Source organism: Lentilitoribacter sp. JB5-8, assembly GCF_055693385.1.
Map to the genome: position 1 here is coordinate 1,446,673 of NZ_CM146332.1, position 911,900 is coordinate 2,358,572.

Annotated in this window: 916 protein-coding genes, 8 tRNA genes, 14 pseudogenes and 1 riboswitch (1 of these 939 running past the window's edge); of the genes and pseudogenes, 524 read left to right on the forward strand and 414 right to left on the reverse strand. The window is 44.5% G+C overall.

Annotation, left to right across the window (positions count from 1 at the left end; translation table 11 throughout):
* The first annotated feature begins 471 nt into the window (after nt 1–471).
* On the forward strand, nt 472–909 hold the full coding sequence (locus ACZ1GZ_RS06885) for a universal stress protein (RefSeq protein ID WP_472667730.1): 438 nt from the start codon (nt 472–474) through the stop codon (nt 907–909).
* 11 nt (nt 910–920) lie between these two features.
* A complete protein-coding gene (locus ACZ1GZ_RS06890; RefSeq protein WP_472667731.1) occupies nt 921–2,474 on the forward strand; it encodes an alanine/glycine:cation symporter family protein in 1,554 nt (517 codons plus the stop codon).
* 67 nt (nt 2,475–2,541) lie between these two features.
* Here the strand turns inward: ACZ1GZ_RS06890 and ACZ1GZ_RS06895 are convergent, their stop codons facing one another.
* A complete protein-coding gene (locus tag ACZ1GZ_RS06895; protein ID WP_472667732.1) occupies nt 2,542–3,489 on the reverse strand; it encodes an SDR family oxidoreductase in 948 nt (315 codons plus the stop codon).
* Between the two features lie 170 nt (nt 3,490–3,659).
* On the opposite strand from ACZ1GZ_RS06895, the gene ACZ1GZ_RS06900 reads away from it, so the two are divergent.
* Nucleotides 3,660–4,553, forward strand: a complete 894-nt coding sequence (locus ACZ1GZ_RS06900) for an AraC family transcriptional regulator (protein ID WP_472667733.1) — start codon at nt 3,660–3,662, stop codon at nt 4,551–4,553.
* A gap of 49 nt (nt 4,554–4,602) precedes the next feature.
* On the opposite strand, the gene ACZ1GZ_RS06905 is transcribed toward ACZ1GZ_RS06900, so the two are convergent.
* The 3 genes from ACZ1GZ_RS06905 to ACZ1GZ_RS06915 all read right to left on the reverse strand — a co-directional run bounded on the left by ACZ1GZ_RS06905 (nt 4,603) and on the right by ACZ1GZ_RS06915 (nt 6,416).
* Nucleotides 4,603–5,088, reverse strand: a complete 486-nt coding sequence (locus tag ACZ1GZ_RS06905; protein ID WP_472667734.1) for a hypothetical protein — start codon at nt 5,086–5,088, stop codon at nt 4,603–4,605.
* Nucleotides 5,085–5,981: a hypothetical protein gene (locus ACZ1GZ_RS06910; RefSeq protein WP_472667735.1), complete on the reverse strand. Its 897-nt coding sequence runs from the start codon at nt 5,979–5,981 to the stop codon at nt 5,085–5,087. The genes ACZ1GZ_RS06905 and ACZ1GZ_RS06910 overlap by 4 nt, the downstream gene beginning before the upstream one ends.
* A gap of 114 nt (nt 5,982–6,095) precedes the next feature.
* Nucleotides 6,096–6,416 (reverse strand): TraR/DksA family transcriptional regulator, encoded by a 321-nt coding sequence (locus ACZ1GZ_RS06915; RefSeq protein WP_472668251.1) that lies wholly within the window; start codon nt 6,414–6,416, stop codon nt 6,096–6,098.
* Between the two features lie 211 nt (nt 6,417–6,627).
* Between ACZ1GZ_RS06915 and ACZ1GZ_RS06920 the strand changes: the two genes are divergently transcribed.
* Both ACZ1GZ_RS06920 and der read left to right on the forward strand, forming a co-directional pair.
* On the forward strand, nt 6,628–7,299 hold the full coding sequence (locus tag ACZ1GZ_RS06920; RefSeq protein WP_472667736.1) for a tetratricopeptide repeat protein: 672 nt from the start codon (nt 6,628–6,630) through the stop codon (nt 7,297–7,299).
* Between the two features lie 55 nt (nt 7,300–7,354).
* Entirely contained in the window at nt 7,355–8,788 is a 1,434-nt protein-coding gene (gene der / locus ACZ1GZ_RS06925) for a ribosome biogenesis GTPase Der (protein ID WP_472667737.1), read from the forward strand.
* Between the two features lie 8 nt (nt 8,789–8,796).
* Here the strand turns inward: der and ACZ1GZ_RS06930 are convergent, their stop codons facing one another.
* The 4 genes from ACZ1GZ_RS06930 to ACZ1GZ_RS06945 all read right to left on the reverse strand — a co-directional run bounded on the left by ACZ1GZ_RS06930 (nt 8,797) and on the right by ACZ1GZ_RS06945 (nt 11,675).
* Entirely contained in the window at nt 8,797–9,681 is an 885-nt protein-coding gene (locus tag ACZ1GZ_RS06930) for a DMT family transporter (RefSeq protein ID WP_472667738.1), read from the reverse strand.
* A gap of 11 nt (nt 9,682–9,692) precedes the next feature.
* Nucleotides 9,693–10,007 (reverse strand): YqaA family protein, encoded by a 315-nt coding sequence (locus tag ACZ1GZ_RS06935; protein ID WP_472667739.1) that lies wholly within the window; start codon nt 10,005–10,007, stop codon nt 9,693–9,695.
* A gap of 115 nt (nt 10,008–10,122) precedes the next feature.
* Nucleotides 10,123–10,776 carry an HAD family hydrolase gene (locus ACZ1GZ_RS06940; RefSeq protein ID WP_472667740.1) on the reverse strand — a complete coding sequence of 218 codons (654 nt, stop codon included), beginning with the start codon at nt 10,774–10,776 and terminating at the stop codon, nt 10,123–10,125.
* 2 nt (nt 10,777–10,778) lie between these two features.
* A complete protein-coding gene (locus ACZ1GZ_RS06945) occupies nt 10,779–11,675 on the reverse strand; it encodes a DMT family transporter (protein WP_472667741.1) in 897 nt (298 codons plus the stop codon).
* A 359-nt stretch (nt 11,676–12,034) separates the two neighbouring features.
* Here ACZ1GZ_RS06945 and ACZ1GZ_RS06950 point away from each other — a divergent pair, with 359 nt between their 5' ends.
* From ACZ1GZ_RS06950 to ACZ1GZ_RS06980, 7 genes are all read left to right on the forward strand, one after another.
* The gene (locus ACZ1GZ_RS06950) at nt 12,035–13,216 is read left to right on the forward strand and encodes a cell wall hydrolase (RefSeq protein WP_472667742.1); all 1,182 of its coding nucleotides are present in this window, start codon (nt 12,035–12,037) and stop codon (nt 13,214–13,216) included.
* 304 nt (nt 13,217–13,520) lie between these two features.
* Nucleotides 13,521–13,841 carry an AtpZ/AtpI family protein gene (locus tag ACZ1GZ_RS06955; RefSeq protein WP_472667743.1) on the forward strand — a complete coding sequence of 107 codons (321 nt, stop codon included), beginning with the start codon at nt 13,521–13,523 and terminating at the stop codon, nt 13,839–13,841.
* Nucleotides 13,842–13,899: 58 nt separating this feature from the next.
* On the forward strand, nt 13,900–14,649 hold the full coding sequence (locus ACZ1GZ_RS06960) for a F0F1 ATP synthase subunit A (RefSeq protein WP_472667744.1): 750 nt from the start codon (nt 13,900–13,902) through the stop codon (nt 14,647–14,649).
* A 75-nt stretch (nt 14,650–14,724) separates the two neighbouring features.
* Nucleotides 14,725–14,952 carry a F0F1 ATP synthase subunit C gene (locus ACZ1GZ_RS06965; RefSeq protein ID WP_035521724.1) on the forward strand — a complete coding sequence of 76 codons (228 nt, stop codon included), beginning with the start codon at nt 14,725–14,727 and terminating at the stop codon, nt 14,950–14,952.
* A gap of 73 nt (nt 14,953–15,025) precedes the next feature.
* Nucleotides 15,026–15,601 (forward strand): F0F1 ATP synthase subunit B, encoded by a 576-nt coding sequence (locus ACZ1GZ_RS06970; RefSeq protein WP_472667745.1) that lies wholly within the window; start codon nt 15,026–15,028, stop codon nt 15,599–15,601.
* Nucleotides 15,602–15,611: 10 nt separating this feature from the next.
* Nucleotides 15,612–16,091 (forward strand): F0F1 ATP synthase subunit B, encoded by a 480-nt coding sequence (locus ACZ1GZ_RS06975; protein ID WP_472667746.1) that lies wholly within the window; start codon nt 15,612–15,614, stop codon nt 16,089–16,091.
* A gap of 90 nt (nt 16,092–16,181) precedes the next feature.
* Complete coding sequence (locus ACZ1GZ_RS06980; RefSeq protein WP_472667747.1) at nt 16,182–16,520, forward strand: hypothetical protein; 339 nt, start codon at nt 16,182–16,184, stop codon at nt 16,518–16,520.
* Between the two features lie 5 nt (nt 16,521–16,525).
* On the opposite strand, the gene ACZ1GZ_RS06985 is transcribed toward ACZ1GZ_RS06980, so the two are convergent.
* Complete coding sequence (locus ACZ1GZ_RS06985) at nt 16,526–17,161, reverse strand: ribonuclease HII (protein ID WP_472667749.1); 636 nt, start codon at nt 17,159–17,161, stop codon at nt 16,526–16,528.
* Nucleotides 17,162–17,459: 298 nt separating this feature from the next.
* Nucleotides 17,460–18,614: a PA0069 family radical SAM protein gene (locus tag ACZ1GZ_RS06990; RefSeq protein WP_472667750.1), complete on the reverse strand. Its 1,155-nt coding sequence runs from the start codon at nt 18,612–18,614 to the stop codon at nt 17,460–17,462.
* Between the two features lie 130 nt (nt 18,615–18,744).
* Between ACZ1GZ_RS06990 and ACZ1GZ_RS06995 the strand changes: the two genes are divergently transcribed.
* Nucleotides 18,745–19,263, forward strand: coding sequence for a glycosyltransferase (locus ACZ1GZ_RS06995; protein WP_472667751.1), 519 nt, complete (start codon nt 18,745–18,747; stop codon nt 19,261–19,263).
* 6 nt (nt 19,264–19,269) lie between these two features.
* Here the strand turns inward: ACZ1GZ_RS06995 and moaB are convergent, their stop codons facing one another.
* The 4 genes from moaB to ACZ1GZ_RS07015 all read right to left on the reverse strand — a co-directional run bounded on the left by moaB (nt 19,270) and on the right by ACZ1GZ_RS07015 (nt 23,663).
* The gene (gene moaB / locus ACZ1GZ_RS07000; RefSeq protein WP_472667752.1) at nt 19,270–19,818 is read right to left on the reverse strand and encodes a molybdenum cofactor biosynthesis protein B; all 549 of its coding nucleotides are present in this window, start codon (nt 19,816–19,818) and stop codon (nt 19,270–19,272) included.
* Between the two features lie 15 nt (nt 19,819–19,833).
* Nucleotides 19,834–20,709 carry a 4-(cytidine 5'-diphospho)-2-C-methyl-D-erythritol kinase gene (locus ACZ1GZ_RS07005; RefSeq protein ID WP_472667753.1) on the reverse strand — a complete coding sequence of 292 codons (876 nt, stop codon included), beginning with the start codon at nt 20,707–20,709 and terminating at the stop codon, nt 19,834–19,836.
* On the reverse strand, nt 20,702–22,501 hold the full coding sequence (locus ACZ1GZ_RS07010; protein WP_472667754.1) for a tetratricopeptide repeat protein: 1,800 nt from the start codon (nt 22,499–22,501) through the stop codon (nt 20,702–20,704). The genes ACZ1GZ_RS07005 and ACZ1GZ_RS07010 overlap by 8 nt, the downstream gene beginning before the upstream one ends.
* 145 nt (nt 22,502–22,646) lie before the next feature.
* Nucleotides 22,647–23,663, reverse strand: a complete 1,017-nt coding sequence (locus tag ACZ1GZ_RS07015; RefSeq protein ID WP_472667755.1) for a polyprenyl synthetase family protein — start codon at nt 23,661–23,663, stop codon at nt 22,647–22,649.
* Nucleotides 23,664–23,815: 152 nt separating this feature from the next.
* Here ACZ1GZ_RS07015 and ACZ1GZ_RS07020 point away from each other — a divergent pair, with 152 nt between their 5' ends.
* The 10 genes from ACZ1GZ_RS07020 (at nt 23,816) to glyS (ending at nt 32,092) form a co-directional block, all read left to right on the forward strand.
* Nucleotides 23,816–24,040, forward strand: coding sequence for a putative signal transducing protein (locus ACZ1GZ_RS07020; protein WP_472667757.1), 225 nt, complete (start codon nt 23,816–23,818; stop codon nt 24,038–24,040).
* Nucleotides 24,033–24,833 carry a tRNA1(Val) (adenine(37)-N6)-methyltransferase gene (locus tag ACZ1GZ_RS07025; protein WP_472667758.1) on the forward strand — a complete coding sequence of 267 codons (801 nt, stop codon included), beginning with the start codon at nt 24,033–24,035 and terminating at the stop codon, nt 24,831–24,833. Before ACZ1GZ_RS07020 ends, ACZ1GZ_RS07025 begins: the two co-directional genes overlap by 8 nt.
* A 142-nt stretch (nt 24,834–24,975) precedes the next feature.
* Nucleotides 24,976–25,845, forward strand: a complete 870-nt coding sequence (locus ACZ1GZ_RS07030; RefSeq protein WP_472667760.1) for a S49 family peptidase — start codon at nt 24,976–24,978, stop codon at nt 25,843–25,845.
* 56 nt (nt 25,846–25,901) lie between these two features.
* The gene (locus ACZ1GZ_RS07035; RefSeq protein ID WP_472667761.1) at nt 25,902–26,093 is read left to right on the forward strand and encodes a hypothetical protein; all 192 of its coding nucleotides are present in this window, start codon (nt 25,902–25,904) and stop codon (nt 26,091–26,093) included.
* A gap of 177 nt (nt 26,094–26,270) precedes the next feature.
* Nucleotides 26,271–27,665 (forward strand): uracil-xanthine permease family protein, encoded by a 1,395-nt coding sequence (locus ACZ1GZ_RS07040; protein ID WP_472667762.1) that lies wholly within the window; start codon nt 26,271–26,273, stop codon nt 27,663–27,665.
* 133 nt (nt 27,666–27,798) lie between these two features.
* Entirely contained in the window at nt 27,799–28,734 is a 936-nt protein-coding gene (locus tag ACZ1GZ_RS07045) for a glycine--tRNA ligase subunit alpha (RefSeq protein ID WP_472667763.1), read from the forward strand.
* Between the two features lie 61 nt (nt 28,735–28,795).
* Nucleotides 28,796–29,167, forward strand: a complete 372-nt coding sequence (locus ACZ1GZ_RS07050) for a VOC family protein (protein ID WP_472667764.1) — start codon at nt 28,796–28,798, stop codon at nt 29,165–29,167.
* Nucleotides 29,168–29,184: 17 nt separating this feature from the next.
* A complete protein-coding gene (locus ACZ1GZ_RS07055) occupies nt 29,185–29,424 on the forward strand; it encodes a CDGSH iron-sulfur domain-containing protein (RefSeq protein WP_472667766.1) in 240 nt (79 codons plus the stop codon).
* Between the two features lie 115 nt (nt 29,425–29,539).
* A complete protein-coding gene (locus tag ACZ1GZ_RS07060; RefSeq protein WP_472667767.1) occupies nt 29,540–29,929 on the forward strand; it encodes a VOC family protein in 390 nt (129 codons plus the stop codon).
* A gap of 48 nt (nt 29,930–29,977) precedes the next feature.
* Nucleotides 29,978–32,092 carry a glycine--tRNA ligase subunit beta gene (gene glyS / locus ACZ1GZ_RS07065; protein WP_472667768.1) on the forward strand — a complete coding sequence of 705 codons (2,115 nt, stop codon included), beginning with the start codon at nt 29,978–29,980 and terminating at the stop codon, nt 32,090–32,092.
* 52 nt (nt 32,093–32,144) lie between these two features.
* On the opposite strand, the gene ACZ1GZ_RS07070 is transcribed toward glyS, so the two are convergent.
* The 4 genes from ACZ1GZ_RS07070 to purD form a co-directional block, all read right to left on the reverse strand.
* Entirely contained in the window at nt 32,145–32,783 is a 639-nt protein-coding gene (locus ACZ1GZ_RS07070; RefSeq protein WP_472667770.1) for a hypothetical protein, read from the reverse strand.
* Between the two features lie 95 nt (nt 32,784–32,878).
* Complete coding sequence (locus ACZ1GZ_RS07075) at nt 32,879–33,226, reverse strand: hypothetical protein (protein WP_472667771.1); 348 nt, start codon at nt 33,224–33,226, stop codon at nt 32,879–32,881.
* Between the two features lie 92 nt (nt 33,227–33,318).
* The gene (locus tag ACZ1GZ_RS07080) at nt 33,319–34,137 is read right to left on the reverse strand and encodes a hypothetical protein (RefSeq protein WP_472667772.1); all 819 of its coding nucleotides are present in this window, start codon (nt 34,135–34,137) and stop codon (nt 33,319–33,321) included.
* Nucleotides 34,138–34,200: 63 nt separating this feature from the next.
* Nucleotides 34,201–35,475, reverse strand: coding sequence for a phosphoribosylamine--glycine ligase (purD, locus tag ACZ1GZ_RS07085; protein ID WP_472667774.1), 1,275 nt, complete (start codon nt 35,473–35,475; stop codon nt 34,201–34,203).
* Between the two features lie 174 nt (nt 35,476–35,649).
* On the opposite strand from purD, the gene ubiA reads away from it, so the two are divergent.
* The 4 genes from ubiA to ACZ1GZ_RS07105 all read left to right on the forward strand — a co-directional run bounded on the left by ubiA (nt 35,650) and on the right by ACZ1GZ_RS07105 (nt 38,748).
* Entirely contained in the window at nt 35,650–36,615 is a 966-nt protein-coding gene (ubiA, locus tag ACZ1GZ_RS07090) for a 4-hydroxybenzoate octaprenyltransferase (RefSeq protein WP_472667775.1), read from the forward strand.
* Nucleotides 36,612–37,490 carry a DMT family transporter gene (locus ACZ1GZ_RS07095; protein WP_472667776.1) on the forward strand — a complete coding sequence of 293 codons (879 nt, stop codon included), beginning with the start codon at nt 36,612–36,614 and terminating at the stop codon, nt 37,488–37,490. Before ubiA ends, ACZ1GZ_RS07095 begins: the two co-directional genes overlap by 4 nt.
* A 90-nt stretch (nt 37,491–37,580) precedes the next feature.
* Nucleotides 37,581–38,069: a MarR family winged helix-turn-helix transcriptional regulator gene (locus tag ACZ1GZ_RS07100; RefSeq protein ID WP_472667778.1), complete on the forward strand. Its 489-nt coding sequence runs from the start codon at nt 37,581–37,583 to the stop codon at nt 38,067–38,069.
* Nucleotides 38,062–38,748, forward strand: a complete 687-nt coding sequence (locus tag ACZ1GZ_RS07105; protein WP_472667779.1) for a GNAT family N-acetyltransferase — start codon at nt 38,062–38,064, stop codon at nt 38,746–38,748. Before ACZ1GZ_RS07100 ends, ACZ1GZ_RS07105 begins: the two co-directional genes overlap by 8 nt.
* A 96-nt stretch (nt 38,749–38,844) precedes the next feature.
* On the opposite strand, the gene ACZ1GZ_RS07110 is transcribed toward ACZ1GZ_RS07105, so the two are convergent.
* From ACZ1GZ_RS07110 to ACZ1GZ_RS07200, 19 genes are all read right to left on the reverse strand, one after another.
* Nucleotides 38,845–39,030, reverse strand: a complete 186-nt coding sequence (locus tag ACZ1GZ_RS07110) for a hypothetical protein (RefSeq protein ID WP_472667780.1) — start codon at nt 39,028–39,030, stop codon at nt 38,845–38,847.
* 157 nt (nt 39,031–39,187) lie between these two features.
* On the reverse strand, nt 39,188–39,910 hold the full coding sequence (locus tag ACZ1GZ_RS07115; RefSeq protein WP_472667782.1) for a helix-turn-helix domain-containing protein: 723 nt from the start codon (nt 39,908–39,910) through the stop codon (nt 39,188–39,190).
* 707 nt (nt 39,911–40,617) lie between these two features.
* On the reverse strand, nt 40,618–41,205 hold the full coding sequence (locus ACZ1GZ_RS07120) for a DUF6101 family protein (RefSeq protein WP_472667783.1): 588 nt from the start codon (nt 41,203–41,205) through the stop codon (nt 40,618–40,620).
* Nucleotides 41,206–41,412: 207 nt separating this feature from the next.
* Nucleotides 41,413–42,828: an FAD-binding oxidoreductase gene (locus tag ACZ1GZ_RS07125; protein ID WP_472667784.1), complete on the reverse strand. Its 1,416-nt coding sequence runs from the start codon at nt 42,826–42,828 to the stop codon at nt 41,413–41,415.
* Nucleotides 42,829–42,849: 21 nt separating this feature from the next.
* Nucleotides 42,850–43,824, reverse strand: coding sequence for an L-threonylcarbamoyladenylate synthase (locus ACZ1GZ_RS07130; protein WP_472667785.1), 975 nt, complete (start codon nt 43,822–43,824; stop codon nt 42,850–42,852).
* A gap of 3 nt (nt 43,825–43,827) precedes the next feature.
* Nucleotides 43,828–45,063 carry a class I SAM-dependent RNA methyltransferase gene (locus ACZ1GZ_RS07135; RefSeq protein ID WP_472667786.1) on the reverse strand — a complete coding sequence of 412 codons (1,236 nt, stop codon included), beginning with the start codon at nt 45,061–45,063 and terminating at the stop codon, nt 43,828–43,830.
* Nucleotides 45,060–45,791 (reverse strand): TlyA family RNA methyltransferase, encoded by a 732-nt coding sequence (locus ACZ1GZ_RS07140; RefSeq protein WP_472667787.1) that lies wholly within the window; start codon nt 45,789–45,791, stop codon nt 45,060–45,062. Before ACZ1GZ_RS07140 ends, ACZ1GZ_RS07135 begins: the two co-directional genes overlap by 4 nt.
* A gap of 14 nt (nt 45,792–45,805) precedes the next feature.
* Complete coding sequence (gene dxs / locus ACZ1GZ_RS07145; protein ID WP_472667789.1) at nt 45,806–47,728, reverse strand: 1-deoxy-D-xylulose-5-phosphate synthase; 1,923 nt, start codon at nt 47,726–47,728, stop codon at nt 45,806–45,808.
* Nucleotides 47,729–47,881: 153 nt separating this feature from the next.
* Nucleotides 47,882–48,139: an exodeoxyribonuclease VII small subunit gene (locus tag ACZ1GZ_RS07150; RefSeq protein ID WP_472667791.1), complete on the reverse strand. Its 258-nt coding sequence runs from the start codon at nt 48,137–48,139 to the stop codon at nt 47,882–47,884.
* A 2-nt stretch (nt 48,140–48,141) separates the two neighbouring features.
* Nucleotides 48,142–49,068, reverse strand: a complete 927-nt coding sequence (locus tag ACZ1GZ_RS07155) for a histone deacetylase family protein (RefSeq protein WP_472667792.1) — start codon at nt 49,066–49,068, stop codon at nt 48,142–48,144.
* A 17-nt stretch (nt 49,069–49,085) separates the two neighbouring features.
* On the reverse strand, nt 49,086–50,189 hold the full coding sequence (gene ribB, locus ACZ1GZ_RS07160) for a 3,4-dihydroxy-2-butanone-4-phosphate synthase (protein WP_472667794.1): 1,104 nt from the start codon (nt 50,187–50,189) through the stop codon (nt 49,086–49,088).
* A gap of 5 nt (nt 50,190–50,194) precedes the next feature.
* Nucleotides 50,195–51,316 carry a chorismate synthase gene (gene aroC / locus ACZ1GZ_RS07165; RefSeq protein ID WP_472667795.1) on the reverse strand — a complete coding sequence of 374 codons (1,122 nt, stop codon included), beginning with the start codon at nt 51,314–51,316 and terminating at the stop codon, nt 50,195–50,197.
* A 95-nt stretch (nt 51,317–51,411) separates the two neighbouring features.
* Nucleotides 51,412–51,996, reverse strand: coding sequence for a histidine phosphatase family protein (locus ACZ1GZ_RS07170; protein ID WP_472667796.1), 585 nt, complete (start codon nt 51,994–51,996; stop codon nt 51,412–51,414).
* A gap of 60 nt (nt 51,997–52,056) precedes the next feature.
* Nucleotides 52,057–52,869 carry an enoyl-ACP reductase FabI gene (fabI, locus tag ACZ1GZ_RS07175; protein WP_472667797.1) on the reverse strand — a complete coding sequence of 271 codons (813 nt, stop codon included), beginning with the start codon at nt 52,867–52,869 and terminating at the stop codon, nt 52,057–52,059.
* 192 nt (nt 52,870–53,061) lie between these two features.
* The gene (locus ACZ1GZ_RS07180; RefSeq protein WP_472667798.1) at nt 53,062–54,189 is read right to left on the reverse strand and encodes a J domain-containing protein; all 1,128 of its coding nucleotides are present in this window, start codon (nt 54,187–54,189) and stop codon (nt 53,062–53,064) included.
* A gap of 168 nt (nt 54,190–54,357) precedes the next feature.
* A complete protein-coding gene (locus ACZ1GZ_RS07185; protein ID WP_472667799.1) occupies nt 54,358–54,843 on the reverse strand; it encodes an RT0821/Lpp0805 family surface protein in 486 nt (161 codons plus the stop codon).
* 318 nt (nt 54,844–55,161) lie between these two features.
* Nucleotides 55,162–56,250, reverse strand: a complete 1,089-nt coding sequence (locus ACZ1GZ_RS07190; protein ID WP_472667800.1) for a polysaccharide deacetylase family protein — start codon at nt 56,248–56,250, stop codon at nt 55,162–55,164.
* A gap of 146 nt (nt 56,251–56,396) precedes the next feature.
* Nucleotides 56,397–57,812, reverse strand: coding sequence for a metalloprotease TldD (gene tldD, locus ACZ1GZ_RS07195; protein WP_472667802.1), 1,416 nt, complete (start codon nt 57,810–57,812; stop codon nt 56,397–56,399).
* Between the two features lie 131 nt (nt 57,813–57,943).
* Nucleotides 57,944–58,510: an invasion associated locus B family protein gene (locus ACZ1GZ_RS07200; protein WP_472667804.1), complete on the reverse strand. Its 567-nt coding sequence runs from the start codon at nt 58,508–58,510 to the stop codon at nt 57,944–57,946.
* Nucleotides 58,511–58,935: 425 nt separating this feature from the next.
* On the opposite strand from ACZ1GZ_RS07200, the gene coxB reads away from it, so the two are divergent.
* The 11 genes from coxB (at nt 58,936) to rnhA (ending at nt 67,976) form a co-directional block, all read left to right on the forward strand.
* Nucleotides 58,936–59,817: a cytochrome c oxidase subunit II gene (coxB, locus tag ACZ1GZ_RS07205; RefSeq protein ID WP_472667806.1), complete on the forward strand. Its 882-nt coding sequence runs from the start codon at nt 58,936–58,938 to the stop codon at nt 59,815–59,817.
* A 17-nt stretch (nt 59,818–59,834) separates the two neighbouring features.
* Entirely contained in the window at nt 59,835–61,487 is a 1,653-nt protein-coding gene (ctaD, locus tag ACZ1GZ_RS07210) for a cytochrome c oxidase subunit I (RefSeq protein ID WP_472667808.1), read from the forward strand.
* 101 nt (nt 61,488–61,588) lie between these two features.
* Entirely contained in the window at nt 61,589–62,533 is a 945-nt protein-coding gene (locus tag ACZ1GZ_RS07215; protein WP_472667810.1) for a heme o synthase, read from the forward strand.
* Nucleotides 62,533–62,691: a hypothetical protein gene (locus tag ACZ1GZ_RS07220; protein WP_472667811.1), complete on the forward strand. Its 159-nt coding sequence runs from the start codon at nt 62,533–62,535 to the stop codon at nt 62,689–62,691. Before ACZ1GZ_RS07215 ends, ACZ1GZ_RS07220 begins: the two co-directional genes overlap by 1 nt.
* 10 nt (nt 62,692–62,701) lie before the next feature.
* On the forward strand, nt 62,702–63,322 hold the full coding sequence (locus tag ACZ1GZ_RS07225; protein WP_472667812.1) for a cytochrome c oxidase assembly protein: 621 nt from the start codon (nt 62,702–62,704) through the stop codon (nt 63,320–63,322).
* A 108-nt stretch (nt 63,323–63,430) separates the two neighbouring features.
* The gene (locus tag ACZ1GZ_RS07230; protein WP_472667815.1) at nt 63,431–64,303 is read left to right on the forward strand and encodes a cytochrome c oxidase subunit 3; all 873 of its coding nucleotides are present in this window, start codon (nt 63,431–63,433) and stop codon (nt 64,301–64,303) included.
* A 72-nt stretch (nt 64,304–64,375) separates the two neighbouring features.
* The gene (locus ACZ1GZ_RS07235; RefSeq protein WP_472667817.1) at nt 64,376–64,756 is read left to right on the forward strand and encodes a DUF983 domain-containing protein; all 381 of its coding nucleotides are present in this window, start codon (nt 64,376–64,378) and stop codon (nt 64,754–64,756) included.
* On the forward strand, nt 64,749–65,504 hold the full coding sequence (locus ACZ1GZ_RS07240; protein ID WP_472667819.1) for an SURF1 family protein: 756 nt from the start codon (nt 64,749–64,751) through the stop codon (nt 65,502–65,504). Before ACZ1GZ_RS07235 ends, ACZ1GZ_RS07240 begins: the two co-directional genes overlap by 8 nt.
* 73 nt (nt 65,505–65,577) lie before the next feature.
* The gene (gene ispH, locus ACZ1GZ_RS07245) at nt 65,578–66,573 is read left to right on the forward strand and encodes a 4-hydroxy-3-methylbut-2-enyl diphosphate reductase (protein ID WP_472667822.1); all 996 of its coding nucleotides are present in this window, start codon (nt 65,578–65,580) and stop codon (nt 66,571–66,573) included.
* Nucleotide 66,574: 1 nt separating this feature from the next.
* Nucleotides 66,575–67,537, forward strand: coding sequence for a homoserine kinase (locus ACZ1GZ_RS07250; RefSeq protein WP_472667824.1), 963 nt, complete (start codon nt 66,575–66,577; stop codon nt 67,535–67,537).
* 4 nt (nt 67,538–67,541) lie between these two features.
* Nucleotides 67,542–67,976 carry a ribonuclease HI gene (gene rnhA / locus ACZ1GZ_RS07255; protein WP_472667829.1) on the forward strand — a complete coding sequence of 145 codons (435 nt, stop codon included), beginning with the start codon at nt 67,542–67,544 and terminating at the stop codon, nt 67,974–67,976.
* An 8-nt stretch (nt 67,977–67,984) separates the two neighbouring features.
* Here the strand turns inward: rnhA and ACZ1GZ_RS07260 are convergent, their stop codons facing one another.
* Nucleotides 67,985–68,470 carry a redoxin family protein gene (locus ACZ1GZ_RS07260; RefSeq protein WP_472667831.1) on the reverse strand — a complete coding sequence of 162 codons (486 nt, stop codon included), beginning with the start codon at nt 68,468–68,470 and terminating at the stop codon, nt 67,985–67,987.
* A gap of 100 nt (nt 68,471–68,570) precedes the next feature.
* Nucleotides 68,571–69,473 (reverse strand): protein-disulfide reductase DsbD domain-containing protein, encoded by a 903-nt coding sequence (locus ACZ1GZ_RS07265; protein ID WP_472667833.1) that lies wholly within the window; start codon nt 69,471–69,473, stop codon nt 68,571–68,573.
* A 180-nt stretch (nt 69,474–69,653) separates the two neighbouring features.
* Between ACZ1GZ_RS07265 and ACZ1GZ_RS07270 the strand changes: the two genes are divergently transcribed.
* Nucleotides 69,654–70,262, forward strand: a complete 609-nt coding sequence (locus ACZ1GZ_RS07270) for a YqgE/AlgH family protein (RefSeq protein WP_472667834.1) — start codon at nt 69,654–69,656, stop codon at nt 70,260–70,262.
* Between the two features lie 7 nt (nt 70,263–70,269).
* On the opposite strand, the gene ACZ1GZ_RS07275 is transcribed toward ACZ1GZ_RS07270, so the two are convergent.
* The 3 genes from ACZ1GZ_RS07275 to thrC all read right to left on the reverse strand — a co-directional run bounded on the left by ACZ1GZ_RS07275 (nt 70,270) and on the right by thrC (nt 75,951).
* Nucleotides 70,270–73,131, reverse strand: coding sequence for an EAL domain-containing protein (locus ACZ1GZ_RS07275; protein WP_472668252.1), 2,862 nt, complete (start codon nt 73,129–73,131; stop codon nt 70,270–70,272).
* 115 nt (nt 73,132–73,246) lie between these two features.
* Complete coding sequence (locus ACZ1GZ_RS07280; protein ID WP_472667835.1) at nt 73,247–74,542, reverse strand: M16 family metallopeptidase; 1,296 nt, start codon at nt 74,540–74,542, stop codon at nt 73,247–73,249.
* 11 nt (nt 74,543–74,553) lie between these two features.
* Nucleotides 74,554–75,951 carry a threonine synthase gene (thrC, locus tag ACZ1GZ_RS07285; RefSeq protein ID WP_472667837.1) on the reverse strand — a complete coding sequence of 466 codons (1,398 nt, stop codon included), beginning with the start codon at nt 75,949–75,951 and terminating at the stop codon, nt 74,554–74,556.
* A 173-nt stretch (nt 75,952–76,124) separates the two neighbouring features.
* On the opposite strand from thrC, the gene ACZ1GZ_RS07290 reads away from it, so the two are divergent.
* Complete coding sequence (locus ACZ1GZ_RS07290) at nt 76,125–76,673, forward strand: hypothetical protein (RefSeq protein WP_472667838.1); 549 nt, start codon at nt 76,125–76,127, stop codon at nt 76,671–76,673.
* 29 nt (nt 76,674–76,702) lie between these two features.
* Here the strand turns inward: ACZ1GZ_RS07290 and ACZ1GZ_RS07295 are convergent, their stop codons facing one another.
* Nucleotides 76,703–77,392, reverse strand: coding sequence for an HAD family hydrolase (locus ACZ1GZ_RS07295; RefSeq protein WP_472667840.1), 690 nt, complete (start codon nt 77,390–77,392; stop codon nt 76,703–76,705).
* Between the two features lie 182 nt (nt 77,393–77,574).
* Between ACZ1GZ_RS07295 and ACZ1GZ_RS07300 the strand changes: the two genes are divergently transcribed.
* Entirely contained in the window at nt 77,575–78,711 is a 1,137-nt protein-coding gene (locus tag ACZ1GZ_RS07300) for a DNA methyltransferase (protein ID WP_472667842.1), read from the forward strand.
* A 20-nt stretch (nt 78,712–78,731) separates the two neighbouring features.
* Here the strand turns inward: ACZ1GZ_RS07300 and ACZ1GZ_RS07305 are convergent, their stop codons facing one another.
* Nucleotides 78,732–79,052 (reverse strand): hypothetical protein, encoded by a 321-nt coding sequence (locus ACZ1GZ_RS07305; protein WP_472667844.1) that lies wholly within the window; start codon nt 79,050–79,052, stop codon nt 78,732–78,734.
* A 158-nt stretch (nt 79,053–79,210) separates the two neighbouring features.
* Between ACZ1GZ_RS07305 and ACZ1GZ_RS07310 the strand changes: the two genes are divergently transcribed.
* The gene (locus tag ACZ1GZ_RS07310; protein WP_472667846.1) at nt 79,211–79,840 is read left to right on the forward strand and encodes a LysE family translocator; all 630 of its coding nucleotides are present in this window, start codon (nt 79,211–79,213) and stop codon (nt 79,838–79,840) included.
* A gap of 16 nt (nt 79,841–79,856) precedes the next feature.
* Here the strand turns inward: ACZ1GZ_RS07310 and mutY are convergent, their stop codons facing one another.
* The gene (gene mutY / locus ACZ1GZ_RS07315; protein WP_472667848.1) at nt 79,857–80,909 is read right to left on the reverse strand and encodes an A/G-specific adenine glycosylase; all 1,053 of its coding nucleotides are present in this window, start codon (nt 80,907–80,909) and stop codon (nt 79,857–79,859) included.
* Between the two features lie 141 nt (nt 80,910–81,050).
* Between mutY and ACZ1GZ_RS07320 the strand changes: the two genes are divergently transcribed.
* From ACZ1GZ_RS07320 to ACZ1GZ_RS07340, 5 genes are all read left to right on the forward strand, one after another.
* The gene (locus tag ACZ1GZ_RS07320; protein WP_472667850.1) at nt 81,051–82,361 is read left to right on the forward strand and encodes an O-antigen ligase family protein; all 1,311 of its coding nucleotides are present in this window, start codon (nt 81,051–81,053) and stop codon (nt 82,359–82,361) included.
* A gap of 100 nt (nt 82,362–82,461) precedes the next feature.
* The gene (locus ACZ1GZ_RS07325) at nt 82,462–82,944 is read left to right on the forward strand and encodes a DUF721 domain-containing protein (protein WP_472668253.1); all 483 of its coding nucleotides are present in this window, start codon (nt 82,462–82,464) and stop codon (nt 82,942–82,944) included.
* A 166-nt stretch (nt 82,945–83,110) separates the two neighbouring features.
* Nucleotides 83,111–83,857 carry a DsbA family protein gene (locus tag ACZ1GZ_RS07330; RefSeq protein WP_472667852.1) on the forward strand — a complete coding sequence of 249 codons (747 nt, stop codon included), beginning with the start codon at nt 83,111–83,113 and terminating at the stop codon, nt 83,855–83,857.
* A gap of 96 nt (nt 83,858–83,953) precedes the next feature.
* Entirely contained in the window at nt 83,954–87,418 is a 3,465-nt protein-coding gene (gene smc, locus ACZ1GZ_RS07335; RefSeq protein ID WP_472667854.1) for a chromosome segregation protein SMC, read from the forward strand.
* Nucleotides 87,419–87,604: 186 nt separating this feature from the next.
* Nucleotides 87,605–87,754, forward strand: coding sequence for a DUF3563 family protein (locus ACZ1GZ_RS07340; protein WP_472667856.1), 150 nt, complete (start codon nt 87,605–87,607; stop codon nt 87,752–87,754).
* A gap of 118 nt (nt 87,755–87,872) precedes the next feature.
* On the opposite strand, the gene ACZ1GZ_RS07345 is transcribed toward ACZ1GZ_RS07340, so the two are convergent.
* The 5 genes from ACZ1GZ_RS07345 to ACZ1GZ_RS07365 all read right to left on the reverse strand — a co-directional run bounded on the left by ACZ1GZ_RS07345 (nt 87,873) and on the right by ACZ1GZ_RS07365 (nt 91,501).
* The gene (locus ACZ1GZ_RS07345) at nt 87,873–88,466 is read right to left on the reverse strand and encodes a c-type cytochrome (protein ID WP_472667857.1); all 594 of its coding nucleotides are present in this window, start codon (nt 88,464–88,466) and stop codon (nt 87,873–87,875) included.
* A gap of 38 nt (nt 88,467–88,504) precedes the next feature.
* Nucleotides 88,505–88,801: a hypothetical protein gene (locus ACZ1GZ_RS07350; protein ID WP_472667858.1), complete on the reverse strand. Its 297-nt coding sequence runs from the start codon at nt 88,799–88,801 to the stop codon at nt 88,505–88,507.
* 29 nt (nt 88,802–88,830) lie between these two features.
* On the reverse strand, nt 88,831–89,223 hold the full coding sequence (locus ACZ1GZ_RS07355; protein ID WP_472667859.1) for a phasin family protein: 393 nt from the start codon (nt 89,221–89,223) through the stop codon (nt 88,831–88,833).
* Nucleotides 89,224–89,316: 93 nt separating this feature from the next.
* Entirely contained in the window at nt 89,317–90,351 is a 1,035-nt protein-coding gene (locus tag ACZ1GZ_RS07360; protein WP_472667860.1) for an enoyl-CoA hydratase/isomerase family protein, read from the reverse strand.
* A 4-nt stretch (nt 90,352–90,355) separates the two neighbouring features.
* On the reverse strand, nt 90,356–91,501 hold the full coding sequence (locus ACZ1GZ_RS07365) for an acyl-CoA dehydrogenase family protein (protein ID WP_472667861.1): 1,146 nt from the start codon (nt 91,499–91,501) through the stop codon (nt 90,356–90,358).
* A 126-nt stretch (nt 91,502–91,627) separates the two neighbouring features.
* Between ACZ1GZ_RS07365 and ACZ1GZ_RS07370 the strand changes: the two genes are divergently transcribed.
* The 7 genes from ACZ1GZ_RS07370 to ACZ1GZ_RS07400 are packed head-to-tail and all read left to right on the forward strand — an operon-like array spanning nt 91,628 to nt 100,249.
* Entirely contained in the window at nt 91,628–92,254 is a 627-nt protein-coding gene (locus ACZ1GZ_RS07370) for a TetR/AcrR family transcriptional regulator (RefSeq protein ID WP_472667862.1), read from the forward strand.
* A complete protein-coding gene (locus tag ACZ1GZ_RS07375) occupies nt 92,247–93,410 on the forward strand; it encodes an isovaleryl-CoA dehydrogenase (RefSeq protein WP_472667863.1) in 1,164 nt (387 codons plus the stop codon). The genes ACZ1GZ_RS07370 and ACZ1GZ_RS07375 overlap by 8 nt, the downstream gene beginning before the upstream one ends.
* Nucleotides 93,411–95,006, forward strand: coding sequence for a carboxyl transferase domain-containing protein (locus tag ACZ1GZ_RS07380; protein WP_472667864.1), 1,596 nt, complete (start codon nt 93,411–93,413; stop codon nt 95,004–95,006).
* A 17-nt stretch (nt 95,007–95,023) separates the two neighbouring features.
* Nucleotides 95,024–96,994 (forward strand): acetyl/propionyl/methylcrotonyl-CoA carboxylase subunit alpha, encoded by a 1,971-nt coding sequence (locus tag ACZ1GZ_RS07385; RefSeq protein ID WP_472668254.1) that lies wholly within the window; start codon nt 95,024–95,026, stop codon nt 96,992–96,994.
* The gene (locus tag ACZ1GZ_RS07390; RefSeq protein WP_472667865.1) at nt 96,995–98,611 is read left to right on the forward strand and encodes an AMP-binding protein; all 1,617 of its coding nucleotides are present in this window, start codon (nt 96,995–96,997) and stop codon (nt 98,609–98,611) included.
* Nucleotides 98,608–99,474 carry a hydroxymethylglutaryl-CoA lyase gene (locus tag ACZ1GZ_RS07395; protein WP_472667866.1) on the forward strand — a complete coding sequence of 289 codons (867 nt, stop codon included), beginning with the start codon at nt 98,608–98,610 and terminating at the stop codon, nt 99,472–99,474. Before ACZ1GZ_RS07390 ends, ACZ1GZ_RS07395 begins: the two co-directional genes overlap by 4 nt.
* Nucleotides 99,467–100,249: an enoyl-CoA hydratase-related protein gene (locus ACZ1GZ_RS07400; protein ID WP_472667867.1), complete on the forward strand. Its 783-nt coding sequence runs from the start codon at nt 99,467–99,469 to the stop codon at nt 100,247–100,249. Before ACZ1GZ_RS07395 ends, ACZ1GZ_RS07400 begins: the two co-directional genes overlap by 8 nt.
* Nucleotides 100,250–100,251: 2 nt before the next feature.
* Here ACZ1GZ_RS07400 and ACZ1GZ_RS07405 read toward each other — a convergent pair whose 3' ends face one another.
* From ACZ1GZ_RS07405 to ACZ1GZ_RS07415, 3 genes are all read right to left on the reverse strand, one after another.
* Nucleotides 100,252–101,061, reverse strand: a complete 810-nt coding sequence (locus tag ACZ1GZ_RS07405) for an alpha/beta hydrolase (protein ID WP_472667868.1) — start codon at nt 101,059–101,061, stop codon at nt 100,252–100,254.
* A gap of 100 nt (nt 101,062–101,161) precedes the next feature.
* Nucleotides 101,162–102,322, reverse strand: coding sequence for a DegT/DnrJ/EryC1/StrS family aminotransferase (locus tag ACZ1GZ_RS07410; RefSeq protein ID WP_472667869.1), 1,161 nt, complete (start codon nt 102,320–102,322; stop codon nt 101,162–101,164).
* Between the two features lie 179 nt (nt 102,323–102,501).
* Entirely contained in the window at nt 102,502–103,524 is a 1,023-nt protein-coding gene (locus ACZ1GZ_RS07415) for a DUF2793 domain-containing protein (RefSeq protein ID WP_472667870.1), read from the reverse strand.
* Between the two features lie 475 nt (nt 103,525–103,999).
* On the opposite strand from ACZ1GZ_RS07415, the gene ppdK reads away from it, so the two are divergent.
* Nucleotides 104,000–106,699: a pyruvate, phosphate dikinase gene (ppdK, locus tag ACZ1GZ_RS07420; protein WP_472668255.1), complete on the forward strand. Its 2,700-nt coding sequence runs from the start codon at nt 104,000–104,002 to the stop codon at nt 106,697–106,699.
* 5 nt (nt 106,700–106,704) lie between these two features.
* Nucleotides 106,705–107,622, forward strand: a complete 918-nt coding sequence (locus ACZ1GZ_RS07425) for a DUF1499 domain-containing protein (protein ID WP_472667871.1) — start codon at nt 106,705–106,707, stop codon at nt 107,620–107,622.
* Between the two features lie 2 nt (nt 107,623–107,624).
* Here the strand turns inward: ACZ1GZ_RS07425 and ACZ1GZ_RS07430 are convergent, their stop codons facing one another.
* The gene (locus ACZ1GZ_RS07430; RefSeq protein WP_472667872.1) at nt 107,625–108,536 is read right to left on the reverse strand and encodes an MBL fold metallo-hydrolase; all 912 of its coding nucleotides are present in this window, start codon (nt 108,534–108,536) and stop codon (nt 107,625–107,627) included.
* 133 nt (nt 108,537–108,669) lie between these two features.
* Between ACZ1GZ_RS07430 and ACZ1GZ_RS07435 the strand changes: the two genes are divergently transcribed.
* From ACZ1GZ_RS07435 to ACZ1GZ_RS07445, 3 genes are all read left to right on the forward strand, one after another.
* Nucleotides 108,670–108,743 (forward strand) — tRNA-Gln (locus ACZ1GZ_RS07435).
* Between the two features lie 248 nt (nt 108,744–108,991).
* On the forward strand, nt 108,992–110,902 hold the full coding sequence (locus ACZ1GZ_RS07440) for an autotransporter assembly complex protein TamA (RefSeq protein ID WP_472667873.1): 1,911 nt from the start codon (nt 108,992–108,994) through the stop codon (nt 110,900–110,902).
* A 9-nt stretch (nt 110,903–110,911) separates the two neighbouring features.
* Entirely contained in the window at nt 110,912–115,213 is a 4,302-nt protein-coding gene (locus tag ACZ1GZ_RS07445; protein ID WP_472667874.1) for a translocation/assembly module TamB domain-containing protein, read from the forward strand.
* A 21-nt stretch (nt 115,214–115,234) separates the two neighbouring features.
* Here the strand turns inward: ACZ1GZ_RS07445 and ACZ1GZ_RS07450 are convergent, their stop codons facing one another.
* Complete coding sequence (locus ACZ1GZ_RS07450; RefSeq protein ID WP_472667875.1) at nt 115,235–116,698, reverse strand: O-antigen ligase family protein; 1,464 nt, start codon at nt 116,696–116,698, stop codon at nt 115,235–115,237.
* A gap of 123 nt (nt 116,699–116,821) precedes the next feature.
* Between ACZ1GZ_RS07450 and ACZ1GZ_RS07455 the strand changes: the two genes are divergently transcribed.
* From ACZ1GZ_RS07455 to ACZ1GZ_RS07470, 4 genes are all read left to right on the forward strand, one after another.
* Nucleotides 116,822–117,826 (forward strand): asparaginase, encoded by a 1,005-nt coding sequence (locus tag ACZ1GZ_RS07455; protein WP_472667876.1) that lies wholly within the window; start codon nt 116,822–116,824, stop codon nt 117,824–117,826.
* 12 nt (nt 117,827–117,838) lie between these two features.
* Nucleotides 117,839–118,786, forward strand: coding sequence for an ornithine cyclodeaminase family protein (locus ACZ1GZ_RS07460; protein WP_472667877.1), 948 nt, complete (start codon nt 117,839–117,841; stop codon nt 118,784–118,786).
* A gap of 97 nt (nt 118,787–118,883) precedes the next feature.
* A complete protein-coding gene (locus tag ACZ1GZ_RS07465) occupies nt 118,884–119,096 on the forward strand; it encodes a hypothetical protein (RefSeq protein WP_472667878.1) in 213 nt (70 codons plus the stop codon).
* On the forward strand, nt 119,096–120,094 hold the full coding sequence (locus ACZ1GZ_RS07470; RefSeq protein WP_472667879.1) for a LuxR C-terminal-related transcriptional regulator: 999 nt from the start codon (nt 119,096–119,098) through the stop codon (nt 120,092–120,094). Before ACZ1GZ_RS07465 ends, ACZ1GZ_RS07470 begins: the two co-directional genes overlap by 1 nt.
* 19 nt (nt 120,095–120,113) lie before the next feature.
* Here the strand turns inward: ACZ1GZ_RS07470 and ACZ1GZ_RS07475 are convergent, their stop codons facing one another.
* On the reverse strand, nt 120,114–121,502 hold the full coding sequence (locus ACZ1GZ_RS07475; RefSeq protein ID WP_472667880.1) for a TIGR03808 family TAT-translocated repetitive protein: 1,389 nt from the start codon (nt 121,500–121,502) through the stop codon (nt 120,114–120,116).
* Nucleotides 121,503–121,726: 224 nt separating this feature from the next.
* Between ACZ1GZ_RS07475 and ACZ1GZ_RS07480 the strand changes: the two genes are divergently transcribed.
* The 3 genes from ACZ1GZ_RS07480 (at nt 121,727) to ACZ1GZ_RS07490 (ending at nt 124,939) form a co-directional block, all read left to right on the forward strand.
* On the forward strand, nt 121,727–123,331 hold the full coding sequence (locus tag ACZ1GZ_RS07480) for a helicase HerA-like C-terminal domain-containing protein (protein ID WP_472667881.1): 1,605 nt from the start codon (nt 121,727–121,729) through the stop codon (nt 123,329–123,331).
* A 3-nt stretch (nt 123,332–123,334) separates the two neighbouring features.
* Nucleotides 123,335–124,213, forward strand: coding sequence for a branched-chain amino acid aminotransferase (locus ACZ1GZ_RS07485; RefSeq protein WP_472667882.1), 879 nt, complete (start codon nt 123,335–123,337; stop codon nt 124,211–124,213).
* 126 nt (nt 124,214–124,339) lie between these two features.
* The gene (locus tag ACZ1GZ_RS07490; protein WP_472667883.1) at nt 124,340–124,939 is read left to right on the forward strand and encodes a superoxide dismutase; all 600 of its coding nucleotides are present in this window, start codon (nt 124,340–124,342) and stop codon (nt 124,937–124,939) included.
* Nucleotides 124,940–125,013: 74 nt separating this feature from the next.
* On the opposite strand, the gene ACZ1GZ_RS07495 is transcribed toward ACZ1GZ_RS07490, so the two are convergent.
* The 5 genes from ACZ1GZ_RS07495 to msrB (ACZ1GZ_RS07515) all read right to left on the reverse strand — a co-directional run bounded on the left by ACZ1GZ_RS07495 (nt 125,014) and on the right by msrB (ACZ1GZ_RS07515) (nt 130,899).
* Nucleotides 125,014–125,949 carry a vWA domain-containing protein gene (locus tag ACZ1GZ_RS07495; RefSeq protein ID WP_472667884.1) on the reverse strand — a complete coding sequence of 312 codons (936 nt, stop codon included), beginning with the start codon at nt 125,947–125,949 and terminating at the stop codon, nt 125,014–125,016.
* Nucleotides 125,861–126,463, reverse strand: coding sequence for a pilus assembly protein TadG-related protein (locus tag ACZ1GZ_RS07500; RefSeq protein WP_472667885.1), 603 nt, complete (start codon nt 126,461–126,463; stop codon nt 125,861–125,863). The genes ACZ1GZ_RS07495 and ACZ1GZ_RS07500 overlap by 89 nt, the downstream gene beginning before the upstream one ends.
* Nucleotides 126,464–126,634: 171 nt before the next feature.
* Entirely contained in the window at nt 126,635–128,080 is a 1,446-nt protein-coding gene (locus ACZ1GZ_RS07505; RefSeq protein WP_472667886.1) for a VWA domain-containing protein, read from the reverse strand.
* Between the two features lie 219 nt (nt 128,081–128,299).
* A complete protein-coding gene (locus ACZ1GZ_RS07510) occupies nt 128,300–130,405 on the reverse strand; it encodes a S9 family peptidase (RefSeq protein ID WP_472667887.1) in 2,106 nt (701 codons plus the stop codon).
* Nucleotides 130,406–130,485: 80 nt separating this feature from the next.
* Nucleotides 130,486–130,899, reverse strand: coding sequence for a peptide-methionine (R)-S-oxide reductase MsrB (msrB, locus tag ACZ1GZ_RS07515; RefSeq protein WP_472667888.1), 414 nt, complete (start codon nt 130,897–130,899; stop codon nt 130,486–130,488).
* A gap of 172 nt (nt 130,900–131,071) precedes the next feature.
* Here msrB (ACZ1GZ_RS07515) and ACZ1GZ_RS07520 point away from each other — a divergent pair, with 172 nt between their 5' ends.
* From ACZ1GZ_RS07520 to ACZ1GZ_RS07560, 9 genes are all read left to right on the forward strand, one after another.
* Entirely contained in the window at nt 131,072–133,516 is a 2,445-nt protein-coding gene (locus tag ACZ1GZ_RS07520) for a putative monovalent cation/H+ antiporter subunit A (protein ID WP_472667889.1), read from the forward strand.
* The gene (locus tag ACZ1GZ_RS07525; protein WP_472667890.1) at nt 133,513–133,932 is read left to right on the forward strand and encodes a Na+/H+ antiporter subunit B; all 420 of its coding nucleotides are present in this window, start codon (nt 133,513–133,515) and stop codon (nt 133,930–133,932) included. The genes ACZ1GZ_RS07520 and ACZ1GZ_RS07525 overlap by 4 nt, the downstream gene beginning before the upstream one ends.
* Nucleotides 133,932–134,309, forward strand: a complete 378-nt coding sequence (locus ACZ1GZ_RS07530; RefSeq protein WP_472667891.1) for a Na+/H+ antiporter subunit C — start codon at nt 133,932–133,934, stop codon at nt 134,307–134,309. The genes ACZ1GZ_RS07525 and ACZ1GZ_RS07530 overlap by 1 nt, the downstream gene beginning before the upstream one ends.
* Nucleotides 134,310–134,314: 5 nt before the next feature.
* A complete protein-coding gene (locus ACZ1GZ_RS07535; RefSeq protein WP_472667892.1) occupies nt 134,315–135,913 on the forward strand; it encodes a Na+/H+ antiporter subunit D in 1,599 nt (532 codons plus the stop codon).
* A complete protein-coding gene (locus ACZ1GZ_RS07540) occupies nt 135,910–136,386 on the forward strand; it encodes a Na+/H+ antiporter subunit E (RefSeq protein WP_472668256.1) in 477 nt (158 codons plus the stop codon). Before ACZ1GZ_RS07535 ends, ACZ1GZ_RS07540 begins: the two co-directional genes overlap by 4 nt.
* Nucleotides 136,383–136,781 (forward strand): cation:proton antiporter, encoded by a 399-nt coding sequence (locus ACZ1GZ_RS07545; RefSeq protein WP_472667893.1) that lies wholly within the window; start codon nt 136,383–136,385, stop codon nt 136,779–136,781. Before ACZ1GZ_RS07540 ends, ACZ1GZ_RS07545 begins: the two co-directional genes overlap by 4 nt.
* On the forward strand, nt 136,782–137,123 hold the full coding sequence (mnhG, locus tag ACZ1GZ_RS07550) for a monovalent cation/H(+) antiporter subunit G (RefSeq protein ID WP_472667894.1): 342 nt from the start codon (nt 136,782–136,784) through the stop codon (nt 137,121–137,123).
* A 249-nt stretch (nt 137,124–137,372) separates the two neighbouring features.
* The gene (locus ACZ1GZ_RS07555) at nt 137,373–137,789 is read left to right on the forward strand and encodes a Ros/MucR family transcriptional regulator (protein ID WP_472667895.1); all 417 of its coding nucleotides are present in this window, start codon (nt 137,373–137,375) and stop codon (nt 137,787–137,789) included.
* Nucleotides 137,790–137,918: 129 nt separating this feature from the next.
* Nucleotides 137,919–138,323, forward strand: a complete 405-nt coding sequence (locus ACZ1GZ_RS07560) for a helix-turn-helix domain-containing protein (protein ID WP_472667896.1) — start codon at nt 137,919–137,921, stop codon at nt 138,321–138,323.
* On the opposite strand, the gene ACZ1GZ_RS07565 is transcribed toward ACZ1GZ_RS07560, so the two are convergent.
* Nucleotides 138,324–138,743: a SufE family protein gene (locus tag ACZ1GZ_RS07565; RefSeq protein ID WP_472667897.1), complete on the reverse strand. Its 420-nt coding sequence runs from the start codon at nt 138,741–138,743 to the stop codon at nt 138,324–138,326. It lies immediately after the preceding gene.
* Between the two features lie 155 nt (nt 138,744–138,898).
* Nucleotides 138,899–139,282 (reverse strand): DUF5330 domain-containing protein, encoded by a 384-nt coding sequence (locus tag ACZ1GZ_RS07570; protein ID WP_472667898.1) that lies wholly within the window; start codon nt 139,280–139,282, stop codon nt 138,899–138,901.
* A gap of 308 nt (nt 139,283–139,590) precedes the next feature.
* On the opposite strand from ACZ1GZ_RS07570, the gene ACZ1GZ_RS07575 reads away from it, so the two are divergent.
* The 3 genes from ACZ1GZ_RS07575 to ACZ1GZ_RS07585 all read left to right on the forward strand — a co-directional run bounded on the left by ACZ1GZ_RS07575 (nt 139,591) and on the right by ACZ1GZ_RS07585 (nt 142,696).
* Nucleotides 139,591–141,447: a sensor histidine kinase gene (locus ACZ1GZ_RS07575; protein ID WP_472667899.1), complete on the forward strand. Its 1,857-nt coding sequence runs from the start codon at nt 139,591–139,593 to the stop codon at nt 141,445–141,447.
* Nucleotides 141,437–142,285, forward strand: coding sequence for a peptidoglycan-binding domain-containing protein (locus ACZ1GZ_RS07580; protein WP_472667900.1), 849 nt, complete (start codon nt 141,437–141,439; stop codon nt 142,283–142,285). Before ACZ1GZ_RS07575 ends, ACZ1GZ_RS07580 begins: the two co-directional genes overlap by 11 nt.
* Before the next feature lie 66 nt (nt 142,286–142,351).
* On the forward strand, nt 142,352–142,696 hold the full coding sequence (locus ACZ1GZ_RS07585) for a DUF1491 family protein (protein ID WP_472667901.1): 345 nt from the start codon (nt 142,352–142,354) through the stop codon (nt 142,694–142,696).
* Between the two features lie 44 nt (nt 142,697–142,740).
* Here ACZ1GZ_RS07585 and ACZ1GZ_RS07590 read toward each other — a convergent pair whose 3' ends face one another.
* On the reverse strand, nt 142,741–144,324 hold the full coding sequence (locus ACZ1GZ_RS07590) for a hypothetical protein (RefSeq protein WP_472667902.1): 1,584 nt from the start codon (nt 144,322–144,324) through the stop codon (nt 142,741–142,743).
* A gap of 251 nt (nt 144,325–144,575) precedes the next feature.
* Here ACZ1GZ_RS07590 and ACZ1GZ_RS07595 point away from each other — a divergent pair, with 251 nt between their 5' ends.
* On the forward strand, nt 144,576–144,764 hold the full coding sequence (locus ACZ1GZ_RS07595; protein WP_472667903.1) for a hypothetical protein: 189 nt from the start codon (nt 144,576–144,578) through the stop codon (nt 144,762–144,764).
* Nucleotides 144,765–144,810: 46 nt separating this feature from the next.
* On the opposite strand, the gene ACZ1GZ_RS07600 is transcribed toward ACZ1GZ_RS07595, so the two are convergent.
* Genes ACZ1GZ_RS07600 through ACZ1GZ_RS07610 form a run of 3 tightly spaced genes read right to left on the reverse strand, consistent with a single transcriptional unit; the run spans nt 144,811 to nt 148,109 of the window.
* On the reverse strand, nt 144,811–145,350 hold the full coding sequence (locus ACZ1GZ_RS07600; protein WP_472667904.1) for a DUF1254 domain-containing protein: 540 nt from the start codon (nt 145,348–145,350) through the stop codon (nt 144,811–144,813).
* Nucleotides 145,350–145,931 carry a DUF1214 domain-containing protein gene (locus ACZ1GZ_RS07605; protein WP_472667905.1) on the reverse strand — a complete coding sequence of 194 codons (582 nt, stop codon included), beginning with the start codon at nt 145,929–145,931 and terminating at the stop codon, nt 145,350–145,352. The genes ACZ1GZ_RS07600 and ACZ1GZ_RS07605 overlap by 1 nt, the downstream gene beginning before the upstream one ends.
* Nucleotides 145,932–145,952: 21 nt before the next feature.
* Nucleotides 145,953–148,109 carry a transglycosylase domain-containing protein gene (locus ACZ1GZ_RS07610; protein ID WP_472667906.1) on the reverse strand — a complete coding sequence of 719 codons (2,157 nt, stop codon included), beginning with the start codon at nt 148,107–148,109 and terminating at the stop codon, nt 145,953–145,955.
* Nucleotides 148,110–148,363: 254 nt separating this feature from the next.
* Between ACZ1GZ_RS07610 and ACZ1GZ_RS07615 the strand changes: the two genes are divergently transcribed.
* The 12 genes and pseudogenes from ACZ1GZ_RS07615 (at nt 148,364) to ACZ1GZ_RS07670 (ending at nt 157,643) form a co-directional block, all read left to right on the forward strand.
* Nucleotides 148,364–148,828 carry a YcgN family cysteine cluster protein gene (locus ACZ1GZ_RS07615; RefSeq protein WP_472667907.1) on the forward strand — a complete coding sequence of 155 codons (465 nt, stop codon included), beginning with the start codon at nt 148,364–148,366 and terminating at the stop codon, nt 148,826–148,828.
* A 155-nt stretch (nt 148,829–148,983) separates the two neighbouring features.
* Nucleotides 148,984–149,259 (forward strand): hypothetical protein, encoded by a 276-nt coding sequence (locus ACZ1GZ_RS07620; protein WP_472667908.1) that lies wholly within the window; start codon nt 148,984–148,986, stop codon nt 149,257–149,259.
* Nucleotides 149,260–149,275: 16 nt separating this feature from the next.
* A pseudogene (locus ACZ1GZ_RS07625) lies at nt 149,276–149,623 on the forward strand (ATP-binding protein); the annotation flags it as partial.
* Complete coding sequence (locus ACZ1GZ_RS07630) at nt 149,607–149,957, forward strand: toxin-activating lysine-acyltransferase (protein ID WP_472667909.1); 351 nt, start codon at nt 149,607–149,609, stop codon at nt 149,955–149,957. The pseudogene ACZ1GZ_RS07625 and the gene ACZ1GZ_RS07630, both read left to right, overlap by 17 nt.
* 81 nt (nt 149,958–150,038) lie before the next feature.
* Nucleotides 150,039–150,923 carry a hypothetical protein gene (locus ACZ1GZ_RS07635; protein WP_472667910.1) on the forward strand — a complete coding sequence of 295 codons (885 nt, stop codon included), beginning with the start codon at nt 150,039–150,041 and terminating at the stop codon, nt 150,921–150,923.
* Nucleotides 150,924–151,861: 938 nt separating this feature from the next.
* Complete coding sequence (locus tag ACZ1GZ_RS07640) at nt 151,862–152,098, forward strand: hypothetical protein (protein WP_472667911.1); 237 nt, start codon at nt 151,862–151,864, stop codon at nt 152,096–152,098.
* Between the two features lie 46 nt (nt 152,099–152,144).
* Nucleotides 152,145–152,828, forward strand: coding sequence for a response regulator transcription factor (locus ACZ1GZ_RS07645; protein WP_472667912.1), 684 nt, complete (start codon nt 152,145–152,147; stop codon nt 152,826–152,828).
* A 79-nt stretch (nt 152,829–152,907) separates the two neighbouring features.
* Nucleotides 152,908–154,278 (forward strand): ATP-binding protein, encoded by a 1,371-nt coding sequence (locus tag ACZ1GZ_RS07650; RefSeq protein WP_472668257.1) that lies wholly within the window; start codon nt 152,908–152,910, stop codon nt 154,276–154,278.
* A gap of 82 nt (nt 154,279–154,360) precedes the next feature.
* Complete coding sequence (locus tag ACZ1GZ_RS07655; protein ID WP_472667913.1) at nt 154,361–154,798, forward strand: hypothetical protein; 438 nt, start codon at nt 154,361–154,363, stop codon at nt 154,796–154,798.
* 50 nt (nt 154,799–154,848) lie between these two features.
* A complete protein-coding gene (locus ACZ1GZ_RS07660) occupies nt 154,849–155,409 on the forward strand; it encodes an HD domain-containing protein (RefSeq protein WP_472667914.1) in 561 nt (186 codons plus the stop codon).
* Between the two features lie 92 nt (nt 155,410–155,501).
* The gene (locus ACZ1GZ_RS07665) at nt 155,502–157,445 is read left to right on the forward strand and encodes a DUF2207 domain-containing protein (protein ID WP_472667915.1); all 1,944 of its coding nucleotides are present in this window, start codon (nt 155,502–155,504) and stop codon (nt 157,443–157,445) included.
* A 3-nt stretch (nt 157,446–157,448) separates the two neighbouring features.
* Entirely contained in the window at nt 157,449–157,643 is a 195-nt protein-coding gene (locus ACZ1GZ_RS07670) for a hypothetical protein (protein ID WP_472667916.1), read from the forward strand.
* A gap of 44 nt (nt 157,644–157,687) precedes the next feature.
* Here the strand turns inward: ACZ1GZ_RS07670 and ACZ1GZ_RS07675 are convergent, their stop codons facing one another.
* Nucleotides 157,688–158,767, reverse strand: a complete 1,080-nt coding sequence (locus ACZ1GZ_RS07675; protein ID WP_472667917.1) for a PQQ-dependent sugar dehydrogenase — start codon at nt 158,765–158,767, stop codon at nt 157,688–157,690.
* 541 nt (nt 158,768–159,308) lie between these two features.
* A complete protein-coding gene (locus tag ACZ1GZ_RS07680; RefSeq protein WP_472667918.1) occupies nt 159,309–159,926 on the reverse strand; it encodes a TetR/AcrR family transcriptional regulator in 618 nt (205 codons plus the stop codon).
* 148 nt (nt 159,927–160,074) lie between these two features.
* Between ACZ1GZ_RS07680 and ACZ1GZ_RS07685 the strand changes: the two genes are divergently transcribed.
* The 12 genes from ACZ1GZ_RS07685 to ACZ1GZ_RS07740 all read left to right on the forward strand — a co-directional run bounded on the left by ACZ1GZ_RS07685 (nt 160,075) and on the right by ACZ1GZ_RS07740 (nt 173,878).
* The gene (locus ACZ1GZ_RS07685; RefSeq protein ID WP_472667919.1) at nt 160,075–160,536 is read left to right on the forward strand and encodes an abscisic acid-deficient protein Aba4 family protein; all 462 of its coding nucleotides are present in this window, start codon (nt 160,075–160,077) and stop codon (nt 160,534–160,536) included.
* 19 nt (nt 160,537–160,555) lie between these two features.
* Nucleotides 160,556–161,434 carry a hypothetical protein gene (locus tag ACZ1GZ_RS07690; RefSeq protein ID WP_472667920.1) on the forward strand — a complete coding sequence of 293 codons (879 nt, stop codon included), beginning with the start codon at nt 160,556–160,558 and terminating at the stop codon, nt 161,432–161,434.
* Between the two features lie 79 nt (nt 161,435–161,513).
* Nucleotides 161,514–161,939, forward strand: a complete 426-nt coding sequence (locus tag ACZ1GZ_RS07695; protein WP_472667921.1) for an abscisic acid-deficient protein Aba4 family protein — start codon at nt 161,514–161,516, stop codon at nt 161,937–161,939.
* A gap of 107 nt (nt 161,940–162,046) precedes the next feature.
* Nucleotides 162,047–163,291 (forward strand): c-type cytochrome biogenesis protein CcmI, encoded by a 1,245-nt coding sequence (gene ccmI, locus ACZ1GZ_RS07700; protein ID WP_472667922.1) that lies wholly within the window; start codon nt 162,047–162,049, stop codon nt 163,289–163,291.
* A gap of 9 nt (nt 163,292–163,300) precedes the next feature.
* Nucleotides 163,301–163,753: a cytochrome c maturation protein CcmE gene (gene ccmE / locus ACZ1GZ_RS07705; protein WP_472667923.1), complete on the forward strand. Its 453-nt coding sequence runs from the start codon at nt 163,301–163,303 to the stop codon at nt 163,751–163,753.
* 8 nt (nt 163,754–163,761) lie between these two features.
* Nucleotides 163,762–165,747, forward strand: a complete 1,986-nt coding sequence (locus ACZ1GZ_RS07710) for a heme lyase CcmF/NrfE family subunit (protein ID WP_472667924.1) — start codon at nt 163,762–163,764, stop codon at nt 165,745–165,747.
* Nucleotides 165,744–166,205, forward strand: coding sequence for a cytochrome c-type biogenesis protein (locus tag ACZ1GZ_RS07715; RefSeq protein WP_472667925.1), 462 nt, complete (start codon nt 165,744–165,746; stop codon nt 166,203–166,205). Before ACZ1GZ_RS07710 ends, ACZ1GZ_RS07715 begins: the two co-directional genes overlap by 4 nt.
* A 140-nt stretch (nt 166,206–166,345) precedes the next feature.
* Nucleotides 166,346–167,899: a Do family serine endopeptidase gene (locus ACZ1GZ_RS07720; protein WP_472667926.1), complete on the forward strand. Its 1,554-nt coding sequence runs from the start codon at nt 166,346–166,348 to the stop codon at nt 167,897–167,899.
* A gap of 278 nt (nt 167,900–168,177) precedes the next feature.
* Nucleotides 168,178–168,855 (forward strand): response regulator transcription factor, encoded by a 678-nt coding sequence (locus ACZ1GZ_RS07725; protein ID WP_472667927.1) that lies wholly within the window; start codon nt 168,178–168,180, stop codon nt 168,853–168,855.
* Between the two features lie 7 nt (nt 168,856–168,862).
* Nucleotides 168,863–170,275, forward strand: a complete 1,413-nt coding sequence (locus ACZ1GZ_RS07730; protein ID WP_472667928.1) for a sensor histidine kinase — start codon at nt 168,863–168,865, stop codon at nt 170,273–170,275.
* 44 nt (nt 170,276–170,319) lie between these two features.
* Nucleotides 170,320–173,271: a bifunctional [glutamine synthetase] adenylyltransferase/[glutamine synthetase]-adenylyl-L-tyrosine phosphorylase gene (locus ACZ1GZ_RS07735; protein WP_472667929.1), complete on the forward strand. Its 2,952-nt coding sequence runs from the start codon at nt 170,320–170,322 to the stop codon at nt 173,269–173,271.
* Nucleotides 173,272–173,416: 145 nt separating this feature from the next.
* Nucleotides 173,417–173,878: an EF-hand domain-containing protein gene (locus tag ACZ1GZ_RS07740; RefSeq protein WP_472667930.1), complete on the forward strand. Its 462-nt coding sequence runs from the start codon at nt 173,417–173,419 to the stop codon at nt 173,876–173,878.
* Between the two features lie 89 nt (nt 173,879–173,967).
* On the opposite strand, the gene ACZ1GZ_RS07745 is transcribed toward ACZ1GZ_RS07740, so the two are convergent.
* Nucleotides 173,968–176,385, reverse strand: coding sequence for a PAS domain-containing sensor histidine kinase (locus tag ACZ1GZ_RS07745; protein WP_472667931.1), 2,418 nt, complete (start codon nt 176,383–176,385; stop codon nt 173,968–173,970).
* 253 nt (nt 176,386–176,638) lie between these two features.
* Nucleotides 176,639–179,281: an aminopeptidase N gene (gene pepN, locus ACZ1GZ_RS07750; RefSeq protein ID WP_472667932.1), complete on the reverse strand. Its 2,643-nt coding sequence runs from the start codon at nt 179,279–179,281 to the stop codon at nt 176,639–176,641.
* A 330-nt stretch (nt 179,282–179,611) separates the two neighbouring features.
* On the opposite strand from pepN, the gene ACZ1GZ_RS07755 reads away from it, so the two are divergent.
* Nucleotides 179,612–180,526, forward strand: coding sequence for a DMT family transporter (locus tag ACZ1GZ_RS07755; RefSeq protein WP_472668258.1), 915 nt, complete (start codon nt 179,612–179,614; stop codon nt 180,524–180,526).
* 5 nt (nt 180,527–180,531) lie between these two features.
* Here the strand turns inward: ACZ1GZ_RS07755 and ACZ1GZ_RS07760 are convergent, their stop codons facing one another.
* Nucleotides 180,532–181,821 (reverse strand): MFS transporter, encoded by a 1,290-nt coding sequence (locus ACZ1GZ_RS07760; RefSeq protein ID WP_472667933.1) that lies wholly within the window; start codon nt 181,819–181,821, stop codon nt 180,532–180,534.
* A 246-nt stretch (nt 181,822–182,067) separates the two neighbouring features.
* Between ACZ1GZ_RS07760 and denD the strand changes: the two genes are divergently transcribed.
* On the forward strand, nt 182,068–183,030 hold the full coding sequence (gene denD, locus ACZ1GZ_RS07765) for a D-erythronate dehydrogenase (RefSeq protein WP_472667934.1): 963 nt from the start codon (nt 182,068–182,070) through the stop codon (nt 183,028–183,030).
* On the opposite strand, the gene ACZ1GZ_RS07770 is transcribed toward denD, so the two are convergent.
* A complete protein-coding gene (locus ACZ1GZ_RS07770) occupies nt 183,022–184,035 on the reverse strand; it encodes a uracil-DNA glycosylase (RefSeq protein WP_472667935.1) in 1,014 nt (337 codons plus the stop codon). The two genes, denD and ACZ1GZ_RS07770, sit on opposite strands and share 9 nt — an antisense overlap.
* A 57-nt stretch (nt 184,036–184,092) precedes the next feature.
* A complete protein-coding gene (locus ACZ1GZ_RS07775; protein ID WP_472667936.1) occupies nt 184,093–185,205 on the reverse strand; it encodes an FAD-dependent oxidoreductase in 1,113 nt (370 codons plus the stop codon).
* A gap of 246 nt (nt 185,206–185,451) precedes the next feature.
* Between ACZ1GZ_RS07775 and ACZ1GZ_RS07780 the strand changes: the two genes are divergently transcribed.
* Nucleotides 185,452–186,039, forward strand: coding sequence for a TetR/AcrR family transcriptional regulator (locus ACZ1GZ_RS07780; RefSeq protein WP_472667937.1), 588 nt, complete (start codon nt 185,452–185,454; stop codon nt 186,037–186,039).
* Nucleotides 186,040–186,064: 25 nt separating this feature from the next.
* Here ACZ1GZ_RS07780 and ACZ1GZ_RS07785 read toward each other — a convergent pair whose 3' ends face one another.
* Both ACZ1GZ_RS07785 and ACZ1GZ_RS07790 read right to left on the reverse strand, forming a co-directional pair.
* Nucleotides 186,065–186,337 carry a hypothetical protein gene (locus ACZ1GZ_RS07785; RefSeq protein WP_472667938.1) on the reverse strand — a complete coding sequence of 91 codons (273 nt, stop codon included), beginning with the start codon at nt 186,335–186,337 and terminating at the stop codon, nt 186,065–186,067.
* A 256-nt stretch (nt 186,338–186,593) separates the two neighbouring features.
* Entirely contained in the window at nt 186,594–187,019 is a 426-nt protein-coding gene (locus ACZ1GZ_RS07790; RefSeq protein WP_472667939.1) for a hypothetical protein, read from the reverse strand.
* Between the two features lie 54 nt (nt 187,020–187,073).
* Here ACZ1GZ_RS07790 and rlmF point away from each other — a divergent pair, with 54 nt between their 5' ends.
* Nucleotides 187,074–188,030: a 23S rRNA (adenine(1618)-N(6))-methyltransferase RlmF gene (gene rlmF, locus ACZ1GZ_RS07795; RefSeq protein WP_472667940.1), complete on the forward strand. Its 957-nt coding sequence runs from the start codon at nt 187,074–187,076 to the stop codon at nt 188,028–188,030.
* A gap of 69 nt (nt 188,031–188,099) precedes the next feature.
* Here the strand turns inward: rlmF and rplI are convergent, their stop codons facing one another.
* The 4 genes from rplI to rpsF form a co-directional block, all read right to left on the reverse strand.
* The gene (gene rplI / locus ACZ1GZ_RS07800) at nt 188,100–188,720 is read right to left on the reverse strand and encodes a 50S ribosomal protein L9 (protein WP_472667941.1); all 621 of its coding nucleotides are present in this window, start codon (nt 188,718–188,720) and stop codon (nt 188,100–188,102) included.
* 23 nt (nt 188,721–188,743) lie between these two features.
* A complete protein-coding gene (locus ACZ1GZ_RS07805; protein ID WP_472667942.1) occupies nt 188,744–189,724 on the reverse strand; it encodes a DUF2232 domain-containing protein in 981 nt (326 codons plus the stop codon).
* Nucleotides 189,725–189,881: 157 nt separating this feature from the next.
* On the reverse strand, nt 189,882–190,130 hold the full coding sequence (gene rpsR, locus ACZ1GZ_RS07810; protein ID WP_472667943.1) for a 30S ribosomal protein S18: 249 nt from the start codon (nt 190,128–190,130) through the stop codon (nt 189,882–189,884).
* Between the two features lie 11 nt (nt 190,131–190,141).
* Entirely contained in the window at nt 190,142–190,567 is a 426-nt protein-coding gene (gene rpsF / locus ACZ1GZ_RS07815; protein ID WP_472667944.1) for a 30S ribosomal protein S6, read from the reverse strand.
* A gap of 499 nt (nt 190,568–191,066) precedes the next feature.
* Between rpsF and ACZ1GZ_RS07820 the strand changes: the two genes are divergently transcribed.
* The gene (locus ACZ1GZ_RS07820; protein ID WP_472667945.1) at nt 191,067–192,884 is read left to right on the forward strand and encodes a methyl-accepting chemotaxis protein; all 1,818 of its coding nucleotides are present in this window, start codon (nt 191,067–191,069) and stop codon (nt 192,882–192,884) included.
* Between the two features lie 94 nt (nt 192,885–192,978).
* Here ACZ1GZ_RS07820 and ACZ1GZ_RS07825 read toward each other — a convergent pair whose 3' ends face one another.
* Nucleotides 192,979–193,917, reverse strand: a complete 939-nt coding sequence (locus tag ACZ1GZ_RS07825) for an ADP-ribosylglycohydrolase family protein (protein ID WP_472667946.1) — start codon at nt 193,915–193,917, stop codon at nt 192,979–192,981.
* A gap of 201 nt (nt 193,918–194,118) precedes the next feature.
* Nucleotides 194,119–194,682 carry a hypothetical protein gene (locus tag ACZ1GZ_RS07830; protein ID WP_472667947.1) on the reverse strand — a complete coding sequence of 188 codons (564 nt, stop codon included), beginning with the start codon at nt 194,680–194,682 and terminating at the stop codon, nt 194,119–194,121.
* Nucleotides 194,683–194,840: 158 nt separating this feature from the next.
* On the opposite strand from ACZ1GZ_RS07830, the gene ACZ1GZ_RS07835 reads away from it, so the two are divergent.
* Nucleotides 194,841–196,058: a pyridoxal-phosphate-dependent aminotransferase family protein gene (locus ACZ1GZ_RS07835; RefSeq protein WP_472667948.1), complete on the forward strand. Its 1,218-nt coding sequence runs from the start codon at nt 194,841–194,843 to the stop codon at nt 196,056–196,058.
* Nucleotides 196,059–196,143: 85 nt separating this feature from the next.
* Here the strand turns inward: ACZ1GZ_RS07835 and ACZ1GZ_RS07840 are convergent, their stop codons facing one another.
* Nucleotides 196,144–197,190 (reverse strand): aldo/keto reductase, encoded by a 1,047-nt coding sequence (locus ACZ1GZ_RS07840; RefSeq protein WP_472667949.1) that lies wholly within the window; start codon nt 197,188–197,190, stop codon nt 196,144–196,146.
* 207 nt (nt 197,191–197,397) lie between these two features.
* Here ACZ1GZ_RS07840 and fabD point away from each other — a divergent pair, with 207 nt between their 5' ends.
* Both fabD and fabG read left to right on the forward strand, forming a co-directional pair.
* Nucleotides 197,398–198,354 carry an ACP S-malonyltransferase gene (gene fabD / locus ACZ1GZ_RS07845; protein ID WP_472667950.1) on the forward strand — a complete coding sequence of 319 codons (957 nt, stop codon included), beginning with the start codon at nt 197,398–197,400 and terminating at the stop codon, nt 198,352–198,354.
* A gap of 19 nt (nt 198,355–198,373) precedes the next feature.
* Entirely contained in the window at nt 198,374–199,123 is a 750-nt protein-coding gene (gene fabG / locus ACZ1GZ_RS07850) for a 3-oxoacyl-[acyl-carrier-protein] reductase (RefSeq protein ID WP_472667951.1), read from the forward strand.
* A gap of 69 nt (nt 199,124–199,192) precedes the next feature.
* On the opposite strand, the gene ACZ1GZ_RS07855 is transcribed toward fabG, so the two are convergent.
* Nucleotides 199,193–199,600, reverse strand: coding sequence for a hypothetical protein (locus ACZ1GZ_RS07855; RefSeq protein WP_472667952.1), 408 nt, complete (start codon nt 199,598–199,600; stop codon nt 199,193–199,195).
* A gap of 70 nt (nt 199,601–199,670) precedes the next feature.
* On the opposite strand from ACZ1GZ_RS07855, the gene ACZ1GZ_RS07860 reads away from it, so the two are divergent.
* Nucleotides 199,671–200,228: a TetR/AcrR family transcriptional regulator gene (locus ACZ1GZ_RS07860; RefSeq protein ID WP_472667953.1), complete on the forward strand. Its 558-nt coding sequence runs from the start codon at nt 199,671–199,673 to the stop codon at nt 200,226–200,228.
* On the opposite strand, the gene ACZ1GZ_RS07865 is transcribed toward ACZ1GZ_RS07860, so the two are convergent.
* On the reverse strand, nt 200,225–200,734 hold the full coding sequence (locus ACZ1GZ_RS07865) for a hypothetical protein (RefSeq protein ID WP_472667954.1): 510 nt from the start codon (nt 200,732–200,734) through the stop codon (nt 200,225–200,227). The two genes, ACZ1GZ_RS07860 and ACZ1GZ_RS07865, sit on opposite strands and share 4 nt — an antisense overlap.
* A gap of 476 nt (nt 200,735–201,210) precedes the next feature.
* Between ACZ1GZ_RS07865 and ACZ1GZ_RS07870 the strand changes: the two genes are divergently transcribed.
* The 5 genes from ACZ1GZ_RS07870 (at nt 201,211) to gmk (ending at nt 205,696) form a co-directional block, all read left to right on the forward strand.
* Nucleotides 201,211–201,447 (forward strand): acyl carrier protein, encoded by a 237-nt coding sequence (locus ACZ1GZ_RS07870; RefSeq protein ID WP_472667955.1) that lies wholly within the window; start codon nt 201,211–201,213, stop codon nt 201,445–201,447.
* A gap of 148 nt (nt 201,448–201,595) precedes the next feature.
* Nucleotides 201,596–202,855, forward strand: a complete 1,260-nt coding sequence (gene fabF, locus ACZ1GZ_RS07875; RefSeq protein WP_472667956.1) for a beta-ketoacyl-ACP synthase II — start codon at nt 201,596–201,598, stop codon at nt 202,853–202,855.
* A 98-nt stretch (nt 202,856–202,953) separates the two neighbouring features.
* On the forward strand, nt 202,954–204,099 hold the full coding sequence (gene mltG, locus ACZ1GZ_RS07880; protein ID WP_472667957.1) for an endolytic transglycosylase MltG: 1,146 nt from the start codon (nt 202,954–202,956) through the stop codon (nt 204,097–204,099).
* A gap of 56 nt (nt 204,100–204,155) precedes the next feature.
* The gene (locus ACZ1GZ_RS07885; protein WP_472667958.1) at nt 204,156–205,040 is read left to right on the forward strand and encodes a YicC/YloC family endoribonuclease; all 885 of its coding nucleotides are present in this window, start codon (nt 204,156–204,158) and stop codon (nt 205,038–205,040) included.
* 5 nt (nt 205,041–205,045) lie between these two features.
* Nucleotides 205,046–205,696 (forward strand): guanylate kinase, encoded by a 651-nt coding sequence (gmk, locus tag ACZ1GZ_RS07890; RefSeq protein WP_472667959.1) that lies wholly within the window; start codon nt 205,046–205,048, stop codon nt 205,694–205,696.
* A 3-nt stretch (nt 205,697–205,699) separates the two neighbouring features.
* Here gmk and rsmA read toward each other — a convergent pair whose 3' ends face one another.
* The 6 genes from rsmA to ACZ1GZ_RS07920 all read right to left on the reverse strand — a co-directional run bounded on the left by rsmA (nt 205,700) and on the right by ACZ1GZ_RS07920 (nt 213,260).
* The gene (rsmA, locus tag ACZ1GZ_RS07895) at nt 205,700–206,527 is read right to left on the reverse strand and encodes a 16S rRNA (adenine(1518)-N(6)/adenine(1519)-N(6))-dimethyltransferase RsmA (protein WP_472667960.1); all 828 of its coding nucleotides are present in this window, start codon (nt 206,525–206,527) and stop codon (nt 205,700–205,702) included.
* Between the two features lies 1 nt (nt 206,528).
* Nucleotides 206,529–207,548 carry a 4-hydroxythreonine-4-phosphate dehydrogenase PdxA gene (pdxA, locus tag ACZ1GZ_RS07900; RefSeq protein WP_472667961.1) on the reverse strand — a complete coding sequence of 340 codons (1,020 nt, stop codon included), beginning with the start codon at nt 207,546–207,548 and terminating at the stop codon, nt 206,529–206,531.
* Between the two features lie 27 nt (nt 207,549–207,575).
* A complete protein-coding gene (locus ACZ1GZ_RS07905) occupies nt 207,576–208,529 on the reverse strand; it encodes a SurA N-terminal domain-containing protein (RefSeq protein WP_472667962.1) in 954 nt (317 codons plus the stop codon).
* A gap of 91 nt (nt 208,530–208,620) precedes the next feature.
* Complete coding sequence (locus ACZ1GZ_RS07910; protein WP_472667963.1) at nt 208,621–210,912, reverse strand: LPS-assembly protein LptD; 2,292 nt, start codon at nt 210,910–210,912, stop codon at nt 208,621–208,623.
* A 60-nt stretch (nt 210,913–210,972) separates the two neighbouring features.
* Complete coding sequence (gene lptG / locus ACZ1GZ_RS07915; protein WP_472667964.1) at nt 210,973–212,076, reverse strand: LPS export ABC transporter permease LptG; 1,104 nt, start codon at nt 212,074–212,076, stop codon at nt 210,973–210,975.
* Complete coding sequence (locus tag ACZ1GZ_RS07920; RefSeq protein WP_472667965.1) at nt 212,073–213,260, reverse strand: LptF/LptG family permease; 1,188 nt, start codon at nt 213,258–213,260, stop codon at nt 212,073–212,075. The genes lptG and ACZ1GZ_RS07920 overlap by 4 nt, the downstream gene beginning before the upstream one ends.
* 306 nt (nt 213,261–213,566) lie before the next feature.
* On the opposite strand from ACZ1GZ_RS07920, the gene ACZ1GZ_RS07925 reads away from it, so the two are divergent.
* The 5 genes from ACZ1GZ_RS07925 (at nt 213,567) to ACZ1GZ_RS07945 (ending at nt 218,257) form a co-directional block, all read left to right on the forward strand.
* Nucleotides 213,567–215,045: a leucyl aminopeptidase gene (locus tag ACZ1GZ_RS07925; RefSeq protein ID WP_472667966.1), complete on the forward strand. Its 1,479-nt coding sequence runs from the start codon at nt 213,567–213,569 to the stop codon at nt 215,043–215,045.
* Between the two features lie 30 nt (nt 215,046–215,075).
* On the forward strand, nt 215,076–215,525 hold the full coding sequence (locus ACZ1GZ_RS07930; protein ID WP_472667967.1) for a DNA polymerase III subunit chi: 450 nt from the start codon (nt 215,076–215,078) through the stop codon (nt 215,523–215,525).
* A 134-nt stretch (nt 215,526–215,659) separates the two neighbouring features.
* Nucleotides 215,660–216,991: a GGDEF domain-containing response regulator gene (locus ACZ1GZ_RS07935; protein ID WP_472667968.1), complete on the forward strand. Its 1,332-nt coding sequence runs from the start codon at nt 215,660–215,662 to the stop codon at nt 216,989–216,991.
* A gap of 607 nt (nt 216,992–217,598) precedes the next feature.
* The gene (locus ACZ1GZ_RS07940) at nt 217,599–217,853 is read left to right on the forward strand and encodes a hypothetical protein (RefSeq protein WP_472664614.1); all 255 of its coding nucleotides are present in this window, start codon (nt 217,599–217,601) and stop codon (nt 217,851–217,853) included.
* 158 nt (nt 217,854–218,011) lie between these two features.
* Nucleotides 218,012–218,257 carry a hypothetical protein gene (locus tag ACZ1GZ_RS07945; RefSeq protein WP_472667969.1) on the forward strand — a complete coding sequence of 82 codons (246 nt, stop codon included), beginning with the start codon at nt 218,012–218,014 and terminating at the stop codon, nt 218,255–218,257.
* 399 nt (nt 218,258–218,656) lie between these two features.
* Here ACZ1GZ_RS07945 and ACZ1GZ_RS07950 read toward each other — a convergent pair whose 3' ends face one another.
* Nucleotides 218,657–220,543, reverse strand: coding sequence for an ABC-F family ATP-binding cassette domain-containing protein (locus ACZ1GZ_RS07950; RefSeq protein WP_472667970.1), 1,887 nt, complete (start codon nt 220,541–220,543; stop codon nt 218,657–218,659).
* Nucleotides 220,544–220,754: 211 nt separating this feature from the next.
* Nucleotides 220,755–221,540, reverse strand: a complete 786-nt coding sequence (locus ACZ1GZ_RS07955; protein WP_472667971.1) for a DUF4344 domain-containing metallopeptidase — start codon at nt 221,538–221,540, stop codon at nt 220,755–220,757.
* Between the two features lie 67 nt (nt 221,541–221,607).
* Here ACZ1GZ_RS07955 and ACZ1GZ_RS07960 point away from each other — a divergent pair.
* From ACZ1GZ_RS07960 to ACZ1GZ_RS07975, 4 genes and pseudogenes are all read left to right on the forward strand, one after another.
* A pseudogene (locus ACZ1GZ_RS07960) lies at nt 221,608–222,305 on the forward strand (glutathione S-transferase family protein).
* Between the two features lie 134 nt (nt 222,306–222,439).
* Entirely contained in the window at nt 222,440–222,862 is a 423-nt protein-coding gene (gene ndk / locus ACZ1GZ_RS07965) for a nucleoside-diphosphate kinase (RefSeq protein WP_472667972.1), read from the forward strand.
* A 233-nt stretch (nt 222,863–223,095) separates the two neighbouring features.
* Entirely contained in the window at nt 223,096–223,338 is a 243-nt protein-coding gene (locus ACZ1GZ_RS07970) for a hypothetical protein (RefSeq protein WP_472667973.1), read from the forward strand.
* A gap of 14 nt (nt 223,339–223,352) precedes the next feature.
* Complete coding sequence (locus ACZ1GZ_RS07975; protein WP_472668259.1) at nt 223,353–226,061, forward strand: response regulator; 2,709 nt, start codon at nt 223,353–223,355, stop codon at nt 226,059–226,061.
* Nucleotides 226,062–226,171: 110 nt separating this feature from the next.
* On the opposite strand, the gene ACZ1GZ_RS07980 is transcribed toward ACZ1GZ_RS07975, so the two are convergent.
* The 5 genes and pseudogenes from ACZ1GZ_RS07980 to pgsA all read right to left on the reverse strand — a co-directional run bounded on the left by ACZ1GZ_RS07980 (nt 226,172) and on the right by pgsA (nt 229,547).
* The gene (locus ACZ1GZ_RS07980) at nt 226,172–227,296 is read right to left on the reverse strand and encodes an aminotransferase class V-fold PLP-dependent enzyme (protein WP_472667974.1); all 1,125 of its coding nucleotides are present in this window, start codon (nt 227,294–227,296) and stop codon (nt 226,172–226,174) included.
* Nucleotides 227,297–227,511: 215 nt separating this feature from the next.
* The gene (gene tmpT, locus ACZ1GZ_RS07985; protein WP_472667975.1) at nt 227,512–228,159 is read right to left on the reverse strand and encodes a thiopurine S-methyltransferase; all 648 of its coding nucleotides are present in this window, start codon (nt 228,157–228,159) and stop codon (nt 227,512–227,514) included.
* A 14-nt stretch (nt 228,160–228,173) separates the two neighbouring features.
* A complete protein-coding gene (locus ACZ1GZ_RS07990) occupies nt 228,174–228,656 on the reverse strand; it encodes a molybdenum cofactor biosynthesis protein MoaE (RefSeq protein ID WP_472667976.1) in 483 nt (160 codons plus the stop codon).
* A gap of 7 nt (nt 228,657–228,663) precedes the next feature.
* Nucleotides 228,664–228,915: pseudogene (gene moaD, locus ACZ1GZ_RS07995) on the reverse strand (molybdopterin converting factor subunit 1); the annotation flags it as partial.
* A gap of 20 nt (nt 228,916–228,935) precedes the next feature.
* Nucleotides 228,936–229,547, reverse strand: a complete 612-nt coding sequence (pgsA, locus tag ACZ1GZ_RS08000) for a CDP-diacylglycerol--glycerol-3-phosphate 3-phosphatidyltransferase (protein WP_472667977.1) — start codon at nt 229,545–229,547, stop codon at nt 228,936–228,938.
* Between the two features lie 333 nt (nt 229,548–229,880).
* On the opposite strand from pgsA, the gene ACZ1GZ_RS08005 reads away from it, so the two are divergent.
* The 4 genes from ACZ1GZ_RS08005 (at nt 229,881) to ACZ1GZ_RS08020 (ending at nt 231,772) form a co-directional block, all read left to right on the forward strand.
* Nucleotides 229,881–230,213 (forward strand): hypothetical protein, encoded by a 333-nt coding sequence (locus ACZ1GZ_RS08005; protein ID WP_472667978.1) that lies wholly within the window; start codon nt 229,881–229,883, stop codon nt 230,211–230,213.
* 103 nt (nt 230,214–230,316) lie between these two features.
* Nucleotides 230,317–230,616 (forward strand): hypothetical protein, encoded by a 300-nt coding sequence (locus ACZ1GZ_RS08010; protein ID WP_472667979.1) that lies wholly within the window; start codon nt 230,317–230,319, stop codon nt 230,614–230,616.
* A gap of 3 nt (nt 230,617–230,619) precedes the next feature.
* Nucleotides 230,620–231,105, forward strand: a complete 486-nt coding sequence (locus tag ACZ1GZ_RS08015; RefSeq protein WP_472667980.1) for a helix-turn-helix transcriptional regulator — start codon at nt 230,620–230,622, stop codon at nt 231,103–231,105.
* 118 nt (nt 231,106–231,223) lie between these two features.
* Nucleotides 231,224–231,772 carry a hypothetical protein gene (locus ACZ1GZ_RS08020; protein WP_472667981.1) on the forward strand — a complete coding sequence of 183 codons (549 nt, stop codon included), beginning with the start codon at nt 231,224–231,226 and terminating at the stop codon, nt 231,770–231,772.
* Here ACZ1GZ_RS08020 and uvrC read toward each other — a convergent pair.
* Nucleotides 231,769–233,793, reverse strand: coding sequence for an excinuclease ABC subunit UvrC (uvrC, locus tag ACZ1GZ_RS08025; RefSeq protein ID WP_472667982.1), 2,025 nt, complete (start codon nt 233,791–233,793; stop codon nt 231,769–231,771). The two genes, ACZ1GZ_RS08020 and uvrC, sit on opposite strands and share 4 nt — an antisense overlap.
* 191 nt (nt 233,794–233,984) lie before the next feature.
* Between uvrC and ACZ1GZ_RS08030 the strand changes: the two genes are divergently transcribed.
* On the forward strand, nt 233,985–234,917 hold the full coding sequence (locus ACZ1GZ_RS08030) for an MYG1 family protein (protein WP_472667983.1): 933 nt from the start codon (nt 233,985–233,987) through the stop codon (nt 234,915–234,917).
* A 15-nt stretch (nt 234,918–234,932) separates the two neighbouring features.
* Here ACZ1GZ_RS08030 and ACZ1GZ_RS08035 read toward each other — a convergent pair whose 3' ends face one another.
* Nucleotides 234,933–235,898, reverse strand: coding sequence for a calcium/sodium antiporter (locus tag ACZ1GZ_RS08035; protein WP_472667984.1), 966 nt, complete (start codon nt 235,896–235,898; stop codon nt 234,933–234,935).
* Nucleotides 235,899–236,207: 309 nt separating this feature from the next.
* Here ACZ1GZ_RS08035 and pyrE point away from each other — a divergent pair, with 309 nt between their 5' ends.
* Complete coding sequence (gene pyrE, locus ACZ1GZ_RS08040) at nt 236,208–236,726, forward strand: orotate phosphoribosyltransferase (RefSeq protein ID WP_472667985.1); 519 nt, start codon at nt 236,208–236,210, stop codon at nt 236,724–236,726.
* A 53-nt stretch (nt 236,727–236,779) separates the two neighbouring features.
* Nucleotides 236,780–237,007, forward strand: coding sequence for a hypothetical protein (locus ACZ1GZ_RS08045; protein WP_472667986.1), 228 nt, complete (start codon nt 236,780–236,782; stop codon nt 237,005–237,007).
* A gap of 280 nt (nt 237,008–237,287) precedes the next feature.
* On the opposite strand, the gene ACZ1GZ_RS08050 is transcribed toward ACZ1GZ_RS08045, so the two are convergent.
* Nucleotides 237,288–238,403: a pentapeptide repeat-containing protein gene (locus ACZ1GZ_RS08050; protein WP_472667987.1), complete on the reverse strand. Its 1,116-nt coding sequence runs from the start codon at nt 238,401–238,403 to the stop codon at nt 237,288–237,290.
* A 177-nt stretch (nt 238,404–238,580) separates the two neighbouring features.
* Here ACZ1GZ_RS08050 and ACZ1GZ_RS08055 point away from each other — a divergent pair, with 177 nt between their 5' ends.
* The gene (locus ACZ1GZ_RS08055) at nt 238,581–238,979 is read left to right on the forward strand and encodes an ACT domain-containing protein (protein WP_472667988.1); all 399 of its coding nucleotides are present in this window, start codon (nt 238,581–238,583) and stop codon (nt 238,977–238,979) included.
* Between the two features lie 16 nt (nt 238,980–238,995).
* Here the strand turns inward: ACZ1GZ_RS08055 and ACZ1GZ_RS08060 are convergent, their stop codons facing one another.
* The 4 genes from ACZ1GZ_RS08060 to ACZ1GZ_RS08075 form a co-directional block, all read right to left on the reverse strand.
* On the reverse strand, nt 238,996–239,613 hold the full coding sequence (locus ACZ1GZ_RS08060; RefSeq protein ID WP_472667989.1) for a hypothetical protein: 618 nt from the start codon (nt 239,611–239,613) through the stop codon (nt 238,996–238,998).
* A gap of 64 nt (nt 239,614–239,677) precedes the next feature.
* Nucleotides 239,678–240,172, reverse strand: coding sequence for a VOC family protein (locus ACZ1GZ_RS08065; protein WP_472667990.1), 495 nt, complete (start codon nt 240,170–240,172; stop codon nt 239,678–239,680).
* Between the two features lie 3 nt (nt 240,173–240,175).
* Nucleotides 240,176–241,318, reverse strand: a complete 1,143-nt coding sequence (locus ACZ1GZ_RS08070) for a hypothetical protein (protein WP_472667991.1) — start codon at nt 241,316–241,318, stop codon at nt 240,176–240,178.
* Nucleotides 241,315–242,172 carry a 23S rRNA (adenine(2030)-N(6))-methyltransferase RlmJ gene (locus ACZ1GZ_RS08075; RefSeq protein ID WP_472667992.1) on the reverse strand — a complete coding sequence of 286 codons (858 nt, stop codon included), beginning with the start codon at nt 242,170–242,172 and terminating at the stop codon, nt 241,315–241,317. The genes ACZ1GZ_RS08070 and ACZ1GZ_RS08075 overlap by 4 nt, the downstream gene beginning before the upstream one ends.
* 114 nt (nt 242,173–242,286) lie before the next feature.
* On the opposite strand from ACZ1GZ_RS08075, the gene ACZ1GZ_RS08080 reads away from it, so the two are divergent.
* Nucleotides 242,287–244,416 carry a molybdopterin-containing oxidoreductase family protein gene (locus ACZ1GZ_RS08080; protein WP_472667993.1) on the forward strand — a complete coding sequence of 710 codons (2,130 nt, stop codon included), beginning with the start codon at nt 242,287–242,289 and terminating at the stop codon, nt 244,414–244,416.
* Here the strand turns inward: ACZ1GZ_RS08080 and ACZ1GZ_RS08085 are convergent.
* Complete coding sequence (locus tag ACZ1GZ_RS08085) at nt 244,413–245,228, reverse strand: DUF2189 domain-containing protein (protein ID WP_472667994.1); 816 nt, start codon at nt 245,226–245,228, stop codon at nt 244,413–244,415. The two genes, ACZ1GZ_RS08080 and ACZ1GZ_RS08085, sit on opposite strands and share 4 nt — an antisense overlap.
* Nucleotides 245,229–245,396: 168 nt before the next feature.
* Between ACZ1GZ_RS08085 and ppk2 the strand changes: the two genes are divergently transcribed.
* Nucleotides 245,397–246,359 (forward strand): polyphosphate kinase 2, encoded by a 963-nt coding sequence (gene ppk2, locus ACZ1GZ_RS08090; RefSeq protein ID WP_472667995.1) that lies wholly within the window; start codon nt 245,397–245,399, stop codon nt 246,357–246,359.
* A 42-nt stretch (nt 246,360–246,401) separates the two neighbouring features.
* Nucleotides 246,402–246,641 (forward strand): YdcH family protein, encoded by a 240-nt coding sequence (locus ACZ1GZ_RS08095; protein ID WP_472667996.1) that lies wholly within the window; start codon nt 246,402–246,404, stop codon nt 246,639–246,641.
* Nucleotides 246,642–246,695: 54 nt separating this feature from the next.
* Here ACZ1GZ_RS08095 and ACZ1GZ_RS08100 read toward each other — a convergent pair whose 3' ends face one another.
* Entirely contained in the window at nt 246,696–247,169 is a 474-nt protein-coding gene (locus ACZ1GZ_RS08100; RefSeq protein WP_472667997.1) for an Lrp/AsnC family transcriptional regulator, read from the reverse strand.
* A 100-nt stretch (nt 247,170–247,269) separates the two neighbouring features.
* On the opposite strand from ACZ1GZ_RS08100, the gene ACZ1GZ_RS08105 reads away from it, so the two are divergent.
* A complete protein-coding gene (locus ACZ1GZ_RS08105; RefSeq protein ID WP_472667998.1) occupies nt 247,270–247,677 on the forward strand; it encodes a DUF2000 family protein in 408 nt (135 codons plus the stop codon).
* Nucleotide 247,678: 1 nt separating this feature from the next.
* Here the strand turns inward: ACZ1GZ_RS08105 and ACZ1GZ_RS08110 are convergent, their stop codons facing one another.
* From ACZ1GZ_RS08110 to ACZ1GZ_RS08145, 8 genes are all read right to left on the reverse strand, one after another.
* Entirely contained in the window at nt 247,679–247,963 is a 285-nt protein-coding gene (locus ACZ1GZ_RS08110) for a GNAT family N-acetyltransferase (RefSeq protein WP_472667999.1), read from the reverse strand.
* 12 nt (nt 247,964–247,975) lie between these two features.
* A complete protein-coding gene (locus tag ACZ1GZ_RS08115; protein WP_472668000.1) occupies nt 247,976–248,914 on the reverse strand; it encodes a pirin family protein in 939 nt (312 codons plus the stop codon).
* Nucleotides 248,911–249,216 carry a GNAT family N-acetyltransferase gene (locus ACZ1GZ_RS08120; RefSeq protein ID WP_472668001.1) on the reverse strand — a complete coding sequence of 102 codons (306 nt, stop codon included), beginning with the start codon at nt 249,214–249,216 and terminating at the stop codon, nt 248,911–248,913. The genes ACZ1GZ_RS08115 and ACZ1GZ_RS08120 overlap by 4 nt, the downstream gene beginning before the upstream one ends.
* Nucleotides 249,217–249,328: 112 nt before the next feature.
* Nucleotides 249,329–251,542, reverse strand: a complete 2,214-nt coding sequence (locus tag ACZ1GZ_RS08125; protein WP_472668002.1) for a TRAP transporter permease — start codon at nt 251,540–251,542, stop codon at nt 249,329–249,331.
* A 97-nt stretch (nt 251,543–251,639) separates the two neighbouring features.
* The gene (locus ACZ1GZ_RS08130; RefSeq protein WP_472668003.1) at nt 251,640–252,638 is read right to left on the reverse strand and encodes a TAXI family TRAP transporter solute-binding subunit; all 999 of its coding nucleotides are present in this window, start codon (nt 252,636–252,638) and stop codon (nt 251,640–251,642) included.
* 168 nt (nt 252,639–252,806) lie between these two features.
* Nucleotides 252,807–254,162, reverse strand: a complete 1,356-nt coding sequence (locus ACZ1GZ_RS08135) for a sigma-54-dependent transcriptional regulator (RefSeq protein WP_472668004.1) — start codon at nt 254,160–254,162, stop codon at nt 252,807–252,809.
* The gene (locus ACZ1GZ_RS08140; protein ID WP_472668005.1) at nt 254,155–255,963 is read right to left on the reverse strand and encodes a sensor histidine kinase; all 1,809 of its coding nucleotides are present in this window, start codon (nt 255,961–255,963) and stop codon (nt 254,155–254,157) included. The genes ACZ1GZ_RS08135 and ACZ1GZ_RS08140 overlap by 8 nt, the downstream gene beginning before the upstream one ends.
* A 150-nt stretch (nt 255,964–256,113) precedes the next feature.
* Nucleotides 256,114–257,610, reverse strand: a complete 1,497-nt coding sequence (locus tag ACZ1GZ_RS08145; RefSeq protein WP_472668006.1) for a methyl-accepting chemotaxis protein — start codon at nt 257,608–257,610, stop codon at nt 256,114–256,116.
* Nucleotides 257,611–258,013: 403 nt separating this feature from the next.
* Between ACZ1GZ_RS08145 and ACZ1GZ_RS08150 the strand changes: the two genes are divergently transcribed.
* Nucleotides 258,014–258,445, forward strand: a complete 432-nt coding sequence (locus ACZ1GZ_RS08150) for a glyoxalase superfamily protein (RefSeq protein WP_472668007.1) — start codon at nt 258,014–258,016, stop codon at nt 258,443–258,445.
* 39 nt (nt 258,446–258,484) lie between these two features.
* Here ACZ1GZ_RS08150 and purN read toward each other — a convergent pair whose 3' ends face one another.
* Both purN and purM read right to left on the reverse strand, forming a co-directional pair.
* On the reverse strand, nt 258,485–259,162 hold the full coding sequence (gene purN / locus ACZ1GZ_RS08155) for a phosphoribosylglycinamide formyltransferase (RefSeq protein ID WP_472668008.1): 678 nt from the start codon (nt 259,160–259,162) through the stop codon (nt 258,485–258,487).
* Nucleotides 259,159–260,271, reverse strand: coding sequence for a phosphoribosylformylglycinamidine cyclo-ligase (gene purM / locus ACZ1GZ_RS08160; protein ID WP_472668009.1), 1,113 nt, complete (start codon nt 260,269–260,271; stop codon nt 259,159–259,161). The genes purN and purM overlap by 4 nt, the downstream gene beginning before the upstream one ends.
* A 225-nt stretch (nt 260,272–260,496) precedes the next feature.
* On the opposite strand from purM, the gene ACZ1GZ_RS08165 reads away from it, so the two are divergent.
* The 8 genes from ACZ1GZ_RS08165 (at nt 260,497) to ACZ1GZ_RS08200 (ending at nt 270,661) form a co-directional block, all read left to right on the forward strand.
* Nucleotides 260,497–261,783 carry a diguanylate cyclase gene (locus ACZ1GZ_RS08165; protein WP_472668010.1) on the forward strand — a complete coding sequence of 429 codons (1,287 nt, stop codon included), beginning with the start codon at nt 260,497–260,499 and terminating at the stop codon, nt 261,781–261,783.
* Nucleotides 261,784–261,943: 160 nt separating this feature from the next.
* Entirely contained in the window at nt 261,944–263,092 is a 1,149-nt protein-coding gene (locus ACZ1GZ_RS08170; RefSeq protein WP_472668011.1) for an AI-2E family transporter, read from the forward strand.
* A gap of 6 nt (nt 263,093–263,098) precedes the next feature.
* A complete protein-coding gene (gene hdaA / locus ACZ1GZ_RS08175) occupies nt 263,099–263,803 on the forward strand; it encodes a DnaA regulatory inactivator HdaA (RefSeq protein ID WP_472668012.1) in 705 nt (234 codons plus the stop codon).
* Between the two features lie 151 nt (nt 263,804–263,954).
* The gene (locus ACZ1GZ_RS08180; protein WP_472668013.1) at nt 263,955–266,165 is read left to right on the forward strand and encodes an RNA degradosome polyphosphate kinase; all 2,211 of its coding nucleotides are present in this window, start codon (nt 263,955–263,957) and stop codon (nt 266,163–266,165) included.
* Between the two features lie 10 nt (nt 266,166–266,175).
* Nucleotides 266,176–267,708, forward strand: a complete 1,533-nt coding sequence (gene ppx, locus ACZ1GZ_RS08185) for an exopolyphosphatase (protein WP_472668014.1) — start codon at nt 266,176–266,178, stop codon at nt 267,706–267,708.
* Between the two features lie 32 nt (nt 267,709–267,740).
* Entirely contained in the window at nt 267,741–268,628 is an 888-nt protein-coding gene (locus tag ACZ1GZ_RS08190; RefSeq protein WP_472668015.1) for an alpha/beta hydrolase fold domain-containing protein, read from the forward strand.
* A gap of 120 nt (nt 268,629–268,748) precedes the next feature.
* Nucleotides 268,749–269,363 (forward strand): hypothetical protein, encoded by a 615-nt coding sequence (locus tag ACZ1GZ_RS08195; RefSeq protein ID WP_472668016.1) that lies wholly within the window; start codon nt 268,749–268,751, stop codon nt 269,361–269,363.
* A gap of 158 nt (nt 269,364–269,521) precedes the next feature.
* Nucleotides 269,522–270,661 (forward strand): alpha/beta hydrolase, encoded by a 1,140-nt coding sequence (locus tag ACZ1GZ_RS08200; protein ID WP_472668017.1) that lies wholly within the window; start codon nt 269,522–269,524, stop codon nt 270,659–270,661.
* Nucleotides 270,662–270,760: 99 nt separating this feature from the next.
* On the opposite strand, the gene ACZ1GZ_RS08205 is transcribed toward ACZ1GZ_RS08200, so the two are convergent.
* On the reverse strand, nt 270,761–271,936 hold the full coding sequence (locus ACZ1GZ_RS08205; RefSeq protein WP_472668018.1) for a zinc ABC transporter substrate-binding protein: 1,176 nt from the start codon (nt 271,934–271,936) through the stop codon (nt 270,761–270,763).
* A gap of 132 nt (nt 271,937–272,068) precedes the next feature.
* On the opposite strand from ACZ1GZ_RS08205, the gene ACZ1GZ_RS08210 reads away from it, so the two are divergent.
* The 4 genes from ACZ1GZ_RS08210 to ACZ1GZ_RS08225 all read left to right on the forward strand — a co-directional run bounded on the left by ACZ1GZ_RS08210 (nt 272,069) and on the right by ACZ1GZ_RS08225 (nt 275,178).
* Nucleotides 272,069–272,959 (forward strand): ATP-binding cassette domain-containing protein, encoded by an 891-nt coding sequence (locus ACZ1GZ_RS08210; protein WP_472668019.1) that lies wholly within the window; start codon nt 272,069–272,071, stop codon nt 272,957–272,959.
* On the forward strand, nt 272,949–273,782 hold the full coding sequence (locus tag ACZ1GZ_RS08215) for an iron chelate uptake ABC transporter family permease subunit (RefSeq protein ID WP_472668020.1): 834 nt from the start codon (nt 272,949–272,951) through the stop codon (nt 273,780–273,782). The genes ACZ1GZ_RS08210 and ACZ1GZ_RS08215 overlap by 11 nt, the downstream gene beginning before the upstream one ends.
* 38 nt (nt 273,783–273,820) lie before the next feature.
* On the forward strand, nt 273,821–274,237 hold the full coding sequence (locus tag ACZ1GZ_RS08220; protein ID WP_472668021.1) for a Fur family transcriptional regulator: 417 nt from the start codon (nt 273,821–273,823) through the stop codon (nt 274,235–274,237).
* Nucleotides 274,238–274,491: 254 nt separating this feature from the next.
* Nucleotides 274,492–275,178, forward strand: coding sequence for a lysophospholipid acyltransferase family protein (locus tag ACZ1GZ_RS08225; protein WP_472668022.1), 687 nt, complete (start codon nt 274,492–274,494; stop codon nt 275,176–275,178).
* Nucleotides 275,179–275,207: 29 nt separating this feature from the next.
* Here ACZ1GZ_RS08225 and ACZ1GZ_RS08230 read toward each other — a convergent pair.
* A pseudogene (locus ACZ1GZ_RS08230) lies at nt 275,208–276,452 on the reverse strand (cytochrome P450); the annotation flags it as partial.
* A 383-nt stretch (nt 276,453–276,835) separates the two neighbouring features.
* On the reverse strand, nt 276,836–277,453 hold the full coding sequence (locus ACZ1GZ_RS08235; protein WP_472668023.1) for a pyridoxamine 5'-phosphate oxidase family protein: 618 nt from the start codon (nt 277,451–277,453) through the stop codon (nt 276,836–276,838).
* A gap of 271 nt (nt 277,454–277,724) precedes the next feature.
* Here ACZ1GZ_RS08235 and ACZ1GZ_RS08240 point away from each other — a divergent pair, with 271 nt between their 5' ends.
* The 6 genes from ACZ1GZ_RS08240 to ACZ1GZ_RS08265 all read left to right on the forward strand — a co-directional run bounded on the left by ACZ1GZ_RS08240 (nt 277,725) and on the right by ACZ1GZ_RS08265 (nt 283,595).
* Nucleotides 277,725–278,993 (forward strand): alpha/beta hydrolase family protein, encoded by a 1,269-nt coding sequence (locus ACZ1GZ_RS08240; protein WP_472668024.1) that lies wholly within the window; start codon nt 277,725–277,727, stop codon nt 278,991–278,993.
* A 121-nt stretch (nt 278,994–279,114) separates the two neighbouring features.
* Nucleotides 279,115–279,603, forward strand: a complete 489-nt coding sequence (locus ACZ1GZ_RS08245) for a twin-arginine translocation pathway signal (RefSeq protein ID WP_472668025.1) — start codon at nt 279,115–279,117, stop codon at nt 279,601–279,603.
* A 160-nt stretch (nt 279,604–279,763) separates the two neighbouring features.
* Entirely contained in the window at nt 279,764–280,216 is a 453-nt protein-coding gene (locus ACZ1GZ_RS08250; protein WP_472668026.1) for a ferric reductase-like transmembrane domain-containing protein, read from the forward strand.
* A gap of 109 nt (nt 280,217–280,325) precedes the next feature.
* Nucleotides 280,326–281,855: a cryptochrome/deoxyribodipyrimidine photo-lyase family protein gene (locus ACZ1GZ_RS08255; RefSeq protein WP_472668027.1), complete on the forward strand. Its 1,530-nt coding sequence runs from the start codon at nt 280,326–280,328 to the stop codon at nt 281,853–281,855.
* A 51-nt stretch (nt 281,856–281,906) separates the two neighbouring features.
* Nucleotides 281,907–283,433 carry a cryptochrome/photolyase family protein gene (locus tag ACZ1GZ_RS08260; protein WP_472668028.1) on the forward strand — a complete coding sequence of 509 codons (1,527 nt, stop codon included), beginning with the start codon at nt 281,907–281,909 and terminating at the stop codon, nt 283,431–283,433.
* A gap of 6 nt (nt 283,434–283,439) precedes the next feature.
* Nucleotides 283,440–283,595: a DUF2256 domain-containing protein gene (locus ACZ1GZ_RS08265; RefSeq protein ID WP_472668029.1), complete on the forward strand. Its 156-nt coding sequence runs from the start codon at nt 283,440–283,442 to the stop codon at nt 283,593–283,595.
* A 116-nt stretch (nt 283,596–283,711) separates the two neighbouring features.
* On the opposite strand, the gene ACZ1GZ_RS08270 is transcribed toward ACZ1GZ_RS08265, so the two are convergent.
* Complete coding sequence (locus tag ACZ1GZ_RS08270; RefSeq protein WP_472668030.1) at nt 283,712–284,518, reverse strand: hypothetical protein; 807 nt, start codon at nt 284,516–284,518, stop codon at nt 283,712–283,714.
* Nucleotides 284,519–284,686: 168 nt separating this feature from the next.
* On the opposite strand from ACZ1GZ_RS08270, the gene ACZ1GZ_RS08275 reads away from it, so the two are divergent.
* Nucleotides 284,687–284,983: a CBU_0592 family membrane protein gene (locus ACZ1GZ_RS08275; protein ID WP_472668260.1), complete on the forward strand. Its 297-nt coding sequence runs from the start codon at nt 284,687–284,689 to the stop codon at nt 284,981–284,983.
* Nucleotides 284,984–285,128: 145 nt separating this feature from the next.
* On the opposite strand, the gene ACZ1GZ_RS08280 is transcribed toward ACZ1GZ_RS08275, so the two are convergent.
* Both ACZ1GZ_RS08280 and rnd read right to left on the reverse strand, forming a co-directional pair.
* A complete protein-coding gene (locus tag ACZ1GZ_RS08280) occupies nt 285,129–286,904 on the reverse strand; it encodes a bifunctional helix-turn-helix transcriptional regulator/alpha/beta hydrolase (protein WP_472668031.1) in 1,776 nt (591 codons plus the stop codon).
* 750 nt (nt 286,905–287,654) lie between these two features.
* Nucleotides 287,655–288,800 (reverse strand): ribonuclease D, encoded by a 1,146-nt coding sequence (gene rnd / locus ACZ1GZ_RS08285; RefSeq protein ID WP_472668261.1) that lies wholly within the window; start codon nt 288,798–288,800, stop codon nt 287,655–287,657.
* 235 nt (nt 288,801–289,035) lie between these two features.
* Between rnd and aspS the strand changes: the two genes are divergently transcribed.
* Entirely contained in the window at nt 289,036–290,826 is a 1,791-nt protein-coding gene (gene aspS / locus ACZ1GZ_RS08290; RefSeq protein ID WP_472668032.1) for an aspartate--tRNA ligase, read from the forward strand.
* An 83-nt stretch (nt 290,827–290,909) separates the two neighbouring features.
* The gene (locus ACZ1GZ_RS08295; protein ID WP_472668033.1) at nt 290,910–291,698 is read left to right on the forward strand and encodes an arginine deiminase family protein; all 789 of its coding nucleotides are present in this window, start codon (nt 290,910–290,912) and stop codon (nt 291,696–291,698) included.
* Nucleotides 291,699–291,752: 54 nt separating this feature from the next.
* Here ACZ1GZ_RS08295 and ACZ1GZ_RS08300 read toward each other — a convergent pair whose 3' ends face one another.
* Nucleotides 291,753–293,975 (reverse strand): hypothetical protein, encoded by a 2,223-nt coding sequence (locus ACZ1GZ_RS08300; protein WP_472668034.1) that lies wholly within the window; start codon nt 293,973–293,975, stop codon nt 291,753–291,755.
* 184 nt (nt 293,976–294,159) lie between these two features.
* Here ACZ1GZ_RS08300 and ACZ1GZ_RS08305 point away from each other — a divergent pair, with 184 nt between their 5' ends.
* A complete protein-coding gene (locus ACZ1GZ_RS08305) occupies nt 294,160–295,209 on the forward strand; it encodes an MBL fold metallo-hydrolase (RefSeq protein WP_472668035.1) in 1,050 nt (349 codons plus the stop codon).
* 56 nt (nt 295,210–295,265) lie between these two features.
* On the opposite strand, the gene ACZ1GZ_RS08310 is transcribed toward ACZ1GZ_RS08305, so the two are convergent.
* Nucleotides 295,266–296,378 carry a vWA domain-containing protein gene (locus ACZ1GZ_RS08310; protein ID WP_472668036.1) on the reverse strand — a complete coding sequence of 371 codons (1,113 nt, stop codon included), beginning with the start codon at nt 296,376–296,378 and terminating at the stop codon, nt 295,266–295,268.
* A gap of 296 nt (nt 296,379–296,674) precedes the next feature.
* Between ACZ1GZ_RS08310 and creD the strand changes: the two genes are divergently transcribed.
* Nucleotides 296,675–298,087: a cell envelope integrity protein CreD gene (creD, locus tag ACZ1GZ_RS08315; protein ID WP_472668037.1), complete on the forward strand. Its 1,413-nt coding sequence runs from the start codon at nt 296,675–296,677 to the stop codon at nt 298,085–298,087.
* A 38-nt stretch (nt 298,088–298,125) separates the two neighbouring features.
* On the opposite strand, the gene ACZ1GZ_RS08320 is transcribed toward creD, so the two are convergent.
* Both ACZ1GZ_RS08320 and ACZ1GZ_RS08325 read right to left on the reverse strand, forming a co-directional pair.
* Nucleotides 298,126–300,243: a hypothetical protein gene (locus ACZ1GZ_RS08320; protein ID WP_472668038.1), complete on the reverse strand. Its 2,118-nt coding sequence runs from the start codon at nt 300,241–300,243 to the stop codon at nt 298,126–298,128.
* Nucleotides 300,244–300,491: 248 nt separating this feature from the next.
* Nucleotides 300,492–301,673, reverse strand: coding sequence for a hypothetical protein (locus ACZ1GZ_RS08325; protein WP_472668039.1), 1,182 nt, complete (start codon nt 301,671–301,673; stop codon nt 300,492–300,494).
* A gap of 197 nt (nt 301,674–301,870) precedes the next feature.
* Here ACZ1GZ_RS08325 and ACZ1GZ_RS08330 point away from each other — a divergent pair, with 197 nt between their 5' ends.
* Both ACZ1GZ_RS08330 and parC read left to right on the forward strand, forming a co-directional pair.
* On the forward strand, nt 301,871–302,509 hold the full coding sequence (locus tag ACZ1GZ_RS08330; RefSeq protein ID WP_472668040.1) for a LysE family translocator: 639 nt from the start codon (nt 301,871–301,873) through the stop codon (nt 302,507–302,509).
* A gap of 97 nt (nt 302,510–302,606) precedes the next feature.
* A complete protein-coding gene (gene parC, locus ACZ1GZ_RS08335; protein ID WP_472668041.1) occupies nt 302,607–304,859 on the forward strand; it encodes a DNA topoisomerase IV subunit A in 2,253 nt (750 codons plus the stop codon).
* Here the strand turns inward: parC and map are convergent.
* The 3 genes from map to ACZ1GZ_RS08350 all read right to left on the reverse strand — a co-directional run bounded on the left by map (nt 304,856) and on the right by ACZ1GZ_RS08350 (nt 306,296).
* The gene (gene map, locus ACZ1GZ_RS08340; protein ID WP_472668042.1) at nt 304,856–305,620 is read right to left on the reverse strand and encodes a type I methionyl aminopeptidase; all 765 of its coding nucleotides are present in this window, start codon (nt 305,618–305,620) and stop codon (nt 304,856–304,858) included. The two genes, parC and map, sit on opposite strands and share 4 nt — an antisense overlap.
* Before the next feature lies 1 nt (nt 305,621).
* Nucleotides 305,622–305,828 (reverse strand): ParD-like family protein, encoded by a 207-nt coding sequence (locus ACZ1GZ_RS08345; protein ID WP_472668043.1) that lies wholly within the window; start codon nt 305,826–305,828, stop codon nt 305,622–305,624.
* A 69-nt stretch (nt 305,829–305,897) separates the two neighbouring features.
* Nucleotides 305,898–306,296 (reverse strand): MAPEG family protein, encoded by a 399-nt coding sequence (locus tag ACZ1GZ_RS08350; RefSeq protein ID WP_472668044.1) that lies wholly within the window; start codon nt 306,294–306,296, stop codon nt 305,898–305,900.
* A 158-nt stretch (nt 306,297–306,454) separates the two neighbouring features.
* Here ACZ1GZ_RS08350 and ACZ1GZ_RS08355 point away from each other — a divergent pair, with 158 nt between their 5' ends.
* Nucleotides 306,455–307,471, forward strand: coding sequence for a hypothetical protein (locus ACZ1GZ_RS08355; protein WP_472668045.1), 1,017 nt, complete (start codon nt 306,455–306,457; stop codon nt 307,469–307,471).
* A gap of 45 nt (nt 307,472–307,516) precedes the next feature.
* Entirely contained in the window at nt 307,517–308,821 is a 1,305-nt protein-coding gene (locus ACZ1GZ_RS08360) for an ADP-ribosylglycohydrolase family protein (protein WP_472668046.1), read from the forward strand.
* A gap of 41 nt (nt 308,822–308,862) precedes the next feature.
* On the opposite strand, the gene ACZ1GZ_RS08365 is transcribed toward ACZ1GZ_RS08360, so the two are convergent.
* The 4 genes from ACZ1GZ_RS08365 to ACZ1GZ_RS08380 form a co-directional block, all read right to left on the reverse strand.
* The gene (locus ACZ1GZ_RS08365) at nt 308,863–309,612 is read right to left on the reverse strand and encodes an arginyltransferase (protein ID WP_472668047.1); all 750 of its coding nucleotides are present in this window, start codon (nt 309,610–309,612) and stop codon (nt 308,863–308,865) included.
* 86 nt (nt 309,613–309,698) lie between these two features.
* The gene (locus tag ACZ1GZ_RS08370; protein WP_472668262.1) at nt 309,699–310,232 is read right to left on the reverse strand and encodes an RDD family protein; all 534 of its coding nucleotides are present in this window, start codon (nt 310,230–310,232) and stop codon (nt 309,699–309,701) included.
* A 73-nt stretch (nt 310,233–310,305) separates the two neighbouring features.
* Nucleotides 310,306–310,521, reverse strand: coding sequence for a helix-turn-helix domain-containing protein (locus tag ACZ1GZ_RS08375; RefSeq protein ID WP_472668048.1), 216 nt, complete (start codon nt 310,519–310,521; stop codon nt 310,306–310,308).
* Nucleotides 310,522–310,523: 2 nt separating this feature from the next.
* Nucleotides 310,524–311,093 (reverse strand): DUF2975 domain-containing protein, encoded by a 570-nt coding sequence (locus ACZ1GZ_RS08380; RefSeq protein WP_472668049.1) that lies wholly within the window; start codon nt 311,091–311,093, stop codon nt 310,524–310,526.
* Between the two features lie 88 nt (nt 311,094–311,181).
* Here ACZ1GZ_RS08380 and ACZ1GZ_RS08385 point away from each other — a divergent pair, with 88 nt between their 5' ends.
* Nucleotides 311,182–311,793 (forward strand): hypothetical protein, encoded by a 612-nt coding sequence (locus ACZ1GZ_RS08385; RefSeq protein WP_472668050.1) that lies wholly within the window; start codon nt 311,182–311,184, stop codon nt 311,791–311,793.
* Nucleotides 311,794–311,868: 75 nt separating this feature from the next.
* Here ACZ1GZ_RS08385 and ACZ1GZ_RS08390 read toward each other — a convergent pair whose 3' ends face one another.
* Together ACZ1GZ_RS08390 and hemB are read right to left on the reverse strand one after the other, a co-directional pair.
* Complete coding sequence (locus ACZ1GZ_RS08390; protein ID WP_472668051.1) at nt 311,869–312,828, reverse strand: YHYH protein; 960 nt, start codon at nt 312,826–312,828, stop codon at nt 311,869–311,871.
* 191 nt (nt 312,829–313,019) lie between these two features.
* Nucleotides 313,020–314,033, reverse strand: coding sequence for a porphobilinogen synthase (hemB, locus tag ACZ1GZ_RS08395; RefSeq protein WP_472668052.1), 1,014 nt, complete (start codon nt 314,031–314,033; stop codon nt 313,020–313,022).
* 175 nt (nt 314,034–314,208) lie between these two features.
* On the opposite strand from hemB, the gene ACZ1GZ_RS08400 reads away from it, so the two are divergent.
* The 11 genes from ACZ1GZ_RS08400 to ACZ1GZ_RS08450 all read left to right on the forward strand — a co-directional run bounded on the left by ACZ1GZ_RS08400 (nt 314,209) and on the right by ACZ1GZ_RS08450 (nt 325,513).
* Nucleotides 314,209–314,664, forward strand: coding sequence for a DUF6163 family protein (locus ACZ1GZ_RS08400; protein WP_472668053.1), 456 nt, complete (start codon nt 314,209–314,211; stop codon nt 314,662–314,664).
* A 172-nt stretch (nt 314,665–314,836) separates the two neighbouring features.
* The gene (ldtR, locus tag ACZ1GZ_RS08405) at nt 314,837–315,358 is read left to right on the forward strand and encodes a transcriptional regulator LdtR (RefSeq protein WP_472668054.1); all 522 of its coding nucleotides are present in this window, start codon (nt 314,837–314,839) and stop codon (nt 315,356–315,358) included.
* Between the two features lie 355 nt (nt 315,359–315,713).
* Complete coding sequence (locus ACZ1GZ_RS08410; RefSeq protein ID WP_472668263.1) at nt 315,714–317,006, forward strand: L,D-transpeptidase family protein; 1,293 nt, start codon at nt 315,714–315,716, stop codon at nt 317,004–317,006.
* A gap of 267 nt (nt 317,007–317,273) precedes the next feature.
* The gene (gene glyA / locus ACZ1GZ_RS08415) at nt 317,274–318,563 is read left to right on the forward strand and encodes a serine hydroxymethyltransferase (protein ID WP_472668055.1); all 1,290 of its coding nucleotides are present in this window, start codon (nt 317,274–317,276) and stop codon (nt 318,561–318,563) included.
* Between the two features lie 3 nt (nt 318,564–318,566).
* Nucleotides 318,567–319,046, forward strand: a complete 480-nt coding sequence (nrdR, locus tag ACZ1GZ_RS08420) for a transcriptional regulator NrdR (protein WP_472668056.1) — start codon at nt 318,567–318,569, stop codon at nt 319,044–319,046.
* A complete protein-coding gene (gene ribD / locus ACZ1GZ_RS08425; RefSeq protein WP_472668057.1) occupies nt 319,036–320,205 on the forward strand; it encodes a bifunctional diaminohydroxyphosphoribosylaminopyrimidine deaminase/5-amino-6-(5-phosphoribosylamino)uracil reductase RibD in 1,170 nt (389 codons plus the stop codon). Before nrdR ends, ribD begins: the two co-directional genes overlap by 11 nt.
* Nucleotides 320,206–320,216: 11 nt before the next feature.
* Nucleotides 320,217–320,840, forward strand: a complete 624-nt coding sequence (locus ACZ1GZ_RS08430; RefSeq protein ID WP_472668058.1) for a riboflavin synthase — start codon at nt 320,217–320,219, stop codon at nt 320,838–320,840.
* Between the two features lie 100 nt (nt 320,841–320,940).
* Nucleotides 320,941–321,390: a 6,7-dimethyl-8-ribityllumazine synthase gene (gene ribH / locus ACZ1GZ_RS08435; protein ID WP_472668059.1), complete on the forward strand. Its 450-nt coding sequence runs from the start codon at nt 320,941–320,943 to the stop codon at nt 321,388–321,390.
* Between the two features lie 28 nt (nt 321,391–321,418).
* On the forward strand, nt 321,419–321,907 hold the full coding sequence (nusB, locus tag ACZ1GZ_RS08440; RefSeq protein ID WP_472668060.1) for a transcription antitermination factor NusB: 489 nt from the start codon (nt 321,419–321,421) through the stop codon (nt 321,905–321,907).
* 23 nt (nt 321,908–321,930) lie between these two features.
* Nucleotides 321,931–323,166 carry an MFS transporter gene (locus ACZ1GZ_RS08445; RefSeq protein WP_472668061.1) on the forward strand — a complete coding sequence of 412 codons (1,236 nt, stop codon included), beginning with the start codon at nt 321,931–321,933 and terminating at the stop codon, nt 323,164–323,166.
* Nucleotides 323,167–323,374: 208 nt separating this feature from the next.
* Nucleotides 323,375–325,513, forward strand: a complete 2,139-nt coding sequence (locus ACZ1GZ_RS08450; RefSeq protein WP_472668062.1) for a sodium-translocating pyrophosphatase — start codon at nt 323,375–323,377, stop codon at nt 325,511–325,513.
* Between the two features lie 85 nt (nt 325,514–325,598).
* Here the strand turns inward: ACZ1GZ_RS08450 and ACZ1GZ_RS08455 are convergent, their stop codons facing one another.
* Nucleotides 325,599–326,141, reverse strand: coding sequence for an outer membrane protein assembly factor BamE (locus ACZ1GZ_RS08455; RefSeq protein ID WP_472668063.1), 543 nt, complete (start codon nt 326,139–326,141; stop codon nt 325,599–325,601).
* A gap of 196 nt (nt 326,142–326,337) precedes the next feature.
* Between ACZ1GZ_RS08455 and ACZ1GZ_RS08460 the strand changes: the two are divergent.
* From ACZ1GZ_RS08460 to ACZ1GZ_RS08490, 7 genes and pseudogenes are all read left to right on the forward strand, one after another.
* A pseudogene (locus ACZ1GZ_RS08460) lies at nt 326,338–326,870 on the forward strand (ubiquinol-cytochrome C chaperone family protein).
* A 16-nt stretch (nt 326,871–326,886) separates the two neighbouring features.
* A complete protein-coding gene (locus tag ACZ1GZ_RS08465) occupies nt 326,887–327,462 on the forward strand; it encodes a YceD family protein (RefSeq protein ID WP_472668064.1) in 576 nt (191 codons plus the stop codon).
* Between the two features lie 98 nt (nt 327,463–327,560).
* Nucleotides 327,561–328,637, forward strand: a complete 1,077-nt coding sequence (gene plsX, locus ACZ1GZ_RS08470) for a phosphate acyltransferase PlsX (RefSeq protein WP_472668065.1) — start codon at nt 327,561–327,563, stop codon at nt 328,635–328,637.
* Entirely contained in the window at nt 328,634–329,605 is a 972-nt protein-coding gene (locus tag ACZ1GZ_RS08475) for a beta-ketoacyl-ACP synthase III (protein ID WP_472668066.1), read from the forward strand. Before plsX ends, ACZ1GZ_RS08475 begins: the two co-directional genes overlap by 4 nt.
* A gap of 178 nt (nt 329,606–329,783) precedes the next feature.
* A complete protein-coding gene (locus ACZ1GZ_RS08480; protein WP_472668067.1) occupies nt 329,784–330,095 on the forward strand; it encodes an integration host factor subunit alpha in 312 nt (103 codons plus the stop codon).
* A 205-nt stretch (nt 330,096–330,300) separates the two neighbouring features.
* A complete protein-coding gene (locus ACZ1GZ_RS08485; RefSeq protein WP_472668068.1) occupies nt 330,301–330,882 on the forward strand; it encodes a MerR family transcriptional regulator in 582 nt (193 codons plus the stop codon).
* A gap of 271 nt (nt 330,883–331,153) precedes the next feature.
* Nucleotides 331,154–331,855 (forward strand): hypothetical protein, encoded by a 702-nt coding sequence (locus tag ACZ1GZ_RS08490; protein ID WP_472668069.1) that lies wholly within the window; start codon nt 331,154–331,156, stop codon nt 331,853–331,855.
* On the opposite strand, the gene ACZ1GZ_RS08495 is transcribed toward ACZ1GZ_RS08490, so the two are convergent.
* The 3 genes from ACZ1GZ_RS08495 to ACZ1GZ_RS08505 form a co-directional block, all read right to left on the reverse strand.
* Nucleotides 331,758–332,285 (reverse strand): hypothetical protein, encoded by a 528-nt coding sequence (locus tag ACZ1GZ_RS08495; RefSeq protein ID WP_472668070.1) that lies wholly within the window; start codon nt 332,283–332,285, stop codon nt 331,758–331,760. The two genes, ACZ1GZ_RS08490 and ACZ1GZ_RS08495, sit on opposite strands and share 98 nt — an antisense overlap.
* Entirely contained in the window at nt 332,286–332,555 is a 270-nt protein-coding gene (locus ACZ1GZ_RS08500) for a hypothetical protein (protein ID WP_472668071.1), read from the reverse strand.
* A gap of 127 nt (nt 332,556–332,682) precedes the next feature.
* Entirely contained in the window at nt 332,683–333,120 is a 438-nt protein-coding gene (locus ACZ1GZ_RS08505; protein WP_472668072.1) for a helix-turn-helix domain-containing protein, read from the reverse strand.
* 372 nt (nt 333,121–333,492) lie between these two features.
* On the opposite strand from ACZ1GZ_RS08505, the gene ACZ1GZ_RS08510 reads away from it, so the two are divergent.
* From ACZ1GZ_RS08510 to ACZ1GZ_RS08560, 11 genes are all read left to right on the forward strand, one after another.
* A complete protein-coding gene (locus ACZ1GZ_RS08510) occupies nt 333,493–333,687 on the forward strand; it encodes a hypothetical protein (protein WP_472668073.1) in 195 nt (64 codons plus the stop codon).
* Nucleotides 333,684–334,187 (forward strand): DUF1833 family protein, encoded by a 504-nt coding sequence (locus ACZ1GZ_RS08515; RefSeq protein WP_472668074.1) that lies wholly within the window; start codon nt 333,684–333,686, stop codon nt 334,185–334,187. Before ACZ1GZ_RS08510 ends, ACZ1GZ_RS08515 begins: the two co-directional genes overlap by 4 nt.
* Nucleotides 334,187–334,570 (forward strand): C40 family peptidase, encoded by a 384-nt coding sequence (locus ACZ1GZ_RS08520; protein ID WP_472668075.1) that lies wholly within the window; start codon nt 334,187–334,189, stop codon nt 334,568–334,570. Before ACZ1GZ_RS08515 ends, ACZ1GZ_RS08520 begins: the two co-directional genes overlap by 1 nt.
* On the forward strand, nt 334,570–334,941 hold the full coding sequence (locus ACZ1GZ_RS08525; RefSeq protein ID WP_472668076.1) for a hypothetical protein: 372 nt from the start codon (nt 334,570–334,572) through the stop codon (nt 334,939–334,941). The genes ACZ1GZ_RS08520 and ACZ1GZ_RS08525 overlap by 1 nt, the downstream gene beginning before the upstream one ends.
* On the forward strand, nt 334,896–338,264 hold the full coding sequence (locus ACZ1GZ_RS08530) for a host specificity factor TipJ family phage tail protein (RefSeq protein WP_472668077.1): 3,369 nt from the start codon (nt 334,896–334,898) through the stop codon (nt 338,262–338,264). The genes ACZ1GZ_RS08525 and ACZ1GZ_RS08530 overlap by 46 nt, the downstream gene beginning before the upstream one ends.
* On the forward strand, nt 338,261–339,169 hold the full coding sequence (locus ACZ1GZ_RS08535; RefSeq protein WP_472668078.1) for a glycine-rich domain-containing protein: 909 nt from the start codon (nt 338,261–338,263) through the stop codon (nt 339,167–339,169). Before ACZ1GZ_RS08530 ends, ACZ1GZ_RS08535 begins: the two co-directional genes overlap by 4 nt.
* Nucleotides 339,170–339,179: 10 nt before the next feature.
* Nucleotides 339,180–339,575: a hypothetical protein gene (locus ACZ1GZ_RS08540; protein ID WP_472668079.1), complete on the forward strand. Its 396-nt coding sequence runs from the start codon at nt 339,180–339,182 to the stop codon at nt 339,573–339,575.
* On the forward strand, nt 339,568–339,849 hold the full coding sequence (locus ACZ1GZ_RS08545; RefSeq protein WP_472668080.1) for a hypothetical protein: 282 nt from the start codon (nt 339,568–339,570) through the stop codon (nt 339,847–339,849). Before ACZ1GZ_RS08540 ends, ACZ1GZ_RS08545 begins: the two co-directional genes overlap by 8 nt.
* A gap of 26 nt (nt 339,850–339,875) precedes the next feature.
* Nucleotides 339,876–340,973 carry an N-acetylmuramidase domain-containing protein gene (locus tag ACZ1GZ_RS08550; protein ID WP_472668081.1) on the forward strand — a complete coding sequence of 366 codons (1,098 nt, stop codon included), beginning with the start codon at nt 339,876–339,878 and terminating at the stop codon, nt 340,971–340,973.
* Nucleotides 340,970–341,263 (forward strand): hypothetical protein, encoded by a 294-nt coding sequence (locus ACZ1GZ_RS08555; protein ID WP_472668082.1) that lies wholly within the window; start codon nt 340,970–340,972, stop codon nt 341,261–341,263. The genes ACZ1GZ_RS08550 and ACZ1GZ_RS08555 overlap by 4 nt, the downstream gene beginning before the upstream one ends.
* A gap of 135 nt (nt 341,264–341,398) precedes the next feature.
* Nucleotides 341,399–341,608 (forward strand): hypothetical protein, encoded by a 210-nt coding sequence (locus tag ACZ1GZ_RS08560; RefSeq protein WP_472668083.1) that lies wholly within the window; start codon nt 341,399–341,401, stop codon nt 341,606–341,608.
* Nucleotides 341,609–341,731: 123 nt separating this feature from the next.
* On the opposite strand, the gene ACZ1GZ_RS08565 is transcribed toward ACZ1GZ_RS08560, so the two are convergent.
* On the reverse strand, nt 341,732–342,103 hold the full coding sequence (locus tag ACZ1GZ_RS08565) for a hypothetical protein (RefSeq protein WP_472668084.1): 372 nt from the start codon (nt 342,101–342,103) through the stop codon (nt 341,732–341,734).
* Between the two features lie 264 nt (nt 342,104–342,367).
* On the opposite strand from ACZ1GZ_RS08565, the gene ACZ1GZ_RS08570 reads away from it, so the two are divergent.
* The 5 genes from ACZ1GZ_RS08570 (at nt 342,368) to ACZ1GZ_RS08590 (ending at nt 345,111) form a co-directional block, all read left to right on the forward strand.
* Nucleotides 342,368–342,511, forward strand: a complete 144-nt coding sequence (locus tag ACZ1GZ_RS08570) for a hypothetical protein (protein ID WP_472668085.1) — start codon at nt 342,368–342,370, stop codon at nt 342,509–342,511.
* A 782-nt stretch (nt 342,512–343,293) separates the two neighbouring features.
* Nucleotides 343,294–343,536, forward strand: a complete 243-nt coding sequence (locus ACZ1GZ_RS08575) for a hypothetical protein (RefSeq protein WP_472668086.1) — start codon at nt 343,294–343,296, stop codon at nt 343,534–343,536.
* Nucleotides 343,537–343,908: 372 nt separating this feature from the next.
* Nucleotides 343,909–344,166: a hypothetical protein gene (locus ACZ1GZ_RS08580; RefSeq protein WP_472668087.1), complete on the forward strand. Its 258-nt coding sequence runs from the start codon at nt 343,909–343,911 to the stop codon at nt 344,164–344,166.
* 22 nt (nt 344,167–344,188) lie between these two features.
* A complete protein-coding gene (locus ACZ1GZ_RS08585) occupies nt 344,189–344,521 on the forward strand; it encodes a hypothetical protein (RefSeq protein ID WP_472668088.1) in 333 nt (110 codons plus the stop codon).
* A gap of 257 nt (nt 344,522–344,778) precedes the next feature.
* Complete coding sequence (locus tag ACZ1GZ_RS08590) at nt 344,779–345,111, forward strand: ion channel (RefSeq protein ID WP_472668264.1); 333 nt, start codon at nt 344,779–344,781, stop codon at nt 345,109–345,111.
* 110 nt (nt 345,112–345,221) lie between these two features.
* Here the strand turns inward: ACZ1GZ_RS08590 and ACZ1GZ_RS08595 are convergent, their stop codons facing one another.
* Nucleotides 345,222–345,629, reverse strand: a complete 408-nt coding sequence (locus ACZ1GZ_RS08595) for a hypothetical protein (RefSeq protein WP_472668089.1) — start codon at nt 345,627–345,629, stop codon at nt 345,222–345,224.
* 8 nt (nt 345,630–345,637) lie between these two features.
* Complete coding sequence (locus tag ACZ1GZ_RS08600; RefSeq protein ID WP_472668090.1) at nt 345,638–346,126, reverse strand: ImmA/IrrE family metallo-endopeptidase; 489 nt, start codon at nt 346,124–346,126, stop codon at nt 345,638–345,640.
* Nucleotides 346,127–346,831: 705 nt separating this feature from the next.
* Between ACZ1GZ_RS08600 and ACZ1GZ_RS08605 the strand changes: the two genes are divergently transcribed.
* A tRNA-Pro gene (locus ACZ1GZ_RS08605) sits at nt 346,832–346,908 on the forward strand.
* Between the two features lie 20 nt (nt 346,909–346,928).
* On the opposite strand, the gene ACZ1GZ_RS08610 is transcribed toward ACZ1GZ_RS08605, so the two are convergent.
* Together ACZ1GZ_RS08610 and ACZ1GZ_RS08615 are read right to left on the reverse strand one after the other, a co-directional pair.
* Nucleotides 346,929–347,372: a MarR family winged helix-turn-helix transcriptional regulator gene (locus ACZ1GZ_RS08610; protein WP_472668091.1), complete on the reverse strand. Its 444-nt coding sequence runs from the start codon at nt 347,370–347,372 to the stop codon at nt 346,929–346,931.
* A 15-nt stretch (nt 347,373–347,387) separates the two neighbouring features.
* Nucleotides 347,388–348,530: an Acg family FMN-binding oxidoreductase gene (locus ACZ1GZ_RS08615; RefSeq protein ID WP_472668092.1), complete on the reverse strand. Its 1,143-nt coding sequence runs from the start codon at nt 348,528–348,530 to the stop codon at nt 347,388–347,390.
* Nucleotides 348,531–348,782: 252 nt separating this feature from the next.
* Between ACZ1GZ_RS08615 and ACZ1GZ_RS08620 the strand changes: the two genes are divergently transcribed.
* The 3 genes from ACZ1GZ_RS08620 to ACZ1GZ_RS08630 all read left to right on the forward strand — a co-directional run bounded on the left by ACZ1GZ_RS08620 (nt 348,783) and on the right by ACZ1GZ_RS08630 (nt 350,802).
* Entirely contained in the window at nt 348,783–349,484 is a 702-nt protein-coding gene (locus ACZ1GZ_RS08620) for a glyoxalase superfamily protein (protein WP_472668093.1), read from the forward strand.
* Between the two features lie 178 nt (nt 349,485–349,662).
* Nucleotides 349,663–350,244 (forward strand): hypothetical protein, encoded by a 582-nt coding sequence (locus ACZ1GZ_RS08625; RefSeq protein WP_472668094.1) that lies wholly within the window; start codon nt 349,663–349,665, stop codon nt 350,242–350,244.
* Nucleotides 350,245–350,280: 36 nt separating this feature from the next.
* Nucleotides 350,281–350,802, forward strand: a complete 522-nt coding sequence (locus tag ACZ1GZ_RS08630; protein WP_472668095.1) for a DUF2061 domain-containing protein — start codon at nt 350,281–350,283, stop codon at nt 350,800–350,802.
* Nucleotides 350,803–350,880: 78 nt separating this feature from the next.
* On the opposite strand, the gene ACZ1GZ_RS08635 is transcribed toward ACZ1GZ_RS08630, so the two are convergent.
* The 6 genes from ACZ1GZ_RS08635 to ACZ1GZ_RS08660 all read right to left on the reverse strand — a co-directional run bounded on the left by ACZ1GZ_RS08635 (nt 350,881) and on the right by ACZ1GZ_RS08660 (nt 355,562).
* Nucleotides 350,881–351,063, reverse strand: a complete 183-nt coding sequence (locus ACZ1GZ_RS08635; RefSeq protein WP_472668096.1) for a hypothetical protein — start codon at nt 351,061–351,063, stop codon at nt 350,881–350,883.
* Nucleotides 351,064–351,073: 10 nt separating this feature from the next.
* Entirely contained in the window at nt 351,074–351,538 is a 465-nt protein-coding gene (locus ACZ1GZ_RS08640) for a hypothetical protein (protein ID WP_472668097.1), read from the reverse strand.
* Nucleotides 351,531–352,799 (reverse strand): agmatinase family protein, encoded by a 1,269-nt coding sequence (locus ACZ1GZ_RS08645; protein ID WP_472668098.1) that lies wholly within the window; start codon nt 352,797–352,799, stop codon nt 351,531–351,533. The genes ACZ1GZ_RS08640 and ACZ1GZ_RS08645 overlap by 8 nt, the downstream gene beginning before the upstream one ends.
* Nucleotides 352,800–353,600, reverse strand: a complete 801-nt coding sequence (locus ACZ1GZ_RS08650; protein WP_472668099.1) for an ABC transporter ATP-binding protein — start codon at nt 353,598–353,600, stop codon at nt 352,800–352,802.
* On the reverse strand, nt 353,597–354,418 hold the full coding sequence (locus tag ACZ1GZ_RS08655; protein ID WP_472668100.1) for an ABC transporter permease: 822 nt from the start codon (nt 354,416–354,418) through the stop codon (nt 353,597–353,599). Before ACZ1GZ_RS08655 ends, ACZ1GZ_RS08650 begins: the two co-directional genes overlap by 4 nt.
* 76 nt (nt 354,419–354,494) lie before the next feature.
* Nucleotides 354,495–355,562 (reverse strand): putative urea ABC transporter substrate-binding protein, encoded by a 1,068-nt coding sequence (locus ACZ1GZ_RS08660; RefSeq protein WP_472668265.1) that lies wholly within the window; start codon nt 355,560–355,562, stop codon nt 354,495–354,497.
* A 119-nt stretch (nt 355,563–355,681) separates the two neighbouring features.
* Nucleotides 355,682–355,782, reverse strand: a riboswitch (guanidine-I (ykkC/yxkD leader).
* A gap of 263 nt (nt 355,783–356,045) precedes the next feature.
* Between ACZ1GZ_RS08660 and ACZ1GZ_RS08665 the strand changes: the two genes are divergently transcribed.
* A complete protein-coding gene (locus ACZ1GZ_RS08665; RefSeq protein WP_472668101.1) occupies nt 356,046–358,004 on the forward strand; it encodes a cation:proton antiporter domain-containing protein in 1,959 nt (652 codons plus the stop codon).
* A 28-nt stretch (nt 358,005–358,032) separates the two neighbouring features.
* On the opposite strand, the gene ACZ1GZ_RS08670 is transcribed toward ACZ1GZ_RS08665, so the two are convergent.
* From ACZ1GZ_RS08670 to ACZ1GZ_RS08695, 6 genes are all read right to left on the reverse strand, one after another.
* Complete coding sequence (locus tag ACZ1GZ_RS08670; protein ID WP_472668102.1) at nt 358,033–358,320, reverse strand: putative quinol monooxygenase; 288 nt, start codon at nt 358,318–358,320, stop codon at nt 358,033–358,035.
* 17 nt (nt 358,321–358,337) lie between these two features.
* A complete protein-coding gene (locus ACZ1GZ_RS08675; RefSeq protein ID WP_472668103.1) occupies nt 358,338–358,994 on the reverse strand; it encodes an HAD family hydrolase in 657 nt (218 codons plus the stop codon).
* 118 nt (nt 358,995–359,112) lie between these two features.
* A complete protein-coding gene (locus tag ACZ1GZ_RS08680) occupies nt 359,113–360,321 on the reverse strand; it encodes an O-antigen ligase family protein (protein ID WP_472668266.1) in 1,209 nt (402 codons plus the stop codon).
* Between the two features lie 71 nt (nt 360,322–360,392).
* Complete coding sequence (locus ACZ1GZ_RS08685; protein ID WP_472668104.1) at nt 360,393–361,976, reverse strand: undecaprenyl-phosphate glucose phosphotransferase; 1,584 nt, start codon at nt 361,974–361,976, stop codon at nt 360,393–360,395.
* 114 nt (nt 361,977–362,090) lie between these two features.
* Nucleotides 362,091–363,233, reverse strand: coding sequence for a glycosyltransferase family 4 protein (locus tag ACZ1GZ_RS08690; protein ID WP_472668105.1), 1,143 nt, complete (start codon nt 363,231–363,233; stop codon nt 362,091–362,093).
* Between the two features lie 44 nt (nt 363,234–363,277).
* Nucleotides 363,278–363,838, reverse strand: a complete 561-nt coding sequence (locus ACZ1GZ_RS08695) for a polysaccharide biosynthesis/export family protein (protein ID WP_472668267.1) — start codon at nt 363,836–363,838, stop codon at nt 363,278–363,280.
* A 260-nt stretch (nt 363,839–364,098) separates the two neighbouring features.
* On the opposite strand from ACZ1GZ_RS08695, the gene ACZ1GZ_RS08700 reads away from it, so the two are divergent.
* Nucleotides 364,099–366,303: a GumC family protein gene (locus ACZ1GZ_RS08700; protein ID WP_472668106.1), complete on the forward strand. Its 2,205-nt coding sequence runs from the start codon at nt 364,099–364,101 to the stop codon at nt 366,301–366,303.
* Between the two features lie 53 nt (nt 366,304–366,356).
* On the opposite strand, the gene ACZ1GZ_RS08705 is transcribed toward ACZ1GZ_RS08700, so the two are convergent.
* On the reverse strand, nt 366,357–367,610 hold the full coding sequence (locus tag ACZ1GZ_RS08705) for a GNAT family N-acetyltransferase (protein ID WP_472668107.1): 1,254 nt from the start codon (nt 367,608–367,610) through the stop codon (nt 366,357–366,359).
* 170 nt (nt 367,611–367,780) lie between these two features.
* On the reverse strand, nt 367,781–368,011 hold the full coding sequence (locus ACZ1GZ_RS08710; RefSeq protein WP_472668108.1) for a DUF2842 domain-containing protein: 231 nt from the start codon (nt 368,009–368,011) through the stop codon (nt 367,781–367,783).
* Nucleotides 368,012–368,227: 216 nt separating this feature from the next.
* Between ACZ1GZ_RS08710 and ACZ1GZ_RS08715 the strand changes: the two are divergent.
* Nucleotides 368,228–369,348 (forward strand): annotated as a pseudogene (locus tag ACZ1GZ_RS08715) (COX15/CtaA family protein).
* 41 nt (nt 369,349–369,389) lie between these two features.
* Here the strand turns inward: ACZ1GZ_RS08715 and argC are convergent.
* The 6 genes from argC to ACZ1GZ_RS08745 form a co-directional block, all read right to left on the reverse strand.
* Nucleotides 369,390–370,325, reverse strand: coding sequence for an N-acetyl-gamma-glutamyl-phosphate reductase (gene argC, locus ACZ1GZ_RS08720; RefSeq protein ID WP_472668109.1), 936 nt, complete (start codon nt 370,323–370,325; stop codon nt 369,390–369,392).
* A 164-nt stretch (nt 370,326–370,489) separates the two neighbouring features.
* Complete coding sequence (locus ACZ1GZ_RS08725; protein WP_472668110.1) at nt 370,490–371,365, reverse strand: DMT family transporter; 876 nt, start codon at nt 371,363–371,365, stop codon at nt 370,490–370,492.
* A gap of 41 nt (nt 371,366–371,406) precedes the next feature.
* Nucleotides 371,407–372,156, reverse strand: a complete 750-nt coding sequence (locus ACZ1GZ_RS08730) for an FkbM family methyltransferase (RefSeq protein ID WP_472668111.1) — start codon at nt 372,154–372,156, stop codon at nt 371,407–371,409.
* 995 nt (nt 372,157–373,151) lie between these two features.
* The gene (gene rpsI, locus ACZ1GZ_RS08735) at nt 373,152–373,697 is read right to left on the reverse strand and encodes a 30S ribosomal protein S9 (protein ID WP_472668112.1); all 546 of its coding nucleotides are present in this window, start codon (nt 373,695–373,697) and stop codon (nt 373,152–373,154) included.
* 2 nt (nt 373,698–373,699) lie between these two features.
* A complete protein-coding gene (rplM, locus tag ACZ1GZ_RS08740) occupies nt 373,700–374,164 on the reverse strand; it encodes a 50S ribosomal protein L13 (protein ID WP_472668113.1) in 465 nt (154 codons plus the stop codon).
* A 270-nt stretch (nt 374,165–374,434) separates the two neighbouring features.
* Nucleotides 374,435–375,325, reverse strand: coding sequence for an EamA family transporter (locus tag ACZ1GZ_RS08745; protein ID WP_472668114.1), 891 nt, complete (start codon nt 375,323–375,325; stop codon nt 374,435–374,437).
* A 180-nt stretch (nt 375,326–375,505) separates the two neighbouring features.
* On the opposite strand from ACZ1GZ_RS08745, the gene ACZ1GZ_RS08750 reads away from it, so the two are divergent.
* Together ACZ1GZ_RS08750 and ACZ1GZ_RS08755 are read left to right on the forward strand one after the other, a co-directional pair.
* Nucleotides 375,506–376,090: a hypothetical protein gene (locus ACZ1GZ_RS08750; RefSeq protein WP_472668115.1), complete on the forward strand. Its 585-nt coding sequence runs from the start codon at nt 375,506–375,508 to the stop codon at nt 376,088–376,090.
* 354 nt (nt 376,091–376,444) lie between these two features.
* Nucleotides 376,445–377,274: pseudogene (locus ACZ1GZ_RS08755) on the forward strand (PhzF family phenazine biosynthesis protein).
* 82 nt (nt 377,275–377,356) lie between these two features.
* Here ACZ1GZ_RS08755 and ACZ1GZ_RS08760 read toward each other — a convergent pair.
* A complete protein-coding gene (locus ACZ1GZ_RS08760) occupies nt 377,357–378,952 on the reverse strand; it encodes an ABC transporter substrate-binding protein (RefSeq protein WP_472668116.1) in 1,596 nt (531 codons plus the stop codon).
* Between the two features lie 204 nt (nt 378,953–379,156).
* Here ACZ1GZ_RS08760 and ACZ1GZ_RS08765 point away from each other — a divergent pair, with 204 nt between their 5' ends.
* Genes ACZ1GZ_RS08765 through ACZ1GZ_RS08780 form a run of 4 tightly spaced genes read left to right on the forward strand, consistent with a single transcriptional unit; the run spans nt 379,157 to nt 383,669 of the window.
* The gene (locus ACZ1GZ_RS08765; RefSeq protein WP_472668117.1) at nt 379,157–380,134 is read left to right on the forward strand and encodes an ABC transporter permease; all 978 of its coding nucleotides are present in this window, start codon (nt 379,157–379,159) and stop codon (nt 380,132–380,134) included.
* Nucleotides 380,134–381,051, forward strand: coding sequence for an ABC transporter permease (locus ACZ1GZ_RS08770; RefSeq protein ID WP_472668118.1), 918 nt, complete (start codon nt 380,134–380,136; stop codon nt 381,049–381,051). Before ACZ1GZ_RS08765 ends, ACZ1GZ_RS08770 begins: the two co-directional genes overlap by 1 nt.
* A complete protein-coding gene (locus tag ACZ1GZ_RS08775; RefSeq protein ID WP_472668119.1) occupies nt 381,051–382,772 on the forward strand; it encodes a dipeptide ABC transporter ATP-binding protein in 1,722 nt (573 codons plus the stop codon). Before ACZ1GZ_RS08770 ends, ACZ1GZ_RS08775 begins: the two co-directional genes overlap by 1 nt.
* Before the next feature lie 15 nt (nt 382,773–382,787).
* On the forward strand, nt 382,788–383,669 hold the full coding sequence (locus tag ACZ1GZ_RS08780; protein WP_472668120.1) for a DMT family transporter: 882 nt from the start codon (nt 382,788–382,790) through the stop codon (nt 383,667–383,669).
* Nucleotides 383,670–383,768: 99 nt separating this feature from the next.
* Here the strand turns inward: ACZ1GZ_RS08780 and ACZ1GZ_RS08785 are convergent, their stop codons facing one another.
* Nucleotides 383,769–385,442 (reverse strand): BCCT family transporter, encoded by a 1,674-nt coding sequence (locus ACZ1GZ_RS08785; protein WP_472668121.1) that lies wholly within the window; start codon nt 385,440–385,442, stop codon nt 383,769–383,771.
* A 195-nt stretch (nt 385,443–385,637) separates the two neighbouring features.
* On the opposite strand from ACZ1GZ_RS08785, the gene ACZ1GZ_RS08790 reads away from it, so the two are divergent.
* Nucleotides 385,638–386,561 carry a LysR substrate-binding domain-containing protein gene (locus tag ACZ1GZ_RS08790; RefSeq protein WP_472668122.1) on the forward strand — a complete coding sequence of 308 codons (924 nt, stop codon included), beginning with the start codon at nt 385,638–385,640 and terminating at the stop codon, nt 386,559–386,561.
* Between the two features lie 13 nt (nt 386,562–386,574).
* On the opposite strand, the gene ACZ1GZ_RS08795 is transcribed toward ACZ1GZ_RS08790, so the two are convergent.
* Nucleotides 386,575–387,570: a sterol desaturase family protein gene (locus tag ACZ1GZ_RS08795; protein WP_472668123.1), complete on the reverse strand. Its 996-nt coding sequence runs from the start codon at nt 387,568–387,570 to the stop codon at nt 386,575–386,577.
* 223 nt (nt 387,571–387,793) lie between these two features.
* Between ACZ1GZ_RS08795 and ACZ1GZ_RS08800 the strand changes: the two genes are divergently transcribed.
* From ACZ1GZ_RS08800 to ACZ1GZ_RS08815, 4 genes are all read left to right on the forward strand, one after another.
* Entirely contained in the window at nt 387,794–389,311 is a 1,518-nt protein-coding gene (locus ACZ1GZ_RS08800; protein WP_472668124.1) for a hypothetical protein, read from the forward strand.
* A gap of 218 nt (nt 389,312–389,529) precedes the next feature.
* The gene (rpsD, locus tag ACZ1GZ_RS08805) at nt 389,530–390,147 is read left to right on the forward strand and encodes a 30S ribosomal protein S4 (protein WP_472668125.1); all 618 of its coding nucleotides are present in this window, start codon (nt 389,530–389,532) and stop codon (nt 390,145–390,147) included.
* 161 nt (nt 390,148–390,308) lie between these two features.
* A complete protein-coding gene (gene ttcA, locus ACZ1GZ_RS08810) occupies nt 390,309–391,220 on the forward strand; it encodes a tRNA 2-thiocytidine(32) synthetase TtcA (RefSeq protein ID WP_472668126.1) in 912 nt (303 codons plus the stop codon).
* Nucleotides 391,220–392,044 (forward strand): inositol monophosphatase family protein, encoded by an 825-nt coding sequence (locus ACZ1GZ_RS08815; protein WP_472668127.1) that lies wholly within the window; start codon nt 391,220–391,222, stop codon nt 392,042–392,044. The genes ttcA and ACZ1GZ_RS08815 overlap by 1 nt, the downstream gene beginning before the upstream one ends.
* Nucleotides 392,045–392,049: 5 nt before the next feature.
* Here ACZ1GZ_RS08815 and ACZ1GZ_RS08820 read toward each other — a convergent pair whose 3' ends face one another.
* From ACZ1GZ_RS08820 to ACZ1GZ_RS08840, 5 genes are all read right to left on the reverse strand, one after another.
* Nucleotides 392,050–393,300, reverse strand: coding sequence for a multidrug effflux MFS transporter (locus ACZ1GZ_RS08820; RefSeq protein WP_472668128.1), 1,251 nt, complete (start codon nt 393,298–393,300; stop codon nt 392,050–392,052).
* A 99-nt stretch (nt 393,301–393,399) separates the two neighbouring features.
* The gene (grxD, locus tag ACZ1GZ_RS08825) at nt 393,400–393,738 is read right to left on the reverse strand and encodes a Grx4 family monothiol glutaredoxin (RefSeq protein WP_472668129.1); all 339 of its coding nucleotides are present in this window, start codon (nt 393,736–393,738) and stop codon (nt 393,400–393,402) included.
* 484 nt (nt 393,739–394,222) lie between these two features.
* Nucleotides 394,223–394,612 (reverse strand): response regulator, encoded by a 390-nt coding sequence (locus ACZ1GZ_RS08830; protein ID WP_472668130.1) that lies wholly within the window; start codon nt 394,610–394,612, stop codon nt 394,223–394,225.
* Nucleotides 394,612–395,799 (reverse strand): GAF domain-containing sensor histidine kinase, encoded by a 1,188-nt coding sequence (locus tag ACZ1GZ_RS08835; RefSeq protein ID WP_472668131.1) that lies wholly within the window; start codon nt 395,797–395,799, stop codon nt 394,612–394,614. Before ACZ1GZ_RS08835 ends, ACZ1GZ_RS08830 begins: the two co-directional genes overlap by 1 nt.
* 217 nt (nt 395,800–396,016) lie before the next feature.
* Nucleotides 396,017–396,487, reverse strand: a complete 471-nt coding sequence (locus ACZ1GZ_RS08840; RefSeq protein ID WP_472668132.1) for a hypothetical protein — start codon at nt 396,485–396,487, stop codon at nt 396,017–396,019.
* 211 nt (nt 396,488–396,698) lie between these two features.
* Here ACZ1GZ_RS08840 and ACZ1GZ_RS08845 point away from each other — a divergent pair, with 211 nt between their 5' ends.
* The gene (locus tag ACZ1GZ_RS08845) at nt 396,699–396,818 is read left to right on the forward strand and encodes a YHYH domain-containing protein (RefSeq protein WP_472668268.1); all 120 of its coding nucleotides are present in this window, start codon (nt 396,699–396,701) and stop codon (nt 396,816–396,818) included.
* A 29-nt stretch (nt 396,819–396,847) separates the two neighbouring features.
* Here ACZ1GZ_RS08845 and ACZ1GZ_RS08850 read toward each other — a convergent pair whose 3' ends face one another.
* From ACZ1GZ_RS08850 to ACZ1GZ_RS08875, 6 genes are all read right to left on the reverse strand, one after another.
* Nucleotides 396,848–397,423: a hypothetical protein gene (locus tag ACZ1GZ_RS08850; protein ID WP_472668133.1), complete on the reverse strand. Its 576-nt coding sequence runs from the start codon at nt 397,421–397,423 to the stop codon at nt 396,848–396,850.
* A 124-nt stretch (nt 397,424–397,547) separates the two neighbouring features.
* Nucleotides 397,548–397,781: a BolA/IbaG family iron-sulfur metabolism protein gene (locus tag ACZ1GZ_RS08855; protein WP_472668269.1), complete on the reverse strand. Its 234-nt coding sequence runs from the start codon at nt 397,779–397,781 to the stop codon at nt 397,548–397,550.
* A gap of 199 nt (nt 397,782–397,980) precedes the next feature.
* A complete protein-coding gene (locus tag ACZ1GZ_RS08860) occupies nt 397,981–398,787 on the reverse strand; it encodes an ion transporter (RefSeq protein WP_472668134.1) in 807 nt (268 codons plus the stop codon).
* 57 nt (nt 398,788–398,844) lie between these two features.
* Nucleotides 398,845–399,594 carry a sensor histidine kinase gene (locus ACZ1GZ_RS08865; protein ID WP_472668135.1) on the reverse strand — a complete coding sequence of 250 codons (750 nt, stop codon included), beginning with the start codon at nt 399,592–399,594 and terminating at the stop codon, nt 398,845–398,847.
* Between the two features lie 14 nt (nt 399,595–399,608).
* A complete protein-coding gene (locus tag ACZ1GZ_RS08870) occupies nt 399,609–400,004 on the reverse strand; it encodes a response regulator (RefSeq protein ID WP_472668136.1) in 396 nt (131 codons plus the stop codon).
* Complete coding sequence (locus ACZ1GZ_RS08875) at nt 400,001–402,355, reverse strand: CHASE domain-containing protein (protein ID WP_472668137.1); 2,355 nt, start codon at nt 402,353–402,355, stop codon at nt 400,001–400,003. Before ACZ1GZ_RS08875 ends, ACZ1GZ_RS08870 begins: the two co-directional genes overlap by 4 nt.
* Before the next feature lie 321 nt (nt 402,356–402,676).
* Here ACZ1GZ_RS08875 and msrP point away from each other — a divergent pair, with 321 nt between their 5' ends.
* The 3 genes from msrP to ACZ1GZ_RS08890 all read left to right on the forward strand — a co-directional run bounded on the left by msrP (nt 402,677) and on the right by ACZ1GZ_RS08890 (nt 407,195).
* The gene (gene msrP, locus ACZ1GZ_RS08880; RefSeq protein WP_472668138.1) at nt 402,677–403,633 is read left to right on the forward strand and encodes a protein-methionine-sulfoxide reductase catalytic subunit MsrP; all 957 of its coding nucleotides are present in this window, start codon (nt 402,677–402,679) and stop codon (nt 403,631–403,633) included.
* 6 nt (nt 403,634–403,639) lie between these two features.
* The gene (msrQ, locus tag ACZ1GZ_RS08885) at nt 403,640–404,251 is read left to right on the forward strand and encodes a protein-methionine-sulfoxide reductase heme-binding subunit MsrQ (RefSeq protein WP_472668139.1); all 612 of its coding nucleotides are present in this window, start codon (nt 403,640–403,642) and stop codon (nt 404,249–404,251) included.
* Nucleotides 404,252–404,459: 208 nt separating this feature from the next.
* Nucleotides 404,460–407,195, forward strand: a complete 2,736-nt coding sequence (locus tag ACZ1GZ_RS08890) for a methyl-accepting chemotaxis protein (RefSeq protein ID WP_472668140.1) — start codon at nt 404,460–404,462, stop codon at nt 407,193–407,195.
* Between the two features lie 85 nt (nt 407,196–407,280).
* Here the strand turns inward: ACZ1GZ_RS08890 and ACZ1GZ_RS08895 are convergent, their stop codons facing one another.
* Nucleotides 407,281–407,754 (reverse strand): hypothetical protein, encoded by a 474-nt coding sequence (locus ACZ1GZ_RS08895; protein ID WP_472668141.1) that lies wholly within the window; start codon nt 407,752–407,754, stop codon nt 407,281–407,283.
* 278 nt (nt 407,755–408,032) lie between these two features.
* On the opposite strand from ACZ1GZ_RS08895, the gene ACZ1GZ_RS08900 reads away from it, so the two are divergent.
* Nucleotides 408,033–408,470: an RES family NAD+ phosphorylase gene (locus tag ACZ1GZ_RS08900; protein WP_472668142.1), complete on the forward strand. Its 438-nt coding sequence runs from the start codon at nt 408,033–408,035 to the stop codon at nt 408,468–408,470.
* A 55-nt stretch (nt 408,471–408,525) separates the two neighbouring features.
* Here ACZ1GZ_RS08900 and purL read toward each other — a convergent pair whose 3' ends face one another.
* From purL to purC, 4 genes are all read right to left on the reverse strand, one after another.
* Nucleotides 408,526–410,733, reverse strand: a complete 2,208-nt coding sequence (purL, locus tag ACZ1GZ_RS08905; protein WP_472668143.1) for a phosphoribosylformylglycinamidine synthase subunit PurL — start codon at nt 410,731–410,733, stop codon at nt 408,526–408,528.
* 24 nt (nt 410,734–410,757) lie between these two features.
* Nucleotides 410,758–411,432, reverse strand: a complete 675-nt coding sequence (gene purQ / locus ACZ1GZ_RS08910; protein WP_472668144.1) for a phosphoribosylformylglycinamidine synthase subunit PurQ — start codon at nt 411,430–411,432, stop codon at nt 410,758–410,760.
* 78 nt (nt 411,433–411,510) lie between these two features.
* The gene (gene purS, locus ACZ1GZ_RS08915) at nt 411,511–411,753 is read right to left on the reverse strand and encodes a phosphoribosylformylglycinamidine synthase subunit PurS (protein ID WP_472668145.1); all 243 of its coding nucleotides are present in this window, start codon (nt 411,751–411,753) and stop codon (nt 411,511–411,513) included.
* Between the two features lie 15 nt (nt 411,754–411,768).
* The gene (gene purC, locus ACZ1GZ_RS08920; RefSeq protein ID WP_472668146.1) at nt 411,769–412,548 is read right to left on the reverse strand and encodes a phosphoribosylaminoimidazolesuccinocarboxamide synthase; all 780 of its coding nucleotides are present in this window, start codon (nt 412,546–412,548) and stop codon (nt 411,769–411,771) included.
* Between the two features lie 250 nt (nt 412,549–412,798).
* On the opposite strand from purC, the gene ACZ1GZ_RS08925 reads away from it, so the two are divergent.
* From ACZ1GZ_RS08925 to ACZ1GZ_RS08940, 4 genes are all read left to right on the forward strand, one after another.
* Entirely contained in the window at nt 412,799–413,101 is a 303-nt protein-coding gene (locus ACZ1GZ_RS08925) for a DUF1476 domain-containing protein (protein WP_472668147.1), read from the forward strand.
* A 164-nt stretch (nt 413,102–413,265) separates the two neighbouring features.
* Nucleotides 413,266–414,033, forward strand: a complete 768-nt coding sequence (locus ACZ1GZ_RS08930; RefSeq protein ID WP_472668148.1) for an HpcH/HpaI aldolase family protein — start codon at nt 413,266–413,268, stop codon at nt 414,031–414,033.
* 49 nt (nt 414,034–414,082) lie between these two features.
* The gene (locus ACZ1GZ_RS08935) at nt 414,083–414,499 is read left to right on the forward strand and encodes a hypothetical protein (protein ID WP_472668149.1); all 417 of its coding nucleotides are present in this window, start codon (nt 414,083–414,085) and stop codon (nt 414,497–414,499) included.
* Between the two features lie 142 nt (nt 414,500–414,641).
* Nucleotides 414,642–415,235, forward strand: coding sequence for an ion channel (locus ACZ1GZ_RS08940; protein WP_472668150.1), 594 nt, complete (start codon nt 414,642–414,644; stop codon nt 415,233–415,235).
* Here ACZ1GZ_RS08940 and ACZ1GZ_RS08945 read toward each other — a convergent pair.
* From ACZ1GZ_RS08945 to ACZ1GZ_RS08955, 3 genes are all read right to left on the reverse strand, one after another.
* Nucleotides 415,227–415,442 carry a hypothetical protein gene (locus tag ACZ1GZ_RS08945; RefSeq protein ID WP_472668151.1) on the reverse strand — a complete coding sequence of 72 codons (216 nt, stop codon included), beginning with the start codon at nt 415,440–415,442 and terminating at the stop codon, nt 415,227–415,229. The genes ACZ1GZ_RS08940 and ACZ1GZ_RS08945 overlap by 9 nt on opposite strands.
* 143 nt (nt 415,443–415,585) lie before the next feature.
* Complete coding sequence (locus tag ACZ1GZ_RS08950) at nt 415,586–415,957, reverse strand: hypothetical protein (RefSeq protein WP_472668152.1); 372 nt, start codon at nt 415,955–415,957, stop codon at nt 415,586–415,588.
* Between the two features lie 75 nt (nt 415,958–416,032).
* Complete coding sequence (locus ACZ1GZ_RS08955) at nt 416,033–416,581, reverse strand: RBBP9/YdeN family alpha/beta hydrolase (protein WP_472668153.1); 549 nt, start codon at nt 416,579–416,581, stop codon at nt 416,033–416,035.
* Between the two features lie 149 nt (nt 416,582–416,730).
* On the opposite strand from ACZ1GZ_RS08955, the gene ACZ1GZ_RS08960 reads away from it, so the two are divergent.
* Nucleotides 416,731–416,937: an excalibur calcium-binding domain-containing protein gene (locus ACZ1GZ_RS08960; RefSeq protein WP_472668154.1), complete on the forward strand. Its 207-nt coding sequence runs from the start codon at nt 416,731–416,733 to the stop codon at nt 416,935–416,937.
* A gap of 4 nt (nt 416,938–416,941) precedes the next feature.
* Here ACZ1GZ_RS08960 and purB read toward each other — a convergent pair whose 3' ends face one another.
* The gene (gene purB, locus ACZ1GZ_RS08965) at nt 416,942–418,249 is read right to left on the reverse strand and encodes an adenylosuccinate lyase (RefSeq protein WP_472668155.1); all 1,308 of its coding nucleotides are present in this window, start codon (nt 418,247–418,249) and stop codon (nt 416,942–416,944) included.
* Between the two features lie 822 nt (nt 418,250–419,071).
* On the opposite strand from purB, the gene ACZ1GZ_RS08970 reads away from it, so the two are divergent.
* Both ACZ1GZ_RS08970 and ACZ1GZ_RS08975 read left to right on the forward strand, forming a co-directional pair.
* A complete protein-coding gene (locus ACZ1GZ_RS08970) occupies nt 419,072–421,516 on the forward strand; it encodes a methyl-accepting chemotaxis protein (protein ID WP_472668156.1) in 2,445 nt (814 codons plus the stop codon).
* A gap of 300 nt (nt 421,517–421,816) precedes the next feature.
* Nucleotides 421,817–424,291 carry a methyl-accepting chemotaxis protein gene (locus ACZ1GZ_RS08975; RefSeq protein ID WP_472668157.1) on the forward strand — a complete coding sequence of 825 codons (2,475 nt, stop codon included), beginning with the start codon at nt 421,817–421,819 and terminating at the stop codon, nt 424,289–424,291.
* Between the two features lie 74 nt (nt 424,292–424,365).
* Here ACZ1GZ_RS08975 and ACZ1GZ_RS08980 read toward each other — a convergent pair whose 3' ends face one another.
* Genes ACZ1GZ_RS08980 through ACZ1GZ_RS08990 form a run of 3 tightly spaced genes read right to left on the reverse strand, consistent with a single transcriptional unit; the run spans nt 424,366 to nt 427,015 of the window.
* Nucleotides 424,366–424,785 (reverse strand): hypothetical protein, encoded by a 420-nt coding sequence (locus tag ACZ1GZ_RS08980; protein WP_472668158.1) that lies wholly within the window; start codon nt 424,783–424,785, stop codon nt 424,366–424,368.
* Between the two features lie 38 nt (nt 424,786–424,823).
* A complete protein-coding gene (locus tag ACZ1GZ_RS08985) occupies nt 424,824–425,828 on the reverse strand; it encodes a P1 family peptidase (RefSeq protein ID WP_472668159.1) in 1,005 nt (334 codons plus the stop codon).
* 26 nt (nt 425,829–425,854) lie between these two features.
* Nucleotides 425,855–427,015 (reverse strand): ABC transporter substrate-binding protein, encoded by a 1,161-nt coding sequence (locus ACZ1GZ_RS08990; RefSeq protein WP_472668160.1) that lies wholly within the window; start codon nt 427,013–427,015, stop codon nt 425,855–425,857.
* 367 nt (nt 427,016–427,382) lie between these two features.
* Here ACZ1GZ_RS08990 and ACZ1GZ_RS08995 point away from each other — a divergent pair, with 367 nt between their 5' ends.
* Nucleotides 427,383–429,788, forward strand: coding sequence for a methyl-accepting chemotaxis protein (locus ACZ1GZ_RS08995; RefSeq protein ID WP_472668161.1), 2,406 nt, complete (start codon nt 427,383–427,385; stop codon nt 429,786–429,788).
* A 68-nt stretch (nt 429,789–429,856) separates the two neighbouring features.
* Here ACZ1GZ_RS08995 and ACZ1GZ_RS09000 read toward each other — a convergent pair whose 3' ends face one another.
* Nucleotides 429,857–430,615, reverse strand: a complete 759-nt coding sequence (locus tag ACZ1GZ_RS09000) for an NAD kinase (protein WP_472668162.1) — start codon at nt 430,613–430,615, stop codon at nt 429,857–429,859.
* Nucleotides 430,616–430,749: 134 nt separating this feature from the next.
* Between ACZ1GZ_RS09000 and ACZ1GZ_RS09005 the strand changes: the two genes are divergently transcribed.
* Nucleotides 430,750–430,825 (forward strand) — tRNA-Thr (locus ACZ1GZ_RS09005).
* A 488-nt stretch (nt 430,826–431,313) separates the two neighbouring features.
* Here the strand turns inward: ACZ1GZ_RS09005 and ACZ1GZ_RS09010 are convergent.
* Complete coding sequence (locus ACZ1GZ_RS09010) at nt 431,314–433,137, reverse strand: hypothetical protein (protein ID WP_472668163.1); 1,824 nt, start codon at nt 433,135–433,137, stop codon at nt 431,314–431,316.
* Nucleotides 433,138–433,920: 783 nt separating this feature from the next.
* On the opposite strand from ACZ1GZ_RS09010, the gene ACZ1GZ_RS09015 reads away from it, so the two are divergent.
* From ACZ1GZ_RS09015 to ACZ1GZ_RS09080, 14 genes and pseudogenes are all read left to right on the forward strand, one after another.
* Entirely contained in the window at nt 433,921–435,501 is a 1,581-nt protein-coding gene (locus tag ACZ1GZ_RS09015) for a hypothetical protein (protein WP_472668164.1), read from the forward strand.
* A complete protein-coding gene (locus ACZ1GZ_RS09020; RefSeq protein WP_472668165.1) occupies nt 435,491–436,189 on the forward strand; it encodes a WbqC family protein in 699 nt (232 codons plus the stop codon). Before ACZ1GZ_RS09015 ends, ACZ1GZ_RS09020 begins: the two co-directional genes overlap by 11 nt.
* A gap of 16 nt (nt 436,190–436,205) precedes the next feature.
* A complete protein-coding gene (locus ACZ1GZ_RS09025) occupies nt 436,206–437,318 on the forward strand; it encodes a hypothetical protein (RefSeq protein WP_472668166.1) in 1,113 nt (370 codons plus the stop codon).
* Nucleotides 437,319–437,325: 7 nt separating this feature from the next.
* A complete protein-coding gene (locus ACZ1GZ_RS09030) occupies nt 437,326–438,279 on the forward strand; it encodes a glycosyltransferase family 2 protein (protein ID WP_472668167.1) in 954 nt (317 codons plus the stop codon).
* Nucleotides 438,280–438,569: 290 nt separating this feature from the next.
* Entirely contained in the window at nt 438,570–440,213 is a 1,644-nt protein-coding gene (locus tag ACZ1GZ_RS09035) for a hypothetical protein (RefSeq protein ID WP_472668168.1), read from the forward strand.
* The gene (locus ACZ1GZ_RS09040; RefSeq protein ID WP_472668169.1) at nt 440,214–441,137 is read left to right on the forward strand and encodes a lysylphosphatidylglycerol synthase transmembrane domain-containing protein; all 924 of its coding nucleotides are present in this window, start codon (nt 440,214–440,216) and stop codon (nt 441,135–441,137) included.
* Between the two features lie 337 nt (nt 441,138–441,474).
* Complete coding sequence (gene rffA / locus ACZ1GZ_RS09045; protein WP_472668170.1) at nt 441,475–442,620, forward strand: dTDP-4-amino-4,6-dideoxygalactose transaminase; 1,146 nt, start codon at nt 441,475–441,477, stop codon at nt 442,618–442,620.
* A gap of 62 nt (nt 442,621–442,682) precedes the next feature.
* A complete protein-coding gene (locus ACZ1GZ_RS09050) occupies nt 442,683–443,666 on the forward strand; it encodes a sulfotransferase family protein (RefSeq protein ID WP_472668171.1) in 984 nt (327 codons plus the stop codon).
* Between the two features lie 585 nt (nt 443,667–444,251).
* Nucleotides 444,252–446,492, forward strand: a complete 2,241-nt coding sequence (gene bcsA, locus ACZ1GZ_RS09055; RefSeq protein WP_472668172.1) for a UDP-forming cellulose synthase catalytic subunit — start codon at nt 444,252–444,254, stop codon at nt 446,490–446,492.
* 3 nt (nt 446,493–446,495) lie between these two features.
* Nucleotides 446,496–448,880, forward strand: a complete 2,385-nt coding sequence (locus tag ACZ1GZ_RS09060) for a cellulose biosynthesis cyclic di-GMP-binding regulatory protein BcsB (RefSeq protein WP_472668173.1) — start codon at nt 446,496–446,498, stop codon at nt 448,878–448,880.
* Nucleotides 448,881–448,918: 38 nt separating this feature from the next.
* Nucleotides 448,919–449,961, forward strand: a pseudogene (locus ACZ1GZ_RS09065) (glycosyl hydrolase family 8).
* Nucleotides 449,940–451,664 carry a hypothetical protein gene (locus ACZ1GZ_RS09070; protein WP_472668174.1) on the forward strand — a complete coding sequence of 575 codons (1,725 nt, stop codon included), beginning with the start codon at nt 449,940–449,942 and terminating at the stop codon, nt 451,662–451,664. Before ACZ1GZ_RS09065 ends, ACZ1GZ_RS09070 begins: the two are co-directional and overlap by 22 nt.
* 16 nt (nt 451,665–451,680) lie before the next feature.
* Nucleotides 451,681–452,088, forward strand: a complete 408-nt coding sequence (locus ACZ1GZ_RS09075) for a hypothetical protein (protein WP_472668175.1) — start codon at nt 451,681–451,683, stop codon at nt 452,086–452,088.
* 83 nt (nt 452,089–452,171) lie between these two features.
* Complete coding sequence (locus tag ACZ1GZ_RS09080; RefSeq protein WP_472668176.1) at nt 452,172–453,077, forward strand: UTP--glucose-1-phosphate uridylyltransferase; 906 nt, start codon at nt 452,172–452,174, stop codon at nt 453,075–453,077.
* On the opposite strand, the gene ACZ1GZ_RS09085 is transcribed toward ACZ1GZ_RS09080, so the two are convergent.
* Nucleotides 453,074–453,637, reverse strand: a complete 564-nt coding sequence (locus ACZ1GZ_RS09085) for a TetR/AcrR family transcriptional regulator (protein ID WP_472668177.1) — start codon at nt 453,635–453,637, stop codon at nt 453,074–453,076. The genes ACZ1GZ_RS09080 and ACZ1GZ_RS09085 overlap by 4 nt on opposite strands.
* Before the next feature lie 164 nt (nt 453,638–453,801).
* On the opposite strand from ACZ1GZ_RS09085, the gene ACZ1GZ_RS09090 reads away from it, so the two are divergent.
* From ACZ1GZ_RS09090 to ACZ1GZ_RS09135, 10 genes are all read left to right on the forward strand, one after another.
* The gene (locus ACZ1GZ_RS09090; protein WP_472668178.1) at nt 453,802–454,260 is read left to right on the forward strand and encodes a (2Fe-2S)-binding protein; all 459 of its coding nucleotides are present in this window, start codon (nt 453,802–453,804) and stop codon (nt 454,258–454,260) included.
* Between the two features lies 1 nt (nt 454,261).
* Nucleotides 454,262–456,502 carry a xanthine dehydrogenase family protein molybdopterin-binding subunit gene (locus ACZ1GZ_RS09095; protein ID WP_472668179.1) on the forward strand — a complete coding sequence of 747 codons (2,241 nt, stop codon included), beginning with the start codon at nt 454,262–454,264 and terminating at the stop codon, nt 456,500–456,502.
* A gap of 11 nt (nt 456,503–456,513) precedes the next feature.
* Nucleotides 456,514–457,152, forward strand: a complete 639-nt coding sequence (locus tag ACZ1GZ_RS09100; protein WP_472668180.1) for a hypothetical protein — start codon at nt 456,514–456,516, stop codon at nt 457,150–457,152.
* A gap of 214 nt (nt 457,153–457,366) precedes the next feature.
* Nucleotides 457,367–458,335, forward strand: a complete 969-nt coding sequence (locus ACZ1GZ_RS09105; RefSeq protein ID WP_472668181.1) for a GAF domain-containing protein — start codon at nt 457,367–457,369, stop codon at nt 458,333–458,335.
* 119 nt (nt 458,336–458,454) lie between these two features.
* Nucleotides 458,455–458,913, forward strand: a complete 459-nt coding sequence (locus ACZ1GZ_RS09110; protein WP_472668182.1) for a CoxG family protein — start codon at nt 458,455–458,457, stop codon at nt 458,911–458,913.
* A gap of 34 nt (nt 458,914–458,947) precedes the next feature.
* A complete protein-coding gene (locus ACZ1GZ_RS09115) occupies nt 458,948–459,427 on the forward strand; it encodes a (2Fe-2S)-binding protein (RefSeq protein WP_472668183.1) in 480 nt (159 codons plus the stop codon).
* A 14-nt stretch (nt 459,428–459,441) separates the two neighbouring features.
* Nucleotides 459,442–461,802: a xanthine dehydrogenase family protein molybdopterin-binding subunit gene (locus ACZ1GZ_RS09120; RefSeq protein ID WP_472668184.1), complete on the forward strand. Its 2,361-nt coding sequence runs from the start codon at nt 459,442–459,444 to the stop codon at nt 461,800–461,802.
* 10 nt (nt 461,803–461,812) lie between these two features.
* Complete coding sequence (locus ACZ1GZ_RS09125) at nt 461,813–462,607, forward strand: FAD binding domain-containing protein (RefSeq protein WP_472668185.1); 795 nt, start codon at nt 461,813–461,815, stop codon at nt 462,605–462,607.
* Nucleotides 462,608–462,660: 53 nt separating this feature from the next.
* Nucleotides 462,661–463,563 carry an AAA family ATPase gene (locus ACZ1GZ_RS09130; protein WP_472668186.1) on the forward strand — a complete coding sequence of 301 codons (903 nt, stop codon included), beginning with the start codon at nt 462,661–462,663 and terminating at the stop codon, nt 463,561–463,563.
* Nucleotides 463,556–464,776: a vWA domain-containing protein gene (locus tag ACZ1GZ_RS09135; protein WP_472668187.1), complete on the forward strand. Its 1,221-nt coding sequence runs from the start codon at nt 463,556–463,558 to the stop codon at nt 464,774–464,776. The genes ACZ1GZ_RS09130 and ACZ1GZ_RS09135 overlap by 8 nt, the downstream gene beginning before the upstream one ends.
* 25 nt (nt 464,777–464,801) lie before the next feature.
* Here the strand turns inward: ACZ1GZ_RS09135 and ACZ1GZ_RS09140 are convergent, their stop codons facing one another.
* The 3 genes from ACZ1GZ_RS09140 to ACZ1GZ_RS09150 all read right to left on the reverse strand — a co-directional run bounded on the left by ACZ1GZ_RS09140 (nt 464,802) and on the right by ACZ1GZ_RS09150 (nt 467,773).
* Nucleotides 464,802–465,575 (reverse strand): ATP-binding cassette domain-containing protein, encoded by a 774-nt coding sequence (locus ACZ1GZ_RS09140; RefSeq protein ID WP_472668188.1) that lies wholly within the window; start codon nt 465,573–465,575, stop codon nt 464,802–464,804.
* Nucleotides 465,575–466,654, reverse strand: coding sequence for an ABC transporter permease (locus ACZ1GZ_RS09145; protein WP_472668189.1), 1,080 nt, complete (start codon nt 466,652–466,654; stop codon nt 465,575–465,577). The genes ACZ1GZ_RS09140 and ACZ1GZ_RS09145 overlap by 1 nt, the downstream gene beginning before the upstream one ends.
* Before the next feature lie 87 nt (nt 466,655–466,741).
* Nucleotides 466,742–467,773 (reverse strand): substrate-binding domain-containing protein, encoded by a 1,032-nt coding sequence (locus tag ACZ1GZ_RS09150; protein ID WP_472668190.1) that lies wholly within the window; start codon nt 467,771–467,773, stop codon nt 466,742–466,744.
* A gap of 176 nt (nt 467,774–467,949) precedes the next feature.
* On the opposite strand from ACZ1GZ_RS09150, the gene ACZ1GZ_RS09155 reads away from it, so the two are divergent.
* Complete coding sequence (locus ACZ1GZ_RS09155) at nt 467,950–469,152, forward strand: ROK family transcriptional regulator (RefSeq protein ID WP_472668191.1); 1,203 nt, start codon at nt 467,950–467,952, stop codon at nt 469,150–469,152.
* 13 nt (nt 469,153–469,165) lie between these two features.
* Here ACZ1GZ_RS09155 and ACZ1GZ_RS09160 read toward each other — a convergent pair whose 3' ends face one another.
* Nucleotides 469,166–470,107, reverse strand: coding sequence for a GlxA family transcriptional regulator (locus tag ACZ1GZ_RS09160; RefSeq protein ID WP_472668192.1), 942 nt, complete (start codon nt 470,105–470,107; stop codon nt 469,166–469,168).
* Nucleotides 470,108–470,180: 73 nt separating this feature from the next.
* On the opposite strand from ACZ1GZ_RS09160, the gene bcoG reads away from it, so the two are divergent.
* The 5 genes from bcoG to ACZ1GZ_RS09185 are packed head-to-tail and all read left to right on the forward strand — an operon-like array spanning nt 470,181 to nt 476,491.
* On the forward strand, nt 470,181–471,092 hold the full coding sequence (gene bcoG / locus ACZ1GZ_RS09165; RefSeq protein WP_472668193.1) for a 3-dehydrocarnitine:acetyl-CoA trimethylamine transferase BcoG: 912 nt from the start codon (nt 470,181–470,183) through the stop codon (nt 471,090–471,092).
* Entirely contained in the window at nt 471,089–472,516 is a 1,428-nt protein-coding gene (locus ACZ1GZ_RS09170) for a carnitine 3-dehydrogenase (protein WP_472668194.1), read from the forward strand. The genes bcoG and ACZ1GZ_RS09170 overlap by 4 nt, the downstream gene beginning before the upstream one ends.
* A 3-nt stretch (nt 472,517–472,519) precedes the next feature.
* Complete coding sequence (locus tag ACZ1GZ_RS09175; protein WP_472668270.1) at nt 472,520–473,680, forward strand: acyl-CoA dehydrogenase family protein; 1,161 nt, start codon at nt 472,520–472,522, stop codon at nt 473,678–473,680.
* Nucleotide 473,681: 1 nt separating this feature from the next.
* On the forward strand, nt 473,682–475,697 hold the full coding sequence (locus tag ACZ1GZ_RS09180; protein ID WP_472668195.1) for an acetate--CoA ligase family protein: 2,016 nt from the start codon (nt 473,682–473,684) through the stop codon (nt 475,695–475,697).
* On the forward strand, nt 475,694–476,491 hold the full coding sequence (locus tag ACZ1GZ_RS09185) for a carnitinyl-CoA dehydratase (protein ID WP_472668196.1): 798 nt from the start codon (nt 475,694–475,696) through the stop codon (nt 476,489–476,491). Before ACZ1GZ_RS09180 ends, ACZ1GZ_RS09185 begins: the two co-directional genes overlap by 4 nt.
* Nucleotides 476,492–476,522: 31 nt before the next feature.
* Here ACZ1GZ_RS09185 and ACZ1GZ_RS09190 read toward each other — a convergent pair whose 3' ends face one another.
* Entirely contained in the window at nt 476,523–477,548 is a 1,026-nt protein-coding gene (locus tag ACZ1GZ_RS09190; RefSeq protein ID WP_472664557.1) for a LacI family DNA-binding transcriptional regulator, read from the reverse strand.
* A gap of 276 nt (nt 477,549–477,824) precedes the next feature.
* Between ACZ1GZ_RS09190 and ACZ1GZ_RS09195 the strand changes: the two genes are divergently transcribed.
* From ACZ1GZ_RS09195 to ACZ1GZ_RS09225, 7 genes and pseudogenes are all read left to right on the forward strand, one after another.
* Nucleotides 477,825–479,159, forward strand: coding sequence for an ABC transporter substrate-binding protein (locus ACZ1GZ_RS09195; RefSeq protein ID WP_472664558.1), 1,335 nt, complete (start codon nt 477,825–477,827; stop codon nt 479,157–479,159).
* 107 nt (nt 479,160–479,266) lie between these two features.
* Nucleotides 479,267–480,211 carry a carbohydrate ABC transporter permease gene (locus ACZ1GZ_RS09200; protein WP_472664559.1) on the forward strand — a complete coding sequence of 315 codons (945 nt, stop codon included), beginning with the start codon at nt 479,267–479,269 and terminating at the stop codon, nt 480,209–480,211.
* Nucleotides 480,208–481,146 (forward strand): carbohydrate ABC transporter permease, encoded by a 939-nt coding sequence (locus ACZ1GZ_RS09205; protein ID WP_472664560.1) that lies wholly within the window; start codon nt 480,208–480,210, stop codon nt 481,144–481,146. The genes ACZ1GZ_RS09200 and ACZ1GZ_RS09205 overlap by 4 nt, the downstream gene beginning before the upstream one ends.
* The gene (locus ACZ1GZ_RS09210; protein WP_472664561.1) at nt 481,143–481,331 is read left to right on the forward strand and encodes a hypothetical protein; all 189 of its coding nucleotides are present in this window, start codon (nt 481,143–481,145) and stop codon (nt 481,329–481,331) included. Before ACZ1GZ_RS09205 ends, ACZ1GZ_RS09210 begins: the two co-directional genes overlap by 4 nt.
* 3 nt (nt 481,332–481,334) lie before the next feature.
* Nucleotides 481,335–482,393 (forward strand): annotated as a pseudogene (locus ACZ1GZ_RS09215) (ABC transporter ATP-binding protein); the annotation flags it as partial.
* Between the two features lie 30 nt (nt 482,394–482,423).
* The gene (locus tag ACZ1GZ_RS09220; RefSeq protein ID WP_472668271.1) at nt 482,424–483,422 is read left to right on the forward strand and encodes an ABC transporter ATP-binding protein; all 999 of its coding nucleotides are present in this window, start codon (nt 482,424–482,426) and stop codon (nt 483,420–483,422) included.
* Nucleotides 483,423–483,433: 11 nt separating this feature from the next.
* Nucleotides 483,434–485,053, forward strand: a complete 1,620-nt coding sequence (locus ACZ1GZ_RS09225; protein WP_472664562.1) for a dihydroxyacetone kinase subunit DhaK — start codon at nt 483,434–483,436, stop codon at nt 485,051–485,053.
* Between the two features lie 67 nt (nt 485,054–485,120).
* On the opposite strand, the gene ACZ1GZ_RS09230 is transcribed toward ACZ1GZ_RS09225, so the two are convergent.
* Genes ACZ1GZ_RS09230 through ACZ1GZ_RS09240 form a run of 3 tightly spaced genes read right to left on the reverse strand, consistent with a single transcriptional unit; the run spans nt 485,121 to nt 486,985 of the window.
* On the reverse strand, nt 485,121–486,176 hold the full coding sequence (locus ACZ1GZ_RS09230; RefSeq protein WP_472664563.1) for a YeeE/YedE family protein: 1,056 nt from the start codon (nt 486,174–486,176) through the stop codon (nt 485,121–485,123).
* Between the two features lie 24 nt (nt 486,177–486,200).
* A complete protein-coding gene (locus ACZ1GZ_RS09235) occupies nt 486,201–486,599 on the reverse strand; it encodes an ArsR/SmtB family transcription factor (RefSeq protein WP_472664564.1) in 399 nt (132 codons plus the stop codon).
* 17 nt (nt 486,600–486,616) lie between these two features.
* Nucleotides 486,617–486,985, reverse strand: coding sequence for a hypothetical protein (locus ACZ1GZ_RS09240; RefSeq protein WP_472664565.1), 369 nt, complete (start codon nt 486,983–486,985; stop codon nt 486,617–486,619).
* Nucleotides 486,986–487,068: 83 nt separating this feature from the next.
* On the opposite strand from ACZ1GZ_RS09240, the gene ACZ1GZ_RS09245 reads away from it, so the two are divergent.
* The 11 genes from ACZ1GZ_RS09245 (at nt 487,069) to ACZ1GZ_RS09295 (ending at nt 496,992) form a co-directional block, all read left to right on the forward strand.
* Nucleotides 487,069–487,824, forward strand: coding sequence for a cytochrome c biogenesis CcdA family protein (locus ACZ1GZ_RS09245; RefSeq protein ID WP_472664566.1), 756 nt, complete (start codon nt 487,069–487,071; stop codon nt 487,822–487,824).
* A 17-nt stretch (nt 487,825–487,841) separates the two neighbouring features.
* Nucleotides 487,842–488,402 (forward strand): thioredoxin family protein, encoded by a 561-nt coding sequence (locus tag ACZ1GZ_RS09250; protein WP_472664567.1) that lies wholly within the window; start codon nt 487,842–487,844, stop codon nt 488,400–488,402.
* A gap of 114 nt (nt 488,403–488,516) precedes the next feature.
* Nucleotides 488,517–488,972 carry a sulfur oxidation c-type cytochrome SoxX gene (soxX, locus tag ACZ1GZ_RS09255; protein WP_472664568.1) on the forward strand — a complete coding sequence of 152 codons (456 nt, stop codon included), beginning with the start codon at nt 488,517–488,519 and terminating at the stop codon, nt 488,970–488,972.
* 19 nt (nt 488,973–488,991) lie between these two features.
* Nucleotides 488,992–489,414, forward strand: a complete 423-nt coding sequence (gene soxY / locus ACZ1GZ_RS09260; RefSeq protein WP_472664569.1) for a thiosulfate oxidation carrier protein SoxY — start codon at nt 488,992–488,994, stop codon at nt 489,412–489,414.
* A gap of 21 nt (nt 489,415–489,435) precedes the next feature.
* Nucleotides 489,436–489,765: a thiosulfate oxidation carrier complex protein SoxZ gene (soxZ, locus tag ACZ1GZ_RS09265; RefSeq protein ID WP_472664570.1), complete on the forward strand. Its 330-nt coding sequence runs from the start codon at nt 489,436–489,438 to the stop codon at nt 489,763–489,765.
* 34 nt (nt 489,766–489,799) lie between these two features.
* Entirely contained in the window at nt 489,800–490,630 is an 831-nt protein-coding gene (gene soxA / locus ACZ1GZ_RS09270) for a sulfur oxidation c-type cytochrome SoxA (RefSeq protein WP_472664571.1), read from the forward strand.
* Nucleotides 490,631–490,718: 88 nt separating this feature from the next.
* Nucleotides 490,719–492,416: a thiosulfohydrolase SoxB gene (gene soxB / locus ACZ1GZ_RS09275; RefSeq protein ID WP_472664572.1), complete on the forward strand. Its 1,698-nt coding sequence runs from the start codon at nt 490,719–490,721 to the stop codon at nt 492,414–492,416.
* 22 nt (nt 492,417–492,438) lie between these two features.
* The gene (gene soxC, locus ACZ1GZ_RS09280; protein ID WP_472668272.1) at nt 492,439–493,707 is read left to right on the forward strand and encodes a sulfite dehydrogenase; all 1,269 of its coding nucleotides are present in this window, start codon (nt 492,439–492,441) and stop codon (nt 493,705–493,707) included.
* The gene (locus ACZ1GZ_RS09285) at nt 493,691–495,016 is read left to right on the forward strand and encodes a c-type cytochrome (RefSeq protein ID WP_472664573.1); all 1,326 of its coding nucleotides are present in this window, start codon (nt 493,691–493,693) and stop codon (nt 495,014–495,016) included. Before soxC ends, ACZ1GZ_RS09285 begins: the two co-directional genes overlap by 17 nt.
* Nucleotides 495,017–495,019: 3 nt before the next feature.
* A complete protein-coding gene (locus tag ACZ1GZ_RS09290) occupies nt 495,020–495,715 on the forward strand; it encodes a c-type cytochrome (RefSeq protein WP_472664574.1) in 696 nt (231 codons plus the stop codon).
* A gap of 11 nt (nt 495,716–495,726) precedes the next feature.
* Entirely contained in the window at nt 495,727–496,992 is a 1,266-nt protein-coding gene (locus ACZ1GZ_RS09295; RefSeq protein WP_472664575.1) for an FCSD flavin-binding domain-containing protein, read from the forward strand.
* Between the two features lie 78 nt (nt 496,993–497,070).
* On the opposite strand, the gene ACZ1GZ_RS09300 is transcribed toward ACZ1GZ_RS09295, so the two are convergent.
* The 10 genes and pseudogenes from ACZ1GZ_RS09300 to ACZ1GZ_RS09345 form a co-directional block, all read right to left on the reverse strand.
* The gene (locus tag ACZ1GZ_RS09300; RefSeq protein ID WP_472664576.1) at nt 497,071–497,505 is read right to left on the reverse strand and encodes a rhodanese-like domain-containing protein; all 435 of its coding nucleotides are present in this window, start codon (nt 497,503–497,505) and stop codon (nt 497,071–497,073) included.
* 69 nt (nt 497,506–497,574) lie between these two features.
* The gene (locus tag ACZ1GZ_RS09305; RefSeq protein ID WP_472664577.1) at nt 497,575–498,534 is read right to left on the reverse strand and encodes an MBL fold metallo-hydrolase; all 960 of its coding nucleotides are present in this window, start codon (nt 498,532–498,534) and stop codon (nt 497,575–497,577) included.
* A complete protein-coding gene (locus ACZ1GZ_RS09310) occupies nt 498,534–499,448 on the reverse strand; it encodes an MBL fold metallo-hydrolase (protein ID WP_472664578.1) in 915 nt (304 codons plus the stop codon). Before ACZ1GZ_RS09310 ends, ACZ1GZ_RS09305 begins: the two co-directional genes overlap by 1 nt.
* Nucleotides 499,449–499,629: 181 nt before the next feature.
* Nucleotides 499,630–499,941 (reverse strand): cupin domain-containing protein, encoded by a 312-nt coding sequence (locus ACZ1GZ_RS09315; RefSeq protein ID WP_472664579.1) that lies wholly within the window; start codon nt 499,939–499,941, stop codon nt 499,630–499,632.
* A 12-nt stretch (nt 499,942–499,953) separates the two neighbouring features.
* Nucleotides 499,954–500,691, reverse strand: a complete 738-nt coding sequence (locus ACZ1GZ_RS09320) for an SDR family NAD(P)-dependent oxidoreductase (RefSeq protein WP_472664580.1) — start codon at nt 500,689–500,691, stop codon at nt 499,954–499,956.
* A 22-nt stretch (nt 500,692–500,713) separates the two neighbouring features.
* On the reverse strand, nt 500,714–503,035 hold the full coding sequence (locus tag ACZ1GZ_RS09325; RefSeq protein ID WP_472664581.1) for a DUF4962 domain-containing protein: 2,322 nt from the start codon (nt 503,033–503,035) through the stop codon (nt 500,714–500,716).
* A gap of 80 nt (nt 503,036–503,115) precedes the next feature.
* Nucleotides 503,116–504,678, reverse strand: coding sequence for an extracellular solute-binding protein (locus tag ACZ1GZ_RS09330; RefSeq protein WP_472664582.1), 1,563 nt, complete (start codon nt 504,676–504,678; stop codon nt 503,116–503,118).
* 30 nt (nt 504,679–504,708) lie between these two features.
* Nucleotides 504,709–505,590: a carbohydrate ABC transporter permease gene (locus ACZ1GZ_RS09335; RefSeq protein WP_472664583.1), complete on the reverse strand. Its 882-nt coding sequence runs from the start codon at nt 505,588–505,590 to the stop codon at nt 504,709–504,711.
* 10 nt (nt 505,591–505,600) lie between these two features.
* Nucleotides 505,601–506,572 (reverse strand): ABC transporter permease, encoded by a 972-nt coding sequence (locus tag ACZ1GZ_RS09340; protein WP_472664584.1) that lies wholly within the window; start codon nt 506,570–506,572, stop codon nt 505,601–505,603.
* A 3-nt stretch (nt 506,573–506,575) separates the two neighbouring features.
* A pseudogene (locus ACZ1GZ_RS09345) lies at nt 506,576–507,651 on the reverse strand (ABC transporter ATP-binding protein).
* A 195-nt stretch (nt 507,652–507,846) separates the two neighbouring features.
* Between ACZ1GZ_RS09345 and ACZ1GZ_RS09350 the strand changes: the two are divergent.
* Nucleotides 507,847–508,533: a GntR family transcriptional regulator gene (locus ACZ1GZ_RS09350; RefSeq protein WP_472664585.1), complete on the forward strand. Its 687-nt coding sequence runs from the start codon at nt 507,847–507,849 to the stop codon at nt 508,531–508,533.
* Between the two features lie 24 nt (nt 508,534–508,557).
* Nucleotides 508,558–509,946, forward strand: coding sequence for an MATE family efflux transporter (locus ACZ1GZ_RS09355; RefSeq protein WP_472664586.1), 1,389 nt, complete (start codon nt 508,558–508,560; stop codon nt 509,944–509,946).
* Here ACZ1GZ_RS09355 and ACZ1GZ_RS09360 read toward each other — a convergent pair.
* On the reverse strand, nt 509,943–510,818 hold the full coding sequence (locus tag ACZ1GZ_RS09360; RefSeq protein WP_472664587.1) for a MurR/RpiR family transcriptional regulator: 876 nt from the start codon (nt 510,816–510,818) through the stop codon (nt 509,943–509,945). The genes ACZ1GZ_RS09355 and ACZ1GZ_RS09360 overlap by 4 nt on opposite strands.
* 117 nt (nt 510,819–510,935) lie before the next feature.
* Here ACZ1GZ_RS09360 and ACZ1GZ_RS09365 point away from each other — a divergent pair, with 117 nt between their 5' ends.
* The 17 genes and pseudogenes from ACZ1GZ_RS09365 to ACZ1GZ_RS09445 all read left to right on the forward strand — a co-directional run bounded on the left by ACZ1GZ_RS09365 (nt 510,936) and on the right by ACZ1GZ_RS09445 (nt 528,569).
* Complete coding sequence (locus tag ACZ1GZ_RS09365; protein ID WP_472664588.1) at nt 510,936–511,709, forward strand: N-formylglutamate amidohydrolase; 774 nt, start codon at nt 510,936–510,938, stop codon at nt 511,707–511,709.
* Nucleotides 511,706–512,289, forward strand: a pseudogene (locus ACZ1GZ_RS09370) (TRAP transporter small permease subunit). The gene ACZ1GZ_RS09365 and the pseudogene ACZ1GZ_RS09370 overlap by 4 nt, the downstream one beginning before the upstream one ends.
* The gene (locus tag ACZ1GZ_RS09375) at nt 512,289–513,614 is read left to right on the forward strand and encodes a TRAP transporter large permease (RefSeq protein WP_472664589.1); all 1,326 of its coding nucleotides are present in this window, start codon (nt 512,289–512,291) and stop codon (nt 513,612–513,614) included. The pseudogene ACZ1GZ_RS09370 and the gene ACZ1GZ_RS09375 overlap by 1 nt, the downstream one beginning before the upstream one ends.
* 60 nt (nt 513,615–513,674) lie before the next feature.
* On the forward strand, nt 513,675–514,712 hold the full coding sequence (locus ACZ1GZ_RS09380; RefSeq protein WP_472664590.1) for a TRAP transporter substrate-binding protein: 1,038 nt from the start codon (nt 513,675–513,677) through the stop codon (nt 514,710–514,712).
* Between the two features lie 66 nt (nt 514,713–514,778).
* Nucleotides 514,779–516,145 (forward strand): annotated as a pseudogene (locus tag ACZ1GZ_RS09385) (glutamine synthetase family protein).
* Nucleotides 516,146–516,184: 39 nt separating this feature from the next.
* Nucleotides 516,185–517,558, forward strand: coding sequence for an aldehyde dehydrogenase family protein (locus ACZ1GZ_RS09390; protein ID WP_472664591.1), 1,374 nt, complete (start codon nt 516,185–516,187; stop codon nt 517,556–517,558).
* 3 nt (nt 517,559–517,561) lie between these two features.
* On the forward strand, nt 517,562–518,707 hold the full coding sequence (locus ACZ1GZ_RS09395) for an iron-containing alcohol dehydrogenase (RefSeq protein ID WP_472664592.1): 1,146 nt from the start codon (nt 517,562–517,564) through the stop codon (nt 518,705–518,707).
* Nucleotides 518,708–518,873: 166 nt separating this feature from the next.
* Nucleotides 518,874–519,935, forward strand: coding sequence for an extracellular solute-binding protein (locus ACZ1GZ_RS09400; protein ID WP_472664593.1), 1,062 nt, complete (start codon nt 518,874–518,876; stop codon nt 519,933–519,935).
* 69 nt (nt 519,936–520,004) lie between these two features.
* Nucleotides 520,005–521,114, forward strand: a complete 1,110-nt coding sequence (locus ACZ1GZ_RS09405) for an ABC transporter ATP-binding protein (RefSeq protein WP_472664594.1) — start codon at nt 520,005–520,007, stop codon at nt 521,112–521,114.
* Between the two features lies 1 nt (nt 521,115).
* Nucleotides 521,116–521,979: an ABC transporter permease gene (locus ACZ1GZ_RS09410; RefSeq protein ID WP_472664595.1), complete on the forward strand. Its 864-nt coding sequence runs from the start codon at nt 521,116–521,118 to the stop codon at nt 521,977–521,979.
* 1 nt (nt 521,980) lies between these two features.
* A complete protein-coding gene (locus ACZ1GZ_RS09415; protein ID WP_472664596.1) occupies nt 521,981–522,835 on the forward strand; it encodes an ABC transporter permease in 855 nt (284 codons plus the stop codon).
* 372 nt (nt 522,836–523,207) lie between these two features.
* Nucleotides 523,208–524,020, forward strand: a complete 813-nt coding sequence (phnC, locus tag ACZ1GZ_RS09420) for a phosphonate ABC transporter ATP-binding protein (RefSeq protein WP_472668273.1) — start codon at nt 523,208–523,210, stop codon at nt 524,018–524,020.
* A gap of 59 nt (nt 524,021–524,079) precedes the next feature.
* Nucleotides 524,080–524,991, forward strand: coding sequence for a phosphonate ABC transporter substrate-binding protein (gene phnD / locus ACZ1GZ_RS09425; protein ID WP_472664597.1), 912 nt, complete (start codon nt 524,080–524,082; stop codon nt 524,989–524,991).
* 75 nt (nt 524,992–525,066) lie between these two features.
* Nucleotides 525,067–525,933 (forward strand): phosphonate ABC transporter, permease protein PhnE, encoded by an 867-nt coding sequence (phnE, locus tag ACZ1GZ_RS09430; RefSeq protein WP_472664598.1) that lies wholly within the window; start codon nt 525,067–525,069, stop codon nt 525,931–525,933.
* Nucleotides 525,930–527,270: a phosphonate ABC transporter, permease protein PhnE gene (gene phnE / locus ACZ1GZ_RS09435; protein ID WP_472664599.1), complete on the forward strand. Its 1,341-nt coding sequence runs from the start codon at nt 525,930–525,932 to the stop codon at nt 527,268–527,270. Before phnE (ACZ1GZ_RS09430) ends, phnE (ACZ1GZ_RS09435) begins: the two co-directional genes overlap by 4 nt.
* A 2-nt stretch (nt 527,271–527,272) precedes the next feature.
* Nucleotides 527,273–527,950 (forward strand): SDR family NAD(P)-dependent oxidoreductase, encoded by a 678-nt coding sequence (locus ACZ1GZ_RS09440; protein ID WP_472664600.1) that lies wholly within the window; start codon nt 527,273–527,275, stop codon nt 527,948–527,950.
* A gap of 1 nt (nt 527,951) precedes the next feature.
* Complete coding sequence (locus tag ACZ1GZ_RS09445; protein WP_472664601.1) at nt 527,952–528,569, forward strand: LbetaH domain-containing protein; 618 nt, start codon at nt 527,952–527,954, stop codon at nt 528,567–528,569.
* A gap of 91 nt (nt 528,570–528,660) precedes the next feature.
* On the opposite strand, the gene ACZ1GZ_RS09450 is transcribed toward ACZ1GZ_RS09445, so the two are convergent.
* On the reverse strand, nt 528,661–529,875 hold the full coding sequence (locus ACZ1GZ_RS09450; protein ID WP_472664602.1) for a glycerophosphodiester phosphodiesterase family protein: 1,215 nt from the start codon (nt 529,873–529,875) through the stop codon (nt 528,661–528,663).
* 93 nt (nt 529,876–529,968) lie between these two features.
* Nucleotides 529,969–530,718 (reverse strand): phosphonate metabolism transcriptional regulator PhnF, encoded by a 750-nt coding sequence (phnF, locus tag ACZ1GZ_RS09455; protein ID WP_472664603.1) that lies wholly within the window; start codon nt 530,716–530,718, stop codon nt 529,969–529,971.
* A gap of 99 nt (nt 530,719–530,817) precedes the next feature.
* On the opposite strand from phnF, the gene phnG reads away from it, so the two are divergent.
* The 7 genes from phnG to phnN are packed head-to-tail and all read left to right on the forward strand — an operon-like array spanning nt 530,818 to nt 535,887.
* Nucleotides 530,818–531,276, forward strand: coding sequence for a phosphonate C-P lyase system protein PhnG (phnG, locus tag ACZ1GZ_RS09460; RefSeq protein ID WP_472664604.1), 459 nt, complete (start codon nt 530,818–530,820; stop codon nt 531,274–531,276).
* On the forward strand, nt 531,273–531,857 hold the full coding sequence (gene phnH, locus ACZ1GZ_RS09465) for a phosphonate C-P lyase system protein PhnH (protein ID WP_472664605.1): 585 nt from the start codon (nt 531,273–531,275) through the stop codon (nt 531,855–531,857). The genes phnG and phnH overlap by 4 nt, the downstream gene beginning before the upstream one ends.
* Entirely contained in the window at nt 531,857–533,002 is a 1,146-nt protein-coding gene (locus ACZ1GZ_RS09470) for a carbon-phosphorus lyase complex subunit (protein WP_472664606.1), read from the forward strand. Before phnH ends, ACZ1GZ_RS09470 begins: the two co-directional genes overlap by 1 nt.
* The gene (locus ACZ1GZ_RS09475) at nt 532,999–533,874 is read left to right on the forward strand and encodes an alpha-D-ribose 1-methylphosphonate 5-phosphate C-P-lyase PhnJ (protein WP_472664607.1); all 876 of its coding nucleotides are present in this window, start codon (nt 532,999–533,001) and stop codon (nt 533,872–533,874) included. The genes ACZ1GZ_RS09470 and ACZ1GZ_RS09475 overlap by 4 nt, the downstream gene beginning before the upstream one ends.
* A complete protein-coding gene (gene phnK, locus ACZ1GZ_RS09480) occupies nt 533,871–534,641 on the forward strand; it encodes a phosphonate C-P lyase system protein PhnK (protein WP_472664608.1) in 771 nt (256 codons plus the stop codon). The genes ACZ1GZ_RS09475 and phnK overlap by 4 nt, the downstream gene beginning before the upstream one ends.
* A gap of 2 nt (nt 534,642–534,643) precedes the next feature.
* Entirely contained in the window at nt 534,644–535,327 is a 684-nt protein-coding gene (gene phnL, locus ACZ1GZ_RS09485) for a phosphonate C-P lyase system protein PhnL (protein WP_472664609.1), read from the forward strand.
* Nucleotides 535,327–535,887 carry a phosphonate metabolism protein/1,5-bisphosphokinase (PRPP-forming) PhnN gene (gene phnN / locus ACZ1GZ_RS09490; protein WP_472664610.1) on the forward strand — a complete coding sequence of 187 codons (561 nt, stop codon included), beginning with the start codon at nt 535,327–535,329 and terminating at the stop codon, nt 535,885–535,887. The genes phnL and phnN overlap by 1 nt, the downstream gene beginning before the upstream one ends.
* Here phnN and ACZ1GZ_RS09495 read toward each other — a convergent pair.
* Nucleotides 535,859–536,554 carry a DUF1045 domain-containing protein gene (locus ACZ1GZ_RS09495; RefSeq protein WP_472664611.1) on the reverse strand — a complete coding sequence of 232 codons (696 nt, stop codon included), beginning with the start codon at nt 536,552–536,554 and terminating at the stop codon, nt 535,859–535,861. The two genes, phnN and ACZ1GZ_RS09495, sit on opposite strands and share 29 nt — an antisense overlap.
* Before the next feature lie 74 nt (nt 536,555–536,628).
* On the opposite strand from ACZ1GZ_RS09495, the gene ACZ1GZ_RS09500 reads away from it, so the two are divergent.
* Nucleotides 536,629–537,816: an alpha-D-ribose 1-methylphosphonate 5-triphosphate diphosphatase gene (locus tag ACZ1GZ_RS09500; protein WP_472664612.1), complete on the forward strand. Its 1,188-nt coding sequence runs from the start codon at nt 536,629–536,631 to the stop codon at nt 537,814–537,816.
* Nucleotides 537,817–538,300: 484 nt separating this feature from the next.
* Here ACZ1GZ_RS09500 and ACZ1GZ_RS09505 read toward each other — a convergent pair whose 3' ends face one another.
* Together ACZ1GZ_RS09505 and ACZ1GZ_RS09510 are read right to left on the reverse strand one after the other, a co-directional pair.
* Nucleotides 538,301–538,702: a response regulator gene (locus ACZ1GZ_RS09505; protein ID WP_472668274.1), complete on the reverse strand. Its 402-nt coding sequence runs from the start codon at nt 538,700–538,702 to the stop codon at nt 538,301–538,303.
* Nucleotides 538,703–538,726: 24 nt separating this feature from the next.
* Nucleotides 538,727–539,416 (reverse strand): response regulator transcription factor, encoded by a 690-nt coding sequence (locus tag ACZ1GZ_RS09510; protein ID WP_472664613.1) that lies wholly within the window; start codon nt 539,414–539,416, stop codon nt 538,727–538,729.
* A 1,031-nt stretch (nt 539,417–540,447) separates the two neighbouring features.
* Here ACZ1GZ_RS09510 and ACZ1GZ_RS09515 point away from each other — a divergent pair.
* Nucleotides 540,448–540,702 carry a hypothetical protein gene (locus ACZ1GZ_RS09515; RefSeq protein WP_472664614.1) on the forward strand — a complete coding sequence of 85 codons (255 nt, stop codon included), beginning with the start codon at nt 540,448–540,450 and terminating at the stop codon, nt 540,700–540,702.
* A gap of 169 nt (nt 540,703–540,871) precedes the next feature.
* On the forward strand, nt 540,872–541,117 hold the full coding sequence (locus ACZ1GZ_RS09520; protein WP_472664615.1) for a hypothetical protein: 246 nt from the start codon (nt 540,872–540,874) through the stop codon (nt 541,115–541,117).
* A 369-nt stretch (nt 541,118–541,486) separates the two neighbouring features.
* On the opposite strand, the gene ACZ1GZ_RS09525 is transcribed toward ACZ1GZ_RS09520, so the two are convergent.
* The gene (locus tag ACZ1GZ_RS09525) at nt 541,487–541,969 is read right to left on the reverse strand and encodes a GNAT family N-acetyltransferase (protein WP_472664616.1); all 483 of its coding nucleotides are present in this window, start codon (nt 541,967–541,969) and stop codon (nt 541,487–541,489) included.
* 149 nt (nt 541,970–542,118) lie between these two features.
* On the opposite strand from ACZ1GZ_RS09525, the gene ACZ1GZ_RS09530 reads away from it, so the two are divergent.
* Nucleotides 542,119–543,069 (forward strand): phytanoyl-CoA dioxygenase family protein, encoded by a 951-nt coding sequence (locus ACZ1GZ_RS09530; RefSeq protein ID WP_472664617.1) that lies wholly within the window; start codon nt 542,119–542,121, stop codon nt 543,067–543,069.
* Between the two features lie 10 nt (nt 543,070–543,079).
* Here the strand turns inward: ACZ1GZ_RS09530 and ACZ1GZ_RS09535 are convergent, their stop codons facing one another.
* Nucleotides 543,080–544,072 (reverse strand): hypothetical protein, encoded by a 993-nt coding sequence (locus ACZ1GZ_RS09535; protein ID WP_472664618.1) that lies wholly within the window; start codon nt 544,070–544,072, stop codon nt 543,080–543,082.
* A 391-nt stretch (nt 544,073–544,463) separates the two neighbouring features.
* On the opposite strand from ACZ1GZ_RS09535, the gene ACZ1GZ_RS09540 reads away from it, so the two are divergent.
* The 8 genes from ACZ1GZ_RS09540 (at nt 544,464) to ACZ1GZ_RS09575 (ending at nt 550,514) form a co-directional block, all read left to right on the forward strand.
* Complete coding sequence (locus ACZ1GZ_RS09540; RefSeq protein ID WP_472664619.1) at nt 544,464–544,730, forward strand: hypothetical protein; 267 nt, start codon at nt 544,464–544,466, stop codon at nt 544,728–544,730.
* Nucleotides 544,727–545,407, forward strand: a complete 681-nt coding sequence (locus tag ACZ1GZ_RS09545; protein WP_472664620.1) for an HTTM domain-containing protein — start codon at nt 544,727–544,729, stop codon at nt 545,405–545,407. Before ACZ1GZ_RS09540 ends, ACZ1GZ_RS09545 begins: the two co-directional genes overlap by 4 nt.
* A gap of 46 nt (nt 545,408–545,453) precedes the next feature.
* Nucleotides 545,454–546,656 carry an MFS transporter gene (locus tag ACZ1GZ_RS09550; RefSeq protein ID WP_472664621.1) on the forward strand — a complete coding sequence of 401 codons (1,203 nt, stop codon included), beginning with the start codon at nt 545,454–545,456 and terminating at the stop codon, nt 546,654–546,656.
* A 70-nt stretch (nt 546,657–546,726) separates the two neighbouring features.
* Entirely contained in the window at nt 546,727–547,557 is an 831-nt protein-coding gene (locus ACZ1GZ_RS09555; RefSeq protein WP_472664622.1) for an ABC transporter substrate-binding protein, read from the forward strand.
* 12 nt (nt 547,558–547,569) lie between these two features.
* Nucleotides 547,570–548,403: an amino acid ABC transporter permease gene (locus tag ACZ1GZ_RS09560; RefSeq protein ID WP_472664623.1), complete on the forward strand. Its 834-nt coding sequence runs from the start codon at nt 547,570–547,572 to the stop codon at nt 548,401–548,403.
* Nucleotide 548,404: 1 nt separating this feature from the next.
* On the forward strand, nt 548,405–549,133 hold the full coding sequence (locus tag ACZ1GZ_RS09565) for an amino acid ABC transporter ATP-binding protein (RefSeq protein ID WP_472664624.1): 729 nt from the start codon (nt 548,405–548,407) through the stop codon (nt 549,131–549,133).
* A 9-nt stretch (nt 549,134–549,142) separates the two neighbouring features.
* Complete coding sequence (locus tag ACZ1GZ_RS09570; RefSeq protein ID WP_472664625.1) at nt 549,143–549,730, forward strand: LysE family translocator; 588 nt, start codon at nt 549,143–549,145, stop codon at nt 549,728–549,730.
* 79 nt (nt 549,731–549,809) lie between these two features.
* Nucleotides 549,810–550,514, forward strand: coding sequence for a hypothetical protein (locus ACZ1GZ_RS09575; RefSeq protein ID WP_472664626.1), 705 nt, complete (start codon nt 549,810–549,812; stop codon nt 550,512–550,514).
* A gap of 30 nt (nt 550,515–550,544) precedes the next feature.
* Here ACZ1GZ_RS09575 and ACZ1GZ_RS09580 read toward each other — a convergent pair whose 3' ends face one another.
* The 3 genes from ACZ1GZ_RS09580 to ACZ1GZ_RS09590 form a co-directional block, all read right to left on the reverse strand.
* The gene (locus ACZ1GZ_RS09580) at nt 550,545–550,928 is read right to left on the reverse strand and encodes a VOC family protein (protein WP_472664627.1); all 384 of its coding nucleotides are present in this window, start codon (nt 550,926–550,928) and stop codon (nt 550,545–550,547) included.
* A gap of 2 nt (nt 550,929–550,930) precedes the next feature.
* Nucleotides 550,931–551,782, reverse strand: a complete 852-nt coding sequence (locus tag ACZ1GZ_RS09585; protein ID WP_472664628.1) for a glycosyltransferase family A protein — start codon at nt 551,780–551,782, stop codon at nt 550,931–550,933.
* Nucleotides 551,783–551,946: 164 nt separating this feature from the next.
* Nucleotides 551,947–552,540, reverse strand: a complete 594-nt coding sequence (locus tag ACZ1GZ_RS09590; protein WP_472668275.1) for an ATP-dependent Clp protease proteolytic subunit — start codon at nt 552,538–552,540, stop codon at nt 551,947–551,949.
* Nucleotides 552,541–552,940: 400 nt separating this feature from the next.
* Here ACZ1GZ_RS09590 and ACZ1GZ_RS09595 point away from each other — a divergent pair, with 400 nt between their 5' ends.
* The 6 genes from ACZ1GZ_RS09595 (at nt 552,941) to ACZ1GZ_RS09620 (ending at nt 558,112) form a co-directional block, all read left to right on the forward strand.
* Complete coding sequence (locus ACZ1GZ_RS09595) at nt 552,941–553,990, forward strand: TRAP transporter substrate-binding protein (RefSeq protein ID WP_472664629.1); 1,050 nt, start codon at nt 552,941–552,943, stop codon at nt 553,988–553,990.
* Between the two features lie 17 nt (nt 553,991–554,007).
* Complete coding sequence (locus ACZ1GZ_RS09600) at nt 554,008–554,568, forward strand: TRAP transporter small permease (protein ID WP_472664630.1); 561 nt, start codon at nt 554,008–554,010, stop codon at nt 554,566–554,568.
* A complete protein-coding gene (locus tag ACZ1GZ_RS09605) occupies nt 554,568–555,962 on the forward strand; it encodes a TRAP transporter large permease (protein ID WP_472664631.1) in 1,395 nt (464 codons plus the stop codon). Before ACZ1GZ_RS09600 ends, ACZ1GZ_RS09605 begins: the two co-directional genes overlap by 1 nt.
* Before the next feature lie 223 nt (nt 555,963–556,185).
* Nucleotides 556,186–556,818: a glutathione S-transferase gene (locus ACZ1GZ_RS09610; RefSeq protein ID WP_472664632.1), complete on the forward strand. Its 633-nt coding sequence runs from the start codon at nt 556,186–556,188 to the stop codon at nt 556,816–556,818.
* 24 nt (nt 556,819–556,842) lie between these two features.
* Nucleotides 556,843–557,499 (forward strand): cupin domain-containing protein, encoded by a 657-nt coding sequence (locus ACZ1GZ_RS09615; RefSeq protein WP_472664633.1) that lies wholly within the window; start codon nt 556,843–556,845, stop codon nt 557,497–557,499.
* A gap of 109 nt (nt 557,500–557,608) precedes the next feature.
* Nucleotides 557,609–558,112 carry a 2-thiouracil desulfurase family protein gene (locus tag ACZ1GZ_RS09620; protein WP_472664634.1) on the forward strand — a complete coding sequence of 168 codons (504 nt, stop codon included), beginning with the start codon at nt 557,609–557,611 and terminating at the stop codon, nt 558,110–558,112.
* Between the two features lie 23 nt (nt 558,113–558,135).
* Here the strand turns inward: ACZ1GZ_RS09620 and ACZ1GZ_RS09625 are convergent, their stop codons facing one another.
* Nucleotides 558,136–558,864 carry a helix-turn-helix transcriptional regulator gene (locus ACZ1GZ_RS09625; RefSeq protein ID WP_472664635.1) on the reverse strand — a complete coding sequence of 243 codons (729 nt, stop codon included), beginning with the start codon at nt 558,862–558,864 and terminating at the stop codon, nt 558,136–558,138.
* Between the two features lie 128 nt (nt 558,865–558,992).
* On the opposite strand from ACZ1GZ_RS09625, the pseudogene ACZ1GZ_RS09630 reads away from it, so the two are divergent.
* A pseudogene (locus ACZ1GZ_RS09630) lies at nt 558,993–559,925 on the forward strand (alpha/beta fold hydrolase).
* Nucleotides 559,926–559,964: 39 nt separating this feature from the next.
* Here ACZ1GZ_RS09630 and ACZ1GZ_RS09635 read toward each other — a convergent pair.
* Nucleotides 559,965–560,564 carry a hypothetical protein gene (locus ACZ1GZ_RS09635; protein WP_472664636.1) on the reverse strand — a complete coding sequence of 200 codons (600 nt, stop codon included), beginning with the start codon at nt 560,562–560,564 and terminating at the stop codon, nt 559,965–559,967.
* 206 nt (nt 560,565–560,770) lie between these two features.
* On the opposite strand from ACZ1GZ_RS09635, the gene ACZ1GZ_RS09640 reads away from it, so the two are divergent.
* Together ACZ1GZ_RS09640 and ACZ1GZ_RS09645 are read left to right on the forward strand one after the other, a co-directional pair.
* Nucleotides 560,771–561,169, forward strand: coding sequence for a YbaN family protein (locus ACZ1GZ_RS09640; RefSeq protein WP_472664637.1), 399 nt, complete (start codon nt 560,771–560,773; stop codon nt 561,167–561,169).
* A 20-nt stretch (nt 561,170–561,189) separates the two neighbouring features.
* Nucleotides 561,190–562,149, forward strand: coding sequence for an arginase family protein (locus ACZ1GZ_RS09645; protein WP_472664638.1), 960 nt, complete (start codon nt 561,190–561,192; stop codon nt 562,147–562,149).
* A 47-nt stretch (nt 562,150–562,196) separates the two neighbouring features.
* Here ACZ1GZ_RS09645 and ACZ1GZ_RS09650 read toward each other — a convergent pair whose 3' ends face one another.
* The gene (locus tag ACZ1GZ_RS09650; RefSeq protein WP_472664639.1) at nt 562,197–562,652 is read right to left on the reverse strand and encodes a hypothetical protein; all 456 of its coding nucleotides are present in this window, start codon (nt 562,650–562,652) and stop codon (nt 562,197–562,199) included.
* 96 nt (nt 562,653–562,748) lie between these two features.
* The gene (locus ACZ1GZ_RS09655) at nt 562,749–563,162 is read right to left on the reverse strand and encodes an MAPEG family protein (protein WP_472664640.1); all 414 of its coding nucleotides are present in this window, start codon (nt 563,160–563,162) and stop codon (nt 562,749–562,751) included.
* 250 nt (nt 563,163–563,412) lie between these two features.
* On the opposite strand from ACZ1GZ_RS09655, the gene ACZ1GZ_RS09660 reads away from it, so the two are divergent.
* Complete coding sequence (locus ACZ1GZ_RS09660; protein ID WP_472664641.1) at nt 563,413–564,204, forward strand: MmyB family transcriptional regulator; 792 nt, start codon at nt 563,413–563,415, stop codon at nt 564,202–564,204.
* 136 nt (nt 564,205–564,340) lie between these two features.
* A complete protein-coding gene (locus ACZ1GZ_RS09665; RefSeq protein ID WP_472664642.1) occupies nt 564,341–564,958 on the forward strand; it encodes a HupE/UreJ family protein in 618 nt (205 codons plus the stop codon).
* Nucleotides 564,959–564,983: 25 nt separating this feature from the next.
* On the opposite strand, the gene ACZ1GZ_RS09670 is transcribed toward ACZ1GZ_RS09665, so the two are convergent.
* On the reverse strand, nt 564,984–565,562 hold the full coding sequence (locus ACZ1GZ_RS09670; RefSeq protein WP_472664643.1) for a TetR/AcrR family transcriptional regulator: 579 nt from the start codon (nt 565,560–565,562) through the stop codon (nt 564,984–564,986).
* Between the two features lie 109 nt (nt 565,563–565,671).
* On the opposite strand from ACZ1GZ_RS09670, the gene ACZ1GZ_RS09675 reads away from it, so the two are divergent.
* The gene (locus tag ACZ1GZ_RS09675) at nt 565,672–566,262 is read left to right on the forward strand and encodes an NAD(P)H-dependent oxidoreductase (protein WP_472664644.1); all 591 of its coding nucleotides are present in this window, start codon (nt 565,672–565,674) and stop codon (nt 566,260–566,262) included.
* Between the two features lie 14 nt (nt 566,263–566,276).
* On the opposite strand, the gene ACZ1GZ_RS09680 is transcribed toward ACZ1GZ_RS09675, so the two are convergent.
* Nucleotides 566,277–567,410 carry an MFS transporter gene (locus ACZ1GZ_RS09680; protein WP_472664645.1) on the reverse strand — a complete coding sequence of 378 codons (1,134 nt, stop codon included), beginning with the start codon at nt 567,408–567,410 and terminating at the stop codon, nt 566,277–566,279.
* 28 nt (nt 567,411–567,438) lie between these two features.
* On the reverse strand, nt 567,439–568,194 hold the full coding sequence (locus ACZ1GZ_RS09685) for a DeoR/GlpR family DNA-binding transcription regulator (protein WP_472664646.1): 756 nt from the start codon (nt 568,192–568,194) through the stop codon (nt 567,439–567,441).
* A gap of 375 nt (nt 568,195–568,569) precedes the next feature.
* Here ACZ1GZ_RS09685 and ACZ1GZ_RS09690 point away from each other — a divergent pair, with 375 nt between their 5' ends.
* The 4 genes from ACZ1GZ_RS09690 (at nt 568,570) to ACZ1GZ_RS09705 (ending at nt 573,873) form a co-directional block, all read left to right on the forward strand.
* Complete coding sequence (locus tag ACZ1GZ_RS09690) at nt 568,570–570,177, forward strand: isocitrate lyase (protein ID WP_472664647.1); 1,608 nt, start codon at nt 568,570–568,572, stop codon at nt 570,175–570,177.
* 268 nt (nt 570,178–570,445) lie between these two features.
* The gene (locus tag ACZ1GZ_RS09695) at nt 570,446–572,149 is read left to right on the forward strand and encodes an autotransporter outer membrane beta-barrel domain-containing protein (RefSeq protein WP_472664648.1); all 1,704 of its coding nucleotides are present in this window, start codon (nt 570,446–570,448) and stop codon (nt 572,147–572,149) included.
* Between the two features lie 166 nt (nt 572,150–572,315).
* The gene (locus ACZ1GZ_RS09700; protein WP_472668276.1) at nt 572,316–573,455 is read left to right on the forward strand and encodes a benzoate/H(+) symporter BenE family transporter; all 1,140 of its coding nucleotides are present in this window, start codon (nt 572,316–572,318) and stop codon (nt 573,453–573,455) included.
* Nucleotides 573,456–573,492: 37 nt separating this feature from the next.
* Nucleotides 573,493–573,873, forward strand: coding sequence for a DUF1304 domain-containing protein (locus ACZ1GZ_RS09705; protein WP_472664649.1), 381 nt, complete (start codon nt 573,493–573,495; stop codon nt 573,871–573,873).
* Nucleotides 573,874–573,884: 11 nt separating this feature from the next.
* On the opposite strand, the gene ACZ1GZ_RS09710 is transcribed toward ACZ1GZ_RS09705, so the two are convergent.
* Nucleotides 573,885–574,739 carry a DMT family transporter gene (locus tag ACZ1GZ_RS09710; RefSeq protein ID WP_472664650.1) on the reverse strand — a complete coding sequence of 285 codons (855 nt, stop codon included), beginning with the start codon at nt 574,737–574,739 and terminating at the stop codon, nt 573,885–573,887.
* Between the two features lie 169 nt (nt 574,740–574,908).
* Here ACZ1GZ_RS09710 and ACZ1GZ_RS09715 point away from each other — a divergent pair, with 169 nt between their 5' ends.
* Both ACZ1GZ_RS09715 and ACZ1GZ_RS09720 read left to right on the forward strand, forming a co-directional pair.
* Nucleotides 574,909–575,268 (forward strand): MerR family transcriptional regulator, encoded by a 360-nt coding sequence (locus tag ACZ1GZ_RS09715; RefSeq protein ID WP_472664651.1) that lies wholly within the window; start codon nt 574,909–574,911, stop codon nt 575,266–575,268.
* Complete coding sequence (locus ACZ1GZ_RS09720) at nt 575,268–576,257, forward strand: aldo/keto reductase (protein ID WP_472664652.1); 990 nt, start codon at nt 575,268–575,270, stop codon at nt 576,255–576,257. The genes ACZ1GZ_RS09715 and ACZ1GZ_RS09720 overlap by 1 nt, the downstream gene beginning before the upstream one ends.
* Nucleotides 576,258–576,315: 58 nt before the next feature.
* On the opposite strand, the gene ACZ1GZ_RS09725 is transcribed toward ACZ1GZ_RS09720, so the two are convergent.
* Together ACZ1GZ_RS09725 and ACZ1GZ_RS09730 are read right to left on the reverse strand one after the other, a co-directional pair.
* Nucleotides 576,316–577,395 (reverse strand): flavin monoamine oxidase family protein, encoded by a 1,080-nt coding sequence (locus ACZ1GZ_RS09725; protein ID WP_472668277.1) that lies wholly within the window; start codon nt 577,393–577,395, stop codon nt 576,316–576,318.
* An 11-nt stretch (nt 577,396–577,406) separates the two neighbouring features.
* Nucleotides 577,407–578,096, reverse strand: coding sequence for an SDR family NAD(P)-dependent oxidoreductase (locus ACZ1GZ_RS09730; protein ID WP_472664653.1), 690 nt, complete (start codon nt 578,094–578,096; stop codon nt 577,407–577,409).
* A gap of 129 nt (nt 578,097–578,225) precedes the next feature.
* Between ACZ1GZ_RS09730 and ACZ1GZ_RS09735 the strand changes: the two genes are divergently transcribed.
* The 4 genes from ACZ1GZ_RS09735 to ACZ1GZ_RS09750 all read left to right on the forward strand — a co-directional run bounded on the left by ACZ1GZ_RS09735 (nt 578,226) and on the right by ACZ1GZ_RS09750 (nt 580,961).
* Complete coding sequence (locus ACZ1GZ_RS09735; protein ID WP_472664654.1) at nt 578,226–578,813, forward strand: TetR/AcrR family transcriptional regulator; 588 nt, start codon at nt 578,226–578,228, stop codon at nt 578,811–578,813.
* 210 nt (nt 578,814–579,023) lie between these two features.
* Nucleotides 579,024–579,893, forward strand: a complete 870-nt coding sequence (gene yghU / locus ACZ1GZ_RS09740; protein ID WP_472664655.1) for a glutathione-dependent disulfide-bond oxidoreductase — start codon at nt 579,024–579,026, stop codon at nt 579,891–579,893.
* A gap of 184 nt (nt 579,894–580,077) precedes the next feature.
* Nucleotides 580,078–580,335: a hypothetical protein gene (locus ACZ1GZ_RS09745; protein ID WP_472664656.1), complete on the forward strand. Its 258-nt coding sequence runs from the start codon at nt 580,078–580,080 to the stop codon at nt 580,333–580,335.
* Between the two features lie 5 nt (nt 580,336–580,340).
* Nucleotides 580,341–580,961, forward strand: coding sequence for a DMT family transporter (locus ACZ1GZ_RS09750; RefSeq protein WP_472664657.1), 621 nt, complete (start codon nt 580,341–580,343; stop codon nt 580,959–580,961).
* Between the two features lie 5 nt (nt 580,962–580,966).
* On the opposite strand, the gene ACZ1GZ_RS09755 is transcribed toward ACZ1GZ_RS09750, so the two are convergent.
* Nucleotides 580,967–581,833 carry a LysR family transcriptional regulator gene (locus tag ACZ1GZ_RS09755; protein ID WP_472664658.1) on the reverse strand — a complete coding sequence of 289 codons (867 nt, stop codon included), beginning with the start codon at nt 581,831–581,833 and terminating at the stop codon, nt 580,967–580,969.
* 121 nt (nt 581,834–581,954) lie between these two features.
* On the opposite strand from ACZ1GZ_RS09755, the gene ACZ1GZ_RS09760 reads away from it, so the two are divergent.
* Nucleotides 581,955–582,527 (forward strand): NADPH-dependent FMN reductase, encoded by a 573-nt coding sequence (locus ACZ1GZ_RS09760; RefSeq protein WP_472664659.1) that lies wholly within the window; start codon nt 581,955–581,957, stop codon nt 582,525–582,527.
* Nucleotides 582,528–582,588: 61 nt separating this feature from the next.
* Here ACZ1GZ_RS09760 and ACZ1GZ_RS09765 read toward each other — a convergent pair whose 3' ends face one another.
* Entirely contained in the window at nt 582,589–582,819 is a 231-nt protein-coding gene (locus tag ACZ1GZ_RS09765; protein WP_472664660.1) for a DUF2798 domain-containing protein, read from the reverse strand.
* A 113-nt stretch (nt 582,820–582,932) separates the two neighbouring features.
* A complete protein-coding gene (locus tag ACZ1GZ_RS09770; protein WP_472664661.1) occupies nt 582,933–584,000 on the reverse strand; it encodes an NAD-dependent epimerase/dehydratase family protein in 1,068 nt (355 codons plus the stop codon).
* Between the two features lie 89 nt (nt 584,001–584,089).
* Here ACZ1GZ_RS09770 and ACZ1GZ_RS09775 point away from each other — a divergent pair, with 89 nt between their 5' ends.
* The gene (locus ACZ1GZ_RS09775; RefSeq protein WP_472668278.1) at nt 584,090–584,584 is read left to right on the forward strand and encodes a GNAT family N-acetyltransferase; all 495 of its coding nucleotides are present in this window, start codon (nt 584,090–584,092) and stop codon (nt 584,582–584,584) included.
* 3 nt (nt 584,585–584,587) lie between these two features.
* On the opposite strand, the gene ACZ1GZ_RS09780 is transcribed toward ACZ1GZ_RS09775, so the two are convergent.
* Nucleotides 584,588–585,514, reverse strand: coding sequence for a bifunctional helix-turn-helix transcriptional regulator/GNAT family N-acetyltransferase (locus ACZ1GZ_RS09780; RefSeq protein WP_472664662.1), 927 nt, complete (start codon nt 585,512–585,514; stop codon nt 584,588–584,590).
* Between the two features lie 155 nt (nt 585,515–585,669).
* Here ACZ1GZ_RS09780 and ACZ1GZ_RS09785 point away from each other — a divergent pair, with 155 nt between their 5' ends.
* Complete coding sequence (locus ACZ1GZ_RS09785) at nt 585,670–585,960, forward strand: DUF1330 domain-containing protein (RefSeq protein ID WP_472664663.1); 291 nt, start codon at nt 585,670–585,672, stop codon at nt 585,958–585,960.
* A 9-nt stretch (nt 585,961–585,969) separates the two neighbouring features.
* Here the strand turns inward: ACZ1GZ_RS09785 and ACZ1GZ_RS09790 are convergent, their stop codons facing one another.
* Entirely contained in the window at nt 585,970–586,563 is a 594-nt protein-coding gene (locus ACZ1GZ_RS09790) for a protein-methionine-sulfoxide reductase heme-binding subunit MsrQ (RefSeq protein ID WP_472664664.1), read from the reverse strand.
* Nucleotides 586,564–586,816: 253 nt separating this feature from the next.
* Between ACZ1GZ_RS09790 and ACZ1GZ_RS09795 the strand changes: the two genes are divergently transcribed.
* Nucleotides 586,817–587,095 (forward strand): hypothetical protein, encoded by a 279-nt coding sequence (locus tag ACZ1GZ_RS09795; protein ID WP_472664665.1) that lies wholly within the window; start codon nt 586,817–586,819, stop codon nt 587,093–587,095.
* A gap of 13 nt (nt 587,096–587,108) precedes the next feature.
* Here ACZ1GZ_RS09795 and ACZ1GZ_RS09800 read toward each other — a convergent pair whose 3' ends face one another.
* The 4 genes from ACZ1GZ_RS09800 to ACZ1GZ_RS09815 form a co-directional block, all read right to left on the reverse strand.
* Nucleotides 587,109–587,576 carry a DUF1203 domain-containing protein gene (locus ACZ1GZ_RS09800; RefSeq protein ID WP_472664666.1) on the reverse strand — a complete coding sequence of 156 codons (468 nt, stop codon included), beginning with the start codon at nt 587,574–587,576 and terminating at the stop codon, nt 587,109–587,111.
* Nucleotides 587,577–587,652: 76 nt separating this feature from the next.
* Entirely contained in the window at nt 587,653–588,900 is a 1,248-nt protein-coding gene (locus ACZ1GZ_RS09805; protein WP_472664667.1) for an Hsp70 family protein, read from the reverse strand.
* 103 nt (nt 588,901–589,003) lie between these two features.
* Nucleotides 589,004–590,206: a hypothetical protein gene (locus tag ACZ1GZ_RS09810; RefSeq protein WP_472664668.1), complete on the reverse strand. Its 1,203-nt coding sequence runs from the start codon at nt 590,204–590,206 to the stop codon at nt 589,004–589,006.
* A complete protein-coding gene (locus ACZ1GZ_RS09815; RefSeq protein ID WP_472664669.1) occupies nt 590,203–590,772 on the reverse strand; it encodes a hypothetical protein in 570 nt (189 codons plus the stop codon). The genes ACZ1GZ_RS09810 and ACZ1GZ_RS09815 overlap by 4 nt, the downstream gene beginning before the upstream one ends.
* A gap of 109 nt (nt 590,773–590,881) precedes the next feature.
* Between ACZ1GZ_RS09815 and ACZ1GZ_RS09820 the strand changes: the two genes are divergently transcribed.
* The 3 genes from ACZ1GZ_RS09820 to ACZ1GZ_RS09830 are packed head-to-tail and all read left to right on the forward strand — an operon-like array spanning nt 590,882 to nt 592,298.
* Complete coding sequence (locus ACZ1GZ_RS09820; RefSeq protein WP_472664670.1) at nt 590,882–591,244, forward strand: ArsR/SmtB family transcription factor; 363 nt, start codon at nt 590,882–590,884, stop codon at nt 591,242–591,244.
* A 22-nt stretch (nt 591,245–591,266) separates the two neighbouring features.
* The gene (locus ACZ1GZ_RS09825; protein ID WP_472664671.1) at nt 591,267–591,776 is read left to right on the forward strand and encodes an SRPBCC family protein; all 510 of its coding nucleotides are present in this window, start codon (nt 591,267–591,269) and stop codon (nt 591,774–591,776) included.
* Between the two features lie 9 nt (nt 591,777–591,785).
* Nucleotides 591,786–592,298, forward strand: a complete 513-nt coding sequence (locus ACZ1GZ_RS09830; RefSeq protein WP_472664672.1) for an SRPBCC family protein — start codon at nt 591,786–591,788, stop codon at nt 592,296–592,298.
* A gap of 27 nt (nt 592,299–592,325) precedes the next feature.
* Here the strand turns inward: ACZ1GZ_RS09830 and ACZ1GZ_RS09835 are convergent, their stop codons facing one another.
* Together ACZ1GZ_RS09835 and msrA are read right to left on the reverse strand one after the other, a co-directional pair.
* Entirely contained in the window at nt 592,326–592,805 is a 480-nt protein-coding gene (locus tag ACZ1GZ_RS09835) for a hypothetical protein (RefSeq protein WP_472664673.1), read from the reverse strand.
* A 540-nt stretch (nt 592,806–593,345) separates the two neighbouring features.
* Nucleotides 593,346–593,960: a peptide-methionine (S)-S-oxide reductase MsrA gene (msrA, locus tag ACZ1GZ_RS09840; protein WP_472664674.1), complete on the reverse strand. Its 615-nt coding sequence runs from the start codon at nt 593,958–593,960 to the stop codon at nt 593,346–593,348.
* Between the two features lie 196 nt (nt 593,961–594,156).
* On the opposite strand from msrA, the gene ACZ1GZ_RS09845 reads away from it, so the two are divergent.
* Together ACZ1GZ_RS09845 and ACZ1GZ_RS09850 are read left to right on the forward strand one after the other, a co-directional pair.
* The gene (locus ACZ1GZ_RS09845; RefSeq protein WP_472664675.1) at nt 594,157–595,284 is read left to right on the forward strand and encodes a ribonuclease T2 family protein; all 1,128 of its coding nucleotides are present in this window, start codon (nt 594,157–594,159) and stop codon (nt 595,282–595,284) included.
* A 110-nt stretch (nt 595,285–595,394) separates the two neighbouring features.
* Nucleotides 595,395–597,278 (forward strand): SLC13 family permease, encoded by a 1,884-nt coding sequence (locus ACZ1GZ_RS09850; protein ID WP_472664676.1) that lies wholly within the window; start codon nt 595,395–595,397, stop codon nt 597,276–597,278.
* A 13-nt stretch (nt 597,279–597,291) separates the two neighbouring features.
* Here ACZ1GZ_RS09850 and ACZ1GZ_RS09855 read toward each other — a convergent pair whose 3' ends face one another.
* The 3 genes from ACZ1GZ_RS09855 to ACZ1GZ_RS09865 all read right to left on the reverse strand — a co-directional run bounded on the left by ACZ1GZ_RS09855 (nt 597,292) and on the right by ACZ1GZ_RS09865 (nt 601,231).
* Complete coding sequence (locus ACZ1GZ_RS09855) at nt 597,292–598,167, reverse strand: GNAT family N-acetyltransferase (RefSeq protein ID WP_472664677.1); 876 nt, start codon at nt 598,165–598,167, stop codon at nt 597,292–597,294.
* Complete coding sequence (locus ACZ1GZ_RS09860) at nt 598,164–599,492, reverse strand: MFS transporter (RefSeq protein ID WP_472664678.1); 1,329 nt, start codon at nt 599,490–599,492, stop codon at nt 598,164–598,166. The genes ACZ1GZ_RS09855 and ACZ1GZ_RS09860 overlap by 4 nt, the downstream gene beginning before the upstream one ends.
* Nucleotides 599,493–600,127: 635 nt before the next feature.
* Nucleotides 600,128–601,231 carry a YHYH protein gene (locus ACZ1GZ_RS09865; protein WP_472664679.1) on the reverse strand — a complete coding sequence of 368 codons (1,104 nt, stop codon included), beginning with the start codon at nt 601,229–601,231 and terminating at the stop codon, nt 600,128–600,130.
* 220 nt (nt 601,232–601,451) lie between these two features.
* Here ACZ1GZ_RS09865 and ACZ1GZ_RS09870 point away from each other — a divergent pair, with 220 nt between their 5' ends.
* Both ACZ1GZ_RS09870 and ACZ1GZ_RS09875 read left to right on the forward strand, forming a co-directional pair.
* Nucleotides 601,452–602,912 (forward strand): ATP-binding protein, encoded by a 1,461-nt coding sequence (locus ACZ1GZ_RS09870; RefSeq protein WP_472664680.1) that lies wholly within the window; start codon nt 601,452–601,454, stop codon nt 602,910–602,912.
* A 1-nt stretch (nt 602,913) separates the two neighbouring features.
* Nucleotides 602,914–603,606: a response regulator gene (locus tag ACZ1GZ_RS09875; protein WP_472664681.1), complete on the forward strand. Its 693-nt coding sequence runs from the start codon at nt 602,914–602,916 to the stop codon at nt 603,604–603,606.
* Between the two features lie 13 nt (nt 603,607–603,619).
* On the opposite strand, the gene ACZ1GZ_RS09880 is transcribed toward ACZ1GZ_RS09875, so the two are convergent.
* Nucleotides 603,620–604,252 carry a TetR/AcrR family transcriptional regulator gene (locus tag ACZ1GZ_RS09880; protein ID WP_472664682.1) on the reverse strand — a complete coding sequence of 211 codons (633 nt, stop codon included), beginning with the start codon at nt 604,250–604,252 and terminating at the stop codon, nt 603,620–603,622.
* A gap of 100 nt (nt 604,253–604,352) precedes the next feature.
* Here ACZ1GZ_RS09880 and ACZ1GZ_RS09885 point away from each other — a divergent pair, with 100 nt between their 5' ends.
* The 3 genes from ACZ1GZ_RS09885 (at nt 604,353) to ACZ1GZ_RS09895 (ending at nt 608,519) form a co-directional block, all read left to right on the forward strand.
* Nucleotides 604,353–605,918 carry a trimethylamine methyltransferase family protein gene (locus ACZ1GZ_RS09885; protein WP_472664683.1) on the forward strand — a complete coding sequence of 522 codons (1,566 nt, stop codon included), beginning with the start codon at nt 604,353–604,355 and terminating at the stop codon, nt 605,916–605,918.
* Nucleotides 605,919–605,926: 8 nt separating this feature from the next.
* Entirely contained in the window at nt 605,927–607,969 is a 2,043-nt protein-coding gene (locus ACZ1GZ_RS09890; RefSeq protein ID WP_472664684.1) for an oxidoreductase, read from the forward strand.
* Between the two features lie 133 nt (nt 607,970–608,102).
* The gene (locus ACZ1GZ_RS09895) at nt 608,103–608,519 is read left to right on the forward strand and encodes a hypothetical protein (RefSeq protein WP_472664685.1); all 417 of its coding nucleotides are present in this window, start codon (nt 608,103–608,105) and stop codon (nt 608,517–608,519) included.
* Nucleotides 608,520–608,622: 103 nt separating this feature from the next.
* Here the strand turns inward: ACZ1GZ_RS09895 and ACZ1GZ_RS09900 are convergent, their stop codons facing one another.
* Nucleotides 608,623–609,783, reverse strand: a complete 1,161-nt coding sequence (locus ACZ1GZ_RS09900; protein WP_472664686.1) for an MFS transporter — start codon at nt 609,781–609,783, stop codon at nt 608,623–608,625.
* A gap of 167 nt (nt 609,784–609,950) precedes the next feature.
* On the opposite strand from ACZ1GZ_RS09900, the gene ACZ1GZ_RS09905 reads away from it, so the two are divergent.
* Nucleotides 609,951–610,433, forward strand: a complete 483-nt coding sequence (locus tag ACZ1GZ_RS09905; RefSeq protein ID WP_472664687.1) for a hypothetical protein — start codon at nt 609,951–609,953, stop codon at nt 610,431–610,433.
* 36 nt (nt 610,434–610,469) lie between these two features.
* Here the strand turns inward: ACZ1GZ_RS09905 and ACZ1GZ_RS09910 are convergent, their stop codons facing one another.
* The gene (locus tag ACZ1GZ_RS09910) at nt 610,470–611,081 is read right to left on the reverse strand and encodes a TetR/AcrR family transcriptional regulator (RefSeq protein ID WP_472664688.1); all 612 of its coding nucleotides are present in this window, start codon (nt 611,079–611,081) and stop codon (nt 610,470–610,472) included.
* 68 nt (nt 611,082–611,149) lie between these two features.
* Between ACZ1GZ_RS09910 and ACZ1GZ_RS09915 the strand changes: the two genes are divergently transcribed.
* Nucleotides 611,150–611,575 carry a VOC family protein gene (locus tag ACZ1GZ_RS09915; RefSeq protein WP_472664689.1) on the forward strand — a complete coding sequence of 142 codons (426 nt, stop codon included), beginning with the start codon at nt 611,150–611,152 and terminating at the stop codon, nt 611,573–611,575.
* Between the two features lie 365 nt (nt 611,576–611,940).
* A complete protein-coding gene (locus tag ACZ1GZ_RS09920) occupies nt 611,941–614,121 on the forward strand; it encodes a methyl-accepting chemotaxis protein (protein WP_472664690.1) in 2,181 nt (726 codons plus the stop codon).
* Nucleotides 614,122–614,156: 35 nt separating this feature from the next.
* Here ACZ1GZ_RS09920 and ACZ1GZ_RS09925 read toward each other — a convergent pair whose 3' ends face one another.
* The gene (locus tag ACZ1GZ_RS09925; protein ID WP_472664692.1) at nt 614,157–614,687 is read right to left on the reverse strand and encodes a P-loop NTPase family protein; all 531 of its coding nucleotides are present in this window, start codon (nt 614,685–614,687) and stop codon (nt 614,157–614,159) included.
* Nucleotides 614,671–615,912 (reverse strand): MFS transporter, encoded by a 1,242-nt coding sequence (locus ACZ1GZ_RS09930; protein ID WP_472664694.1) that lies wholly within the window; start codon nt 615,910–615,912, stop codon nt 614,671–614,673. The genes ACZ1GZ_RS09925 and ACZ1GZ_RS09930 overlap by 17 nt, the downstream gene beginning before the upstream one ends.
* Before the next feature lie 252 nt (nt 615,913–616,164).
* Here ACZ1GZ_RS09930 and ACZ1GZ_RS09935 point away from each other — a divergent pair, with 252 nt between their 5' ends.
* Both ACZ1GZ_RS09935 and ACZ1GZ_RS09940 read left to right on the forward strand, forming a co-directional pair.
* Nucleotides 616,165–616,662, forward strand: a complete 498-nt coding sequence (locus tag ACZ1GZ_RS09935; protein ID WP_472664695.1) for a VOC family protein — start codon at nt 616,165–616,167, stop codon at nt 616,660–616,662.
* Nucleotides 616,663–616,759: 97 nt separating this feature from the next.
* Nucleotides 616,760–617,425, forward strand: coding sequence for a transglycosylase domain-containing protein (locus tag ACZ1GZ_RS09940; protein ID WP_472664697.1), 666 nt, complete (start codon nt 616,760–616,762; stop codon nt 617,423–617,425).
* 2 nt (nt 617,426–617,427) lie between these two features.
* Here ACZ1GZ_RS09940 and ACZ1GZ_RS09945 read toward each other — a convergent pair whose 3' ends face one another.
* The gene (locus tag ACZ1GZ_RS09945; protein WP_472664698.1) at nt 617,428–617,898 is read right to left on the reverse strand and encodes a GNAT family N-acetyltransferase; all 471 of its coding nucleotides are present in this window, start codon (nt 617,896–617,898) and stop codon (nt 617,428–617,430) included.
* Nucleotides 617,898–618,155, reverse strand: a complete 258-nt coding sequence (locus ACZ1GZ_RS09950; protein ID WP_472664700.1) for a YjhX family toxin — start codon at nt 618,153–618,155, stop codon at nt 617,898–617,900. Before ACZ1GZ_RS09950 ends, ACZ1GZ_RS09945 begins: the two co-directional genes overlap by 1 nt.
* 442 nt (nt 618,156–618,597) lie before the next feature.
* Between ACZ1GZ_RS09950 and ACZ1GZ_RS09955 the strand changes: the two genes are divergently transcribed.
* The gene (locus ACZ1GZ_RS09955) at nt 618,598–619,116 is read left to right on the forward strand and encodes a hypothetical protein (RefSeq protein ID WP_472664701.1); all 519 of its coding nucleotides are present in this window, start codon (nt 618,598–618,600) and stop codon (nt 619,114–619,116) included.
* 24 nt (nt 619,117–619,140) lie between these two features.
* Here ACZ1GZ_RS09955 and blaOXA read toward each other — a convergent pair whose 3' ends face one another.
* Complete coding sequence (blaOXA, locus tag ACZ1GZ_RS09960) at nt 619,141–619,860, reverse strand: class D beta-lactamase (RefSeq protein ID WP_472664702.1); 720 nt, start codon at nt 619,858–619,860, stop codon at nt 619,141–619,143.
* 214 nt (nt 619,861–620,074) lie between these two features.
* Nucleotides 620,075–620,296 carry a hexameric tyrosine-coordinated heme protein gene (locus ACZ1GZ_RS09965; protein ID WP_472664703.1) on the reverse strand — a complete coding sequence of 74 codons (222 nt, stop codon included), beginning with the start codon at nt 620,294–620,296 and terminating at the stop codon, nt 620,075–620,077.
* Nucleotides 620,297–620,440: 144 nt separating this feature from the next.
* Here ACZ1GZ_RS09965 and ACZ1GZ_RS09970 point away from each other — a divergent pair, with 144 nt between their 5' ends.
* Nucleotides 620,441–620,923 carry a MarR family winged helix-turn-helix transcriptional regulator gene (locus ACZ1GZ_RS09970; RefSeq protein WP_472664705.1) on the forward strand — a complete coding sequence of 161 codons (483 nt, stop codon included), beginning with the start codon at nt 620,441–620,443 and terminating at the stop codon, nt 620,921–620,923.
* 143 nt (nt 620,924–621,066) lie between these two features.
* A complete protein-coding gene (locus ACZ1GZ_RS09975) occupies nt 621,067–623,697 on the forward strand; it encodes a hypothetical protein (protein ID WP_472664707.1) in 2,631 nt (876 codons plus the stop codon).
* Between the two features lie 25 nt (nt 623,698–623,722).
* On the opposite strand, the gene ACZ1GZ_RS09980 is transcribed toward ACZ1GZ_RS09975, so the two are convergent.
* On the reverse strand, nt 623,723–624,643 hold the full coding sequence (locus ACZ1GZ_RS09980) for a LysR family transcriptional regulator (RefSeq protein ID WP_472664709.1): 921 nt from the start codon (nt 624,641–624,643) through the stop codon (nt 623,723–623,725).
* Between the two features lie 397 nt (nt 624,644–625,040).
* Here ACZ1GZ_RS09980 and ACZ1GZ_RS09985 point away from each other — a divergent pair, with 397 nt between their 5' ends.
* Together ACZ1GZ_RS09985 and ACZ1GZ_RS09990 are read left to right on the forward strand one after the other, a co-directional pair.
* Nucleotides 625,041–626,114, forward strand: a complete 1,074-nt coding sequence (locus tag ACZ1GZ_RS09985) for a hypothetical protein (protein WP_472664711.1) — start codon at nt 625,041–625,043, stop codon at nt 626,112–626,114.
* Between the two features lie 17 nt (nt 626,115–626,131).
* Nucleotides 626,132–627,439 carry an MFS transporter gene (locus ACZ1GZ_RS09990; protein ID WP_472664712.1) on the forward strand — a complete coding sequence of 436 codons (1,308 nt, stop codon included), beginning with the start codon at nt 626,132–626,134 and terminating at the stop codon, nt 627,437–627,439.
* Nucleotides 627,440–627,874: 435 nt separating this feature from the next.
* Here the strand turns inward: ACZ1GZ_RS09990 and ACZ1GZ_RS09995 are convergent, their stop codons facing one another.
* A complete protein-coding gene (locus ACZ1GZ_RS09995; protein ID WP_472664714.1) occupies nt 627,875–628,123 on the reverse strand; it encodes a hypothetical protein in 249 nt (82 codons plus the stop codon).
* Nucleotides 628,124–628,422: 299 nt separating this feature from the next.
* Between ACZ1GZ_RS09995 and ACZ1GZ_RS10000 the strand changes: the two genes are divergently transcribed.
* Nucleotides 628,423–630,285, forward strand: a complete 1,863-nt coding sequence (locus ACZ1GZ_RS10000; protein ID WP_472664715.1) for a hypothetical protein — start codon at nt 628,423–628,425, stop codon at nt 630,283–630,285.
* On the forward strand, nt 630,278–631,183 hold the full coding sequence (locus tag ACZ1GZ_RS10005) for an NUDIX hydrolase (RefSeq protein WP_472664717.1): 906 nt from the start codon (nt 630,278–630,280) through the stop codon (nt 631,181–631,183). Before ACZ1GZ_RS10000 ends, ACZ1GZ_RS10005 begins: the two co-directional genes overlap by 8 nt.
* Before the next feature lie 36 nt (nt 631,184–631,219).
* Here ACZ1GZ_RS10005 and ACZ1GZ_RS10010 read toward each other — a convergent pair whose 3' ends face one another.
* Nucleotides 631,220–631,669 carry a hypothetical protein gene (locus tag ACZ1GZ_RS10010; RefSeq protein WP_472664718.1) on the reverse strand — a complete coding sequence of 150 codons (450 nt, stop codon included), beginning with the start codon at nt 631,667–631,669 and terminating at the stop codon, nt 631,220–631,222.
* 96 nt (nt 631,670–631,765) lie between these two features.
* Here ACZ1GZ_RS10010 and ACZ1GZ_RS10015 point away from each other — a divergent pair, with 96 nt between their 5' ends.
* Nucleotides 631,766–631,840 carry a multicopper oxidase domain-containing protein gene (locus ACZ1GZ_RS10015; protein ID WP_472668279.1) on the forward strand — a complete coding sequence of 25 codons (75 nt, stop codon included), beginning with the start codon at nt 631,766–631,768 and terminating at the stop codon, nt 631,838–631,840.
* A gap of 5 nt (nt 631,841–631,845) precedes the next feature.
* On the opposite strand, the gene ACZ1GZ_RS10020 is transcribed toward ACZ1GZ_RS10015, so the two are convergent.
* Nucleotides 631,846–632,781 carry a glutathione S-transferase family protein gene (locus ACZ1GZ_RS10020; RefSeq protein ID WP_472664720.1) on the reverse strand — a complete coding sequence of 312 codons (936 nt, stop codon included), beginning with the start codon at nt 632,779–632,781 and terminating at the stop codon, nt 631,846–631,848.
* 225 nt (nt 632,782–633,006) lie between these two features.
* Here ACZ1GZ_RS10020 and msrB (ACZ1GZ_RS10025) point away from each other — a divergent pair, with 225 nt between their 5' ends.
* On the forward strand, nt 633,007–633,522 hold the full coding sequence (gene msrB, locus ACZ1GZ_RS10025) for a peptide-methionine (R)-S-oxide reductase MsrB (RefSeq protein WP_472664721.1): 516 nt from the start codon (nt 633,007–633,009) through the stop codon (nt 633,520–633,522).
* Nucleotides 633,523–634,037: 515 nt separating this feature from the next.
* Nucleotides 634,038–634,601, forward strand: a complete 564-nt coding sequence (locus tag ACZ1GZ_RS10030) for a phosphoglycerate mutase family protein (protein ID WP_472664722.1) — start codon at nt 634,038–634,040, stop codon at nt 634,599–634,601.
* Between the two features lie 6 nt (nt 634,602–634,607).
* On the opposite strand, the gene ACZ1GZ_RS10035 is transcribed toward ACZ1GZ_RS10030, so the two are convergent.
* Complete coding sequence (locus tag ACZ1GZ_RS10035; protein WP_472664724.1) at nt 634,608–635,105, reverse strand: MarR family winged helix-turn-helix transcriptional regulator; 498 nt, start codon at nt 635,103–635,105, stop codon at nt 634,608–634,610.
* 81 nt (nt 635,106–635,186) lie between these two features.
* On the opposite strand from ACZ1GZ_RS10035, the gene ACZ1GZ_RS10040 reads away from it, so the two are divergent.
* Nucleotides 635,187–635,528 (forward strand): EamA family transporter, encoded by a 342-nt coding sequence (locus ACZ1GZ_RS10040; protein ID WP_472664726.1) that lies wholly within the window; start codon nt 635,187–635,189, stop codon nt 635,526–635,528.
* Nucleotides 635,465–636,043: a DMT family transporter gene (locus tag ACZ1GZ_RS10045; protein WP_472664728.1), complete on the forward strand. Its 579-nt coding sequence runs from the start codon at nt 635,465–635,467 to the stop codon at nt 636,041–636,043. The genes ACZ1GZ_RS10040 and ACZ1GZ_RS10045 overlap by 64 nt, the downstream gene beginning before the upstream one ends.
* Nucleotides 636,044–636,129: 86 nt before the next feature.
* Here ACZ1GZ_RS10045 and ACZ1GZ_RS10050 read toward each other — a convergent pair whose 3' ends face one another.
* On the reverse strand, nt 636,130–636,729 hold the full coding sequence (locus tag ACZ1GZ_RS10050) for a hypothetical protein (RefSeq protein WP_472664729.1): 600 nt from the start codon (nt 636,727–636,729) through the stop codon (nt 636,130–636,132).
* Nucleotides 636,730–636,836: 107 nt separating this feature from the next.
* Nucleotides 636,837–637,667: a LysR family transcriptional regulator gene (locus ACZ1GZ_RS10055; protein WP_472664731.1), complete on the reverse strand. Its 831-nt coding sequence runs from the start codon at nt 637,665–637,667 to the stop codon at nt 636,837–636,839.
* Between the two features lie 103 nt (nt 637,668–637,770).
* On the opposite strand from ACZ1GZ_RS10055, the gene ACZ1GZ_RS10060 reads away from it, so the two are divergent.
* Entirely contained in the window at nt 637,771–638,940 is a 1,170-nt protein-coding gene (locus tag ACZ1GZ_RS10060; RefSeq protein WP_472664732.1) for an MFS transporter, read from the forward strand.
* A gap of 1 nt (nt 638,941) precedes the next feature.
* Here ACZ1GZ_RS10060 and ACZ1GZ_RS10065 read toward each other — a convergent pair whose 3' ends face one another.
* Complete coding sequence (locus ACZ1GZ_RS10065; protein WP_472664733.1) at nt 638,942–639,673, reverse strand: S24 family peptidase; 732 nt, start codon at nt 639,671–639,673, stop codon at nt 638,942–638,944.
* Between the two features lie 267 nt (nt 639,674–639,940).
* Here ACZ1GZ_RS10065 and ACZ1GZ_RS10070 point away from each other — a divergent pair, with 267 nt between their 5' ends.
* Together ACZ1GZ_RS10070 and ACZ1GZ_RS10075 are read left to right on the forward strand one after the other, a co-directional pair.
* Nucleotides 639,941–640,480 carry a hypothetical protein gene (locus ACZ1GZ_RS10070; RefSeq protein WP_472664734.1) on the forward strand — a complete coding sequence of 180 codons (540 nt, stop codon included), beginning with the start codon at nt 639,941–639,943 and terminating at the stop codon, nt 640,478–640,480.
* Between the two features lie 177 nt (nt 640,481–640,657).
* A complete protein-coding gene (locus ACZ1GZ_RS10075) occupies nt 640,658–641,272 on the forward strand; it encodes a hypothetical protein (protein WP_472664735.1) in 615 nt (204 codons plus the stop codon).
* 59 nt (nt 641,273–641,331) lie between these two features.
* On the opposite strand, the gene ACZ1GZ_RS10080 is transcribed toward ACZ1GZ_RS10075, so the two are convergent.
* Nucleotides 641,332–641,694: a helix-turn-helix transcriptional regulator gene (locus ACZ1GZ_RS10080; protein WP_472664736.1), complete on the reverse strand. Its 363-nt coding sequence runs from the start codon at nt 641,692–641,694 to the stop codon at nt 641,332–641,334.
* Nucleotides 641,695–641,822: 128 nt separating this feature from the next.
* On the opposite strand from ACZ1GZ_RS10080, the gene ACZ1GZ_RS10085 reads away from it, so the two are divergent.
* A complete protein-coding gene (locus ACZ1GZ_RS10085) occupies nt 641,823–642,092 on the forward strand; it encodes a hypothetical protein (RefSeq protein WP_472664737.1) in 270 nt (89 codons plus the stop codon).
* 70 nt (nt 642,093–642,162) lie between these two features.
* Here ACZ1GZ_RS10085 and ACZ1GZ_RS10090 read toward each other — a convergent pair whose 3' ends face one another.
* Entirely contained in the window at nt 642,163–643,122 is a 960-nt protein-coding gene (locus ACZ1GZ_RS10090; RefSeq protein WP_472664738.1) for an MBL fold metallo-hydrolase, read from the reverse strand.
* 330 nt (nt 643,123–643,452) lie between these two features.
* On the opposite strand from ACZ1GZ_RS10090, the gene ACZ1GZ_RS10095 reads away from it, so the two are divergent.
* Nucleotides 643,453–644,031 (forward strand): ricin-type beta-trefoil lectin domain protein, encoded by a 579-nt coding sequence (locus tag ACZ1GZ_RS10095; protein ID WP_472664739.1) that lies wholly within the window; start codon nt 643,453–643,455, stop codon nt 644,029–644,031.
* Between the two features lie 56 nt (nt 644,032–644,087).
* Nucleotides 644,088–644,582: a GNAT family N-acetyltransferase gene (locus ACZ1GZ_RS10100; protein WP_472664740.1), complete on the forward strand. Its 495-nt coding sequence runs from the start codon at nt 644,088–644,090 to the stop codon at nt 644,580–644,582.
* Nucleotides 644,583–644,627: 45 nt separating this feature from the next.
* Here ACZ1GZ_RS10100 and ACZ1GZ_RS10105 read toward each other — a convergent pair whose 3' ends face one another.
* The gene (locus tag ACZ1GZ_RS10105) at nt 644,628–645,440 is read right to left on the reverse strand and encodes an FkbM family methyltransferase (RefSeq protein WP_472664741.1); all 813 of its coding nucleotides are present in this window, start codon (nt 645,438–645,440) and stop codon (nt 644,628–644,630) included.
* 228 nt (nt 645,441–645,668) lie between these two features.
* Between ACZ1GZ_RS10105 and ACZ1GZ_RS10110 the strand changes: the two genes are divergently transcribed.
* Entirely contained in the window at nt 645,669–646,544 is an 876-nt protein-coding gene (locus ACZ1GZ_RS10110; protein WP_472664742.1) for a DMT family transporter, read from the forward strand.
* A 9-nt stretch (nt 646,545–646,553) separates the two neighbouring features.
* Here ACZ1GZ_RS10110 and ACZ1GZ_RS10115 read toward each other — a convergent pair whose 3' ends face one another.
* Nucleotides 646,554–647,621 (reverse strand): NAD(P)-dependent alcohol dehydrogenase, encoded by a 1,068-nt coding sequence (locus ACZ1GZ_RS10115; RefSeq protein WP_472664743.1) that lies wholly within the window; start codon nt 647,619–647,621, stop codon nt 646,554–646,556.
* Between the two features lie 176 nt (nt 647,622–647,797).
* Nucleotides 647,798–648,550, reverse strand: a complete 753-nt coding sequence (locus ACZ1GZ_RS10120; RefSeq protein ID WP_472664745.1) for a methyltransferase domain-containing protein — start codon at nt 648,548–648,550, stop codon at nt 647,798–647,800.
* Nucleotides 648,551–648,693: 143 nt separating this feature from the next.
* Between ACZ1GZ_RS10120 and ACZ1GZ_RS10125 the strand changes: the two genes are divergently transcribed.
* Entirely contained in the window at nt 648,694–649,596 is a 903-nt protein-coding gene (locus ACZ1GZ_RS10125) for a LysR family transcriptional regulator (protein WP_472664746.1), read from the forward strand.
* A 25-nt stretch (nt 649,597–649,621) separates the two neighbouring features.
* On the opposite strand, the gene putA is transcribed toward ACZ1GZ_RS10125, so the two are convergent.
* Nucleotides 649,622–653,110 (reverse strand): bifunctional proline dehydrogenase/L-glutamate gamma-semialdehyde dehydrogenase PutA, encoded by a 3,489-nt coding sequence (putA, locus tag ACZ1GZ_RS10130; RefSeq protein WP_472664747.1) that lies wholly within the window; start codon nt 653,108–653,110, stop codon nt 649,622–649,624.
* 123 nt (nt 653,111–653,233) lie between these two features.
* Here putA and ACZ1GZ_RS10135 point away from each other — a divergent pair, with 123 nt between their 5' ends.
* Nucleotides 653,234–653,707: an Lrp/AsnC family transcriptional regulator gene (locus tag ACZ1GZ_RS10135; RefSeq protein ID WP_472664748.1), complete on the forward strand. Its 474-nt coding sequence runs from the start codon at nt 653,234–653,236 to the stop codon at nt 653,705–653,707.
* A gap of 237 nt (nt 653,708–653,944) precedes the next feature.
* Nucleotides 653,945–654,361: a hypothetical protein gene (locus ACZ1GZ_RS10140; protein WP_472664749.1), complete on the forward strand. Its 417-nt coding sequence runs from the start codon at nt 653,945–653,947 to the stop codon at nt 654,359–654,361.
* A 35-nt stretch (nt 654,362–654,396) separates the two neighbouring features.
* On the opposite strand, the gene ACZ1GZ_RS10145 is transcribed toward ACZ1GZ_RS10140, so the two are convergent.
* From ACZ1GZ_RS10145 to ACZ1GZ_RS10170, 6 genes are all read right to left on the reverse strand, one after another.
* On the reverse strand, nt 654,397–655,596 hold the full coding sequence (locus ACZ1GZ_RS10145) for an NADH:flavin oxidoreductase/NADH oxidase family protein (RefSeq protein WP_472664750.1): 1,200 nt from the start codon (nt 655,594–655,596) through the stop codon (nt 654,397–654,399).
* A 42-nt stretch (nt 655,597–655,638) separates the two neighbouring features.
* A complete protein-coding gene (locus ACZ1GZ_RS10150; RefSeq protein WP_472664751.1) occupies nt 655,639–656,130 on the reverse strand; it encodes a P-loop nucleotide/nucleoside kinase family protein in 492 nt (163 codons plus the stop codon).
* A gap of 37 nt (nt 656,131–656,167) precedes the next feature.
* Nucleotides 656,168–656,524 carry a cupin domain-containing protein gene (locus ACZ1GZ_RS10155; RefSeq protein ID WP_472664752.1) on the reverse strand — a complete coding sequence of 119 codons (357 nt, stop codon included), beginning with the start codon at nt 656,522–656,524 and terminating at the stop codon, nt 656,168–656,170.
* An 88-nt stretch (nt 656,525–656,612) separates the two neighbouring features.
* Entirely contained in the window at nt 656,613–656,951 is a 339-nt protein-coding gene (locus ACZ1GZ_RS10160) for a DoxX family protein (RefSeq protein WP_472664753.1), read from the reverse strand.
* A 53-nt stretch (nt 656,952–657,004) separates the two neighbouring features.
* Nucleotides 657,005–657,943 (reverse strand): hypothetical protein, encoded by a 939-nt coding sequence (locus tag ACZ1GZ_RS10165; RefSeq protein ID WP_472664754.1) that lies wholly within the window; start codon nt 657,941–657,943, stop codon nt 657,005–657,007.
* A gap of 84 nt (nt 657,944–658,027) precedes the next feature.
* Nucleotides 658,028–658,606, reverse strand: coding sequence for a TetR/AcrR family transcriptional regulator (locus ACZ1GZ_RS10170; RefSeq protein WP_472664755.1), 579 nt, complete (start codon nt 658,604–658,606; stop codon nt 658,028–658,030).
* A gap of 163 nt (nt 658,607–658,769) precedes the next feature.
* Here ACZ1GZ_RS10170 and ACZ1GZ_RS10175 point away from each other — a divergent pair, with 163 nt between their 5' ends.
* Nucleotides 658,770–659,360, forward strand: coding sequence for a hypothetical protein (locus tag ACZ1GZ_RS10175; protein ID WP_472664756.1), 591 nt, complete (start codon nt 658,770–658,772; stop codon nt 659,358–659,360).
* 39 nt (nt 659,361–659,399) lie between these two features.
* Here ACZ1GZ_RS10175 and ACZ1GZ_RS10180 read toward each other — a convergent pair whose 3' ends face one another.
* Nucleotides 659,400–660,404 carry a hypothetical protein gene (locus ACZ1GZ_RS10180; protein ID WP_472664757.1) on the reverse strand — a complete coding sequence of 335 codons (1,005 nt, stop codon included), beginning with the start codon at nt 660,402–660,404 and terminating at the stop codon, nt 659,400–659,402.
* Nucleotides 660,404–661,783 (reverse strand): vanadium-dependent haloperoxidase, encoded by a 1,380-nt coding sequence (locus ACZ1GZ_RS10185; protein ID WP_472664758.1) that lies wholly within the window; start codon nt 661,781–661,783, stop codon nt 660,404–660,406. Before ACZ1GZ_RS10185 ends, ACZ1GZ_RS10180 begins: the two co-directional genes overlap by 1 nt.
* 403 nt (nt 661,784–662,186) lie before the next feature.
* Here ACZ1GZ_RS10185 and ACZ1GZ_RS10190 point away from each other — a divergent pair, with 403 nt between their 5' ends.
* Entirely contained in the window at nt 662,187–662,975 is a 789-nt protein-coding gene (locus tag ACZ1GZ_RS10190; RefSeq protein ID WP_472664759.1) for a hypothetical protein, read from the forward strand.
* 214 nt (nt 662,976–663,189) lie between these two features.
* Complete coding sequence (locus ACZ1GZ_RS10195) at nt 663,190–664,041, forward strand: hypothetical protein (protein WP_472664760.1); 852 nt, start codon at nt 663,190–663,192, stop codon at nt 664,039–664,041.
* 22 nt (nt 664,042–664,063) lie between these two features.
* Here the strand turns inward: ACZ1GZ_RS10195 and ACZ1GZ_RS10200 are convergent, their stop codons facing one another.
* From ACZ1GZ_RS10200 to ACZ1GZ_RS10220, 5 genes are all read right to left on the reverse strand, one after another.
* The gene (locus ACZ1GZ_RS10200; RefSeq protein ID WP_472664762.1) at nt 664,064–664,564 is read right to left on the reverse strand and encodes a GNAT family N-acetyltransferase; all 501 of its coding nucleotides are present in this window, start codon (nt 664,562–664,564) and stop codon (nt 664,064–664,066) included.
* 64 nt (nt 664,565–664,628) lie between these two features.
* Nucleotides 664,629–665,033, reverse strand: a complete 405-nt coding sequence (locus ACZ1GZ_RS10205) for a hypothetical protein (protein WP_472664763.1) — start codon at nt 665,031–665,033, stop codon at nt 664,629–664,631.
* Between the two features lie 111 nt (nt 665,034–665,144).
* Nucleotides 665,145–665,522: a RidA family protein gene (locus ACZ1GZ_RS10210; RefSeq protein WP_472664764.1), complete on the reverse strand. Its 378-nt coding sequence runs from the start codon at nt 665,520–665,522 to the stop codon at nt 665,145–665,147.
* Nucleotides 665,523–665,584: 62 nt separating this feature from the next.
* A complete protein-coding gene (locus ACZ1GZ_RS10215) occupies nt 665,585–666,139 on the reverse strand; it encodes a thioredoxin family protein (RefSeq protein ID WP_472664765.1) in 555 nt (184 codons plus the stop codon).
* 272 nt (nt 666,140–666,411) lie between these two features.
* Entirely contained in the window at nt 666,412–666,663 is a 252-nt protein-coding gene (locus ACZ1GZ_RS10220) for a hypothetical protein (protein ID WP_472664767.1), read from the reverse strand.
* Nucleotides 666,664–667,178: 515 nt separating this feature from the next.
* Between ACZ1GZ_RS10220 and ACZ1GZ_RS10225 the strand changes: the two genes are divergently transcribed.
* Nucleotides 667,179–668,228 carry an alcohol dehydrogenase family protein gene (locus tag ACZ1GZ_RS10225; RefSeq protein ID WP_472664768.1) on the forward strand — a complete coding sequence of 350 codons (1,050 nt, stop codon included), beginning with the start codon at nt 667,179–667,181 and terminating at the stop codon, nt 668,226–668,228.
* Between the two features lie 21 nt (nt 668,229–668,249).
* Here ACZ1GZ_RS10225 and fosX read toward each other — a convergent pair whose 3' ends face one another.
* Nucleotides 668,250–668,657, reverse strand: a complete 408-nt coding sequence (gene fosX, locus ACZ1GZ_RS10230; RefSeq protein WP_472664769.1) for a FosX/FosE/FosI family fosfomycin resistance hydrolase — start codon at nt 668,655–668,657, stop codon at nt 668,250–668,252.
* 695 nt (nt 668,658–669,352) lie between these two features.
* Here fosX and ACZ1GZ_RS10235 point away from each other — a divergent pair.
* A complete protein-coding gene (locus tag ACZ1GZ_RS10235) occupies nt 669,353–669,829 on the forward strand; it encodes an SRPBCC domain-containing protein (RefSeq protein WP_472664770.1) in 477 nt (158 codons plus the stop codon).
* 3 nt (nt 669,830–669,832) lie between these two features.
* Nucleotides 669,833–670,264: a GNAT family N-acetyltransferase gene (locus tag ACZ1GZ_RS10240; RefSeq protein WP_472664771.1), complete on the forward strand. Its 432-nt coding sequence runs from the start codon at nt 669,833–669,835 to the stop codon at nt 670,262–670,264.
* Nucleotides 670,265–670,274: 10 nt separating this feature from the next.
* Here the strand turns inward: ACZ1GZ_RS10240 and ACZ1GZ_RS10245 are convergent, their stop codons facing one another.
* Complete coding sequence (locus ACZ1GZ_RS10245; protein WP_472664772.1) at nt 670,275–671,510, reverse strand: MFS transporter; 1,236 nt, start codon at nt 671,508–671,510, stop codon at nt 670,275–670,277.
* A 631-nt stretch (nt 671,511–672,141) separates the two neighbouring features.
* Here ACZ1GZ_RS10245 and ACZ1GZ_RS10250 point away from each other — a divergent pair.
* Nucleotides 672,142–672,768, forward strand: coding sequence for a TetR/AcrR family transcriptional regulator (locus tag ACZ1GZ_RS10250; RefSeq protein ID WP_472664773.1), 627 nt, complete (start codon nt 672,142–672,144; stop codon nt 672,766–672,768).
* A gap of 150 nt (nt 672,769–672,918) precedes the next feature.
* A complete protein-coding gene (locus ACZ1GZ_RS10255; protein WP_472664774.1) occupies nt 672,919–675,222 on the forward strand; it encodes a DUF1217 domain-containing protein in 2,304 nt (767 codons plus the stop codon).
* Nucleotides 675,223–675,250: 28 nt separating this feature from the next.
* Here ACZ1GZ_RS10255 and ACZ1GZ_RS10260 read toward each other — a convergent pair whose 3' ends face one another.
* A complete protein-coding gene (locus ACZ1GZ_RS10260) occupies nt 675,251–675,652 on the reverse strand; it encodes a hypothetical protein (protein WP_472664775.1) in 402 nt (133 codons plus the stop codon).
* A 143-nt stretch (nt 675,653–675,795) separates the two neighbouring features.
* Between ACZ1GZ_RS10260 and ACZ1GZ_RS10265 the strand changes: the two genes are divergently transcribed.
* Nucleotides 675,796–676,152 carry a DM13 domain-containing protein gene (locus tag ACZ1GZ_RS10265; protein ID WP_472664776.1) on the forward strand — a complete coding sequence of 119 codons (357 nt, stop codon included), beginning with the start codon at nt 675,796–675,798 and terminating at the stop codon, nt 676,150–676,152.
* Nucleotides 676,153–676,172: 20 nt separating this feature from the next.
* Here the strand turns inward: ACZ1GZ_RS10265 and ACZ1GZ_RS10270 are convergent, their stop codons facing one another.
* Entirely contained in the window at nt 676,173–677,027 is an 855-nt protein-coding gene (locus ACZ1GZ_RS10270; RefSeq protein WP_472664777.1) for a LysR substrate-binding domain-containing protein, read from the reverse strand.
* Nucleotides 677,028–677,113: 86 nt separating this feature from the next.
* Here ACZ1GZ_RS10270 and ACZ1GZ_RS10275 point away from each other — a divergent pair, with 86 nt between their 5' ends.
* Nucleotides 677,114–678,154 (forward strand): permease, encoded by a 1,041-nt coding sequence (locus tag ACZ1GZ_RS10275; RefSeq protein WP_472664778.1) that lies wholly within the window; start codon nt 677,114–677,116, stop codon nt 678,152–678,154.
* 40 nt (nt 678,155–678,194) lie between these two features.
* On the opposite strand, the gene ACZ1GZ_RS10280 is transcribed toward ACZ1GZ_RS10275, so the two are convergent.
* On the reverse strand, nt 678,195–678,662 hold the full coding sequence (locus tag ACZ1GZ_RS10280; RefSeq protein ID WP_472664779.1) for a DM13 domain-containing protein: 468 nt from the start codon (nt 678,660–678,662) through the stop codon (nt 678,195–678,197).
* Between the two features lie 152 nt (nt 678,663–678,814).
* On the opposite strand from ACZ1GZ_RS10280, the gene ACZ1GZ_RS10285 reads away from it, so the two are divergent.
* The 3 genes from ACZ1GZ_RS10285 (at nt 678,815) to ACZ1GZ_RS10295 (ending at nt 681,876) form a co-directional block, all read left to right on the forward strand.
* Entirely contained in the window at nt 678,815–679,084 is a 270-nt protein-coding gene (locus ACZ1GZ_RS10285; RefSeq protein ID WP_472664780.1) for a hypothetical protein, read from the forward strand.
* A 25-nt stretch (nt 679,085–679,109) separates the two neighbouring features.
* Entirely contained in the window at nt 679,110–679,637 is a 528-nt protein-coding gene (locus ACZ1GZ_RS10290; RefSeq protein WP_472668280.1) for a sugar O-acetyltransferase, read from the forward strand.
* Nucleotides 679,638–679,926: 289 nt separating this feature from the next.
* Nucleotides 679,927–681,876 carry a B12-binding domain-containing radical SAM protein gene (locus ACZ1GZ_RS10295; protein ID WP_472664781.1) on the forward strand — a complete coding sequence of 650 codons (1,950 nt, stop codon included), beginning with the start codon at nt 679,927–679,929 and terminating at the stop codon, nt 681,874–681,876.
* Here the strand turns inward: ACZ1GZ_RS10295 and ACZ1GZ_RS10300 are convergent.
* Nucleotides 681,854–682,816 carry a DMT family transporter gene (locus tag ACZ1GZ_RS10300; RefSeq protein ID WP_472664782.1) on the reverse strand — a complete coding sequence of 321 codons (963 nt, stop codon included), beginning with the start codon at nt 682,814–682,816 and terminating at the stop codon, nt 681,854–681,856. The genes ACZ1GZ_RS10295 and ACZ1GZ_RS10300 overlap by 23 nt on opposite strands.
* A 96-nt stretch (nt 682,817–682,912) precedes the next feature.
* Between ACZ1GZ_RS10300 and ACZ1GZ_RS10305 the strand changes: the two genes are divergently transcribed.
* The gene (locus tag ACZ1GZ_RS10305; RefSeq protein WP_472664783.1) at nt 682,913–683,815 is read left to right on the forward strand and encodes a LysR substrate-binding domain-containing protein; all 903 of its coding nucleotides are present in this window, start codon (nt 682,913–682,915) and stop codon (nt 683,813–683,815) included.
* 8 nt (nt 683,816–683,823) lie between these two features.
* Here ACZ1GZ_RS10305 and ACZ1GZ_RS10310 read toward each other — a convergent pair whose 3' ends face one another.
* From ACZ1GZ_RS10310 to ACZ1GZ_RS10335, 6 genes are all read right to left on the reverse strand, one after another.
* Entirely contained in the window at nt 683,824–684,450 is a 627-nt protein-coding gene (locus ACZ1GZ_RS10310; protein ID WP_472664784.1) for a glutathione S-transferase family protein, read from the reverse strand.
* A gap of 46 nt (nt 684,451–684,496) precedes the next feature.
* A complete protein-coding gene (locus ACZ1GZ_RS10315) occupies nt 684,497–684,748 on the reverse strand; it encodes a hypothetical protein (RefSeq protein ID WP_472664786.1) in 252 nt (83 codons plus the stop codon).
* Between the two features lie 25 nt (nt 684,749–684,773).
* Entirely contained in the window at nt 684,774–685,001 is a 228-nt protein-coding gene (locus tag ACZ1GZ_RS10320; RefSeq protein WP_472664787.1) for a hypothetical protein, read from the reverse strand.
* A 217-nt stretch (nt 685,002–685,218) separates the two neighbouring features.
* A complete protein-coding gene (locus ACZ1GZ_RS10325) occupies nt 685,219–685,638 on the reverse strand; it encodes a GNAT family N-acetyltransferase (protein WP_472664788.1) in 420 nt (139 codons plus the stop codon).
* 111 nt (nt 685,639–685,749) lie between these two features.
* Nucleotides 685,750–686,514 (reverse strand): DUF2161 domain-containing phosphodiesterase, encoded by a 765-nt coding sequence (locus ACZ1GZ_RS10330; protein ID WP_472664789.1) that lies wholly within the window; start codon nt 686,512–686,514, stop codon nt 685,750–685,752.
* Nucleotides 686,515–686,553: 39 nt separating this feature from the next.
* Nucleotides 686,554–686,898: a hypothetical protein gene (locus tag ACZ1GZ_RS10335; RefSeq protein WP_472664790.1), complete on the reverse strand. Its 345-nt coding sequence runs from the start codon at nt 686,896–686,898 to the stop codon at nt 686,554–686,556.
* 86 nt (nt 686,899–686,984) lie between these two features.
* Here ACZ1GZ_RS10335 and ACZ1GZ_RS10340 point away from each other — a divergent pair, with 86 nt between their 5' ends.
* The gene (locus ACZ1GZ_RS10340) at nt 686,985–687,599 is read left to right on the forward strand and encodes a DUF805 domain-containing protein (RefSeq protein WP_472664791.1); all 615 of its coding nucleotides are present in this window, start codon (nt 686,985–686,987) and stop codon (nt 687,597–687,599) included.
* Nucleotides 687,600–687,626: 27 nt separating this feature from the next.
* Here ACZ1GZ_RS10340 and ACZ1GZ_RS10345 read toward each other — a convergent pair whose 3' ends face one another.
* On the reverse strand, nt 687,627–688,034 hold the full coding sequence (locus tag ACZ1GZ_RS10345) for a MerR family transcriptional regulator (protein WP_472664792.1): 408 nt from the start codon (nt 688,032–688,034) through the stop codon (nt 687,627–687,629).
* 71 nt (nt 688,035–688,105) lie between these two features.
* Between ACZ1GZ_RS10345 and ACZ1GZ_RS10350 the strand changes: the two genes are divergently transcribed.
* Entirely contained in the window at nt 688,106–689,509 is a 1,404-nt protein-coding gene (locus tag ACZ1GZ_RS10350) for an MFS transporter (RefSeq protein ID WP_472664793.1), read from the forward strand.
* 32 nt (nt 689,510–689,541) lie between these two features.
* Here ACZ1GZ_RS10350 and ACZ1GZ_RS10355 read toward each other — a convergent pair whose 3' ends face one another.
* Entirely contained in the window at nt 689,542–689,793 is a 252-nt protein-coding gene (locus ACZ1GZ_RS10355) for a hypothetical protein (protein WP_472664794.1), read from the reverse strand.
* Nucleotides 689,794–689,903: 110 nt separating this feature from the next.
* Here ACZ1GZ_RS10355 and ACZ1GZ_RS10360 point away from each other — a divergent pair, with 110 nt between their 5' ends.
* From ACZ1GZ_RS10360 to ACZ1GZ_RS10370, 3 genes are all read left to right on the forward strand, one after another.
* On the forward strand, nt 689,904–690,719 hold the full coding sequence (locus tag ACZ1GZ_RS10360) for an AraC family transcriptional regulator (RefSeq protein ID WP_472664796.1): 816 nt from the start codon (nt 689,904–689,906) through the stop codon (nt 690,717–690,719).
* A gap of 94 nt (nt 690,720–690,813) precedes the next feature.
* Nucleotides 690,814–691,362 carry a YbhB/YbcL family Raf kinase inhibitor-like protein gene (locus ACZ1GZ_RS10365; RefSeq protein ID WP_472664797.1) on the forward strand — a complete coding sequence of 183 codons (549 nt, stop codon included), beginning with the start codon at nt 690,814–690,816 and terminating at the stop codon, nt 691,360–691,362.
* 522 nt (nt 691,363–691,884) lie between these two features.
* The gene (locus ACZ1GZ_RS10370; RefSeq protein WP_472664798.1) at nt 691,885–692,331 is read left to right on the forward strand and encodes a hypothetical protein; all 447 of its coding nucleotides are present in this window, start codon (nt 691,885–691,887) and stop codon (nt 692,329–692,331) included.
* A 181-nt stretch (nt 692,332–692,512) separates the two neighbouring features.
* Here the strand turns inward: ACZ1GZ_RS10370 and ACZ1GZ_RS10375 are convergent, their stop codons facing one another.
* Nucleotides 692,513–693,058, reverse strand: coding sequence for a dihydrofolate reductase family protein (locus ACZ1GZ_RS10375; RefSeq protein ID WP_472664799.1), 546 nt, complete (start codon nt 693,056–693,058; stop codon nt 692,513–692,515).
* Between the two features lie 286 nt (nt 693,059–693,344).
* Here ACZ1GZ_RS10375 and ACZ1GZ_RS10380 point away from each other — a divergent pair, with 286 nt between their 5' ends.
* The 8 genes from ACZ1GZ_RS10380 to ACZ1GZ_RS10415 all read left to right on the forward strand — a co-directional run bounded on the left by ACZ1GZ_RS10380 (nt 693,345) and on the right by ACZ1GZ_RS10415 (nt 697,408).
* Complete coding sequence (locus tag ACZ1GZ_RS10380) at nt 693,345–693,830, forward strand: hypothetical protein (RefSeq protein WP_472664800.1); 486 nt, start codon at nt 693,345–693,347, stop codon at nt 693,828–693,830.
* A 215-nt stretch (nt 693,831–694,045) separates the two neighbouring features.
* Nucleotides 694,046–694,654 carry a tail fiber protein gene (locus ACZ1GZ_RS10385; protein WP_472664801.1) on the forward strand — a complete coding sequence of 203 codons (609 nt, stop codon included), beginning with the start codon at nt 694,046–694,048 and terminating at the stop codon, nt 694,652–694,654.
* A gap of 9 nt (nt 694,655–694,663) precedes the next feature.
* A complete protein-coding gene (locus ACZ1GZ_RS10390; RefSeq protein ID WP_472664803.1) occupies nt 694,664–695,200 on the forward strand; it encodes a hypothetical protein in 537 nt (178 codons plus the stop codon).
* Nucleotides 695,201–695,252: 52 nt separating this feature from the next.
* Nucleotides 695,253–695,924 (forward strand): lysozyme, encoded by a 672-nt coding sequence (locus ACZ1GZ_RS10395; protein ID WP_472664805.1) that lies wholly within the window; start codon nt 695,253–695,255, stop codon nt 695,922–695,924.
* A 4-nt stretch (nt 695,925–695,928) separates the two neighbouring features.
* Nucleotides 695,929–696,135: a hypothetical protein gene (locus ACZ1GZ_RS10400; protein ID WP_472664806.1), complete on the forward strand. Its 207-nt coding sequence runs from the start codon at nt 695,929–695,931 to the stop codon at nt 696,133–696,135.
* On the forward strand, nt 696,132–696,497 hold the full coding sequence (locus ACZ1GZ_RS10405) for a hypothetical protein (protein WP_472664807.1): 366 nt from the start codon (nt 696,132–696,134) through the stop codon (nt 696,495–696,497). The genes ACZ1GZ_RS10400 and ACZ1GZ_RS10405 overlap by 4 nt, the downstream gene beginning before the upstream one ends.
* Nucleotides 696,498–696,525: 28 nt before the next feature.
* Entirely contained in the window at nt 696,526–696,717 is a 192-nt protein-coding gene (locus tag ACZ1GZ_RS10410; protein WP_472664808.1) for a hypothetical protein, read from the forward strand.
* Nucleotides 696,718–696,805: 88 nt separating this feature from the next.
* The gene (locus tag ACZ1GZ_RS10415) at nt 696,806–697,408 is read left to right on the forward strand and encodes a DsbA family protein (RefSeq protein WP_472664809.1); all 603 of its coding nucleotides are present in this window, start codon (nt 696,806–696,808) and stop codon (nt 697,406–697,408) included.
* A gap of 25 nt (nt 697,409–697,433) precedes the next feature.
* Here ACZ1GZ_RS10415 and ACZ1GZ_RS10420 read toward each other — a convergent pair whose 3' ends face one another.
* Nucleotides 697,434–698,240 carry a MipA/OmpV family protein gene (locus tag ACZ1GZ_RS10420; protein WP_472664810.1) on the reverse strand — a complete coding sequence of 269 codons (807 nt, stop codon included), beginning with the start codon at nt 698,238–698,240 and terminating at the stop codon, nt 697,434–697,436.
* A gap of 343 nt (nt 698,241–698,583) precedes the next feature.
* Here ACZ1GZ_RS10420 and ACZ1GZ_RS10425 point away from each other — a divergent pair, with 343 nt between their 5' ends.
* Nucleotides 698,584–699,120, forward strand: a complete 537-nt coding sequence (locus tag ACZ1GZ_RS10425) for a DUF4269 domain-containing protein (protein ID WP_472664811.1) — start codon at nt 698,584–698,586, stop codon at nt 699,118–699,120.
* A 23-nt stretch (nt 699,121–699,143) separates the two neighbouring features.
* Nucleotides 699,144–699,494, forward strand: a complete 351-nt coding sequence (locus ACZ1GZ_RS10430; protein ID WP_472664812.1) for a VOC family protein — start codon at nt 699,144–699,146, stop codon at nt 699,492–699,494.
* Between the two features lie 5 nt (nt 699,495–699,499).
* Here the strand turns inward: ACZ1GZ_RS10430 and ACZ1GZ_RS10435 are convergent, their stop codons facing one another.
* Nucleotides 699,500–700,690 (reverse strand): MFS transporter, encoded by a 1,191-nt coding sequence (locus ACZ1GZ_RS10435; protein WP_472664813.1) that lies wholly within the window; start codon nt 700,688–700,690, stop codon nt 699,500–699,502.
* Nucleotides 700,691–700,813: 123 nt separating this feature from the next.
* On the opposite strand from ACZ1GZ_RS10435, the gene ACZ1GZ_RS10440 reads away from it, so the two are divergent.
* Both ACZ1GZ_RS10440 and ACZ1GZ_RS10445 read left to right on the forward strand, forming a co-directional pair.
* The gene (locus ACZ1GZ_RS10440; RefSeq protein ID WP_472664814.1) at nt 700,814–701,815 is read left to right on the forward strand and encodes a GlxA family transcriptional regulator; all 1,002 of its coding nucleotides are present in this window, start codon (nt 700,814–700,816) and stop codon (nt 701,813–701,815) included.
* 76 nt (nt 701,816–701,891) lie between these two features.
* Nucleotides 701,892–703,226, forward strand: a complete 1,335-nt coding sequence (locus ACZ1GZ_RS10445; RefSeq protein ID WP_472664815.1) for a hypothetical protein — start codon at nt 701,892–701,894, stop codon at nt 703,224–703,226.
* Between the two features lie 14 nt (nt 703,227–703,240).
* On the opposite strand, the gene ACZ1GZ_RS10450 is transcribed toward ACZ1GZ_RS10445, so the two are convergent.
* The gene (locus tag ACZ1GZ_RS10450; protein ID WP_472664816.1) at nt 703,241–703,870 is read right to left on the reverse strand and encodes a glutathione S-transferase family protein; all 630 of its coding nucleotides are present in this window, start codon (nt 703,868–703,870) and stop codon (nt 703,241–703,243) included.
* Nucleotides 703,871–704,036: 166 nt separating this feature from the next.
* Here ACZ1GZ_RS10450 and ACZ1GZ_RS10455 point away from each other — a divergent pair, with 166 nt between their 5' ends.
* Nucleotides 704,037–705,107 (forward strand): fatty acid desaturase family protein, encoded by a 1,071-nt coding sequence (locus ACZ1GZ_RS10455; RefSeq protein ID WP_472664817.1) that lies wholly within the window; start codon nt 704,037–704,039, stop codon nt 705,105–705,107.
* A gap of 13 nt (nt 705,108–705,120) precedes the next feature.
* Here ACZ1GZ_RS10455 and ACZ1GZ_RS10460 read toward each other — a convergent pair whose 3' ends face one another.
* The 4 genes from ACZ1GZ_RS10460 to ACZ1GZ_RS10475 all read right to left on the reverse strand — a co-directional run bounded on the left by ACZ1GZ_RS10460 (nt 705,121) and on the right by ACZ1GZ_RS10475 (nt 708,651).
* Nucleotides 705,121–705,498: a c-type cytochrome gene (locus ACZ1GZ_RS10460; RefSeq protein ID WP_472664818.1), complete on the reverse strand. Its 378-nt coding sequence runs from the start codon at nt 705,496–705,498 to the stop codon at nt 705,121–705,123.
* A 158-nt stretch (nt 705,499–705,656) separates the two neighbouring features.
* A complete protein-coding gene (locus tag ACZ1GZ_RS10465) occupies nt 705,657–706,031 on the reverse strand; it encodes a c-type cytochrome (RefSeq protein ID WP_472664819.1) in 375 nt (124 codons plus the stop codon).
* 139 nt (nt 706,032–706,170) lie between these two features.
* The gene (locus tag ACZ1GZ_RS10470) at nt 706,171–706,767 is read right to left on the reverse strand and encodes a YceI family protein (protein WP_472664820.1); all 597 of its coding nucleotides are present in this window, start codon (nt 706,765–706,767) and stop codon (nt 706,171–706,173) included.
* A 387-nt stretch (nt 706,768–707,154) separates the two neighbouring features.
* Entirely contained in the window at nt 707,155–708,651 is a 1,497-nt protein-coding gene (locus ACZ1GZ_RS10475; protein WP_472664821.1) for a methyl-accepting chemotaxis protein, read from the reverse strand.
* Between the two features lie 599 nt (nt 708,652–709,250).
* Between ACZ1GZ_RS10475 and ACZ1GZ_RS10480 the strand changes: the two genes are divergently transcribed.
* Nucleotides 709,251–710,144 (forward strand): DMT family transporter, encoded by an 894-nt coding sequence (locus ACZ1GZ_RS10480; protein WP_472664822.1) that lies wholly within the window; start codon nt 709,251–709,253, stop codon nt 710,142–710,144.
* Between the two features lie 349 nt (nt 710,145–710,493).
* Here ACZ1GZ_RS10480 and ACZ1GZ_RS10485 read toward each other — a convergent pair whose 3' ends face one another.
* The 3 genes from ACZ1GZ_RS10485 to ACZ1GZ_RS10495 all read right to left on the reverse strand — a co-directional run bounded on the left by ACZ1GZ_RS10485 (nt 710,494) and on the right by ACZ1GZ_RS10495 (nt 712,056).
* Nucleotides 710,494–711,057: a pyridoxamine 5'-phosphate oxidase family protein gene (locus ACZ1GZ_RS10485; RefSeq protein WP_472664823.1), complete on the reverse strand. Its 564-nt coding sequence runs from the start codon at nt 711,055–711,057 to the stop codon at nt 710,494–710,496.
* A 151-nt stretch (nt 711,058–711,208) separates the two neighbouring features.
* Entirely contained in the window at nt 711,209–711,634 is a 426-nt protein-coding gene (locus ACZ1GZ_RS10490) for a DUF6855 family protein (protein WP_472664824.1), read from the reverse strand.
* Nucleotides 711,631–712,056: a hypothetical protein gene (locus ACZ1GZ_RS10495; protein WP_472664825.1), complete on the reverse strand. Its 426-nt coding sequence runs from the start codon at nt 712,054–712,056 to the stop codon at nt 711,631–711,633. Before ACZ1GZ_RS10495 ends, ACZ1GZ_RS10490 begins: the two co-directional genes overlap by 4 nt.
* Before the next feature lie 79 nt (nt 712,057–712,135).
* Between ACZ1GZ_RS10495 and ACZ1GZ_RS10500 the strand changes: the two genes are divergently transcribed.
* A complete protein-coding gene (locus ACZ1GZ_RS10500) occupies nt 712,136–712,765 on the forward strand; it encodes a helix-turn-helix transcriptional regulator (RefSeq protein ID WP_472664826.1) in 630 nt (209 codons plus the stop codon).
* A 14-nt stretch (nt 712,766–712,779) separates the two neighbouring features.
* On the opposite strand, the gene ACZ1GZ_RS10505 is transcribed toward ACZ1GZ_RS10500, so the two are convergent.
* Nucleotides 712,780–713,379, reverse strand: coding sequence for a sugar O-acetyltransferase (locus ACZ1GZ_RS10505; RefSeq protein ID WP_472664827.1), 600 nt, complete (start codon nt 713,377–713,379; stop codon nt 712,780–712,782).
* A gap of 12 nt (nt 713,380–713,391) precedes the next feature.
* Nucleotides 713,392–714,006 carry a trimeric intracellular cation channel family protein gene (locus ACZ1GZ_RS10510; protein WP_472664828.1) on the reverse strand — a complete coding sequence of 205 codons (615 nt, stop codon included), beginning with the start codon at nt 714,004–714,006 and terminating at the stop codon, nt 713,392–713,394.
* 117 nt (nt 714,007–714,123) lie between these two features.
* Here ACZ1GZ_RS10510 and ACZ1GZ_RS10515 point away from each other — a divergent pair, with 117 nt between their 5' ends.
* Together ACZ1GZ_RS10515 and ACZ1GZ_RS10520 are read left to right on the forward strand one after the other, a co-directional pair.
* Complete coding sequence (locus tag ACZ1GZ_RS10515) at nt 714,124–714,588, forward strand: MarR family winged helix-turn-helix transcriptional regulator (protein WP_472664829.1); 465 nt, start codon at nt 714,124–714,126, stop codon at nt 714,586–714,588.
* Entirely contained in the window at nt 714,588–715,304 is a 717-nt protein-coding gene (locus ACZ1GZ_RS10520) for a deiodinase-like protein (protein ID WP_472664830.1), read from the forward strand. The genes ACZ1GZ_RS10515 and ACZ1GZ_RS10520 overlap by 1 nt, the downstream gene beginning before the upstream one ends.
* A 4-nt stretch (nt 715,305–715,308) precedes the next feature.
* Here ACZ1GZ_RS10520 and ACZ1GZ_RS10525 read toward each other — a convergent pair whose 3' ends face one another.
* Nucleotides 715,309–716,325: a Gfo/Idh/MocA family protein gene (locus ACZ1GZ_RS10525; RefSeq protein WP_472664831.1), complete on the reverse strand. Its 1,017-nt coding sequence runs from the start codon at nt 716,323–716,325 to the stop codon at nt 715,309–715,311.
* 164 nt (nt 716,326–716,489) lie between these two features.
* On the opposite strand from ACZ1GZ_RS10525, the gene ACZ1GZ_RS10530 reads away from it, so the two are divergent.
* Nucleotides 716,490–717,422 carry an aldo/keto reductase gene (locus ACZ1GZ_RS10530; RefSeq protein ID WP_472664832.1) on the forward strand — a complete coding sequence of 311 codons (933 nt, stop codon included), beginning with the start codon at nt 716,490–716,492 and terminating at the stop codon, nt 717,420–717,422.
* A gap of 111 nt (nt 717,423–717,533) precedes the next feature.
* Complete coding sequence (locus ACZ1GZ_RS10535; protein ID WP_472664833.1) at nt 717,534–718,175, forward strand: DUF4259 domain-containing protein; 642 nt, start codon at nt 717,534–717,536, stop codon at nt 718,173–718,175.
* A gap of 113 nt (nt 718,176–718,288) precedes the next feature.
* Here ACZ1GZ_RS10535 and ACZ1GZ_RS10540 read toward each other — a convergent pair whose 3' ends face one another.
* The gene (locus ACZ1GZ_RS10540) at nt 718,289–718,672 is read right to left on the reverse strand and encodes a nuclear transport factor 2 family protein (protein WP_472664834.1); all 384 of its coding nucleotides are present in this window, start codon (nt 718,670–718,672) and stop codon (nt 718,289–718,291) included.
* Between the two features lie 100 nt (nt 718,673–718,772).
* On the opposite strand from ACZ1GZ_RS10540, the gene ftrA reads away from it, so the two are divergent.
* The gene (gene ftrA / locus ACZ1GZ_RS10545; RefSeq protein ID WP_472664835.1) at nt 718,773–719,774 is read left to right on the forward strand and encodes a transcriptional regulator FtrA; all 1,002 of its coding nucleotides are present in this window, start codon (nt 718,773–718,775) and stop codon (nt 719,772–719,774) included.
* Here ftrA and ACZ1GZ_RS10550 read toward each other — a convergent pair.
* The 4 genes from ACZ1GZ_RS10550 to ACZ1GZ_RS10565 form a co-directional block, all read right to left on the reverse strand.
* A complete protein-coding gene (locus ACZ1GZ_RS10550; RefSeq protein WP_472664836.1) occupies nt 719,769–720,077 on the reverse strand; it encodes a TIGR03643 family protein in 309 nt (102 codons plus the stop codon). The genes ftrA and ACZ1GZ_RS10550 overlap by 6 nt on opposite strands.
* A gap of 135 nt (nt 720,078–720,212) precedes the next feature.
* Nucleotides 720,213–721,241 (reverse strand): L-glyceraldehyde 3-phosphate reductase, encoded by a 1,029-nt coding sequence (gene mgrA / locus ACZ1GZ_RS10555; RefSeq protein WP_472664837.1) that lies wholly within the window; start codon nt 721,239–721,241, stop codon nt 720,213–720,215.
* Nucleotides 721,242–721,367: 126 nt separating this feature from the next.
* On the reverse strand, nt 721,368–723,077 hold the full coding sequence (locus ACZ1GZ_RS10560) for a tetratricopeptide repeat protein (protein WP_472664838.1): 1,710 nt from the start codon (nt 723,075–723,077) through the stop codon (nt 721,368–721,370).
* Between the two features lie 205 nt (nt 723,078–723,282).
* Nucleotides 723,283–723,996: a pseudouridine synthase gene (locus ACZ1GZ_RS10565; protein ID WP_472664839.1), complete on the reverse strand. Its 714-nt coding sequence runs from the start codon at nt 723,994–723,996 to the stop codon at nt 723,283–723,285.
* Between the two features lie 209 nt (nt 723,997–724,205).
* On the opposite strand from ACZ1GZ_RS10565, the gene ACZ1GZ_RS10570 reads away from it, so the two are divergent.
* A complete protein-coding gene (locus ACZ1GZ_RS10570) occupies nt 724,206–724,643 on the forward strand; it encodes a GNAT family N-acetyltransferase (protein ID WP_472664841.1) in 438 nt (145 codons plus the stop codon).
* Between the two features lie 191 nt (nt 724,644–724,834).
* Here the strand turns inward: ACZ1GZ_RS10570 and ACZ1GZ_RS10575 are convergent, their stop codons facing one another.
* Together ACZ1GZ_RS10575 and ACZ1GZ_RS10580 are read right to left on the reverse strand one after the other, a co-directional pair.
* On the reverse strand, nt 724,835–725,356 hold the full coding sequence (locus ACZ1GZ_RS10575) for a hypothetical protein (RefSeq protein ID WP_472664842.1): 522 nt from the start codon (nt 725,354–725,356) through the stop codon (nt 724,835–724,837).
* Between the two features lie 226 nt (nt 725,357–725,582).
* On the reverse strand, nt 725,583–728,135 hold the full coding sequence (locus ACZ1GZ_RS10580; protein WP_472664843.1) for a methyl-accepting chemotaxis protein: 2,553 nt from the start codon (nt 728,133–728,135) through the stop codon (nt 725,583–725,585).
* Between the two features lie 361 nt (nt 728,136–728,496).
* Between ACZ1GZ_RS10580 and ACZ1GZ_RS10585 the strand changes: the two genes are divergently transcribed.
* The 7 genes from ACZ1GZ_RS10585 (at nt 728,497) to ACZ1GZ_RS10615 (ending at nt 732,706) form a co-directional block, all read left to right on the forward strand.
* Nucleotides 728,497–729,147 carry an FMN-binding negative transcriptional regulator gene (locus ACZ1GZ_RS10585; protein ID WP_472664844.1) on the forward strand — a complete coding sequence of 217 codons (651 nt, stop codon included), beginning with the start codon at nt 728,497–728,499 and terminating at the stop codon, nt 729,145–729,147.
* A gap of 94 nt (nt 729,148–729,241) precedes the next feature.
* Nucleotides 729,242–729,805 (forward strand): DJ-1/PfpI family protein, encoded by a 564-nt coding sequence (locus ACZ1GZ_RS10590; protein ID WP_472668281.1) that lies wholly within the window; start codon nt 729,242–729,244, stop codon nt 729,803–729,805.
* A 29-nt stretch (nt 729,806–729,834) separates the two neighbouring features.
* A complete protein-coding gene (locus tag ACZ1GZ_RS10595; RefSeq protein WP_472664845.1) occupies nt 729,835–730,269 on the forward strand; it encodes a ribbon-helix-helix domain-containing protein in 435 nt (144 codons plus the stop codon).
* Nucleotides 730,270–730,583: 314 nt separating this feature from the next.
* Nucleotides 730,584–731,459, forward strand: a complete 876-nt coding sequence (locus tag ACZ1GZ_RS10600; RefSeq protein WP_472664846.1) for a hypothetical protein — start codon at nt 730,584–730,586, stop codon at nt 731,457–731,459.
* 288 nt (nt 731,460–731,747) lie between these two features.
* Complete coding sequence (locus tag ACZ1GZ_RS10605) at nt 731,748–732,092, forward strand: DUF2513 domain-containing protein (RefSeq protein ID WP_472664847.1); 345 nt, start codon at nt 731,748–731,750, stop codon at nt 732,090–732,092.
* A 41-nt stretch (nt 732,093–732,133) separates the two neighbouring features.
* Nucleotides 732,134–732,520, forward strand: coding sequence for a gamma-glutamylcyclotransferase family protein (locus tag ACZ1GZ_RS10610; protein WP_472664848.1), 387 nt, complete (start codon nt 732,134–732,136; stop codon nt 732,518–732,520).
* 9 nt (nt 732,521–732,529) lie between these two features.
* A complete protein-coding gene (locus tag ACZ1GZ_RS10615; protein ID WP_472664849.1) occupies nt 732,530–732,706 on the forward strand; it encodes a hypothetical protein in 177 nt (58 codons plus the stop codon).
* An 11-nt stretch (nt 732,707–732,717) separates the two neighbouring features.
* Here the strand turns inward: ACZ1GZ_RS10615 and ACZ1GZ_RS10620 are convergent, their stop codons facing one another.
* From ACZ1GZ_RS10620 to ACZ1GZ_RS10630, 3 genes are all read right to left on the reverse strand, one after another.
* Nucleotides 732,718–733,362: a LysE family translocator gene (locus tag ACZ1GZ_RS10620; RefSeq protein WP_472664850.1), complete on the reverse strand. Its 645-nt coding sequence runs from the start codon at nt 733,360–733,362 to the stop codon at nt 732,718–732,720.
* A gap of 100 nt (nt 733,363–733,462) precedes the next feature.
* Nucleotides 733,463–733,948 carry a hypothetical protein gene (locus ACZ1GZ_RS10625; RefSeq protein ID WP_472664851.1) on the reverse strand — a complete coding sequence of 162 codons (486 nt, stop codon included), beginning with the start codon at nt 733,946–733,948 and terminating at the stop codon, nt 733,463–733,465.
* A gap of 57 nt (nt 733,949–734,005) precedes the next feature.
* Nucleotides 734,006–734,476: a thermonuclease family protein gene (locus ACZ1GZ_RS10630; protein WP_472664852.1), complete on the reverse strand. Its 471-nt coding sequence runs from the start codon at nt 734,474–734,476 to the stop codon at nt 734,006–734,008.
* A gap of 96 nt (nt 734,477–734,572) precedes the next feature.
* Here ACZ1GZ_RS10630 and ACZ1GZ_RS10635 point away from each other — a divergent pair, with 96 nt between their 5' ends.
* Nucleotides 734,573–735,046 (forward strand): YbaK/EbsC family protein, encoded by a 474-nt coding sequence (locus ACZ1GZ_RS10635; protein WP_472664853.1) that lies wholly within the window; start codon nt 734,573–734,575, stop codon nt 735,044–735,046.
* A 4-nt stretch (nt 735,047–735,050) separates the two neighbouring features.
* Nucleotides 735,051–735,710, forward strand: a complete 660-nt coding sequence (locus ACZ1GZ_RS10640) for a LysE family translocator (RefSeq protein WP_472664854.1) — start codon at nt 735,051–735,053, stop codon at nt 735,708–735,710.
* A 48-nt stretch (nt 735,711–735,758) separates the two neighbouring features.
* Here the strand turns inward: ACZ1GZ_RS10640 and ACZ1GZ_RS10645 are convergent, their stop codons facing one another.
* Entirely contained in the window at nt 735,759–736,520 is a 762-nt protein-coding gene (locus ACZ1GZ_RS10645) for a sulfite exporter TauE/SafE family protein (RefSeq protein WP_472664855.1), read from the reverse strand.
* A gap of 88 nt (nt 736,521–736,608) precedes the next feature.
* Here ACZ1GZ_RS10645 and ACZ1GZ_RS10650 point away from each other — a divergent pair, with 88 nt between their 5' ends.
* The 5 genes from ACZ1GZ_RS10650 (at nt 736,609) to ACZ1GZ_RS10670 (ending at nt 740,063) form a co-directional block, all read left to right on the forward strand.
* Nucleotides 736,609–737,061, forward strand: coding sequence for a GFA family protein (locus tag ACZ1GZ_RS10650; RefSeq protein WP_472664856.1), 453 nt, complete (start codon nt 736,609–736,611; stop codon nt 737,059–737,061).
* A gap of 168 nt (nt 737,062–737,229) precedes the next feature.
* Entirely contained in the window at nt 737,230–737,568 is a 339-nt protein-coding gene (locus ACZ1GZ_RS10655) for a PepSY domain-containing protein (RefSeq protein ID WP_472664857.1), read from the forward strand.
* 88 nt (nt 737,569–737,656) lie between these two features.
* Nucleotides 737,657–738,340, forward strand: coding sequence for a winged helix-turn-helix domain-containing protein (locus ACZ1GZ_RS10660; protein ID WP_472664858.1), 684 nt, complete (start codon nt 737,657–737,659; stop codon nt 738,338–738,340).
* On the forward strand, nt 738,324–739,688 hold the full coding sequence (locus ACZ1GZ_RS10665; protein ID WP_472664859.1) for a sensor histidine kinase: 1,365 nt from the start codon (nt 738,324–738,326) through the stop codon (nt 739,686–739,688). The genes ACZ1GZ_RS10660 and ACZ1GZ_RS10665 overlap by 17 nt, the downstream gene beginning before the upstream one ends.
* Before the next feature lie 111 nt (nt 739,689–739,799).
* Nucleotides 739,800–740,063 (forward strand): hypothetical protein, encoded by a 264-nt coding sequence (locus tag ACZ1GZ_RS10670; RefSeq protein ID WP_472664860.1) that lies wholly within the window; start codon nt 739,800–739,802, stop codon nt 740,061–740,063.
* Nucleotides 740,064–740,151: 88 nt separating this feature from the next.
* Here the strand turns inward: ACZ1GZ_RS10670 and ACZ1GZ_RS10675 are convergent, their stop codons facing one another.
* The 4 genes from ACZ1GZ_RS10675 to ACZ1GZ_RS10690 form a co-directional block, all read right to left on the reverse strand.
* The gene (locus ACZ1GZ_RS10675) at nt 740,152–741,288 is read right to left on the reverse strand and encodes a cytochrome-c peroxidase (RefSeq protein ID WP_472664861.1); all 1,137 of its coding nucleotides are present in this window, start codon (nt 741,286–741,288) and stop codon (nt 740,152–740,154) included.
* Nucleotides 741,289–741,290: 2 nt separating this feature from the next.
* Nucleotides 741,291–741,710, reverse strand: coding sequence for a hypothetical protein (locus ACZ1GZ_RS10680; RefSeq protein WP_472664862.1), 420 nt, complete (start codon nt 741,708–741,710; stop codon nt 741,291–741,293).
* Nucleotides 741,707–742,513, reverse strand: a complete 807-nt coding sequence (locus ACZ1GZ_RS10685) for an amidohydrolase family protein (protein ID WP_472664863.1) — start codon at nt 742,511–742,513, stop codon at nt 741,707–741,709. Before ACZ1GZ_RS10685 ends, ACZ1GZ_RS10680 begins: the two co-directional genes overlap by 4 nt.
* Nucleotides 742,514–742,680: 167 nt before the next feature.
* Nucleotides 742,681–743,319, reverse strand: coding sequence for a LysE family translocator (locus ACZ1GZ_RS10690; RefSeq protein WP_472664864.1), 639 nt, complete (start codon nt 743,317–743,319; stop codon nt 742,681–742,683).
* A 129-nt stretch (nt 743,320–743,448) separates the two neighbouring features.
* On the opposite strand from ACZ1GZ_RS10690, the gene ACZ1GZ_RS10695 reads away from it, so the two are divergent.
* The 4 genes from ACZ1GZ_RS10695 (at nt 743,449) to ACZ1GZ_RS10710 (ending at nt 746,648) form a co-directional block, all read left to right on the forward strand.
* Complete coding sequence (locus ACZ1GZ_RS10695) at nt 743,449–744,339, forward strand: PhzF family phenazine biosynthesis protein (protein ID WP_472664865.1); 891 nt, start codon at nt 743,449–743,451, stop codon at nt 744,337–744,339.
* An 81-nt stretch (nt 744,340–744,420) separates the two neighbouring features.
* Nucleotides 744,421–745,215, forward strand: coding sequence for a class I SAM-dependent methyltransferase (locus ACZ1GZ_RS10700; RefSeq protein WP_472664866.1), 795 nt, complete (start codon nt 744,421–744,423; stop codon nt 745,213–745,215).
* Nucleotides 745,216–745,355: 140 nt separating this feature from the next.
* A complete protein-coding gene (locus tag ACZ1GZ_RS10705) occupies nt 745,356–745,934 on the forward strand; it encodes a sigma-70 family RNA polymerase sigma factor (RefSeq protein WP_472664867.1) in 579 nt (192 codons plus the stop codon).
* A 45-nt stretch (nt 745,935–745,979) separates the two neighbouring features.
* Nucleotides 745,980–746,648 (forward strand): anti-sigma factor, encoded by a 669-nt coding sequence (locus ACZ1GZ_RS10710; RefSeq protein ID WP_472664868.1) that lies wholly within the window; start codon nt 745,980–745,982, stop codon nt 746,646–746,648.
* Nucleotides 746,649–746,702: 54 nt separating this feature from the next.
* On the opposite strand, the pseudogene ACZ1GZ_RS10715 reads toward ACZ1GZ_RS10710, so the two are convergent.
* Both ACZ1GZ_RS10715 and ACZ1GZ_RS10720 read right to left on the reverse strand, forming a co-directional pair.
* Nucleotides 746,703–747,352, reverse strand: a pseudogene (locus tag ACZ1GZ_RS10715) (pyridoxamine 5'-phosphate oxidase family protein).
* Nucleotides 747,353–747,496: 144 nt separating this feature from the next.
* Nucleotides 747,497–747,847, reverse strand: a complete 351-nt coding sequence (locus tag ACZ1GZ_RS10720) for an NIPSNAP family protein (RefSeq protein ID WP_472664869.1) — start codon at nt 747,845–747,847, stop codon at nt 747,497–747,499.
* A gap of 161 nt (nt 747,848–748,008) precedes the next feature.
* Between ACZ1GZ_RS10720 and ACZ1GZ_RS10725 the strand changes: the two genes are divergently transcribed.
* From ACZ1GZ_RS10725 to ACZ1GZ_RS10735, 3 genes are all read left to right on the forward strand, one after another.
* Nucleotides 748,009–748,539 carry a fasciclin domain-containing protein gene (locus ACZ1GZ_RS10725; RefSeq protein ID WP_472664870.1) on the forward strand — a complete coding sequence of 177 codons (531 nt, stop codon included), beginning with the start codon at nt 748,009–748,011 and terminating at the stop codon, nt 748,537–748,539.
* A 305-nt stretch (nt 748,540–748,844) separates the two neighbouring features.
* On the forward strand, nt 748,845–749,558 hold the full coding sequence (locus ACZ1GZ_RS10730; RefSeq protein WP_472664871.1) for a cytochrome c biogenesis CcdA family protein: 714 nt from the start codon (nt 748,845–748,847) through the stop codon (nt 749,556–749,558).
* A 22-nt stretch (nt 749,559–749,580) separates the two neighbouring features.
* On the forward strand, nt 749,581–750,018 hold the full coding sequence (locus tag ACZ1GZ_RS10735) for a thioredoxin family protein (RefSeq protein WP_472664872.1): 438 nt from the start codon (nt 749,581–749,583) through the stop codon (nt 750,016–750,018).
* A gap of 467 nt (nt 750,019–750,485) precedes the next feature.
* Here ACZ1GZ_RS10735 and ACZ1GZ_RS10740 read toward each other — a convergent pair whose 3' ends face one another.
* Nucleotides 750,486–750,737 carry a hypothetical protein gene (locus ACZ1GZ_RS10740; protein ID WP_472664873.1) on the reverse strand — a complete coding sequence of 84 codons (252 nt, stop codon included), beginning with the start codon at nt 750,735–750,737 and terminating at the stop codon, nt 750,486–750,488.
* Nucleotides 750,738–751,376: 639 nt separating this feature from the next.
* Nucleotides 751,377–751,628, reverse strand: coding sequence for a hypothetical protein (locus ACZ1GZ_RS10745; RefSeq protein WP_472664874.1), 252 nt, complete (start codon nt 751,626–751,628; stop codon nt 751,377–751,379).
* A 617-nt stretch (nt 751,629–752,245) separates the two neighbouring features.
* Between ACZ1GZ_RS10745 and ACZ1GZ_RS10750 the strand changes: the two genes are divergently transcribed.
* Complete coding sequence (locus ACZ1GZ_RS10750; RefSeq protein ID WP_472664875.1) at nt 752,246–755,731, forward strand: indolepyruvate ferredoxin oxidoreductase family protein; 3,486 nt, start codon at nt 752,246–752,248, stop codon at nt 755,729–755,731.
* Nucleotides 755,732–755,827: 96 nt separating this feature from the next.
* Here ACZ1GZ_RS10750 and ACZ1GZ_RS10755 read toward each other — a convergent pair whose 3' ends face one another.
* The 3 genes from ACZ1GZ_RS10755 to ACZ1GZ_RS10765 form a co-directional block, all read right to left on the reverse strand.
* Complete coding sequence (locus ACZ1GZ_RS10755) at nt 755,828–756,121, reverse strand: hypothetical protein (protein ID WP_472664876.1); 294 nt, start codon at nt 756,119–756,121, stop codon at nt 755,828–755,830.
* Between the two features lie 309 nt (nt 756,122–756,430).
* Nucleotides 756,431–757,957, reverse strand: coding sequence for an FMN-binding glutamate synthase family protein (locus ACZ1GZ_RS10760; protein WP_472664877.1), 1,527 nt, complete (start codon nt 757,955–757,957; stop codon nt 756,431–756,433).
* A 169-nt stretch (nt 757,958–758,126) separates the two neighbouring features.
* Nucleotides 758,127–758,537, reverse strand: coding sequence for a universal stress protein (locus tag ACZ1GZ_RS10765; RefSeq protein ID WP_472664878.1), 411 nt, complete (start codon nt 758,535–758,537; stop codon nt 758,127–758,129).
* A gap of 221 nt (nt 758,538–758,758) precedes the next feature.
* Here ACZ1GZ_RS10765 and ACZ1GZ_RS10770 point away from each other — a divergent pair, with 221 nt between their 5' ends.
* The 4 genes from ACZ1GZ_RS10770 to ACZ1GZ_RS10785 all read left to right on the forward strand — a co-directional run bounded on the left by ACZ1GZ_RS10770 (nt 758,759) and on the right by ACZ1GZ_RS10785 (nt 761,239).
* Nucleotides 758,759–759,136: an ArsR/SmtB family transcription factor gene (locus ACZ1GZ_RS10770; protein ID WP_472664879.1), complete on the forward strand. Its 378-nt coding sequence runs from the start codon at nt 758,759–758,761 to the stop codon at nt 759,134–759,136.
* 1 nt (nt 759,137) lies between these two features.
* The gene (locus ACZ1GZ_RS10775) at nt 759,138–759,563 is read left to right on the forward strand and encodes an SRPBCC family protein (protein WP_472664880.1); all 426 of its coding nucleotides are present in this window, start codon (nt 759,138–759,140) and stop codon (nt 759,561–759,563) included.
* Nucleotides 759,564–759,709: 146 nt separating this feature from the next.
* Entirely contained in the window at nt 759,710–760,480 is a 771-nt protein-coding gene (locus ACZ1GZ_RS10780) for an NAD(P)H-dependent oxidoreductase (protein ID WP_472664881.1), read from the forward strand.
* Nucleotides 760,481–760,486: 6 nt separating this feature from the next.
* Nucleotides 760,487–761,239 (forward strand): YdcF family protein, encoded by a 753-nt coding sequence (locus tag ACZ1GZ_RS10785; RefSeq protein ID WP_472664882.1) that lies wholly within the window; start codon nt 760,487–760,489, stop codon nt 761,237–761,239.
* A 12-nt stretch (nt 761,240–761,251) separates the two neighbouring features.
* On the opposite strand, the gene ACZ1GZ_RS10790 is transcribed toward ACZ1GZ_RS10785, so the two are convergent.
* On the reverse strand, nt 761,252–762,394 hold the full coding sequence (locus ACZ1GZ_RS10790; RefSeq protein WP_472664883.1) for a DUF1036 domain-containing protein: 1,143 nt from the start codon (nt 762,392–762,394) through the stop codon (nt 761,252–761,254).
* A 168-nt stretch (nt 762,395–762,562) separates the two neighbouring features.
* Here ACZ1GZ_RS10790 and ilvA point away from each other — a divergent pair, with 168 nt between their 5' ends.
* Nucleotides 762,563–763,813: a threonine ammonia-lyase IlvA gene (ilvA, locus tag ACZ1GZ_RS10795; RefSeq protein ID WP_472664884.1), complete on the forward strand. Its 1,251-nt coding sequence runs from the start codon at nt 762,563–762,565 to the stop codon at nt 763,811–763,813.
* 36 nt (nt 763,814–763,849) lie between these two features.
* On the opposite strand, the gene ACZ1GZ_RS10800 is transcribed toward ilvA, so the two are convergent.
* The gene (locus ACZ1GZ_RS10800; protein WP_472664885.1) at nt 763,850–764,164 is read right to left on the reverse strand and encodes a Dabb family protein; all 315 of its coding nucleotides are present in this window, start codon (nt 764,162–764,164) and stop codon (nt 763,850–763,852) included.
* Nucleotides 764,165–764,204: 40 nt separating this feature from the next.
* The gene (locus tag ACZ1GZ_RS10805) at nt 764,205–764,954 is read right to left on the reverse strand and encodes a methyltransferase domain-containing protein (protein ID WP_472664886.1); all 750 of its coding nucleotides are present in this window, start codon (nt 764,952–764,954) and stop codon (nt 764,205–764,207) included.
* Between the two features lie 143 nt (nt 764,955–765,097).
* On the opposite strand from ACZ1GZ_RS10805, the gene ACZ1GZ_RS10810 reads away from it, so the two are divergent.
* Nucleotides 765,098–765,868, forward strand: a complete 771-nt coding sequence (locus ACZ1GZ_RS10810) for an SDR family NAD(P)-dependent oxidoreductase (RefSeq protein WP_472664887.1) — start codon at nt 765,098–765,100, stop codon at nt 765,866–765,868.
* Between the two features lie 52 nt (nt 765,869–765,920).
* Here the strand turns inward: ACZ1GZ_RS10810 and ACZ1GZ_RS10815 are convergent, their stop codons facing one another.
* The 4 genes from ACZ1GZ_RS10815 to ACZ1GZ_RS10830 form a co-directional block, all read right to left on the reverse strand.
* Nucleotides 765,921–766,316 carry a YybH family protein gene (locus tag ACZ1GZ_RS10815; protein ID WP_472664888.1) on the reverse strand — a complete coding sequence of 132 codons (396 nt, stop codon included), beginning with the start codon at nt 766,314–766,316 and terminating at the stop codon, nt 765,921–765,923.
* Nucleotides 766,317–766,492: 176 nt separating this feature from the next.
* Nucleotides 766,493–767,314 carry an RNA polymerase sigma factor gene (locus ACZ1GZ_RS10820; protein WP_472664889.1) on the reverse strand — a complete coding sequence of 274 codons (822 nt, stop codon included), beginning with the start codon at nt 767,312–767,314 and terminating at the stop codon, nt 766,493–766,495.
* A 112-nt stretch (nt 767,315–767,426) separates the two neighbouring features.
* A complete protein-coding gene (locus tag ACZ1GZ_RS10825; protein ID WP_472664890.1) occupies nt 767,427–768,440 on the reverse strand; it encodes a LuxR C-terminal-related transcriptional regulator in 1,014 nt (337 codons plus the stop codon).
* The gene (locus ACZ1GZ_RS10830) at nt 768,441–768,671 is read right to left on the reverse strand and encodes a hypothetical protein (protein ID WP_472664891.1); all 231 of its coding nucleotides are present in this window, start codon (nt 768,669–768,671) and stop codon (nt 768,441–768,443) included.
* 306 nt (nt 768,672–768,977) lie between these two features.
* On the opposite strand from ACZ1GZ_RS10830, the gene ACZ1GZ_RS10835 reads away from it, so the two are divergent.
* The gene (locus tag ACZ1GZ_RS10835) at nt 768,978–769,589 is read left to right on the forward strand and encodes a TetR/AcrR family transcriptional regulator (RefSeq protein ID WP_472664892.1); all 612 of its coding nucleotides are present in this window, start codon (nt 768,978–768,980) and stop codon (nt 769,587–769,589) included.
* Nucleotides 769,590–769,616: 27 nt separating this feature from the next.
* Nucleotides 769,617–770,756: an amidohydrolase gene (locus ACZ1GZ_RS10840; protein ID WP_472664893.1), complete on the forward strand. Its 1,140-nt coding sequence runs from the start codon at nt 769,617–769,619 to the stop codon at nt 770,754–770,756.
* 6 nt (nt 770,757–770,762) lie between these two features.
* On the opposite strand, the gene ACZ1GZ_RS10845 is transcribed toward ACZ1GZ_RS10840, so the two are convergent.
* From ACZ1GZ_RS10845 to ACZ1GZ_RS10865, 5 genes are all read right to left on the reverse strand, one after another.
* Nucleotides 770,763–772,478, reverse strand: coding sequence for an SDR family oxidoreductase (locus ACZ1GZ_RS10845; RefSeq protein WP_472664894.1), 1,716 nt, complete (start codon nt 772,476–772,478; stop codon nt 770,763–770,765).
* Nucleotides 772,479–772,494: 16 nt separating this feature from the next.
* Nucleotides 772,495–772,920 (reverse strand): thiol-disulfide oxidoreductase DCC family protein, encoded by a 426-nt coding sequence (locus tag ACZ1GZ_RS10850; protein ID WP_472664895.1) that lies wholly within the window; start codon nt 772,918–772,920, stop codon nt 772,495–772,497.
* 21 nt (nt 772,921–772,941) lie between these two features.
* Nucleotides 772,942–773,916 (reverse strand): NADPH:quinone reductase, encoded by a 975-nt coding sequence (locus ACZ1GZ_RS10855; RefSeq protein WP_472664896.1) that lies wholly within the window; start codon nt 773,914–773,916, stop codon nt 772,942–772,944.
* Between the two features lie 79 nt (nt 773,917–773,995).
* Nucleotides 773,996–774,712 (reverse strand): helix-turn-helix transcriptional regulator, encoded by a 717-nt coding sequence (locus ACZ1GZ_RS10860; protein ID WP_472664897.1) that lies wholly within the window; start codon nt 774,710–774,712, stop codon nt 773,996–773,998.
* 277 nt (nt 774,713–774,989) lie between these two features.
* Nucleotides 774,990–775,763, reverse strand: coding sequence for an SDR family oxidoreductase (locus tag ACZ1GZ_RS10865; RefSeq protein ID WP_472664898.1), 774 nt, complete (start codon nt 775,761–775,763; stop codon nt 774,990–774,992).
* Between the two features lie 124 nt (nt 775,764–775,887).
* Between ACZ1GZ_RS10865 and ACZ1GZ_RS10870 the strand changes: the two genes are divergently transcribed.
* Nucleotides 775,888–776,781: a LysR family transcriptional regulator gene (locus ACZ1GZ_RS10870; protein ID WP_472664899.1), complete on the forward strand. Its 894-nt coding sequence runs from the start codon at nt 775,888–775,890 to the stop codon at nt 776,779–776,781.
* A 165-nt stretch (nt 776,782–776,946) separates the two neighbouring features.
* Nucleotides 776,947–777,537 (forward strand): hypothetical protein, encoded by a 591-nt coding sequence (locus tag ACZ1GZ_RS10875; RefSeq protein WP_472664900.1) that lies wholly within the window; start codon nt 776,947–776,949, stop codon nt 777,535–777,537.
* A 57-nt stretch (nt 777,538–777,594) separates the two neighbouring features.
* Here the strand turns inward: ACZ1GZ_RS10875 and ACZ1GZ_RS10880 are convergent, their stop codons facing one another.
* The 4 genes from ACZ1GZ_RS10880 to ACZ1GZ_RS10895 all read right to left on the reverse strand — a co-directional run bounded on the left by ACZ1GZ_RS10880 (nt 777,595) and on the right by ACZ1GZ_RS10895 (nt 780,013).
* Nucleotides 777,595–778,002 carry a hypothetical protein gene (locus ACZ1GZ_RS10880; RefSeq protein WP_472664901.1) on the reverse strand — a complete coding sequence of 136 codons (408 nt, stop codon included), beginning with the start codon at nt 778,000–778,002 and terminating at the stop codon, nt 777,595–777,597.
* Between the two features lie 67 nt (nt 778,003–778,069).
* Complete coding sequence (locus tag ACZ1GZ_RS10885) at nt 778,070–778,360, reverse strand: BrnA antitoxin family protein (protein WP_472664902.1); 291 nt, start codon at nt 778,358–778,360, stop codon at nt 778,070–778,072.
* Complete coding sequence (locus tag ACZ1GZ_RS10890) at nt 778,314–778,598, reverse strand: BrnT family toxin (protein WP_472664903.1); 285 nt, start codon at nt 778,596–778,598, stop codon at nt 778,314–778,316. The genes ACZ1GZ_RS10885 and ACZ1GZ_RS10890 overlap by 47 nt, the downstream gene beginning before the upstream one ends.
* A 239-nt stretch (nt 778,599–778,837) precedes the next feature.
* Nucleotides 778,838–780,013 carry a BaiN/RdsA family NAD(P)/FAD-dependent oxidoreductase gene (locus ACZ1GZ_RS10895; protein WP_472664904.1) on the reverse strand — a complete coding sequence of 392 codons (1,176 nt, stop codon included), beginning with the start codon at nt 780,011–780,013 and terminating at the stop codon, nt 778,838–778,840.
* 84 nt (nt 780,014–780,097) lie between these two features.
* Between ACZ1GZ_RS10895 and ACZ1GZ_RS10900 the strand changes: the two genes are divergently transcribed.
* The gene (locus tag ACZ1GZ_RS10900; protein WP_472664905.1) at nt 780,098–780,544 is read left to right on the forward strand and encodes a methyltransferase family protein; all 447 of its coding nucleotides are present in this window, start codon (nt 780,098–780,100) and stop codon (nt 780,542–780,544) included.
* A gap of 11 nt (nt 780,545–780,555) precedes the next feature.
* On the opposite strand, the gene ACZ1GZ_RS10905 is transcribed toward ACZ1GZ_RS10900, so the two are convergent.
* Nucleotides 780,556–781,041 carry a PilZ domain-containing protein gene (locus tag ACZ1GZ_RS10905; RefSeq protein WP_472664906.1) on the reverse strand — a complete coding sequence of 162 codons (486 nt, stop codon included), beginning with the start codon at nt 781,039–781,041 and terminating at the stop codon, nt 780,556–780,558.
* Between the two features lie 298 nt (nt 781,042–781,339).
* Here ACZ1GZ_RS10905 and pncB point away from each other — a divergent pair, with 298 nt between their 5' ends.
* Both pncB and ACZ1GZ_RS10915 read left to right on the forward strand, forming a co-directional pair.
* Complete coding sequence (pncB, locus tag ACZ1GZ_RS10910) at nt 781,340–782,632, forward strand: nicotinate phosphoribosyltransferase (protein ID WP_472664907.1); 1,293 nt, start codon at nt 781,340–781,342, stop codon at nt 782,630–782,632.
* 17 nt (nt 782,633–782,649) lie between these two features.
* Nucleotides 782,650–783,024 carry a VOC family protein gene (locus ACZ1GZ_RS10915; RefSeq protein WP_472664908.1) on the forward strand — a complete coding sequence of 125 codons (375 nt, stop codon included), beginning with the start codon at nt 782,650–782,652 and terminating at the stop codon, nt 783,022–783,024.
* A gap of 209 nt (nt 783,025–783,233) precedes the next feature.
* On the opposite strand, the gene ACZ1GZ_RS10920 is transcribed toward ACZ1GZ_RS10915, so the two are convergent.
* On the reverse strand, nt 783,234–783,695 hold the full coding sequence (locus ACZ1GZ_RS10920; protein ID WP_472664909.1) for a nuclear transport factor 2-like protein: 462 nt from the start codon (nt 783,693–783,695) through the stop codon (nt 783,234–783,236).
* A gap of 464 nt (nt 783,696–784,159) precedes the next feature.
* Between ACZ1GZ_RS10920 and ACZ1GZ_RS10925 the strand changes: the two genes are divergently transcribed.
* Complete coding sequence (locus ACZ1GZ_RS10925; protein ID WP_472664910.1) at nt 784,160–784,837, forward strand: ArsR/SmtB family transcription factor; 678 nt, start codon at nt 784,160–784,162, stop codon at nt 784,835–784,837.
* 129 nt (nt 784,838–784,966) lie between these two features.
* Here ACZ1GZ_RS10925 and ACZ1GZ_RS10930 read toward each other — a convergent pair whose 3' ends face one another.
* From ACZ1GZ_RS10930 to rlmB, 6 genes are all read right to left on the reverse strand, one after another.
* Nucleotides 784,967–785,500: a dihydrofolate reductase family protein gene (locus ACZ1GZ_RS10930; protein ID WP_472664911.1), complete on the reverse strand. Its 534-nt coding sequence runs from the start codon at nt 785,498–785,500 to the stop codon at nt 784,967–784,969.
* 211 nt (nt 785,501–785,711) lie between these two features.
* Entirely contained in the window at nt 785,712–787,412 is a 1,701-nt protein-coding gene (locus ACZ1GZ_RS10935) for a dipeptide ABC transporter ATP-binding protein (protein ID WP_472664912.1), read from the reverse strand.
* A gap of 3 nt (nt 787,413–787,415) precedes the next feature.
* Nucleotides 787,416–788,351, reverse strand: a complete 936-nt coding sequence (locus tag ACZ1GZ_RS10940) for an ABC transporter permease (protein ID WP_472664913.1) — start codon at nt 788,349–788,351, stop codon at nt 787,416–787,418.
* A gap of 3 nt (nt 788,352–788,354) precedes the next feature.
* Nucleotides 788,355–789,326: an ABC transporter permease gene (locus ACZ1GZ_RS10945; protein WP_472664914.1), complete on the reverse strand. Its 972-nt coding sequence runs from the start codon at nt 789,324–789,326 to the stop codon at nt 788,355–788,357.
* Nucleotides 789,327–789,413: 87 nt separating this feature from the next.
* Nucleotides 789,414–790,976, reverse strand: coding sequence for an ABC transporter substrate-binding protein (locus ACZ1GZ_RS10950; protein WP_472664915.1), 1,563 nt, complete (start codon nt 790,974–790,976; stop codon nt 789,414–789,416).
* Between the two features lie 500 nt (nt 790,977–791,476).
* The gene (gene rlmB / locus ACZ1GZ_RS10955) at nt 791,477–792,391 is read right to left on the reverse strand and encodes a 23S rRNA (guanosine(2251)-2'-O)-methyltransferase RlmB (protein WP_472664916.1); all 915 of its coding nucleotides are present in this window, start codon (nt 792,389–792,391) and stop codon (nt 791,477–791,479) included.
* 197 nt (nt 792,392–792,588) lie between these two features.
* On the opposite strand from rlmB, the gene ACZ1GZ_RS10960 reads away from it, so the two are divergent.
* The 3 genes from ACZ1GZ_RS10960 (at nt 792,589) to ACZ1GZ_RS10970 (ending at nt 794,756) form a co-directional block, all read left to right on the forward strand.
* Nucleotides 792,589–792,673: transfer RNA gene (locus tag ACZ1GZ_RS10960), tRNA-Tyr, on the forward strand.
* A 78-nt stretch (nt 792,674–792,751) separates the two neighbouring features.
* Nucleotides 792,752–792,825: transfer RNA gene (locus ACZ1GZ_RS10965), tRNA-Gly, on the forward strand.
* Nucleotides 792,826–793,346: 521 nt separating this feature from the next.
* Entirely contained in the window at nt 793,347–794,756 is a 1,410-nt protein-coding gene (locus tag ACZ1GZ_RS10970; protein ID WP_472664917.1) for a hypothetical protein, read from the forward strand.
* A gap of 127 nt (nt 794,757–794,883) precedes the next feature.
* On the opposite strand, the gene ACZ1GZ_RS10975 is transcribed toward ACZ1GZ_RS10970, so the two are convergent.
* The gene (locus ACZ1GZ_RS10975; RefSeq protein WP_472664918.1) at nt 794,884–795,507 is read right to left on the reverse strand and encodes a methyltransferase family protein; all 624 of its coding nucleotides are present in this window, start codon (nt 795,505–795,507) and stop codon (nt 794,884–794,886) included.
* Between the two features lie 94 nt (nt 795,508–795,601).
* Here ACZ1GZ_RS10975 and ACZ1GZ_RS10980 point away from each other — a divergent pair, with 94 nt between their 5' ends.
* Nucleotides 795,602–796,084, forward strand: coding sequence for a DUF1993 family protein (locus ACZ1GZ_RS10980; RefSeq protein WP_472664919.1), 483 nt, complete (start codon nt 795,602–795,604; stop codon nt 796,082–796,084).
* Here the strand turns inward: ACZ1GZ_RS10980 and yddG are convergent.
* Nucleotides 796,081–796,944 carry an aromatic amino acid exporter YddG gene (yddG, locus tag ACZ1GZ_RS10985; RefSeq protein WP_472664920.1) on the reverse strand — a complete coding sequence of 288 codons (864 nt, stop codon included), beginning with the start codon at nt 796,942–796,944 and terminating at the stop codon, nt 796,081–796,083. The genes ACZ1GZ_RS10980 and yddG overlap by 4 nt on opposite strands.
* Nucleotides 796,945–797,191: 247 nt before the next feature.
* Here yddG and ACZ1GZ_RS10990 point away from each other — a divergent pair, with 247 nt between their 5' ends.
* Together ACZ1GZ_RS10990 and ACZ1GZ_RS10995 are read left to right on the forward strand one after the other, a co-directional pair.
* Nucleotides 797,192–797,407, forward strand: coding sequence for a hypothetical protein (locus ACZ1GZ_RS10990; protein ID WP_472664921.1), 216 nt, complete (start codon nt 797,192–797,194; stop codon nt 797,405–797,407).
* 194 nt (nt 797,408–797,601) lie between these two features.
* Complete coding sequence (locus tag ACZ1GZ_RS10995) at nt 797,602–798,927, forward strand: trypsin-like peptidase domain-containing protein (protein WP_472664922.1); 1,326 nt, start codon at nt 797,602–797,604, stop codon at nt 798,925–798,927.
* Between the two features lie 13 nt (nt 798,928–798,940).
* Here ACZ1GZ_RS10995 and ACZ1GZ_RS11000 read toward each other — a convergent pair whose 3' ends face one another.
* A complete protein-coding gene (locus ACZ1GZ_RS11000) occupies nt 798,941–799,492 on the reverse strand; it encodes a copper chaperone PCu(A)C (RefSeq protein WP_472664923.1) in 552 nt (183 codons plus the stop codon).
* Nucleotides 799,493–799,686: 194 nt separating this feature from the next.
* On the opposite strand from ACZ1GZ_RS11000, the gene ACZ1GZ_RS11005 reads away from it, so the two are divergent.
* Entirely contained in the window at nt 799,687–800,052 is a 366-nt protein-coding gene (locus ACZ1GZ_RS11005; RefSeq protein WP_472664924.1) for a hypothetical protein, read from the forward strand.
* Between the two features lie 8 nt (nt 800,053–800,060).
* On the opposite strand, the gene ACZ1GZ_RS11010 is transcribed toward ACZ1GZ_RS11005, so the two are convergent.
* Nucleotides 800,061–800,609, reverse strand: coding sequence for an NUDIX hydrolase (locus ACZ1GZ_RS11010; protein WP_472664925.1), 549 nt, complete (start codon nt 800,607–800,609; stop codon nt 800,061–800,063).
* Nucleotides 800,610–800,735: 126 nt separating this feature from the next.
* Here ACZ1GZ_RS11010 and ACZ1GZ_RS11015 point away from each other — a divergent pair, with 126 nt between their 5' ends.
* The 3 genes from ACZ1GZ_RS11015 to ACZ1GZ_RS11025 all read left to right on the forward strand — a co-directional run bounded on the left by ACZ1GZ_RS11015 (nt 800,736) and on the right by ACZ1GZ_RS11025 (nt 805,835).
* Nucleotides 800,736–801,701 (forward strand): GlxA family transcriptional regulator, encoded by a 966-nt coding sequence (locus ACZ1GZ_RS11015; protein ID WP_472664926.1) that lies wholly within the window; start codon nt 800,736–800,738, stop codon nt 801,699–801,701.
* A 148-nt stretch (nt 801,702–801,849) separates the two neighbouring features.
* The gene (locus ACZ1GZ_RS11020; RefSeq protein WP_472664927.1) at nt 801,850–802,794 is read left to right on the forward strand and encodes a nucleoside hydrolase; all 945 of its coding nucleotides are present in this window, start codon (nt 801,850–801,852) and stop codon (nt 802,792–802,794) included.
* Nucleotides 802,795–802,913: 119 nt separating this feature from the next.
* Nucleotides 802,914–805,835 (forward strand): DUF2339 domain-containing protein, encoded by a 2,922-nt coding sequence (locus ACZ1GZ_RS11025; RefSeq protein WP_472664928.1) that lies wholly within the window; start codon nt 802,914–802,916, stop codon nt 805,833–805,835.
* Here ACZ1GZ_RS11025 and ACZ1GZ_RS11030 read toward each other — a convergent pair.
* From ACZ1GZ_RS11030 to ACZ1GZ_RS11040, 3 genes are all read right to left on the reverse strand, one after another.
* Nucleotides 805,822–806,157: a 4a-hydroxytetrahydrobiopterin dehydratase gene (locus tag ACZ1GZ_RS11030; protein ID WP_472664929.1), complete on the reverse strand. Its 336-nt coding sequence runs from the start codon at nt 806,155–806,157 to the stop codon at nt 805,822–805,824. The two genes, ACZ1GZ_RS11025 and ACZ1GZ_RS11030, sit on opposite strands and share 14 nt — an antisense overlap.
* 8 nt (nt 806,158–806,165) lie before the next feature.
* Nucleotides 806,166–807,068 carry a bifunctional methylenetetrahydrofolate dehydrogenase/methenyltetrahydrofolate cyclohydrolase FolD gene (gene folD, locus ACZ1GZ_RS11035; protein ID WP_472664930.1) on the reverse strand — a complete coding sequence of 301 codons (903 nt, stop codon included), beginning with the start codon at nt 807,066–807,068 and terminating at the stop codon, nt 806,166–806,168.
* A gap of 196 nt (nt 807,069–807,264) precedes the next feature.
* Nucleotides 807,265–807,513, reverse strand: a complete 249-nt coding sequence (locus ACZ1GZ_RS11040) for a hypothetical protein (RefSeq protein ID WP_472664931.1) — start codon at nt 807,511–807,513, stop codon at nt 807,265–807,267.
* Nucleotides 807,514–807,608: 95 nt separating this feature from the next.
* Between ACZ1GZ_RS11040 and ACZ1GZ_RS11045 the strand changes: the two genes are divergently transcribed.
* On the forward strand, nt 807,609–808,514 hold the full coding sequence (locus ACZ1GZ_RS11045) for a LysR family transcriptional regulator (RefSeq protein ID WP_472664932.1): 906 nt from the start codon (nt 807,609–807,611) through the stop codon (nt 808,512–808,514).
* Here the strand turns inward: ACZ1GZ_RS11045 and ACZ1GZ_RS11050 are convergent, their stop codons facing one another.
* The 7 genes from ACZ1GZ_RS11050 to ACZ1GZ_RS11080 form a co-directional block, all read right to left on the reverse strand.
* Complete coding sequence (locus ACZ1GZ_RS11050) at nt 808,515–809,453, reverse strand: nucleoside recognition domain-containing protein (protein ID WP_472664933.1); 939 nt, start codon at nt 809,451–809,453, stop codon at nt 808,515–808,517. It abuts the gene before it with no gap.
* An 80-nt stretch (nt 809,454–809,533) separates the two neighbouring features.
* Nucleotides 809,534–810,112: an invasion associated locus B family protein gene (locus ACZ1GZ_RS11055; protein WP_472664934.1), complete on the reverse strand. Its 579-nt coding sequence runs from the start codon at nt 810,110–810,112 to the stop codon at nt 809,534–809,536.
* A 69-nt stretch (nt 810,113–810,181) separates the two neighbouring features.
* Nucleotides 810,182–810,562 carry a hypothetical protein gene (locus ACZ1GZ_RS11060; protein WP_472664935.1) on the reverse strand — a complete coding sequence of 127 codons (381 nt, stop codon included), beginning with the start codon at nt 810,560–810,562 and terminating at the stop codon, nt 810,182–810,184.
* A 12-nt stretch (nt 810,563–810,574) separates the two neighbouring features.
* Entirely contained in the window at nt 810,575–813,697 is a 3,123-nt protein-coding gene (locus tag ACZ1GZ_RS11065; protein WP_472664936.1) for an efflux RND transporter permease subunit, read from the reverse strand.
* Between the two features lie 10 nt (nt 813,698–813,707).
* Nucleotides 813,708–814,826, reverse strand: coding sequence for an efflux RND transporter periplasmic adaptor subunit (locus ACZ1GZ_RS11070; RefSeq protein ID WP_472664937.1), 1,119 nt, complete (start codon nt 814,824–814,826; stop codon nt 813,708–813,710).
* Between the two features lie 82 nt (nt 814,827–814,908).
* Nucleotides 814,909–815,817: an AEC family transporter gene (locus tag ACZ1GZ_RS11075; protein ID WP_472664938.1), complete on the reverse strand. Its 909-nt coding sequence runs from the start codon at nt 815,815–815,817 to the stop codon at nt 814,909–814,911.
* A gap of 41 nt (nt 815,818–815,858) precedes the next feature.
* Nucleotides 815,859–816,896 (reverse strand): alpha/beta hydrolase, encoded by a 1,038-nt coding sequence (locus ACZ1GZ_RS11080; protein WP_472664939.1) that lies wholly within the window; start codon nt 816,894–816,896, stop codon nt 815,859–815,861.
* A 98-nt stretch (nt 816,897–816,994) separates the two neighbouring features.
* Between ACZ1GZ_RS11080 and ACZ1GZ_RS11085 the strand changes: the two genes are divergently transcribed.
* The 4 genes from ACZ1GZ_RS11085 (at nt 816,995) to choV (ending at nt 820,881) form a co-directional block, all read left to right on the forward strand.
* Nucleotides 816,995–817,831 (forward strand): helix-turn-helix domain-containing protein, encoded by an 837-nt coding sequence (locus ACZ1GZ_RS11085; RefSeq protein ID WP_472664940.1) that lies wholly within the window; start codon nt 816,995–816,997, stop codon nt 817,829–817,831.
* Between the two features lie 177 nt (nt 817,832–818,008).
* A complete protein-coding gene (locus ACZ1GZ_RS11090) occupies nt 818,009–818,941 on the forward strand; it encodes a choline ABC transporter substrate-binding protein (RefSeq protein WP_472664941.1) in 933 nt (310 codons plus the stop codon).
* Nucleotides 818,942–819,022: 81 nt separating this feature from the next.
* Nucleotides 819,023–819,862, forward strand: a complete 840-nt coding sequence (choW, locus tag ACZ1GZ_RS11095; RefSeq protein WP_472668282.1) for a choline ABC transporter permease subunit — start codon at nt 819,023–819,025, stop codon at nt 819,860–819,862.
* On the forward strand, nt 819,859–820,881 hold the full coding sequence (gene choV, locus ACZ1GZ_RS11100; RefSeq protein WP_472664942.1) for a choline ABC transporter ATP-binding protein: 1,023 nt from the start codon (nt 819,859–819,861) through the stop codon (nt 820,879–820,881). The genes choW and choV overlap by 4 nt, the downstream gene beginning before the upstream one ends.
* Before the next feature lie 205 nt (nt 820,882–821,086).
* Here the strand turns inward: choV and ACZ1GZ_RS11105 are convergent, their stop codons facing one another.
* Both ACZ1GZ_RS11105 and ACZ1GZ_RS11110 read right to left on the reverse strand, forming a co-directional pair.
* On the reverse strand, nt 821,087–821,479 hold the full coding sequence (locus tag ACZ1GZ_RS11105; protein WP_472664943.1) for a hypothetical protein: 393 nt from the start codon (nt 821,477–821,479) through the stop codon (nt 821,087–821,089).
* 14 nt (nt 821,480–821,493) lie between these two features.
* Nucleotides 821,494–822,570: a DUF2235 domain-containing protein gene (locus ACZ1GZ_RS11110; RefSeq protein ID WP_472664944.1), complete on the reverse strand. Its 1,077-nt coding sequence runs from the start codon at nt 822,568–822,570 to the stop codon at nt 821,494–821,496.
* Nucleotides 822,571–822,857: 287 nt separating this feature from the next.
* Here ACZ1GZ_RS11110 and ACZ1GZ_RS11115 point away from each other — a divergent pair, with 287 nt between their 5' ends.
* The 3 genes from ACZ1GZ_RS11115 (at nt 822,858) to ACZ1GZ_RS11125 (ending at nt 824,335) form a co-directional block, all read left to right on the forward strand.
* On the forward strand, nt 822,858–823,286 hold the full coding sequence (locus ACZ1GZ_RS11115) for a curlin (protein WP_472664945.1): 429 nt from the start codon (nt 822,858–822,860) through the stop codon (nt 823,284–823,286).
* A gap of 78 nt (nt 823,287–823,364) precedes the next feature.
* A complete protein-coding gene (gene csgH, locus ACZ1GZ_RS11120) occupies nt 823,365–823,742 on the forward strand; it encodes a curli-like amyloid fiber formation chaperone CsgH (RefSeq protein ID WP_472664946.1) in 378 nt (125 codons plus the stop codon).
* 179 nt (nt 823,743–823,921) lie between these two features.
* Nucleotides 823,922–824,335, forward strand: a complete 414-nt coding sequence (locus ACZ1GZ_RS11125; protein ID WP_472664947.1) for a curlin — start codon at nt 823,922–823,924, stop codon at nt 824,333–824,335.
* Nucleotides 824,336–824,399: 64 nt separating this feature from the next.
* Here the strand turns inward: ACZ1GZ_RS11125 and ACZ1GZ_RS11130 are convergent, their stop codons facing one another.
* From ACZ1GZ_RS11130 to ACZ1GZ_RS11145, 4 genes are all read right to left on the reverse strand, one after another.
* Nucleotides 824,400–825,950 (reverse strand): glutamate synthase-related protein, encoded by a 1,551-nt coding sequence (locus ACZ1GZ_RS11130; RefSeq protein ID WP_472664948.1) that lies wholly within the window; start codon nt 825,948–825,950, stop codon nt 824,400–824,402.
* A 123-nt stretch (nt 825,951–826,073) separates the two neighbouring features.
* A complete protein-coding gene (locus ACZ1GZ_RS11135) occupies nt 826,074–826,736 on the reverse strand; it encodes an aminotransferase class IV family protein (RefSeq protein ID WP_472664949.1) in 663 nt (220 codons plus the stop codon).
* Entirely contained in the window at nt 826,682–827,872 is a 1,191-nt protein-coding gene (locus ACZ1GZ_RS11140) for an aminodeoxychorismate synthase component I (protein WP_472664950.1), read from the reverse strand. Before ACZ1GZ_RS11140 ends, ACZ1GZ_RS11135 begins: the two co-directional genes overlap by 55 nt.
* 82 nt (nt 827,873–827,954) lie before the next feature.
* Nucleotides 827,955–829,631, reverse strand: a complete 1,677-nt coding sequence (locus ACZ1GZ_RS11145) for a formate--tetrahydrofolate ligase (protein WP_472664951.1) — start codon at nt 829,629–829,631, stop codon at nt 827,955–827,957.
* A 228-nt stretch (nt 829,632–829,859) separates the two neighbouring features.
* On the opposite strand from ACZ1GZ_RS11145, the gene ACZ1GZ_RS11150 reads away from it, so the two are divergent.
* Nucleotides 829,860–830,141, forward strand: coding sequence for a putative quinol monooxygenase (locus ACZ1GZ_RS11150; protein WP_472664952.1), 282 nt, complete (start codon nt 829,860–829,862; stop codon nt 830,139–830,141).
* Nucleotides 830,142–830,224: 83 nt separating this feature from the next.
* The gene (locus tag ACZ1GZ_RS11155) at nt 830,225–830,821 is read left to right on the forward strand and encodes a hypothetical protein (RefSeq protein WP_472664953.1); all 597 of its coding nucleotides are present in this window, start codon (nt 830,225–830,227) and stop codon (nt 830,819–830,821) included.
* Between the two features lie 55 nt (nt 830,822–830,876).
* Here ACZ1GZ_RS11155 and ACZ1GZ_RS11160 read toward each other — a convergent pair whose 3' ends face one another.
* Both ACZ1GZ_RS11160 and ACZ1GZ_RS11165 read right to left on the reverse strand, forming a co-directional pair.
* On the reverse strand, nt 830,877–832,109 hold the full coding sequence (locus tag ACZ1GZ_RS11160) for a bifunctional alpha/beta hydrolase/OsmC family protein (protein WP_472664954.1): 1,233 nt from the start codon (nt 832,107–832,109) through the stop codon (nt 830,877–830,879).
* Nucleotides 832,110–832,265: 156 nt separating this feature from the next.
* Nucleotides 832,266–833,837 carry an EAL domain-containing protein gene (locus ACZ1GZ_RS11165; protein ID WP_472664955.1) on the reverse strand — a complete coding sequence of 524 codons (1,572 nt, stop codon included), beginning with the start codon at nt 833,835–833,837 and terminating at the stop codon, nt 832,266–832,268.
* A 253-nt stretch (nt 833,838–834,090) separates the two neighbouring features.
* On the opposite strand from ACZ1GZ_RS11165, the gene ACZ1GZ_RS11170 reads away from it, so the two are divergent.
* The 6 genes from ACZ1GZ_RS11170 (at nt 834,091) to arsH (ending at nt 837,781) form a co-directional block, all read left to right on the forward strand.
* On the forward strand, nt 834,091–834,534 hold the full coding sequence (locus ACZ1GZ_RS11170) for a VOC family protein (RefSeq protein ID WP_472664956.1): 444 nt from the start codon (nt 834,091–834,093) through the stop codon (nt 834,532–834,534).
* Nucleotides 834,534–835,298 carry a hydroxyacylglutathione hydrolase gene (gene gloB, locus ACZ1GZ_RS11175; RefSeq protein ID WP_472664957.1) on the forward strand — a complete coding sequence of 255 codons (765 nt, stop codon included), beginning with the start codon at nt 834,534–834,536 and terminating at the stop codon, nt 835,296–835,298. The genes ACZ1GZ_RS11170 and gloB overlap by 1 nt, the downstream gene beginning before the upstream one ends.
* Nucleotides 835,252–836,061: an extensin-like domain-containing protein gene (locus tag ACZ1GZ_RS11180; RefSeq protein ID WP_472664958.1), complete on the forward strand. Its 810-nt coding sequence runs from the start codon at nt 835,252–835,254 to the stop codon at nt 836,059–836,061. The genes gloB and ACZ1GZ_RS11180 overlap by 47 nt, the downstream gene beginning before the upstream one ends.
* 61 nt (nt 836,062–836,122) lie before the next feature.
* On the forward strand, nt 836,123–836,455 hold the full coding sequence (locus ACZ1GZ_RS11185; RefSeq protein WP_472664959.1) for an ArsR/SmtB family transcription factor: 333 nt from the start codon (nt 836,123–836,125) through the stop codon (nt 836,453–836,455).
* A gap of 217 nt (nt 836,456–836,672) precedes the next feature.
* Entirely contained in the window at nt 836,673–837,068 is a 396-nt protein-coding gene (gene arsC, locus ACZ1GZ_RS11190) for an arsenate reductase (glutaredoxin) (RefSeq protein ID WP_472668283.1), read from the forward strand.
* Nucleotides 837,065–837,781 (forward strand): arsenical resistance protein ArsH, encoded by a 717-nt coding sequence (gene arsH, locus ACZ1GZ_RS11195; protein ID WP_472664960.1) that lies wholly within the window; start codon nt 837,065–837,067, stop codon nt 837,779–837,781. The genes arsC and arsH overlap by 4 nt, the downstream gene beginning before the upstream one ends.
* A 26-nt stretch (nt 837,782–837,807) precedes the next feature.
* Here arsH and ACZ1GZ_RS11200 read toward each other — a convergent pair whose 3' ends face one another.
* A complete protein-coding gene (locus tag ACZ1GZ_RS11200; protein WP_472664961.1) occupies nt 837,808–838,119 on the reverse strand; it encodes a PilZ domain-containing protein in 312 nt (103 codons plus the stop codon).
* Between the two features lie 87 nt (nt 838,120–838,206).
* Nucleotides 838,207–839,061, reverse strand: a complete 855-nt coding sequence (locus ACZ1GZ_RS11205; protein WP_472664962.1) for a LysR family transcriptional regulator — start codon at nt 839,059–839,061, stop codon at nt 838,207–838,209.
* 130 nt (nt 839,062–839,191) lie between these two features.
* Here ACZ1GZ_RS11205 and ACZ1GZ_RS11210 point away from each other — a divergent pair, with 130 nt between their 5' ends.
* The 4 genes from ACZ1GZ_RS11210 to tuf all read left to right on the forward strand — a co-directional run bounded on the left by ACZ1GZ_RS11210 (nt 839,192) and on the right by tuf (nt 842,686).
* On the forward strand, nt 839,192–839,446 hold the full coding sequence (locus ACZ1GZ_RS11210; protein ID WP_472664963.1) for a hypothetical protein: 255 nt from the start codon (nt 839,192–839,194) through the stop codon (nt 839,444–839,446).
* Nucleotides 839,447–839,640: 194 nt separating this feature from the next.
* Complete coding sequence (locus ACZ1GZ_RS11215) at nt 839,641–840,012, forward strand: YciI family protein (protein ID WP_472664964.1); 372 nt, start codon at nt 839,641–839,643, stop codon at nt 840,010–840,012.
* Nucleotides 840,013–840,061: 49 nt separating this feature from the next.
* Nucleotides 840,062–841,300, forward strand: coding sequence for an RNA polymerase sigma factor (locus ACZ1GZ_RS11220; protein ID WP_472664965.1), 1,239 nt, complete (start codon nt 840,062–840,064; stop codon nt 841,298–841,300).
* 210 nt (nt 841,301–841,510) lie between these two features.
* On the forward strand, nt 841,511–842,686 hold the full coding sequence (gene tuf / locus ACZ1GZ_RS11225) for an elongation factor Tu (protein WP_472664966.1): 1,176 nt from the start codon (nt 841,511–841,513) through the stop codon (nt 842,684–842,686).
* Nucleotides 842,687–842,813: 127 nt separating this feature from the next.
* On the opposite strand, the gene ACZ1GZ_RS11230 is transcribed toward tuf, so the two are convergent.
* Complete coding sequence (locus tag ACZ1GZ_RS11230) at nt 842,814–843,392, reverse strand: NAD(P)H-dependent oxidoreductase (protein ID WP_472664967.1); 579 nt, start codon at nt 843,390–843,392, stop codon at nt 842,814–842,816.
* Between the two features lie 219 nt (nt 843,393–843,611).
* Here ACZ1GZ_RS11230 and ACZ1GZ_RS11235 point away from each other — a divergent pair, with 219 nt between their 5' ends.
* Together ACZ1GZ_RS11235 and ACZ1GZ_RS11240 are read left to right on the forward strand one after the other, a co-directional pair.
* Nucleotides 843,612–843,947 (forward strand): hypothetical protein, encoded by a 336-nt coding sequence (locus tag ACZ1GZ_RS11235; protein WP_472664968.1) that lies wholly within the window; start codon nt 843,612–843,614, stop codon nt 843,945–843,947.
* Between the two features lie 6 nt (nt 843,948–843,953).
* Nucleotides 843,954–844,508 (forward strand): DUF6680 family protein, encoded by a 555-nt coding sequence (locus tag ACZ1GZ_RS11240; protein ID WP_472664969.1) that lies wholly within the window; start codon nt 843,954–843,956, stop codon nt 844,506–844,508.
* 42 nt (nt 844,509–844,550) lie between these two features.
* On the opposite strand, the gene ACZ1GZ_RS11245 is transcribed toward ACZ1GZ_RS11240, so the two are convergent.
* On the reverse strand, nt 844,551–845,354 hold the full coding sequence (locus ACZ1GZ_RS11245; RefSeq protein WP_472664970.1) for an enoyl-CoA hydratase: 804 nt from the start codon (nt 845,352–845,354) through the stop codon (nt 844,551–844,553).
* Nucleotides 845,355–845,497: 143 nt separating this feature from the next.
* Nucleotides 845,498–845,890: a COG4315 family predicted lipoprotein gene (locus ACZ1GZ_RS11250; protein WP_472664971.1), complete on the reverse strand. Its 393-nt coding sequence runs from the start codon at nt 845,888–845,890 to the stop codon at nt 845,498–845,500.
* Between the two features lie 161 nt (nt 845,891–846,051).
* On the opposite strand from ACZ1GZ_RS11250, the gene ACZ1GZ_RS11255 reads away from it, so the two are divergent.
* From ACZ1GZ_RS11255 to ACZ1GZ_RS11270, 4 genes are all read left to right on the forward strand, one after another.
* Nucleotides 846,052–846,594, forward strand: coding sequence for a hypothetical protein (locus ACZ1GZ_RS11255; protein ID WP_472664972.1), 543 nt, complete (start codon nt 846,052–846,054; stop codon nt 846,592–846,594).
* Between the two features lie 121 nt (nt 846,595–846,715).
* A complete protein-coding gene (locus ACZ1GZ_RS11260) occupies nt 846,716–847,009 on the forward strand; it encodes a hypothetical protein (RefSeq protein WP_472664973.1) in 294 nt (97 codons plus the stop codon).
* A 61-nt stretch (nt 847,010–847,070) separates the two neighbouring features.
* Nucleotides 847,071–847,649 carry a L,D-transpeptidase gene (locus ACZ1GZ_RS11265; protein ID WP_472664974.1) on the forward strand — a complete coding sequence of 193 codons (579 nt, stop codon included), beginning with the start codon at nt 847,071–847,073 and terminating at the stop codon, nt 847,647–847,649.
* A gap of 175 nt (nt 847,650–847,824) precedes the next feature.
* Nucleotides 847,825–848,313 (forward strand): thioredoxin domain-containing protein, encoded by a 489-nt coding sequence (locus tag ACZ1GZ_RS11270; protein WP_472664975.1) that lies wholly within the window; start codon nt 847,825–847,827, stop codon nt 848,311–848,313.
* Between the two features lie 68 nt (nt 848,314–848,381).
* On the opposite strand, the gene ACZ1GZ_RS11275 is transcribed toward ACZ1GZ_RS11270, so the two are convergent.
* Complete coding sequence (locus ACZ1GZ_RS11275) at nt 848,382–848,783, reverse strand: YidB family protein (RefSeq protein ID WP_472664976.1); 402 nt, start codon at nt 848,781–848,783, stop codon at nt 848,382–848,384.
* A gap of 194 nt (nt 848,784–848,977) precedes the next feature.
* Between ACZ1GZ_RS11275 and ACZ1GZ_RS11280 the strand changes: the two genes are divergently transcribed.
* Together ACZ1GZ_RS11280 and ACZ1GZ_RS11285 are read left to right on the forward strand one after the other, a co-directional pair.
* Nucleotides 848,978–849,343, forward strand: coding sequence for a MerR family transcriptional regulator (locus ACZ1GZ_RS11280; protein ID WP_472664977.1), 366 nt, complete (start codon nt 848,978–848,980; stop codon nt 849,341–849,343).
* The gene (locus ACZ1GZ_RS11285; protein ID WP_472664978.1) at nt 849,340–850,053 is read left to right on the forward strand and encodes a transporter substrate-binding domain-containing protein; all 714 of its coding nucleotides are present in this window, start codon (nt 849,340–849,342) and stop codon (nt 850,051–850,053) included. Before ACZ1GZ_RS11280 ends, ACZ1GZ_RS11285 begins: the two co-directional genes overlap by 4 nt.
* Here ACZ1GZ_RS11285 and ACZ1GZ_RS11290 read toward each other — a convergent pair.
* Both ACZ1GZ_RS11290 and ACZ1GZ_RS11295 read right to left on the reverse strand, forming a co-directional pair.
* Nucleotides 850,040–851,149, reverse strand: coding sequence for a serine hydrolase domain-containing protein (locus tag ACZ1GZ_RS11290; RefSeq protein WP_472664979.1), 1,110 nt, complete (start codon nt 851,147–851,149; stop codon nt 850,040–850,042). The genes ACZ1GZ_RS11285 and ACZ1GZ_RS11290 overlap by 14 nt on opposite strands.
* A 28-nt stretch (nt 851,150–851,177) precedes the next feature.
* Nucleotides 851,178–852,536: an NAD(P)/FAD-dependent oxidoreductase gene (locus ACZ1GZ_RS11295; RefSeq protein ID WP_472664980.1), complete on the reverse strand. Its 1,359-nt coding sequence runs from the start codon at nt 852,534–852,536 to the stop codon at nt 851,178–851,180.
* Between the two features lie 528 nt (nt 852,537–853,064).
* Here ACZ1GZ_RS11295 and ACZ1GZ_RS11300 point away from each other — a divergent pair.
* Nucleotides 853,065–853,214, forward strand: coding sequence for a DUF1127 domain-containing protein (locus tag ACZ1GZ_RS11300; protein ID WP_472664981.1), 150 nt, complete (start codon nt 853,065–853,067; stop codon nt 853,212–853,214).
* 153 nt (nt 853,215–853,367) lie between these two features.
* Here ACZ1GZ_RS11300 and ACZ1GZ_RS11305 read toward each other — a convergent pair whose 3' ends face one another.
* From ACZ1GZ_RS11305 to ACZ1GZ_RS11320, 4 genes are all read right to left on the reverse strand, one after another.
* Nucleotides 853,368–854,402 carry a pyridoxal-phosphate dependent enzyme gene (locus tag ACZ1GZ_RS11305; RefSeq protein ID WP_472664982.1) on the reverse strand — a complete coding sequence of 345 codons (1,035 nt, stop codon included), beginning with the start codon at nt 854,400–854,402 and terminating at the stop codon, nt 853,368–853,370.
* Between the two features lie 100 nt (nt 854,403–854,502).
* Nucleotides 854,503–855,744, reverse strand: a complete 1,242-nt coding sequence (locus tag ACZ1GZ_RS11310; RefSeq protein ID WP_472664983.1) for a cytochrome b/b6 domain-containing protein — start codon at nt 855,742–855,744, stop codon at nt 854,503–854,505.
* Nucleotides 855,745–855,831: 87 nt separating this feature from the next.
* A complete protein-coding gene (locus ACZ1GZ_RS11315; RefSeq protein WP_472664984.1) occupies nt 855,832–856,419 on the reverse strand; it encodes a YceI family protein in 588 nt (195 codons plus the stop codon).
* A 435-nt stretch (nt 856,420–856,854) separates the two neighbouring features.
* Nucleotides 856,855–859,050: a methyl-accepting chemotaxis protein gene (locus tag ACZ1GZ_RS11320; RefSeq protein ID WP_472664985.1), complete on the reverse strand. Its 2,196-nt coding sequence runs from the start codon at nt 859,048–859,050 to the stop codon at nt 856,855–856,857.
* Nucleotides 859,051–859,721: 671 nt separating this feature from the next.
* Between ACZ1GZ_RS11320 and ACZ1GZ_RS11325 the strand changes: the two genes are divergently transcribed.
* Nucleotides 859,722–859,797 (forward strand) — tRNA-Trp (locus ACZ1GZ_RS11325).
* Between the two features lie 113 nt (nt 859,798–859,910).
* Complete coding sequence (locus ACZ1GZ_RS11330; protein ID WP_472664986.1) at nt 859,911–861,113, forward strand: phage integrase SAM-like domain-containing protein; 1,203 nt, start codon at nt 859,911–859,913, stop codon at nt 861,111–861,113.
* Here the strand turns inward: ACZ1GZ_RS11330 and ACZ1GZ_RS11335 are convergent.
* Both ACZ1GZ_RS11335 and ACZ1GZ_RS11340 read right to left on the reverse strand, forming a co-directional pair.
* A protein-coding gene (locus tag ACZ1GZ_RS11335) for an IS3 family transposase (protein WP_472664987.1) occupies nt 861,088–862,184 on the reverse strand; the annotation gives its coding sequence in 2 pieces (ribosomal slippage) (nt 861,088–861,935 and nt 861,935–862,184; 1,098 coding nt in all). The genes ACZ1GZ_RS11330 and ACZ1GZ_RS11335 overlap by 26 nt on opposite strands.
* 32 nt (nt 862,185–862,216) lie before the next feature.
* The gene (locus ACZ1GZ_RS11340) at nt 862,217–862,765 is read right to left on the reverse strand and encodes a tyrosine-type recombinase/integrase (protein ID WP_472664988.1); all 549 of its coding nucleotides are present in this window, start codon (nt 862,763–862,765) and stop codon (nt 862,217–862,219) included.
* A 322-nt stretch (nt 862,766–863,087) separates the two neighbouring features.
* Between ACZ1GZ_RS11340 and ACZ1GZ_RS11345 the strand changes: the two genes are divergently transcribed.
* From ACZ1GZ_RS11345 to ACZ1GZ_RS11360, 4 genes are all read left to right on the forward strand, one after another.
* Entirely contained in the window at nt 863,088–863,369 is a 282-nt protein-coding gene (locus tag ACZ1GZ_RS11345; RefSeq protein ID WP_472664989.1) for a hypothetical protein, read from the forward strand.
* Entirely contained in the window at nt 863,362–864,048 is a 687-nt protein-coding gene (locus ACZ1GZ_RS11350) for a hypothetical protein (protein ID WP_472664990.1), read from the forward strand. Before ACZ1GZ_RS11345 ends, ACZ1GZ_RS11350 begins: the two co-directional genes overlap by 8 nt.
* A gap of 10 nt (nt 864,049–864,058) precedes the next feature.
* Nucleotides 864,059–864,580, forward strand: a complete 522-nt coding sequence (locus ACZ1GZ_RS11355) for a hypothetical protein (RefSeq protein ID WP_472664991.1) — start codon at nt 864,059–864,061, stop codon at nt 864,578–864,580.
* A gap of 333 nt (nt 864,581–864,913) precedes the next feature.
* A complete protein-coding gene (locus ACZ1GZ_RS11360) occupies nt 864,914–865,894 on the forward strand; it encodes a metallophosphoesterase family protein (RefSeq protein ID WP_472664992.1) in 981 nt (326 codons plus the stop codon).
* Nucleotides 865,895–865,900: 6 nt separating this feature from the next.
* Here the strand turns inward: ACZ1GZ_RS11360 and ACZ1GZ_RS11365 are convergent, their stop codons facing one another.
* Together ACZ1GZ_RS11365 and ACZ1GZ_RS11370 are read right to left on the reverse strand one after the other, a co-directional pair.
* A complete protein-coding gene (locus ACZ1GZ_RS11365) occupies nt 865,901–866,677 on the reverse strand; it encodes a hypothetical protein (protein WP_472664993.1) in 777 nt (258 codons plus the stop codon).
* Between the two features lie 159 nt (nt 866,678–866,836).
* Nucleotides 866,837–867,055, reverse strand: coding sequence for a hypothetical protein (locus ACZ1GZ_RS11370; RefSeq protein ID WP_472664994.1), 219 nt, complete (start codon nt 867,053–867,055; stop codon nt 866,837–866,839).
* An 878-nt stretch (nt 867,056–867,933) separates the two neighbouring features.
* Between ACZ1GZ_RS11370 and ACZ1GZ_RS11375 the strand changes: the two genes are divergently transcribed.
* Nucleotides 867,934–868,350 carry a phage integrase N-terminal domain-containing protein gene (locus ACZ1GZ_RS11375; RefSeq protein WP_472664995.1) on the forward strand — a complete coding sequence of 139 codons (417 nt, stop codon included), beginning with the start codon at nt 867,934–867,936 and terminating at the stop codon, nt 868,348–868,350.
* 403 nt (nt 868,351–868,753) lie between these two features.
* Here ACZ1GZ_RS11375 and ACZ1GZ_RS11380 read toward each other — a convergent pair whose 3' ends face one another.
* The 5 genes from ACZ1GZ_RS11380 to ACZ1GZ_RS11400 all read right to left on the reverse strand — a co-directional run bounded on the left by ACZ1GZ_RS11380 (nt 868,754) and on the right by ACZ1GZ_RS11400 (nt 874,148).
* Nucleotides 868,754–870,079, reverse strand: coding sequence for an amidase family protein (locus ACZ1GZ_RS11380; RefSeq protein WP_472664996.1), 1,326 nt, complete (start codon nt 870,077–870,079; stop codon nt 868,754–868,756).
* A 46-nt stretch (nt 870,080–870,125) separates the two neighbouring features.
* Nucleotides 870,126–870,959 (reverse strand): ABC transporter ATP-binding protein, encoded by an 834-nt coding sequence (locus ACZ1GZ_RS11385; RefSeq protein ID WP_472664998.1) that lies wholly within the window; start codon nt 870,957–870,959, stop codon nt 870,126–870,128.
* An 18-nt stretch (nt 870,960–870,977) separates the two neighbouring features.
* Complete coding sequence (locus ACZ1GZ_RS11390) at nt 870,978–871,994, reverse strand: taurine ABC transporter substrate-binding protein (RefSeq protein ID WP_472664999.1); 1,017 nt, start codon at nt 871,992–871,994, stop codon at nt 870,978–870,980.
* Nucleotides 871,995–872,056: 62 nt separating this feature from the next.
* The gene (locus ACZ1GZ_RS11395) at nt 872,057–872,836 is read right to left on the reverse strand and encodes an ABC transporter permease (protein ID WP_472665000.1); all 780 of its coding nucleotides are present in this window, start codon (nt 872,834–872,836) and stop codon (nt 872,057–872,059) included.
* On the reverse strand, nt 872,829–874,148 hold the full coding sequence (locus tag ACZ1GZ_RS11400; protein WP_472665001.1) for a M20 family metallopeptidase: 1,320 nt from the start codon (nt 874,146–874,148) through the stop codon (nt 872,829–872,831). The genes ACZ1GZ_RS11395 and ACZ1GZ_RS11400 overlap by 8 nt, the downstream gene beginning before the upstream one ends.
* A 98-nt stretch (nt 874,149–874,246) precedes the next feature.
* Between ACZ1GZ_RS11400 and ACZ1GZ_RS11405 the strand changes: the two genes are divergently transcribed.
* Nucleotides 874,247–875,149 (forward strand): LysR family transcriptional regulator, encoded by a 903-nt coding sequence (locus ACZ1GZ_RS11405; protein WP_472665002.1) that lies wholly within the window; start codon nt 874,247–874,249, stop codon nt 875,147–875,149.
* Between the two features lie 69 nt (nt 875,150–875,218).
* Here the strand turns inward: ACZ1GZ_RS11405 and ACZ1GZ_RS11410 are convergent, their stop codons facing one another.
* On the reverse strand, nt 875,219–876,130 hold the full coding sequence (locus tag ACZ1GZ_RS11410) for a LysR family transcriptional regulator (RefSeq protein ID WP_472665003.1): 912 nt from the start codon (nt 876,128–876,130) through the stop codon (nt 875,219–875,221).
* Between the two features lie 139 nt (nt 876,131–876,269).
* Here ACZ1GZ_RS11410 and atzD point away from each other — a divergent pair, with 139 nt between their 5' ends.
* A complete protein-coding gene (gene atzD, locus ACZ1GZ_RS11415; RefSeq protein WP_472665004.1) occupies nt 876,270–877,373 on the forward strand; it encodes a cyanuric acid amidohydrolase in 1,104 nt (367 codons plus the stop codon).
* 20 nt (nt 877,374–877,393) lie between these two features.
* Here the strand turns inward: atzD and ACZ1GZ_RS11420 are convergent, their stop codons facing one another.
* On the reverse strand, nt 877,394–878,152 hold the full coding sequence (locus tag ACZ1GZ_RS11420; protein ID WP_472665005.1) for an ABC transporter permease: 759 nt from the start codon (nt 878,150–878,152) through the stop codon (nt 877,394–877,396).
* A 451-nt stretch (nt 878,153–878,603) separates the two neighbouring features.
* Here ACZ1GZ_RS11420 and ACZ1GZ_RS11425 point away from each other — a divergent pair, with 451 nt between their 5' ends.
* The 6 genes from ACZ1GZ_RS11425 to prfB all read left to right on the forward strand — a co-directional run bounded on the left by ACZ1GZ_RS11425 (nt 878,604) and on the right by prfB (nt 887,513).
* Nucleotides 878,604–879,410: an ABC transporter ATP-binding protein gene (locus ACZ1GZ_RS11425; RefSeq protein WP_472665006.1), complete on the forward strand. Its 807-nt coding sequence runs from the start codon at nt 878,604–878,606 to the stop codon at nt 879,408–879,410.
* Nucleotides 879,411–879,422: 12 nt separating this feature from the next.
* The gene (locus ACZ1GZ_RS11430; RefSeq protein WP_472665007.1) at nt 879,423–880,382 is read left to right on the forward strand and encodes an ABC transporter substrate-binding protein; all 960 of its coding nucleotides are present in this window, start codon (nt 879,423–879,425) and stop codon (nt 880,380–880,382) included.
* A gap of 67 nt (nt 880,383–880,449) precedes the next feature.
* Nucleotides 880,450–881,838, forward strand: coding sequence for an amidohydrolase family protein (locus ACZ1GZ_RS11435; RefSeq protein ID WP_472665008.1), 1,389 nt, complete (start codon nt 880,450–880,452; stop codon nt 881,836–881,838).
* 450 nt (nt 881,839–882,288) lie between these two features.
* A complete protein-coding gene (locus ACZ1GZ_RS11440; protein WP_472665009.1) occupies nt 882,289–883,527 on the forward strand; it encodes an MFS transporter in 1,239 nt (412 codons plus the stop codon).
* A gap of 282 nt (nt 883,528–883,809) precedes the next feature.
* A complete protein-coding gene (locus ACZ1GZ_RS11445) occupies nt 883,810–886,281 on the forward strand; it encodes a penicillin-binding protein 1A (protein ID WP_472665010.1) in 2,472 nt (823 codons plus the stop codon).
* A 103-nt stretch (nt 886,282–886,384) separates the two neighbouring features.
* A protein-coding gene (prfB, locus tag ACZ1GZ_RS11450; RefSeq protein WP_472665011.1) for a peptide chain release factor 2 occupies nt 886,385–887,513 on the forward strand; the annotation gives its coding sequence in 2 pieces (ribosomal slippage) (nt 886,385–886,453 and nt 886,455–887,513; 1,128 coding nt in all).
* A 17-nt stretch (nt 887,514–887,530) separates the two neighbouring features.
* On the opposite strand, the gene ACZ1GZ_RS11455 is transcribed toward prfB, so the two are convergent.
* The 6 genes from ACZ1GZ_RS11455 to ACZ1GZ_RS11480 all read right to left on the reverse strand — a co-directional run bounded on the left by ACZ1GZ_RS11455 (nt 887,531) and on the right by ACZ1GZ_RS11480 (nt 892,987).
* Nucleotides 887,531–887,902: a diacylglycerol kinase gene (locus ACZ1GZ_RS11455; protein WP_472665012.1), complete on the reverse strand. Its 372-nt coding sequence runs from the start codon at nt 887,900–887,902 to the stop codon at nt 887,531–887,533.
* Nucleotides 887,903–887,989: 87 nt separating this feature from the next.
* Complete coding sequence (locus ACZ1GZ_RS11460; RefSeq protein ID WP_472665013.1) at nt 887,990–888,466, reverse strand: hypothetical protein; 477 nt, start codon at nt 888,464–888,466, stop codon at nt 887,990–887,992.
* Between the two features lie 56 nt (nt 888,467–888,522).
* Nucleotides 888,523–889,947, reverse strand: coding sequence for a DEAD/DEAH box helicase (locus tag ACZ1GZ_RS11465; RefSeq protein ID WP_472665014.1), 1,425 nt, complete (start codon nt 889,945–889,947; stop codon nt 888,523–888,525).
* Nucleotides 889,948–890,253: 306 nt separating this feature from the next.
* Nucleotides 890,254–891,546 carry a peptidoglycan DD-metalloendopeptidase family protein gene (locus tag ACZ1GZ_RS11470; protein ID WP_472665015.1) on the reverse strand — a complete coding sequence of 431 codons (1,293 nt, stop codon included), beginning with the start codon at nt 891,544–891,546 and terminating at the stop codon, nt 890,254–890,256.
* Nucleotides 891,547–891,670: 124 nt separating this feature from the next.
* Nucleotides 891,671–892,510: a ferritin-like domain-containing protein gene (locus ACZ1GZ_RS11475; RefSeq protein WP_472665017.1), complete on the reverse strand. Its 840-nt coding sequence runs from the start codon at nt 892,508–892,510 to the stop codon at nt 891,671–891,673.
* 6 nt (nt 892,511–892,516) lie between these two features.
* On the reverse strand, nt 892,517–892,987 hold the full coding sequence (locus tag ACZ1GZ_RS11480) for a peroxiredoxin (protein ID WP_472668284.1): 471 nt from the start codon (nt 892,985–892,987) through the stop codon (nt 892,517–892,519).
* A 183-nt stretch (nt 892,988–893,170) separates the two neighbouring features.
* On the opposite strand from ACZ1GZ_RS11480, the gene ACZ1GZ_RS11485 reads away from it, so the two are divergent.
* The gene (locus ACZ1GZ_RS11485; protein ID WP_472665018.1) at nt 893,171–896,536 is read left to right on the forward strand and encodes a hypothetical protein; all 3,366 of its coding nucleotides are present in this window, start codon (nt 893,171–893,173) and stop codon (nt 896,534–896,536) included.
* Between the two features lie 59 nt (nt 896,537–896,595).
* Here the strand turns inward: ACZ1GZ_RS11485 and tyrS are convergent, their stop codons facing one another.
* Nucleotides 896,596–897,849: a tyrosine--tRNA ligase gene (gene tyrS / locus ACZ1GZ_RS11490; protein WP_472665019.1), complete on the reverse strand. Its 1,254-nt coding sequence runs from the start codon at nt 897,847–897,849 to the stop codon at nt 896,596–896,598.
* Between the two features lie 163 nt (nt 897,850–898,012).
* Between tyrS and ACZ1GZ_RS11495 the strand changes: the two genes are divergently transcribed.
* The 3 genes from ACZ1GZ_RS11495 to ACZ1GZ_RS11505 all read left to right on the forward strand — a co-directional run bounded on the left by ACZ1GZ_RS11495 (nt 898,013) and on the right by ACZ1GZ_RS11505 (nt 901,288).
* A complete protein-coding gene (locus ACZ1GZ_RS11495) occupies nt 898,013–899,188 on the forward strand; it encodes an anhydro-N-acetylmuramic acid kinase (protein WP_472665020.1) in 1,176 nt (391 codons plus the stop codon).
* A 205-nt stretch (nt 899,189–899,393) separates the two neighbouring features.
* The gene (locus ACZ1GZ_RS11500) at nt 899,394–899,660 is read left to right on the forward strand and encodes a hypothetical protein (protein ID WP_472665021.1); all 267 of its coding nucleotides are present in this window, start codon (nt 899,394–899,396) and stop codon (nt 899,658–899,660) included.
* Nucleotides 899,661–899,671: 11 nt separating this feature from the next.
* Complete coding sequence (locus tag ACZ1GZ_RS11505; RefSeq protein WP_472665022.1) at nt 899,672–901,288, forward strand: methyl-accepting chemotaxis protein; 1,617 nt, start codon at nt 899,672–899,674, stop codon at nt 901,286–901,288.
* A gap of 53 nt (nt 901,289–901,341) precedes the next feature.
* Here ACZ1GZ_RS11505 and ACZ1GZ_RS11510 read toward each other — a convergent pair whose 3' ends face one another.
* Together ACZ1GZ_RS11510 and ACZ1GZ_RS11515 are read right to left on the reverse strand one after the other, a co-directional pair.
* Nucleotides 901,342–901,836 (reverse strand): GNAT family N-acetyltransferase, encoded by a 495-nt coding sequence (locus tag ACZ1GZ_RS11510; RefSeq protein WP_472665023.1) that lies wholly within the window; start codon nt 901,834–901,836, stop codon nt 901,342–901,344.
* 202 nt (nt 901,837–902,038) lie between these two features.
* A tRNA-Val gene (locus ACZ1GZ_RS11515) sits at nt 902,039–902,114 on the reverse strand.
* Nucleotides 902,115–902,307: 193 nt separating this feature from the next.
* Here ACZ1GZ_RS11515 and ACZ1GZ_RS11520 point away from each other — a divergent pair.
* The 3 genes from ACZ1GZ_RS11520 (at nt 902,308) to ACZ1GZ_RS11530 (ending at nt 904,508) form a co-directional block, all read left to right on the forward strand.
* Nucleotides 902,308–902,384 (forward strand) — tRNA-Asp (locus tag ACZ1GZ_RS11520).
* 327 nt (nt 902,385–902,711) lie between these two features.
* Entirely contained in the window at nt 902,712–904,118 is a 1,407-nt protein-coding gene (mgtE, locus tag ACZ1GZ_RS11525; RefSeq protein ID WP_472668285.1) for a magnesium transporter, read from the forward strand.
* A gap of 3 nt (nt 904,119–904,121) precedes the next feature.
* Nucleotides 904,122–904,508 carry a MerR family transcriptional regulator gene (locus ACZ1GZ_RS11530; RefSeq protein WP_472665024.1) on the forward strand — a complete coding sequence of 129 codons (387 nt, stop codon included), beginning with the start codon at nt 904,122–904,124 and terminating at the stop codon, nt 904,506–904,508.
* Here the strand turns inward: ACZ1GZ_RS11530 and ACZ1GZ_RS11535 are convergent, their stop codons facing one another.
* The 3 genes from ACZ1GZ_RS11535 to ACZ1GZ_RS11545 are packed head-to-tail and all read right to left on the reverse strand — an operon-like array spanning nt 904,509 to nt 906,701.
* A complete protein-coding gene (locus tag ACZ1GZ_RS11535) occupies nt 904,509–905,249 on the reverse strand; it encodes a heparan-alpha-glucosaminide N-acetyltransferase (RefSeq protein ID WP_472665026.1) in 741 nt (246 codons plus the stop codon). It lies immediately after the preceding gene.
* Nucleotides 905,242–906,438, reverse strand: a complete 1,197-nt coding sequence (locus ACZ1GZ_RS11540) for an FAD-dependent monooxygenase (RefSeq protein WP_472665027.1) — start codon at nt 906,436–906,438, stop codon at nt 905,242–905,244. The genes ACZ1GZ_RS11535 and ACZ1GZ_RS11540 overlap by 8 nt, the downstream gene beginning before the upstream one ends.
* 14 nt (nt 906,439–906,452) lie before the next feature.
* Nucleotides 906,453–906,701 (reverse strand): zinc-finger domain-containing protein, encoded by a 249-nt coding sequence (locus ACZ1GZ_RS11545; protein WP_472665028.1) that lies wholly within the window; start codon nt 906,699–906,701, stop codon nt 906,453–906,455.
* 174 nt (nt 906,702–906,875) lie between these two features.
* Here ACZ1GZ_RS11545 and ACZ1GZ_RS11550 point away from each other — a divergent pair, with 174 nt between their 5' ends.
* The 5 genes from ACZ1GZ_RS11550 to recJ all read left to right on the forward strand — a co-directional run.
* Nucleotides 906,876–907,625, forward strand: a complete 750-nt coding sequence (locus ACZ1GZ_RS11550) for an alpha/beta fold hydrolase (RefSeq protein ID WP_472665029.1) — start codon at nt 906,876–906,878, stop codon at nt 907,623–907,625.
* Between the two features lie 128 nt (nt 907,626–907,753).
* Nucleotides 907,754–908,599 carry a serine O-acetyltransferase gene (cysE, locus tag ACZ1GZ_RS11555; RefSeq protein ID WP_472665030.1) on the forward strand — a complete coding sequence of 282 codons (846 nt, stop codon included), beginning with the start codon at nt 907,754–907,756 and terminating at the stop codon, nt 908,597–908,599.
* A gap of 83 nt (nt 908,600–908,682) precedes the next feature.
* On the forward strand, nt 908,683–908,886 hold the full coding sequence (locus ACZ1GZ_RS11560) for a DUF3126 family protein (protein ID WP_472665031.1): 204 nt from the start codon (nt 908,683–908,685) through the stop codon (nt 908,884–908,886).
* Nucleotides 908,887–909,163: 277 nt separating this feature from the next.
* Nucleotides 909,164–910,144, forward strand: a complete 981-nt coding sequence (gene glpX / locus ACZ1GZ_RS11565) for a class II fructose-bisphosphatase (protein ID WP_472665032.1) — start codon at nt 909,164–909,166, stop codon at nt 910,142–910,144.
* A gap of 123 nt (nt 910,145–910,267) precedes the next feature.
* Nucleotides 910,268–911,900, forward strand: the 5' portion of a protein-coding gene (recJ, locus tag ACZ1GZ_RS11570; RefSeq protein ID WP_472668286.1) for a single-stranded-DNA-specific exonuclease RecJ. 134 nt of this gene lie beyond the right edge of the window; the window shows 1,633 of its 1,767 coding nt (coding positions 1–1,633); it begins with the start codon at nt 910,268–910,270; its stop codon lies off the right edge, out of view.

Genomic DNA, 911,900 nt, shown 5'->3' on the forward strand with positions numbered 1-911,900 from the left:
TATAACGCACTCCAACATTTTTGATTTGATAAGGACGACCATTAGCAACAAAATTGCGGCGATGAAATGACAATTGATAATTGCAAGATCAAATTGCATTGGCATATTGTTTCAATATGGTGTTAACTCAATTGGCGAGATAGCTGCAAACGCATAGTCAAGAAACTTATGCAGCAGAATATAATGCTCACATGCGAGTATATTCACGACGATTGACGGGAAGATCATGTCGTATCGCCAACTCAATAAGATAATATTCTACGCAATTTTAGATAAAATGACCGAATTCTATCGAAAATTTGGTCTGATATATAGGTTTACTTGTTCTGTTTGGGTAATTCCACTTTCAAAATTGTTGTAGAGTTAAGACGAAGTTTTCTAAATGCACAAACGATGCCGCGCACGCGTGGCGAGTTCGTAAATTCGGTGAATTTCAACAGGGAATGGGGATAACAAAAAGGGGAACACAGCATGTCTACAAAATTAGTAGTCGGCCTTGATGGTCATGGTTCTGGCGAACGCGCACTTGCGCATGCCACAAAACTTGCCGGTCTAATCGGTAGCTGCGAAATACTGGTCGCTTACGTCGTTGAGTGGTCACCATTTTCGTTTCAAACAGCAGAGGAAAACGCTGCGCGTCATAAACGGCGTGAGGAAGAAATTTCGACCGCCATGGAGCGCGTCGTTGAGCCGGCGATCAAACAGTTGGAAGCAGCTGGAATGGGCGCCAGAGGCATCGTTAAACATGGCGATGTTGCAGAAACACTCAATAGGATTTCTGTAGAAGAGGGTGCGGATCAAATCATTATCGCACGATCCTCTGAAGGGGGCATATCTAACCGTATCTTTGGCAGTTCGACATCAAATCTTGTGATGAGCGCATCTGTTCCAGTGACTGTGGTGAACTAGGGGATTTGACCATGAAAAACGTAAAAGAATTAATTGCAGCGGCAACAACAATGTTGCTGGCTGCCTCACCTGCTGTTGCGCAGGAAGCTATGTCGCTTGATCAAAAAGTCAACGAGGTATTTGCATCCATAACCGGGCCTTTTGTTAGTCTGATATTCGCGCCCATCCCGGGCACATCTTTTCCATGGATTGTGATGTGGCTTGTGATTGCCGCAACCGTCTTTACGCTCTATTTCGGTTTTGTGCAGTTCCGTTTTTTCAAACACGCTGTTGGACTGGTAAAAGGTGATTATTCTGATCCAAATGATGCCGGTGAGGTAAGCCACTTTCAGGCACTAGCAACCGCGTTATCTGGAACCGTTGGTCTGGGTAATATAGCAGGCGTGGCCGTTGCTGTGGGTATTGGTGGACCAGGTGCCACATTCTGGATGATCTTAGCAGGCCTATTAGGCATGGCCTCTAAATTCACTGAATGTACATTGGGTGTGAAATACCGCAACGAATATCCAGATGGCACCGTTTCAGGTGGCCCGATGTACTATATCTCAAAAGGCTTTAAAGAGCTGGGATTGCCTGGTGGTAAATTCTTAGCGGTGATGTTTGCTATATTCTGTATTTTGGGTGCTCTTGGCGGTGGTAATATGTTCCAGGCCAATCAGGCACATGCGCAAATCAGTGGCATCGTTGGCGATTATCCTGGCTGGATCACAGGACTTGTATTTGCAGGTGTTGTTTTTGCTGTGATTGTTGGCGGTATTAAATCCATCGCCAGTGTGACTGAAAAAGTCGTCCCATTCATGGGTATCTTATATGTCGGTGCAGCGCTGATCATCCTGTTGGCCAATTATGACAAAATTGGTTGGGCATTTGGACAAATTTTTGAAGGTGCATTTACCGGTCTTGGCGTAGCTGGCGGCTTTGTCGGTGCGCTTATCCAGGGCTTTAAACGTGCTGCGTTTTCAAACGAAGCCGGTGTTGGATCTGCGGCAATTGCTCACTCTGCGGTGAAAACTAATGAACCAATTACAGAAGGTTTTGTATCGCTGTTGGAACCGCTTATTGATACCGTTGTTATTTGTACAATGACTGCATTGGTCATCACAATTTCAGGTCAATTGATGATGGATAGTGAGACGGGTCAGTTTATCTTAAACGAAGCAGGTAGTGCCATTCAAACTGTTGGCGGCACGTCTGGTGTTGCGCTCACATCGGCAGCATTTGGTGCATCCATTTCATGGTTCCCATATCTGTTGGCGATTGCGGTGGTGTTATTTGCTTTCTCAACCATGATCTCTTGGTCATATTATGGTTTGAAAAGTTGGACATACTTGTTCGGTGAAGGGAAAAAATCTGAACTCACGTTCAAAATTATTTTCTGTATCTTCATCGTGATTGGTGCCGCTGCAAGTCTCGGTCCTGTCATCGATTTCTCTGATGCAGCTATCTTTGCCATGGCAGTGGTGAATATCTTTGCACTCTACTTCCTAATGAAGCTGGTGAAAAAGGAGCTTGCATCTTATGCAGCGCGTTTAGCATCAGGTGAGATCAAAAAATTCAAAGTTTAAAACTTAGAGTTAAAATCAAGAAGGGCAGCATATTCGCTGCCCTTTTTTGTGTGAAATTTGAGGTGGTTTAAATACCCCATCTAAATCCAGTTGCCTCTTCAGATACATCCCACAATTTACTCATCACGCCTTTATCATAGGCGTAAGGTTCTAGCGTGCCTTCACCCACAGGACCGACGGTTTCCATGCGCTTTGTCGGGCCGTAAAAGGCACGTTCTGCCAAGCCGTCAGCAGTTGCACACATAACTTCAGGATAAGCACCACGCTCGGCGGATTGCACCATTGGTGTCTTGGACATAAACCACCAAACAGCACGTGTTAACAGACCGCCACTGGTGCTAATAAGAGATGTTGCCGATGCGCCCGGATGGCATACATAGACTTTAACATTTTTGCTCGCCGCTTTGATCTTGTCCTGAAGCTCATAGGCAAACATCATTTGTGCCAATTTACTTTGGCTGTAGACTGGGTTCGCGCTGTAATTTTTATCCCAATTTATATCATCAAATTGGATGGTTCTGATCCCGAGTTTATAGCCTAAGCTCGCAACCACAACGATGCGGCCATGGGATTTATCAAGAAGATCAAAAAGCATTCCGCAAAGAACGAAATGGCCATAATGGTTGGTGCCCAATTGGCTTTCAAAACCGTCTTTGGTGAATTTTTGGGTTGGCACTTGCGCGATCGCAGCATTGCAAATTAGAGCATCAATTTGTGGGGTTTGCGCCAACAGTAAAGTTGCCGCCTGGCGCACGCTCGCAAGATCAGATAAATCCATGCGAATATAGCTAACCTGAGCATCAGCTCCGAATTCCGCTTTGAGATCTTTCACGGCTGCTTCTGAACGCTCTGCGCTGCGATTTAACATAATGACTTTGGCGCCCTTGATTAAAAGAATGCGTGTGGCTTGATAACCAGCGCCTGCATTGCCGCCTGTGATGACGTAAGTTTTGCCCGCTTGTGGTCCAAGATTATCAGGTGTCCAACCTTTGGGCCCGAACTGTTTATGTTTCATGGAATTTGCTCCTTTTTCCGCAAATGCAGAGTGTCTTTTAAAATCAGTTTGTGTCTTGGGCCTGTAAATAACTCCCACAATTGATGGAAAACAGGTGCGATACTCGCGAATACTTGCCTATTCGTACCAGGGCAGTTGATACGGGTGATATCGCACAATAAGTTAGTCGCATGAACAAGCAATTGATTAGAGAATTTATCGAACAAAGGGTCCAAGAAGACGGGTTGGTCGAGACAGGAATAAATGGCGTTAAGTTATTTCGCGCAACGGACCCGGTGCCATGTGCGCCCGTGGTTTATGAGCCATGTGTGATCGCAATTGTGAGTGGATCCAAAGAGGCCGTGCTCGAGGGTGGCCAATTTGTCTATGATAATAGCCAATATATGTGCTGCCCCATGTCGATGCCGGTCATGGCAGGAACGCCCAAAGCATCGGAAAAGGATCCGCTTTATGGTGTTTATATTTCGCTCGACCAGCGTGTGATGACCGAATTGGTGATTGAGATGGATAATGCAGAAGGCAGATATAGCTCGTCCATTGCAGGCGAATTATCGCAAGGGATTAAATTATCCAAATGGAATGATGATTTTGCCAATGGGCTTTCACGGCTGCTTGATTTAACAGGCAACGCGACTGACATTTCTATTTTGGGTGAAGCGCGATTGCGAGAGTTTTATTATGCATTGCTAAAAGGTGAGGCGGGTTATTTCGCGCGTCAAGCATTTGGTGTTGGCAATGCGATCGCGCGTTCAATCTCTTATGTGTCTGATAATTTAAAGGAGCCAATCTCAATTGATGAAATGGCAGCGCGTGCAGGCATGAGCCGAACGGTCTTTCACCGCAAGTTTAAACAAGCGACTGCAATGTCACCCATCCAATTTGTGAAATCCATGCGTTTGAATAACGCAGCTATGAATATTGCTGGCGGCATGACCGTTAACGAAGCGGCGTTGGATGTGGGTTATATAAGTGCCTCTCAGTTTAGCCGAGAGTTTAAACGCATGTATGGTCAGTCACCCAGACAATGGAGCGATGCCTTGCATGTGACGACAGAAGATGTTTGAGTGTAAACGTCGGGAATCTGGCGACTGGTGAAACTTATTTTTCGGCACTTTAAAGTCTTTGAAGGTACTTGTTACGCTTGATTGTTGATGTGAGTAACCCTGGAAGAAGTAGCGCAGAAAATAGACTGACCGTCATGCCTGCAGAGAATATGGCAGCCAATATTCTTGTTAATTGTGAGCAGGTGGCATCATCTATTGCCACTAGATAAGTTACTCCTGTGATAATTGTCAAAAGGGTGATTTGATAAAGTAAAGTAAGTCTATTTAATGTTCTGTTGTCATCTATTTTTGCTTTGATTCGCTGAGAAGCTGCAAGCGCTGGATCAGTAGAGGAAGTACGCTTATCACTTAAGGTTGTTGCTATTACCGAAGAAATTGCAGTTGATAGACCAAATATAATGCTAAGAGCAGTAATTGCCGGGCGCGAAGCATCTTTAATATTTTGAGGAAAAGAATAAGCGTAAGTGTCAGCACTCAGTCCGAGCAATACTATTATGCAAAAAAACAAAAATCGAATTAATGCCGGGTTACTCAATCTAAAAGACCCAATTTCTTGAGTTCCCTATGATAATCTAACATCGCTTGTAATGCTGCTATCTCATTAAAAGTCGAGCCGTCACTGGGGATTTTTGCTGGTTTTTTGAGTTTTAGTTCTCCCTCTCTCCATTCTGTATCGTCGTCGAGCACTATTGTGTAGCTGCTAATATCTTCATCTTGGAATGCATCGATTGCGGTTTGTTTGAGCCACTCGTTCTTTGGCCTTGGTTCTGTTTTGAGCTTCATTTTGCTAATAATCACTTCAGCCGTCATTTCTTGTTTTTGATAAGCGTATTCTCCAGAAGCTGGTCCAAAAATTGAATCGAGAATTCCACCTGATGAAGCATCAAAACTTCCTAAGTAGTTTGTGGCATCAAATTTTACATATTTAACTCCAGCCGATTTAATTCGTCCCAAAGTTAGTTTGTTGGCCGCATCAACAAATATGAACGAAGTGGGATGCACTTTAATACCGCAGCGATCAGCCAGCTTAGATATTGATTCAATCAACAGCGAAGATCGATTACCTAAGCCGCAGGCCAGCATTATGTTGCGATCGACCAAAATCGCCACTTCTCGATCTAAAAATTCATGTTCTTCTTTTGCAGCTTGGGTACCAGTGGAATATGTTTCAGTTGTCTTATTCTTCAGAATGGTACTCTTCTCTGAGCCTTCTTCGTATAGTGCAAATTTTGCGGCAATTGCATCGTTGGTCTCCGGAAATGGTGGGAAGCCAATTTCGACTTTACTAAATAAATCTCGATCAACAGAGCTATCAATAGTTTTTATTTCGGATTTTATTCTTTGTAGCAAACTTCCTAACGTCCACGGAAAGTCATCGCTAACAATAGCTCTGTGAACCGAAAGTGTAACAGGCTTAGGTTTTCCCATTTAAGTTGCCCCTACCTTGAAAAGCAACTTTAAGTTATTATAAAGAATTATAAATTTCAACCAAAAAGAGTTAATTTGGGGTCTGATCTCCTATTTCAGCAATAAACAACTTGGCTAATCTGCACAGCCAACACAGCGTTCGGCCATAGGGTCAATCTCAAGGCGTTTATCTGGGATTTCTTCACCACAATTGGCGCAATATCCGTATTCATCTTCTGATATACGGCGATGCGCCATTTCAATACGAACAAGATCACGTTGACGGTTTCGTTCCTGTGCTTGTGCCATGGCTTGTTGCTGCATAGAATCCATTCGCGATAAGCGCCCAACGGACTGTTGATCAAGTTTGACCGGCGCACGTGCATCCGACGATAATTCAGAAAATGCTTCGAGTTCATCTTTAACCGACTGAAGCCTTAGTTTTGCTTTTTCAATATCGACCAATGAAACCTCGCAAAGATTTGAGGTGAAACCCCTCGAAAACAACGATTATGATACTTATAACATAATTTTGCACCCTAAGGAGCAAGGAAGCGCAAAAACTTCTTTCAACTTTGGCAAAATGGTTTAGAAGGCGGTCTTGAACATTTTTAAAGATGAATACGGCCTCGCTAGCAATTGGCCGTAGTAATAACTGGATAGTGAAATGAGCACTGAAGACGACAATTTTATCCGCGAGGTCAACGAAGAGCTACGCTCGGATCAGGCCAATGCATTGTGGAAGAAATATGGAAAGTTCATCATTGGTGGTGCAGTTGCCATTGTTGTCGGCGTTGCAGGTAACGTTGGCTATAAAAATTGGGTGGATGGCCAAGCAGCTGCATCAGGTGACATTTTCCTTGAAGCTCTAACCCATGCACGTGAAGGCAGAAACGAAGAAGCTCTTGCTTCTTTTGATCAGTTGAAAGCGGAAGGGTATGGCTCATATCCGGTTCTTGCGAAAATGCGCGCTGCGACAGTGTTGGCTGAACAAGGTGATGCTCAAGGCGCGATCGCAGAATTTCAATCTGTCGCAAATGACAATTCAGTTGCTGATGCGCTTAAAGATGTTGCCAAAATTCGCGCCGGCTATCTCATGGTGGATGTCAGCTCTTATGATGAAGTAGCCGCTGAAGTTGAGATTTTGACAAACACGACAAATACGATGCGCCATTCCGCACGTGAAATTTTGGGTCTTTCCGCATTTAAGGCAAACGACCTAACGCGAGCGAAGGATTGGTTTACCTTGGTGGTTGAAGATACCTCAACTCCACAGCAGATTGCTGCACGCGCACAAGTTATTCTCGACTTAATAGCTGGGCGCTCCTCAACGTCATAAAAAATTAGCGTAACGGGCATTGAATTATTGCCCGATTGCACAGAACTGGACATTCATGAGTTTTTCAATCGCCATTGTTGGACGGCCAAATGTTGGCAAATCAACCTTGTTTAACCGCTTGGCTGGTCGAAAACTTGCGCTTGTAGATGATACCCCGGGTGTAACGCGCGATCGTAGACCGGGAGAAGCCAAGCTTGTCGATCTGACATTTCGTATGATTGATACGGCAGGTCTTGAAGAGAAAGCGCCTGACACATTGGAAGGGCGGATGCGAGAGCAGACCGAACTTGCCATTGATGAAGCAGATGTTGCTTTGTTCGTTGTCGATGCCAAGGAAGGCATTACCCCAGCTGATGAAACACTTGCGCGCCTTTTGCGCAAACGCGGCAAGCCTGTTGTGCTTGTGGCGAATAAAGCAGAAGCACGCGGCGCGGATCTCATGGACGCTTATCGTTTAGGATTTGGCGAGCCTTGCCCAATTTCAGCTGAGCATGGCGAAGGTATGCTGGACCTAAGAGACGCAATCGTCGAAGCGGTGGGCGAATTTGTTGCCTTCCCTGATGAAGATGATGGCTTTGATGAAGCGATCACTGATGTTGATGTCTATGATGATGACTTTGATGAAGATTATGAGGGTGAGATTGAGCCTGATATCGATACATCAAAACCCTTGCGCATTGCCGTGGTGGGACGCCCAAATGCGGGGAAATCTACTCTAATCAATGAGTATTTGGGTGAAGATCGTCTGCTGACGGGTCCAGAGGCCGGAATTACACGCGATTCTATTTCTGTTGAATGGGAATGGAATGATCGTAAGATCAAAATGTTTGATACCGCTGGCATGCGAAAACGCGCTAAAGTTCAGGAAAAACTAGAAAAGCTTTCCGTTGCTGACGCATTGCGCGCGATCCGATTTGCAGAAGTTGTTGTCATTGTTTTGGATGCGACAATCCCGTTTGAGAAACAAGATCTTCATATCGCCGATATGGTGGTGCGAGAGGGACGTGCGCTTGTCATCGCATTTAACAAATGGGATCTGGTTGAAGATCGTCAGGCAACGTTGAAATATCTGCACGAAGAGACAACACGTTTATTGCCCCAAGTTCGCGGAATTTTAGCTGTTCCGATTTCTGGCCGATTGGGCAACGGGTTAGACAAACTCATGCAGGCAGTTATTGAAACGCACAGAACTTGGAATAAACGTATTCCGACGGCGCGTTTAAATCGTTGGCTCAATATGACCACGGCTCAACATCCGCCACCTGCGGTATCGGGTCGTCGTTTGAAGCTTAAATATATGACACAGATTAAATCTCGCCCACCTGGATTTATGGTGTCTTGTACGCGCCCGGATGCATTGCCAACTTCTTATACACGCTATTTGATAAATAAAATGCGCGAAGATTTTGATATGCCGGCTGTGCCTATTCGCATTACATATCGCTCTGGCGATAATCCGTTTGAAAATCGCAAACGCCGTAAAAACTAAAGCGTAGATTAATTCTCATTTTTCAATAGTAGAATGAGTGATATCGTTGTGATCGCTATGCCAGCTAAGATCTTAAGGCTTGGCAGGCCATCACCTCTGGCAAATTCCCAAACAATCACCCAACTGGGAACAAGATAAGTATAGGCCATAACTTTGGCAGAGGGCAGGCGAAGAGCCGCAAACTGCAACAAAAAGAATGTCAGCGAGCTGGCGGCGACAACGAGATAAATAAACACCAACCAAAAAGAGATCGGCAGGCTGACCCAGTCTGTCGTGACAATATTATTAAACGAAAAGGCCCAAAGGACTATCGTTCCACCCACCATCACCCCAAAAGTGGATACGATGACCGGATCTCCCTTCGAGAGCTTTGTAAAGAGCGGTGTATAAAGTGCATGTGCTATTACGCCGACAATGAATATTGCCTCACCTTTACCAATGTTAAAACTCAAGAAAGCAGCGAGATCTGCGCGAAAAATCACCCATAAAGCGCCTATGGCTCCAATGGTGAGCGCAATAGAGATGCGCTTGGTCGAAATCTGCTTTAGTATGAAATAGCTGAATATGGCTGTAAGTGGCGGTGCAAGTGTAAAGACCGCACTGGTTGATACAGGTTGGGTAACTTTCAGTGCTTCAAACATGGTTACAAAATATATTGAAAACAGCCCGCCCAATGGCAAGAAACGCCAACCCCGCTTTAAATGATCAAGTTTGATCTGCCCAGACAGAACAGCAATTGAGCCCATTAATATCGCGCCGGTGGTAAATCGGAGTGCTGTTAAAGCATCAGGCGGCACAAGATGGGCGATGATCGAACCCAGACTAAAGGACCCTGCGACGAGGAAAGACAAAGTGAGCATTGCCAAATGGCCAATTAATTGCGTGCGGGGCATGAGGATCCAGTTTAAATAATTTGAAGCACGAGTGCAGAGACCACAAGATAACGTGCAAGTTTTGCAATTGCCACGAGCGCGATAAAACTAACGATGGGTTCGCGTAATATACCCGCTACTAATGTAAGGGGATCACCAATAATAGGAGCCCAACTTGCAAGCAAGCTCCAGCGACCATATTTACGATACCATTGTTCCGCACGATCCATTTGATTGGAATTGATCGGATACCAGGAGCGATCTTGAAAGTGATTAAAGTAGCGACCTAGCGCCCAATTGATCAAAGAACCAAGGACATTGCCAAAAGTGGCAAAGAGAATTAGCAAGATAAGAGAATGATCACCAGCTGATATCAACGCCGCCAGACCGACCTCAGCCCCCCCGGCAATAAAGTTGCCGCGAGCAATGAGAAAACAAACAGCGCAATATAAGCACTCATGCTTATTCAATTCCGATGAGTTTTAAAGCATCGCGCATATCGTCAAATGTTGTTGCGCCAAACGCGAGTAATTCCTTGGGGTTTGTCTCGGCTGCATAGCCTAAACATTTGATCCCAGCGCGTTGCGCGGCATCTGCCCCGGTTGGACTATCCTCGATCACGACACAATCCTGGGGCCGCACGTTCATTGTATTAAGGGCATGTAAAAACAATCCCGGTTCGGGTTTCCAGGATTTAACATCATGTGCAGAAAAGATTGCGCCATCAAACATGTCTAGAATACCGCTTGATCCAAGCATGATCTTCATTTTTTCAACACTGCCATTTGAGGCGACACAAATAGGAATATTGCTATCAACCACGCGTTCAACAACATTTTTAATGTGTGGAATGAGTTCAACACCTTGGTGCAGCCTGTCGAAGATCTCTTTATAGATCTCATCCAGCCAATGGTCTGGTAATTGCGCGCCAAGCTTCTTGGCGGCAACGCCTATTTCCGACATCTTGCCTGCACCCAAAACATCACGCACTTCAATCGGTGTCATATGTAATCCATACCGTGCGAAGTTATCTGACATCACTTCGCTATGCGCCATCACACTGTCAACAAGAACACCGTCACAATCAAAGATAACAAGCTTTGGTATTTCCATCATGCTTATGAACTTTCCGCAGTTTCAAGTTTCTTCTGTTTGGACACGATATGCTCACGATAAACTGTGTATATGCCCGAAACTGTAATGATAATGGCACCAATCCATGTCCAAATATCGGGAAAATCCCCAAAAACATAAAAGCCATAAAGTGTGCCCCATATAATAAGCGTGTAATGGACAGGCGCTAGAACAACGGCTTCGGCCATGGAAAGCGCTTTAATCACACAGATTTCCGCAATTGCTGCGAGAATGGCGAGGGCGCTTAACAAAACAAGATCTACCCCCCAATCAGGTGTTCGCCAGACAAAGGGGAGCGGTATTGTTAAAAATGCGCCGCTAACAAGCGCAGTAAAAGCAACCGTTGTTGTGACGCTGTCAGCAATAAGCGCGCGCGATAAGATTTGCCGCAATGCAAATAAAGATGCTGCGATTACCACCAAAAATGCAGCTGGGTGAACAACTCCCAATCCCGGACGGATGATAAGGAGTGTCGCCAGAAAACCAATGGATATAGCGGTCCAACGCCGGATGCCGACTTTTTCTCCTAAGAATAGAGCACCCATCACGGTTACCAAGAAGGGTGCCACGAAACTCACAGCCACTGCATCTGCTAAAGGTACGTAAACAATTGCAAAAATAAATAGGATCCCGGAACCTGCTGCCGCAACGCCTCGTGTGATTTGCAGGAAAGGGCGTTTAGTATGAAAAATCGAAAGACCTTTGATCGCAACGATAATCAACACCCCGGTCACCAATCCGATTTGGCGTGACCACATGACTTGTACGGGATGAAAATCATTTGTCAAAAACTTGGCAATTGTATCCACCATTGAAAACAAAAACATGCCGCTCGCCATAAACAACAATCCATGGATTGGGCTTGTTGTTCTGCGCATCATATTTTTCGTTGTATCAGTTATTGTCTTGGTGTCAGAAATAGTCGCATCCTTAAAGAGAAGTAGTCTCTTTAATTATCCATGCGCCTTTCCCCACCATTTCGCAATAAAATTTGAATAATTGGTCTAATATTTATCCCAATCTGGGCAAAATCACAGGTTTATACGCATTTGATTGTAACATTTATCAACAAACACCATGTTTGAGGCAATTTTTAAAACTCACCTCTTTTTAGCCACAAATATTGGTTTGAAAGACAAGCAAGGGAGGCGCACCAACAATATTAACTCTTCATCAAGGTTAACGAGTTATGATCATCGCTAGTTTTGTACCGAGTTATAGTTTTTGTTGGAGTAGTGTTGTGCGTAATAAGAGTTCTAAGGCTCGCCCCGTTTTGGCGCGTCTAAGCGGAATAGCCGCACCTTTTTTATTCGGCGTTGTCGGATTTATGTTTACCCCCACCATTGTTGCCCAATCTGATACAGCCGCTCTTTTGAGCAGTTTTGGCAATCAAGATGATCGCTGGCGCATGCATATGACGACAGCCCCTGCCGGTTCGATTGAAAAAGCGCAAATTGCCTTTGCAGATACAATTTTAACAGGATCAGTGGCACCGAGTGCTGGATTGGATCTTGGCAATGGTGAAACCGTAGCATTTGATGCAAAAATCGGTGGCAAAGAACTCACACCTGATGAAGATCGCATTACACGCCACCTTAAAAAAGGCCGAGTAATAGCTGTCGCACCATCTCAGCCACCTAAAAACTTCTCGGCCGGGTCAATTATTGGCAAACAAAGTTCTTTGGAAATCCCAAAATCATCTGACGACGTTGCAATGGTGTTTAAAAAGCAGGAAATTGCTGGCAAAGAACTCCAGGTCGCATCCGTGTTCTATAAGAAACAGGATAAGCCTCAGATTTCTGCACAAGTTCCAACAATGCTTGCAAGCCTTATTACCAATGATAATCCAGATATCTTGGCAACAGCTTATGCCCCACCAAAAAAAGACTATGCTAAACAATCCCCATTTGCTTCTGTCTTAAATGATGGACCAAAACGTGGGCGTTTTATTCCCCCAATTGAAAAGGGTGATCACGCTTGGGCTGATGATCCATTACCACCAGCTGCATTTTCCGCAGGCGAACAACGTTGCCTTGCTGCGGGTATTTATTTCGAAGCACGCGGTGAGAAACTATCCGGTCAGGCAGCTGTTGCTCAGGTTATTTTAAACCGCGTTCGAAACCCAACTTATCCAAACACTATTTGTGGTGTTGTTTATCAAAATAAAACCTGGCGCAACCGTTGCCAGTTCTCATTTGCTTGTGATGGTATTCGCGATCGGGTGAGATCACCTAAAGCATGGAATATTGCAGAAGAAATTGCCCTTGCAACAACTGCGGGGAAAATTTGGTTTAAGCAGGTTGGCTCTTCAACGCACTATCACGCAACTTATGTACGTCCGCGCTGGGCAAAGAAGATGCGTCGCGTCGGTCGAATCGGTTTGCACATCTTTTATGTCACTCATAACGGTGGCTGGAGCTGATATTTCGCCCTAAAATCGCTGTAAATGCTGTGTAACACTGTCGCAATTGGCAAAAGTTTACGCAGCATTTTTTTGTGAATCGTTGCAAGATGCTGTAAGTTGTTGAATTTAATGGTGAAATAAGTTCAATTGCTGCCCTAATCTACTGCTTGACTATCCAACAATGTAAAACTATGTTGCGCGCAAATTACAAACAGCCTTGCGGGCTGCTTTTGGTATGTTAAAAGGGCGCCAAGTTGATATAAATTCGGCGCTATTTTAGTGAGAGACTTCAAGTCGAAACTGAAAGCGAATGTGAGGGTGTATGGTAGATAGTCTTGAGACCCGTCGCCAGGAGCTGGAAGCAAAATTAGCATCCAAGCAAAAGGAAGACGAAGACAAGGCAGGCGATGAAGGTGGAGATCGCAAGGGATATGCCCTTGCAGTTAAGCTCTCCAGTGAATTTATCGCAGCTGTGTTTGTCGGTGCTATTCTAGGCTATGTGCTCGATACGTATGCGCAAACCGCGCCTTGGGGGATGATCATCTTCCTGCTGTTGGGGTTTGTTGCGGGTGTATTAAACGTTTTGCGCTCTGTGGGCGCGGTGGAAAAGCCAAAAGTCGGCTATTCATCGAAAGAAGATTAGAACCCTTTTGGGTATGTGTTTAGTCCGGTTTGTGCCGGAAATTTAGGAGAGAAACAACGTGGCTAACGATCCTATCAGCCAGTTCCAGCTTTCAAAACTCGTTCCAATTGAGATTGGTGGCATGGACTTTTCCTTCACCAATTCTTCATTGTTTATGGTCGCAACGACCGTTGTTGCAGCTGGTTTCTTGATGTCGACGACAGCAAACCGTGGGTTGATCCCAACGCGCTTACAATCGATCTCTGAAATGGCTTATGAATTTGTTGCTTCAATGCTGCGAGACGGGGCCGGATCACAAGGGATGCGTTTCTTCCCACTCGTGTTCTCCCTCTTCATGTTCGTTCTTATTGCCAACCTACTTGGCATGTTCCCATATTTCTTCACAGTCACTAGCCATATCATCGTAACATTTGCTCTTGCAATGCTCGTGATCGGCACAGTTGTTGTCTACGGTGTGATGAAGCATGGTCTAGGTTTCTTAAAATTATTTGTGCCTTCGGGCATTCCCGGCGTTTTGATGCCATTGGTTGTTATGATTGAGGTTATTTCATTCCTCTCACGTCCAATCAGCTTGTCTGTTCGTTTGTTTGCGAACATGTTGGCGGGTCACATCACACTTAAAGTGTTTGCCGGATTTATTGTTGCCATGGGTGCACAAGGTGCGCTCGGGTTCATGGGTGCTGCATTGCCATTGCTAATGACAGTTGCACTCACAGGTTTGGAATTCCTCGTAGCTTTCTTGCAGGCTTACGTCTTTGCGGTACTAACATGTATGTACCTCAACGATGCCTTGCACCCAAGCCACTAGGTTAAAAGTTGCAGACGGGCATGTCGTCCGTTTGAAAAAGTTAGATATGAAATCATAATTCTAAGGAGTTTAATTATGGAAGCAGAAGCAGCAAAATACATCGGTGCAGGTATCGCATGTCTAGGCATGGGTGGTGCAGGTATTGGTCTTGGTACAATTTTCGGTAACTACCTTGCTGGTGCACTTCGCAACCCTTCAGCAGCTGACGGTCAATTCGGTCGTTTGATCTTCGGTTTTGCTGTGACAGAAGCTTTGGGTATTTTCTCATTGCTAGTTGCACTTCTCCTTCTTTTCGCTGTTTAATCATTCGCGAATTGAAAATGTTTGGTCACGTGGGGATTTTTGCCCCCGTGATCGCATTATTTGGAGGTGAGATATGTTTGTGACCACCGCACATGCGGAGTCCCATACGACTCAAAACGCAAATACTGAAGTTGCTGGACACAGCGAAGGACAAGCCGGCGGATCGTTTCCTCCGTTTGATCCTGGTCTATATCCATCACAGCTTTTGTGGCTTGCGATTACATTCGGCATTTTTTACTTGCTTGTTTCAAAAGTCATCGCACCTCGTATTGGTGGCATTTTGGAAGATCGTCATGATCGTATCGCTGAAGATTTAGATGAAGCCAACAGGCTGAAAGACGAATCCGATGCTGCGGTTGCTGCGTATGAGCAAGAACTTGCAGATGCTCGTCGTAAGGCAAATGAAATCGCCACAACATCTCGCGAGAAAGCAAAAGCTGAGTCAGATGCGGAGCGTGCCAAGCACGAAGAAGCATTGAACAAGAAGCTTGCTGAAAGCGAAGCTAATGTTGCTGCTGTTAAAGCAAAAGCATTGGCTGAAGTTGATGGTATTGCTGGTGACACTGCTCAGGCTATTGTTGAACAATTGCTTGGTGGTAAAGTTACCAAAGCTGAAGTCACTGCCGCTGTGCGTGACGCTGTGAAATAGGAGAGGCAAAATGGACGCTACATTTTGGGCACTCGTTGGCCTCATTATCTTCCTCGGCATAATCTTCTATCTGAAAGTTCCTGGTAAGATTACTGGCGCGCTCGATCAACGCGCTGATAAGATCAGAGACGAACTTGATGAAGCAAAGCGCCTGCGTGAAGAAGCGCAGCAGCTTATGGCTGAATACCAGCGTAAGCGCAAAGAAGCTGAACAAGAAGCTGAAGACATCGTCGCTGCAGCTAAAAAAGAAGCTGACACGCTTAAAGAAGAAGCTCGCGTTAAGTCAGAAGAATATGTGGCTCGTCGCGAAGCACTTGCTGAGCAAAAGATTGCTCAGGCTGAGCAAGACGCAGTGAGCGAAGTTCGCGCATCTGCTGTTGAAGTTGCGATCACTGCGGCTGAAAAGCTTATCGGTGATAAAGTGACAGCTTCAACAAAATCAAGTTTGTTCAAATCATCATTGGCTGAAGTCAAAGATCGTTTGAACTAGTTTCGATTTTTCTTGCTGTATTTAACAAGCAATATATAAACTCAAGGCCTGATGGTTCATCCATCGGGCCTTTGTTTTATGGAGATTTATATGCCTCATGTCGTTTTAGAATATTCAGCAAATTCAATTGATAATGATCAATTAGATCAGGCGCTAAAGTCGACCTATGAGGTGTGCTGTAAATTTGATTGTATACGTCCTGAAGCGATCAAAATACGCGCGCATTCTATTTTAAATGCATATTACGGAAATGGAGCGAAAGACTTCATCCATGTCACAGCTCATCTTTTAGATGGTCGCTCACGCGCTCGCAAAGCTGAAATTTCCAAAGCGCTGCTTGATAATATTATGGCTGAATTTCCGATGATTGATACGTTTAGTGTCGATGTCTTGGAAATCGATGGTAACGTTTATCAAAAAAATAAATAGCGCAATTAGTCTTTACGGATTGGTTTAAAACTAAAGCGGTGAATGGGGCAGGGGCCAAATTCAATAATGGCATCTCTATGAGCTTTGGTGCCATAGCCTGCATGCTTTTCAAACCCATATTCTGGATATAGTTTTGATGCGTATTCCATCATGCGATCTCGAGTAACTTTCGCCACTATAGATGCTGCCGCTATTGAGAGTGAACGGCCATCTCCCTTGACCAATGCATCTGCTGGAACGTTCATGCCAAATGGGACATCCCTGCCATCAACCAATGCGTATTGGGTTTTTTTCGCCAAGGCATGTAGAGATCTGCGCATAGCGTCCAAACTCGCTTTTCGAATGTCTGTTCTGTCTATTATTTGAGCAGAGTTTGAACATATCGCGACATGTGAAGTTCTCATGATCTCATCAAATAAAACTTCGCGTTTCTTCACAGTTAATTTTTTACTATCGTTTAGACCCTCTGGAATATTATGTTCATCCAGTATCACCGCAGCGGCAACAACAGGTCCTGCTAGTGGACCCCGTCCAGCTTCATCTAAACCGGCCACCGGCCAATAACCTTGATTTTTAGCTTTAAGTTCTGAGCTAAAATCTGGACCTTTTGACAGATCAAAATCTAATTCTGATTGGGGCATGAGATTGAAGAACCGACGTGGATGCGCATTTTGTTAGGGGATCATGCCACATCCACGTCAATTCTCGCAAGAGGTTACTGCCCGAGCTAATCGCTCTTGATATCATCATGATAAAAGGCAGTTGATATAAGATAGTCGGGGACAAATGACTATAATATATCTCAGGTTCTGATTTAGGGTCAGAACCATATACGCAAAGTCAAAATAGTTGGCGGCATTTCAACTTTTGCGCTGATCACATCATGCTTAGATCTATGGCGCGATCTCTCATGATGTAATGGCTCATATGAGGAAGCTTTTATAACAGCGAAAGCTGAACATTCTCTCCCTCAGGTTTGACGAATAAATCCGTTCTTGGTGATGGCATGCGTTTACCCAAACCAAGGCGCTTACATGTCATGTCAAAACGTCTGCTAATTTGCCAAGCGTAAGGGCCCGCACCGCGCATGCGTTTGCCAAATTCCGCATCATAATCCTTACCGCCACGCATCGATCTAACAAGCGACATGACATGACGATATCGATCAGGGTAGTGCCGTAATAGCCAGTCTCTAAAAATGGGGCTGACTTCCTGAGGCAAGCGTAAAAGTACGTATGATGCTTGCTCAGCGCCAGCATTATGCGCGCTGTCAAGAATACGCTCGATCTCAAAATCATTCAATCCAGGTATAACAGGTGCCACCATCACTGAAGTGGGTATGCCAGCATCTGACAGAGTGCGCATAGCTTCAAGACGTTTGGTCGGCGTGGAAGCACGCGGTTCCATAGAGCGTGAAAGTTTACGATCAAGCGTCGTTACCGACATCGCAACACGCACTAAACCATCACGTGCCATTTGTGATAAAATATCAATATCGCGCAAGACAAGTGCAGACTTTGTTACAATACCAACAGGGTGTTTGGCTTCTGCTAAGACTTCTAAGATTTGTCGCATAATGCGCATATCTTTTTCAATGGGTTGATAGGGATCTGTATTGGTACCAATGGCAATGCTTTTGGGTTGATAATTGGGTTTTGATAATTCTCGCTTGAGCAATCGAGCAGCATCGGGTTTAGCAAAGAGCTTACTCTCAAAATCAAGACCGGCGGACAACCCCATATTTGCGTGAGTGGGGCGCGCAAAGCAATAAACACAGCCATGCTCGCATCCTCTATAAGGATTAATGGAGCGATCAAATGGGAGGTCAGGGGAGGTGTTGCGAGTGATGATAGATCGCGAACGTTCTACTTGAACTTCTGTTTTAAACGGCTCAAGCGTTTCAAGATTATTCCATCCATCATCAAAAACATGATGCGTATGCAATTCAAACCGACCACTTGGATTAATACCAGCTGCACGCCCACGCCTACGCGAATGATCAATTTGAATAGATTGGTCAGCCAGCATTTGGCGATTGATATCCGAACCATGTGGAATATCAAACTCGGTGTGGTGCCGTCCTGCTTCGTTCATATTTATCTCCCTGCGCTCTATTTTTTATGAGTCGCCAACCTTGAATATATTCCTAGCATGAAAAATAGAACAAAACAAGAACAATAATTGGTGCATTGCAATATTTGTCAGCCTTAGATAAAAGAAATCTATGATTTCAGTTATTATTCAATGCCATAATCAAGAGGCAGAATTAGCAAAGACTTTGAGTGCACTCGTCAGCGGAGCTGTCGAGGGAATTATCAGCGATGTATCCATTGTTGATGATGGTTCATCAGATGGCACAGCAACGGTTGCTGACGCTGCTGGCTGCAATCTTTATTCATCTCAAGACCTTGATAAACTTCCTGCGAATATAAGAAGTGAATGGATCATGCTTATCGAGCCTGGTGCAAAACCTCTTCACGGGTGGATTGAGGCATTCACTGAGCATATTAATAATGGACAAACATCTGCGAAGATGTCGCCATCGGTCAATTATCGTTTGCCATTCTTAAAGCGCTTGTTGCGCAAATCTTCGCCACTGGAATATGGCCTACTCATGCCTAAACGTGAATTTGCAAATCATGTGAAAAATGGGAAATCACTTGAGAGTATTGCTAATGGATCAAGAGCCGTAAAGTTAAGATGCGAAATGGTGCCAGCAAGCTATTCACAGCTTATGGCTTAACCCCAGCTAGTTTGCACCACGCTTTAAGTGTTCATCAAGCCGAGGCATAATCTCCACAAAATTGCATGGCATATGGCGGTAGTCGAGTTGGTTTTTTAAAATCCCATCCCAGGCGTCTTTGCAAGCACCGGGTGAACCGGGCAGAACAAAGACAAAAGTCTGATTAATCAAGCCAGCGGTTGCGCGCGATTGAATGGTGGATGTACCAATCTTATCTTGCGAGATCGAATGAAAAACATGCGAAAACCCATCCATGTGTTTTTCAAATAAAGGCTCAAGCGCCTCTGGGGTGACATCCCGTCCGGTAAAGCCCGTTCCACCCGTGGTGATAACGACATCAATACCATCATCCTTACTCCAAGACGTCACGCGTGCAGCGATCTTTCCTTTATCATCTTTGACGATATCGCGATCGACAAGGATATGTCCTGCATCTTCAATACGCTTAGCAAGCGTAAGACCAGATTTATCATCATCAAGGGAACGGCTGTCTGAAACAGTTAAGACTGCTATTTTAACGGCGATGAACGCTCGATTTTCATCAATCCCAGCCATCAGTTTTTCCCTTCATTACCCAAGCAATTGAGTTGTCTTCACAAACCAATCTGGATGCGCATCTTTGATGATTTGTTCTGCGCGAAAAGCGCTTTCATTGTCTTCATATAGCGCAAAGCAGCTGGCACCGGAACCCGACATTTGCGCACATGAAGGTTTGGTTTGTTCCAGCCTATCAAGACATTCAGCAATTTCAGGGCAGCAAAGAATTGCGGGATTTTGGAGATCATTGCGGTTTTGGGCGATAACAGCCACCAATTCATCAAAACTATGGATTTGTGTTGGCGAGCTTAAAGACCCATTTCGTTTTGTTTCAAGCGCTTTGAAAACAACCGGAGTTGACACTTGAACCATCGGATTAACAAGCACAATATTGCCTTTAGGGAACGGCGCTACAAGTGATATCTCCTCACCAATACCTTTCGCAATAAGTGCACGGCTTTTAAGGCACATGGGAACATCAGCCCCAAGATCAAGTGCCATACGTTCCAACTCAATCTCTGAGATATCAAGATCCCAAAGTTTGACTAGAATGTTGAGCGCAGCTGCTGCATCGGCTGAGCCGCCCCCAAGGCCAGACGCGACAGGCAGGTTTTTTTCACATATGAGCGATACTGGCGTTGTTTGAAATCCGTTCTGATGGGCATGCGCTGCCAGCATATCGCGTGCTTTGACAATCAAGTTGTCATCGTGACCATCCAGCACATGAGCAAATGGGCCACAGAGCTCAAAGCTATTTTCTTGAGCAGGTGTGGCGGTAATCTGATCGCCAAAATCAGTGAAAGCAACAAGGCTTTCGATCAAATGATAGCCATCGTCACGCTGGCCCGTTACATGAAGCGCAAGATTAACTTTCGCATGAGCTGTTAGAGATAACGTCGACTTATCCATCAGAGGACGTGGATGCACTTTCAGTGTTGTTCTCAGGCATTCCGTCTTTGATCTTCTTTTCAATAGCAGGGATCAGACTTTCGTCAAAATCAGACATGTTCAATAATGCACGTTGCCACTGAAAACGCGCTTCGATTTTACGCCCGACATTCCAATATGCATCACCTAAATGATCATTGATTGTTGGATCATTGGGCAATAATTCAACGGCACGTTCTAATTCGCGAACTGCGTTTTCGTATTGTCCCTGACGGTAATATGCCCAGCCCAGGGAATCGACAATATATCCGCTATTTGGTCGCGCTTCGACAGCTGCACGAATGAGATCCATACCCTCTTCGAGTTTGATATTCATATCAATCCAGGAGTAGCCAAGATAATTCATCACATCCGGTTGGTTTGGAGATAATTCAAGTGATCTTAAAAATGCAGGTTCTGCCTTTTCCCACTCTTTTAAGCGTTCAAAACCAATGGCTAAGCGATAGAACATATTCCAATGTGAACGGTTATGGATAGGACCAACTGCTTTAATGCCACGCTCAAAATTTTCAACGACTTCAAGATAGCGTTTTTCTCGCGCTAAAATACGGCCTAAACCTTCATAGGCTCGAATATCTTGCGGGTATTTTTCAATAATGCCTTCAATGTGCTCAATCGCTTCATCAATATTGCCGATATCTGCAAGATTAAGCCCAAGTTGCAAGTCTGACAGTCGGCGCATTGGTGAATCTTCAGGAACCATTCGATATGTCTCGATGGCTTTTTCAGGCTTATCAAGTTGCTCTTGAACATCTGCCAACAATACTAAAATCTCTGCGTTATCAGGATCAAGTGCACGGGCTAGCTGAAGGTAGAGCCCGACAATTTCCTGGCTTTGGCCATTGTTGAGCGCACCCGCAATTGCGTAAATCGCATATGCTGCACCTTCTTGTGCCGTTTTAACCGGGAATTCAACATTTTCACCGGCTTCTATCCGTTGCGCCAAGGCATCGGCGGGCGAAAACCCTGCGCGAATGTTGGGGTTTAGATCAAGTGCAGCAAGCGCTTTATCTTTATCGCCTTCAATCGCATAAATCGTCGATAGCGCTGTATAGCCAAGCAAATAGGCATCAGGAGCAACGCGAATAGATTGATCATCCAAAATCAAGTCTGTTAAGCGGGCAATTGCTTGATCCTGATCTCCAGCTGCATATGCCATAAGCCCCGCATTTAAGTCTTTAAAATATGCAAACCATGCTGGCCCTTCCAGCGCATCAATTTGTGCCAAAGCCTCTTCAGATTTATTAGCTCCAAATTTAGACCAGGCGGATAATAAATCATTGATAAGTTCATCAACAATAATGCGCGGGCTGTATTCTAAATATCTATCAGTGCTGCTGTATTCGCGGTTTCGAACGGTTTGAATTGCAAGTGCCTGTTCAACCAGCTCAGCAACATCTGCATCATCTTTCAGCGTTTGCGCAATTTCAATGGCATCATCAAACTCTCCAGCAAGTAACAGCGATGAAAACAAGCGTCGCTTTGCGGTAAGGCTTTCTGGGTCAAATTCAAGAGCACGTTTATAAAACGCAATTGCTTGTTCAACATCATTATCTGAATCAGCGATTTGGCCGGACAAAAATGCAGCGGTAAAGGTCGGAATGCTTTCAGCTTCAATCGAATTGTCTTCAGTTGTTACAGCTTCTTTATGACTATCAGCCTTAAGGTGAGTAGCTGTTATCAATGTTGTAATCGAAACTGTAGATAGCAGCAGACCAGTAGATAGAATACAAGAAAGTAACCGATTGCGCATGAAAGACCCTTTAACCCATTTGATTCGCCCATCCTCCACCTGATGGTCAACTATCATTATGCACAAAACAAGGCGATTTACATATAAAATTTCCGTGGGTTACAAATTTGTGCAAATTTGGCAAAAATCTTTTAATCAGAATGATTTAATTCACACGTGAGAGGCAAAAATCCACCACTTCTAACAGGGCAACTTTCTCTGGTGTGGAAGGCAGCGGCGCCAACGCATCACGAGCCATGGCGCTATAATGTTCCGCACGAGCAATTGTGTCTTCAATACCCGAATATTTTGCGATTAACTCAGTTGCTCTCGCAAGCGCTGCATCATCGGTTTGACCATCTTCAATCGCGCTCTTCCAGAACTTTCTTTCCTCATCGTCTCCACGACGATATGCAAGAATAACCGGGAGCGTAATTTTGCCTTCGCGGAAATCATCGCCAGTGTTTTTACCAAGATCATCTGCAGACCCGCCATAATCAAGCGCATCATCAATCATCTGGAATGCTAGTCCCAAATTCATACCGAATGATTTAAGCGCATCGCGCTCAGCTTTTGAACTTTCAGCGATGATTGGACCAACTTCTGCCGCAGCAGAAAACAAAGCGGCTGTTTTCGCACGGATCACCTGAAGATAATCATCTTCTGTGGTTTCCATGTTCTTTGCGACAGATAATTGTAGCACTTCGCCTTCGGCAATAACGCAAGCTGATGTTGATAACACATCAAGCGCATCAATTGATCCGACATCAACCATCATTTTAAAGGCTTGTCCTAAAAGAAAGTCACCAACAAGAACACTTGCCTGGTTGCCCCAAATCATTCGCGCTGTTGATTTGCCGCGCCGTAAATCGCTTTCATCGACCACATCATCATGCAGCAAGGTTGCTGTGTGCATAAATTCAACACTCGTTGCGAGTTGAATGTGACCATCACCTTTATAGCCAAGCATGTTAGCGGCAGCGATGGTGAGCATCGGGCGCAGGCGTTTCCCGCCGGATGAAATGAGGTGTTCTGCCACTTCAGGGATCATCTCTACGTCTGAGCCAGCTTTGGACAGGATCAATTTGTTGACCAATTCCATGTCAGCTTTCGTCAAATCGACAAGTGGTTTAACAGACGCTTTTGGTTTTTTATTTTCATCTAGTGAAATAACTACACCCACGAGATTGATCTCCTAAAAATTTTACTTATTTTGGACCATAGTTTCCTCAAGCCTTGCCCGCAAGTGGCGAATTGGCGCGGGAGGTATTAGATAGTGTAAATAGTTCAGAAATAATGTTTTGTTCTGATTGTGAAACGAAGGTGAGGGTTAAATTGGACGAATTGATCAGGACAAATGACGCTGTGGTGCTTTCTCTTGCGCAATCATTGTTAAAAGATGCAGGTATCGCGCATTTATTGGCAGATCAAAATATGAGCATCATGGAGGGATCTATTGGATTATTCCCCCGGCGATTACTGGTTGATTCTGATGAAATAACCCAAGCGCGTCGCCTCATGATCGATGCAGGGTTAGGTGATGAGCTCTGGAATGGCTGATCTGAAAGTTATAAAACCCAGCAATGCAAGTATTGATGCATTTCACAAAGGTGCGTTTTACCTCATGCAGCCTAAAGAGAGCGGTCATCGGGCGGGCATTGATGCGATGCTGCTGGCAAGTCTTGTACCTGAAAACGCAATTGGTCGATTAGCTGATCTTGGTGCAGGCGCTGGAGCCGCTGGCCTGGGTGTAGCCTATCGTTCAAAAATAGATGTGACACTGTTTGAAATGTCACCCATCATGGCGCAACATGCGCGTCAATCCCTTCAATTAGAGCAAAACCAAAATTTTGCGCAACGATGTGACGTTGTTGAGGCCGATGTGGAATTATCGGGACAAGCGCGTATTGCAGCCGGGTTTGAAGACAATAGCTTTGATCATGTCATCATGAACCCACCCTTTAATGAGGCTGGGGATCGCAAAGCACCTGATGAACTTAAAGCGCAAGCCCACGCGATGTCCGGCGATGATTTATTTGAAAAGTGGATCAAAACCGCCGCCGCAATTTCAAAGCCACAATGTCAATTGTCGCTAATTGCCAGACCTTCATCCTTGCAAAAAATACTAGCCGCCTGCGATGGTCGTTTTGGCGGGATAGAAATAACCAATGTGCTGCCTAAACGCGATGACAACGCAATTCGGATTTTACTTACCGGCATAAAGGGAAGCAAAGCGCGGCTGAAAATGCGACCGAGTATAATCATGCACGAAGACGATGAAAAAGGCGCGCGACATTATACAAAAATGGCCGATGACTTGATAAATGGCAGAGCATTTTGGTTGCGAAGCTAACACCTTCACGATCGAGATGGATTATTGATCGTTTACAACCCAGATAATGTAAATTTTTGTAAAGTTGCTTGTTTTAAAAGCATTTGCCTCCTACATGCTAGCTAACTAAACGATTAAACTTATTTGAAATGGAGTTACCGGCATGCGCCGCTTGAAGAAGTTATTACCGAAGAAATTTCGCAAAGAAAGTGTTGAAATCCCTGTTGTTCGATTGCACGGCGCAATCATGTCAGGCGGTAATCAGTTCAGCAAAAACCTCAATCTTGCAGGTGTTGCCGAATTATTGGATCGAGCATTTGCTGATAAAAAAGCCCCAGCGGTCGCGTTTTCGGTCAATTCACCAGGTGGTTCACCCGTTCAATCGCGCCAAATCCATAATCGTATTCGTCAATTAGCTGAAGAAAAAGACAAAGACGTTATTATGTTTGTTGAGGATGTTGCAGCGTCAGGCGGCTACATGATCGCCTGTGCTGGCGATGAAATTTATGTCGATCCATCTTCAATTGTCGGTTCAATCGGTGTCGTATCCGGTGGATTTGGTTTCCCAGAACTGCTCAAAAAAATCGGTGTTGAACGCCGCGTTTATACAGCTGGGAAAAACAAATCGACACTTGATCCATTTATGCCAGAAAAGAAGGCCGATATTGATCGCTTGAAAAAACTGCAATTGGAAATTCATCAGGTCTTTATTGATATGGTCAAAGCCTCACGTGGAGATCGTTTAAATGAGAGCGAAGACATGTTCACCGGTGCTTTTTGGACGGGAATGCAAGGCAAAGAGCTTGGTCTTGTTGATGATATCGGTGATATGCGCGCAGTCTTAAAAGAGAAATATGGTGAGAAAACCGAATTGAAACTGATCGCTCAAAAGCGTGGTTTATTTGGTGGTCGTTCGCAAGGCGTGTCTGCAATGATTGGTGGCGATGTAACTGAGAATTTGGGTGCAAATTTATCTCAAGGGTTTGCAAACACTGTTGAAGAAAAAGCCCTTTGGGCGCAATATGGACTTTAAAAGCGGAGTTAATAGGATCAAGGGGTCCTATTTTTTAGGGATGGAAAGCCGTTAACATGAATGGACTGATTGTACTTGGTGTTGTGGGTGCTTTGGGTTGGTGGGGTTACAAAAATCTCACCAAAGCTGCAGAGAAGGTTTCAGCCAAAGTTCGCGACGCGGAAAAAGAGCGTCAAACCGGTGCGCAAGGCACTTTGATCGAAGATCCAGAAACTGGCGAATATCGCATAAAACGCGAAGATGAATAAAATATCCTTTGAAAATCGCAAGAATTTATGACTTTTCTGTGCGTAAATCAGCATATTTGCGCGCAAGATAAGTCATTTTGCTTGCTTGATGCCTTCCTCCATTAGAAGGTTTTATCGAGAATGACGGCGAGGGGCCGTTTTCTCCGTAAAAACGTCTTGTCATCGGAGGGAATACTTATGGCAGATACTTCACTAGGGACAGCCGAACAGCTTAAAGATCCCAATTACATGCCAGCACTTGGCAAAGCAGTGCCACTGGGCATTCAACATGTTTTGGCAATGTTTGCCAGTAACGTTACACCAGCAATTATCATCGCAGGCGCCGCGGGCATTGGCTTTGGTTCAGATCAGGGCGCGCTCGGCTTTCCCGACATGACCTATATGATCCAGATGTCGATGCTGTTTGCAGGGGTTGCGACACTCATTCAAACCATCGGCATGGGACCAGTCGGCTCCAAATTGCCAATTGTTCAAGGAACGAGTTTTGCGTTCCTTCCGATTATGATCCCAGCGGTGGCTGGTGCAGGAACTGCGGGCCTAGGCGGGCTCTTTGCAGGTGTGATCATAGGTGGTTTATTCCATTTCTGTATCGGTCTGTTTATCGGGCGTATACGTTTTGCACTTCCTCCATTAGTCACAGGCCTCATTGTTTTGATGATCGGTCTGGCTCTTATCAAAGTGGGCATTCAATATGCTGCAGGTGGTGTGCCAGCAATGGGCAAATTAGCGGCTGCAAAAGCTGCTGGTGAAGACATTAGCGGAATGGCCTTTGGTTCACTTGCCATGTGGATCCCAGCCCTTGTGGTGATTGGTGTGACATTAGCGCTGAAGTTCTTCACACGTGGTATGTTGGCTGTTGCTGCAGTGCTCGTAGGTATCATCGTCGGCTATATCGTTGCATTGATGATGGGGCAGGTGAATTTCGGAAATGTGTCAAAGGCTGCCATCATCGGTTTGCCAAATCCGTTTAAATATGGATTTGAAATCAACTGGGCAATTGTCATTGGTATGATCTTAATGTCATTTATCTCAGCCATTGAAACAGTTGGCGATGTGTCTGGTATCACTAAAGGTGGTGCAGGTCGTGAGGCAACAGATAAAGAAATTCAAGGCGCGACATTTGCCGATGGTTTGGGCACAGCGGTCGCCGGTATCTTCGGTGGTCTACCAAATACATCATTCTCGCAAAATGTTGGCTTGATTTCGATGACAGGTGTTATGAGCCGTCATGTTGTGACAATCGGCGGTATTTTCTTGATCATCTGTGGTCTGATCCCAATTGTCGGCGCGATCATCAACACTGTGCCAATCAATGTGCTTGGTGGCGGTGTGATCGTAATGTTCGGTATGGTCGCAGCAGCAGGTCTAAACATGTTATCAGATGTTGTTTGGAACCGCCGTAACATGGTGATCTTCGCAACAGCCTTATCAGTTGGTTTTGGTCTGCAATTGGTGCCAGATGCGTTGGTGCATTTGCCAAAAACAATGCAAATTTTGCTAACGTCTGGTCTATTGCCGGCGGCGATCATTGCGATTGTGCTGAACCTGATTATTCCCGAAGAAACTGAATAATCATTGTAAAATTGCAAATTAGAGGCCGGGTGAATAATCATCCGGCCTTTTATATTTTAACTGATATCTTGACCAAAACGGGCCATCATGCGATTGAGCGGGCAGTTAAATCTAGCCACATAAGTTGAACGCAATGACCGTATCTGTTCCCAAGCATCTTGATCCTACGAAATCATTTCAAGGTCTCATCCTGACCCTACATAATTATTGGGCAGAATATGGCTGTGTGATTTTGCAGCCATACGATATGGAAGTCGGCGCTGGGACATTCCACCCGGCAACAACATTGCGTGCGCTTGGTCCAAAATCATGGAATGCTGCATATGTGCAGCCATCACGTCGTCCGACAGATGGCCGCTATGGCGAAAACCCAAATCGCTTGCAGCATTATTATCAGTACCAAGTGATCCTAAAGCCAAATCCATCTAACTTGCAGGAACTTTATCTCGGTTCGCTTAAAGCGATCGGGCTTGATCCGCTTGTTCATGATGTGCGCTTTGTGGAAGACGATTGGGAAAGCCCAACACTTGGTGCTTGGGGTCTTGGCTGGGAATGTTGGTGCGATGGTATGGAAGTCTCACAGTTTACATATTTCCAACAGGTCTGCGGGATTGAATGTTCACCTGTTGCCGGTGAGTTGACCTATGGTCTTGAGCGCTTGGCAATGTATGTCCAAGGCGTTGATAACGTTTATGATTTAAACTTCAACGGCGGTGAAGGCGACGATAAAGTTACCTATGGCGACGTCTTCCTTCAAGCCGAACAAGAATATTCACGCCATAACTTTGAATATGCCAATACTGAAATGTTGCTGCGTCATTTTGAGGATGCAGAAGGCGAGTGCGAAGCCTTGCTAAAAGCTGGAACACCTGATGAAGAGGGGTCGCTGCACAAATGCGTGTTGCCTGCCTATGATCAGTGCATCAAAGCTTCACACGTGTTTAACCTGCTCGATGCGCGCGGTGTAATCTCGGTTACCGAACGCCAAAGCTATATCCTGCGTGTGCGCAATCTTTCGCGTCAATGCGGAGAAGCATTCCTGCTGACCAAAGCCGGCGGTGCTGAATAGTTTACTTGCGATTGTATTAAGACGAGTTATCCTACCTCTCATAAATTGAGGGAGCAGAATAATGGATCTTGGCAATTTTTCACAAAGCCTTGCGGTTAAAGATGTGGCTGCGTCTAAAGACTTTTATCAAAAGCTTGGATTTGAGATTTTTCATGATCAATCGGAACAAGGCTGGGTGATCATGAAAAGCCCAACTGCGGTGATTGGGCTGTTTCAAGGTATGTTTGAGAAAAACATCATGACTTTCAATCCAGGTTGGGATGCGAATGGTCAAAACACTGATAATTTCACTGATATTCGCGAAATTCAGAAGAAATTGAAAGCCGAAGGTATAAAAATTGCCCAGGAAGTGGATGAAAATACATCCGGTCCGGCTAGTTTTGTCGTAGAAGATCCAGATGGGAACCCCATCATGTTTGATCAACACCGATAAATTACGAGGAGTGCCCGATGGCCAAAGGACAAGTAGCAACAACATCACCGATCCCGGTTGAAGTTGAAGAAGGCAAAAACTATTTCTGGTGCACATGCGGGCAATCAGCCAATCAACCTTTTTGCGATGGTAGCCATAAGGGCACCGAATTTGCACCAATGAAATGGACAGCCGAAGCAACGGGTCGCAAATTTTTCTGCGGCTGTAAACAAACCGATGGTCAGCCATTTTGTGACGGAAGTCATAAAAACATCTAGATTAGGCGGGCGTACTTGTGCGCTCAACAAACGTTCTACCCCGTTTGGGCGTGACATCTTTCCCAACACTTGCTACATGCTGATCCATCAATTCTCATCAGCATGTGTTAAGGCCATGGACAGAGCAAAACTAATCAGTCAGGCGCCGGTTTTAATGGTGTCGGACATTATCAAGAGCATAGAATATTGGACGGAAAAACTTGGATTTACCGCCAATACTTACGGCGAACCTGTCGATTTTGCGATCCTCAGACGAGACGGTTGTTTTATGATGTTAAGTCAAGCGCCCGCAGATCATGAGCTTGTGCCGAATTGGAAAATCAAGGACATGACCTGGAATGCTTATTTCTGGGTTGATGATGCGAAGAAAATCTATGAAGAGTTCCAAAAAAGTGGCGCGATCATAGATTATAAATTACATGAGAAACCATATGGTGTTCTCGAATTTGGTATCCAAGATCTCGATGATCATGATATAGCCTTCGGACAAGACCTAACCGGCTAGAACCAATACGACCCATTCACCAAATAAATAAACCTGAGTACCACTTAAATGCCTGATCTATTATTAGAATTACGTTCCGAAGAAATCCCAGCGCGCATGCAACGCAAAGCTGCTGGCGATTTGAAAAAGCTGGTTACTGACGCTTTGGTGGATGCTGGGCTGACTTATGAAGCTGCGCGCGAATATTGGACCCCACGTCGTTTGGCTTTGGACCTGCGCGGACTAACAGCAAAATCAGCTGATATTCGTGAAGAAAGAAAAGGCCCACGCGTTGATGCGCCCGAAAAAGCCATCCAAGGGTTTTTACGCGGGGCAGGGCTATCATCTATTGAAGAAGCAACAACACAAAACGATCCGAAAAAAGGTGAGTTTTATGTGGCTGTGATAGAAAAACCTGGCCGCAAAGCTGAGGATATTATCGCAGATGTGATGCCAGGAATTATCAAAAACTTCCCTTGGCCAAAATCTATGCGTTGGGGTGCAGCGTCCGCTAAACCCGGTGCTATGCGTTGGGTGCGTCCATTACAGTCTATCATCTGTACTTTCGGTCCAGAAACTGAAGAGCCTGTGGTCATTCCATTTGAAGCGGAAGGCATAAAATCTGGCAACATCACTTTTGGACATCGTTTTCATGCACCTGATGAGATTAAAGTTCGCCGCTTTGATGATTATGTGACGGCGCTCGAAAAAGCCAAGGTCATTCTTGATGCAGATCGCCGCAAAGAAATCATCAAATCCGATGCGCAAAATCTTGCCTTTGCTTCAGGGTTTGAATTGGTGGAAGACGAAGGTCTGCTCGAAGAAGTTTCAGGTCTTGTCGAATGGCCTGTCGTCCTCATGGGTGAGTTTGAAGAAGAGTTTTTAGCAATCCCTGATGAAGTGATCCGCTTAACGATTAAAACAAACCAGAAGTGCTTTGTGCTTCGTGGACCAAATGGTTCATTGGCCAATCGCTTTATTCTGACATCAAATATTGAAGCAGAAGATGGCGGAAAAGAAATCGCTTACGGCAATGGCAAAGTGGTGCGTGCGCGCTTGTCTGATGCACTTTATTTCTGGCAAACTGACCAAACGGATCTTCCTGATCTGGCGCAAATTTCTGGATCAGCTGAAGCGTATGAATTGGATATGTCCAAACCGCTTGATCAACGGATGGCGCGACTTGATTGGTTGAACGTGACATTCCATGCCAAGCTCGGCACGCAAGGTGCACGTGTTCAGCGTATCGCGAAATTGGCCGCAGAACTTGCCTCGGTGACAGGCGCGGATTTAGCGCAAGTGAAACGGGCAGCTTATTTGGCAAAGGCTGATTTGCAGACCGAAGCTGTGTTTGAATTTACCGAACTTCAAGGTCTTATGGGCCGCCGATATGCTGAGCTGCAAGGCGAAACGCCATCAGTCGCAGCAGCAATTGAAGAGCATTATAAGCCGCAAGGTCCATCTGACGAAGTGCCAAAAGATGCAGTAGCAGCAACAATAGCGCTTGCCGATAAGCTTGATACGCTAACTGGCTTTTGGTCAATTGATGAGAAGCCAACAGGTTCAAAAGATCCTTATGCATTGCGCAGAGCAGCGCTTGGTGTGATCCGTATTATCTTGGAAAATCACCTGCGCTGTAACCTCAGCAAGTTCATGTCAGAAACACCTGATCTTTTGAACTTCTTCCATGATCGTCTGAAAGTATATTTGCGTGACAAAGGCGCGCGTCATGATTTGATAGACGCGGTTCTAACAGACACTTCAGATGATTTGGTATCAATCGCAAACCGTCTGGTTGCTCTTGCTGATTTGCTTGAAAGTGATGCGGGCCAAAATCTCTTGGCTGGCTATCGTCGTGCTGCAAATATTTTATCTGCGGAAGAGAAAAAAGGTGCTCAGATTGCGCTAGATGTGAATTCTGATCTCTTTGAAGGTGCAGCTGAAGAAAATCTTTATAAAGCGGTGACAGCTGCGCAAAGTGTCTCATCGGATGCCTTGTTGAAAGAGAACTTTGGCGCCGCGATGACCGCTCTTGCTTCGCTTCGTGAACCTATCGATGCCTTCTTTGAAGATGTTATGGTTAATGTCGAAGATGAGAAAGTTCGCGTTAATCGTCTCGCCCTTCTGGCGCAAATTCGCAAAGGTGTCGAGCTGGTAGCAGATTTCTCAAAAATCTCAGGCTAGAACACAAAAAGCCGGACGAAATGCCCGGCTTTGTAAAAAAATTTATTTGCGATTAGTTCAAACGCAGGCTGAATGAATCAGTATCCAATTCTTTCACTGGCGCCGGTTTTTCTGCCATAGCCATTGATTGATCTTCCATCTCAATTTTCCCATCGCTTGCTGGCATTGAACTAGCGGCCGCGATTGAAGGCTTAAGATTTGGCTTGATTTCTGGAACAGCCGGGGCTGTTGCTTCATCACTTTCCAGTGTAGCGACTGCCGGATCCTTTGCGAAATTTTCACTTGGTTGCGCAGGGCCATAAATCGCCAATCTTGTAGGTTCAGATACACCGATAGATGCTACCGAATTGCTATCGATATTGCTTGGCTCTTTACCTAGCAAAAGCGCTACGCCCTCCGGTGAAGATGTCACATGGGCAAATGCAACCGGGCTACCGCCAAGCCAGTTTTCGACGCGGTAAAGCTTTTCATCCTCACCAACAGAACGCATTTCAAAAACTTGCGAACCGCTTTCCAGGACTATGCCTTCATCTTCGTCTTCTTTTTTGCAAGACGGACAACCAAATACGATAAGACTGCCTTGGGCTGTTTCCTTCAATGGAATTTCTACCATTTTCAAACTGTTCTCAGCAAAAACAACAGATGTGCTCAATGAAAGCGCAAAAGTGCTTAAAATCAGGAGCTTAGACATGTTATTACCCTCTTTGAAACGGATTTGTTCAAAGAGATACTAACACCGCAAAGTTAGGGTTTCGTGAGCTGGTGTGGTTAATAAAAGCTAAACTATTATCCGTCGATATTGGATAAGTATTGCTTAACTTGAGCTTCCCATAGAGGTGGGATGAACATAAGCCAGTGACCATTGTTCTCACCACGAATTTTATAATCGAAAAACTCGCCCTTGCCACCAGCTGTTTTGAAAACATTAAAATTGCCTCGGCTGTGTTCGATCGAATAAAACACATCCTGCTGACCATATAGCCAAAGTGTATCGCCTTTAAAATCGCCACCGCGTTTGAAGATATTATGATTGATGTCTTCAACACTTTCGCACAATTCACCCGACCAGCCACCAACAAAGTTGATCACACCTTTGACCTGATCACTATGCATTCCGGCATATGCAATCGACAATGCACCTCCGCGTGATTGCCCCCCAAGCAAAATGCGATCAGACTTGATATTGTCTTCGCCCTGAAGCGCAATAATTGCTGCATCTAAATCTTCTAATGCGCGATCAGCACCTGCAATTGAGATAGCGCTGTTGCAGCTATAACCCTCACTTCGGTCTTCTTGAAAACCCTCGTCATAAAGCCCCGTTGAATTGCCGCGCCCACGTCGTTGGGGAAAGCTACAATGTAACCGTGCTCATTTAATACATCTGCCAACCAAGTGTTGACCCAGGTATGTTTAAATGAGTTCGGATCGCGTCCATTGCCTGTTGAACCGTGATTGATCACGGCAAGTGGAAATGGTCCATCGCCCGAAGGTTTGAAAATGACGGTTTCCAATTGGATCTGCTTATCATCTTCAAAAAGCTGGACTGGCAGCATTTTGGTTTCACTATTTGTCCAAGCAATATCAGCATCTGTCTGTTTAAGCGCGCTGAGTGATTGACGGTGCAAAACACCAAAGCTGAACCCCTCGCCAAACACAGCGCGTAACGTACCATTTGTTGTCACCGTAAGATGCACTTGAAATCTCGCTCCGGAGACAGTCATCTTATTATCGGAAATTTTCCCATCCAGCCGAAACCAAGCCGCTTTAAACCCAGCTCTTGGATTATCGGCAACGGCATAGATAACCTTTGCGTTATCGCCATCAATGGCCTCAACAATCAGGATGGTTTTTAAAAAGCCGTCCCAAAGTCCAGTCCAGACACCGACAAATTTCGAATTTTCATCACCAGAAAGCGGCGCTGTATCAGCAGGAATTGGTACGCCGTCGATGTCAATATCCATGGCAGCATCACTCGCATTCGTGAACGTGAACAGGAACATAGACGTAAAAATCGTCAAAATTAGTGCAATATTTTTTTTAATCACACCTGTATCCCTTGAGTTTCACCATTGATGATAGACATGATTGGGCCTGATGCAAGAATGGATCTAGTTTTTTATCCGCTCAATAGCGCGCCAGCCAATGTCATTGCGATAAAATCCTTGAGGCCAATCAATTGATTTAACCGCTTCATATGCTTTGTCACGCGCTTTGATAATATCACTGCCAGAGGCTGTCACATTAAGCACGCGGCCACCATTGGCGATCAATTTGCCATCTTTAACCACTGTCCCTGCATGGAAAATCTTGGTGTCTGCATCTTTAATTGCATCGACCCCTTTTATCTCCGTGCCTTTCAGAGGAGATGCAGGATATCCCTCTGCTGCCATCACAACAGTTAGCGCGACATTATCATCCCAAGACATTGAGTGCCCATCGAGCGAGCCTTCTGCGGCTGCGAGCAATAATGGCAGGATATCATCTTTCAAACGCAACATAAGCAATTGGCATTCAGGATCGCCAAAACGAACATTATATTCAATCAGCTCAGGACCTTTTTCAGTAATCATAAGCCCAACAAACAAGACACCTTTAAATGGATGACCATCTTGCGCCATTCCCGCCATTGTCGGTTCGACAATTTCTTTCATGGTGCGTGTTGTCATTTCTTCGCTCATCACAGGAGCAGGGGAATATGCGCCCATGCCGCCAGTATTGGGACCTGTATCACCATCACCGACGCGCTTATGATCCTGCGCAGCTGCCATTGGCAGGGCGGTTTTACCATCGCACAAGCAAAAGAAACTTGCCTCTTCGCCATCAAGAAAAGCTTCAACCACAACTTCTGCGCCAGCCGAACCAAATGCGCCATCAAAACAATCATCGATAGCAGCCAGTGCATCATCCAAATTCATCGCAACAGTGACGCCTTTACCAGCGGCTAGACCATCCGCCTTGATCACAATCGGTGCACCTTGCTCACGTGTATACGCCTTTGCATCATCAGCATTGTCAAAACGTTGGTAGGCCCCGGTTGGAATAGAATATTTCGCACATAGGTCTTTGGTGAAACCTTTTGAACCTTCAAGCTGTGAGGCAGCTTTGCTCGAGCCAAACACTTTAATCCCGGCTGCTTCTAAAGGATCTGTAATACCATCGACGAGCGGCTGTTCAGGTCCAACCACCACGAGCTCGATATTTTGTAACTTACAGAACGCAATGACCGCATCGTGGTCGTTTATATCAACATTCACGATCTCTGCATGCTCTTTTATCCCGGGATTGCCCGGCGCTGCAAAAAGATTTGAAAGAAGTGGAGATTGCGCAATTTTCCATGCGAGCGCATGTTCGCGGCCACCGGAACCTATTAGAAAGACATTCATGGTTTGCTCCTGATCTGTCGTTGATCACGGGGTAGTCGTATGGCCCGCTAAGGTCAAGGCTCGCACCCGCACTTTCCATAATTTTCAGTATCAAAACCGCGAATTGATGTGCTCAATCTCAATTGCAAGTAAAAGCAAGCTTGACCTTTTTATGTATGGCTGACATCAAAAGGTATGAGTGGAGAAATCGGACATAATTCACGCGTAGCGGATGCGCCTTCTGATAATTGGGTTTATCGGTTTTTGCCGCAAAGCTTGTGGCCGCTTGCACAAATGGCGCGATGGGACCGACCTATCGGATGGCAGCTTTTGTTGCTGCCTTGTTTGTGGTCTGCGGCAATGGCTGCAAATACGCAATTGGCGATCGGCGATGAAACCCACCTTGCGATATATCAAACTTTTCTTTGGCATTGTATTTTGTTCACGCTCGGCGCGATCGCCATGCGTGGAGCAGGATGTACCTATAACGATCTTGTTGATCATAAGCTGGATGCACAAGTAGAGCGCACGCGTTCGCGGCCTTTACCTGCGGGGCGTATCACACGCAAAAATGCAAAGCTTTTTATCATTGCGCAATTGGTCGTTGGCGCTTTGGTTTTGTTCCAATTTAATTGGTTTACGGTTTTTCTAGCGATGGCTTCGCTCATCGTTGTTGCAATTTACCCCTTTGCCAAGCGATTCACGGATTGGCCGCAGTTCTTTTTAGGTCTGGCGTTCTCATGGGGTGCATTTATCGGTTGGTCCGCAATTTTTGCAGAAGTGAGCTGGGCGTCATTTTGCCTATATGTTGCCGCGGTCTTTTGGACCATCGGATATGATACGATTTATGCCCACCAAGATCGTGAAGATGATGCGCTCATTGGTGTTCGTTCGACCGCAAGATTATTTGCCGAAAATACCAAAATTTGGCTAGCTGGTTTATATGGTGCAACACTTTTGCTCTTAGCGCTTGCCTTTTATCTATCATCTATGCCGCTCATCGCATTCGTTACGCTCATTTTCGTCATGGGTTTGTTTATCTGGCAGATTAAAGTTCTGGATATCGATAATCCTGATCAGTGCTTACGATTGTTTAAATTCAACGGAAAAGTTGGTCTTGTGATATTTGCAGGCCTTGCAATCGCATTGGTTATGTCATGAATATCGGTGTGATTATGGTCGCAATTGCGGCATCCTTAGCAGGAACTTTAGGCACATTTGGGATTATACTAAATGAAGCCGGGTTTACCGGTTTTCAGGTTGCCGCTATTCGCATGCTGCTAACGTCGCTTACATTGATTGCGTTTTATCCATTATTCTTCCGCGGCACTTTAAATCTCATGCGTGCAAACTGGCAATTGCTTATTCCACATTCACTTGCAGGGATATTCGGGTTCAATATGTTCTTCTTCATCGCAACAGAATATTTAGGCATCACGCTTGCTGTTGCATTGTTATACACTGCTCCGATCTGGGTGATGATTTTGTCTAAAATCTTCTTAAGCGAACAATCAGATTTGGTGCGTTGGGGCTTGGCGTTTTGTGCGGTTTTAGGTGTGGCGTTTATTTTAAATGCTCAGGGAAGTGAAATAAACCTATCAGCGTTTGGACTGGTTTTTGGTTTCGGTTCCGCTGTTGGCTATGCAATATTTGCCGTTTTGGGGAAAGTTGCATTGGGAAAATTAAGTGCCAATCAATTGTTGTTTTCGGCATTTACAATTGCAGTGCCATCTTTGTTTTTATTTCCACAAACATGGCAGGCTTTAGCGCAATTATTCCAAACGACTGAGTTTAAAGTGTGGGGTTCGTTTTTTGCTGTGGGTTGGATAGGCACAATCTTAATAAACCTATTTTACATGCGTGGCTTAAAGCGCATTTCAGCATCAACGGCGACGGTTATTACTACCGTCGAACCGCTCGTTGCGACAATTCTTGCTGTGTTTATTGTCGGTGAAATTCTCTCGCTAACCCAATATTTTGGTGTCGTATTAATTGTACTCAGTGCAACGTTAATTGGACTAAGAGAGAGTAAGTAATCATCACAATTATATATCCTCAGATGTGCTTAGTTTGACAATTTATATAACAAGTTATATATCTAGTTATATAAAAACTTGGAGATCATGGTGCAGGAAGATATTATTAAGCGCATTGGATATGTAGCGCTCGGTTCACGTCTCATTCGTGCCGGTGAACAGTTACGCGCTGAAACCCAAAAATTACTCGATAAACATGATATACAAATTCAAGGTTATCAGCATTTTATCCTTGTTGCGTTGGTTGAAAACGGCCCTTTGTCGATCGGTGATTTAGCTGAAACGATCGGTGTTAGTCAGCCGGGAATAACGCGAAGCATCGGGCAATTAAAACGTCAAGGCTATGTTGAAATTGAAAAAAGCGATACTGACAAACGCGTAAGGACAGTCGCGCTCACTGCCTTAGGCTATTCGATTTATGAGGCTGCAAAAGATGTGACCTGGTCGAAGATTGATCATTGTCTGACGCAATTATTTTCAGATCAATCTGGTCCGTTTCTAAAGCAATTGGAACATCTGGAAAAAGCAATAGAAGATGGAACATTGATTGCTCATATTGAGGAGATTGATCATGACTGAACATATTCTCGATCGTCCAATTTGGAATGCGCTAAATACTGAGCATTCAGGCTATGCATTGGGGGGTGACAATGCACGCCGGTTTGAACCAGATATTTGCCCATTGGGTGGTGTGGGTGATGAAAGCAAGCAAAGCCTGCAAGAACTATCCGAATTGGTTTTAAAACATGGACGACTAGTTATAGCGCAAGCTGCAAAGCTTAAACTTCCTGATGGTCTAAAAATTTTGTCGCAAACAACGTGTGAACAGATGGTGCTGGATAATCCAAATCTTGATCACGAGCATGACTATGAGATTATTAGACTTGATGCAAATGATGCAGATGAAATGTTGGCATTGGCCAATCTAACAATGGCAGGCTTATTTGATAAACGTACACAAGTACTCGGAGAATATTGGGGTGTTCGTCATAATGGTGAACTTGTTGCGATGGCAGGAGAGCGCTTAAAAAATCCCGGCCTTACGGAGATCAGTGGAGTATGCACACACCCCGATTACCAACGTCGTGGATTAAACAAATGCATATGTGCAGATCTTGCAAAACGCATTATTGCGCGGGGTGAACAGCCATATCTGCATTACTATTCATCAAATCAAGCCGCAAAAGCTCTTTACCAGAAGTTGGGTTTTAAAGTGCGTCAAACGTTAAATGTCGTGGAAATGGTTGCTGAAAAATAAGTAAGGGTGTGCCCTGTGCCCTGCACCTTGCGCAGTTGTGAAGAAGCGGTGCGATAAAATATACGGTTCACGCAACCGCTCCAGCACGTTGGTAAACTATAATTTGGACGGAAATGCAGTTGCAAGTGCCTGGTTATCCGCAGCCACTCGGCGTTCAACGGCTTCACAGGCTCGAAGATTGCCAGCAATACAAGCTTCATCAAGTTGCTTTTTCGCGGCTATCTCAGCTGGTGACGCGCAAGCTGCCAAACCAACAAGCAATAATATTGGTAGAATTTTCATTTTAAATGTTGTCCTCATAAAGTTTTATCACACAGCGCAGGTGTCTTTGTGACGAAAACAATTGAGACATGTCAGCGTGACAGCTTAAAATAGTCGCCATAAAGTAATCACCCGCGCGTGAATAAATTTTGCTATTTAATGTCTGGAATAGACGCGCTCACAATGCCTTATTAGAAAGGGTAATGTCGTCCATGCCGTTACGGAGAGACATTTTTTTCCGATAAACCGTTGGCGTCTCGCCGACAACTCGCTTAAACGCGTTATAAAATGAAGAACGCGCATTAAAGCCGACATCATATGTGATATTTAGCACGTTATCATTTGTTGTTGTTAGCCGCGTCTTAGCTTCAGCGATCCGGTATGCGTTGACGAAATCAAAAAAACTTTCGCCGATAACCTCGTTAAGTGTTTGCGAGACATAATTTGGCGACGCGCCGATGTGCCGTGACAAGACCCATAAAGATAAATTTGGATCGCGGTGCAGGTTATCTTTTTCCATTGCTGCACGCAGTTTACGAGCAATGCGTGAAGACATTTCATTGTTTAGTGCAGACTTTTCATATTTGCCAACACCCTGTTCTGAAGCCTCGTGATCAGGTAATTGATGAGTTTGTGCTGGATCAACATCTGGAGTTAGAGGCGGGCGTTGCCGTAATCCCCATAATGTTGTTGCGCCGACAAGTGCGAGCGCGACGATGCTGCCAAAATGCAAGAACATAGACTGCGTAGCTGCCTGATCTCCATCAAATTCTAGGAGTAATATCGCAGTGCTAGCAGACCAAAACAGTATGCTTAAACCGCTAATAATGTATATCCACCGCAACTCGTGTTTTTCAGTGCTGGAATAATAGTCCTTAAGCAAAACCCGGTGGCGTAACATCCGCAGTATAATTAAAACGAGATAGAAGATCATTTGCGGATAGGCGGCTAACTGTAAAAGAATAATCGATGAAATAAGTACGATGGCCCAGAGAGTGGTAGGTAATGGTTTATTCTCAAACAGTGTTCCCCATATCTCCTGCCCAAAAAAAGTGTGACTAAGCCAACCAACACAGTTAGGAGCGGCAGAATCAAATGACGGTAGAGCCTATCAGGGTATCTTTGTTCGCGCGACGTGAGCGTATAGACATAGATCCAAAATAAAGGTGCTAAGAGAAGTGTGCTGGGTAGCCAGATAACAAGTTCAACGGGCTGAATATAGGTGTCCGGTAATGTATCAATTAAACGTCGAAATGCATCCGGAAAGTTATTGACCGCAACAGCAGAAAGGAACGCGGCAAAGCTTTTGCTCACATTTGAAAATTCGGTCTGTAACAGACAAAAGATAATGCCAAACACAGTGATTGTGAATGTGGCAATACTTGTTATTTCAACGACAAAATTTTCCATGCCTTATATAGGCGCAATGGTATCGATGACGCCAGAGCCCTCTGTGATGAATGGCCCATATTTTTGTCCTTCCCTGACTAGAGAGACAAACAGGTGGACGGTCGGCAAAATCGCCCGCGCTCAAACCAAAAAGAGCGCAGCGGAGACTGCACTCTTTTCGAGATCTGATATAAATTTGGAGGTCTAGATCAGAACTTTCTAGCGGCGGGCGATTATTTCGCGGCCAGAAATTTTCATACGGCAACCTAAATGGCCCGTCTTACGACGTACCAAGAAACGTGGACGACGTTGACCCGTTGTTGAATTGCGGCGTTTATAACTTGAAGTTGGTTGCGCACGTGTTTGTGTGTCCGTCCGGCTTTGGGCCATATCTTCGTCCAGTGGACGCGCGACACCATCAGCTTCCACCATCAACATTGGGATATTGAAAGCTTCCGCCCATTCACGCCAGTCACCAGCAATATTGTGAAGTTCTGTATCAACTAGCAATGGGATGCAAAGATCGACATCTTGGTGATGAAGTTCAAGTGTTACGGTTGAATTTCCCTTGCCATCATCAATTGCTCGCGCTGCAATGCCTTTAAATGCATTTGCTGGCAGTGCCATTGAAATTGGTAGGTCGGACTTTTCTAAAACTCGATCAATGACCGCACCGCGCTCATTTAAGTTCACATGAATATCCTTTTTGCTACCAGCAGCTTTATAACTAAAGCGGTGGGGTAGTTGACCAGGAACAATGCGTAATTCGCATCCAGCCCATTCGGGCTTTCTAATTGTAGTTGCCATTTTAATCGCCTCATAAACTCTTGAGCGCCCATTTTTGGATCTTCTCAAATACCGGGGGCTTTTGCCCTCTCGTTGAAATGCAATCTACACGTTCTATGTTCTAAACCACTTAAGTTGTTTGGTTAAGAGAATCTGACCTTTCAAAGATGGTTATCAAAAGTAAACCAAGGGGTTGGCAATTTGTTTACTTTGCCGATTTTGACTAAATTAACGCTTTAAAACCTTGTTAGGATTCATGATCTGGTTAGGGTCAAAAGACGCCTTGATGCGCTGCATTAGCTGGATTTCGATCGGGTCCCTTATCTCCGCTAATTCGTCGCGTTTTAGCTGTCCAATGCCATGTTCAGCAGAAATTGAGCCCGTCATTTGCAAAACAATGCCATGAACAAGCTCGTTCATTGAGTGCCAGTGGGACAGAAATTCTTGTTTGTCGGCACCAACTGGCTGAGAAATGTTATAATGAATGTTACCATCGCCCATGTGACCAAAGGCACAAATGCGGGCGCTTGGCATATATTCAAGCACGGCTTTTGATGCTTCTTCCATAAATTCCGGCACTTTGGCAATCGGGACAGAAATATCGTGCTTGATCGAACCACCTTCAGGGCGTTGTGCTTCTGACATGCTCTCTCGCATATGCCAAAATGCATCGCGCTGAGTTTCGCTTTCAGCTAGAGCTGCATCCTGCGCAAAGCCTTTATCAAACGCTTGCTCGAACAATTGCTCAATCATTTGCCGGGCAGCTTCTTCTGATTGGCCTGATGATATTTCAATCAATGTGTACCAAGGGTAGGGCGCTTCTAAAGGATCGCGGCAATTGTTGATATGCTTTGTGGTAAATTCAACGCCCAATCGCGGCATTAATTCAAAGCCTGTAAGAGATGGTCCGCAAATCTCACGTGCAATGTTAAAAAGCTCGAGTGCATCTTCCGTGCTGTCCAAACCCACAAACATAACCTCGCGGCCTTTTGGTTGCGGATATAGTTTAAGCACCGCACCCGTGATGATGCCCAAAGTGCCTTCCGCACCGATAAACAGATCACGTAGATCATAGCCGGTATTGTCTTTTTTAAGGCGGCGCAGCCCATGCCAAATTTCGCCGGTTGGCAGCACGACTTCAAGCCCCATACACAATTCACGCGTATTGCCATATGCGAGCACTGCAGTGCCGCCAGCATTTGATGATAGATTGCCGCCAATTTGGCAGGTACCTTCTGAACCTAAGGACAGCGGGAATAGCAGATTATGTTCCTCAGCTGCTTTTTGCGCATTTGCAAGCACAACGCCTGCATCAACCACCATCACATTACCGAGCAGGTCTATCTCGCGAATTTTGTTCATGCGGCTGAGCGAGATGATAATTTCACCATCCGGGACCTGCGCACCGACAAGTCCGGTATTGCCACCTTGCGGAATAACATTGATCTTGTTCTCGTTGGCGAGTTTGACGATCTGACTGACTTGGTCGGTAGAACCTGGTTTTAAAAGCAGCGGCGATTGACCTTGATAAAGACCTCGAAGTTCAACCAGATGAGGTGCAATATCGTTTTGATCTGTCGTCGCATTTGCTTCGCCAACAATGGCTTTAAAATCCGAAACCAACTGGTCATTCAAATTGCTCAATGTATTCTCTCCGATTTGAAACTATCGTGGTGCGGCCGCGCGGGTCAGTCGATCATTGATCGCTTCGCCCAAACCTTCATTTGGAATAGGAGCAACGGCGATCATCTTAACTCCCGTTTTATCTGCTTCGATTAACATATCAAACAGGTTATGCGCCGCTACCGCAAGATCACCGTCAGAAGATAGGTTAAACACAGCCTTGGCACGAGATTGGCCGGCGATTTCTGCATTACCAAAGGTGATGAGTGTTTCACCAGAGTTAACCGATGATGCATTTAATCGCATTCTTGCATTTGGTGCATAATGCGATGCAAGCATGCCAGGAGCTTCAATCTTGTTGTCTCGCGCATCATCCAAGCGGATAAGTTTTTTGCCGATCACAGCTTCAATTTCGTCAGCAGATACACCACCCGGCCGTAGAAGATAAACATCCTCACCATCAGATTTCACAATTGTGGATTCGACGCCCACATCACATGCGCCATTATCTAATATCAGCTCTATCTTTTCACCAAGATCTGCTTGCACATGTTGCGCAGTTGTCGGGCTGATCTTGCCTGAGCTGTTTGCGCTTGGAGCCGCAAGAGGTCTATCAAACTCGCCGATAAGTCTTGCAGCAAAACCTTTTGGCACACGTATGCCAACGGTCTCTAGACCCGCGGTCGCTAACTTATGGATGCCGCTATCTGGCTTTAAGGGTACAACAATGGTCAATGCTCCGGGCCAGAAATATTCAGCAAGCTTCTTGGAAATTGCATCGAATTCACCATAACACTCTGCCATGTCCATATCAGCCATATGGCAGATCAGTGGGTTAAATTGAGGTCGACCTTTGGTGCTGTAAATCGAGGTAATCGCATCGGGATTGGTCGCATCTGCAGCCAATCCATAAACGGTCTCGGTTGGTATCGCGATGGGCTGTGCTTTGGACAAAAGCTCAATAGAACGATTAAGTGCATCATCAGGACGATGTTGGATGGATATAATCTCAGCCATTCATTATCTTTCCAACAATGCCACCATTTCAACATGGGTGGACCATAAAAATTGATCAATTGCAGTGATCGACTTGATTTTGAAACCACCCTTGATGAGCAGCTCCAAATCCCGTGCCAAGGAGACGGGATTGCACGAGACGGCGGCCACTTTCTTGATGTTGAGTGCGCGCGCGAGCTGCTTGCTTTGTGCCTCTGCACCTGCACGAGGCGGGTCAAAAAGAACCCCTTGATAAGGTTTTAAATCTTCGCGCACAAAGGGGCTGCGAAACAAATCACGACGCTCTGTGCTAATCGGCTTCAACCCTTGGCGAGAGCGAAATCCGCGGTCAATGGCATTCAGCGCCGGGCCGCTGGTTTCAACCGCATGTACTGCGCTTTTATGCGCAAGCGGGAAGGTAAATGTGCCACTACCAGAAAACAGATCCACCACTTTCTTGCATGATTTCAGATGCTTCGTCACAAGTTCAATCATTTCAAGTTCGGCACGTTTGCTCGCCTGAACAAAATTTCCCGATGGGACTTGGATCAGTGTGTCACCGAACGTTAAAGCAGGAGGTTCGATTTCCACCAAAACTTCACCATTAAATGCAAGGCGTTTAATGGTTTTGGTCGATGTTGCCTTTTGAGAGACAGCGTGGATAGTTGCGTCTTTCAGCGAAAAGTCTGCTTCAACAGCAACATCAAAACCGTTTTCGCAAAGCAGAATTGTCAATTGCGACGTTTTATAATGCGGCGTGATGATCTGAGCAATTTCGCGGAATAAATCCAGATGCTCAACAATTTGCGGATGCGCAACCGGGCATTCATTGATCGCAATCAGATCATGGCTGCCTGCTTGTAAATATCCTAATTGCGTTTCTTCATTTGTACGATGTGCGGTAAGAACCACCCGGCGGCGTTCGCCAATAGCGCACGGCAAGAAGCGGTCAATTTTATGTTTGATCGAAGACTTATCAAGCGCCTTTTGCGCAATATCTAATTTCCAACTCTGATAACTCTCGTCAGACATATGTTGTGCAACACAGCCACCGCATTTTTGAAAGTGCTGGCAAACAGGGTCAATGCGGTCAGGGCTCTTAGATTTTAGCTCAGTGATAGTGCCGCGCGATTTATCAAGATCAACGCTAACGATTTCACCCTTAAGAGCAAACGGCACAAAGACTGGTCCCTTATCAGTTTTGGCAATGCCATCACCGCGCGCGCCAACGTGATCAATCTTTAATTCTATCTGGCTCACGTTTTTACGCCCCCAATGAGATATTCAATATTGCCATCACTTCCGGTGATTGGCGATTGTATAGCTTCTAATGCAGACCAATTTGGCTGTGCGTCAAGCCATTTGAGTAGATCATCTGCAATTTTTGGGCCTTGTGATGGATCTTTTAAGATCCCACCTTTGCCAATTCCATCTCGACCAACTTCAAATTGAGGCTTGACGAGCAACACAGTAAAGGCGCCATGAGAGGCAAGCGAAAGCGCCGGCGGAAGGGCGAGTTTTAATGAGATGAAACTTACATCGCTCACAACAATTTTAATCTCGCGTCCATCGATGTGATCATGATTGAGATCGCGCGCGTTTAATCCATCAATTTGATGAACGCGTTTATCGTAGACTAAAGATTGGTGTAGCTGATCATGACCAACATCGATTGCCGTGACATGTGCAGCCTTAGCCTCAAGCAAAACTTGCGTAAAGCCACCGGTGGATGCACCAATATCAAGCGCATTTTTCCCCAGCGGATCAAAACCAAAATGTTCCAACCCGCTTTTTAATTTAAGCGCAGCACGTGATACATAACCGCTGGCAGGATCAAACACTTCGATATGGGTGTTTTCATCAACAGTTAGACCAGATTTTTTTGCTGGTTTACCGTCAACAATGACAGTACCGCGGGCAATAGCATCCTGCGCTCGTGCGCGTGTTTGATAAAAACCGTTCGCTACAAGGTGTAGATCAAGGCGCATAATGGGCCTCGCATTTATTTCGTGTTAAACGGCAGAACGGTTTTTTCCGTACCGAGGGCTTTAAAGACAACATCTAAAATGCCAGCGCGATCAAGTTTCGCCTGCATATACATCGCATCTGGGCTCGCCTGATCCATGTAGATGTCCGGCATGACAAGTGGACGGAATTTTAGCCCGCCATCAAGCAAACCTTCATGGGAAAGGAAATGTCCCACATGACTGCCAAAACCACCAACAGCACCTTCTTCGATGGTGATCAACACTTCATGCTCTGAAGCAAGTTGGCGAATGAGATCGTGATCTAACGGTTTTGCAAAACGAGCGTCTGCAACTGTTGTTGAAAGACCAGAAGCATCTAAATCTTCAGCCGCTAACATACAATCAGCAAGACGCGTTCCGAAAGACAATAGGGCAACCTTTGTGCCTTCTTTCACGATGCGGCCTTTACCAATTTCAATTAAGGAACCACGCTCTGGAAGCTCAACACCCACGCCCTCACCACGAGGATAACGGAAGGAGATTGGTCCTTCATCATAAGCTGCGGCTGTTCGTGTCATATGCATAAGTTCTGCTTCGTCGCTGGCGGCCATAACAACGAAATCAGGCAGGGTTGCCAAAAATGTCGTATCAAAGCTACCGGCGTGAGTTGGACCATCCGCACCCACAAATCCTGCACGATCGATTGGAAAACGCACGGGCAGTTTTTGGATCGCCACATCATGCACAACTTGGTCATAAGCGCGCTGTAAGAATGTTGAATACAGCGCAACGAAAGGTTTCAGACCCTCAGTTGCAGCGCCAGCGGCAAACGTCACAGCATGCTGTTCGGCAATGCCTACGTCAAAACAACGCGTTGGGAATAGATCATTGAACTTATCTAGCCCGGTGCCAGACGGCATAGCAGCAGTTACAGCAATTACTTTATCGTCAACTTCGCCTTCTTTGATCAAAGCTTTGGCGAATACAGATGTATATGAAGGCGCATTGGGTTTTGCTTTTGCAAGCGTTCCAGTGATCACGTCAAATTTGCCAACGCCATGATATTTGTCGCTTGCCGCTTCTGCAGGCGCATAACCTTTGCCCTTTTGTGTGACGACGTGAATGATCACAGGGCCGTTAGAATTATCACGCACATTGCGAAGTACAGGCAACAAATGATCAAGGTTGTGACCATCGATCGGGCCAATGTGATAGAACCCAAGCTCTTCAAACATGGTGCCGCCGGTCACATAACCGCGGGCATGTTCAAATGCGCGGGTAATCGCTCGATCCATTGTCTGTCCCAAATAAGCCGTCATCTTCTTGCCAATATCGCGCATACCCATATAGGTGCGGCCAGAAGCCAATCGCGCTAGATAAGCGCTCATCGCGCCTGTTGGCTGCGCAATAGACATATCATTATCATTGAGGATAACGATGAGGCGTGCATCGAGTGCTCCGGCATTATTAAGTGCCTCATACGCCATACCAGCACTCATCGCGCCATCACCAATTACGGAAATTACATTGCGCGGCGTATCTTGAAGATCACTCGCCACGGCCATGCCCAGACCAGCAGAAATCGAAGTTGAAGAGTGCGCTGCGCCAAACGGGTCATATTCGCTTTCAGCGCGCTTGGTAAAACCGGATAGTCCATCTTGTTGACGAAGTGTACGGATACGATCGCGACGTCCTGTCAGGATTTTATGTGGGTAGCATTGATGACCAACATCAAAGATTAGTCGATCATGCGGTGTGTTAAAGACTTTGTGAATTGCCACAGTCAATTCAACAACACCAAGCCCTGCACCCAAATGCCCACCCGTTCGCGAAACGGCGTCAATCATTTCTGCGCGGACATCTTCTGCCAATGCAGGAAGATCACTATCTTCGATATGATCAAGATCGGATGGTTCTAAAACTTTATCCAGAATTGGTGTGTGCGGCGGCTGTGTCAAAATAAACCCTTACTTATTTATCAATTGGCCTAACGTGTCTTCATGAAGCTGTAAACTGTTTTATGGCCAAATTGATGCGTCAAATCCGCTTTTACAATCACAATCGATACGGAATTAGGCGCGAATTGGATGATTTAAAGGTGTTTTTACGGCCTATTCAGGATCGAGCGGTTCCGTGCCCTGTGGATTTCCTGCACGGTCAAGACGAATTTTTTCAATACGTTTTTCCGCAGCACCCAGCAAATTCTGGCTATGCTTTTTCAGTGCTTCGCCGCGTTCATAAATCTCGATGGATTTTTCAAGTTCTACATCGCCACTTTCAAGTTTAGTCACAATCGTTTCAAGCTCAGACACAGCCTGCTCAAAGCTCATTTTTTCAATATCAGCATTGTTGTTGTTCTGATCGCTCATGACTAACCTTTCATCATTCGATAAATATGTGCACCTGCCGACTCAGCAAGACCTAAAAGATCATACCCGCCTTCTAAGATGCTGACGAGGCGATTATCCGCGCTCTCAGCTGCTATGTCCATAATTTTACCTGTTGCCCAGTCAAAATCATCGGCAACCAGATTAATCTCGGCGAGCGGATCACGATGATGAGCGTCAAATCCGGCTGAAATAATAATTAAATCCGCTTTAGCATCCACCAATGCAGGCAAAACACGTGTTTTGAACGCCTCTTTAAAATGATCGCTCCCATCGTTTCTGGCAAGGGGAGCATTTATGATATTTCCTGCACCGGTTTCACTCTTTGCACCAGTTCCAGGATAAAGTGGCATTTGGTGTGTTGAGCAATAGATAACGCTTGGGTCATCATAAAAAATATCTTGTGTGCCATTACCGTGATGAACGTCAAAATCGACAATTGCAACGCGTTCGGCGCCGTGAACCTGTTGTGCGTGACGCGCCGCAATCGCTGCCTGGTTAAAAAGGCAAAAGCCCATAGCGGTTTCGCGCTCTGCATGATGTCCAGGAGGACGTGTCGCTACAAAAGCGTTATCAGTTTTTCCTTCAAACACATGATCGACAGCTTCCATCGCGCCACCGATAGCCGTGAGTGCTGCGGTAAAACTCTGCGGTGACATGGTCGTATCGCCATCGATCTGAACCATGCCGGTTTCAGGAATTGCCTGGCGAACTTTATCCAAATGGCTTTGCGGGTGCGCGAGTAAAACACTTTCTTCAGGTGCAGCCTTTGCCTCTAATGAAACAAGTGCATCGAAGTTTTCATGCTCAAATAATTGATCCAAAGCCCGCAATCGATCCGGGCGCTCCGGGTGCCCAGGTGGCGTGATATGTTCAAGACATATCGGATTGCGGAAAAGTTCAGTTGTCATGTGCTCAAATGTTTCGTTTATTCCATGATTTCAGTGGAAGAGATTTCAATGCCAAACCCTTCAAGGCCCACATAATGGCGTTCTTTAGATGCAAGCAAACGAATAGAGGTTGTTCCAAGATCTTTTAATATCTGGGCACCCAATCCAATTTCAAGCCATTCTTCTTCACGCGTTTGTGCCTCAGTATGCGCTTCTTGCCCTGTTGCTTCGAGGCGACGTGCCGCTTGGCGTCCCACACCAACCGAACCTTCGCGAAGATAAACCACGATGCCGCGACCGTGATCAGCAATACGTTTGATATTTTCCTGCAAAGGCTGTGCTTTGCCGAAGACATCGTCTGCTACCGATTCAAGATGTAAACGGACTGGAATATCAACACCATCGCGAATATCACCAAAAACAACCGCTAAATGCTGCATTGGATCCCATGGAAGCGAATAACTATGCGCAGTTGCCATGCCGTAGGGTGTCTCAATTTCAAAAGTGTCATTGCGTTCAATAAGCGTTTCCTGGCGCTGGCGATAGGCGATCAAATCAGCAACGGAAACTTCTTTAAGGCCATGCTCTTGAGCAAAGTTGCTGACCTGTTCACCACGCATCACAGAACCATCGTCATTGACCATCTCGCAGATCACACCAACAGGAGGTAAGTTCGCAAGCTTGCATAAATCCACAGCCGCTTCTGTATGGCCAGAACGCATAAGCACACCACCTTCGCGGGCGACTAATGGAAAAATATGGCCTGGGCGTACAAAATCCGCAGCACCCGCATTCGGGTTTGCCAAATTGCGAACTGTCAGCGTTCTATCGTCGGCTGAAATGCCCGTTGTCGTGCCGTGCTTATAATCAACAGTTACTGTAAACGCTGTCTCATGCGGCGCATCGTTTTCTGCAACCATTGCCGTTAGGTTCAAGCGCTTTGCTTCAGAACGCGGCATCGGCGTGCACACAATGCCCGATGTGTGACGTACGATAAAGGCCATTTTTTCAGGTGTACAATGCGTGGCGGCAACAATCAGATCGCCTTCATTTTCGCGATCATTATCATCAGTTACAACAACAATTTCACCGTTTTCAATGGCACGAATGGCCTCAACAACACGAGCTTGATTAAACGACATCAGACTTATTCCTGGTTATCTTTATTATTTTGAGAAGCAAGACGACCTGTTTGACCGCGATCGCGAATATAATGATCAGCAATGGCGCAAGCGACCATGGCTTCGCCAATTGGCACAGCACGGATACCTACACATGGATCGTGGCGACCTTTTGTACGCACATCAACTTCCTGTCCATCACTATCAATGCTTTTACGCGTCGACAGGATTGATGAAGTTGGTTTCACCGCAAAACGCGCGACAATTGGCATGCCCGTTGAAATGCCACCCAAAATACCACCTGCCTTGTTGGATAAGAATTCAGGATTACCGTTTTCATCGATGCGCATTTCATCAGCGTTTTCTTCGCCTGAGATCATCGCAGCTTCAAATCCATTGCCAATTTCAACACCTTTAACGGCATTGATCGACATAAGATTAGCGGTGATATCAGTGTCAAGTTTCGCGTAGATAGGTGCGCCCAATCCGGCGGGGACATTTTCGGCAACCACTTCAATTATTGCGCCAACGGATGAGCCATTTTTGCGGATTGTATCGAGATATTCTTCCCACACGGGAACGATCTCAACATCTGGTGCGAAAAACGGATTGTTGTTTACTTCGTCCCAGTTCCAATTATCACGATTAATTTTTTTCGTTCCAATTTGCACAAGAGCGGCGCGCACGATCATATCCGGTACGATTTTGCGGGCTAGGCCACCTGCAGCAACACGAGTTGCCGTTTCACGTGCGGATGAACGTCCACCGCCGCGGTAGTCTCGAATGCCATATTTAACATCATATGTATAATCGGCATGGCCAGGACGGTAGCGTTTGGCAATTTCAGAATAGTCTTTTGAACGCTGATCTGTGTTTTGAATTTCCAGCGAAATCGGTGTGCCCGTTGAGATGAATGAGCCATCTTCCTGAGGTAGGACACCAGAAAGTACACGCACTTCGTCAGCTTCGCGACGTTGGGTTACAAATCGGTTAGTCCCAGGTTTGCGTTTATCGAGCCAATGCTGCAATTCTTCCGTTGTGAAATGAATGCCCGGAGGGCAACCATCAACAACACAACCAATAGCTATACCGTGGCTTTCGCCCCAGGTTGTGACGCGAAACATGTGGCCAAATGTATTATGGGACATAAACTCATCCGTAAAAGTGTCTTTTGTTGTACCCTCATAGGGCAAAACGGTAGGTTTTTAAACTATTTTCTATGAACGACGCTGATCGTAGTAAATTACAGCCAGTTGATGTGGTTGTTCTCTATTTTGACAATTCGATCCTGCGGAATTGGTGCTGCGGCTGCCGCACGCTCGTCACCACCATTTATAATATGAAACATTGTGCGGATAACCCCACCGTGACACACGCAAACCGTCGGTTTCTCAATTGATTGCAAATAAGGTGCGATACGTTTTGAAACCAAATCATAATTTTCTGTAGGATCGCCGGGCGGTGTAAAATTCCACTTGTCTTTTTCGCGTTGTGCATAAAGTTCGGGAAACTTAGCTTCAAGTTCATTAATCGATGAACCTTCCCAATCCCCAAATGATATCTCAATCAAACGATCATCTAAACGGTAGTCTGAAGTCTCCAACCCCATTTCAGATCGGATCAGCTCCATCGTCTGGCGTGTGCGACCCAAAGGGCTAGAAACAAAATCAAATTCTTCGGCTTTATCTCCAATTAATTCTTTTAGAGCACGTCCATTGCCGCGCGCTTGTTCCTTGCCCAGCATGTTAAGCGGAATGTCCAAGCGACCTTGGAAACGCATTTCAGCATTATAGTCAGTCTGTCCGTGACGAACGACGTAGATTACCATCTGTAAACCTCAGTAGTAGAATTAAAAAAGGGGCCAATCGGCCCCTGAAATTTTGTTTATTTAAACTGTACTGATGTCAGGGGCATCAACAGCTTTCATACCAACGACGTGATAACCAGAATCAACATGGTGTACTTCACCAGTTACGCCGCGAGATAAATCAGATAATAAATAAAGTGCGCTATCGCCCACTTCTTCGATAGTCACTGTCTTCTTTAATGGTGAGTTATATTCGTTCCATTTAAGGATATATCGGAAATCACCAATACCTGATGCTGCAAGCGTTTTAATTGGTCCGGCAGAAAGAGCATTCACACGAATTTTTTTGCCGCCCAAATCTACAGCCAAGTAACGGACACTTGCTTCAAGCCCTGCTTTTGCAACACCCATAACATTGTAGTGTGGCATGACGCGTTCTGCACCATAATATGTTAAAGTAAGGAGTGAACCACCATCGGTCATCAACTTCTCAGCACGCTGTGCTACGGCAGTGAAGGAATAGACTGAAATGTCCATTGTTTTAACAAAGTTGTCGTGACTTGTGTCAACATAGCGACCTGTGAGCTCATTTTTATCTGAAAAACCAATAGCATGGACGAGGAAGTCCATCTTGCCCCAGTCTGCCTCAATTTTTGAAAATACAGCATCCATTGATTCAGGGTCTGTGACATCACAATCACCAACAACAATTGCACCTAGTTCAGCTGCAATTGGTTCAACGCGTTTCTTTAATGCTTCGCCTTGATAAGTCAGTGCAACTTCTGCTCCGGCATCAGACAATGCTTTGGCAATCCCGTATGCAATGGAGCGATTGTTCGCCACGCCCATGATCAAGCCGCGTTTGCCTTTCATAAGGCCATTTGATTCTGTCATTTTCTTCTCCCAGATCTAGTTCAAGGGTTGAGACGTTGAAAATCCCCGGTCATTTATCCAGCCTATGGCATAGGCATGGATGAGGTTCAAGCGTTCAAGCTCATTCTTGTGGCAAGAACGCGGCAAATTCACTCTTTTCTGCAGAAAAAGATTGGATTGGAAATCAAAATGAAAATCTGATCAGAAACGTATTTACATAAACCAGCTTTTGCGGCTGTCTTGTAAAACGGCTTTCAACTCATTATTGGGCTTTTCAGGCAATAAAATACAGACATTGGCGCATAAATCGCCACGATCACCGTTTGGAAGCGGTAATCCTCGTTTTGGAATGCGAATTATATGGTTTGAGCTAGTCCATTCAGGGAGCATAAAAGTAGCAGGACCTTCAGGTGTTTGTGCCGTAACTTCACCACCCAGCACAGCATCTGCAAGCTCTACTGCAAGATGGGTATGTAACTCGCCGTTTCGAACCCAAAATTGCTCGTTTGATTTATAACGGACAGTCACGATTACATCGCCTGGAATTTCGCCCTTGCGGCATCCGCCCATATTTTCAATTTTTATTTTAGCGCCATCAGGTGTTCCCGCTGGAATATGCACGTTGAGGGAATGTTTTCTGTGGGGCTCTATCGGCAGCGTTGCACCTGTGAAGATGTCAGCCAATTCAACGTCGACATCATAATGGCGATCAGGTGCACGGGTCGTTGAAGTATAGCGATGCTGTTCAAACTTTGTAAATGCATCATCTAAAACAGACATTGCTTCTTCGTGAAAATTAGCACTTTCGCCGGATGCTTCACGCATTTTTCGGCGATGAGTATCTAATTCTGCAGCGGCAAGGCGTTCTTCCTCACTGCCAAAGATCTCGCTCAAACGCTCTTCAAAAGGCGCGTTCTCATCAATTTTTCGTTTAAACGTGTTGCCATTCCCTGCAGATTGTTTCTTTTCTGCGGGTTTTGCTGGCTCAGCGCGTTTTTGCTCACTGAAGAAGGGCTTTTCAGATGCGCTGGTTTTAGCATCGTTGGAACCATCGGCGCTTGAAGTCGATTTTTTGAACGGGTTAAATCCAGTATTAACAACGGTTCGTTTTTTCTTGCGGCGACCATTTGCATCAATCTTACCGGCATCAAATAGCTTGCGACGTGGCGCATCTGTGAGCAATTGATAGGCATTATTAATTTCGGCAAAAACCTCTTGCGCACGAGGGTCGCTGTGGTTCTGATCGGGATGCCAGACTTTGGCAAGCTTCCGATACGCCAATTTAATATCTTCATCTCTGGCAGTTTGGGCTATTCCCAAAACCGCATAGGGGCTACGCATTACAAATCCCTTTAACTCAATACTAACCTAAAGTACCAAGTAGTGGTTAACCACAGGTATACGGGATACGAAGAAATTTTCCGCGCAAGATTGGTGTATGACGGTATTGGTCTCAAAAAGAGCCCATACGCGGCAAGAAATTACAAAAAAATTACTTGAGAATTTAAATTATGAAACTTCAGAGAATTTCTTAAGGGTCCAACCACCAGCAGATGATTTACAGCTTAAGCCCTCGTAAAGGCTAACACCCTCAAAGCTCAACAATGAAGTCTTAAAGTCACGGCAAAGCGTATTGCCCGCAGAACGCTCTGAAATATAAGTGATTTCACCCTGGCTGCCGGTTACCTCATTTGACCATGCCAAACCAACTGGTGTGTCAGTATTTGTCGCTTGAAGGTCTTGAACCGCGGCAACAAATTGAGGTCCTGATTTTGAAACAACACGCTGAATAGTCAAAGCGTCCGCCAATATCTCGTCACTGAGTTGGATTTTCTCATATGAGGCCACAGAATATGCAGCAACATCATTTGTCGCTTGCATTGTTGTGGTTACCGAGTTCATGCAGCCAGCAAGCGACATGGCACCCAATAGCAAAACAAATTTGCTGGATAGGCGGGTCACGTTTCCAATTGATGCGTTGATGAACTTTGTCATGACTGAAATCAAAATACCTAAAAACTGCATAAAACTATTAAGCTATTAGAAAGCATTATGCCCGTTGTAAGGTTAACAATATGTGACCATGATGAAATTTATCGTTAGAAATGCCCGTTTTATCGGGGGTTGAGCCAAAGTTCAGCACAATTTTGCGCGAGGCAATTTTAGATGCCCGAACGCATGTTAACTATAATAGCTTCAGTAAACGGCCAAATAGGTGGGTTTGTTGCGCAAGGGTAAGGGTGAAAGTTTTTCCGATAGGGTTTTGTTAACCAATCCAAAACAAACCTTCATATATGCCTCAATTGTTCTTAATTATCGAACCAAGGTTTGAAATTTATTGGCTGTGCGGGGAAAGAACTTAAATGGGATCCCTGACGCTAATGCGCCCACATATCGATTATTCTGATAGTAGCCATTTAGAGAGATGCGGTTGATCGAATGCATATTTTCTCTTGCTGCTTCGTGCAGTACATCTGGCTCAGTTGTAACAGCCAAATCAAATCCCAACCGCTTGGCTGCATCAAATTCACGGCTGTTTGCATTTTCCAATTTACCATAGGGAAAGGCAATGTTTGTCGGACAGATAGACGTGATCGTTTCAATATCTCTGCGAGACTGATCCAACTCTATTTCCAGCTGTTCGTCAGATAACAGTGTTAGATTAGCATGGCTAACCGTATGCGCCCCAATTTGTGCCATCGGTTCGCTCGCGAGTTGTTTTAACTGATCCACATCCATGATGAGTTGGTTGGTGATATCGGTCGCGTGCACTCCGTGTTGTGAAGCTATTTCATTAAAGCGAGGGACGACCACACCTTGATCAAGCGACATAATGTCATGTGCAAGCCAGCAAAATAGATTATATTTTTCAGATAGATTACTTGCTTTAACGTCTCGTGGACCATTTCCAAGGTCATATTTGAGGTGATTAGTTTTGATAACCAGTTCGGAGGCGGTCTCCCACCACATTGTATGTTGTCGCGTTACAAATCCACTACACGCAAAAACTGTAAATGGAATATTGTGCTTTTTAAAAACTGGCAAAGCATAATCATAATTATTGCGATATCCATCGTCTAATGTAAAAGCCATAACCGGTTGTTTGGGGTCAGGGTTGTTAAGATGATCGGGCAAATCATCGAGCGCGATGGGTTTGAAATTTCTGGATTTTAGTTCAATGATCGCCTTTTCCAAAAACTCAGGCGTAATGCTCAGATGCGCATTTGGATCAAAGCGTGAATATCTATGTGGTTCTACCCGGTGCAGTGTAAAAACGGATCCAAGCCCGCGAGCACTCCGGTACATCCCAGTGCTCGAAGCGGCAGAAAATAACTCCAATCCAGTTTGGATTGCAGCTTTCTTAATCGTACGTTTTGCGGCAAAAAGCCCGGGATTGCTCATTGTAAAATAATCTCTGTGTCCGGGCTTAGTGGTACCAGTATTACGTTAAGGTACAATAAAGAAAATCGCCAGACACGCGATGTAAGGATGAAAGAGCAAATACTTGGTTAATAGTGTTTAAATGAACCGTTTTTCTACGGTATGATCTAAGCCTGCGTACCGCCAATTGTCATCTGGTTCATGCGCAAATGCGGCTGTCCAACGCCAACGGGCAGGCTCTGGCCCTGTTTGCCGCACATACCAATACCTGTATCAAGCGCCATGTCATTGCCAACCATAGAAATGCGGTGCATTGCTTCTGGTCCGTTGCCAATCATCATAGCTCCCTTGACTGGAGCTCCGATTTTGCCATCCTCAATCAGGTAAGCTTCGGTACATCCAAACACAAACTTTCCAGATGTGATATCAACCTGTCCACCACCAAATGACACAGCATAAATGCCGTTTTTAACCGAAGTGATGATTTCCTCGGGTTCTTTATCACCGCCCAACATGTATGTATTTGTCATCCGCGGCATGGGTTGGTGCGCATAGCTTTGGCGACGACCGTTACCAGTTGCTTTCACACCCATCAACCTAGCATTTTGGCGGTCTTGCATATATCCAACCAGCTTACCGTCATCAATAAGCACGTTATAGCCTGAAGGTGTGCCTTCATCATCAACTGATAGCGATCCGCGACGATTTTCAATCGTACCATCATCGACCACTGTGACACCTTTTGCTGCAACTTGTTGGCCCATAAGGTCTGCAAATGCGGAGGTTTTCTTTCTGTTGAAATCGCCCTCTAAGCCGTGGCCCACAGCTTCGTGGAGCATAACGCCTGGCCAGCCTGCACCCAAAACCACATCCATTGTGCCTGCTGGCGCTGGGATAGCTTCAAGGTTTACCAATGCTTGGCGAAGGGCTTCATCAGCGCCTTGTTGCCAGCTTTCTGTAAGAATAAAGTCACCAAATTCCTGACGGCCACCAATGCCATAAGAACCTGTTTCTTGTCGGTCACCTTGACCAACTACGACAGAAATATTCATGCGGGTCAGTGGGCGGACATCGCGGACAATATGCCCATCGGCGCGCAATATATTTACCACCTGCCAGCTGGCACTAAGTGATGCTGAGACTTGACGAACTTTTTCATCCTTATTGCGTAAATAAGCATCAATTTCCTCAAGTAAGGAAACCTTCGTCTCAAAATTTGGAGACTGAAGTGGGTTTTCCTCTGAATACAACTTTTTATTTGTGCCCTGAGGTGCCTCGCTATATGTGCCTTTATAACCGCGGGTAACCGCACCAACAGCATCAACCGCGCGCTTGAGTGCACTTTCGCTCATCTCGCCAGAATGTGCATATCCGGTCGCTTCGCCCGCAACAGATCGCAAGCCAAATCCTTGATCTGTGTTGTACGAGCCTGACTTTAGTCGCCCATCATCAAACATTAAAGATTCTGACTCGGCATATTCAAGAAAAAGCTCACCATCATCAGCATTTGATAAACTGTCCGATACAATGCTTTGTAGTTTGCTTGCATCGATATCAAATTTTTCCATGAGGTTGATCGACATAAATATTCTCCGAGATGGGGGTCAATTTCTATTAGGCACATTTAAGCATTGTGCATGATGAATTCAAACACAATTAGCAATGCCATAAGCTCACAATTGGGTGAGTAAGAATATGTCTTTAAGTTATTGCGCTATTCGAGCGCTGCAAATCCATCTGAAAAACCTGTCAGATCAACAGGCAGGCCAATGCCTTCCTCTTCGCTTTGGAAGATAAAGAAAATAGCTGTATTGCCTGCTTTCAAGGCATTGAGCATTGCATCATCCATGATGACTTGCACAAAACATCCATCTGAAAAACAGCGTGTGAAATATGCGCGACCCAAATCTTTGCCATCTATGATCAGCCCCAGACCGTTTGGTAGCAAAACGCCCAATGGTGCGAGAATACGCAAAATGCGCGCTTTTTTATCAGCTGTTTTAATAACAATGACAGACAGGCCAACATCATCGCGATCATCAGCGACAACATTCTGCATTAAGACACATTGATCGCCTGGTGCGCCGGCGGGTTGATCGCACACAATATGCCATTCACCAAATTTTTGTTTGATAAATCCTGGAGGTTGACTGCTTTTGCCATTTGGATTTGGGATGACTTGTCGGCCTGGATCAGTTTCAGCCGTTTGCGCTGACGCGACAACGGGTACCAGAAAACCCACAAAAATGAAGAAGAATACTGCGACTTTAGATAAATTCATTCGGCTCTCACCATCATATGTTTATTGGCCGCCCACCAATGCTGACGAATCACTTTTATTCATATCTAGCCGTTATAGGTTAAAATATCACCCCTTGTGCCAGCCTGAAAGCATATGGACGATCAATATCGGCAAAATTGTGGAAATTTATTGAATTTTGTAATTTGACGCATCGCATAGTCGCCAATATCGTTTGATGTGAGGAATTAGGCCCGATTTTGGGACAAGAAAATATCCTTAAAAGCAATAATTAATGCCTATCTTTGTGCAAATGTAGTAGAATTTGTGGATAGCGCGCAAAAATGCCGCACGATTAGTTGGTAAGATCGGTTGCGGTCTCGAGTAAACTGTGGTTTTAACGGACACGGGTATATTAAGATTCTGCGCCTGAGGGGCGCTAAAACGTTTTGCGAGGGAGATCCAACGTGAAAAAATTGGCTCACGCAGCTATCATGCTTTCAAGCCTGCTGCTATCGATTAAGGGCGCATTTGCGGCCCAGCCTGTTGATTGGCAATTGGGATTGCAGCCAGCTGCGACTGATATGATGCGTCAAATCAGAGAATTTGAACATTATACAATGTGGTTCATTGTGCCGATCACATTGTTTGTTTTGGCTTTGCTAATTTATGTTTGCTGGAAGTTTAGAGCAGCAGCTAATCCAACGCCGTCTAAAACAACACACAATACAAGTATTGAAGTTGTTTGGACTTTGGGTCCGATTTTGATCCTGTTGGCGATAGCGGTTCCTTCATTTAACATTCTCACGCAACAGCTTGCACCGGAAGAAGAGCCTCAGCTTACGATCAAAGCAACAGGTTACCAGTGGTATTGGGGTTACGAGTACCAAACTGAAAACGAAGTTTCGTTTGATCAGCTAATGCTTCAGGAAAGCGATCGCGCAACATATGGCAAAGAAAACGTTGCTGAATATCCGCGCTTGCTTGCTGTAGATAATGACATCGTTGTTCCGGTTGACACAATGGTTCGTTTGACTGTGACAGCTGCGGATGTGATCCACGCATTTGCAATGCCAGCATTTGGTATCAAGATCGACGCGATCCCAGGTCGTTTGAACGAGACTTGGTTCAAGGCTGAAAAAGAAGGCATGTATTACGGTCAATGCTCTGAGCTTTGCGGTAAAGATCACGCATACATGCCAATTGGTATTCGCGTTGTCTCACAAGAACAATATAACACATGGTTGGCAGCAGCAGCTGACGATCTAGAAACTGCTAACGAAGCTTTGATGGCATCAGTTGCAACAGGCAAAAAAGCTGTTCAACTCGCATCATCTGAAGCTCAATAAGATAGAGGTCGATAATTATGACTGACGCAGCTGCAGCACATGATGATCACGGCGTACCACAAGGTTTTGTGCGTCGTTGGCTTTATTCAACTAACCATAAAGATATCGGTACACTGTACCTGATCTTCGCGATCATTGCAGGTATCATTGGCTTCACACTTTCTGTTGTGATGCGTATGGAACTCCAAGAGCCTGGTATCCAAATCTTCCACGGTCTGGCTTCTATGGTCTACGGTATCGATGGCGATGCTGCCATTGATGGCGGTAAGCACATGTATAATGTGTTCACCACAGCGCACGCACTAATCATGATCTTCTTCATGGTGATGCCTGCTCTGATCGGTGGTTTTGCTAACTGGATGGTTCCGATCATGATCGGCGCGCCTGACATGGCGTTCCCACGCATGAACAACATCTCATTCTGGTTGTTGCCACCTGCGATCATCTTGCTATTGCTTTCAATGTTTGTTGAAGGTCCAACAGGCTTTTACGGTACTGGTGGTGGTTGGACAATTTATCCGCCGCTTTCAACAACTGGTCAGCCTGGTCCTGCAATGGACTTTGCGATCCTTGCACTCCACGTTGCTGGTGCTTCATCGATCCTTGGTGCGATTAACTTCATTACGACAATTTTGAACATGCGTGCGCCTGGCATGACATTGCACAAAATGCCATTGTTTGCATGGTCGGTGCTTGTAACAGCGTTCTTGCTTCTATTGTCATTGCCAGTTCTTGCTGGTGCGATCACAATGCTTCTAACAGACCGTAACTTCGGGACTGCTTTCTTCACACCAGAAGGCGGTGGCGACCCAATCTTGTTCCAGCACTTGTTCTGGTTCTTCGGTCACCCTGAAGTGTACATTTTGATCCTGCCTGGTTTTGGTATTGTCTCACACATCGTTTCAACATTCTCACGTAAGCCAATTTTTGGTTACATGGGCATGGCCTATGCGATGGTTGGTATCGGTGTCGTCGGCTTTGTTGTGTGGGCGCACCATATGTACACAGTTGGTCTATCACTAAATGCACAACGTTACTTCGTGTTTGCAACAATGGTGATTGCGGTTCCAACAGGTATTAAGATCTTCTCATGGATCGCAACAATGTGGGGTGGTTCAATCACATTCCGCACACCTATGATCTGGGCAATCGGCTTCATCTTCCTCTTCACCGTTGGTGGTGTGACAGGTGTGCAGCTAGCTAACGCTGGTCTAGACCGTGCGTATCACGATACATACTACGTTGTGGCTCACTTCCACTACGTATTGTCTCTTGGTGCTGTGTTTGCAATCTTCGCAGGTTGGTACTACTGGTTCCCTAAAATCACGGGTTACATGTACAACTCATTCCTTGCGAAAACTCACTTCTGGGTGACATTCGTTGGCGTGAACATTGTGTTCTTCCCGCAGCACTTCTTGGGTCTTGCAGGTATGCCACGTCGTTATATCGATTACCCTGATGCATTCGCTGGCTGGAACGCGATCTCATCATACGGCTCTTATATCTCAGCAGTTGGTGTTTTGATCTTCTTGTTCAGCGTTTGGGAAGCATTTGCGAAAAAACGCCCAGCTGGCAACAACCCTTGGGGTGAAGGTGCTGATACACTTGAGTGGGAGCTTCCTTCTCCACCACCTTATCACCAGTGGGAACAACTTCCGAAGATCAAGTAATCTTCGTGAAACGAATAGAGACCGCCGGTTCAATAATGATCCCGGCGGTTTCGTTAAAAATTAAACGGGCGTTTAGTAACTTTGAACGGATGACCACTTAAATGGCAGTCACTCAAAATATTGAAATGAAATCATCTCCATCTGACGTTCACCTGTCAGAGGCGGTTGCTGGTGATTATTTTGAATTACTTAAGCCTCGCGTTATGTCGCTTGTTGTATTTACTGCAGCAGTTGGTTTGATTTTAGCACCTGGTTATATCCACCCGTTTATTGGCATGGTCGCCATTTTATGTATCGCAATTGGTGCAGGCGCCAGTGGTGCTTTGAACATGTGGTATGACGCTGATATTGATGCTGTTATGACCCGCACGCGTAAGCGTCCTATTCCTTCTGGCCGTATTACAAAATCTGAAGCTTTGGGTTTTGGGATTGGTTTATCTGTTTTCTCAACGATCTTTTTAGGCTTGGCGACCAATTGGTTGGCTGCTGGTATTTTGGCCTTCACGATCGTCTTTTATGCCGTAATTTACACAATGTGGCTCAAGCGCTCGACACCGCAAAATATTGTCATCGGTGGTGCTGCGGGTGCTTTCCCGCCAATGATTGGCTGGGCCGCTGTAACTGGCACGGTTACAATTGAGAGTATTGTGTTATTTGCGATTATTTTTCTTTGGACACCACCACATTTTTGGGCTCTCGCTTTGTTTAAAGAAGGCGATTATGAAGCTGTTGGTGTTCCAATGATGCCAAATGTTGTTGGAGCTCGTAAAACCAAAATTCAAATGCTCGTCTACGCGGTCCTCACTGCTGTCGTTGGTGTTTTGCCAACAGCGCTTGGATTTGCAGGTCTAACTTATGGTGTGATCTCCGCTGCACTAGGCCTTGGGTTTGTTTGGTACACATTTAAAACCTATCAAATGCGTGATGATGATGAGACGATGAAACCTGCCAAAAAACTCTTTGGTTATTCCATCCTTTATCTGTTTGCGATCTTTGGCATGCTGCTGGTTGATCGTGGCATTATGCTGATCGTTGGAGGTCTTTAATGGCTGACATCGAACGTGTTGAACTAACCGAAAAACAAGCAAAAGCGCGCAAGGGGCGTTCCATTGCGCTGGCTATTTTATTGGTTGCTTTCGTTATTATCGTTTATGCTGTGACCGTCATTAAGATCGGTCCAGATATTTTAAACCGCAGCTTATAGGGGATTTGGTATGTCAGATACAGAACAACAAAACCCTTCAAAACAACAACCAACCGAAAAGCGTCATCGCAATGTAGCATTTGCATGTGTTGGCTTTGTTGGTGCTATGGTTGGTATGAGCTATGCGGCGGTACCGCTTTACGAAATTTTCTGTCAGGTTACAGGTTATGGCGGAACAACTGCACGCGTTGAGCAGGCATCTGATGTGATCTTAGATGAAAAGATCAAGATCCGCTTTGATGCGAATATTTCACCAGCATTGGGTTGGGAATTTGAGCCAAAGATTCGCGAAGTTGAAATTGCGATTGGTGAAACCGCTCAGATGGAATATTTTGCAAAAAGTATTTCGCAAATGAATACACATGGTCAGGCAACCTTTAATGTAACACCACAGTCTGCTGGTGCGTTTTTCAACAAGGTTGAATGTTTCTGTTTTACCGAAACAGAGCTGGAACCTGGCGAGGTTTTAGACATGCCTGTTGTGTTCTTTGTTGATCCCGACATTGTGAACTACGAAGAAACACAAGGCATTAAAACAATTACGCTTTCTTATACATTCTTCCCTTATGGCGATGAGAAGCCAGTTGCTGCGGCATCGGCACCTAAAAATATTGGTGAAGTTGAGGGATGATTATGAAAAAAAGACTTCAAAAGATAACTAATGTTGTGGTATCCGCAACGCATGTTCGCGCGGGCGCAAACTCAACCGCGGAGACTCAACCATTGAGGGGTAATTCATATGGCTGGAAATAAGAATCACGACTATCACATTATCGATCCAAGCCCTTGGCCGATCGCGGGCTCCGTTGGCGCCCTCGTCATGGCGCTAGGTGGTATCGGCTACATGCGGTATTTGAATGATCAGACAGCTTCACTTAAAAGCTTGTCATTCCTAAGCGGTCCTTGGTTGTTCTACATTGGTCTAGCCATTGTTCTATTTACAATGATTGGCTGGTGGGCAGCGACAATTAAAGAAGCGCATGAAGGACACCACACACGCGTTGTTTCTATCCACCTTCGCTACGGCATGATAATGTTCATTGCCTCCGAGGTCATGTTCTTCGTAGCTTGGTTCTGGGCATTCTTTGATGCCAGCCTTTACCCAGCAGAAGCGATCCAGGAAGCACGTGTTGCTTATACAGGTGGTCAATGGCCTCCAGCAGGCATTGAAGTTCTAGATCCACTTCACCTGCCGCTTTATAACACTGTTATCCTACTGTGGTCGGGTACTGCTGTAACTTGGGCGCACCACGCACTTCTACATGGTGATCGCCAAGGCCTAATATACGGTCTATTGGGTACAATCCTTCTAGGTGTATTGTTCTCAGGCGTTCAGTTCTACGAATACACAGTGGCACCATTTGCCTTTAAAGACAGCATCTATGGTGCAACATTCTTTATGGCGACTGGCTTCCACGGTTTCCACGTTCTTGTGGGTACTATCTTCTTGGCAGTATGCTTGATCCGCGCGCTTAAAGGTCACTTCACACCGAAACAACATTTCGGCTTTGAGGCCGCTGCATGGTACTGGCACTTTGTTGATGTGGTTTGGTTGTTCCTATTCTTTGCCATCTATGTTTGGGCATCATGGGGCGCACCTATCCATCACTAAGTTGATAGAAATAGATCATACAAAGGGCGGCTATTTGGTCGCCCTTTCTTATTTAAACTCAGGAAATACTTGATGACACAAGAGCTAGGCTTTGCACCAGTTGATCCGATCAAAACAGGAATGAAGGGTCGTTGCCCACGCTGTGGCGAGGGCCAACTATTTGAAGGTTTTTTGGGTCTAAAGAAATCCTGCCGCTCTTGTCATCTTGATTATTCATTTGCAGATTCTGGTGATGGGCCTGCCGTTTTTGTTATGACCGCTGTTGGATTTATTGTTGTAGGCTTAGCGTTGTGGCTTGAGGTAAACTATTCGCCGCCTTTGTGGCTACAATTGCTGATATGGTTTCCAATCTCCATCGGGCTTGGGCTTTATCTTCTTCGCGTAATGAAGGGCATCATGATTTGTTTGCAATATAAAAACAAAGCGCAACAGGGTGAGATTGATCGTGGGTAATTCAACAACGTCATTTTTCAGTTTTAAATCTATCGCTGTTTTTGTGATCTTGGCGGCAGTGTTTGCCACGCTCTTAGCGCTGGGTTCATGGCAGATGAAACGGTTGGAATGGAAGGAAAACCTACTTGCTAACCTGGAGCAGAGATTGGGTTCTGATCCCATTGGGATCAATGAGCTGACAGATAAAATAGCCACAGGTGATGAGTTTGAATATCAACCTGTTACCCTAGAAGGTCGCTTTGATCACTCAAAAGAGCGCCATTTCTTTGCAACCCATAACGGCTTTTCTGGTTATTATGTTTATACACCGCTTTTAAGCGCGGAAGGCACAGTATTTATCAATCGTGGGTTTGTACCATTTGATTTTAAAGATCCAACAAAACGATCCGAAGGTCAGATAAGCGATGTGGTTTCAATCACAGGACTAGCGCGAAAAATGCTCGATGAAAAACCATCAAGTGTTGTCCCGGAAAATGATCCTGATAAGAATATCTATTATTGGAAAGATTTGCGTTCAATGGCGCAGACAACTGGTCTTAGTTTTGAAGACCCAGAGCTGCTGAAGTTCTTCATCGATGCGGATGATACACCAAATCCTGGCGGCTTCCCGCAAGGTGGCGTGACTTTGATTGATCTGCCTAATAATCACCTTCAATATGCGTTTACCTGGTATGGGCTTGCAGCAACACTTATATGTATTGTTGGTGTGTTTTTATTTCGCAGGAAATCTGTCAAAGGCGTAAGTTAGCGCGTCCATACGTCTTGACTTTAAAGTTTCGCCAACCCACAAAATAGAAAATGATTTTCGAAAGAGTTTATTGATGTCCAAACCTGATTTGACAATTAGATTATGTGGTCCTCGCGGATTCTGTGCGGGCGTTGATCGTGCCATTCAAATTGTGGTTTTGGCGCTTAAGAAATATGGCAAGCCGGTATATGTACGTCATGAGATTGTGCATAATCGCTTTGTTGTCGAAGGCCTTGAAGAGCTCGGCGCAATCTTTGTCGAAGAACTTGATGAAATCCCTGCAGAACATGTTGATCAGCCGGTGGTCTTTTCCGCTCATGGTGTTCCAAAATCTGTGCCTGAAGATGCTGTCGCGCGAAACTTGTTTTATTTAGATGCAACATGCCCGTTGGTATCAAAAGTGCATAAGCAAGCCATGCGTCATGTACGTTTGGGTCGACACGTCATTTTAATCGGCCATAAAGGGCATCCTGAGGTCATTGGTACCATGGGACAGCTTGAGGCTGGTGAAGTTACATTGATTGAAACCGTTGAAGATGTGGCACGTTTTGAGCCCAAAGATGCCGATCAATTAGGTTTTGTTACACAAACAACTTTATCCGTTGATGACACGCAGGATGTGATCAAAGCCATGCAGGAAAAGTTTCCAAATATTCAGGCGCCGGCTGCTGAATCCATTTGTTACGCAACAACCAATCGCCAGGAAGCTGTTAAACAAGCCGCAGAAAATTGCGATCATTTTATCATCGTGGGTGCACCAAATTCATCAAACTCAAAACGCTTGGTGGAAGTTGCAAAACGAGCTGGTGCAAAAAGATCTTTGCTGGTTCAACGTGCAAAAGAGATCAACTGGGCTGAATTTAATGGGGTTCAAACCTTGGGAATTTCAGCCGGCGCATCTGCACCTGAAGTTATAGTTGACGAAATTATTGATGCGTTTCGAGAAAGGTTCAATGTCAAAATTGAATTGGCTGAGATGGTAAAAGAGACAGAAAATTTCCTTGTGAACAGAGAGCTCCGCGATGTTGAACTCACCGTCAGCGATATGGCATTTGTGAACGGTCAATAAGATGGCAGTTTATACAGACATAAACGAGGTTGAGCTCGCCGATTGTTTAAAGCAATACAATATAGGGACTTTGCTGTCTTATAAGGGTATTGCCGAAGGCGTTGAAAACTCAAATTTCCTTTTGCGTACCACGGAAGGCACGTTCATTTTAACGCTTTACGAAAAGCGTGTGAATAAAGATGATTTGCCGTTCTTCCTAGGGTTGATGGAACATCTAGCCGAGCGTGGGTTAAATTGTCCGCTGCCAGTTCACCGCAACGACGGCGAAATGCTAAGCGAACTTGCTGGCAGACCAGCTGCGATTATCACTTTCCTTGAAGGCATGTGGCTGCGTCGCCCTCAAGCAAAGCATTGTAAGGAGTTGGGTGTCGCGCTCGCAAATCTTCATCTAGCGGGTAAAGACTTTGAGATCGCTCGCAAGAATGCTCTTGCGATGGAAGATTGGCGCCCTTTATGGAACCTGTCTCATGATCAGGCTGACAGCGTGCAAAAAGGTCTAACCGCCGAGATCGATAAAAGCCTCGCTGATCTTGAAGCGAACTGGCCGAAGGATTTGCCCAAAGGTGTTATACACGCTGATCTTTTTGCCGATAATGTCTTTTTCATTGGTGACGAGTTATCGGGGCTGATTGATTTTTATTTCGCCTGTAATGAGATGTTTGCTTATGACATTTCGATCTGTTTAAATGCTTGGTGTTTTGAAGCTGATGGTTCTTACAATATGACGAAGGGCAGGGCGCTTCTAAAGGGTTATCAATCTGTTCGCCCGCTTGAGCAAGCTGAACAGGATGCATTGCCAATACTTGCACGCGGATCAGCGATGCGGTTTTTCTTAACGCGTATTTATGACTGGCTGACCGTACCCGATGGCGCGTTTGTGCAGAAAAAAGATCCACTTGAATATCTCAAGCGTCTGAGATTTCACAATCAGATTAAATCCTCATCTGAATATGGATTGATGTAGTCCAATGAAGAAAATTGAAATTTATACAGATGGTGCCTGTTCGGGTAATCCAGGTCCTGGTGGTTGGGGTGCGATCCTGCGCTATCAAGGCAATGAAAAAGAACTCAAGGGTGGTCTTGCGGAAACCACCAACAATCAAATGGAGCTTACGGCAGCTATAGAGGCATTAAACGCACTCAAGCAGCCATGTGAAATCGATCTGTATACAGATTCCATCTATGTCCGAGATGGCATTATGAAATGGATTGAAGGTTGGAAGCGCAATAATTGGCGAACCGCTGCGAAGAAACCGGTAAAAAACGTAGAATTATGGCAAGCGCTTGATGAAGCAACTAATCGCCATAATATTAAATGGCATTGGGTAAAAGGTCACGCCGGGCATCCCGACAACGAGCGTGCTGATGAGCTGGCTCGTGCCGGAATGGAACCATTTAAGTGAGTTTAAGCCTAAAGCTGTTCTAACAGGCGAGAAGCACCGGAAGTCACGGCTTCGCCTGGGCTATCTTCAACGTTGAGCGCAGTGACTTTGCCATTGTCGACGATCATCGAATAACGCTTTGATCGCATGCCTAGTGTTCCGGCGGATAAATCCATCTCCATCCCGACTGCATTTGTAAAACTTGCATCCCAATCAGATAGGTAACGCAATTTACCTTCACCACCTGTGCTTTGAGCCCAAGCACCCATGACAAATGCATCATTAACCGACACAACAGCAATATCGTCAACACCTTTAGCAAGGATCGCATCTCTGTTTTCAAGATAGCCAGGAAGGTGGTTTGAATGACAAGTTGGCGTATAAGCACCAGGAACGGCAAAAAGAACGATTTTCTTACCCTCAAAGATATCTTTTACAGATACCTCAGCCATACCGTCCGACGTTTTTTCCTTAAACACTGCCTCAGGCAGGTTATCACCAATTGAAATTGCCATGTCTTGAATATCCTCAAATATGTTTATCCTAGTTTTGACATAGTCTTAACTGGATTAAAAACAAGAGCTTTTTTCGAACTTAATTGGTAATTTACTGCCATTAGCAGCTTGTCGTGCCAGCCTTGTATTGGCAAATTGGTGAGGCACCAAGATCAAGAGTTGTTTCCACAGATCTTTGCCCGAGTTTTAATAACACATACAGTGGTCCAGCAAGCGGATCATCGGCATTGGGTTGATCAAAAACATCGCTGCGAAAACGAACTGCGCCATCTTCGGATTTTATCAGCTTTGGCTGAGACATTGGCCATTTTTCTGGGCTTTGAATAAAGACCTCTGGCTGCATATTGGGCGGGTAAAATGCTGGTAAAGTCAGCTCGAATTCAACTGAATTCGTATCCGCGATATATTCGGCCTGTTTAAGATTAAGATCTTTCGAAGGTTCTGTTGGAAGATTAAACCGCGCGTTTTCAATCAGCGTATTTTGTTCCGTGGATGTCTGAAACTCTTTTAGATCAAGTTCGATATTTGCCGAAATCGGAACGCAAATTTCATTGCAGACACCCAAGAATATTTCCGCTTGAAGGTGCGTATCATCGCCAGCATCTTTGGTTTTTAGATCAACAGGAAAGGCGAGTGATTTTTTATATCCCGCATAGCTGCCTGTGGCATCATTTATCAAGGTCGGCACCGGATAGTGCACTTTGACCCCTTCGACATTTTTACTGTTTGAAAAATTAAAAAGCGGTGGGATACCGCTTGAACCCGGCTCGCGCCAATAGGTTTTCCAACCCGGTTCTAAATCAACTTCCACGATAGCTTTTAAAATTCCATTCTCGTCAGGGGTGGATTGTGTGACAACGCGCACACGCGCACCCTCAGCCTCTTGCCAGTCGGAACTTGCGGCTAGGCTGTCAGATATCGGAAGTAACGCTGTAGCAAACAAAGTTGCCGACAATAATGAGGAGGACATCAAAGCTTTAATCATGGCTTTAAGATACAGCATTGTTCTATCACTCGCCAATCAATTTCAGTTTACTAATCCTGTGGTTTTAGCTGCTGCGCTGCGGCGTTTATGTTAACCAATCCTTAAGAAATTCTCTCCGCTCAAGCCTGTTAAGATTGCTATCTTGGGGTATATTTGCTTTTAGTGTTTCCTATATTGTGAAGTGAATAGGCATTTTAAATGACTAAATCTAATGAATTGTTCAAACGTGGCGGTGGCGGTGTGCTTGAAGACCATATGCTGATCGCTATGCCAGGTCTTTATGAGACCGAGTTTGAACGCAGCGTTATTTTAGTCTGCTCTCATTCAGATGATGGCGCGATGGGCTTCGTGCTTAATAAAAGATCTGACATTACCTTTTCTCAATTTATGGCAAAGTTAAAGGGCGAGGTAGCCGCCGGCATCGATTTGCCAGATGTGGATGTTGACCACATCCCGGTTCATGTCGGCGGCCCTGTCGATCAAGGTCGAGGGTTTGTTTTGCACACTGCTGAATATGAATGCGATTCAACCATCAAAATTACCGACGACTTGTCCGTTACGTCGACGCTCGAGATTCTAACCGCGATTGCGCGTGGCCTTGGTCCGAAGAAAGCAATATTATGTCTTGGCTATGCCGGATGGGGTGAAGGGCAATTGGAAGATGAAATTGCCACCAATAGCTGGTTATCATGTCCATTGTTTGAAGATGCAATTTTTGAACCTGAGATCGATATGATCTATTCAAAAACACTCGCGTCAATGGGCGTAGAAGCCGCTAATCTATCAAGTTTAAGCGGTCACGCTTAAAAATCTTCTAGGATGATGGCGTAAAGCGCTCACGTAATAAACGCGTTGTTTGATCTGCATTTGCTGGTGCACCAAACAGATAACTTTGACCAAATTTGCAACCAAGTTCAGACAATGCTTCCGCATCCGCGGTGCTATCAACACCTTCAGCTACAACATCGAGTTCCAATTCTTGTGCCAAGTTTAGAATGGATTTGAGCATTTTCTCTCGTTTGTCACCTTCACCGGCCACGATGGAGCGGTCTATTTTAAGCGTATCAAACGGGAACATTGATAAATACGACATGGATGAATATCCGGTGCCAAAATCATCGAGTGCAAGTCCAACGCCAAGCGCTTTTAATTTCTCAAACGTCGCCAATGCAACATCAGGATTACCCATAAGAACAGTTTCAGTGAGTTCAAGTTTAAAGTTTGACGGCGAACATTTTGAACGGCCCAGAGTAGATTTGATGTCGTCGAATAATTCTGATTTCTGAAGTTGCGCGGCTGATAAGTTTACCGACATAAAAATTGGCAATTCACCTAAAATCGTGCGCCAACTTGACATGTCTTCAACGGCTTGTTGAAGTGCAAACATCCCCAACTCAAAAATAAAGCCATTTTTCTCCGCAAGCGGAACAAACTCAGAAGGTGGGATAAGGCCACGTTTAGGGTCTTCCCACCGTAAAAGGGCTTCAAAACCTGCAAGTTCCAGTGTATCCAATTTTATGATCGGCTGGTAGACCACCTGCATTTCGTTCCGTGCAATAGCCGACTTTAGGTTTTCCTGAACACTTTGGTAGTTCACACCCGTTGAGCGGAATGCGGGACGGAACGGTTCAATTCGATCCCCACCAAAACGTTTTGCATGTAGCATTGCAAGTTCCGCATCCTGCAATATCTCAGATGGGACTTGTAGATTATTCACCACTCGCAACATACCAATCGATGCGGTCATGGAAAGTTCGCGTTTGGCAAAATCTAGTGGAGCCTTAATAGCTTCCAACATCGCTTCTGCAAGTTCAGCTACGCTTTTCGGATCCGTTTCAGATAACAGAACGATGCCAAACTGATCTCCACCTAAGCGCGCCATTAAGTCTTCATTTTTCAGCAAGCGTCGTATGCGGCGAGTGAGAGCCAATAAGATTGTATCCCCTGATGACATCCCGATTGACTGGTTGATTTGCTTAAAGTCATCTAGATCAATCACTAGTACAGTTGGTAATAAGTCGGGTCGACTTTCACCAATAGCAAGCAGTGTCGATAAACGATCAAGAAATAGCTCTTGATTGGGCAACCCTGTTAAATTGTCTTGCACTGCATTTCGTAACAGGCGATTTTCAGATGTTTTCTGTTCGGTAATGTCATGTACTGTTCCCACACAACGGATCACTTCGCCATTTGCACCGATAACAGGTCGTGCTTTAAGCGAAAACCAATGATGGTGACCATCTGAAGCACGCAGCCTGAACTCATGGTTTAAGCGACCTCGGCGATGCTCCAGCATAATATCAAGCGCGGTACTAAAGCCATCACGATCATTTGGGTGCAAAATCGGCAACCAATTTCTCATGGCACCTTGCAAAGAATTCGGTGCCATACCCAAACCCTTTGAAATGTCCGGATTTGTGGTCAAACGATCACGAGATACATCCCAATCCCAAACAGTATCACCAGAACCTGTCAGCGCTAACGATTGGCGCTCAGCATCTGAGAATAAGCCCTGCTGATAAATCCCGGCGGTAAATACATGTTGCATCACAGTGAAGCTGATCAACAGCACGATCAAGACCATGCCGCCGCCCAATGCTGGTTGTAGGATGTCGTTATCTAATTCACCAATTGCAGTAAGACCTGCAGCTGCTAACCAACATATCGTTAACAACCATGTTGGAACCAGCATGAAGGCGCGGTCATATCCGCGGTAAGCGAGATATCCGATGAGGAAAATTGCCAAGATCGTTGTCAGTGCAAATGAGATTCGCGCAATGCCTGCGGCAACCGCAGCATCGATCAATATGATCGAAAAGAGCGCCGCTAGGCCCAAGAGCCAAACAAGCGCAACATAAGATAAATTGATGTGCCAATTATGCAGGTTGAGATAGGTAAATAAGAATATTATCAGCCCGCCGGCTAAAAGAACTTCCGCACCCGCGCGCCAGAACTGCAACTCTTCAGGCCCTAAATTAAACAGCTGTGATAAAAACCCAAAATCCACGCTTATATAAATCAACACAGTCCAGGCTAGCATTGCTGTTGCTGGCAGCATAATGGTCCAGCGAACAATAAATAAGTTGGTTAAAAACACAGCGAGCAGACCGGCAATACCAATCAATATGCCTTTGTAAAGCGTAAAGGAGTTTACGGTGTCTTTGTATGCGGTTGGTTCCCACAAATATAATTGCGGCAAATCATTGGATGAAAGTTCAGCAACGAAAGTCACAATTGTGCCGGGGTTCATCGTAATGCGGAAAATATCCGCTTCATCAGATAATTCACGATCCAGCGCAAAACCTTCAGAAGGCGTAATGCTGATGATGCGTTGAGAACCGAGATCCGGCCAAATGACGCCTGCATTGGCCAATCGATAATGTGGTGCAACAAAAAGACGGTCTATTTGTTCACTGGTCGTATTAGCCAAAACGACAACGGCCCAATCACCACTGTGATCATCGCTACTTGCGCGAACTTCAATACGGCGAACAATACCTTCGTTATCAGGGGCAGTTGAAACCTGAAATGCTGGTCCACGGCCACGAAATACTTCAACAGACTGGGTTAGATCCAGCGCAAGTTCATCGCTTGTGACTTGCACAGCGTCAAATGCACGCGCAGGATTGGTGAGTAAAACGCTACTACCAATCACCAACATAATCATGAAAAGCATCAAAACCTGGTTGGCCAGCCAGGTTTTATAATTATGCGCTAATCCGGCGATATTTCGGTATTCAACAAAAAACATTCAAACCCTTGCTTTGTTCGCCTTTACGCTATGTCGCTGATCACTCAGCCGCTGGGATAATCGAGTGAGGGTTTTCAAGCAATGCTTCCATTTCCTCAAGCGACGCCAATTTGTCAATTGGACCGACAGCTGAGAGCGTGATCTTCTCACCAAAGAACAAACGTCCCGCCAGATCAGTTAACCTGTCTGAATTAATGTTTTCAAGACGTTCCATTAATTCTTCGTTGGAAATCAGCCGTCCAAACAGCATCATCTGACGCGCAAGTTGACCTGCACGAGCTGCAGGGCTTTCTTGTGTCATTAAAAGTCCAGAACGAATTTGTGCACGTGCTCGGTCGATCTCTTGTTGATCGATGTTCTCGGCAATCTTTGCGAGCTCTGTCATGACCACAGGCACAAGCGCTTGAATATCTTCTGCGCCAGTTGCAGCTTGAATGCCAAAGATACCACTATCGGAGAACCCCCAATGGAAAGCGTAAACCGAATAACAAAGGCCATGGCGTTCACGCACTTCTTGGAAGAGGCGAGATGACATGCCGCCACCTAAAATGCCAGCCAGAATTTGCGACGCATAAAAATCGCGTGCATGATAAGCGCGTCCCTGAAAACCGAGCAGGATGTGCGCATCCATCAAGTCACGTTTTTCTAAATATGCACCACCGGTATAATTGGCTTTAGGGTAGTTTCGCTTATTGCCGTGCTCAGGTTTTAAATCTGAAAAACTTGATTGTGCGAGCTTGCAAATTTCATCGTGATTAACAGCCCCCACAGCAACAATAGTCAACCGGTCTGCAGAATAATTGCGATCCATATAAGCGCGGATCTGATCTGGCTCAAAACCTTGCACGGTTTCAGGTGTGCCAAGTATCGGGCGGCCAACACTTTGATTTTTAAACGCAGCTTCTGAAAACTTGTCAAAAACAACGTCATCGGGGGTGTCATTTGCGGCGCCAATTTCTTGTAAAATCACGTGCTTTTCACGCATAAGCTCATTCTCGTCAAAGACAGAGTGAGTTAGAATATCTGCAAGAATATCAATTGCGAGCGGCACATCTTCTTTAAGCATGCGGGCGTAAAAAGAAGTGGTTTCCGTTGATGTAGAAGCATTGACTTCGCCGCCAACATTTTCAATTTCTTCTGCAATTGCCCGCGCAGTTCTGCGTTTCGTACCTTTAAAAGCCATATGCTCTAAAAGATGCGCAATGCCGTGCTCTTTATCTGTTTCATCACGGGAACCAGCCTTAATCCAAACGCCAAGCGCAACGCTTTCCAAATGTGGCATACGCTCAGTGACGATGGTTAACCCGTTGGGCAATACAGTTGTGTTGTTATTCATACGCTACTAGGTTATTGGCATGCTCGTGTGTGCATTGAGATAAATTCTTCAACAAATTTAAGCTCTGCAGGCAATACCTTGAACCGTTCCTCCCGTTCCATTAAGTCACTTAGCCAATTTGGCAGGGCAGGGTTAATTCCGCAAGCTGTTTTCACTGCACTTGGGAATTTAGCTGGGTGGGCCGTGGCTAAGGTGATCATCGCTGAAGTAGGCTTGGCAAGTTTTTCTGCCACAAACAGCCCCACAGCAGTGTGTGGGTCAGCGATATAGCTGTTGTGTTGATTATATCTTGAGATCGTTTCATTCACTTGAGCACCAGTAGCTTTTGCAGCTGCAAACTCTCGGCGAATGGCTTTCAAAACCGTTGGCTCGATCGAAAATGAACCTGATTGTTTAAGTGCACCCATCGCATTGCGGACTTTATCTGCATCTCGATCATAAGCTTCAAATAGCAAGCGCTCAAAATTTGAGGAGATTTGGATATCCATTGAAGGGGAGCTGGTTGCGCTCACGCCCTTCATTTCATAGGTGCCTGTTTTTAATGTTCTAGCCAATATGTCATTGTCATTTGTTGCAATGTTAAGCTTGGCAATTGGAAGTCCCATATGTTTTGCACAATAACCGGCAAATATATCTCCGAAATTACCCGTTGGCACTGTGAAGGAAACTTTGCGTTCTGGCCCACCAATGGCAAGGCTTGCTGTAAAATAATATACGATCTGTGCCATAATTCGGCCCCAATTGATCGAGTTCACACCCGATAATTGCACATTATTTCGAAACTCTTGGTGATTGAACATTGCTTTGACAAGATCCTGGCAATCATCAAAGGTGCCTTCAATTGCAATCGAATGAACATTCTTTGCTTTGGATGTCGTCATTTGACGTTGCTGAACCGGTGATACTCGATTATGCGGGAACAAAATAAAGATATCTGTTCGATCACGATTAGCAAACGCTTCAATTGCAGCACCGCCCGTATCCCCAGATGTTGCCCCAACAATTGTTGCACGTTGATCACGCTCTTCTAAAACATAGTCCATCATGCGCGCTAAAAGCTGCATTGCGACATCTTTAAATGCCAGTGTTGGTCCGTGAAACAACTCTAAAAGGTAAGCATTATCATCGGTTTGCACCATTGGCGCAACAGCTTTGTGACGGAATGAAGCGTAAGCTTCATCAATCATTTCTTTGAGCTTTTCATCGGGAATTTCGCCATCAACAAACGGCTGCAAGATAGTATAGGCGACTTCAGCATAGGGTTTGCCGCGCATCGCTTTTATGTCACGCTTGCTAAATTGTGGCCATGATTGGGGTACATAAAGACCGCCATCAGTTGCCAAACCAGTCAAAAGAGTGTCGCTAAAATTAAGTTGAGGGGCTTCACCACGCGTTGAAACATATTGCAAAGCAGAATTCTCCTGGGGTTGCGTCTATAATTAATTATATTATGACGCAGTGGATCGATTTTTTTGTCTGGCGCTGATATAGACTATCATGTCATTGATGCAAAGCCCTGATATATAATGATCAAAAGTGAATTGATTAAATATGATCAAAATTGAAAGTAGAGTATAGGCCAGTGTTTTCGAAAATTATCAAATCTTCTCCTGTTGTTTTGGGATGTCTAATTCTTGCAGGTTGTAACTCAACGGAAACATCTCAAACTCTGGATGTCGCCGCGCAACAAAATGCTGCGAGCACGCCTGCGGTTATTCAGGGAAAATGCCCCCGCGTGAGCCTGCGAGATGGTACATCTTTTTATCGTGCATATACGCGCGGTGGTGATGGGGATCCATCGAAAATCACCTATCAAGCATCACTAGCTGACGCGACACGCTCTTGCACGGTTAGCGGTGATGAATTGGTGGTCAACGTTGTTGCGGCGGGAAGATTAGTTGCCGGACCACAAGGAAAAGCAGGTAACGTAAACCTTCCCGTGCGCGTAGCAGTGGTTGATAAAGTAACGCGAAATGTTCTTTATTCAGAGCTTACACAAACACCTGTTGCATTATCTGGAACAAATTTGACAGCTCAGTTTATTTTTGCTGATCCGAATGTGCGCATTCCAGCTGGTTCAGGTGGGGAAACCGAAGTCTTCGTTGGCTTCGATACTGGTCCAACGCGATAACACTTTTAGCAACGTTTAAAGAATAATTTTTATTTGAGCTCTTTCCAAACGGAGAGGGCTTCAATCATCTGCGGCAGATCTGCCATGCGATTGACCACAGTTTCAGCCCCAGCATCCATCAGCTTATCTGCATGACCTGGGAATGTATGTCTGCCACCTGTAAAACCAATCACGCGCGCGCCAGCTGCTTTTGCGCCTTTCACGCCAGCTTCTGAATCTTCAACAACAATGGTAAAATCAGCCTCGGCATCATGTTTATCAATCGCGTAGAGAAAAACATCAGGTGCGGGTTTTGGTTTGCCATCTCCCGTGTTGCGTGATGAGTAAACAAAGTCACCGAAAAAGCTATTAAGACGCGTTTTTAGCAACATGCCTTCAAGGCGACCTTGTGGCGAATTTGAACAAATACACATTGGCACATCGATTTTGTCCAAAGCTTCATGTGCGCCCCAAATAGCTTCGACTTCCTTTGGCAACCGCGTATTTAATTCATTCTGTGTTGTTTCCAACAATGACGCCTGCAAGGGAATATTTGCTTCGCGCTCAACTTCGAACAAAATTTCTTTCGTTGTTAAACCCGCAAAACGCTCGGCAAACTCTTCTGGCGTGATGTTAAATCCTGCTTTATTAAGTTGCTCAGATTCAATTTGCGCCGCGAGATATTCGCTATCAACAAGTGTGCCATCACAATCAAATATCACCAGATCCAGGTCAGCCATAAAAATTCCGTCTCATTTAGGGGTAAGTTGAAATGTCTTTTTCCTTATTTGGGCGCTTTAATCAAGCGCTACAAGGGCAAGAATAACGTTCACCCTTTATTTACCATGTCTGCAAACCCAATCTTTACCCTGTGCGGTAACAATGTGCTCATCATGTTTCGCGTTTTTATTGTGAGTAACCTATGCCGTCTATTGTATCGCTTTCCGACATTGCCAGATCATCCGAAGAGAAGACCCCTTACCTTAATTCGATAATCAAAGGCGATTGTGTAGCTGCACTAGAGGCACTGCCGTCAAATTCGGTTGATGTGATCTTTGCAGACCCACCATATAACCTCCAGCTTGGTGGTGATTTGCACAGACCAGATCATTCTAAAGTCGATGCAGTAGATGATGCATGGGATCAATTTTCATCATTCCAGGCATATGACAGTTTCTGTCGTGCCTGGTTGATGGCTTGTCGCCGCGTGCTAAAACCAAATGGCACAATCTGGGTGATTGGTTCTTACCACAATATTTTCCGTGTTGGCACGATCCTGCAGGATCTTGAGTTTTGGCTGTTAAACGATGTGATTTGGCGTAAGACAAATCCAATGCCAAATTTTCGTGGTCGCAGGTTCCAAAACGCGCATGAAACTATGATTTGGGCGAGCCGCGATGAAAATGCCAAAGGCTATACGTTCAACTATGATGCGATGAAGGCTGCCAATGATGATGTGCAAATGCGCTCTGACTGGCTGTTCCCAATTTGCTCAGGTGGCGAACGTCTAAAAGGTGATGATGGCAAGAAGGTTCATCCAACCCAAAAGCCTGAAGCATTGCTTGCGCGTGTTTTAATGGCTTCCTCAAAACCGGGCGATGTAGTCCTTGATCCTTTCTTTGGTTCAGGCACAACAGGTGCTGTTGCCAAACGTTTGGGCCGCAACTTTGTCGGTATCGAACGTGAGCAAGAATATATCGATGCAGCGCAGGCGCGTATTGATGCGGTTGAGCCTTTAGGTCAGGCTGAATTAAAAGTTATGACCGGTAAGAAAGCCTTGCCGCGTGTAGCGTTTAATACACTGGTTGAATCAGGATTGATCAACCCGGGCGCAGTGCTTACGGATACAAAAAAGCGTTGGAGCGCAATTGTTCGCGCAGATGGCACAATTGCCGTTAATGGCGACGGTGGTTCAATTCACAAGATGGGCGCGAAAGTTCAAGAACTTGACGCCTGCAATGGCTGGACGTTCTGGCATTTTGAAGAAAAAGGCAAGCTCAAGCCGATTGATGACCTTCGCGCAATTGTTCGCGCTGAAATGGCCAAAGCTGGCTCGTAAGCAGTCTCTATTCTTCTTCCTTAACTAATCGCCATATCACACGGGTTCCAGATTTCGCGCTGGGGCCCGCTTGCACCTTCTCCAATTGTGCGGGCAACTTCATTATCATTTAATTGCCGAAAAATTAGAGTTTGCCCCGCATCACGTTCCCCATCTGGGGCTATAAAGATTGCTGTGTGTCGGTCAATTTGGGCTTGCGGTGAAGCGCCGCTTGGCGAGATTATCTTTGAAGTTTCAACGACTAAACGCTCAGCACCATTTGTCCAACATCCGTAAATAGCATCTGCAAGCGCAATATTAGGGCTTGCAACTAACATCAATGTTATAAGAATTCGCTTCATGATTATCCGCCTTACATTTGTTAAATGTCGAAAGATCGAGAAGCAGAATACCACAAATTTCCAAGGAATGTGAAATTGAACGTATAAGCTGACCGCTATGTGGTTTCGATGCCATCATAATTGTGATAATTGCTGATCAATATTCAGATTGGATTACAATGGATCTCTCACTTTTTCTTAGCTTTTTAGCTGCTACGATGGTGATCGTGGTGACCCCGGGTTCAACCGTTGCATTAGCGTCTAGCAAAGCAGTGCGGTCAGGACCTCAAGCAGCTTTCATAACTGTACTTGGTGACGCGCTTGGGACTGCAACGCAAATTGTTGTGGCGGTTATGGGTTTGCAAATTCTGGTTGGGATCGCGAGCGAAATATTGCCCTATATGCAGATTCTGGGCGGTTTTTATATTATCTTTCTTGGCTACCAATCAATCACACAAAGCGCTGATAATGTGCTGCAAACTGATGATGTAAAACAACGCCGAAAGGATGCGAGAGGGCATTTTTGGACTGGGTATTTGGTGTGTATTTCAAATCCAAAATCGATCATCTTCTTTATCGCGCTTTTCCCAGGTTTCATCTCGCAAGAGTTAAACATTGTCTTTCAATCAATAGTTTACGGTGTGGTGTTTGTTGTTTTAGACGCAATGTTTATTATGGGATACTCAATGCTCGCTATTAAGACATTTAATTCGCAGGTTGGCTCAAAGCTTAGGGTCAATGTTGTCAGCGGGGTCGGGCTATCGCTCGTAGGTGCCTTGCTGATCTGGAATGGTTTATCGCTTATTTAGATGTCGATATTATCGATCATTTAAACGCATCAGGCACACTGGCAGTGATCACCTTTTTCATCAAATTGGGCAGTGCCTCATTTTTGATTTGCTTACGGTCGGACCACCAACCCTCCGCCAATTTTGCATGGGTCATGTCTTGGGTTGATATATCTGCGCAATACACAACAAGTGTCAGCTCAAAATGGGTGAAAACGTGTTTAATCGACCCACTTTTTCGCCAATTCAATGATAAAGGCGCTGCTTCGATACTTGTTTCACCATCTTGATTTGAGTTCCAGTCTGTTGTCGGAACTTCGCTCATATCAGCCAATAGGCCGGTATCAGGACGTTTACGCAGATAAATCGCACCGTTTTCATCAATGATAACAAAAGCAGCGCCCGAACGTTTTGGTTTCGCTTTTTTAGGCAACTTAACAGGATAGAGTTCCTGCTCTCCGCGAGCTGATGCCTGACAAAATGTTTGTAAGGGGCATAAAAGGCAGTTCGGTTTTTTAGGGGTGCAAATGCTGGAGCCTAAATCCATCAAGCCTTGTGCAAAATCTCCCGGGCGATCGTTCGGAACGTTATTTGCCACCTGCACCTTGATCTCAGATTTAGCCGCGGGTAGGGGCGTTTTGATCTCAAAGAGCCGTGTAAATACGCGTTCGATATTGCCATCAACCACAGCTGCGGGCTGATTAAAGGCAATCGCTGCAATTGCAGCTGCTGTATAGGGACCGATGCCCGGTAGCTTAATCAACTCAGCTTCGGTTTGTGGAAACATGCCGTCATATTCTGAGGCAACAAGATCAGCGCATTTTTTTAAATTTCGGGCACGTGAGTAATATCCGAGCCCAGCCCAGGCTTGCATCACGCTTTCTGATGATGCATCTGCCAAGTCTTCCACATTTGGCCATAATTGCACAAATTTATCAAAATATGGTTTGACAGCCGTAACAGTTGTTTGCTGCAGCATAATTTCAGACAGCCAAACATGATATGGATCAGCAATAACACCTTTTGTTTGCTCACTTGGTGAGATACGCCAAGGAAGCTTTCGATGATTATTATCATACCAAGCTAACAAGAGATCAGAAATTCTTGATTTCGTGGGGAGTGAAGAGCAGGGCAAAGAACGTTAAAACCTATGAAAATATACGGTATTTGGCATTGACATTAGTACTTCCTTGGGCAAGAACGCATCATTCAACCCTCAATTGGTATTTAAATGCAGCTGTTTGATCGTACGAATATTTTACAAAATCGGATGTGGTCAACCTTAAATGGTCGAAATACGATTTTTATCTTAGCTATGGCAACACTGGTGTCAGCTGCAGGCTCGTTGTTATCGCTCTTAGTTATTATTGCTGCAACTTCTGGGTTTTTATTATTTTTAAAATACAAAAAATTCGTATTGCTACCATCAGACCTTTGGCTTGTGGTTCCAGGCTTGCTTTATCTGCTCGCGATGTGGAGCTCATATATCAGTTATGATTTCCAGTGGAGTGATTTAGAGGATTGGGCAAAACCTTATATTTTCATTTCACTTGGATTTGTTTTGGTAAATTATCGGCTTGTAAAAAATGTTGATTACTTTTCGATGTTTATCAAATTTGCGGGCTATAGCGGCTATATTTTACTACCTTGGATTTTATATGAAGGGTTTTGGCTCGGGCAACGCATGGCTGGCGGATCGGGCAATGAAATCCCCTTTGGTATGGTGTGCGGAATTATGGCGCCCATCGCACTGCTTGGTGTTTTTGGTGCAGACAGAAAGCATCAGATAATTGCCATTGGAAGTGCGCTTTTATTGTCCACCGGATTGGTTTTATCGCTCACAAGAGGCATGTATATTGCTTTTGCAATCAACATGTTAATTGTTATGGCCTATGCAATAAGTACGTCCCGATACCGATGGCGTGTTTTTGCTGTGTTCGCGGTTGTTCTCGCCATAGGAATTGGTGTTAGCGCAACATCAGATACGATCAAAAATCGTGCCGGATCCTTGGCGGTGCTTGCCCAAAATCTCTCAGCTGGTGAAGCGCCTGTGGATGGGTCATTTTTACAGCGTATGCAATTATATAGTCGTGCAATGTGCCTTATTCAGAAACGTCCGGTTTTTGGTTATGGATATGGCAAACGCGATGACATTTTAGCTCAAGGCAATCCAGCTGTTATTGCTGAAGGCGGGGTCATTTGTCCCCAACGACATATCACTGCAACGCATTTTCACAATGGGTTTTTCACGGTTGCAATCGATGCAGGCGTAATCGGTCTGGTGACCATATTATTGCTTTTGTTCTCACCCTGGGTATTTGTTCTGCGTGCACCAAAAGATGGCAAACAGTTAATGCGGCTCGCATTTTCAAGTATTTTTGTCGTTACCTATTCAATCATGGGAATGTTCAATATCTTGTTCGGACATGATTTGATTGATAGTCTATTTATCACAGGCAGCGTTTTCTTAGCGTTGAGTGTTGTAAAAACAGACGGTTTTGCGCTTGAAGATGTGGCGGAAAATAAGGTTTCTGACGCATAGTGCCGCGCAAAAGTGTTAGAGCGTAAAAGCCTAATGTGCTGAAAAGCAATTTGGAAAGATCTGATATGGCTGAAAAAAAGCCAAAGCGCGTAAAGGCGCTCTGCAAATTGCTGAACTGACCAATACATTGGTTGACCCTATTTTGGCAAAGAGAGCAGGCATCAACACAATGCTGCTCGGCATATGGGATGAAATCGTCGGAGATGAATTTGCTGATTGCTCGCGCCCCGACAAAATTATTTGGCCTAAGCAGCGAGATATGGGTGCCGGCTATTCCGAACCGGGTGGGGGATTATCGCCCGGACAATTGACAATCGCATGTGAAGGATCACGCGCGTTATTTTTGTCGCACCAGCAAGATGAGATTTTGCAGCGGATAAATTCGTTTTTTGGATTTCCAGCGATCAATCGCATCAAGATTGTCCAAAAAGTAGTCGTAAAACACGATCTACGTCGCAAAAAACCACGAAAATTATCATCACTTCAGCAAAGAAAACTTACTGACATGGTTGATGATATTGAAGATCCTAAACTAAAAGAAGCATTGACAAAATTGGGCAAGGCTGTTTTGTCCAAGCGGTAACATTATTTTGATCGTGATACGTCATCAAAATGCCCCAAATATGCCAGAAACAATTGTGGCGTGGTGGTTTATTTTGCTAGGCTTATCATGTGAATTTGAAGAGCAGCGCTCGACTGCGGATTTCCGGGGCTCCTCGCAGGACTAAAATACGACGAAAGGGTTTGGAATGTCGTTTATTGAATTGAAAAAGCTAAATCTGGTTTCAAAAGCTGCGCTTTTGGGTGGAGTAGCTTTATTGGTCGCCTCATGCAGCGAAGCGCAAGATGTGAGTGATGCAAGCAATACAACAAATATTGAGCAAGTAGCTGACGCGGAAAATAATATAGATCGCGTTGTAACATCAGCTAATGTGCCAGCAGCTGATGGCACTGTTGATATGGAAGAGGTGCTTAAAGCAAGCCCGCTTAAAGAAATGGAATTGGGCGATGCGAACGCTCCAGTCACAATCGTTGAATACATGTCTCTAACATGTCCACATTGTGCAAACTTCCACAAAAACACATTCAAAGACATCAAGGAAAAGTATATCGACACGGGTAAAGTTCGCTTCATTATGCGTGAATTTCCGTTTGATCCACGCGCTGCAGCTGGCATTATGCTTGCTCGTTGTGCCCCTGAAGAGCAGTTTTTCCCATTCTTAGATGTTCTTTTTGAACAGCAATCCACGTGGGCAAGAGCCGAAGATGCACGCGCTGCCCTGCTAAAAATCTCTAAATTAGCGGGTTTTACACAGGAACAGTTCAATACTTGCTTGACGAACCAACAGCTTCTTGATGATGTAACAGAAGTGCGTAATCGCGGCGCTAATGATTATGGTATACAATCCACACCTAGCTTCATCGTCAACGGAAGCCGGTATTCGGGGGATATGTCAGTTGATACAATGTCGGCACTTATCGACAGCTATCTATAATAAACGTTCAACAGAGCGCTGGGTAAGTGTGCCCAGCGCTCATTTTCATTACAATTTTATTGAACAACGCGATACTCTCTGCGGAGCCATTCGCTCATGAAGTTTAATAAGCTCCGCCTTTTAGGCTTCAAATCTTTCGTCGACCCTACTGAATTTTATATCGAGCGCGGCCTAACAGGTATTGTTGGTCCCAACGGATGTGGCAAGTCCAATCTTGTTGAAGCTATGCGCTGGGTAATGGGTGAAAACTCCTATAAAAATATGCGCGCATCCGGCATGGATGATGTGATTTTCTCAGGTTCTGGCAATCGACCTGCACGGAACACTGCGGAAGTCGCGCTATATCTTGATAATTCAGAACGCGATGCACCTGCTGCATTTAATGATGCGGATGAAGTGCAAGTTTCCCGCCGGATTGAGCGTGAATCTGGCTCAGCCTATCGCATTAATGGCAAAGATGCCCGCGCGAAAGACGTTCAACTGTTATTTGCGGATGCATCCACCGGTGCGCGTTCTCCTTCGATGGTGGGGCAGGGGCGTATTGGTGAATTGATCCAAGCAAAACCCCAAGCTCGCCGCCAACTGCTTGAAGAGGCTGCCGGGATTTCAGGATTATATTCGCGTCGCCATGAAGCTGAATTGCGATTGCGTGGTGCTGAAACAAATCTTGAGCGCCTTGATGATGTCACAGCACAGCTGGAAAGCCAGATTGAAAGTTTAAAACGTCAAGCTCGACAGGCTAATCGCTTTAAAGCAATCTCATCTGATATTCGTCGCAGTGAAGCAACGCTGTTACATTTGCGTTGGCAACAAGCCAAATTAACAGAAGGGCAGTCTCAGTCAGAATTATCAGAAGCAACAAAACGAGTTGCAGAGATGGCGGCAAAACAGTCTGAAGCAGCTCGCAATCAAGCCGTTGAAGCACATAAGCTTCCAGATTTGCGAGATAAAGACGCTAAAAGTGCAGCTGCATTGCAACGTCTTCAGATTGGAAAAACTCAGCTTGAGGAAGAGGCGCAACGTCTTGAAAAGCGTAAAGTTGAACTTGAGCAACGTTTAGCGCAATTGGCTGCAGATATTGCACGTGAAGAACAGTTAAAAGCGGATAATAGCGCGATATTGTCAAGACTTGATGATGAAGAGAAAGAGCTGAAAGACATTTTGGCAAATTCTGATGCGCATGCAGCAGATTTGAAAAATGCATTTGAAGCAGCGAGTGTTAAACTTGTTGCGAGCGAAAAAACCCTTTCAGCGATTACCTCTGAACGTGCGGAAGCGGCTGCAGGTAAAGTTCAGCTTGAACGCAAAAATCAGGAATTAAATGAGCGAAAGCTACGCATAGAGCGCCAATTGACTGCGCAAAGAGAAGAACTTGTTGGCATTGAAACGCAAATTGCCGGCTTGCCAGACCCCAAAGTTAAGCAAAATGAGCTTGAGCAAAGTGAAGTCAATTTAGCATCCGCAGAAGATAAAGTTGAAGTGGGCGAAGTAAAACTTGAAAATGCACGTCAAAACGAAAATGATGCGCGCAAACCCTTGTCCGAAGCCCGCCGAAATCTCAATGAAATTGAGACCGAAGCACGGACCATTCAGAAGATTTTAAACGCAGGATCAGAACCTGAATTATTCGCCCCTGTCGTTGACAAAATGAAGGTAGAACGCGGATATGAAACCGCGTTAGGTGCGGCCATTGGTGATGATCTTGATTTGCCAATGGATGCGTCTGCGCCGGCACATTGGTCGCATATTTCAGGAACCGGAGATGATCCTAAACTGCCAGCAGGTTTAACGGCGCTTGATGCTTTCGTTGAAGCGCCACAAGCGCTGGCTCGCCGTTTGGCGCAGATTGGGTTGGTTGATGACGAAGCGCAAGGCGATGCACTTCATGCGGCATTAGCTCCCGGGCAAAGATTGGTGAGCAAAGACGGTGCCCTGTGGCGTTGGGATGGATATCGCGCATCTGCCGATGCACCGACCCCTGCTGCGATGCGATTGGCACAAAAGAACCGTTTGGCAGAGCTCGATGCGCAAGCCATAAATGCAACAAAAGCTCTTCGTGAAGCCGAAGAAAATTTAGAAAACGCGGCTAAGAGCGTAAAGGACCAACAAGAAGATCAGCGCGCGCTTCGTGAAGATGTCCGGCTTGCAAATGTCGCCGTTAGTGATGCGCGAAAAGCTCTGGCAAAAGCACAGGAAGCTTCGGGTGCATTATCTAATCGCGCTGAAGTGTTGCGGCAATCAACAGCGCAGTTTACCCTTCAGCTAGATGAAGTGAAAACAGAGCTGGTTGAAGTTGAAGCGGCCGTTCTTTCTGCACCGGACTTAACCGAGCTTGATCAGCGCTTAGGCCAGGCAAATTCGGAAGTTGCGACAGACCGTGGAGCCGCAGCTGAAGCGCGCGCGGCGCATGAAAGCATGGAGCGAGACAATCGAAATCGTCAGCAACGTTTAACAGCTATCGGAAATGAGCGCGAAACTTGGCTCTTGCGTGGTCAAAATGCTGATGGGCAAATTAAAGCGCTAAAAGAACGTTCAAATGTTGCTTCGGTTGAAGCTCAGGAACTTGCAGATGCGCCCGACAATCTCGCCAGTCGCAGAATACAATTGATGAACCAGTTGACCGAAGCTGAAACCGTCAGAAAATCTTGCGCTGATGTATTAGCGCTTGCGGAAACGCAATCTCGTGATGCAGATAAAGTCGCGACCGAAGCCATTGCAGCGCTTTCCTCTGCGCGTGAGGGGCGTGGTCGTGCAGAAGAGCGTGTAGTTGCTGCAAAAGAGCGCCGCGAAGAAGCCGAAGCTCGTATCCGCGAAGCGCTGAATTGCGAACCGCATGAAGCTATAAAACTCGCTCAAATTGAAGGTGATGAAACAGCGCTTGATCCAGATAAAATTGAACGTTCGCTTGAACGCTTGAAAATGGAACGCGAACGTTTGGGTGCCGTTAACTTGCGCGCGGAAGAAGAACAAACAGAGCTTTCCGAGCAGTATGAGACAATTATCAATGAGCGTGAAGATGTCATTGAAGCCATCCGCAAATTGCGTGCTGGTATTCAAAGCCTAAACAAAGAAGGTCGCGAGCGATTATTGGCCGCATTTGATGTTGTGAATGAGCAATTCACCCGTTTATTTACGCATCTGTTTGGCGGCGGTACGGCTGAACTTCAGCTCGTGGAAAGTGAAGATCCGCTTGAAGCTGGTCTTGAGATCTTAGCCCGACCACCTGGCAAAAAACCGCAAACAATGACGCTTCTTTCAGGTGGCGAACAAGCACTCACTGCAATGGCCTTGATCTTTGCTGTGTTCTTAACAAACCCAGCGCCAATTTGTGTGCTTGATGAGGTCGATGCGCCGCTTGATGATCATAATGTTGAGCGTTTTTGTAATCTGATGGATGAGATGGCATCCTCGACAGAAACACGCTTTGTGTTGATCACGCATAACCCAATTACTATGTCACGCATGAACCGTTTATTTGGTGTCACCATGGCAGAGCAGGGCGTGTCGCAACTCGTTTCGGTGGATTTACAGACTGCCGAAGGAATGCGCGACGCAGGTTAATGCCTTAATTTTTGGCAGTTTTACGTGGAATTACGGCATAATCAGGCCAATTATGAACAATTTATGATCATTTGCCTGCTATTATTGCATAGCTGCTAAGCAGAGCTTGCTCTACTCATTTTTTCAAAAAAGCCTATATGTCTTCTTGATACAAAACAAAATGAAAATTAAGCAAGGATAATAACAATGAAAATGTTCTCATTTTTAAAAGCAGAAGACAGCCGTAAACGTAACGAACGCGAATATCTAAACAACGCAAAAAGCTTGGCAGATTTAGAATATCGCATGCGTCAGGTCGATAAAGGCGTTTTTAAACAGCCTTATAACTTTATCTAATCGATAAGTTTTAAAACAAATGCACGGAGCGCGAGGCGGTTTAGGCCAACGCGCTCATATGTGCGTTTTATCCCACCAGATTTGAATGTTTCGAACGCGCTACCGATTGTGGCGCGTTTTATTTTTCGTTCTGAATAGATTGCAGATAGACAATCACATCAGCAACTTGCAATTCGGTCATTTTGAAAATTGGCATATCAGGATGCGTTGTTTCAATACCTTGTGAAAAAGCCTCTTCAATTGCATCAACCGGATAAAATTGCATAAGCTCGCGAAATAGCGGAGCATCCGGGTGTGGGCTATCACCTTGTGCGCTGATCGCATGACATTTTGCACAATTTGCTTCCAATATCCGTTTACCATGTGCACGTGGCTGCACCCAAGCAATCCAAGCAGCAATATCTCGCGCTTGTTTTGGTGTGAGATTAAATACTGGCATCACATTATTTTTCGGTAATGCGTGGTTCAGCAAATCCTTTTCGATTGTCGTAACATCACGATGAATGGTCATGCGCCAAAAAGGAACGGCCTGATGCAAAGGGCTTGCACCATCAATTGTTACCGCATGGCATTGAGCACAGTTCACGCGTGCTAAATCGCGACCATGTGAGACGTCGGCTTTTGAATTGGCGTCTTGCGCAGTCGTAACCGAGATCGCGGCCAAACCAATTGTAAGGCTTGTGATCGTGGTGAGAAATAAGCGTTTCAACATGGATTACCCTTTCGCTAAATTACAGGATGTTTGATGCTTCAACACACCACCGTCTCTTTGCATTTCGTGATTTCAAATGGCTGGATACGTCCTTCTCGAACGGCATCAAATTGACGACCATCTTCGCATTGTGCTCGAGCTTCGAAATATAATTGTCCAGCTAATTCGGTTTCTTTCATAGAGATGAAATAGGCAACATTGCACTGTTCTTCGAAAGCCAATTGCATGGTCACTTCATCAAGCCATGCAGGGTTGGTGGATTGTGCAATAGCGTGTGGGGTTGTCAGTAAGAAGCTGGCAAATACAACGAGTATTTTCTTCTTAATATCAAACATGTTCACTCCTTTTTGCTTGAAGTGTTGCGTTACTGATTAATCTGATCATTTGCTCCGGTTAATTCTGTAGGGAGAATGTGTTGCCCAAGCTTTGCGAGCTTTTGCACCTCATCGGAATATTGTTTTGAGGAGTTTTCAATAAAGCTGCGTTGTAAGTCCCAGATTTCATTGATGGATTTGCACGTCATGAGGTTTCGCTGAAGTTCGAGATCTTCAATCATGCGTTTTGAATAAAAACTGATGATTTCCTGCTGGTATTTTGACCAGCCAGCAACGATATCGGAGCTGATATGAATAAGCTCATAAGCTGTTTCGATATCTTCTTCTCTGGGTTTTGGCAGCACAACGCCATGTGTTTCGGCGCTTATGTCTTTTGGTTCTGATTTCGATGCTGATGGTGTTTTCACAACTTTTTGAGCCATGGGTCTACTCCTGTTTGAGTTGCCTTGGCCTTAGAATATCAGTTCGAGCTGACAGAACATTGATATAGCTCAAATCAATGTCATTATTTGGAATTAAGAAAATTCGATATCGCCAGTTTCAGGTGGTGATAAGAACAGTGCGACCACATCTTCTGGCACATCAGCAATTGTCGGATAACGCCATTTCGGTTGTTTGTCCTTGTCGATAATCAGAGCGCGAACACCTTCGACAAAATCGCTATGTTCGAGTGCGCGTGATACGAATCGAAACTCCTGCCGAAGTGCGTTGTCGATCCCGGGATTTGCGCGAATTGCTCTAATTGTCTGCAAGGTTACACAAATTGAAATCGGGGATGCAGAATTGATTTTGTAAAGTGCTTTTGCCGCCCATTCTGCATCTGATCTTTCCAACGCTGATAATATTTCACCAATCGTTTGAAGACTGAAAATTGCATCAATCTCATTTTGCAATTGGGCAAGTTGACCTGCTTCTGTTGCTTGCGAATATGTTGAAATATCCGTTGCGTCTCCTGTTTCGGCGAGTGAATTTACAAGCTCTTTCAATTTGTCTTTGGGAACAAACTCATCGGCAAATCCGCAGTATATTGCATCTTGATAGCCGACCCTTCCACCGGTTAATGCCAAATATTCACCTAAATGCCCAGGAGCCTGCGCAAGCAGGTGCGAGGAGCCGACATCAGGGATGAGGCCGATGGCACATTCTGGTAAAGCAAAGCTTGTATTTTCTGTGACAATTCGGTGTGATCCTAATGCAGAAATACCGACGCCACCACCCATGACAATCCCGTTCATTACAGCAATATAGGGTTTGGGATAGTGCGCGATTAACGAGTTTAGCCGATACTCATCACGCCAGAAATTCGTACCGTTTTCAAAATCCCCGGATTTACCCTTGGCATAAAGGTCTTGCACATCGCCACCTGCGCAAAATGCCTTTTCACCTGCTGCATCGATTATGATAAGTTTAACGTCAGTATCATTTTTCCACGCATGCAGTGCTGTCTCAATCTGCAATGCCATATCATGAGACATAGCATTCAGGACTTTTTCTCGCGTGAGCGTAATATGACCAAGACTACCATTTTTTCGAATATTGATATCAGTCATAAAACTACTTCTGACTATTGATGAGATTGCGTGCAATGATGTGGCGCATAATTTCGTTTGTGCCCTCTAAGATTTGGTGTACGCGCAAATCACGTACAATTTTCTCTATTCCATAATCGCTGAGATAGCCATATCCGCCGTGTAGTTGCAAAGCCTGGTCTGCGACATTTGACGCAGCCTCGGTTGTGAAAACCTTTGCCATGGCGGAGTATTTTGCGATGTCAGGCCCGCCATTATCGTATTTCCAAGCCGCTTGCCGTAAAAAAGTTCGTGCAGCCTGTAGCTGGATTTCCATATCAGCGAGCTTAAATTGCAACGCTTGGAATTTATCAAGTGTTTGTCCAAATGCTTTTCGTTCTGACATATATTGAAGACTAGCATCAAGCGTCATTTGAGCGCCACCTAATGCGCAGGCAGATATAGATAAACGACCTCCATCAAGCCCGGCCATGGCGTATTTAAAGCCGTCGCCTTCTTTGCCAATTAAATTCTCAAGGGGGACGTGACAATCATCAAACTGAACTTGTGCTGTGGGCTGTGCTCGCCAACCCATTTTATCTTCCGCAGCCCCGAAGCTTAAGCCTTTTGATCCGTCTTCTATGATAATGGTTGATATACCTTTGGGGCCATCTTCTCCAGTGCGGCACATAGTTAGATAGGCATCGGAATAGCCACCACCTGAAATAAATGCCTTTGTGCCATTTAATACATATCCATTATTGGTTTTTGTTGCTTTTGTGCGTAATGCTGCAGCATCAGAGCCGCTTCCAGGTTCGGTCAAACAATAAGAATAAATCTTGTCCATTGTGGTCAGTTCAGGCAGCCATCTTTGTTTAGCTACTTCATTACCAAATTGATCAATGAGCCCGCCAACCATGTTGTGTATGGATAAAAACGCACTGACTGATGGGCATGACATTGCAAGTGCTTCAAATATCAATATCCCATCCATTCGTGATAATGCTGATCCGCCATATTCTTCGCTGACGTAAATCCCGCCCAGCCCGAGTTCACCAGCTTCATGCCATAACTCTTTCGGGATAGTGCCTTGTTTTTCCCACTCTAATGCATGTGGTGCAATTTTTTCCTGTCCAAAAGCATAAGCCATTTCGAAAATTGCATTTTGTTCTTCGTTTAGTTCAAAATCCATTTTTGATCAGCCTTTCGTCCATAGATTTCAGTCAACTTCTCAGATCAAAACATTTGAAGAGTTGAAACATATTTCAATATCTGTTATTAATTTAACGAACGTTCATTTAATTATCAAGGAATTTTTATGGCGCGCATAGCCGGTTCAGATGGTGAGGTTACTAGAAGCGAGATTAGAAAGGTCAGTTTGGCCTTGTTTGCGCAGTTTGGATATGCAGCTGTTTCAATGCGACAGATAGCAAGTCAAGTGGGTGTGCAAGCCAGCGCGATCTATCAGTATTATCCGAACAAGCAGCAAATTCTGGTGAGTTTGTTACAAAACCATATGGATGGATTGCTCAAGGCGTGCGATGAGGAAATAACAGCATCTGACCCTATCGCGCGGTTGGAGCAATTTGCGCGTTTCCATATTCGCTACAACATTAATCGTCAGGATGAAGTGTTTTTGGCATATATGGAGTTGCGCTCATTAGAGCCTGAAGGCTTTAAAACTATATCTGAACTGCGCAGTCAGTATGAAGCGATTTTGAAATCAATCCTTCATGATGGCGCAAAGTCCGGTGCAATGAATATTGACGACCCGCACGTATCAGCCATGGCTATTCTTGCCATGCTGACGGGGGTAAATACCTGGTACCGTTCTGGTGGTCGTCTATCTCAAAAGAAAATCGAAAATATCTACGCGTCGATGGTACTAAAATCACAAGGGATTATGCCGCGTGCGCAAATTGAAGAGGGTATTGCTCATGTTTGATCAAGTGATGGATTTTGGTCTTGGTGATGATATCAATGCATTACGCGACATGATGCGCAAATTTGCCAGCGATGAGATTGCCCCACGCGCCGCAGAGATTGATAAAACAAACGAGTTCCCAAATGATCTTTGGATGAAGATGGGTGCACTCGGCTTGCACGGTATTACCGTATCTGAAGAGGCTGGCGGTGTTGATATGGGATATCTCGCCCATTGTGTAGCGATTGAAGAAATTTCCCGCGCTTCCGCGTCTGTCGCACTGTCATATGGCGCGCATTCTAACCTATGTGTCAACCAGATCCACCGATGGGGGACAGATAAGCAAAAAGAAAAATATCTGCCTAAATTGCTGACGGGTGAACATGTGGGTTCGCTTGCAATGTCAGAACCGGGTGCTGGTTCAGATGTGGTTTCAATGAAACTTCGCGCTGATAAAGTTGGCGATCACTTTGTGCTCAATGGCAACAAAATGTGGATCACAAATGGACCGGATGCAAATACGCTCGTTGTCTATGCCAAAACCGATGTGGAGGCCGCTTCAAAGGGGATTACAGCATTTATCATCGAGCGCGAAATGGAAGGTTTTTCAACAGCGCAAAAACTCGATAAGCTCGGTATGCGCGGATCCAATACCTGCGAATTGGTCTTTGATAATTGCAAAGTGCCGGAAGCCAATATTCTTGGCAAAGAGGGCGAGGGCGTCAAAGTTTTAATGTCTGGCCTTGATTATGAGCGGGTGGTTTTAGCCGCTGGGCCAATTGGGATCATGGCAGCAGCAATGGATATTGTGGTGCCTTATGTGCATGAGCGTGAGCAGTTTGGAAAACCGATTGGCACTTTCCAGCTGATGCAGGGCAAGCTTGCTGATATGTACACCACAATGAATGCCTGTCGATCTTACGTTTATGCTGTAGCCCGCGCTTGCGATAATGGCCAAGTCACCCGCAAAGATTCAGCTGGTTGTATTTTATTTGCTGCGGAAAAAGCCACCCAAGTTGCACTTGAGGCAATCCAATGTCTGGGTGGCAATGGTTATATCAATGACTATCCAACAGGTCGTTTATTACGTGATGCCAAACTTTACGAAATTGGTGCTGGCACAAGTGAAATTCGTCGCATGTTAATTGGTCGCGAAATATTTGGTGAGACAGCATAAATGAGTAAATTAACAAGCACATCAGCCCCAAATGCAGATAATGCCAAGGCTATGCATAGCCAACTTGATGACGTGCAAAAAGAAGCGCAACGCATTTTGCAAGGTGGATCGCAACGCGCACGTGAGCGCCATGTATCGCGCGGGAAATTGCTGCCGCGAGACCGCGTTGAGGGCTTAATTGATCCTGGTTCATCATTTTTAGAAATTGGTCTGTTTGCAGCAAAAGATACCTATGATGCGGATATTCCAGCCGCGGGCGTCATTGCAGGTATTGGCCAGATCAATGGCCGTGATTGCATGATCGTCTGCAATGATGCGACGGTTAAAGGTGGTACATATTATCCGCTGACAGTGAAAAAGCATCTTAGAGCGCAGGAGATTGCTGAAGAAAATATGCTGCCATGTCTTTATTTGGTTGATAGCGGTGGCGCCAATTTACCGAACCAGGATGAAGTGTTCCCAGATCGCGATCACTTTGGTCGTATCTTTTATAATCAAGCACGAATGAGCGCAAAAGGCATTGCCCAAATCGCTGTTGTAATGGGCAATTGCACCGCAGGTGGCGCCTATGTGCCTGCAATGTGTGATACGACGATCATGGTCAAAGAACAGGCGATGATTTTTCTCGCCGGTCCTCCGCTGGTTAAAGAAGCGACGGGGGAGGAAGTCGACGCTGAAACGCTAGGTGGCGCAGACACGCATACCAGATTATCCGGTGTTGCTGATTATATGGCAGAAGATGATGCGCATGCGCTCGCGCTTGCGCGTCAGGTGGTTTCAACACTGGGCCAAGCGCCAAAAACTAATGTCGCTTTAACAGCACCAAAAGACCCTGTTTATTTAAGCGAAGATATCATGGGGCTGATCCCGCATGATACACGGCAATCTTTCGATATCAGAGATATTATCGCGCGCATGGTTGATGGCAGCGAATTTGATGAATTTAAAGCGCGATATGGCACAACTTTGGTCACCGGCTTTGCGCATATTGATGGCATGCCGGTTGGCATTATCGCCAATAATGGCGTGCTATTCTCTGAAAGCTCGCTCAAAGGTGCGCATTTCATTGAGATCTGTTGCCAGCGAAAAATTCCGCTTCTGTTTTTGCAAAATATCACGGGCTTTATGGTGGGCTCGAAATATGAAGCTGGCGGCATCGCCAAAGACGGCGCGAAACTCGTCAATGCAGTTTCAACAGCCAATGTACCAAAGATAACGGTCATTATTGGTGGCTCATATGGTGCAGGAAACTATGGCATGTGCGGCAGGGCGTTCGGTCCGCGATTTGTTTGGATGTGGCCCAATGCGAGGATTTCCGTTATGGGCGGCGCGCAAGCTGCCGGTGTGATGGCAAGCGTGACCCGCGCTGGGAAAAAGGCCCGCGGAGAAGACTGGAGCGCAGAACAAGAAGCTGCCTTCAAGCAGCCGATTTTGGATCAGTTTGAAACCCAGTCCCATCCATTTTATGCATCAGCCAGATTATGGGACGATGGCATCATCGACCCACGCGAAACTCGCAATGTCGTCTCGTTAAGTCTTAAAGCATGCTTGAATGCGCCTGTTGAAGACACAAGCTTCGGCTTGTTCAGAATGTAATGGTGGATGATATGACAATGTTCCCTAAAATTCTCATTGCCAATCGTGGCGAAATTGCATGCCGAATTATCAAAACCGCAAAGCGCTTGGGCGTGAAAACGGTCGCCGTCTATTCAGATGCGGACGCCAATGCGCTGCATGTTGAAATGGCAGATGAGGCCGTTCATATCGGACTATCTCCGGTGAGTGAAAGCTATTTGCAGCAAGATGCAATCATCAATGCTGCAAGACGAACAGGCGCGCAAGCCATTCACCCCGGCTATGGATTTTTGTCTGAAAACCCTGAATTTGTTGCTGCTGTTGAGGCGGCTGGTCTGACCTTTATCGGCCCGAGCGCCAAAGCGATTTCTGCGATGGGTCTGAAAGATGCGGCCAAGCAATTAATGCAGGATGCAGGTGTTCCAATTGTCCCAGGGTATCATGGCGCGGATCAAACGCCGGATTTGTTAAAATCAGAAGCTGATAAAATCGGTTACCCTGTGCTGATCAAAGCGCGCGCAGGCGGTGGCGGTAAAGGCATGCGGTTGGTCGAATACGAAGAAGAATTTCTAACCGCTTTAGAAAGTGCTGCACGGGAAGGGCGGACGGCTTTTGGTGATCCGGCAGTGCTAATTGAAAAATTCATCACCTCGCCACGTCATATCGAAGTTCAGGTCTTTGGCGATTCCAAAGGCAATGTCGTACATATGTTTGAACGCGATTGTTCTTTGCAGCGTCGCCATCAAAAGGTCATCGAAGAAGCGCCCGCACCTGATATGCCAGATGATGTGCGCCGAGCGATGACACAAGCTGCGGTTAAAGCAGCACAAGCGATTAATTACGAAGGTGCTGGCACAATCGAGTTTATCGCGGATGGGTCAGGGACTCTACGCAAAGACGGTTTCTGGTTCATGGAAATGAACACCAGATTACAGGTTGAGCACCCGGTGACCGAAGCAATAACGGGACTTGATCTTGTCGAGTTGCAATTGCGTGTGGCGGCAGGGCAAGCATTGCCGATATCCCAGGATGATATCTCAATTAATGGGCATGCATTTGAAGCACGAATTTATGCTGAAGATGTACCGGCAGGCTTTCTTCCGGCCACAGGTAAGATCTCCCATTTAAAACTATCCGATCACGCACGAAACGATAGCGGTGTGCGAAAGGGTGATGTTATCTCGCCCTTTTATGATCCGATGATCGCAAAGGTGATTACCCATCGTAGCGATCGCAATGAAGCGCTATCTGCTTTAACGTCCGCACTTGCGCAAACTCAGGTTTCTGGTCTTGCGTCAAATATCTCATTTTTGTCGAAATTGTTGTCGCATGAAGGCTTTGGCAAAGGCGAGGTGGACACTGGACTAATTGAGCGCGATCTCGATGCGCTCACCATGCACGATGATCCCGATGAGGTGATGATCGCTATCGCCATGATAATCGCTCTGGATTGGCAAACAGCCAAACCGCAATCAAATTGGCGTATGTTTGGCGCGGCTTCTCGAGTAGCATCAATTTTGTATTCAGATGATAAAATAGAACGTCGATTATCGGTTGGTGAAGATGTGCAATCATATGATTTGACGGGCGAATTTCAAAGCCAATTTACAATAATTGAAAAGCGTGATGGCACCATCATTTTCGATCAGGATGGTCTGCGTTCTAGTGTTGATTTCGCGCGTAATACAGACGGACAGGATTGCCATGTTGTTCTTTATAAAGATGCGCAAAGCTTTGAATTTGTGCTGCCAGATCCGCTTGCAGTAAAAGATAACGCGAGTACGAGTGAAAACATGATTTCAGCGCCAATGAGCGGGGTAATTCGCCTCATTGATATAGAAGCGAATGCGCAAGTTGCAGGAGGTCAGCGTCTCGTTGTGTTGGAAGCGATGAAAATGGAAATGAACTTAACTGCACCATGCGCGGGTCTTGTGAAAAACATCACCTGTCAGCTTGGTGATGCGGTCGAAGGTGGTTCGGTGCTGATCGAGATTGAGCCGGAGGCTTAAATGAATTTCCCAAAAGACAGCTATTGTTATCAAGTTGCGCAAAACGGTTGGAAACTGCCTGAAACCTACAATATGGGTTTAGCTGCGTGTGATGATTGGGCGGTTAAAACCCCTAATGCAGCAGCACTTATATTGGCCGATGAAAATCAAACCATTTCCTATGCCAAATTGCGTGATCTGTCCAACCAGATGGCTAATTTATTTTGCGGGCTTGGCCTTAAACGAGGTGATCGAATAGGCATATTATTGCCGCAAGCGCTGGAAACGGCGGTTGGTCATTTAGGTGCATTTAAATGTGGATTGATCTCAGTGCCACTCTTTATGTTGTTTGGTCCTGATGCGCTTGAACACCGGGTGATCGACGCAGGTATAAAGATGATTATCACCAACCAGCAAGGTGCGGATAAGCTTTCTGAGATGAAAGATGAGGCGCGCAAGGGGCTTAAAATTCTCACCATTGATGGCGTTCATAACGGGCTGAAGAGTTTGGATTTTCACACCATGCTCGCTGCACAGTCAAATGAATTTGACTGCGTGCAAACAGGTCCTGATGATCCGGCTATGATTATCTATACATCTGGCACAACAGGCTCGCCAAAAGGCGCTTTGCACGGTCATCGCATGCTTGCAGGTCATATGACGGGGTTTGAGACATTTAATGATTTTAAAACAGCACCAGGTCGGGTGATATGGACCCCAGCTGATTGGGCATGGATTGGTGGGCTTTTCGATGTTCTAATCCCAGCGCTTGCATGTGGAATGTCGGTTGTGTCCAAAAGATTTGAGAAATTTACCGCCGATGCCGCCTTTGATCTTTTGGCAGATTATAAAGTTCAGCATGCGTTTTTACCGCCAACGGCGCTCAAACTCATGCGCTCGACTTATCCTGATCATTCGCCTCGCGATTTGCATCTTGTTTCGGTCGGAAGCGGGGGTGAAAGCCTAGGTGCGCCGTTGCTCGATTGGGGCAAATCAGTGCTCAGCGTGACTATCAATGAGTTTTACGGGCAGACAGAGGGCAATTTGCTGATCTCGTCTTGCGCGGCTCTCGAACCACCGCGCCCGGGTGTTATCGGAAAAGCTGTTGCTGGGCACCAGATGGCAGCAATTGATATGGATGGCAACGCGGTTCGCGAAGGTGAAATTGGGATTATCGCTGCAAAGGCGCCAGATGTGGTGATGATGCTCAATTACTGGAATAACCCTGAAGCCACGAAAGATAAATTTATAGGTGATTGGATGCTGACTGGTGACATGGGCGTTGTTGAAAGTAATGGTTGGATACGTTTTGTAGGCCGCGATGATGATGTCATTACATCCGCTGGGTATCGCATCGGTCCGGGCAGCATCGAAGATTGTTTGATGCGCCATCCATCGGTCAAAATAGCAGGTGTTGTGGGTAAACCCGATGAAACACGCACAGAGATTGTCGTTGCCTTTGTCGTCATAGCAGACGGTGTAACACCGTCGGATGACTTGATCTCAGAATTGCAAATTCATGTTAAAACGCGGCTTGCTGCACATGAATATCCGCGCGAAATCCATGTGCTCGATGAAATACCTGTGACAACAACCGGCAAAGTGATGCGGCGGAAATTACGGGATATGTTTGTATGAGTGACAAATTCGTCAAAATCTTTGAGGTTGGCCCACGCGATGGTTTGCAAAACGAAGATGATATTATTCCGACAAATGAGAAGATCAAACTGATAGATGCACTGTCTGATCTTGGCTTTAAAAACATTGAAGCAACCGCTTTTGTGTCGCCCAAATGGGTACCACAAATGGCTGACTCCGCTGATGTTATGGCCGGTATTAACCGGAACCCCAATGTTCGCTATTCTGCTCTGACGCCAAATTTACAAGGCTTCGAAAGAGCTTTGGACACCAAGGTTGATGAAGTTGCAGTATTTGCAAGTGCGTCCGAAACTTTCAGCCAAAAAAACATCAATTGCTCTATTGCGGAAAGTCTGGAGCGGTTTGTACCGCTTATCGAACGGGCGCGCCATCACAAAATCCCGGTGCGTGGTTATGTGTCTTGCGTTGTAGGTTGTCCTTACGAAGGCGAGATCAAACCAAGCGCTGTTGCAGAGGTTTCCAACGCATTGATCGATTTAGGGTGTTATGAGGTTTCGCTCGGAGATACAATCGGTGTAGGAACAGCTCAAACAACGAAGGCGATGCTGGAAGCTGTACAGGTCAAAATAGACCCTTCACAGCTCGCCGGACATTTCCATGATACCAAAGGTGTGGCGCTCGATAATGTCAAAGCCAGCTTAGATATGGGGCTTCGCGTTTTTGATAGTGCAATTGGTGGATTAGGCGGATGCCCTTATGCGCCCGGTGCGAAAGGAAACGTATCGACGCTTGAGCTTTTAAATATGCTGGAAAGTGACGGATGGACAACTGGTCTTGATCTTGACGGTCTAACAAAAGTTGAGGCGATAATGGCGAAATTTGCGAGGCGGCACCATGACTGATTATCAAACGATAGTAGTTGAAGTTGATGAAGATGGTATTGCGCATTTAACGCTTGATCGGGCTGATAAACATAATGCTATGAATGCTGAAATGATTGCGGAGCTTTCACAAGCAGCACAATTCTGCGCATCTGATCCCGATGTTCGAGCGGTGATTTTACGTGCCAATGGCAAAAGCTTTTGCGCCGGTGGTGATTTGGCCTGGATGCGCGCGCAAGCTGATGCAGACCGTGCAGGCAAGATAAAAGAAGCGAGTGCACTTTCAAATATGCTGCTTGAGCTTTATCAATCGCCCAAGCCTCTGATAGCTGTTGTTCAAGGCGCAGCCTATGGCGGTGGGATCGGCTTGATGTCAGTCTGTGACATCGTGCTTGCAGATCCAAAATGTAAGTTTTCACTGACAGAAACAAAGCTAGGGCTTATCCCTGCAACGATCGGACCTTTTGTCGTCAAACGTTTAGGCGAGGGCGCGGCACGTCAGATATTCTTTACCGGGAAGATGTTTGATGGATTAGAAGCGCAAAGATTAGGATTGGTTTCTTCCCTCACAGATGATCTGGAACAGGCCGCCGCGGTGGAAATCAAATCTATTTTAAATACAGCGCCACAAGCATCAGCGCGTGCAAAAGCTTTATGTTTGAAATTAAGTGGCGGCATCTCACAAGACGATATTGATCGTTCTATTGTAGCATTGGCCGATGCATGGGAAAGCGATGAAGCACAACATGGCATTTCATCTTTCTTCAGCCAGACTAAGCCGGATTGGACAAAGTAAACCTAGTTTGCTAGCGCATTTGTGAAAAATTCAATGGCGCGGTCTTCGCTGCCGAAACGCCAAAACCCGCTATGGCCTAAGCCTTTAATGATCTCAAATTCTGTGCCTTTAGGCGCATTTGCAAAGAGCCTTTGACCATATTCGAGAGGCACCGTTTCGTCACTGTCGCCATGCATGATCAAAATGGGCGCTGTGATTTTCTTAATGTGCTCATCTGATTGAAAATCATGCTTGATCAGCGATAGAACCGGAACCCACGGATATCGATCTGCAGCAACCGCGGCAACGGAACTAAACGGTGCTTCTAGAACCATTGCAAACACATCGCGTTGTGTCGCAAGGTAGGTTGCAACACCTGTGCCAAGTGAATGTCCGTAAAGAGCGATGGGTTGCTCACGCTGCGCGTGGATAAAGTCATATGCGGCTATGGCATCGATGAAGAGGCCGGTTTCGCTTGGTTTGCCTGTGCTCCCAGGATAACCACGATATCCTGCAAGAAGGACACCAAACCCGTCTTTAATAAGCCGCGCACCACGTCGTTTCTGTCGGACTGCGGAACTTGCATTGCCGTGGAATACGATGATTGTCGCTTCGCCCGGTTCAGATGGATGATAAAGGCCAAAGATGCTTTCCCCGTCAGGTGTTTCGATCAAAACCTTTTGAAAATTTTCATCAGCGGCATTTTCTGTATCAGAAGGCCGAACCGGAAAAATAAGTTGATCCTGTGAGAAATAAAGATAGCCGACCGCAAATAAATATGCCGATAACCCAGCAACGAAAACAAAACTGAATAGCTTCTTTAAGATCGCCATGCGTAAGACTTGACCTTCAGGATTCCACGGTGGGTTTTTAATTATAACCCCACAATCGCAATTCTCAACGCATATTATACGCGCTTTATATTTTAGCAGTTTAGCTCAAATCTAAAATTGCACTGCGAATATGCTCAATAATATAGTCTTGCGTATCTTCTGACAGATAAGGGTGCATCGGCAGGCTTAAAACATCTAACGACAAGGCGTCGGTAACCGGCAAAACGCCGCCCGAAGTTTGACCTGCAATCAAGTTATGACTGTATGCCGCTTGATTGTGCAAAGGTTTTGCGTAGTAAACCGCTGTTGGGATGCCTTTGTCTTTGAGTTGCGATTGCAGTGCATTTCTGTCCAAACCTTGTGGCAGACGCGTTGTATATTGCGCCCAAACAGATTGGCATCCTTCGGGAACATGCGGGCATGTGATCAAATCACCAAGACCTTTTGTGTAACGATCAGCAACCTTCTGGCGCTCAACGATTTCGCTATCGAAAATCTTCAATTTTTCAAGAAGAACAGCGGCCTGCATCGTATCAAGGCGTCCAGTCATTCCAATGCGAACATTGTCATATTGGCTAGTGCCTTTACCGTGAAACAGGATGGAGCGTAAATCTTCCGCCAAATCGTCATCATCGGTAAACATTGCACCACCATCACCATAAGCACCCAAAGGCTTGGCTGGGAAGAAACTTGTCGCTGTTGCAATACCGTTCGTACCGATAGGTGCATTGTGATAGCGTGCACCAAAACTTTGCGCAGCATCCGACATAAGCCAAAGATCATTTTCCTCGGCGATTTTCAAAATCGACACATAATCAGCTGGCAGACCAAACAGATCCACCACGATAACGCCGGCTAAGTCTTCACCATTTGCTTTCGCGGTTTCAATTGCAGCCTTTAGTGCCTTAGGATCCATATTAAACGTATCAGGTTCAACATCGACAAAGCACACTTTTGCTCCAAGCCATGCCACCACTTCTGCGGTTGCCACAAAGGTAAAGGATGGGCAGAAAATAACCTGGCCAGCGCGCACATTTTTCGCCATCAGGACCATAGCCAAAGCGTCGGTTCCGGATGAGCACCCAATGGAGTGTTTTGCACCACAAAATTTAGACAATTCAGCTTCGAGTTCAGCAACCTCAGGACCCATGACATAGCGACCGTGATCAAGCACGCGGGCGATCGCTTTATCAACATCAGCACGAATGCGCCTTTGCTGGCTGGCCAGATCAACAAATGGGATATTTGGGATGTTTGTCATTTAGATACTCATGTAACCAAGAAGTGCTGTTTTTAAAGGTTTCGTTACGCTGAGTTTCCCTTATCGTCTAGGGGTTTATGAGAATTATTTGAAATTGCAGTTAATTTGACGCACACAATAGGTATCTTACGGTGATATTTCGTGAGAATTTCAACTTTTAATCACTAATTCGGACAGATTTACACAATAATCGAGCGATCTTCGCTTCGCCGCCAATCCGCGCCATCTGAAATAGCAATGCAGGAACCAAGTGAAGAATCAGCAACATAGATCATACGCCCAGCGACTGTCGCATCGGGTAAAGAAAGCACAGAATGCGCACCCAATTGTAGTGGCATTTGTGTGGTGATGACGCCATCTCCCAATCGCAAAATTTCTTCACTATTGACGTTAAACGAAATAGATCCGTCGCCTAATTGGCTGACTGTAAGAGTGCCGTCTAACGCTGTTGCTGTGATTTCTGTTTGAGATGATAAAACAGATGTTTCTAACGTTGATGAAGATATTGCATTTTCAATCTTCATTTCATTCGCAACGGTTAGAACGGCGGTTGGATTAATGTCGCCAATGGCAATATTGCCCGTGTTTGCATCTGCGGTTAAAGCGGTTTGAAAATTTGCGCCATCACCGCTGGTTTTAATACGAAACTGGTCATCGCCTGCAAGGCCAAATTCAGCCCGTCCAGAAAAGCCAGTTTGGAACAAAAGGCTCGCAGTATCAGTTACTTGTGCCTTATTGATTTTGAGTTGATGGCCGTTACCAGCATTGTTAAACAAGCTTGCTTCAGATGATAAAGCAAAACGGTTTACCACATCAGCGGATGCGTTAACGCCAAGCGTTACATATTGCGGGTCGTCATTCGAACTGATCAAATTCAACCAATTAGCCCCATCAAAATATAGATAGGTATCTTCATCAAATATATAGGCCAACCAGCCAGCTTGTGGGGTATAAAACTGAAACACACCGTCTTGGTAGGCTGCAATGGTGCCCGATTGATTAGCAAAACTTCCCGACGCATTTTCAGGTACAATATAGCGCGCTCCTGAAGTTGCAGCTTCGGGGCTCTCACTTACACTTCTGCTGACAACACATAATTGCACGATGGCATCTAGTGCCAACAGTGCCTCGTTATGCGTGACGTGTTTTTGGGCTTGTGAGGAAAGAATAAAGGGCAAGCCTAGATTGTCTGAATTGGTCAATGTGAAATTCCCATGTAATCGTACAAAATATCGCCAGTTTTCACGTTGTAATCAGCGAAATATTAAAATAACTAAGAATCTGGGGTGGGGGAAAAAATCAACTGCTGGTTTGGTGATCTGAAAAATAAAATTAAATTAAAACAATTATTTAAAGATATTTATCTGTCCGCTTCAGTGTTATGAATATTGAAATTTTCACCCCTTAGCTGCCTATGTTATGGCTCTTTTGTAACAGGAACCAGAATAAGTTCTTTAAAAGCCTGTTTTTTAGGCAGAATGGTTTTACACTAAGACATTAGCTGGTTAGGTTAACCAATTCGCGCGTCGCATGCGCGCAAGAGGGAGAAAAATGTTGCATTGCAACATAAAACCTGTGTAACTGTATTTAAAACGCGAAAACAAGCGTTGAAATTGGGTTTTTAACAGGTGACGTGGTCATTTGCGGGGTCGTGCAAGGAGGGCGGATCCGGTGTCGATGTGGATTAATCAGCTGGGCGAGTGCCAAAAGGCAGCCTCAGATGCGGATCACTATGGTGATTCACATTTGGGATATGCTGGTGCACGACTTTTTGCATTATCCTGTTTTGGCATCCCAGTTCAGCCGGGATTTATTATCCGCGCGGAAACTTGCAATTATTACCATGAACACGGTGTTCTGCCTTCAGAGTTTGAAACAGAACTGCAAAAGGCACTTAAAGCGCTGCAGACAACGTATTGCGACACCAATATAGGTAAAAAACTACCGCTGTTCCTAACAGCGCGCGCAACATCTCGATCTCGCGTCGCAGGTGTCGTAAGTCCAATCTATCATCTGGGCATGAACGCGGAAAACACGCGTAAAATTGCTGCTTTAATGAAACCCAGCACACGCCAGGGACATGAAGCATCAAGTGATAAAAAAGCCGGTCAGCAGCTCATGCGCTTTTTGTATCAGTTTACAGAAAATGCGCTCAATATCACGCCTGATATTTTGGAAGATATTTTTGACGAAAAACGCACAGAATTGAGCTATGAGAGTGATAATGATTTCTCAATGGAAGAAGTCATCACAATCTCGCAAATTTACAAAGAGCAACTGAAATCTGAATTAGATTTTGATCTGCCGGATGATTTGTATGGTCAATTGCGCATGGCTGTGATCAATGCCATTAAAAGCTGGATGTCGCGGCGAGCTGTCATGCAACGTCAGATCCACGAAATTCGCGATGATGAGGGATTGGCTGTCATCGTTCGCGCCGCAGCCTTTGCCGATTTTGACGATATGAGCGGGCAAGCCTATTTGGATACGCGTGACAGCGCGACCGGTGAAAATAAAGTCAAAGGCGGCCTAGGCTGGAACCTGGTAGGTGAACAAAGCGCACGCACATCGCGCTTTTCAACGTCAATTGCAATAGACGCACAAACGGATGACGAAAAGCTTGTTGATGTTGCGCCAGACATACATGCGCGATTAACGGACATTGGAAAACAAGCAGAGCAATATTTTGGGCGCTGTCAAAGGCTTGGTTTCATCATTCAGTCAGGTGAGCCATGGGTTGGCGATAGCGTAGATTTGCAACTGACCGCGGCGGCCGAGTTAAAGACCAATGTGGATTTTGTAAATGAAGGCATCCTGACGAAAGAACAAGCGCTTTGCCGTATCGATCCGCTTTCACTTGAACAAATCATGCACCCGTCTATCCGGCAAGAAACCGAACGTGAAGTGATCGCTTCTGGTGTGCCTGCGTCTCCTGGTGCAGCATCAGGTGAAATTGTGTTTTCTTCAGAAGACGCAATAGATGCAGCGCGTGAAGGGCGTAAAACTATTTTGGTACGGGTGGAAACAAGTCCCGAAGATGTGCATGGAATGCAACGCACAGAAGGTGTGTTGACTATCCGTGGGGGTATGACCAGCCACGCAGCGGTAATTGCACGTGGTATGGGCCGACCTTGCGTATGTGGTGCGGGGAATATGCGTATTGATCTTGCAAATGAAACTCTGTTTGCTTCAGGTCAATATCTGAAAAAGGGTGATATTATCACGCTTGATGGCGCAAAAGGTGAAGTGCTTTTGGGTGAAGTTGCGATGGAAGAAGCAACTTTATCTGATGAGTTTCAGCAGCTTATGGCATGGGCAGACCAAGCGCGCCGTATGGAAGTGCGCACAAATGCAGAAATGCCCAGTGATACCCTTGCAGCGCGTCAGTTTGGTGCTGAAGGGATTGGGCTTTGTAGAACCGAGCATATGTTCTTTGACGAATCGCGCATTTTAACGATGCGAGAAATGATTTTGTCTGAAACTGAGGCGGGACGCAGGGCTGCGCTTGATAAGCTACTACCTATGCAGCGTTCGGATTTCATCGAGTTGTTTGAGGCCGCAAACGGGCAGCCGGTTACCGTGCGTTTGCTGGACCCTCCTTTGCATGAATTTTTGCCCAAGGCCGATGAAGAAATTGCCCATACAGCAAAAGCTATGGGTGTTGATGATATCCTCGTGCGTCGGCGCATTGATGAGTTGAGCGAGTTTAATCCAATGCTTGGGCATCGTGGTTGCCGTTTAGCAATATCATATCCTGAGATTACTGAAATGCAGGCCAGAGCGATTTTGCAGGCGGCGATAATTGCGGCAAAAAATACCGGTGCACCGGTTATGCCGGAGATCATGGTGCCTCTTGTTGCACTTAAAAAAGAACTCGACTTTGTAAAAGAACGAATTAATTCGGTAGCTGAAGATGTTATGAAGGAAATGGACGCAAGCGTTCAATATTTGGTTGGAACAATGATCGAATTGCCGCGCGCGGTTATTCGGGCGGACGCTATTGCTGAATCTGCAGACTTCTTCTCATTTGGAACCAATGATATGACCCAAATGATGTACGGGATATCGCGTGATGATGCGTCTCCGTTTTTGAAAACCTATCGCCAGAAAACAATTATCGATGAAGACCCCTTTGTAACGCTTGATATTGAAGGGGTTGGGGAACTTGTCAAAATGGCTGCAAAGCTTGGGCGAGAAAATCATCCGGACCTAAAGCTTGGTGTTTGCGGTGAGCATGGTGGTGATCCGGTGTCAGTTAAATTTTTTGACCGCATTGGTCTGGACTATGTTTCCTGTTCACCATTCCGCGTACCAATTGCAAAATTGGCGGCTGCGCAGGCAAGTATTCAAGCCCAACATCACGCTGAGGTCGAGTAAGAACAATGCCTGTTGTTTACCGTCGCCCCTCGTCAGTTTCAGCCCTATGGTCGCGTAAAATCGGCTATTTTGTCATTATTTTGCTGTTAACAGTGTGGATTGCTCACCGCTTCTTCGGATTTGAAACATCAAATGCGATCGCGGTGGTGCTTTTAGCAAGTGCGATGGCCGCAACGGGTCTTGGTCTTGCAATCATTGGATTTTCCATGTTGTGGCTCATTGGTGCAAGAGGGGGACGCGCCTCTTTTGTAGGACTTTGCCTTAATCTGGTTGCTTTATTGCCATTTGGATTGAGCCTTTATCGCTATGTGTCACTGCCGGAGCAGTTTGATGTTGTTACATCTGAAGATGTGGCGATAGATTGGCTGCGCAATCCTCAGCGTCCAAATACCTGGTTAACCAGGGAAAGCTCGGGCGCAATAATGCTGAATTTGAACAATTCCCGCATCTATGGCCAACTCACAGAACGCCGATATGAAGGTGCGATCGATCGTGTTTATCGCGCTATTCGCGCAGTTGCATCTGAAGAAAAGCTAAGGGTAATCGCCCGTGAAGGGGATGATTTTTTATCTCCCGATGAACCGCAGGTTGATGAAACACAAAGCGAAGATGGAGCCGCAATTCCTGTTCCTGCGCCCACTCCGCGTGACCGTATTAATGCTCAGGTTCAGGGGCAATTGGGTGAGGGGGCGAATGATTTTGAAAGCTCAACGATCCGACTTCAATTCGCCAAAGACTCTTTATTCCTAGGTGTTGAGCATGACATTTTGATTCTGTTGACTGAAGATGAAACCGCAACTTTTGTGAATATGCGCGCGGCAACAAAACAAGGTCCGCATGACCTTGGTTTAAATGCAGAACTCATCAATAGCTTTTTAAGTAAGGTTGATAATCGACTGCTGGGTATTGTCGGCGCGGGATAAGTTTAAGTCAGGCGATATACGCTATCAAGCTGCGCTGGGCCATCAGTTTGAACAACCCCTTTTTCGATCAGATCCTCTATGTGCGCCAAGACGGACAAGGCCGCTGCGCGCCTCAAATTTTCAGCAAGTCCAAGGTAATTTTGTGCAACAATTTCTTCGATCTTTAAGCTGTCATGACGCGTAAGGCTTTTCACGATTGACCTTTCCCGAAACAAGCGGTGTTCTTTCAGTTTTTGTAGAAAAACCGGTGGATCAATAACTTCACCACCATGTCCGGGAAAAATTTCTTTGTGAGTTCGCTCAATAAGATGATCCAGCGATTTCATAAAGTCGTGCATAGAACCATCTGGTGGGGCGATGATAGATGATGACCAGGCCATTACATGGTCAGCGGAGAATAATATATCGTCCTCAACGCTGGCAAAGGCACAATGGTTTGCCGTGTGCCCGGGCGTATGAATGGCTTCAATTTGCCAGTCTCCACCGTCGATAATCTCACCATCACCAAGTTTGACATCGGGTGTGAAATCTAAATCGGAGCTTTCATGAAGTGGATTAATTTCACCTGTGTTAAATTCTCTTGCAGCACGGTGAGGGCCTTCAGCATAAATCTTCGCGCCCGTACGTTCTTGTAGTACTTTGGCCAGCGGAGAATGGTCCTTATGGGTATGGCTCACAAAGATGTGTGTAAGCGGGTGTTCGCCAATTGCAATTAGCAAAGCCTGCAAATGAGAATCAATTAAAGGGCCCGGATCTATGATAGCCAAATTGTTTTTGCCAACTAGATAGCTATTTGTACCATGAAAAGTGAAGGGGGAAGGGTTAGGGGCGGTAATGCGCTTGACATTTTTTGCAATGTTTATTGCTTCGCCATGGGCTGGAACGAAGTTCTGATTGTATTTTATGTCAGCCAAAATGATGCCTTTATCTAGGACAAACCCCAATTTTACGGTGTTCATAGATACTAGATGAATTTTTTTGTCAATTTATGAAACTAAGTCCTTGTAGGATTGAAATACATTTGCTATCTGCCAGTCGCGGTAACGTTGGGGTATAGCCAAGCGGTAAGGCAACGGTTTTTGGTATCGCCATCCCTGGTTCGAATCCAGGTACCCCAGCCACCGCAATTTTTTCCAAGGAAATAATAAAGACCAACATCTCTGCGAGATGTTGATGTTTGTTTTTATTCTTTAAAAAAGTAATCCACTTCACATCAGATTGATTGGTGATTGAACCCGAATGGTTCTAATACAAGTGCAATGGCTCAATTATAATATTCAGCGATTTTTAACCATGAATTTGCTATAATCCAAATCTATAGTAATTGAGTAACTTTGTAATCTCGCGTGTTTGGAGATCCCCCTTGCCAATGAGCAAGTCGACATCGTTGATTTTGTGTCTGGCAATGCTTGTTGTTCAGCCCTTTAGTCATGCCCATGCTCTGGATTTGTTTGGTTATTGTTTAAGCGGTGATTGTAAAACCGCAAATCAAGATGCAGACGTTATCGACCCCAAAACCTATCAAGTGGATTTAAGTCTAGCAGGTGATGCGACTGAGGATGTTGAGCTTGCGATCAAATCAGCTTCTGAATTATGGCGCGGGCGAGAAAAAGCTGTTGCAGGATCAGCTGGGCTTTTAGCGCGCGCTAAAGGGGACTATCGCCGATTATTGGCTAGCCTATACAATGAAGGTTATTATGGAGGTGATATTTCGATCCTCGTTAACGGCGTTCAAGCCTCTGACATGAAGCCGGGAATTGAGTTTCCAGATGCCTCAACTGTGACAATCTCTATTGATACCGGCAATATATACCGATTTGGAACTTTCGATATTTTTAATCGCGCACCGAACCCGCAAGGTGGAGAAGATATCGTTGAAAAACCAGATACGCTGAAAGTTGCGCGTGGCGATATTGCCAAGGCAAAAAGCGTCGGTCTTGCCGGGCGCCTTGCCGTTGAGGAATGGCGACAACAGGGCTATCCCCACGCGAAGATCGGCGGACAAAGCGTTAAAGCGCAACACGACAAGAACATCCTAAATGTAAATTTGAGTATCGATCCAGGTAAAAAGGCTAACTACGGGGCTACACGCGTTAAAGGTACACAACGCATGGACCAAGACTTTGTGGCTTATATGACTGGTCTGAAAACAGGTGAAGAATACGACCCAGACGATATTGAGGATGCCAAGCAGCGTCTAGATAAGCTAGATGTATTTGCAGTGCGCAAAGTACAAGCGGGCAAACTGGTTGATGAAAATGGCCAAGTGCCAATTGCTGTTGAGGTGCGTGAGAAAAAACTCCGCCGAATTGGACTGGGTGCAACGGTTTCTTCAACCGATGGCGCAGGTGTAAGCGCTTTTTGGCTCAATCGAAATTTGTTTGGGCGGGCTGAACGGTTGCGACTGGACGGGGAAATCAGCGGAATTGGCTCAAGCTCAAGCGCTGATGAGTTAGATTTTAAATTAAGCGCGACATTTACCAAACCAGGTGTTTTCACGCCCAATACAGATTCGGTAACCAAAATATTTGCAGAGCGAGAATTCAACACATCATTTGAAGGCGAAACAGGTGGTTTTTCATCTGTGCTCACACATCAGTTAAGCCGGAAGATCAATCTCGCCGGTGGTGGATTTTATGAATATTCACGCTTTAAAGATGCCTTTGGCGATCGAAATTTCTCCACTTTAGGAGCAACAGGTGAAATTGCTTATGACGGACGAGATAGCAAAGTAGATCCAAGTAAAGACGCATTGGCAAAAATTGAAGTTAAACCGTTCTATGAATTTGAAAATGGCAATGCAGGCGTGCGCGTCGATGCAGAGGTAAGAGCATATCAAACGCTAGACAATGATGGTGACACTGTACTTGCTGCGCGCGTTAAAGTAGGATCTGTCTTCGGTCCAACGCGTGATCAAGTACCAACAAACTTTTTATATCTTTCAGGTGGTGGTGGTTCTATTCGCGGATTTGGTTTCAACAATGTAGGTATCGTCGAGGGTTCCGGTGATGTCTCAGGCGGCAGATCACTTCTCGAGACCAGCGTTGAATTGCGACACAAATTTACCGATACAATTGGCGGTGTAGCATTCGTCGATGGGGGCATTGTTGGCAAAGATCCAATTATCGACTTCTCTCAAGATTTCCGCGTAAGTGCAGGTGTCGGCGCGCGGTATTATACCCCGCTCGGGCCTATTCGATTAGATTTTGCAGTGCCGATTAATCCAAAAGCAGGCGATCCAGATTTTGGTATCTTTGCCGGCATTGGCCAAGCGTTTTAGGGGGACATGATGACACAATCCCTCTTGAAAAAAATCGCGCTGTGTTTTGTTGCTCTCATTGCAACATTTTTCGTCGGTATTATCGTTGTGTTCTCGCAAGATAATGAACGATCAGCTTTGATTGAATATGTGGAAGAGCAGATTTCTTCGCCAAGCTATCAAATCCGACTCAATGGCATTGATGGTTCCCTGTCATCGGACGTGTCACTTCAATCCATCACAATAGCCGATGAGCAAGGCATATGGCTTGAGATTACCAAACCGCGTTTGATTTGGACAAGATCTGCTTTAATTACTGGGCGATTGTTGGTTGATACCCTTGAGGCAGAACATATTGATTTCATCCGTAAACCACTACCGGAAGAAACCTCCCGCTCGCCTGAAAGTAGCGCGTTTAAACTACCTGAATTGCCAGTGGCAATTGTCTTGGAAAAACTTGATTTGCCTTTGGTCGAATTTGGTGAGGATGTCTTTGATCTTGCGGCAACGGCAAGCGTAAATGGAAGCTTTGTGCTGGATGAGGGTTCGCTTGATTTGGATCTGTTGATTAATAGAACCGATGAGACTCAAGGCGAGCTGAAAGCGCTTGTTACATATGATGGTCCGGCTAAAGCTTTGGCGCTTGATGTTAAACTCACAGAACCTGAAAATGGTATCGTAGCTTCAGCATTGGGTTTACCGGGTAAACCGCCTGTCTCACTGGCCATTATTGGGGATGCACCGATATCTGAACTTGATGTTGGTATGTCGTTTGATGTCGACAATAAGAGAATTTTAAATGGCATTGTCAGCTTGCGCGATGTCCAGGATGGTTTGCAAACAAATGCGAGCCTCCGCGGGCCAATTGGTGCATTATTATCTCCAGGTCAGCGTGCACTGTTTGGTGATACAAGCAATTTAGAAGCTGAACTTGTAGTTTTAAATACCGGTGGCATACGTCTCAATAGCGCTAATATTTCTAGTGGAGCTGTGAATTTATCAGCGGCTGCTAAAACCACAGTTGACGGCTTTTTAAGTGCACTTAACGTTACAGCTGGCTTAACAGATGCATCTGGGGAACGCATTGTTATCCCTTCAGAAAAGGGTGATCAAACCATCCAATCGGCAAAGCTAGATATTAATTATAATGCAGAGCTGCAAAATACATGGAGTGGCAAGCTGCAAATTAGCGATTTTGTAAGTTCAGATATTTCATTCGGCAATGTTGGTATCGACTCGTTTGGAACTGTGCTTAATCCAGAAAATAAAAACGCACGTGAAATCAGCTTTGATATTGATGGTCAAATTGTACAAATATTGGCAAAAGACGAAGCGGTTACAGACGCTATTGGCCAGGAAATAAAACTACAATTTGATGGTGATTGGCGTTCTGGTAATCCGCTTGAGATTTCAAGATTAAACATTCTGGGTGAAACCTACAAAGCCCTCGCCAATGGCATATTTGAACAAAATGCCTTTGATGGCCAGATTAGTCTGGAAGCTCAAAATCTTGATAGTTTCTCAGCAATTACAAATCAGCGTTTAAATGGCAGTATTATTTTAGCCGCATTGGGCAAGATTGAGCCTTTCACCGGGGCATTTGATCTTAACATCAATGGTACAGCGCAATCTGTTGAAACAGGCACAGCACGTTTAGATAAATTGCTTGTTGGACAAACGGAACTAAAAGGTGGTGTTGCGCGAAGCGTAAATGGGTTGGTTTTTGACACGTTAAAACTCTCAAATGAGCAAATGTCAGCATTTGTTGATGGCAGTGTTGCAAGCCAAACAGCAAACTTAATCGCGCAAGCACAAATTGATGATTTGGGTGTTCTTGATCAAGCATCAAAAGGTTTGGCGCAACTTAAAATTCGTTTGCAGGGTGAAGAGGGGCCATTTGATCTTCAGACAGACATATCCGTTCCGTCTGGAAGTTTATCAAATCAACAAGTCGATAATCTTGCTTTGATGTTTGATGGAAAGACCAACGGGCAATCCATTTCAGGCAAGCTCTCGTCCAAAGGGCAGATAGCCTTGCAGGATTTTATTGTGACTGGATCCATCAATGTGGATGATAATCTCACAAATCTTCAAGATCTGACCGCTCAAATCGGAGCAACCGCGATAAGCGGTGTTTTGATGCGCAGTCATGAAACGGGATTGATGACTGGCGAACTTGATATCAATAGCCGCGATGTTTCAAGCATTGCTGCGCTCGCATTGATCAACGCATCCGGTTCAATCAATGGATCTCTTCAATTAACCCCAGAAGAATTTGCGCAGGCAGCTAATTTAAATCTTGCCCTTGCCGGAATTCGTTTCAATGATGTTAGCGTTGATAACGCCGAAGCAATTATCAGCGCGAAGGACATATTGGTACGGCCTAGGGTCACAGCGAATGCAAAAGCAATCGGTATCGAAGCCGCTGGGATCCAGGCAAAATCTGCAACAATTCAGATACTAAATGCGGGTACCAGTACCGAGTTTGATATGGTCGCTCAATTGGTTGAAAATGCGACCCGGATTTCATCATCCGGGGTGGTAGAGCAGAAAACCGATTTAGTTGAAATTTTAATCTCAGAGTTGGATTTAAATTCGCGCATTACAAAAGCGCAGTTGGCTGCACCCTCAAGGATCGAATTACAAAATGGTATTGTGACGATTAATCCTTCACGTTTATCTATTGATACCGGTACTCTCGATATTTCTGGAACCGCCGGCGATGCTTTAAACATTACAGCGCGCGCGAACGCTGTTCCGATCAAGATCGTCAATTCCATTCAGCCTGGGATAGATGCAAGCGGAACTTTGGGCGCCAATATTCGCATTACAGGCCCAAGCAGCGCACCACGTGTTAGCTTTGATGCAAACGGGCAGGCGCTTTCTGTTCGCCAGATCAGAGATCTTGGTTTGTCTCCCTTGGCGCTTACTGCAAACGGTGCATTTACAAATGGCGTTGTGACCCTTGCAAACTTTAACGCACGCAATGCGCAGGCTTTGGCTCTGTCTGCATCTGGTAGGGTACCTGTTTCAAAAGGTTCGATGAATATAAAAATAGATGGAACAGCTCCACTTGATTTGATCGAAACCTATTTGCAAGATCGCGGGACACAAATAGACGGTGTTGCTCAACTTTCGGCGCGAATAACTGGTGTGTTAAGCAACCCAACAGCACGCGGAAACATTAGGGTGAGCGGCGCTAGCGTGATTGATCCCTTGTCCAACTTGAGACTTAATAAAGTTAACGTTCAGGTTGGTTTAAATAACAGCGATCAGGCAGATGTTGCAGTAAGAGCAAATATATCAACCGGTGGCGCAATCGCCTTAAAGGGTCAAATCGGACTTTCTGGTAATTTGCCAGCAGATTTAAAAGTTACACTTAACTCCGCAAATTATGGTGATGGAGAGACATTTAAAACGTCGGTAAGCGGTAATCTCGCAATTGCCGGAAATCTTGCCCGCAATCCACTATTATCGGGTGATATTAATCTTGGTCGCACGGAAATTACTGTTCCAGAGAGTTTTGCCTCAGAGGAAAATCTATTGGATGTGGAGCATATTAATCCCACATCAAAAGTTCAAACAACCTTGGGACGTTTATCAAAAGCGACACCTTCAGATGGAACCAATGCAAAGTCAGGTGCTTTGCGCTTGCGTTTGAACATCAATGCACCAAATCAGATTTTTGTGCGTGGTCGAGGTCTTGATGCTGAATTGGGTGGCAGCCTGCGCCTCACTGGTTCGTTAGATAATATCGTTCCGTTGGGAAGCTTTAGTTTGCGTCGTGGTCGCTTATCCATTTTAGGTCAGCGCATCGATTTGCAAGAAGGTACAATTACCCTTGCTGGCGATCTTGAGCCATTATTAGACTTCCTTGCAACGACCGACACTGGCGATACGCTCGCATCCATTAATCTGCAAGGCACACCGTCTAATCTCCAGGTAAGTTTTTCATCAAATCCGGAATTGCCGGAGGACGAAGTTCTTGCCCAAATTATCTTTGGGCGAAACTTAACGGATCTATCACCTGCGCAAGTGGTTAGACTGGCGTCAATTGCAAGCGAACTTACCGGCGGTAATAGTCCATCTTTAATTGACAGTCTGCGCTCAGGTACTGGGCTTGATGATGTTGATGTTGTCCAAGACGATGATGGTAATGCTGCAGTTAAGGCAGGTAAATACATCTCAGATAACGTTTATCTAGGCGTTCAGGCGGGTAAAGAAACCGAAGCAACAATTAATCTAGATATTACAGACAGCCTTAAAGCGACCGGTTCTGTTGATACCGAAGGAAACTCAAAATTGGGTATCTTCTTTGAGAAAGATTATTAGTCCTATTATAATGTCGATTTGTTAGAAAATACGGAGCTTTTTCTTCCCCGTCTTCGTTTGCTCCATCGCCAACATTTGTAGGCCAAAAACAGCAAAGACGTGAAATATCCAAATCGGGTCAGAGCGATGAAGAATGAATGTTTCCATAAATGAAAGTAGCATGATGAAGACAATCATCATCATAAACATATCTGCCAGCTTTTTATTTGAACCTGATTTGTAGATTTTAATATAATTGGCCATGGGCATGACAAAAAGCGCAAAGAAAATAACGCCACCGCCTATCAGTCCATAATTCAGCAAAACATCAATATAGTTGTTGTGTCCGTGAACGATTTCTCGAAAGTCCCAAGCAGCATATGCTGGCAATGGGCCATACAGAACAGGTGGTGTATTCCAAAAATTGTTAAAACCTTCACCCATTGGGTTTGATAAAAACGTGATAATTCCGTGCTGCCATAACGTCAGTCGCCCGGTAAAAGTAGCATCGTCCAATATACTCGCCGTGATGCCGGCCAACGTCTCATTATAAAGCGTCCCAATTGTTAACAAGCCGATGATTGTAACAGCAATAAGGGTTGTGAATACAACCAGTCTGGCACTGGCAAACAATCCTGCAGATAACACAATGAAGATTGAAAGTGGTAGAAAGCCAGACGTAGTTTTTGATCCAGTTTGCAGGACAAAAATAAAAGCAGCTAATGTAAGCAGGGCGCCGAAAATTGGACTGCCAGACCGCCATACATAAATTCCAAAAATCGTAAGTATGGACATAATTGGTCCAGCAATATTTTTGTGTGGGAATGGACCGCGCCATAGACCAAAATGCTGTGCCTCAAATGCTGAATATCCATGCTTTGCTGCATCTGGCAACAGCACTAACCCTGCATAGGACATGCCTAAAATAAGTGTGCAAGCGATTGTAATAACCAATTTCAACTCACGCTTTGAATGCGGCAGGACAAGAACTGAAAACGCGGCGAAAGCTGCAAATAACGTAAGTAATACGGTTCGCATGGCGGTAATTGGTGACGGATTCTGCAAAACAGCTGCAAAAACGGCTATTAAAAACACAATCCACATCGGGGTTGCAAATGAGAGTAATCTCCGTGGACTCACATTGCCTAGGAGCAAAATACCCATAATGCCGACAATTGCGATATAACCAACCTGGTTAACTGTATCGCCCGTTGCGGTAACGTCATTTGACAAAGTTGATGTATCAAACGGGCGAAATGAAATAATGATAATCGTAAACACAATGCTCGCAATGACTGCCATGAGTTTGTTCATCGAAGATGGTGTTTGCATTATCGCTTGAATGAGCGAAACGTCTTTAGCATCGTGCGCATACAAATTGCTATTTGCTGGATTGTGATTGTGAGTGGAATGGTGCTCGTTGCCCAGCTCCTGTTCAGCATAATCTCTATATTGCGGAGACAAGCGGTTATGATTTGCACTCGTGATCTTGTTCACATATGACATGAATCTGTCTCGCGTTTGATAGAGCCAATCGTTAACCTTTTGTTCACCATGGCTTAAACATGGTTAATTTAGTATTAAAATCGCTGAAAATACGATATTTTTCAGTGTTTTGAGGAGTGTTTGATGTCAAATCCTGTTCTTGTCGAGCTGACCCGTGGCCGCCTTGTCGAAAGTGTTCATCGCGGGGCCTATGCTGTATGTGATGCATCAGGCAAGATTGTGCATTCAGCAGGTGATATTCAAACCCCAATTTTTCCTCGGTCGGCTGTTAAAGCTATTCAAGCTTTATTCTTGATGGAAAGTGGTGCCGCAGAAGCTTATGAATTTGGCAATAAAGAATTGGCATTGGCATGTTCATCGCATTCTTCAGAGCCACAACATGCAGATTTAGCCGGAAAGATGCTCAAGAAAGCTGGTCTTTCGGAAGAGCAATTAGAATGTGGTGCGCATTGGTCTTTCGATCATAAAACGCTTATTAAGCAAGCCAAATCTGGTTTAGAACCAACCCAATTGCACAATAATTGTTCGGGCAAACATGCAGGTTTTTTGTGTGCGGCTTGCCATTCTGGTATCTCTTTGAAGGGTTATGTGACCAAAGAGCATGAAGTACAAAAGATCATGGCGCATAATATGGAAGTGGTCACCGGTGGCAAAATGGTCGATGAATTGTGCGGTACTGATGGCTGCGCTATTCCAACCTTTGCGGTACCTTTGACACAGATTGCACAGGGCTTTGCAAAAATGGCAACTGGTGAAGGGCTTTCAACGTCTCAGGCAAACGCTGCTCAGACACTTGTAAAAGCGTGTATGGCAGAACCCTTTTATGTTGCAGGCACATCGCGAGCATGCACCAAGCTTATGGAAATGGCGCCAGGTCGGATCTTTGTTAAAACCGGGGCAGAAGGTGTCTACACAGCAATCCTTCCGGAAAAAGGACTTGGTTTTGCCCTTAAAATTGATTGCGGAACCACGCGCGGCGCAGAGGTTGCGATTGCAGCATTATTGGCGGAAGTCTTGGGTGAAGATGAACCAGCCTATGCAGATCTTATGGCATTTGCAACACGAAAATTCTCAAACTGGAATGGCGATAAAGTTGGCGCCTATCAGGTCACACAGGCGCTCAAATAGAAGGTTGTGAAAATGCAAAATATCCCATATCTGGATGAAGCAGCACTTAAAAAGCTTGGCATCACAACTAAGGATGTGATTGCTGAAATTGAAGATCTCATCCGCAAAAGATCAGACAACAAAGCCTGGAGCGCCGCCAAAGCTGTTATCCAGCCGCAAAGTTATGAGGGTGATGAGCGCTATATGATGGCAGCACTCGCAGCAATGGATGATCCATCCCTTTTGGCGGTGAAAACCGTGGTGCTTAATCCGGAAAATTCCAACCATGATCTACCGCAGATCAATGGTCTGGTGACCGTTCTTTCAAGCGAAACCGGATTGCCGGTCGCAATATTAGACGGCAATTGGGTGACCGCGGTGCGCACGGCAGGGCTGAGCGCAACAGCTGCAAAATATTTAGCGAGAAAGGATGCTGAGATTGCAGGGTTTATCGGGTGCGGCGTGCAGGCACGAAGCCACTTAGATGCGTTTTGTGATGGATTTCTGTTGAAAAAAGCGCTGCTTTTTGGGCGTGGAAAAGCAAATATCGAACTGACCAAAGAACTTGCATTATCGCGTGGCCTTGAAGTTGAGATTTGCGAGAATTTTAAAGACGTGATGGCCCAATCTGACATCTTGACCACATCGGTGACTTATACGCCGCAATTGAAACCATTTTTAAAAGCTGGTGATATGAAGGCGGGTGGATTTGCAGCAGTCACAGATTTAGGTGCGCCATGGATTAAAGAGAGCTTCTCAGGATTTGATATCTTGGCGATCGATGATCTCGAGCAAGAAAAATCACTGCCAAATAAAGTTGCCAATACCGAAGATATCAAAGGTGATATATTTGATCTCGTCATGGGACGCGTTGATCAACGAACATCTGAAAGTGAGCGCACAGCCTTTGTATTTCGTGGGCTAGCGCTAGGTGATTTGGCGCTAACCTCGCTGGTGATCAAAAAAGCTGGCTTGGTTTAACACCAACTCAATTTTTTTGTTCGTGTGGTCGTTTCATACGACATCAATAATGCGTTGAACCTGTATCTTATGTGAAAGCCACACATAGGAGACTGACATGGACCACGTATTCTTCCTCGCAAATATTGAAATTCGCCGAAATGCCGCAAAACGCTCGAAATGCGATGATCAGTTTTATTCTGATCACGCTTGGGAAGGCACCCATCGATTGATAAACAAGCTGAAAAGGTTATATTCAAGATTGACCAATTTTGGCCTCCGACGTGAAAATTCAGTTTTTACAGCTCAAACCTGCGTGCGTGAAAACTAATGAATATGGAAGGACAGGTTCTGGTGCAAATTGCCCATAAAACCGATGAAGAAGAAGCTGTCTGGAATGTCATTCAAAGCGAGACCGAGGCTTTTGTCCGTTCAGATTATGAGGCGTGGTCAGATTGTTGGCTGCACAGTCCGCGAACAATTGACGTCTATTCATCACAAGATATTGGTCTGATCATTCACCATGGCTGGGATAAGATCAGTCAGAATATGCGCGATACATTTGCAGTTGGGCATGGCTGTACAGAAAAGCAATTTGAAAAGAAGAATGTCCAAATCACCATCGATGGCGATATGGCTTGGGTGATCTTTGACGAAATCTCAAGAGTGAGTGTTGCTCACAAGGAAGAGCAGAGTTTTGAAACTCGCATCTTAGAGCGGACTGCAACAGGCTGGAAAATTGTATTTGCATCGCTCATTGTTAAAGGTGAGCAAACAGAAACACCCAATCGTCTGGCAGTGCTTAAAAATGGTGAAGTGATCTGGATGGCTCCAGGAACAGACCAGATGCTCAAAAATTGCAGCGGTTTTACTATTTCTGCTGGACGATTACGCGCAAGTAAACCGCAATGGGATAAGGTCTTGCAGGACGCGCTTGCACGTGCGGAAGAGCTACATAGTTACTTTGCCCAGCATCGTTACCTGAAAGAAACCGGCCATCGCTTTCGCTATCCGATTATTTTGGGTGAGGATGAACATGGTCATGTGGTTTGGTGCGCGTTATCGGTGCGAGATGGTCGGACTTATGTGGATTTTGATCCCGATGCGATCTTAGAACGCCAGTTATTGAGCGCGAAGGTGATCTTTGGATTGTCAGATGGTCAGCTTGCATTGGCCAAACAAATTGCCAATGGCGATAGCCTTAAATCTTGTGCTGAGACACTTGGAATTAGTGTAAACACTGCGCGCACGCATTTGACCCGAATATATGACAAGACAGGCGTAAACTCACAAACTGCATTGGTGAGGTTGCTGCTCTCCGTCACTTAAAAAAAGAACTTTGGGTCAATTAATTGACGACGTTATTGCCGATTTTTAGATGATCAAAACCTGATTTCGAACGTGTGCCCAAATCTCGCGTGACAGGCTCTTGCCATCTATGACCAACAATCGCACCGTCGGTTGTTTGGTCAAATATATTGTTAAAAATCGACGTGCTTCTTGCACCCTCGACGACAGAAACAGCAATGCCGATGGGCACTTTGCGGATGACATTTCCGGTGATGTTCACAGAGCGCAAATATGGTCCCCAGCCAACCAGCATCCCCCATTTGGCGACATTTTCAATTGTATTGCCTGTGACCGACGCATCGGCTTCGACGGCGATACCATGACCAAAACCCGGCCCTTCAGGTGGATAAGGACCTTGATCGGTTATGTTGCGAATGAGGTTGCCTGTAATTGTGCTCAGGCGTCCATCTTTATCAAAATTTGCGATAGAAATACCCATCGTGCCGCCGTCGATCAAATTACCTGTCACTACGGCTCCTTGGAAGGCAAATTCGACATATAAAGCTGTTTCACCAGAACCATGACAGGAATTACCTGTTATGTGGATGTTTGAAGCTGAATTTGCTCTGATGGCAGAAAATGTGCAGTCTGATATGTGATTATCATTGATCATCACATTTCCAGCGCGGAATACATTAATCCCGTTTCCAAATGGTCCTGTGCCACCATTTTGAGCCAATATGCGTTCAATACGATTACCGGACACAATAGTATTGTCTTCCCCAATCGCCCAGCGATGCACCAAAATGCCGCCATTAGCGCAATCATGAACATAGTTGTTGCGAATGGTAAGTCCCTGTGCTTCGACCGAAAACAGTGCGGCATCAGCTGCACCTGCCAAATCGCAATTTTGAACAATACCGCCGCATCTCTCCAGCGAAACACCATATTTAGAACTGCCCAACACCGAGACGTTGTCGAGATATAAGTTTTGGCAACCTCGAACATTCAACAGGCCGTTGGTATATGAACCAAAGGAATTATTCGCACCATCTAAGATAATGTCTTTTATTTCCAGACGACGAATATTTTCACCAATTAATCCATGTCCGCGACCTGTGTAAACAAGTCGTGTCGCGCCGGGAACGCCCTGAATACGGACGTTATCGGGTAGATCGATATTGGAGATATAATAATTCCCTGCAGGGATATATAGAACTTGACTCGTTGCAGCCGTCTCAACGATAGCATCTAACAATAATTTGCTTTGATCACCGACTACATCAGGCAGCAATCCGCGATCTGTGGCATCAATGGCACCGCGTAACCCACTGACATTGAGAAATTCACCCGTTGAATTTTGCGCATGACTTGGTGCGGCAATAACGCTTGTTGTTGCCAATAATCCTGCCAAAAATTGACGTCTGTGGAATTTTGGATTTGCCAAAAATTCTTCCTATCGTCCATAAATATCCCGAGTTGGATTCAAATTAACGTAGAAAACTTAAAATCAGTTCGATTTTCTCCCCGCAATTGAGCGGAAATTGTCAATGATTTCGAAAGGTTTGTGATTGCAGCTGACCAGTGCCTCGCCTATAGTTCGCGCTAATGATGTTGCGCATTGAGGAATCATGGGCAATCGGGGAAATAACTCTAAAAGACGAGTAAGGCATGATTATCGACGATCACATTTATATCGGCACCAGCCGTCATCCGGACGATAGCCCAAATAAGGGTGAATATCTTAAGCTTAAATATGCAAATCGGCACGGCTTGATTACTGGCGCAACAGGTACAGGTAAAACGGTGACGTTGCAGATTTTAGCTGAAAGCTTTTCAAATGCCGGGGTTCCGGTTTTTTGTGCTGATGTGAAAGGTGATTTGTCAGGGCTTGGTATTCAGGGCGAATACAAAGATTTTCTTGAAAAGCGTGCTAATACCATTGGTCTTGATCCCTATGAGTTTCAAGAATTTCCAGTAATCTTCTGGGACCTGTTTGGTGAAAAAGGCCACAGAGTTCGCACAACAATTACCGAAATGGGGCCGCTGCTTTTATCACGTTTGATGGATGCTACAGATGCCCAAGAAGGTGTCATCAATATCGCCTTTAAAATTGCGGATGAGCATGGATTGCCGCTGGTTGATCTGAAAGATTTGCTCGCCATGCTGAAATATATGGGTGAAAATTCCAAGGAACTTTCCGGTCTTTATGGCAACATTTCCAAATCATCCATTGGTGCGATCCAGCGTGACTTATTAGTGCTTGAGCAACAGGGTGCTGATGACTTCTTCGGTGAACCAGCCCTTGAGATAAGCGACATCATGCGCACAACCAATGACGGAAGAGGGGCTGTTAGCATTCTCGCCGCAGACAAATTGATGATGAACCCGCGCCTTTATGCAACGTTCTTGTTGTGGTTGTTGTCTGAACTCTTTGAGCAACTGCCTGAGATTGGTGACCCAGATAAGCCCCGCTTGGTCTTCTTCTTTGATGAGGCACATTTGCTCTTTGATGAAGCGCCAAAAATCCTAATCGATCGCGTGGAACAAGTTGTTCGCCTGATCCGCTCAAAGGGGGTAGGGGTATATTTTGTAACGCAAAACCCATTGGACGTGCCGGATACGGTTCTGTCCCAATTAGGCAATAGAATTCAACATGCTTTGCGCGCTTATACACCGCGGGAACAAAGGGCTGTGAAAGTTGCTGCTGAGACGTTCCGTCCAAATCCAGAATTTGATTGTTTTGAAACCATTACCCAGCTCGGGGTGGGTGAAGCTTTAGTCTCGACACTTGAATCCAAAGGTGTGCCATCAATGGTGGAACGCACACTTATTCGCCCACCATCTTCAAGACTTGGTCCTTTAGATGACAGCGAGCGAAAAGACGTGATCCGAGTGAGCCCAGTTGCTGCGCAATATGATCGCGAAATCGATCGTGAATCTGCATTTGAGATTTTACGAGAACGCGCGGAACGTGCAGCCGAACGTGAAGAAGAAGAGCGTGAACGCGAAGCACGTGAGGAAGAGGAAGAAATGAAGGAAAGTCGTCGTTGGACCTTGCCAGGTTTTGATGACGATGATGACGACGACGATGATTATGATCGCCGTGGTCGTAAGCGTTCCTCGCGTCGAAAAACTACCAAGCGCAAATCGACGCGTCGCCGTCGTCAATCTGTAGCCGAAGCTGCAATGAAGTCTGCTGCCCGTACCGTTGCAACCTCTTTGGGTAAAGCCCTTGTTCGCGGCATATTGGGTAGTTTAAAGAAAGGGTTTTAAGCCATGGCTAATCCGCAAGTTGATACCATTGCGCCAACTCTGACTTGGAACTATCTTGATGGTGAATGGATTGAAGGCAATGTCCCCATTATGGGAACGACGTCGCACGCATCTTGGCTCGGTTCAACCGTGTTTGATGGTGCACGTTGGTTTGAAGGTTTGGCGCCTGATCTTGACCTACATTGCGAACGGGTCAACGCATCCGCTTTGGCCTTGGGATTGCAGCCCACTAAAACACCAAAAGAAATTGAAGAATTAGCTCATGAAGGCATTAAGCGTTTTGATGGTAAAACCGCTGTTTATATCAAACCAATGTATTGGGCTGAGCACGGTGGTTATTCATTGGTACCTGCGGACCCGGCTTCAACACGCTTTTGTCTGACCTTGTTTGAAACAGCTATGTTGCCCCTACAAGGGTTTACGGTCAGCGTATCGCCATTTCGACGCCCAAGCATAGAGAACGCGCCCACAAACGCAAAAGCTGGATGCCTTTATCCAAATAATGGCCGGGCCTTGCTTGAAGCGCGGTCACGCGGGTTCGGTAATGCCTTGGTGCTCGATATGTTGGGCAATGTTGCTGAAACCGCGTCCTCGAATGTGTTTATGGTCAAAGATGGCGTTATTTACACACCCGTGGCCAATGGTACGTTTCTTGCAGGTATCACGCGCATGCGGATTATGACATTACTGCAAGAAGCTGGACATGAAGTAGTTGAAAAAAGCCTCAAAGTCAGTGATTTCATGGACGCAGATGAAATTTTCTCAACCGGTAATCATTCCAAGGTTTTACCAATCATTGGTATTGAAGACAAAAGTCTTCAAATTGGTCCGATCGCGACCAAAGCACGTAAATTATACATGGAATGGGCAAAGGTGGGTTAAATACTCGGCCGACGCGCATTTTGGATAAAATCATAAATAATGACGATTGTTCTTGTCCCGAAGGAAACTACTCATTATTTAGGTGACACAACAACAAATACATATGTTTGACAACTGGAGATAAACATGGCCTTTGAACTGCCCGATCTACCTTATGACTACGACGCGCTTGCACCTTATATGTCACGCGAGACGCTCGAATTTCACCACGATAAGCACCACAATGCTTATGTGACAAAAGGCAATGAGTTGGCGGAAGCTGCTGGCATGGCTGATTTGTCTCTCGAAGAGATCGTGAAAAAATCATATGGCACCAATGCTGGTTTGTTTAACAATGCAGGCCAACACTATAACCACATCCATTTCTGGAAATGGATGAAAAAAGATGGTGGCGGTACATCGCTTCCTGGCGCTTTGCAAAAGGCAATCGACAGTGACCTTGGCGGCTATGATAAATTCCGTGCTGACTTCATCAACGCTGGTATGACACAGTTTGGATCAGGCTGGGCTTGGCTTGCTGTTAAAGATGGCAAACTTGAAGTTATGAAAACACCAAATGGCGAGAATCCACTTGTCATGGGTGCCTCTCCAATTCTTGGTTGCGATGTGTGGGAACACTCATATTACATTGATTATCGTAATGCGCGTCCAAAATACCTTGAAGCATTCGTCGACAACATGATCAACTGGGATTATGTTTTGGAAATGTACGAAGCTGCAAGTTAAGCTGCTTAATTAAATAAAAAGCCTCGGCTTGATTGCGATCAAGCCGGGGCTGTTTTTATTTTTTACTCAGACTTTTAGTTTGTAAGCCTTGTCAAATTAGTCGAAGTGGATTTACCAATTCTCTCAAATGCTGATACCAGTTCATCTGCGGTTTCTGGCTCAAAGTAATCTTCGCTAGAAGATGCGCAATATTCCAGCAATTGTTGACCGCGTGACGGCGCGGCGAAAGCTACAGCAAAGATGCGGATGCCTTCTGCTTTAGCGGTATCACAAATAGCCTTTGTTGCCGTATCATCGCTTGTACGGTTGTTTGAACCGTCGGTCATAAACAAGATGAACTTGTCCGGGTTTGTTTGACCGTTTTTAGATGTATGAGCGGTGTTTTCCGTTGTATTGGACACTTTAAGTTGGTCATATGCCCATTTAACGGATTTGGTGGATGCTGTACCGCCAGACGCATACATATCTTCAATATATGACGCTGCTGAACCTGTACCCCATTCCATATTTGTTGTGCCGCGAATATAGCTTGAATAGGCACTCAAACCTGTCCGTACATAAGTGTTAGTCGGGTCAGCCGCGTTGAACTGAGCAAACAGTGCTGCCGCCGCGTCCTGAAGAGCTTCGATCTTTTTCGTCGGTTGGTAATATGAAATGACCATGCGGATATTGTCAGCTAATGTCTCTTGATCTGAGAACTTAGATCCCAAAGATGCCCGACGACATATTTTCTTTGCATCCCCATTGTTCATGGAAGCCAAGTTCAAGCTGTTTAAGAAATAGGCTTTTGCAGACGCATTTGTCGACATGCCCTGACAATCGTGCCAAGAATAGTTTTCCGAAATCCATTTCACTTGCCATGAATCCAAACCGTTTGTTCCCATAACGATTGAAATGTTATTGGCAACTTTCGTTGCTTGATTATAGGTGATGTCTAATCCTGCCTCGATGTCTTCGATCGTGGCTTGCAGAATCTGGCAATTGCCAACCCATCGATCCAGAGACGTCAACGACGAGACCTAGTGATAGCGCCCCTTGAATTTCTTCAGTGCCGGCTGTCGCTCCCGATGAAATAGCAACGCTCATTTGATCTTTACCAAATATTGAAGCGATCGGGGTCGTATCTTGTGTCGCAGAACCACCGATATTCACATTGTAGGTGGTTACGCCATTATCAACGATTTTGGTGACGCTGATCTGTGGCGTTACGGTTAAGTTCTTGAAGCGATCATTATCATCTGACATTTGCGCAAGTAAAAGTTTTGTCGCAAACTCTTCCGCATCGTCAATCTCAAGTGTACCTTTATTAATACGCGTTGCGACCGCTAAAGACACTGAATCCGTGGCTGATTGCATACGCCCTTTTAAAGCAGCCAAATTTACCACATCAAGCGACATACTCGCACCGAGCAACAATACTGGTGTGAAGATTGCAGCCATCATCGCAAAGTTTCCGCGCTTACAATTTTTGAGCGCTGTGAAACCACGAAGTTCTGAAAGTCTGGTTTTAATTGTCTTTTTCATGTTACCCCACAAGCCCGAAGGCACTTAGATAAAGCCAGTCAAGCTAGCTGTTTTTTTCTAATTGAGGGGTAGTGTACTAGGCATTGATAAAAAAATGCCTAGCAAGCATGCTTAAATAAATCTCAAATGGGTAGGTAAAATTCGAGTTAATATTGTTAAGACCAATTAAGCTTAGTTGATCAGTCTTGTTGTAGATTCTGATGTGTCGGAACCAATAGTCGTGAACGCAGAGATAAGTTCAGCAGCGGATTCAGGTTCGAAATAAAAATCAGATGTCGGCTCGGATGCACAATATTCAAGAAGCTTCTGGCCACCTGATGGTGCTGCGAATGCAACCGAGTAAATTTTAATGCCATCAGCTTTTGCCTGATCGCAATAAGATTTGGTCGATGTGTCATCGCTCGTATAATTGTTATCACCATCGGTCATGAACAATATATAACGGTCTGGATCCACACTGTGTTTGCTAGCGTGTTCTGTTACTTCAGTTGTATTGGATGATTTAAGCTGATCATAGCTCCACTTAACAGCATCAGTGGACGCAGTACCACCGCTAGCAGTCAGGGAAGATGCAAAGCTTGCAGCAGTTGCTGTGCCCCATTCCATATCTTTATATCCCTTTACACTGCTTGCGTAAGAGATAATACCAGTCCTTGTATAGTTTGCTTCTGGGTCGGCAGAACTAATTTGTGCGAACAAGCTTGCTGCAGCAGTTTTTAACGCCGCAATCTTACTTGTGGATACGTTGTCTGTTACTGTTGAAATGTTGGCAATCAATTCAGTTTGGGTCGTGCCATAATACGTTCCCGCATATGTTGGATATGCGCAATACAGATAGGCTGAATAGTTACTATCAGATGTCGGTTTACCTATGGCTTGCAAGAAGGTGGTTTTATCACCGTTGCCATAATAAAAATCGACACAGTCAGATGGCGTGTAGTTTTCCAAGATAAAGATCAGGTTTTCTTCAGTAAGGCCGTAAGTATTCATGGCTGTGCTAATATAGCTCATGATCGTGCTCGCCTGACTGCTTGTCACACTTAAAGTTGATTGAATGGTCGAAACAGAACCGCCGGTTTGACTGTTCATGGAGCCTGACACGTCGACAACCACTGCCATGGAGAACGCATTAATTTCTTCATCAGTTTTGGTCGTTGCCGTTGATGTTGTTGTAATGGACATCGTACTTTTGCCCAAGAAACTTGCAAGTGGTGTGGTATCTTGGCTTGCAGTGCCACCAATCTGAACATCCCACGCTGATTGCCCTTCGGTGCTTTTATCAGTTATGGTTATTGTTGGGACAACTGTAAGATTTAAAAACCGTTCTTCCTCATTCGACATCTGGGCTAATAGAAGAGCGCTTGCAAATTCTTCTGCATCATCAACTGATAAGTCCCCATTTACAATGCGCGTTGCAACTGCAAGTGAAACGGAATCAGATGCTGCCTGCATTCGCCCTTTAAGAGCAGACATGTTGGCAACATCAAGCGCCAGACTACCTGCAACTAAAACCACGGGTGAAACAACCGCGGTCAACAGTGCGAAGTTGCCTTTGCTACAATTTTTGAAATCTTTGAACCTTTGCACTGCAGTCGGCAGAAGGGTGTTGTTCATCATCGGGCGCTCCAAGTGTTGTCCATCGCCGCTGTTCCGCAGCTGGGTATATCATGTCACCCCGCCCCCGAGGTTTCATTTATTTGAGCGCAAATTACTTAAAAGAAATGAAGATTTTGCTAGCAGAAATGATTAATGGCACCTGAAAATAATCGTTAAGATTGAAACTAAATAGTCAGAGTTTTTAAAGCACCAAAACTCTGACTACATATTTGTAGGCTATTATTCGATGCCAACTGTCTTGAGCGCAAAGGCATATTCAACAGCAATTTCTTCCAAACGTTGGAACCTACCAGCGGCTCCACCATGACCTGCACCCATGTTCGTTTTTAAGAAGATTGGAGCATCACCTTGTTGATTTGCGCGTAGTTTAGCAACCCACTTGGCAGGCTCCCAATATGTCACGCGCGGATCTGTGAGCCCGGCAAGTGCCAGTATCGGCGGGTATTCCTTAGTTTCAACATTGTCATAAGGGGAGTAAGAGGCAATATATTCATACGCGTCTTTGCTCTCGATTGGATTCCCCCATTCCGGCCATTCAGGCGGTGTCAAAGGCAGTGTATCATCCAGCATTGTGTTTAACACATCAACAAATGGTACCGCGGCAATAATACCACCAAAAGCTTCTGGCGCCATATTAACGCAGGCACCCATCAGCATACCACCAGCAGATCCCCCTTGTGCAACGATACGATCATGACGTGTAAAATCTTCTGCGACCAGATACCGAGCAGCTGCAACAAAATCTTCAAACGTATTTTTCTTATACTCGCGCTTACCATCGTCATACCAAGCAAAGCCTTTGTCTTTGCCGCCGCGAATATGCGCAATTGCATATACAAATCCTCGATCAACCAGCGACAAACAATTGGTATTAAATGAAGCGGGTATGGACATACCATAAGAGCCATAACCGTATAACAGCGCTGGGGCTGAGCCATCTAATTTTGTGTCTTTGTGATAAAGAATACTCACCGGCACCAAAGTGCCATCATGCGAAGGTGCCATAATTCGGCGTGTAACATAATCGCTAATATCATGGCCGGATGGAACTTCCTGGGTTTTGAGTAAATCGCGCGCGCGCGTGGTTAAATTGTAATCGTAAAGCTGGGAAGGCGTGGTCATAGATGAATAAGAAAAGCGCACAACATCTGTGTCATATTCCGCAGCCCCTGAGAAGCCGAGCGAAAATGCTTCTTCGTCAAATTCAATGGAATGAATGTCGCCACTTTTGCGATCCATGATATTGATTTTCGGCAAGCCTTCTGCGCGCTCCATCCAAACCAGATGGTTTTTATAAGCGCCATGGCTGATAATCAAATTACCTGGTTTATGCGCGACAACTTCTGTCCAATGTTCTTTTTCTGGTGTTGCAAATGGTGCGCGCATGATTTTGAAGTCTTTCGCTTCACCATCATTTGTGAGGATGAAAAACTCGTCACCGCCTTCGGTAAGGTCATATTCAATGCCGGTTTCTCGTTTTGCAACCAGTTTAGGTTTCGTCTCAGGGCTGTCAGCCGGGATCAGCCAGATTTCTGATGTTTCATGATCGTGGATGCTGATATAAATCACATCATTAAGCGCACTTTGACCCACGCTCATGAAATAGCCCGCATCATCCTCTTCATGAATGAGAAGATCATCAGACTGGTCTGTGCCAAGTTTATGATAATAGATCTTCGATGGACGATGATTTTCGTTCAAAGCTGTGTAGAAAAAACCGCTGCCTGATGCATCCCAAGCTCCTGATCCGCCTGTGTTTTCAAGCTTATCATCAAGGTCTTTCATGGTTTTAAGATCGCGAACGCGCAATGAGAAAAACTCAGAACCTTTATCATCAAAACCCCATAACCCGAGCGAATGATCTGGAGATGCTGAGATGCCACCAAGCCGGAAATAGTCTTTTCCCTTTGCTTCATCATCACCGTTGAGCAAAATCTCTTTTTCATCGCTATCTTTATTTGCATCACGCGGGATACGGAAATAGTGCGGTTGTTCACCGCCGGTCACAAATTCAACGCCATACGCATACGGCCCATCCTTAACCGGTACGGATGTATCATCTTCCTTAATGCGGCCCTTCATTTCTCCAAATAACGTCTTTTGCAGCGCTTCCGTATCTTTCAATGCCGCATCCTGAAACTCGTTTTCAGCTTCCAAATAATCGCGAATATCTTGATCTAAGACGCTTGGATCTTGAAACACCTCTTGCCAATTATCAGCGCGCAGCCAAGCATAATCATCGGTTCGTGTGATGCCATGACGTGTATCAGTTTGTGGCTTGATGTCAGCGATTGGGGCTTTAGGAAGGTTTGAAAATACGCTCAAGGCGGTGCTCCGAAATTAGAAATTTGATTTATGAAATTGGAATTGGCAGCCATAAGCTGCCAAAATGAGGCGGTTAATCGTTATTCGTCTTCGGCTTCGAAATCAAGCACAGCACCATTCATACAATAACGTAATCCTGTTGGATGGGGACCATCTGGAAAAACATGTCCTAAATGGCTGTCACAAACAGCACATCTGACTTCGGTGCGTTTCATGAAAAACGAACGATCGGTGTGTTCTGAGACGACTTCTTCGTTTAATGGCGCGTAATAGCTCGGCCATCCGGTGCCTGAATCAAACTTTGTTTCCGATGAGAATAACTCTGTCTGACATCCCACACATCGATAGATGCCTTTTTGCTTATTATCGTTCAACGGGGAGGTAAATGCGCGCTCAGTTCCATGCTTTCGGGCGATTTTATATTGTTCAGGTGTCAAGCGCTCACGCCATTCGGCATCACTTAAGACCAGTTTATCAACAATTTTATCGGTCATTCTTATCTCCTCATTTCTCTTACGTATATAAATAAGTATCAGTTCTATCACCCGCAATGCTGATCGCTCATTTTGTACTGAAAATCGGTAATTCTACCCTTGTACTTTTGACAGCCGCGCCCTAATTGTGAAACTAATATATTTAGGGCTTTCGCTCGGAGGTGGAGTTTAGATGTTTGGTGATGCCAATGGCATGATGATGTTTGCAATGTTGCTGCCGTTTTTGGCTGCCCTCATTGCTCCTAAACTCACGCAGATTATGGGTTCGAAGGCCGCTTGGGTCCTTGCGCTTGCGCCTGCTTTTATCTTTTTGCACATCGCTGGTTTTTTGCCACAGGTCGCACTGATCGGCACAAGCCCCGATCATCCGCCAATAACGGGCGGTTATCTCTGGGTACCAGAGTTTTTTGTCAGCTTTTCCTGGTTTATTGACGGACTTTCGGCGACATTTGCACTGCTAATTTCCGGTATCGGTACGTTTATTATTTTGTATGCCGGCGGTTATTTGGGCGGACATGCGCAATTAGGTCGTTTTTTCTCGTTCCTGTTTTTGTTTATGGGCGCAATGCTTGGGGTTGTATTAGCCGATAGCTTCTTCACATTCTTCATCTATTGGGAATTGACCTCGATCACCTCGTTCTTGTTGATCGGCTTTAATCACAAAAGCGCGGCGTCTCGCAGATCAGCTATTCAGGCTTTGGTCGTCACAGGTGGCGGCGGACTAGCGCTCATGGCTGGCTTGATTGTGCTATGGCTCACAACTGGCACGAATAGCTTTTCGTTCATGCTTGCATCGACAGAAAGCATTGAGTTTTATAACGAGTATCTCACGCAAAGCCCCTTTTATTTGGCGCTTCTGCTCCTCGTATTGGGCGGTGCATTTACAAAATCAGCACAGTTTCCGTTCCACTTCTGGCTACCAAATGCCATGGAAGCACCAACACCTGTTTCAGCGTTTTTGCACTCAGCGACAATGGTGAAAGCGGGTGTTTATCTGCTCATGAGGCTTAACCCAGTGCTGGGTGGTACAACAGAATGGCTAACAATTCTACCTGTCTTTGGTGGCGCAACGCTAATCATTGGTACGCTGCTTGCGATCCGTCAAACAGATCTTAAGCTGATGCTCGCATATACCACGGTGTCATCGCTTGGGCTTTTAGTCATGCTGATCGGTTTTGGGACCGAAAAAGCAATTGCGGCTGCGGTTCTTTACTTGGTGGCGCACTCGTTGTTTAAAGGCGCGTTGTTCATGGTCGCAGGCATTATCGATCATGAAGCAGGTACGCGCGATATCACTAAGCTGGGTGGTTTGCGAAAAGCGATGCCGATAACATTTGGAGCAGCACTGGTTGCTGCAATCTCGATGGCGGGCTTACCACCACTATTTGGTTTCTTGGCGAAAGAAGAAATTTACTACGCACTGATTGGTGCAGATGCCTGGTCAATCGCATTTACTGTGATCGCAATCGTTGGTAATGGCTTGATGTTCGTTGTTGGTTTTGCTGTCGCGCTGAAACCGTTTCTTGGTGAGAAAGTTGAAACACCTAAACATGCACATGAAGGACCACCATTGTTATGGCTTGGACCTGTTGTGCTTGGAGCTATCGCGGTCCTTGCAGGGGTCTTCTCAAGCATCAGCCATTTTTATATTTCGAACCCGATGAGTTCTGCTGTTTGGGGCGAATTGGTCAAGATTGATCTATCACTTGCAGCTTTATTCCACCCTAGTTTACCGCTTTTACTGTCTGCTGTAACGGTCGCGTTTGGTGTTCTTGCTTATAGAAATATTGATCGCTTGCGCACCGCAATTGACAATTTCTACAATTGGTTCTTCGGTGGCTGGGGTCCAGATAAAGGCTTTGATCAGTTTATCTCAGGCATCGTAAAAGCGTCCTTTGCTGTCACAAGCAGAATTCAAACAGGTCGCCTAGAAGTTTATATGACGATCACATTTGCGATCATTGCGCTCTCATTGTTCATTCCAATGTGGGTTTATGATGAGTTCCCAGAAATGCCTGATTTTACCGGCGAAGTGAACTTTTATGAAGCTGCCATCATGGGCATTTTGATCCTGGGTCTATTAGCCGTTATTTACGCGAAAGATCGCCTCACTGCGATTGTCTCGTTAGGCATTCAAGGCTTTGCGGTTGCGGTTCTCTTCATGCTGTTTGGCGCACCTGACTTGTCATTTACTCAGTTCATGGTGGAAACACTTTCTGTTGTGATCCTTGCACTTGTTATGACGCGTCTTAAGCTTACTGCTGCTGATCATCGTTCGTGGTCACAAGTGATTGTTGATGGTGTTGTCGCGCTCGCCTGCGGTGTTGGCTTCATGCTTTATCTCATGCGCGTCACCCAGGGTAAGTTTGATCCATATCTGTCTGAATTCTTCTCGGCTTATTCGAAAATCATCGCGAATGGTACAAATGTTGTGAACGTTATCTTGGTGGACTTCCGAGGTACTGATACCTGGGGCGAGATTGCAGTTGTTATGGTTGCGGGGCTTGCAGTTCTCGCGCTCGTTCGCATTCGCCCGCATGGAAAAGTAGTGGCTGATAATGATCCAGATGCGCCGGTGAGTGAAGATGTGCTGGCAAAAGCGGAGGCGTCCAAATGAGAACTTTGATTTTCAAAACGGCGGCACCTTATCTTGCCAGCTTAATGATCTTATTTTCAATCTTTGTGTTATTGCGCGGCCATAATGAGCCCGGTGGTGGCTTTATCGGCGGGCTGATTGCAGCTTCTGCGTTTGCCATCTACGGGATCGCAAACGGTGTTGCACCTGTTCGCAGAGCAATGCATTTCCATCCAATGTCCGTTGCAGCTGCTGGGCTGTTAATGTCCACCATCTCTGGTTTGGTTTCAGCCATTGCAGGTGTGCCGTTTATGACTGGTCTTTGGGGCAGTATTTATTTCCTTGGTGAGAAGATCAAAATCTCGTCCATCTTGTTTTTCGATATTGGTGTTTATCTGGTTGTTGTAGGAGCAATTGCCTCCATTGCACTGGCCCTGGAAGAAAGGGAGCGCGAATAATGGAAGCTTGGATGGCTGTTGTTGTTGGTGCGTTATTTTCAGTTTCAATTTATTTGATGCTGTCAAAACACATCATCCGTATTTTAATTGGCGCTGCGATCTTAGGTAACGCTGTGAACTTGCTCATTTTCACAAATGGCAGATTAACACGCGAAGTCCCGCCAATTATCGGTGCAGATGAAAGCATTTTATCTGCACAAGCTGCAAATCCATTACCGCAGGCGCTTGTCCTGACGGCGATTGTGATTGCATTTTCATTTTTCGCATTTTTATTGGTGCTAGGTTACCGCGCTTATCAGGAGCTGGGATCAGATAACACTGATGAAATGCGCGTTGCAGAACCGGTGGATGATCAAACACCACCTTTGGGGTATTGAAGTAAATGGCCGGTAGTAGCGAAGCTCAAATTGATTTAACGCCTGCAATGAACTTAGAACCTGTTCCATTGCTCGACTGGCTGATTGTTGCGCCAGTTGCTTGGTGTATCTTAGTTGGCACCATTTTATTGATGGTGCGCAAAAACACTGCGCAACACCATTTTATTGCAATTCCAGCGATGGGCGTTCAGGTTCTCATTACTGGAGCTTTATTGGCTCAGATCGTGATGAATGGCCCAACAACAATGGTCATGGGCAGATGGTTGCCGCCATTTGGTATCGCATTCACCGTCGATATTTTAGGTGCGGTTCTTGCATTTGTTGCCGCTGTTGTCGCGCTCGCATGTACAATTTACGGGGTGAGGGACGTTAATTCCTCTGGCCGCAGATACGGTTTTTACTCATTCTTCTTTCTGTTAATGGCAGGTGTAAGTGGCGCGTTTCTAACCGGTGATATCTTCAACCTTTATGTTTGGTTTGAAGTGTTGCTCATCGCTTCATTTGGGTTGCTCATTTTGGGATCCGAGAAGGGCCAGCTTGATGGTGCAACCAAATATGCGTTCTTAAACCTCGTTGCGACCACGCTTTTCTTGATCGCAACAGCCTATCTCTATGGTATCTTTGGCACGCTGAATATGGCGGATATCGCGCTTAAGATCGCGCAAAGTGATGGCACACTGCCGCTTAACACAGTTGCCGGATTATTTGTTCTTGCCTTTATCATGAAAGCTGCCGCATTCCCGGTTAATTTCTGGTTGCCAGCATCTTATCACACCCCGCGTGTTGTTATTTCAGCGCTCTTTGCTGGCCTGCTAACAAAAGTGGGTGTTTATGCGATCCTTCGTGTATACACGATGCTGTTTTCACTGCAGCGTGAAGCGCTTGAGCCAACGGTCAATATTGATGCCTTGTCATTTGCGGTTGCAATCGTCGCCTGTTTAACAATGCTTTTGGGTGCAATTGGTGCGCTCGCACAAACAAATGTTCGCCGTCTATTGGGTTTCTTGGTTGTGTCTGGAATTGGCGTCATGCTCATGGGTGTTGCGATTGGTACAGAGGCGGCTCTTGGTGGCACAGTGTTTTATGCGCTTCATTCAATCTTAGTTATGACAGCATTATATATCGCAGCCGGTATGGCCGCAAAAATGTGTGGTGGTGCAGAAGATATGACAAAAATTCGCGGTATCTACCAAAAGAATACACTATTGGCCGCGATTACCTTGATGCTGTTTTTCGCGGTCGCTGGTTTGCCACCATTCTCGGGGTTTTGGCCGAAATTGATGTTGGTGAAAGCTTCAATTGAAGGCGCGCCATGGTGGGCACCATTCTCTATCCTTCTCACAGGGTTCCTCACAACCATTGCAGTTGGTCGGGTTTGGGCGTTGTCCTATTGGAAACCTGCTGATGAAGGATCGGAAGATAAAAATGAGAAAACTGCGCTTGCCGCATCAGATCTTGTCCCTCTCTTAGGTTTAACAATTATTGTCGTTGGTGTTGGCTTGTCCCCACAAACTGTGTTTGAATTGGCCTATGAAGCTGCACAACAATTGGTAAATCCAACCGCCTATATTGAATCGGTCTTTGGAAGCGAGGTCGTCGAATAATGTTATTTATCTTCAACGTACTTCTCACATTAGCCTGGGCGACGTTTACTGGCTCATTCTCAGCGCTAAATTTATTGTTCGGATTTGTGCTATCAATTTTCGCGCTTTGGATCATTCGGGGCGAGGTGGGGACCTTTGGTTATTTCTCACGCTCCCGCCGGATTATCTCGCTCATCCTGTTGTTTTTGTATGAATTGGTCATGTCCGCATGGCGCGTTGCAGTTTTGGTCATGTCACCTAAATTGGACATTAAGCCTGGGATATTTGCGTTTCCCCTTACTGTTCAAAACGATATGCAGATAACGATCCTTGCAAATATGATCACGCTGACACCCGGGACTTTGTCGGTCGATGTGTCAGATGATAAAAAATATATCTATGTGCATGCCATTGATGCATCAGATCCTGAGGCTGCGCGTCGTGATATTGCCGAAGGATTTGAGAAGAAGATCATGGAGGCATCGCAGCCATGAGTGCTCAAAACGTATTAGACACAAGCATCACCATTGCATTGGTTCTTCTGAGCCTTGCATTTTTGTTGACGATTTTCCGAATAGTCAAAGGTCCAACACTTCCAGACAGAATTTTGGGTCTGGATATGTTGGTTGGCGCTGCGATCGGCTACATTGCTGTTATTGGCGTTAAGACGGGCTATACGCTTTATGTTGATATTGCCATCGCTCTTGGATTGGTTGGTTTCTTAGCGACGGTTGCATTTGCGCGGTTTATTCTAGTTCGCGGACAAGCAGATGAAGGTGGAACCGAGGATGGACATGAAGCGGACCCTGATGCGGTTATCGATCAAAAGATTGGCGAACTGGGTGCAAATATCCCGTCAGCCGATGGCGAAGAAAAACAGGGGTCGTAAATGGAAGATCTAGGAACATATGTCGTTTCATTTTTGATCATTGTTGGCGCGTTTTTTGCGCTGGTCGCATCTGTGGGTTTATTGCGCTTGCCGGATGTTTATTCACGCATGCACGCAGCTTCTAAAGCCGGTACTTTAGGCTCAGGATTAATGCTCATAGCCTTGGCAATTTATTCTGATGATTTGGCAACCATCACGCGGGCACTCATTGGTGTGGTATTTTTTCTACTAACAGCGCCCATAGCTTCGCATCTTTTAGCAAAAGCAGCCTATGCCGTCGGCTATCGTCTGAGTGACATATCAGTTATGGATGAAATGGCTAAGTCAGACGATGAAAAGTGAATAATTGGACTTATTTGCGCAAAAAAGTCTCATTATTGAACAAATAATCTGTCAAATTTTATTAAAAATCTAACAATTACTTGTTTTATCGAACAGTATGATCTAGGTATTTCTATGTATAGGTAAGATCGCCTTGCGTGATTTTTTTATCTATATATGTTATAGGTTGTAATGCCGATATGTTGTAAAACTTGGTCGCACAGATTTTTAGACATATTTTGATAGGTTCATTTTAGGTTCGGGGGAATTATGCCTGAAAATTCAAAAACTCAACAATCTAATTTTTGTGTTCAAATCACATCAGATATTGTTGCAGCTTATGTTGGAAATCACAATGTGAGCACATCAGAATTGGCGGATCTCATCCAATCAGTTCATGAAACAGTCATGGAAATTTCAGAAAACGGTATCGGATCATCAAATGGTCGCCATAAGCCTGCGATCGACATTGATCAATCTATTCACCAAGATTATCTAATATGCCTAGAAGATGGCAAACAGTTTAAATCCCTCAAGCGCCATTTAATGACCCACTATAATCTGACACCCGAAGAATATCGTGAGAAGTGGGGCCTGCCGGCGGATTACCCAATGGTCGCGCCTGCTTATGCAAAAGCGAGATCTCAACTTGCAAAACAAATGGGTCTTGGCCAAAAGCGCGCTTAAGCCACGTTATTTCCGAGCCATATATATCCTTAGCGTAAATGCTCTGATCGTCAGGTTTTGATAAACTGGACAAATTTTGATTGATTTGATATAAGAAAATATTCCTATATTTTGATCAAGTGATGAGACATGGTTGGACCACAAATTTGCCGAAAAAGGCAATCGCTTCATTCAAAACGGGTATTTGAAGCTAAGTCGTCTCAATGCAAAGATGATGATGTCTATTTTATCATAAATGAATTGGTCAAAGAGCTGTATTTTGAACTTGTTTTAAAACCTGGGCAGTCGCACCTAATGCCTAATCAACTCGCCTTCGCTGACAGGACATTTATCAAGCATCTATCTATTTACTTATGTCATGTGATGTTGGGGCATTCGATGCGTAAAATTGCAAAAGGTTTTAATCTTGATCGAACGAGTGTGTCCTATGCCTGTCGAAAGATTGAAGACAAAAGAGATGATCTGAGTTGTGAAAGTTTTATAGCGGCTTGTGAAAGGCTGATTGATATTCTTGCAATCAAACTTGAACACTAGCTAAAGAACATCACTTGCGTGTTTTTTAATGCGCGCTGCCATTGCACGTAATCCGTTTGCGCGCTGTGGGGTGAGATGCTCAACGAGACCAAGTTTTTCAAAGATCTCATTTTCATTGACATTCGCCACCTTTTTCGCAGGAACTCCCGAGAAAGCGATGAGCATTATTGCAACCAGACCACTGACGATATGTGCATCTGATGCCCCCCTAAAATGCATGATCGGGTCTGAGGCATCGCTCATATCTGGTTCTGAAACAAGCCATACCTGGCTTACGCAGCCTTGAACCTTATTTTCAGCATTCATTTCATCTTCAGCAAGTGGGGGCAGTTTCTTGCCCAGTTCGATGACGTAACGATAGCGCTCTTCCCAATCGTCGATAAACTCAAAATCATCTATAATGTCGTCTAAAGTTGCCATGCTAAATTATTCCAATGCTTTTTTATTCATATATATCGCTTGGAGATAAAAGAAACCCCCAAGGACCAATAAGTCGCAATTGGGGGTTAAATCTGAAATTAATCAGTGAGTTATATTAGACGATTGCAAATGGCATTCTACAATCTATCCTTAACTTACTCTGGAATTGAGGCGGTAGTAAGATCATCTGGTGTTTCTTCACCAAATTTACCGTCGAGATATTGATAGGCAATGCGAGCACCTTCTTTTGCTCGGGCTCCAAGCACGCCAATCGTATGGGTTCCAACTTCACAAACTTGCGGCTCTCGTTCGCAGATTGATGTTACGTCATCATAAAGTGCCCATGCAGCTGTCATGCTGCCAGCAGTTTCAAATTTTGGTCCCTCTGCCAAGCGGTCAGAACTTTCCGGATTGAAAAGCGGCAAGGCAATAAGTACCAATGAAAACCAAAATGCACCTTTAATGAGCGTCCACATAAAACCTGTCCCTGTTTGTCGTCGTTTGCGCTGTTTTTCGCGCTTGAGATCAGTTCTAATCAAAAATTCCCAATTCTAGATTGAAAACAAAATCAGCTTTTGAAGCAAATTTATTTCAAATTTTATCTATTTGTTGATTCGGGTGAATTTTAACAACGAAACTGTCGTAAAAACTCTTTCAACACACTGAAAACGGCCGATTCTTGCAAGAAATATACCACTGGTTAACCATGAAATGACTTCTTGGTTATATTTGGTGCATATCGGGCCATTTTTGCGCAAAAACTGTTTGGAAGTGTGTCGGCTTTATCCATTCCTTAACAAGAGGGTGGGATTTTAAAAGCAAGACGTTTTTTAGTTTGGGTGTTGTATTGAGTTTTCAGCCAAAAACAGGTTCAGAATTTTTAAAGGCTATATCTTCGAAGATAGAGGCGACAGCAAAGCTGTGGCTTGGTGAAAGCGATAGCTCTTCTTACAATACTGAACTTGATGTCATGAAGTTACTTATCGCATGGGCAATTGCTGCGCCTGTCATTGTATTTGTAATGGCTGTGCAATTACTCACAATACCAACAGCATTTGCATTGGCTGTCACAATATCAGGTATCTTCATGCTCAGTTGCGGCATTCTTGCCAAACGGAAAGATATCAAACTTTCTGGATTGTTAGCTGTTACAGGTGCAACAACTATATTAGCCACCTTGGTCGCGACATCTGGTTATTCAGCCATGCAAATGGCCATTTTGCTTTTAATTATCCCAACAGAAGTTCTTTTATCAACAAAACAGCGCGCGCCTGCATTTGCAGCCTTATTCTGTGTATCATTGATTGGGGTTTGCTCTATCATTCTTGCACATGCTGTTGGTCAAGGTGCTGTTCAATCTCTGTGGTTTGGTGCAAGCCATATTGCAGTACTGGCTGGATACGGCGTGATACGCGCAATCAATGTCATGGGTGAAAACCCGGAAGAAGTTATAAAACCAATTTCTGCCATTCCTAGTTTGGAAACTTCAGCAGACAAGATTTTGAAAGACTTACCCGGTTTGGTGACCTGCCATGATGCATTTGGTGATGTGATTAGCGTGCATGGTCAATCCCCTGAAATCTTGTCCGCACGCGCCAGTAATTTACTCGGCAAAGGTTTCATCAATCAGATTCATGTCTCAGATCGTATTAGTTTCATGTCAGCGGTAGACAAGCTAAGACAGGGTATTGAATGCGTCTCGATAGATCTGCGATTTGAGACTGGTTTTAATAATACTGCTTCTGATCTTCAGTTCACCCATATACAGGCGAACCTAATGGGTCAGTTCGATCAAGATCATAATTTACAAAAATTCTACATCCAATCGTTGGATGAAACAGTGCTTAGAAATACGCAACAGCTGCTTGAAGATTATAAGTGTGCAGAGCGAGATGCTGAGATCAATAAAACACGCTTTCTCGCCGGTGTTAGCCATGAGCTGCGCACACCATTGAATTCAATCATGGGCTTTGCCGATGTGCTCATCCATGAGGTCATCGCACCTCTTCCAGACGCGCGTCATAAAGAATATGTCACGCTAATTCGGGATTCCGGTGAACACTTGCTCAACGTGGTCAATACAATGCTCGATATGAGTAAGATCCAAAACGGTCAATACACGCTTTACAGTGAGCCGTTTGAGTTTTCAGATCTCTTAGATCGTACAAAGTCTATGTTGGATATTCAGGCGAGCAAGAAGAACATCGAGCTTAATTGTCGGACCCAAAAAGGCCTTCAAGAGGTTAAAGCTGATAGACGCGCCATGCAGCAGATCTTGATCAATTTGGTTGGCAATTCGATTAAGTTTACTGAAGAAAAGGGTGTTGTCACTGTAGATGCAGAATTCAAAGGTTCTGAATTTATCCTTAGGGTGAGTGATACAGGTATCGGCATTCCTGCCGATAAATTATCGCAAATTGGCCAGCCGTTCATGCAAGTCAATTCAACGTTAGCGCGTCAGTATGAGGGCACAGGATTGGGCATTTCATTAGTGAAAGGCTTAGTTGAACTGCATAACGGGCGTTTTGATATTCAGAGCGTTGAAGGTGAGGGAACTCAGATCACGATTTCAATTCCTCAATTGGAAGAACTCGATGATGAAGAACTTGCCGACCGCGCAGATGCTGTAGAAGAAGAATTAAAGACCGCCATTAAAGATGATGGCCAAGCAATATATCAAGGGGGTCGCGCACATGTCGCCTAGACGTAAACCTTCGAAAAAAACAATTGAGAAACCTAGCGTATTTGCTTCGATTATGTCGAGCGCGGGTGAGACAATTGTAAAACACCCGTCGATTGTCGGTGGGGGCACGGCGTTTGTGATCATCTTCAGCTTCATAGCTTCAAACGCGTTATATTATCAAAAAGGTTCCCATCCTGCGCCGATTTTGAACATGCGTGGACCACAATTTATTGTGTCGGGGTCAACCAGACCAAATGATGATGTACGTGTGATTAAAACTGATAATGGCGTCAAAACGTTTAAGGTTCGTCATAGTGATGATCTGCAAACCTCAAGCATTAATGTTCCGGTTCCCGCACAACCTGTGCGCCAAGAAGTTGCGCGTGTTCAAACAATCAAACCCGTTGTCGACAAAACTACGGTTGAAAACACCATTAAAGGCGATGAATTGGTTCGTAATGTTCAAACAGAACTTGCCAAACAAAAACTGTATTTAGATGTGGTTGACGGATTAACTGGGCCAAATACTTCAAAAGCTGTTCAGAGCTTTCAGGAACGTGCGGGGCTTGAGGTTGATGGAAAAATCACGCAGGCGCTTTTGACAAAGCTTGTCACTGCAAATACTCCGAAACAAATTGCGAAGGTTGAAACAAATTCCGAGCAGGCTTCTCGAGATCTTGTGCGACGTATCCAAATTGGTTTATCCCAATCTGCCTATCCTCATATTGAAGTAGATGGCATGGCAGGCAAGCAAACACGTGAGGCAATTGCGCAGTTTGAAAAGCATTATCGCTTACCTGTGACTGGACTGCCGAACCAACAGGTCCTTGATAAGCTTAAATCTATTGGTGCTTTTTAGCGTTTCATCAGCATAAGCTGTTATTTGATATCGCCTTTTTACAGACCAACACCTAAAGTGTAATCTATGCGTATTACGTCCGCGATCTTTGTTTCAAGCCTTACTCGGCGGCTCTTCGCCGACGGGCTTATGGCAGCGGTCGAGAAAAAAGGTGCTGCAGAAGCAGGTGCTATTTTTATTCGAGTCGTCAAGCGTGATCGAACGCAGATGTTGCTAAGCCCAGCGCCACAATCTTTCTTCGAGGAGAAGAGCGAATTTCATATTTTTGAAATCCGATTGGAAAACGCATCTGAAATGGACGTCAATGAAAAGCTTGAGCGCGAGAAGTCGTTTGATAGCGACATTTGGATCGTTGAGATCGAAACTGATACACCCGAAACCTATATAGAAATTTCATCTGACGAGGGATGATGCAACATTCCCGTTCTTATTAAGAACAGGAATGAAATCGCGTTTTAGTCACCAATTGCCTTAAGCCAATCCGCGTCCTGTGCATCCATCTTTTGATCTTCTGTCCACATTGGCTGATGATCATTATTGTCAGCGATTGGCGTGATATATGGAAGGTCAGCAGCTGTAAGCTTCGCATAATCGACATTTGCTTCGCTTAGATCAAGATCAACCATATGGTGCTCACGTGTGATGATATCAGCGCGGAGCCACGTGATTAAGCGATTTAGGCATTCACCATGCTGCATATTTTCCAACAGATAATCAGCGCCTTCTTTTGTACCTTCCATGATAGAGACATGTGGGAAGAATTTATTTAGCGCATTAATGCAGAGCTCTTGTGGTGCAAGGATGGCATTAAATGTAACTGCCAGTTGGTATCCTGACATGTCATCCATGATCCGTTCTGCGAGCTCAACACTTGAACCAATCGCATCAGCTAGGGCTGTTGTGAAGTATTCGCTGTGATTGTTCTCAACATGCTTTGCCATAACAGAGATGTATTTGCGATGAGCAATCTCGCCCGAGTGAATAGGCAAAGTTACCAATGGGGCTGACATTTCACCATCTTCAGCCAATTGTTGTGATTGTTTGGCAAGGATGGTGGCTTGTTCAGGTGTTAGATCACCCTGTGCAAGCTCACGAAGTGTCTGACGTAGATGCTCTTCAGCGGCAAATTGTTCATCGTTAAGCGCTTCAAGATCTTCGTCAAGTTCACCGGTTTTCGATGTAACCAAGTTTTCAAAGGCTTCAATGCCACCTGTTTTAAACTCGTTACCCAATTCCATCCAGATATCACGTTGTGGCGCTGTGTCCATATCTTCAAAGAATTCGACGTGGCCGGAACGTAGATTATTGTCCTCAATTTCAATCCATTGCTCTTCTTCAGACGCTTGGATCGCAATATTTTCTTCGAAGAATTCAACATGACCGGGACGAAGGTTATCTTCAAGTTCAATCCACTCTTCGTTTGAAGCAGTTTCACTTGTATTTTCGTTAGACTGGAGTTCAACTTCGCTGAAGAACTCTACGCGGCCGTAATTCTCCGCAGAGCCATCAATCTCGCCCACCACTTTGTGAGAGATGTTGATCCGTTTGACAGCCTCTTCATCCATGTGGATAGCCGCATCACCTACATATCCGCGCAACTGCAATGCGCGGTTAACACTGTCTTCATTAAGCGCAAGCAAGCTTTGAACCACACGTTTGTTCAATTCTTGACGTTTTGCAATGATCCGAGCATGTTCAGTGTCAGTCTTCGCAATAACATAACAAAGGATGGCATTTGTTAAAGACGGTGAGTGAGATAAAAACGGAGCAGATATTTCTAACGGTTGTAATGATAAGAATTCGCAGACATTAGCTGGAACAAACGGGCATCGCGACAACGAAGATGAGGCGCGCCGCTGAGTTTCGACAGGAGCTGCGGTAAATAGTGGGATAAAGAGTTCGCCGAATTTGCGTGATTCCGCCGGGTTTGGTTTTCGCAAGTCATCCAAACTCGCTACCAAAGCTAAAAGGATGGCTGATTTTCGCTGATCTTCGCCAGCAGATTCCAAATCTCTAAAACAATATGACATTTCACTCAAACTCTCATACTCGAACTACATTCCAGTGAAAAATCTTTGCCAAACATCAAAAAAGCAAAGAATTGTCCCCGAAATCCCTAATGTGATCAAATTTGTTTGAAATAATCTTGTCTCAAACTTGATTTTTGATCCCACTGTCTCAGATTATAGTGAAAGTGTTAGCGTTTCATTAACTATGAACCTGCTTAATAATAATAGTGTAAAAGGATGAAATTTAACCCGCGTACATCCGTCATCCAATGGAGGCGAGAATGGCAGAAATAATACGATTACTTGACTACGAACCGATCGCACGGCCCGAAGGTTTTAAACCATCTAAACCCGCCGATATCCTGTTTTTTACAGGCGTTCGTTATGAAAAAGCTCCGAAAAAGAAGAAATCTCGGAAACCAGCTAAGTCAAACAATCAAGCTCGTAAAGTCAAACACAGCGGTGCTTAATAGCTGGCGAATAATAAATAATCTGATTGGTTGATTTCAACCAATGCTAAAGACGTGCGCAAAGCGCATTAGACAAGAAGTCCTGAGCTTCAGCCAGCGAGCTTATGCTTGGCACAATAGATCGCAGCGCCACATATCCTTCAATATCGATAACTTCAATTGCAATTGTCCCTGCAATCAATTCAGGCTCCTCACTGCGCAAATTTAACAATTGTCCCTTTGTTCCCAAAATAAAATTGACCTCGCCGTTAATGGCTGACCTTGCGCTCATTGAGAAAACCTCATTTGAACCGGTATCAAAAGTTGCAAGTGTCCACATCTCAGTTGGCTGGTCTGCAATGATCTGCATTGGGCCTTCATCCAATACGTAGTGGCACACAGCCGTTTGGATGAAGATATCTTCATTATAGAGGCCGCTATCATTAGGTTCATTTGCCAATGGGTAAAACTCAAACGGTTCACCGAGATTTTCCACCTTGCTCCAAGCATCAACATTTGTATTGAAGGGCAGAATGAGAATCAGCAAAATATGCAGCACTGCTGCACCCACAAATCCTGTGACAATTGCAAGGAGAAGCTTGAGCATTAAGCACAATCTCCTTTGATGATAACCGGCATTTCTAATGCGCGAATACCAGATACATTTGAAATTGGCGTGTCAATCAATGTTAGCTGCAGCTCAAAATTGGAATTTGGATCGAGTGCAAGCCAGTTTCCGGATTGCGGGTTTTGTGAGAGTTTAATTTCAATTATGCCATCGCTGTTGCGCAAAACTTTTTGTGCATTGATGGTGCTTGGTCTACCTTGCGGGATATTAAGTGGTTCATTATCTGGATGCACAGAACGCAATGTCCAAAAAAGGGCAGGCGGAACGCGGCCTCTGAGTGTATAGTCGCAATTAAATGAAAGTGGCTCTTCGTTTTGATCAACTTGCGCACGGAACACTAAGCCTTCGGCGCGACCTAGCAGTATCCTGCCATCATTTGCGCGATGAGCTCTGGCATATGGATCCGCATCTTTTGTTTGTATTTGAGGGTAGGCCACCCAATTGTTGACTTGCAAACCACCAAAACCACGCGTCGCATCAAGCGCCCATTGTGCAGAATAAATGCCACCTAAAAACATTATCACCAATGCGGTGCCGACCAAAAACGGAATTCGTAACACTGATTTCAGCCTTTCGGTGGTCTATTGGGTGACTTTGTTGACAATTGGATTTGTTTCCAATCTGGCCAAATTATCTCGTGATGTTTCAAGCACCTTAGCAAGCTCTCGAAGAGCTTGTGTTGCCTGCCGGTTCAACAAGCGTGTGCGAGAAGGAAGTGAGACTTGGCTTATCCCACCGTCAGCTTCTGCGATGAGTGGTCCAAATGTCTCCTCAGGCAGAGCATCCTGGATGCCCGGTATTGCCCGAAGCTCAATGCCCTGATGGGCATATTCCATAACTTTCTTAAATGTCATGGCAGGCAAAGAGCCACCTGTCATGCGGGCTGTTGTTGTAAAATCGTCATTACCAAACCAGACCGCTGTTGTGAAGTTACCTGTATAGCCAACAAACCATCCATCACGGTAGGACTGCGTGGTTCCTGTTTTGCCAGCAGTTTTAATACCCTCTAGTTTCGCTCTGCGACCGGTGCCCCATTCAGGTATCTGCACCATAATTTCATTCATTGCAGCAGCAGCTTCTTCGGTAAGAACACGCTTCGGATCTGGGCTGTCTTTGGTATGGTCATAAAGAACATCGCCGGAATAGTTCATCACCTGCACAATGCCGTGACGATTGGAATGCATGCCACCTGCAGGGAAAACAGCATAGCCGGTTGCCTGATCGAGCACGGTAACTTCAGATGTTCCAAGCGGCATTGTTTTCTCAGCGCGAACCGTGGATTGGATTCCCATTTCACGCGCTTTGGCAGCAATTTTATCCGTACCCAAATGATCGCGTGCTAAACGAACGGGAATGGTATTCACTGATTTTACCAAAGCACGCGTTAAGTCCATGCGACCAGAATAGCTTCTACCATAGTTTCGAGGTGACCATCCGCGCCAAGTGATTGGGCCATCGGAAATTCTCGATTGTGGGGTAAAGCCAGTTTCCATCGCAAGCGCATATACATATGGCTTGAACGAAGATCCTGGCTGACGCAATGCACTCGTGGCTCGATTAAACTGGCTACGACCGTAGTCTTGACCGCCAACCATTGCACGGACTGCACCACCATGCTCAAGAACTACGGCAGCGCCCTGACCAACACGATAACGGCGTCCGAACTCTCTTAAGCCTTGTTCAACGGCAAGTTCAGCAGCGCTTTGAAGGCCAAGATCGATTGTTGTGCGCACAACCACGGCTGTTTCATCGAAATTAACGGATAGGCGCTTTACTTCATCAAAAGCCCAATCGAGGAAGAAATCCGGACTTTCAACATCTCCCCGATCAACCACAGTTGCAGGGCTTCGACGCGCGCCGACAACCTGACCCTCTGTCATCATACCGCCTTGCACAAGGTTGGTTAAAACCTCATTTGCACGCGCGCGAGCTGCGGGTAAGTTTACATGAGGCGCATATTTTGCAGGAGCCTTGAATAAACCTGCAAGCATTGCGGATTCTGCGAGCGTGACATCGGTGATATCTTTACCGAAATAAAACTGTGCTGCAGCTGAAGCCCCAAATGTTCCACCACCCATATAGGCGCGATCAAGATAAAGCTGCAAAATCTCATTCTTCGTCAAGTTCGCTTCAAGCCAAAGAGCAAGAAATGCTTCACGGATCTTACGCTCAAGGGTACGCTCGCTGGAGAGAAAGATCAGTTTCGCCAATTGCTGGGTAAGAGTTGAACCACCTTGAACAACCGAATTAGCACGAGCATTTTCCGCCATGGCGCGGGCAAGGCCAATAAAGTCGATGCCAAAGTGTTGATAAAAGCGACGATCTTCCGTTGCTAGAACTGTTTGGATCAAATGTTCCGGTAATTGATCAACGGGTAGAGATTCTTCGCGAATGTTGCCACGATTCCCGATCTCGTTTCCGTATCGATCCAAAAACGTGACAGAGAACTCATCCTGCGCACGCCAATTGCCCTCGGTCATCTCAAATGATGGCAGCGCAAGCGCGAGTAAAAGCACGAAACCTGCTGTGCCGACATTGGCAGCTTCATCTACAATTTCAAGCAGCGCTTTTTTAAATCCAGTGACGCGAAATTTATGGGAAAAGATGGATAAGTTTTCCCAAGTTTCACCTAAATTGCGAAAAGAATGCCAAATCGTGGAATCAATCCAGCTATCAAGACGAAGAAAGAAATATTTCAGCCGCCGCATAAAACCTGGTTTTTCATTCATTTCTGACATGCATCGTCCAAAGTTAGACAGCTTTTCGGTGCGAAATGTTACGAATTTTGCCCCTATTTCGTAACTGAGCTATGGCCCCGATAAAACCGCATCTTGATATTGTTACTCGTATAACGTCAGCGTTTCAGCTTTTTGCAGTATTTTTACCAAAAGGACAAGCAAAAATCGTTACCAATTCGTCTCAATTGTGCAACAAGGGGATGAATAAGCATCGTGAACATCTGCAATCTTTAAAAATGCATGAGAGACCTGAAATGACAGACCAGCCATTTTGGCAAACAAAGTCACTTGATGAAATGACAAATGAGGAATGGGAATCACTTTGTGATGGATGTGGGCGATGCTGTTTGAATAAGTTGGAAGATTGGGAAACAGGCGAGATTGCATTTACAAATGTTGCCTGCACTTTGCTGGATGATCAAACATGTCGGTGCAAAGACTATGCGAACCGCCAACAAAAAGTGCCGGATTGTGTTCAGCTAACACCAAAAGAAGCGCGTGAATTGCCCTGGCTTCCCCCAACTTGTGCTTATAGGCTCGTTGCACAAGGGCAAGACCTCTATTGGTGGCATCCGTTAGTTTCCCAAGATGATCAAACCGTTCACCAGGCGGGTATTTCGGTGCAAAACAAGACTATTCCTGAGGATGGGATGAGCGCTGAAGACTATGAAGATCACATTGTTTATTGGCCGGGTCATGAATATATTTCCGACAAATAGGAAAAAAATCCTTGACCAAGTGCAGGTTGTTTGGTAGAAACCAAATAACATCTATAAATTGTAATTATTAATGTTGCAATCTAATTTGAATTTTCAAATTCTGATAATAAACATCAGAATTTTTCCTGTAAATCCAAACAGAAATATGCCGATTAATGACAAGTGATCATGCAGAAACACTTGTGCAGCTTAGCCATGCCCGCAAGGTATTGCAGACGCAACTAACGCATGCTGAGTTTGACGAAAAACTAACAGATAAATCGATCAACACTATTTCCCTTATAGTTAGGACACTGGAGAAAATTGATCAGTTATCTCGTGCTCTTTTAAAGGACCAACAAAACGCCGATGAGGAGTTGTCAGAAGAAGACTTTGAAAATCTCAAAGACAAAGTTGGAAAGCTCCTCAAACAAGCAAGTGAAAGGCAATAAGCTTAAGTCAATTGAAATTGAAAAGTTTTTGAAAACTCTCTCGCTCAAAGAGTTGCAGGCACTAAGTTATGATTGGAAATTATCAGCGCGACGTGAACAATTACCGCCCTTTGGCAAGTGGTTTACTTGGTTAATCTTGGGTGGTCGGGGCGCTGGAAAAACACGTGCTGGTGCCGAGTGGGTTCATGATGCTTCGAGTTCCGGTTTTTTGATGGATAAAATGTTTGGCAAACGGCTGCTTTATGGTCGAATTGCATTGGTTGCTGAGACGTTAAGTGATGCGCGAGAAGTGATGGTGGATGGCCAAAGTGGTATTTTAAATATTGCACGGCGCAACCGCCCAGTCTATGAAAGTTCGCGCCGAAATACTTCCGCCTCTCCAAAAAAGCCAGTTTAAATGTTTCATTGATCGAGAGAGTAAGCCGATGGGTATAGTAACCTGGGGTTGGCTCACGGAGCGCGTAAGAGATGATGTGCATCAATCTGGCCGCGCATTGAAGGAACTCGAATGGAACCAAGGTGGAAACCTGTTCTTTAACGATTGGATTACTGATAAAAAATGCTTCCGCACAGCCATGTCATATATGACCGGCGAGGTATTCCCCAATGAAATTGCAACAAGCATTCGTCGAACAGAAGATGGTGGCATTCGAAAAATAAACCGATGGGTTGGTAAATGCTATCGAGATGCAAAGTAGTAATTCTCGATTTCTTGTTAAGTGGTAGTCCATATCTTTCTTGTAATGTAAACAACATTAGAAAAGGTTAGGTTGTATTTTATGCGCAATTTTAAATGGTCTAAGAGGCGGATTGCTGTAGTATGTTTATTGTCATGCTTGGTTTCAATTGTAATTTTATTTTTACTTAGCAGAACTCGCGATGATCAAACCAGGGATCAGTTTTTAACTTTACTAAAAAACTACCCAAATTCGAAAATAGAAGAATCCGTTAGACATTTAAATGGTGGTGAGACTATTTGCCTTGTTGATACAAAAAATGAAGACGGCTACACTCATTCTCTGGAAAAATTTGTAAATATAATCAATCTCTTATACGGTAGTTCGATTAAAAGTCATAAGGCCGATACATTCTCGCAATGTACGGGATCGACTTCGTTCTATGTATTATTTGATGGAGAAATTGATCTGGGAGGCTTCAAAGAAGTTTTTCAAGAAATTGTAGGGTATCGTCCCACTGAATTACCTGCAATTTTTAAAGAAAAACCACGAGGTCTGGAAATGACTATTCCAGGTATGCGAGGCAGCAAGTTTGTGTATGTGAATACAGAAGTTAAGCCTGTAATTAGTAATGAAGACCCTGTAAAATCAATTATGATTGAAGAATTCTTCCATACTATTTCCGGCTTGGGCGATATTCCTAGCAACCGACTTATTTCGATTTTAGGTAAGAACTTCAATGTAGAATTTTATGATGACTGGTTCAACATAAACCCGCGTGGTTTATGCGAAATGGACTTGTTTATTCTTGAACTGGTACTTGGATCGAAAGATAAAGAGCTTGTCATTTCCAAAGAACCAATATCTTGGGTTGCAAAGAACTTTGATAAATTGAGAGATGGAGTCTCTAAAGCCAGGCCCCATTTCCGAGAATTTATGGATCCAAGGTGTACACATCAAACAGCAGCAAAGCAACAACCGCGTTGATGCAGAATATTATTTTACCCGGAAAACTGATTGATAACAAAAAAGTTGCTTTTACTTGTTGAATGGCAACCTATGGGGGTTTTATTTTTCCCGCGTTAAGGTTAAATGATTCATACTTCAACTTAACAGTAGAATCTTTTTTGTCGGTGATTTTGTGATAAGCAATGTTTTGGAGATTAGTTGTTTGGTAAATGAACTCGCGGTAGCTTCTCTGATGTTTGCAGTTTTCTCTACCGATGCAGTTAACACAATTTGGTCAAATGAAGCAAAAAAACAACTGGGAAATAATTGCATCAAAAAGGTGCATGAAGATATTCCATCTTGTGATTCTAATATATCGCTATTTCTCAATATAGGTAAAAAAATATCTGGAGTTTTTTATCATCGTTCCGTTCATCGGTTTTGTTGGTGGATAAAATCCCTGGTATTTAAGATCGTGATGGGACACATTCCTAATCAAACGATAAAACAATTTTCGTCCGAAGTAAAAAATTTGTTTCTGGGCCAGACAATTCTAAAAATCTTAAATACATCACAGCTGGATCAGGCGAGGGCGTTTTTCTTCAGATAATTGGGCAGGAGTAGAAATCCCAGAAGACGAAGATCATTTGCAGTACTTAGTCACGATATATCATGATATTGATTTGGTGCACGAGGCAGTATGTGATACCTCAACATATCTTTATGAAGACGATCAGCAGCTTCTCGACTTCGGCTATTATCCTTCCAACTTGTTATTTTCCGTTCAGCAAATTGGGGGACAAATCGCCCAAGGCATCGCTCGAAAAGTCTCAATTTCCGTATAACAGATTAACCAACCCCCTCAAAAATATGGGTTTTTACTTGAAAACCTAATCTAATTATGTTCATTCATACACCGTTCAGGAAAGTTCATGTAAAAGATGGATAACAATTTAGTTCTTTAAGGTTTTCGTCAAATGAAAATGAGTATGATCGCATCCATGTTTTTAGTTAGCGCAGTGTTTGGCGCCTCGCCATCATTAGCAGCTGACTGCTCAGCATCTGCCCAACAGGTGGTCGCGCAAACCAAAGGACAGCTGCTATCAGCTGTATCTGCAGAAAAGTCTGGCAAGAAAGTTTGCACCATCACAGTCCTTGTGAAAGGCAATTCATCACAGCGCCCTAAGAAAATGTCAGTGACAGTGCCACAATAATTGCGCTAAATTGCTGAAACAACCAATCAAAGCTCAGGGGTGACCAATGCGTGTTCTTGTTGTTGAAGATGATCCAGATTTAAATCGTCAACTTTGTGAATTGCTGGATGAACGCGGTTATGTCGTCGATAAAGCTTTTGATGGTGAAGAAGGACACTTCCTTGGCGATACCGAACCTTATGATGCTGTTATTCTCGATATTGGACTGCCAGAAATGGATGGCATTACGGTTTTAGAAAAATGGCGCCAAGAAGGGCGCGATATGCCGGTTTTAATCCTAACGGCACGTGACCGGTGGAGCGACAAAGTCGCCGGGATTGACGCTGGCGCTGATGATTATGTCACCAAACCATTTCATGTCGAAGAAGTGTTAGCAAGACTTCGCGCGCTCATTCGCCGCGCAGCAGGACACTCCACCAGCGAAATCACCTGCGGCCCACTCGTTGTTGACACAAAAGCCGCCAAAGCAACCCTCAATGGGTCTGTTTTAAAACTGACATCCCACGAATTTAGACTTGTGTCATATTTGGTCCACCATATGGGCGAAACGGTTTCTCGCACAGAACTTGTCGAACATATGTATGACCAGGATTTTGATCGTGACTCAAATACAATTGAGGTATTTGTCGGGCGTTTGCGCAAGAAGATTGCCAAGGATTATGACGGTGATTTAATCGAAACCGTCCGCGGTCTTGGATATCGCATACAGCCACCAGAATCGAAAAAGTGATCATTCGGAAATGAGTGACGACACTGCAAAAAACGATGCAGATTCCACCCAAAAACTGACACCCAAAAAAGCTGGACTGATCACGCGGCGTTCGCTAACCGGACGTGTGCTGTTTTTCGCTTCCATCTGGACGATTATTGCATTTGCAGGTGTCGCGATTATTGTTTCCACTCTCTACAAAACCCGCAGCGAACGTGCGTTTGGGGACTTGCTACGCGCGCATTTAAATACCGTGATCGAAGCTGTTTCCTTTGACGATCAGGGCAAGTTAACCGGTAGTCCTCAATTGGGGTCTCTTGTATTTTCGCAACCAGGATCCGGCTGGGTTTGGATTGTTGATCCCATAGATATAGATGGCAATCAGGAAGGCGTAAGTTTAAATTCCAGCTCTTTAGGTTTGGAAGTTCTAGCGCGACCAACTCTGCAACAAGTTCCATTTAATGCCCAATATATTCGTATCTATCCAATGAGTGACAGTCTCGATAATGCAATGCTTATTGCAGAAACTGAGGTTGAGTACGGCGATGAAGGCAAAACCGCCCGAATTCGAGTGGGTGGCAATCTCAATGTACTGGAAGAGGATGTAAGCTCTTTTATCGGGCGCTTGGCCATTTCGCTTTTGGTTGCAGCTGTTGGAACTCTGCTTATCAATATGCTGGTGATTTTATATGGTCTTAAACCGCTTGATCACGTTCGCTCCTCACTTGAGCAGATTAGAAATGGGGATGCAGACAGATTATCAGGTGATTTTCCCAATGAGATTGCGCCACTTGCAGACGAAGTGAATGCATTGATAGACAGCAATAAACGGGTTGTTGAACGCGCGCGCATGCAAGTCGGCAATCTAGCGCACTCGCTTAAAACACCAATTGCTGTCATGCTCAATGAGGCACGCGGACTTCCCAAAGCACAAAGCGAACTTGTTAAGAACCAAGTCGGAATGATGCAGAACCAAGTGCAAACCTATCTTGATCGCGCACGAATTTCAGCCCAGCGTGGCTCGGTTCTAGCGCGCACAGATGTTATGCCCTCGCTTGAGAGATTATTGCGTGTGATGAACAAACTTAATCCGCAAGTCGAATTCTCGCTAGATAAAAAGGCCAAAACCTCATTGATTGCGCTTGAGGGGCAAGACTTTGAAGAAGTCATGGGCAATTTAATCGAAAATGCGGCAAGATTTGCCAGTGAGAAAGTAGTGGTATCGATAGATGATTTTGACAAGGACACCTTGTCGGTCACCGTTTCTGATGATGGTAAAGGTTTATCCGATGATGAAAAGAAGAAAGCACTTAAGCGTGGTGCACGTTTAGATGAGAGCAAGCCTGGTAGTGGTTTGGGGCTTTCCATTGTTGGCGAGATTGCCCAAGAATATGAAGGAAAATTTGTCCTGCTTGATGCCGATATTGGCGGCCTTGCCGCACAACTCCAATTGCCAAAGGCTGCATCATGACATGCAGGGGTGGAAAATTTTATATGACCATATTCTCACCACATAAATTGTGTCATAAGCATTTGCATTGGGGGTGCTTTAGATGAGCCGAATAAAACTTGGTTTTGTATGCGTTGCTTTAAGTTTTTTAAGTGCTTGCGCCAGCACGACGGGTTCAGGTGATGTATCATCAGACCTGCAAGTAGATAAACCAGGCGTCGCAACCGGTCGAGAAATTGTTAGAGCATTCGATGGTGGTATCTTGCCAAAAACAGTGTTCAACAAGCTATCTCGTAAAGACAAAACACGGGCATTATTGGCCGAATACCGTGCCCTTGAAAATTCCACAACCGGTCAGTCAACTTATTGGGAAAATCCAAATGGCAAACTGTCGGGCATTGTCACCCCATCTCAACCCTACCAAGTCGGCTCGCGCAATTGCCGCCAATATAACCACAAAGCTTTGATCAACGGTGATAATATCGAAGCTTCTGGTGCTGCATGCCGCACAGCAGATGGTAGATGGATCCCGCTACGGTAGATGCGAAATCTTTGTGGACATGTAGATAAGAATCGCGCCATGTTTACCCCATGGAAACCTCGCGCATACAATCAATCCTGACATTTTTAAAAGGCACAGAACAGCTTAAAAACACGCTGCGCAGTGCCCATACTTCGCAAATGCGCCCAGAAAGCGTGGCTGAACACACTTGGCATTTGTGTCTGATGGTTTTGTTGTTTGAAGATCAGCTTAAAGACATAGATATGTTGCGATTGATCAAACTCGTCATCATTCATGATTTAGGTGAAGTGGTGTCTGGCGATATTCCTGCCATTCATCAAAACCCCGACATTGATAAATCTTTAGATGAGCGCAATGATTTTATCTCACTTTGCGAGCCTTTACCTGATGATTTGCAAGTAGAATTGTTAGATCTTTGGGATGAATATGATCAAGGTGAAACCAAAGAAGCTGTTTTTGCAAAAGGTTTTGATAAGCTGGAAACCATGTTGCAGCATTTAATTGATGGCACAACAGGCAATATCGATTTCGCTTTTAATCTATCTTATGGAGTGGATCGCACAGATAGACACCCTTTATTGCAGTCGATCCGGGAACTGATTGACGCCGAAACCAAGGCACGTATTTAACCTTAATTCTTGCAGTTGATTATACCGGGTTAAAACCGTTATGTTGCCTGACGAATTATACAGCTGGTTTTAGAGTGCCGAGGGTCGCGGATTTGTCAGTCTTTTCGAAAATTAAAATAAGTTTTATTGCTATTTTCATCGCAATTGTCAGCGTTTCGCATAGCGCTGCCATTGAAGAAATATTGCAATATGATGTGAAGATTGATCTTTTAAAAAATGGCGATATGGTGGTTAAAGAAACCATTCTCGTGAATGCTGAAGGCCGAGAGATCCGCCGTGGTATTTATCGTGATTTACCCCGCTATTTCCAGGACGAAGATGGCACTTCCTTGCGGGAACGCTTTGACATTATCTCCATTTCAAGAAATGGCCGTGAAGAGCCCTATCATACCCAAATAGTCAATGGCTGGACGCGCATTCTTATTGGTCAGGAAGATGTCTTTATCCCTTCTGGTCAACACCTTTATGAAATTTCCTATCAAACTGATCGGCAGATTGGCTTTTTAGATGAAGGTGAGGAATTATATTGGAATGCAATCGGGCATGACTGGAATTTTCCGATTACCAAGTCTCAAGTTGTTGTCCAGCTGCAAGATGGCGGTAAATTTAATGGATTTGAGTTTTTCACCGGCGCCTATGGTTCAACTGATAAAAACGCACGTGCAGTCGTCTCAGCTGATGGCAATATTATTAGTTTCGAACTCACACAATCGCTTGCCCCGCGTGAAGGTTTTACCATTATTGCTAAGATGCCGCGCGGTACAATTGATGAGCCAACGCAAGCACAAACCCGTGAATGGTTTATGCGTGATTTCGGCCATATCGTTGTCGCTGTAATCACGTTGGCGATTGTGAGCCTTTATTATCTTATTGCTTGGATATTTATTGGACGTGACCCCAAAGGATCGCGCATTGAACAGCGCAAAACTCTCTCATTGGGTATTTCTCCTGCTCTTACGCACTATATCGACAACAAAAGCCGAATTGATGGTGGATGGACTGCAATTTCAGCAGCGATTTTAAATCTTGCGATTAAAAAGCAAATCCGCATTGAGAAAAATGGTGATGATCCGGTATTGGTCAAAGATGAGGTGATGGCGCTAAACCGATTACCGGTTGGGGAGGCCGCCATCATGAAGATGGTGATAGATCAACCCCATTTTGCGTTAAACAAAGCCAATGGGTCCAATGTATCTAAACTTAGATCAAACTTTCAAAAGGCGATTGAAGACGAGCACCGCGGTGTGTTTTTTGAGCACAATTCAAAATGGGTTTGGATTGGTATAATCTTAAGTGTGATTGGGGTCTTATCGACTTTGATCTTTAATGCAGATGGCTTTTTCTCGCTTGTGATTTCATTGATAGTTTCGGCAGTATTCTCAGCGTTCCTGGTGCCGATTTATTTTCTGATCAATCGGTTATGGCGTGCCCAATCAACATTTTGGAAAATCTTTGGGTTAATGATTGTTGGCATTGTCGGTTTTTTACTTGTCTCGTTTTTTGCCGCCTTTGTTTTAGCGATATTTGAGGATACGCAGTCCTGGCTTGAATTCGCATTTATCGGCGCGGTGTTCGGTTTAGCTGCACTTAATATTATCTTTTATCAACTCATGGGTCGCCCAACCGCCTTAGGTGCTGAGATGAAAAACCAGATTGAGGGTTTGCGTCTGCATCTTGAGAATTATCATCAGCAACGTATGAACTTAAATGATGTACCGGATATGTCGATTAAGTATTTTGAAAAACTACTGCCTTTTGCTGTTGCCTTGGGTGTTGAAAAACCGTGGTCCGATGCTTTTGATACATGGTTTAAAACGGCAGCAGGCGTTGCTTCTGGGATGAAAGAGTATAATCCACATTGGGATCGTCATCGCTGGTATCGCAATCGCCACAGACGCGATAATTCATATTCTGATTTTGGTACGCAAATGTCATCATCTTTGTCATCAGCTATGCCAAAACCGAAATCGTCCTCTTCATCAAGCGGCGGCTTCTCCGGCGGTGGAGGCGGCGGCGGTGGCGGAGGCGGCTGGTAGCTCATGCGCCTCATTCCAGTTTATCTCTTATTCCTAGCGCTTTTGGCCATAACCTTTGCCTGGTGGGGTTTGGAAACGGAATCGGGACGCCGCAATTTTGATGAGATGGATGGTCTTTATCCATTTTTTACGGGCATTGGCGGCCTTGTTTTAATGGCGTTGTCATTGCTGTTGTTAATCCTTCAAAGGCGCAAATAAAAACCCCGCAAATGCGAGGGTTAAAATGTGAGATATAGGAGGGTTTATTGTGAGAGACGATAAAGCCCGCCATCTTTTTGATCGCTCAGCAAATAAATTGATCCATCAGGTCCAATGGCAACATCGCGCATCCGACCAATCGTGTTTTCAAAGACCGGCGTTTCGCTAACCGGGCGATCGCTCTCAAGATCAACCGCATATAATGAGCGGAACTTAAGTGACCCTACCAATAATTTATCCTTAAATTCGGGGAACATATCACCTTGATAAAACGCCATGCCTGATGGTGCGATAGAAGGTATCCAAGTCCAAATCGGATCTTCAAATTCAGGTGAAGATGTGCCAATTCCAATTTTGCCGCCTGCATATTCTTCACCATGCGAGACAATTGGCCAGCCGTAATTTTCACCAGCCTTAACGACATTTATTTCATCACCCCCACGCGGCCCATGCTCATGCAGCCATAGTTCCCCATTGCTTGGATTAAGCGCCATACCTTGCGGGTTGCGGTGGCCTTTGGAATACAATTCCGGCTCCCAGCCATCTAATTTTGGGTTGTCAGCTGGAACGCTGCCATCTAAATTTAAGCGTACCACCGCGCCTGAATGGATTTTTGGATCTTGCGCATCAAAGCGACTACCGCGATCTCCCATTGTGACAAAAAGCTTATCGTCTGAAATTTCAAGACGGCAACCAAAATGGATGCTGGCGTTTGATTTGTTGTTGGCCACAAAAATTGTTTTTGTATTTACCAGCGCGCTGCCATCAAGCGTTGCCATATCAACAGCAGTAGATGCTATGTTCCCTTCCGGCCGCGAATAACAATAATAGATTGTTGTCGGATCTTGTTCAGAGACTTTAACATCTAACATGCCACCTTGACGAAACGAGAACACATCAGGCACCCCCGATAATTCATCGCGAACACCTGTTTTGAGATCAATCTTAAACATCTTGCCGCGCCGCTCTGTCACGATCATCGATGTGTCGGATAAAAAATCCATACCCCAGGGGTGAAAGAGCGTTTTGCCAATACGTTCAATAGCAGGTTCAGCAAGACTAGCCGTTGTTAAGGTCGTTGCTGAAATGAGACTTAGGGTGAGGGCGGTGATGAGTTTGCGCAATTTTGATCTCCGTCTGGAAAGTACGTTTTACTTTGATCAATGCCACTATACACATTTTCACGCCCATTTATGTGCAAGGTCAGCGACAGGTGATCCTTCCCAATAAGATGGGATTAAATGGCGGCGTTGCCAAGGGGGAGGGTGATAAAACAAAAAGGATTTATCGTTCCCTTAGGATCGCTGTCAAAAATTTATCGGAAAGCGTCCGACAAAAAATGCGATAATTTTAGCTTGATTTTTTTGTCTAAATAAATTAGAACAAAAGTAGAACATTGTTAACTAGTTGTGCGTATTGTAGCGAAAGAACAAAAAGGAAACATTAATATGATGACTTCTACTGTACATAACAACTTCTGGCAAGACGTATTACAAACATTCGGTAAACTTCCTCTCTCGATTAAGTTGGCTTGGATGATGGCACCACCTATGGCCTTACTTGTTGTCATTGCACTTGTTCTGATGATGTCAACACGGTTCACGGTAGCAAGCCTTTAATGCATTCGTAAAAACGATAACCTCTGTTCCCCTTACAATTGAGGTTTTATATCGCGTTTGTGGTTCGCCATAAAATCCGCTCAAACGCATCTTGGAGCTCTTGCCCCTGAGGTCCACCATTTCGTTTTCTGCGTGCAAAAAGGCTTGCTAACCCGTGTGTTGTCGCCCACAGCATGGGAGCAGCATCAGGATTATCTTTCAGTTTGCGATTGTCTAATTCCAGAACAGCCTGCACATGATCTTCCAGCACTTGGTAGCTGTTGCTGGATAGTTTATTCAAAAGGGCTTTGGATGGATCTGTTCGTTCAGATGAAAATTGCAAGTCAAACATATCAGAATGTTCACTGGCATATTTGATGTAGCCCATGCCGATCGCAACCAATTTGGCCTTCGCTTTTTCCGGATGATTGTCAGCAACAGCATCTGAACTGGATTGCATTGCTTGTGCAAAGCGTTTGAATGAAACGCTGGCGAGTGCGCTGAGTAGTCCAGTCACATCGCCAAAATGTGGGGCAGGAGCCGCGTGGCTCACACCAGCGCGCTTTGCAACGCCCCGCAAAGAGAATTTTTCTACCCCTTTTTCGATGAGTTCTATTTCTGCAGCTTCTAAAAGAGCCTCGCGCAGATTGCCGTGATGATAAGATTTTGATGACTTTTTATTCATAGCTCATCCCTAACTGATTTCATTGTGTTTGGAAACAAAAAATTGACACTGTCAAGATTTAACTTGACAGTGTAAAGTTTTATCGCGTAGCTAATATTGACACTGTCAAGATTTATGAATGCCACATCAAAATTATGAAAGAAAAAACATGTTTATGGAAACTCTCTTTGCAATCTCATCTCCAGTAGCGATGTTGGGTTGGATTGCACTTCTCATCTCACCGATCATACCAATATGGTCAAATCGTATTGCCACTTATATCTCGCCTGGTTTGTTATCGCTTGCCTATATGTCCCTAATTTTGGCTTTTTGGTCAGATGCACAAGGCGGTTTTGACACACTTGCCAATGTGCAATTGCTCTTCACACAAAGCGAAATCGCAATGGCTGGATGGCTTCACTACCTGGCTTTTGATCTTTTCGTTGGTGCCTGGATCGTGCGTGAAGCACGAAAAGCGCAGATATCACATTGGTTCATTTTGCCCATATTGCCACTTACGCTGCTCTTCGGACCAATCGGATATGTGCTGTTTGTGGCGCTAAAATCCGCATTGTCATGGAGACGTGACCAATCCTTGTTACCAAAATCAAACCAATCTGCCGCGGCATAAAAGGCGTAAGGAGATAAAAATGAACAACGCTGTAATTGTTATGAATAACGATCTGTCTGCTCACGGTTCAGTAAGCTTTATTGAAAGAGCAAAACAATTTGTCATAAACGCCTATTTAGATGCGCCTGCTCTGAGTGCGCTGACGATTTTAATGGCGTTTTTGATGATGCCCAAATTGGGGGCGATGCTATTAGATACACGTTTGCACAACGGGATAAATATATGGATCAAACCAGTTAAATTTGATGTCGCGTTAATCATATATACCGCAACGCTTGTTTTATATGCACGCTGGATACCGCAGCAAACGCGTTCGAAAACCTGGTTTAAGTATTTCACCGCCGCGGTTATCATTTCGGTCGTGTTTGAACAAATATGGATTGGCGGTGCGGCAGCTTTTGGCACTTCATCACATTTTAATGTCGCAACGCCTTTAATGGGCTTGGCTTACACAATTGCCGGCTTTGGTGCAGTCACACTTACCAGCGGCGCTCTAGTTTTCGGCATTTTAATAGCGCGCAACAAGCATACCGGTCTTTCTGATCCCATGCATTTTGCGATTTGGTTGAGTTCAATATTAATGTTCATACTTACGGTTACCACCGCAAGCTATATGTCCTCTCAGTTGAGCCATTTTGTAGGCGGAAATTTGCTGGATACAGAAGGTCATATGTTTATGGGCTGGGCAAAAGATGGTGGCGACTTACGTGTTGCACATTTTTTTGCAAGCCACATATTTCATGTATTGCCAATTCTGGTAATCGCGGCCTCCTATGTTTTTAGAACAGTTAGCCGCAATATGGTGATTGCTATGGCAATTATATATAGCCTGTTCACTCTATACACTCTTTGGGAAGCGACACAGGGCTTGCCATTTTTAGCTGGCATTATAGGCTGATCTAACATCTGCAAAATAGGTTTTGCCGTATAGTCTAATACTATGCGGCAATTCCGACGCAAAAGATCAGGAGCAAATTATGGATATGGAAACAGTTTTCACGTTCGCGAACGCTTTTGTGTTAGCTGGCTGGCTCGCATTGCTCCTCGCCCCTCGCGCACCAAAACTTGCGGACCGAATAGCCTCAGTGATCATACCGCTCCTGTTAGCAATAGCTTACCTATCTCTCGCCCCCGTGTTTTTCACCTTTACCGAAGGTGGCTTTGATACATTAGCAAATGTGATGATTTTATTTGATAACCCGCGAGCTGTGATGGCTGGTTGGTTACATTATCTTGCATTTGATTTGTTTATCGGTGCCTGGCAAGTGCGACAGGCGCGAGAACACAAGATTCGCCATTTGGTCATCATTCCGTCACTCATACTGACCTTACTCCTAGGTCCGGTTGGTCTTTTAGTCTTTTTTGTCACAAGGTTTTTTTACACAAAGCGCTTGTTTAACTAATTTTGACGGCAAAAATCACAAAATCCGCTTGTGTCATAGTTTAAACAGATCAAGATGCGACCAGAAAACCAATTGGCATTATCAACTGGGTGGGATAGGTCTCATTTATGATTTTTTGGATTTTGATATTTGGCCTGACAACTTTGACAATTGCATTGTTGTTGCGCCCCTTGTTGCAAGAACAACAAAGTGATGGCGATCTGCTAGCCTATGACCGCGAGGTCTATAAGGATCAATTGTCTGAAATTGATCGCGACTTTGAAAATGGCTTGCTGACAGAAAATGAAGCAGAGCTTGCCCGCATAGAGATTTCACGTCGATTACTTGCAGCAGATGCAAAGAGCAAAACCGCATCTAAGGGCGTTAAAATGTCCTATGCGCATGTTTTGCCGATAGCACTTTTGATACCCGCCATTGCTATTGGAACCTATTCGTATGTTGGGCAGCCAAATTCGCCTGATTTACCGTTGGCAATGCGTACACCTCCGCCTGCTAATCAAACCGCTTCGCGAGCGGTTCCTGATGACATTGCTGAGATGGTGGCACAGGCGGAAGCACATCTGGTTCAAAACCCAAATGATGGCCGTGGATGGGATGTGCTTGCACCGATTTATTTTCGTATGGGTGAATATCTAAAAGCTCAGCAAGCCTTTGCAAAAGCCATTGAACTTGAAGGCTCAACTGCTCTGCGGCATGCAAGCCTTGGTGAAGCAATTGTCACCGCACAAGAAGGGCTTGTAACACCTGAAGCGCGATCAAATTTTGTAAAAGCACTTGAGATCCAACCTGATGCGCCCCGCCCAAAATTCTTCCTTGCGCTGGGTTTGGGTCAAATTGGACAAAAAGACAAAGCGGTCGCAGCTTTTGAAGATTTGGCTAAAACATCACCCGCTGATGCACCTTGGATCCGTGCGGTCCAAGTTCAAATTGCAGCACTTAAAGGTGTTGATGCAGACAGCGTTGAGCTTGAAACTCTTCCCGCAAGTACGGTCGCGCAGCAAGATACTAATCCGACCTTGCAGCTTGGCAATCCAACACAAGAGGACATAGCCGCTGCAAGTGAAATGGAAAGCGGTGACCGCATGGCGATGATCCAAAACATGGTTGCATCGCTCGATGAACGATTAAATGATGAACCGGACAATTTCGAAGGCTGGCAGCGTTTGCTCCAATCATATGTTGTTTTAGGTGATGCGGAAAATGCTGCAAATGCGCTTTCGCGCGCGTTAAAAACTTTTTCACCTGATACAGATCAAGGAAAAGCCTTACTCGCCCAAGCTAAAAGCCTTGGTATTAAGGCACAAGAAAATTCATCAAAGCTAGAAAACTCGTCCAAGGTTGAAAATCAATAGGTTGATGTCATGACAAGAAAGCAAAAGAGATTTACAATAATCGGAGTTGGTATGAGCTTTTTGCTCTCCGCCGTATTGTTGGTCATGTTCGCATTATCAAGCGAAATTACATATTTTCATTCACCGACGGATGTTATTGAAAAAGCTGTAAAACCTGAAACACGCATAAGATTGGGTGGACTGGTTGAATATGATTCCATCGTTCGTGGACAAGGTACAAAGGTCAGCTTCACCATTACGGATAATGAGCAAACGGTCGTTGTAAATTATGACGGTATTCTGCCAGATCTGTTTCGTGAAGGGCAGGGCGTGATTACCGAAGGCGCCTTTAATGTCATGGGCGGCCCATTTGTCGCTGACAGCGTTTTGGCAAAACATGATGAAAACTACATGCCCAAAGAAATCGCCGACAGTTTGAAAGAACGTGGTGTTTGGAAAGATGGCGAACCCATTACAAATTAGGAGTTAGTATGAGCACGGAACTTGGTCACTTTGCGCTCATATTAGCGCTTGCAACAGCTGTCATGCAGTCAATTTTGCCGATGGTTGGAGCAGCTCGTTCAGATCATCGTTTAATGAACGTTGCACCCATGGCGGCTATTACCTGTTTTGCCTTAGTGTTGTTATCCTTTGCAGCGCTTACCCAAGCTTATCTCACATCTGATTTCTCTGTTTTGAACGTCTTTGAAAATTCGCATTCACTCAAACCAACATTGTACAAATTCACCGGCGTTTGGGGCAATCATGAAGGTTCCATGCTGCTTTGGATTTTGATCCTTGCCTTTTTTGGCGCACTTGTTGCTGTGTTTGGCAACAATTTGCCGCCCACGCTTAAAGCCAATGTTATTGGTGTTCAAGGATGGATACTGGTCGCGTTTTTACTGTTTATCATCTTTACCTCAAATCCGTTTATTCGGATATCACCTGCGCCATTTGAAGGGCAGGATTTGAACCCGATTTTGCAAGATATTGGTCTCGCTATTCATCCACCGCTTTTATATCTCGGCTATGTCGGGTTTTCGATCAGCTTCTCGTTCGCGATTGCTGCACTGATTGAAGGAAAGATCGATGCGGCTTGGGCACGTTGGGTGCGTCCCTGGACATTAACAGCATGGATGTTCCTAACTGCGGGGATTTCAATGGGATCTTATTGGGCCTATTACGAACTTGGCTGGGGTGGCTGGTGGTTCTGGGATCCAGTTGAAAATGCATCCTTTATGCCTTGGCTGTTAGGCACCGCATTACTGCACTCTGCATTGGTCATGGAAAAGCGTGAAGCACTTAAAATTTGGACTGTGCTTTTGGCCATTATGGCATTTTCGCTCTCACTTTTAGGCACATTTTTGGTTCGATCAGGTGTGCTAACATCAGTGCACGCCTTTGCAACTGACCCCACACGCGGCGTGTTTATACTGATGATCCTATGCGTCTTTATCGGCGGCGCGCTCACCTTATTTGCGTTCCGCGCTTCCTCGCTACGGGCAGGTGGAATATTTGCACCAATTTCTCGCGAAGGTGCATTGGTACTCAACAATTTGTTTTTAACGACTGCCACAATGACGGTTTTTGTCGGCACTTTATATCCGCTATTTTTGGAAGTTATATCTGAGGAAAAAATCTCAGTTGGCGCACCATTTTTTAATCTGACTTTCGGTCCCTTAATGGTGCCGCTACTTCTCGCTATTCCTATCGGTCCGCTACTATCTTGGAAGCGTGGCGATTTGCTTGGTGCCATGCAGCGTCTTTATGTGGCCATACTTGGCGGCTTTGCAGTTGCGTTGATCGTCATATATGTCCAAACAGGTGCGCCGATCTTAGCTGCGGTTGGCATCGGCATCGGCATATATTTGATGATTGGCTCGCTTGCCGAACTTTGGATGCGTGCCGGGCTTGGACGAATGTCGTTGTCAAAAAGTTTCGGACGTTTAAAAGGCTTGCCAAGGTCAATCTACGGAACAGCACTTGCGCATTTTGGTGTGGGTGTAACAGTCATTGGAATTGTGGCTGTGAGTGCATTTTCATCGGAAGATATCGTTGCTATGCAGCCAAAAGATCAGGTGGAAGCAGGCGGCAAGACCATAATTTTTGAGGGTATTGAAAATACGCAAGGGCCAAATTACCAGGTCCAGATTGGTCATTTCACGATTATGGAAGCCGGTAATGTGGTTGGTAAAACCACAAGTGAAAAGCGCTTTTATCCTGCCAGACAGATGCCAACAACTGAGGCTGGAATTGTGACCTATGGAGCTTCCCAGCTTTATGTATCCTTGGGTGACCCGCAAGCCAATGGTGGTTTGGTTGTTCGAATTTGGTACAAATCGTGGGTAACATTTATATGGTATGGTACGATCTTTATGGTGTTGGGTGCGATAATTTCGTTAAGTGATCGGCGCTTACGCGTTGGCGCACCAGCTGCGAAAAAAACGAAAGTTATCACCGAAGGAGCTCGTGCATGAAAAAAGTCATGACCAGTCTCATTGCGCTTTGCTTTTTCGTACTTTCCGCACCGGCAATTGCGGTTAATCCAGATGAGATTTTAGAAGATAAAGCTCTTGAAGAGCGTGCGCGTGTTATCTCAGCTGATCTAAGATGTCTTGTTTGCCAAAATCAGTCGATCGATGATTCAGATGCTGATCTTGCAAGGGATCTGCGCGTGTTAGTACGTAACCGTCTGGTAGAAGGTGACACTAACAAAGAGGTCATAGATTATGTGGTCTCCCGCTACGGTGATTTTGTTCTGCTCAAACCAAGCTTTACGGCAAAGAACCTGTTTTTGTGGATCGCACCTGCTTTGTTTTTGTTGATCGGTGCGATTTTAGCCTTCGTAAAATTACGAAATCCTGATCACGAAAAAGTGAGTGCTCCGCTAAGTTCAGATGAAAAAGACAAGCTAAAACAATTGCTTGATAAGTAGTGATGCATCATTTGTGTTTGCAATATGGCCTGAACATTACCAAAGTTTAATTTGCCTGCAATGGTTTTGTAATATCGCATTTCTTACATTCACCTCATCAATCGATCTCCAGTCGATAAATTGAATATGAGGAATAAAGAATGCCAAAAATCTTGAAATTATCGCCGAAAGCACTTTTGACGACAACAGCAGCAGCTGGTCTTGCAGCCACAATGCTTGTCACAGGGTTGCCGGTACAAAATAATGCAGCCTATGCTGAAGCGGTTCGTGTAGAAGCTCCGCAGGCACCTAGTTTTGCTGATGTCGTTGACGCGGTTTCCCCTGCCGTTGTGTCTGTGCGAGTTCAGCGCGAAGTTACACCTGTCTCAAACAATGATAGCCGCTTTAATTTTGATTTCGGTGGCAGAGGATTTGGTGATCTACCCGATGATCACCCACTAAAGCGTTTCTTTAGAGAATTTGGTGGTCAAGAAGATCGTCAAGATCGTGCGGACCGCGATAACCGCCGTGGCAATGGTGATGAGCGTCGTCGTTTGCGCCCAGTTAGCCAAGGTTCAGGCTTCTTCATTTCAGAAGATGGTTTTGTTGTCACAAATAGCCATGTGGTAGGTGACGGTTCTGCATTCACAGTTATCACAAAAGATGGTGTTGAGCATGATGCAAAGCTTATCGGGCGCGATCAGCGTACTGATTTGGCTGTGTTGAAAGTTGAGCCAACCGACAAGTTCACTTATGTGGCACTTGCTGATGACAAACAAATTCGTGTTGGCGATTGGGTCGTTGCTGTTGGTAACCCGTTTGGTTTGGGTGGCACAGTGACAGCAGGTATCGTATCAGCTCGTGGTCGCGATATCGGTGCAGGTCCTTACGATGATTTCATCCAAGTGGACGCTGCTGTTAACCGCGGGAACTCAGGTGGTCCGACATTTAACCTAAATGGTGAAGTGATTGGTGTGAACACAGCCATCTTCTCACCATCAGGTGGTAACGTGGGTATTGCCTTTGCGATCCCTGCAACAACGGTTCGCTCTGTAGTTGATGACTTGATTGAAAGTGGTGCGGTTGCACGTGGTTGGCTTGGTGTACGCATTCAGCCAGTCAGTGCTGATATTGCCGAATCTTTAGGTCTTGCAGAACCACAAGGTGCGCTTGTTTCTAATTCTGAAACAGATACACCCGCCGCGAAAGCGGGTATCGAAGCGGGTGATGTCATCACCGCAGTTAATGGCGAAACCGTTGAAGATGCACGTGACTTGGCTAAGAAAATTGGTGCTTTCGATCCAGATACTGATGTTGAATTGACTGTCTGGCGTGCAGGAAAAGCAGAAACAATTAATGTTAAATTGGGAACGCTTCCAGTTGAACAGGCTCTTGCTGCCAACACACCATCACAAGACATTCCGGAAGAAGAAGTTAAACCGGCATTTGTCGATGGCTTGGGAATTGCTGTTGAACCAAATTCAGAAGGGCCAGGTCTGGTCGTTGCTGAAGTTGACAATGGCTCCATCGCTGAAGAGCGCGGCATGCGTGCAGGTGATGTGATCGTTGCAGTGAACAACAGCGATGTGAAATCCGCAGCAGATGTCGCGCAAGTTATCGACAAAGCTGCAAAAGATGGCCGTAAAGCTGCCTTGTTCCAAATTCAACGCGAAAACCAAAATAGCTTTATCGCGTTGCCGATTGACCAAGGTTAAGAACAATTAGCCAGCAGGCAAACGTTTGCTGGCTGATACCTTAATTCCTGAAGGCGCGCTCTCCTCCCAATTTGCCTAACGTGCAAAAGCGTTTTCAGGATTGCCTTAAGAGTCACGTGTCATCATGTCGCCCCCGATGTGTGGCTCTTTTTAGAAGCGGTGGTTGTCAGCGTAATTGAAACCGCCGCTTCGTTTTTTGTTGATAGAACAGGCGGCATACGGCGCAAAAAGTAGTGAAGTCTGTTCAATAGGACAGAAATCTTTTAAAAGTTGAAGTCATGAAGATTCTTATTATTGAAGACGATTTGGAAACTGCAGCCTACCTTACCAAAGCATTTCGTGAGGCTGGATTAACAGTCGATCATGCAAGTGATGGTGATAGCGGCTATTTCCTGGCAACAGAAAATTCTTACGATGTCATGGTTGTTGATCGTATGCTGCCAAAGCGCGACGGTTTATCCATCATTTCTTCCCTCAGAGATCAGGGAAATGAAACTCCTGTTTTAATCTTATCAGCTCTCGGCCAGGTCGATGACCGCGTGACTGGGTTGCGTGCTGGTGGTGATGATTACCTCACCAAACCATATGCTTTTTCCGAACTTTTAGCGCGTGTTGAAATTTTAGGTCGCCGCAAAGGTACCCGCGATACAGAAACTGTTTATCGCGTGGGTGATCTTGAGCTAGATCGCTTAAGCCACGAAGTGCGCCGTGGTGGGCAAATCATCAATCTGCAGCCGCGCGAATACTCACTGTTAGAATATCTCATGAATAATGCGGGTCAGGTTGTTACGCGTACAATGCTGTTGGAAAATGTTTGGGATTATCATTTTGATCCACAGACCAATGTGATTGATGTGCATATTTCGCGATTAAGATCAAAGATTGAAAAAGGCTTTGAGGGATCGCTTTTGCACACCATTCGTGGGGCCGGCTATATTTTGAAGGCTTCGGAGTAATACGCTTATGGCCCGTTTAAAAGCCATGCTGAAAACGACAGCAGTTAGGTTGTCGCTCTTATATCTTTTGCTGTTTGTGGTATCAGCAACTGTTCTGTTGTTTTATGTCAGTTCCCAATCTGAAAAAGCACTTCGTGGCCAAACAGAGCGCGCCATTGAGCGTGAGGTCCGCACAATAAACAGCACTTATCGCCGAAGCGGTGTCAACGGCTTGGTGCGTCAAATCGAGCGCCGTTCTCGCCAACCCGGTTCCAATTTATATATTATTGCATCCCCAAATGGTGAAATATTCGCTGGCAATGTCTCTGAAATTCAGCCGGGTATTTTTGATCAAAACGGCGATATCGATATCCCGTTTAAGTATAAACGTTTCGGGGATTTCGATGCTGAATATACAGCGCTTGCGCATGTTATGCAGTTGCCAAATGGCTTTAAACTGCTCGTAGGGCGCGATCTGGCTGAGCCGGATCGCTTTAACAATTTGATTGAGCGCGCTTTGATGACTGCACTCGCAATTATGGGTATTGGAGCGCTCGCGATCTGGTTTTTTGTTGGTCGTTCAGCACTCAAACGGATTGATCGCATGTCCGTTGCCAGTGAAAAAATCATGGCGGGAGATTTGTCCCAACGGCTACCCGTTATGGGGTCGGGGGATGAATTTGATCGTATGTCGACATCTTTGAATACGATGTTGGGGCGCATTGAACAGCTCAATGAAGGCTTGCGTCAAGTTTCAGATAACATCGCCCATGATTTAAAAACGCCTTTAACCCGGCTGCGTAATCGCGCTGAATCTACGCTTGCCTCGAAAGCAACAGCAAATGATTATCGTGCAGCGCTTGAGGATATGATTTCCGAATCTGATCAGCTAATACGCATTTTTTCTGCTCTTTTGATGATCTCTCGCGTTGAAGCTGGGTCTGCCGCTGCGAAACTCAGTGACCTTGATTTATCAGCTGTAGCTCTGGATGCAGCCGAGCTTTATGAGCCTGTGGCTGAAGATGTGGGTGTTAAAATGATTGCTGATATTGACCCCAATATTAAAATCAATGGCAATCGTGAACTCATTGGGCAAACATTGAGTAATTTGATCGACAATGCCATCAAATATGCCTCCGATGAAGATAATCATCGCGATGGCGCATGTATTTGGGTGCGGTTAAAGGCTGAAGATAAAAAGATCATTCTCACCGTTGCTGATAACGGCCCAGGTATACCTGATACAATGTTCGATGAGGTGACAAAGCGCTTTGTACGTTTGGATAAAAGCCGCAATAAACCAGGAACCGGATTGGGATTATCACTCGTCGATGCGGTGATTAGAATGCATTCAGGAGAGCTGGTCTTGTCAACAACGGATAATACGAAAACAGAATTTCCTGGTCTGACAGTGGATTTAAAATTTCCCAAGAAAACCTAGAGTTATGATAAAGAGATAGGAGAGGGGGATTTGACATTACTGATTTGCAAAAATTAAGCGATCTTGATCGATCACCCATCCTGCCGCGTGATAAAAAAGCAGCAAAAGATGTTGCGGACATGCTGTTGGTTGCCAGGAAAGACTGCGAAACATTAGCTGATGTTTTAGACAAAGATACGGCTTGCTTCACGTTTTTGACCGCCGCTCTGTCGTTGAGCCCGTATCTCAATGGCATTGTGAATGCCAACCCCCATATGCTGGCATATGCATTGTCAGATGATATCGATCAGCAAATGAAAAATATTATGGCCCGGGCATCAAACGCCTGGCTTGATGATAACGGTGCCCCAAATTCTGAGGCAGATGTAATGCGTGAGTTACGTCAGGCCAAACAGCAGGCCTCGTTATCCCTAGCGCTTTTTGATCTGGCGAAAATTACAAGTGCAAAAGACACCACGCAATATTTAAGTGATTTGGCTTCGGCAACAATTGCGGCAAGCTTTGATCATTTGCTGATTGAGGCGCATGAACGGGGCAAGGTTGTATTGAAGGATACAAATGCTCCCAGCAAAGATAGCGGCTTAATTGTGCTTGGCATGGGGAAACTTGGCGCTGGCGAGTTAAACTATTCATCCGATATCGATATTGTTGTGTTCTTTGAAGCGGACGCTGGGATTGTTGAAGATCGTGGCGAGGCAACAGATGTGTTTGCGAAAATGGCGCGCAGGCTAATCCACATCATGCAGCACTACACGCGTGATGGATATGTATTTCGAACCGATTTACGCTTGCGCCCTGATCCGGGTTCTACGCCACTGGCTTTTCCAATCGAAGCTGCGATGCATTACTATGAAAGTCGCGGACAGAACTGGGAGCGCGCTGCTTATATTAAAGCATCCCCGGTTGCAGGAGATATTGAGGCTGGAGAACGCTTTTTGGCAGAGCTACAGCCATTTATATTCAGAAAATATCTTGATTTTGCAGCCATTGCCGATGTCCATTCAATCAAACGTCAGATCCATGCCCATCGCGGTTTAGGTGACATTACCGTACAGGGACACAACGTTAAACTGGGGCGTGGTGGTATTCGCGAGATCGAGTTTTTTGTGCAAACACAACAACTCATTGCAGGTGGCCGAAACCCGGATTTGCGCGCACGCAGAACAGACGATGCAATGGCAAAATTGGTGCAAGCGCAATGGCTCGATGATGCAACAGCGCAAAAGCTATTAAAGAGCTATTGGTATTTGCGAGATCTTGAGCATCGTATCCAAATGGTGGCAGATCAACAATTGCACCAATTGCCAGAAGATGAGGAAGACTTGAAAGTTATTGCCCTCATGATGGGTGATAAATCCACCAAAGCCTTTGGCAAAAATCTGCTCACTCATCTCAGTGTTGTGGAAACTGGCTATGCTGATTTGTTTGAAAAGGAAGCAGGTTTGAGCGATGAAGCGGGCAATCTGTCCTTCACAAGTGAAGATGATGATCCGGACACGTTAAACACACTGAGCAAATTTGGATATAAACGCCCCTCTGACATAGTACGAATTGTCAGAAACTGGCATCGCGGGCGTTATCGGGCAACTCAAAGCGAAAAGGCGCGTGAACAACTCACAGAACTTGGTCCGAAACTTTTAAAAAACTTCGGGGCAGCAAAACAGCCAGACGAAGCTTTGCTTAAGTTCGATGCGTTTTTATCAGGTTTGCCCGCCGGCATTCAGCTGTTTTCACTGTTAAATAATAATCAAAGCCTTTTGACGATGTTGCAAACGATCATGACATGCGCGCCCCGCCTGGCTGACATTATTGCCCATCGTCCGCATATTTTTGATGGGATGCTTGATCCGGCAGCATTGTCTGAGCTGCCCACCCGGCACTATTTAGAAACACGTTTAGAGCTCTTTTTGGAAGGCGCTGATTATTATGAAATCGTGCTGGATCGACTACGAATTTTCGCAGCAGAACAAAAATTTCTGATCGGGATACGTCTTCTTCGCGGTGCAATTACTGGCATGCGTGCAGCTGTCGCTCTTTCTGATCTCGCGGATCTCATGATCTGTCAGGCATTGCGCGCTGTTGAAGAAGAGGTAGCAAGCAAGCATGGGACGATCCCCGGTGGAAAGATTGCCATTTTGGGTATGGGAAAAATAGCCTCCCGCGAGATGACCGCCGGTTCAGATGTCGATATGATTTTGATATATGACCATGACGCTGATGTGATGGAATCTGAGGTTGTTGAAGGGCAGCGTGCTCTTGATCCGGTTCGATATTATGCGCGACTAACGCAGCGATTGATCGCTGCTTTATCATCACCGACAGCAGAAGGCGTTTTATACGAAGTTGATCTCCGTTTGCGTCCCTCAGGGAATAAAGGTCCAGTTGCGACGTCTTTAAAAGCTTTTTCAAAATACCAAAGAGAAGAAGCCTGGGTTTGGGAACATATGGCGCTTTCGCGAGCGCGTTGCGTTGCCGGTGACGCAGCGCTAATAGATAAAGTTCATGCTGAAATTAGCGCCGTACTGTCATCTAAGCGAGATCATGCAAAGTTGGTGAAAGAGGTCACCAAAATGCGCAAGCTGATCGATCAGGAAAAACCACCTCAAAATGCCTGGGACTTTAAACTCATACCCGGTGGGTTAATCGATATTGAATTTATCGTGCAATATTTGTCATTGAGAGAACGATCAAAAGGTTGGCAACCCTTAACATTTGAAACAAGCACTTCGTATCTACTTGAAGTATTAGCGATGCCGCAATTGGATTTAGAAACGAGTGATGAGCTAGCTTCAGCGTTAAAACTCTGGACAGAGCTGTCACAAATGATCAAGCTATGTATTGAAGGAGAATTTGATCTGGACGAGGTACCAAGCGGGTTTCAGGATGTGATCCTGCGAAGTGTTAACTTGCCAGATATGAATATTTTGCAGACGGAAATTGATGTTACATCAAAACGCATTCGCAAGATATTTAACGAGGTTGTGCGTCCTACATAAAAGGACGCATAGCATGATCGGCCACAACATAATTGTTGGGGGCTGGTTCGATCATACCATAGGTAAATTGGATACATTTTTCAGATCCAATTGACCACTTCACGCAATGTGGGGCGACGTCCATATATGCGAAAAGGAGCATAACATGAGTATGAAAAAAATGACGTTGGTTTCGGTTACAACATTGACCATGATTGGTGTTGGACTGGCGACAACTGGATCAGCATTTGCCGATGATAAAAAACGCAAAGGCAAGGGAAAGCGCGGCGTTAATATCGAGCGAATTGACACTGATAAGTCGGGTACAATCTCGATGGAAGAGTTTGCTGCCGTCAGTATGGGTAAAATGATTGCCGCCGACAAAGATGGTGACGGTATTCTAACTACAGAGGAAATTGCCGCTGCTATGGAAGCCGAACGTAAGCGCCGTCGCGAAGAGGCCATGATGAAGCGCCTTGATGTGAATGGTGATGGTTCTGTTACTGTTGCAGAACTTCAAGATCGCATGGACAAGCAATTCGCGGTTTTGGATTTGAATTCAGATGGGACACTATCTGAAGAAGAGATCCGCAAGATGCGAGGCAAACGCAAAGGCTTGCGCCGCTAATTATTGCAAATTCTAAAAAAGACGCCCCCATTTCAATCATGGGGGCGTTAAAGGTTTGGGAGGCGTTTCTTTTGCGATGCTAAATATATCTACTCCGCAGCATGTATTTCTGACACGGTTTGTGTATCTTCAATAATTGCATCTTCTTCATCATATTCATCAAGTGTTGCTGCAATTGGTACGCGAATGGAAACGATTGTACCGATGCCTTCCTCAGAACTAATGCGCATCGCACCACCGTGTAATTTTGTGAGTGAACGAGAAATCGCAAGTCCTAATCCTGAGCCATCTTTACTCTTGGAGAATTGATTTTGTACTTGTTCAAATGGCTGGCCAATTTTTGCAAGCGCATGACGGGGGATGCCAATGCCAGTATCGCGAACCGATACGGTAATATTCTCGCCAATCTGTTTCGCTCTGACGAAGATCATACCCTCATCATCGGTGAATTTCACAGCATTTGAAAGTAGGTTGAGCATGACTTGTTTCATGGCTCTGCGGTCTGCCCAGAGCTGGAGATCTTTCTCAATTTGCGCATTGACCTCGATAGACTTTTTCTCAGCTTGGGTTGCGATCAAACGAACAGCCTCATCTATGATAGGATCAAAGGTGATGTCTTCACGTTCAATTTTCATCTGTCCAGCCTCGATCTTGGACATATCCAAGATGTCATTGATCAGGCCCAGCAAATGTTTGCCGCTGGAATGAATATCGTTGTTATATTCCTCGTATTTTTCTGAACCTAATGGACCAAACATACGGTTTTTGATGATCTCAGAGAAGCCAATCACAGCATTGAGTGGTGTACGAAGTTCGTGAGACATATTTGCGAGAAATTCAGATTTGGATTTATTCGCCGCTTGCGCACGCTCTTTCTCAAGCTGATAATCAATATTAAGCTTGCTGAGCTGTTCTGCTTTGTCTTCCAGTGCTTTTTGCGATTTTGATAAATCACCAATTGTAGCCATCAAGCGTTTTTCTGAATCGCGTAAACGATCCTGGTTCAATTTAAGCGCGGTAATATCTGTACCAACTGATACAAGGCCACCGTCTTTTGTCCGGCGTTCACTGATCTGAAGCCAGCTACCATCTGCTAACTTTATCTCGAAGGCTTTTGTATAACCGTTTGGACTGATCGCGGGGATAATGCGATCAACAATTGGTCGTTTTGCTGCTGCCATTACAATGTCGCGATGCATACCAGCTTGCAGTACATCGTCAGGAAGATTGTGGACTTTTTGGAAATAGTCGTTCCAGATCACCAAGCCATCTTGCTTGTCCCAAAGAACAAATGCTTCACGGGTGGATTCAATCGCATCAAACAGGCGTTGATCAGCTTCCGCTTTGCGTTTTTGCAGGCGATGTTGTTCGCTCACATCCATGGCGATACCAACGAGATAGCGGCCTGAACTTGTACGATCGATCAATTGCGCACGTGCGCGAAGCCAAACATAGTCACCATTGGCGTGACGCATGCGAAATTCATGGTCAATTTCACGAATTTCACCACGCGCAGCAAGTCGGGCGAGCACATAGATGTTGCCATCATCAGGATGCATAAGTTTTGCTGCTTCTTCAAAGCTGAGCACACTGTCTTTTGCGGGTAATCCAAGCATTTCATACATTGAACTGGACCAGAATAATCGGCTGTGAGCCATATCCCATTCCCATAACCCGCAACGGCCTCGAGAGAGGGCCATATCTACGCGTCTTTGCGATTCAGTATAAATATCTGTTGCATCTCTTGTATATCCAACCTGCAAGAAATACGCATATAGGATCATAATTAAGATTGCAGCGGTTGCAATAAACAGCGTGACATTAAGGGAAACTGTTTTGCGGAACCATGATAAAAGTTCAGGCGATTGAGGGGAGAGGACGAGAATAGAACCTGCACCACCTTCAATGTGTGCCAGCGCGGCATACATTTCTCGACCGGCATGGGTTGATGCGTTTTCGCCAAGGGTTACAGGTTGAACGCCTGCGCGTTTGCCAAAGATTTGGATGGCAGAACCTTCACCAATAAGGGTTGAAAGGTTAAGTCCAACAAACCCGCTGCCAATATTGGAGCTGGCAAAAATGCGCCCCTTTGCATCCGTAATGGCAACAATGCGTCCTTGATCAATGGCATATTGATCAAGCACGAGATTAATTTGATCTTCAGTCTGGCGTTTATTGGCATTTAATGTGGGCTCAGGATTTACCCCTATTACGGCGGAAATAGCGGTCAGCGTGAGCTGCGTTGCTTGCTGAGAACTTGCAGAATATCGATCGTAGTGCTCATAAATGGTTATACATCGCGCAAGCGCAACGAAGATTAAGAATGTAAGGATGAGAATTGGAATTGAACGCTTGAGCACTGGCTCAGCATTTTCCAATCGTCGGTATCTCGGTTTGGCAAACAATTTTGCGTGGCCCGCCAGCTCACGTTCATCAAATTGTTTGGCAACGGATTCCATTTTCAAACGCGCGTCATTAGCCGCACGAATGCTATTCACATTCACCATATATTAAAATCCCCGTGTGATCCGGACATCCCTAACACCCGAATCTACCCTAATGAATCAGAGCGGATTCCTTGTGTCTAGTGGCTCTCGCCACTCTTCGGCAATGTTTGTCGTTAACCTTCTGTTATGACTCGTAAATTTTTTATTAAGAATTTAATTAAATGATCAAAAAAAATGCGGTACACAAAGCGCACCGCATTAAAAAGTCTCAGTTCATGGTGAAAAAGTATCAGCCTAATGAAAACTGATTTGCTTAATCAGCAAGTGTTCTTTCAACAATATCAGATACATCCGTTGATAACTTGTCATTTGATGCAATCTTTTCAAGTGCAGCTTTCGCAGCTGCCTGTCGCACAGGTTCCAAGTTTCGCCAAGATCTCATTGTTGTCAAAAGACGCGCCGCTACTTGCGGGTTTTTTGGATCAATTGCCAAAATTTGATCTGCAAGCAAGTCATAACCTTTGCCATCGGTCCGGTTAAACCCTGTTGCATTACCTCCGGCAAACGTGCCGATCAGTGAACGAATACGATTTGGATTACTTGCATCATAAGCATCGTCTTTAAGCAAAGCCTCTACCTTTGTAAGTGCAGTTTCCCCCGGTATCTTTGCTTGAAGCGCGAGCCATTTATCCATGACAAGCGGATTGTCGGCAAATTTTGATTTGAAATCCTGCAGTGCGTCGTTCGTTTCGTCCGCATCTGGATACTGGCTGGTTAAAATCTGTAATGCAGCGCTTTGTTCTGTCATGTTATTTGCCGCTTTATAGGCTGCAGATGCGCGCGTAGCATTTCCGTCATTGCGTGAAAGGTAAGACAAAGCAACGGCAGATAATGCACGTTTGCCTGCAGGTTCTGCGCCAGGATCAAACTCACCGTCGGTTTTCATATCATTAATGAATGTTTCGCAAATGCCAGCAAGTTCGCTTGCAATCGCATCTTTAATTGTCGAAATTGCCTGATCGATAGCATCAGGATCAATATTCTTGCCAATTTCGCGCGCGATATCCGCGTCACTCGGCAACATCAAAGCTTGCGCTTTAAATGCAGGTTCAAGGTCCGCATTTTCCGCAATTGCTTTAAACGCACCAATTAATTGCTCATCTGCAGAAGCGGTCCCACCTGCTTGAACAGCATTGGTACCTTCAATAAGAACACGTGTCGCCAAGTCTTGCAAAGCTTGCCATTGCGCAACGCCATCTGTGTCATTTCGTGCGATATGCGCAAGATCTGCGTTACTTTGTTCCATATGAACGTTAATTGGCGCTGATAAACCGCGATTGATCGACAAAACTGGACGTGATTTAAGACCTTTGAATTCAAACGTCTGTTTGCGCTCAGTTAAATGTAGCACTTCACCGTCATCGCTGCCTTCAGGCGCTACGACGTAGTTTTCACCATCTTCGCCAATAAGCGCATAAGACAATGGGATATGCATGACTTCTTTTTTGCTCTGACCAGGTGTTGGGGCAAGTGTTTGCTCCAGCTCCACCTTAAAGCTTGAGGATGCTTCATCCCAAGATGTTGATACGGTAACACTCGGCGTGCCGGCTTGATCGTACCAAAGACTAAACTGGCTGAAATCTCTGCCGCTCACCTCAGCAAAACATGCGATAAAGTCTTCAATCGTGGCCGCATCACCATCGTGACGTTCAAAGTATAGATCCATGCCTTTTCGGAAATCTTCAGCACCTAAAATTGTGCGGATCATGCGGCAAACTTCAGAACCTTTTTCATAAACGGTTGCTGTGTAGAAATTGTTGATCTCTTTATAAGTATCGGGACGCACTGGATGGGCAAGCGGGCCAGCATCTTCTGGGAACTGGATAAGCTTTAATGTGCGGATCTCATCGATACGAATGACAGAACGTGAACGTTCATCGGCGGAAAACTCGTGATCGCGATAAACGGTTAGCCCTTCTTTTAAACAAAGCTGGAACCAATCGCGGCACGTAATGCGGTTGCCCGTCCAGTTGTGGAAATATTCATGCGCGATAATGCGTTCGATATTGGCGTAATCAGCATCTGTTGCAGTTTCGGGATCTGCCAGCACATATTTATCATTAAAGACATTCAAGCCTTTATTTTCCATCGCGCCCATATTGAAATCAGATACGGCAACAATTTGGAAAATATCTAAATCATATTCGCGGCCAAACTTCTCTTCATCCCATTTCATAGAGCGTTTCAACGCATCCATGGCATATGAAGCACGCGATTCCTTGCCGTGTTCGACGAAAATTTTTAAAACAACGTCTTTGCCGGACATTGTTGTAAATGTATCTTCAATAACACCTAAATCACCGCCAACAAGCGCGAATAAATATGATGGTTTTGGATGAGGATCATACCATGCAGCAAAATGACGGCCTTCATCATATCCGCCGCCACCCAAGAAGTTGCCGTTTGAAAGCAATACAGGTGTATCTTCTTTGTCAGCAATAATTGTGATCGTGTAAACACACATCGCATCAGGACGATCATAGAAATATGTCATCCGGCGGAAACCTTCAGACTCACATTGCGTGCAATAAACACCATTGGTGCGATAAAGTCCCATGAGTTTTGTATTGGTTTCAGGTGACAAAATCGTCGTAACAGTTACCTCAAAAGCAACACTTTCCGGCAAATTACGGATGGTCAACTCATCTGGGGATACATCATGGTCATCTGCTACAACATCAACAGAGTCGACTTGAACTGATTCTAATTTTAATTCATCACCTGCGAGTACAAGAGGCGCATCCAATGCCACACCTTCGCGACGGTGCATAAGCGTTCGCGCAATCAGTTTGGTTTCCGTGGGGTGAAGCTCGAAGGTGAGATCCGTTCTTTCTAAAACGAAATCAGTAGGTTGATACTCTGATAGATGGAAAACCTGTCCCGTATTGCTTCGCATGCGTATGTCCCAATTTGGTGTCTTTTTAATCGATTTTTATTAAATCTCCGCACCTTTCTGGCACGAGAGAGCTAATGAACCGTTATCATTTATTCCAAAACCTAGGGTTTTGAGCTGTATTGAGGCTTGATTTTATACAAATTTCAAGCCCTCGGCACTGGTTTGGTAAGCAACTCATCACATTTATCGGTCAATCGATAAGTCTTATGAATAGGACCTTTGTTAATTTTTAATGTAAGAAGGTGCTCTGAAAGTGAGATGTGAGTCGTGCCCCTTGAGAAAACTGATCAACAACTAACGACCAATTCTGATGCTGAAAACCGCCAGACTGTGCTCGTTGGAATTGGATTAAAAGTCGTATCTGTTTTATTTCTAGTTTCCATGTCTGCGATGATTAAGCTTGTCGGCGAGGGCATACCCGTTGGGCAAATTATTTTCTTTCGCGCCTTTTTTGCGATGGTCCCGGTTTTTGCATATCTTGCCTATCGGCATCAGTTAAAAGAGGCGTTTCATACGAAAAGACCTCTTGGCCATTTAGGGCGATCGTTAATTGGATGCTGCGGCATGGGCTTGGGATTTTATGGGTTAACAAAGCTGCCTTTACCTGACGTGGTTGCGCTTCGGCATGCCACCCCGCTATTTGCCGTGGTATTTGCAGCGATTTTACTGCATGAGAAAGTCCGGCTATTTCGTTGGGCAGCCGTCGCGGTGGGATTAGCAGGTGTGCTGATTATCTCTTGGCCGCGAATATCTTTGCTCGATGGTGCAGCGGACCAAGATGCACTTTATGGTGTGATCGCGACCGTGCTCTCAACGATGTTCGCAGCAATGGCGACCATCTTTGTGCGCGCATTGGTTAAAACTGAAAAATCACCGACAGTCGTGCTCTACTTTTCATCTATGGCGTCATTTTTTGCAGCTATGACAACTTTTTTTGGATGGGCACCGCTTGATTTTTACAATGCCAGCATATTAATCGGGGCAGGGGTGTTGGGCGGAATTGGTCAAATTCTCATGACAGAATGTTACCGTCATGCAAGCGTCTCGACCATTGCGCCTTTTGATTATACATCCATCATTTTTGGCATTGTGCTGGGCTTTGTATTATTTGGCGACATTCCAGGTGGCCAGATGTTGCTTGGGACCGCAATTGTTGCGGCCGCCGGTATCTTTATTATCTATCGCGAACATCAGCTTGGATTACAGCGTAAAGAACAACGCCGCGTCACCGGCAGCCAAACCTAACGGAGTTAGGCGTTGGCGGCAGTATTTGCCTCGTCTTCTTCATCTTCTGTCACACCCCATTCCGGGTCAGAACGCGGATCCAGCTCGAATAATTGCGGCGATGCTGCACGTGCCATTGGAGTTGCCAAAAAGTCGATACGTTCCTCTTCGGGGGCCTGCTCGCGTTGCAAAGTCCGATATGCTGCAAATACGCCAACAGCAATAAAGCAAATCGCAATCACCGCAAATAGGCCATGCGGCCCAATGCTTTCCATAGCAACAGCGCCGACAAGCGGGCCGATGATTGAACCCACACCATAAACGATGAGCAGTCCCGACGAGGTTTCAACAAATTCATCAGGTGCTGAATAGTCATTCGCATGCGCAATGGTAACTGAATAAAGCGGAAAGATAGATGCGCCGATTAAAATAACCACACCATAAAAGATAACGCGTTCTTCAACGCCTAATACCATGGCAAGCAAACAAGCAACGGATCCAATCGCCGCAATTAAAACCATAACATAGCGGCGGTCCATCTTATCGGACAGCCATCCCAGCGGATATTGGAAAACAGCACCGCCAATAACAGCCATTGCTAATGTCACCGCACCTTCAGTGGCGGTGAGTTCCTGCATGGTGGAGTAAACCGGTGCCAAGCTCATCCAAGAACCAGTGATAAATCCACAAATGGCGGAAACCACAACAGATACCTGCGAGCGGGTGAATAGTCCCTTTAGATCAAACTCAACTTCATTAAGCGGCTGTGGAGATGAAGCATTGGAAAGTGTGGTTGGCAACAGTGCAAGTAAGAATGTAACGGCACACACGATAAAGAGTGTGGTCTGCGCAATATCACCTTGCGGGACAATAAACTGCCCCATTGTCATTCCTGTCATGGTGACAATCATATAGACAGAAAACAGCGACCCGCGGCTTTCGTTCGGCGCTTTTTCATTAAGCCAGCTTTCAATCACCATGTAGCAGCCGGACAAACCAAACCCTGCAAGTGCGCGGAAGAATATCCACGCAACTGGGTCAACAATAACAGCGTGAAGCAAAAGGGAAATCGCCATAAGCGCAGTCAACGCACAAAATACGCGTACATGCCCAACCTTAAACACTAAGCGCGGAACAATGATGCAGCCCAAGGTAAAGGCAAATGCAAAACCTGCAGCAATCATTGAAATATTGATCGTACGCCAACCTTCATCAGCTGCGCGAAGCGGCACAAGATAACTGGCCATGCCGCCACCCACCTGCATGAACAAGGTCGACAATAAAAGTGCAAATACTGGAATAAGCAGAGCTCTCATAAAGGGATTCCTTCTTACAACTAGCGCGCCAAATGCAGGCAGCCAAAACGGCAAAATATTTAAATGTCTGGGTGGTGCCTCTTGCCGTTTTTACGGTCTGAGGTCTTGTTTTACGAAAATTATTCGCACTTCGCCAATGACATATGATACGGCCGCACGCAATCAAAATCGTTGCTTAGGAAAGGCGATTTTGTCTTCTCGTAATTATCTATTTGATTATAATAAGAAAAAAATTGAGGTACTGAAATGAATATTGTGATCTTGGGTGGAGCAGGCTTTATCGGACAAAAATTGGCGATAAAACTGGTTAAAAATGGTGTTTTGCGTGGAAAATCTATTGAAAAGATCACTTTATGCGACATGGTTGCGCCTCAAAATCAAATCGTGGCTGAATTTCCAGTAGATTTTATCAAGTTTGATATGACGGACGAACAAAGTGTGTCAGCCAGTATTCCTGACGACACTGATGTGATTTTCCACTTAGCCTCAATTGTATCGGGTCAGGCAGAAGCAGATATGGCGCTGGGGTATCAGGTGAATTTAGATGGCATGCTGCATTTATTAAAGCGCATCTGCCAACTACCCAAACCGCCCGTTTTAGTGTTTTCATCTTCAATTGCCGTTTACAGCGCAAAAACGCCTCAACCCATTGAAGATTATTCAATTCGTTCACCACAGAGTTCCTATGGTACGCAAAAGGTCATCTGCGAGCTGCTGCTCAATGATTATTCTCGCAAAGGTCTGGTGGATGGACGCGGGGTGCGATTGCCGACAATCACCGTACGCCCGGGTAAACCAAACGCCGCTGCATCATCGTTTTTATCATCGATTATCCGCGAACCATTGGTGGGTGAGAAAGCCATCTGCCCAGTGTCTGAAGATTATCGCCATTATTTCTCATCGCCACGCACAATTATCAAAAATATCATTCATGCGGCTGAAATTGAGAGTGTAGATTTGGGCGAAGATCGCAATCTCATGTTGCCGGGAATATCTGCAACGGTAAACAATATGCTTGTGAGCCTGCGTAATGTTGCAGGTGATGACGTTGCTGATTTGGTTGAATTTAAACGCGATGAAACTATTGAGAAGATCGTGCTAACTTGGGTGTCTGATCTCAATCCTGAACGCGCGTTGGAACTTGGTTTTTACCAAGATGAGAGTTTTGATGATTTCATCAAAGCTCATATTGAAGATGAATTAAGCTAGTTCAGAAAGCTTTGCTTGAACGGCTAAAAGATCATGCCAGGCATTGCGCTTGGCAGCCGGGGTTTTAAGTAAATAAGTGGGGTGCAAAGTAGGCATGGCAGGCACTGAAGTGTCGCCAATCTTATACTCATCCCATTTGCCACGGATTGATAAAATACCCTTATTGGTATCAAGCAGCGTTTTGGTCGATACATTTCCCATAAAGATCAAGAGCTTTGGTTGCGCAAGTTCAATGTGCCGTTCCACGAACGGACGACAAAGCTCAATTTCATGAGGCACGGGCGTGCGGTTTCCGGGCGGACGCCAGGGAATGATATTGGTGATATAGCACGACGTGCGATCCAGCGAGATTGCCGCCAGCATCTTATCAAGTAGTTGTCCTGACGGACCGACAAAAGGAATGCCGTGCATATCTTCATCTCGACCCGGCGCTTCGCCGATCAGCATCACAGGCGCTTCAGGGTTACCATCAGCAAACACCGTGTTTTTGGCGCTATGGCATAAATTGCAGCCTTTATAGGAGGTAACAATTGTCTTTAACTCTTCAATTGTATTCGCAGATTTAGCCAGCTCTTGCGTCTCTTTCATCGCAGCTTGATCAGGAACCGCTAGCGTTGTCGCGGGCTGGCTAGGACGTTGTGCTTGAGGTGGGGTATTGCTTTGGGGGCGAATATTATTCGCCCGTGTTTTATTGGCCGATAACATCTGATCCATTTGCGCAGCTTTTTTCGCTTTACGTTCTTCCAGCTGCTTAACAGTGTCTGCATATCGATCTACCGGACCATCATCGAGCAAATCCACAACACCCGCCTCGGCATAAAATTGCAGCATGGCTGCTGCCATTTGTGGGGTAATATCTTCAAGGTTTTGTGATGTTTGATCGTTCATATCGCGAATATAATGCGCAGCGATAAATTTATAAAGTAAATTGCGAAAAGGGCGGGAGATGGCTGTGTAAAAGGTGGGGTAAGTTGGAATGACGAAAGTTAGATCAGGAATAGCCATTGCGCACTGTTTTGTGGATATTCAATGGTTGGAAGATCAGTCTTAATTCAACCTCGACTAGGTAAGAAGCATTCTCCGAACAATCTTGCGATTTATCGGCATCAAGCCACCTAAGGTTCCTAATGTTTTAAGAGCCATCGTTTTGGTAAGACTGGGTTTCGTCATGACGCCCATACGTGCCTTTTCGGTGAACGCGATGATTTCTTGGCCTCGTGCGTGGCGAGATGCGCTGTACCCTTGCATACCTTCTGGTTCGAGACGATTTATTGCCAATCGCTCCACCCATTCATTTGCATCCTGAATGCCCAGATTCATGCCACGGCCACCGACAGGCGAATGTGTGTGCGCGGCATCTCCAGCAATCCAAATACGCCCACGCCCATAGCTTTCAGCTTGTCGAATACCGATAGTGAAATCCCCGGCTCGGTGCAGATATTCAACATCCATTTCAACAGGTAGTGCAGACAGTGCATCCGGTTGAGATGCGACAAGGCGATAACGTTTGGGTGACATAGGTATTACAAAAACCGCATTGCCGTCATTTTTCAAATAGACGCGAAACACACCCGGTTCCGTCCATCCGGATGCATCAACATCAGCGATCGACCACTTGCTCGGCAGATCATATCCTATCATGCTTTCGCCAAGATAATCCCGCACTGTGGATCTCACACCGTCTGCGCCGAGAATGAAGGCATGTGAGCTTATCTCGCTGTTAATCGTCGCTATTGGTAATTCTACTTCTTCTGAGATTTGCTCGAGAGTTTTCTTATATTCAACTTCAACACCTCGCTCTGCCAACTTTCTAGCCAATATGGCTTCGGTTTCGTTTTGCGGAAGGCAAAATAGTCTTACATTTGGATCTGGATCAACATCCATAGAGAGAGACATAGATTGTCGCTGATCGGTCCAGACTTCAACACGGCATACCGGCTGTGCAGCTTTGCGGACCATGGGCCCAGCCCCTGATTGATCAAGAATGTCCATGGCCCATGGCATGATACCAACCGCACGTGATAATGGAGATGGTCCTTCATGACGCTCAATAATGCGAACTGGTATCTCGCGACGTGCAAGTTCCAGCGCTGCGGTAAGGCCCGTTGGACCCGCTCCGACGATTAAAACGGGTGCTTCTTTAGTTATATCAGAAACGTTTGCTCGTTGTTTCAAAGGGGTTTCTCCTGCAATTGGGCTTTATCATCACGCGCATATTAAAGAGGGGTCTATCTTGGCATCGTGAGTAATGTTTACGGTGACTACATAAAACATAATGTTGTCGCTGTCAACATTATGTTTTGCATCCGTGAAAAATGGCAAGGTGCCGTTAAATACTTGACAGTGCACTGGGAAAGCTCAATGTTGGCGTTAGCTACATTGGATATTCAAAATTGCAAATTTCTTCCCTTGGAGTGGACAATGTCTGAGCCATACCACCATGGCGACTTACGAAATGCTCTCATAGAGAGGGCGATTGAAGTTATGGACAAAGAAGGCTTGGAAAATTTGAGCCTTCGCGGCCTTGCGCGTGATCTAAATGTCAGTCACGCAGCTCCCTTGCGTCACTTTGCCAATAAGGCTGAATTGCTTAGGGAAATAGCCCGTGCTGGCGTAGAGCGTCTGATCGTGGCGAGCAAATCAGCAGACGATCTAGAACCGGGTCTTGCGCGCTTAAGGCAAACAATGAAAGGATATATTCGTTGGGCCACAGAAAATACAGCATACCATCACATCTTACGAAACCCGGATGTTATGCGGCATGCATCTGATGATCTGAAGTCCTTGATAGATAAATTTGCCTCGATGCAATGGGAAGATATTACCGCCGCACATGAAGGCGGGTGGCGTCAAGATGAGGATCCAAAATCTTTATACTTACATCTCATCTCCCTAACCGCTGGAACAGCGATTGTTCTTACGGACCCGATGTATCGTTCTGTACTTGGGCGAGAATTGGAAAGCATAGATATCAACGATTCAATAAGCATCTTTTTAGGTGAAGACTAATTGCAGGATCAAAATTTAGTTAAAATCATTCAACTTTGAAATTTGCTTCTCTGGCTTTTCGATATTCAGCATAATTTGAATAGTGGGAAATTAGCATGTGTTGAATCTCTGAACATGTTCCATAATCCGATATGCCAATTTGTTCCGCATCTGCTTCGCAAGCATTTAAATCGGAATGGAGTTTAATGATCGCTTTATCTGTTAGCACATAATTCACGCTATCAAGCGCCAATGAAGTTTCAACGGGCACAGCAATGAAAGTCAGTGTACCCAAAACAATTTTTGCCATTAGTTCCATGACGGCCCCATTTTGTAATAAAGTTAGTATTCGAATATATAAGTATAGTTTAGATTTATTTGAATTAATAATATATATATGATCATTAATTGAAAATATATTATTTTTATATTTGTTTATATAAGTATAATATGAATTGTACTTGTGTGCACTTTCCATACTTGTAGATAGCGAATAACATTTTGAGAAGTTGTCTCAGACTTGTCTGTGGAGCGCATCGTCGTGATGCATAGCAACAAGTTTCAATGACCAATTTCTACTTCGCTTCACAGCGCATCAAAGGTCCACTTGATCGCGGGAAATCCCACTTTATGGTAAGGTTCTTCCCTTCTAAGACAATGCCGAGAAAATAGCTTTGCGGCGCGTCTTCACCGCATAGTGCGTTGGCAGCAGTGAAATAGCCGTTGTCACGTTGTTCGATCACACCCCAATTGAGCGCGCACCATTGCTGACCCTGTTTGAGCCAGCGTTTATCAATTACAAATGGTTCCGATAAAACCGTCCCACCTGGCTTTATTGGTTCTCGTGCACATTGCTTATGCGTACCCCAACTGCCGTAAAAAATTTCATGGCTTGCGCTCAGCGCTGGCGAAGCAAGAAAGAGTGAAAGCAATAGGTATGGCATTGATCTTAAAAACATCGTTTGAATGTAATATATGGCCAGATGATTGGCTATTAACATTCCCGTGCGCAGTTTAAATTTTACTAATCGCAGCTAGGCAGTTATGAGTGGACAATGGTTTGGCGATCAGCTTTGACCAATTGTATCAAAGGTTCTTTCATGGTTGCCAAAACAAATCTCCACCCACGTAATCGTCACAATGAAGGGTACGATTTTGCGCGTTTGGTGGCAGATTTGCCCGAGCTTAACCAATTCACCAGCCTCAATCCGCGTGGTCAAACAACGATAAATTTTCAAGATGCCAACGCGGTACGTGCACTCAATCGAGCGCTGCTAAAGACACATTACCAGATAAATTTTTGGGATATTCCGGAGAATTATTTATGTCCCCCGATTCCCGGACGCGCTGATTATATTCATTATTTGGCGGACTTATTGTCTGAAAATAATAACCGGCAAATCCCCATGGGCCGTCATATCAAAGTATTAGATATCGGAACGGGTGCAAGCATGGTCTATCCGCTCTTAGGTCATAGCGAATATAATTGGCAGTTCACTGGGGTCGATATAGATCCAATCGCAATTAAATCAGCAAAGCAGATTTGTAAGGCTAACAAGTTGAAAGTTAGGCTGAAATTGCAAGAAAATGTTCAGAACGTTTTAAAGGGTGTAATAATTGCCGATGATTTTTACCACATCAGCATGTGTAATCCACCCTTTCATTCATCCTTAGAGCAAGCCAATAAAGGCACAGAGCGTAAGTGGCGTAACCTTGGTAAGGGTAAATCTAAGCGACTTAATTTTGGCGGGCAAAATGCTGAATTATGGGCGCCCGGTGGTGAGATAAAGTTTATCGCCAACATGATTAAAGAGAGTGCTGAATTTGCTGATCAGTGTATGTGGTTCACAACATTGGTATCAAAGAAAGATAATCTCAAAACACTTGATAAAATTCTAAATGATGTAAAAGCAGTTGATGTCAGAACCATCGAAATGTCGCAGGGACAGAAGACCAGCCGTCTTATTGCCTGGAGTTTTATGAGTGATGCTCAGCGAGCTTCATATTTCTAATTAGAAGTCGTGAAAAAAGCCCCGCATGAAATCTCACACGGGGCTTGAATTATAAGTTCTGTAAAAGACTTATGCTTCGTCTTCTTCAGAAGCTTCTTCTGCAACGTCTGCATCAGCTGCGTCTTCTTCTGAACCTTCTTCAGCTTCTTCTTCTGCAGCCGCATCAGCTTCAGCCTGATCTTCAAGATCAAACATTGCATCAGCAGATGACATGTCAACGCCTTGCGCTTGTAGCTCGGCTTCATCAGGTGTACGTGCAATGTTGAACTCAACAGAAACTTGAACATCTGCGTGTAGGTTAAGTGCAACAGAGTGAATACCCAATGTTTTAATTGGTGTGTTTAGATCAACTTGGCTACGTGAAACTTTAAAGCCGTTTTCTTCCAAGATTGAAACAACATCGCGAGATGCCACTGAACCGTAAAGCTGACCGGTTTCACCAGCTGAACGAATAACGATGAAGCTTTTACCGCCCAATGCAGCGCCGATTTCTTCAGCGGAAGACATACGCTCTTTGTTGCGCTCTTCAAGAGCTTCTTTTTCAGCTTCAAAACGTGCACGGTTTGCAGCATTGGCGCGCAATGCTTTGCCTTGTGGCAATAGGAAGTTACGTGCGTAACCTTCTTTTACGTTAACTTCTTCGCCCATAAAGCCAAGCTTAGCAACGCGTTCTAGTAGAATAACTTTCATGTCATTGTTCCTTTTTTAAGTATTCAATTTTTGTCGTCTGCCGGATCAGCTTTGTTTTGGCTGACAAGCAGAGGTGTTGGTTTTCCAGTTTCAAAAAGCCCGATAATGGCGAAGATTGCCGCTGGAAATGAGAAAAGTAAGATGGCGATATATGAGCCCCAAATGGCAGCATTGCGCCACATTTTGCCTGCAGCCTTCATGTGAAGTACTGCAAGACCAGACATCATAAATCCGGATGCAAATGCGCCAGCAATGGCTGCGCCAATATAAGAAATCGTGCCGTCAAAGAACATCAGCACGAGCCCAACGCCCAAAAAGACCAGCGCCAATTGCGGCATGCGTAATGTCAGATGCACGTTATCACGAGGGCGTTTTGAGCGGCCGGATAAGCGAACGATATGGGTGGCAAAATACCAGGCAGAAAACAAAATGATCAACCACATTGCGCTTTGCATAAATGGGATCAGTTTAGCTAGCGCTGCCTTTGTACCCTCTGGATTGGCCAAAACAAAACTTGCTTGCGCACCTTCACCGGATTGGTTGAGTGCCAAAATGAGATTATCAACAATCTGATCAACAATGTTTGCGTTATAACCAATCATCCAACCAATAATCAGCGTAGCTATGACCATAAATGTTGCGCTGTGCAACATAAGCTGGGGAAGGGGATACCAAACAAGTTGATCTTCTGGACCACCCAACTCGCTTGCAGGGCGCGCTAATGTGCTTAAATGCGCAAGCCATGCTGAAGGTAAAAGCGTTGTGACAGCGCTCGTCATGGCGGCTTCAGGAGTTGCAGTAAATAACAATACAAGAAAGGCTGCAATCACTGCGACGATTGACGCCTGATTAGACCAACCAAGTCCAGCAATGAAAATGGGTAGAGCCGCGCTAGCAAAAAGAAAGATGGTCAGAAAAGATGGCGTGCCTGCCCCCACCAACAACAATGCGCTGGCAAGTCCGGCTAATAAACCAATCAATATTGAATTTGCATTCAATGTCATTCTTCGCTGTCCTGCATTTTACTATGGCAGTTAGAGGCAATATGTTCCGGATAAATGCCCGGGCCCCAACATGGGTTTTAAAGTCTCGTTTATGAGCCCACCCCACAAACGGAAAAAAATAGAGCGGCGGCCATAAAGGCCGCCAACTCAAATATTATTACTTAACAACGTATGGCAATAGGCCCAAGAAACGTGCGCGTTTAATGGCTTTTGCCAATTCGCGTTGTTTTTTGTGGCTCACTGCTGTGATACGTGAAGGAACGATTTTGCCGCGCTCAGAAATATAGCGTTGCAAAGTACGAACGTCTTTATAATCAATTTTCGGTGCATTATCACCAGAAAATGGGCAAGTTTTACGACGACGGCTAAAAGGACGACGTGATGGGATTTGATTGATATCTACCATGGGTCTAGTTCCTATTCTTGTGCTGCTGCTTCGCGAGGACGACGGCCGCTTTCACCGCGTTCGCCACGACCACCACGATCGCCGCGATCACCACCACGACCACGGTCGTCACGGTCACGTTTTTGCATCATCACAGAAGGGCCTTCTTCGTGCTCTTCAACAGATACAGTCATGTAACGAAGAATGTCTTCGTTAATGCGCATTTGACGTTCCATTTCGTGGATCGCAGCACCAGGCGCTTCGATGTTCAAAATTGCGTAATGTGCTTTACGGTTTTTCTTGATGCGGTAAGTTAGGGATTTAAGACCCCAGTTCTCAATGCGACCAACAGAACCACCGTTCTCTTCAAGAAGAGATTTGTAGTTTTGGATAAGTTCATCCACTTGTGCGCCAGACAAATCCTGACGTGCAAGGAAAATATGTTCATAAAGAGCCATATGGCTTCACCTTTCTTGCGTTTTGATCAGGACCTTAGCGGCTAAGCCTCAACGAGCTATCTAGTAAAGCAATGCGGCTTTAGGCAAGAAAGACGTTTTGAGCGATGATCGTGAGCGGAGACACGGGAGGCCGGAGCACTTCATGCACCTGCAAATGAACCGCTAAAACTAGCGAGGCATCTGCCCTCCGTTCAGCCACCAGCCAAAGACCGGATCGTTAATAGATGCGCTTATACATCGAATGGATCAGATTGCAAGCAAGTATTTATATCAGCTCAAAAATAGTAGTAAGAATTTACTACCAGATTTCGTGGAGTATTTAAGCGTTTATTAAGGCTAATTCCTCTATCACTTCAATGCCGAAAGCTTAAAAATAGAACCCGACAATCTATCGAGCTTTTTCTATTGCAAGCAGCACATGATGTGCTGGTTCCTTCGCATGATGCGTTCTTCCTAAATAATAATAATTTTCAAGTCTTCTTACTATGAAAGCGCCCTAATGAAGAACCTTACAATTTCCAAACAATTACTCACCCTTGTCGGTGGGTTTATGATTGCACTTTTCGCAATCTCTTATTTTTCGGTTCAATCGAAAATGACATCGATTACCGATGAACGCTATAATATGCTGCGCACGCAGGTTGAAAGCAGTCTATCTATTATGGATTCTTACAATGAAAGTGTGAAGGCTGGCGAGTTAACTTTAGACGAAGCCAAAGCTCAGGCATTTGATGTTATCAGCAAAATCAAATATGAGCCTGCAGGTTATCTATTCGGATTTAACTATCAAGCTGTCAACGTATTCCATCCAACGGCATCTGTTGTTGGAAGAGATTTCTCCGAGGTCAAAGACGAGAGCGGCAATACATTTATCGTTGATATGGTTTCAACTGCCAGGTCAGGCGGTGGCCGTACAGAATATATGTGGGCCAAACCAGGTGGTGAAGAAGGTGCCTTGTATCTTAAAGGTTCTTATTCCATGGACTACAAACCATGGGAAGTCATCGTTGGAACTGGCATCTATTTTGATGATCTATATGCTGTCTTCATGTCAGAATTGATAACACAACTTGTGCTTGGTGCGGTTGTCTTAGCTGCTCTGTCTTTGGTCGCATTCTTTATCATCCGCTCAATTACAGGCCCGCTGAATACTATTCGCGACACATTAGCTGAAGTTTCAATGGACAATGTTGAAATTCAAGTTCCGTTTACAGAAATGAAAAATGAAGTGGGCTCTATGGCACAGGCTACGGCTGCACTTCAGGACAAAGTTCGCGAACGTCTTGCGCTTAGCGAAACCCAGGAGGCTCAGGATCAAGAGCTCCAAGCCCAGCGTTCTAGCGCTGCACGGGTTAAAGAAGCTGAAGCCGCAGAGCAAGCGAAGTTCGTTTCATCAATTGGTGTGTTGCTTGAACGTTTGGCTCAAGGTGATTTAACTACACGTTGTGAAGATCTTGGCGAAAAATACATTGATGTTAAAAACAACTTCAACGATGCAATCTCTCGCCTTGATAGCGCAATGCAAAATGTCAGCTCAAAAGGGTTTGAAATTGGCGAATCTAAAGAGCAGATCAAGCGTGCTTCTGGTGATCTTGCTCACCGTACCGAATTGCAGGCAGCTTCGCTTGAAGAAACATCAGCCGCAATTGAAGAGTTGTCTGTTACTGTTAAGCAAACTGCTGATGGTGCAAGTGATGCAGCAGAGCGCGTTTCAACAGTGAGCAATGAAACAACACGTTCAGATGATATTGTTAAAAATGCAATCGCAGCAATGAGCGATATTGAACACTCATCAGATGAGATTGGTAAGATCATCGGTGTGATTGATGAGATTGCTTTCCAAACCAACTTGCTTGCGCTAAACGCAGGTGTGGAAGCGGCACGTGCTGGGGAAAGCGGTAAAGGCTTTGCTGTTGTGGCACAGGAAGTTCGCGAATTGGCTCAACGTTCAGCAGATGCTGCGAAAGAGATCAAAGAGCGTATTTCACAATCATCTACACAAGTTAAAAATGGTGTTGAGTTGGTTGGTCAAACTGGTGAAGCTTTGGCTCGCATTTCTGAGCAGATTTTGTCTGCAAGTGAGATCGTAACAAAGATAGCTGGTTCTGCAAAAGAGCAGGATATGACTTTGGCGTCTATCACATCATCGGTTAATCAGTTGGATACGCAAACACAAAGCAATGCGGCAATGGCTGAGCAAACTACAGCGTCCGCCGAAGTGTTGGCGCAAGACACAACCGAACTGCTAAACTTGATTGAGAAATTTAAAACCAGCCAAAATGGTCAGGTTACACATGTGGCACGCGCTGCTGCATAATGTGTCCAATTGCCTTTGATCATGAAGGTATGATTAAAACAGATAATAAAAACCCGGATCAACGTCCGGGTTTTTTGTTTTATATCGCTTTGTTTTAGCCCATTGCGGCCAGTCGATCGCACTTTTCAAATATCTCTTCGCCATTGTGATATTTTTCAATCCACTTTTGCGGGATACCACGCTCGGCCACTCCATTATAATATGCACCAGCAACAGCGCCAATAAACACTGAACGACCAGCATTATCACCCGCACATTGATTATTCATCTCAATGGCTTCTTCATAAGAATTAGTGTGCTTAAGGATATGAAAACCTAGAGGCAAAGCACTTTTAAGATAACAAGCGCGTCCTGTTTCGCCACCATAAGCGATGCTGTCAGTCACTTCTGTGCTAAGCGCGTTTTGCAGTAATTCGGACAATTCTTCTTCGCCGATATGCGAGGCTTCTTCAAGTGCATCATCAAGCTCTGCACCATTGAGAACAGATGTTAGAAGTCCCTGGAACACTTTCACTGCGTTGTTGGAAATCGGATTGTCATTGGTTACGCGTGTCGCGTTAGCGGCATTTGAAGGATCAAGAGCAATAACCGCTGGTAAAGCAACGAGCGCTGGCATTTGTACATCGTCAGTTCCGGTTTCTTCTTGTCCTGCCGCGATATTCTCAAGTGTTCCACGCGTTGCATGGTCGATATAGCCAATATATGTGCCGCCAGGGCCAAAGTGTGCAACAAAGCGGGACTTGTAGTCTTCGATATCAAACTTACCATGGTTGCCCAACAGACATTCAATAGCAAGATGGGTCACTTCTCCATACTGCGTGTTTGCACCAGGTACGCGCAGCGGATGGGCAAAATAACCTTTTGTATTTTCGTAGTTCGCTTCATCAACTTCAACAAAGCTTGCGGAGCCGCCGTTTGATTTGGCAATCTTAGCAACGCGATCCACATCATATATCCAGTGAACACCCAGCGCTGAGGCATCGGCAATCAATGCGCCCTTTAGGCAATTTGCGATACGGTGAGATTTACCCATTCGTGAAGTCCTTCTTCGTCAGCAAGCTCAAAACTCTGTTTTACTAGCAGAGTTCAAACTGGGCTACTAGTATATATGTTCCCAAGATGTCCGCATTCACTTGGTATATAACACTGAACTTTTCAAGGTCTAATCGATTAAGCACGTAAATTTGATGTGCAGAATTGAACTGGATAAATCTATTTTCGCCAAAAATGGGTGTTACGTGCAGTTCTTTATAACACGCATTGAATTCGTTTTATCAAATTGTGCTGATACGGGACGGTGTTGATTATTTTGACGAATTAAAAACGTCACTTCAGCACCGGCGAGTTCCCCGCCTGTCACGCGAATCTGTCCCAAATCAGATTTTAGGTTCTGATCATCTACATCTATGCTGAATTGGTATTCTTCAAACTGAGCAAAGGTTTCAAAGGCAATATCGAGCTGATTATCGCCATCATTAACATCTGGAAATGCAACAAGTTTTATCTTTTCGCTCTCGCTTCGAAACTTTTGAAAAACTTCAACGCCTGTTCCGCCATCTTCAGTATCGAAAATCAGATTGCCCTGCGACTTTGAAAGATCAAAAGAAGCAGAAATAATTTCAATATCTTTCGTGGAATTGTTTTTGATCACAAAACGATCACGGGGTGCGCTTTCAATAAAACGTACATTGAGATCAAGATGGCACTCCTCTCCGGCGGCCATGGCGCTAGGGTTTGATAATCCAATGCATACAGTTGCAAAGAGAGTGAGGCAGGCAGACGTTTTGTATAAAGTCATATTTCGATCCGATCTCGTTGGTATATCCTTTTGTACGAAGCTGAGTTGGATTAGATCAGAAATAGATCTTTCGATCGAAATTATATGGGTTTATTTATCGGCTTGATTTCCGTTAAGGTGACAATCTGATTTATCCAATTTGTTATCAAGGTAGTTTCATGACACTCTCAAATGGCCGACATATGTTGGCAATACCTGGTCCATCTATCATGCCCGATAGAGTGCTACAGGCGATGCATCGTCCTGCACCTAATATTTACAGTGGTTTGATGGAGGACATTACCTATTCTGTGATTGCTGATCTAAAGCGTGTTGCGCGGACAAAAGGTGATGTCGCCATATATATTGCCAATGGGCATGGCGTTTGGGAAGCATCACTTGCAAATGTCATGAACCGTGGTGATAAGGTTCTAGCACTTGCCAGTGGCCGCTTTGGACAAGGTTGGGCAGGTGTTGCAACCCGACTGGGCGGAGATGTTCAATTGCTTGATTATGGTGTCCATAAGAGCTTTGATGAGCAAGAGCTGCGTGAGGCTCTAGCAGCGGATAAGTCTCACGAGATCAAGCTGTTAATCACAACGCATGTCGATACATCCAGCTCCATCCGATATGATATTACCAAAATTCGTGGAATATTGGACGAGGTGGGGCATCCCGCCTTGCTCATGGTGGATTGTATTGCGTCATTGGGGTGTGATCGTTTTGAAATGGACGAATGGGGCGTTGATGTGATGATCGCTGCGAGCCAAAAAGGCTTAATGACCCCGCCTGGTATTGCTTTTGTTTTTGCCAACGAAAAAGCCAAAGCTTATCGGGATAAAGTCACAGAAGTTTCGCCATATTGGGATTGGAAACCACGGCTTAATCCTGAAATTTTCTACCAATATTATGGTGGCACAGCGCCCACACATCATTTGTTCGGCTTAACAGAAGCGCTCAAAATGATTTTCGAAGAGGAGGGGTTAGAGAATATCTGGCGCCGACATGAAGTCTTTGCCAATGCGATTTGGGCAGCTTTTGATGCATGGGCCAATGTACCAGATTTAGCTGAACCGGCGGTCACAATGAATGTAAGCGATCCATCTTCGCGCAGCCATGCGGTAACAACGGCGAAGATCTCAAATCAACGTGCGACACCAATGCGCGAATGGTTGGAAGAAAACTTCGGTCTCACATTGGGGATCGGTTTGGGTATGGCTGCGCCAAAAGACCCTGAGATCAATAGTTATTTCAGGATCGGGCATATGGGGCACCTCAATGCGCATATGCTGTTGGGTACATTGTCATCGATTGATGCAGGTTTGAGCCATTTCGATGTGGCGCATGGTCGAAACGCTATTCAAAACGCCGCTCAAATTTGCGCAAAAGGCGCATGAGTTGAACAGTCTTACACAATGATGGTTATTAAAAAAGGCGGTGAGTGTTAAGCTCGCCGCCATTTTAATAAGTAGAGCCATAAACTTAATATGGCCAAGGCATCTCGCGATTGATTTTTTCAATTCCCTCGAGCACTTCTGCGGAAAGTGTCATGCCACCAGCTTTCACACATGTCTCAAGCTGGTCCATTTTGGTTGCACCAATGATAGTTGATGGCACAAAATACCTGCTGTTACAGAAGGCAATCGCCATTTGGCTTGGATCCAAGCCATGTTCATTGGCCAAAGCAAGATAAGCCTCTGTTGCCTCTTGCGCACGTTCCGTAAAGCGACCACCGAGTGTTTTTTCAATCGAACGACGAGATCCGTCAGGAACAACGCCATTGCGGTACTTGCCAGTTAAAATGCCCGTAGCCAAAGGGCTGTAGGGTAAACAGCCAATGTCTTCATGATGTGACATTTCAGCAAGGTCAGTATCATAATGACGGTAGAGCAGACTATATTCGTTTTGAATAGTCGCCACACGAGGCAATCCATGCTCTTCTGATAGTTTAAGGTATTGCATTGTACCCCAAGTTGTCTCGTTAGACAGACCAATAGCCCGCACTTTGCCAGCTTTGACCACATCATCTAATCCGCGCAACGTATCATGGATTTCATCAAGGGATTGCTGTTTGTCTTGCTTTGAAGCATCAAAGCCCCAGTTTTGGCGAAACGCGATCGAACCGCGTGATGGCCAATGAACTTGATAAAGGTCGATGTAATCAGTCTTTAGTCGTTCAAGGCTGTTTTCAACTGCTTCACTGACAGCTTTACGCGAAGGAATATTACCGTCACGGATCCAGGTGATGCCTCCGCCCATAACTTTTGTGGCCAATACGATTTGATCACGCTTGCCCGATTTTTCGAACCAATTACCAACACACCGTTCTGAATTGCCTTGGGTGTGCTTAGCTACAGGATTAACGGAATACATTTCAGCTGTGTCGAAAAAGTTTACACCGTTTTCAACGGCATAATCCATTTGCTCATGGCCTTCAGTTTCCGTATTTTGATCGCCACCCCACGTCATTGTGCCAAGGCAAATCTCACTCACACTGATATCAGTGCGACCCAATTTATTCATTTTCATATGATTTTTCCCTCATGGTATGTCTGCACAAGATAAGCGCTGGATGGTAATTGACAATACCTATGAATGCCATTTCCCAAAACTTTTTGTTTTTTAGAGCAGGAATAATTGCAAAAAACGCCTTCATTTGATGGGAAAACTTGACATTGGCTATAAGATTGTGGACATGGGCCAATCTTAAAATTTTACCGATAGGAATGAATGAAAATGGCTACAGCGTCTAAAATCGCAATGACATTTCCCGGGCAAGGAAGCCAGGCAGTTGGCATGGGTAAAGAATGGGCTGAGAATTTCAGCGTCGCTAAAGCGGTTTTTGATGAGGTTGACGACGCTTTAAGTGAAAAACTATCTGCGACAATGTTTGAAGGTCCGGAAGACACGCTAACATTGACAGCAAACGCACAGCCTGCGCTCATGGCCGTATCTATGGCGGTCATCAAAGTGATGGAATCAGAAGGTTTTGTCTTGCCAAATTCGGTTGCCTTTGTGGCTGGTCATTCCTTGGGCGAATATTCAGCGCTTTGTGCAGCTGGCATGTTCTCAATCTCTGACACAGCACGCCTGTTGCGTATCCGAGGCAACGCCATGCAAGCAGCTGTGCCTGCAGGTGAGGGTGCAATGGCTGCGATCATCGGACTTGAGCATTCAGATGTTGAAGCGGTTTGCGCAGAAGCATCCGCACAAGGCCCATGTCAGATCGCCAATGATAATGGTGGTGGTCAATTGGTAATCTCAGGCGGCAAAGCCGCTGTTGAAGCTGCGGCGGCTCTTGCATCAGATAAAGGTGCGAAACGCGCGATCATGTTGCCGGTTTCTGCGCCATTCCATTCAACTTTAATGGCACCAGCCGCGGATGCAATGGCAGAAGCTTTAGCGGGTGTTGAAAAGCAAAATCCATCTGTTCCGGTGATTGCAAATGTGCGCGCAGAACCAGTGACAGATGCTGAAGAAATTTCCAAATTGTTGGTTGAGCAAGTCACAGGGCAAGTGCGTTGGCGCGAGAGCGTTGCATGGTTTGGTGCCAACGGCATGGAAACGCTATTCGAAGTTGGATCAGGCAAAGTTCTAACGGGTCTGGCACGCCGCATTGATCGCTCATTGGCAGGTGTTGCTGTCAACAATCCATCAGATTTAGAAGCAGCTCTGGAAAAGCTGAACGGCTAAGAAATTTAAAGGAAACAAAATGTTTGATTTAACAGGACGTAAAGCGCTGGTTACAGGTGCAAGTGGTGGATTGGGTGAAGCAATTGCAAAACAGCTTCACGCGCAAGGCGCTACTGTTGGTATTCATGGAACACGTGTAGAAAAACTTGAAGCTCTCGCGGGTGAATTGGGTGCCAATGGGGAAGGGCGCGTACATATTCTTCCGGCAAATATGTCGAATATGGACGAAGTGAAAGCATTGGGTAAGAAGGCCGAAGAAGACATGGAAGGTGTGGATATTCTGGTCAACAACGCCGGGATCACGCGCGATGGCTTGTTTGTTCGTATGTCTGATGAAAATTGGGATGATGTGCTCAACGTTAATCTAACAGCTGTGTTCCATCTCACGCGCGAATTAACGCACCCAATGATGCGTCGTCGCGCTGGTCGTATCATCAACATCACATCTGTTGTGGGTGTTACTGGCAATCCAGGTCAAGCAAATTATTGTGCTTCTAAAGCGGGTCTTATTGGTTTCTCAAAATCACTGGCTCAAGAAGTTGCACCACGCGGAATCACTGTGAACTGTGTTGCGCCAGGGTTTATCAAGTCAGCAATGACAGATAAGCTCAACGATAAGCAAAAAGAAGGCATCTTGGGTGCTGTTCCAATGAAAAAGATGGGCGAAGGTTCTGATATCGCAAGCGCGGTCACGTATCTCGCCTCTGATGAAGCCGGCTACGTGACAGGTCAAACGCTGCACGTGAACGGCGGCATGGCAATGATTTAAGCTTTAGGGCCATATGAGAATTTAAAAGGCCACCCCGTGCTCTCGGGGGTGGCTTTTTTATTTTGGATATTAGTTCGCAACATGTTTGCGATGTGTGTAAATACCGACATAGCTGACGGCAATAATAAGTAAAAACGCAATCCATTGCGGCATTAAGAACAACGTGCCGAAGCGCGTGATCCCATAAAATGCAAAGATCGCTGCAAATGCAGCAAATTGTAGGATAACGATCCAAGTCAAAAGTTCACGCTCGCGTTCACGTTTCGCAGCAAGCAGCAAGATCGCACTGCATAGCGCCAATGATGCAGTAATCCCATGCCACAAAACCGATGAATAGCCCTTCATAAGCGGGTCTAATTCGCTTGCTAAAATCGGAGCATGCACATCTGCACCTCCACCCAAAATATGAATTGCGGTTAGGATTGCTGACAAAATGCCAGCGGTCGCGATTGTCTTATTGATCATCTCAGTATCCATTTCTATTTCCATACGGTAGCGTATGGTATAATTTCTTGCGCTTGTCAATACGTATGCGTATGGTGGAAGAATGACACAAGATAAGCTCACATCAATAAACTGGATTGAGGCTGCGTTTCGCGCGCTTTCAAAATCGGGACCCCAGGCTATTAAAGCTGAGGCAATCGCTCGTGATTTGGGTGTTAGCAAAGGTTCGTTTTATTGGCATTTCAGCAATGTCGCAGATCTAAAAACCAAAATGCTTGAACACTGGTTTGAAGCCGCAACACAGGAAATTATTGCGCAAGTAAATGAGGTGAAAGGTTCACCAGCGGAAAGGCTTTCAACCCTTGTCGATATTGCCACAGGAAATAAGAGCGAACCCTATGGCGGTGTATCTGTTGAAGCTGCTATTCGCGATTGGGGGAAGTTTAACGAAGAAGCGGGTGCGATGGTAAAACGCGTTGACGCACAAAGGCTTAATTATCTTGTAGAACAATTTCTTGCTCTGGGTCACGATGAAAAAACAGCGCAAACAAGTGCACAAATATTATACGCAGGTCTTATAGGACTAGAGATCTTGGCCGTTGAAGATTTAGCTGATTTGGAAGGTTCTATGCATAAATTACTGCAAAAAATCTTGTATTAATTTGAGGAAGACGAGGTTGTGGATTGCTCTTCAACCAAACGATCACCAACGCATTTTCGAAATCCGTTTTCGTCATTATCAACATAAAGCGCGACTTGTTGCATCGCATCCTGCATGACATCAGTTTCTTGAGCTATTTGGTCGTTTAATGAGGCAGTTTTATCCTCAATATCTACCAAAAGTTCTTCTTTGAAAGCAATATAGGCTGGATCCTTGGGACTTTGGACACCTTTTTCAACCGAAAAAATGATGGCCGCGGCTGCAAGCTCATTATAATGCTCGGTAAAATATTCAGGCAGATCAAGATCAGCTTCAACTGTCATACAATGCGTACCAATGAAGAAGAAGTCTTGCTTGCCTTCATCGACATTGTCTTTAAACAAATTTGTGAAAGCAATTTGGTGCGCACTATGACTGTCGTTTTCGTCAGAACCGCTGGGTATAAAGTATGAAAATGCAATAAAACCGCTAAATGCCAGTATGACTGCAATCACAAATATTCTCATACTTGTCACCTTGATCTAATTTAGTGCGTCTATAAGAAACCAACCTGTAGCATAAGTGAGGATAAAAGCCAGCGATCAAAAACAATTCTGTCCTGAATATGTGAGCAACAAAGTGGCTGTTATAAATCCTATTGAAATCGATCTGTAGAGCTATCCTGAGATTTTTACCAGTAGTTAAAGAGCGGTATCTCTTTATCCAATGCTGATCGGTAACGATGACTGATAAATCGTGTTTTAGGGCTTGTAAAATTGCGTTTTCGCTTATTTTTAGGGTTTTCACGCCGTCAAAACAGTGTTAGTTGGCGTTGCTTTTTAAGTTTTATGGGGACATAAATTAGTTGCAAGCCTGTTGAGAAACACAAGTTAGGTGTTGAACATTGCGGTTTTTGAACTAAATTGAAGCAGAGAAAACTTGATTTGTTGGTGGTATGAAGCTACCAAAAATGAAATTAAACAAAAAGAGGTCATGAACCGACATGAGTGATATTAAAGATCGCGTAGGTAAAATCGTAGTCGAGCACCTAGGTGTAGAAGCTGAAAAAGTAATTCCAGGCGCTAGCTTCATCGATGATCTAGGCGCAGATTCTCTCGACACAGTCGAGTTGGTAATGGCTTTCGAAGAAGAATTCAGCATTGAAATTCCAGATGATGCAGCTGACACTATTCTAACTGTTGGTGACGCTGTTTCATTCATCGAAAAAGCACAAGCTTAATTCGATCCAAAATTTTAAAGAGGGTTGGTGTTGTGCCAGCCCTTTTTTTGCTATTTAGCGTTTGCTCATATAGCCGAACATTTGCTCAACGTTTTACCCTCTTTTCAAGCCACATATTGGAAAGAGTCCACCAAGGGGCCATTCAACAATGAGACGTGTTGTAATTACCGGAACAGGTATGGTGTCGCCGCTAGGTAGCGGCAGTGAAATCTCATGGAAAAGATTGCTGGAAGGCCAAAATGCGGCCAAGCGGATCACTGACTTTCAGGTCGATGATATTGCTGCGCAAATCGCTTGCCAATTACCTACTGATCCAAGTGTCGAAGGTGCGTATATCGCCGATGATTGGATGGAGCCAAAAGAGCAACGCAAGGTCGATCCGTTTATCACATATGCCTTAGCAGCATCTGAACTTGCACTGAAAGACGCAGGCTGGGAGCCAAAAACCGAAGACGAAAGATGCGCAACAGGCGTGTTGATCGGTTCAGGTATCGGTGGTCTACAGGGTATTGTTGATGCTGGTGAGACGCTGAAAGAACGCGGACCACGCAGAATTTCCCCATTTTTCATTCCAGGGCGTTTGATCAATCTAGCAGCCGGACAAGTCTCAATTCGTTTTGGTCTTAAAGGACCTAACCATTCTGTTGTGACTGCCTGTTCAACAGGTGCGCATGCAATTGGCGATGCGAGCCGTTTAATCGCGCTCGGTGATGCTGATGTTATGGTGGCCGGTGGTGCTGAATCCCCTGTTTGCCGTATTTCCATTGCCGGATTTGCCGCATGTAAAGCATTGTCGACAAAATATAATGATGATCCGCAATCAGCGTCTCGTCCCTATGACATTGACCGCGATGGTTTTGTCATGGGTGAAGGTTCAGGCATTATGGTGCTTGAGGAACTTGAACACGCCAAAGCCCGCGGTGCAAACATCATTGCAGAGGTTGTTGGTTACGGGCTCTCAGGTGATGCTTACCATATCACAGCGCCTTCAGAAGATGGTGATGGCGCCTATCGCTGTATGAAAATGGCGCTAAAACGTGCTGGGATGGATGCAAGCGAACTTGATTACATTAACGCGCATGGTACATCGACCATGGCAGATACAATTGAGCTTGGCGCTGTAGAGCGCCTTGTTGGCGACAGTGTTGATAAAGTTTCAATGTCTTCAACAAAATCAGCCATTGGACATTTGCTTGGTGCTGCAGGTTCTGTTGAGGCAATTTTCTCAGCCCTTGCTATTCGCGATAACATCGTTCCACCTACGTTGAACCTTGATAATCCAGCTGTCGAAACGAAAATCGACTTAGTACCAAAAGTTGCGCGTAAGCGAGAAGTCAATGTTGCGTTGTCAAACTCATTTGGGTTCGGCGGTACGAATGCGTCTTTGATCCTTAAAAGATATGAATAAATCAGCTTTATTGTTCTTTTTGCTCTGTTTTTGCCATAAAATTTAGCTATAAATGCTGTTGGAAATTCTGGTAAACCGAATAGAGAGCTGGATCTGATTTGAGTGACGATAATAGCAATAACGAAAGCAAGCGGCCGATAATTCCGGTCTCGCCGACGCAAGCACTCAAACCGCAAAAAGCGCCGCAACCTCCGCAGCGAGTTCGTTCAAAACGCGCGCGTTCGCAAACAGTGATATTCCTAAACTTTTTGATGACGTCGTTGTTCTTGGTTACTTTGGCTGCAGGTGGTGCACTTTATCTTGGCAAAATACTGTTTGAACGTGAGGGACCACTTGCGCAAACCACAAGTTTTGTTGTGCGCGATGGTGCAAGTTTGGTATCTATTGCGAATGATCTTGAAGCGGCGGGCCTCGTCACAGATTCGCGTATATTCCGACATGCCTCTGGTGTTTTGTTAGATGGCGATTCTCTAAAAGCGGGTGAATATGAGATTAAAGCGCGGTCTTCAATGCGCGATATTATGGAGCTGCTGCAATCTGGCAAGTCCATCTTGTATTCCTTCACAGCCCCTGAAGGACTAACGGTTTTCCAAATCTTTGAGCGTTTGAAAAATGACGAGGATCTAACCGGAGATTTACCTGAGGAATTGCCTCCAGAAGGAAGCTTGCTGCCGAATACATATAAATATTCACGCGGAACAACACGTCAGGAAATAATAGACCAGATGACGAGCGCGCAAACGCGAGCGGTTGATCGTTTATGGGAGCGACGTGTGGCCGACCTTCCGATCAAAACAAAAGAGGAAATGGTAATCTTAGCCTCGATTGTTGAAAAAGAGACAGGTCAAGCAGATGAGCGTCCTTTGGTTGCCGGTGTATTCATCAATCGTTTAAACAAAGGCATGCGCCTGCAGTCTGATCCAACCATCATTTATGGTATCTTTGGTGGTCAGGGAAAACCTTCTGGCAGACCTATTTATCAAAGTGATCTTGATAAAAAGACTGAGTATAACACTTATCAAATTGATAGATTGCCCCCAACACCAATTGCTAATCCAGGTCTGCAAGCTATGGAAGCAGTTATTAATCCTTCGCGGACTGAAGATCTGTTCTTCGTCGCCGACGGTACAGGTGGCCACGCATTTGCAAAAACGCTTGCGGAGCACAATGCAAATGTGGCTGAATGGCGCAAAATTGAAGCTGAGCGAAGAAAAGCTGCGCAATCTGATAGTTCATCGAACTAATTAGAAACGTAGTTCAATTTGCACGCATATAAGACGTTATAATCTAAGGGGAATTCATGGCTGTTTGCTCAATGACCGGATATGCGAGCTCAGATGGAGTTTGCAGCAATGTCGCCTGGATGTGGGAATTGCGTGCGGTTAACGGCAAAGGCTTGGATATTCGAATGCGCATTCCTTCAGGCTTTGAGGGACTTGAGCAAAAAATGCGTGGCAAATGCGCTGAGGTTCTAACGCGTGGAAATTTGCAAATATCACTGACTGCCAAAGAACAAGGTGCCGCAACCGAACTGGTTGTTAATCAATCAGCACTCGAAAGCGTTTTAAAAATTTCAAAGAACCTTGAGGAACAAGGGTTTGATAAACCGAGCACCGATGGAATTCTAGCCATTCGCGGGGTTCTGGAAGAGCGCCACGTTGAGCGTTCAAACGAGGAACAATCCCAATTATTCTCAGACATCGAGCAGGGTTTTGAAACCGCGCTAAATGGGCTTTTAACGGCACGTGAGGCTGAAGGAAAAGCTCTAGCAGATGTCTTGCAAGGCCAAGTATCTGAGATCTCTCAACTGGTACAAAAAGTAATAGCAGATCCTTCAAGAAGCAAAGACGCCATTAAAGAGCGATTGCATCAACAGGTACAAAATCTGATTGAATCAAATTCCAATTTTGACGAAGAACGGCTTTATGTAGAAGCAGCCATTTTGGCAACTAAGGCGGACCTGCAGGAAGAAATTGATCGTTTGCTTGCCCATATTGATGCAGCCAATACGCTTATAAATGACGGTGGTCCCATCGGGCGTAGACTTGATTTCTTAGCCCAAGAGTTTAACCGTGAATGTAATACCATTTGTTCAAAGTCCAATGCTACAACGGTAACAGCAATTGGACTAGAGCTGAAAGTTCTCGTAGATCAATTCCGAGAGCAGATTCAAAATGTGGAATAACTGCGATGAGTGAAACACCAACTTCTAAATCCATCCAGCGACGCGGATTAATGCTGGTTTTATCATCTCCTTCAGGTGCTGGTAAATCGACAATTGCCCGCAATTTACTCGATAAAGACAAAGGCTTGAGCTTGTCTGTGAGTGTCACCACCAGACCGCGCCGCGACAGCGAAATTGAAGGTGTGCACTATCACTTTGTCACAGAGACTGAGTTTTTAAGATTACGAGACAGTGACGGCCTTTTGGAATGGGCGGAAGTCCATGGCAATTATTATGGAACGCCAAGAGAAGCCGCAGAAAACGCATTGTCTGAAGGCCGTGATATGTTGTTTGATATCGACTGGCAAGGGGCGCTACAATTGCAAGATAAGATGGCAGCTGATGTTGTGTCGATCTTTATTTTGCCGCCATCATTTGAAGAATTGCGTGCGCGTCTGAACCGCCGTGCTGAAGATACAGCTGAGGTCATTCAAAAACGTCTCGCAAATGCAGCTGACGAAATGTCCCACTGGGGTGAATATGATTATGTTGTCGTCAATGAGGACTTAAATGTGGCGTTTTCATCGGTGAAAAGCATTGTGGATGCGGAGCGTTTGCGCCGTGACCGCCGACCGGGCCTTTTTGATTTTATTGAGAGCTTATCAAAGGGTTCTTAAGCATTAAATTGCATTTGCAAGTGCGCAAAACTCTTCAATCTCCAGTGTTTCCGCGCGCCGTGTAGGGTCAATCCCCACAGTCTCAAGCAATGCCTCTCCACCAAGTGGCTTAAGGCTTTGCCGCAACATTTTACGTCGTTGTCCAAAAGCATTTTGGGTAACGTGTTCCAGCTTTTTCAAATCGCAGGGAATACGGTCTGTTTTGGGTTCTAAATGCACAATTGACGAGGTTACTTTTGGTGGTGGGCTAAAGGCTTCACGATTAACATCAAATGAAATGCTCGCATGGGTCATCCAGCCGCATAGCACACCCAATCTGCCATAGTGTTTGTCACCAACACGCGCGACAATGCGTTGACCGACTTCTTTTTGGAACATAAGGGTCATACTCGACCAAAATGGATTATCAACAGAAGATGTCAGCCAATTTGTCAGCAATTGTGTGCCGACATTATAAGGTAGATTGGCGATGATTTTTATCTGCTTATCGCGGGCAAATTGCGACAGATCAACGGTGAGCGCATCAGCTTCAATCACTTCAAGCTTACCGTCATAATGATCAGAAATTTCGGCCAATGCTGGCAAACATCGTGCATCGCGTTCAATGGAGATCAGTTTTTTTGCATGAAGAGATAAGATTGCTCGCGTGAGCCCACCAGGCCCCGGTCCAATCTCTATAATAGTATTATTTGTTAAATCTCCACCATCACGGGCTATTTTCTGAGTCAGATTTAGATCTAACAGAAAGTTCTGACCAAGCGCTTTTTTTGCCGCAAGTTCATGGGTCTCAATGACGTCTCGCAGTGGCGGTAGTCCATCAATAGTCGCCATCTCATACGTCTTTCTGTGCGCTAAATAGAGCCATTTCACCAGCCATTTTAATGGCAGCAACCAAGCTGTCTTCTCGCGCGATGTTTTTGCCAGCAATGGAAAAAGCAGTTCCATGATCTGGAGATGTACGAATAAACGGCAGGCCAAGCGTTGCATTGACAGCATCATGGAACCCGAGCGCCTTTGCGGGTATAAGGGCTTGATCATGATACATGCAAATCGCGACATCATAATTTGGTCGCGCATCTTCATGGAACATCGTATCAGCGGGAAGGGGACCTGCAACATCAATGCCTTTTGCTTTCAGTTGCGCAATCGCCGGTGCAATATATTTTGCGTCTTCATGACCCAAAGCACCATCTTCACCCGCATGTGGGTTCAATCCTGAAATCGCAAGACGCGGGCTTTTAAGACCAAATCTGTTTGTCAAATCGCGTGCAGTGATCTCGCATGTTTGGACAATAAGTTCGGTAGTTAGATGATCCATTACGGACATCAGAGGAATATGAATTGTCACCGGCACGGTTCTAAGTTCCGGTCCAGATAGCAACATTACAGGCAACGGTTCATTTCCGTTTTCATCTTTTGAAAGACTTGCGAGATATTCTGTATGACCGGGATGTTTAAAGCCTGCCTCATATAGAACTGATTTTGCGATTGGGTTGGTCACCACACCTGACAAAGTACCCGATTTTGCCAAACTAACGGCCTGATCAATCGCGCCAACAATCGCACCGGAATTGTCAGAATTTGGCTCTCCAGCTACAACCGATGTTGCTGTAGGCAAATGAATGGCAGGAATAACACTCTCAAAGCTTTGTTCTGCATCCGCAATAGGTGTTTCTTTCACCGTAACATCTAGGTTCAGCAAGTTTGCGCGAGCATTTAAAGCATCAATATCGCCAATATAGATGAAACTTGGCAGATCAAGTTCCTTGCGCTTACACCAGGCCTTCAAACTCAAATCAAGACCGATGCCCGACGGGTCACCCATAGTCAGGCCAAGTGGCGCAGCACTCATAGCTTTATTCCTTAATATCGTAATCGATTATCGATTTGCGATGACCGCACGACGCCGTAAGTCATCCAGATACTTTTTCGAATTTGCACTGGCTTCACCAGATTCTTGTTGTTCTAGGCGAAATACCATTTCAGCGGCTTTGTCATCTGAAACGCTTCTTGATTTGCAAACAACTAAGAATTCTACGCCTTTTTCCGTAATGCGGGTCGTTGTGGGCTTGTTGACGTCCGTTTTTTTGATCAACGGCGTCCACTCTCTTGGTAATTCTGGCTGTAGGAACCTACCAAGATTACGCACTGTAACGTCCTTTAGCCCAACTGCCTTTTGTTTTGTCGTCTCACAGCTGTCTATATTTGGGCGAAAACGTTTGGCCTCGGTATTACGGCGGTTTAATGCCGATTTGCTGCGCTTTGATGAGGGAACCACAAAAATAACCTGCTGCAGGATATATTCAGTTGTTGTTGGCTTATCTTCTCCACGCTCAAGCATTTTTGCCACAAGATCCTGAGTGCTGAGTTTGCCTGAGGTCCCATATCTTGCTGAAACCATGCGCGGCCAACCGATTTGAAGGCGAATAAATTCTTTAAAATGTTTCGAGCCAACACCAGCCTGGTTGAGGATTGATGCCATTCGTTTGGCAGACATGCCATTGCCTGAGGCAAAATTTGCAAAGGCAACGTCAACTTCGGACTGACTTGGCAATGCGCTGCGGCTTGTAAGCTCCTGACGGATCAAAGCTTCTTCGATAAGCTGCTCTCGCGCCTTTGTCGATAGCTTGCCAGACTGACGCTGAAGGCGTAGCAATGCCGTGCGTCGTGTTAAGTCCCTGCTCGTAATTGCTTGATTGTTAACAACAATTTTGATTTCACTCGAAGCCTGAACGTCGCTCGTTGCATAGATTCCATTGCCCAGCGTTAATGCAAGCGCTAATGCGCCTGTCGCAAGTGCTTTCTTCGTTTTTAATGCCATCAATACCGCCATGGTTGGCTCCTCTAAAGCTTGCCCCAAAAATTAAAACCCTTGTTACTATACCCATTTATCAGGTGAAATTATGACAGGGGTTTTACCAACTTTAAAACTTCCGACCGACCGCAGTGTCACCAACATTTAGCGTGCCTAATGTTCGGAAACTCATGCGAAGACCAACATCCCATTCAGATTCTGCTGAACTTGTTGAATGTTTATGATTATAAACTCCGGTGATGATAAAGCATTCGTTTTCATAGGCTAGACCCACTCGAGACTTTGTGAAATTTGTTGCATCAATATCATACGTAGTACCACCGAACACCCGCCAATCATCAGCAAAATTAAGTGATAAGTTTGCTGTTACTTCTTCTCGGTCTGAAGTTGAGCCATATCCAGTTTGAGCTGCAATTCGCGTGTGTGAAACACTTGCCGAGAAATCGGTGTCTTGATATTTCGCAGATAAAGTTGAGCGCTCGATTTCAAAGTCATCTTTATCAAAACGTGCACCGGCTGTGACAGAAAATCCTTGACCGCTATCAACGGTAAACGCACCAACAATATCACTGCGGTCGGTTTCCAAACCAGAATCTGCACCGGCGCCGGTGAGGTCCGTCTGGGCAAATGAGTTTTGGCCGCCCAAGTGGAATGACTGACCAAACACTGCGTGTGTTGTAAATCCATTTGAGTATGAACCGGTATAACGGAACCCGACATTCGCGCGGGTACCACCTTCAACGCGGTCAAATCCTGAGAACTTATCACGCTCAAATAGGTTGGATGCATCAAACACGAAGCTTTGTGCATCTTCATTTGGAAGACCACCGGACAGCTTTTCATCATTTCGTGCAAATATCTGCGCCACAGGTTCAAGAACATGTGTTGATGAGCCTGCAGAGATTAACAATGGGTACTTCGCTTCAATACCTGCTGTCACAGTTCCACGAGATGCATTCGTTCCGCTGGTCAGCCCTGCTGGCGCTGTATCAACGTCAAAATGATGATAATCACCACGAGCCGCTAAAATTGGGGTCAAAACCAAACCAGAATCGGTCACGAACTGTTTTTTCCATTCAAGTTCGGCAGTGACACGACCGTTATTGCCGTCAAGACCTGTTGTCCGGCCGGATATCGCCTGAGATGTTTCTCTGGAAAGATGCTGACTGTTGAATGTAAATTTAAGATCGCCACCAGTGACACCATTGTTAAAGATACGATGATAATCGATAACTGGATAAACAACAGCCTGCTGATCTTCTGCAGAGCTGGTTATTACGTCGGTTTGCACATCGAACTTAAATACATGCGCGTCGAAGTAACTCGTGGTTCCAAGGCCTGTTAAATAAGCTTCAGAAGTTTGTCGCGCAGAACTATAACCTTCAATTGCAAAAGTGCGGGCAAAGTTTTGATCGGTTTGGTACATACCATTCCAACCTAACTTCCATTTATCATCCAATTGGAATTCAGCTTTAGAAGCTATAAATCCTCGATTGGTTTCAAGTCCGTCAGTTGTTGCGTGTCCGGCGAATTCATCAAAATGAATTGGGTCATGCTGGTGCGCGCCGGCAACTAAAAGCGTATGGCTACCCTTATTAAATTTTTGTCTAAACTCTACTTCGGTTAAAAAACCAGCTTTGCTAAATCCACCTGCTGTAACCGTTGCATCCATGTCTGGAGCCAAAGCAAAATAATACGGAACTTTTGCAAAATAGCCGAGTTTTGATGAGTAGCCAGCTGATGGAAACAAGAACCCGCTGCGGCGCCTGTTGTCATGATTGGGAATAGTAAACGATGGCAATCGTAAAATTGGAACGCCACCAATCTCAAACACAGGACTTTCAAAGCGTATGGTGCGTTCTTCATCGTTTTGGATAACGCGGGCGGCTTTAATTTGCCAAAATGGCGGTTTTGTTGGGTCTTTTTCACATTTTGGACACGCGGTATAAACCCCATTGTTCAAAACTGTTATATTACTGCCGCTACGTTGGGCGCTTGAAGCCGCTATGCGAGTGTTGTCAGGTGTTTCGACCCGAAGTGCTTCAACAAAACCATCTGAGAAGTTATCCGTGATATCCAACTCATCCGCAAAAATGCGATTGCCGTTTGGTTCAATAAGTTCAACATTGCCAATCGCACGTACCCGGCCTGTGTTTTGGTTATATTCAACCTGGCGGGCAACGAGTTGATATGGGCCATAATCAATTTGAACACCGCCCTTTGCAATAACCAAATCAAGATCCTGATTGTAGGTTAGCTCATCTGCGGCTAATAGTAGTTTGGTATCTTCAGGAAGTTGAGCTGCCTCAAGATTGCCCGAGTTTAGGCTCTGCGCCAAAGCAGGGGACAATGGTGCTAAGAGGAGTGGGGATATCGCTGCACATGCAGCAATAACTGCCATTTTTTTTGTCTTCAGACCGCTAGTCATTTTCCACATATGTTTGTGGTACTCAATACTCAACTAACCATCCTCCTTGTGTAATAGCACTGTTGTTCCAATAGTTGAGGCGACAATAACTGGCACCCAAGCGGCCACAATTGGTGGGACGGAACCAGCCACCCCAAATGCGGTTATAAGTTCTGATATGACATAAAGCAGAAACCCGCAAAAGATTCCACCAAGAATCGAATAAAGTGATTGCCCAAAGCGAACAAAAGTGAGGGAAACCATCGCTGCGATCAATGTCATCGCAACCAGGAGCGCTGGCAACGCAACTAATTGGTGCAATTTCATTGAATAAGCGTTAGCCTTCAACCCAAACGAGTTTGCTGCGTCTATCTTATTTGGCAATTCGAAAAACGAAACCGAATCTGCGGATGCAAATGTTTCTTCGATAAATTCAGCCTGTAAATTTGTTTTAACGAGCAGTTCATCCTGCACAATTGCTTGTTGTCCGCTTGTTGTTGTGCGCGCGTTGCTCAATATCCAAAATCCATCTGACAAGGTTGCGGTATCCGCATCCACGCGATCTTTCACAGTATTATCATCATTAAATCGAAGGATTGTAACATCATTCAAGATCTGGCCATTTTGTGTTGAGCTACGTCCGCCAATTATCGCGCTACCTTCGTCGGTTACTTGACGAAGCCAGGGCGCATTGTTGTTTGTCGAATTTAAACCACCACCAAACCCGACTTCTGCAGCGACCTGCGTGCCAAGTTTTGCAGTATATGCGCCAAGCGGGTTAAGCGCTGTGACGCTCAAGATGCCTATGATGAGATTACAGATCAGAAGCGGCGTTAAAAACTGCCAAGCGGAAAGCCCACTTGCTCGTGCGATTACCAATTCATATTTGCGATTAAGTCCCATGATGGTGGACATGGAAGCGATCAAAATCACAAATGGAATGGTAACTTGCACAAGTGCAGGTATTTTTAAAACAGTCAGGAAAGCCATTACGCTTGCTGAATAGCCTGGTACTGTTGAAAAACGACGTGCGTTTTCACTAAAATCGACCATAAAGATCAGCGCAATAAGAACTAAAAAATTGATACCGAAGGCGACTAAATATTTGCGCCCAATATATCTTTGCAGCGTTCCAAATTTGGTGGAATATATGCTCATGCCAATCCCACCTTATCCTTGTGCTTTTGCCGGTTGAAAGTTCTTTCCCCAAGCGAAAGTATGCCTTCTCCCATTCGCAACCAAAATTTTGGAAGCTTGATCTGTCGACCACTCGTAATGACAAAAGAGAAATATAAAATGGTTAGTATTGGAACCAGATAGGCAAAAATTGCGGCCTGCGGCCAAGTTTCGGTTTTCTCCAGCGCGTAACCCCCGGCCAGGCGCACAATGATGCAAATAACAACAGCTGTAGAAACCAGGTGAATTTTATCAGAGCGATGTGATTGCGCTCGCCCTAAAAACGCCACCATAACTAACCCAAATGCGATGGGATAAAGCCAGCCGGAGAGGCGATTGTGAATTTGAAACGCATAAAATCGCACCCAGCTTTTGTTGATATTTTCAGCAGTGTCTGGATTGATCAATTCACCCAGGTAAAGCTCTGCTGGTCTATATGATGCAGCCGGTGAAGAGGGTACAAAGCTCTGCATATCCAGTGCGTAGGATGAAAAATTGATGATGGATGTCTGCCCACCCTTGCCAGAACCTCTGTGAACTTGACCATCACGCATGACAAGAAGGCTTAAGTCGCCCGATTTTACAATCGCACCAGACCGAGCGTAGTAAATCAATTCCGCAGCAGGGTCTCTACGGTCAGACATAAATATTCCATTCATCTCGCCGCCGGCAAGTTTTTCGCTCACCTGAATATAAAGGTCATCTTCAATTTTCTGAAAACCGCCTGAATTAATTGCGATCGAGATAATATCAGAATTGGCGTTTGATATGGTTGAATATAGCATTCTTGCCGCAGGTGGTGCGATAAAATTTGCAATGATTAAGGTGAGCACGCCAACCAGCACCGATAAAAATACAACTGGTTTGACGATGAATTTGTTTGAAGCACCAGACGCTTCGATAACCACCAGCTCACTGTCGTCATTCATTGTTGTGAGAATACGTCCAATGCCAATGAGAAGCGCAAAAGGCGCAACTACCAGCAGCATTTTTGGAACCAACGACGCTGCGAGCGTTGCAAAAGTGGTGATCGCGCTGCCAGATGTTGTGAGCACATCCACACGGATAAGAACCTGCGTTGTGAGTGCCAAAATGGTAATAAGGGTCGCAGCCCAAAACGTGATCAAGGCAATCCGAGCGAATATGTAGCGTTCAATCTGCTTCATTTACCTTGCGAATTTGCCTTTGTTGATTACACTGGTTTACGTCAGGTAAGCTGTTGTAAATATGCAATTATATGGAAAATACCAAAACGCATATTGACGTAAACCAAGCCGACTTTATTATTATAGCATATGTTCAGAAAATGGGTAACATTTGACGAATGAATATGGTTAATAATCTGTCAAAAATGTGACGCAATTATCACGCTTTGGGTTGCTTTCGTAACCTTGGAAAAAGCGCTATAGATGTCGATGCTATATCAAATCCGAATCGCGAATTGATTCCCCACACGAAGAGAGTATGTCCATATGAAAATCGATCTCAGTTTCTCAAAACCATCCAAAGCCGCATGCGACCTTGCGATTTTTATCTTGGATGAAGATGGCACATACCCAGCGCATGCAGAACTCATTGGCGATGAAGACCTGATGGCAAAAGCAGCCGAGCTTGCAGGTTTTGACGCAAACGAAGGTGGCTCATTTTCATTCATCGCACCCAAGGCTTCTCCTTTCGGTAAAATCATCGTCGTTGGTGCTGGATCGCAAAGCGGAAACCCTGAGAATGCCTGGCTCAATCTAGGTGGTAAAACACTTTCAAAGATTGGTTCATCGGAAAAGGTGCACATTTTCACTGATATCGAAAAGCAAGGGCAAGACCCTGAGCTTTTATCAGAATTTGCATTGGGAATGACGCTTAGAGCCTATGATTTTGATGAATATAAAACTGTCACCAAAAAGAAAGGTGCTGAAAAAACGCACAAAATCAAAATGATGGCAAGCAACTATCTTGCGGTGAAGAAGGCCTATAACTCACGCCAAGCGATCGCAGATGGTGTGGTGTTAGCGCGTCGTTTGGTCAATGAACCGGCAAATTCTTTAGGTCCGGTTGAGTTTGCTGCAGAAGCAAAAGCGCTTGAGGAATTGGGCATCAAAACCGAGATTTTGACCGAAAAGCAAATGACAAAGCTTGGCATGCATGCACTTTTGGGTGTGGCGCTTGGTTCAGAACGCCCTCCGCGCCTTGCCGTCATGACATGGAATGGTGGCAAAAAGTCTGAAGATCCAATTGCATTCATAGGTAAAGGGGTGGTGTTTGATACAGGTGGCATTTCGCTAAAGCCGGGTGGCGGAATGGAAGATATGAAAGGCGATATGGGTGGTGCTGCAGCCGTCATTGGATTGATGAAGGCGCTTGCAGGTCGCAAAGCGAAAGCCAATGTCGTTGGTATTTTGGGGCTGGTTGAAAATATGCCGGATGGAAAAGCTCAGCGTCCAGGTGACATCGTTACATCTATGTCAGGTCAGACAATTGAGATCATCAATACTGATGCAGAAGGTCGTTTGGTACTCTGCGATGCGCTATATTACTGTAACGAACGTTTTAAACCCAAATTCATGATCAATTTGGCAACGCTAACAGGTGCTGTACTTGTTGCATTAGGACAAGAACATGCAGGCCTGTTTTCAAATGATGATGAATTGTCTGAACAAATCACGCAAGCCGGGTTGCAAACACGTGAACGCGTTTGGCGTCTGCCTATCGACAAAGCTTATGACAAAATGATTGATTCACGCTTTGCAGATATGAAAAATACTGGCGGTCGTTTTGCAGGTTCAATCACCGCGGCTCAATTCTTGCACCGCTTTGTTGGTGAAACACCTTGGGCGCATCTGGATGTTGCCGGTACTGCGATGAATTCACCAAAAACGGATATCTCAGCGACGTGGGCGTCTGGTTTTGGTGTACGCCTGTTGAATGAATTGGTTGCGAAAAACTACGAGAATTAGATTTGCGCGCGCATTTTATTGGAACCTGCTATGGCTGAGGTGCTGTTTTATCACCTAACGGAAACGCGGCTTGAAGAAACGCTTCCGCAGCTGCTTGAAAAAACACTTGAACGGGGGTGGCGAGCCTGCGTTCATTGTGGTGACCCGGACAATATGAAAGCGCTTGATCAACATCTTTGGACTTTCCGAGATGACAGTTTCCTAGCACATGGTTTGGCAGAAGATGCGTTCAGTGATCAACAGCCTATTTTGCTGACGGTGGAAGATAAGGCGGACAATAATGCGCAAGTTCGTTTTGTTGTCGATATGGGCCCCGAACCTGATAGCGACAGTTGTGAGCGTATTGTTTATATGTTTGATGGACATGACCAAGTTCAACTCGAACAAGCCAGAGCGCAGTGGAAACAACTTAGCGATGCTGGGGTTGAAAAAACCTATTGGCAGCAAACGCCAGAGAGAAGATGGGTTAAAAAGGCATAAAATCATAGTGTTAAGGTGGTTTTTGTCGCTAAATAACAGTCTATCTTTACGAAAATCCAGATAAAATTTTAAGAACATCGTAAGGCTTTTATTAAAATGTCGGCCGTGAATTATTGCGACGTCAGGAGATTTTAATGCGCTTTAGAAATTCTAAACGAGGTGCCGGAGCAGCTCAGGTACTTGGTAACATCAACATTTTGTTGGTTGAGGATTCGCGCACATATCAGGAAATCATCACGGCTAAGCTTGAAGAAACATTTGCAGCAAATATCACAGTTTGCGCAAGCTACGAAGAAGTGCTCGATTGTGTAGTCAGCAACCCTGGTCAGTATGATATTGCTTTAACTGACTTGAATGTACCAGGCGCACCTAATGGTGAAGTCATGGATGAATTGCTTTCTCGTGATATCCCAACAATTGTATTCACCGGCACATTCTCCGAGGAAGTGCGTGATCGCATGCTAAGCCGTCGTGTTGTCGACTATGTCGTAAAAGATAGCCCTGACTCAGTTTACATTCTTGCTGAAACAGCGCGCAAAGCACTGCTAAATCGTTATTCTCGCATTCTTGTGGTTGATGATCAAAGAACAACACAAAGCGTGATGGTGTCATTGCTTGAACAACAATTATACCAAGTGCATGCCGTATATGGCGGTGAAGAAGCATTACACCTGCTTGAGCAGGGGCACGAATTTGACTTGGTCATTACAGATTACAATATGCCTGGAATGAATGGTGATGAGCTCACCGCACGCATTCGAAAAGGTGGTTTTGGTAAAAATATGCGCATTTTGGGTGTGTCTTCAACCGGAAACAGCTTAATGTCTGCACAATTCCTCAAAGCTGGGGCAAATGACTTTATGCAACGTCCGTTTGCTGCAGAAGAATTCCACTGGCGCGTTGGTGAAAACGTTGAAACCGTTCGTTTGGTGCATCAGTTAAATGGCATGGCGCAAACAGATTTCCTAACTAATGTTTATAACCGTCGCTATTTGTTCAATGAAGGTGCGCAAACTGTTGCGCAGGCGCATCAAGCTGGCGCATGTCCTGCTGTCGTGATGTTTGATCTTGATCACTTCAAAGGCTTTAATGACAAATATGGTTATGCGATTGGTGATAAGGTACTTAAAACGATTGCAAGTCTCACAATGGAACTTGCAGATGCAGATGACAAACTTGTTGTTCGTCTTGGTGGCGAAGAGTTTGGTGTCTTTATCGCCGATGGCGGTTTACAAGCAGCATCAACTCTAGCTGAACAAATTCGTGCGAAAATTGCCAATACGCCGCTACAGGCAAATGGTAAATCAATCCGCTTGTCTGCATCTTTTGGTGTGGCGCAGTTTGCACCGGGTGAAACAATTGATTCAGTACTAAACGTGGCAGATGTTTATCTGCACGAAGCAAAAGAAAATGGCCGAAACCGTGTTGTGAGCCAACCTGCAAACGCAGTGAAGCAATCAGCATAAGCGCTCGTAAATTAAAAGCGCTGTCGGTCAGCAGCTTTATATAGCTAGGACGCTTTATAGGGAAAGCGTTAAACCATCCAGGGAGAAATCCTTGGGTGGTTTTTTATTTTAGACTTTGTTGATCGTTAGATTTTACCGATCGATAGTAAGAAACATAAGATTTTCCAAATTACGTCTTTCCAAGATTTTTGATCAGATTGATGGTGTATTTTCTCACCATAACGCTCACATACGCTCACAGTTGCACACTTTAACCGGGGTGTTTCTTGCCCTTTGTGCAGAAAAAATAGTTGTTTTGAAAAAAGTTTAGTCTTTTTTCGCGAGCACCTTTGTGAATTCTTAATCCGCGTTAACCTTTGTTTGTAAGGCTTTAGCCCTTACCCATCACACAACTCATCATCTCTTCACACGCAAGCTCACGGATGCGTGTGTATATGTTAATTTATTTTCTCGTTTTTCCACCCTACATTTAGCTCATCGAAACGAACACGGGTTTCCACAAAACACCCTGAAGCGCTTTGATAAAAACAAACTTGAAACTTTAATTGAAACAAACCGGTGCACCACAAACAAACTTTATCGCACCACACTTAAAAGGACTAAAATTATGAAAACTCTTATCGCTCTTGCTACTGTATCAATGATGGCTGTATCTGGTGCTTCTGCACTGTCTTTCGGTCAAGTTGACAACCACAATATCGGCAACCAAGATGCTATCGCAGCAATCGGCGCTGGCGACGGTCAAATCAGCTACAAAGAACTTAGCGATGCTATCCCAGGCGTTTCTGCAGCTGACTTTGATGCAGCCGATGCAAACGGCAATGGTAAATTGTCGCCAACTGAATTCCGCACAATTGGCTAATTCCCAAAAGCGTTAATTCAAACGACCTCCTCTTTAGAAGCCTTGCTCCTATATCCTCCCTAACCGGATCAGGGCTTCTGAAAACCACAAACCACTTACTTATGAAACAATCGGTGCTCCACAAACTTAATAGCACCACACTTAAAAGGACTAAAATTATGAAAACTCTTATTGCTCTTGCTGCTGTATCAATGATGGCTGTATCTGGTGCGTCTGCACTATCTTTCCACCAAATTGAAAGCGACCGTGGCGTTACCAATGAACTCAACACACTTGGTGATGGCTTCATTCAATACAAAGAGCTTCGCAACAAAACGGGTCAATGGGACCGTGCAGACTTCAACGCAGCTGACGCTGATAGCAATGGTAAATTGTCACCATCTGAATTCCGCACACTTGGATAATCAGTAAGACGATCATCTGACCAAGGATGGCATATCCCTCCCAAATGCCATCCAAACAGATGTAAAGTTACAGAACCAGAGCCCGTTGCTCGGATATCGCGATTATTTAAAACCGTTTAACCCCTCAACGGTCACCCCATACACATCAACGCGATATTCCTGCCGGGCTCTTTTCTCGACCAATGCTAAATGATCAACGAGCAAAGACCCCATCTGATTAAACCTTATTAAAGACAACAAACTTCAAGCCAAATACCAACTGAATATAAATCAGTTACACTCCTGTTGGTTATTTTTTAAGTTTGTTTCTAACCAACACGAAAAAGCCCCGCGTTCAATCCGCGTGGGCTTTTTTGCCTTCTTGCTAAATTATATAATTTGCATCCGTTTGGTGCCGGATTACCCTGCAGCTAGCGCTGCTTCGTATTCTTCAGAACGTTCGGTCCATTCTTCTTCCAAAACTTCAATTTGCGCTAAAAGTTCGCCACGGGTTTTGGTGATATCTGTTACCTTATCGGGGTCTTTTTCATAAATATCCGGATCGGCCAATTGTTCATCGATGCTTGCAATCTTGGCTTCTACCTTCTCAATTTTATTTTCTATTTCGGTGACCTTGCGCTTCAGCGGTTTATATTTCTCACGTGCCTGCGCAGCCCGTTTGCGTTGATCTGCTTTAGACAGTTTTTTAGGCGCATCTTCATCTTGTTTCTTTGCTTTGGTCTTGCCGCCAACGACGAGGTCGCGATACTCGTCCATATCACCGTCATAGGATTTAACTGTCCCATCGTTGACAATCCAAAGCCGATCAACGGTCGCTTCGATTAAATAGCGATCGTGACTAATAAGGATCACAGCGCCCTGAAATTCAGTCAATGCTCTGATCAAGCTGGCGCGGCTGTCAATATCTAAGTGGTTTGTCGGTTCATCGAGAATGAGAAGGTGAGGGCCGTCAAAAGTTGCCAAGCCCATCAAAAGACGAGCCTTTTCACCGCCGGAAAGTTGCTCGACCTTCGTATCCATTTTTTCAGATGATAATCCCATCTGCGCAACACGAGCGCGAACTTTAGCTTCCGGCGCATCTGGCATAATGGCGCGAACGTGATCAAAAGGTGTTTCCCCGGCATGCAAATCATCAAGTTGGTGTTGGGCAAAAAATCCAATATTGAGTTTGGCAACGCGAACCAACTCACCTGTTTGATTTTGCAATCGGTCTGAAATGAGTTTTGCAAATGTTGATTTGCCGTTACCGTTCATGCCCAACAGTGCGATGCGATCATCATTATCGATACGTAGATCGATATTCTGCAATATTGGTTTGCCGGTTTCATAACCACAGGATGCATTTTCCAATTTGATAATAGGTGAGCTCACTGCCTTTTGCGGATCAGGAAAGTGAAATTGTGAAACCTGTTCATGCACCACAGATGCAACGGTTCCCATTTTCTCAAGCGCTTTGACGCGAGATTGGGCTTGTTTTGCTTTGCTGGCTTTGGCTTTAAAACGATCGACAAAGCTCTGCAGATGTTTTCGCGCCGCTTCGTTTTTAACACGTGCTTTTTCTTGCAATACATCTTGTTCAGCTTTTTGACGAGCAAACTGATCGTAATTGCCTTTATAGAGCGTCAGCTTTTTCTGATCTAAATGGATAATCGCATTACAGGCATTATTGAGCAAATCCCGGTCGTGGCTGATGATAATAGCAGTGTAAGGATAAGCGCGAATATAAGCTTCCAGCCACAATGTTCCCTCAAGATCGAGATAGTTGGTTGGCTCGTCCAAAAGCAATAAATCGGGTTGTGAAAACAAGATTGCGGCCAAAGCAACGCGCATTCGCCAACCACCTGAAAAACTTGACGCAGGACGCCTTTGCGCCTCCTGGTCAAATCCAAGACCCGCTAAGATCGACGCTGCGCGAGATTCAGCTGAATGTGCATCGATATCAACAAGGCGCATTTGTATGTCCGCAATGCGATCAGGATCAGTCGCTGTTTCCGCCTCGGCCATCAATTCAGAGCGTTCTTTATCTGCGGCTAAAACAATATCAATAAGAGCATCTTCCGTTGATGGCGCTTCCTGAGCCACTTGCCCTATGCGGCAATTGCGCGGAAGCGATATATCACCGGTTTCAGCGCCAAAATCACCTGTGATGACGCGAAACAAAGTCGACTTACCTGCGCCATTGCGACCAACAATCCCGGCCTTCATTCCAGTGGGAAGGGTGACATTGGCGTGGTCGATGAGAAGGCGTCCGGCAATTCGAGCGGAAAGATCTGATATCGTAAGCATGACCGCGGTTGTAGCGAGCGTTGGTCGAATTGCAAGTTATAATTATGCAAATCATTTGAATGAACAATCAAATTGGGTTGTTTAGTGGTATGGCTTACTTGTGTTGGCACCTCCGCGATAATCGCCACTATATCTGCATGAGCCAATCCTGCTTTAAAAAAGCAGCTGCATATTTCAAAAAGAGTTTAAGACAATAGCGCGGGAATTTCGACTATTCTGTGTCATCGAAAATCTGGCCATAAAGATTGATGAGCTCGTAGCACATAGTGATCGATACATCTTCGCTGTAGTAAAAGGCGTTTGCTTCTCCACAGGATGCAGCGCGAATTGTAATTGGATTTGGAAGAGCAACATGTGTGTTTATAAAAGCCAAGACATCTTCTATAATAAGACTGTCTTTTAGGAGTGTGAGCGCATCTTCAAATTCACTTGAAGGCTCTTGGAAAGTCAGTTCAACCTGATTTTCAAATTCCCCGTGTGGCTTATAGGCCTCAAGGGTCGAAAACCAACTATCGGCCGTCTGTTCAAAGTTGTCGCCACATGTTTCATAATTGTCTTCGGACAATTCCGCGGCCTGAGCAAGATACTCAAACGCTTCAGCATCCACACCAACTAAATGGCAGACTATTCTATAAGCGCGCTGGATATCTAAATCGTGTTCAGCAAAGAAGCTTGAAGCGTCTGAATCTTGCTCATCGGAAAGTACAAACCAAAAATGAGCGGTATTTGCGAGGGCATTATCAGCAAACTCACTGTCTTCATCAATCAGAGCAATCGTTGCAAAATTGTCCGCGGCATCTTCTTCCTGTCCTAATATGGCAAGGCGCAATTGATCAATCACCAAATGTCCCATTTCATGCATGAGCACATGGTAGGTGTTCCCCGCGATATATTCCTCGCGATCTGTCATTGCATTGGGGTCGAGTGCCTTTGAAGGGGCGATCATCGCGATGCTGATAACAAGGGATAATATGAGATTTTTGATACAATTAGTCATTGTGGACCTTGGTGAAACTGCTTAAAAATGAGCTTCCATTATAACCAAATAACCCAAGAGGTAAAATATGACCATTCAGCTTTATGATCTTGTTGGCAGCGATCAATCGCGTCCGTTCAGCCCCCATTGCTGGAAGGTGAAAATGGCTTTGGCGCATAAAGGTTTGGATTTTAAAAGCGTCCCAAAGGGTTTTTTGGATGTGCCAAAGATTGAAAATGGTTTGGGTAAAATTATTCCGGTTTTGCGCGATGGCGACAATGTTTTAAATGATAGCTTCCAGATAGCGCTTTATCTTGAGGAGACATATCCGGACAGACCCTCATTGTTTGGCGGCCCTGGTGGAATTGCTCATGCCAAATTTATTGAAAGTTGGTCACAACTCACCTTGCATCCGAAAGTGGCTGTCCTTGCCGTGGAGGAAATTGGCCAAATGCTTAATGGTGCGGATCAGGAATATTTCATCACAGGCCGTGAGAAGATGTTTAAAAAGTCATTGGCAGAGGTTTCATTGGGCAAACCAAAAGCAGTTGAAGAATTCCCTAACTTGGTCAAACCGCTGCGCCATATGCTAAAATATCAACCTTTCATTGGGGGGAGCAGCCATTATTTGCCGATTATATCGTCTTTGGTGCCCTACAATGGTGTCGAATTTGTTCTACAACAGAGTTTCTGCCGCAGGACGATGAAGTCATGGTGTGGTTTAACAAAATTCTTGATCTGTATGATGGTTTAGGCCGCTCTGTAAGCGCAGCTTGTGATAATTAGCACCAGAATTCATCAATTCTGGCAAAAGGCCTTGTGAATCTTGGTTTTGCGCGGTAAGAAGCCGCCGAACAATGGGGCAAATGTTATGCTCAATTGCAAAAGTTTTATCACACTCCCAATTAAAGGATATTACCATGGCGATCGAACGCACTTTTTCGATGATCAAGCCGGACGCAACAAAGCGTAACCTAACTGGCGAAATTACAAAACGTTTTGAAGATGCAGGTTTCCGCATCGTTGCTTCAAAACGCGTATGGATGAGCCTTCGCGAAGCGGAAGGTTTTTATGCCGAGCACAAAGAGCGTCCATTCTTCGGTGAATTGACTGAGTTCATGTCATCAGGCCCAACAATCGTTCAGGTTCTTGAAAAAGAAAACGCTGTTTTGGCAAACCGCGAAATCATGGGTGCAACAAACCCTGCGGATGCTGACGAAGGCACAATCCGTAAAGACTTCGCTTTGTCATTGGGCGAAAACTCAGTTCACGGTTCAGATGCACCTGAAACAGCTGCTCGCGAAATCGCTTACTGGTTCTCTGAAACAGAAGTTGTTGGCTAATCACCAACACAATTTTTGTTATTCAAAGCCGCTGCTTGGAAACGAGCAGCGGTTTTTTTATGTAATATTTGCCAAAAAATCGGGAAAAACCATACCCAAATTGTGCAATTCAATCACAATTTCGTTCGTCAAACTTGACTTACTAAGTATGATATCGGGCACTTTGATAAGACTTCGTTTACCATAATTTGTTCTAGTAAAAGTGTAAATTTACAACTTTCTTTGATGGACTGATGACCGACGATCAATCAAATTCTAACGGCAAGCCTATTGATGCATCCCTGCACGATGATCAAGCACGTTCAGATTTTGATGATATGTGGATCGAAGATACGCAAGATGAGTCCGAAGAATTAGAGCGTCTTTCCAAGGTTGCTGCCCTTCTTGAAGACACAACAGAGATTATGGCCCAAGGCATATTGGTCCATGACACAAAAAAATTCTCTTCGCCAATTGCCGCGCGTATGAACTTTTAGAAATTCCCGGTGAGCTGTTACAGCCAGATCGACCTTGGCGCGATCATTTGGTTTTTCGCATGGAACGCGGGGATTTTGGTGAAGATGTTGATATTGAAAATAGCCTTGTAGAGTTTGCAAAACTCGACGGTAAGTTGGGTGTCAGAACGTCAGCGGCAGAAATGCCAAGCGGGAACATAATTCGCTCAGACATCATTCCTCGTCCGTCAGGTGGTCAGATTGTTACATTCACCGATGTGACTGACAGTGAGACTTATCAGTCGCAAATCGAAACCATGCGCAATGAGTCCAAGCAGCTTGCGGTCATGCTCGAAGATGCAGCCCAATCTATGGCGCAGGGCATTATCGTCCACGACTGCGAGAATATTCTGTTTTGTAATCAACGCGCAAACGAATTTCTCGAAATTGATCAGAGCATTCTTTCAACCGGAAATTCTTATAAAGAATACTTGCGCTATTTGTTTGAACGCGGCGATTTTGGCACCTATCAAGACATTGATGCAAGCATTGATGATTTTATCGAAAAGGTAAATATCGGCGATGACTTTTCGCTGGAAACAACAACCCCGGGTGGACGCATGGTGCGCGCTGATGGTGTTCATCGCGCAGATGGTGGCGAAATCGTCACATTCACAGATATTACCGCTGATCAAAGGCGACAAGAAGAACTCGCAGAAGCAAATGATCGAGCGCAGAAGCTCTATGCGATGATGGATGAAGCTGCAGGTTCCATGGCGCAGGGCCTTTTGATCGTTGATGAAACAAAAGTTGTCTTTTCCAATCATCAGCTTGCAGAAATCTTAGAACTGCCGGAAGAATACGTCAAAGCGGGCGCTTCAATCCGCGATATGATCGTCTTTTCAGGCGAACGTGGGGATTATGGGGATAGTCGCACTCCTGAACAAGTTGCGGATGATTTCCAAGCAAAAATGAAGGTAGGCGAAGCCTATCAAACCGAGCGATTGATGCCGTCAGGTCGGATGGTGCACACGAGTGTAAATCCGCGCACGGAGATCGGTGCCGTTGCAACTTACACGGATATTACCGAAATTTCCCAAGCATTGGAAAAAGCTGAGGAAGCGGAACGCGCTAAGTCCGAATTTCTGGCAAATATGAGTCATGAGATTAGAACACCCATGAATGGCGTGATGGGCATGGCGGAGTTGCTATCAAAGACCGAACTTGATTCGAAGCAAAAGATGTTTACCGATGTTATTGTCAAATCAGGCGCATCTTTGTTGACCATCATTAATGACATTTTGGATTTCTCTAAAATCGGTGCCGGGCGCATGACACTTGATAGCGCACCGTTTAATCTCACCGAGGCTGTTGAAGATGTGGCAACGCTGGTATCTTCAAAAGCTGCGGAAAAAGATCTTGAATTTATGGTGCGGATTGACCCAAGTATGGGCACCACTCATTTGGGTGATGTTGGACGCGTGCGTCAGATCATAACCAACATGATGGGCAATGCGCTCAAATTCACTGAAAAAGGCCACGTTTACGTGAATGTATTCCCCGTCGACGCTGGTGATGCGAGCACGCAAAAATCTAAGGTTCAAAAAATTCGTTTTGAAATTGAAGACACCGGAATTGGTATTCCGGAAGAAGATTTGGCTAAAGTTTTTGATAAGTTTAGCCAGGTTGATGCGTCATCATCCCGTCGGCATGAGGGCACCGGTCTTGGTTTGTCTATTGCAGCATCTTTGGTCAAACTCATGTCTGGCAATATTGGTGTTGAAAGCGAATTAGGCAAGGGAACAACCTTCTGGTTTGAGATCGAGCTTGAGCAGTCTGAAGATCAGCAGCAGAAGCGTTTACACAGCGATGTCTCAGGCGCTCGTATTTTGATTGTTGATGATAACGAAGTAAATCGGTCCATCCTAAAAGAACAAATGGATTCTTGGGGCTTTGATAATGCAGCGGTTAATTCTGGTGCAGAAGCGATAGCGTTTGTTCAAGCAGCCAAAGCGCAAAACCTAACGATTGACGGTATTATATTAGATTATCAAATGCCTGAAATGAGCGGTGCAAAAGTCGTTAAAGCACTTCATAGCGATCCAATTAATTGTAAAACACCAATTATCATGCTCACATCGGTTGATCAGGCTGAAAATGGCATTGCTTTTACGAATTTGGGAATTCAAGCGCATTTAACAAAGCCTACGCGCTCTTCTCTCCTTTTGGAAACAATTGTTCATACCCTTCAAGATGGTCTTTCCGAAAAATCTGCAAAAGTTGCACCTGCACAAATTTATCATGCAGAGCAAGAGGTAAATCCGGTTGAGCGCTCTAAACATACGCAAAAAGGTCAAGATACCGAGCCGTCGGGTATCGATATTCTTGTTTGTGAAGACAACGAAGTGAATCAAATTGTCTTCACGCAGATGCTCAATGACACAAATTACAGCTTCAAAATTGCTAATAATGGCGAAGAGGGGCTTGCACTTTATAAAGAACTATCTCCATCTCTCATCTTAATGGACGTGTCCATGCCTTTGATGAATGGTCATGAGGCAACTCAGGAAATTCGCAAGATCGAAGATGGCAAGGGTCTTCACACGCCCATCATAGCAGTTACTGCACATGCCGTGAAAGGTGATTTGGAAAAATGTCTGGAAGCTGGCATGGATGATTATTTATCCAAACCAATTTCACCAGATATGATGATCAAGAAAATCCAAAAGTGGTTTCCAGGAGGCGCGCGTTCACAAAGCGTCTAACCAAAATGCGATTTGATTCCAGATATTTATCGCTCTGAAAAAAATAAATTAATTCAGATAGTTAGACCCGAAGGTGTTTCAGCTTCGGGTTCTTTATTATGAGTGCCGGATTACAAATTTTCAATCGCTTCAGCAAGATAGTTGACCGTTCGATCGATATTTTGAAGCTTATCCAAGCCAAATAATCCAATCCGGAACGAGCCAAAATCCGCTGGCTCATCACATTTAAGCGGAACACCTGCTGCAATTTGCAGGCCCTGGTTCATGAATTTCTTACCGTTTTTCATATCTGCATCTTTGGTAAAGCTGACAACAACACCCGGTGCACCGAAGCCATCTGCAGCAACGCTTTTAAAACCATTTGTTTTCAAAAGCTCGCGTACCTTATTCCCCAATTCCCATTGGTCAGCTTTGACCTTTTCAAAGCCATATGCCTCAACTTCTTTCATCGTCTTGTGAAATGTAACCAAAGCATCAGTTGGCATTGTCGCATGATAAGCATGGCCGCCATTTTCATATGCGCCCATGATCTCTGACCATTTTTTAAGATCGCAAGCAAAGCTAGAGCTTTGCGTATCAGCCATAATTGTTTTGGCGTGTTCAGATAACATCACAATACCGGCTGCAGGCGAGGCTGACCAACCTTTTTGCGGTGCTGAAATCAGAACATCAACGTTACACGCTTTCATATCGACCCATATTGTTCCTGATGCAATGCAATCAAGAACAAACAGACCACCATAGGAATGCACAGCTTCGCCCACTTGCGCGATATAATCATCAGGTAAGATCAAACCTGCAGATGTTTCCACATGCGGCGCAAACACGACATCAGGTTTCGTATCTTTGATTTCAGCGACAAGTTCATCAATCGGGTAGGGTGAAAATTGCGCTTGATCATTGTCCTGGCTTTGACGCGCCATCAAGACTTTGGCGTTGCTTGGGATGTTTCCTGCTTCAAAAATCTGTGTCCAACGGAAACTAAACCAGCCGTTACGCACAACCATGACATCTTTATCCGTCGCAAATTGGCGAGCCACTGCTTCCATACCAAAGGTTCCGCCACCGGGAACAAGCACAACGCCATCTGCGTTGTAAACGCCTTTCATGGTCGCAGAGATATCATTCATCACACCTTGGAATTTTTTTGACATTGAATTGAGAGAGCGATCTGTGAAAACCACTGAAAATTCAAGCAAACCATCTGGGTCTATATTTGGCAAAAGAGCAGGCATATTGATATCTCCAAGTTGTTTTGAGTCAATGAGTTACCCCCATGCTCAATCTGTAGCGCTTTTTGAAAACCAAATATCATATCCTGTCCAGAGCATTTTTCCAAAATTTTGGACTTAGGAGCGAAATAACAAAACTGGTCTGTAAATTTACCTAATCTGGCTGCTTTATGAATGATGTGGCAAATCTACCGATTGATATTCGTTATGGAAGAGGCTCAATTTTCATCGAGCGGGGTAAGATGCCAAACATGTTCAATTGCTTCTGAGGCGCCTCTGAAACCACCCCCAATATCGAAGAGTTCTAGAGTTTGTAAATGATAGTGATCGCTATAATGAGTAGCGACTTCGTCTTGAGGAATAGAGTGCGGCGGACCAGCTATTTCAGTTACACCATATTCAAATGTTAGCAGGAGTTGCTGTGCACATGATGTGATCTCAATAAGATGCTTGGTATAGGTTTTTCGCATATCTAGAGGCAATGCAACCAGTGCAGCCCGATCAAAAATAGCGTCAACTTGACCGATCATCTCTTGTGTTAAGTCAAAGATATCGCCAACAAAAATATCAATATTGTCTGCAGAGTAATGTTTGACATCACCAAGCTCAGTGATCACTGGCACAAGGTCAAACTCGGCAAATAATTGCTCGATCGCGAGTTCACTTAACTCTGCTCCTATGATGCGAAAACCTTGTTCCATCAACCAACCGATATCGAGCGTTTTGCCGCAAAGGGGGAGAAATATTCGACTACCTTTATCGAGAGCCAAAGCATCGATATGTTTGATCAGTAAGGGATTAGCCTCTGACTTGTGAAAACCGATCTTATTGTGCCGCCATTTATCTAGCCAGAATTCTGCGTCCATATTGACCTCTGACCTTACCTTTTTCGCCACTTATCTTTGGCGGCATCATCTTTGTCTTTGGCTTCCACCCATTCGCCCGAAGAGCCATCTTTTAAATGCTCCTTTTTCCAAAAGGGAGCATCGGTTTTCAAAAAGTCCATTACAAAGTTTGCACCGTCGAACGCGGCTTGGCGATGTGTGCTCGCAGCAACGACGAGAACGATGTTTTCCCCTGGGGCAATTTTGCCAAAACGATGGATGGCGGTAATCCCAATGAGATCAAACTTGTTAAAAGCTTGATGACAAATTTCTGAAATTTGTGCTTCGGCCATACCGGGATAATGCTCAAGTTCTAAAGCTGATAATTGCCCGCCTTCATCGCGGCAAAGACCTGTAAAACTTGCAACACCACCTATATCTCCAAATTGCTTTAAGTGGTTGATTTCTGATTCTAAATCAAAGTCTTCCGCTTGAATCTGAACCCGAATAGCCAAGTTGTTGTGATCTTGGTTTGTCACGATCATTACCCCCAGTCATGGGTGGGAAAAACGCGATTTCTTTCGCATCGCCAATGGTTTCATCATGCAAAGAATGAGTTTTATCAAGTGCGGCTCTAATGACTTGAGGCTCTGCAAATGCAGCCGCATAGCCTTCGTTAATGGCACTAAGGTGATTGATCAAATCTGCGATGGTCACAACGTTCTCTGGGAGCTCAATTTCTTCTTGAGACTTTCCAATCCGTTCTCGAACCCATGCAAAATAAACCAGCTTGACCATGTTGCACCTTAAATCTGTATCTATTCATCAACGATATGCTTTAATCCCGCGCGGAAGTAATCATACCCCGTGATCATGGTAATGATCGCTGCAAGCCAAAGCAATGTGATCCCAATATCAGTTGAAAGACTGTCGCTGATGCCGAGCAGATTTTCCAAGAATTTGTCCCCTGCAGGACCGGCAAGTAAAAAGCCAAGTGCAATCATCTGCGCTGTTGTTTTTATCTTCGCCAAAAATGTAACAGGCACTGAGATTTTCAAATCAGCCAAGTATTCGCGTAAACCTGAAACCAAAATTTCGCGACACAAAATGATGATAGCCGCCCAGATGGTCCAGTCAGCTGTTGTGCGATCAGCAGCTACAACAAGCAACAAAATCGCGGCGACCAGCAACTTATCTGCAATCGGATCCAGCATTTTTCCGATGTTGGAAGTTTGGTTCCAAATGCGAGCCAAATAACCGTCAAAAAAGTCTGTGACCGATGCGATGGTAAATAAACCTAGGGCCCACCATCTGGCCGCATCTGAGCCATGAAGTCGCCCTTCAACAAAAAAGCACAGCACAATAAGTGGTACAATTATGATCCGACCATAGGTCAAAAGATTGGGTAGCGATGTGATGTGTTTGGGCATGTGGCACTCATAACTAGATCGTTCTGCGTCATCTATAGACTATTAAAACCTATGGTCAAACAAACAACGGCAGAATACGGCAAATCTTAATCAAATTTGTCAGCATCATCTTTTGATATAGGCGGCTAACCCAAGGGTTAAACAGCAGGGTTTAACCCAAATGCAAATTTCGCATCTGGCAAAAAATCTTCATCTTCAGTTTCGGGTCAAACGGGATAAAGCTGCAAAAGCTTAAAACCCCCAGACGCTTTTGTAGCATCTGTAACGCATTACCTTCTCGTTTGACCCGCTGAGCATAAACTTAGTCCAATCAAATTATGAAGGAACTTAAAAATGAACATTTTGAAAGTCACAATCCCAACAGGTGCTTTGTTGATCTCAACGCTTATGGCTGGCACAGCCATTGCAAACAACGAAATTGGTGCTGCAACGGTTGAAGAACTGATTGTCAACGATACACTCGCTCAGGAAAATCCGCTCATTACTCCAAAAGATGTGCAGTCTTATCAGATGGCTTCCGATGATGATGCCGATGAGTGTGATGACGATGACGATGACGAAGATGAAGATGAGGATGATGATGAAAACGAAACCGACGACGACGAAGATGAAGATGACGACGAATATGCAGCATGTGCTGATCAACCGGTAACATCGCAAGGATAGTCCCCAATCAACGCTGCTGGACGAAAGATCACCAGTCAGCTAAACATAATGTCGTTCCAAGGGCCCGTCCTTTGGAGCGACGACCAATTTGAATGTTGAACTCATGAGAAAAATTCTAGTTATATTACTGCTTTTTTTAAGTTCGACAGCCTATGCTGCCACATATGAAGAAGAACTTATCGCCCATATGGAAGGGCAGGGTTTTGCGCTTGTGGAGCGCGAATCCACTTGGCTTGGTCGGGTTTCGCTTGAATTTCGGTCCAATACGCATGAGCGAGAAATCATTCTAAATCCTAATAATGGCGCGATCTTAAGGGATTACAAAGAACCGCTCGATGACGACGACGAAGTTGAAACGCCCCTTGATAAATTCTACGGGTTGTTTTCGAAAGAGCGAGATTAGGGCATGAGGGAAACAAGGCTCATTATCTTCGCAGCGCTTTTACAAATCATCGGTTGCTTGTTTTTTGTAACGCCCATATTGCTCGGAATTGTAGGCGTGTCGTTTCGACCGCCACCCTGGCAAATTTATGAAGCTCTCGAATTGGTTTCCGCTCTTGCGTTGATTGTCGGTCTGATGATGAGCTTTCGCTTTTTTCAGCGATCTCGGCAAGAAAGAGATCGGGCGAAAATAGCGCTCAAACGTGCATCTAGTGCGTTTGAGGAGGTGCTTGATGATCGATTTGCAGAATGGAACCTTTCGGTGGCTGAAAAAGATGTCGCAATGTTTTTGATTAAAGGATCAAGCACTGCGGAGATCGCAAATATGCGAAACACGTCCGAAGGTACCATTAAGGCACAAAATGCTGCGATTTATAAGAAAGCTGGGGTGACTGGCAAAACTCAATTATTATCGCTTTTTGTCGAAGATCTGTTTGTAGAAAACAACTAGGCTGAAAATCGCTGTATCTTGCTCACCACTATTTGAGTTTGTTTTTCGAAAATAATCATTATTGTTTCCATATTGTGCGCTGGAGAAAGCGTTACTATATTGTATAGTGGAAGACGTTTTGTCGGATAGATGGGAAACACAATTGCATATTCTTGCTGCTATCGTATCGTTGGTTTTGACTTTGGGCGTTTGGTACTATCGCTACCGAATGGCAAAACAATTGGCCAAAGATGCATTTGAAACCGCAAAAAAGGTCAAAAACCAGCTTGATGACAAAAAGTCTCGTAAAGCTGGTGGCGAGAACGCATTTACCAATATTGATGACCCTTTAGCGGGTGCTGCGACAATTGCTATCTGTATATTAAAAGAGCAAGATCAATATGATGCATCTGTTGAGAAACAAGTGCGCGATTTGTTGAAACCGTTTTCGATTGATGCCGGGCATTTAGAAAACGCGATTGATTATGGTAGCTATGCCTCCGAACAAGATGTTGCGCCAACGAAAGCAATTAGCTTAATCGCACCAAATATCACCTCACAACTTTCACCAGCACAGCGCTATGAAGTATTTGAATTTATCAATCATTCGCTTGAGCAAGCTGATGTGCAAGATGATATTGGTGCAAGCTACATGATGCAGCTTCGTAAAGAGCTTGATCTGGTTTAAGCGCTATCTCTGAAGTGATTAAAGACAATCTCCGCAGTTGCCTTTGAAATACCATCAACTTTTTCCAAATCTTCAAGTGCAGCCTGCGCGACCTGTTTTGCCGTACCAAAATGATGCAGCAATGCTTTCTTGCGTTTTGCGCCAATACCAGCAATTTCATCCAATGGATTTTTGATCAACTCTTTTGAACGCTTGGCGCGATGGGTGCCAATGGCAAAGCGGTGCGCCTCATCGCGCATGCGCTGGATGAAATAAAGCACCGGATCACGCGGTGGCAGCTTAAATGGCTTTTTGCCCTCAACAAAGAATTGCTCGCGCCCAGCTTCGCGGTCTACGCCCTTTGCGACACCAATTGCAGAGATATATTCCTCAATCTCTAGGTCTTTTAAAATCTGCCGTACTGCCGTCATTTGCCCCTGACCACCATCAATTAACAGCAGATCAGGCCATGCTGGCATTTCAGTTAAATCTGGAGCTTCATAATCGTCGGACTTTGCAGCTTCTCGCTTTTGCGCAATTGTCATGTCAGGAAGTCCATGTTCTTTCACAAGGCGCGAGAAACGGCGGGTCATGACCTCTTTCATCATGCCAAAATCATCGCCTGGGGTGATAGTGTCATCCTTGATATTGAACTTACGATATTGCCCTTTGGCAAATCCTTCCCCACCTGAGACAATCATGCCGCCCACAGCTGCAGTGCCTTGAATATGCGAGTTATCATAAACCTCAACCCGACGCGGTGCATGTGGTAAATCAAAGGCTTCCGCCAAACCATTTAGCAATTTGGCTTGCGATGATGTTTCCGCCAAGTTGCGACCATGGGCTTCGCGCGCATTGGTGAGCACTTGATCAACAAGCTCTTTTTTCTCACCGCGCTGCGGAACAGTTACAACAACTTTACGCTCGGCTTTGATGGTAAAAGCTTCTTCGAGCAGATCTTGATCAGCGATCTCTTCTGATAACAGGATCATTTTGGGCAAAGGCTTGCCATCATAAAACTGACCTATAAAGGCGTTTAAAATTTCAGCAGAAGTGAGGGATGCATCCGCTTTCGGGAAATAGGCCCGATTGCCCCAGTTTTGTCCTGTGCGGAAGAAAAACACTTGGATACAAGCCATGCCGCCATCGAAGTAAATCGCAAACACATCGGCTTCCTCCACGGTTTGTGGATTGATGCCCTGATGGCTTTGCACATGTGACAATGCAGCTAGTCGATCGCGATAAAGTGCCGCTTGCTCAAAATCCATATTCTCAGATGCGGATTGCATAGATTGAGATAATTGCTTTTTAACGCGAGCGCTTTTGCCCGATAAAAACTGTTTGGCCTCATCGACCAGACTTGCGTAATCGTCGACGCTAATTTCACCCGTGCAAGGCCCCGCGCAGCGCTTGATCTGATATTGCAGACAAGGGCGTGTGCGTCCCTCATAATAGCTATCGGTGCAATTGCGCAAAAGGAAAGCTTTTTGCAGCGAATTGATGGTTCGGTTAACAGCGCCTGCGGATGCAAATGGACCAAAATAGCTTCCTTTTCGGGCACGCGCACCGCGATGCTTATAAATGCCAGGCGCATCATGATCACCGGTCATCATAATATAGGGAAAGCTTTTATCATCACGCAGCAACACGTTATATCGCGGTCGCAATCGCTTAATCAGATTGGCTTCAAGCAGCAAAGATTCTGTTTCTGTGCGGGTGGAGATAAACTCCATCTTTTCAGTTAATGCCACCATTTTGTGGATGCGATTGGAATGCCCGCGCCCTTGCGCATAGGATGTCACACGCTTTTTAAGGTTCTTAGCTTTTCCCACATAAAGCACATCACCAGCTCCGTTCATCATTCGGTAAACGCCTGGCAAATTGGGCAAGTGCTTCACCAATGCGGAGATGAGCTCGGTGCCTTTTAACCCTTCTTGCAGTAAAGGGCTTTCATTCCAATCCAGCTTTCTCGCCATTGATTTTGCATCAAGTTCTTTTGGCTTTTTCAGCTTTTGCGGCAATGTCACATCTGATTCACTCATAATCGCAAGATGCCTCAAGGCGCTTATTAAATGCAAGTCAAATAGCTGTGCGCTTGCCAATGTTATGTGCGTAGTTATGTGCGTTGTGACTTTCTTTCCAATCACATGCCAAGCGTGGGTAAACTTGCTTGGCTTTGAGCACGCTTCACGATAAACAATTTTATAAGATTCTCTTGGAGCCGCGGATTAAAATGACAATTACCCATCTCATCACACATTCTGGCGGCTTTCATGCAGATGAATTGCTGTCATCTGTCATTTTAACCAAGCTCTTTCCTGATTCAGAGATAAATCGCACGCGTGATCGTGAATGGCTTAAACCGTCACCTGAAAAAATCATCTATGATGTGGGCGGGGATTATAATGCTGATAATCAGATTTTCGATCATCACCAGCGTCCTGGACCTTTGCGCGAAGATGGTCAGCCTTATAGCTCTTTCGGCTTGATTTGGACTCATTACGGCAAACAATATCTTGTGGCGCTTGATGTGCCGGAAGGTGATATTGAGGTTATTCATCAGGCCTTTGATCAGGAGTTTGTGCTGCCAATTGATCAGTTAGACAACGGCGCTATAGAGCCGTCTGTTGCGGGACCGTTATCGATACTCACCTTGCCGTCTTTGTTTGATGCAATGAAGCCTGTGTTTGATGAGCCATCACCTACAGCAACAGATGAAGCATTTTTAAAAGCACTGTCCATCGCCCGCACCTTTATTGAAGCGATGATTGCGGATCATGCCGCAGAGCTGCGCGCAAAAGCGATTGTGAATAAAGCGATTTCAGAAGCGGGTGAGGGGCAGATCTTAGAGCTGCCCATGGGGATGCCGTATTTGTCTGCGCTTAACGCGTCAGGCGCCGATCATATGTTATTTATGATCGCTCCGCGCGGTGATGATTGGACGATTAACGGTATTAAGTTAAACGATGGCACCTTTGATCAACGCGCTGATTTGCCAGCCGCATGGGCAGGCCTGACGGATAAAGATTTGGAAGATGCGACAGGCGTAAAAGGGGCAGTTTTTTGCCACAACGCCCGCTTTATTGCCGTTGCCAATTCACGCGAAGCCATTTTGAAAATGGCTGATATCGCGGTGAAAGAGCACAATAAACAGGCGTCGAGCTGACAGGATTTGAACGCCCTAAAAAGATGAAGCGATATAAGCCGTGTAGCCAACTAGCATGAGACCACCACCCCATGTGGCAAGCGGTCTTGCAAGCACAGCCAATATAATCAGCACAATGCTGGCAACCATCATCACCGGAATGTCAAAGTTTAACAAATGCGGATCAACATCCAGCGGATGGATCAGCGCTGTCGTACCCATGATCAAGCCGATATTAAAGATGTTGGAGCCCACAACATTCCCCAAAGCCACGCCACCAGATTTGCGAATGGCCGCCATCACAGATGTAACCAGCTCAGGAAGCGAAGTGCCGATAGCCACAATGGTCACACCGATAATGGCTTCTGAAATATCAAGGCTGCGGGCAATTTCCTCCGCGCCTTCAACGGTGAAATAAGCGCCAAGCGGCAAACCGATTATGCCAATCACCAAAAACAATGCGATCTTCTTATAATCAGAGGTTGATTCCGGCATATCGTCGAAATCTTCAAGCTGTTCTTCTTCGGCGCGTTGACCCTTCACAGATCGGCTGATGCGTTTGGCTTTGAAAAACTGATAAGTCAGATAACCAACGATACCGGCGAATAAAATACCACCTTCGATGTGGGTGATCTTAAGATCAGTATACATGAACCAAATGAGGGCGAAGGATAAAGCCATCATGATAGCAAGCGAGGCGCGCATGCCTTTCGCTGAAATAGCTAATGGCGCGATGATTGCCGGTGCGCCAAGAACGAGGAGGATGTTAGCAGTGTTTGAACCAATGACATTTCCAAGCGCAATGCCGGGTGCTTCGTCAAGCGCGGCTTGTACGGATACAAACAGCTCAGGCGCGGAGGTTCCAAAGGCAACAATAGTCAAACCAATGATCAACGGGCTAATGCCCAATTGCTCGGCTAAAGATACAGCGCCTCTGACCAGATAATCACCGGCAAAAACCAGCACAACCAAGCCAATGGCTAGCATCACAACGCTTAACATCTAATTCCCCTAACAGTTTTGGCGCCCGCCACACAAGTGAGCATGTTCCATCTATTCCCTCATGACGCAAGCTCGGTTCGCACCAATATGGGAACGAAAAATAAAATCACAATGCAGATTCTAGATTTTTTTGAAAAAAATGGAAAAATAAGAATTAAAGTCTCATTTTTAATCGTTTAATGTCAAAAATTGAGAATTTCCGTGATATATCTTTTCGGGGATATCAGCCTTGATACAATAGCCATAAGCGCGATCAAAGTGTTATAGACGTTTAAACACAGGATCTTGCTGCTAGAGGATAAAACTTTCATGGAACATGCAGAACTCGCCCAAAAGGTTTCTCAAATTGCCTCACTCACAGGCCAGTTCACTTTGCGCTCTGGCATCGTATCTGAGCGTTATTTTGATAAATACCGTTTCGAAGGTGATCCGGTACTCTTGCGCGAAGTTGCCAAAGGCATGTTAAAGCTTATCCCATCAGACACTCAGATTTTGGCAGGACTTGAGCTTGGTGGTGTACCTATTGCAACGGCGATGTCGCTGGAATCTGGATTGCCAGTTGCTTTTGTACGCAAGGAAGCCAAAACTTATGGCACATGCCAAGCGATTGAGGGGCAGGTCGTCAAAGGGCGCAAAGTCTGCTTCGTGGAAGATGTGATCACCACAGGCGGCGCGGTTGCCGATGCGCTTGAATTATCACGTGAAGATGGCGCAGATGTATTAGCCGTTGTCTGCGCAATCTGGCGCGGTGAGGGCGCGCCAAACATCAAAAAAGCCCCAGGCTTTGAAGTGCGTCCACTGTTCACGCGGGAAGATCTTGAAGGCTAAATTGAGTGCTCTTGGTCTTGATCAAAGCTGCCAATTGGCATTAAACTTTAAGCATGTCGTATATACTATTCGCTCTGGGACTATATCTAACCGCCAAGGCGGGCTGGGAGATCTATCTCTACTTCAATGATCGCTCAATGTTTGAGCGTATGCGCGCTGATGTGGAAGCGGGCGAATTTGGTGAAGGCGAAGATATCGAAAACCCAAGCTATTTGTTCTTTGCTTATCCGTTTTTAATCGGTATCTGCTTTTTCATCGGATATCTGTTCTACATTTCGTAATAATCGAAAAAAGAAAAGCAAGGCCGGTGGCCTCAATCAGGGAGGGTGTTCACATCCGCCGAGATTGGCTGCGGCATTTGCGAACACGCCATGAGCCAACTCACCATGAACCAACTCAAAAGTGATTGCCCAGCCTTGCTTTCAGAGCCATGGTCAAAACGCCCTAAGACCACAGCATCCCCCCTAAGGAGTTGCCGTAAACATAAGGACAAATCACAGGCCTGCTTTGATCTAAATCAAATGATTTGTGGAATGTCAGGTGGGGGGATATCGATAACCATCAGCTATTTTTTAAGTTTTGAAGATAATCTTCATCTACGTTTATTGCTTCAGACAACTGTGCGTGCGTCAGTCCAATTGCGTCTTTTAGATCAACTCCAAGCAGATCGGTTTTTGACAAGTCTGCGTTTGTGAAGTTGGCGAACTTCACATTGGCACTTCGTAGATTTGCTGCTGACAAGTTTGCATTTGCCAAGTTAGCGTTAAACAGATCTGCAATATTAAGATTGCTTCCCCAAAGATCTGTATTTCTTAGATCTGCAGATATTAACTTTGCATTCTCTAGGTTGGCTTGCGCGATAGAACTATTTTGCAAATTGGCATTTTCGAGGTCAGCATTTTCAAGATCACTTCCAACGAGGTTTGCGTTTGATATCAAAGTTGAGTTCAGATTTGCTGATCTAAAATCAGAGCTTTCCAAATTCGCACCAGTTAGGTTTGCCTCAGAAAGATCTGCTTCCGTCAAAAAACTATAGACCATTTTAGCATCTGTTAGTACTGAGTTGTTTAAATTAGCATTTACTAGGATTGCGTTTGATAAATCAAAATTTGTAAGGTCATAACCTGATAAATTAGCGCCTTGTAAGTTTACTCCCAACAGACTTATGGTTTCGAAAATATTCGAATTTGCGTGATGATCTAAAGAAGATTTCAAGTCAATTTTGGATAATACAGTCAACGCTGTCTGAACGTCTCTCATTATTACTGGAGTCGTATCCTCATTTGATTGCTCTTTTATAAAAGTCCACAGTGTTTGTGTGGCTAAGTCTAAATAATCATCATGGTTTTTTTCCATTAATTCCCCGAGCATTAGAACGCCAGCCTGTCTTACTGTTAGCTTATCACTTCCCAGCATGAAAGAAGCTTCTTGAAACCTTCCAGCATCAAGTCCGCGCTCAGAAGTTTCCGCTTGTTTCATAGCTGAACGCGCTTGATTGATCCCAGTTCGAGATTGAACGTGCATGATATAGGATCTCCATGTGGCAAATAAAAATCCAATTACTGCAACAGCTAATAAACCAATATTCCTGAAAGCTGGATCGCCCGCTAATTGCCAAAAGGTTGTTTCGCAACCTAATGAAAGTAGCGTGCTTTCTTGTAGTAACGGGCAATACAAATCATTCTCCTTTTTGGAGAAAGTCTAGAAAACAAAATTTAGAAATACAATTTAAAGTTAAGTTAATCCTCTGAAATCAACTCATACAGATTTGCTTTGAGTTCTTTTGCCAATTCCACATCATTTGCTGCTCCTTCACACCCGTGATATGCAGCTTTTGTTAAATGGGAGCGCGTCATGTCGGGTGAGATAAATCTAAAAGCATTGCTGAAAACGCTGAAGGCGAAATTGGTTGATGGCACTTATGTGTTTGTCACAATTAATCCCGAAGACGAACCATCAGGACTTAACCCCCGCATGCGATTTGATGAGGCTGAAGGCGTGACGTTGATTATGCTGAAATCCGAAGCGGAGGCGCATAATCTGCCATATGAATTCCCCTCGCGCATGATCACGCTTGATGTGCACTCATCGCTTGAAGCGGTTGGGTTTATGGCTGTAATCGCAACGGAACTTGCAAAAGAAAATATGGGTGTGAACCCCGTTTCAGGCTTTTATCACGATCATATTTTTGTGCCCGAAGGCCGAGAAGAAGATGCGCTCAAAGTGCTCGAACGCATCGCGCGTGAAGCATAATTTTCGAAATCCAGTCCTATTCAAAATCAATGCGGACGAGATCTAAAAATTCTTCATGATTTTCGACCAATTCATCCGTGAGTTCTTGACCGAGCGCATAGGTGATCAGCTGCACGCTGGTGGTTTCAGAAATCATGATCGTATAGGCATAAACGAGCTTTAAACCATCAAGGCTGGTGGCCATTGCAACAAATGTTGCGTCCTGACCAAACTCTTCACCCTCGGTGGTATCGATAATGATGATATCTTCTTTTTTGACGCCGCCAGCAATTTGGTTGTCATAAATTGCATTGCGCATAAATTCGAGCGTCATGCCGTCTTTTGTGCCAACTTCTTCTTCAATGATCATCGCATAATTGCGGTCATCTTTTCTAAATTGCCCCAATAATTCATTGTTGGCTGCTGCAATTTGCTCATAGGTCGTGGAGCCTTTGCAAAAATCAATGCGGTTGGATAGCGCCTCGCAGGCGGAGCTCACCTCAGTGTCACCCTCAAATTTCCAAGTGTTGTCATCAAATAATATGACGATTTTGCCATCGATAAGCGCTTTGCCAATTTCGCTTGCGCTATGGCTTGCACCGCTTAAAAACAACGATGTGCATACCAACGCAACAATTAGTTTGACCAGTTTCATTTGCCCCTCCATATCTGTTTCTCAAAAGCTAGCAGGGGTGATGAAATTATGCAATTCGGCAGCTTTATAAAGCGCGATAGCCAAGGTCTTGCGAAAACATAATGAGATACCCATCAGGATCGAGCGCGAAATATTCACGCCCGCCACCTTGTCGGTCACCCAATTTGCGCCAGATTTCACGCGGATTTGGAAATGTGTTCCCGTCGCTATCCAAATGCGGAATATCGTAATGTGTTAGCTTTCGGGCTTCCATGGCCTGGATAATCGGATCAATGCTTTCGACATTAATCTGAAACATCACCCCTTGACCAAAAGGTTGTTCCATTTTGCCAGTTTCCCATTTTTGATCGTCATGGCGTTGGCTCAGCATGATCTGCGCACCTTCTTTTCGCTCGAGATAGGCAAACTTTTCATCAGGTCGCTGATAGGCAATTTTAAAACCAAAGATGTCACACCAGTGCTGCAAACTTTTTTGAAAGTCTGTCACCAGGATCTCAGGTTTTAACGCTGCAAAACCAGATTTCGGTGGGGCGCCATTTGCATTTTGATCATCGGTCAAAACTTAATCCAGTGCTGGTCTTTCATCTTTCAGTCTTTCAAGGCGTTCATCTGAAATAAACGGTCCGGCGAGAAACGGAATAAAATCAAATTTATAGACCTTTTCTGAGCTGAGAACATATTGCCGGTGAATGCGCAACAGGTCTCCTTTGATCCGCTTATAGCTTGATTTTTTCAGCTGGTGTTTAAAGCGAATGAAGACTTTGTGCACTGGTTTGTCAGGTGCTTGAAAGCCAAATATTGCAACTGGATCTGTTTTATAAAAGCTCACGACATCGGTTAAACATTGTATTTCAAGCCATGTGACCGAAGGATTGCGTGCAATCAGTTCTAAACGGCTTCGCACTTTATGCGCTGGCTTTGCCAATGCACTTTGCAAGACGCATCCGCCAAGCTGCGAAAAGATTACTTTTTTACCGTCAAACAAATCCGGATGTTTCTCAAGCAATGCGCCAATGACATGCACCCCTGTGCTGCCTCCCATGGAATGTGTGGTGATCAAAATCTCATCGCAGTCCTGGTCGATATGTTGTTTCACCGCGATCTGAACATCATCAAGCCAAGCATTGACTTGCGGGTCGTTTAATTTGACCATCGCCATGGTGTATCGCCAATCTGCAAATAACAACATGGTATGCAGTCGATTGCATAATGGCAGATATAAATAGATAAACGCTGCAATGCTTAAAGGCAGCGACCAAAGCATGTTGAACGGATCACCAAAGCTGAGAATCTGACTTATATAATAAATCCCAAAAAGCCCGATACCTATCAGTGCAAATGGGGTAATTGCGAACATACCAAAGCGCCAAGCATGTTTGAAATAGCCAAACAAAGCGCCGTTAAACAGGATATCAAAAAACGCGCGATACCCCTTTAAAAGCTGGATAATGAGCGGTTCTTTGCCATAGTCTAAAATACGTTCACTAACTTCTGCGATAAAAATATTGGTGTCTGCCTCCCAATCCTTGCCGCGCGCATTGATCGAAAAGCCATTGGTATCTTCATCAAATTCAGAAACTTGAAATTCACTGCCCCAAACCTCACTTGCCTTTTCCGATCCTTTTAAAAAACGCCGATGATGTTGCGCCGAATTTAAAGGTTCAAAACCGGGGAAGTGGATGTGTTGGCGTTTGATACTGGTCAAATTTTACCATCCTCGCCAACCAGAACATTCACGCGCCAGCCACTGTCATCCCCCTGACTTAGAATTTTTGCCATTTCGGGTAGGATAATGCGCAGCTCATTGACCAGCGTAAACGGCGGATTGACGATGACCATACCAGAACCATTTAATGATTTTTGACCATCTTTAACCCAAAGCTCGGTTACGATTGTATTGGGATGGCCAACAACATTGGTCATGTCGTGGTTAAATTCTTTCATCTCAAGCCCATGCTTGATCGGGTACCAAAAGCACATTGTGCCCGTTGAAAAACGTTCCAATGCTTCACCTGCACCACGCACCATGCGGAAGAAATCACCTTTTTCTTCAAAGGCGGGGTCAACAAGCAAGATACCGCGTTTTTCCTTTGGTGGCAGGTTTGACTTTAACCCCGACCAGCCGCTGATTTCTTGTGTCTTTACCTGAATGTCACCCGCAAAGTGCTTTGACAGGGTTTTAAAATCCTCCGGGTGCAATTCGTTGAGTGTCAGTCGGTCCTGTTTACGCATCAAATAGCGCGCAAGCATTGGCGAACCGGGATAAAACTGCAATTTGCCATCAGAATTATAAGCTTCAACCGCGTTAAAATATGGCTCAAGAAGCTCTTTGGCTTTCTTCGACCATTGCGCCTCTAACAAGCGGCCAATACCATCTTTCCATTCTCCGGTTTTTTGCGCTTCTTCTGATGAAAGATCGTACATACCAGGGCCTGCATGCGTATCGATTATGCGAAACGCTTTGTCCTTACGTTGCATATAGGTGATGATTCGCGAAAACACTGTATGCTTGAGACAATCGGCAAAATTGCCCGCGTGATAAATGTGACGATAATTCATAAAATTAATTGATTTCTATATCTAAAATTTTGGCTATTGGTTTTGAAAATCTTCTATACACTAATGAAGTGATTGTCATAAGAGGGAATCGCGGCCAAAAGAGGAATTGATGCCATGAATGTCAGTATTGTCAAAAACCAAGCCAAAATATTGCATTCTGCCTGCCCGCATGATTGCCCTTCAACATGTGCGCTTGATGTGGAAATCACTGAGGATGGCAAAATCGGCAGATTACGCGGATCGGCCGATAATTCCTATACCGCGGGTGTCATTTGCGCCAAAGTTGCGCGATATTCCGAACGTATGTATCACCCAGACCGTTTGCTCAAGCCATTGATCCGAAAAGGTGAAAAGGGTGGCGGAGATTGGCACGAAGTCGATTTTGAAGATGCGTTAGATCTGATTGCTGAAAAATTTATCCAAACCGAACAACGCCATGGTGCCGAGAGCATTTGGCCGTACTATTACGCTGGTACGATGGGCATTGTGCAAATCAATTCAATCCGTCGTTTAACCTATGCCAAGCGCTATTCGTCCATGCATGGCACTGTCTGCATCACTCCGGCTTGGACTGGGTTTGCTATGGGCACAGGAGCTGTGCGCGGTGTTGATCCGCGTGAAATGGCCAAATCAGATTGCATCGTAATTTGGGGCACAAATCCGGTCTCCACTCAGATCAATGTCTGGACACACGCTTCTAAAGCGCGAAAAGCCCGCGGCACCAAAATTGTTGTGATCGACATTTACGATAACCCGACGATGAAGCAAGCCGATCATAAGGTGATCTTAAAACCAGGAAGCGATGGCGCTTTGGCTTGTGCCATCATGCATATTTTGTTTCGTGATGGATTAGCAGATTGGGACTATCTGAATGAGTTCAGTGATGATCCAAAGGGATTGGAAGCTCATCTGCGCACAAAAACACCGCAATGGGCTTCGAAAATAACGGGTCTTCCGGTTGAAGAAATTGAAGACCTAGCAAAACTTATGGGCAATACAAAGCGCACCTATTTGCGTCTTGGTTATGGTTTCGCACGCCAGCAAAATGGTGCGGTAAACATGCATGCTGCGCTTTCAATCGCAACTGTGCTGGGCGCATGGCAACATGAAGGCGGCGGAGCGTTCCACAATAATGCGGAAATTTCATCGCTCGATGCATCCTATGTTACCGGAACCAAAATGTTGGATGAAGATGCCCGCGTTATGGATCAGTCCAAGATTGGACGCGTTTTAACCGGTGATGCTGACGCGCTTTTAGGCGGGCCGCAAGTGCACGCCATGCTTATTCAAAACACAAATCCGGTTAATATTGCACCTGAACAACGGCGGGTGCGTGAAGGCTTTATGCGTGAAGATCTCTTCACCGCAGTTCACGAGCAATTCATGACTGATACAGCAAAGCTTGCTGATGTGGTGTTGCCCGCAACAATGTTCTTAGAGCATGATGATATTTATAAAGGCGGCGGGCATCAGCATGTTATTTTAGGTCCCAAGGCCGTTGATGGCCCAACAAACGAACTGGGTGGTCCGCGCGAAAATCTTTACGTGATTGATGGCTTGGCAAAACGCTTGGGGCTTGGAGATCGCGAAGATTTCAATATGACAGCGCGCCAGCACCTTGATCGTATTTTGGCAGATTCTGGTTATGGCAATTATGATGAATTCGCTGCAAAAAAATGGATTGATGAGCAACCTGATTTTGAAACGTCGCATTTCTTAAATGGCTTTGCGCATGAGGATGGCAAGTTCCACTTCAAGCCGAATTGGAAAGAAACGGAAACCATCAATCTGCCGCCAAAACGTCTTGGTCGCATGGGGGATATCGATCTCCTTCCAGAATTTCCTGATCATTTAGCTTCGCCTGAAATTGTTGATAATGAACATAAATTTCGTTTCGCGACATCACCGGCACGGGCATTTTTAAATTCGACCTTTGCTGAAACGCCGAGTTCAATTAAGCAAGAGGGTGGACGACCCGAAATTTTGATACATCCTGATGATGCGGGCGATTTGAATATCAGTGAAGGCGATTTGGTCACCATTGGTAATGATCGCGGTGAAGTTTCTGTCCATACGCGCTTCTTTGATGGTGTTCGCCGCGGTGTGCTCATTCAGGAAGGTTTGTGGCCCAATTCTAGTTTTGTGAACGGTGAGGGGATTAACACCCTTACAAGCGCAAACAGCATTGCGCCCTTTGGTGGCGTTGCTTTCCATGACAATAAGGTTTGGCTTAAAGCTGGTTAGTTTTGAGGTGCTCTGAGCGCACTGTCATCGATGACACGCTCATATAAGTGCCATGTCACATGACCTAATATTGGCAAGACGAAAATGATGCCAATAAAGACAGGTGCCAGCGCAACAAAAACCAATACTGCGATACATGCGCCCCAAAACAACATAACGATTGGGCTTGTATGAACTGTTTTCACACTCAAAATCATGGCTGAGATAAAGTCGATTTCTTTGTCCAACAAAAGTGGCATAGAGATAACCGTCAGACTGAACAAGACCGTTGCAAGAACCGCGCCCACAAGTGTGCCAATAGTAATAAATAAAATCCCATTTTGTGTGGTGGTGATGACATCGATAAAGTTATCAAGCGACGAAAAGCTCTGCCATTGCAGAAATAGTGCCAGTAATAGCCGTGCCTGATAAATCCAGATCCAGAAAACAAAGAGCACCACAAAAGACATCCAGCCAAATTCGCGCTGCTGCTGTTTGAAGATCACCAAAAATATGTCTTTCCAGGTAAAGTCTTCTCCCTTTTTCATTCGCCGCGACATTTCATAAAGACCCACGGCAACGAAAGGAGCAACAAGCGGAAAACCAACCGCTGCTGGCAGCGTCATCCAGATGCTGTCAAACACCATAAAGCCAAGCACGAGTATGATGCCAAAGGCTGCATAAACAAAACCGAAAAACATGGATAAAAGGGGTCTGCGAGCAAAGTCTTTTAGACCAGCCGATAATGCGGCCTTAATGTCGTCTAACGTTGCTTGTTTGACTTTAAGTGCCTGTAGCATGCTCAAAGGCTGGGAGTTCTGGTTCGTTGTCATCAATATCTCCTCAAATTTCTCGCGCTTTATAAATCAGCGAGGCGGTCTCCTCATCGCAACGCTTGGCTAAGTATCGGATAAAAACCATCGATAAAAATTGATCTGGATCAAAGAAAGGAAGCAGAGGCAGCGGTAAACTCATCAAAACAGCAGCTGAAGGGGATAAAAATGGTCGAACAGTTAGATAATCTGACCCAATTGGTTGATGACAAAGATACCGCGCAACAAGATGAGCAAATCGGTACGCCAATAGGTTCTCACCCGCACCATGGTGAGAAACCGCGCACTGCCGATGATATCCGACGGATCTTTGAAAACGGCGAATATCCCTATGCGCGCAAGATGAAAAAACTGGTCTATGAGCGTAAAAAAGCTGAGCTGCAGGTTGAGCTGTTAAAGGCCCAGGATTGGATCAAATCATCTGGGCAAAAAGTCGTGTTGTTGTTTGAAGGTCGCGACGCTGCCGGAAAAGGCGGCACGATCAAACGTTTTATGGAGCACCTAAACCCACGTGGCGCACGCGTCATCGCACTTGATAAACCTTCTGAACGAGAAAAATCACAGTGGTATTTTCAACGCTATGTCCAGCATTTGCCAGCTGCAGGTGAAATGGTTCTGTTTGATAGGTCTTGGTATAATCGCGGTGGCGTGGAGCGGGTGATGAATTTCTGCTCGCCAAATGAGTATCTTGAATTTATGCGCCAGGCACCAGATTTTGAACGTATGCTCACGCGCTCGGGCATCTTGCTTTTCAAATATTGGTTTTCGGTCACACAAGATGAGCAAATGCGCCGATTTAAATCGCGCGAGTTGGAGCCGCTTAAAGCTTGGAAGCTATCACCCATTGATCGCCTGTCATTAGATAAGTGGGATGATTATACTGAAGCAAAGGAAGCAATGTTCTTTTACACAGACACTGCAGATGCGCCATGGACGGTTGTTAAATCTAACGACAAAAAACGCGCCCGCCTAAACTGTATGAAACACTTTTTGGCATCCATTCCTTATCCCAACAAAAACGAGAAAATCGTTGGAAAACCCGACCCGCTAATTGTCGGGTCCAGCAGTGACGTCATTGGCCGTTCGCAACACATTTTGGGCAAAACATTACATCCAGACCAAAAACGCTGATGAATAACTTATTGAATACAATAAACAATTTGGGGAATACAAATGTCACACACACCGCATGAGTTGGCCGAAGAATTTCCAGATCATACTGAGCAATTGCATGATCTAAAAATGAATAATGCGCATTTCGTAAAATTGGCAGAAATGTATCATGACGTGAACCGTGAGATACATCGCATCGAAACAGGCGTTGAAGCAGCGTCTGAAATTCACGAAACCAGCCTTCGAAAACAACGCCTCATGCTAAAGGATCATATCGCGGAGATGCTGGATAAAGTCTAGCTGTCACCGCACTAGGGCGCCGGCAATTGGGAGCTTGCCGGCGTTTTAGGTATTTTATACTAAGTTGAGTGTCTTGGTCATATCTCGCTGGATTACACGCTCAAAAATGATTGATGTTTCTATGCGCTGAATTTCTTCGCGAGATGAAAACTTTTCAATCACCACGCGATGCACATGATTCGTATCGCGCGCAACAATTTCCACAATTGCATCAAACTTTCCGGTCACCATCCAACCGCCTTTAACTTCTGCAATATCAAGCAGCCGATTTAAGAATTCTTCCAAGTCGCTTTTGCGATGCTCCGCCAATTGAATGAATAAGAGTGCTTTAATCGGCAGGCCAATCTTATCAAGATCAATATCAGAGTAACTGCCTTGCAACACACCACTTTCATACAGCCGCTTCACGCGCTCATGTACGCTTGAGGGCGCTAAATTCACATCAGCGGCGATCTCTTTATTGCTGATCCGAGCATTATTCGACAAAAGTGTCAAAATGCGCAGATCAATTCGGTCAAGTTCAGACATATATAAATTTTTCCGTAAATCATTCGTTTGAAAATTGATAAACCAAATAATATTCTAAGGAAAGAATGAATTACTGAATAATTAGAATGGAATATCAAATATGTTCGATACCAAGATCGCGATCATTGTGCGTGAAGATCTCATGTCATGGCAGAAGCTAAATGTCACAGCGTTTTTATCTGGTGGTTTGGTCGGGCAAAACCCTGATCTGGTGGGTGAACGATATCAAGATGGTAGCGGGCAAAGTTATAGCTCACTCATCATCCAGCCCATCATTGTTTTAACAACGGACGCAAACGGCATGGCCAAAATTCACAATCGCGCGCTGGGTCGAGGAGTGGATATAGGAATTTATGTCGAAGAGATGTTTGTAACCGGGCATGATGCCGCCAATCGGGCGACTATTTCGGAATGCCCAACAGAAGATTTGAAGTTGGTTGGTATCGCGATGCGAGCTGACAAAAAGATTGTCGATAAGATCACCAAGGGAGCAAAGATGCATCCGTAATTTACGTTAGCAGATCGCTCCATTCAGGATGGCGTTTGAACCACACGGCGGCATAGGGGCAAATGGGCGTGATTTTCTTGCCCGCAGCCCGTGCTTCATGGGCTGCATGTTGCACGAGTTGGGCCGCGATACCACCACCACGAAATTGTGGCGGTACACCCACATGATCAATGACCATTATGTTTTCACCAGCATTTATAAAGGTCAATTGAGCTTCTGAACCATCGCCTATTTTCTTCACATAACGGCCTTTATTGTTGCCGGTTTCTTCAAGAATAATCGTCATAGATGCTCATTTCTATTTTTCAACAATCGGAATGAACTCCTGATCATCACCCGGGGGAAGTTTAAATCGCCCATGGTTCCAATCACCTTCAATCCAAGCTTGTTTCGCAGCTTCAATCTTTTCTTTCGATGATGATACAAAATTCCACCAGATATGGCGAGGGCCATTTAACGTTTCGCCACCTAGCAATATGAGCCGTGCACCCAAAGGGCCTGCTTCCAATGTCATATTGTCACCTGGGCGGAATACCATCATTTGCCCGCTTTGAAATTCTTGCCCGGCAACTTTAATCGAACCTTGGACGATATAAACGCCTCGATCCTCGTGATTATCAGGCATTGGCAGTTTTGCATGAGCCTCTAATACTGCATCGGCATAAAACATCTCTGAAAAAGTCGTCACCGGCGCTTTTTCACCATACGCATTGCCAAGGATAAGACGCACTTCTTTGCCTTCACCTTCCAAAAATGGAAGGGCAGTTTCCGGTTGATGCTCAAAGCTTGCATCATCATCCTCATGCTTTTCAGGCAGCGCGACCCATGTTTGAATACCAAAGAGGATTGATTTTCCTTTGCGAGTATCTTCGCTGGTGCGTTCTGAATGGGTAACACCATTACCCGCAACCATCCAATTAACCTCGCCAGGATAAATCATTTGATTGGTGCCAAGGCTATCACGGTGCTGAAATTCGCCATCAAACAAATAGGTGACCGTCGCTAAACCAATATGCGGATGCGGACGAACATCGATCCCCTCATTGGTGAGGAACTCTGCCGGTCCCATTTGGTCAAAAAACACAAATGGCCCGACCATACGCCGCCCGGCTGCGGGGAGAGCTCTTCGCACTTCAAAGGCACCAATATCGCGTGAACGTGGCACAATCAGTGTTTCAATGGCATCAGCATCTTGGGCTGTTGGGCAATGCGGCTCTAAACTTGGGTTCCAGCTCATGAGGATGGCACTCCCTTTTGTTTAAGGGTATCTGCCCATTCTGGGTGACGTTTATATTGAGCCGCAGCAAAAGGACAAAGTGGCATGATTTTAATGCCCATGTCGCGTGCATCTTCAACAGCGCGTTCGACGAGTTTCAACCCAGCACCTGTGCCACGAAATGCTTCCGGAACTTCTGTGTGATCAATAATGATCATGCTCTTGCCAACTTTTGAAAATGTTAGCTCAGCATGCGCATCGCTTCCGTCTTGTTTAAAAACATAACGGCCTTTGGTATCTGTATCTTCGCGTTTGATATCCATAATCTCGCTCCAATTACGTTCGTCTTGATATTGAACATAATTGGAGGGATTAATCGGCGCAAGATAGCTAATTCGACACAAATTGATGCGAAATTTGAAACAATTGCGCGAATTAGCTTTGTGCGACTGCTTCGCCCTTCATATCCTCAGAACCATGACGCTTTGACATCATAATCACACCAATCACAAGGATAGCGCCACCGATATTGGCCATCAGATTTAGCGGCCAAAATGCGCCAACTGCCCCTAAGATAAGAACCGGAATGAACCAGATTTTTAGTGGGCCTTCAGCGTAATTTTGGATCAAGGCATTAAAGGCATAAATACCAAATAGCGCAAATATCCCGATCTGCATCACCTCAATAAAGTTACCGGAAATCAGCGGTGTGTATGCAAACATTAGCGGTACGATATAAAGACCCTTAGCGATCTTCCAGGATTCAAATCCGGTCGCCATGGGTTTCGAGCCTGCAATCCCAGCAGCTGCAAAGGCTGCCAAGCATACAGGTGGTGTCACATTACTATCTTGGCTTAGCCAGAAGATGATCAAATGCGCTGTGAGCAAAAACACGGTCTGGACTTCGGGTTCTATGAGTAAAGGTCTCAACGTAATCGCTATTTCAAACGGCATTGTGCTCATCAACTCTGCAGCATCTGCGCGAGTTAAACCCGTTGCAATATTGGCAATATGAGGACTATCTACCAAGGCAAACATTGCTATTTTGGCTGGATCCGTAATACCCTCGACCAATTGTTCAATGATCAAGCCGTCTGCCATAATGCCAGCAAGGGCAGGGGCGGTTAAAATTGCAAGAATGATGTAAGCCGCTGTCACCGGCAGTCCCATGCCCAATACAAGGGAAGCAAGTGCGATCAAGAGGATCGCAATCACAAGCGAGCCTTGCGACCATTGCGCAATCATCAATGAGAAGCCATTACCGACGCCGGAAGTGACAATTGCATTGTTCATAATACCAATGACCACCAACAAGATACCGGTCATGATCGAAGATTTAATACCGATCATAAAGGCTTGCGTGATTAGCTTGTGATCCATCAAGATTGGTTTGAACTTTGCATGATTGATGATCTTAGACACGACCCATGTACCCCATGATACGAGCACCAAAGCACCAATTGCCCACGAGGCCGCGTAACTTGGCGTCACGCCTGATAAGAGCAGCGTAATCATCACCGTGAGCGGTATTATAAAGGTCAAACCGCCGGAGATGAGCTTGCCATAATCAATGGTCATGTCGATCTCATCGCCGACATTATATTTCACAGCTTCAATGCGCACGATAAAGGCAACCGACAAGAAATATAAAAAGGCTGGCACGACTGATACCGCCACAATCGTGGAATAAGGAATGGATGTATAACTTGCCATCACAAAGGCACCTGCACCCATAATTGGTGGCATAAGTTGACCGCCCGTGGAAGCCGCTGCTTCAACACCACCCGCAAATTTTGCACGGAAGCCATTAGATTTCATCAATGGAATGGTGATCACGCCTGTTGAAGCCGTATTCGCAATGGCTGAACCTGAAATCGTGCCTGTAAGCGCTGAGGAAATCACCGCAACAAATGCTGCACCGCCTCTAATCCGCCCTGCCACAAGTTTTGATAATTCGATCACGAAGTCACTGGCACCAGATGCCACCAAAAAACCGCCAAAAATCATAAAGAGTGTGATGTTTGTGGACGAGATGCTGGCCAAAATTCCGAACATGCCTTCGTCATTGAAAAGCGTTCTAAACATCACATCATTAAGCGGAAGCGATGCAGCACGGAACACGCCTGGGAGGTGCGAGCCGAGGAACAAAATATAAGAAAGCGAAATAATTACCAGTACCGGGATAACCCAGCCTGAGACCCGGCGTGCAAGGTCAATACCTGCAAAGACAAGAATGAAACCAGCTGTCCAGTCAATCAGTCTAAATTGCCAGGCTTGTCCAGTCACAGCGAGCGTGCGCTCATACATGCCGTCCTCTGAACCTGCTATCCAAAGCGCAGCCGCCGCAACAATCAATCCATAAGCGAGGTCAAATAAGAGCGCATATTTCTGCCCAGCTTTGTCGCCAAAGGGGCTGTGAAAGACGCTGGCAAGAAACGCAAAGCCCGCGAAATGGATCGCATTTTGCCACATGCCTGGTTCGACAAACCACACATTTGTGAGAATGTGCCAGATACCAAATAGTACGGCAAAAGAAGCAACGACAGTTGCGGTTTTGCTTTTTTTAGCACCTTCGAGAGTGAGCCAAGAATATCGATCGGCAATATGTGCCTCTTCGGTGGGACTGGATGTGTTGATTGCCTCAGCCATAGGACTTGCTTTCCAAGTTTTATTTTTTAATTTTATAATAAAAAGGGCAGCTCAGAATACCAAGCTGCCCAAATTTATGAAACTCAATCCGTGAAGATTACTGAGCCATTAGATTGGCTGGAATTTCCAAGCCCATTTCTTTGTAATATTTGGCTGCACCTGGGTGTAGCGGAGCAGGAAGACCTGCCATTGCTTTTTCAACAGCCATTGCTTTTGTAGCTGGGTGAATAGCTTGCAAGAAACCTAGGTTTTCATACATTGTTTTTGTCAAAAGATAGACATGCTCTTCATCCACACTTGCATTCACTGCCAAGAAGTTTGGCTGCGCAATTGTGTTGATGTCTGCTGCTTGACCAGGATATGTGCCCGCTGAGATTGTGTAAGGAACCCAAAGGTTTCTGCCACCATCCATCGCATCAAGCTGCTCGTCGGTTACGTTTAGAATTGAGAACTTGCCTTCGTTAGAAGCCATCAATTTTGTAATCGCGCCTGTTGGTGGACCCGCTGGGATACCTGCACCAACCGCTTGGCCGTTTGCTAATGCATCAGCTGTTGGGCCGTAACCTGCATAAACAAGCTCAAAGTCGCTGTCGATATCTAGGCCAAGACCTGAAAGTAGAACTTTGTTTGAGCCAATTGTACCTGAGTTTTGACGACCCATACCCATGGCCATGCCTTTAAGAGCTTTAAGATCGTCTACAGTGCCTGTGGTTGCTTTATCAGCTGCAACAACAAACTGCTCAACGTTCTGCCAAAGCATGGTCACTGAGCGAAGATTTGTTTGTGGCTCAGTCACTGGGCCTGTGCCAGTTACCGCATATGAACCAAACAGACCCTGCAAAATAGCAAAATCAGCTGTGCCAGCACCAAGTGCTTGAACGTTCGCGCCAGAACCCGCTGAGTTCACAGCTGTAAGGCTGAATTTTTGTTTTGGAAGCAGTTTCACTTTGGACAATGTTGAAATCGCTGTGCCAACTGGGTGGTATGTACCGCCCGTTGAAGCTGTGTTCAAAACATAGTCTTTTGATTCTGCAAATGATAGATTTGTTGAAAGCGCAAAAATTGCACCAGCAGCTAGAGCTGTAATAGTTTTCATCATATTCCTCCAATTTAATGCCGATGAAAGCATATATGGAACATTCAAGTCTCTCCTCCTGAATGTTCTTAGCTGGCAATAAAAAGAACTTGATGAGGATTCGCAATGAAGAAAACTGCCTGAAAGCATCCCATTGCCCTGCGGATTTCCGCAGGGAAGAAACCAATGTCACTCATTATTTAAAACATCGTCTTTGTTTAAACCAAGTTTGACGATTTTTTCATTCAGCGTTCGGCGTCCAATTCCAAGGCTTTCTGCTACGGCATCCATCCGTCCTTTATGTGTGGCAAGCGCCTTGGCGATGAGTTGACGTTCAAATGCCGCAACCGCCTGGCGCAACGTATCTGGAATGTCTTCCTGAACATTTTCACGTGAAAGTGCGCTGGCAACGGATCCTACACCTCGACGTGCAGCTAAAACGCGCCTTTCAGCAACACTGCGCAATTCGCGCACATTGCCTGGCCAATCGTGGGCCAGCAGTGCTGCGATATCATCGGAATTGGCAGTCGGTGCTTCAATTTCATAAGTTTGAGCAAATAGAGAAGCAAAATGCGCGTATAAAAGAGCAATGTCATCACGCCGTTCACGTAACGCGGGGAGTTTTAAAACCACAGAATTTAGCCTGAAATAGAGATCTTCGCGAAACTCTTTATCAGCAATTTGGCTCTCAAAAGCCTCATTACCAGCCGAAATTATACGAAAATCTGATTGTTTGATCTGTGCTGACCCAACAGGCGTAAACTCCTTTTTATCAAACACGCGTAATAATTTTGCTTGTACTTCGGGTGGGATGGCTCCCAATTCATCGATGAATAATGTTCCACCATCGGCTTGTTGCAAATAGCCGGTTGAGCCATTGGCGTTGCCAAACAGTGTTTCTTCAAATTGATTGAGTGGAATGGCAGCGCAATTGATCGCCACAAAAGGAGCAGGTGCGCGCGCTCCCAGATCATGCAAAGCTCTAGCGACCAGTTCTTTGCCTGTACCCGTTTCACCCAAAATCATCACATTGACGTCGCTATCAGCCAAATCAAGAATATCTTCTCGCAATGCTGATATTTGCGGTGTTTGGCCGATTAAAATGCGATCCAATCCTGATAAATCGGATAATCTTGCTTTAAGTCGCGCTTCGTTTTGCGTGAGCTGGTTCATGCGGGCGGCATTTTCCAGCAATCTGATTAAACGTCGCGGATCAAAAGGCTTTTCTAAAAAACTATATGCTCCGGACTGTATGGCTTCGACTGCCATTTGAATATCGCCATGAGCGGACATTAACACCAGCGGAATATGAGAAAACGGATTAGGTGCTGATTTTAGATTTTGTAACAGCTCAACACCTGTCATTCCTGGCATACGTACATCGGATAAAATCACATCAAATGCACCATTTTCCAATTGAGGTATGACCTGCTCAGCGCGGGATAATGTATGCACTTCAAAATGAGCGCTTTCCAAAAGGTGTTTTAGCGAGTCTCGCATCTCGCGATCATCATCAATGACAAGTATTTTGGTTGGGTTACTCATGATCTGCCTTGTCAAAGTTTTGTGTGTTCAAAAGCGGTAATGAAATGATAAACTCCGCACCGCCTTTTTCCAGATTTCGCGCTGAAATCATACCATTGTGTTCACGGATAATTTCCGTAGCAATAGATAATCCCAAACCCATGCCATCGCCCGATGCGCGGGTTGTGTGGAAGGGTTCTTGTAATTTTGCAATGTCCCGATCCCCAAATCCACTACCATTATCTTGAACAATGATATCGACGAGTTTTTCATGCGTGCGGATTGAGATTTCGAGTTTCTTTTCAGAACTATCCTCCATCGCAGTAATGCTATTGGTCATAAGGTTTACAATAACCTGTTCAAGCCGCAATCGGTTGCCAAGAGTATAGACACCTCTATCAAGTGGGTTAAATATGGCCTTAACCCCGGCTGAATGCAGTGTGTGCTCCACCAAATCAAGTGCGCCTCTAATCACGTCTTGCAGGTCAATGTTTTGTTGTTGATCCTCATTGATTTCGGTTGAAATCGGGCGCGTAAAAAAGCGCAATTGTTTGGTGATGTTGTCCATACGGTCAATCACCCGGGTAAATTTCTCAAGCGTGTTACCGGGCTTTAATTCACCGCTGATCTCGGCTGCCGTCAGATGGTTCCGTAGAGCTGAAATGGGTTGGCCTAATTCATGCGTGACAGATGCTGATAATTGTCCAAGGGCTGCTAATTTACTTGTCCGGGATAGTTGTTCTTGTGCGGTCTTTAATTCGTGATTGGTTTTTAACAGTTGAGCCCGATCTGATTGTGAGATGGATAGCGCGCTGCGGATACGTGCAGAGCGCATGAAGGTGGCAAAGACTAAAAATACCGCCAAAACACTACCAAAAATAACGGTTGTTAGCACTGTGCGCTCGTATATCCGAGTTTCGCTTAAAAGATAGTGGACGGTCCAATCCAAGCGATTTATCGGTTGCTGAGCATACACGAAGTCGCCACCATCAAGTCGGGCGACATCTTCGCCTTGCCTAGCCCAATCAAGGCTGACCAAATCTTTGCCAATGAACTGCCGATTGTTAGCAATTTGCGCAACTTCATCGCTGGATAAAGGTTGCAAAGTCCGATAAAGCCAAGTCGGGTTTGAGGAAAGCACCACAATTCCATCGCCATTTGATACAAAGACATTTTCACCTCCTTGCTCCCAAAGCAATTGCAACTCGCTCATATCAATTTTAATTGCGATGACACCGATAATCTTCCCATTGTCGAACACTGGTTCAGACACAAAGTAACCCGGTCGCCCAGTTGTTGCCCCGACACCGAAAAACTCACCGCGATTGCCACTTAAGGCATTTTGAAAATAGGGTCGGAAAGCATAGTTCTGGCCCATGAAGCTTTGCGGTAAATTATAATTCGAAGATGCAATAACACTGCCGCGTAAATTCATCAGATATATCGCCTCAAGATTTGAGACATTGGCAAATTCTGCAAGACGAATGTTAAGGGCAGGGGGAACAACACCATCGGTTAAAGATGATACACCAGAAACCACCAAAGGGTCTTTGGAAAGCACAAATGGTAGATACTGAAACCGCTCGAGCGTGTCATTGAGTGATCGAGTATACAGTGACAGGCGATTGGCAGCTTCGGTGGTTTCTTCTGATCGAAAATAAGACGTTGCTGCAAAAAACAAAGATACAATCAATGCAATGGTCACAACGATCAAGATAACCGTCACGCGTTTGCGTTGTGGACGTGCCAAATTCAGCGCGTCTTGATCCTGCAAAGAAGGATCAGGTTCCTTGCTATCAATTCTTGGTTTTTGAATGTTCAATATGTTTTCTTCCCAAGCTTTGCCTCTCAATGGGATAATCAACATATAACAACGGGACTTGTAAAGTCTGGAGAAATATTGAGACGATGAAACAAAAAATCCCTCTGCGGAATTCCGCAAAGGGATTGTTCGTACAAATTGGTCTAAATGTTAGCTAACGCTAACTCCGGCTCTTAAGCCGCCCCAATGCTTGCCATGGACAAAAATTGGTGCAGACAAGTCCTTCATCATAACAAAGTTGCCACCACCCATATCACGACGATATGTCTGCATTACAAATGGATTGGTGTTTTGCCCAGCTGCCAGACCAGTACGGTCATTAAAAATCCGACGATTGCGACAATTGCCAGCATTCCAGGTAGGATCATCGCTTTGCGGCTGAGAGTAAATCAGGTTGTGGGTTGGCAGGTAACCATTACGGTCAACTGCAGCGCAGAATGCAACGCGCTCGTGATCGTTCTTAAATGCTTCTTGCAATTCAACCAAATTTGCATCTGTAAACTCGGTAAATCGTGTCATGACCTGCTCAGGATTTGTACCGGCGATTTTGACATATGTCTCATCAAACAAGTCTTCCATCGTCAAACGACCAGAGGCGATTGCATCTTCAAAGATTTTTGCAACAATTTTAGCGTTTTCAATACAATCCTGGATAATCGGTGTATCATCTGTTTCAATGCCGCTTTCTTCGAGCAAAAGCACCATATCTTCGGTAAAGGATACCAAGTCATCAAACTTGCCAGATGTTGCCTTCAGTTGATCAAAGTTCTCATTCGATGATTTATCAATGATACGTAGATCATTGAGAACGCGCACACATGCCTCATTATTTGCTGCCAGCGGGTCTGCCATGTTGGAAACAGAGGTGACTAAATTATCAACCTCTTCGCCAAATTCACGGAATTTCCTGAATTCCTCATTTGTGCTTTCAGCACGTCCCAAAGCTTCTGTTGCAACGTCATAACTTTTCTGACTGTGCTCAAGCAATCGGCCAATTGTTTTTTCAAGATGACCCAAACGTTTGATGATATTTGCTGATACGGCTGCGGTTTCATCTGACAATTCGCTGACAGATTCAGCAACGACACCAAAGCCCTTACCGGCACTACCTGCATGGGCTGCCATGACACCAGCGTTTATCGCTAGCATGCGTGTTTGGGTCGAGATTTTTTGGATTGATTCAGAGTAATTATGAACCTGGGTAAGCTCAGACTTAATGTCCCCGAAAGCTTCAATCGTTTCAGTTGTCGATGCGGACATACGTTTAATATCGTCTGAAGCAACCGTGAAAATATGTTCAATGGCATTTGTAGCTGTCGCCAATCCCTCATGAACATGGCTGGCACGTTCAATCGTTTCGTTTGCCACAGTACTGATGGTTTGGTTTCGGCCTTCAAGCGCTTCAACAGAATCTAGCAACTGCGTTAAAGAGGCAACCTGGTCCGTCAGTTTACCTGTCACATCACCAACCGTTCCGGACGTGTCGGCGATATTAACCGCCAAGGTCGTGATGCGTTGGGAAATATGAGCAAAGGCCGATGATAAGGTTTCCAATTGCTCTGTTTGGCTAGGCTCACCACGGTGAGGTGTAGGCATTTCATCAAATGACCCATTATCCTCGATAAATTCTTCTTTCAGCGCGTGCATTAAAGTTGCTCAATCGTCGTTAACAGTTGATCGGGTGCAATTATCAGTTGTCTGAATATGCAATTTCTTGCCTAAATGTAAAAAAATATCGTGAACAAGATATTAAAATATTACTATGACTAGTGTAACGAAACAGTATCTGGAAATACTTTTGAGTATTATCCAGTATTGTGGAATTTTTTTCTAATAAATCTCAGATTGCAGGGCAAATCAGTAGTATTGACAATGGGTAGGTCCGTTACTAAATACCCCAATAGGTCACTGGCACCTGCCGTTCGCTGGTTATTCCATGGTGAAGTTCAGTAGTTTATGACAACCGACTTTCGTTTTTAAAACGCGGGGTCCGTTGGCAATGCGAACCCCAACAACTTAAAGTCCGCTTTGAATAATGAAAGACGTTATTATGCATATTCGGCATTTATCTATCGATGAGTTAAAAACTCAAGCAAAAGCATTGCGACAATCAATGGCTCAAGACGGTCATGCAATGTCTCACAGTAAATCATTGGAAATCTTGGCAAAACAGCTGGGCTATCGTGATTGGAACACTTTATCAGCGCTTGCGGGTAATAATCGAGCCTTTGCTTACGCATTAGGTGAAGCGGTTCGCGGTACCTATCTTGGTCAACCATTTGAAGGTGAAATTATCGGGTTACGCAAAGTTCCCAATAAGCAGCGTTTTGGCATCACAATCAAATTCGATATCCCGGTGGATGTTGTAAAATTTGAAGGCATGAGCAATTTCCGCTCACGTATCAACATTGTTGTCAATGAAAATGGCGTAAGTGATGATAAGACCTCAGACGGTCAGCCACATTTAAAATTGGCAGCTTAAGTCAAATTATAAAGCATCCTCGCAAAAGCGAGGGTGCATTTACGAGATGAGATAATCATCTTCATTGGTGCGATCGTGGACGGAGGCGCCGATATATTCAGTTTTTTCATCGGCCGTCATCCGCACATATCCGTTTGCAAGTTGCTCTAGCGCACGCTTGTATAAAATGTGTTCAGTTTTCAAAACCCGTGTTGCGAGCTCATCAGCTGTATCATCTGGCATGATCGGAACAACAGCTTGTGCAATGATTGGACCTTCATCCATCCCTTCGGTAACAAAATGCACCGTGCAACCGTGAACCTTGCATCCCGCTTCTATTGCTCTGTCATGGGTGTGAAGCCCGGGGAATAATGGCAGTAGTGAGGGATGAATATTGATCAGTTTTCCAGACCACTTTTTGATGAACTCACCGGATAAAATCCGCATATATCCAGCAAGACAAATGAAATCGAGGTCAGCTTCATCGAGTGCAGATAAAATGGCAGCTTCGTGCTCGGCTTTTGATGCATAGTCCTTGCGTGGAAATGCATGGGCCAAAATGCCCATCTCGCGTGCGGTTTCCCAACCCTTTACGTCAGGTTTGTCGGAGATGACCAAGCAAATTTCTGCAGGGTAATCATTATTTTGACACGCTTGGGCTAACACTTTCATGTTGGAGCCTGTGCCAGAGATCAGTACACCAACGCGTTTTTTGCGTGGTTTATCGATCATGCTCATATTGACAATTGTCCTTTGTAAACAACGCCTTCATCATCTGAACGTGCAATCACGCGACCTAAAGGTATAACCGTTTCACCCGCTTCAACAAGTGCTTGTGTTACAGGTTCTGCATTTTCTTCATCCGTTGCAACAATCATTCCAACACCACAATTAAATGTGCGTAACATTTCAAGCGCTTCAACACCGCCTGTTTTTGACAGCCAAGAGAAGACCTCCGGCACGTTAATCGCTGCGAGATCAACTTCTGCAGATAAATTATCGGGAAGCACACGCGGAATATTTTCAGGAAAACCACCCCCAGTAATATGTGCCATCGCTTTGACAGCATTCGTTGTTTTGATTGCATGCAACAACGATTTTACATAAATTCGCGTTGGTTCAATTAAGTTTTGGCCGAGGGTTTCCCCACTGGAAGCGCTCTTAAAAGGTGCAGGGTCTTGGTAGGATAAACCGCTCAATTCAACAATTTTTCGAACAAGCGAAAACCCGTTTGAATGCACACCTGAGGATGCCAGACCCAATAATACGTCGCCTTCGGTCAGTTCTTCACTTGGTAACAATTTATCCCGCTCACAAGCGCCCACAGCAAAGCCTGCTAAATCGTAATCATCACCATGATACATACCCGGCATTTCGGCTGTTTCTCCACCGATCAATGCGCAGCCAGATAGTTTGCAGCCTTCGGCAATACCTTTAACGATATCAACACCTTGAGCTGTATCAAGTTTACCTGTTGCGAAGTAGTCAAGGAAGAACAACGGTTCGGCACCTTGCACAACCAAATCATTGACGCACATTGCAACGAGATCGATACCAACCGTATCATGGACACCAGCTTCAATGGCAACACGTAACTTTGTGCCCACACCGTCATTTGCTGCAATAAGCAATGGATCTTTAAATCCAGCAGCCTTGAGATCAAAGATGCCACCAAATCCGCCAATTTCACTATCAGCGCCAGGTCTGCGCGTTGATTTTACCAGCGGTTTAATTTGATTGACCAGGTCATTGCCAGCGTCAATATCCACGCCTGCATCTGAATAGGTTAGGCCATTTTTGCTGTCTGTCACGTCAGATATCTCCAAGTTTGCTGATGATATGTTCATGTTTTATGGCTCAAATCGCATGTCAGCGCACAAGGTGCAAGGCATTTGCAAGATAATTCAGAACTCTTTTGTTTGCGCATGCATTCCATCATTGCGCCTATGATATTTTTGAAAGAGGTTTCATCGAAATTTAATAAAAACTGCTCAGTATATTTTCCATAGTATTAGCAATTGTGGATTGTCTGCTGAGTGATGAGTTTAAAGTGGAAAATTGCGAGATTACGTGTGAAGACACGTGCAACACCCAAGACACTTTGGGTGCGCTATCTACTTGGTTTATCACTCATTTTCGTTGTACTAGTCATTAGTCACAATAATTCGTTATCGGTTATCAGCTCTGGTAAAGAGCATGCAAGACTTATCAATTTGGGTGGTCAGCAGCGTACTTTAAGTCAGCAAATCTTTATTCTTGCCGAGCGATATTATGAAAATCCAACGCCTGAAGATCATGTTATTTTATCAAAATTCGTAAATACGTTTTTTGACGTTCATAAAGAATTAACTAGCAACGCGGTGATGTCAGACGAATTGACCAAGCTCTATTTCGATACAGACGCCTCGAATAGACTAGACGCGGATGCGCGAAAGTTTGTTGCGAAAGTTTATATCATCCTCACAGGTCGAGTAGGAAGCCAAAAGAGCCAGGATGCATATGATTACATTAGAACATCAGCTCCCATTTTTCTTTTAGGAAAATTAAACCGGGCTGTTACGCAGCTTGAAAATGATGCAAAGAGCGATGTTGATGCACTGGTCTTTAATCAAATGCTGTCCTTGCTTGCAGCTGCAGGATTGTTGGTCGTTGAGTTTTTCGTTATTTTCCTGCCGTCTCAACATTCGGTGCTTCGAGCTATTAGACGATTAGAGCGTCATAGGAAATCCTTGCGAAGCGCAAGAAGTGCATTGGCTGCAAAGAACAATGAGCTAAATGAATCCTATGATAAAATGGAGCGAGCTGCGCTGCATGATGCATTAACAGGCTTGGCCAATCGGCGATATCTGGAAAAAGAACTTGATGAACGTTTAAAACGTTATGCCAGCGGCAATGGCACAATGGCAGTGCTGCATATTGATCTCGATAATTTTAAACTGGTCAATGATACGCTCGGTCATGCTGCGGGTGATTTTGTGCTTGAACAGTCTGCCAGAATTTTTACCGAAAACGCGCGTTCTTCCGACTTTATTTCACGGGTTGGCGGTGACGAATTCGTTATTGTTTCAGACAATCGGATTAGTAAAGAATCTGCGGAAAACATCGCAAAGCGTATTCTGGAAGCCTTTGAAGCTCCTTTGGAGTTTAACGATGAAGAACTTATGGTGGGTGTAAGTATTGGTATTGATGTTTTCTCACCGAAGGAAAAAGTCGGTGAAAACTGTGTCAGCCAAATTCTAACCAATGCTGATGTTGCGTTGTATTTGGCGAAGGAAAATGGCCGAAATCGTTATGAAGTGTTCACCAATGAGCACTATCACAAATTTATCGAACAGGCTTCGCGTATTAAACGTCACTAGAGCTTTACAATTCATATCAATTGCCAATTTAGCCAACTTAATAATCTTTAGAGCTTATTATTTATCTCACGATTGCGCGAAATAATGCCTTTCAACTTCGTTGGTATTTCACTATATCTCTGACAAAACGTCCACTTAGCGCCAATTGGGGAGGCTCGAAATGAGCACGCATATTTCTGCGAAGACCATCCGTCGTCAGGCAATTTTTTGGAGTATCACGCTCGCATTATTTGCGTTGTTCCTCATTATTTTCAGCTCAATTTTGTTACCATTTGTTGTTGCTATGGCCCTCGCATATTTCCTTGATCCTGTGGCTGATCGCCTTGAAAGTTGGGGCTTATCACGGCTTTGGGCAACCGTGGTGATATTGTTCATTTTTATTTTGATCTTCATATTGGCATTGATGATCATTGTCCCGGTTCTTGTCTCGCAAGCGGCTGATTTCATAGAGCGACTGCCCAATTATGTAACGCAATTGCAAGAACTCCTAACCGCTGAAAGTACCATTCTTCCCGATTGGATGAACGCACAGATTGCTGCCATTAAAGAGGGATTTTCAGGCGCATTGGCAGAAGGCGCGGGTTTTTTAAGTAAGCTTTTTCAACAGATTTGGAATTCAGGTAAAGCGCTAGTCGATATTGCATCTTTATTTGTTATCACACCCGTTGTTGCATTTTATCTTCTGCTTGATTGGGATGATATGGTGGCAAAAGTTGATAGCTGGATCCCGCGTGATCACGTAGAAACTGTTCGTGATCTTACCAAAAAAATTGATTATGCGATTGCAGGTTTTGTTCGCGGTCAAGGTTCACTTTGCGTGATCTTGGGCGTTTTTTACGCAATTGGGCTGTCCCTTGTAGGGCTTAATTTTGGTCTTCTTATCGGCATCTTTGCTGGTCTCATTAGTTTTATTCCTTATGTGGGCTCGCTTGTTGGACTGGTGTTATCTGTCGGTGTTGCAGTTGTTCAATTCTGGCCGGAATACGGAATGATCGTGCTTGTTGTCGTTATTTTTGCCGCTGGTCAATTTCTTGAAGGTAATATCTTGCAGCCAAAACTTGTCGGTTCACGCATTGGCCTGCATCCGGTTTGGTTGATGTTCGCACTACTGGCATTTGCTGCAATATTTGGGTTTGTCGGCATGCTAATTGCTGTTCCCGCAGCCGCAGCCGTTGCAGTTCTTGTGCGTTTTGCCATTGAACGATATCTCGATAGTGATCTTTATATTGGACATAGTGAAGATGCGCCGGGTGAAGATGCACCGAGTGAAGATGCACTGGATGGCCAGCACGAGAGCAAAAAAGGTTGAGCCTTCGTGAGTGCTAAAGATAATAAACAACCTAGCCAGATCCCGCTAAGCTTTGATGTCACTCCGTCCAAAGGACGTGATGATTTGATTGTTTCGCAGTCTGTTGAGGGTGCAATTCAAATTATCGATCAATGGCCGAACTGGCCATCGCATTTGGTTGTGCTTGCTGGCCCCACAGGTTCGGGAAAGTCACATATTGCGCATATCTGGCGGCAGAAATCCGAAGCTTTTGAGGTCAACTTAGCGCAAGGGGCAGACAATTTGGTTGAAGCGGTGAAGACAACACCGATCCTAATCGAAAATATTGATCAGTTATTGACCAATGCGCAAGCAGACGAAACAAAGCTGTTCCACATGCTCAATGCGGCAAAGGAGGCAGGTTCATTTGTTCTCATGACAGCGCGTTCTTGGCCTGCATCTTGGAAGGTTGGTCTGCCTGATTTAGCCTCGCGTATAAAAGCTGCGACCATTGTTGAAATTAGCGAGCCGGATGAGCAGCTTCTCACTCAAGTTATCTTTAAACTTTTTGCTGATCGACAAGTAGAAATTGACGAAAAAACTGTCAATTATCTGGTCATGCGCATGGAGCGCTCACTTGCTGTTGCAAGCGATATTGTTGAAGCCATGGATGAGTTGGCACTATCGAAAAAAACGCCGGTTGGTCGTTCGATCGCAGCAGAAGTTTTATCGAATTTTGAAAATAGTAACTAAAAACACAATCACATGCGAAGTTGCTGAGAAAATGTGTTAGATTATGGTACACATTTACGCACCAGCTTGTCACATAAGTGTCATGCGCGACGGTTAACCAATAACCTGTCTCGCGCTGGTGCGATCGCTGCGATAGGTTTATGATTGTCTCATGAGTAAAAAACACAAGCTAAAACACAGTAATACCAACGAAAATACCATCGAAATTGAGCCAATAGACAACGAATGGTTTGATGATCCATCACGTTTTGTAAATCGTGAATTTTCATGGTTGCAATTCAACCACCGTGTTTTGGAAGAATCGAATAATCCTGCACATAGATTGTTGGAAAGATTACGTTTTTTATCCATTTCAGCGGCTAACCTTGACGAATTCTTCATGGTCCGCGTTGCTGGACTTGAAGGGCAGGTACGTGAGGGTATTCATGTGCCATCTCCCGATGGTTTAACAGCGCAAGAGCAATTGGATAAAGTGTTTTCCGTAACGTGTGAATTGCAAAATAGCCAGCATGCATCTTTGACTGAACTACGCGGTTTGCTTGAAGAAGAAGGCATTTCAATTATTCGGCCAAATAAACTGAGCCAAGAAGATCATGATTGGCTTGAGCAAGAATTCTTAGAAACAATCTTTCCAGTTCTCACACCGCTCGCAATTGATCCCGCGCACCCGTTTCCGTTTATTCCAAATTTAGGGTTTTCGATGTGTTTGCGTCTCATACGCAAAACTGATCAAGAGCAATTGATTGCGCTGTTGCGTATTCCAACGGCGATTAAACGCTTTATTTTACTACCAAGCCCTGATGGGAAAACACGTTTCATCACAATTGAAGATGTCATCAGCCAGTTCATCACACGCCTGTTTCCTGGTTATGATGTTCATGGTTCAGGAACTTTTCGCATCATTCGCGATAGTGATATCGAGATCGAAGAGGAAGCGGAAGACTTGGTGCGTTACTTTGAAAGCGCACTGAAGCGTCGCCGCAGAGGATCAGTGATCCGTGTCGAATTTGATGACGAAATCCCTGAATACTTGCGCGAGTTTGTCATCCACGAACTCGATGTACCCGAAGATCGAGTTGCGATTTTGGGCGGGCTGTTAGCATTAAATACAATTTCAGAGCTCACTAAGCTAAACCGCAATGATTTGTTGTTCCCAGATTACAATGCCCGCTTTCCGGAGCGTGTGCGTGAACATGGTGGCGATTGCTTTGCTGCCATTCACGAAAAAGATCTCATCATTCACCACCCCTATGAAAGTTTTGATGTGGTTGTGCAGTTCCTGCGCCAGGCGGCCGTTGATCCCGATGTGTTAGCGATTAAACAAACACTCTATCGCACATCAAACAACAGCCCCATCGTGCGTGCGCTTATGGATGCAACCGAACTTGGTAAATCCGTAACAGCGCTTGTTGAGTTAAAAGCGCGATTTGATGAGGAAGCTAATATTCGCTGGGCGCGAGATTTAGAGCGTGCAGGTGTGCAGGTTGTCTTTGGATTCGTCGAGCTTAAAACGCATGCCAAAATGTCACTAGTTGTGCGCCGTGAAGAAGGCAAGCTGGTATCATACTGCCACCTTGGTACTGGGAATTATCATTCAGTAACGGCGAAAATTTATACAGACCTATCTTATTTTACCTGCGATCCAAAAATTGCTGCGGATGTGGGACAGGTGTTTAACTACATCACAGGTTATGGCGAACCAGAAGGCGTAACCACACTTGCGGTCAGCCCGCGTACCATGCGTCCAACTATTTTACGCCATATAGATCAGGAAATTGAAAATGCCCATGCGGGAAAACCTGCTGCTATTTGGGCAAAAATGAACTCACTTGTCGATCCAGATATTATCGATGCGTTTTATCGTGCCAGCCAACAAGGGGTTGAAATCGACCTTGTGGTGCGCGGAATATGTTGCTTGCGTCCTCAAATTCCTGGGTTGTCTGACCGTATTCGTGTGAAGTCTATAGTGGGGCGTTTTTTGGAGCACAGCCGCATAATCTGTTTTGCAAATGGCAAGGAAATGCCTTCTAGCGATTCGATAATCTATTTCGGATCGGCAGACTTCATGCCGCGCAATTTGGACCGCCGAGTAGAAACTTTTGTCTCAATTACCAATGAAACTGTGCATGAGCAGGTGCTTTCGCAGATCATGTTGGCAAATTTGATTGACAACCAGCAAAGTTATGAAATTCTCTCCGATGGGACATCTAAGCGAATGAAAGTTCGTAAAGGTGAGGAGCCATTTAACGCGCAGGAGTATTTTATGACCAATCCGAGTTTGTCGGGTCGTGGGGAGGCGCTGGGGTCGAGCGCACCAAAGCGTATTGCCGGGCTGCTAGCCGAGCGCAATAACAAGGCTTGATGACAATTAAATGACCGTTGTTGAAAGTGATGCTCAAGGCAGACTGCAGGGCATAAATCCTGTTGCTGTCATTGATATTGGTTCAAACTCTGTGCGCTTGGTGGTCTATGAAGGTCTCATGCGCTCACCAACTGTATTGTTCAATGAAAAAGCGCTTTGCGGGCTGGGACGTGGCCTAGCTAAGTCAGGACAAATGGATCCTGAAGGTGTTGAACGCGCTATTAAGGTTCTACACCGGTACCGCAAGCTTGCAACGCAGGCCGGGGCGAAAGATGTGTATGTGCTGGCAACAGCCGCGGCACGCGACGCTAAAAATGGACCGGAATTTATTGAACGCGCCGAGGCCGCATTAGGGTGTAAACTCAATGTGTTGACGGGCGAAGAAGAAGCCAAATACGCAGCGCTTGGTATTGTTTCAGGTGTTTATTCACCCGATGGGATTGTTGGCGATTTAGGTGGTGGCTCGCTCGAGATTGTTGATATCAAAGATGATGAACTAACGGGTGGCATCACCATGCCGCTGGGTGGTTTACGCCTTCAGGAACAAGCCGATGGCGACATTGATGAAGCGCAGAAGATTGCGAAAAAGCATATCTCAAAAGCTGACGTGCTTGATGGGGGCAAAGATCGCGTATTTTATGCGGTGGGCGGAACCTGGCGTTCGATTGCGAAATTGCACATGGAAGCAACAAATTATCCGCTGCATATGATGCAAGGTTATGAAATCGAATATGAAGAGATGATGAGCTTTTTAGATAGCGTCACATCTCTGGATGAATTTGAAAAAGAGACTTTAAAAGCAGTTTCAAAAAATCGTCGGATTCTTCTGCCTTTTGGCGCTGCGACCATGCAAGAAGTGCTAAAAAAGATGAAGCCGTCTAAGGTCGTATTCTCAGCGCTTGGTGTCCGAGAAGGCTTTTTGTATTCAAAACTTGATAAAGAGCAGCTTAAAGAAGATGCTTTATTGTCAGGCGCTCGTGAATTGGCAATTTTGCGTGCTCGCTCACCCGCGCATGCACAAGAATTGGCAGATTGGACGGGGCATGCGTTTTCCGTCTTTGATGTAAAGGAAAAAGGCCAAGGCGCACGGTATCGTATGGCCGCTTGTTTACTCGCTGATATTAGCTGGCGTGCACATCCTGATTACCGAGGTTTGCAGGCGCTAAATATCATTTCAAACGGCGCATTTTTGTCTGTAAGTCATCCAGGGCGCGCCTACATTGCTCTAACAAATTATTATCGATATGAGGGGCTTAGAGATGATGGTATTTCAGCGGGTTTAGCTGAAGTTGCGACCGATAAATACATCTATAGAGCCAAGCTTCTTGGGGCTTTACTCAGAGTTTTATACTTGTTTTCAGCTTCCATGTCCGGTGTTATACCTAAACTTAAATTGGAAAAGGCTGATAAGAGTTCTGACGTTGACATTCATCTGCTTGTTCCCAAAGAACTTGAAGATTTCATAGGTGAACGATTAATGACACGCATTGGTCATTTAGAAAAATTCACCGAGAAAAAGGTCGATGTAAAAGTCGTTGAATAACAATCTCGTTTATCTCATTCGGAAGTCATGAAATGATCAGTGATGAGGCACAAATCGCAAAGAGCAAGCTTGAAAAAGAGCAGGTCAACCATTCTGCCAATCTTGTAGATGAGCGTGCAGGCTGGGATGAGTATGCAAGCACATTGCCGATTGCACATAATGTTGGCGTCTATAGAGAAAAAATTGCTGATATTGAATGTCTTTGGATCCGCCCAGATAAAATATTTGACGATAAGTTATTAATTTATGCACATGGTGGCGGGCTTGTCGTTGGTTCTCTCACCACACATCGTTCGTTTGTATCTCATCTTGCCAAAACAATTGGTCGAAATATTTTAATGGTTGGCTATGGCCTGCTGCCAGAAAATGATTTCTCAAAACCCATGCAAGACATATCGACGGTTTATTTAGACTTGATCGCAAAAGGCAAATTTACACCGGAAAAGCTCTATTTTTCCGGTGATAGTTCTGGTGCTGGTGCCGCGTTATCGTCATTGATTGATCTTCGAGAAAAAGCCTGTGAGCTACCAAATGGTTTTATCGGAATATCTGGTGCATTCGATGTTTCGCTAAAGGGTGAAAGCATGCACACCAAAAATGACGCTGATCCCATATTGTCCTATGCCGTTTTGCGCCATTGGCAAGAGCTGTATTTTTCTGGAAAGATTGTGCTTGAACATCCCCATATTTCTCCGTTGTTTTCAAAACTGCACGGGCTGCCTGATATGCTGCTGATTACAGGTGGTGACGAGGTTTGGTTGGATGACAGCTTACGTCTTGCAAAAAACATAGTGAAAGCGGGTGGCAATGCGGAACTTAAGGTGTTTGACCAGATGTGGCACGTATTTCCAATGTATACCCAATTGCCTGAGAGTCTTCTCGCAATGAAACACATAAAAACATTTTTAAATAAGTGTTGAATTCTGCATTAGTCATGCTCTTGCAAACCCCTCCGGGTGAGATTGTATTTCCGCCATAATCGTTTGATATTTTCTCCATCAGAAATGGAGCGCTGGCATCGATCAGCGATAAAATTTTCAATGCATGGATTACGTAGAATTCGCTTCAAAGAGGTGTCGGTATCAAATGAGCTGCCCGAAGGGGTACGCCGTAGATATGATGTGATAGATGATCACACGCGGATCACGGTTTTCAGCTGTGATATTGAAAAAAAGCACTTAGGCGGTATTACTCGATTTCACAAAGATGAGCTCAATATTGCCTTTTTGCAATCATCAGGTGCCACCAGCAATGCCTGGAGCCTATCTGGCCCAGATGGTTTGCACTGTGGCGATATAAGCCGTTTGGGTGGGGACAAAAATGCTTGGCGCGCAAGCAAGTCAGATGGTTCTTCATTTGCAATCAGCGAGCAGGGGTCTTTACCGCAAAGCATTATGCGCAGCGCTTTAGAAGGTTCACCAGAAGCCTATTCTATTGTAAAAGGCGATCAGGAAATTGGGGTGATTGCACGTTTGCCTCGCGGCAAGCCCGAAGCAAAACGCCGAGGGTTGTTTCGTCATATTACAAAGCTCGTCACGAGCTATGATTGGGTTTTGCAATTGGGGCAAGATTTTACTCAGGATGAAATTATGCTCTTTTCATCAGCTACTCTGGCAACGATTGAAATTACTATTCCTATCGAAACTGCTGCATAAATATTGCGGCTTAGAATTCATATAATGACAGACAATATACCCATAAGGTCTATATGGTCGCGTGTAAATTTTATCGTGGGTTGTAATTTTGTTTCAAAATCGCGATAATCAACCTTTGGTTTAGTTTTTTGGGTTTGTATGAGATTGGTGCAATTAACATGGCAATAACGCGACTATTGGTGTTCATTCCTATCCTGATTTGGATTACGGCCTGTGCCTCAGGTCCTGCAAACTTAGTCGGTCTTGCATCGCTTGAACCTGCGCGTGTTGCCGCCGAGGATGCCAGTATTCAAAATTTGTTTGTTGCTACATCCAGACGTCGATCAGATGACGCATCAGAGTTTTTCTCCGGTGAGCGAGAACAGGCGCTTAATCTTGCGAATGTTGATGTGACCATTCCAGATAGTCATACCCCGGGTCAACTTGAGCAAAGACGATTTGGTGAAAAAGAGGATATATCAAAGCATTTTACCATCGCAAGACCTGTTGTTTTTTCTAACAGCTCTGAATTTGCAACACGATTGAACAATGCACTTGCTCTAAAAGCACCTGAAAATCGAGAAGTTCTGGTATTTGTTCATGGTTATAACACCAATTTTTCAAGCGCAGTTTTACGTGTCTCTCAATTTGTCAAAGATACCGAATTTAAAGGTGTGCCGCTTTTGTTTACATGGGCGTCTCGCGGGCGTGCGATTGATTATGTTTATGATATCAATAGTGCGTTGCAAGCGCGTTTTTATCTTTTAGAACTCGCTGAAATTTTGGCAAAAACGGATGCGAACAGTTTTAGCATCGTAGCGCATTCCATGGGAAATTTAGTGACACTTGAATCTATGACACAGCTGGTCAAACAGGGCTTTCGGCCAAAGGCTGATCTTAACCGAGTTATCTTGGCGGCTCCCGACGTCGATTTGGATTTGTTTAGCCAATATGTGCAAGACCTTGCGCCAGTTCAAAACAAGATCGTTGTTTTGGTATCTAAAGATGACCGCGCTTTAAAGCTATCTCGTAGGATTGCAGGAGGTGTTGATAGAGTAGGGGCAGCTGATCCTGATGCCATCGCAAAATATGGTTTGGAAGTTATTGATCTAACGCATATCGACGATAACAGTAATATTCATCACACCAAATTTGCCCAATCGCCTGAGATTGTGAAACTTATCGGGCGCGGTATGGCTGATGGAAACACATGGTCAACGACAGCAACAGATGGTGTGGAAAATGGACTTGGTTCTGTGTTTCGCGGATTTAGGCAAGTTGCGTCTGGTGTTGGAACAGTCGTAACGCTTGGAAACTAGCTCTCTGAACAGTTCTGCAAACTTTTAGAATTCAATTACGCGAGAAAAAACGGGCGAGTTCTGCAACCCGCCCGCCAATTGAGAGAATCTTGATTTTGCTTAGCTATCTGAAAGACATGTCTGAATTGATGTGGACATGTTTTTGATCAATGTGAAGTAAAGCTCAGGACCGCTTTCAATTCCGGTGCCCAGTGGATCAAGAATACCTGATTTCGCGTTAGTATCTTCCGTTACAGTGGTAACCAATTTTGATTCAAATTGAGGTTCTGAAAACACACAAGTGGCGTTGAGTTCTTTAATTTTTTCTTTAAGCTCGCTGATGCGTTCTGCGCCTGGTAAAATTTCAGGTGAAACGGTGATTGATCCAACTGCTGAGATACCAAAACGATTTTCAAAATATTGGTAAGCATCGTGGAATACGACAAAGCCTTTGTCTTTAACCGGAGCCAAATCAGCGGTTACTTCAGTCACCAAACCATCCAGTTTTGCCATTAATGCTTTAGCATTAGCTTCATATTTAGCAGCATTGTCAGGATCGGCTTCAATTAGATTTTCTTCAATCTCGTGAACAATCGCTTTTGCGTTAATCGGATCAAGCCAAACGTGAGCGTCAAATTCGCCATGCGCATGCTCATCATGGCCGTGTTCGTCATGTTTGTGTTCGTCGTGGTCATGATCATCATGTTTTTTCTCAGCGTGCTCATCGTGATCATGTTCATCATGTTTGTGTTCGTCGTGGTCATGATCATCATGTTTTTTCTCAGCGTGCTCGTCGTGGTCATGATCATCATGCTTTTTTTCAGCGTGCTCATCGTGATCGTGTTCATCATGCTTGTGCTCGTCATGGTCATGTTCATCATGCTTTTCTTCAGCATGTTCATCGCCATGCTCATCATCATGTTCGTGTTTTTCAAAAGCCCCACCTTCGCGGAATTCCAACTTGATCAAATCATGCGCATCAAGCAGCTCAACGGACTTTGCATCACCCGCAATTGCTTCCAGTGGTTTTTCTAAAAATGCTTCCAGCTCATGCCCAAACCAAAAAACCACATCTGCATTTTCCAAGCTGCGCGCTTGTGATGGTTTTAATGCATAAGTGTGCGGAGAACCTGCACCTTCAATTATAATTTCGGGCTCACCAACACCCTCCATCACTGCGGCAACAAGCGAATGGATGGGTTTTATTGATGCCACGACATTAATATCCGCATGGGCAGAAATGACACTTGAAGACAAAAGGGTAGTTGCAAATAAAGTAGATTTAAAAAATCGCATGGGAAACTCCGGAAACGCGCTGGAATATGTGATGTTATTATATTACATTGTTGCGTAACGGTATAACGTGTGCCATATGTGAAATCAACAACTAATTTGAGTTGAGCTGCACCCGAGTTGAGCTAAAAAACGATGTTACAAAAAAGCAAATCTCTTATTTCTCTGGACAATGCGGGTATTTTCCGAGGCCGGAAATGGTTGGTCCGTGGTGTGTCAATGACGGTGGAGCCTGGTGAGATCCTGACCTTAATTGGACCAAATGGCTCAGGAAAGTCGACAACGGCCAAAATGGCGCTCGGTGTTCACAAGCCAAGTGAAGGTACAGCCCAGCAGCGTGCTGGCTTAACTGTTGGCTATGTACCACAAAAATTATCCATCGATTGGACCCTGCCACTCACAGCTAATCGTTTTATGAGTTTAACGAGCAATATTTCTCAAAGTGAAATTGAACAAGCCATGTCCGCAACGGATACTTTGCATTTGCAAAGGTCTGAGGTCCGCTCGCTATCTGGTGGCGAGTTTCAGCGCGTTTTACTTGCACGCGCGATTGCACGTAAACCCGATCTATTGGTTTTGGATGAGCCAGTTCAGGGTGTCGATTTCAATGGTGAGATCGCACTTTATGACTTGATTAAAAATATCCGCGATGAAATTCAGTGCGGCGTATTGTTAATTTCACATGATTTACATGTCGTTATGGCAGCAACGGATCGCGTGGTGTGTTTGAACGGGCATGTATGCTGCTCTGGTACGCCAAAAGCAGTGACATCAAGTGACGAATACAAAACTCTGTTTGGCGCACGTGCCACATCTGGCTTGGCAATTTATGAACATTCGCACGACCACGAGCATTTACCCGATGGCCGAGTGCGCCATAAAGATGGCTCAATAACGGATCACTGCCATCCTGACGATGGCCATCACAACCATGACCATCCTGACGATGGCCATCATAATCACGATCATCAAGCAAAAGCTGCACAAAATAAATCGAACTCCGGAGCCAAAACTGATGCTGGATGATTTTTTTACAAGAGCTTTAATCGCAGGTGCCGGTGTGGCGTTGGTCGCTGGCCCATTGGGCTGTTTTATTGTATGGCGCCGATTAGCCTACTTTGGAGATACATTGTCTCATGCTGCATTGCTTGGTGTTGCGCTCGCATTTTTGTTTGAAGTCAATATAACGCTTGCTGTGTTCGGTGTGTCGATTTGTGTGTCGCTGGCTTTGTTGTTGTTGCAAAAACGAGCAACCCTTTCATCAGATGCATTGCTGGGATTGTTATCCCATTCAGCCCTGGCGATAGGCCTGGTCGCGCTGGCATTTATGACATGGGTTCGGGTGGATTTGATGGGCTTTTTGTTCGGAGATATCCTAGCCGTTACCCCTTCAGATATTGCAATTGTATGGGCCGGTGGTGCCGTCGTATTATTTGTTTTATTTTTCATCTGGCGTTCGCTGTTTGCAGCAACGGTGAATTATGAGCTTGCGCAAGCAGAAGGAATGAAGCCTGAACGTGCAAATATCATCTTCATGTTGCTGATGGCAGCAGTGATCGCGATTTCAATGAAAATTGTCGGCGTGTTGTTAATCACCGCATTGCTGATTATCCCAACAGCTGCTGCACGTCGATTTGCATCAGGTCCTGAACAAATGGCTGTGCTTTCCGCATTAATAGGGGTTGGCGGCGTTGTAGGTGGATTGTTTGGCTCGCTTGAATGGGATACACCTGCTGGTCCAAGTATTGTCGTTGCCGCATTGGGATTATTTGTTCTATCGATTTTACCACTACCCTTTATGAAGTCTTTTCAGGTAAGATCGGCTGAGGAACGACGGATTGAGCATTAGTATGACCAAGACAATGAACATTAAAAGGAATTGCATAAATGGCTAAACATCACGCATCAAGCAGCGATTTAACCAAAAATCAGTCCTTGGTCATGGGCGCACTTTCTCAAGCCAACGGTCCTTTGAGTGCATACACAATCCTTGATGAGCTGCGAGAACATGGATTTAAAGCGCCTTTGCAAGTCTATCGCGCGCTGGATAAGCTTGTTGAATTTGGCCTGGTTCACCGGCTAGAGAGCTTAAACGCCTTCGTAGCATGTCAACACAGCTCGTGTGGTGGTGACAAAAAGGCAAATGTTCTATTTGCGATTTGTGAAAAATGCGGCAATGTTCAAGAGCTTACCAATGATCGGCTTCTGGAAGTGGTCAAAAACCTAGCAAATGAAATTGAATTTTCACTGTCAGAATCGGTTATTGAACTGCGTGGCCTATGCAATTCTTGCAAGTCCAACTGAGCCTATATGCTGTAAATAATGTGCGCTGTTAAATCTCTACCAATGATTTGACTGCCCCGACAAAGATCACTACAAAATTGATATTTAGAGCTGGTCGGCATTAGGGGTAACACATTATCGCTTCCAAGGAACAATCAACACATATCGGTTTAACGGTAAAGTCAAAACGTTTACCCGATTGGCTTGCGAACAGTATCGGTCGTTTTTTCAACCGTATTTTCGGATTTGAACAATTCAATAAACTTTACGATGGTTTGCCAGCACATGAGGACAAGGATCTTTCTAAAGAGCTTTTATCTGCGTTGAATGTGACCTTGGACGTTGAAGGTGAACCGAGAACATCCTATCCAAAAACCGGTCCGCAAATCTACGTTGTTAATCATCCACATGGATTGGTTGATGGATTTGCAATAGATCAGCTGGTTGCCGCGTTAAGACCAGATACTCAAATTATGTCGATGTATGTTTTAGGCAGGCTCCCTGAGTTTAAAGATCTTTTGATCCTCGTTGATCCACTAAATACGCGTAAAAACCGCGCGTTAAATGTTAAAGGATGGCGCCAAGCCTACAGGTTGGTTTCAGGTGGTGGTGCGTTTGTGGTGTTCCCTGCAGGTGCTGTATCGCATTATCATTGGGATCAGCACAAAATCACAGATCCGGAATGGAACCCGCATATCGCAGCCCTGGCGCGGCGTACAAGTGCGACGGTTATTCCAGTTTATATCCACCGCCGCAGTTCATTAGTCTTTCAACTTGCCGGCATGATTTCACAAAGCATCCATAATCTCATGTTGTTTAAAGAGCTATGGAAGATGAAAAATCGTACGCTTAAAGTCACATTTGGTAAAGAAATGCCGGCTGAAAGCTGGGCTCATATCAAGGATGATAAGGACCTAATCAACCACTTTCGAAACAAGGTGGAAGCACTCGCAAAACTATAACAGCTCAACAAATTTCATAATAAATGAACTTAGTTTTGTTCACACTTGACCAATTCGTTGATGTTACCCGTCACGCGGGTCGAATTAAATTGCCCATCAGGCTTTGTAACCACCATTGGCAATTCTTCAGCAGGTCGGAGCGTTAGTTGAACATTTGCATCGATATGTGACCCTTCAACAAGGTTCAGCTTAAACCTTTGCATTGCTCGAATGACAACCAGTTTCATTTCCAGCATCACGAATTGATAGCCAAGACAAAGTCGTGGACCAGCACTAAAAGGAATGAATTGAAATGGCCCAGGTTTTTTGTCTATCCAGCGGGTTGGATCAAATTTTGTGGGATCATCATAAATATCAGGGTCACGATGGGTCATAAATGCGCTTACAACTGCGCGGTCACCGGAACGCATCTCAACCCCTTGTAATTCAGTATCTGTTGTAGCTGTTCGGATAACATGGTGCACCGGAGGTAATAGACGAAGCGACTCACGAATAAGGCCATCAAGCAATGGCAGCTTGTCAACCTGCGCTGTATCGGGTGGCCAATTGGTGATGTTTGATTGAATTTCATCGTTTAACTCAGAAGCAAATTTCGGGTTCTGCGCAATAAGGTACATCGCCCATGCGAGCGCCGTCGCGGTTGTAACAAATGCTGCTGCATGCAAAATCACAGCATGTGCGCTTAAGTCATCATCTGTTAATTCAACATTTTCCACTTTTGCAGCATGCACCAAAATAGATAACACATCTTTTGCAGGCTCTGTTTCATTTCGCTTTGCGTTGATTAATTCATGCATAGCTTTTTCAACAACCTCCGCATGACGCAATAGGCGAGCGCCGGCTGTGCCGGGAATGTCAAAAGCAATAGGAAACTTGCGCGCCTTCACATCTAAATCAATCCATTGGGTGATCAATTCGCATGTCTGGGTGGAACGGTCAAAATCGTCGTGATCGAACAGAATGTGCGCTGCGATCCAATTGGCCATCTTGGTCGTTTCTTCGTACATGTTAAAAGTTTCACCAATCACCCACCGATCCAATACTTGATCAATTAATCGCGTGATAGTCGGCACATATGAAGCAACGGCAATTTTAGCAAAAGGCGGCTGCATAAGCTTGCGATGCTGACGGTGCTTGGGACCATTCATCGCGATAATGCCATTTCTTAACCGTTGATGCGCAGACCCTTTTGGACCTTTGATGACCTGTCCGCCAGAACGAAAAAGATCTGGCTGGGCTAAAACGGTTTTATTGGCGTCTTCATTAAAAGCAAAAACATGACGTCGTCCTCGGCCTGTAAAGGGAAGGGGTTCCCTAAAACAAAGACATCACCATACTGTTCTGTCATCTTGTTAAGGCAGGCATATGAGTCCTTTAAGAAGCCAGTATACCATGGCCAAGAGCCCAAACCTTCAACAATATTCGCGTTCTTTTTATTCATTTTTATTGTCACTCAAAACTCGAATAGTCACCTGTAATCAGGTCCATAAAACGAGTTACCCCCCAGTCCTCATTTTCATTTTCGAGCCTGTTGCAGTCTCGAAAAAGTATGTTCCATAAAGCTTATAGTTAGAAAATCCTCGGTTTAGCAAGTGTTCAGGCCATTTGAACAAGACCTAAAGTAGGTCTTTAGCTGTTATGCATCGTAGTATTGTACTTAATTGTGATTTGATAATTTTGCAATTTCTTCACGCAAAGCTGCATTTTCAGTGCGCAATTTTTGAATTTCAGGTCCGAATATTTGTTCAATTGCATCTTCAGGGATTTGCATGGGAATGTATTTTGGGCAGTTCCAATCCATGGCGACGATCTCTATTTCTAAAACCCGCTCTGCAGGCGCAGCACGTTGATCAAGTTTTGCAAGTAATGCCGCGTCTGCATCCTTTGCATCAATTAATGTTGCATTACCTTGTATTTTGAGCCGTCTTCGATTGAGATAATCCATGAAAAAAATTGAAACACGAGGTTCGGATAAAAGATTGCCCATTGAAATAAATTGCTTGTTGCCAAGATAATCAGCACAAGCAAGTTTGTTTGGACCTGCCACATGAACAAATCCACGCGCGCCGCCTCGATGTTGGATATAAGGCCATCCATCTGAATTAACCGATGCCATGTAAAAGCTGTTTCGCTGTTTTATGAATGCAATATCATCTTCTGAAAGCGTCTCTTGCGTGCGGTGTGGATAATAGGTTTCAAATTTGAGCCGAGTGCCCTCAGCCTCCTGTAAATCCTGAATTGCTTCGGTAAACATTAGGCGTGCATAATTTTCCATTTTCATTCTCATTTTTATAACGGCACATAATCTCTCAACGCCATTGTTTGGCAAATTGAAAGTGAAATCAATCTTATAAACCTGCGAGCAACACCAGCAATTGATGACCATAAAGGACTGTAATCTTTCCGAAAAGTAGTCTTCTCAATGTCTTATTTCCCTCATACTCTATGGCCCGGTAACTAGGGAACAAACCATGCTAGATTTTAATCAATTACATCGTTACACATTATGCATTCTTTTTTGCCTAACTTCTTGGAGCACCCTTGCATTGGCTGAAAATCGAATTGATGGACAACGCCCAGACGCACCAGAAATGGCAAGCTACGGTGAATATGCAATAGGCGTTCAAACACTTGAAATAACCAATCCTGATCAGGTTGATATTTTGAAGATTGATCCCAAGCTGGATAAACCAACGTCTTTCCCGCGTTACGATCGAAAACTTACCTTAGAAATTTGGTATCCTGCAAAATCAGGGTCAGATGGAGATAACAAGCTTAAAGTTTTCCTGCGTGATGGGAAAACGGAAGTCGATATCCTTGGCAAAGCAATTCGAAACGCCGAACCTGAAGGTAAAGCACATCCGCTGGTCATTATCTCCCATGGATATCCCGGCAACCGTTTCTTGCTGGCTCATTTAGCTGAAAATATCGCATCAAAAGGATATGTTGTTGCCTCCATAGATCATACAGATTCAACTTATCGCACCCAAAGTGCATTTGGATCAACATTGGTAAACCGCCCGATAGATCAAATGTTTACGCTTAATGAAATGGCACGCTTGAATAAAATTGATGGGTCATTTTTAAATGGTTTGGTGGATGCTTCAAATACAGCAGTCATTGGTTATTCCATGGGTGGTTATGGCGCGGTCATTTCCATGGGTGGCGGTGTTACGCAAACGTCGGTGAATTACCCCTGGGGTGGCCCACACGGTTCTTTATCAGTGCATTTAAGTGGTTCTGAGACGCATAACGCACTTCCCGATGCGCGCGTTAAAACTGCGATCGCATTCGCCCCCTGGGGCATGAATACAGGCTTTTGGGATCAACAAACCCTGAAAGGCATAACCAAACCGATGCTATTTGTTGCAGGCTCGGTTGACGATGTATCTGGCTATGAAAATGGTATCCGCGCGATATGGGAAAACGCGATATATTCGGATCGGTCTTTGCTGACATTTGAAAATGCAAACCACAATGCGGGTGCACCCATGCCCCCACCAATTGAGTCATTTCGCTATGATGTAGACCTCAACTCCAACGTTTCAGAGCATTACACAGATCCAGTGTGGGATAATGTTCGCATGAACAATATTTCTCAACACTTTGTCTCAGTCTGGTTGGAAAAATATTTGCGCAAAAACTCAAAAATGGATGCATACCTGAATTTGGTTGAGCATTCTAACGATGGTGTTTGGGCCAAAAATGATGACGGAACAGAAAAGGTTGATCACACCCATTGGAAGGGGTTTGCAAATCGGACAGCTAAAGGACTTCGGTTTGAAACTTTAACGGCAAAATCCAACGGTCAATAGAGAAGTCCTGTTCACAAAATTGTGGTTTGTCATTGGTGAAAAACTGTCATAGTTTAGGCCCAGTTGTGATCTATTTTTAACGCGAGTTCGTAAAATACCTAAACCACAAAGAGGTACCACAATGTCTAAGATTTCAATGACCCGTCGTTCGCTTTTAGCGGCTTCAGGTGCTGTTGCTGCGACTGGGCTTTCGCCGCTTACTGTGCCAGCACGAGCTGCAGGATTAGAGCCGACCAAATCAATGCGAGGCGGTGCAAATAATTATCTATCTGGCGCGCCAATTGTTGACCGCATCGGCGGAGGTGGGTTCTGGATGTCTGGCACGGTTAGGCGTGCAGGGGACGGTGCGCCATTGGCAGGGCAGCGCATTCAAATTTGGGCACATACCACCGAAGCATATGAAAGTGATTGGGAAAGCCACGGCGCGACATTAACGGATGAAAATGGTGTCTATCGCTTGGAAATGCCGCAAATTGTCCCCGCCTTTGGGCAGGCACATGGTCATTTGGCATATGACAGTGGCGATTTCGAAACTGTGTTCCTGCGCCCAGTTATGAAGAGTTCAAAAGACACAAGTCTTGAAGCGCATTTTGTTTTAAAGCCTGTCTAATCGAAAGAGCAAATCATTGCAGAGTAAAAGGCGCACAAATCTGATTTGGTTAGCGTTTTTCGTTGTAATAATTGCGCCCATAATAGCTGCTGCCTTTAGTCCATTATTAGCTTGGCGTGATAGTATTTATATCATCGCGGGGTTCGCTGGCATTTTAGCCATGGCGCTTTTACTTACCCAACCATTGCTCATTGGCGGATACCTGCCGTCAATATCAGCACGTAAAAACAGACAATTTCATAAATGGTTTGGCTCGATACTGGTTGCTATGGTCGTTATTCATGTCATCTTCCTCTGGTTCACAAGTTCACCTGATGTGATTGATGTATTGTTGTTCCGCTCACCCACACCATTTTCTCTTTGGGGTGTTATTGCCATGTGGGCGGTATTTTTCATGGGCTTAATGGCAGTATTTCGAAAAAGATTGCGTATGCCATTGCATCTTTGGCGGCGTGTGCACCTCGCACTGGCAATTATTACCGTAATAGGTAGCGTTGGCCATGCAATGTTGATTGAAGGAACAATGGAGACAATCACGAAAACCGTGATCTGTATTGCCGTCATTGTTGCCACAGCAAAGGTCTCAAAAGATCATTTTTGGTCAAAACGATAAACCTATAGCTTTTCCTGATCTCTTTACGGTTATTCTGCGTAAGACTAATCATGCGCAAAATATATAAAGATAACCGCTTATATCCACCACTTAAATTGTTGTGGTGGTGATGAGTGTCGAGCCTAATATTGTTTGGCTAAAGCGTGATTTGCGTTTGTTTGATCACGCGCCATTGGTCAATGCAGCAGATAGCGCTCCTCTCGTTCTGCTTTATATAGTTGAGCCAGAATTATGGGCGCTGCCTGACAGCTCGCGCCGCCACTGGCACTTTATTCATGATTGTTTAAGCGAACTCCAAGACAAGCTTTCAAATTTTGGTGTGACCCTTTGCATTCGAATTGGCGAAGCAACGCAAGTGTTTGATGCGCTAAAAGATGAATTGGGGTCCTTTTCACTTTATTCGCATGAGGAAACAGGAAATCATTGGACATTTATGCGCGATAAATGCGTTCAAGCCTGGTGCGCGGGTAATGCAATCAATTGGCATGAATATCCCACCAATGGTGTCGTACGCCGTCTTAAAAGTCGTGATGGTTGGGCAAAAATTCGTGATGATTGCATGCGAGGGAATATTTTAGCAGCTCCCACAAATGTAGGTTTTGTCGCTGACATTAAATCGCATGCTTTACCTGGTAAAGACGATCCGATGTTTGGTCGTTTGGATATTGGTAATGTTCAAAAAGGTGGGCGAGAGGAGGGGCTCCGCGTTTTAGCTTCGTTTTTAAAAGAACGTGGTCGGAGATATATTTCCAACGTATCCAAACCCGGTGTTTCCGCGCGGCATTGCTCGCGGCTAAGTGCACATATCACCTTTGGCAGTCTTTCAATTCGTGAGATTGAAGCCGCAACATATGCCAAGCTAAAAACACTCTCAGATAACGCGGATCCAGATGCGGTTTATTTCAAACGAAACCTCCGCGCTTATCTATCTCGTATCGCTTGGCATTGCCACTTTATCCAAAAGCTAGAGCAGCAGCCAGATATTGAGTTCAAATGCATGCATCCAGCCTTTGAAGGGATGCGCGAACCGCATTTTAGAGAAGACTTTTTATCTGCCTGGAGAACCGGGCAAACCGGCTATCCTTTAATTGATGCATCAATGCGCTCACTACATGAAAATGGATGGATTACCTTTCGTATGCGTGCGCTTCTTGTTTCATTTGCAAGCTATCATCTATGGCTTGATTGGCGAAAGACAGCCCCAATTCTTGCGCAGCTTTTCACCGATTACGAACCGGGAATTCATTATTCTCAATTTCAAATGCAATCGGGCGTGACGGGGATCAACGCCATTCGCATGTATAACCCGATCAAGCAATCCATGGACCATGACAGTGAAGGCAAGTTTATCCGCCGCTATGTGCCGGAACTGAAAGATATCTCCAACACATTTATCCATGAGCCTTGGCGCGATGAGCAAAATTTGACCGACTATCCAAAACCGATCGTTGATCACGCAACAGCGATTAAGTTCGCCAGAAGTGAGATTAAAAATCGCAATGGTTTTGAAGGGTTTAAAGAACAATCCAAGTTGGTCAATCAGCGGTTGGGAAGCCGTAAAAAGCAGCCAAAGCGCGGGATTAAACGTTCATCAACCAAATCGAAACCTTCATCTCAACAACTAAGTTTTGATCTTTAAGGTCAAAATTCGTCAACCCTCAAAGGGAACCAGAGAAAGATCACAGCTTAAATGAGTAGCCTTCGATTAGTTCTTGCCGATCAATTGACCCATGATGTCACAGCCTTGCAAGGTATTGATGTCAATGAAGATATCGTGCTGATTTGCGAGGTTAGAAATGAAACAAACTATGTGAAGCATCATAAAAAGAAGATCGCGTTCTTGTTTTCTGCCATGCGCCATTTCGCACAAGAGCTACGAGATAAGGGTATTCATGTGCGCTATGTAAAACTTGATGATGCGGGCAATGCAGGCTCATTCACCGGTGAGATCAAACGCGCGCTCGAAGCGCATAAAATCAACCGCATCATATCCACTTTCCCCGGCGAATATCGGGTGCTGGAAGAGATGAAAACCTGGCAGGATAAGTTTGGCATTGATGTTGAAATTCGCAATGATGATCGCTTTCTAGCAACGCCAGAGGAGTTTAAAAACTGGGCGAACGGGCGCAAGCAATTGCGCATGGAATATTTCTATCGCGATATGCGCCAAAGCTACGCTATTCTGATGAACGGGGATAAACCCGAAGGCGGGAAGTGGAATTATGATGCAGAAAATCGCAAGCCTCCCAAAGAAGGCCTTGATATTCCGCAAACCTTTATGGCGAAACCTGATGAGATCACGCGTGAGGTGATAGATCTTGTAGCCACCCATTTTGGCGATCACTTTGGTGACTTAGAACCATTTCATTTCGCCGTCACCCGCGATCAGGCACATACAGCTTTGCGCCAATTCATTGATCAGCGTTTATGTCATTTTGGCGATTACCAGGATGCGATGATCGAGGGTGAAGCCTGGATGTATCACTCGCATATCAGCTTTTATCTCAATTGCGGGCTGCTTACCCCGCTTGAATGCGTTAAGGCTGTTGAACATGCCTACCATCAAGGTCTTGCACCGCTAAATGCTGTTGAAGGCTTTATCCGACAAATCATCGGATGGCGCGAATATGTCCGCGGGATCTACTGGCTCAAAATGCCAGATTATGCGGATCAGAACTTCTTTGAGGCTAATCGCCCGCTGCCAGAATTTTATTGGACGGGCGAGACACAAATGAACTGCCTTCGCCAATGTGTAACAGAAACAAAAGAAAATGCTTATGCCCATCACATCCAACGTCTAATGGTGCTGGGTAATTTTGCGTTGATCGCCGGGATTGATCCCAAACACGTTAATGAGTGGTTTTTAATCGTCTATGCTGACGCATATGAATGGGTTGAATTGCCCAATGTTTCAGGCATGATTTTATTTGCTGATGGTGGATATCTAGCAAGCAAACCCTATGCAGCCGGCGGAAGCTATATCAATAAAATGTCCGACTACTGCAAAAATTGCAGCTATAAAGTTAAAGATAAAAACGGTGCAGATGCATGCCCGTTTAACTATCTCTATTGGGATTTTCTTGCGCGAAATCGCGACAAACTAAGCAATAATCACCGCATTGGCATGATGTATAAAACTTATGACCGCATGGGTGATGATAAAAAAAGGGCTATCGCGCAGGACAGTAAGACTTTCCTTGAAAGTTTAGAGAGCTAACCAGCGATGCGCAAAAAGTCAGATCTACCAACCAAGATTTGCCCCGTTTGCGAACGCCCGTTCACCTGGCGTAAGAAATGGGAAAAAGTTTGGAATGAAGTGAAATATTGCTCAAAACGCTGCCAGGGTTTGAGAAATAAAAAGGCGAACCCACCAGAATAGTTTTTAATATTTGTGTGAATTGAATGCATCAAAGTTGACACATGAACCCTTTAACGAAATTGGACGAGTTATGTGTGGGGCGTATTTTCTCACATGCCAAAAGCTCTTAAATATATTCAATTCAGTTTCGTTTTTGGTGATAACTTATCCAACTTCAAGAGCAATATATCTCCCATCAACCAGAGCACGTAACACACGAGCATTATCACTCCGATTGCATGTTCGTTCGCTTGGTTTGCAGTCTCGGATTTTTCAAGTGCCGCGTATGCAAGTGCAATGATCGATGGAAAACGACTTACGATCGCAATGCCTCGAAATATTTTTGCTTTATCTATTTTTATATTCGTGCCGCTAGATTGTTTTGAAGACAAGGCTGTCCCCATTTTCCCAACCACGAGCAGGCTGCCTGCAAACATTGCAATATCAGTTTGACCAAAACTAACTAATGCAATTGTACTGATAATTGCAGCAATTGCAGACAGTAAGTCACCCATCCGCAACAAATCTTGTTTAACCTGATTGTCTGAATTGCAAGCACGATGATAATATTCACCAGCAAATAAAAAGATTATCATAGACAGCGTCAATGAGGACGTACCAAAATTCCCGGCGAAATACGTCACCAAAATTTCTTGAAGTGGTAATTCTTGCCAAGCAGATACTGTAAAAACAATTAATCCGCCAAATAATGCTGTTAGGTTCCCGATGTTATGAAGCCCGCCCGGGCCCATTAATCTTGCCGGTAGAACCAGTTTCCTTTTTTGAATTGGTAGATGTTCGTTCAGTTCGTCTGATAGATTAAACGCTTGGGCTTTTTGTGAAGGGTTAATCCAATCAGATTGTATAACTGAATTAATTTCGCAATCTTCAGCTTGCTCAGTGTGGATTTGTCTATCTTGTATTCGCGTTATCTCTGACTTCATTACACAACCATCAATTTGAAAATTCTCAATGAAAATCGATGGGTAAAGAGTATTTTTTAATCCATCATCTCCCATTTGGGAGATGCCGAACATAAAAAATATATGTAATAAAACGGGAGCTTAGCAGGTGAAGAGGGTGGTATGGATTTTATTGGCTATATCAATAATATGGGTTCGTTTCAGCTTTTAGGCGTTGTTGGATCGTTTATCTATATTGCATCTTTTGCGTGTGTTCAATTAGGGAAATTGGACGGTAATAGCACTCGCTATGCTTTGTGTAACGTTTCGGCCGCATTTTTGGTTGCTCTTAGCTTAACTGTTGAGTTCAACCTCGCGTCAGCGCTCATTCAATACAGTTGGATGATTATTGGTCTGATAGGGCTTGCATTGCGATGGCAATGTAAAAAACGCCCAAAAATCCATCAGATGAAATTCAGTGAAAGCGCACATGATGACTGTTCGTGAAATTTCTCCATACAATATTCTTCCTTATGGTGTTGGAGAAATGTGGTGTGTCTATCAGTTTGCCCTGCTATGTTAGGATTGATAGGCACATCACCAAGTCAGATAGATAACTCAAGATGTTTCTGCGCATTATGATGGAATTATTTTAGATCGCGCGTTTTGCAGCTTCTGCCATCAGAGAAATTAGTTTTTGAGGCTTTTGATACATCAGAGCTAAACCTGCGTTTTCGACTATTTCGAATTCTACCCAAGGGAACGCTTTACGATATTGCGGCAGAGCGCCAATATCATTTGTTGGATCCTCACTTGCGATAAACATTTTGACCGGAATATGTTGAGTGGCCATCATGCAATCACTCCAGTCCTGCTGAAATGCGATATAATCCATAGCAAATGCTTGGCCTGCATTTGTGGATTTACTCGCCATCAAGTTTAGATTCTCAACAAGCACTTGTCGCATTTCTTCTCTTTCGATGATGGCAAGATCCGCAGGCGATTCTTTACATAATTGATAGAGCATTGCTTCTGGACCAATGCGTCTACTCATGGCCATAACAGCTTTAGCGGCAAACTGGGCAAGACTTGGTGAATTGCGAGCAGCAGTTACAAAAAATCTTTGCCAACGTCCCTTTCCATGCATGTGAAGGTTGCCAGGTAAGCGAAGTTGTCCTCCAATTGCAATGAGTTCTGAAATTTTCTCAGGATTGTTGGCAATCAAATCAGCTGCTAACGGAATATCACTACCCTGAACGGCATAGGGTAGGCGTTCAACCCTCAAGCTATCGAGCAAGAAATTAGTGTCATTGCGCGTCGAAGCAAATAAATCAGCATTGGCAGCAAGATGGTCACTATTGCCGTAACCTGCACGGATTGGGCATATGACACGTAAATTGTTTTCAAATGCCAGGTGAATCATGCTTCGTGACCACCTAACCATACACGAGCCCATATGCGAAAACAAAATAGGATTGCCGGTTTGCGGGCCCATTTCATGATAAGTAAATCTTCTGCGGTCAGGAAGTGTTATAGCCTGAAACGGTTTCCATACTTCAGCTTCAATCCAATCTTTTGTTAAATTCGGAGTGACAGGTACCGAGTTGCCTTTACTACCAGCCGGCAATTTATTTAATGCCATAGCCAGACGTATGATGTCTGATTGATTGCGCACATTTAACTTGCCAATAATCGTTTTAATTTGGCCTCGGACAGTCCCTTTACTTGTCTTTCGTTCTTCTGAGATTTGATCCGCGTTTTTACCTTCTGTGAGCAAACGAATTATGGTTTGTTCTGCAAGAGTTAACTGAAACATGTTTCCCAAAAGCTGAGATACTGTTTCTTGCCAATGAAATTGCGTTGAAATAATCAACACTGCAGGCACGTCATCAACGCACTTCTCTATCTGCACCACACGGAACAATAGCGAGCCGCTTTTACTATCAAGCTCGACCTTTAACAGCTTATCGGTTATTTCCGAACAACTGAGAATATCTTTCACTGCCTGTTTGAGTCCATCTCGAACCTGTTCCGGCATGCATAAATCGTTGATATTATTTCCTGCTATTGCACCAAAAATCGAAAAACCACCTTCGTTTGATGCTTCCACTCTGAGTGAGGAATTAACAATGAAAGCAGCAAGGTTTTCGAAAGGTTGGAGATATTGAAACAAATCTGGGCGCGCATCCTGACCGCGTTGCATGAAAGTTTGCGCGCGTTCTAAATGCGTTTTGTAGTGATGATCAAAATGCTCCGTTTCTTTGTCAGACGCATTTGAAATCTGATTGCAATAGTCATTTTCATGCCAAAAATTAATTAGTTCATCAAGCGATGAAGGATCTAGAGCTATCTCATAGATTCGATCAATAAGTTGATCGTTTGGGGTGCTTGGAATTGGGTTCCCCAGGGTAGACTTTGATGATGCCATGCTAGATTTGTTCACTTATTAATTTGCGTTATTGCTGCTTTTTTTAAATGGGTACTCGTTTTATAAAGGCACTAACTGTATTTTCTATTTAAGGCTGTTAAACCTGGGTTTCTACAATTAATGGTACAGTAAAATAGATGGTAATCCGTTTTTTTACTAGATTGTTTTTTATACAGTATTTTCCACATTGTTATCAGAAAGCGCTGAGTATTCAATTATCAGGTTGAAGAGGTAGATTTTTGTGGTCTTGATTGTGTTTGATGACTGGTATTTTACGCGTATAATGTCTGAAAAAAATAATAGTCTTATTTGCAAGCCCCTGAATATATAGAAAAATATGGCCATATTAATCTATAATATTGTGGTTGTTTTTGTGGGTAAGTAACATCAATGGCCTCACACATGTAGAACCAAGAATTTAGGTTGAGTTTCAGCATTTATCCCTCCAAATAAAATCTATGAGAGCGCTTACATTTATTGATAAGTGCCTGCATCTACCATTTGGTATATGAGTTTATAAATTCAGTCTGAAAGGTGAGTTATGTTAATAACATTGCCGTTATCAATTTAAGTTGAAACTAATAACAGCATAAGAAGATGATGATTGAGTTTTATGATTCTCAGATATCAATTGATGTTAAGTAACACCAGTGGACCAACTAATTAAAGTGGACCAAAAACTAAATGTAATTTTTCAGGGTGTGTTCGATATCGAAGGTCTAAAAACACGCCAAATAAGGGCTATTTAGGCTAACTCTCGATCACCTGCACGCGTTTGTCGGCAAATTTTAGTGCAAGTTCACCATTGATCAGCTTAAGCGCTTTGTCTCCAAAGAGTTCGCGGCGCCAGCCTGATAGAGCAGCGACAGTTGCCTCTTCGCCGTTAGCGGCAATCTTATCCAAGTCATCCCCGGATGCGATAACCTTTGCCGCAACGCCTTCTTGCTCGACAATGGTTTTGAGTAATACGCGCAGCATATCAGATGCTGCAGCTGTGCCCTCAGGTGCGGGCTTATGGCGTTTAATTTCCGGCCAGTCTTCCTTGGGGATTTCGTAAGCAAGTTCTAACGCTGCCATTAAGCTGGTTCCAAGTTCAGAACGTTCCCAACCCTTTGGAATTGTGCGCAAACGACCCAATGCGCCTTGGTCGCGTGGTTTTTGTTGCGAAACTTCATACAGCGCATCATCTTTTAAAATTCGACCCCGCGGCACATCTCGTGTACGTGCAAGATTTTCGCGCCACGCAGCAAGACGTTGCAAAATTGCGAGGTCTTGAGGCTTGCGCATGCGGTTGCGCAGGCGTTTCCACGCATCATCTGGATGAATGTCATAAGTTTCGCGTGCTTCAAGGATGGCCATTTCTTCGTTGAGCCAGGTTGCGCGCCCTTGCTCTTCTAGTTGCGCAGATAAATCAAGATAAACATCGCGCAGATGCGTCACATCAGCAAGCGCATAGTTTAGCTGCTGATCGGTCAGCGGACGGCGTGACCAATCGGTAAAACGTGATGTTTTATCAATGTGATGGCCGGTGATTTTGTTGACCAGCGCGTCATATGCAATGCTATCGCCATACCCTAAAACCATAGCCGCAACCTGGCTATCGAAAATTGGTTTGGGAATAAGATCGCCCAAATGGAAAACAATTTCAAGATCTTGACGGGCTGCGTGGAAGACCTTCAATACGCTTTGATCTGCCATCAGCTTAAAGAATGGCGCAAGGTCAATTCCCTTTGCCAGAGGATCAACAATCAAAGCCCGTTCGGGGGAGGCCAATTGGATCAAGCACAATTTTGGCCAGAATGTTTTCTCGCGTAAAAATTCAGTATCAATTGTAATGAAGTCGGCTTTGGCAAGGTCCAAGCATGCAGCTTCAAGTTCTGTTGTTTTTGTTATAATTTCCATGGAAAAGTCGATAACTCAAAATAAGGCATTTGTCTCGTAAAAATACGTGACTATTTCACTTGGTAAAGCAATAAGTCATAAAAAAGACTTTTCAGCGGGTAAATCCACCGTTTTTCCTTGACAAATCAGCTGCCACATGTGCTTGTCCGCCGCGAATTACAAGAAATTACTGGCTGTTTGAAGACGTGAAATTTTCGTCTCGCCATCTGATGAACAAAGAGGTTTTATTATGCACGCTTATCGCTCACATTCATGCGCGGATTTACGAAAAAGCGACGTTGGTTCTAACGTTCGCCTTGCGGGCTGGGTGCATCGTGTGCGTGACCATGGTGGGCTGCTGTTTATCGATCTGCGCGACCATTATGGCATGTCGCAAATAGTTGCCGATCCTGATAGCCCGGCTTTTAAAACTGCTGAAACGGTGCGCGGTGAGTGGGTGATCCGCATCGATGGCGAAGTTAAAGCGCGTACCGAAGACACTATCAATCCAAATCTGGATACAGGTGAAGTTGAAATCTTTGCGCGTGAGATCGAGGTTCTTTCTGCTGCAAGCGAACTACCGCTACCTGTATTTGGTGAGCCAGAATATCCTGAAGATGTGCGTTTGAAATATCGCTTCTTGGATTTGCGCCGCGAAACTTTGCACAAGAACATGATGTTGCGTTCGCAAATCATCACGTCCATGCGTCGTCGCATGACAGAGATCAATTTCAATGAGTTCGCAACACCAATTCTAACAGCATCTTCACCAGAAGGTGCGCGTGACTTTTTGGTGCCAAGTCGTATTCACCCAGGCAACTTCTTTGCACTGCCACAAGCACCTCAGCAATACAAACAGCTGATCATGGCATCAGGTTTTGATAAATACTTCCAAATCGCACCATGTTTCCGTGATGAAGACCCGCGTGCTGATCGTTTGCCTGGTGAGTTCTACCAGCTCGATATGGAAATGAGCTTTGTTGAGCAGGAAGATATCTTGCAAACAATGGAGCCTGTGATTAAAGGCGTGTTTGAAGAATTTGCCAATGGCAAACCGGTCACAGATGTGTTCCCGCGCATTCCTTACGACGAAGCCATCCGCAAATATGGTTCTGATAAGCCAGACTTGCGTAACCCAATTGAAATGGAAGCAGTGACAGAGCACTTCGCTGGTTCTGGATTTAAAATCTTCGCTGGCATGATCGAAAAAGATCCAAAGGTTGAAGTTTGGGGTGTTCCTGCGAAAACCGGTGGTTCACGTGCATTCTGTGATCGCATGAACTCATGGGCACAACAGCAAGGTCAGCCTGGTTTGGGTTATATCTTCTGGCGTGAAGAAGATGGTGCAACAGTTGGTGCCGGTCCTTTGGCTAAAAATATTGGACCAGAGCGCACCGAAGCCATCCGTACTCAGCTTGGTTTAGAAGCTGGCGATAGCTGCTTCTTTGTTGCAGGTGTTCCATCTAAGTTTGCTTCATTTGCTGGTGCTGCACGAGACAGAGTTGGCCAAGAGTTGAACTTGCTGGATGAAGAAAAGTTTGAATTCTGCTGGATCGTTGATTTCCCATTCTACGAGTGGGATGAAGACAACAAGAAAGTTGATTTTGGTCACAACCCATTCTCAATGCCGCAAGGTGGTATGGAAGCATTTGATAAAGCCGAAGATCCGCTTGAGTTGAAGGCTTATCAATATGACTTGGTGTGTAACGGCTTTGAATTAGCATCTGGTGGTATTCGTAACCACATTCCAGAAATGATGATCAAAGTGTTTGGCAAAGTGGGTCTTGGTCCTGAAGTTGTTGAAGAGCGTTTTGGTGGTCTTTACCGTGCGTTCCAATATGGTGTGCCACCGCATGGCGGTATGGCTGCAGGTGTTGATCGTGTGGTTATGTTGCTCGCCGGCGCGAAAAACCTTCGCGAAGTCACACTCTTCCCAATGAACCAACAAGCTGCTGATCTGCTTATGGCAGCACCGGCACCGGCTGATAATACTCAGCTGGTCGAACTTGGCCTTCGCGTATTGCCACAAGCAAAAGACTAAAGCGCTTAAAAACATTATTGCATAATATGCCCCGTTGTGAGTTATCATGACGGGGCTTATTTTTATCAAACAAGATGATCGCAATGCCCCAATCCTATCAATTCACCCATGCAATTTGTCGAAAACCTAGTACAAGCGTTGTTGATGGCTTACGGGCCGTTGATACCGGGGTGCCAAGTCTTGAGTTGTTTCAATCTCACCATGCAGATTACGTTAGCGCTCTCCGATCCACAGGCGCGGATGTTCAGGTACTCGATGCACTTGAAGCGTATCCCGATTCCGTTTTTGTCGAAGATGCAGCTTTGTGTTTGCCGGAGCTGGCAATTATCATGCGCCCCGGTGCGCCCACGCGCTTGGGTGAAGCAAACGAAATCGCACCACATCTCAAGGACCGCTATACGCATGTTCATCAGATCAATGGTTCCGGTTTCATCGAAGGGGGCGATATTCTTGTGACCGAGCGCGAGATCTTGGTTGGTAAGTCCGCTCGAACCAACTCAGATGGTATCGCAGAGCTTAAAGATATCGTTAGCCAATACGGATACACATTGCGGGAAGTTGAGACGCCACAAGACGTACTACATTTTAAAACAGATTGCAGCTTGCTTGACGAAGAAACCATATTATCCACCAAACGACTTGCGCGGTCTGGTTGCTTTAAAGATTACAAAGTTTTTTACACGGCAGAAGGGGAGGAGGCTTGCGCCAACTCCATCCGCTTTAACAACCTTGTGATTATGCCTCATGGCTTTGATAAAACAGCAGAAATGCTGGATCAGGCTGGCTATAAAATCTGCCAGATTGGTAATTCAGAAGCTGCAAAACTCGATGGTGGAATGTCGTGTTTATCGCTGCGCTTCACGCCCTCCTAGCTCACTTGTGATTCAATTATCACCATTTATTAATGATCCAACTTGCATTTAACGCTATTCATTCTCTGAGTTTTCAACCTTGGTTTTTGCCGTCAACATTGGCGGCCGGTATTCGCGATAAAATTGGTCGATCTCGAGGCCATAGGTCTTCTGAAAAGCTATTTCCCAGTCATTGCGAGCGAGCATTCTCCAGAGTCTAAGGTGGTTGGAATACCCACCTGGACGCTCGGCAAGCTGATGAAATGCTGGAATTCCAAAATCGAAATGTTCATCCAAAGGCACGATTTCATAAGGAACGATTGCGCTGGGGTCTTCAATTTTGATGGTATAGGTTCGGGCATCAATAAATTCTTGCGGCGACATGTTTGGATTAAATAAACTATGCAGGATGGCAATGGTCGTTCCTTCTACAGCCCAGACCGGACCTCTGCGTTTGACATATTCGATCGTTGACGGGTTTTTCGGCAGATATCCACCCAGTTGAAACTGTGTTTCGTGCAAAAGCTGGTGTGCTACAGATTCGGCAATGGTTTTGCTCAGCTCGGCTTTGTTTTCCAGCGACAGTTCCTCTTCCCCCATACAAATAACGAAATGACCATCTGAACCGAAAATTGCCGAGGGTCTGCCATCAGTGTTACAAAGCCGATCAATTTCTTTAAGCTGTGAAATACGGCTGTTAGGATCGCGACCTATCTTTTTGACTTCAGATGCTAGTTTTTCGACGTCGCGGCCATAGATTATGTCAACACGTCCAGGTACAAAAATACCCGCCAATCTGAGGCGACGATGCGCAAAATACGTCATGTCGACAATGAGTAATTTTTCTTGCTCTGTGATGTCATCAGCAAAGATGAAATTAAACTCACCCCCGGTGAAAGATGGTGTACTTCGCCACAAAATTGGATCTATAATTGCGATTTCATGGCACCAGGCAATTGCACTATCTTTGGTGAGTGCGCGTAGTTCGCGTAACTGTGGATGAGTTTTTATTAGTTTGGATAATCCATTTCGAGTTTTCCGACCTAAAATTCCGTCAACAGGTCCGACATTTATGCCCAACATGGATAATTGGTGTTGAACACATGCAACTCCTGGATCCGTATTTTTAGGGCCTTTTGGTACGGGCTGGTAAAGTGGATTTAAGTAAGAAAAATTACGATAAAAATCATTAGTTGATTGTCCGAATGCGCTCTGAAATGCAACATCCCAGTTTTGCCGCGCAAGTGCCCGCCAAAATTTAAAAATCAAACGTTCGTCATCGTCTTTAATCAGGAGCTGTGAAGCGCGAATAACGTAGCTTGCAAAGTCAAACTCAAAAGTCGAACGGTTATCGATCATCGATGCAAGTTTATAGCCAGAAAATAAGGGGGCGCGTGCTTTGAAAAAACCTTCAAAATAACCCGGCGATAAATGGGGATTTGCAAATTTTTGCTCAAAAACGGTGGCAGTTGCCTCGGCTAGCCAACGAGGGCCCGAAAGGGCAATTCTTTCTTGAAGATCCAAAATATTAGTTGGAACGTAACCGGCCAATTGTCGATTAATTTCATGTGCAAGCTCATGAACCAACAATATGTCGAGCTCCTTTTGAATGGCTGTCAGATCTTGATCAGGGCGAGAGCAGATTACAATAACTCCACGTAAGTTTAATCCACTCATTAATTGGTTCGTGCATTGTTCATGAATAATTTGTTGCACATCAGAGTAAGGGATTTTACTCTTGTTCAGGTCCGTAACAAATCTGGCGATTTCAGCTTGATCATCGGAATATATTAGCTGTACTGAATCAACTAGAGAGAACCCATAATTGGAGAAAAAATCACTCGCTGTTTCCATAGCAATTCGCAGGCTCTTTATGTCATCTTTACTCGCATTCTTACCTGCATAAATCTTAAACTCTCCGTGAACTTTCGCGGGCCAATATTTCTGAAGCGATTCAACAGACAAACCGATTTCATGGCACCACATGACCGCGTTATCAGCGTTTATCGCCCGCAGCCCTTTGAGGTCTTTATGAATGCTCTTCAAAAGCTCAATGGCGTTTGGTATGTCGTCGTCCCAGTCTGAACCGTTTGCTTTTACTTCGATACCGCTGGCAATAAGTTGTTGTTTTACGCATTCAACATTTGAATCACTTGCGAATGATTGATTAATGCCGAGAATGAAGGAGGCGATGATTATGAATCTGACAAGACTAAACAAAATAAACCTAAAATTGTAAGTTACTACTCTTCCTTGATAATTAGCTTTCGTATAGCGATCAAGTGGATTTACTCCCAAGATAATAGAATCCTTGGATAAATAGGTCTCTCACTCACATTTCAAGTTAGAATGAATAATACACTCACTGCTTGATTGTGTTGGTATGCGCTTAAGATGAACAGGTTGATCGATCTTCATGTGATTTGAAATATCGATATTTTTATAATACACTTAAATTTATCGATAAATCGGGAGGATATTGATGAAGAATTTGTTACTGGGAATAGCATCTATTGGATTGCTGTCCGTCATGTCATCCGGCGCAGAAGCGGCCGCTTGTATGAAAGTTACGCTAACCGGAACTCAAGGTGGCCCACCGGTCTTCATGGGGCAGGCGGGTGCTGGAACGCTTGTGCAATTTGGTGATGACAGTAAGGGCTGTAATTTCGTCAACTTACAATTTGATACAGGACGTGGGACAACGCAGCGGCTGTCACAATCCGGTGTTCCGGTCGGCAAGCTCAATGCTATATTCTTAACTCATATGCATTCTGATCATACAGAAGGTCTCACCGATATGATGCAGCTGCGTTGGCATTTCAATTCAGGTGGTCCGAAGGTTGATCTGGTATGTTCTGATGACAGCAAATCACCTTTAGGTCACACGCTCAGCTGTCGCAAATACGCCAAACACATTGGTGATGCGTTGATTAATTCAGGCGAAATGGCGCAAAGGCTTGCGGAGAACAAAAAACGTTTGCCGGGCGGCCCAGCTGATTTGATCAATACCAAAACATTCCCGCAAGCCAATGAGCCAACGATGGTTTGGAGCTATGGCAATGTGAAGGTTTATGCGATCAATTCACGCCATATCCCAGGACACGCTTCTTATCGTGTGGATACCCCAGCGGGATCTGTTGTGATCGGCGGTGATGCAGGCAATGATGCGCCAAAACCACCGCGCGCATCCTCAACATCAGCTCAGGTTGAAAAGCTGGCCATGGGTGCGGATATCATTGTTCATTCGACCATCCATCCAGTGATGGGCCCGGATAAAGATAGCGGCTTCCCGCCACCCATCTATTATCGTCAAAGTACTGCGACTGATTTAGGATCTATGGCGCTGCGAACAGGTGCTAAGCATCTCATGCTAACCCATCTTATTCCACCGATGAATGCCAAACGGCAGGGGCCATATCCAATCCCCGGCGGTGGATTGACCGAAGCCGATTATAAGCAAGCTGTGTCCGATGGTGGCTTTACTGGCAATACTGTTGTCGGAACTGATCTCGTCAGCGTTCAGATGCCTTAAAATACGTTTGATCGCATCCTGCTTTTGGGATGCGATCAAATCTAGTTTTTCAAACTTTACAATGCGTTACGCACCGCTTCATCAAATGATGGCGCAGACATCGCCGTTGCGTTTTTCTCAGCATCCTTGATGAAATCATCCCGCTTCGTGACAAGTTCACTCATTTCAGCTTCAATTGTCTTACGTTTTTCTATGATCTCTGCGATGTAGCTTTTCTGCTCTTCAGGGGTCATTTTCTGCATCGGTTCTGGCAAATGCTCAGGCACAACCGCTTCCAGTTCAACATCTTCATTGCGCACTGCTGAAACGATATCACCGCCACCGGTCACGACTTCTTTTCGAGCCTCACGTTTTGAATAAAAGGCTGAATTATCAACGCGTTTAGACACGCTTCCCGAAGATTTATCGATGATCTTCTGCTCTAATGCAGCTTGTGTTTCTTTCGGGCCATAAGGCACAATTGTTCGGTCAAGCTTATGTTGAAGATCAATGATCTGTTGATCATAAGGGGTTTCGATTTGCGAGATCTGACCACCATCTTGCGGGATGGGGATATAGCTGCCACCACCTCGTTGGGCGATATCTTTCCAAAAATTCTTGGTTACATTTGAAAGACCTGCTTGCACAGCATGTACGGTAATATCCTGATCAGATGCTTGCTTTAAAACTTCTGGATATTTGGGTGCATTGATGTAATCCATATGGGGAGGGGCATCACCAACTAAGAACACGATCCTTCGCGTATCATCACCCTTCGTCCAAGCAATTTGATCAATCGCCGCATCTAAGGCTTCGTTGACCGATTCAGGCGTGTCGCCACCGCCATTTGCACGTAGAGCAATCAAGTTGCCATATAGTCCTTGAATATCATCACTCATTTTGTGCATTTTGATGACATAATCATCGCCGCGATCGCGATAGGCAACCAGCGCCATGCGGATATTTGCTTTTGGATTAATATCGACAATTGTATTGGCAATCGACCAAATTTTCTGTTTAGCGCCTGCGATCAAGCTCGCCATCGAACCTGTTGTATCAAGCACAAAAGCAACTTCAATTGTATCATGTTGATTGTTGTCAGATGTATTTTGGCTGGCCTGCACTTGCGATCCCAAAAGGGCAAAAGTCAGGGCTGTAAAAGTAGATAGATTTAAAAGATGTCTTTTCATGAAAACCACTCCCCGTTTCATTCAATGGGGAGAGCATCAAAGACAAGCGTGACAGATTTTGGGCTTGATCAAGGTTATATTGTGGTTTTAACAAGGCAGAAATTTTCTCAAAATTTGTAACAATCGAGCTTATTCTCTTCAATTTATTGCGAAAATAACTCCTAATCCGTCACATTTCTTGATTGGTGGTCCAAAAATCACCTCAAAATAACCTTTCGTCTGTCACAAAGGTATAGAACTTCGGCCCAATTTCATTCCTATCGATAGCGCTTCTTGAAACGACATCAGGAGGCGACATGTCAGACAATCAAGACGTTCAAAATCCATCGCAGACGGTGGTAAATCAACGACCATCATTCTTCCAAGGTCTATCATCCAGTCCGGGATTTAAGTTTATCATCACCGGTGTGATCACCTTTTTATTACTTATTCCAGCACTATTGGTTTGGGCGTTAGTGGAAGAACGCGCCGACAGGGCTGATAAAGTAGCGCAATCGATTTCTCAAGGTTGGGGCAATCAGCAACGCATTAATGGGCCGTATTTAGTGGTGCCCTATCTCACCAAACAAAAACAAAATGACGTTTATATAGATGTGCGGCGATATGCGATTTACTCGCCAGCAAAATTGGAAACGACGAGCGAACTTGAAGTTGAAGAACGTAAAAAATCGATCTATTCCACTCCGCTTTATCACATGAAGTCCAAACTTTCGGGCAGGTTTGATCCTATCGATACAAGCCAAATTGTAGCTCGTAACGGACGAGTTAGATTGCGAGAAGCATTTTTAGCAATTGAGGTATCCGATCTTGCAGGTTTCCGCTCAGAAGTCGTCGCGCAGCTCAATGATGGCGAGGAGGTCATTTTTGCACCTGGATTGGCCGGGTTACATCCAAGCAACTCACACAATCGATATAATAATTACAAAAATTCAGCAAAATCGAGCGGCATACATCTAGATGTCGACGAAGCGTTATTAGACCAATCGATCAAGTTTGAGATTGACCTTGCTATCAATGGTTCCCGCGCTTTGGAAATCGTACCTAGTGGTAAAACAACCGAAGTCACCATGACATCTAACTGGCCACATCCAGGATTTAATGGCAGATTTCTACCCGAAACAAGAAACATTACTGAAACTGGGTTTGATGCAAAATGGACCGTACCAAATTTAGCGCGCGGTATAAGCGCCGTTTCATTTGGCACACAAATCAGTAATGCAAATTCGATCATCGAGGTGAGCTTTGTAAAACCGTTAAAGTTCTATCAGCTTGTATCTAGAACGCTAAAATATGCCGTGGCGTTTTTCTCGCTTGTTTTCTTGGCCATCTTCATCTTGGAACTTACAAGTCAAAATTCCGTTCACTGGATCCAATATATTTTAACAGGCTTGGCAATGGTGGTTTTCTATATATTGCTATTGGCATTGGCCGAGCAGGTAGGATTTGACATTGCTTATATTGTTGCAAGTTTGGCGACCACGGGGCTGATTGCCTGGTATGTTGGAAATGCGCTTTCAAGTCGCAATGCAGTATATGTATTATCAAGCGTTGTGGGCCTGACATATGCGATTATGTATCTGATCTTGAAAGAGGATGAATATGCGCTGCTAATCGGTGCAATCATCGCCTTTGCCGCGATTGCCTTTACCATGTATGCAACACGCAATGTGGATTGGTCAAAAAGCGCTCATAAAACACCTAGCGCTTAGGCAATGATGCCTCCGGTATTAATTATGCCGGGGGCTTTCTAACTTCGACCGTCTTTGATTTGTTGATAAAATTCACCGACGCCAATATTAAAAGCTGTCTCAAACGCGATTTGCCAGTTTGAACGTGAAAGTTCATCCCAATAAACAATAAAGCTGTCATAACCGCCGCCGCTTTCAGCCAAAATGTGAGCTGCCATGGCACCACGTTTTTGGTGTTTTACAGGGCTTGCAGGGCCATAGGCCTCCAGCTGATGAAGCTCTGAGCCAATGGATTGGCTTTCACCGATACGCTTGGCAATGTGATCAGCAAATGAGCTTTTGGGCGCCTGCATATAATCAATAAGTGCTTCTGAAATGCCCTCATAAAGCCAACGCGGACCAAATTGGAAGAATTGATCGCTTACCTGCTTATCGGGCCATGCATAGCCTGCCGATTGCTTCAAATACTCATGAGATAATAAATGCATTGCAACATCATCTAGGTTGGATCTGTCTTTCAAACAAAGTCCAATGACCCCATCTGATGAAATGCCACCAGATTGAGCGCCTGTGCATCTATTCTTCATATCTTGTTTCACATCATCTAAATTGATTGGCGAACGCAAATTAGGTTCAAGCAAAGACAATAGTTTGTCTTCATCCGATGACGCGACCACCTTTATAGCGCCTGTGGGTCTAAACCCTAGTTCAGAAAGTGATTTCAATGCCTTATCGATCGATGTCCGAATAGCGTTCCTGTTCGTCATATCTACAGTATCATCGAACTGATATTTCAGTGCATTTGGTTGAGCGGGCCAATAAAGTTGCAAGGCTTCATCGATCAACCCAATTTGACGGCACCACATAAGTCCGTTGTCGCGAGTTAAATCATCCAAATCGGCAAGTGATGGATATTTCTCAATAAGTTTTTTCGCCCCACGAAAAGTTTTACGACCATAAAGGCCGTCAATCTGACCAACATTGATTTCATTCGCGGTGAGTTGCTGTTGAACACATGCAATACCTGCATCATTATCCGTTATAATTGGCGCATTCAAAAATTTTGCGGGCGTGGGTCTTTGCCAATCAAACTCGCGGTAAAATGCGTTGATTGATAGTCCAAAGGTTGACGCAAAGGCTGTTTCCCAGTCGCTGCGCGCCATTTCTTCCCAAAAGTTGATAATGCCGGCCAGCCCCTTCTTTTGGGCAACCAAATTACCAGCCAAACTCGCATAGGTTCCAAAGACGGCTTTTTCTGGAGCATCTCCATAGCGTAAAGTTGATAGTGTTCTACCGGAAAATCGCGTTGCATCTTCAAGGATAAGATTGATCAATATTTCGCTTCTTACACCCCGATAAGAATAATCGCTTTCAAAGGCAATCGCCGTTCCTTCCACCAACCAGCGCGGGCCATTGATAGCAACAATTTCAGAACGATCGCTAACAAGCGCTTTTGTGTAGCTGGTATATTGGCGCTGAACCTCATGCGCATATTCGTGAACTGCGATATTTTTTAAGACGCGCTCACGCCTCGTGACGTCAGTTTTGGGGTCAAAGCAAAATGCAATTAATCCATTGATATTAAGTCCGCTTAAGGGTTTGCCAGCACATTGCCTTTTTAAAATATCAATCCCGTCTTTGACCGGGATCGCGTTGCGCGCAACCTGGTTTATTGAACGAGCAAGTGCGTTTAAATCATCCGATGCAACAACATTTACAATGCCGGGTAATTCGACATCAAATTTGTCAAAATACTGATCGGCAATCTCCATTGCAGAACGGATACTTTGCTGCTCAGACGGGGTCAGCGTGCCGGAGAAAAAGTACTTTAGTTTTGGAGCATCATGAGTTGGCCAATGTTGTTTAAGCTTCGGCGATAAAAGCGCCATTTCACGACACCACATTAAGGCGTTATTGGAATTGAGTGAATTGAGCTCTCCAAGTTCGGGCATCTGTTGTATAGCTTGTTGAGCACCAGCGGCGGTTTTCTTGCCAAATAGCCCATCTACAACGCCTATATCAATATCAAGTGAAGTAAGCTGATTTTGTACACATTTAACACCCGCATCGCCGCCTTCAGCACCATATGCGGGCGAGATGGATGCCAGTGACGAAATCACAAGTGAAACAGCTATGGCAGCCAGCCCAGCTTGGTCTTTTAGTCTTTTGAGTATCACACCGGCTACCTTACACTTTAAATCAATTATGCAAATTTTTATCGATTTTAATGTCATACGCTTCAGATACAACAATGAAAACATGAATTGCATCACAAATTAGCGAGCTCTCAGGTTTTAACTCGCTTGGCATGAAATGTGTTGCACCGTTACATCGAACTGGTTTTTCGCATGTTTTTAATGTGTTTTATAGCCAACAAAAAAACCCGCCATGTCGTGTGGCGGGTTTTAAAGAGAGAATGCATGAATTACTGGTTTGCGGTCACTTGTACATTTAACAGCTCGGCCAAAGTACGTGGGTCACCCATTGCAGAGCCTGCAATTTGTCCAAAGGGAACAGGTGCTTCCGGTGCTGCTTTAATCTCGATATTTTGCGGGTTATCCAAGAAAGCCGAAGCTGCTGTTGTAATCTGCTGCTGTAGAGCAGGAATACCTAAGCGACCTAGCGCAAATGGCAATAAACCCTTTGCAGCTTGCGCCATTTGTTCGGCGGAAATGCCCTGTTGCTTACCAGCAAATTCCAGCATTTTGCCGGTGAGTGATGCATCATCAAAGCGCAATGCCAGTGAGTTAAATGTCAGCTGTTGCATGAGCCCCATGGTTGCAAGACCCATTGCTTGCTGGGCTTTTGGATCATTTGCCTTGCCAACCATTTCGCTTTGCAATGTTTGAAGCTCCTGCAAAAATTCCATTGTGTAGCCGGAAATATCTAGTGACGTGTTTAATCGACCCACATCATTTAAAGTGAGCGCCATTTCTGGCATGTTGATCCGGCCGCTTTCAACGTCCCACGCTCCATCCATTTTCAAATCACCTGTTAGAACGCTATAGCCCATGCTTTCAAGCGTTTGTCTGGCTTTGGGTTCTTTAACCAGCGCGAGATCGATGGCAATTCCATCAACCGTCCCCGTAAATTCCATACTTGATGTATCGCTGATATCGAGATTAAAATCAGATCCTGAAAATTTGAATACATCCACATTTTCAACGGTTACACTCATTGGACCTGTTTTAAAACGCTCATATAAGAACATGTCCATTAGTTCCGTCATCTCTTCGCCAGCTGGGATAGTTAGGTTTGAGATTTCAATGCCACCAAGTTGGATTCTAGCACCGTCTGACGTGGCATCGATATCTGCAATGGATGCAGTTTCAGCTTTGTAACCACCGTCACCGATTTCACTTACCCCGGTAAAGACAATATCACCAATAGGTACACTGCCTTGTGGTGCTTTAAATGATGCTGATGACAATGTTATCGTCGAGCCATCCAAACTCGCAGAGCCCACTTCCATAACCGAACCCGATTTTGCGAATGTTTTAATCAGCTGTGCAGAAAACGCGTCTGCATCCAACGCCAAGGAAGGAATAGCACTCCCCAACAGAATTGAGCTTGCAAGAAGTGCGCGTTTTGAAAAATTAAATGACATTAAATGCTCCATGGCGAATTGATTTGCTTCACAATTTATGTGCGAATTGTAACATTCTCAAGTTACTTCGATCATTTTGGTTAAAGTAGGGCAAAGACTTTGAATAAGATATCAATCAAAGCTTCTAATCTTCTGGTGCATCCAACTTGACTTGTTTTGTTAAAAGAACATAATAGGAACAAATTGAGGGGTTTGTTATGCAAGATTTACAGATTTATTTGCCAGGCTTCATCGTAGGATATGGCATCTTTTTGGTCGCCATGCTTTCACCAGGGCCAAATATTCTGACCATTATCGGCACCTCAATGAGCACAGGAAGATCCGCTGGGATGGCGCTCGCCTTTGGAACTGCGGTTGGCTCATTCGGCTGGGCACTATTGTCAATTGCAGGGCTTACCGCAGTTATTGCCACTCACGCATGGGCGTTCACGCTTGTGAAGATAATCGGTGGTTTATATCTGTTATGGCTGGCCTATAAATCATTCTTATCAGCGACAAATGATCAAGACATGAGCATGAAGCCGCTCAAAGGGAATGCCACACATTTTAAGTATTTTTGGCGTGGTTTTACTGTGCAAATGACAAATGCTAAAGCAGCAATTTTTTGGGTGGCAATGATGTCTGTCGCTTTTAAAGATGGCGCGCCGGTATCCGTTATGTTGTTATTTGGCGGAGGCGTTTTTGTGTTGTCGTTTGTCTTACACCAACTATATGCCATTGCATTTTCAACCAATGTGATGGTCAAAACCTACACAAAAGCAAGACGGCCCTTGCAGGCCATATTGGGAACATTTTTCACATTTGCTGGCTTTAAGTTGCTTTTGTCACGCAGTTAAGAAAAAATATAGAAAAACCCTATAAAACCCCAGCTTTGTTGGGTGTAACGCACCTCAATTGCTTGCCCCGAATCAAGCCATAGGGTAGGTGGAATCTATGGGAAAAGAGATTACACCGCCTTCAGGCGGATCAGATGACATTCAAAGTGTTGATTTAAAGGCTGCGCTCGAAGAGCGCTATTTGGCATACGCGCTGTCGACCATCATGCACCGGGCATTGCCTGACGCGCGTGATGGTATGAAACCAGTGCACCGCCGTATTGTTCATGCAATGAACGATATGGGCCTTAAATCCAATTCGTCATTTAAGAAATGCGCGAAAATCGTCGGTGAAGTGATGGGTAATTTCCACCCGCATGGTGACCAGGCGATTTATGATGCTTTAGTACGTTTGGCGCAGGACTTTGCCGTTCGTTATCCGTTGGTCAACGGCCAAGGAAACTTTGGTAACGTCGACGGCGATAACCCCGCTGCGATGCGTTATACAGAATCCAAAATGACACCAGTTGCTGAATTGCTGCTTGAAGGCATTAACGAAGATGCTGTTGATTTCCGCACGACCTATGATGAGGAAAACGAAGAGCCGACAGTTCTGCCCGGTGCTTTTCCAAATCTGCTTGCCAATGGATCATCCGGTATCGCCGTGGGCATGGCAACGTCTATTCCACCGCACAATGCGGCCGAGCTTTGCGACGCAGCGCTACATCTCATCAAGTTCCGCAATGCTGGCATTGAAAAGCTTGTGGAGTTTGTGCAAGGGCCGGATTTGCCAACGGGCGGCACGATCATTGAAGATAAAGAAACCATTGTAAACGCCTATAAAACAGGTCGTGGTGGCTTCCGAGTTCGTGCGAAGTGGGAAAAGGAAGAGACTGGTCGTGGTGGTTACCAGATTGTTGTCACCGAAATTCCATATCAAGTTCAAAAATCTCGTTTGATTGAGAAGATTGCCGAGCTTTTGATCGCTAAAAAACTTCCACTTTTGGACGATATTCAGGACGAATCTGCAGAAGATATTCGCGTTGTATTAACGCCAAAAAACAGATCTGTCGATCCAGAGATATTGATGGAATCGATGTTCAAGCTCACCGAGCTTGAAAGCCGTATTTCGCTTAATATGAACGTCTTGAGCCAGGGCAAAGTGCCAAAGGTTATGTCCTTGCGCGAGGTGCTGCTTGAGTGGGTTGATCACCGCCGCGATGTCCTGCAGCGCCGTTCTCGCCACCGCTTGGCAGCAATTATTCGCCGTTTGGAAATTTTGGGTGGTTTGCTTGTCGCCTATCTAAATATCGACGAAGTGATTAAAATTATCCGTGAGGAAGATCATCCAAAAGCTGTGATGATGGAGCGTTTCAGCCTTACCGATCTTCAGGCTGAATCTATCCTCAATATGCGCTTGCGTTCATTGCGCAAACTTGAAGAGTTTGAAATTCGCAAAGAGTTTGATGCGCTTGAGGCTGAAAAAGCCGAAATTGAAGAGCTGCTTGGATCTGAAGAAAAGCAATGGCAGGCCATTTCATGGCAAATCCGTGAAGTTAGAAAAACCTACGGTAAAGATACCGAACTTGGCGCGCGTCGTACCGATTTTGGAAAATCAATTGATATCGATGATAGCGCAATTTACGAGGCGATGATTGAAAAAGAACCAATCACCGTTGTGCTGTCTCAAAAAGGTTGGGTGCGGGCGATGAAAGGGCATATGTCCGATTATTCAAGCCTAACCTTTAAAGACGGCGATAAGCTCAAGCTTGCCTTCAGTGCCTTTACGACAGACAAAATCTTGATCATGACGACGGGTGGTAAAGCCTATACGTTAGGCGCAGATAAATTCCCAGGTGGTCGTGGTCATGGCGAACCGCTTCGTATCATGGTCGATATGGATAATGATCAGGATGTGCTCACCGCTTTTGTGCATCAGCCTGAGCGCAAACTCTTGCTTGCATCTAATATCGGCAATGGCTTTATCGTTAAAGAAACCGATCTTGTTGCTAACACCCGTAAGGGCAAACAGGTCATGAATGTTAAGATGCCTGATGAAGCGCAATTATGCGTCGAGGTGCGTGGCGACTACTTAGCAGTTGTGGGTAAAAACCGTAAAATGCTGATATTCCCGCTCGATCAATTGCCTGAAATGGCGCGTGGTAAAGGCGTTCGTTTGCAACGTTATAAAGATGGCGGCGTGGCCGATGTCAGATGCTTCTTGATGGAAGAAGGTCTGACATGGGAAGACAGCGCCGGTCGTTCGTATACACGCATGAAAGACGAGCTGATAGAATGGATGGGCGATAGAGCCCAAGCCGGACGGATGGTGCCAAAAGGCTTCCCAAGATCGGGTAAGTTCTCGGGTTAGGGCGTGATTTCACCCTGTCGTAAAGTTAGAACTTCCGCTCCGCTACGGGTGACAGCAACTGTGTGTTCAAACTGAGCTGACAGTTTTTTGTCTTTTGTTGTAACTGTCCAGCCATCATCTTCCGTCACAACGCGCCGAGAACCCTGATTGATCATTGGTTCGACTGTAAACACCATGCCTTCTCGGAGTCGCAAGCCAGTATTTGGTTTGCCAAAATTTAGGATTTGAGGATCTTCGTGCATTTTTTGGCCAATCCCATGGCCGCAATATTCTCTCACAACTGAACAACCTTTGTTTTTGGCATATTTTTCAATGGCAAAACCAATATCGCCCAGATATGCGCCAGCGCGAACTTGTTTTATCCCCTGCCACATGGCTGCATTGGCAATACGCACAAGCCGTTTTGCGGAGGCGGAAGCATCACCTATGACATAGGTTTTGCTGGAATCTGCGATGTATCCATCTTTTTCCAAGGTGATATCAAAATTGATAATATCGCCATTACAGATCACATCATGTGCATTAGGAACACCATGGCATACGACATTATTGGCAGAACAATGCAGTGAGAATTCAAATCCATATTGGCCTTTACTGGCTGGTCGTGCTGAAAGCTGATGTGTGATGAAATCATCCACGAAATTGTTGATCTTAAGGGTTGTTTGCCCCTCAAGTTGCTGCGCATCTAGCATCTCAAAAACGCGCGCCAACAACTTTCCAGAGACCCTTAAAAGCGATAGTTCTTCAGGTGTCTTGACCATCTTAAGCAGCGTTAATTTGAGGAATATCGACTTCTGCGGATGCTAGTTGCATTTTGATAATATCATTGAAAGAAAGCGTTGGGTTAGCTTCTGCCAACATACCAACCTTCATCCAGTATTCAGCCTGAGCATTAATTGATCGGCACATAACAGTGCTGGCCTTTCGGATGTCCTCATGCTGTTCTTCGCTAATTTTGACGATGCCCATTCGTGTAAATCCCTATTTATATGATACATATATATTTTATATATGATTCGTATATAAGCATCAATAGAGTCAGAAACTCATCAAAGCGATAACCGCGAGATATACGCCGGTGAAGATATATGCAGTGAGTGTCAGCACCATGCCGCGGGTACGGTATTTAAAAGTGCCTTTCTTACCCGACAAACCAATTGGGTGCATGATACGGGAGATCGCGAATATTGCGGCAAACACGGAAACAGCAATTACATGCCCGCCACCTAATTCAAGCAATCCCAGCATAATCAAAAACATCGGCGCGGTTTCCACCATATTTCCGTGCACTCGCACGGCCCGAGTAAGCGCATCACTATCGCCGGTTTGAAGCTCGACTTTCTCACGCTGTCTTATCTTCACAATGTCGATGATCATCTTGAGCGTAAAAAAGCATAAGAAAACACAAAGCAGTGCCGTAATCGCTGGAAATGTCATAACTTACCCATCGTGTGATTGTTTGATCACGAACCATCCAACAATTGTGAGCGTATATCAAGTTAACAATAGTTTGATCCGCCGAAACTTGTTTTGTTTTAACGTTTTGCCTAAGTTCGACGGAAATTTTATTTAGATAACAATAAGAAAGTCATGAAATGTCCCTTCGTATAAGTCTCAAAAAAACTATTATTGCAGCATTTTCAATTGCGCTTTTGACTTCATCCGCCTTGGCAAGCGATGACGCTGCACTCAAACTAGCGGACGAAGCGATGGCCGCGCTCAAAAAGGGGCAAATTGAACAAACAACCAAACTTTACGATGAGGCTTTAGCGCAGCCAAGTTTGTCTGCCGCGGTGCAAGGAGAAGTCTTATCAGCGAAAGCCAATGCGCTTTTGGAAATCGCTTGGGCGACGCGCCAGGACACACCATTGTTAGAGGCAATCGATACCTTTGAAACTGCTGTGAAAGTGCTGGATGCTGATAATTCTCCCATGGTTTGGGCACAAAGTAATTCGCGCTTGGGCGAAGCCTACCGTTCGTTGGCCTATGGCAAATATAACCAAAACAAACCGGAAGAGGGCGCGCAATTATATAACAATGCGATTGTTGCCTTTACCAATGCGCTGAAAGTTTTAGACCAGGACAAAAACCCGAAGGAATGGGCAACCGCGCAACGCGCTCTCGGGCAGGTTTATACAAATTCTGATACATATCTGTCGATTTCTGGAAAAGTTTCAAATGCAACGCGTTTGACCGAGGCTGAAGATGCGTTCCAAGCAGCTATGAATGTGTATACCAAAGATGCAGACCCGGTAAGTTGGGCTGGTCTTCAATTTCAATTGGGTGACATCTATACAACGCTTCATCAACGACAGGGTGGAACATTTTGGCTTGAGAAGTCCATAAAATCCCACAAAAGTGTGTTGGAAGTCATTACAAAAGACAACAATCCTAATGTTTGGGCGCAAGTACAATACTTCATTGGAAATGGATTGGTGGAACTTGGATCAGCCTTCAAAGACAAGTCCATGCTCGAAGAAGCTATCGCCGCCAGTGAATTGGCGACGCAGTCTGACTATTTCGAAAATATTTTCCCTGAATTTTACGAGCGAAACCAAAACAACATCAAAGTCGCGAAATCCCTTATTTCCAAATACGAGGATGCAAACTAAACGCCGTCAAAGTGTTTTGAGTATTTGGTTTAACAGGAAAAGCTTATGAGCAGTCGAGAACAAAGACGTCAAAGAATTGAAAATGCACTTTGGGGATTGTTCATCGCCGATAGCTTGGCCATGCCTGCGCACTGGTATTATGCGCGCGAAAACATCATCAAAGATTTCAATGGCGGGGTGAAGACTTATGAAGCGCCGTTACACCCGCATCCCGAAGCCTTCATGGTCGGTATGTCCTATAAGCCTGATGTACAAAAAGCCGCAGATCTTCATCGACCTTATGATATTTTGCATAAGCATAGCCGCTTCTATCAAACATCATGGGAAGATTTCACCATTGAGCGCAATGATCGCGAGGGTGAGCATGGCAATAAAGTAGCCGCAGAAGATGAGCGTTATCATTACCATCACGGGTTAAACGCAGGTGACAATACTCTGAACGCACATTTAGCGCGTGTTCTGATCAGATCCATCAATAAAAAAGGTGGTTATGAGGCAGGGGCATTTCTAGATGATTTTGTCTCTTACATGACCACACCGGACCAAAACCAAGATCCCTATACGGAAGTGTTTTTAAGGCGTTGGTTTGAAAATTACTGTAACGGAGATCCGATCCATGCTTGCGCACAGATGCAGCGTGATAATTGGTCCATCGGTTCGCATGGCGGCATGATCAGACCCATGGTTTTATCGCTATTGTCGCAAAATCCTTATCAAGCCGTGGGTATGGCACTTGAACATCAAGCACTTACGCATCGGTCGGAGACTGTTGCTTCGGGGTTGGCTATATGTTTGCCTTTATTGTTTGAATTGATCGAGGGCAAAAGCGATACCGCCTCAGCATTTCGTAAAGCAGCAAAACAGGTACATATGGCGGGTATTCGCGGTGAGGATTTGTTTGCGCAGTATCGTGCGCATAAGGGCCCGGGGAATATTCCGGACGATCAAATGTGGGCTTATCATATGGAGCTTGAATGTGACCCGATGGATCTTGATAAGCTTGTGGGGATGGGTGAGCAGGCGGTCCTGCGCAAAGAGATCGGTACCGTTTGTTATATCGAGCAAGGTCTGCCGATGATGTTCTTTATCGCTGCCCATGAAGATTATGATTTTGAGAAAAGCTTGCTTTTAAATGTCAATGCGGGCGGCGACAATGTAAACCGTGGCATGCCGCTCGGTTTAATGATCGGAGCAGGGGAAGATGAGATCTCTTCTCAGCTCAAAAAAGGCCTCACCGATTATCAAGAATTAGCAGATGAAATATCCAAGTTTGCAGAAATAGCAGAAAGCGGTGAGGGGGTCACAAAGGGATTTGAAGCGCCATCACGTCGTAAGGGTGTTGTGCTTTAGTCTTAGATATCTTGATCAGTCTGTGATCATAAAAAATATGGCTAATCTGAATAACGCTCCCAACCACTTGCACCTAAATGTTCTTGCGGCTGAAAGCGGGTTTTATATGCCATTTTAGGTGAGCCATCGACCCAATATCCAAGGTAAACATGCGGAAGACCTGCATCGATCGTTCGCCTAACATGGTCTAAAACCATATATGTGCCCAATGAGCGCGATGTATAGTCAGGCTCAAAAAATGAATAGACCATGGATAGGCCATCGGACATTTTGTCAGTCAGAGCCGCGCCAATAAGTTTACCTTTTGGGTACTCTTGAACACCATCGCCATCTTCTCTCAAACGGTATTCGATTACCCGCGTATCGACATGCGTGTCCTCAATCATCATCGCATAATCAAGTACTGACATTTCTGACATGCCGCCATCTAAATGTCGGTCGTCTAGATAAGCGCGAAACATCGAATATTGTTCACTTGAAGGTTCAGCCTGATGATCAACTGAAATAATATCTTTGTTGCGTGCTAAGACGCGCTTCATGGATTTAGTCCATACAAATTCATCCGCTAAAATGCGAACTGAAACGCATGCTTTACACATTTCGCAAGCAGGGCGGTATGCAATATTTTGAGAACGCCGGAAGCCACCTTGTGTGAGAATATCATTTAATTCGGTTGCTTTTTCCCCCGCCAAATGCGTGAAGATCTTGCGCTCCTCGCGATCATTGAGATAGGGGCACGGCGTTGGTGCCGTCAGAAAGAATTGGGGAGATTGACTATTGTGTCTCGTCATTCGCTCGATTGATCAAAAAGCTATCAAATTCAATGTTTATCGGTGCCACTAACTTAATCAATCAAACAACGGCTGGCAATACTGGTTTATTTCCGCTTGGAGATTTTGATATCAACTTCATATTCATCGTTTAAATCTGAGCGCAGGATCACAGTGCCGAGCAATAAATCCTGCACCAAACGTTTGCGATCGGTAAATAAACTAATGAGCAAAATAAAGCCGGACGTGACGATATTCGCCGCCCAGAATATGACGCCGTGAACAATAGCTGTCATGAAATCTACACGACCACCATCAAGACGCGCGATCCGGATGCCCATCATTTTCATCCCCGGTGTCGCTTGATCAGGCCCACCCATTGTCGAGCCCACATAAATGAGGGCAATGGCTGGCGTGATAATGGCAAATAACAGCCATCCCAGACTTAAAGTGATAATGCCGAGAAAAAACACAATGATGGCGACCGGAATGTGCAGGATCGCAACCATGATATAATCAACGATAAATGCCAAAATACGCTTTGTTCGCACACCATCGTAATAAGCAGGATCATCAAGCCGATCATCTATTGTGTGCGTATGACGGAAATCTGCGCTGTTAAATGCGTCATTCGGATCCATCTTTTCAAAACTTGCCATTTTTAGCCTCTATTATGTGTCTCATATCTAATAACTGGGATGGTTTTTACATTTTTCAAGAGCCGTCATCAGCTTCATAGCTCAATATATCCGCTGGTTGGCAGTCCAAAACCTGGCAAATTTTTTCTAAAGTATCAAAGCGAATGCCCTTAACTTTTCCCGACTTTAGCAACGAAATATTTTGTTCTGTGATGCCGACAAGTTCAGATAATTCTTTCGAACGCATCTTCCGCTTTGCCAGCATAATATCGAGTGTGACGATGATAGACATAATTATATAATCGCTTGATTTTCTTCAGAAATATTAGCTGCCTCATGCAAGATTTTTGCAAGTGTTACAAGCAATAAACCCAAAATAACCGCGTATACTTCTGTTTCTGAAATGCCGATGGATAATTGCTTCTGCCCTGGAGGGTTATAAATTGTCAGTGCTAGAACAGCCAATGTTTCAAACACAATACCAACAGGTGCAAGCGCAGCAACAGCCCAGCCAATTTTATTGAGCTTGCCAGCCGCTTCAAATGTGAAAACCCGTCCACTCATATATTCTCTGAAAAGCTGAACCGCTTGGGTGAAAATATAAACCCCGATCAGCATCGGTGTAATCTCAAACATAAAGGCGAGAGAGCGGCTCACGCCATTAATGGTGATCGTGCGTCCTGCAGCCACGAACTCTTCGCGAATGGCGCTATCAACGGCCTGGGTGTCGATAAACATAAGGAGCGTGTAATAACCGATCGTTCCAATTGAAATAATAATACCCAAGGTTGAAAAAACACATGCGTAGCGTGCTAAATTCTTTATGCGGCTATAGGATAACGATGTTTTTTGCTCGAGTGACATTTTACACCTTTTAAAATTAAATGTTGATTTATTATTGTTTTACAATAATTAATACATGAAATATATTAAGTCAATATGGAGTTTAATTGTGTATAAAATTAATCGTCGTTTCGCGAAATTTCTCGCATTAGGTATGGTGATGGGCTTTTTGAGTGCCTGCGGGCATACCCCGATATCCAGTATGGTCAAGCTGCGGAATTTTGATCCAGCGACTACCGACGTAAATCAATTGAGCGTCGCTGTCGTGTTACCACATGAATATCGTATTCAACCGAAAGGGGTTGTTATGACCCTAGAATTGCGGAAAAAAGATGGCTCACAAACGAAAAAGGAGACTTTTGCACTCACAACTTCATTAAGTTCTGCAGATAAAATATTGTTGGCGAAAATCAAAGAACCAGGGCGTCAGATTATTGCTTATCGTATCCGTCCCAATGATATCAAAAGGTTCAATGAAATTCGGAAATTTACCATTGAGAATCGCCCGTCGAAATTGTGGGAGGGATCATTTAACATTGGCGCGAATGCTTGCAGACTGGACGATGAGCCGGTTAAAACACTACCGGTCTCGATTTATTTAAAATCCAGCGAAACGAAAAGTTATGTTCCCTTTGTGGTCAATGCCGACCTTGTGAAGGAAGCAAATGGCAAAAACATTGGTCAGACGGTACCTGTTTGTGATGCGAATAAAACAGAGTAATTCAAAATATATGATGTGAATGTTGAGATGCGATGGGAGACGAGATCTCTCCCATCGTTTTTCTAAGGAATTAAGCTAAGGCCGGCGGTTTGACTGTACCGTTAGACCGCTATGGCACGGTAAAATCTGGTTCGAGGCAGGTGCGCCCGCATGGTAATGATAGCCAAGCCCTTCAGTTTCATGACCATTACATGCGTCAAGTTCAGCTGTTTTTGCTTCAGTTTCCGATAATGGTTGTAAAATAGGGTAGCCGTCCATTGCAATGCCGATAATTGAAGGTTCACCCTCAATGCTTTGAACACCGGCTTGGCAATCGGTTATGATATGCGTGTGATAGCCAACATGGGGATTAACATGTCCGCCACAATCATCAAAAGCAGCTATTGTATAGGCAGATAATATCGCCTCCACTGGGGCAGATTGGTCAAGCCTTAATCCATTGAAGGAAATTCCTGCAGGCAGTCCGCGGGCAATACGCGGCTCAACATTTGAACGTTTGACCGGATCCATTGGGATTACCAATTCAGATGTTTGTCCTTCAGGAATATAAGAGATAGAGCATTCAACACAGTAGTTTTGATATTCTTCCGCAACATCAGGTCTTGCGGCCGCTTCGCATGCGACTTGAGTATCCGTTACACGAACTTTGCCTGTTTCTGCATTATATAATTGCCAGTTATCATCGTTATAGATCTTCGGTAGGGATTGGATAAACTTGCCATCAACATCGACGACTTCACCGTCCTTAATCCAAATACCACCTTTGTCTGGACCATCTTCAATAGAAGTTGGGCACCATGGACCAATTTCAAATCCAACGGGTTGGGCATTTATTGTAAATGAATAACATTGGCTTTGGCTCCCATCTGATAACGTACAATCAACAATCGTTGGCGCCTGCGTAAGCGCATCTGCTAGGAAATGCTCTATCAATTGATGTGTGTGAACGCCTTCATCTGCCTTTGCGTTAAAGGCAATCATCGTAAGGCCTGTGACGATTAGGGTAAAAAACTGTCCCGCGTTGCTTTTAAACATCCTCAATCCTTCTACTTTGGTGATGAAGCAGATTTAAAAAAGATACGCTTAGACGAGAGCGATAAACCCATGGTTTTATCTAAACCTGCTTCTATCATTCTTTTCTAGCGAGCGAGTTTGCAGCCAATGTGAATTGAATATGGAGATAATGTGAGGTGTGATTAAGCCGGATGGAGCTTAAGGTCCTATCATCATCCCTTTTGCAGAAGTTTTGCAGCTTCAGGAGCAAAATATGTCAAAATACCATCGCAACCGGCGCGTTTGAATGCCATTAGGCTCTCCAGCATGGCCCGCTCACCATCAATCCAGCCATTTTGGTCAGCCGCTTTGATCATCGCATATTCACCAGAAACTTGATATGCAAATGTCGGTAGGCTGAATTCTTCCTTCACGCGCAGACACATATCCAAATACGCCAATCCAGGTTTTACCATAACCATATCTGCGCCTTCTTCTACATCGAGCGCAACATCACGCATGGCTTCATTGGGGTTAGCTGGATTTAAGAAGTAGCTGTTTTTATCGCCTTTTAGAAAATCGCTTGTACCAATGGCTTCGCGATAGGGACCGTAAAAAGCAGACACGAATTTGGCCGCGTATGACATGATCGCAACAGATTGAAAACCTGCATCATCCAGCGCGCGACGGATCACGCCAATTCGTCCATCCATCATTTCAGATGGCGCGATGATATCAGCACCAGCTTGCGCCTGTAAAACGGCAGCTTTGGCAAGTACTTCAACAGTTTTATCATTGACGATTTCGCCATTTTCAAAAATACCGTCATGTCCATCTGAGGTAAATGGATCGAGCGCGACATCAGTTATAATGCCGATTTCAGGCACTGCTGCTTTAATTGCGCGCGTAGCTTGATTGATCAAATTGTCAGGGTTCAGGATTTCAGTGCCTGTTTTATCCCGCTTTGCATAATCAATGTTTGGAAAGGTTGCGATTGCAGGAATGCCAAGTTGTGCAGCTTCTTTTGCAGCCTTGACGGCAAGGTCAATGCTCATGCGCTCAACACCAGGCATTGCGTCCACAGCTTCGCGTTTATTCTCACCTTCAATTAAAAAGATTGGCCAAATAAAGTCCGACGGCGTGAGATGTGTTTCACGCACCATATTACGCATCCATGCGCTGCCGCGATAACGGCGCATGCGTCTGTGTCCTGTTACATCATCAATTTTGCGGCTCATGTCAGACATTAATTTCATCCAATTACAGTAATTTTGCGCAATGGTTTGGCCATTCTTTGTAAAAAAGGTCAAGTAAGACAACTAATTTTATATAGATTGAGACACTTTGTTGCGCCTTTTTTGATGCTCCTGTATAAAACCTGACCATAAATATAAGACTTTTACCAAACCTTGGATCGCGTAAATGGTGGACAATAATAGCATCTCGCTTGAGCAAATGGCGCAAAAGAGCAGTGACGCTTCTGAAGGTATTCATCTTTTATATAATGTCTTTTTATCCATTGTGGCTCTGGCCTGTGTCGCTGGAACAGTAAAATATTGGGCCATGTTGATGGGAATAACCGACAACGGTGCGCTGCGATTTGATATTGCACCACTGCATTGGCGTCTTGCTGCCACCACGCTTGCACTCTTGTTACCACTAACAGCATTGGGCGTTTGGTTTCAAACCGCGTTTGGATTGTGGGGCTGGTTGCTGGTGACCTTTATTCAATACATGATGCATGCTGTACTACCGCAATGGTATGGTCCAGATCCGCTTAATCTAATTTTCAGTGGTGCTGTGGTATTAATGTTCTTAGTGTTTCAAACTGTATTCCATTTAAAAGAAAGAAAGCGTTTGCAGCAGGAGGGGGTGTAATACCCATCGGTCATTTTCCCTTACCGCGAGTAATGATTAATTTACCTTGTCTCACAGTAAGATTTTGTTAAGCACACAAATTAAGTAAAATTTTCGATACATTCGATAGATTTGCCCCAAGACGGAAAAAAACAAAACAAACCGTCACATTAAAACAGTGAGGCAAACTAAAATGGCACAACAACAACCAATCTTGGTTCATAACCAATCATCAGACAACACAGATCAGGAAAATGGTCTGCGTGTACAATATCTTGAAGCCCTGCAACTTGTAGAGCGCTTGCACCGTCGTCTTCTAGACGTTGTAAAAGACGAATTCGAACGCTCTGGACGCGCTGACATCAACGCTGTTCAGGCTCTATTGCTCTTTAACATCGGTAATGCAGAGCTCACAGCTGGCGAATTGCGCAGCCGCGGTTACTATTTGGGTTCAAACGTATCATATAACCTGAAGAAACTTGTTGATCTTGGTTTTATCAACCACACAAAATCACGCGTTGATCGTCGTTCAGTTCGTATTTCGCTAACGGATAAAGGCACAGAGATCGCAAGCGTTGTTGCACAATTGTATGATCGTCACATCCAATCAATCGAACAGGTCGGCGGAATTGGTGAAGATGATTTCTCAACAATGAATAAATTGATGCAGCGTCTTGACCGATTCTGGAATGACCAGATCATGTATCGCCTGTAAATTGGGCAATGTAATTTGGCGGTAATGTCGCCCAATCCATAATAAAGTTTGATAGGAAATCCCTATCACAGTTTAGCTAAACCACTGCCAAAAGCATATTTGGTGGTGGTTTTCACATTATATTCACCATTATTGTCATACATACTAGTAAGTGGATTAAGGCAAGCTGCCTTGATACAGCCACATTGGTGTGAATTTTGGGATCATAAGCTAATCGATAAATTTCGATCACGCGAGTTTGATCAGCGCTTGACCCAAATACTCTTGCTGATTGTGGGCAAAAGCTTTAAATTGTTCGTGCTGGTTAGTATCGGCATTTGTAACTGTAATGTCGTATTTGACAATTGGTGAAGAGATGAAAAAACTGAATAAAAATTCTGAAAAAACTCAATCTCGCATAGCACGTCGTGCTATCTTAAAAGGCGCTGCTGCAACAAGTTTGATCGCAGGTTTAACTGCGCCTTCCTTTGCTCAGTCAACAATTGAACAAATTATTCGCGCTCCTGGTCGTGGTAATTGGGATGACCAATTTGATGCGCAAGCATCGCGTACAGTAAGCGAAACAGTTGCCAATTTCCCTATTATTTCAGAGCAAACGCTTCGTAATTTAGAAATTGCACAAATTGAATATCAGAACATTGTAGCCAATGGTGGTTGGCCGGTTGTTCCAGCCAACAAGCGTTTGCGTTTAGGCATGGTCTCAAGTGATGTGCGTAAATTGCGTGAGCGCTTAATGATTTCAGGTGATTTGCCGCGCTCTGCAGGCATTTCAGATAGTTTTGACACCTATGTTCAAGGCGCAGTGAAGCGTTTCCAAGCGCGTCACGGCATGCCAGCGGATGGTGTTTTGGGTAAGTTTAGCTACGCCGCTATCAATGTATCGGCACAAGTTCGCCTAACACAGATCGAGACAAACCTTGTGCGCTTGCGCTCAATGTCTGGCTATCTGGGCGATCGTTATGTCATGGTCAATATTCCAGCTGCGCAAATTGAAGCTGTTGCAAATGGTCGCGTTGAGCTGCGCCACACTGCAATTGTGGGTAAAATTGACCGTCAGACACCAATCTTGAATTCCAAAATCCACGAAGTGATTTTAAACCCATATTGGACTGCGCCGCGCTCAATTATCGAAAAAGATATCATGCCACTTATGCGTAAGGACCCAACATATCTTAAGCGCAATGCAATTCGTCTGTTCGACGGTAAAGGCCAGGAAGTAGCGCCTGAAACTGTTGATTGGAATGCTGCAGAAGCACCTAAGCTTATGTTCCGTCAGGATCCAGGCAAAATTAACGCGATGTCTTCGACCAAGATCAACTTCCACAACCCACATGCAGTTTATATGCATGATACGCCGCAGCAATCTGTGTTTGGCAAATTGCTTCGCTTTGAATCATCGGGTTGTGTACGTGTTCAAAACGTTCGTGAATTATCTGCTTGGTTGCTTAAAGACACTCCAGGTTGGGATCGTCAAGCGATTGAATCCGGTATCGATTCTGGTGAAAGCATGCCAATTCAGGTTGAACAGCCCGTGCCAGTATATTTCACATATTTCACCGCATGGTCATCAGCTGATGGCGTCGTGCAGTTCCGTGACGATGTATATCGCCGCGATGGTGTGGATTTGTTGGCGTCTCGCGAACTTTAAAATGAGATTTTACATCAATTTAAAACGGCTCAATTTGGGCCGTTTTTTATTGGTTATCACATTTTCAGCAATGATATTCAGCTCATAGATGGCGGTCTGGCCTCCAGATAATCAATTGACTGGCTCTAGCCGCGTCAATTTGGTGTGTTTATGTCCCAATAAGGCGTTAAGCAGATGTTGCACTTGCTCATTGTTAACGGTAAATAGCCCCCATCTTATTCTGAATGCTCGAGAGCGACTCGTTGCAAGTTTTGAAGGTAACCACAAATGTCCAACGCATTTTTCACAGCCTCCCTCGCTGACCAAGATTCTGAAATTTTCAGCTCAATAGAGCAAGAATTAGGTCGTCAACGCCATGAAATTGAATTGATCGCATCTGAGAACATTGTTTCTCGCGCTGTTTTGGAAGCGCAAGGGTCGATTATGACCAACAAATATGCAGAAGGTTACCCTGGCAAACGTTATTATGGTGGATGTCATTTTGTTGATATCGCCGAAAACTTGGCAATTGATCGTGCAAAAGAATTGTTCGGCTGCGGTTTTGCAAATGTACAGCCAAACTCTGGTTCGCAGGCAAACCAAGCGGTTCTTCTTGCGCTTTCAAAACCAGGTGACACCATATTGGGCATGAGCCTTGATGCAGGTGGTCACCTTACCCATGGTGCAAAGCCAAATCTTTCCGGTAAATGGTTCAATGCTGTTCAATACGGTGTGGTCGCTGAAACTGGTTTGCTTGACTATGATCAAGTTGAAGCTTTAGCACTTGAGCACAAGCCACAAATCATTGTTGCCGGTGGTTCTGCTTATTCTCGTGAGATTGATTTTGCTAAGTTCCGCGAAATTGCTGACAAAGTGGATGCAATTCTATGGGTTGATATGGCCCACTTTGCTGGTCTTGTTGCAGCTGGTGTTCACCCAAGCCCATTCCCGCATGCACATGTTGCAACAACAACAACGCATAAAACTTTGCGCGGTCCGCGTGGTGGTATGGTGTTGACCAATGACGAAACGATTGCGAAGAAAATCAATTCAGCTGTCTTCCCAGGTCTCCAAGGTGGTCCATTGATGCATGTGATCGCAGCGAAAGCCGTTGCGTTTAAAGAAGCACTAACCGACGATTACAAAACATATATGTCCAATGTGAAAGAAAACGCCCAAGTACTTGCAAAAACACTTGTCGACGGTGGTTTAAACATCATTTCCAGCGGTACAGACACGCATTTGATGTTGGTTGATCTTCAGCCGAAAAATGTGACAGGTAAAGCAACAGAAGCGTCTCTAGGTCGCGCGTTTATCACATGTAATAAAAATGGTGTGCCAAATGATCCGCAATCTCCATTTGTAACTTCAGGCATTCGTTTAGGTACGCCTGCTGCAACAACTCGTGGCTTTGGTCCAGATGAATTCCGCCAGGTTGGCGAAATGATTTTGGAAGTGGTCAATGGCCTAAGCGAAGCAAATGCCGAAGATGGCAACACAGCCGTTGAAGAAGCTGTAAAAGCGAAAGTCATTGCGCTGACGGATAAGTTCCCAGTTTATCAAAGCATTGGAGCTTAATGAATGCGCTGTCCATATTGCTCGTCTCATGACAGTCAGGTGAAAGATTCGCGGCCCGCTGAAGATGGTTCTGCGATCCGCCGCCGCCGCGTATGCCCAGATTGTGGTGGTCGTTTCACCACATTTGAGCGTGTTCAGTTGCGAGACTTGCAAGTGCTTAAGAAAACGGGGCGTAAAGTCCCGTTTGATCGCGAAAAACTGCAAAAGTCATTTGATATTGCGCTTCGCAAGCGTCCGGTGGATCGCGACCGGATTGATCGTGCCGTATCCGGAATTGTTCGTCGGCTTGAAAGTTCAGGTGAAACTGAGATTGAAACAGATGCAATTGGTATGCTTGCGTTAGAGGCGCTCAAAGCACTCGATGACGTAGGTTTTGTCCGCTATGCATCAGTTTATCAGGACTTCACAGCAGCCAATGATTTTGAAAAAATCATCGAAACATTAAGTGCGAAGATCGCACGCGATGCTGGTGATGACGACTAGCGCAGAGCATACACCTCCTTCATCAACACAGGATGAGGAAATCCGTTCTGATCAAGATATTTTAGACTTAAAATTCATGCGCGCCGCAATTCGCTTTGCGCGCAAAAACGAAGGCCTGACAGCTGAAAATCCATCTGTTGCGGCGTTTGTGGTTAAATATATTGATAATCAACCCGTTATTGTCGGGCGGGGCGTTACTGCAATAGGTGGGAGACCTCATGCTGAAGTTGTTGCGCTGACACAAGCGGGCAGCAAAGCAAAAGGTGCTGATATTTATGTCACGCTTGAGCCGTGCTCTCATTACGGTAAGACCCCACCATGTGCAGATGCTTTGATTGATGCTGGGGTAAGACGTGTTATCGTTGCAGCGGATGATCCCGATGATCGCGTCGCAGGGCAGGGCTTTGCTAAATTGCGCGCCGCAGGCGTTAAAGTCGTCGAAAAAACCATAGCATCAGAGGCTGAATATGGTTTAGCCGGATATTTAATGCGCAAGCGCCAATCTCGCCCCTTTGTAACGTTAAAAATGGCAATGACAAAGGATGGTTATATTGGTACTCACAGTGGTGAACAGATAAAGATCACTGGTGAAATTTCCAACGGACAAGTTCAGGTCTTACGCGCGAACAATGATGCGATCTTGGTTGGTGCGGGGACAGTTGAAAATGACAACCCAACGCTGACTTGCAGACTAAAAGGGCTTGAACATCGCTCGCCTGCTCGTGTGGTTTTAGACCGAAGACTAAAGACACCCATCAAATCCAATTTGGTTCAAACTGCAGACAATTATAAACTTATCATCGCAACAAAAGCTGATCATCTCATCCTTGATGATTATAAAAAACACGGCGCGGAAATTTTACACCTTTCTAACGACAAAGATGATGTGCAACTGAACGAGCTCTTAAATCATCTTGCCACTTCCGAAATCTCAACTTTACTGGTTGAGGGCGGTGCACAGATCGCATCCAGTTTTATCAAATCAGGTCTTGTGGATCGAATAATCCTCCTTCAGTCAAACATGGACTTGGATGTGCAGGAAGATGCGGTGAAAATCAAAGCACCGCTTTCACCAGATAATATGCCGCAAGGGTTTGCACTTAAAAACAAGCTGACATTTGGACCAGATGTCATGTATGAATATCAGAAAATAAACTAGGATCGCATGACGTGTTTACAGGCATCATCACAGATATCGGTGAAATTTCTGAGCTGGAACAGCTTAAATCAGGCTTAAAGATCAAGATAAAAACCAAATTTGATCCTAAGACGATTGATATCGGCGCATCTATTGCATGTGCGGGAACATGTCTAACGGTCACTGAGCTTCCCGAACAAAGATCGAATGACTGTTGGTTTGTCGTTGAGGCTTGGGAAGAAGCCTTACGCTTAACGACCATTGGTTCGATCAAAGTTGGCGATCAGATAAATCTCGAGCGTGCACTTAAAATGGGTGACGAATTGGGTGGTCATATGGTATCTGGCCATGTAGACGGCAAAGCTGAGATCATTGAGAAAATCATGGAAGGTGATGCGGTTCGCTTTAGGTTCAAAGCGCCAGAAGATCTTGCCATCTATATCGCACCAAAAGGTTCGGTTACCCTCGATGGAACATCGCTTACGATCAATGAGGTTAAGGGGCCGGTTTTTGATGTGCTTTTGATCAAGCATACTCAGGATGTAACCACATGGGGGCAACGTGCTGTTGGTGATGAAGTCAATATTGAAATTGACCAAATGGCACGACATGTGGCGCGTCTCGTCGAACATATGATGAAAAGAGGCGATGCATAGGCATCAAAGCCGAGAATTTACTTGCGACTTGTAAAGAACCATGATTTGAGCGGGTTCTGACTTTTTTACAATCCACATTTGCTATATTTGGAGCCATACCATGTCAAAAGCACCACATTTGCTGATCGTAGAAGCAAGATTTTACGATGATATGTCTGACGCAATTTTAGACGGTGCAGTGTCAGCGTTAAAAGATGCTGGCGCGAGCTACGATGTGATCTCAGTTGATGGTGCGCTAGAAATCCCTGCAACCATTGCAATGGCGCTTGATGGTATGGATGAAGGCGGCACGCAATATGATGGCTTTATTGCATTGGGTATCGTAATCCGCGGTGAAACTTATCATTTTGATATTGTTTGTAATGAATCGGCGCGTGGCTTAACTCAGCTATCTGTGAGCGAATCGATTGCGCTTGGTAATGGCATTATGACGGTTGAAAACGCAGACCAGGCCTGGGCGCGGGTTAAAAAATCAGAGTTGGATAAAGGCGGGTTTGCTGCTCGTGCCGCGTTAAAAATGATCAAGATCAAAGCGCAACTTTCAACTTAGCGTTATAAAATAAAAAACGAGTGTAAAAATGAGCAATGATGCTTCACAAACGGGCCAAAACCCTGAGATCAAACCAGCCAATAAACGTGGCGTAGCTAGACTTGCTGCAGTACAGGCGTTGTATCAGCTAGATATGTCAGGCGAACATGTCACCGAAGTTATTGCCGATTTCAGAAGCAATCGCTTAGGCAGTGAGATGGATGGCGATCAATATAGAGACGCAGATGCCGATTGGTTTAATCTGATCGTCAAGGGCGTTGTCGCACAGCAATTAGAGCTTGATCCTGAAATTCATGGTGTTTTGACCGATGATTGGCCACTTTCGCGTATTGATTCCACTTTGCGCGCCATCATACGTGCTGGCGCGTTTGAATTGAACGATCGAAAAGATGTGCCGACAGCTGTGATCATCAACGAATATGTCGATATCGCGCGCGCATTTTTCGAAGAAGATGATGAGCCAAAACTTGTTAATGCGGTGTTGGATCGATTGGCACGGAAATGGCGCAACAGCTAAGATAATTCGAAAGACAACCTTCAATGTCCAATGCTCCGGCTCAGCCAAAAGAAGATCTCGCGCTTGCAAAATATAATGCAGCAATACTTGGTGCGACCGTGGCTTTTACTGGCTCTATGGCACCGGTAGCTGTTGCAACTGGTGGATTGGCTGGGCATTACCTATTAGATGAAGACAAATCCTGGGCAACTTTACCTGTAATGGGTTTTAATCTGGGAACTGCATTAGGTGCATTTCTTGCAGCTTATCTTATGCGACGTGTTGGACGTAGAACCGGATTTATTGCTGGCGCGTGTCTTGGAATGTTGGGTTGTGCACTTGCAACGCTGGCCTTGTTAAACGGGCTATTTGTTATGTTGGCCTTAGGCTTAGTATTCATCGGTAATGGCATGGCCTTTTCCAATCAATATCGGTTTGCTGCTGCCGATGGAGCGCCAAAAGCATTTAAGCCACAGGCAATTTCTTGGGTGGCGATGGGCGGTATTTTTGCAGCGGTGATCGGCCCGCAGGTCGCCATTCAAATGGGCGGTTTTTTTGATCCGATCCCGTTCGCTGGAAGCTTTTTGGGTATCATACCGGTCTTATTGATTGGCATTTTTATCCTGAGCTTCCTGCGCATTCCAACTGAAGATAAACAGCAAGAGCAAACTGGTGAAGGCCACGATGAAAGACCACTAAAAGAGATCATCACGCAACCCAAATTCATGGTGGCCATGATGTGTGGCGTTGTATCCTTTGCTATGATGACATTTATGATGACGGGTACGCCTATTGCGATGATGATTTGCGGCTTTAGCCCGGATCAATCCACTCTGGGGATCCAGTGGCACGTATTGGCAATGTACGCACCAAGCTTTTTCACGGGTAAACTCATTACCCGTTATGGCGCTGATCGTATCACGGCAACGGGTCTTTTGATCATGATCATTTGCGCCTTTATCGGATTTATGGGCATCGAGCTTTGGAATTTTTGGTTAGCGCTTGTACTCTTAGGTGTCGGATGGAACTTTGGTTTTATCGGCGCGACCTCCATGGTTTCCGTCAGCTATCGCGCTTCTGAGAAAAACAAGGTTCAGGGGTTCCATGACGGGTTCTTGTTCTCCTTGGTTGCTTTATCATCACTGGCAGCAGGGCAGGTGCTCAACTATTGGGGGTGGCAAGTTTTAACGGCCATCTTATGGCCTGTATGTGGCCTTGCTTTACTTATATTGCTTATACATTCGGCAAAACAACGTCGTATAGACGCACATGCTTATTAAGATACACAGGTTTCCCAGCTACTAATTGTTGTGTCTACTTGTCTATATTTAGTGATTCTTTCTAAAATTTTAACGATTCAACTTGACCTTTTCACCTTGCTGTCCTTCACTGCGCGCATCACTGGCACTTTGCGGAGGAGGCAAACGCCATTTGTTTGAAAAGGGTGGGCTCTTTTTGGGCCTATAATCGGAGGAGGAATTTCCAAAAATGGGAATATTGTTATTAGTAATATTATGCGGCATCTTGTCGATCGTATATGCGGTCTGGGCAACGAAATCCGTACTTGCTGCTGATCAAGGCAATGAGCGGATGCGGGAAATCGCGGGTTATATCCGTGAAGGAGCTTCTGCATATCTAAATCGCCAATATACAACAATCGCAATTGTGGGAGCTGTGGTGTTTGTATTGGTTTGGCTCTTGCTATCAGCAACAGCTGCGATTGGCTTTTTAATTGGTGCGGTATTATCAGGTGTCGCAGGCTTTATTGGCATGCACGTCTCTGTTCGCGCCAATGTTCGTACAGCACAAGCATCTGCCAACAGCATTTCAGCAGGTCTTGATATCGCGTTTAAATCAGGTGCGATCACAGGCATGCTTGTAGCCGGCTTGGCGCTTTTGGGCGTTGCGGTATACTACTATATCCTTATCGGTCCGATGGGGCTTGGTACAGCGTCTCGCGAAGTGATCGATGCATTGGTTGCACTTGGATTTGGTGCTTCATTAATCTCAATCTTTGCGCGTCTCGGCGGTGGTATTTTCACCAAAGGTGCTGACGTTGGTGGTGACCTTGTTGGTAAAGTGGAAGCGGGTATTCCCGAGGATGATCCACGTAACCCAGCTACGATTGCTGATAACGTGGGTGATAATGTTGGCGATTGTGCTGGCATGGCCGCTGATTTATTTGAAACCTATGCGGTGACGGTTGTTGCGACCATGGTGTTAGCTGCGATCTTCTTTGCAGGTTCAGGTATCTTGGATAGTGTGATGCTCTACCCACTAGCTATTTGCGGTGGTTCAATCATTACATCCATTATCGGAACGTTCTTTGTTAAGCTTGGCCAAAATGGTTCCATTATGGGCGCGCTCTATAAAGGTCTCATCGTCACAGGTATTTTGTCTATCATCACACTTGGTGCTGCTACATCTTTGACCATTGGTTGGGGTGAGATCGGTGTTGTCGCTGGTAAATCTATTACCGGTACAAACCTATTTATCTGTGGTATTTTGGGTCTTGTCGTTACTGGTCTTATCGTTGTGATCACTGAATATTATACAGGCACAGATAAGCGTCCTGTAAATTCAATTTCACAAGCATCTGTAACCGGTCACGGTACAAACGTTATTCAAGGTTTGGCTGTATCGCTTGAATCAACAGCGCTTCCAGCGATTGTTATTGTGGGCGGTATTATCGCAACATACCAATTCGGTGGTTTGTTCGGAACTGGTATTGCTGTAACAGCTATGCTTGGTATCGCTGGTATGATCGTTGCGCTTGATGCATTTGGTCCAGTAACAGATAACGCTGGTGGTATTGCTGAAATGTCTAGTCTGCCATCTGAAGTTCGTCAGGCAACTGATGCGCTTGATGCGGTCGGTAACACAACAAAAGCTGTGACAAAGGGTTACGCGATTGGTTCAGCTGGTCTGGGCGCACTTGTCTTGTTTGCAGCTTACTCAAATGATTTGGCGTATTTTGCATCCAATGCAGAACAATATCCATATTTTGCTGATGTGGGCGAGATATCCTTTGATCTATCCAACCCATATGTTGTGGCGGGGCTTATCTTTGGTGGTCTTATTCCATATCTCTTCGGTGGTATTGCTATGACTTCCGTTGGTCGCGCAGGTGGTGCGGTTGTGGAAGAAGTGCGTGCGCAGTTCAAGGAAAAGCCTGGCATTATGGAGGGCACAGAAAAGCCTGATTATGGCCGTGCCGTGGACATGCTAACACGTGCTGCGATTAAGGAAATGATCGTACCATCACTGCTGCCTGTCCTTGCGCCATTATTCGTATACTTCGGTGTATTGATCATTTCAGGTTCAAAAGCATCTGCATTTGCAGCGCTTGGTGCTTCACTTCTCGGTGTGATTGTGAATGGTCTCTTTGTCGCTATTTCCATGACATCAGGTGGTGGCGCATGGGATAATGCAAAGAAGTCTTTTGAAGACGGCTTTATCGATAAAGATGGTGTGAAGCATGAAAAAGGTGGCGAAGCGCATAAAGCATCTGTCACAGGTGATACAGTGGGTGATCCTTATAAGGATACTGCAGGTCCTGCGGTGAACCCAGCCATTAAGATCACCAACATTATGGCACTGTTGCTACTCGCTGTTTTGGCACATTAAACCAACGAGTATAGATCAAAAAAGAAAAACCCCGTTGATAGAAATATCAGCGGGGTTTTGTTTTGAAACTTGGATTTTGAAGGGCTTAAAAACCAGTAGGGTTGCTTGGGCTCCCGCCACCAGTAAAGCCACCAAGCACACCAGCTAAGAAGCCACGCTCTGCACCACCTGTTGGGGTTGTGCGCGAGATCATGTCAAAGACTTTACCATCTTGAAGCGTATAATTCGCGAGACGTGATACCGTACCTTCGCCATCAAGATAGACAGCTAGTACGGATTGTCCGACCAGTTTGGTTTTTTGAAAAGCGAGCCCACGTTTGCGTTGTTGCGAAATATAATAAAAGACTTCGTTTGAATCGATAACCTGCGTTGTAGATGGTGTTCCCAATGACAAAAGCACTTGTTCACGGCTTGAACCAACAGGCGTCGCCTCTAAAGCCGTCTGATCAACAATATATCCCTGATTAAGCACCTGGGATGTATTGCAAGCACTCAGCGCAGTGGCAGCCGCTAAAAGTGTCAGTCCTGCAACAATGGATCGCGGGCGGAAAGAATAGCGTTTTGGATCCGCTTGACCGATAACTCTGTTCAACAACACTGCCTCCTTCAGGCAAAAACGCTCACACATATTAAAATATTCGAGCTTTTGGTAAACCAGCTTGCAAGGTTATGCAAGATTTCAAAGGTTGTATGTGCAATAAGTGATTATTTTATGGCAATCAAAGCAATTTATAACTATGTATCCACTCTTAGGCTCTTCGGCTATCTTATAAGCATTAAATAGTTAATATTAATGAGCCATATTCGGTTTTTAAGGTATATAAATGATCCTCAATCTGTTTCGAAAAAAAGATCAAATAGCGCTATCATCAAAAGACAGTATACAGAACTCACAGATGCAGCCCGCCAACTGACGTTCTATCGTGATATGAATGTGCCCGATACAGTGCTGGGACGCTTTGAAATGCTCTCCATTCATATGATGTTATATCTTCGCGCAACCAAAGATAAGGGTGAAGCGGTTGAGGGCTTAGCTCAAGATATTATTGACGCATTTTTTGAAGATATTGATCATTCCATTCGGGAGCTTGGCATTGGTGATGCAGGCGTACCCAAACGTATGAAAAAGCTAGCTGGGATGTTCTATGGTCGCGCTGATTCTTATGGTAAAGCCATCGAAAAAGATGACGTTGAGGAACTCAATGTCGCTTTGATCCGCAATTTGTTTCCAGAAAATATTGAACAAGCACCAGATATGTCAGAATTAGGCCGTTATTTAATTGCAACAAATAAAGCGCTCTCTGTTCATAATGTTGAAGAGATGGCGCAAGGTAATTTAAAAGTCGCAAGAGCTTAGAAAGCAGAATATCACCATGCCAGAGCGGACAAAAGAGTATGATGAAAATATACCATTTTCATTTCCGGTCAAAGTAGGTCACGTTGCTTCAAATGCGGTCACGATCACAATCGAAGCGGATGAGACTGAGCGAGAAGACCTTGCAAAGTTATGGAATATTCTTGGTGTGGATGCCTTAAAGGCTGATGTGAGATTAAGCCGATGGAAACGCGATGGCATTCGTGTAGCGGGTACGTTTCGTGGTGAGCTAAAACAAAAGTGCGTTGCATCACTTCAACCCATTTCGACATTGATCGAGGATGAGTTTACCGCTCATTTTGTGCCTGAAACGTCAAAACTTGCGCGCCGAGATGATATTCAGGATGGTGAAATTATCATTGATGTCGACGGGCCCGACATTCCAGACACATTTACTGCAAATACCATTGATATTGGCGAAGTCGTTGCAGAATATGCCGCGCTGGTGATCGACCCTTATCCGCGAGATCCTGATGCCATTATCGATGATAAATTTCAAGTTTCGGATATAGAAGATGATAAGGCTCCGTCTCCTTTTGCTGCACTTGCATCAATTAAAGACGAATTGAGCTGAATTATATTCCAATTTGGCAAGAATAAAGTTGTACAGGGCGCAAAAATGGTTATTTTCGGCGTAATTTTTAAGGATTGGCAAATGCAAAGGATTGCGAGTTGACCACAATCTCAATTGATTTGATGGGCGGTGATCACGGCCCTTCTGTAATTGTAGCTGGGGCGGCAATTGCATTAGAACGTCATCCTTCAATTAAGTACCAGATGTTTGGACTTGAAGAAGAATGTCTGCCGGTTCTGGATGAATACCCGGCTGTCAAAGCCGTCTCCGAGTTCCACAATTGTGAGCTTGCCGTTACAATGTCAGATAAGCCCAGCCAGGCGCTTCGCAAAGGTCGCAAAAGATCAACAATGTGGCAGGCGATTGAAGCGGTCAAAGTTGGCCAGGCAGATGTATGTATTTCCGCCGGTAATACGGGTGCGTTGATGGCCATGTCAAAATTTTGTTTGCGCACAATGGCCAATATCGAACGTCCGGCAATCGCTGCTATTTGGCCGACCATTCGCGGTGAGAGCATTGTCTTAGATGTGGGGGCTACACTCGACGCCGATGCACAACAGCTGCTCGATTTTGCATTAATGGGCGCTGCTATGGCACGTGCTTTATTTGGCGTTGAGAAGCCTACGGTTGGTTTATTAAATATCGGTGTTGAGGAAATTAAAGGCCAAGAAGAGGTTAAAGAAGCGGGACACCTGCTGAAAGAGTCCGAATTTTCTGGTCTGGACTATGCCGGCTTTGTTGAAGGCGATGATTTGGGTAAAGGCACAGTTGATGTGGTGGTAACTGAAGGATTTGCTGGGAACATTGCGCTTAAAACGGCGGAAGGTACCGCGCGCCAAATCGGTGAATATTTGCGTGCTGCAATGTCGACAACATTCATGGCTAAAATTGGCTACTTATTTGCCCGACAGGCTTTTGCCCGTTTACGTCAGAAAATGGATCCAAGCCGCGTGAATGGCGGTGTGTTTTTGGGGCTCAATGGCGTAGTGGTAAAAAGCCACGGTGGTGCAAGCGCGCAAGGATTTGCCGCAGCGGTTGAGATGGGCTTTGATATGGCTCGAAATGGCTTGCAGAATAAGATTGAAAATGATCTGGACCAATATTATACCCGTGGTCCGGGCGCAGCTTCCATTGAAGCTGAAACAGATACAAGTGAGGGGCCAACAGCTTCATGATTCGTTCAGTTATCACAGGATTCGGTCACGCATTTCCAAAGCGTGTTGTAACCAATCAGGAGCTTGAAAAAACCGTTGATACCAATGATGCATGGATTGTACAAAGAACGGGTATCAAACAACGTCACATAGCAGGTGAAGGTGAGACCAGCGCAAGTTTAGGTGAAGCAGCAGGACGCAAAGCAATGGAACGCGCTGGTGTAACTGCTGATGATCTTGATATGATCATTGTCGCCACAACAACGCCTGACAATACCTTTCCTTCAACAGCGGTCAATATTCAAAATCGTCTGGGTATGAGGCATGGCGCAGCGTTTGACCTGCAAGCTGTGTGTTCGGGCTTTATTTTCGCGCTAACAAGCGCGGATATGTATCTGCGAAGCGGTCAAGCCAAGCGCATTTTGGTCATTGGTGCGGAAACAATGTCAAAGCTGATTGATTGGGAAGACAGAACGACATGCGTTTTGTTCGGCGACGGTGCAGGTGCAGTTGTGCTTGAAGCACAAGAAGGCCGCGGGCTGACTTCAGATCGTGGTATATTATCGGCGCATCTTCGTTCTGACGGGTCACATAAAGATAAGCTATATGTCGATGGTGGACCTTCCACCACACAAACTGTCGGGCATCTTCGCATGCAGGGCAGGGAAGTGTTTAAACACGCAGTTGGCATGATCACAGATGTGATTGAAGATGCATTCGCCGCAACGCAAATGGATGCTGAAAGCATTGATTGGTTCATTCCCCATCAAGCAAATAAACGTATTATCGATGCATCAGCAAAGAAATTGAATATCGATCCATCTAAGGTCGTGATCAACGTTGATCAAACTGGAAACACCTCGGCGGCGTCTATTCCAATTGCCTTATCTCAAACTGCAGAATCAGGTAAGATCGAAGAAGGCCAAACAATTTTGTTGGAAGCCATGGGTGGTGGTTTTACCTGGGGTGCGGTTTTACTCAGGTGGTAAAATCCAACTTTGGGTTATGGTGTTTTTAGATGTGAATGATATATTCTTCTAAAAACAGCAAGAATGTAGCATAATTATTTCATAACTAAACTAATCCCGACAAATGCTTGACGATACAGGATAAATTGTCTTAAATCTGATGTGAGGGATGTGTTTTTTATCAGAACGGGTGGCACAGATGAGTGGTAAAACGGTTACAAGAGCAGATCTAGCAGAGGCAGTTTTCCGCCGTGTTGGATTGTCCCGGACAGAGTCGTCTGACCTGGTCGAAATGATTATTGACGAAATCTGCGATTCCATCGTTCGCGGTGAAACTGTAAAAATGTCGTCATTTGCGACATTCCAGGCGCGCGATAAGACTGAGCGGATTGGACGTAATCCGAAAACGGGTGAAGAGGTACCCATTACACCTCGCAAAGTAGTTTCCTTCAAAGCGTCTAACGTTTTAAAGCAGCGCGTACTAAAATCTCACCAAAAACGCAAAAGCTAGCTGTTTATACAACATTTAGTATATGGACCTGATCCGAGCCTTTGGTTAGGGTGCCTTTAGTTCAATGCGTAAACTTCCAATTTTGCTTAAATGCGTAAGCCGGAAGCAAGTTTGAGTGAATAGTGTGTTGGGGGGTACAACGTCGTTAGGGCAATAAAGCGAAAATAATCGCATGCACTAGCGTTCCATCGCTTGGGAGAGTTTAGTGGATAAGTCACCAGATGCCTTTCGAACCATTTCGGAAGTAGCTGAAGAGTTGAGCTTACCGCAACATGTGTTGCGTTTTTGGGAAACAAGATTTTCACAAATCAAGCCTATGAAACGGGCTGGTGGGCGCCGTTATTATCGGCCTGATGATTTTGTCTTGCTACAAGGCATCCGCCATCTTCTTTATGATCAAGGATATACAATTAAGGGCGTACAAAAGCTCTTAAAGCAAAATGGCAATCGCTATGTGATCGCTATTGGTGCTGGCGACACAGCTGCTGCAGAAGCCATTTTAGCTGCAAAAGAAGCTGAAGAAGATGAAACAATGGTAATGCAAGGCGCCCGGGAAGTATCCGCAGCACCGCAAGTAGAAGCTCCTGAACCTAATCACATCCTTGGAAAGGCTAAAGCACCTTCATCATTGCGTTTCTTGCAGCGGAAAAAGGATGAAGATGTTCAAGCAAATACAACACCATCTGTAGGTTCAAACAAAGCGCTTGCCGAAGAAGACAGGGCACTACTACAAGAGGCGCTTTATGATCTTCTTGAGTGTAAACGTCTGCTTGATCAAACACGATAATCTATCGCGTGTATCAGCCAAATTCTATATAAGTTGCTTCACACTGTGTAAGTAGATCTATCTGCTTACTATTTTGTTTTTAAATAACTATTTTATATTTTTCGTTGCAAGGGATAAGAATCCTTGGTTTTAAAATTAAAGGATTTTTATCCTTTGATAAGCGCAACCATAGGTCAAAACTGTCACATAATTTTCTTGCAACCCGCATATTGATTTCACAACTTTTCTATTATTCGGTGTAGTTCTTTGTGGTTCTATTGAGGAATTTATTATGAGCGAAAACATATTGGACAGACATTCAGACTTGGTTATTTCAGCATCAATTATTTACACTGCAAAGGAGATTTCAGCCTTGGGGTATAAAATTGTTCAGTCGAGCGATTTTTCCACGTTTAAACAAATTTGCAAAATGCGCGATGATCGTATGTTAACTGAGCAATGTGATGAGGGGAACTTTGACTTTACCAGTGGCAATAGTTTCTCATTGGTACTTTATGATGAGCAAGATAAGCTGGTTGCTACAATTGCAGCACGTAAAGATTGTTTGGGTCGCACGAGCCTTGCACAATTGCTCAGCAAGCAATATCCCCGCATTTTAGGTGGCAAAACGGGATCTGATCATGCGCCGCGCGCGCATGAAATTGTTGGGGACGTGGTTTACCAAGGTGATTTCTGGATTGCGAAGAAGCACAAGGTGAGGGGATTGGGACATTTACTCCCCAGACTCTCTTTGTTGATCTCTTTAAGCCGCTTTCGGCCGGATTTTTGTTATGCAGTTGTCGCACCGCGTATGGCCGAAGCATGGCTGCCAATTAAGTCTGGTTATGCTTGCTGTCAAACGCAGTTAATCGATTGGTCAGTGGTACCAGACGGGACTAATGAAAATTTCGCCCTGGTTTATTCGAATTTGAGCGATCTTCAACATTTAGCTTACGGCGTTTATGCTCGATCTGAATTGGCATTGGCAGCATGACAAAAAACGATGGTTGCATACCAATTTCAGTTCTGACAGGCACAATCAACCGGCGGTAAGTTCCTTTAACGTCTTTGGTATCAAATTCCACGTGATCAAAGTTAAAATCATTCTGTAATGCTTTGAAATAACCTTCTGCAGAAGGTTGTTTATGGTTTTTGATCGGAGATGCTTGAGATAATCGAATATTATCTGCCCATTGATTGCCAAACACATCCCTTGCTGCTGATTTCTTGCCAATTAAATAAAAACTTGGCGGTTGATCAGTGGTGAGGTCTGTGTGGGTAAAGGTTAAATAAGGAGACATTTCAACAAGAGCGTGATCCATGACAGCATGGCCCCTTTTGGACCATTCGTAAAGCTCAATCATCAAATCAGGTGTATCTGCTTTGAGGAGCTCTTTCTCGTTCATGGGATGAATGCGGCTCATCTAGTGTTTTGTCTCCGGCTGTGGGCGCGCTTTGTTAAATGCTGCGGCCTCAAGAAGTTCTGTTAACTCATTTTTCTCATCATCAGACAACAAATGGTCTGCAATGAAAATGTTTTTTGCATGATCTTTAGGTTCATAACCAATGTAAAGCAATGCAATTGCTAAACATGAATGTAAATTACACTCTTCAATATATGCTAAGATGCGACGATAGCGTTCATCATCGTCAATTTTGGGTGATCTTGCGATTATGGTTGAAATATAATCCACGGTTTTGGCTTTCTCTTATGGGTGAAATTACGCGAAACAAAAACACAGGTCTAGAAAAATATCACTTATATTAAACCATGAATTGTAATTGAGAAACGATTTAAACGCAAATGTTATAAAGCGAGCATTATTCAGCTGCCGGAGCCTCGCCATCGGGTGGAATATGATGCACTTCCAATGGGGCAAGATTGTTTATTTTTCGAAATATTTCTTCATAATGAAAAGCAATCATTTTGCATTCATCTTCTCGCGTTGGTTTTGAATTTGTAAAAACGATCACCTTTTTAGTTTGCTCCATCGCTTCTTCTAAAATCTTTGGATCAACGGTGAAATTGCGCTCTATTTCTTCTTCGTTAACATCTTCAATACCAAATAGGATCCATTGCGCCGACTTACCCAAAACCTTTGCAAGTTTCTCAGCACTAGCGCCCCGGGGCTGCCTTTTGGGGTTTTTTGCAAGCTCTCGCAAATATGAGGGGTCAAGATCCGCAAGTTTAGAAGCTGTTGTAGGCTTCATCCCCATCTCATTTAGCCGTTCAAATATGCGTTCATATGGTGTTTTCATAGCAATATTATGAAGGATTTTAATCCCTTTTGCTAGGGATAAAAATCCCTTATTGGCACGAAATCCCCTTATTCTGAGCTGTATCAACCATAATACACGTAAAAATAGAGTGTCTGAGTTGCGCTATTGTGGGGTGTGTTGCGATGTGCTAGCATGTCTTTGCTTATGGGAGCTAAGCGAACAAAAATATTTAATCTGACTGATGGGTGCGCTGAATTGGAAAAGGGCTTTTGTTCGCGCCCTTGTATAAAAAACGCTTGCGATTAATTGCCCTGTAATTTAGGGATCAGAACAAGTCGGAGCGTAGCGCAGCCCGGTAGCGCACTACACTGGGGGGAAGAGTTGCAATCTATCTACCTTATGGCGGGAACTATGGTTTTGACATCTGATGAAAAAGCCATTTTGAAGGACTTTGCCACAAATTCGCTATCGGGATGCATTAGAGCATTTAATTTTCCAAATCCTGATGGCGCTGCTGATCTTTTGGTTAGATTAAAGCCGGAGTTCTCGTTCATATCAACTGGTAAACACTGGAGAGTATCGCTTGAATTTGAGGTGCTTCCATGAGCCGGAACATATCCAGCGCGTTTCTTGAGGCGATGAATGCGCAGGAGACAGATGAGGTTATTATCTGTCTCCTAACAATCACCCATGAAGAGATCGAAGATGCAATTTATCTTTCAAGTGACGCAACAACGCGTTTATCTGATGATCCGCTCGTTTATGTAACAGCAAGCCGTGGCAATAATTATCTATATTTGCCTTTTACTTTTACAATGCCTGATGACAAATCAGACACGCCGCCAAGGGTTCAAATTTCATTTGATAATATTGATCGGACAATGGTTACTTTGCTCCGGTCTGTGTCTTCACCAGTTGATATAAAACTTGAGTTGATACTTCATTCATCGCCCGATGTTGTTGAAGTTGAATTGCCGATTATGCAGCTTTCCGATGTTTCCATAACAGCCGAAACAATCACCGGAACTTTGGTGGTAGATTCTTTAGTCAACGAGCCGTTTCCCGCTGGTAGTTTTTCACCAAGTTACTTTCCTGCGATTTTCTAATGCAAGATCTTATCGGGGTTCCATATGTTGAACACGGTCGAAATTATGATGGCGCTGATTGCTGGGGCATTGTCTTTTTATTTTATCGCGATGTACTGAAAACACCCATTCCAAGCTATACCGACGAGATGCAACAACGGCGATTTAAATGCCGCGACATTGGACCTCTCATTGAAAAGGAAAGAGCGCTCAATTGGGTGAGATTCAAACAACCTCAATATGGCGCATGTGTGGTGATCCGAAACGGACGTTTTGAAACACATGTTGGCATCTATATCGGCAAAAACAAAATCCTACATTCCGAGACTGATTGCTCACGAATTGAGCGCATGGATAGCATGAATTTAAAGGGCCGCATTGTCGGTTTTTATGGTCTAAAGTAGTGAACCAAATTACTCCCATTGAGATTGCAGATGCAGAATACATCTTGCCATCTGACAATAGCGTGCGCGTTGTTTTCCGTTCATCGCCGTTTGCGGTCGATGTGGATAAATTCGCCTTGCCTTCAGGCGTGAGTATTGATGAGATTATTGAGCGCTGTTTTCCAGACGGTCATGCACCAAAGAGCTTTATTCGGGCGACAATCGACGGGCATGTGGTTTACCGCGAGTATTGGAATAGTATTCGTGTAAAGCCAGATCATACGGTTAATATTGTCGTGGTTCCGCGTAAGAGCGCGTTAAAACTGTCTTTTCAATCATTGTTGCGGTGGTCGCGGTCGTTGTCGCGCCATTCATTGCAGCGCCACTATTAAGTGGTCTTGGTATTGCTACGGGTTCTATCGCGGCGAGTGCTGTTACAGGTGTAATTGCATCCGGTTTATCGCTTGCTGGTTCTTTGGCTGTTAATGCGCTTTTCCCAACCACCGGCGCGGGTGTTGAGCAATCCGCATCAAGTTTAGAAGACCAGACAAACCCGCTTTATTCTATTGGTGGTGCGCAAAACACATCAAACCCTTATGGGGCTGTCCCTGTAATTTTTGGAACGCATAGGCATTCACCCTCGTATGCCGCCAAACCATACACCGAAATTGCAGGAGATGAGCAATATCTGAGGCTGTTGTTCTGCGTAGGTTATGGTGAGATAGATATATCAGATATTAAAATCGGTGAAACTACAATCACTCGATATGAAGGTTTAACTTATGAAGTTTTAAAAGATCATCTGGTTAATGCGCCAACTCTATATACAAAGCCTGTATATGAAGAACAGCTATCAATAGACCTTGCGGGGGCTGATTGGTCTTACAGAACGACCGCAGAAGATATCAATGAAATCTCTGTTGATATCTCGTTTCCATCTGGTGTTTACCGTTACAAAAAGTCAGATGGTAGCAAGATCAATTATAGCGTCTCTGTTGTCATTCAGTATCGTAAAATTGGCACGAGCACTTGGACTTCGGCAACAAATATTTCGATCACATCAAGTTCGATTCAACCTTATCGACGTAGCCGAAAAATCAATGTTGCTGCAGGACAATATGAAGTGCGGGTTCGTAAAAGTGCTGCTGACTATTCAGGTGAAGACACGGTCGCAGAAGCAACTTACTGGACAGCATTGCGGGCGCGCCGAAATGATAATGTTGTCAATTTTGATAAACCGCTAACGCTCGTTGCTATGCGTGTGAAGGCTTCAAGTGAGCTTTCAAGCGTGATCAACACGTTTAATGTGATTGCGAAACCTAAAATTCCATCATGGAATGGCTCAGCTTGGATTGCTGATCAAACAACAGAAAACCCAGCCGATCATTTCCGGTATGTCCTGCAAAGTGACGCAAATGCGCGAAGTGTGCCTGATGAGCAGATTGATCTTACGGCATTGGAAGAATGGCACGATTATTGTTCTGCTAACGGCTTTACGTTCAACTTCGTTCAAAAAGAGCGGCAAAGTGTGTTTGCAACACTTCAAATGATTGCGTCAGCGGGTCGGGCTGCGGTTAGTCAAAGAGATGGCAAATGGGGTGTTGTTTGGGATGCTGATGATGATCTGATTGTTCAACATTTCACACCACGAAATTCATCTGATTTTGAAAGCACCCGCGCTTATCTGGAAATGCCGCACGGGTTCCGCGTATCATTTATCAATAAAGACAACAACTATTTGTCTGATGAGCGTACCGTTTATGCCGATGGTTATTCAGAAAGCAATGCGACCGAATTTGAAGGGTTAAGCTTTCCGGGCGTTACTGATTCCGATCTGATTTGGAAACACGGACGTTATCATCTAGCGCAATTGCTTTTACAGCGTGAAGCCTATCAGCTTGTAGTCGATTTTGAAAACCTTGTCTGTACGCGTGGTGATCGTGTTCGTGTCAATCATGATGTGACCAAATGGGGCGCGGGTTCTGGTCGGGTTAAGGCTGTTTCCTCATCACCTGATACCGTCACCATTGATGATACGTTTGAAATGGAGGCGGGCAAAACCTATTCCCTTCGCTTTAGATTGTCCGATGGTACTAGCCTTGTGCGAACAATCACCGGAATTGATGGTGAGCATCAAACATTCACATTAGATGGTGTTGATACCTTGCCGTTAACTGGCGATTTGGCATTGTTTGGTGAATTGAACACCGAAAGCGTAGTGTTACGCGTTAAATCCATCCAGCCAAGGGCAGATTTAACGGCGTTACTTGAGTTGGTAGATGACGCACCAGAAATCAAGAACGCTGATCAGGGGACAATCCCAGCCTTTGAAACTAATATTTCAAATCCAACGGACTATTCAGTTGATAAACCGCGTAATGTTCTATTGCAGGAAACGCTTCAAAGTACCGTTCCAGCCAGATCTAGATTTACAGTAACTTGGCAAGCGCCTGAGAACGGTTTGCCACTTGCATATTTACTCCAAATTGCTGTTACAGATTCCGACAATTGGTCTTCGCCTATATCCACCACGTTATTCAGCCATGTATTTGAAAGCCTAGAAAATGGATCATATACGGTGCGAATTACAGCCGTGTATGCAAACGGGCAAGTGAGCCAACCAGTCGAGATCACACAAGCAACGACAATTTTTGCAACACAGCCAAGTGATATTGATGGCTTTAAGATATCGGTATTATCATCAAACGCGACATTGAGCTGGTCGGCGGTAACTGATTTTGCAGTCAGTCATTATCAAATCCGTTTTTCACCTTTGCTCGAGGGTGCTAATTGGTCTTCGGCCGCAATTTTGCGCGATAATGTGGCGGTGAATTTCGTTGATGTTCCGGCGCTAGCTGGCACTTATTTCATTAAAGCTGTGACATATTCTGATCTTTATTCACCCAATGCGTCTTTCATCATAAATACGATTGATCCGGTGAATGCATTAAATGTGATCGAGGTTGTAGATGATGCCCCAGCCTTTAACGGGGTGAAAGATAGAACGGTTAAATTTGATGATTATCTAGCCTTGTCTACGCAAGGGGATATTTTCGATAACACCGATATCTTTGGATTAGCCGATGTCTTTTTGGGCGCACTTGGTATTGAGCCGTTAGGATATTACTACTTTGAAAATCATTTTGATTTAGGTGCGATTTATCTAAGTCGGTTATCTGCGAAAGTAGACGCTGTTGCGGAAACTATCGGAAGTGACATTTTTGCGTTTGCTGACGTATTCCAAGTAACGGATTTATTCGGTGGTGTCAGTGAGTCCTTATGGGATGTAACGGTGCAATATCGCGTAACGAATGACGATCCAACAGGTTCGCCCACTTGGTCCAATTGGTCGGAATTGGTGACAAGCGATATATCAGGCCGCGCTTTCGAATTTAGAGTCATGCTCGAAAGTTTTCAGTCAGATATCAATGTGCGGGTTAACGCTCTTGAAATTGAAATCGATATGGCAGATCGGGTCTTGGCAGATAATGATCTGACGGTTCCGATTGCTGGCTCAACTATCTCTTTTGCCCCGGCATATCGAAAATTGCAAGGACTTGCGATTGCCGCGCAAGGCATGGCTACGGGTGATTATTACGAGATCACCAACAAAACAAATTCCGGTTTCACAATTCAATTTAAAGATGCCTCTGGAAGTCCCATTGAGCGGACAATGGACTATGTGGCGAAAGGTTATGGAGAGCTAAGCACATGAGCCAACCAACTACATTTGGCGTGGTAAGAACAGGTCCAAAAAGTCCTGTCGATATGTTCACGGAATTAGATGAGACTTTAGGTGCAATTTTATCTCATCACTCAGGATCTGCCCGTCCATCTTATGCAACAACCGGAACAATTTGGGCTGATACGTCCATTCAAAATACTGTCATATTTAAGTATTTTGATGGTACGAATGATTTTGAAATCTATCGAGTTGATAGCTCCGGTAATTTTACGTTTGGAAATAAAATTCCAACAACCATGCAATTTACTGCATCAGCATCCGGCATTTTGGTGCCTTCTGGCGCTAAGTTCGTACAATTTGAAATCTTAGGCGCTGGCGGCGGCGGCGGTGGATGTGACGGGCAAGGTTCTGGAAAATTTGGTTCCGCAGGTTCTGGCGCATCTGGAGCGCATGGTTTTACAGACTATATTGATCTTGATGGCGTTACCGCGTTTGATGTTATCGTGGGCGCGGCTGGCCTTGGTGGCTCTGGCAATGGTGCTAATAACGGCACAAATGGTGGAGACAGCTCTGTAACTATAAATGGGACGACTTACACCGCTGGTGGAGGCGAAGGTGGGACAGGTATCACTGCTACGACAAACACGGGCATAGGTAGGCAGGGTGATAGTGGTCTTTGTACTAACTTTAACGGTACGGGAAGACCAGGCTATAATGGTGCTGTATCATCATTGGCCTCAATTTGTGTGGCTGGTGGCTCAAGCCCGCTTGGTCGGGGTGGTTTGTCTAATCAGGTTAGTAATGGTGGTAAAGCTGGGAGCAACGCATCAGGATTTGGTTCTGGTGGCGGTGGAGGATCATCACACAACGTAGCGACAAATGGTGCTGGCGGTAATGGAACCGATGGCATCGTAATTGCGAAATTTTATTTCTAACAGGTGACAAATGGCTTATTCAGTTAAAGTAGAAAACGGTATTGTAACAAATCGTATCAAAGGTGATAGTAAAGACTATATTCAATCCGATACGGCTCAAATTGGATGGACTTATGACGGTAGTGAATTTCACCCGCTTGAGGCTGAAGAATTAACAATTGGCGTTCGTCGTGTTGGGGAGTTTCGCGAGTTCATGGAGCTGTTTACCACTGAAGAACAAATTACCTTAAAGACCGCTGAGCGTGAAGACGTGAACGTGGCAATCTGGTTTGATCTCGCACGGGGTGGACCATCCATGAGCCTAGATCATCAACATGTCGCAGATGGTCTTGCATTCATGGTTGCAAACCAATTGCTGAGCCAAGCGCGTGCTGATGAAATAGCACAAGCTGATTTTAATGCCTAATGGCTTTGGGCCGGAAAGCTGGCCCAAAAAACTACAACAAGCCTTCAATCGTTTTTCAACTCACTACTTTGATGAAGCAAGCGCCAACAAACATGATGAAGGCTATGCGCTTGCTGTTCATTCTCGCTGGCATTGCGATAAGCGATTTTTGCAAGCCATGATCCGCGATGCTTCAAAGCAAGAGCGCGTTTTGAAAATATTTATCTGCCTAATTCTGGCTACGCTCTATTGGATAGGTGTTCGCATAGGCGGCGCGAAAGATTACGGCAATTAACTCATTTAATAATCTGGAGAATTGATATGACTTCACTAATTGGAGTGAATGTCACACCTTTAGGTGTGGCTGATTATGATGCTGTTGCAAAGCAATATGATTTAGATCGTGCGATCTTACAGGCGTTTGCAAGAGTTGAGGCTGCAGGTCGTGGCTTTTGGAAGAGCGGACGCATCAAACTCTTGTATGAGGGGCATATCGCATATCGCCACACAAGTGGCGCTGAACGTAACAAGCTTGTTCGAGCTGGTTTGGCATGGAAAAATTGGGGGGATGTGAAATACGGTAAATCGTCGATCTCTGTGACACGATTAAAGAAGGCTATTAAGCTGATTGGGCCGAAGGCGTTTATGTTTGCGTCTTATGGCCTGGGGCAAGTTCTTGGAACAAATGCCGAAAGCCTTGGCTATCTTCATGCAAAAGACATGGTGCAAGCCTTTTTGCGCGGGGAAAAATACCAGCTCATAGGCATGATGCGGTTTCTTGATGTGAATAAATTGCTTGTGCCGTTGCGCAATAAGCTATGGTCAACGGTTGCGCGTGGTTACAACGGCAAAAGCTATGCAAAGCATAATTATCACGGGCGTTTGGCAGATGCCTATAATTTCTTTGCATCCAAAGTCAAAATTCCTGATCCGTGGGCGGATGGTGTTTTAAAGCGCGGTGATCGTGGCGAAGCGGTAAAATCTTTGCAGCGTCTATTGAATAAGTATAATGCCGATTTGGAAATTGACGGACATTTTGGGCGGGCAACACATCGCGCTGTGATCGATGTATCAATGGAGCTTGGCCTTGGTGAAGATGGCGTTGTGACTCGAGAGAATTTCGCGGCGTTTAAAGAGTCGGCCGATGTTGATGAGATTATTGTTCAAGATAAGCCGGTTATTGTTCCAGAAATGCCAAAGGATATCGAACATCAATTGGCTAAGAAAACCAAATGGTGGAGCCGTGGTTTTGGTTTCCTTTTTCCGTCCGGTTTAAGTGGATCAATTTTATGGGGCTTGGAATGGCAACAGGTCGCAATGATTGGGGTTGGCTTGTTGATCCTTGCTGCTCTTGGACTTTTGTTCTGGCGGCACATAATTGCAGCCATCAAAGGCATCGAAAAGGAATTGTCCGCATGATTGGACAATTGCCAAAAGCGATCATTTCCAAAGCTAAAATCATACTCGCAGCCGTTGGTGCGGCTGCAGTCACGCTGACGTTCACATCGATCTATGACAGTTTTATTGATGATCCTGCGGTTCGGCGTGAGCTTGCCAAAGAAATCCGCGCTCAAGAGCTTGAAGATGCAAATAAGCGCTTAACTGAAATGTTGGAGAATAACCATGACTTTTCACAAATGTCTGAGTGTGATCGCTTTAATGAGTTTGCCCGTCCTAGCGGGTTGCCCCTCATCGACTGTGAGCGGTGACACGCGCGGGGCTGGGTATCAGTTTACCTATTTTGATGATCCTGCAACCGCAAAAGCGGTGGCGAAGGATAAGAAAGCAGGGCCTGCGATTGCTAATAATAATCGTCAATGCAAAAAAGATAAGGCATGCGCAAAATGAGTGAATTTGACACTATCGTTGCAATTTTTGCCTTTGTTGTGAATGTGATTGTTCTAACTGTTGCCGTGGTTGGTTCGCACTTCATGTTGCGAGCGCGAATTATGGTTGCCGAAGAAAAAATTAATGGATGGTCTAAGGCTTTTGAGCGCTTTGACGCAAAGCTAGACCGCATAGAAGAAAAGCTCGATCACAAGGCGGACCGCTAAATTGGTGGTCCCCACAATTTTGAGGAATACACAATGAAATCATCTAGTGAAGAATTACTTCGTTTTAATCTAAAAAATTCCACCTCAGGTGGGGGGCACCAAACGGCATAGAGCCTCGAACGATTACCTTAGAGCCTCGGCAGACGCCTGAAGGGCTTTTGCTTGTGCAAGTGCCGACTCCGGCTCTAGTAGAAAACTTAGCCATCCAAGTCCTGGGTGACGTAGGGAAAGGATTGGGCCTTTTTCTCTCGCACTGTGATCATCAGTGACGAACCAAGAGGGATAAGGGCTTACTGTTAGGCGAGAATTACTATCAATCTTAGGAATGACTTTTTCGTTCATCGTTTCCCGAACCTTAGCCATATCGCGGATAAATTGTTCTAATGTCGCAGCATCAAACTGAATGTGTCCGCGGGGTTTATCTTCTTCAAATAGTGTGATTTGAGCCAACTCGCCCTTATTGATAACACCTACATTTAATCTCATTCTTGCCATTTTTGTCTCCTGTATCGCAAAAGTTGCAGAACTGGATTAAGGAGTCAACTAAAACGATGGCGCGTAACGTCCATGTTATTTCATAGATCTTGATGCTCTATTCGAATTTCGTTTACTTGTCGAAATTAACAATACGCTATCTTCAACTTACCGGTGAAGCAAACGAAGTTCTTTTAATTTTTCGTTACGTGAAAAAAAGTGTTGCGCACAATTATTAATTGATATTAACTACTCATATTAGAGTTTCAAGTTTTGGGGGTCTTCATGCGAGTAAAAATTTTTGGTTTGGTATTGGTAATATGTGCATCGTTGTCCGGTTGCGCTACTGGTGGAAACAGCGTCAATGGTAACGGTGGCAATGGGACGGTTGATATTGAAACTGATACTACTGTCGATGTGCAAACCTAGAACGTTCAAGTTTATGAATTATCGTACAGCAGTAATTTTTCTTATCTGTGGAACTGTTTTAGTTGGTTGTGCTAGGGGTGGCGACTCAGTAGATGGCCCTGGTGGTAATGCAAAAACTGAATTCACTATACCGGTCAGTGTACAAAAGTTTGGGCAGATTTGTAGTGATCGTCGAACTAATCAGCCAATATGTCCAATTCAGAGGCCACTAGTGGAGGGCTCTCTTTGTACGTGTTACAATCAATTTGGGCAGAGTTACACCGGAATTGTCACTAGGTGATTTTTGGTCTCATATGCTGAAGCTAATTTCATATCGTTGTTCCCTTTTATTTATACCTTACAAAAAATTGATTGGTTTTGATTTGAAACCATTTACTAAAATTTTTAGTTTCGGCCCGATCGATAATAGAATCGCCCTCTATTATCGATCGTGCCGTGAATAGTTGTGCAGACCTTTCACGGCCAACTTCGCTTTTATTTCACCAACATTGAACCTTTATGGGTTCTGGTAATCATTGGCCCGTATTAACGAGCCGAACATCACAAAAGACGGTAAGCGGGTTAAAGATTTCTCGCGGCAATCTTGGAAAAATTGGAAAGCAAAAGGCTTTAATCGCTTCACGCCGCCTGACTTCGAACCAATAGATGATTAGCGCGGGTGGTATGCACTTGGATGGTTGCGCCCTGACCAAATGCATATCGGAGCACGTTGTCAAAAGACAACTAATAGTTAGTATGTGTTGGTTAATAAGTTATAAATACTGGTTGTAGGGATTTATTAGATGTTTTTTGTACACTTTGGCTCAGTCATTGCATGGTTTTGTACGATTTGGGGAATTGTAAAAATGGCTTTCGGTTTTTTGCTAGCTTACAGATCAGAAACGCCTGAGCAGATGGCAGTGGCGGCACGAGAGTACCTTGCAGCAGCTTCAACCGGTGAAGCAATCAATGAAGGCATGTATATGATGGCCTTTGGGGTAATGGCTGGTGTGTTGGTTCAAATAGCAAAGAATACGCGTAAATAAAAAAAGCCGCGCTGTTAGTTGGAATTAAACAGGCGCGGCCCAACCATTACATCGGAGGGATGTTTCGATAATGGTTACGGTGATAAATTGGTTAAATATCTAGCGTCAGCAATTGCTAGATTTAACTACATAATAGGAGATAACGTGTTTGCTTTAAGGAATAGAAACGAGGATGGAAGCATGCTTCTCTATCAAGCAAATCGGATGGATATTGATGTATTTAAAGGTTTGGATCACGCTTTGGATGAGGATGAGGCATATTAAGTGTTGGATCGCAAATGGCGCATTATAACCTTGGAAGTTGTCATTCCGGAAATAGAGCCAATTTGTGTTTATTGTACAGCTTGTAAAATTACATAATAGGAGGCTTACTTGATTTTTGCACCGATAAAAGGCGAGCCGATACAGGTTGAAAATGAAGATCAGTTATTTGCTCATCTCGATGAGCCTTATCTCTATTTTCAATACGATGGTGTTAAATGTCCATTGGGCGTTAAGCTGGGTGAAATCGTCAAAGGTGATTTTGTCAAAATGAACGGTGAGTTGTTTTGGGTTGGCGCTCAAGACGGTGAACCGCACAAGCTTAGCCCGAGCGCGCCAACTTGCGGCGATCTTGATCAAACTAACTGATAAATAATAGGAGTATTTGAGAATGTTAAGACTAATTATATCTTTTTTTGTGATCTGGAGTTCGGTTTCTCAAGTTTTTGCCACTGATGCTCGTTATGATCTATTTTTAACAGGACAAATTGTTATTCGAGTTGATACACATTCTGGCGCTATTGTTTGGTGCAAGTATACATCCGATTCTGGATTTGTTTGTCCATCAAAGTCTCCTGAAAATTCAAGCTCAAATGTTCCTATATATAAGTTTGCAATTAGCGAAAATGGAGGATTGGTCGTTAGAGCACATACAGGCTCGGGGAAAGTAGAATATTGCGAAATTAATGCCGCACCTTCGCCATGCAAGCCTGTTCTTGATTAAATAATAGGAGCATGGATTGAATAAAAGGTCACCGAATGCGGCAGTTAAGAAACATTGTTAGGGCTACTTCTGTTTTTTTAAAGTGGATGATCAAAGAAGACGACTTGCTTCGTTCTAAGCCGAATATCTTCGCGATTCTCACACCCATATTCCTGACAGTTATCTCTGTCTTAGTGTTTATATTGTCGTCAAACGGACGTTTTCACGGTTATATAGAAATATATGGTTCTACAATATTTTTCTTAATCTCTGTCAACATGATTATACATCATCTGATCATAGCCAAATCAAATGTTTTTCAGCTAGTGGTTCTCGCCGTTGCTTTTTTTATCACGATACCAGGGACGTTTGCCGCAATTTATTCAGTTTTAGAAGTCATATTAGTCGGTGGTTGCATCAATAACATTGAGTCTAGGTCGGATAGCCTGTATTTTTCATATACAACGTTGACAACACTGGGTTATGGGGATCTTCAACCAATTGGAGTATGTCGATTAATCACCTCATTTGAAGCGGTTCTAGGATATATCGGCCTGGGTGTAGTTACAGCCGCAATGTTTAGAATGCTTGTTAGTAGAAGCAAATTATAGGAGTCTACTATTCCAAGCGTTATTTGGTCGCAGATCATCCGCTGCAAGCCATCGATAAAAACCGCCTCTAAGACAATAGGGCATTTTTTTACAATGCTTTGTTAGTCGATTTACTTTTTGCCGTTCTTGTCTGCGTCGTCACTAAATAAGAATTTAACAGCCACAAAACCCATACCAACAATCTGCAAGAATGTTTCCATGGTGACAATAGCTATAAACCACTGATACTTCTCGAAGTCAAACCAGCCAAATCCTACAAAGACGGCTAATAGGCTGTTGAATCCAATAAGTACGGATATCCAAAGTATGATCCAAAACGACCACTTTTCGCGAAGTCGGTAATAACCCTTGCGACCTTTAGCATCTGCTTTAGTAATTTTGGTGCGAGCTTTTCGCTCTTCATGCTGAGCTTGTTCGATCTTTTTTTGTTTAGAATCGCTCGCATCCTCGCTTTCCCCTTCCAGCTTCTTTTTGACAGTCTCTTTGTCGATAGCTTCTGAAATAGGATGCGAGGTCACTTAGAATACTAGTCCAAATTCTTCAATGCGTTTTTTACGACGGAATGATCGATCAAGAACATCTCTTGCAGTGTGCTCTCAGATACTAGATCTCTGTACTTCTTCAAGAGCTTTTCTGGAGCGATTAAGCAGCAAGCAAAGTAATCTGCTTCAGCTTCGTATTTATTAACTGCAGCATGAGAGCCATTGAACCGCGGCATATAATCCGCTGTAGCAGCGTACTCAGCGTGAAGCATTGCATGTCCTAGTTCATGAGCAGTTGTGAAAATCATCTCTTCTGCTGAATCAGCCTTATTAATATAAATGCGTTTTTCATCATCATCATAAAAGCCATGCACCATATCAGAAATTTCTTCATTGAAACTCTGATACACCACGTCGATGGATTCGTCTTCTGCTATGCTTTCAGGGTCGATAGGTGGTCTATCAAACCCATGCTTAGCAAGAAGCGCATCAGCAACATCGCGGATTTCATTCTTTCTGTCTAAGCTTAACATCATGTTCTCCCTACCGTGTAAGCCGGTAAAAAAAGGTTAGCAGTAAAATAACTGTTTTGCCAAGTAGACTCACTAGATTGGCTTGTCAACTCTTGCTGTTCTTTACTAATTCCAAGTTAACATGTGGATATTTCCTGTCCGAAATCAAGTTATATCAACTAAATATGACTTTATGGCGACATTGTAGCGCAGCAATTTTCGACTCAATCATACTGTTCCTGACTTGCGCGAAAGCTGCATAATAACCCACTAAATGGCTAGCGCAAAATGATCTCAGGTTTCGAACCTTTCAAATCTTCCTTTGCAGCTTCCAAGCTTTCACATGTGCCGGATCTGTTATTGTGAACAGAAACGGCCAATGTTCGTCAAACCCAAACGGCTTCTTTGTTGGCGTGGGTCTCTTGTCTGATATGTCCGATAGTGATGCCATCGGCTTTGACTTGGTATTTCCCATCACTGTCTGGCGAGTTTGTGCATGTGAACTTCAAGGCCTCTCGATAACAGATATCCACAGGTTTGAAAATATCGTGTTGTGGATATCGTTTTTAACGCTTGACGGCATAGCTAGTTGGAACATTTCAAAAACATACCGTGGGACTTTTTGTTCCAGTTCGTGCGCCTGTATGCCGTTTGTTCCATTTTTGTGATTAAGTGCGAAAAAGAACTTGCGCTAAAAACCCTTATAAACTAGGAGTTTGAGCTAGTCGGAGCGTAGCGCAGCCCGGTAGCGCACTACACTGGGGGTGTAGGGGTCGTGGGTTCGAATCCCGCCGCTCCGACCAATTTTCAATTCAAACGAAATCTAATTGCGGTCTTCATCCAAGATTTTGCGGACACGTTCCAGCTCTGGAATGGTTTTAATCACCCGCGCCCAATCCATTTTCTCGTTCAGCTTTTGAACCGCTGGGAACAAGCTTTCAATCGCTTGTTTTTGAAAATTGCGACCTTCATCGGTGAGATATACAACTTTGCTTCGACCGTCGGTCTCATGCGGCGCAATACGAATGAGACCGCGCTTGGAAAGAACTGATAACGTATTGGTCATAGTACCTTTGGTCACCTGAAAAGCTTGGGTGATTTTAAGCGGCGTTACACCATCACCCAACCGAACAAGGTGGTTCAAAACAGCAAAATGCGATACGTGCAAGCCATCTGGCATATTGGATTGAAATATATCCGTCGCCAGTTGATTGATAATCCCAATTTCATTGAAAAATTGAAACACTTTTCGTTCGGTATCGCTCAATGATTGACGTTCTTTCTAACTAATGATTTTAGCCTCAATCGGCCAACGCGGGCTTGGCGCGACTCGTTCAGCATAGCCCAATCGGCCAAACATTTGAACTGTTCCACCTAATGGTGCAAGCATTTGATGGATTTGATCATAAAGCGGCTTCATTTCTGCATATTCTTGCAGCGTTTGGCTCATTGGATGTAGCCCAACATTCTCGCGCGTTGTGGCAAGATTAATGCGCACCCAATCGCGCCCAGTATTAATTTGGTCTTCGCGCGTATTGGTATTTGTGACCACCCAAAGGTAGCCCATACCTGTATCACATTGCGCATAAAGCGCTTTTTTGCCTTCCGCAAATTCCATCGAATTAACATCGAGCGTGCCTTCGCGGGTCATTAATCCTAAAAATCCCATGGTCTCAAACATTGGACCTGAGAAATCAATGCCATCGGGATTTGCTTCAATCTCGGCTTTACCAATCCGAAACAGATCAACGCTCTCTTTGTGGGTTCTTGGCGTATCCATTTCAATGGTCAGCGCTTCGCGTGTGAGCTTGCGTAAATTGTTTATGTCATTGATATCATTGCTTGAAGAGGTCTTAGTGTAAAGGGCCGATGCGGTAACGCGTTCAAGAATGTCGGATGCAACGGGTTTGGTTGTATCAAAGGGTTCTTTGAGCGAACGCCGCTCAAAAATATGGGCAAATAATGGATCCGGTTGGATGCTGGGATCTTTGACCATATCAATGATCGCTACAGGTCTTTGATCAAGTGCAGCTGCATCAGATCCGTTTGGGAATACGTTGATATCGACACGATAACCATCTTCTGCTGCTGCCATACGCAACACTTCCAAAAAACAACCCAATCCGATGGTGATCTGCCGGCTAAAGGGATCGGTATGAGGCAGTAGTTTATCTGTATCAACAGTAAGGATGATTTGATTGTCCTTGGATAAATCCACCAGCCATGGCTGGCGGTTATGTGGGTTGGGTGCAAGGATCGCATAGGAGAGGGCGCGCATGCGGGGTTCAGCATATTGCGCGGCACCTGCATTTTGCCAGGGCGCCAAAGCTTTAGCAGGCGAGCGCGATGCAACCACTCCTAATGTGCCACCAGCGGCTAAAACAACACCACCACCTAAAAGAGCTAAAAAATTTCGACGTTTCATTTGTGGATGTCCTATTTAGTTTAATGTCTAACTAAATATAGTTTAACGTTAAACTAAATGTCAAGTGATCTATTTTTTTGAATTGACCGGGGCAAATTTCGTCTTATATTTGCATTTAAGGATTGTGCTTCCGGCGGTCCAAGCCTGAAAAGGTAACGTAAAGGCACTCTAAAGTTTCAGATCTTCAACTTTGTTTGGCGATGAACTGGCAAATTGGACACCTCATAACATCGCATAGCAAAGGAAAGAGATATGAACTCTCCGGAAGACGCAAAAGCGCATGCCGATAAACTCTCCACAATCTTAAAAGAGCTTGGATACGACATTACACGCGGTCACGCGCTGGAGACGGTGGCTAGGTTTTCGGGTTACAAAGATTGGAACACATTATCCGCCAAACTAAACCATCAAAGATCTTTGCTTCCGCTGCCAGTTGGATGGCAAATGAGCGGTAGCAATGTTGACTTTTACGAATATGGCATCTTGGCTGATGATGTACTTGGTGGTTCCCACGTAGTTGTTATTCGTAAAAAACTGGATGCGCCGAATGTAACGGATGATTATGCTACTTTTACACAGAGCTGCGAAGTTGGCGAATATCGTGGCAAGCGCGTTCGTTTTAAAGGCACTATTCGAGCGCAGAATTGCGAAGGCGCAGTTACAATCTGGTTACGTGCAGATGGAAACATGCCAGGTCAGCCTGTGGCCTTTGCGAATATGGAAACCAGAGCAGAAAATGGACCGCTTAGGGGCACTACCGATTGGCATGAAAGAGAAATAATACTTGAAATTCCAAATAGTGCGGAGAGCTTGCATTATGGATTTTATCTGAGGGGTGAAGGGGTTGGTTATGGATGCGATTTCGTACTTGAGATTGCCGATGATACCGCTCCATTAACTGATGGTCAGGTTAAGCCACTCAAAAAGCCATTTAATTTGAAATTCTGGAGATAATAAAAACTTGGAGCTACTCTCGCTCTAATGAAGTAGCTCCAATTAAAAAACCCAATTTCCTATGTAACCGCATACATGGAGAATTTGATCTGCTTTTACCGTTCAGCTTGGAAAATCTTACCTTTCAAGAGTCTCATTTTTTAATCAATATAGGGAAAATCTTGAAAAGGAGATTCCAATGTTTGAGAAAAAGATGGTTGAAGGTCTTAATCGGGGACTTGCTAAACTAACTTTGGAACAGCGAATTTTGTTTATAAAAGAACGGTTTAGCCGCGCGGCTATCCTGTCAAAATTCGATTGGGCGGACCAATATCTCACATGGCTCTTCACCACTAATGACAGTGACGTGGCTTTGCATGCTAATATCACGGCAAAACAGAAAGATCAGGCTGTTTTGCGCCAAATTACCAGTGAGCGGTATGAAATTTCGTTTGATGAGCTGGATGAAGATGTTCGACAAACCTTGAAGAAATATGATGCATGGATTACCAGCGCGCATAAATCCCAGGATGTAGATTTATCTGATGACGGAACATCACCAAAATTTGCCATTTGGCGTGAGGATTTGAACGTGATTGAGATAAATCCGCTTGCAGATTTCACACCTGACGATGTCGAAATGGCTGTATTAAAGCATGAGATCCCTGTCAATCTTGCGGAAATTGGGGTATCATCTGGTGTGGGAGGCCAGGATGAACTAGATGGTTTGATCATTACCTCAAAACGCGATCGACAGGCTCATAATGTAGCCAGATCGTGAGGCTAGTGCTCTAAAATCTTATAGCTAGGCGCACTCATGACGGCCCAAATACAGACTGAAAATTCGCAAGACACCGCGCAGGTCCAAACCCCACGCGATAGTGTAAAGCGTTCTTTTGCTAAGGCGGTATCTTGGCGTGTCGTTGGCACGCTCGATACATTTTTATTATCCTTTGTTATTATCACATTTCTTGCCCCCTGGTTTGGATTTGATCTTGTCGGTGAAGGTGGGAGCATAATCCATACCGCAAGTTACATTGCGATTGCTGAAGTTATTACCAAGCTCTTTATCTATAGTGCTCATGAACAGGTTTGGACGCGCGTATCTTGGGGCAAAAACACAGCTTATGGGCAAATGCCGGAAACCAAAGCCAGATCGGTTGCAAAAACAGCCACATGGCGTGTTTTAGCATCGCTCGATACAATGCTGCTGGCATGGTTTTTTACAGGTGATTTGCTTACAGCTTTCTCAATCGGCAGTTTCGAAGTGATCACCAAGCTCTTTTTGTATTTTTTCCATGAAAGAATTTGGCAAAGAATTCGATTTGGGATTAGTTAACTTCGTTTCAGATCAGACATGGAAAAGCCCGGCAGGCTGTTTATCAACTTACCGGGCTAGATAATGCGTATCTGAAGTTTAACGCTTGGCAAATACCTTGCGCACAATCGCTGTCCCGATCACCAATGCGGCGATGCCGAATAACACGAAATTTGCGTCGTGCATTAGGCTTTCATTGCCTGTGTGATGTATGCTTGGATGCGCCAATGCAGCAGAAGATGAAACGACGAGAGTTGTGAATGCTAGACTTAGTTTTTTCAAGGGATCTGTCCTATTCCTGAAGGTTCGATTTAAGTATTGTCATAAGGTCCACATCTTCACGCTCGGTGAGAGAGACATAAGTAAATGTCATGGTTTCACGTTCTGAGACCATTTCTCCGGGGAAGGGCATGTAAACGAGTTCACGCGATCCAAATGCTGGTGAAGCCGTCCCTATTTGCCAATTGGATGTGATGTTGGTGTCAACCAAATGCATGGTCAGTCCATCGGTTCCCTGTTTTTGGAAGTCGACACGCGCCAAGCGTAAATAGCTGGTCTTGTCTTTCGCTTCGCGGAAGCCATCGACAAATTGTGTCGCAAGGGTTTGCAGTTCAGCACGTTGCTCAGAACCGCTATCGCCATGCACATGGCTGTGCAGATGATCGTGCTCATGATTATGCGTATGTCGATGATCATGACTATGATCATTCCCGTGGCCATGATTGTGGTCATGCGAGTGATGATGATGTCTACCCATTTGGTTTCAAGCTCCATCCATCTGTTGGCGTATCTGGGCCAGGTTCAATCGTCACAGGTTTATCAATGATATGCTTATGCGCACCCATTTTGCCATGAGAGACGAGCGTTCCAAGCACATCCACAATCACACGTGTGGCCAAAAGCGCGGTAATATCAGAGCAATCATATGGCGGTGAAACTTCCACCACTTCCAGACCGCAAATACCCTCTTTTGCAACAAGGGAAACAAGCTCCAAGGCTTCACGTGGTAAGAACCCACCGGGTTCCGGCCAGCCAGTTCCAGGAACAAATCCGCAATCGACACTATCGATATCAAACGAGATATAAACCGCATCTGCATCTTTCCAAGCCAATTCAAGAGCGCGTGCGGCCGTTTCAGCAAGACCCAGCTCTTCAATATCGCGCATGGTGAAGATATTGGTGTTGCGATCACGCGCAACTTTCACACCATCACGCGGCACTTGCCAACCACCAATACCAACTTGAACCAAATTAACCGCAGGCACATTGGCAAGGTCAGTCGCATGGAACCATGGTGTTGTATGCATGCGTTCATCAAGATCTTTTTCTTGGATATCAATATGACGATCAAAGTGAACGATACCGATACGTTTGGAAGTACAATTTGCGATACCGCGCACACAAGGGAAACCAATTGAGTGATCACCACCGATAATAATCGGAAGCGCACCTGATGATGCCACGTGGCTTACAGCGCGCGTAACCTGATCAAAGGTTTTTTCGATATTGGCCGGGATGGTAAACACATCACCCACATCACAAAGGGTCATTTGTTCACGAAGATCAATACCCATCTCATAGTTATAAGGTGTGTAAAGCGCAGAAATTTTCCGCACGCCCTGCGGACCAAAACGTGTACCCGGGCGATAGGTGGTTCCACCATCAAATGGCACGCCGATAATCGCAGCATCATAATCACCAACGCGTGTTGCATCTTCAATATAAGGTGCTTTTAGAAACGTGTTGATACCTGCGTAATGCGGTAACTCACCACGCGCAAATGTCGGGATTGTTTTATCCTCGATGCTATCAGCACCGGTTAATCCCATCCGAAGCGCCCATTTTTGCTCACGCTTCCAAGCATCATTTGGCAGCTCAGCTTCGCGCTGGACAGATTTCCAGCCTTTCATCTGCAATTTGTCAAAATCAGGGTGGTGTGCGCGTGAAGTCGGTTTCCGATTTTCAACGCCCACTTTGTGTGCGTGCCGCGCTCTTTTATCGGCAAACAGATCAATCATTTAAGTCTCCTCAGTAGAATTAGGTGCTTTAGCAAAGTACATCTCTGCGTCTTGCGAGTTTGATTGGGTACAACTTGCTATATTCAAGTCGTAGGTAATGGTTGCGCCATAGGCATTTGGCGCATGTGGGTCATGGCGGATTTTGTCAAAAACCAACATGCGGGTCCCAAGTTTGAAAGCTTCATTTAAATCATGCGTGACCATGAAAATGGTCATGTTGAGGTCTTCCCAAAGTTGGAGTAATAACTCATGCATATCGAGCCGGATGCCAGGATCAAGCGCGCCAAACGGCTCGTCTAACAGCAGAATTTTAGGCTCTTTTAAGAGCGCCTGCGCAATGGCTAAACGCTGTTGCATGCCGCCTGATAATTGCGATGGAAATTTATCGCGCGCTGCAGAAAGGCCAATTTTATCAAGCGTTTCATTAACTTTATCAAGCGCAGCTTTTTTATCTTTTCCAAACAGCTTGCCGGTCAAAGGCGCTGTGTCAAATTCTTGGCTCAGCAGCAAATTGCCTTCCACGGTAAGGTGAGGGAAGACCGAGTATTTCTGAAACACAATCCCTCTGTCAGCTGTGGGCTCATCAGGTAGCTTTTCACCATCAAGCAAAATTTGCCCGCGGGTTGGTAACTCTTGCGATAATAACATGCGCAAGAAGGTTGATTTACCGCAGCCTGAGGCGCCAACAATGGTACAAAACGTGTCTTTTTCAACGCTAATATTGACCCGTTCAAGCACTGGTACTTGGTCATAGAACTTCGCAACATTTTGAACAGATATGATGGTATCTTGTTGGCTCATAGGCTTTCTCCCTCAAGATGGTGCCAAGGGAAAATCTTGATCGAAAGTGCCAGCAATAAGCGGTCAATCAAAAAGGCTAAAAGCGTGATCCAGACTACGTAGGGTAAGATCACATCCATTGCTAAATATCGACGGACCAAAAAGATGCGATAACCCAGCCCCGAGGTTGAGGCGATCGCTTCGGCAGAAATGAGAAAGATCCAACCTGGCACAAGGGCAAGGCGAATAGCGCTGATAAGCTTGGGCATGGTTTGCGGGATAACAAGGCGCATCAACATTTGCCACACACTCGCGCCCAGCGTTTCTGCTTTAATGATCATTTCCCGCGGAATATCCATCACCGCTTGCGCAGTAGATCGCATCATGATTGGCGCGGTGCCAAATACGATCAAAGCTATTTTGGAAACTTCACCAAGACCAAAAATAATGAACAAAATCGGCAGTACCGTAATCGGTGGAATAAGAGAAAAACTTGCAAGGAATGGAGCCAACGCACTGCGCACCACGGGGATAAAACCAATTGCGATACCAACGATGAGCGCCAGCAAGGTTGCAATCGCAATCCCAGCACCGAGCCGCAACAAACTATCGAGTGTATCGGTCCATAAAAGCAAATCCCCAGAGCGACGATCAGGCACAAAAGCATAGCGATAAAAAGTAGCCATCATCTGCTCAATCGATGGCAATAACTTATCCGCTGGATTATCCAAACGCCTGTAATGGCTGGCAATCGCATAGGCCACGACAAGGGCGATGAATGGCAATATACCTAAAAACAACGCCAGCGAATGTGTAGGCTTTTGATTGATGATGCGCATGTTGAAAGCTCCGAGTTGTCCGTCCGCCTTACAAAAAGGCGAACGGTTTTTTGTGGGAGATTAAGAAGACAGCGTTTTACAACGCGCCATCTGCAGCCATTTGCATGTATGTGTTGTCAAAGCGAAGTTTGACATTATTGGCATCGCCATATGTACTGCCATCAGGGAAGGCGACACCGACAAATTCTGGGCTTGGCGCGCCTTCACCCAAAATACCTTTGTCGAACAAGAACTCTGCAACAAACTTCATGGTGCCCGGCAATTCGCTTGAGGCTGTAAACGCCACAGCTTCTGAAGGCTCATAGAACATTTTTGTTGTTGCCAATTGCGCATTGTAACCTGCAAGGTCTGTGCCTGATGCTGTTGCCATTGCAGTGAGCGCTGCTTCATCACCTGATTCCATCAACCCAAGAACTTCATACCATGCACCCGTAAGTGCTTTACCAAAGGCTGGATTGTCAGCAAGCGTTTCCGTATTGACCATCATGATATCGATGATCTCACCTGAAATATCCGCGCTGTTGAACACTTTTGTGGCGTTGGCTTGCGCTTCAATCTCAGACAAAAGCGGGTTCCAAGTCACAACAGATGTCACATCATCTGTTGCATAAGCAGCAATCATATCAGCGTCAGATGTGTTCACCACAGTTACGTCTTTTTCCGACATGCCAACGCTTTCAAGTCCACGCGCAAGCAGGTAATGCGATACAGATAATTCAACAAGATTTACCGATTGGCCCTTAATGTCTGCAAGGCTGGTTTTGTCTTTCAAAATGATGCCGTCGTTACCGTTGGAATAGTCACCAACAAGCAATGCAGTGGTATCAACACCACCACCTGCAGGAATGGATAGCGCATCCATATTGGTCATGGAGCAGCCGTCATATTCGCCAGCTGTATATTGGTTGATGGATTCTACATAGTCGTTGATCTGGACGATCTCGACATCAATCTCATATTTGTCGGCCCATTTTTTCATAATGCCGCTATCTTGCAAATAGCCCCATGGCATCCAACCCACATAGATTGACCAGCAAACTTTAAATTCTTTTTTCTCTTCTGAAAATGCTGATGAACCGGATGCGATGGCTAGAGGCAAAGCGATGATTGAGGCAGAAAGAAGTGCTTTGGTAAACTGTTTAATCATGTTTGTACCCTTTTGTTATGACCAACTTTCATAGTTAGCCCGTTCCCTCGAACGTCGATGTAAAAGGATTTGCGCACAAACCGGGAGTCAGTTTGCGTGCGCAAACCTGTGCAGTAGTCTCCCGGGATTTTGCCCCGCCGTGTCACTGGAATTCTCCAGCTTGCATCTCTCGGACCAGCGTTTCATTTTCGAAACCGGAACCCTAGATGCGCTGCACATGATAAAAACAATGCAAAGACTATGCCAAACTAGGAAAATTACGGTTTTTATGGGGTATTTGATGATTAAGTTTGCTCAATTGAACACCAAATCCATACAAGTGATGAATTATTGTGCATTTGTTATGCCAGGAATTGGAACCCCGGTATCCATTTTGTGCGGACATTTTGATTGAAGATTGCGGATTTCAGACGAGATATTGCCCACGCACCGTAATGTCACTATGTTCTCGTAAACGTCTAGAAACATGCCGGGGAATCCATGACCGACTTTTTAATGCTCGCATTCATATTTCTAATTGCAGGGGTTGTTGCTGTTCCAATTGCAACGCGACTGGGATTAGGTTCAGTACTTGGCTACTTGATTGCTGGTATTTTGATCTCACCTGTTCTTGCCGCGCTCAATGTGGACGTGGTTTCGATCCAGCATTTTGCTGAATTTGGTGTGGTGATGATGCTGTTTTTGGTTGGGTTAGAACTTGAGCCAAAGCTGCTTTGGGAAATGCGTGGTAAGTTGATTGGTCTAGGTGGTGGGCAGGTGGGCTTAACCACGCTCGCAGCCATGGGCATTGCCATGGCGTTTGGTCAACCTTGGACGATTGCGCTCGCAATCGGCATGGTGTTGGCACTTTCATCTACGGCGATTGTGCTGCAAACGCTCAATGAAAAAGGCTTAATGAAAAGCGATGGCGGACAATCAAGTTTCTCCGTGCTTTTAACGCAAGACATTGCAGTTATCCCGATGTTGGCGTTCATTCCGCTTCTTGCTGTGCCGGAATTAATGGATGTGGCAGCCAATACTGCTTCTCATGCAACTGATGCCGCTTCTCATGCCGCAGATAGTGCGCATTCTGGCGATGGGCATGGTGATGGCCACGGTGATGCCCACGGTGATGACAGTCACGGTTCATCCATGAGCCTTGTGGATGGATTAAGTGGTTGGCAGACAGCATTGGTCACTCTCGGCGCAATTGGTTTTGTGCTTCTTGCAGGTAGCTATCTGACAACGCCAGTCTTTCGTTTTATTTCAGCGGCGAACTTGCGCGAATTATTCGTAGCAACAGCATTGATGATGGTCGTAGGCATTGCTCTTCTAATGTCGCTCGTGGGTCTATCGCCAGCGCTTGGTACATTCTTGGCCGGTGTGGTGCTAGCCAATAGCGAATATCGTCACGAACTTGAATCCGATATTGACCCGTTTAAAGGCCTTCTGCTGGGCTTGTTCTTTATGACCGTTGGCGCGGGCATCAACTTTGTGCTCTTGTTTGATAATCTAGCGATCATTGTTGCGCTAACCATTGGGCTGATGCTGCTCAAAGCTGGGGTGCTATTGATACTCGCTTATATCTTTAAGCTTCGTGGCGCTGATAAATGGTTGTTTGCACTTGGCTTGGCACAAGCGGGTGAATTTGGCTTCGTACTATTGTCATTCACTGTTGCTAACAGCGTGATCCCGCAAGCTATTGCAGATCAACTGCTGTTGATCGTGGCGCTTTCAATGCTGCTCACGCCTCTGCTCTTCATTTTGTATGACAAAGTGATCGCACCTAAATATGTGGTTGATCAAGAACGTGATAGTGATGAGATCGAAGAGAAAAACCATATCATCATTGCAGGGCGTGGTCGCGTCGGCGGTGTAATTGAGCGCATGCTGCGCGTTGCAGGCTACAGCGCTACGGTGATTGATTTTAGCTCTAAACAAATTGACACGATGAAAATCTTTGGCTTACGCACTTATTACGGAGATGCAACGCGTCCTGATATGATGCATGCAGCCGGGATCAATGAAGCTAAACTCTTGATCATCGCCATTGATGACAAGGAACAGATCACCGAGATGGTTCGCCATGTCACCAAGCATCACCCACATGTGCATGTTCTTGCACGAGCTGTTGATCGTAATCACGTTTATGATCTTTGGTATGCCGGTTGCCGCGATATTGTTCGCGAAACATTTGATGGCTCCATTCGCATGGGTGCTTCGGCATTTGAAGCGCTCGGTGTGGATCGTGAACATTCAATTCAAATGGGTGAAGCTTTCCGCCGCATGGATCGTAGAGCAATGTTGGATGTTGCCGATAAATACGACCCATCAATTCCAGCAATGGAAAATGAAGAGTTTATTCAAAGCATTCTTGCCAATCTTGATGAATGGCAACGTGACTTGCGTGATGAAATGGATGAAATCCAAAAAGGTGAGCAAACCTCAGCTAAATCGTAAGGCGAGGGTCGTTTTATGCAAAGCCAGATCAGGCGATCTGGTTCATCTCGTGTAATTCAACATTGGCGATTTTGCCTTTGGTGGCGTCACCATTGGCTTTGATATGCGGTGAGTTCATGTGATCTTGCCAAAGGTCTCTGGTTTCCCAAAGTTCGAAAAATAGAAAGACAGCTGGGTCGTCATTGCTCTGGTGCAAATCATATTGAATGCACCCGGCTTCTGCGCGCGTTGGTTCAACTAAACTGCTCAATTGTTTGGCGAGGAATTCCTCTTCGCCTTTTTCTGCTGTTAATTTTGCAACAATTGTCAAAGTCATGTGGTTCCCCTTATTCCTTAGCGCGCAGTTTCAAATAGACTACGAACATCGTGCAAGCTTGTCACAACTTTTGTTGCCATTTGTCTTGTTTCATCTTTTGGCTGCTTTAAATCCGGCACAACAATGACGCTGATATTGGCAGAATAAGCAGCTTTTGCACCGTTATCGCTGTCTTCAAGTGCAAGACAAAACTCTGGGTCAATCCCTACATGGTTCGCAGCTTTTAGATAAATATCCGGTGCAGGTTTACCATTGTTCACCTGATCACCACCTACAATGTATTCGAAATAGTCAAAGATGCCGGAGCTTTTGAGCTTCTTTAAAGCCATCTCGGTTCGCGTAGATGTAGCTACCGCGCGGCGAATATTATTGTCCACCAGATAATCAAGCAGCTCTGTCAGACCCGGCTTTAGATCAATACCATGCGTAAAAAGATGATCTGCATAAATCTCAATAAAGGCATCATCTAATCCATCGGGCAGGGGGTGCCCAAGCTTTTGGGACATATAGGCTTCAGCGCCTTTGCGGTTCATGCCAATGATATCGAAGAGCCATTGATCTTCAACATTAAGCCCAAGGCGTTTGGTCGCCTTTTTCATCGATTGCATGGAAATAGTTTCGGTATCCAACATGAGGCCATCCATGTCGAACAATACTGCTTTAATATGCTGCATTAAATGCTCCAGAATTGGAGTAACGGGGAATAATGCGTGTGCTTAGACCAGAAGATTTTGACAATGGCAAGACAGATGACCCCAGATAGGTCACGTCCCTGATCACATCTTATGTCGATTAGTTATATTGTGCGCCATAGCGCTTTTCGAGCGCGATGCAGCCCCAAACAATACCGTATAACAAGAAAAAATGTCGCCAGTGGTCGTTATCAATCACGATACCAACAATGGCATGACCAAAGAGCAAAATCATCGCCAGCATGAAATATTTCTGCCAAGGGCGTTCACGCAGCATGAATTTAAGACCAAAATAAAATGTCATGAAGAACAAGGTCATATAACTGATAAATCCAAGCCAGCCATAAGCCATCAGCGATTTTAGATACATATTGTGCGTATCCTCGCCAAAGATCAGACCAAATTCGAGTGGACCAATGCCAAGCGGATGTTCCATCGCTATGGCAAAGCCAATCGCATGGCGGGCAAAACGGCCCAAGCGAGCTCCGTCATATTCCTGCACCAGTTGTGCACGTGTGGAAAATAACTCAGCGATCTGATCAATTTGCAACGCTATTAGTATTGCGCCAATGAGTAGAACAAAACCTGCCATCGACATCAAAAAGATTTTAAGCTGAAATCCACCGCTTCGATATTTCACCAGCAATAGCGAGACGAGCAAAAGGCCGCAAATGGCATAAAGCCCCCATGCGGCACGTGAGAAGGATAAGAACACCCCGAGCGTTATGATCAACAAGCCGACAGTGCGTAAAGGGGCGTCTTTGAGTTTACCAGTGATCAGACCATGTAAAAGATACATCGCCGGCAACACCAAAAACGGACCAAACACGTTGGGATCCTGAAAAGCACCCATTGCGCGGCCATAACGCGTAAAGACTTCACCGCCGGGAATAACACCCAAATATCCGCCGATACCCAGTAGAGAAGTGATACAGGCAGAGACAACATACATTTTAAAGATCACCGAGAGCTTTTTGTGATCCTGTTCGATGACCGCTGCAAAAAACACCGAGGTGAGTGCAAGGAACAGTGTGACCGCCAGATAAAGCGGGATATCGCCATAAGCGTCCATGGTGAGCATCGAACCCAGACCGCCAATATTATATAACAGCCAAAGCACCAGAAGAGGTGCTACGGTTCGTGAAATCTTGAGACCTGCAAGAAACCAAACACCCAATACAACACATAACAATAACTCATATGGCGCGGGTTCACGCATCACAAAGCCAGATGTGAGCATACAAAAACCAATCGCCCAATTGCCAATGGTCGTAGTCGAAATGGTCAATTGACCAATTCGCAGTCCCATGCCTTTCGAAGCGCTAATCGGTTGCGCTACATATCCAGCACCATAGGGGTTATAATTGGCAGGTAGATCACTCAATATGCATTTTCCGTATTAAGAAGACTGAACGGGGTTTTGACCAAGATCTTTACATCAAACCACAATGACCAGTTCTCAATATAATCAAGATCATATTCAGTCCGCTGTTTAATCTTATCATCCGATGTGATCTCACCACGAAGACCATTGATCTGTGCCCAACCCGTAATGCCAGGTTTCACACGATGGCGCGCAAAATACCCGTCGACAACATCAGCGAAATATTTGTTTTGTGCCTGCGCTACAACGGCGTGCGGGCGAGGGCCCACAAGCGATACATTACCGATTAGCACATTGAACAATTGTGGTAATTCGTCAATCGAGGTCTTGCGAATAAAACGCCCTACAGGTGTTACGCGTGGATCGTCTTTGGTGACAAGGTTCGCTGCTTTTTCATCCGACATCTCCGTGTACATGGAACGGAATTTATAGATTAAGATTTCCTCGTTATTAATGCCGTGGCGCTTTTGTTTGAAGAAAATCGGGCCCTTCGATGTCATTTTCACCGCAATGGCAGCGCCGAGCATAATTGGCCATAACAAAGCCAATGCAACAAGCGCGAAGAAAATATCAAACAAGCGCTTACTGACGGAATCCCAGTCAGCAATCGGTTTATCAAACAAATCCAGCATTGGGATCTTACTGTTTGGCATGAAGCTATAAAAACGCGGGCGGAATTTCATAGAATTGGCATGCGCGGCAAGTCGAATATCAACCGGCAACACCCATAAATGCTTTAGCATACCGATCCAGCGGCTTTCAGCTGCAAGCGGCAGTGTTAGAATGATCAGATCAATCTGCGTCATGCGAGCGAATGCAATCACATCTTTGACTGTGCCGAGCTTTGGGTAACCCGCAACAACGGGTGGTGAACGATCATCAGAACGATCATCAAACAGACCGCAAATACGAATATCGTTATCAGGTTCCGCTTCGATATCTCGGATTAGTTTTTTTGCAGCATCAGCGCCACCGACAATCACCGCACGGCGTTCCATGAAACCATTGCGGTTCCATTTTTTCATTGAGATTGCAAACAAGACACGCGTCACACAGATAAACGCTGTCCCGCCAACAAACCAGGAGCTGAACCAGTTCCAGTCAAACAGAAAATTAAAATCAATGAAGTATCCACCCAATGCCATGAGCGCAAAGAGGGATGACACAATAGCCATGGCGCGCGGTAATACACGAATACCAGCAGATAGACTTTGTGTGGTGTAAAGGCCACCAGCATAATAAGCCATTGCGAGCAGGATGGTGGATAAGACAATAACGCTAGAGTGGCTCATCCAAGTGCCATCTAAGTGGTGACCTTGAGAGAAATAGGGTACAAAACCCGCAACCAAAAAGCCAATGGCTTCAAATACGCGGAAACTGCCGCGAATAATAGCAGGCGAGTAGTTTTCATCGGCTAATTGTTCAGCGATATGACGTGCCAGACGGTTGAGATTGTTCTTTTCAACCCCATTGACTGTATTCTTTTCTAAGATATCAGAATTGTCATCAGGAACCAGGTCGGTTGGCTCCAAAGGAGCTGATTTTACCTCGTTGACCTTATCAGAAATACGATTACTCATGATACTTACCCGCTACTCAAACACCCTCTAAAACACATAGAGGAACTCAAACTTAGATAAATGGTAGCGTAAATGAGCTAAGAAATACTTGACAAAACTAGCTTTTTTGAAGGTTTAAGCGGCTTTTTTACCAGCCTTTTGGTAAATTTCGGTTAGGTTTTCAGCCATTGTCTTAACGGAAAAGCGCTGAGTAAACTCTGCGCGATCTGGCAAACAGGTTTTAAGCCAGCCTTTTTCATCCGCAGCTTTTGCCATAATTGCACCAAGCGCGTCAGCATCGCCTGGTGTGACCATAGAAGCGCAATCTTCCCCCATTATTTCAGGAATTCCGCCGACATTTGTGCAAATTATCGGTTTTTGTGCGGCCACAGTTTCAAGCACAATATACGGCATAGCTTCTGCTCGAGAAGGGATGACAACATGGCGTGCAAGTTCAAATGCCTCGCGCGCCATCATTGCCGGATGCATTTTTATCCGCTCGCCTAGTCCCATCTTATGGATTTTGAGCTGATAGCTTTCTTTATCAGGACCATCACCAACCATATGTGCGGTAAGTGGTCTACCTGTTATGCGTTCAGCTACGCGCAAAGCATCAATAAAAACATCGGGACCCTTAAGGTCCCTCATCATGCCAATATACAGAAAATCAACCGCGTCTTTTTTTATCTTTATGGGTTTAAAATCTTCGTCAGTTAGCCCGTTATAGACCAAATTCCAATCTGTTTTGGGTGTTCCAACCTTCTCGAAATAGGTTTTACGCTCATGATCGCTGACGAAAACAAGACCATCCGTCCAGCGCTCTAAAAAGCGTTCGACGGCAAAATAGGCTTTGCCCTGCAAGCTTGAAGACTTGTAATGCAAAGTGCCGCCATGGGGGGAATAAAAGCGGGTAACGCGAGACCGGGACCCCCGCAGGAATGAACCCAAGAGCCGAACATACGCGCCACCTTTAGCGCCATGTCCATGCAATACATCAGGTTGCAAACTTTTGATTTCTTTATAAACTTTCCGTGCTGCAAGGAAATCTTTGGGTGTTACTGCCCGACCAATTTCGATGCGCTGCAAACCAAGCTCTAGCTTGGGAAGTATTGTTTCAAACAGCTTATCTTCATGCACGCCACCAGTTGAGCTGTCGCATAAAATGCCAATTTTGTGGCCCTGTTCTGAATGATAATTCACCAGATCTCGAACGTGGCGAAAAATTCCACCGACTGGAGAGCGAAAACAATGGATGATGCGTAACGGCTGCTCAGTCATGTGTTCGGTTTGGTCTCCAAAGCCTGTAATATGATGGTCAAATCTTAGAACAAGCGTTCGCGAATATAGATTGTGTCACCGGCTAAAATCGGGCTGGAGATCGAGACCTTGCCGGTCATGATTTTTCCATTGATTTTGCGTGTGATATCGGTGGTTTTCTGGTTGGCGCGGCTGCTAAAGCCACCCGCGATCGCAATCGCATTTTGTACAGTCATTCCAGGCACATAAGCATATTGGCCAGGCTGACCAACTTCACCAAGAATGAAGAAAGAGCGATATTGATCAATTTCAATGGAAACATCTGGATCGCGCAAGAAACCTTGACGCAGTTGAGCAGCAACAACACCTTCTAATTCTTGAGCGGTTTTACCCCGCGCTGCAATGGCGCCAACAAGTGGGAAAGAAATGTAGCCAGCCTGATCAACGCTGTAGGTGCCAGTCAAACCTGTTTGCTCAAATACGGTAATGCGCAATCGGTCGCCAGAATCTAAACGATAAGGTTGTATAGTTGCTTCATGAAAAGCGCGTGGGGCAGGTTGATAGCTTGCGCAGCCTGTAAGGGCAGTTGCAAACGCAGCACAGGCTGCAATAAAAGTAATTTTCAATTTTGACCTAATCACGGGCGCTATGCTCCACGAGTTAACTGTGAGCCCAATTTATCGTCGATTTATGGTTAATGCTTGGTAAAGATTAGATAAAATATTCTGCAAGTGAATTTACACCTGCGTTAGCGGACGTGAATTGACCACTTTAATGCTAACGGTAAACCCTCCTAATTATAGGCTTTAAAAAACATTTCGCGTTAACCGATAAGTTACCATGTTCGTTTACGATCCGCGGTTAAATACCATATGGAGTAAAGTGTATGAGTCAGGTGCACACTGATGATACGAATGTAGATATTGATATCGGAAGCTTGTTTGCTGCGGTTAAGCGCAATGCGATCAAGATCATCATTGCGGTTCTAATCGCAGGGGTGTTGGCATTCTTTTTAGTAAATATGTTAAGTGAGAAATACCGTTCAGAAGCACGTATTTTGATCGATAATCGTGAGCCTGTTTATACAAATCAGCAGCAAGCTAATGGTAACCCGCAATCTTCGGTTCTTGATGAACGTGGTGTCACCAGCCAGATGGAAATTCTAAAATCGAATGATCTGGTGAAAGAGGTTGCGCGCCAATTAGACCTTGCTTCATACGAAGAGTTTGATACGCCGAAAAAAGCCTCTGCGATTGAAAGTATTCTTATCGGGATGGGGTTGATTTCAAACCCCTTTGACATCCCAGCAGAAGAGCGCGTTTTAAAAGAGTTTTATGAGCGTCTTGATGTTTATCAGATCGCCGCTTCTCGCGTTATTGTTATTGAATTCTCCTCAGAAGACCCAAAACTTGCGGCACTTGTTCCAAATGCAATGGCTGATGCCTTCTTGCGTGTTCAATCCGGTGAAAAACTGAAAGACAATAACGTTGCAAGCGCTTGGCTAGAGCCTGAAATTGAGCGACTGCGTGAAGGTGTTCGCCAAGCTGAGGCGAAGGTTGCGCAATATCGTGCAGACAAAGGTCTTTTGTTAGTCGGTGATAGCGATACATTAAATTCACAGCAATTGTCTGACATTTCAGCAGAGTTAACTCGTGTTCGTTCAGAACGTGTTGATGCGGATGCGCGCGCCACCACAGTGCGTCGCGTGCTTGAAAGTGGTCAGGATATTGAAGCCATTGCAGATGTGTTAGATTCAACCACAGTACAGCGCCTTCGTGAGACAGAAGGGGATGTGCGCGGTCAAATTGCAGACCTTTCCACAACACTGCTTGAAGGGCATCCACGCATGCAAGCGCTGCGTGCTCAGTTGATTGATATCCAAAGACAATTGCGTGGTGAGGCGCGTAAAGTTCTTGCGAGTTTGGAAAATGAAGCTTCGGTTGCGCGTCTGCGTGAACGCGAATTGCAAAGCAGCTTAAACTCGATCAAAGCAAGTTCAGCGCAAGCTGGTGGTGAAGAAGTTCAGCTACGTGCTTTAGAGCGTGAAGCTAATTCTCAACGCCAATTGTTAGAAACTTATCTCTCGCGTTTTCGCGAATCTGCCTCACGTGCAAATGTGAGTGCAGTACCGCCGGATGCACGTATCATTTCGCGTGCAATCGAACCGACAGAAGCTTATTTCCCAAAGAAAATTCCGATCATTGTCGTTGCCATGTTCGCAACCTTTATCATCAGTGCCATTTGGGTGATGCTTGGAGAATTGTTTAGCGGGCGTGCACTTCGCCCAGCGCAGCAAAATCATCATCAGGACCCGGTCATGGATCATGATGGTAAGATATCAGCAGCGGTCTATGCTTCACGTCAGGATCAGCCGGAATATGTTCATGCCAAAGCAGGGGTTAACCTTGCGGAAAATGCACCACTTGCAGCAAGTCTAATCAGCGAAGATATACCGCCACAATCGAACTCTGCGAACGCTTTAGGCTTCTCAATTGATCAGGTTATCTCTGAGTTTGCGATTGCCAAAACAAAGTTTGTTGTGTGTGTCTCTCCCGAGGGAGATACGGCTGTTGCAGGTTCAGTGATGCTGGCGCGCAAGCTAAGCGAGTTGGGATTACGACCCGTTCTTGTTGATCTTACACTCAATGGCGGCCCATCAGGTGTAACAATTGGCACTAGCCGAATTACCGGCATTACAAACTTGCTGTGTGGCGAGACATCAATTGCAAATACGCTTCATCCGGATCGCAGCTCCAATGCACATGTTATGGCGCGTGGGAATGGCAATATACAACGTGCTATGAGTTCAGCGGAACGTATCCCGATGATTATTGATGCTCTTGGACAAAGCTATAACACTGTTATTGTAGAATGCGGGCCGTCTTCAGTTGAAAGCGCTATGCGCCTGATAAGTGAACGGACACCTGAATATGTCATATCGGTCAAGCATTTGGACGAAGGTGACTTATACGAGTTACAACAAGAGTTTATCGATAATGGCTTCCAGGATGTGATCACATTAGATCTTAATCAGGGGTCTTATGAACCGTCTCATCACGATCCGCAAAGCGATCAAAGCTCAGTTGCATGATTTAAAAACAAGCAATTAATATGACCCGGGTTACGAGACTAACCCGGGTTATTTTATGCTTTTAACGACCTAATTTTAGCGGCAAACTTGTGCAACTTTTCAGATGATTTGATATATCGTTTTAAATCAGTTTTACCCTTGTGAGCGCGAGCGTAGGCTTTACCGAATAAAGTGAAGGTAAGCGTGCCATCAAAATGCTCATCACATTCTGTGCACCAAGAACGCTTGTAAGGTTGATCGCCAATACCGAAATCAAACTTGCGGAACCCGCGTTGATTAAAGTTTTGTATCGCAAGAAAGAATAAAAACTCACCAGGGCTACAATCAAGCTCTGCATTAATTTCTTCATTGAAAGAGCTGAATTGGCAAATCGCATGGTCACGCTTTGGCGTAATCGCCGAAATTGCTAGGATTTGGCCATCATATGCTTCACCTTTTAAAACAATAGCGTGAAGCTCCATCGAACCTATTTCATTATTGTCGAGCGAACAAACTTCTGAAAAGAAGTCTTTTAGCTTCTCGTCTTCAAAGACGTTTGGCAAACCTTGGCTCTTCAATCGTTTGGACTTTTGTCGGAAAAACTCTGCGAGAATTTTCTCATTCTCAGCAAGTGAGTTCGCAATTGTGTAAGTATAACCACCCACAGAATTAATACGCTTTTCTGTGTTTCGGAATTTCTTTTTGCGACGCTTACGATTTAGCTGCGCCAGTGTCTCATCAAACTCATCTAGCAATGGCAACTGAAACGACGCGTTTTGGTTTTTCGTTGTCAAAATAGGTTCAAAGGGATTTCGTTTGTCTTTGACCTGCATGCGCATGCGATCCAAGATGATCACATCAATAAAAGGTGCTGTTGATTTAATTTCACGTTTTAAATGCGAAACAAAATCCTGCCCACAAGTTGATAAGAATAACGTTGAACAAAGAGCAAAATTTAAGTTGCTGTGCTCTGTACCGATCTGTTGTGCTGTCGTGACGCCGAATTTTTTGGAAATTTCCAGCGGTAGGATAAATTCAATGCGACCGCCGATATAACCCGCGATAAATAACGGATTGACCTTTTTGTTGCGTATCCAAGCGCGGACCCAACTAAAGCTTTGGTGCACAGAGACATGCAATTCAGTTTCAATTCGTCGCCAATCATGTTCAAGATCATCAATGTTCTGAATAACAGCATAGCGATTACTTTCAACTGACTTTTGCTTGTCCATCTGATCCTGCAAGTTCCGATATCTGACAATATTACCCGGATGATAAGGTGATAAGACTGCCCCTGATGTATTACGATTTAATGTTAAACTTGACATTTTTTGACCGATCACACTCTAAAATTACTAAACTGGAGCTCAAGATCGGCAAAAAAGTTAAACAAATGGTGATTTTGGAGCTGTTGGAGCACCAAAGTTTGCCGTTACGGAAAATGAAGTTTGAACATAAAAAATAAAATTTGAAGTATCAACGCAAACGGGGTGTATGCTTAGTCTTGCGCATTAGGCGTTTTAGACTTCGGCGGTGTTTCCATCCATTTGATCAACCACATGGCAGGTAGTACCCACAAAAGGCCTGTCACAAGAAAATATGTCATATGGATATACCAAGGGGACTCACCCAAATAGGCTGAGGCAAAAGTGACACCGATATCTGCATAGACCACAACTAGAACTAAGATCAGAAAAACACCGATGAATTTTTTCACACGCACTGGCATTTATCTTCCTTCCGGGGGCTAGCGTATTAAAGTAAGCATAGTGGCTGTGTTCATTTAACAGCCTTGTAGACCTAATTACGCGAAGAGGAAAGCTTCGGATTGATCTTTTTCCCGCGACCGCGTGCCGCAAGTCCTTTCCACTTGTCTTTCGTATATATAGGTGCAAAACATCCGCAGATTTTAGATCAAACATATAGCCAACATATAGGATCACCCATGTCAGATATCGCTGTTGAACATTCAGAGCTTTTACAAATGCAGAATTCTGCAAAAAGCAACAGGGGTGTTTTGCGTCTATGGCTTGGTATTGTGCTATTGGCTATTTTCGCCCTTGTCATTGTCGGGGGGCAACGCGATTAACTGATTCAGGCCTGTCAATTACAGAATGGAAACCCATCCACGGTGTCATTCCTCCGTTAAGCGCACAGGAATGGGAAGAAGAATTAGAGCTTTATCGCCAGATCCCTGAATATCAATTGATCAATAAAGGCATGTCTATGGACGAGTTTAAAGTGATCTATTGGTGGGAATGGGCGCACAGATTTCTAGCGCGTGGTGTTGGTGTTTTATTTGGAATTCCACTTTTAATATTCGCTGTTGCCGGACGTATTGAAAAGCCATTGAGATTTCCATTGGTTGGTTTGCTATTTTTGGGCGGTTTGCAAGGGTTCATTGGCTGGTGGATGGTCTCATCTGGCCTCGTTGATCGGGTCGATGTTAGCCAATATCGCCTCGCAACGCATTTAACTCTCGCCTGCGTCATATTTGGAGCCATTGTTTGGGTTATGCGCGGGCTCGCAGATCATGCAAAAGATACAAGTCCCACCTCATCAGCCAGCTTTTTTGCGGGTGTTCTAACACTGTTTGTCCTTCTGCAGATATTCTTAGGGGGGCTTGTTGCAGGACTTGATGCAGGGCTTGCGTATAACACATGGCCGCTCATGGATGGTGCGATTGTACCAGCAAATCTTTGGGTGATGGACCCTTGGTGGCTCAATGCATTTGAAGCACCCAAAACTGTACAATTTATTCACCGCATTACAGCGTACGCATTATGGGCCTTTGCGCTTTGGCACATGATTGCCTGTTTGAAAGGCAATGCACAGACCACCCATTCAAGACGGTCCATCGTGCTTTTCGTTTTGATCACCTTCCAAGCCGTCTTTGGCATCATAACATTGTTGCTCCAGGTTCCCATGAGCTGGGGGCTCATTCACCAAGGGTTTGCTTTGGTCGTGCTTGGGTTTGCAGTGGCACATTGGCGTGGATTTAAAGGCAGCTATCCATTACCCATTAAAATGCAAAAAGGGCGCTTCCCAGAAGCAAGCATCGCTTAGGGAAACACCCTTCAATAATGGGTCACAAAATATCTGTGATGCTAATCAATTGTGCTCAGCATCAGGTCAAGATTTTGTACTGCAGCACCAGAAGCACCTTTGCCCAAATTATCGAGCTGTGCGGTTAGATTTATCCGTCCATCGCCTTCAGTGCCAAATACATAAAGTCGCATCGTGTCATGACCTGCGAGCTGTTCAGGATCAAGGCGTGCAATCTCTTGGCTGTCAATTAACGGCACGACTTGGACAATATCCTGTCCGTCATAATGATCACGTAATGCTTTATATACATCCACCAAATCTGGTTCGTCGTTTAACAGGTCTAAATGAAGCGGAACATGCACGAGCATACCTTGCGCAAACCGTCCGACATTTGGTGTGAAAATGGGCTGACGCGTAAGCCCAGAGCGTGTAACGATTTCTGGCACATGCTTATGCGCCAGCGTGAGCGCATACGCAAAGTGATTGGACGCGATCGCATCATCCAAATCAGGATCTTCCATCTGTGCAATCATCTGTTTGCCACCACCTGTATAACCAGAAACAGCATTGATTGTGATCGGATAATCATCAGGTAATAAACCCGCTTGCACCAGTGGAGCAATGAGAGCGATCGCACCTGTTGAATAGCAGCCAGGATTGGAAACGAACTGCGCATTCGCAATTGCATCCTTTTGATCCTTGTTCAATTCGCCAAAACCAAATACCCAATCTGGGTGCGTTCTGTGTGCGGTGGACGCGTCGATAAAGCGTGTGCCGGCATCTGCTGCAAGCGCGACAGCTTCTCGGGCCGCAGCATCTGGTAAACATAAAATTGCAATATCAGCATCACGCAACATAGCTTTACGGACATCAGCATCACGGCGATCTTCATGGGCAATCGACATCAATTCGATGTCATTGCGCTCAGATAACCGCGAAATAATTTGCAAGCCAGTTGTGCCATGTTCGCCGTCGATAAAGATTTTAGCAGCCATAATGGTGTCCGTTTGTTCTTTAAAATCATATTCTTAATAGGAAATGATGAATCAAATTTTCATCTTGTTAAATCATTACCTAAAACTGAGATATATATGGAGTGTCTTGGATCGGCAATCAACTTTGTATGTTAATTTTGTAAGAAAGTGAGTTACGCGCTTTCCTAAGCCTTTTTCAATCGCATTTCGTTTCTAAGGTTTAGTAAGTTTGCTGTAAACACGATGATTGCGCCAACCACGACAGGCCATTCTAAAACTTCCTGATATAGGAAATACGCCACGATGGAGATAAGTGGCAATCGAAGAAAATCAAATGGTGTCACGATGATTGCAGGCGCAAGTGATAGTGCTTTGGTGATACAAAAATGCGCGGATAATCCACATAAGCCGATAATGATAAGCCAGAATGATTGGACCATATTTGGAATGTGGATATCGCCATCATAACCGGCTGTGACCAATCCGAAGACTGCTTGCATAGCTGTCAGCCAAAACAAGATGCATGTAATTGTTTGTGTCCGTGTTAAAAGCTTTGTTGTGATTGCAGCACCGGCGAAACCCACTGCACATAGTGCTGCCGCAATTATGTGAGGCGATATGGTGGTCGTATCAGGCCGAGCGACAATCAAGATGCCCAAAAAGCCGAGGGCTGCGCAGAAGGCGCGCATAGGGGTGAGCTTTTCTGCCAAGAAAAATGGTGCGAGGACTGCGACCCACAATGGCGTTGAAAACTCAAAGGCAAAAAGCTGTGATAAAGGCACAGTCGTTAGCGCGAAAAACCACAGATTTTGTCCTGCAAAATGCGACAGATTGCGGATGGTTTGAAGACCAAAATTGCGGGTATTAATTTCAGACAATGTACCCACAGACCGCGCAACACTGATAACGATGATCATGCCGACGATTGATCGGTAGAACATGATCTCGAAGGTATCAAGATGCTGGCCAACTTCACGCCCCGCAATTGCCATAAGCGAAAAAGCGATGATCGCACCAAGCATCCATGAAGCGGCTTTAAGTGGTTGAGATTGATTTTGCATAAGGGGTTTCGATTTACCGATTGCTCGAAATTACTATGAAATTAAAAAACTGTTTCTGGCAGATCAACAGTTTCGTGGACATACCAGTCATCCTGACGGGATAAGTTTTTCAATATGCGCCGGTAGCCATTTCCTTCTAAAAGTTTTCGAATCATCTCGCGATTGTCCGTGTAATTGTGTTCAACAGATACGAAATTGAACCGATATTTATCAAAGTCAAACGAGTTCAAAATTTCAAACTCGCTGCCCTCTGTATCGATTGACAAAAAGTCGATCGTTTCAGGCGCACCATACTTTTGTAACAAATCGAAAAGTGAAATTGTTTGCAATGGATAAGATGTTTTATTCTTTCGACTAGTACCGAGATGGTCTGTATCTTTATAGGAGGAAATTGTCGATAATTCTCCATTATCGATCATATCAAATTCTATAGTGTCGCCGGTTTGTTTCCATACACAATCTGTCTCAATATGCGCTAACCTGTTGGCTTTTAGGTCCTTGTGCCATGATTTGGCAGGTTCCGCTAAGATGCCGCGCCAGTCGAATTGTTTTTCCAATAAGTAAGTGTTGCTATTTTCAATCCCATCAGTCGCGCCAAAATCAACAAAAAATCCCTCTCTTTTGAAACCGGAAATGATCAATGCCAATATATCCTGACCGGTCTGGCTATTCATGGCGTGACCAGTCTGAGTAAATGCGATTAGGTTCTGAAACTGATGTATATCTTTCTTAAGTCCACGGTATCTCGGTTTGCGCAGTCGGCGCTGTATTGCATATTTGATTGAATTCAACATAGATGCGCTCCCGAAAACCTATAGAACTCTCATATACTAATAAATAAGTGCTGAGTAGCCACTAATATCGCCGGAATGTGGTCAAACCTTTTGTGAGTGTAGGCGGTGTTGTTATTCTGTAGTGAGTAATTGTTGAAAACTTGACAAGTAGGCTTGTGTGAATGCAGCTAAGTGCGTTGCTTTGTCAGATATCAAGGTGTTGCAAAGCTTGAAACGTTTTTGGTGATAGAGAGATACACTTTGTACGTTTATCTTCTCCTACACCTATAACAACCCAGCCTTCGCTCAATAATCGTTTTATGAATATGTCAAAAGACGGCTGTCTAGGTTTAGGTGACGATAGAGAATTATATAATTTCTCTATGCCTTCATTATGTTTCACTTCAGCTAAAACCAGTAGTAGTTCCAGAGAATAGCTGGTCGATAAAAATATCTTCAATGGAGATTTTGATATGGATCTAATTTGATTGAGCATATCCAACCATAGATTGTTATTTTAAAAATTTACATACTAAATTGACATATAAATTCGATGCTATTTTTATGGAGTTTTTCTCAACTTAAAATTGTTTATGGTTGTATTTTTTGCAAATAATGAGCCTGCTTTGATGAGAGTTTTCCGATTGTTTTTTAAAGCGTTGAATGATGCTTGGACCGTCAAATGTCAGATTTGTGGTGCCAAAACAACTGATTTGCAAATGATGAGGGATGGCGGTAGCGGCGGGTGTTGCAAGCGGTGTTTTGAAAAATCATAAATTGCAACTTGGATTATTCCATAAACTAATAAGGTGTTTGAAAATAAACGCCTCACTTCATCATATGAGTGCGTCTGTTGCGATTAGTCTGCATTTATAGATGTTGATTCATGCTTCGCGGCTATTCAGCATACGAGCACAGCATTGAATGATTGATGGCATACCCTATCGAGCATCGCCCATCAAAAAAAGGCCGGAACAATGTCCGGCCTCTTTGAAACTTTTGTATTCTGAAACTTAACGTTTTGAGAACTGGAAGCTACGACGCGCTTTCGCTTTACCGTATTTCTTACGCTCAACAACACGTGAATCGCGCGTAAGGAAACCGCCTTTTTTCAAGACAGGGCGTAGAGCAGGCTCGTAATTTGTCAAAGCTTTAGAGATGCCGTGACGAACAGCACCAGCTTGGCCAGAAAGACCACCACCTGAACATGTCACAACAACATCATATTGAGTTGTACGATCTGCAGCAACAAGTGGCTGAAGAACAACCATTTGAAGAACAGGACGTGAGAAATATTCAGTGTAATCGCGCTCAGTACTTGAGTTAACAACCTTTTTGTCTTCAGCTTTGTCTTTACGAGTAGAGCTTTTAGAAGGTGCACCAACAACAGTGATTTTACCTGTGCCTGGTTTAATCCAAACGCGGGCAATAGCGTCTTTACGCTTGCCTGTTGCATATGCACGACCTTGGTCGTCTAGTTTTTGAACGTATACTGGAGCCGCTTCGACTGCTTCTGCAGTTGCTTCACCAAGTTCAGCTAAGGATTCTAGCTCAGCCATGATTAGGCGCTCCTTTTGTTTTTAGAGTTCATAGCAGCAACGTCTAGAACTTCTGGAGATTGTGCTTCATGCGGATGCTCAGCTCCTGCATAAACGCGCAAGTTTTTCATTTGGCGACGACCAAGCGGACCACGTGGGATCATACGCTCGATAGCTTTTTCAACAACGCGCTCTGGGAAACGGCCTTCAATGATCGCACGTGCTGTGCGTTCTTTGATGCCACCAGGATAGCCTGTGTGCCAGTAATATTTTTTGTCTGTGTATTTTTTGCCTGTCAAAACGACTTTTTCGGCATTGATGATGATAACGTTGTCGCCATCGTCAACATGTGGAGTGAAAGTGGCTTTGTGCTTGCCGCGCAAACGCAAGGCAACCAATGAAGCTAGACGACCAACAACGAGGCCTTCTGCATCGATGATGATCCACTTCTTTTCCACCTCAGCAGGTTTCTGCGTAAAGGTTTTCATGAAATTATCTTTCTATGTTCGATCCAATCCCGGGCAGAATTCTTAAATGCTCTGCTCCATGTGGACATTTCTTGTTGCTTTAATTTGTGAAATTCTCGAGCTCTATGGCCGATTTAAACTGCACAAAAACAAATGCGGCCCAAAACGGACCACATCTATGTCGCGGCTTATAGGGGTGAATCGCATGTCGGTCAAGGGAAAAAGCCATTTAAAAGTGCTGCTCAGTAGCTTGTATAGCTCTTACGTTTCACGCAATTGAATAGTCCTAGACTACACCTGATTGCTAAGCGCTGTTTTGCGGCGTTTGGCAATACGGCTACCAATGATCGTTATCGTTAGTCCAGCCATGATGGTTGCAATACCAATTTGTGCCAATAAGCTGATTTCCTCATCAAGCAATACTATACCGCCTAAAAGCCCGGAAACGGGGATGAGCAATGCAAAGGGTGTCACATCTGCAGCTTTGTATTTCGACAGCATTCGACCCCAAAATGAATAGCAGAACAAGGTGGATAAAATAGAAACGTATAAGACGACACCTAGACCCAACATACCAATATTGGTGATAGCCCAATAGATGCGCGTTGGTCCTTCGAAGTAAAATGAAATGATCCATATAGGAACAGACGCATATAGACTTGCCCACACGATCACGGCAACGGCTGGCACATTGCCTGTTTGGCGAAACAGCATATTAGCGCTCGCCCAGCAAATGGCCCCGATCACAACAAAGAAGAAACCAAGTAAATTAAAGCTCCCACCTTCATCAAATCCCATGATCGCTAAACCCGTAAAGCCAACAAAAAGCCCGATGGCCTGGAACCGGTCAATCTGCTCTTTGAAGAACAAATACGCAAAGATGATGGTAAAAAACACCTGTCCCTGAACCACAACGGATGAAAGGCCAGCACCAAAACCAATATCTAGCGCTACAAATAATAATGAGAATTTGATCACGCCGATAAACAGTGCAATGCCAGCAATGATCCGCCAATCAATTTTAGGTCGCGGAATAAATATCACAGCCAATGCAACAACAGAAAATCGCATTGCCGATAGCATGAGTGGTGGAAGTTGATCCATTCCCAGTTTTGAAATGGCAAAGTTCAAACCCCAAATTACGGTCACAACAATCAAAATGAGAATATCAACAAAAGCCATTCTGTTGACTTAGCATCGTTCTGCATGCCCGACGAGTGCAAAAAATTGATCATTACATTCAATTTTCTGATGATTACGGTGATAAATTTCGAACTCATGCCGAAAATGTGATTTGATATGACCCTTTGTGAGAACATGATCTGATAAAAAGATCCCGGTTCTAATTACGGGGTATCCACTATGAAAAAGATCGCATCCTTCACCAGTCTTCTCACCGTTTTGTCTTTATCAACTTCGCCTATAGCTTTTGCAACGGATGCTGACGGCAATGATACGCCCGGCGACTGGGTCGTTACACATTACAAACCATTTGGCTTGTGGGATACAATTTGCGATGAAGCTATTCGGAAAAGCAAAAAGGTTGAGCGCTGCTACATTCGCTATGTTGATGTCTTCAGCCCCGCGCCAAAATTCGCGGCCCAATATGTATTTATCGAGCCGCAAGGGCAGGGATATAAGGTTGAATTCGGCATTGAGCCTGGCACAACGTTTAACGGCGCTTCACTTACTGTCAATGATGGCGAAAAGGTTGTCTGGGATTACAATCCGAATGAGTGTTTAGAGCGCGGTGAATGCATCTTAACAGGGCAAGAAGCTGATATTTTCATACAAAGCATGGCTGGGACATCAAGTGATGATCCAATGCTCGTATCTGACTTTAATGACCGTCACGGAACCGATCAGGTTTTGGAATGGGGTATTTCAAAATTTGCCGATGCATTGACTGATTTTCAAACAGAAGCTGATAAACGTAATTTGAGATAAAAACTAAGCTATCAGCTTATATAGTCATACTGTGCTGTTCGGGAACTTATACAGCCGGCAATTCAGGTGCATAAAGTATTTCCATCCATTTTCAAAAAGTAGCCGGGTTGAAGGTCGTTTTGGGGTGTCGCCTTATAGGTGAAGTTTAAATGAAATATACACGTCAAAATCAAATTAAGTATATGAAATAATTTATTTTTATTGATTGTCGATATTCATTAAATTATATCATCTTTTGATACGTTCCGTTCATTGCAGCCGAAATGCGAATAATATATAGCTCTATGTGCATATTTTGAGGTAGTCGGTCTCATTTTATGGCTAATAAGAGTTATCTAAAGGTTGGAATGCACGATGGATATTCAGCGTATAGCAGCTTTTTCTGATGGTAAATCCGGGGGAATCCAGCAGGTGTTGCTTTATTAGATGAGATGCCAAGCGATGCAAAAATGCAAAAACTTGCAGCTGAGATTGGTTATTCTGAAACTGTATTTTCTGTAAAACAAGCCAATGGAAGTTGGCGCACACGTTATTTTTCACCAGAGACTGAGGTGCCATTTTGTGGTCATGCGACCATTGCTCTTGGGGCCTATCTTGCAGAAGTTCACGGTGTTGGACGTTATGAATTAAGCTTAAATGATGCGAAAATTGCGGTTGAAGGTTTCAGTTCGCGTAATCAATTTAGCGCATCATTATATTCTCCGCCCACAAATAGCAAAGAGCTTTCCAACGCGCAGATTAGCCCGATATTAGACTTATTTGGTCTTAATCGTAGTCAATTAAATTCAGCCATTTGCCCTGCAAGAATACATGCAGGTGCTGATCACTTTGTGCTTTGTTTGCGAAATCGCAAAGATCTCAAAGCCATGCATTATGATCTCGATGAAGGTCGCGAGTTTATGCGCAAGCATGGCATAGTAACAATCATGCTTGTTTACATCCATGAAGACCAAATGTTTGATGTGCGCAATGCGTTTGCGTCAGGCGGTGTTTTAGAAGATCCAGCAACAGGCGCTGCAGCGGCAGCATTTTCCGGTTACTTGCGCGATATTAATTGGCCGCATGAAAACAAAATTAAAATCATCCAAGGCGAAGATATGGGGCATCGCTCTGTCTTAAAGGCCGAATTTACCGATGAGATTGGCAGTGCCATCAAAGTGTCCGGCGCAACAAGAAAAATCTAGTCTTTTTTGAAAGAAGAATTTTCATCTCGCAATAAAAAGGCCAGTCAATTTGACTGGCCTTTTGTGTTTTAAGCTAAACCTTCTAGTTCACTGTCACCCAACGAAGGATAAAGAAGTTATCCGTTCTTTGCGTCAGTGAAATGTTGTCCTTTGTTGCCCAGATAAGCGGCTGAACATACATAGGTACGTATGCAACTTCATCTTGGATAAGCTTGTGAGCTTCATCCACCAAAGCCTGACGTTTTGTATCATCAACCTCTGTTTGGATCATCGGAAGAAGCTCATCAACGCGTGCGTTTGAGTAACCACCAAAGTTCCATGATCCAAGCTTTTTCTCAGTATTGGGCGTTGACGCCAAGAAACGAATTGGGTGCTCAGCATCAAATGTACCTGGTGACCAACCAAGAAGGTACATATCAAAATTATCTGCGCGAAGTTCAGGCCAGTAGGCGCGAACAGGCATGGTCGATAATTTTGCATCTACCCCAATTTTTGCCAGCATTGAAGCTGCAGCACGACAAATCGCTTCGTCATTAATGTAGCGATCATTCGGGCACATCAGACCGAAGGAAAATCCATCTGGGTAACCAGCTTCAGCAAGAAGTGCTTTTGATGCTTCGGGGTCAAATGGTAGACGATCAGCGAGGCCCGTTGAATATGCGCGCATCTCTTTTGAAACCAACTGCGATACCGGTTCAGCTGTTCCGCGCATCACTTTGCTTGTCAGAGCACCGACATCAATAGCTTGGTAGATCGCCTGACGAACACGCACATCCTGGAATGGGTTTTTGTCTTTCGTTTCGTCTGAATATTTCAATGCATCTGCTTCATGGCCAAATCCGAACATGATCACACGTGCTTCAACACCTTCGTGAACCGTAAAGCCATCACGGCCTTTCATTTGAGGTACGTTTTGAAGCGGGATAGGGGCGATGAAATCAATTTCACCAGATAACAAAGCAGCCATACCTGTTGACGATTCGCCAATTGGCGTGAAGATCGCTTCGGTGATGTTGCTTTCTAACTCGTCCCACCAATTTGCAAATGGTTTGAGAGTTGTTTTAACGCCAGGATCACGAGATGCTAGCATAAATGCACCGGTGCCATTTACATTGCGCGTGGCAAAGTTTTCAGCTTCTTTTGAAGGGCGAGCCGCATCATTAGCCTCTGTCCAGGTTTTATCCATGATCATGAAATTGGCAATGGAATCAGGGAAAAGCGGGTTTGGCGCTTTTGTCATGAAGTCGATTGTATAATCGTCCTGCACGATGACTTCAGATACCGGAGAGAACCATGAACGTACATCAGCTTCTTCGGAGCTTGCACGCTGATAAGAAAATAAAACATCTTCCGCAGTAAATGCAGAACCATCATGATAAGTAACACCTTGGCGAAGCTTAAAACGCCAGCCATTGCCACCCAAGGCTTCCCAGCTTTCTGCCAACGCAGGCTCAATGCGCATTGACTTGTTTCGGCGCACAAGTCCTTCATACACATTGTTCAAAAAGCCTAATACAGGAGCAGAGTTAACCGCATGTGGGTCCATTGTTTGTGGGTCGGTTGAACCAGCCCATTTAAATGTTTCAGCTGACGCAGATGTCAGGCCAACACTTGCCACAACACCTGCAATAATGCTTGACGCTATTAACGAGCGTGCGGTTCTTTTTTTCATTGTCATTGTGTTCTCCCAATTTTGTTTTCGCACAATTGTTTATGCTGCAGCTTAGGAAGAATGATTTGAGATGTCCAACGGTAAATCTGATAATAAATCCGAAGTGGTTCCACATAATGAGGTATCCAAACTTGATTTGTTAATCGAACAAAAATCCTCTGGTAATCATATCAAACCAATGTAAGGGTAGTGAGCTCGAAGGGGTGAATTATGTTTGCTTATGTCTCTCGTAGACTAATACAATCTATATTTGTGATGCTGACCGTAAGTCTTCTGGCATTTGCTATGTTCCGCTTTGTGGGCGACCCGGTTGCTGTCATGGTTGGGCAAGAAACATCGGTTGAAGATCAGGAACGATTACGAGAGCAATTGGGCCTTAATGACCCGGTCATTCAGCAATATGGACGCTTTATTACCAATATGCTGACGGGCGAGTTCGGGTTTTCTTATCGCACGCGCCAACCCATTGGTGAGATGCTGCTTGAGCGCGCGCCAGCTACCATAGAACTTGGCATTGTTTCCTTGTTAATATCACTCATAGTAGGCATACCAGCGGGTATATATACCGCGCTGAGGAATGACGGGTTTTTATCGCAAACCATATTGATAACTACCTTGATCGGCATATCCATACCAACATTTGTAATTGGCATTTTCCTGATATACCTCTTTGGGGTGCAATTAGGATGGCTTCCCACATTTGGGCGAGGGGAAGTCACCGAGATAGGTTGGTGGAAATCAAGCTTCTTTTCTCTAAAAGGCCTAGAAGCATTAATCCTTCCCGCGATAACGCTGGGCATCTATCAGCTGACTTTGACGATGCGCTTGGTACGATCGGAGATGCAGGATGTGCTCAACACGGACTTTATAAAATTCGCTGTTGCGCGCGGGATTAATTACCGCAGCATCCATTATCATCATGCATTGCGGAATTCGATGGTTCCGGTCATCACCATTATCGGACTGCAATTCGGCGGTGTGATTGCGTTTTCCATTGTGACGGAAAGCGTCTTCCAATGGCCGGGCATGGGATTGCTATTCTTAGAGAGTATCCGATATGTAGATATCCCCGTTATGGCCGTTTACTTGGTCATTATTGCTCTTGTGTTTGTGATCATCAATTTGATTGTCGATATGCTTTATTTTGCAATTGATCCGCGCGTTCGACTTCAGCCGGAGGCGGGATAATGTTAGAAGCCTGGCGTCGCATAAAAGTTGAAAACGAATTCATCTATCTGTTCCTGGCGAACCGTGTTGCACAACTTGCGGCATTGGTCGCACTCATCTGTATTTTAGGGGCAATGCTCGCACCGCTTATTGCGCCTTCAAATCCTTATGATTTGGCGACATTTGATATTTTGGATAGCTTTACTCCTCCTGCATGGTCGGAAGGAGGCAACCCGCAATTTATCATCGGAACCGATGATCAGGGCAGGGATCTGCTCTCATCAATAATGTATGGTATGCGATTGTCACTTATCATCGGTGTTTTATCCGTTACATTTGCAGCAGTTTTCGGCACTGCAATTGGCGTGGCAGCAGGCTATTTGGGTGGACGTTTTGATACGATTGTTATGCGCATTGCTGATGTGCAATTGAGCCTGCCTGCGATTTTAACAGCGCTTTTGGTGGATGGTATTGCGCGCGGTCTATTGCCACGAGAGCAGCACGAAGATTTGTTGTTAGTCGTTCTTTCTTTAGCGATTGGTTTGTCGCTTTGGGTGAACTTTGCCAGAACCGCGCGTGCATCGACCTTTGTTGAACGCAATAAGGAATATGTGCAAGCAGCTGAGATCATTGGTTTGCATCCTATTCGCATCATGTTGGTGGTGATTTTGCCGAACATTTTAAGCCCGCTTTTGGTTATTGGCACGGTTGATCTTGCGGTCGCAATTTTGTTGGAAGCTACATTAAGTTTCCTAGGTGTTGGTGTCCCGCCAAACCAACCGTCGTTAGGAACGCTCATTCGCATCGGAACGGAATATATCTTTTCGGGCGAATGGTGGATTGTGATCTTCCCATCCTTTGCTCTGATCTTTTTGATCATCTCCATTAATGTGTTAGGCGACTTTTTCCGCGCATACCTAAATCCGAGGTTGCGCTGATGACTCTCCTTTTGAATGTGACGGATTTAACCGTTGAATATCCAACCCGATTTGGCACGTTTCAAGCGGTCAAGAACCTAGATATTCGTCTGGAGCAGGGCGAGATCCATGGCCTTGTGGGTGAAAGTGGGGCCGGCAAGTCAACCATTGGTCAGGCGATTATGGGGCTCATACCAAACCCCGGCTACATAGCATCTGGTGATGTCGAATTAAACGGTGAAAGCATTCGCGATCTTAGCCAAAGCCAGTATCACAAGCTACGCGGCGAGAAAATTTCGATGATTTTTCAGGATCCGCAAACATCGCTCAATCCGTTGCTAACTGTCGAAGAGCAATTGGTTGAAACTATCCGTCAACATTCAAGTATCTCCTACGAGGAAGCTTTTTCAAAAGCGGTTAACTTGCTCGAAGAAACAGGGATTAGCGATGCAAAGACACGTATTTTGGAATATCCGCACCAGTTTTCAGGTGGTATGCGCCAAAGAGTTGTTATTGCGCTCGCACTTTGTACCGAACCGGATCTGATTATTGCTGATGAGCCAACGACAGCCTTAGATGTTGCCATCCAAAAACAAATTTTAGACCTGATAAAACATCTGGCAAAAAAACGGAGCGTCGGATTTATTCTGATAACCCACGATATTGGCGTTATTGCCGAAATAACTGATCGCGTTTCGGTATTGAGAAATGGTGTTTTGCAAGAAGTAGGTCCCACACGCATTGTTTTGCAAAGACCTACCAATGAATATACCAAAGCACTGATGGCAGCCGTTCCTCGACTTGATAAAAAGCTCGACCGATTTGCCAATATTCTTGATGATGAAGTGAAATTATCAACACCCGAATTGTTATGGAAAGTTGACGGTGCCTCCAGCGATTTTGCGTCTAATTGGCTTTTAACGGGTGAACGGCATACATCAGACGGCAAGCCTGTCTTAGATATCCAAAACCTTGATGTGACCTATTTTAAAAAGAATATGTTTTCATTTGGAAAAGATGATGGCTTTAAAGCGCTTGATGATGTGTCGCTCTCCATACCAGCAGGCAAGGTTTTAGGTTTAATTGGCGAAAGTGGTTCAGGTAAATCAACCTTGGCAAAATCAATCGTTGGGCTTGTTCGACCAAGTGCTGGGCAGATTGAATTTTTAGGTGCGCCCTTGAAATTTGGAAAATCTCGTTCGCGAAAAGATGCAACGCGACGAAAAATTCAAATGGTGTTTCAAGATCCGTACTCGTCGCTTAATAATCGGCGCAAGGTTGAAGATATTATTGGTGAACCTATCCGCTTCTTTGGTCTTGCAAAAGATGGTGCAGAACAGCGTAAGATCATTGCTTCAATCTTGGAACTCGTGGAAATGCCTCAACGTGCGATGCTCAAATACCCCCACCAATTCTCCGGTGGTCAGCGTCAACGTATAGCTGTGGCGCGGGCGCTTGTCGCAAGGCCTGAATTTTTGATATGTGATGAGCCAACATCCGCACTTGATGTATCCATCCAGGCGCAAATACTGAACCTGCTGAAAGATTTGCAAGCACAATTTGGCCTATCCATTTTGTTCATTAGCCATAACTTGGCAGTTGTCAGGCAAATGGCTGATGAAGTTGCTGTACTTAAAAACGGGATTTTGGTTGAAAAGGGTGACGTTGACAGTTTCTTTGAAGGCCCAAAAGACCCATATAGCCAGTTGCTGTTGAGCGAAACGCCGAGTGCTGACTTCTAATAAGGTTTGACATCAATGTCCTCCCGCTTAACCCAAATTGTTCCGATTCTGTTTGTCTGGATCTGGAGCACCGGATTTATAAACGCTAAATATGCACTCCCTTATATTGAGCCATTTTACTTCCTTTTGATCCGCATGGTCTTAGCGGCATTGGCCTTTTTGGTCCTTATTTATGTACTAAAAAAGCGATGGCCAACGCGCCAGCAAGCAATTATGCAAATGTTAATTGGGGTATTGCTTCATTCGGTTTATTTGGGTGGTGTGTTTTTCGCTGTTCATTTGGGAATGCCAGCGGGTATTTCATCTATTTTTGTAGGTTTGCACCCTGCATTGACGGCATTTTTGGGGTTCATCTTTTTAAGCCAAAAACTAAAGCTCTTACAGTCAATTGGATTAGCATTTGGCTTTATCGGCATTTCATTGGTCGTGATCGGGTCGAATAATATTGACGGCAGTGCCCTATCAACTTTGGGATTACTTGCTTGTATTTTATCACTCATAGGGATTTCGATGAGCGGCATTTTGCAAAAGCTTTTTGCACAAAATGTACCTCTGGTTTCTGGCACTTTTTATCAATATTTAGGTGGTTCTTTGGCACTAATTCCGGTGTCGCTGATATTGGAAGACCATCAAGTCATTATGACATTTGAGCTTGTAGCGGCCATGGTCTGGTCAGTTCTTGCATTATCCGTTGGGGCAATATTGCTGTTAATGTTCATGATCCGGGAAGGTGAGGTGGCAAAGGTTGCAAGCTACTTTTATCTGGTTCCACCGGTTACCGTTATACAAACATATTTTTTGTTTGATGAAACCTTGAGTGTTTTAGCGATAACAGGATGTGTGTTAGCGGTTTTAGGTGTGTATTTAGTCGCACGCCAAACAGCCAAGGCAGATTAACAGAAATTAAAATAAATAGCACAAAGCATGAAAAACCCGCCTGAATGAAGGTTCAGACGGGGTCTTAGTTTTTCAGCAGTTAGCTTTAGACTTCTTTATCTAGTCCATAGCACGTTCCGCTGGATCAACAACTGTTTCAACGCCAGCTGCTTCACGTCTACCATCATTGTAGATCGCCTTGACCAGCGCAATGCACATAAGCGCCATCACAACGGAGAATGGTAGTGCTCCAATCACCATCGCAGTTTGAATGGCTCCGGTACCGCCAGAAATTAGCAATCCGCCAACAACCAGCGCCAACGCCGCACCCCAGAACAGGATGTGTGGACGCGCTTTTGGACCTTCATCACCCGCTGCACTGATTGTATTCACAATCAAAACAGCCGAGTCAGCTGAAGTAACAAGGAATGTCATCAGCAAAATCACGATGATAAGTGCCATACCCCAGGCTAGGAATTGCGCAATTGGAGCCAACATAAACTCGGTCATGGCAAAGATTTTATCACCATTTGCAGCGTCGAGAATAAGACCACCGGCACTGCCGTTGAGTTCTAGATCAATCGCTGTACCACCAGCCCATGCAAACCAAACAAAGCACATAAGTGACGGAACGATCATCGCACCGAGAACGAACTCACGAATTGAACGACCACGAGAAATACGTGCTAGGAACAAGCCCACAAATGGCGCAAACGCAATCCACCATGCCCAGTAGAATACAGGCCACCAGCCTTGCCACTGCGTGAGTAGGAAGGATTCAGAACCTTCAACCCCATCTGAGCTATAAACGTTGAAGCTCAGCCAAGGTAGCGCAAGGAGATAATCCCAAATGCCTACAAAGAAAGCGGTTGCCCCAAACCAGGTCGCACCAAAGATGATGAAGAAACCTAGCAAGAAGATGGACAGAACCATATTGATGTTTGACAGCCATTTAATACCTTTTCCCACACCTGATAACGCAGACAGCGTTGATGCCCCCATGATGACCAGAAGTGCAACAACGATACCAAGTGTTGTCGCAGAACCGTCTTCAAGCGCAAGACCACCGATACCAATCCGAGTAAGGCCAGCCACAAATTGCTCAACACCAAATCCAAGTGTTTGTGCAACACCTAAAATGGTTGCAACCACGGCAACAATATCGATCAAGTGGCCCAAGTTCCCTGATAAAGCTTTACCAAATAAGGGTGTCAAAGATGATCTAATTGTAAGTGGTAATCCGCGGCGATAACTAAAGAATGCAAGTGCAAGACCAGCAATGGCATAACACGCCCATGCGCCAAGCCCCCAATGCAGATATGACCAAATATAAGCCTCACGGACATTGTTTGCATCAAGAGCGGTCGTAATGCCTTGAATAACCGCTGGGTTATTTTTGAAATGCGCGACCGGTTCCGCAACAGCCCAAGTGAGCATGCCTACACCAATACCGGCACCAAACATCATGGAGAACCATGAGAAGTTTGAAAATTCTGGTTTTTCACCGTGCGCACCCAAATTTAGGCGCCCCGCTGTTGGCCAAATCGCAAGCCCAATACAGACAAGAACAAAGGCTGCAACGACCCAAATATACCAAGCGGCAAATTGCGCTAAAATGGCTGTATTCCAATTGCCAAGAATTGTGCCAGCCTCGGTCGGCCAAACAATACACCACACAACCAGAACACTGATGATGACTTTACTAACAACGGTCACGTTGACACTAAATCCACGATAATAACCGCTGTCTGCGGTTTTGATCGGAAGATCAGTTAATGCAGGTTTTATACTCATGTAAATTATTCTCCCCTTGTATAATCACAAATATCTTCCCAGTTGAGATCGACTAAAATCTCGGAAAAATATTTGTGCTCCTCCCCCTAATACAACCCCACTATTAGCTTGACATATCAGACAAATCCGATCACCAAATTAACAGATTGTTAACAGTCTTACATATTTAAATCGATTTGTAGAGGGTAATTCTTAATGGCTGACATTAATTCCATTAATAGGAAACTTAGTCACAACCTTGTTGGCCTTTATGCCTTTGATCTTGTTGCGAGAAATGGCAATTTCACAGGGGCGGCCGAAACACTTGGATTAACTCAAAGTGCCATGTCTCAGCGCATAAGAGCGCTGGAAATTGAGCTTGGCGTAGTCCTGTTTAAACGCGAACATCGAGGCGTTTCGCTGACAAATGAAGGTGCGCGTTTAATCAACGTTATCCGCCCATCTATGACACAGATGGAGCAAGCAGTTTCACGCCTGCAAGTACAGAAATCAAAACCTCGGGTTCGTATTTCAGCTGATTTTTCATTTGCCACATTTTGGTTGCTTCCACGTTTAGCGCATTTGCGTTCAGAGCTTGGTGACGAAATCGAAATTCAGATTCTAGCATCGCAATTACCGCAGCAAGTTACCGGCGATGATTGTGATATTGCGATCCATGTAGGACCGCTTAACAAAATGATGGCTAACGACATCTTACTTTTGAAAGAACGTGTAACACCTGTCTGCAGTCCAAAATATCTGGAAAAAAACGGTCCAGCTCATTCGCCCGAAGACTTACTTCAACATCAGCTCTTAAGCCTTTCAAAACCCGAACAAGCACAATGGCAAACTTGGCAAGGTTGGTTTAATGCTTTGGGCGTTTCAGGCGAAAGGGAGCAAAACTATGTTAGCTTCAACAATTATGACATGGTCACCCAATCCGCGATGGCCGGACATGGCGTTGCGCTTGGATGGCTTGGCCTGATTGACCAGGTGATTGACAACGGGCTTTTAGTCAAAATGATGGATCAGGTTGTTGAGAGTGAGGCAGGGCACATCATGAGCCGTGATTATACAAAAGCGACATCGGGACCAAAACGGGTTTTCGAGTGGATCGCAGATCAAGTAAAGGTCGATTAGGCTTGGCGCTTTATTATTGCCGCGGAGACAATCGACCGGTCAAAAATTCACTGACATTTTGCGCACCCTTAAGGTGAGATAACCCTGTTTCAGGCATGGGATCTTCCTTGGGGTCCACATAAGTGCCGAACATCATGTCAATGACGGGAAAAATCGCTGCAAAATTCTTATTATAATGCTGCGGATCTTTAGAATGATGCAAAAAGTGAAATCTATTGTCGCCGATAACTTTACCAAACCAGCCAAAATGAAGCGGGGCACGCGTGTGTTGAACAAAGTGAACGCCGGATAAGAAGGATGACAAAATCAACACGTCAGCGAGATTAACAGAAATCAAAAAGTGCAATGGTAGTAAAGTTAAACACCATCGAATGATATTTGAAAGTGGGTGAAAAGCCCCTGATACGCTGTCTAAATCTTCAGCTGCATGATGTATTTGATGCAGATACCAAAGAAACTTGTTTTTATGCTCCCAGCGATGAACCCAGTAAAGCAAAACATCAGATATAAAGAAATATGTTAGAGCGATTGCATAGCTTAGGAAAACTGGGAAGTTTGTTTGAGATAGATCTATTAAAGGATCGATATTGGCGCTGCGAAGCAGTTTTTCAAAAAAGTATACAAATACTGCAAATCCACCGAAAGAAATCAGTAAGTTCAAAAATGACAAAGAATAGGTCGTTTTATCACGTTGGCGACCGGTCAATTTGAGTTCGATGATTGTAAACAATCCGGCCAAAACAAATGTCGGTGCGAGACTTGCGACCATATACTGGCCAAATTCAATGAGATACTTTGTCAGTTCCGGGCTCTCAGCAGTGATAAAACGCCCTAGCAAAGTATAAAGATAGATAGTGAATTTTATTACCAGGAAACAATAAAGGCCGTATAACGCGATATAAATGTATGTCGGCAATTTTGGTTTAGCAGATACATTATCCCGCTTTGGTATCTTTTTTCCATCGTTAGATCTGGCAGATCGGGAAGAGTTTTTTGTACGTCTTGCCAAAGTATATGGACCTTAATCTCAGAGTGTTAATTTGCTTTTTGACAATGTGCATAAATTTCAATTTATATATTATGACTTTGGTTTATATCACGCTAATTGTAAAGATTTCAGGTATTTAACTAATGTGAATAAACAATTTTGATTTGCGTATACATCACATAACGACTATAGAAAAACTTGTCGCATCTTTGTTAGTATTATTTGGCGGGGGCCTCTTAACATTATGAGTTGTAAATCTTTATTTTTAAAACTCTTTATGCTGGTTGCTTTAACTTTGCTTTCAGTTTCTGTTGCAAAAGCTGGCGTTGCTCCGGTAACAATAACATCCACCATTGTCGCGCAAAGCAATGCTGCTGTGTCTCAGTCCGGATCAACGGTAACCATTGACTCAGAGCAACTACCAAGCGAATCTGGCAATTTGATTTCGTTTGATCTAACGGCGCTGACAAGTGATGCAGGTAGCTATGATATTGATGGCTTTGCTGCCACAACAACATCACCAAATGGCGGCATGTCTACTGTCGCAGTTGATACAATTGTTGGATCAGGAGACCAGCGGACAGCAGTTTATACGATCCCCGTCGATAAATTAACGGTTCCAGGAGCTGTTACATCTTTTACAATTACGCTCACTTCATACACAGATTTGGACGGTTTTGACACACTCTCATCCTGTGCACAGGCGGATCAAGATATGTTCAACGATTGCGATGTGGCGACAGTAACCGTTAATATCACATCCAGCATAGCAACCACATCTGCCTTAACCAATAACTTTGTTCGCCGACGTGCACGTAATATACTGAATTCCGAGCCCGATTTAGGCGACCAACTTGGTGGTGATAATGATGATGGTGAAGTTTCATCAACAGCTTATCAAGCGTCTGGCTCGCTCAACAAATACCTAGCTTCGTTTTCTGCAAATACAGGCGCATCGCCTGCAAGTCAAGGCTATGGATTAAATGATGGGACGAGCAGCCCATTTAATTTCTGGATTGATGGAACGATGTCTCGTTCTAAAGAAAACGGTCAACGTCAGGACTTTGCCGTTAGTCATTTTGGTGTTGGTTATCGCGCAAATCTAGATTTGATTTACGGTGTTATGGCACAAGTTGACTATGCAAAAGAGGTTAATGGTTCTGCAAGTGTACGCGGTACTGGTTGGCTTGTTGGGCCTTATTTAGCTGCTCGGGTGCGGGACAATATGATTTTTGATGGCCGAATTGCCTATGGCCAGTCAGACAACAAAGTTTCACCCATTGGAACTTATGTTGACCAATTTGAGACAACACGTTTCCTTATTCGTGGTCAATTAAAAGGCGATATCCAACGCAATGAATGGACAATCGCTCCAAGCGTTGGGTTCAATTATATCCACGAAGTTCAGCACGCTTATACCGATAGTTTGAATTCTGTGATCCCCGAAGCAACGGTTGAACTTGGTCAGATAACCTTTGGCACTGAGTTTAAAACAGATGTCGCCATGGATAACGGTCTAATCGTAACGCCTAAATTTGGTGTGAAAGGTCTATGGAACTTCAAAGATACAGGCTTTTTAGACACCGTGACCAACACGGTCCGGACTGACTCAGTAGGCGAGTTTTCTGCCCGTTTGGACTTTGGTTTTGGTGTCGCCAATGACAATGGATTAACCGTTGATTTCAACGGGTTTTTCGATGGCGTTGGATCGAATAATTATGAAGCCTATGGTGCAACCGCAAAACTTGCCGTTAAGTTCTGATTTTTTAAGCAAAATCAAGTTGACTTAAACCCATTTAGCCACTATTAGCCATGACAAGCGCGGATGTTTATTCATTCGCGCTGTTTTACGTGTCCCGTGAATGTTCCCATAAGCTTTTAGGTGAGCATTCTGTCAGACTTCAATAGAGGTCAGAGGAGGGCGCGTTTCCTACCCTTCACCATGGTGGTGCGGGGGATTTTGTTTTGAAAGGAAATGCGATGAGCAAGCGCCAAGCATCTAAATACAAACTCGATCGCCGCATGGGCGAAAATATCTGGGGCCGTCCAAAGTCACCAGTCAACCGTCGTGAATATGGCCCAGGTCAGCACGGTCAGCGCCGCAAAGGCAAATTGTCTGACTTTGGTGTTCAGCTTCGTGCAAAACAGAAGCTTAAAGGTTATTACGGCGAAATCCGCGAAAAGCAATTCCGCGCCATCTACAACGAAGCTGTTCGTCGTAAAGGCGATACACCAGATAACCTAATCGGTCTTTTGGAATCTCGTTTGGACGCACTTGTTTACCGCGCCAAATTTGTTGCAACAATTTTTGCTGCGCGTCAGTTCGTAAACCACGGTCACGTGACAGTGAACGGTGTTCGCACAAACATTCCTTCATACCGTTTGCAGCCTGGTGATGTTGTTGAAATTCGTGAGAAGTCAAAACAACTTGCTATCGTTATCGAAGCAAAAGACCTAGCAGAGCGCGATGTTCCTGACTATGTTGAAGTTGATCACAACAAGATGACAGCGACTTTTGTTCGTATTCCACAATTGGCTGATGTGCCATATCCTGTGATCATGGAACCAAATCTAGTGGTCGAGTTTTACTCACGCTAATTCTTCCTGATCAGGAAAGATAATATTTTAAAAGCCCCATGCTCAAACGAGTATGGGGCTTTTTTATGTTTGCTTTAAAGCACGCTTACAGATTGAAGATTGTTATTTGGTCGCGCAATCGCTAAAACCAGCATATTCCGATTTTATGAAATGTGTTCGAAATGAATATTGTCCCAGAAATATCAAAACAAGACGAAGCACTTGAGGCCGCGGAAACGACAGAGGCCAAAGACGAGCTGACATTGTTTGCCAATGCGCCGGATAGCTTGAGTTTTAAGAAGCTGCGCAAACGCTTGATCCGCAATACGCGCCAGGCACTTGATGAGTTTTCAATGCTTCCAACAGCTGAGGAGACGGCCAATGGTAAGCGTCCGCGCTGGTTGGTGGGGCTATCAGGGGGTAAAGATTCATATGGGCTGTTAGCGATATTAATGGAGCTGCAATGGCGCGGTTTGCTCAATGTTGATTTGTTGGCCTGCAATCTTGATCAGGGGCAACCAAACTTTCCCAAGCATATCCTGCCTGATTTTCTAAACAAGCATAACATTGCACACCGGATTGAATATCAGGACACCTATTCAGTTGTAACTGACAAGATATCAGAAAATTCAACCTATTGCGCGCTTTGTTCGCGTTTACGTCGCGGACATCTTTATCGGGTGGCGCGCGAAGAGGGCTGCGATGCGTTGATCCTTGGTCATCACAGAGAAGACCTGCTTGAAACCTTTTTCTTAAACTTCTTCCATGGCGCACGCATGGCATCTATGTCGCCCAAGCTGATCAATGATGAGGGGGATGTCATGGTCATGCGTCCCTTGGTTTATTGCGCAGAAGATGATTTGGAAAAGTTTGCTCAGGCGCTCGAATTTCCGATCATCCCTTGTGATTTGTGTGGTTCTCAAGATGGATTACAGCGCAATGTTATGAAGCAGATGATCAATGACATTGAAACTAAAATGCCAGGTCGCAAAGATCGTATGATAAAAGCACTTGGTAACATCAGACCGTCACATATGCTTGATAACAAGTTGTTTGACTTTGCCGATATCGATGTTGATGAGAAAGACACCTAATGACCCTCACAGACCAGGATTTTGATGATCTGATTTCCCTTATTGCGCTTTGTGGTTTTCAGGAAATCATGCCCCATTTCAGACGCTTGGAAGGCGCTGATATCGAAGCAAAAACCAACGCTTCCGACCTTGTAACCATTGCCGATGTAGCAGCGGAGAAGTTTTTAACGAAAGAACTCAAGGCGAAGTTTCCAAATGCAATTGTCTTTGGTGAAGAATCCGTCAGTGAAGATGCAAATGTGCTGAAAAACCATAAATGGGAAGGCATGTCCTTCGTCATCGACCCCATTGATGGCACATTTAATTTTGCCAGTGGCGCACCAATCTTTGGCACCATGTTGGCCATCGTCAAAGACAGCGAAACTATAGGTACGATCATTCATGACCCGGTGATGAATGATACAATTTATGCCCGTAAAGGCGAGGGCGGTTTTTATCGTCAGGCTGATGGCAAGGAAACCAGATTGCAGGTGTCAGAACCTGTGAGCTTTGATCAGGCAACAGGCTCAATCTCTTGGACAGGCCTGCCGCAGGAGATGCGCGTTAAGTTGCTCTCCAATCAAGCGCGTAGCCTCAACTTTTTTGGTTATCGCTGTGCTGCACATGATTATCGTATCCTAGCCACAGCAAAAGCTCATTTTCTAGTCTATAGCAAAATGATGCCATGGGATCATTTAGGTGGAACGCTCATTCATAGCGAAGCTGGCGGCTATTCAGCGCGCTTTGATGGCTCTGATTATACACCTCAAACGATAGACGGTGGCCTTATTCATGCCCCCAACAAAGATATGTGGGATGAAATCCGCTATGAATTATGGCGTTAATCGCATTAAGACTTAAGCGTAAGAGACCATCGTTCAGCCCATAAAGCTGCAATGAGGCTCACGACACCCAAAATCAGATAGCCATTGGCCATCGGGATAATTGTGCCATCGTATAGTTGGCCCAGAACGCCGCCTATGAGCGCACCAAAGCTGACGGACATTGTGTTCAGAACCGATGATGCAGTGCCAGCAATATGTCCCAAAGGTTCAAGGGCAATCGCCGTTGTGTTTGCAACTACAAACCCAAAAAGCCCCATGGTCATGATGGTGACAAACAACATGAGCGCAAATGGCACACTTGCGAAATTCGCAGCAACAAAGAATATCGCAGTTACGAAAAGAAACGCTAAAATAGATAGATGCACGATCACGCGCAATGGTGTTTTTTTAACTAGTCGACCATTGATGACACTGCTGATCGCCATCGCAGCTGCAGCAATCATAAAGGCGTAGATGAAATTACTACCCATGCCATACAATTCGCCAAACACCTGGGCAATGGTCACCACATAAGTAAATAATGCGCCGGAAAAAGCGATAGCAACGATGCAATAGCCAACAGGCCGGCGATATCTTAAGCTCTCGCGAAACGCGTCAACAACATGGGCAATGGATAGCGCCATGCGATCTTCAACATTTTGCGTTTCCTTTAATCGTGCGAAAGCAACAAGGTAGGTTAGTGACCCACCAGCCCCTAAAAATAAGAAGATCCAATGCCAATTTGCGATATAGATAATGTATTGGCCAATCGCTGGTGCAATTAATGGTGCGACCATAAATACAGCCATGACATTACTCATGACACGCGCCATGTCGTTGCCTGAATAACAATCTCGCACAATGGCCTGTGCCGCAGTTCTCGCAGCACCTGCTGATGCGCCAGCGAGAACTCGAACAAATAAAAGCGTTGCAAAGTTTGGAGCAAACAATGCTGCCACTGACGTCAGCGCAAATGAAAGCAAAGCTAATGTGAGGATAATCCGACGTCCAAACGCATCAGTAAGTGGCCCGAAAAACAATTGAGACACACCTAAAGAGAAGATGAAAGCAACAATAACCAGTTGCGCGTCATTGGGGTCAGTCAGCTGATATTCGTTGCCGATATCCATGAGTGCGGGCAGCATAATATCAACTGAAAACGCGATGATTGAAACCGTCGCAGCAATAAAAATAGTGAAGGTAAGTTCTGAAAATCCGGCGCGGCGTGCACCGCCAAGCGTTTTGGAGGGGTCGTTCTCAAGAGATTCTTTAGTCATTGCAGGCTTTCAAAAACATAGGATTCCAAAATAAAAAGAGGCACTTAAGCGCCTCTTTAGAATCACAATTGCAGGTGGTTAACCTGAATGTATAACAGCCTAACTTGCTGCGATGTTAAGCTCAAGCCCATTTTGCTCAAGATGCTCCTGCAGCTCTTGGCTTTGGAACATTTCGCGCACAATATCGCACCCGCCCAAAAACTCACCTTTGACATATAGCTGAGGAATTGTAGGCCAGTTTGAATAGTCTTTAATGCCTTGGCGCAGTTCATCGTCTGCTAAAACATTGATGCCCTTATAGGGAACACCCAAATAGTTCATGATTTGAACAACCTGGCCAGAAAAGCCGCATTGCGGAAAGTCTGGTGTGCCTTTCATAAAGACAACAACATCATTTGTTTTAACTTCATTATCAATTAGGTCTGCAATGCCAGCCATAGCGCTATCCTTTAAGGGGTAATTGTATTTCGCTATATATGAGCTTTTTATCGTAAGTTTTCAAGTCGCAAGTCTGGCAGAATTTACCATCATTTGGTGATTATCTCGCGCAGCAATCGTTTCGTTTTGAAAATAGAAAAAATTGAGAAAAAATGTTTTCTAATAAAAAGATTGTCAGAATCGATTTTCTCGGTCACACTCGTCATATCTTTAACGTATTGAAAGGAGGTGGTCCAATGTCGAGCATTTTAACAGGTAAGGTTGGGTCTTTGTTTAACGGTGGTTTTGTGGAGCAGTCTTTATAAAACAGCCATTGAACCGGATGCTTGTTTGGTTTGATCGTCCAATGCGAAAGATCAAATGACAACGAGACCTCTTCCGGAGCCAGAATGCGAGAAAGCCACTCTTTAGGGAGTGGCTTTTTTTATTGCTTGAAGTGAATATTTTCATGAATGAACAAAAGACGTGATCACAAAGCTTTCAGCTAGGAAATAGTTGATACGATATCCATCAGCCCTTCGGCATCCAAGGGCTTGTTTATGTAAGCTTTAATCGAGCTAAATTGTTTCGCTTTTTCTTTGTCCTGCGGTGCAGTTGAAGATGTGAGCATAATCACCACATCTTTTTCGCTAAAACTGTCCGGCATTAATTTCTCAGCTTCTTCTAAAAATTCAAAACCGTTCATCCGAGGCATATTGATGTCTAAGAATATAGCGCTGATCTTGGGGCGATCTTTTTGTTTTAAAAAGTCCAAGGCTTCATCAGCATATTGAAAGCAGATAGCTTCTTTGATCAAATCTGTTTTTGCGACCAGCCGCTTGAAGAAAAAATGATCTGTCTCATCGTCATCAATGAGTAATACGGTGTCTAACATCAAGCAACCGCTTCTTTGTCCTGAACGGGCAAAACGACAGTAAAAGTTGTGCCTTTGCCAACCTTGGATCGAATTGAAATCTCGCCGTTCATATAGCTGACAACTTTAGCACTCAAAGCAAGGCCTAAACCAGTACCCGGAAAATCCTTTTGTGTGTGTAATCGACCGAAGAGTTTAAATATCTGATCTTGATATTTCTCATCCACACCAATGCCATTATCGCTAATTTGAAGCTTATGCTCAAACACATCGCTGTCGCATGTAATAGAAATTTCGGGTGTCTGACCAGCTGGCTGAAATTTCAACGCGTTGGACAAAAGGTTTTGGAACAATAAACGCATGTAATATCCGGTTGCGACGACGGTGGGTAACTCGCCAACACTAATGACAGCATTGCTATCTTCAATTATCCCAGACAAATCAGCGATAGATTCAGATGCAATTTCGTTAAGATCAACGTCTTCTAACTCATCGCGCTCACGGCCCATATAGGCATATTTTAGTATATCAGTGGTTTTTTGTTCCATACGATCTGTGGTCTGCAGCGCCTTTTGTAAAAACTCGGCATGCTCGTCTGAGTTTTCATCAAAAAGCGGACCAAGTTCGCTTAAGAGCATTTTTAAAGTGTATATCGGAGCCTTAATGTCGTGGGACATAGCATAGGTGAAATCAGCTTGCTCTTGTCGAATAACCTCGCTGGTTTTAAGTGCTGAACGCAAACGGATAGCATCATCAACGCAAAGCCCAAGCTTTTTCAATGTGGATAGATCTTGCTCGCTCCATTTTTTCGGGCTGGAATCGATGGCACATAGCGCACCAATCGCATTGCCTTGCGGATCATGAATTGGAACGCCTAAATACGCCATCACACCTAAATTTGGTATTGCAAGATTATCTTTAACACGATCATGTTCCGGAGCATTTTCAACAATTAAAGGTGCGTTGTCATGCGCAACATGTTGACAAAAAGAATGACTAAGGGGCGTTTCGCCGCGCGATAGCCAAGGCTCCTGCAAACCCTCAATACTTTTGAAGAATTGGCGATCATTAGGTTTATCAATAATGGATACCAAAGAAACGGGGACCCGCAAAATAGACGAGGCGAGTTCAGTGAGGTGGTTGAATGACGCTTCATCAACGCGATCCAATAGCCCAAGCTCTTTCACACTAAGTCTGTTATAATTCATGCCCGGTTACACCCAAATCAAATAAATTTTGATCCAAATACAGTTCTAAACACCAACGAATCGTATGTTTTGTCCCTATTTCAAAGCCTGACAGAGTTATTGTTAAAGTCAAAACAAATATAAGAAATAGCGTACTAGATTTTATGTAAGCGCGTACATTTAAAAGCGAATTTTCAAAATATGCATAAAATTTTCGCAGAATTGAAATTTGCTAAAATTATCTTGTTGTTTCCAAAATGAGACCACGACCTTCACCGCCAAAACGAGTGCAGGCCCATCCCATCAACAAACCAATCAGCGCACCTTCTCCAACGAACCAAAATGGGGAAGTCAAAGTTCCCATTCCCAACGTGGATCCCCAGACCGTCACCGCCTGCATAAGATATGCAAATTGATCATAGGCAAACAGAACAAGAATAAAATTCATCCAACCACCTATCAAAGGAGCCCGAAACCACCAGGGCAGGGGAAGATTAATCACGGGATGATGGGTGTAAACACCAAATACCCCGATGATCGCACCAAGGGTTGTGTACCATAACAATAAACCAAGTCGAAGCATCAAAGTGCTTTCAGGTGCGATATGGGGGAGGAGGAAAAGGCCTACAATTCCAATTACAAAACCGATGAGCTTTCCCAGACCAATGCGAAGTGTCAGAGATGGCGGCGTTAATGCGTCATTTAACATAGTAATCTCCTGTTTTCGTTCCAAACTGGAGACATTTTGGCAAATCTAGAAGTCTTTGCCTTGATTTGGGTCAATAGGCGTTACATTTCAGGAAAAACCAAATTGATACACGTTATAAATGTAAGGGGTTAGTAGTCACAATACTTGCGTGTCGTTACGGTGTTATGAAATTGAACGCTAGGATATACTTATGAAAACTATCTCATCGCTAATGATTGTCGCATTTCTAACGTCGATATTTGCAGTAACTGCCGCGCATGCGCATAGCGGCAGAACCAACAGCGAAGGCTGCCATAACAAGCGAAAAGATAATACATATCACTGCCACTAAAGATGTTAATCGGCGCAATGGGTCAAACCCTACTGCGCATCCATAGCCTGGAACACTTCTTTTTCAACCATTTGGAAATCAAAGGTTTTAACATGTTGTCCATCTACATGGACTTCCATTTTATGCGCGCCTAACGGGTCACCCTCATCAACGCACCAAGAGTTTTCGATCCAGCCCTTATAGGTGGTGATAAACTTTTCAGTACGAGTTGATTTTCGGTCTGCAGATGTTTCCTGCGCGCCATAGGGATTGTCTTCTCCAGACCAAAATTTAGGAGCTTTAGAGGATGTATAGATTTCGGTAAATTTTACCAGTCGATCATCGCCTGCAAGATGCACGATCCAGCCATAACATACATGCTCAGGCACATAAGGTACATTGTTTGTAATAACCGTTTTTGACTGTCCGTCGGGATTGTTGACTTTGACAAAGAAAAACGCGTTGTTGACGGTTACTTGCGATTTTTTCGCCAGCATTTCCTCAACATTATACGCATCACCCGTGTCCAACGGCGCTATAATTTTCGGCTGGTTACTATGAGATAAAGCGGCACTTGTCCCTAATGCCAACAGCGCAGCCGCACACGCCATCGACCGAAGTTTCATTCGGTATTCGACCATTTTCCCACTCTTCTTTACCTCTAAAAGAGGCGTTCCCGTTTGAGCGTGGTCCCGAAATTGTATGGCCGTTTTGGCTCTTATAAAATTAGGTTATGTCCCAGTTCATGACCTATTCAGGCACGCTCGTTTGTAAAGCAAGTGCATGCAATACACCGCCCATATTTCCCTGCAGCGCATCATAAACCATCTTATGTTGCGCAACGCGTGTCTTACCTCGAAAGCTTTCCGACACGACTTCTGCTGCATAGTGATCCCCATCACCAGCAAGATCGCGAATGGTCACAGTTGCATCAGGCAACGCCTGCTTGATCAATTTTTCAATTTCGCCTGCATCCATTGGCATGGTATTTTCCTTTACAACGCGCTTTTTGATAGGTGGTCCAAAGATAAATTCCTGCAAAATTACCCAGTACCAAAATCGACGCGCAACATCATTAAAACTGAGATTTGACCGAATCTCATACACATAACAATGTTACCGCAAAGCCTCGCAACATCGCAACAAATTTACAATGCAACAAATTGGAAATAAATCGTGATGATTATTTCAACTGGGCCTTAAGCTCTTGAAGATCTTTGCGCATGGCACGAATTTCAATCAACATTTGCTCATTTTCGCTCATCATGGTTTCCCGCTCAGCACGCGCCTCTGCCTCATGCTCCTGCTGCATGGCATCGACAATCACACCAATGAACAGGTTCAAAACTGTAAAGGCTGTCATAATGATAAATGGCACAAATAGCATCCATGATAGAGGAAACGCTTCCATGACAGGGCGCACAATACCCATGGACCAGCTTTCAAGTGTCATAATCTGAAATAGTGTATATGAACTCTCGCCAATGGAGCCAAACCATTCAGGGAAGGCTTCTTTGAATATTTTGGTTGATATCACTGCATATACGTAAAAGATCAGACCCAACAACAGCACAATAGAGCCCATGCCGGGTAGGGCAGATAACAAGCCCGTCACCACACGACGCATCGCCCTGACCTGACTGACCAAGCGCAGCACTCGCAAAATACGAAACGCGCGCATTGCAGATAGTGCACCGGTTGCGGGGATCAGTGAAATCGTAACAATGACAAAGTCAAATATGCGCCATGGATTTCGCCAAAAGCCTTTGAAATCGGCGATCAAACGTAACACCACTTCAATAACAAAAACAGCAAGGATTAGCCGATCTAGCATAAGCAAAATCGGCCCGATTGCACCCATGATCGCATCGCTGGTTTCCATGCCCAAAATGATTGCATTGATAACAATTAAGACAAGGATTGAGCGACCAAACAGTTCGCTTTCGGTAAAGTCATATAGCTTCGCGCGGAATGATTTTATAACTGCCATTTTAATGTCACTGATCCAGGATTGTTTGCCTTGAGATAGGCTGAACTTGGCTATTAATCAAGTGGTTGTGGCATTGGAAGAATGGTTTTCGGTTTCATTGGTCATTGGCAGGCGGATGAGCACGCATGTGCCACCATTTTCACCGACTTTAAGTTCAATACCGCCGTCATGATGCTCTATAACTTTTTTCGCTAATGTAAGCCCCAAACCAAGACCGGGGAAATCGGAAGCCGATACAGCACGGGTAAACGGTTTGAAAACGCGTTCTGTCATCTTAGGATGAATACCTATACCGTTATCTTCGATATAGATGACATGCATGAGATCATCTAAACGGTAACGAACATTAACTTCGAGATCGCCAGTTGGATTGCGATATTGAATGCTGTTGAGCAAAATAGCGGTAAAGGCTTGGCGCAACTGGTCTTCATCACCAACATAAGAGGGCAACTCTTCAACATTTAATTGCGCATCATCGGGAACGAGGTTTCGCAAATCATGATGCCATGCCGCTTCCAGCAAGGATTTCAGCGATATTGAAAGTCTATCACCCGGTCTTGTATTAATCCGCGATAGTTTTAATAGCCCCTTTAACATATCATCTAAATGATCGTTGCTCTTAGCAATGTTATTTAAATAAGAGATTGTTTGAGGGTCTAGTTCACTTTGCTTATCTTGTTGAATAATAGATACAAAACCATTGATGTGGCGAATTGGTGCTGCAAAATCATGTGAAATAATGTACAAAAACTCTTCAAATTCTTTTTCAAGCATCTGAAGTTTTTCTTTGTCGGATATCTCACGCATAAAATTGTATTTTTCTACTTGCAAACATTTTCATTTTCTTTGCAAAGCGTGTCGATAGCTTCAATGGAAAGCGGTTTGGTAAAGTAGTCGACAACAGCCTTATAGGCCATGGATTGTTCTTTATCGTTTTCTTGGTCAGATGAAGTGAGCATCACCACAACGGAACATCTTTTCTCGCCATAAATTTCCGAGTATTTTTCCAAAAACTCATGCCCATTCATTCGAGGCATATTAATATCGAGAAAAATAACTTGCGGATGAACCTCAGCTTCCGCCAAAATATCCAAAGCTTCCTGGCCATCATAAGCTGCTATGATATTGATATCCCGATTGTACTTTTTCAAAGTGTGGTTACAAATGAAGTGGTCTGCTTCACTATCGTCAACGACCATGACTGTTTGCAAAGTCAATTTTTATCCCCTTTATTTGCAATTTTCACCGGTACAATCAATTTAAACAATGAACCGTTTTCAAGTGGTGTATATTCGATGTCTCCACCTAAAATATGCGCGCTTTTACGCATTAAATATAGTCCTAAACCACTGCCAACGGCAACTTTTGGATGGAACCTTTTAAACATTTCGAACATTTGATTTTGATATTGTGGATCGATACCAAGACCATTATCTGAAACGTGCAAATGCAAATTCATGCCGGTCCGGAAACAGCTAATCTTTAAGAATGGATCAGTTTCCTTAGGGTCTTGATACTTCGTCGCGTTTGAAATCAGGTTTTCCAAAATCAGCTTGAAACGCGAAGGTTTGATAATCACATCGCCGTCGATGGATATTTCTTTAATAACCTTTAATCGATCAAATCCATCCGCATGGTCAAGTTTCGCAAGTGCCTCATCAACCGTTTGAGCAATATCTAAAATAGCTTCATCTTCATTTTGGCTGCCAATTTCCGTCAGCGTTAAAATGTCCGAAATCAGGGTTTCAAGCTTGCTGAGCGATTGTCTTGCATGAGCAATACTCTTTGACGCAAACTCTGTCTCTTTGTCTTTAATTGCATCGTCAGCTAAGTTTAAAAGCTGAACGGAAGATACGATGGGTGAGCGAAGGTCGTGAGACGTTCTATAGGCAAATTCTTCTAACTCCTCGTTGGCCCGGTTGAGCTCTTCTGTGCGCAGCGAAACGAGCTTTTCAACAGAATCATTACGTGCTGAAATCATTGTTAGAATAATGAACAGAAGCAGAGTAAATATCGTGCCGCCGATTGCAAAGAGCCACAAAGAGCGTAAATAATCACCGGTTATGAGTTGGCCGTTTTTGGTAAACACCATTTGCCACATTTGGCCGGAGACTTTTACGACATGACTTGTGTAATTCACACCCGTTAGATCATAGCTTTCTTTTGTGCCTTCTTTCTTATCGGCAGTTCGTGAATCGTAGAGCACCAATGGAGGTTTATTGCCCCTCAATTCAGTCAAGTAAAAACTGGAGTCAGCGCTTTCCAGTTTTTCTTCAATGCTTTGCACAAGGTCAGGATAAACATATATTCCATTTATATATCCAACATGCTCAAGCTTATTGGTGCCCTTGGATTTAAAAACAGGAGAATAGATTATAAATCCATACTCGTCTTGTTTTTGAACAATTGAAAATCTACTTGTTGCACGCGGTTTGCTCATTGTTTTGGCAAGGTCCAAAATTGTGCGTCTTACGTCTCCGGAAACGCCATCCTGACCATAAACATCAAAGCCGTGCGCTGACTTATTCAGTGCATAGGGTTCTGTATAGGCGAGGGGAAAATAGACGTCTCGTGGAGATGAGGAATTCAATCGCCCCTCACTGTCGCGAGAAATAATATCAAAATCGGGGTAACCCTCATCGCGGATGGATTGAGTAAATGTTTCTCGTTCACCATTGTTTACTTTCGGCAACCAAGAAAGGCCGTATAAGCCTTTTGATTTTCTTAAGAGTGGTGCTGTAAATGTTTTAAAACTGTCAGCTGAAACTGTTTCAGATGCTGCAATGAACGCAGTTGTCGCTTTGATCGTTGTTATGTTGACAGCCAGCGCCTGCGTAAATTCGTTCGCTAGATTCGCTGTCTCTCGCTGGTATTCATCATAGGTATGGGATTTTAATTCTTGTTTCGCAGCATCAAACAATACTGCAAATATCGCAATACATATTGCAACTGGAACGATCACCATAATCTTTAGTCTTAATGACGTCTCGCTGCTGGGACTTAAACCGGACAATAATAAGACGGTGATGGGGGCAAACATGACCACGCCAAGCGTATCACCAAGCCACCATGTACCCAATTGGACCCAAAAGACTGACGGGCTAAAATTGGCGATGCGGTCAATGGAAAATGTGCCAATTACTGCTGAAATCAAGCAGGCGAAAATGCCGCCCCACAACACAAAGATTAAGATCTCTCTCAAATTTCCAGAATATAGAGGTGCGTTAGAAAATTTGCGGATCAAAAATGCGCCAATGACGGCGTGCAAAGTTGCGCCCGACGCAATTGAAACAACGGTGGAAAAGGATTCCGCATCCGGAATGCCGTATCGCAAAGCGTGGGTTAAAAAGGAACCAAGGAATACACCGGCTGCGATCCGTGCACCAAATACATATACAAATGCTAGCGCAATACCTGCAGACGGCCACATCACTGACACAATACCTGGCGGCATGACAAGGAAATAACCAAGCCAGCTAAATACCGTGTATGCAATGCAAAGAACACCAATCAACGATATAGTAATAAGCTGATTTTTCAGTGTATTAGATGTTTTTGTTGGGTACATAAAGGAAGACCCTCCAAATCATCCCGTTGACGTTAAATTGCTTTAAAAGCGGCGCACATTTCCTATCGCAGTCGAATCAGTAGAACTACGTGATATAAACTGCCCGAATTTGATGCATAATTCCACAAGTACTTCTATTAATCAAATTCAATTACCTTAAAAATAGTGACCTATTATTAACCATAGATTTGCGAAGAACCAATCGATTTACGGTTTAAAAATGTAGCATAGTTCACCTAAATTTGATTGCATGTGTTTTATCTTGTCTTGTGATTGGCGTGCTATCCAGCGTACAAAGAACCCAGCTGAGGAAAACACACAATGACTGTCTATAAATATCCAAAACCACTTTCGTCTGAAATCACGCCTAAAGAGGTATTCTTAAACCGCCGGAGTTTCGTTAAAGCTGCAGGTGTCGCCTCTGCGGCAGCATTAACTGGTGGACTTGCTTTGCAATCGACCTCGGCCTCGGCAGCAACGATGCAATTTTCCAAAAGCGAATTCTCAATTGCGGATGAACCAAACCCAATTGAGGATATCAAAAGCTACAATAATTTCTATGAGTTTGGCACTGGTAAGGGTGATCCCAGCGCAAATGCTGGTTCGCTGACAACTAAACCATGGAGCATTAAAATCGATGGTTTAACGAACAAACCTGGTGAATTGGATATTGAAGATCTCATGTCAAAATTTGACCTTGAAGAACGGATTTATCGCCTTCGTTGCGTTGAGGCTTGGTCGATGGTCATTCCATGGGTGGGCATTCCGCTTAAAGATGTCATCAGCGCGTATGAACCCCAGGGAAGCGCAAAATATGTCTCTTTTGAAACACTTGTGCGACCTGAAGAAATGATTGGTCAGCGTGGTCTCGGCGGTCTTGATTGGCCCTATGTAGAAGGATTGCGAATGGATGAAGCAATGCATCCGCTGACAATTTTAGCAGTCGGAATTTACGGTGAAGCGATGCCCAACCAAAATGGTGCGCCCGTACGTTTGGTTGTGCCATGGAAATATGGTTTTAAGAGCATTAAATCCATCGTGCGGATGAGCTTTACTGAAAATGAGCCGCCCACAACTTGGAACAAACTTGCACCGAATGAATATGGTTTTTATTCCAACGTGAATCCAAATGTCGACCACCCACGCTGGAGCCAAAAGGCAGAACGCCTTGTGGGGTCAGGAATTTTTGCCAAGAAGCGTGAAACGGAAATGTTCAATGGCTATGCTGATGAAGTTGCTGCGCTTTATGAAGGCATGGATTTAGCAAAGTTTTACTAAATCAACATGGCGCAGCATAAAGCATGGACGATAGTGCCAAGTTGGTTGATTTATCCTTTGGGTATCGCACCGGGTATTTGGCTTTTTTATTCAGCTATTCAAAACCAACTTGGTCCTGATCCGGTCAAAGCTCTTGAAAATGGTTTAGGTGAATATGCTTTGCAGTTTTTGATCGCAGGGCTTGCAATCTCGCCATTAATGCGGTTTGCAAAGATCAATTTAGTCAAATATCGCAGGGCGTTAGGACTCGTTGGTTTTTTCTATGTTGTGGCGCATTTCACTGTTTATATCGTTTTGGATATGCAATTCGATTGGGGCGAGATCATCACCGATATCATCAAACGCCCATATATTACGATCGGCGTTTCAGCCTTCATATTGTTGCTGCCACTTGCCATTACATCCAATAATGTCTCGATCCGCAAACTTGGCGCTGCTGGATGGAACAAATTGCATCTCATCGTCTATCCGGCGGTAATTTTAGGTGCTGTACATTATGTGATGATCAAGAAGACCTGGGCGTTAGAGCCATTGCTCTATCTTGCTGCAGCATTACTTCTGATTTCGCTAAGACGTTTTTATCACCTGGCAAAGCGGAAGAAGCGCGTTGCTGCTTGATAACGAACGGGTAGATTTACCAGTAACAAAATAAATATCAGTTTTGTTTTCGATATCAGACAACAATTCGTACCTTACAAGTCGTCATTAACTCTTCAGTTTTTGTTAAGGGGCGCGGTTGGATAATTATACCGCGCTGGCGTGATTTGTTCGGGGAATTATCATTTGCTCAACGCAGATTTTTTCTTCCACCGTCAAAGGTTTTCCCATGTTTCTCGATAAATTTCTCGCCCGCTTCGCAATCAAGACGAAGGTGGGCCTTCTCTCCTTGCCATTTATACTTGGCATTATCGGTTTAGCGACCGTCTCTCTATTTACAGGCACATTGCTAGGGGATCGCATTACTGGCACGAATGAGAGTATCAAAGCGCTCAGCGGGTTTAAAAATACATACATTAATATGACTGCTTTCTTGCAAGACCAGACAGAAGAACGTCGTTTGAAGATTTTGCAAAGCTTGGACGATCAGCTTTTGCAAACCGAAAAAGTTCTGGCTTTAGCGGAAAACCCAAATGAAATTCAATCTCTGACTGGTTCGAAAGCTCTCGTTGAAAATTTGCGTTCTGAGGTGGAAAGACTATGGAATATCCGCGGGGAAAATATTGCTTTGCGATCCGCCTTAGAAGAAACCAGTGCTGAGATTGACAATGTTCGTCAGCGACTTGATCTAACAATTGAAGGTGTCTCTCAAATTCTTAACGCATCGGAAACAGCAGTTAGGGACATGTTGGCTTCTGCGGATACGCTTGCAAAAGGCGGTAAATCCATTGGCACGATATCGCGTTCAATTTCGAGCGCTAGCACACCAGAAGATGCATTCGCAGCTGCCGAAAAGGCCAAAGCCGACATCTCATTATTATTGGAAGAGCTGCCATCTGCAATTCCAGCAGATAAATTGGCTTTGAAAAATCAAATTACCAATAATGCGGAGCAAATTTTAAAATTGATTGATACTGGTTCTGCCACGAAACCAAATATGGTCAAACTACAAAGATTTGCGACAGGTTTGCGCTCAACTGCGCTGAAATTGAATGGTTTAGCATCTCAAACTTCACGCAATGCAACCGAAAACTTTCTAGCGCTTGATGAAGAAATCCGCGCAGAACAAAATACCATCGCTCAGGCGCGCAAGTTTGTATCAAGCGGTACTGAATTACAGCTACTGATGGCAGAATTGCTTGGCAATCCAGGCCAAGATATTGGTGTCGAGCTGAACGCAAAATTGAGCGATGTTCAAAACAACATCAAGCTCATCGAGCAAACCGAACACAAAGATCTATTGTTAGATGCGATTGGCACCCAAATAAAAGATCAATTCGTTGCCATGCCAGATCTAACCTCCGACTTGATTACAAATGAAGAAGAGGTTTTAAAGTTATTTACCGAAACCTCACAAAGCATCGATCAGGCTTGGACCAGTGTCCTTAATTTTGCTGATAGTCAACAAAGTAACACGATGGCAGTTAAAGACAGTGCCGGTGTGATCACGCTATCAGCGGGCGCATTTGTCATAATTCTAGGTTTGCTGGCAGCAACAGTGTTGGTTCTTGCGCTTAAAACACCAATTCAGCGTCTGGTTGATGCGATGGGCGATGTTGCAAATGGTGATCTAAATACAGAAATTACGGATAGAACGCGACCAGATGAAATTGGTGAAATGGCACGAGCACTTGATGTGTTTAAGAAGAGCGCCATCGAGAAGGAGCGTTTGGAAGAAGAGGGTGAAGAAGTTCGCACCCAAACTGAGCAAGAGCGTAAGCGTAATGAAGAGCTTAAAGAGATGGAAGCGCAGAAGCTTGCAGATGCGATTGATGCGCTTGCACGCGGTCTAACGCAATTGTCTGAAGGTGATCTGACAGCCAATATCTCAACACCATTTGAAGGTGAATTGGATCGCTTGCGTGCAGATTTCAATACATCTGTTGCCAAGTTGAGCGAAACAATGGGCCGTATTACGGATGTGTCTGTAACCTTGAAAGATAATTCAGGTGAAATCAGTAATGCCACCAATGAATTGTCTCAACGCACGGAAACACAAGCAGCTTCCTTGGAAGAAACCTCTGCTGCGCTTGATGAGATCACAGCAACGGTGCGTGAAACTTCAGAACGCGCTAAAGAAGCCTCTGATAAGGCCAAAGATGCTCGTCAGGACACTGAACATTCAAGTGAAGTGGTATCCAATGCGGTTGCTGCAATGGAAGGCATTGAAAAAGCCTCAAGCGATATCACAAACATTATCAATGTGATTGATGAAATCGCCTTCCAAACCAACCTTCTTGCATTGAACGCAGGTGTGGAAGCTGCCCGTGCAGGTGAAGCCGGTAAAGGCTTTGCGGTTGTGGCTCAGGAAGTTCGTGAACTTGCACAACGTTCAGCTGGTGCAGCCAAAGAAATCAAGGAACTGATCAATAAATCAGGTGCTGAAGTTTCTAACGGTGTGCAACTGGTACAACAAACGGGTGAGGCGCTTGCCAAGATCTCTGAGCATGTGACTGAAATTGACACACGCATTGAAACCATCTCACAAGGTGCTGCTGAACAATTGGCGGGGATCCAAGAGGTGAATTCAGCGGTGAATTCAATGGATCAGGTCACCCAGCAAAACGCGGCTATGGTTGAAGAAAACACAGCTGTGACACAACAGATCGCTGATGAAGTTATTACGCTATCTGGTTTGATCCAAACGTTCAAAGTTGGTGGCCAATCATCAGTGCGCATGCCTCAGCAAGCCTCTGAAACAAGGGGTGTAAGTTCAAAATCTGCAGCAGCGCCAGCACCGGTTTTAAAGCCTGCGCCAGTAAAGGCGTCAGCGCCTGTGGCTGCAGATAATGGTCATGCATCCAAACCATCTCCGGCAAAGGCAATGGTCAATAAGTTATCAAGTGCATTTGGTGGTGGCTCATCGTCATCAAGCGCAAGTGATGGCGATTGGGATGAGTTCTAAACCGATCATCATAAGATCAAAAAACAAAACATCATGGCGCTGATAATCTCAGCGCCATTTTTTATGCGCTTTTATTAAAATACGCTTATGCTTCAAACGGCAATGAAGAATGATGCAGAACAATCTTTAAAGTTCCATCAGGTCCTTTTTTATATCCAAAGCTTTTATCGACTTTGGTGACCTGACCGTCTTTGTTTGTCATTATCGCCCAACCCATCCACATGCCGACGTCACCTTCCATGAAACTTGCTGACGTGTCATATGTAACCTCTCGCCAGTTTTTTAACCCAAAGCCTCCATCGTGCGGGTAGTCAGCGTCATGGGCCACGAAATATGATAATGCACCTTTCTTTGTAGGGCGAAAGGTTGTTTCGCCGCCGCTGAGTGTAGGCTTGAATAAAACTGGACCTAAGTCATAGCCGTAGGCTGCATCTAAGATGTCTTCAGCAACTTGTTTTGCTTTTTCAATTCCATTTGCCTCATAGGCTTTTGAAATCAATATGAGACCTTCGCCCCATGCAGTGCGTGCGGCAAGCAATTCTTGCTCAGTGATTGACATCGGATAACTCTTTCTTCTTCGATACCGACCCATTCGGGTCAGCACCATTGCGCCCTATAACCAAACCACCATAAAAGCGGTTCAAAATTCTCAAAAGGGTGTATATAGGCACTTAAATTAAATAGAAAGCGCTAGACGGTGCGTTTTGGATTGAAATCACATCTTAGTTTGGTCGTTTTCGACCAAATCCACACATTGTCCACTCTTAACGACAATGCACGACAATTGCTCTTGTTTTAGTTATATAGCTCAATATGTGTAATTTATATGCCATAAACATGCCCGTTTGGAGACTTTTGCCGGTTGAATTGCTAAACGCGCCTCATAGCCCCGCTAAAGCACTCGCGGGTCGGTTTCACCATTCCGGTCAAATCGCTTCTTACGCATCTTTAAGCGCGGAAGGCGCTGCCGTAGCGATGAAACGTTATCTGACAGACGGTATGGAACGCAAGCTTGTACCAATGCAGCTAACAAGCGATCGAGTGTTAGACAAACGAAATGACCCTGCTGCATCAATTGTTTGGCAGGATATACATGCAAGCGGGCAGACTTCTCCCACATGGGCGATTTCTGATGATGCGCGATTACTGGGTGCTCAAGCCATGCTCTATAGATCACGATCAAGACCAGATTTAAGCCATGTCGTTGTGTTCGAACCAGACTGTTTAAGCTTTGTTGGACCTGTTACGGACTTCAATCCTGATGTTTGGAAATGAATAATTCAATTCAAGCACAGTCGAAGATTGGTTGCGCCAAATCCCACTTTTTCCATCACGCCATATAATCTGGGAACCAGTTTTCGTGGGCTGTTTTCATCTCGGAAACATCGAGCGCCAGCACGTCTTTGACAACTAGCTTGTCGCCGCCAACATTGCCCAATACGCGGAATTGAACCCCAGCATCTGCAGCATTGTTTGCTAAGAATTGAGCCATTTTCTCTTCCACCGTGATCACATATCGCGCCTGATCTTCACCAAACAACAAGCCATGCAATGGCATCTGAACGTCTGTGAGATCTATTTCCATGCCATAGCCGCCAGCCATACACATTTCAGCAAGTGCGAGAGCTAAGCCACCTTGGCTGATATCGTGACAGCTGGACACTTGGCCGTTATTGATCGCAGAGCGAACAAAGTCGCCATTATAACGCTCAGCAGTGAGATCAACTTCTGGCGGTGGGCCAGCTGTTTCACCCAAAATATCGCGCATATAAACGGTTTGGCCAAGATGTGCGCCATCACAACCAATAAGCATGACAACTTCGCCTTCGTTAGCACCTGCAATTTTCGCCATATTGGCCCAATCGTCTAATTGACCAACGCCAGCAATTGTTGGTGTTGGCAAAATCGCTTCGCCAAATGTTTCGTTATAAAGCGAGACATTGCCCGATACGATTGGGAAATCAAGCGCACGACAAGCGTCACCAATACCTTCAATGGCTTTGACGAACTGACCCATAATTTCTGGGCGCTCTGGATTACCAAAGTTTAGGTTATCGGTCGATGCAAGCGGTAGGGCACCCGTTGCTGTAATATTACGCCAGCATTCGGCGACGGCTTGCTTGCCGCCTTCATAAGCGTCAGCTTCACAATAATGCGGCGTGACGTCGGACGAAAATGCCAATGCTTTTGTAGCATGGCCATCCACACGGATGACACCCGCATCGCCGCCTGGGATTTGCAAGGAATTACCTTGAATAAGCGTATCATATTGCTCCCAAACCCAACGTCGTGATGATTGGTTTGGAGAGGCAAGCATGGACATCAATGTCACGCCATAATCGTCTTGCTCTTGAACCTGATCAGCGGGGAGGGGTGAATAAAGACCCGGCTCGCGCCATGGGCGATCATATTCAGGGGCTTGGTCACCAAGCTCTTTAATTGGCAAGTTCGCAACTTCTTCGTTCTGATGGAAAACTCGGAAGCGCAAATCGTCTGTTGTTTTGCCTACGATGGCAAAATCCAGACCCCATTTGACGAAGATCGCTTTGGCGATTTCTTCTTTGGATGGGTCAAGAACCATCAGCATGCGCTCCTGGCTTTCAGATAACATCATCTCATAAGCTGTCATACGCTCTTCACGCACAGGCACATCATCAAGATATAGTTCAACACCCAAGTCACCTTGCGCACCCATTTCAACCGCTGAACAGGTAAGACCTGCAGCACCCATATCCTGGATAGCGATCACAGCGCCGGTTTGCATGAGTTCAAGACAGGCTTCAAGAAGACATTTTTCAGTAAATGGATCACCGACTTGTACCGTTGGGCGTTTTTCCTCAATAGTCTCGTCAAATTCGGCCGATGCCATTGTCGCACCACCAACACCGTCACGGCCAGTTTTTGCACCCAAATATACAACAGGCAGACCCACGCCTTCAGCTTTACAAAGGAAAATACCGTCTGTTTTGGCAATACCGGCTGCAAAGGCATTCACAAGGCAGTTGCCGTTATAGCGTTCGTCAAATTCAACTTCGCCACCAACTGTTGGCACACCGAATGAGTTACCATACCCGCCAACACCGGAAACAACACCCGATACAAGATGCTTGGTTTTCTCATGAGATACATCGCCAAAACGAAGCGCGTTCATTGCAGCAACAGGACGCGCACCCATGGTGAACACATCACGCAAGATACCGCCAACACCAGTTGCAGCGCCTTGATAGGGCTCGATGTAAGATGGGTGATTGTGGCTTTCCATTTTAAAGACCACACATTCGCCATCACCAATATCGACTACACCCGCATTCTCACCCGGGCCATGGATCACCCGATCACCGGTTGTAGGCAATGTACGAAGCCATTTTTTCGATGATTTATATGAGCAGTGCTCGTTCCACATCGCAGAAAAAATACCGAGCTCAGTATAAGTTGGCTCGCGGCCAATCAGATCTAAAATCAGCTGATATTCATCAGGTGCTAAACCATGCTTAGCGATAAGGTCTTCGGTAATGGGATATGTGTTGTTAATGGTCATATCAGTCAAAATCGTTATTTCGTGTTATGCGGAGATCATATTAAGCGCGCCTTCAAACAGGCGTCGGCCATCATCGCCGCCATGTGCAGCTTCAATTAGGTTTTCAGGGTGAGGCATCATGCCAAGAACATTGCCGTTCTCGCTTAAAATACCGGCAATATCATCGATTGAACCGTTCGGGTTTGTCCCTTGCGCATAGCGGAAAGCAATGCGGTCCTGATCTTTTAATTTTGCCAGCGTGTCTGCATCGGCGAAGTAATTGCCATCATGGTGTGCAACCGGGCAATCAATAATTTCGCCTTGGTTATAACCTTCAGTAAATGCACTTTTTGTTGTCGCCACTTCAAGTTTGACTTGGCGGCAGACAAATTTAAGCGAGGCATTGCGCATCAACGCACCTGGAAGAATACCTGTTTCAACAAGGATCTGAAAGCCGTTGCAAACACCGATGACACGGGTGCCTTTTTTAGCTTTTTCGATTACTGCTTTCATCACCGGCATGCGGGCTGCAATTGCACCTGAGCGAAGGTAATCACCGTAGGAAAAACCGCCTGGGATTACAATTAGATCAACATCGTCATCGATGGATGTTTCGGTTTGCCACACAGTTTGTGGGGCCTGGCCAGAAATAAGCGTGAGCGCTGCAAGCATGTCACGATCTCTGTTCAATCCCGGGAGCTGAAGAACTGCTGTTTTCATAATATGTTTCCTAAATTGTGGAAATCAAACTGATAAAGAAAAAGCGCGACTAACTTTGGCGCGCTTTGTTCCTGCTAACTATAAAATCTCGATCGAATAATCTTCGATTACGGTATTGGCGAGAAGCTTTTCACACATTGCTTCGATGTCTTTGCCTGCATTGGCTTTGTCTTCACCTGAAAGTTCAAGGTCAAACACTTTACCCTGACGCACACCTTCAAGGCCATCAAAACCTAGACCGGTCAATGCACCTTCAATAGCTTTACCTTGTGGATCCAAAACACCGTTTTTAAGTGTAACTGTGACACGAGCTTTGATCATTTTAGTCTTTCCAAACTAGTCGTCATTGTCAGATTTTACGAGCACTGGTCCAGATGGGCGTGGTGCTTCATTTTCATTCATAATGCCAAGGCGGCGAGCAACTTCTTGATAAGCTTCTGTTAGGCTACCAAGGTCGCGACGGAAGACATCTTTATCAAGCTTTTGCTTTGTCTTCACATCCCACAAACGGCATGAATCCGGCGAGATTTCATCAGCAAGGACGATGCGCATTTGATCACCCTCAAACAGGCGGCCAAATTCGATCTTAAAGTCAACAAGCTGAATGCCAACACCGGCAAAAAGGCCGGTTAGGAAATCATTGACGCGGATAGCCATAGCCATAATGTCATCGATCTCTTGCGGGCTCGCCCAACCAAATGCCGTAATGTGTTCTTCAGAGACAAGCGGATCATCAAGCGCATCTTCTTTATAGCAAAACTCAATGATCGAACGCGGAAGAACAGCGCCTTCTTCAAGGCCCAAACGCTTCGCCAAAGTACCCGCTGCAATATTGCGAACAATCACTTCAAGCGGCACGATATCAACTTCTTTGATCAACTGCTCGCGCATGTTAACGCGTTTGATGAAGTGCGTAGGCAAGCCGATTTGGTTCAAATGCGTGAAAATGAATTCAGAAATACGGTTGTTTAACACGCCTTTTCCGTCAATGACGTCCTGCTTTTTCTTGTTAAAAGCTGTGGCATCGTCTTTGAAGAATTGGATAAGCGTTCCGGGCTCAGGACCTTCATAAAGAATTTTGGCCTTGCCCTCATAGATACGGCGTCTATTTTTCATTGTAAACTCGATTGATCTACCAGCTTGCTGGTGAGAATTTGTGAATCTAAGGTTTCGAGCGCTGTGTAGCTTATAAAGCAGCATTTCACAACGTCTCAGCGTGCTGTTTTTCAGATTAGTCACAATTGAAATTATTTTCACGGATTTTGTGCCCTAAGGTCTTCCGTTTTGCCTATAAAATGTCCATATAGAGGATAACGGGCTCAACCTAGATCTCTAGGGAGCTAAACACGAAGGACGGGAAGACACCATGAGTGGTTTTGATGATCGTAAAAATGCGTTTGAAAATAAGTTTGCACATGATGAAGAGCTAAAATTTAAAATTGAAGCGCGCCGCAACAAGCTTTTGGGCCTTTGGGCTGCTGAAATCCTCGGCAAAGATGGCGATGCATATGCGAAAGAAGTGATCGCATCTGACTTTGAAGAAGCAGGCGACGAAGACGTGTTTAACAAAGTCCGCGCTGATCTTGGCGATGACGTGTCTGACGACGACATCCGCGAAAAGATGGTTTGGCTTTTGGGCGTTGCTGAAGAGCAAATTACTAGCGAGTAATTTTTGCGAGTAGTCTTGTCGAGTAATTTCGACAGATAAGAATTGCGTTATGGCATTGCTTTTGTTCATGCCATAGCATTATCTAACAAACCTGCATCGGATTTAAGATCTGGTGCAGGTTTTTTGTTGCCGGGTTGGGTTTTAATGGTTGGAGGAGAAATTAGATGCTGACATTCGCTGATCGATTGCGAAAAGGAGAGACCGTGTATTCTGTATGGTCACAATTAGGTTCGCGCGAACTTATCACGCAATTGGCTTTAGCTGATTTTGATGCTGTGGTGATTGATATGCAGCATGGTACGCATTCTGACGATACAATTGTCACCTGTTCTGAGGCTATCATCGGCGTTGGCAAAATTCCGATCACGCGTTTGCCGGTCAACAGATTTGACGCGGCAAGCCGAGCGCTGGATTTGGGTTTTGAAGCAGTGATTGCCCCGATGATCAATTCAAAAGCTGATGCAGAAGAATTTGCCAGCTATATGAAATACCCACCAATTGGTTCTCGATCATGGGGTGCGCGCCGCGCTAATCAGTTACACGGTGTTGAAGCCGGAGAATATCTACAAACTGCCAATGAAAAAACGCTGTCATTTGCGATGATTGAAACAAAGGCAGCTTATGAGAATTTCGATGAGATCATCTCCGTGGATGGCATTGATGGCGTCTTTGTTGGTCCCTCTGATTTCTCCATTGACTATTCAAATGGCGCTGCGGTGAACGGGGATATGCCCGAAACTCAAAAACAGCTTGAAGAAATGCCAAAGCGCGCCAAAGCTGCAGGTAAATTATCTGGCATTTTTGCAGCTACGCCGGAGACCAGCATTAAATATGCAAAATGGGGCTATAATTTCGTCAATGTGAGCTATGACATTGCGCTGATCAAAGCAGGAAGCGACGCATTCTTGAAGGCTGCAGAGTTAAAGAGCTGATCGCGCTCCGCTCACAATAGCGATTTGTCGCATGGTTTAGGGTCATCTCATGTGCATAGTGAACCCACCAACAACTTTGCATAAGATTGCCATGACACTTTCATATTCTCTCATTAGCAAGCTCGCCAGTGCGCTGTGTTTTACTCTTTTCGTATGCCTTTTATTGGTCCCAGGCCTGATTTATTGGATCTTCGGGCTCGATGGAAATGAAGTGTCTGATCTTATTGCACGACGAGCGGCAATGATGTTCATGGGCCTATCTGCGATCATCTTTTTATCTCGCAATGCTGAGCCATCTCAACTACGCCAGAACCTATGTCTCGGGCTCGCCATCATGATGGCCGCTCTTGCCGCTATTGGAATATTTGAGTTTACGCGTGGCGCTGTGGGCGTTGGCATTTGGTTCGCCATAATAACTGAAATCGCGTTTGCATTGGCCTATTTTAAACTATCAAAGCAAACTTGAACTAATGATTGGCGAAAATTCTGATAGTTATTAACATTTCTAAAAACAATTAATAGTTGTTTTTGTGTTGCGTTGCTTCATACATACCGTTAAGAGTTTGTTGCAATAATTAAGAGCAAACAGTGACTCTTGGGGGAGTGTTATGTCAATAAAATCAAGAAATGAAAAAACTTTCAATAACCCGGCAGTCATGATGATTTCCTTTGGAACGGTTGTGTTTTTATTGATGGCATTGATGACTTGTAAGCTTTATGCACCAATAAGTTGGCCGGTAGTTGTTTCAAGTAGCCCGCTCAGTGTCGAGCAGTTTAGTAAATTTCGTCAAGGTCAGCAAAATGTAATATCAACATATGTATCCGATTTTACAGTTTTTACAGCCGTTGGTGTTTTGTTTTCTGTGGGAGCTGCTTTTTCCTTATTGCGATCCAGCGCGCCTGCTAAAGCCTTGCTAATTACCATAATTTGTTTCTCAGTGTTATTCATTACCATATACGCGGGTATTTATAAAACTGTTGGGCTTTCAAATGGGGAATTCCCCGTAGCGACCACTCTCTATGAGGGGTTTTATTTCTCGGTGGTTACTTGGACAACTTTGGGCTACGGAGACTTTTCCCCGATCAAAGAAGTTAGGCTAATTGCGGCATCTCAAGCGCTTATAGGTTATACCTTTTTTGGTACAATGGTCGGCATACTCGCAGGCCATATTATGGAAGACAAGAGCAGTAACTCAAAATAGAGTTGGTACGACTTCTCGAAGAAAAACATAAAACATATATGCCGATGTAAAGATGAGTAAAATTAGAATGCTAATATACTCAATAGGCCACTTTTTGATTCCAATGATAGATCTTTCAATCCAAACAGGAAGCTCAAGCAAAGATTTTTCCGGTTTCTGGGTGTTTTGCACTTTTTTGTTTATGATTTCTTCCGTTAGATCAGACATTCTACCCCCAGTCCTTGATTTATTTCATATTTAGGTGTCGCGAGTGTAGTTGTCAAATACGCATTACACTTTTTAGGTGAATTTTAAATAATATTGTCTATTTATTCTACTATAGGAGTAATTTATGACGAAATAGTGAATGACTACCGCTTTGCTGTCATCGAATAATGAACGTCATTTGGGTTTGAAACCTCACGCGTGACCACTACAAAATTTGAGTGATCATAGTTCTTGCCCACACGAGACTTGGTGTCTTCCAACATGGGTGGCGCATCATCAAGCATATATTGATTGTGAAAATTGGAAATTTCCAGCGTCTGTTTTTGCTGACCATGGGCCATTGCATCAAAATGCTTGTCGTCAACAAGGGCGACAACGCGGCAATTGCGAATAGCCGTATCGGTTGATCCTATGCCTTTGATTTTATTATTAAGTGAGACAGGCGCTTTGGTGCGTAAAGAATTGCCCAACACTTCAGTAAAACTCGATTTTGATTTGTTCGAATTCATGGTCATCAACATAGCTTAATTGTAGTATCTGTAAGCTATCTGATCATGGTTACTAAATGGTTATCTGCAAAAAACGGGTTCTTAGAGACCTTGCATGAACTTTGCAAAGGTGAGGGAGCCTTCGGGCCATGGACCGTGACCAGCTGCATCATCAATGTGTCCGCGTTCACCTGCATCAATGAACATGGATCCCCATGCGCCAGCAATATCTTCGGCTTGTTCAAAGCTTGAAAACTCATCATTTTGACTTGCAATGACCATGGATGGAAACGGCAATGGATCGCGCGGATAGGGGCCAAAAGTCATCAAGTGTTTTGGGCGAATTTTCGGATTAGATACATCTGGTGGCGCCACAAAAAAGCCCGCAACGACTTTGTTTTTAAATTGCGGTATCGCTTGCACGGCAGTGGCAACGCCCAATGAATGCGCTACAATAACAACTGGACGCGTTGATTTATTGACCTCTTCGGCCATGCGCGCAGTCCAATCTTCAACAACTGGTTTTGACCACTCATCTTGAACAACACGGCGCGCAGTTTTTATGCGCGTTTCCCAACGAGATTGCCAATGGTCAGGACCTGAATTTTTGTATCCCGGAACGATCAAAATATCTGCTTCAGAAGCTTTCATCTGTTATCTCTTGCCGTTTAATTAATTGCGTATTACAACTATGAATGTGTAAAGTGGGGTGTGCAATTTTAAGTATCTTAGCGGTTGTGTCTGCCATGTCTTTGGCGGGCGAAATCAACCGAAACGATGTATATAATCAAAATAACGATATGCCAATCATAGAATTGGCACAAAGTTTTTCTTGCCAGCCAAGCAAAACCTGCGGGCGCATGCGCTCTTGCTCAGAAGCATATTTCTATTTCAAGCAATGTGCAGGCCATAAAAAGCGAGATGGCGACAATGATGGCATCCCATGCGAAAAGCTTTGCGGCAAAACGCACGATCGCATGAAACGCCTATTAGAAGCCGGGCTGTAGGTAATTAGTTCTCGCCAAAGACGCGGTTGAAGATCGTGTCGACATGCTTGGTGTGATAACCCAGGTCAAACTTCTCACGAATTGTCTCTTCATCCAGCGCTGCTGTTACTTCTTCATCAGCAAGTAATTCGGTGAGGAAATCTTTGCCTTCTTCCCAAACCTTCATCGCATTACGCTGCACAAGACGATATGAATCTTCACGTGACTGACCTGCCTGCGTGAGCGCAAGAAGAACGCGTTGTGAATGCACGAGCCCACGGAACTTGTTCATATTGGCCATCATATTATCTGGATAAACCAGAAGCTTATCGATCACACCCGTTAAGCGTACAAGTGCAAAGTCCAAAGTAACGGTCGCATCGGGGCCAATCATACGTTCAACAGATGAGTGTGAGATATCGCGCTCATGCCAAAGCGCAACATTTTCCATTGCCGGCATTGCGTAAGAACGCACCATGCGGGCAAGACCTGTGAGGTTTTCTGTCAAAACAGGATTACGTTTATGAGGCATAGCAGATGAGCCTTTTTGGCCCGGTGAGAAATACTCTTCTGCTTCCAACACTTCAGTGCGCTGCAAATGGCGAATTTCAGTTGCCAAACGCTCGATAGAGGAGGCGATCACACCCAGTGTTGCAAAATACATCGCATGACGATCACGCGGGATCACTTGTGTTGAAACAGGCTCGGAGGCAAGGCCCATAGACTTCGCTACATGCTCTTCAACACTTGGGTCAATATTTGCAAATGTACCAACTGCGCCAGAAATTGCACATGTTGCAATATCTTCGCGCGCTGCAAGCAAGCGTTTTTTATTGCGGTCAAATTCAGCATAGGCCTGCGCAAGTTTTACACCAAATGTTGTTGGCTCTGCATGAATGCCGTGGCTACGGCCAATTGTAATCGTGTCTTTGTGTTCAAATGCGCGCTTTTTCAGTGCAGCGAGCAGTTTGTCCATATCTTCAAGCAAAACGTCGGTTGCTTTAACAAGCTGCACGTTAAAGCAAGTATCTAACACATCCGAAGAAGTCATGCCCTGGTGTACAAAGCGTGCATCATCGCCAACAATCTCAGCCAGATGAGTCAAAAATGCGATCACATCGTGTTTCGTAACCGCTTCAATTTCATCAATGCGTGCCACGTCAAAAGTGGCAGCACCGCCTTTGTCCCAGATAGTCTTTGCAGCAGATTTTGGGATAACTCCAAGCTCAGCTAAAGCATCACACGCATGTGCTTCGATTTCAAACCAGATTCTGAATTTGCTTGCAGGTGACCAAATGTCAGTCATTTCCGAGCGGGAGTAACGCGGGATCATTTAATGTCTCTCATTTACTGAAGTTAGTTATTTCGGTGAATATTGGCCACTACATACAGTGAGTCCGTTTTCAAATCAACGTTGTGAGCCTGTTGCCCTTAATTCACCGCAACTGTGCGCGAAACTTCAGAACGAGCAATGGAAGATGCGCAGAAAATGAAGGAGGTCCATTCAGATACGCAACGGTCCAGTCAAGATGTTGCCGAGGTTGTTTCTGTGATGGAAGGTATCCAAAAAGGCGTCCGGTGATGCCATCAATATGATTAAGGTTATGGCTGTCCAAATCAACTTATTGGCGCTTATGGAACCTCGAAAACATCTGAGCATGTTACAACCTGGGTAAAATTAGCAATTATATTTTAAGTTGAAGTTGTAGCCACGCATTAAAGTGTTGTGAAAAAGGTAGCAAAGTCTGCAATTCGTCAGAGGTATCGGATAAGGCACGAATCGCTAAGCCGATTTATTCAAAAAGAGCCAAAAATTGATGATACAACCAATAGTAACGCTGCGATTGTAAGCAATTTTGATGTAGATTAGGGTGAATTTAAAAAATAAAATTTATTTTTTTTACAGCTCTTCATTTTCCGGATGAGGGGCTTTTTTTGTTCTGTATTAATGAGTTAGCCAACGGATGGATTATGTCTGCAGAATGTATACCTTAAAAACAGTGTTTTAAAGCTCCTGTCAGCGATCCGAATTAACATTTTGTTTGCCATATTTTGTGAGTCTTTTAACAGGGACGGCAAAGGCTGCCGTTAGCATGATGCGACCCCCAGAACATGACAGTTCACGCGCACCAAATCACAGTTCAGGAAAATAGCAGTGAATATCTCCAAAAAATTACCAATCGCAGCAGCGATTTTGACACTTGTCACGGTTGGCGTTGCCAGTATGGCGAGTTATATGGTGGCCTCCCACCATTTATCGGCGAAGTCTGATGAAAAATTGCAGGCCATTGCAGATGGCAGACGAAACCAGATTGAATCGTATCTAGCTTCCATCCAAACAGACATTATTCGGATGAGTAAAGATGAACAAACCGCAAATGCGTTTGTGCAAATGAATTCAGCCTGGGGATTGATGTCGGGAGACAAAATGGCGGAGTTGCAAAAACGCTATATTACCGACAATCCAAATCCAATTGGAGAGAAACATAAACTAGAAACTGCTGGTATCGATACATATGACAAAGGTCATAAAAAATATCACAATTATTTGCGAGAATTTATCGAACACCAAGGCTATTATGATCTCTTTTTGATCGATGATAAAGGGGATATTATCTATTCGGTCTTTAAAGAACTTGATTATGCGACCAATCTTGCGACTGGCGAGTGGAAAGACAGTGGTCTAGCGCGTGTTTGGCAGGGGGTCATGCAAACACCTGAGGACGCAGATAAAATAACATTTGACGATTATGCGCCATATGGACCATCAGCCAATGCGCCTGCGTCCTTTATTGGTAAAAGACTATCTAAACGCGGTCGCGTATTGGGAACTCTGATCCTTCAAATGCCAAATGATACAATCGCACGCATTATGGCCAATACAACGGGCATGGGTGTTTCTGGTGAAACCATGTTGTTGCGGGAAGATGCTTACATGATCACAGATTCGCGCCATACTGATGCAAACGAAGCGCTTAATACTAAACTCGATCTCAGCACAAATCTTTTAGAAGAATCTTATGCAGAACAACCGGTTGGTTACTTAAGTGGCTATCGCGATGAGCTGTTCCATATTTCAACTGCTCGGGTGAGTTTTGCTGAACAGCACTGGATTGTAGCAGCTATTATTTCAGATGCTGAAGTGATCGCAGGCGCCAAGGATCTGCGTAACACGATCTGGATGATCTCAGCTTTGTTACTCGCCATCGGGATGATCTGCGCATTTTACTTTTCCCGCACAATTACCAAACCACTTGATAAGGTGGTCGACAATATGGCGGAGCTTGTTGCGGGTAACACCAATATTGATCTATCGGCTGCAAATCGTAGTGATGAGATCGGTAAAATTTTCAAATCAGTTGAAGTGTTTAAGGATGCAGCTATTGATAAGCAGCGCCTTGAAAAGGAGGGTGAGGAAACACGCGCCCAAACCGAGCAAGAGCGTACACGCAATGAAGAGCTCAAAGCTATTGAAGCGCAAAGATTGGCTGATGCTATCGATGCTTTGGCAGCTGGTCTTGATAAACTTTCACATGGTGATCTGACAGCCAATATTTCAACGCCGTTTGAAGGCGAATTGGATCGTCTGCGCAGTGATTTCAACAATTCGGTTGGTAAATTAAGCGAGACAATGAGCAAAATGAGCCAGGTTTCAATTGGTTTGAATACAAATTCAACTGAAATCAGAAATGCAACAAATGAGCTGTCGCGTCGAACAGAAATGCAGGCCGCTTCGTTAGAAGAAACCTCTGCAGCATTGGATGAAATTACCGCAACTGTTCGTGAAACTTCAGAACGTGCAACAGAGGCTGCGACTAAAGCTAAAAATGCACGGGATGACACGCAGAACTCATCTCGTGTTGTGGCAAATGCTGTGTCAGCAATGGAAGGCATTGAAAAAGCATCTGGAGACATCTCCAATATCATCAATGTCATTGATGAAATTGCCTTCCAAACAAATCTTCTTGCTCTTAACGCAGGTGTTGAAGCGGCTCGGGCTGGTGAAGCTGGTAAAGGGTTTGCCGTAGTAGCGCAGGAAGTTCGCGAACTTGCACAGCGCTCAGCAACCGCTGCAAAAGAAATCAAAGATCTCATTGGAAAGTCAACTGGCGAAGTTGCAAACGGGGTTCAGCTTGTTCAGGAAACTGGTGAAGCTTTGGCAAAAATTTCAGAACACGTGTCTGAGATCGATACTCAGATTAATACAATCTCAAAAGGTGCGTCTGAGCAGCTTGTCGGTATTCAGGAAGTCAACACAGCCGTTAACTCCATGGATCAGGTAACCCAGCAAAACGCAGCAATGGTTGAAGAAAATACCGCTGTGACACAGCAAATTGCAGATGAAGTTAGTAATCTGACAAGTCTGATTAAGACCTTTAAAGTTTCAACCCGTGGTAATAGTGATGAACAAAAACCAATTGCATCAAAGGTCAAGCAAACTGCGATACTTGCGTCAACGACCCAATCATCTATACCTGAAACAGTGAAAGATAGTCATGAGCCGGTTGCATCGCCTGCAAATTCTCACCTGCAAAAAGTCGCGCAGAGCTTTGATGGTAATGCAGCTATTGCTCACGATGCTGAATGGGATGAATTTTAAGCAATATAGATGCGTTTAACCACGCATAAAATACCTAATAGTCATAGGAAGAGGGGATTGTTTGCTAGGAATATTTCCCTCTTTCGGCAGTTTTCATTTATAATTACTAGTATAAATCACATAGAAATCGCGATTTATGACATATAAATCAGTATTTTTGCGGCAGTTAACAGTTTGTTTCAAGTTTTATGAAAATTATACTGTTCGGGGATCTGTGAGCATTTACAGATAAGCATGATGCAAGCTCCAGAGCGTTTCAAGCGCATGTTTTCAGTTAATGCAATTTAACGGACCCGCATCGTGAAGATTACAAAAAAACTACCTATCGCCGCCGCAATACTGACGCTCGTTACAGTAGGTGTTGCGAGTGTTGCAAGTCTGATGGTTAGCTCTCACTTCTTGACCATTCAATCAAACGAAAAGCTGCAAGCTGTTGCTGATGGCAGACGCAATCAAGTTGAAACTTACTTACAAACGATCGACGAAGATTTACGACGTATCTCCAGAGAAGACAAAGTTCTCGAAGCAGTAAGTGGTTTTGGTTTCACTTGGGGTTTCGTGCCGGGCGATAAAACAGCTGAGTTGCAGAAACGCTATATTACGGACAATCCAAATCCAATCGGGCAAAAGGATGAGTTGGATAGTGCCGGTGTTGATGGCTATGATGCTTCACACAAAAATGTACATTCATATCTTCGAGAATTCATCAAGAAGAGAGGCTATTATGATTTGTTCATCATCAATGCGGAAGGTGATGTTATCTATTCAGTCTTTAAAGAAGCTGATTTTGCGACAAATTTAGCAACGGGCGAGTGGAAAGACACAGGTCTAGCAAAAGTTTGGAAAGAAGTTGTTGCAGCCAATGATCCAAACAAGATCGTATTTGATGATTATGCACCTTATGCACCTTCGGCAAACGCACCAGCCTCATTTATCGGCGAAGCCATTGTTAAAGGTGAAGCGATTGTTGGAACAATCATCTTGCAGATGCCAAATGATTCAATTGCACGTATCATGTCCAACACAACAGGGCTTGGTGTGACGGGTGAAACCGTGCTGTTGAAATCTGATGGAACGATGATCACAGATTCCAAAAAGACTGAACAGAATGAGGCACTTAACGCAAAACTAGCGCTTGAACCACAAATGCTTCAAGACGCGTTTATCGAACAACCTACGGGCACTTTAGAAGGTTATCGTGGTGAAACATATCGTGTGTCGACAGCAGGTTTGAGTTTTGAAGGTGCTGGTTGGATTGTCGCGACTTTAGCGGCTGAAAGCGAAGTGATGCAGGGTTATAATACTTTGCGCAACATCATCCTATTAATTGCAGCCGTTCTGATGGCTGCTGCATTGGGTGCAGCGTTCTTATTCTCTCGCTCAATTACTAATCCGATGAAGGATGTGATTGATAATATGAAAGAGCTTGTTGCAGGGAATACTGATCTAGAACTTAAAGGTCAGTCTCGCAAGGATGAGTTGGGTGAGATTTATCAAGCCGTTTCTGTCTTCCGTGATGCTGCCATCGAGAAGGAGCGTTTGGAAGAAGAGGGTGAAGAAGTTCGCACCCAAACTGAGCAAGAGCGTAAGCGTAATGAAGAGCTTAAAGAGATGGAAGCGCAGAAGCTTGCAGATGCGATTGATGCGCTTGCACGCGGTCTAACGCAATTGTCTGAAGGTGATCTGACAGCCAATATCTCAACACCATTTGAAGGTGAATTGGATCGCTTGCGTGCAGATTTCAATACATCTGTTGCCAAGTTGAGCGAAACAATGGGCCGTATTACGGATGTGTCTGTAACCTTGAAAGATAATTCAGGTGAAATCAGTAATGCCACCAATGAATTGTCTCAACGCACGGAAACACAAGCAGCTTCCTTGGAAGAAACCTCTGCTGCGCTTGATGAGATCACAGCAACGGTGCGTGAAACTTCAGAACGCGCTAAAGAAGCCTCTGATAAGGCCAAAGATGCTCGTCAGGACACTGAACATTCAAGTGAAGTGGTATCCAATGCGGTTGCTGCAATGGAAGGCATTGAAAAAGCCTCAAGCGATATCACAAACATTATCAATGTGATTGATGAAATCGCCTTCCAAACCAACCTTCTTGCATTGAACGCAGGTGTGGAAGCTGCCCGTGCAGGTGAAGCCGGTAAAGGCTTTGCGGTTGTGGCTCAGGAAGTTCGTGAACTTGCACAACGTTCAGCTGGTGCAGCCAAAGAAATCAAGGAACTGATCAATAAATCAGGTGCTGAAGTTTCTAACGGTGTGCAACTGGTACAACAAACGGGTGAGGCGCTTGCCAAGATCTCTGAGCATGTGACTGAAATTGACACACGCATTGAAACCATCTCACAAGGTGCTGCTGAACAATTGGCGGGGATCCAAGAGGTGAATTCAGCGGTGAATTCAATGGATCAGGTCACCCAGCAAAACGCGGCTATGGTTGAAGAAAACACAGCTGTGACACAACAGATCGCTGATGAAGTTATTACGCTATCTGGTTTGATCCAAACGTTCAAAGTTGGTGGCCAATCATCAGTGCGCACGCCTCAGCAAGCCTCTGGAACAACGGGTGTAAGTTCAAAACCTGCAGCAGCGCCAGCACCGGTTTTAAAGCCTGCGCCAGTAAAGGCGTCAGCGCCTGTGGCTGCAGATAATGGTCATGCATCCAAACCATCTCCGGCAAAGGCTATGGTCAATAAGTTATCAAGTGCATTTGGTGGTGGCTCATCGTCATCAAGCGCAAGTGATGGCGATTGGGATGAGTTCTAAACCGATCATCATAAGATCATAAAACAAAACATCATGGCGCTGATAATCTCAGCGCCATTTTTTATGCGCTTTTGTTAATTTGAAAGTTTATCACGCGCTATCAACCAAGATGCGAGGGTTAAAAATACAACACCTAAAGGAAGATAGAATTTAAGCCCAACGACCGCGAATTGGTAGAGTGCACCTAAATTGGTGAAGAAAAACTGCCAAACCCAGATCCTTGAAAATGTTGGGCCGTGCCACTGCGCATAAAAACTCCAATAGTTTAGCGAGTAAGCCGCAGCTGTGAGGCCAATTGTTGTGATGGTCAGGCAAAAGAAGCTGCCAGCAAACTGGGTTTCAAAGCGTTTTTTTCGATCCAGTATGTAAAGCGCTAGTCTAGCCAGTGGATAGGCAAATATTGAGGAAAACAAAACCAACATGATGATTTGGGTCAGATGGCTTGTTTGCCATCCGGTGGAAAACCACAGTGAAGTTAGTGCGGACAATGTCATAGCACACCCCCACAATATGCTCTGAACAAGCATGGCCATTATATTTCGTTCCAAGAGGGTAATATATCGCCATCTTGCTGCTGTGCGCTAAATACGGCTCGGGCAATGCTACGCGCCATTGTGCTTGAAGCTGCCGCGCATAAATCGATGTATTCATCAGCAGTTGGCTTGCGGCCTGAACGGCCTGTAGAAAGCGCAAAGACCAGATCTCCATCATATGACGTATGACAGGGCCATATGGCCCGCGCAAAGCCATCATGGGCGGATATTGCAAGGCGCTTTGCTTCAGCTTTGGTCAACTCTGCATCTGTTGCTATGACGGCAATGGTTGTATTTGCCCCGCCGCGTTGCATATCCCGGAATTTGATTTGTAACTCTGTTGCATCTTCTGGCATTGGATTTGGAAAACCCAATCCTCCAAATTCATCTCCAATTTCAAATGGTGCTGCCCAGAAGTTTTTGCTGGAACCGACATTAACCGACCCCATCGGGTTGACCGCAACCATTGCACCGACTGTAAAACCATTCTCTAAAACTGAGGACGTTGAACCTAATCCACCGCGTTTATTTGCGGTCAGCGCTCCAAGTCCTGCACCAACTGAGCCAATTGCAAAATCTGCCTTAGCGTTAAGTGCTGCTTGATAACCTAAATCTCGATAAGGTGCGTGTTTTCCCCAGTCTTTATCGCCACCATTAATTAAGTCAAAAAGGATGGCAGTTGGAACAATTGGAATGTGGTGCTCACCAACTTCAAATCCAATTGATTGCTCGCGTAGATAGCTTTGTACACCACCTGCTGCGTCTAATCCGAATGCGGAACCACCTGACAAGCAAATCGCATGAACTTTTTCGACGGTGTTGTGCGGCTCCAAGAGGTCCGTTTCACGCGTGCCTGGCCCACCTCCGAGCACTTGGACAGCTGCAACGCTTGGTGTGTCACACAAAACAACACTTGTACCGGATTTTAAACCGCTTTCCTGTGCATGGCCAACTCTTAAACCACAGACATCTGTAAGTAGGTTTTTATCGCCAGCTCTCATCATAAGGTTCCAGTCATTGCTAGGGCGCGTTAATGCGTTTCCATAATGGCAAGTTCTTCATCTTTTGTGAAACGGCCATCTTGCCAAACCATGGCATTAAACGTGCTTTCCTGGCGTTCGCCATATTGATTAAAGCTGAGCGGACCGATCACGGTCTCGAAGATATCTTCTTTTAGAGTTTGAATAAGATCATCAGTTTCGATATCCGCTAAAATGGTAGAGAGTTCAGCTAATGCATAGCCAAAAATTGGGAAACGATCCGGGAAAATACCCGCATCATCAAACGCAGCGCGCGCGGATACAGCATTTGCTCCCGTCAATCCCACATGCGGCATGATTGCAGTTGCACCATTGGGCAGGGGGATCCCTTCATCAGCGGCGCGTAGCGTATCCCCGCCAGCAAATGTTAATTCAAGTCCAATTTCAGTCGCATCACGCGCAATGATGGATGTATCTAAGCGTGTTGCACCAACAAAGACATGACTGATTTTCGATTTTTCCAATCGGCGAACCAAACCAAATTGTTTGTCTTGTCCGGGGCGGAAATTATCCAGCACAATGGGTTGAAATCCACCATCATCGAGCTGCAAGCGAATAGCATCCACCAACTCACGATTGCTGATTGTGCCATCTTCGACAAGAGCAACAGATTTATCACCCCAATTGTCGATGATATATTTTGAGGCAAACCTCGCCTGGTCAGAAGCGCGTGGTGCAATAGAAAATAATGGCCAATCCAAGCGAGCCGCTTCATCGCGGACAATATCCGATCGAATATTGATATTTAATACTGGAATATTGGCTTGATCGAGGATTGGCATTGCCGATACCAAACTCTCAACACACAAAAACCCTACAACAAGATCAACCCGCGCTTCCTCAAGCGCGTAAGCGGTGTCAGTGCCACCGCCAGTTTCGCAAATTTCAGTTTCCTCGATGACATCAAAACGTAGGCCCTGCTCAATGAATTCATTTTGATAGATCAAAAATCCGGCGCGTAATTGTGTGCCTAAAATGCCAAGTGAGCCTTCATCTGGCGCGACTACACCGACGCGGATGATGCGTTCATCGTTTTGATTGTCTTGCGCAAAACCCTGCGGGATTAACGCGAAAAGGAGCGCAAATAACACAATACTGAAACGCACATTCGCGGTTATGTTAGACAAGTTATGTAGAGCGAACATAGTCATGCATTTACATATAGACGATCACGGGCAAAAATCATCTGAAAATTTTGTTATTTGTAACTTCTGAATATTTGCTCTTAATTTTTTTGCGTGAACGGACAAAAAATATACTGAGATGTTAACGTTTTTCTTCGAGTGCTGATACTTATTTATTGGTGCGCTGATACTAATATTTTGTTTTAAGTGCTGGTATTCAAGTTTCTGAATTTATTACATAATTTTGTGATGAATACTTGCTATATGGGGTTAACCTATAATTATCAAAAAATGCATTTAATGAGACTCGAAGGTCGTTTTAAATCGGTAGCATGATGCTTACTTCACTCTTTAAAAGAGATTTCCCGCGCCACATTAAATAAGAGCATTTATCATGAAGATTTCCCGTAAGCTGCCACTTGCCGCCGCGGTTCTAACTATTTTAACAGTTGCGACGTCAAGCATTGCAAGTTTGGTTGTCAGCTCAAACTTAGTTGAACAAAAAGCGGGTGAAAAACTGCAAGCGGTTGCCGATGGGCGGCGAAATCAGGTCGAGACATATCTTACGTCCATTCATGATGATATTGCTTCATTTTCAAATAGCGAAAATGCAGCGGCTGCTGCCAAGGCTTTTGCCTTTGGCTGGGGATTTGTAAAAGGTGGTGATCGCCAAACAGTGTTGCAAAAGCGTTATATTGAAGACAATCCGCATCCGATTGGCGAGCGTGAGAAATTCGATACCTTTGGCAAAGATAAATACGACAAAACGCATGAAAAATATCATCCTATGTTCCGCGAATTTATAATTGAGCGTGGATATAGTGATTTATTCATCATCACTAAACGTGGCGACATTTTATACAGTGTGACAAAACAAGCCGAGTATGCCGCAAATCTGAAGGACGATGCTTTTTCAAATACTGGCATTGCGCGTGTTTTTAACGGTGTTATTGAGAGTGAAAATCCATCAGACATCAAGTTCGATGATTATGCAAAATATGCGCCCACAAATGGTGAAGCTGCTTCATTCATTGGCACATCGATTTTAAGTAAGGGCAACCCGATTGGGGTCATGATCCTGAAAATGCCGCACAATATTCTGGCCAATATCATGAATAACACAACAGGCTTGGGTGAGAACGGTGAAACGATCTTAATGAAGTCGGATGGCACCTTTATCAATGATTCCCGCAAGACGGACATCAATGATGCGCTCGAAACCAAACTTGAGTTGAGCCAAGATCTACTTGAGAATTCCTATGTCGAACAGCCCGTTGGTGAAGTTGAAGGTTATCGCGGTGAAACCTACGCTATTTCAACTGCACGGTTGGAGTTTGAGGGCGTAAGCTGGATTGTTGGTGCCTTGGTGCCAAGATCCCAAATGCTTGATGGCGTTAATATGCTGACTAAGATGATTGCATTAATCGCAGCTGTTTTATTTGTCGCGTCATTAATTGCAGCCTTTTTGTTCTCGCGCTCCATTACAAAACCAATTGGTAAAGTGGTTGAAGATATGGGGAATTTGATGAACGGTAACACTGACCTTGAGTTAAAGGGTACAGAACGTTCAGATGAAATTGGTCAGATGTTCAAGGCGGTTTCTGTGTTCAGAGATGCAGCCGTTGAAAAGGATCGTTTGGAAAAAGAAGGCATTGAAAACCAAGCTTTAAGTGCGCAAGAGGCCAAACGTAACGCCGAATATAAGGCTGCAGAAGCGCAAAAGGTCAATGACGTTGTCAATGTGCTTGCGGGTAGTTTAAAAAGCCTGGCAGAGGGTGATCTAACCATTGATATTAGTCAGCCATTTGATGGTGATCTTGATCGATTGCGTTGTGATTTTAATGCCTCAATTGCAAAATTGGAAAAGACCATGGGAGAGATCAATTCTCTTTCGGTCAATCTCAGTGATAACTCTAAAGAGATTAGCAATGCGACCAATGAATTGTCTCAGCGGACGGAAACTCAAGCAGCTTCGCTAGAAGAAACCTCTGCTGCACTCGATGAGATCACAGCGACGGTTCGTGAAACGGCAAACCGCGCTAAAGAAGCATCCACGAGTGCACGCGATGCCCGTAGTGATACGGAAAAATCCAGCGAAGTGGTATCCAATGCCGTGTCAGCAATGGAAGGTATTGAAAAAGCTTCAGGCGACATCAGCAATATTATCAACGTGATTGATGAAATTGCATTCCAGACAAACCTGCTTGCATTAAATGCCGGTGTGGAAGCTGCGCGTGCTGGCGAAGCTGGCAAAGGCTTTGCGGTTGTTGCACAGGAAGTTCGCGAATTGGCACAACGTTCAGCATCTGCTGCGAAAGAAATCAAGGACCTGATCACCAAATCAGGGCAAGAGGTTTCAAACGGTGTAGGGCTGGTTAAAGAGACCGGAGATGCATTGGCCAAAATTTCTGAGCATGTCGCAAAAATTGATACCCAGATTGCGACGATCTCTCAAGGAGCAGAAGAGCAATTAACCGGAATTCAAGAGGTCAATTCTGCGGTCAATTCTATGGATCAAGTCACGCAGCAAAATGCGGCTATGGTTGAGGAAAATACCGCCGTTACCCAACAAATCGCTGATGAAGTGCATGATCTAGCAAATCTAATTCAAACATTTAAAACCAAAGGCTTTACGCAGGTAAAAGAGCAAACCAATCATGTTTCGCCTGCAGAAGTACACACCAAAGAAGAGCCAAAATCATCTCCAGCAAGACGCATGGTGAACAAGGTTGCAAGTGCGTTTGCAGCAAATACGGGCGCAGCCGCAGCTGTTGCTGATGATGCATGGGATGAATTTTGATAAATCAGTCTTAAACAATTAGAAAAACCCGGTGGTCGACAACTCACCGGGTTTTTTATTGGCCTTGATTAATAGGCAAATTGCTCTGCTAAGATGCGATCATTCCATGAATGGCTGGAATCGGTCAAAATACGCGTTGTATTGTTCTCAGACTGACAGATTTCAACGCTCGTTACTGTTTTGACTTCCAAATGATCCGCAACTGCATTGACCGGGCGTTTATCAGGTTCAGCAATTTCAAACTTAACATGGGCATTGTCGGGCAGCAGTGCACCACGCCAGCGACGCGGACGAAATGGGCTCACAGGTGTCATTGCAAGTAAACGCGCATCCAGCGGCAGGATAGGGCCGTGTGCGGACAAATTATATGCTGTTGAGCCTGCAGGTGTTGCGACCATAACTCCGTCACAGATCAATTCTTCCAGTCTTGGCTTATCATCGACATAAACTTTGATCTTGGCAGCCTGATAGGATTGGCGCAGCAATGAGACTTCATTAATCGCAAGGGCGGTAAATTCATCGCCATGCGCATTGGTTGCTTTCATTTCTAACGGGTGGATTGTGTTTTCCACAGCCGCATCAATGCGACCCAATAGGTCTTTATCATCATAGTCATTCATTAAAAAACCAATGGTGCCGCGATTCATGCCATAGACAAGGCGCCCAGTATTCATTTCGTCATGCAGCATTTGCAACATGAACCCATCGCCACCAAGCGCAACAATAACATCTGCATCATCAAGAGCGACATTACCATATAAAGCAGCTAAATGTTTGATCGCCTCTTGCGCGTGATCGGCATTAGAAGCTTGAAAGGCGATTTTCAATCTGGGTACTCCTTACTATTGATCACGCGAAATTACCTGTTCTGGACGTCTGGTCAAGTTTTTCGACAATTCTTTTAAAAAAAATACAATTTTCACTTTACATCATCAGCCAGTATGATAGATGCAGCTCCGTTGCCCCTATAGCTCAGTTGGTAGAGCAACTGATTTGTAATCAGTAGGTCCGCGGTTCGAGTCCGTGTGGGGGCACCACTAAATTCTTACTTTCCCTACACAATCAATGATATCAATAGACTAAGCCCTCTTTTAGTGCGCATTCGTTTGGAAAGAGAGTGAACATTGGGGTATATGTTGGCTCCGTAGTAGGGGGAAGAGACGAGGCTGCTTGATGATATCGCAGACCAAGATCAAAAGACTAACGGAAAAACTGAAGCTAGTGCAAACAAACAGTTACAAACCATCTTGCAATTCATGGAATACACCGCCAGTCGTTTAAGCGAGATTGCAAGTCAAAAACCTCAGATATCGATTTGCAAATGTATACCATTTCGTTGTGTTGAAAGTTGCTGACCTGAGACCCGAAAGTTCCTCCAAAATTTGATAGAGTCTGTCCCAACGAATTGAAGACACTATTGATCTTGTTGGAGTCAACAGTTTTATAAAAACTAAAAATTGCGATCAGCAATAATTTTGAACTCGTTCTTCACTTAAATTCCTGCCAATGCAGCACAGAACCGGTTTTACTGAACTTCTCCATTCAGGCTGTCAAACCGGACGGCAAAATCGGGATATTTGTTAAATAATGCCAGTTCAGCTTTTAGCCCTTGGCGAAGACAATCTACATCGCGGTCATGAATAAATTGTTCGTAAAGTTTACAAATTGGGTCATCGCTTGTTGGAAGAGTGCGATGATTTACTGCTTCAATCTTTTCGAAGTGATACCCTGTTAAATACGTGAGAAATGTTCGTAATTCATCCTCGTTGCATGTATCTATTGTGAGCAGCTGCTGATTGTCATTCCCAACCCAATTGAGCATTTCCAAGGTGTAGCGTGCCCACATTAATATACCGGTATCAGTATCTATGTTATTTCGCTTATAAAGGCTTTGGGCCACCAGCATGGGGTGACGTAATATACCAGCAGTCGCGATCGAAGCCGATCCCACATTTTCCATCAAATTTTTCCACAGTGGAAGCATTAAGCACAATCGTGGGTCCTTTATAACCCAACCAGGACCCTCAAGCACCTCTGGGGTGTCATTTATCGCATTTGAAAATATTTTTCTTAGTGTTGATCGACGCCATTCGAGATAAGACGCATCAAATTTGCTCCAGTCTATTTGACCCAACGAGCGCCATGTCGTTTTTCCGTCAAACATAATTTTATTGTGAAGCACCACGATTTCATGCGGTTCGAAATGCCCTTTTGGATTTGACGTACTCGTTCCGCCCAGTGCGATCCCAGGAATATGATAGCCATTCAAAACGCATTGACGCGCAATAAAGCTTGTTCCGGATCTGTGCATACCCAGCAAGAATAATAATTGTTTTGGAAATATGATCTCACTCACTTCCGCTTGATGTTCAAGTTTAGTGAGTTTTTCAATAATCTTGGCAGGGCGTTTCGCACGATCTAATTCTATCCTTTCTACCACCGATTGCTTTGCAAGTGCTAATGCTTCGGAAGGTAATTTTCCAAGAAAATCGTGATTTTCGCGAACAGGAAATTCAAATTTCTTTCCTGTATCCCTTTCAAATTCAGCAACATAAGTTTCAAATTTGTTGTCTTGTTCGCTCGTCGTGTCACCCCCATGGTGTTGATGAAAAGTGCCTTCGCCTAAAACGAAAAACAGCTTTCGGGATTCATCCTCGAGTGCGCGAGCGTATATGTCTAAATTAGCGATACCGCCAGCAGGTGAAACAATTCGATTGTCGAATCCGCCAATTTCATCAAAATGTTTGCGGGTAATTGACAGAGAGTTAGATTCAGCCATTGGAGCAAACCATCCACGTTTGCTTGAACCAGCCCAACATGCAAAGTTAAATAACGCATACGGTGATTTAGGAAATCCAATACTCTTTAAAAAATCATCTTCAATTTTTTTAGAATACGTTTTTTCAGCAAGTCCAATGGGTTGACGTTTTAGACCCAAATGAAATCCGTGAAACGCTATAATTGCATTTGGATCTAACCTTGATGCAATTTGGCAATAATGAAGGATGCGTGGCGACCATATTCGTGCACCATCAACCGAGAGAATGAGCCGTTTACCGGATGAAAGAGAAACTCCGTAGTTCATAGCTTGGACCAGCGGTAGATTTTTTTCCAATACTACATGTTGGAGATTAGATGGGAATTTGCTAATTTCGTCGTCGCTAAGCATGTTTTTTGACGGGTTTTCGACGAGGATGATCTCAAAATCACTTTCAATAATCCCCTGGTAAGCAGCAGTCATAGATTGTATCGTGCGAGGAATTTCCCGCTTCATGTCATAACACAGACATATGATTGAAAACTCATATTCTTTTTTTTGTGAGATTACTTTTTCAAGAAACGAAAACATTCAGCGCTCTCCATAATTTCGCTTTACCAAGGATGCATTTGCTAGATGTTATGAAACATAATGCGACTTATTACGAGTTGAATACACATCTTCACGTGGGACTTTGATTGTCAACGAATAAATTGACCATAGCCAAAACTTCCGCCCAATAACATTGGATAACTCCATGTGTAATTTCACGCTTAGCTGAGATCTTTGATAAGTCTGTTTTTAAGGCAAACTCACTTGGGTTAAGTTTACCCGCTGATAAATTTGAAGTCTTTAAGGTGATTAACTTGGAATCATTGGCGCAGAGGCATCATGAGAATAGTCCGATATCTTAAATCGTGAAGCTTCCAAAGCAACCTTCTTTGAATCCTTACGTGCCCATAGACGTTCGATGGCAAATGTGCCTATTCCGTAATGGGTAGATTTGGATTCACAACAGTTGATTGGTTGACCAAATGCCCGAGGTTAGACCATTGAAGTTGAAATGCCGTTCTCCTGTACTTCGATAATCGAAATGATTTGCGAATCCATAAAACAGCAGTCTGATTTTGCCCAATTTTTGAAATAAGATCTATAGCAAAATGGAGGAATTATTGGGCGGAGATCAGTGAGTATGAATTGCTACTTCGAAATCAAATCGCTGATATGTAACCCATTGACGGCTGTCAAATACATAATCAAGTGGCAGAAAGTGGGACAGTTAAAAAGGTTGAGTTGCTAAATAAATACATGTAAACAGACGCGTCTCCGAATATAAAAAATTAGTCCCAACGGAAGCGATTCTGAGCATCAACAATGAGAAACCTTCGTTCATTTTATTCCGCTCGATTATTTTCAGTAGCGCTTGCAATATTCCTTGCAACGGTGTTGACCATATATCTTGTTGTTCAAATGCAATATGGCTTCCGCTTCGCAGATGAGGGCTTTTTATGGTACGGCTCTCAGCGCACTGTGCTTGGGGAAATTCCCAAACTTGATTTCAAAGCATATGACTTAGGCAGATACTACTGGGTTGCTGGTTTCATGACCTTATTCGGAGAAGGTGATATAATGGCGCTCCGTGTATCCCTTCTCGTCATTCAACTTATTGGACTGGCCGCAGGTTTGTGGACAATTTACCACATGAAAGCCTCAGCGATTTCAAAAAACGAAATGAAATTAGTGCTGGCAATTTCTGCGTTTATTATCGTTTTCTGGCTGGTGCCACGCCATAAGTCTTTTGATGTATCTATGGCAATGATTTCAGCCGCTACGCTCGTGTGGGTCGCTACAAAGCCATCTCTTAAGAGGTATTTCCTTTTGGGAATCCTCGTCGGGTTGATAGCAATATTTGGGCGAAATCATGGCGCCTATATTGCGGTTTCTGGTGCCGCTGCAATGTGTTTCTTGCAGTGGGGAGAGATCTTTAGCACAAAGACTGGGAAAATAATTTTAGTTGGCAGTCTAGGAGTAATGTTGGGATACAGCCCAATGATCGTTTTGAATGTAGTTTCTGCAGAATTTTACTCAGCTTTTATCGATAATCTGCATCATCAACTCTTCAGAGGGTCGACAAATATTAGTAAGCCAGTTCCATGGCCTTGGCTGATAACTTGGCACCCAACTCGAATTGACATCAATTTACAAAAACTTTTTCAAGGCATACTTTTTCTTTTGCTGGCAATCGTTCCAGTCATTGCAAGTTTGACGATTATTGGGCGGCGAGCGTTGGGTCATACTAATTTGGGGCCTTGGGCAGCATTAATTTTCTTAAGTTTTGCATACACACATTTTGCCTTTTCTCGTCCTGATTTGGGGCATTTAGCTCAGGGAATCGGACCAAGTGTACTGGCTGTGCTTATAATAGTTCAGAATCTGAAGATAAATCGCAGATGGATAATGTACGCTTTCATTTTAGTTATCAGCGCCATAACAGTTTTGCCCTTGCATCCTATGTTACGTTGTTTTTGGCAGTTCAAATGTGTATCTGCAAATATATCCGGACATCAAATCATTGTTCCACGACCAACAAAGTTGAACATAACTTTTTTGGATGAGCTACTTGCAAACCATCGCGATGCAGATCAACAAATACTTGCAGTGCCGCGAATTCCATCTGTATATGCTATGTATCAGATTAAGTCTCCAGTATGGACTAATTATGCCATTTGGAAACCGGATGAAGCATTAGATGATGCCGAATTTGATCGGTTTAAATCAGCAGATATTGCTTTTATTATTGAGGCAAAAGGTAAATTGGACGGACGAGATGATAAAGATTTCGAAAATTTGTTTCCAAAGATATTTGACTATACCAATGATAACTTTGAAATAGATTTATCCTTATCAAATGACCAATACATAGTTTATTTTCCGAAAAGAGTTTATGTTGACTAGCGTTGCAATTCTACAATCAAATTATATACCCTGGAAAGGGTACTTCGACATTATTCGCAAAGTCGATACATTTATATTTTATGACGATTTACAGTATACTACGAGAGACTGGAGAAATCGAAATAAAATTAAAACACCGCATGGTACGCAAATGTTGTCAATCCCATGTGGAAGTAGCAGAAATAGACTCATCAACGAAGTCAGGGTTGATCAGTTGGACTGGCAACAGAAGCATTACGAACAATTTGAATACAATTACAAAAAATCCCAATTCTGGGTTGAATACAAGCCATTTCTGGAAAGGATTTATCTCGAACATAAATGGGAGTATTTATCAACCTTGAATCAACAGATTATCATGCAGATATCGAAGGAGTTCTTTGGTTGTGATACTACCTTTGACTTTTCCGAGAACTATGAATTGAAATCGGCCAAAGAAGCTAGATTGCTAGAGTTGTTGGATAAAGTAGGTGCCACCCACTACCTTAGCGGTCCTGCCGCTAAAAGTTATATTAACGAGGAGAGCTTCAGAAAACGCGGAATCGATCTTGAATATATAGATTATTCAACCTATCCCGAATATACTCAACTTTATCCGCCTTTCGACCATGCAGTCACAGTCTTAGATTTGCTTTTGAATGAAGGTCCAAATAGCACCAAGTTCATGCTGCCTATCAACAAAAAATAGGAGAATCAAATCTGAAATGTTTATAACGGGTTTCTTACGCTCAGGCACCACATTGCTTGAGAAATATTTTCATAGTCATCCAGATATTGCGATCACCTCCCAACCATTTCCGTTTTTATACATTGATGTTAAGAAGGAATTTTACAAAAGCATAAATGTAGCTGCACCAGACTATCCGCTTGGGCACCTTTTTGGAAATGACGCGTATTTTCCGACTGATTTTTTGAATTTCCTTAAAGATTATCAAATTTCAGATGAGTTTCTGGAAACATGTATCCGAAGGATGACGAATTACAGTGGGCAACTGTCACCAGAGGTTTTTTCGGTTCCCGCCAAGAGTGGGAGTTTGATTAGCATTTATCGATATTTAACTCGCTCCGTTACTGAAAAAATGTCAACAAAAGAGGTTACTGTCATTGGTGCGAAGGAGGTGTTTTGTGAGGAATTTATACCGTATTTCCTCTCTGAAAATGAGCCTGTTTGCATGGTAATTCGAGATCCATACTCTGTCGTAAGATCCATTTATAAAGGTTCAGGACATAATTACGCCAATCCCAATTTGAAAATAACTCAAGTGTTGAGGAGTTGGCGAAAATCGGTAGCATTCGCGTTAAAGTTTGCTGACGATCCTCTATTTTCCCTGGTCTTATTCGATGAACTAGTAAAATCTCCAAACCAGACATTAGACCCTGTAGTGAAAAAACTGGGCCTTGACGACTATTCAGTCGATTTAAAAAAGACGCCATTGATTGCGCAAGATGGTTCGATATGGACAGGAAACTCATCGTTTTCGGGACCCAAAGTTACTTCGCATACTGACCGCGAAAATGATGTAAACAGATTATCACCCCAGATCAAGAAACTCATTAGGTTTATGTGTGCTCCAGAGCTTAGAGCTTTGAACATGGCCGATCAGTCGGCTTATGAGGGCGACTTTCAAAAGTTAACGTCCGATATTTTTGCCAATAATAGCGAATTTGAAAGTATGTTGGACAGCACTTTTCAAGAAATGGAATTACTTCGCCTAAATTATCTTTCTGCAAACACAGACGGCTTGACAAATAGTAACAATCTCATCACGAAGTACTTCATATTTCATGAGGCTCTTGTGGCACTTCAAAAGGGGTGAGGACAGAATGACTAATTCTAATCATGTAAAGTATGCGGTTGACTACAGCGTTATTATACCAGTTTATAATAGCAGTGAATCTTTGCCGAAAATAGTCGAAAGAACCACTAAAACTTTTGAAAATATGCAAGCTACTTTCGAAATAATATTCATCGATGACAGATCGCCTTCGCTCCATACTTGGTCGTTATTAAGAAAATTAGCTAGTGAAAATCCTTATGTAAAGTGCCTTCGTTTGTCTCGAAACTTCGGAAAAGCCGGTGCTGTATTATGTGGGTTGAAACACGCTCAAGGTGCACACATCATCACCATTGATGATGATTTGCAGCACGCCCCAGAAGACATAAAAATATTGGCGGAACAAAAGGATAGAGACGTTGTTATCGGCATTTATAAGAACCGTCGTCGCCATTCGCTGTTTGATCGAGTTACAAGCGCTATTAAAGGCAAATTTGATCGGTTAATTTTGGGAACCATGAGTGACATCAAAATTACCCCAGTCAAAATGATCAAGGCACAGGTAGTCGCGAATATGCTTAGTATTGCTTCAGCACGGCCAATGATTCCTGCTTTGATTGCCCATGTAACACAAGATATTGTAAATGTAGAAATTACGCATCATCCGAGAATTTATGGAAAATCCGCGTTTAATTTTCGAAAGAGATTTCGACAATTTTCTAATTTAATTGTAGGAAACTCTTCGATAATGCTAGATGCCATCACGTTCATCGGACTGATTATTTCAATCATGTCGATATGCTTTGGCATTTTCTTAATTTTTTCTAATTTCTTTTCAGTAAGATCTGTCCCAGGTTGGTTATCTTTGATGGTTGCGACCACACTTCTTAACGGTTGCGTTTTGTTTTCCGTTGGTATTATGGGACGTTATTTTATCACAATTATTGAGACGATAGAGCGCAAGCAACCTTACATTGTCGATGAAGTAGCGCCATCTGAATAAGCTGGATTATTCGTAACTTAAAATTGAGGTTCAACCTAATTTCTTAGAATCTCAAATTCATATAGGGCGCAAAATTTGTCAAAATTGGCAGTTTAAATAAATTGAACACCACATTTCAATTGAGATATCTGTAAAATCGACACGCCCATATGGTATTGACCCAAAAAAAATGCTTTATGCAATACTCGTCTTCTTATAGTGGGTAGATTGAAATTCGAAACTTACATGCAAGAAAGAACTGTTGCAGGTAAATAAACGCCCTATATCTATTTAACGCCGGTGAGTCCTTAATGAGAGAGAAAATTGAAAATAATATCAATATGATTTTGATATTATATTTTGCATTAATGTTTGCAGTAATAAATGGAATTGGGTTACAATTAGACTTCTTGGTTAACGACGATCTGCAGCGCCACTATCATATTACAAGTGGTATATTAACTTACGAGTATTTGAGTCACCATTATGTTCATAGAATTTTCAAGCTTGCTTTATTTAATCTAAATGCTGAGTATTTTGAGTTATCGAGATCGATAAATACATTATTGTTTGTGATATCTGGTTATCTTTTTTATGAGTGTTTAAGATATGTATTCCAAATATCCAGATTTATTTCATTGTTGGCTGCAACGTTATATTTAGGCGTTCCGGGTCAAATGATGATCCCCTACAGTATCGATTCTTCCTATTTTGTTCATTCATTAAATGCATTCTTACTGGGTGTTTTGCTACTTAAGTATTCTGACAGAAACTATGAGCACGTGAAAAGCTCGATTTTATTGTATGTTTTGTCAGCGTGTTGCATACTGTTGTCTCTTGAAAGTTTGGGTATAGCTCCATTTCTTTTTACATATTTTGCCGCGCTATTTATATTTTGCACCCCTTTGAAACGGTTTAACCTGACAATAGCGATCTTTTTGATGATTGGTGCTATGGCAAAATTTCTATTGGTGTATTTCAGGCCATGGGGCAATTATAAGGTTTCTGACAATGCACCCATTGAAATTTTTGAACGAATTCCGAGACTGTTTGAAATAGCAAGCGCCATTCCTTGGGTCACAGAGATAGTTTGGTCAAGAATTCCGTTTGTTATTATTCTTCTAACTGTTTCTGTGGTTTTGTATTTTATTTTCCGCGACTTTAAACTAAACAGAAAACGCGCACTGTTTATGCTGATAACACTGTCCTATACAGTCGTAATTTCGTCCGTTCTGATTGTGCTGTCGACGCATTTTCGTTCGCGCTATGGCATTCTTCCAAGTCTTGGAATATCAGTTTTGATTGCGTATGCAATCCACTGTGTGTTGGCATTATTTAATAGGAGTTGGCGCTCATATTTACTCGTTGGTATTGTTGCATTTGCAATCTCATTTTCATTTAAATTTCACAATACGCTTACGTTTTACACTCCATATAACGAGAGCGTAAAAGCGATCCGATCCCTACCTCACGCAAATGAATTCCCTCCAGAAAGTCAGTTGGCATTGTTTGGTGTTATTCGTCCCCGTGGTACGTATTTTAGCAGGAGTTCAGGTGTTGTGCGTCATATATTGGATCGAACTGATATATTTGGGTTGCTGCCTCAAGAACTTGTTGCATACGACCCATTTGGGGATGGAAGGCTGTATGCTAGATTGCAGATGGACAGGCCACTTTTTGTTTTCAGATTGTTGGATCGCGAAAAGGCACACTGGCAGCAATTGGAGTGGGGGCTAAGGGTCTATGAAACAGAACCTGGGTGGCAGCTAATCCGCTTTGATAAAAAGTCTGGAAAAATTCATATCAAAGCAAATGGTGATACTTATGAATCCTTGTCCCAGGAGTTGCAGAATTTGACGACTTCTGGAGTTAATTCATGTGATATCGCGTGGATAGATTGCAATAGCACCACATTCCGACAAAAAGTTAAATCAAGTATGAAAAATGGCGGATAGATGACCTTATTTAATAAGATTAGATTATGTCTTGGCATTTTTATATTCGTCATCATTTTCTACTTCGCTGATGTAAATAATATGATGGATGCCGTTAGCCAGTCTAATTCGTTATGGTTGATTTTGGCGAGCTTATCCTTTTTATCAACTTTTCTGGTTGAGAATTTTCGAGTTTGGATTTCCTTGCGTTTAAAGGAAACTATTGGTTTTTTAAAATTCTTGAAACTGGGTTTAGAAAGTTATGCATTTGTTCAGTTGTTCCCCGGTCACACTGGGATGGATGTGTATCGGTTAATTGTACTTGGAAAGCAAAACAAGGAGTATTTTAGTCCGGCAGTAATTATGATTTTATTGAGAATAATCAGCCTCTTGATGATGTTTGTATTATTGTTGTATTTGTTGCCCTTTGTCGGTTTGCACAACCTTGTTAGTTTTGAAAATTTAATTTACATAGCCGCGACATCAGTCTTGGTATTTTTTGTAATTTCTGCCGTTGTTATCGTCTTTTTTAAAAGACTTGCTGGTAAAATCAGATCATTCCTTGAGAAAATAGCAAATGTCTTATTCTCACTTCGTTTGAAACTGGTGGGCTTTATGTTTGCTTGCACATCGGTTCTTGTCTTGTGTCGTGTGATGACCTTTGTCATGTTGTTAAAAGCATTTAATATCGACATTCCAATACAGACTGGAGCGTTCATTGGCTTAGCGACTGCTATAGCTTGGGTCTTGCCAATTACCCCTGCGGGGATTGGGGTGAGGGAAGGCGTTACTTCTGGGCTTTTGGCGACAGTTGGAGTTCCTTTCGACGTGGGACTGCTTGTTGCTTTATTGAGTCGTCTCTTCATCGTGTCATTTGGTTTGGTTGGTGCTTTTCTATTGGTAATAGGAGGAGCGGCAGGGAGTAACAATCGAAAGGTTGAATAGTTTTCCTGCACATTAGCTTTGATTTTGACCAAATTCAATTGACGAAGTGGCGATAAAATTTTGAATAGGATGTTCCTAAATACGCCGCTCGAATACATAATAAAAGCATTTTGCCAGCAAGCAATTTTCATATAATTGTAGTCCATTGAAATGCTCAAAAAACAGAATTTTGGGTATCTATTTTTATTTCGGCGCTCTATAACTACCAAAAAATCTGTTGCTACTTTTAAGCTATTTACAAAAATGTAAATAGTAATTTCGGAATCGGCCTCAAAACATAAATTTTGGGTCCATATTGCGTGTGGCACATAGACGGAAATTTGTAAGGTAACAAATTATGAGAAATTGGCGAATTCCATTTAACAGACCTGCATTATTAGGTACCGAAAAGGAATATGTGAATCAGGTATTTGAGAAACAGAGATATGCCGGCGGAGGATATTTCAACACTCAATGTAATAAATGGCTCGCAGATCAGCTCGATGTTCCGGGAGTTCTTCTAACGACATCGTGTACACATTCGCTTGAAATGTCAGCAATGTTATGCGGATTAACAGCAAAAGATGAGGTCATTATTCCTTCCTTTGCCTTCACATCAACCGCGACCGCATTTGCTAGGACAGGTGCCCAAATAAAGTTTGTCGATGTTGATCCGCATACCATGAATATATCAGCTAAGCTTATTGCGAAAGCCATAACGCCGCAAACCAAGGTAGTGGTGGTTCTTCATTACGCAGGTGTAAGCTGCGAAATGCAGGAAATTGAAGATCTTTGCCAGCAGTATAATATCACAATTGTTGAGGATGCAGCCCAAGCGCTGTTCAGCCGATATAATGGCAAGCAATGCGGTAAATTCGGACGCTTTGGGTGTTTTAGTTTTCATGAAACAAAAAACCTTCATTGTGGAGAGGGCGGTGCTTTGGTGCTAAATCGGGAGGAAGACGTAGAAAATGCGGAAATCCTTCTTGAGAAGGGCACCAACCGTATGAAGTTTTTTAGAGGTGATATTTCAAAATATGAATGGGTCGGAATGGGGTCATCCTATGTTCCAAGTGAGCTAAATGCTGCGTTCTTGCTTGCGCAACTAGAAGGTCATAATGAAATACAAACGAGCCGAATGCAGGCCTGGAAGAGGTATGCGCACAATCTGGCATCATTTAATGACCAGGGTCGAATCGAGATGGCCCGTCCGCCAGAAAATCATGTTCACAACGCCCACATATTCTGGATAAAACTGCGAGATAAGGAAGAAAGAGATAATTTAATCAATTTTCTCGGTAGCCACCAAATAGGCTCCACTTTTCACTATGTGCCATTGCACACTTCTATTGCAGGGGAAAAATACGGTAAATTTATTGGAGAAGATGAAGTTACAACTTCGCATAGCGAGCGTTTGGTCCGATTGCCGCTTTATTCTGAACTTGGAATAAATGAAGTGGATGAAGTTTGCGATTTGATCTCAGAATTCTTATTACGTCATTAATTTCGAGTATGCATTGAAGTTTTTAAACAGCTCTACAATTTCTAAATTTCAGGAATATCTTTATGGATAATTTCCAGCCAATATTTATTATGTGTTCAGAACGCTCAGGAAGTAACCTGATTTTACGAGTTTTGAATTCTCACTCAGTGTTATGTGGACCACCACCATCACATTTAATCCGAACATTAGGGCTTAATTTGGCACGCTTCGGCAATCCGCAAATCAATAATTCTGACTGGGTTGATTTGACAGAGATTGTCGCAGACATCATGAAACATCAACTTGGTGTATGGAATTCAACATACTTAATAACCGATCCCGGTAAGTTAAGCGATTCAGCCGATGAACATAGCGTAAAAGCGCTGATTGAAACGGTGTATCGTTTAGAGACCCAATCTCAAGGAAAAAAACAAGCGGTCATAAAAGAAAACCAGATCTATAAATTTATTCCATTGCTCATCCAGTATTTTCCCAAAGCTCGCTACATTTGGCAGGTCCGAGACCCAAGGGATATGGCACTTTCTTGGAAAAAATCTTCCAACCACCCAGGTGATGTTAGGACGGCGGCTAAAATTTGGCAGAAGGATCAAGAGAATTTCAGACTGATTTATGGTTTTTTGAAAAATACCGATCGTATAATTCATCTCAAATATGAGGATTTAGTACAAGATAGTGCAAATACCTTGAAAAGGATTTCTAATTTTCTTGAAATCAAATTTGAAACAGACATGTTGCTGTTCCACAAAAACAAACAAACGGTCCAGAACGCTAAGAGAATTCGAGACTGGGAAAACTTAAGCAAACCTCTACTCACCAATAATTTCGATTTATACAAATCAGAACTCACTATTGATGAAATTCGATATATTGAGCAAATTTGTAAGAATGAAATGTCTATGCATGGTTATGATCTCACTCAAGAGGATGCTGATATAGATGCACTTGAAGATATGCTTCGCGATAATATCGGCACCGAAGACCTATCAACAACATCAATATCTGATGCAGAAGCTGAGAAAAAATACGGAAGCTGCGAATGGAAGTGATTCACCGAATAAACCGTAAGCAAATCGAATTATGACAGTAGTGCCGCGCGTTCAGAGCTTTAGATAAAATGCCTCACCTCACTCCGACGGCAATCTAAGTCGAGCGCACTAAACTGTGCCATTTATCATAATATGAACAAACATACTTATTTAGTTCTTAGCTTCATCGGCACCCGTATGGGGAAGGGATTTCACTGCCTGCAAAATTAACCATAATGATGTCGCAAGGCATCCACATCATACAATAAACATACAATTTATAGTGGTTATTTTTTAATCAGTCACTGTTTCGTAATTTTACTAAGTATTTTTTACAATGTAGTATAGAAAACGCCGAGAAATCTCAAGAAATCAGAACATATGCACAAAATTAGGTAAATATTTCAGATTTACTTGATTAATAGTAAAATTTTGTTCTGCTTTATTTATGTTCTTACGACTTTATATTAGGCAATTCCTAAAAAAATTAACTGATTCTTAAGAATCTTGTTGCGCATCGTCATCTTTTTAAACAACCTTTACAACTGTTAATTGTTATCCACAATTTTTAACATTTGTATTTATAGGGCGATTTGGGGATCTACCATGCGTAATATAGTTGGAATTTTTTGGTTGTTTTTGGCCATCGCAGCTGCGGTGATGATAGCACAACCAGTAGGCATTGCTGCACAAAGTTTTATTTCACTTGCGATAATCTCGCTGCTTGCCATCATCATGTTCATAAGAACACAAGGTGTATGGCGGCATATTTTCTTAGCATTAGCGTCTGTCTGTGTCTTACGCTATGCGTTTTGGCGGGCGCTCAATACTTTGCCACCAAGTGAAGACCTTTATTCATTTATTCCAGCGGTCATATTGTTTGCCGCAGAACTTTACTGCATTTTGATGTTGGGAATGAGTTTGTTCGTATCCTCTGATCCGATCAAACGTGCCAAGGCTGAAATTGTCGACGATGATTTTCTCCCAACTGTGGATGTCTTCATTCCAACTTACAATGAAGATGCAAAAATTCTTACGCTTACATTATCTGCGGCAAAGAAATTGGATTACCCAAAAGACAAGCTGAATGTTTACCTTCTTGATGATGGTGGCACAGATGAAAAATGTTCGTCTTCCGATCGGGCTGTTGCCATTGCAGCAAAAGCGCGCCGAAAAGAATTACAGGATTTGTGCGCAAGATTGGGCGTAAATTACCATGCCCGGGAAGAAAACTCACATGCCAAGGCCGGTAATCTTAACGTCGGTTTGAGCGTGTCGACAGGTGATCTTGTCGCGGTTTTTGATGCCGATCATATTCCAAGCCGAGAATTTTTGACCGAGACGGTTGGGCATTTCGTAACGAACGAACGATTGTTCTTAGCACAAACGCCACATTTCTTTTCCAATCCTGATCCGATTGAGAAAAACCTTGGAACATTTGGCAAAATGCCATCTGAAAACGATATGTTCTATCAACGTATCCAATTGGGCCTGGATCGCTGGAATGCATCCTTCTTCTGCGGATCAGCGGCCGTATTGCGTCGCGATGCATTGGAACGAGTGGGCGGATTCTCAGGGATTACGATTACTGAAGATTGTGAAACGGCATTGTCGCTGCATGCACGTGGGTGGGAAAGTATCTACATCGATAAGTCGATGATATCTGGCCTGCAGCCAGAAACACTTTCGAGCTTTATTGGCCAACGTTCTCGGTGGTGTCAGGGCATGATCCAAATCATGCTTTTGAAAAATCCACTATTTCAAGCTGGCTTAACAGGCGCGCAACGGATCTGTTATCTCACTAGCAATCTTTTCTGGATGTTCCCTTTTGCTAGGCTCACATTCCTCATTGCACCTCTTTTATTCATCGTTTTCGATATGAAAATTTACGTCTCGTCATCCGATGAATTCGTTGCCTATGCGCTCACCTATTTGGTGGTTGGTGAAATGATACGAACCTATTTATACGGCAAGGTCCGGTGGCCCTGGATTTCTGAGATGTATGAATATATCCAGTCCATTTATCTCATCCGCTCGATCTTTGCGGTGCTGATATCACCTCGCTCGCCTAAGTTTAACGTTACTGATAAGTCATCTGTAAACAAAGAACGCGCTTATTTATCGAGCTTAGCGCCTATTTATATCATGGTGTTCCTCGTGCTTTGCGCCGCGCAGATCTATGCCGTCTATCGTTACCAAACCGAACCTGAAATTGGTGGCTTGCTGATAATAGTGGGTGCATGGAACTTGCTTAATCTGACCATATCTGGTGCTGCATTAGCAGTGACCATCGAAAAGCCATGGTCAAAAGATCCACAAACGCTTCCAATATCGCGTGAATGTGAGATGCATTTAGGTGATCGCACCATCCCAGTTCTTTTAACGTCTATATCTGGGACTTCAGCAACGATCAAACCTTTGGATGGTGAAGTAATCGGCGCTGAAGAAAGAACAAGCGATAAGAAAAGACTTTGGGCGCCGGATGAGGCTACTTCGAACCTGATCTCTTCAATTGATTTTAACTTTAAATCGGGAATCAATCGCAAGGGCGAGGATATCGAGCTTGAGTTAAATCCATCGACGGAAGAGTTTGAATTGATCTCTAATTTGATGATGGCTGATATGGCCATCGCAAGGAACGAACGCCTTTCACTACAAAAACGAAAAAGCTTTTTCCTTATGTCATTCAAACTAATTGGTTGGGCTATAACCTCGCCTATCAAAGCCATCTCAATGTGGGTCTTTGATAGAGGCAGCGACGATATTGATGCCGAAAATTCTCATGCAGATATAACCTTAAAAAGCCGAAAAGGCTCTCGAGCTCAAAGACAAGTAGAGGCGGTATAAATCATGAAAAATTCAAAAAATTACCTTCTATCTTTAGCCACATCCTGTGTGATTTCCCTAACAGCTCTGACGGCAGCGCACGGAACAGCACCGTTTAAGCTCAACACAGGTGGCAATAATGAAACGTCACAAAATGCACCATTGCTCAGCGGCAAAAACCTAATTCCCTTTGCCGCAAACGCTAAGGAGCTATTCTTCTCGGGCGAGCGTAATGTGCGTGAATTTCCATTTTTTGCAAAACCAGAGGATATCTCTGGTGATGTAGAATTGGTCATCACGATGAAAAGTGCAATTTCCAACGTACCCGAATATTCAAAAATTTTGGTTTCTGTCAACGACACAAATGTTGGAACCTTGCCAATTGTTTCAGGGGATCCAAACACAATTGGTCTTAATATCCCGTCAGGAATTGTCCAGCCGGGGTACAATTCGATTTCATTTGAAGTTGATCAGGCACACCGTGTGGATTGCTCAATAAACGCAACCTACGAGCTTTGGACACAAATCGATCCCCTTAAAAGCGGGTTTAAATTTTCTTCCGCCACGGGTGGAGTTTCATCCATATCAGATCTAACGGCAATTGCCCGCACAAATAATGGCAAAACATCTATTAATGGCATTACAGATGCCATAGATGGCAGACTAATGGATGGGCGTTTTTTATCTATTATCCAAGCTGTTGCTATCGCCGCAGGGTTAGATTATCCAGACGTTAAAATCTCCAATAAAGTTGGCGAAGGTCCGGGGATTGATGTTGCAGTGGGTGATCGCGCGCGATTGCTATCGCTCTTTCCTCAATACGCAGATATTTTAAATCAACAATCCGGCCTGGTCATCGCAAGTGATCCAACTGGCCAAAGAGGTCAAGTGTTTGTAATTGCACAAAACGACCGTGATTTGGATAAAATAAAAACCGATTTGTTGTCCATGGCAGACAACATTCACAGCACTGGAACAGGTGCCGGGCTCCGGGCTTTAAGCAAATTCCATGGTATAACACTGCAAGCAAATCAAAAGATCTCTTTGTCTTCTCTCGGTTTGGATGACAAGCTATTCAAGGGTAGACATTTTGAGCAAGCAATGCAGTTTCAATTGCCAGATGATTTTTACCCTGGCGACTATGGCCGCGCTGAAATAGTTTTAAACGCGCTTTATGCACCGGGCTTATCTGAGACCGCGAGAATGGTCATTACGGTCAATGATCTTGTTGTTTCAGACATCAGTCTGGGCGATTCTAAAGACGGCATGATCAATGACCAGCAATTGCCCATTCCTTTCAGTGCATTTAGACCGGGTGAAAACTCCATAAAAATTGCAGCGCGACTGCCTGCACCAATGGATGAAAGCTGTGATGTGCTTCCGGGCAACCAAACGGCTGGACGTTTGCAGATCTTACGTAATTCATACTTGAGTATTCCGGGGATCGCGAAATCTGGAAGATATCCTGATTTGGCAACAACCGGGCGTACATTGACTGAGTTTCAATCCAAATCTGAAGATAGTCGCTTAAACATACTTGCAACGCCGATGAATGAAGAAACAATCAATGCGGCCGCAACGTTCGTAACCAAATTAGCATACACAAATAAGGTTGTTTACGACACCCAGTTTGTCAACTCGTTACCCAAATCTTCTGATGATCCGTTGCTTGTATTGGGATCATTTGCAGATATTCCTTATGACTTTACCCAGAAAATGAACATCGACTTGTCATTTGGTGCCGGTAGCTTTTCAAGTTTAGATGTTGGTGAAGCGGATCAAAATCAAAGCCTTCGCCCACTCACGGGCAACGGTAATATCGATCCAGACAATGAAATCAGCAATGCTTTTGAAGAGGTTGATTTGTCGTTCGTAATGGACCGAACAGTCACGTTGTTTAACTCCGGTATAGATACGGTAAAACATGCTACGACGGAGTTGAAAGATGGCATTAGTTCGCTTGCATATTTAACAAATGGCGGTGCATCAATTAATGCTGAACTTGAATTTGATGAGCGCGCTTATTTCCCTCCCGTGCGTGCAGATTTTGTCCTAGCTCAGCGCTTAGAGCCAACTAGAATGATCGCGCCATGGTTCATGATCGCTGCCAGTCATCCAGAAAAACTAAACGCATCAGTCTCAACACTTACTCACCCAATTGTTTGGCGCAAAATGGGCGGCTCCATTCAGGCATTTGACTTTAAAGGAAATGTTTTGGAAGAAACCGCTGCTAAGCGACAGATATTTTTTAATACGGTTGATCCAACTGATTTCACAAATTCAAGATTGCTCGCAGCAGGGTGGTTATCGAACAATTCAAACATGTACACAATCTTCACAATATTTGTGTTCGTTTTGTTGGGTCTCTTCACGCACTTGTATTTGAAAAATGGGCGTCGGAAATCATGAACCGCCGGAACTTTTTGTCGATGACAATGGGTATTTTAATGTCCACGACCGCATATACAGCGCATGCTGTTAATCCCACAAATTTTGCAGCGCAAAGTATCGTTATTGGGGGTTGGCATCTCTACAAAGCACGTTTTCTCGATGAAAGCGGCCGTATATTGGATAACGTCAACGGGAATATCTCTCATAGTGAAGGGCAGGGATATGCGATGCTGCTCGCAGTGGCTGCCAATGACCGGTCGGGTTTTGAAAAATCTGGAGATGGACACAAAAAGAACTCTTTGTCAGAAATGATCATTTGGCAGCCTGGAAATGGGAGCCAAATCACAGTCCTAATGTTACGGATAAAAACAACGCCACAGATGGCGATTTGTTAATCGCTTGGGCTCTGTTACGTGCAAGCTTTGTTTGGCGGGATAGCAGTTATATTGAGACTGCTAGACATATTGTCAAAGATATACGAGAAAAACTGATTATTGAAACGAGTTTTGGTCGCGCATTATTGCCTGGAGAGAAGGGATTTACTGCAAAAGATCAAGATGATGGCCCATTAATAAATCTTTCTTATTGGGTGTTCCCTGCAATCAGCGAATTGGGTTTGATTGATCCATTGTTTCCTGATCAGGAGCTTATCGAAACGGGTCTGTCTTTAATTCGTAAAGCGTCATTCGGACCAAGTGGTTTGCCAGCAAACTGGGTTTCTCTTGCCACAAACAGTGTCAAATTGGCTGAGAATTTTGACCCGCATTTTGGATACGATTCGGTTCGCATTCCGTTGTATCTGTCTTGGTATTCAAACGAATATCCAGATCTCATGGCCCCTTACGCTAAAGCTTGGGTGAGAGATGGCGGATATTCCCTCAAAGTCATTGATTTGCCGAGCGGAAAAGCCATCGGCGCGATGACGGATGTGGGTTATCGCGCATTGGCAGACATGGTTGTCTGTTCAAAGAGCGGAATGGTTTCTGACAGCCTCGTCAACAATTTTTCACCATCTGATTACTACCCATCAACACTTCATATCCTCAGTCTACTTGCAATAAGTGAAAGGTACCCAACATGTCTCATAAATCAATTTTGAAGTATCTGACTGTTGCTGCGCTCTGTGCAACTTCAATTGCAACTGCGCAGACAGTCTATTCCACAAACTCAGGTGCTTACGTGCCGACAAATCCGCTTGCTGATCTTAGTCGATCGCAAAATGGTCAACCCAATTCAAACTACCTGGGTGTAAACCAAGTTGCGATGCCGCAAACAATTGTTGGGAGTAATCAACCTCAACAACCAAGTCACAGTGGAGTGTACAACCAAGTCACACAAAATTCACAAATGCGCTTGCCCGCTGACCAACTTTTCCCTCAGCAACAAACGGCAAACAATGCGCCATTAATGCCGCAAAAAACAAATGTGAATGCATCAGTATCGGCCTTATCAGGTGTGAATGAAATCAATCCTGACAACCGAGTGAACAGCCCTACAAATGGCTTTAATTTTGGAACTACAGACACCGATATTGCAATAAAACCAGCGCCGAAGACGAGCAAAGAAGTCAATACATCGGCCTTACGTTTTTATGCATCTCAGCGAGATCTACACCGTGTTGGTATTGAGATGCGCCGTCTGCAGGCTGCCCATCCAGGATGGACGCCGCCAGCAGATTTGTTTTCCCCTCAACAAAGAATAGATGAGCAGCCGCTTTGGGATCTTTTTGCTGTTGGAAGCTTTGATCGCATTCGCGCTGAAATTACTGAAATAAAATCGCTGCATCCTGAATGGCAACCTTCTGAAGATCTGGTGGAGAAATTGAAGGTTGCCGAAGCGCGCGTCAGTCTTGAGCGGGCATTTGGTTATGGAGATTGGTCAACCGTTGTATCCATCGCCGCACGTGAACCAAATTTATTGGTTTGTGAGGAAGTTCAAAGTCTATGGCATTTGGGTGAAACCCTTGCAAGAATGCAGGATTATCAAAGTTCATTTGACCTTTATAAGTATGTCCTAACCGAATGTGATAATCCCAACGAGCGGTTTGCAACTGTACAAAAAGCAAGTTTGTTATTACCGCCAAACGGCATTCAAGCTCTTGTGCAGTTTGGTAAAACACTGCCAAACGGATTATCTGAATTTGAAGAAATCAGCTACAATCTATTGCGTCGACAAATTGGTGAAATTTCCCAAAATGGGCGAGATTTGTTTACTCAAATCGACCAGTCTCAACTGCAAAGATATGCCAATTATGCGATCAAATCCGCTAACGTTGACGATCTGGGTTTAATTGGTTGGTACTATTATTCGCAGGAGCAATATGCTGCCTCAAAAGAATGGTTCTTAACTGGTGCGCGGATCAAAAGAGACCCTAAACTGGTTGAAGGTTTGATTTTAAGCTTAAGAGGTATGGGGGAACATGAATCCGCATATGATATTGCCAAAAATCAACGCAAAACGTCCGATGAGATCAATGATCAATATATTCAAATCGTTTCATCAGCTTTGACCGATGAAGATATCGAACTGAAACTATCAGATAAGGTCGTTGACCAGTTTGAGGACATTGTGATCGACGCAGAATCTGCATTGGGTGCGCAATCCATTGGATGGCATATGCTTGAAGAAGGCGAGCTCACACAAGCGCGCGATTGGTTCACTCAATCCATAGAATGGGATGTGAATGAGGAGGCGGTCATTGGATTGGCTGTTCGGGCCGCACGAGCAAAACACTACCGTACCCTTCGTTCCATTATCCGCAAATATGGTGACGAATACGCATCTTTGAAAAAATTCAAGTAAACTTGAGGAATGAGTTATGTTTAGATCAATTTTGAAAAGAATTTCCAAACAAACACTGGTTTTGGCAGCTCTTGCAGCAATTGTAGTACCATTCAGCGTTACAAGTGCGGCTGCAGTGACACCTGTTTCTGCGTCCGATTTGCAAAATCTACTTTCAGGCAGGTCCTGGTTATGGAAAGCTGAAGGTGTGGGTGCAGGAATATATTTTGGACCAGGTGGGAAGGGCACCGTGTCCCTGAGAGGCAAAGTGCGCACGATCACTTGGTATACCCAAAATGGTAAAGTCTGCTACCGAGGAAGTGGTAGTAGCTGCTGGTTGGTTTACAAAGTAGGAAATTCTTATTTTTCCAGATCAACCAGAGGGGGGTCGCCTTATAAATGGCATCCAAGACGTTCAACCCGCAAAGGCAATCACGTCTTTTGATGATTTCAAACTTAACAAAGATAATGCACGCCAGTCTTTAAAAGTGGGCTGGCGTAATAAAAACGAATGCAATTGAAATAACTATGAATATTAAACCAATTAAAAAAGCGGTCTTACCTGTGGCAGGCCTTGGAACGAGATTTCTTCCTGGAACCAAAACTGTCCCAAAGGAAATGCTCAACATCGTTGATCGCCCTGTTTTGCAATATATCGTTGATGAAGCGATCGCAGCGGGCATTGAACACATCACATTTGTAACTGGTCGAAACAAAGGCGTCATCGAAGATTATTTTGATGTGCAGTTTGAGTTAAATGATACGTTAAAAAGTCGTGGCAAAGATCTCGAACTTGAGATGTTAAGCTCTTCTTTGCCTGAAGCTGGCACCACAAGTTTTACACGTCAACAAGAACCACTTGGTCTGGGTCATGCTGTATGGTGCGCTCGTGATATCGTCGGAAACGAACCTTTTGCACTTTTACTTCCTGACATGCTTATGCAGGCCGAAACAGCGTGCCTGTCCGGGATGATGGATGTTTACCGCTCAAAAGGCGGTAATGTAATATCTGTTGAAGAAGTTGCGATGGAAGACGCACATAAATACGGATTGGTTGATGTTGGCGAGAAATTTGAAGGTGGATTTAAGATCACCGACATGGTTGAAAAGCCTGCACGCGGAACAGAACCTTCAAACCTGTTCATCAATGGTCGTTATATTCTGCAACCGGAAATTTTTGATCTGTTGGCAGTGCAAGAACGGGGAACTGGTAACGAGATCCAATTAACAGATAGCATGCTGAAACTCGCGGCAAAGCAGGACTTTTTCGGTTATCACTATAAAGGCAAGACGTTTGATTGCGGGACCAAACAAGGTTTCATCCTTGCAAATGTTTCTTATGCAATGGAGCGGGAAGATATTTTCCCGCAAGTTATTGATGAGATTGCCGAACTTGTTGCAGATAAAGCTGAGAAGGTGAAAAGCGCGCTTTAAGCGTTTGACAGCATTATGAGTGCTGATTGTTTAAGCGACTTAAGAAGTTTTAATAGATGCGCTTCATTATCTGCTGAATATTTAAAGCCTACTGCCGATTTTAAAAAGAAGTCGGCATAATCATCCGGTGTTGTATCAAATTTCGCCAATCGGCTTTCAAAAGGTTCAAATAATTCGGCAAGTAACTCGGTTTTGAGTTGATCTGCATGCTTTAATGCGTCTTTACCGAATCCATCTGGTCCGCTGAGCAAGTCCTCTGAATCCGGCATATTTTGCACAGCGCGGTAATATTTTAAGATTGTCAGCTCAAAAAATGAATCAATTTTGTCAGAAACCGTGTTCTGATTTTGCCAAAGTTCGCGAACTTCTACCATTGTTTTTTCGGTCAAAAACAACATGGCAGCTGCCATCACGTCTTCTTTATTAGCGTAACTCGCATAGAGCGTTTGTCGTGATATTCCAACATGATCGGCGATATCGCCCATGGTGGTTTTCTTAAATCCGTAACGCGAAAACACATCCACGGCAGCCAATAATATATTTATTTGTTTTTGGTTCATATTATTACAACTTGACAAAAATCGAATTATTGTCCAATTATATGACAACTTGACAAAAATCAACTATTTGTCAAGTTATATATAACGGTACCCATAAGTGCTAATCGAATCTATTCTCCTTCGTTTCGACACTTATCTTACATGTTGCTCTTGGAGGCAAGCTGATGAAACTTACAGTCAATGGAAATACAGAAGAGGTCAATGTCGAACCCGACATGCCGCTATTGTGGGTTTTGCGCGATGAATTGGGCATAACAGGCGTGAAATATGGCTGCGGCATCGCACAATGTGGTGCTTGTACGGTTCATGTTGATGGCGTCGCCGTGCGTTCATGTCAAATGCGTGTTGGTGATTTGGATGGTGAGGTGACCACCATAGAAGGGCTGGGTTCAGCTGAGAAATTACACATTGTCCAAGAAGCATGGATTGAGCATCAGGTTGCGCAATGTGGTTATTGTCAGTCAGGCCAAATCATGCAGGCAGCATCATTTCTGGAGTTTAATGATGATCCAACTGACGAAGAGATCGATACCGCAATGAGTGCAAATTTGTGCCGCTGCGGAACATATCCACGCATTAGAACGGCGATCAAAACAGCCGCTAAAAACATTCGGGAGGCTTAAGATGGGACGTGTAGCAAAAATTGCGAGACGAACATTTTTGATCGGTTCCGCAGCCATTGCCGGTGGTGTGGCCTTCGGTGTTTATGCGGTTAAAAAAGATCCTGATAATCCATTATCAGCTGATTTATCTGATGGCTCAGCGACATTTAATCCATGGGTATTGGTTGATAGCGAAAAGGTGACATTAATTACACCGCATGGTGATAAAGGGCAGGGGGTGATGTCATCCCAGGCCGCATTGATTGCCGAAGAGTTAGATATTGAATTTGGTCAGTTCGAAACCTCATTTGGTAAGCCAAGCCCAGCCTATTGGAACCATGCTTTTGCGGAAGAAGGTGTACCATTTATGGCAACAGATCATGGTTTCACTGCTGAGACCATGCGTTCAATCATGGGCGGTGTTGTCAAATTGCTGGGCGTTCAAGGTACAGGCGGATCGACATCTATGGCTGATAGTTTCGACAAGCTGCGCACAGCAGGTGCAACAGCGCGCGAGACGCTCAAATTAGCGGCATCGCAAAAATCTGGTGTACCTGTCGAGCAGTTAAAGACCGCAAATGGCGCGGTACAATTGCCGGATGGCACGGAGCTTAAATATACCGAGCTTGCCAACTTGGCCGCCACGGTTGAACCGGTCAAAGACGTCAAACTACGTGATAAAAGCCAGTGGCGCCTCATCGGTAAATCAATGAAACGTATTGATATTATTGATAAATCAACCGGAGCCTTGCCCTATGGTATTGATATATCGGTCGAAGGTATGTTGCATGCAACTGTATGTGTAAACCCCAAAAAAGGTGGCTCGCTTAACGGTTATGATGCTGCAGAAGCCAAGCAGATGCGCGGTGTGAAAGACGTGATTGAAATCACCAATGGGGTTGCAGTCGTTGCAGATAATACCTGGCGCGCGTTTAATGCAATGCGAACCATTTCCTTTGATTGGGGGAACGCAACCATACCGCCGGAACAGGAAGAGCATTGGGCAACCTTGTCCGATAGCTTCAAAGAAGAACTATTAGATAGCACTTGGCGCGATGATGGTAATGCGGAAGAAGCGTTTAAAGATGGTGCAAGTTTCTCGGCTGAATATCGCTCACCATATGTGGCGCATGCTCCGCTTGAACCGCTCAATGCTATAGTGTTGGTGACCGATGATCAGGTTGAAGTTTGGACAGGGCATCAATTACAGCGTCAACTTCAGCTTCTTGTTGCAGGCGTGACTGGTCATGAGCAAGATCAGGTGATTTTGCACAATCAGTTTATGGGTGGCTCATTCGGCCATCGTCTTGAATTTGAGCACTTGAAACAAGCCGCTGAAATCGCTAATAAAATGCGCGGTACACCAGTGAAACTGACTTATTCACGTGAAGAAGATTTCGCACATGATTTCCCGCGTCATATCTCCATGGGGCGCGGCCAAGGCATGGTCAAAGATGGCAAAGTCACCGCAATTGATCTTTCTCTTGCAGCACCATCCGTGATGGCATCCCAAGGTGGCAGGGCCAATTTGCCTTTCCCCGGTCCTGATAGCCAATTGGCAGCGGGAGCATGGAACAATCCGTATAATATTGATACCTACCGCATGACAGCCTATCGAGCGCCGGAACTTGCGCCAACATCGTCTTGGCGTGCAGTGGGAGCACCTGCTGCCGGGTTCTTCTTTGATAGTCTCTTAGATGAGCTTATTCATGAAGCAGGTGCTGATCCAATGGAAGAGCGTATTCGCCTGATGGGTCATGATGCGTCACGCAAAGTTTTGGAAACAGCCGCTGAAATGTCCAATTGGGGATCAGATTTAGGACCGAACCGAGGTCGCGGAGTTGCATTTGTTGAAAGCTTCGGTGTTCCAGTCGCAGAGGTGGTTGAAGTCACAAATACAAACGCAGGCATAAAAATCGATAAAGTTTGGGCCGTTTGCGATGTGGGTACGATTGTTGATCCGATCAATTTTGAGAATCTGGTTCAGGGTGGTGTTGTCTTTGGTCTAGGCCATGCGATCAATTCTGAGATCACGTATTCCGACGGTAGCGCAGATCAATCGAACTATCACATGCATGAAGCCATGCGTATGTACCAATGCCCGGACATCATCGTCAAAGGCTTGGAAAATGGCAGCAAAATTCGTGGTATTGGAGAGCCGCCAGTACCGCCAGCGGCGCCAGCATTAGCCAATGCCATTTTTGCGGCAACGGGTACGCGTCTTCGGGAAATGCCATTTAATAAATTCATAGATTTCGTTTAGGGGGCAGGGCAATGAAGAAACTCAGTTTAGCTGTTTTAGCAGCATCCATTGCGTTTGCATCACATGCATTTGCGGCAGAATCTGTCGGTTCAAATCGGGTGCTTAATGAATTCCCGGACGGGTCAATTTCGCAAGAAGAAGGTCTGCAAAATTGGCAGAAATTCTTTGAAGTGGCATCGCATCCGCGGTGCGCTAATTGTCATGTGGGCGCTGATCACAAACCGATGTGGTCGGGTCCTAGCTTTGGTGACAAAGCACGTGTTCACGGTATGAATATCAATGCTGGTGAAAGCCGAATTGGGGCTGAAACTTTGTTGTGTTCAACGTGTCATGTGACGTTAAAAGAACCCGATCCAAATGCCAATTCCATCCCCCATGCTGCGCCAAAAGTTGCCATGGAATGGCAGTTAGCACCAGTCGACGCAGAATGGTTTGGCAAGTCATCAAGTTACATTTGCAACCAGCTGAAAGATCCAACACGCAACGGCGAACGCACGATCAAAGAAGTTGCAGTTCACTTGGATCATGATCTCATTTTGCATTGGGCATGGGAGCCGGGCGGAACGCGTGAACCCGCGCCACACTCTCTGCAAGAAACAATGGATGCTTTGATGAAGTGGTCGGCTGCCGGGACCCCTTGTCCAGAATAAACCTTTTGATTTGATCTAAAAATACTGAATAATTACAACAGATTATCTAAATAATCGGAATCAAAATTCAAACGAGTTAAAGTGCCAAAAATTGACAATGAATATGGCTAAAATGGCCATATTCCGCGCGGGAATTTTCTCCGAGTAACTTCCAAAATTTCAGATGCCAGTTGCCGAATTTGCAATTTGTGTTAGCATTTAGGTGGGAGGAACGATGCCGATAGATCAGAATATGGTGTTGACGCATACCGAGCGCGTACAGAATTCAATCGCAGAAGATGCTTCTGCGGTTTCTGCTATTGCGGCCTCTTGGCGGCGTTCAATGTTGCATTATGGGCTGAGCCCGGATCAAGCAAAATCCGAGAACCAATTGTCCGAAACAGAACTCAAAGTAGTTCGTGATCGCATGGAGCTTTTGCTGCATGTTGCGCGACCCATTTTAGAGCAATTGTTCCGCACGGTTGGCCGCTCAGGTTGCTGCGTAATTTTATCTGATGTTCAAGGCGTGGTGTTGGATCGTCTCAGCAATGTCGGTGATGATTTGTCATTTGATGGCTGGAATTTGCGCATGGGTTCTGTTTGGAGTGAACAGCAACAAGGCACCAATGGCATTGGCACTTGTGTCAATGAAGAACGCACAGTGTTGATCCATAAAGACCAACATTTCAGCTCACACAATATCGGTATGACCTGCATGGGTTCGCCAATCTTTGATGTCAACGGCAAATTGATGGCCGTCTTAGATGTATCAAGCGCCCGAGATGATTTCACATTTGAGCTGGCACAATTGATCACGTCTCATGTTGCAGAAACAGCATATCGTATTGAGACTGAATATTTCAGAGCTTCGTTCACCGATGCGACTGTGATTGTTGCAGATGGTTTCAGCCCCATTGGTACGCCACTATTAGCGTCTAACCGGGATGAGTTCATTGTGGGTGCAAATCGCGCTGCACGCCGTATGCTGAACTTGCAAGATGAAACATTTTCATCACCGATTTTTATCAATGACCTCTTTACCAATGCTGGTGCGAGATCTGGATTAGATGCTGCTGAAAAGTCAGAAGTTCATAAAGCCATTGCTCGATCCAATGGCAATATGAGCGCTGCTGCAAAAAGCTTGAATGTCAGCCGAGCGACTTTTTATCGATTGATGAAGAAGCATAATATCAGCCGGCAATAGCTTTGTGTTTTAAAAGTGTATCACTTCTGAAACACTCAGCCCGCTGATTAAACGACACCGTAATTGACTAAAAACGGCCCCATTGGTTCACTTATGCCAGCAAATGGAGGTGATGCTACGTGGAAATGTCAGGTGAAGTGCGTATCGAAGCAACTGTCGATGAAGTTTGGGCAGCGCTCAATGATGCGGAAATTTTAAAAGCTTGTATTCCAGGCTGCCAGGAACTTGAAAAAGTTTCCGACACAGAAATGACGGCTAAGGTCGTTCTAAAAATTGGCCCGGTCAAAGCCAAATTTGGCGGTGAAGTCACACTTGAAAATCTCAACCCACCGAATTCCTATTCCATCGTTGGAGAGGGAAAGGGCGGTATTGCCGGATTTGCCAAAGGTGGCGCAGATGTCTCGCTAAAGCAAGACGGTGATGAGACAGTGTTGAATTATGAGGTCAAAGCGCAAGTGGGCGGAAAGATCGCCCAATTGGGTTCACGTCTCATCGATTCAACATCAAAGAAACTGGCAAATCAATTTTTCGAAAACTTCCGAAATGCTTTGACGGAGGAGCCAGAGCAAGTCGGTTAAACACAAACTAAGTCTATTAAATTGGGAGGAATGGATGACAGAAATTTCAATGGTCGTGAACGGCAAATCGGTGAAAGCTGATGTCGCCGATAACACGCTTTTAGTTGATTATATTCGTGAAAGCCTCAGACTAACGGGCACGCATGTCGGCTGTGACACAAGTCAGTGCGGCGCTTGTGTCGTGCATGTGGATGGCAAAGCTGTCAAATCTTGCACAATGCTTGCTGCATCAGCGCAAGGTGCTGATGTGACCACAATTGAAGGCTTAGCCAACGGTGATCTTCACCCAATGCAGGCAGCCTTTAAAGAAAATCATGGCCTGCAATGTGGGTTCTGTACACCCGGTATGATTATGTCTGCAACCGATATGGTGGCGCGCTACAACGCATCTGGCAAAGAGCTTACAGAAGAAGCCATTCGCGATGAGCTGGAAGGCAATATTTGCCGATGCACAGGTTATCATAACATCGTCAAAGCCATTGCGGACGGTGCGTCCAAAATGACGAACGCTTAAGGGAGGCTTGCAAAATGAGTGAAGGAATTGGCGCGAGTGTCCGCCGTAAAGAAGACAAAAGATTTATCACCGGTAAAGGCAAATATACCGATGATATCAAACAGGAAAATCAGGCTTATGCAGCCTTTGTTCGATCACCCCATGCCCATGCGGTGGTTAAATCAATTGATGCATCAGAAGCTGAAGCTATGGATGGCGTTGTTGCCGTTTTAAATGGCCATCAGCTCACCGAAGATGGCATTGGCAATATCATTGCCGGTTGGGCGATCACGTCCAAAGATGGATCAGGAATGAACATGGGTGCCTGGTCTGCGCTTTGTACTGAAAAAGTGCGCTATGTGGGTGACACAATTGCGATTGTTATTGCAGATTCGCAAGAAATCGCCCGCAATGCTGCTGATGCTGTAATGGTGGATTTCGATGTTCTACCTGCTGAGGTGAACCCTGAAGCAACATTGGGCAGTGGTGCACCGCAAATTCATGAAAATGCGCCAAATAATCAGATTTATGATTGGGAAATTGGTGATGAAGCCGCAACAGACGCGGGTCTTGCCAGCGCTGCACATGTGACCGAGATGGAGATTATCAATAATCGCTTATCTCCAAATCCGATGGAGCCACGTGCAGCGATTGCGATTTTTGATGAGGCGGAAGAACACTATACACTTTACACAACAAGCCAAAATCCGCATGTCGCAAGATTGCTTCTATCAGCATTCTATCAAGTTGCACCTGAGCATAAATTGCGTGTGGTTGCACCTGATGTTGGTGGCGGATTTGGATCCAAGATCTACGTCTATCCTGAAGAAATTGCGTGTCTTTGGGCATCGATGAAAACCAACCGTTCGGTAAAATGGACATCTACGCGAAGCGAAGCATTCTTAACCGATGCGCATGGTCGTGATCATGTGACACGCGCGAAATTGGGCTTTGATGCAAACGGCAAGATCGTTGGTTTTAAAGTCGACACAATCGCCAATATTGGCGCATATATGAGTTTGTTCTCATCGGTGACGCCGACATATCTCTATGCAACTTTATTGTCTGGCCAATATGATATGCCAGCCATTCACGGCAATGTCCGTGCTGTTTATACCAATACGGCACCAGTGGATGCATATCGTGGGGCAGGGCGTCCAGAAGCAACGTATCTTGTTGAACGGATGATGGACACCGCGGCGCTTGAAATGGGTGTTGATCCGGCAGAATTGCGCCGGAAGAACTTTATCCAATCCTTCCCGTATCAAACACAAGTGATTATGAATTACGATTCAGGTGACTTCCCGGGCTGTATGGATAAAGCGCAAGCAGCAGCTGATGTTGCAGGATTTGCAGCACGTAAAGCTGAATCAGCTTCACGTGGTAAATTACGAGGCATTGGATATTCATCCTTTATCGAAGCCTGCGGTATCGCGCCATCAGCGGCAGTTGGTTCGCTGGGTTGCGGTGTGGGTCTATGGGAATCTGCTGAAGTTCGTGTGAACCCGGTTGGTACAATTGAAATTCTCACAGGTAGTCATTCCCATGGTCAAAGCCATGAGACAACCTTTGCGCAATTGGTCAATGACCGCTTTGGCATTCCGATCGACAATGTGCAAATTGTGCATGGCGATACGGACAAAGTTCAGTTTGGCATGGGAACTTATGGCTCCCGTTCTGGTCCGGTTGGCATGAACGCGATTGTCAAAGCCCTCGACAAGGTCGAAGCGAAAGTGAAAAAGATCGCAGCGCATGTTTTGGAAGCTTCTGAAGATGACATTGTCATTGAAGCTGGCGAAGTTAAGATCGCAGGCACCGATAAGAAAATGGCTTGGCATGAAGTTGGTTTAGCTGCTTATACAGCGCATAACCTTCCTGAAGGCATGGAGCCTGGTCTTAAAGAAGGCGCGTTCTTCGATCCGATCAATTTCTCCTTCCCATCAGCTACCTTGATTTGTGAGGTTGAGGTCGATCCAGATACTGGTGTGACGGATATTGTCCAGTTCACAACGGCAGACGATTTCGGCGTGATCATCAATCCAATGGTGGTTGAAGGCCAGGTTCACGGCGGTATTGCCCAAGGTATTGGTCAAGCCATGCTAGAAAATGTGGTCTATGATGAAAGTGGGCAACTGCTCACAGGTTCATATATGGATTACGCCATGCCACGTGCGGATGATCTGCCATCCTTCACCATTGAGCACAATAATGTCCCAAGCCCGAGCAATCCACTTGGCTTAAAGGGCTGTGGTGAGGCTGGAGCGATTGGTGCACCACCAGCTGTGATCAATGCGATTTGTAATGCAATTGGCAACAACAATTTGTCGATGCCAGCCACGCCTTCAAAAGTGTGGGCTGCATTACAAGAAGTTTCAACGCAACAAGCAGCAGAATAGGAGAGTTATTATGTCTGAGCTTAAATATCACAAAGCTTCGAATGCTTCTGAAGCTGCAAGTCTGATCAGCGGTACTAAAGATGGTAAGTTCTTGGCTGGTGGCCAAACATTATTGCCAACCATGAAAGCAAAACTGGCAGCGCCAAGTGATCTTGTCGATGTCAGCTGTGCAAGTGACATGATCGGTATTACCATCAGCGGAAAGACTGTTTCCATTGGTGCAATGACCACCCATGCTGATGTGGCGGGTAATCCCGAACTTAACGCGGTTTGCCCTTCCATTTGCGCACTTGCGGGTAATATTGGTGATCCGGCTGTTCGTCATAGAGGCACAATTGGCGGCTCTGTTGCCAATAATGATCCGGCTGCTGATTATCCCGCTGCGCTTTTGGCGCTTGGTGCAACGATTACGACCAATAATCGTGACATCTCTGCCGATGATTTCTTTGTTGGCATGTTTGAAACAGCGCTCGATGATGGCGAGATCATCACGAAGGTCAGCTTTGATGCACCGGAGAAAGGCGCTTATGCCAAGTTTCCAAATCCTGCATCTCGCTATGCGATGGTGGGTGTTTTTGCGGCGAAATCTGCAGGTGGCGCACGCGTTGCAGTCACTGGTGCTGGCTCTGATGGCGTGTTCCGTCAGTCAGAGATGGAAGCGGCACTCGATGGGTCATGGAGCGCTGACTCTGTCTCCGGTGTAAATGTATCGGCAGATAATCTCTTATCGGACATTCATGGCGATGCAGCCTATCGGGCTAATTTGGTCAAGGTAATGGCCGCTCGCGCTGTTGCAAACGCATAATGAAATGATCAAACTATCCCCGAGGTGCTTCTGCTTTGGGGATATCAAATAATATGACGAAAACTTCTTCAATTCCTCTTCCTTCCTCAATTGATGCGACCTTAGAATTACTGAGGACCAACGACTACGTCTGTGATCGAAGTCTTGCGACGCTGACATATCTATCGCTTACGCTTGATCGTCCCATATTCCTTGAAGGTGAGGCCGGTGTGGGGAAAACAGAACTTGCGCGGACGCTGGCAAGTGCATTGGGACGCGATCTGATTCGTTTGCAATGCTACGAAGGGTTAGATGCAAGTACGGCCGTTTACGAGTGGAATTTTGCAGCACAAATGCTGGCCATGAAGGGCTCAGACCAAGACATTGATATTTATGATGAGAAGTTTCTCATACGTCGTCCGCTCCTTCAAGCAATTGAAAAACATGAAGGCGGACCACCAGTTCTTTTGATTGATGAAATTGATCGCACTGATGCACCATTTGAGGCTTTTTTGCTCGAAGCTTTGTCTGATTTTCAGGTCACCATACCCGAAATTGGTACGATAAAAGCGCCTTTGCCTCCCATTGTGATACTGACATCAAATCGGACGCGGGAAGTCCATGATGCGCTCAAACGCAGATGTTTGTATCATTGGGTGGATTATCCTGATTTCGACCGCGAATTGGAAATCATCAAATCCCGTATCCCAGAAGCTGCAGATGCGCTTAGTCGCGAGATTGTCGCATTTGTTCAGGAATTGCGATATGAAAACCTGTTCAAAAAACCTGGTCTGGCAGAAACCATAGATTGGGCGAGCTGTCTTGTGGCTTTGGATGTGGTGGCGCTGTCGCCAGAAGTTATCGCTGACACCGTTGGCGCAATGCTGAAATACCAGGATGATATCGCTAAGCTTCAGGGCTCTGAAGTCTCACGCATATTAGAGGCGAGCAAAGCCAAACTTGGTGCCAATGGCTAGCGTGACGTCACAGCCCGGTGAGGGGGATGATGGGCGCTTAGTCGATAATATTATCTATTTTTGCCGAGCATTACGTCGTGCTGGGGTGCCTGTTGCGCCTTCGCAAATCAAAGACCTCGTTCGTGCAGTAGAAGTAGTTGGCTTTTCTCACAAACAGGATTTTTATCAAACATTGCGCGCATGTCTCATCATACGCCGTGAACATATGGAAGTGTTTGAACAGGTTTTTAATCTGTTTTGGCGTGATCCAGAATTCCTCAATAAGATGATGCAAACGATGCTGCCGTTCGCTCAAAATATGGAGGAAACTCCGTCTGAACCCAAAGCCGCTGCCAATCGGGCCGCTGAGGCGATGTCTGACAGTTTGCCACCACCATTGGTGAATGAAAGCAAAAATCAAGAAGAGCTTATTCTCGATGCGAAATTTAGTTTTTCTCAGAACGAGCGGCTGAAATCGATGGATTTTGAGCAGATGTCAAATGCGGAAATCAACGATGCAGAGCAGGCTATTTCGCGATTGGATTTTCATCTGCCCGCAGCGTTATCAAGGCGTTATAAAAAAAGCGTTCGTGGTCCTAAAATCGACATGAGAGCGAGCCTTCACAATGCTCGATTGAGCGGTGGCGAAGTATTGAAACTGCTGCGCAAACGACGCATAGAAAAACCACGAAATTTGGTCATTTTGATCGATATATCAGGCTCGATGTCTACCTATTCCCGTATGATGATGCGTTTTGCCAATGCAATATCAACCAATCGGCAACGCGCAAAAGGCAATGATTGGGCCAAAGTATATACCTTCACTTTTGGCACACAATTGACCAATATTACGCGACAAATTGCAGATAAAGATCCAGACATCGCATTAAAATCCGTTGGTAATACCGTGCAAGATTGGGATGGTGGGACCAAAATCGGTACCAATTTAGAAGCCTTTAATCTTAACTGGTCTCGACGCGTATTAAACTCTGATGCCGTGGTATTGCTGATGACCGATGGTTTAGAACGTGGTGATACTCAAGTATTGGAAAGCCAAATTAAACGGTTGAAGCTGTCTTGCGACCATTTAATCTGGCTTAATCCACTATTGCGATTTGATGAGTTTCAACCACTTGCGAGCGGTATAAGAACCATTCTCCCCAGTGTTGATAAAATGGTGAGCTGCCATAACATCAATTCGCTTTGTGAGCTATCAAAGGCCTTTGAAGATTAGCGCTAAATAGATGGGTTTGTTCTTCCTATGCTGCTAATTCAGATGGCGGTTCTTTAGCACCGGTCATAAAGGCCACTGCATCTGACATTGTATAGTCTTTCGGATCAATCACACAGATGCGTTTGCCCAACCGATGAATGTGAATACGGTCGGCAACCTCAAATACATGCGGCATATTATGGCTGATCAAAATGATCGGAATGCCGCGGGATTTCACATCTTGAATAAGCTCAAGCACACGGCGGGATTCTTTAACGCCCAAAGCGGCCGTTGGTTCATCCAGGATGATAACTTTCGATCCAAAGGCGGCTGCGCGGGCAACCGCAACACCTTGCCTTTGGCCACCTGACAATGTTTCCACTGCCTGATTGATGTTCTGAATGGTCATAAGTCCCAATTCAGAGAGTTTATCGCGCGCCATCTGCTCCATTTTAGAGCGGTCCAATTTACGAAAAACAGATCCTAAGATGCCCGGTTTTCTGATTTCACGTCCCATAAACATGTTATCAGCAATGGAAAGTGCAGGGGACATGGCTAATGTCTGGTAGACCGTTTCAATGCCGCGATCTCGCGCTTGAAGGGGAGAGGCGAAGGAGACTTTTTCTCCTTCTAGAAAGATGTCCCCTTCATCGGGTTGAACCGCGCCAGATACCGCTTTGATCAGTGTGGATTTTCCCGCACCATTGTCGCCGATAACTGCCAATATTTCACCAGGCATGAGCTCAAAGTCACAATGATCAAGTGCTGTGACGCGTCCGTATTTTTTAACCAGATTATGTGCTTTAAGAATAGGTTCCATTATGCAGCGACCTTTCTAATCCATTGATCAATTGCAACCGCACCAATAATCAGCGCGCCGATGAGTAAATATGTCCATTGCGCATCCGCGCCCAAGAGCCTGAGCCCGAGTGTGAAAACACCCACAATTAGCGCACCAAACAACATGCCTAAAATTGACCCGCGTCCGCCAAATAAGGATATCCCGCCGATCACCACAGCTGTGATAGATTCTATATTGGCAAGCTGGCCAGATGTTGGTGAGACCGAACCAATGCGACCAATAAGTGCCCATCCTGCAAAGGCGCAAATCAGTCCGGCCAAGGTATAAACGGATATTAATGTACGTTTGACTTGCACACCTGAAAGCTCCGCAGCTTCAGGATCATCGCCTACTGCGTAAACATGGCGACCCCACGCTGTGTGACGAAGTGCATAGGCAAGCGCCAGAACAAGCGCGACTAAGAAAATGACGCCAATGGTAAAGGTTGCGCCACCTCGACCCGCTTCATCAGCGCCAATTTTAAACTTCCAACCGAACATTTGAAGGAGAGATGCATTTTGCTCGATCTCCTTGCTTCGAATTGTTTCATTGGCGGAATAAAGGAAATTTGTTGCGAGAATTATCTGCCACATACCGAGTGTTACGATAAATGGTGGCAACTTCATAACGGCAACAAACACGCCGTTGATATAGCCGCAGATCGTTCCGCATAAAAGTCCGCACACAATGGCAAATTCGACAGGTAATCCGTAGCGGAATGTGAATTGCCCCATAACAACGGAGGATAAGACCATGATCGCGCCGACGGATAGATCAATGCCCGCTGTTAAAATTACAATTGATTGTGCAGCGCCAACAATCCCGACGATAGCAACCTGCTGAAGGATGAGTGTAAGCGCAAAGGCTGAGAAAAATTTAGTGCCTAACAAGATCCCGAAAATGGCTATTGATATCACCAGTACGATGAGCGGCACCAAGGCTGGATTAACATGGAGGCGGTGCTGAAAAGCTGCAACAAATCCGCGATGCTGTTGTGAAAAGTCTGCCACCTGATCTGAACTATCAGATAACACTTCCTCAAATTTCTGAGCAGCCATGAAGACCTCCCCGATCTCTATTCAAGTCTCAAAATAGGGGCGACCGATATGGTCGCCCCGTAAAGTTTGCGATTAAAGTTGATAAGGTCAACCCCAACAGAGGTTTTTACCTTCTTCGACTGAAATAGACTCAACACCCTCAGCTGGCTTGTCTGTTACTAATGCAACACCTGTGTCAAAGAAGTCTTTGCCCGGAGTAGGGGCCGGCTTAGTGCCGTCTTTTGCCCATGCGGCAATGGCTTCAATGCCGAGCGATGCCATGAGCAACGGATATTGCTGAGATGTCGCGCCGATCACGCCATCTGCAATGTTATCAACACCTGGGCAACCACCATCAACAGATACAATCAACACATCATTTTCACGACCGATCGCTTTAAGCGCTTCGTATGCGCCTGCAGCTGCTGGCTCATTAATTGTGTAAACAACGTTGATGTCCTGATCTTTAGCGAGAAGGTTTTCCATAGCTTTACGGCCACCTTCTTCATTACCAGCAGTTACATCGTTACCAACAATTCTTGGGTCTGTTTCATCACCCCATTTGTTTGGATCACCCAAATCAATACCGAAACCTTGCAAGAAGCCTTGGTCGCGTAAAACACCAACTGAAGGCTGACTTACAGCCAAATCAAGCATCGCGATTTTAGCGTCTTTCGCAGCATCACCAAGTGACGCAGCTGCCCATTTACCGATCAGCTCACCGGCTAGGAAGTTGTCAGTTGCAAATGTTGCATCAGCAGAATCAATTGGCTCAAGTGGTGTATCAAGGGCAATAACAACGAGACCTGCATCACGTGCTTGTTCAACAGATGACACAATAGATGATGTGTCAGATGCGGTGAGCAATATACCTTTTGCACCATCTGCAATGCATGTTTCAATCGCCGCAACTTGCGTTTCATGGTCGCCATCGACCTTGCCAGCAAAGCTTTTCAGTGTAATGCCAAGCTCTTCAGCTTTCGCTGTTGCGCCTTCTTTCATTTTAACGAAAAATGGGTTTGTGTCAGTCTTTGTAATCAAGCAAGCAGTGATTCCGTGACCATCAGCTGATGCCGGTGCAACCGCTGCAGTGGATGCTGCGAGCGATAACGCAAGAGCTGCAAAAATAGACTTTTTCATAGATTCCTCCCTAGTGCTCTGAATGACCAAATGGGTCTGGTTTTCGAGCTGTTTCAATGTCAACGCTAACTTTCATAATAGAACTTCTGTGTTGTTGTCAATAAATAAATAAAGTTGATTTATTAATTAAATATGGCATCTTTTAACTTTGAAGAGTTTTGTATAAAAGAGATCGCATGGACATGCCAAAGATCAGATCATTAAGCGGAGGGGCGAACCAAAGTGGTTTAAGAGACTACAATGAACGCCTATTGCTTTCTATGCTTTTGCGGAACGGACCGATGCCAGGAAGTGACCTTGCGCGGCTTGCTGGCTTGTCGTCTCAAACCGTATCTGTGATCCTGCGTAAGCTTGAAAATGATGGTTTGCTTGAAAGAGGGGAGCCACAGCGAGGCGGGCGCGTGGGTAAACCATCGGTGCCCATGGGGCTGGCGCCAAAAGGCGTGTTGTCTTTTGGTCTTAAGATTGGCCGACGCAGTTCTGAGCTTATTCTTATTGGTTTTACTGGATTAATCATTGATCAAATCAGCATTAATTATTCAGCTCCAATGCCTGAAGAAATCTTCAGCTTCTTAACTGAAGGCATCGATAAGCTTTTGCAAGGTTTGACTGATGCTGAGCAGTCACGCATATGCGGGATTGGCATTGCCGCACCCTTTGAGCTGACAAATTCCTACAAGCAGCAGGATAATATCTATGAAGATTTTGAAGCTTGGAACAATGTGAACCTTGTCGAAGAAATCGCCAATCTCACCCATTTGCCTATTCACCCAGCCAATGATGCAACAGCTGCATGTAAAGCGGAACACGTCTATGGTCGCGGCAAAGAGTTCCGCGATTACGCCTATTTCTTCATCGCAGCTTATATCGGCGGCGGCGTTGTTTTAAATCACTCGGTATTTGAAGGTCATCAGGGCAATGCAGGTGCGTTAGGTTCGCTACGCAGTATCGGTCCCAATGGTGAAAGCCGGCAATTAATTGATATAGCCTCGCTGCATCTTTTAGAAAAAAGACTTGAGCAAGTCGATATCGATCCAAAGATCTTATGGGATTCGCCGCAAGACTGGTCGAGCATTTCAAGATATGTTGAGCAGTGGATTGGTCAAACAGCACAGGAGCTTGCAAAAGCTGCCCTTTCTACTTGTTCGGTGATTGATTTCGAAGCCATCGTGATTGATGGCTCATTCCCAGATGATGTGCGTGATGAATTGGTTGAACGAACCAGACGTTATCTTGCAAACCAAGATACGCGCGGATTGATCAGACCGTTAACTGAGGCGGGAAGCATTGGTCGTGATGCCCGCGCTATTGGGGCTGCCAGTGGTCCGATCTTTGCGCAATTCTTCCTCAACACAAATGTCGGTTTGGTGCAGATTTAATTGTCACCAAAACCTAATTTCTAAGTGACGTCGGCGTGATCCCAAATTCGGTCTTAAATGCGCGGGCCATTGCACTTGCATTTTCATAGCCGCAGCGTACGGCAATTTCACTCATAGGAAGGTTTGAGCCCAAGATTTGAAGGCGGGCAAAATTTAGTCTTTTATGCCGATAAACCTGTCGTGGATTTGCGCCAAATTCTTTTAAAAATTTTCGCTGCAATTTCTTCTGATCAACGTCAAGTCTCATTGCGATCTGCGCAATCGAAAGCGGCTCTTCAATATGTTCATCCATCATCTGAAGGCACTCATGAACCAGCGAGATTTTCGACTCAAATTCAATGCCTTGCGGTTCATCTTTCAATTGATGCAGGAAGAAGCTTTCAACATCTTGTCGCGCTGCCTCGCCGTAATGTTCACCAATTAATGCCGCTGCGAGATCAAAAGCAGCCATTGCGCCGCCGCAAGTGATGGTATTGCCTGCTTTCACATAACGCGCATTGACGACTTTGGTTTTAAGAAATTTCTCTGCAAAACTATCAAGTAATTCGCGGTGAATGGTGGCTTCTTTCCCATCCAACAGTCCTGCTGAGGCGAGTAACCACGCGCCGGTGTCTAAACCTGCGATCGCTCTTGCTTTTGCTGCTAATTGTTTCAAACTTCGCGATATGTTTGTGTTTGCCAAGCGATCATAATTGTAGCTTGCGACGACAAACAGATAATCAGCTTTAAATGTGTCCAGCTCGACTTTTCGTGTTGCAATTTCCAAACCGCTTGATGATTTTACAGCGCCTCCATCTAGGCTCAGAAATTGCCAATTATAAAGCGGCTTTTGCGCAATGAAATTGGTCGCGCGAAAGGGTTCAACTGAATTTGCCAAACAGTGATTTGAGAACTCGTCAAACACAAGAACGGCGATTTCGATACATTTAGGCTGAGTATTTGTCCATTTTCGCATGATTATGTCTACTACGGCACATAATAACTTTGCAAGTTTTGACAACCTATCAATCGAGAAATTGGAGGATGCGATGCCGCTTCAAACGAACAAAGACGTGTTTATAACTTGCGCAGTAACAGGATCAGGCGGAACGCAAGATCGTAGTCCTCATGTGCCACGAAGCCCTGAGCAAATTGCAAATTCTGCCATTTTGGCTGCTAAAGCAGGCGCCGCGATTGTCCATTGCCATGTCCGTGATCCGGAAACTGGTGCACCGTCTCGCGATGGTAAGCTCTATCGCGAAGTGACCGAACGTATTCGTGATGCTGATGTGGATGTGATCTTAAATCTCACTGCGGGCATGGGTGGTGATTTGGTCTTTGGATCTCCCAATGCACCGCTTCCACTTGTTAATGGCACTGATATGGCGAGTGCCGAAGAGCGTGTGGCGCATATTGCAGACTGTTTACCCGAAATTTGCACGCTTGATTGCGGGACGATGAATTTTGCCGAAGCCGATTATGTCATGACCAATACGCCCGGTATGTTACGCGCCATGGGAGCGATGATGGAAGAGTTAAATGTTAAGCCCGAGATTGAGGCGTTTGACACTGGGCATTTATGGCTCGCCAAACAACTCGTCGAGGAGGACACTTTATCATCGCCCGCACTTGTCCAATTATGTATGGGTATCCCATGGGGTGCGCCTGATGATCTCAATACCTTTATGGCAATGGTCAATAATGTACCGCAAGATTGGAACTGGTCCGCTTTTTCCATTGGTCGCAATGAAATGCCTTTTGTGGCAGCCTCAGTGCTCGCCGGCGGTAATGTCCGAGTAGGATTGGAAGATAATCTTTGGCTGGCCAAAGGTGAACTTGCCACTAATGAAGCGCTGGTTGAACGCGCTGTGACAATCATCGAAGCCATGGGGTCAAATATTATGGGGCCGCAAGAGGTGCGCGAAAAACTTAATCTAACTAAACAGGCGCCGCGATCATGAGTGAAGCATCACAAATAGCTGCGATCATCGGTGGTGGCGTTATAGGCGGCGGATGGGCTGCGCGGTTTTTGCTGGCCGGATGGGATGTCAAATTATTTGACCCGGACCCTAATGCACCCAGAAAAGTTGGTGAAGTTTTAGATAATGCAAGGCGTTCTTTACCTGCTTTATATGATACGAAATTGCCAAGCGAAGGTCAGCTTACATTTGTCTCGTCCATCAAAGAGGCGGTATCAGACGCCATATGGATCCAGGAAAGTGTGCCGGAGCGATTGGATATCAAGCATGGAACTTTCAAAGACATTCAAGCACATTGCGCGCCTCATGCATTGATCGGCTCGTCGACGTCTGGTTTCAAACCATCAGAACTTAATGCCGAAAGCAATGATATAGCCTCAATCTTTGTCGCTCATCCGTTTAATCCGGTTTACCTCGTTCCAGTTGTCGAACTTGTGGGCGATGCCGAGATCTGCAAGCGCGCTAGCGATATTCTTAGCCAAATACTCATGAAGCCGATCATCGTACAAAAGGAAATCGATGCGCATGTGGCTGATCGTTTACTAGAAGCTGTATGGCGAGAAGCTTTGTGGCTGGTTAAAGATAATATCGCCACAACGAAAGAAATCGATGACATTATCCGGTTTGGCTTTGGTTTGCGCTGGGCCCAAATGGGTCTATTTGAAACCTACCGAATTGCCGGTGGCGAAGAGGGGATGGCGCACTTCATTGAACAGTTTGGCCCCTGTCTGAAATGGCCTTGGACTAAATTGATGGATGTGCCTGAGCTGACTGATGAGCTGGTTGAAAAAATAGCAAACCAATCAGATGCGCAATCAGGTGAGCATTCAATCAGAGAGCTCGAGCAAATCCGCGATGATAATCTTGTATCAATGATGCGGGCGCTTAAAACCCAAAATTGGGGTGCAGGTGCGATGTTAAATTCTGCGGATAAGACGCTCAAATCAATCAGCAATATTGATGCGCCAGAACCTTTGGTAAGTGTGCATCGCGTCGTGCCGGTGGATTGGACGGATTTTAACGGCCATATGAATGAGGGGCGTTATGGTCAGGTGTTCTCAGATGCTGCTGATCATGTCATCGAACTTATCGGTGCGGATGAGGATTATATCAAATCTGGTCTGAGTTATTTCACCGTTGAAACCAACACAAAGTTTTTGCAGGAGTGCCACGCCGGCGATGAAATCCATGTCCATACGAGCGTTTTATTAGCGGAAGGCAAGAAGCTAAAATTACTGCATGAAATGATGGCAGCTGATGGTGAGGCACTCGCTAATTGCACACAATTCCTTCTTCATGTTGATCTTAACACACGCAAATCATGTGCGCCCGAAGATCACATTCTTGAAAACTTGGCGAAGTTAAAAGCAGCGCATTCATCGATAGATGAAAGTGGAAAGGCTTAAATGATGGATTTTGGATTATCACAAACCCAAGACATGATTGTCTCCACTGTTCGAGATTTTGTGGAGCAGGAAATTTATCCGCACGAAGACCTGGTTGAGCAAACCGGTGAAGTGCCCGACGAAATTGCCAATGAGATCAAACAAAAATGTATTGATCTTGGGTTTTATGCAGCCAACTTCCCTGAAAGTGTTGGAGGCGCGGGTCTATCATATGTTGATTTTGCGCTTGTTGAACGTGAATTGGGCCGAGGAGCCATGGCGCTCACGCATTTCTTTGGTCGGCCACAAAACATCTTAATGGCCTGCAAAGATGATCAGATCGAGCGATATCTCATGCCTGCAGTGCGCGGCGAGAAAATGGATGCGCTTGCCATGACAGAGCCGGATGCAGGTTCAGACGTACGCGGGATGAAATGTTCTGCAAAACGCGATGGATCAGACTGGGTGGTAAACGGTACCAAGCATTTCATCTCGGGCGCAGAACATGCCGATTTCATCATTGTGTTTATCGCAACGGGTGAAGACGACACACCTCATGGACCTAAAAAGCGCATTACGACCTTCTTGGTTGATCGCGGTATGAAAGGTTTTACCATTCGAGAAGGGTACAAATCGGTATCCCATCGCGGATATAAAAACATGATCTTGGAATTCGATGATTGCCGGTTGCCGCAAGAACAGGTTTTAGGCGAAGTTGATGGTGGCTTTTCGATCATGAATGAATGGCTTTATGCCACCCGAATTACAGTTGCGGCAATGTGTGTTGGTAGAGCACGCCGGTGTTTTGATCTAGCGCTTGATTATGCTGCAGACCGCAAGCAATTTGGCCAACCAATTGGTCGTTTCCAGGGGGTGAGTTTTCAGATCGCGGATATGATCACCGAGATCGATGCTGCGGATTGGCTTACGCTTTCTGCTGCATGGCGTTTGGATGAAGGTTTGCCAAGCAATCGTGAGATCGCAAGCGCAAAACTTTATGCCTCTGAAATGCTGCATCGGGTAACGGATGCCTCGCTGCAGGTCTTTGGGGGCATGGGATTGATGGATGATTTCCCCATCGAACGGTTTTGGCGCGACGCGCGGGTCGAGCGCATCTGGGATGGTACATCTGAAATCCAACGTCATATTATAGGGCGCGAACTATTACGCCCGCTGGGCTCTTAAAATGCATATGTTCGATCACATATTTAAACCAAAAAGCATAGCGGTCATTGGTGGTGGCGAATGGAATGAACATGTCATTAGGCAATGCCGTAAGCTGAATTTTAAGGGGAAAATTTGGTCTGTGCACCCCAAAAGACCAGAGTTTGCGGGCCTTAAGACATTTGCTTCAATTGCTGAATTACCAGACGCCCCCGATCTAAGTTTTGTCGGTGTCAACCGCAAGGCTACGATTAAGGTGTTATCTGAATTAAACGCAATCGGAGCCAAAGGCGCTGTTTGTTTTGCCAGTGGTTATGCGGAAACCAGCGATGGCAGGGGTCTGAGTGATGAATTACTCAAAGCCGCTGGTGATATGACGATATTGGGCCCCAACTGCTACGGCCTTATCAATATGCTGGATGGTGTGGCTTTATGGCCGGATGAGCATGGCATGAAACCCGTTAAAAAGGGTGTCGCGATCCTTGGGCAATCTTCCAATATGTTGATCAATTTGGGCATGCAAAAGCGCGGATTACCAGTCTCCCACATGGTTGCGTGCGGTAACCAGATTAAGAGCGGTTTTGCCGATATCGGGTCTTATCTATTAGAAGATGACCGTGTGACAGCGCTCGGCATTCACATTGAAGGCTTTGGTGACATCCACAAATTCCAAAGGTTGGCACAGCGGGCTTATTTGCTGGGTAAGCCATTGGTTGTCTTAAAAGTTGGTGTGTCTGAAGCCGCACGAAATGCAACTTTATCCCATACAGCGTCTTTAGCTGGGTCAGATGCCGGCGCGGATGCGTTGTTAAAGCGCTGCGGGGTTGCCAGAGCAGAAGGTTTAGCAGATTTCCTCTCGCTCTTAACGATCGGGCATTTGTTTGGATGCACGCCCTTTAAAACGATCACTTCATCAAGTTGTTCAGGAGGTGAGGCGGTTTTAATCAGTGACATCGTTGAAAAATACCCGGTAGAGCTTTGCCCTTTAAACGATGATCAAAAATCGAATTTAAGCACCCATCTCAGTGAATTGGTAACGATTGAAAATCCGCTCGATTACCACACGCAGATATGGCGCAATGTAGATGCGATGAGTTTTGTATTTGAGCAGATGGCGGCAGGCAATGCTGATCTAAATTGCCTGATTTTAGATTTCCCACGCAGTGATAGATGTGAGCCAACTGGGCATGATCTGGCATTTGATGCGTTGTTGCAGGCGAACCAATCCTCTTCATCGAAATTTGCGTTGATTGCAACTTTGCCCGAGAACCTGCCAGAGGACACGGCCAATGAAGCTATTGAAAATGGTGTTGTTCCCTTTTTTGATGCAGATGATGCAGTTGCGAGCATGGCCAAAACACAGCAATGGCATGCGCCCGATACAATGCCTGTGTTATTGGGAGCAATGCCCGAAAATTGCGTAACCATTGGTGAATATGAAGCTAAGTCGGAATTGGCTCAAATGGGCATATCCGTACCAAAATCAAACCGGGTTTTGGCCCTTACGGAGATCAAAAACGGGGTTGAAAATCTGAGTTTTCCGTTGGTTCTAAAAGGAGAGGGGCAGGCTCATAAAACAGAGGCTGGATTAGTTGCAATTGGCCTGAAATCCACTTTGGAACTTGAGAATGCTGCGCAAAATATGCCAGCAACGCGCTTTATTGTTGAGGAGATGGTCACTGGTGATCATATCGAACTGATAATTGGAATAGTTTATGACCAAGCACATGGATATGTTCTAACCATAGGTGCCGGGGGTATGTTCACAGAACTTCTTGACGATAAGATTTCTGTTTTGGTTCCAGCTGGTAGAGCTGAAATCAAACGCATACTCGAAACAACGAAGATACACCAATTGTTGACGGGGTACCGTGGAAAGCCTGCAATTGATTTCGAACAATTGTTCGCGACAATTGAGAAGCTGCAGTCATATATAATTGAAAATGCAGGTAAAATTAAAGAAATGGAAATTAATCCGTTAATGGTGTCAGCCAACTCAGCCATAGCGGTTGATGCCCTGATTGTGAGGTCAAAATGAGCGCATACCCAACCACAGGTCCGATTAAATGCATCGTTAAAGATGCAATTTTAGAGGTTGTTTTGGATCGACCAAAAGCCAATGCGATCGATTTGGCAACCAGCCGCATTATGGGGGATATCTTCGCAAAATTCCGTGATGATCCGGATTTGCGGGTCGCCATTATCAGCTCAGCGCATGAGAAATTCTTTTGCCCTGGTTGGGATTTAAAAGCTGCAGCAGCAGGCGATGAAGTAGACGGAGATTATGGCGTTGGTGGATTTGCAGGACTTCAAGAACTGCGCGATCTCAACAAACCTGTCATTGCAGCCATTCATGGCATTTGCTGTGGCGGTGGATTTGAATATGCATTGTCCGCCGATATGATTTTAGCATCAGATGATGCGACATTCGCTTTGCCAGAAATACGTTCGGGAACTGTGGCGGATGCGGCTTCTGTCAAATTGCCAAAGCGTATTCCCTATCATATCGCAATGGAACTATTGCTCACAGGGCGGTGGTTTGATGCCAAGGAAGCCAATCAATGGGGAATCGTCAATCATGTTTATGAGCGAGACCAGCTAAACGCTGAGGCTTGGAAGCTTGCACGAACACTCGCCTCAGGGCCACCCCTTGTTTACGCCTGCATTAAAGAAATTGTCCGTGATGCTGAGGATTCAAAATTCCAAGATGCGATGAATAGGATCACCCAGCGTCAGCTAAAAACGGTCGATATTCTCTATGGTTCTGAGGACAATAAAGAAGGGGCGATTGCTTTTACCGAAAAGCGTGATCCTGTCTGGAAGGGCAAGTAGCTTTTAATTCGCCGTCGCAAAGGCTTTCGGATCAAAGGTTTTCATCGAGCAGAATCTCAATTCGGATGCTTTCTTGCGCCGAATTGGGTTCCCGTGCTTCGCTTCGAGCTCTCAAGATACGAAGCGCACTCCGTACGGCATGCCCAGGATTTTGTGCGATGATCGCATCAATCTGATCATTCTTAAGCGCTGTCTCACTAAATGGCGTGCGCTCATGCACAACAACGGTGATGTCACTTAAATTAAGTTTTTCGCACATCACTTCAATCGGAATGCGCGCTTCTGAACTCATGATATAAACACCAACGATGTCATCACAATGTTCGAGCTGATTGCCGATAATGCGTTTGGCGCGCGAAACTTCGCCATAGGTTTCCAATGAAGGGAGAGGGCGCAAATTTTCAAACCTCGCATTGATTACCGCATCAAATCCATGTCGGCGCTCAATGCTGTCGGATGAAAGCATGGTTTCAGAAATGACCATGATCGATCCGGATTTTGAACCGCTAAACTTACCAACGATCTTGGCAGCTGTAGCTCCCGCTGCATAGTTGTTCACGCCGACAAAGTCTAATTGTTCTAAATTTTCCTGCGCAGATAAAAATTGAACAATATGTACGCCTCGTTCGTTCAATCGTGAAATCGCATCACGAACGGGAGGCGATTCGGGGGCCATAATCGCCAAGCCATCAAGATCAGATGGATCAATTGACGTGATATAGTTGGCAACAAGGTGGGGATCACCCATATCGAGCTGCTCCACATCTGCAAATGTCATGTCGGAGCGCAGTGATTTATTGGCGTGCTCAACCTGCTGAATGAGCTCTTTAAGGTATAAGTCCCCACGTTTTGGGAGAATAAAGCGGAATTTATAAGGCTTGTTACGAAGCAAGTTGACCGCTGCGAGATTACGCACAAAGCCAATTTGTTCAATTGCTGCCTGCACCTTATCGCGAGTCTTTTGGCTGACATTTGGCCTGTCATTTAAGACGCGATCCACCGTTGCTAAGCTCACGCCAGCCGCTTCAGCGAGGTCTTTTGTCGTTGGGACAATCAAAAAATTTGCCTTCCTTAAACCTTGTTTTCCAAGGCTTTCTCCAACATTTTTGCGCAAAAATCAAGAAAAATGAGGTACGTACATCATTTTTTGCTTGCATTGAGGTACGAACCTCAATTATATGTCTGACAACTTGATCAAATGTTGCGCCCGTCTTGGCGAGAATTATTCAAGTTGAAAATTGAACCGAGAGCAGAAGGGTGGAGGCCTTTTTGCCATTGGACTTTTAACCATATGTGCCTCTGCATCATCTCAGAGCATAAGGGAGGATAAAAAATGAAATCCAAGTTTCTGAATTCAGTCGCTGCGACAGGCTTGCTTGCCTCAGCATCCATGTTTGGTGGCGTCTCAGCCGCGCAATCAGCAGATCTAACATTGTGTTGGGCTGCTTGGGATCCAGCGAATGCTCTTGTTGAGCTGAGCAAGGAGTTTGAAGCGCAATCAGGACACAGCATGAGTTTTGAGTTTGTGCCATGGCCAAATTTTGCAGACCGCATGCTCAATGAGCTAAACTCTGGCGGTAAACTTTGTGATCTACTTATCGGCGATAGCCAGTGGATTGGTGGCGCTGCTGAAAATGGTCAATATGTAAAATTGAACGACTTCTTCGACAAAGAAGGCATTTCAATGGACGATTTCTTGCCAGCAACAGTAACTGGTTATGCTGAATGGCCAAAAAATTCGCCAAACTATTATGCGCTTCCAGCTTACGCTGATGTTGTGGGTTGGACTTATCGCAAAGACTGGTTTGAGCGTCCTGAAATCCAAGCCGAATTTAAAGAAAAATATGGCCGCGACCTGGGCGTACCAGCCACTTTGGAAGAGCTTCAGCAGATCGGCGAGTTTTTCCAAGGTCGTGAAATTGATGGCAAAACAGTTTATGGCGCTGCGATCTACACAGAGCGTGGGTCTGAAGGTATCACCATGGGCGTAACGAACGCGCTTTATAACTATGGTTTCCTATATGAAGATCCAGCAAATCCATACGAGCTTGAAGGTTTTGTAAATTCTGATGCTGCAGTTGCAGGTCTTGAGTTTTATAAAAAGCTTTATGAGACATCAGCACCTCCAGGTGCGTCAGATGCTTATATGGGCGCCAATATCGATGCTTATAAATCAGGACAGGTTGCCATGCAGATGAACTTTGCGTTTATTTGGCCTGGCGTTGAAGCTGATCCAAATACGGGTGGCGGTAAGTCTGGTTATTTTGCAAATCCTGCAGGTCCTGCTGGTCAGTTCGCCCAGCTCGGTGGTCAGGGCATTTCTGTTGTTGCTAACTCTGAAAACAAAGATGCAGCACTTGAATACATCAAGTGGTTTGCTCAACAAGATGTTCAGCAAAAATGGTGGGATGTTGGTGGTGCGCCAGCGATGAAATCAGTGCTGGAAGCACCTGGTTTTAACGACAGCCAGCCATTTGCTAAAACATTCCTCGATTCTATGGCCATAGTGAAGGACTTCTGGGCAGAACCTGCTTACGCGTCCTTGTTGCTTCCTATGCAAGAGCGCATTCACAACTATGTGGTTGCCGGGCAGGGAACAGCAAAAGAAGCCCTAGATGGTCTTGTGAAAGATTGGGACGAAGTCTTCGAAGACGAAGGCATTAAATAAGCCTAATCGTATTCTCCCAAGCGGGCACATAGGTATTTTGGCACATGCGCCCTTGGAGCCGGGGTTTTTCCGGCTCCACTTTAATGATAGTATTTTAAGAGAAAACAATGGACAATGTTGCAGACAAAGTGGCTTCCGCCACACCGCCTTCTATTGCGCATAGAGTAAAAGGGCTTTCAGATCGTGCAATAGCGTGGATATTTGTTGCGCCGACAATTTTCATATTGCTGGCAATTAATATCTTCCCACTGATCTGGACCATATATTTAAGCTTCACAAACTACGCCGTTAATCGACCAAATCGCGAGGTGAAGTTTATTGGATTGCGTAACTATGAGCGAATTTTGGGTGATGCCGACACATGGGCAACCATGCATGCCACTGCGCATTTCCTCATATGGACAATTGTCCTTCAGGTATTAATCGGATTTACGCTTGCTTATCTGATTAACAAAAAATTCAAAGGCAATGACCTTTGGACCACAATCATCGTGTTTCCAATGATGTTATCACCGGCTGTTGTCGGCAATTTCTGGACTTTTCTTTACCAGCCGCAGATCGGTTTGTTCAACTATGTCATAAGCTTTGTAACGGGTGCTGATCCTTCTAGCTTCTCGATGATTGGCGATATTTCACTCGCCCCTTGGTCCATTGTCATTGTGGACACATGGATGTGGACCCCCTTTGTCATGCTCATCTGTTTAGCGGGCCTGCGCTCGATCCCCGATAGTATCTATGAAGCTGCGGAATGTGATCGAGCCTCAAAGTGGCGCCAATTCTGGACAATCACAATCCCGATGGTTCTACCATTCCTCATGCTAGCCGTTTTGTTCCGCGGAATTGAGAACTTCAAAATGTTCGACCTGGTGGTCCAGCTTACAGGTGGTGGCCCGGGTAATTTAACAACACTCACGTCAATTGATCTCAAACGAGAGGCCTTTGAAAAGTGGCGAACAGGCTTTGCCTCTGCCTATGCGGTCATCTTGTTTGTTACAGTATTTGGCCTCGCATCAATCTACGTAAAAGCACTAAACAGGGTAAAACAACGATGAGTTTTTCAGTTACAGAACCGTCTCACGGACAAAAGTGGTTCGCCGGAATTCTGGTGGTTGGCTACGCATTAATTACCTTGTTGCCGCTATTATGGATTGTCGCAACAGGCTTTAAATCAGGCCCTGATTCCATTGCTTATCCGCCGAAGATTGCGTTTGAACCAACCGTTGAAGGCTATGTGAACCTGTTTACAACGCAAACGCGCCTCAGCAATGAAGCCAAGTTAGAACCGGTGGATGACCTACCATGGTATGAGCAATTGGTGCGCGAGCGCGGTAATACAATTGTCGGAACCTCGCGTTATTCAGAGCGTTTCTTCAATTCAATTATCATTGGCTTTGGATCAACCTTCTTTGCCATTGTGTTGGGAACAGCCGCCGCCTATGCATTCTCTCGCTTTAAAGTGCCGCTGAAGGATGACTTATTATTCTTCATACTTTCAACACGTATGATGCCGCCAATTGCAGTCGCAATCCCCATCTTCTTAATGTTCAGAAATTTGGGGTTAAGTGACACACATGCAGGGATGATCTTGCTTTATACAGCAGTGAACCTATCGCTTTCTGTTTGGCTGATTAATGGCTTTATTGATGAGATCCCGATCGAATATGAAGAAGCAGCTTTAATTGATGGATACACCCGCTTTCAAGCGTTCTATAAAGTGGTGTTACCTCAAGCCGCAACAGGTATCGCATCAACGGCAATCTTCTGCCTAATCTTCGCCTGGAATGAATATGCCTTTGCCGTATTGCTCACATCCGGCACCGCGCAAACAGCACCGCCATTTATCCCAACCATTATTGGCGTTGGGGGGCAAGATTGGCCCGCAGTAGCCGCTGGCGCAACCATATTCCTGGTGCCAGTCATGGTATTCACAATTCTGCTTCGTAAACACTTGCTACGTGGCATCACATTTGGAGCAGTTCGCAAATGAGTAGTTTTTTCAACGATTTACTGCGCTTACGGCGCGGGGCTTGGGAAATGGTCGCATCAATCTTAATTGCGCTTGGGGTCTTTATGCTCATGCAGCCTTTTGTTCTTACGCTCTTCACTTACTCCTTCCTTGTAACACTAGTCGGGACAGTGATGTTCATCATTGTCAGCCATTTTCCGGAGTAACCCATGGCACAAATAAGAATAGAAAATGTGCGTAAAGAATTTGGATCATTCACAGCGGTCCAGTCATCTAGCTTTACTATTGAAGACGGTGAGTTCTTTATGCTCTTGGGTCCATCAGGCTGCGGAAAAACGACGACTTTACGCATGATGGCGGGGCTAGAACTTCCAACCAGCGGTGAAATCTTCATCGACGGTGAAGAAGTTGGTATGAAGCGCGCTTCTGAGCGAGATATCGCCTTTGTGTTTCAGATGTTTGCGCTCTATCCGCACATGAATGTCGGTAAAAATATGTCTTATCCTTTGATAAGCCAGGGCATGTCACGAAGCGACGCGCAAAAGCGTGTTTTGGAAGTCGCTAAAATTCTCGGCATTGAGGATATGTTGAATAGACCTGTCGGCGGACTATCAGGCGGTGATCGTCAGCGTGTTGCATTAGGTCGGGCAATTGTGCGCGAACCAAAAGCGTTCTTTATGGACGAACCTTTGGGTGCGCTTGATGCAGAATTCCGCGAGCATATGGCCGAAGAATTGCGCGCTCTTCATGATCGCATGGGCGCAACAACCGTTTATGTGACCCACGATCAACTTGAAGCGATGCAAATGGGTGACAAGATTGTTGTGATGAACCATGGGGTTGTTGAGCAATTTGGAAAGCCGCAAGAGATCTATGATTGGCCGGCAACTAAATTTGTCGCGCAGTTCATCGGCTCTCCATCGATGAATTTCTTAGATTTTTCCGGCAATGTCGAACCCAATTCCAACAAGGTCAAAATTGATGGACACGTCATTGATATCCCAACCTCGAGAGACGGTGTCGTTGGCGATTTATCACTTGGCGTTCGTCCAGAGCATATCAAGTTCGACGATAGCTCCGATTATAAAGGTGAGGTGATCGCCGTTGAATATTTAGGAACAACGCAGATCATCACACTGCAAACACCCAATGGAATCATCAAGTCGCGCATCGCTTCAGATCAACAAGTCAATAATGGCGAAATGATCGGGCTAAGTTTTGATGCACGCACATTGACGCTGTTTGATAACAAAAATGGCCGCGCATTGGTCTCAGAAGCAAATGAGGGGCTTTCAATTATGGCTGAGGTTATTCTTGAAAATGTGACGAAAAGTTTTGGTGATGAACTGGCTTTGGATAATGTCTCGCTCACCATTCCTGATGGATCGTTTGTGGTGCTTTTAGGGCCGACAGGCGCGGGAAAAACAACAACGCTGCGGATGATCTCAGGTTTGGATGAACCTGATAGCGGCGATGTTTTTATCAATGGGCAATCCATTGTTGGTCAAACACCTGCGCAACGGAATGTCGCGATGGTATTCCAGCAATATTCGCTTTATCCGCATCTAACAGTACGGCAGAACTTGGAATTTCCGCTTAAATCACCATTGTTGCAAACACCTAAGGCTGAAATTGACGAGAAGGTCAAAGCGGTATCGGAAGTTCTTCAGATCGCCCACAAGCTTGATAATAAAGCAACAGCATTATCCGGTGGTGAGATGCAGCGCGTATCAATCGGTCGTGCGTTGGTTCGTTCGCCAAATATCTATCTAATGGATGAACCGCTGAGCTCGTTGGATGCTAAATTGCGTGCTGATTTACGTATTGAACTTAAACGCATTCAAGCTAATTCCGGTCAAACATTGTTGTATGTAACGCACGATCAGATCGAAGCCATGACAATGGCAACACATATCGGTGTTTTAGATCATGGTAAGCTGGTTCAGTTTGGCTCGCCCCGTGAAGTTTACGAAAATCCGGTCAGCATTTATTCAGCAAGCCGATTGGGCCAGCCGCGTATTAATATTCTGCCTGCAGATATATTTGCCGCTGATTGCCCAAAACATGCCAAATCAATTGGTTTGCGGCCTGAGCAAATCAACCAGGGGAAGGGTGAGGATGCCTTTGTCACCCGCGTTGAACATTTGGGTGATCAAACGCGTTTGCATTTAAAATTTAAAGAACATGATCTCATAACTGTAACTGATGCGCATACGCCGTTGCAGAACGGAGAGGTCGTTCAAATTCAACCAAAAGACCCGTTTTTCTTCGACGAAAACGGGGCACGTATTGTGTAAGGGAGGAAGCTATGACGCAATTTATGAACAAAAAGGAAGACATTGTTACAGATGCAATTGATGGCATTGTTTCAGCGTCTGGTGGAAAGCTCGCCCGACTTGACGGTTACCCCCATATTCGCGTCGTCGTTCGCAATGATTGGGACAAGTCAAAAGTTGCACTTGTTTCAGGCGGCGGCTCCGGGCACGAGCCAGCTCATGCAGGCTTTGTTGGGGAAGGGATGTTAACGGCCGCTGTGTGCGGTGATGTATTTGCTTCCCCAAGCGTTGATGCTGTTCTTGCGGGAATTTTAGCTGTGACCGGCCCGGCTGGATGCTTGTTGATTGTTAAAAATTACACCGGTGATCGCTTAAACTTTGGTCTTGCTGCAGAACGTGCCCGTGCATTTGGGCTAAATGTCGAAATGGTGGTGGTTGATGATGATGTAGCCTTACCAGATTTGCCACAAGCACGCGGTGTAGCAGGTACCTTGTTTGTGCATAAAATTGCAGGTGCATTGGCGCAAAATGGCGCTGATCTAGATAGTGTTGCAAACGCTGCCAAGAAGGTTATCAAAGGCGTGCAAAGTATCGGAATGTCATTGGACACATGCACAGTACCAGGATCACCCAAAGAAGATCGTATTCCCGATGGCATGGCTGAATTGGGCCTTGGCATTCACGGTGAAGCTGGGGTTGAACAAATTCCATTTAATACCGCTAAAGAAGGGTTTGCAGCTTTATCAAACAAGCTCGAAGCTGGCATGGCAAAAGCCGCCCATGTTGCATTGTTAAACAATTTAGGTGGCGCATCGGTGTTGGAAATGTCTGTTATCCTAAATGAAATGGTCAGCTCATCGTTGGGAGGGAGTATCTCTCACCTGGTCGGGCCGGCATCAATGATGACGTCTTTAGATATGCGCGGATTTTCCGTTTCGATCTTTCCGGCAAATACACAAGAGTTGGAATTGCTAAAATCTCCAACCCCATTAGCTGCATGGCCAGGTGTATCTGAAATCAGCCCGATTGAAATTAAACCGCTCAACGATGGTCTGACGGCGATTAAACCAATTCCATCATCTCACAAGCAAACAGAGGACTTCTTACGCAGTTGTTGCGAAGTGCTCATTGCAGCGGAAGATGATCTAAATGCGCTCGATGCAAAGTCTGGTGATGGTGATACGGGCTCAACATTAGCTGGTGCATCTCGCGCGTTAATTGATGCAATGGATCGATTGCCACTGGCGGATCACACTCAATTGTATCGTGCAATTGGATTGGAGCTTAGCCAAACAATGGGTGGTTCATCTGGTGTGCTTCTGGCGATTTTCTTTGCCGCTACAGGTGATGGTGCATCAAGCGGTCTACCAATGCGCGATGCGTTAAAGGCAGGTCTTGCGCGTATGCAGGAAATTGGCGGTGCGCAAATTGGTGATCGTACAATGGTTGATGCGTTGGCCCCTGCATTGGATGCGCTTGAAAAAGGCTTTGGGGAAGCTGCAGACGCTGCAAGGAAAGGTGCAAATCATACTGCCAGCATAGTACAGGCAAAAGCTGGTCGTGCTGCTTATATAAATGCGCAGCAGCTTGAGGGACATGTCGATCCAGGTGCCGAAGCTGTGGCACGACTGTTTGAGCATCTTAATTCTTAAAACATCCGCGAGCTTATAAATATTAGGTATTAAATGGGCTCTTCATCGTTTCTGATGAAGAGCCCATTTAAGCAACACGGGCAAACCCTGAAACGAGCTGTTTTAAACCAAACGCTGCGCCAACAAATATCGCTATGAAGGCAATTGGTGCGCTATATGCCAAAACGGAAAATGCCGAAATTCCCTGACCAATACTGCAGCCAACAGCAAGAATTGCGCCGGGACCCATCAATGTCGCACCAAAAATCTGTCGTCGTAACTCTCGTGGGTCCTCGCAGGCTTCCCAGCGAAACTGACCTTTTTTAAATGAGCCTAAGGCCGCGCCGATCAAGACACCAATCACGGATCCGACGCTAAAGGAAAGTGTATTACCAGATGCTGTCATGCTGTAAAAAATAGTATCACCTATGGGGGCTGCAAATGAGTGCGTTTGAACAGGTTCTGCATCGAACCCTGTGGCAAAAACCCAATGTGTACCAACCCAGCCAGACACGATGGCAAGACCAACAATGGTTCCCCAAAAGATATGGTTTGTAGATGAAAGCATTGGCCGACTTGCCAGTGAAAAAATTAGTATTGCGCCACCAATTAACAAACCGATTAGGGCTGGCCGCATAGAATAAGTATCTTGCAAGAACTGCCCAATCCCTTGAGGTGAGGTTGCATTGTCTTCTACGGAAAATAAAACCACGCGTAGTTGTGCAAGCGGGCCTGACATTACAAAATAAGCTGATAACCCCATCACAATTACGATCACAAACGAGCGTAAATCTCCACCGCCCAAACGCGCAAGTGCCCCATAGCCGCAATTGCCGCTTAGCGCCATGCCATAGCCAAACATCAAGCCGCCAATCACCGTTGCAGCGGGGTTCCATACACGATCCAAATAGGCTGATTGTTGATAATCCATTGCGCCATAATCGACAGCAAAATGGGTGCCGATGATCGCAACACCAATGGCAATGCCCCACATTCGCATGCGGCGATTATCCGATGAATAGATGATATCTTCGATAGCACCAAGGGTGCAAAATCGGCCAATACGCGCCGCTAGTCCAAGCAGAACCCCGCCAAACAAACCAACCAAAGCAGCAGTATTCGCTTCTCCAAGTGTATCCAACAAACCGGCATCCTCCCAAATACCAGATCATTTATGTGCAGCTGTTTTAACTCCTACAAAAAGATCGTAAACAACTTCCATGATCTGCTTGGGGCGGTCATCTGTCAAGCTATAGTAAATCGCTTTGCCCTCACGGCGCGGTTTAATAAGTCCTTCAAGTCGAAGTCGCGCAAGTTGCTGAGAAACCGCAGATTGTCTTGATGATAGTAGATCTTCAAGATCGGTAACCGATTTTTCACCCGATACCAAATGGCATAAAATCATGAGGCGGCCCTCGTGACTAATTGCCTTTAAAAAGGTTGAAGCTGCTTCCGCATTCTTCATCATTTTTTCCATGTCTTCAGGACATGTATTTGCATCAAACACCGGAAGGCGAGAAGTGCTTTCACTGTTTGTGCCAAGATTAGTGTCAGTATTTTCCATCATTTAAGTATTATACCCTTCTAACCTTTTACGTCCAATGGGATTTTTGCGTTTTCAAACAACATTGTAAGTAACGCCCAAAAATGATCTTCGCCAGGATACCCCTCGATACGTCCAACTTCTTGTCCATCCTGAACAAGTATGAAAGTCGGTGTGTAGTGCACGCGCTTGCTAAATTTTACATCTGGCGTTTCAGAATGAAGGTCATATTTTTGCAACGGTGCCAACTTTCCCTCGGTGGTCTTGGGGTAGATATGAGCGATCTCGTCTTCCCATTTCTGACACCAGTAACAGCCATCTTCCTCTGCCATCAGCATATAAGTTTCAGCTGACGCGGAAAAAGGCATCACTAATAAAACCAGAACAAGTATTCGGGTGAGTAAGGGCACTTCTGCTCCAAAGGCTCCTGTTGACTTCTTAGATTACCTAAACATAATCTAATATTTGAATATATCAAGAGGAAGTAGGGTAATTGGCGTTCGATATTAGCATTGGTGGTGCCTTTTTTGCGGGTTTATTGTCATTTTTGTCCCCTTGCATCCTGCCCATAGTACCCTTTTACTTAAGTTATCTTGCGGGTGCGAGTGTCGGTGAGCTGTCATCAGATGATGAGATTGACCCACAGATTCGCAAAAAAGCGTTTATTTCGTCATTGTTCTTTGCTGCCGGCATTATCTTGATTTTCGTCGGGCTAGGCGCGACGGCGACAGTGTTTGGCAAATTTGTTAGAGAATATTTCGATGTTTTAAGATGGGTTGCCGCTGCAATCATTATCTTAATGGGTCTACACTTTTTAGGCATTTTGCGCATTGGCTTGCTCTATCGGCAATTGCGCCTAGATACTGAATTGGATACTGGCAAACAAAAGAATCTAACGTATTTAGGTTCGTTTGTCATAGGGCTAGCATTTGCATTTGGGTGGACACCTTGCGTGGGGCCAGTGCTCGCAGCGATTTTATTTACAGCTGCAGGGCAGGACGCCGCACAACAGGGCGCTATGCTATTATTCGTCTACGGTCTTGGTATGACTTTGCCATTTGTAATTGCTGCTTTGTTCACCAAAAATTTCCTCATATGGGCTCAAAAATTTCGAAAACATTTGGGAACGATGGAAAAAGTTATGGGGTTATTCCTCATTTTGTTCGGCCTGTTAATTGCAACAAATTCTGTCAGCATAATCGCACAATGGATGTTGGAAAACATCCCCTGGTTTGACGCGATTGGTTGATTTAAAGGGAGGTTATAATGAAGTATATTTTTCTAGCTCTAGCGCTAATTTTCAATTGTGTTCAGCTTAATGCTGCAGAAATAGGGGGTGATGGTCTGCATAAGGCTGCATGGATGCGCGACACCTTCAAAGATCTGCAGGAGGATCTGGAAGAAGCAAATTCTGAAGGAAAGCGTCTCATGGTCATCATTGAGCAACGCGGCTGTATCTATTGCAAAAGAATGCATGAAGAAGTTTTTGTGATTCCCGAAATCGAAGAATTTATCGAGAAAAACTTTTTCGTTGTGCAGCTAAACATGTTTGGTGATGTGGAAGTCACAGATTTTGATGGCGAGACTTTAACCGAAAAAGAGATGGTAAAACACTGGGGCGTTCTGTTCACGCCAAGCATATTATTTTTCGATGAAAGCGTTGCAGATGACAAAACAGCGACGCAAGCAGCTGTTGCTACAATCCCCGGCGCTTTCGGGCGATACACGACGTTCAACATGCTAAATTGGGTTGTTGAGAAGGGTTATCTAACAGACGAGCCGTTTCAGAAATATCATGCTCGAAAATTTGCTGAGCAGAAAAAATAGATATGGTGACAACATATGAACAAATTCATTTAATTGAATTTGTTGTTGCGTTATTTTGAATTTATGCCATGATGTCGCACATGAGAACATTGGGGAATGTTCTGAGGAGGAGACATGAAGTACTTATTGGGAGTGGTACTTGCGACCGGATTTTTAACATCCGTAGCAATCGCCGAAACAACAAAGCCATCAGAGGTAAAATTTAGTGATGATGGTGTCATGGCGTCTTTGACTGGCAAAGCCGGAGATGCTGAAGCGGGTCGATCTGTGTTTGCAAATCGAAAACTAGGGAATTGCCTAGCTTGCCATATCAATTCAGAAATGAGTGAAGAATCGTTTCATGGTGAAGTGGGCCCCCCAATGGATGGTGTCGCTGATCGTTGGTCAGAGGCTGAACTAAGATCCATTGTTACAAATTCCAAAAAGATCTTCGAAGGCACGATTATGCCAGCATTTTATATTGATGCAGGCTACGGGCGTCCGCTGGAGAAATTTGCGGGAAAGTCAATTCTATCAGCTGAGCAAGTGGAAGATGTGATCGCATATTTGCTTACGCTGAAAGAAGAATAAACGTTTATTGGAGACAAGCATGGAGCTTTCACGAAGAAAATTATTGGCACTGGGTGCCAGTTCAATCGCTCTGATTGGATTGGGTACATCGGCTGCATTTGCGAGCAAAGCTGACGAAGCAATCAATACATTCACAGGTGGCGCTGAAACGGGCGAGGGTAGTTTAGAGCTAACGGCGCCTGAAATTGCTGAAAATGGCAACACAGTGCCGATTGAAATCAATGCACCTGGTGCCTTGTCAGTAACGGTACTTGCTGATGGCAATCCAGTGCCAAATGTTGCGACTTTTAACTTTGGTAAATTGAATGCGTCTCGCGGCGCTTCAACACGTATCAGGCTTTCAAAAACACAAAACGTTATCGCTGTTGCCAAGATGGAAGATGGATCTTTCCAAATGGCAAAAGCCAACGTGAAAGTGACAATTGGCGGCTGCGGCGGCTAAATTAAGAATAGGAGAATACTCATGGCTTCTGGTGTAAAACCACGGGTTAAAGTGCCAAAAAAGGCGTCAGCAGGTGATGTCATTACGATCAAGACTTTGATCAGCCATAAAATGGAAAGCGGTCAGCGCAAAGATGGCGATGGTAATGTCATTCCGCGCTCTATTATCAATCGTTTTGTTGCAGATTTTAACGGCGAAAACATCATTGATGTAACGCTCGAGCCTGCAATTTCAACGAACCCATATTTCCAGTTTGATGCAACCGTTCCTGAATCAGGCGAGTTTCACTTCACTTGGTATGATGATGATGGAGATGTCTACGAAACGAAGAAGAAGATCACCGTTTCATAGATCAAGTTTGTGACTACCATTGGGAGGGGTAGAAATGGGAATGAAATTAATATCATTTGTATCAGCAATTATCTGTGCTGGCAGCGCATATGCTCAAGACAGCAACCAGCTCAATGTTGAGGGAGAGATATTGGCGAGTACCACCGCAGCTCCTTCTCATATGGAAAATGTTGATACGCTATATTCAGGTTGGCACTTCCGTTCGGGGGAAACGCAAGCGCTTCAGCTCGATGACTTCGACAATCCAGGCATGGTCTTTATCGATCAGGGTATTGATCTCTTCGGTAAAGTTGATGGTTCTGAGGGTAAGTCTTGCCAATCGTGCCATGAAGATGTTGAGGATTTTGCCGGTCTTCGTACAAAATTGCCACGTGTTGAAGACGGACAATTGGTGGCCATGGAAGATCTGGTCAATGAGTGCCGTACAGAACGTATGGGTGCTGAAGCTTGGAAATGGTCATCAACGAATATGACAGCTGTGACGGGTCTGATCGGCTTTCAATCGCGCGGTATGCCTATGAGTGTGAAAATCGATGGTGACGCTGCGCCGTTCTGGGAAGCTGGTAAAGAGCTTTACTACACGCGTGTTGGCCAGCTCGATATGGCCTGTTCCAATTGTCATGAAGATAATTATGGTGTGATGATCCGCGCCGATCACTTATCTCAAGGACAGATCAATGGCTTTCCGACGTATCGTTTGAAAAACGCTAAGCTAAATTCAATCCACAATCGCTTTAAAGGCTGCATGAGCAACATTCGTGCAACACCGTTTAAAGAGGGTGGCAAAGAGTTCAAAGCGCTAGAGCTTTACATTGCCTCTCGTGGTGAAGGCCTAGCTGTTGAAACACCATCTGTTCGAAACTAGACAAAGATTTTTACCTCGCATGATGTGCGGGGTATTTTTACGCACAATATATTCAAATATTCTAATATGTTTTAAGTAAGGTAAGTTTATGATATCAAGACGTGATTTCTTACAGGTCAGCATGGCAGCGTCCGCGCTGGTTGGAACGTCGGGTTTTGGAAACTGGGCAAAGCTTGCAGCGCAACAATCACTGACCCAAGATCAATTGCTGGAGTTTGATACATTTGGCAATGTTTCGCTTATTCACATCACAGATATTCATGGACAATTAAAACCGATCTACTTCCGTGAGCCGTCGGTTAACATTGGCGTTGGTGGCAATAAAGGTGCAGTGCCTCATGTCACCGGTTCTTCGTTTCGAAAACTCTATGGCATCGATGACGGTAGCTACAGCCATTATGCGTTGAGCTCTGGTGATTTTGCTGCTTTGGCAAAGGGTTATGGCCGCGTTGGTGGTTTAGATCGTGTCGCAACGGTTATCAAAGCCATCAGAGCGGATCGCCCGGATGCTATCCTGTTAGATGGTGGCGACACCTGGCATGGCTCTTATACATGTTACAAAACCAACGCCCAAGACATGGTCAATGTCATGAACGCGCTTAATCCTGATGCAATGACATTTCACTGGGAATTCACATTAGGATCAGAGCGCGTTCAGGAAATTGTTGAAAATCTGCCATTTGCAGCACTTGGGCAAAACATTTTTGATGCTGAATGGGATGAACCCGCGGAGCTATTCCCTCCATATAAAATGTTTGAGCGCGGTGGCACAAAAATCGCTGTGATCGGACAAGCTTTCCCTTATATGCCAATTGCAAATCCGGGCTGGATGTTCCCTGAATACTCGTTTGGTATTCGCGATGAGAATATGCAGGAGATGGTCGATCAGGTGCGATCCGAAGGCGCTGAATGCGTGGTGGTTTTGTCCCATAACGGATTTGATGTTGATAAGAAAATGGCAAAAGTCGTATCTGGCATTGATGTGATTTTATCAGGTCATACCCATGATGCATTGCCGGAACCTGTGCTCTCTGGCAGCACAATTATCATTACATCAGGCTCAAACGGCAAATTCGTTTCCCGCGTTGATCTAGATATTCGTGATGGGGGGATGAAAGGCTATCGACATAAGCTTATCCCGATCTTCTCAGATATTATTGAACCGGATGCAGAAGTTTCTGCTCTCATTAATAAGCAGCGCGCACCTTATGAAGCTGAATTAAATGAAGTGATCGGCAAAACAGAAAGCCTGCTTTATCGCCGCGGCAATTTTAATGGAACATGGGATGATGTGATCTGTGATGCACTGATCTCAGAGCGCGATGCGGAAATTGCGTTAAGTCCAGGTGTTCGCTGGGGACCTTCGGTTATTCCAGGGCAGGATATTACACGTGAAGATCTGTTTAATGTGACATCTATGAGCTACGGCGAGGCCTATCGAACCGAAATGACAGGCGAATTCCTCAAGGTTGTTTTGGAAGACGTTGCAGACAATATTTTCAATCCTGATCCTTACTACCAACAGGGTGGGGACATGGTTCGAACCGGTGGTCTTGGCTACCATATTGATGTGAGCCAGCCACAAGGCAGCCGCATATCAAATCTTAGACTTTTAAAAACGGGCGAGGCAATTGAGCCAAGCAATTCCTATGTGGTCGCCGGTTGGGCTTCAGTAAATGAAGACACCGAAGGACCGCAGATTTGGGATGTCGTTGAAAGTCACATTCGCAAACAGGGAACCATCAAAGTGGAACCCAATAATAGCGTCACAATTAAGGGCATATAAGAGTATGACGGAGTCCAAAAATATGGATGAAAAGAGCAAGATCCGATCTCGTCGATCTTTCTTAAAAGGCAGTGCGGCAATGATGGCAGGGACTGTTGTTGCTGGATCTGCACAGGCAAATGAGCCTGATCCTTTAATCACTGAATTACAGGATTGGGCATCAGCTACAGGTGTTGGTGTCGATGAAACACCTTATGGCATGCCTATCAGTTTTGAATCTCACGTTGTCCGTCGCAATGTGGAATGGCTTACCGCAGATCCAATTTCATCGATTAACTTCACGCCCATTCATGCGCTTGATGGCACAATCACTCCACAAGGGTGCGCGTTTGAACGTCACCATTCAGGTGCGATAGAATTGCGTAAAGAAGACTATCGTTTAATGATCAATGGTCTGGTCGATCGTGAGCTTATATTTACTTACGAAGATCTCGAACGCTTCCCGCGTGAAAATCATGTGTATTTCTGTGAATGTGCGGCAAATACAGGAATGGAATGGGCAGGTGCTCAGCTAAATGGCGCACAATTTACCCATGGTATGATCCATAATATGGAATATACGGGCATTCCTTTACGTGCACTTTTAAATGAAGCTGGCGCGGATATTTCAAGCGACAAATGGGTCTATGTTGAAGGCGCAGACGCGTCCTCTAATGGTCGATCTATTCCAATGGAAAAAGCCCTTGATGATGTGTTGGTTGCTTTCAAAGCCAATGGTGAAGCATTGCGCATGGAACATGGTTATCCCGTTCGCCTCGTTGTCCCAGGTTGGGAAGGCAATATGTGGGTTAAATGGCTACGCCGCATCGAAGTCTCTGACATGCCGGTTGAAAGCCGTGAGGAAACTTCGAAATATACCGACGTTTTAGAAGATGGCTCAGCACGTAAGTGGACATGGGTGATGGATGCAAAATCTGTGATCACATCGCCAAGTCCGCAAATGCCGATCAAGCATGGCGCGGGTCCTTTGGTTATTTCTGGTCTTGCATGGTCAGGGCACGGACAGATCACACGTGTGGATGTCTCAAAAGATGGAGGCATCACATGGGAAACGGCTCGTCTGGGCAAACAGGGCGATAAGAAGGCGTTAACGCGCTTTTATCTTGATACAAATTGGGATGGTGCACCGATGTTGCTGCAAGCTCGAGCGATGGATGACACCGGTTATGTTCAACCCACAAAAGATCAGTTGCGCGCCCAACGCGGCGAGAACTCTGTTTATCACAATAATTGCATTCAAACTTGGTATGTAAACACACAAGGGGTCGCTGAGAATGTCGAAGTTTCTTAATCTCTCCATCCCTGTATTCGGGGGAATTGCTCTTTTAATTGGGCTGGCATTTGGAATGTCGTCTCGCAATCATAATGCTGAAAAAATTGAAACTCTGGAGACACGACTTGCGCAGATCTCAGAGCATGCGTCAAATGCGGAAGTAGCAACAAAGGCGCAATCTAATCGAGCTGTGGAGCTTGAAGCAAAGCTTGCTGAAATCGAAGAAGTTTATGCAGAGCTTGCCAAAAATGGTTCAAACCTTACGGCGCCAGCGCCGAGCATTCCGGGCACATTAGGAATTGGTCGCACGGCTCATGCCAAAGAAATTGCAGCTTGGGATGTTGATGTGTTGCCGGATGGGCGCGGTTTGCCAGATGGTTCAGGCGATGTGTTCACCGGTGAAGAAGTGTTTGCAGAAAAATGTGCTGCCTGTCACGGTGACTTTGCTGAAGGGGTTGATAATTGGCCCGTTCTTGCTGGTGGCTTTGACACGCTTGCAGACAAAGATCCGGTTAAAACGGTTGGATCATATTGGCCGCATTTATCAACTGCGTGGGACTACATTAATCGCTCAATGCCATTTGGTGCTGCAGGTACGCTAACGCCAGATGAGACATATGCGATTGTCGCTTATATTCTTTATTCAAATGATTTGGTGGATGATGATTTCGAGCTTTCGAAAGACAATTTCAGCGAATTTGAAATGTATAATAAAGACGGTTTTGTCATCGATGATCGACCCAACACAGAATATGCAAAATGGCAGGCTGAACCTTGCATGAGTGACTGCAAAAACGAAGTTCAGGTGACCATGCGATCAGTGTTCCTGGTTGATACTCCGCCGGAAGGTGGCTCGGATTCTGTGCCGAATATGGCAACTATTGACGGGTTGCCAAGCTTCACCAAAGATGGGCCATCATTTATCCCGGTTTCCGAAGAAAAACCAGCTGAGGAGAAAGTTGAAAAAGCAAGTCTTACAACACCTTCTCCAGAGGTTGCTGGTGCAGCTGAACTGATCAATGCCGGCAAAAAGGTCTTTAAAAAATGTTCCGCTTGTCACCAGGTGGGTGATAAGGCAAAAAATCGCTCTGGTCCAATTTTGAATGGTATCGTTGGCAGAACGTTTGGCACTGTTGATGGCTTTAAATACTCCAATGTCTTTAAGGCTGCGGCAGAAGAGGGGCGTGTTTGGGATGAAGCAAGTTTGGCTGAGTTTTTGAAAAAACCAAAAGCTTATATGAAGAAAACCAAGATGAGTTTTTCAGGCCTCAAAAAAGATGAGGACTTAACTGCAATCATCGAATATTTAAAGTCGACAGGTCAGTAGAAAATGAAGAAGCTCCCATTTCTCCTTTTACTGACAAGTAGCTCGCTGATTTCAACAGCAACGCTGTCGAGTGAGCTCGGCGATCCTGAGCGCGGCAAACAGGTTTATAAAAAATGCGCGAGCTGCCACATGGTTGGTGTGAAGGCGAAAAAACGTGTTGGCCCGCCACTTAACAATATCATCAATGCCAAAGCTGGTGGTGTTGCTAACTTTAAATATTCAAAAGCGATGAAAAAAGCTGCCAGTGATGGATTGCATTGGGATTATGCCTCGCTTGACGCATTTATCGAAGACCCAAAAGGCTTCATGCCAAAAACCAAAATGAGCTTTCGCGGACTTAAAGATCAAGCTGATCGCACAGATTTGATCGCATATCTTGCGACTTTTTCCGGAGGAGAATTAGCCGCAAAGGTCGATGAAGGTTTCACCGTATCGAACGATATCCTCGCATTAGAGGGCGATATTGAATACGGGGAATATCTGTCCAGCGAATGTACCACCTGTCACCAATCCAGCGGTGACAATGACGGTATTCCAGGAATTGTCGGTTGGGAAACCGAGGATTTTGTAACCGCAATGCATGCCTATCGCGAAAAGCATCGCGAAAATCCTGTCATGCAACTCGTTACCGGGCGTTTATCTAATGAGGAGATAGCTGCCTTGGCAGTGTATTTTAAAGAGTTAACTGAGGACAATTAGGGAGAGGAAATATGGCCTTAAAAAGAAGAACATTATTGGGAGCAGCAGGTGTCGCATCTGTCACCTTAGCTTCCCCAATGGTATTAGCCGATGGTCATGGCAAACCGCGCGTGGTTGTCGTGGGTGGTGGTGCAGGTGGCGCAACAGCTGCTAGATATATCGCAAAAGACAGCAAGGGCGAAATCGATGTAACGCTTATCGAACCTTCGCGCATGTATTACACCTGCTTCTTCTCAAATTTGTATCTGGGTGGATTTAAAGAGATCGATGATATCGGTCATTCTTATGGCAGCCTTGCAGCTGGTGGAGTTAATGTTGTGCATGACTGGGCAATTGGCGTTGATCGCGATGCAAAAACCGTTTCGCTCGCAGGCGGTGGTTCAGTGCCTTATGATAAATTGATCTTATCGCCGGGCATAGATTTCGTCGATGGTGCTGTTCAAGGTTGGGATGTTAGCGCTCAAAACGCCATGCCACATGCTTATAAGGCTGGGTCGCAATCTGAGTTGCTCAAAGCGCAATTGATGGCAATGCCAGCGGGTGGCACATTTGCAATGATTGCACCGCCAAATCCATATCGTTGCCCGCCAGGGCCATATGAGCGTGTGTCGATGGTTGCTCACTTCCTTAAGAATAACAATCCAACGGCAAAAATCATTGTCGCTGATCCAAAACCGAAATTCTCCAAAATGGCACTATTCCAAGAAGGTTGGGCAGATCATTATGATGGCATGATTGATTGGGTTGGTGAAGAGTTTGGTGGTGCAAATGTATCAGTGGATCCAAACGCAATGACCGTTACGATTGATGGTGAAGAAAACAAGGTCGATGTTTGTAACGTTATCCCAGCGATGAAAGCAGGGCGAATTGCAGAACTTGCGGGTGTGACGGAAGGCAATTGGGCACCTGTGAATGCGGCGGATATGTCAACCAAAGCCGATGGTGATATTTATGTGCTGGGTGATGCATCTCAGCAAGGGGATATGCCCAAATCTGGCTTCTCCGCCAACAGTCAGGCAAAAGTTTGCGCCAACGCTGTTCGTGGGGCGCTAACTGGTTCAAAAGTGTTCCCGGCGAAATTCTCAAATACATGCTGGTCGCTAATCACCACCAACAACGGGGTCAAGGTTGGTGCTACATATGAAGCAACGGCGGAAAAAATCGCAAAAGTTGATGGATTTATTTCCAAAACTGGTGAAAGCGATGATATCCGCAAAGCAACATATGAAGAATCTGAAGGTTGGTATTCAGGTATTACAGCTGACATGTTCGGCTAAAATAATAAATCCCCGATTGATCCATCAGTCGGGGATTTTCTTTGTCTTCAGGTCCATAAGTTTTCACGACAGTAAAATTTATTCATTCCAAGAAGATTGAAGTTTTTCATAGTTTTCCATCGCTTCGCTCGCCGAGACAACAGGCAAACCATGTTTTATCCAGCCTGGACCATTGCGATTGCCAAACATCCCTTCAGATATATCCGCAACACCGGTTAAGCCATTTTGTTCTAAAAAATATGTCACTTCCGCAGACCGCCCACCGGTTGCGCAGATCATCGCAATCTTTTCAGGCTCATATTCCAAAAGCACATATTGAAGGCGTTCGAGAAAATCTTTCTCATGCATAGATATTGGCAATGCACCTTGCGCGACACCTGAATCCTGCCATTCCTCGCGTGAACGGATATCAAGCACAACAATGTCACCCTTTGATAGTTTTTCATAAGCTTGCGGTGCGCTCATTAAAGGCGTGTCGGCACGCACCGGTATGACGAAGAATAAGAGTGACAAAAACAACGCCAAAGACGCAAATTGATATCGTAAGGTTGAAGAGTTCCGATAGAGTGTTAGAGCATGCAATTATTCAAATTCCATTTGTTCATAGACCCGTCCGGCATTGCGAGTTGCGAGTTCGTCAAACGTATGCAGATGCGCGTAGGGTGATTGATCCACATAATAAGCATCGGCTAAATCGCCTCCTTCTTCAAGATGTTCACCGATTTTTCCGCGTAAATAGACCAGATAATCGCGAGTATAGCGTCGTACTTGGTCCATATTTGTGGGGTGTCCGTGACCTGGGATAACATAAGTTGCATTTAACGCCTCAAATTCAGTTTCCCAAGTTTCAACCCATTCTGCGGTCATCGTGTCATCGAAAATCGGCAATAACCGTTCATGAAATGCCATGTCTCCGGCGATAACCAGGTTCTGTTTTGGAAGCCAAACCTGCGTGTCACCCGGGCTGTGCGCTGGTCCTAAATGTAAGACCTCTATCGTAAATTCACCCAGTTCAATCACCTTCTTATCTTCAAATGTTTCAGTGGGGAGTGCGATCGAGGTACCTTCAGATTTTTCACGATTATAGCGTTTCATGTTCTCAAGGATCTGATGGCCCCGCTCTTCAAGTTCATGGGCTGCATCGACATGCGCAATGATAGGAACGCCAAGTTCTGTCCAGTATGAATTGCCCAGCGCCGCATGTCCCTGACCATTCTCATTGATGACATATTTAACTTGTTGATCAGTTATCTTTTGAATTTCCTCATGCAGTGCTTTTGCCAAGAGGTAAGCAGCGCCACCATTAATCACGACCACGCCGTCTCCGGTAACAATAAAACTAAGATTATTGTTGTGACCGCTATTTTCATATGTTGGAGGCGCAGTTGCACCAATTGCAGACCAAACATGAGGGATCACTTCCACTGGCTTTGAATATAACAGCGAACCTGGGTATTGATCAGCAATATTTTCATCGGCCATGGCTGGAACAATAAGTACTGCGAATGTGGCTGCGAGGGCGGCAAGTTTCCGAATGCTCATTAGATTTCTCCTTCTAAAAAGCGGTATCCAACAGATGTCACATCAACCTTGCCAATCCCGCCATTGGGTAAGTGAAAGCCAATGACATTCATGTTCTCGCCTGTTATGCGATCAAACAACATATTGCGTGATTGAATGCCCAACTCTCGATCCTGATCGGAACCGCTTGGCCAATCTGGCTGTTTAAATGCAATGTGATGATTGCCAATCGCATCACCTAAGATCATCGTGGAGTTTGACCCGTTGCGCACTTCAAAGCTCATATGTCCGGGCGTATGTCCGGGTGTTGAAACCGCAGCAATTCTGGGAATAATCTCTTGCCCATCTTTGATGAATTCTACGCTATCCTCAATAGCCTCAAGACGGCGTTTTGCACCCACTGCAAATGGTTTTAAGTTGTCAGGTAAGCTATCGACAGTATTGGGGTTCCACCAATAATCCCATTCATTTTGACCCATGAGATATGCAGCATCGCTAAACAAAGGATCATCAAAATCATCCAATAAGCCCCATAAATGATCAGGATGCGCATGTGTAAAGATGACATGGGTTATATCCTCAGGAGAGAGCCCGAGCGCATCCAGATTATCGGTGAGCATTCCCGCTGACGGCATGAAGTCTGGACCTGATCCAACATCAAACAAGATATTGTTTGTACCATCCTGATAAAGGGCAAGATTGCATTCCGGTAAAAGCTGATCGCGAGATAAATTAAACTCGGTGAGGATAGGGGATAATTGCTCTTGCGGCACCGTTTCAAAGATGAAATCACCGGGCAATGTGAGATGACCGTCACTCACTGTTGATAGAGTTGCGTTTCCAACTTTGATCTGGGCAACAGATAGGTTTGGTGTTGCCCCCATAACCGATAAAGCTGCTGCACCTTTTAAAACATCACGCCGCGTAATAGGCATATCCACCTCCAATCATTCATATATTCGAATATGAATGATTAAAGTGATTTTCGCAACCTTTAGCTAGCGGTCATAGCCTCATATGCGGCAGATACATAAAAAAACCACGTTAAAGCAGCAATTACTGTTTTAACGTGGTCAAAGAGAAATGAAAAAGACCTGAAGTCTTTAGATACTCAGCTTACAAAAAATCATCACGGTGAGGCGTGAAGCAATCAATCAATGTACCTGGTTCTAAGCAGACGCAGCCGTGAACCATGTCAGAAGGAATAACAAAGCTATCACCTTGCTTCACTTCACGTTTTTCATCACCAAGCGTGAAAATAAAGCGACCACTTTCAACATAAGTCGATTGAATATGTGGGTGATTGTGCAAATCACCTTTTGCGCCCTCTGCTGAAAAGCGAAATGCAACAACCATAAGATCGTCATTGGTAGATAAAACCTGACGTGTTACGTTATCGCCTGTCGAAACAACTGGAAAATCGGACATTATAACCTCCACTTAAGAGAATAGCATTCCACCATTTATATCAATATTGGTGCCCGTTATAAAGGCGCTATCATCGCATGCAAGGAACAAGACAAGATTTGCTGCATCGTCAACATGGCCTTGACGTTTTACAGGAGCGCTTGCTTCAAATCCGCGACGGCCTGCCTCTGGCGTGTGAACGTTGTGAAAATCTGTATCAATCATGCCTGGACATAAAGCGTTCACCCGAATATCCGGACCTAGCTCTTTGGCAAGACCGCGTGTCATGGTCATGACAGCACCTTTTGATGTTGCATATGGCACAGCGCCCGGGCCACCGCCATCGCGTCCAGCCTGACTTGCAAGATTTACAATAGCGCCGCTTTTCATGTGCTGAAGGCAGGCATGTGTCATCAAAAATGTGCTCGTAAGGTTAAGGTCTAAAACCTCGCGCCAGTGGGAAAGGGGCGTTTCCGCAATCTTTTTGCGGGCAACCAAACCACCTGCATTATTGACCAAAACATCAACACTGCCAAATGTCTCAACTGTTTTGGCAACAAGCGCATTCACATCATCTTCGTTTTTTAAATCACCCTGCATGGCAAATGCATTGCCGCCATTGGCTTTGATTTTGGCCACTGTTTCATCTGCTCCGGTGCTGAAATAGTTGATGGCAACATTCGCACCTTCCGAGGCTAGTTTAATGGCAACAGCTGCTCCGATATCGCGGCCACCCCCGGTGACGATGGCAGTTTTTCCTGCAAGTTTCATGCGTTGTTTTTCCTTTTATCTATCAGGTATTAGCTAGTTTTTTCATCACAACTTTAAACGTGTTTTCGTCTGGGTCCGTGAAATATAAATCTGCGTCATAGCCTTGATCATCCATAAAGTTGAAGATCCGCTTTGGTGCGTCGAGTTTGTATGGCACAAGCAATGTTGCAATCCGGTGACGTGTTGATGCCGGGTAATGTGCGGTTAAAACAGTGCTGACTGGCAGTCCTTCATAATCCGCAGGGTCTACATCAGTAAATTCTGTTTTTTGACTGATCTCGGGTTTGCCAGCTTCTGACCAAACAACTTGTCCGTAAAAACCAGAGCGTTCTTGTCGATTGCGGAATGAAGACTTGCCAAGTTCAAATGGTTCATTTGCATGTAATAGCCAATCAATGGTGACAGGCTTATCCGCATCTACTTTATCGACAATGACAAAATAAGATCCGCGTACAAAATAGATTTCACGTTCTGCACAGGTTACCTCAGGTGAAAGGCTTTGATACGCAGCCGTTGCATCGCCGCAGATATAAATGTGATCCTCATGCTCTTCAGCTGCGAGAATTTTGCCAGTTGCTGCCAGCGCCTTAGCTTTGTCTTTTTCAGCGTATTGGCCTTTGCCATTGATCAAAATTGCATTTTTAGAGCGTGTTTGGCGACGCCAATTGCGGTGCATGGAGGAGTTAAAGGCAACATAATGTCCAGATTGGATTGCCATATCTTCGCCATAAGCTGCCATACAGAACGAGTTTTGATCGCCGTGGCTGTGGCTAACTGAGCCAAATCTGGATGATTTAAATACAAATTGGATATGATTATCAGGATCATCCATCGCGTGCTGTACGCCCACCCAGCCAATGCCTTTAAAGTGGCGCAAACCGTCCTGCGGTTTGGAAGCCTCAATTTGAGGGAAATCCGTTTGGAAGACGAGTTCGTCAAAATTCGTATCCCACCAGCCCCAATTGTAAAACGCCATTTCGGTGCCAGGGTTGGTGCGCAGGTTCTCCTCTGCGTACCACTGATATTCGCCTTTACCTGTTGCGCCGGCAAACTGACGCATATTCAGACCGGTTTTAATACCAGGTAAATCCCCTTGCGTACTGTCATCACCAAATGTGGCGCGACGCGTATTGGGTGCTTTACAATAGAGCGGGAAGTCGCCGGTGTTTTGCAAGAACGGACGCTTATATAGATCAATGCCAATATACGATTTAAGCCTGTTTGCTGAATCAATAAGATAAGCAACACCCATCATCCAATAGTTTGTGCCTTCAGCCCAACCACCATCATTATCACCCCAAGGGGAATAGACCGTCATTAAGAACTCAATGCAGTAATCGAGCCAACCGCGAACTTCATCATTCTCATCATCACCCAAAAGCGCAATACATGATGGTACAATGCTCAACGAAACAGAGCGAACGGCATGGCTGTCATAGGGGAAGAGGTGAATTTTAGCGTTCTGAATTGCGTGTTCAGCGATATCTCGTGTGCGCTCCAAAAGGGCGCTGCGAACGAGATCGCGTTCATCGTCTGAAAGATCATGATAAAGCCAATCATAACCCCATGCGAGTGCATTACACACGCGATATGCCCATTCGTCCGTATATGCGCGTGAAGTTACGCCCATTGGGTCCCATGATGCAGCTTCCAGTAACCATTCTTTTGCGCGTTCTGTCATTTTCGCATCGTCAGTGACCGCGCCACCAATTGCTAAGTGCCGGATGGCATACCAATGCTCTTGCAGTTCGATATAAGTTTGGCGCCAAATCGGTGCAGTGCGTTGATGATTGGGATAGCCCTTTGGTTCACGCATCACATCGCGGTCCATCCAAGGTAGGACAGATTTTTCGTAAAAATTAGACCAGCTGCAATGATTTGGATCAGCAGCTACAGCTTTTTTAAATTCAGCTAGGCGATCCGTTGTCATCCAAAGGCGAGGGTGGTTCGTATCCACCTCTTTATATCGCTCTATACGCTTTGGAACTGGGGTTTGCGGCAAATCTTCTGCAATGTAGAATGTGCGTGAACTGCTCCAAGTGCTCGTTTGCGTATTTGTTTCAGGATCCCACGTGGCATATGACCAGTGGTAATTTCCTGCATCCAAAGTAATGTCTGGGGTAAAAAAGTTAAGCGGTAAATCTTCAAATATCTTTGTGCTTTTTGCCGGATAATCGGCATCGGTAGAAATGCGCAGCACATAGCGCGCATCATCATCAATCACAGGGATCCAAGAAAAGCGTGGTGGGTTTTCAACGATATCCGTGTCTTCAATAGGTGAATATTGGATCGTTAATTGACCGGCTTTTGGTTCGTCAAGCAAAGGAAGAGCGTCACTTGCCATAGATATAGATTTCCGTTTGTCGATAAATTTAGATTGAGCGGCGGACAATATCCGCCGCTCTGATGTTTAATTATAAGGTATTACTTGTTGTACTGGCGCTCGTATGCAGATTGCATAACAACGAGTACTTCATCATAACCAAGCTTTTTAAGCTGAGCGATATAGTCATCCCATTCTGCTTCAACATCGGCAGCACCCAAGATCCAAGCCTGCTGACGTTCAAGCATGTAATCGCGGATTGTACCCCAATATTTGTCATACACCTTCTGCTCATCAGCGTTAAAGGCAACACCCAAGAACTGATCAATCAGATAATCGCCTTGGTCATAAAGAGCGATACCTTCAAGCGCAAACTCGTTTGACCACTGGATTTCGTAATTGTAATCCTGGAAGTAACCGCGACCCTGAAGTTGCGAACCGATTTGATAAAGTGATCTGTTCACAGGACCAGCATCAAGGAATTCTTTCTTGAAGATAGCTTTACCGTCAACAACATCATACTGCTGGCCTTCAACACCGAAGTTGGCCAAGCGACGACCTTCAGGTGTGAACCAGAAGTCGAAATACTTGATTGTTTCAACAGGGTGCTTGTTTGTGTGGCCGATAGCCCAACCATCTGGTTTGATCGGAATACGACGGTGCTCTTCAATGCGCTTTCCGCTGATTGAAGCCGGTGGTGCCATAGCTTTAAATTCAAAACCATCGATCTCAGTTGAAAGTCTGTTATAGCCTGAAGTTGATGCAAACCAATCGTGTGTTGCACCGCCTAGGTTTTCAGACAGCAAGAAGTCTCGTGCAGAAGAACCACGAGTAAATACTTCCGCATCCACCAAACCTTCATCATACCAGCGTGCAAGGTTTTTGATGCCTTCACGATAGCCTTCACCCGCATATGGGTGCTTCATCATGCCTTCATCAACATAAAAATCGTGATAGGTATCAGAACCCGATGAACGACCGTCCCAAAGCGTTACAAGACGGATAAGCTCAGGCCATTGACGTGCGAAATATGGTACTTCGTCTGCTTCGCCGTTGCCGTTTGGATCTTGTGTTTTAAAGGCGCGCAATGCAGCCTCAAACTCTTCTACTGTTTGTGGAACTTCAAGACCTAGTTTGTTGAGCCAATCTGTGCGGATCCAGTATGCACGACCATATTTACCATCTGGCAAATAAGGGATGTAATACATGTTTCCATCAGCAGCAGAGATCGCAGCAGCAACTTCAGGACGTGCATCAAAATATGCCTTCATGTTTGGCGCATGCTCGTCGATGAGCTCATTCAGCGGCAAGAACGCACCTTCAGGACCATACTGGTTCACGAAGTCTTTAATGCGGCTTGAACCAACGATATCTGGGATGTTACCACCCGCAAGCATCAAGTTCAGAGCTTCAGTACGGCCTGTATTTTCATCAGAACGTAAGTTAGCACCAACTGTTACATCAACAAGATGAATGTTTGTCCATTCACGTGCTTGCTGTTCAACCGGCCAGTCTTCTTTGTAAACTGGGTAGCGAGCGTGGTTCATCTGGATTGTTAGCTCCAGAGGGTCACCCTCAACAATCTTTAGATGGCCATCTGAAACTGCAGGCGTCGCGAATGCGGTGCCAGCCAGAAGAGCCGCGGCAAGAGTTAATTTACGCATGATTTCCTCCCATTTTGCGTGTTTGTCTTGTCATTCTTTTACTCCCCCAAGTAAAATTCCTTTTTCGAAGTATTTCTGGATGAACGGATACACAATCAGCACCGGAATAATCGAACATACGATGATCGCGCCCGTGACTGTCTCCGGCCCATAAGCTGCATCCAAAACGTTCATCGCGAACTCTTCGGTGTCACTAAGTTTTGCAATGGTGTGGCGAAGAAAGACCTGTAATGGGATCTTCTCTTCACTCTGCAATAGAACCATTGCCCAGAAGAAGCCGTTCCAGCGAGCAACAATGCAGAACAAAGTGATTGTCGCGATGGCTGGTTTGGACAGCGGCACAAAGACTTTCCATAAAACTTGGAAGTCGTTGGCGCCGTCCATGCGAGCAGCCTCCTCAAAGCTACGCGGAATACTTTCAAAGAAGTTTCTTAATAGGATGATGTTAAATGCATTAACCGCAAAGGCGAGGATAATACCAAACATGCTGTCCAATAAGTTTAAATCTCGCATGTTCAAGAAAAACGGGATTAGCCCTGCGTTAAACCACATCGTAAAGGCGATGAAGAGGTTGAAGAACCTGCGGCCTTTAAGTTGTGGACGCGATAGGGCATAGGCACCAGGAATGATGAACGCCATGCTCATTATTGTGCCGCCAATCGTATAGATGAACGTATTGCGATATGAGACCCAGAACTGTGGATCCGTTAATATAAAGCGGTAAGCTTCAACAGTTGTATCGATCGGTGTGAGCACCACTTTACCCGCAGCAGCTGCAAATCCCGAACTGAAGGAAACAGCGGCGATATAAATAAACGGATACAGCGTTGCAGCCGTAAACATACCGATTAAAACTGAAACAGCGATTGCGAAGAACTTGTCGCCACGAGAATATAAATTCCATTTCATCATGTTTAGATCCTCACCAAAGCGATGTTCGCGATAGACGACGCGACAATGTGTTAGCGACCATGACAAGAACGAACGCGACCACGGCATTGAAGAGACCAGCAGCTGCAGCCAAATCATACTGACCAGATTGTAGTCCCTGGCGGTAAACCCAGGTGTTGACCACATCAGCGGTAGAGTAGGTCGATGGCTGATAGAGCAAGATCACAAGTTCAAATGAAACTTCCATGATATTACCGATGCGTATGATCAACATAATCAGGATCGTAGGCATGATAGATGGAATTGTGATGCGCCACATCATCTGCCATCGGTTTGCACCATCAACCACAGCACTTTCGTAAAGCGATGGGTTAACACCTGCGATCGCAGCTAGGAAAACAATGGAGCCAAATCCAGCTTCTTGCCATATCCCAGTTCCCACAAATATCGGTCGGAACCATTCTGGCTGGGTTAGGAAGTATACAGGATCTAACCCAAACCAGCCCATCACCGTGTTCACAATACCGGCCGACGGGGAAAACGCGGTGATGACAATACCAGCGATGATCACCGATGATATGAAATGCGGCAAATACACGATTGTCTGGGCTGTTCTTTTGTAACTTGCATTCAAAATTTCGTTGAACATAAGCGCCAAAATGATCGGTGCAGGGAAGCCAAAAATTAGATTTAGCGCACTGATTTCAATGGTGTTCCAAACAGCACGTATAAACTGGTCATTGGTGAAAAGTGTTTCAAAATGCTCAAACCCAATCCACGGGCTGTTCGCAACACCTTTAAAGATTGAATAATCTTTAAAAGCGATCTGCAAACCATACATGGGTTTGTAAAGGAAAACGATAAACCAAATTATCGTTGGGACCAGCATGAGATAGATTTGCCATTCACGTTTGAAATGATCGACGGTGCGTGTCCAACCATCATTTCGAATTGCCGTTTGTGGCTTATCTGAACTGCTTTCAGTTAAAACCTCTTTCGCCATGGTTTACGCACCTAGATCCAGAGCGCGACCACTTTCGGCGTCAAATATTTTGACCAATGATGAAGGGACATGTACCTCCTTCACGCCAGAAAGATGAGCAATATTACCATTTGTTTCCGCTTTAAAGACCATATTCTCATCACCGTGATGGGCATGCAGAAGTGCTTCCGACCCCAAAGGTTCAACAAGGTCTAAATCAATGGGCAATACAGAGGTTTTATCGCCTGCACTAAGCTCTGTATGCTCAGGGCGAATACCAACGATGACATTCCGGCCAATGTGATTGCCGACCATGCCGTCTACTTTAATTTCAGCCCCGCCAACCTGAGCGCCGTTTTCAGTTAGTTGCCCTTTGATTTGGTTCATGGGGGAGAGCCCAAGAAACCAGCAACAAAGGTGTTGGCAGGGTTGTTGAACAATTCCATCGGTGCGCCGACTTGTTCAATAATTCCATCGTTCATGACAACAATTCGGTCAGCAAGGGTCATTGCCTCAACCTGATCGTGTGTTACGTAAATGGATGTAGCATCTAAACGGTTATGCAAGCGTTTGATCTCAGCGCGCATTTGCGTTCTAAGCTTTGCATCAAGATTTGAAAGCGGCTCGTCAAACAAGAATACTTTTGGATGACGCACAATAGCGCGTCCCATCGCAACGCGTTGTCTTTGCCCACCGGATAGATCAGCAGGTCTGCGGTGTAAGTATTCTGTTAAACCAAGAATTTCAGCCGTATCAGCAATAGCTTTTTTGATTTCAGCTTTTGGTGTGCGGCGAATACGAAGGCCAAATGCCATGTTTTCTGCCACATTAAGATGCGGATAAAGTGCATAATTTTGGAACACCATCGCAACATCGCGGTCTTTCGGTGCGACGCGATTGACATAGCGCCCATCGATGGAAAGTTCGCCTGCTGTGATCTCTTCAAGACCTGCAATCATGCGTAATGTTGTTGATTTTCCGCAACCGGATGGGCCAACAAGAACTACAAATTCCCGCTCTTCAACATTTAGATCAATGCCGTGAACAACCTCTAACGAACCGTATGCTTTTACGATTCCGCGTAACGTGACGCCAGCCATGCAACCTCCCAGTTTTGCACAAAATTGCGTATTTCGAAGTAGTATGCAAGAATTCAAACTAGTATGCAAGATGTAATTGTTGTATACATGATTTTTTTGATGCAGGCTTGAAATTTTGTATTTCACATTGTTATTTATGCACACTCTTGGTAAGCGATAGGGAACGCTTACTAGCAGTTAAACTGGAGATATCGCATGGCTCATGCAGCTCAAATCACCGATACGCGAACCAGCGTCGACGACATATTCGATCTGCTGCGAAGTGAGATTTTATCGTTGAAATTGAGGCCTGGCGATAAACTGTCAGAAGTTGATATGGCTGCTCGATTTGGCGTGTCTCGTCAGCCGGTGCGCGATGCATTTAGCCGTTTGGCCAATCAAGATTTATTGGTCATCCGACCCAAGCGCGCAACTGTGGTAAAACGCTTTTCTACTCGTGAAATCAATAAGTCACGCTTTGTGCGTTCGGCAATTGAAGAGCGAGTTTTGCGTCGTGCAGCAAAGCTGTGTGACCTGGTGGGTGCAGCGCGTTTGGACATGGCCCTTGCTGAGCAAGAGAAAGCACTTGAGAGCAAAGATGTCGCTAAATTTGGCGAGCTTGATTACGAATTTCACAAAACCCTTTGCGAGATTGCGCAAGTTGATTTTGCTTTCGATGTGATTATGGAAGAAAAAGCCAAAGTGGACCGCTTATGTGCGCTTGGTCTTGCCAAAGAAGATCGCATGTCGGAGTTGATTTCTGACCATTACGAAATTGCAAAGGCTGTGGAAAACCATGAAGCAGACGATGCCGTTAACGCCGGAATGAAGCATTTGGGGCGTCTTGATGACACCATAAAACGCATTTCTGCGCAAAACTCAGACTATTTCGATCCTGAATAAAAGAGCGTCGAGAAAAGACTATTTATGTTTAAACGTGCTGAAATGAGTGCGGGGGATTTGGCTGCGCTTAAGGCTGCACCCAAAACATCTGACATTTTCAAATTATCGTGGCCAATGACGATTAAGGCTGTGTTTTTGCATGGCACTGTTTTGCTTGATGGTTGGCTTGTCTCGCCACTGGGTGAGAAATCTCTTGCAGCCATGGGCCTTGCAGGTGCTTTGGGTGGCATTGTTTTAGGTGTAATTTTTGCTTTTTCTCATGCTTTGCAAATCAGAACCGCTCAAGCATATGGCACAGGTGATCAGGTTTATAGAAAATCCGTCTTGGCATCGGGACTATCAATTGGTTTGGCCATTGGTTTGATCGGCATCTGTGCGATCTTTTTGTTTGGGCAAGCTTTATTAAATACCTTGGCAACAAGTGCGGAGATATCGCAGCAAGCCTGGACATATTTATCAATCTTTTCGCTCGTCATCATTGGTGAAGCCATCGGGCAATCGGTATCCAGTCATTTTAATGGCTGCGGTCAAACAAAAATTCCGCTTATCGGGTATTGCCTTTCGGTGCCGATTAATGTGGTTTTTAGCTATGCACTCATCCATGGTGCATTTGGTTTGCCCGCTTTTGGGGTGCCTGGGGCTGCTATGGGAAGCGCAGCAGCAATATTAATTCAAACTCTGTTTTTAGTTAGTCAGGTTGTTAGGATTGATGGGGCTTTGCGTAATGTTGCTGGTTGGCAAAAAGGGTCATTTGAGAAGTCGGTGAAACGCCATCTGGTGTTTTCCTTGCCAATCGCGGCGACATTTGTCAGCGCAACATTTGCATCTCATGTCTGCACACTCATATATGCGAAAATGGCCTTGCCAGATTTTGCTGCCATGACATTGATTGCGCCTTGGAACATGGTGGCGGGTCAGATCAGCATGCAATGGACCCAGGCGACCGGTATTATGGTTGCGCAATTGTTGGGGAAGGGGGCACCTGTTGAAGTATTGGACCGTTTTTTATCGCGGGCTTGGCGCGGCGCATTTATTGCAGCAGGATGTGTAGCGCTAATATTCATCGCAATGAATGGGTCTATAGATGTTCTTTATCCAGATTTATTACCCGAAACGCGCATGATTTTGGTTGGGTTCTTACCCATATTATTGATCATTCAGGTGCCCAGAACAACCAACGCAATTTGCGGCAATACATTGCGTGCCAGTGGTGATACTGTTTACGTCATGAAGTTGTTCATTTCAGCTCAATGGGGTTTTAGGGTGCCCGCAACAGCCATACTCGTGCTTTATTTTGATTTTTCCGCTTTTTGGGTCTTGTCGCTCTTGGTATGGGAAGAGTTTATCAAGTTTTATCCGTTCCACAGCCGATTGTGGAAAGGCGATTGGAAACATCGGTCTGTTGCGAGTTAGGAAAACTTGCGGAAAAACTTCGTCCGGTCGAACATTTTTTCAAGTTCTTCCATACGGTTTTTTGTTGTGTCCCAATGGCGTTCCTGCACCTCGGCGATAAAAATCTCAGCCAACAGCATAACCGTCACATTGGAATCCCAGGCTGAAGGGACAACGATTTGACTATTAAAGCAATAATCAGCATTCCCACTTATGGGCGAACCCCATTGGTCGGTAAATAAAATAACCTTCGCACCACGTTCTTTCGCCATTTCAGCAAGTCGAAGCGTGCTATTTTCATATCGGCGAATATCAAAAATGACCACCACATCGCCTTCATTGATATCCAATAAGTAATGTGCCCAGGCATTTGAACTTGAGCTGATATGGGTGACACCTTTTCGAATGACTTGCATGTGAAGAAAGAAATAATCCGCCAGTGTCCGCGTAATTCTTCCTCCGACAACGAATAATTTATGGTTAGAATCACTGAGCAAAGTGCACGCATCATCAAAGATTTGCGGGTCGATATCGCCAAGTGAATGACTTATGTTTTCGATAACCGCTTCAGTAAATCGATTAAGAATGTGACCTTCAGGTGCATTATTCACCCAGCGTTCGCGCTTTGCGATAGGTCCAGATATTTTTTCGTCAAGTTCCGCGCGAAGGTTGGCTTGGAAGTCCGGGAAACCAGAAAAACCCAACTTCTGGACGAGGCGCCCCACGGTCGGTGTAGAGACCCCGGCGGTGTCCGCAAGGCTGGTAATGCTGCCCAAACCGGATACTGGATAGTTTTTTAAAATGATATCGACAAGTTGTCTTTCGGCACGCGTAAACCTAGTAGATTGCTCCCTAAGCTTGTCTGCAATTGTTTGTGAACTCAACTGAATCATCCCCGTTTTTTGTAATTATATGCACAAACAGATTTAATTTGAAGAATAATTTAGTTTGATTATTGACAAGTTAATCTCAATTGAAGAGAATTTAACAAAATTGGAGTGGTGGTTTTGGTGAACGAAGCAAAAACAGAAGTTGTTTCCGTGTTGGCAGGCGATAGCGCGTCCGACATTTTGCTAATTTGCGAACATGCTTCAAATCATATTCCGGAAAAATTTGATAATCTTGGTTTAGATGCTAAAGCCCGGCAAAGCCATGTGGCCTGGGATCCTGGCGCTGCAGAAGTTACCCGTTTATTGGCTAAACGATTTAATGCGCCAAGCGTTCTCAGTGGTATTTCAAGACTGGTTTACGACTGCAATAGACCGCCATCTGCAAAAGATGCAATGCCGGAAAAGAGCGAGATATATGACATTCCTGGCAATGCAAACTTGTCGGAACTTGAGAAGAAACAGCGCATCGAAGACTATTATCTTCCCTTTGAAAACGCCATTCGAAAACTTGTCTCAGAACACTCAATCGCGCCAATTCTTGTAACAATTCATAGTTTCACCCCAACATATCACGGCAAACAGCGTGAAGTCGAAGTTGGAATATTGCACGATGACGACAGTTTAATTGCCGATGCAATGCTGGATTATGCTGAGCGCTATGAAGAGATGTGCGTGCTTCGAAATGAGCCTTATGCCGCTGAAGATGGTGTAACGCATACACTCAAGCAACATGGAATACGAAATGGTCTTGCGAATGTGATGATTGAGATCCGCAACGATTTATTACAAACACCCCAGCAGTGTTTGGATATTTCATTACGAATTTCGTTGATGATTGATTACGCGTTGAAAGTCTATTCAGCGTCTCCGGATCGTAAGGAGCGCGCTGTATGAAATTTGTAAATTCCTATATACGCGTTGTTGATGCCGTGAACTACCGCATCGGTCGCATTGTGATGTACGGCATCTTTGTCATGATCGCCATCCTCATGTGGTCCTCAATCTCAAAGACCTTTTTCCTCCCGTCATTATGGACACTTGAAATCGCGCAATTTGCCATGGTGACTTACTATATTATGGGTGGACCATACTCCATTCAGTTGGGGTCGAATGTACGAATGGATTTGTTTTATGGCGAATGGTCGACCCGAAAAAAGCACAGATCGATGCCATTACTGTGCTGTTTTTATTATTCTATTTAGGCGTTTTACTATACGGCGGCTTGGGTTCATTGGCTTATTCTCTCGGCCATTTTGGCGATCAGCCTTTCCAATTTCTTTTCGGTGTTTTAACCGGGCAAGAAAGTCCTGGAAGGCTTGAACGCAGCCCAACCGCCTGGCGCCCATTCCTATGGCCAGTAAAATTAATCATGTGTTTGGGCGTGTTTTTAATGCTCTTGCAAGCCATCTCAGAGCTTCTCAAGGATATTGTCAAATTGCGTGAAGAAAAAACAGAAGTCGAGGCTGTGAGCTGATGTCATACGAAATGATCGCATTATTCATGTTCGCATCTATGATGCTGATGCTCTTCACCGGACAAAGAGTCTTTGGTGCCATTGGCGCTGTGGGCGCTATAGCAGCTATTGCTCTTTGGGGGACAGGCGGTTCTGATATCGCTTTTGCATCCGCTATGAAACTGATGAAATGGTATCCGCTGCTCACGCTGCCAATGTTTATCTTCATGGGCTATGTGCTCTCTGAATCCAAAATCGCTGATGACCTTTATAAGATGTTCCATGTTTGGATGGGACCGGTGAGGGGTGGTCTGGCGATTGGTACGATCGGCCTAATGATTTTAATCTCTGCAATGAATGGATTATCGGTTGCTGGCATGGCTATCGGTGCCACAATTGCACTGCCTGAATTGCTAAAGCGCGGTTATGACAAGCGTATGGTCACAGGCGTGATTCAAGCGGGCTCCTCGCTCGGCATCCTGGTGCCGCCATCTGTGGTGCTTGTGCTTTATGCCATGATTGCGCGTCAGCCAGTGGGTCAGCTCTGGCTAGCAGGTGTTTTCCCCGGCTTACTAATGGCCGCATTGTTTATGCTTTATATTTATATCAGATGCCGCGTGCAGCCCGAACTTGGTCCAGCGCTTGATGAAGATGAACGTGAAAACATGCCGTTATCTGAAAAACTAGGATTATTGCGTGCAGGTCTTTTACCACTCTTTATCTTTGCTGTGATGATGGTGCCATTTGTCAATGGCTGGACGTCGCTGGTTGAAAGTTCTGCGGTTGGCGCATCAACAGCCTTCTTAGCCGCAGTTTTCAAAGGTCGTATGAACAGACAAGTGTTTGAAACATCTGTGCGTCAAACATTGGCAATATCCTGCATGTTCATGTGGATCATTCTCGCAGCGCTTGGTTTTGGTGCGGTCTTTGATGGTTTGGGCGCTGTTAAAGCCATTGATACGCTCTTTACTGATCAGCTTGGTCTAAACCCTTGGGTGATCTTGATCTTAATGCAGCTATCATTCTTGGTCATGGGAACTTTCCTTGATGACACAGCCATGTTGGTGATCGTTGCGCCACTTTATGTGCCGTTGGTCAAAGCACTCGGTTTTGATCTCGTCTGGTATGGCGTTCTTTACACGATTACAACGCAGATCGCCTATATGACACCGCCATTTGGCTATAATTTATTCTTGATGCGCGCGATGGCGCCACCGGAGATCACGCTTAAAGACATTTACAGCTCAATCGCACCATTTGTTGCGGTGATGGTATTTGCGCTCGCGCTTGTCATCATATTCCCGCAGATCGCGATGTGGCTACCAAACACTGTTTACGGAAAATAACGAGAACTTCAAAAAGAAGCAAAAAACAGGTTGGGGACAACCAAAAAAAGGAGAAATGAAATGACGACTTCAAGACGTACGTTTATTAAGGGAGCAGCAATGGCAGCGCCTGCTGCAGCACTGGCAACACCTGCAATTGCGCAATCAAAAATCAAATGGCGCATGCAAACTTATGCAGGTGCTGCACTTGCAGAGCATGTTGTAAAACCTGCTATCGACAGCTTTAACAAAATTGCTGGCGATCAAATGGAAATTGAATTGTTCTTTGCTGATCAGCTTGTGCCAACAGGTGAATTGTTCCGTGCAATGCAAAAAGGCACAATCGATGCTGTTCAATCAGATGATGATTCAATGGCTTCACCAACGGAAGTAACTGTATTTGGTGGATATTTCCCATTTGGTAGCCGTTATTCGCTCGATGTTCCTGTGCTCTTTAACCAATATGGTTTGGGTGAAATTTGGGACCAGGAATATTCAGCTGTTGGGGTGAAGCACATCTCAGCTGGCGCTTGGGATCCATGTCACTTTGCAACAAAAGATCCAATCAATTCCCTGGCGGACCTTAAGGGAAAACGCGTCTTCACATTCCCAACAGCGGGTCGCTTCCTGACAAAATTCGGCGTTGTTCCAGTGACGCTTCCTTGGGAAGACATTGAAACTGCGGTTCAAACTGGTGAGCTTGATGGTATTGCTTGGTCAGGCATTACCGAAGATTACACAGTTGGTTGGGCTGATGTGACAAACTACTTCCTCACCAACAACATTTCTGGTGCATGGGCAGGTTCTTTCTTTGCCAATATGGACCGCTGGAATGAATTGCCACCACATCTTCAGGAATTGCTGAAAGTGTGTATGGAACAAAGCCATTATTACCGTCAGTGGTGGTATTGGGGTGGTGAAGCTGATTTGCGTGTCAACGGCACGAAAATGGAGCTCACAACTATTCCTGATGAAGAATGGGCTCAGGTTGAAAATGCAGCGGTTGAATTCTGGGAAGAAATCGCAGCAGAGTCTGAAACCAAACGTAAAGTCGTTGATATCTTCAAAAAGTACAATGCCGACATGGTTAAGGCTGGACGCCCTTACCGTTACAGCTAAACTACAAGCGATTGAAGGCGCCACCATGTCGGTGGCGTCTAACCCAAACGGTCTATTAGGATAATCATGTCTAAAACCCTCTCATTTGATGCATTGAAATCTAAAGTAACGGCTGGTGATATAGATACTGTGTTGGTATGTCTGGTCGACATGCAGGGCCGTCTCATGGGTAAGCGTTTCCATGCCGTCAATTTTGTTGAAAGTGCTTATAAGGAAACCCATTGCTGCGACTATCTTTTGGCCACTGATTTAGAGATGGCAACGCCCGATGGTTACGCAGCATCCAGCTGGGAGCGTGGCTATGGCGATTACATCATGCAGCCGGATCTGGATACAATCCGATTGGTTCCATGGTTGGAAGGAACCGCAATGGTCATTTGTGATGTTTTAGATCATCACACACATGAAGAAGTTCCGCATTCACCACGCGCGGTTCTAAAAAGCAAGTTCAGCGCCTTGAAGCACTTGGCTATAAAGCGAAAACCGCCACTGAACTCGAATTCTTTATCTTTGAGAAAAGCCTCGATGAAATCCGCAAATCTGGTTTTAGAGATCTCGAACCCATCAGCGGATATAATGAAGATTATCACATCCTGCAGACAACCAAAGAAGAGCATATCATGCGCCCATTGCGTAATTGTTTGTTCGAAGCAGGTATCCCCGTTGAAAACAGCAAAGGCGAAGCTGAAGCAGGGCAGGAAGAACTTAATATTCGTTATGATGAAGCACTCAATTGTGCGGAATATCACACGATCGCTAAACATGCTGCGAAAGAGATTGCCTGGCAAAAAGGCCATGCTGCAACCTTCGTTTCTAAATGGCACCATGAACGTGTGGGTTCATCTTCTCATATTCATCAGTCACTTTGGACACTCGATGGTGAAAGCGCGTTTTATGACAAGGACGGCGATTTCACCATGTCAAAAACCATGCAGCATTATGTAGCTGGATTGCTTAAATATGCGCAGGATACGACCTATTTCTTAGCGCCCTATATCAATTCTTATAAGCGTTTTGCCAAGGGCACATTCGCACCCACAAAAGTCATTTGGTCCGTGGATAATAGAACCGCAGCGTTTAGATTATGTGGTGATGGTTCTAAGGCCGTGCGTATTGAATGTCGTGTAGGTGGTGCAGATATCAATCCATATTTGGCGATTGCATCGCAACTTGCCGCTGGAATTGCCGGTCTTGAGGAAAAACTCGCGCTCGCACCTGCAACTTCTGGCGACATTTATGAAAATAATAGCGCGGAAGATCTGCCAACAAACCTGCGTGATGCAGCTGCAAAACTAGAAGGTTCAAAAATGCTGCGTGCAGCGCTTGGTGACGTGGTGGTTGATCACTATGTCCGTGCGGCACGTTGGGAACAAGAAGAATTTGATCGCGTGGTCACTGATTACGAAATAGCCCGTGGGTTTGAGAAAGCCTAACCTTGTAATGAAGATCAAGTGATTTAAGAAAGCCGAATAATGTCAGTTTTAAAATGTATTTCACCCATAGATGGTTCAGTCTATGCAGAGCGGGAAACGTTGTCGTCGGGCGAAGCGCAAGCGCTCGTTCAAAATGCCAAGCAGGCGCAAATTGACTGGGCTCAACGTCCACTTGATGAGCGCATCGAATTGGTGATGGCAGGCGTTGCCGCAATTGGTGATATGAATATTGAGATCGTGCCTGAACTTGCATGGCAAATGGGGCGTCCAGTTCGCTATGGCGGTGAATTTGGCGGCTTTAACGAACGCGCTAGCTATATGGCATCCATCGCCAAAGATGCACTCGCCGATATTAAAGTTTCAGATGATGATCAGTTTAAAAGGTTTATCAAACGCGAAGCTCATGGCGTTGTCTTAGTCATCGCACCGTGGAACTACCCTTACATGACGGCTATTAACACAGTTGCTCCGGCGCTTATTGCTGGCAACACGGTGGTGTTAAAGCATTCAACCCAAACATTGCTTGTGGGCGAACGAATGGCAGAAGCCTTCCATCTTGCAGGTGTCCCTGAGAGTGTTTTCCAAAACGCATTTTTAGATCACCAAACAACATCTGATCTTATTGCTGCGAAAAGCTTTGGCTTTGTGAATTTCACAGGTTCTGTTGGCGGTGGTAAAGCCATGGAGCAAGCAGCAGCGGGTACATTTACCGGCATCGGACTTGAACTTGGCGGCAAAGATCCAGGTTATGTTATGGAAGATGCTGACTTAGATGCAGCCGTTGAGACTTTGATCGATGGCGCGATGTTTAATTCTGGGCAATGTTGTTGTGGAATTGAACGTATTTATGTTCAGGAAAGTCTTTATGATGCATTTGTTGAAAAAGCTGTCGCGATTGTAAAAGGCTACAAGCTTGGCAATCCGTTGGATGAAGCTACAACCTTGGGGCCGATGGCCAATAAGCGCTTTGCAGATGAAGTGCGCTCTCAAATTTCGGAAGCAATTGAACAAGGTGCGGTCGCGCATATCGATAGATTTGATGAAGACGATGATGGTGCATATCTCACTCCGCAAATTCTGACCAATGTGGATCACAAAATGCGAGTGATGCGCGAGGAGAGCTTTGGTCCGGTAGTGGGTATCATGAAGGTCAAAGACGATGCAGAAGCGATTGAGCTCATGAACGATAGTGATTTTGGTTTGACAGCTTCGCTCTGGACAAAAGACATTGATCGCGCTGAGAAAATCGGTAATGCCATCGAAACCGGTACGATTTTTATGAACCGGTGTGATTATCTTGATCCAGCTTTGTGCTGGACAGGTTGCAAAGATACAGGGCGCGGTGGAGGACTTTCAGTGATTGGCTTCCACAATTTAACCCGTCCAAAATCCTATCATTTAAAGAAAGCCTAGATCATGGAATTAGTTGGAAACTGGTCTTATCCTACTGCGGTAAAATTCGGCGCTGGACGCATTAATGAAATTGCGGATGCGTGTAAATCTGCGGGCATTTCCAAACCACTGCTTGTTACGGACAAAGGTCTTGCGAGCATGGAGATCACCACCAAGACGCTTGATCTGATTGAAGCTGCAGGTCTTGGTCGCGGTATGTTTTCCGAAGTGGATCCAAACCCGACCGATAAAAACGCCGAAGCAGGTGTGAAGTTCTTCCGCGAAGGTGGGTTTGATGGTGTCATTGCGTTCGGCGGCGGCTCAGGACTTGATCTGGGTAAAGTCATTGCTTTCATGGCAGGACAAACACGCCCTTTATGGGATTTTGAAGATATTGGCGATTGGTGGACGCGCGCGGATGCAGATGCGATTGCGCCAATTATTGCTGTGCCCACAACTGCAGGGACGGGCTCTGAAGTTGGTCGCGCAAGTGTGATCACCAACTCAACCACCAGCGAAAAGAAGATTATCTTCCATCCCAAGATGTTGCCAGCTGTGGTTATTTGCGATCCTGAATTGACGGTTGGTATGCCGAAATTCATCACCGCAGGTACAGGCCTAGATGCGTTTGCCCATTGTGTGGAAGCGTTCTCTAGTCCGCATTATCATCCAATGAGCCAGGGTATTGCGCTGGAAGGTATGCGCTTGGTGAAAGAATATCTACCGCGAGCTTATGAAGATGGCAGTGATATTGAAGCTCGTGCGCATATGATGAGTGCAGCTGCTATGGGTGCAACGGCTTTCCAAAAGGGCTTGGGTGCCATTCATGCAATCAGTCATCCCGTTGGTGCGATCTACCACACACACCATGGCACCACGAATGCTGTGTGTATGCCCGCAGTGCTTCAATTTAATAAATCTGCGATCAAAGAACGCTTTGATATGGCGGCAGCTTACCTTGGAATTGAAGGTGGTTTTGACGGTTTCTGCGCTTATGTGGATGATTTAAATGCATCGATGAGCGTTCCGAAAAACCTGACTGAACTTGGCGTAAAAGATCCAGATATCGATCGCTTGGTCAATGATGCACTTGCTGATCCGAGCACCGGTGGCAACCCAATTGCAATGACGGCGGAAAACACCAGAGCACTTATACTTGCATGTATTTAGGTGATACTTTTTAAACTGTTTGACAATTTGTAAATTATCTTTCATGCTGCTTACTCATGTAAAATTTTATACATGATGATCCATCGTTTGTCGTGTAAGTGTCACAGAACAAACCTAAAAGTGTGACGTTAAATTTCAAAGGTTCAACTTCCAGGGAGAAAATACAATGAATTTTAAATATACCTGCTCAGCAATTGCCGTTTTGGCAATGTCGGCGTCAGCTGCAAATGCAGAAACTTTAAGACTATTAACCTGGGGTGGTTATGCGCCTGAGGCAGTGATTGAAAAGTTCGAAGCTGAAACAGGTCACAAAGTTGAAGTGACAAAATCAAATAACGAAGAAATGGTTGCTAAACTTCGCGCAACAAATGGCGGTGGCTTTGATCTGGTTCAGCCAAGTCAGGACCGCATTGCAGGTGCGCAAGAAGAGTTTGGTATTTATAAGCCACTAGACCTTTCAAAAATTGACACAAGCTTGTTCATCGATTCAATGCTTGAAGCAACGAAAGGTAACACAATGATGGACGGCAAGGTCTTCGCTGTTCCTCACGTTTGGGGCACAAGCGGTCTTGTTGTAAACACTGCAATGGCTGGAACTGTGAAAGACTATACAGACCTTTGTAATGCAGATGTTGCGGGTAAAGTGTCATACCGTCTCAAACGCCCAACATTGATCGGTTTTGCGTTTGCAATGGGCTTGGATCCATTTGCAGCTTATGGCGATGCTGATGCCTATCAAGGCATTTTGGACAAAGTCGAAGCAAAGCTTGTTGAATGTAAAGCTAATGTGAAAACTTACTGGGATGGTGGCGATGAGATCAAAAACCTTCTCCGTTCTGGTGAAGTGATTGCGTCAATGGCATGGGACACAGGCGGTTGGCAGCTAAATGCTGATAATGCAGATATCAACTTCGTTGCACCAGCATCTGGCGCTTTGGGTTGGATTGATACATTTGCATTGCCATCACGTGGCCGCGCTGATGAAGCAGCATATGCTTGGATCAACTTCGTTATGCAGCCTGAAATCGCTGCGATGATCACATCAGAAGCTGGTAACTTTACAGCGTCTAAAGGTGGTGATGCTGGCGTTGATGATGCGCTTAAAGCACGTTATCAAACAAGTTTCCCGCAAGAAGCTGTCGACAACATCAAATGGTACCCAACGGTTCCTGCAGGTCTTGAAGCACTCGAAGGTGCTGTGCTTGATCGCGTGAATGCAGCGCAATAGAAACCTAATCAAATTGAGGGGCGCAATCGTGCCCCTCTTTTTCAACTACATATGAGATAAGAGTGTTAGATGTCTGAAATTGCTGATCTCGAATGTAGGGAACTTTCAAAAAGTTTTCTTGATTTCCAAGCCGTCAAAGAAGTGAGCTTTAGCGTTCCAAAAGGGACGTTCTTTTCTATTTTAGGACCGTCAGGCTGCGGGAAAACAACTCTTTTAAGAATGATTGCTGGCTTCCAGGAGCCAACAAGCGGCGATCTTTTAATCAAGAACAAATCCGTTTTAGATGTCGCGCCAAACAAGCGTCCTGTTTCTATGGTATTCCAACATTTAGCGCTGTTCCCGATGATGAACATTGCAGCAAATGTTGGTTTTGGTCTTCGTCAGCGTGGTGTTGATAAACGTGAGATCGAAAGCCGCGTTGAGAAAGTTTTAGAGCGTGTCGGACTTCCAGGTGTTGGCAAACGCTCGATCAATCAGTTATCAGGTGGGCAAAAGCAGCGTGTGGCCATTGCCCGTTGTATGGTTTTAGAACCCGATGTTTTGCTTTTGGATGAGCCTTTGGGCGCGCTTGATCTTAAGCTCCGTGAACACATGAAAATTGAGCTTAAGAAACTACAAGCTGAGTTCAACACGACATTTGTTTATATCACGCATGATCAATCAGAAGCACTTGTTATGAGTGACCAGATCGCGGTGATGAACCACGGCGTGTTTGAGCAGATCGGCACAGCGCGCGAATTATATTATCAACCCAAAACTGCCTTTGTGGCTGGCTTTGTGGGTGAGGCTAACAAGTATGATGCTAAGGTGATTTCGAAAAACGGTGATGCAGTTAAACTGGTCACCGGTGATGGGGTTGAACTCTCAGGGATTGATGCTGTTGGTGGGTTAAATAATGGTGACAGCGCGCAGGTGTTTGTGCGCCCCGAAGCTATTAAAATTTCGCGAAAACAAGCCGATTTAAAAGGCATGGATAATAGTCATTCCGGTGAGATTGAAAGCATTTTGTTTAACGGTGCCAATAGCCAGCTATTGTTGCGCGATAATTCAAACGGCGCGCAGATCAACATCACCATGCCGCAAACCGGTGAGTTCCGTGATCTTGTAAAAGGCGATACGGTTTATTTCGGATGGGAAGCTGGCCAAACGAGATGCTATGCATCGGATAAAGTGGGCTAAGATGACATCTGATAAGTCAAAACTTGGTTTTTATCTTTTACTTTCACCACTCATATTGTGGTTGATGACGCTAATTGTTTTGCCACATGTCGGCATGTTTTTCGTCTCGATCAGCGAAAAAGTTGGTGTTCGTCAATATGAAACCGGTCTTGGCAATTATGCTGTGTTTTTCAATGAACCACTTTATTGGAACACATTTGCTCGTACAGCTTATATGTCCATTGCTGCAACGTTTTTAACGCTGCTGATCGGATTTCCAATTGCTTATTACATCGCCAAGCTCACCAAAGGGCGCACGAAAACCACTTTGTTTTTAATGTGCCTCATTCCATTTTGGGTCAGCGAACTGGTGCGCACTTTTGGCTGGATGATCTTGCTGCGCGAAACAGGCGTTGTCTCTAGCTTTATCCAATATATCGGGCTCGTCGACGGTCCTATTGAGTTTTTATACAATGATGCCGCGATCATGACGGGTCTTGTTTATACCTCCATGTTGTTCATGGTTGTTCCGCTGGTCACCACGCTGGATAGCCTTGATGATAGCTTGATTGAGGCAGGTTATGATTTAGGCGGTAACGGATATACCATCCTGCGCGAGATCATTATTCCTCATGCAATGCCAGGCATCGTCTCAGGCTGTATTGTGGTCTTCATGTTATCTCTTGGTAATTACCTCACGCCAATTTTGCTGGGTGGCAAAGATAGTCTGTGGTTCACGGGGCTCATCTATAGTCAGTTTATCACGCGATTTAACTGGGAACTTGGTTCTGCCTTTGGGTTCTTGTTGCTTGGATTGTCGTCACTCATTGTGTTTGTTGGATTAAAACTATCTCGACAATCGCTCACTGAAACGATGGGGCGCTGAGATGATTACAGGTATCAAACAAAGCCCGTTCTTCACATGGTCCTATCGCGCCTATGTGATCCTCTTTTTCATCTATTTGGCGCTACCATTAGCGGTGGTCTGCGTTTTCGCCTTTAATGATAGCCAATTCCCATCACTACCTTGGGACGGGTTTACATTAAAGTGGTTCTTCGGCACTGAATCGCCATCCATCGGCGTGTTTAACGAACGATCTATCATTCGTTCAATCGGTACGTCAGCATTTGTTGCTTTCTGGGTTGCTGTCCTATCTGTATTTGTTGGCACCTGTAATGCATTCTTATTCACGCGATATGAGTTCCGCGGAAAATCATTTCTCTACATCGTCATGTTGTTGCCGTTGATTATCCCAGGCATCATTTTGGGTATCAGCATCTTGGTGTTCACTTCCAATATCGCCAACTTTTTAGAAAACGCCACCGGCCTTTGGTTTGATAATTTAAGACCGGGACTTATTCTGGTGATCCTGGGTCAATTCTCATTCATTACGACGTTTGCCACACTCGTAATTTCTGCAAGGTTGCAGAAGTTTGACCTAAGCTTGGAAGAAGCTGCGCTCAATTTAGGAGCTACAAAGCTCGGCGCAATTCGATCAATCACATTGCCATTTTTATATCCGGCGATGATTGGGGCAGGGGTGGTTGCTGTCTTGATGAGTTTTGAAAACTTCAACACCACTTTGATGCTGGTTGGTTCAGATGCGCCGCTAACAATTACAATGTTTGATCGTTTAAAGCTCGGTTCGACACCTGTACTCAATGCGGTTTCATTGTTGTTAATGGTCGCGTCTGCCGTGCTCGGATTAATGTCGTTACTTTTGCAGAAAAAATCTGACTAAAAGCTATTCGATCCTGCGTGTTGAAGTTCACAAGTTTTATGACACTTCGATGACGATTATTGAAACAAATTGTTCAGAATTAATGATAACGCAGCCCTCAGCAAGTTTTCCACAATCGCTCTTTCAAATTTCTAATCGATGAATTTTAAATTTGTTGAGATGATGATGGTAATTTAGATAAAGATATATAAATCAATTAGTTAAATGATTTTTCTGAATCAATTTCTCCCTATTCCCCACTCCCAAAACGTTAAAATTTCCATCATCAGAAACGATCGAATTTCATTGTCATAAAACTTTATTATTTCCGTCATCAAACTGAAAACTGAGCCCCCTAGGTTTGAGCCAGCTGAGACGGAGGCTATTTTAATGCTGCTCGAAATTCGTGATCTAACAAAAAAATTTGGTACTGCAACTGCAGTCAATAAAATTAAGTTTACAGTCGAAAAAGATCAATTCATCGGTATCGTTGGTCGTTCGGGTGCAGGCAAATCAACCGTCTTGCGGATGTTAAATCGTCTCGCGGATCCAACCGATGGTTCGATTGTTTTTAATGGTCGCGATGTCACTAAACTTGAGGGTGCTGACAAACGTAAATGGCAATCTGATTGCGCTATGATCTTCCAGCAATTCAATCTCGTGCCGCGCCTTGATGTTGTTTCAAACGTCTTGCATGGCACATTAAACAAACGCAACACGCTGGCAACAATGTTCAATCTCTTCCCAAAGGAAGATGTTTATACTGCGATCGATCTTTTAGAGCGCCTTGGCATCCAAGAGCATGCTATGAAGCGCGCTGAGGCGCTATCAGGCGGGCAGCAGCAACGTGTCGCAATTGCACGCGCGATGATGCAAGATCCGCAAATTATTTTAGCGGATGAGCCAATTGCCTCGCTTGATCCAATGAATGCGCAGATTGTGATGGATAGTCTTCGCCGCATTCATGAAGAAGATGGTCGCTTGGTGATCTGTAACCTTCATACACTTGATACAGCGCGTAAATATTGTGACCGCGTGATCGGTATGCGTGATGGCAATATCGTATTTGATGGCACTGGCGCGGAGCTCACAATCGATGCAGCGCGCGAAATTTATGGTGCAGATGAGAGCTTTTCAGAATCGGCAACTTCAACCAGCGTTGAAAGCCTTGCCCAAACAAATCACGAGCTCGGTGAGCTTGCATGATAAAATACCAGCCCCGCAAACACCGGGGCTTTTTTATGTCCAAATGGAGAAATGGAAACATGAAAAAACTAGCATTAGCCCTTTTGGCTACAACATTGATGACAGGTGCTGCAGCTGCTGATAGCATGGAGAAAATCTCAGAATTCCGTATTGGTATCTTGGGTGGTGAAAACGCTCAGGACCGTATGAATTCTTACCAGTGTCTTGCTGACAAAACGACTGACCTACTTGGTGTAGAAACAAAATTGTTTGCACCTGCTGATTACGCTGGTGTTATCCAGGGTCTTCTAGGCGGTACAATCGACATGGCATGGCTTGGTGCATCTGGTTACGCAAAAACATATTTGTCTGACCCAGAAGCTGTTGAGCCTGTACTTGTAAAAGTAAACGTTGATGGTGGCTTTGGTTACTACTCAGTTGGTTTTGCACGTAAAGATTCAGGTGTAAATTCACTTGAAGATCTTAAAGGTAAAACATTTGGTTTTGGTGATCCAAACTCAACATCTGGTTACTTGATCCCTTCAATCGAAATTCCACAGCAAATCAATGCAACTATGGAATCTGGCGATTACTTCGGTGAAGTTAAGTTCACAGGTGGTCACGAGCAAACAATCGTTGCTGTTGCAAATGGCGAAATCGAAGGTGGCGTAACTTGGGCTGATGGTCTTGGCGAATGGGAAGATGGCTACAATTCAGGTGCTCTTCGTAAAGCTGTGGACGCTGGTCTTGTTGACATGAACGACATGGTCAAAATCTGGCAGTCAAAAACAATCCCAGAAGGCCCAATCGTTCTTCGCAAAGCGCTTCCAGCTGACGTTAAAGTTAAAATGACTGGTCTTGTGGCTTCTTTGAAATCACTAGATCCTGATTGCGCATACGGTGTTGCTTCTGGTGAAACTAAAGGCTTTATGCCAATCACGCATGAGGCTTACGAAGTGATCATCGAAGCTCGTAAATTGAAATCTAACTAATCGATTTCTAACCTATTGAGACCACCCCGCATTTGGGGTGGTCTTTTTCTAAGCTCTCACACTTAAAGAATGAAAATGTCGACACAAGCCATAGAAAATTCTGCGGCGCCGGATCTGCGCGAAAGATATCTCGCCCAAGTTCAGCGCAAGCATTTGTATAATGCCATATTCTTGTTGGTATTCATCGCGTTGTTTGTCAGCGGGTTTATGACCGCAAATGACAGAAACGCAGGTGGGTTTTGGAATGGCTTGCCAAACATCTTCGATTTTCCAGCTGAAATGTGGGATGATGCCAGTCAGAAACTCGCACAATTTCCAGCTCATTTTATAAATTTCCTACCGAGCTTGCTTGAGACCATTAACATCGCTGGTGCTGCCACATTAATTGGCGCCATCGCAGGTGTGTTTATCTCGCTGCTCGCAACGCGCGGTCTTGCAAAATGGCCGCGTTTAATCCCAGCATTTCGTCGAGTATTGGATGTGCTGCGCGCCGTGCCTGAGATTGTCATCGCGCTGGTTTTAATCTTTATCATGGGCGGTGGCCCAGTTCCGGCGATGATTGCCATCGCGTTGCACACAATTGGTGCGCTTGGGAAACTATTTTCAGAAGTGAATGAGAATGCCGATATTAAATCTGTCGAAGGATTAGAATCTGTTGGCGCAACATGGTTTCAGCGCATGTGGCTTGGTATACTGCCACAAGTTATTCCAAACTATTTAAGCTATGCGCTTTTGCGTTTTGAGATCAATATCAGAGCGTCTGCGATCCTTGGTTTCGTTGGTTCTGGTGGTATTGGTTATGAGCTGAAAAACGCCATGAGTTGGGGTAAAGGCAAGTATGATGAAGCAGCTGTGATCTTCATCCTGTTGTTCCTAACAATTGTCCTTGTGGATCAACTATCCGGTTATGCAAGAAATAAATTGATCGGAGAAAGCCGATGAGCACGATTGTAGCCAATAACAAAACCAAGCTCCGAACACTGGTTGATAAAAACTTTTTGCGTATGAAGCTGGTCGCATTTGGTGTGCCATCACTCATTCTGCTTTACTTTGTTTATATCGCGATTTCGTTCGACTTTGCAGGAATTACAGAGCGTGCAAGGCTCGATAAAGCATCTACTTTGTTATCCGATACTTATTCTTACAAGACCCATGTGACGAAATCTAATCGCGGGGCAGGTGATTTCACAATTGCTATTGAAGGCGAGAAAAAGGGTCGCTATCCGCAAGGTGAAACGCCAAACTGGGTCAATATTGAAGGTGATAATGCCACTGTTACATTGGCACCGGGTCACGTTGTCGAATTTGTTGGAAAAACGGTTTTCTACGATATCCCGGGTTACGGACTTGTAGAAGTTGAACCGAAAAATTCTGGTATCACGCTCAATCTACCAACCGACGAAGTCCCTGATTTCATCAGCGCATCGAAAACAAGAGTTTCTATCACAACAGATGCTGGCCGCATTGCTGTGACGAAATCAAAAACGGATGTGTTTAGATATTTCTATGGTTGGGAAATGTTCTTCTTCACCCTTGATAGCCCATTTTATGGCATGAGTTTTACCGATGTGATTGGATCAGCATTTTCGTCAGACCGGATTGATCCCGCCGAAAGCAATTTCAGCGCAATGTGGAATGACTTTTGGTATAACTCCATGTGGCGTCATCTAGAAATCGCTTGGGCCTTGTTTGAGACTATTCTAATGGCGTTCTTGGGCACAATTGGTGCAGCGTTAATTGCATTGCCACTTGCCTTTATGTCCGCACGTAATTTCTCACCTGTGTGGTTAGCGCGTTTTTCTGTGCGACGGGTCTTCGACTTCTTACGCGGGGTGGACGGTCTTATCTGGACAATTGTTTTATCACGTGCCTTTGGACCTGGACCTTTAACAGGCGCCTTAGCGATCTTGCTTACTGATACAGGTACATTTGGTAAGATGTTCTCTGAAGCACTTGAAAATGTGGACCAAAAGCAGATTGAAGGCATTCGATCAACCGGCGCAAAGCCGTTGCAACGTTATCGTTTCGGCGTGATACCGCAGTTGATCCCGATATTCTTAAGCCAGATCTTATACTACCTTGAATCCAACACACGTAGTGCCACAGTCATCGGAGCGATCGTCGGTGGTGGTATTGGCTTGCACCTAACTCAGGCCATTATCACAGGTAAAGACTGGGAAGAGGTGAGTTATTATATCATTCTGATCATCTTGATGGTGATGATGATGGACACGCTTTCAGGCTGGCTTCGTAAGAAACTGATCGGTGGAAAAAGCTAAAGATGCGCAAGGTTTTAATCACCGGCGTAGGGCGGGGTATCGGTTATCAGCTTTGCAAATCAGCACTAGAAGATGGCGCATATGTTTATGGAAGCGCGCGCACTCATTCAGATGCTGATAAACTAAAGAATGAGTTCGGTAAGAACTTTACCCCATTGGTGTTTGATGTTCGCGATCAAGAAGCGGTGTCAAAAGCGCTATCAGATATCAAGAAGTTAGATGTTCTCATCAATAATTCAGGTATTATCGGCCCCGATGATACCAGCACCGTTTCTGCATCAATTGATGAGTTTGTTTCGGTTTTTGAGATAAACACCATTGCGCCACTAAGACTAGCGCAACTTGTTCTGCCAAAACTCAAAGCTTCAAGCCGTCCGGCCATCCTGTCTGTTTCAAGCCAAATGTCATGGATGGGATATGCAAAATCAGACCATATTTCCTACCGCGCATCCAAAGCAGCCTTGAACAAAATCATGCAAGGTTTGGCAACTGACCTGGCGCAGCATAAAATTCCTGTATGTGTCGTCGATCCCGGTTGGGTGCGCACAGATATGGGCGGAGAGAGTGCCGATAACGATCCAGCAGATGTCGCTGCGGGTATATGGCAAATCGCCCAGGGTCTAGACATGAATATGTCCGGTAAATTCATGCAATGGACCGGTAAAGAAAGAGACTATTAATATGCCAAGATTATCGGAAGACGTCTTCTTGCATCCTGATTGTGATGTCAGCAATACAACATTTGGTCGCTACACCGAGCTTGGTCGCGGTACCCGTATCTTAAACAGCGAAATCGGTGATTATTCATATACCGATCGCTATGCCGATATTGCAAATACCACTGTTGGGAAGTTCTCCAATATAGCTGCATTCTCTCGGATTGGGCCAACAGATCATCCAATGAATTTGGCCAGCATGCATCACATGCTCTATCGCACAAATGATTATTGGGATGGCGTTGAACGCTGGGAAGAGTTTTTTGAAAAACGGGCTTCGCGCCGAACAATAATCGGCCATGATACTTGGATTGGTGCGCAGACCATTATCAAGCCGGAATTAAATATCGGTCATGGATCGGTGATTGCTGCCGGCAGTGTGGTCACTAAAGATGTACCACCTTTTATGATTGTTGCAGGGGTGCCCGCCGTACCGATTAGAAAACGTTTTGAAGATGATATTGCCGAGCGCTTAACCGCGCTTGCATGGTGGGACTGGAGCCATGAAGCATTGCGTACCGCATTGCCAGATTTCAGATCGTTGCCGATTGAGGCGTTTTTGGAGAAATACGAAAATCAATAATCCAAACAAAAAAAGCGAGTTCGAACCAGAACCCGCTTTAATAAATGCTAACGGCCACCAAGTTGAATTGCTGGCCGTTTTTTTATCGAAATTATTCAAGGCCCATGCAGTTTGCATAATAGGTCACGGTTGCAGGCCAATCTGAGAAGATACCAACAATACCAACATCTTGCGCGAGCACATCCAGCATTTCAAACATCACGCCGTCTGTATTGGTCACATCTTTGATGGATTGATAATACCAGCCGCCACCGGATTTGAGTGGACCGGAGCGTTCAAGCGTCCAAGTGATAATATTAAGACCGGCTTCTTTCGCTTTGATCGCGTATTCTGACGGTACGATATTGCCGTCTTTAAGAGTTAGAAGCATCCACATCGGAGGTGCGATGTAGTTTACACCTTTTTCTGCAAGCTCTTCCATTGAAGGCTTAAACGTTGCTGCATCATTGTAATCGAAGTCTTTGCGGTTGTAGCTCGCATCCAAATAAACAGCTTGCTTGCCAAACTCAGGTTCATTTTCAATCCAATACAGTACGTCGTCAAGGTTAAACGATTGCGCATACACATCCGCTGCAGGAACACCAGCAGCTTTGTATTCATCGATCATTTTCTGAGCGTAATCTGCTTGTGTGAAGCCATCAAACGGCATCTCGACAGATGGTGATTTGAGTTCCGGTGTAAATTTAAGACCCAATGATTTAAACATCTCAATGGATTCCGCATGGGTCATTAAAGTACCAACTTCACCAGCATATAAATCTGTGCGCCATCCAGCTGTACCCCCAAGATATCCTGCAACATCCGTTGCGGATCGGTTAGCTGCATCCATTTTGCCCTGCAAAGTGCGAAATTCAGCTAGTGTAACATCTGATGCACGGCATTCAGCTGATGCTTTTTCATCGCCAGATGCAGGTGTGAAGCCCTTGGTACATTTTGGCGCCAAATCTGATGCAAGAATATTGGTCGTTGTATGAAGATCGTTTTGCGCATGGCGACAAACAAGCTCCTTGTCTTTGGTAAAGGTTACATCACATTCCATGATGCCAGCACCCATACGAGCGGCGGCCGAATATGATTCTTTGGTATGCTCAGGAAATTGCATAGGAGCACCACGGTGACCGATGGAGAAATCTGATTTTTTAAAATCCATGCCTGAACAGGAAAGCAGTTTTTCCTTCAGGGCGCTTTGTTTCATTTGATCAATCAAATAATAGGGGCGAGGGCCCAATTCAACATCAGCCGCATGTGCGGGAAGAAGAGGTAAGAGGCAGGCAAATGCTGCCGCGGTCATTGGAAGTTTTATCATAAAATTTACCTTGGGAGTGTTTCAGTACAAGGGAATTTTTAATCAAATATTATGACAGTACAATATAAGTATTGTTACGTGTTGACTAAGTATTTATGACATTTTATTGTCAGTATTTTTAATAACAAGTTCAATATTATTGCCCGAAAACCAGGTGCGGCCATATTCTATAATATTGCCATCCGTGTCGCAATTCAGCGCCAATGATCGCAATAAAGGCGCTCCAGGCTTTAGTTCCAAATGTATCGCTGTCGTTGCGTTACACAAGACTGCGGTCAAACGTGTTTCGAGACGATAGTAATCTTTTATACCGCATGATTTCAAAGCTATTGTGACAGAATTTGTCTCGACAAGTTTGTTCAATAAATTCGGCAGTCTATTGGCCGGGTAGGCTGAAATTGAATGCGCTGCAGGCTGATCATTGATAAAGGCAACAGCCTCATGAATGTGTACAAGACTTCCAGTCTTAATCTTAAGTGCCTTGGCTTCTTCTTTCGTTGCCTCACGTGTTTCAAAATGAAGGGTCCGCTTCTTAGCTTTATGTCCTTCACCATCGATGGATTGGTGAAAACGAACGCGTTTTCCGATCTCATATTTCGCAGGATTAGCGGAGACAAACACACCAGATCCTTGTTTGGAAAAGACAATGCCATCTTCGGAAAGGCTCGACAGTGCATGTCGAACCGTATGACGATTGACTTTAAAGCGTTCGACAAATTCAGCTTCGGTGGGCAGTTTTTCACTCGGTTTATAGATGCCATCTGAGATATCGCTCTGAATTATTTCAGCAATGGTTTTCCAAACAGCCTTTGTTTTCCGACCCTTAGGGCTTTTTTCAGTCATGTCACAGAACTTTCACAAAAATAGCATGGAAATTACACACAAATCGTGCAATATTTGTCTAGTTGTATAGATATGCAGATAATTTAGGAATTTGTCTAGATGAAATCTTCGCTAGAAAGAAAAAAATGGATGAGTGTGTTGGCAAAAGCACCATCTGAGCTTCTATCAAACACATTTTCAGATGTGGTGGAGCGTCATAGCCTGGCCCCCAAATTTACTTGGTTACGCAAGCCAGAAATTGGCGGCGTGATGGTTCAAGCAAGAGCAGGGGCGACAGGTGCACCGTTTAATTTTGGTGAAATGACGGTCACGCGCTGTTCGCTGAAACTAGATAATGGCGATGTAGGTCACGCCTATGTGCAAGGGCGCGACAAAGACAAAGCTGAAAAAGCTGCGATCATCGATGCTTATTTGCAGGGTGAAAAGGCTGATATTTTTGCTGCCAATATCATTACACCAATCGAAAATGCGCTTGCTGCCGTTAAAGCAAATCGCGAACAAAAAGCAGCCAAAACGAAGGTCGATTTCTTCACATTGGTTAGAGGAGAAGACTCATGACCGCAACAAGTTCATTGGAAGGTGGCTTTACAGACGCACCGGTTGAATCAGCGCAAAGCTTCCGCAAAATCATGAATGTGATGGCGAAGCCCGGCACAATCGAGGAACTTTCGGTCGCTGTCCCACCCGCACCATTATCAACTGCGGCAGGTTCCTTACTTCTCACTTTATGTGACGCACAGACACCGATCTATCTTGCAGGGAAATTCGATAATCCAGAGATCAAGCAATGGATTACGTTCCACTGTAATTCACCTTTTTCAGATGCCGAAAACTGCATGTTCGCATTGGGTGCATGGGATGATTTACAGCCATTGCATGATTTCCCGATTGGTACTCCTGAATATCCCGATCGCTCTACAACATTGATTGTGGAAAGGGATGAACTCACAGCATCAGGTACTGAACTTTCAGGCCCAGGGATTAAAGACACTCATCAGCTTTCGTTGCCAGAAGTAACCGCTTTTAAAAAGAACGCCATGTTGTTCCCACTAGGTCTCGATTTCTACTTCACATCTGGTGAAAAAATTGCGGCCTTGCCACGAACAACGAAAGTCAAACTCAGCGCGGAGAATGTTTAATGTATGTAGCTGTAAAAGGTGGGGAGCGCGCCATTGATGCCGCGCATGAATGGCTATCTGAAGAACGTCGCGGTGATCGTAGATTGCCCGCCATGTCGCTTAAACAAATCATTGAGCAATTATCTTTAACCGTTGCGCGTGTGATGGCTGAGGGTTCGCTCTACGATCAAGACCTTGCGGCACTTGCGATAAAGCAATCACGCGGTGATTTAATTGAAGCCATCTTTTTGATGCGTGCCTATCGGACAACATTGCCTAGATTTGGATATTCCAATCCAATTGATACTGGCAAAATGAATTGTATTCGCCGGATTTCAGCAACCTTTAAAGATGCACCGGGCGGGCAAATTTTAGGACCAACATTTGACTACACACACCGACTGCTCGATTTCAAACTCGCAGCAGAAGGTGATGACCAAATATCGGATGACGAATATGATACACTTAAAGTTCATCATGAAGTCCATGAACAGTCGAAAGACATCCCGCATATCACGGAGTTTCTCAACAAAGATGGCCTTATTCAAACCGAAGTGGAAAGCAATACTACGCCGGATGATCTAACCCGCGAGCCGCTTGAATTACCAGCATCTCGTGCGTTGCGTTTGCAAGCGTTGACGAGAGGCGATGAAGGCTTCGTGCTTGGATTGGCTTATTCGACGCAGCGAGGATATGCCCGCAACCACGCTTTTGTCGGCGAATTGCGCATCGGTTTTTGCGATGTGGAGATGGATATTCCTGAGCTAGGGTTCTCAATTGATATTGGTGAAATTCAGGTCACAGAATGTGAGACGGTCAACCAGTTTAAGGGTTCGAAAAAAGAGCCACCGCAATTCACGCGCGGTTACGGTCTGGTCTTTGGTCAATCTGAGCGTAAGGCCATTTCCATGGCGTTGGTTGATCGTGCCATGCGTTGGAAAGAGCTGGGTGAGGACTTTGTTGGTGCGCCTGCGCAGGATGAAGAGTTTGTGCTTTATCATTGCGATAACATCCAAGCGACCGGGTTCTTGGAGCATATCAAATTGCCGCATTACGTTGATTTCCAATCTGAACTCGAACTGATCCGGAAAATTCGCAAAGAGGCATTGGCACATCAAGAAGCTGCCAAGTCAGAAGATAATCAGCCTTTGGAGGCAGCAGAATGAGCGAATATAACTTTGCCTATTTGGATGAACAAACAAAACGCATGATCCGTCGTGCGATCTTAAAAGGCTTGGCAATTCCTGGCTATCAAGTGCCATTTGCCAGCCGCGAAATGCCAATGCCTTATGGATGGGGTACAGGTGGTGTGCAGGTTTCAGCTGCATGTTTGATGCCAGAAGACGTGCTTAAAGTCATCGACCAAGGTGCTGATGACACGACGAACGCGGTTTCAATCCGTAAGTTCTTTGAAAAAACAGCTGAGGTAGAAACAACGGCAGCGACTTCAGAAGCAACGCTTATCCAAACGCGTCACCGTATCCCTGAAGAAGATCTCACTGAAGATCAGATCTTGGTGTATCAGGTGCCAATTCCTGAGCCATTACGCTTTTTAGAGCCGCGTGAAACGGAAACACGGAAAATGCATGCGCTCGAAGAATATGGCCTTATGTATGTGAAGCTTTATGAAGATATTTCACAGCATGGGCAGATCGCAACGTCCTATTCCTATCCGCTTAAAATCGAAGATCGTTATGTGATGGACCCATCACCAATTCCAAAGTTTGATAATCCGAAAATAGAAATGTCTGCGATCCAATTGTTTGGGGCAGGGCGTGAGCAACGCATCTACGCTGTACCGCCTTACACCAAGGCGGTCAGCCTTGATTTTGAGGATTACCCATTTGAAGCGATGAAGGCCGACGGATGCTGCGCACTTTGCGGTGCAGATCATACATATCTCGATGAAGTGATCATCGATGATGATGGCGGGCGGATGTTTGTTTGCTCTGACACCGACTATTGCGAAAGCAGACGTGCTGCGGGCCATGTTGGCACGCAAGGTACCCCACAAAATCAAGAGGCAGCGACATCATGACACCGCTACTACAAGTTAACAATATTGAGAAAAATTACGGCGCGAGATTGGGCTGTAAAGATGTCTCGTTCGATCTTTATCCTGGCGAAGTTATGGGAATTGTCGGCGAAAGTGGGTCGGGCAAATCCACGTTGCTCAACTGCCTAGCTGGACATTTAGAACCTGACACAGGCGAAGTTTTATTCAACACTCGAATTGAAGGCATGCGCGATACGTTGAAAATGTCAGAGCCTGAGCGTCGCATGCTTGCACGTACAGATTGGGCCTTTGTTCATCAAAATGCCCGTGATGGCTTGCGGATGGGTATTTCAGCGGGCGGTAATATGGGTGAACGCCTCATGGCCGTTGGCGACCGTCATTATGGCCAAATTAGAACTCAGGCAACCGAATGGCTTGAAAAGGTCGAGATTTCCGAAGAGCGCATCGATGATCGTCCAAGCGCATTTTCTGGTGGCATGCAGCAACGTTTGCAAATCGCTCGTAATCTGATCACAGGCCCACGCCTTGTCTTCATGGATGAGCCAACAGGTGGTCTCGATGTGTCCGTGCAAGCGCGCTTGCTGGATCTTATTCGCAGCCTTGTGCGTGAATTAGGATTGTCAGCCATCATCGTAACCCACGATTTGGCCGTAGTTCGCCTGCTAGCAGATCGATTGATGGTGATGAAATCAGGCCACGTTGTTGAAAGCGGTCTCACCGATCAGGTGCTTGATGATCCGCAAGATGCATACACCCAATTGCTCGTGTCTTCAGTTTTACAGGTATAGTCATGATTGAGATTAAAAACGTATCAAAAACCTTCACATTGCACAATCAAAGCGCAACATCGATCAATGTTATGCGTGATGCAAATCTGTCGGTAAAACCTGGGCAATGCGTTGCTTTAACGGGGAATTCAGGCTCAGGTAAATCAACGCTCATGCGCATGATTTACGGCAATTATCTCACCCAGGAAGGCGAGATTTTGATCAATGGTGTGGATGTTGTTCAAGCTGAACCGCGTGAAATCATTGAATTGCGCAAATCGACTTTAGGTTATGTCAGCCAGTTCTTGCGTGTGGTACCGCGTGTGTCGACTTTAAATGTTGTCGCTGAGCCGCTCTTGAAAATCGGTGTTGATGCAAACACTGCAGAAGATCGTGCGAAAGAGCTTCTTACACGCCTGCGTATTCCGCAAAATCTATGGCAATTATCACCGCTGACATTTTCAGGTGGTGAGCAGCAGCGTGTTAATATCGCGCGCGGATTTGCACATGAATATCCTGCTATGTTGTTGGATGAACCGACAGCGAGTTTGGATGCTAAAAATCGAGAAACAGTGCTGACACTGATCGAAGACGCCAAAGCGCGTGGTGCAGCGATCATCGGTATTTTCCATGATGAAGCAGCGCGTGATAGGGTCTGCGATCAGCAGATCGATGTTTCGATCTTCACACCAAAGGCAGCCGCATAATGGACAACGCATCGGGCCAACTCATCACAATCATAGGACCTTCCGGGGTAGGGAAGGATTCCATAATGTTTGCCTTGAAAGAGCAGTGTCCGGATGTGCATTTGGTCAAACGCGCCATCACCCGGCCGGAAGAAGCTGGTGGTGAAGATTTTACTGGCGTCAGCGCAGAAGAATTCGCGCAAAGAAAAGCCAAGGGTGATTTTGTTTTAGATTGGTCCGCCCATGGCCTTGAATATGGCATCCCAAAAGAGATCGATGATCTTCTTTATGATGGAAAAATCGTTGTCTTCAACGGTTCACGCTCAGCTTTACCGAGTTTTGAAGCAAGATATCCGGACATTAAAACCGTCATGATCATGGCGAGCCATGAGACCTTGTCAAAACGCTTATCAAATCGCGGTCGAGAAACAGCAAGCGAAGTAGAACGCCGCTTAAAGCGCGCTAGCTACAAAGTACCTGAGGCTAAAAATATGAGCGTGATTTCCAATGATGGAGAGCTGCAGCAGGCCGTTGATCAGTTAAAGAAATTGATCATCCCAGAAACGGAAAGCGATCAATGATCTCAAAACGTCCATCTTCTCTTTCGCCATATAGACACAGATCAACCGCTTCAACGGGTGTGTCCAATATTGGTTTGAGATGGTCGGTCAAACGATCACACACAATTTGTGCGTTTTGTTCAGATAGTTTGCCGGTGAGTGTGAGATGAAACTTGAACTCTTCAAAGATATAGGGATAGCCCCATTGGAGCATCAATTCATCTTGTCGTGGCGTCAGTCTGGATTTGTCGCGCCGCTTGGCGATGTCTTCTTCGTTCAGGGGCGCTCTAAAATCATCGAAATGCGTGACAATTCCGGATGCAAACTCACCGAATTCATCAGAAGCGTTTTCTTGAATAATCGCAACGAAGCTACCCAATCTCGCGACTTTCATTTTTCCAATTGTGAATGGTTTATGTTGATCGCAATATGCTTTCATCGCGGCCTTCAAACCATCAATGATTTTTTCGTCATGAAGTCTAAACGGCGCTTTGAGCGTGCCATGAAAACCATATTTTTGCGGCGTTGCAACCAAACTTTCAATTGGCCCAGGCAGGCCATCAATGTCGGGGTGAGCAACGCTTTTCGCATGCTCTACATCCCATCCCAACCAATTGCCACCAAATTCCCAAAGAGCGGTTTGAGAGCCGGGTGCGAAGAAGATCGCCACACGTTTAAAAAGCGTCATAAAACTGTTCCATACTTAGTTTATGTCACACAACCACAACAATATTACAGCATTGTTACGAAATAGGTATTTCCATGAATAATCACCAGATCATCGATCAGCAAACACAAGCACTTCCGGTTAATGAGGTGGTGTTTACAAATGCGCAGCTTCTCATTGGAGATGAAGTGGTCAAAGGTTCGTTGAAAGTGGAAAACGGCCTGATCACCGATATCGACGCATCCAGTGTTTCAGTGCGCGGGATAGACTGTGAGGGTGATTATTTATCTCCCGGACTTGTTGAATTACATACTGATAATTTAGAACGCCACTTGCAGCCGCGTCCTGGTGCCCATTGGCCAAAACAGGCGGCGATTATCTCTCATGATGCGGAGCTTGCAGGTGTAGGTATTTCGACCGTGTTTGATGCTTTGCGCGTTGGTTCTTTGCCATCTGAAGGCAAACGTGGTGGCTACAGCAAATATGCGCGGGAAGTTGCGACGAATATTGGCGACATGCGCACACAAAATCTGCTGCGTATTAATCACCTTTTGCATTTGCGCGCTGAAATTTGCTCAGAAACGCTGATCGAGGAAATCGAAGAGTTTAGCGCAGAAGATCAGGTGGGTATCGTAAGTTTGATGGACCATACCCCCGGCCAAAGACAATTTCGTGATTCTGCAAAATTGGCAGAATATCTTCGCGGGAAGCATTCAATGACTGATCCGGAGATTGAAGCGCATTTTGATCGTCTTAAAAAGCTACAAGCTGAAAACGGTCAACGCCACAATGATGCTGCTTCAAACAAAGGTCGCGAGATGGGGGCAATTCTTGCAAGCCATGATGACACAACGGAAAGCGATGTGCTCGCGTCGGTTAAAACGGGTGTTGGCGTTGCCGAATTTCCCACCACGCTTGAGGCTGCACGTGCATGCCGCGCCCATGGAATTGGCGTGATGATGGGTGCACCAAATCTGCTTCGCGGTGGATCTCATTCAGGTAATGTTGCTGCACATGAACTCGTCGAGCATGACCTATTGGATATCTTCTCATCAGATTATGCACCGTCATCTTTGCTTGCAGCTTCTGTTAGATTGGGTCTTGAAAGCGGTAACATGGCAAATGGCTTGGCTAAAGCGACATCAGCACCGGCAAAAGCTGCAGGTCTTAAAGACCGTGGTGAATTGGCCATTGGTCAGCGCGCTGATATCTTGCGCTTTAAAGTCGCCAATTCGTTGCCGATGACCAGAGGATTATGGGTCTCAGGAAACCGCGTTGCATAATGCATTTACTGCAAAAAAATTCCCCTTTGCTAAAGTCAGACAAGACATGTCTCGACCTTTAGTAAAGGGGTATGGCTTCCCAAAATTTTTATCTCGAATTCTGGAGTAAGGGATACTCCTTAAGGTCCATCGGCGCGGCGGATGCCGATCAACCATAATTCTTCATCTTTGTTGCCAAATCGGTTGATCAATCCCATTTGATGGCAGAAATTTTTTAAAATGACCTTGTGTTAGGGATAGGGTCACCTTCTAAGGGGCCATGGAATGCAAATTGAACTGAATTGGTACGCAAGGAAATTAAGTACAAAAGATACTTTTACTGTTATCGTCGGCGTAAAATGACGTAAGTTGATGTAACACATGGGCTAATTACATGTCACAACACTTATCTGTGCAGATTGTAACAGGATGTGAATTTCGCTGGCTCGACGCTCAAAGTTCTCAGAATGCTAAAGCCAGAGAATGTGTAAAATAAAGTCTGATATTAGACGACATTTTTTGGAGCAAACTCATTGATGATGTGAAAGATGGTAGGCCGGTCAAGTTCGTCTTTACCTATACGGAAATCGGCACCATATTCTTCAAAGTCATTAAAGTAATCAGTTCTCACATTCGTTGAAACAATACCAATGGGGCCGGTATATCCTTGAGCGCGTAATTTGGGTGCAGATTTTCGAAAGTCATCTTCAAAAAGTAGCTGATTATCAAGCAAGATCATGTCTATTTCCTGCGCGCCTAGGGTTTCGCAGGCTTCCTCGATTGTTTGCTTGCACACCAGGTCAATCTTATGGTTTTCGGTGTCGCGACATAAACTTTGCATAATTTCAAATTCAGTTGGATCGTCATCCACGAAAAGCAATTTGATTTTAGTAGATTTCGTGTCCATGTCAGCCAAGTTATCGCTCATCTGCTACTGAATAAGGCCGGTGCGAATTGCTGCCGCCACCATTTGTGCTCGATTATTAACTTGCAGCTTCTGCTGCACTCTTGCCGTATAGGAATTCACTGTGTGCTCGGATAAACTTAGGATCACAGCAATTTCCTGGGATGTCTTGCCTTCCGCACTCCATTTTAACACCTGCAATTCGCGTGGTGTTACAGTTGGCAAGCTGCTCGGAACCAAAACTGTTTCGTGGTACTTTTGGAAAATTAAAGATGAATGATAGTGGGCTTCTGCAAGCGGCAACTTTTTAATATTGTTTTTCTGCATCAAACCAACCAACACATAATGCCGTGATGTTGCAGAATGGATAGGAAAGGTCACGGCGCAAGAATTTACGGACCCTTCATAAAAATCAAAAGATTCAGATGTCTCTTCCTGTGTCCAAATTTTAGGAACAATGGATGATTTGGCTTGTGAGAAAATCATGTTCTCTTCGCCAATGGTCAATACATTTAAGTTAGCTGGTACCCCATCTGAGCTATCAATCGCCACACAGGCTGCATTAATATTATTATCATCAGGCCAGGTGTTCAAATCCAGCAACGCTAACATATCAATATGATAATAGCGGCACATAACTTTATATAGACGGTAGAAATCGAGATTGTTGACGGCGTTCTCAATATCGGAAAGAAAATCGGTTGTAATCATCGACATAACTTTCCCCCCGATAGAAAATTGCCCCGTAGAATCCCCTCAAATAAAGGGTTTCAGCGCTTATATATACTAAATGGAAAGAATACAAACGGAAAAATCCCTTCTTTGTATCAATTTCATTCCCGCATATTTAAGCAAGGAAATGTTCGCTGCAACGCCATGGCATGTATTAGCAATTAAGAATCGAATAACGTCCTTAAGGCAAATACTATTTTGATAAAATGCTAATATCATTCCGCGACCTTAACGTTGATAGGGTCGCCTTACAAAGCGATTCAGTAGAATTACGGAATAAGGACCCTCGAACCTGATTATGCTGCTTTTTGTTAAAAATAAACATTTTTATTGAACTTATAGATAATTTGGTGGGAATATGCGCAAAATAAGGCGGTTTTAGTAATAATTACCTGAAAAAATCGAAAAATCGTACCAAAATTAGATTTATTTACGCGTTCTCTAGTCTGACTGTAATTCCAATGAAGAGGAAACGCGCCGTAATGAGGAGCTAATTGGTTATATGATTCCACATGACAGAGCTAAATGACGATTAGTTATACAAATGTGGCTTATCTGAACGTCCTAAACGATAATCTTTAGCTATTTCCAAGATTTTTGATCAGATTGATGGTGTATTTTCTCACCATAACGCTCACATACGCTCACAGTTGCACACTTTAACCGGGGTGTTTCTTGCCCTTTGTGCAGAAAAAATAGTTGTTTTGAAAAAAGTTTAGTCTTTTTTCGCGAGCACCTTTGTGAATTCTTAATCCGCGTTAACCTTTGTTTGTAAGGCTTTAGCCCTTACCCATCACACAATTCATCATCTCTTCACACGCAAGCTCACGGATGCGTGTGTATATGTTAATTTATTTCCTCGTTTTTCCACCCTACATTTAGCTCATCGAAACGAACACGGGTTTCCACAAAACACCCTGAAGCGCTTTGATAAAAACAAACTTGAAACTTTAATTGAAACAAACCGGTGCACCACAAACAAACTTAAACGCACCACACTTAAAAGGACTAAAATTATGAAAACTCTTATCGCTCTTGCTACTGTATCAATGATGGCTGTATCTGGTGCTTCTGCACTGTCTTTCGGTCAAGTTGACAACCACAATATCGGCAACCAAGACGCTATTGCAGCAATCGGCGCTGGCGACGGTCAAATCAGCTACAAAGAACTTAGCGATGCTATCCCAGGCGTTTCTGCAGCTGACTTTGATGCAGCCGATGCAAACGGCAATGGTAAATTGTCACCAACTGAATTCCGCACAATTGGATAATATCGGTGGCTAATCCCCAAAAGCGTTAATTCAAACGACCTCCTTTTTAGAAGCCTTGCTCCTATATCCTCCCTATCAGGATCAGGGCTTCTGAAAACAACCAACCACATTTATGAAACAATCGGTGCTCCACAAACTTAAACGCACCACACTTAAAAGGACTAAAATTATGAAAACTCTTATTGCTCTTGCTGCTGTATCAATGATGGCTGTGTCTGGTGCGTCTGCACTATCTTTCCACCAAGTTGAAAGCGACCGTGGCGTTACCAATGAACTCAACACACTTGGTGATGGCTTCATTCAATACAAAGAGCTTCGCAACAAAACGGGTCAATGGGACCGTGCAGACTTCAACGCAGCTGACGCTGATAGCAATGGTAAATTGTCACCATCTGAATTCCGCACACTTGGATAATCAGTAAGACGATCATCTGACCAAGGATGGCATATCCCTCCCAAATGCCATCCAAACAGATGTAAAGTTACAGAACCAGAGCCCGTTGCTCGGATATCGCGATTATTTAAAACCGTTAAACCTCAACGGTCACCCCATACACATCAACGCGATATTCCTGCCGGGCTCTTTTCTCGACCAATGCTAAATGATCAACGAGCAAAGACCCCATCTGATTAAACCTTATTAAAGACAACAAACTTCAAGCCAAATACCAACTGAATACAAATCAGTTACACTCCTGTTGGTTATTTTTTAAGTTTGTTTCTAACCAACACGAAAAAGCCCCGCGTTCAATCCGCGTGGGCTTTTTTGCTTAAGAGAGACGGTTTACGATTTCGAAAGTGCAACAATCCCATCGCCTTCCAATCGGCAAGGATACCAGTCTTTTCGGATTTGACCTTGAATGGACTGGTAATATTTGATGCTTGGCTCGTTCCAATCAAGAACCTGCCAATCTATGCGCGCATATCCGCGATCTAGTGCGATTTGACTTAGCTGGCGAAATAACGCTGTACCAATTTTATTGCCGCGGTGCTCAGGGCTTACGTAAAGGTCTTCTAAATAAAGCCCTGCTTTGCCTTCCCAGGTTGAATAGCTTTGGAAAAACAGCGCAAAACCAACGGGTGTGCCGTCCAGTTCGGCAATCAATGCTTCAAATGGCGGACGGTCTGAAGAAAGCTGAGCTGCAAGTTCCGCTTCAGTCACCTTCACGGCATCTGGCTCTTTTTCATAAATAGCAAGCTCAAGAATAAATCCGCGAATGATGGATGCGTCTTTAGCCGTTGCTGGGCGAACAAGTGTGCTGGACATGTTGGTATCTCTGATTAAAATTTACTTGGGATCCATTGCATATATTGAAGGCAGATCCAATATCTTAAAACCAGATTTTCATAACCGCTTGAAACAATTTTTATTCTTGTTATCGTATCATTCAAACTCATTGAATTTGGGAGGATAAAATGAGAGCAGCAGAGCAGCCCACCGCAGCGGATATCAGCCATCCAATTAGTTCTAAAGTTACCACTCAACTAAAAGATATTAAAAAGAAACTGCCACTACGTGTTTTAAGCGAGGACGATTGGCAACATTGGATTACCAAAGGCTATGTCATAGTCCGCAATGCCGTGCCTAAGGAAAATGCTGACAGATTGGCAGAATTGCTTTGGGAATTTGACGAAAAGGATCCAGATGATCCGTCAAGCTGGTATGCTCCTGAGCGACGTCCGCATGTTCGTGCCGAGTTAAACAATGCCGGCATGGTTGAGATATATAATCATCAATATCTTTGGGATAACCGAATGGAACAGCGCGTTTATGATGCTTTCGTTGATATTTGGGACACCGAAGAGCTTTGGACAACAATTGATCGTGCAAATCTTAACCCTCCAAAACAAGATAAGTCGGGCGAACAATTGGGCTTTATACATTGGGATGTTGATACAAAGCAGCGCCCTTTACCAATTGGTGTTCAAGGCGTTTTAAGTTTAAAGAAACAAGACAGTGAAACCGGTGGTTTCCAATGTATCCCATATTTGTTTGAGCATTTCGACGAATGGGAGAAAACTCAGCCAGAAGATCGCAATCCGATCTTACCAGATGCAACGGGGTTAGAGCGCGAAGACATCTCAATGGAACCGGGTGATTTAATGATATTTAATTCGTTGCTGGCACATGGTGTGAGACCGAATTTTTCTGATAACCGCGTGCGTATGGCGCAATATATCTCTATGCATCCTGCAGAATATGACAATGTTGAGGAGCGAGAGGAGCGCGTGCGTTTATGGCGTGAAATGGAGCCGCCGAACCGACCAGATTTTCCCGGTGATCCGCGCGAATGGGAAAAGAAAAACGCAGCACCAGCGGTTTTAACTGAATTGGGTGAAAAGCTGCTTGGTTCTAAACCTTGGTAGTTTAAAACGCTTAATCCACACACGATTCGCGTACGATTTTGGCGCGTTTCATGTCATAAAAATATAGATTGTCCGCTGTGAGATGCACACCGCAAATCCAGCGGTCAATTCCATTTTGCATGACGTGGTTGGCGTTACGCTCCATGACCTGCTTGCCAAATTCTGTTAAATGTATTTTCTGCTTGAAATAGTTTTGAATTTGATCGCCATTTTGCCGCCCGGAAGCTTTTGAAGTGGAGTAAATCACGTTGTGTCCGGCGATCACCGGGGTGACACATGTGCCAAGTTCATCGATATACCGCGCAAAAGACAGATCCCCCATAAACTTTGCAAGCTCGCAATTTTGCATGTGATGAAACAGCCGTCCAATTTCTGTTGGACCGTTCAAAAGCAAAGTGAGTGCGTTGAAAATAGATGTTGGTAGTCCAGACTGACTATCCGGATATTCCATCACCAGACGTCGAATAGCAGGTGCAACGAATGGCATGTCTTGATTGTCTAATACGCGGATTAAATCATCCGGTGTTTTCTGTGTCAGCGCACGCCATGCTTTTGCAGCATAAGCTTTCATTTCTTGTGTGACAGGTTTGGCAAGGGTCGTAAGTGCTTGAAAAGCATCATTATCCATCTCGCCGAGATAGTTATCAGATTGGACAAGATAAAAATCCTGCTGTTCCAAATTATGGTGCGCAAAATCTAATATCTGCAAGAGTTGCAATTGGTCATATAAATCATGCTCAAACCAGAGTTCAACGCGTTCATATTCATTAAGATAAAACAAGGTTTTATCGCGTTCTTTAAAACCTTGAAGGATATCTTGGAGGTCGCCACCATCAAATTTTTGGATAAAATTCGCCCGTGCTTCAGAGCGTTTGGCGAGTGGCATATGACCTTCGACTGGCCCTTCGTGTAAAATGTCGCGCCATAGCACAACCTTATCGGCCAGTTTGAGTTCTTCAATTTTGGTGCCGGCTGAATCGCCATTTGTGTAAATTAACTTCATTCAGAAACCTCATCAAACCGCCAAGTTTGAGTATGATTGTGTCACTGAATATGTTGGACAAAGAGGAATAAACGAGCCCACGTTCTTGCCGCCTTGCTATTTTTACATAAAATGACACACTCTTTTTGAATTTGGTAACCTGGTCATACAACACACAAAATTGACCCAAGGTGTAACTTAGCGCGGGAATGCGGCTCTGACAATCCAATCTCTTTTAAAACCAGTTTTGCTTCTATTACCGGCACTTATACCGTCATGGCGGTTTTTTGATTCAATCGCGCCAAGTCCTCGTATTGAATACGCATGGTTTGACAAAGAAACGGATGTTCAGACTTGGACCGAATATCACCCCAAACCAGATAATCATTCGTTTGGCACTATGCTTATACGAATGCTCTACAATCCGGCTCGCAATGAAACTTTATTTGTCTCTAGTTGTGCAGAACGGCTGATAAAGGATGAACGTGAATATGCAAATCATAGCGCGCGCGAAATATTTGCGCGCATTGAGCAAGATGTTGATGCAGGTTTGATCAAACAAACGGGGCAATATTTGAAGTTTCGCTTAGCTTTCATTTCTCGCCAAAATGAGGATTTGGAAAAACATATTGTATATATCTCCAAGGCAAAGAAGCTTTCATTAAAGGGTGCTGCATGAGTATTGATCTTGCGCTGCGTCTTACCGAAATTATGCTTGGTCTTGCGTTTATTCAACAGTCCCTTGAGCATTTGCATCGCCCGCGTGATGAGAAAATACTGTTTTCCATTAGGCTATTTCTCAGTCTTGTTTTGGTCTTTGGGATTATAACTCAATGGGTGCTTATCGGCTTGCTCGGGTTGTCGCTTTTCATCCTAAAACGTTTCAAAGGCCCTTATAACGGTGGAAGCGATCGCATGGGATTGCTAATTCTCATGTGCCTTGCACTTGCACATATTGCACCGGATATATTTTGGCAGCAAATCGCGTTTGGTTATTTAGCTATCCAATTGATTTTATCGTATTTTATTTCTGGATGGGTGAAAATTGTAAATGCTGAGTGGCGAACGGGCAGGGCATTACAGGACGTGTTTGCTTTTACGATCTATCCTGTTTCAAAACAACTAAGACATTTTGCAGATCAACCCAAATTGCTGCGTGTTATGTCTTGGTGTGTTATGGGATTTGAACTTGCGTTTCCATTTGCGTTATTAAACCAATATGCGCTTTATATCGCGCTTTTGATCGCAGCAATATTTCACTTGGCAAACGCGTTTCTATTTGGTTTAAATCGGTTCTTCTGGATTTGGTTATGTGCCTATCCATCACTCTTGTGGTTCCAGGGCCAATTCATCTAAACCCTTTTGCCAATTGCCCAAATGCTTATGAATTGGAACGGATCAATTGCATAAATTTTTCAATATTTATCTTTATGCCGCTATCGCATTCACATTTTTTATTTGGGGTGCAATGGCGCTGGTGGTTGGACCTTTAATGCCTGAAACGGTGAGTGCATTCTCGTTGTCCGGCACGCAAAGTGGCCTTATTTTTATCCTTTGGTCAACCGGATTCAGCATTGGCTCTTTAGGCTCAAAATACCTATTGGACCGATTTAAAATTGGTGTAATTTTGTCTGGAGCGGCTTTGCTGTCGGCGCTGTTTTGTTTGTTTTTATATGCCAGTGCCAACTTTATACAATATTTAACGAGCTTTTTGTTGCTGGGCACCATGGGTGGTGTCTCGTTTACGGCAGGACACACATTTGTCGGGCAAACATTTACCAAAAACAGGGCATCGGCATTAGGGGCGTTGGATGTGGTTTTCAGTTTGGGGAACGTAATTTCACCGCTTTTACTGATTGTGCTTTTTTCGTCGGGCTTTGGATGGCAATCGCCGTTTTTGATTGCAGCAATCGCGTTTTTAACAAGTACAGCGGCTTATTTTATGCTGTTTCGTTCGGCAAAAATATCGTCTTCTCACAGCGATGCTGAAGTTGATGAAAATTCAAACGTTCAATCAAACAGTTTTCCAAGTCTTGAGAAACTTCCCATTTGGGTTCTCGCTGTTCCAGCTTGTTTTTTGGGAGCTGTTGAATGGTCTCACAATATTTGGTTTGTAAGTTACGCGATTGATATCGGTCTTGACGATGATGTTTCACGCGTCTCTCATGCTGCATTTCTGGTTGGAATGATACTCATTCGTGTTTTAACAATCATCATTGGAAACAAAATTCATGATGCAAAGATCGTCAGAACCTTATTTGCGATGATCTTACTTGGCAATTTAGGCATTATCAGCGCGACCAATATTGAGCTTCAAATCTTAGCAAATGTCGTAATGGGTTTTGGAATGGGCGCCATGTTCCCGGTTCTTTTGGCAAGAGCCATGGACGTAAACCCAAATAGAAGCTCCAGTTTTTCGATCGCAATGATTTTGGGAACCACTGTTGGCGGGCAGTTATCATCGCTCTCAATTGGTGCTTTATCAGATGTATTTCCCATTTCACACGTTTTTATTTTGACTACTTTGTTCGTCGTCTTATTCATTATTAGTTTTGAAATTTTCCGCTCGCGGACACGTGCAGCTTTGGATAAGGTCAAACCATAGTCTTGCCAGTGATGCACAAACTGGTCTTAATAGACGCTTGTAATTTATCAGGACGGAAACGGAAATTGCTATGAAAACCAAATTATCCATTTTTACAGGCCTCATGCTTGGTGCTCTCATGCTCACACCAGCCCATGCAGGTGAAAATAAATGCGCCACCGGACTGACTGTTAAAGAGGGTGTACTCACCATTGCAACAGGCAATCCAGCATATTTCCCATGGGTGATTGATGATGCGCCTGAAAGTGCGCAGGGATTTGAAGCTGCTGTTGCATATGCAGTCGCGGAAAAAATGGGATATGGCAAAGACAAGGTTGAATGGGTGCGCGCAAGCTTTGATCAATCTATCCAACCTGGTCCAAAAGACTTCGACTTTAACCTTCAGCAGTTTTCAATCACCGAAGATCGCGAAAAGGTGGTTGATTTTTCAGAGAGCTATTATTCATCGCCCATGGCAGTGCTGATTAGAAAGCCAACTTTAGAAGCGGGTGCCACAGCAACTATGGAGAGTTTAAAGACGCTAAAATGGGGCGCAGGCGCATCCACAACAGCGCTTGGTTTTATCACCAATGACATTAAACCTGATAGCGATCCGCTGCTTTACGATGATGTCGCCAATGTCACCGAAGCCTTGAAAGCTGGCCAAATTGATGCTGGTTTATTTGATCTACCAACGGCTTTGTTTACAAGTGCTGTGCTGTTAGAGGATGGTGTCGTGCTTGGCCAATTCCCAGCTGAAATGGCGACAAACCCTGATCAATTTGGTCTGCTAATGTCCAATGATAACCCGATTAAACCATGTGTCGATGAAGGGGTGCGCCGGATTAAAGAAGATGGCACTTTATTGCGCATCGAAGCTGAATGGTTGCAGGAGACCACCGGGGTACCTGTGATAAAATAGTCAACTCCGTTCGTGTCACAAAATTCGACCAAAAGCCTCACACCGCGGCAACTCTATGAGTTGAAAGAGCGGCGTAAGGGCATCATCATAGCAAGCGTCAGCACCTTTATTGTGCTGGCGTTGATTATTGTGCTCATACCCTTGGCGCCCGGCTGGGAAGCTGTTCAAAAAAGTTTCTTCAATAAAGAGATTTTTCTTAAAACGTTTCCCAAGCTATTGAGCGCTTTTTGGCTAGATGTACTGATTTTCATGTGGTGCGCACCATTGATTGCTATTTTGGGATTGGCAATAGCCTTGTGTCGCGACGTGCAAACACCAGCTTTGTTTCCTCTTCGGATATTTGGTGCCATCTATACAGACATATTTCGGGGTGTTCCGGTTGTTTTAACCGTTTATCTCATCGGTTTTGGATTTCCGGGATTAGGCCTGCCCAGACCGTATAATAGTCCTTATATTTGGGGCTCAGTTGCGCTTATTCTTACCTATTCTGCGTATGTTGCGGAGATTTTTCGTTCCGGAATTGAGAGCGTGCATAAAAGCCAACGTGCAGCTGCTTCGTCGCTGGGTTTAAGCAATTCTGATGTCATGCGGTATGTCGTCTTACCGCAAGCCATTCGGCGCGTTGTGCCTGCGAATATGAATATGTTGATTGCCCTTCAAAAAGACGTCGCGTTGTTGAGCTTTATTGGCCCTGTTGAGATCTTCCGGCAAGCAGGTGTTTTCAAGTCACTTCTTGCAAACTTTACGCCTTATGTCGGGGCAGCGATCATATTCTTAGCAGTCACAATACCCGCAACACGCTTTGCAGATTATCTACTTGCCAAGCAAAATCGTGAGCGGTCTTAAGATGAGCAAATTACGGATAAAAAATGTCGTGAAAAGCTTTGGCGAAGTGACTGTTTTGAAAGGACTTAATCTGAATGTTGATGAAGGCGAAATGATTTGCCTTATTGGTGCTTCTGGTTCAGGAAAATCAACGCTTTTGCGCTCGATTAATCTGCTTGAACCCATTGATGATGGCGCCATCTGGCTTGATGGTGATGATATTTCGTTACCGGGTTTGGACCCCCAGCCTGTACGCCAAAAAATTGGAATTGTATTTCAAAGTTATAACTTGTTTCCACATATGAGCGCGGTTGAAAATGTGATGCTCGCGCCGCGGCGTATCTACAAAAAAACCCGAGAAGCACTCCGCCCTGAAATCGAACAATTGTTTGAAAAATTTGGTCTGGCCGATCGTATGGATCATTATCCTGATCAGCTTTCAGGTGGTCAGCAGCAACGAGTGGCTATTGTTAGAGCCTTGGCGATGAAGCCCGATATTATGCTGTTTGATGAAGTCACCTCCGCGCTCGATCCGGAATTGGTGGCAGAAGTGCTTGATGTATTGCGTACGCTTAAAGCACAGAATATGACAATGATTTTGGCAACGCACGAAATGGGTTTTGCCCGCGAAGCAGCTGATAGAGTGTGTATCTTACACGAGGGTGAGATTATCGAGGAAGGCAAACCTGATGAGATATTCTCAAATCCGAAACATCCGCGCAGTCAAGCGTTTTTAAAGAGCATATTATAAGGTATCAAAATGACATTTCCCATCGCTCTTACCATGTTTGTTGCTGCTGGCTTATTTTCTCCCGGGCCAAATGTTGTCATGCTCACTGCGTCCGGCGCGCGGTTTGGCTTTAAAGCAACATTGCCGCATTTATTGGGTGTTCCGATAGGTACCGGAATTTTGGCTGCATGTAGTGCGCTGGGTTTGAGTAGTTTACTGCTCGCAGTTCCCGGGCTTAAATTCACCTTTCAAATCATTGCGGCACTTTGGATTTTGTGGCTCTCGTGGAAAACCGCGCAAGCAGGACGGGCAGGGCGCGCTGAAGATAAGGGGCGGCCCTTTACTTTTACTGAAGCTATTTTATTTCAAGCGGTAAACCCAAAAGTGTGGGCTGTGACTTTAGCAGCATATGCCGGATTCGGTGGTGGTCTCTCACCGATGGGCGAAGCGCTTAGGTTGTTCATCACATTTGCCGGGATAAATTTAGCCGTCTGTTTGTTTTGGACCACCGTCGGGCATTTGCTATCGGGATTTTTAAAATCAGATCGCATGTGGCGCATGTTTATGATCACAATGGCAACCGTTATGGCGCTTACGGTTGTGATGATCTTTATTTAAATAACAAACAATTTATACAACTATAGATTATTATTGGTATTTGTTTTAACCTATATACTCGTAGCGACGGGGGTAAGGTATGATTGAACAAGATGCTGATGCAAAATACACACGTGAATTGATTATCAAAGTGAGTGTCAATTTATTTAGGGCATTGTTAGCGCTTTTGGTGTTTGGTGCTATCGCGACTTTTTTAATACAAATCAACGTGTTACCTAAGCTATTTGCTTATTGGAGTGGCAATGGTGAAACCCCAGGCCCCTCAGGTAGTGTCGCCTTGCCTTCTGTTTTGGTCTGCGGCGTTATTGGCGGATTTGTTAGCCTTCAAAGGCGATTAAAAGACTTAACCATGCAAGATCTTGAGTTGCTTGCAAACTCAAAGGTGTACTTGATGTTAGCGCCCATGGTTGGGGGCGTATTAGCCATGGTGCTATATCTCATCTTTCTCGCAGGTTTGCTGCGCGGTGATATGTTCCCCGAATTTGTTTCGCTTTCAAAGGATACGACAACAGGCTTTCCAACTATCTTTGAGCAATATGGACAGGATGGCTTTAGAGATTATGCCAAATTGTTAGTGTGGGCATTTATTGCGGGATATTCAGAGAAGTTTGTAACTAATGTGATCGGCCGGTTTGAAGGTTCAGCTGTTAAATCAATTCCGTCTGAGACAAAACCTACTCTTGTTGAAAGCAAGATAGAGACAGAAAAAATAACACTTGGTGAAGATGCGGATAAACCAGTTGCGGATGATAAAAATCAACAACAAAAGGATGATGGAAAATAGAGGTTTTGCCATTTGAAAAGGCAATAGTTGCTAAGTTTTAAACCAAGCATCGCCTGCGTCTTTTAATTCGCACTTATTCCCATCAGGATCGCAAAAGGTGCCAACCTGGCCCCATTCAAATTCTTTATAATCAACATCAATGCCACGGGCTCGAAGTTCATCAGATGCCACCTTCACATCTTCAACATTAAACCGAAGCATTGTAGGATTGTCTGCGTTTGGCTTAACACCACTATGCGCAACGCCACCCGTTTCAATCATCAAATAACCATCACCAAATCTTAAACAGAGCAGATAGCCTTTATCATACCAGACGGGAAGGCCAATTACATCGCGATAAAAGACGCAGCAGGCATCATAATTTTCAGTACCTAAGATTATCCCATGTGTTTTGATCTCAAATGGCGCGCTCATATCTATCTCCAAATGCCCATATGTTCCTGGCAATATTCGATGATTTTACGGTTCAGCTCGCGGCGATTGGCACCCTCGAAAATTTGTAAGTTAAGCGGTTCTAATTCGTCAGCTTCAGAAAATTCGGGCCGAAATTCACCAGCGTCAGTCCAAATTTGAAACCCGTTTTTCGCAACATTTGCCGATAACCAAATATCATCCTGAAATTGCGCAATTTCTGCAATATCAAGAACATCTCGTGTGAAAAAGCGTGGCTTAACCAAAACACCTGAAAAGCCTTCGAATATATCGATATATCCACTTTTGCGAAATGTGGGTTTTGCGAATTTAGTGGTAATTGCTGCCTTGATGCCTTCTTGAACAGCGATCCTGAAAGCACGTGTAATTTTATAAGGCACATCCATATATTTAGGATAGCGTTCAGCGCGTGGCAATTGCTTTGCAGTAAATTTACGTTGTTGACCGTTAAATGTTTCTACAAACAAACCGCTGCCTGTAATAGCACAATCGGGATGTTCTTTGGATTGCATTAATCGTCTTTGCGCCCAATCTTTATCATATACCCGGTCATCATCGCAGAATATAATATGCGTGTCGGGATCAAGGGTCGTATCAACAAGACAATGGATAACTTTGGACGCGGGTCCATCATCTTTATCGGGACGAATGAGCGTAATACCATCTGGAATATCAGGAAGTGCAATTCCATCATATTCAGGAAATCTAAGATATGATTTTGGGATGAACAGCCTGATTTCATCTATCTTTGCGGATTGTTCAAGTAAACTAGCAAGCGTGGGTCCGATTTTATCAAATCTGGATGGTATTGTGCTGAGTGAAATGATGACAGGCAATTTTGTTACTCTTTTGTCGTGTGACAGTATCGTGCTGTGTGGTGACTTTTTGTTCTCAGATTATGAGCTTAATTACAAGCTAAGCGACGCTAAAACAGAGTTTTGCAATAAAAAACCCGCCTGAAATGCATCAAGCGGGTTTGTTTTAATGAAAATGTCTGTGTTTAGGTTTTTGGCAACTCGTCCTGCGAACGGATGACTTTACCCAATAAACCATATTCCAAGGCCTCGTCTGTATTGAGCCAGAAATCACGTTTTGTATCCTCGTGGATTTTCTCCGGTGTTTGGCCTGTTGCTTCCGAGAACAAGATTTCAAAACGCTCACGCATTTTTTGAATTTGTTCTGCTTGAATTTCAATGTCAGAAGCCATACCGCGAACACCACCAGATGGTTGATGTAACAAGAAACGTGTGTTTGGCAGGCAATAGCGGTCTTCTTTTTCAGCGCCAACAAAGATCAATGCACCAGCAGATGCGACCCAACCAGAGCCGATTGTGCGCACTTTTGGTCGGATGAATTTGATCATGTCGTGCACCATGTCACCTGATTCAACATGACCACCTGGAGATGAAATAAACAGGTTGATTGGATCATCTGAATCTTCGGCAAGTGCCAAAAGGTGCGATGTGGCTTGGCGTGCGACTTTATCGTCAATACCGCCTGTGATTAAAACATTGCGGCTTTTAAACAAAAGCTCTGTGATACGGCCAGCGCTGGCATCCTTTTCGTCATTTTTATCTTTGTCTTCATCATTCATGAAAAATGTCATGTCTACCTCTTCCTGGCGTCGGCAAATTCATCTGATTTAAGAATCAATTGCCTGATCAAATCTGTTCGAGCAGAATGTAGGAATTTGAAATCCCAATGTCCACCTTAGCATGTGTTGTAACGGTAAATCAGTTAACGCTTGGATAAAACAGAACCGGATTTTTTGGGCTTATCAAGGATGCGGTAAATTTACGGTTTCCCACTGTCGCGTCCCAATGTGACTGGATTTGTAAACTTTGTCTTTTTTCAGCAAAAATTTGCGCGTTATTTCAAATCTTGGACGGTTTAACGCATTGTAGAATGCGTATCGAGAATATATATCTGGCGTAACACCACTTTGTTTTGAGTGGTAAAGGTAGCAAAGCGTGCAACTCATTTCAGGAGCCTTCATGACTTTTTCAAAACGTAATTTTTTGATAGCAACAGCAATGATGCTAACAGGCTCTGTGTTTGGCGCCACTGCAACGCTTGCAGATGAGTTCAAGTTTTCAATCCACCACTTTTTAAGCCCCAAATCGATTACCCATACCGATATGATTGTACCTTGGGCAAAACGTATTGAAGAAGCATCTGAGGGACGTATCCAGTTTGAAATTTTCCCAGCCATGTCTTTGGGCGGAAAGCCACCTGAACTATATGGTCAGGCGCGCGATGGCGTTGCCGATGTGATCTGGACGTTGCCTGGCTATACACCGGGCGTGTTTCCAAGATTAGAAGTGTTTGAACTACCAAATGTACATGATGGTTCTGCAGCTGCAACCAATGCTGCCATTCAGTCACTGCTTCCTGAATTGGCGGAAGATTTAGAAGATATTCATCCGCTATTGGTCCACACGCATTCAGGTAATGCGCTGCATTTGACATCTAAAGACGTTAAGAGCCTTGCAGATGTTAAAGGCCTTAAAGTTCGTTCTCCATCACGGACAGGTGCGTGGATGCTCGAATCCTGGGGCGCTGAACCAGTTGGTATGCCCGTACCGGCTCTACCACAAGCGTTAGCCAAGAAAACAGTCGATGGCGGTCTTGTCCCGTTTGAAATTGCCATACCGCTAAAACTCGCTGAGTTGACCGATTACTCAGTCGAGCTTGAAAGCGGTAAGCGATTTGGCACATCCACTTTCTTGTTCGCGATGAACAAAGCCTCCTACAATTCACTGCCAGACGATTTGAAAAAGATCATTGATGACAACTCCGGCGCAACATTTGCAAAAGAAATGGGTGAGCTATGGGACAGTGTTGAACCAAAGGGTATTCAGCTAGCAATCGACAAAGGCAATGAAGTCAATCAGTTATCTGCTGAAGCGAGTGCAGAATTTGCCACAAAAGCAGAAGAAGTTGGTGCACGCTGGTTAGAGGAAGTAACTGCAAACGGTATTGATGGTGCTGATCTATTGGCAAAAGCGCAAAATGCTGTCGCTGCCAACACCATGCAGAACTAATCGAGCTTTTTAAACAGATGAGCGCGCCAATCCCTTCGCACAGTAACCAACTGCGTGAAAACCAAGGCGCGCTTGTTTCAGGCTTTTCTAAAATCATCACTTATTGGGCGCTGCTTGGCGGTATCGCACTCATGCTAGCCGTATTGGTGACGGTGATTAACGCACTTGGATTTTCCGCCAATGTTTTGGTGCGAAATTTCGGCTTCAATGTCTCTGGTCTTTCCGGATATGAAGACATGGTCACCTTATTTGTCGGCTTTGCAGCGCTTAGCATGATGCCATATTGCCAGCTCAAAGGTGGGCACATTGCAGTTGATGTTTTCATGAAATCTGCACCGCGCATTATGCAATGGATCAGCCACATTACCTCAACGCTCCTCATGGCGGGAATTGCGTTGTTTTTTGCATATATGCTCAGTCAAGGGGTCGAACAGGCGAGGGGTGATGGCACAGTTACTGCCGTGCTCGGCTGGCCGGTGTGGGCCTTTATGCTGCCAGGCGTGATGTCATGCCTATTATGGTTTGCAGCAAGCCTTATTCAATTGGGCAAACTCCCTCAGAGCGCTGAGGTGAAATAATGGAACGCGAACTTATTGGACTTTTAGGCTTGTTTGCCGTTTTCATCCTGATCATGGTGCGCGTGCCTGTGGCGCTTGCGATGTTGGTTACGGGAATTTTTGGCTCATGGGCAATATCGCTGGCATCGCCGTTTTTAAAATTTGGTCCGTATTTGCTGCAGTTTAAAACCGCACTTTGGAATAGCGTTGCGAACTATGATTTGACGGTGATACCGCTTTTTATTTTGATGGGATTATTGGCATCAGAAGGTGGATTAAGTCGCGATTTATTTAAAGGTATCAGCGTGTTAACGCGTAATATTCGCGGCGGCGTTGCCATGGCAACAATCGGTGCTTGCGCAGGATTTGGTGCGGTCAGCGGTTCATCTATTGCAACGGCCAGCACAATGAGCCGCGTGGCGCTCCCTGAGTTCAAGCGTTTCAAATATGATGAAGGGCTCGCAACCGGTGTGCTAGCGGCAGGAGGCACCCTAGGAATACTTATCCCGCCCTCTGTCGCTTTGGTTATTTATGCGATCGTTGTCGAAGGTTCGATCATTGAAATGTTCCAAGCGGCCATCATTCCTGGTTTATTAGCAGCACTGTTCTTTGTAGCTGTTGTTTATTTCAGAGTGCGGAAATACCCAAAACTTGCGCCCGAGCTGCCGCCATTGGATGAAGCCGAGCGGCGTCAAGCGTTGTGGCGTCTTATTCCGGTACTTTCGATTTTTGGCGCGATCATTATCGGTCTTGGGTTGGGTTTATTTACACCCACGCCTGCAGCCTCCGTGGGTGTCGCGTTAATCCTTGTCTATGGTATTTTCATCCATCTGAGATCAGGACGAAACCCAAATATTGGCATTAGTTTACTTGGCCTTAAAAATGCGCTTTTAGAAACCGCGAAAACCGCTGGGATGATCTACTTCATTTTATTTGCTGCTGACATCTTAAAAGGCTTTTTTGCGCGATCTGGTTTGCCCATGGCATTAAGCGAATGGGCCGCAACGTCATCGCTTGAACCCTATATGATTTTGATCGCCATGCTCATCGTGTTGATCATACTTGGATGTTTCATGGAATCGCTTTCTATGATCTTGGTTATGGTGCCGTTTTTCTGGCCGGTTTTGGTCGAGCTAAATGGCGGGGATTATGTCACGGCATCCACCGCAGCATTTGGAATGGACATTGACGAACTCAAAATCTGGTTTGGCATTTTAGCGCTGATCGTCGTCGAACTTGGTTTGATCACACCACCCGTTGGGATCAATGTGTTTGTCATTAAATCATTCTCGCCAGAGACGCCGATCATGAAAATTTTCAAAGGTGTGATACCGTTTTTCACAATTGAATTATTGCGCGTTGCGATCATTCTTTTGGTGCCTGCTTTGTGTTTGTTTTTACCACGGATTTTATAAAATCACATTTATAACAATAAGTTATCGTCCCGAAATGAATCAATTTGGAAGACAGTTGAATCATTTTGTTGAGCGATTGAATTGCTTCATGTCTCCCTCCGTTTAAGCCAGCCTTTTCCCAGGACTTGAATTTCGTCTAGACATTCTGTCTATCTACTGATAGGTAGTTACACATTGATGCAAAATCTAACCACAATCTTAAACCACAAATTTGAGGCTTATTATGAAAATCTACGACATTGAAAACTTCCCAAATCCAGCACGTATCCGTATTGCACTTGGCGAAAAGGGGATTGCTGATAAGGCAGAATTTATCCCCGTTGATGTGATGAATGGCGAACATCGCACCGATGATTTTAAGGCGAAAAATCCAGATGCAACTGTGCCATGTTTGGAGCTTGAATGCGGCACGATGCTTTCACAATGTACCGCGATCACAGAATATATTGATGCTGAATATGATAACCTGCCAGGCTATTCGTCACTTACGGGTGATACGCCAAAAGAGCGCGCGGTTATTCATATGATGAACCGTAGAGCGGAAGCTAATTTATTGGATGCGGTGGGCGCATATTTTCACTTTGCAACCCCGGGTCTAGGACCAGAACTTGAAACCTATCAAAACGTATCTTGGGGCAATCGCCAAAAAGAAAATGCCATTGCAACCATGAAATATTTCAACACCGTTTTGCGCGATCATGAATTCCTTGCTGGAAAGAATTTTTCCATGGCCGATATTACCGCGTTTGCGGGATTAGCATTTGCTGATTTTGCCAAGATCGATATCCCATCAGAACTCTCGCATCTATTATCCTGGCGCGAAAAAGTTGCTGCGCGCCCGAGTGTTGCGGGTTAAGCTAAGGCAAGAGGAGTTAATATCATGAACTTGAACGCAAATTTTGATGAACGTGTCATCGTTCATTCAGATGAAGTGGAATGGAAAGCATCTCCCATGCCGGGAGTTGATCGCCGCATGCTTGACCGGATCGGCGATGAAGTCGCCCGTGCAACAACCATTGTCCGCTATGCGCCTGAAAGCAAATTTTCCGCCCATACACATACAGGCGGAGAAGAATTCATCGTTATTGATGGCGTATTTCAAGATGAGCATGGAGATTTTCCTGTCGGCACCTATGTGCGCAACCCGCCAACATCAAGCCATACACCCGGGTCTGATGAAGGTTGCACAATCTTTGTAAAACTCTGGCAGTTTGACCCAGAGGATCGCACGCAAGTCACTATTGATATGAACAACGAGCTTGAAAACACCGATAAAGCCGTATTGTTTGAAGACGCGCGCGAAACAGTATCTGTTCAAAACTGGAAGGCAGGCGAAAGCATTACAATCGATCTACCGCAAGGTGGCGAATTTCTGGTGCTTGATGGTGGCTTTAATGACGGTGAAGATGATTTGCGCAAGCATTCTTGGCTGCGTCTGCCACAAGGGTCAGAACTGAATGCAGTAGCTGGCGCAAATGGCGCAACGGTCTGGGTAAAAACTGGCCATTTGCCCTATGCTCAAGCACCAAGTGCTTAACTGGATTAAAGAATTTCTCGGCGGGTGCATTTATCTGCTTGCCGAGAATATATGTGCATTTGACCGAATTAAAGTTGAACCATGCCGCGGATCAAACTAAAATCCTGTTATGGAAAAAATTCTGATTTCAGCATGTCTTTTGGGGCGTCCCGTTCGGTATAATGGATCGGATAAAGCGTCAGGCGCAGCAGACATTCTCAATCTTTGGCAACAGCAGGGCCGTTTGGTTCCTGTGTGCCCAGAAGTTGCTGTTGGTTTCCCAACACCCCGCCCACCAGCGGAAATCAGATCTCAAGATGAGAAAAATGCAAATCACATTGATGGTCAAGACGTTATCGATGGCAAGGCCATCGTGGTGGAAGAAACCGGTGGTGATGTGTCTGAGCTCTATATCAAAGCAGCTCATGACACTGTTGCGCTGGCAAAAAGACACGGGTGCCGCCACGCTGTTTTAACCGATGGATCGCCATCTTGTGGTTCCAGTTTTATCTATGACGGCACGTTTTCCGGTGAAAGAATTTCAGGTATCGGAACCACGACTGCAGCGCTTCGCAAAGATGGCGTTACGGTTTGGGCTGAAACTCAGATCCGCGAATTAGCAGCGCTCTTGTGATTTGATTGCATTGGGTAGATGGGCTAACCGCCATATCGTGATAGGTTTTTAACTGGCGATATGTGGTCATCGAAAGGAACATGCCGCTTTCGAAACGTCTTATTGTCCAGACACTTAGGATCGCTGATCCGATCCATCCGAAAATGCCGAAAATCGTCGCGAGATGGGTCCCATGCCACCAAATACCAAAGAGGCGGTAGTATTAGCATGGCTTGCGGTTCAACCATTCGCATCGTTTTTAAGCCATTTGCATCACGATAGGAAAAGCTGATTTGTTGCTGCCCGAGAAATCCTTTTTCAAAAACGGCTAGTAAATTCGTATTCATTGTTCCAATGTCAGATATATTGACATCAGGAGACAGCTCTCCGACGAATAAACAATCTATAAATCGGCGTAGATCTCGTAATTTATCAGCTGGCAGTGCTTTCTCAATTTTCGCAAGACCCGCATTGGCCAATGTCGAAAACGGCAAATTTCCTGCAGCACGCATGGAAGCCACGCTGATCAAGAGTGCAAAAACCTCTGAAACCGATAAACGTGGTGTGGTTTGCACAGATTGCGGATCAAGTTGCACACCACCGCCAGGACCAGATTCTGAATAGATGACAAAACCTTGATCGCGTAAAGCGCTTAGGTCTCGCAATACCGTACGTTTAGACACGCCGACATCTTCCGCCAATGAGGCGATTGTCGATGTTCCGTTGCGGCGCAGGCTGCGCACAATGGCGTCTTGGCGAATAGAAACGTTCATATCATTAAGCTAACAAAAATTGGTGACAATATTTGTCACTAATTTCTTCTAGTCAAGATTTATGCGCTGCAAATGACAGCTTTCAGCATCATTCAAAACAATAAGATCGCATATGAAAAGGAATAGATATGTCTCACCTAAATGAATTTCCATCAGCCAACTTAGTCCCAGTTAATGGGATTGAATTGGAAGTATTTGAGGCTGGAACGCACAACAAGGGAAACCCAATCGTGCTATGCCACGGCTGGCCCGAACACGCTTTTTCCTGGCGGTTTCAAATACCCATGTTGGTTGCAGCTGGCTATCATGTCATTGTTCCCAATCAGCGCGGATTTGGAAATTCGTCCCACCCGAAATAAATAAATAAATATGATATCAATCACTTAGCCGGAGATCTCACGGCGTTGCTCGACCATTATGGTTATCAAGATGCGGTATTTATCGGTCATGATTGGGGCGCAAATATCGTTTGGAACCTTGCCATGCTGCATCCAAAACGCGTGCGCAAGATCATCAATTTGGCGCTGCCTTACCAAGAGCGCGGTGAAATCCCTTGGATTGAATTCATGCAGAAAGTCTTTGGCGATGACTTCTACTTTGTGCATTTCAACAAACAGCCCGGTGTTGCAGACAAAGTGCTTGACGCAAATGTTGCCAATTTCATGCGTAATATTTTCCGTAAAAATCTGCCTATAGAACCAACTCAGTCTGGCATGATGATGATCAATTTGGCGGAAGCCGAAGCACCATCTGGCGATCCAATAATGAGCGAGGGTGAGTTATCTGTGTTTATCTCAGCTTTTGAAAATTCCGGCTTTACCGGCGGGATCAATTGGTATCGCAACCTTGATCGCAATTGGCATATATTAGCGGATGTTGATCCGATAATTTCTCATCCGACACTAATGATTTATGGCACGCAAGATCTCATTCCACCGTCACCAAATCTCAAAAGTTTCGTCCCAAATGTGGATGTTGTGAATTTAGCTTGTGGGCATTGGATCCAGCAGGAAAAGCCTGATGAGGTCAATCAAATCATATCAGATTGGTTGGCGCGCTGAACAAATATCGCGTCGGGATTCACTGGGAAAATATAAAAACTAAAACCGGGCTTTAATGCTCGGTTTGAACGAATAATATTTTGTATCATCCGAGCTCTTCATGGCTTTGCCAGCCTCAGCTTTTAAAGAGATAATAAGATTTGTGGCGAGAAGTTTACGCTCTACATCAAGACCGACAAATGCAACGCGAGAGCTTTTCTCACTCAGTGTTGTAACGCTCAATGTGGTGGTTTTATAACTGCTTTTAACTTTACCCACGCCTAGATATGGCGCAATGGCAAATCCAAGTCCGCGTTTGCGGAATTTAGCGTAAACATTTGTTGTACTCATATCTGCTTCAACAGTGGTCGTAATTACGCCTGCAGTGGTTACTTTCTGCGGTGTCCCTATTGGACGAAATGCTGAGATACCACCACAAATGTCGAAAGTAATTGCGTTGGACTGACAAAGTTCAGCGCTACCGGTGAAGCCTAAAAAGAGCTTAGGAGCGGGGACAATGGTTGCATTGGACGTCATGACAGTCGCACCCGCGCCAAAATCCACATCGAAATAAAAGCTTTTGATCAGACCATTCGCCTGAGCGCTATTCACAGTCGCAAATAAGGTTGCAGTCAAAAGAATGGATTTCAGCTTTGTCATCATAAATTCCAATTATGTTTGGTCCCAAGAAATTGGCGCATGTTCAAAGACACGTTTCACCAATCATGAAAAGACTTGAGCTGAGATATTTAAAACTTTATCTATTTACTGTCTTAATTCTTGTTTTTGCCGATAATAGAGCCATATCAAGCCAATAACCCTTCATCATGGTAAATGAACACTAAACAAAAGAGCGCGTTAAGCCATTGGCGAATATACTCAAACATTGCCGAAACTTGATAAGGGGCTTCAACAAAGGTTGGTGGTTTATTGCAGGTATCACATCGCTTATTTTGGGAGCCATTGGGGCGTTTTTACCGGTTTTGCCAACCACCCCGCTGATCATTCTAGCGGCTTTTTGCTTTTCAAAATCATCCCCCAAATTGCAGGCATGGTTGGAAAACTCCAAAATGTTTGGCCCAATCATCGCAGATTGGCGCAAAACCGGTGCGATAGCACCGAAATATAAGATGATGGCGGTCTCGATGATGGCTGTCACATTTATCCTGAGCGCAATTTTTGGCGCCTCAGGCCTGGTACTGATCATCCAAGCTGTTGGCATGTCCATCGGCGCAGCTTACGTGCTAACAAGACCAAATTCGTAATAAGGTGGGGGAACTGAAGCATGAATGATAAACCTGATCTTGGCGCACTGTTTGGTGCAACAGATGCTGACACGTTTTTAGGTTTGAAAAAATGCGAGGATCTTGATGTTATAGATGCCTCCTGCGCATTTATTGGCGCTCCTTGCGCGACGCCTTACGGTTCAGTGGGTGCCTATGCAAAAAATGGCCCAAACTCTCTTCGCCAAGCCATAGCTTCGCTGACCGCAAACATAGATCGACACAATTTTGATCTTGGCGGTCCAACGTTTCCAGAAGGCACAAAGCGGGCAGTTGATTGCGGCGATCTACCATGGAATGAGACAGATTTCGCCTCAAACAGAGCTACGATTACAAAAGCGATTTCAAAGATCATTGCAAATAATGTCGTGCCGATCCTCATAGGAGGTGACGATTCCGTACCCATCCCGATGATCAAAGCCATGGGGTCAACGGGTAAAAACTACACCATCTTGCAGATAGATGCGCATATAGATTGGCGTGAAGAACATATGGGCGAAACACATGGGCTTTCATCGACCATGCGTCGCGCTTCAGAAATGAGCCACATTCAAAAAATCATTCAAGTCGGAGCGCGTGGTATTGGGTCCGGCCATTCCAGTGATTTTGAAGATGCGTTAAGCTGGGGTGTGAAGTTTTTCACAGGTTTTGATGTCCATCAATCTGGTTTAAACCCTGTGATCGATGAAATAGATGAGGGCAGCAATATTATCCTTTGCATCGATATTGATGCGATGGATCCCTCTATTACGCCAAATACGATTGGCAGAACCCCTGGTGGCTTGTCCTATTATCAAGTTTTGGAGTTAATCATGGCTGCAGCTGATCGTGGGTCTATATCCGCAGTCGATTTTGTTGAAATCATGCCGGAGGTGGATATCGATGGAATCGGTGCGCTTCATGTTTCAAGATTAGTTGCCGCGACCATGGGCATTATTGCGCGCCAGCAATCAAGTGGTTGATGTCTGGTGAGTCATCTAAACCCACCAAACAGTCTGTTTATGTTAGTTTAAGCGATATGAGCGCCTGTATTGTTTTCCATGCTACCCGTTTCAATAGGGCGCCAAAGTGGGTAGAGGAACAGCGCTAAGAAGCTTAAATTCAACACCGCGTTAAATGCAGCTCCTGAAGCGATGGACGCAGCACTATCAACAACAAACCAAGATATAATGGCTTTTATCATAATCGGTCTTAGCTGGTTGTGGTGAGCTTCAAACAATTGTGTTGTTAAGAGCCAGAACATCACACCCCAACCAACGCAAATGCCACCCAAAATGGCGAATAAAAGCCGTGTTTCAGTGTTACTAACAGCTGTTAGCTCAGCAAATGGCCAAATTGCGAGCGATATGAACCAGCGCGCAAGAGCATCTACAGCAGGGTGTGCACCTAAAACGCTTAAGAAGCCAAAACCAATAAGTGTTATGCTCGCAAATTTGAGCCACTTCATTGAAGATTGAATTTGCATGATCATCATCCTTTGCAGTTAAATTCAAAATATCTGCTGCGGAAAATCTGATGAATATCGAATGAAAGCAATTACCTTACAGGTAAGCAAAGTTTGCTACGAAAGAGTTTGCAGTGAAACCAAAAGGAGGCTGATCGACCCAACGATATATAAAATCGTCGTACCCGTGACAGCAATTAAACGCATAACCTTTTGCGATGTTGGCACGCTGATATCTTTGAACAAACCCAAAGGATGTAAGATCCGGAAAATGATAAAACTCATTCCATAGGCGTGTAAAAACGTGTCGCTAAATCCTTTGAGTTCTAAAAAGAACATAATTACGAGAAGAATCGGTGCATGCTCGATAAGATTGCCAAAACGGCGGATTGCGAGCGCGAGTTTTAAATCACCAGCATCGCCAATACCGGCGCGAAGTGTCCAACGGCGTACGCCAATAAGATTGGCCAGAACAACCATAATCAGTGCCGTTAATGCGACATATATCGGAGTAATTGCGATCTCGGACATTACCACTTTCCGTTTTAAACGAGTTTCTAACATTAAGTGCTTGTTGATTGGTTGTACGTAGCTTTTGCATAATTGGACCAAAGCGTTCAGAGGAAACACAGAAAAAAACCGAAAATTGCCTAAATTTCTGAATTAATTGAGGATTTTATAATAACAGATTTCACAAATTGGAAATAATGAGCTTTGATTACCTCCAAGGTAAGTGTTTTCAGATAATTAATGCGGTAGAACGCCCCAATAGGAGGCGCAAATGCAGAACAGTTTTGGAACAAGTTTAAAAGAATGGCGTGGCCGACGACGCATGAGCCAAATGGACCTTGGATTGTCAGCCAACATATCTGCTCGTCATATATCCTTTTTGGAAACCGGACGTTCCAGACCCAGCCAATCGATGGTTATGATGTTGAGTGACACACTTGATATGCCGGTTTCGGCGCGTAATGCGTTTTTAACATCAGCAGGCTTTGCACCCATCTATAAAAAGCGTGATTTAAGCGGAGAGGACATGGCACATATCAGAGCCGCTGTGTCTTGGACGTTACAAAGACATGATCCTTATCCAGCCTTTGCACTGGATCGGCATTGGAATGTTGTTAAAACCAACCAATCTGCGTCGATGATGCTTGGCGGGGCAGGTTTAGCTGAAGGTAGCAGTTTATTGGACGCTCTACTTGATGATGAGGTCATGGGTAAAGTGATTGAAAATCATGGCGAAGTCTTACGCGCTATGCAAATCAGATTGCGGACCGAAAATGAGCATCTGGGTGGCGACGAGATTTTAGATCACGCCATAGAAGGCATATCGCGCAAGCTGGAAGAACAATTTGGTGGTGGGCCTCAGCACAATGATGGGGAAGGCCCCGCAGTTATTCCAGCTGTTTACAAAATGGGAGATCAGCGTTTGTCATTTTTCTCAACCATTGCGCAATTTGGTTCAACAGAAGATATCGCATTGTCCGAGTTGAAAATTGAAATGCTATTTCCTTCTGATGAAGCGACTAAGCTGATGCTGGAAATGATGGCTGAACAGTCGAGTATGTAGCTGTTAAAACTACTTGAAAATTATTGTTCAGGGTGGTCACAGCTAATCATCATATCAAATTAATCCACAATCTCTCCACTATTCCTTCATCTCGTAATCAAAGTCTGTTGCGAGAATTTGTCAGTTAGTTTCTGATATGAAGGATAATATGATGCTGCCGATTGCTATTTTTCTCTCCGTAATTTTAGTGCCGGGCATAGCGATTGCACAAACTCACGCGCATGGCGTCGGTGGAGGGTTTGCTGCAGGTATTAGCCATCCAGTTCTGGGTTTAGATCACTTATTAGCAATGGTTGCTGTTGGTGTAGTGTCAGCGCAAGTCGCAGCATTTAAGTTCAAACATGCTATTTGGAGCGTACCTGCATGTTTTGTTGTGGTGATGGCTTTGGGCGGCGGGCTTGGCATGCTCGATATTGGATTAACGGCCATTGAATTGGGTATTGTTTTATCGGTAATTGTGCTTGGTTTGGTCATTGCCGGAGGTGGCCGTGTAAGTGCATTTACGCTGTTCGCATCGGTGTCAGTCTTCGCTATTTTTCATGGTTATGCACATGGTTTGGAAATACCCGAACTTGCCAATTCGGGCGCTTACATCGCAGGCTTTATGATCGGCACTGCAGCGTTGCATCTTTTAGGTGTTGTCATCGGACATTTGGCCGATAAAATTCCCGATGGCAGAACTGTGCTTAGATATTCAGGTGCCGTTGTGTCGGGAATGGGTTTCCATATTCTGTTGCAAATGGCAGGGTATTGATTGCTTTTAGCGTTGATATCCCCACTTACGGGGAGGGGATCAGCCAGGCTTGAAGATAGCTCTTAAACCGCACATGCATTTCTTCTTGATTATTGATCGCGCAAAAATGGAGTGCCATGGCTTGAACAGCAAAGGCCTGCACACCTTCTGCAAGCAAAATTTCTGAGACGTCTTTTCGAAAATCACCGGCCCCAATCCAACCCGCAACGATCTCGATGGTGCGTTCAAAGGTCTGGGCAATTGGGCCAATTTCCTCTTTCACCGCAGCGCCTGAATGGCGGACAATCACGTCAAAAATATACCGCTCACGTGTCATGAAATCCATCAGTGGGCGCATGCGAGACACCAATTCATCGACATTCTTTGCGCTGTCTTGCTGTTCAGCAGTATCTAGGAATTCGTCTATCTGAGCGCCAATAATAAGCTCCATCAACGCATCTTTATCCTTAAAATGCGCAAAGAATGTTCCTTTGGCGACGCCAGCATTCTTCACCACTTCTTCAACGCGCATCGCTCCATATCCATGAGCGGCAATAACCTCTTTGGCGACGCGCATGAGCTTGGCGCGGGTTTCAATACTGCGTTTTTGAGTCTGTTTTAACATAGTGTGAAAATACAGATTTATTGACCAAGGTCAAAAATAAATATTGACTACGGTCATTTTTACAATTATGACCGTGGTCAATTTTAAATCGATAAACAGGTAAATCACCATGGCACCAAAACGCATTTTCATTTTAAACGGTCATCCAGCTGACAGTTCGCTTTCAAAACATATCGCGCAAAGTTATGCGCAAGCGGCAAGAGACGCAGGGTACGAAGTGCGTATTTCGCATTTGCATGACATGGATTTTGATATCGATTATGGCTTTGCAGGCTATAAACAGCACAAAGAGCTCGAGCCCGATCTTATAGCATTTCGTCAGGATATCGAATGGTCGGAGCATTTCGTATTAACCACACCAATGTGGTGGGGTGGGATGCCTGCAAAATTAAAGGGTCTGTTTGATCGAGCGTTTTTACCCGGTTGGGCGTTTGATACACGCACGACGAAATTGGGGATACCACTGCCTATGTTAAGTGGGAGAACGGGACGAATATTTGTGAATTCCGACACCCCAAGCTTCTTCTTTTGGCTCTTACATCGCAACGCACTGCTTAAGCAGATTAAAGGGCAGATCTTTCACTTTTGTGGTATAAAACCAGCGAGCATTACTCATTTTGCACCGGCAGGTACTGCAACGCCCAAGAAGATTGAAAAATGGATTGAACAGGTTAGAAAGCTTGGTGCCAGTGGTGCATAGCGTCAACTGGTAATCTACACCCGTGCCACGATTTTTGCCGTCAATGGTATAACTGCCATCAAAATCGCGAGTAGCCAAAATGCCGTGCTGAGGCTGGAGACATTGGCGGCAAATCCCACCAAGGCTGGTCCAAGCAATATGCCAGCATAACCCGTTGTTGTAACCGAGGCGACGGCCAAACTCGGCGGCATGATTGTTTGCCGACCTGCGGCGCTGAAGATGATTGGAACCAGATTAGCAGCGCCCAATCCAATAAGGATGAAGCCAGATTGCGCAAGCAGTGGCAAAGGCGCAAGCAGCACGGTGGCGATGCCTAAAATTGTCAGCAATCCACCAAGTATGAGAACTTTTAAACCACCCAAAGCAGATATAATTCGGTCACCGCTAAGCCGCGCGATCACCATGGCAATGGAAAACAAAATATATCCAATGCCGGCATTTTCCTTTGCGGCTAATTCCTGATCAATGATCAATAATGCACCCCAGTCTAACACCGCACCTTCCACTAAAAATGTAATGCCAGCGAGCAATGCGAGAAGTAATACAATGCCTTTTGGGAACTTAAATGGTGCAGGCTCATCACCACTAACAGCCATCAAGCCACCGCGAGACAAGATCATGGTCAATAGTGTTAAAGCTGCGCCGATGATAGCTGCGATGTGAAATTCAACGTCGAAAGACAATAATAAAGTCACTAGTCCTGCACCAAAAAAGCCGCCAATACTGAATTGTGCGTGGAAATTGGACATGAGCGGTCGTTTCTCGATCCCTTCAATTTCAGCGCCATGGACATTCATAGCGACATCGATCGTTCCCAAGGATGCACCGAAGAAGAAGAGCGCGCCGCCAAGCACAACTTGTGTTGGTGCAAATACCAATACTGGCAAAAATGCCACCAATCCAAATCCGCCCAATAACACCATGGGTTTTGCGCCATAACGAGCAGAAATCACGCCAGTGATTGGCATCGCGATGATGGATCCAAGACCCAAGCACAATAGGATAAGCCCAAACTGCCCTTCATTGGCGCCAACTTGCGCTTTGATAAACGGAAACAACGGTGCAAGACACGCCATGGCAAAGCCGGCCGCAAAAAATGCTAAACGCGTTGATAATCGGGCGGGGGCAGTGGAAGTATAATCTGTCACGAAATGGCTTTCTAATGGGAATGCGGTTTCAAACCATCTCGAACCGAACGTTGTGACGTTCAAATGGTTTAATGAATTCAGGGGTGGCGTCGGTGATGATAAGATCGATCTGATCAACGGGCAGGGTGCGATGACGTGCTTTGGTATTGAGCTTTAAATGATCGGTCGCAACGATGGTTGAATTCGCAGCGCGATGCATCGCTTGTTTCATATGCATCTCTGCATGATCATCAGCACTCAAACCAAATTCAGCATCCAGACCACACACACCCAACAGCGCGATATCAACGGCGATGTCGCTAACGCTCGATAATGCAGTGTCACCTGTCGTGATCCCGCCACTTGTGCTCAAGTTCCCACCCAATAAATGCACATCAGACTCGCATTCTTGTGCGGCAATGGCAATCCAAGGCGATGGGGTGATAACAAGGCGTTGATCAAGCTTTGGCAATTGTGAAATGATTGCAAGTGTGGTTGTGCCGCCATCAACGAGCAGCGTTGGTACTTCAGCTATATGGCTAAGCGCGGCGTCGATGATGGCTTGGTTCACACCATGACCTGCGGATAGCCGCTCAAGCATGGGGGACACAGGTTTTGCAATTGGCATAGCACCACCACGCACACGGCGAGCTTTACCATCAGCTTCAAGCGCTAAAATATCTCGCCTGATCGTATCAAGCGAGACATCAAATTCGAGCGCCAAATCCTGCGCAATCAGCTGCGAGCCTTGGTCTAATCTTTGCGCCAAAACCCGCTGACGCGTATCGGGGATATTTAAATTCATGCATAATCCTGCAAAATATTGCAAAAACATGCATAAGGGTGCGAGGATGAAGTGTCAAGTGGGCAGTTAGATGGTTGGTTCTGAACGGCGCTTTGATCTGTAATCGATAGAATTGACGGTTTTACATCTGGGTCATTTGTTGATTTTTACAAAATTTACAATTTTACAAAGCCATTTTTACAAAAGCCACAAATTGACTCGCTTTTTGTGGTGATTTTGTAAATTGCAGGTGTTTTTCGCGCTGCAACATGGCAAAAGAGGCTCAGATACAGCGTTGCTCAGGGTTTGATTCAGTGTTTTCCTCCGATCACCCTCCAAATCTCATCCCATGTGATGTTGTGTAAATATTTGTAAAACTTCCAAGGAGTCATGATTATGACAACATACACACAACAGATCGCTCAGGCACAGACCTTGATCGGCGCAAATGGTAACCCATGGAATGCAATTGAAGCTGAATCAGTGGCACGTATGCGTTTACAGAACCGTTTTAAAACAGGTCTTGATATCGCTAAATATACAGCTGACATCATGCGTGCAGACATGGAAGCTTATGACAAAGACCCTGCGAACTACACACAATCACTTGGTTGCTGGCACGGCTTTATTGGTCAGCAGAAGATGATTTCTATCAAGAAGCACTTTGAAACAACAAAAGGTCGTTACCTTTATCTTTCTGGCTGGATGGTTGCTGCGCTTCGTTCAGAATTTGGTCCACTCCCTGACCAATCCATGCACGAAAAAACATCTGTTCCAGCATTGATCGAAGAGCTTTACACATTCTTGCGTCAAGCAGATGCACGTGAGCTTGGCGGTTTGTTCCGTGATCTAGATGCTGCTCGTGAAGCAGGGGATGCATCAAAAGAGCAAGAAGCTCTCAAAGCAATCGACAACCACGAAACACATGTTGTTCCGGTTATTGCTGATATTGATGCTGGCTTTGGTAATGCTGAAGCAACTTATCTTTTGGCTAAGAAAATGATTGAAGCTGGTGCATGTGCGCTTCAGATTGAAAACCAAGTTTCTGATGAAAAGCAATGCGGCCACCAAGACGGTAAAGTAACAGTTCCACATGAAGATTTCTTGGCGAAAGTTCGTGCATGTCGTTACGCATTCCTAGAAATGGGTATCGACAACGGCATCATCGTAACGCGTACTGATAGCTTGGGTGCTGGCCTTACTAAACAGATCGCTGTTTCAAATGAGCCAGGTGATTTGGGCGATCAGTATAACTCATTCTTGGATTGCGAAGAGATCACACCAGAGAATATGCAAAATGGCGATGTTATCATCAATCGCGATGGTAAAATGATGCGTCCTAAGCGCCTTCCATCAAACTTGTTCCAGTTCCGTCCAGGTACAGGTGAAGACCGCTGCGTTCTTGATAGTGTGACTTCACTTCAAAATGGTGCTGATCTTCTTTGGATCGAAACTGAGAAGCCGCATATCGGCCAGATCGGTGGCATGGTGAACCGCATTCGCGAGACAATTCCAAATGCGAAATTGGTTTACAACAATTCACCATCGTTCAACTGGACACTCAACTTCCGTCAGCAAGTGTTTGATGCTTGGGAAGAAGAGGGACGTGATTTGTCAGCTTATGACCGCGCAAAACTTATGAGCGCATCATATGATGAGACAGAATTGGCGACAGAAGCTGATAACCGCATCCGCACATTCCAAGCTGATGCAGCACGTGAAGCTGGTATCTTCCACCACTTGATCACACTGCCAACTTATCACACGGCTGCCCTGTCCACTGATAATTTGGCGAAAGAATACTTCGGTGATCAAGGCATGCTTGGTTATGTTGCGGGTGTTCAGCGTAAAGAAATCCGCCAAGGCATTGCTTGCGTGAAGCACCAAAACATGGCTGGTTCCGATCTTGGTGATGATCACAAAGAATACTTCGCTGGCGAAGCTGCACTCAAAGCTTCTGGCAAAGACAACACAATGAACCAGTTCGTTGATGCAGCTGAGTAAATTTTAAAAGATAGCGTTGCTATTCTGGAAGGTAGCGATGTTAAACCAACCCCGCGGGAGCAATCTCGCGGGGTTTTTTGTGTTCGTAAAATATTCACGCAACAATAACGCGTAAGTAAAAAATGAGAAATACAATAGATGATGAATCATCATTCGTTTTGTACTTGGTATTACTTATTGTTACTTAAATATACAATTTATAATTGTTTTTTTGTTAACTAAGAAAACTTAAAATTTAATATGCGGGTCAACATTGAAAGTTTAAGATATGACCATTGTTAATTCCGTTTCACCTGCATATTCGAACGAAAAAACCCAAGCACTTCAATTAATCAAGGACAGCGCCCAGGCTTCCGAAAAAGATGAAAATAATTTCTACACTGTAGATGCAAGTGGCAATATGGCAGGTACAAGTAATGCCATTTCAATTATATCCGATATTGTTATGAATATTGCTGTTGATGAGGTTGGTTCTGGTTTAAGCGCTGTCTCGGGTGATGGTGACGACACAATTAACATCAAAACCAATGGTTATATTTATGGTGTTAATAGTGCTGCAGGAAATGATAGCCTGAATATCACCTCGACGGGCCAGGGGCAGTCCTACGCTGGGCCTAGTCATTTGGGGGCTATAAGTGTTGGCAAAGTTGATGCCGGTGATGGCGATGACAAAATTAACATCGTTAGTAATGGCCAAGTTAGCAACGTTGATAGTGGATCTGGCAATGATAGTGTACAAATTACGACGACTGGCGAAGGTCAAACCGCTGACTCTTATGGTAGAGCAGGCCCGGTAGGTGTAAGTAAAATTAATACTGGTTCTGGTGATGATGAGGTCGATATTACCAGTCGAGATATTGTGATGAATGTCCGAACAGAGTCCGGAGATGATACAGTTAAAATCACTGCAAAAGGCGGTGATCATCCTGCATCTGCCTATAATCCGTCGGGGCCGACTGGTGTAAGCGCTGTTTACACCGGCGAGGGGCATGATAATTTAGAAATTTCAAGTCGAGACGCTGTCCGAAGAATATATACCGATACAGGTAACGATATTGTACAGATCACGGTAACAGGTGGGGATGAAAGTCTCGATAAAACTGATGGTATGCGAAACGTTGGTCTGGATATTTTAAATACTGGTTCAGGCAATGATACAGTGAGTGTTACAAGCAGAGAAACTGTTTCGCGCGTAAAAACTGGCTCAGGCAATGATACAATTGACATCAAGGTTACGGGTACAACCTATCGTCAGGGTGAGTTTTCAAGTAGCGCGGATATCATAGACGCAGGTTCGGGTAATGATACAATGGATTTGAGTGCACTTACTGTTGCTCGGATCTACGGTGGAGACGGTCATGATACTATGAATATAAAGGGTAACACTGTCACATCCATCTATACCGGTTCAGGAAATGATACACTAAATATTTCGGCAACTGATGCGGCCTCTGTTGATGGCGGAAATGGTAATGACACCATTTCAATTAATGCAGAGCGAATACAGCGCGTGAGAGGCGGTTCAGGCAATGATACCATGATACTTGATAGTGTTGATGGAAAGAAAGCCCAAATCTATTTAAGCGAAGGGGATGGTCGCGATTATGTTGAGGTAAATTCAGAGCTTGAAATTGGTTTTATTGATGAAAATAGTCAGCACAATATAGATCCAGATACGGTGAAACTATCTAAAAATGCTGATGGCAGTTACGTCGTTAATTATGGCAATCAAGGCGACAGTGTAACGGTTAAGTTCACAGGTGATATGGAAGGTAAAGAGATCCGCCTTAATCAGGACAATCCTAAATATGCCAAATTAGAACTCGTCGATAAAGATGACCCGCTTAGCAATCGTGAGTATCAAGCTCGAAATCTCGCTACTGGCGAAATAATTGATTTTGGCGTTGCAACAGCCTCTGAAAATGATTCAGTTGTTGAAGAGCTTCAAAGCGCGATGCCAGCAACAAGCTGATGGTTAACGATATGGGATAATCCAGTTAAAGGTACTGGAAGCTTTTGTTATCTCAATCTCCCCAAAATCACCATTTGATCATTCCCAATTTGCGAACTAGATTGTTGCTCTGTTTAATCGATTCCAGAGAATTCTCGTGAACACATTTAAAAACTTATCTCAGCCGATGTCTGCAGGGCTTGTTGTTGCTATTGTTGGCTTTTTCAGCTCGTTCCCCATTGTCTTGCAGGGGTTAAAAGCCATCGGCGCTAATGAGGTGGAAGCAGCGTCTGGTCTAATGGCCGCAGCTATTGCCATGGGTGTGGCTGGTATTGGTCTAAGTCTATGGAAAAAAATGCCAATTAGCGTTGCATGGTCAACGCCGGGTGTTGCACTTTTAGCTGTCACATTGCCGCTTGACGATGGATTTACCGGCGCTATTGCAGGCTTTGTTATCGCTGGCGCTTTAACAGTGCTTGCGGGGCTCTGGCGTCCTTTGGGCAAGTTTGCAACATCTGTGCCAGCGCCGCTCGCACAAGCCATGTTGACAGGTGTTTTGATCTCGCTCTGCATCGCGCCGTTTAAGGCGATGGCTGAAGTGCCATTTACGGCAATCCCTGTGGTTCTAACATGGTTTATTGTGGGGCGCTTTCATCGTTTGTTCGCCGTGCCAGCAGCAGTGATCGCCGCGCTTATTGTGACCGGATTTGCCAATGACTTTTCGTTTTCTTTGCCAGCGCAAATCATCGCGTTGCCGGTTCTGACAATGCCTCAATTCTCATTAAATGCGTTCTTAAGCATTGGCTTGCCGTTGTTTATTGTCACGATGGCTACACAGAACATTCCCGGGATCGCGATTTTAAAAGCCAATGGCTACACACCACCCGCAGGGCCGTTGTTTACCGGCGTGGGGGCTGCAAGTGTTGTTTCAGCATCTTTTGGCGCGCCGGCGACATGTTTGGCAGCGATCACAGCTGCAATGTGCGCCAATGAAGATTCCCATAAAGACCCAAGCCAGCGTTATTGGACGGCGGTCATATCTGGCGGGCTTTATTGTCTATTGGGTCTATTTGCCATCGTCATCACCAGCGTTGCCGTGCTAGCGCCTTCAATGTTGCTTGAAACATTAACTGGCATTGCTCTTTTGGGTGTGTTTGCAAATTCCGCATCTGCAGCTTTGGGCGATCCTGATTATCGTGAGGCTGCAGCCGTGACATTTTTGGTCACAGCCTCAGGGATTACGGTACTTGGATTGGGTGCTGCAGTTTGGGGATTGATTGCAGGTGGCGTGGTTGTCTTAGCGTCAAAAAAGCTATTTAGTAAGTAACTGAAATAAATCTAAATGTATTGATTGGGACTTTGCCATGAATTTGATCGCTAAAATATTGATTGTCGCCATTGCTGCGCTTCATTGTGTGATCGCCTATGTCGAAATGTTCGCCTGGACGTCACTGGGTCCCAAAATGTTTGCATCTTTTTCGCCTGAGATCTTTGAGCCAACGGTAGAAATTGCTGCAAATCAAGGCATTTACAATATGTTTTTGGTCGCTGGATTGGTTTGGTCTTTGTTGATTAAGGATGACAGGTGGTACCGCAATGTTGCGACATGCTTTTTGTTGTTTGTCGCAGCGGCTGGATTATTCGGCGCGCTAACATTATCGATTTCAATATTGTTTGTGCAAACCGTTCCATCCGTCCTTGCATTGATTTTTCTGCATTTGGGCAAAGCCAAAAGCGCTGAATAAACCCTTTGCGTTTAGGTTTTTGCCTTTTGGTAAAAGCCATATAACCCTGAAAACAACAGCATTGTTAAACCTATCATGCTGATCCAATCGGGAACGTCACCAAAGACCAAGATACCCAAAACGGTCGCCGAAATTAATTGGGTGTAAACCAGCGGTGCCAACATGGACGCATCTGCCATTTTGTTTGACATCACCAATAAAAGATTGCCGATTGCCGAGGCAATGGCCGATAATAAGATGAGCAAAATTAGAGACGTATCAGTTAAATCTGGCACATTTGTTAGCCCGATTGGTGCCATGAAAATAGATCCGATGATAAGGTGTGAAACCAAGAGACTGCGTGCATTTGCAGCGGTTGAAAGCCATTTTGTTGATACTAAAAAACAGCCGTAAAACACACCTGATAGCAGCGCATGCGCGGTTCCTGTGGTAAAAGAGATGCCGGGCTTAATGACCAACAACATGCCAATAAAACCAAAGAACAAAAGTGCGGTGCGCGATTTTGAAATGGCTTCTTTTAGCACCAGGGCAGAAATAAAATATGCAACGATTGGACCAATAAAGAATGCGGCAAATGTGTTGGCAAGTGTTTCAGTCTCTAGCGCAATTAAAATGTTCGAAATGGCACCCGTTACAAAGACGCCGCGAACCCAAATACGCCAATCTTTTAAGATTGAAAGCTCAAAGCCACGGAACAGGTAAACACCCATTATGAAAATGATCCCGAGAAAAAATCGCGACCATCCAACAAATTGAGGGGCAACACCGTAATCCACAATCATGAGTTTTCCAGCTGCATCTCCCAGAGGAATAAACATCATTCCGGTGATCATGATCAAAACTGGTTTAAAGCTATCGGATAACATTGTGCGCCCATGAATGTATCTAATAGCAATACCAGTTTTTTGCGCTGGCGATAATCATTTGTTTTGATCGTTCTAAAACTTTTGTGAATGAATTGAATTTTGGCGCTTGACTTGGAGTTACTCCAGCCTGCTAGGTTTTGCTCAGACTGAAATTTAAAAGGGCAAATTCATGCGCATCAAACAGGCTTCTGAAGTAAGCGGATTATCACCGGATACCATTCGTTATTACGAGAAAGAGGGCATATTACCAACGATAAGGCGTGACCAAACAGGCCAAAGATCATTCTCGAAAGATAATTTAGATTGGATGGGGCTTTTGCAATGTTTGCGGCAAACAGGCATGCCGATGAAAGATATGTCACGTTATGCGCAATTGGTTCACAGTGATGACAATACCACAAGCGAGCGCATCGATATTTTAAGATCCCATCAGATCAGACTGGCCGAAAAACGCAAAGAACTTGAAAAATGCGAGGCGCTGGTGGGTTATAAACTGGGAATTTACGAGGCAAAGGGAGATTTGCACTAATGGATAACATGACAACTTGGAACGGAAAGTCTGCCCCTCGCATTGGAATTGGAACCTGGGTCATGGGTGGTGAGCAATATTGGGATGGCAAACCAACGGGTTGGGCAGGGGTTGATGATAATGAGAGCATTAAAACCCTTCATACCGCGTTTGATATGGGCGTAAGGATCATCGATACGGCCAATTCTTATGGTGGTGGGCATTCTGAGCAAATTATCGCTAAAGCACTCGCGCAATCGGATATTGACCGCGGCGAATTTGTTATCTGCACAAAAGTTGGCTTGGTGTGCGATGATCAGGGCAATATCACAGGTACAAGTGATGATAAAAAAGTTATCCTGCAAATGATTGATCAATGCCTTGGCCGTTTGCAAGTCGAGCAAATAGATCTGGTTAAATTTCATCTAAACATGCATCCCATAGAGCAAAGCCAAGATGTGTTCGAAGCGTTTTCTGAGGCTTTTCAGGCGGGTAAAATAGCTGGATTTGGCTGGAGCAATGATGATGTAAATGGCGCATTGGCTTTTCGCGATTTGCCGGGGTTTGTGGCAATACAACATGATTTAAATCTATTCTCTCCTGCGGACGAAATGATCAAGCAGATGACAAAGGCTGGGCTATGGTCTTTTAACAGGCAACCGCTGGCTATGGGGCTTTTAACGGGTAAATATAACGCAAATACAAATCCATTTGATAAAAATGATATCCGAGGGAGTGGTTTTGAATGGATGAAGTATTTTGATGAAAATGGAGCCGCTTCAGAAGAGTTTTTGCAAAAACTCGACAACATCAAATCGCTTTTAACCGCTGATGGTCGTTCGCTAGCGCAAGGAGCTTTGGGTTGGTGTTTAGCGCAAGGACAACACACCATTCCGCTACCTGGTTGCCGGACACCCCAGCAAGCAAAAGATAATTTTGGTGTGATAGAATATGGCCCATTGAGCGATGATATCGTTCAGGAAATAAATGCTTTATTAAAAGCAAGTTGAACCGCAGCTTTTGACCCAAAGGTTGATTATAGGATCTATTAAGTCGGTCGATGACCGACTATGTAAGATCGCGTTTCAATACAGCTTCCACCGCTTCAAGGGCACCTTCCAGTAAGCCACCAAATTGCTCAGCATTTTCAGTCGATGCAAAGTATAAACGGTTTTTCCAATCACCATTCTGCAGCTTTATCGGTGCGTATTGCGGGTGGCTTTGTGATCCGTTTGCATCCATTGGCGTTGCGGTTAATTCATCATCAGACCAGTCTTTGTAGAAAACTTCTAAGGGGGAGCTAGCGCGCTCACCGAACAGATTGATTAGCTGCTGTTTGCACGCTTTTATGACGGACGCGTCTTGTCTCTTTCGCGCATCCGCTGGCACACCTAAAAAGCCAAATATTGCGCCCGGCCCGCCGCCTTGGTCTTCGCCCTGAGGTGAGGCGTCATGTAGTTCCATCATGGGGCCTTTATGGCTGATTGCATCACCTGAGAGCTCCATCTCGCGCCAAAACGGTGTTTCATAAACAGCGATAAATTTCGCATGCGCTGCCATCCAGGTTGGACAAGTTCGCATTTGAATTGATGTCTGATCGGGCAGGGGTGGTGAAAACTTCACGCGATGTTCAATAAGACGCGGTGGCATGCACAAAACAACCTTCTGTGCTAAAATCTCATCCTCCTTACCTTCGGTCATAACGCGAACACCATCATCGAAAAGTTGAACATGATGTATTTTTGACCCAGCGTGTAACCGTTCTTTCGCAAGCTGCGCAACCAGTGCGTCTGTAACTTTTGCAAGGCCACCTTGCACTCGGTGCGCTCCTTGCATTGTCGCCATGTCAAGGTCGCGGCGAATATGGCCAGATGGATCTTCAAACACCAATTTCCCACGCGCAGCTTGATCAAAATAGGAGATATCTAGTTCCCTGAGCAGTTTTGCCATGCGCGTCTGACCCGGCCAAAACCAAGCCGGACCCATGTCAAAATGATCCTCTGTATTATCAATAGATGGCGAATAGATACGCCCACCAAAACGGTCGCGAGCTTCAAGCAAGAGATAATCGCGGCCTGCCTGCTCTAATTGGTTAGCCAGATAAAGACCAGACAGCCCACCACCAACAATCAAAATATCTGTTTGCATGCTCACTTAGGTTAAAAACTCTCGGAAGAAGGGCGCAGGTCAAGCTCATGCGTCCAAGTGGATTTAGGTTGATCAACAAGGTGTAAATAGGCTTGTGCAATATCTAAAGGGGACATCATGCGGGCTGGGTCCATGCCATGCAGCGAACGACTTTTTTCAGTGTTAATAATCCCATCTAAGATGACATGGGCGATGTGTACCCCTTTGGGCTGAAATTCCCGCGCAAGTGATTGTGTAAGACCACGTAAAGCAAATTTAGCAGATGCAAACGCTGAAAATTTGTTGCCACCCCGCAATGAAGCTGTCGCTCCTGAGACAATAAAAGCGCCGCCTCCGCCATTAATCAGAGGTATCATGCTTGCGCGCGCTAAGTTGTGAGCGGTAAGGACCATGTTTTTCCAAACATGTTCAAACTCATCTTCAGCCATTTCTAAAAATGGTTTGATGGTTAGCTGTGCAGTATTGTGTATAACAACTTTCGGATTTCCATATTTCTCAATGGCTGCTTCCACCGCAGCTTGGGTCTCCTTCATCGATGTTAGATCGGCTTGTAAAACATCAAGATCACCATCCGCCTTTGAACGGTTAATCCCAACCGGATCAAATCCGGCAGCAGAGAATGTTTTCATCAAGCTTGAGCCAAGACCGCTACCTGCACCTGCAATTAATACAAGCCCTTCGTGTTTTTTCTCATTAGCCATATTGTCCCTTTCCACTTGTGATGAAGATCGCAACGGATCCTTATGGATTGATGATGCTTAGTCTTTACTTTCTATATATCTATCTATAGGTAGATAAAAAGGCAATTGGCAAAATAGAGAAATTTACGAATGAGCAAACGTGATGAAATTTTGGATGTAACGGAGGCGATGATCCGGCAAAAGGGGTACAACGCCGTGAGCGCGCGCGAAGTAGCAACTGCAACGGGGATTAAGTCATCGAGTGTTCACTACTATTTTCCAAATAAGACGGATATGGTCACCGCAGTTGTTGAGCGCTACACCGATAACTTTCTTCAAAATCTGGGGCAACCCTCAGAACTTTTTAACAAGGATGGCGATAAATACAGCGCTTCGCAGGTGAAGGCACATTATATTTCTGCATTTCGTAACGCATTAATTCAGGATAAAAAATTATGCTTATGCGCGGTTTTAGGTGCTGAGTCAGGTGGCTTGCCAGAGGAGGTGAGCGCGCGAACCAACGTATTTTTTCAAAGCAATATCAAATGGTTGGTAGCAGCATTGGAATCAACATATGACGAAGCTGAATCAAGTTCTCACATACTTGAATCAAATCTTAAAGAAAGCTTAACAAATACCGCTATTCATATGTTGGCAGCCCTTGAGGGTGCGATGATTATAAGCCAAACAGCAGGTGATCTAACCATGTTTGATCGCGTGGCGAATGAGCTATTATAACCGCTATAACGTGTTTTTTTTGGCGTATGAACATTTCATTGCTCTGTCCAATCTGATCAAATCTCCTGAAGTTCTGACATCTATCCAATCGCGCTTGAAAGCTGTATGTGTGATCCCCAACTAGTGCAGACAGGCGATAATCCGTCACAAAAGTTTATAAAAATGCGCTTACCACAACCAGACTAAGCGCAATATGAAAGGCGACATGATATGAGTGAGAATACATATGTACCCCCGAAGGTTTGGACTTGGGAACAGGAAAATGGTGGCGAATGGGCCAGCATAAATGCGCCAACAGCAGGTGCTCGTGAAGAAAAAGCATTAGAGGTTGGTAAGCACCCGTTTCAGCTTCATTCTTTGGCAACGCCCAATGGCCAAAAAGTCACGATCATGTTTGAGGAGCTTTTAGCACTTGGCGAAACAGGTGCTGAATATGATGCTTATCTGATTAATATTGGCAAGGGTGAGCAGTTTGGCTCGGGCTTTGTTGAGCTTAATCCGAATTCGAAAATTCCAGCCCTTGAGGATCGTTCAGGTAACGAGCCAGTGCGGGTCTTTGAATCAGGTTCAATTCTTGTTCATCTGGCTGAAAAATTTGGGCACTTTCTACCAAAAGAAGGTGCAAAGCGCACCGAAGTGATGAACTGGCTGTTTTGGCAAATGGGGTCAGCGCCATATTTGGGCGGTGGCTTTGGTCACTTCTATGCCTATGCACCAGAGAAATTTGAATATCCAATTGACCGCTTTACAATGGAAACCAAGCGTCAGCTTGATGTGCTTGATAAGCAATTGGCTGAAAACAAGTTTATCGCTGGTGATGACTATTCAATTGCCGATATTGCGATTTGGCCTTGGTATGGCGGCTTGGTCCTCGGCAAATTGTATAATGCAGCTGAGTTCCTAGATGTAAAATCTTATAAAAATGTTGTCCGCTGGGCAGAAGACATTGCAGCACGTCCAGCAGTCAAGCGCGGTATCATGGTCAACCGTTCATGGGGTGATGATAAATCCGAGCAATTGCCAGAACGTCATGACGCATCTGATTTTGAATTGCGCACGGCTGATAAACTCGAAGACTAATCCGGACACACTTTCAAAACAAACTTAAAGGCGGGAGAGCATTTCTTTCGCCTTTTTGTTTTTTCGACCAAAATTATAATTTTTAGGGAAATTATTGCCAAAATAGCCAAGAAAAGGGTGTGAAATAATCATCTTGGAATAAATTTGCTTTACTTATGGGAGTAATTCGTCTCAAGAATTGATGATGTCTGATCAATTTATTCCCAAAAATGACAACATATTGTTGGGCGCTGCACTGTTTTCAAGCGCTATGTTGATAATACCCGGCTTAGATGCCATCGCAAAATATCTCGCGCAGGATATGTCGCCGCTTTATGTCAGCTGGGCACGTTATCTTGCCGCTGCGATTATGATTGTTCCGTTTGGTATTCGAAAGTTCGGAACTGAAATTTTCCCCAAGCGGAATTTAAAATCGCATTTCATGCGCACTTTTTCATCGTAACTGCGATGCTGTTTTTCTTCGTATCTCTCTCCACAACACCATTGGCCACTGCGTCTGCCGTGACCATGATTGCGCCCATTATTGCAACGGTAGCAGCGGTTTATTTGCTCGGCGAGCGCTTCACCTGGCCAAAATTAATGGCTCTGGTTCTTGGATTTATTGGCGCAATGATCATCATTAATCCTACGGTAGAGATCCAAATCGGAACAGTTTTTGCGGCCCTAACCGGGTTGTTTTATGGTATGTATATTGTCACAACCCGCATGACAGCAAAACAAAGTGATCCATTAAAAACACTAACATTTCAATGTGTTGTCGGTGCGTTAATGCTCACACCATTGGCGCTTTATGCCTGGGATACCCCCACTCAAACCGAATTTTTGTTCATTTTGGCGATGGGTGTGGTCTCGCTGACGGCACATGGTTTGACTTTGCTCGCCTTTCAATATGCACAAACGTCAACTTTATCGCCGCTGGTTTATCTTGAAGTCGTTAGTGCTGTATTTTTAGGTTACATCATTTTTGCAGATGTACCGACAATCGGGTTTTGGATAGGTGCCGCATTCATTATAACGGGCGGTTTAAGCGCAACCATGGGACGGGCAAAATCCAAACCGTTGCGCTGATAAATTTACGCTAAATGTTTCTTCATGATCTTTAAGAAGGCTTGGACTTTCGGAGACCTGTGCAGATCAACATGGGTGAGGGCCCAGCTACGTGTCAGCCATTCCGCTTGCGGGGGCATGATCTCGATAATTTCATCATTTTGTTCGGCTTCTACAGTTGTTAAAAAACCAATCCCATTGCCTAAATGCACTGCGCGATTGTTGATGGGGATGTGATTGGATGTAAATGCCATGGCTTTGCGCGGGACATGATCAACCAGCCATTTAAGTGCAGGTGCGCGTGGGTTATCGATTTTCGTACCGACGAATTGGTGATTTGGAAAATCATCCATATCTTTGGGTTTGCCATATCTGTCGATATATTTTTGAGATGCATAAAGCCCCACCGGGATTTCAACAAAAGGCATAACCACATTATCCGGATCTTGAGGCTTTGGCCCCGCACGAAAGGCGATATGTGCCTCACCATATTCAAGTTTAACCAATGCATTACTGGCATGAAAATGTGTTGTGACTTGCGGATGATCTGCGCGAAAATCAGCGAGCATAGGCAAAATAGAATGCGCTAATGCATCAATCGACGTGACAACAAATTCACCGGTCAGCTCATCCGATGTTCGATTGGCAATGCGCTGTAATTGCGCAAATTGTTCGTCTGTCGCATCAGCAATGCGTAAAAGTTCACGGCCAAGTTCTGTGGACGTAAATCCCCGCGCGTGACGTTGGAACAGTTTACCGCCCAATTGAGCTTCTAGGGCATCGATATGTCGATTGACAGTAGCGCGATGTACACCAAGTTCTTCGGCCGCCTTGCTGATCGTACCTAACCGCGCCACACAGGCGGCGGTTCTGATCTCATTCCAATCGTCCATTTTTACATCCAATTTATATGTCGCAAAAATGCGCATATCATGCGCTTTTAGATATCTATGATATATAAATATTATATGCGATACAAGCGCCAACACAAAAGTTCTATGAAGGAAATTCGTTATGAAGGTACTTGCTTTCGCTGCCACAAACAGCAAAAATTCTATTAATAAACAATTGATTATCCATGCAACGGATGTCTTGAAATCAGATTTTGATACATCTGCCGAGATCGAAGTGATCGACCTTAATGATTATGAGATGCCGATTTATTCCATTGATCGTCAAAATGAAGATGGTGTGCATCCGTTGGCGCAAAAATTCTTTGACAAGATCACACAAGCTGATGCGATCATCATTTCGTTCGCCGAGTATAATGGCAACTTTACCAGCGCTTATAAAAATGTCTTCGACTGGGCGTCTCGCATTAAAATGGCGGTGTTTCAGGATAAGCCGGTGATGCATATGTCCGCATCCATCGGACCAAATGGCGGTGCTAATGTCTTGTCGATCGCAGATAAATCAGCGCCATTCTTTAAAGCAGATCTAAAGGGGAGTTTCTCAGTTGGACCATTCTCCGAAAAGTTCGACACAGAAGCAGGTGTTTTAAAAGACGCAGAACTTGCGGCCAAATTGCGTGATGGTTTGGAAGCATTGGTTAATGCGCATTACAAAGACGTCAAAATCGCTAGCTAAAAATTAGAATTTGGCAGACTGGCCTGATCCGGCAAAACATGGTCTGCTCACTCTAACAACCTTACGAATTACGAAACAAGCGCGCCACAATTCGGCGCGCAATCGGCGCGAAAAATAGAACAGATGGGAAAGCGACAGCCCAAGCCCATACCCATGCATTAAGCCAATATCCGCCAAATCCATCTACAAAACCCGTGGTGCGTAAAAGCGTAACGCCCGACACCAGCGCCGACATAAAGCCTGACAAGATCAAACCAAACAAAATCGGTTGTAGTTTAGGATGCAGTTTCATGGGCGTGCTTTCTCAGTATGTGGATTTGTAATGATCTTAGCGAGCTCCTTCTGTTATAGCTATCCCGGAGGTCTATGATTTTTCGGTAAAAACCTGACAATTGATCGAAGCAATTACTTCCCAAACACCCCGGCATCGATCATTTGTTCGAACATATCGATGACTGCAATTTCTGCATTGCGGTAATTCATGCCAAGCTTTTCTTTAGATTTGGAATTGTCCGCCTGCCAAGCATGTCCGATATTTTTGGAAATCATCTCGCGGGTGAAGGCTTTGTTGAAAATAGGCCCAAAAGCCCATAGCAGCCATTTGGGTGCGGTTGACTTAGGGAAGGGCCATTCGCTACCGAATTTCTTTTCAAGCACCTGACCAATCTCAAGCATAGACATGGTTCTGGCGCAGATGATGTGTCGCCCTTCGGTTTCGTTTGTATAGCCTGCAATAAGATGCGCATCCGCCACATCACGCACATCCACAATGCCAATTTCAAATTTAGGCACGCCATATTTCATCGTGCCATCCCCAAATTGTTTAAGGATTGAAACGCTTTCAGAATTTGGTTGTAAGGTAACGCCCGGACCCATCACCAAAGATGGATTGATCGTCACCATAGACCATCGGTCTTGCGCATTGGCGATGTCCCATGCGGTCTTTTCAGCCTGTGTTTTGGAATAGGAATACGGCTGGTGGGTAAGGCTTGAAGATGTGTTCCATATCTCTTCGGTCAATTTGCCATCTGGCATCTCCAAACAATCAGCCGCATCGCCGTAGATCGCAGCGCAGGAGGATGTAACGACGATACGCACAACGCTATCAATGCGGTTAGCACTTTCCAGCACATTGCGCGTGCCTTTCACCGCAGGATCAACAAGCTCGGTTTGTGCATCTTTAAATTTGGACGTGAAGGGCGAAGCGGTGTGAAAAACAATTCCGCAGCCTTTCATCGCTTCATCAAAAGAACCTTCGTCTAAAAGATCAGCTTTGAAAATTTTCAATTGATCTGGATTTTCTTTACAAAGCGCGGTGAGATGCGCATATTTCGCCTTATTTTTGGGATCACGCACAGCGGCATGAACAGTTACACCTTGCTCTAACAGACCTTTGACAATCCAACCCGCAATATAACCTGTTGCACCCGTGACAAGGGCAGGCATTGAAGTGTCGAAATTGGGAGTGGTCATAATAACCTCATATGGGTATTTGCAGAATGCGCGTATTTGGCGCTATGGATGTTTTGGAGAAATATCAAGAAGTGAACCAAATGACCACCATCATCATACAGAACGAAAAGAAATCCGATGCGAAGGCAATTTATGACTTAACCGCCATCGCGTTTGAACCAAAAGCGTATAGCGATGGGTCAGAAGCGCCATTGGTTGGTCAGCTTCGTGAGGATGGCGATCTTTCGATTTCGCTCGTTGCTATGAAGGGTGATAAGTTGGTTGGCCACATTGCGTTTTCACCTATCACCATCAATGGCGAGCATGATCAATGGTTTGGCTTAGGACCGATTTCTGTGCATCCCGATGTTCAAAAACAAGGTATTGGCAGCAAGCTTATCAAAGAAGGCTTTGTACGGTTAAAACTATTGGGCGCAAAAGGCTGCGCCCTTATTGGTGATCCCAAATATTACAAACGTTTTGGTTTTGAAAATGATGGAAGATTGGAATATCCCAACGTGCCGAAAGAAGCGGTGATGTGGGTTGGGTTTGACGCTGTGCCACCACATGGTTTGTTGAAATTTCCGCCATCTTTTGGCGAATAATTTTTATAATTCCAGCTCCCAGTTTTGGCGGTTAAGTTTGGCGCCAAACACATCCATCTCTGTCTCATTGGTTAATTTAAATCCGGCAGCGGCATAGATTTTGCCCGCTGATTCTTGAATGGAATGCGTCCACAATACCAAACGCTTATAGTCTTTTTGGCGCGCAAATTTAATGCATTCAGAAACAAGTCTTGAACCAATACCAAGACCGCGTGCCTCAGGTTCCACATAAAGCAAACGTAGTTTTGCTGTCTCTTCATCACCTTCGGTCACAAAAATTGACCCGGCGACTTGCCCTGCATGTTCTGCAATCCAGCATCGCTCGCGTTTTGGATTATAGTTTTTCAAATAATCGGCAACAATTTCTGCAACAACGCCCTCAAATGAAACATCCCAATTTTGTTCCTCAGTGTATAAAACACCATGGCGATGAACGACCCAGCCCATGTCACCAGGTTCTGGATCGCGCAGAATGTATGATGGGTCGGCCTCCGGTGATCCCAATAGCTTTTGTATGTTGTCCATCGAGCGGATCAGCTGGCGACGCTGGGTTTCAGATAATGGCGTTAAAATATCTTCCACTTGATTGGAGGAAAGCTCTTCAAGACCATCCTCAACGCGTTTGCCTTCTTCCGTGAGTGATAATACCAAACGCTTGCCATTTTTTGGGTCAGGGGTTTTTTGAATAAGATTTTTGTCCTCCAGTGAGGAGATCAAACGGCTGAGATATCCACGATCCAGTCTAAGGATTTCCATTAGATCCGCAGCGGCTAAGTTATCATTGTGATTAAGCTCATACATCAGCCGCACCTGCACGAGCGAAAAATCAGATTTGAGCAATCCTTCATCCAATGCGCCGACAAGCCGCGTGTGAAAGCGGTTAAACTTTCGAACATCGAGCGTCTGAGATTGAAGCGTTTGAATTGTCATTTTACACCTATATTGCTAAAAACATCTTATATGTTGCTTTTGTCAACATATAAAGAATAATGATATGAATGCAAGGAATAAAATCACCACTGTTTATTTTAGTGCGCTTGGCTATGATGCAGCCTTGTACCTAATTCAAACAAGGATTCGCTCTCATGGCCGCTTATATACTCGTCGACACTCAAATTGAAAACGCAGAGGCCTATGAGGAATATAAGGCGTTGGCGCGGCCTATTGCGGAAAGTTATGGCGGGAAATACCTAACCCGCGGTGGGCCTATGGACATTATTGATAACGATTTATGGTCGCCAACGCGCATTGTTCTGATCGAATTTCCAGATATTGAAAAGGCGCGCAGCTTCATGAATAGCGAAGCATACGCGCCTGTGCGTCCTTTGCGGGAGAATAACGCAAAATGTACGCTTGTCTTGTTAGAAGGGCTCTAGTCAAGCCCTTTAGCTAACGGCAGGGCTGGTTGGCCGATCGCTATAGTTTTTCCAAATGCGATAACCTTCAAGCGCTGCCAATGGGGCAAAATGCACGAGCGCTGGTCCAAACTCATTATGGACAAATATCCAGTGAACGAGTGTGAGTACAGCTGCTGGATAGACCCATCTTTGCACCTGTTTCCAGCGACCTAAGAGCCATTTCTGGGATGCATCGTTACTGGTTGCCGCTAGTGGAATGAAGATTGCAAATGCGACCCAGCCCGTCCAGATGCCCAGTTCGGTAAACTCAGCCAGCATTGGTGAAATACCGCCTTTGTCGATGATATAAAACCATGTGTGAAGTGCTGCATATCCAAAAGAGGCAACGCCAATCCATCGGCGTCGTTTGGAAAGCCAGAACAGCCATTTCGCTTTCGAAAATATCATCCGCAAAGGTGTGATCATCATCGTGATGATGAGGAACCTTCCGGCAAATTCACCCGTTGGATGCAACATGTCATGCGCAGAGATCGAGCCATTGGTATAGCCGATCATGAGACCCATGGCAGGAAGCGCTAAAACCGCCCATGTGATCACTGTTGAAATATATGATGTTTTCATAATCTTTGTCCTCTGATGGGCAAAATATATGAGGGAAAACACCAAATCAACGAAAAAACATAATATTTACAATACTTTACATGGTAGAAACAAAAGTTCACAGCAGTCTGCACCAATCAGCACACTTGTGTAAATCTTCTCCTTTAGATATTGCGTATAAAGGTCAAAGCGCAATACCAATTGGATAAAGATGTATATTTCTGTCACCGGATTAAAAATTAAACGAACCTGGTTGTATCCTTGGCACTTATTTTTGTTTTGGCGACATGCAACGCCCGCATATCAGCAGGCTCGTGTGGCACCGGGTAATAAAAAAGCGCTGGCCTTCTCAAAAGATGGCTATCACCACACAATCACTGTTTGGAAAGACCAAGATGCCATGCGATCCTTCATTTATGATGGTGCACATATGAAGGCAATTGGCATATTTGGTAAGATCGCCACTGGTAAAACCATTGGCTTTGAAGCAGACAAATATCCTGGTCGTGCCAAAGCTTTAGAAATCTGGCACAACGAAGGGCGATCGTATTAGGTGCTATTTTATTCTAAGCTCGAGTGATCCGGCCAGAAAAACAACCCCGCTCTGCATTATGCGCGTCAATATGAACAACGTTGTCATTAGAAAGCAGTTTTAAAACCTCGGTTTTAATATCATCGCCCTTTGCAAGGGTTGCATCCACAATCATACCATTTTGATCAAAGCCACGCAGCGATAATAATCTACGATACATGACCTCCGGGATTTCGTTTTTTGCGTGATAAGCGCCCTGCGCATTTTCATGCACAAAAATGGCATGGGTCGCACGATAGGGGGAGTTTTTGGCCATGCTGGTGTGATTTAGTAAAAGCAAGCTCTCACCAATTTCGGCGTCACGCATTTCTATGCGATCAGGAAATCCAGGTGTTTCGTCGCAAGTATACCGTTTCACCCCATGCTGCTCCAGTTCTTCATCCGACAATCCAAACAGATGTGAAAATTCCTCAACCGGTAGCCCATTAATCTCAAAATTCATCGCTCTATCTCCTTCTTTGTCAGAAAGTGATAGGTAAAACGAAAATAATCAGCCACCCGTTTCATGCATTTAGTTTTTAACGCCCGCTGGCAATCGCCAATCCGTCGACAATTGCAGTAAAGGCGTTGGAATATTTTAGCTCAGCCTTGGGGAACATGGGTGCAATTGCTTGTTCGACATTTTGCATGAGACTTGAACCACCTACAAAGATCACCTTGTCCACTTGTCCGGGGGATAAATTGGTATTCTCAAATGTCGCTAAAGCGGCGCTGGCGATTTTTTCCGTATGTCGTTGTAACGATGCATAGAGTTGTTCGCGGCTGAGAGAGGCTTCCAGTTCCTGTTCGATGAATTTGAGATCAATCACGCTTTGGCCAGTGGTATTGGTCTGGATTTTCCCAGTCTCAACCGCAAAGGCAATGTCATGGCCAAGTTCTTCTTCAAGAACACTAACAAGCCGCGAGAACGGGTGTGGTTCAAGTGCCAGTTTTTGTAAATCTTCCGCCAATTCACGAGATTTTGGCACGTAGAGTGACGGTATTTTCTCCCATGTCGCTAGATCATGATAGATATGATTAGGCGCGGGCAGGGTCTCCTTGCCCCATTCACGGTGGATGAGTTGCTGATAGCCTAGAAGAGGCATCACATGGTCAATTGACAAGGAGCGGTCAAAATTCGTCCCACCAACGCGAACGCCGTTGCATGCGATCACTTCAATGCCATTATTGCTTTCACGGAAAAGGCAATAGTCAGATGTGCCACCGCCAATATCTACAATCAAAGTCAGCGCGCCATTTGAGAAACCACCATTTGCAATTGCTGCAGCTTCGGGTTCAAACATAAAATCAACATGTTCGAAGCCAGCTGCCAGATAACATGCGGTTAAATCTTCAATCGCGCGGTTGTTCTTCTCGTCACTTTCAGAGTGAAAATAGACCGGGCGTCCGGACAAAGCATGGGTAAATTCTTGGCCCGTTGTCGCTTCAGCGCGGGTTTTAACCTCCTTGAGGAAATAGGAGATGACATCGACAAAAGTCATCACTTTGCCCCACATATAGCGGCGTTCGTGCATTAAAGATGTACCAAGAACGCTTTTAAGCGCGCGCATATATCGCCCTTCATCTCGACCGATCAGCGAGGCATTGGCAGCGCGGCCAAAACGGAGTTCTTGTTCTGCGCTATCGAAGAAAATGGAGGTGGGTAAAGTGTCGTTGCCATCTTCAATGGCAATCAGCTGTGGCTTACCGTCAATTGCATAACCAACGGCTGAATTGGACGTGCCAAAATCTATCCCCAAAACATGGGGTTTTAAAAGTGTAGTCATTTTTATAAATCGCCTCGGAGCAGTAAGGGATTAAGAGAGAAGCGCGGGTGTAGCTGATTGGCCTTGTATAGGCAAGTGGAACGTTGAAATAAATCCAATCAGTTTACTTATCAGAAGCGCCCAATGCTTTCACAATAGAATCCAGCACATTGTAGAGGACTTCAATTGAATATCCGACCACGAATGCTAAGGCTGCAGGTGTGAGTGATGCGACAACACCTGTTGTATCGGCTGTTGAAAACCAACTTATGACAATGCCACCAACAACCCCCAGCGTGAGGCGATAGGAGTAGGTGCTTGATTCATAGGGTCTATATTGCCCTGAATTTAGGCTTGCGCTGGTGCGCCTCAAGATGAAGACAGTCACACCCAAGAGTGAGGTGAAAAGCGGCAATAAATACGAGGATATCAATTGATTGATTAATCCCTGATGTGCCTCTATTTGCGCACGATGCAATAAAACACTGGAGAATTGTATTTGTTCTGTCGTTGGAACACGTCCACTTCGTGCGAATGAAGCCGTATTTAACTGCAATAGCTCCAATGCACTGAGATTATATTCAATATGATCATTAATTTCGCGAATTGCATCCTGACTAAGGCTATTCAATATAGCTTCAAGTCCATTCCCATCAGTGGGAGGACCAATGAATGTTTGAGTTTCATTGCCTTCAGACCCAGTGATATCGCCAAAATTCAGTGGATTGCTTTTTGTTGCTTTGTTAATGCCATCCAGTCGTGTGCCGGCAAAAACCTGCGCTTCAATCAGTTGGCGTTCATCGGTTAAGACTTTGTTTGTCGAAAGATAAGATGAAGTGAGCGAAACATAGGTCAGCAAAATTAAGGTAAAGACAAAGCTCGTCAGGCTGGTCCAGCGAATTTTGACAATATCATTCAAGCTGCGTTTATATTCAACCCGCTCACGTGTGTCAGCTCGACTGCGATCAAGCATATAATTGCGAAACTTAAGTGCTTCAATCTGCACAGGTTTTGCATGTGTTGCGAGTTGGGAATAGTTGCTCCAGAAAACCGGTTCTTCAGACGAATCCAATTTTCCACTTCGGGCTTTATCCAAAATATTGAAAAAATCGTTCGTCGTAATCGTGTCAGGCAAATTTCCTTTAGACGACAAATAAGACACAAGTTCCGAAGCATTGTCACATGCTTCGCGTAGTCGCCTGCGATCAGCGGGTTCTTTTGGGTGTGCATTTGAGGTCGAAACTGTCTCAGATGTTTGCGATTGAACATCTGAATTTGGTGGATCAACTGAATTATCCCGAACATCTATGTCGCTATCTTCAGTCATTCTGTAACCGTAAATTCAAACGAACATTTCGGGTCAGCGCCAGATTTAATTAAACAAATCTGCTGGCCATCCTGATAAATGACCAATGCATACTGCCCTGGTTTCACAAAGGCTTGTTTTCTGATCCAAAAACGCCAATCGAAACGCCCAGCATTGTTTTGTGCTTCGTTATATGCATTTCGTCGATCGATACCGCGTATTGCGATATCGCTATATTTTGCAAAGCCACCATCACCTTTTCGAAAATATCTTGCCACAAAAGAGTTTCGTGCAAGCGATGATGCGGCATATTTTGTTGAACCCTGCAGGCGAAACCAAAATTGAGCATGTTGACCGCTTTTAAGAACGATTGGTTCACTCAAATCATTGAGATCTGTCGGGCAATCAGAACTATCGAGCGATACACGGAACTCGGAAAAATATACGTCAGCATTTGAGCTAAAAACGATGTCGTGCGGCCTGCATTCTTGCTCATAAGCCGCCTGACCATATGCGTTTTGTGAGCTCAGCATAACTATGAAAAGCCCAACAAGCATTACAACGAATTCTGAAGTCGTTTTATGCATTTTTTTCTCCAACCCAATAAAACTAAAACAGCTTTTGGATGTGTGTCAAGTTTGATGCATTTATTAAGTGTATTTGACACGTTGGTCATTTTAATATAACCATTTAGTTATGGAACAAATTGGTTATATACATAATCCGGCATCACCGACGAATTTGGATGCGATTTTTTCAGCGCTAGCGGATCCCACCCGACGCGCAATTTTATCGCGTTTGACTGAAGGTGAAGCTTCTGTGCAGGAGCTTGCAAAACCGTTTGAGATGAGCCAACCTGCGGTATCAAAACACCTTAAAGTGCTGGAAAGAGCAGGGCTTGTTGAGCGAGACATCGATCAGCAAAGACGCCCAGCACGGTTAAGAGCTGAGAATATGGCCATCGCTGCGGATTGGCTTGAGACTTATAAGAAATTCTGGGCCAGAAGCTTTGATCAGCTCGATGGTCTTCTGGAAGATATGAAAAACGACAATGATTAGACAAAAGAGCAGGGCGTAACTCATGACACAATTACCAAAATTTACGATGGAACGCGTATTTGATGCACCATTAGAGCTTGTGTGGAAGGCTTGGACGGATCCAGAACTGTTGGCAAGATGGTATGGGCCGGGGGTTGAAACCGTAATCCATGAATTTGATTTAAAAGTCGGCGGTGTCTGGCGCAATGAAATGCGCATGAAGGGTAAAGATGGATCACCCATGTCCGACTTTTCTCAAATGACATTCACTAAAGTAGATCCAAAAACCAATATCGATTTTGAGCTAGCGTCCACGGACCAAGACTGGACACCGCAACCAAGTCAAATGATGCCGGATTGGCCGCGTCTATTTGATACAAAGTTCGTCTTTGAAGAGGAAGGCGCTCAAACTAAGGTCACCATCACCCAAGTGCCGTTAAATGCCACAGAAGCTGAAATCGCTTGCTTTGCTGGCATGGTTGATCATATGGGCCACGGTTGGGGCGCAGGTTTCAATGTTATTGCTGATATCGTTGCAGAGCTTCAGGGTTAAGGTGCGGACATGATCAAAAAATTATTGCTATCTGTACTTTTCATCCTAGCAGTTGGGGTCTTCTACCTCTTTACCCAATCACAAAACCTGATGGAAATTGAAAGCGAGATTGAAATCGCGGCACCTGTCGACAAGGTTTGGGAGGTGATTACCAATATTGAAAAATGGTCCGACTTTAATTCAGCAATTCATGCATCGAGCGGTGTTGCAAGTCTTAGTTCAGTTCACTCGGTTACCATGCGCGGTGAAAATCCCGGTGAGATCGGTCCGCAATATGCGCCAGAAATCATCTCAATTAATGAAGGCAAATCTTATCGTTGGCGTGCCGTCATGGGTGCAGGCATCATCTTCACAAATGACAAAGTGTTTGAATTGCAAGCAACAGATAATGGCACCTTGCTCAAGCATAATGAAGTGTTCAACGGTATGATGTTGCCCTTGATGAAAGGGTTCATGCAAGATGGCGTACCGCCAATTTTAGACGAGATGAACCAGGCGTTTAAGGTTGAAGCAGAGAAGTAGTTTTGAAATTGACTTCTGATCGGCTGATCACTTCAAAGAAAGGTTATGTTCTTCATAGGCCTGGTTAAACGTTGAATTGAGCATGATGAAAGTCGTGAGCGGACCAGATAGTTTTGAGGCTTCTATCTGTCCTGCAATTGCAAATAGTTCTTGCTTGCAACGAATGGTTGGCCAATGGATGAATTCTTGTTCTTCGAAATCAGAATTTATTTTAGCGATAACATCTTCGATGCCATCTACATATGGCAAATGGGGAGCATTCGTTTCCTTTAAAACTGTTCGAAATGCGTGGATTAATTTTTGTTTGCCGAAAAGGTAGTAAGCAACCCATGATCTCGTGAAGTTTAAAAGTGCGAGTACAATTTTCAAACCTTGTACCATAAAGAACAACAAAACAAATTCGCTAATATTAAATTCAGAAAAGATATTGAAGGCGAGATAAATTAGGACTGCCTCGATCGCAATTGAGAGTATTGCTCCCTTTAAAAAGCCTAGTACGATGCGCATAATTCATCTCTTCGTGATATCCATTTTATGGTTGTGTAGAGTTAATAGTGCAATTATTAGTAGGGTGCAACCTTGTGCGACCGCCAGATTTTTCTTAGATAAGGTTTTTAGTTTCACCAATAAAAAAACCAATGCTTCTAAATGGCGGTAAAGAAGCATTGGTCTGATATGCCCAGATCATAAATGCGCAACAAGTGGAGGGGGATACTTGGTTTTGCGCGTCTGGGGTTTCTGCAAGGGAGGGGACCTTACAGAAAACTGGAGATCTCTAATTCATCTTAACGTCGATAATGGTGTCGAGGATAAGATTTTATACGAACCGGTACCGCTTTGCGGCCATTAAAATAGCCCAGTCGTTGTGGCTGGTTAGTGCCTGAAAGCTCAGACACAAAGCACTCAAATTTACGATACGCACTTGTTACTGATGTGATGACAAATTTAAACATTTTGTGGTCCTGTTTATAGTCTTTCAGTTCATGCTTTTGGTATTCTTACGTAGTGAAAAATTAAGTGGATCATTTCACATTATAAGAAAACCGTTTATTTCTTTACACCGAGATAAGCCTGGTCACCCCAGAGTTTCTTCACGGTTTGGTCGCGTCCGCAACGGAAACGGTAATACCTGTAGCGAACGGGATTCTTCTTATAGTAATTCTGGTGATAATCTTCTGATTTCCAAAATTTGTCATTGCCGCGGATCACTGTTGCAATATCTTGTCCCAGTGCTTCACCTGCCTCTAAAATTGCTTGCTCTGCAAGTTTTGCTTCTTCAGCATTTCCGGCGAAAATTGCAGTTGTATAAGCGTGTCCTCGGTCACAGAATTGCCCACCAGCATCTGTTGGATCCACGGTTCGGAAGAAGATTTTCAACAATTGCGCATAATTAATAGCAACCGGATCATAGTCAATCCGCACGCTTTCAATATAGCCCGGGTGGTTGCGGTAAGTTGGGTTTTCAATCTCACCACCTTGATAGCCGGATTCAACTTCTTTCACACCATCAACATTTTCAAAGTCTTTTTCAATGCACCAAAAACAACCACCTGCGAAGTAAGCGGACTTTGTTTCCGCAATGGCCGATTGGCCGGATAGTGCTGTGATGGAAAATGCCAAAGCTGCCAATGTGGCTTTTGCTGATGATGATTTAAAGCTCATTCTCTAATCCTTGAATGTATTCCTCGTTAAATTGAATATAGGATCGCGCAGCAGAAATTAAAATTAACGTATTTGCACAAAAACGTGAGCGTGCGTGTGATCGGTAAAATCCAATAGTCAAAATCGCTGGTTTCCCTTTCAATTGCCTGTTTTTCAATGGTAGTAACGTATCAATGAGCAAAAAGGTTTCAAAAGAATGCGTTTGTTAAACATCTTCATAAAAGCAGTTTGTGTGAGTTGCTTGCTGATTATCCCAAGCATCGGTAACGCAAATGAGAAAGTTACCGGCCTGTTTGAAGCACAAGACGCGTGTGAAGCAACTCAAAGGCTCAATTCGGGCAATCCGGGTAATATAAAGCTTAAGGTTGGCGAGATTTATGATCTCTTGGCGATCAACAGCGCTGAACCAAGTCATTTTTTACTTGAAATTCCAAACGCGCCAGAGGTGAGTAAACGTTGGGTTGGTGTTGAATGTGGTGAAGCGGCTCTAGATGACGCTGAACGTGTGTTGACTTTAAAACCTCTTAGCGATGCACAACGTCAGGCAGCTATAGCGCGGGATCAAAAGCAGGACAACAAGCAATCGAGCATGCAACCACTACAAGGGATTGAGCGCGGTAGCATCGAAAATCTAATGGCTGCATCTTGGTTGCCAACCTTTTGCCTTTCAAGTGCAGGCCAACGTGCAAATGAATGCAAGAATTTAAACAGTCGAGATGTCTATGCGCGTCAGTTTTCAATTCATGGTCTTTGGCCCAATGACTTAGATGATGATGCGATCTATCCCTGCTATTGTCATTTAAACAAACCGCTGAAATGCAATGAACGCCGCAAACCTTTTGCATCAATTGATCTACCCGCTGATTTGCGCAATGCTTTACAAAGCAAAATGCCCGGCATTCAGTCAGGATTTTTGCATCGTCATGAATGGACCAAACATGGCACTTGTTATGAGAAATATAATTCAGGTGATGATCAAGGCTCGGATGCAACAGAATATTACCGCGATACAATTCTCATTCTTGACCAGCTCAATGGGTCAAAGGTTGGGCAATTGTTTAAAAACAATATCGGGCGCGTAATATCTGATAATCAGATTTACACCGCTTTTGATCAAGCATTCGGCAAGGGCGCTTCCGACAAAGTCTTCATCGATTGCAAGCGAGTTCGTGGCGAATGGTTGATCTCCGAACTCTTTATCGGTCTGGGTGGTGAGATTAAAGAGGGGACAAAGCTTAAAGATCTGATCGCCGCTTCCCCCACGCGTGATACCTATTCCAGTAAAACAAGCTGCCGCCGTGGCAAAGTGACTGCTGTTCAATAGGGTTTGTGGGAGATGAAAACACATTCTCCACATGCATAGCTCATAATTTTTGCAACCCCTTGCAAGAGTTTAGAAATTGAGTGATAGTTGCCCTTGGGAGAGGTTTTTAGTTGGTTGAGGTCGCATTTTCGCTCGAAATGGCCGTTGTATTGGCTCTTTTGGCATTTACCGTCATTTTATTTGTTTCTGAAATTATCAGGATTGACCTTGCTGCCATCATTGTGATGGTGGTCTTGGGGCTGCTTAGCCAACTTCCAGAGCTGCAAAACCTAGCTGATGTTAATCACTTGTTTGATGGCTTTGCATCAAACGCGGTGATCTCGATTGTGGCGGTAATGATCATTGGTGCAGGGCTTGATAAAACTGGCATCATGAGCAAGGTTGCTGCCGCAATTTTGCGTCGCGGCGGGACAACAGAAGCACGCATTATTCCAATTATTTCAGGCGCAGTGGGCGTAATTTCTTCATTTATGCAAAATGTAGGTGCTGCAGCATTGTTTTTACCTGTCGTCAGCCGAATATCGGTTCGAACAGAAATCCCCTTAAGCCGATTGTTAATGCCGATGGGTTTTTGCGCCATTTTAGGCGGCACCATGACGATGGTAGGATCATCTCCGCTTATTTTGCTCAATGATTTGATTATCGGCGCCAATGATACATTGCCAGCTAACGCTCAGATGCAAACCTTTGACCTTTTTTCAGTCACGCCAATTGGTATCAGTCTGGTGATCACAGGTATTATTTATTTCATGATTTTTGGGCGATGGATTTTGCCATTTAAAGGCGATCGCAAAGATGGCACCAGCGGGCAGTCATTGAAAGAATATGTGAAGTCACTTTACGGGTTGAATACTGATATTTTTGAGATCACCATTCCAGCGGGACACCGTGTTGAAGGTCAAACAATTGATGACATGATGAGCAAATATCACATGTATATCATTGGCACAGCTTATCGCGGTAAACGATGGTTTGCCCCTGTTATTCAAACACCGATTACAACGCCATGTCGGATCGCAGTTTTAGGCCGCCGTGAAGTCATCGAGCAAATGATAGAAGAAGAGGGCTTTATCAATCACAACGGGCTTGATGTTTTTGCAGAAGATTATGCACCAACAGTTTCAGGTGTTGCGGAAATGGTTATTCCGCCTGGGTCGAAAGTAATTGGCAAATGCGCCCACGATTTAGTATTTCGCACGACCTATGGCGCAAGTTTATTAGGTGTGCATCGCAACGGAGATACATTGTCTTATGTACAAACAGAAGATCATGAATCTACCCGCGTGGGCGAAGTGCCGTTTGAAGCGGGCGATACGCTTGTAATCCACGTGACTTGGCAATCACTAACTCGGCTGACACGTGATCGTGATTTTGTGGTGGTGACAAGTGACTTCCCGCGTGAAGAGCTGCGACCTTCTAAATTGGGTTTGGCATTGTTGTTTTTCTTAACAGCGCTGGCATTAATATTGTTCACCGACATTCGATTGTCATTGTGCCTTTTGGTTGGTGCCGCCGGAATGATTGTCACTAGAGTGATAGATATCGATGAGGCATATCAAGCCATCAGTTGGAGTACGGTTTTCTTGCTAGCTAGTTTGATCCCGTTAGGGCAGGCTGTTCAATCAACAGGGACAGCTGCATGGATCGCAGATCAGATTTTGATCCTGCTTCATGGTTGGCCCCTCTGGGCACTACAAGCAGGCATAGCCGTATTAGCCACCATTTTTACGCTGATTATGTCAAATGTCGGTGCAACAGTTTTATTGGTGCCTCTTGCTGTGTCGATAGCTATTGCTGCAGGCGGTGATCCGGCGATCTTTGCGCTGACAGTTGCAATTTCAACATCCAATTCATTCCTCATTCCAACCCATCAGGTAAATGCATTGATTATGGGCCCCGCGGGTTATCGTGTAGTTGATTTTGTCAAAAGCGGCGGCATCATGACTATATTATTCTTGATCGTTTCGCTGACTGTGATGAACTTTGTGTTTTAAAGATCTGGTGTCTTTACTGCTTGAGCTTAAACATTGGTTCTTTCAGCAGTGCCAATTGAAACTTGCCAATTTCTTTAAACCCGATGGCTTGATAAGCCTTTTGTGCCGCTGGAACATCCGTAAATAGGATCGACTTTTGAACTCCCTGCGCTTTTGCACGTTCAAGTGTGCGGGCAACCAAATGTCGCGCATAGCCATTATTTCTATGTTCAGGCGGTGTCCAAACCGGGCCGACTTGAACTATTTCGGGTAATTGCGCATTAAAACCGGAAAGCGCAACAGGCACGCCTTTCGCCTCTAAAATCCAGCAATTATCACCGTTAATGCGATCATAAGCGGTTTGTGTGGACATCTCGTTGAGTTTTTCATCATCTGGGGTGCCAAGAGCTTCAATCTCATACCCGCGTGTCCATTCTTTGAGGATGTCAAAGTGGCGTTCGGTGATCTCAACCATCGCAAGGGATCTGTCTTTTGCATGCGGAATATGAAGTTGGCTTAATTCCAGTGACATTAGACTGTCAGTGGCGTTTAAAGCAAATTTTTCTTCGGCGATTGCCAGACGTTTTAAGATATATTGACCTTGGCATGCATCACCTACGACGGCTTTCACAGGGCGCGATATATTTGAAATAAGTTCGTTATAAAGCAGTGAAAGTACATCTAAGTCGGGCGCCTGCATCATGAGAGTCCCATTCCAGTAATGGGCAATCACACCGATCAGCTCACCATTGCTAAACGCCCCTAAATAATCCCCTTGATAAGCCTCACCCTGATTTTCCAGGCCTACTTTTTCCATGTTCGAACGCAAAAACAACGACGTTTCAATATACTTATTGAGAAAAGTTTTGGTGACAGCCTCATCCTGATTATCAAGCAACCTGATAATCATTTTTTTGCGTCCTTGCCCTTTTCGATTTTGTCCTCTGCTTCATTGTCCGTTTCTGCGGTGCGATGTTTCTCCTCAAGAAAAGCCGAAATCTTTTCCATTGATCGACCGGATAATACGGGTGTTTGAGGGGTGCTGCCGCGCAATGGGTTTGATAATATAAATCTTGCTTTGTCCGCTGCTACAACAGCTCGGCGTTTGCTCATCCGATAAACCGCATAAACCACGATGACGATATGCGCCAATAATATTATGTAGAACATACCTTGTGGCCCATAAAGTGACATAAATCCACCCGCAATGAGCGGCCCTGATACCGTGCCGACACCCTGCAATAAGAGCAGGCCACTGGTGACTTGCAATGCAGACCCAGCTTTCGCGTGATCGTTAGCGTGCGCAATTAGAATAGGATACATGACAAAAATCAATGCGCCAAAGCCAGCCGCTTTTGCAATTAATATTGTTGGATTTGTTGTTGTGACTGCAATGAACATAATGTCCGCTATGATTGCTAAAACGCCAACAATTAACAGAACATAGCGGCGGTCCATATGATCAGATGCATAGCCAACCGGTATCTGCGATAAAGCGCCAGCTAAAATTGGAGCGGACATGAAAAGGGATATCGCACCAACAGAAAGCCCAACATCACCTGCATAGACCGCGCCTAATGTTCCAAATGCACCATTTGAAACACCAACACACACGACAGCAACGACGGCAATAGGTGAGTTCAGCCACAACGCTTTTAAATCAAGCTTTGCCTCAGACAATGGTGCAGGGGCGGACGACGCAGAAACCGCGGTGGGAAGCAAGGCCAGCGAATAAAACACCGCACCGATGATGAAAACCTCGAGGCCAATTGTGCCACTTGCAGCGATAGAAAGCTGACCCATGGTACTGCCAAGCAGGTTGATCATGGTATATGTTCCGAAGACCGAACCACGTTGTTTAGGCTCCGTGGTGCTCGTTAGCCAGCTTTCAACAATCATGGCAGCACCGGCAAAAGCAAAGCCGGAAAGCGAGCGAAGGATGATCCATGAAGCTGGAAAAATGATCAGCGCGGAGAGCAAAATTGATAGGGATGCAACTGCCGCCATAACACTAAAAGAACGAACATGACCAACTTTTGCCACAAGACGCGGGACATATAAGCAACCTGCGATATATCCGACTGCCCAACTCGTACCGATTAAACTGAGACTGAAAGCAGAAAAACCTTCTGCAGCGCCGCGCACGGGAAGAATAAGGCCGTTTAAACCGCCAGCAAAGAACAAAAAGCCCGATCCAATAAGGAGGGCCGAAAGTGAAAAGATTTTATTTTTCATTGTACTATTTGTCGAAAAAAAGCGTGATCTTGGATCAAATCACTACACTAGAAGGAAGTTTAGACCCATTAGAGATTTAATCAAGCTAGAATGTGACCGAAGTTGAACTGTTTTTGAGTCTTGTTTATTTGCCGGATGATTGCGCATGTCTGTATAGAAAAGTCTTGCGCGTGTATAATTTTTAAATTACAATTTATAAGTTATTTTAATTCACATATGCATCTATAAAGTTAAGCGAATGCAAAGACTAAAGACGAGTTTAGCAGCCACTAGATCTGGATATTTAGCAGCCTTGGCGGGAGCTTTGGGCGGGTGTATAGGGAGTTATCTTAAATATGGTTATTTGGAAGCAGAGACCATATCGGAGTATGCCACGGTTGCTTTAGTTTTATCAATTATCATAACTTTTCTACATCTCATTCTCGTCAGGAAATCTTAAAAAAAAACACCCAAATCCGGCGGCGGATTTGGGTGTTATAGTTGGGTCAAAACAACTAAATGAGGTCTAACGTTGTTTTGGCCTTCAGCAAACAGCTTGTGATCACATTAAAGGTGTAGAAAATCCTATGTGATCATCGAAACCTGCTGAGAATGCCCTATAACAGCTAGCTTCGATTGCAACATCGCTTTTGTGGCTAACGACGCTGCGGGCGACAGGCTGTTTGTTGATCTGGTGTTAACACGCATTGGCCGGAAACTTGACCGCGTGGTGTCGTCATGGAGCAAGAATTGCCAACGGCTTTGCTTGCACATGCGGCAAATGCAAATTGTGGCGGACCGCGACGCCCTCCATTATGGTTTTCGCGCGGGTTGTTACGCTCAGTGTTTCCAAGATTAACGTGTTCAGAGCGATTATCTCTCTTGCCAAAAAGCTTGCCAAGGCGTTGGCCTAAACCATTACCTTTGCGCTCACTTTGTCCGCCTTGATCAGCTCTTTGACCACCACCTTGGGTGAAGTGGGGAGAAATCTCACCATAGGCGCAGCGGGGAAAAAATGGGTAGGTATCTGTGGCAAAATATACATATTTGCCATTCAATGTTCCACCATTGCAAAGGTCAAGATTACCTGATCCAGCAACAAATTCAAAGTCTTGATTATAGGTGCCGTCATATTTGCCACCTGGTGCTGTGCTGCGTGTGCCTGATTTCAATTGCCAACTCGGGTTTGCACCAGCGCCGACATAATGGATTTCGTGACCATCCGCAGCATAGCCAATTAATGTCCCTTGCGCAGAAGCTAAAATTCCGTCTGATGGGGCGTGGTAGTGATATTCCCCATCAGGACCAACATGCGCATTGTTGCTATCAAGGCCGAGTGCTTCGCGTGCACCTACGCCATCAAGGTTCCAGCCAGATGAACGATCTCGTGAGTGCCCTCGGGAGGAAGAGCCGTCATACCAGTCAGCTGTGCCGGGTCGAATGATGACACCATTTAGTGCAAAGCCAATGGTTCCGCGCATGTCTTTTGGCGTTGACCCTTTCACAGGTGTTGCATCAACACATAGCTTTATCGTTTGTGCTGAAATGGCATTTGGGTTGCCGCTATTTGGAAAATTGCCTGTATCATGATCAGGAATATTATTTGATGTGACACATCGTTGCCCACTCTCTTGGCTAATGCTCACACTGTTTGACGCGGCAATGGCTTGCGCGCTTAGAGCACCGACTGCAATACCAGTGACCGCAAGTGCCACAAATTTTGTTCTCTTATGCATGGGCTGCTGGGGTCTATGTTTCATGGCTGTTTCTCACTTCAAACTTGATTGAAAACGATCGAATGCGAAGGGGTGTCGCGTTTCTATGACAATCATGATGATTGGCGAGCGTGGTGCCAGTTTGCAGAAAATATGTAGTAAATGTGTAGAATGGTCCGATTTGAGTGAATTTCGGCGGCCAAATCTAAAAAACAGCTTCATCATCGCTTCACATTTAGCTAGCAATATAAATAAAATGAGAAAAATGTGGTCTAAATTATCAATTGGAAAAAAGCTCTTCATTGCTATGATGATGACGGTTATCACCGTTGTGATTTTCATTGCAGTGTTGATCACGCTTTCTATGCGCGCTGGTTTTATCAGTTATATCTTAGAGGCAGAGCTTGATCGATTTGATCCTCTGATTGCCGCGTTGGTTGAACGCCACGATGCATCAAATCCAGGTTGGCCAGAGCTCAGAGCTAATAGGCGTAAATTCAGTGAGATAATCCGACAAACCATCCCACCAGCAGGTCGCCAAACCAGACCAACTCGACCCGTTGAGCAAAAGCAACCGCCGCGTCGAAATGGAGACCAAATCAAACCACCCCGTCGGCCGGGACCTGTAGATCCAATGGCATTGGGCAGACGCATGGCTGTTCTTGATGCGAACAAACAATTGGTGGCAGGTGCTAGATTTGATTATTCCACCAGCGGGCTTCGCATCATAAACGATGCCAATGGCAGTATAATCGGTTATATATCGATCATCCGGCCAGGGTTAAACGACAGCGCGCCCAACGCAGTTTTTCTAAAAGATCAATTACGAGCTTTGTTGCTGACTTTTATCATGGCGCTCATTATTTCCGCCATTGCCGCGTATCTTTTAGCGCGTCAGTTTACCAAACCTGTCAATCACTTAGTTTCAGGGACTGGTGCATTGGCGAACGGTGAATATGATTTGCGATTAGAGAAAACAAGTGAAGATGAATTTGGCAATCTCGTTGATCAGTTCAATTTACTGGCAGCACAATTAAGTGCGCAGGAGAAGGCTGAAAGACAATGGATGTCCGATACTAGCCACGAATTACAAACCCCCATTGCCGTATTGCGAGCTGAAATAGAAGCGATGCAAGACGGGGTGCGAAATCCGGACGAAAAAACACTCAGCACATTGCACCAGTCCATCACAAGGCTTTCCGCATTGGTAAAGGATATCAGCCAATTATCGAATGCGCGGGAAGGGCGACTTGTAGTGAATTGGACGCGTGAGGATATTTCCGTCATGGCAGCGCAGGCGGCTCAAAAAGCGCATGGTTTGATCGAAGACGCAGGGCTTACCCTTGAAACCAATTTGCAGGAAGGTTTAATGGCAGAGTGTGATGCCATGCGCATTGGGCAATTAATGGATAATATTCTGACAAATGCGCGTCGTTACACCAATGCACCGGGTACAATAAAACTGAGTGTGACGGACGATGGTCAGTACGCGATTATTCGTGTGGACGATAGCAATAATTGCCCACCCGCAACCGCGCGCGAAAAACTCTTTGACCGGTTTTACCGCGAAGACCCGTCGCGTGCGAGAGCCAGAGGTGGCTCCGGGCTTGGACTATCTATTTGCAAACTCATTGTGAAGGCGCATGATGGCCAGATCGTGGCAGAACCTTCGCCATTAGGGGGGCTTGCCATGATTATCAAAATACCACTGGAACGAACAAAATAAGATGGCTCAAGATCACATTATTATCGTTGAAGACGAAGAAGCGCTGGCCGAGGTTTTAAAAGATTATCTTTCTCAGCTCGATATGCGGGTTACTGTTTTAACTGAAGGACATAAAGCTGTTGAGGCGATCCTGTCGGAAGAACCTAATCTGGTGATTTTGGATGTCATGTTGCCGGGTAAAGACGGTTTATCGATTTGCCGCGAAGTGCGCGCAAAGAGCGATGTGCCAATTATATTAGAAACTGCAAGAGTTGAAGAGATTGACCGCTTGTTAGGGCTCGAATTGGGCGCAGATGACTATATCTGTAAGCCATGGTCTCCGCGCGAGGTTGTTGCGCGGGTAAAGGCTATTTTGCGACGTACAAAAAGAGACGTGATCACATATGAGCAAGGTTCCGATAGCGATCCTGTAGGATTGCAGATGAATGAGGACAATTGGACCGTATTCTATGGGGCTGACCAGCTTGATTTTACCCGCCGCGAATTTCGATTGTTATACATTTTGTTTAATCGCCCAGGACGCGTTTTCTCACGCGCGCAATTGCTTGAACTTGCTTTTCCTGATGATGCAATGGTGTTCGATCGCACTGTTGATAGTCATATTAAAAACATTCGTCAGAAGCTTAAACCCTATGCAACCGAGGGCGAATTGATCAGATCGGTTTACGGTGTTGGTTATGCTTTTGATGGTTAGTTAAACACCCAAATCAACCTTTAGCTAACAATGCGCGATGTCGTGTTTTAAAGCGTTCAAATTCAGAGTTTAAAGGCGTTTTACCAGTAAATACAGCGATATAATAGGGCATCCGAGAGACCCGTTCTTCAAGATTTTCGCGCACGTCCATCGAAATATATCCGATCTGGGTATAAATCACGGTCATGCTTCGCGCCTTTGCTTCTGCGTCCTCATAACCAAACCTCTTGAACATCTCAAAAAGGGCCTGTCCACGTTTCGCATCCGCCAAATCTAATCTTTTTTGAAGCGCCTTGTTGTTGCGCGCCCAATTGCGGATACCCAAATCTAACCGTGCATCGAAAAGGTTCTCATCAATCCAGCAATCGAAAACGTTAAACATTGCCTCAGTGATGGTTTCAGCAAAGCCTGAAGTTTGCTTAATCAAATTGCCGGTATTCTTGCGTTCCCAACCTCTGATCATTGTCTCTAATAGTGCGTCACGATCGGTGAAATGCCAGTAAAAACTTGTGCGCGTCAGCCCGAGTTTTTTTGCCAAAGGCATGACTTTAACGGCTTCAACGCCACTTTCACGAAGCATCTGAAAAGCAGCGTTGAGCCAGATATCTTCTGACCCTTTTTGACGCGATATATTCTCAATATTCATGGCCTGACTTAATATGACTTGACACTTATGTCAATATTTATGACACTTATGTCAAGAATGCCCATGATGGGCCTTTAATCTGGTTAGCTGGGAGACTAACATGGATGATTTAACGCAAACAAAAAGGCGTGCCCGCAAGCGAGGCGGGCGTGAAAAACGGTCGTCAGAAGCGGGGCAAAACCCGCATCTTGAGGTGCCTTATATCATTCGAAATATCCCCACTTATGATCTTGTAGGGGAGGAGAGCCTCGTCAAAATTGAGGCGACGACTGATCGCATACTTTCTGAAATTGGCATTGAGTTTTGGGAGGATTTTGAAGCGGTTCAATTGTTCCGCAAAGCCGGCGGTAATGTTACGCGACTTACTGACAAAAGCTGGAACATCAAATTCGAACCGGGAATGATCCGCGAGATCTTAAAAACCGCACCGGCGCAGTTTACTCAGCATGCTCGTAACCCAGTAAAATCAGTTGAGATTGGCGGCGATGCTGTGGTGCTCGCCCCCGCTTATGGTTCACCTTTTGTAATGGATCTAGACCAGGGGCGGCGGTATGGCACGATTGATGATTTTCAAAACTTCATCAAGCTAGCACAGTCTTCTCCATGGCTGCATCATTCAGGTGGAACCATTTGCGAACCCACAGATATTGCCGTGAATAAGCGTCATTTGGACATGGTTTATAGCCACATCAAATATTCCGATAGAGCATTTTTAGGCTCGATTACCGCAGCCGAACGCGCTGAAGATTCCATCGCATTGGCGCGCATTGTGTTTGGTGAAGAATTTACCGATAAAAACTGCGTCATTATGGGCAATTTCAATACAACGTCTCCACTTGTGATGGATGGTGTGACTTGTGCTGGCATTCGCGCTTATGCGGCAGCTAATCAAGGGTCAATCCATTTACCATTTTTGTTAGGTGGCGCTGTTTCACCACTCACAATGGCGGGATCAGTTGCTCATGCCTTGGCAGAAAGCATGGTGTCTTGTGCGCTCACACAACTCGTTCGGCCCGGAGCACCGACAGTTTTAGCGGCATTTTTAAGCACCATGGCTTTACGCTCCGGCTCGCCAACATTTGGCACGGCAGAACCGGCGTTAGGATCCTTGGTAATGGGGCAATTGGCGCGACGGTTAAATCTGCCTTTACGCTGCGCGGGGAATTTCTCTACGTCCAAATTACCCGATGGACAGGCCATGCAACAAGCTATGATGTCGATGATGTCGGCCGTGCAGGGCGGCGCCAATTACATTTTACATTCAGCCGGGTTTTTAGATGGGTTACTCTCAATGTCCTATGAGAAATTCGTCATGGATACAGATGTTTGCGGTGCGCTTCATGCCTATCTCAACGGTTTGAAAATCGATGAAGATACGCTCGCTTTTGACGCGTTAGCTGAGCAGGGACCGGGTGAGCATTTGTTCTCCACTGCGCACACAATGCGTCATTATAAAACCGCCTATTATGATAGCGCTCTTGATGACAATCAGCCTTGGGAAACTTGGGATGAGCAGGGCGAGATTGATATAGCAACGCGCGCCAATGCACGTTGGAAACAAGTGCTCAAAGATTATCAAAAACCATATCTCGATGTCGCAATTGATGAAGAACTCAAGGACTTCATCGCACGCAAAAAAGCCTCTATGGAAGATGCCTGGTATTAAGGAAAACCATGTCTAAAGATCCACTCCTACAGCCATTTCAGCTTAAACATCTCACCTTGAGAAATCGTATTATGACGACCAGTCATGAACCCGCTTATGCTGAAGATGGCATGCCGAAAGAACGCTATGCTGCTTACCATGCAGAACGCGCGAAAGCGGGTGTGGCGCTCACCATGACCGCAGGTTCTGCCGCCGTGAGCAAAGATAGTCCGCCTGCATTTAATAACATTTTGGCCTATCGTGATGAGGTGGTGCCGTGGATCAACCAGCTCACGGATGCTTGCCATGAACATGAATGCGCCGTGATGATACAGCTCACGCATTTGGGGCGCCGGACCAATTGGAATAAAGGCAATTGGCTGCCATCTGTTTCATCGTCCAAACATCGTGAACCAGCCCATCGCGCATTTCCCAAGCTAATTGAAGATTGGGATATTGAGCGGATAATCAACGACTTTGCAGATGCTGCTGAACGCATGCAAGCAGGTGGTATGGATGGCATTGAATTGCAAGTCTATGGTCATTTATTAGACCAATTCTGGTCGCCATTGTCCAATGATCTAAGCGGACCCTACGGCGCAGACACGTTAGAAAACCGATTGCGCTTTCCCCTTGATGTGCTCAATGCCATTCGTAAGCGTGTTGGCGATGAATTTATTGTAGGTATGCGTTATACGGCAGATGAAGCGCAAAAGGGTGGCATAACGGCACAAGAGGGACTTGAGATCTCCAAGAAACTTGCTGCAACAGGTAAAGTTGATTTCCTCAATGTGATCAGAGGCCGCATTCATACAGATCCTGCAATGACCGATGTCATTCCTGTGCAAGGGATGGCCAATGCACCGCATTTAGATTTTGCCGGCGAAGTGCGAAGAGCAACGGGCATGCCTACATTTCATGCGGCAAAAATTCCAGATGTTGCCACAGCGCGCCATGCAGTTGCAGCTGGTTTGCTGGATATGGTGGGCATGACGCGCGCGCATATGGCTGATCCTCACATCGTTCGCAAAATTATTGAAGGCCGCGAAGATGATATTCGTCCATGTGTTGGCGCAACCTACTGTCTGGATCGGATCTATCAGGGGGAAGCTTTGTGCACGCATAATGCGGCAACGGGGCGCGAGCTCACCATTCCGCACGATATACCCAAAGCTGAGGTGATAAAAACCATGGTTGTGGTTGGGGCGGGGCCCGCAGGGTTAGAGGCCGCACGTGTTGGCGCAGAACGCGGACATAAGGTGATTGTGTTTGAAGCACAAGCGGATGCTGGCGGGCAAATTCGTTTAACAGCGCTCAACCCGCGTCGACGTGAAATGATTTCCATTATTGAGTGGCGTCTTGCACAATGCGAAAAACATGGCGTTGAATTTCATTTTAACACTTGGGCAGACGTTGAAAATATCCAAGCAATGGATCCTGATATTGTGATCATTGCAACGGGTGGATTACCCAACACAGAACTGTTTGAAAGCAAAAAAGACGCTCAAAATATCGTCACGTCTTGGGATATAATTTCGGGCGATATCAAACCGTCGGACAATGTGTTGATCTATGATGAATCGGGTGATCACCCAGGATTACAAGCAGCAGAAGTTGTGGCTTTGGCCGGATCAAAAGTTGAAATCATGACACCCGATCGCACCTTTGCACCTGAAATTATGGCGATGAATTTGGTGCCCTATATGCGTGTTCTACAGGATAAAGATGTAACTTTCACCGTTACAAGACGATTATTGGGAGTGGAAAAAGCCGGCAATAAACTTAGCGCGATCATCGGTACAGATTATAGTGATCTGACACAGACCCAAGAATATGATCAGATCGTCGTCAATTACGGAACTTTACCTTTCGATGATTTGTATTTTGAACTCAAACCCTTGTCGACAAATCTTGGTGCTGTCGATCATGATGCGTTAATTGCCGGAAACCCGCAGATTGTGAACCGCAATGAACAAGGCTCTTTCCAGCTGTTTCGAATTGGAGATGCTGTAAGTGCACGCAACACGCATGCAGCAATTTATGACGCAATAAGGCTGGTCAAAGATCTATAACCGGGCTCCAAATCTCATGAAATAAAATATTAAAAAGTCTCATTTTCCACATTTCCTCCATAATTGCTTCATTGTGAACTCTATTTCACTTGTCATATTGCATCACAACGAAATCAAGTTATGGGCGAACACGATGGGTTACACAGACAAAACCAGGCAACATCTTGCCGCATGGATTGTCGTTGCAAATTTAATTGCAATTACCGCTGTCATGATTTCGCTTTCCACCCATTTTGCATCAGCTCATGAAGATGATGTTCAACAGCATTTGGTCGCAACGACGTCGACAACATTGGTTGATGATCGCTTAATACTCGATCTTAACCTCGCCAATTTTTCTGGCAAAACAATCGATGTTCAAACCCTTAGTATAAATGGCGTAGCGTTGCGCTCGATCGATCAATCCCTAGCCGATCAAGCAAGTTTAGAAGTAAGTGGTACACGGGCAATCCAACTACCACTGGAGTACAACGGTTCTATGTTCCTCGCATTAGAGCTTGATCTGGGGCGAGATGGATCAATGACTATCCCCGTAGTTGTATCTAACTAGCTTGAACCCAGATCTGAAATTGTTGCTCAGTTAACGCCCCCAACGTGAGTGACAATGGATGATGGCGACCAACACTTCATTGTGTTGGTCGCTATTAATCCGATCACGATGACTTAAAGTGGCGGGCCAGCGCCATGCTCGCTTCGATGAATGCGAGAGCGGCTACTAAAATCAACAATGCTGGGATTGAATAATCCACGATCATAATACCTGCGATGAGCGGGAATCCAAATATTCCAATGAAATAGGACAATGAAAACAGCTGCATGGTTTGAGGCATCAAATCGCCAGGTGCATCATTGGCTGCCATGGCCGCAAGGATTGGATAGGATACCCCATAGCCAATGCCAAAAAGTATCGCGCTTGCGATGTATAAACTTTGATGTCCGTTGACAAACATAAACAAAACAACACTTCCGCACATGATATATTGTAAAAGCGCGATCGTGTTGTATGGCGATTTGCCTCCCGAAAATCTTGCTAAAAAAATGCGGCCGATGACAACAGTAAGCGTGTAGTAGAAGAAGAAATCTGCGTAGTTGAGACCTTCTTTATCCGCAAAGACAGTTTGAAAATTATTCATGCCAGCAAATACGGAAGCGCCCAACATTCCCATGCTAACAGGCAACCAGGCCCTTGAGGTCAAGATGGAAACAACAGATGGAATTGAGAGTTTTGAACGATTATCTGGAGCGTTTGTCGTTGCAATATCATTAATGGGACGACGCAATGCAATGAAAGCTATCCCGCTGATAATACAAAGGATTGCGACGATCCAAAATGAATCTCGCACGCCATATCCAAGCGTTTCAATATATGCAGCAAACACCGGCGACAGACCAAAACCACCCATGAGAAAGACAGAATATGCAGAGAATAATTGCACGCGAGATTGTGGTGTTGAAAGCCGCGTGAGAACCACAGGCCCAAGCGTATACATCAGACCCCAGCCAAACCCGATTAAAATGCTGGCGAGCGTTAGAACAATGCCAACAGAATTTGCAATGGAATAAAGATAAAGCGAAATGGTCAGTGAAAAGCTCGATACGCCAAGTGTCATCATCCGACCTAATAAATCGGATAGGTGTCCTGAATAATAGACCGAAATCAGCGTTGAGATAGCTGTGAGAGCCAGCATAAAGCCAACATTCTTTTCATTTGCGCCAAATTCAGCAAAAAGTTTTGGAAGCAAAAACGTCAGGCCATAAGTGCCTGATTGCAAGAAGATCGCGAAAAAATATATGGCTAAAATTACTCGTCGCATCGTTACAATCCTCGTTTTCGAATCTCATTATAGTGCCAAACTTATGACGCGATAGTGCCAGATGGTATTTGATATGGGTGCACATAATTAAATTGCGGCAATTCGACATCTGGGGCAGGGCGAGGTTGATTGTTACATATAATGGATCACGGGCTGCGGAGATAATGATGAGCATACAAATGGGTGCAATTCCACAAGGTGGACTTTTAGCGCGCTATGATCTGGTGGAGCACGCATACACAGATTGTTTTAAAACCGAGATTGATAGAAAGGTTGCGTTTGAGGACTATGCGCGGGCATTTCTTTCATCACCAATATTTAAACTGGAACGTATCATTATCGCGCTGACCACTGGCAAAAAGACAACTGAACGTCATGTTGAAGAATTGATTTCAGGTAAATCGGACGATTTTGCCGTTTGGCAGGTAGAAGACCGAGCCGACAATCAAATTCTTATGAAGGTCGGTGATGGTCAAATTAGAACTTGGTTGATGTCGGAGCAAAATGGCGACAGCACGATGTTATATTTCGGTTCTGCAATTTTACCACTGAACGAAAACGGTGATAAGGGCTTTTTGTTTCACGCACTTTTCGGATTTCATAAGCTTTATGCGCGCATTTTGCTTTGGATGGCAAAGAAGGGTGTTTGACCGTTCTTTTTATATTTTCAAATCGCTGCATAGCACTTAGGTTTTTGGCTTAAAGTCAAAAAGAGCAATAAACAGATGTTTAAAGGCAGCAATATATTGCTCACGTTGATCAGGCGATTTTGCCGAGGCCAGGGCTGCACGATCAAAAGCTGCTGATAAGATATCTGCCATCTGTTGTGTTGGCATCGATGCAAGGTCACCTTGTTCTACCGCCGTATCAAGTCCAATTTTCAACTCATTACCACCATGTTTTTGGTCAATCTCAGCCATGGCCTCAAATCCCAAAACGGCTGGACCTTCAATGAGAAGTAATTCTGCGCGCCCATCCGTTGCCATTGCATCAAAATAGGCAAGGGACCCATCCAGCAATGCATCGCGTGCTGTTTTGCTCGCGACAGAGTTTGCATTTATTTCTTCTGCCACCAATGCAGCTTCATGATCTATCACTGCGCGAAAGAGGCCCTTTTTGTCACCAAAGTGATGATAAAGCGCGCCACGCGTCACACCAGCAGCTTTTACAATTTCTGGCGTTGATGTGTTTGCATAGCCTTTTTCAGCAAATAACGCGCGGGCAATCGCAACAAATTTCTCAGTCGTTTCAGCAGTTCGCGCAGCATTGCTGCGTCGTTCTATGGTTTTCTCTTGCATACATACAGCCTGTATGTTAATTGTTTCACTTACATACACTATGCATGTAAATTAAAAAGGAGCAAGCCATGAAATTAACGCAGTATTATCCGGTCGTTCAAACAAATGATGTTGAGGGGACAGCAGAGTTCTACAAAACTCATTTTGGTTTCGTATCTCGATTTGACAGTGATTGGTACATTCACCTGCAATCAGAAACTGATGAACATGTGAACCTAGCTGTGTTGCAACATGATCATGAAACCATTCCCGAAGTCGGCAGAGGTATATCATCGGGTGTCATACTCAACTTTGAAGTAGACGATGTTGATAAGGAATATGAGAAGATGAACTCAGCTGGCGTAAAAATCGCAAAACCGTTGCAGGATGAAGTGTTTGGTCAGCGTCATTTCATTGCTTTAGACCCAAATGGTGTCCTTTTAGATGTTATCAAACCCATCCCGCCGAGTGAAGAATTTATCGCCAATTACGATGCATCAGCCTTACCAGCATAATTTTATTAAGAGCTCAGTTTTGATCAAAAGGTCAAAGCTGAGCACAATAATGCTATAAAATAGTCGAATAGTATCAACTTAAATTGGAATCTAATTATTAAATAATGAGACTAATTTCGCCAGAGATAATATTAAACCAATATTTTAATGATACTTTTTTTAGTTATAATATTTTTAGTTGTATTTTTTACCCTATTAAACCTGTCATTTGTAATACCCTAAAAATAACTACAAATTAAATCATTTGCATTGATTTCATAAGGTTTTTTTAACCAATAAGCTCATAATGTTCTCAATATATATTGTGCCCGCATGATGCGAGTATTTGCAAAGCCATGATGGCGTATCAACTTTCGGGGACCATCATGCTCAATAATCTAACAATAACAAAACGCGTTGCGATAGGCATACTCATACCTATGATTGGCTTGGTCATTTTAGGCGCAATCGCGACCTGGGAAGCCTATCGAAATTATAAGTCGATGGTTTTCTTGGGCTATGTATCAGAAACAATCAATGAACTCGCAGCGCTGACTGAGACACTTCAAGTAGAACGTGGACAGACAGCTATTTTCATTGGTTCTGGTGCCACCGTGCCACAACAAGCATTGCTCGATGCGCGTAAAGCAGCAAACGCTGAAAAAGCCCGCCTGCATGAAGTTTTAGAGCATGTGAAAAAGGTTGATGCCGCTCAAATGGTAGATGAGCTTGCTGAACTAGAAGCTGAAATTGATGAATTTGAAAGTTATCGCAACAGAATTGATGCGGGCGAAGTGTCACTAGGCGCTGCAATGAAGCAATATTCAAAAACCATCGCTCATATCATTGAGATTGGTTTTCATGCTTCTAAAATGGCAAATAATGCTGAATTAGCGCTTGAAACCGTTGCGATGCTCGATCTTGCTGAAGCGAAAGAGTTTGCTGGCCAAGAACGAGGTTTGGTTGCAGGTTTGATCGCAGCAGGTTCAGTTTCAACTGAAGCACTGGTAAAGCTTGAAAAATCAATTGGTAAGCAAGAGACCTTGGTCGAAAACTTTATTCACAATCAGCCGCTTAGATACCAAGATAAATTTAAGAAGATGTTGGCTGCAATTGATAACACCCAAGTTGATGCATACCGCAATGCTCTTTTACAAGAGTCTCAAGGCGAAGCGCATATCGAATTAGATGCGAAAACCTGGTTTGATGTTGCGACTGCTCGTATTGCAAAATTCCGCGAAATGGAGATCGAGACTGGTAAGCTAATCGCAGCTGGGTCGGATAAAGTATCAAGCGGTTTCCTTCGCGAAATGATCATCGTTGCGAGCATCTCTTCAATTGTTCTCCTTCTTGCGGTGACAGCTGGTATCTTCATTGCACGTTCAATTTCAGCTGCAATGCGCCTTACAACCGAAGAAATGGTGACGCTTGCAAATGGTGATACCAATATTGAAAATACTCAATTAGGAAAGCCGACAGAGCTTGGCAAAATGGCCGAAGCATTGCAGACATTTAAAGACAATGCATTGCGCAAGATTGAGATGGAAAAAGAAGCAGAAGAAGAGCGCGAGCGTGCAAAAGAATCTCGTATTGCCAGTGAAGCTGCGAAAGAGAAGCATAATCGTGAAGTTGAAACAGTTGTGCAATCACTGGGTAATGCGCTACAGCGCCTTGCAGATGGTGATTTATCTCGTTCAATTTCAACAGAATATGCAGATGAGTTCCAGCAGTTGAAAAACGACTTCGGTCATTCTATCTCCAAACTATCCAGTGCATTGAACGATATCAATGAATCAACGACTGAAATTGGTAATAACTCAACCGAACTTCGTCGTGCTGCAGATGATTTGGCAATGCGTACAGAGCAACAAGCTGCTGCACTTGAAGAAACATCCGCTGCGCTTGAAGAGATCACAGCAACAGTAAAAGAATCTGCTGATCGTGCAAGCGAAGCGCGCACAAAAGCAACTCAGGCAAAAGAGAGCACCAATAAATCTGGAGATGTCGTTAAAGACGCAGTTGAAGCAATGGGCCGCATTGAATCAGCTTCTGAAGAGATCTCACAAATTATTGGCGTGATTGATGATATCGCTTTCCAAACAAACTTGCTCGCACTTAACGCCGGGGTAGAGGCTGCGCGTGCTGGTGAAGCAGGTAAGGGCTTTGCGGTTGTTGCACAGGAAGTTCGTGAACTTGCGCAACGCTCGGCAAATGCTGCGAAGGAAATTAAAGATCTGATCACCAATTCAGGTGTTGAGGTTGCAAATGGTGTGTCACTTGTTCAGGCAACTGGTGAAGCATTGCGTAATATTTCCGTGGAAGTGAATGAGATTGAAGAGCATGTTCAATCCATCGCACGCGCTTCAGCTGAGCAATCTGCAGGTCTGACAGATATCAACAGAGCTGTGAGCGAGATGGATCAGGTCACACAAAGCAATGCTGCAATGGTTGAGGAAACCAACGCTGTAACGCATCGCTTGTCGGCTGAAACTGAAACGCTTGCACAACTTGTGTCGCAGTTCCGCACAGTTGGTACCGCACAACAGGAAGAGCGTTTGTCAGCTTAATCCTGAATTTCAGATACAAATCAAGAAGGCCGCGTTTATTTCGCGGCCTTTTTCATGTCTGCAATAAAATCATCTACGTCAGCGCTCGAACGCAATATGTGTTTTTCTTTTTCCTCCGGTGCGTTTTTTAGGGTGTTGATGATGTTTTTACGTGCTGACTTGCGTGTGTTCCAAATCCAGAGAGTAAACTCCCAATTAAATCGCTCAGGGCAGCCATCGGGTAGGTCAGCTCTGGTTTTGCCATAATGCTTTATCGTGCGCCAAAACACCCGCCATGCTCTGATATGAAAGGGAATATCCAGCGCAATAATCATCTCAGCGCGGGCAATGCGTGATGGCCAAGTTATCGAATGACCACCTTCAAATATCCATTTATCTCGCGCATGCACGTCTTCACAAAGGCGCGTTCTTTCATCTTTTGAGCGCTCCACCCAGCCTGTTTGCCAGTGAATTGTATCGATGTGCACAACGGGCAGACCGGTAAGCTTGCCAAGCATTTTAGCAAGCGTTGATTTGCCGGAGCCGGGCTGGCCAATAATCATGATCCGCTTAAACTGGTTTTTCATGATTTTCGGGCTCATTTGCTCTGGGTTTTTTGTCAATTAACAACAATAAGCTTGCAGCGCTAAAGCCCAATGCTGCACCAATAAAGGCAACACCCTGATAATTGGTAATTGCAGAACCGGCAGCAAACACGCCAGATGCGATAATCATACCCATGACCTGAGCAATTGAGATAAGTGATGACCCTGCGCCCGGGCGATCAGCTTTAAGATCTTGAATATAGGCAAGTGGTATCGACAATATAATCCCAGCGCCAAGTCCTGCAGGAATAATCAATAACCAGGCAATATTGATATTCGTAATCGTGCCAAGACCAATGAGGAAACTGCTATAGATAATCATCCCGATAAACATCAGTTGTGTCCGTGTGAAATGCCGCAAAAACACAGCGCCCATCAGCATAATTGGCACTTCCATCAGCGCAACGCCGCCTGCAAACCAACCCACATCAGACTCAGACCCATTCATCGTATTGATGATCAAAAGCCCCAGGATAATATTATAGAGCATGTTTGCGCCAATCATCGCGGCAACGAGTGTAAGCCTGATAAATATCGTTAAATTGGCGAGTTCTCTGACAGAAGCTAAAAAGCTTATGCCCGACTTTTCGCTGTCCTGTGAGGGGTGCTTCTTTGGCCAAGAAGTGAGAACCAGCACTAGTATAATTAATTGAATAATGGCGACATATCCATAAACCGATAAAAGCTCAAAGCCATTGGCGATCAAAATCGCCCACATGGGCGGGGTAAGCGCAAATGATCCAGCAAATCCTGCACGCACAATCGACATCGACATATCGCGGTCCAATGCTTTGTTGCGTCTTGCAGCAAGGCTAGCCATAGCAAAAGCTTGCGTGAATATCGTGCTGCCAAGCGGGAATAGCAACACATGCACGATAATGAAAATAAACTGCGATGGGATCAGCCACATCAAAGCACCCGCCAAAATGCCTGTAACAGTTGATAACAACAAAACCTCGCGATAACGCCCGGTTTGATCGCAATAAATTCCAACGCTTACGGATATCACCACCGAAAACACTGACCCAGCCATCACAATGAACGCATAGAAGGTATTGGAAAAACCAAGCTGTTCAATGCCAATGACAGACTGAAACGGTATTGTGGATGCAACCGCGGTACCCATGAAAAGGATCGCCAAAAACGCGATGCGCAATAGGCGGTCATTCCACGAAAGGGAAATGGTTTGAAGAACGCTGGACAGCATTAGGACCTCTGAAAGCAGAAGATAAAAACAAAGATGGCGTTAGATTTGAAAGAAGCTGTAATCGATTTCATAAATCAGGTGTGAGGAAAAATCAAATCACCACTTTGAATAGATAAATGAATAAGATTTATGGATTGTCAGCGTTTCAGCTCGGGTTGGGTTTGTAAAACAACCTCAAACACCTCCAACATTGACATTGAAAATATCGTTCCCATTTAAAGCGGAGTAAAACACTCAAGAAAGGTAGATGCCATGTCAAAGGTGGATGGAATAAAGGGTGCGCATGTTGGGCATGGGCATTTAAAAGTTGCAGATATTGATCGCGCGATCGCGTTCTATCAAGATGTGATCGGCATGCGCCTCATGCAGCGATACGGCTCGCAAGCCGCTTTCATGTCCTTTGATGATTATCACCATCATTTGGGCCTCAACACTTGGGAAAGTAAAAATGGAACTCCACCGCCCAAAGGACATACGGGGCTTTATCACATCGCCTTTGTGTTCCCAGATCGCGCCGCTTTAGGCCAGGTTATCGACCGGGTTCAAAACGCGGGCTATGAGTTAGAAGGTGCAGCTGACCACGGTGTGAGCGAAGCGGTTTATTTAAGCGATCCCGATGGCAATGGCTTAGAACTCTACCGCGACCGTCCGCAAGCTGAGTGGAAAATGTTGCCTGATGGTACGCCCGAACTCGTTAATCGACCACTTGATGTTAAAGCTCTGGTGGAAGAGGGACGTGCGCTGGTGTGAGCCTTCCACATAATCACCCAAATTATGCCCAATTTTGATCTCAGTCATGACATGAAGTTTGCATAGCATAGCTTTCATATAACAAATGAGGGCTATTATGCGCAAAGCACTAAACGGTATTGGGTTAACTGGGTTAACTGGGTTAGCATTAATTTCGGCGATCTTTCTATATGGCGGTAAAGGTTGGTATGATGCAGTTCAAATGTCTGATGAATTCGTCACAAGAGCTGAACAATTAACCAGCAGTGGGAAAGGCGTGGAAAGCCTGACAAGCCAACAATTAGAGACCCTAATTAAGGTGCAAGATCCCGGGTTTTATGACCATGACGGCATTGATTTCAGCTCAAAAGGCGCGGGGATTACAACGCTTACGCAGTCTCTCGCCAAGCGGCTCGGATTTGAAAAATACACCCCCGGAATTGGCAAAATTCGCCAATCCGGTTTTGCTTTGGGGCTAGATAGTGTCCTCAGCAAACATCAACAAGTGGCTTTGTTTTTAGATACCGCTGAAATGGGTAAAGGGCCCAATGGCTGGATTACAGGGTTTCATAAAGCTGCAGAAGTCATCTACCAAAAGCGTGTCTCTACGCTCGATGAAAGCGAATTTATCGCGTTAGTGGCTGTGCTGATTGCACCCGGCCAACTCAAACTTTCAGCGCCTGATGCCGCCCTTGAAGAACGTGTGGCCCGCATCACTAAGCTTGCCAACGAAAAGTGCGAGCCAAGCAACTTTAATGATGTTTGGCTCGAGGGTTGTGCATAAAGCTATAGCTGTTTGACAAAGGTGATTTTGTCTTCACCATCCATCCAGAAATCTGGGATTGTGGCAACATGCTGATATTCCAGATTTTTATAAAATCTTTGCGTTGTTATAAACTGTGCATCGCTCGATGTATCAATCATGATCATGCGCTGATTTAAATCACGCAAAGCCATTTCCAAATGCCCAATGAGCTTGCGCCCGATGCCCTGATTTTGCGCGGTTTGATCGACCGCTATGATCAACATATTCCAGACTTTATCAGCCATTTCCTCTTGTCGGGCATAATAAAACCCAACAATGTCCGTACCAAGTTCAGCAATCATACAAAATTCATTGTCGGCATTATTGTCAAAGAATGGCGCCATGCTCTGCGCAAGCATGTCACCGGGCATAAGCTCTACTTTTTCCACCAGACATGAAAGTGTGTCTAAGTCTTCGCCTGTTGCTGGGCGGATGTTTATATTGTTAGCCATTATCTGTTGTCCATTTGTGAGAGTACCGCGCTAATACCCAGCTTTGTGGCTTGGTATGGTGCGCCATTTTTTGATTTAATAAAGCGGCGTTTTTTAAGCCGCGTGAAAACCTCAAGCGTACAATCTGAGAGCACATAACCCTCGCGCGTGTAGCAAGTGACTTTGTTAATTTTACGGTTTTCCCCGCGGGTATAATGGATGGATCCACCTTGCGCGAGCACGTGCAAAACACGCTGTTCTAATTTTGAAATATTCAATGGTTCGTCTTAAGAATTGGGGAAGGGCGCCTTGCGCGTTCCCATTTGAACATACCAAAACCGTCGCCAATTGCATGAAGATGCAAGAGCCGGTTTTGAATTCAAACTGTCTCAGCGTTAGGGCTAAGACTTAGTGGCGAACCACATTCTCTGACATAAAAACTCCGTATCGAGACCAATTCTCGAAGATAGATCAAGCTAACCTTGTTGCTTTCATTGCTCAAGCATAACCAAAGGTGGATTGAGAAAGTTCAGCTGGTATGTTGCTCAATCACCACAGCAAACCATCTCTGCTTGCCAATAAGAATTGTGCATTTGGCGAAGCGTGAATGGATCAAACCGACCTTTGACGAAAGGAAATGTCGATCAACGCAAATCAGCTTTGACCAAAATGTTTTGTGTGTTCGTTGTCACAAACAACAAAAATGCGGAGCGTTAACACATGGAAAATCAAACAGTTGAATTTATTGCAGGTTGGGCAAAGGGATTGATGTTAGGTCCACCTATATGGGTTTGGTTCTTGCTCGCATACCTCGTTTTCATTGGTGTGAAATCTTTTAAAACACGCAAAGTGCCGATCTTTGTATTTTATCTTACACCTTTTTTGGGACTGTTATCTGTGCGCACAATCAGTCAGCTTGAGCATAGTCTAATTGCCTGGTTGGTGTTTATAATCAGCTATAGCGCAAGTGTTGCAATCTCGTTTTACTGGCAAAAGCGTAACTTAATTGAACGAGAAAAAGGCTATGTTTTGCTCAAGGGTGAATGGGTGTCCTTAATCAGTTTCATGATAATTTTTTGGGCCAATTTTGTTCAGGGAGTTCTGACAGCTGTTAGCCCACAAACTTATCAATCACTAGGATTTGTAATTGTGTTTTCAGCATTATTGGGTTGTGTGAGTGGCAGTTTTCTTGGCCGTCCATTATGCAACATTTTTTCAAAACCGCTCAAAAGTGATTAAGCAAAATCGCAATGGCGCAACGATTTAGTAAATATCAAACATTGCCAGAAATGCTTCAGCGATCGGACGTCTTTTAGCAGCATCCTTGCGTGATGCCATGTCAATATTAAGAGCAAAGGAGAAGAGCTTTCCCTTGTGTTCCACCCATCCCACAAACCAGCCGATATCTGGATTGGGGGTGGTCGTCCATCCGGTTTTGCCATGAAGCTTACGGCCATTTTTGCTGCTAAGGAGACTGATATCCGCAACAATATTTTGCGCCCGTTTGGAAATGGGCAATTGTCGTTGAGCCAGTTTTGCTAAAAATTTGGTTTGCTCAATCGCGCTTATTTGCAAAGGTCCCCGCAACCAAAATGTTTCAACATCCTGACCTGATTGAGCATTGCCATAACCAAGCTTGTTGAGCCAAAACGCGTATCGATCCAAACCAATACGGCGTGCGAGTTCTTGATAGACGGGCACATTGGATATTGAAAATGCGCGGCGCAGAGGCATATCTTCAGCCCATGCCTTGATAAAGGTGCGCCCGCCGCCATAGGGAATGATTTCATTCTCATCTGCAACGACACCTGTCTCTAGTGCAATCAAACTATTCGCGATTTTAAATGTGGAGGCAGGAATAAAAGCTTGCTCAGCACGGTCAGCATTTACCAGATGAAGCGTGTCTTGCGTCACATCATAAAGCACAAAAGTACCGCGCGTATTATGGGCGCTAAAAACTTGTGCTTTGTCATCATGGATCATTATCGTTTGCGCGGAGGCGAAACTGACCAAAGATAAAACAATTGTTGTGAACAAGAATATCAAACGAAGGCAAATAAAATTTTTAAACATATCAAATTGTTTACGCAAAAAGATCGACTGACACCAGCCACTTCCTCATCGTTTGAAAACGATGCACTGCGGGGGGTATGCAGTTGGAAGAGAGCTAGTGTAGTTCCGCCGACGGAATTGAACTTTATCGCCAATAATTATTAGCAGCAGCAACCGTTTGAAAATTCGTCGCGATCACATGGGAAACGTTGGTCAGACTATCCGCATCATTTTCGTAGATAGGGCGCAATTTTGCGCGAACTTCATCATTCGGTTGGGTCTTTTTAACGCCCATACGTGACAGTTTTATGGCAAGTTCAAAACCTTCTTCAGCATTCGCAGTTATCAGCGTTGGCAACCAGGACATGATATTCTCCTCTATCAATTTATATCGTGCACGATATAAATTGATAGAGGATTGCTTGTCAATTGCATCGTGCGCGATATATATATAGATGAAAATTGTATTCCTCAGCATTAATTTTGCTGAAATCGTATTGGTCTCGTTAAAATGTCACAGGAAAATCCTGAAAAGGTGGAAGATCTTATTTGTTTTGCGCTGTATTCAACCACAAGCGCAATTAACAAAGCTTATGCACCGCATTTGGCTCGACTTGGATTAACCTATCCGCAATACATAACTCTGTCAGCCTTGTGGCAAAACCAGTATGGCCAGAAAACATCGTCAAATGATGCGGAATTAAAGGGTGTGACAGTTGGTTGGTTATGTGAAAAACTTATGACAGATACCAACACGATGACACCAATTTTAAAGCGATTGGAGGCCTCTGGGCATATCATTCGTCAAAAGGGAACTTCCGATAAGCGGCAAGTTTTTATTCTGTTGACTGACAAAGGTCAAAAGCTGGAAACAGAGCAGGCTGGGATTACTAAATGCGTCGTTGCAGAAACCGGATTACCTGAAAAAGAGCTGTCAGCTCTGGTGCGTTCAATCAATAAGATGCGTGATAATCTGTCAGAGAATAAAATGTGAAAACAAACGTATGTAGTAAGTTAAGACACACAATTTGATATTGAAAGAGTAGGTTAGCTACTCAATATAGTTGTATTCATCTATTGAATATGCAGGATATCCTGACCAAAATGCAACGTGTATGGCTTGGTAAGAGGGGTCTCATGTCAAACAAAGTTTTGCATATAAGTTACATATTTTTCACCGGGTTTCTGATCGCCATCATCATGTCCACCGGAATGTTGTTGCCAATCAATGGTTGGCAGATCGACACAATTTGGGGCGAGTGGCTTACATCTATCTATGGCAAAGCTCTGTTGGGACTTGTTGCAGTACTAGCGATATTTGCAGGCTTCCTCACGCGTCGGTTCATTGTGGTCATCATCACAATTCCTGCGGTTTTAATGATATTACTATCGCCAAAAAACTTCTCATTGAGTTCTGGAATTTATGAAAGTTTTCTAGAGTTCGATCTCGTTATTGCCGAATTAACAGCGAGTGCTTCTAATGATGAAGTTACAAGTTTTACCGAGCAAAAAGAACAAAGCATTGCCCGAATTGATGCGAGTGTTCAAGAGACAGAAAACCTATTGGCGGGCAGTTTATTCGCTCCGAACAATTATGCGCTCAGAACTCAATTGGCAACGTGGATTGAGATCGAAGCTCAGTCTGCCAAAAATGCGCTTGATCAAAAAAGTTTTGATCGTCGAAATATCGAAAAATTAGAAGACTCGCTTGATGAACTAGATAGAAGATACAAGGCTGCTATCAAAAATTGTGACCGAATTTTGAGTAAGCCGCGAGGCATCGGACAGCTTTTTACCCTCAGGAAAGTAGCTTATCGCCATTGCATTAAAAGTACAGGTTTATTGAAACGTCAACGAGATGTTTTTAAAAAACGCTATCAAAAAGCAATTGCGATTGAGCAAGCAAACAACGAAAATCAGGTTAGTAGTGCAAAAGCTGCCTTGATTTCCATAAAGCAACAGGAGCAATTGTTGGATGTAGCTTATGATCGTCTTGAAAATTGGCGTTCAAGTGTGATTATCGCAGGGGTAACATTAGTCGTTGTATTCTTGATTGCTCTTCTTGCTCCGCAAGCTATTTCGATTGTGTCCTATTTAGCATTGGGTTCAGTGGGAATAGGGCTGTTTTGGTATTTGTTTCCGCAAATTTTTGCCGGAAAAGCTATCTTAATCCCGTTTGTAATTATTCACCTTGCAATGACACTCATTGTGTTTTTAAGCGGTTATGCGTTGCGACTACTTTATCTTCACAATGTCGATTTATGGCACCAATTTAAGCTACGAGAACGAATTCACATATTGCTAGGAACGGCACTCTGGTGGATACCGCTTGGCTTGTTTGTCGCCATTGGTGTGTGGCTCAGCATGTTGTTCAATGGTCTTACTAATCAAATCGCGTATAATATTCCGCTAAACGATGAAGCAGTGGTTTATAACAATCCACTTTGTCAGAATTCTGGACATTTGATATATCCTGTCGCCAACGATGGGTTCTTACTCGAGGCTGATATCGACAATGTTGTGCGATGTGTTTTCGAGCAAACCAGCGCCGATGCGGCAGACGCTGAGGTTAAAATCAACGCAGATATGGCAGCAGATGCAGCTATTGATGCTGCGACAAAGTTCTTCGATAGCGTGATACCCAAAAGTTTACCCGCTGACGTTAATGGACCGCGTGAGTTTGCCATCTCAGCTGCTTTTAACTATCAGTCCTGCGGCTTTTTCAACATAATCTGTGGGATAAAAAACATTCCCTATCGTGCTGCAGATGAAGCCTATTCAAGTACACGTTCACTTTATCGCCAGCAATTTATCAACAATGTTCGTAAACAGGCAGAAGAAGCTACAGATCTAATTGATAGTGGTCAGACATTCGTAAATGGGCAAACACAAACCGCAAGTGCCATTATTGATCAAATGGTTTTTGATGTCCGTAATCAAATTTGGGCAAGTTTTCGCGTTTGGGATTTCATCAACATGATCGGCCTTATGATTTTTGCAATGGCCCTTTTGAAAAGTATCGGTTTTGTTTTAGCGCGTGTGACATACAACATGCGGCGCGGCTTGGGATTTACGACTGATGGCGGCCGAGAAGCAATGGCCAAGATGGATTATCAGATAAGCCAAGGCAGCAAATTGACCCTCAAGCAAAATGGCAGATACTTCATCATCATGGGGCAAAGTCCCAATAATGTTATCGTCACGGGCCCCACTTTGCGCAAACCTTGGCAGGTATTCTTCTGGCGAATTCCGTCTCTATTTTTATTTGATAAATTCGATATTGATAAAGACGGATGCGCGGAACTTGTGTGTGTGGAACCGCAAAAGTTGGTTGCCATCGAACTTCAAGAGGGTCAGCGTTTAGCATTTAAATTCCCTCAGCTTTATGCATTTTCGCAAGGTATATCATTCAAGCGGTTCTGGGATTTTCGGCTGTCAAATTTAATGCGCGGCAAAGCATCTTATGTGCAGGCAAGTGGTGTTGGCACACTTGTGTTGCGAACAAACGGAGCGCTAGATGAGCTCCCAAGCCTAAATAATGCCAAAGAAAGTAATGCAATTGCTCGCAAATCACATGAGCGCTTGCTGGCTTGGTCACCTCATGCTGATTTCGATATTGAAAGCAATGTCTCGCTGGCGGGCATGTATATGGGTAATTACACTGTTGGCCGTTTAAACGAGGACACAATATTATTTGATAATGGGATGCGCACAGGCAAGTTTTCAGGTGCCTTACGTTTTATTCCAATGTTGCTTTTGCCATTTTAGTCAAACAAGCCGCGCGTCGACCAAGTTAGACGAGGCGAAGCTCGCCGCTATTTATTGGACCGACATTATCCGACAAGACAGATGGTTGCATAACGCTGTCATATAAAAAGCTTTTAAGATGGTCCGCGAAATAGCTGATGGTCTGGGATTGATCCTTTGAAGGCGTATATACCCCCAAATTAACCGAAGGAAGCTTGGGAAAGCCGTCCGTTTCACGCAAAACCTTATGATGGGGTAATACAGCACCTGCGGGAAAAGCTGAAACACCAACACCTGAAGAGACCGCAACTTGTGCCACTGCAACTGAAGTTGTGGTTAAACGCTCTTCCCAGTGTCGGCCTTCTTTTGCCAAAGCTTCAAAGACATGTTCGCGGAAAGGGCAGGGGTGCTCAAATAATACCAGCGGAACTTTCTCATCGATAATATCCTTTTGGCTCGTCACCCATACTAAAGGTTCTTCAACGATATCCATAGGTTCCTGACGTTGATCAGACGATAATGCAATGGCGATAGAAATTTCACCCTCGTTCAGTTTTTTGTGCAAGGTAACGCTATCAGCAATCGTGATGTCTAAGTTTACACTTGGATGGGCGCGGGCAAAATCACAAAAAACTGTTTGCAATTTATCGGTCGCAAACCATTCTGGCAGTCCAATTCGGATTTCGCCTGTGAGTTCAGGTACAGACAAACGCATACGCGTTGTCTCATAGCACTGAAGAATGTTTTGAGCATTTTCAAGAAGAATACGACCTGTTTGCGTCAGATGAATAGTGCGTGCAGAACGCTCAATGAGTGGCTTTCCTACGCGTTCTTCAAGTCGCTTTATTTGTGTTGAAATACAAGGTTGGGTGCGGTTTAAAATGTCCCCGGCTTTGGTCACATTTCCTGTTTTAGCCACAGTCACAAAGGCTTCCAACAATTCTATACTTAAGCGTCCGGTTGTCATCTCGCTTCCTCCTAACTTAGCCGAGTGTAGCACCTCAATTAGCGTGATTGCAATTCGAAATATATGTAATTACCTGATCACAACCACAATTTACTAACAAAAGTTTAAAGATTTGATCACGAAAACTATACGATCTTAGATTGTTGTTTCAATCTGGTGCGGCTTCATAAAATTTTACACATCAAGACATTTTTTGAGGTTGGTATGGATCCTCAATTTAGTCTCAAAACCTACCAATTATCGCGTTATCCGTGAATGTTACGCCTCATGGTTGTTGTTTTCACTTAGCTATAAAAATCTGTGATGGCTTGCTGCAAATACTAATTTTTAGTTAACGAGCCAAACTCCTAGTTTTTTTTAATATTCCCTAAAGTTGTAAAAAAAACGAGGTACGCAAATGAGTGACAAGGTTCTAGTAAGAGATTTCACAAACGCAGATTCAATTGTAAATTTTGATGTCCAAGGTGGATTTGATTATCAGATAGATGAAAATCAAACGTTGGAAATGAATGTAAAAAAAGCGCTTTATTCGCACACAGAGTTTTCAGAACAGCAAATCATTACCCAAAGCAATAAATACAAATATCACGATGAGGGTGCTCCTACGACAAGTCATGACTATTTGACTGAGATTGTTGATGCTATGGCTTCATTGAACAAACAAGGCTTAGCGCTTGAAGATTTAGGTCAAATCGATGAAAACGGTGTGTCGTTTAAAAAAGCTCTTGAGATAAGTGTTCAAAAAATTGCAGCGCGTCTTGATGGAAACGGATTGATTTACGTTGAGCTTGGTCCTGAACCTGTCAAAACCAGTTATATTCTTCAAAAATTACTCGATCATGGTGTGAGGATTGCAAGATATATCGCTGTTGATATCAATCCCGCGTCTGAAGCGCCGCTGCGACCGATATTTGAAGACATTTTGGGTGATACACCAGTTGAGTTTGTCAACGCATCTTTTGAAGACTTCTCCTTAGGCGCGCATCTTGGTGAGACGGACGAACCTGCGCTAGTTACTATGCTCGGCTTTCAAGAAGGCAATGACGATCCATATACGATTACAAACTGGTTGCAGCAGATTGCACGCAAAAATGACATGCTTTTATCAGAAGTTCAGCTCTACAGTAATGCAAGCGCTGCAAGCATCTCGAGCTTTTATCGCAACCCTATGATGCAACGTTTCTCGCGCATTGCGTTCGAGCAAGGGGTAAAGGATAGTGCCATTTCTGTGGGGCGGTTTTACCTGCTTCCCGTGCAAACATCTGACGGCGAATATATCTTCACAGCCATCTTGTGTGAGGAGTTTTTAGATACAGAGCGAAATCGGAAATTGTTTGTTTCAAACTATTGTTTAAAGTTTGATTTTTCCCAATATCAGGCGTATCGTGAAATAGATAAACACTTTAAAATTGTGGAAGAGACGCTCACTCAAGACAGAACACTATTGTTTCAGATATCTTTGCGTAATTAAAGTTCGGAGTTTTAGACATGTTAAATGTCGACGAACGATCTGAACTTTTAAAAGTGCCAGATAATCAAAAGTCTTCTGATAGGTCTCGTCATGGAGAGTTTTTGGAGCAACAAACCCGAAATTTTACATTTGCTGGTTTGGCCATAGTCGCAGTGACATTTGGCCTTGCCCGCTACGGGTTTGGGTTGTTTGTGCCAGATATATCGCAAGATTTGTCGCTATCACCAGACGTTATCGGTGTCATCGCAGGATCGTCCTATGTGGGTTATCTATGTGCTACACTCACTGCGGCCTGGATTTCGCGGATCTTTGGGCCGCGCGTACCCATCGTATTGGGCGGCTTAGCTGCCTGTGTCGGGATGCTTATGGTTGGCTTCGCTGATAGTGGGTTCGCACTACTATTTGCAATATTTATCGCAGGTACATCTCCTGGGTTTAGCTATCCGCCATTTTCAGAAATTATTGTAAAACGCATCAAAGAAGAAAAGCAGGATCGTATATATGCCTGGATAAATTCTGGAACCGGTTTTGGTGTTGCGCTTGCCGGACCAATTGTTCTGTTTTCAGCGTTTGATTGGCGCAACGCATATTTTGTGTTTGCAGCTTTAGCATTGTTGGCAAGCATTTGGAATTTTATCACAACAAAGCCTGCAGAACATCCAGCGCCAAGTGCTTCGTCAAGTTATGGCATTGATCCAATTGATGCAGGATTTCGTGCAGTAATAAAAAGCGATAAAGCTCGCCCACTGTTCGGGGTGGCTTTCCTATATGGTCTGGCCACAAGTGCATATTGGACGTTTGCTGTTGATCTGCTTTATGAAGCGGGCAATGCCGATAAAACCCGCATCATATTTTGGAGCGTATTGGGAACAGCCGGGATATTTGGTTTTCTTGCCGGATGGCTGACATCCAATTTTGGCTTGAGAGGCTCTTATTGCGCATTGATGGTCGTCACGGCAATATCCATCGGCGCGCTTCCCTTCATCGCGACCAGCAATATGGCAATTTATGCATCGTCAGCGGTGTTTGGACTTGGCTTTATTGTCACCACTGCGTTTTTGGGGATGTGGTCTTTGCGCGTTTTTAATTGGGCACCTGCTTCAGGATTTGCGATGACATTTTTCCTCATTTCACTAGGGCAGGGTGTCGGTCCTGTCATTATCGGCTTGTGTTTGCGAAATGGTATTGAAATGGATTGGGTGTTTAGCACCTGTGGGGCTTTATGTTTGGTTTTGGCCATCATCATACCGCCTAGGGCAGATCGATGCCCAATAAATGGAAATGTCGCAAATCGCATAAAATCGATGCTAAATGCGAAAATTTAAAGCTGTATTTGTAATTTTTGCTTCAGATTTCATATTTTTGACCGAAAAATTCGCGATATATAATGAATATTGATGCAAATAGCATTTGCATGTCTATTTATTATTTTTGAAATACACGTAAATAGAGTATTTTTAAATTAGTTTGCGCATGAATAGTTATTTCGTGCGATGAATTTTAGCGTGATTTCGTTTGAAAATTGGCAGTAAGATCAATATCAAATTTCACAGAAAACAGCCAATTAATAGGCTGGATAGTAGGTTTGTTGCGTAGAACCTATGGATTAAGGTCTATTTCGAAAGAGGTAGGCCTTTTTTTAATTTAACGGAATAAATATAAAATATATCTGCAAGCGCTTACATCATAGTCTGGTTTCATGGGATGAAGCACGAATAGGTAGTAATAATTGACAATGTAAGATGTTATTATTGCGGATATCACCGAAATTTATGCGCACCAAAACTTAATGAATAATCAGCTTCATAATGCTGCCAGGCATCGCTTTCTTGAACAAAGATTGGCAGCTTGTTTTCATCGCTTAATTCAGGTTCATGTTCATCCAGCCATGCTGTTGCGATGTCTTCGGTTACATCTTCGCCAGACCAAGTATCATGATCCATACGAATGATTTGTGTTGTCGTGTCTTCACACGCTTTTATAGCATCATAGAGTATTGTTGGTCGCAATTCTGCTTCCTGAATAAACAAGCAGTCTTGTTGATCAACAAACAGCAAAAATTCATAGCTGAGGCAAAACCTGCCTTGGGCTTCACGGCATTGCTTGGGTGATTTTTTATTTGTCTGAGGAGAGGGAAGCTTAAAAGTTTTCACGCGATGCAAACCGTTGTTTCTAACGTATACAAATTATACGAATACGTATATTTGTCAAGAATTTTTGGTTGAAGTTTTAATTATTATAAAATCAACAGTTGAGTTTTGAGGTTGATTTGATACAAGAAATACACTTGCAAATTTGGGGAGTATTGATGAAAATTAACAAACAAATAAAAAGCGGTGGTATGGAGGCAACCGTAGGAGCCACTATAGGTCTGCTGACCTACATTCTAGGAGAAGCTGCGGGTGGGTTAACGACAACTGCGATTAGTCTGGCAAAGTTTTCAGATAATCTGCGAAAGAATAAAGATAATTTTCCCTTGAATGATGATCAACGACTGAAAGAAGTTAGGGCTATCATTTTAAATGTTTATCGAACGGAACCTGGTAAAACGAATAGCGAAAAAGAACTCTTTTTGCTATTATCTGAGGCAGATGAAGCCCTGGCATCACTCTTGACACGGTGCACTATTACCCCCGAGGATTTTTCAAATGCAGCAGGCATGATCTTCGTTGATGAAAAAGGTCAGACAAGTGCTGATTTTGAAAAATCAGCCGTGGAACTAATCCTCTCCAAGTTGGAAAAGGAAATAAAGAATATATCTAACAACTCAGGAGATGTAGATTTAAGTAAGTATTTCAATGACGGTGAGAAGCAAAACGCTGTATTTAAGTATGCAAAAACAATTGTAACGTGGTCTGTGAAGCAGGTTGTTTCGCAACCCGAGTACTTTAAACAAGTCGCTCCATATTTAATCACTCGGATTAGTGAAGACACTGCAGTTATGAAGAAGGATCTCGCAGATATTAAGGAAACATTGCAGAGGAATTATGTAAAGGATCAAAATAGAGTTGATACTTCAGAGGCCTCTATTGATTTATCAATGCAGCTTGGCATGGAGGATGATCTTGCGAAAGAAGTGTCTGAACTGAATGAAAACGCTATGCGTGGCGGCTCGTCAGAATATTTGAACGCTCTAAGGGGGATTATTCAGACCGGAGAAGATGCTGCTATTTTATCGCAACGTCTGAAGAAATCAGACAATTTTGTAAATTACGATGCTCATCACTCAAGTCGGTTTTATTCCGGTGAAGAAGATCTGCGGCTTGGTCCGTTGCCATATTCTCGTCTCATCAATGATAAAAATATTAAAAAACTTAAGCTAGATGTTAATTTACGTCAGTTTTTTTTCGCTAATGCAACGCCGGAATGGTCTGAGGTGGTGAAATTGGGATCTAAGCTGAAAATTGCGAATAGTAAAGTATATAGTAATAAATCCATTCGCTTGTACAATGTTGATTCCGACAAAGGTATTATAAAAATTCAGCCGGCGGATTACATGCAGCAAGTAAAATCAAACTTTATAGCGGATTTTTGCCCAGATGACCAAATTGATGGTAGAGCTTTTAGAAGCATCCGAAAACAATTGTTTGACGAAAATCCCCATAAGCTTCCCTCGCTTTCAGACGGGCGATTAGCCAACACCCTTGGAGTATCGGTTTTAGTGCTCTGTCGGGATAATGATGGTATATTAAGACCACTTGTACAACTTCGGCGTGGTGAAGGCTTGGCTATGAATGACAGCGGCATACACTGCACCGGAAGTCGTGCGGCACGATGGCCTAGTGAGGATCAAGATTTAACAATCAGAAATTTCTTTGATGATGAGGCTTATAAAGCGATTGAAGCAGATTTTGAATTGAAACAAGACGAGGTCAATATTTATCCTGTTGCATTTGTTCGAGAGCATGCAAGAATAGGTAAGCCACAATTATTTTATTTTGGATATACCACAAGAAAATTTGACGACGTTTTGAAGTTCCGCTTAGAAAAGCAGAAACTGGACGAGGAAAATCTTGATTACTCCCGACGGAAATATATCGATATGACATTTGATGGATTTCGTCAGTTGATCACAACAGACATTTGGAAGAAACGTGGCGATTATAATCTCACAATGGAAGCTTATGCTATGCTTTACTATTTAGCTATGGAGTATCGAGATCGTGGGTAAAGAGACTATTTATAGAAGCCATTTGAAAGACGTTTATAAAACATATTTCGGGGATTTCGGGTCTCGTTTTTTACCGATCGAATTTGAACAAGATTTCAGTGAAATCGCTTTTTGCTTTGATATTGATAAAGTAGATTTTGAGAATTGCGACGGCAATACCTTATTTTTTATGGAGAAAGCTGAGATAGATACTTCGCGAATAGTCCTCGATGAAAAAACTCATATATCAATAGATGAGCTGTCGAGTGATCGAGTTCGTTTAAGGCCTTTAAGTTATAAGTTTAATTACACATATCAGAAGGCGCTCGACGATGAAAATCCGGAAAAATTTGCTACAGATACAACTGAAATATTAATGTCTTTGCGGAAGTATTTATCACGTAACCGAGAAATACATGCTCCAGATTCTGATGTTGCACCCTGCAAACTGGGTGTTAGCTGCATAATTGTAGAGGGTACAAAAAGTAAACCAAAGCGCATTGTTACAACAAAACGAAGCGAGAAATCTGTTTATTTTCCAGGTGCTATGGATTCTAGTTTTTCCGGAGGTGTTGATGTGAAAGATATTGACACTAGTGATGATAGTCAAACTCTCCGAAACGTTATTGCAAGGGCTGCAGCGCGCGAGTGCAACGAAGAGCTAGGTTTTCTTCCGCCTATTGATAAGATTGATATAATTGGAATTTGGCGTGACCTCGAGAGAACTTCAATTCAATCTTTTGGCCTTATGTTTGTTGATGATGTGTCCGAGCTTTGCATTGACAAAAACGATGATGAAGTTGCCGAAATTAATCTCAATGATCTTGTTGGTGATTGGTGGGAAATTGATGAAGATGACAAAACACAAACACCTGAAATCAAGTTTTTGAAAAAATATCTTAAGACACTCCGGTATTAGAATTAATACCTAAGTGAATTGTCTATTAGTATACGTTTAGTCTTTGGTCTGTTTAATAAGTTGGGTGAGTAGGGTCCGTAAAGCTTCCTTGCCATCCTCGCCAATGATGTCTGCGCAGCTATCTTCGATCTCACGAATTTGTCTTGCGGCGAGTGCGCGTAATTCCTGACCTTTTTCTGTGACTGAGACGAGTTTGTCCCGTTTATTACCTTCTACCATGTCAATATTAATCAGATCGCGCGCCATCAAGCGCTCGACAGCCTGTTGGGCTGCTTGGCGGGAAAAACCCATTTCTTTGTGGATAACGGATAGCCTGACGCTTCTGCCGCGCAATTGACCAAATACGCGCATGTCCGATGGGCGAATATCAGCAAATTCAGTGTCTTCGCGCCCGCGATCCATCTGCTCGTTCCACCGTCCCAACAGGGTCATCATCATGCCTTTAATGTTGACCCCAAGGAATTCATCGTCATTTTTTTCAATCATGAACTTCAATTATCACGATTGACATTGCGGTAATAGATGATTAATTGTCAACCAAGGTTGATAAAATGATGATTTGCTAGATGATCCGATGAACAGGTGCCATATATGTATCATTGCCACATCCTTGAACATGAGGATTGCGGCATGATGGGCCAATTTACAGTGAACTAAAAGATCTAAACCTTTTTCTCAACGCGATAGCCTAAGCGCGGGAAATGCACATACACATTTTCAACATCGGCATCTACTCTTTGAACAACGATACGTTCGTGATCTGAAAATACTAAACTGCCTTCAACAGGTTGTTCTCCGCCATTCAAATCCGGTGATACTATGAGAAGGTCGCCAAGCTTTAAGCCTTGCGGGTCGTTTTGATCCATTTGTTGAAGTGGAGCAGGTTTAGTTTCTGCAGCGATTTTGATCGCATCTTCTGGCGAGAGTTCTTTCATCTCGCCATGTCCGAGGGCTTTAACTTTTTCAGCCCATTTTTGTAGGTGAGTAAACTCAGACAAGAACATTGGGCCATGCTCCCAACGCCCGTTTAAAAACCAGATAATATAGTAATATTGTGCATCAATAGCGCCCGGTTCAGCACCCAGTAAAAAGCTGCGTCCATCTGAAAGCTCGTTATCCAGCCATTGCATTTGTGCTCTCATCTGAGCGGCAAGATGAGGCAGATCCGCATTGGCTTTTTTTAAGCCTTCAGCCCAATCAGGACCAAAATATAATCGTCCACGATCTTTTGCGAAGTCTTCAGGAAGGTTTTCCCCCGCAGAGCCAAGCACAATTTTTACTGCTAAATCAAATAATGTACCATCGGTCCAACGGCTCAGCGACCAGACCAAGCCTTTGTCTTTGGTTGGAAAATATGTAGGTGAGGGAAAACGGCGTTCGAGTTCTCGTAAAATACATTGCGTATCACAATAAATATCAGCACCTATTTGCATGACGGGGGTTCGACGATACCCGCCCGTAAGTTTCGTTAAATTTGGTTTTGGCGCCAGACGAGGAATTTCAACAGAATACCAGGACAGTTTTTTAATACCCAAAGCAACGCGTACTTTCTCAGCAACTGGAGATTGGGGATAATTATGAAGAATGATGTCTGTCATGATAAGCCTTTTGATATGTTTGCGTGAACTTATACAAGGCGCGCATGGCCATCAAGTCTAGATCAAACGCTATCAAACATTTCATCACATGCCTCTCACGCTTTATTTAATATCAGTTGATCCCAATTTTTGCGATAAACTCTTCAATTGAAACTAAACTTTGCTTTTTCTCGTTACATCAATGTCCACAAAACAGTTTGATGCAATGACCACAGGAGAAATATTATGAACCGCAGAACTTTTCTAACCATCACGACAGGTCTAGGCGCTGGTGCGCTTTTGGCTCGTTCGGGCTTCGCCAATGTTGCAAAAAACGAATGGCCAGCAGAAGCAGGTGATAACTTTGTGTATGAAATCTCAAAACCTGATGCTGAATGGAAAACTATTTTAGATGATATGCAGTATAAAGTTTTGCGTCATGAAGCGACCGAGCGTTCGTTCACACATCCATTATTGAACGAAAACCGAGAAGGTACATTCCATTGTGCAGGCTGTGATTTGCCCGTTTATTCCTCAAAAACCAAATATAAAAGCGGTACCGGTTGGCCAAGTTTTTGGGATAATATTGATGATGCAGTGCTTACAAAAGAAGACAATTCATTTTTCTCGACCCGTACAGAGGTACACTGCCGTCGTTGCGGTGGGCATTTTGGTCATATCTTTGATGATGGACCCGAGCCAACAGGATTGCGCCATTGCTTGAACGGTGCTGCGCTCACATTTAAAGCAGCAGAAGCTTAAAGATATTCTTTTCTGAAAATAGGTTGACGGAACGCGCTGGGCTTTAGCAGTCGGACTAATCCCGGCCTCGGGGGGAGACCGCGTTCCGTCACGTTCCACAATAAACTAAAAAACATAAAGCAAATTGATCTGGATCAATTGCGCGCACAATTTTTGCAGTTTTGCGATAAAACTGCAAAATCATCTAAATTTTATTGCCACGTCTGGTGACCTCAGTCTCTCAAAAAGGGCTTCAAGTTTTTATAAAACTCGAAGCCTTCATGAGAGGAGAAAACGGAGCCGCCATGCGGTCGACCTCATTGGGGAAAGGTCGGGGAGGGTATATTTGCTCCGTAACTCTGACACCATATATAATGTGGTTCTAAGGTAACTGAATTGATCTATGTCAACTGATCATGATTTAGTTTTAAGTTTTAAAAATGATCTCCGTTAACGCTAGATTCTTGTAAAACTTGCCGATCAAATCAACTTAAACCATAATTGTATTCATGTTTCTGGATGATCGAGGGTCATAAATGAAATTTTTCGAGATGCGCCGCCACTCCATGCGACGGAAATACGAAAACTGCACATCTGGTTCAAGAAAGCCGCGAAAACACCTCAGTCAGACAGGGATTGAGCTTGCGCGTCAAGTTGGGAAAGGGATGTGCGAAGATAAGACAATGCCGTTTGATGGTGTGATTACATCCAAAAAATCCCGTGCTATCGAAACCGCGATATGTTTCGGTTTTGAAGTTGATATCTTTGCAAAGAGCCTTGGTGATTTCCCGGAAAAAATTTATAAAAAGAGCAAATGGCCCGCTGAATTTAAAACCATAAGCCAGGCCGTTAAAAAACATAAAAAGCTTGCAAAATATGCAAAGCAGCAAGCCGATGTTTTAGCCTTGCACATTGAACAGATTGAAGATGGTCAAACAATCCTAGGGGTATCTCATGGCGGCATAATGGAGCTAATGGCCATTGGTGCGTTGCCTGATGAAGATCATGGAAAATGGGGTGAGATCTTTGATTATTGCGAAGGCTTTCGCCTCGCGCATGATGGTAATCGTTGGGTCGGTATTGAGATTTTGCGGGTTTAGGCGCACTTAATCCGTTTTTGATTTATCTATTTGGTTCAAGTAATCCTGCATCAGCCCGTTAAGCATCTCGCGACTGGTTTGCGGGAAATTCTCAACGAGCCGCTTTTGAGTTTCAACATGGTCCGTGACCGCAGCATTAATTCTTATTCGTCCATTTTCGGTGAGTTGTACCAACACACTGCGTTTGTCATTCGGGTTTTGAACCCGCGCAACTAGCCCTTCCTTTTCCAATTGATCAATGCGATTGGTCATGGTGCCTGACGTAACCATCATTGTCGCTAAAAGATCATTGGGTGAAAGAGCATGCGGTTCACCAGATCTTAACAGGGTCGCCAAAACATCAAAACTTGCAGCATTAAGTTCGTGCTTTGCAAATGTCTTCGCCATTTCTGAGGATAAATAGGCGGATATCCGAACAAAGCGCCCGATCAGAGCCATGGGCTCAGTATCAAGATCAGCACGTTGTTTTGCCCATTGGGCTCTAATTTCATCAATGTCAAACATGAAAAAACTCTACATAAGATTTTATCTTGACGTCAAGATAAAAATGGATATCTTGACGTCAAGATAAATTGGATTTCTCCCATGTCACGAAGCTTTGATATTTCCATCACCGCAATCGCCCCCATCATTTGGGGCAGCAGTTATATTGTTACGACACAATTTTTGCCTAATCTTGATCCCTTTACGATTTCGCTTTTGCGTGCATTGCCAGCAGGCTTGCTGCTCTTGTGTATTGTTCGGCAATTGCCGCATGGGCATTTGATTGGCAAAATGTTCATTTTGGGCGCGCTAAACTTTTCGATATTTTGGTCCTTATTATTTTTCACAGCCTATCGATTGCCGGGGGAGTGGCGGCAGTTATGGGGGCTTTGCAACCGTTTATTGTTGTTTTTGCCGCGCGAGGTATTTTGGGGTCGCCTATAAAGCCTGTGTCAATATTTGCCATCACTACCGGCGCATTTGGTGTGGCGTTAATTGTTCTCACGCCGGATGCCAAACTTGATAGTTTAGGTGTTTTGGCAGGAATTGCAGGTTCTGCTTCTATGGCATTTGGCACAGTTTTAAGTCGAAAATGGCAGCCCGGAGTATCAGCCATCACCTATACGTCATGGCAGCTTACAGCGGGTGGTATATTGTTGATACCATTGGCATTTGTTGCGCCAACACCTTTCTCTGAAATAACGCTGACAAACCTTTTTGCGCTTGGTTATTTAGGATTAATCGGTGCGGGTTTAACCTATGTCATTTGGTTGCGTGGTATTAAACTCTTACAGCCGACAGCGGTTTCAATTCTTGGTTTATTCAGCCCGTTAAGCGCGGCGATTTTGGGCTGGATCATCTTGTCAGAAACACTCAATCTGACGCAATTACTGGGAATGATAATTGTCTTTACAAGCGTTTTGTTTGGCCAATATGCGTTAAGATCCACCAAGAAATGATACTCATTGCTCTGCCCTAAATGTCGCTTAGATTGGGTCCCTAGACCCTCTGACCTACTCTTTGCTTCTTAATGTGCTTTACAAGTTTATTCAGGATTAGGGAGTTCAGAAAGTGACGCTGGCTCAACCACTTGTGTGGTTTTTGACTCAAAATGATCGCTTTTATAGTGGCTGAAAGACTTGGCCAACCAACCAGTGGATGGATCTACCCAATAGATTTGATCGATTGTTGCGCCACCTGCCATAGAAGAGGTGTAAGTACCTTTAATTACATCATGGGATGTACCATCTAGGTCCTCAGTGCCGCACGAAATATCGGTTGCCTCTGCTGCATCTTTTGTCAGGGCTGTTTTCATGTCATTGCGGCTTTTTTCTGCATCCCATGTGTTGATTAAATTCCAACTCTGCCCCTTGTCTGAGGACGCATACATATTGTCACCCAAAAACAGTGACCAAGGATCACCTTCAGGATCAATCATTTCAGTCATGCCATTATTGTTACCATCACTATGATGATAGTTGGTGCTGGTTTTCCCGCCGACAATTTCCTGAGTGATATATAGCCGTAAAGGGCCTTCCTGCGCAGATCCATTAATGAGCAAGTCAGCAAATCGATCACTGCATTCATTTGCAAACGCGTTGCTCATACTGCCAATCACGATTGCCGCGACAAGTATCGATTTCATAATTTAACCCTCCACACTTAAAGCCTGTTCATTTGCAGACATTCGACTGATTGTTAATTTTGAATAGAAAACAAAATAGCCTTACAATGCAAGTTCAATCAAAGGAATTAGCGTTTACGCAAACTATAAATACGATCGATGACCCGTCGAATTTCAGGCAGGTTCCGATCATCATCATGAAACACCAGCCAAGCATCATGTGCGAGTTCATCAATCGGGGGTGAACGTCGTTCTAAGTGCGCTTCTTCATCACCAATAAATGTTGGTAATATCAGCTGGCCGGCACCAGCAAGAGCCAGATCAAGTGCTAGCCTGGGCGTATTGGCCTCGTGATATAAGCCCGAGGTTGCGCGTTTCTTAGCCCAGATAGAGGATGGTGTTTCGACCGAATGTATAATCCAGTTTTCAGCGGCATTGGGTGTGGCGTAAATTGCAAATTCGTTGCTGGCAAGTTTGTGGGCTGCCAAACCAACTTCCGTGGGGCGACGGTTGCGAATAGCAATAGAGATTTCGCGCCTTGCAAGACTTAAATAAGTTTCGGTGGAGACAAAACGAAGCCTGACATCAGGGGGATTGCCAACAATATCTTGCAAATTTCGCGCAAGCGCATGCGAAGTCCATGTACCAGCAGAAAGTTTAACAAGCGGCAAGGCATCATTATGACGGCGTGCTGTTAAACGCTCGATCTGATCAGCCACACCTTCCAATTTTTCCATGAGATCGTGGCCAGCATCGGTTAAATCATAACCATGTGAGCGCCTAATAAACAGCTCGCGATCCATTGCGCGCTCAAATGCAAGCATTCGCCGGCCTAATGTTGGTGCGCTTGATCGAATATCTTTTGCGGCGGCGGCAAGACCACCAGCGCGCGCTACGGCTAAAAAAGCACGCAGATCATCCCAGTCGATATGTTCCAAAAAAGATTTATCTTCATTCATTTTTGAAATGATACATTCAAATCATTTCATTGTGCAAGTGAATGATCACTTGTTATTATGCTTCAACGCAATTCCAAACAATTTACAAACAAACGAGGCCGCTATGGCAAGCTTTGGCTATGTTCCTTTTCTGTTGCTGCTGTTTATTGGCACAGTATGTAATTCCATGGCGGTATCATTCATGGGCTTTCATTTAATCGAAGGTCTCGATCAGGCTCCTTGGAGTATCAGCATTTACACAGGTGGATTTGCGCTTGTAGTTATTATGACCAATCGGTTGTTAGCCGCGCGCATGGACGCGGGGGCAAATCCGTTTTTAATGATTGGCTTTGCGGCATCCAGCTTTTTAATCGCTGCGATTGCGATCTCTTTATCAGCCGCTTTCCTGGTCACTGTCTTTTTCGGCGCTATCGGGTTTGGAATAGGTTCAAGCGCTATGTCGACCAAGTTTTCAATCGGCGGAATTGTTGCTGATCGCAACTCTATTAAACGCAGCACATTTAATGCCTATATGCGTGCAACGACTTCTACATCTTGGATGGTCGGACCAGCCTTAAGTTTTACAGTTGCAGATCTTTATGGCCATGAGAGCGTTTTTCAATTGGCTGTCATTGCAGGGTTACTATGGCTTATGACTTGGTGGCTAGCTGCTCCGCGCAATGCCTTAACTGAGCCCAAACCAATGGCGCATGATAGCAAAATGGATAAGTCGGGAAATCTTGATTTAAAGTTAGCGGTCATATTTGTTTTTTGTCTGGCATTGGCGCACTCATTAACATTTTCAGCTTTGCCAATTTTTTATGTACAAGAAGTTGGCTTGCCAGGATTTGCACCTGGCACGGCATTTACGATTAAAACCTTTGTGGAATTATTCGCAATTTTTTCAACCCCGGTTCTGATCAATCGTTTTGGTCTTCCTTCTTCGTTATTTGGCACCGCATTATTGGCTATTATTGCGATATTGGTGATTGGAACCACAAGTTCACTTGCCCATATGTATATAGGCGCAGCGCTAGAAGGCTTTTATTTCGGTTTATTTTCCACGCTTGCAATTAGCTATGTGCAATCTCTTTCAACCGATAGGCCTGCCTATGGTAATGCACTTTATTGGAACACGATGATGCTAACACTGATTGTTGCAGGTCCTGCGACTGGAGCCATCGCCCAGATTTTTAACTTTCAAACAGTGATATTCATCGCAACACTATTTGCGCTTTTATCCGCTGTGGTGTTGGGTGCCAGTCATTTTAAAAAGCGCGCACAACAGGTGTGATCTAGGATCCGCGCCATTGAAAACTCGCAACCACTCTGCCAAAAACCTCAACTTCTTGCTGATGAAATTCAAAATCTGAATATCGACCATTATCAGAGATAATGCGGATTTTATCTTCGGGTAAAAGCTCAACACGTTTCACCATCAATCCATGGCCATAATCAACAGCATAAAGATCAGGCGGGGAGGGGTAACGGTGCGTCGTATCCACAAACACATAGGAGCCGCTAGCTAATGTTGGCTCCATTGAATCTCCAGTGACGGTCATCGCATATGTTTTATCCATATTTTTCCAGCCAGAATTGACCTGATCTGGAAAGCTCCAAAAACCGCTATCATTGTTTGGATTATCCGCAGTTTCGGTCTCATAGCTCTCAGAATGTGTACCATTATATGTCATCTCCCGATCAAGGGGGCGGTCGGAAACGCTAAGATTGGCAATGTCTACAATATGTTTTGAACTATCTGCATGTCTTCCATTATTGTTTTGAGATGATGTTCGCCGAGTTGGGTGATGGTTTGTTTCAAGATCGTTTTGAGTGTTTTCGATAGTGGCGTCTGCAGCCAAACGGCGCGCACGCGCTAAAGAACGAATACGCTCAAGTGCTGAACCGCGAGGTTCTTGCCCCGAAAGCCACCGCGAAATGGTTGCCTGTGTGGTGCTCAATTCCAGTGCGAGGTCTTCCTGCTTGGTATCTTGAAGCATAATGCGCAAAAGTTGCCGATAATCCATGACCGTATTCCATTCTTTTTTATTGTTGATACGCGGATACTCATCTCGATAGATTTATACATATACGAATATTGACGCTTGTCAAATAGAGTATATACGTATATACGTTAACGTATGAAAGTTAAAATATACGTTTTATGTCGTTACGGGGTGTAATATGCGTATATTTCATCTGAAATTGAATAAATGGATACATCAAAGCTCTGCTCATTGATGATCAGTGTCGCCGTTTGAACCTTCGCTATTTTGCTTGAAAGGGGGCGATTTATGGGCGTCACAACATGGACTGAGGCGCAGGACGCGATTTTAATCAACGGATTAAAAACCGACATGACCTATCGTCAATTGGCTGATGAACTTGGTCTGAGTAAAGCGATGGTTTCTGGACGAATACACCGCTTGAGAAAAATAAGGCCCGGTGATTTGCCACCTAAAATTTCATCCTTACCTGCATCCAAAACCACACATCATCACGCATCATCATACAATAATCGGCTTAACCGCATGCGAAAAGGAGACGGCGATAAGCCAGATCCATTGCCAAGATCAGTTAAGAAAAAACATGCTTTTTCTCAACTAAATTGGAACACGCCGTCAATATTGGTTGAGCGCCCAACCAATTTGCCGGTGCCATTTATCAAGCTTGAAAAGGGGCGATGCTCTTGGTGTGTCGATGATGTTCATCGTGATGCGAGCGCTCATATGTTGTGTTGCGCAGCGGAAGTCATAGATACATCAAAACGTGAAGGTGATCGGCGTTCAAGTCATTGTGCGTATCACTACCATATGAGTATTCGTAACAGTTAGGTGAATACTTGAATCAAATCATCAATGAATGCGGTTAAACCTATGTATATGCGTGTAATTTTGATTTTTATTAGCCCGATGAAGATAACAAAAGATCAATTGTAGGGCTGTCTTATAGTTTATCGCGAAATTCCAAATTGATACCGAATATGTCAGGCAACGACGAAGGAGCAAATATTGCGCACACAAATGCAAGGCACCTATAAACCACCAAATTCGCAATCCATTAAACTCAAACCGGGTATGAAAAAACTACCGAAAGGTTCGCAAGGGTTTGTGCTCGCCCATGTCGATGATCCTTATGCGCAGAAGAATGAATTGCATGAAAGTAAAGTACCTCAAGCACACAAAATACCCGTGGTACAACGAAGCTCTGATAATCCCTTGTTAGAGCTTTTTAATCGCAAACGTATTGATGAAGGGCAATATTTAGCTGGGCACAAATATATGGGTGCTTATTTGATCTGCCTGGGAAAAACAGGACAGGGAATTGATTATTCACGTCAGCGGGTTGATTGCGCCACAGCGCCTTTAACTTTGACGGAAAAACAAATCAATGCGCAAGACATCATACGAAATGCTAATCAGGTGCTTGCGCAATATGGGCATAACCAACGGTGTGAAAATGAAGCGGTCACGCGCGTTAAAAAGATCGCCGGTGAGGGGTTATCCGTTACTCAATATTGTTATTCAATATTAGGTCTTAAAAGCTCGAAGTCGGTCTCGAAACAAATGGTTTTTTTGCGCGATGATTTAACTGTGCTTGCAAAGCACTGGGGATTAAAAAACTGACGGAGCTGGTTATATCCAGCCCCAAATATTGCAAGCAACGCTGAACCAAAAAGCGTTATCTAATGCGATTTCATTCCGCGTGAGCGTGAAAGTCGTGGGGTAGCATCTTGGGTTTCCTGTTTTGTTTCAACAGTTTTTTGCGGCGTGAATTCACCCCCATTAGCAACCCAGTCATCATGAAGCTTTTGCATCGTAAGCCACGCGCCTGAACCGTTTTTGAAATAACGACCAAATTTTCCTGCGCTGGCACGATTAATGCGTTCTTTTCCGTCTATTAAATCATTGATATAGAACTTCGACATTCCAATAATCTTTGAAAACTGCAAGACATGCAGATTATTGTCTTTCATTGCTTTATGGATAATTTCACCGGGATGTTGAGGTGCATCACCTGTTGATTTGCGTGATTTAAAACTTGTCATGTTAAACGTCCCTGGAAACATTGTTTAGCTCTATTTAGCTGTGTTTAAACTTGTCCTCAAGCAGGAACCCATGTTTATTTTGTTATCGATATGATCAAACCAAAAAAGATATAATCGCAGGTGAGCAAATGGTTCCGGTTCTCATTACATTCATCGCCTTTGCTATTTTAATATTTTTAGCAATGGCACTCAGGCTTAGCGCAGCGATTGAGCGCGCGGCCCGGCAAAGCCCAATCGATCAACCAACTGGCTATGCAAATATTTTAACGTCTGCAATCGCCAAACATGTTGATGCCCATGACAAACCGACCCGGAAAATGGTTTTCAGATTAAGGTTATTGTTGGCGATCATTGTTTTGTTGTTTTTAGAAATTATCGTGATTGTCAGCAGTCTTTGATGCGCACATGAAAAAGGCGCGATATCTTTCAATACCGCGCCTCAATGGCTTCAGCTAGGTTTTATAGGATTTACAAAGCCAGTTGATAAGTTTCAGGTGCATAGTGGAAGCCATCGCCTTGTGCAACGACATAACCCACTGCCGGGAACGGCATGTGATAGCCGATAAATGGTATCTTATCAGCAGCAAGCATTCCCAATACTTTACGGCGTGAGGCAGCAGCGGCAGCTTTATCAGCATCAAAGCGAACTTCCCAATCAGGTTTGGCAAGTGACCATACATAATGATTTGCAAGGTCCGCTGCGATGAGCAATTGCTGGCCATTGCTTTCAAGCATATATGTCATGTGACCGGGCGTATGACCAAAGGCAGCCATGGCTGTTATACCTGATGTAACCGAACCGCCATCATCGAGGAATGTGATCTTGTCAGCCATCGGCGTTACCATTTTAGCAACCATATCACCGACGCGATTTCCGGCTTCCATCTTTGACCAGAAATTATATTCAGCAGAACCTGTGAAGATCTTTGCATTCGGGAATGTTGGATTTCCACCCATCATTAATCCACCAATATGATCAGGGTGCATGTGTGTTAGCACAAGGGTTGTGATGTCAGATGGTGCGTAACCCGCACCTTCCAAGGCTGTGACAACGCCAGGAACATCACCACCCAAACCGGTATCAAACAAAACAACTTCAGACCCGGTATCAACAACAGTTGGTGTGAAGAAGGCTTTAAAGGCGTCACTGGCAATCAAATTTTCAGCAGACACAGCGTTGAATTCTTCCGCTGATACATTCATACCAAATGTTTTCTGTGGTTCTGAACCATTTGAAGAACCTGCAAGCAATGTTGTGACTATAAAGTCACCAACTTTATAATGTGAATAAGGAACATTCGCTTTTGCAGCAGAATGCCCGGCAGCTTGCGCACCGGATGTCAAAATGGTTGCGGCGCTTCCAGCAAGTGGCAGTGCTGCAGCTCCTAGAAGTAATTTGCGGCGAGGGAATTTGATATTAACAGTCATGATGCGATCTCCTTATTGTGGTAGGCGAAATAATCCTGTGCAATTATTTCTTATAAATGGACTATACGTCATAAATTTTACGTTGGATGTAAAAAATATCGATTTTTTGTGGAATTTTATCCGTAGTCACACCATCAACTGATTATGGCGGAAACATGGCAGGCCAAGCCATGTTGATAAACACTTTGTGAGGTGAGGTACGATTATAAAAGCCATGACGATAATTAGTCATTGAGTTCTGGGTAGGCGCAGTTAATTGAATATTCATGTCATTACTGCTACGTTCTAATGGGTCTGGGGGCGAGTTGCACTGCGAAAAGGAGTTGCAAATTGCCAAGCAAAGAACAGAAATTGTTGAATTCCGTTTGTGGCATTGGGATCAGTGCGTTTGTTTTTTTATCAACAGCTACCCACGCTCAGATTATAACTCCCATCGATCAGATGCCGAAGATTAAGACACCTGCACCGATTATTTATCTCTCTAACAATTTGGATGAGAAGGATAAGCTCGGCTATTGCATTGACACTGTTGGGCGAGGGCTTTCTGATCAATTGCATCTGCATTCATGCAAGCCACAAGGTGGTGATGTCCAATTTTCCTTTGATATAAGAACGGGTCAGATCAAATCAGCAACTTATGATAATCTATGTGCCGAAATCGCTTCGAAAGACATTGCGAACGATGATGCGATGGGGAATTTGAAACTTGTCAGATGCCAGCGCACCATCATGCAAAAATTTTCCTATGATGAAATTAGCACCCAAATTCGACCGCAAGGTATTGATAATTTTTGTCTCGCTTCATCGGGAGATAGCAAACAAGCGGGGCCATTTATGTCGCGCAGTTTGGTGATTGGACTATGCAAAGCAATCCCAACACATCTGAAAAGTTGGACTATTCTGGAATAGATTGACCAATTTTTGCTATATTTCGAAATGGAACAGGCAAATCAGGTGCATTTTTGATGATCCAGACCGAACGGCTAACTTTGCGTAGTGCTAAATTAGAAGACACAAATGCGCTATTTGATGTCTTTGCTCATCCAGATGCAATGGCATATTGGGACACCCCGCCACATTCAAAGATCTCGCAAACTCAATATTTTGTCCAAGGCATGATTGATATTTCATCTGATCAGGGTGAAGATTTTGTTGTGGTGTTTGAAGATAAAGTCATTGGTAAAGCTGGTTTTTGGCGATTTCCGGAAATCGGATTTATTTTCCATCCGGAATATTGGAACAAAGGGTTGGCCAAAGAGGCAATACTTGCGCTGATCGATTACGGGTTTTCACATAAGAAACTTACGAAAATCACCGCAGATGTTGACCCGCGCAATGTAAGATCTTTGGGCCTATTAAAACGTCTCGGCTTTATCGAGACCCACCGGGCAACAAAAACTTTCAAAATTGGCGATGAGTGGGTCGATAGCGTCTATCTTTGTTTGAAGCATTCTAAATAGAGTAAATGTTTTCAGACTTAGCTTTAAAACAAGAAATTGCCGTGGTTATTGCGGTACGCAAAATACATCGCAATGTTTTGGATAATAAAAAATATCATTTCCAGCTTCAAAACCAGCTAGCTGGGTTTGTTCTTCGTTCACACGATAAAACTTGTAAGATTTGTCTTTGAAGAAAGCCTGTAGTGAAGACCGCATATCGTCGCTGGTAAATTTAGCGAGTTCAAATTTGATATAGGGGTTTTGTTGATCGATCAATGTCTCCAACTGCTTTAAAACAAGGTAATTTAGGCCCTCAACATCGATCTTGATATAACGTAACTTATTGAGGTCCTCAGCATATCGATCTTCTAAAAATGATAAGGGGTTCAAGCCATTGACTGGCATGGGAAATGTGTGACCATCCCGAAAACCAGCATTGCTTTTATCACCACCGTTGGACATGGATGCTTCAGAATACTTAAAGCTCATTTGAACATCTTCATCGGTGCAGGCAAATGGAAGCGCAATAATGTGTGCCAGATCAGTATTGATCGAGGCATTTTTGGCTAAAGTTGCAAATACAATCGGGTTTGGTTCAAAGGCAAACACCTTGCCTTTTGCGCCGCATGCCAACGCAATCGGTATTGTGCTATCGCCTATATGCGCACCTACATCGATGGCGGTATCACCTTCATTTATGAAGGATGATAGCTCAGCGATTTCATTGTTGTTGAGTTTTAAATCTACAGCTTTTGGTTCCCGCCATTGATAAAACTCAACATTGTTACCTTTGTGGGTTCCAATGGATGTTTTAATTGAGGGAAAAAACTTATAATTGGGACGCAGTCCGAACTTATAAAAGAATTCTTTTAATTTCATCGCATCCCCCATGTGATAATCTCACAATTATATGGTTTTGAGTGAAATGTCGAACTTTCGTAAGATGTTTTTTCTATGGTTAGGACACGGCGTGCTGTTCACGATTCCAAAAAGAAAATTGTCTCAATACTTCAATACTTTACCAGAATATCATAAGTTCTAATTGGCGAGATGGTTTATGTCTGATAGTGGTGAACACTTGAGCAGTTAAGCGGGTATGGAACCAAAATGATGACTAAACAAAATAACACAAAAGCCATCATTTTTATGGTCATCTCCATGTTCATGTTCGCAGCGACAGATACCTTAATCAAAGTTGTTGCAGGAGCTATTTCACCCGCACAAACCATCTTCTTTCTTACAACGGGCAGCTTGATCGTATTTGCGTCAATGGTAATTTATCAAGGTGATAATATTTGGAACAAACGTGCCATATCTAAAGTACTTATCATACGATATATCGCTGAAATTGTAGGATTAATCAGTATGGTTTTAGCTTTGTCACTGATTGATCTTTCCACCATTGGAGCTATCATACAATCAGTTCCGCTCTTAGTAACATTTGGCGCAGTATTATTGCTTGGCGAACGCGTTAGCTGGCGGCGGTGGAGCTCAATCATCATCGGGTTCATTGGTGTGTTGATGATTATTCAACCCGGTGCAGCGACATTTGATCCTGCGGTATTACTTGCGTTTAGCGCTGCGATTGCTCTTTCAATTCGTGATCTGACGACAAGGGTTACGCCAGATAATATGTCCTCTGCGAGCTTAGCTTGCTACACGATGATGGCCACAATACCGGTGCCCTTGCTTTGGATGATTTGGAAGGGGGAGAGCTTTGTACCACCTATTGCACATTTGCCATCGATCATCGCAATGATTTTGCTGGGCGCTTTTGGTTACTTGTTTATCATTGCATCAGTACGTGCTGCGGAAGTTTCTGTCGTGTCACCTTATCGATATTCAAGGCTCATCTTTTTGATGGCGTTTGGAATTATAATATTTGATGAAACCCCAGGGTTTTGGGTGCTATTAGGTGCCGCACTTATTGTGGCATCTGGCATCTATATGATGTGGCGCGAGCGAGTTGTGAAAGGTCAATGAGCAAGCTCTTCACATCTTAACAATCACATTGCCGCGTTTATGCCCGCTTTCAACGGCCGCATGGGCGCACATGATATCACTAAATGGATAAACATGTTCGATCACTGGCGTGAATTGCAGGTTACTCGCTAAATGTGCGAGCAATTCAATGTCATGACGCGTTGCTGTGGCAACTCCGCCGATGACACGCTTACCTTGCTTTCTCGCGCGTTTTGACATGCGTTCAAGCCCAATGGCTTGGGCAAAAGAGCCAAGTACCAAAACTAACCGGCCACCAGGTCGCAAAATACGCTCATATTCTTGTATTTTGATTTCAGCATTAGCGTTGAGGATCACATCATATTTCTCGCCGAGTTGAGTGGCGTTTTCCACTGTGTAATCAATCACATGATCTGCACCCAATTCTCGAACAATATCGAGATTGCGTGTGGAGCAAACACCGGTGACATCGGCGCCAAGATATTTGCCGATTTGAACAGCAGCTGAACCTACTGATCCAGAAGCGCCAATGATGAGCACTTTCTCACCCTGCTGCACTTTGGCTTTATCTCTTAAAAAACTTAGCGCTGTAGTCCCGCCGAAGGAGAGGGCAGCGGTATGTTCAAAGCTTAAGTTTTTCGGCTTTTTGGTGATCAACCCGTTTTGATCAAAGGCCCGATATTCAGCGTGACAACCAAACTCGGCATCGGCAAATGCGATAACTTGGTCGCCAACGACAAATTCAGTCACATCTTTGCCGGTATCAACGATCTCTCCTGAAAGTTCCGTTCCAAGGATTGGTTTGCGCGGACCGGTAAAACCAAAAATTAAACGACCCAATATCCCAAATCCTTTTGGTAAATTAAGAGAACGCGCCCGCCAGTCGCCAGAAGATACGCTGGCCGCACGAATGCGGATCAAAACCTCATGGTCTTTGATCTCTGGCACAGGAACCTCTTGGATGCCAACGACTATTGGCGGGCCGTATTTGGAATAGGTTGCGGCTTTCATTTTTGTTGGTTTTGGCAAACTCATTAAAAAGCTGTCTTTGGAAAATGTATTGCCGGAAAATGCATCTGGAGAATAGTGGTTGGTCATCAAACTATCTTTCAATATCAAGCCAACCCAATTAGTTGGCAAAAACGATCAGGAGTGCTCCACCTATCGAAGGGCTTTCAGGGGGATTAGTGCCCTGATAGGTGGAGCGGAGTGCAGCGTTCTGTCATAACCCGCATCGCTCGTTATAGAGTTTGTGGCTCCGAGCGAAGTTGTGGTCAGGCTATGCGACGCGCAACAACAAAACGGCAAGCGGGTTTGTGATTGTGGTCATCCGCTTCGAGAATTTCAAAACCGTTTTGTTTGATTTTTTCTTCAACTTCATCTCCCGTGATAAAGTTGACATAAGGTGCTTTGCCGATCAGCCTCATGAGGGGTACCATGATGTCGTAAAGCAGGCTCTGGTTTTTAAGGCATACTGTTTTGGAGATAAACAGGCCGCCAGGCTCAACCGATTGTTGAATGCGCGACAGCGCATCGTCTAAATCCGGTAAAAGATGTAAAAGTGATGATGCAAAAACCACATCGTAAGTTTCAAAGCTGGGAAGATCATCGACGCTGCTTTGCGCAAAAGTCACATTGTTTGTACCGTCGATTTCGCGCTTTTTCTCAGCGATATCGATCATTTCTTTTGAAAAATCCTGCGCTGTAATATGACGCACATGATCGGAAAGAATAAGCGATGTTGTGCCAGTGCCGCAGCCAAGTTCCAACATGTGGTCGCTCGGTTTTAAATGCGCTTTTGTGCGAGCAAGAGTGTGCTCATATGCTTTTGGGTCATCAACTGAGCGTGCTGCATACCGTGCTGCAATTTTATCCCAAAATAGAGATGCTTTGTGGTTAGCTGCTTTTTTGTCGGATGGCTTAGGGTTTGAACTGTTGTTGTATGTAAGAGCTGTCATATCATTGTCGCCTGATGAAATAGCTTGTTTTACGTCCTGATCCAAAGGTTTAACGGAAGAATGTGTCATGGGTGTTTCCCGTTTGTAAAGAAATGTAAAGTTTACCTATGACCAGGCGCCTAAGGTCATTTGTGTGTTTATTGTGGAATTTATACCAATGCGTAATGCAGCGGTAAATTGACTAATTTCGTAAGAGTGATATGCATATATGCATGGATTGGAAATCGGTAAAATTTGATTGGAACAGAGCGCGCGCTTTTTTAGTTACCGCAGAAGAGGGGTCTTTATCGGCTGCTGCAAAAGCACTTGGTATGGCCCAACCTACACTTGGGCGGCAGGTTGATGCGCTCGAAGAGGAGCTGGGGGTTGTACTTTTTGAGCGTTTGGGGCGCGGGCTTACACTCACCCCGTCCGGCCATGAGCTTTTATCACATGTGAGGAATATGGGTGAAGCTGCCAGCCAAATGTCGTTAGCGGCAACCGGACGATCAGAAGCATTAGAAGGTTCTATCTGTATTACAGCAACAGAAGTGACGGCGATCTACGACCTAGCACCAATTATCGCAAAATTGCGGAAAATTCATCCTGGTGTTGAAGTTGAAGTCGCAGCATCTGACGATAGCAAGGACTTGCGTCGCAGAGAGGCTGACATTGCCATGCGAAACTATCGCCCAAAAGAAAATGACCTGGTGGCGCGTAAGATCGGTGAAGAAGTCGCAATGTTATATGCTTCAGGGGACTATATTGAAAAATATGGCGTTCCGACTAAGTTGCGGGATCTTAAAAATCATAAATTTGTTGGCTTTGATTCATCCGATGAAATGGTAAAACAGCTGTCGAGTATCGGACTTGAGATCTCAGATGATAATATCGCGGTGCGCTCAGGCACCCATATGGTTCATTGGGAGCTGACAAAAGCAGGTGTCGGCATTGGCATTATGCCTGAGCGTGTTGGTGATTTAGAACCAAAGGTTCGTTCGCTTATGCCTAGTTTTCGCAAAATGGTCTATCCCGTGTGGCTGGTCGCACATCGCGAATTGCACACAAGTCGCCGCGTGCGCACGGTGTTTGATTTCATCGCGAGCGAATACGCAGCCAAGCGGCGTGGACTTTAGTACTCAAACTATTTTATTTAAGCTGCTATTGCCCTGCTAATAACGATGCATTTCCCCCCGCAGCTGTTGTATCAATACAAATATGCCGTTCAATGATACATTGCTGTGCCATATCGCGCGAAGTCATGAGTGGGATAATTGCCCCGGAGCGTTTTGCAAGCGCAATCCGTGCCAGATTTAAATCATCTTTATCAGACCATAGCGCAACGCCATCTATATGGCTTAATTCAGAAAGATGCTCTCTTGATAATAGCCCAGACATTGCGTTGTCTCCAACAGCATCAGGGGCAATCATAATGGCTTCGCAGCCATTGTTTTTAGCGATCACATATTGCGCTTTCGCATCATCCAGGCTTGGCCCCAAACATAATATGGTGCCTCGAGAGATGGTGGATAAACGGTTTGATTCCCCTGTAGGACCGGGCAAATCGGACGTAGATAATTTGCGTTGTGGCGTCTGAGCAAGCTGATTAAGCTTATCCTGTAATGCTTTTACATTTATTTGTGTGCCATTGATAACGGCATGGTTTTCTAGGCTTTTTGCCACGAATTTAGGAACGTAGTGCGGACCACCTGCTTTGGGACCGGTGCCAGACATGCCTTCGCCACCGAAAGGTTGCGAGCCAACAACAGCACCGATTTGGTTGCGATTAACATAGATATTGCCAACGTTCAGACGGCTTGTGATTTGTTCAACACGGTCATCAATGCGAGTGTGTAGGCCAAAAGTAAGTCCATAGCCACTGCCATTAATATCATCAACAATTTGATCAATTTGCTCAGCTTTGAATGTCGCAATATGTAAGACAGGTCCAAACACTTCTTTTTCTAAATCGCCAATGCCATCGACTGTAATCACAGATGGCGCAACAAAATGCCCAGTTTTTGGGGTGCTGAGTTGTTTTAACAATCTGCCATCCTGATGGGCATCTGCAATGTAAGAAGAGATGTGTTGCTGGGCATTATGGCTGATAGCGGGGCCAATGTCAGTTCTTATATCCCAAGGCTGTCCGATGGTAAGTTGTTCCATCGCGCCATATAACATGTCGATAAATTCCTCTGAGATATCTTCTTGAAGGTAAAGAATACGCAATGCGGAACAACGTTGGCCTGCGGATTGAAATGCCGATTCAACAATATCTTGAACGGCTTGTTCGGGCAGGGCAGTTGAATCGACGATCATTGCGTTTAAGCCACCTGTTTCAGCAATAAACAAAGCGTCTGGTGCAAGCGTTCCTGCCATTGCGTTGTTGATGAACTGCGCAACCGATGTGGAACCGGTAAAGCACACACCATCTATACGTTGATCAGATGTAATTTTAGCGCCAACAATTGTACCAGCACCTGGTAAGAGTTGGATCACGTCGTTAGGGACACCGGCTTTATGCATAAGCTTAACGGCAATATATGCTGTGATCGGAGTTGGGTCTGCAGGTTTTGCCAAGACGCTGTTTCCTGCAGCTAATGCAGCTGCGATCTGTCCGGTGAAAATTGCAAGCGGAAAGTTCCAAGGTGATATGCAGCTAATGATCCCGCGCGCTTGATCGCTATCAAGCGTTCTGGCTTGCGCAGCATAATACCTTAAAAAATCAACGGCCTCTCGAATTTCCGCAACTGTATCCAGCGGGGTTTTGCCCGCTTCTCGGCACAAGACTGCAAAGATTTCTCCAGCATTTTCTTCGTAAAGATCCGCAACAATGTTTAAGATTTCTGCCCGCTTGTCTGACGGAGTAGATTGCCAGTTTGAAGCAGAGCTAATTGCTGTTTCAACATCATGTTCATTGGCATGTACCACAGTGCCGACAATATCGTTGGGATCAGCGGGGTTTCGGACCTCAACTTTGTAAGATGCGTTAATAGGGCCAGATATGAGCGGTTCAGCCTTCCATTGGTGGTTTCTAAAGGGTGCTCTCACCTTATCAAACATAGTAAGATCATCGAAGTTTGATAAATCCCAACCTTGTGAGTTTTTCCGCTCAGGATGATATAAATCTCTTGGGTTAATGACGTTATTCGGCGATGTCGCAATATCAGAGTTGAGCTTATCGAATGGGTCACTCGCGACAATTTCTGCAGGGACATCTTCATCGACGATTTGATTGACAAATGAACTATTAGCGCCATTTTCTAACAAGCGCCGAACAAGATACGCCAACAGATCTCTGTGCGCACCAACAGGTGCGTATATCCGGTCTTTAACGCCTTGAGTTTTCAAGACCAAATCGTGCAAAGGTTCGCCCATGCCATGTAAACGTTGGAATTCAAAAACGGAATTGTCGTCTGATAGTTCCAAGATCGCAGCAATTGTATGCGCGTTATGAGTGGCAAATTGCGGATATATGCGATCGGTCATGGTCAAAAGCTGTTGGGCGCAGCAAATATAGGACACATCTGTATGTGCTTTTTGGGTGAAAACGGGAAAGTCATCGACGCCGTCTATTTGGGCGAGTTTGATTTCCGTATCCCAATAGGCACCTTTCACCAAGCGTACCATAATCTTGCGATCCAGCTCGATTGAAAGCGCATAAAGCCAATCAATCACAGCAGACGCGCGCTTGCCAAACGCCTGCACAACAACACCAAAACCGTCCCAGCCTTCAAGCTCTTTCGAGCGCAATACGCTCTCAATAATATCAAGAGATAAATCAAGACGATCCGCTTCTTCTGCATCAATATTCAATCCCATTTGTGCTGATTTTGCCAATATTGCAAGTTCACGCACGCGCGGGACTAATTCCTCCATCACACGTTCTTTTTTCGCCAATTCATATCTTGGGTGAAGTGCTGATAGTTTGATCGAAATCCCAGGATTTTTCGTAATGTCATCAGAATTTGAATGGCTTGTAAGTGCGCGAATGGCATCGCAATAAGCATGAAAAAACACAGTTGCATCTTTGTAGGTTAAAGCGGCTTCACCCAGCATGTCATAAGAATAAGTATATCCTATATCCTTCGATGGTTTACCGCGTTCGACAGCCTCTTGTATCGTTTCACCCAAAACAAATTGATGCCCCATTTCTTTCATCGCGCTTTGTACCGCAAGACGAATGACAGGTTCTCCCAACCGTTTAACCGCGCTATGCAAAAGATCAGCAATGCCATTGCCTTTGGGGTCTTTTAGTACTTTTCCCGACAGCATAAGTGCCCAAGTAGATGCATTGACCAATGATGAACTGGAGCTCCCTAAATGTTCGCCCCAGGAGGAGGGAGAGATTTTATCTTCAATCAGCTCATCAATTGTTTCGGCATCAGGAACACGCAACAATGCCTCAGCCAAACACATTAGGGCAACGCCCTCATCTGTGGATAGACCATATTCGGCCAAAAACACTTCCATCAATCCCGGGCGACCATCGGATCGGATGTTCTGAACCAAATCGATCGCCCGAGAATTTGTAGCTTGTCGCGTTTGCGCGCAAGGTTCATATTTTTGTCTCAGTTGAGATAAAACTTCAAACTCGTCCGCGCGGGCAAGTTTGCGGATCAAATTGCGATGGTTTTCCAAAATGGTCATAAAGCTAATCCTTTTAAAGTTATTATAAGGGTAGCATTTTTTGATCGGTCATTTTGACTTCTATCTACAATTTATTGTAACAATCGACCAAATAATTGTGAGAAGGTGGAGAAATTAATTTCAATGAGTATAAATTTAAGTCAGTTAGATCAATATGATTTGCGGATAATTGATGCGCTTTTAATTGATGGTCGCATGACGGTTACCGATTTGGCAAAGCATGTAGGTTTATCCAAAACTCCTTGTCAGGTGCGCATGCGACGTTTGATTGATGAAGGCTTTATTACCGGTTTTAGAGCAAGTGTTGATTATCAAAAACTTGAACGCGGTCACGTTGCTTTTGCGGAAGTGAAGCTGCGCGATACAACCAAGAACGCGCTTTTGAGTTTTAACAAAGCGGTGGAAGGCATTGCTGAGATTGAACAGTGCCACATGATTGCTGGACCTTTTGATTATTTGCTCAAAGTGCGCACAAAAGATATCAACGCCTATCGCGAAGTTTTGGGTGAAAAAATCTCAGCGCTTCCGCATGTTGCGAGTTCTTCAACTTATGTGGCGATGGAATCTGTAAAAGAAGACAAAGCTCCCAATAACTAGATACATGCCTTCGACCAGTTTTACTGGCAAAACTGCGTTATCTACGTTCACTTTGGCAGAAAAAATATCATTTGGATCACGATTTCAATCACATCAAAGAACAAAACTTAGCGTGAGGAATGAAATGTCTTGTTTATTGGATAAAAGGCTGCACGGATCTTGATATACTTTTTCGTAAAAATACGGTACTTATTCTGTGTGTAATACTATTTCGGATCCGCTAGCTAAGGTTTTAAAATGAATTTGTCATCGCCTGTCACAATTGTCCGAAATTATGAGGAGTTTACCGACGAATTCTTAAGCCAAGAAATTGATGCAGCCGAGTTTTCTCATCTTGATCATGTATGTGTTGCACATGAGATTCTGCTACGTTTTGATTTTTTAATGGCGGTACAAATTTATTCAGAATCCTTACATGCCATTGCGACAAAGGCCGGAGAAAATAATAAATTTAACCTCACAATCACACTTGCTTGTATGAGCATCATTTCGGAGCGAATGCAGCCTGGTGAGGACCTTCACAGTTTCATAAACGCCAACCAAGATCTGCTAGAACATAATTTTCTAAAAGAATATTACAGTGATGAACGGCTGACTTCACAAAGTGCCAAGGGTATGTTTTTGATGCCTGATAAGAACGGGTCGAGTATCTAATTTTTATTTTCGGGCAACATGCCGGTTTTTATTGATCACGTTCCATTACCAAAGTGTTCAAGCCAGGTTTTGGTGCGTGTTTCATCGCGCATTTCATAGGTGCTAATTGCTTTTTCAATATCAAGGTCATAATGCGTATGCATTGGTTTGTTTTCGCCAATATCGGTGATGCGCATCGTATACCATGCGGTTAAACCGCCTTCAGGGCTATGCGTAAATTTCGGAAATTCCGGTGCTAGATTCCCTCCCATTTGCCAATGATTTGGCAATGAAGGATCAAGAATAAGTGCGCGCGCCAAACCAATAAAATCGACGATGCCATTGTTCAAAGCATCAACGGCTTGAGCATGTGTTTTAAAACCGCCTGTTAACATCAAAGGCTTTGTGGTGATTTTGCGTGCTGCGCTGGCAAATTGAAGAAAGTAGGGGCCTTTACCTGCGCCATCTGATGCAGATTTAGCACCGGGAAAGTATGTGCCGCCGCTGATATCAATCAGATCAATTGATGTTTGATCGAGCGCTTTTATAACGACGAGTGCGTCATCTTGAGTTAACCCACCTTCAAGCTGATCAGATGAATTAAGTTTAACTGCAATCGGGAACTTGTCACCTACAGCTACCCGAACAGCGCTGATTGTTTCGATCAACAAACGCATGCGGTTTTCAATCGAGCCGCCATATTCATCATCTCTTGTATTAAACAAAGGGGATAAAAACTGGCTGAGTAAAAATCCATGTGCTGCATGTATTTGGATACCCCCAAATCCAGTTTGTTTTGCAAGTAAAGCTGATTTTGCAAATTGTGTAATCGTATCTTTGATTTCATCAACGCTAAGTGCTTGGCATGACAATCCGTCAAGATCGACCACGCTGGGACCTTTGGCTGTGCTGATGGGTGCATATGACAATGCACCGGCATGACCGAGCTGCAACCACAACTGATTTCCGTTTTTCTGCGCTTTTTTCGCAAGTTGCTCAAATCTATCGAGATCAGAATGATCGTTTAGTACCAAATTGCCAGGTTTTTCTGCAAAACCTGAAAACCCTTGAACTTCACCAATTATTGAAGCTGCAATGCCGCCATCCGCCCAACGCTCATAAAGCGTAATCTGCGCGTTAGATGGATGTCCTGTTCCATCGCCCAGTGAATCGGACATGGCTGATTTGATCAGCCTTGATTTTATCCTTTGTCCGCAAGGCAACGTATATGGGGAAAACATGACAACATCTGACATAATGAGGACCTAACTCTGTGTCGCTAAAATGGGAGGGCAACATTAATTGCGATGGTAGACAATGTTAAAACCTTCATCATCTGTTGGTGGAGAGAAGTGCTTGGATATCTGTGCAAACTGTTCCTCAGAAGCAGCAAATGGATGTTCACCCAAGGCATTTCGGTCGTGCAAACGCTCGATACATGTTTTGTCCGGCAAATCCAGAAAATGCAATTGATGCTCAGCTTTGCTCCCTTCGATGACGTTTTTCATCCAGGCACGTTGTGTCGGCGTGTTTGCCGGAAAATCCAATACAACGGAAACCCCAGCATTTAACAACGCAATCACATGAGGCGCCATGATATACTGCAGTTTGCTTGAACACCTGACATAGTCCGATATGGAGGTCATTTGATCAGAAAACAGCGTTGCGAGCCAATCATCCTCAGAGATAATCAGATGCCCGTCTTGGCTTCCCAGATTTGCTGCAAGCGTGGATTTGCCGGAGGCAATTTTGCCACACATTAAATGTAGGATGGGGGTGGCGTTCAGCATATTAAGTCCATTTATGTCTGAGTTTAATTTGGTCTATTTAGATGCGTGGTTTTGGTGCCGGTTCTCGATCCGCATCTCCAGAGTTAGGTTCCCCTTTCGGCTCAATCAAGAGGACTTTTACCTCTTTCTCCGCGCGTGGGCGATGCACAACGTTTTTCGGAACGATAAATAACTCGCCGGCCTTGACGATCTGAGGTTCTTCACCTTCGATATCCATGACCATTTCACCCTCAAGAACAAGAAAGAAATCATCAGTATTGTCGTGTTTATGAAAAGGAAACTCACCCTTAAACTTAACCACCATAACGTCATTATCATTATAATCTGCTACAACGTGCGGGTCCCAATGGGTCGAAAATTGGGCTAGTTTGTCACCAAGGTTGACGCTTTTCATATGTTCGCTCCTCATACGCAATATGGCCAAAGCTTAATGCGCTTGGGGTATTCCTTCAAGCAAACAAAATAATAAAATATGAGTTGTTTTATGCGGTTAAAAAATGCCGAGATGTGAATAATACAACAAGAAAAACGACGTTGACGGCATTGAAATACCAAGGGTCACCATGGGCAAAATGTGCGACAATTGCGGTGATTAGAAATATTGCTGAACCAATATAAGCCCATTCTTTTATAACGTTTGGGAAAAAAGGTAAGATCAAGACAAGACCCGCTGCCAATTTCATAACTGCCAATTGTATTCGAAAATGGTTTGGAAATCCTAATTCTTTGACGCCATCTATGGTGCCTTGATGAAAAAGATAGCTCAATGCGCTGGCACAAAGCATGGTTGATAAAAGGCTGGTCGATATCCAATAAATCATAACAATTCCAAGGTAAAAAGGCGCAGATAGAAATCAATCAGCGCCGTGATTTACTATTGATTGGCAACAGGTTGGAAGGGTTTGATGATCTCAACATCAACGCTTTTAATGCGTGCAAATCGTTCGGTCACATCATTTGTCAGGGTCCAATTATGCAATGTTTCAGCTTCAAGGCGCGTGCCGTCAGGCAATATTCCTTGCCAATCAAAACCGACAGTCAGCCTAATTTCTTCGTCATTGGTGGATCGCGCGGTAAAATTTTTTAAAGAGTGTGAACTCGCTGATACACTCGCCGCAGGACCTGTGAGCCAGGCTTCTAGGCCTTGAAAGTCGGTAATTACACCGCTTGAGAAGTTTAATGAAAATCCGTCTGCTAAAATTTCTTTTGCTGGTTCTGGGTTGCGGGCAGGGTCCTCGATGATCGCCAGCCAATAATGAACAACGCTTAACGCTCTGTTTGTTGCATAGGCATCGACATAGTTTTCTTTATCTGATGGTTTGTCGAGCGCAATTTCAATAGAAGAAAATTTTGGCAGTAATGCACCAGATGGAATTAGTTTTGTTGTGTAATCAAGTTCAGCGGCACGGAGCGAGCCATCTTCATTCGCTCCTTCATTTAGATAGGTAATGTGAGCATTCAGCGAAACCGAGCCATCTTCTTCAACACTTGTTTCAACCTTGTTGACCAGGTGGGCATTTTTCCAACTTGTCGGAAGTTGAGCTACCCGCTCGCGATAGGCTTGCGTTCCTTTTGCTTCGCCAAGAGTTGATTTGATAAATACATCAGGCGAAAGAATATCAATTGCGTTCTCAAGCCCGCCTTCAGCTCGTTCATAATATTGATACCAGCGATAAAACTGCGCTTTTGCCGCATGTTCCTTATAACCATTTTGGATTTCTCCATCGCTCATGCTTCCTGCAAAGGTGCTCGATGTTAAAGCCAGCACTGCTGCAACGGCTACGGCGACTTTTGAATGTTTGTTTGTGGGCATAACACAGTTCCATCTATTAATGAGTAGTTGCTCATTAATAGATGTGATTTCACCAAAGTCAATATCTTTTCGCTGAAAACATTTTTAGTGTTTTGAAATACTTGCCCAAACCAGAGAAAAGACTTCATCGAGTTGGTTTTGATCCGGTTCCACCCCTGATAAAGACGCTCGCTTAGCCAAAGAAATAGCAGGTGCCGCAAGCATGAGTTCGATGGATTTCGTACTAGCTTTAACCAAAGTGCCATCTTCAACACCTTGGTCAATTTGTTGCAAAATCTCATCACGCATTTCATCGAGCAAAGTTGTATCACGCATGCTTACGCGCGCTTCGGGCGCTAGCATTTCAACAAACAAAAAGTCTTGCGGCGCCTGAATTGCATATTCAACCAGACCAAACCACATGGCACGGATTTTATCCTGTGTCGATTGCTCAGCATGGGTAGCGCGCATAATCGCATGGTGAATATCTGTTTTAACGGCAAGATAAACGGCAAACAGCAAATCGTCTTTCGTTTCGTGAAATCGATATATCGTACCCACAGAAACACCAGCGCGTTTGGCAATTTTGTTGACAGACACTGCGGTTGAGCCCACAGCAGACACCTCAGCCACAGTAGCTTTTCGAATATCTTGTTCTTTGTTTCCCGAAACCGGACGTGCCATATGTCTTAATTCCCTAATGCGGTATCGCTATCATTTAATGGCGCATAATAAAAGCTGATTGCTATGTACTATGTGGTTATATTCCATGACATGTCTTTAGCCTCTGTTAAACGTGCTTTGCTAGATTGTGAGCGCAAGTTGAGTTTGAGTATAAAGGCGTATCATGAGAATTTTCTATCTGATCGCATTATTGGTGTTGTCAAAAAGCGCTTATGGTATGGGCACTGCGCAGGATTGCGCGCGTATGTTTGTCGATACTGAACGCCTTGCTTGTTATGATATCTTGTTCCAGCCTAAGGAAGAAAAAGACGAGGAAGAATTACCCATCGTTTGGGAGTTTATCAACCATAATGGCCGCGATGTTTTAACGATCATTGGTGATGACAATGTATTAACTCGCAATGGGCCCGAGCGTGCTGATTTGCATATCGGATGCATCGATGATCAAATTTCATTATATCTCGATTTCTTCAGGCGAATGGATATTAACGGATACGGCTATCAAAAAGTCTATTACAAGGTCAATGATCGCGTTCTCAAGGTCATGAGGATGAGCCTGTCTAAATCACAAAAAATGATTGGCGTTTGGGATTCTGAAGTCACCAAATCGGTTATTACTGATCTTATAGAGGGCGAGGAATTGGTCGTAAGAGCTGTACAAGCCAATCATGAGGTCTCAATTGCGACATTTAATGTGAGAGGCCTTAAAAAGGTCATTAGACCTATTGCAAATGAATGCGGTGCAACGTCTTAAACTACATAGAATTCAATTTATTAGACTGATTGTTTGAATCTAAAAATCATATCTTAAAGATAAAATCCCTTCTACAACATTATCATCCTTACGCAACTGTACGCCATCTAAAATGACATCTGCATCCTTGTAGTTGATGCCAAGATTGACAGATGCACCACGGGCAAAGTCATAGCGTGCTCCAAGAGCTGCTGAGAGAGAGTTTTGTCCTCTCAATTGTCCGTATTGAGCATCTGCTGACACGCTTACAACTCCAATTTTAGTTTGCGCACCAGCTGAGACAAACCATCGATTTGCGCTACTAAGAGGTCCCTTTATTTGCTCGATCCCGCCGCCAAAGCTGTAAAGGCTGCTTCCGTAAATGAGCTCTGCAATGCCCTGTGCTGCAATTGTATCTAACTTGAAATTGCTACCTGTTGGACTGAGCTGAGCACTCGTTAAGCGAAGCGCATATTTGTGTTCAAGCGTTTGAACCGGTCGCTGGAAGATAAAGCCAAGTTCAAACTTCCCGTTCTCATCGACGGCCAAGCCTGTCCGATAGGGGCCATGTCGCGAAAGATGCGCTACAGACCACCGCGCTAACTGACCCCAATTACCATCATAAGCCAGATCCGCATTGCCAACCCCGGATGTCCTAGACATGCTTTCGCGCAACATGTCTGACACATTACCCAAATATAGCGAACCTAAAAATCCGGTCGCGGATAAAATAACTTTGTCGGTGAATTGGTCGCTGTTCAAATAATCGTATTCAGCCGCGTAAGACGCTGCGACCTTCAAAGAGTTTACCAGCTGGGTTTCAGCTTTCACTTCAAAGGCACCACGAAATCCCAATTCAACTTTCTTGTCAGTACTAGAGGATTGCACAGGCAACTCAACCGAGCCACGAAGCGAAAGCGTCGTATCACCAATCTGCGTTGCTAACGGTTCTTCCACCATAGAAATTTGGTCATAAAACAACCGCCGTTCCTGACCTTGCGCATGGGGTGCAATCGCTGTGAGAACAAGGCTCGCGCACAATGTGGTTTTAAATAGAGGAGCCATTATCGAGCCCTTTCTGGAAACAAACTGTGAAAGGCCTGGTGCGCAATCCCATAACCTGCACGCACCGCTTCTGTATGATCTTTTTGCCAGTGAACACCGCCATATATGCGGCTCATGCCATTCTCATCATTGATCTGGCTCAAACTCGACCAATGACGCGTAACGCCTTTAATTTGCGGCCATATAACTTGATCCGGTGGTTGACCATTAATTGATATGCGATTACTTCCATTCAGTAATTCGATCATTTTCGTTCCGGCAGCACCAAATGTCGAATGACCGGAGGTGTAAGAGGGAAATTCAGGTGTCGGTAAATAGCTCTGCCAATTACGTTGAGCGTAAAGGCGCTGATATTGGTTTTGAAATTCAGGTGCGCGTGAGCGAATGGCTGTTTCCGGCCTGATAATGTCGTAGTGGTATTTACTGTCCCATGCAGAAATAGATGCGTCACACTGGGTCATACCCAAAAGTGCAAAAGCGCGCGCCATTTCGATAAAGCTCATACCTTTATGCTGAAGCACTTGCATGGCAATCTGAAGGAAATGTCCGGGCGGAGTAATACCCCATGGCCCATCCTCCCAAAATAGCGCGATTTCTTCTTGATCTTTGGTTCTAATCGCTGAGCTTTTGCCGCCGATAGCCTTGATATAGTTATATTCTTCCGCAAATTCTGAGCCGCGAACATCGTAAAACGGAGCCGCGCGAAATTGATCAGAGCTGCGCATCGTCCAAGGTGTAATTTTGCCTTGCCCAGGAAACAATCCGCGCGCAAAACTACCAAAGGCTGGTCCTGGTTTTGAGCTATAAAAAGGTCCTGTTGGTGACCATTTAATTGCACCGGTCTGGCGTTTGTATCGCCCCAGATAATAGTTGACTTCGCTGGGTTCTGACCCATCATCGACCCGCATTCTAAGTAGGTGCTTGCCAACATGGCGCCCCCAAGAGATCGCGTTTTCCTTTGCCACACCATTTGGAAACTTACGATAAAAATCAGATGTCTCAGCCAGGAAAGGGGTCTCCATCAAATCTGCAGCAGTTGTTGCAAATGCGCTTGCATAGGCGACTTCTGCCAGACCTTCAAATGGGCCCTCTGGCAATCTGAAATGTTCCTCGTAACGTTTTTCCAACCCGTTGGCTGCTAAAAAGCCAGCGGTTAATGGCATAGCAAGAACGACCGCTGCTCGAGGTGGTGGGGTGCGTTGTTCTCGAATTTGTTGGAGAAGAATATCAAGCCAATGAAATACTGTATTGTGATGGCGTGGATGAATAATCTTCGAAATGTAAGAAGATTTAGACCCATAAGGAGACGCGCATGCGCCAAGTCCCGTAGCTGACGCGACAGCAAGTGTTTTGCAGAAGTTTCTACGTGATAATGTCATGCTAATCAGTAATGCCCTTAATCCCTGTGTAATATGGATATTTATGGTTAATAAAATCTAAAATTGTTACGCAGAGGGGGTAGAAAAAATGAGTATTTATTGTAGGTATTTTGTAATAAAAATTCTATTTTTAGTTGTGTTGTAGATCGACATTTCACATACCTCAAAAGCCACAATGTTCCGCAGGGTTCAAAGGACAGAAATGAGTTCTTTGAAGTTTATGATTTATAATCATTTCAACAATAGAGAAAATTTTAACAATTGATTTTACATCGATGTAATGTGTGCTTGTTAAGTTCCGGTCTCGTAGAGTGGCGCACCGAGTTTTATAATCGTTAGATCGTTTCTAGCGAAGTTTTATGAATTGCCTCACAAAACGAAGTGTTATCAGAACGTGCGGGCTATGACGATTAATCGACATCGAAATATAAAACATGCAAAACCAATTGCATGGGTGGGTTGCGCTTTCGCAATATTAGCGTTGGTGTTTGTTTTTAAATATGATCAGGTAATTGATCGAGGCGAAATCGATGCATATCCTGAATTTGGTATTGATCCAATTACAACGTCATCACTGCGCGGTGCGAGCGTCATTCATACAGTGTCAAATGGGCAACTGCTGCGCCTTGCAAATGCGCAAGTTCCTACCAATGCAGCATATACATCCGATCAGCTCGACGCAAAAATCAACCAGTTGAACGAACTCGAAGCCTTAAATTCAAAATGCTTTCGCGTCACACCTTATGATGTAAGCCCAATCAGATCTCAGGATTGGCGAAATATCGATTACGAATTGGTCAGCAAATATATCGATGATGGTATTCCAGAAAATACCGGGGTATCTCGGGAAAAGCTGATGGCAGATATTTGGCTTGTACGAGAGGCGGCACTGCAAGCTGAAGGAACGCCGCAGCGTTTTCGTACGTTTGGGCTATATTTGCTTCAGGTGCAAAATACATTGATTGACGCACATAAACACTTTGGTGACGATGGATATAAATGGGCTCGAAAACTGGTGCAAACAGAGTATGACTTTGAATTGGCTGAACATATTCAAGAGATCATCCCATCTAAGTTTTACACAAGACGATTGAACCAAAATATGCAATTATTTGCACAGGATGTAACTCAGTTTATCCCATGTAGTATCCGTGCAAAACAGGTTTTGACCGAGCGTTCCTCTGGCTCTTAAATATATGACGTTGAAGGTCAAAAGCTCTGATAGCTAGTTTGTAATAAAAAATTTACTCAAAAGATTTATTAGTGTTTAACCGCCGATCAATGATCTGATCGATCATTATTTGGGTGGCGAAGAGAAATAAGCGAAACTTGATCCTCATAATTTCAAGTGAGCAAGAAGATTTTTTAGTGTCATGGTGCCATACAAAAAGTCATATGAGTTCATTATGCGTCACCGCGGTTTGGTATTATTTATCACCGCTATTTGCTTGTTGGGTGGACAAATTGCGACAATGAGTATGCTCGCTGAGGATAATGAAATTGTCCTTGCTGAATCATATCGGCTAGATATGTCAGGTGGTGTGAGTTCCGAATTTGGCAAAGTGGATAAAAAAGCACTCGATGCGTTTGAAAAATCTGAGCAGGAAGCAAAATCACAGCAACAAGCTGACAAAACTGCCGAGAAAAAGTCAAATGTAGCTGCGAAGAATAAAGACAAAAACAAAAGCAATGTAAAAGAAATGATGGCGCAGGAGCAGCAAAACTCGCCACATCCTTTAAAAGATAAAATCGCGGATCTCAGCTCATCCAATCCGCTCAGTGTAAAATGCTTTGGAACAAAGCCATATACCAAGATCGCTGACGGCTCAAAAGCGTTTGAGAGCATCAAAGGTGGAATGGTTCAAAAACTCGTTGAAGAACGCGAATTCTCTGACAAACTTACATCGCCAGAGAGTATTGTTGCCCGTATGTGGCTCGCAAGACAGCGGGCACTTCAAGCAGAAGGTGGTCAAACACATCTCGCAGCATTGGGTAACTATCTTGTCGTTGCGCAACGCACACTCAAAGATGCGCATCAATATTATGGTGATGAGGGGCTTGATTGGGCAAAAACACTGTTAAATACAAGGGCGGACAAACGTGTTCTTCAACAGATCAAAATCCGTGTCCCAAGCAAGCGTTTTACACGTAAACTCAACCAGAAAATGCAGTTATTGCTAGACCATCCGGATGACTTTATACCTTGTACCAAGCGTGCAGAGCAGCAGTTTGGCATGCAGGCGTCTGCACAATTGTAAGAGTTGTGAAATTTGATTGGAGCTAGATGGAAAGTTCCATAACAAAATCATCCATTACATAACCACCGCCGATGTCGGTAAGGGCAGTACCGGTTTTTTCAAAACCCATTTTTTCATAAGCGGCAATTGAATGCGTGTTGTTTTTGTTGACCGTTAAACGAATGCTATTCAGGTCAAGATCATCTGCTAAATCTACAAGATAGCCGATTGCCATGCGGCCAATTCCTCGGCTGCGCTCTGATGAAAGAATGTAGAGTTTTGAAAGTTGTAATACGCCATTTCCTTCGTCTTTGTGCGGTTGCACACCCATATAACCAATGGCACGACCTTGATGTTTGATAAGGAAATAAAGATGTCCCTGATCGTTGATCTCATCAGCAATGACGTCTTTTGAATGAAAATGCTCCAGCATATAGCTGACCTGGTCTGTTCCGATCATAGGCGCATAGTGTTCGTGCCAAATAGCTTTAGCAAGTTTGACTATCGTTTTAATATCACCTTGAGAATGAACAGGTTCAATCATCTATGCGCGCACCTTTATACTGACTCTTATGTTAAGTTTACACTGCAAATGTGACGAGTACAAACTATTCGTTTCCTTCAATCTTCGATGGGAGGTTAAGGCGCGGCCAGTTCTTTATATACGCCCAATAACACACAGCGAAAATCGCTGCATTGATGGTAAGAACGCTCAAAAGCTCAAAATCTAATAAATTGGCCGCTCGGTTTGGATTGTCACTCGATAAAAATTGCCCAGCTAAATAAAGTAAATTGGTGCCCAGCGCGATTGCAACTATCGTTATGAACGATTTGGCCTTCGTTAAAATTACGATTACCGCAAATACGGGCGTGATAAGCGCAAGATAAAACATCAATATGAAAATTGACATTCCCATGCCGCCTGCGTCCACATTGCCCAATAAAATATACAACAAAAACATGCTGAAAACAGCCACAGGCCCGAGCAATAGTGCGCAAATACGTTGGGCCAAATTGACCCTCTTAACTTCGCGCCAGAGCTTGAATTTCAGTATGACCAAAATTGCTAGGGCAATAAAAAAAGGTGCAAAATTGCTAAATAGGTTGAGTTCCATTGGCGTAGACTAGTCGCAAGCTGCCGTGACGATGATTTCAACTAGCAATTCTGGTCGTGCTAGTTTTGCCTCGCCACACGCACGGGCAGGGGCATGACCTTCTGGTACCCACGCATCCCACACTTCGTTCATCTCGGCAAAGTATTTCATATCAGATACCCAGATTATCGCCTGCAGAATTCTATCTCTTGAAGAACCAGCTTGTGCCAGTAACGCATCAACTTTATCCAACATGTCGCGGGTTTGTTGTGCTGCAGAAACTGCTTGTCCTTTTTCGACATTGCCGACTTGTCCACAAAGATACGCAACACCGTTATGTTTAACGATTTTACTCATCCGTTTTGCGGTTTCAATTCGAGTGATACTGGAAGAGTTCTCGTTTGGCATGCTCGCTCCGATAAAGTGATTTGAACAGATTTATCTCTAACGCTTTGTGCCGCAGCTGGCAATTATGATGAACGCCATTTTATCGAGCAACCCATCGATGGTTGCTGCGTTTGCGGACCTTCGCCCGTTTCCGCAATTTGCATCATTGCATTATAAAGCTCGCGCGTTCTGTTTTCAGCGGAAGCATTCATACGCACATCATCCAATCGCCCGCGATACTGCAGCTCACCTTTGTTGTTAAAGCCAAAGAAATCCGGGGTGCAAATTGCATTATATGCTTTTCCAACGCTTTGCGTTTCATCGACTAAATACGGGAAATTAAAGCCATAATGGTCTGAAAACGCCTTCATGTTATCTGGATTGTCAGCAGGATAGTCGTAATAGTCATTGGACATAACTGCTAAAACGTTCACGCCGGCGGCCATAAGTGCGTCAGTATCTTGCTTGAAGCGCTCTCCAATTGCCTTCACATAGGGGCAATGGTTACAGATAAAGGCAATTAATAAGCCTTTTTCACCCAAATGATCTGACATAGAAAATTCCTGACCAGTGGGATCAGCTAACTTAAATTCCGGTGCTTTCCAGCCAAAATCGCAAAGAGGGGTGTCTAATAGCATCTTGTTGTCTTTCAATTGATCGATCTATTAGATTTAGGTCTTTGCGAAAAACTTACAATACTTTTATGATAAAATGAAAATAACCCACCCATGATCTTCGCTTTGGTGAGGGAGTGCCGCGAGGGGAAGCGGCGAGCGGGAATGCGAGATCAGGGCGGGTTATGGCGAAAGTTCGATATCCTTGAGGTTTTGTGAGCTCAGAAGCCCTGAATGGGAGGCGTTCAAGGCTTCTGTTAGGGGCCTACCTAAAGGATGTTGAATATCCGTTTGGATTAGCCAAGTGTACGGAATTCAGATGGTGACAATTTGCCGTTACCGTCAGCGTCAGCAGCATTGAAGTCTGAACGGTCAAAATCACCAGTTTTACCACGAAGTTCGTCGTATGAAATGAAACCGTCGCCAGCAGCGAAGCTTGAAGTTTGGTCAGTTACGCCAACATTTGTGTCAACTTGACCGAAAGAAAGTGCAGACGCACCAGAAACAGCCATTAAAGATACAGTAGCAAGAGCAATAAGAGTTTTCATAATTTTAGTCCTTTTAAGTGTGGTGCAGTTAAGTTTGTGGCGCACCGTAATGTTTCAGTTAGTTTGTTTATCGAAGCGCTTGTGAGTGTTTTGTGGAAACCCGTGTCCGTTTCGATGAGTTAAATGTAGGGCAGGGAAACGAGAAAATAAATTAACATATTCACACGCCTTTGTGAGGTTGTGTGTAGTATCAGATTTTAATCTGTGATGAGTTTGCGCTAAGTCCCTCAAAATTAAGGTTAATGGCAATTAACTGTTCACAGACATGCTCTCAAAAAAACTTGAATTTTTTTTCAAAAAAGATGTTTTGCGTGTGATTTGCGCTGATAAAACACCTTATAAAGGGAGCGTTTGTGAGGTGGCGTGAGTGTTAAGATGAGATAATAGCCGTCTAATCTGATAGAAAATATTGAAAACGCTATGGCTAATGAAAATATTGATTTGAAGAAAAAACCAATATCCAAATCAGATTTGCGCTCTTATAGTTGCTCGACTAACCTGATGGAGATGCGCTCATGGCTATACCAACTCAAATGTCGGCTGTGGTTCTGACCGCTCATGGCGACTTTGATAAATTGGAGTTTCAGCAAGATGTTAAAGTGCCGGAACTCACGCCCAAAGATGTGTTGATCCGCGTTGGTGCAGCTGGAGTTAACAATACGGATTTAAATACACGTATTGGCTGGTACTCAAAAGGTGATAATGATAGCGAAGATGCATCTTGGGCAGGTGGCGCGTTAAAGTTTCCTCATATTCAAGGTGCTGATGCGTGTGGCGAAATCATAGCTGTTGGCAGCGAGGTTGATAAAAGCCGAATTGGCGAACGGGTGCTAGTGGAACCATGTTTTCGTGAATTTGATAGTAAAGTGCTCGACAGCGCATATTATTATGGTTCTGAAACGCATGGTGCATTTGCAGAATATACGCGTGTGCCGGCGCGTTATGCGCACAAAATCGACAGTCTGCTAAGTGACATCGAGCTTGCTTCTTTTCCCTGCTCTTATTCAACATCTGAAAACATGTTAACCCGTGCGAGTGTGGGCAAAAATGATCGTGTGTTGATAACCGGAGCATCCGGAGGGGTTGGCTCTGCAAGTATTCAACTTGCAAAAGCACGTGGTGCACACATTATTGCGGTGACTAGTCCATCCAAAGCAGATGAACTTCGTGAGCTTGGTGCTGATGAAATAATTCATCGTGATGCTGATTACGTTAAAGCCCTCGGTGAAAGCTCTGTTGATGTTGTGATCGATTTGGTTGCCGGGCCAAAATGGCCAAGCTTGTTGGATGTTTTGCGTCCAAAAGGGCGATATGTGGTCTCCGGTGCAATAGCAGGACCAATTGTCGAATTGGATGTACGTACGCTTTATTTGAAGGATCTGAGCTTCTTTGGCTGTACTGTGATTGAGCCGCAAGTATTTGGAAATTTGATTGCGCGAATTGAGGCCAATGAAATTAAGCCGCTGGTTGCCCATACTTTTGCACTTTCAGATATTGTATCTGCGCAAAAGTCGTTTCAATCCAAATCTCACATTGGTAAGATTGTGCTCAAAGTCGGCGCGTAGCTAATCGATGAAATAGGTCCACTAGGGTGCTTTTTTATAGCGTTCTAAACGTTCTTCTAATGTACCTGTATGCAGTTCAAACATGTGATTATCGTCATCGTAAAAATAGATCGATTGACCTTCGCCTTTAACCCGTGCACGACCTTCACGTAGTTCAAGGCCAAGATCGTGGATCCGCGCGAGATAATCTTCAAACTCTTCATCGTCGATCTTAAAGGCGATATGGTTATACGTTTTTTCCTTAAGTGGATCGCCTTTCATGATTGCGATCCAAATATCACCCACTAAGAAGAAGCGCTCTTCTGATAAGGAAAAAGTTGCCTCGCCACTGTCATACACTTTTTTAGCATTTAGAATATGGGTCAGCAGTTTTTCCATCCGGTCAAGATCAGCGGTAATGAATGTCATATGAGAGAGACCCTGGATCATGCAGCGATTTCCTTAGAAAATGGTTTGAAATGATGAATTATTTAAACCTCAAATTTGTGACAGTTTAGCGGCGAGGGCAGGGTAAAACTATGACAATTTGATCATTGCGCATTATATGCGATTAAACAAATGCTTAGCGTGGAAAATTAATAAAATGATTCAATAGCTTGAGGAATTGATTCAACTAAATGGTGGAATGCAATCTGAGTAGTTTTTATGCTGCAACGGCAAGCTATGTATCGTTTTGGCAATTGTTAAAACGTGAATCATATGAATCGCTTAGTCTAAACAGCTAACAATATGATTCAAGTTTTGCGAAGGTATGTCACCTCGGCAAACTGCCTCAAATTCAACATGCGAATAAGAGCTCAATTTGAGCCATTAACATCGCAAAAAACTGTCCAAAATCAATTAGTTAGGCCCGTTAAAGATTTTTAACGAATTGTTAAGGCGAAAAAAGCGTTTTATATCAATGTTTTAACTTTTTAAGCGCGCTTTCGTGTTCTTGGACTCCCCACGAAAGTAACAGGTGCAAAATAGGATTGATTGGTTAAAAATGAGTTAATTTAATCGATCCGCATGGGAATTATACCAGTCCGGAAACAACGCTCTTTTCATGCAATTAAATCCGCGATAAAAGTGCCGCATATACCATTAAGATACCGTCTTACGCCCCAATTCGAAAAGCGATTAAAATGAGCACCAACACTTTGAAATCAGATCCGCGCGATCTTTACATGTCTCGCATAATTAAGGCATCACCAGAGACAGTTTGGCGGTGTTGGGCTGAAACCGAATTGCTTGAAAAGTGGTGGACACCAAAGCCAGTTATCACCAAAATCAGTCAAATGAAATTTGCGCCAGGCGGTGTGTTTGGCACAGATATTGTGATGCCAAATGGAGATGTACATCCAAGTGTGGGCTGCTTTTTGGATGTCACGCCATGTGAAAAAATCGTGTTCACAGATGCTTTGAGTGGTGGATTTAGACCAACAAAACGTTCCTTCATGACGGTCATCATTGAACTAAAATCTCATGATGAAGGCTGCTTATATTCGATACGTATTTTGCACTCTTCAGAAGAGGATGCGCATCGCCATAAAGAGATGGGTTTTGATGAAGGTTGGACAACAACATGCGCCCAGTTAGCTGATCTTGCAGAGAGCCTTTAGTAAATGAAACTGACCACCAGTTTTGAGCCAGACGATGAATTAGATAAGCTGATTATTGGGAATACGCGAGAATATAATGCGAAGTTTGCCCCCAATGATTATAAGCCATTTTCGGTCTATCTTACCGGTGATGATGATCAATTGGTTGGTGGTATGACGGCTTTTTTGTCGTGGAACTATTTGGAGATCAAATATCTTTGGGTGGATGAAAATCATCGTGGCAAGGGTTATGCAGCAGATATCATGCGCGCAGGAGAAGCTGCAGCGCTTGAGAACCTTTGCGAATATGTGCTTGTCGATACATTTGAGTTTCAAGCACTCGATTTTTATTTAAAGCAAGGCTATCAGCTCATTGCAGAGCTTGATGGTTATTTAGGTAAATATAAGCGCTATTATCTGCAAAAGAAGTTAGAAAAAGAGGCTGGCTTGGTCTGATTACTCAGCCTTAGGCCATGTTACTCAATGCATTTGGATCACGCTTGGGTTTGAGCGGAATAAGTAATACGATCGCACCAGCACCAATAGCTGCCCAAAGCGAAGCAGTCCAAAGTAAATCGTAATTGCCAAGAAGGTCGAACAGATATCCACCGGCAAAAGCGCCTGCTGCAGCACCAAGCGAATGACCCGCGGAAATCATCCCCATGGCTAGGCCCATTGTGCGTAGCCCGAGATAAGACTTAACTAAACTCGCTGTGACTGGCACAGTTGAATAATCAACAACACCGAAGAGAATAGCGAACAGATACAATGTCTCGATAGTTTGCCCGGGCAGGGAGGCTAACACAATAAAAGTGAAACCTCTTAATATATAGATAGATGCCAGCAGCAATACTCGGTTGACACGATCTGATAACCAGCCTGCTAATATCATGCCCCCTAAATTAACCGCAGATAACAATCCATAGGCTGTAGCGCTGGGAAGCGGTGGAAGTCCGCAAAAACTTGCAAATGGCAGTAGATGTGTCTCAATCACCCCGGTTGTTGTTATGCCGCAAATGAAAAAACTCCAAAACAATGCATGAAAAACCGGTTGTTTGATCAGACACATAAAGTCGGATGCCATTGATGACTGTGGCGCCTGTGCCTCATCTGCGCTTTTTGATTGGACTTTCTGACCTGGTAACGCTGATTGAATGCAGGGTACAAGCGCCAAACTTGCCAAGCTTAAAGCCCCAAAACTCCAGCGCCAGGACACAAATGCCAAAAGGCTTGCAATCAATGGAATAATGACAAATTGACCACCGGATGAGCCTGATAAAGCTATGCCTGAGGCAAGGCCTGTATTTTTATCAGCAAAGCTGCGTGATACGGCTGTTGCAACAACATGGACGGCGACAATTCCAAATCCTGCCGCACAAAAGAACGAGAACCCGATGATGAACATGATCTTTGAATTCATCAAGGCAACAATGCCGCAACCAATTCCAAGAAGACCAAGGCCAAAGTTTAAAGTAAAACGAGGGCCTTTAATGTCAGCTATTCGCCCCGAAAAGGGCGCGATCATGGCCATAACAATCAGTCCAGCAGCTCCAACAGACGATATGAAGCTGGCGGACCAGCCAAATTCGGCCTGCCAGACAGGCATAACTAGGCCAAGGGACGAACGTGCAGAAAACGACAATGCGAGCGCCAAAAAGCCAAAAATAACTATGGTCCAGTTTTGTTGCGATTTTTCGCTCATTCATCCTACCTGCGTTGAGGCGTAATTCATTGCAGAAAAAAATGAAAATGAACAGTCAATAATACTGATCAACGCACCACAACAATTGATGCTAAAGGGAAAAGTTGAACTTCCAAAACTAGTCTTTCATGAATGGTATAAAGCCGTATTGAAAAACAATTGGGATTTCTTTATCCCATAAATCAGGTCCTATAATCGTGATGTGGCTGGTTCGGTTTATCAAGGCGAAACCCAACGATTTTATGCTCGATATTGGTGAATGATTTGCAGGAGTCGTTTTTCTGGAGAATCATGTTGAACAACTCTAAAAGTTGCCCTTGAATTCCTAAAACAAATTCACCTTTAGATAGTAATAAATACTAAAATTTTAGTCGTTTTTAGAGTCTTGAGTCTCATTTTGGGACGAATATAGTAAAAACACAGCAATTTTAAAGTGTAATTTAGGATTTTTTTCAGATATTCATTAAAATTTTTAAATATTATGAGGTCAGGACAAGATTATACTTGCAAAATAGAAAAATTTCCTCAAATAAATATGCACCGGCGGGCCGTAGGGCGGTAAGTTTCTGAAACTTAGAAAATAATTCACAATAACCCCGACAAGATGAGGGCGGTTTCAAGAGTAGGCGGAATGAACAAAGATAATAAGCGAACGCCAGGGCGCCCAAGAGAATTCGACCTTAATTCTGCGCAATCTGCAATTTTGGATGAATTTTGGTGCAAAGGATATTCAGCAACGTCTGTTGATGATTTATCCAGAGCCACAGGAATGGTTAAACCAAGCCTTTATAGCGCATTCGGTAACAAATATGCCATGTACCAAATGGCCATAAAGATCTACAGCGAAATGTTGTTAGCCAAGTTTGGTCCAGCATTTAATGAGCCTGATAATATTAAAGATACACTAGAAGCGGTTTTTAAGGTGTCCTTGGATATTTATTGTGGAGATTTGAACGAAGAGCCGCGGGGATGCTTGTTCACAACGACAACCATCGCAGAATCTCACAACCATCCAGAAATTGGCAAAATTGTGCATGAACAATTGGTCATGTTCGATCAAACCGTTGTAAAATGTCTTGAGCGATTGTGCCCGGATTGGTCTCCTAAACATATCAGTCATCAGACATGGATTATAATGTCTTCACTTAACCATCTTTCCTCCTGTGCAAGGCTGGGCATGGAGCGCAAAGAGCTGGAGGCTATTGTTGCTTGTTTGATTGACCATATTGTTAGCTCTGAAGACATGGCAACTGTTTAAAATACTATTTTTCTGTTTTGGTGTTTGAGAAGAGCGGGTAAACATCATTCGCACAATTCAGCTATAGACAAGCTGCATCGGATATTATCGCGCATATGTCTTGAGTCTTCTGGCTCGAGCATCAGTAATATGCAGCGTGACTAAGCCAATATGACCAGTATATCGACCTATCAATTCTATACCAGGGACACGAGTGTAACGCGTGCTCGGATGGAAGCTGATCCGATAATTTCGCGTGAAATGACGTATTATAAAGAAAACATTTCACAGATTAACACTGTTGACGAATTTTTAGATGATGATCGCCTTTATAACTATGCGATGAAGGCATTTGGTCTGGAAGAACTCACTTACGCCAAGGGCATGATGCGCCAGGTGTTGGAAAGTGATTTGAATGACGAAGACAGCTTTGCCAATCTTTTAGAAGATACGCGCTATAAAACAATGGCCGCTGCGTTTGATTTTGGTAACACTGTTGCCGAAGCAGAAGTTCAAACAGATGACCAATTTGAAGATACAGTTGATCTTTATTCAAGCGCCATTGACCGCCGCAACGCATCGCTCACAGCTGAGCTCGACTATTATGATGCGGTGATAGATACAGTCACCAATGTGGATGACATTTTCTACAACCAAACCCTGCGTGATCAACTGTTTCAGGCGTTTGAGATAGATCCGGATATTTTCGATTACGACACGATTAGATCAGTCCTCACAAGCGATGCGGATGATCCAAGCTCTTATGTGAATGTCAATTTTGTCGACAATATAGAGACCTGGCAGGCGCAGACGAGTGATTTATACACCCAGCGCAACGAAGCAACGGAAGATTCTGAATATGACAGATTAACACGTCAAATTGAGCAGTATCAAAAATTTGTCGATAAGGCGTATATCTATCAGGAAATGGCCCAGTCATTTAATTTTAGCGAAGATGGTAGTTTAGCTGAAGGTGTATCCGCTCAAACCGAGGAGCAGGTATTAGCCTTTAAAGAGAAGGTCATCCTTGCCGAACCTGAACTTACGATTAGCGCAATGTTGATCAATCAGGATTACTATCGCGAACAGCTCGCCGCTGCGACAACCGTTGAGGATCTGGTATATAATATTCGCTTATCTGAAATTATCTTATCATCTTTCTCATTACCCACAACAACATCGTTTTCCGATATGATTTGGGCGATGACAGAAGATATTTCTGATCCGGAACATGAAATTTATAATATGGATTCAGGATTTGTTGATCTAGCCAATGCATTTAACTTCAACTCAGATGGAACCGTTCCTGATGGGGAGGAAATGCAAACAAGTGAACAAACCGATGACATGATGGTGCTCTATTCAACACGTTATGACGACGAAGAAGAAGAAGACAGATTAAATGAGACATCGCAGTTCGGCACTTATATCGACTATACAAGCGATCTAGATGACTTGCTGTCTAATTTATCTGCGGCGCAAACAGTCCGCAATTATTTGCTTAAAGCCCATGATATTGGCGAAGATGAACTTTCGACATTCCAATTAAAGCAGATCTTGACCTCGGACATCAGTGATCCAGATTCGTATGTAAATCAGCTGGAGGACGAGCGTTATCGTAATTTGGCAAAGAGTTTGAACTTTGATGAAAATGGCGAAATCACTTCACCACGATACGCTCAGGATGAAAACGAAATAACCCGCATGGCGAAAGCTTACTATACTCAGATGACGATGTTCGATAGCTCATCTGACACAGCAGAATTAGCTGAGGAAGAGGTGCTTTATTATCGTGAGCGCATGGGTGAGATTGAGACTGTTGATGAAATTATCGCTGACGCTCGCTTAATAGAATTCATCGCGATCTCTGAAGGCTTGACCTATGAAGACCTTGCAGATGGCGTTTTAGGGCTATTGCTGAGATCTGATCTGGATGATTCTGAAAGCTACGCAAACAGTTTTGAAGATGTGCGCTATCAAAAGATCGCAGGTTCCTTTAGCTTTGATGAGCTGGGCCGCATTGAGCAATCATCCCTGACAGGGGTTCAAAACGAACGTGGTCTGGTTGAAACATCAAATTTATATGTAACTCAATCCATTGAAGAAGAGGCAGGTGAAACTGAAGTGGGGGCTCGATTAGCGCTTTACTTTGCAAGGATGGCGCCAACTATCAGCTCGGTTTATGAGATTTTAGCAGACGAAGCGCTTGGTCAATTTGTCCGCACAACGCTGTCGCTGGCTGAAGAAACCGCTTCTGCAGATATTGATAAACAAGCGCAGCTCATTGAGAGCCGCCTAGATATTCAAGACTTCCAAGATAGCGACAAAGTGGATGAGATGATCAACCGTTTCCTAGTGCTTTATGATTTGGAAAATGGTAGCAATTATGACCCTACAGTTGCTGCATTTAGCAGTGCATCAAGTTTTAGCGCAGATACCTTGGCAAGCTTTGCCCAGCTAAGATCGCAGTTATAAGATAAGACTATGCACGTATAGCAGCACCCTAACGGCGCGTCCAAATCTCAGTACCAATTTTGTCAGAGCCGCCATACGTCCAAATCCCACGCCATGTGCCGTCGGATTGTTCGACATAATAGGCCAAGCCGAACGTGCCATCGGATATATATGAGATTGCAATTGAGGTGTCGTTATTGCTGGCCGGCCCCATGGTTGAAAACCCTTGTCTGTTTTCAGCTCCCAGCCCAGTGCCAGTATATTTCACACCACCGACATTCCAAACTACAGAATATGTTTGTCCCGTTTGGCGCACGCTGACAACGCCTGAATATTCGCCCTGACCGCCTGGGTTTGTACCAGTAACGGTATAGGTGCCTTCAGGGCCTGCAAAAGCAGAAATTGTAAGTGAAAACCAAGCCGCAAAAATCGCGAGTATCAATTTGAACATTTATGCCTCCATCCCAATGTTGTGTTAATTTAGCACAAGGGTTTTAAAAGAGCAGCCCGTGTATCAATTTGCAATAACTCAAGTGTGAATTGCTGTTGATTGGCGGTATTGTTAGGTAAAAAGAAAAACTTGGAGAAAACAATATGCGCAAATCAATCAAGGTCATTTTCGCCGCCTTCACGTTGTTAATCATGCTTATCGGGCAGGGTTTTGCAGCCAGTGGAACGTTTAAAGGTGTTGAAGGCGAACGCGTACGCGGTTCGGTGGAAGTGACTGAAACTTCGGTTAAGCTATCCTCCAATTTTCAAACGACAAGTGGGCCTGATCTTTATGTCTATCTTGGAAATGACGAGCCGACAAAAATTGTCGCTGTTTTGAAAAAGAACAAAGGTAGCCAAACATACGCACTGCCCAAAGGTATTGATTTGTCGAAATATTCTTCCGTGTTCATTCACTGCAAAAAATATAACCATACATTTGGTAAGGCCAGTATTCGTTAATTTAAATGGGGGCGATTGATTTATCCGTAGTTTAAAAATGCTGATCGGATAACAGCTTTTAAAGCATCAATGGCGCGATCATTTTTTCCTCTGTCTGCCAAGATTAGTTTTGATGATGGGGTTGGGGGAAGTTGGTAGTCATTGCCCAAAATTCTAAGTCCATTGTGCATAGATGTGCGCCCCAAAAGTCCAATTGCAATGCCTGCTTCAACCGCTGCGACAACTCCTGAAACACTTTGACTTGAATAAACGATGCGATAGGGGCGCCCGCGCGTTTTCAGCGCGTTTAATGCCACTTCACGCCACCAACATGCCCGATCAAAAAGTGCGACTGGTAAAACATCGCATTTAGAAAAGTCGGCATGTATTGAGCTAGCCCAAACGGTAGGATCTTCAAATAATAACTCATCTTGAGAATTCAGTGTTTCTATCTCGTAGATTGCTAAATCCAATTCACCCTTTTTAAGAGCGTAAGGAAATTCTGTACTTAGCGCACACGTTACGTCCAATTCAATTTGTGGGTGTTTTTGGGCAAAATTTGCGATGATCTGCGCAAGTTTCCCACGACCGTGGTCATCGGGAATTCCGAACCGGATCTTTCCACTCATCAGATCACCCGATAAATCTTTCAAAACGGTATCAAGACGCTCGGTTACATCTTTAGCGACCGGAATAAGTTGCCTTCCGGTTTCACTTAATACAACACCCCGCCCATGGCGCTCAAACACAGGGCGTCCCAAAACCTCTTCTAACCGTTTAATTTGAATGCTGGTGGCTGACTGAGAACGGGCAATTTTGTCCGCGCCAGCTGTGACGCTACCAGTTTGTGCAACGGCGAGAAAAGTTCGTAATAAGTCGCTATCTAAATTATCCATTAGAGTTTCCGATGGCTGAATTTTGTATTATTTATTTTATTTATGGCTTTTTGCGGCGTAAATTTCAAGGCCAAAGGAGTTTCACAATGGCCTTTCAAAATATTCTGGTTCGACAAACCGCGGGAATGAAAATTATAATAATCACCGGGCTTGGCCTTTTTTTGACAGGTGCGCTCATCTGGCCGCAATTTTATGTCGAGTGCATCTCATTTGTCATACTAGGGTTGGTGACAATTGCGCCGATCGTCGTTCCCGGCATATTTTTAACGGCATGGATTATCGCAAGTGGCGCAGACAATTATATCGCAAGAGCATTTGAGGGGAGGCCCGCAAGATCAATCTTTTTAGCTTCACTCATCGGTGCAATTACACCCGTTTGCGGGGTAACTGTGTTGCCGCTTATGGCAGGCTTACTCGCTGCCCGCGTTCCTCTAGCACCGATCATGGCGTTTTGGTTGTCCTCGCCCGTCACAGATCCAGCAATGCTCGCAACAACGGCGGCAACGCTGGGATTTAGTTTTGCGATTGGTAAGACTATCGCCGCATTTTGCTTAGGATTGTTTGGCGGCGCCATAACATCACTCTTTGCCAGCACTTATTGGGCTACCAATTCTTTGCGTGATAATGCTTTGCTGAAAGGTTTAGGACCAAATTCTTGCAGCAGCGCAAATTCATGCGAAAAGTTGAGCACTTTTGATGCGGTGACATGGCGGACAGCTCAAAGAAAGGCAGTCTTTAAGCGACAGTTTTTTGCCACAACGCGTTTGATACTGATATGTCTTATACCTGCTTTTGCAGCTGAATTTGCATTAAATTCGGCTCTGACGCCGGGCTCTCTCGCACCATATGTTGGAGAAGATCAGTTCTGGGCAATTCCTGCCGCGGTATTTGTGGGTGCACCTGCATATATCGATGGCTATGCTGCGCTTCCATTAGCGCGAAGCCTTATTGAGAACGGAATGTCACAAGGCGCTGCGATGGCATTTTTGGTCTCAGGTGGGGTGATTAGTATTTGGGGTGCCTTGGCAATCGCACCGGTTTTAAAGTTAAAGCCATTTATGCTCTATCTCGGTCTTGCAATTAGCGGATCGCTTGCTGTCGGCTATGTGTTTGAATGGGTAGTTTAGCGGGCAAAAAACCGTAAAGCCCGCTAAACAAGTTTTTTAATTAGCGGTATTTAGCAGCGGTAATAAATTCGCCAAATGTCTCGCACCACACAAGCACAGTGTTATATGCGCCAACATCAATACCTTGCGGGATGTCTGCAATAAAGCCATCAAAAGTTTTAACACTGCCGATTGCAGCAGATTGGTCTTTTATAGCGTTAAAACCAGCTTCGTCTTCAACGAATTCTGGCACCAAATACACAATGTAATCAGGTCCTGGTGCAAGTTCGCCCATATGGACAATTTTCGTAGCGCTCACTGCAACTTTACCCGTGCCCCAATGCAGGAAGTCACTTCCAGCCAAATCTTTGGTAAATTCTGCTTCAAACAACGCATTTTCTGCTGAACTTTCCAGCATAGCTTGATCAATACTTGGCGGCGCAATGAGAATTGGCAAAGCATAAATACCAAGCGCAAAGCCGATAACCAGAGCAATGCCGTGGGTGCCGAGCAAGATGAGTTTTCGCATGTTGATTGTCCTCCCAAATCAAAATTGAAACAAAGGCCTAGCATGGGATGAAGATTCCCGCAATTGAACTGGCAAACTCTTGCACTTGCCTATGATCAGAATTTTTGGGAAGCTAGCGGTTATCGATAGTCAGGAATACGGATGGATATGGTATGGTTTGGGTATCTTTAATTCTCGCTTGCTCAGTCGTAATCGTTATCGTTGGTGGGTTTTTAAATCGACGAAAACAAAATCTAGGCATTGGCTGGCAGTTCATCAGATTTAACGTCATTGCAATCTCATTGCCCGTGACGTGCATTTTGGCGCTGAATAATCAATTGACTGGTGAAGCTGCCACAATAATTGGTGGTGCATTGGGATATTGTTTTGGTAAAACAGATTCGAAAAAATCATCCGGCCGAAATTCAAATCCAGAAAAATAAAACGTTGAAATCAAATCTTGAAAAAATGCGCGATGGCGAATGGTATATTTGCATCGATGATGAGCTGGAAGCATTGCGCCAAAAAGCAGCTGATGCTGTGCACGAGCATAATCATATACACCCCACCGAACGTGGGAAAATGGGCCAGAAATTGCGTGCATTATTTGCTCATGCCCATGAAAGTGCGATTGTGACAGCACCATTCCATTGCGTTTATGGGATGAACATCCATCTTGCAGAAGGGGTGTATCTAAATGCTGATTGCGTGATTTTAGATACTGCAAAAGTTTCAATTGGTGCAAGATCACTGCTTGGTCCAAAAGTTCAACTATATTGCCCGCTGCACCACTTAGAGCGCGAAGAACGATCTCAGGGCTATGAAATTGGCTATCCAATTACCATTGGTGAAGATGTGTGGATCGGTGGGGGCGCAATTATTCTACCTGGCGTTACCATCGGTGATGGCGCAATTGTAGGTGCAGGCAGTGTCGTGACAAAAGACGTGCCCCCAGGTGCAAAAGTTGCAGGAAATCCGGCAAAAGCCATCGGATAAGCGCTGTTTTTCCGTGGTTTTTTACTTTGCAGACAAGTGATATCAACAACTTAGGGCCCACAATTGCGCGCCGTAACTTGTTCCACGCAGTTTTACTTGTTACCAATTTAACATTGTTAAGTTTCGTAGCGTTCCTTGAGTCGGAATAGAATTGTGTTTGGTTGGAAAAAGCCGAGAGTTCATTTTGGCAAAAGCCTCGATTGTTATTCCAGATACAACAGTTTGAATTTGTTTCATATTTTCTGTGAAGCAAACAAAAAAACCGGTCAGTTTTTGGGAGCAAGTTATAATGAAAATCGCCTTATTGATGTTAAGTCATGAAGATGAAAGTGGTTCTGTGCAGAACGTTTTCATGCCATTATCAATTGGGGTGATAGCTGAATTTTTAAAACTTAATTTCAAAGAAGATGACTTAGAGATTGAGCTTTTTAAACGACCTTCAAAATTTGAAGAATATCTAAAGTCCACGCAGCCAGATGTGGTTATGTTTGGTAACTATATGTGGAATGAAGAGCTGAATTTATACTACGCTTCACGCGTCAAATCTCAGTTTGATAATTGCTTGGTAGTTATGGGTGGCCCCAATGTCAGTGTGAACATTGAGGGTAAAGAAGCCTTTGTGGCGCAAAATCCGCAAATTGACATTTTGGTTGAAGGCGATGGTGAAATCGTCTCGCTAGAGATTTTAAAACAGTTTAACGCATTTGGCAGGTCGGTTACTGAAACCAAGCTCAAAGGCATCATGAATTGTTTTGCATATGATCATCAAAAACAAGAATTGATTTGTGGTGATGTTGAAGACACGCGCATTGGCGTTGGCAAGACATCATTGGATGAGATCCCGTCACCTTACATTTCGGGCATGATGGATGTGTTTTTTGAAGATGGTGCAATTCCGCTTCTAGAATCCAGTCGCGGTTGTCCCTATGCATGCACTTATTGCCAACAGGGAACGAAGTATTTTTCCAAAGTTAGGTTTTTCGATGGTAGTCGCATAGGTGACGAGATCGTCTACATTGCCAACAAGAAAAACGAACTTGGACTTAACATGTCGATTATCGAATTCACGGATCCGAATTTTGGCATGTATAAACAAGATTTGGATGTGTTTGAGGGGATTAGGAAGTCTCAAGACATCTATGATTTTCCCAAACAGGTATGGTGTTCGACCGGTAAAAGTCAGGCACAGCGTATTTTAACTCACGCAAAGATGCTCAAACCTGATTCAATTATGATTCGTGCGGCCATGCAAAGCATGAACCCGGAAACACTAAAGCAAGTTGAGCGCAAAAATTTAGATATCAGTGTCTTTGAAGAATTTTCCAACGATGGCGTGGAAACTTATTCTGATGTCATGTTGGGTTTACCACTTGAATCATCAGAAACTTATGTCGCTGGAATTTTGGATCTCATCGACAGCAATATTGATGAATTTTCCATGCCTCAAACCCTTGTGTTGAAGGGGACCCCAATGGAGGCGAACGATTACCTTACTAAGTTTGATATTCAAACGCGTAATCGTGTCATTCCTGAATGCAGTGGTGTTTATGGCAAGGAGAAAACGCCTGTTTATGAATTTGAACAGATGGTCATGCATACCTCAACAATGGGATTTGATGATTATTTGCAATGCCGTAAATTCGCACTCATTGTGATGATTTTCCACAATACGCGGATGTTGAAAAACATCTATCGTTACCTCGATCATAAGGGTATTAAACGGTCTGCACTGCTTGATGGGATTTTCCGCGCGTCTTTGACATCAAAACAATTTGCACCTGTTTATGAAGGTTTCTTAGAGCTGGTTCAAATGGAACTGTTGGAAACAACAGAACTGCCAGAAGGTGTTGATCTTGACGAGCTAACCGCAAATAAAGTCTACAAATTCTTGTCTGTAGCGTTGATGAACCATCGTCTTGCACTTGTTGACCTTGTGCAGCAAGCATTGTCGGATGCGCATATTTCAATGGGCCAAGTGGAGAGCGATTTCTTCATTGAAATGCTCAATGATACATTCTTCCAAGTATCTGAAAGTGAAGCAAAGCCGATCAAAAAATCACTTATTTCGCCAATCTCTTCAGCTTTTGATTCAGATTATTATGAGTGCTTCCTATCTGACTTTCAGCAAGAGCGCATCTCCAATTTGAAGGATCTTTATCCAAAAAGCGAGGATCGAGAGAACAAGCTGCCATACCACTTGCGGCCATCAAATATGATCAAGACGATCCGCTTCGCTTAAACCACTTTATCGCAGATAAAAGTGATGGTGCTTTATCGATCATTGTCATCATACCGGCAATTATGATGAATATCATGCCAATAAATCCTGTTGGATCTGGGGTTTCTGAAAAGAACACAAACCCCCATAACACCGCAAATCCAACATAGGAAAAATCGAATATGCCAATTATCGAAGGCTTGCCGCGTTGATAGGCGACCGCTGCTCCAATGCTGCCAATTAAAATGGAAAACGCTAGCCCCAACAATAACAGCCATGTTGAAAGGTCCATTGCACCCCATTTGGGCGATAAAAATGTAGAATATTGCTCAGCAGGCTGAATAAACTCCAATCCAAATGTCGCAATAGCACCGAAAAAGATGAAGGCAATATTTAACCCCGCAGATAATACAAGTGGATGCTCATTCCGGCATTTGGTGCGCGTTATAATCATCGATAGCGCGTATAAAATGGCGGAAAGAACCGGCAATAATGCATAAGCGTTAAATGCATCCGTTGAGGGCTGTAGGATCAAAACAACCCCGCAGAACCCAATTCCAACTGCGATCCATCCCCAGATGTGAATTCGATCACCAATTATCAGTGACGAAAACAGCGTAATGAATATGGGCGCGGTATAATAAGCTGAAGCTGCAATAGACAAAGGGATATGGGGCAGGGCAGCGTAATAGGCAATCCACATCACACCCATCAACAAGCTCCTGATCATCGTCCAACCAGGATTTATTGGTAGCAGCGAGGTCTTGCGAAATTTTACTCCCAAAATGATCAGCAATGCGATGAGCGCTATCCATGAGCGAATGACAAATATTTGCCACAAAACCAAATTGGAATGAATGTTCTTAATAACCGCATCACCAAACGAGAGGATCAAAACTGTTCCAATAATCACCCATATAGCAAGTGTTTGATTGTCTTGTTTTTGCGTATCATTGTGCATCTATACATCCATAATTTGATTAAGACGTAGATATATAAAGCACTGCAATAGTTCGACGTAAATTGACTAATCATCGTTTTTACATTACTCAAAGTTATGCAAAATCTCCGCAAAACCTTACCGCCACTTTCCAGCCTTTTGCCCTTTGAAGCAGCAGCACGTCATGCCAGCATCACCAAGGCAGCCAATGAACTCGGGCTTACGCAAGCAGCAATCAGCAAGCAAATAAAAGCGCTCGAAGATGATCTGGGAATGACATTATTTGATCGCCGAAATCGCGCTGTTTATCTAACCGATGAAGGGCGTGAATTTGGGAACTTAATCTCGCAAACTTTGGGTGAAATTGCGCAGAAAGCAGATCATTTTCGTCAATCCAGTGCATCGCAAGAATTGGTTTTAAGATCGCAATTGTGCGAAGGTTTATATTGGTTGATGCCGCGATTATCGCGCTTTTATCAAAAGTTTCCTGATATTTCAGTCCGTGTGACGGTTTCGCAAAGTCCGCTTGCCAACGCTGAAGAACGCTATGATTTAGCGCTTCAAACAACAGGCCGAGATATTGGATCTGCGCAGTTGCTATTTACCGCGAGCGACGCCGTGTTTCCGGTGTGTAGTCCTGAATATTTAGCGAAAATCGCTCCAAATGTATCCATTGATCAATTGCAGAATTATCAGCTTTTGCATCACCAAGTCTATCCGCAGGATTGGATGGATTGGCAAACATGGCTCAAGCGTGTGGGAACGCCAAGTAAGTTAGGTCAAAAAGGCGTTCTTTATGACAGCTACCCAATGATGATTGAGGCAACCGTTGCGGGACTTGGCATTGGCCTTGGGTGGTCGCGCACAGTAGAAAACCACCTTAAAAACGGCACATTGGTTCGGCCTTTTAGTGAAGAGCTATCCTTCGCGGATGGTTTATCGATATATAAGCCTAAAGCAGGTGCATTAAGCTCTGAAACACGCAAATTGGCAAACTGGCTGCGCACAGAACTCATTTAACTTAATAGCTAAATTTCAGGAATCTCTTCAACATTTAGCGGCTGCGCATAGCCTTTGATAAAGCCATCGCGTTTTGCAAGTATTTGGTACCAGCGCGCAACATGAGGGTAGGCGCTCACATCAACCTTTTGCCGATTAAAGCGCGCAACCCATGGCCATATGGCAAAATCAGCGATAGTGATTTCATCCATAATAAACTCGTGTTGCGATAATCTCAGATCCAACACCTCATAAAGCTTTGCCGTGGTTTGTGAAAAATGCTCAGCCGCAAAGGGTGCTTTGCCCGGATGATAGGTCAAAAAATGATGTGTTTGACCCAAGATTGGACCAAAGGCTGCCTTCTGCCACATCAGCCAGGACACTGTTTCCCAATATTTTGGGGTGTTTTTCTCAGGGATAAATTGCCCTGTTTTATCAGCGAGATAAAGCAAGATAGCACCAGATTCAAAGATTATATTTTCCCCATCCACCAACACAGGCAGCTTATGATTGGGACTAATTTTAACAAAGTCTTCTGTGTGTTGATCGCCTTTACGAATATCTATCTGATGGGTTTTATATGCGAGCCCCATCTCTTCCAAAGCGATAGAGATTTTACGCCCATTCGGCGTTGTCCATGTATATAATTCGATCATGTTGCGGTGATGTATCTCATACTGTTTGCAACAAGTTTGTCATGGATTACGAACGTCGACAAGATGGCCCCGCTGGTGTTGACGAAGGTTTTGAATGAAATTTTTCATAGTCACCGGTTAATTGCCCCACCAGCTTGTCTATATCTTCGACAACCTTGCGCGCTGCATCATAATCGGGACCTGTGACGATTGACTGTTTGCACACCGATATAGCTGCAGTTCGACCCGTTCCCAACATGTCCACAATCCCATCCTTATTAGAAATAAATCCGCGCTTTGTGCGTCGACCTCGTTCCATCATCATGTTTCCCCGCGACACCAATTTAAACGATCTGCTTTTCAAGATATGGCCAAAACATGGCCTGTGGTCGCCCGCAAACCCGCACCAAGGGCAGGCGATATCCGCCAATCTCCGCCTGATCTATCTGTATATCCTCCGGAGCGATATTTTTGTGCAAAACAAGTCCGCTTAAAACCTCTTCAAGCCAGATATTCATCTGATGATGATATTGGTCCATATCAATCGCATCTCCATCGGCCCAATCACCCACTGCAATATCAAGTGCTGAGTTAACGTGGTTTATCTGCGCAGGGGATTGCAAATGGGGGCTTGGCTGGGCAGCAGTCTCAATGTCATTATGAATCTTTCAAAAATAGGTTTAATTTCCTAAAGAACATAATAAGAACATTTTAAATTTGCAAGAAACCTATGCGGGAATATTGAAATATTTTTAATACTAAATATGCGGGGAAGATATTGTTAAAAAGTCAGAAATCCAAATACGCGATTTTATATTCCACGTCGGATTTGAAAAAGCTGACAGGCTGAAATGAAAATCCAAAGCGTGCATAAAATGGGGCTGCATCAACACGTGCATTGCACCACAACTGGTTTATGTTTTGCGTTTGTACCAATGCAATGACATGTTTTAGTAAAACAGAACCCGCACCATGGCCTTGATAGTCTTCCAATACGGCAAATTTGCGAAACTGCATGCGCTGATCATCGGTGGTAAATAGCGATATCACGCCGAAATGAATATCACCATCAAACAGGCCCAAATGCTGAGTTGAAGAGAGGTTATCTTCAGCGATAACAACCATATGATCAGGGCCATTAGGCCACAAAATGGCTTTGCGAATGGCATAAGTGTCATTGGAAGATATAGAGCGAATTTCAGGTGTCATGTGGGTTACTTAGAGCATTTTGCCTGTGAGGTCGAATATGGAAAAAAGATGTTTGAAAATGCACTTGAATCAAATCCTCAACTTTGTGAATCAAATCTTCAAATTTGTAAATTAGTTCATTGAAATCGTGAGTGAAATTTCGTCCAGAGCAGATTTAAACTCATCGCACGCAGCTTCACCTTTGGGTGTGATCTGATAGATACCTTTTATCTCAGTTGGGGCGCGTTCAAACCAGCCATAATGATCATCGGCCATGATGTTTCGTGCCTTTTCAACGCCCAAAGATTTTGCAATCACGCTGGCTTTTGTCGGACCATTAACAGAGAGATATTTAAGGCAGCGCAAAGCATCTTGCCGATAGGCGGTTATGATATGTGATTGACGAGAAGCACCGCCTTGCGAGGGGTCACCCACGCGGCGCGCAAACTCGCGCAATAGCCGTGTTTTTTTAACTTTTGATTGCTTAGGTTTATAAGGTGCGGGATCAAGATGCACCTCAACAAATTCATCTTTTAAACGCACAGTGATGAGACCTAAACCTAATCTTCGACAGAGATTTTTATTGTTCTGCAGCGACTTTAAAAAAGCGCGACCTGAACCTCGCGGTACAGCAATGTAAACCTGATCAGATAGGGCCTGCCGATCAATGCCTTGGTGAAAAAGTGACAGCGAAAACGCAGTTTTTAATTCAACGATAACGGGATCTTCGGCTTTACCATCTTCTCCCAAGCGGACGCCCACAACGTCGGCTTTGCCGATTTCCCCCTTCACCTCATAGCCTTGCCCTTCAAGTAGTGTTTTGATGGGAAGGTAAAGATCAGTTTCTTTAGGCTTTGTCGAAGTTTTCGATTTGGGTTTGGTTGGTTTTTTGGCCAAGGAGAGCTTTCATAGAATCACAATGTAATCGAAACTATATCACGCGCCACCAAACATCCCGAGCCAGACAAATTCATAAATCGCTGCACAAAACCCGATGGCAACGAGAATATAGCCGGCAATCAAAAACCAATTTTGTGGAAGACTGTCCAGATAGGCACGAAAGCGAGCCCATTCTTTACGAATAAATTTCTGTTTCTTCTCGGGCTGGGTCATCGATCGGCTTTCAAATAATTTCACCTGAAGAAAGAAATTCGCATCTCTCAGGTGCATATCATATTTTAGTTGTTTGCGTTTGGATTGCAACGCATGGCGTGGCTTGTCAAACAGCATTTCGATACCTAAATTACAATCATATTGAGTAAGAAGTTGCAAATTATGCATTCTGCAAGTTTTGTCGCTTCTGGTTTTAATGAGAACCGATACATTAAAATTTTGGATAAAGTCGAAATACGACAAGGGGCGCAAGAATGGATTTCGGACAAGCAATTTCCACCTGTTTTAAAAAGTTTGCAGATATTAATGGTCGCGCACAGCGCTCTGAATATTGGTGGTTTTTTCTATTCAATTTCATCATAAATGTTGGAGCGACCGCTCTGTTTGGCGATGGGTTGATTTCGGTTTTGATCACGCTTGTTCTTATCGTACCTGCCATTGCGGTGGGCGTACGCCGTTTACATGATACAAATCGGTCCGGCTGGTGGATGCTTGCATTCATCATTCCATTGCTAGGCCTGATTTTAGCGCTGTTCTGGCTGACAAAGCGCGGCACGGTTGGGCCCAACCAATATGGCGACGATCCACTAGGTGGATCTGCTGGCGAGCAAACCTATTATAACGATTATGACGAGCGAAATGACGCGCGCAATGATGATCAAATGTTCCGTGGTAACAATGAGCGCGCAAATGATGTTCGCGCAGAAGAGCAAAATGCGCCGCGTGAAGAAAAAGCACCAGAAGGCCCCTGGGCTGATCGCAAACCAAAAGCTGAAACCCCTGAGCCACCCAAACAAGTTACAGAAGAGAAAAAGCGCAAGATCGAACCTCCGCGCTTTGGCCGCGATGCCCGCAAGAAGGACGATTGATAATAAGCATCTTGAAAAATCTGTGATCTAGGCCTCGTCAGTAACCCGCGTTGCGACTTTTAAAAGCTTTCGAAAGCGTGTGCAGTCGAAATGGCTGTCATATGGACAGTTGGCTACATGGCGCAACATGCGCGCTAAATTTTCAAGCCGTTGTGCCTGTATCTCTAAATCTTTCGCTTTCTGAACCAATTTACCGCGGGGCAGGGATGTCGTCACCGGTCTTTGCAGCAATGCGCCGATTTCGCTCAGCGTAAATCCAGCTGATTTTGCCAGGGTAATCAGGGCTAGTTCCTGAATAACGCCAGGCTCATATTGTCGGCGTAATCCATTGCGAGACACGGCGGAAATAAGGTTCCGTTTTTCATAATATCGAAGTCCAGACGTGCTGACACCTGAGCGTTCAGCAACGTCTGCAATGTCCATCAATTTTTCCATAAATATACCCTTGACTTGAACTTAGCTTCAAGTTGTAGGCCGTTCTTTAAGCGAAAGCAAGAGGATGAAAAATGGAAACAAGAGACAACAAAACCGCCCAAAAACACGTATCAAAAGCGCTGATTGGGCCAAGCATGTCGGTGATATTAGCCGCTCTTGGAATCAGCTCTGCAGCGGTGATTTTACCGCAATTATCGAACGAGTTTCAGGGGGTGCAGCTCGAGCCAAGTTTAGTGGTTTCAGCTTATATTTTGGCTGTGACAGCGCTAATTGTACCCGCAGGTCGCGCAGGTGATATATTTGGAAAGCGCAATATACTGCTCTGTGGGCTGATATTGTTTTTATCGGGAATATTATTTTCGTATTTTTCCTCAACGCTTTTGCAACTTGTTATGGCCCGATTGCTACAAGGAGCAGGGGCTGCCGCTATGATGGCAATGCCCTTAGCACAAGTGCGCGAGATTGTTCCCAGAGATCAAACTGGCAGGTGGATGGGGATTATGGGCACAATGTCGGCCATTGGAACAGCATCGGGCCCTGCGCTTGCGGGGATCATTGCCAGCCAATTTGACTGGCGCTTTGTCTTTTTGTTTCAAGTGCCCATAACTTTGCTGACACTGACATTTTGTATTCTTTACTTAAAGTGCGGCAAAACAACAAATAGCCAGTCTAAAATAGACTATGCAGGCGCTTTGGCGCTTATTTTGTTACTGTCGTTTTTTGTGCTGTTTATGTCAGACATTAAGGCGGGGATTGATAAAGGAGCTGTGATTCTTCTTTTTCTGATTAGCGTAATGTTTGCTGCATTTTGCTGGATTGAAAAACGAGCCTTAACGCCTTTAATTCCCACGGCACTTCTTAAATCCATGCATATGCGCATCAGCCTTATTATGAATGCGACCGTTTCGTTGATTATGATGGGAATACTCATCGTTGGGCCGTATTTTTTAACGTTAGGTTTGGGCTTAACAACCGCGCAAATGGGATTGGTGATGTCCGTGGGGCCGATAACTTCTGCGTTTAGCGGGGTGCCTGCAGGTCACTTAACAGAAAAACAAGGTGTTCAAAAAATACTTGTCATCGGTCTTTCGGGCATGGCAGTTGCCACAGCTGCAATGGCAGGACTACCATATATGTTTGGGTTAACTGGCTTTATTTTAGCGTTCATGTGTTTAACACCCAGCTACCAGATCTTTTTAGCCGCGTTAAATACATCGGTGATGGAAAATACCTCACAACAAGATCACGGTGTGACATCGGGGCTGTTAAATTTAAGCCGTAATTTTGGTTTCATTTTAGGCGCAAGTATCTTTAGCCCAATATTTTGGTTCATCGCGGAGTTTAACAATGTGCAGGAGTTCGAACCGAAGCATATTTCAACCGCTATGGCTGGCACTTTCATATTCGCCTTTATATTGATTTTATGCGTATCGCTATTGTGGTGGATTTCAATAAAATATCGAAAAAAGCTATGACGAGCGTCCAATTGGCTTAGCGGAAAAACCTCTTATCGATTTGCCCATTTCTCTGCAAGCCAGGGAGCGATTGCAATAAATCCTACGATGACGGTCAGTCCAATGAGGACATAGAGGAAGTCAACAGTGTATAGGATGGTAAGACACACAATACCCGTTGCAGCCAGACCAATATAAAATGTTCGGCTTCGCCCTTTAAAAATTGCATTAAAGCGGCGTTCAAAGAAAATGAACATCACCAAAAGAGCAAGGCCAAGCACAATAGTCAGGATTTTAGTTAGCAAGGCGAGTTTCCTTATCGTAAGTTCAGCCCATGTTTTACCCATAATTTGTAATTTTGAAAGCTAAGAATTAAGTCTGGCTTGTAGCGAACAAAAAGAAAAGACCAATCATAGTGGCGCAGGACAACGGATCAGACGATTTAATCAATGAAGCAGATGTAACTTTATTGGAGATCACGCAAGCGACAACCGCTGTCTTTGCAGATCTGTATTTTCGTATGCCTTTTTTGTTTTTCATCAAACACGGTGAGAAAAAAGTAACATTGTCTAATGGAGATGAGTTTTTGGGTAAAGCAGGGGACTTAATGGTGTTTCCCGCAGGTGCATCGGTCACAATGGAAAATCGCCCCCTATATGACAAAAACTATCGTGCAGATGGTGTCGGGTTTAATATGCGGCTGATTGATGAGGTGTTTTCTGATCACCCGATCAGTGCAAATAAACACGAAGTTCATGTTCTCCCCGGTGAAGTGCATCATCCTTTTGATATGTTAGATTTAATCAAAGAGACATTAAACCACGATAAGCTCCCCACCTTTGTTCGCCATCATAGACTATGTGAACCGCTCTTATGGCTTAAACACAAAGGTATTATCTTATCCACTCAAAGTCATTCTCAACCTTTGAGTAAAATCCGCCAAATTATTGAGCAAGATCTCAGCCATGCATGGCGCGCGCATGAAATAGCGCAAATCCTAGCCATGAGTGAACCGACCTTTCGGCGGTGGCTGGCAAAATCTGATCTTAGTTTTTCCAAGATATTAAATAATTCTCGTTTGGAATATGGATTAAGCCTGTTGCAGACAACAGATATGCAAATATCTCAAATCGCGCTGGAATGTGGGTTTAAAACCCCGTCACACTTTTCTGATAGTTTTCGAAATAGATTTAATATTGCGCCCAAAATGATTAGATTTACTGAAATATGATCGAATTTCGATAGAAGTTGAGTGTTTCTCGGAAGCGCGCAAACTTATGTTTTCCTAGATTAGGTTTATAACAAACCTTACAAAGGAAGAACACATGAAACTATCATCTATATTAGCCTGCACCGCTTTATTTGTTGGGCTCACAGCAACTGCATCTGCCGCTGATTTTAAACTACAAAGCCAATCGATTTCAGAAGGCGCACAATTAACGAGTGAGTTTGTCTTTCAGGGATTCGGCTGTGAAGGGGGTAATTTGTCTCCGCAACTTTCATGGGAAAATGCGCCCGAAGGCACCAAGAGCTTTGCCGTGACAGCTTATGATCCGGATGCGCCAACAGGTTCTGGGTGGTGGCACTGGAACGTCGTCAATATCCCTGCAAATGTGTCATCACTAGAAATGGGTGCCAGCGGTACGGATAAAATGCCTCACGGTGCGCTTGAAATTACTAATGATTATGGCGCGCATGGCTTTGGCGGTGCATGCCCACCTCCGGGCGAAGTTCACCGCTATATTTTTAAAGCTCATGCGCTGTCGGTTGAAAAACTCGAACTTCCAGAAGGTGCAAGCAATGCACTTACTGGCTTTATGATCGGTGCTAATACAATAAAAAGCGCAAATATTACAGCGGTTTACAATCGCTAAGGTTTGAGCTGTTCAGCGTTGAACTTCATAGCCCCGGTGCTGCTGAGCATCGGGGTTTTCTAAACTCGAAGATCCCAAAAATGTCACATGAATACCATATGAACAACACTTTCATGCCGCATTCAAGCGCTCAACTATAAAACATAAACATCGCAAATTAACGGGATGAATTTCCCGCCAAATGAAGGATGAAGTTTATGACTGACATGACATTAGAATTGAGCCCGAAAGACATTATCAGAGAGATTGTCATCACAGGCTTTATCGGCACGCTTCTCGTGCTTCAGATTATCCAAGTTGTTGGATAGCAATAGCGAACTTCATTTTCCCGAATAATCCTCCCGCATTATTCAGTGGCCCGCATCCTCTCCCAGATGCGGGTCTTTTTTTATCTATAATCAAGCATCCAGCATCCACTTAAATTTCCTTAACACAAGATGAACGCGCCCTTCAGATAACGTTCAAAGCAGTTTTGCTAAAACTCTCTTCATCAGATTATGAAACGAACCAGAGGGTGACAAAATGAAAAAGACGACTTTAGTAGCAACAACAGTATTAACCGCGCTTATGGGCCTTAACATTGCGCAAGCTGGCAATATCAAAGCACCGACTGAAGCTAAAATGAAGGTAACGGACGTGACTTTGGCGATCAAATCTCCTGCATCAAATGCATGCCCAGCGCAGGGTAAGATGAAAGCTTGGATTAAAACTAATAAACCTGGCCAAGTGAGCTATTTCTTTGCACGTCAGGGCCAAAATCCAGGTGCAATGAAAATCGCAAATGCTGTGAAAATGGGTAACAATTATATGGTTGAGTTGGAGCAAAACCTTTCAATCCATCATGGGATCGACACCAAATATCGCTTGTTTGCCAAAGGTGCAAACGGCCAATATGAGAAAAGCATGTGGGTACCGCTTAAGGCAAACTGCACGATCGGTTTAGGCGGAAATGGAAACTTTCAAAGCTAGGATCATCGATCCGCGCATGTTTAATCACAAACCATTCGTTTAGCCCGTTTATCCTTTTAGGGCTAAACACCAGCGTGGTGTTTTGATGTAAGACACAATTGGCGCCAGCCGAGTTAGGGATGTCAAAACGTATTTTGTGGGTACGAAAGACATTAAGACACCGCGCATTTTAAATTTACCATCAACCAACTTCATACTGGCTGGTTACAAGACCACTTTCAAACACTTGTGTCTTTATATGTTTAAGATCGATATCGCGATCTAAATCACCAAAAAGCGTCAGGCCGGAACCAATTAAGATTGGAATACGGGTAAGTGTAATGTCGCTTATTAATCCCTCTCGTAAAAAGCTTTGGATAATCTTTCCACCATCAATATAGGCACGAACCCAGCCGCGATCTTCAACCATATTCATCACGTGGTCAGGCGATAGATCTGTGAGTTCAACCTTATCCTCAAGTTCACTGGGAACATCTTCTTGTGTCAACGACTTACTCATCACGATAACCGGTTTTTGATAGGGCCAATCGGTAAAAGCAAGCAGGGTTTCAAACGAGCCGCGACCCATAATCAAGCCATCTATGCTTTCAATAAAGTCATCATATCCATGGTCTTCACCAATGGTGTCCTGTTTCATTAGCCAATCCAGACGATGCTCAGGATCATCTGTTTGACGCGCAACATATCCATCAAGGCTGGTCGCAATAAAAACGTGTCCAGTGGTCAAAATAGTCTCCAGTTACAACCAAAGTCAGCTCTCTTAGCATTAATATGAGGTCCTGTACCATTAGGTCTTTGACGCAAGGCTTGATGTTTGAAAGAAAACCATGTTAAAAATAAGAAAATAATCCTAAATTACTGGTCACAACAGGTCAAATGAGATATATATGTAACCATAGCGGTTCGCGTGTATATGCGCAGAACCTATGAATAACGTCCGATCACCAAAATTTTAGTTGTACAGCAGCCACATGGCAGTCTAACTGTTGCGCAAGGGTGGACTATAGGAAAATATGAGCGATAAATCAGCTAATCATGATTTTGTACAAGTGCTTCACGATGTTGAAAATTGTGAATTGCGTGATCGGCCTTGTTTTTTTGATTTAACCCCCGAGCAGCAAGAAGCTTTTGGCAACGGCGTGGGGCCGGATTGGTTCCCTGAGTGGCTGAGATATATCATTACCCATTGGGTGTCTTGGTTTTTTCAGGACGCATCATGGCGCCATCACGATTTTGGCTATCGCATGGGGCATACTGAAACCCATCGTCAACATTATGATCGATTGTTTCTTCATGCCATGTTGCATGATGCGCGACGACAAAAACGCGGTTGGTTGCGCTATAGCAAGATGACTTTAGCCGTAATTATGTCCTACTTCTTTTATCTATGTGTTCGCACATTTGGTCATTTCTTTTTCAATTATGACCATGGCTATGATTATTCGGTCTTGGATGTCGAAGTTCCAAAAACCGATCAAGACGACAAAAACACAGCTTAACGCGCGCTTCTTCATTGAGATCCCACATTAGATTGGTTTGCGTCCATGACGCACTCATTGGCTTAAAGCGGCGCTCGCACGCTCCGTTTTAGCTAAGGGTCTGCCACAAACCATTGCGGCAAACAAAAGCTGGTGACGCTCCAATACCGGCTCAACATATATTGCGATCATTTTTTAAAAAAAGTCAGAGCTCAATTGGCTGAACAGGAGAACATATGAGCAAAAGCACGATTACTGAATATTCCAGTGACCCTAACCAAAATTCAGATTTAGCTTTAAATGGTGTTTTGGTCGATGGCTATGTTGATCTTAGCGCCAGAACGATTATGGCGCATCTTGCACAAACTGATCTGGTCACAAGCGCAAACACGGTTGGCCAGGTTGCTTTTTTTGCCATGCAAAATGCGCCCCTTGGATGGCTCAAAGCAAATGGCGCACTGGTATCGCGCGCAAGCTATGCGCAATTGTTTTCATCAATTGGGACGCTTTTTGGCTCGGGTGATGGAACAACCACATTCCAGTTGCCGGACCTTCGGGGTGAGTTTATTCGCGGTTTGGATGATGGGCGAGGGGTGGATGCTTCCCGCGTATTGGCTTCTTTTCAAAGTTATCAACTGCAATCGCATTCACACACGATAACAGGGCCACCAGGGCACACTCATGGTACCAATTATGGAACCAACACAGTTGATGCAACTTTCACGTATACGCCTGACGCAATTAATAAAACTGAGGCGTATATCGATATTTGGCGTGCTAGCGCAACCGGTGGCAGCGAAACGCGTCCGCGCAATCTGGCCATGCTGGCCTGCATAAAATACTAAGGGTGATTTATGGATATATATAATTTTCATGCGCAAACTGGCGAGTTTTTGGGAGCATCAAAAGCAGATGCTAACCCGTTGGAACCTGGTGAATTTTTAATGCCCGCGCATGCGACAACAAAAATGCCACCAGGATCTGGTGATAATGAAACAGCAGTTTTTAATGGCGAAGAGTGGTTCTTTAAAGAAGATTTCAGAGGCGCAGAATATTGGTTGGATGACAGTTCCCATCATGTCATTACAGAACTGGGGCAAACCATGCCAGAGCACGCGTTGTCTGAGCAGCCGCAAATTTCAGCTGTTTCAAAACGCATTGGTGAATTTAGGGACTTTATGACGTTTTTCACAGATGATGAGCAACTTGCAATTGTCGCAGCCACACAGACAGACCCAAGTGTAAAATTATGGTACGACAAAGCCATAGGCGGCAAACAATTTAGCCTTGATCATCCGGACACAATTGTTGGTATGCAAGCGTTAGTGAGCGCTGATTTAATCACAAAAACACGCATGGACGCTGTTCTAGCAAGCGACTTTAATTACTAAAATTTAGGCGTTTTTTACCCCGCACAAATCCCCGAAAATTCCGGAGAAAATAATGAAAACCTCAGAACGAGGGTTGGCTGAAATTGCCGCCCACGAAGGCATTGTCATGTCTAAATACAAAGATAGCGTCGGTATTTGGACCATTGGTATCGGCCATACAAAAAACGCCGGTTCCCCAGATCCGTTGAAGATAAATGGAAACTTATCGCTTGAGCAAATCATGCAAATATTTGCCCAGGATATCAAAAAGTTTGAAGCGCGTGTTGCAAAAGCGTTTACGCGGAAATTATCACAAACCCAATTTGATGCAGCGGTATCATTCGATTTTAATACCGGTGGCATTCATCGCGCTTCTTGGGTGCGGCAGTTTAATCGAAAAGAAGATGAGGCTGCGCGTCATTCATTTATGAAATGGCGAAAACCACGAGAAATAATCCCGCGCCGTCAAGCAGAATGCGATCTGTTTTTTGATGGGAAATATTCAAGCGATGGTATCGTCACTGTCTACGAAGCTACCGGGAAAGGAAAAGTGCTTTGGTCAAGTGGTAAACGCGTAACCCTTCCGGTTTTTACAGCATCAGATGCCACTGCGCTCTTGTATGAAAAACAATCAAATCAAGCGGCAAAAACAATGCATTCTATGTTTTTAACGCTTCCGATAATAGCAGCTGCGGGGTTGGTTTTTTGGAAGAATATTGCACATTTTTTCAATGGGTTAAAGTGAATATATGAATCATTTTATCAAGCTTATGAGAGCGGTAAAAGGCTTTCGCACTTTTACTGTCAACATATTGCTCACCATCATGCCTGTTTTGGAAATGAATGAGATGATTGATATCTTGCCCGATGGTTATGAAGCAAAATATGCCATCATGATTGCGCTGGTAAATTTATATCTGCGCACTATCACAACAACACCTTTAGGAAAATCATGATTGAGCACATTATAACTTGGCTAACAGGTGGAGCGCTTAGGGAACTCGGTGCGCAAATAAACAACGCTTATCAGGCTAAATTGTCTGCACAAAATGACCATGCACGCATAGAAGCGGATCAGCAGATTAATAAGTTACAAGCTCTGCAATCGGTTTTGATTGCAGAACAGAAAAACATGATCACCCGATGGATAAGGCCAGCATTTGCAGCGCCATTTGTCATTTACAATTTCAAAATCATTGTCTGGGATAAAGTTTTGAAATGGGGGTCAACGGATCCGTTATCACCGTATTTTTGGCAATTACAAATGATAGTTTTTGGTGCTTATTTTCTCACCCGACCGTTTGAAAAGCGTTTGTAGCGCATTTTGATAAGAGAGGATTGCAAGAATGGAAATTGCCATCAAAGATTTCATGTATTTTCTTGTGCTTGTCGTTGGCATCACAGGTTCTCACTTTATGCTGCGCGCACGTGTTATGGTGTTGGAGGAACGCTCGAGAAACCACAATGACCAGTTTCAACAAATTCTTTCCGCATTGAAAAACCTAGAGGATAAAATTGACCACAAAGCGGATCGATAAACCACGAAAATGGTGCTGATAAATTCATCCCTCTATAAAGGTGGCATGATCCTTTTCACCACGTTCGCAATCGTGTTAGTATTGCCAGATGAGCACTCCAAAACTCGCATTTTGGTTCGATTTTGCATCGACCTATTCCTACCTTGCCGCCATGCGAATTGAAGCGCTTGCGGCAAAAAAGAATGTTAAGATCATCTGGCGCCCGTTTTTACTTGGGCCCATCTTTAAATCTCAAGGGCTGGAAACATCACCGTTTAATGTATTTGAAGTAAAGGGCAGACATGTATGGCGTGATCTTGAACGCCAAGCGGAGTATTACCAATTACCCGCCTTTACCAAGCCAGATCCATTTCCACAAAACGGGTTGTTGGCGGCGCGTATTGCCAATGAAAAATTAGCTGAACCTTGGGTCACACAATTCATCAAATCAATCTTCTCTGCACAGTTCACTAAAGGTGCTTCAATCACAGATGAATTGATCATCAAGGTATTGGACGAGCTTGACCAACCAGGCGTAGAATTACTCGCCCGAGCGAAAACAGATCAATACATGAAGGATAAATTGCGCAGCGCAACGCAAGAGGCGCAAGATATCGGTTTGTTTGGTGCCCCGAGTTTCATCACACAAGATGGTGAATTGTTTTGGGGCAATGATCGCTTAGAACAAGCGCTCAATTGGGCAGGGCGTTAAGCGCCCCAGATTTATTTTCCAATCATTAATGCCCAAATTTATACAATAGTCCGACGGACCCAGTAAATTGGTTTTTGGTTTCAATCACTGGGCTATCAGCTGCATCACCAATAAGGCGAGAATATTTGCCACCCAGTTTCATCGTCCATTTTGGTGCAATGGCAATGTCAGATGACACACTAAAGTTGACATCTTTAAAACCTGCGCTCGGATCATATGCTGTTAAACCCGCGCTTGATGTTGCAGCTTGCGCTGATGATACGCCAAAAAACGTGTCCATATAATCATTTGATGAATAGGTTGCGCCAATACCTGCTGTGACTTCAACAGCTTCTGATAAAGCAAGCTTCGTCGATGCACCCAGCTTTAATTGGCCGCCTGTATCATCACCGGTAAGCTGATCAACATAGGACGCGTCAAATGTAAATCCGTTTGTTGTATAAGCACCATAGCCACCTAAGACCAACCCGCCATCGATATCTCCTAGGCCACCAAGCAGATTACCATCTGTTTGCTCTCGCCCACCGCGATAACCTGCAACTGGTCCAAATTCAAACCCGTCAGCTCCTAGGAGATTAAACCGGATATCATCAAGACCTTTAAAGCGAATGCGCGAACCAAATGAGCTGGTTTCAGCGTCTGAGGCTGAATGAGGGATGACAAGCGGAAAGCCAATCGCTTTGTAGCTTTTAGAGCCTTCATATTTGGGTGCAATAACTGCCATCCCGCCAAAGCTGAATGAAAGCCCTTCGGCGTGCACGACCTGCGCGCTGGCAAACATCATTGGGACCAATAGACTTGTGCTCATTGCAATTGATTTTAAGTTCGACATGAAAACTCCAGTAACGATCATTCATACAGCGCATAGATCGCCGATTGTATGGATATGGGGGTGCTAACCATATGCACCTGTTACGAGACTATGAAAGAAATAGATCGTATTTTAAATAGTTTTGAAGCTCTTTGGTAAACGAAGTATTAATATAAAGGCGTGTGGTTTTGGGTGGTTAAGGCAAAATATCTTTTAAAATAATCTAACTTAGCATAATGATTTGGTGGTTAGGGGGTAACCCAACCAATAAACTTTTGAAAACTAGCCGCGTTGTTTGCGAAGTCTTTGTCCATTAATCACCATGACCGATTAGACACTCCAATTGATGGGAAGTTTTAGTTCAATGAACCATCCAGATTTCAAGCTAAACTATCAGCAAGTGGTTGAGCAATTGGATTTAATGGAAGCCTTAGCTGACTTTGATCCGGTGGTAATTGGCACCCCGCCGCTTGGTATTGCGATCAGGGGAAGCGATATTGATATTGCATGTAGGGCGCCAGAATTGATGGATTTTAAAAAGTTTGTAAAAGCAAAGTTTAGCCATCATGACAGGTTCGAAATGCATGAGGTTAAGCATCTAAGCGAACCCGCCTGGGTGGCGAAATTTCACGCGCTTAATTGGGACATTGAATTGTTTTGCCAAACTCTGCCAACTCCTGAGCAATGGGGAGTTCGGCATTTTTACATCGAACAACGCCTGCTCAATTTATGTCCTGATTTGAGGCCTAAAATTATTGCACTCAAGCAAAGTGGTGTCAAAACCGAGCCCGCATTTGCCCAGCTTCTTGCGCTTAAAGGGGATCCTTATAAAGCCATACTCGAATTGGAGATGTGGCCCGATGATGATATTGTCAAATTAACATCACCTTTCGCATCGTAAATGGCCATAAAAGGGGAAAGCAATTGGCAGTTAAACGCATTGTATTCGATATCGCGACGTCCTCAGTAGACGATGTGAAGCAATTTTATATTGAGCTGTTCGAGCTTAACATTGCGATGGATCAGGGTTGGATAGCAACACTTACGTCCGGCGAACTCGCTCCGATACAGCTTAGTATCGCAAGCGAAGGCGGATCTGGTACACCCGTTCCCGATGCCTCAATTGAAGTTGATGATGTTGAAGATGTATATGCGCGCGCCAAAACAATGGACATTGAGATTGAATATGAGCTCACCGATGAACCTTGGGGCGTGCGCCGTTTTTACTTTCGTGATCCCACCGGCAAACTTATCAATGTATTGATGCATACCTAGCCAAATTAGCTAGCTTCCTTACGTAGCATCATCAAGCCAAGCATCATGATCGCCAAGATTGGTAATGCACTCATGGCGACAATTGTCCAAGAGAACGTGGTAACAAGCACACCTGATGAGAATGAGGCGAGTGTAAAAGCAAGCGCTACACATGTATCATTAACCCCTTGCATTTTAGCGCGCTCATGCGGCTTGAGAGAGATCGCAAGCAGGCTTGTTGCGCCGATAAAGCCAAAATTCCAACCCACACCCAAAATGATTAGGCTTGAATAAAAGTGGTGAATCTCAATTCCTGAAATCGCAAGTCCCGCTGCAACAGCTAACAACGCTAACCCAGCCATGATGACATTATTGACACCGAACCGTTTAATGATCAGGCCGGTGACAAAGCTTGGTGCAAACATGGCAATCACATGCCAGCGGATGACATCACTTGCATTGGCATCGGTAAACCCGCAAGCAACCATAGCAAGGGGTGTTGGTGTCATAAGCAAAACCATGATGCCTCCAGATACCGAAGCTGCAGCCACCGCTAGTGCAACGGATTTACGCGAAAGAACATCGCGAATGGACACGTTTTGCGCATTTGTATCATCCTTTACCTCTACTGTTGCAAAGCGTGTGAACAAGACCGGTAGAACGCCGATAATTGCAAGTGGGATAATTGCAAAATAAGCGCCAGCGAAGGAAATGGGAGCAAGGAGATCTTTCGTTTGAACAAAAATCTCTGGGCCTATCAATGCCGCGAACAAACCCGAGGATAAAACAAGCGAAATCGCGACGGGCTGCCAAGATTCTGAAACAACCTCCGCAGCGGCAAAACGGAAATATTGAAAACCGGCAAGCGCTGCACCTAAGCTTATATGCGCAAGTATCAACAGCCAAAATTGCCCGTAAATTAATGCAGCACCACCCATCATGCCGCCCAGCGCGGCAAGAACAGCACCTAATGTAAATCCGAGTTTGCGGCCAAATTTGCCCATGCACCAAGCCAATGGAGCCGCAGCAAACAAACCAGACAACATGCCCATCGAAAAAGGCAAGGTTGAAAGCGCAGGTGAGGGTGTGAGCATCAATCCGGCCAATCCACCAAGCACAATGAGCATTGGCATTGCAGCACCCAAGATCGCATTAGCAATCAAGATGAGAATAAAATCGATATTGCCGCGTTGTGAAATTGCCGATGCGCCTGTCATTTTAAATACCTTATATTGAATTTGACAACACTCTTATAATCGATCATGAATTTGTCTTAAATTGATATTTGCAATCAAATATTGACAAAATACGTTAATCTAGGACGAGTAAAGTACGTTTAAATGATCATCTCGCTAAACAATATGCAAGAGCCACGTCTGATCGATGTCTTTATCTATAATGGTATGAATATTTTAGATGTTGCGGGTCCCGTTCAGGCGTTTTCATCAGCCGTTGTTAAAGATAAATTTGCTTATAAACATCGCTACCTTTCACTAGATGGCAACCCTGTGATTGCATGTTGTGGTATGCGTGTACAAGCCGATGGCGCGCTGGGTGCAGAACAAATTATCAACGATCTGTTGGTGCCCGGTGGTTATGGCGTTGATAAGTATTTTTCAAATCCAAAACTGCAAAAAGCTTTCAACTTATATGCGCAATCTATTGAAAATAACCGTATTATATCAATATGTTCAGGTGCATTATTGCTTGCCGATGCAGGTTTATTAGATGGCATGGAAGCCACCACACATTGGGGGCGAGAGGCACAAAGCAAAGAACAGTTTCCATTAGTTGATTGGAATTTAGATAAAATCTATATCGCTCCTTACGATGATAACCGAAAAATCTATACCTCAGCTGGGGTTACCACAGGGATAGATTTAGCTCTATCTATTATTGGGCAAGACTTAGGTGCAAAGGCTGCACTTGATGTTGCGCGAGAACTGGTGGTTTATTTAAAGCGCTCAGGTGGTCAAAGTCAGTTTTCAAATTACCTCATTCAGCAATATGAGGCCAAGTCATCTGGTAAGGACGCAATGGCCCGCCTCGTGGAAGAAATCAATCATAAGCCAACGCTTTCTTGGACTTTGAATGTGATGGCCAAATTCACGGCTATGAACGCACGCACATTAACACGCAAATTTCAAAATCAGTTTGCGCTCACACCTGTGGAATTCGTCGAACAAGTCCGGCTTGATAAAGCGCGCGAGCTTCTGTCACAAGGATTTGTGCTCAAACAAGTCGCCAACTTGTCAGGTTTTGGCGATGTGCAACGTATGCGCAGGGCATTTAAACGCCGATTGGGCGTAACGTTGCAGGATTATGTGAAAGGGTTTGGGTGAGGGAAGTTGTGGGTATTTAAAACTTAAACTTGTGTGTTAAATACTGCAGGCGTAGCCTATCTGTTGGAGGTTGAATATGCAGAAACACACAAATTTTTGGATTGGCTTTTTTGTAGCTGTGATGCTGTTGGTTCCTGCACTTCTTAGCGCATGGGGTGTAGCACAGAATTATGCTGAACAAATGGTTGCGTTCATTATGGGATTGTTAATATGCGGGATCTTAGTTTTGGTAACAATGGTCTTTTATCGAGATCGTATTCTTAGGAAAATAACGGGAAGTGCTAGAAGCTCAATTCAGGATTTATCCAAGGAGGCAATGAATACTATCGCAGCAATTGCTGATAATAATAAAGAAGCTACGATTACTCATTCTGGTAATCTCGTTGGTGCGGGAGTGGCTTGGTATACATGGTCTGGTTTTTATAAATGGGTTATTAATACCTGTGTCGCTTTGTTGGTGGGGTTTGGAGCATTTACAGGTACTGTGCTGCTATTTGAACAAAATAAGAAGTTGGAAACTCAAAATACAAAACTTGAACAACAAACCCAACATTTTGAAAAGCAAACTAATTTGTTGGAAGATCAGAAAAATCAACTCATTGCACAGAATGATTTGCTGCAAGGTCAGACTGATCAACTTGTAGCACAAAACGCTCTAGCAGGCCTTAATATGGTGTCGAATCTACGGGAAAGATTTCGTTCAGCTGGTATAGTTAAGCCAAATTTAGAGGACTACCCAGAAACAATAGGATCTTGTAACGCAAATTTTAAGTCAATAGAATTGAAACTACCTGCAAATCCGTCCGAGATCGAAGCGATTAGATTGCTCGCAGAGGAAAGCTCTGTTGCACTCAATTTGCGTCGATCATTGAAAGTTCTATTACGGGACACAGATTCAGCGGTCAAATATGCTGCTCTGAGTGTGTTAGATCAAGTTGATGATGTGCCGCCGGATACTATAATTGAGCTTGAAAATCTATATGTGTCAGATGACATTGATCTTCCTTATTATACACAATTAAAGTCGAATGCGGAAATCGTTTTTAAACGATCTGTTATCGAAAACTTTTTTTGTAAGAACTGTAATTTAGTAGTCGTACAGAGTATTTTAAATGGACTGCCGGGAAAACTTAGTACTTTAAACGAGTCTTTTTACATGCCGCGTGGTGAATCAGATATGATGGTGATGCCTAACCAGAGCGTTGAGAGCATTGTTTATAATCTTGCACATATATCGGAACCTCCTCTATTCAATGATAGTTCCGATTATACATCCGTAGAAATTAGGTTGAGTCCAAACTCTCTGAACGTCGAAAGAAGTTATGCAACGACGTATCATTTTGCACAAACATTTTGTGAAATAGCAAACGCGGCGTCAACAAATAATCCATTTCTAACGGTATCAAGATAAATTTAATCTAGAATTCACTCAGGCATCGGAATGGCGCCGGTATCCTTTGGAACCTTATACCCCTTTATAAATCCAGGCCGTGCGGCGAGTTGTTTATACCAGCGGCAAACATTTGGATAATCATTAAGATCAATGCGGTGGTAATCAAAACGCGAAGCCCAGGGCCAAATAGCAAAATCAGCTATGGATAATTCGCTGACCAAAAACTCTGACTGCGAAAGTTGTTTATCCAAAACGCCATAAAGTCGCTTCGTTTCGGAGTGGAAGCGTTTTTCAGCATATTCCGATGTACCGGGTTTAAACTGCAAGAAATGGTGTGCTTGACCAATCATTGGGCCAAAGCCCCCCATTTGCCACATCAACCATTGTGTCATTTCCCAATATTCGGGCGTGCCATAATCGGGTGAAAATTTCCCTGTTTTTGCAGCCAAATATTGCAAGATGGCGCCGGATTCAAATAGAGCAAAATTGCCATCAGTAATGGCTGGAATTTTGTTATTTGGTGCAATTTTCAGAAATTCTGGTGCAAATTGTTGATCTTTACCAATGTCGATGGAGACAGATTTATAGCTTAATTCCATTTCTTCCAATGCGATTGAAATTTTACGCCCATTGGGTGTGGACCAGCTGTAAAGTGTAATCATGTGTGCCTCCCGCAAATAAAATAATACCCCACTATGGCAAATAGATTGGCAAACGCAAAGCCGATTTATCTGTTTAACATAACGGCAAGGGCGTTAACGCGTCTCAATTAATGTCTCCCACGGTAGATATTGACACTGTTAAACCCTCAAAATAGGCTCCTGTTTTATGAGCGGGATGAAGACAAAGCTAGATTATTCATTAACAGGTGAAGCTGCAAAGCGAGCTGTTGAACAAGGTTTGGATCATATCAGATGGTATAGAACAGATATCGACAAGAAAACGCTCAAACTGCTTATGCAGCGCAAGGATGGCCCCGCCATTCGTGATACAGCCATTTGGTTTTTAACGCTTGGTATATCTGGGTTAGGTGCGATTGAAACTTGGGGAACTTGGTGGTGTGTCCCATTCCTTTTTATCTATGGTGTTATGTATGGTTCTGCCGGGGATAGTCGCTGGCATGAATGTGGTCACGGCACTGCATTTAAAACATCATGGATGAATAAAAGTGTTTATCACATTGCATGCTTTATGATGATGCGAAACCCTGTGGTTTGGCGTTGGTCGCATACCCGACATCATGCTGATACCGTTGTGGTTGGGCGCGATCCTGAAATTGCTTTGATGCGACCAGCGGACTTAATGCGCATAGCCCTCAATTTCTTTGGTGTCTTGGATAGCATAAATGGCATAAAGGACATGTGCCAGATCGGGGTTTTCGGTTTAAACACTTCGCAAAAGACTTTCGTGCCGCAAGGGCAGGTCAAAAACGCGGTATTAGCCGCACGCATATGGATTGCAATTTATGCTCTGGTGCTTGTGGGCTGTATTGAAACTGCGTCTGTTTTACCACTTATGTTGATTGGTTTACCGCGTCTTTATGGAGCCTGGCATCATGTATTAACCGGGTTATTACAACATGGTGGTCTGGCTGAAAATGTAACCGATCACCGCGCCAATACGCGCACTGTGATGATGAACCCAATTAGTCGATTTATCTATTGGAACATGAATTATCATATTGAACATCATATGTTTTTAATGGTGCCTTATCACAAATTGCCAACATTGCATGACTTGATCAAACATGATTTACCAACGCCAGATAAGTCAATTTTAAATGGCTACATGCAAATGTGGCCAGTACTTTTAAAGCAGCTTAATAACGTCAATTATTATCTCATTCCGCAATTGCCCATTGGGGCAAAACCATACACCTGCAAATTTCCTCAAATGTGATCTGAGTATTAATTTATTCCGAAGGGGTGGTTTTTTCTTTCAAGAATGCGATCAAATCTGCGCGCTGCTCGTCCTTTTTAAGTCCAGCAAAGGCCATTTTCGTGCCTTTTAAGAATGCGCGTGGTTTTTTTAAATAACCATCCATGCTCTCATCATCCCATACAATGCCAGACTCAATCATCGCCTTTGAGTATTTATAACCTTCCAATGTGCCTGCTGCACGACCAAACACACCATAAAGAGAAGGCCCAACCTTGTTTTTTCCCTCTTCAAGCGTGTGGCAAGCTGCACATTTTTTGAAGACTTTTTCACCTTTTGCGACGTCAGCTTCTGCCATTGCATGTGTGGAGATAGCAAGAAGTGCGCTAAGTGCAAGCATAGTAATTTTCATCGTTCGACCTCGTTTTTAAGTATGCAAAATACTTATTTCAATTTCTAGGCGCCTTCGAGAGAGATTATTGTCGCACGCCCATGAATGTATCTAACAACAGTAACGGTAGATAAAATTGATTTGCATCAAAGACTGCATAAAATATTCGGATAATTTAGCTATTCCGCGATGGTTTTATCTTTCATATAGGCGATCAAATCATCCATTTGTTTTTCCTTTTTAATACCGCCAAAAGCCATGCTCGTTCCTTTGATATAGTCTTTCGGTTTGGTGAGAAATTCGCGCATGTTTTCTTCATCCCACACAATGCCCGAAGCGATCATGGCGTCAGAATATTTCACACCTTCTACACTGCCAGCAGTCCGGCCAAAAACACCAAATAAACTTGGTCCTAATTTGTGTTTGCCTTCTTTAACTGTGTGACAAGCGGCGCATTTTTTGAAGACTTTTTTACCTTTTTTAATGTCACCTTCCGCGAGCGCTGAAACATTTAGTGCCAGCAAAGTAGAAAGAGTAATTGTTATGAGTTTCATGATGTTACCTTTGAAATCGAATTGCCATACGATCGGAAAATGGTTGGATTTTTGGGAGAGCGAGGTGGTCAGATCGCACAATGACCACCTCTAGCGCCCCAAATTAGCCCGGGCGGAGCTAATTAGGAGCATTTCTAATTTATTTCTCGAAAACCATACGTACAGATACAGGTGCAGTACGCGTGATGCCGGAAAGGTCTGCAAGCTTCATCAGCACATCAACACCTTCCTCCACACCTAGATCTGCAGTCGATACAAAAATGAAATCAGATGTGGTTACCAACACGCGGGAAGGGGATAGCGGTGCGACAAGCATTTCAGCTTCGATATCAACACTAACCGCTCCAAGGGATAAAGTTGCTTCAATATCAACAAGCCCTGTATCACCCGGGGCGATGTCTTTTACCTCATCCATATCAATTTCACCGGTGATTGTTGCCTCAGCACCACCATTGAAAACATGTTCGGCCATGCGCTCATTGCGAATGTCGATATTGGTTTCTAACGATGTCAGATCGATTTTGATTTCAACCTTCCCATCCTCGGATACGGTTGCAGCCACATTTTCAAAATGGTGAACTTCACCCGCTACATTTTTTTTGATTGAGCCAAAGGCAATGCTGGATTGCTCGCTCACGGATGTCCATGCGCCATGACCGCCGGCCATTGCCGCTCCGCTCGATAATATGACTGCAGTTCCGATTGCCGCACTTGCGAATAGATTTTTGTAAAACATTTTTTCTCCTCCGAGTTAGCTCGCAAGATCAAATGTCTTCATCATTTGCTACATTTAGATCAGTGCGATTATTCGGTGAACGCTAAAGCTCAGAGAATTATTCGATTATTTTTTGAAAAAAATTCGAATTCGGTGAAAGTATCTGATTTTAAAACAAAAAAGAACCGGATACGCCCTCACGTATCCGGTCAAAATTTAAAGGATTTAAATGCTAAACTTACGTAAAATAAGTGAGTTTACGTCTCAGAACACGTTGTTTAAGTACAACATGTGAGGGTGAGTGTGAGGCTGGGGTATTGCGGGGTGCACCCCAGCCTCCTCTCAATGCTCATGGTCGCTAATCACATTGAGATTTTCTGAATGACAAGTTTTCTTATAGCCCGTTTGTCATCCCGTTTTCTCAAACTGATAATCGGAGCTTTCACCCGAAACATCAATACCTGTTTTAAATCCAGACATGGCTTTAACCAGTTCGGCTACTTCTTCGCTAAAAGCGGAAGTTGCTGCTGTGGTTTCTTCTACCATACCCGCATTTTGTTGAGTAATTTGATCCAAATTCTCTACTGCTGAGTTAATTTCATTTAATGCTGTTGATTGCTCATTCGCTGATGTAGTTATGCGACTTATAATAACATTAACATCCTCTACGTCAGTAACGAATTTCGTGAGCGATTCACTTGTTTTGGTGACGTGTACAACCCCTTGCTCGATTTGCTTACTAGAGTTTTTAATCAGCTCCGCAATCTCTTTCGCTGCACTTGAGCAACGTTGTGCCAATTCGCGCACTTCTTGCGCGACAACCGCAAAGCCTTTGCCTGCTTCTCCAGCCCGAGCTGCTTCCACCCCCGCATTTAAAGCTAAAAGATTAGTCTGGAAGGCGATTTCATCAATAATAGCAACGGTATTCGACACTTGTTTAGATGATGATTCAATGCCGCTCATTGAGCTAAGCGCTTCATTCATGATCTTTTCTGCGTCGTTAATATCTGTTTTGACATTCACAACTGTCTCGCGCGCTTCAACGGCTGTTTGCGCAGTGACTGCCACACTTTGCGTTAACTCATGCAAAGATGCTGAACTTTGCTCCAATGCGGCGGCCTGTTGTTCGGTACGCGTTGCAAGCTGTTGCGCACCACTTGATATATTCGCCGAATTTTCGCGTGTTGAATTTGTCGCGTGACGAACAGCACCTAGAGATTGGGATAAGTGATCCATGGCTTGGTCATATGCAGCTCCCATCTCGGTAAATTCAGCCGGCAAACGCTCACTCAAACGTACTTCAAGATTACCCGTTGCAAGTTGTTCCAAGGCGTTGGAGAAGATAGCTAATGCTTCATCGCGTTTTGCATTTTGTTTGGCTTGTGCATCTTCTGCAATGCGTTTTTCTTCAGCCAATTTTTCAAGATAAACTGAAATTGCATAATCCATGTCGAGCATTGACGCTTTGACAACGCTTGTGATTTTTGCAGAAAGTTCGTCGGCGATTTTGCGATTGAAGTAGCTTTTACACTCGTTCTTCACGATAGCGTCTATGATGCCCGATGTTAGCAAGGCATAGCCGCCGATATGCCACCGTGGTTCCAGGCCAATGCGCGCATGCGCAAGACCAATGCGAGTGACAGCATCGACATAACCTGCATCAAATTTTGCATTTGTTATGTTCTGCCAGTGGGTGATTTGCGCATTTTTTGCGCCATCCATGTGGCTTGTATTTTGAAAGAATGACGACGTCGTTTCATAGCTTGAAACCTGAACATAAAACTCGTCAAGGACATCACTTAGCACATTATCGATGACAGCTTTTGCGCTTACAAGTGCATCTTTTTCTCGCTGGCCGAACTTGATGAAACTCGTTCTTTCATCCAAGGAATTTGTCTTGTTCATGCTCATAATTTCTTTCGCAATTTTTCAGCATTTCGCCTATAAGTTGAATTATACAATGTTGGACTAGTATGCAAGCTTTACTATTCTATCGGTTGTAAAATCTGCTCTATTAAATTGAACTTATTAGGTTAACAAATGCTTTGGTAAAATCACGACAACACGTAAGTTATCTTTGGTATTAATAGTATATAAAATTATTTATTTAATATCTCAAGTATAAATTTCTTAATACTTGAATTTATTGGCGTAGTGGAAAATTGTATAGAAACGCGCAGATTATGTGTCTGTTATCAAATGCATCCACCGATTTTGCAGAGTTTCTTACCGAAAATAATAGCGATTTTCGCGACTAATCTTGAGAAATATCGATAATGATTTTCTATCAGAGTGTGTATTGTTTTAAGCTAGGTTGAAATGACGCAGGGTGATTTATTCTGATTAAAATCAAATGCCGGAACACCTTCAACGAGAAGAATGAAATGGTGCAAGATTAGTCGCTCATTTACACACACCAGTTTGGTCGCAAAAGAATCATTTGATCAGCGATACGATTTAATCTACTCATCAACGTCTGGTATGCTTGTCGACTAGGGGCGCAGATGACACACATAAACAAATCAGACCAACCTTTATGGCTGGTGTTTGCACCATCTATATTCCTGTTTGTATGGTCAACAGGTTATGTTGCAGCAAAATTTGGTCTCGGATTTGTGGAGCCATTTACATTTTTGGTGCTCCGCTATGGCCTCATTGTTCTCATTATGGCGGCATTGTTTTTGGTCTTGCGGCCAAAATTACCAAAAACCGCGATGGATTGGGCGCATCTTGCAATTGTCGGGTTGCTCATGCAGGCGGTTTATTTCGGATTTTGTTATATGGCATTTAATTCTGGAATGGCTGTGGGGACCTTATCGCTATTATTATCACTACAACCTATTTTGGTTGGGCTTATTGCGCCACGCTGGTCTGGCGAAACAGTTGGGCTTAAACAGTGGTTGGGGTTAGTATTTGGTTTGATGGGCGCAATCATTGTGATTTTGGCGCGTTCAGATATAGAGCCGCCAACAATTATCAGCTTCACCTTTGCATTTTTGGCGTTGATGGGGATTACCAGCGCTTCACTGTGGGAAAAGCGTTTTGGCACATCTCATCATCCCGTTACAGCCAATTTCGTTGGCTTTGCGGCGGGATTGCTGGGTGTGTTGCCATTTATGCTGATATTTGAAGATCTATCGGTGAGTTGGACGTGGCAACTTACTGTATCATTGTTTTGGTTAGTTGTGGGCTCATCGCTGATTGGTGTTGGTTTACTATGGGCGATGATCCGGGCAGGGGATGTGGCAAAGGTATCGGCTTTGTTTTTCATGGTGCCGCCACTTGCCGCTTTTTTTGCTTGGATTGTGTTAGGCGAGTTAATGCCACCGCTTGCGTGGCTGGGTATGGCGGTTGCAGCGATGGGTGTTTATATCGCAACACGCAAAAGCAAGGCTTAGCCTTAAATTAAGCAAGCCTATTGTCGGCATGAGAGCTGTTTATCGCGAAACTAGCTAAAAATGCTCAATACAATAAGTACTGAAATACCAAACAAACTGAGTGCAAATGCCTTTGCAAAGCCTTTACCTGAACTTTGCGGCGCAATGTAAATATGTCGGGAACTCGGAACGTAACGCATGTGATTACCTCACTGGTTGCATCTTTGAATGAGACTACAATGCCTGATTCTATCGAAAATGCGAAATCACGTAACGTAACCAAAGCTTCTCATCGCTTCACATTTTATGGCAGGAATGAGGCACTAGCTAATAATCAACACCCATTCGATTGTGCTGCAACAAAGGAAGGCTACGTTTCCTTCTCATCGAATATGCCCGTTGGTAAGCCATCCATGCTTACTTGGTTCTTCTCAGTCCAATAGTCCAAGATGCCCTCTGGCCCTTTGTTTTGCTCCCAATTATCGATGCTTGCGCGTTCATCTTTGTAATCAAATAAAGGTACACCATACCCGCAAGATGTTTTGACCAAATGGAACTTCAATCGCACGATTTGACGTGCACCCATTGGCGCATCATTGTTTAAATGTTTCGCCAAAAGCGTTGCAAATTCCTCACTCTTGCGATGAATAATTTCACCCGTGCCATATAAACGCAGGATTTGCGGTGGGCCATCAAACGCGCAAAACATAATGGTCATTCGACCATCTGCCATCATATGCGCAGCTGTTTCATTCCCAGATCCTGTACGATCGAGATAAATGACCTCGTTTTCATCGACGATTTTAAAATAGTCAGTTGAGCGTGGCGAAAGATTTATATGTGCATCTTTGGCGGCAGAAGCTGTGAAAAAGATATGTTGCCGTTTGATAAATGCACTGTGTTTTTCTTCCAGTTTAGGAAAGTCCTTCGCCATGATCACATCCTGAATAACAATTGGTAGGGAAGATCATATTATGCGATTTGCCAAAATAACACAGTGATATACGCCGATTAATCTGACAATTAGCGCATATCACATAAACAATTTTGACGTCTCAATCCAATTGGTGACGTCATATTTTGCATCACCGTTGAACCAGCGCTCTGACGCGATTATTTCGCGCATTATGTTCAAGTTCAACAAGGCCTAACAATTCCAATACCGGTGGGACATAATTGGCAAACCGCCCGCGATATCCTTTGCGAAGACCGTAATACCCGCAAACTGGATTTGCATCGGATCGTGCCCATGCTTCAACGGTATTGTCTTTCACGGGTTTGCCTTCATCAGCGTTTCCCAAAAGCATCCAGTCGCCATGATCTAGCAACATCTGGTGCAAATCTTCAATGGCGCGTAATTGATACGATAATTGGGTTTTACCCACCTGAACAACAAGTGCGGGAGTATCTTTCGTCATGCCTTTCCATGCCTGATACTCAGAGCTACGTGGCGGAGTTTTTAAAATCCACGGATCATCTTCTTCACCGGTGCCATAGGTAATCATATTCATGATGACTTCGCCTCCGCCAAACGTTTGACCCCAAGCACGAATTTCTCAAAGGAAGGCGCCATATCTGGCATTGAATTCCAGATGAGCGGCACCATTGGTCCCGTGTAATCTTCCCGTAGTTTAAAAAAGGTTCCGCCATCTCGTTCAGTCAGTTTAAAAACACGAGTACCTTTAAAAAGCCCAAATGGCATTCCGCCTTGCCAGACCATTTTGCGCTTGTGATCCATCTCTATGACTTTGATGGGAAAAGCGCGGTCACCACCCACTTCAGCCCAGAGTTTGATCTTGTTACCTAGGCGAATATCACCTTCAAGACGAGTAACGCCCACATCGCCCTCAACAAGCGTATTCTTGTTGGTTAGTATTTGCCAAATTGTGTTTGGGTCTGCGTCAATCATACTGCTAAATTCGTTATATTTCACCGTTCATTCCTAATTTCGAAGTTGAATTGACCCAACCATATAAACACTCTTATATGACATCTTATGTCATATTTGAATAATGGTGAATTTTTTGCGTGCAGCTAGATTATTGCAAATTATGCTTTTGCTACAAAATAGAGGGCGGATGTCTTCGCTCGAACTTGCCGAGGAGTTGGAGGTCACGCGCCGAACTATTTTACGCGATGTTGACGCAATGACAGAAGCAGGACTGCCCATTGTTGTATTGCAAGGCAATCAAGGCGGGATCGAGCTTGGATTTAATTATCGCACACGTTTGACCGGGCTTTCCTTTGATGAGGCAAGGGCGCTTGCGGTCATATTGACAAAGCCCACCCCGGAACTCGATGCGGTTGGATTAGCTAAAGCAGGCGGTTCAGCACGTCGTAAATTGATTGAATCTTTGCCCGACAGATCTCGCCATATCGTGCAGGAGATGCAGAGCAAAATCCGTTTTGAGGAAGAAAAAGTTAGTCAGCCCGATCCGCGCATTGCTGCAATTTCAAACGCTATCACTGGTAAAAACATTGTGCGCATTCAAGCCCGTTCTACCGAGCCACGTGCCATTCACCCTATAGCTTTGATCAATCACGCAGATGGATGGTCAATTGTTGATCAATTATCACCTGATGCGCCTATTCCTTTAGAGAATTGCGGAGATCTAAATATTTCAGCCAAGTGTTTTGAATAGCGCTAAATGCCGCATTACTCATCATCAACTGAGCGGATTTCGCGTGCTGGATTGCCAGCCACAATCATCCGCGATGCAACATCTTTCGTTACCACTGAACCTGCGGCTACAACAGCGCCTCGGCCAATCGTCACTCCAGGTAATATGATCGCGCCTGCACCAATCCAGGCATAGTCTTCAACGGTGATTGGGTGGGCATAATTGACAACGCTAAAGGGTAATTCACTACCTTCTTTTGGTGGGCCGAAACGATCTTCAGGCCTTAGGGGATGGGTATCGGTGATAAACTGCACATTTGGTCCCACAGCAACATGATCACCCAATGTGATCATATTGCCATCCAGGAAGGTTGCACCAAAATTGACAAAGCTCCATTTACCGATTTTCACATGCCGGCCATATTGAATGCTAAACGGCGATAATACAATTGCTGGGCCGCTGCCTTCAGCAAATAGATCCTTGTTCGCTTCTATCCGCGCTTTAAAATCATCATTGGGAATGGCATCCAATTTCTCCTTGGCCTTGGCCGCTTCACGCTTAAGCTCGAACAAGTAAGCATCGCCGCCGCTATGGGCGCGCCCAGCCATCATATCCTCATAATTCCTATTTGACATTTGATTTCCTTTTTAAGCGCGATGTGTGCGTCGCCAAATCACGTAAAAACGCAGGATGACCATGAATAAAAACGCGGCAATCAAGCTCAGCTCAGGTCGTGCATAATTTAACAATAGTATGTAAAACAAGCCGCCGATTAGCGAGATCGTTGCATACAGATCTTGTTTTAATACTGTTGGCGTTAGACCACACAACACATCGCGGATCATGCCGCCGACAACACCTGTCACACAGCCCAGAATGATCGCAGCAAGGAATGGCAATTGTGCATCCAATCCAGCTTGCACGCCAACTAAAGTAAACAGCCCCAAACCAATCGCATCAAAATACTGCAACAATGCATCGCGCTTGCCTGTGCCTTCTTTTAACTGGCGGCCGATGAAATGGGCTGCCAAGCTTACAGGTATTGCCGTGAGGAGATATGTCATATCCTCCATCCAAAATACAGGTGTTGCGCCGATCAGAAAATCCCGTACCGTTCCACCGCCCACAGCTGTGGTCACTGCAAGCACTGCGGTGCCGAAGGGGTCAAACCCTTGTCGAACACCCTGCAATGCACCAGACGCGGCCATAACAGCCGTCGCGACGACAGTCAGCAAGATTAAAATTGTATCAAGTGGTGCCATTTTCTCCCCCGGTTCGGCAAAACATGCGTGAGCTTATCTGTGAGGGGTGAACCTCGCAAGGCATTTTGATTATCAAATTTGACATGCATTATGCAATAGTTGTAGAATACACATATTATGATTGATTATGAAAAAATTCCACTTCATTGGGTGAACCGCTTAAGCTTTTTAACCCGCAAGACTTTGTCGCAAAAGTTTGACGAGAAGGGGCTTTCAATCAGCGCCGAGGAATGGGCAATATTGCTAATTTTGTGGAAAAAGGGCGAGCAAACACCTTCTGCAATAGCTGAGGTGACATTTCGAGATCGCACAACGATCACGCGTTTAATTGATCAGATGGTCAAGAAAGAATTGGTGATCCGAGATCATGATGTGAAAGACCGTCGACGCGTGCTGATTAAAACGAGTGATAAGGGCGAGGCTATCAAGCAAGATCTCGTGCCAATTGCGCGCGATATGATCAGTGCTGCAGTTGCAGGGATCTCTGCACAAGATATTGAGATAACTGTCAGAACTCTCAGCCTCATGACAGATAACTTATTATCAGACGACACAGTTGAAACATCAAAAGGAGCAAAATAATGGGTGACTATAATTACGATAATTTTTCCACCGGCGATTATGATTTTGAAAATTCAAATGGTCCACAAGTTGGAGACAAAGCGTTTGATTTTGAATTGATGGATGCGAATGGAAACCCTAAAGATCTGCTTGATTTTGAGGGGGATTATCTGGTGCTTGAGCTTGGCTCAATCACCTGTCCATTATTTCAAGCGCGCCGTAATAAAATGATGACCCTGCAAGATGAGTTTCCCAATGTGTCCAATGTGGTTTTATATGTTCGCGAAGCACATCCCGGACAAGGTATTCCCATGCATGCTAATCTTGACGCGAAGCTAAATTGTGCTCAGCTTTTGCGCGATGAAGACGGTGAAAAACGCACAATCATAGTTGATGATATCGAGGGCAATGCGCACAAGGCCTATGGCTCGATGCCAAATGCGGTATTTATTATCAATAAGCATGGATGCGTGGTTTATCGCTCTGCCTGGAACAATGAGATTGCCACTCGAAAAGCGTTAAGCGCGCTTATTGAAGGAAGAGCTATTCGCGCAAAGAGCTATTTTAGACCTTCAACTCCATCTGTATTATTGCGCACATTAAAACGAGCAGGTTCGGGTTCTCGTTCTGATTTCTTCAAAGGTTTGCCATATTTATTTTGGCAAAACATCATCAAACGAAATCTACGTTTACTGTTCAATAGTTCGAAAATGGTCGATGGTAATATGCGTTGCTAAGCGCTTATGTTTTCTTACCCTTTGCAACGTCTACCCATCCGCTAGTTTTACCAGCTTCAAACAAAGCATCAATGACGCGCTGGTTCCCCAATGAACTTTCAAGAGACAAGATGCTGATCCCATCTGGTTGTTTTTCACCTTTAATGTGACGCGCAAAGGCTTCTATCTGTTTAGTGTATTGATTGATGTCTGCAAAACGGAATGTTTGTATCTCACTGTGATCAACATTGTGCAAAGTGACGGTGTCATCACCATATTTTCCTGCATTAAATGGTGCTGATAGTTCGATCCATCCCTTGTCGCCATGGAAAACAATCGCTTGGCGCAACGCCATTTGTGTTGAGACATACATTGATAATTCAAAGCCATCAAAGGATATGCGGTTAATGGAATGGGTATCAGTGCCAAATTCAGGATCAAAGCGAATATCAGACATGACCTTGCTCGGCTCTAGCCCTGTCGCAAATCGCGTTGCAGCAACGGGATAAATACCAATATCAAGCAATGCGCCACCACCTTTTTCCGGAATGTTACGCATGTTAGAGGCATCATCATTAAAGAATGAAAATGCTGCTTGCACATGGGTAAGTGTGCCAATTGCACCGCCTGCTAATAATTCGCGAACTTTCAGCCATTGCGGATGATAGGTGATCATAACCGCTTCGGAGACCGTTACATTATTGCGACCTGCGGCAAGAATAATCGCGTGGATTTCATCTGCATGAAGCGAAATTGGTTTCTCACACAAAACGTGTTTGCCGGCATTAGCCGCTTCAATGGACCAATGTGCATGGTCTGACGTGATCAGCGGAATATAAACCGCATCAATTTCATCAGATGCAAGCAATTCATCATATGAGCCATAAGCATGGGGTATGCTAAATTGGGTTCCAACGTCCTGCGCACGGGACAAATTGCGTGAGGCAATGGCAGTAACAGTTGAATTATCAGACCGAAGGATCGCCGGGATAACATCTTTTACACCAATCTTGGCTGTTGATAAAATTCCCCATCTAAGCATGTCATTCTCCCGCTGAATCGATAAACAATCAGACATTTATATCAGTTTTTTTAATTTATAAAAATCACACTTTTTAAACCACAATACCTGTTATTATGCACTTGCATATTCTGACATGATACTGTCATTTAATCTTGTTACTGGCTTCGCCTCAGGAGAATTTTATGACACAATTGCTCACACGCAATGGCACCCAATTATCTCGACTTACATTTGGTTCGATGCAGTTTGGTGGCAAAGCTGATATTGCTCAGAGCAAGCTTATGTTTGAAGGCGCACGCTTAGCTGGGATCAATCATTTTGATACAGCTGTTGGTTATAATGGTGGCGCGTCGGAAAAGATATTAGGTAGTTTTATCAAGCAGGATCGTGATGATTTGTTTATCGCGACAAAAGTGGGCTATATCGGCGGCGCTTCAAAGACCAATATTCTCAATCAATTTGAAATGTGTAAGCAGCAGCTCAATGATGACAATGTTGATCTTTTATACATGCATCGCTTTGATGAAGAGACCCCACTTGAAGAAACGTTTGAAACGCTTGCTGAACTGCAGTTAAAAGGTGCGATCAGATATATTGGTGTTTCCAATTATGCCGCCTGGCAAATTATGAAGGCGCAAAACATTGCTCGATCCATGTCGACAAAAATTGATGTTGTGCAGCCGATGTATTCGCTTGTTAAGCGCCAGGCTGAAGTTGAAATATTCCCGGTATGCCAAGATCAAGATATTCAAATCATTCCATATTCGCCATTGGGCGGTGGGCTTTTAACAGGAAAATACGCAACAGGCGGGACGGGGCGCTTAACTGAAGATGAGCGTTATAAAGCGCGCTATGATCAAGCCTGGATGCATGAAGCCGCTGTTGAATTATCTTTATTAGCCGCAGGCATGGAAGCAGAGCCTGCAACTCTAGCTGTTGCTTGGGTTGCTGCACACAAAGCAAATCCATCACCGATCATTTCGGCTCGTTCGATAGATCAGCTTATTCCCTCATTGGCGGCTGAAAAGTATGACTTAGTACCAAAGATTTACGATGAAATATCAGCCTTGAGCATGACACCAGCGCCAGCTACAGATCGATTGGAAGAAGCCTGATTTAGATAGGCGCTGCAGATTTTTCAACATAGCTACAAATTGAATATTTAAACTCAACACCCTTTAAGATCTCTTGTGTAACTATCAAGCTCTCACAAAGGGAGAATAAAGATGGGTGTTTGGGGATCAGGTAGTTTCAGCAATGATACTGCATTGGATTACGTCAGTGGTTTAAATGATTTTAACTCGGCGGTGAAAACGCTTAATAAGTTCTCCAAAAAGCTAAACAATGCATTAGATGCTGAAGATGCGTCAATCGCGCTCGCAGCATGCGATCTACTGTCTATCGCAATCGGAAGACCGCCAGCAGACGCCCCCGAATTACCAGAATTCGAGCACAGTGAAATTTCAAACGAGCAGCTTAGCGCTGCCAAAACCCTTATTGCACACATTCGCAAAACATCTGAGTTATCTGAGCTTTGGGCGGAAGAGGATGACAGCGAATGGCAATCAGCGCTTGATGATCTGGAATTAAGGCTAACGCCCTCCAAGCCTTATGCGGCACCCAAAACAGATGCCAAGGACGAATTGCCTGACGACTTTCTGGGATATTGCTATTTGTGCTATGAAGTTGTGACTGAGCGCGATGGCATATATTTTGAGCATACAGCAGAACATGGCGGTACATGTTCCATCCATCCGCACAGCAAGTGTATTGAAGAGATTATCAAAGAGCCGGCATTAAATGCAGATGGTTCACCAACTGATGCCGCACATAAAGTTCTCATGCAACATATGGGATTTGAGGTTTAATACCCTCTAGATGGGATTTTAGGTGACCTTTTGCCACCTAAAATAGGGTAGGTTTAAAGCTCATTAATATGCTTATCGGTCAGGCGTAAGTGCTCATAAACTGTGAGGCCAGGTTATTCTGCTTGATCCAGCAATTTCTCTAGATGCCAGATCTTTGAGACGATCTTCCAGCCATTTTCCCCATAAACAAAGCCTAGATGATCAACAAAAATGTTTTGATGCGCGCGTAATCTGATCTTAACTGTTGCGCATTTGGGTGAAAGATAATCGATCATCAAAATCTCGTCTTCACGAACCTGATTTTTGTTTTGTGGTGATGTACGCGTTGAAACATCGCGGCTAAAACTTTCAATTGGTTCGACAAAGACTTTGTCGTTATCAACATCAAACAAGCTCGATGTCTCATGAAAGACTGAGTTGAGCTTTTCAACATTACATTCATAAAGCGCGTCGAAATATGTTTGAACTGCATCGGTTAAGCTTGAATGTGAAGGCATGGTTTTCATCTCCGTTGTTTAATTTGTGATGCATACTTGCCATGAAGAATTTTTCTGCGATACTGGCAGATATGACAATGTACAGTCGGATTCTGCCAAAATGACCAATATGATAAAAAGTGATGAAAAATCCCCTATGGTTTGTGTGATCGCTTACGATGGTCTTTGCACCTTTGAGTTTGGCATCGCGGTGGAGTTGTTTGCTTTGCCGCGCCCTGAATTTAGCCAGTGGTATCGTTTTGCAACGGTAAAAGCGGAGCCCGGACCCATTCGCGCCGCTGGTGGTATTACAATGGATGCAGAATATGATTTGGAACTTTTAGAACAGGCTAGTTTGGTTTTAATTCCAGGTTGGAGAGGGGCTGGTGAACCGGTGCCAGAGAAACTTTGCAAGGCCCTTCGACAAGCACACGAAAATGGTGCACGCATTGCGTCTATATGTTCTGGGGTTTTCGTTCTTGCAGCATCTGGCTTGCTCAATGGCGGCAGGGCGACAACGCATTGGCGCTACACTGATTTATTGGCGCAGAATTACCCTGATATTCAAGTTGATCCTGATGTTTTGTTCATTGAAGAAGATCGGGTTTTCACCTCAGCGGGTTCCGCAGCCGGGCTCGATCTTGGTCTTCATATCATTCGCAAGGACTTTGGAGCAAAAGCCGCAGCAACAGTTGCGCGCCGCCTTGTCTTACCTGCACAACGTGATGGAGGCCAACGCCAGTTTGTACCGCGACCGGAACCCGATATACGGCCGGGTTCGGGCCTTGCATCACTTCAAGATATCATTCGTGCCTCGCTAGATCAGCATTGGCCAATTGAACGCATGGCAGATGAAGCGGCAACAAGTGTTCGCACGCTTGCGCGCAAATTTTCAGATGAAGCGGGCACCACACCGCTTAAATGGCTTAAGAATGAGCGCATCGCACGAGCAGCTGAACTCCTTGAAAATGATAAGGTAGCGCTCGGTGATGTGTGGAGCGCATGCGGTTTTGGATCTGCAGAAACTTTTCGTCGTGAATTTCGGAAAACCATGGGTGTCCCGCCTGTTCGTTATCGCGAACGATTGGGCAGTGCGTTGCAAAGTTTGCACGAAAAGCTATGAAATCTTTTTAAGGCGTTGAGAAGATTTTGCACCGTGCTTGGCTGGACGGCCAGATACGCGCTTACGCCAAAGTTTAAAACTGCTGGGTTTTAAACGTAAGCGCATGAGATGAATAACATTTTGTTCTGTCAGGCCAGACTGCTCTTCAATGCTGTCAAATGTGGTTTGATCGCACCAGGCCAGTTCAATAATCTCACTATCGGTGAGTTGTGTTTCCACCGATTTACCATTGCTGTCGAGACCATTGGAACGCCGCGCTGGTTTGCCTTTTGGCCAATCATCGGGAAAAGAACGTTTATTCATACACATATTGCCTTTTAGAATTTCAAAACTTGTTACGTGTTACGCGACGGTTTGGTTTAGTCATGGATCTGCAAAAAAATGCTGCGCCTGAATAATCAGACGCAGCAGGTATTCTTGTGATAAATGTTGTTTAGCCTATTCGCTGCTTGAGCGTGCCCAAAGATTGATATCTTCTTCTGAAGAATATTCATCGATGAGTGCAAGTTCTTCCGCAGTGAAATCAAGATTGTTAATCGAACCACAACAATCAGTTACTTGTGAAGCTTTTGATGCACCAATAAGAGCTGTTGTAATACCGCCTTCACGAAGCACCCAGGCAATAGCCATTTGCGCCAATGTTTGACCGCGGCTCTCAGCCACCTCATTGAGCTTTTTAATCGAACCGATTGAGCGTTCATTGATAAAGCCATCAAGCAAAGATTTACCTTGCGTTGCGCGAGAGCCTTCTGGAATGCCATTAAGATATTTGTTTGTCAGCATGCCTTGCGCTAGTGGTGTAAACGCAATGGAGCCGACACCAAGATCTTGAAGCGTATCTTTTAATCCATCTTTCTCAACCCAACGATTGAGCATGTTATAGCTCGGCTGATGAATGAGCATTGGTGTGCCCATATCTTCTAAGATTTTTACAGCTTGGCGCGTACGCTCAGAATTATAGGACGAAATACCAGCATATAATGCCTTGCCTGAACGCACGATTTGATCAAGTGCACCCATTGTTTCTTCCAATGGTGTATTGGGATCAAAGCGGTGGGAGTAGAAAATATCAACATAATCCAACCCCATACGTTTCAAGCTTGCATCGCATGACGCCATCAAATATTTGCGGCTGCCCCATTCCCCATAAGGACCATCATACATTTTATAACCAGCTTTGGATGAAATGATCAGCTCATCGCGATAACCACGAAAATCCGTTTTCAAAATTTCGCCAAATGCTTCCTCGGCACTACCTGCTGGAGGGCCATAATTATTTGCCAGATCAAAATGCGTGATCCCGTTGTCAAAAGCTGTGCGGCATATATCGACTTTGGTGTCATGAGGAGTATCACCGCCGAAATTATGCCATAGACCCAAAGAAATTGCAGGTAATTGTAAACCTGAATTCCCGCACTTGCGGTAGGTCATTTTTTCATAGCGATCAGCTGCGGGTGTATAAGTCATAAAATAGCTCTCAAAATTTACGGATTGTTCTCGGGAAGGGAAATTTATTTGAGTCTTGAAGAAAAGGCTAGGGCGCTGTTTATTATTATTCTGATCAAGAAACGTGCAATACGCCGTTCAACTTTATCAAACCAGGCCCTTCAAATCTTCAGCCAGCTTTTTGTAAATATCCAAGAGGATCTGCTTATCTGGATTTTCCACATCCTGGCATATCCGCGGATAGGTGACATAGGCAAAATGATCTGGACTTAAGTTTGGCCAATTTGTCCGTTGTTGCAAGATTGCTTCTGCAGCTTGCGAGCTTTCGCCAAGCAAATTCAAGATCGCTGCACGCCGGATCGTTGTGTAGGGAATTTGAAAAATCTGAGCTGCTTTTTCCTCAGCCTCTAAAGCTTGTTCCAATTCGCCGCGTAGCATATGCGCCCAGCCGATCCATGTCAGCGTAACCCAGCGCACAGGATTGTCTGCGCTCAGCGAATTATCAAATTCTATTGCTTCTCGCAGCACGCGCACCGGTGGTGGCAAACATGTAAAGGGTAAAACTGAGGTGAAAAATCCTGCAAAACCATGATTTGGAGCAAGTTCCAAAACGCGTTTTTGTAACCGGATTGAATCAAATAAATTCCCAGCATGCCAGTTATATTGCGCTACGTTGAATACAGTATTGGGATCGCCTGAATTGAGTTCAATCGCCAAGCGTGCACTTTCTGCAGCTTCAATAAGTGCATCTTGCGTATTTGAAGGGCCATCTATCGCTGCCAAATAAGCAAGCTTATCGGCTAGAACAGAATAGGCGGGACCAAAACCTGGATCTTTGCTGATGGCTAAACGCGCCAGCGATACCCGTTCTTTCTCCCACTCCAATGTGCTTTTTGCTGGGCCAGGAACCCAAGTTGCCAAGACAAAGAGTTGTTGTGCAGAAAGACGTCGCGGGTCACGTCCTTCCAGCGCACGAACCGATGCTCCAAAGAGCTGACTATTCATATCTCTGACCGCTTGCGTCAGCAAATTGGGATTGTCCGCTCGCAAGTATGTATTGCCCCAAACAAGCTCATTGGTTCGGCCGTTGACCAGCTCAAGTGAAATTAAGCGATCATCTTGTGTGCCCAAAAAACTCTGCTTAATAACAAAATCTGTAGAGGTTCTAACATCATGGCCTTCTGTAAAAATGATCGTTACGGATGTATTTCGCGACAATGATTGGCGAAATTCCTGAGCAAATTGAATATCTTGTGTGTCTATACCGTCCTGAGATTCCCAACCACTATGAATAACGACGCTGATAGTTTCAGATGCTTCACTTTGTGATGTCGAAATAGTTGGCGTATCAGATCCGGGTAAGAAATATTGATGACGGGCAATGCCTGCCAATAAAACGATTACGAGTGTGGCAATTAAAGTGCCAATGGCGTATTTCGTCGTGCTGTTATCATTTTTTCTGGCAGTTTTGGGCACATCCGACGCTGAGATATGTGATATGTCGTCTTCAACAGTGTCTATATTTTGCCGATGAAATTCTGGTTTATAACTTCCCCTTGGAACATCAATACGAATGGGATCATTCGCACCTGTTCCTTTGTAATAATCCTCCAAGTCTTTTCTTAACCGGCCAGCTTGGACACGGACAATAGGATCAATTTGAGAATCAAAATCTTCAGAGCGTCCAAAGGCATCAATCGCGATTGAATAGGCTTTAAGACCAGCTTCATTGCCACTAAGCTTTTGTTCGATAATGTAGCTTAAAAACTTTTTCAGATTAGGAGACGAAGCAAATTCCTCGGACGCTAAAATCCGATCAAGAGATTTCATAATCTCGTCCCGCGAAATTTGTTCCATTAAACTGCCCGTCTTTCATCCAGCTATGGAAAAGTACCAGTATAGGTATAGAAGAAGTATTCATGCAGCTTGTCAAGCAGCGCAGTGTGAATTCGACTTTTCGTTATAATAAAACCCCAAAAAACAGGATAATTTTGAATTTTTCAGCTCATTTTTTCACAATCGCAAAATATTTGCGTCAAAGACGGTTAGATTTTGCATTTTATTAAAAGTCCGGATTCTGGGTGAATTGCATGCGTTCGCCCGTCATCGGATGATCAAAACTCAACTCTGAGGCATGCAGACAAAGCCGAGAATTAGCTGATAAAGCTTCATCTTTTGCATAAAAAACATCGCCCAAGATCGGGTGACCAAGTTCCAACATGTGAACGCGCAATTGGTGGGAACGTCCGGTAATGGGGTGAAGCGCAACACGCGCAAATTTAAAGCCATCCTCACGCTCGTATGTTTTGATAACTTCGTATTCTGTCTTTGCCGGTTTTCCGTTTTCAAAATCTACCATCTGCTTTGGTCTATTGGGCCAATCAACGAATAATGGTAGCTCAACCACGCCGTCATGCTTGTTTGGATGTCCCGCAATTAAAGCATGATATAGTTTTCCAATATTTCTTGCTTCAAATTGCATGGATAAATTGCGATGCGCATCCGCGTTAAGAGCCATAACAATGAGCCCGGAAGTATCCATATCCAATCGATGAACAATGCGGGCTGTGGGAAAAAGCGTTTGTGCTCTGCTAACCAGACTGTCCTGTCGACCAGGTCTCGTTCCAGGAACAGATAGCAGACCACTTGGTTTGCTAAAAACTACCAATTGGTCGTCTGAATATATTTCAACGGGCATATCCGCCGGTGGTTGGTAATCAAATTCAATCAAATTTGATGGCGTTTGATCACGCTCCTTTGGAATTTTTTCTTCCAAGGTTTGTTCTTATTCGGTTTTGCCGAAACTCGCTTTTCGTCTTTATGTGATTTAGCTGCCATAAGCTGCTTATCTTATTTAACCGTGTCTATGGCAATAGATGAACGAATTAAGTTCAATAATATCCTCAACCTGTTAGATTTAATCGACAAAATTGTTGCTTGTAGATTTCACTCGCATTTTTACCAATCAACGCTAACATCACATTTATGAAAGAATCATACGGCATTGAGATTACCACCGATAAACGCCACATTGAGTTTGAGCGCGTATGCACATTCTTGCAAAGCACATATTGGGGGGCAGGGCGTTCGCCCTATTCAATTCGAACATCTTTTGAAAACTCTCTGTGTTTTATCGCACGTTTACACGATCCAAACCACGGACCACACCACAACCGGCAAATTGGCTTTGCCCGAGTTGTGACCGATAAAGCGTTTTTTGCCTATATATTTGATTTATTTGTTTTTGATGGATTTCGTGGGCATGGTATTGCAAAAAAGCTCATGCATGAAATCTTAAGCCATAAAGAATTAGAGCAAGTGCCAAGCTTTATGCTCGGTACAGATAACGCGCACGATTTATATCGTAAGTTTGGCTTTCAAAACTATATTGATTCAGGTCGTTTGATGGTTCGTCGCGTTTGAAAAAATAAGCGTTCTGTGACCTTGTGTTTTGTTTAAACTTGCAGCGCTATACGATTAGCTATACATATTAGGGTGACTATTCGTTGTATACGAATAAATGCCGGGGGCGACATTTTATTATGTCGTGGGCATGAAACCCGTCATCGATACTTATTCGCTGGCGGGTTTTTCTTATTTACGTGTGAGATTATTTATACATCATCCCAATCAGCACCATCTTTTTGATAAGAAGGCAGTTCAGCAAAACGCATGATCTCTGCGGTGTTTTTCAAACTATTGGCCTGAATATCGGGCGATGTCATAGAAACATCAGTTTCATTTGCTGTTTTAATATTTAGCGCTTTTAGTTCAGCGTCTGGATCAGCCATCTGGCGATTTTTATCGGACAATTGAACTCGTAAGGCTTCAACAGATTGCGAAATTTCAGAGAGCTCGTCTTTGTGTCTGTCACGATAGACAACAAAGTTTGTGCTGCCATTTACCAGTTCTTGCATCTGCAGTTGTAGTACTTGAACACGGCGCGATGATATGCGCGCTGCTAGGATCGCAAAGTTTAATACAGCCAATAACGCGAGGGCAGAAACCGCTGCGACCCATAGCGCTATGTTTTCAACACCATTTGAAGCCATATAAACCGCTGCATTTGCACTTACAAACGCGGTAAAGATTGAGCACCCGGTAATGGTGATTATGATTTTAGCTGACAAACGCATGATTTCGCTGAAACCTGATTGAAATTTAAAACGTCATTTTGGACAGGATGTGTTTAAGCCGATTTAACAAAAGGCTATTGATATTTACGTTTTTCAAACAGCCTTAACAAATGCTAAAAAAGCGCAAGAGCTTAAAAAAATACCCGCCAGGTAGAGGGGCTGGCGGGTGTAATTTGATCCGGGTTTAGGGTAGGAATACCGGATCAGTCTTTTTTATCAATTGATCCTAAAATTCATCCCAGGAATCGTCGCTATCAGTCCATTCCTGAGTGGCAGCTGCGGGTTTGGCTTGCGATGTGGTTTTCATCGCTGTCGCCATATTCTTAAGCTGTGAAGCTTGTGATTCTGGCTTTTCTTTTTGTTGCGCTACCGGAGCTGGTTTGGGTGTAGCTTTTGGGGCCGGTTTTGGGGCCGGTTTGGGTGTTGGCGCCCGCTTTGGATCTGAAAGATTTGCCTGAGCACCCGCTTGCTGTTCATTGATGCGGAAAGACTGAACCATTTGGGTGAGCTGATTAATCTCATCTACCAAACGTGTTGTCGCAGCAGTTGTTTCTTCAGCCATTGCCGCATTTTGTTGGATGCGTTGGTCCATCTCATTGACAGTTGAGTTCACTGTTTGAATGCCGCCGAGTTGTTCGCTGGCACCTGTTGCCACAGCAGCAATCCGCTCTTCAATGGTTGCAACCTGACCGGAGATTTTTTCAAGAACTTCACCTGTTTTCTTAACAAGCTTCACACCTTCACCAACTTCAGTATTAGATGTGTTGATCAAGCTCTTGATCTCTTTTGCAGCTTCCGCCGAGCGGCCAGCAAGTTCACGAACCTCCTGAGCAACCACAGCAAAGCCTTTACCTGCTTCACCGGCACGCGCTGCTTCCACACCAGCGTTTAGAGCAAGGAGGTTGGTCTGGAATGCGATTTCATCAATGACATTGATAATACCGCTGATGTCGCTTGATGCTGTTTCAATACGCGACATAGCTGACATAGCGTTAGAAACCACTTCGCTTGATTGGTCCGTGTCCGTTTTTGCGCTCTGCGCAAGGCTTGCAGCTTCTGCCGCTTGTTCAGACGCAGCGCGAACATTTTCAGTCAATTCAGTCAGTGCAGCAGCAGCTTCTTCAAGCGCAGCAGCTTGAGATTCTGTGCGGCGAGACAAATCATCTGTAGCCGATGAGATCTCATTTGAATCATCGCGGATCAAGCCTGCTGTGTTGCTAATACCTGATAAAGCATCGCGAAGTTTTGCAACCGATCCATTAAAGTTTTGGCGAACCGGCTCCATACCTTCCATAAATGGAGTATCAAGTGTCGTGACCAAATCACCGCTGGCCAATACCTCTAGACCTTTGGCAAGCTCAGCTACTGTTTTTGAAACTTGCTCTGTCTGGCTTTGTTTTTCAGCTTCATTTGCCAAACGTTCTTTTTCGTTCAAATCACGATTTGCAATAGATTCTTCTTCCATGCGCAATTTGTCGATTTCAGACTGACGGAAATGTTCAATCGAACGCACAATATCACCAACTTCATCCTTGCGAGTTTCGCCAGAAAGCTCGAAGTCGGTATTGCCGTTGGAAAGCTCATGCATATTATCAATTGCTGCATTAATCGGACGCGTTAAGCTACGTGCGAACCAGAATGCAAATCCAAGGGCAGCGAGCAAGGCAACCATTGCTACGGATAAAATCCAATTGCGCATGGTCGTTGCACCTTGGAGCGCCTCTTTATGATCAACAATGGCTGCGACCTGCCAAGGTGCTGTTCCATAAGAGACTTTTGCAACTGCGGCCATGGTTTCCATGTCACGATAACCATGTAGAATTCCAGATACGATGTCGCGACCTTCAATGCTGCCAATAGGCGACAGGTCGATTTTCGTTGAAAGCGCGTCATTCTCCGATGTTCTTAATGATTCTGAAAGCAATGTCCCATCATTGCGCAGCAGGACAGTTTCACCTGTTAAACCAAGCCCTGTTTGATTGTTCAGAATTTGCGCAATACGTTCTTCGGACAGTTGGGCAATGATAGCGCCGAAGAAGAAGTGTTTTGCGTCTGTAACGGGGATGCCTACAAATGCAACAGGTTTGTCATTTAGCAAAGAATAAGGAGCAAAGTCTTCAAGACGTACGGTTCTGTCTTGCGATAAGCCCGTTTGTTCTTGAATTTGATCTGTGCCATTTTCGCTCGCGGATTCTAACGCAGCAGCTTTGTCTGCGGAATCTTGTTTAAGCTGCGCATAAAGCGTACCCAATGCCGTTTGCGTAAACGGTCCATCGTCCAAATTGGTTGAGATTTCAGCATTTGCAGCAGAAGAATATACAACAACACCGTTTTTGTTGATGAGATAAAGATCACCTAATGAGTTTTCGGCTGTAAATTGCTTCAAAAGGGGGCCAAACTTGGTCAATTGTGTGCCATAGCCGGTCAAACCTGTTTCTTTATAATACTTAAACAGGTCTTCTTTGGCACCTTTAAATTCATAAAGACCTTTAATCGCTTTGGCTGGATCTTCTGCTTTTACCTGCTCAATCCCCATCTTGAACATGTTCAAAGCTGCAGACATGCTATCATTTTTTGCTAACGAACTCAGATTGTCATTCACACCTTGGAAAAATGTCTCGAGTTGGTTTCTGCGACCATCGGCAATAGCAGATAGCTTTTCATTATAAGCTTCTTCTAAACTGCCAGAGGCGACCTTGATTCCAGTGTAGCTTGTCGCGCCAATAGCAACGACTGTTGTAAGCGACATAGCAAGTAATAATTGATGAGAAAGACGCATGATAAAATTATCCCCGACGAATAGCGAATTCGTATAATTTGCGATCAAGATATTGGACATGGCATGCGTGGCTCTATCAATCGAGCAGTAGCGACAAACGTCGGTAAAATGCCTAAACTTTAAGCTAGATTATGTCTGCTTTATTGACGATAACTTAACAACAATTCTAAGTATCTATGGCCCATTTATCAGATGAAAAATGGTGTTTGAAAAAATATTCTAATGCGCCATTTTTAATTCGAAATGACACAAATGCAGTTTACGGAGCAAAATCGTATATTTTACAGATAATTAGCGCGGTTTTACGAAAATAAAATCAATTAGTTGAATATGTAATTTCTAGGAAAATATTGGAAAAATAATGCACCCAAATCGAAATTTCAGGAATGTCGAAATAGAGAAAAAGTATCAGCTATTAATGAAAAAAGTATTTGGATCGCTGATTTTTGCTCATTCTGACGGCATTTTGGTCTCCCATGTTCCATTTTTGTTGGATGAAACTGCTGAATTTTTAGAAATGCATTTGGTTCGCTCAAATCCGATTCTACGTCATTTAGACACACCAAAAGATGTCGTTTTTACTGTGCAGGGACCGGATGCGTATATCTCACCAGATTGGTACGGTGTTCCAGATCAAGTGCCAACATGGAACTATGTTGCTGTTCATATAAGAGGCAAATTGGAGCGTTTGCCTCAAGATGATATCCGCGGTGTTTTAGAAAGATTATCCGCGGTAACAGAAGCCCGTTTGGCACCTAAAAAACCCTGGACCATTGATAAGATGACACCGGAGATTTTTGACAAGATGACCCGGCAAATTGTCCCGGTTAAACTCATGATCGACAAAATCGAAAAAGATGGTGAGATAAAACCAGATATGTCTGGCACTTGGAAATTATCGCAAAATAAACCTGACGAGGTTCGTCATCGCGCAATTGATGGCTTGGCAAACAGTGATATCGGCAGTGAAATCGAATGGATGCGCCAAATGATGCGCGAATTGGATGATTAGCAGCCGTCTGGCGCGAAAAAATGTAGTATTCACATAACACCCGCGCCATAAATCTTTATGTCACATTCGCCTTACGCAATATGCAAAAGGAGGAATACGCATGGCGAAGATTTTGATGATTACGGGAGATTTCACCGAAGACTATGAAACAATGGTGCCATTTCAAACATTATTGGCATGTGACCATCAAGTTGATGCTGTTTGCCCAAATAAAAGTGCAGGCGATAGTGTCAAAACAGCAATTCATGACTTTGAGGGTGATCAAACCTATACCGAAAAGCCCGGGCATAATTTTGCGCTCAACGCGAGTTTTGATGAGATTGATGCAAATGCCTATGATGCATTGGTCATCCCAGGCGGTAGGGCACCTGAATATCTTCGCCTTAATGAAGAGGTTTTGGCGATGGTGCGTCATTTCTTTGATGAAAATAAACCCGTCGCTGCAATTTGTCATGGTGCGCAGCTTCTCGCAGCTGCTGGTGTGTTATCTGGTAAAAACTGCTCCGCATATCCTGCATGTGCGCCTGAAGTAGAGGCTGTGGGGGGCAAATTTGCTGAGATCGAAGTGACAGATGCCGTCTCCGATGGTAACCTGGTCACAGCGCCAGCATGGCCAGCGCATCCTGCATGGATGAAGCAATTTATGGCATTGCTCTAGTACTTAAGCGCTACAAAGGGAGGCCCAAAATGTGTGAGTTATTCATCGGTTCTGAAGGCGATAAATGGGTGTCGCGAACAAAGTCTTTGCGAATAGACGGCGTTGCAACATCTATCAGAATGGAGAATTTCTTTTGGGCCATCCTGTCAGAAATCGCAGCCCGCGATCACATGACGACCAATCAATTGATCACAAAACTATATCTTGAAGCGATGGATGCCGACCATGATCTTGGCAATTTCACATCCTTTTTGCGCGTTTGCGCAGGGCGCTATTTATCACTTATTGCCGATGATGAAATCGCCCGTGATGACGAGAGCGAACTCTCAACCGTTGATGCGCCGGCATTGTTAAGGCGCGAAGCAGAACGCGATCAACGTCGTTCAAAAAACATGGGCGCCGATGATATTGATATTCAATATGTCAAAGATAATACCCGCCACACCTCCAAAGCCTTGAATTAAGGCTGTTTTTGGAATGGGATTAAAAGGGTTCCGAGGTCACTACTTCCGGAGCAATTAATAACCGACAATTGCTCGCAAGTTAGAACTAAACCAGACAAGGCTTTCTCGTAGTTTAAAGGGTCAGAACGCCAGAGGATTGCGTGTGGCTCTTCACCGATTTATCAAGACCTATCGTTAGTGCAGGTTTCTAAGCATTAGAAAGTTTATGTCATTAAATGCAATTAGTAGTGGAAAAATTTTAATTATTACACTTCAGGTATTGTTTTATTCAATGTGAGATGCTGTGTGAAAGCCTTCTATCTGATGGAGAATAAATGGACTGGCTAAAGGAAATGTTTGAGGCGTATAACCAAAGAATAAAGTCGCCCATCGTTGGGTCTGTTACTTTGGCTTTTATTGTTTGGAATTGGCAACCGATATTCTATGTTTTGTTTGCGAACAATAGCGTAAGAAAGCGTTTGGAATATTGGAATGACCATACAACTGACACTGAGTTGTTTTTTATACCAGCTTTTCTCGGAGTTTTTATCGCGTTAGCAATGCCATTTATAACTTTTATATCAGCAGCAATAGTCAGAATACCTACAAACGAATTACGAAAACTAATTCAAGACTCAGCGCATGAACTTGCTCTTAAAAAAGTTGAACAACAACAAGCGTTAGAAAAAAAGAAAGAGGAATTAATAGCCTCGGCCGTTAAACAACAGGAAGAACTTTCTAAATTGGATGGCATAAAAAAGGCTGAACTTGAAAAAAGGTTTGAAAATATTCAAAATAAATCAGTAGAAACAAGCCATGGTGCTACTGAGGACAAACCGCATTTTCTTAGTATCGAAGAGTTAGAGTTGGAAGCTGAGTATTCGAATATTTATGAACATGTTACAACAACAGAATTAGACACAGACGAGATATGGGGTAATGGATTTGCAAAAAATGATATGAAGCTAATAGAGCTGTTAGATCAGCTGTTTTCCGTTGATAGAAATTTAGATCCCTACAAAATTCGAGCAGAATTATTCGAAGCTAGAGAATATATAAAAGACATTGCATCCCGAATAATCATACTAGATGGCGACCCGACAAAGGAACATGTGATCCGCCAGCTAAAAAAACAAGCCTATTCATCAATCAAGAAAATACGAGAATTAATAGACGGAATGGCTTATATGGATTATTCGGATCCGGTTTGAATACTAATAACGCCAAGTAGACATTCAGTTGGTATTATATTTTTATATAAAAATGATCAAAATATATACATCATGCATTTAGCATTTATCTAACCAAGATATTCGCTATCTTTAGATGGTTCGCACGTTCAAGTGTCTTTTTGTTATCCTATACTTTTCTCTTGTTTGGCGATACTATTAAGCCAATTTTGGCAAGTATTATGCAGTAATATCACTAAATCTAGTAGTATAAGTTGTTTTTTTGCTATGCTAAAATATTAGTACTTACACTGCTCTGGGGGAACGGTTTTGGTACGTGATTACGAATATATCAGAGATTTACTGCTTGAGTTTGAGGCATCTGATGAATGGTTTATGGTTGTCGCGCTGCATATCGGGGCACCTTCTATGGCTGAGAAGAAGTTTATCCATTGTGAACTTCTTGTCGATGGTGGTTTTTTTGAACGCTATGAAAACCACGCCTATCGGATGACCAATAAGGGATATGACTTTATCCATGCTATTCGAGACGAGGAAGACTGGTTAAAAACCAAGGAGCTTGCAGCCTCAGCTGGGGGTGGTACGCTTGAGATATTAAATGATATCGCATTGAGCTTGATGAAGCGAAAAATACCAGAGACAATCGCTGTATAATTGGTTTAATATGCCGTGCAAAAATAGTAAAAGCACGAGACATGACTGATAATAAAACCCATACCGCTCAAACACGATTAGCATCTTATGGCACATTGGCGCCGGGAGAGTGTAATTATAACCAAATGGATGGCATGCAAGGCGTTTGGTCCAAAGGCACGGTGCGTGGCCGTTTGATTAAAGCCGGGTGGGGTGTACATTATGGATTTCCCGGCTTTATTTTAGATCCCGAAGGCCCTGAGGTTCCGTTTCATATCTTTGAGAGCTTTGATCTTCCAAATCATTGGGCGAGACTAGATGAATTTGAAGGTGAGGGCTATTTCCGCACCCCTGTTATGGTGCAAACGGAAGCTGGGGAAAAGGAATGCTGTGTTTATCTGGTGGGCGAGGAATTTGCCCCACTTGATGAGCGCCAAGATAACAGCTAGAAACCCCTCATGTTTCAGCCCAAAAACCTATGGATCATCATGTTTTTCATCGTCTCGTCTCTTGCAGCGTTTACGGTTGCCAATAGAGAAAATATCTCGCTGATTGGAGAATGCCTGGATGCTGGAAATGACTTTGATTATGACGCGTGGATTTGCGTGGAAGAACCCAAAGATACGCAAGGATGATGGCTTAAAATCTATCTAAACGCTGCCCATGCGCGGAACAACATCACCAATCCTGCCAGCACGAAAACACCTGCTAATGTGAGCGTAAATGGTTTTCGAATGCGGGTATAAAGCGCTACCATGGGGCGGGATGAGAAAAAGATTGCATAACTCATAAAAGATGTGAGCCCGATTATTGCGCATCCAATCACCACTTGCAGCGGTGAGATAAATTTTCCACCTTGGCCCGATGTTGCAAGCAAGATGATGGTCAGCCAAACCGTGATCGCTTTTGGGTTTGTAGCATGTATCAAAATTCCGCGAATATAATGCGTGAAAAGCGTCTTAGATGGCATGTTATCATTCGCTGGAGGTTCAACGCTGTTTCCCTTTAGATCAACCACCTTGCGCGCCAAATTATAACCCATGTAGATGAGATATATCGCGCCAACCAACGTCATGACATCATAGATTGTCGGCGCATTTGCGATAATGGCACCTAAACCGAAAGCCGACGAAATCCCAAAACATAGCGAGATGGTAAAAACGCCAAATCCGAATGCAATGCCAGATAATCGACCTTGTTCAAGCGAGGTATGCATAATGGCAAAATTGGCCGGACCCGGGCTCGCAACACCCAGAAAATATGTCAAATATACAAGAAGTAACTGATCCATGACGAGGCTTTAGACCATCACGATTTCAATGTCTATGTCAGCACCGTTGGGAAGGTAAAATTCATGAGATCTAAGTGCGCCTCGCGCAGCCTCATTTACCTCATGCCAAATCTACAATTGGCTTGGGTTCGCCAGAATTAAGCAAGCCGTTGCGCGCTAATATTTTAAGGCGTGGCTGATGGCGTGCTTCATACATATGTTTTGCCCAGAGCGCAAAAAGCGGAGTAAGAAACCCAATTTTTGCTTGAATTTCGATAGAGTCTTTTAACAAGGTGCCATTCTCATGTGGGGTGATGGTCAGCCTGTGTTTCCAATGCTTCACTCCAGCGCCGCGTTCGGATGAGGAAAACACCATCTTGTCGTGATCGCATTCCACAACTTCCATGTAATAAGGTTGTTTAGGGAGCTTCCCAAACAAAGAAACCATCACTTCAATTGATTGCCCCTCGTAGATCGAACCTTCCGGCAGACCATCAAAGGTGACCATATGTTCGCTCACTTCTCGAAGCGCATTAAAATCAATGGCTAAATCCCAAACATCTTTGGGTGCAGCTGGGTAGAAATGTTCAAGGATAACGGTCTTCATGAATTCACATAAACTGATTTGCTCTGGCGCAAATTTAATCGAAAAACACGAACAAAATCAACGTAAATTTGAGTAATATCCTTTTGTGAAACGAAAATATTCTTTCACATTCCCGGTCTTGATCAGTTCATGGTTAAGTTCAATGCCATCTTCAAAATAGCAACGTCCAAGTGTACGGCCATATTTATCGTTTCCAACGATCTCAACCCGTAATTCACGACCAAAAGCGAGGTCTCGTAGGCTCTGCGTAGCAGCATTATATCCCACTTCGTGGCGCTCAGGGGCATTTACGCCCCAAAGGCGAACTTGCTTGTCATGGCCATCAATATAAAGGCTGTCCCCATCAACAATTTTATGAACAACGCCAACAGCTACATCTTCAATTCGGTCGTAATGGGCAGTACCGCGTTCTTTTTCTGCCCGTCGCGCACGTGCTTCTTCCATGCCTTGTTTTCCTGCACGGATGATGTGCGGCAGGGTGCGTTGTAAAATTGGTAGCGCGAGTGAGGTGAGCAAAAATCGCAGCATTTAGAAAAAAATCATTCGGGGTTTTCGTTCTTTAATTATATAATTTACAATCATCAGACTACAAGGTTGAAGTCTAGTCGTTTTAGGGTGTTTATTATGTCAAAGAGCGTAAAGCGTGTTGAAAAAGCACTTTTAGATGCAGGTGTGTCAACGAAAGTCATCCGCATGCCAGAAAGCACACGAACTGCACAAGAAGCAGCAACTGCTTGCAATTGTGCTGTTGGTCAGATCGTCAAATCTCTAATCTTTATGGGTAAAGATAGCGAAAAAATGAAGTTGCTGTTGGTGTCAGGTGATCACCAGGTTGATATGAATGCTGTTAAAGCGGTTATTGGTGAGGAGCTAGGTAGAGTAGATGCACGCGCGGTTCGCGAAGTAACCGGTTTTGCGATTGGCGGAGTGTCACCTGTTGGACATCTCACGCCACTTGAAACTTATGTGGACGCGCATTTGCTCACATTTGACAGCGTTTGGGCTGCAGCGGGTGCACCGAATGCTGTTTTTGATATCGACCCAAAAACTTTGTTAGAGATGACAGGTGCTACCACGTTGAAAGTCATAGGAGATTAAGCTCATGTTTTTAGAAGAATTACTCAACTCCAATATTGTTTCTTTCATGTTGCTCGCTGCGCTTATGGTTATGTCGCCGGGGCCCAATGGTGTGCTGATTGCCAAAACTGTTCCCACATCGGGCAGAGCCGCAGGATTTGCCAATGTTGCGGGCTTTTTTGCAAGTTTTTACGTGCACGGCACCTTTGCAATTTTTGGGATATCCGTGCTGCTCACCCAGAGCGCAACAGCCTTTATGATTGTTAAATATTTAGGTGCTGCATATTTGTGCTGGATTGGGATAAAGGCAATTTATTTGGCAATCAAAGGCGAGGCGACGGTTGAACATGTTTCGCCTGCAAAGCGTAAGCGCACTTTGATGAAAGCTTTTATGGAAGGCTTTTTGACTAATGCGCTTAACCCCAAAGTATCGCTTTTTTATCTTTCTGCATTTCCGCAATTCATCGAAGTGGGAGAAACCAGTGCCGCGACTGCGTATGGCTTTGTTACATCGCAAGCAATCTTAAATGCGATTTGGTTTTCATCCATGGCAATTTTGGTCGCAAAACTCTCAAATGTTGCACGCAGTGATCAATTTAAACAAAGCTCCAAGCGTTGGTTAAACGGTATCACAGGCATCGTGTTTATCGGTTTTGGCGTTGGGCTGGCGCGATTTAAGCCTTAGACAATGAATTGACGAACTAATGCAATCATACAGATGATCAACAGTATGCTAAAAAACCAATTGTCGGATTAAACCTGCAATGCAAATTCCGATCAGAACCAAAAGACACACAGGCTTGTAGTATTTTTGCAAGGAGGGCTGGAAGAAGTAACTTCCCAGCATGATCCCTGAAATCACGAACGGGGTCATTAAACCTGCGCGCTTTAACGATTCTACGGTCAATAATCCGTATAAAAGCTGGAATATAATACTGCCAATGATGGAAATCATAAGATACATCACCAAAGTACCGCGCATTTCGCTAGTGGCTCGGTCGCGTGCTAGTACATAGAGCGCAATCACCATGCCGCCAACAGAGGCCATATTTGCCATTCCAGCACCCATTCCAGCCAGGTAGGGCCCAGAATTGCCTTCTAACATGCTGGCCTTGATTTTTATAAACAACAAAAGTGCAAGCGTTGTAATAACGCAAAGTGCAACAATGCGGGATGTTTCCTGATCAATATTGGTCAAAACAAAATACCCGATCGGCGTTCCAATAGTACTACCAATCACCATAGCCCATACCACACGCATATCGGCGTTTTTCGCCCCTTCACGCATCATCACGAAAGATGCGATGATTTCCAGAATCAAACAAATTGCAACTATTTCAATCGGAGGAATAAAATTAGACAAAATCGCCATTAAGGCGGCAGACAGCGCAAAGCCTGTAAACCCACGTATGATGCCGGCAAACAAGCTGGTTGCGATCACGATCCAGATGAGATTTGGCGTGAGATTGGTAAAATTAGTCAGAGTGTCGAGCAATAATGAGGTTCCTCAGGTTGGCTCTTATCAATAAACCAAAAATTGATTAAAGATAGTGGGCAATGGGTGCAAATCAATGAGGCCAATTATGAGCGAGATTACAGGTGGCTGCCAGTGCGGTGCAATAAGATACAAGGTGCAAAGTTTAGGGCGTGCTTCTATTTGTCATTGTCGCATGTGTCAAAAGGCATTTGGTGGTTTTTTTGGTCCTTTGGTGAGCGCAATAGGGCTGGAATGGACACGTGGCGAACGTACTATTTTTCATTCATCCAATCGCAATTGGCGCGGGTTTTGTGCAAAATGCGGAACGCCACTAACCTATGAATTTGAAAGTGAAACGGGTGCGGGTGTAGAGCTTTCCATTGGTTCGCTTGATAATCCGGATTTGGCACCTCCTACTGTACAGGTAAACCTTGATGCAAAACGTCATTTTGTTGACGAAATGTTCGATTTACCGGGGGTGGAGCCCATGCAATTAGAGGATGATGAAGCATGGAACCAGGGTGTGATTTCAAATCAACACCCTGACTTTGATACCTAATTCATCTTTGGCTCAAAACGCCTTAGTTGTTAAAGTGCAATTGGTTCACACTTTTTCCTGCCTTACAAAATTGTAAACTTCATCACAGAGATCTGTAATTTACAGCAGCCATCTTAGGTTCATCGAAAGACAACAACGTCTTTTTTCACAACCTAGATGGAGAATAAAATGATCAAGAAACTAATTATCGGAAATATTGCAGCAGGCATGGTTCTAGCAAGTGGCATCGTTGGTATTGCAGTTGCAGATACAAAGGACAAGCAAGCCATTACGGATGCCCCAACCGTGAGTATGATCCAGGCAATTGAAATTGCTAATACCGAAGTGCCAGGTATCGTCTTGGAAGCCGAACTTGAAAATGAAGATGGCACAACAATTTACGAAGTCGAGATCGTCAATGCGGATGGTGTTGAGATGGAAGTCGAGATCAATGCAGAGAACGGTGAAGTTCTGCTCGTTGAAGAAGATGACGGGAAGAAAAAAGGAAAGAAAAAACGCAAATCATAGTCGTGACGACACGGACAAATTTGCAATGACCTTGGGCTGTCATTCTTGGCAGCCTTTACCACTTGAGCAATAAAAGCTAAGGAGCCTTATGCGTATTTTAGTTTTAGAAGATGACAGCCAACTCGGACCATGGGTGACCTCAGGCCTTAAAGAAGAGGGCCATGTGGTTGATTTGTTTGGAGATGGCAAAGAGGCGCTCATTGCAGCTATGGGGCAAGATTATGATCTTTTGATCCTTGATCGTATGGTGCCAGGTCTTGATGGTCTAACGGTATTGAAATCCCTTCGTGCATCCAAAAACAAAACACCAGCTCTCTTTCTAACCGCACTAGGCGAAGTTGATGCACGCGTTGAAGGATTTGAAGCTGGCGGGGACGATTACCTCACCAAGCCGTTTGCCTTTGCCGAATTATCCGCGCGTGTGAACGCACTTGGCCGCAGACGGGAAGGGGGAAGTTCCGACCCAGTTGAATCAACGACATTGCGCTATGGCGATTTGAGCCTTGATCTCGTCGCCCGTCATTGCGAACGTCAGGGGCAAACCATCGACCTGATGGCAAAAGAATTTAAACTGCTGGAATATTTCATGCGCCGACCGGGTCGCTTAGTCACTCGCACGATGCTGCTTGAGCAAGTATGGGACATGAGTTTTGATCCGACCACTAGCGTAGTTGAAACGCATATTAGCCGATTACGCACAAAAGTTGATAAACCTTTTGATGGCGAGCTCATCCGCACAAGACGAGGTGAAGGCTATGTCTTCGGCAAATGAGCAAGTAAATTCTTCTACAAAAACATCCGAAACACGGCGCGTTAATAGACTGATCAAACGATTGGCCAATCGCGTCGCTAAGCCGTTTCGATGGCTCTTGCGATCATCCACTTTGAGATTAACGCTGATGCTGTCGGTTCTATTTGCTATCGGCATGGCGGCTTCAATCTTTTTAGCGCTAACATTTGGTCGCGAAACGGTGCTCGAACGTGTTGATACAGCGCTCACCAGTTTGGCGTCTACTGTCAGCGTAAATGAAACAATTGATCAAAATACAATAGCCATTGTCAGGCCGCTCGATAATTTAGGCAATCTACCAAATCAATTTAAACGGACTGTCAGAAAAGGTGGTGGCTCGGTCTTTTTAAATGATGATTTCAATCAATTTGATGCCTGGCGGGTGCTTATCACACAGGATGAAGATGGCATCCCAATCTTGGTCGCACTGCCGATTGAAGATAGCGAAGACGCACTGAACCTTCTTTCTGGCATTTTATGGACGACGGCTGCATTGGTTTTGGCCATTGCGCTATTAATTGGCGTGACTGCTGGTTTACTAGCGCAGCGACGGCTTGTTCGCATTAACGGTGCGCTAGGCCGCTTGGCAAATGGTGAGCTCACCGCACGGACCGGTGTTGAAACATCCTCCGATGATCTAGATGATCTCGCCCGTCAATTAGATGTTACAGCGTCTGAGCTGGAACGCTTGGTCACCCAAACACGACATCTAAGCGCCAGTATCGCCCATGATTTGCGAACACCGCTTGCAAGATTACGTGCGCAGCTTGAAATGTTGCCCGAAGGTGAAGAACGTGGTGCTGCGCTTGAAGAAGCAGGCCGATTATCAGGCATATTTGACACGATTATGCGCGTTGCAAGAATTGAAGCCGCACAAGGTGACGATGGTTTTGAACAAATAAATCTTACAGAATTATTGAATGATATTGAAGATATATTCGGGCCTGTTGTTGAAGATGCTGGCAAAAAATTGGTGCTTGAAGACTATAAGTCAGGGGCAGTTATTGCAGATCGTCAGATGCTTATTCAAGCCATCGCCAACTTAATTCAAAATGCCATTGTGCATGGTGGTGATGAAATTACGCTATTTGCTCAAACCTCTGGTTTATCTCAGAAAATCGGTGTTTCAGATAATGGCAAAGGTGTGCCTGAGGAGCAATATGACGAGATCATCAAACCGATGGTACGTCTTGATAGCGCGCGACAAACTGATGGCAGCGGCTTGGGTTTGGCATTGGTGCGCGCGGTAGCTGATCGGCATCGCGCGGAGCTCGAATTGTCACAAAACAAGCCGCAAGGCCTATGTGCAACAATCAAGTTTGCAAAATAATTTCCAACCTTACAAAAATGTAAACTCGTGTTCAGGCGCTGGTAAAACAGCGCCTTCATATTAGCATCATCGAAACAACGAAGAACACAACGAACACGAAAGAAACACATTATGAAAAACCTAATCGAAAAAGTCTCAACATCGATTTCTTCAACGCTTGTCTTGCTTGTTGGCCTTGTTATGGCTGGCCTTGGCGTCATGACAATGGCACTTTTGGGTGTATTTGCACTAGCTGCTTTAGGCCTTGCAATGTTGGCAGCACCATTTATCGCAAGACCAAAACGTGATGTTGAAGATGCAGAATTTGAGCCGGTGAATGAAGCAGATACAGATACTGACGCAGGTGCAGATGCTGAGCCTCAGCCAGCTGCGTAATTCGCAACACAAACGATATTAAATCCCCACAATCTTTCGAGGATGCATTTCAAGGACCTCCAGCCTGAAATGCGCCTCGAAAACTTATTTAAGACCCATCATCGCTTAGGCTTTCAAGAAAAGCGATCAAATCATTCTTCTCTTGCTCATTTAGCCCCAAAGGCTGCAAAATCGCTTCACCATCAACATGCAAGCGTTCCATGTTAATTCCATCATAATGATCAACCACGGCCGCTAAATCGCTCAAGCTACCATTATGCATATAGGGTGCTGAATGCAGCGCACCACGCAGACTTGGCACACGAAAAGTGCCAAAATCCGAATGTTGGAAACGCACTTGATTAACCGCCCAGGCTCCAGATTTATCAGGGTCATCTGAATAATTGCCAGCCAAAGTATAAGGGCTTTGTTTGATTGCTTTTAGGCCGCCATAACGTCCTTCATCCACGCGCGTTTCGGTAATAAAATAAGGCACACCAGCATCGTGAAATTCGCCATTGGTAAAGGCGGGTCCTGAATGGCAGAACGCACAATTGCCGCGACCTAAGAATAATTGCAGCCCGCGTTGCGCTGATGCTGAATAATCAGACGCTGCCTCAGTGTCTCCGGTTTCCAGCGCATTACGAAAGCGATCAAAAGATGTTTGTCCGGTGACTAGTGTTTCCTGATACGCGGCGAGTGCTTTGGAGATGTTGACCAATACATCTTCAGGCGTATGGCTTGAAATGCCTCCGAATAGCGCTGCGTAGGTCTCAGAATAGGTACTTGCAGCGATTGCGGTTTTGAGACTTTCAGCGCTATGATCCATCTCATCTTCGTGCAGGATTGGAGCGATGCTCTGCGCCCAAATATTGTCGGTACCACCCGCCCAGCCAAACCAACGATGGCTGCGCAAATTCATCAGCGACGGCGTATTCCGATCAAGGATTTTTTTGCCCACTGCGCGCGGTAGTGCATCAGAAAATCCCGTTGCCGGATCATGACAACTGACACAGGACATTTCGCCGTTTTTAGACAGGATAGGGTCAGCGATCAGCGCTTCTCCCAGCTTGATGGCGTCACGATTGCCGGAGACTTTATTGCTAGGATCAACGCCGTATTCAGGCGGCCAAGGGCCATGGGATAGTGTTTGCGCGATCTCATCCTCGGTGAGCAGAACTTCCGCATTTGCAACAGATAACCCAATGCATAGCGGTATTGCCAGCAAGTATGAGAACCCGCGCATGGCTATTGCGCCTTTATATCATGTGTGAATAAGATCGGCTTGTCGTTTTCTGCGGACAAATGATAGGCACTCACTTGCAGTTGCCAAATGCCCGGCATGTGAAAAAACATACTGGTCGCTTGAAATTTGCCATCTCCAAGCTCTAGAATCTGAGGCGTATAGTTCATTCCATGTTGATGCGCTGGCATAATCGCTTCGATTTTTATCCGCTCAACCATGGTGTTTTCATCGCCGCAGAAATATAGATCAACGTTAAATGGCTTTGAGAGTGCTTTAAGTTGAATGTCCGCATAAGCCTTAAACGGCGCTTCATCATCGGAGCTGAGTTCAACAGCACTTTGTGGAGCGCAAGCATGAGCATGCGCCTGAGCTGCGATTAAAAATGCAGCAGCTAAGCCCGTGACAACAATGGGTCTGATCATCTTGCTGCGATCATCGCTTCTGCGTTTTCAAAAGCGATTTTGCGCGCTAATTCGTCTGGAAGTTCAGACAGCCAGCTTCGGCTGAAATCTGCGTGCACACCGACGTAGTACCAGCGCTCTGGCGCAAATGTGTCGCTGCCGACCATAAAGCGATCAGGATATTTGATAAAAACCTCCTTCCAATCGGGGTCGACACTTTCGCCATTTGCCATATCAGATCGATATGCAAGATCCGCCCAAAGTTTTGGATAGGTTGCAAGTGCATCAGCTACATTACTTGGAGAATCAAATCCTGAATGCGCCCATAAGACACGCGCTTCTGGCCAAGCATCAAAGATCAAATCAACAGCTTCGCGGTCACCATGATGATGCAATAATAGATTTCTCTCTTTTGCTAATTCGATCAAACGCTGAATAACCTTGGTGTTGATATCATCGCCATAGGCATGAAACTCGCCAATTGCTTCATATTCAAATTGCGATAAACGATCCTCTAGATAATCAATAACAGACGGATCATTCATCCAGGTGCCAATTGCACCGCGACGTTTATAAGGACGAAGGGCAGGGACAACGATATCAGGCGCTGCTGCTTTGAGTTTTTGAGTGCCGTCATCATCAGAACTTGAAACCAGTGCTTTTTTTACCCCAGCATCGCGCAAAATTTTCACAACTTGTTCGGTCGGAATTTGCAATGCTGCGTCATGGCTATAATGCATGTGAGCATCAAATATCTGAAGCTCCTCAGCCTTAACCGAAACGCTCCCCAAGATAATGAGCGCTGAAATTATTCTGATGATCATTTTACTTCCCTTTAACAACGAAAAGCCCCCGTAGCGCAGTATCACCCAAACAATCTGAAAAAGAAAGTATGTTTGCGTAAGCTAAGGGTGCAGTTATTCTCTTTACGTGGGAAAATGCGTCTTGGTTTAGCTCTCCAACCAACTGACTATTTGATAAGCGTTTTGGTCTATCGCTGACTAATGGCAAGCCATGCACCTAGGCTGACCAAAGTGCTGCCAAGAGCGCGATCAAGCCACAAACCAAATTTGGGTGCATCACGCAGAGATTTGGTCAATCTATCCGCAAGCAACACAAATAAAGGTTCGATAAATGCAGATACAGCTAAAATAAGGGTACCATGTAGAGCCAATTGCATCCAGATCGGCCCAGCACCCTCGACCACAAATTGCGGCAAAAACGCGAGGAAAAAGACCGCAATTTTTGGGTTTAGCGCTGAGACAACAGCGCCTTGTATAAAGACGGTGCGGATGGGTTTTGCTGGTTTATCGATGTCTGGGGAGAATGTGGAACCACCTTTTGATCGTAAGGCAGAAATCCCAAGCCAGATGAGATAAATCGCGCCACACCATTTCACAAGCGTAAATGCAGTTGCCGAAGTGGCCAAAATCGCTGTTAAACCCAAAGCTGCGGCAAAGACATGCACCATTGTGCCCGCCCAAGTGCCGAACATTGCGGCAAACCCAACGCGTTTACCGCCTCGGATCGAATGGCTGATCATATAAGCAATATCAGGCCCAGGGGAGATATTGAGCAAGATCGCAGCGGTTAAAAACGCTGTCCAATGTAATAGCGAATAATCAAACATACTTAATTGATAAATCAGGTTTAGCCATTTTCATAATGAAAAATAATGATCAATGCATTGATAAAATTGACGTGTGTTTGCCACAGTCCTCTGTTAAATTTTGTATTAAATATAATGTTGGATCACACCATGAAACTCAATTATCACGTTGTTGATGTGTTCACCAAAACAAGATTTGGGGGCAATCCGTTGGCAGTCGTTCTAGACGCAGATGATCTATCGACAGAGCAAATGCAAACGATTGCCCGCGAGTTCAACTTTTCTGAAACGAGCTTTGTGCTGAAACCAAAAGATACAGCTAACACAGCACATGTGCGGATTTTTACACCCAATTCAGAGATGGATTTTGCTGGGCATCCGAATGTCGGTACATCCTATGTGTTAGCGAATATGGCAAATGGTAGTCCGCAAAAACTGGTGTTCGAAGAACGTGTTGGTCTTGTCGAAGTTGTTGTAAATTATAGCGAAAATGGTGAAGTCGACACAACAGCGATTACGTCGCCAATGCCACTTTTAAAGGGTGCGGAATATAATCCTATTGATGCCGCGCGCGCATTATCGCTCGAACTCGATGACATCAAAACTGATAATCATACCCCGCAACATGTCAGCGTTGGTGCCAATTTTGTGGTTGTTGAACTTCACAAACGAGATGCGCTCAAATCCTTGCGTCTAAACGAATATGCTGCGCGCGCCATGGTCGGCGATGGTCCGGCAAAGGCAATCTACGCCTATACCCGCGACGTCAATGATAATCTTGATTGGTCTGCCCGCATGTTCACCTTCCGTGGTCAGCCATATGAAGATCCAGCAACAGGAAGCGCAGGCGGCGCTATGGCAGCATTTGCGCATGATTTGGGTATTGAGCCTTTAAATGGTGGATTTTACAACGTCACCCAAGGGGTTGATATGCGCCGCCCTAGCGCCATGCAGCTTAAAATGCATGAGGTTGAGGATGGCGCGATCGTTGAAATTGCAGGCTCGAGCGTTGATGTGATGCGCGGTGTTTTAGAGGTTTGAACCTCTGAATTTGACCTAGCTTTGCCAACCACCTAGCATCTTGCCAGTTTATGCTGGTCAGTTAGCCTTCGGGGGATGGATATGTCTTTTCAATTATCAGGCAAAGCACCTGAAATATATGAAAATGTTATGGTGCCTTTGTGGTTTGGGCGGTGGGCAGAAGCTTTGATCGAGCTCGTTGATCCCCAAATTGGTGAAAACATCTTGGATGTGGCCTGCGGAACAGGTGTTACAACTCGCTTGGTTAAGGAAAAAGTCGGCCCAACCGGTCATGTCACCGGTTTAGACATAAACGCGGGTATGTTGATCAAGGCGCGTGAACTAGCTGCAGGCTTTGACATAGATTTTACTGAGAGCGACGTTGTCGATACGAAGTTGAAGTCCAATTCATTTGATGCAGTAATTTCTCAACATGGGTACCATTATTTCCCCGATCAAGCTGCTGCCTTGGTCGAGTTTTATCGAGTCCTTGTGCCTCAAGGACGTATTGCAATCTCTATCTGGGATGGCCATAGCGCATACACGGAAGCCATCTGCAGCGCTGTTGAGAAATTTATCTCACCTGAAGTTGCGCAAATTCAAAGGGGACAAAGGATCACGCCGTCAGCGTCTAATTTAAACAAACAATTGTCCGATGCAAAGTTCGAACGTGTTGAAATTGTTCGACAGCAATTGACGATCAAGGTTCCTAAACCTAGTGAATTTGTTCCCCTGCATTTAGGTTCCATGCCGATAGCGCAAGCTTTTATTGATCTGCCTGCTGATCAAAAAGATGCACTTGTTTCTGATGTTGAAAATTCGATGAAAGACTACATTTATGGCGATCAAATGATGTATCCGGATGCTGTGAATGTAGCAACAGGGCTAAAAAGTTGACGTTACATTCTTTACAAACTGTCACATCATTTCATCGCATTTGAATAAAATCGTTAAGCTTTGTTGATCCATCATGATCAAAGGTTCGTAGAAGGTTACAATTCTAACAACGATATTTACCCTCCCTGAAAAGAGTTGACGTGAAAAGAGTTGAATTGTCCAAGACCTACGATATCCCAGAACTAATCGCGCAAGTCGCCTTACGTGACCGAGATGCGTTCGATGCGATTTATTCTCAAACAAGTGCGAAACTTTTTGGCGTTCTGTTACGTTTGTTAAATGACAGGGCTGAAGCAGAGGATGCTTTGCAGGAAGTTTATGTGCGCGTGTGGCAAAAAGCTGATCGCTTTGCAACGCAAGAGGCCAATGGCATGTCCTGGCTGATTGCGATTGCTAGAAATCATGCCATTGATCGCATTCGGACCCGCAAAGCGCCCACATCAGCGGCCAAGACATCAGATTTGGATGATGTGTCGGACGTTGTTGCAGATCAAGCGCCAAGCCCTGAGGATAGCGCCATCAACATGGGCGAGGCACGTCGCATCGACTATTGTATGGGCAAGTTAGATGATGACAAAGCAGATGCGGTAAAATCTGCTTACATTGAAGGGTATTCGTATCAAGAGTTGGCGGATAAGTATAATATCCCGCTCAATACGATGCGAACATGGCTTCGTCGCAGCCTTAAAAGCTTGCGCGAATGCCTTGAATCGAATTAGAACGCGGCATGTTTGCCTCAACGTTCAAACGTTAGAAGAATAAATATGAGTGATGACATTAAACATACCGACGATGACTTAGCTTCCGAATACGCTTTGGGCGTGTTGGAAGGTGCTGAGCGCGCAAAGGTGCAAAAACGCGTCGAAAACGACGTGAATTTCGCCCGTCTTGTCTCCTCATGGGAAGAAAAACTATCTGGGCTTAATCACGAGTTCAAAGAAGTTGAGGCACCAGCGTCTGTAAAAGCAGCAATTGACGATAAGCTCTTCTCAGAGCCGGTTGCATCCGGCGGCATGTTGAGCCTGCTCACACGTTTTCGTATTCCGATCTTGCTTGCGGTTCTGGTTTTTGCCGCAACACCGCGCGTGATGGATTATTTCGCAGAAATTTCAGCCCCGAAAGTAATTTATACAAGCTCAATTAATGCGCTTGAAGATTATCAGGCTACTTTTGTCGCCCAAGTGACAGATAATGGGCTCACCGTGACACAAAACACTGGTACGAAACCCTCTGATAAAGACTACGAGCTTTGGTTGGTTAAATCCGATGGGGAAGTGGTGACATTGGGCGTCTTATCAGGCGAATTAAACCCGGACGGCCTAGAAATCGCTCCAGATGCGAAATTTGCAATCTCTATTGAGCAAATCGGCGGCTCACCAACGGGCGTGGCTCAAGGACCTGTCATTGCGCTTGGCGAATTGACGCAAGTTTAGGATCGCTTAGATAGCACCAAGTGCTGGGGTGAGGGCACTTAGCGCGTTTTAGCGTTAATACATGCTCTTTTGATAGGCTTCTTCTAAAGCCTCATCGAGTTTATCCATCTCTTGATGATCATCAGGCGCTTCATCGGCTTGATCAAGCATGATCTTCATCAATGATGGCATCTCATTGCGATCCTGAATGGAGGCAGGATCCCATAACTTTGATCGCCTGAATGCTTTCGCGCAATGCATATAAAGCTCTTTGACTTCTATGAGAATAGCAAGTTTAGGTGTGTTGCCTCTCACTGCCATTGACGCAAGCAGCTCAGGGTCAGTGGTGAGTTGCGCTGTGCCGTTGATCCGCAAAGTATCGTCGTAACCTGGGATGATAATCATCAAACCAATATTCGAATTGTGGGTTATGTTCGATAAGGTATCAAGGCGATTATTACCCGGACGATCGGGGATAGCGAGTGTATTATCGTCGAGCACATGGATAAAACCCGGGGCATCACCACGCGGGCTGACATCGCTCAAACCTTGATGATTATGGGTGCCAAGACATGCAAATGGCGCACGGGCGATGAAATCGCGTGCGTGTTTATCAATTTTGGTTTGTTGTTTTTTAATCGCGAGCTCATGAGTGGGGGAAAGAGCGCCCGCAAATCCTCTTCGGTATTTATGAGGAATTCAGCTTTAGTTTCGTATTTTGTCATTTCACGCTTTCTGGAACTAAATCTAACTGCATGGTGATGCAATCTCTAGTTCATAAGAATTGGCCAAAAGTTTCCCAAAGGCCCGTGGTCGCAAATAAGAACTTATCGCCTGACGCGAAAAAATACAATTTAATATACCTTGTTCTAGTCAGTATTGCTTTGGCTAAAAACTTGCTCCCCGTAAAACCCTTCAAAGCCATTGGTTGTTTCAACGAGATCTGCTTCGAAATGCGCAATCATCGGCATGACCTCTGCTTCAATGTTCTCGTTCCACACAGGTCCGCTATAAAATGCATCTTTGATCTCCTCTCTGCTATCCAGCGATGTGAACGCGCGCATCCAATGAACTTTGTTTTCATCTTCCAAATCTCGCATTGGGCCAAAAACCAGCATTCCGGCATCTCTAAGTGCGGGGCGATTGTTTGCTTCGAAATAGGTAATGAAGTCTTCGCGACGACCTGGTTTTAATGTGTAATGCCGAATTTCAATGATCATGTTGGCTGTTTTCCAATTTTTCTAAGGTCTAACTATATGAAAAATATGTATAAATTAAAAAAGATACTTTTTTTGATTTTTTCTGAAACTATTTTGAAACTACGAACGTTCTTACCAATAACTGCGGGTTTTAAACAAACCTAATCTTATTGGAGAGAAAAATGATCAATACACTTAAAATTACAGCAGCAGCTTCAGTTATCGCAATCGCAGCATCAGCAACAGCTTTTGCAGGCGGCATGAAAAAAGACGTTGTTGATGCAGCTATCGCATCTGACGCACACTCAACATTGGTTGCAGCGGTAACAGCAGCTGGTCTTGTCGACACACTTAAAGGCGAAGGTCCATTCACAGTATTTGCTCCAGTAAATGACGCATTTGCAGCTTTGCCAGAAGGTACAGTTGACACACTATTAAAGCCTGAAAGCAAGGACACATTGACAAAAGTTCTAACAGCACACGTTGTTGCTGGCGACATCATGTCAGGTGATCTGGTCAAAATGATCGGCGAAGCTGATGGTGGCATGCTTGAGATTGAAACAGTTTCTGGCGACACAATCGTTGCAATGCTTGATGGCGATCAAGTGAAGCTGAAAGACGAAAGCGGCAATATCGGTACAGTAACAGCTGTAGATCTAGATCAGTCAAATGGTGTGATCCACGTTGTTGATACAGTATTGCTACCGCAATAAGACCGTCATCGGTATTGGACACCTTTCTCCTGTTGCTTGAAAGGTGGTGCTGAAATGCCCCCACATCACCCCCTCGATAGGGTATTTCGGTTTCGCCTCGATCACAAAATTGATCGGGGCGTTTTCTTATTTTTAATCAAGTTTTTAATCGCGAAAGCGGAATCAAATTCTGAACGAAAATTGCTGTGTCCATCTCTCGTTCAACCACACGAGATTGTGATTGTGTGTGTGGTGAATGTCGGTTGAGATTTATGTTGTGAAAAATTACAAATACGCAACGCGTTTTAAGACCGGATCAAAAAGTAATGGAACTCATTTTTGCCTATCTTGCAGGACTTTTAACACTGATAAATCCCTGTGTTGTTCCCGTATTGCCTATCGTATTAGCGTCTGCATTAAATGCCGGGCGTTCAGGTCCCTGGGCGTTGTCTGCAGGATTGACTGTTTCTTTCGTCGCATTTGGCATGTTTGTCACAACAATTGGCTATTCAATTGGGCTGACCCAGGAACGCTTAGCACAAATTGGTGCGTTGGTTATGATCATGTTTGGTCTAGTTTTATTGGTACCAGCGTTTTCGCGAAGATTTGAGGCTGCAACGCAAGGTGTCGCAGGCGTGGCAAACAAGCAGATGTTGGGCCTGGATCTAAGCGGAAATTCCGGACAGTTTTTCGGTGGCGTTCTATTGGGCGCTGTGTGGTCGCCATGCATCGGCCCAACACTCGGCGGTGCAATCGCATTAGCATCTCAAGGCGAGAGCTTGGTATGGGCAATGTTGATCATGCTATTTTTCGCCTTTGGTGTCTCAACGCTAATACTAGGGCTCTCATGGGGTGCGCAATCTGCGCTTCGCACACGAACAGAAGCGCTTAAATCGCTGGCGGAACGCTCCAAACCGATATTAGGCGTTGTCTTCGTTGCTGTCGGCCTGATGATCTATTTTAAAATTCATCACATCATTGAGCGATGGGCATTGCAAACCCTGCCAGCCTGGTTGCTTGATTTTTCTGTTATACTCTAAATCAATCTTGAAGGAGAATTACATGTCTGTCTCAAAACTCACGCGTCGCGCAACTTTAGGCGCTGCATTTTCCGCTGTTATGATGTTTGCAGGTGTCAATGCTGCAAGCGCTGCTGATATCGTTGAATATAAGCCTGGTGTGGTTCAAAGTGCACTTAAACAAGGCAAAACAGTCTTCATCGATTACACCACACATTGGTGCACAACATGTGCCTCGCAAAAGCGCACGATCAATGCGCTGCGTGACGCGAATGCTGCCTATAATGAGATGGTATTTGTCCGCGTTGATTGGGACATCTATTCAGGTGATGAGATTTCAACCAAGTATAAGATCCCGCGTCGTTCAACTTTATTGGTGTTAAATGGCGATAAAGAGCTTGGTCGAATTGTTGCTGGAACATCAAAAACGCAAATCAAAGCTTTGATGGATAAAGGCCTATCAGCTGCACAAAATTCGTAAGCATGATACTTTTACTAAGTTTTTAGCTCAACTACTGATACTAATTCGACATTTGTGAAATTTCTTAGGGGTAACAATTCATAATTGTTACCCTTTTTATTAAGGCGTACCAATAGAGCGTTCGCATATGTTTATGATTCGATTTATGAATTTCGATTTCATGAGCAATTTTAAGGTGAACCGGTGAGGGGGTCTCAACGTATAAATTTATGAAGCTGCCGTGTCTATTGCGCAGGCGCTCGTCCATGAAAATGATCTCAATATGATCTATCCTCCCAAGACTTGGACGCAAATCGCCCTAAATGCCTTTTCCGTTATGGCATTTAGGGCGTTTTGGTTCTGAGGTGCTTTTCAACCAACCATTTTTGACTTTAATCCACACAAACAAAACCCCGCAAACCGTAAGACGATTGCGGGGCAGGTGAAATTCAACCAGAGCTGTTTTTTAGTTTTCGATGACGCGAAATCTAGGTTGCAGAATTCATCAACTCTGTTGGAATTAGGCCAAGTTTTGGATTGATCTCGTTAATATAAAGACGAGATTCTATGAAATTTGGACCTGTTAGAACCGGATATTTCTCGATTGAAACAGAGCCTTTTGGCGTCATTGTAATCGGGCTTATACCCGCAGAATAATTTGCTTCGCCTGAATGTAGCGCTGCACTTGCAACATTGATAGATAGAAATGTGATTGCAAGGATGGATAGTACATGTTTCATAACTCATTCCTTTCTTAAGTTGTGCCGAAATATTTGTGGTATTTCTCTTAAGGCACGGGGTTGTTTCATAAAGTAACTACAATGCCAAATTTACGTTTGTGGGGCATTGGATTAACCATGTTTTAACACTTAACTCGCTCATTTAATATTAACGCTTATGCACAAACGTGTGAGCATGCGTGTATCAAATGAGAGGGGTGTAATTACGCAATTTAAGTTTGTGGCTTAAGCGTGCTTACAAAAGTTATATGGTGCGATCAAAAACTCATTTCTAGGCAAAAACACTCACAAATCGGTGATGTGATTATGCAACAATGTCGCACCTTTTCCACGGCAAGTGATTTCTGGCGTTGACAAAGCCGTAAAAATACCATTATTTAATGGATGTACATGTTTCATAATGAGCCTTTTAGGTTTTCGGAATGATTTGTGGCATTCCGGTACGTGTTAAAAGAGAGATGTTTGTGGCGTCTCTCTTTTTTTATGCCCGCAACATTTTTGCCGACATAAACGCGCGCCAGATAGCATGAAGCCTGTACATTTCTGCACAGGCTCCCAACATCAAACGATTAAGTGGATCAAACTTAATCAATGACCCCTAAAGACCCGCAAAGGCCTTTAGGAATTCATCAAATCAAATTAACCAAGAGTGTTGAACTCAGTTGGTGTCAATTTGCCGTTGCCGTCTGCGTCAGCAGCATCGAAAGCAGCACGATCATATGCGCCTGTTTTGCCGCGAAGTTCGTCGTAAGAAACAAAACCGTCACCAGCATATACGCTTGAGATTTCGTCAGATTGGCCAACAGCTGCATCAACTTGACCGAAAGAAAGTGCAGAAGCACCAGAAACAGCCATCAAAGATACAGTAGCAAGAGCGATAAGAGTTTTCATAATTTTAGTCCTTTTAGTGTGGTGCAATAAAGTTTTGTGGCGCACCGTAATGTTTCATTTAGTTTGTTTCATCGAAAGCTCGTGATCATGGTTTGTGGCCGGAAGATCCGAGTGCCGTATGGCGTTTCGATGAAAGGAATATAGGCCCGATTTTTGTGTTTGCAAATACAAATCCAGTGCACAAAAATGTGATCAATCAGACGGGGCAAAAGTCTTGAAATGATGATTTCGGTCCTCAGAATTCGAAAAAGCGTTTAAAACCAATTATTAGGCGAAATAGGTAATTTATACTATTTGACATAAACCCCATTTTACACGCTGTTTTTGCATTGAAAAAAGTTTTTTAAGTAATTTTTTTTCGATTAAATGACGATTGGATTGTGGTAAATTGTGAGCGATTTAATGTTCCTAATGAGAATATTCTCTAAAATCTGCGACTAAATGGCATAATTGATCATGCGATCAAAAAAATGATTCCATCTAAACAACACATGATTTGTCAGAAATGTCAGATGCTGCAGTTTGGATGTTGAAAGGTGCTTTGTGCGATAGAAAATTGAGGCTTTTACTTGCTGGTGCTCGGCTAATTTGCTTATGTGGAAGAAGTTGGAGGAAACATGCTGCATAAACCAGATTTAAGAGATGTCGATTTAAACGATAAGTTTGATATCCAATCAGAACAAGTCTTTCTTAACGGTACACAAGCACTCATTCGCTTATGTCTTGCTCAAAGTCATATTGATGCAAAAAATGGCTTGAACACGGCGGGTTACATTTCTGGTTATCGCGGCTCCCCGTTAGGCGCTTTAGATCAACAATTTTCCAAAGCAAAACCTTTGTTAGAAGCACGCAATATCATATTTGAAGCAGGACTTAACGAAGACCTCGCTGCTACAGCTTTATGGGGCACGCAGCAGGCTGAGCTCCGCGGTGAGGGCAAATATGATGGCGTGTTTGGAATTTGGTATGGCAAGGGGCCGGGAGTAGATCGCTCAGGTGATGCGCTTCGGCACGGAAATCTTGCTGGATCATCCAAGCATGGCGGTGTGTTAGTCGTCATGGGTGACGACCATACATGCGAGAGTTCCACCACATGCCACCAAAGCGAATTTGCAATGGCCGATGCCATGATCCCTGTCCTTAATCCTGCAGGTGTGGGTGAAATTTTAGATTATGGTCTGCATGGCTGGGCGATGTCGAGATTTGCCGGGGTTTGGTGTGGGCTTAAATGTGTAAAGGATAATGTCGAATCAACATCTTCAATCACCCACAGATATGAAGAATTTGAGCCTGTCCTGCCTGATTTTGATATGCCGGAGCAGGGGCTCAATATTCAAATGGGTGATACGCCTCAATCGCGTGAAACCATTCTTCACCGATATCGACTTGATGCGGTTCGGGCCTACACGCGTGCAAATCAGCTCGATAAGGTCATCTATCGCGGTGGAGACAAACCGCGCATTGGTATTATAACGACGGGTAAATCCTATATGGATACGTTGCAGGCGCTTGAAGCCCTGGGAATTGACGAGGCACAAGCTGATAAGTTGGGGCTTGCGATCTACAAGGTAGCTGTTACATGGCCTTTAGAGCCTCAAGGTGTTGGCAACTTTGCTCAAAACCTTGAACACATCATCGTTGTTGAAGAAAAACGTGCGCTAATCGAAGATCAATTGAAAACAATCCTATATGATTTACCGATCCGACCGCAGATTACTGGCAAAAAAGATGCACAAGGCCATATCCAACTGCAATCTGAGATGGATTTATCGCCAGTTCAAATCGCAATTGTGATCGGCAGTAATCTCCTCGCGCTTAAAAAGAATAAAAAGCTATCAGATCGCGTGTCAGAACTTCGCCAATTGCGTCATCGAGAGATTGCAACACTACCAATCGATCGAGGCTTGTTTTTCTGTGCAGGATGCCCGCACAACACCTCCACCAAAGTGCCAAAGGGTTCGCGCGCCTATGCTGGAATTGGTTGTCACACAATGGTTATTATGATGGATCGGCAAACCAATGCTTACACGCATATGGGTGCAGAAGGTAGTAATTGGATTGGTGAAAGCAAGTTTTCTAAAACCAGACATGTGTTCCAAAATTTAGGAGATGGCACTTATAATCATTCCGGTATTTTGGCTATGCGGGCCGCCGTCGCATCGAATACGACCATTACCTATAAGCTTTTGTATAATGATGCTGTAGCACTGACCGGTGGGCAAGCAATGGATGGTGAGGTTGATGTCTATCGTATAGCAAATGAGATTTCAGCTATTGGTGTTGAAAAGCTAGCTTTTGTGGGCGATGAGTTGGCACGCATCAATACCGGGCGTTTGCCCCATGGTGTTAAAGTCTATCCACGAGATGAGCTTGACGCGGTTCAACGTGAACTAGCGGCGATAGACGGTGTTACCGCTTTGATCTATGACCAAACCTGCGCATCGGAAAAACGCCGCCGTAGGAAACGCGGCATCATGGATCCAATTGATAAAGGCGTTGATAAGCACGTTTTCATCAATGAAGACGTATGTGAAGGATGCGGTGATTGTGGTGTTGCGTCCAATTGCGTTGCTGTTCAACCAGTTGAAACTGAATTTGGGCGCAAGCGTAAAATCGATCAGTTTAGTTGCAACAAAGATTTTTCCTGCATTGATGGTTTTTGTCCCAGTTTTGTAACTGTTTCAGGGGCAAAGCTTAAAAAGGCACAGGCAAGAGTGGGTAAATCTAAACCGATTGTTGAACCCGCTATCTCGGTTTCTCTTGATCAGCCATATTCGGTGCTGATCACCGGCGTGGGTGGCACAGGCATCGTGACAATTGGTGCGATACTCGGCATGGCAGCGCATCTAGAAGGCAAAGGTTGTGGTATTATCGATATGGCAGGCCTTGCCCAAAAGGGTGGTTCTGTCACCACGCATTTAAAGCTTGCCGCGAGCCCATCTGAAATTAAGACCATTCGCGTCGCAGAAGGTGGTGCAGATTTGCTTCTTGGCGGAGATTTAATCGTAAGTTCGGGACAAAAAGTCTTGGGAATGCTTAATCCAAACAGCAAAGCTTTGGTCAATGCGCACGAATTTATGCCAGGTGACTTTACAATGCAGCCTGATTTGCAAATGCCCTCTGCGTTAATGCATCAACGCCTAAAAGACGCCGTGTTAGACGGTAATCTTACGAGCGTGAACTCCAGTGATCTGGCATTGAAACTTTTTGGTGATGCGATTGCATCCAACATGTTCATCGTCGGGGTCGCTTATCAAAATGGATTGCTACCTTTATCGCGTGATGCGATATTTAAGGCTATTGAGCTGAACGGGGTTGCTATTGAGCTGAATAAACAAGCCTTTGATAAAGGGCGCCAATGGGTTGTTGAGCCTAAAGTGGTTGAACAAGAGGCTGGTATCGATCGAACTGTAAAGCCAAAAGCTGCAACAAAAACTCTCGATGAATTGATTAAACATCGCGCTGAAATTTTGATTGATTATCAGAATAAGGCCTATTCAGATCGTTATTTGAAGATGGTTGATCAAATTCACGCCGTGGATCAATCCAAGGACAAAGCCTTAACGCATGCCGTTGCGAAATACGCTTTTAAATTAATGGCCTATAAGGATGAGTATGAAGTTGCGCGTTTATATTCCAGCGGCGGATTTGCCCGCGCATTAAAGCGACAATTTACTGCAAGCGATAAGGATTATAAACTTACCTATCATCTGGCACCGCCATTCTTATCGAAACCAGATCCGATAACAGGTAAAATCAAAAAGCGCGAATTTGGTCCATGGATCATGCCTATATTTCGGGTGCTGGCAAAATTTAAAGGTCTGCGCGGAAGCAAATTGGACATCTTTGGATATTCAAATGAACGAAAAATTGAACGTAATTTAATCGTTAATTATCAAGAAGATGTAAGCGTTATTTCAAGTAAAAACAGTGAGCTTAATTTTGATGCTGCTCTCGCATTGTTGCAATTGCCAGAACATATTCGCGGATTTGGACATGTGAAGCAAAAGTCAATTGATACAGCTATGCAAAAACGGGTTGAGCTGATTGCCGAGCTTAATGCACTTAATGCCAATGTGCAGGCAAACGAGCCAGCAGAGTAATCCGCATTATGAAGCACAAAAAAGGCCTGCGGGGTTGCACAGCAGGCCTTTTGCGCTTTTGCTATCGACTTTCGTCAATAAAGCGAGAAATTGTTATTAAGCTGCGACTTTCAACGAGCTACCTGAGACGAAAACTGTTTTGGTTTTGCGTGGTGTATGCTCAGATCGGTTTGCCAAATATGTCTCAAAATGCTCGCGAGATGGCTTGCGAAACGCAGTTTCAAGCTCTCTTTGTTGAGCTGCAACTGGATTATAAGGCGATGCCGAGTGGCCTTTTTGATAGAACTGCATGTCCAAATTATGCTTAGCTTTCCGCTTTGCTGTTTGTCCAGATCCCAAGCGTTCGATAAATTCAGCGATACGCTCTATTGTCGACTTTTGATAGATCATTTTCTTGCTTCCCTGTGAGATGCCCAATCTGTTTTTTCTTCGGGTTCATTGAAACAAGTATGGCAAACAAGCGCAAAAGTAGCGTTAATGTGCGTACTCGTTTTGCCAACAGGCTTAATAGCGACTTAATGCGATGTGTAATTTATTGAAATAATACAACTTTCTGCAACTCAAGTTTACAGCAATGATGTGATCAAGTTGTGCAAGGTAAAATAGATATAGTAGAAATACCTATTGATGTTAATAAAAACCGGTTCACAAAATTGCGCATTTTTGCGTCACAATTATCGAAATGCACAAGTAACTGAGTTAGTTTGTGTATTCAGGTTTTGTCTCAGGTTCAGGATAAAGGTCATTCATAGGTATGGATTTTCCATTGTCCTGCATGACACGCACATGTTTTCGTTTCAGTAACCGAGGGCGCCCAACACCGCAAGAATGAGAAATTATCTCAACCTCATGCACAAGATTCTTGTGATAATTAGCCACGCGCACCGCTTTATCTTCAGGGTCAAGACCGCGCTGAAGGCGTTTGTTGTGAGTTGTAATTCCTGTGGGGCAGGTGTTTTTATTACATTTGAGCGCCTGAATACACCCAAGTGAGAACATAAATCCACGTGCTGAGGTGACAAAATCAGCGCCAGTCGCGATTGCCCAGGCGACTTCAGATGGATTTATCAGTTTGCCGCCGACAATTACGCGAATGCGTTCGCGAAGGCCGTATTTGCATAAAATATCGACCGTTGCGGGCAGAGATTCGCGGATCGTTAGGCCGACATTATCCATCAACGGCATGGGGGCCGCACCTGTGCCGCCATCCCCTGAATCGATGGTGAAGAAATCTGGCGCATGTTCAATTCCCCGTTTGTGAATCTCTACGCACATGTCCTCAATCCAACTAAATTCCCCAATAACAGCTTTAAACCCAACCGGTTTGCCGGTGACGCGTTGTATGCGGTTGATGACATCCAACATATCTTCAGCTGTACTAATATCAGGATGGCGGTTGGGTGAAATTGATGCTTCGCCGACTTCGATGCCGCGAATTTTAGCAATTTGCTCAGTGACCTTGACCGCAGGCAGGATGCCGCCTTTACCGGGCTTGGCACCCTGGCTCATTTTAAGCTCGAACATTTTGATCTGCGGATGGGCTGCAACTTCTTTTAATTTCTCATCACTTAAGTTGCCATGCTTGTCACGCACGCCATATTTTGCCGTTCCGATTTGAAAGACGATATCTGCACCGCTTTCAAGGTGATGAGGTGCAACACCGCCTTCACCAGTATTGAGCCAGCAATTGGCCATTTTCGCGCCATGCGAAAGTGCGCGCACCGCAGGGCCGGACAACGCGCCGTAACTCATGCCGGAAATATTGAAAAAGCTCGGGGCATCATAGGGCGTTTTGGCATAAGGGCCAATTTTCAGGGATTGCACCATGTCTGCTTCTTCATCAAGTGCTGGGAAAGGGGAGTTTACAAAAATAGATGTGCCGGGCGGCGTTAGGTTCTTTGTCGAGCCAAATGCAATCGTGTTGCTCTTTCCCTTGGCAGCACGATCAACCCAATCGCGTTCAGCGCGGTTAAACGGCATTTCTTCGCGGTCCATTGCAAAAAAGTACTGGCGAAAGAACTCGCCCAACTCAGAAAACAGATATCGAAAGCGGCCCAAAACAGGATAATTACGTCGCACAGCGTCAGCTGATTGCGTTATGTCAATGATGAACATGACGACGATGATCGCAAAAACAACACCCAGTGCCACAACAAATAATGTCGACAACAAATCGAGTACGCTAATTACAAAAAGCGCAAAAGGGCTTTCCATCATGATGTCCATAGTTTGACCTCCCAATAAGACTCAACTGCTTTTCTAAGCTTATGTGTCAGGGATTACGAGATCAATTGGAAATGAAAGTTTTGTGAATGTCGGTTGATGAAGATCAAGCTGATTTTTGTGTGATGACGCCGATCAAACAATCGACGCCATTTTTTCACACGCTATACCACTATCGAATGACCAGTACCGAGCATTTTGCATGGCGCACAACGCGCGCAGCTGTTGAGCCGATTAAATAGTCCATCAATTCAGGTTTATGAGAGGCCATAATAATGAGATCGGCGCCAGTCTCTTCGGCAAAATCTAGAATTGCTGGCCCTGGTTTACCACGCAGGATATCGAACCCCGCTTTTATGCCTTCATTTTTGACTATGTTCTCAAGATGATCTTGTGCGGTCACCAAATGCTTTGCAGCATAATTTTCTGGTAAATCAAACTCAACATAAGTCGGGATATCTTCAACCACGTTGATCAAAGTAATTTTCCCATTCTTACTAATGAGTTTCGCAGCGCGTTTAAGGTTATCCTTGGCGCGTGCAATGTCGGCAAGGTCCACTGGTATCAAGATGTTACTAAACATGTTGTCTCCTTTGCTGTTGTTTTAAAATTAAAAAAATGAGAGCCAAAACACCTTGATCTGGGTCAAAAACTTCAAAAAATCCTTTGCTTTGCTGATAATTTGAAAATTTTGATGTTCTCACTGAGAAAATTGAAAAAATATCAGATGGACCTTGACATAATACCAAAAGGTATTATAACTAAAAATGAAACCAAAAGGTATTATATAAATTGAGGTGCACAATGATCACTGAATTGACGTCTGATAAAGTCTCAAGTTCCCAATTATATGAAACGCAAGGTGCATTCCGTGCACTTTCAGATCCCACACGTCGCGGCATATTAATGCTTCTTTCTGAGCGCGATATGACGATTGGCGATGTCTCAGAACATTTCGATATCACGCGTGCTGCGGTCAAAAAACATCTCAATATATTAGAAGAGGGTGCATTGATTTCCGTCCATTCGAGCGGGCGTGAGCGGATTAATAAGCTTGAACCTTTGGGCCTGAAATCTGCTGTCGATTGGCTCAACTATTTCAATCAATTCTGGGATCAAAAGCTATCTGCTTTGCAGCAAGCTGTTGAAAATGAGCAAAATAATCAAGAAGAGGAAAAGTAACATGACATCAACGACGATACAAAAAACAGTGTTTTTCAATGCCAAGCCGGAAGTCGTTTTTAGCTTTCTAACCGATAAAGACAAACTTGGAACCTGGTATCATCCAGCACGGGCCAGTTTGGTGGAAGGTGAAGCGTATGAATTGATTGAAACTGCTGAAGATGGCACCGAAAAAGCCATTATCACCGGTAAAGTTCTTGAGATGTCATCTCCTCATAAACTTGTCACGACATTCGTCATCGGCCCATTTGGTGACAATTCAACCACGCTGACTTGGGTGCTCGAAGCATTTGCCGATGGCACGAGGTTATCGCTGAAACATGAGGGTATTGCGGAAGCTGTGGGTGAGGGCGCAATAGGGCTACTTATGGCTTTGGACAAAGGTTGGGACGAACATTTTGCAACATTGCGCACAAGCGTCGTCTAAGCTTTTTATCTGAATGAAATTAAACACCTGCTTTTTACCAAAGCGGGTGTTTTGCTGTCTTGGTTGATGTTAATGTGCGGCAAATCAAATCTCTGCTGCAAGGCTGGATATATGGCCGGATAAGAGGCCAAACACAAAGGTATAAAATGCCAACCACGCTTATAGTCACAGCTCACCCTGAACCAAACTCATTTACAAATGCCTGGGCCCGCGCGAGCGCAAAAGCATCTGCGGAGATAGGACATAAGGTCTTGTGGTCTGATCTTTATGCAATGGAGTTTGATCCAGTGGACCGGCCAGCGCTTTTTGCTAATCATAAACCTGGTGAGCATTTCGATATTCTCAAGGCGCAGGATATGGCGAGTGAAAACAATAATTTTGCCAATGACGTTGCCATCGAACAGGATAAAGTGCGTCAGGCTGACCGTATCATATTTCACTACCCAATTTGGTGGTTTAAGGAGCCTGCAATTTTAAAAGGTTGGTGCGATCGAGTGCTTGCTAGCAGCGAGATGCACACCGTGGATGAGCGCTATGATCAAGGTCGCTTTAAATTTACCCGCGCATTGTTTTGCGTCAATACCGGTGCCAATGCGCATGAATGCGCGCCTGATGGCAAAGAAGGGGATCTTGAAATGTTGTTATGGCCCATGGCGCATACCTTGCGCTATTTGGGAATGACAACGATGAAACCCGTTTGCGCTCATGGTGTCCATTCATACCATGAGGGAGAGACGAAGCTGGATTTAGAGCAACGCCTAAAAGACATCATAGATGATCAAATCAATGTCATCCGCGATTTTGACAACCGTGATATCATCCGCTTCAACGCAGATGATGATTTTGATAACAATGGCAGCCTAAAATCAGATGCAGAAAGCTATTCAGCTTTTGTTCGGCACCAAGAAGATAATTAAGTCCCTATGTCTATCTACCTACACAAAATTCTACCTATTCTCATCTCGCCGCTCTTTGTGATAATGGCGGTGTTGCTGCTCGCTGTGTGGTGGAAACGGAGAAGACTGGTCCTTTTGGCAATCATGTCATTGTGGGTGCTCTCGATGCCGATAACTGGTCAGTATTTAATGGCGCAGCTTGAAAAAGGGATGGTTCTAAAACAAGTAAATACACTGCCAAAAGCCGATGCGATTGTCGTGCTAAGTGGCATTTTAACAACTGTTGAAGGCGAGGGCGGCTTGCAAACAGAATGGCTTGACCCAGATAGGTTTTTTGCTGGGATTGCCCTTTATAAAGCTGGCAAAGCGCCAAATCTTGTTTTCACACGAGGGCAATTACCCTGGACGGATCAAAGTGTACCTGAAGGGGATTATCTTAAAGCAAAAGCCATTGAAGCTGGCATTGCAGAAACCGCCATCCTTTTAACCGATATTGTTGAAAATACCGAAGAAGAAGCCATTGCAACGCGTGGATTGCTGCAATCTAAGCCGGATGCCTCAATCCTGCTTGTAACATCGGCATTTCATATGCCACGGGCGATGGCCGTCTTTAAAGCCCGGGGATTGAACGTTACGCCTTATCCGGTTGACTTTAAATCACGCGTTGAAGCAACCACCTTTATGTCTTATTTGCCAAGTGCTGGTGCTCTCACGCAGACGTCGTTATTTGTGCGTGAGATGCTCGGTCGCGCTTATTACGGCGTTAAAACGTCCCTATAATACGCGTTTTGATTAATTCGGAGTTGTATCGCGTACATATTCTAAAATATTACCTCTTGGTAGATACATAAACACCAATTTGTTGTCAGAAATGTCGATGATACCGTAGCAATAAATGTCTTCCGGGCTGTTATAATCATTGATCTGAACAAGCGTTTCACCAGTTATTCGTACGCTGGCATCAGCACATTCCTTGGTAAAGCTTACATCGCCTTCACCTTCAAAATCGCCATCATATTCATCCCATTTTTTAAAGTCCGAGGTAAAACGCACAACGCTTTTTGGATCTTCGACAGAGCGCCAGTCACCCACAATTGAGTTCATAAGCTTTTGCTCAGCGCTCAGTGCAACAGCTGAATAACGTCTTAAAGTGACTTCAGCTGTGATATCGCCAAAACTAACGATATCACCTTCGATCTGGTAATTGTTATTCAATGTTAAACTTGCAATTTCATTCATCAGCGATTTTGGCGTCTTGCCATCATCAATTACGGCATAGCGCCAACCATCGGTTTCAAAAGTACAAATATAAGGGCCGCTATCTGTGTCACACCCACGGAAAATGCCGGTTATTGTGTAGGGTTCCCCAAAAGTGCCAGGTGCTGCGATTTCCGGCTCAGGCTCAGGCTGGGGCTCAGGTTGGGGTGCAGGTTTCGTTTTGGCTGCTTGCTTAGCCGGAGTTTTCCCATCAGCAGCAACACGGGGTTCATCGTAAACATTTTCACTGTTCAAAGTTAAGCGAAAACCAAGCGTACCTTTAGCAAGCTTTAATTCACGGAAAAAACTTTTGTCAAAACCCCGGTTCTCACAATCCTCGTCGCCAACGATCGTAAACACATCACTTTGGGTGCAAAATGAGTAATTTCCCGGGTCGAATTCGCCGCCTTTATGAACCGCGCGATAGTAATAAAATGAGCTTGATAACTCCTGTTTAATAAAAGTTTTGCAATCACCAACATCAAGCTTCCACCAGCCTTCTGATGTCCATCCTTCTTTGGTTTTATAGCCAATTGCCACATCACGCTGTAATTCGGTTTCATTGCATATTTCAAGCTTCGCATGTGCTTGATTTGACGTGGATAATAAGACCGATAGTGATGCTGCGATAAGCAAAATCGGAAGCGCCAGAATGGCATAAAGACGATAAAATTTCATAAGATAGACCCCAGTTCGAAGCGCATATTATGGATGCCCAAGGTCCGCGTCAATATAACGGCAAGTTCACATTCTTGATAAAATCTCGTTTGTTGCTTGCCATGCGATTCCCAGCTCTTTAGAATCTCGTAACTTGATTTGATTTGATAAAAGCAAGGCGCAATTTCCATGTCTGAATTTATAAATAGCGTTCAAGCAGCTGAACGAGAACTTCGCGTGCTATTTCCTCCAACACCCTTGCAAAAAAATGAGCATCTTTCAAAGCAATATCAGGCTGATATTTATTTAAAACGCGAAGATTTATCACCTGTTAGATCTTATAAAATTCGTGGGGCTTTTAATGCGATGCGCAAGGCGCTTGCCCAAGAACCGGATCTGAAGACATTTGTCTGCGCCTCTGCCGGTAATCATGCCCAAGGCCTCGCTTTTGCCTGTAAGCATTTTGGCATGCGTGGGGTGATTTTTATGCCGGTGACAACCCCTGAGCAAAAGATCAACAAAACTACGATTTTCGGCGGTGGACAGGTAGAAATTATGCTCGTTGGCGATTATTTTGACGACACTTTGCAAGCTGCGCAAGATTTTTGCCGGCGCGAGGGTGCACGGTTTTTGCCACCTTATGATGATCATGACGTCATTGAAGGGCAGGCAACCGTCGGCGCAGAAATCATGACCCAATTGGATGATCAGGCACCTGATATGATTGTTGTTCCTGTCGGTGGCGGTGGTTTGTCTGCCGGATTGGTGCGTTATTTAGGACAACGAGAAACCAATATAGATTTCCGGTTTACCGAGCCCTCCGGCGGAAGAAGCTTATATTCAGCACTGAAGGCGGGTCAGCTTGTGACACTAACGCATGTCGATAATTTTGTTGATGGCGCTGCAGTGGCACGCATAGGTGATAAAAACTTTGAGATTTTAAAAGACATTTCCGCAGATCATGTCCTCGGTATTGATGAAAAGCGACTTTGCTCAACAATCGTGGAAATGTTGAACATTGAAGGTATTGTGCTTGAACCAGCAGGCGCGCTAACCGTGGATGCATTACGTGACTTAAAAGATGAAATCAAAGGTAAGAAGATCGTCTGTGTGACCTCAGGTGGGAATTTCGATTTCGAACGCTTACCTGATGTGAAAGAGCGAGCCATGCGTTATGAAGGGCGAAAGAAATACTTTATTTTGCGCCTTCCGCAACGCCCGGGCGCATTAAAGGATTTTCTAAATCTCTTGGGTCCAGACGACGATATCGCTCGATTTGAATATCTTAAAAAATCCGCACGAAATTTTGGTGCAGTTCTTATCGGTATTGAGACGAAAAATCCCGATGGCTTTCCCTCACTTTTCGCGCGGCTCAATGATAATGGCTTTTCGTTTCAGGATATTACTGACAACGATATGCTTTCCGAAATCTTGGTCTAATGGTGGGGTTTTAAGTCCGATGACGCGAACAGCCGATTAGGCGATTTCCATATCATAAACCAAAATTCCGTTAGCTCCGCCTTGACTTGCGGCAACAAGCTTTGCCCCGACAGCCTTGTGTTCGGGCGCATCAAGATAGATATCGCGTGATTTTGCGCTATCAAAATCTATAATAAATCCATCTGAAAAACCCTTATCCATGCCAATTTCAGGGCTTGAATTTTGTTTTGCATCAAATTTCAAAATGCCTGGCAATATATCACCCAAAGCTGCAAGCTCGCCGTAGAGCGATTGTTTTTGATCTTCACTGACATCGGAGTTGAACTTCAAAAATACACAATGTCTGATCATTATTTTTACCTTTGCCGCGCGTTGATTTTAAGTTGCTGACTTAAAGTGCTGCCATTTTCGTAATGCGAGCTGTTATCGGCCAACGAACCAAATGGGTTTGCCCATCAGGCCAGCTTAACCTTAGCTCCTGAGAATATGCCTCAAAGAGTTTTAATTCACCAGCCTCGATTGCTTTTCTTTTAGCAGACCAGGTGTCGATATAGTTTAAAAATTGCTCGCGGGTCCAAACGCGTTCAATCGCCAAAGATGTGAAATCCAATTCCTCAAATGGGAAATACAAATCCTGATATCCACTTTCGACATGTTTGCGGCCAGCGGGCCAAAAATGATAAATATCTTGCCAATAAAATTTATCAAACCGATTGCCAATTGGCCCTTCAATTTCAGGCACACCATAAGAAATCAGAGCTAAAATACCGTTGGGACGTGAAATTCGAGCAACTTCTTTGTAAAATGCTTCAATATCAAACCAATGAGCAGCCTGAGCGGCAACGATCAGATCCGCCGAACTTGATTTTAAATCGGTCTTTTCTGCGCTTTTTACATCGTAGATAATGTTATCGCGGTGTTCAGCACTTGCAATTTGGCTTTCACTTGGGTCCAGTGCTGTTACTTGGTCAAATTGTTCAGCTAACAGTGTGGATAATTGTCCCGTCCCACAACCAATATCAACAGCGTGATTTTGAAATTCACATAGTTTAGCAAGTTCTATCGCGAGACTATCAGGGTAGGTTGGACGTGAAAGCGCGTAATTTGCACCGCCTTCTTCGAAGTGATTATTTTGCGCCATGAATAAAACCGTTTCATCGTTGATGCAGCAATAAATTGCTTGGGATAAACATGCAAGCCAAGTGTTGATTAGATCAACTATTGATATGTTGTTATGGGTAACATAACTAAGCTCATAAGATCTCGTTAAAAGGACCAATTGGCATGCTTGATAATTTTGCAAACTATCCCAGTCTGAAAGATAAAACCGTCATCATTACAGGCGGCTCTCAAGGCATTGGCATGGAAATGGTCAAAGCATTTGCTCAGCAAGGATCCAAGGTTGGTATTGTCGATCTAGACCTTGAAGGCGCTGAAAAACTGGCGGCTGAATATGGTCCCCAATATGGTGCTGAAATTGTTTGCGAAAAATGTGATTTGCGCGATATTGAACAGCTTAAAACAGCTTTTGGTAATATCAAGTCCAAGATCGGCGGTGCAGACGTTTTGGTCAACAATGCGGCTCGAGATGATCGTCATGGCTGGCGTGATGTTACTTCGGAATATTTTGATGAGCGTATTGCAACTAATGTTAAGCACCAATTATTTGCCATTCAGGCAGTGGCCCAAGATATGATAGATGCAGGCGGCGGGTCGATCATTAATATGGGGTCAAACTCTTGGTGGGAGAAGGGTGGTGAATTTCCAGCCTATACAATGTCAAAAGCCGCTGTGCATGGTTTGACCCGTGGCATGGCAAATGAATTGGGGCCGCATCGCATTCGGGTAAATTGCGTTGTACCCGGTTGGATCATGACAGATCGTCAAAAAGAACTTTGGGCGACGCCAGAAGGGCTTGAAAACCATCGTAAAAACCAGTGCTTGCCCGATTTAATCGAGCCGGTTTATGTCGCACGAATGGTGTTGTTTTTAGCGTCCGATGATGCCGCAATGTGTACCGCGAACAATTATATGGTTGAAGCAGGTTCAATCTAGTTTGGCAAATTATATGGCCGCCCAATTTTGAGCGGCCATGATGCTGATGAAGCTATTTGTTTTCCATCAAAATTTGGCCATGAGGATTATCAATCACCATGCGCCAAGAGCCATCTGGTTGTTTACGTAACACAGCAACTGAAAGCCCGGATTGTGCGATCTCAGTGCCATCAGGTGCTTTGCCCTTCATTTGCCATGGCGCGATATGAAGCGCAATATTACCCGTCACAATCACATCATGACCTGAATATGTGAATGCAGGGTTCATCTGAAAAGCGCCTTCAAACATTTGGCGAATTTGATCCATATCAGAGGCTGGTTTATTGGGTTCAAACACCACAGTAGCTTGCGCTTCATATGAGCCCATCACGCCCTTGATGTCACCTTTATGAAAGGCCTCTGTCATGTTTTCAATTGTTGAATATACGTCTTTTTCTGTTTGATTCATTTTCTGAATATCTCCTGCATAAGTTATTGAATTTGATAAAAATAATACCGTTGTAATTGTGGGTATTAGTGCTTTAAACTTCATAGTTTTCCTCTGGGTTTTGGGCATAGCTCTGCCAGTTCGCTGAAACGTTGTTTCAGCAAATTTCAGGTTTGTGTTTAGGGGGTATTTACGCGTTAAGTTGTTTCAACAATGGCTATGATCTTTTGAGCCAGATCAACAGGTGGTTTAAAATTCGGCGTTGCATTTTGAAGTTTAAACACCATCAACTCATCAACCACATTATTGACTTGTTTTAGAACATCTAAATATTCTGGAGCGCCTTTGCCAGAATAGGTTATGTTGTTTGCATCCACGCGTTTGTTTTTAATGGCATCGGGCAATCGAGCCGGACAACTACATTTTGCTGTTGAATTGGCAATTCCGCATTTTTGTGAGGTGAAGCTAACGACCTCGCTTCGAGCTCGTGACAATCTTTTGCGATAATTTTCGGGGGTGATATCCAGTATTTCTGCAGCTTCTTTATGGTCAAACTCCAATATATCACCGAGCACGTATGCAAGGCGGTGTCTCAGATCAAGGCATAACAACATAGCCATTGTGCAGGATATGCGAAGTTCATTCAGCAATACTGCATGATCGGGTAAAGGCGAGGGGTCTGTAATGGCTGTTTGATCCAAGCCTGTTTCGAGCATCGTGCCAAACATGGGAAAGGTTAAACCTTGTTCGCGATTTTTAGCTTTCTTACTGTTGATTAGGTAATTGGTTGCAACACGATAAACCCAGGTTCGAAATGAACTTGCATGTTCAAATGTTGAAAGTTTGGTGATCACAATGATGAGAATTTCTTGCGTCGCATCTTGTGCGTGCTCGGGATCAACCAACATGCGCATAGACAAGTGGTAGATCTGATCTTGTATGGTGCTGACCAACTGCTCGAGCGCCAATTTATCGCCGCTCTTCGCCTTAATTACAAGATTGTTGATGTTATCAGTCAAAAAACAAACCTCTCAATTTCATATCTATAACATTAGACAATCGTTGAGAGGAATGTGTGACAAACTATTTTTAAATCAATTCTAACTAACTGATTTAACGAGAGTATTATTATTAGCCGTGATGCGCGCTTGCATTCATTAAGACGCGGACAAGAGCTGTTTGGCTGCGAACTCCTGTTTTGTCGAACATCCGCTGAAGATGTGTACGCGCTGTGCTGGCACTGATGTTCAAATTCTGTGATGCCTTGACCAAATCATGGCCCATCATGATTTCTGACGCCATGCGGCGCTGTGCGGAGGAAAGATTGAAAATTTTCATTGCAATATTTAACTGTTTTTCTTGGGTTTCTAAATCATCAAATGATAGCAGTAGCATGCCGTCTTGAAGCGAAATCCATAAAATGTGCGGTATATCGGTATATTCTTCATCCAAAACGAGCGGGATCGCCGCATGATTATCCAAGTCTGATCGAACAGCTGCTCGGATTTCCAAAATCGTCATTGCTGCTGCCTGCTTAAGTGTTTTAAGCAAAATCAGTTGATCAGATGTCTTCTTGGTGCGGATTGTACCATGTCGCTCGATGAGCACTGGGTGATCGATTAAGCCCGTGCGAGCTGCATCATTTATCCAAATAATTGTGCCATTTTCATCCAGTCTGATGATTGGACGATTGATATATTCAAGCAGCGCATCATATGAGCCCACATGAACAATTTTCCAAACGCCGTCATGCTTTTCTAATATGCGCAATTGGTGGCTAAGTCCCATGGTGACAAATAAATCATCATCTGGTGCGCTGAACTGGTCAAAGCTCATCCACGCCATATCGTCAGTCTTGCGTATTCTGATGTTTTCCCGTCGCACATTAGCAGCCGCTTGAGGATTGGGAATTGGGACTTGCGCCATCATGTCTTTGATCATTTTTGACGTAGCATCCCAACCCATTTGAACATCCATCCCACCGACACATGAGCCAAAACGGTTCAAATCTTCATGCTGAAACCAACAATCTGCCCATGCCTTAAAATCACGCTCATAAAACGCTTTACTCTCGCGTTTAATCAGCTCGATGATTTCAGCTTCATCAGCATCAAAATTATCCTGTATGATTGAATTAGGCTTCATCTATGATTTCACAATTGTGGCTGGTTGGTTGTTAAGTATTGGTTTTGAAGTTTGCTCATTGGCCATCACATTTAGACGTGAGATTACACGTTTAAACGTTTTGATTTTGTCAGTCAGGTTAAAACTATAACCAGCATGGGCTTCGTAATAGTCATCTTCAATTTTCGCTTTAGCATAGTCAATCTTGGGAGGATCGGAAACATGCGACATAGATATTTGTAATACAGACATTTTTAAACCTCGTTATCTTGGGAGAAAGATAGATGATGCATCATCATCGAGATCTTCAAGATAGCTCAGTTTGGTTTCCTCGTATGTCATCTGATTGGAGGACAAGGGGCAAAATAATTATCCCTCGTGATACTTAGATACAATGAGACCTTTATCAAAAATCAGAAAAATAATAAATGTACAGATCTGTTCAAATATGTACATTTTAAAATGAACTTTATCGTTCATAAATAATTGTTGAATATTTTAAAATCGAATGATATCAATAATATATAACTATACTGATTTGTTCATTTTGAGGTAAGTATGCGTCCATCAAAACGCGAAGAATTGATCGAAAAGTCGTTATTCGTTTTTGACCAAAAAGGCTTTCATGCAACGGGTATGGATCTGTTGTCGTCTGAAATTAATATGTCGAAGACGTCGATCTATAATCATTTCCGCACTAAGGAAGATCTCATTGTCGAAGTCCTGCGCCTCCAGGATGAACAGTTTCGCAATTGGTTATTCCGCCGTATGTATGACTTGGGAACAGCCAATCATGGCGGTCCGCGAGAGCAGCTTTTAGCGATGTTTGATGCATTGAATGAGTGGTTTGAGCATGAGAATTTCAATGGTTGTTTGTTTTTAAAAGCCTCTGGCGAATATCCCGAGCCATCGCACCCCATCCACCAGCAAGCCATTGAACACACGGAGATGTTGGAAATACACCTGTTTGCATTGGTCAAAAAAGCCAAGTTGCGCTTACCAGAAATGGTTACACGGCAGTTGCTAATATTAAAAGATGGCGCTGTTTCAGCCGCATTGGTAGGGCAGACTAAATCTGCGGCAAAAGACGCAAAATACGCAGCACAATGTTTGATCGATGCGCATGATACGAGCAAACGCAAGCCGGTTCAAACATCATTTGCTTTTTAAAATCTGTGTAAATTTTGGGATAGATCTATGAGTGAATTGTTAGAAGAGCTGATCAATCTGCGGCATGAACTCCATCAATTCCCAGAAGTATCAGGGCAGGAGGCTCAAACCGCTGAACGTATATTGTCTTGGCTTAAGACCTGTTCGCCAACAAAGGTTATATCTGGCCTAGGAGGTCACGGTATTGCAGTTGTTTTCGACAGCGGTCTACCTGGTCCAAGCGTCTTGTTTAGATGTGAACTGGATGCGTTGCCGATTTATGAAGTTGGACAACCCAGTTGGCGATCAAAACACGATGGCGTTGGGCACTTATGCGGTCATGATGGTCATATGTCCATTATGGCGGGGTTAGCGCGAATTTTTAGCGCAAACGGACCAAAATCGGGCCGCATTATCTTGTTGTTCCAACCCGCTGAAGAAGATGGTGCTGGTGCTCGTGCTGTTATTGCAGATGAAAAATTTGCCAGCATCAAACCAGATTACTCCTTTGCGTTACATAACTTACCGGGCATGCCGCTTCACCATGTGGGTATTAAGTCAGGACCTTTAAACTTTGCATCTGAAGGTTTGCGCATCGAATTAAGCGGAAAAACTTCCCATGCTTCCCATCCTGAAGATGGTATTAGTCCAGCAAAAGCAATAGCGACATTAATCGAGAAACTACCTTATTTACCGCAAAGCTTATCTCGTGATGAAAGCTCAGCACTTGTTACTGTTGTGCATGCAAACCTTGGGGTAAACGCCTTTGGCGTTGCACCTGGTGATGGCATGGTGATGGCGACACTTAGATCTATCGATAACGAGCTGCAAAGCGCGCTAATGGCGCATGCAAAAGAGTTAGCGCGACAAGAAGCAGATCGTCATGGATTGGAGATAAAACTCTCCAATGGTGAGAAGTTTTCGGCCTGTACAAATGATGGGCAAGCTACTGATTATATTCGTAAATCAGCGAAGAAGGCGGGATGCCAAATTGCCGAATTAACAAAGCCATATCGTTGGTCAGAAGATTTTGGACTGTTCGGTTCAGTTTCAAAATCTGCATTATTTGTTTTAGGTTCTGGAGAGAATTGCCCACAGTTACACAATCCAGATTACGATTTTCCGGATACGCTCATTCCAACAGCCATGCAGTTGTTTGAAAATATAGCCAGAGACCTATGCGGATAGGGTGATTTATTCCAACGGTTTTAATTGTCCGCGGTAATGAGCGAGCAATCCAAAAAACGGCAAGGTTACTTTAACATCAAAATGAAAGATGCCATCTTCATCCGCGTATTCGCGCGTTTGTGATATTGGCGCGAGCCAAAGTGGCATTGGTATCGCACCAAATGGTGTCTCAAGTTGCCAGCTTTGCACTGGCATGATGATCGCATTATCAACGACATCAAGACCGATCTTAAATGATAGGGCACCAAATTGTTCGTGAAAAGCACCATCCTTTTCGACCGACAATTTCGATGAAAAACGCTGAGTTGCAAAATTGCGTGTCCATTCTTCATCCATAACATTATCGCAGTTTATACCGCGATCAACAGTAACCGTTAGAGCGACATTTTCACCTTCAGATGGAAATCCGACAATTTTGGATATCAATTTTGCTCCAAAAGAGGTTCCTGTAGCGATCTTGGCCGTTCCAACCCACAAAGTTGGGCCATCGATATTGTGAAACTTTTGTAAAGACTTCGGCAGCTTATGGTATTTTATCGCCCCGAGATATTGCTCATAAATCCCGGTTTCTGGGTAGCTATGAAGCACGCGCGTTTGAATAGCATAACCAGCGCATTCAGCCTCAACATCAGCTACTTCAACGACATCAAACGCTAGATGCGCGCCAGATGTAATATTGCCTTTTAACAATCGTCTAAGCGCGGTCGCGGTGGGTATTATAGGGATGTTTGGCCCATCATTGTTCTCAACTAACAATTCATATTCGCTAACCTGGTAATCGCCTTGCGCATTTAACCCTTTGGCTCTGGCAATCATGCCACCACGTCCAGACACAAATGGCTTGATCATAAAGCGAATATTATGAAGGATCATTGCAAGTGTTGTCGCCACTTTTGGATGCCCAATAGGTAAGCCCCATTTCGATAATTTGGCGAGCAATACTACACCATAATGTTCAGCGGGAGATTCAAGTCCGGCGGAAAAACTAACATGCGAACGTATCTTTAATTTTTCGCCGAGATAAACCGCATCATAAGTCTCAGCAGGTGCAACACGTCGCCAACCTAGTTGTCCAATCTGCATACGTTTTGAATGAGCCCATGCATAAATCTCATCACGCTTTCCTTCGCGCCAGGTTAATATTGGTTTGCCTGCATAACTTAAAATTGCTTGGATGACAGATTGTCCAACATCACCTTTGCCACCGGGTAAAAATGCAATGTCGATGCTATCAACGCGTTGCCAGTCTGATGTGATATGTTTGGCAGCTGCAATGGTGTATCCAGGCGAAGAGCTTGCTCCAGAAATACAAGCCACGTTTTTGGCGTTAGCCAGATCATCCATGCTGTTTAAAAAACCGTCGATATATTCAGGTGCATCCGCCATATCTATAAAATGAGACCCTGAAGCAATTACCGCTTGTGCAATGCTATAATCAGCGGATTGAAAAGGGCCTGAGCAGTCTATCGTCACGTTTGGATGAACGTGTGCAAGAGCCTCAGAAAGGTTCTTCGTTGTATCCATCGCGACATAGTCAAAACTTTGATGAGGATATAACCGCTTTAGCTTGTGAACCAGATTAATAGCGCTGGTTTCAGATCGCGACGAAATAAACAGATCTAACTGAAAGTGCTTTGCAAGGTGATGGCAAAGCTTTTGACCAAAAACGCCGGTACCGCCGATAATTAATACACGTTCTCGCATCTCGTCTACCAACCTCATATTTGAACTCATCTGTTCATATAGTAAAACGCGCCCGTTCAGCCTCTTTCGGTACGCGACATGTATCAAGTTTACCAAATAGACGATATCGATTGCGTGCAACGAGATCATACAGTTTATCTCGGATAAATTTTGGTAAAATCACACCAAAACGTATCCAGCTAAAGGGTGCCTTCAAGTGCTTTGATAGTGCGATAACGCCATCTGATTGTACATATGCGCGACCATTATCCAAAAACAAAAAAGTATCAGGATCATCAGGGTCAATATTATAGCGTTCTGCAATTGCCCGACCATCCATTGAGTGTATGGATACAAAATCGATTGTTGGTGATTTCTCATAACGCAGAGCAGTAGAAATAGCGCCATTGCACAAAACGCAAACACTATCAAAGAGCCAGATAGCTTTTTTGGTTTGCGTTTCGTAGATTTGTTTTTGCATATGGTCCTTAAATCAAAATCCCTATGGAATAAGGACAACCTTACCATATGCGCCAGGCTCTAGCACTGCGTCATGGGCGCGCGCTGCTTCAGATAGCGGGAATTCTTTACCAATAATCGGGTTCAGGCTTTTGTCCGCAATGCCAGTTAGGATATCTTCCATAATGGGTTTGATTTGATCCGCGGTCATGTTCCACAGCGCGGTGCCTTTAATGTCGAGTTCCTTCATCATAGCAACACGCGGATTAATGGTAATATCACCACGATTGCCAATCACGACTATTCGTCCAAATTTTGCAGCCAGATCCATATCTTTATCGAGATTAATATTTGCAAGCATTTCAAGCGTTAAATCAACGCCTTTGCCGTCTGTGAAAGCTTTAATCTCGTCGATATAGTTCTCGTCATTGTGATTAACAGCAAGATCGACACCTTGCTCTTTAATCAGTGCCATTCCTTCATCGCTTCCGGCAGATCCAATCACCGTGCAGCCTGCGCGTTTTGCAATTTGGACTGCTGAGGTGCCCACAGAGCCGCTGGCGCCGTGGATAAAGATTGTCTCGCCTGCTTTGGCATTTCCGCGATGAAACAGCGCCATATGCGCTGTTGGATAAGATACACCAAAAGCTGCTGCCTGCGCAAAGCTGACATGATCGGGCAGGGCGAGCACTTCATCTGCGGAACGCTTAACCTGGCTTGCATAACAGTCTTGTAAGCGGAAGCTAAGAGCTGTACCGATGATGACGCGATCGCCAACTTTAAAGTCTGTCACGCCATCGCCAACTTTTGCTATGATACCGCCTGCGTCGCCACCTGGGACATAGGGTAGCTCAGGAACAATACCATATGTGCCGGTTCGCATATATGTGTCTGCCGGGTTTACCCCTGCAGCTTTCACATCGATGACAACTTCACCTTTGCCCGCAACCAGATCGTCTAATTGATCAAGTTGTAAGACCTCTGATCCGCCAAACCGGTGTGCTCTAATTGCCTGCATGATAGTGCCTCCATATTCATAACTGATTTGCTATCAGTTATACATGAAATTGGATCAAGCACCACGTCTAACCTAGGTCTTAAATAAGACCCAGCCGAATTGCACGCACAACCGCATTTGTTCGGTTTGATGCGTTGAGTTTGTTAATTGAGTTATCTGCGTGAAGGTTTACAGTTTTCGGTGAAATTCCAAGAATTGTCGAAATTTCCTGACTTGTTTTTCCCTCAGATGCCCAACGCAGGACTTCATGCTCACGTGGTGTAAGTTTAACCTTAGGCTTTTTCATTTGAACCTCTTCACCAGTAAAGCTGTTAAGCCAATAGACCAGCAATTGACCAATTCGGTTCATCATTTCAGGGGACAATTCGCGCGGATCATTTGCAGGAAAGCCAATAGCAAACCAACGTAATGATGGTTGGAAATCCGGTAGCTCAAATGTTAAATGCGCCTCAAACATTTCAAATAAATCTCTGATTTTTTTGTGTATGCGAAGTGCATTTTCATCATCTACGCGAATGAGAAACCAGCGCATTGATAAAGGTGATGCATTGATCATATTTGCAACCATTTGATCTTCCGCATGTCGTTTTATCTCAGACTGATTTAAATGCTCACCAGCGCCGGTCAGCATGATTGATGTTTCAAATTGAGCACGATCACTTGCATTGCCAATGGCCAGTGGATCGCAGCTTTCAAATTTGCTGCTCAATTCTTGTATAAATGTAAAGCTATCAAACCCCGCAGAGACGAAATTCATATCGTTCAAATGGGTTTCAACCTGTATGATTGGTTCCATGTTCGTTCATCCTTTTAATGCTTGCCCTTACATTGAACGGATTGAGACGACTTTCAAAGTTAACTAGGGTAAAATACCAGCTAGTAACAGTAACATGTAATAAAATCATAGGTTTACAGGGCGGTATTCGGGTATTTATCTTTAGGTAAAATTACTAGTTACTGGTAAATTTACCTCCTTATTAATCGGTTTAACTGTTAAATACCCTGATAAAACTCCCATATCAGTTTTTGCACTGCACATCTAAGCGGCGAAAGGTTGCAACAAGATTGATCTCTTAGATCAATCCCACAAGCTTGCGACCTTCATCCGTCTTGATCGAAAAATCAGTTCCATCAAATTCGCGTGCTGCATCTGTCGTTAGCCAACAAATTGCTTTAGCAGGCCAATCAGGTTCAATATGCTCTGACCAATCCATTTGGCTGACAACGTTAATCTGCGAAGATTTGATAGAACGTTGCATATCAGTTGCGACGGTGCCGGGGGAAAGACCAATGACAGAGATACCGTGTTCTGACCATTCACGATTGATGGTTCGTGTTAATGATAATACCGCAGCTTTGGTTGCGCTATAATGGCTCCATCCTGGCAACATGCTTGTCGCTGCGCCTGAGGAGATGTTGATGACAATACTTCTCTTGTCTTCTCGTGTTGAGGCTTTCAGTGCAGGGAAGCTTGCGTGTAGGCAATTATATACGCCCTTGAAATTTACATCGACAACTCGGCTCCATGCTTCAGGATCTGAACTTTCAAGCATGGAAATAGGATCGATAATGCCTGCATTATTGACAACAATATCGATGCCGCCAAAATGTTTAACAGCCTGATCAATGGCTGATTTCACCTCGTTATAATTTGCAACATCACATTTAACGGCAAGTGCATTGTCACCTATGTCTTTTGCTATGCGGCTGCAGTCGTCTAAAGAACGCGCTGCAAGCACAACATTTGCACCGTATTTTGCTGCTTGACGCGCTGTTGATTCTCCAATCCCTCGGCTTGCTCCGGTGATGAACACGGTGCGTCCTGTAAGGTCAATCTTGTTAGACATGGTTTAGTTCCTCAAATCATTTGTAAAACACAGTGTCTGATTCAACACTTGCTCGCAATATATTCATGTAGTTTTCTGTGATAAACATTGATTTATGAATGAAATTCATGCAAATAATACATGAATGAATTTATCTGATTTATCCATATTTATGCAGGTTGTGCAAAAGGGCTCTTTTGCTGACACGGCTCGTGACAACAATGTGGATCCATCAAAAATTTCTCGGATAATCTCATCACTTGAAAATGAATTGGGCTACCGTTTGTTCAATCGCACAACACGAACCCTTTCGCTCACGCAAGCGGGGCGATTGACGTATGAACGGATGTGCGATCCTTTGGATGAAATCAATGCGATTATTGATACCGCGCGAGCCAGCACACATAAGCTTTCAGGCAATTTGCGTCTGACCACATCCGTTGCGCTCGGAGAGCGTTGGCTCGTGCCAAAGCTTGGGCAGTTTTATAAACAATACCCCGATATCAAGCTGGAATTGATTTTAGATGATCGCGCCATAGATCTGATCGAACATCGCATTGATGTCGCTTTGCGCTTAGCACCCCAAAAGCAAAGTGATTTGATCACAACACGCATTATGCGCGCAAACTATCATATTGTTGCGCACCCGAGCTATTTGGAAAAATTTGGCCCCATTGCATCACCCAATGATTTAAAGAATACAAAGATCATCACATTCCCATATGCCGATTATCGCTTGCAATGGAAATTTAAATCTCCAGGAAGAGAAGTAGATACATTGCCAATTGAACCGCATATAATTATCTCAAACGCGCTTGCCATCCGGCGAACAGTGCTTGAAGGGCAGGGAATTGCTTTGTTGAGTGATTGGCTCATCGGTGATGATATTAAAAGTGGAGAACTTGTTGATGTCTTTCCAGATTATCAAGTCAGCGCTGAAAACTTTGATGAGGGCGTTTGGCTGACATATCCCAGCAAACGATATCTACCTTCAAATACCCGGGCGCTGATAGATTTTATCAAGCAAATTCAACACTAGTATCGAGTTATTCGTTTCCTAAACGCAAGATGAACGTTCTATTCAGCGTGCCTTCAAATCGCTCTTGTTAGAACCCCATTTATCGAAACAAATCGATAACGAAATTGAACAATTCGGGGGCGACATCTCCGACATTGAAATGAGGGTATTAAAGGAGATCTCAACATGACTATGACTAAAACTTTTTCAGCTATCGCAATTGCAACATCTATTTTCACAGGTGCAACATCTGCAGCGTTAGCAGGTCCAATTCAAACTGTATCAATTACAAAAGATGGTATTGATATTGTACCAATTGAAGTGCAGGCAACGGGCAGCAACTACAACAAGATCAAAACTCAAAAACACAAATTTGGTTTAAAGCTCTATGCAAAAGCTGCCTGGGGAAAGAAAATTAAACACACAATGGTCGCAGCCGGTGTTGCAAATATTGGCGAATACACAACCGTTTGGAACAAGAAATACAGCAATAATAGCCGTACATTTGTTAAACATATCAATTCGGATATCAAAATCAGCGATGTGAAGTTCCATGGTAAAAATCCAATTCAAGCCTGTAATGCTAAATTGTCACAACATCGAAATGCATTGGCAACAGGCGCAACAACACAAGTAACGGCCTATTTTGAATTCGCAGTAACATCGAGAAATCTACTTTCAAATGGTGTATCGAAGAACCAGAAGAAATCTTGGATGTGGTATCCGGTTAAAGTGAAATGTTTGCCAAAAAATACCGTTGGTGGATACACCAACTAAGTCTGATGAAAATATCTTCAGTCAAACCAGCATCTTTCCCCTGAGATGCTGGTTTTTTTACGCTACCAGGTTCAAAAATAACCAGATAGCGAGGATCAACAGGCCGACCATGATCAGTATTCTGGCAAGAAATACCCGCAATTTAATCACTTCATCATCCCGGCCATCGGAGCGCAATTGCATGGTTTTATTATGATGAATGTTGCGTAGGATCCATAAGACGCCGCCAAGCGCCAAAATGAGAGGGAAAAATGTGAATAAGGTCCCCAAGATCACAAAATAGCTAAAGGCGGCGATGTTGAAATAAAAACCTGAGGAGCAAGTATCAGTATTTTGCAGATAGTTTTGGCATTCACCTGTGAGATATAAAAAACCGTATCCAAGCCCCGCAACAAGCAACACAGCGAGCGCCAAATAGCAGATATACTCAAGTATTTTCAGGAATATGTCTCCGGGAAACAGCATTTTAACCTCGCTTAATCGACACTTGATCAATCAGAGTCGCGTTGTTAGGTCAAATTAACGGCGCAAGCTATCTTGAGCGTTGTGCTTCCACATAAGAACGTAGAACGGCATTCATTCGTGTGAGGTGGCCTTTACCCTGACTTTTGAAATATTCAAGCACATCGGCATCAACACGGAGACTAATTGCGGTTTTGGTATTGGGTTCAATAATTTCAGCATCGTCCCAAAACCCTTCTGGCAATTCTTCCGATGCGATTGTCGTTTTTCTTGCAGGCTTGAGCGCGCCAACATCTTTCATCTTTCGGATATCCTCAAGAGTAGCGGTTTCGGATGTGTTTTTTGTAGGTTTCTCGTTCACGTTTTCCACCTTTCCACGCTGTTATGAGCCGGGTAACACCATTGCGTTCTGTGTGAACCACAATAAAGGCCTTATCATCAACCATGCCCAGCGAGATTAATCTCGTCTCACCGTAATTTCGGCGGTCGTCTTGTTTGGTCAGCACCGGATTTTCAAAAATCAATGCTGCTTCTAATATATCTACACCGCGTTCGCCGTATATTTCGCGGCGTTTTACCTCATTCCACTCGAATTGCATTTTCATGCTCCGCTTAGAGTTCTACTAAACGGATTTTTGACGCTGTGTTGACTTCAGCGTTACCCCGAATCCTCGCGCTATTACCGGGCTGTCAACGTAACAACGCATATGATGTATATACAATATGTAAAGAGAAAAAACAACTCGCACCTAACAAGCCTGTCCGCAAACCCAAGCAGATGACCAAGCCACCCGCATAGTTTTGCCTACAAAACTTGCAAACTTAAAAGAATGGGCGCCTAACAGGCCTGTCCGCAAACCCAGCCGCTGCTCCAAGCCCATTGAAAGTTATATCCGCCGAGCCAGCCAGTGATATCGACCACTTCACCGATGAAATAAAGTCCACTTTGGTGCTTTGCTTCCATGGTTTTGGCATTTAGCGCGGATGTATCAACACCGCCAAGCGTCACTTCCGCGGTGCGATACCCCTCAGAACCTGCAGGTTTAATTGTCCAAGCGTTGATCAAATTGCCAATGAGATCAAGTTTTGCATTGGATTGATCCGCAAGATTTCCGCTCAAACCTGTTTGTTCTATGATCATATGAGCAAGTTTTGCAGGGATGAGACGCGCCAATACATTTGTGATCGATTGTTTGCCAGCTTCACCGCGCAAAGATTTAAGCTTCTCGGCAATATTTTGCCCGCGTGCGAGATTAACGGTGACCTCATCGCCTTCACGCCAATAACTGGAAATCTGTAGGATGGAAGGGCCGGAAAGGCCACGATGGGTAAAGAGCAAACCCTCATCAAATACCGTCTTTTGGTGCTTTACAGAACTCTCAACACTGACCCCAGACAATGGTTTAACGCGATCAAGCGTTTCATCGGAAAATGTTAGTGGCACGAGAGCAGGGCGGATATCGGTTAAAGGCACGTCAAATTGCTGAGCAATATCATAACCAAACCCTGTTGCGCCCATTTTGGGTATCGATTTACCACCCGAAGCGATCACCAAAGATGTGGCGGTGACTTCATCATGATCGAGCGTGATCCAATAGGTGTCATCATGTGTGATGCGCTTAACAGATGTTTGCAGTTGAAGTTCAACACCAGCTGCATCCATCTCATTGCGCAGCATGGTGATAATATCCTGCGCGGAATGATCACAAAACAATTGGCCCAATGTCTTTTCGTGATAGGAAATACCATGTTTCTCAACCAGTTTGATGAAATCGTGCTGGCTGTAGCGCTTAAGCGCTGAAATACAAAAGCGTGGATTTTGTGATAAAAAGCGGTCAAATTTGGTGTCTAAATTGGTGAAATTGCAGCGTCCACCCCCTGAAATGCGGATTTTGTCACCCGCTTTTTTCGCGTGATCAATGATCAACACAGATCTTCCACGTTTGCCCGCTTCGATCGCACACATCATTCCCGCGGCACCAGCGCCAATTATCACAACGTCATAATGTTTCATATAATTGCGGGTAGCGCTCTATTGATCCGAATGCAAGCGCGTTTTAAGTATGGTGTGCACAACACTGTTTTTTGAGGTAAGAATATGCATATCCCGCCACCCGTTTATATGTTTTTAGCCATTATTGGGATGCACTATGGTGCGCGATTTTTACCGTTTTCAACTTTTCAATTTCGTGAGCAATATCTGCTCGCTTACGCTTTTATTTTGTGTGGCATTTTTCTTCTTCTTATGACCGTATTACGCTACATCAGACACAGAACGACAATCCAGCCGAATAAGCTTGATCAAATGTCCTCGCTCGTCACCGATGGGATCAATCGTTATTCTCGCAATCCAATGTATTTGGCAATGTTGCTGATGATCATAGGATCAGGACTATATTTCGGCACATTTTTGGTCATCATCGCTGCGCCTGTGTTCGTTGTAATTATCAATAAAGTGCAGATTGAGCCTGAAGAAGAGGCGCTTGAAACCATATTTGGGCAGGAATATCTGGATTACAAAAACCGTGTTCGACGCTGGATGTAAATCTTATTTGATTAGCGTTTGCCAAATCCAGTTGAACGTCTTTGTTTAAGTCGTCTTAGATTAGCTCTTTGCTGTTGATCATCAATCTTCTTGAATAACTGCCCATGATGTTCAGATACAGGTATCTTGATATATTCTTCACCACGAACGCTTGGTTCACCGGCAAGGATTGGGTCGTCAGAAAGCTGAAGAACTTGCTTCCGTGTTGATTTAAATTGCTCCAACGGTCCCTGAAATTGTACGCCTAAGCGTATATCCTTGCGCCAAATCCACTTGGCTTCAACCTGATATGCATCAAGTTCAACACTAACTTTGAAAAATAGCGGCAAACCGCCGACATCTTCAATATGAAGTAAAGCACCCGTATCTGAGACATTTTTTAAAATACACGCACGTTTGCCACCTCCGCCTTCGTTGTAAACAAAGGCCGATTTATAGGTTCGGGTTCGATACGCCCGTTCTATAAAAATCTTTTCCGGTTGTGTCTCTGTCGACAACTTAACAAACTCCGTTTGTGCGGAATTACATAGTGATATGCCTTAAATGATGCAGTATGGCACCGCTAAATTGAGGAATATTGAAGTAATTACTTCGCAATTAATTCAAATTTTTCAAAACGAAAACAGCTTGGTTGTTTATACATATCGCAATGTTTTGAGCATGGTTTTGCGATCTTGGCCAGATGAACTCGCCTCGTTTTACAACCTGTTGCGAAACTTTAAGACAGAGTTTGCAAATTAAACCAACAGCTTGCTATAAGGTCTGCTCACGTTACCTATTAGATCGGATCATTTTATGCACGATATTGCCAGCCGCGTTTATAATCATAACTGGAAAATTGATCCGATTGTCCGGTCCTTGATTGATACAGATTTCTACAAGCTGTTGATGGCGCAAACCGTATTTCGCAATCATCCAAAAGCCAATGTCACGTTTAATTTGATCAATCGTTCTAAGCATGTGCCGCTTGCAAATCTAATTGATGAGGGTGAGTTGCGCGAACAACTTGATCACATCCGCACCTTGTCGCTTTCGCGCGGGGAGAGCACATGGCTTCGCGGTAATATGTTTTACGGTAAGCGCTCAATGTTCCGTTCTGATTTTATGGAATGGTTTGAAGCTTTAAAAATGCCCGCCTATCATCTTGAACGCCGCGGCGATCAATATGAATTGACCTTTGAAGGGTCTTGGCCTGAGGTGATGATGTGGGAAATTCCAGCACTTGCAGTGATCATGGAACTGCGTTCGCGTGCTGTACTTAAAGGCATGGGTAAATTCGAGCTGCAGGTTCTTTATGCGCGCGCTATGACGCGACTTTGGGAAAAGATCGAGGATTTACGCCAGGTTGAGAATTTACGCGTTGCTGATTTCGGCACCCGTCGCCGCCATTCGCATATGTGGCAGGATTGGTGTGTACAAGCGATGCGAGAGGGCTTGGGCGAGAAATTTGTTGGCACATCAAACTGCCTGATTGCAAAGCGTCATGAACTTGAGGCGATTGGTACAAATGCCCATGAATTACCCATGGTCTATTCAGCGCTTGCCGATGGTGACGAAGAATTAGCGCAAGCGCCTTACAAAGTCTTGAGCGATTGGCAGGCTGAGCATGAAGGCAATTTGCGTATCATTTTGCCTGATACTTATGGCACGCGCGGCTTTTTGGACAATGCCCCGGATTGGCTAACCAGCTGGACTGGTATTCGCATTGATAGCGGTGATCCTGAAAACGTGGCTGAATATGCGCTTCAATGGTGGGAAAAGCGTGGGGAAGACCCAAAAGAAAAACTATTGATCTTCTCAGATGGGTTGGATGCACCTGAAATCAAACGCTTGCACGATCTATTCGCGCATCGCTGTAAGGTGAGTTTTGGTTGGGGCACTATGCTGACCAATGATTTCAAACATCTTGTTGAAGATAATGCCTTGGCTCCGTTTTCACTCGTTTGTAAAGCCACGTCTGCAAATGGCCAGCCAACGGTTAAACTATCCGACAATCCTCGCAAAGCCATGGGCCCGCAGGATCAGATTGATCGATATAAACGTGTCTTTGGGGTTGGTGAACAAGAAGAAATTGATGTGTTTGTTTAAGCATCTGGGAGATTTAGTTGGCCATCATTGATCACTTCAATCTTCCTGTTTCAAATGTTGAAGCGTTCAAAAACCTGTATCAACCGGTGTTAGCAACACTTGGTATTGATCAAGTTTTCATTGATGCTGATGCGGTTGGATTTGGTAAAACAAGTTGGGAATTTGGTCTGGTGCCAGCAACCCAAGATATTGAAAAGTTGCACTTGGCTTTTCAAGCCGATAGCGCGCAAATGGTCCGCGATTTTCATGATAAAGCAATGGAACTGGGCATGACTTCGAATGGAGCTCCAGGATCGCGACCAGAATATGGCGAGAATTACTACGCAGCCTATTTTATTGATCCAGATGGTCATAATATTGAGGCTGTCTATCGGGGTGAAACGTCATCTTAAGGGCTGATCTCAGCGCTTCATAAACGAGTATTTTAGGCATCAGGCCGGCGTTTTTATGTGGATTTACGAATGGTAGAAGCACAGCTGAAAGCTGGCGTTAATTTTTAAGAGTTTTACGTGGGTTTTTGACGTTATAAAACCCGGTTTGAAATCGGATTTCAAACCGGGATTCCTAAGTAAGTAATAATTAAATTATCAATTGATAATTTCTATTCTTTCATTTTCAACTTTGAGCCATCAAATGTTGTAACCTGAGCAAACATAAAACCATCTTTCGTCACATAGGCATCCGCACCTTTGTAGGGCTCTGCAAGAAATGGTGCATCTGCTTCCCAAATCACATTCAAAGTTCCTTCTACTGTGAATGTCTCCAATGTCGTAAACTGAAGACCTTTCAGGCCACCATCTGCGGGATCTTTGCAGAAACCGGCAAATAGATCGCCAACAGCTTTTTGACCCCTGAAAGATACGCCATCTGCTATGATAATCATCACCTCTGGCGGGTATTGAGCCATCAGGCGGTTCCAGTCACATTTGTTCAACGCGTCCAAATGCTCATCAACAACTTGCTGTGGGCTTGGTTGTGGAACAAGTGGCGGCTGATCCATAGCAACCGCTGAAGTTGAGGTCATTCCTGCAGCAATTATTGCGGCCAATATTGATTTATACATATTTATTCCTCCCAATAGTATAAATAACTCGATCACAAAATAACTCCTCTTCCTGGATTGCAATTTCTACAAATCGTTCCAAGTGACACAAAGTCTGAATTTAAAGAGAACCATTCACGTCTGGGTAATTAGGTGTCACCAGAATTGGCACTATTCTATCTTGTTAAAAACTATCTATTTGATCATCTTTAAACCCTGCACATTCTCAGGAAAAACATGGGTTGAACTTTGAAAAAACCAGATCAAATGTGTCTGCTCATGCCACAAATTCTCCATCCGCAATATCGCAGTTTTCTTCTACCAAAGAGACAGTTTCAGACATATCCATAAGCCTTCGGATGTCATTTTGCGCCATCTCGTATCACAACCTGATTTGAGGTTGTCTATCGCGTTGAAATATAGTTCGTCCGTTAACGAACTATCAGGTGTTGCCGCAAGCTGATCGCTGCGTTAGACTTGCTGCTATGAAAGAAGGACCGGACATATCGCTCATTGGCTCGCTGATCGGCGATCCTGCACGCGCCAATATCCTCACTGCACTCATGTGCGGCAAGGCGCTCACAGCAACTGAACTTGCGCTTGAAGCAGGCGTGAGCAAGCAAACCACAAGCGCGCATCTTAAAAAGCTCGAAGACGCAGCGCTTATCAGCCCCACCAAAAGCGGACGACATAAGTATTATGTCATTGCGGATCACGATGTTGCCGACATGATTGAAGCGATATCGGGTCTTGCAGCAAAACGTGGCTTATTGCGTGTGCATACAGGGCCAAAGGATGAAGCCTTGCGTAAAGCGCGGGTGTGCTACAATCATTTGGCCGGTGATCTTGGCGTTTATATGTATGATCAAATGATCGCTCGGCAATATCTGGTGGAGCAGGGCGAGATCGTTGGTCTCACGCCCAAGGGAACCGCATTCGTGGGCAATTTTGGTATCGATATTACGTCATTGATTAAAACCAAACGCCCAATGTGTAAATCCTGTTTGGATTGGAGCTCGCGGCGTTCGCATCTCGCCGGTGCGCTTGGGTCCGCTATGTTAACCCGCGTGTTGGACCTTGGTTGGGCAAAACGAAAAGAAGGCTCGCGCATTATAGATTTTTCTGATGCGGGTGAACGCGAGTTCATCAAACTGTTGGTCTAGTTCGTTTGAAAGCGTGTGATGATCAACCGATAATTTGAGTGAAATCGGCGTTAGCATCCACTGCGTAACACAGCAGATGCCTAAACCTTAATTGATATTGAGCGTGTCAAAATTCCCGGAATCAATTTCTCAATAATTGAGCTTAAATTCTTGAAACAAAGCACCATTTTTATATCTGGTTTCTGTTTTCAGGTTAAGCTCAACCTTTTGATCAACCACCCCGAATAATGCCACACCCGATCCCAGTAAGATGGGTGCGCGTTTTATTCGCAAGATATCAATTAGCTGATTGGACAACATCCAGCTTGCAAGTTCACCACCACCGCAAAGATAGATATCGCCTTGGCTTTGATCTTTGACGGTTTGAATAGCTGTTTTACTTACGCAGCTTAATGTTTCCACCTCAGCAGCATCGGGCAATTCTATGCTCTCTGACAACACAATTGAGTGCATATGCGGGTAGGGGTTTTGTCCCGGTTTAAGTCCATGTTGATAGCTGAATTCGTAAGTTTTCCGGCCCATCAAGCAGGTTTTGTAATTTTGCAATCGCGCTTGGTAATCCTCAACAATGGCACCAGTATGGGGAAACTCAGACACGTCCTCAGAAGGGCCTGCGATAAAACCGTCAATCGACACGGCAACGTCATAAATAATGGGATGCATGAAATGCTCCTTTGAATATAAGTCTTTATCTGCGCTTGGTTCGCGCATCGGGAAGAATTGAAAAGACTTATTTGTTCATCGGCAGAGCACTCCTGTTTGATTAAGCAGTAAAATATACAGCGCACACACGCAAGCGCTACGTTTATTGAACCTGGCATTGATTAAATAAAATAAATTGGTGTGGCATTCCTGTGCCACATCCACTGCGCTTTTATCCCAAAAGATCGAGCTTCGGCATTAATCCAAGCAGATGCTGGCTATATTCGTGTTGAGGATTGTTAAACAGCTCTTCGGTTTCTGCAAGCTCGCAAATTTGACCTGAGCGCATCACAGCAATTCGATCACATGTTTGGCGAATAACAGGTAAATCATGGCTGATGAACAACATGGTAAGACCCAAATCTTCCTGCAGGTCTTTAAGCAGGTTCAAAATCTGTGCCTGAATAGATACGTCCAGCGCTGAAGTCGGCTCATCACAGATCAGGATCTGCGGCCGTGTTGCCAACGCACGCGCAATCGATATGCGCTGCCGTTGTCCGCCTGAAAACTCATGCGGATAGCGATTAGCAACCGCAGCACCCAAACCAACATGATCAAGCAAGTCACCAACGATTTGGCGGGTTTCAGCCTCAGAACTTGTCAGTTTATAAAAACGAATGGGTTCAGCGACGATATTCATAACGTTCAATCGCGAATTCAGAGAAGAATATGGATCTTGGAAAATCATCTGCAATTTACGGCGTGCCATTTTTATATTGGCGTCTCGCTGATTTCCCAGCACGCTTTGACCCTGAATAGAAATTTCACCCTGATCAGGGGTATAAAGACCCGCAATCAGTCGCGCGATTGTGCTTTTGCCGGAGCCACTTTCACCCACAATGCCAAATGTCTCACCCTGTTTGATATCAAAATTCACATCATTTACAGCGCGCAGCATCTTGCGATTTTTCTTCAAAAGCGCGTTTTGCAGCGTAAAGGATAAGTTGAGGTTTTTAACCGAGATCGCCGGCGTATCATCTTCAGATTGATGGCGTGATTTGCCCAACCAATGCGTGGCGATATCAATCGGCTTACGCGTTGCGCCGCCTTCAATATAATCCACCGCTTCAAATCGGTGGTATTTTTTGTCAGCGCGCGGAACCGCTGAAATGAGCGCTTTGGTGTATTCGTGTTGCGGATCACCTAAAATTTGCGCAACTTTGCCAGTTTCAACGATCTTACCGCGATACATCACAGCAACGCGCGTTGCGATTGATGCAATCACGCCAATATCATGGGTAACGATGATCACACCAAGCTGACGCTCTTCACAAAGCTGTTTGATCAGATCAAGAATTTGCGCCTGAATAGATACATCAAGCGCGGTTGTCGGCTCATCAGCAATGACCAATTCAGGCTTGCCAGCAAGCGCAAGCGCGATCACAACACGCTGGCGCATACCGCCTGAAAACTGGTGCGGATAGGCTTTCAAACGCACTTTTGCATTATCAATGCCCACACCTTCGAGCAGCTCAATTGCGCATTCATGAGCGCGCTTTTGATCATATTTACGTGTTTTGATGATCGTCTCAATCAGCTGATCGCCAATCGTCATCAAAGGATTGAGCGCTGTTTGCGGATCTTGGAAAATCATACCAATACGATCACCGCGGATTGAACGCATTTCATCTTCTGTTCGCCCGCGCAATTCTTCGCCTTGGAACATGATTGAACCACCCGCCACACGACCAGGATGCTCCAATAGATCAACGATTGCATTGCCGATGGTTGATTTACCCGCGCCAGATTCACCCACAAGGCCTAATACCTCACCGGGAGCGACCGTTAGATTGATATCCTGTGCAGCTTTAATCGTGCCGCGGCGGGTCACAAACTCAACATTAAGATCAGTGATTTTTAATAACTCAGACATAGATCACCGTAATTTCGGGTTGAGCGCATCGCGCAACCAGTCGCCAAATAAATTGACTGAGAACACTAAGATTACCAAAGCAATCGCTGGGAAGAGGGTGATCCACCAGAGGCCTGAGAATAAGAACTCATTACCAACGCGGATTAGCGTACCAAGCGATGGTGTGGTTGGCGGAATACCTTGTCCCAAAAAGCTCAATGTGGCTTCAGAGATGATTGCTGTGGCCAAACCAAGCGTTGCCAGCACCAAAACCGGGCGTAACACATTGGGCAGCAAATGACGCATCATAATCAACCACGATGGCAAGCCAATGACCCGAGCAGAGGCGATATATTCCTTGTTAGCTTCAACAAGAGTTGCCCCGCGCGTAATTCGTGCAAATTGCGGCCAGTCCGATAGACCAATCGCTATAATGACCACATAGATGGCAAATTCATCACGCACATCAACAGGTAAAAATGCGCGGCCGATACCGTTAATCAATATCGCTAGCAAAATACCTGGGATGGTCAATTGAACATCTGCAATCCGCATAATAATAGCATCGAATGAGCCGCCAAGATAACCTGAAACAATCCCAAGCGTAACGCCTAAAAGCATGCCTAGGAATACCGCAGCAAGGCCCACAATGATTGACAATCTACCGCCATATAAAATGGTGGAGAGCATATCGCGTCCCTGATTATCAGTGCCCAGCAAGTAGCGCTCATCGCCACCAGCAAAGCTCGGTGGAAGCTTTCCATCCCACAATGAAATCTGCGCAGGATCAAATGGGTTATATGGCGCAATCAGAGGTGCAAATAATGCAGCTAATATGAATATAAGCGTAATAAACGCTGCAATCATCGCAGATGGTGAGCGCAGGAATGAATGCAGTACATCGCTATCCATAAAACGCGCAAATCGCGTTGAGTTTTGAGATGGGTTTAAATTTGTCATGATTTATCCATTCCCAATACGAATACGCGGATCAACTGCTGCATAAAGCAGATCCACAACAAGGTTGATCACCACAAACAAGATGGCGACAAAAACCAGATATGCAGACATGATAGGCACATCAACAAAATCAACTGCTTGAATGAACATCAAGCCAGTACCTGGCCATTGAAAAACCGTTTCTGTGATAACTGAGAAGGCAATCAATCCACCGATGTTTAGGCCAATGATGGTGATCACGGGAACCAGTGTGTTGCGAAGTGCGTGGCCATAATTAATGGCGCGTTCGGATAATCCGCGTGCACGGGCAAATTTGATGAAATCAGTTTGCATAACCTCCATCATTTCAGCGCGGACGAGGCGCAAAATCATGGTGAGCTGGAAAAGGCTGAGCGTAATGGCAGGCAGCAAGATCGAGCGCCATCCTTCTAGCGATAAAAGCGATGTTTTCCACCAGCCAAAATCTATCGTGCCAGCGCGACCCGAGGAGGGGAGCCATCTTAAATGCACGGCGAATATATAAATCAGCGCAATACCAATGATAAAGGTGGGGAGCGAAACACCGATGAGCGATGATGATAAAATACTTCGCGATATCCAGGAATTTCGATGAATACCGGTATAAACACCCGCCACAATACCCACAATGAGTGAAATGATCGCTGATACGAAAACGAGTTCCAGAGTTGCTGGTAGACGTTCCATAATCAATTTATCAACTGGCTGTTTAATGCGATAGGAAACGCCAAAGTCGCCCTGCAACATATTGCTTATAAAGCGCACATATTGAACAGGAATTGGATCATCGAGACCAAGTTGTAGACGGATTTCAGCTCGACGTTCGCGTGTTGCGTCTTGCCCCACCATGTTGTTGACCGGATCGCCAACGAAGTTGAATAATGAAAAAGCCACAGCAGACACAACGGCCATGACAAGTATGGATTGAGCTAAGCGACGTGCGATAAATGCAAACATGCGAGATCTTTATTGCAGCCTTGTTGGCCACCGTTGCGAATGAAAAAACAAACGGGGCGATCAACGCCCCGTTCAGGATTTCAAAGATTAGTTTTTGACAATGTAGCGAGGACGAGGGAAGTCGTCTGCTGCGATTGGAATGTCAAAATTATCAGCCATGCCCCAAGCTAGAACTTGGTGGTGAATTGGCAGATAAGGCTTCTCTTCGCGAACAATATTCCATGCTTCGTCGATCAACATTGTACGTTTTTCAATGTCTGTCTCTGTTGCAATTGTTGCTGTGATTTCATTCACACGCGCATTGTTATAGCCAGTTGCGTTCCATGAACCTTCTGCATCTAGAAGATAAGAGAATACATAGTGACTATCGAGTGTTGGAACACCCCAACCAAGCATGTAAAAGTCAGATGTACGCTTCTGAATTTTCGGGAAATGCTGAGCTTTAGGGATCGCGTCAAGTTTTACAGTGACACCGATACGTGCAAGCATAGCAACAGACGCCTGACAGATTTTCTCATCATTGTTATAGCGGTTGTTTGGGCAATCCAGTTGGATAGTAAATCCATCTGGGTAACCAGCTTCTGCCATCAATGCCTGAGCTTTCGCCAAATCATGGCCGTATGATGCGTCAAGTTCAGGTGTATTACCCAAAACGCCTGGTGATGTGATCATCGCAGTTGGGAAAGATAGACCTTCCATCACAACTCGCTGGATCGCTTGCTTGTCAATTGCCAAGTTAAACGCTTCACGAACACGAACATCTTTGAACGGGTTTTTGCCCTTCACATCAGATGTGCGTAGCTCTTCAATACCTTGGTCCATACCAAAGAAGATTGAACGAACTTGAGGTGTTGTGGTTGTTTTCAAACCGTCTGTTGAATCGATCCGTGCCAAATCTTGTAGCGGAGGATCAAGAACGAAATCAACTTCGCCTGATAGCAGAGCAGCTACACGTGTGGCAGCGTTTGCAATCGGACGATATTCGATTTTATCGATGTTACCTGGGAATTGGCCTTTGCCCCACCAACCAGCATTTGCTTCAAGAGTTGTTAGCTCGTCCGGTGCACGTGAGGTAAGAATAAATGGACCTGTGCCATTTGTGTTGCGAACCGCATAGCTTTCTTCTTTTTCAGCATAGTTTTGCGGAAGCACTACATTATTGGCTTCAGCCCAGCCTTTATCAACCATAAACAAGCTGGTGATTTGGTTTGGCAGGATTGGGTTTGGACCGTCAGTTTTAATTTCAACAGTGTGGTCGTCTAAAGCTGTAACACTTACAATGCTTGCGACTTGTTCTTTATAATCAGATGTGGCTGCTTTTGCGCGATCAAATGAGAAAATAACATCTTCCGCTGTAAAATCAGCACCATCGTGGAATTTAACACCCTTGCGCAAGTTAAATGTCCATGTATCGCCATCAGCAGTCCAGCTTTCAGCCAATTCAGGCTGCAATGCAAGTGTTGCATCGCGTGTGACCAGTGATTCATAAATCTGGCCGTTCATCGCAATGGTTGGACCTTCATTTTGCGCGTGTGGATCTAGTGTGAGTGCATCACCTTGGCTTGTCCAACGTAAAACGTTTTCTGCCATAACCGGTGTTGCAATGATTGTCGCTGCGCAGGCAATTGCAGTTATTGTGAGTTTCTTCATGCCCTGTACTCCCTCATTTTTGCAAGTCTTTGGATTTAGTGAGATATTAAATTCTTCAGTGACTATGTAAAGAAGAAATTTATTCTCAAAAACTCTCTATATTTATTGTTAATCCGCATAGTTACACGAATAAGATGAGTGTACATCCAGAAAAATCTAAAATGAAGGTCGTAAAAATACGGGGCTAAAATACAGGTATAGACAATCAAACTGCCAATTTTTGCCGCTCTTGGACGCGTTTTGGTCAGATTTTGAATGAAATAAATCAGCTTTATGTATTTGCAAAATAATCACCAAGTATAGATTGCGCTATAAAGTTGTGAATTTTTTTATCAAATGGTTAGAAATTTAATGTGTGGATCGGAATCCATCGCAGACTTTATCAGAATATTCATAGATTTGCGCCGTGAGATTGCACTTTCCAATCGTCTAATGGGTAACAAAAAGATTCGTCTATTATCTGTTCGCTGAGAATTATTGCGGCATGCAAAGCGTTAAAGTCAGCCTTGACTTAAAATATATCTATGCGCTGCATATAAAGATAATGTCGCAGCATTAGATACATTTAATGACTTAATGGCTCCCGGCATATCCAAACGCGCAAGATCACTCACAATGGTTCGCGTTTTATGGCGCAAGCCTTTACCTTCAGCACCCAATACCAGCGCGATCTGGTTTTTGCTGAATGTGTCTTCCAAAGCATGCGGTCCTTCAGAATCGAGCCCAATGGTTTGAAATCCAAGGAAATGCAGCTCATCGATCGCATGACCAAGGTTTTTCACTTGTATATGGTCGATCATTTCCAGCGCACCTGAGGCTGACTTTGCCAACACACCAGTTTCTTGCGGGCTATTACGCGCTGTAGTAATAAGCGCGCCAGCACCCATGGCAACGGCTGAGCGCATAATTGCCCCCACATTATGCGGATCAGTGACCTCATCAAGCACAACAACCAAATGCGTATCGCTCAGCTCTTCAAGGCTCTTGGCTTGCAACGGGTGCACTTCTGCGACAATACCTTGATGGATCGCATCTTTGCCCAGCATTTTATCCAATTCACGCGCATCGATGGTTTGCACAGGGAAGGGCATGGTATCTGCCTCGCCAATATTAAGGCGTTCCCAGGCATTATGTGTTGTTAAAAGTCGGATGATTTTGCGCTTTGGATTTTCAAAAGCCGCCCGAACTGTGTGCAATCCGAAAATATAAAGCGCGCCAGAGCCAGAACGTTGCCCACCCTTGTTGCGAAATTTTCCGCCTCGTTGGATGTTTTGATGACCGGAGGATGCAGCATCTGGTCTTTGTGGCTTTCCTGATTTACCACTGGCATGCTTGCTTGCAGTAAACTTTCCACCGGGTTTGCCCGAACCAGCCCGGTTTTTTGCACTTGTTCTGTTATCTTTACGCTCTCTCATAACCAACGCTTATAAGCGAAAGTGGGCAAGGTGCAATAATAGTTTGGTAACTCAAAGCAATGAAATGAAAATAATTGCATTTCTTGTGTTGACAGAAACGACATCGCGCTTCATAACGCCGCTCAGATTCATCATCAGGTTACACTTGATCTGAATCAGACAGATAGCTTATCTATCTCGATAAGGTAACGGTTTCCGGAGGGATGCCAGAGCGGTTAAATGGGGCGGACTGTAAATCCGTTGGCTTAGCCTACGTTGGTTCAAATCCAACTCCCTCCACCATTACCTTTTAATGTTTACTTCGAGCAGCCAGTTTATGCCGAAGTAGACCCGCGACCCAAAAGTCGTTGGTTGTCTTACGCGGGCGTTGTGTAGTGGTAAGACCTCAGCCTTCCAAGCTGATGACGCGGGTTCGATTCCCGCCGCCCGCTCCAGACGCCATACATTTATATTAGTAATAAACTTAAAATTTCTCTTTTACGCATCTTTGCTTATTCTTTCCGCTAGTTATTTTTAGACTTATCGCTCAGAGGAAAATATTCGGTTATATCTAAAATGACTATCTAGAATTTGAATTCGGTTGTCTTTAGGTTTAGGAGCGTCGTAAATTTTTGGATTATGGCAGTATTTTTATCTAAAGCAAAATCTGTTTTTAACACTAATCTAGCAAGAAAATTCTTTAATTACATACTATAATTTAAAGTGGAATATTAGGCTATCTTTTTGAAATTTCATTAAAGATAATCTTTTTTCTGTAGAGCTTTGGGCTCGGATACAACTACCAAACAAAATAAATTGAATGGCGGATAAATGAAATTAGCGATTAAAAAAACCAATTGATAGTACGCCATAACTGTTTGTATTTTATGCTTTCAACAATTTGTTGTAATTATCGAGCGTTTCAACTAAAAATTAATCTTAGGTTTAATACTTAAATAATTTCGGATGGTGGTAAATGTTCAAAGTAGGTACAACAGGCTTTAGAAGGCTTTTGAAGTCTTTATGGGACTACATATGGTTTTATGAAGTTGGTTTTTCCAAATACCCCAGAGTTTTAGTGGCCGCCTTTATTATATGGTTATTGCTAGTGTTGGTGGGAACGATTTTTAGTTCACGAGAATGGGCTGTCGCAAACATTATCGGGCTCTCTATCTTAGTTATCACGCCACTTGCATTGCATGTTATTAAACTTCTACGTGTTGGGAAGTCGCCGCAGTTCTTTTTTGAAAAAAATAGAATAGCTTATGGTCACCTTCTAAATGCAGATCCGACAGATGAAGAAATTCTTATGGGGTTTCGCAGGTTTAGCGCTCCGGCTAAATTTGATGGCCCAATAATTTTGTCAGAAGAATTTAATTCAGATTATATGTCGAATCCTGATATAGACTGGGTTATTCATGATGTGTCAGGTCAGGGGCATTATGAAACTATAATAAAACATCTTCGTTTGTACTCTCGCTATTTTTTGTCTTACGGTCGAGCTGCATTTGTAAAGGCCATGCTTGATGGTAAGCCACTAATAAATGAAAATAAGGTTGCGTTTGCTTGCCAATTTCCAACCCGGAACAAGTCGGTTGAAATATATAAAACTTCTTATTTTGCGGGATTATGTTCTTCGGAGCGTAGCATCGATGACATAAATACTAAAGAAGATGGTATTCATAAAACTGTAGTCGGTGCTGGCGAGCGGTTAGCATTTCGGTTTAATGAAAATACAAGCAAATCTGTACTTCCTCAGGTGGCTGGCGCGAATAACACTCCACCGTCATCCCTCCATTTTGGGATTGAAGTGCTTGCTATTTCAAAAGAAGGAATACTAAGGATTCCGATTCAAGGAAACCAAACTATGTACTCCAGAGGTAAAAGGGTTCCTCTCGCCTCAGGTTCGATTGATTGGGAAGACACAAATAAAGCAGATACGTTGAAGCAACTTATAAGAAATGCAGCTAGGAGAGAACTTGCAGAGGAGTGGGGTGCTCATGATCAAGTCGCCGGAAAAAAAGTTCGAGAAAAAATTAATAAGCTGAATCCTGAGCCAATCGGATATTTTCGAGGTTCCGCTCGCTTAGGTAAACCCCAGTTTGTCGCCATTCTCAGACTCGATTTTCTTGATCACGAGTTGGTTGCAGATGTGAGTGAAGTCCTTTTTAAATCTACAGATTCTCTAGGTGGAGATATGTCTAAAAAATCTTCTTTTCTAATTGAGGGCAAAAATGATTTAAAAGTTGCATTAGACACCATATTAGAAGCGGAAAGTGCATTGCCTGACTCTGCAGCGCTTTATGGGGCGGTAAGTTGCCTGCGTTCGCTATTGGACAGACAGCCTAAGAGAATATGTGACATACTAGAATTAAAGAGCTTGTAACTGATGACGCGGGTTCGATTCCCGCCGCCTGTTCCAGACCCAATTCTCACACATTTCTTTCAGATATATTTTTTCACAAAAAAAACGCGGAACAATTGCGCGCTTTTTTGATCATCATCAGAATCTTTTAATAAAGCCACATTATGACTGGCCATTGGTCGCTTTCATGCAAGAATTCAACACCTTCAATCAGCGGCAATGCGATGATGAATACAAGCACATCAATGAAGGTTTTAAACAATGCTTTGGGCGAAAAAGTTGTCTCGCCACCATCTTTATATAATCGAAAGTTTGGAAACAGCACCGGCGTGTTGGCGGCATAGGCTCGGTATTCACTCGGAAACTTATCTTTCAAATAAGCACCTTCTTTTTCCGCGGTATATAAAAACACTGCAATGCTCAGCCCGCCTAAAATCGCGGCCATCAATATAGAGCTGAATGCAAGGCCAATCCCAACTACGCCTAAAATGGAAAAGAAATAAAGTGGATTACGCGTCATTGAATAGGGGCCGGTTGTCACAAGTTCAGTATTCTTGCGGCTTCCAACAAATAAAATGCTCCAAAGCCTGCCCGTCACACATATGAAAACCAAAACATAGCCGGAAAATTCCAATATTTCGCGCACTGGATGATCGTCATTCCAAACAGGTCTGGAAAACAACAAAGAAGCGATGGCAAGCGCGCCCAATACTTGTAATAGTTTAATTCGCTTCTTTTGATCAAATGGAATGGAATTGAAAGTTGCAGACATTTAGGATCTCCCGAACGCAATGAGTAGGTTTGTGGTGGGGCGGATCATAAATTTAATTACGGCTAAATTAAGTGTTAAGCGCGGGGAGTTTGAGATGGCTGACGAATTATCAAATGCAGTGGTTGATTCTGTAAAATATTATCTCAAACGCATTGAACATATTTTAACGCGGTTATCCAAAGATACAGATCCGCAGGCTTATCTGGATGTAAAATTAGCACCCGATATGCTCGACACAGGGCTAAATTTTGCCATAGCAATTAAATTCGCGGCAAGAACACTCTGCCCACCAGCACATATAGATATTCCTGAAATACCCGATGAAAAAACCTGCGAAACGCTTCTCGCATATCTTTCAAGTATCAAAGAGCTACTTGCCCCGCTCACCGCAGATGATGTGACGGCTCCCGTCACCCATATTGCAGGGGAAGGAGAGGTGTCTCAAAACGCGCAGGATTATATTACCAAATTCGCACTTCCCAATATGATGTTTCACCTAACGATGGCCTATGCCGGGTTAAGACATAAAGGTTTTGAAATTGGTAAAGCTGATTTTGACGGTCTGCATGTTTATTAAGCGGTACGACTAGCACGCGCGGCGAGAACAGCACCAAGGGTGATGAGGATGCTGGCCGCAAGCAATGTCCAAGTTAGATCCGCAATTCCGGCGGCAACAAGCACGAATGTCGACAACAACGGCGCAGCATAAGAGGCAACACCCAGTAATTGGATGTCACCATGTTTGACACCCACATCCCAGACAAAAAATGCCAGGCCAACAGGGCCAACACCTAAACCAATGACTGCAAGCCAGGCGGATAGGTTTTCGGGCCAGATGGTTGTTTCCAGGCTGAAATGAGCTAATGTTGATAACACAGCTGTTGCAAGACAAAACACCACAACGCTTGAGGTCGGCGTATTGCCAATTCTGCGCGATAAAACTGAATAACCTGACCAGGTTAGGGCACATAAAAATGCCAGGCCATAGCCGAGTATCGCCCCTGTTTCAAAACTTGTTTGACCCTGCATGACAATTAGCGCTGCGCCAGCAAAACCAATCAACCCACCCAAAACATGCCCAGTTTTTAGTTTCTCTTCAGGCAATAATCCCGATAATAACACAATTAAAAGCGGCCATAGATAAGCAATCAATCCAGCTTCTGCTGCCGGAGCTAGTCTAAGAGCTGAAAAATACAAAAAATGATAGCCAAAAAGTCCAATGGTTCCAAAAGCGTAGATCTTCCAGCTAATGGATTTGAGGGTTTTTACCTCTCCAGAAAACAATACCCATAAAAACCCCAGCGATCCTCCGATAGCAAAGGTAATCGCGGTGAGTTGAAACGGTGGGATCGGGACTGTTTTAACCGTTAAAAGCGCTAAAAGTGCCCACATAAGCACAGCACAAAATCCCAAAATTGTCGCACGCGCTTTTGTCATATTATCCACCGCAGTATTTTTAATTGCCGTAATATATTCATCCACAAGACAAAAGCCAGCGGAAGTTTATGGAAGGGGCGCTGGCTGGACACACGACATTCTAGGTGTTCAAATTTTAGCGATAATACACAGTTTTGTTTGAAAAATTGGCAAATCAGCCTATCTTGAGCAATAATGACACTTTAATGACGACCATATTATCTGGAATCGTACAATACTACTTTGGGCGCAGAACTGGGCTAAAAACATGCATATCATATTGTTGATTGGCGTATTGCTAATTGTTCTTCATCTGTTTGTTCGTGAGCGCACAATGCTTATAAACGGGCAGGTTGGTCCTTGGACGCGCCGCATTCGCGGTTTTAACCGTTGGTCTCCGGTGTTGTTCTTTGTTATATTAGCACCTCTTGTCGCAATGGTGCTTTATGTATTCGGCTCCGTGGTGTTTGCGCTCATTTTCTAACAATATGCTCCTCACGCTCGCATCACAAAAATGCGTTCGGAGTTGATGTGCATCTTTTTCAAATCAATATTATTCTAAGCTTCAAGATCAATCGCAATGATTTTGATGAGTGAAACACAGGATAGATATACGTATAAATTTAAGTTCATGTTCTAGATAGCCATTAAATGATTTGCATAGACAAGGTGTTGAAGATGAGACGCAACATATATGCATTATTAATGATGTCCGGCATGGCTTTAAGCTTGTCATCACTTACAGCGGTAAACCCTGTATCAGCGCAGCTGACCAATGCAGCGCTCCCAATAGATCAAACGCGCAACCAACATAGCTTTGCACCTGTGCTTGAGCCTGCGTTTAAATCTGTTGTCTTTATTCAAAATGGAAAATTAGCTGACGATGGTGAGGTCAGGCCACAGTCAATTGGTTCAGGCGTTGTCATTGATAAAGCGCAAGGTCTTGTGTTGACCAATTCTCATGTCGTTGCCAATGGTACACATTTTCGCATTCAATTATCCGACGGTCGTTGGATGGATGCGGAACTCGTGGGAAAAGATGCACCCACTGATATCGCGGTATTAAAAGTACAGGGCGATGTTCTTGAGGAAATTAAAATCGCAGATTCAGATAAATCTCGCGTCGGCGATATTGTTTTTGCACTTGGTTATCCGCTCGGGCTGGAGCAAACGCTGACATTTGGCATAATCAGCGGATTAGGGCGCTCAACAGGCGATCAAGGTTTGTTCGATTTTATTCAAACGGATGCTGCAATTAATTCGGGCAATTCAGGTGGTGCACTGCTTGATAGTCAGGGACATCTAATTGGCATTAATACATCCATCTTATCCCAATCAGGCGGCAGTATCGGGATTGGCTTTTCAGTCCCTTCACAGGTTGCAATGCAAGTCGCTCATCAGCTTGCGCAATATGGTGCTGTCCGCCGCGGCGCCATTGGCGTAACGCTTGATGGAGTTTCAGAGGAAGATTCAACACGGGTTGGTATTAATCATTGGGATGGCGCGACTATTGTGAGCGTGGAAGAGGGGTCCCCTGCAGATTTTGCTGGGCTTCAAATTGGCGACGTGATCACCGGGTTTAATGATCGATATGTAAAATCACCAAGGTCTTTACGCACCTGGATTGGGGTGAGCGAAGCGGGAACTCCGCTTAAAATTACTTATAAACGCAAAGATCAGAAGTTTACCTCGCTTGAACTTGAAGCGCGATTAATTGATCCATCCCCAGTGGCAGGACTTGCAGCCCTTGGTGCAGGAATTCGGCCGATTAATGAAGGTGATAATTTACCTGAACGCGTAAACGGGGTGGTGATTAACGAGCTTGAAAAACATTCACCCGCCTATGAAGCTGGATTGAAAATTGGTGATGTGATTGTTGCTATCAATAACGAATTGGCAGCATCGCAACAAGTGTGTGATCGCTTGGTAAGCGAAGCGCACGGTATGGTGCGAATGATGATCTATCGTGATGGCAAGCTTTTGCCGTTTGATGTTACATCATAAGTTCAAAGGCTAATTAGTGATTGTGATCACTCATAAAATGTTTAGCGTCCATCACGTTGAACTCAACTTCGATCGCGCCAGCTTTGGCAAAGTTCAAAGTGGCTTTAAAACTTGTGTCTTTTTCCAATGGTGCTTCGAGCCCCATAAACATAATGTGCAGGCCACCAGGTTTAAGCATTACGGTTGAACCAGGATCGATAACAATGCCTTGATCTAATTGGCGCATTTTCATGACATCACCATCAATTTTCATTTCATGGATCTGCAATTCATCTGCAACATTGGCCGCGCCAGATATAAGCGTATCAACTTCGCTGCCCTTATTCGTGATGCGAAGATAACCACCGCCAACTTTCGCGCCGGGTACCGTTGCACGCGCAATCACGTTTTCTATTACCAAGTCATTTAGCATATACATTGCGCCGATGGACTTTTCGCCATGCGCCACGCCTTGAGAACTTTGAGATTCCGCAAATGCCTGGGGCGTATCTAACACAACGCGCACCGCAACAGCACCAATAGCTAAGATAATGGCAAAAGCCGCGATGAGGATTTTCATGTTCATGCTAGCGCTCCGAATTTGAATTGTTGCTAAACTAGTGTGCAATTATTCAGTTGCGAGATGACAATTTGTCACCGTGCAGTGCAGCATAACGATTAAGGACTGCATTAAAAATGAGGCGCAGCTGATATAATTTGCACCCGTAACAAAGTTATTGTTTAATAAAGACCAAGTATATCGAACAATAGGGGCGTGCTTTGAAAGCACTTCACAAATATTTACTTGTTAGCGCAATGGCTATTACATCAACTATGGCTAATGCAGGTACAGGTGCTGAAGGCTATTTTACGATCTATAACAATACAGACAACAATGTCATTGTAGGATTTTACACAAATGACGCGTCCGGTTGGAGCGACAATTGGTTAGGCGATGATCTTGAAATTAAACCGGGTGACGGCTCAGAGGTTGAATTTATCGCAGATTCTGGAGCCTGCGATCAAACTTTTGCGGTAGGCTGGCTTACCAATGATGGTGGTGAAACTGTTGATGATCCGATCGACATCGACATTTGTGATGCATCGAACGTTTATCTAGATGATAATGAGATTTATTACGACTAAGCCAAAAACTAAGTGTTCTGCGCGATGAATGTTTCAAGTTTATCGCGCATGACGAGCAGACGTTCATCATCGTTAAACGCCTCAAGCTTGCGAAGTGGTACCCATTTCAGATCGTTTGATTCATCTGAAATCTCCAGCGCTTGTTTATCATCAGCTTCAAATAAATAGCGGATGTCGTAGTGAAAATGCGCTGGCACACCTTTGTGTTCAGGGATGGGGTGAATATCGATATCCAGTATGTTGTCACTCACCGGGTCTATTCGGTCCAAACCGCTTTCCTCATAGGCCTCCCTGTGTGCATTAAAGAATGGATCTTTAATGCCATCACAATGCCCGCCAAGTTGCAGCCACTTATCCAGTTTCGCATGGTGGGTGAGCAATACTTTATCTCGGTTTAAATTTACCAAAAACACCGATGCAGTCACATGACCCGAGAGTAGTTTTTTGGAAAATGCAAGCGCTTCATTTTCAATGAGTTTGCATGTTTTGGTCGCCATGTCCTGATCGCGCTCATTGTTGACAAAATATTGACCGGAATAGGGTACATTTATGATCATATCAAAACCTTGAAGTGCATTCGTGAATCATTTTCTTTAGGGTGATTTTCTACGCGTAATTCGTTGCATTGTCATTTATGCACTTGTGGATAGTCTAAAATAGCCATATCAAATTCAGTTATGGACATGTCACGAAAATTAGACCGCCCCTTTAAAGTCGGGTTTCTGCTCATTGATGGATTTGCGCTCATCGCATATTCTGCGGCTAAAGAACCATTGCGATCAGCCAATAAATTAGCTGGTAATCAGCTATATGATATCCGCAATTTACCGGCAATTGGCGCGCAGTCTGTCAGTTCAGATGGTGCAATATTTAAGGCTGATGCTTATCCAGGCGAACAGGTCGATTTTGACTTGCTAATTGTTATTGGTGGAGATGTCTCCAAAGACTATGATAATCCACGTTTGCTCCAGTGGTTAAGGCATTTGTCACGTCGTAACGTGATGATTGGCGGGGTGGATGGTGGCCCGGTTATGCTTGCAAAAGCAGGTATAATGGCCGATCGACGTATGACCGTTCATTGGCATTACGCAGATATCGTAGCGCAAAACTCACCTGATATTTTGCTCGAAAAAGCACTTTATGTATTTGACCGCGATCGTCTGACATGTGCAGGAGGTTTAGCTTCAGTGGACATGATGCATGCACTTATTTCCCACCATCACGGTGCATCATTTGCACGCGAGGTATCAGATTGGTTATTGCACACCGACATTCGACCTGGCGAAAGCCCGCAAAGATCGGGATTGGTTGAACGATACGGTATCAATAATAGTGCTGTTATTACCGCTATTGAAGCTATGCAGAACAATTATGCCGAACCGCTCACACTTCAACAGCTCGCAAACATGGTCAATTTGAGCGAGCGGCAGTTAAATCGCCAGTTTCAAGACAAGATGAAAGTCAGCACTATGGCGTTCTACAAGGATTTGCGGCTTGATAAAGCCAATCACTTCCTACGCCAAACAACCTTATCGATAACCGATATAGCGCTCGCGACGGGCTATGCGAGTTCGGCGCATTTTTCGCGCGCATTTCGCGAGAAATTTGACTGTTCACCTTCAGATGTTCGGCGCGATTTATTGAAATAAGATAATGTCTAGGGTTTTAACAGAATAATTAATTGTGGATATACGAGCTCTGTTGTAGTCGTGCAAATAAATGTTTGTATACATATGACAATAATGTATACATTGAGAAATTCAACACCAGACTTACGCGTTAAGGTGCAGTTTAAAAATGACACGCAGAAAAATAATAATTGATACGGATCCCGGTCAAGATGACGCCGTTGCCATTTTAATGGCATTAGCATCGCCAGAAGCGTTCGATATTTTGGGCATTGTCGCTGTCGCAGGTAATGTTGGGCTAAAACAAAATGCGATCAATGCATTAAAGGTTGTTGAATTAGCAGACCGGACAGACATTCCGGTGTTTGCAGGATGTGATCAGCCTTTGAAACGAAAATTGGTGACAGCTGAGCATGTTCATGGCGATACCGGGCTTAATGGACCAGACCTGCCAGAGCCAAAATTGCAGCTTCAAGGGCAGCATGGTGTCGATTTTATCATCGAAACTTTGCGCCAATCCATTGATAATAATATCACGCTTTGTACGCTAGGTCCGTTGACAAACATTGCAACGGCATTTGAAAAAGCGCCGGATATTACAAAAAATATCGATGAGATCATCATGATGGGCGGAGGTTATTTCCAAGGCGGTAATATTACACCTGTTGCCGAGTTTAATATTTATGTTGATCCAGATGCAGCTGCTATCGTCATGCGCTCGGGTGTGCCAATTACAATGGCATCTTTGGATGTGACCCATAAGGTGCTGTCCACAAAGGCTCGAATTGATGCGTTTTTTGGTGTCGGTACCAAGTCAGCAACCGCTGTCGGTGAAATGTTATCATTCTCCGAGCGTTTCGATTTGGAGAAATACCAGTGGCAAGGTGCACCATTGCATGATCCATGTGTGATTGCTTATCTGTTGCAACCTGAATTATTTACAGGTCGTATGTGTAATGTTGAAATTGAGACGTTAAGCGAGCTCACAATGGGCATGACGGTCGCCGATTACTGGAACATCACCGATAAACCAAAGAACGTCAATTTTTTGGATAATGTCGATGATATTGGCTATTTTGAATTAATTAAATCTTGTTTGTCGCGCCTCCCATAGGCGTAATAGCTAAAAACCTTGAATAAGCATCAAGATTGGCTGGCGTCATTTGCATCCTATTGGTTGATATACTAGCGTCATCCAACTGGTCATTGAATTGCTAAGCGGAGCGGACCTTTATGGGCGAAGATGGTTTTATTCTATTAGGCATTGCTGCGGTGTTGACCCTTTTTGTCGGGTCGATAATGGGTATTGTTTCCTTTGTACGTACCGGTCGGTTGCGCGATAAAATAGCACGTTTGGAACGCGAACTTCGTCTTATGCAGTCAGTAGATGTGACGACCAGCTCTGATCAATCTGTGTCCGACGAAACAGTGCAAGATGCCACCAACCCTTCAACGTCAGAAGAAACAGACACCAATATTGATCCATCCGAAGACGAAATTGATGATGGGGTCTTTGAAGAAATCTCAGAGCCTGAGGCTTCGCCTGCCAAAGAAGATTTGCCGGAGCCCGCTATGGCAGCGCGGAGCAGCGATCAAGACACAGCATCCGAGAATGTAGCTTCAGCTGAACAAATGCCACCTCAAAAGCCTAAGATTGATACAGAAAGCACAATTGGCGGTAAACTCAGCATCTGGATCGGCGGTTTAACGCTGGCGATCGGTGGGCTTTATCTGGCGAAATATTCAATTGATGCGGGGCTATTGGGCCCGCGTGCGCGGACGACACTCGGATTTGTGCTCGGCCTTGCCTTAGCGCTTGCGGGTGAATGGACGCGCCGTCGTCCTGACAGGTTCTCGCTGACCGGTTTTGAAAACGCCAATATCCCGGCAATCTTGAGCGGAGCAGGGATCTTTATCATGTTTGGGGCGGTTTATGCTGCGCATGCACTTTATGGACTGATCGGTCCAACATTGTCCTTCATCGTGCTCGCAATTCTGGCACTGTTATCGCTTGCTATTTCATTGCTCCATGGTCCAATCCTTGCAAGTATTGGCTTATTGGCAAGTTATCTCGTTCCGGTTCTTGTCAATTCAGATGCTGGTAATGTTCCGGTATTGGCGTCCTACATCATTTTAGTTTCTGCGGCTGCGATGTATGTGGCCTGGTATCGCGGTTGGTTATGGTGCGCGCTGGCAAGTATTGTTGCCATGTTTATCTATAGCAACATCATGCACGGTGCTTTTGGTGAAGCCTATAACATCACGACCGGTCTTTATTTATTGGCAACAATTGCCGTTACACACATTTCCTTAGTGATATCAGTTCATGATCGAAATCCAGAAACGGAAATGGCCTTTGATTGGCTCCCAACGCTTGCACTTTCAGTGCTATGTTTGCCGGTTCTTTATCGTATAGGCTGGGATCAAAGCCTCTTTGTTGAAGTATTGGAGACTGTGCTGCTGCTCGGTATTCCCATGGCGATTACATATTCATTCCCTTCCTTGCGTCTTGTGCTCTTTATCCCAGCGCTTCTTGCGGTCCTTCGTTTTGCTACAATCCAGTTTGGCAATGAAAACGGAATTTATGATCTAAGCACCGGATATTTCCAATTTGGTTTTAATCTTCCAAACCTCTTGGCGCATTTCAAATATGTTTCAGTTCAGGCATCGCTTGAAATTCGCATGGAAACTTATGGCGCAATTGCCAGCGCTATTATCTTGGCTTTGCTTGCATGTGCTAGTTTTGCAGCTAAGAGATCAACAGCGCGCGCTTATTTCATCGCCGTTGCCGCCTCAGTTACCATCGCAATGTTTATGATCATCTATATAAGAGCGGATGGCGGGGTCTATTTCCAAAGAACATTGCCAATGGCCGCGGTCATCTTATTTGCAATATTTCATGCGCAGGCCAATTGGTTGGATCGTGTTTTGGCCAAAGATACAGAAAAAACCTTGGAAGGTCGAGATGGGGCAATTGCGTCAAGTTTGATCGCTTCACTGGTTATGGCGGCAACTTTTGTGTCCATAATATTCAGTGGTGTCGGGCTAACAATCGCGCTCGGGCTCATCACCGCTGCAACCATGCTGACTTATATGCGTTATCCACTTAAAAGTCTGCGTGTTTTCGCACTAATAGCAGTCTTACCTTATATCGCACGGCTCTTATGGGATCCGTTTGTCGATCATCTCGTCCTTGCAAACGCAGCGCCGTTCTTCAACGTTTTAACGCTCGGATATGGCGTTCCGATGATCGGATTTATTTTTGCAAGCTATATCGCCACAAAGGACAAAAACGATATTTGGGCGCAAGCACTGCAAGCTGTCGCGATTATATCAATGGTAATGACTGTGACGATGTTGGCACTCCATGCTATTGATCCATCATTTGATTTTGCAGGTTACAGATCAGCGCTTGCAGCCGCTGCAACACTCGTGATGATAGGTGGTGCATTCTCGCTTGGTTTTACGCGATTGGCGCAACGCGAGGCACAAAGCAAATTACGCGTTTTAAAATGGGCAGCCGAAGGTTTAGGCATATTGGGCATGGCTTGGGGAGCGGTCTCGCTCTTTATCATGCTCAATCCGGTCTCACCCATCGCAGATTGGCAATATGGCGGCACAAATATCAATATGGGCGATGGTTTGCTCTTTAACCTCATTGGATATGCCTATGCGCTGCCATTTATTCTTTTTGGGCTTATCATCTGGCAAGGACGCGATAATAAAAGCAAGATATACCAATGGGTGGCTTTGGTGTTTACCGCGCTGCTTGCTGCGTTCTGGATCAACTTGACCATACGCCATTTCTATCATGGTACCGAGATCGCTTATGCATCCGTCACACAATCAGAAAACTACACCTATTCAATTGTCTGGCTGTTGATCGGCATCTTGGTGCTATATCTCGGCATAAGATGGCGCGAGCAATTATTGCGCAAGATTTCCGGCTTGATCATTTTAGTGGTGGTCTTAAAAGCGTTCCTTATCGATATGTCGAATTTAGAAGGCGTGTTGCGCGCAATATCATTCATTGGTTTGGGTATCAGCTTGATGGGGATCGGGTTCGTTTATCAACGCGCATTAAAGGGAATGTTTGAAAGTAACGTTGAAAAGGACAATGATAGCCAACAAGAAAGCGATGTTACACCGTCATAGCTTCATCTAGCTTTGCTGCACAAATGAAGTCGCGTCGCGTTAATCCATTTTCGGAATGGGTGGTAAAGACAATGTGGCAATAGCCCCAACCAAAGGAAATATCGGGGTGGTGACCTTGTGCCTCTGCGATTACACCCGCACTGTTTGCGAATTCAAGCGCGTTCTTGAAGTTTTTGAATTTAAATTTGCGGATGATCGCAGACCCATTATCGGAAAATTGCCAGTCAGTATGCAGCTCTGATTTAAGCACGGCGATCTCAGCTTGATCTGTTAACCGCCGCTCAGAATGGTCTTTTGCGCAATTCTCTTCAATAAGGCGCATATCAAAGCCTATGCCGTTAGGCCTTCAGGCTCTGATAAGTTATTTGCACGTGCGCAGGCCGTTAATGTATTTGCCAAGAGGCAAGCAATTGTCATTGGGCCAACACCACCTGGAACCGGGGTGATTGCACCAGCAACTTCTTTCGCGCTATCAAAATGAACATCACCCACAAGGCGCATTTTGCCTTCACCGCGTTCAGGTGCAGGAATACGGTTGATACCAACATCAATCACTGTGGCGCCTTTGCCAATCCAATCACCGGTGATCATTTCAGGACGGCCAACAGCTGCCACAACGATATCCGCCGCTTTGCAAACCTCCTCGATGTTCTTGGTGCGTGAATGTGCGATTGTAACCGTGCAGCTATCACGCAACAACAAATTCGCCATTGGTTTACCCACAATGTTTGAACGACCCACCACTACAGCGTTTAAACCAGACAATGAACCATGGTGATCACGTAGCATCATCAAGCAACCAAGCGGAGTACATGGCACCATAGATTTCTGACCAGTACCAAGAAGACCAACGTTTGAAATGTGAAATCCATCAACATCTTTTTCAGGGGCAATTGAGTTAATCACCAAATCTTCGTTTAGATGATCGGGCAGGGGCAATTGGCACAAGATACCATGGACAGAAGGATCGTTATTCAACTTGTCGATCAGCGCCAATAAATCAGCTTCAGATGTGCTGGCATCTAATTTATGCTCATATGAGTTCATGCCAACTTCAACGGTCTGCTTGCCTTTGTTGCGCACGTAAACTTCACTAGCAGGGTCTTCACCCACCAAAATAACCGCAAGACCAGGAGTGATATTATGCTCTGATTTAAGTTTGGTAACTTCATCGGCGACTTGTGCCCGAACTTTTGCGGCAAAGGCCTTTCCGTCAATGATTGTAGCGCTCATAATATCCTCATCTGATTGGAATAAACTGGAAGTTGAGATTCTAAGATATCTCTAACTTAAAGGCCAGTTAGCTGCCAGTCAGATTAAGACGTTTTTTGTGCAATTACAGACATTTGTGTGTTTAATCATATACATACTGCTTTCACGGATAAGCAAGACTGCCCAAGCGATGTTGGGCAATCTGATCTAGCTCTGGTTAATGATCATGTTTGGTGCAAAAACGCGATGTTTTTTGCAAATGATCAAACAGACGCAACGGATTAAAGCTATTGAGTACGCCGGCATAATATGGATTCTTATGCAAAAGGCTTTCACGGTCTGCTGCGTTTATATATGGCAAATCATCATGAAGAAGCGGCTGCGCATTTAAAAACGCAAGCTTATCTTTCTGGACAGATTTTGCGCGACGCGACTGGCGTAATTTTTTAATAAATTTTCCAAACATCATCTTCTCCTTCGTTTCGATAAATTGACTTTGCCAGAGTTCGATGATTTAATAAAACGAAATGAATTGATCTTTTGCTTCAGAAAAATTGAACTATGAATATTTTAGACACCACAACAAAACAGTCTCCAAATGCCACATTGCCTTTGTTGGAATTGGATATTCTGCGCACCTTTGTTGCTATCGCCGAAACCAAAAGTTTTGGTCAAGCCGCTGAAATTGTTCATAGAACACCGTCAGCAGTCTCGATGCAAATCCGCAAATTGGAAGAGGTTTTAGGTCGCTCTTTGTTTCAGCGAAACGCGCGATCGGTCACGCTGACGCTGGATGGCGAGATGTTATTACCAGAAGCGCGCACCATGCTCGCCATGAACCGCGAAATTGTCTCTAAGTTCATCATTCCTGAAATTGCAGGCACTGTTGTCTTGGGTGGCACGGATGATTTTATCGAATATTTTTTGCCTAAGGTGTTGGAGCGGTTTTCAAATTCTCACCCGAATATCGTGGTGGATGTGGTGGTGGATCATTCAACGGAACTGGCAAAGCGTTTTGCCAAAGGCGAGCTTGATATTGCGGTCGTGAACAGTCTTGAGCATAAACCGCTTATCCCGAGCAGCGAAAGCATATATAAATCCGAGGTCGTCTGGGTGGGTCTATGTGGTGGGCAGGCGCATTTAAAACGACCTTTGCCGATATCCATGTGGGATAATGGTTGCCCATGGTCGGAATGTGCAATTGAAGGCCTCAGCAAAGTAGGTATCGATTATCGCACTGCGTTTGTGAGCGGTCATGTGGCTGGACAAAAAGCTGCTGTACGAACTGATCTCGCGATTGCACCCATGGCACCGATTTTGGTTGAAGATGATATGGTTGTCTTGCCGCCGGAAACCGGATTGCCAACCCTTAACAGCTTCTCAGTTGATCTTGCGATTAGAGATGATGCAGATTGCGCAGCCTTGGCGGTCAAAAAACACATTATCGATGTGTGGGATTTAATGTGATTATTCAGCGGGTTTAACCGCAGACTCCTCTTTAAAGAAGATAATGCGCGCAAGGATCGCCATAAATATTACTGAGAAAATGCCGCGGAAGACTAAGATCACCCAGATGTCTGCGCCAAAAGCCATCATTAGTAAGGTATCTTCAATAACTGCGTGAAAGATCGACAAGAACGAAAGCGTGAGGAATAATTCGCGCTTTGAAATCGCTTTTTCGCGAAGTTGCTCGATGATCAAGCCTCCGCCATAGGCAATTCCCATCAATAGCCCCACGGTGGTAATCGGCGCTAATTCGCGGCGTATGCCGATCAGATAATGCACGGGTGCTAAAAGTTTTGATAACAGCCGATCAATGCCCAATTTTGCGATAATATCGAGCAAGATCAACAGCGCAACAATGATGATAAACATAATCGCCATGGATTGCAGGGTCGCAATCGACCATTCGATCCAATCATCGCTTTCTAAGCCTTCAGGTGCCCAGGTAAATTCTGCTGGTTCTTGCAAGACACCCAAATAGTCGATCGCGTGATAGGCAATCAGACCGTATAGAAATCCAGCAACTATGCGAATAGCAGATGTTGAAAAGAAATTTGCACCCGCTTTGTGAACAACCGCCTGTTCGATGACCAGCGCATGAGCAAATAACATCATGGCTGCTAATATGCTGACCTGGCCGACATTTAAATCCATTTGCGGGGCGAGGGTGATCATCGCACCAATGCCGCCAAAGAGCGATGAAAACATGGTCACAGCCCACACAATACCAGCCTCAGCAGGCAAACCAACCAGGGCCATAATCGGGCCAATAAACTCACCAATTGACTGCGAAAAGCCAAATTGATCCAAAATGCGCACCAAAATCATCGCAGGCAGCATGATTTTGAACAAAGTAATAGCCGTTCGCCAAGATCGGGCGATAAGTGAGCGTAAGTAATACATGACTTTGCTCTACGCCTGTTCCCAAATTAGGTCAATAAGGTAGCTTTACTCAAAATGTGCTCATAGCTTTGTTGGTATTGCTATGATCCACCGTTCATCTGAACTTCATTTGCGTCCAATGCACGTGATAATCCGCGCAATTGAAAACGTGTTTCGCGATACCCATCATGTAAAACTCGCAAGGAATTGCCTTTGCGCATGGCCTTGATCATCTTTGCCGTTAGCTCAGGATCAGTGATCGAAAATGTTTGTGAGACATTATAACCCTCAGGGCTTCCGGATACGACTTGCCCAGCTTTTGGATTAAAGATCTCCCCATCAACGGAAAAAATAAATGGTCCAGTTGGTTTGTCAGGAAGCGAATTGATGAAAATCTCAATCGTATAGCTTTGAGATTTACCATCTCCGCTTCTACGGTCTGCAATGGATAAACGCGTGTCACCAAAAAAACGTTCTTCGGGTCTTTTGTCAAATCCATATTGAACCGTGCGGCAAAATCTAAATTCAGCGCCAGAACATACATTTAAAAAGTCACCATGATAGGCGCGCAGTTCGCCAAATTTGTGCAGGAACCATTGCCCTTCAATTCCAGATGCCAAACTTGGAAATGAAGATGCGCATAAAACAGCAATTGCCAGCGCGGTGGATATTTTGTTCATATTGTTACTCCCCGAAAAGTTTTGTGAACTGTATTATTATTTTGCATGTGAACCGGTTCTGAATGCAGCTTACCCTACTGTTCTTCGTTTTAAAAATGAAAGTGCAATGAGGATCCAGCCCAAAATGCCTTTTCCGTGATCCGCTAATTTTCCACTTTCCGTGAAAGTTAGTAAATTGAACAATGTCAAAGGGTTAAATGGCTTATGAATGACATTTTTGAGTTCAAGAAAATCAAATATCAGCAGATAATAAAGGTAATATATCTGCGGTGACAGCCATATAAATACGTATAAAAACACAAGTGCCAAAATGGGGCGTAGCCAAATATGAACCCTTTTGATTGTTAGCCAGAACAACCAAATGAGTGCGATTGATAAGACGAATGTGACACACAAAAGCCCAATGCGTTCGATGATTGATAACGTGAGAAAACTGTCATTCTCATACATTATAAAATCCTCTTAGGAGGCGGGTTGGGCGTCTGGATCAACTGCGTTCTCCGCAACTTCCTCAATCTCGTCTTCGATCTGAGGTTTAGGCGGGAAATCAAATAGTTTTCCGCTGAAGAGAATATAATATCCTGCCGGAACAAAGAACAACGTTAAGATCGATGCAATGGCCAATCCGCCAATCATGAGCGTCGCCATGGGTTCAAATAATGCACCACCCGCAAGTGCCATAGGAACCAGACCAAATACTGTAGTAAGGGAAGTGAGCATGATCGGTGTTAAGCGTTTTTTGGCAGCGGTGATAATTGCATCCTTGAGCTCCATTGTCGTTCGTTCAATGTCAATTTGGTCAATCAGCACGATGGCATTGTTGATGATAATGCCTGCGAGCGAAATCATTCCCAATATCGCAAAGAAGGAGAGGGGTTGCCCCATGGCAAGCAGCGCCAATGGTGCACCAATGATCACCAAAGGAATGGTCATGAAGGTCAGGCCCACGCGCCGTGCCGAGTTGAACTGGAACATAAGTGCAAATGCCATAACGGTCAGCGCAGCAGGCATGCCCGCACCAAGTTTTGAGTTTACATCTGCACTGGAAGCCGTTTCACCGTCAATTCGATAGCTATATTCAGCACCCAGCTCCAGTTGATCCAAAGTTGGCTGCACATATTCAAGCAGTTCTCCAGCGCTTAATATGTTGCTTTTGGCAGAAACAGTGATCAATCGTTCCTGATTTTCGCGGCGCAATTGCGAATATTCAAGTCTAGGTTCAAAACTAGCCACCCGATCAAGTGATATGAGTTGACCACTCGCTGTTACCGATAGATTAGCTAAATCTTCAAGACTATCGCGGAAGACCGGAGAGGCGCGCAGCACGATAGGGATCGTATCATTGCCTTCACGATAATCTGAAATCTTTGAACCTGAAAAATAGGCTTCCATAATTTCGGAAATATCTTTGGAGGTAACCCCTAATTCGCGCGCTTTGTCTTGAGCAACATTGACGATGACTTTTAAGGATTTGTTTCCCCAGTCGTTTTCGTTTTGAACAATTCCAGCGGCAGAGGAGAAACCTGTTTCAACAATATCGGCTAACTCTAATAATTTATCAGCATCTGGACCCGCCAGTTTAACCTCAACAATACCGGATTCTGAGCCGCCCATAGCAAGGCGTTTAACTTTGTACCGAGCAGCTGGATGATTTTCGAGCAGGTAGCTTTGCGCTCGTTCAGCAGCGTGTACAGCACCTTCAAAATCAAACGTATTGACCAGTATAAACGCGCTTGCAGGATTTGTATCGGCCGGATTTAGCGCTAAATAAAAGCGCGGGCCACCATCACCCACATATGTTGTCACATTGTTGACCTCGGGATTTGTGTCCGGGTCATTAAGCCATTTTGTAACAGCAAGTGCTTCTTGTTCAGTGGCTGAAATTGCAGTGCCGCGCGGCATGTCTAAATAAACCAGGAACTGGTTGCGCGCACCAAGCGGGAACATTTCACTCTTTACGCCTGAGAATAAGGTCCCAGAGAGCATCACAAGGCCATAACAAACGAGAATGACAATGATGGATGCGCGAAGCGTTTTGCTTAGAACATTTCCGTATACTCGCGTGATGACGTTTTCTTTTGGTTCATCAGAACCATCTATTTTCCTTTTTGAAAACCAAACAGCAAGGGCTGGTAAAATGTATAAAGCTGTTATCCAGGAGCCAACCAACATGGCGCCCACCACAGCACCGAGCGAAAATCCATATTCGCCTTCCGTACCTTCTAAAATCAGAAGCGGTAAAAATGCCGACACCGTTGTAACCGATGCGACGGCGAGAGGGATTGAAAATTGCTTACCCGCGGCAATGGCGGCATCATTGGCGCTTTCACCTTTGGCGATGCGTCCTTGAATATCTTCAACAACAACCAAGCCATTATCGACTAGAAGTCCGAGCGAAATGATGATTGCTGCAATGGAGACCTGCTGCAATTCAATAGATAAATATTGCATGCCCATCATGGCAAACATAACGGTAAACGGCACAATGCATGCAATGATAAAGGCAGAGCGGAAGCCCAAGAAAATCAGCATAACAAGCAGAACGACGGCAAATGTTTGGGCAACATTCATCAATGCGTCATTGATTGCTGTCGTGACCTTTTCTTCCTGATAGGTCGCAAAATTATAGGAAATGCCGATTGGCTGAGTTTGCTCGTGGCTAAGAACCAATTCTTTGAGCTGACGCCCGATCTTTTGAATATCTTCACCTTCGGTCATTTCAACAGCCACGGTTACTGCTGGCAAGCCGTTGAAATAAACCGGTTTTGATTTTGGGTCCACATATCCGCGACGCACATCCAGCAAGTCTTTAAGCCGCACAAAGCCGCTCAATCCCTGGATCTTTGTTAAAACCTCTTCAATCGCTTCAACACTTTGCAGATCACCATTAGCCTCAAGAATGAGGCCCGTGCCTGCTGCATCAATTTCACCAGCGGGTAAAATAACATTTTGGGATTGCAAATCATTGAGAACCTGACTGAGCTGCACACCAACAGCTGCCAATTTACGCGAATCTATTTCAAGCCAAATACGCTCTTCCTGCTCGCCATAGATAGATACGCGGCCGATGCCATCCATTGTGTAGACATGATTACGCAATCGGTCCGCAGCATCATAGATCTCGCTGTGAGAAAAGCCTTCACCCGTGACAGCAATGGAGGCTATGGCAACATCGCCATAATCTGTATTAACAAACGGACCTTTCGTACCTTCTGGCAGATCACCATCTAAATCTTCCATTTTGTTACGAATTTCCTGAAAGACAGTTTCAACATCCGCTTTTGCGACAGATGCATCTACTTCCAGGTTTATACGGGCGGAACCAGTTGAAATGAGTGTTTTGATTTTATCAATTTCAGCAATCTCACGCGCTTTTCGTTCTATGACGGTGACGATGAGGTCTTCCATTCGGTCAGGCGACATGCCCGGGAATTGTGCTGAAACCACTGCAGTTCGTTGGGTAATGGCCGGATCTTCTCGTTTAGAAAGCCCGATATAGGTGATAAGACCCTGCAAAATCAGAGCGATCATCACCAAAATTGTCAAACGAGAATTGTTTATTCCAAAACGGGTAAGGAAATCCATGATCGTTCTCCTATTGCGTGTCTGGTAATAGTTTTACCTTTTGGCCATCACGCAGGAAGGATACACCCGCTGACGCAACCCGTTCACCAGCCGAAACACCATCAACTGCGATAAACTGATTTTCTCTAATCCCGCCAATAATGATCTGTCGTTTTTTGACGGTGCTTGTTGCTTCATCAAAGACAAAAATGTCGGTCGGAGATGGAGAGTTAGGTCCACTGCCTTCAGCAATTTGCCCTTCAAATGGCAAAACAGTGAGCGGAAGCAAAAATCCGTTGCCAGTTGGAACAGGGAACTCAATTGAGACTTCAATCGCCATCCCCGCTTTTAATTCAGGGGAAGATTCTGTTAATTTAACGACTAAAGGGAAGGAAGATACAGTATCTGCGCGTGATCCTAATTCGCTCACGATGCCTTTTAGAGTGATGGAAGGGTTATCGGCCAGTCGAATGGTCACATCTTTTCCAACAACCAATTGCTGCGATACCAGATAATTCACCGATAATGACGCTTCAAAACCATCGGCTTGATAAAAAGTAGCGACAGGCGTGCCCACTGCAACATTCGCAAATGATTCAACTTCAACAGAGTTGATAATACCGTCAAAAGGTGCCTTAAGGTCCGCTTTTTCAAGATTATCAGCGGCGTTTTCTTCTTGCTTTTGTGCTTGTGCCAATTGCGCTGCATCTGCCTGCATTGCTGTGCGCGCGTCATCCACGCTTGCGCGCGTCACGGTACCCGATTTTAACAGCTCATCAAGGCGTTCAAATCGTGCCGCACTGTTTTCTGCATTAACGCGGGCTTGCTGTGTTGCAGCTTTTGCGGTGTCTAGCTGAATTTCCAATGCCTTCCGGTCCAATGAGGCGATAACTTGCCCTTCAGAGACAAGTTGACCCACACTCAAATCAATCTCTCCAAGCTTGCCTGGCGTTTCAAACGACAGTGTCGTCACTTGCGCTGGTTGTAATACGCTGGGAAAGCGGCGTGTTGTCTGTTGCTCTTGTTCAGAGACTAAAACTGTCTTTAAACCTCTAACAATTTCAGCGTTGCTTTGCGTTTGTGTATCATCTGAACAAGCCGACAGCACAATTGGACCAATAAGTGCGATTGGGAGTAGGATTTTTTTCATGAAGAAAGACGCCTCAAAGTTTCGGTTATGGCGTAAAACCCTATAGCTCAGGCAATTGAACTGCAATGACTAATTCAGATCATTACGCTAAAATTGCCAGTGAAATCAGCGTAAGGACACTTGTATAGATGATGACCTGAGCAATAGCCTCCGTTCGCACGTTGTAATACAGCGCTAGATTAAGTGCTGTTACCCCTGCAGGTCCTGCTGAGCCTAATAAGAACAAGTCTTTTTGCGGTGAATTTGGTGCAATCAATTCAAGTGCAATCCAAACCATGACTGGAAATATAATAATTTTTATCGTTGAAAATGTTGCAACAAGTTTATCAGGGTTGAGTTTAACACCACTCATGACCACACCAAGCGAATAGAGCGCAATAGGCGCTGCACCAGCACCGGCAAAACTAACAAATGTGTTGAGCGGGCCGGGCAATGGCCACTCAGCAATGCTGTAAATCACACCCAAAAACACGCCAAGAAGTGTTGGTGTTGTCAATACGGTTGCAGCAACATTTTGAACGCTGAATTTCCCCAAACGAATGAGCTGCAACGCAATCATGGCAAGCGCCATCCAAATGATAGCATCTAACGTAACAATTGTTGAAATGGGAAGCACGCCATCAGCGCCGTACAGCAAAACAGATATTGGTAGGACATAAAGCGCGTTATTTGCAAAAATCCCCATAAAGCCCAAAAGAATAGATTCGCCATTGCCTCGGCCAAAAATCCTGGAAGCGATGAAATACCCGAGCGAAAATACAATAGATTGCGAAATTAAAAAGGCGAGAACCGGCTTGAGGCTAAATGTGCTAATGGGTGCTTTTGCAATCAAACCGAAAATGAATATTGGCAAAAGCACATTCATTGCAAACTTGTTTATCTGACGTGCTTCATCAATGGTTGTTTTACCAAGCTTTCCAGAAATATAGCCAATCACCGCAATCGCAAAAACCGGTAGAATTGGATCAGATAAGATCTGGAAAACTTGCATATTGCGCCCCTGAAAATAAGAATCGCTGCGAACATCGCATGTTATAGAGTGCTTTCAAAGAACTTGTTTTTCTCGCTTTGAGAAGCAAATGAACTCTGAATTGCCTGAGAAATAGATGCTAATGCCTCGCGTGATGACGTTTTCATGGTGTCATAGGCTTGGAAATTGTGTGGCATATCATGCCAGATATCAAGCCTGACTTGCGCACCATTGTTTTGTTGAATTGCTGCAAACTCACATATCATGTCATGCAGAATTTCGCGGCCACCTGTCTGAATATATATCGGTGCTAGACCTGAATAATCATAATAAATAGGTGATAATTCCTCACGGCCATATAAACCGTTTGGATCAAGCCACTTGCTGAACTTAATAGCCATCCAGCTTTGCACCAAATCATAGTGATTATTACTATGAAGGCTTTCTCCGCGATCACCAATATCTGTCCATGGACACAAAGCAACGCATAATCTTGGCTGTGGTTTTCCAAGTGCTTTTAGTTGTTGCATAAGCATGAGTACCATGTGACCACCAGCGCTATCACCAATTAAAACGATGTTCTCTGCACCGACTTTGTCCGCGACATATTGCCAGGCATTTAATGCGTCTTCGCTTTGCGCCGGGTGAGGGTGCTCAGGGGTTAGCCGATATTTTGCTGAAAATAAGTTCGCATGGGAGTGATGGGATAACATGGATGCAAAACGGGCACTTATGGGGCCGTTAAATGTGTAACCTCCACCATGGAAATACAATATATGTGCTTCCGGTATCGCGTTCTGGGGATAATACCATGTGCCTGGACATTCATCACATTGACGAATTGAAACCAGATATTCATCATCTGTTTCTGTCTGTACGCTATTAAAGATCTGCCGGCCGGTTTGAATGTCCTGATGTTGCATTGCCTTGGTAAATTGATGACGCCAATAATGAATGCCTATTTCAATATTTGCGTCCCAATCAGGTGCTAATTTGTGACCTAAGGCGTGTCGCCAATAGGTTTGAAGTGCAATCTTGTTAAGTGTCCAAAAGCTTGTGAGCCGTTGAGAGAATTTTTCAGAAAAACGAATTTTTGGCATGTGTATCTCGTTCATATTTGGAGGGGAGTTTTCATGCATCTGCTTTTGGCTTAAAACGCTTTTGCGCTATAGAATGATTTCGACATTAGAGCCTTAAAATGAAACCAAAATCTTTTTTGCTTCAGCCGCCGCAAAATTTAGCAAGTTGTATTGCCGCTGCAGTGGTTAGAGATACACGAGGCGCACAGTTAACTTCAGCTGATCGATATAACTATTTTCCCGCCAATCCACTGATCTCGATATCATATGTAATTGAAGGCAAGTTGCAGACATTTGATGTTGATGATCGTGGTTTTGATTTAAGCAAAACGTATGAAATGCCGCGTTTTTCTAAGATTGTTTCACCAAATCATCCCATAATGAGTTGGAGCGATGGAGATGTTTTTGTAATCACGGTTGGGTTTTACCCAGATGCGTGGGCAAGGCTTTGCAAGCGTTATGAAGAAGCTGAACTCGTCAAGCATTTGCGAGATATATTTCAGGTCAGAGACTACACGCAAAACTTAGACCTTTGCTGGTCTCAAATCTGTCAACAAGTTTCACCGCTTTGGCAAACCAGCCGCAATGATAATAGCTTGCCAGATTGGATAGGGTCAGACCGCGTTAGCGATTGGTCTTATTTTTTACTTGCAAGATTAATGACATCAGAGGCAGGCAAAAGTTTACGTACAATTGAGCGCAAATTTAAATTCTGGACGGGCATTTCAAAGCAGCAAATTAGTCACTACACATCAATTGAAATGCTGCATGATTTGGTGACAAAAAACCCCGATATGTCGCTTGCAGAACTTGCACATTCATCTGGATTTTCCGATCAATCTCATATGGGGCGTGAGGTAAAACGCATCACCGGATTTTCACCCGCGAAGATAAATCACCTAATAAAAACGGCAGAACCTTTCTGGTGTTATCGTCTTTTAGGTGAGCGATTTTAATTGCCAGTGAAAAAGAATTGTATATTTGCGACAATAGATGGCGCGTATATTTTCCAAGTATTGAGATTATGAGTGACATTCGCAAAAAGCCCTGTTTTATTGCCATTTCTATTTGCATTTTCAAAATTGATGCGAAAAGATGCAGCTTAACTGTGTAACCAAAATCTGGAGAGTTTTATGAAAATGATCAAACATGTTGGCTTAAGTTTAGCCGTTCTTGCGTCTTCAACGGCTATTGCATTTGCAGATTGTGGAGAAGTCACATTCTCAGATGTGGGTTGGACCGATATCACTGCAACAACAGCTGCAACAACCACCGTGCTTGAGGCGCTTGGTTATGAAACAGATGTAAAAGTGTTGTCTGTGCCGGTGACATATGCATCGATGGAAAAAGGCGATATTGACATTTTCCTAGGTAATTGGATGCCAACTATGGAAGGCGATATTGCAAAATACCGTGACGCTGGCACTGTTGATACGGTCCGTGCCAACTTAGAGGGCGCGAAATATACCCTTGCAACCAATGCTGCTGGTGCTGCTCTTGGCATTAAAACATTTGCTGACATTGCCGCGAACAAAGATGCACTTGAAGGCAAAATCTATGGTATTGAGCCGGGCAATGATGGTAACCGGTTAATCCAAAGCATGATCGATGGAAACGCATTTGGTCTTGAAGGTTTTGAGGTTGCTGAAAGCTCAGAGCAGGGCATGTTGGCGCAAGTGGCACGAGCTGACAAAAAAGAAGAAGCCGTGATTTTCTTGGGTTGGGAACCACACCCAATGAACGCCAATTTCCAGATGACATATCTTGAAGGTGGTGACGATTTCTTCGGTCCAAATCTTGGTGGTGCAACCGTTTATACAAATACAAGTACCGGTTATGTCGATAAATGTCCAAATGTTGGCAAATTGCTGACAAACCTTGAGTTCAGCCTTGCCATGGAAAACGAGATCATGGGCGCAATCTTAAATGATGGTGAAGACGCAAATGATGCAGCGGCAGCATGGCTTAAATCAAATCCGGGTGTATTGGATACTTGGCTTGCCGGTGTGACAACAAAAGACGGTGGCAATGGTATGGCAGCTGTCAAATCGGCTTTGGGCCTATAATCATCACTTGTTAATCTCAAAACTTCCCCACCCATTTAGATTAAATTCGCTAGATGGGCGGGGATCATGGGCGGTATCGATATGGAATGGCTTACGGACGCAAAAATACCAATTGGCAAAACGGCTAAAACGGTTTTCGAATGGCTGCAAGATAATGGCGCTTGGTTCTTTGATGGGCTCGCGGAATGGCTTGAGGCGCTGATTGATGGAATATTATGGGTATTGCAAACACCGCATCCGTTGGTCATCGTAGCGTTTTTCATCGTGCTCACCTGGTTTTTGCAACGGTCTTGGAAAACCTGTCTGTTCATTTTGCTCGGCTTTCTGTTCATCATCAATCAAGACTACTGGGAAGAAACAACGGAAAGCCTGACGCTTGTGTTATCTGCTTGCGTTGTGTGTATGGCCATCGGTGTCCCAATCGGTATCGGAGCTGCCCACCGACCGCGTCTTTATACTGCAATGCGTCCCGTTCTTGATTTGATGCAAACCCTTCCTACTTTTGTATATCTCATCCCTGCGATTGTCTTCTTCGGAATTGGCATGGTGCCGGGTTTGATCGCAACAGTTATATTTGTATTGCCAGCACCCATCAGGTTAACGCATTTGGGCGTGTCATCAACACCTAAAACACTGACTGAGGCAGCTGAATCCTTCGGCGCTACGTCCATGCAAACGCTGTTTAAGATTGAGCTTCCCTACGCTTTCCCGCAGATTATGGCGGGGTTAAATCAAACGATCATGCTTTCACTGTCCATGGTGGTGATTGCTGCACTTGTGGGTGCTGATGGCTTGGGTGTGCCAGTGGTACGTGCACTTAATCAAGTAAACACAGCACTCGGCTTTGAAAGTGGATTTGTCATCGTTGTGGTCGCCATCATGTTAGATCGCATGTTGCGCTTAAGAGGAGCAGACAAATGAGTGTTGCCGTCTCTTTTGATCAAGTGAATATAGTCTTCGGTAATGACCCTGATGCCGCACTTCCTCTCATGGATGAAGGTAAATCTCGCGAAGACATTCAATCTGAATGTGGCCAGATCCTTGGTGTGCATAATTGTTCGCTTGATGTGAACGAAGGTGAAATCCTGGTGCTTATGGGGCTTTCAGGATCTGGAAAATCAACACTTTTGCGCTCGGTAAACGGTTTGAACAAAGTGGTGCGTGGAGCGGTAAATGTGAACACCGGCGACGGTATGGTTGATATAGCTAGCGCTTCAAAAGCCCAGCTTAAACAAATTCGTCGATCTCGTGTTGCAATGGTCTTTCAGCAATTTGGTTTGCTGCCTTGGCGCACCGTTTCAGACAATGTTGGTTTTGGCTTAGAGGTTGCAGGTGTTGCAGCCAATGAAAAACAGGAGCGCGTCCAAAAACAACTCGAACTGGTTGGTCTTGCTGATTGGGCGGATAGGCAAGTGGGTGAACTTTCAGGCGGTATGCAGCAAAGGGTAGGGCTTGCGCGTGCATTTGCCACTGAAGCGCCAATTCTGCTGATGGATGAGCCGTTTTCTGCACTGGATCCGCTCATTCGTACACGTTTGCAAGACGAGTTGCTGGAATTGCAAGAGCGTTTAAAACGCACGATCATCTTTGTGAGCCACGATTTGGATGAAGCGTTCAAGCTTGGCGATAAAATTGTTATCATGGAAGGTGGCCGGATTGTTCAATCGGGCGAACCACGTGCAATTTTTTCCAATCCGGTGAACCAATATGTTGCTGATTTTGTTCAGCACATGAACCCGCTAAGCGTTCTAACAGCGCAAGACATCATGGAACCAATCAAAGGGCGCGCGCCCGAGGATGTCGTGACTATGGAAACACCGTTGTCTGAAATTATGGATCGGCTTGGTGGTTCTGTTGCTGCAGTCACAGTTCAGGATGATGCGAGTGAACCCGTCGGTCAGATCAACTCCCACTCCATCGTAAAAGCATTGAATAAATAGTTGGTATAATCAACTATTTTTGCACACAAATATATTCAATGCCATTGGAGTATTTCTCAACTTCCGCTCCCGCACTTGTGCAGGTGGTTCTGCTCGAGAATTCTTGCATGGCAACACCAGAAGGTCCGCCGTTTGATGCTGCAAAAGTTATAACTATCAATATCCACATGGATTTAATTCCCTAAGTCAATTTAAGTAATTTATTTCAATGTTCTTTTTGTTCGCCAAGCGTTTGCATTAGATAAGGTGCAGTGCTGATAATTGTATCTCGCGCCATTTTCTCAAATGCATCGTTCTTAAGTGATCTCATATCTATAAAACTCTTCATTGATTCAAAAACCCCATCTTCGGTTTTTAGGTTCTTTTGCTCGATGGCTAAAAACGCGGCTTTAAAAAGTCGATTTGCCTTCTTCAACGAAGCATCGCTGATTTTGATATTGCCTTTTTGTCTTAAGTTTTCAAATTCCAACTGCCAACTCTTTACCCCGGCATGTATTAATTCCAGTTGTGCCGTTTCAGCATCAGTGGAAATGTTATCCAAATTTTGAACTTCACTTTTGGTGAGTTTTTGAACGAGCAAATGCTTGTTTTGTTTCATTACAAAAAGATCGTCTAGCAACTTGGCCTGACCGTTTTCGATTTTTTCAATGTTTTTGGTGCGGTCAAAAAAAGTTTTGCTTTGGTGAAATTCAGCCGTTCAATAGCCGTTTCATGAAACCAGGCGCGTTCTGGCAATTTTCGTTTCCACCACCCAAGTAATTTCCAGCCTAAAGTCAGGGAATTGTGTTGTTTATAATATTCTCGGTCGCTAACAGCATTTGATTTGCGTTGCGATATCATTTTATCCAAATCCTTAATTTTGGCATTCAGGCCGCACGAAATTGCCTCTTGCAAAATCCATCGCATAGTGTGGTCAGACAAGCCGCGTTCGTCTTCTGGATATCCACCGCCGATGTCAGAATGAACCCCTTGAAACCACATTGTTTGTGCCGAACCTTCAAGCCAACCAAGCGCAGTAATGTGATTGGGACGAAATTTGGTGCGTTTTTCATCCAATGCGACTGCATGTCGAACAGTTTTAACGCTGGGTAATTTGCGCGTATAGGCAAGTTTTGTCCCATTGTGACGAATGCCAACGGATTTTACTGTATCCCAAAGGCCAACATACTCGATGGGGACCTCAAACTTGCGGTCTTTATCTACATCATACTGACAAAGTCGGCTTTGGAAGGATTTGAGATCAGCCCAGGGAATTTTACCTTGTTTCATATAGGCTGAGGCGGCGTAGTGAATGAGGTTTTTGCCAGTTTTTTTCAGCAATCCCATCTGATTCAACATGCCAATAATAGCACGTGCTGTGTAGGCACCCCGACTAAATCCAAAAATGTAGATCTTATCTCCTGGTTCATAGTGATCCACCAAGAAGCCGTAAGCATCTTTTATGTTCCGTTGCAAACCAACTGCAAAAGCCAAGCCGTAGGTTCTGTTTATGACCTTTGCCATGCCAGTTTGTTTACCTGGTGCATATTCCGTCCCAAGCCCTGTGTCATAAAACACAATTTGATTTTCTTTGTCTTTTAGAAGTTCAACGAGATCATAAACGTTTGAAGCTTCTCCATTAGATGGCTTGTTACCTGTGCCATCGCAACAGATGATGATGTTTTTACCCACAACACTTTTTTTCGCCATTTGTAACTCCCCACGCGTTAAACAAATTCAATTAAAAGTAGTTTGTTACACTAATTGCAAATGTTCAAGTTGTCATCTTTTTAGGTAATAAAATTTGTTTTGGTAGGAAGATGCCGAAACGAGAATATGGAATTTTATGGGATTAAGTATTTTAAAACAACGAGTTGTTGAAACTTCATATTCCATGAACATTAAATGAACGCGCCTTTCAGATAAAGTTCAAGCACAGGTTCCTATAACCGAATTGCAAGTTACGCAAGTTTAACAAAATTCGAAGGAACACACTCATGACACGCAAACTTATCATCTCTACAGCGCTTGTTTTAGGCACCTTGATTGCGCCAAGCATGGCCAATGATGTCTCAATCCAACAATTTGGTTTTGGCAATTCTGCAGGTGGTGGACAGCAGGGCTGGCACAATATTATCGGCGTTTTTCAAAATGGCGGTAACAACACAGTTGCGAGCACTCAAGATGGAAATCATAACGTTGCAGGTTCAGGCCAAGAAGGTTTCAACCATCACTCAACCACCGATCAACTAGGTAGCTTTAACACAGCAGGTGTTGGCCAATTTGGTGCAAACCATACCTCAATCCTTTCACAAGATGGTCACGGCAATGTCGCTGCTGGCGTTCAAATTGGTAACGGTTGTTCAGCCGAGGTTGCTCAAAATGGCGCCGGCAATACAGCCGCATTTGTTCAAGTTTGCCCTTAATGGCGAACAATAATTCCCGGTGGCATTGCAAATCAAAACAAATGCCATCGGAGAGATAAAGGAGACAAAACAATGATTATGAGAAGCAAAATAATCCAGGGCGGGTTCATTGCCAGCATGTTGTTGCCAGCGGTTGTTGGTTACTCCGTTGTCGGGGTAAATGCACTGGAGACCACCCAGGATGCAAAATGTCAGATTGAAACGGTTAAGGATGGAAATGTATTGCACGTACAGGCCAAATATTTGTCTGATCAAGGCGGCATTGGCAGCTATCAGTTTGGTGTATCCAACGGTGGCGGTGTAAATATCAATCAAGGTGGGTCGTTCCAAACCTTGGGTGATGAGCCACAAGTTTTAAGCCAGGTGGTGCTTAGCCGCGGTGCAAAATCTTATGATGCAAATTTACATATCATCTTTGAAAATGAAGTCGCTGAATGCCAAACAACATTTCGCTAAGTAAGGCTCCAAACAGAGATTGAAAGCCCCGTATCTTGCGGGGCTTTTTTATTTTATTTCAATATTTTAGCTAAAATATTTTATGGTTAATGGAATATGAATATTTGGTTCTGATTGCATTCAGTGTGCGTTGTTTAAGGTCTTAATCACAATCAAATTATTACGTGAGGAAACAGACCATGACGAAAAAAATTACAAAATTCATCATATCCACAATTGCATCAGCAACAATTTTTGCAACGCTTGCAATGCCGGCACAGGCGGGTGGACAAATTCAATTTCAAATAAATGCACAAAATGCGAAAGATGAACAAGCCATCAAAACTGGATTGGCATTTTACTCACTTTACAAAGGGATAAAATCGCAAGGTGGCATCATCCAAAAAGGCAATGGTAACACGGCAGGGGTTGCACAAAATGGCCACGGCAATCAGGGTATAGTCCATCAACACGGTAATGGACATAATGGTTCAATTCAACAAACAGGCAACAACAACTCGCACGGTTTGTTCCAGTTTGGCAAAAACACCAATTCACATGTGAGCCAAAACGGCAATAATGGTGCAGGTGCGACCTTTACCTTCGGCTGGTAAATCAATGCATTCTCAACTTTAAACCCACCGAGAGCTATTCCCGGTGGGTTTTTATGTGGCTATTTCAACTCAATTCTGGCCTAACACCCGCAAATCTTACACCGCTCAAATCAGCCATTTCACGTTTCCAAGTTGTAATATCGTTTATTGATAAGTCTCGTAAATCATCGTGACCGCACGCGCGCGCTAGAACTTGCATCAGTTCAACACTTGCCCCGAAATACCGTGCTAATTTTTCTGCACCATTTTGCACGTTTAACCGCGCCCTTAGTTCCGGCTTTTGCGTTGCTATACCAGCTGGGCAATTGTTGGAATTACACATGCGCGCTGCAATACAACCAACAGCTTGCATGGCGGAATTTGATACAGCGATTGCATCAGCACCGAGTGCCATGGCTTTGACGAAGTCTTCGGCCACGCGCAAACCACCGGTAATCACAAGTGTTACATCGCGTCCGGTGCGTTGGTCTAAATGCTTGCGAGCTCGTGCAAGGGCAGGGATTGTTGGAACTGAGATATGGTTCCTGAAGATAAGCGGCGCAGCACCTGTGCCGCCACCACGACCATCTAAGATGATATAATCAGCACTGGCTTCAAGCGCAAAATCAATGTCATCCTCAATGTGGTTAGCGGATAGTTTGAACCCAATTGGTATGCCTCCGGAGCGTTCACGCACTTCATCAGCGATCTTCTTAAAATCACTTGGCGTTTTCAAATCAGGGAAGGTGGCAGGAGATATCGCACTTTGGCCTGGCTCCAAGCCGCGAACTTCCGCGATTTTACCTTGCACTTTATCGCCAGGCAGATGCCCACCCGTACCGGTCTTTGCACCTTGTCCACCTTTAAAGTGAAAAGCCTGTACCTTTTCAACAAGCTCGGGCTTCCAGCCAAATTGCGCAGAGGCAAGCTCATAAAAATAGCGACTATTTTCCGCTTGTTCTTCTGGCAACATGCCGCCTTCACCTGAACAGATGCCTGTGCCAGCCAATTGCGCACCGCGCGATAACGCGGTTTTTGCTTCTTCTGATAGTGCACCATAGCTCATATCAGAGACAAATAGTGGGATATCTAATTGAAGCGGTTTTTCAGCGCGTGGACCGATCATAACTTCGGTTTTAACCGGCACATCATCCAAAAGCGGCTTGCGCGCCATCTGCGCTGGCAAAACCAAAATGTCATCCCAATGCGGTAAGTCTTTACGCGGCACACCCATTGAACCCATCTCTCCATGATGACCTAATTTGGATAAGCCATCGCGGGCAAGCTCATGAATACGCGCAACAGTTGGCTCTTCTGGTGTTGGAACTGCATCTGGGGCACCATCTTTGGTTTTTGGTTTCGGCGCATTATCACCGACATTTAAATCGCCAAGTTGGGCGTGAGTACCATCGCAAAACGGAGCGTTGGCGCTAGATTTGCACTGACATAACGCAGCAGTACCGGTTTTTTCCGCGTTAAACTTCTTGGGTGTAATGCCAGTTCCAGCATGCGATCCATCACAAAATGGTTGCGATTTTGATCGGCCACACTGACACCAGTAATAATCTTTGCCTTCTTCCAAATCGACTTTGGCTGGATGTTTTGCTGCGATGATTGCTTGATTGTTTGTTGCCATGATGATCCTCCTCTTTGTTGCGAGGAGTAACATAGCAAGTTCGAATTATGATGATAAGATAGTGCTAATGGTGTACACTGTTCCAAAAAATGATACAATGAACATTTAGAATTTTGACGGCGATTAGCAGGTTTTGACTAATTTTGCTTTGATTAATTCGCGTAATGAATTGCCAACAAAAATATCGTCTGCATTATGTAAGTCATTAATCGTTAGAACTGCTTCTTGCGCTTGATCGGTCTTTAAAAGATGCTGGCGGAAAACCCCGGGCAATAATCCGCAATCAAGGCGAGGGGTGAGCAATTTATCACCGCCCATGCGTATGAAAATATTGGTAATCGTTCCTTCGCAGATTTGACCCTTTTCATTGCAAAGAATAACTTCATTAATGTCTTCTGGAGCAAATTCAGCACGCGCTGTTTGATAGACATCACGCATGGAGGTTTTGTGCCCAAAGAGCATATTTGTTGAATCAATTTTCGTTTCTGCAATTGCAATTGTCCACTGCGTGTCATCTGCTTGTTTTTCAAATGGCACAAAAGCCGTTTCCAAGGTGCCGTCTTTAAAGAGTTCAAGACGTACACGCGATGTTTGTTCGGGTTTGATATCTAAAGCGTCGGCAAAGGCGTCGGGATGAGTATCAAACTCAAAGAAGGCGGCTGAGCGTGACATGCGTTCAAGGTGCGCGGATTTTCGGATGAAACCATTTTCCACTTCATATCGAAGTGTTTCTATGAGCGAAAGGTTGCCGCCAGTTCCATGGCAAATTTGGCTTTGGTCAGACATTCCTCATACTCCAGCTCAGCGGTTGATTCCAGCGTCACACCACCGCCCACATTAAATTGCGCTGTGTTATCATCATACAGGCTTATCGTGCGGATTGGCACATTAAACTGCATTACACCCATCGGGCTAATCCATCCTATCGCACCACAATAAGCTTCGCGCGGCGCTAAATCCTCTAGTTGGTTTAGAATTTCCATCGCGCGCATTTTGGGCACACCGGTGATCGAACCGCAAGGAAAAATAGCTTTTACAATATCAGCGAAATTCACCCCAGGTGAAAGCTTGCCACGAACTCGGCTAACAAGTTGGTGCACTGTTGCGTAGGTCTTTAATTCGTGCACTTGCGGCACGTGAACAGATCCGGCCTCACAAATATGAGAAATGTCGTTTCGCAAAAGATCCACGATCATAATGTTTTCGCTCAGGTCTTTGGTGCTGGCCAATAGAGCATCCTGAATGGCTTTGTCCTCTGAAGGGGATTTGCCGCGTGGCGCTGTACCCTTCATAGGGCGCGATTCGATATTGCCCTTGTGATCTATCTGAAAAAACAATTCAGGTGAGCGCGATAAGATGATCGGACCACCAAGATCAACATAAGCTGCATGATTAACCGGTTGAATAGCTGCAAGTTTTTCGAAAATTTCAAACGGATTACCTTGCCACTCAGCATTCATTGGAAATGTTAAATTTCCTTGATAGCAATCGCCAACTCGCATGTGATGGGCCAGCATATCAAATTTCTGCTGGTAATTTTCAAATTCCCATACTGGTTGCGGTGGGCTGAAATAAGTCGGTTCCTGGCTTGAGGCGTGGCTTGTGCCGTGGGGGACGTTTTCCAGCTTGCGGGAAGGAGCCTCAAAAATCCCAAACTGTGCAAGTTTTGCGCGACGGTTTTGCGGGATTTGTTTCTTTAATTTATCTTCAAAGCAATATCCGGCCTCATAGCTCATTGAGCCAGCAATCCAGTAACCGTGTGCCTGGTATTCATCAATCACTTTAAAGATATCAAACAATTCGTCAGGCGTATCCGCACTGATGATCTCAACTGGATTTTGGAATGAAAGAGTTGTTCCTGCAATCTCATCGCGAAAGAGGATATGATGATGATCTAGCTGTCTGTCATGTGTTGCTGTCATGGAGCGTCTGTCACTACAAAAACAATCAAACCTCCCGCCAAAATGAATGACGGAAGGTTTACTCTAAATATTATGGGTGACCTTAGAACAAGCCTTCGATCAAGCCTTCATCATTGAGCATGATTTGCTCAGCTGATGGAACGCGCGGTAGGCCCGGCATCGTCATGATCTCACCACAGATCACCACGATGAAGCCGGCACCAGCTGAGAGGCGTACTTCACGAACTGGCAAAGAGTGGCCAGTTGGCGCACCGCGCAAGTTTGGATCTGTTGAGAACGAATACTGAGTTTTCGCCATGCAAACGGGCAAGTTGCCATAACCATCAGCTTCCCAAGCTTTAAGCTGATCACGAATTTTCTTATCAGCGAGCACTTCGTCAGCGCGGTAGATGCGTTTTGCAATAGTTTCTACTTTTTCAAACAATGGCATATCATCAGGATAAAGCGGGTGGAATGCTGCCATTTCGCTTTCAGCCATTTTGACCACTTGTTCAGCTAAGTCTTTCACACCTTCAGAACCATGTGCCCAGTGCTTACAAAGGATGGCTTCAGTCCCTAGGCTTGCGACATAGTCTTTAACCGCTTGAACTTCAGCATCTGTGTCCGTCACAAAGTGATTGATGGCAACCACGACAGGCACACCAAATGATTTGACGTTTTCAATGTGGCGGCCAAGGTTTGCACAACCTGATCCAACAGCATCGACATTTTCTTCGCCAAGGTCGGCTTTCGCAACGCCACCATTCATTTTCATAGCGCGAACCGTAGCAACAAGAACAACTGCATCTGGTGAAATACCAGCTTTGCGGCATTTGATGTTCATGAACTTCTCTGCACCAAGGTCTGCGCCAAATCCGGCCTCGGTCACAACATAATCAGCAAGTTTAAGCGCTGTTTTAGTGGCAACAACAGAGTTACAACCATGCGCAATATTGGCAAAAGGACCACCGTGCACAAAGGCAGGGTTATTCTCAAGCGTTTGAACAAGGTTTGGCTGCATGGCGTCTTTTAGAAGAACGGTCATTGCGCCATCAGCTTTAATATCGCGGCAGTAAACAGGGGTACGATCACGGCGGTAAGCTACGATGATGTCACCAAGACGCTTTTGTAGATCTTCCAGATTATTGGAAAGACACAAGATCGCCATAACTTCAGACGCAACGGTGATATCGAAGCCAGCTTCACGTGGGAAACCGTTTGCTACACCACCCAAAGAAGCTGTGATTTGGCGCAGAGCGCGATCATTCATGTCCATCACTCGACGCCATGCGATACGGCGAATATCAATTTGCTGCTCATTACCCCAATAAACGTGGTTATCAATCATGGCAGATAAAAGGTTGTGTGCAGAAGTGATGGCATGGAAATCACCTGTAAAATGCAAGTTCATGTCCTCCATTGGCACCACTTGCGCGTAACCACCACCAGCAGCGCCACCCTTCATACCAAAGCATGGGCCCAAAGAAGCTTCACGAATACAAATGGCTGCATTCTTACCAATAGCGTTCAAGCCATCGCCAAGACCAACTGTTGTTGTGGTTTTACCTTCACCAGCAGGTGTTGGATTGATGGCAGTTACAAGAATAAGCTTGCCGTCCTTTTTGCCCTCTTGAGCTTTAATGAATTCAGCAGAAACTTTAGCTTTGTCATGGCCAAAAGGTAAAAGATCTTCAGACGGAATGCCAAGTTTTGCACCAATCTCTTGAATTGGTTTTTTATTAGCTTCGCGCGCTATTTCAATATCGGTTTTAAAGGCCATATTCAGCTCCCTGGATTTTATGTTGAGGTGAATGTAGGCTCAGAATCATCAAAACTCTTGCCTGAAAAAGACGTTAATTAGATAAATAAAGACAAATCGCGTTTTTGCCGACAAAAGCATCTAAAAGACACGAATTTGTTTGTCTGGTTCTTTGGGTGAGCGACTATGCATGTGATCGAAAAAATGTAATGCATAGACATACCGGCATAATTTAAAGAAAGTATTTGTATGAAGATCCATCTAACCGGACATTTAGACGTACCGCAGGAGCGGTGGGAAAGTGTAATGCAAGCATTGCCTGAGCATATCGCGCTCACCCACGCGGAAGAAGGATGTATTTCTTTTGAAGTTGTGCCTTCAGAACAGATTAAAAACCGATTGATGGTGGCTGAGGTGTTTCAAGATCAAGCATCGTTTGATGCGCATCAAAAGCGCACTAAGGCATCAAAATGGTTTGAGATAACACAAGGCATTCCTCGCGAATATGAAATTACGGAAGTAGAAGAGTAATTCTTCAAAGGGGGCTGGTCATCAATTTTCTAAAAAAGATAAGCGTCAAATCATTACTGATCGTCTTGGTTTATTTCGGTCTGATGGCTGGAGGTGTTGTCTGTGGTAATTGGATGTTCTCCTCGTTACGTTTAGACGCGCAATCCGCATCAACATTGCCATTATTTTGGTTGTTGGTGCCAGTATTTGTCGTCTATTACATCACCTCTGGATTGCCTTTCGTACCAGCATCTGAAATTGGTTTTGGATTATTAATCGTTTTGGGAGGTGAAATCGCCCCTTTAATTGTGCTTGTCTCAGCTTCAGGGCTGATCACATCCTTTTTGGTCGGTAAGTTTGTATCCAAGCAAAAGCTGGCAAAATTGCTCAACTGGTTTGGATTAGAAAAAGCATCTAAATTCTTGCTTAAACTTCAGGATATGAACCAGCAGGAAAAGCTTGATCATATGATGCAAGGTGTATCCAAAAAGTGGAGCGTCGCGCTTATGAGATATCGCTATTTGGGTATCATCGCCTTGCTCAATATTCCCGGTAATGCCGTAATCGGCGGCGGTGGGGGAATTGCATTCATGGCAGGGGTTACAGGATTGTTCTCCGCGAAATGGTTCGCTCTATCAGCAATCCTTGGCGTGATGCCATATCCGTTATTCTTCTTTGTTGCTTGGTTGTTTGGATATTAAAAAGCCGTTGTGATGAGGTTGTTACAACGGCTTTATCTGTTCATACATTCAGCTGTTACTCAGCCAGTTTGGTGACAATTGCCGAGTGGGACTCAAGCGTTTTATGCACAGGGCATTTATCCGCTATTTTCAACATCTTATCGCGTGTTTCTGAATCAAAATCTCCTTCGAGTTTGATCTTCCGTTCAAAGCGATCAATCTTGCCAATCGTATCGTTGTCAAGATTGCATTCTGCGCAATCCTCAGCGTGTGTTTTGCTATGGGTAACGTTGACGGAAACCCGCTCAAGTGGGATTTTCTTAAAGTCAGCATACATGCGAATAGTCATGGACGTACATGCGCCCAGAGCCACATTGAGATAATCATATGGGCTTGGGCCCGTGTCGTGACCACCAACTGATTCCGGTTCATCTGCCATCAATGAATGTTTGCCAACACGAACAGAGTTTTGGAATTTGCCATCCTTGGTCTCGCTGACCTCAGCACCTTCAAGGATCGGGTTTTGAGCCGCTTTATAATCATAATCTACATAACGTGTCGCCCAGGCTGAAATCACCTCTGCAACATAAGCAACATCTTTGGCATTTGATAACAAGTGATCAGCTGTATCAAGCGAAACAAAGCTCTTGGGATGTTTAGCAGCTGTGTAGATGTTTGCAGCATTTTCAATTCCAACGGTGCCGTCAATTGGCGAATGTAAAACCATCAGCGCCTTGTTCATCTTGCCAACGCGCTCTTCCACGGTCACAGAATGCGAACGAAGGTCCTGAACAAATTCATGTTTGATCGAGAATGGTCGCCCCGCAAGCTTAACTTCTGCAATTCCCTTTTCTTCAATTTCATCGAGATGTGAGCCAAAATTATGGATCACATGGTCAGCATCTGCCGGCGCACCAATGGTTGCAACGGCTTTTGCTTCTGGTACTTCTCCTGCTGCGGCTAGGATCGCTGCGCCACCCAATGAATGGCCGATGAGGATCTTTGGCGCTTCATAATTGGCGCGTAAGAACTGTGCTGCTGCCAAAATATCTCCGATATTTGAGGTAAAGGTCGTGTTTTCAAAATTGCCAGATGATGCGCCCAAACCGGTAAAATCAAAGCGGAGGAGGGCGATCCCGCGCTTGGATAGTTCATCGGCTATCTTGCGTGCGGCTAGAATATCTTTTGTGCAGGTGAAACAATGCGCAAATATAGCGTAAGCATGCGTGGTGCCCTCAGGCAGATGTAATCTTGCCACCAGTGTTTCGTTCAATGAGCCTTCAAATTTTACGTTTCTAACGCTTGCCATATGGCACCCCCAATGTAACTTGCGATCCACGAAATGATTTAGTTTTAATTCTCTTTGATTGTTTATGGCGCATTCGAGGTGCAATTGAAAATCACGTCTCTTCGCAAAGCTGTGAAGAGTTTGTGCATTATCGTGTGTCGGTGTTTTCTTTTTGGATTACTTTAGCGCTTGCTTGCGAACCTGCATGCAGAACTCTTCAGGCTTAAGTGGCTTTGCAACATAATAGCCTTGCCCCTGATCAACGCCAAGTTCGTTCAAAATGCGGGCCTGATCAGCTGTCTCAATGCCTTCAGCGATTGTTTGCATTTTCATACGCTTTGCCAATTGAACCAGCATTTGAACAATTTCAGTGCCGCCGTCATCTGAAATGAAATCAACAAATTTCTTATCAATCTTCATAATGTCAGCGTTCAGGTCCTGAATATAGGACAAACCATTATGGCCTGTTCCTGTATCATCTAGCGCAATGCGATAGCCAAGTGCTTTCAGTGATTGAATAACGCCCGCGGCTTTGTGCTCGTCTTTAATTTCCTGGCGTTCTGTGATCTCCAAAACAATCTGCTCAGGTTTAACGCGACTAGCAGATACGATTGAAACCAGATCGACAATAAACCCGTCGCTTATTAGATCTTGCGGTGTGATGTTAAAAGAGACTTTTAAGCTGCGATCACGGATCAAAATGTCATCAACATGTTCTAGCGTTTGTTTGATGATTGAACGCGTCATCGGGACAATTAAGCCACTATCTTCCGCAAGTGTGATAAATTGAGACGGCGGAACCATGGATCCATCTGGTTTTTGCCAGCGCATAAGGGCTTCACCACCGATGATTTTAAGATCTTTTAAGTCAAATAACGGTTGGACAAAGGGAACAAATTCATTACCCTCAATCCCGCGTTTGATTTCTGTAATTGGGTTTTCGGGCCGTGCCAGAAGCTGAGCAACCAATAGACCAAACAAAAGCCCTAAAAAACCACCGCCTGCAATGAAGAAATTTTCATCTTCTCGGTCGTGCATAATCAACTGCTCAAGTTCCACAGCTAATTGCGCATTGAGGGGATAGCGCGTCGATTGTGCTTGATAGGAGATAAATTCCTTGCTTGGGTCTTTCATAAAATCAGCACTCATGGTGCTGTCATGCGTGCCAATCAATGCATTGGAATTAAATCCAATCGTCGCAATTGAGTTGTCGCGCCAATCCATCGGGAAGATATCAAATAGCAGCGTATCGATATTAATCAACGCCATAAGACCATAGTCAGCAAACTGCCAAGTGATCCCGATCAAGCCATCTGTCCCTGTGCCGACTTCGATAAAGTTTATGCGATCATTTAAGGTCGGAAATTTGTTCTTTTGTGAAATATCTATCGGGTATGTTGAACGTTGACCACTGATAACAGAACAAACGGAATTTCCCTGTGTGTCCAGAATTGCGATATCTTTGATATTGCTTTTTGTGAAAATGGTTTCAGCTAAACCACCCATGCTGACATCAGTGCATGTGGTAAAACCTGCTTCAGCGGTTTCGCTCAGACTTATAATAGCATAATCTGCAGCAAGCTCCGCACGGGTTAAAAGCTTTTGGTTTAATTCACTCAGATATTCTTTGTTTTTCCAGAAGTGCACACTTTCATAAGTCGCGACGGTTGCTGCAATGGATAGGCTCGTAATTCCAGCAATTGCGACAAGGGATCCCAGTTTAGATCTGAAGAAATTTGCAAGTCTCAAAATACACTCCAACAATCTTTGTGCCGGTGTTTACCTCCAAATCCATTAGCACCACGCTATTAATAGGTGGAAAACAGAAACTGAGATTGCGAGCGGTGGATAAGCCTGTAATACTCACTAGTGCCATTAACAAAAAACGCTCTTAACCGACAATACTTGCGTTAAAGCTAGCTTTAAATAGTTAATATTGAATCACTCAGTGACTATGACAATATAGGACTAATACTGATACAAATAGAAGGCGATAAATACAATGCGTTACTTACACACAATGATCCGCATAACTGATTTGGATCAATCTCTTGACTTCTGGTGCAACAAAATGGGCCTTGTTGAAGTGCGACGAAAAGAGGTGCCAGAAGGTAAGTTTACGCTGATTTTCTTATCGGCTGACCAGGATCAGGTTGAAGCTGAGAAGAATGAATCACCAACACTTGAGCTAACATATAATTGGGAAAGTGATGAGACCTATAAGACGGGTCGCTCCTGGGGACATTTAGCCTACACAGTCGAGAATATTTATGAATTCTGTCAAAAACTCATGGATCAGGGTGTTGTGATAAATCGTCCACCGCGTGATGGTCGCATGGCATTTGTGAAATCGCCTGATGATATTTCCATTGAGCTTTTGCAGGAGGGCGATGCACTTCCAGTTCAGGAGCCATGGGCATCAATGCAAAATGAAGGTAGCTGGTAATGGCGCTGCATTTTCACCAATTTGCCTATCGCTCTGATAATTACGGCGTATTGGTCCATGAAGATGAGACAGGTGAAACCGCTTGCGTAGATGCAGGTGATGCCGATGCGATGTTTAAAGCGCTTGAGGAAAAGGGTTGGCGATTGTCAGAATTGTGGATCACCCATCATCATGCTGATCACACGTCCCATCTTTTGGAAATTAAAGAAAAAACCGAATGTCTTGTCATAGGACCAGACTACGGCTCTTCAATTGATGGCATAGATAAGGCGATCAAAGAAGGTGATAACTTCGAATTTGCCGGTCATTCTGTAACGCCAATACATACCCCCGGGCATACAACGGATATGCTCAATTATTATATTGAAGATGGTAAAGTTTTGTTTTCAGGCGATACCTTATTTGTGATGGGATGCGGGCGGTTGTTTGAAGGTAGTGCTGAAATGATGTGGCAGTCCTTGCAAAAGTTGATGAGCTTGCCAGAAGATACAATCATTTACTGCGCACATGAATATACACAGGCCAATGTCGCATTTGCATTGTCAGTTGACCCGGAAAATGAAGCACTACAAAATCGCAGCGAATTGGTCGCTTCGCTGCGGCGCGCTGATCAAAGCACTGTGCCAACTATGTTGTCGATCGAGCTTGCAACAAATCCTTTTTTACGGGCAGGGGATCGAGCTATTCGCTCATATTTAAATATGGAAGATGCACAGGATGCGGACGTCTTCGCTGAAGTCAGAAAGCGCAAGGATAATTTTTAATTCAAAACTCAAGACTGTCATTTTTGCATGCTTAGCTGCATTCTATGCTTCAAACGCTTTTGCTGAGGATGTTGAATCCTGGGATCCAGTGCCCGTTCCAGCGCCATCTTTTGAATATGAAGAGATGCAAGCCGGCCAACTCGAAAAAATCCAAACTGTCGCACACTTTGATGGGGCGAAAAACAAACCGCCATACGACTTAACTATTGCAAAGCAATGTGAAGAGGCGCTCAAAAGCCGCCAGATTGCTTTTAACCTGATGGAGGCGATTGCGGATGAAAGAGGTTGTATCGTTGAACGGCCTTTAAATATACAGAGCCTGAGCAAAGGCATATCGCTCTCGCGCGAAATGACGTTGAGGTGCGAGGTTGTTCTTGCGATGGATGACTGGATTAATAATATTGTCCGTCCGTCATCAAAACTATATTTCCAACAAGATCTCAAATCACTCAAAACATCGACTTCTTATCATTGCCGGACACGCAACAATAAACCAGGTGGCAAAATCAGCGAGCACGGTTTTGCCAATGGTGTGGATATCACAGGTTTTGAACTTGAAGATGAAACTGTCATCCAAGTGTCATCAAATGCCGATAATTTGGCTGGTAAAGCAAATATAATGGCTCAGTTTCGTGCTGCGGTGAGAGCCGGGGCATGTGCTTATTTTACAACGGTCCTTGGGCCAGGCAGTGATGGAAGCCATCAAGATCATTTTCACTTTGATCTTGCTTACCGAAAGTCCGGCTATCGGCTATGTGAGTAATTTGAAGGATTCTTTGTAATGTCTCTTGACATAATATCAATATATCGATAATTCATGATATATGGATATTAAAGATGCAATCACACATTTTTCTGCCCTAGCGCAGGAAACGCGCCTTGAGGTTTTCAGGTTGTTGGTTAAGGCCGGTAGCAAAGGTATGCTTGCTGGTGAAATTGCTGATGAACTTGGCGTGAAGCAGAACACCATGTCTTCTAATTTAAGTGTACTCTCCAATGCTGGCTTACTTCAAAGTACGCGCGAAGGGCGCTTTATCAGATATGCGATAGACTTTGATAACTTAAGTGAGCTCTTGTCATTTTTAATGGAAGATTGCTGTGGTGGTGACCCAGAGGCTTGTCAGGCCGCAATTTCCAAAATCATGAAATGTTGTTGAAGCGAGGAATGTTTAATGAATAATCTTAACCCGGAAACATCACAAAGAGAAAATTCATGCTGTGGTGGACCTGCTGCTGTTAATGAAGACGCATGTTGCCGACAAGACGAGCTTGCCAAAGATGCAGGCGAACAAGGGTGTGGTTGTCAAAGTCAAAGCACAAAAACATCCAAAGCAGCTTCCTGTTGTCAATAAACCAATTCACGAAAGTAATATTATGAGCATTGTTATTCACCATAATCCTGACTGTGGCACATCGCGCAACGTGTTGGAGATGATCAAAACTTCCGGCGAAGAGCCTATCGTGATTGAGTATTTGCAAGAGGGGTGGACCCGTCCACAATTACAGGCATTGTTTGCAGCTGCAGATTTAACCCCAAGACAAGCGTTACGTACATCTAAATCACCAGCAGAGGAATTGGGGTTGCTAGATGAAAATGTGTCGGATGAGGCGCTTCTTGATGCTATGCTTGAGCACCCTGTTCTGGTTAATCGGCCGATTGTGTGCTCACCTAAGGGTGTGAAATTATGCCGTCCATCTGAAGAAGTTCTGCCATTGCTTGCCAATGAACTGTCAGAATTTACCAAAGAAGATGGTGAGCGTGTCAAATGAGTGACGAACTCAAAAATGTCGAGTTGAATCAATTTCATCAAATCAAGCAGCAAGATCTTGTAAAAACTGATGATTTTGATCATCCACCTCGCATACTTTTATTATATGGCTCATTGCGCGATCGTTCATTCTCGCGCCTTGTTGCAGAAGAATCAAAGCGATTGTTAGAAGCACTTGGATGTGAAGCTAAGATATTTAACCCAGTTGATTTGCCTTTGCCTGATTCCGTTAAAGCTGAAGACAGTGATAAAGTTCAGGAATTGCGTGATCTTGCAAAATGGTCTGAAGGAATGATCTGGGTGTCGCCAGAACGTCATGGCTCGATGACTGGCATCATGAAAGCGCAGATCGACTGGATACCATTATCAGATGGCGCCGTGCGGCCAACGCAAGGCAAGACGCTGGCTGTCATGCAAGTCTGTGGCGGGTCGCAAAGCTTTAACGCGGTCAATCAGATGCGTATATTGGGTCGTTGGATGCGTATGATTACTATTCCAAACCAGTCATCGGTTGCAAAAGCATGGATGGAATTTGACGACAATGATCGTATGAAGCCATCAAGTTTTTATAATCGTATCGTGGATGTATGTGAAGAATTGGTCAAATTTACCTATCTGACGCGCGGACGTTCGGACTATTTGGTTGATCGTTATTCAGAACGCGTTGAAAGCGCCGAAGCACTCATGAAGCGAGTAAATCAACGCTCGATATAAACGAATTGGGTAATTTGGATTGAGATTTAAGCTTTTGCAGGCTCACGAATAAGCGACAGTGTTTTCGCGTAAGTGTTTGAGCTCAATTCTAGCTCAATGCCGACAATATTTTTGTGTTGCCACATCACTTTACCAAACAGGCTACCCGCTCTCTCAGTAAAAATCTTGATATTTGTGCCTTCGTGCAACTGAATGGCGCGCTGTAATTGAACACACAGACCCAATTCAGACACATTGACCAATCGGCCGCGTGATGAATGATTGGCAGTTTCAATACCGCAATCATCATTGATCTTCATCCGTTTGCGTTTTCGAGAGCTTAATTTGCTCACTGTCATTTGATCTACTCCGGTTGTCCTAGGGCGACACTACAACGAAGCTGCGAATATTCGATTTAGGAAATAATGACAATTTGAGCAATCGGATTAACTGTTTTGGCGTTGGAAGAAATGTGTGACAACTTGTAATAGCGCTTCATCGCGCCGACGCGCGGTGGATGTTGCTTCCAACACAAATTCTGTTTTGGCCAATTTTGGCAATTTCGTTTCAGCGCCTAATACTTTGCAATCATCTGGAAGAGTGCGATGTTCCAGACATGCAATACCCAAACCAGCAGAGAGTGCGGCTTTGACTGCAAAGACGTTTGAACCAATGAAAATTTCCTGCCATTTGATTTTATTTGTATTGAGGACATTAATGGCCATTTGGCGCATGGAGCAGGGTGCCCCTAGGGAAACCAACGGCAAAGGTTCATCTTGATTATAGACAAAATCTTTCGCGGCCATCCAGGTCAGGTTGCCATCAAACAGCCGCTCACCTTTGTGATCACCAGAAATGCGTTTTGCAACAATCGCATCCAATTTGTTGCGGCTAAGACCGGCATAAAGTTCTTCCGAACTCAAAATGCTGACCGTAAGGCGATATTGCGGGAATGTTTCTCTTAATGAAATCAATAACTCCCTGAGATTTTGATCAATGCCATGATATGTCACTCCAAGGCGGAAGCTCTGTAATTCACTTTGATGAGTAACGCTATGGAGAGTATTATCGTGTGCGCCCAATAGTTCGAGTGCTTTTGGCATAAAGTCAGTGCCAAAATTGGTGAGTTCCACACCATGTGGTGAGCTTTCAAAGAGCTTTTGGCCCAGTAATTGTTCGAGTTTTTTAACACGCATGGAAATTGTAGATTGCGTCGCACCGAGCAACTCGCCTGCTAATGTGAAGCTTTCTTTTTCTGCAACGACACAAAATGCGCGTAAATTTCCGATATCAATATTCATGGGCAAGTCCCTTTGGGATTGGGGCAATTTGATTTGTGATTTGAAAATCAAATGTTCAGTATTTGTTATATTCGTTTTTCAAATGCAAAATCAACTGTTATTTGTATATCAAATTCAACAGGAGATTAAAATGAGTTATTCAAATGCAACAATAACACCCGGTGACCACACTGAACCGGCAACTATCTCGCTTTTGGCATTATGGCGTGAAATGACATCGATCTTCCGTTATTCATCTGAAGATTGCTTTGTTGAGGCGCAAGAGGCTGCTGACCAGTTAGAAGCTGCACAAAATATGCCGTCACTTGAAGAAATGCAGAAAATGAACCGCGCCGAGTTGGTTGAAGCCACACGTGGCATCCGTAAATTTGATTTTTGGGTCTAATCTGTGCTTGTCATATCAAAATGATCCGCGAAAACCACAAGTCGCGGATCATCTAAGTCTCAGCTTTTTCAGCGCGTTGAGATCTTTTTCAAATTAAATTTTCTTTTTTTGACGCAGTTTGTTGTCTTCACACGTCTCCTATATGATTGGGCATAGAGCTCAGATCATTGAACCTTTATCAATTGGAGACAAAAATGAAATATACGCTTTTTCTTGCGCACGATCCTGCCAACCAACCTGAATATGGTAGCGAAACCTTCAAAGCTTATATGATGGCCTATGCAACATTTGGCGAAGAGGCATCGAAAGCAGGCGTGTTTGTAGCAGGTGAACCTGTTGACCGCGCCGATACAGCCACCACTTTGCGCAAACATGATGATGAAATTAAATATCATGATGGCCCATTTGCTGAGCTAAAAGAGCAAATCGGTGGCTGGTACCTTCTTGAATGTGCAAACCTGGAAGAAGCGCTCAAATGGGCAGAAAAAGTACCATTGGTGGCCTATGGCTATGGGGCTGTTGAAGTGCGACCTGTCCCCGATGTGTCTGATTTGCTAAAAGGCTAACCTCAACCAAAAGGCCCGGTGTTATTCACCGGGCTTGCGGACGCGGATTATGAATAAAGATATTCAGGGTATTATAGCACAGAGCTATGTCGATGATTGGGCCCCATCTGTGGCCTATATGGTCAAACTAACGTCGGATCTTTCTACCGCAGAAGAATATGTTCAAACAGCCTTTGAGATAGCCTTGAAAAAATGGCCAGATGAGAACCCGCAAAACAAGGGGGCTTGGATCAGGCAAGTCGCCAAAAACCGCTTTATTGATAATGTCCGCGGCATTAAAACGCGCGCAGATGCCGAAGAGGCCATCCAAAAAGTCGAAGAGATCGCGCGCCAACCACATGAGGAAAGCGTGCTTGATGATGAGCTGTCCTTGATGTTTTTGTGCTGCCATCCGGCGATCAGCCCCACAGATCAGGTTATCTTGGTGTTGCGTCTTATCGGTGGGTTAAAACCCTATGAAATCGGCAAAGCATTTGATCAGCATGAAGAAGCGGTCAGATCGAAACTACTGCGCGCCAAACGCAAGATGAAGGCTGCGAAAATTTCAACTACTATGCCAAGAGACGAGGACCTAGCAGGTCGAATACGCCAAGTTCTCGCAGCGATCTATCTCATTTATAACGAAGCCTATCGCGCGAGCCGCAATGCAGTTCATGAACGGCAGGACTTAGCTTTAGAAGCTATTCGTTTGGCCGCCCGTTTTTGTCGATATATGCCAAATTTGGCCGAAGCGCATGGCTTGATGGCGATGATCCTTTTGGGCGAGGCGCGTAGACCCGCAAGATTTGATGAGGGTCGATTGATTCCCTTAGAAATGCAGAACCGTGATCTTTGGGACCGAGATTTGATCAAAGCTGGCTTGTTTCATGTGCAAAACGCCCAAAAGATCAATTCACAAACAAATTCAGATGCAGGCATGTATCTCTTGCAAGCGCGCATCGCCGCCAATCACTCAACCAGCGCAACATTTTCCGCCACCAACTGGCCGGATATCGCCAATTGCTATGATCAATTGCTGGCGCTGCATCATTCATCATTCTTTGCGCTTAATCACATTGTGGCGAAAAGCTTTGTTGAAGAGGCCCCCAAAAGCCTTAAAGCGCTGGACGCTTGGGAAAAAGCACATGATAAAACCGCGCAGTCCCATGCTTTGCGCGCAGATATATTAAGACGCGCCGGAGAGATTAAAAGCGCAATCACCCATTACGAAAAAGCGATTATGTTAGAGACAGATGAGGGTGTGAAGCGTTTTTGGCAAAGCCGGATCGATGAGTTTTCGCGCATCTAACGAGCCCCTTTAAATTTAATTTGGACACACTACATAGGGGTAGCTTCACCAAATCACATGAAAATAAGCGTTTTTTGCTTGCGAAAACGGCCAAAAGATTTTATCAGGCTGCAACTTCGCATTTGCTATGTGTTTTGGATTAATAATGTGAAGCATTAGCGGGCCAGATGGCCCTTAAGATTTTGCCCGATAACAAAAGGTAGGACCGTCATGGCAAAGGAAAAGTTTGAGCGCACGAAGCCTCACGTAAACATTGGAACGATTGGTCACGTTGACCACGGTAAAACAAGTTTGACAGCCGCGATCACTAAGTTTTTTGGTGATTTTAAAGCCTATGACGAAATTGATGGTGCGCCAGAAGAGCGTGCACGTGGTATCACGATTTCAACAGCTCACGTTGAGTATGAAACAGAAAACCGTCACTACGCTCACGTTGATTGCCCAGGCCACGCCGATTATGTTAAAAACATGATCACAGGTGCTGCGCAAATGGACGGCGCGATCCTAGTTTGTTCAGCAGCTGATGGCCCAATGCCACAAACACGTGAGCACATCTTGCTTGCGCGTCAGGTTGGTGTTCCTGCGATCGTTGTGTTCTTGAACAAAGTTGACCAAGTTGACGATGAAGAGCTTCTTGAGCTTGTTGAAATGGAAGTTCGTGAGCTTCTAGACAGCTACGAGTTCCCAGGTGACGATATTCCGATCGTTAAAGGTTCTGCTTTGGCAGCTTTGGAAGATTCAGACAAAACAATCGGTGAAGATGCTGTTCGTGAACTAATGGCTCAAGTTGATAGCTACATTCCAGCACCAGAGCGTCCAATTGATCAGCCATTCTTGCTACCAATTGAAGACGTGTTCTCAATCTCAGGCCGTGGTACAGTGGTAACTGGTCGTGTTGAGCGCGGTGTTATCAATGTTGGTGAAGAGATCGAAATCGTTGGTATCCGCGATACATCAAAAACAACATGTACTGGTGTTGAGATGTTCCGCAAGCTGCTTGATCGCGGTGAAGCTGGTGATAACGTTGGTGTTCTACTTCGCGGTGTTGACCGTGAAGGTGTTGAGCGCGGTCAGATCTTGTGTAAGCCTGGTTCAGTTACACCACACACAAAATTTGTTGCAGAAGCCTACATCTTGACAAAAGATGAGGGTGGTCGTCACACACCATTCTTCACAAACTACCGTCCACAGTTCTACTTCCGTACAACTGACGTGACAGGTGTTGTGACTTTGCGTGAAGGTACAGAGATGGTTATGCCTGGCGACAACGTAACAGTTGACGTTGAGTTGATCGTGCCAATCGCGATGGAAGAGCAGCTACGCTTTGCGATCCGTGAAGGCGGTCGTACAGTTGGTGCGGGAATTGTGGCTTCTATCACAGAATAGGTTAAATCAAGAGGCGCGGAGGGGCGGTAACGCCCCGACAGGGATCAAAAAACTCTGAAGCGCAAGATTTCAACCATTAAAAAACTTAAACCCCGTGGGAAACCGCGGGGTTTTTTGTTGGGCGAAGTTATTCAGCGGGTTCAGGCATCGTAGCACCGATCTTAAAGCAACGTGCGAGGAGGGCGGCGCGGCGGGCATCTGATCCTTTCGCACCGCATAAAAATTCAAGTTGGCGTGGTGAAAACCCGAAATAACCAAAGGTACCTTTCATCCAGGCGGTTTCTAATGCTGCGCGATAACCTTCATCTTCAAGCTCGTCAGAGCGGGCGCCTGCAGGCACCAGCAGCACGCCGGATCGCGCGGGTTGGAGAGATTGTTCGCGGTCATCCAATTGATCATAGGCCCAACCCCAAGAAAACACGCGATCAGTCCAGCCTTTCATCATCGAGGGCATGCCCCACCAAAACAGCGGAAAGACCAAGCAAATCGCATCTGCGCGCATGATCCGCGCTTGCTCAGAGGCAATATCAGGTGAGACCTCATCATTGGCATCTGCCATAGTCCAAAGCGGGTTAAACCCTTCGGCATGCAAATCAGCAAGTTCGGTGGTATGCCCAGCAGATTGCGCACCTTTGATAAATTCAGCCGCACAAGCGGCACTAAACGAGGAAGGGTTCGGATGGTCCAAAACCGTTAATATATGCATCAAAAACTCCAAAACATCTCAATTGATCATGACCCGCGCGAGGAAATTCAAACTCACGAGTCATCATGAGAGACGTTTATGGATGCTCAAGTATGCTTGAGGTCAAGGGGATAATTAGAGATATATTTATACTAAAACCTAGATCAGTTTTGATGATTGACTTCAAGCTAAGATAGTGACAATTTAGATGTTAAATTAAAGATTGAAATGGCGCTAAAAATGATCGACGGTATATATACCGCTTATTTAACAGGTGTTGCTGGCCAAGCTATGGCGATGTTTGTCTTCAAGGACGGCAAAATTGGTGGCGCCGATATGATCGGAGTAAAATTCTCTGGAGAGTACCTTGTGGAAGACGGCTGCATTCGCGGAGAGGTGAAATTTAACATGCCCGCACAATCTGAATCAATTACTGGAACTGTCTTTCAAAAAAAATCTGAAGAAATTGAAGTGCCGATCGAGTTGCCAGAAGAAATAGACCCAAATGAAACTTATGAGATAAAGACGCCAATGGGTTTGATGAATGCGAAGTTTCACAAAAATGCGGAGCTTTGAATTAGCATGACACTGAACGCAATTTTGACATTATTCGCAATATTTACGGGCCCTATTGTTGCGGTTTTAATCACATGGATTCTTGATAGAAAGTATAAAGCCTATGATCGAAGGCTTAAGATTTTTCGAGATTTGATGCAGACGCGTGGGCTAAGATTAGATCCTCAGCATGTCGCAGCATTGAATTTGATTCAATTGGAATTTTATAAGAAATCGACGATTCTGGAGGCGTTTGAAAAATACATAGACCATTTGAACCACTCTCTGCCTGAAAAAGATTCAGACCAAAAAGCTTTTTCTGACAAACGTTCTGAACTGTTCATGGATCTTCTGCGGGAGATTGGACACAGTGTAGGTTACAAGTTTGACAAAATGGAGCTAGATCGGCGTAGCTATGTTCCGATAGGTTGGCATGATAACAATAATCTACAACAAAAAAATGCTCAACTTCTAAGCGCTGTTCTTATGGGGCAAAGGCCCATTCCAATTACAAATTTCTTGTTGAATGGTGGAAATAATCCATTTCCAAAAGCTCCTCAAATTGATCAGAATGACAAATGATATACAATTACCAAACATGATAATTATCCCACCACACCCACGCTAATCATCCCAGTCGGGCATTGGCTTCTTGTCGATAAATGCGCCGATGCCGGATTTCGCGTCATTGGCCATCATATTGTCGGCCATCACGCGGCCTGCGAAATCATATGCTTCGTTGAGCGCCTTTTCAGATTGCTTGTAAAACGCTTCCTTGCCCATTTTGACAGCGAGCTTTGATTTGGATGCGATGTTTAGCGCCATCTCTTGTGTGGCGTTTGTGAGTTCTGATTTGGATACGACGCGATTGATCAGGCCAATGCGTTCTGCGCGCTCCGCCGAGATGAATTCGCCGGTGAGCAACATCTCCATCGCGTGCTTGTTGGAAACATTGCGGGTGAGCGCCACCATGGGGGTGGAGCAAAAGAGCCCGATATTCACCCCTGAGGTGGCAAAGCGCGCATCTTCCTCTGCAATGGCCAAATCACAGGAGGCAACCAGCTGACAACCGGCGGCGGTGGCGATGCCTTTGACTTCCGCGATCACGGGTTGGGGGAGGGTCACGATCTGTTGCATCATCTTCGAGCAGGATGCAAAAAGGCGAATGAAATAATCATGCCCGCCGTCATCTTCGTTGCGGTGATGGCTCATTTCTTTCAAATTATGCCCGGCGCAAAAATGATCACCTGATGTCGCAAGGATCACCACCTTAATGCTGCGATCTTCTTTGATCTGCGCCAAAGCATCGGATAAATCAGCTAACATGCTTTCCGATAATGCATTGATGGATTTGGGCGTATTAAGCTCAAGCCGCGCCACGCCATCCTGATCGGTTCGAACGAGGTTTTCCTGTGCTTTATCTAACATCGCCATCTCCTCAATACGGCTCCTCCAAAACTCTTGGAAACGAGCCTGTCTTGATTGCGCTTTTGTGTCAAGCAAAGTGAGACTTGTGCAGAAACGAAAAAAGGCGGAAATAACCCCGCCTTTCGAACCCAAGAGTGATGAGCTTATGGTTTAGCGATATGCCAAACACCGCCAACGCCATCGCCTGTCACATCGCCTTTGGCGCTATCGCCGATCCATGTGTAAAGCGGTTCGCCCTTATAGGCCCACATGAATGTGCCATCTTTGCGCTCCACAACCGAGAAATCGCCTTCGTTTTTAGACGATGCTTCTGCTGGCATTGGTGGCCAGTTTGTGGCGCATTGATCGTAACAGTTTGAAACGCCAGCAGCGTCTTTATCAAATGTATAAAGCGTCAAACCAGCTGCATTGGTCAGTACTGTGCCTGCTGATGTGTCGGCTTGCTTGATGGCTTTGGCTGAATGGTGATCAGCCAATGCAAATGTGCTTGATAGTATAAGAGCTGCAACGCCTGTTGTGATAAATTTAAAAGTCATGTTTCTCTCCATAATGAGTTGACCAGATTGTGCTGGTTTCAGGATAGTTACGCGGCAAGTTTGAAAACTATTCACGAGAAAATTATTTTTTTTGATTGGAGAGATTTGCAGCTTTTGAAATTCTCGTGCTAGGCTTTGTAATCTGAACCTCGGAGGTCAAAATGCCTAGTTTTGTTCCAAAGTTTATTACCACGACCGCAAGCTTTTTAGTTGCATTCACGCTCTCATCCCAAGCCGATATTCGCGTCACCTATACCGACAGCTCTCCCACTGATCATTTTACCGTTCAAAATGTCAGCGGCTGTTTGTTATATAAAGGTGAACTCACAATCGACTTTTCAACATCTTTGGGCCAGCTGGTCTTTGATATTGATCGCAATGGTTGGGGTGGGGAAGAATATCGCTCAAACAGTCGCGTTCACCAGCCACTCACCATTGTGGGTGGCGATGCATTTGTGAAAAACATAACCGATGTGAAAGACGGTGATAACAAAGTCACCATCGAATTTATCAATTTCAAACATGGTGATCGCATTCATTTTAACGTCGATGTTGATGACACATCCGGCTCCTATCATCCCAGTGTGTCCGGGCTTGAAATCCAGGGTGCGAGCTTGAAGGTGATCACACCGACAAGCGAAAATGATGGCGCGTTTGATGCAAATGCCGTGGCCGAAACAGACCGAACCTCCTGCATTAGTTAGCATGAGGGTCATGTCATGTGTGTTGGCGCTCACGATTTCGTGATCATACAGCTCTGGTCATAATGCCGGATCTGATGTAACGGTTTTTTCTATGGTGCGATCTTTTTTGATATATACGTTCATGTTTTTTGCGATTGTCCAGAGTATTCCGGGCAGCATGCAGGCTGTGGCGGACCATATTATTGAGCCTGTTTTAATCGAAGCCGAACTTGTACTCGCCGATAATGAACTTGATGTTCAATGTTGTGACGAGAACAATAAAAAAGACGCAACACCATGTAAATCAGATTGTTCGGCCATCATAAACTCCAACATCATATCTGGATTTAAAACGGGTATGCTGTTTGAGAATGCACCGACACATATCGTGGTCAAGACCCTTATAAGGCAAGATTTGCGGCCACCCATCGCCTAATTTTACATCCATTTTGAGGGGGCAATTGTCCCGTTTGACAATGTAATTTTAGGAGAAATCCATGTTATCCAGACGTAATTTAATACTTGGCGCTTTAACAAGTGCAGCTTTGTTGCCTGCTTCAACAGCATTGGCGCATCATACCAAAAAATCTCGTAAGAAGTTCAAACTTGCAGCAAAATATGTGCCGCAATCCGTGCGCTATAAAAGCAAATATAAACGCGGAACAATCGTCGTTGATCCACGTAATCACTTTTTATATCTGATTGAGCGTCGCGGTAGAGCGCGTCGTTATGGTGTGGGTGTCGGTAAAGCCGGTTTGGCATTCCAAGGTACAGCCACCATTCAGCGTAAAGCAGAATGGCCTCGTTGGACGCCAACACAAAACATGATCCGCAGAGAGCCGCAAAAGTATCTCAAATACGCCAAAGGCGTACCGGGTGGGATCAATAATCCCTTGGGTGCACGTGCGCTATATTTATACCGCAATGGCCGGGATACATATTTCCGCATTCACGGAACAACTCAGCCTTGGTCTATCGGGCAATCGGTTTCAGCCGGCTGTATTCGCATGATCAATGAGCATGTCGAAGATCTATACGAAAGAGTGCCCGTAGGCACACGTGTCGTCGTCCTTTAACGCATTTTAAATTCACAAGCCTTCTCCGCAGGTTGGCTTGTGGGTGCGCGTGCGGGCAAACCGTTAAAATGAGTGGCTTGACCATAGCTCCTTGTTTGCTTTCTTAGACATGGCGATACGCCCGCGCGCGTTTGTATGAACTTTGACGTCATAACAAACCGATACTGGAATAATTATGAGCAAGAAATCACAGAAGAAAACGCCTCCAAAAGGGGCGAGTAATAAAACACGTCCTGATGTTGAAAATCCTTCTCGACGCAAATGGTTAAATTATGCGCGAAATGGCGCCATCACTTTGGCCATTTTAGGAAGCGCGGGTGGCTATTTGGCCTATTCAGCGAACGCAAAAATGCATGAGCAAGATTTAACCCGCATTGGCCAGGGAACTCCGACAATTGTGCAAGTGCATGACCCAAATTGTTCTGTATGTGCAAGGCTTCAACGCAACACAAAATCTGCGCTTGGTGCCTTTCAAAATGGACAATTAGAATATGTTGTTGCCAACATTAAATCGTCAAAAGGCAAAGCATTTGCAGAGCGAAATGCCGTTCCGCATATCACCTTGATGCTCTATGATGGCAAAGGAGAACTCAAGCATATTTTGCGCGGGCCGCAAGAAGTTGCAACGCTCGAGCGCGAGTTTAAAAAACTGCTTGAAGGCTAGCGATATACGCGCAATAAAAAACGCACCATGAATGGTGCGTTTTCTTTAATTTAAAATGGTGCTTTGAATTATAGAAACTTTTTAGCCATGCTGGCCAAACCACCGATGCCACCAACAGAATCAAGCAAAGAACCACCGCTGCTAGACTGGTCGACAAGCTGAGGAAGTGCTTCTTGCAAGCTTTCAATGAGCGAACCTTCGCTCGTGCCCAATTGCTCAGCGGCTGCTGAAATTTTATCGCCACCCATTAGGTTTTGGATTTGATCAGCCGAAATGCTGGCATTTTCGCCATCACCCAACCAAGATGAGGCAATATCAGCCAAGTCGCCAGACTGAAGGTTGCTCACAAGGCTACCGAGATCAAACTGATCACCATCGCCGATCAAACCGTTCATTGCGCCGCTGATTGTGTCTTGGTCGACACCCAATTTGTTGGCAATTAAGCCGGAAGCCAAATTCATAATATCCATTTTATCAGTATCCATTCTGAGCTGTAATAATTATTCGGTATTGCAATTACCGATTTCATAGCAACATTTAGGTATTTATAAGACCTGTTGCAATCATTTATGCGGAATTTACGGTATTTTATGCAGGCGCTGTTTACGCCTTGACTTAGAGCAACTCTAATCTGTTAGTGAAGGTGAAAGGAGTGATTGCGCATATGAGAATAGCTGAAGCTGCCAAACTCTGTGGGTTGAGTGCACATACAATTCGTTATTATGAAAAGTCAGGAATGCTCCCGGTCATTGAGCGGGGAAGGGATGGTCATCGCCGCTTCACGCAATCTCATATTGAGTGGTTGACCTTGCTGTATTGGCTGCGCGAAACCGGCATGCCCATGAAGCAAATGCAGCGTTTTACTGAGCTTGCGAAGGTCAAAGACACTGGCATCGCTGAGCGGCGAAAAATTCTTGCCGATCATGCTGAAACATTAAAAACTAAGCGTGCCATGTTGGAAAAATGTGAGAGTGTTTTAGCCGTCAAAATTGCAAGTTATAGCAAACCAAACAAAGAGAATGACGGATGAAATTTGCTTATCTAATCGAGCCGCCTTTTAATTATATCGATCAAAGTGCAGGTGTCACAGGATGTGACGTCGAACTAGCACGATATCTTTTCAAAGAACTTGGAATTGAGAATTTCGAGCCAATTCAAACTGAGTTTGGCGAGTTGTTACCTGGATTAAATAATCACCGTTGGCAAATGACAACCGGTCTATTTGCAACGGAAGAACGCAAACAATTCGCGATCTTTTCCCGCCCTATCTGGGCGCTTTCGGATGGTTTGCTGGTTAAAGCTGGCAATCCGCATAATTTAATCGGCTATCAATCTGTCGTGAACAATTCAGATCTAGGGCTAGCTGTTATACGCGATCAGTATCAACATCGTTCCGCGGTTGAATTTGGGGTTAAACCTGAGCAGATCATTATATATGAAACATATTTAGAGGCCGCTTGCGCAGTCAAGGACGGTACGGTGGATGCATATGCAAGTGTCAGTAAAGCGCATTCTGGCTTTCTAGCACAGAACCCTGAGTGGGATGTTGTAGAGGTTATGGTGCCATTTAATGAAAAAGCGCCAGCCTATGGCTGTTTCGCATTTCATTCTGATAACACCGAATTACGAGATGATGTAAATGAAATACTAAACGGCTATTTGGGAACTGCAGCCCATCGCAAAATGGTTGGCGCTTTTGGTGTATCTGACGGGGAAATAGATCTTCTTACGCGTTCTTAATCGAATGAATGCGGGTCAATCGTGATAATTTTGATCCAACGACATGCAAATCCATCGCTTTGTTAGATAAGATCAAGACACCAGTTCGATTTGCCTTATCAAATGAGATGTATGATGCATGACCGCCCACCAAACCATTATGCCAGATCAGGTGTTCATTACTCAAGAATTTCTCAACAATAGTTGGTCCCATCCAACCCAAGCCAGTTTGTTTTTGAGCAGGATCAGGATGCGTTTTTAAGAATTGACGTGAGATGTCTGTGTTTTGAACCAAATTTGCTTTCAAAAATTTAAGCATATCCGATGGTGTTGAACGAATGCCGCCAGCTGCTGCCAATATTGGAAAATCCCAATGCGGCGTGTTTTTTCCCTTAGGGTCATAGGCATCAAGAAATCGCTCCATATCGTTATCATCCACAAATAAGCCCGTGGAGGTCATTTTAAGCGGTGAGGTGATATGTGTTTGGATAAGATCATCAAACGATTGCCCTGTTTTCCACTCGATGATGTGGCCGAGCAATCCCATACCTAAATTTGAATAGTTGAACTTCCCGGGTTTGCCGAATTGTTTTGCCGTTGCAAGATATTCAGCAATGTCTTCAATTTTAAAAGTCGAATAGGGATTATCCAGTATTTCAAGCTTATTGAGCATGATTTTTGGCACGCGCGGAATGCCCGATGTGTGGGTAGCCAATTGATCTAAGGTTATCGGCTTAATGTGATTTGCCAGTTCAAAACGATCGCCGATAAGTTCTTGCAAGGTATCGTCAAGTTTGAACTGACCTTCATTTACTAAAAGGCTTAGCAAGGACGATGTGAACACTTTGGATATTGAACCAATTTCATAAATGCTATCGCACGTGACGTTTGGTTCTTCGCTGTTTTGACTGCGGTAATGTTCAATCACCTGATCATCTTTGACGACAACGATAGCTAAATCTCGCGCCAAATCGTGCTTGAATAGTTTATCTGCTTCATCGTTGATTTCTTTGCCCAAATCACCGCCATCTTTTGCGCGTGATAAACGAAATTTGAAGAAAAATATAACCGCGATGATGAATGCGATTGTGATGATGCCAATGATGAAAAGCTGCATAATATATCCCAGTGATAGATGGGATATATTAAAGCGAGGGCCCCAGTTCAAGCTTGCTGCCATCAGTGAAACGTGAAAAGCGGAAACGCTGCAAGTCATGTTCAGCATTTTGCCCAGTTGCCATACGCGCAACTACCATGCCAAAGCCTGGACCAATGCCAAATCCGTGTCCACTTAGACCTGTAGCGATGATCAGATTAGAGTATTCACGCGTGCGGTCCACGATGGGAACAAAATCTGGCATCGTATCAATCATCCCGGCCCAGCAATGGCCAATCTCCGGTGCTCCAATAGTGGGAAAGCGGGTTTTAAATCGATCGACCATACGTTGGATATTTTTCTGATCCGGTTTTGGCTCCAACACGCGACACTTTTCAAAAGGGGAAATATCCTCCGCTTGCCAATTTCGAGGGGTTTGCCAAGCATCAGGGAAGCCGTCTGGCGCATTGATCTTAAGATTAAGATGTTTCCAGCCCTTAATAAGGGCAGGGATATAATATTTAAAATGTCGAAACGCGTCCGGACCAATATAGGCCGTGTGTCTATCACATAGCGAGAGGGTATATCCGCCATCTTGTCGGCGTCGAATAGCAAGTTCTTCATCAAGTGATGTTTGCGAGGTAAATTCAGGCAGGGGCTTTGTTTGTGCCACATCGCCTCGTACAGCCATTTGAGGAATATGAATGTTATGATTGCGGGCAAACAAGCTGGACCAAGCACCAGCGGCCAATACAACCTGTTCACAGGCAACTATACCATCTTCTGTAACAATGCCTTTTATCTCGCCACCTTGGATATCCAGTGTTCGAACAGCGCAATTTTCGCGAATGAAAACGCCGCTCTCCTGCGCGAGTTTTGCAACGGTTGGCACAGCAACCCATGGCTCACCCTTTAAATCGCTCGGTGTTGAAATGCCGCTCACCCAAGTTGTTGCGGCGCTATCGCCAAAAATCCCTGCGATTTCCTTAGAATTTAACAGCCTTGATTGTACGCCATGATCCTTGGCAATCTGTACCCATTGTTCAAACTCCTCGCGCCGCGCATCCGTGCCGCTTAAAAAGTTGATGGGTGCATTCACGACACCGCACTTGCCTTGTGTTTGCTGGTCCACATCACGCCAAAGTTTATTGGCTTGTATCATAATAGGTAATTCAGCTTCGTCGCGACCTTGTTGACGGATCCAGCCCCAATTTCTTGATGATTGTTCACAAGCAATGCGACCTTTTTCGATTACAGCAACGCTTTTGCCCATTCTGGAAAGATAAAGCGCAGAAAATATCCCAACAACGCCAGCGCCAATAATCGCAACATCCACCTTGTCCGGTAGCGTATCATGAAACTGAATAGGGGTGTTTATCGTCACATGTGATTGGGGATGATCTGTCATGAGAACTCTGTCGGAGCAATGTTGAATAATTAAGACACTATAAACAAAAAAGACCACGTGAACAGCTTGGTTTTTAGCTTTGAATTTGGATGGATTTTATCGCAGAACCAAGTGGTATTTTCATCATTTTAGAACAATGAATTCAGTTCTGCATCCTACGAGGTAAAAAATTGAGTTTGATCTGTGATTTGAAGCGCTTTTTTTCGATAAAAATAGGTGCAGATGTCTTTGAGTTGTTTCCGGAAAACCTGTTTAAAAGTAAAAGCTTATGGGCGTTTTAAATGGCGTGATTGATTTTCTTAATCGCTAAATCGATTTAGCTTGCGTCGATGTCCAAAATCGTCAATCGGGAGTCTCTTTTGTGCCTAGAAATGCATCAGTTGCATAGCACGTTTGCATTAATATGACTGGTAATTGTGCAAAATAAGGAGCATTTGGGTGTCAACGGAACGCGAATTGTTCCCTTATTTTTATATAGAATTTATTGCGAAACACGCTTCTTAAAAGAAGCATTTATGGAGAAGTAAAATGAATATTCTTGGTAAAGTTCGTAACTGGAACAACCAACGTGCAATGCGTCGTCAACTCAGCGCTTTGTCACCTCGTATTCTTGACGATATCGGTGTGTCACGCGAGGGCATTATGTCAGTCAAGCGTAACCCAATCTCTGAATACTAAGAGATAAACATATATTCTCGCATGTCCGTTCGGGTTGATATACTCTCCTAAGGATGACCAGAAAAACATGCGAAACTAACCCTGCAAGTATTTGCGGGGTTTTTTATTGCGCAAAGCAAATGTAGATAGTCTAAAATGGCGCTGAAATTTTATTCAACAGCTCACAAGTTTTGGATACTTTGTTTGAACTTTCGTTTTGACATAATATGGCCGACTATTTCCCGTGTTAATCAGCATCACATCACTTTCTGGGTTTTGTTTGGCATAGTCATATGCGGCATTCATCGATTTTGCGTTGAAAAACGGATCAATCAATAAACCCTCATGCTTTGCTGCAAGATTAGCTGGGTGGTCGGGATCGGTATCAGACGTTACTGTATGATGATTGCTGTATTGATCAGTTATTAAAATATCATCGTCTTCAACAGGATTTACCTCATCAAGTAAGTCGGCAATCTGATCAAGTTTAATGCGGATTTGTTGTTGAATATATTCCGCACTGTAAAATCCCACACTCACACCAACAACAGGTACATCACAGCCCAAAGAGCGCAACCCGTAAAGCAGCCCTGCGACCGTATTGCCGGAGCCAGCTGCGCAAAACATTACATCCGGCTCTTGGTCCATCTCATCTAATTGTTGGACGATTTCAAGAGCGGCATGGATATAACCAAAGGCTGCAAAAGGCAGACGATTGCTTTCATTTTGTAAGATATAGGGCGTACGGCCGTAACCTTTCAGCTCATCTGCAAGTTCTTGCATGGCGTCGATTGCATCGTCATGATTTTGAAAAGGTGGGTGGCTATGCACTTTTGCATCTAACATATTGCTAGAAAGTAACTCGCGCAGCTCTTCGGGTTCGCAGCATAAACCATGCTTTTCTTCTTCTAAAAATATATGGCATTCAATTCCATATTTGGCGCAAGCAGCAGCGGCAATGCGAGAAAGGTTTGGGATGCGCCCACCCAACATAATAAACGTATCAGCACCTTTGTTCATCACGTCACCAAGATAATACTCCATGTGACGGGCTTTGTTGCCACCTGTTGCAAAACAATTGGTATCATCGCGCTTAATTAGAAAGCTCTTTGCGCCAGCCAAACGCGCAAGATTGAACATCTCCTCAAGTGGAGATGCGGCATTGCATAATTTCATACGCGGTATCGTTCGAAGCTTATCGAGTGGCATTGTTCTACCCCAATTGAACAAGAAATGCTTGGCTCAAGCTAGACAAACCGGACATTTGTCGCAAGACTAATAACTGAGGCTTGACAAGCAATCATGCATACTAGAATCGCATTGCACTGATACTAATCTTTAATTTTATATCCCGACCTACACTTGAATCATCGCTAAAGGTGCTGCCGATGTTAAAATCCAATCGCTGGATAATTGCCTCTCCCTGGACGATAGCTGTGCCGCTGTCCTCGGTAAAGGTAAAATCGATGACAAATTCATTTGTAACGCCTGCAAGCAATAACTGCCCAATTGCTGAATACCCTGTGTCAGTTTTCTCAACCCTGTCAGATATAAAACGAGCAACGGGATTGGTTTCTACACCAAGAAATTCAGATGATTTTGCCCGATCCGAAACATCACCCAATGTAAGAGAACTCACATCAACTTCTGCTATAATTTGCGCGTTTTCAAGATCGCTGGGGTCGAAGATTACGTCCGCATTCCAGTTGGCAAATGTTCCGGTTACCGGTGTTCCAAGCTGCGCAACATCAATCTGCAATGGTGAATTGGAATAGTCAATTTTCCAGCTATTTGCCGGCTGATCCTGAGCGCTTGCAACGCTTTCGTTAACTTCACCCTTAGAGGCCTGTTCAACGCGAGTGGTTTGCTGCGAGCCAAATTCAAATTGATAGACAATAAAGGTAGACGCGACTGCAATTGTGCCAGCTGCCAGCGCCACAAATAGCGAAAATGGAGACTGCTTCTGTTCAGGCGGTATGTTGCCAGTGAGTGCATAGCGACCTGGAACCATTCGATCAAGTGTGTTGTCCTTGTCGATTACAGCATGTTTGAGTGCCCCTGCGATATGCAGACCAAGCGATAGAACAAGCAGGACACCACAGACAAAATGTGCAGTTTTAAAGATATTTGATATCATCACATCTTTAGGTACAAAGGGCAGATCTTGCGAAAACGGCCACCAAATCGGTGCAAACCCTTCAGTTGCAGCATGATAAAGCCAACCGAGCAACGGCATCGCTAGAATAGTGCCATAAAGTAGGTAATGAACTGTTTTAGCGGCAAAGCCTTCCAAGCCGCCATGTAGCGGTCGTGGGTGAGGCTGGTAAATAGCCCAGGCAATCCGGGCAAGGGCGACAAATAATGCCGCCATACCAATCGACTTATGCAAGGAATACAGCCAAACCTTGTCAGCGATTTGCTCTGAATTATCGATGGGCAAATCATGCACGTAAACGCCCATGGGTAATAAGATCAAAATTAGGATAGCAGTTGCCCAATGAAGAGATTGGTGCACCAAACCATAGCTTTCCGCAGTGTTGTTAATTTGCATAATCCGCCCCGTTTTATAAGTTGCAGAAGCAGACGCGATGGTTCTGCTTCCGCGTTTTTAAGTTTGTTTTGCTATGATTGGGATTTGCTATTCAGCTTTACCCATTTCGACTGAGATTTTTACTTCAACTTCATCGCTAACATATGGCGCGAACTTGCCAAGATTAAAATCTGAGCGCAAAAGCGTGACCGACGCATCAAAACCCGCCCAGTCTTTTTGTGATTGAGGATGTTTGCCAACCTGGTTTAGTTTTGCATCCAGGACAATGGATTTTGTTTGATCCAAAATCGTAAGATCACCAGTGATTTTTGCCGTTTTTTCACCAGTTGGTTCAACAGATGTGGAAGTGAATGTTGCGATAGGGAATTCACCAACATTAAAGAAATCTGCTGATTTAAAGTGACCATCGCGTCCTTCCCAACCAGTCATCAGCAAATCGCCAACATTAATCTCAAGACTAACAGATGATTTGCTTAGATCGTCCATATCCAGCATTGCTTGTCCATCAAAACCTGAGAACATGCCATAAGTCGTTGAAAAACCTAGGTGGTTATATGAGAAAATGATTTGTGAGTGGCTGGCATCAAATGCATAAGCGTCTGCAGCGTAAGTAGCGCCTGTTCCTGCTGAGAAAAGAAATGCTGATGTTGCGAGGGCTTTAAGTGTTGTTTTCATAATAAGTACCTTGTGGTTGATCTGACTTTTCAAAAAATAAGTGGGCGAATATCCGCCTGTAATATTCACTACGCATGGCAGTGAATTATTATTCAAAGTAATTGAAAGAAAAAAATGATAAGTCGGAGAACACAAGACTGAGTGTTGCGTAATTCGCAACAATCCATAAAAGAGCGACCCTGATATACACGAAGTATATCAGGGCCCTGTTACTCGGAGCTCGGGGGGAACTCCGAATAATTCTTATAATTTAGATGATACAAAAAATGTATGAACGGCCCGTGAATGATATATTATCACTATACTTGAAAAACAATATTACTTCTAGTTTTCCATACTAGTTTATAGTAATCACATTGATATTATTGAAAAATAATCGAGCTCTTTTAAAGATCACTCTATCACAGAGTGAGGTTTTTTCTTCAATAACATGGATTATGCAACCATCTTGCCGCGATTTTTGGGGCTGCGCATATTTGCATCCAAAGACCGTGTTTTAAATTGTGCCATTAATTCGTGAATTGCATCACTGCCAGTACTAACACGGTTTGTAATGTCATTGGCTTGTTCCACCATTTCAGCGTTTTTATGCGTTGCTTCGTCCATTTCTGTGACGGCTGTGTTAATTTGATCAAGTCCTGCAGATTGTTCACTCGTCGCCTCTGAAATGCTGTGCATGTATTTTTCAATCTCTGTAATGCCTGTTGTGATTGTTTTCATCATATTGCCAGTTTCAGTAACCAAACCCACACCTTCAAGAACTTCCTTGCTTGAATTATTGATAAGTTCTGCGATTTCTTTTGCAGCAGAAGCTGAACGTTGGGCAAGTTCGCGAACTTCCTGTGCAACTACGGCAAACCCTTTTCCAGCTTCACCCGCACGCGCCGCTTCAACGCCTGCATTCAGTGCCAATAGGTTCGTTTGGAAGGCAATCTCATCAATGACACTAACAATTTGGCTGATTTCACCTGATGTATTTTCAATACGCTTCATGGCTGTGACTGCCTGAGTAACAACTTCGTCAGAACTTGCAGATTCCTGTGTTACCTTCGAGATCTGGTTCGTTGCATCGTCAGTCCGCGTTGCAGATTCCCGCAAATTCGAAGTGATTTGTTTCAAAGCGGTTGATGTTTCCTCAAGCGAAGCAGCTTGCGCTTCAGTACGACGAGACAAGTCATTGGTAGCTTGTCGTAAAGTGTTGGCATCATTTTTTAACACAACACCGGTTGAACGCACATGCGCAAGTGTTTTTGCAAGCTTGGCCAAAGTGTCATTGTAGTAAATACGCAAATCAGCAAGTACCGGTGGGAATTCGTTCTCGATAGGGGATTCAAAATCACCATTTGAGAAGCGTTCAAGTCCAGCACCAAGCGTTTCAACTGCTTGCCTATAGGCTTCATCTTGCTTTGCCTTCTCTGCCTCATTACGTGCGCGTTCTTCTGCTCTGGCCTTGCGATCTGCATCTGATGCTGCTTCCAGCTCTCGCTTTTGAATTTCTGCGCTTTGAAATCCTTCAAGTGCTAATGCCATAACACCCAGCTCGTTATTCGCCTCAGTTCCTTTAACTGAAAATTCGACGTCACCATTTGCAAGACTATTCATATCGTCCTGAAGACGTTCCATCGGTTTGGTGATTGAACGAGAGATAAAGAACCCGGCAAGCGATGCGATAACGCAAATAGCTGAAGCAACAAAAATCGTCATTAAGAGAGTGCGAAATTTTTCAGCCTGGGTGGCGTGAACATTTTTATAGATGTTCAAGCCAACGAGTTCTTCAAGCTGCCTAAGTTTTACAATGCGATCCGTTGCAGTTTTAAACCATTTGCTTTGCGTAACACCACTTTCTGCCAAGTTATCTCTATTCGCAGCAATTGAGTTTCGCAATGCATTAACTGCACCAAGATTTGTACCCTCAAGCAGCTTTGTATATTCTTCTTTGTGAAGTGGTGGTAGGTGATTGATAAAGTTATTTATCATGCCACTCTGTGGCGCGATAAGGGCTTGCAACTTATTAAATTGTTCCGGGGTGATTTTACCTGCACCTAAAAGACCATTTGTCAGGCCACGTTCTTTACCTGCAAGTTCCTTGGTTGAACCCAGATCCAGCATAGATGTAAGTTCGAGTGCAACAGTTGTATCTGGTGCCTTTTGTGCACTTTCAAACCCAATATCAAACATAATTTTTATGTGTTCTGAATAAAAGCCGAGGACTTTATCGACATTTGTTGTTTTCCGATCAACTGTTTGACGGAAATTTGGAACAGATGATAATCCAGAGATAAAGTCTTCCATATGTCCAAATAAAACGGGTGCTTCATTGTGGTCTATACCTGCCAATATCGTTTTTAGGTTTTCGATTTCTGCATCTGTATCCGCGCGCGCTTTAATAACATTTTGCGGAACCCCAAGTGCATCGCTACCAACAAAGCCAGCGGATGTTCCGCGCTCAACTTGCATTGTGTGGGTGAGGGCGGTTAGTCCATTCACGGCAATTGAAATATGATCCATAATGATTGTGCGGTCATAATCACGATAGCCTTGCCAAACATGAACACATGTAATCGCAAACATGCCCATCAGAGGAATGATGACACCCAGACCAATTCGTTTCGAAATAGATATATTCTTCATTTTTGCACCCGCTTGCTTACATTGTTTTTATCTTAGGTGCGAAATCAGACTGACCAAGTCATTACAAAATTGCGTAATTTCAACCTAAGGATAAAAATCTTAGACAATTAAAATTTATGCAAGAATAGTAAACAGGATATTATCGCCCAAGGTAAGAACTAGTAAGTTTAAACTAGTATAACGTGTTTCCTCATTAAATTTTAGAAACTTAGAAGAGGGTTAAGTATCTGAAATGTATAAATTAAATAGATCTATTGAATTTTGATGAAATCTAGATTGTTTCATGTCTTGTAGAGTTGATACAACCTAAAATCGAGTTTCAATGCCTCAAATATGCGAAAACTAGGGCTATTTTTCTCAATTTTAGACCAAATATTATTTAATATGAAGAAATACAATTTTAGGTAGTTATAAAATTCGCGTTTTTACAATCTAGAATTCAGACTGTTATTGAAACATTTATTGACGTGGGATTTTTTGGACGAAATGAATAGATGAATTCGTCGTTTCAATACGCATAGGCTCAATCAGGTATGGCGGTCTAAAACCGCAGTTAAAATTCATCTTTAACCATTAGAAGGAATATTTCTCGAAACTTATGTAGCTTTGTACTTGCATTTTTCTCCAAGCTTTCGTAATCAGCACCCAACGCACAAACATTGTGTGACTAAAGGGGTATAGCTCAGTTGGTAGAGCGACGGTCTCCAAAACCGTAGGTCGCGGGTTCGAACCCTGCTGCCCCTGCCATTTTCCTTAATATAATCAGTTGTTTAATACTTTAGATTCGCGGTTATTTGCATTCTAATTCGTGTTACCCGATAGTTACCCAAAATGACCCGTTAGATTTAGAGGTATAAGTTATGGGTGAAACGCATCGCATATTGGGCGATAAAGTCCGTATATATCGACGTGAATCAGGTGAGAATTGGTTCTGTGCAACTTATATGGCTGGCAAAAATCGCCGTAAAAGTACGAAGGTATCGAGTTTATCTAAAGCAAAAGAAGTTGCCGAAGATTGGTACTTTCAACTGCTTGATAAAGATCGACATGGCGAGATTTTAAACGAACACACGTTTAATGATGCGGCCAAAAAGTTCATGCAAGAATATGAAGTTCTTACCAATGGCCAGCGCAACAAACGCTGGGTGCAAGATCATTATCGCCGTATTAGAATGCACCTATCGCCTTACTTTGGAAACATAGGTCTTTCAAAAATCAATGCGGGAACCGTACAAGAATATCGCATTTTTCGCTCTCAAGGTGAGGGCGGCAGGAAAGTACCCTCACGGAGCACGTTGCATCATGAAACTGTCACCCTGAGATTAGTCCTGAAAATCGCCGTACGGCTAGGCTGGTTGCAATATACGCCTGATCTTACACAGCCTTATAAATCATCTGGTAAGGTCGTGCATCGTGCGTGGTTTTCTCCTAAGGAGTATAAGCAACTATATGAAGCTACCCGTAACAACATCAAAGTGGCAAACGGAGCGCGACAAAAGTACCTCGCTGAACAATTGCACGACAAAATCCTATTTATGGCGAACACCGGCATTCGCCCTGATGAAGCTAAGTGGCTAGAATACCGCGATATTGAGATTGTCGATGATGCGGCAACGGGAGAAACCATCTTAGAGATCGAAGTACGTGGTAAGCGTGGCGTTGGGTACTGTAAAAGCACTAATGGTGCCGTCTTTCCCTTCAAGCGCATGTTGGAACGTAATAATGCTCAACCAACAGATCGCATTTTTATCATTGATCATAAAAAACAGTTTAATCGCATACTTGAAGAGCTTGGTCTTAAGGTTGATCGCAACGGCAATCGGCGCACGCTCTACTCGCTGCGTCACAGTTACATATCATTCAGGTTACTAGGTGGTGCTGATATCTATCAAATCGCAAAGAATTGCCGCACCAGCGTTGAGATGATCGAAAAGCACTATGCTGTTCATTTGAAAAATAGTCTTGATACGAGGGCTAATGACCTGAGACCCAACTTTCATCCAGTTTTGGCTAGAATCTGTCGATATGTTTATGGCGTTATGCGGCCATGTTTTTCAAGTTAATTTTCCTTACGTATTCGTAGGGCGTTAGATTGCCCAGCGATGAATGTGGTCTGTTTTGGTTATAGTCGTCCTTCCATTTATTGATTTCGGTTTTGGCATCATTGAGTGAGGTGAAGAGTGTTTCGTTTAAACATTCATCTCGGAAGCTACCATTGAAGCTTTCAACAAAGCCGTTTTGCATAGGTTTTCCGGGTTGAATGTAATGCCATTCAACATTCGTTTCCTGACACCATTTAAGGACAGCCATGCTGGTGAGTTCGGTTCCGTTATCGCTGACAATTGTATTTGGTTTGCTGCGTCGTACTATCAGACTATTGAGTTCACGAGTAACGCGGAGACCAGATAAAGATGTATCAGCCACAAGAGCCAAACATTCACGGCTGTAATCATCAACAACAGCTAAAACTCGAAACCTTCTGCCATCAGTGAAAGCATCTGATACAACGTCTAAGCTCCAACGCTCATTGGGTTGATTGGGCACGAGCATGGGTCTACGAGTGCCCAAGGCACGTTTCCTGCCACCACGTTTGCGCACCTGTAGCTTCTCCTCGCGATATAGACGTCTCAACTTTTTCTGGTTCATGATAATGCCTTGCCGTTCCAGCATCACATGAATGCGCCTGTAACCGAAACGGCGACGTTCAGATGCTACCTGCTTCATAGCTTCTCTCAGTTCATCATCATTAGGTCGAACAGATTTATAACGCACACTTGACCGATCAACCTGTAAAACAGCACACGCCCGCCGCTCGCTCACCCCGTGCGCTGTCCGAAGGTGAGTAACCGCATCTCGCTTGGCAGCAGGCGTCACCACTTTTTTGAGTTCACATCCTTGAGCATGGCAATATCAAGCATCTGTTCAGCCAACAGCTTCTTAAGTCGATTATTCTCATCCTCCAAAGCCTTTAGCTTCTTGGCGTCTGAGATGTCCATCCCACCATACTTGGATTTGTATTTGTAAAAACTGGCTGAGCTAATCCCGTACTTGCGGCACACCTCAGATGTTGGCATGCCGTTCTCTTGTTCCTTGATCATCGAAATGATCTGCTCATCGCTAAATCTGCGTTTCATATTCTGTCTCCAATTCGTTGGGACAGACTCTATCAAATTTTGGAGGAACTTTCGGGTCTCAGGTCAGTGTAAATGGCTGTCGTGTTGATATCGGAGTGCCCCATCAACGTGCTGATTGTTGGTAACGGCACACTTTGCTGCGCGAGCCTAATGCCATAAGTATGCCTCAGTCCTTTTGGACTGGCTTTAGAACCGTTTATGCCAGCTCGTTGCATCGCTTTCTTTATGATTTCCCAGCCACGTGTGCGCCCCCATGGGAATAAGCGGTCTTCTTGATTATTAGCCCATTTCACTAGGGCTTTCATGTGCGCAGGCGGCACAGGTACGCATCGCATGATAATCTGGCTGCGTCTTTTCAGTGTGCGAAAGACGATAGCGTCTTCATCGTAAGATAAATTATCGCTTGTAAGTTGAAGCGCCTCCGATATGCGGCACCCTGTATATATCAATGTGAGGGAGAAAAGTTGTTCATGCGCTGTGAGCTCTTTGATGGCTTTTATGAACGCTGTGCGCTCTGTATTGGTTAGATACTTTCGACTTCCTGATGGTGTGTAAATAGAGTTGGTTGAATATCGCATCATACGATCCTCCGATGCTGTGCACTGAGTACCAACCAATCGATATTTATATCTTTCTGTTTTGCTGAATATTCCAGTCACTAAACATCGAACAAAATATGAATTTTGTTCGCCGTTTAGAAAAACACACTAATAACAGGGTGTTAGGTTTTTGTATCAACCCGTTTCTGAATATTACATGAACAGGATTCTACATTTCAAGTTGTAATTTCAACAATTTGGGAGAAGCGAACAGAATTCATATTTTGTTCGGTAATTCTAGCATAGCAGAAAGCGCTAAAAAGGTCTGCGATCTTTGTTTTCTGCCTACTTTATGAGTTGATACATGTCTATTAAACAACAGTACGTCGATACGCCCGCGGGGCTAGATACAATGGTGACGAGTTACCTCAATCAAGGCTTTACGCTTGCAACTAAAAGTGAAACCAAGGCAACGCTGCAAAAGAATAAGCAACCGCTCAGCGCGGCAATGATTATCATTGGTCTCATTATCCCCATCTTTGGATGGGCGTTTTTAATTGGCTATCTTATTCTCCACGGCAGTAAGCCTGCTTCGCAGGTTGTAGAGATTACAGTAGGTGGCCAAGGGAATGCGCATCATGCGTAAACTTGCGGTGGCTTTAACGGGTATAGTGGTGTTGGCTGGGTGCAGTGAGATGACTACCCCAATGGGGGGCTACCAACCTGCCTATGATAACTGGAGCGCAGTTGTCGATCAAACAGGTATTACGGTTGAAAATAGCGTTTGGCTTCGGGGCAAAGAGCTGAATGGCATTCAAAACCGCGGGGAGGCTGACGCACTCGTTGCTGCGAACCGCTGCAAACAAGGTGCCATGGTTGGCTATATCCGTAAGGTGGATGTCACAGGTCATCGCGCAGCGATTGAAGTTATTCCTGTTTACTCTGCTGAGAATGCCATGGGCTGTGCGGGGCGAGGGTACAAAAATCCTGTTGGATGCTTGGTTCAAAAACGGGCTGTGTGGCGCTCTGCGGTTACGTGTTACGTCAGTGATTTACCTGCTCTTAGTGCTAAGGTTGGGCGCGACATTAAGGCCGACGCAGATGCGCGTTGGCAATCGCGCAATAACTGGCAGCATGTTCTTGTTGCAGGTAAAATCAGCCATGTAACGACGAATAAAGTTCTCCAAGCCAGTTCTTTTAGCTCTGACGGTTCTTTTGGTGGCGTGCTTGGCGGTATTTATTTAGAAGGCTTTGACTACAGTAATATTCACATCAAAAATTGTCGTGTTGCGACGTATCGCAGCAAACTTGTTCCCAAATCATAGGACTACGAAAATGCTCAAATCGACATCATTAGGCATTGCGTTGACGTTGCTTGTTAGCCCGTCTTATTCCCAAGCTGAAGAGTTAGATCTAAGAAAAGAGGCCAAAACAATTCGGCAAAATATAGCAACTTTGCCCAATCACCAGTGGCAGAAGATAGGGAACTATTCCAATTATGCAGCGGTCAGCAACGGTGCTTATAATCTTATTGTAAATTGTGAGCCCAAAAGCAGATTGGGAGAACCTCGCATTACGTTACGTGTGATAGAGCGTGGGGGATCTGAGAACCAGATCGCACTATTTAAAACCAATATGCAAATATTGAGTTCGAGTAGGGCACCTTTAACATTTGAGCCGCGAGAAGAAAAACGTGACAGCCCTTATAAAGAAAACGAATATCCAATGCAGCCATTGCTCGATGCCTTAAAGGAAGGGCAGAAAGTCAAAATTGCGCTACAGGGCAAAGTGGGCGAATATGAATTTACATTAGCAAATTCAGGAAGAGCACTGGCTCATTGCCGGGAGTATAAATAGCTAAATTATTCAATATTTACAGACATCGTGATGTCTATCAGTATCAGTACATTCAAGCGAATGCTATCCATCTCTGGCCAGAGCATGTCGTTCTACGCTGCTTGTTTAGCAACGTGTGCTCACGATTTTATCCATACTTCTTGGTTCGTCGGGCATATAAATGGGTATTTAATGTTTTCGACAACGCTTCTAAATAAAAAAGTAACTGGCAATTTAAGATAGTTTTGCTGCTTTTTTACACCACCATTACTTGTTTTAATTAAAAATTAGCCTATATCCAGTAGGTATTGTGTTACTTATTGCCCTTTTTTTAGAAAACGGTATCATCGTTCTATGATTGAAGTAGAGAAAACCCAAAATCGGACCCACGAAAGACTTTTCAAATTTTTTGACGGATTTGTCGGTTTGAAAAATGTTTGGACGATTAAAAGGTCTTCATATTCAATTCTATATTCAGCAGATTTACACGGAAACAAAACGCAATACGATAAATGTTTTAATTATGCATTGCACAATGGCCTCGAAAAAGTAATTTTTGGTGGTGACATATCCCCTAAAAGTAAATCCAAGCGTTCGGTTCCCAAACAACGGGAGTTTTTTGAAAAATACTTTTTTCGTGCCGTCGATAAATTTCACTTGGAATTTGAGAAAAAATACTCAAGAAAACCGAAAATTCTAGTTGCAATGGGGAATGATGATTTCAGAGGAAATTACTCATTTCTCAAGAGCAGTTCGAAGGCGCATAAATATGAAATATTTTGCAATAGTGTTTATAATGACGAGAGGGAAAAACGTTCCTACATTTTCTATACTTTTGTGCCGCTCACTCCTTTCAAATACAAAGATTGGGAGAAGCCTGATTTAACGCCAAAAATGCATGAAGATAGGGAGGATGCTCAGCTAGTTGGTGTGTTCAGCAACAAGTCTGGTTTAGAGAGAAAAAATTTGACGAAAACAAAGCAGTTTTCTGGTACTATCTATGATGATCTGAGCGCGCTCTTTTCAGAATGTAAATTTGACGACAAGATATTGGTTTCTCATGCGCCTCCCAAAGAAACAAAGTTAGATATTATGCAAGGTGGGCGCCACATCGGAAGCGATGGCGTTCGAAAAGCAATAGAAGAATATTCACCTAAACTAAGCTTACATGGGCATATTCACGAAACTGTCGAATTAAATGGAGGTGAGTATGTAGAAAAAATAAAAACTAGTCTATGTGCGACACCAGGTAATTTTTTTAATAGCAAAAACCCTTGGGTGCTTCATATAGAAGGCCCCCAAAAAAATAGAATATTTAGATACCAATTAAAATAAAAATTGTTAGAGAGTTTCAACTAGCTGTTTTCGAACAAAGGTTAGCTCGTCTATCAACTCTTTACGAAATTCGCATTCAAAACGATCAAGTCGAGAAAGCGAATTTTCAAGAGAGTATGACACTTCAAGACGTTTTTCTTCCTCTAACATAATTTGAGTCACTTTTCTTATTACGCCAGTTCTAAATTTTTGAAAATACTTCTCACCAATCACAGCGTGTTTTGTGGATATTATTTTATCCCTATGAATTCCTAAAGCATAACGTTCTTCATTACTCTGAGGGTCAGTGTAGATAAATGAGATTGGAACCACTGTTCGCACGCCCCCTTCGTGCAAGGGCACATTTTTTACCTCAAAATCATAGTAGCTGTTTCCGCAAAAGCCTACTAATTTGTAATTTCCCTTTTTATTATGATCGCGAAAGATTCTAACGTCAGCCACGTAAGCGAGCCTCAAAATTTCGAAGGAATCGCGATTAAATACATGAACACTAACGTCGACTCCATCAATGTTTTCTTTCAATGACAATGCATCAAAATATCTATGCTGCGGCAAATTTTTTAACTTAAATTTCCCATCGAGAAACGAAAGGTCACAAATTTCGTTGTCTAATTTTATTAGAATATCTAAATCTGATTTATCAGTAACTACTTCTGGCGACCCATAGGCCATAGATCCACAAACGAGCATTAGCTCACAGTTACCTTCAAAATAAGGTATAATTTTTTTAAGAACTTTTTCACGCAAAAAATATGGACTGTTTTCTAGTGCGAGATTAGACACGATATTGTTCCTATATTGAGAAGTCGAAGTCTGTTACAGAATTAGCGTTTAGATTGCAAGTTATAATTCATTTAAATCACAGGGTTAAGCATTTCTGGTTGTGATCTTGAAACAGTGTTAGTTGGCCATTTCTGGCCAGCGCGTGTTGCTACCCGTTGCTTATTCAGCAACGTCTGCTTCTTGCTTGGGTTGGGTTTTGCGGATCACAGTGCGGCCTTCAATCAAGGGACTGTAGTTGATCGCAAGGTTCATGCCGTCGTCGTCTTTATGCGCCCAGCCTACACCAATTTTCATCCAGCGTGCGTTGTTTTCATCGCCTGTCACGTGAAAGACTTCGTGAGTTGGTGTTGTGCTTTGCTTCTTTTGTTGCTTTGTCATGGTATTTTCTCCTCTTTAAATTTGCCGCAGCGCCTATCGCTTTGGTCGTGAGCTAAAAAGGTGAACACGTAAGAGCAAACACAAGTTTCTTCTCGGGAGACCGCTCTTTGGCGGCGGAAGATAACTTGCTGTTTGAGCTTGTGGAGCCAGCTTCATCGAACCAAACGATTTCGTTGCGCGCATTATGAGAAAAATCATGACGTAAAAAGACAAAGCCGCAGCGCTCAAACGTTCATGTGAGGGAGATAATAATGCGTAGAGGAAAATGTAGGCGGCATATGACAAGGCTGATCGGGATAAGGCTGATGTTTCGAAGACGTACGTCTGCAAAATTGAACCCAAGCAAAGCATCAAATGTCAGACAATGGGGAGCAAAAGACGCTCTGGCCAGATGGCCGTCACTACGAGCATCGCGGGTAGTGACGGCCACGCCCCTCCAAGCTCACTAAGGCTTATAACCAGAAAATGATAAATTATGCGCGCGTGATAGCTCAAAATGTACGCCATCATTTTTGATCATTTGCTTGCGCAATTGGGCCAACCTTTGGTACCTTTTTATCAGAATTAGCAAATGCTGGGCTCAGGTGACTGAGCCCTTTTTTTATGCTCAATATTCAGGAGCCATCTCACACATTTTGAAAAGGAAAGATCTTATGATTACCGATAAAAAAGTCCCGCCATAGATGCGGGCACAGCAGTTACAATTACGATGTCACTGCCGCCCATCTGGGCACCTGTCGTAAAGCACCCATGGGGTGCTTTTTTTGCGACTTGGCTTTTATTAAACGTCTAGGCGTTTGAACTGAACGATCTGCGGATCGCCAGTAGCCATTAACACTCACCAATCAAATACAGAACAACAACAGAAAGCAAAGGAGATGGATAATCTCACAATGGACTTGGTGCGCTTATGTAAGCGCAACCGAGACGGTGCCTTTGGCACTCAAAAGAACCGTCAACGCGGCCTTGCGGCCATGGCGGCACAACTCAAACAACTTGGTTATGACTTAAAAAATAGCCGTTCGCTTAAACCCAAGCATGTTGATGCACTTCTCAATCACTGGCGAGATGAAGGCCTTACCAAAGCGACCATGCGTAACCGCATGAGTTGGCTGAGATGGTGGGCTTTAAAAGTTGATAAAGTTTCCGTCCTTCATAAGAAAAATAAACGATATGAATTGCGGGAAGGCTTCGAAAGCAAGGATAACAACGCTCTTAGCCTTGATACAGAAAAGTTGGCTGGGCTGGATTGTGTCTACGTTCAATCAGCCGTTATGCTGGGGAAATTTAAGTAATTGTGTTCTGAAAATGGCTTCTAATACTTACCCATAAAGTTACCCGATATAAGTATAATTTAATTTTCATCATTTAAAAACAATAGCTTATGATTTGAGTATTCAGTCTCCAAAGGCTCAGGGAAGCGCAGCGGTGTCAAAAGCCGTGGGGCGCAAATTTATGGTCGATGTTTATATTTAAGTTGAATATTGATTGATTAAGCCTTGCTAGCAAAAATATTAGCACCGGTCGAAACAACTGCATTTTAACTAATATTCAATCAACATGTCCATCAACCGTCAATTTGAATTCTATTGGGGCGTGGGGGCCCGGTGTTGTAGCTTCAGATACCAATCTTGAAGCGGACATTCATTATCTAAATTCATACGTCTGTTTCGTGCCAGTTGCAGACATTAGCAGGTTTCAATTGAGCAATTCTTCAAACAATTCAGCGATCACTAAGTTTTTATCATCTGTGCCAGCAGGACCTGCAAGACAAATACTTGATGGCAGACCATCGGAGCGGTGTATCCCTGGGATGGCGATTGCAGAAAAGCCAATTGGATTTGCAAAATAGGTGTATGTTCCCATGATGTTGTTTAATTCCATGGGATTTTTGAGCATGTCTTTAATTGTGTAAAGCCTCGGGATTGTCGGTAGGATCAGACCAGAAGTTCCCTCAAGCTGTTTCATGCACTCAATCTTTAACTCGGCGATTTCGTGCAAAGTTTCATATAGATCCTGTGCGGAATACGCTCGGCCGTTATTAATTGCCTTTGCAACAGGTTCTAGCACTTTTTCCGGATTGTCTTTGATAAAATCTCCGTAGTCGATTAGTCTTTCAGCAACCAGCGCAGATCCAAAAACCTTTTCACCAATTTTTGAAAATGGCTGGAAGTCAATTTCTTTCAAACTAATCCCAGATTTGTTGAGCTTTTCTATGTTTTCTTGATGGGCTCTCTTTGCGGCCAAGTCCCCGAAATGGTTAAGTTGAGAAGGGATGGCAAAGGTTTTTGATATCACGTTTGTTATATCGACCTGTCCACCCCAATACGCATAGGGGTCATTAGGATCTGGTCCACCTATGACGTTAAATACAGCTTTTGCCTCCGCAACAGTTTTTGCAAATATGGGAATTATATCAAAGCTTCGGTTGCAATAGACAAGGCCGCGGCCCGAGATCGAACCTGGTGTGGGTTTGAAACCTACAATGCCATTGGCCGCAGCTGGCACCCGACCTGACCCGCCGGTATCGCTTCCAAGAGAAAATCCGCATATACCCAAAGCCACAGCAACCGCTGAGCCAGATGAAGAACCACCCGGTATCATGGTGGGGTCGATTGAGTTTTTACACAATGGTTCAGGTGAGCGCGTACCATTTAATCCGGTTGCGAACTGATCCATGGTGTTTTTACCGATTAATATTGCACCTGCCTCGATTGCCTTTTCGACAGCCGGTGATGAATACGTCGCAATATCCCCAAAACCGGGACAGTTTGAACTAGTCACCATGCCCTTAACAAAAATATTATCTTTCACGCAAAAAGGAATACCAGCTAAGGGCAATTCGTCACCATTGGCAATCTTTGCTTTCACCGTAACAGCTGCTGCTTTTACATCTGCCTCTGGGACAAAAGATACAAAGCAACCTTCTGCTGCTTTCGCGCGGTTTAATGCATCAATGGCAATTGCCTCAATATCTTCACCAAGGTCCAAGCGTTTTTGAAAATCAGGAAAGCAATTGGTCACTTTTATACCCTCAATAAAGTAAGTCGTTTTTTGAAGTTTTTCGGCATTATTCAGATTGTCTTGCGAACGCGATGAGACTCTCTTCTCGAATGTAGTCCATGCATTCAGCGCGCAATTTTACATAATCGCTTGATGTGATGACGTCAGCTCCACGGGGCCTGGGTAAAGGAATGGAGATATCTGCAATTATCCGGCCCGGGCCCGCGCTCATGATTAACACGCGGTCCGATAATAAGACTGCTTCGTCGACATCGTGGGTGACAAAGAGCACCGTCGTGCCAAATTCCTTCCAGATCTTCATCAGGTTTTCTTGCATCATCGCGCGTGTTTGACTATCAAGCGCGCCAAAGGGCTCATCCATTAAAAGAACTGAAGGATAATTTGCTAATGCGCGTGCAATTCCAACGCGTTGCTGCATACCCCCAGATAGTTCTTTAGGATAGCTGTCGGCGTATTTAGAAAGCCCGATCATCTTGATAAATGTGCGTGCTTGGTCTGTGATAGACCCTTCGCCTCTGCCAGATACGCGCGGGCCAAAGGTGATATTTTCGAGAACGGTTTTCCATGGAAATAATGAGTGGTGTTGAAATACCATGCCGCGCTCAGGCCCCGGTTTCTCAACAAGGTTCCCATCTACTTTTATGGTGCCAGAGGCTGGTTTTATAAAACCTGCAACTGAGTTTAGTAACGTTGATTTTCCAGAGCCAGACGGTCCTAAGATGCAAACAAATTCACCTGGTTGGATATCGACGCTTGTCTTTTCAACCGCGACCGTTTTTCGATCGCGGTTTTCAAAAATGATAGACACGCCATCGATGACGACATGCCCATTTTCAGGGGTGCGGCGATTTTCATGATATTCGAAATTTTGATCAGTCATACGGCGCACCCTATTTGCTTAATTACTTGCTAAAACTTCTTCGAGATAAGAAGGCACGAGGAAATCTGAATAGTCTTCGCGTGTAAGCAATTTTGGCAGTCTTTCCTGCGCAACAAGAAACTCTGATGTTGCCACGAGCGTATCTGCAAATTCGCCCTCAGCGCCTTCAGTTCCCATATACCCTGCTGTCAGTTGCTCAGGGCAAGGAACCATGCCTGTACCACGCATCATGCGCGTTGCATCAGGCAGTGAAAGCTCCAATTCTTCGGCAATAATGGCAGCGGTTTCTTTTGGATTGTTGATCCAATAATCAATACCTTCGCACTCAGCCTTAAGGAATGCTTTGACAAGATCCGGGTATTTCTCTGCAAAATCGTCCATAACAATGCCGACATCCCAGGTTGGATATCCACGACTTGCCATAACGCCACTGGTCATGAAGATATTGCCGCCATCCTTAACCGTTTTATCCAGATTTGGTTCCCAGAACCACGCTGCATCGACGTCACCACGTGACCATGCAACTGCAATATCGTTTGGACGTAGATCAAGAATTTTCATCGATGCTGGATCGATGCCTTCATCAGCCAATGCTTGCAACAACAGATAATGCGTTGTTGAACCAAATGGTGCGGCAATTGTTTTTCCTTCAAGGTCAGCAAAAGATTTGATGTCTTTGTCTGTGCGGACAACCATGGCTTCCACATAATCAAGCATGTTCAAAACCATGATACCCTGAATAGGCAGATCGCGTGTTACTCCGATTGCTGTTGGAGGATTTCCAAGGCCTCCGAAATCAACCTGATCAGCTGCAATAGCGCGCAACATGTCACCGCCGCCGCCAACTTTGATATATTCAATTTCAATGCCAGGCATATATTTTTGCACAAGGCCTAAGTTCTTAGTGACCAATTGTGCGTTCACCAGATTAAGATATCCAACGGTTACCTTTTCCGGTTTGTCTGCGGCCATAAGTGTTGTTGTTGTAAGTGCTGAGCCCAGGAGAGCTGCTGCGATAGTCTTAAGTAACGTCATCGTATTTTCTCCTTGTTTAGTTTTGACGATGGTGGGGGAGGATTGAGTAATTTTCGACTTTGCTATCTTGTCCATGGCATCAAAATACCTCCAAGAATGCGCATGAAAACGTCAAGTGCGACGCCGGTTAAACCGAGCACGATAAGGCCCATGATCACGACATCTGATAATAAAAATTTTGCCGCATCCCAGATCATCCAACCTATTCCGGCGGTAGCAGCAACAATCTCTGCAGCAACTAATACTGTGTAGGTAAATCCAAGAGATATGCGCATACCTGCAATGATGGTTGGGCCTGCTGCTGGTAAATAGACTTCCCGTAGAATAACGGATTTGGATGCGCCAAGCGAAAGCGCAGCGCGGATATAGACTTCATCGATAGATTTTACCGCCTGAATGGTGGTGATGATGATGCCAGGAAGGGCTGCGAGGAATAAAAGTGCTAGTTTCGATTCTTCACCAATACCAAGCCACATAACGAGCAAAGTGTATAAGCCCAAAGGTGGCAAAGGCCGATAAAACTCGATTAATGGATTTAGCAGTGCGGCTGCATCTTTTGATGCACCCATTAAAATACCTAATGGAATTCCGATTATACAAGCGATCACAAAAGCAACCAGTATGCGCCATATACTGATACCAACATGTTCCACTAGAGTTGACCCCTGATAGCCCTTAGTTGCGACTTTAATAAATGAATCCCAGACAGCGACAGGGCCGGGTAAAAACAATTCGTTCGCCAGACCTGTTGCCGTCACAAATGTCCATGCAGCAAACAACAGCACCACTGTTAAAGTAGACAATAGGTAAGAACGCATATTGTTTTGGATGGCTTTAATCATCTTTATGCACTTTCAAGATTTCCATGATTGTCAATGCATAGACCTTTGCTGCAGCAACACTTTTGGTGATGGAAATCCATTCATTATCGGCTGCCCAGCCATCTTCGCCGGGACCATATGTGACTGCATTAATGCCTGCCTCGCGGAGACGGATAGTGTCATTAAATGCATTTTTTCGATTGGGTTCAGGTGTTTGCCCTAAAAGGCGCTCAGAAACTTTCACTAAAGACACACAAGGCTCTTCATTCATGGGTACGGGCGGTGTTGCGTTGACGAAAAGCGAACCTGAAACTTGCTGCACCTGCGCGGTCATTCGGTTAGAGCCACTAACAGAGCTTTGAACGACTTTATCGATATCCTTAAGCACACTTTCCATTGTCATACTGGGCACAATGCCGACAACAGCAAGCGTGATAATACATTCATCCGGTGAGAACTGCATCTCTCCGGGTAATCCGCCTTTAATGCGCACCACAGTTGTACATGGTGGCGTGTGACCAGGAAACGGATCTTCATCATGAGTAAAACTCATACCAGCCAAAGAAGGCAGGAGGTCTGCTGCTTGCAAAATTGGGTTTTCAACGACATCAGGTCGCCAAATATGCCCTTTAATACCAGTAAGCTTTATTTCAACAAGGCAATGCCCGGAATTGGCAACTGAAAGATTTATGCCCCATTCAGGCAAATTGCCATTGGCATCCGCATCAACAGGGCCGCCCCATGCAGTTGGCTCCGCTGTGATAGAGTAATCGGATGTAATCCCAAGTTCTTGGGTGATGTAAATTGAGCCATAGGTTCCGTCACGTTCCTCATCAACGCAGAAACTGTACATGAGGTCACCTTCAAGGCGCACACCTTCGCTGATGAGCGCTTGGACAGCCAATAAGCATGATGCCATATTGCCGCGTGTGTCTGATGTGCCGCGCGCATATAAAAGATCACCATGACGTGTCGCGTTATATGGACTGTCTTTGGTCATCGTCCATTTTTCAGGGTCAACTACCGGGTAGGTATCAAGGTGATCGTTCATCATGAGCGAAGGACCGGACCCTGACCCTTTGAGTGTTCCCACAACATTTGGTCGTCCGGGTACCGCACTATAGGTTTTGACATCCATTCCAAGTGCGGCAAGTTTTCCGGCCGTCAACATGGCAATGGCTTCTTCTTCACCACCTGGCATGTCGGGATCAAGTGGATTACCAGACCGAGGCTGACCTGTGCGTATAAGTTCCGTTGCAAGATCTAGCCATTTCTCTTCGGTGATCTGTGAAAGAACGCGTTCCTCAAGGTCTGATAGATTTAATCCACTCATCAAAAATTCCTTTATTGCTTAAAAATGAGACTAGTCATTTACGGTGCGCCAAAATAGTGCTAATTTCGTTCCTGACTGACGCAAAAAAAGCAACACTAATGCGTAACTTATTGATTTATAAATATATTAGTGAGGTGGCTAGGGCTGGTTCGGTGCGTAAAGCAGCCGAAATATTGTCCATTACGCCCTCATCCTTGAACCGACGTATACAATTTATGGAAGAAGAATTAGGCACGCCGCTATTTGAGCGAAATGCTAAAGGACTTAGATTAAATCCGGCTGGCGAACTTGCTGTTCATGCATTCCGTAAACATTTGGCAGAAGTTGAAGAGTTGGAAAACCGAATAGAGGACCTTAAAGGTGCGCGTAGAGGTGTTGTGTCCATCGTGTGTTCTCAAGCCTTGCTGCCACATTTTCTTCCCAAGCAAATATTGATGTATCAGGAAAAATTTCCGGGAGTGGAATTTCAAGTCAATGTCGCGGATATTGAAAGTGCCAAACTTGCATTGACCAATTATGAGGCTGATCTTGCTCTTACTTTTTCAACATTTTCTGCGGATGATTTGGAAGTCATAGCTAGTATTGCGCAAACTATTTATGTCATTATGCCTGAGGATCATCCGCTTTCTCGCAGGAAAAGATTGCGGCTTAACCATTGTGCGGAATACGCTCTTGCGCTCAACGATGGCTCCTACGCTATTCGAAATATGCTCGATGCCGAGGCGAGGCGCTCCAATATTTTGTTAAGGCCTGCGGTTGAAACTGACAGCTATATTTTACTTCATAATTACATATTAAGTGGACATGCTATCGGTTTTGAAATTGAGATTGGTTTGCCTGATAAGCTTCCTAAGGGGTTGGTCAGACGTCGATTGGATCTAACAGTAAGTAATGAAAGATCTGTCCATCTAGCACAATTGCGCGGACGAACTTTACCTGTGAGCGCTGCGAAATTTGCCGAGCAAGTGAATGCAGCGTTTCAAAGAATTAATCCTGATTAGGTTTTATGATTTTGTCTGCTTCAATGTTTGTTCAACACAATCTACATATGATGTAAACCCATCTCATCGTCAGTGTGCTGTTGGGAAGAGTGTGGCAAGGCTTTTTGTTATTTGATCTGCAAAGCGGGCAGATGCAACGGGTAATGTACGCCCGGCTCTCTGGCCGAAAAATATCAAACTGGACTGTAGGTCTTGTGGGTCTAAGGGTTTTAAGATCAAATCTTCATTTAGGTGTTCAGCACCCATCGCAATTGGGCTTTGGAATGATATGGCCTTATTAAGCCGAACGTAATTTTTTAAGAATTCAAATGAATTGGATTGCAGCATAATATCTGGTTGGCGTGATAGACGTGCAAGCGCGCTATCGAGAAGCGCGCGCCCACCGAAAATTTTTGAAGGTAAAGCCCAGGGAAAATCCATACATTCAAGCAATCGCAAATTGTCTTTATCAGCGAGTGGATGATCTATAGCCATCAATGCGGAAAGCTGTTGCTCTACAGCAATCAGTATCTGAAATTCAGGTATGTTGCTCAGATCGAAAACAAATGCCATGTCCACCGAGTAATCAACAACTGCTTTTTCAGCTGAGTTATGATCCAGAACCTGAACGTCAAATGTCACATCCGGGTATTGGTCTAAGTATTTCGAAATTTCCCTTGGCAGGAAATCAAACGTCAATGCTGGGCTACAAGCGATTGTAACGTGACCTAATCGTATTCCGGAGAGATCACTTAGCTTGGTGTGAAGTTTTTCGGTATCTGACAATTGTCTCCGGATATGATCAATGACCAATTCGCCGGCTGCATTTAAACGCACCCCGTCTGATAGGCGTTCAAAAATCGGTGCGCCCAATTCTTCTTCAAATGATTGGATCCTTCTTAAAAGAGCTGATGGTGTAATCGCTGCCTCTTCAGCGGCGCGGCGGATGGAGTTTTGCTTTGCAACGATGTCTATTAATCGGAATGTCGTTAAATGCTTCATTCCGCGACGATGTCATGGTGTTGCAAATTAAGCAACAGATTTGGTGAAATTTGGCATATGAACACAACAGCAATTTGTGCAATGCTCTCTCCCGTGTACCTAAAACAAATCCAGATTTTATAATCTATCAGGTTAATCCATGCGACAAGCCCAGCTATTTCGACTTCCAATGTCAGGCCCAAGCGATATCTCGGCCATAAAAGATCTTATCGAGACAAAAACGATCAGCGCTTCAGAAATAGTTGCTATTTTGGGTAAAACCGAAGGCAATGGTTGCGTTAATGATTTTACGCGTGGTTTCGCTGTGCAATCTTTGCAAGCGCTATTGCGTCAATATGTATCTGAAACAGAAGTAAATGGTATTGGCATTACAATTTCAGGGGGGACGGAAGGTGGTTTATCACCGCATTGGCTTGTGTTTACAGCTCGTAAAGTTGATGTGATAGAAAACACGCAGCGTCGTCAAAAATCACTTGCGCTTGGAACGGCAACCACGGCGTCTATTAAACCCTGGGAGCTGGGGCGGTTGCCGCAAGTTACTGCCGTATCGGACGCAGTTCAAAAAGCGATGGAACAAGCTAATATTTCTGAATCCAAAGATGTGCACTTTGTTCAAATAAAATGCCCCCTGTTAACGTCAGATCAAACTTCTCAAACCTATCATGGGTTTACAACTGTTACCCAAGATACCTTGAAATCTATGGGGTTCTCGCGCGGCGCTAGTGCTTTAGGTGTCGCGCTTGCCCTTGGAGAGCTTAACCCAAGTGATGTGGCGGATGATGACATTTGTCAAAACCATTCTCTATATAGTGCAAAAGCGTCATGTTCGGCTGGTGTTGAATTAGACTATTGCGAAATATTAGTTATGGGTATGAGCAAAGATTGGATTGGTGATCTGCACATCAATCATGGTGTCATGCGGGACGCTATTGATGTTGAGCCTCTATTGTCCATTTTGTCCCCCTTAAGATCAGGTAGTAATTTCCAGCTTAGCAAAGATGAACAAGAAGCTGTTTTGGCGATTTTGGTTAAAGCTGAGGCCTCAACATCTGGTCATATTCGCGGCCAGAGGCATACAATGCTTAATGATAGCGATATCTCATCAACTCGCCATGCGCGGGGGTTTTCCGGCGGTGCCGTTGCTGGTGTGGTAGGGCATTCATCTTTATTTGTGTCAGGTGGCGCTGAACATCAAGGCCCGGATGGAGGTGGACCAATCGCGGCGATTTATCGAATTACTTAAGGTTAAAACACAATTTCATTTTATGCATCGTGCCAATGCACGACTTTCTTGCTGATAAACACAAAGACTGCATCTAAAAATGCGCCTAATAGTCCTAGTTCTATGAGGCCGACAAACATGCGATCAACCTGGAAATATTGCCGTGCCTCTTCTAGGCGATAACCAATACCTGCGGATGCGCCGGTTAACTCAGCAGCTACAAGGCTTAAAAATGCAAGTGCTGCACCAAATCGAAGTCCAGCAAAAATATGTGGTGCTGCCGCGGGCATGATCACTTCAAAAAACTCACGATACCATGGGGCGCCAAGTGATCTTGAAGCGCGAATATAAGTCTCAGGAATGTGTTCCATGCCGTGATGGGTTGCGAGCCAAACTGCGAGAAACACAGTATAGGCAATGACGAAATATTTGGATTCCTCGCCAATTCCAAACCAGACAATTGCAATGGGTACCAATGCGATCGCAGGGATCGGTCTTAGGATATTAAAAAATGGATAAATTGCGAGCCGGATCAGCTGAACGCGGGATGTTAATATCCCAAATAATATTCCAAGTGATGCACCCAAACTAAAACCAATGGCTGCTCGTGACGTGGATGTTTTAAGATCTTTGATAAGAACGCCATCGTTAAATAATTTGACGGAAGCCGTTGCGACTTCAAATGGTCCCGGGAATAGATTTTTATTGGTAAATCCCGCGACATGAGCGAATTGCCATACAGACAACACGAAAATAATGGAAACCAAAGGGCGAGCATAATTGGCAAAGTAACTTAGCATATTTGTCCCATTTCAATTTTATATACTGATGGATGAAAGCCGAATGATCGATGATCAATTTTGCTTTCGTCCAATCCCACGAGATTCTGGATAATGTCTAATTTGGTGACGTAAATCATAGCGAATAATTGGTTGTTAGAGTGACAACTAATTGACATTCAGGTGAAATCGTGGAGCGCCGATTTTATTCATTGTTTGCGAATAAAACTCATGTTTTTCAATGCGTTATAGGTAGGTATTCTCTGCAATTTACTAAGTTTTTGCACGAAAAACCTTGGTGCTAAGTTTGCAACACCCCGGTACTTATATAGCAATAGACAGTCTTTTTTTGCCGCGACATACTTTGATAAAAGCCAGTATTTTTGCGGTCACTTACCCGGTCCATATGAGCTTTCAGTATTTGAAAAATCCCGAGTGAAAACGGACATAGGCAAGAGTTTTGTTAAAAATTATGAACGACGGAATAACTCACAAAACGCAGATGCAACCTCAAAAAAGTGGTGAGGTGCTGATTTGTGATCTTTCGGTTGAATTCGGTAAAGGCGAGAAAAAGACAATCGCATTAACACCGACTGATCTTGAGTTAAAACCAGGAACATTCACAGCGCTCATTGGCCCATCTGGTTGCGGAAAGTCTACCTTGTTGAATGCAGTTGCGGGTTTTGTCACGCCAACATCTGGGGCTGTTTATGTAGACGGTCGCACGGTCAAAAAACCAGATGAAAGTGTCGGTGTAATTTTCCAAAATTTCGCACTCTTTCCATGGTTCACTGCGCTTCAAAATGTCAATTTTGCGCTCAAGCGATTGAACCTCTCACGCGCTGAACGTTTAGCGCGAGCTCATATTGCATTGGAAGAAGTGGGCCTGAGCGAGCATGCCAAGAAATATCCAGGCCAACTCTCGGGCGGCATGAAACAGCGCGTTGCCATTGCTAGAACTCTTTCATCCGATCCAGATGTTTTGCTAATGGATGAACCCTTCGGAGCGCTGGACGCGCAAACAAGATTGCGCATGCAAGAACTCCTCACAGAACTTTGGTCAAAGCGCGAAAAAACGGTCCTCTTCGTTACGCATGATGTCGATGAAGCTCTTCGCCTCGCTGATACAGTTTACGTCATGTCACCAAGTCCCGGACGCATTGTTGAGAAGATAAATGTCAATATTTCTAGACCCCGACCTATCGATCAATTTGGAGAGGACTTCCTTACGCTTCGCAAGCAAATCCTCCAATTACTAAGAGAATATGAGAACGAATAAAGGAGAATGAAAATGAATATGAAACACTTAATAATAACCACCGTCACAACTTTGGTAGTTACTGGTACCGCTTTCGCCGATACCATTCGTCTGGGATCAGCACCTAACTTGCAAACAGTTCCAATTGTGGTTGCCGAAGCAAATGGCTATTTTGCTGAAGAGGGTATCGAACTTGAACTCACCAAGTTTACATCCGGCCGTCGTGCTCTTGAAGCTCTGATTGGTGGGCAGTTGGATGTAGCCTTCATGGCAGAATATCCGGTTTCTATTGCGTCTTTGCGTGAACAGCCCTTTGGCACATTTACGACCCTTTCGCGATATGTTGCAAACCGTCTCATTTCAAAAGGCTCTATCGGATTTGAAGATATTTCCAGCCTTGAGGGCAAAAAAGTCGGCACAACAAAAGGGTCAAACACGGAGTTCTTCACAGAGCGCTTGTTAGAAACAAACGGCGTTTCTGCCGAAGTGATTAATGTATCGCCACCTGATATCGTTCCAGCACTCGCGCGTGGTGACATTGATGCAGGTGTTATGTTCCCCGATTTTTACGCAAGTGCCGCTAAAGCTCTTGGAGATGACTACCGTGAATTCCGTTCTGATGCTTATGTTGCCTGGTTTGTTCTATCGGCGACACCTGACATGCTGGAAAACAGAGCATCTGAACTAGAGGGATTTGTTCGGGCGCTTGTCAAGGCTGAAGAATATATCAAAGCCGAACCAGAAGGCGCGCAAATGGCGCTTGCTGAAGCTATGGAAGGCATCATGTCGCTTGAGATGATCAAATCACGCTGGACAGAAGCTGAATATGAAATTGGTTTGTCAAACGGATTGCTAGATGTGCTTGAAGTTGAAGCCAATTGGGTTGTGAGCAAAGGCATGGTGGAAGCTGAGCCATCGCGCGAATTGATCAAAAAATATCTTGCAACAGGGCCTTTATCAGCTGTTGATGCGTCCCGCATTACGCTCGACTAAGCCCTTCTAAAAAGCTTGGTAGCAGTTCGTGCTGCTACCATTTTCCTGCCCTCAATTAGGTTTTCCCATGATGGATCTTTCTGCGCTTTTATCTCGAAATCGATATGCAATTGCACCTCAAGTTTTACTGACCTCTGACGGCGCTAAATCCAACTGGGCGTTGGAAGTTACTGACGGACGGATTACCAATATCGGACCAGCGCATACTATCAAAGACGTTGTCCAAATGGATGGTAGTGCAATTATTCCAGGGTTTGTCGATGCGCATACGCATGTGGGGCAAATCTTTGGCAAGGCTTTAATCGGTGGAGAGCCTGCCCAAATCTGGCGTCGCATCTGGCATCCGATGGAAAAGGAAATGTCAGAGGAAGAGTGTTATATCACTGCAAAATGGGCATTTTGGGAAGCGTTAAGAGGCGGTTTTACCAAAGTTGTCAATTACGGATTAAATGATAGCGTCAAAAATAAAGGCGTGCATAGAGCAGCACTAGAGACTGGCATTAGGCTCGTTTCAGCCTGTGGGTTGGATGAGTTCGCGGACAGTTCGGGAACTGGGTCCGGCAATCATACATTTGATGAGATTAAAGATGTTATCGACGCACATATGAATGATTGTGCGCCGCATCCGCTTATTTCACCATCTGTCTGCTGCAGTTCTTTCATTGGTAATTCACCAGAAACCTTAAAAAAACTCTCAGATTATTGCCAAGAACGCGATATCATTTTGCAGATACATTCAAATGAGCACTTCCCCGAGGTGCATGATTGTATTTTGAATTTTGGTATGCGTCCGACCGAGCTGTTGCATAAATATGGTGTGCTTGGACCGCACGTTTTGCTGCACCACACGACTTTGGTATCCGAGCGAGAAATTGAGCTCATCATCGAAACAGATACTGCAACGAGCTATAATCCGCTTGCGAGTATTTGGAAGGGCAATGCCGTGGCGCCGGCCTTAAGATTTGCCCAGCGAAATGTTAGATTTGGTGTTGGTTCTGATACAACTTCCGCCGATGCGTTTAAAAACCTTATGGCGGCTGAAGCTTGCCAGCGGATTGAACACGCCTTACCAGTTGCCGATTTTTCTGCAGGTGCGGCGTTTACATGGGTGGATGCAGCAACTAGTCAGGGTGCTCTTGCAACTGGTGGCAAAAATGATCATGGACCATTAAAGGTTGGCATGGCGGCAGATTTTTTAATTCTGGATATGATGGTACCTGAATGTTTACCCAGCCATGATTTTGAGTGGGAACTCGTGCGCTATTATAACCGCGACCAAGCGGAGGCTGTGGTGGTTAATGGTAAACCTTGCATGGTCGGGGGAAAACCGAGCGGTTGGGATGTGGATGATTTTATGTCGTCCAGCACCAAAATTGCTGAAAAGATAACGTCCAACTCAGATATTGTCCGATGTCACGGACCATCCCAGAATTATAGAATAAATGCGGAGAAGTAGTACTAAGAGTGATGTTGTCCGGTTTGGGCCAGTTTTTGAAGTGCGCGATGTAGTTTTTGGTGTCTGCTATTAGAGTGAAAACGGAAATTAACTCACTCCTACGTAAATTGATTGATTAGATGGAAAAAGTTGGGGAAATTGAAGAGATTTGTCCTAAATATGGCATTCTATACTTACCCATAAAGTTACCCAGTAATTAAAATTATTAAAATTTATCTTTTAAAAAAAATAGTTTATGAGCTAGATATTCAGTCTCCAAAACCGTAGGTCGGGGGTTCGAACCCTGCTGCCCCTGCCATTTTCCCAATAACAATAGCTCCTTGTATTTTTGTTATTGGACGTTGCTTTTCGCGATACTTACTCTTTTTGGTCAAATTTTTTGCCAATCACTGGACAAATAGCCCGCTTTGGTTCAATCCAGTGTCTAAATACGATGTATTGGATATCAAATTGATTTTTAATAAAGCAGAAATCTCACTTGCAGAGGCGAGGGCGCTTCCCAAATGGCGCCGTCCGGAAGCTATGTTGATGCTTTTAGCATTTGCAACGGCAATGACATTTTCAACGTGGATGGCAGTTGCTGCAAATTTTGTCATTGAAATTGTCAATTTTGATGGTTCGGACAATGGTTGGATGCATACCGTTCGCGAAATACCTGGTTTCCTGGCATTTTTAGCGATCTTTATTGTGGCTCTTATCCGCGAGCAAAGTTTTGGCCTGATATCGCTCTTTCTTTTGGGGTTGGGGTCTGCGCTTACGGCTGAATTTCCCACATTGCAGGGTGTTTTGGTTGTCACCTTCATCTCGTCTGTTGGTTATCATTATTATGAAACTGTTGCACAGAGCCTGCAATTGCAGTGGTTGCCAAAGGACAAAGCACCAAAAATACTAGGCTGGATCGTCTCAGCTGGTGCGTTTGGTGCGCTCATTGCCTATGCCTTTATCATTGGTCTATGGGAGACATTTGATCTTGATTATCGCGTTGTCTATTGGGCATCGGGCAGCGTGTCGATGATCGTTGCAACATATTGCTGGTTTGTGTTTCCAAATTTCCGCTCAGATACCTTCCAGGCCAAAAAGATCATTTTGAAAAAGCGCTACTGGCTTTATTACGCGCTTGTCTTCATGGGGGGTGCGCGCCGTCAGATCTTTGTGGTGTTTGCAGCCTTTATGATGGTTGAGCTTTATGGGTTTAAGCTACACCATATTGCAGGGCTCATGCTCGTCAATCACCTCGCAACCATGATTTCTAGCCCATTTGTTGGGCGAATGATTGCCTATATGGGGGAGCGCTTCACGCTCATTGTCGAATATATCGGTTTGATTTTGGTGTTTGTGCTTTATGCAGGTCTATATTGGTTCAAATGGCCATGGGAAGTTGCAGCTGTGCTTTATATTATTGATCACATCCTGTTTGCCATGGCGTTTGCGCAAAAGACCTATTTTCAAAAGATCGCCAGCCCTGAGGATCAAGCGTCTTCTGCAGCTGTTGCGTTTACCATCAATCATATCGCGGCGGTTTTCCTGCCAGCGCTGCTCGGTTATTTGTGGCTTGTCGATCCCGCGTCGGTTTATTCGCTTGCAGCTGGTATGGCATGCGTGTCGCTCATATTAGCATTTTTGGTGCCCCGTCACCCACGTGAAGGCGCTGAAACCGTTCTTACAAAATCACCCAACGCATTTGCTTGATTTATGCGCTTTCTTGATTGATGACAATTCGGCGACGAATCGTGCTATATTTTTAACGCGTGTCACGGTTGTGATGGAATAAAATATGTGCGATTTGGGTGCCAAAATCGGTTTGCCTGAAATATGCCTAAATTCTCTCACAATTGTCGCGTAATTTTAGTGGTATGAGTAGGTAAACATTTAAGACCTACGCTCCATTTTCGCAAAATGGATTATTATATCGGGGCATATTTAGGTGAAACGCCGGAAATATGAGTTTAAACAAGGGTTTAATTTAATCACATGATGCGTCTCATTGGATACTTCTTTGGTATTGGCACGGTATTGTTCTTGCTCGTGGCTGCAGGTGTAGTTTGGTATATTTCTGATATTTCGGAAGATTTACCCGATTATGAGGTGTTGGAAAGCTATGCACCGCCGGTAACGACACGTGTTCACTCATCAGATGGTGAGTTGATGGCCGAATATGCACGTCAACGCAGATTGTTCCTACCCATTCAAGCCATTCCTGATCGCGTAAAAGCTGCGTTTATTTCTGCTGAGGACAAAAACTTTTACACACATACTGGTGTTGATTTCACCGGTCTAGCGCGCGCTGTGATCGTAAATATTCAAAATTATGGATCGGGCCGCCGCCCAGTTGGGGCGTCAACGATTACCCAACAGGTTGCGAAAAACTTTCTATTGACTTCTGAGCAACGCATTGAGCGGAAGATCAAAGAAGCCATTTTGTCATTTCGTATTGAGCAAGCTTACAGCAAAGATCGCATCTTGGAGCTTTATCTCAATGAGATCTTTTTTGGTTTAGGTTCTTACGGAATTGCAGGCGCTGCACTTACTTACTTCGATAAATCCGTTAATGAGCTTGATCTTCACGAGATCGCATACATGGCAGCACTGCCAAAAGGCCCATCCAACTATCATCCTTTCCGCAATACGGAAGCTGCCATTGAACGCCGTAACTGGGTGATCGATCGCATGGTTGATAATGGTTATGTGTCCTTTGAAGAAGCTTCAAAAGCAAAAGAGCGTCCGCTTGATGTTAATCCGCGTCAACGGGGTAATTACCTATTTGCGTCTGAATATTTTGCCGAGGAAGTTCGTCGTCGTTTGATTTCTCGTTATGGTGATGATGCGCTTTATGAAAGCGGTTTATCAGTTCGCACAACGCTTGATCCTGCAACACAAATTGCAGCACGGAATGCCTTGCAAAACGGGCTTTTGACGTTCGACCAAAAGCGCGGCTTCCGCGGTCCGGTCGCAACGATTGACATCAATGAAGATTGGGGGCCGACCCTATCAGAAATTGATGATTTGGATGATATGCCGAGCTGGAAACTAGCCGTTGTATTATCATCATCGGATAACGGTGCGGAACTTGGTGTTCGCCCTGGTAAAGATGTTGCTGGTAAAGTGCGTGAAGCGCGAGATGTGATCTCAATATCGGGCGAAACAATGGGTTGGGCCTACACCGTTGCGCCAAAAGATGAAAAACGTCGTAAGGTAAAAACGGTTTCTGAAATCATTAAACCGGGCGATGTCGTTTACGTTGAAAAACGCACCAATGACGAAGGTGCAGAAAGCTGGCGTTTGCGTCAGTTGCCTGAAATCCAGGGCGGTTTGGTTGCAATGGATCCGCATACAGGACGTGTGCTTGCCATGGTCGGTGGTTTCTCTTTCTCACAAAGTCAGTTTAATCGCGCAACACAAGCGCAACGACAGCCAGGTTCATCCTTCAAGCCGTTTGTTTATGCGGCTGCATTGGACAATGGTTATACACCCGCATCTGTGGTCAATGATGCACCGATTGAATTGGTTTCAGGTGGACAATTGTGGAAACCGAAAAACTATGGCGGCGGTGCTGCAGGTCCTTCAACATTGCGATTGGGGATTGAAAAGTCACGTAACTTGATGACGGTTCGATTAGCCAAAGATATGGGCATGAACCTAGTTGCAGAATATGCCGAGCGTTTTGGTGTTTATGATGACATGTTGCCGGTTTTGGCGATGTCACTCGGTTCTGGTGAGACGACGGTTATGCGTATGGTCTCAGCTTATTCAGTGCTGGCAAATGGCGGCAAGCAAGTCACACCATCGCTTATTGACCGTATTCAAAACCGCTATGGCAAAACCATTTTCCGCCATGAGGAAAGCCAGCGTCGTTGTGATGCGTGTGCAGCATCAGCATGGCTTTCGCAGGAAGAACCTGAGATCACTGATACGCGTGAGCAGGTTCTAGACCCTATGACTGCATATCAAATCACATCCATGATGGAAGGTGTTGTGCGTCGCGGAACCGCTGCTGGCAAGATCAAACTTGATCAACCAACAGCTGGTAAAACAGGGACCACAAATGATGAGCGTGATGCTTGGTTTGTTGGCTATACACCTGATTTGGTTGCAGGTGTTTATATTGGTTATGATACCCCAAGACCTATGGGACGTGGCAATACAGGTGGTGGCATTGCAGCGCCAATCTTTAATGATTTCATGGCAACAGCTTTGAAAGAATCGCGCCCCGTTGAGTTCCGTATTCCCGAAGGTATGAAATTTATTCCAATTAACCGCAAAACCGGGATGGAAGCCTTTGCTGGTGATGGTGATGTGATCCAGGAAGCCTTTAAACCTGGTACAGGACCTGCCGATATCTTCTCTGTGATTGGCATGGATGAATTTGCAACAGGTGATGCCATTTTGGAAGTTTCTCCTCAAGCAAACCGTGCTGTTGGTTCCGGTACTGGTGGATTGTTCTAGAAACAGACTTTTGTCACCAAGCTTTGCTTTACTTTGCTTATTTTGGTGATTAAGTTCGCCAAAAATTATCCGAATTATTCATACCAATTCATAGAAAACGAACATGCGCGCAGAAATCCAATCACTCGTTGAAGACATTGAGCAAACAATCGGTTTGCTAAGGAGGCATCTTTGACTGGGATCAAGCGATTAAGCGCCTTGGTTTTTTAAATAACAAAGCAGAAGATCCAACGCTGTGGGATGATCCGGTAGAAGCGCAAAAGCTCATGCGCGAGCGCCAATTTTTGGAAGACTCCATCAATGGTTTAAAGCGCCTAGAAGGCCAGATCACCGATAATTCTGAACTTATTGAAATGGGTGAAGAAGAGGGCGATGAGGAAATCGTTGCAGAGGCTGAAGAGGCGCTTCGTGCTTTACAAAAAGAAGCAGCACGCCAACAGATCGAATCTCTTTTATCTGGCGAAGCAGATGGTAATGACAGCTATTTAGAGATCCATTCAGGTGCTGGTGGCACGGAAAGCCAAGATTGGGCCAATATGCTCATGCGTATGTATACGCGCTGGGCAGAACGTTCGGGCATGAAAGTCGAATTACTCGAAATTCATGATGGCGAAGAAGCAGGCATTAAATCAGCGACATTGCTGATCAAAGGCACGAATGCTTATGGCTGGCTTAAAACAGAATCAGGCGTACATCGTTTGGTGCGTATTTCACCCTTTGACAGCAATGCGCGCCGCCATACATCATTTTCAAGTATTTGGGTTTATCCGGTTGTTGATGATTCCATTGATATTGAAGTCGCAGAAAGCGAATGCCGCATTGATACTTATCGTGCATCGGGCGCAGGTGGTCAGCATGTTAATACGACCGATTCAGCGGTACGTATCACTCACGAACCCACCGGAATTGTTGTTCAATGCCAGCAAGAACGGTCACAGCATAAAAACAAAGCTAAAGCATGGGATATGCTGCGCGCGCGTTTATACGAGCTGGAGCTCGAAAAGCGTGAAGCTGCAGCCAATGCGGAAGCTGCCAGCAAATCGGACATTGGTTGGGGGCATCAAATTCGTTCGTATGTGCTCCAGCCGTATCAGCTGGTTAAAGACCTTCGCACGGGCCATGAAAGTACAGCTCCGCAAGATGTGCTTGATGGCAAATTAGACAGCTTTATGGAAGCAACCTTGGCACACAGAGCCTTTGGCGGTGATGTTGATGTGCAAGATATCGAATAGTCTGCTGCGCTGTTCAATTAGCTAACAAAATTGAACGCAACAGCAACCGCATAGAGCCAGTATAGGCCGGCGGCAAGCAGCGTAACTGCAACTGCTAAAGATCCAAGATCTTTTGTTTTCTTGCCAAAATCTGAAATCTCTGGTGATACGCGATCAACGACTTGTTCAATGGCGGAATTTAGTGTTTCCGTGGCAATTACGATCAATAGCAATATCGCAAAGATTAATAGATGAAAAAGCGGACTGCCAATCACAATCAATATGATGAGTGCAACGGCACCAAAGAGCATCTCTTGCCGAGCTGCAGGTTCCTTTAAAAGAACTAATAAGCCATTTTTTGAGTTTTTAGATGCAGAAATTATCCGACTAAAACTTCCTAGCACTGACATGTTTAGCACCCCAAATATGTTGATATAGGCAAGCCGATGAATGTCGTTTTTTTAAAAAAGCCGTCAAACCGGTATGCACCGAATGATTTAGTTTGATGCTGGCTCGACATAAATCTCATCTAAATCATCAATATAAACGGAATAGGTCTCAGGCTCAGCTGTATTAAGATCAGTCTTGAGATAAACATATGCTGCAAACCCTGCTGCGCTTGCGCTCCCCAATGAGCTTTCAGGACGCATATCAGTGATAAAGGCATTCATATTGGATATTTCTTCAATATCAATTGTAAGCGCTTGGACGGGGCCATCTTGTGTATTCTCGATCTTTTGCAAAACCAGAACACTGGTCTTATCAGCCCGCATAATGGATGAAAGGCGATAATAACCGCCTGTTTCAACGGTTTGACCGTCGACATCCTTTTCCTCTGTCCAGTAACCACCACTCACCACAAATGTCAGACCATTTGGCAAAGTTAGTGCATCTTCAAGGCCTTGAGCATTTGCGGTTACGCAAAAGAATCCCGATATGAAAAGGCAAATAGAGAGTGTGATACTTTTTATCATGGCGAGAATACTCTTTGTTTAAAAGTCAGATTTAAACCAAAGCTCAGGCCAGACAATTAGCTGGCTTTAAGCTCAATCATCATAAAGGCTGGAATATCATCTCCAAATCCAACAGGTGTTGGCTCGTTATCATGATGATCATTGCGACGATTGCGGTTGCCACGTTTATTGTTTGAGGCTTTGCCGCGATCATTCGCAGGTGATTTTGCAGGTTCTGCAGCGGCTTCAACCGGTGTTTCAGCTTCTTTGGTCTCTACAGCAGTTTCCTGTTGCTTCTCCGCTTTGCTCTTACGAGGCTTGCGTGCAGGTTTTGCTTTTGCGGTTTCCGCTTCTTCACTTGCGGGCTGTGAACTTTCAAGCTCCAGCCAATCGATTTTGGTATCGATCAGCTTTTCAATCGCATCGATGTATTTCTTATCCGATTTTGCAATCAAAGAGAATGCAGCGCCTTCGCGGCCGGCTCGACCAGTACGGCCAATACGGTGCACATAATCTTCTGCATGGGTTGGAATATCGAAATTGAACACATGGCTCACAGCAGGAATATCTAGTCCACGAGCGGCAACATCTGAGGCTACGAGCAAGGTGATTTTATTGTCCTTAAACGCTTGCAGCATTGCCATGCGTGAACGTTGGTCCATATCACCATGCAAGGCGCCTGCGGAAAACCCATGACGCTCAAGCGAACGATATAGCTCAGAAACAGCGCGCTTCCGGTTACAGAAGATAATGCCGTTTTGAAGGCTTGCTTCCTGTGAACGAATAATATCGCGAAGCACTGCGCGCTTGTCGTAATCCTTTGAACCCGTTGCCACCAATTTTTGCGTAACTGTTTTGGCAGTCGACGATGGAGGAGCCACTTCAATGCGAGTTGGGTTTTGCAGGAACTGATCAGCTAAAGTTTGAATAACCGGAGGCATTGTTGCTGAGAAGAACAATGTTTGGCGGGTAAATGGAATCAATTTGGCAATGCGCTCAATGTCGGGAATAAAACCCATATCAAGCATGCGATCAGCTTCATCAATCACAAACAAATCAACGCCGGTCATCAACAATTTGCCGCGTTCGCAATGATCGAGCAAGCGACCAGGTGTTGCGATCAAAACATCTGCACCGCGTTCAAGCTTACGATCTTGCTCTTCAAACGAAACACCACCTATGAGAAGCGCAATGTTAAGGCGATGGTTTTTGCCATATTTATCGAAGTTCTCAGCCACTTGAGCTGCAAGCTCACGCGTTGGTTCCAAGATCAACGTACGTGGCATGCGCGCACGTGCCCGACCACGTTCTAAAAGGGTCAACATAGGCAGCACGAATGAGGCTGTTTTTCCAGTTCCTGTTTGTGCAATACCAAGCACATCTTTGCGTTCTAGCGCTGGTGGAATAGCGCCCGCTTGGATTGGTGTAGGGGTGTCATAACCCGCATCAGATACTGCGGATAAAACTTTGGCGCTTAGGCCAAGATCTGAAAAAGTGGTCAAGTGAGTAAAGCTCTCAATCTGCTATTTTCGTTACAATGTTGCTCATTGCGGTGCAAATTCGAGGCCAGACGTAGGCAATTAAAGGAAAAAAGTCAAGAAAATGCGGTAATTAGAGCAAATCTTTTCAATTTTTGTGACGCAATAGTGACACTAAACACAGGTGCAAATTTGACAGGACTACTAAAAATAACACCCAAAATATCACCTATGAGATGTATATCTTGGGTATCGAAATGGTTAAGTTATTGAAATTTAATAATAATATATTGTTTCGATTATATAAAATTTGTATAAAATTCTAACTATTTAGCTTGATTTAAGCAAAGGACGAAGTTTTTGCCCAGCATTGATGTAACGTGCCGGATTTACAGCTTTTCCATATCGGCGGATTTCATAATGCAGGTGAGGGCCAGTCGAACGACCAGAACTTCCCACGCGACCAATACTCATATCAGTCGACACATACTGACCCTTTTTGACGGAAATGCGAGATAAGTGTGCATAGCGAGTTGTTGTGCCATTGCCATGGTCAATTTCAACCATGCGGCCATATCCACCACTCCATCCAGCTTTAATAACTTTCCCCCTAGCAGCTGCATAAACGTGCGTTCCTGTTTTGGCACGAAAATCCATACCGGCATGAAAGGCACGGCGCTTTAAAAATGGATCGCGACGTTGCCCAAAATGGCTGGATATTTTTGCACCCGCTACCGGGTTTTTAATAGGCAGGATTTCGATGTGATTCAAAACCTGATCAAACTGTTGTAGAGCATGATCTAAGCCACGAAGAGAATAATCGAATGCTTGATTATCTTTTGCCGGAATAAATGGGCCACCAATCGCTGTTGTGTCATCAATACGCGGTGCTGGAAGTTGCGATCCTTTGAGAATCTTGGTGATTTCAGCAGTTTTCCGACTGGTATTTTGCGCAAGTGACTGAATGCGATTGATCTGCTCTTCTTCAATATTCTCAAGTGAAAGTGCAACAGTACCAAAGAGCTTTGAGGTATCATCCAATAAAAGGATATCTTTTTGTGCAAGCGACTGTGGTGTATGAAGACGAGGTGTTTTGTCCTGGAATAAAGTGCCACCAACAAACGCCGTTTGGTAATTCGTGTTACCATCAGCCTGGATCATATTCGCCTGATCTTTCGGACGAGGAACGGGTACAGGTATAACCGCTGGTGCCGCGTCAATAATGCCCGCGCGATTCAAAATAGGCGAAAGTGCACCATGACGCGATGATAATTGCGCCTGACGTTGCATAAGCTCAGCAACTTTATCCTGAACCAATTGTTGATTAAGCAGTTGACGACTGGTTACGCGGTCAAGCTCTGTTCGTAAATTGGCGATGCGGTCTTCGTAGGAATGTTGCAGTCTGGCTTGTTGCGCCATCGAAGCACCAATAAGGTCATCACGCATGACAAGATATGTCGTTGCAAGTAGATAACCGATAGCTATGACACCCAAAAAGCTCGCAGCAATTGCGAACATCCATGGCCTAATCACCATATGACGGACATTATCACCATTGGCGAGAATCAAAATGTGTTGTGCTTCTCGCTTACCAAAGACCGTTTTACCTTTAGAATTGTGCAACTTAAAACCACCCACGACTCAATATTATTGTGAGTGTGATTAGACATTATTATGGTTAACAAACTCTTTTTAACCGTAGAAGTCCGGTGTATTTTGTCATCAAAATCAGAAAATATGCGACGTATTATGAGGTGCCAAGAGGGGATAGGTTTCTATAAAATGAAGGTGTTAAGCCAGCTTCAGCCCGTGCTAGCTCATTAAAAGGCGGTTTTATCCGGCCATGGAAGTTGATCTGAATAAGCTTGCGAAAAGTCGACGCAGGATCTTTCTTTTCACGCGCGCACAAAAACCGGAACCATTTTGCACCGATTGCGACGTGTTTTTTCTCGTCCTCATAGATGATATCTAATACATCCGCACTTTCATGATCACGTGTTTGGCGCATTTTGGCTTGCAAAGGTGGAGTTACGTCAAGCCCGCGTGCTTCCAGAACAAGTGGTACAACAGCAAGGCGTGCGGTCAGATCATTTCGAGTATCATGAGCGGCTTCCCACAAACCGTCATGGGCCACGTGATCGCCATAATCAGCGCCTAGCGCGATAAGGCGTCCACGAACGAGATTAAAATGTTTGGCCTCTTCAAAGGCGACTTGCATCCAATTATCAAAAAAAGATCTTGGCATAGGGAGCGAGGCAAATCGTGCAACAATATCAAGCGCAAGGTCAGTGGCGTTAAGTTCTATATGTGCAATGGCGTGCAGGAGTTTAACTCTGCCTTCAACGCTTTTGATGGAGCGACGTTCCACTTGCATTGGGGGCACTAAGGTTGGTTTTTCCGGACGTCCCGGGCGATCTGTTATTGGTTCATCTAAAGGTGAACGCAAAGACAATTGTTTAGCGAACCATCTTGTCGCAATGTCCTGCGCGATCATGGTCTTTTCATCAAGATCTGCTGATTTTATTGCTTTTACCGCGCCATCTCGTAATGAATGGCACGGGAAATTTTCAACATTTTGGTCCGTCAATTGCAATTATCCAAGTGCTTGAACTGCTTCTAACACGGCATCGACATGACCAGGGACCTTAACTTTTCGCCAGGCGTTTTTAACAATGCCATTTTCATCAATTACAAATGTGGAGCGCTCGACGCCCATATATTTTTTGCCATACATACTTTTCTCTTTCCAGACATTGTATGCTTCGAGTGTGGTTTTTTCCTCATCAGAGGCAAGAATAACTTTCAGATCATGCTTGTCGATGAATTTATCATGTTTTTTGACAGGATCTGGTGACATGCCAATCACAACAGCACCAGCAGCTTCAAATTCACCTAACTTTTTAGTGAAATCGATGGCTTCGACCGTACATCCCTTAGTGTCATCCTTTGGATAAAAGAAAAGAACAACCTTTTTACCCTTATAGTCCGATAATTGCACAGTTTCGCCACCATCACGTGGTAAATTAAAGTCTGGGGCTGTGGAATTTTCAATAACTTCACTCATCATACGGTCCTTTTTAAAAATGCGTTCATGATGGCTTAAATCAATATGATCAGCCTGTTCATGAGCCTTTAGGTTATGTAGAAGTATTACGCTTTGAGGAAGTGAATAGATTTTCATTTTTGTGTTGTTCAACAAGATTTTGCAACGCAGATTAGATAATCAATAAGGGAGACACGCGAACACATGTCGCGCAATCGTTTAAAAGACTTTTGTTTATCATGCGGACATTGGTTCTCATGGGCTGTGATCGGGGTCATCGTATTTGCAGTTGCTGGCTTGTTGTCCCTGCAATTTGGTCTGCTTGACCGCGTTGTTTCAGACTATGCTCAAAGCTCATTTCAAAACATTGTTGGGGATAGCAGTGCTGCAAAAGTTGAACGCACCGTTCTGCGATTAACCGGCGATGGGCATTTAGCCTTTGAAGCACGTGATCTTAATCTTTCGCAAAACTTTCATGCTTCCAAATTAAATGCAGATGAGCAACTTGCAGAGATTGCAGCGGGTAAACAAGTTGATACCCATCCACAATTTGAAATGAATGTTGCAAAAGCTCAATTAAAACTTGATCCGTTTGATCTTGCAAAAGGTGAAGCCAACATCTCAGCCGTTGAAATTTCAGACGTAGATCTGGTCTTTAAAACGCCAGCAGTCACCGATGAAACTCCGGCCATTGCAATGCCGCAAATTGATAGGGTCGAGCAGGCTGTTGATTCTCTTTTTCTTGTTCTGAACCAGTTGGAAAGCCAAAAGGCACTCAGAAATGCAAATGATGTCGTTTTCAATGATGTGCGAGTTGACCATCCCATTGCAACTCGTTTTGGAGGCTTAACACTCTCGGAAATAAAAGTTGAGAAGAAAAACGGTGAGATACTTGCATTATCGGGCAGTATTTTGCTTGGTGAACAGGAACTTGAGCTAAATATTGATCAATCCAAAGAAGGTGAACGCAAGTGGATCAGTGTTCAACTAAGTGAGCTGGCGATTGATTTTGAAACCAAAGATGCAAATCCAGAATTCAGATCAGGTTTAATCACCAAGGTGGCCAGTATTCTTGAAATTGGCCAAGCAACCGATAACGAAAAAGCAAGCGTTACAGCAAATCTGAAATTTGCACCAGGAACGCTCAAAATGGGTGGTGAAAATACCCAGCTCAACGCATCCGAGTTGAATGTTGCTTATGATCCTGAGAAAAAGTCGATTGAGCTTTTATCATCCAAATTCTCGGTCGCAAAATCAAAGTTTCCGCTGGTTGGTGGTATCATTAATGCTGAAAATTTTGAAGGCGGGCCGAGTAGTGGGCTGGTATTTGATTTGCTCGTAAAGGATGGCTATCTTTCACCAACAGATACCAATGAAGCTCCAGTTGAATTTTCAGCGAAAGCTTTTGGGCATTATGATTTTTCTGCAAATACACTTGTCGCGGAAGAGTTGTTGGTCACAACTGGTCCAGATTATGCTGCGGGCAATGCTGTCTTTAGATTTGCAGATAGTGAATCGCCTGAAATTAATTTGTCTTTAGATGTGCCGCGCATCCAAACATCTGTTGCCAAACAGTTTTGGCCATTTTGGCTTGGGCGAGGGACCAGAGGCTGGGCAACCAACAGTATTTATGGTGGCCAGATCAATAATCTAAAACTTTGGCTTCACGTTGATGCCGGACGTTTTTCAAACCCAATACGCCCAATTCGCCACAAGGCGGAAGATTATCAAGTTGATTATGATTTCTCCAATGCAAGGGTCAATATTGTTGGTGAAATCCCACCTGTTCGAAACGCCTTTGGCAGCATGAAACTTCGCGGTGGAGAAGTCACCGTTAAGATTGATGAAGGTACATCTTATTTCCCATCCAACCGCAAAATGGAAATCATTGGTGGCGAGGTTGTGATACCCAATACATATGTCACTCCTTTGATGGCCGAAATAGATATTAATCTATCTGGTTGGGCGGACGCTGCGGCTGAGCTTATTAGCTTTGAACCGATTGATGCACTCGACGAAGTGGGTTTAGAGCCGGACGATATTTCTGGATTGGTTGATGCGAATGTTAAGGCGACCTTCGGGCTGATACAAAACCAAAACCCGCCAGACCCTGTTTGGGATGTAACATTAGCGCTCAACGGGGTTGATCTTAAAAAGCCGTTTGAGGGTTATAATCTTACAAATATCAACGGAACGTTGGATGTTGATATAGAAAAGGCGGTGCTCGACGCGAAAATGAAAGCTGATGGGGTTAATGTAACGGCAAGTGTTATCGAACCTGTTAGAAATTCAGGTGTCGAACCAAGCCGTCAATTAACTGGTACTATTAATGACAAAGAACGTGCGCTGTTAAAGCTCGGGCTTGATGATATTGTGTTTGGAAATGTCGGTTTTAACGTCACCAAAATTGGAAAAAATACAGATAACGTTGAGCTTGATTTAAAAAACAGTCGAATTGTAGCGCCGGGTACCGGATGGGTAAAATCGAAAGGAATTGCTGCACAAGCGAGTTTTCAACTCAATCAGGACGGTGATGATGTTGACGTGGGTAACTTTAATTTCCGCGGAAAAGGCTTCTCAGCAAAAGGTGAGATTTCGTTAGATAAAGACGGAATGAAGAGCGCAAAATTTTCAACCGTGAAACTCGCACCCAAAGATAATTATAACTTTAGTCTGTCCAGAAAATCTGGTGGATACAAAGTAACCGTCGGCGGGGAAGCATTTGATATGCGTCCACTCATTACGCAAATTAAAGCCAATAGTGAACAAGTTCGCAAGCAGTCCAAAAGTGAAGCGAGTTTTGATCTAACGGGTAAAATCAACAAGGTCTATGGATTTGGCGGTGAGCACTTAACAAATGCAACCATGCGCTATGTTGAAGAACAGGCGATACCGCGTCTGGCCGAATTTACTGGGCGCACCAAACAAGATGGTTCAGTCGCTGCCCGTTTGGAGGCAGATGTTAAGAATGAACGCATTACTGTAGCAAGCGATGATTCTGGTAGTTTTTGGCGTTTCTTTGATATCTATGCCTATGTTCAAGGTGGTTCCCTAGATTTGGTCATGACCAAAACAGGCGATGAACCCTACAAGGGCGACGTTCTGATCAGAAAGTTTAAAGTCATCGGTGATGAACGTTTACGAACGCTTGTTTCGACGCGAGCGAGCGATAAAGAACGCAGTTTAAACGAAGCGCTAAAGGGGCGACTTGATGTTTCTCGCGTGAGTTTTGATCTCGCAGATATCCGTGTTCAAATGGATAACGGTGTTATGTTTGTCGATGATGGAATAGTACGCGGTGCGCAAATTGGTGCTGCGTTCTCAGGCCTTTTATACGACCAAGATGACAACACAGATATGGCAGGAACATTCATGCCTGCCTATGCATTAAACCGCTTTTTTGGAGAAATCCCTGTCCTTGGCGCGTTGCTCGGCAATGGTAAGGATAAAGCGCTTTTAGGGATCACATTCCGTGTTTCAGGCAGCTCAGATAATCCACGTGTTCAAGTAAATCCATTATCTGTAGTCGCGCCTGGCGTATTTAGAAACATCTTTGAATTTAGACGCTAGATAAAAAAACGACCGCAATAAATTGCGGTCGCTTTGAATTTTTTACAAAAACTATACTCTTAGCTTGGGCGAATAAGAACGTGTTTCTTTTTACCCATTGAAAGTTTGATCACGCCTTCATCGCTGGTGGCGCTATCGGTAATTTGCAAACGCTCATCACTTACTTGCTTGTCATTGATTTTGATCGCACCACCTTTAATGTGACGACGCGCTTCACCATTTGAACCAGCAAGTCCAGCGCTGACAATTAATGAAAGCAAACCAACACCTTCTTTTAAATCACCTGCTGGCACATCAATACTTGGAAGATCTTGCGCAACCGCACCTTCTTCAAATGTTTTGCGAGCTGTTTCCGCAGCAGCTGTTGCTTGTTCACGACCATGCGCCATGGCAGTAACTTCAGTTGCAAGTACCTTTTTAACTTCGTTGATTTCACTACCGCCTAGGGCTGACAATCGATTGATTTCATCCATTGGAAGCGTTGTGAATAGTTTCAAGAATTTAGATACATCAGCATCTTCTGTATTCCGCCAATATTGCCAGAAATCGTATGCAGAAAGCATATCTGCATTCAGCCAAACCGCACCATTTGCAGATTTACCCATTTTCGCACCAGAAGAGGTAGTCAAGAGAGGTGAAGTAATCGCATAAAGCTGTTTAGTGCCCATGCGGTGGCCCAAATCAATACCATTGATGATGTTACCCCATTGGTCGGAACCACCAAGTTGCACGCGACAATCATATCGATTTGCAAGTTCGACAAAATCATAGCCTTGCAAGATCATGTAGTTAAATTCAAGAAACGACAGCGATTGTTCGCGATCAAGTCTTAATTTTACGGAATCAAACGCCATCATGCGGTTAACAGAAAAATGACGGCCGACATCACGCAGGAACTCAAGATAGTTGATACCTTTAAGCCAATCAGCGTTATTGACCATCAATGCGTCTGTATTACCGTCACCATAGGTAAGATAGTTGGCAAAGATCGTCTTTAAGCTGGCAATATTCTCTTCAATTTTTTCAAGCGTCATCAATTGGCGTGATTCATCTTTAAATGAAGGATCACCCACCATACCAGTGCCGCCACCCATTAAAGAGATCGGCTTATGGCCGGTTTGCTGAAGCCAATGTAAAAGCATGATTTGAGTAAGAGATCCAGCATGCAAACTTGCAGCCGTTGGATCAAAGCCAATATATGCGGTGACCGTTTCCTCTTGGAAAAGTTTATCAAGTCCTTGATCATCAGATGTTTGATGAATGAAGCCACGTTCTGAAAGTGTGTGGAGGAAATCGGATTTAAACTCAGACATAAGAGTTACCTTTTGGTCGGTTATCGCGCTAAATTACAATAGAATTTGAATTGATTTCAAAAGACGAATTGCGCATAGTCTATTAAAACCAAGCCGCGTTTAACACTGTTTTAAAATGATTTCACCCCTGTCTTTTCAATATTATTAATATCCGGAACGCAAAATGAAACATAAAGGCAGACAACAAGCGGATATAGCGCTGAATGCAATTGGTCTTATGTCTGGCACATCACTAGATGGAATAGATGTGGCGCTATTGCGCTCAGATGGTAAAAACGAGTTGGAACGTGGTCCGTTTTTAACGGTTCCATATAACGATGAGTTTCGAAAAAAACTGGCGCGATCTCTCCAGACAGCTTTGAAAATTGAACATCGTGGCGATCGCCCGGGTAATTTATCTCAGATTGAAATTGAACTGACAGATCTGCATGCAAATGCTGTCGTGCAGTTTTTAGAGGTCCATTCACTTCGCCCATCTGATATCGATCTTGTTGGATTTCACGGCCAAACCGTGTTGCACAAACCTGACATTGGTTTAACGGTGCAATTGGGAAGTGGTGCACGCTTAGCAAATCAACTTGGCATGCCAGTAGTTTATGACATGCGGGCAAATGATGCAGCCAATGGCGGGCAGGGTGCTCCGCTTGCCCCCGCTTATCATGCTGCTCTGGCGGCAAATCTTGATGTGCAGTGGCAAGGTCTTAATCCTGTTTGTTTTGTCAATATTGGCGGCATTTCAAATCTAACCTATATCGACGGGGATACGCCTCCACATGCTTTTGATTGTGGGACGGGCAATGTTTTAATCGATCAATGGGTCTATGCGCACAAAGGTATTGCATTCGACGACGGTGGCAAGATTGGGCATGCTGGGCATATTAATTATGAGATAGCAAAGCGATATATTGATCCAATGGCGGAAAAACTAGATCGTGGTATTTCACTCGACAGGCTTGATTTTAAACCGCTCGAAAAAGGAGAGCTTAGTTTGGAGGACGGCGCAAGAACGCTCGCATATGTTACGGCAAAATTAATTGCCAAGTCACAGGGGCGTCTACCGCGTGAACCTAAGCTGTGGGTGTTATCCGGTGGAGGCCGGTTAAATAAAACCATTGTGAGTGAACTTCATGAAGCGCTTGATATTGCTCCTAATTCCAATGATAAGCGCATTATTAAGTCCGAGGATCTTGCAATTTCAGGTGATGCTGTAGAAGCTGAAGCCTGGGGTTATCTTGCCATCAGATCAGTCAAAGGTTTGCCACTAACATATCCCACAACGACAGGTGTTTCGGGCGCTTGCATCGGTGGTGTAGTACAAATGCCTACCGAAAACTCATAAACACGATTAATACTTGTGAAATACTAAAATTGTACTTTTCTTGCTAACGAATGAATAACGTTCGTTGGTCGTTGTTTCTAAGTCCATAATTTTATTGCCAGAATCGGGCATTTAATACTGGACAAATACGGAAGATTAACAGTTGCGGGTACTTTTTGGTGTTAACATTTTGATCTGTGTCGCTGTCATTGCGATACCTATTCTGATGCCAAAGAATGATCGCGTCGCCATTATCACTCCACCTTGGGGCCAAAGTGGTGAAATTCTATCAGTCATCGATAAAGCAGATGGCGCATTGGTCAATTCAGGCCGTGCTGATTGGATTGCTGTGGTTACTCCGCAAATGCAAAACACGAGCATTACTCAAGAAAAAGAGAATACCAAAGCTACCAGTACTTTTGTAGCTAAGTTGTATCAGGCGGGGGCCTGGCTTGTCATTGACGGGTCTATTGCATCCGCTTGTCTCATTTAAGGATAGAATAAATGAAGTCGATATCAGATATCAGAAACATTGGGATGAAGGTGCTAATCGCGCTTTTGTGGATTAATGCTGCGTTGGTCATAACCAGAGCATTCTTCGTCGGCCACGATCAAGCAACAGTTTTGTCGCTTGGTGCGATTCTTATGGCTGGTATGGGCACGCTTTCATGGCGCATGGATAAAAAAGGCGAAATCGCTCGAGCTACAATGGGGTTAACCCAAGCTGCTCTGGTTTCGCTGCTTGTTGCATCCTTCTCAGGATCAGGTTTGCAAATTGACATGCACATGTATTTCTTTGCAATGCTTGCTATTTGTGCGTCTGTAATCGACTGGCGTCCAATTCTTGCCTTTACCGGATTAACAGCAGTTCACCACACTGTTTTATACTTCTTAATTCCAGCCGTGGTCTTCCCGGGCGAAAGCTCAATTGTACGCGTTGGATTGCATGCACTCATCCTTGTTGCGGAAGCTGGTGTGTTATTGGCGCTAACAACAATGATGTGGAAATCATTTGCATCAGCAAGCGAAGCTATCACCGGTGCTCACGCCGCACAGGCAGAAGCTGAAAAGCACTCACGTTCAGCAGAAGTGGCACAAAATGAAGTGGTTGCAGCGCAAGAGCAGCGCGATGCAGAAAAAGCGATGGAAACTGCGAAGCTGCAAGAAGTTATTGATGCATTGGGAACAGGACTTTCAAAACTTGCACAAGGTGATGTGACATATCGCATGCGCGAGCAGTTCGATGGTCCGTTTGAGCAATTAAGTGAGGATTTCAATTCATCAGTTCGTAAACTTGAATTTGCGTTATCATCTGTTTCAAAAACCGCAAAACATCTATCACGCGGCACTGGTGAGATGAGCCAGTCATCTGATGATCTTGCGCACCGCGCTGAACAACAAGCAGCGGCACTAAATGAAACAGGCATTGCGGTAGAAAATATTTCAGCATCAATTGAAAAGACATCGCAAAAAGCAAATGAAGCTGGTGCTCGCGTTGCTGATACAAAAGAGAAAACAGCACATTCAGCGAAGATTGTCTCAAATGCAATTTCTGCAATGGATGAAATCAAGCAGTCTTCAGAACAAGTTGGTCAGATTATCACTGTGATCGATGAGATCGCCTTCCAAACCAATCTCCTTGCGCTTAACGCAGGTGTGGAAGCTGCACGTGCCGGTGAAGCTGGTAAAGGCTTTGCGGTTGTTGCTCAGGAAGTCCGCGAACTTGCGGGGCGCTCTGCAAATGCTGCTAAGGAAATCCAACAGCTTATTGATAAGTCCGAAAAACAAGTCGCCAATGGTGTGGGCCTAGTCAATGACACAGGTGCAACACTGAAGGTTATTGAAGATGAGGTGTTCCATATCAATGAATTGATTTCAGAAATGGCTTCAACATTTAATGAGCAGGCTTCCGGCGTTCGCGAAGTCAACGTTGCTGTGAGCGAAATGGATGGTGTGACACAACAAAATGCTCAGATGGCTAAGCGGTCGACACAATCTATTCAGGAACTCTCCAATGAAGCTGAGCGCTTAATCGAATCGTTATCAGTATTCACAGTTCACGAAGATTATCAGGGCACTGGCACCACCCAACAAGTGGCGCAGCTGTCCAAGGCAAGTTAGTAAATAGCACACATGACAGACGATTAAGCCTCCGATAAGAATCGGAGGCTTTTTTATATGTCTTGCTGCATGACGTGATATTTCGTCTCAAAACCTGCCTTTGTGAAGCAGCGCTCAGAAGCTAAGTTAAATGACCAATAGTCAATGGTAAGGATTTCAGCACCAGAGTACCGCGCAAATCGCTTCACATAATTTATCAGATATGTACCAATGCCTGATTTCCGAAAGCCCTTTGCAACAACTAACTGACCAATATCCACGCGCTTTTGCTGATATTGAAATATAGATTCGCTTTTCAACTTTTTTGTAAATTGAACATATCCGCATACACGACCTTCAAATTCAGCAAAAATGAGAAACTTCTCATCGTTGTTGAACAAATCATCCAGAAACATTTGGAAGTGCTCGTCCCATAGGGCCGGTTTGAAAATCTTTGGTTCTGCTTCAAGGTGAATATTTTGCACCTGCTCAAAAAGTTCAAATACTATTTTGCTATCTTCCGGGCGTGCAGCGCGAAATGAGATGTCTTTCTCAAGTACCATTTTCATTCTTAACCTGATTGAAATGCCTCAACTGCACAAAAAAACCGCCATTGAGGCGGTTGAAATAAACAAAGAATATCGACCGCTCTATTTTGAGCAGTGATAATGATCTTTGCGATTTGTAGTAATAGTTTGCATGAGCAAGCTCTAGAACAGGCAGATCGTCAATGCAAGCCAGGTTCAACAGTTATTTTAAGGAGAGGAGCAATGGTGGGCGATAAGAGACTCGAACTCCTGACATCTTCGGTGTAAACGAAGCGCTCTACCAACTGAGCTAATCGCCCATTGCGGTGACCCGTTTAGGCGCTTCCGCGAATAAGTGCAAGCAAAAAATTCAAGAAAATGAAAGAAAGTGGTGTGTTTAAAAAAATGACATAGTTTTGTAAAAAAGGTCAACAAATGTGCTTGACACTTTCAGCGATTAAGCTTAATCACCCGCTCATGGTTTTGAACATTCAAGACCAAAACGAAAAATGTGCGGGTGTAGCTCAGATGGTTAGAGTGTCGGCCTGTCACGCCGAAGGTCGCGGGTTCGAGCCCCGTCACTCGCGCCATTTTTCGATTATAAAGTGACACAATCCTATGACAATTAGATCTTATTGCATTCCCTTATCGGGAACCGGATTACATGTGTTTATTCGCCTATAGAACATACTAGCTGCCTTTCAGAGTGCTTTAGATCTCAGCATTGGCTTTTTGCCCCATAAAACCCTTGATATTATCAAAATATCTTTTGTCAGATGCGCTTTGACTGGCTACCTTGTTTACGAACATTGTATTATGGCGCTAACAATTCTTAGCTTTATTTGGATATTTCGATGGCCGACGATAAAAAACAGCCCGATTCAGCCCCCGAACTTAACCAAAATAATGTTGATGCGATCGTAGATGATGCGCAGAACGAGGTTTCCGACCAAAAGGATGCCGATATCTATGATGATGATGGTCGCATTCGCTCAGATTTTCGAAAATCTGTAGCAGATACCCTTGATGCGGATGATGTTAAAACGCTCAATCAATATGTTGAAGGCCTTCACGAATCTGAGCTTGGTGATCTGATCGAATCTCTCAAACCCGAGCGTCGGCAGAAGCTTGTCGAACTCTTGGGTGATTCCTTTGACTTTGCGGCACTGACCGAAGTTGATGAAGCCATTCGTGTTGAAATTGTTGAAGCTATACCAAATCAGGATGTGGCCCGCGCGATCGGAGAGATGGATTCCGATGATGCGGTATTTATTCTAGAAGATCTTGATGAAAAAGACCGTCAGGAGATTCTCGATTATCTGCCATTTATTGAGCGCGTTCGTCTTAAAAGATCACTTGATTATCCTGAGGATAGCGCTGGGCGGCGTATGCAGAGTGAGTTTGTTGCTGTACCGCCATTTTGGACAATCGGCCAGGTGATCGATTACATGCGTCTTGATAAAGACCTTCCGGAACGATTCTCGCAGATTTATGTGATTGACGCGACTTACAAGCTAGTTGGTGATATCGAACTTGACCGCATATTGCGTACGCGCCGGCATGTGCGCGCTGAAGATATAATGAATGATACCATTCACCCAATTCCTGCACAGATGGATCAGGAAGAGGCGGCTATCGTTTTTGAACAGTACGATTTGTTGTCTGCCGCAGTTGTTGATCATAACGATCGCCTTGTGGGAGTGCTGACCATTGATGATGTGGTGGATGTGATCCATGAAGAGGCCGAGGAAGATATCAAAGCGCTCGCGGGTGTCGGTGATGAGGAATTATCCGATAACGTCTTTGCCGCGTTTAAGTCGCGCTTTACCTGGCTCTTTATCAATCTTGTCACGTCGATACTCGCATCTGTGATTATTGGTCTCTTTGATGCGACGATCCAGCAGATGGTTGCGCTGGCCATCCTCATGCCCATTGTGGCCTCGATGGGTGGGAATGCGGGCACTCAAACCATGACAGTGACAGTGAGGGCGCTCGCGGTCAAAGATCTTGATATCTATAATGCTGGGCGCATTATCCTGCGTGAAGCGGCTGTTGGTGGCTTAAACGGAATTATATTTGCCGTTCTAATCGGTGTTGTATCGGCTGTATGGTTCAGCAATGTTGATTTGGGCGTCGTCATTGGCGTTGCGATGATCATAAACATGATTTCTGCGGCCCTTGCAGGCATTTTGTTGCCGCTCATTTTAGACAAAATGGGTTTTGATCCTGCCATTTCATCTACGGTGTTTGTAACAACAGTGACTGATGTTATTGGATTCTTCGCATTTTTAGGACTGGCTGGTTACTGGTTCGGGATGATGTGATCCATGGTCAACCATTATACAATCTCTCAGCTTACAAAAGAGTTTGACATCTCAACTAGAACATTACGGTTTTACGAAGATGAGGGTTTGTTACAACCAGAGCGGCGAGGGCGCACACGCCTTTATTCGCCTTCAGATCGTCGAATTATTGCTAAAATTCTCATGGCGCGGCGTGTTGGGTTCACCATTTCCGAAATCTCTGAGCTGCTTAAGCTTGATTTATCACTGCCAAATTCTGCCACGCAACTTAAAATCGTTATGAATCAAGTTGAGAAGAAGCGCCAGGAATTGCGGACACAGCGTCGCGATCTAGAAGCTATGGTGGATGAATTAGATAATCTTGAAGACGCCTGCTTGGCAAAGCTTGCTGAAATTGGTGTGAGCACGTAGCTAATTCAATATTTGCGCGGCCAACCAAACCAAACCCAGTAGAATTGGTTGGTGCAACAGATATGTCGCCAAACTATGACGCCCGATAAAGCTCAAGCCCTTTAAAAATTTATTTGCTGGCGGTGTTTGCGTTTTACCAAGCCTCTCAAATACACCCTTTGCTCTCAGAAGCTTTGCCGACGCCATACCCGCTAAAAACGGTGCCAGCCATGGCAATAATGGCACGTAATCATTGGACCTTGGAATATTAGCGTTTAATCCCACCCACCATAAGATTGGTGTGTCGAAGATCTCTGAGCGAAGGTAGAATGGTGCCAGGAAAATCAACGCCGCTAACAGCAGCAATATTATCGGTGGCAGTCGTCTTAACAGAAGTCCGATGACACTGGCCGCAGCAATTGAATGCAATATCCCAAAAAAGATTGGTGCATTTGGCATGGTATAAAATGTTGCCGCCGAAATGATGGCAGCAGCGCCAACAAGCCATATGAAACGTTTCATGAAAGAGCTGAACCGAATAACCGGATCATGGCTCAAAATCAGGCTGACACCCGCCAGAAACAAGAAACTTGATGCAATACATCGGGCAAAAGTTTTCCATTCAAATGTCGATGTTAAGCCGCGTTCAACAAATCCGAAAAATTCCAAATCCCAAGTGAAGTGAAAAATTGCCATCGCAATAATGGCCCAGCCCCGCGCATAGTCGATCAGATGGATGCGATTAGACTGAACCTTAGTCATCTGCTGACCAGCCATAAAGCCAGTCTAACCCTCGACCAAGGCTCTGTGGTGACTTGCGGGACAAGACGAGATTTCGTCCCCATTTAATGGGTCCGATCGCGTGATATGCAAAGCGGTTAAACGCGGTGCGGCTTTTTACCTTTGTCAGACGCAGTTTTCGCTTCTTTTCAAAGTGCTGCAACATGTCTGAGATTTGATAAGGGCTATCAGTGACCATTTTAGACAGCAGATATCCGTCTTCAATGGCCATCGCAGCACCTTGCGCTGAAAAGGGCATCATTGCATGTGCTGCATCACCAATTAACACCATATCTCGTCCATTGGTCCAGGTTCCGTCTGTCACCTGATTAATTGGCCAGCAACCCAGTTCAGTTGCAGACTGGAGCATATGAATTGCATTTGGGTGCATGTCATAGCGCGAGATCGCCTTATCAAATTTAATTGTCTCGGGTTTGTCATTCTTGTCACGGGTGACAAAAATAACATTGCTGTTGCCATTATCATCTGCGGGATAGATCGCTGTGTGATTTGATGCTCCCATGAGGACATGGATACTGCGTGAACTGCTGATTTCAGCAGGTAAATGCGCACGAGCAGATAAATCCGCATTAAAGCGCCAAGCATTGTAATTACCAAATTTGGGGTGACCGGTTAGTGGCATAACTTTGCGAACTGATGACCAAACCCCATCCGCGCCGATGATTAAATCAGGTTTGCACCCCATTTTGCCGGCAACGTCATTTGCAAGGCGGTTCGGACCATCAAAATTAAGATCACTTGCAAGATGAAGTTTGCAATTCTCGTCCTCCATCACAGCTTTATGAAGCACATACTGTAAATCTGCGCGTCGCAATACTGCATAGGGTGCACCCCATGAGTTTTTTGCAAGCTCAGCAATCGGCACTTCAGCAATGATCCGCAAAGTTTGCGCATCTGTCAGCTTAACAGAATGTGGCTCGATCCAGTGTTTTGAAAGTTCGCTTTCAAGTCCTAATGTTTGGAGTATCTTGGTCGCATTTGGGGAAAGTTGAATACTTGCCCCAATTTCTATCAGTTCGTCAGCTTTTTCAAAAATCTGAACGTGTACACCAGCACGCGACATCGTCAAAGCAGCCGTTAAACCTGCAATGCCGGCCCCAACTATTGCTATATTTAATTGATTTTCGTTTGATGCTGACCCCTCCGACATTCAAACGACCTCAATCAGGCAACGGTCTCTTCTTCCCAAACGCAGCCAAACGGTTTTGATTCGTTATGGCCAACTTCTGGAACGAACTTATAAAGCGTTGAACAATATGGGCAGACGATTTCAGTTTCATCTCCCATTTCAAGATATTCATGTGGGTGATCAAATGGCGGTTTTGCACCAATACACATGAATTTTTTAGTACCAATCTCAATTGAGGGATATCCGGCGGTATTGTGGAAATAAGGCATTTTGTGACCAGCCATGATGTCGTGCTCCCGTATCTAAGCAAATATTCGTTGGTACTATCTTTAAACCTTCATATCGAAAATGTGTAGGCAAATATGTAGACACTCACACAAAAACTTGGCAAAGCTTCATTTCAATGATTGAACTTTCACAAAAAAGACGACGGTAATATGGTGGCGCAACCTTTCCAAATGAACATGTTTAACTCAAACGGGATCAATATCGCCTGGTTGGACGCAGGGCCGCAAGATGGTGCTGTGGTTATGCTCATCCACGGGTTTGCGTCTTCAGCACACGTGAATTGGGTATATACTGGTTGGGTGAAAACACTCACCGAAGCAGGGTATCGCGTCATTGCTTTTGATCATCGTGGGCACGGTCTGAGCGATAAACCGCATGATAGTGCTGTTTACACACCTGATCACATGGCAGCGGATGCGATAAATTTATTGCAATCACTTAATATCGATGAAGCTCATTTTTTAGGCTATTCCATGGGCGCACGCGTATGTGCCTTTATTGCAAAGTCCGAGCCGCAATATGTTAAATCACTCACATTTGGTGGGTTGGGCATTGGTATGGTGGAAGGTGTTGGCAACTGGGATGTAATAGCTGAGGCTTTGTTAGCGCCATCACTTGATGATGTAACAGATGAACGTGGCCGCATGTTTCGTGCTTTTGCTGAACAAACAAAAAGTGACCGATTTGCGTTAGCTGCGTGTATTCAGACTTCTCGTGTATTGGTCACCGAAGAAGAAGCGTCCCAAATGTCGATGCCAACTCTCATAGTGGTGGGTACAAAAGATGACATTGCAGGCTCTCCAGATGAACTTGCAGCGCTTATGCCAAATGCGACTTCTGTCTCAATTGAGGGTCGGGACCATATGTTAGCGGTTGGCGATAAAACTTTTAAAAAGGCAGTCCTTGAACATATTTCCTGACGGCTGTTTTGCGTAAAATATTCATTATATTTGCTTGTTCTTTATCCAAACACTTTAAAATTTACCAATTTTGTCATATTTATAGGAGATGATGATTGCGGTCTCGCGATCAGATCTGGAGAAAGACTATGAATACATCGGTTGAATCACTTAACAAAAACAAAGTGAATGCCATGGACCCAATTTGGGATACCATCCGCAAGGAGGCTGAAGAAGCTGCACAAGCTGATCCAGTTCTTGCAACATTCCTCTATTCAACGATCTTGCAGCAACCTTCATTGGAAGAAGCTGTTATTCACCGTGTCTGTGAACGTTTAGACCATCCTGATCTGCAAGCCAGCGTTATTCGACAAACCTATATGGAAATGTTGGCAGATGACCCAAGCTGGGGTGCAACTTTACGCGTTGATATTCAAGCCGTTTATGATCGCGACCCTGCTTGCAGTCGATTTATTCAGCCAATCCTTTATTTCAAAGGCTTCCACGCCATCCAAACACATCGTTTGGCACATTGGCTTTGGAACAAAGGTCGCGTTGATTATGCACTTTATTTGCAATCTCGTTCATCGGCAATTTTCCAAACGGATATCGATCCGGCATCTAAATTGGGTAAAGGCTTATTCTTAGATCACGCCACGGGTATTGTGATTGGTCGCACCGCTGTTGTAGGTGATAATGTTTCGATTTTGCAAAACGTGACATTAGGTGGCACCGGTAAAGAAGGTGGTGACCGTCATCCAAAAATTGGTTGCGGCGTGCTAATTGGTTCAGGTGCGAAAGTGCTTGGTAATATTGAAATTGGCAATTGCTCGCGCATTGCTGCAGGTTCTGTGGTGTTAAAACCTATACCGGCGAACAAAACCGTTGCGGGTGTACCTGCACGTATTGTCGGAGAAGCAGGGTGCCAAGAGCCATCACGTGCGATGGATCAAATGATCAATTCCTCGTCGCAAGATGCGTCGTCTGACAAGTAAGGTTCATAAAGAATACGCTTTAAATTTATCATCTCACGTGGCAAAAGACGTGAAACGAATCGCAAAGACGGAGAATGCGGCTGATGAACCCTGATGAAATCAAAAAACTAGATGCTTACCTTAAGCGTGTTTTCAATCCTTCTTTTGAAGTACGCGCTCGTCCTAAGAAGGATGATTCTGCGGAAGTTTATTCAGGTGAAGAATTTATCGGCGTCATTTATCTTGATGATGAAGATGGTGATCGTTCGTTCAATTTCTCAATGGCTATCTTGGACGTCGATCTTTAAGATCAAAGCATGAATTTATCAGTACCAGAACGGGTGGAATATGATTCTGCCCGTTTTTTTGTGCGTCAAATTTCGTCACGGGGTTGGTTAAAACGATTGAAATTATTGAAAGAAAATAAATAGATAATTCTAATCGATTTTATTCTGGCAAATTATTTATTCTTGTGAATAGAAAAGTGGAACTGCGGGAGTTTTGCCCAATTTGTTAAGAAATTTGCATAATTGATCATTCCAGCATGACGCAAACATATAGTTCCCATACGGAGATGAATGACCAATGGCGGAAAATAATTCAGAAGATCTAGATCGCATTTTATCAATTGAGATTGCACGGGTTACGGAACGCGCAGCTGTTGCGGCTGCAAAACTCCGTGGTCGTGGTGATGAAAAAGCGGCTGACCAAGTTGCCGTTGATGCAATGCGAACGGAGCTTAACAAGCTAAATATCAGCGGTACGATTGTGATCGGTGAGGGCGAACGCGATGAAGCGCCAATGCTATATATTGGTGAAGAAGTGGGCACGAAAGATGGGCCTGAATTAGATATTGCTCTAGATCCGCTGGAAGGCACAACAATTTGCGCGAAAAACATGCCAAATTCATTGGCTGTGATCGCTTTTGCAAACAAAGGTAAGTTGCTCTACGCGCCAGATGTTTACATGGATAAAATTGCTATTGGTCCTGGTTATCCTGAAGGCACCATCTCAATTGATGCAACACCTGCAGAAAACCTGGCTGCAATTGCCAAACATAAAGGTGTTGAAATCGGTCAAGTATGTGCATGTATTTTGGATCGTCCGCGCCATGCTCAGCTGATTGCAGATGTACGCGCCTGCGGTGCGGCGGTGCGATTAATAGGAGATGGTGATGTCGCTGGCGTGATCTACACAACTGACTCTGAAGAAACCGGTATCGATATTTATATGGGAACAGGCGGTGCACCAGAGGGTGTGTTAGCTGCAGCTGCGCTTCGTTGCACAGGTGGCCAGATGCAGGGGCGCTTGTTGTTTAAATCACAAGACCAAATTGACCGGGCTGCAACTATGGGCGTCTCTGATCCAAATAAGGTTTACGATCTAACCGAGCTTGCAAGCGGTGATGTGATGTTCGCTGCAACGGGTGTGACGGATGGTGATATGCTGCAAGGCGTTCGTTTTAAAGGTAACGCCATTTCGACACATACCTTTGTGATGCGTTCATCAACGGGTACAGTCCGTGAAATCAAAGCAACACACCGTGAAGGTCAAAAATTTGCTTAGCAAATTCTAGTCCAACAACACGTTGCAATTATCGACAGGCCTCATTATCAATGAGGTCTGTTTTTTTATGGCTACGTAAAGCCATATTGTTGAAGGTGTCATCTCGTGTCAGACAATGTCTTTATGGGCGTGGAAGCCTCGCTAACAGGCCAAAAGTGGATTTCTCGACTTGATAATGTTGGGCAAAACACTGCGCTGGATATTGCGCAAAAGACTGATATCCCTGAGCTCATTGCCCGTGTAATCGCAGCGCGCGGGGTAACGTCTGAGGAAGCCGCGACGTTTCTAGCACCATCTATTCGCGATTTAATGCCGGACCCATCCACAATGACCGATTGTGATGCGGGTGCTCAACGTATCTTACAAGCCATACAAATGGGTGAGCGTGTGGCGATTTTTGGTGACTATGATGTTGATGGTGCATCTTCATCAGCGCTGCTATCACGGTTTTTAACTCATCTAAACGTGCCCAATGAGATTTATATCCCTGACCGGATTTTTGAAGGCTATGGCCCCAATCCCAATGCGATCGCAGAGCTTGTTGAAAAAGGTGCTCAGTTGATTGTCACCGTTGACTGCGGTTCAACCAGCTTTGAAGCCTTGGAAAAAGCAAAAGAGCTTTCTTGCGATGTCGTGGTTATTGATCACCACCAAGTGGGTGATGAATTACCGCCTTGTGTCGCGCTTGTAAATCCCAATCGACAAGATGATCTTTCAGGTTTAGGGCATTTATGCGCAGCGGGCGTTGTGTTTATGGTTCTTGTTGCTGTGCAGCGGGTTTTACGCCAATCAGGCCATGAAGGGCTCAAAGGCTTTGATCTGCTTGCCCATCTTGATCTGGTGGCGCTTGCGACAGTTTGCGATGTGGTGCCGCTTAAAGGCCTCAACAGAGCCTATGTCGTCAAGGGCATGATTGCAGCGCGCAAGCAGGGTAATCCTGGGCTTGCTGCTTTAATGCGCATAGTGGGGATTGATGGTCCGATTACACCCTATCATTTAGGTTTTCTAATTGGCCCGCGCATCAATGCCGGCGGACGTATTGGCGATGCAGCGCTTGGTTCGCGATTGCTCACGCTACAAGATGCATCAGAAGCTGATGAGATCGCCGCGCATTTGGATAATCTCAACAAAGAACGCCAAGCTATGGAAGCTAAGATGCTGGAACAGGCAGAGGCTGAAGTGATGGCTGAAATGGCAGGCGGTGAGGGCCCTGCAATCATCGTGTCTGCCAATGATGGTTGGCATCCGGGTATTGTCGGGCTTGTGGCCTCACGCCTAAAAGATCGTGAGAATAGACCAGCATTTGCCATCGCTTTTGATCCATCTGGCAAAGGGTCAGGCTCGGGTCGTTCTATCCCGGGTTTTGATATCGGTAAGATCGTGCGCGAAGCGGTGGATATGGGCTTGCTTGTCAAAGGTGGTGGCCATGCGATGGCAGCGGGTCTCACTGTTGAGAAATCTAAACTTGGCGAGTTGCGCAGCTATTTTGAAGAAAAAGCTGCAGAAAATATCGCGGATTTAACTGCGGTGCGTAGTTTAAAAATCGATGGCGCTATGGCCGCATCTGGTATGACAACAGATTTGGTTGATATGATCGAACGGGCAGGGCCATATGGTGCAGGCCATTCCCAGCCTGTTTTCGTATTGCCCAATCACATGCTTAAAGACGCGCGCATTGTAGGGACCAACCATGTCAAAGTCTCCTTTTCCGGCATGGATGGTGGTCGTATTGATGGCATATGTTTCAGAGCAGCCG

What these genes read in the sequence shown, in the direction of transcription:
- ACZ1GZ_RS11425 (WP_472665006.1), top strand. Translation starts at nt 878,604, where the DNA reads ATGAACGACGGAATAACTCACAAAACGCAGATGCAACCTCAAAAAAGT.
- ACZ1GZ_RS07935 (WP_472667968.1), top strand. Translation starts at nt 215,660, where the DNA reads ATGCGCTTTAGAAATTCTAAACGAGGTGCCGGAGCAGCTCAGGTACTT.
- ACZ1GZ_RS07520 (WP_472667889.1), top strand. Translation starts at nt 131,072, where the DNA reads ATGTTTGGTGATGCCAATGGCATGATGATGTTTGCAATGTTGCTGCCG.
- ACZ1GZ_RS07970 (WP_472667973.1), top strand. Translation starts at nt 223,096, where the DNA reads ATGACCGACGATCAATCAAATTCTAACGGCAAGCCTATTGATGCATCC.
- ACZ1GZ_RS07980 (WP_472667974.1), bottom strand. Translation starts at nt 227,296, where the DNA reads ATGCCTGCTCTTTTGCCAAATATAGACCCAGATGGTTTGCTTGAATTT.
- ACZ1GZ_RS09380 (WP_472664590.1), top strand. Translation starts at nt 513,675, where the DNA reads ATGACGACTTCAAGACGTACGTTTATTAAGGGAGCAGCAATGGCAGCG.
- ACZ1GZ_RS09340 (WP_472664584.1), bottom strand. Translation starts at nt 506,572, where the DNA reads ATGGCGAAAGAGGTTTTAACTGAAAGCAGTTCAGATAAGCCACAAACG.
- ACZ1GZ_RS09450 (WP_472664602.1), bottom strand. Translation starts at nt 529,875, where the DNA reads ATGATAAAACTTCCAATGACCGCGGCAGCATTTGCCTGCCTCTTACCT.
- yddG (WP_472664920.1), bottom strand. Translation starts at nt 796,944, where the DNA reads ATGACAAAAGCGCGTGCGACAATTTTGGGATTTTGTGCTGTGCTTATG.
- ACZ1GZ_RS11430 (WP_472665007.1), top strand. Translation starts at nt 879,423, where the DNA reads ATGAATATGAAACACTTAATAATAACCACCGTCACAACTTTGGTAGTT.
- ACZ1GZ_RS07405 (WP_472667868.1), bottom strand. Translation starts at nt 101,061, where the DNA reads ATGGCGATCTTAAAGAAGCTATTCAGTTTTGTTTTCGTTGCTGGGTTA.
- ACZ1GZ_RS06955 (WP_472667743.1), top strand. Translation starts at nt 13,521, where the DNA reads ATGGTAGATAGTCTTGAGACCCGTCGCCAGGAGCTGGAAGCAAAATTA.
- ACZ1GZ_RS10080 (WP_472664736.1), bottom strand. Translation starts at nt 641,694, where the DNA reads ATGACAAGTTTTAAATCACGCAAATCAACAGGTGATGCACCTCAACAT.
- ACZ1GZ_RS10530 (WP_472664832.1), top strand. Translation starts at nt 716,490, where the DNA reads ATGACACAATTGCTCACACGCAATGGCACCCAATTATCTCGACTTACA.
- phnH (WP_472664605.1), top strand. Translation starts at nt 531,273, where the DNA reads ATGACCGCAACAAGTTCATTGGAAGGTGGCTTTACAGACGCACCGGTT.
- ACZ1GZ_RS11370 (WP_472664994.1), bottom strand. Translation starts at nt 867,055, where the DNA reads ATGACAAAGCAACAAAAGAAGCAAAGCACAACACCAACTCACGAAGTC.
- ACZ1GZ_RS10040 (WP_472664726.1), top strand. Translation starts at nt 635,187, where the DNA reads ATGTCACGAAGCTTTGATATTTCCATCACCGCAATCGCCCCCATCATT.
- ACZ1GZ_RS10600 (WP_472664846.1), top strand. Translation starts at nt 730,584, where the DNA reads ATGGACTGGCTAAAGGAAATGTTTGAGGCGTATAACCAAAGAATAAAG.
- ACZ1GZ_RS08785 (WP_472668121.1), bottom strand. Translation starts at nt 385,442, where the DNA reads ATGAGTATAAAACCTGCATTAACTGATCTTCCGATCAAAACCGCAGAC.
- ACZ1GZ_RS11505 (WP_472665022.1), top strand. Translation starts at nt 899,672, where the DNA reads ATGAAGTCGATATCAGATATCAGAAACATTGGGATGAAGGTGCTAATC.
- ACZ1GZ_RS11295 (WP_472664980.1), bottom strand. Translation starts at nt 852,536, where the DNA reads ATGACAGATCATCCCCAATCACATGTGACGATAAACACCCCTATTCAG.
- ACZ1GZ_RS10240 (WP_472664771.1), top strand. Translation starts at nt 669,833, where the DNA reads ATGAAACTGACCACCAGTTTTGAGCCAGACGATGAATTAGATAAGCTG.
- ACZ1GZ_RS11235 (WP_472664968.1), top strand. Translation starts at nt 843,612, where the DNA reads ATGATCGACGGTATATATACCGCTTATTTAACAGGTGTTGCTGGCCAA.
- ACZ1GZ_RS10450 (WP_472664816.1), bottom strand. Translation starts at nt 703,870, where the DNA reads ATGATTACACTTTACAGCTGGTCCACACCCAATGGGCGTAAAATTTCA.
- ACZ1GZ_RS11110 (WP_472664944.1), bottom strand. Translation starts at nt 822,570, where the DNA reads ATGGCGAAAAAAAGTGTTGTGGGTAAAAACATCATCATCTGTTGCGAT.
- ACZ1GZ_RS07465 (WP_472667878.1), top strand. Translation starts at nt 118,884, where the DNA reads ATGGACCACGTATTCTTCCTCGCAAATATTGAAATTCGCCGAAATGCC.
- ACZ1GZ_RS10615 (WP_472664849.1), top strand. Translation starts at nt 732,530, where the DNA reads ATGTTTCAGCCCAAAAACCTATGGATCATCATGTTTTTCATCGTCTCG.
- ACZ1GZ_RS11310 (WP_472664983.1), bottom strand. Translation starts at nt 855,744, where the DNA reads ATGCAAATTAACAACACTGCGGAAAGCTATGGTTTGGTGCACCAATCT.
- ACZ1GZ_RS11020 (WP_472664927.1), top strand. Translation starts at nt 801,850, where the DNA reads ATGACACGCAGAAAAATAATAATTGATACGGATCCCGGTCAAGATGAC.
- rlmF (WP_472667940.1), top strand. Translation starts at nt 187,074, where the DNA reads ATGGTTTGGCGATCAGCTTTGACCAATTGTATCAAAGGTTCTTTCATG.
- pgsA (WP_472667977.1), bottom strand. Translation starts at nt 229,547, where the DNA reads ATGCCCAAACACATCACATCGCTACCCAATCTTTTGACCTATGGTCGG.
- ACZ1GZ_RS07105 (WP_472667779.1), top strand. Translation starts at nt 38,062, where the DNA reads ATGACTGAACATATTCTCGATCGTCCAATTTGGAATGCGCTAAATACT.
- ACZ1GZ_RS10710 (WP_472664868.1), top strand. Translation starts at nt 745,980, where the DNA reads ATGAGTGATGACATTAAACATACCGACGATGACTTAGCTTCCGAATAC.
- ACZ1GZ_RS07745 (WP_472667931.1), bottom strand. Translation starts at nt 176,385, where the DNA reads ATGGTGAATGTGAATAGCATTCGTGCGGCTAATGACGCGCGTTTGAAA.
- ACZ1GZ_RS08815 (WP_472668127.1), top strand. Translation starts at nt 391,220, where the DNA reads ATGACCCTCACAGACCAGGATTTTGATGATCTGATTTCCCTTATTGCG.
- ACZ1GZ_RS07535 (WP_472667892.1), top strand. Translation starts at nt 134,315, where the DNA reads ATGGCCGGTAGTAGCGAAGCTCAAATTGATTTAACGCCTGCAATGAAC.
- ACZ1GZ_RS10505 (WP_472664827.1), bottom strand. Translation starts at nt 713,379, where the DNA reads ATGTCAAATAGGAATTATGAGGATATGATGGCTGGGCGCGCCCATAGC.
- ACZ1GZ_RS07560 (WP_472667896.1), top strand. Translation starts at nt 137,919, where the DNA reads ATGGTTGGACCACAAATTTGCCGAAAAAGGCAATCGCTTCATTCAAAA.
- pdxA (WP_472667961.1), bottom strand. Translation starts at nt 207,548, where the DNA reads ATGAGTGCTGCGCCACTTGGCCTGACTATGGGTGACCCGTCGGGCATC.
- ACZ1GZ_RS07830 (WP_472667947.1), bottom strand. Translation starts at nt 194,682, where the DNA reads ATGACTTTATACAAAACGTCTGCCTGCCTCACTCTCTTTGCAACTGTA.
- glpX (WP_472665032.1), top strand. Translation starts at nt 909,164, where the DNA reads ATGGCGGAAAATAATTCAGAAGATCTAGATCGCATTTTATCAATTGAG.
- ACZ1GZ_RS11220 (WP_472664965.1), top strand. Translation starts at nt 840,062, where the DNA reads ATGAATAAAGATATTCAGGGTATTATAGCACAGAGCTATGTCGATGAT.
- ACZ1GZ_RS07040 (WP_472667762.1), top strand. Translation starts at nt 26,271, where the DNA reads ATGGCAGATACTTCACTAGGGACAGCCGAACAGCTTAAAGATCCCAAT.
- ACZ1GZ_RS09210 (WP_472664561.1), top strand. Translation starts at nt 481,143, where the DNA reads ATGAGTAGTTTTTTCAACGATTTACTGCGCTTACGGCGCGGGGCTTGG.
- ACZ1GZ_RS08535 (WP_472668078.1), top strand. Translation starts at nt 338,261, where the DNA reads ATGAGCCAACCAACTACATTTGGCGTGGTAAGAACAGGTCCAAAAAGT.
- ACZ1GZ_RS10410 (WP_472664808.1), top strand. Translation starts at nt 696,526, where the DNA reads ATGGAAATTGCCATCAAAGATTTCATGTATTTTCTTGTGCTTGTCGTT.
- ACZ1GZ_RS10585 (WP_472664844.1), top strand. Translation starts at nt 728,497, where the DNA reads ATGCACCCAAATCGAAATTTCAGGAATGTCGAAATAGAGAAAAAGTAT.
- ACZ1GZ_RS11480 (WP_472668284.1), bottom strand. Translation starts at nt 892,987, where the DNA reads ATGAGTGAAGTTATTGAAAATTCCACAGCCCCAGACTTTAATTTACCA.
- rlmB (WP_472664916.1), bottom strand. Translation starts at nt 792,391, where the DNA reads ATGAGAGAGCGTAAAGATAACAGAACAAGTGCAAAAAACCGGGCTGGT.
- ACZ1GZ_RS11210 (WP_472664963.1), top strand. Translation starts at nt 839,192, where the DNA reads ATGAGTTATTCAAATGCAACAATAACACCCGGTGACCACACTGAACCG.
- ACZ1GZ_RS07385 (WP_472668254.1), top strand. Translation starts at nt 95,024, where the DNA reads ATGTTCCCTAAAATTCTCATTGCCAATCGTGGCGAAATTGCATGCCGA.
- ACZ1GZ_RS08685 (WP_472668104.1), bottom strand. Translation starts at nt 361,976, where the DNA reads ATGAGTAATCGTATTTCTGATAAGGTCAACGAGGTAAAATCAGCTCCT.
- ACZ1GZ_RS07440 (WP_472667873.1), top strand. Translation starts at nt 108,992, where the DNA reads ATGAGCAAGTCGACATCGTTGATTTTGTGTCTGGCAATGCTTGTTGTT.
- ACZ1GZ_RS07920 (WP_472667965.1), bottom strand. Translation starts at nt 213,260, where the DNA reads ATGAAGCAGATTGAACGCTACATATTCGCTCGGATTGCCTTGATCACG.
- ACZ1GZ_RS11240 (WP_472664969.1), top strand. Translation starts at nt 843,954, where the DNA reads ATGACACTGAACGCAATTTTGACATTATTCGCAATATTTACGGGCCCT.
- ACZ1GZ_RS09860 (WP_472664678.1), bottom strand. Translation starts at nt 599,492, where the DNA reads ATGAAAAATAAAATCTTTTCACTTTCGGCCCTCCTTATTGGATCGGGC.
- ACZ1GZ_RS07110 (WP_472667780.1), bottom strand. Translation starts at nt 39,030, where the DNA reads ATGAAAATTCTACCAATATTATTGCTTGTTGGTTTGGCAGCTTGCGCG.
- rpsD (WP_472668125.1), top strand. Translation starts at nt 389,530, where the DNA reads ATGAGCAAGCGCCAAGCATCTAAATACAAACTCGATCGCCGCATGGGC.
- ACZ1GZ_RS10135 (WP_472664748.1), top strand. Translation starts at nt 653,234, where the DNA reads ATGAGTATAAATTTAAGTCAGTTAGATCAATATGATTTGCGGATAATT.
- aspS (WP_472668032.1), top strand. Translation starts at nt 289,036, where the DNA reads ATGCACGCTTATCGCTCACATTCATGCGCGGATTTACGAAAAAGCGAC.
- ilvA (WP_472664884.1), top strand. Translation starts at nt 762,563, where the DNA reads ATGTCTGAATTTATAAATAGCGTTCAAGCAGCTGAACGAGAACTTCGC.
- ACZ1GZ_RS10815 (WP_472664888.1), bottom strand. Translation starts at nt 766,316, where the DNA reads ATGAATCAAACAGAAAAAGACGTATATTCAACAATTGAAAACATGACA.
- ACZ1GZ_RS10730 (WP_472664871.1), top strand. Translation starts at nt 748,845, where the DNA reads ATGGAACTCATTTTTGCCTATCTTGCAGGACTTTTAACACTGATAAAT.
- ACZ1GZ_RS10340 (WP_472664791.1), top strand. Translation starts at nt 686,985, where the DNA reads ATGGATTTCGGACAAGCAATTTCCACCTGTTTTAAAAAGTTTGCAGAT.
- ACZ1GZ_RS11530 (WP_472665024.1), top strand. Translation starts at nt 904,122, where the DNA reads ATGGTCAACCATTATACAATCTCTCAGCTTACAAAAGAGTTTGACATC.
- ACZ1GZ_RS07645 (WP_472667912.1), top strand. Translation starts at nt 152,145, where the DNA reads ATGCGTGTTCTTGTTGTTGAAGATGATCCAGATTTAAATCGTCAACTT.
- ACZ1GZ_RS10050 (WP_472664729.1), bottom strand. Translation starts at nt 636,729, where the DNA reads ATGAAATCGATACTTGTCGCGGCAATCGTGATTGGCAGTATGAGCAAC.
- ACZ1GZ_RS11090 (WP_472664941.1), top strand. Translation starts at nt 818,009, where the DNA reads ATGAAAATGATCAAACATGTTGGCTTAAGTTTAGCCGTTCTTGCGTCT.
- rpsI (WP_472668112.1), bottom strand. Translation starts at nt 373,697, where the DNA reads ATGGCTGAGCTAGAATCCTTAGCTGAACTTGGTGAAGCAACTGCAGAA.
- ACZ1GZ_RS11410 (WP_472665003.1), bottom strand. Translation starts at nt 876,130, where the DNA reads ATGAAGCATTTAACGACATTCCGATTAATAGACATCGTTGCAAAGCAA.
- ACZ1GZ_RS08570 (WP_472668085.1), top strand. Translation starts at nt 342,368, where the DNA reads ATGCGAGTAAAAATTTTTGGTTTGGTATTGGTAATATGTGCATCGTTG.
- ACZ1GZ_RS10140 (WP_472664749.1), top strand. Translation starts at nt 653,945, where the DNA reads ATGAATTTGTCATCGCCTGTCACAATTGTCCGAAATTATGAGGAGTTT.
- ACZ1GZ_RS09865 (WP_472664679.1), bottom strand. Translation starts at nt 601,231, where the DNA reads ATGAAACATAGACCCCAGCAGCCCATGCATAAGAGAACAAAATTTGTG.
- ACZ1GZ_RS07070 (WP_472667770.1), bottom strand. Translation starts at nt 32,783, where the DNA reads ATGTCTAAGCTCCTGATTTTAAGCACTTTTGCGCTTTCATTGAGCACA.
- ACZ1GZ_RS08495 (WP_472668070.1), bottom strand. Translation starts at nt 332,285, where the DNA reads ATGAGCCGCATTCATCCCATGAACGAGAAAGAGCTCCTCAAAGCAGAT.
- ACZ1GZ_RS08170 (WP_472668011.1), top strand. Translation starts at nt 261,944, where the DNA reads ATGAGCACGCATATTTCTGCGAAGACCATCCGTCGTCAGGCAATTTTT.
- ACZ1GZ_RS07260 (WP_472667831.1), bottom strand. Translation starts at nt 68,470, where the DNA reads ATGGCAATTTCAATTGGTGATAACCTGCCTGAGGCAGTGTTTAAGGAA.
- glyA (WP_472668055.1), top strand. Translation starts at nt 317,274, where the DNA reads ATGTCCAACGCATTTTTCACAGCCTCCCTCGCTGACCAAGATTCTGAA.
- ACZ1GZ_RS10990 (WP_472664921.1), top strand. Translation starts at nt 797,192, where the DNA reads ATGCATATCATATTGTTGATTGGCGTATTGCTAATTGTTCTTCATCTG.
- ACZ1GZ_RS10125 (WP_472664746.1), top strand. Translation starts at nt 648,694, where the DNA reads ATGGATTGGAAATCGGTAAAATTTGATTGGAACAGAGCGCGCGCTTTT.
- ACZ1GZ_RS06920 (WP_472667736.1), top strand. Translation starts at nt 6,628, where the DNA reads ATGAGCACTGAAGACGACAATTTTATCCGCGAGGTCAACGAAGAGCTA.
- ACZ1GZ_RS08935 (WP_472668149.1), top strand. Translation starts at nt 414,083, where the DNA reads ATGTGCATAGTGAACCCACCAACAACTTTGCATAAGATTGCCATGACA.
- glyS (WP_472667768.1), top strand. Translation starts at nt 29,978, where the DNA reads ATGCCTGATCTATTATTAGAATTACGTTCCGAAGAAATCCCAGCGCGC.
- ACZ1GZ_RS09405 (WP_472664594.1), top strand. Translation starts at nt 520,005, where the DNA reads ATGTCTGAAATTGCTGATCTCGAATGTAGGGAACTTTCAAAAAGTTTT.
- ACZ1GZ_RS07410 (WP_472667869.1), bottom strand. Translation starts at nt 102,322, where the DNA reads ATGACAAACATCCCAAATATCCCATTTGTTGATCTGGCCAGCCAGCAA.
- ACZ1GZ_RS09155 (WP_472668191.1), top strand. Translation starts at nt 467,950, where the DNA reads ATGGACATGCCAAAGATCAGATCATTAAGCGGAGGGGCGAACCAAAGT.
- ACZ1GZ_RS10110 (WP_472664742.1), top strand. Translation starts at nt 645,669, where the DNA reads ATGATGACTAAACAAAATAACACAAAAGCCATCATTTTTATGGTCATC.
- ACZ1GZ_RS11550 (WP_472665029.1), top strand. Translation starts at nt 906,876, where the DNA reads ATGAACATGTTTAACTCAAACGGGATCAATATCGCCTGGTTGGACGCA.
- ACZ1GZ_RS09900 (WP_472664686.1), bottom strand. Translation starts at nt 609,783, where the DNA reads ATGCGACGAGTAATTTTAGCCATATATTTTTTCGCGATCTTCTTGCAA.
- ACZ1GZ_RS08255 (WP_472668027.1), top strand. Translation starts at nt 280,326, where the DNA reads ATGAGTGTCGAGCCTAATATTGTTTGGCTAAAGCGTGATTTGCGTTTG.
- ACZ1GZ_RS10035 (WP_472664724.1), bottom strand. Translation starts at nt 635,105, where the DNA reads ATGTTTGACATTGATGAAATTAGAGCCCAATGGGCAAAACAACGTGCT.
- ACZ1GZ_RS08895 (WP_472668141.1), bottom strand. Translation starts at nt 407,754, where the DNA reads ATGTCAATCACTGAGCAAGAATTGCTTGCCGCACGCACTGCATGGGGC.
- ACZ1GZ_RS07375 (WP_472667863.1), top strand. Translation starts at nt 92,247, where the DNA reads ATGTTTGATCAAGTGATGGATTTTGGTCTTGGTGATGATATCAATGCA.
- ACZ1GZ_RS06990 (WP_472667750.1), bottom strand. Translation starts at nt 18,614, where the DNA reads ATGAACGAAGCAGGACGGCACCACACCGAGTTTGATATTCCACATGGT.
- ACZ1GZ_RS10940 (WP_472664913.1), bottom strand. Translation starts at nt 788,351, where the DNA reads ATGACAAATTTAAACCCATCTCAAAACTCAACGCGATTTGCGCGTTTT.
- ACZ1GZ_RS09330 (WP_472664582.1), bottom strand. Translation starts at nt 504,678, where the DNA reads ATGCGTAAATTAACTCTTGCCGCGGCTCTTCTGGCTGGCACCGCATTC.
- ACZ1GZ_RS11560 (WP_472665031.1), top strand. Translation starts at nt 908,683, where the DNA reads ATGAACCCTGATGAAATCAAAAAACTAGATGCTTACCTTAAGCGTGTT.
- ACZ1GZ_RS07870 (WP_472667955.1), top strand. Translation starts at nt 201,211, where the DNA reads ATGAGTGATATTAAAGATCGCGTAGGTAAAATCGTAGTCGAGCACCTA.
- ACZ1GZ_RS09605 (WP_472664631.1), top strand. Translation starts at nt 554,568, where the DNA reads ATGGAACGCGAACTTATTGGACTTTTAGGCTTGTTTGCCGTTTTCATC.
- ACZ1GZ_RS10390 (WP_472664803.1), top strand. Translation starts at nt 694,664, where the DNA reads ATGGATATATATAATTTTCATGCGCAAACTGGCGAGTTTTTGGGAGCA.
- ACZ1GZ_RS09285 (WP_472664573.1), top strand. Translation starts at nt 493,691, where the DNA reads ATGTCGAAGTTTCTTAATCTCTCCATCCCTGTATTCGGGGGAATTGCT.
- ACZ1GZ_RS11355 (WP_472664991.1), top strand. Translation starts at nt 864,059, where the DNA reads ATGCTCAAATCGACATCATTAGGCATTGCGTTGACGTTGCTTGTTAGC.
- ACZ1GZ_RS09650 (WP_472664639.1), bottom strand. Translation starts at nt 562,652, where the DNA reads ATGCAAATTCAATCTTCAATGAAGTGGCTCAAATTTGCGAGCATAACA.
- ACZ1GZ_RS09105 (WP_472668181.1), top strand. Translation starts at nt 457,367, where the DNA reads ATGCCGATAGATCAGAATATGGTGTTGACGCATACCGAGCGCGTACAG.
- ACZ1GZ_RS07340 (WP_472667856.1), top strand. Translation starts at nt 87,605, where the DNA reads ATGAAAATGTTCTCATTTTTAAAAGCAGAAGACAGCCGTAAACGTAAC.
- ACZ1GZ_RS10620 (WP_472664850.1), bottom strand. Translation starts at nt 733,362, where the DNA reads ATGGATCAGTTACTTCTTGTATATTTGACATATTTTCTGGGTGTTGCG.
- csgH (WP_472664946.1), top strand. Translation starts at nt 823,365, where the DNA reads ATGAGAAGCAAAATAATCCAGGGCGGGTTCATTGCCAGCATGTTGTTG.
- ACZ1GZ_RS10580 (WP_472664843.1), bottom strand. Translation starts at nt 728,135, where the DNA reads ATGCGTCTTTCTCATCAATTATTACTTGCTATGTCGCTTACAACAGTC.
- ACZ1GZ_RS09235 (WP_472664564.1), bottom strand. Translation starts at nt 486,599, where the DNA reads ATGATGGAAAATACTGACACTAATCTTGGCACAAACAGTGAAAGCACT.
- ACZ1GZ_RS07450 (WP_472667875.1), bottom strand. Translation starts at nt 116,698, where the DNA reads ATGTCATATGTGAACAAGATCACGAGTGCAAATCATAACCGCTTGTCT.
- ACZ1GZ_RS10170 (WP_472664755.1), bottom strand. Translation starts at nt 658,606, where the DNA reads ATGGCACGTCCGGTTTCGGGAAACAAAGAACAAGATATTCGAAAAGCT.
- ACZ1GZ_RS08680 (WP_472668266.1), bottom strand. Translation starts at nt 360,321, where the DNA reads ATGGGACTGCGAATTGGTCAATTGACCATTTCGACTACGACCATTGGC.
- ACZ1GZ_RS08245 (WP_472668025.1), top strand. Translation starts at nt 279,115, where the DNA reads ATGTCTAAGATTTCAATGACCCGTCGTTCGCTTTTAGCGGCTTCAGGT.
- ACZ1GZ_RS11270 (WP_472664975.1), top strand. Translation starts at nt 847,825, where the DNA reads ATGAGCAAGAAATCACAGAAGAAAACGCCTCCAAAAGGGGCGAGTAAT.
- ACZ1GZ_RS08790 (WP_472668122.1), top strand. Translation starts at nt 385,638, where the DNA reads ATGGCTGACATTAATTCCATTAATAGGAAACTTAGTCACAACCTTGTT.
- ACZ1GZ_RS07050 (WP_472667764.1), top strand. Translation starts at nt 28,796, where the DNA reads ATGGATCTTGGCAATTTTTCACAAAGCCTTGCGGTTAAAGATGTGGCT.
- ACZ1GZ_RS10175 (WP_472664756.1), top strand. Translation starts at nt 658,770, where the DNA reads ATGAGAATTTTCTATCTGATCGCATTATTGGTGTTGTCAAAAAGCGCT.
- tmpT (WP_472667975.1), bottom strand. Translation starts at nt 228,159, where the DNA reads ATGGACGCAGAATTCTGGCTAGATAAATGGCGGCACAATAAGATCGGT.
- cysE (WP_472665030.1), top strand. Translation starts at nt 907,754, where the DNA reads ATGAATACATCGGTTGAATCACTTAACAAAAACAAAGTGAATGCCATG.
- ACZ1GZ_RS07780 (WP_472667937.1), top strand. Translation starts at nt 185,452, where the DNA reads ATGTCTGAGCCATACCACCATGGCGACTTACGAAATGCTCTCATAGAG.
- ACZ1GZ_RS10155 (WP_472664752.1), bottom strand. Translation starts at nt 656,524, where the DNA reads ATGAAAAGCGTCAACCTTGGTGACAAACTAGCCCAATTTTCGACCCAT.
- ACZ1GZ_RS11540 (WP_472665027.1), bottom strand. Translation starts at nt 906,438, where the DNA reads ATGTCGGAGGGGTCAGCATCAAACGAAAATCAATTAAATATAGCAATA.
- ACZ1GZ_RS10275 (WP_472664778.1), top strand. Translation starts at nt 677,114, where the DNA reads ATGGCCTTTCAAAATATTCTGGTTCGACAAACCGCGGGAATGAAAATT.
- ACZ1GZ_RS07825 (WP_472667946.1), bottom strand. Translation starts at nt 193,917, where the DNA reads ATGGGTAAATCTCACCGTATCGCAAATTGCCTAAAGGGCGCATTGATT.
- ACZ1GZ_RS09030 (WP_472668167.1), top strand. Translation starts at nt 437,326, where the DNA reads ATGACTAATTCTAATCATGTAAAGTATGCGGTTGACTACAGCGTTATT.
- soxA (WP_472664571.1), top strand. Translation starts at nt 489,800, where the DNA reads ATGGGAATGAAATTAATATCATTTGTATCAGCAATTATCTGTGCTGGC.
- ACZ1GZ_RS09175 (WP_472668270.1), top strand. Translation starts at nt 472,520, where the DNA reads ATGGATTTTGGATTATCACAAACCCAAGACATGATTGTCTCCACTGTT.
- ACZ1GZ_RS09200 (WP_472664559.1), top strand. Translation starts at nt 479,267, where the DNA reads ATGGACAATGTTGCAGACAAAGTGGCTTCCGCCACACCGCCTTCTATT.
- folD (WP_472664930.1), bottom strand. Translation starts at nt 807,068, where the DNA reads ATGAGCGCTACAATCATTGACGGAAAGGCCTTTGCCGCAAAAGTTCGG.
- soxC (WP_472668272.1), top strand. Translation starts at nt 492,439, where the DNA reads ATGGATGAAAAGAGCAAGATCCGATCTCGTCGATCTTTCTTAAAAGGC.
- ACZ1GZ_RS10560 (WP_472664838.1), bottom strand. Translation starts at nt 723,077, where the DNA reads ATGGAACAAATTTCGCGGGACGAGATTATGAAATCTCTTGATCGGATT.
- gmk (WP_472667959.1), top strand. Translation starts at nt 205,046, where the DNA reads ATGAGTGAAACACCAACTTCTAAATCCATCCAGCGACGCGGATTAATG.
- ACZ1GZ_RS08365 (WP_472668047.1), bottom strand. Translation starts at nt 309,612, where the DNA reads ATGACGAGACACAATAGTCAATCTCCCCAATTCTTTCTGACGGCACCA.
- ACZ1GZ_RS10060 (WP_472664732.1), top strand. Translation starts at nt 637,771, where the DNA reads ATGGCAAGCTTTGGCTATGTTCCTTTTCTGTTGCTGCTGTTTATTGGC.
- ACZ1GZ_RS06900 (WP_472667733.1), top strand. Translation starts at nt 3,660, where the DNA reads ATGAACAAGCAATTGATTAGAGAATTTATCGAACAAAGGGTCCAAGAA.
- ACZ1GZ_RS08625 (WP_472668094.1), top strand. Translation starts at nt 349,663, where the DNA reads ATGTTTGAGAAAAAGATGGTTGAAGGTCTTAATCGGGGACTTGCTAAA.
- ACZ1GZ_RS09135 (WP_472668187.1), top strand. Translation starts at nt 463,556, where the DNA reads ATGGCTAGCGTGACGTCACAGCCCGGTGAGGGGGATGATGGGCGCTTA.
- ACZ1GZ_RS10065 (WP_472664733.1), bottom strand. Translation starts at nt 639,673, where the DNA reads ATGGATTATCGGCAACTTTTGCGCATTATGCTTCAAGATACCAAGCAG.
- ACZ1GZ_RS08705 (WP_472668107.1), bottom strand. Translation starts at nt 367,610, where the DNA reads ATGTCAAGTTTAACATTAAATCGTAATACATCAGGGGCAGTCTTATCA.
- ACZ1GZ_RS10215 (WP_472664765.1), bottom strand. Translation starts at nt 666,139, where the DNA reads ATGCTATTAGACACCCCTCTTTGCGATTTTGGCTGGAAAGCACCGGAA.
- ACZ1GZ_RS07445 (WP_472667874.1), top strand. Translation starts at nt 110,912, where the DNA reads ATGACACAATCCCTCTTGAAAAAAATCGCGCTGTGTTTTGTTGCTCTC.
- ACZ1GZ_RS07620 (WP_472667908.1), top strand. Translation starts at nt 148,984, where the DNA reads ATGACAAGTGATCATGCAGAAACACTTGTGCAGCTTAGCCATGCCCGC.
- ACZ1GZ_RS11180 (WP_472664958.1), top strand. Translation starts at nt 835,252, where the DNA reads ATGCGGACGTCTTCGCTGAAGTCAGAAAGCGCAAGGATAATTTTTAAT.
- ACZ1GZ_RS10800 (WP_472664885.1), bottom strand. Translation starts at nt 764,164, where the DNA reads ATGATCAGACATTGTGTATTTTTGAAGTTCAACTCCGATGTCAGTGAA.
- pyrE (WP_472667985.1), top strand. Translation starts at nt 236,208, where the DNA reads ATGGAACATGCAGAACTCGCCCAAAAGGTTTCTCAAATTGCCTCACTC.
- ACZ1GZ_RS07470 (WP_472667879.1), top strand. Translation starts at nt 119,096, where the DNA reads ATGAATATGGAAGGACAGGTTCTGGTGCAAATTGCCCATAAAACCGAT.
- ACZ1GZ_RS08700 (WP_472668106.1), top strand. Translation starts at nt 364,099, where the DNA reads ATGAGTCAGGTGCACACTGATGATACGAATGTAGATATTGATATCGGA.
- ACZ1GZ_RS07555 (WP_472667895.1), top strand. Translation starts at nt 137,373, where the DNA reads ATGCCTGAAAATTCAAAAACTCAACAATCTAATTTTTGTGTTCAAATC.
- ACZ1GZ_RS11070 (WP_472664937.1), bottom strand. Translation starts at nt 814,826, where the DNA reads ATGAAAAAAATCCTACTCCCAATCGCACTTATTGGTCCAATTGTGCTG.
- ACZ1GZ_RS10325 (WP_472664788.1), bottom strand. Translation starts at nt 685,638, where the DNA reads ATGACACCTGAAATTCGCTCTATATCTTCCAATGACACTTATGCCATT.
- ACZ1GZ_RS07770 (WP_472667935.1), bottom strand. Translation starts at nt 184,035, where the DNA reads ATGGCTATTCCTGATCTAACTTTCGTCATTCCAACTTACCCCACCTTT.
- purQ (WP_472668144.1), bottom strand. Translation starts at nt 411,432, where the DNA reads ATGAAAACAGCAGTTCTTCAGCTCCCGGGATTGAACAGAGATCGTGAC.
- ACZ1GZ_RS09295 (WP_472664575.1), top strand. Translation starts at nt 495,727, where the DNA reads ATGGCCTTAAAAAGAAGAACATTATTGGGAGCAGCAGGTGTCGCATCT.
- ACZ1GZ_RS09375 (WP_472664589.1), top strand. Translation starts at nt 512,289, where the DNA reads ATGTCATACGAAATGATCGCATTATTCATGTTCGCATCTATGATGCTG.
- ACZ1GZ_RS09875 (WP_472664681.1), top strand. Translation starts at nt 602,914, where the DNA reads ATGGCTCAAGATCACATTATTATCGTTGAAGACGAAGAAGCGCTGGCC.
- ACZ1GZ_RS10280 (WP_472664779.1), bottom strand. Translation starts at nt 678,662, where the DNA reads ATGCGAAAACTCATCTTGCTCGGCACCCACGGCATTGCTCTGGTTATC.
- ACZ1GZ_RS11200 (WP_472664961.1), bottom strand. Translation starts at nt 838,119, where the DNA reads ATGACAGTGAGCAAATTAAGCTCTCGAAAACGCAAACGGATGAAGATC.
- ACZ1GZ_RS11385 (WP_472664998.1), bottom strand. Translation starts at nt 870,959, where the DNA reads ATGACTGATCAAAATTTCGAATATCATGAAAATCGCCGCACCCCTGAA.
- ACZ1GZ_RS09705 (WP_472664649.1), top strand. Translation starts at nt 573,493, where the DNA reads ATGAATTTGATCGCTAAAATATTGATTGTCGCCATTGCTGCGCTTCAT.
- ACZ1GZ_RS08410 (WP_472668263.1), top strand. Translation starts at nt 315,714, where the DNA reads ATGAAAAAACTGAATAAAAATTCTGAAAAAACTCAATCTCGCATAGCA.
- rsmA (WP_472667960.1), bottom strand. Translation starts at nt 206,527, where the DNA reads ATGGCGACTATTGATGGACTACCGCCACTGCGAGACGTCATTGAGACC.
- ACZ1GZ_RS10805 (WP_472664886.1), bottom strand. Translation starts at nt 764,954, where the DNA reads ATGGCGCAAAATAATCACTTCGAAGAAGGCGGTGCAAATTACGCGCTT.
- ACZ1GZ_RS08840 (WP_472668132.1), bottom strand. Translation starts at nt 396,487, where the DNA reads ATGTTAAATGACGCATTAACGCCGCCATCTCTGACACTTCGCATTGGT.
- ACZ1GZ_RS07140 (WP_472667787.1), bottom strand. Translation starts at nt 45,791, where the DNA reads ATGCGCCTTGATCTACACCTTGTAGCGAACGGTTTTTATCAAACACGC.
- ACZ1GZ_RS10920 (WP_472664909.1), bottom strand. Translation starts at nt 783,695, where the DNA reads ATGTATAAATCAATATTGGCCGCAATAATTGCTGCAGGAATGACCTCA.
- ACZ1GZ_RS11105 (WP_472664943.1), bottom strand. Translation starts at nt 821,479, where the DNA reads ATGAAACAAAACAAGCATTTGCTCGTTCAAAAACTCACCAAAAGTGAA.
- ACZ1GZ_RS10825 (WP_472664890.1), bottom strand. Translation starts at nt 768,440, where the DNA reads ATGAAGCCTAATTCAATCATACAGGATAATTTTGATGCTGATGAAGCT.
- ppdK (WP_472668255.1), top strand. Translation starts at nt 104,000, where the DNA reads ATGTGGATTAATCAGCTGGGCGAGTGCCAAAAGGCAGCCTCAGATGCG.
- ACZ1GZ_RS10865 (WP_472664898.1), bottom strand. Translation starts at nt 775,763, where the DNA reads ATGTCTAACAAGATTGACCTTACAGGACGCACCGTGTTCATCACCGGA.
- soxZ (WP_472664570.1), top strand. Translation starts at nt 489,436, where the DNA reads ATGGCTTCTGGTGTAAAACCACGGGTTAAAGTGCCAAAAAAGGCGTCA.
- ACZ1GZ_RS07760 (WP_472667933.1), bottom strand. Translation starts at nt 181,821, where the DNA reads ATGAGAGCTCTGCTTATTCCAGTATTTGCACTTTTATTGTCGACCTTG.
- ACZ1GZ_RS07380 (WP_472667864.1), top strand. Translation starts at nt 93,411, where the DNA reads ATGAGTAAATTAACAAGCACATCAGCCCCAAATGCAGATAATGCCAAG.
- mnhG (WP_472667894.1), top strand. Translation starts at nt 136,782, where the DNA reads ATGGAAGATCTAGGAACATATGTCGTTTCATTTTTGATCATTGTTGGC.
- ACZ1GZ_RS08855 (WP_472668269.1), bottom strand. Translation starts at nt 397,781, where the DNA reads ATGCCAATGGATGCAGGCGAAATTGAAAAATTGATCAAGCAGGCGTTG.
- ACZ1GZ_RS11375 (WP_472664995.1), top strand. Translation starts at nt 867,934, where the DNA reads ATGGATAATCTCACAATGGACTTGGTGCGCTTATGTAAGCGCAACCGA.
- ACZ1GZ_RS10640 (WP_472664854.1), top strand. Translation starts at nt 735,051, where the DNA reads ATGTTTTTAGAAGAATTACTCAACTCCAATATTGTTTCTTTCATGTTG.
- ACZ1GZ_RS08455 (WP_472668063.1), bottom strand. Translation starts at nt 326,141, where the DNA reads ATGTGTGAGCGTTTTTGCCTGAAGGAGGCAGTGTTGTTGAACAGAGTT.
- ACZ1GZ_RS08200 (WP_472668017.1), top strand. Translation starts at nt 269,522, where the DNA reads ATGGCAATAACGCGACTATTGGTGTTCATTCCTATCCTGATTTGGATT.
- ctaD (WP_472667808.1), top strand. Translation starts at nt 59,835, where the DNA reads ATGACTGACGCAGCTGCAGCACATGATGATCACGGCGTACCACAAGGT.
- ACZ1GZ_RS07630 (WP_472667909.1), top strand. Translation starts at nt 149,607, where the DNA reads ATGAAAGTTCGCGCCGAAATACTTCCGCCTCTCCAAAAAAGCCAGTTT.
- ACZ1GZ_RS10440 (WP_472664814.1), top strand. Translation starts at nt 700,814, where the DNA reads ATGATCATCTCGCTAAACAATATGCAAGAGCCACGTCTGATCGATGTC.
- ACZ1GZ_RS10895 (WP_472664904.1), bottom strand. Translation starts at nt 780,013, where the DNA reads ATGAAACATTATGACGTTGTGATAATTGGCGCTGGTGCCGCGGGAATG.
- ACZ1GZ_RS09395 (WP_472664592.1), top strand. Translation starts at nt 517,562, where the DNA reads ATGGAATTAGTTGGAAACTGGTCTTATCCTACTGCGGTAAAATTCGGC.
- ACZ1GZ_RS07355 (WP_472667859.1), bottom strand. Translation starts at nt 89,223, where the DNA reads ATGGCTCAAAAAGTTGTGAAAACACCATCAGCATCGAAATCAGAACCA.
- ACZ1GZ_RS09800 (WP_472664666.1), bottom strand. Translation starts at nt 587,576, where the DNA reads ATGAATTTTGAGATTAATGGGCTACCGGTTGAGGAATTTTCACATCTG.
- ACZ1GZ_RS09590 (WP_472668275.1), bottom strand. Translation starts at nt 552,540, where the DNA reads ATGAATGATGAAGACAAAGATAAAAATGACGAAAAGGATGCCAGCGCT.
- ACZ1GZ_RS09920 (WP_472664690.1), top strand. Translation starts at nt 611,941, where the DNA reads ATGCTCAATAATCTAACAATAACAAAACGCGTTGCGATAGGCATACTC.
- ACZ1GZ_RS11025 (WP_472664928.1), top strand. Translation starts at nt 802,914, where the DNA reads ATGGGCGAAGATGGTTTTATTCTATTAGGCATTGCTGCGGTGTTGACC.
- ACZ1GZ_RS11360 (WP_472664992.1), top strand. Translation starts at nt 864,914, where the DNA reads ATGATTGAAGTAGAGAAAACCCAAAATCGGACCCACGAAAGACTTTTC.
- ACZ1GZ_RS08220 (WP_472668021.1), top strand. Translation starts at nt 273,821, where the DNA reads ATGGCTAAACATCACGCATCAAGCAGCGATTTAACCAAAAATCAGTCC.
- ACZ1GZ_RS11350 (WP_472664990.1), top strand. Translation starts at nt 863,362, where the DNA reads ATGCGTAAACTTGCGGTGGCTTTAACGGGTATAGTGGTGTTGGCTGGG.
- ACZ1GZ_RS09720 (WP_472664652.1), top strand. Translation starts at nt 575,268, where the DNA reads ATGGATAACATGACAACTTGGAACGGAAAGTCTGCCCCTCGCATTGGA.
- ACZ1GZ_RS08445 (WP_472668061.1), top strand. Translation starts at nt 321,931, where the DNA reads ATGTCCAATGCTCCGGCTCAGCCAAAAGAAGATCTCGCGCTTGCAAAA.
- ACZ1GZ_RS08210 (WP_472668019.1), top strand. Translation starts at nt 272,069, where the DNA reads ATGTTACAAAAAAGCAAATCTCTTATTTCTCTGGACAATGCGGGTATT.
- ccmE (WP_472667923.1), top strand. Translation starts at nt 163,301, where the DNA reads ATGACAAGAAAGCAAAAGAGATTTACAATAATCGGAGTTGGTATGAGC.
- ACZ1GZ_RS07025 (WP_472667758.1), top strand. Translation starts at nt 24,033, where the DNA reads ATGGCTGATCTGAAAGTTATAAAACCCAGCAATGCAAGTATTGATGCA.
- ACZ1GZ_RS11345 (WP_472664989.1), top strand. Translation starts at nt 863,088, where the DNA reads ATGTCTATTAAACAACAGTACGTCGATACGCCCGCGGGGCTAGATACA.
- ACZ1GZ_RS11545 (WP_472665028.1), bottom strand. Translation starts at nt 906,701, where the DNA reads ATGGCTGGTCACAAAATGCCTTATTTCCACAATACCGCCGGATATCCC.
- ACZ1GZ_RS10790 (WP_472664883.1), bottom strand. Translation starts at nt 762,394, where the DNA reads ATGAAATTTTATCGTCTTTATGCCATTCTGGCGCTTCCGATTTTGCTT.
- ACZ1GZ_RS08750 (WP_472668115.1), top strand. Translation starts at nt 375,506, where the DNA reads ATGAAAAAGATCGCATCCTTCACCAGTCTTCTCACCGTTTTGTCTTTA.
- ACZ1GZ_RS11030 (WP_472664929.1), bottom strand. Translation starts at nt 806,157, where the DNA reads ATGCGCCTTATTGAAGAGAATTGCGCAAAAGACCATTCTGAGCGGCGG.
- ACZ1GZ_RS10630 (WP_472664852.1), bottom strand. Translation starts at nt 734,476, where the DNA reads ATGCTGCGATTTTTGCTCACCTCACTCGCGCTACCAATTTTACAACGC.
- ACZ1GZ_RS07425 (WP_472667871.1), top strand. Translation starts at nt 106,705, where the DNA reads ATGCCTGTTGTTTACCGTCGCCCCTCGTCAGTTTCAGCCCTATGGTCG.
- ACZ1GZ_RS07500 (WP_472667885.1), bottom strand. Translation starts at nt 126,463, where the DNA reads ATGAAAAAGACAATTAAAACCAGACTTTCAGAACTTCGTGGTTTCACA.
- ACZ1GZ_RS07360 (WP_472667860.1), bottom strand. Translation starts at nt 90,351, where the DNA reads ATGACTGATATCAATATTCGAAAAAATGGTAGTCTTGGTCATATTACG.
- ACZ1GZ_RS10030 (WP_472664722.1), top strand. Translation starts at nt 634,038, where the DNA reads ATGAAATTTTTCGAGATGCGCCGCCACTCCATGCGACGGAAATACGAA.
- ACZ1GZ_RS09500 (WP_472664612.1), top strand. Translation starts at nt 536,629, where the DNA reads ATGAATAATCACCAGATCATCGATCAGCAAACACAAGCACTTCCGGTT.
- ACZ1GZ_RS08145 (WP_472668006.1), bottom strand. Translation starts at nt 257,610, where the DNA reads ATGCACGCGCTGAAAGAAGAATTTATCGAGGATAATGGGTCATTTGAT.
- ACZ1GZ_RS09930 (WP_472664694.1), bottom strand. Translation starts at nt 615,912, where the DNA reads ATGCTGTCCAGCGTTCTTCAAACCATTTCCCTTTCGTGGAATGACCGC.
- ACZ1GZ_RS07150 (WP_472667791.1), bottom strand. Translation starts at nt 48,139, where the DNA reads ATGAGCGATCAGAACAACAACAATGCTGATATTGAAAAAATGAGCTTT.
- ACZ1GZ_RS10270 (WP_472664777.1), bottom strand. Translation starts at nt 677,027, where the DNA reads ATGGATAATTTAGATAGCGACTTATTACGAACTTTTCTCGCCGTTGCA.
- ACZ1GZ_RS10610 (WP_472664848.1), top strand. Translation starts at nt 732,134, where the DNA reads ATGACTGATAATAAAACCCATACCGCTCAAACACGATTAGCATCTTAT.
- ACZ1GZ_RS10510 (WP_472664828.1), bottom strand. Translation starts at nt 714,006, where the DNA reads ATGGCACCACTTGATACAATTTTAATCTTGCTGACTGTCGTCGCGACG.
- ttcA (WP_472668126.1), top strand. Translation starts at nt 390,309, where the DNA reads ATGAATATTGTCCCAGAAATATCAAAACAAGACGAAGCACTTGAGGCC.
- ACZ1GZ_RS10265 (WP_472664776.1), top strand. Translation starts at nt 675,796, where the DNA reads ATGCGCAAATCAATCAAGGTCATTTTCGCCGCCTTCACGTTGTTAATC.
- yghU (WP_472664655.1), top strand. Translation starts at nt 579,024, where the DNA reads ATGAGTGAGAATACATATGTACCCCCGAAGGTTTGGACTTGGGAACAG.
- ACZ1GZ_RS10480 (WP_472664822.1), top strand. Translation starts at nt 709,251, where the DNA reads ATGACACACATAAACAAATCAGACCAACCTTTATGGCTGGTGTTTGCA.
- ACZ1GZ_RS07720 (WP_472667926.1), top strand. Translation starts at nt 166,346, where the DNA reads ATGCCAAAAATCTTGAAATTATCGCCGAAAGCACTTTTGACGACAACA.
- ACZ1GZ_RS10540 (WP_472664834.1), bottom strand. Translation starts at nt 718,672, where the DNA reads ATGCCTTCACATTCAAGCTTAACCGATGCAGTTCAAACATATTTCGAC.
- ACZ1GZ_RS07740 (WP_472667930.1), top strand. Translation starts at nt 173,417, where the DNA reads ATGAGTATGAAAAAAATGACGTTGGTTTCGGTTACAACATTGACCATG.
- ACZ1GZ_RS07250 (WP_472667824.1), top strand. Translation starts at nt 66,575, where the DNA reads ATGGCAGTTTATACAGACATAAACGAGGTTGAGCTCGCCGATTGTTTA.
- fabF (WP_472667956.1), top strand. Translation starts at nt 201,596, where the DNA reads ATGAGACGTGTTGTAATTACCGGAACAGGTATGGTGTCGCCGCTAGGT.
- fabI (WP_472667797.1), bottom strand. Translation starts at nt 52,869, where the DNA reads ATGACAGAATCAAATGGCCTTATGAAAGGCAAACGCGGCTTGATCATG.
- ACZ1GZ_RS10490 (WP_472664824.1), bottom strand. Translation starts at nt 711,634, where the DNA reads ATGAATATGATTACCTATGGCACCGGTGAAGAAGATGATCCGTGGATT.
- ACZ1GZ_RS08745 (WP_472668114.1), bottom strand. Translation starts at nt 375,325, where the DNA reads ATGGCTTTTGTTGATATTCTCATTTTGATTGTTGTGACCGTAATTTGG.
- ACZ1GZ_RS08310 (WP_472668036.1), bottom strand. Translation starts at nt 296,378, where the DNA reads ATGAAAAGACATCTTTTAAATCTATCTACTTTTACAGCCCTGACTTTT.
- ACZ1GZ_RS06975 (WP_472667746.1), top strand. Translation starts at nt 15,612, where the DNA reads ATGGACGCTACATTTTGGGCACTCGTTGGCCTCATTATCTTCCTCGGC.
- ACZ1GZ_RS08045 (WP_472667986.1), top strand. Translation starts at nt 236,780, where the DNA reads ATGTCGTATATACTATTCGCTCTGGGACTATATCTAACCGCCAAGGCG.
- ACZ1GZ_RS08520 (WP_472668075.1), top strand. Translation starts at nt 334,187, where the DNA reads ATGCAAGATCTTATCGGGGTTCCATATGTTGAACACGGTCGAAATTAT.
- ACZ1GZ_RS07180 (WP_472667798.1), bottom strand. Translation starts at nt 54,189, where the DNA reads ATGCGTAGCCCCTATGCGGTTTTGGGAATAGCCCAAACTGCCAGAGAT.
- fabD (WP_472667950.1), top strand. Translation starts at nt 197,398, where the DNA reads ATGGCTACAGCGTCTAAAATCGCAATGACATTTCCCGGGCAAGGAAGC.
- ACZ1GZ_RS08820 (WP_472668128.1), bottom strand. Translation starts at nt 393,300, where the DNA reads ATGACTAAAGAATCTCTTGAGAACGACCCCTCCAAAACGCTTGGCGGT.
- ACZ1GZ_RS10850 (WP_472664895.1), bottom strand. Translation starts at nt 772,920, where the DNA reads ATGCAAAAACAAATCTACGAAACGCAAACCAAAAAAGCTATCTGGCTC.
- ACZ1GZ_RS08710 (WP_472668108.1), bottom strand. Translation starts at nt 368,011, where the DNA reads ATGCCAGTGCGTGTGAAAAAATTCATCGGTGTTTTTCTGATCTTAGTT.
- ACZ1GZ_RS10810 (WP_472664887.1), top strand. Translation starts at nt 765,098, where the DNA reads ATGCTTGATAATTTTGCAAACTATCCCAGTCTGAAAGATAAAACCGTC.
- ACZ1GZ_RS08830 (WP_472668130.1), bottom strand. Translation starts at nt 394,612, where the DNA reads ATGTTAGACACCGTATTACTCATTGATGACGATGAGACAGATCATTTT.
- ACZ1GZ_RS09690 (WP_472664647.1), top strand. Translation starts at nt 568,570, where the DNA reads ATGACAACATACACACAACAGATCGCTCAGGCACAGACCTTGATCGGC.
- ACZ1GZ_RS07115 (WP_472667782.1), bottom strand. Translation starts at nt 39,910, where the DNA reads ATGTTACGCCACCGGGTTTTGCTTAAGGACTATTATTCCAGCACTGAA.
- ACZ1GZ_RS10785 (WP_472664882.1), top strand. Translation starts at nt 760,487, where the DNA reads ATGTCTATCTACCTACACAAAATTCTACCTATTCTCATCTCGCCGCTC.
- ftrA (WP_472664835.1), top strand. Translation starts at nt 718,773, where the DNA reads ATGACCAATATGATAAAAAGTGATGAAAAATCCCCTATGGTTTGTGTG.
- ACZ1GZ_RS08900 (WP_472668142.1), top strand. Translation starts at nt 408,033, where the DNA reads ATGCCCGTTTGGAGACTTTTGCCGGTTGAATTGCTAAACGCGCCTCAT.
- ACZ1GZ_RS09755 (WP_472664658.1), bottom strand. Translation starts at nt 581,833, where the DNA reads ATGGACGATTGGAATGAGATCAGAACCGCCGCCTGTGTGGCGCGGTTA.
- ACZ1GZ_RS08930 (WP_472668148.1), top strand. Translation starts at nt 413,266, where the DNA reads ATGCTGACATTCGCTGATCGATTGCGAAAAGGAGAGACCGTGTATTCT.
- ACZ1GZ_RS10870 (WP_472664899.1), top strand. Translation starts at nt 775,888, where the DNA reads ATGAATTTATCTGATTTATCCATATTTATGCAGGTTGTGCAAAAGGGC.
- ACZ1GZ_RS09735 (WP_472664654.1), top strand. Translation starts at nt 578,226, where the DNA reads ATGAGCAAACGTGATGAAATTTTGGATGTAACGGAGGCGATGATCCGG.
- phnN (WP_472664610.1), top strand. Translation starts at nt 535,327, where the DNA reads ATGGACAACGCATCGGGCCAACTCATCACAATCATAGGACCTTCCGGG.
- ACZ1GZ_RS09815 (WP_472664669.1), bottom strand. Translation starts at nt 590,772, where the DNA reads ATGCATAAAACGACTTCAGAATTCGTTGTAATGCTTGTTGGGCTTTTC.
- ACZ1GZ_RS08060 (WP_472667989.1), bottom strand. Translation starts at nt 239,613, where the DNA reads ATGAAACTGGTCAAACTAATTGTTGCGTTGGTATGCACATCGTTGTTT.
- grxD (WP_472668129.1), bottom strand. Translation starts at nt 393,738, where the DNA reads ATGGCTGGCATTGCAGACCTAATTGATAATGAAGTTAAAACAAATGAT.
- ACZ1GZ_RS10425 (WP_472664811.1), top strand. Translation starts at nt 698,584, where the DNA reads ATGAACCATCCAGATTTCAAGCTAAACTATCAGCAAGTGGTTGAGCAA.
- ACZ1GZ_RS07390 (WP_472667865.1), top strand. Translation starts at nt 96,995, where the DNA reads ATGAATTTCCCAAAAGACAGCTATTGTTATCAAGTTGCGCAAAACGGT.
- ACZ1GZ_RS09580 (WP_472664627.1), bottom strand. Translation starts at nt 550,928, where the DNA reads ATGAGCGCGCCATTTGAGATCAAAACACATGGGATAATCTTAGGTACT.
- ACZ1GZ_RS10250 (WP_472664773.1), top strand. Translation starts at nt 672,142, where the DNA reads ATGAACAAAGATAATAAGCGAACGCCAGGGCGCCCAAGAGAATTCGAC.
- ACZ1GZ_RS10345 (WP_472664792.1), bottom strand. Translation starts at nt 688,034, where the DNA reads ATGGAAAAATTGATGGACATTGCAGACGTTGCTGAACGCTCAGGTGTC.
- purB (WP_472668155.1), bottom strand. Translation starts at nt 418,249, where the DNA reads ATGATCCCGCGTTACTCCCGCTCGGAAATGACTGACATTTGGTCACCT.
- ubiA (WP_472667775.1), top strand. Translation starts at nt 35,650, where the DNA reads ATGAGTGGAGAAATCGGACATAATTCACGCGTAGCGGATGCGCCTTCT.
- ACZ1GZ_RS10650 (WP_472664856.1), top strand. Translation starts at nt 736,609, where the DNA reads ATGAGCGAGATTACAGGTGGCTGCCAGTGCGGTGCAATAAGATACAAG.
- ACZ1GZ_RS07300 (WP_472667842.1), top strand. Translation starts at nt 77,575, where the DNA reads ATGCCGTCTATTGTATCGCTTTCCGACATTGCCAGATCATCCGAAGAG.
- ACZ1GZ_RS09660 (WP_472664641.1), top strand. Translation starts at nt 563,413, where the DNA reads ATGCAGAACAGTTTTGGAACAAGTTTAAAAGAATGGCGTGGCCGACGA.
- ACZ1GZ_RS11145 (WP_472664951.1), bottom strand. Translation starts at nt 829,631, where the DNA reads ATGGCCTTTAAAACCGATATTGAAATAGCGCGCGAAGCTAATAAAAAA.
- soxY (WP_472664569.1), top strand. Translation starts at nt 488,992, where the DNA reads ATGGAGCTTTCACGAAGAAAATTATTGGCACTGGGTGCCAGTTCAATC.
- ACZ1GZ_RS11065 (WP_472664936.1), bottom strand. Translation starts at nt 813,697, where the DNA reads ATGGATTTCCTTACCCGTTTTGGAATAAACAATTCTCGTTTGACAATT.
- ACZ1GZ_RS08850 (WP_472668133.1), bottom strand. Translation starts at nt 397,423, where the DNA reads ATGAAACTTCGGTCGATGGCGTGTGCGGCTGCGCTGTTGGCATTAGGG.
- tyrS (WP_472665019.1), bottom strand. Translation starts at nt 897,849, where the DNA reads ATGTCTGAGTTTAAATCCGATTTCCTCCACACACTTTCAGAACGTGGC.
- ACZ1GZ_RS08600 (WP_472668090.1), bottom strand. Translation starts at nt 346,126, where the DNA reads ATGTTAAGCTTAGACAGAAAGAATGAAATCCGCGATGTTGCTGATGCG.
- ACZ1GZ_RS10670 (WP_472664860.1), top strand. Translation starts at nt 739,800, where the DNA reads ATGAAAAACCTAATCGAAAAAGTCTCAACATCGATTTCTTCAACGCTT.
- hemB (WP_472668052.1), bottom strand. Translation starts at nt 314,033, where the DNA reads ATGTCTGACATGAGCCGCAAAATTGATGATGTAACAGGACACAGACGC.
- ribH (WP_472668059.1), top strand. Translation starts at nt 320,941, where the DNA reads ATGTCAAAAGCACCACATTTGCTGATCGTAGAAGCAAGATTTTACGAT.
- ACZ1GZ_RS10875 (WP_472664900.1), top strand. Translation starts at nt 776,947, where the DNA reads ATGACTATGACTAAAACTTTTTCAGCTATCGCAATTGCAACATCTATT.
- rpsF (WP_472667944.1), bottom strand. Translation starts at nt 190,567, where the DNA reads ATGGCTCTTTATGAACATATTTTCCTTGCACGTCAGGATTTGTCTGGC.
- phnK (WP_472664608.1), top strand. Translation starts at nt 533,871, where the DNA reads ATGACACCGCTACTACAAGTTAACAATATTGAGAAAAATTACGGCGCG.
- ACZ1GZ_RS11420 (WP_472665005.1), bottom strand. Translation starts at nt 878,152, where the DNA reads ATGCTAAGTTACTTTGCCAATTATGCTCGCCCTTTGGTTTCCATTATT.
- ACZ1GZ_RS11265 (WP_472664974.1), top strand. Translation starts at nt 847,071, where the DNA reads ATGTTATCCAGACGTAATTTAATACTTGGCGCTTTAACAAGTGCAGCT.
- ACZ1GZ_RS07925 (WP_472667966.1), top strand. Translation starts at nt 213,567, where the DNA reads ATGAAAATCGATCTCAGTTTCTCAAAACCATCCAAAGCCGCATGCGAC.
- ACZ1GZ_RS09120 (WP_472668184.1), top strand. Translation starts at nt 459,442, where the DNA reads ATGAGTGAAGGAATTGGCGCGAGTGTCCGCCGTAAAGAAGACAAAAGA.
- ACZ1GZ_RS07295 (WP_472667840.1), bottom strand. Translation starts at nt 77,392, where the DNA reads ATGGCTGACCTGGATCTGGTGATATTTGATTGTGATGGCACACTTGTT.
- ACZ1GZ_RS11460 (WP_472665013.1), bottom strand. Translation starts at nt 888,466, where the DNA reads ATGATAAAAAGTATCACACTCTCTATTTGCCTTTTCATATCGGGATTC.
- ACZ1GZ_RS08655 (WP_472668100.1), bottom strand. Translation starts at nt 354,418, where the DNA reads ATGCGCATCATCAATCAAAAGCCTACACATTCGCTGGCGTTGTTTTTA.
- lptG (WP_472667964.1), bottom strand. Translation starts at nt 212,076, where the DNA reads ATGAGCATATATTCCACCAAATTTGGAACGCTGCAAAGATATATTGGG.
- ACZ1GZ_RS07130 (WP_472667785.1), bottom strand. Translation starts at nt 43,824, where the DNA reads ATGGCTGAGATTATATCCATCCAACATCGTCCTGATGATGCACTTAAT.
- ACZ1GZ_RS10570 (WP_472664841.1), top strand. Translation starts at nt 724,206, where the DNA reads ATGAAAGAATCATACGGCATTGAGATTACCACCGATAAACGCCACATT.
- ACZ1GZ_RS11255 (WP_472664972.1), top strand. Translation starts at nt 846,052, where the DNA reads ATGCCTAGTTTTGTTCCAAAGTTTATTACCACGACCGCAAGCTTTTTA.
- ACZ1GZ_RS11285 (WP_472664978.1), top strand. Translation starts at nt 849,340, where the DNA reads ATGAAATTTGCTTATCTAATCGAGCCGCCTTTTAATTATATCGATCAA.
- aroC (WP_472667795.1), bottom strand. Translation starts at nt 51,316, where the DNA reads ATGTCCCATAATACATTTGGCCACATGTTTCGCGTCACAACCTGGGGC.
- ACZ1GZ_RS11075 (WP_472664938.1), bottom strand. Translation starts at nt 815,817, where the DNA reads ATGCAAGTTTTCCAGATCTTATCTGATCCAATTCTACCGGTTTTTGCG.
- ACZ1GZ_RS10675 (WP_472664861.1), bottom strand. Translation starts at nt 741,288, where the DNA reads ATGCGCGGGTTCTCATACTTGCTGGCAATACCGCTATGCATTGGGTTA.
- ACZ1GZ_RS09040 (WP_472668169.1), top strand. Translation starts at nt 440,214, where the DNA reads ATGACCTTATTTAATAAGATTAGATTATGTCTTGGCATTTTTATATTC.
- ACZ1GZ_RS10190 (WP_472664759.1), top strand. Translation starts at nt 662,187, where the DNA reads ATGACGATTAATCGACATCGAAATATAAAACATGCAAAACCAATTGCA.
- ACZ1GZ_RS11115 (WP_472664945.1), top strand. Translation starts at nt 822,858, where the DNA reads ATGACACGCAAACTTATCATCTCTACAGCGCTTGTTTTAGGCACCTTG.
- ACZ1GZ_RS10950 (WP_472664915.1), bottom strand. Translation starts at nt 790,976, where the DNA reads ATGAAGAAACTCACAATAACTGCAATTGCCTGCGCAGCGACAATCATT.
- pepN (WP_472667932.1), bottom strand. Translation starts at nt 179,281, where the DNA reads ATGCGAAGCAATACGGGACAGGTTTTCCATCTATCAGAGTATCAACCT.
- ACZ1GZ_RS07640 (WP_472667911.1), top strand. Translation starts at nt 151,862, where the DNA reads ATGAAAATGAGTATGATCGCATCCATGTTTTTAGTTAGCGCAGTGTTT.
- denD (WP_472667934.1), top strand. Translation starts at nt 182,068, where the DNA reads ATGAATATTGTGATCTTGGGTGGAGCAGGCTTTATCGGACAAAAATTG.
- ACZ1GZ_RS10120 (WP_472664745.1), bottom strand. Translation starts at nt 648,550, where the DNA reads ATGACACATTCTTCCGTTAAACCTTTGGATCAGGACGTAAAACAAGCT.
- ACZ1GZ_RS10010 (WP_472664718.1), bottom strand. Translation starts at nt 631,669, where the DNA reads ATGATTGAAAAAAATGACGATGAATTCCTTGGGGTCAACATTAAAGGC.
- ACZ1GZ_RS07945 (WP_472667969.1), top strand. Translation starts at nt 218,012, where the DNA reads ATGAAAACTCTTATTGCTCTTGCTGCTGTATCAATGATGGCTGTATCT.
- ACZ1GZ_RS07610 (WP_472667906.1), bottom strand. Translation starts at nt 148,109, where the DNA reads ATGTCAGAAATGAATGAAAAACCAGGTTTTATGCGGCGGCTGAAATAT.
- nrdR (WP_472668056.1), top strand. Translation starts at nt 318,567, where the DNA reads ATGCGCTGTCCATATTGCTCGTCTCATGACAGTCAGGTGAAAGATTCG.
- ACZ1GZ_RS10395 (WP_472664805.1), top strand. Translation starts at nt 695,253, where the DNA reads ATGAAAACCTCAGAACGAGGGTTGGCTGAAATTGCCGCCCACGAAGGC.
- ACZ1GZ_RS09160 (WP_472668192.1), bottom strand. Translation starts at nt 470,107, where the DNA reads ATGCGAAAATGGACAAATACTCAGCCTAAATGTATCGAAATCGCCGTT.
- ACZ1GZ_RS09870 (WP_472664680.1), top strand. Translation starts at nt 601,452, where the DNA reads ATGTGGTCTAAATTATCAATTGGAAAAAAGCTCTTCATTGCTATGATG.
- soxX (WP_472664568.1), top strand. Translation starts at nt 488,517, where the DNA reads ATGAAGTACTTATTGGGAGTGGTACTTGCGACCGGATTTTTAACATCC.
- ACZ1GZ_RS09890 (WP_472664684.1), top strand. Translation starts at nt 605,927, where the DNA reads ATGTCTAAAGATCCACTCCTACAGCCATTTCAGCTTAAACATCTCACC.
- bcsA (WP_472668172.1), top strand. Translation starts at nt 444,252, where the DNA reads ATGCGTAATATAGTTGGAATTTTTTGGTTGTTTTTGGCCATCGCAGCT.
- ACZ1GZ_RS08765 (WP_472668117.1), top strand. Translation starts at nt 379,157, where the DNA reads ATGTTTGCTTATGTCTCTCGTAGACTAATACAATCTATATTTGTGATG.
- ACZ1GZ_RS07600 (WP_472667904.1), bottom strand. Translation starts at nt 145,350, where the DNA reads ATGCTCAAGCTTCTCCTTGCAATTGTCACAGGATTTGTGGGTGCAGCA.
- ACZ1GZ_RS07455 (WP_472667876.1), top strand. Translation starts at nt 116,822, where the DNA reads ATGTCAAATCCTGTTCTTGTCGAGCTGACCCGTGGCCGCCTTGTCGAA.
- ACZ1GZ_RS08670 (WP_472668102.1), bottom strand. Translation starts at nt 358,320, where the DNA reads ATGACTTTGACAATTGTTGCAAAATTAACAGCAGAAAAAGGCGAAGAG.
- ACZ1GZ_RS08645 (WP_472668098.1), bottom strand. Translation starts at nt 352,799, where the DNA reads ATGATTGATCTGTTTGCCGATAAAAGAGCGCGGCACGCACACAAAGTG.
- ACZ1GZ_RS11000 (WP_472664923.1), bottom strand. Translation starts at nt 799,492, where the DNA reads ATGAACATGAAAATCCTCATCGCGGCTTTTGCCATTATCTTAGCTATT.
- purL (WP_472668143.1), bottom strand. Translation starts at nt 410,733, where the DNA reads ATGACCATTAACAACACATATCCCATTACCGAAGACCTTATCGCTAAG.
- ACZ1GZ_RS07885 (WP_472667958.1), top strand. Translation starts at nt 204,156, where the DNA reads ATGGCTGTTTGCTCAATGACCGGATATGCGAGCTCAGATGGAGTTTGC.
- ACZ1GZ_RS09415 (WP_472664596.1), top strand. Translation starts at nt 521,981, where the DNA reads ATGATTACAGGTATCAAACAAAGCCCGTTCTTCACATGGTCCTATCGC.
- ACZ1GZ_RS09770 (WP_472664661.1), bottom strand. Translation starts at nt 584,000, where the DNA reads ATGACCACTCCCAATTTCGACACTTCAATGCCTGCCCTTGTCACGGGT.
- phnF (WP_472664603.1), bottom strand. Translation starts at nt 530,718, where the DNA reads ATGACTGAAAAAAGCCCTAAGGGTCGGAAAACAAAGGCTGTTTGGAAA.
- arsC (WP_472668283.1), top strand. Translation starts at nt 836,673, where the DNA reads ATGAGCATTGTTATTCACCATAATCCTGACTGTGGCACATCGCGCAAC.
- ACZ1GZ_RS10195 (WP_472664760.1), top strand. Translation starts at nt 663,190, where the DNA reads ATGCGTCACCGCGGTTTGGTATTATTTATCACCGCTATTTGCTTGTTG.
- ACZ1GZ_RS07955 (WP_472667971.1), bottom strand. Translation starts at nt 221,540, where the DNA reads ATGACTAATTGTATCAAAAATCTCATATTATCCCTTGTTATCAGCATC.
- ACZ1GZ_RS10335 (WP_472664790.1), bottom strand. Translation starts at nt 686,898, where the DNA reads ATGCATAATTTGCAACTTCTTACTCAATATGATTGTAATTTAGGTATC.
- ACZ1GZ_RS11485 (WP_472665018.1), top strand. Translation starts at nt 893,171, where the DNA reads ATGTCGCGCAATCGTTTAAAAGACTTTTGTTTATCATGCGGACATTGG.
- ACZ1GZ_RS07225 (WP_472667812.1), top strand. Translation starts at nt 62,702, where the DNA reads ATGTCAGATACAGAACAACAAAACCCTTCAAAACAACAACCAACCGAA.
- ACZ1GZ_RS07855 (WP_472667952.1), bottom strand. Translation starts at nt 199,600, where the DNA reads ATGGATACTGAGATGATCAATAAGACAATCGCGACCGCTGGCATTTTG.
- ACZ1GZ_RS09090 (WP_472668178.1), top strand. Translation starts at nt 453,802, where the DNA reads ATGAAACTTACAGTCAATGGAAATACAGAAGAGGTCAATGTCGAACCC.
- ACZ1GZ_RS08375 (WP_472668048.1), bottom strand. Translation starts at nt 310,521, where the DNA reads ATGTCTATCATCGTCACACTCGATATTATGCTGGCAAAGCGGAAGATG.
- ACZ1GZ_RS08150 (WP_472668007.1), top strand. Translation starts at nt 258,014, where the DNA reads ATGCATATTCGGCATTTATCTATCGATGAGTTAAAAACTCAAGCAAAA.
- ACZ1GZ_RS08860 (WP_472668134.1), bottom strand. Translation starts at nt 398,787, where the DNA reads ATGGCAGTTATAAAATCATTCCGCGCGAAGCTATATGACTTTACCGAA.
- rplM (WP_472668113.1), bottom strand. Translation starts at nt 374,164, where the DNA reads ATGAAAACCTTTACGCAGAAACCTGCTGAGGTGGAAAAGAAGTGGATC.
- ACZ1GZ_RS10100 (WP_472664740.1), top strand. Translation starts at nt 644,088, where the DNA reads ATGATCCAGACCGAACGGCTAACTTTGCGTAGTGCTAAATTAGAAGAC.
- ACZ1GZ_RS07030 (WP_472667760.1), top strand. Translation starts at nt 24,976, where the DNA reads ATGCGCCGCTTGAAGAAGTTATTACCGAAGAAATTTCGCAAAGAAAGT.
- ACZ1GZ_RS10665 (WP_472664859.1), top strand. Translation starts at nt 738,324, where the DNA reads ATGTCTTCGGCAAATGAGCAAGTAAATTCTTCTACAAAAACATCCGAA.
- ACZ1GZ_RS08675 (WP_472668103.1), bottom strand. Translation starts at nt 358,994, where the DNA reads ATGCAGCATATTAAAGCAGTATTGTTCGACATGGATGGCCTCATGTTG.
- ACZ1GZ_RS08640 (WP_472668097.1), bottom strand. Translation starts at nt 351,538, where the DNA reads ATGGGTAGACATCATCATCACTCGCATGACCACAATCATGGCCACGGG.
- ACZ1GZ_RS10700 (WP_472664866.1), top strand. Translation starts at nt 744,421, where the DNA reads ATGTCTTTTCAATTATCAGGCAAAGCACCTGAAATATATGAAAATGTT.
- ACZ1GZ_RS10735 (WP_472664872.1), top strand. Translation starts at nt 749,581, where the DNA reads ATGTCTGTCTCAAAACTCACGCGTCGCGCAACTTTAGGCGCTGCATTT.
- ACZ1GZ_RS09555 (WP_472664622.1), top strand. Translation starts at nt 546,727, where the DNA reads ATGAAAACCAAATTATCCATTTTTACAGGCCTCATGCTTGGTGCTCTC.
- ACZ1GZ_RS09935 (WP_472664695.1), top strand. Translation starts at nt 616,165, where the DNA reads ATGTCAAAGGTGGATGGAATAAAGGGTGCGCATGTTGGGCATGGGCAT.
- ACZ1GZ_RS06885 (WP_472667730.1), top strand. Translation starts at nt 472, where the DNA reads ATGTCTACAAAATTAGTAGTCGGCCTTGATGGTCATGGTTCTGGCGAA.
- ACZ1GZ_RS07265 (WP_472667833.1), bottom strand. Translation starts at nt 69,473, where the DNA reads ATGCTGTATCTTAAAGCCATGATTAAAGCTTTGATGTCCTCCTCATTA.
- ACZ1GZ_RS10780 (WP_472664881.1), top strand. Translation starts at nt 759,710, where the DNA reads ATGCCAACCACGCTTATAGTCACAGCTCACCCTGAACCAAACTCATTT.
- ACZ1GZ_RS09915 (WP_472664689.1), top strand. Translation starts at nt 611,150, where the DNA reads ATGAAATTAACGCAGTATTATCCGGTCGTTCAAACAAATGATGTTGAG.
- ACZ1GZ_RS08400 (WP_472668053.1), top strand. Translation starts at nt 314,209, where the DNA reads ATGGTGGACAATAATAGCATCTCGCTTGAGCAAATGGCGCAAAAGAGC.
- ACZ1GZ_RS09035 (WP_472668168.1), top strand. Translation starts at nt 438,570, where the DNA reads ATGAGAGAGAAAATTGAAAATAATATCAATATGATTTTGATATTATAT.
- ACZ1GZ_RS10655 (WP_472664857.1), top strand. Translation starts at nt 737,230, where the DNA reads ATGATCAAGAAACTAATTATCGGAAATATTGCAGCAGGCATGGTTCTA.
- ACZ1GZ_RS11290 (WP_472664979.1), bottom strand. Translation starts at nt 851,149, where the DNA reads ATGCAGCTTTTCATCATTGGCATCATCACAATCGCATTCATCATCGCG.
- ACZ1GZ_RS10000 (WP_472664715.1), top strand. Translation starts at nt 628,423, where the DNA reads ATGAAAATTAACAAACAAATAAAAAGCGGTGGTATGGAGGCAACCGTA.
- ACZ1GZ_RS09885 (WP_472664683.1), top strand. Translation starts at nt 604,353, where the DNA reads ATGGATGATTTAACGCAAACAAAAAGGCGTGCCCGCAAGCGAGGCGGG.
- ACZ1GZ_RS07655 (WP_472667913.1), top strand. Translation starts at nt 154,361, where the DNA reads ATGAGCCGAATAAAACTTGGTTTTGTATGCGTTGCTTTAAGTTTTTTA.
- ACZ1GZ_RS09745 (WP_472664656.1), top strand. Translation starts at nt 580,078, where the DNA reads ATGTCTGATCAATTTATTCCCAAAAATGACAACATATTGTTGGGCGCT.
- purN (WP_472668008.1), bottom strand. Translation starts at nt 259,162, where the DNA reads ATGAGCATGATCGATAAACCACGCAAAAAACGCGTTGGTGTACTGATC.
- ACZ1GZ_RS06910 (WP_472667735.1), bottom strand. Translation starts at nt 5,981, where the DNA reads ATGGGAAAACCTAAGCCTGTTACACTTTCGGTTCACAGAGCTATTGTT.
- ACZ1GZ_RS07395 (WP_472667866.1), top strand. Translation starts at nt 98,608, where the DNA reads ATGAGTGACAAATTCGTCAAAATCTTTGAGGTTGGCCCACGCGATGGT.
- ACZ1GZ_RS07120 (WP_472667783.1), bottom strand. Translation starts at nt 41,205, where the DNA reads ATGGCAACTACAATTAGAAAGCCCGAATGGGCTGGATGCGAATTACGC.
- ACZ1GZ_RS10290 (WP_472668280.1), top strand. Translation starts at nt 679,110, where the DNA reads ATGCGCGATGGCGAATGGTATATTTGCATCGATGATGAGCTGGAAGCA.
- ACZ1GZ_RS07485 (WP_472667882.1), top strand. Translation starts at nt 123,335, where the DNA reads ATGGCTAATCCGCAAGTTGATACCATTGCGCCAACTCTGACTTGGAAC.
- ACZ1GZ_RS11230 (WP_472664967.1), bottom strand. Translation starts at nt 843,392, where the DNA reads ATGCATATATTAACGGTTTTGGACCATCCGAACCCTTCCTCGTTTAGT.
- ACZ1GZ_RS10970 (WP_472664917.1), top strand. Translation starts at nt 793,347, where the DNA reads ATGTTCAAAGTAGGTACAACAGGCTTTAGAAGGCTTTTGAAGTCTTTA.
- ACZ1GZ_RS08555 (WP_472668082.1), top strand. Translation starts at nt 340,970, where the DNA reads ATGATTGGACAATTGCCAAAAGCGATCATTTCCAAAGCTAAAATCATA.
- fabG (WP_472667951.1), top strand. Translation starts at nt 198,374, where the DNA reads ATGTTTGATTTAACAGGACGTAAAGCGCTGGTTACAGGTGCAAGTGGT.
- ACZ1GZ_RS09510 (WP_472664613.1), bottom strand. Translation starts at nt 539,416, where the DNA reads ATGTCGATGATTACAACCGATTTTCTTTCCGATATTGAGAACGCCGTC.
- ACZ1GZ_RS10930 (WP_472664911.1), bottom strand. Translation starts at nt 785,500, where the DNA reads ATGCATCCCATTATTTATGACGTTGCCGTGTCGATTGACGGTTTTATC.
- fosX (WP_472664769.1), bottom strand. Translation starts at nt 668,657, where the DNA reads ATGATCCAGGGTCTCTCTCATATGACATTCATTACCGCTGATCTTGAC.
- ACZ1GZ_RS09520 (WP_472664615.1), top strand. Translation starts at nt 540,872, where the DNA reads ATGAAAACTCTTATTGCTCTTGCTGCTGTATCAATGATGGCTGTGTCT.
- ACZ1GZ_RS10445 (WP_472664815.1), top strand. Translation starts at nt 701,892, where the DNA reads ATGCAGAAACACACAAATTTTTGGATTGGCTTTTTTGTAGCTGTGATG.
- ACZ1GZ_RS07215 (WP_472667810.1), top strand. Translation starts at nt 61,589, where the DNA reads ATGGCAGTCACTCAAAATATTGAAATGAAATCATCTCCATCTGACGTT.
- ACZ1GZ_RS10840 (WP_472664893.1), top strand. Translation starts at nt 769,617, where the DNA reads ATGAGTGAATTGTTAGAAGAGCTGATCAATCTGCGGCATGAACTCCAT.
- ACZ1GZ_RS10150 (WP_472664751.1), bottom strand. Translation starts at nt 656,130, where the DNA reads ATGCTGAACGCCACCCCCATCCTACATTTAATGTGTGGCAAAATTGCC.
- ACZ1GZ_RS08035 (WP_472667984.1), bottom strand. Translation starts at nt 235,898, where the DNA reads ATGTTAAGCGTTGTGATGCTAGCCATTGGCTTGGTTGTGCTGGTTTTT.
- ACZ1GZ_RS09075 (WP_472668175.1), top strand. Translation starts at nt 451,681, where the DNA reads ATGTTTAGATCAATTTTGAAAAGAATTTCCAAACAAACACTGGTTTTG.
- ACZ1GZ_RS08120 (WP_472668001.1), bottom strand. Translation starts at nt 249,216, where the DNA reads ATGGATATCAAACGCGAAGATACAGATACCAAAGGCCGTTATGTTTTT.
- creD (WP_472668037.1), top strand. Translation starts at nt 296,675, where the DNA reads ATGTCAGACAATCAAGACGTTCAAAATCCATCGCAGACGGTGGTAAAT.
- ACZ1GZ_RS09025 (WP_472668166.1), top strand. Translation starts at nt 436,206, where the DNA reads ATGTTTATAACGGGTTTCTTACGCTCAGGCACCACATTGCTTGAGAAA.
- ACZ1GZ_RS10755 (WP_472664876.1), bottom strand. Translation starts at nt 756,121, where the DNA reads ATGATCTATCAAAAGTCGACAATAGAGCGTATCGCTGAATTTATCGAA.
- ACZ1GZ_RS08845 (WP_472668268.1), top strand. Translation starts at nt 396,699, where the DNA reads ATGATTGTCGCATTTCTAACGTCGATATTTGCAGTAACTGCCGCGCAT.
- ACZ1GZ_RS11185 (WP_472664959.1), top strand. Translation starts at nt 836,123, where the DNA reads ATGGATATTAAAGATGCAATCACACATTTTTCTGCCCTAGCGCAGGAA.
- ACZ1GZ_RS07185 (WP_472667799.1), bottom strand. Translation starts at nt 54,843, where the DNA reads ATGACAAAGTTCATCAACGCATCAATTGGAAACGTGACCCGCCTATCC.
- ACZ1GZ_RS09535 (WP_472664618.1), bottom strand. Translation starts at nt 544,072, where the DNA reads ATGAAGTTAATTTACACAAATGGCGATTCAGCCGGCACCAAAATTGAA.
- msrB (WP_472664721.1), top strand. Translation starts at nt 633,007, where the DNA reads ATGAACCGCAGAACTTTTCTAACCATCACGACAGGTCTAGGCGCTGGT.
- argC (WP_472668109.1), bottom strand. Translation starts at nt 370,325, where the DNA reads ATGGCTGCTAAAATCTTTATCGACGGCGAACATGGCACAACTGGCTTG.
- ACZ1GZ_RS09610 (WP_472664632.1), top strand. Translation starts at nt 556,186, where the DNA reads ATGAAAATCTACGACATTGAAAACTTCCCAAATCCAGCACGTATCCGT.
- ACZ1GZ_RS08475 (WP_472668066.1), top strand. Translation starts at nt 328,634, where the DNA reads ATGATTCGTTCAGTTATCACAGGATTCGGTCACGCATTTCCAAAGCGT.
- ACZ1GZ_RS07490 (WP_472667883.1), top strand. Translation starts at nt 124,340, where the DNA reads ATGGCCTTTGAACTGCCCGATCTACCTTATGACTACGACGCGCTTGCA.
- ACZ1GZ_RS08620 (WP_472668093.1), top strand. Translation starts at nt 348,783, where the DNA reads ATGAACTCTCCGGAAGACGCAAAAGCGCATGCCGATAAACTCTCCACA.
- ACZ1GZ_RS07940 (WP_472664614.1), top strand. Translation starts at nt 217,599, where the DNA reads ATGAAAACTCTTATCGCTCTTGCTACTGTATCAATGATGGCTGTATCT.
- ACZ1GZ_RS08085 (WP_472667994.1), bottom strand. Translation starts at nt 245,228, where the DNA reads ATGACAACGAACCAGAACTCCCAGCCTTTGAGCATGCTACAGGCACTT.
- ACZ1GZ_RS08235 (WP_472668023.1), bottom strand. Translation starts at nt 277,453, where the DNA reads ATGGAAAATTATGCACGCCTAATGTTTACCGAAGCAATTCAGGATTTA.
- ACZ1GZ_RS10105 (WP_472664741.1), bottom strand. Translation starts at nt 645,440, where the DNA reads ATGAAATTAAAAGAATTCTTTTATAAGTTCGGACTGCGTCCCAATTAT.
- ACZ1GZ_RS07595 (WP_472667903.1), top strand. Translation starts at nt 144,576, where the DNA reads ATGGCAGAAATAATACGATTACTTGACTACGAACCGATCGCACGGCCC.
- msrB (WP_472667888.1), bottom strand. Translation starts at nt 130,899, where the DNA reads ATGACCGATAAAATTGTTGATAAACTGGTCTTAAGTGATGCCGAATGG.
- der (WP_472667737.1), top strand. Translation starts at nt 7,355, where the DNA reads ATGAGTTTTTCAATCGCCATTGTTGGACGGCCAAATGTTGGCAAATCA.
- smc (WP_472667854.1), top strand. Translation starts at nt 83,954, where the DNA reads ATGAAGTTTAATAAGCTCCGCCTTTTAGGCTTCAAATCTTTCGTCGAC.
- ACZ1GZ_RS10300 (WP_472664782.1), bottom strand. Translation starts at nt 682,816, where the DNA reads ATGCACAATGATACGCAAAAACAAGACAATCAAACACTTGCTATATGG.
- ACZ1GZ_RS11130 (WP_472664948.1), bottom strand. Translation starts at nt 825,950, where the DNA reads ATGGCAACAAACAATCAAGCAATCATCGCAGCAAAACATCCAGCCAAA.
- ACZ1GZ_RS09940 (WP_472664697.1), top strand. Translation starts at nt 616,760, where the DNA reads ATGCGCAAAGCACTAAACGGTATTGGGTTAACTGGGTTAACTGGGTTA.
- ACZ1GZ_RS09495 (WP_472664611.1), bottom strand. Translation starts at nt 536,554, where the DNA reads ATGACGCTTTTTAAACGTGTGGCGATCTTCTTCGCACCCGGCTCTCAA.
- ppk2 (WP_472667995.1), top strand. Translation starts at nt 245,397, where the DNA reads ATGGTCGAACAGTTAGATAATCTGACCCAATTGGTTGATGACAAAGAT.
- ACZ1GZ_RS07170 (WP_472667796.1), bottom strand. Translation starts at nt 51,996, where the DNA reads ATGGTAATCTACGTCGTTCGTCACGGACAGACTGACTATAATGCTGAA.
- ACZ1GZ_RS10460 (WP_472664818.1), bottom strand. Translation starts at nt 705,498, where the DNA reads ATGAAAATTACTATGCTTGCACTTAGCGCACTTCTTGCTATCTCCACA.
- ACZ1GZ_RS09080 (WP_472668176.1), top strand. Translation starts at nt 452,172, where the DNA reads ATGAATATTAAACCAATTAAAAAAGCGGTCTTACCTGTGGCAGGCCTT.
- ACZ1GZ_RS11435 (WP_472665008.1), top strand. Translation starts at nt 880,450, where the DNA reads ATGATGGATCTTTCTGCGCTTTTATCTCGAAATCGATATGCAATTGCA.
- ACZ1GZ_RS09845 (WP_472664675.1), top strand. Translation starts at nt 594,157, where the DNA reads ATGCGTTTGTTAAACATCTTCATAAAAGCAGTTTGTGTGAGTTGCTTG.
- ACZ1GZ_RS10475 (WP_472664821.1), bottom strand. Translation starts at nt 708,651, where the DNA reads ATGAACAAGACAAATTCCTTGGATGAAAGAACGAGTTTCATCAAGTTC.
- ACZ1GZ_RS10165 (WP_472664754.1), bottom strand. Translation starts at nt 657,943, where the DNA reads ATGCCCACAAACAAACATTCAAAAGTCGCCGTAGCCGTTGCAGCAGTG.
- ACZ1GZ_RS08095 (WP_472667996.1), top strand. Translation starts at nt 246,402, where the DNA reads ATGTCACACACACCGCATGAGTTGGCCGAAGAATTTCCAGATCATACT.
- ACZ1GZ_RS09765 (WP_472664660.1), bottom strand. Translation starts at nt 582,819, where the DNA reads ATGAAACTGCATCCTAAACTACAACCGATTTTGTTTGGTTTGATCTTG.
- ACZ1GZ_RS11535 (WP_472665026.1), bottom strand. Translation starts at nt 905,249, where the DNA reads ATGACTAAGGTTCAGTCTAATCGCATCCATCTGATCGACTATGCGCGG.
- ACZ1GZ_RS09315 (WP_472664579.1), bottom strand. Translation starts at nt 499,941, where the DNA reads ATGTCCGATTTTCCAGTTGTTTCGACAGGCGATAACGTAACACGTCAG.
- ACZ1GZ_RS10310 (WP_472664784.1), bottom strand. Translation starts at nt 684,450, where the DNA reads ATGATCGAATTATATACATGGACAACGCCGAATGGGCGTAAAATCTCT.
- ACZ1GZ_RS09185 (WP_472668196.1), top strand. Translation starts at nt 475,694, where the DNA reads ATGAGCGCATACCCAACCACAGGTCCGATTAAATGCATCGTTAAAGAT.
- ACZ1GZ_RS10260 (WP_472664775.1), bottom strand. Translation starts at nt 675,652, where the DNA reads ATGTTCAAATTGATACTCGCGATTTTTGCGGCTTGGTTTTCACTTACA.
- ACZ1GZ_RS08560 (WP_472668083.1), top strand. Translation starts at nt 341,399, where the DNA reads ATGAGTGAATTTGACACTATCGTTGCAATTTTTGCCTTTGTTGTGAAT.
- phnD (WP_472664597.1), top strand. Translation starts at nt 524,080, where the DNA reads ATGAAAAAACTAGCATTAGCCCTTTTGGCTACAACATTGATGACAGGT.
- ACZ1GZ_RS08075 (WP_472667992.1), bottom strand. Translation starts at nt 242,172, where the DNA reads ATGAATTATCGTCACATTTATCACGCGGGCAATTTTGCCGATTGTCTC.
- ACZ1GZ_RS08480 (WP_472668067.1), top strand. Translation starts at nt 329,784, where the DNA reads ATGAGTGGTAAAACGGTTACAAGAGCAGATCTAGCAGAGGCAGTTTTC.
- ACZ1GZ_RS08370 (WP_472668262.1), bottom strand. Translation starts at nt 310,232, where the DNA reads ATGGATCCGAATGACGCATTTAACAGCGCAGATTTCCGTCATACGCAC.
- gloB (WP_472664957.1), top strand. Translation starts at nt 834,534, where the DNA reads ATGGCGCTGCATTTTCACCAATTTGCCTATCGCTCTGATAATTACGGC.
- ACZ1GZ_RS11400 (WP_472665001.1), bottom strand. Translation starts at nt 874,148, where the DNA reads ATGAGTGGATTAAATCTATCAGACCTTGAGGAACGCGTTCTTTCACAG.
- msrP (WP_472668138.1), top strand. Translation starts at nt 402,677, where the DNA reads ATGACTGTCTATAAATATCCAAAACCACTTTCGTCTGAAATCACGCCT.
- ACZ1GZ_RS11500 (WP_472665021.1), top strand. Translation starts at nt 899,394, where the DNA reads ATGCCAAAGAATGATCGCGTCGCCATTATCACTCCACCTTGGGGCCAA.
- ACZ1GZ_RS10160 (WP_472664753.1), bottom strand. Translation starts at nt 656,951, where the DNA reads ATGATTTATTGGATATCGACCAGCCTTTTATCAACCATGCTTTGTGCC.
- ACZ1GZ_RS11305 (WP_472664982.1), bottom strand. Translation starts at nt 854,402, where the DNA reads ATGCCACTCGATAAGCTTCGAACGATACCGCGTATGAAATTATGCAAT.
- ACZ1GZ_RS07930 (WP_472667967.1), top strand. Translation starts at nt 215,076, where the DNA reads ATGGCTGAGGTGCTGTTTTATCACCTAACGGAAACGCGGCTTGAAGAA.
- ACZ1GZ_RS11245 (WP_472664970.1), bottom strand. Translation starts at nt 845,354, where the DNA reads ATGTTAGATAAAGCACAGGAAAACCTCGTTCGAACCGATCAGGATGGC.
- ACZ1GZ_RS11155 (WP_472664953.1), top strand. Translation starts at nt 830,225, where the DNA reads ATGGCTGGAGGTGTTGTCTGTGGTAATTGGATGTTCTCCTCGTTACGT.
- ACZ1GZ_RS09575 (WP_472664626.1), top strand. Translation starts at nt 549,810, where the DNA reads ATGATTGAACAAGATGCTGATGCAAAATACACACGTGAATTGATTATC.
- ACZ1GZ_RS09060 (WP_472668173.1), top strand. Translation starts at nt 446,496, where the DNA reads ATGAAAAATTCAAAAAATTACCTTCTATCTTTAGCCACATCCTGTGTG.
- ACZ1GZ_RS11390 (WP_472664999.1), bottom strand. Translation starts at nt 871,994, where the DNA reads ATGACGTTACTTAAGACTATCGCAGCAGCTCTCCTGGGCTCAGCACTT.
- ACZ1GZ_RS09725 (WP_472668277.1), bottom strand. Translation starts at nt 577,395, where the DNA reads ATGCAAACAGATATTTTGATTGTTGGTGGTGGGCTGTCTGGTCTTTAT.
- ACZ1GZ_RS09305 (WP_472664577.1), bottom strand. Translation starts at nt 498,534, where the DNA reads ATGAGCATTCGGAAACTTGCCGCCCTCGCAGCCACATTCGCAGTACTT.
- ACZ1GZ_RS09095 (WP_472668179.1), top strand. Translation starts at nt 454,262, where the DNA reads ATGGGACGTGTAGCAAAAATTGCGAGACGAACATTTTTGATCGGTTCC.
- ACZ1GZ_RS07035 (WP_472667761.1), top strand. Translation starts at nt 25,902, where the DNA reads ATGAATGGACTGATTGTACTTGGTGTTGTGGGTGCTTTGGGTTGGTGG.
- ACZ1GZ_RS10765 (WP_472664878.1), bottom strand. Translation starts at nt 758,537, where the DNA reads ATGTTTAGTAACATCTTGATACCAGTGGACCTTGCCGACATTGCACGC.
- ACZ1GZ_RS08325 (WP_472668039.1), bottom strand. Translation starts at nt 301,673, where the DNA reads ATGTCATTTAATTTTTCAAAACGCGCACTTCTTGCAAGCTCAATTCTG.
- ACZ1GZ_RS11215 (WP_472664964.1), top strand. Translation starts at nt 839,641, where the DNA reads ATGAAATATACGCTTTTTCTTGCGCACGATCCTGCCAACCAACCTGAA.
- ACZ1GZ_RS08865 (WP_472668135.1), bottom strand. Translation starts at nt 399,594, where the DNA reads ATGCGTGAGATATCCGACAAAGAAAAACTTCAGATGCTTGAAAAAGAA.
- ACZ1GZ_RS10845 (WP_472664894.1), bottom strand. Translation starts at nt 772,478, where the DNA reads ATGAGGTTGGTAGACGAGATGCGAGAACGTGTATTAATTATCGGCGGT.
- ACZ1GZ_RS09830 (WP_472664672.1), top strand. Translation starts at nt 591,786, where the DNA reads ATGATCAAAAAATTATTGCTATCTGTACTTTTCATCCTAGCAGTTGGG.
- ACZ1GZ_RS11445 (WP_472665010.1), top strand. Translation starts at nt 883,810, where the DNA reads ATGATGCGTCTCATTGGATACTTCTTTGGTATTGGCACGGTATTGTTC.
- purS (WP_472668145.1), bottom strand. Translation starts at nt 411,753, where the DNA reads ATGATCAAAGCTCGTGTCACAGTTACACTTAAAAACGGTGTTTTGGAT.
- ACZ1GZ_RS11170 (WP_472664956.1), top strand. Translation starts at nt 834,091, where the DNA reads ATGCGTTACTTACACACAATGATCCGCATAACTGATTTGGATCAATCT.
- ACZ1GZ_RS07865 (WP_472667954.1), bottom strand. Translation starts at nt 200,734, where the DNA reads ATGAGAATATTTGTGATTGCAGTCATACTGGCATTTAGCGGTTTTATT.
- ACZ1GZ_RS10235 (WP_472664770.1), top strand. Translation starts at nt 669,353, where the DNA reads ATGAGCACCAACACTTTGAAATCAGATCCGCGCGATCTTTACATGTCT.
- ACZ1GZ_RS08650 (WP_472668099.1), bottom strand. Translation starts at nt 353,600, where the DNA reads ATGAGCCAACAAGATACCATCATATCTGTTCAAAATGTTGCGAAGTTC.
- ACZ1GZ_RS10295 (WP_472664781.1), top strand. Translation starts at nt 679,927, where the DNA reads ATGAAAATCGCCTTATTGATGTTAAGTCATGAAGATGAAAGTGGTTCT.
- nusB (WP_472668060.1), top strand. Translation starts at nt 321,419, where the DNA reads ATGAGCAATGATGCTTCACAAACGGGCCAAAACCCTGAGATCAAACCA.
- ACZ1GZ_RS09180 (WP_472668195.1), top strand. Translation starts at nt 473,682, where the DNA reads ATGCATATGTTCGATCACATATTTAAACCAAAAAGCATAGCGGTCATT.
- ACZ1GZ_RS11135 (WP_472664949.1), bottom strand. Translation starts at nt 826,736, where the DNA reads ATGTCTGACCAAAGCCAAATTTGCCATGGAACTGGCGGCAACCTTTCG.
- ACZ1GZ_RS10470 (WP_472664820.1), bottom strand. Translation starts at nt 706,767, where the DNA reads ATGTTTTACAAAAATCTATTCGCAAGTGCGGCAATCGGAACTGCAGTC.
- ACZ1GZ_RS08205 (WP_472668018.1), bottom strand. Translation starts at nt 271,936, where the DNA reads ATGCGATTTTTTAAATCTACTTTATTTGCAACTACCCTTTTGTCTTCA.
- ACZ1GZ_RS07805 (WP_472667942.1), bottom strand. Translation starts at nt 189,724, where the DNA reads ATGACATTGAATGCAAATTCAATATTGATTGGTTTATTAGCCGGACTT.
- ACZ1GZ_RS07365 (WP_472667861.1), bottom strand. Translation starts at nt 91,501, where the DNA reads ATGGATTTTGAACTAAACGAAGAACAAAATGCAATTTTCGAAATGGCT.
- ACZ1GZ_RS07565 (WP_472667897.1), bottom strand. Translation starts at nt 138,743, where the DNA reads ATGGCAACTTTAGACGACATTATAGATGATTTTGAGTTTATCGACGAT.
- ACZ1GZ_RS08305 (WP_472668035.1), top strand. Translation starts at nt 294,160, where the DNA reads ATGAAGAATTTGTTACTGGGAATAGCATCTATTGGATTGCTGTCCGTC.
- parC (WP_472668041.1), top strand. Translation starts at nt 302,607, where the DNA reads ATGGGAAAAGAGATTACACCGCCTTCAGGCGGATCAGATGACATTCAA.
- ACZ1GZ_RS08540 (WP_472668079.1), top strand. Translation starts at nt 339,180, where the DNA reads ATGGCTTATTCAGTTAAAGTAGAAAACGGTATTGTAACAAATCGTATC.
- ACZ1GZ_RS10400 (WP_472664806.1), top strand. Translation starts at nt 695,929, where the DNA reads ATGAATCATTTTATCAAGCTTATGAGAGCGGTAAAAGGCTTTCGCACT.
- ACZ1GZ_RS10745 (WP_472664874.1), bottom strand. Translation starts at nt 751,628, where the DNA reads ATGAAAACTCTTATCGCTCTTGCTACTGTATCTTTGATGGCTGTTTCT.
- ACZ1GZ_RS09475 (WP_472664607.1), top strand. Translation starts at nt 532,999, where the DNA reads ATGAGCGAATATAACTTTGCCTATTTGGATGAACAAACAAAACGCATG.
- ACZ1GZ_RS08725 (WP_472668110.1), bottom strand. Translation starts at nt 371,365, where the DNA reads ATGCAAAATCAATCTCAACCACTTAAAGCCGCTTCATGGATGCTTGGT.
- ACZ1GZ_RS08995 (WP_472668161.1), top strand. Translation starts at nt 427,383, where the DNA reads ATGAAGATTTCCCGTAAGCTGCCACTTGCCGCCGCGGTTCTAACTATT.
- ACZ1GZ_RS10890 (WP_472664903.1), bottom strand. Translation starts at nt 778,598, where the DNA reads ATGCAATTCGAGTGGAATGAGGTAAAACGCCGCGAAATATACGGCGAA.
- ACZ1GZ_RS08010 (WP_472667979.1), top strand. Translation starts at nt 230,317, where the DNA reads ATGAGAAAAATTCTAGTTATATTACTGCTTTTTTTAAGTTCGACAGCC.
- ACZ1GZ_RS07710 (WP_472667924.1), top strand. Translation starts at nt 163,762, where the DNA reads ATGAGCACGGAACTTGGTCACTTTGCGCTCATATTAGCGCTTGCAACA.
- ACZ1GZ_RS07060 (WP_472667767.1), top strand. Translation starts at nt 29,540, where the DNA reads ATGGACAGAGCAAAACTAATCAGTCAGGCGCCGGTTTTAATGGTGTCG.
- ACZ1GZ_RS08055 (WP_472667988.1), top strand. Translation starts at nt 238,581, where the DNA reads ATGTCGGGTGAGATAAATCTAAAAGCATTGCTGAAAACGCTGAAGGCG.
- ACZ1GZ_RS11085 (WP_472664940.1), top strand. Translation starts at nt 816,995, where the DNA reads ATGAAACCAAAATCTTTTTTGCTTCAGCCGCCGCAAAATTTAGCAAGT.
- ACZ1GZ_RS07220 (WP_472667811.1), top strand. Translation starts at nt 62,533, where the DNA reads ATGGCTGACATCGAACGTGTTGAACTAACCGAAAAACAAGCAAAAGCG.
- ACZ1GZ_RS08875 (WP_472668137.1), bottom strand. Translation starts at nt 402,355, where the DNA reads ATGTACCCAACAAAAACATCTAATACACTGAAAAATCAGCTTATTACT.
- ACZ1GZ_RS07615 (WP_472667907.1), top strand. Translation starts at nt 148,364, where the DNA reads ATGACAGACCAGCCATTTTGGCAAACAAAGTCACTTGATGAAATGACA.
- ACZ1GZ_RS07010 (WP_472667754.1), bottom strand. Translation starts at nt 22,501, where the DNA reads ATGCGCAATCGGTTACTTTCTTGTATTCTATCTACTGGTCTGCTGCTA.
- ACZ1GZ_RS11150 (WP_472664952.1), top strand. Translation starts at nt 829,860, where the DNA reads ATGAAGATCCATCTAACCGGACATTTAGACGTACCGCAGGAGCGGTGG.
- ACZ1GZ_RS09700 (WP_472668276.1), top strand. Translation starts at nt 572,316, where the DNA reads ATGTCTGCAGGGCTTGTTGTTGCTATTGTTGGCTTTTTCAGCTCGTTC.
- ACZ1GZ_RS08110 (WP_472667999.1), bottom strand. Translation starts at nt 247,963, where the DNA reads ATGACGATTATTCTTGAAGAAACCGGCAACAATAAAGGCCGTTATGTG.
- ACZ1GZ_RS10415 (WP_472664809.1), top strand. Translation starts at nt 696,806, where the DNA reads ATGAGCACTCCAAAACTCGCATTTTGGTTCGATTTTGCATCGACCTAT.
- ACZ1GZ_RS11140 (WP_472664950.1), bottom strand. Translation starts at nt 827,872, where the DNA reads ATGACAGCAACACATGACAGACAGCTAGATCATCATCATATCCTCTTT.
- ACZ1GZ_RS08295 (WP_472668033.1), top strand. Translation starts at nt 290,910, where the DNA reads ATGCCCCAATCCTATCAATTCACCCATGCAATTTGTCGAAAACCTAGT.
- ACZ1GZ_RS08515 (WP_472668074.1), top strand. Translation starts at nt 333,684, where the DNA reads ATGAGCCGGAACATATCCAGCGCGTTTCTTGAGGCGATGAATGCGCAG.
- ACZ1GZ_RS09970 (WP_472664705.1), top strand. Translation starts at nt 620,441, where the DNA reads ATGTCACAGGAAAATCCTGAAAAGGTGGAAGATCTTATTTGTTTTGCG.
- ACZ1GZ_RS09665 (WP_472664642.1), top strand. Translation starts at nt 564,341, where the DNA reads ATGAAGGATAATATGATGCTGCCGATTGCTATTTTTCTCTCCGTAATT.
- ACZ1GZ_RS10225 (WP_472664768.1), top strand. Translation starts at nt 667,179, where the DNA reads ATGGCTATACCAACTCAAATGTCGGCTGTGGTTCTGACCGCTCATGGC.
- ACZ1GZ_RS07095 (WP_472667776.1), top strand. Translation starts at nt 36,612, where the DNA reads ATGAATATCGGTGTGATTATGGTCGCAATTGCGGCATCCTTAGCAGGA.
- ACZ1GZ_RS06940 (WP_472667740.1), bottom strand. Translation starts at nt 10,776, where the DNA reads ATGATGGAAATACCAAAGCTTGTTATCTTTGATTGTGACGGTGTTCTT.
- ACZ1GZ_RS07690 (WP_472667920.1), top strand. Translation starts at nt 160,556, where the DNA reads ATGAACAACGCTGTAATTGTTATGAATAACGATCTGTCTGCTCACGGT.
- ACZ1GZ_RS07055 (WP_472667766.1), top strand. Translation starts at nt 29,185, where the DNA reads ATGGCCAAAGGACAAGTAGCAACAACATCACCGATCCCGGTTGAAGTT.
- ACZ1GZ_RS11040 (WP_472664931.1), bottom strand. Translation starts at nt 807,513, where the DNA reads ATGTTTGGAAAATTTATTAAAAAATTACGCCAGTCGCGTCGCGCAAAA.
- ACZ1GZ_RS07835 (WP_472667948.1), top strand. Translation starts at nt 194,841, where the DNA reads ATGACACTCTCAAATGGCCGACATATGTTGGCAATACCTGGTCCATCT.
- ACZ1GZ_RS07730 (WP_472667928.1), top strand. Translation starts at nt 168,863, where the DNA reads ATGGCCCGTTTAAAAGCCATGCTGAAAACGACAGCAGTTAGGTTGTCG.
- ACZ1GZ_RS11405 (WP_472665002.1), top strand. Translation starts at nt 874,247, where the DNA reads ATGCGTAACTTATTGATTTATAAATATATTAGTGAGGTGGCTAGGGCT.
- ACZ1GZ_RS09125 (WP_472668185.1), top strand. Translation starts at nt 461,813, where the DNA reads ATGTCTGAGCTTAAATATCACAAAGCTTCGAATGCTTCTGAAGCTGCA.
- purM (WP_472668009.1), bottom strand. Translation starts at nt 260,271, where the DNA reads ATGAACATATCATCAGCAAACTTGGAGATATCTGACGTGACAGACAGC.
- ACZ1GZ_RS10455 (WP_472664817.1), top strand. Translation starts at nt 704,037, where the DNA reads ATGAGCGGGATGAAGACAAAGCTAGATTATTCATTAACAGGTGAAGCT.
- ACZ1GZ_RS08130 (WP_472668003.1), bottom strand. Translation starts at nt 252,638, where the DNA reads ATGAAAACTATTACAGCTCTAGCTGCTGGTGCAATTTTTGCGCTTTCA.
- ACZ1GZ_RS10070 (WP_472664734.1), top strand. Translation starts at nt 639,941, where the DNA reads ATGGGCGTCACAACATGGACTGAGGCGCAGGACGCGATTTTAATCAAC.
- ACZ1GZ_RS07345 (WP_472667857.1), bottom strand. Translation starts at nt 88,466, where the DNA reads ATGTTGAAACGCTTATTTCTCACCACGATCACAAGCCTTACAATTGGT.
- ACZ1GZ_RS09525 (WP_472664616.1), bottom strand. Translation starts at nt 541,969, where the DNA reads ATGTCCAGCACACTTGTTCGCCCAGCAACGGCTAAAGACGCATCCATC.
- ACZ1GZ_RS09925 (WP_472664692.1), bottom strand. Translation starts at nt 614,687, where the DNA reads ATGAAAAACCAGTTTAAGCGGATCATGATTATTGGCCAGCCCGGCTCC.
- ACZ1GZ_RS08260 (WP_472668028.1), top strand. Translation starts at nt 281,907, where the DNA reads ATGAGTAGCCTTCGATTAGTTCTTGCCGATCAATTGACCCATGATGTC.
- ACZ1GZ_RS11330 (WP_472664986.1), top strand. Translation starts at nt 859,911, where the DNA reads ATGGGTGAAACGCATCGCATATTGGGCGATAAAGTCCGTATATATCGA.
- ccmI (WP_472667922.1), top strand. Translation starts at nt 162,047, where the DNA reads ATGATTTTTTGGATTTTGATATTTGGCCTGACAACTTTGACAATTGCA.
- ACZ1GZ_RS07370 (WP_472667862.1), top strand. Translation starts at nt 91,628, where the DNA reads ATGGCGCGCATAGCCGGTTCAGATGGTGAGGTTACTAGAAGCGAGATT.
- ACZ1GZ_RS09945 (WP_472664698.1), bottom strand. Translation starts at nt 617,898, where the DNA reads ATGGCTAACAATATAAACATCCGCCCAGCAACAGGCGAAGACTTAGAC.
- ACZ1GZ_RS10350 (WP_472664793.1), top strand. Translation starts at nt 688,106, where the DNA reads ATGGAAACAAGAGACAACAAAACCGCCCAAAAACACGTATCAAAAGCG.
- phnG (WP_472664604.1), top strand. Translation starts at nt 530,818, where the DNA reads ATGAAATCTTCGCTAGAAAGAAAAAAATGGATGAGTGTGTTGGCAAAA.
- ACZ1GZ_RS10995 (WP_472664922.1), top strand. Translation starts at nt 797,602, where the DNA reads ATGAGACGCAACATATATGCATTATTAATGATGTCCGGCATGGCTTTA.
- ACZ1GZ_RS11315 (WP_472664984.1), bottom strand. Translation starts at nt 856,419, where the DNA reads ATGAAAACAACACTTAAAGCCCTCGCAACATCAGCATTTCTTTTCTCA.
- ACZ1GZ_RS10370 (WP_472664798.1), top strand. Translation starts at nt 691,885, where the DNA reads ATGAAAAAGACGACTTTAGTAGCAACAACAGTATTAACCGCGCTTATG.
- blaOXA (WP_472664702.1), bottom strand. Translation starts at nt 619,860, where the DNA reads ATGATCCATGATGACAAAGCACAAGTTTTTAGCGCCCATAATACGCGC.
- ACZ1GZ_RS09785 (WP_472664663.1), top strand. Translation starts at nt 585,670, where the DNA reads ATGGCCGCTTATATACTCGTCGACACTCAAATTGAAAACGCAGAGGCC.
- ACZ1GZ_RS09410 (WP_472664595.1), top strand. Translation starts at nt 521,116, where the DNA reads ATGACATCTGATAAGTCAAAACTTGGTTTTTATCTTTTACTTTCACCA.
- ACZ1GZ_RS11280 (WP_472664977.1), top strand. Translation starts at nt 848,978, where the DNA reads ATGAGAATAGCTGAAGCTGCCAAACTCTGTGGGTTGAGTGCACATACA.
- ACZ1GZ_RS10900 (WP_472664905.1), top strand. Translation starts at nt 780,098, where the DNA reads ATGCATATCCCGCCACCCGTTTATATGTTTTTAGCCATTATTGGGATG.
- choW (WP_472668282.1), top strand. Translation starts at nt 819,023, where the DNA reads ATGGAATGGCTTACGGACGCAAAAATACCAATTGGCAAAACGGCTAAA.
- ACZ1GZ_RS10635 (WP_472664853.1), top strand. Translation starts at nt 734,573, where the DNA reads ATGTCAAAGAGCGTAAAGCGTGTTGAAAAAGCACTTTTAGATGCAGGT.
- ACZ1GZ_RS06970 (WP_472667745.1), top strand. Translation starts at nt 15,026, where the DNA reads ATGTTTGTGACCACCGCACATGCGGAGTCCCATACGACTCAAAACGCA.
- ACZ1GZ_RS07230 (WP_472667815.1), top strand. Translation starts at nt 63,431, where the DNA reads ATGGCTGGAAATAAGAATCACGACTATCACATTATCGATCCAAGCCCT.
- ACZ1GZ_RS09390 (WP_472664591.1), top strand. Translation starts at nt 516,185, where the DNA reads ATGTCAGTTTTAAAATGTATTTCACCCATAGATGGTTCAGTCTATGCA.
- ACZ1GZ_RS07310 (WP_472667846.1), top strand. Translation starts at nt 79,211, where the DNA reads ATGGATCTCTCACTTTTTCTTAGCTTTTTAGCTGCTACGATGGTGATC.
- ACZ1GZ_RS10685 (WP_472664863.1), bottom strand. Translation starts at nt 742,513, where the DNA reads ATGATCATCAGAATAATTTCAGCGCTCATTATCTTGGGGAGCGTTTCG.
- soxB (WP_472664572.1), top strand. Translation starts at nt 490,719, where the DNA reads ATGATATCAAGACGTGATTTCTTACAGGTCAGCATGGCAGCGTCCGCG.
- ACZ1GZ_RS07525 (WP_472667890.1), top strand. Translation starts at nt 133,513, where the DNA reads ATGAGAACTTTGATTTTCAAAACGGCGGCACCTTATCTTGCCAGCTTA.
- ACZ1GZ_RS09855 (WP_472664677.1), bottom strand. Translation starts at nt 598,167, where the DNA reads ATGATTATCAGGTTGCTTGATAATCAGGATGAGGCTGTCACCAAAACT.
- ACZ1GZ_RS08950 (WP_472668152.1), bottom strand. Translation starts at nt 415,957, where the DNA reads ATGACCATGAATTCGAACAAATCAAAATCGAGTTTTACTGAAGTGTTG.
- ACZ1GZ_RS09085 (WP_472668177.1), bottom strand. Translation starts at nt 453,637, where the DNA reads ATGAACCAAAAACAAATAAATATATTATTGGCTGCCGTGGATGTGTTT.
- ACZ1GZ_RS09985 (WP_472664711.1), top strand. Translation starts at nt 625,041, where the DNA reads ATGAGTGACAAGGTTCTAGTAAGAGATTTCACAAACGCAGATTCAATT.
- ACZ1GZ_RS07460 (WP_472667877.1), top strand. Translation starts at nt 117,839, where the DNA reads ATGCAAAATATCCCATATCTGGATGAAGCAGCACTTAAAAAGCTTGGC.
- ACZ1GZ_RS08360 (WP_472668046.1), top strand. Translation starts at nt 307,517, where the DNA reads ATGAGCAGTCGAGAACAAAGACGTCAAAGAATTGAAAATGCACTTTGG.
- ACZ1GZ_RS10245 (WP_472664772.1), bottom strand. Translation starts at nt 671,510, where the DNA reads ATGAGCGAAAAATCGCAACAAAACTGGACCATAGTTATTTTTGGCTTT.
- ACZ1GZ_RS10380 (WP_472664800.1), top strand. Translation starts at nt 693,345, where the DNA reads ATGAGCGATAAATCAGCTAATCATGATTTTGTACAAGTGCTTCACGAT.
- ACZ1GZ_RS10210 (WP_472664764.1), bottom strand. Translation starts at nt 665,522, where the DNA reads ATGCCAAACGAGAACTCTTCCAGTATCACTCGAATTGAAACCGCAAAA.
- ACZ1GZ_RS09020 (WP_472668165.1), top strand. Translation starts at nt 435,491, where the DNA reads ATGTTGACTAGCGTTGCAATTCTACAATCAAATTATATACCCTGGAAA.
- ACZ1GZ_RS10725 (WP_472664870.1), top strand. Translation starts at nt 748,009, where the DNA reads ATGATCAATACACTTAAAATTACAGCAGCAGCTTCAGTTATCGCAATC.
- ACZ1GZ_RS11455 (WP_472665012.1), bottom strand. Translation starts at nt 887,902, where the DNA reads ATGTCAGTGCTAGGAAGTTTTAGTCGGATAATTTCTGCATCTAAAAAC.
- ACZ1GZ_RS07840 (WP_472667949.1), bottom strand. Translation starts at nt 197,190, where the DNA reads ATGAAAATGAATAAATTGGGTCGCACTGATATCAGTGTGAGTGAGATT.
- ACZ1GZ_RS09150 (WP_472668190.1), bottom strand. Translation starts at nt 467,773, where the DNA reads ATGAAAAAGTCTATTTTTGCAGCTCTTGCGTTATCGCTCGCAGCATCC.
- ACZ1GZ_RS10420 (WP_472664810.1), bottom strand. Translation starts at nt 698,240, where the DNA reads ATGTCGAACTTAAAATCAATTGCAATGAGCACAAGTCTATTGGTCCCA.
- ACZ1GZ_RS09290 (WP_472664574.1), top strand. Translation starts at nt 495,020, where the DNA reads ATGAAGAAGCTCCCATTTCTCCTTTTACTGACAAGTAGCTCGCTGATT.
- ACZ1GZ_RS08545 (WP_472668080.1), top strand. Translation starts at nt 339,568, where the DNA reads ATGCCTAATGGCTTTGGGCCGGAAAGCTGGCCCAAAAAACTACAACAA.
- mgrA (WP_472664837.1), bottom strand. Translation starts at nt 721,241, where the DNA reads ATGACTTATACACCCGCAGCTGATCGCTATGAAAAAATGACCTACCGC.
- ACZ1GZ_RS09565 (WP_472664624.1), top strand. Translation starts at nt 548,405, where the DNA reads ATGAGCAAATTACGGATAAAAAATGTCGTGAAAAGCTTTGGCGAAGTG.
- ACZ1GZ_RS08350 (WP_472668044.1), bottom strand. Translation starts at nt 306,296, where the DNA reads ATGACATTTCCAGCGATTACGGCACTGCTTTGTGTTTTCTTATGCTTT.
- ACZ1GZ_RS10285 (WP_472664780.1), top strand. Translation starts at nt 678,815, where the DNA reads ATGGTTTGGGTATCTTTAATTCTCGCTTGCTCAGTCGTAATCGTTATC.
- ACZ1GZ_RS10830 (WP_472664891.1), bottom strand. Translation starts at nt 768,671, where the DNA reads ATGTCTGTATTACAAATATCTATGTCGCATGTTTCCGATCCTCCCAAG.
- ACZ1GZ_RS09195 (WP_472664558.1), top strand. Translation starts at nt 477,825, where the DNA reads ATGAAATCCAAGTTTCTGAATTCAGTCGCTGCGACAGGCTTGCTTGCC.
- rffA (WP_472668170.1), top strand. Translation starts at nt 441,475, where the DNA reads ATGAGAAATTGGCGAATTCCATTTAACAGACCTGCATTATTAGGTACC.
- ACZ1GZ_RS10775 (WP_472664880.1), top strand. Translation starts at nt 759,138, where the DNA reads ATGACATCAACGACGATACAAAAAACAGTGTTTTTCAATGCCAAGCCG.
- ACZ1GZ_RS10435 (WP_472664813.1), bottom strand. Translation starts at nt 700,690, where the DNA reads ATGACAGGCGCATCGGCAATTTCACAACGCGGCAATATCGATTTTATT.
- ACZ1GZ_RS08380 (WP_472668049.1), bottom strand. Translation starts at nt 311,093, where the DNA reads ATGTCACTCGAGCAAAAAACATCGTTATCCTATAGCCGCATAAAGAAT.
- ACZ1GZ_RS10720 (WP_472664869.1), bottom strand. Translation starts at nt 747,847, where the DNA reads ATGATCATTGAAATTCGGCATTACACATTAAAACCAGGTCGTCGCGAA.
- ACZ1GZ_RS09505 (WP_472668274.1), bottom strand. Translation starts at nt 538,702, where the DNA reads ATGGACACGAAATCTACTAAAATCAAATTGCTTTTCGTGGATGACGAT.
- ACZ1GZ_RS09145 (WP_472668189.1), bottom strand. Translation starts at nt 466,654, where the DNA reads ATGGCTGCTCAGAAATTTGAGGAAGTGTTATCTGATAGTTCAGATCAG.
- ACZ1GZ_RS09595 (WP_472664629.1), top strand. Translation starts at nt 552,941, where the DNA reads ATGACTTTTTCAAAACGTAATTTTTTGATAGCAACAGCAATGATGCTA.
- purC (WP_472668146.1), bottom strand. Translation starts at nt 412,548, where the DNA reads ATGAAAAATAGACGCCGTATCTATGAGGGCAAGGCCAAAATTCTTTAT.
- ACZ1GZ_RS08390 (WP_472668051.1), bottom strand. Translation starts at nt 312,828, where the DNA reads ATGTTTAAAAGCAACGCGGGACAGTTTTTTACCCTAATCGTCACAGGC.
- ACZ1GZ_RS08190 (WP_472668015.1), top strand. Translation starts at nt 267,741, where the DNA reads ATGATCAGTGATGAGGCACAAATCGCAAAGAGCAAGCTTGAAAAAGAG.
- ACZ1GZ_RS09780 (WP_472664662.1), bottom strand. Translation starts at nt 585,514, where the DNA reads ATGACAATTCAAACGCTTCAATCTCAGACGCTCGATGTTCGAAAGTTT.
- ACZ1GZ_RS10690 (WP_472664864.1), bottom strand. Translation starts at nt 743,319, where the DNA reads ATGTTTGATTATTCGCTATTACATTGGACAGCGTTTTTAACCGCTGCG.
- ACZ1GZ_RS08775 (WP_472668119.1), top strand. Translation starts at nt 381,051, where the DNA reads ATGACTCTCCTTTTGAATGTGACGGATTTAACCGTTGAATATCCAACC.
- ACZ1GZ_RS08565 (WP_472668084.1), bottom strand. Translation starts at nt 342,103, where the DNA reads ATGGCAAGAATGAGATTAAATGTAGGTGTTATCAATAAGGGCGAGTTG.
- ACZ1GZ_RS11250 (WP_472664971.1), bottom strand. Translation starts at nt 845,890, where the DNA reads ATGACTTTTAAATTTATCACAACAGGCGTTGCAGCTCTTATACTATCA.
- ACZ1GZ_RS10935 (WP_472664912.1), bottom strand. Translation starts at nt 787,412, where the DNA reads ATGTCTGAGTTATTAAAAATCACTGATCTTAATGTTGAGTTTGTGACC.
- ACZ1GZ_RS11275 (WP_472664976.1), bottom strand. Translation starts at nt 848,783, where the DNA reads ATGGATATTATGAATTTGGCTTCCGGCTTAATTGCCAACAAATTGGGT.
- ACZ1GZ_RS07280 (WP_472667835.1), bottom strand. Translation starts at nt 74,542, where the DNA reads ATGAATAACAACACAACTGTATTGCCCAACGGGTTAACCATCGTCACT.
- ACZ1GZ_RS08270 (WP_472668030.1), bottom strand. Translation starts at nt 284,518, where the DNA reads ATGAAGTCAGAGATAACGCGAATACAAGATAGACAAATCCACACTGAG.
- ppx (WP_472668014.1), top strand. Translation starts at nt 266,176, where the DNA reads ATGACCGTTGTTGAAAGTGATGCTCAAGGCAGACTGCAGGGCATAAAT.
- ACZ1GZ_RS08505 (WP_472668072.1), bottom strand. Translation starts at nt 333,120, where the DNA reads ATGAAAACACCATATGAACGCATATTTGAACGGCTAAATGAGATGGGG.
- ACZ1GZ_RS08215 (WP_472668020.1), top strand. Translation starts at nt 272,949, where the DNA reads ATGCTGGATGATTTTTTTACAAGAGCTTTAATCGCAGGTGCCGGTGTG.
- ACZ1GZ_RS08030 (WP_472667983.1), top strand. Translation starts at nt 233,985, where the DNA reads ATGACAATTACCCATCTCATCACACATTCTGGCGGCTTTCATGCAGAT.
- ACZ1GZ_RS09810 (WP_472664668.1), bottom strand. Translation starts at nt 590,206, where the DNA reads ATGACTGAAGATAGCGACATAGATGTTCGGGATAATTCAGTTGATCCA.
- ACZ1GZ_RS10485 (WP_472664823.1), bottom strand. Translation starts at nt 711,057, where the DNA reads ATGGCGAAGGACTTTCCTAAACTGGAAGAAAAACACAGTGCATTTATC.
- ACZ1GZ_RS08770 (WP_472668118.1), top strand. Translation starts at nt 380,134, where the DNA reads ATGTTAGAAGCCTGGCGTCGCATAAAAGTTGAAAACGAATTCATCTAT.
- ACZ1GZ_RS09470 (WP_472664606.1), top strand. Translation starts at nt 531,857, where the DNA reads ATGTATGTAGCTGTAAAAGGTGGGGAGCGCGCCATTGATGCCGCGCAT.
- ACZ1GZ_RS07790 (WP_472667939.1), bottom strand. Translation starts at nt 187,019, where the DNA reads ATGTTAATAGCCAATCATCTGGCCATATATTACATTCAAACGATGTTT.
- ACZ1GZ_RS08550 (WP_472668081.1), top strand. Translation starts at nt 339,876, where the DNA reads ATGACTTCACTAATTGGAGTGAATGTCACACCTTTAGGTGTGGCTGAT.
- ACZ1GZ_RS07785 (WP_472667938.1), bottom strand. Translation starts at nt 186,337, where the DNA reads ATGGAACTAATGGCAAAAATTGTTTTGGGTACACTGACTTTCATTGCT.
- ACZ1GZ_RS08490 (WP_472668069.1), top strand. Translation starts at nt 331,154, where the DNA reads ATGAGCGAAAACATATTGGACAGACATTCAGACTTGGTTATTTCAGCA.
- ACZ1GZ_RS08275 (WP_472668260.1), top strand. Translation starts at nt 284,687, where the DNA reads ATGGGTTCGTTTCAGCTTTTAGGCGTTGTTGGATCGTTTATCTATATT.
- ACZ1GZ_RS10760 (WP_472664877.1), bottom strand. Translation starts at nt 757,957, where the DNA reads ATGGACATCATGATGGAAAGCCCTTTTGCGCTTTTTGTAATTAGCGTA.
- ACZ1GZ_RS08800 (WP_472668124.1), top strand. Translation starts at nt 387,794, where the DNA reads ATGAGTTGTAAATCTTTATTTTTAAAACTCTTTATGCTGGTTGCTTTA.
- ACZ1GZ_RS09750 (WP_472664657.1), top strand. Translation starts at nt 580,341, where the DNA reads ATGCTGTTTTTCTTCGTATCTCTCTCCACAACACCATTGGCCACTGCG.
- ACZ1GZ_RS09955 (WP_472664701.1), top strand. Translation starts at nt 618,598, where the DNA reads ATGGAAAATCAAACAGTTGAATTTATTGCAGGTTGGGCAAAGGGATTG.
- map (WP_472668042.1), bottom strand. Translation starts at nt 305,620, where the DNA reads ATGGTCAAGACACCTGAAGAACTATCGCTTTTAAGGGTCTCTGGAAAG.
- ACZ1GZ_RS08955 (WP_472668153.1), bottom strand. Translation starts at nt 416,581, where the DNA reads ATGAAAGCTTCTGAAGCAGATATTTTGATCGTTCCGGGATACAAAAAT.
- ACZ1GZ_RS07350 (WP_472667858.1), bottom strand. Translation starts at nt 88,801, where the DNA reads ATGTTTGATATTAAGAAGAAAATACTCGTTGTATTTGCCAGCTTCTTA.
- ACZ1GZ_RS09670 (WP_472664643.1), bottom strand. Translation starts at nt 565,562, where the DNA reads ATGTTAAAACAGACTCAAAAACGCAGTATTGAAACCCGCGCCAAGCTC.
- ACZ1GZ_RS07320 (WP_472667850.1), top strand. Translation starts at nt 81,051, where the DNA reads ATGCAGCTGTTTGATCGTACGAATATTTTACAAAATCGGATGTGGTCA.
- ACZ1GZ_RS07695 (WP_472667921.1), top strand. Translation starts at nt 161,514, where the DNA reads ATGGATATGGAAACAGTTTTCACGTTCGCGAACGCTTTTGTGTTAGCT.
- ACZ1GZ_RS09325 (WP_472664581.1), bottom strand. Translation starts at nt 503,035, where the DNA reads ATGGCAAGTGACGCTCTTCCTTTGCTTGACGAACCAAAAGCCGGTCAA.
- ACZ1GZ_RS08945 (WP_472668151.1), bottom strand. Translation starts at nt 415,442, where the DNA reads ATGTCTGATCTAACGGAAGAAATCATAAACAAAAAAGTGCAAAACACC.
- ACZ1GZ_RS08265 (WP_472668029.1), top strand. Translation starts at nt 283,440, where the DNA reads ATGCGCAAAAAGTCAGATCTACCAACCAAGATTTGCCCCGTTTGCGAA.
- ACZ1GZ_RS10200 (WP_472664762.1), bottom strand. Translation starts at nt 664,564, where the DNA reads ATGATTGAACCTGTTCATTCTCAAGGTGATATTAAAACGATAGTCAAA.
- ACZ1GZ_RS09615 (WP_472664633.1), top strand. Translation starts at nt 556,843, where the DNA reads ATGAACTTGAACGCAAATTTTGATGAACGTGTCATCGTTCATTCAGAT.
- ACZ1GZ_RS08345 (WP_472668043.1), bottom strand. Translation starts at nt 305,828, where the DNA reads ATGGGCATCGTCAAAATTAGCGAAGAACAGCATGAGGACATCCGAAAG.
- ACZ1GZ_RS11340 (WP_472664988.1), bottom strand. Translation starts at nt 862,765, where the DNA reads ATGATGCGATATTCAACCAACTCTATTTACACACCATCAGGAAGTCGA.
- ACZ1GZ_RS09070 (WP_472668174.1), top strand. Translation starts at nt 449,940, where the DNA reads ATGTCTCATAAATCAATTTTGAAGTATCTGACTGTTGCTGCGCTCTGT.
- ACZ1GZ_RS06945 (WP_472667741.1), bottom strand. Translation starts at nt 11,675, where the DNA reads ATGATGCGCAGAACAACAAGCCCAATCCATGGATTGTTGTTTATGGCG.
- ACZ1GZ_RS07905 (WP_472667962.1), bottom strand. Translation starts at nt 208,529, where the DNA reads ATGGCGGTATTGATGGCATTAAAAACGAAGAAAGCACTTGCGACAGGC.
- ACZ1GZ_RS08890 (WP_472668140.1), top strand. Translation starts at nt 404,460, where the DNA reads ATGTTTCTCGATAAATTTCTCGCCCGCTTCGCAATCAAGACGAAGGTG.
- ACZ1GZ_RS11055 (WP_472664934.1), bottom strand. Translation starts at nt 810,112, where the DNA reads ATGAACAAAATATCCACCGCGCTGGCAATTGCTGTTTTATGCGCATCT.
- ACZ1GZ_RS09170 (WP_472668194.1), top strand. Translation starts at nt 471,089, where the DNA reads ATGAGTGAAGCATCACAAATAGCTGCGATCATCGGTGGTGGCGTTATA.
- ACZ1GZ_RS10575 (WP_472664842.1), bottom strand. Translation starts at nt 725,356, where the DNA reads ATGCGTTTGTCAGCTAAAATCATAATCACCATTACCGGGTGCTCAATC.
- ACZ1GZ_RS08100 (WP_472667997.1), bottom strand. Translation starts at nt 247,169, where the DNA reads ATGTCTGAACTTGACCGAATTGATCTGCGCATTTTGACACTTTTGTCG.
- ACZ1GZ_RS08330 (WP_472668040.1), top strand. Translation starts at nt 301,871, where the DNA reads ATGCAAGATTTACAGATTTATTTGCCAGGCTTCATCGTAGGATATGGC.
- ACZ1GZ_RS09820 (WP_472664670.1), top strand. Translation starts at nt 590,882, where the DNA reads ATGGAACAAATTGGTTATATACATAATCCGGCATCACCGACGAATTTG.
- ACZ1GZ_RS09015 (WP_472668164.1), top strand. Translation starts at nt 433,921, where the DNA reads ATGAGAAACCTTCGTTCATTTTATTCCGCTCGATTATTTTCAGTAGCG.
- ACZ1GZ_RS08665 (WP_472668101.1), top strand. Translation starts at nt 356,046, where the DNA reads ATGACCGACTTTTTAATGCTCGCATTCATATTTCTAATTGCAGGGGTT.
- ACZ1GZ_RS10385 (WP_472664801.1), top strand. Translation starts at nt 694,046, where the DNA reads ATGAGCAAAAGCACGATTACTGAATATTCCAGTGACCCTAACCAAAAT.
- ACZ1GZ_RS09730 (WP_472664653.1), bottom strand. Translation starts at nt 578,096, where the DNA reads ATGGCTAATGAGAAAAAACACGAAGGGCTTGTATTAATTGCAGGTGCA.
- ldtR (WP_472668054.1), top strand. Translation starts at nt 314,837, where the DNA reads ATGGCACAACAACAACCAATCTTGGTTCATAACCAATCATCAGACAAC.
- ACZ1GZ_RS08450 (WP_472668062.1), top strand. Translation starts at nt 323,375, where the DNA reads ATGGGAATATTGTTATTAGTAATATTATGCGGCATCTTGTCGATCGTA.
- ACZ1GZ_RS08015 (WP_472667980.1), top strand. Translation starts at nt 230,620, where the DNA reads ATGAGGGAAACAAGGCTCATTATCTTCGCAGCGCTTTTACAAATCATC.
- ACZ1GZ_RS09320 (WP_472664580.1), bottom strand. Translation starts at nt 500,691, where the DNA reads ATGAAACTTGCAGGAAAAACTGCCATCGTCACCGGGGGTGGCCGCGAT.
- ACZ1GZ_RS08585 (WP_472668088.1), top strand. Translation starts at nt 344,189, where the DNA reads ATGTTAAGACTAATTATATCTTTTTTTGTGATCTGGAGTTCGGTTTCT.
- ACZ1GZ_RS11510 (WP_472665023.1), bottom strand. Translation starts at nt 901,836, where the DNA reads ATGAAAATGGTACTTGAGAAAGACATCTCATTTCGCGCTGCACGCCCG.
- ACZ1GZ_RS07190 (WP_472667800.1), bottom strand. Translation starts at nt 56,250, where the DNA reads ATGAGCAATCCCGGGCTTTTTGCCGCAAAACGTACGATTAAGAAAGCT.
- ACZ1GZ_RS10880 (WP_472664901.1), bottom strand. Translation starts at nt 778,002, where the DNA reads ATGCTGTTTCCCGGAGACATATTCCTGAAAATACTTGAGTATATCTGC.
- ACZ1GZ_RS07680 (WP_472667918.1), bottom strand. Translation starts at nt 159,926, where the DNA reads ATGAATAAAAAGTCATCAAAATCTTATCATCACGGCAATCTGCGCGAG.
- ACZ1GZ_RS09655 (WP_472664640.1), bottom strand. Translation starts at nt 563,162, where the DNA reads ATGTCCGAGATCGCAATTACTCCGATATATGTCGCATTAACGGCACTG.
- ACZ1GZ_RS08630 (WP_472668095.1), top strand. Translation starts at nt 350,281, where the DNA reads ATGACGGCCCAAATACAGACTGAAAATTCGCAAGACACCGCGCAGGTC.
- ACZ1GZ_RS08195 (WP_472668016.1), top strand. Translation starts at nt 268,749, where the DNA reads ATGCATGGATTACGTAGAATTCGCTTCAAAGAGGTGTCGGTATCAAAT.
- ACZ1GZ_RS08760 (WP_472668116.1), bottom strand. Translation starts at nt 378,952, where the DNA reads ATGACAATGAAAAAAAGAACCGCACGCTCGTTAATAGCGTCAAGCATT.
- tuf (WP_472664966.1), top strand. Translation starts at nt 841,511, where the DNA reads ATGGCAAAGGAAAAGTTTGAGCGCACGAAGCCTCACGTAAACATTGGA.
- ACZ1GZ_RS08690 (WP_472668105.1), bottom strand. Translation starts at nt 363,233, where the DNA reads ATGACTGAGCAGCCGTTACGCATCATCCATTGTTTTCGCTCTCCAGTC.
- ACZ1GZ_RS09980 (WP_472664709.1), bottom strand. Translation starts at nt 624,643, where the DNA reads ATGACAACCGGACGCTTAAGTATAGAATTGTTGGAAGCCTTTGTGACT.
- ACZ1GZ_RS09675 (WP_472664644.1), top strand. Translation starts at nt 565,672, where the DNA reads ATGGCACCAAAACGCATTTTCATTTTAAACGGTCATCCAGCTGACAGT.
- bcoG (WP_472668193.1), top strand. Translation starts at nt 470,181, where the DNA reads ATGCCGCTTCAAACGAACAAAGACGTGTTTATAACTTGCGCAGTAACA.
- ACZ1GZ_RS10145 (WP_472664750.1), bottom strand. Translation starts at nt 655,596, where the DNA reads ATGTCAGATGTTGTCATGTTTTCCCCATATACGTTGCCTTGCGGACAA.
- ACZ1GZ_RS09990 (WP_472664712.1), top strand. Translation starts at nt 626,132, where the DNA reads ATGTTAAATGTCGACGAACGATCTGAACTTTTAAAAGTGCCAGATAAT.
- ACZ1GZ_RS09220 (WP_472668271.1), top strand. Translation starts at nt 482,424, where the DNA reads ATGGCTGAGGTTATTCTTGAAAATGTGACGAAAAGTTTTGGTGATGAA.
- ACZ1GZ_RS11125 (WP_472664947.1), top strand. Translation starts at nt 823,922, where the DNA reads ATGACGAAAAAAATTACAAAATTCATCATATCCACAATTGCATCAGCA.
- ACZ1GZ_RS09350 (WP_472664585.1), top strand. Translation starts at nt 507,847, where the DNA reads ATGGCTCATGCAGCTCAAATCACCGATACGCGAACCAGCGTCGACGAC.
- ACZ1GZ_RS10975 (WP_472664918.1), bottom strand. Translation starts at nt 795,507, where the DNA reads ATGTCTGCAACTTTCAATTCCATTCCATTTGATCAAAAGAAGCGAATT.
- ACZ1GZ_RS07155 (WP_472667792.1), bottom strand. Translation starts at nt 49,068, where the DNA reads ATGACAACTGAACTTTTCCGCAATCCGATATGTCTTGAACATATCACG.
- ACZ1GZ_RS10255 (WP_472664774.1), top strand. Translation starts at nt 672,919, where the DNA reads ATGACCAGTATATCGACCTATCAATTCTATACCAGGGACACGAGTGTA.
- ACZ1GZ_RS10020 (WP_472664720.1), bottom strand. Translation starts at nt 632,781, where the DNA reads ATGACAGACATCATTCTTCATAATTATCCCCAATCTCCAGTTGCTGAG.
- rplI (WP_472667941.1), bottom strand. Translation starts at nt 188,720, where the DNA reads ATGAAAGTTATTCTACTAGAACGCGTTGCTAAGCTTGGCTTTATGGGC.
- ACZ1GZ_RS09540 (WP_472664619.1), top strand. Translation starts at nt 544,464, where the DNA reads ATGCTCTACAATCCGGCTCGCAATGAAACTTTATTTGTCTCTAGTTGT.
- msrQ (WP_472668139.1), top strand. Translation starts at nt 403,640, where the DNA reads ATGGCGCAGCATAAAGCATGGACGATAGTGCCAAGTTGGTTGATTTAT.
- ACZ1GZ_RS10315 (WP_472664786.1), bottom strand. Translation starts at nt 684,748, where the DNA reads ATGGAACGAGGTCGACGCACAAAGCGCGGATTTATTTCTAATAAGGAT.
- ACZ1GZ_RS08780 (WP_472668120.1), top strand. Translation starts at nt 382,788, where the DNA reads ATGTCCTCCCGCTTAACCCAAATTGTTCCGATTCTGTTTGTCTGGATC.
- ACZ1GZ_RS11015 (WP_472664926.1), top strand. Translation starts at nt 800,736, where the DNA reads ATGTCACGAAAATTAGACCGCCCCTTTAAAGTCGGGTTTCTGCTCATT.
- ACZ1GZ_RS07820 (WP_472667945.1), top strand. Translation starts at nt 191,067, where the DNA reads ATGAAGAACCTTACAATTTCCAAACAATTACTCACCCTTGTCGGTGGG.
- ACZ1GZ_RS10520 (WP_472664830.1), top strand. Translation starts at nt 714,588, where the DNA reads ATGGGTGACTATAATTACGATAATTTTTCCACCGGCGATTATGATTTT.
- ACZ1GZ_RS10855 (WP_472664896.1), bottom strand. Translation starts at nt 773,916, where the DNA reads ATGCAGGCAATTAGAGCACACCGGTTTGGCGGATCAGAGGTCTTACAA.
- ACZ1GZ_RS07270 (WP_472667834.1), top strand. Translation starts at nt 69,654, where the DNA reads ATGACTAAATCTAATGAATTGTTCAAACGTGGCGGTGGCGGTGTGCTT.
- ACZ1GZ_RS10045 (WP_472664728.1), top strand. Translation starts at nt 635,465, where the DNA reads ATGGGGGCTTTGCAACCGTTTATTGTTGTTTTTGCCGCGCGAGGTATT.
- ACZ1GZ_RS10185 (WP_472664758.1), bottom strand. Translation starts at nt 661,783, where the DNA reads ATGACATTATCACGTAGAAACTTCTGCAAAACACTTGCTGTCGCGTCA.
- ACZ1GZ_RS11260 (WP_472664973.1), top strand. Translation starts at nt 846,716, where the DNA reads ATGTTTTTTGCGATTGTCCAGAGTATTCCGGGCAGCATGCAGGCTGTG.
- tldD (WP_472667802.1), bottom strand. Translation starts at nt 57,812, where the DNA reads ATGTCGATCAACCTCATGGAAAAATTTGATATCGATGCAAGCAAACTA.
- ACZ1GZ_RS07685 (WP_472667919.1), top strand. Translation starts at nt 160,075, where the DNA reads ATGTTTATGGAAACTCTCTTTGCAATCTCATCTCCAGTAGCGATGTTG.
- ACZ1GZ_RS07725 (WP_472667927.1), top strand. Translation starts at nt 168,178, where the DNA reads ATGAAGATTCTTATTATTGAAGACGATTTGGAAACTGCAGCCTACCTT.
- ACZ1GZ_RS11320 (WP_472664985.1), bottom strand. Translation starts at nt 859,050, where the DNA reads ATGAAGAATATATCTATTTCGAAACGAATTGGTCTGGGTGTCATCATT.
- ACZ1GZ_RS09225 (WP_472664562.1), top strand. Translation starts at nt 483,434, where the DNA reads ATGACGCAATTTATGAACAAAAAGGAAGACATTGTTACAGATGCAATT.
- ACZ1GZ_RS09570 (WP_472664625.1), top strand. Translation starts at nt 549,143, where the DNA reads ATGACATTTCCCATCGCTCTTACCATGTTTGTTGCTGCTGGCTTATTT.
- ACZ1GZ_RS06995 (WP_472667751.1), top strand. Translation starts at nt 18,745, where the DNA reads ATGATTTCAGTTATTATTCAATGCCATAATCAAGAGGCAGAATTAGCA.
- ACZ1GZ_RS10595 (WP_472664845.1), top strand. Translation starts at nt 729,835, where the DNA reads ATGTGTGAGTTATTCATCGGTTCTGAAGGCGATAAATGGGTGTCGCGA.
- pncB (WP_472664907.1), top strand. Translation starts at nt 781,340, where the DNA reads ATGCACGATATTGCCAGCCGCGTTTATAATCATAACTGGAAAATTGAT.
- ACZ1GZ_RS09310 (WP_472664578.1), bottom strand. Translation starts at nt 499,448, where the DNA reads ATGCCTATTACGCGGCGTGATGTTTTAAAAGGTGCAGCAGCTTTATCG.
- ACZ1GZ_RS09645 (WP_472664638.1), top strand. Translation starts at nt 561,190, where the DNA reads ATGAATGATAAACCTGATCTTGGCGCACTGTTTGGTGCAACAGATGCT.
- ACZ1GZ_RS09805 (WP_472664667.1), bottom strand. Translation starts at nt 588,900, where the DNA reads ATGACTACACTTTTAAAACCCCATGTTTTGGGGATAGATTTTGGCACG.
- ACZ1GZ_RS07660 (WP_472667914.1), top strand. Translation starts at nt 154,849, where the DNA reads ATGGAAACCTCGCGCATACAATCAATCCTGACATTTTTAAAAGGCACA.
- ACZ1GZ_RS08835 (WP_472668131.1), bottom strand. Translation starts at nt 395,799, where the DNA reads ATGAATTATAACAGACTTAGTGTGAAAGAGCTTGGGCTATTGGATCGC.
- ACZ1GZ_RS06980 (WP_472667747.1), top strand. Translation starts at nt 16,182, where the DNA reads ATGCCTCATGTCGTTTTAGAATATTCAGCAAATTCAATTGATAATGAT.
- ACZ1GZ_RS08925 (WP_472668147.1), top strand. Translation starts at nt 412,799, where the DNA reads ATGAGTGGTTTTGATGATCGTAAAAATGCGTTTGAAAATAAGTTTGCA.
- ACZ1GZ_RS07910 (WP_472667963.1), bottom strand. Translation starts at nt 210,912, where the DNA reads ATGGCAGTTATTGCTGCATGTGCAGCGATATCCCCACTCCTCTTAGCA.
- ACZ1GZ_RS11300 (WP_472664981.1), top strand. Translation starts at nt 853,065, where the DNA reads ATGAATATTCTTGGTAAAGTTCGTAACTGGAACAACCAACGTGCAATG.
- ACZ1GZ_RS08355 (WP_472668045.1), top strand. Translation starts at nt 306,455, where the DNA reads ATGTCCCTTCGTATAAGTCTCAAAAAAACTATTATTGCAGCATTTTCA.
- ACZ1GZ_RS07715 (WP_472667925.1), top strand. Translation starts at nt 165,744, where the DNA reads ATGAAAAAAGTCATGACCAGTCTCATTGCGCTTTGCTTTTTCGTACTT.
- phnE (WP_472664599.1), top strand. Translation starts at nt 525,930, where the DNA reads ATGAGCACGATTGTAGCCAATAACAAAACCAAGCTCCGAACACTGGTT.
- ACZ1GZ_RS09715 (WP_472664651.1), top strand. Translation starts at nt 574,909, where the DNA reads ATGCGCATCAAACAGGCTTCTGAAGTAAGCGGATTATCACCGGATACC.
- ACZ1GZ_RS07580 (WP_472667900.1), top strand. Translation starts at nt 141,437, where the DNA reads ATGTCGCCTAGACGTAAACCTTCGAAAAAAACAATTGAGAAACCTAGC.
- ACZ1GZ_RS11395 (WP_472665000.1), bottom strand. Translation starts at nt 872,836, where the DNA reads ATGATTAAAGCCATCCAAAACAATATGCGTTCTTACCTATTGTCTACT.
- ACZ1GZ_RS08510 (WP_472668073.1), top strand. Translation starts at nt 333,493, where the DNA reads ATGGTTTTGACATCTGATGAAAAAGCCATTTTGAAGGACTTTGCCACA.
- moaB (WP_472667752.1), bottom strand. Translation starts at nt 19,818, where the DNA reads ATGGCTGGGATTGATGAAAATCGAGCGTTCATCGCCGTTAAAATAGCA.
- ACZ1GZ_RS08990 (WP_472668160.1), bottom strand. Translation starts at nt 427,015, where the DNA reads ATGACTATGTTCGCTCTACATAACTTGTCTAACATAACCGCGAATGTG.
- ACZ1GZ_RS10115 (WP_472664743.1), bottom strand. Translation starts at nt 647,621, where the DNA reads ATGACCAACCACTATTCTCCAGATGCATTTTCCGGCAATACATTTTCC.
- ACZ1GZ_RS10750 (WP_472664875.1), top strand. Translation starts at nt 752,246, where the DNA reads ATGCTGCATAAACCAGATTTAAGAGATGTCGATTTAAACGATAAGTTT.
- ACZ1GZ_RS10365 (WP_472664797.1), top strand. Translation starts at nt 690,814, where the DNA reads ATGAAACTATCATCTATATTAGCCTGCACCGCTTTATTTGTTGGGCTC.
- ACZ1GZ_RS08080 (WP_472667993.1), top strand. Translation starts at nt 242,287, where the DNA reads ATGAATGTCAGTATTGTCAAAAACCAAGCCAAAATATTGCATTCTGCC.
- phnE (WP_472664598.1), top strand. Translation starts at nt 525,067, where the DNA reads ATGTCGACACAAGCCATAGAAAATTCTGCGGCGCCGGATCTGCGCGAA.
- ACZ1GZ_RS10550 (WP_472664836.1), bottom strand. Translation starts at nt 720,077, where the DNA reads ATGAATAAACGTTCTTTTCCCGATGATTGGCCAAAAGGCAAACCAGCG.
- ACZ1GZ_RS10625 (WP_472664851.1), bottom strand. Translation starts at nt 733,948, where the DNA reads ATGAAGACCGTTATCCTTGAACATTTCTACCCAGCTGCACCCAAAGAT.
- ACZ1GZ_RS09975 (WP_472664707.1), top strand. Translation starts at nt 621,067, where the DNA reads ATGTCAAACAAAGTTTTGCATATAAGTTACATATTTTTCACCGGGTTT.
- ACZ1GZ_RS10085 (WP_472664737.1), top strand. Translation starts at nt 641,823, where the DNA reads ATGGTTCCGGTTCTCATTACATTCATCGCCTTTGCTATTTTAATATTT.
- ACZ1GZ_RS10860 (WP_472664897.1), bottom strand. Translation starts at nt 774,712, where the DNA reads ATGGAACCAATCATACAGGTTGAAACCCATTTGAACGATATGAATTTC.
- ACZ1GZ_RS07950 (WP_472667970.1), bottom strand. Translation starts at nt 220,543, where the DNA reads ATGCTTACGATATCAGATCTTTCCGCTCGAATTGCCGGACGCCTTCTC.
- ACZ1GZ_RS06985 (WP_472667749.1), bottom strand. Translation starts at nt 17,161, where the DNA reads ATGCCCCAATCAGAATTAGATTTTGATCTGTCAAAAGGTCCAGATTTT.
- ribD (WP_472668057.1), top strand. Translation starts at nt 319,036, where the DNA reads ATGACGACTAGCGCAGAGCATACACCTCCTTCATCAACACAGGATGAG.
- ACZ1GZ_RS09100 (WP_472668180.1), top strand. Translation starts at nt 456,514, where the DNA reads ATGAAGAAACTCAGTTTAGCTGTTTTAGCAGCATCCATTGCGTTTGCA.
- ACZ1GZ_RS09360 (WP_472664587.1), bottom strand. Translation starts at nt 510,818, where the DNA reads ATGATTCAGTTGAGTTCACAAACAATTGCAGACAAGCTTAGGGAGCAA.
- ACZ1GZ_RS07635 (WP_472667910.1), top strand. Translation starts at nt 150,039, where the DNA reads ATGCGCAATTTTAAATGGTCTAAGAGGCGGATTGCTGTAGTATGTTTA.
- ACZ1GZ_RS09790 (WP_472664664.1), bottom strand. Translation starts at nt 586,563, where the DNA reads ATGAAAACATCATATATTTCAACAGTGATCACATGGGCGGTTTTAGCG.
- ACZ1GZ_RS09355 (WP_472664586.1), top strand. Translation starts at nt 508,558, where the DNA reads ATGTTTAAACGTGCTGAAATGAGTGCGGGGGATTTGGCTGCGCTTAAG.
- ACZ1GZ_RS07005 (WP_472667753.1), bottom strand. Translation starts at nt 20,709, where the DNA reads ATGGATAAGTCGACGTTATCTCTAACAGCTCATGCGAAAGTTAATCTT.
- uvrC (WP_472667982.1), bottom strand. Translation starts at nt 233,793, where the DNA reads ATGAGTGAATCAGATGTGACATTGCCGCAAAAGCTGAAAAAGCCAAAA.
- ACZ1GZ_RS10305 (WP_472664783.1), top strand. Translation starts at nt 682,913, where the DNA reads ATGCAAAATCTCCGCAAAACCTTACCGCCACTTTCCAGCCTTTTGCCC.
- ACZ1GZ_RS09335 (WP_472664583.1), bottom strand. Translation starts at nt 505,590, where the DNA reads ATGATGAAATGGAATTTATATTCTCGTGGCGACAAGTTCTTCGCAATC.
- ACZ1GZ_RS09250 (WP_472664567.1), top strand. Translation starts at nt 487,842, where the DNA reads ATGAAGTATATTTTTCTAGCTCTAGCGCTAATTTTCAATTGTGTTCAG.
- ACZ1GZ_RS10695 (WP_472664865.1), top strand. Translation starts at nt 743,449, where the DNA reads ATGAAACTCAATTATCACGTTGTTGATGTGTTCACCAAAACAAGATTT.
- ACZ1GZ_RS07480 (WP_472667881.1), top strand. Translation starts at nt 121,727, where the DNA reads ATGATTATCGACGATCACATTTATATCGGCACCAGCCGTCATCCGGAC.
- ACZ1GZ_RS09530 (WP_472664617.1), top strand. Translation starts at nt 542,119, where the DNA reads ATGAGAGCAGCAGAGCAGCCCACCGCAGCGGATATCAGCCATCCAATT.
- ACZ1GZ_RS09130 (WP_472668186.1), top strand. Translation starts at nt 462,661, where the DNA reads ATGACGAAAACTTCTTCAATTCCTCTTCCTTCCTCAATTGATGCGACC.
- ACZ1GZ_RS08105 (WP_472667998.1), top strand. Translation starts at nt 247,270, where the DNA reads ATGTTCGATACCAAGATCGCGATCATTGTGCGTGAAGATCTCATGTCA.
- ACZ1GZ_RS09050 (WP_472668171.1), top strand. Translation starts at nt 442,683, where the DNA reads ATGGATAATTTCCAGCCAATATTTATTATGTGTTCAGAACGCTCAGGA.
- ACZ1GZ_RS07200 (WP_472667804.1), bottom strand. Translation starts at nt 58,510, where the DNA reads ATGAATTTATCTAAAGTCGCAGTATTCTTCTTCATTTTTGTGGGTTTT.
- ACZ1GZ_RS10055 (WP_472664731.1), bottom strand. Translation starts at nt 637,667, where the DNA reads ATGAATGAAGATAAATCTTTTTTGGAACATATCGACTGGGATGATCTG.
- ACZ1GZ_RS08005 (WP_472667978.1), top strand. Translation starts at nt 229,881, where the DNA reads ATGAACATTTTGAAAGTCACAATCCCAACAGGTGCTTTGTTGATCTCA.
- ACZ1GZ_RS08465 (WP_472668064.1), top strand. Translation starts at nt 326,887, where the DNA reads ATGCCAGAGCGGACAAAAGAGTATGATGAAAATATACCATTTTCATTT.
- ACZ1GZ_RS09400 (WP_472664593.1), top strand. Translation starts at nt 518,874, where the DNA reads ATGAATTTTAAATATACCTGCTCAGCAATTGCCGTTTTGGCAATGTCG.
- ACZ1GZ_RS08135 (WP_472668004.1), bottom strand. Translation starts at nt 254,162, where the DNA reads ATGAGTAACCCAACCAAAATACTTGTCATTGATGATGATCGCGAGATG.
- ACZ1GZ_RS09965 (WP_472664703.1), bottom strand. Translation starts at nt 620,296, where the DNA reads ATGTCCTGGTTGCCAACGCTGATAACTGCGAATGCTGAAGAAGGTTTT.
- ACZ1GZ_RS09910 (WP_472664688.1), bottom strand. Translation starts at nt 611,081, where the DNA reads ATGCAAGAGAAAACCATAGAACGACGCAGCAATGCTGCGCGAACTGCT.
- ACZ1GZ_RS11060 (WP_472664935.1), bottom strand. Translation starts at nt 810,562, where the DNA reads ATGTATGAGAATGACAGTTTTCTCACGTTATCAATCATCGAACGCATT.
- ACZ1GZ_RS09625 (WP_472664635.1), bottom strand. Translation starts at nt 558,864, where the DNA reads ATGAACGTTTCTATTCGCCAAGACGCCATTGTGCGCAGCCTGCGCCGC.
- putA (WP_472664747.1), bottom strand. Translation starts at nt 653,110, where the DNA reads ATGACCATTTTGGAAAACCATCGCAATTTGATCCGCAAACTTGCCCGC.
- ACZ1GZ_RS07530 (WP_472667891.1), top strand. Translation starts at nt 133,932, where the DNA reads ATGGAAGCTTGGATGGCTGTTGTTGTTGGTGCGTTATTTTCAGTTTCA.
- ACZ1GZ_RS10925 (WP_472664910.1), top strand. Translation starts at nt 784,160, where the DNA reads ATGAAAGAAGGACCGGACATATCGCTCATTGGCTCGCTGATCGGCGAT.
- ACZ1GZ_RS10535 (WP_472664833.1), top strand. Translation starts at nt 717,534, where the DNA reads ATGGGTGTTTGGGGATCAGGTAGTTTCAGCAATGATACTGCATTGGAT.
- ACZ1GZ_RS09440 (WP_472664600.1), top strand. Translation starts at nt 527,273, where the DNA reads ATGCGCAAGGTTTTAATCACCGGCGTAGGGCGGGGTATCGGTTATCAG.
- ACZ1GZ_RS08125 (WP_472668002.1), bottom strand. Translation starts at nt 251,542, where the DNA reads ATGGCTGAGGCAATCAACACATCCAGTCCCACCGAAGAGGCACATATT.
- ACZ1GZ_RS06930 (WP_472667738.1), bottom strand. Translation starts at nt 9,681, where the DNA reads ATGCCCCGCACGCAATTAATTGGCCATTTGGCAATGCTCACTTTGTCT.
- ACZ1GZ_RS09620 (WP_472664634.1), top strand. Translation starts at nt 557,609, where the DNA reads ATGGAAAAAATTCTGATTTCAGCATGTCTTTTGGGGCGTCCCGTTCGG.
- ribB (WP_472667794.1), bottom strand. Translation starts at nt 50,189, where the DNA reads ATGTCGTTTAATCAAGCTCGTGTTGTTGAGGCCATTCGTGCCATTGAA.
- arsH (WP_472664960.1), top strand. Translation starts at nt 837,065, where the DNA reads ATGAGTGACGAACTCAAAAATGTCGAGTTGAATCAATTTCATCAAATC.
- ACZ1GZ_RS06895 (WP_472667732.1), bottom strand. Translation starts at nt 3,489, where the DNA reads ATGAAACATAAACAGTTCGGGCCCAAAGGTTGGACACCTGATAATCTT.
- ACZ1GZ_RS07585 (WP_472667901.1), top strand. Translation starts at nt 142,352, where the DNA reads ATGCGTATTACGTCCGCGATCTTTGTTTCAAGCCTTACTCGGCGGCTC.
- ACZ1GZ_RS09445 (WP_472664601.1), top strand. Translation starts at nt 527,952, where the DNA reads ATGCCAAGATTATCGGAAGACGTCTTCTTGCATCCTGATTGTGATGTC.
- ACZ1GZ_RS10515 (WP_472664829.1), top strand. Translation starts at nt 714,124, where the DNA reads ATGATTGATTATGAAAAAATTCCACTTCATTGGGTGAACCGCTTAAGC.
- ACZ1GZ_RS07305 (WP_472667844.1), bottom strand. Translation starts at nt 79,052, where the DNA reads ATGAAGCGAATTCTTATAACATTGATGTTAGTTGCAAGCCCTAATATT.
- ACZ1GZ_RS09760 (WP_472664659.1), top strand. Translation starts at nt 581,955, where the DNA reads ATGAAGGTACTTGCTTTCGCTGCCACAAACAGCAAAAATTCTATTAAT.
- ACZ1GZ_RS08115 (WP_472668000.1), bottom strand. Translation starts at nt 248,914, where the DNA reads ATGAGCTGGAACCCAAGTTTAGAGCCGCATTGCCCAACAGCCCAAGAT.
- ACZ1GZ_RS09545 (WP_472664620.1), top strand. Translation starts at nt 544,727, where the DNA reads ATGAGTATTGATCTTGCGCTGCGTCTTACCGAAATTATGCTTGGTCTT.
- ACZ1GZ_RS07505 (WP_472667886.1), bottom strand. Translation starts at nt 128,080, where the DNA reads ATGATGAACAACACCCTTCTGCCGACTGCAGTGCAAAGGTTCAAAGAT.
- ndk (WP_472667972.1), top strand. Translation starts at nt 222,440, where the DNA reads ATGGCGATCGAACGCACTTTTTCGATGATCAAGCCGGACGCAACAAAG.
- atzD (WP_472665004.1), top strand. Translation starts at nt 876,270, where the DNA reads ATGCGACAAGCCCAGCTATTTCGACTTCCAATGTCAGGCCCAAGCGAT.
- ACZ1GZ_RS11495 (WP_472665020.1), top strand. Translation starts at nt 898,013, where the DNA reads ATGAAACATAAAGGCAGACAACAAGCGGATATAGCGCTGAATGCAATT.
- ACZ1GZ_RS10500 (WP_472664826.1), top strand. Translation starts at nt 712,136, where the DNA reads ATGGTGAATTTTTTGCGTGCAGCTAGATTATTGCAAATTATGCTTTTG.
- ACZ1GZ_RS09895 (WP_472664685.1), top strand. Translation starts at nt 608,103, where the DNA reads ATGGGTTACACAGACAAAACCAGGCAACATCTTGCCGCATGGATTGTC.
- ACZ1GZ_RS11080 (WP_472664939.1), bottom strand. Translation starts at nt 816,896, where the DNA reads ATGCCAAAAATTCGTTTTTCTGAAAAATTCTCTCAACGGCTCACAAGC.
- ACZ1GZ_RS07545 (WP_472667893.1), top strand. Translation starts at nt 136,383, where the DNA reads ATGAGTGCTCAAAACGTATTAGACACAAGCATCACCATTGCATTGGTT.
- ACZ1GZ_RS09140 (WP_472668188.1), bottom strand. Translation starts at nt 465,575, where the DNA reads ATGGAACCTATTCTTAAAGCACATAATCTGGTTAAAAAATACGGACGC.
- ACZ1GZ_RS07670 (WP_472667916.1), top strand. Translation starts at nt 157,449, where the DNA reads ATGCGCCTCATTCCAGTTTATCTCTTATTCCTAGCGCTTTTGGCCATA.
- ACZ1GZ_RS10220 (WP_472664767.1), bottom strand. Translation starts at nt 666,663, where the DNA reads ATGAAAACTCTTATTGCTCTTGCTACTGTATCTTTAATGGCTGTTTCT.
- ACZ1GZ_RS09115 (WP_472668183.1), top strand. Translation starts at nt 458,948, where the DNA reads ATGACAGAAATTTCAATGGTCGTGAACGGCAAATCGGTGAAAGCTGAT.
- ACZ1GZ_RS11160 (WP_472664954.1), bottom strand. Translation starts at nt 832,109, where the DNA reads ATGGCAAGCGTTAGAAACGTAAAATTTGAAGGCTCATTGAACGAAACA.
- ispH (WP_472667822.1), top strand. Translation starts at nt 65,578, where the DNA reads ATGTCCAAACCTGATTTGACAATTAGATTATGTGGTCCTCGCGGATTC.
- ACZ1GZ_RS09835 (WP_472664673.1), bottom strand. Translation starts at nt 592,805, where the DNA reads ATGCGCATCGTACTAGGCTTTTTAAAGGGAGCAATACTCTCAATTGCG.
- ACZ1GZ_RS09710 (WP_472664650.1), bottom strand. Translation starts at nt 574,739, where the DNA reads ATGTTATCCGATAGCTTTAAACCAGTTTTGATCATGATCACCGGAATG.
- ACZ1GZ_RS10770 (WP_472664879.1), top strand. Translation starts at nt 758,759, where the DNA reads ATGATCACTGAATTGACGTCTGATAAAGTCTCAAGTTCCCAATTATAT.
- phnL (WP_472664609.1), top strand. Translation starts at nt 534,644, where the DNA reads ATGATTGAGATTAAAAACGTATCAAAAACCTTCACATTGCACAATCAA.
- ACZ1GZ_RS08615 (WP_472668092.1), bottom strand. Translation starts at nt 348,530, where the DNA reads ATGAAACGTCGAAATTTTTTAGCTCTTTTAGGTGGTGGTGTTGTTTTA.
- ACZ1GZ_RS11045 (WP_472664932.1), top strand. Translation starts at nt 807,609, where the DNA reads ATGAATATTTTAGACACCACAACAAAACAGTCTCCAAATGCCACATTG.
- ACZ1GZ_RS08575 (WP_472668086.1), top strand. Translation starts at nt 343,294, where the DNA reads ATGTTTTTTGTACACTTTGGCTCAGTCATTGCATGGTTTTGTACGATT.
- msrA (WP_472664674.1), bottom strand. Translation starts at nt 593,960, where the DNA reads ATGAGCTTTAAATCATCATCAGCAAAAGCCACATTGGCAGCTTTGGCA.
- ACZ1GZ_RS07045 (WP_472667763.1), top strand. Translation starts at nt 27,799, where the DNA reads ATGACCGTATCTGTTCCCAAGCATCTTGATCCTACGAAATCATTTCAA.
- ACZ1GZ_RS10180 (WP_472664757.1), bottom strand. Translation starts at nt 660,404, where the DNA reads ATGGCTCCTCTATTTAAAACCACATTGTGCGCGAGCCTTGTTCTCACA.
- ACZ1GZ_RS10465 (WP_472664819.1), bottom strand. Translation starts at nt 706,031, where the DNA reads ATGAAACTCATAACAATTACTCTTTCTACTTTGCTGGCACTAAATGTT.
- ACZ1GZ_RS10090 (WP_472664738.1), bottom strand. Translation starts at nt 643,122, where the DNA reads ATGACTGTTAATATCAAATTCCCTCGCCGCAAATTACTTCTAGGAGCT.
- ACZ1GZ_RS11205 (WP_472664962.1), bottom strand. Translation starts at nt 839,061, where the DNA reads ATGAATATTGATATCGGAAATTTACGCGCATTTTGTGTCGTTGCAGAA.
- ACZ1GZ_RS07275 (WP_472668252.1), bottom strand. Translation starts at nt 73,131, where the DNA reads ATGCTTTTCATGATTATGTTGGTGATTGGTAGTAGCGTTTTACTCACC.
- ACZ1GZ_RS06965 (WP_035521724.1), top strand. Translation starts at nt 14,725, where the DNA reads ATGGAAGCAGAAGCAGCAAAATACATCGGTGCAGGTATCGCATGTCTA.
- ACZ1GZ_RS09515 (WP_472664614.1), top strand. Translation starts at nt 540,448, where the DNA reads ATGAAAACTCTTATCGCTCTTGCTACTGTATCAATGATGGCTGTATCT.
- ACZ1GZ_RS08960 (WP_472668154.1), top strand. Translation starts at nt 416,731, where the DNA reads ATGCCAATCATAGAATTGGCACAAAGTTTTTCTTGCCAGCCAAGCAAA.
- ACZ1GZ_RS10525 (WP_472664831.1), bottom strand. Translation starts at nt 716,325, where the DNA reads ATGCTTAGATGGGGAATTTTATCAACAGCCAAGATTGGTGTAAAAGAT.
- ACZ1GZ_RS07330 (WP_472667852.1), top strand. Translation starts at nt 83,111, where the DNA reads ATGTCGTTTATTGAATTGAAAAAGCTAAATCTGGTTTCAAAAGCTGCG.
- purD (WP_472667774.1), bottom strand. Translation starts at nt 35,475, where the DNA reads ATGAATGTCTTTCTAATAGGTTCCGGTGGCCGCGAACATGCGCTCGCA.
- ACZ1GZ_RS08180 (WP_472668013.1), top strand. Translation starts at nt 263,955, where the DNA reads ATGAGTAAAAAACACAAGCTAAAACACAGTAATACCAACGAAAATACC.
- ACZ1GZ_RS09685 (WP_472664646.1), bottom strand. Translation starts at nt 568,194, where the DNA reads ATGAATTTAAATATCCCCGATACGCGTCAGCGGGTTTTGGCGCAAAGA.
- ACZ1GZ_RS08590 (WP_472668264.1), top strand. Translation starts at nt 344,779, where the DNA reads ATGATTATACATCATCTGATCATAGCCAAATCAAATGTTTTTCAGCTA.
- ACZ1GZ_RS08980 (WP_472668158.1), bottom strand. Translation starts at nt 424,785, where the DNA reads ATGACATTGTCCGCACTAACTTCACTGTGGTTTTCCACCGGATGGCAA.
- ACZ1GZ_RS09825 (WP_472664671.1), top strand. Translation starts at nt 591,267, where the DNA reads ATGACACAATTACCAAAATTTACGATGGAACGCGTATTTGATGCACCA.
- ACZ1GZ_RS08280 (WP_472668031.1), bottom strand. Translation starts at nt 286,904, where the DNA reads ATGGCATCATCAAAGTCTACCCTGGGGAACCCAATTCCAAGCACCCCA.
- ACZ1GZ_RS08940 (WP_472668150.1), top strand. Translation starts at nt 414,642, where the DNA reads ATGTCAATAAAATCAAGAAATGAAAAAACTTTCAATAACCCGGCAGTC.
- ACZ1GZ_RS07860 (WP_472667953.1), top strand. Translation starts at nt 199,671, where the DNA reads ATGACACAAGATAAGCTCACATCAATAAACTGGATTGAGGCTGCGTTT.
- ACZ1GZ_RS07235 (WP_472667817.1), top strand. Translation starts at nt 64,376, where the DNA reads ATGACACAAGAGCTAGGCTTTGCACCAGTTGATCCGATCAAAACAGGA.
- choV (WP_472664942.1), top strand. Translation starts at nt 819,859, where the DNA reads ATGAGTGTTGCCGTCTCTTTTGATCAAGTGAATATAGTCTTCGGTAAT.
- ACZ1GZ_RS10945 (WP_472664914.1), bottom strand. Translation starts at nt 789,326, where the DNA reads ATGTTTGCATTTATCGCACGTCGCTTAGCTCAATCCATACTTGTCATG.
- ACZ1GZ_RS11010 (WP_472664925.1), bottom strand. Translation starts at nt 800,609, where the DNA reads ATGATCATAAATGTACCCTATTCCGGTCAATATTTTGTCAACAATGAG.
- ACZ1GZ_RS09905 (WP_472664687.1), top strand. Translation starts at nt 609,951, where the DNA reads ATGAGCATACAAATGGGTGCAATTCCACAAGGTGGACTTTTAGCGCGC.
- ACZ1GZ_RS10660 (WP_472664858.1), top strand. Translation starts at nt 737,657, where the DNA reads ATGCGTATTTTAGTTTTAGAAGATGACAGCCAACTCGGACCATGGGTG.
- ACZ1GZ_RS09205 (WP_472664560.1), top strand. Translation starts at nt 480,208, where the DNA reads ATGAGTTTTTCAGTTACAGAACCGTCTCACGGACAAAAGTGGTTCGCC.
- ACZ1GZ_RS09635 (WP_472664636.1), bottom strand. Translation starts at nt 560,564, where the DNA reads ATGACAAAGCTGAAATCCATTCTTTTGACTGCAACCTTATTTGCGACT.
- ACZ1GZ_RS08250 (WP_472668026.1), top strand. Translation starts at nt 279,764, where the DNA reads ATGGCGCTTTTACTTACCCAACCATTGCTCATTGGCGGATACCTGCCG.
- ACZ1GZ_RS10740 (WP_472664873.1), bottom strand. Translation starts at nt 750,737, where the DNA reads ATGAAACATGTACTATCCATCCTTGCAATCACATTTCTATCTATCAAT.
- ACZ1GZ_RS06890 (WP_472667731.1), top strand. Translation starts at nt 921, where the DNA reads ATGAAAAACGTAAAAGAATTAATTGCAGCGGCAACAACAATGTTGCTG.
- ACZ1GZ_RS09880 (WP_472664682.1), bottom strand. Translation starts at nt 604,252, where the DNA reads ATGAATATTGAGAATATATCGCGTCAAAAAGGGTCAGAAGATATCTGG.
- rnhA (WP_472667829.1), top strand. Translation starts at nt 67,542, where the DNA reads ATGAAGAAAATTGAAATTTATACAGATGGTGCCTGTTCGGGTAATCCA.
- ACZ1GZ_RS10405 (WP_472664807.1), top strand. Translation starts at nt 696,132, where the DNA reads ATGATTGAGCACATTATAACTTGGCTAACAGGTGGAGCGCTTAGGGAA.
- ACZ1GZ_RS11050 (WP_472664933.1), bottom strand. Translation starts at nt 809,453, where the DNA reads ATGTATTACTTACGCTCACTTATCGCCCGATCTTGGCGAACGGCTATT.
- ACZ1GZ_RS07400 (WP_472667867.1), top strand. Translation starts at nt 99,467, where the DNA reads ATGACTGATTATCAAACGATAGTAGTTGAAGTTGATGAAGATGGTATT.
- ACZ1GZ_RS09695 (WP_472664648.1), top strand. Translation starts at nt 570,446, where the DNA reads ATGACCATTGTTAATTCCGTTTCACCTGCATATTCGAACGAAAAAACC.
- ACZ1GZ_RS10835 (WP_472664892.1), top strand. Translation starts at nt 768,978, where the DNA reads ATGCGTCCATCAAAACGCGAAGAATTGATCGAAAAGTCGTTATTCGTT.
- ACZ1GZ_RS10680 (WP_472664862.1), bottom strand. Translation starts at nt 741,710, where the DNA reads ATGATCAGACCCATTGTTGTCACGGGCTTAGCTGCTGCATTTTTAATC.
- ACZ1GZ_RS09600 (WP_472664630.1), top strand. Translation starts at nt 554,008, where the DNA reads ATGAGCGCGCCAATCCCTTCGCACAGTAACCAACTGCGTGAAAACCAA.
- ACZ1GZ_RS08985 (WP_472668159.1), bottom strand. Translation starts at nt 425,828, where the DNA reads ATGATGAGAGCTGGCGATAAAAACCTACTTACAGATGTCTGTGGTTTA.
- rpsR (WP_472667943.1), bottom strand. Translation starts at nt 190,130, where the DNA reads ATGGTAGATATCAATCAAATCCCATCACGTCGTCCTTTTAGCCGTCGT.
- ACZ1GZ_RS09010 (WP_472668163.1), bottom strand. Translation starts at nt 433,137, where the DNA reads ATGTTTTCGTTTCTTGAAAAAGTAATCTCACAAAAAAAAGAATATGAG.
- ACZ1GZ_RS10980 (WP_472664919.1), top strand. Translation starts at nt 795,602, where the DNA reads ATGGCTGACGAATTATCAAATGCAGTGGTTGATTCTGTAAAATATTAT.